This is a genomic window from Maritimibacter dapengensis, assembly GCF_019218265.1.
GTDB classification, from domain to species: domain Bacteria; phylum Pseudomonadota; class Alphaproteobacteria; order Rhodobacterales; family Rhodobacteraceae; genus Maritimibacter; species Maritimibacter dapengensis.
The window spans coordinates 274,451-1,182,310 of record NZ_JAHUZE010000001.1 but is presented as its reverse complement, the minus strand read 5'-3'; the positions used below and the strand labels follow the sequence as shown (position 1 = coordinate 1,182,310).

893 protein-coding genes, 8 tRNA genes, 3 pseudogenes and 1 riboswitch (2 of these 905 only partly in view) are annotated in these 907,860 nt (G+C 63.2%); of the genes and pseudogenes, 418 read left to right on the top strand and 486 right to left on the bottom strand.

Annotated features, from left to right (window positions below; genetic code table 11):
• The 4 genes in view from KJP28_RS05975 to yajC are tightly spaced (at most 36 nt apart) and all read right to left on the bottom strand, a layout consistent with a single transcriptional unit that may run on beyond the window.
• Window positions 1–394, bottom strand: the 5' portion of a protein-coding gene (locus KJP28_RS05975) for a sulfite exporter TauE/SafE family protein (RefSeq protein WP_218391600.1). The gene continues 356 nt to the left of window position 1, outside the view; 394 of the gene's 750 nt are visible here — the first part of the coding sequence; its start codon is at window positions 392–394; its stop codon lies off the left edge, out of view.
• The gene (gene secF, locus KJP28_RS05970; protein WP_218391599.1) at window positions 395–1,363 is read right to left on the bottom strand and encodes a protein translocase subunit SecF; all 969 of its coding nucleotides are present in this window, start codon (window positions 1,361–1,363) and stop codon (window positions 395–397) included. It abuts the gene before it with no gap.
• Window position 1,364: 1 nt separating this feature from the next.
• Complete coding sequence (gene secD, locus KJP28_RS05965) at window positions 1,365–3,032, bottom strand: protein translocase subunit SecD (protein WP_218391598.1); 1,668 nt, start codon at window positions 3,030–3,032, stop codon at window positions 1,365–1,367.
• Window positions 3,033–3,068: 36 nt separating this feature from the next.
• A complete protein-coding gene (gene yajC, locus KJP28_RS05960; RefSeq protein WP_218391597.1) occupies window positions 3,069–3,401 on the bottom strand; it encodes a preprotein translocase subunit YajC in 333 nt (110 codons plus the stop codon).
• A 519-nt stretch (window positions 3,402–3,920) separates the two neighbouring features.
• Here yajC and serS point away from each other — a divergent pair.
• The gene (gene serS, locus KJP28_RS05955; RefSeq protein WP_218391596.1) at window positions 3,921–5,213 is read left to right on the top strand and encodes a serine--tRNA ligase; all 1,293 of its coding nucleotides are present in this window, start codon (window positions 3,921–3,923) and stop codon (window positions 5,211–5,213) included.
• 8 nt (window positions 5,214–5,221) lie between these two features.
• Here the strand turns inward: serS and KJP28_RS05950 are convergent, their stop codons facing one another.
• Window positions 5,222–5,563 carry an ArsR/SmtB family transcription factor gene (locus KJP28_RS05950; RefSeq protein ID WP_218391595.1) on the bottom strand — a complete coding sequence of 114 codons (342 nt, stop codon included), beginning with the start codon at window positions 5,561–5,563 and terminating at the stop codon, window positions 5,222–5,224.
• 67 nt (window positions 5,564–5,630) lie between these two features.
• The gene (locus KJP28_RS05945; RefSeq protein ID WP_218391593.1) at window positions 5,631–6,131 is read right to left on the bottom strand and encodes a hypothetical protein; all 501 of its coding nucleotides are present in this window, start codon (window positions 6,129–6,131) and stop codon (window positions 5,631–5,633) included.
• 272 nt (window positions 6,132–6,403) lie between these two features.
• Here KJP28_RS05945 and KJP28_RS05940 point away from each other — a divergent pair, with 272 nt between their 5' ends.
• Window positions 6,404–7,552 (top strand): cytochrome-c peroxidase, encoded by a 1,149-nt coding sequence (locus tag KJP28_RS05940; RefSeq protein WP_255552184.1) that lies wholly within the window; start codon window positions 6,404–6,406, stop codon window positions 7,550–7,552.
• On the opposite strand, the gene KJP28_RS05935 is transcribed toward KJP28_RS05940, so the two are convergent.
• Window positions 7,549–8,748, bottom strand: a complete 1,200-nt coding sequence (locus tag KJP28_RS05935; protein WP_218391592.1) for a DUF2235 domain-containing protein — start codon at window positions 8,746–8,748, stop codon at window positions 7,549–7,551. The genes KJP28_RS05940 and KJP28_RS05935 overlap by 4 nt on opposite strands.
• Window positions 8,749–8,839: 91 nt before the next feature.
• Entirely contained in the window at window positions 8,840–9,829 is a 990-nt protein-coding gene (gene dusA / locus KJP28_RS05930) for a tRNA dihydrouridine(20/20a) synthase DusA (protein WP_218391591.1), read from the bottom strand.
• Window positions 9,830–10,175: 346 nt separating this feature from the next.
• Between dusA and KJP28_RS05925 the strand changes: the two genes are divergently transcribed.
• The 5 genes from KJP28_RS05925 (at window position 10,176) to KJP28_RS05905 (ending at window position 15,617) form a co-directional block, all read left to right on the top strand.
• Window positions 10,176–11,183: a LysR family transcriptional regulator gene (locus tag KJP28_RS05925; RefSeq protein ID WP_218391590.1), complete on the top strand. Its 1,008-nt coding sequence runs from the start codon at window positions 10,176–10,178 to the stop codon at window positions 11,181–11,183.
• Between the two features lie 457 nt (window positions 11,184–11,640).
• Window positions 11,641–12,240: a hypothetical protein gene (locus KJP28_RS05920; protein WP_218391589.1), complete on the top strand. Its 600-nt coding sequence runs from the start codon at window positions 11,641–11,643 to the stop codon at window positions 12,238–12,240.
• Window positions 12,241–12,545: 305 nt separating this feature from the next.
• Complete coding sequence (locus KJP28_RS05915) at window positions 12,546–14,282, top strand: pyrroloquinoline quinone-dependent dehydrogenase (RefSeq protein ID WP_218391588.1); 1,737 nt, start codon at window positions 12,546–12,548, stop codon at window positions 14,280–14,282.
• A gap of 80 nt (window positions 14,283–14,362) precedes the next feature.
• A complete protein-coding gene (locus KJP28_RS05910; RefSeq protein ID WP_218391587.1) occupies window positions 14,363–14,878 on the top strand; it encodes a c-type cytochrome in 516 nt (171 codons plus the stop codon).
• Window positions 14,879–14,882: 4 nt separating this feature from the next.
• Window positions 14,883–15,617, top strand: coding sequence for a hypothetical protein (locus KJP28_RS05905; RefSeq protein WP_218391586.1), 735 nt, complete (start codon window positions 14,883–14,885; stop codon window positions 15,615–15,617).
• A gap of 2 nt (window positions 15,618–15,619) precedes the next feature.
• Here the strand turns inward: KJP28_RS05905 and KJP28_RS05900 are convergent, their stop codons facing one another.
• On the bottom strand, window positions 15,620–16,369 hold the full coding sequence (locus KJP28_RS05900) for a pentapeptide repeat-containing protein (RefSeq protein WP_218391582.1): 750 nt from the start codon (window positions 16,367–16,369) through the stop codon (window positions 15,620–15,622).
• 94 nt (window positions 16,370–16,463) lie between these two features.
• Here KJP28_RS05900 and KJP28_RS05895 point away from each other — a divergent pair, with 94 nt between their 5' ends.
• Genes KJP28_RS05895 through KJP28_RS05880 form a run of 4 tightly spaced genes read left to right on the top strand, consistent with a single transcriptional unit; the run spans window position 16,464 to window position 18,970 of the window.
• Window positions 16,464–16,955 carry a thermonuclease family protein gene (locus tag KJP28_RS05895; RefSeq protein ID WP_218391578.1) on the top strand — a complete coding sequence of 164 codons (492 nt, stop codon included), beginning with the start codon at window positions 16,464–16,466 and terminating at the stop codon, window positions 16,953–16,955.
• Between the two features lie 8 nt (window positions 16,956–16,963).
• The gene (locus KJP28_RS05890) at window positions 16,964–17,707 is read left to right on the top strand and encodes a MotA/TolQ/ExbB proton channel family protein (protein WP_218391573.1); all 744 of its coding nucleotides are present in this window, start codon (window positions 16,964–16,966) and stop codon (window positions 17,705–17,707) included.
• Window positions 17,700–18,383 carry a hypothetical protein gene (locus KJP28_RS05885; protein WP_218391563.1) on the top strand — a complete coding sequence of 228 codons (684 nt, stop codon included), beginning with the start codon at window positions 17,700–17,702 and terminating at the stop codon, window positions 18,381–18,383. Before KJP28_RS05890 ends, KJP28_RS05885 begins: the two co-directional genes overlap by 8 nt.
• Window positions 18,380–18,970, top strand: coding sequence for a hypothetical protein (locus KJP28_RS05880; protein ID WP_218391559.1), 591 nt, complete (start codon window positions 18,380–18,382; stop codon window positions 18,968–18,970). The genes KJP28_RS05885 and KJP28_RS05880 overlap by 4 nt, the downstream gene beginning before the upstream one ends.
• Window positions 18,971–19,055: 85 nt before the next feature.
• Here KJP28_RS05880 and KJP28_RS05875 read toward each other — a convergent pair whose 3' ends face one another.
• Window positions 19,056–19,826: a hypothetical protein gene (locus KJP28_RS05875; RefSeq protein ID WP_218391556.1), complete on the bottom strand. Its 771-nt coding sequence runs from the start codon at window positions 19,824–19,826 to the stop codon at window positions 19,056–19,058.
• 135 nt (window positions 19,827–19,961) lie between these two features.
• On the opposite strand from KJP28_RS05875, the gene KJP28_RS05870 reads away from it, so the two are divergent.
• Complete coding sequence (locus tag KJP28_RS05870; protein ID WP_218391552.1) at window positions 19,962–20,501, top strand: lipocalin family protein; 540 nt, start codon at window positions 19,962–19,964, stop codon at window positions 20,499–20,501.
• Between the two features lie 18 nt (window positions 20,502–20,519).
• On the opposite strand, the gene KJP28_RS05865 is transcribed toward KJP28_RS05870, so the two are convergent.
• From KJP28_RS05865 to KJP28_RS05850, 4 genes are read right to left on the bottom strand one after another with little or no spacing between them, the layout of a single operon-like run.
• Window positions 20,520–21,272, bottom strand: coding sequence for an ATP-binding cassette domain-containing protein (locus KJP28_RS05865; RefSeq protein WP_218391550.1), 753 nt, complete (start codon window positions 21,270–21,272; stop codon window positions 20,520–20,522).
• On the bottom strand, window positions 21,269–21,991 hold the full coding sequence (locus KJP28_RS05860) for an ABC transporter ATP-binding protein (protein ID WP_218391549.1): 723 nt from the start codon (window positions 21,989–21,991) through the stop codon (window positions 21,269–21,271). The genes KJP28_RS05865 and KJP28_RS05860 overlap by 4 nt, the downstream gene beginning before the upstream one ends.
• Complete coding sequence (locus KJP28_RS05855; protein WP_255552183.1) at window positions 21,976–22,737, bottom strand: ABC transporter permease; 762 nt, start codon at window positions 22,735–22,737, stop codon at window positions 21,976–21,978. The genes KJP28_RS05860 and KJP28_RS05855 overlap by 16 nt, the downstream gene beginning before the upstream one ends.
• 23 nt (window positions 22,738–22,760) lie before the next feature.
• Entirely contained in the window at window positions 22,761–23,756 is a 996-nt protein-coding gene (locus KJP28_RS05850) for an ABC transporter substrate-binding protein (RefSeq protein WP_218391548.1), read from the bottom strand.
• Window positions 23,757–23,906: 150 nt separating this feature from the next.
• Here KJP28_RS05850 and KJP28_RS05845 point away from each other — a divergent pair, with 150 nt between their 5' ends.
• Genes KJP28_RS05845 through KJP28_RS05830 form a run of 4 tightly spaced genes read left to right on the top strand, consistent with a single transcriptional unit; the run spans window position 23,907 to window position 27,267 of the window.
• Complete coding sequence (locus tag KJP28_RS05845; protein WP_218391546.1) at window positions 23,907–24,320, top strand: cupredoxin domain-containing protein; 414 nt, start codon at window positions 23,907–23,909, stop codon at window positions 24,318–24,320.
• Window positions 24,321–24,324: 4 nt separating this feature from the next.
• Window positions 24,325–25,284: a PQQ-dependent catabolism-associated beta-propeller protein gene (locus KJP28_RS05840; protein ID WP_255552182.1), complete on the top strand. Its 960-nt coding sequence runs from the start codon at window positions 24,325–24,327 to the stop codon at window positions 25,282–25,284.
• Window positions 25,284–26,450, top strand: a complete 1,167-nt coding sequence (locus KJP28_RS05835; RefSeq protein ID WP_218391543.1) for a type 1 periplasmic-binding domain-containing protein — start codon at window positions 25,284–25,286, stop codon at window positions 26,448–26,450. The genes KJP28_RS05840 and KJP28_RS05835 overlap by 1 nt, the downstream gene beginning before the upstream one ends.
• Window positions 26,443–27,267 carry an ABC transporter permease gene (locus KJP28_RS05830; RefSeq protein WP_218391539.1) on the top strand — a complete coding sequence of 275 codons (825 nt, stop codon included), beginning with the start codon at window positions 26,443–26,445 and terminating at the stop codon, window positions 27,265–27,267. Before KJP28_RS05835 ends, KJP28_RS05830 begins: the two co-directional genes overlap by 8 nt.
• 17 nt (window positions 27,268–27,284) lie before the next feature.
• Here the strand turns inward: KJP28_RS05830 and KJP28_RS05825 are convergent, their stop codons facing one another.
• Both KJP28_RS05825 and KJP28_RS05820 read right to left on the bottom strand, forming a co-directional pair.
• Window positions 27,285–28,139, bottom strand: coding sequence for a hypothetical protein (locus KJP28_RS05825; RefSeq protein WP_218391536.1), 855 nt, complete (start codon window positions 28,137–28,139; stop codon window positions 27,285–27,287).
• A gap of 214 nt (window positions 28,140–28,353) precedes the next feature.
• The gene (locus KJP28_RS05820; protein ID WP_218391530.1) at window positions 28,354–29,400 is read right to left on the bottom strand and encodes a LysR family transcriptional regulator; all 1,047 of its coding nucleotides are present in this window, start codon (window positions 29,398–29,400) and stop codon (window positions 28,354–28,356) included.
• A 160-nt stretch (window positions 29,401–29,560) separates the two neighbouring features.
• Here KJP28_RS05820 and KJP28_RS05815 point away from each other — a divergent pair, with 160 nt between their 5' ends.
• From KJP28_RS05815 to KJP28_RS05795, 5 genes are all read left to right on the top strand, one after another.
• A complete protein-coding gene (locus KJP28_RS05815; protein WP_218391529.1) occupies window positions 29,561–30,433 on the top strand; it encodes an ABC transporter permease in 873 nt (290 codons plus the stop codon).
• Between the two features lie 40 nt (window positions 30,434–30,473).
• Complete coding sequence (locus tag KJP28_RS05810) at window positions 30,474–31,274, top strand: ABC transporter ATP-binding protein (protein WP_336245306.1); 801 nt, start codon at window positions 30,474–30,476, stop codon at window positions 31,272–31,274.
• A gap of 113 nt (window positions 31,275–31,387) precedes the next feature.
• On the top strand, window positions 31,388–33,109 hold the full coding sequence (locus tag KJP28_RS05805; RefSeq protein WP_218391528.1) for a DUF1800 domain-containing protein: 1,722 nt from the start codon (window positions 31,388–31,390) through the stop codon (window positions 33,107–33,109).
• A gap of 20 nt (window positions 33,110–33,129) precedes the next feature.
• Window positions 33,130–34,374 (top strand): DUF1501 domain-containing protein, encoded by a 1,245-nt coding sequence (locus tag KJP28_RS05800; RefSeq protein WP_218391525.1) that lies wholly within the window; start codon window positions 33,130–33,132, stop codon window positions 34,372–34,374.
• 51 nt (window positions 34,375–34,425) lie between these two features.
• Window positions 34,426–35,478 (top strand): ABC transporter substrate-binding protein, encoded by a 1,053-nt coding sequence (locus tag KJP28_RS05795; protein ID WP_218391522.1) that lies wholly within the window; start codon window positions 34,426–34,428, stop codon window positions 35,476–35,478.
• A 141-nt stretch (window positions 35,479–35,619) separates the two neighbouring features.
• Here the strand turns inward: KJP28_RS05795 and hpaD (KJP28_RS05790) are convergent, their stop codons facing one another.
• The 7 genes from hpaD (KJP28_RS05790) to KJP28_RS05760 form a co-directional block, all read right to left on the bottom strand.
• Entirely contained in the window at window positions 35,620–36,474 is an 855-nt protein-coding gene (hpaD, locus tag KJP28_RS05790) for a 3,4-dihydroxyphenylacetate 2,3-dioxygenase (protein WP_218391521.1), read from the bottom strand.
• 81 nt (window positions 36,475–36,555) lie between these two features.
• On the bottom strand, window positions 36,556–37,314 hold the full coding sequence (locus KJP28_RS05785) for an aldolase/citrate lyase family protein (RefSeq protein WP_218391520.1): 759 nt from the start codon (window positions 37,312–37,314) through the stop codon (window positions 36,556–36,558).
• An 8-nt stretch (window positions 37,315–37,322) separates the two neighbouring features.
• The gene (gene hpaH / locus KJP28_RS05780) at window positions 37,323–38,120 is read right to left on the bottom strand and encodes a 2-oxo-hept-4-ene-1,7-dioate hydratase (RefSeq protein ID WP_218391519.1); all 798 of its coding nucleotides are present in this window, start codon (window positions 38,118–38,120) and stop codon (window positions 37,323–37,325) included.
• Window positions 38,117–38,992, bottom strand: a complete 876-nt coding sequence (locus tag KJP28_RS05775) for a fumarylacetoacetate hydrolase family protein (RefSeq protein ID WP_218391517.1) — start codon at window positions 38,990–38,992, stop codon at window positions 38,117–38,119. The genes hpaH and KJP28_RS05775 overlap by 4 nt, the downstream gene beginning before the upstream one ends.
• A gap of 54 nt (window positions 38,993–39,046) precedes the next feature.
• Window positions 39,047–40,027: a 3,4-dihydroxyphenylacetate 2,3-dioxygenase gene (gene hpaD / locus KJP28_RS05770; protein WP_218391514.1), complete on the bottom strand. Its 981-nt coding sequence runs from the start codon at window positions 40,025–40,027 to the stop codon at window positions 39,047–39,049.
• 36 nt (window positions 40,028–40,063) lie between these two features.
• A complete protein-coding gene (hpaE, locus tag KJP28_RS05765; protein ID WP_218391513.1) occupies window positions 40,064–41,572 on the bottom strand; it encodes a 5-carboxymethyl-2-hydroxymuconate semialdehyde dehydrogenase in 1,509 nt (502 codons plus the stop codon).
• Window positions 41,573–41,576: 4 nt separating this feature from the next.
• The gene (locus tag KJP28_RS05760) at window positions 41,577–41,987 is read right to left on the bottom strand and encodes a 5-carboxymethyl-2-hydroxymuconate Delta-isomerase (RefSeq protein ID WP_255552248.1); all 411 of its coding nucleotides are present in this window, start codon (window positions 41,985–41,987) and stop codon (window positions 41,577–41,579) included.
• Between the two features lie 107 nt (window positions 41,988–42,094).
• Here KJP28_RS05760 and hpaR point away from each other — a divergent pair, with 107 nt between their 5' ends.
• The 7 genes from hpaR to KJP28_RS05725 all read left to right on the top strand — a co-directional run bounded on the left by hpaR (window position 42,095) and on the right by KJP28_RS05725 (window position 48,974).
• A complete protein-coding gene (hpaR, locus tag KJP28_RS05755) occupies window positions 42,095–42,559 on the top strand; it encodes a homoprotocatechuate degradation operon regulator HpaR (protein WP_218391510.1) in 465 nt (154 codons plus the stop codon).
• 353 nt (window positions 42,560–42,912) lie between these two features.
• Window positions 42,913–45,780: a monovalent cation/H+ antiporter subunit A gene (locus KJP28_RS05750; protein WP_218391508.1), complete on the top strand. Its 2,868-nt coding sequence runs from the start codon at window positions 42,913–42,915 to the stop codon at window positions 45,778–45,780.
• A gap of 1 nt (window position 45,781) precedes the next feature.
• Complete coding sequence (locus KJP28_RS05745; protein WP_218391503.1) at window positions 45,782–46,156, top strand: Na+/H+ antiporter subunit C; 375 nt, start codon at window positions 45,782–45,784, stop codon at window positions 46,154–46,156.
• Window positions 46,153–47,808, top strand: coding sequence for a monovalent cation/H+ antiporter subunit D (locus KJP28_RS05740; RefSeq protein WP_218391501.1), 1,656 nt, complete (start codon window positions 46,153–46,155; stop codon window positions 47,806–47,808). Before KJP28_RS05745 ends, KJP28_RS05740 begins: the two co-directional genes overlap by 4 nt.
• A 3-nt stretch (window positions 47,809–47,811) precedes the next feature.
• Window positions 47,812–48,303 carry a Na+/H+ antiporter subunit E gene (locus KJP28_RS05735; RefSeq protein ID WP_218391498.1) on the top strand — a complete coding sequence of 164 codons (492 nt, stop codon included), beginning with the start codon at window positions 47,812–47,814 and terminating at the stop codon, window positions 48,301–48,303.
• Window positions 48,300–48,569, top strand: coding sequence for a K+/H+ antiporter subunit F (locus tag KJP28_RS05730; RefSeq protein ID WP_218391495.1), 270 nt, complete (start codon window positions 48,300–48,302; stop codon window positions 48,567–48,569). The genes KJP28_RS05735 and KJP28_RS05730 overlap by 4 nt, the downstream gene beginning before the upstream one ends.
• Window positions 48,570–48,578: 9 nt before the next feature.
• Window positions 48,579–48,974 (top strand): Na+/H+ antiporter subunit G, encoded by a 396-nt coding sequence (locus KJP28_RS05725; protein WP_218391493.1) that lies wholly within the window; start codon window positions 48,579–48,581, stop codon window positions 48,972–48,974.
• Window positions 48,975–48,988: 14 nt separating this feature from the next.
• Here KJP28_RS05725 and KJP28_RS05720 read toward each other — a convergent pair whose 3' ends face one another.
• From KJP28_RS05720 to KJP28_RS05710, 3 genes are read right to left on the bottom strand one after another with little or no spacing between them, the layout of a single operon-like run.
• Window positions 48,989–49,513: a DinB family protein gene (locus KJP28_RS05720; RefSeq protein ID WP_218391490.1), complete on the bottom strand. Its 525-nt coding sequence runs from the start codon at window positions 49,511–49,513 to the stop codon at window positions 48,989–48,991.
• A 9-nt stretch (window positions 49,514–49,522) separates the two neighbouring features.
• A complete protein-coding gene (locus tag KJP28_RS05715) occupies window positions 49,523–49,981 on the bottom strand; it encodes a DNA polymerase III subunit chi (RefSeq protein ID WP_218391486.1) in 459 nt (152 codons plus the stop codon).
• Window positions 49,981–51,453, bottom strand: a complete 1,473-nt coding sequence (locus tag KJP28_RS05710; RefSeq protein WP_218391482.1) for a leucyl aminopeptidase — start codon at window positions 51,451–51,453, stop codon at window positions 49,981–49,983. The genes KJP28_RS05715 and KJP28_RS05710 overlap by 1 nt, the downstream gene beginning before the upstream one ends.
• A 363-nt stretch (window positions 51,454–51,816) precedes the next feature.
• Between KJP28_RS05710 and KJP28_RS05705 the strand changes: the two genes are divergently transcribed.
• The 3 genes from KJP28_RS05705 to rsmA are packed head-to-tail and all read left to right on the top strand — an operon-like array spanning window position 51,817 to window position 54,889.
• Window positions 51,817–53,070 carry a SurA N-terminal domain-containing protein gene (locus KJP28_RS05705; RefSeq protein ID WP_218391480.1) on the top strand — a complete coding sequence of 418 codons (1,254 nt, stop codon included), beginning with the start codon at window positions 51,817–51,819 and terminating at the stop codon, window positions 53,068–53,070.
• Window positions 53,071–53,087: 17 nt separating this feature from the next.
• On the top strand, window positions 53,088–54,047 hold the full coding sequence (gene pdxA / locus KJP28_RS05700) for a 4-hydroxythreonine-4-phosphate dehydrogenase PdxA (protein WP_218391477.1): 960 nt from the start codon (window positions 53,088–53,090) through the stop codon (window positions 54,045–54,047).
• A complete protein-coding gene (gene rsmA, locus KJP28_RS05695) occupies window positions 54,044–54,889 on the top strand; it encodes a 16S rRNA (adenine(1518)-N(6)/adenine(1519)-N(6))-dimethyltransferase RsmA (RefSeq protein ID WP_218391473.1) in 846 nt (281 codons plus the stop codon). Before pdxA ends, rsmA begins: the two co-directional genes overlap by 4 nt.
• 19 nt (window positions 54,890–54,908) lie before the next feature.
• On the opposite strand, the gene KJP28_RS05690 is transcribed toward rsmA, so the two are convergent.
• Window positions 54,909–56,006 (bottom strand): anhydro-N-acetylmuramic acid kinase, encoded by a 1,098-nt coding sequence (locus KJP28_RS05690; protein WP_218391469.1) that lies wholly within the window; start codon window positions 56,004–56,006, stop codon window positions 54,909–54,911.
• A 63-nt stretch (window positions 56,007–56,069) separates the two neighbouring features.
• Between KJP28_RS05690 and tyrS the strand changes: the two genes are divergently transcribed.
• The 5 genes from tyrS to KJP28_RS05665 all read left to right on the top strand — a co-directional run bounded on the left by tyrS (window position 56,070) and on the right by KJP28_RS05665 (window position 61,965).
• Window positions 56,070–57,320: a tyrosine--tRNA ligase gene (gene tyrS, locus KJP28_RS05685; protein WP_218391711.1), complete on the top strand. Its 1,251-nt coding sequence runs from the start codon at window positions 56,070–56,072 to the stop codon at window positions 57,318–57,320.
• A 115-nt stretch (window positions 57,321–57,435) separates the two neighbouring features.
• Window positions 57,436–58,602, top strand: a complete 1,167-nt coding sequence (locus KJP28_RS05680; RefSeq protein WP_218391465.1) for a BaiN/RdsA family NAD(P)/FAD-dependent oxidoreductase — start codon at window positions 57,436–57,438, stop codon at window positions 58,600–58,602.
• Window positions 58,603–58,782: 180 nt separating this feature from the next.
• A complete protein-coding gene (xth, locus tag KJP28_RS05675; protein ID WP_218391462.1) occupies window positions 58,783–59,583 on the top strand; it encodes an exodeoxyribonuclease III in 801 nt (266 codons plus the stop codon).
• Between the two features lie 3 nt (window positions 59,584–59,586).
• A complete protein-coding gene (locus tag KJP28_RS05670) occupies window positions 59,587–60,531 on the top strand; it encodes a nucleoside hydrolase (protein ID WP_218391459.1) in 945 nt (314 codons plus the stop codon).
• An 18-nt stretch (window positions 60,532–60,549) separates the two neighbouring features.
• Window positions 60,550–61,965: a protein adenylyltransferase SelO gene (locus KJP28_RS05665; RefSeq protein ID WP_218391456.1), complete on the top strand. Its 1,416-nt coding sequence runs from the start codon at window positions 60,550–60,552 to the stop codon at window positions 61,963–61,965.
• On the opposite strand, the gene KJP28_RS05660 is transcribed toward KJP28_RS05665, so the two are convergent.
• Complete coding sequence (locus KJP28_RS05660; RefSeq protein ID WP_218391454.1) at window positions 61,966–62,661, bottom strand: DUF2238 domain-containing protein; 696 nt, start codon at window positions 62,659–62,661, stop codon at window positions 61,966–61,968.
• Window positions 62,662–62,723: 62 nt separating this feature from the next.
• Here KJP28_RS05660 and KJP28_RS05655 point away from each other — a divergent pair, with 62 nt between their 5' ends.
• Window positions 62,724–63,431, top strand: a complete 708-nt coding sequence (locus KJP28_RS05655) for an endonuclease/exonuclease/phosphatase family protein (protein ID WP_218391451.1) — start codon at window positions 62,724–62,726, stop codon at window positions 63,429–63,431.
• On the opposite strand, the gene KJP28_RS05650 is transcribed toward KJP28_RS05655, so the two are convergent.
• The gene (locus KJP28_RS05650) at window positions 63,391–64,302 is read right to left on the bottom strand and encodes a DMT family transporter (RefSeq protein ID WP_218391440.1); all 912 of its coding nucleotides are present in this window, start codon (window positions 64,300–64,302) and stop codon (window positions 63,391–63,393) included. The two genes, KJP28_RS05655 and KJP28_RS05650, sit on opposite strands and share 41 nt — an antisense overlap.
• A gap of 113 nt (window positions 64,303–64,415) precedes the next feature.
• Between KJP28_RS05650 and KJP28_RS05645 the strand changes: the two genes are divergently transcribed.
• Genes KJP28_RS05645 through KJP28_RS05635 form a run of 3 tightly spaced genes read left to right on the top strand, consistent with a single transcriptional unit; the run spans window position 64,416 to window position 67,052 of the window.
• On the top strand, window positions 64,416–65,687 hold the full coding sequence (locus tag KJP28_RS05645) for a cation:proton antiporter (RefSeq protein ID WP_218391438.1): 1,272 nt from the start codon (window positions 64,416–64,418) through the stop codon (window positions 65,685–65,687).
• 1 nt (window position 65,688) lies between these two features.
• Window positions 65,689–66,513 (top strand): PhzF family phenazine biosynthesis protein, encoded by an 825-nt coding sequence (locus KJP28_RS05640; protein ID WP_218391436.1) that lies wholly within the window; start codon window positions 65,689–65,691, stop codon window positions 66,511–66,513.
• Window positions 66,510–67,052, top strand: a complete 543-nt coding sequence (locus KJP28_RS05635) for a DUF1697 domain-containing protein (protein WP_218391434.1) — start codon at window positions 66,510–66,512, stop codon at window positions 67,050–67,052. The genes KJP28_RS05640 and KJP28_RS05635 overlap by 4 nt, the downstream gene beginning before the upstream one ends.
• Before the next feature lie 4 nt (window positions 67,053–67,056).
• On the opposite strand, the gene KJP28_RS05630 is transcribed toward KJP28_RS05635, so the two are convergent.
• Window positions 67,057–67,518 carry a GNAT family N-acetyltransferase gene (locus KJP28_RS05630; protein ID WP_218391430.1) on the bottom strand — a complete coding sequence of 154 codons (462 nt, stop codon included), beginning with the start codon at window positions 67,516–67,518 and terminating at the stop codon, window positions 67,057–67,059.
• 114 nt (window positions 67,519–67,632) lie between these two features.
• On the opposite strand from KJP28_RS05630, the gene KJP28_RS05625 reads away from it, so the two are divergent.
• Window positions 67,633–68,535 (top strand): DMT family transporter, encoded by a 903-nt coding sequence (locus tag KJP28_RS05625; protein ID WP_218391426.1) that lies wholly within the window; start codon window positions 67,633–67,635, stop codon window positions 68,533–68,535.
• A gap of 21 nt (window positions 68,536–68,556) precedes the next feature.
• Here the strand turns inward: KJP28_RS05625 and KJP28_RS05620 are convergent, their stop codons facing one another.
• A complete protein-coding gene (locus KJP28_RS05620) occupies window positions 68,557–69,852 on the bottom strand; it encodes a flavin-dependent oxidoreductase (RefSeq protein ID WP_218391420.1) in 1,296 nt (431 codons plus the stop codon).
• A gap of 165 nt (window positions 69,853–70,017) precedes the next feature.
• Here KJP28_RS05620 and eno point away from each other — a divergent pair, with 165 nt between their 5' ends.
• On the top strand, window positions 70,018–71,292 hold the full coding sequence (gene eno / locus KJP28_RS05615) for a phosphopyruvate hydratase (protein WP_218391417.1): 1,275 nt from the start codon (window positions 70,018–70,020) through the stop codon (window positions 71,290–71,292).
• Window positions 71,293–71,399: 107 nt separating this feature from the next.
• The gene (locus KJP28_RS05610; protein WP_218391415.1) at window positions 71,400–72,617 is read left to right on the top strand and encodes a hypothetical protein; all 1,218 of its coding nucleotides are present in this window, start codon (window positions 71,400–71,402) and stop codon (window positions 72,615–72,617) included.
• A 284-nt stretch (window positions 72,618–72,901) separates the two neighbouring features.
• Here KJP28_RS05610 and KJP28_RS05605 read toward each other — a convergent pair whose 3' ends face one another.
• A complete protein-coding gene (locus KJP28_RS05605; protein ID WP_218391414.1) occupies window positions 72,902–73,084 on the bottom strand; it encodes a hypothetical protein in 183 nt (60 codons plus the stop codon).
• Window positions 73,085–73,192: 108 nt separating this feature from the next.
• On the opposite strand from KJP28_RS05605, the gene KJP28_RS05600 reads away from it, so the two are divergent.
• Window positions 73,193–73,621 (top strand): cupin domain-containing protein, encoded by a 429-nt coding sequence (locus KJP28_RS05600; RefSeq protein ID WP_218391413.1) that lies wholly within the window; start codon window positions 73,193–73,195, stop codon window positions 73,619–73,621.
• A gap of 127 nt (window positions 73,622–73,748) precedes the next feature.
• On the opposite strand, the gene mltG is transcribed toward KJP28_RS05600, so the two are convergent.
• From mltG to KJP28_RS05570, 6 genes are all read right to left on the bottom strand, one after another.
• Window positions 73,749–74,903, bottom strand: coding sequence for an endolytic transglycosylase MltG (gene mltG / locus KJP28_RS05595; RefSeq protein WP_218391412.1), 1,155 nt, complete (start codon window positions 74,901–74,903; stop codon window positions 73,749–73,751).
• A complete protein-coding gene (gene fabF, locus KJP28_RS05590; protein WP_218391411.1) occupies window positions 74,903–76,171 on the bottom strand; it encodes a beta-ketoacyl-ACP synthase II in 1,269 nt (422 codons plus the stop codon). Before fabF ends, mltG begins: the two co-directional genes overlap by 1 nt.
• 185 nt (window positions 76,172–76,356) lie before the next feature.
• Window positions 76,357–76,590 carry an acyl carrier protein gene (locus KJP28_RS05585; RefSeq protein WP_218391407.1) on the bottom strand — a complete coding sequence of 78 codons (234 nt, stop codon included), beginning with the start codon at window positions 76,588–76,590 and terminating at the stop codon, window positions 76,357–76,359.
• Window positions 76,591–76,797: 207 nt separating this feature from the next.
• Window positions 76,798–77,535, bottom strand: a complete 738-nt coding sequence (fabG, locus tag KJP28_RS05580; RefSeq protein WP_218391405.1) for a 3-oxoacyl-ACP reductase FabG — start codon at window positions 77,533–77,535, stop codon at window positions 76,798–76,800.
• An 18-nt stretch (window positions 77,536–77,553) separates the two neighbouring features.
• Window positions 77,554–78,495: an ACP S-malonyltransferase gene (gene fabD, locus KJP28_RS05575; protein WP_218391404.1), complete on the bottom strand. Its 942-nt coding sequence runs from the start codon at window positions 78,493–78,495 to the stop codon at window positions 77,554–77,556.
• Window positions 78,496–78,583: 88 nt separating this feature from the next.
• The gene (locus tag KJP28_RS05570) at window positions 78,584–79,168 is read right to left on the bottom strand and encodes a hypothetical protein (RefSeq protein WP_218391402.1); all 585 of its coding nucleotides are present in this window, start codon (window positions 79,166–79,168) and stop codon (window positions 78,584–78,586) included.
• 260 nt (window positions 79,169–79,428) lie between these two features.
• Here KJP28_RS05570 and rpsF point away from each other — a divergent pair, with 260 nt between their 5' ends.
• From rpsF to KJP28_RS05540, 6 genes are all read left to right on the top strand, one after another.
• Window positions 79,429–79,788, top strand: coding sequence for a 30S ribosomal protein S6 (gene rpsF, locus KJP28_RS05565; RefSeq protein ID WP_218391399.1), 360 nt, complete (start codon window positions 79,429–79,431; stop codon window positions 79,786–79,788).
• A gap of 18 nt (window positions 79,789–79,806) precedes the next feature.
• Complete coding sequence (gene rpsR, locus KJP28_RS05560) at window positions 79,807–80,034, top strand: 30S ribosomal protein S18 (protein WP_218391396.1); 228 nt, start codon at window positions 79,807–79,809, stop codon at window positions 80,032–80,034.
• A gap of 11 nt (window positions 80,035–80,045) precedes the next feature.
• A complete protein-coding gene (rplI, locus tag KJP28_RS05555) occupies window positions 80,046–80,678 on the top strand; it encodes a 50S ribosomal protein L9 (RefSeq protein WP_218391393.1) in 633 nt (210 codons plus the stop codon).
• Between the two features lie 180 nt (window positions 80,679–80,858).
• Window positions 80,859–81,155 carry a putative quinol monooxygenase gene (locus KJP28_RS05550; RefSeq protein ID WP_218391391.1) on the top strand — a complete coding sequence of 99 codons (297 nt, stop codon included), beginning with the start codon at window positions 80,859–80,861 and terminating at the stop codon, window positions 81,153–81,155.
• Window positions 81,156–81,242: 87 nt separating this feature from the next.
• Window positions 81,243–82,451, top strand: coding sequence for a cytochrome P450 (locus KJP28_RS05545; protein WP_218391389.1), 1,209 nt, complete (start codon window positions 81,243–81,245; stop codon window positions 82,449–82,451).
• 89 nt (window positions 82,452–82,540) lie between these two features.
• Complete coding sequence (locus tag KJP28_RS05540; RefSeq protein WP_218391385.1) at window positions 82,541–83,026, top strand: transglycosylase SLT domain-containing protein; 486 nt, start codon at window positions 82,541–82,543, stop codon at window positions 83,024–83,026.
• Window positions 83,027–83,210: 184 nt separating this feature from the next.
• Here the strand turns inward: KJP28_RS05540 and KJP28_RS05535 are convergent, their stop codons facing one another.
• Both KJP28_RS05535 and KJP28_RS05530 read right to left on the bottom strand, forming a co-directional pair.
• Window positions 83,211–84,464: a vWA domain-containing protein gene (locus KJP28_RS05535; protein WP_218391383.1), complete on the bottom strand. Its 1,254-nt coding sequence runs from the start codon at window positions 84,462–84,464 to the stop codon at window positions 83,211–83,213.
• Between the two features lie 24 nt (window positions 84,465–84,488).
• Window positions 84,489–85,400: an AAA family ATPase gene (locus KJP28_RS05530; RefSeq protein ID WP_218391382.1), complete on the bottom strand. Its 912-nt coding sequence runs from the start codon at window positions 85,398–85,400 to the stop codon at window positions 84,489–84,491.
• A 233-nt stretch (window positions 85,401–85,633) separates the two neighbouring features.
• Between KJP28_RS05530 and KJP28_RS05525 the strand changes: the two genes are divergently transcribed.
• From KJP28_RS05525 to KJP28_RS05490, 8 genes are all read left to right on the top strand, one after another.
• On the top strand, window positions 85,634–86,656 hold the full coding sequence (locus KJP28_RS05525; RefSeq protein ID WP_218391381.1) for a glycosyltransferase family 2 protein: 1,023 nt from the start codon (window positions 85,634–85,636) through the stop codon (window positions 86,654–86,656).
• Window positions 86,653–87,339, top strand: coding sequence for a sulfotransferase (locus KJP28_RS05520; RefSeq protein ID WP_218391380.1), 687 nt, complete (start codon window positions 86,653–86,655; stop codon window positions 87,337–87,339). The genes KJP28_RS05525 and KJP28_RS05520 overlap by 4 nt, the downstream gene beginning before the upstream one ends.
• Window positions 87,339–89,681, top strand: coding sequence for a glycosyltransferase family 2 protein (locus KJP28_RS05515; protein WP_218391379.1), 2,343 nt, complete (start codon window positions 87,339–87,341; stop codon window positions 89,679–89,681). The genes KJP28_RS05520 and KJP28_RS05515 overlap by 1 nt, the downstream gene beginning before the upstream one ends.
• Before the next feature lie 38 nt (window positions 89,682–89,719).
• The gene (locus KJP28_RS05510) at window positions 89,720–90,469 is read left to right on the top strand and encodes an FkbM family methyltransferase (protein WP_255552181.1); all 750 of its coding nucleotides are present in this window, start codon (window positions 89,720–89,722) and stop codon (window positions 90,467–90,469) included.
• Complete coding sequence (locus KJP28_RS05505) at window positions 90,469–91,515, top strand: glycosyltransferase family 2 protein (RefSeq protein ID WP_218391709.1); 1,047 nt, start codon at window positions 90,469–90,471, stop codon at window positions 91,513–91,515. The genes KJP28_RS05510 and KJP28_RS05505 overlap by 1 nt, the downstream gene beginning before the upstream one ends.
• 65 nt (window positions 91,516–91,580) lie before the next feature.
• Window positions 91,581–92,618 (top strand): dihydroorotase, encoded by a 1,038-nt coding sequence (pyrC, locus tag KJP28_RS05500; protein WP_218391368.1) that lies wholly within the window; start codon window positions 91,581–91,583, stop codon window positions 92,616–92,618.
• A 12-nt stretch (window positions 92,619–92,630) separates the two neighbouring features.
• On the top strand, window positions 92,631–93,311 hold the full coding sequence (locus KJP28_RS05495; protein ID WP_218391365.1) for an orotate phosphoribosyltransferase: 681 nt from the start codon (window positions 92,631–92,633) through the stop codon (window positions 93,309–93,311).
• Window positions 93,312–93,515: 204 nt separating this feature from the next.
• Window positions 93,516–95,021, top strand: a complete 1,506-nt coding sequence (locus tag KJP28_RS05490; protein WP_218391363.1) for a replicative DNA helicase — start codon at window positions 93,516–93,518, stop codon at window positions 95,019–95,021.
• A 90-nt stretch (window positions 95,022–95,111) separates the two neighbouring features.
• Here KJP28_RS05490 and KJP28_RS05485 read toward each other — a convergent pair whose 3' ends face one another.
• Window positions 95,112–95,705: a biotin transporter BioY gene (locus tag KJP28_RS05485; protein WP_218391361.1), complete on the bottom strand. Its 594-nt coding sequence runs from the start codon at window positions 95,703–95,705 to the stop codon at window positions 95,112–95,114.
• A 107-nt stretch (window positions 95,706–95,812) separates the two neighbouring features.
• Window positions 95,813–96,217 carry a DUF6314 family protein gene (locus KJP28_RS05480; protein ID WP_218391359.1) on the bottom strand — a complete coding sequence of 135 codons (405 nt, stop codon included), beginning with the start codon at window positions 96,215–96,217 and terminating at the stop codon, window positions 95,813–95,815.
• A 78-nt stretch (window positions 96,218–96,295) separates the two neighbouring features.
• Here KJP28_RS05480 and purB point away from each other — a divergent pair, with 78 nt between their 5' ends.
• The 6 genes from purB to KJP28_RS05450 all read left to right on the top strand — a co-directional run bounded on the left by purB (window position 96,296) and on the right by KJP28_RS05450 (window position 100,787).
• Window positions 96,296–97,603, top strand: coding sequence for an adenylosuccinate lyase (gene purB / locus KJP28_RS05475; RefSeq protein ID WP_218391358.1), 1,308 nt, complete (start codon window positions 96,296–96,298; stop codon window positions 97,601–97,603).
• A gap of 78 nt (window positions 97,604–97,681) precedes the next feature.
• Complete coding sequence (locus KJP28_RS05470) at window positions 97,682–97,840, top strand: hypothetical protein (protein ID WP_218391357.1); 159 nt, start codon at window positions 97,682–97,684, stop codon at window positions 97,838–97,840.
• A gap of 93 nt (window positions 97,841–97,933) precedes the next feature.
• Window positions 97,934–98,095, top strand: a complete 162-nt coding sequence (locus tag KJP28_RS05465; protein ID WP_218391356.1) for an adenylosuccinate lyase — start codon at window positions 97,934–97,936, stop codon at window positions 98,093–98,095.
• On the top strand, window positions 98,092–98,625 hold the full coding sequence (locus tag KJP28_RS05460) for a hypothetical protein (protein ID WP_336245305.1): 534 nt from the start codon (window positions 98,092–98,094) through the stop codon (window positions 98,623–98,625). The genes KJP28_RS05465 and KJP28_RS05460 overlap by 4 nt, the downstream gene beginning before the upstream one ends.
• A gap of 152 nt (window positions 98,626–98,777) precedes the next feature.
• Window positions 98,778–99,836 (top strand): flagellar motor switch protein FliG, encoded by a 1,059-nt coding sequence (locus KJP28_RS05455; protein WP_218391707.1) that lies wholly within the window; start codon window positions 98,778–98,780, stop codon window positions 99,834–99,836.
• 81 nt (window positions 99,837–99,917) lie between these two features.
• Window positions 99,918–100,787 (top strand): DMT family transporter, encoded by an 870-nt coding sequence (locus KJP28_RS05450; RefSeq protein WP_218391352.1) that lies wholly within the window; start codon window positions 99,918–99,920, stop codon window positions 100,785–100,787.
• 108 nt (window positions 100,788–100,895) lie between these two features.
• Here KJP28_RS05450 and KJP28_RS05445 read toward each other — a convergent pair whose 3' ends face one another.
• A complete protein-coding gene (locus KJP28_RS05445; RefSeq protein ID WP_218391351.1) occupies window positions 100,896–101,609 on the bottom strand; it encodes a DUF1223 domain-containing protein in 714 nt (237 codons plus the stop codon).
• Window positions 101,610–101,828: 219 nt separating this feature from the next.
• Here KJP28_RS05445 and acnA point away from each other — a divergent pair, with 219 nt between their 5' ends.
• Window positions 101,829–104,579 (top strand): aconitate hydratase AcnA, encoded by a 2,751-nt coding sequence (acnA, locus tag KJP28_RS05440; protein WP_218391350.1) that lies wholly within the window; start codon window positions 101,829–101,831, stop codon window positions 104,577–104,579.
• Between the two features lie 63 nt (window positions 104,580–104,642).
• On the opposite strand, the gene KJP28_RS05435 is transcribed toward acnA, so the two are convergent.
• The 3 genes from KJP28_RS05435 to KJP28_RS05425 form a co-directional block, all read right to left on the bottom strand.
• Window positions 104,643–105,599, bottom strand: a complete 957-nt coding sequence (locus KJP28_RS05435) for a DUF3179 domain-containing protein (RefSeq protein WP_218391349.1) — start codon at window positions 105,597–105,599, stop codon at window positions 104,643–104,645.
• A 339-nt stretch (window positions 105,600–105,938) separates the two neighbouring features.
• On the bottom strand, window positions 105,939–106,472 hold the full coding sequence (locus KJP28_RS05430) for a peptidylprolyl isomerase (protein ID WP_418887917.1): 534 nt from the start codon (window positions 106,470–106,472) through the stop codon (window positions 105,939–105,941).
• A 79-nt stretch (window positions 106,473–106,551) separates the two neighbouring features.
• Window positions 106,552–107,061: a peptidylprolyl isomerase gene (locus KJP28_RS05425; RefSeq protein WP_218391343.1), complete on the bottom strand. Its 510-nt coding sequence runs from the start codon at window positions 107,059–107,061 to the stop codon at window positions 106,552–106,554.
• Window positions 107,062–107,196: 135 nt separating this feature from the next.
• Here KJP28_RS05425 and KJP28_RS05420 point away from each other — a divergent pair, with 135 nt between their 5' ends.
• From KJP28_RS05420 to KJP28_RS05410, 3 genes are all read left to right on the top strand, one after another.
• Window positions 107,197–108,390 (top strand): phosphoglycerate kinase, encoded by a 1,194-nt coding sequence (locus KJP28_RS05420; RefSeq protein WP_218391340.1) that lies wholly within the window; start codon window positions 107,197–107,199, stop codon window positions 108,388–108,390.
• Window position 108,391: 1 nt separating this feature from the next.
• Window positions 108,392–109,174 carry an SDR family NAD(P)-dependent oxidoreductase gene (locus tag KJP28_RS05415; RefSeq protein WP_218391337.1) on the top strand — a complete coding sequence of 261 codons (783 nt, stop codon included), beginning with the start codon at window positions 108,392–108,394 and terminating at the stop codon, window positions 109,172–109,174.
• 83 nt (window positions 109,175–109,257) lie between these two features.
• Window positions 109,258–110,148 (top strand): fructose bisphosphate aldolase, encoded by an 891-nt coding sequence (locus KJP28_RS05410; protein ID WP_218391335.1) that lies wholly within the window; start codon window positions 109,258–109,260, stop codon window positions 110,146–110,148.
• 81 nt (window positions 110,149–110,229) lie between these two features.
• Here KJP28_RS05410 and KJP28_RS05405 read toward each other — a convergent pair whose 3' ends face one another.
• On the bottom strand, window positions 110,230–111,852 hold the full coding sequence (locus KJP28_RS05405) for an acyl-CoA dehydrogenase family protein (protein ID WP_218391327.1): 1,623 nt from the start codon (window positions 111,850–111,852) through the stop codon (window positions 110,230–110,232).
• Between the two features lie 172 nt (window positions 111,853–112,024).
• Between KJP28_RS05405 and KJP28_RS05400 the strand changes: the two genes are divergently transcribed.
• The 6 genes from KJP28_RS05400 (at window position 112,025) to KJP28_RS05375 (ending at window position 117,142) form a co-directional block, all read left to right on the top strand.
• Complete coding sequence (locus KJP28_RS05400; RefSeq protein WP_218391324.1) at window positions 112,025–112,327, top strand: FtsB family cell division protein; 303 nt, start codon at window positions 112,025–112,027, stop codon at window positions 112,325–112,327.
• Between the two features lie 176 nt (window positions 112,328–112,503).
• Window positions 112,504–113,493: a pyruvate dehydrogenase (acetyl-transferring) E1 component subunit alpha gene (pdhA, locus tag KJP28_RS05395; RefSeq protein ID WP_218391321.1), complete on the top strand. Its 990-nt coding sequence runs from the start codon at window positions 112,504–112,506 to the stop codon at window positions 113,491–113,493.
• Window positions 113,494–113,514: 21 nt separating this feature from the next.
• The gene (locus KJP28_RS05390; protein WP_218391319.1) at window positions 113,515–114,921 is read left to right on the top strand and encodes a pyruvate dehydrogenase complex E1 component subunit beta; all 1,407 of its coding nucleotides are present in this window, start codon (window positions 113,515–113,517) and stop codon (window positions 114,919–114,921) included.
• Window positions 114,922–114,933: 12 nt separating this feature from the next.
• Window positions 114,934–116,271, top strand: coding sequence for a pyruvate dehydrogenase complex dihydrolipoamide acetyltransferase (locus tag KJP28_RS05385; RefSeq protein WP_218391317.1), 1,338 nt, complete (start codon window positions 114,934–114,936; stop codon window positions 116,269–116,271).
• Between the two features lie 113 nt (window positions 116,272–116,384).
• Window positions 116,385–116,699 (top strand): hypothetical protein, encoded by a 315-nt coding sequence (locus KJP28_RS05380; protein WP_218391315.1) that lies wholly within the window; start codon window positions 116,385–116,387, stop codon window positions 116,697–116,699.
• Window positions 116,700–116,791: 92 nt separating this feature from the next.
• Window positions 116,792–117,142, top strand: coding sequence for a carboxymuconolactone decarboxylase family protein (locus tag KJP28_RS05375; RefSeq protein ID WP_218391313.1), 351 nt, complete (start codon window positions 116,792–116,794; stop codon window positions 117,140–117,142).
• Between the two features lie 542 nt (window positions 117,143–117,684).
• On the opposite strand, the gene cysE is transcribed toward KJP28_RS05375, so the two are convergent.
• Window positions 117,685–118,503, bottom strand: a complete 819-nt coding sequence (gene cysE, locus KJP28_RS05370; RefSeq protein ID WP_218391312.1) for a serine O-acetyltransferase — start codon at window positions 118,501–118,503, stop codon at window positions 117,685–117,687.
• An 87-nt stretch (window positions 118,504–118,590) separates the two neighbouring features.
• Here cysE and KJP28_RS05365 point away from each other — a divergent pair, with 87 nt between their 5' ends.
• The gene (locus KJP28_RS05365; RefSeq protein WP_255552180.1) at window positions 118,591–118,929 is read left to right on the top strand and encodes a TraR/DksA family transcriptional regulator; all 339 of its coding nucleotides are present in this window, start codon (window positions 118,591–118,593) and stop codon (window positions 118,927–118,929) included.
• 15 nt (window positions 118,930–118,944) lie between these two features.
• Here KJP28_RS05365 and KJP28_RS05360 read toward each other — a convergent pair whose 3' ends face one another.
• Window positions 118,945–121,410 carry a phage tail protein gene (locus KJP28_RS05360; protein WP_218391310.1) on the bottom strand — a complete coding sequence of 822 codons (2,466 nt, stop codon included), beginning with the start codon at window positions 121,408–121,410 and terminating at the stop codon, window positions 118,945–118,947.
• Window positions 121,328–121,669 (bottom strand): hypothetical protein, encoded by a 342-nt coding sequence (locus KJP28_RS05355; RefSeq protein ID WP_218391309.1) that lies wholly within the window; start codon window positions 121,667–121,669, stop codon window positions 121,328–121,330. The genes KJP28_RS05360 and KJP28_RS05355 overlap by 83 nt, the downstream gene beginning before the upstream one ends.
• 384 nt (window positions 121,670–122,053) lie before the next feature.
• Here KJP28_RS05355 and KJP28_RS05350 point away from each other — a divergent pair, with 384 nt between their 5' ends.
• The 3 genes from KJP28_RS05350 (at window position 122,054) to KJP28_RS05340 (ending at window position 128,353) form a co-directional block, all read left to right on the top strand.
• On the top strand, window positions 122,054–125,113 hold the full coding sequence (locus tag KJP28_RS05350) for a hypothetical protein (RefSeq protein WP_218391308.1): 3,060 nt from the start codon (window positions 122,054–122,056) through the stop codon (window positions 125,111–125,113).
• An 84-nt stretch (window positions 125,114–125,197) separates the two neighbouring features.
• Window positions 125,198–126,421: a PAS domain-containing protein gene (locus tag KJP28_RS05345; RefSeq protein ID WP_218391307.1), complete on the top strand. Its 1,224-nt coding sequence runs from the start codon at window positions 125,198–125,200 to the stop codon at window positions 126,419–126,421.
• Window positions 126,422–126,487: 66 nt separating this feature from the next.
• Window positions 126,488–128,353, top strand: a complete 1,866-nt coding sequence (locus tag KJP28_RS05340) for a monovalent cation:proton antiporter-2 (CPA2) family protein (protein ID WP_218391301.1) — start codon at window positions 126,488–126,490, stop codon at window positions 128,351–128,353.
• 5 nt (window positions 128,354–128,358) lie between these two features.
• On the opposite strand, the gene cobT is transcribed toward KJP28_RS05340, so the two are convergent.
• The gene (gene cobT / locus KJP28_RS05335; RefSeq protein WP_218391300.1) at window positions 128,359–129,378 is read right to left on the bottom strand and encodes a nicotinate-nucleotide--dimethylbenzimidazole phosphoribosyltransferase; all 1,020 of its coding nucleotides are present in this window, start codon (window positions 129,376–129,378) and stop codon (window positions 128,359–128,361) included.
• Between the two features lie 62 nt (window positions 129,379–129,440).
• Between cobT and cobS the strand changes: the two genes are divergently transcribed.
• Window positions 129,441–130,202 carry an adenosylcobinamide-GDP ribazoletransferase gene (gene cobS / locus KJP28_RS05330; RefSeq protein WP_336245302.1) on the top strand — a complete coding sequence of 254 codons (762 nt, stop codon included), beginning with the start codon at window positions 129,441–129,443 and terminating at the stop codon, window positions 130,200–130,202.
• Window positions 130,203–130,256: 54 nt separating this feature from the next.
• Here the strand turns inward: cobS and KJP28_RS05325 are convergent, their stop codons facing one another.
• From KJP28_RS05325 to KJP28_RS05305, 5 genes are all read right to left on the bottom strand, one after another.
• Entirely contained in the window at window positions 130,257–130,766 is a 510-nt protein-coding gene (locus KJP28_RS05325) for a CarD family transcriptional regulator (RefSeq protein WP_218391299.1), read from the bottom strand.
• A 283-nt stretch (window positions 130,767–131,049) separates the two neighbouring features.
• A complete protein-coding gene (gene fdxA, locus KJP28_RS05320) occupies window positions 131,050–131,382 on the bottom strand; it encodes a ferredoxin FdxA (RefSeq protein WP_218391298.1) in 333 nt (110 codons plus the stop codon).
• A gap of 52 nt (window positions 131,383–131,434) precedes the next feature.
• Complete coding sequence (locus KJP28_RS05315) at window positions 131,435–131,809, bottom strand: RNA-binding S4 domain-containing protein (RefSeq protein WP_218391296.1); 375 nt, start codon at window positions 131,807–131,809, stop codon at window positions 131,435–131,437.
• The gene (locus KJP28_RS05310) at window positions 131,810–134,554 is read right to left on the bottom strand and encodes a helicase-related protein (RefSeq protein WP_218391293.1); all 2,745 of its coding nucleotides are present in this window, start codon (window positions 134,552–134,554) and stop codon (window positions 131,810–131,812) included.
• A 27-nt stretch (window positions 134,555–134,581) separates the two neighbouring features.
• Window positions 134,582–135,172, bottom strand: a complete 591-nt coding sequence (locus KJP28_RS05305) for a tetratricopeptide repeat protein (protein WP_418887912.1) — start codon at window positions 135,170–135,172, stop codon at window positions 134,582–134,584.
• Window positions 135,173–135,275: 103 nt separating this feature from the next.
• Here KJP28_RS05305 and KJP28_RS05300 point away from each other — a divergent pair, with 103 nt between their 5' ends.
• Together KJP28_RS05300 and KJP28_RS05295 are read left to right on the top strand one after the other, a co-directional pair.
• Window positions 135,276–135,566, top strand: a complete 291-nt coding sequence (locus KJP28_RS05300) for an SCP2 sterol-binding domain-containing protein (RefSeq protein ID WP_218391290.1) — start codon at window positions 135,276–135,278, stop codon at window positions 135,564–135,566.
• Window positions 135,566–136,510 carry an alpha/beta hydrolase gene (locus KJP28_RS05295; RefSeq protein ID WP_218391289.1) on the top strand — a complete coding sequence of 315 codons (945 nt, stop codon included), beginning with the start codon at window positions 135,566–135,568 and terminating at the stop codon, window positions 136,508–136,510. The genes KJP28_RS05300 and KJP28_RS05295 overlap by 1 nt, the downstream gene beginning before the upstream one ends.
• Window positions 136,511–136,603: 93 nt before the next feature.
• Here the strand turns inward: KJP28_RS05295 and KJP28_RS05290 are convergent, their stop codons facing one another.
• The 4 genes from KJP28_RS05290 to KJP28_RS05275 all read right to left on the bottom strand — a co-directional run bounded on the left by KJP28_RS05290 (window position 136,604) and on the right by KJP28_RS05275 (window position 140,545).
• Entirely contained in the window at window positions 136,604–137,515 is a 912-nt protein-coding gene (locus KJP28_RS05290) for a pirin family protein (protein WP_218391288.1), read from the bottom strand.
• A gap of 111 nt (window positions 137,516–137,626) precedes the next feature.
• A complete protein-coding gene (locus tag KJP28_RS05285) occupies window positions 137,627–138,274 on the bottom strand; it encodes a hypothetical protein (RefSeq protein WP_218391285.1) in 648 nt (215 codons plus the stop codon).
• Between the two features lie 8 nt (window positions 138,275–138,282).
• Complete coding sequence (locus KJP28_RS05280) at window positions 138,283–138,825, bottom strand: TadE/TadG family type IV pilus assembly protein (RefSeq protein WP_218391283.1); 543 nt, start codon at window positions 138,823–138,825, stop codon at window positions 138,283–138,285.
• 1 nt (window position 138,826) lies between these two features.
• Entirely contained in the window at window positions 138,827–140,545 is a 1,719-nt protein-coding gene (locus tag KJP28_RS05275) for a TadE/TadG family type IV pilus assembly protein (protein ID WP_218391280.1), read from the bottom strand.
• A gap of 278 nt (window positions 140,546–140,823) precedes the next feature.
• Here KJP28_RS05275 and KJP28_RS05270 point away from each other — a divergent pair, with 278 nt between their 5' ends.
• On the top strand, window positions 140,824–142,665 hold the full coding sequence (locus tag KJP28_RS05270) for a M3 family oligoendopeptidase (protein WP_218391277.1): 1,842 nt from the start codon (window positions 140,824–140,826) through the stop codon (window positions 142,663–142,665).
• A 46-nt stretch (window positions 142,666–142,711) separates the two neighbouring features.
• Here the strand turns inward: KJP28_RS05270 and KJP28_RS05265 are convergent, their stop codons facing one another.
• Window positions 142,712–142,981, bottom strand: coding sequence for a DksA/TraR family C4-type zinc finger protein (locus tag KJP28_RS05265; RefSeq protein WP_218391275.1), 270 nt, complete (start codon window positions 142,979–142,981; stop codon window positions 142,712–142,714).
• Window positions 142,982–143,056: 75 nt separating this feature from the next.
• On the opposite strand from KJP28_RS05265, the gene KJP28_RS05260 reads away from it, so the two are divergent.
• Window positions 143,057–144,229, top strand: a complete 1,173-nt coding sequence (locus KJP28_RS05260; protein WP_218391272.1) for a dipeptidase — start codon at window positions 143,057–143,059, stop codon at window positions 144,227–144,229.
• Between the two features lie 121 nt (window positions 144,230–144,350).
• On the opposite strand, the gene KJP28_RS05255 is transcribed toward KJP28_RS05260, so the two are convergent.
• The 4 genes from KJP28_RS05255 to KJP28_RS05240 form a co-directional block, all read right to left on the bottom strand.
• Window positions 144,351–144,668, bottom strand: coding sequence for a DUF4389 domain-containing protein (locus KJP28_RS05255; protein ID WP_218391270.1), 318 nt, complete (start codon window positions 144,666–144,668; stop codon window positions 144,351–144,353).
• Window positions 144,669–144,721: 53 nt separating this feature from the next.
• On the bottom strand, window positions 144,722–145,699 hold the full coding sequence (locus tag KJP28_RS05250) for a Gfo/Idh/MocA family protein (RefSeq protein WP_218391268.1): 978 nt from the start codon (window positions 145,697–145,699) through the stop codon (window positions 144,722–144,724).
• 58 nt (window positions 145,700–145,757) lie between these two features.
• Window positions 145,758–146,654 carry an RNA polymerase sigma factor RpoH gene (rpoH, locus tag KJP28_RS05245; protein ID WP_218391266.1) on the bottom strand — a complete coding sequence of 299 codons (897 nt, stop codon included), beginning with the start codon at window positions 146,652–146,654 and terminating at the stop codon, window positions 145,758–145,760.
• 144 nt (window positions 146,655–146,798) lie between these two features.
• Entirely contained in the window at window positions 146,799–147,827 is a 1,029-nt protein-coding gene (locus tag KJP28_RS05240) for an RluA family pseudouridine synthase (RefSeq protein WP_218391265.1), read from the bottom strand.
• Here KJP28_RS05240 and KJP28_RS05235 point away from each other — a divergent pair.
• The gene (locus KJP28_RS05235; RefSeq protein WP_218391264.1) at window positions 147,826–148,128 is read left to right on the top strand and encodes a DUF6476 family protein; all 303 of its coding nucleotides are present in this window, start codon (window positions 147,826–147,828) and stop codon (window positions 148,126–148,128) included. The genes KJP28_RS05240 and KJP28_RS05235 overlap by 2 nt on opposite strands.
• 14 nt (window positions 148,129–148,142) lie before the next feature.
• On the opposite strand, the gene KJP28_RS05230 is transcribed toward KJP28_RS05235, so the two are convergent.
• Window positions 148,143–148,219 (bottom strand) — tRNA-His (locus KJP28_RS05230).
• Window positions 148,220–148,324: 105 nt separating this feature from the next.
• Between KJP28_RS05230 and KJP28_RS05225 the strand changes: the two genes are divergently transcribed.
• Window positions 148,325–148,540, top strand: a complete 216-nt coding sequence (locus KJP28_RS05225; RefSeq protein ID WP_218391263.1) for a DUF6324 family protein — start codon at window positions 148,325–148,327, stop codon at window positions 148,538–148,540.
• Here the strand turns inward: KJP28_RS05225 and KJP28_RS05220 are convergent.
• Window positions 148,503–148,970 carry an MmcB family DNA repair protein gene (locus KJP28_RS05220; RefSeq protein WP_218391262.1) on the bottom strand — a complete coding sequence of 156 codons (468 nt, stop codon included), beginning with the start codon at window positions 148,968–148,970 and terminating at the stop codon, window positions 148,503–148,505. The genes KJP28_RS05225 and KJP28_RS05220 overlap by 38 nt on opposite strands.
• A gap of 326 nt (window positions 148,971–149,296) precedes the next feature.
• On the opposite strand from KJP28_RS05220, the gene KJP28_RS05215 reads away from it, so the two are divergent.
• On the top strand, window positions 149,297–149,986 hold the full coding sequence (locus KJP28_RS05215; RefSeq protein ID WP_218391261.1) for a nitroreductase family protein: 690 nt from the start codon (window positions 149,297–149,299) through the stop codon (window positions 149,984–149,986).
• On the opposite strand, the gene KJP28_RS05210 is transcribed toward KJP28_RS05215, so the two are convergent.
• The 7 genes from KJP28_RS05210 to KJP28_RS05180 form a co-directional block, all read right to left on the bottom strand.
• On the bottom strand, window positions 149,980–150,285 hold the full coding sequence (locus KJP28_RS05210; RefSeq protein WP_218391260.1) for a hypothetical protein: 306 nt from the start codon (window positions 150,283–150,285) through the stop codon (window positions 149,980–149,982). The genes KJP28_RS05215 and KJP28_RS05210 overlap by 7 nt on opposite strands.
• A 179-nt stretch (window positions 150,286–150,464) precedes the next feature.
• Window positions 150,465–150,965, bottom strand: coding sequence for a transcription antitermination factor NusB (gene nusB / locus KJP28_RS05205; RefSeq protein WP_218391258.1), 501 nt, complete (start codon window positions 150,963–150,965; stop codon window positions 150,465–150,467).
• Complete coding sequence (locus tag KJP28_RS05200; RefSeq protein WP_218391256.1) at window positions 150,962–151,507, bottom strand: 6,7-dimethyl-8-ribityllumazine synthase; 546 nt, start codon at window positions 151,505–151,507, stop codon at window positions 150,962–150,964. Before KJP28_RS05200 ends, nusB begins: the two co-directional genes overlap by 4 nt.
• A complete protein-coding gene (gene ribB / locus KJP28_RS05195) occupies window positions 151,507–152,643 on the bottom strand; it encodes a 3,4-dihydroxy-2-butanone-4-phosphate synthase (protein ID WP_218391254.1) in 1,137 nt (378 codons plus the stop codon). The genes KJP28_RS05200 and ribB overlap by 1 nt, the downstream gene beginning before the upstream one ends.
• 182 nt (window positions 152,644–152,825) lie before the next feature.
• The gene (locus tag KJP28_RS05190) at window positions 152,826–153,788 is read right to left on the bottom strand and encodes an MBL fold metallo-hydrolase (RefSeq protein ID WP_218391252.1); all 963 of its coding nucleotides are present in this window, start codon (window positions 153,786–153,788) and stop codon (window positions 152,826–152,828) included.
• Between the two features lie 204 nt (window positions 153,789–153,992).
• Complete coding sequence (locus KJP28_RS05185) at window positions 153,993–154,556, bottom strand: hypothetical protein (protein ID WP_218391250.1); 564 nt, start codon at window positions 154,554–154,556, stop codon at window positions 153,993–153,995.
• Window positions 154,553–155,143: a riboflavin synthase gene (locus tag KJP28_RS05180; RefSeq protein ID WP_218391248.1), complete on the bottom strand. Its 591-nt coding sequence runs from the start codon at window positions 155,141–155,143 to the stop codon at window positions 154,553–154,555. Before KJP28_RS05180 ends, KJP28_RS05185 begins: the two co-directional genes overlap by 4 nt.
• 208 nt (window positions 155,144–155,351) lie before the next feature.
• Between KJP28_RS05180 and KJP28_RS05175 the strand changes: the two genes are divergently transcribed.
• A complete protein-coding gene (locus tag KJP28_RS05175) occupies window positions 155,352–156,644 on the top strand; it encodes a capsule biosynthesis protein (RefSeq protein WP_218391246.1) in 1,293 nt (430 codons plus the stop codon).
• A 3-nt stretch (window positions 156,645–156,647) separates the two neighbouring features.
• Here the strand turns inward: KJP28_RS05175 and KJP28_RS05170 are convergent, their stop codons facing one another.
• Together KJP28_RS05170 and KJP28_RS05165 are read right to left on the bottom strand one after the other, a co-directional pair.
• Window positions 156,648–157,019, bottom strand: a complete 372-nt coding sequence (locus tag KJP28_RS05170; protein ID WP_218391236.1) for a hypothetical protein — start codon at window positions 157,017–157,019, stop codon at window positions 156,648–156,650.
• An 81-nt stretch (window positions 157,020–157,100) separates the two neighbouring features.
• Window positions 157,101–157,475: a hypothetical protein gene (locus KJP28_RS05165; RefSeq protein WP_218391234.1), complete on the bottom strand. Its 375-nt coding sequence runs from the start codon at window positions 157,473–157,475 to the stop codon at window positions 157,101–157,103.
• Window positions 157,476–157,710: 235 nt separating this feature from the next.
• On the opposite strand from KJP28_RS05165, the gene KJP28_RS05160 reads away from it, so the two are divergent.
• Window positions 157,711–158,811, top strand: a complete 1,101-nt coding sequence (locus KJP28_RS05160; RefSeq protein WP_218391704.1) for a polysaccharide biosynthesis/export family protein — start codon at window positions 157,711–157,713, stop codon at window positions 158,809–158,811.
• A 15-nt stretch (window positions 158,812–158,826) separates the two neighbouring features.
• The gene (locus KJP28_RS05155) at window positions 158,827–160,866 is read left to right on the top strand and encodes a capsular polysaccharide biosynthesis protein (RefSeq protein WP_218391232.1); all 2,040 of its coding nucleotides are present in this window, start codon (window positions 158,827–158,829) and stop codon (window positions 160,864–160,866) included.
• A 129-nt stretch (window positions 160,867–160,995) separates the two neighbouring features.
• Here the strand turns inward: KJP28_RS05155 and ribD are convergent, their stop codons facing one another.
• The 28 genes from ribD to KJP28_RS05015 all read right to left on the bottom strand — a co-directional run bounded on the left by ribD (window position 160,996) and on the right by KJP28_RS05015 (window position 186,121).
• Window positions 160,996–162,069 carry a bifunctional diaminohydroxyphosphoribosylaminopyrimidine deaminase/5-amino-6-(5-phosphoribosylamino)uracil reductase RibD gene (gene ribD / locus KJP28_RS05150; protein ID WP_218391703.1) on the bottom strand — a complete coding sequence of 358 codons (1,074 nt, stop codon included), beginning with the start codon at window positions 162,067–162,069 and terminating at the stop codon, window positions 160,996–160,998.
• Between the two features lie 23 nt (window positions 162,070–162,092).
• Window positions 162,093–162,566, bottom strand: coding sequence for a transcriptional regulator NrdR (nrdR, locus tag KJP28_RS05145; protein WP_218391230.1), 474 nt, complete (start codon window positions 162,564–162,566; stop codon window positions 162,093–162,095).
• Window positions 162,567–162,709: 143 nt separating this feature from the next.
• Window positions 162,710–163,132: a secondary thiamine-phosphate synthase enzyme YjbQ gene (locus tag KJP28_RS05140; protein WP_218391215.1), complete on the bottom strand. Its 423-nt coding sequence runs from the start codon at window positions 163,130–163,132 to the stop codon at window positions 162,710–162,712.
• On the bottom strand, window positions 163,129–163,617 hold the full coding sequence (locus tag KJP28_RS05135) for a hypothetical protein (protein WP_218391205.1): 489 nt from the start codon (window positions 163,615–163,617) through the stop codon (window positions 163,129–163,131). The genes KJP28_RS05140 and KJP28_RS05135 overlap by 4 nt, the downstream gene beginning before the upstream one ends.
• A 65-nt stretch (window positions 163,618–163,682) precedes the next feature.
• Window positions 163,683–163,937, bottom strand: coding sequence for a hypothetical protein (locus KJP28_RS05130; RefSeq protein ID WP_218391204.1), 255 nt, complete (start codon window positions 163,935–163,937; stop codon window positions 163,683–163,685).
• A gap of 143 nt (window positions 163,938–164,080) precedes the next feature.
• On the bottom strand, window positions 164,081–164,581 hold the full coding sequence (locus tag KJP28_RS05125; protein ID WP_218391202.1) for a hypothetical protein: 501 nt from the start codon (window positions 164,579–164,581) through the stop codon (window positions 164,081–164,083).
• A gap of 9 nt (window positions 164,582–164,590) precedes the next feature.
• Entirely contained in the window at window positions 164,591–166,600 is a 2,010-nt protein-coding gene (gene rpoD, locus KJP28_RS05120; RefSeq protein WP_218391200.1) for an RNA polymerase sigma factor RpoD, read from the bottom strand.
• A 160-nt stretch (window positions 166,601–166,760) separates the two neighbouring features.
• Complete coding sequence (dnaG, locus tag KJP28_RS05115; RefSeq protein ID WP_218391197.1) at window positions 166,761–168,722, bottom strand: DNA primase; 1,962 nt, start codon at window positions 168,720–168,722, stop codon at window positions 166,761–166,763.
• Window positions 168,723–168,753: 31 nt separating this feature from the next.
• Window positions 168,754–169,248, bottom strand: a complete 495-nt coding sequence (locus KJP28_RS05110; RefSeq protein ID WP_218391195.1) for a hypothetical protein — start codon at window positions 169,246–169,248, stop codon at window positions 168,754–168,756.
• Entirely contained in the window at window positions 169,245–169,859 is a 615-nt protein-coding gene (locus tag KJP28_RS05105) for a TetR/AcrR family transcriptional regulator (RefSeq protein WP_218391194.1), read from the bottom strand. Before KJP28_RS05105 ends, KJP28_RS05110 begins: the two co-directional genes overlap by 4 nt.
• Window positions 169,860–169,906: 47 nt before the next feature.
• Window positions 169,907–170,803, bottom strand: coding sequence for a bifunctional methylenetetrahydrofolate dehydrogenase/methenyltetrahydrofolate cyclohydrolase FolD (folD, locus tag KJP28_RS05100; protein WP_218391193.1), 897 nt, complete (start codon window positions 170,801–170,803; stop codon window positions 169,907–169,909).
• Window positions 170,800–171,114 carry a chorismate mutase gene (locus tag KJP28_RS05095; RefSeq protein ID WP_218391192.1) on the bottom strand — a complete coding sequence of 105 codons (315 nt, stop codon included), beginning with the start codon at window positions 171,112–171,114 and terminating at the stop codon, window positions 170,800–170,802. Before KJP28_RS05095 ends, folD begins: the two co-directional genes overlap by 4 nt.
• Window positions 171,115–172,011 (bottom strand): bifunctional 5,10-methylenetetrahydrofolate dehydrogenase/5,10-methenyltetrahydrofolate cyclohydrolase, encoded by an 897-nt coding sequence (locus KJP28_RS05090; protein WP_218391191.1) that lies wholly within the window; start codon window positions 172,009–172,011, stop codon window positions 171,115–171,117.
• A gap of 105 nt (window positions 172,012–172,116) precedes the next feature.
• The gene (locus KJP28_RS05085; RefSeq protein ID WP_218391190.1) at window positions 172,117–173,793 is read right to left on the bottom strand and encodes a formate--tetrahydrofolate ligase; all 1,677 of its coding nucleotides are present in this window, start codon (window positions 173,791–173,793) and stop codon (window positions 172,117–172,119) included.
• A gap of 158 nt (window positions 173,794–173,951) precedes the next feature.
• On the bottom strand, window positions 173,952–174,539 hold the full coding sequence (locus tag KJP28_RS05080; protein ID WP_218391189.1) for an MOSC domain-containing protein: 588 nt from the start codon (window positions 174,537–174,539) through the stop codon (window positions 173,952–173,954).
• A 3-nt stretch (window positions 174,540–174,542) separates the two neighbouring features.
• Window positions 174,543–175,340, bottom strand: coding sequence for a methyltransferase domain-containing protein (locus KJP28_RS05075; protein WP_218391186.1), 798 nt, complete (start codon window positions 175,338–175,340; stop codon window positions 174,543–174,545).
• A gap of 154 nt (window positions 175,341–175,494) precedes the next feature.
• A complete protein-coding gene (gene ftsH / locus KJP28_RS05070; protein ID WP_218391182.1) occupies window positions 175,495–177,417 on the bottom strand; it encodes an ATP-dependent zinc metalloprotease FtsH in 1,923 nt (640 codons plus the stop codon).
• A gap of 78 nt (window positions 177,418–177,495) precedes the next feature.
• Window positions 177,496–178,761 carry a tRNA lysidine(34) synthetase TilS gene (gene tilS, locus KJP28_RS05065; protein WP_336245301.1) on the bottom strand — a complete coding sequence of 422 codons (1,266 nt, stop codon included), beginning with the start codon at window positions 178,759–178,761 and terminating at the stop codon, window positions 177,496–177,498.
• Entirely contained in the window at window positions 178,758–179,609 is an 852-nt protein-coding gene (gene ybgF, locus KJP28_RS05060) for a tol-pal system protein YbgF (protein ID WP_218391172.1), read from the bottom strand. The genes tilS and ybgF overlap by 4 nt, the downstream gene beginning before the upstream one ends.
• A gap of 42 nt (window positions 179,610–179,651) precedes the next feature.
• Complete coding sequence (gene pal / locus KJP28_RS05055) at window positions 179,652–180,152, bottom strand: peptidoglycan-associated lipoprotein Pal (protein WP_218391169.1); 501 nt, start codon at window positions 180,150–180,152, stop codon at window positions 179,652–179,654.
• 74 nt (window positions 180,153–180,226) lie between these two features.
• Entirely contained in the window at window positions 180,227–181,561 is a 1,335-nt protein-coding gene (gene tolB / locus KJP28_RS05050; protein WP_218391167.1) for a Tol-Pal system beta propeller repeat protein TolB, read from the bottom strand.
• Entirely contained in the window at window positions 181,558–182,682 is a 1,125-nt protein-coding gene (locus tag KJP28_RS05045) for a hypothetical protein (RefSeq protein WP_218391165.1), read from the bottom strand. Before KJP28_RS05045 ends, tolB begins: the two co-directional genes overlap by 4 nt.
• Window positions 182,683–182,691: 9 nt before the next feature.
• Window positions 182,692–183,168, bottom strand: coding sequence for a protein TolR (tolR, locus tag KJP28_RS05040; RefSeq protein ID WP_255552178.1), 477 nt, complete (start codon window positions 183,166–183,168; stop codon window positions 182,692–182,694).
• Between the two features lies 1 nt (window position 183,169).
• Window positions 183,170–183,865, bottom strand: coding sequence for a protein TolQ (tolQ, locus tag KJP28_RS05035; RefSeq protein ID WP_218391164.1), 696 nt, complete (start codon window positions 183,863–183,865; stop codon window positions 183,170–183,172).
• A gap of 122 nt (window positions 183,866–183,987) precedes the next feature.
• Window positions 183,988–184,377 carry a tol-pal system-associated acyl-CoA thioesterase gene (ybgC, locus tag KJP28_RS05030; RefSeq protein WP_218391163.1) on the bottom strand — a complete coding sequence of 130 codons (390 nt, stop codon included), beginning with the start codon at window positions 184,375–184,377 and terminating at the stop codon, window positions 183,988–183,990.
• A gap of 26 nt (window positions 184,378–184,403) precedes the next feature.
• Window positions 184,404–184,949 (bottom strand): RNA 2',3'-cyclic phosphodiesterase, encoded by a 546-nt coding sequence (gene thpR / locus KJP28_RS05025; RefSeq protein WP_218391162.1) that lies wholly within the window; start codon window positions 184,947–184,949, stop codon window positions 184,404–184,406.
• The gene (locus KJP28_RS05020; protein ID WP_218391159.1) at window positions 184,949–185,584 is read right to left on the bottom strand and encodes a DUF2927 domain-containing protein; all 636 of its coding nucleotides are present in this window, start codon (window positions 185,582–185,584) and stop codon (window positions 184,949–184,951) included. The genes thpR and KJP28_RS05020 overlap by 1 nt, the downstream gene beginning before the upstream one ends.
• 78 nt (window positions 185,585–185,662) lie before the next feature.
• Window positions 185,663–186,121 (bottom strand): D-galactarate dehydratase, encoded by a 459-nt coding sequence (locus tag KJP28_RS05015; protein ID WP_218391156.1) that lies wholly within the window; start codon window positions 186,119–186,121, stop codon window positions 185,663–185,665.
• Window positions 186,122–186,203: 82 nt separating this feature from the next.
• Here KJP28_RS05015 and moaA point away from each other — a divergent pair, with 82 nt between their 5' ends.
• Entirely contained in the window at window positions 186,204–187,214 is a 1,011-nt protein-coding gene (moaA, locus tag KJP28_RS05010; RefSeq protein WP_218391700.1) for a GTP 3',8-cyclase MoaA, read from the top strand.
• A gap of 263 nt (window positions 187,215–187,477) precedes the next feature.
• Here the strand turns inward: moaA and KJP28_RS05005 are convergent, their stop codons facing one another.
• From KJP28_RS05005 to ruvC, 5 genes are all read right to left on the bottom strand, one after another.
• Entirely contained in the window at window positions 187,478–188,641 is a 1,164-nt protein-coding gene (locus KJP28_RS05005) for a M20 aminoacylase family protein (RefSeq protein WP_218391153.1), read from the bottom strand.
• 47 nt (window positions 188,642–188,688) lie between these two features.
• Complete coding sequence (ruvB, locus tag KJP28_RS05000) at window positions 188,689–189,717, bottom strand: Holliday junction branch migration DNA helicase RuvB (RefSeq protein WP_218391151.1); 1,029 nt, start codon at window positions 189,715–189,717, stop codon at window positions 188,689–188,691.
• Window position 189,718: 1 nt separating this feature from the next.
• Complete coding sequence (locus tag KJP28_RS04995; RefSeq protein WP_218391148.1) at window positions 189,719–190,099, bottom strand: hypothetical protein; 381 nt, start codon at window positions 190,097–190,099, stop codon at window positions 189,719–189,721.
• 70 nt (window positions 190,100–190,169) lie between these two features.
• Window positions 190,170–190,835 carry a Holliday junction branch migration protein RuvA gene (ruvA, locus tag KJP28_RS04990; protein ID WP_218391144.1) on the bottom strand — a complete coding sequence of 222 codons (666 nt, stop codon included), beginning with the start codon at window positions 190,833–190,835 and terminating at the stop codon, window positions 190,170–190,172.
• Window positions 190,832–191,368 (bottom strand): crossover junction endodeoxyribonuclease RuvC, encoded by a 537-nt coding sequence (gene ruvC, locus KJP28_RS04985; RefSeq protein ID WP_218391141.1) that lies wholly within the window; start codon window positions 191,366–191,368, stop codon window positions 190,832–190,834. Before ruvC ends, ruvA begins: the two co-directional genes overlap by 4 nt.
• Before the next feature lie 274 nt (window positions 191,369–191,642).
• On the opposite strand from ruvC, the gene KJP28_RS04980 reads away from it, so the two are divergent.
• On the top strand, window positions 191,643–191,834 hold the full coding sequence (locus KJP28_RS04980; RefSeq protein ID WP_218391138.1) for a YjiS-like domain-containing protein: 192 nt from the start codon (window positions 191,643–191,645) through the stop codon (window positions 191,832–191,834).
• Window positions 191,835–191,918: 84 nt separating this feature from the next.
• Here KJP28_RS04980 and KJP28_RS04975 read toward each other — a convergent pair whose 3' ends face one another.
• Window positions 191,919–193,457 (bottom strand): Do family serine endopeptidase, encoded by a 1,539-nt coding sequence (locus KJP28_RS04975; RefSeq protein WP_218391135.1) that lies wholly within the window; start codon window positions 193,455–193,457, stop codon window positions 191,919–191,921.
• Between the two features lie 142 nt (window positions 193,458–193,599).
• Between KJP28_RS04975 and KJP28_RS04970 the strand changes: the two genes are divergently transcribed.
• Both KJP28_RS04970 and KJP28_RS04965 read left to right on the top strand, forming a co-directional pair.
• Window positions 193,600–193,944 (top strand): ArsR/SmtB family transcription factor, encoded by a 345-nt coding sequence (locus KJP28_RS04970; RefSeq protein WP_218391133.1) that lies wholly within the window; start codon window positions 193,600–193,602, stop codon window positions 193,942–193,944.
• Window positions 193,937–194,455, top strand: coding sequence for an SRPBCC family protein (locus KJP28_RS04965; RefSeq protein ID WP_218391131.1), 519 nt, complete (start codon window positions 193,937–193,939; stop codon window positions 194,453–194,455). The genes KJP28_RS04970 and KJP28_RS04965 overlap by 8 nt, the downstream gene beginning before the upstream one ends.
• Before the next feature lie 97 nt (window positions 194,456–194,552).
• Here the strand turns inward: KJP28_RS04965 and hflC are convergent, their stop codons facing one another.
• The 5 genes from hflC to KJP28_RS04940 all read right to left on the bottom strand — a co-directional run bounded on the left by hflC (window position 194,553) and on the right by KJP28_RS04940 (window position 200,050).
• On the bottom strand, window positions 194,553–195,605 hold the full coding sequence (gene hflC, locus KJP28_RS04960; protein ID WP_218391129.1) for a protease modulator HflC: 1,053 nt from the start codon (window positions 195,603–195,605) through the stop codon (window positions 194,553–194,555).
• Window positions 195,605–196,786: an FtsH protease activity modulator HflK gene (gene hflK, locus KJP28_RS04955; RefSeq protein ID WP_218391128.1), complete on the bottom strand. Its 1,182-nt coding sequence runs from the start codon at window positions 196,784–196,786 to the stop codon at window positions 195,605–195,607. The genes hflC and hflK overlap by 1 nt, the downstream gene beginning before the upstream one ends.
• An 87-nt stretch (window positions 196,787–196,873) precedes the next feature.
• Window positions 196,874–198,235 carry a glutathione-disulfide reductase gene (gene gor, locus KJP28_RS04950; RefSeq protein ID WP_218391127.1) on the bottom strand — a complete coding sequence of 454 codons (1,362 nt, stop codon included), beginning with the start codon at window positions 198,233–198,235 and terminating at the stop codon, window positions 196,874–196,876.
• A 115-nt stretch (window positions 198,236–198,350) separates the two neighbouring features.
• Window positions 198,351–199,376, bottom strand: coding sequence for a hypothetical protein (locus tag KJP28_RS04945; RefSeq protein ID WP_218391126.1), 1,026 nt, complete (start codon window positions 199,374–199,376; stop codon window positions 198,351–198,353).
• Window positions 199,376–200,050, bottom strand: a complete 675-nt coding sequence (locus tag KJP28_RS04940) for a hypothetical protein (RefSeq protein WP_218391124.1) — start codon at window positions 200,048–200,050, stop codon at window positions 199,376–199,378. The genes KJP28_RS04945 and KJP28_RS04940 overlap by 1 nt, the downstream gene beginning before the upstream one ends.
• 198 nt (window positions 200,051–200,248) lie before the next feature.
• Between KJP28_RS04940 and KJP28_RS04935 the strand changes: the two genes are divergently transcribed.
• Window positions 200,249–201,889 carry a BCCT family transporter gene (locus KJP28_RS04935; protein WP_218391121.1) on the top strand — a complete coding sequence of 547 codons (1,641 nt, stop codon included), beginning with the start codon at window positions 200,249–200,251 and terminating at the stop codon, window positions 201,887–201,889.
• Window positions 201,890–201,910: 21 nt separating this feature from the next.
• Here KJP28_RS04935 and rpiA read toward each other — a convergent pair whose 3' ends face one another.
• Window positions 201,911–202,693, bottom strand: a complete 783-nt coding sequence (rpiA, locus tag KJP28_RS04930) for a ribose-5-phosphate isomerase RpiA (protein WP_218391117.1) — start codon at window positions 202,691–202,693, stop codon at window positions 201,911–201,913.
• A gap of 258 nt (window positions 202,694–202,951) precedes the next feature.
• Between rpiA and KJP28_RS04925 the strand changes: the two genes are divergently transcribed.
• Window positions 202,952–203,305, top strand: a complete 354-nt coding sequence (locus KJP28_RS04925) for a YbaN family protein (RefSeq protein WP_218391114.1) — start codon at window positions 202,952–202,954, stop codon at window positions 203,303–203,305.
• Between the two features lie 155 nt (window positions 203,306–203,460).
• Here KJP28_RS04925 and KJP28_RS04920 read toward each other — a convergent pair whose 3' ends face one another.
• Entirely contained in the window at window positions 203,461–204,147 is a 687-nt protein-coding gene (locus tag KJP28_RS04920) for a thiamine diphosphokinase (protein WP_218391112.1), read from the bottom strand.
• A 123-nt stretch (window positions 204,148–204,270) separates the two neighbouring features.
• Here KJP28_RS04920 and KJP28_RS04915 point away from each other — a divergent pair, with 123 nt between their 5' ends.
• On the top strand, window positions 204,271–206,481 hold the full coding sequence (locus KJP28_RS04915) for a hypothetical protein (protein WP_218391110.1): 2,211 nt from the start codon (window positions 204,271–204,273) through the stop codon (window positions 206,479–206,481).
• Between the two features lie 87 nt (window positions 206,482–206,568).
• Here KJP28_RS04915 and KJP28_RS04910 read toward each other — a convergent pair whose 3' ends face one another.
• The 3 genes from KJP28_RS04910 to KJP28_RS04900 form a co-directional block, all read right to left on the bottom strand.
• Window positions 206,569–206,790: a DUF2842 domain-containing protein gene (locus KJP28_RS04910; protein WP_218391109.1), complete on the bottom strand. Its 222-nt coding sequence runs from the start codon at window positions 206,788–206,790 to the stop codon at window positions 206,569–206,571.
• Between the two features lie 28 nt (window positions 206,791–206,818).
• A complete protein-coding gene (locus KJP28_RS04905; protein WP_218391108.1) occupies window positions 206,819–208,114 on the bottom strand; it encodes an adenylosuccinate synthase in 1,296 nt (431 codons plus the stop codon).
• Window positions 208,115–208,252: 138 nt separating this feature from the next.
• Window positions 208,253–209,155, bottom strand: coding sequence for a LysR family transcriptional regulator (locus tag KJP28_RS04900; RefSeq protein WP_218391107.1), 903 nt, complete (start codon window positions 209,153–209,155; stop codon window positions 208,253–208,255).
• A gap of 97 nt (window positions 209,156–209,252) precedes the next feature.
• On the opposite strand from KJP28_RS04900, the gene KJP28_RS04895 reads away from it, so the two are divergent.
• The 12 genes from KJP28_RS04895 to KJP28_RS04840 all read left to right on the top strand — a co-directional run bounded on the left by KJP28_RS04895 (window position 209,253) and on the right by KJP28_RS04840 (window position 220,697).
• Window positions 209,253–210,431 carry an MFS transporter gene (locus tag KJP28_RS04895; protein ID WP_218391104.1) on the top strand — a complete coding sequence of 393 codons (1,179 nt, stop codon included), beginning with the start codon at window positions 209,253–209,255 and terminating at the stop codon, window positions 210,429–210,431.
• A 95-nt stretch (window positions 210,432–210,526) separates the two neighbouring features.
• A complete protein-coding gene (gene secG, locus KJP28_RS04890; protein ID WP_218391103.1) occupies window positions 210,527–210,946 on the top strand; it encodes a preprotein translocase subunit SecG in 420 nt (139 codons plus the stop codon).
• Window positions 210,947–211,183: 237 nt separating this feature from the next.
• Window positions 211,184–212,827: a CTP synthase gene (locus KJP28_RS04885; RefSeq protein WP_218391102.1), complete on the top strand. Its 1,644-nt coding sequence runs from the start codon at window positions 211,184–211,186 to the stop codon at window positions 212,825–212,827.
• On the top strand, window positions 212,827–213,120 hold the full coding sequence (locus KJP28_RS04880; RefSeq protein ID WP_218391100.1) for a DUF1330 domain-containing protein: 294 nt from the start codon (window positions 212,827–212,829) through the stop codon (window positions 213,118–213,120). Before KJP28_RS04885 ends, KJP28_RS04880 begins: the two co-directional genes overlap by 1 nt.
• Before the next feature lie 147 nt (window positions 213,121–213,267).
• Window positions 213,268–213,702, top strand: coding sequence for a tellurite resistance TerB family protein (locus tag KJP28_RS04875; protein WP_218391098.1), 435 nt, complete (start codon window positions 213,268–213,270; stop codon window positions 213,700–213,702).
• A 131-nt stretch (window positions 213,703–213,833) separates the two neighbouring features.
• The gene (locus KJP28_RS04870) at window positions 213,834–214,613 is read left to right on the top strand and encodes an ABC transporter ATP-binding protein (protein WP_218391097.1); all 780 of its coding nucleotides are present in this window, start codon (window positions 213,834–213,836) and stop codon (window positions 214,611–214,613) included.
• A gap of 21 nt (window positions 214,614–214,634) precedes the next feature.
• Window positions 214,635–215,366, top strand: a complete 732-nt coding sequence (locus KJP28_RS04865; protein ID WP_218391096.1) for a transporter substrate-binding domain-containing protein — start codon at window positions 214,635–214,637, stop codon at window positions 215,364–215,366.
• A gap of 41 nt (window positions 215,367–215,407) precedes the next feature.
• On the top strand, window positions 215,408–216,292 hold the full coding sequence (locus tag KJP28_RS04860) for an ABC transporter permease (protein ID WP_218391095.1): 885 nt from the start codon (window positions 215,408–215,410) through the stop codon (window positions 216,290–216,292).
• Entirely contained in the window at window positions 216,289–217,098 is an 810-nt protein-coding gene (locus tag KJP28_RS04855; RefSeq protein ID WP_218391094.1) for an ABC transporter permease, read from the top strand. The genes KJP28_RS04860 and KJP28_RS04855 overlap by 4 nt, the downstream gene beginning before the upstream one ends.
• Before the next feature lie 205 nt (window positions 217,099–217,303).
• Entirely contained in the window at window positions 217,304–217,981 is a 678-nt protein-coding gene (locus tag KJP28_RS04850) for a type 1 glutamine amidotransferase (protein WP_218391093.1), read from the top strand.
• Window positions 217,981–219,342, top strand: coding sequence for a glutamine synthetase family protein (locus KJP28_RS04845; RefSeq protein WP_218391092.1), 1,362 nt, complete (start codon window positions 217,981–217,983; stop codon window positions 219,340–219,342). The genes KJP28_RS04850 and KJP28_RS04845 overlap by 1 nt, the downstream gene beginning before the upstream one ends.
• Window positions 219,343–219,479: 137 nt before the next feature.
• Window positions 219,480–220,697 carry a DegT/DnrJ/EryC1/StrS family aminotransferase gene (locus tag KJP28_RS04840; RefSeq protein WP_218391091.1) on the top strand — a complete coding sequence of 406 codons (1,218 nt, stop codon included), beginning with the start codon at window positions 219,480–219,482 and terminating at the stop codon, window positions 220,695–220,697.
• An 83-nt stretch (window positions 220,698–220,780) separates the two neighbouring features.
• On the opposite strand, the gene KJP28_RS04835 is transcribed toward KJP28_RS04840, so the two are convergent.
• The 5 genes from KJP28_RS04835 to KJP28_RS04815 form a co-directional block, all read right to left on the bottom strand.
• Window positions 220,781–221,386, bottom strand: coding sequence for a hypothetical protein (locus tag KJP28_RS04835; RefSeq protein WP_218391090.1), 606 nt, complete (start codon window positions 221,384–221,386; stop codon window positions 220,781–220,783).
• A 107-nt stretch (window positions 221,387–221,493) separates the two neighbouring features.
• Window positions 221,494–222,447 (bottom strand): LysR family transcriptional regulator, encoded by a 954-nt coding sequence (locus KJP28_RS04830; RefSeq protein WP_218391088.1) that lies wholly within the window; start codon window positions 222,445–222,447, stop codon window positions 221,494–221,496.
• A gap of 41 nt (window positions 222,448–222,488) precedes the next feature.
• On the bottom strand, window positions 222,489–223,055 hold the full coding sequence (phaR, locus tag KJP28_RS04825; RefSeq protein WP_218391085.1) for a polyhydroxyalkanoate synthesis repressor PhaR: 567 nt from the start codon (window positions 223,053–223,055) through the stop codon (window positions 222,489–222,491).
• 194 nt (window positions 223,056–223,249) lie between these two features.
• Window positions 223,250–223,693 carry a phasin family protein gene (locus KJP28_RS04820; protein WP_218391083.1) on the bottom strand — a complete coding sequence of 148 codons (444 nt, stop codon included), beginning with the start codon at window positions 223,691–223,693 and terminating at the stop codon, window positions 223,250–223,252.
• 161 nt (window positions 223,694–223,854) lie between these two features.
• Window positions 223,855–225,651 (bottom strand): PHA/PHB synthase family protein, encoded by a 1,797-nt coding sequence (locus tag KJP28_RS04815; RefSeq protein ID WP_218391081.1) that lies wholly within the window; start codon window positions 225,649–225,651, stop codon window positions 223,855–223,857.
• A 111-nt stretch (window positions 225,652–225,762) separates the two neighbouring features.
• Here KJP28_RS04815 and phaZ point away from each other — a divergent pair, with 111 nt between their 5' ends.
• Window positions 225,763–227,073 carry a polyhydroxyalkanoate depolymerase gene (phaZ, locus tag KJP28_RS04810; protein ID WP_218391079.1) on the top strand — a complete coding sequence of 437 codons (1,311 nt, stop codon included), beginning with the start codon at window positions 225,763–225,765 and terminating at the stop codon, window positions 227,071–227,073.
• Window positions 227,074–227,085: 12 nt separating this feature from the next.
• On the opposite strand, the gene KJP28_RS04805 is transcribed toward phaZ, so the two are convergent.
• The 3 genes from KJP28_RS04805 to KJP28_RS04795 all read right to left on the bottom strand — a co-directional run bounded on the left by KJP28_RS04805 (window position 227,086) and on the right by KJP28_RS04795 (window position 229,855).
• Window positions 227,086–227,796: an alpha/beta fold hydrolase gene (locus tag KJP28_RS04805; protein WP_218391077.1), complete on the bottom strand. Its 711-nt coding sequence runs from the start codon at window positions 227,794–227,796 to the stop codon at window positions 227,086–227,088.
• Entirely contained in the window at window positions 227,793–228,536 is a 744-nt protein-coding gene (locus KJP28_RS04800) for an alpha/beta hydrolase (RefSeq protein WP_218391075.1), read from the bottom strand. Before KJP28_RS04800 ends, KJP28_RS04805 begins: the two co-directional genes overlap by 4 nt.
• A gap of 65 nt (window positions 228,537–228,601) precedes the next feature.
• The gene (locus KJP28_RS04795) at window positions 228,602–229,855 is read right to left on the bottom strand and encodes an MFS transporter (RefSeq protein ID WP_218391073.1); all 1,254 of its coding nucleotides are present in this window, start codon (window positions 229,853–229,855) and stop codon (window positions 228,602–228,604) included.
• 142 nt (window positions 229,856–229,997) lie between these two features.
• Here KJP28_RS04795 and thrS point away from each other — a divergent pair, with 142 nt between their 5' ends.
• The 5 genes from thrS (at window position 229,998) to KJP28_RS04770 (ending at window position 234,739) form a co-directional block, all read left to right on the top strand.
• Window positions 229,998–231,944 (top strand): threonine--tRNA ligase, encoded by a 1,947-nt coding sequence (thrS, locus tag KJP28_RS04790; RefSeq protein WP_218391072.1) that lies wholly within the window; start codon window positions 229,998–230,000, stop codon window positions 231,942–231,944.
• 199 nt (window positions 231,945–232,143) lie between these two features.
• Window positions 232,144–232,452, top strand: a complete 309-nt coding sequence (locus tag KJP28_RS04785; RefSeq protein ID WP_218391071.1) for a BufA1 family periplasmic bufferin-type metallophore — start codon at window positions 232,144–232,146, stop codon at window positions 232,450–232,452.
• A 60-nt stretch (window positions 232,453–232,512) separates the two neighbouring features.
• Window positions 232,513–233,367, top strand: coding sequence for an MNIO family bufferin maturase (bufB, locus tag KJP28_RS04780; protein WP_218391070.1), 855 nt, complete (start codon window positions 232,513–232,515; stop codon window positions 233,365–233,367).
• A 137-nt stretch (window positions 233,368–233,504) separates the two neighbouring features.
• Window positions 233,505–234,212 (top strand): HvfC/BufC family peptide modification chaperone, encoded by a 708-nt coding sequence (locus KJP28_RS04775; protein WP_218391069.1) that lies wholly within the window; start codon window positions 233,505–233,507, stop codon window positions 234,210–234,212.
• Window positions 234,209–234,739, top strand: a complete 531-nt coding sequence (locus KJP28_RS04770) for a DoxX family protein (RefSeq protein ID WP_218391068.1) — start codon at window positions 234,209–234,211, stop codon at window positions 234,737–234,739. The genes KJP28_RS04775 and KJP28_RS04770 overlap by 4 nt, the downstream gene beginning before the upstream one ends.
• Here the strand turns inward: KJP28_RS04770 and KJP28_RS04765 are convergent.
• Complete coding sequence (locus tag KJP28_RS04765) at window positions 234,736–235,059, bottom strand: arsenate reductase family protein (RefSeq protein ID WP_218391067.1); 324 nt, start codon at window positions 235,057–235,059, stop codon at window positions 234,736–234,738. The genes KJP28_RS04770 and KJP28_RS04765 overlap by 4 nt on opposite strands.
• Window positions 235,060–235,225: 166 nt before the next feature.
• On the opposite strand from KJP28_RS04765, the gene KJP28_RS04760 reads away from it, so the two are divergent.
• Window positions 235,226–235,432 (top strand): cold-shock protein, encoded by a 207-nt coding sequence (locus tag KJP28_RS04760; RefSeq protein WP_218391066.1) that lies wholly within the window; start codon window positions 235,226–235,228, stop codon window positions 235,430–235,432.
• A gap of 58 nt (window positions 235,433–235,490) precedes the next feature.
• Here KJP28_RS04760 and KJP28_RS04755 read toward each other — a convergent pair whose 3' ends face one another.
• The 4 genes from KJP28_RS04755 to KJP28_RS04740 all read right to left on the bottom strand — a co-directional run bounded on the left by KJP28_RS04755 (window position 235,491) and on the right by KJP28_RS04740 (window position 237,707).
• The gene (locus tag KJP28_RS04755) at window positions 235,491–235,892 is read right to left on the bottom strand and encodes a DUF2177 family protein (RefSeq protein WP_218391065.1); all 402 of its coding nucleotides are present in this window, start codon (window positions 235,890–235,892) and stop codon (window positions 235,491–235,493) included.
• 65 nt (window positions 235,893–235,957) lie between these two features.
• Window positions 235,958–236,344, bottom strand: coding sequence for a hypothetical protein (locus KJP28_RS04750; RefSeq protein ID WP_218391064.1), 387 nt, complete (start codon window positions 236,342–236,344; stop codon window positions 235,958–235,960).
• 32 nt (window positions 236,345–236,376) lie between these two features.
• Complete coding sequence (locus KJP28_RS04745; protein ID WP_218391063.1) at window positions 236,377–236,880, bottom strand: dihydrofolate reductase; 504 nt, start codon at window positions 236,878–236,880, stop codon at window positions 236,377–236,379.
• Entirely contained in the window at window positions 236,880–237,707 is an 828-nt protein-coding gene (locus tag KJP28_RS04740; protein WP_218391062.1) for a thymidylate synthase, read from the bottom strand. Before KJP28_RS04740 ends, KJP28_RS04745 begins: the two co-directional genes overlap by 1 nt.
• Before the next feature lie 233 nt (window positions 237,708–237,940).
• On the opposite strand from KJP28_RS04740, the gene KJP28_RS04735 reads away from it, so the two are divergent.
• Window positions 237,941–238,708 carry a DUF1194 domain-containing protein gene (locus tag KJP28_RS04735; RefSeq protein WP_255552176.1) on the top strand — a complete coding sequence of 256 codons (768 nt, stop codon included), beginning with the start codon at window positions 237,941–237,943 and terminating at the stop codon, window positions 238,706–238,708.
• On the opposite strand, the gene KJP28_RS04730 is transcribed toward KJP28_RS04735, so the two are convergent.
• The 3 genes from KJP28_RS04730 to KJP28_RS04720 all read right to left on the bottom strand — a co-directional run bounded on the left by KJP28_RS04730 (window position 238,702) and on the right by KJP28_RS04720 (window position 239,944).
• The gene (locus tag KJP28_RS04730; RefSeq protein WP_218391061.1) at window positions 238,702–239,199 is read right to left on the bottom strand and encodes a MarR family winged helix-turn-helix transcriptional regulator; all 498 of its coding nucleotides are present in this window, start codon (window positions 239,197–239,199) and stop codon (window positions 238,702–238,704) included. The genes KJP28_RS04735 and KJP28_RS04730 overlap by 7 nt on opposite strands.
• Window positions 239,200–239,291: 92 nt before the next feature.
• A complete protein-coding gene (locus KJP28_RS04725; RefSeq protein ID WP_218391060.1) occupies window positions 239,292–239,558 on the bottom strand; it encodes an FAD assembly factor SdhE in 267 nt (88 codons plus the stop codon).
• Window positions 239,558–239,944: a helix-turn-helix domain-containing protein gene (locus tag KJP28_RS04720; RefSeq protein WP_218391059.1), complete on the bottom strand. Its 387-nt coding sequence runs from the start codon at window positions 239,942–239,944 to the stop codon at window positions 239,558–239,560. Before KJP28_RS04720 ends, KJP28_RS04725 begins: the two co-directional genes overlap by 1 nt.
• Before the next feature lie 80 nt (window positions 239,945–240,024).
• Between KJP28_RS04720 and KJP28_RS04715 the strand changes: the two genes are divergently transcribed.
• On the top strand, window positions 240,025–241,227 hold the full coding sequence (locus KJP28_RS04715; protein WP_218391058.1) for a pyridoxal phosphate-dependent aminotransferase: 1,203 nt from the start codon (window positions 240,025–240,027) through the stop codon (window positions 241,225–241,227).
• A gap of 97 nt (window positions 241,228–241,324) precedes the next feature.
• Window positions 241,325–241,732, top strand: coding sequence for a hypothetical protein (locus KJP28_RS04710; RefSeq protein WP_218391057.1), 408 nt, complete (start codon window positions 241,325–241,327; stop codon window positions 241,730–241,732).
• 79 nt (window positions 241,733–241,811) lie between these two features.
• Here KJP28_RS04710 and KJP28_RS04705 read toward each other — a convergent pair whose 3' ends face one another.
• Both KJP28_RS04705 and KJP28_RS04700 read right to left on the bottom strand, forming a co-directional pair.
• Window positions 241,812–243,158: an MATE family efflux transporter gene (locus KJP28_RS04705; RefSeq protein ID WP_218391056.1), complete on the bottom strand. Its 1,347-nt coding sequence runs from the start codon at window positions 243,156–243,158 to the stop codon at window positions 241,812–241,814.
• Between the two features lie 55 nt (window positions 243,159–243,213).
• Window positions 243,214–243,810 (bottom strand): SAM-dependent methyltransferase, encoded by a 597-nt coding sequence (locus KJP28_RS04700; protein WP_218391055.1) that lies wholly within the window; start codon window positions 243,808–243,810, stop codon window positions 243,214–243,216.
• A gap of 89 nt (window positions 243,811–243,899) precedes the next feature.
• Here KJP28_RS04700 and KJP28_RS04695 point away from each other — a divergent pair, with 89 nt between their 5' ends.
• Window positions 243,900–244,538 (top strand): TIGR02453 family protein, encoded by a 639-nt coding sequence (locus KJP28_RS04695; RefSeq protein ID WP_218391054.1) that lies wholly within the window; start codon window positions 243,900–243,902, stop codon window positions 244,536–244,538.
• On the opposite strand, the gene KJP28_RS04690 is transcribed toward KJP28_RS04695, so the two are convergent.
• Together KJP28_RS04690 and ppk2 are read right to left on the bottom strand one after the other, a co-directional pair.
• Window positions 244,535–245,821, bottom strand: a complete 1,287-nt coding sequence (locus KJP28_RS04690) for a lytic murein transglycosylase (RefSeq protein WP_218391053.1) — start codon at window positions 245,819–245,821, stop codon at window positions 244,535–244,537. The two genes, KJP28_RS04695 and KJP28_RS04690, sit on opposite strands and share 4 nt — an antisense overlap.
• Before the next feature lie 180 nt (window positions 245,822–246,001).
• Complete coding sequence (gene ppk2 / locus KJP28_RS04685; RefSeq protein WP_255552175.1) at window positions 246,002–246,958, bottom strand: polyphosphate kinase 2; 957 nt, start codon at window positions 246,956–246,958, stop codon at window positions 246,002–246,004.
• Window positions 246,959–247,173: 215 nt separating this feature from the next.
• Between ppk2 and KJP28_RS04680 the strand changes: the two genes are divergently transcribed.
• Window positions 247,174–247,542: a VOC family protein gene (locus KJP28_RS04680; protein WP_218391052.1), complete on the top strand. Its 369-nt coding sequence runs from the start codon at window positions 247,174–247,176 to the stop codon at window positions 247,540–247,542.
• Window positions 247,543–247,599: 57 nt separating this feature from the next.
• Here the strand turns inward: KJP28_RS04680 and KJP28_RS04675 are convergent, their stop codons facing one another.
• From KJP28_RS04675 to KJP28_RS04665, 3 genes are all read right to left on the bottom strand, one after another.
• Entirely contained in the window at window positions 247,600–249,888 is a 2,289-nt protein-coding gene (locus tag KJP28_RS04675; protein WP_218391051.1) for a glycoside hydrolase family 55 protein, read from the bottom strand.
• A 139-nt stretch (window positions 249,889–250,027) separates the two neighbouring features.
• Window positions 250,028–250,762: a DUF4336 domain-containing protein gene (locus tag KJP28_RS04670; RefSeq protein ID WP_218391050.1), complete on the bottom strand. Its 735-nt coding sequence runs from the start codon at window positions 250,760–250,762 to the stop codon at window positions 250,028–250,030.
• Between the two features lie 39 nt (window positions 250,763–250,801).
• Window positions 250,802–251,218, bottom strand: coding sequence for a DUF4864 domain-containing protein (locus tag KJP28_RS04665; protein ID WP_218391049.1), 417 nt, complete (start codon window positions 251,216–251,218; stop codon window positions 250,802–250,804).
• A gap of 221 nt (window positions 251,219–251,439) precedes the next feature.
• Between KJP28_RS04665 and KJP28_RS04660 the strand changes: the two genes are divergently transcribed.
• Genes KJP28_RS04660 through KJP28_RS04650 form a run of 3 tightly spaced genes read left to right on the top strand, consistent with a single transcriptional unit; the run spans window position 251,440 to window position 254,000 of the window.
• Window positions 251,440–252,852 (top strand): cytochrome ubiquinol oxidase subunit I, encoded by a 1,413-nt coding sequence (locus KJP28_RS04660; protein ID WP_218391048.1) that lies wholly within the window; start codon window positions 251,440–251,442, stop codon window positions 252,850–252,852.
• Window positions 252,853–252,861: 9 nt separating this feature from the next.
• A complete protein-coding gene (gene cydB, locus KJP28_RS04655; protein WP_255552174.1) occupies window positions 252,862–253,893 on the top strand; it encodes a cytochrome d ubiquinol oxidase subunit II in 1,032 nt (343 codons plus the stop codon).
• Window positions 253,893–254,000, top strand: coding sequence for a DUF2474 family protein (locus KJP28_RS04650; RefSeq protein WP_218391047.1), 108 nt, complete (start codon window positions 253,893–253,895; stop codon window positions 253,998–254,000). The genes cydB and KJP28_RS04650 overlap by 1 nt, the downstream gene beginning before the upstream one ends.
• A gap of 145 nt (window positions 254,001–254,145) precedes the next feature.
• On the opposite strand, the gene KJP28_RS04645 is transcribed toward KJP28_RS04650, so the two are convergent.
• Complete coding sequence (locus KJP28_RS04645; protein WP_218391046.1) at window positions 254,146–255,723, bottom strand: lysine--tRNA ligase; 1,578 nt, start codon at window positions 255,721–255,723, stop codon at window positions 254,146–254,148.
• Between the two features lie 108 nt (window positions 255,724–255,831).
• Between KJP28_RS04645 and KJP28_RS04640 the strand changes: the two genes are divergently transcribed.
• A complete protein-coding gene (locus KJP28_RS04640; protein ID WP_218391045.1) occupies window positions 255,832–256,254 on the top strand; it encodes a tellurite resistance TerB family protein in 423 nt (140 codons plus the stop codon).
• A gap of 38 nt (window positions 256,255–256,292) precedes the next feature.
• A complete protein-coding gene (locus KJP28_RS04635; protein WP_218391044.1) occupies window positions 256,293–256,991 on the top strand; it encodes a glutathione binding-like protein in 699 nt (232 codons plus the stop codon).
• Between the two features lie 12 nt (window positions 256,992–257,003).
• On the opposite strand, the gene dacB is transcribed toward KJP28_RS04635, so the two are convergent.
• Both dacB and KJP28_RS04625 read right to left on the bottom strand, forming a co-directional pair.
• Entirely contained in the window at window positions 257,004–258,482 is a 1,479-nt protein-coding gene (dacB, locus tag KJP28_RS04630; protein WP_255552173.1) for a D-alanyl-D-alanine carboxypeptidase/D-alanyl-D-alanine endopeptidase, read from the bottom strand.
• Window positions 258,483–258,617: 135 nt separating this feature from the next.
• Complete coding sequence (locus KJP28_RS04625; protein WP_218391696.1) at window positions 258,618–259,220, bottom strand: nicotinate-nucleotide adenylyltransferase; 603 nt, start codon at window positions 259,218–259,220, stop codon at window positions 258,618–258,620.
• A 110-nt stretch (window positions 259,221–259,330) separates the two neighbouring features.
• Here KJP28_RS04625 and KJP28_RS04620 point away from each other — a divergent pair, with 110 nt between their 5' ends.
• Window positions 259,331–260,203, top strand: coding sequence for a bifunctional helix-turn-helix transcriptional regulator/GNAT family N-acetyltransferase (locus KJP28_RS04620; RefSeq protein WP_218391042.1), 873 nt, complete (start codon window positions 259,331–259,333; stop codon window positions 260,201–260,203).
• Window positions 260,204–260,249: 46 nt separating this feature from the next.
• Here KJP28_RS04620 and KJP28_RS04615 read toward each other — a convergent pair whose 3' ends face one another.
• Window positions 260,250–260,474: a hypothetical protein gene (locus KJP28_RS04615; RefSeq protein WP_218391041.1), complete on the bottom strand. Its 225-nt coding sequence runs from the start codon at window positions 260,472–260,474 to the stop codon at window positions 260,250–260,252.
• A gap of 360 nt (window positions 260,475–260,834) precedes the next feature.
• Between KJP28_RS04615 and ettA the strand changes: the two genes are divergently transcribed.
• Window positions 260,835–262,490: an energy-dependent translational throttle protein EttA gene (ettA, locus tag KJP28_RS04610; RefSeq protein ID WP_218391040.1), complete on the top strand. Its 1,656-nt coding sequence runs from the start codon at window positions 260,835–260,837 to the stop codon at window positions 262,488–262,490.
• Here the strand turns inward: ettA and KJP28_RS20115 are convergent.
• The 3 genes from KJP28_RS20115 to KJP28_RS04600 form a co-directional block, all read right to left on the bottom strand.
• Window positions 262,409–262,972 (bottom strand): REP-associated tyrosine transposase, encoded by a 564-nt coding sequence (locus KJP28_RS20115; RefSeq protein ID WP_418887916.1) that lies wholly within the window; start codon window positions 262,970–262,972, stop codon window positions 262,409–262,411. The genes ettA and KJP28_RS20115 overlap by 82 nt on opposite strands.
• An 88-nt stretch (window positions 262,973–263,060) precedes the next feature.
• The gene (locus KJP28_RS04605) at window positions 263,061–263,411 is read right to left on the bottom strand and encodes a YkvA family protein (protein WP_218391039.1); all 351 of its coding nucleotides are present in this window, start codon (window positions 263,409–263,411) and stop codon (window positions 263,061–263,063) included.
• Between the two features lie 43 nt (window positions 263,412–263,454).
• Window positions 263,455–263,979, bottom strand: a complete 525-nt coding sequence (locus KJP28_RS04600; protein WP_218391038.1) for a MarR family winged helix-turn-helix transcriptional regulator — start codon at window positions 263,977–263,979, stop codon at window positions 263,455–263,457.
• Between the two features lie 118 nt (window positions 263,980–264,097).
• On the opposite strand from KJP28_RS04600, the gene KJP28_RS04595 reads away from it, so the two are divergent.
• The 4 genes from KJP28_RS04595 to KJP28_RS04580 all read left to right on the top strand — a co-directional run bounded on the left by KJP28_RS04595 (window position 264,098) and on the right by KJP28_RS04580 (window position 270,003).
• Entirely contained in the window at window positions 264,098–265,621 is a 1,524-nt protein-coding gene (locus KJP28_RS04595; protein WP_255552172.1) for an MDR family MFS transporter, read from the top strand.
• 96 nt (window positions 265,622–265,717) lie between these two features.
• Complete coding sequence (locus tag KJP28_RS04590) at window positions 265,718–269,164, top strand: pyruvate carboxylase (protein ID WP_218391037.1); 3,447 nt, start codon at window positions 265,718–265,720, stop codon at window positions 269,162–269,164.
• Between the two features lie 92 nt (window positions 269,165–269,256).
• Entirely contained in the window at window positions 269,257–269,841 is a 585-nt protein-coding gene (locus KJP28_RS04585; protein WP_218391036.1) for a TetR/AcrR family transcriptional regulator, read from the top strand.
• Between the two features lie 87 nt (window positions 269,842–269,928).
• Window positions 269,929–270,003, top strand: a tRNA-Gly gene (locus KJP28_RS04580).
• A 33-nt stretch (window positions 270,004–270,036) separates the two neighbouring features.
• On the opposite strand, the gene KJP28_RS04575 is transcribed toward KJP28_RS04580, so the two are convergent.
• Complete coding sequence (locus tag KJP28_RS04575) at window positions 270,037–271,401, bottom strand: FAD-dependent oxidoreductase (RefSeq protein ID WP_218391035.1); 1,365 nt, start codon at window positions 271,399–271,401, stop codon at window positions 270,037–270,039.
• Between the two features lie 180 nt (window positions 271,402–271,581).
• Between KJP28_RS04575 and KJP28_RS04570 the strand changes: the two genes are divergently transcribed.
• The 7 genes from KJP28_RS04570 (at window position 271,582) to urtE (ending at window position 280,689) form a co-directional block, all read left to right on the top strand.
• A complete protein-coding gene (locus tag KJP28_RS04570; RefSeq protein WP_218391034.1) occupies window positions 271,582–273,102 on the top strand; it encodes a phospholipase D-like domain-containing protein in 1,521 nt (506 codons plus the stop codon).
• A gap of 113 nt (window positions 273,103–273,215) precedes the next feature.
• Window positions 273,216–274,217, top strand: a complete 1,002-nt coding sequence (locus KJP28_RS04565; RefSeq protein WP_218391033.1) for a phosphatase PAP2 family protein — start codon at window positions 273,216–273,218, stop codon at window positions 274,215–274,217.
• Between the two features lie 343 nt (window positions 274,218–274,560).
• Window positions 274,561–275,844 carry an urea ABC transporter substrate-binding protein gene (urtA, locus tag KJP28_RS04560; RefSeq protein WP_218391032.1) on the top strand — a complete coding sequence of 428 codons (1,284 nt, stop codon included), beginning with the start codon at window positions 274,561–274,563 and terminating at the stop codon, window positions 275,842–275,844.
• Window positions 275,845–275,907: 63 nt separating this feature from the next.
• Complete coding sequence (gene urtB, locus KJP28_RS04555; protein WP_418887911.1) at window positions 275,908–277,881, top strand: urea ABC transporter permease subunit UrtB; 1,974 nt, start codon at window positions 275,908–275,910, stop codon at window positions 277,879–277,881.
• A 100-nt stretch (window positions 277,882–277,981) separates the two neighbouring features.
• On the top strand, window positions 277,982–279,214 hold the full coding sequence (gene urtC / locus KJP28_RS04550; protein ID WP_218391031.1) for an urea ABC transporter permease subunit UrtC: 1,233 nt from the start codon (window positions 277,982–277,984) through the stop codon (window positions 279,212–279,214).
• Window positions 279,211–279,951: an urea ABC transporter ATP-binding protein UrtD gene (gene urtD, locus KJP28_RS04545; protein WP_218391030.1), complete on the top strand. Its 741-nt coding sequence runs from the start codon at window positions 279,211–279,213 to the stop codon at window positions 279,949–279,951. Before urtC ends, urtD begins: the two co-directional genes overlap by 4 nt.
• Window positions 279,952–279,993: 42 nt before the next feature.
• Window positions 279,994–280,689: an urea ABC transporter ATP-binding subunit UrtE gene (gene urtE, locus KJP28_RS04540; RefSeq protein ID WP_218391029.1), complete on the top strand. Its 696-nt coding sequence runs from the start codon at window positions 279,994–279,996 to the stop codon at window positions 280,687–280,689.
• Between the two features lie 42 nt (window positions 280,690–280,731).
• Here the strand turns inward: urtE and KJP28_RS04535 are convergent.
• A tRNA-Tyr gene (locus KJP28_RS04535) sits at window positions 280,732–280,815 on the bottom strand.
• A 119-nt stretch (window positions 280,816–280,934) separates the two neighbouring features.
• On the opposite strand from KJP28_RS04535, the gene rlmB reads away from it, so the two are divergent.
• From rlmB to KJP28_RS04520, 3 genes are all read left to right on the top strand, one after another.
• Window positions 280,935–281,729, top strand: a complete 795-nt coding sequence (rlmB, locus tag KJP28_RS04530; RefSeq protein WP_218391028.1) for a 23S rRNA (guanosine(2251)-2'-O)-methyltransferase RlmB — start codon at window positions 280,935–280,937, stop codon at window positions 281,727–281,729.
• Window positions 281,730–281,971: 242 nt separating this feature from the next.
• The gene (locus KJP28_RS04525; protein ID WP_218391027.1) at window positions 281,972–282,403 is read left to right on the top strand and encodes a CoA-binding protein; all 432 of its coding nucleotides are present in this window, start codon (window positions 281,972–281,974) and stop codon (window positions 282,401–282,403) included.
• Window positions 282,403–283,191, top strand: a complete 789-nt coding sequence (locus KJP28_RS04520; RefSeq protein WP_218391026.1) for a class I SAM-dependent methyltransferase — start codon at window positions 282,403–282,405, stop codon at window positions 283,189–283,191. The genes KJP28_RS04525 and KJP28_RS04520 overlap by 1 nt, the downstream gene beginning before the upstream one ends.
• On the opposite strand, the gene KJP28_RS04515 is transcribed toward KJP28_RS04520, so the two are convergent.
• Window positions 283,188–283,496: a phosphoribosyl-ATP diphosphatase gene (locus KJP28_RS04515; RefSeq protein ID WP_218391025.1), complete on the bottom strand. Its 309-nt coding sequence runs from the start codon at window positions 283,494–283,496 to the stop codon at window positions 283,188–283,190. The two genes, KJP28_RS04520 and KJP28_RS04515, sit on opposite strands and share 4 nt — an antisense overlap.
• Window positions 283,493–284,254, bottom strand: coding sequence for an imidazole glycerol phosphate synthase subunit HisF (hisF, locus tag KJP28_RS04510; protein WP_218391024.1), 762 nt, complete (start codon window positions 284,252–284,254; stop codon window positions 283,493–283,495). Before hisF ends, KJP28_RS04515 begins: the two co-directional genes overlap by 4 nt.
• A 112-nt stretch (window positions 284,255–284,366) precedes the next feature.
• Here hisF and KJP28_RS04505 point away from each other — a divergent pair, with 112 nt between their 5' ends.
• Window positions 284,367–285,116, top strand: a complete 750-nt coding sequence (locus KJP28_RS04505) for an SDR family NAD(P)-dependent oxidoreductase (RefSeq protein ID WP_218391023.1) — start codon at window positions 284,367–284,369, stop codon at window positions 285,114–285,116.
• A 2-nt stretch (window positions 285,117–285,118) separates the two neighbouring features.
• On the opposite strand, the gene KJP28_RS04500 is transcribed toward KJP28_RS04505, so the two are convergent.
• From KJP28_RS04500 to hisA, 3 genes are read right to left on the bottom strand one after another with little or no spacing between them, the layout of a single operon-like run.
• On the bottom strand, window positions 285,119–285,511 hold the full coding sequence (locus KJP28_RS04500) for a cupin domain-containing protein (RefSeq protein ID WP_218391022.1): 393 nt from the start codon (window positions 285,509–285,511) through the stop codon (window positions 285,119–285,121).
• A complete protein-coding gene (locus KJP28_RS04495) occupies window positions 285,508–285,804 on the bottom strand; it encodes a hypothetical protein (protein ID WP_218391021.1) in 297 nt (98 codons plus the stop codon). The genes KJP28_RS04500 and KJP28_RS04495 overlap by 4 nt, the downstream gene beginning before the upstream one ends.
• Window positions 285,805–285,808: 4 nt before the next feature.
• The gene (gene hisA, locus KJP28_RS04490; RefSeq protein WP_218391020.1) at window positions 285,809–286,531 is read right to left on the bottom strand and encodes a 1-(5-phosphoribosyl)-5-[(5-phosphoribosylamino)methylideneamino]imidazole-4-carboxamide isomerase; all 723 of its coding nucleotides are present in this window, start codon (window positions 286,529–286,531) and stop codon (window positions 285,809–285,811) included.
• A gap of 144 nt (window positions 286,532–286,675) precedes the next feature.
• Between hisA and KJP28_RS04485 the strand changes: the two genes are divergently transcribed.
• Together KJP28_RS04485 and KJP28_RS04480 are read left to right on the top strand one after the other, a co-directional pair.
• On the top strand, window positions 286,676–287,059 hold the full coding sequence (locus KJP28_RS04485; RefSeq protein ID WP_218391019.1) for a DUF2147 domain-containing protein: 384 nt from the start codon (window positions 286,676–286,678) through the stop codon (window positions 287,057–287,059).
• A gap of 87 nt (window positions 287,060–287,146) precedes the next feature.
• A complete protein-coding gene (locus KJP28_RS04480) occupies window positions 287,147–287,536 on the top strand; it encodes a DUF2147 domain-containing protein (protein WP_218391018.1) in 390 nt (129 codons plus the stop codon).
• A 56-nt stretch (window positions 287,537–287,592) separates the two neighbouring features.
• Here the strand turns inward: KJP28_RS04480 and hisH are convergent, their stop codons facing one another.
• The 4 genes from hisH to uraH all read right to left on the bottom strand — a co-directional run bounded on the left by hisH (window position 287,593) and on the right by uraH (window position 290,580).
• The gene (hisH, locus tag KJP28_RS04475) at window positions 287,593–288,228 is read right to left on the bottom strand and encodes an imidazole glycerol phosphate synthase subunit HisH (RefSeq protein ID WP_218391017.1); all 636 of its coding nucleotides are present in this window, start codon (window positions 288,226–288,228) and stop codon (window positions 287,593–287,595) included.
• Window positions 288,225–288,812 carry an imidazoleglycerol-phosphate dehydratase HisB gene (gene hisB, locus KJP28_RS04470; RefSeq protein ID WP_218391016.1) on the bottom strand — a complete coding sequence of 196 codons (588 nt, stop codon included), beginning with the start codon at window positions 288,810–288,812 and terminating at the stop codon, window positions 288,225–288,227. The genes hisH and hisB overlap by 4 nt, the downstream gene beginning before the upstream one ends.
• 182 nt (window positions 288,813–288,994) lie before the next feature.
• The gene (locus tag KJP28_RS04465) at window positions 288,995–290,221 is read right to left on the bottom strand and encodes a urate hydroxylase PuuD (RefSeq protein WP_218391015.1); all 1,227 of its coding nucleotides are present in this window, start codon (window positions 290,219–290,221) and stop codon (window positions 288,995–288,997) included.
• 2 nt (window positions 290,222–290,223) lie between these two features.
• Window positions 290,224–290,580 (bottom strand): hydroxyisourate hydrolase, encoded by a 357-nt coding sequence (gene uraH, locus KJP28_RS04460; RefSeq protein WP_218391014.1) that lies wholly within the window; start codon window positions 290,578–290,580, stop codon window positions 290,224–290,226.
• Window positions 290,581–290,751: 171 nt separating this feature from the next.
• On the opposite strand from uraH, the gene puuE reads away from it, so the two are divergent.
• A complete protein-coding gene (gene puuE / locus KJP28_RS04455) occupies window positions 290,752–292,167 on the top strand; it encodes an allantoinase PuuE (RefSeq protein WP_218391013.1) in 1,416 nt (471 codons plus the stop codon).
• Window positions 292,167–292,655, top strand: coding sequence for an ureidoglycolate lyase (locus KJP28_RS04450; protein WP_218391012.1), 489 nt, complete (start codon window positions 292,167–292,169; stop codon window positions 292,653–292,655). Before puuE ends, KJP28_RS04450 begins: the two co-directional genes overlap by 1 nt.
• A 231-nt stretch (window positions 292,656–292,886) precedes the next feature.
• On the opposite strand, the gene KJP28_RS04445 is transcribed toward KJP28_RS04450, so the two are convergent.
• Both KJP28_RS04445 and KJP28_RS04440 read right to left on the bottom strand, forming a co-directional pair.
• A complete protein-coding gene (locus KJP28_RS04445) occupies window positions 292,887–293,027 on the bottom strand; it encodes a hypothetical protein (RefSeq protein WP_218391011.1) in 141 nt (46 codons plus the stop codon).
• 186 nt (window positions 293,028–293,213) lie between these two features.
• Window positions 293,214–293,867, bottom strand: a complete 654-nt coding sequence (locus KJP28_RS04440; RefSeq protein ID WP_218391010.1) for a sulfotransferase family 2 domain-containing protein — start codon at window positions 293,865–293,867, stop codon at window positions 293,214–293,216.
• Window positions 293,868–293,964: 97 nt separating this feature from the next.
• Here KJP28_RS04440 and KJP28_RS04435 point away from each other — a divergent pair, with 97 nt between their 5' ends.
• Together KJP28_RS04435 and KJP28_RS04430 are read left to right on the top strand one after the other, a co-directional pair.
• Window positions 293,965–295,593, top strand: a complete 1,629-nt coding sequence (locus KJP28_RS04435; protein WP_218391009.1) for an AMP-binding protein — start codon at window positions 293,965–293,967, stop codon at window positions 295,591–295,593.
• 319 nt (window positions 295,594–295,912) lie between these two features.
• A complete protein-coding gene (locus KJP28_RS04430; protein WP_218391008.1) occupies window positions 295,913–296,935 on the top strand; it encodes a hypothetical protein in 1,023 nt (340 codons plus the stop codon).
• Window positions 296,936–296,989: 54 nt separating this feature from the next.
• On the opposite strand, the gene KJP28_RS04425 is transcribed toward KJP28_RS04430, so the two are convergent.
• The 5 genes from KJP28_RS04425 to KJP28_RS04405 all read right to left on the bottom strand — a co-directional run bounded on the left by KJP28_RS04425 (window position 296,990) and on the right by KJP28_RS04405 (window position 301,685).
• Complete coding sequence (locus tag KJP28_RS04425; RefSeq protein WP_218391007.1) at window positions 296,990–298,309, bottom strand: hypothetical protein; 1,320 nt, start codon at window positions 298,307–298,309, stop codon at window positions 296,990–296,992.
• Window positions 298,310–298,444: 135 nt separating this feature from the next.
• Window positions 298,445–299,077, bottom strand: coding sequence for a uracil phosphoribosyltransferase (gene upp / locus KJP28_RS04420; RefSeq protein WP_218391006.1), 633 nt, complete (start codon window positions 299,075–299,077; stop codon window positions 298,445–298,447).
• Window positions 299,070–300,077 (bottom strand): adenosine deaminase, encoded by a 1,008-nt coding sequence (locus tag KJP28_RS04415; protein WP_336245295.1) that lies wholly within the window; start codon window positions 300,075–300,077, stop codon window positions 299,070–299,072. The genes upp and KJP28_RS04415 overlap by 8 nt, the downstream gene beginning before the upstream one ends.
• Window positions 300,074–301,285 (bottom strand): phosphopentomutase, encoded by a 1,212-nt coding sequence (locus tag KJP28_RS04410; RefSeq protein WP_218391005.1) that lies wholly within the window; start codon window positions 301,283–301,285, stop codon window positions 300,074–300,076. The genes KJP28_RS04415 and KJP28_RS04410 overlap by 4 nt, the downstream gene beginning before the upstream one ends.
• A 1-nt stretch (window position 301,286) precedes the next feature.
• Window positions 301,287–301,685, bottom strand: coding sequence for a cytidine deaminase (locus KJP28_RS04405; RefSeq protein WP_218391004.1), 399 nt, complete (start codon window positions 301,683–301,685; stop codon window positions 301,287–301,289).
• A 156-nt stretch (window positions 301,686–301,841) separates the two neighbouring features.
• Here KJP28_RS04405 and KJP28_RS04400 point away from each other — a divergent pair, with 156 nt between their 5' ends.
• From KJP28_RS04400 to KJP28_RS04385, 4 genes are all read left to right on the top strand, one after another.
• The gene (locus KJP28_RS04400) at window positions 301,842–304,136 is read left to right on the top strand and encodes an NADP-dependent malic enzyme (RefSeq protein ID WP_218391003.1); all 2,295 of its coding nucleotides are present in this window, start codon (window positions 301,842–301,844) and stop codon (window positions 304,134–304,136) included.
• Between the two features lie 43 nt (window positions 304,137–304,179).
• The gene (locus KJP28_RS04395; RefSeq protein WP_218391002.1) at window positions 304,180–305,085 is read left to right on the top strand and encodes a hypothetical protein; all 906 of its coding nucleotides are present in this window, start codon (window positions 304,180–304,182) and stop codon (window positions 305,083–305,085) included.
• A gap of 217 nt (window positions 305,086–305,302) precedes the next feature.
• Window positions 305,303–307,195, top strand: a complete 1,893-nt coding sequence (locus tag KJP28_RS04390; protein ID WP_218391001.1) for a propionyl-CoA synthetase — start codon at window positions 305,303–305,305, stop codon at window positions 307,193–307,195.
• Between the two features lie 227 nt (window positions 307,196–307,422).
• The gene (locus KJP28_RS04385) at window positions 307,423–308,892 is read left to right on the top strand and encodes a sigma-54-dependent transcriptional regulator (protein ID WP_218391000.1); all 1,470 of its coding nucleotides are present in this window, start codon (window positions 307,423–307,425) and stop codon (window positions 308,890–308,892) included.
• A 40-nt stretch (window positions 308,893–308,932) separates the two neighbouring features.
• On the opposite strand, the gene KJP28_RS04380 is transcribed toward KJP28_RS04385, so the two are convergent.
• Window positions 308,933–309,694: an NAD kinase gene (locus tag KJP28_RS04380; protein ID WP_218390999.1), complete on the bottom strand. Its 762-nt coding sequence runs from the start codon at window positions 309,692–309,694 to the stop codon at window positions 308,933–308,935.
• Window positions 309,695–309,863: 169 nt separating this feature from the next.
• Here KJP28_RS04380 and glyA point away from each other — a divergent pair, with 169 nt between their 5' ends.
• The gene (gene glyA / locus KJP28_RS04375; protein ID WP_218390998.1) at window positions 309,864–311,156 is read left to right on the top strand and encodes a serine hydroxymethyltransferase; all 1,293 of its coding nucleotides are present in this window, start codon (window positions 309,864–309,866) and stop codon (window positions 311,154–311,156) included.
• Window positions 311,157–311,208: 52 nt separating this feature from the next.
• On the opposite strand, the gene KJP28_RS04370 is transcribed toward glyA, so the two are convergent.
• Window positions 311,209–311,571, bottom strand: coding sequence for a hypothetical protein (locus tag KJP28_RS04370; protein ID WP_218390997.1), 363 nt, complete (start codon window positions 311,569–311,571; stop codon window positions 311,209–311,211).
• 58 nt (window positions 311,572–311,629) lie between these two features.
• On the opposite strand from KJP28_RS04370, the gene KJP28_RS04365 reads away from it, so the two are divergent.
• Entirely contained in the window at window positions 311,630–312,391 is a 762-nt protein-coding gene (locus KJP28_RS04365; protein WP_218390996.1) for an alpha/beta fold hydrolase, read from the top strand.
• Here the strand turns inward: KJP28_RS04365 and KJP28_RS04360 are convergent.
• The 4 genes from KJP28_RS04360 to KJP28_RS04345 form a co-directional block, all read right to left on the bottom strand.
• Window positions 312,378–313,118, bottom strand: a complete 741-nt coding sequence (locus KJP28_RS04360) for a phosphatase PAP2 family protein (protein WP_218390995.1) — start codon at window positions 313,116–313,118, stop codon at window positions 312,378–312,380. The two genes, KJP28_RS04365 and KJP28_RS04360, sit on opposite strands and share 14 nt — an antisense overlap.
• Before the next feature lie 147 nt (window positions 313,119–313,265).
• Window positions 313,266–313,577, bottom strand: a complete 312-nt coding sequence (locus KJP28_RS04355) for an ETC complex I subunit (RefSeq protein ID WP_218390994.1) — start codon at window positions 313,575–313,577, stop codon at window positions 313,266–313,268.
• A gap of 465 nt (window positions 313,578–314,042) precedes the next feature.
• Window positions 314,043–314,987, bottom strand: coding sequence for a Hint domain-containing protein (locus KJP28_RS04350; protein ID WP_218390993.1), 945 nt, complete (start codon window positions 314,985–314,987; stop codon window positions 314,043–314,045).
• A complete protein-coding gene (locus KJP28_RS04345; protein WP_218390992.1) occupies window positions 314,987–315,502 on the bottom strand; it encodes a toxin-activating lysine-acyltransferase in 516 nt (171 codons plus the stop codon). The genes KJP28_RS04350 and KJP28_RS04345 overlap by 1 nt, the downstream gene beginning before the upstream one ends.
• Before the next feature lie 230 nt (window positions 315,503–315,732).
• On the opposite strand from KJP28_RS04345, the gene uvrB reads away from it, so the two are divergent.
• Entirely contained in the window at window positions 315,733–317,886 is a 2,154-nt protein-coding gene (gene uvrB / locus KJP28_RS04340) for an excinuclease ABC subunit UvrB (RefSeq protein WP_255552171.1), read from the top strand.
• Window positions 317,887–318,722: 836 nt separating this feature from the next.
• Window positions 318,723–319,058, top strand: coding sequence for a hypothetical protein (locus tag KJP28_RS04335; protein WP_218390991.1), 336 nt, complete (start codon window positions 318,723–318,725; stop codon window positions 319,056–319,058).
• A gap of 93 nt (window positions 319,059–319,151) precedes the next feature.
• Here the strand turns inward: KJP28_RS04335 and KJP28_RS04330 are convergent, their stop codons facing one another.
• Window positions 319,152–319,577: a BrnA antitoxin family protein gene (locus tag KJP28_RS04330; RefSeq protein WP_218390990.1), complete on the bottom strand. Its 426-nt coding sequence runs from the start codon at window positions 319,575–319,577 to the stop codon at window positions 319,152–319,154.
• Between the two features lie 150 nt (window positions 319,578–319,727).
• Here KJP28_RS04330 and KJP28_RS04325 point away from each other — a divergent pair, with 150 nt between their 5' ends.
• The 4 genes from KJP28_RS04325 to KJP28_RS04310 all read left to right on the top strand — a co-directional run bounded on the left by KJP28_RS04325 (window position 319,728) and on the right by KJP28_RS04310 (window position 322,217).
• Window positions 319,728–320,228 (top strand): HugZ family pyridoxamine 5'-phosphate oxidase, encoded by a 501-nt coding sequence (locus KJP28_RS04325; RefSeq protein ID WP_218390989.1) that lies wholly within the window; start codon window positions 319,728–319,730, stop codon window positions 320,226–320,228.
• A gap of 87 nt (window positions 320,229–320,315) precedes the next feature.
• Entirely contained in the window at window positions 320,316–320,690 is a 375-nt protein-coding gene (locus KJP28_RS04320) for a hypothetical protein (RefSeq protein WP_218390988.1), read from the top strand.
• The gene (locus KJP28_RS04315; protein WP_218390987.1) at window positions 320,666–321,151 is read left to right on the top strand and encodes a YdcF family protein; all 486 of its coding nucleotides are present in this window, start codon (window positions 320,666–320,668) and stop codon (window positions 321,149–321,151) included. Before KJP28_RS04320 ends, KJP28_RS04315 begins: the two co-directional genes overlap by 25 nt.
• 121 nt (window positions 321,152–321,272) lie before the next feature.
• Window positions 321,273–322,217: a hypothetical protein gene (locus tag KJP28_RS04310; RefSeq protein WP_218390986.1), complete on the top strand. Its 945-nt coding sequence runs from the start codon at window positions 321,273–321,275 to the stop codon at window positions 322,215–322,217.
• 3 nt (window positions 322,218–322,220) lie between these two features.
• Here KJP28_RS04310 and KJP28_RS04305 read toward each other — a convergent pair whose 3' ends face one another.
• The 4 genes from KJP28_RS04305 to pobA all read right to left on the bottom strand — a co-directional run bounded on the left by KJP28_RS04305 (window position 322,221) and on the right by pobA (window position 324,745).
• The gene (locus KJP28_RS04305) at window positions 322,221–322,541 is read right to left on the bottom strand and encodes an antibiotic biosynthesis monooxygenase family protein (protein ID WP_218390985.1); all 321 of its coding nucleotides are present in this window, start codon (window positions 322,539–322,541) and stop codon (window positions 322,221–322,223) included.
• Window positions 322,542–322,588: 47 nt separating this feature from the next.
• Window positions 322,589–322,972, bottom strand: coding sequence for a TFIIB-type zinc ribbon-containing protein (locus KJP28_RS04300; RefSeq protein ID WP_218390984.1), 384 nt, complete (start codon window positions 322,970–322,972; stop codon window positions 322,589–322,591).
• Between the two features lie 86 nt (window positions 322,973–323,058).
• Window positions 323,059–323,466: a universal stress protein gene (locus KJP28_RS04295; protein ID WP_218390983.1), complete on the bottom strand. Its 408-nt coding sequence runs from the start codon at window positions 323,464–323,466 to the stop codon at window positions 323,059–323,061.
• Between the two features lie 94 nt (window positions 323,467–323,560).
• On the bottom strand, window positions 323,561–324,745 hold the full coding sequence (gene pobA, locus KJP28_RS04290; RefSeq protein WP_218390982.1) for a 4-hydroxybenzoate 3-monooxygenase: 1,185 nt from the start codon (window positions 324,743–324,745) through the stop codon (window positions 323,561–323,563).
• A gap of 73 nt (window positions 324,746–324,818) precedes the next feature.
• On the opposite strand from pobA, the gene KJP28_RS04285 reads away from it, so the two are divergent.
• From KJP28_RS04285 to KJP28_RS04275, 3 genes are read left to right on the top strand one after another with little or no spacing between them, the layout of a single operon-like run.
• Complete coding sequence (locus KJP28_RS04285) at window positions 324,819–325,691, top strand: helix-turn-helix domain-containing protein (protein WP_255552170.1); 873 nt, start codon at window positions 324,819–324,821, stop codon at window positions 325,689–325,691.
• Between the two features lie 59 nt (window positions 325,692–325,750).
• Window positions 325,751–326,983 (top strand): putative DNA modification/repair radical SAM protein, encoded by a 1,233-nt coding sequence (locus KJP28_RS04280; protein ID WP_218390981.1) that lies wholly within the window; start codon window positions 325,751–325,753, stop codon window positions 326,981–326,983.
• Window positions 326,983–328,386, top strand: a complete 1,404-nt coding sequence (locus KJP28_RS04275) for a UdgX family uracil-DNA binding protein (RefSeq protein ID WP_218390980.1) — start codon at window positions 326,983–326,985, stop codon at window positions 328,384–328,386. The genes KJP28_RS04280 and KJP28_RS04275 overlap by 1 nt, the downstream gene beginning before the upstream one ends.
• Window positions 328,387–328,501: 115 nt before the next feature.
• Here KJP28_RS04275 and KJP28_RS04270 read toward each other — a convergent pair whose 3' ends face one another.
• From KJP28_RS04270 to KJP28_RS04245, 6 genes are all read right to left on the bottom strand, one after another.
• Window positions 328,502–329,350 carry a class III extradiol dioxygenase family protein gene (locus tag KJP28_RS04270; RefSeq protein WP_218390979.1) on the bottom strand — a complete coding sequence of 283 codons (849 nt, stop codon included), beginning with the start codon at window positions 329,348–329,350 and terminating at the stop codon, window positions 328,502–328,504.
• A gap of 13 nt (window positions 329,351–329,363) precedes the next feature.
• Entirely contained in the window at window positions 329,364–329,723 is a 360-nt protein-coding gene (locus tag KJP28_RS04265; protein WP_218390978.1) for a protocatechuate 4,5-dioxygenase subunit alpha, read from the bottom strand.
• Between the two features lie 207 nt (window positions 329,724–329,930).
• On the bottom strand, window positions 329,931–330,824 hold the full coding sequence (locus tag KJP28_RS04260) for an amidohydrolase family protein (RefSeq protein ID WP_218390977.1): 894 nt from the start codon (window positions 330,822–330,824) through the stop codon (window positions 329,931–329,933).
• Window position 330,825: 1 nt separating this feature from the next.
• A complete protein-coding gene (locus KJP28_RS04255) occupies window positions 330,826–331,884 on the bottom strand; it encodes a 4-oxalomesaconate tautomerase (RefSeq protein ID WP_218390976.1) in 1,059 nt (352 codons plus the stop codon).
• A 90-nt stretch (window positions 331,885–331,974) separates the two neighbouring features.
• A complete protein-coding gene (gene ligK, locus KJP28_RS04250) occupies window positions 331,975–332,667 on the bottom strand; it encodes a 4-carboxy-4-hydroxy-2-oxoadipate aldolase/oxaloacetate decarboxylase (protein WP_218390975.1) in 693 nt (230 codons plus the stop codon).
• Between the two features lie 11 nt (window positions 332,668–332,678).
• Window positions 332,679–333,416, bottom strand: coding sequence for a PIG-L deacetylase family protein (locus KJP28_RS04245; RefSeq protein ID WP_218390974.1), 738 nt, complete (start codon window positions 333,414–333,416; stop codon window positions 332,679–332,681).
• 169 nt (window positions 333,417–333,585) lie between these two features.
• Here KJP28_RS04245 and KJP28_RS04240 point away from each other — a divergent pair, with 169 nt between their 5' ends.
• Genes KJP28_RS04240 through KJP28_RS04220 form a run of 5 tightly spaced genes read left to right on the top strand, consistent with a single transcriptional unit; the run spans window position 333,586 to window position 338,038 of the window.
• Window positions 333,586–334,821 carry a LysR family transcriptional regulator gene (locus tag KJP28_RS04240; protein WP_218390973.1) on the top strand — a complete coding sequence of 412 codons (1,236 nt, stop codon included), beginning with the start codon at window positions 333,586–333,588 and terminating at the stop codon, window positions 334,819–334,821.
• A 60-nt stretch (window positions 334,822–334,881) separates the two neighbouring features.
• On the top strand, window positions 334,882–335,835 hold the full coding sequence (locus tag KJP28_RS04235; protein ID WP_218390972.1) for an NAD(P)-dependent oxidoreductase: 954 nt from the start codon (window positions 334,882–334,884) through the stop codon (window positions 335,833–335,835).
• Window positions 335,832–336,230: a protocatechuate 4,5-dioxygenase subunit alpha gene (gene ligA / locus KJP28_RS04230; RefSeq protein WP_218390971.1), complete on the top strand. Its 399-nt coding sequence runs from the start codon at window positions 335,832–335,834 to the stop codon at window positions 336,228–336,230. Before KJP28_RS04235 ends, ligA begins: the two co-directional genes overlap by 4 nt.
• Window positions 336,230–337,081 (top strand): class III extradiol dioxygenase subunit beta, encoded by an 852-nt coding sequence (locus tag KJP28_RS04225; protein WP_218390970.1) that lies wholly within the window; start codon window positions 336,230–336,232, stop codon window positions 337,079–337,081. Before ligA ends, KJP28_RS04225 begins: the two co-directional genes overlap by 1 nt.
• A 12-nt stretch (window positions 337,082–337,093) precedes the next feature.
• Entirely contained in the window at window positions 337,094–338,038 is a 945-nt protein-coding gene (locus KJP28_RS04220) for a Gfo/Idh/MocA family oxidoreductase (RefSeq protein ID WP_218390969.1), read from the top strand.
• Window positions 338,039–338,145: 107 nt separating this feature from the next.
• Here the strand turns inward: KJP28_RS04220 and KJP28_RS04215 are convergent, their stop codons facing one another.
• From KJP28_RS04215 to KJP28_RS04195, 5 genes are all read right to left on the bottom strand, one after another.
• Window positions 338,146–339,408: a glycerate kinase type-2 family protein gene (locus KJP28_RS04215; protein ID WP_218390968.1), complete on the bottom strand. Its 1,263-nt coding sequence runs from the start codon at window positions 339,406–339,408 to the stop codon at window positions 338,146–338,148.
• Window positions 339,409–339,663: 255 nt separating this feature from the next.
• Window positions 339,664–340,929 (bottom strand): ABC transporter permease, encoded by a 1,266-nt coding sequence (locus KJP28_RS04210; RefSeq protein WP_218390967.1) that lies wholly within the window; start codon window positions 340,927–340,929, stop codon window positions 339,664–339,666.
• On the bottom strand, window positions 340,926–342,077 hold the full coding sequence (locus tag KJP28_RS04205; protein ID WP_218390966.1) for an ABC transporter permease: 1,152 nt from the start codon (window positions 342,075–342,077) through the stop codon (window positions 340,926–340,928). Before KJP28_RS04205 ends, KJP28_RS04210 begins: the two co-directional genes overlap by 4 nt.
• The gene (locus KJP28_RS04200; RefSeq protein ID WP_218390965.1) at window positions 342,074–343,618 is read right to left on the bottom strand and encodes an ABC transporter ATP-binding protein; all 1,545 of its coding nucleotides are present in this window, start codon (window positions 343,616–343,618) and stop codon (window positions 342,074–342,076) included. The genes KJP28_RS04205 and KJP28_RS04200 overlap by 4 nt, the downstream gene beginning before the upstream one ends.
• Window positions 343,619–343,690: 72 nt before the next feature.
• Window positions 343,691–344,722, bottom strand: a complete 1,032-nt coding sequence (locus KJP28_RS04195; protein WP_218390964.1) for a BMP family lipoprotein — start codon at window positions 344,720–344,722, stop codon at window positions 343,691–343,693.
• A 328-nt stretch (window positions 344,723–345,050) separates the two neighbouring features.
• Here KJP28_RS04195 and KJP28_RS04190 point away from each other — a divergent pair, with 328 nt between their 5' ends.
• From KJP28_RS04190 to KJP28_RS04130, 13 genes and pseudogenes are all read left to right on the top strand, one after another.
• Complete coding sequence (locus KJP28_RS04190) at window positions 345,051–345,893, top strand: fumarylacetoacetate hydrolase family protein (protein WP_218390963.1); 843 nt, start codon at window positions 345,051–345,053, stop codon at window positions 345,891–345,893.
• Between the two features lie 16 nt (window positions 345,894–345,909).
• Entirely contained in the window at window positions 345,910–346,821 is a 912-nt protein-coding gene (gene bcoG, locus KJP28_RS04185) for a 3-dehydrocarnitine:acetyl-CoA trimethylamine transferase BcoG (protein ID WP_218390962.1), read from the top strand.
• Window positions 346,818–347,756, top strand: a pseudogene (locus KJP28_RS04180) (3-hydroxyacyl-CoA dehydrogenase NAD-binding domain-containing protein); the annotation flags it as partial. The gene bcoG and the pseudogene KJP28_RS04180, both read left to right, overlap by 4 nt.
• 33 nt (window positions 347,757–347,789) lie before the next feature.
• Window positions 347,790–348,440, top strand: a complete 651-nt coding sequence (pdeM, locus tag KJP28_RS04175) for a ligase-associated DNA damage response endonuclease PdeM (protein ID WP_218390961.1) — start codon at window positions 347,790–347,792, stop codon at window positions 348,438–348,440.
• A gap of 133 nt (window positions 348,441–348,573) precedes the next feature.
• Complete coding sequence (locus tag KJP28_RS04170) at window positions 348,574–348,948, top strand: PaaI family thioesterase (RefSeq protein WP_218391690.1); 375 nt, start codon at window positions 348,574–348,576, stop codon at window positions 348,946–348,948.
• 3 nt (window positions 348,949–348,951) lie between these two features.
• Window positions 348,952–349,743, top strand: coding sequence for a crotonase/enoyl-CoA hydratase family protein (locus KJP28_RS04165; protein ID WP_218390960.1), 792 nt, complete (start codon window positions 348,952–348,954; stop codon window positions 349,741–349,743).
• A gap of 182 nt (window positions 349,744–349,925) precedes the next feature.
• Entirely contained in the window at window positions 349,926–351,218 is a 1,293-nt protein-coding gene (locus KJP28_RS04160) for a homoserine dehydrogenase (RefSeq protein WP_218390959.1), read from the top strand.
• A gap of 3 nt (window positions 351,219–351,221) precedes the next feature.
• The gene (locus KJP28_RS04155) at window positions 351,222–351,638 is read left to right on the top strand and encodes a VOC family protein (RefSeq protein WP_218390958.1); all 417 of its coding nucleotides are present in this window, start codon (window positions 351,222–351,224) and stop codon (window positions 351,636–351,638) included.
• Between the two features lie 132 nt (window positions 351,639–351,770).
• On the top strand, window positions 351,771–352,751 hold the full coding sequence (glpX, locus tag KJP28_RS04150) for a class II fructose-bisphosphatase (protein WP_218390957.1): 981 nt from the start codon (window positions 351,771–351,773) through the stop codon (window positions 352,749–352,751).
• A complete protein-coding gene (locus tag KJP28_RS04145; RefSeq protein ID WP_218390956.1) occupies window positions 352,748–353,293 on the top strand; it encodes a cysteine hydrolase family protein in 546 nt (181 codons plus the stop codon). The genes glpX and KJP28_RS04145 overlap by 4 nt, the downstream gene beginning before the upstream one ends.
• Entirely contained in the window at window positions 353,290–355,038 is a 1,749-nt protein-coding gene (recJ, locus tag KJP28_RS04140; protein ID WP_218390955.1) for a single-stranded-DNA-specific exonuclease RecJ, read from the top strand. The genes KJP28_RS04145 and recJ overlap by 4 nt, the downstream gene beginning before the upstream one ends.
• Window positions 355,035–355,547: a P-loop nucleotide/nucleoside kinase family protein gene (locus KJP28_RS04135; protein ID WP_218390954.1), complete on the top strand. Its 513-nt coding sequence runs from the start codon at window positions 355,035–355,037 to the stop codon at window positions 355,545–355,547. The genes recJ and KJP28_RS04135 overlap by 4 nt, the downstream gene beginning before the upstream one ends.
• An 87-nt stretch (window positions 355,548–355,634) precedes the next feature.
• Window positions 355,635–355,709, top strand: a tRNA-Glu gene (locus KJP28_RS04130).
• Window positions 355,710–355,919: 210 nt separating this feature from the next.
• On the opposite strand, the gene KJP28_RS04125 is transcribed toward KJP28_RS04130, so the two are convergent.
• A complete protein-coding gene (locus KJP28_RS04125; RefSeq protein ID WP_218390953.1) occupies window positions 355,920–357,116 on the bottom strand; it encodes a PQQ-dependent sugar dehydrogenase in 1,197 nt (398 codons plus the stop codon).
• A 244-nt stretch (window positions 357,117–357,360) separates the two neighbouring features.
• Here KJP28_RS04125 and KJP28_RS04120 point away from each other — a divergent pair, with 244 nt between their 5' ends.
• The 4 genes from KJP28_RS04120 to KJP28_RS04105 are packed head-to-tail and all read left to right on the top strand — an operon-like array spanning window position 357,361 to window position 360,379.
• On the top strand, window positions 357,361–358,731 hold the full coding sequence (locus KJP28_RS04120; RefSeq protein ID WP_218390952.1) for an arylsulfotransferase family protein: 1,371 nt from the start codon (window positions 357,361–357,363) through the stop codon (window positions 358,729–358,731).
• Complete coding sequence (locus KJP28_RS04115) at window positions 358,728–358,958, top strand: hypothetical protein (RefSeq protein ID WP_218390951.1); 231 nt, start codon at window positions 358,728–358,730, stop codon at window positions 358,956–358,958. Before KJP28_RS04120 ends, KJP28_RS04115 begins: the two co-directional genes overlap by 4 nt.
• On the top strand, window positions 358,955–359,335 hold the full coding sequence (locus KJP28_RS04110; RefSeq protein WP_218390950.1) for a hypothetical protein: 381 nt from the start codon (window positions 358,955–358,957) through the stop codon (window positions 359,333–359,335). Before KJP28_RS04115 ends, KJP28_RS04110 begins: the two co-directional genes overlap by 4 nt.
• A 3-nt stretch (window positions 359,336–359,338) precedes the next feature.
• Window positions 359,339–360,379, top strand: coding sequence for a sulfotransferase (locus KJP28_RS04105; protein ID WP_218390949.1), 1,041 nt, complete (start codon window positions 359,339–359,341; stop codon window positions 360,377–360,379).
• Window positions 360,380–360,393: 14 nt separating this feature from the next.
• Here KJP28_RS04105 and KJP28_RS04100 read toward each other — a convergent pair whose 3' ends face one another.
• The 4 genes from KJP28_RS04100 to KJP28_RS04085 form a co-directional block, all read right to left on the bottom strand.
• The gene (locus tag KJP28_RS04100; protein ID WP_218390948.1) at window positions 360,394–361,434 is read right to left on the bottom strand and encodes a diguanylate cyclase domain-containing protein; all 1,041 of its coding nucleotides are present in this window, start codon (window positions 361,432–361,434) and stop codon (window positions 360,394–360,396) included.
• Window positions 361,431–362,039 (bottom strand): heme NO-binding domain-containing protein, encoded by a 609-nt coding sequence (locus KJP28_RS04095; RefSeq protein ID WP_218390947.1) that lies wholly within the window; start codon window positions 362,037–362,039, stop codon window positions 361,431–361,433. The genes KJP28_RS04100 and KJP28_RS04095 overlap by 4 nt, the downstream gene beginning before the upstream one ends.
• 137 nt (window positions 362,040–362,176) lie before the next feature.
• On the bottom strand, window positions 362,177–362,881 hold the full coding sequence (locus tag KJP28_RS04090) for an HAD family hydrolase (protein ID WP_218390946.1): 705 nt from the start codon (window positions 362,879–362,881) through the stop codon (window positions 362,177–362,179).
• Complete coding sequence (locus tag KJP28_RS04085) at window positions 362,878–363,156, bottom strand: DUF3572 domain-containing protein (RefSeq protein WP_218390945.1); 279 nt, start codon at window positions 363,154–363,156, stop codon at window positions 362,878–362,880. Before KJP28_RS04085 ends, KJP28_RS04090 begins: the two co-directional genes overlap by 4 nt.
• Before the next feature lie 96 nt (window positions 363,157–363,252).
• Here KJP28_RS04085 and KJP28_RS04080 point away from each other — a divergent pair, with 96 nt between their 5' ends.
• The gene (locus KJP28_RS04080) at window positions 363,253–364,644 is read left to right on the top strand and encodes a diguanylate cyclase (RefSeq protein WP_218390944.1); all 1,392 of its coding nucleotides are present in this window, start codon (window positions 363,253–363,255) and stop codon (window positions 364,642–364,644) included.
• Here the strand turns inward: KJP28_RS04080 and KJP28_RS04075 are convergent.
• The 4 genes from KJP28_RS04075 to KJP28_RS04060 all read right to left on the bottom strand — a co-directional run bounded on the left by KJP28_RS04075 (window position 364,641) and on the right by KJP28_RS04060 (window position 366,865).
• On the bottom strand, window positions 364,641–365,162 hold the full coding sequence (locus tag KJP28_RS04075; RefSeq protein ID WP_218390943.1) for a periplasmic heavy metal sensor: 522 nt from the start codon (window positions 365,160–365,162) through the stop codon (window positions 364,641–364,643). The genes KJP28_RS04080 and KJP28_RS04075 overlap by 4 nt on opposite strands.
• Window positions 365,159–365,566: a dihydroorotate dehydrogenase gene (locus KJP28_RS04070; RefSeq protein WP_218390942.1), complete on the bottom strand. Its 408-nt coding sequence runs from the start codon at window positions 365,564–365,566 to the stop codon at window positions 365,159–365,161. Before KJP28_RS04070 ends, KJP28_RS04075 begins: the two co-directional genes overlap by 4 nt.
• Window positions 365,553–366,140 (bottom strand): RNA polymerase sigma factor, encoded by a 588-nt coding sequence (locus KJP28_RS04065; RefSeq protein ID WP_218390941.1) that lies wholly within the window; start codon window positions 366,138–366,140, stop codon window positions 365,553–365,555. The genes KJP28_RS04070 and KJP28_RS04065 overlap by 14 nt, the downstream gene beginning before the upstream one ends.
• An 80-nt stretch (window positions 366,141–366,220) precedes the next feature.
• Entirely contained in the window at window positions 366,221–366,865 is a 645-nt protein-coding gene (locus tag KJP28_RS04060; RefSeq protein WP_218390940.1) for an EF-hand domain-containing protein, read from the bottom strand.
• 217 nt (window positions 366,866–367,082) lie between these two features.
• On the opposite strand from KJP28_RS04060, the gene KJP28_RS04055 reads away from it, so the two are divergent.
• From KJP28_RS04055 to KJP28_RS04045, 3 genes are all read left to right on the top strand, one after another.
• A complete protein-coding gene (locus KJP28_RS04055) occupies window positions 367,083–367,514 on the top strand; it encodes a DUF983 domain-containing protein (RefSeq protein WP_218391689.1) in 432 nt (143 codons plus the stop codon).
• Window positions 367,515–367,542: 28 nt separating this feature from the next.
• Complete coding sequence (locus KJP28_RS04050; protein ID WP_218390939.1) at window positions 367,543–368,250, top strand: NUDIX hydrolase; 708 nt, start codon at window positions 367,543–367,545, stop codon at window positions 368,248–368,250.
• A gap of 141 nt (window positions 368,251–368,391) precedes the next feature.
• Window positions 368,392–368,889: a hypothetical protein gene (locus KJP28_RS04045; protein WP_218390938.1), complete on the top strand. Its 498-nt coding sequence runs from the start codon at window positions 368,392–368,394 to the stop codon at window positions 368,887–368,889.
• On the opposite strand, the gene KJP28_RS04040 is transcribed toward KJP28_RS04045, so the two are convergent.
• The 5 genes from KJP28_RS04040 to KJP28_RS04020 form a co-directional block, all read right to left on the bottom strand.
• Window positions 368,886–369,653, bottom strand: a complete 768-nt coding sequence (locus KJP28_RS04040; protein WP_218390937.1) for a FadR/GntR family transcriptional regulator — start codon at window positions 369,651–369,653, stop codon at window positions 368,886–368,888. The two genes, KJP28_RS04045 and KJP28_RS04040, sit on opposite strands and share 4 nt — an antisense overlap.
• Window positions 369,622–370,581 carry an ABC transporter ATP-binding protein gene (locus KJP28_RS04035; RefSeq protein WP_218390936.1) on the bottom strand — a complete coding sequence of 320 codons (960 nt, stop codon included), beginning with the start codon at window positions 370,579–370,581 and terminating at the stop codon, window positions 369,622–369,624. Before KJP28_RS04035 ends, KJP28_RS04040 begins: the two co-directional genes overlap by 32 nt.
• Window positions 370,578–372,446 (bottom strand): dipeptide/oligopeptide/nickel ABC transporter permease/ATP-binding protein, encoded by a 1,869-nt coding sequence (locus KJP28_RS04030; protein WP_218390935.1) that lies wholly within the window; start codon window positions 372,444–372,446, stop codon window positions 370,578–370,580. The genes KJP28_RS04035 and KJP28_RS04030 overlap by 4 nt, the downstream gene beginning before the upstream one ends.
• Window positions 372,443–373,390, bottom strand: a complete 948-nt coding sequence (locus KJP28_RS04025; protein ID WP_218390934.1) for an ABC transporter permease — start codon at window positions 373,388–373,390, stop codon at window positions 372,443–372,445. Before KJP28_RS04025 ends, KJP28_RS04030 begins: the two co-directional genes overlap by 4 nt.
• Before the next feature lie 116 nt (window positions 373,391–373,506).
• Window positions 373,507–375,093 carry an ABC transporter substrate-binding protein gene (locus KJP28_RS04020; RefSeq protein WP_218390933.1) on the bottom strand — a complete coding sequence of 529 codons (1,587 nt, stop codon included), beginning with the start codon at window positions 375,091–375,093 and terminating at the stop codon, window positions 373,507–373,509.
• A gap of 119 nt (window positions 375,094–375,212) precedes the next feature.
• Between KJP28_RS04020 and KJP28_RS04015 the strand changes: the two genes are divergently transcribed.
• From KJP28_RS04015 to KJP28_RS03975, 9 genes are all read left to right on the top strand, one after another.
• A complete protein-coding gene (locus KJP28_RS04015) occupies window positions 375,213–375,875 on the top strand; it encodes a DUF1028 domain-containing protein (protein ID WP_218390932.1) in 663 nt (220 codons plus the stop codon).
• On the top strand, window positions 375,868–377,094 hold the full coding sequence (locus KJP28_RS04010) for a M20 family metallo-hydrolase (RefSeq protein ID WP_218390931.1): 1,227 nt from the start codon (window positions 375,868–375,870) through the stop codon (window positions 377,092–377,094). The genes KJP28_RS04015 and KJP28_RS04010 overlap by 8 nt, the downstream gene beginning before the upstream one ends.
• A 253-nt stretch (window positions 377,095–377,347) precedes the next feature.
• Window positions 377,348–378,553 carry a 3-oxoadipyl-CoA thiolase gene (gene pcaF / locus KJP28_RS04005; protein WP_218390930.1) on the top strand — a complete coding sequence of 402 codons (1,206 nt, stop codon included), beginning with the start codon at window positions 377,348–377,350 and terminating at the stop codon, window positions 378,551–378,553.
• A 21-nt stretch (window positions 378,554–378,574) separates the two neighbouring features.
• Complete coding sequence (gene paaA / locus KJP28_RS04000; RefSeq protein WP_218390929.1) at window positions 378,575–379,567, top strand: 1,2-phenylacetyl-CoA epoxidase subunit PaaA; 993 nt, start codon at window positions 378,575–378,577, stop codon at window positions 379,565–379,567.
• Window positions 379,568–379,578: 11 nt separating this feature from the next.
• Window positions 379,579–379,863, top strand: a complete 285-nt coding sequence (gene paaB, locus KJP28_RS03995; RefSeq protein ID WP_218390928.1) for a 1,2-phenylacetyl-CoA epoxidase subunit PaaB — start codon at window positions 379,579–379,581, stop codon at window positions 379,861–379,863.
• The gene (gene paaC / locus KJP28_RS03990) at window positions 379,863–380,621 is read left to right on the top strand and encodes a 1,2-phenylacetyl-CoA epoxidase subunit PaaC (protein ID WP_218390927.1); all 759 of its coding nucleotides are present in this window, start codon (window positions 379,863–379,865) and stop codon (window positions 380,619–380,621) included. Before paaB ends, paaC begins: the two co-directional genes overlap by 1 nt.
• A gap of 4 nt (window positions 380,622–380,625) precedes the next feature.
• Entirely contained in the window at window positions 380,626–381,084 is a 459-nt protein-coding gene (gene paaD, locus KJP28_RS03985) for a 1,2-phenylacetyl-CoA epoxidase subunit PaaD (RefSeq protein ID WP_218390926.1), read from the top strand.
• Window positions 381,085–381,094: 10 nt separating this feature from the next.
• Window positions 381,095–382,165 carry a 2Fe-2S iron-sulfur cluster-binding protein gene (locus KJP28_RS03980; RefSeq protein ID WP_218390925.1) on the top strand — a complete coding sequence of 357 codons (1,071 nt, stop codon included), beginning with the start codon at window positions 381,095–381,097 and terminating at the stop codon, window positions 382,163–382,165.
• Window positions 382,155–382,913, top strand: coding sequence for a Phenylacetic acid catabolic protein (locus tag KJP28_RS03975; protein WP_218390924.1), 759 nt, complete (start codon window positions 382,155–382,157; stop codon window positions 382,911–382,913). Before KJP28_RS03980 ends, KJP28_RS03975 begins: the two co-directional genes overlap by 11 nt.
• Before the next feature lie 112 nt (window positions 382,914–383,025).
• Here KJP28_RS03975 and selD read toward each other — a convergent pair whose 3' ends face one another.
• From selD to KJP28_RS03925, 10 genes are all read right to left on the bottom strand, one after another.
• Window positions 383,026–385,212: a selenide, water dikinase SelD gene (selD, locus tag KJP28_RS03970; protein ID WP_218390923.1), complete on the bottom strand. Its 2,187-nt coding sequence runs from the start codon at window positions 385,210–385,212 to the stop codon at window positions 383,026–383,028.
• Between the two features lie 80 nt (window positions 385,213–385,292).
• Window positions 385,293–386,780 carry a mannitol dehydrogenase family protein gene (locus KJP28_RS03965; protein ID WP_218390922.1) on the bottom strand — a complete coding sequence of 496 codons (1,488 nt, stop codon included), beginning with the start codon at window positions 386,778–386,780 and terminating at the stop codon, window positions 385,293–385,295.
• Window positions 386,768–387,541: an L-iditol 2-dehydrogenase gene (locus KJP28_RS03960; RefSeq protein ID WP_218390921.1), complete on the bottom strand. Its 774-nt coding sequence runs from the start codon at window positions 387,539–387,541 to the stop codon at window positions 386,768–386,770. Before KJP28_RS03960 ends, KJP28_RS03965 begins: the two co-directional genes overlap by 13 nt.
• Complete coding sequence (locus tag KJP28_RS03955; protein WP_218390920.1) at window positions 387,538–388,542, bottom strand: ABC transporter ATP-binding protein; 1,005 nt, start codon at window positions 388,540–388,542, stop codon at window positions 387,538–387,540. Before KJP28_RS03955 ends, KJP28_RS03960 begins: the two co-directional genes overlap by 4 nt.
• Before the next feature lie 12 nt (window positions 388,543–388,554).
• Window positions 388,555–389,385 (bottom strand): carbohydrate ABC transporter permease, encoded by an 831-nt coding sequence (locus tag KJP28_RS03950; RefSeq protein ID WP_218390919.1) that lies wholly within the window; start codon window positions 389,383–389,385, stop codon window positions 388,555–388,557.
• Window positions 389,386–389,397: 12 nt separating this feature from the next.
• Window positions 389,398–390,264 carry a carbohydrate ABC transporter permease gene (locus KJP28_RS03945; protein ID WP_218390918.1) on the bottom strand — a complete coding sequence of 289 codons (867 nt, stop codon included), beginning with the start codon at window positions 390,262–390,264 and terminating at the stop codon, window positions 389,398–389,400.
• Between the two features lie 104 nt (window positions 390,265–390,368).
• A complete protein-coding gene (locus KJP28_RS03940; protein WP_218390917.1) occupies window positions 390,369–391,670 on the bottom strand; it encodes an ABC transporter substrate-binding protein in 1,302 nt (433 codons plus the stop codon).
• Window positions 391,671–391,786: 116 nt separating this feature from the next.
• Window positions 391,787–392,818, bottom strand: a complete 1,032-nt coding sequence (locus tag KJP28_RS03935) for a LacI family DNA-binding transcriptional regulator (protein WP_218390916.1) — start codon at window positions 392,816–392,818, stop codon at window positions 391,787–391,789.
• 164 nt (window positions 392,819–392,982) lie between these two features.
• Window positions 392,983–393,058, bottom strand: a tRNA-Thr gene (locus KJP28_RS03930).
• 50 nt (window positions 393,059–393,108) lie between these two features.
• Window positions 393,109–394,725, bottom strand: a complete 1,617-nt coding sequence (locus KJP28_RS03925; protein ID WP_336245291.1) for an ABC transporter permease — start codon at window positions 394,723–394,725, stop codon at window positions 393,109–393,111.
• Between the two features lie 128 nt (window positions 394,726–394,853).
• On the opposite strand from KJP28_RS03925, the gene KJP28_RS03920 reads away from it, so the two are divergent.
• Window positions 394,854–395,729: a hypothetical protein gene (locus KJP28_RS03920; protein ID WP_218390914.1), complete on the top strand. Its 876-nt coding sequence runs from the start codon at window positions 394,854–394,856 to the stop codon at window positions 395,727–395,729.
• 24 nt (window positions 395,730–395,753) lie between these two features.
• Here KJP28_RS03920 and KJP28_RS03915 read toward each other — a convergent pair whose 3' ends face one another.
• On the bottom strand, window positions 395,754–396,029 hold the full coding sequence (locus tag KJP28_RS03915; RefSeq protein WP_218390913.1) for a DUF2312 domain-containing protein: 276 nt from the start codon (window positions 396,027–396,029) through the stop codon (window positions 395,754–395,756).
• Between the two features lie 112 nt (window positions 396,030–396,141).
• On the opposite strand from KJP28_RS03915, the gene KJP28_RS03910 reads away from it, so the two are divergent.
• A complete protein-coding gene (locus KJP28_RS03910; RefSeq protein ID WP_218390912.1) occupies window positions 396,142–396,357 on the top strand; it encodes a hypothetical protein in 216 nt (71 codons plus the stop codon).
• A gap of 7 nt (window positions 396,358–396,364) precedes the next feature.
• Here the strand turns inward: KJP28_RS03910 and KJP28_RS03905 are convergent, their stop codons facing one another.
• The 8 genes from KJP28_RS03905 to KJP28_RS03870 form a co-directional block, all read right to left on the bottom strand.
• Window positions 396,365–398,470, bottom strand: a complete 2,106-nt coding sequence (locus KJP28_RS03905; RefSeq protein WP_218390911.1) for an enoyl-CoA hydratase-related protein — start codon at window positions 398,468–398,470, stop codon at window positions 396,365–396,367.
• A 94-nt stretch (window positions 398,471–398,564) separates the two neighbouring features.
• A complete protein-coding gene (locus KJP28_RS03900) occupies window positions 398,565–398,777 on the bottom strand; it encodes a hypothetical protein (protein ID WP_218390910.1) in 213 nt (70 codons plus the stop codon).
• 33 nt (window positions 398,778–398,810) lie between these two features.
• Complete coding sequence (locus tag KJP28_RS03895) at window positions 398,811–399,134, bottom strand: TraR/DksA family transcriptional regulator (RefSeq protein WP_218390909.1); 324 nt, start codon at window positions 399,132–399,134, stop codon at window positions 398,811–398,813.
• Between the two features lie 79 nt (window positions 399,135–399,213).
• The gene (locus KJP28_RS03890; protein WP_218390908.1) at window positions 399,214–400,383 is read right to left on the bottom strand and encodes a FliM/FliN family flagellar motor switch protein; all 1,170 of its coding nucleotides are present in this window, start codon (window positions 400,381–400,383) and stop codon (window positions 399,214–399,216) included.
• A gap of 67 nt (window positions 400,384–400,450) precedes the next feature.
• On the bottom strand, window positions 400,451–403,117 hold the full coding sequence (locus KJP28_RS03885; protein ID WP_218390907.1) for an ATP-binding protein: 2,667 nt from the start codon (window positions 403,115–403,117) through the stop codon (window positions 400,451–400,453).
• 4 nt (window positions 403,118–403,121) lie between these two features.
• The gene (locus tag KJP28_RS03880; RefSeq protein ID WP_218390906.1) at window positions 403,122–403,403 is read right to left on the bottom strand and encodes a hypothetical protein; all 282 of its coding nucleotides are present in this window, start codon (window positions 403,401–403,403) and stop codon (window positions 403,122–403,124) included.
• Between the two features lie 4 nt (window positions 403,404–403,407).
• Window positions 403,408–403,779 carry a response regulator transcription factor gene (locus KJP28_RS03875; RefSeq protein WP_218390905.1) on the bottom strand — a complete coding sequence of 124 codons (372 nt, stop codon included), beginning with the start codon at window positions 403,777–403,779 and terminating at the stop codon, window positions 403,408–403,410.
• Between the two features lie 86 nt (window positions 403,780–403,865).
• Window positions 403,866–405,176 (bottom strand): short-chain fatty acyl-CoA regulator family protein, encoded by a 1,311-nt coding sequence (locus KJP28_RS03870; RefSeq protein WP_218390904.1) that lies wholly within the window; start codon window positions 405,174–405,176, stop codon window positions 403,866–403,868.
• A 220-nt stretch (window positions 405,177–405,396) separates the two neighbouring features.
• On the opposite strand from KJP28_RS03870, the gene KJP28_RS03865 reads away from it, so the two are divergent.
• The 7 genes from KJP28_RS03865 to KJP28_RS03835 all read left to right on the top strand — a co-directional run bounded on the left by KJP28_RS03865 (window position 405,397) and on the right by KJP28_RS03835 (window position 413,672).
• Window positions 405,397–406,746 carry a substrate-binding protein gene (locus tag KJP28_RS03865; protein ID WP_218390903.1) on the top strand — a complete coding sequence of 450 codons (1,350 nt, stop codon included), beginning with the start codon at window positions 405,397–405,399 and terminating at the stop codon, window positions 406,744–406,746.
• Window positions 406,747–406,845: 99 nt separating this feature from the next.
• Window positions 406,846–407,877 carry a branched-chain amino acid ABC transporter permease gene (locus tag KJP28_RS03860; protein ID WP_218390902.1) on the top strand — a complete coding sequence of 344 codons (1,032 nt, stop codon included), beginning with the start codon at window positions 406,846–406,848 and terminating at the stop codon, window positions 407,875–407,877.
• A 9-nt stretch (window positions 407,878–407,886) separates the two neighbouring features.
• Window positions 407,887–409,083, top strand: a complete 1,197-nt coding sequence (locus KJP28_RS03855) for a branched-chain amino acid ABC transporter permease (RefSeq protein ID WP_218391688.1) — start codon at window positions 407,887–407,889, stop codon at window positions 409,081–409,083.
• Between the two features lie 12 nt (window positions 409,084–409,095).
• The gene (locus KJP28_RS03850; protein ID WP_218390901.1) at window positions 409,096–409,851 is read left to right on the top strand and encodes an ABC transporter ATP-binding protein; all 756 of its coding nucleotides are present in this window, start codon (window positions 409,096–409,098) and stop codon (window positions 409,849–409,851) included.
• Window positions 409,852–409,864: 13 nt separating this feature from the next.
• Complete coding sequence (locus KJP28_RS03845) at window positions 409,865–410,650, top strand: ABC transporter ATP-binding protein (protein ID WP_218390900.1); 786 nt, start codon at window positions 409,865–409,867, stop codon at window positions 410,648–410,650.
• Between the two features lie 110 nt (window positions 410,651–410,760).
• Window positions 410,761–412,698 (top strand): acetate--CoA ligase, encoded by a 1,938-nt coding sequence (gene acs, locus KJP28_RS03840; RefSeq protein WP_218390899.1) that lies wholly within the window; start codon window positions 410,761–410,763, stop codon window positions 412,696–412,698.
• A gap of 230 nt (window positions 412,699–412,928) precedes the next feature.
• On the top strand, window positions 412,929–413,672 hold the full coding sequence (locus KJP28_RS03835; RefSeq protein ID WP_218390898.1) for a PRC-barrel domain-containing protein: 744 nt from the start codon (window positions 412,929–412,931) through the stop codon (window positions 413,670–413,672).
• A gap of 228 nt (window positions 413,673–413,900) precedes the next feature.
• Here KJP28_RS03835 and KJP28_RS03830 read toward each other — a convergent pair whose 3' ends face one another.
• Genes KJP28_RS03830 through KJP28_RS03810 form a run of 5 tightly spaced genes read right to left on the bottom strand, consistent with a single transcriptional unit; the run spans window position 413,901 to window position 417,549 of the window.
• A complete protein-coding gene (locus tag KJP28_RS03830; protein WP_218390897.1) occupies window positions 413,901–414,278 on the bottom strand; it encodes a hypothetical protein in 378 nt (125 codons plus the stop codon).
• Window positions 414,275–414,643, bottom strand: a complete 369-nt coding sequence (locus KJP28_RS03825) for a DUF6768 family protein (protein ID WP_218390896.1) — start codon at window positions 414,641–414,643, stop codon at window positions 414,275–414,277. Before KJP28_RS03825 ends, KJP28_RS03830 begins: the two co-directional genes overlap by 4 nt.
• Window positions 414,630–415,187 (bottom strand): RNA polymerase sigma factor, encoded by a 558-nt coding sequence (locus KJP28_RS03820; protein WP_218390895.1) that lies wholly within the window; start codon window positions 415,185–415,187, stop codon window positions 414,630–414,632. Before KJP28_RS03820 ends, KJP28_RS03825 begins: the two co-directional genes overlap by 14 nt.
• A 60-nt stretch (window positions 415,188–415,247) precedes the next feature.
• Window positions 415,248–416,051, bottom strand: a complete 804-nt coding sequence (locus KJP28_RS03815) for a 3-hydroxybutyrate dehydrogenase (protein WP_218390894.1) — start codon at window positions 416,049–416,051, stop codon at window positions 415,248–415,250.
• Complete coding sequence (locus KJP28_RS03810) at window positions 416,032–417,549, bottom strand: class I adenylate-forming enzyme family protein (protein WP_218390893.1); 1,518 nt, start codon at window positions 417,547–417,549, stop codon at window positions 416,032–416,034. The genes KJP28_RS03815 and KJP28_RS03810 overlap by 20 nt, the downstream gene beginning before the upstream one ends.
• Before the next feature lie 141 nt (window positions 417,550–417,690).
• On the opposite strand from KJP28_RS03810, the gene KJP28_RS03805 reads away from it, so the two are divergent.
• From KJP28_RS03805 to aat, 5 genes are all read left to right on the top strand, one after another.
• A complete protein-coding gene (locus tag KJP28_RS03805) occupies window positions 417,691–418,338 on the top strand; it encodes a TetR family transcriptional regulator C-terminal domain-containing protein (RefSeq protein WP_218390892.1) in 648 nt (215 codons plus the stop codon).
• 88 nt (window positions 418,339–418,426) lie between these two features.
• Window positions 418,427–418,849 carry a hypothetical protein gene (locus KJP28_RS03800; protein WP_218390891.1) on the top strand — a complete coding sequence of 141 codons (423 nt, stop codon included), beginning with the start codon at window positions 418,427–418,429 and terminating at the stop codon, window positions 418,847–418,849.
• 208 nt (window positions 418,850–419,057) lie between these two features.
• On the top strand, window positions 419,058–419,561 hold the full coding sequence (accB, locus tag KJP28_RS03795; RefSeq protein ID WP_218390890.1) for an acetyl-CoA carboxylase biotin carboxyl carrier protein: 504 nt from the start codon (window positions 419,058–419,060) through the stop codon (window positions 419,559–419,561).
• A 13-nt stretch (window positions 419,562–419,574) separates the two neighbouring features.
• On the top strand, window positions 419,575–420,924 hold the full coding sequence (accC, locus tag KJP28_RS03790; protein ID WP_218390889.1) for an acetyl-CoA carboxylase biotin carboxylase subunit: 1,350 nt from the start codon (window positions 419,575–419,577) through the stop codon (window positions 420,922–420,924).
• Between the two features lie 4 nt (window positions 420,925–420,928).
• The gene (gene aat, locus KJP28_RS03785) at window positions 420,929–421,588 is read left to right on the top strand and encodes a leucyl/phenylalanyl-tRNA--protein transferase (protein WP_218390888.1); all 660 of its coding nucleotides are present in this window, start codon (window positions 420,929–420,931) and stop codon (window positions 421,586–421,588) included.
• Here the strand turns inward: aat and KJP28_RS03780 are convergent.
• From KJP28_RS03780 to KJP28_RS03730, 11 genes are all read right to left on the bottom strand, one after another.
• Window positions 421,543–422,100 carry a DUF2155 domain-containing protein gene (locus KJP28_RS03780; RefSeq protein WP_218390887.1) on the bottom strand — a complete coding sequence of 186 codons (558 nt, stop codon included), beginning with the start codon at window positions 422,098–422,100 and terminating at the stop codon, window positions 421,543–421,545. The genes aat and KJP28_RS03780 overlap by 46 nt on opposite strands.
• 2 nt (window positions 422,101–422,102) lie before the next feature.
• The gene (locus KJP28_RS03775) at window positions 422,103–422,558 is read right to left on the bottom strand and encodes an MlaD family protein (RefSeq protein WP_218390886.1); all 456 of its coding nucleotides are present in this window, start codon (window positions 422,556–422,558) and stop codon (window positions 422,103–422,105) included.
• Window positions 422,559–422,580: 22 nt separating this feature from the next.
• Complete coding sequence (locus KJP28_RS03770) at window positions 422,581–422,955, bottom strand: NADH:ubiquinone oxidoreductase subunit NDUFA12 (protein WP_218390885.1); 375 nt, start codon at window positions 422,953–422,955, stop codon at window positions 422,581–422,583.
• A gap of 80 nt (window positions 422,956–423,035) precedes the next feature.
• Window positions 423,036–423,416 carry a RidA family protein gene (locus KJP28_RS03765; protein ID WP_218390884.1) on the bottom strand — a complete coding sequence of 127 codons (381 nt, stop codon included), beginning with the start codon at window positions 423,414–423,416 and terminating at the stop codon, window positions 423,036–423,038.
• A 104-nt stretch (window positions 423,417–423,520) separates the two neighbouring features.
• Entirely contained in the window at window positions 423,521–424,798 is a 1,278-nt protein-coding gene (gene clpX, locus KJP28_RS03760) for an ATP-dependent Clp protease ATP-binding subunit ClpX (RefSeq protein ID WP_218390883.1), read from the bottom strand.
• 138 nt (window positions 424,799–424,936) lie between these two features.
• Window positions 424,937–425,563, bottom strand: a complete 627-nt coding sequence (locus KJP28_RS03755) for an ATP-dependent Clp protease proteolytic subunit (RefSeq protein ID WP_218390882.1) — start codon at window positions 425,561–425,563, stop codon at window positions 424,937–424,939.
• Between the two features lie 184 nt (window positions 425,564–425,747).
• On the bottom strand, window positions 425,748–426,914 hold the full coding sequence (gene argE, locus KJP28_RS03750; RefSeq protein ID WP_218390881.1) for an acetylornithine deacetylase: 1,167 nt from the start codon (window positions 426,912–426,914) through the stop codon (window positions 425,748–425,750).
• Between the two features lie 58 nt (window positions 426,915–426,972).
• Complete coding sequence (locus tag KJP28_RS03745) at window positions 426,973–428,577, bottom strand: calcium-binding protein (RefSeq protein WP_218390880.1); 1,605 nt, start codon at window positions 428,575–428,577, stop codon at window positions 426,973–426,975.
• A gap of 168 nt (window positions 428,578–428,745) precedes the next feature.
• Entirely contained in the window at window positions 428,746–429,957 is a 1,212-nt protein-coding gene (locus tag KJP28_RS20055) for an efflux RND transporter periplasmic adaptor subunit (protein WP_218390879.1), read from the bottom strand.
• A 4-nt stretch (window positions 429,958–429,961) separates the two neighbouring features.
• Window positions 429,962–432,325, bottom strand: coding sequence for an ABC transporter permease (locus tag KJP28_RS03735; RefSeq protein ID WP_255552169.1), 2,364 nt, complete (start codon window positions 432,323–432,325; stop codon window positions 429,962–429,964).
• 2 nt (window positions 432,326–432,327) lie between these two features.
• Window positions 432,328–433,035: an ABC transporter ATP-binding protein gene (locus tag KJP28_RS03730; protein WP_218390877.1), complete on the bottom strand. Its 708-nt coding sequence runs from the start codon at window positions 433,033–433,035 to the stop codon at window positions 432,328–432,330.
• Window positions 433,036–433,332: 297 nt separating this feature from the next.
• Between KJP28_RS03730 and KJP28_RS03725 the strand changes: the two genes are divergently transcribed.
• The 3 genes from KJP28_RS03725 to KJP28_RS03715 are packed head-to-tail and all read left to right on the top strand — an operon-like array spanning window position 433,333 to window position 436,301.
• Complete coding sequence (locus KJP28_RS03725) at window positions 433,333–434,724, top strand: bifunctional enoyl-CoA hydratase/phosphate acetyltransferase (RefSeq protein ID WP_218391687.1); 1,392 nt, start codon at window positions 433,333–433,335, stop codon at window positions 434,722–434,724.
• Complete coding sequence (locus tag KJP28_RS03720) at window positions 434,721–435,884, top strand: acetate/propionate family kinase (protein WP_218390876.1); 1,164 nt, start codon at window positions 434,721–434,723, stop codon at window positions 435,882–435,884. Before KJP28_RS03725 ends, KJP28_RS03720 begins: the two co-directional genes overlap by 4 nt.
• A gap of 45 nt (window positions 435,885–435,929) precedes the next feature.
• Complete coding sequence (locus KJP28_RS03715) at window positions 435,930–436,301, top strand: GFA family protein (RefSeq protein WP_218390875.1); 372 nt, start codon at window positions 435,930–435,932, stop codon at window positions 436,299–436,301.
• Here the strand turns inward: KJP28_RS03715 and KJP28_RS03710 are convergent.
• A complete protein-coding gene (locus tag KJP28_RS03710; protein ID WP_218390874.1) occupies window positions 436,298–437,827 on the bottom strand; it encodes a CRTAC1 family protein in 1,530 nt (509 codons plus the stop codon). The genes KJP28_RS03715 and KJP28_RS03710 overlap by 4 nt on opposite strands.
• Entirely contained in the window at window positions 437,817–439,034 is a 1,218-nt protein-coding gene (locus KJP28_RS03705) for an ROK family transcriptional regulator (protein WP_218390873.1), read from the bottom strand. Before KJP28_RS03705 ends, KJP28_RS03710 begins: the two co-directional genes overlap by 11 nt.
• A 159-nt stretch (window positions 439,035–439,193) precedes the next feature.
• Between KJP28_RS03705 and xylF the strand changes: the two genes are divergently transcribed.
• The 6 genes from xylF to KJP28_RS03675 all read left to right on the top strand — a co-directional run bounded on the left by xylF (window position 439,194) and on the right by KJP28_RS03675 (window position 446,517).
• Window positions 439,194–440,207, top strand: coding sequence for a D-xylose ABC transporter substrate-binding protein (xylF, locus tag KJP28_RS03700; RefSeq protein ID WP_218390872.1), 1,014 nt, complete (start codon window positions 439,194–439,196; stop codon window positions 440,205–440,207).
• A gap of 76 nt (window positions 440,208–440,283) precedes the next feature.
• Window positions 440,284–441,576 carry a sugar ABC transporter permease gene (locus KJP28_RS03695; RefSeq protein WP_218390871.1) on the top strand — a complete coding sequence of 431 codons (1,293 nt, stop codon included), beginning with the start codon at window positions 440,284–440,286 and terminating at the stop codon, window positions 441,574–441,576.
• Window positions 441,576–442,340, top strand: a complete 765-nt coding sequence (locus KJP28_RS03690) for an ATP-binding cassette domain-containing protein (protein ID WP_218390870.1) — start codon at window positions 441,576–441,578, stop codon at window positions 442,338–442,340. Before KJP28_RS03695 ends, KJP28_RS03690 begins: the two co-directional genes overlap by 1 nt.
• 79 nt (window positions 442,341–442,419) lie before the next feature.
• A complete protein-coding gene (gene xylA / locus KJP28_RS03685) occupies window positions 442,420–443,727 on the top strand; it encodes a xylose isomerase (protein WP_218390869.1) in 1,308 nt (435 codons plus the stop codon).
• Window positions 443,728–443,747: 20 nt separating this feature from the next.
• The gene (xylB, locus tag KJP28_RS03680; protein ID WP_218390868.1) at window positions 443,748–445,199 is read left to right on the top strand and encodes a xylulokinase; all 1,452 of its coding nucleotides are present in this window, start codon (window positions 443,748–443,750) and stop codon (window positions 445,197–445,199) included.
• 4 nt (window positions 445,200–445,203) lie between these two features.
• The gene (locus tag KJP28_RS03675) at window positions 445,204–446,517 is read left to right on the top strand and encodes a cytochrome-c peroxidase (protein WP_218390867.1); all 1,314 of its coding nucleotides are present in this window, start codon (window positions 445,204–445,206) and stop codon (window positions 446,515–446,517) included.
• A gap of 188 nt (window positions 446,518–446,705) precedes the next feature.
• Here KJP28_RS03675 and KJP28_RS03670 read toward each other — a convergent pair whose 3' ends face one another.
• The gene (locus tag KJP28_RS03670; RefSeq protein ID WP_218390866.1) at window positions 446,706–448,703 is read right to left on the bottom strand and encodes a TonB-dependent receptor plug domain-containing protein; all 1,998 of its coding nucleotides are present in this window, start codon (window positions 448,701–448,703) and stop codon (window positions 446,706–446,708) included.
• 244 nt (window positions 448,704–448,947) lie between these two features.
• Between KJP28_RS03670 and KJP28_RS03665 the strand changes: the two genes are divergently transcribed.
• Genes KJP28_RS03665 through KJP28_RS03630 form a run of 8 tightly spaced genes read left to right on the top strand, consistent with a single transcriptional unit; the run spans window position 448,948 to window position 454,986 of the window.
• Window positions 448,948–449,997: a hemin-degrading factor gene (locus tag KJP28_RS03665; protein ID WP_218390865.1), complete on the top strand. Its 1,050-nt coding sequence runs from the start codon at window positions 448,948–448,950 to the stop codon at window positions 449,995–449,997.
• Complete coding sequence (locus KJP28_RS03660; RefSeq protein WP_218390864.1) at window positions 449,994–450,824, top strand: heme/hemin ABC transporter substrate-binding protein; 831 nt, start codon at window positions 449,994–449,996, stop codon at window positions 450,822–450,824. Before KJP28_RS03665 ends, KJP28_RS03660 begins: the two co-directional genes overlap by 4 nt.
• Window positions 450,824–451,894, top strand: a complete 1,071-nt coding sequence (locus KJP28_RS03655) for a FecCD family ABC transporter permease (protein ID WP_218390863.1) — start codon at window positions 450,824–450,826, stop codon at window positions 451,892–451,894. Before KJP28_RS03660 ends, KJP28_RS03655 begins: the two co-directional genes overlap by 1 nt.
• Before the next feature lies 1 nt (window position 451,895).
• Window positions 451,896–452,672, top strand: a complete 777-nt coding sequence (locus KJP28_RS03650) for a heme ABC transporter ATP-binding protein (protein WP_218390862.1) — start codon at window positions 451,896–451,898, stop codon at window positions 452,670–452,672.
• 12 nt (window positions 452,673–452,684) lie between these two features.
• On the top strand, window positions 452,685–453,347 hold the full coding sequence (locus tag KJP28_RS03645; protein WP_218390861.1) for a MotA/TolQ/ExbB proton channel family protein: 663 nt from the start codon (window positions 452,685–452,687) through the stop codon (window positions 453,345–453,347).
• Window positions 453,348–453,351: 4 nt separating this feature from the next.
• Window positions 453,352–453,735, top strand: coding sequence for an ExbD/TolR family protein (locus KJP28_RS03640; protein ID WP_218390860.1), 384 nt, complete (start codon window positions 453,352–453,354; stop codon window positions 453,733–453,735).
• Window positions 453,736–454,116, top strand: a complete 381-nt coding sequence (locus tag KJP28_RS03635; protein WP_255552167.1) for a biopolymer transporter ExbD — start codon at window positions 453,736–453,738, stop codon at window positions 454,114–454,116. It begins immediately after the preceding gene.
• A gap of 3 nt (window positions 454,117–454,119) precedes the next feature.
• On the top strand, window positions 454,120–454,986 hold the full coding sequence (locus KJP28_RS03630) for a TonB family protein (RefSeq protein ID WP_218390858.1): 867 nt from the start codon (window positions 454,120–454,122) through the stop codon (window positions 454,984–454,986).
• A 26-nt stretch (window positions 454,987–455,012) separates the two neighbouring features.
• On the opposite strand, the gene KJP28_RS03625 is transcribed toward KJP28_RS03630, so the two are convergent.
• Genes KJP28_RS03625 through KJP28_RS03610 form a run of 4 tightly spaced genes read right to left on the bottom strand, consistent with a single transcriptional unit; the run spans window position 455,013 to window position 462,472 of the window.
• Window positions 455,013–456,854 (bottom strand): acetyl-CoA hydrolase/transferase C-terminal domain-containing protein, encoded by a 1,842-nt coding sequence (locus KJP28_RS03625; protein WP_255552166.1) that lies wholly within the window; start codon window positions 456,852–456,854, stop codon window positions 455,013–455,015.
• Window positions 456,847–458,922: a 3-hydroxyacyl-CoA dehydrogenase NAD-binding domain-containing protein gene (locus KJP28_RS03620; protein WP_218390856.1), complete on the bottom strand. Its 2,076-nt coding sequence runs from the start codon at window positions 458,920–458,922 to the stop codon at window positions 456,847–456,849. The genes KJP28_RS03625 and KJP28_RS03620 overlap by 8 nt, the downstream gene beginning before the upstream one ends.
• Entirely contained in the window at window positions 458,922–460,217 is a 1,296-nt protein-coding gene (locus KJP28_RS03615; RefSeq protein ID WP_218390855.1) for an acetyl-CoA C-acetyltransferase, read from the bottom strand. Before KJP28_RS03615 ends, KJP28_RS03620 begins: the two co-directional genes overlap by 1 nt.
• Window positions 460,214–462,472, bottom strand: coding sequence for an acyl-CoA dehydrogenase (locus KJP28_RS03610; protein WP_218390854.1), 2,259 nt, complete (start codon window positions 462,470–462,472; stop codon window positions 460,214–460,216). Before KJP28_RS03610 ends, KJP28_RS03615 begins: the two co-directional genes overlap by 4 nt.
• 429 nt (window positions 462,473–462,901) lie before the next feature.
• On the opposite strand from KJP28_RS03610, the gene KJP28_RS03605 reads away from it, so the two are divergent.
• Genes KJP28_RS03605 through KJP28_RS03585 form a run of 5 tightly spaced genes read left to right on the top strand, consistent with a single transcriptional unit; the run spans window position 462,902 to window position 468,480 of the window.
• A complete protein-coding gene (locus tag KJP28_RS03605) occupies window positions 462,902–463,864 on the top strand; it encodes a cytochrome c oxidase subunit II (protein ID WP_336245290.1) in 963 nt (320 codons plus the stop codon).
• Window positions 463,861–466,449: a cytochrome c oxidase subunit I gene (ctaD, locus tag KJP28_RS03600; protein ID WP_218390853.1), complete on the top strand. Its 2,589-nt coding sequence runs from the start codon at window positions 463,861–463,863 to the stop codon at window positions 466,447–466,449. Before KJP28_RS03605 ends, ctaD begins: the two co-directional genes overlap by 4 nt.
• Window positions 466,446–466,838 carry a hypothetical protein gene (locus tag KJP28_RS03595; protein WP_218390852.1) on the top strand — a complete coding sequence of 131 codons (393 nt, stop codon included), beginning with the start codon at window positions 466,446–466,448 and terminating at the stop codon, window positions 466,836–466,838. The genes ctaD and KJP28_RS03595 overlap by 4 nt, the downstream gene beginning before the upstream one ends.
• Complete coding sequence (locus KJP28_RS03590) at window positions 466,835–467,404, top strand: cytochrome c oxidase assembly protein (protein ID WP_218390851.1); 570 nt, start codon at window positions 466,835–466,837, stop codon at window positions 467,402–467,404. The genes KJP28_RS03595 and KJP28_RS03590 overlap by 4 nt, the downstream gene beginning before the upstream one ends.
• Window positions 467,401–468,480, top strand: coding sequence for a c-type cytochrome (locus KJP28_RS03585; RefSeq protein ID WP_218390850.1), 1,080 nt, complete (start codon window positions 467,401–467,403; stop codon window positions 468,478–468,480). The genes KJP28_RS03590 and KJP28_RS03585 overlap by 4 nt, the downstream gene beginning before the upstream one ends.
• A 3-nt stretch (window positions 468,481–468,483) precedes the next feature.
• Here KJP28_RS03585 and KJP28_RS03580 read toward each other — a convergent pair whose 3' ends face one another.
• From KJP28_RS03580 to KJP28_RS03565, 4 genes are all read right to left on the bottom strand, one after another.
• The gene (locus tag KJP28_RS03580) at window positions 468,484–469,854 is read right to left on the bottom strand and encodes an APC family permease (RefSeq protein WP_218390849.1); all 1,371 of its coding nucleotides are present in this window, start codon (window positions 469,852–469,854) and stop codon (window positions 468,484–468,486) included.
• Window positions 469,855–470,111: 257 nt separating this feature from the next.
• Window positions 470,112–470,197 (bottom strand) — tRNA-Leu (locus tag KJP28_RS03575).
• Between the two features lie 125 nt (window positions 470,198–470,322).
• Window positions 470,323–470,766, bottom strand: coding sequence for a MaoC family dehydratase (locus tag KJP28_RS03570; protein WP_218390848.1), 444 nt, complete (start codon window positions 470,764–470,766; stop codon window positions 470,323–470,325).
• Between the two features lie 90 nt (window positions 470,767–470,856).
• The gene (locus KJP28_RS03565) at window positions 470,857–471,729 is read right to left on the bottom strand and encodes a TIGR01459 family HAD-type hydrolase (protein WP_218390847.1); all 873 of its coding nucleotides are present in this window, start codon (window positions 471,727–471,729) and stop codon (window positions 470,857–470,859) included.
• A gap of 124 nt (window positions 471,730–471,853) precedes the next feature.
• Here KJP28_RS03565 and KJP28_RS03560 point away from each other — a divergent pair, with 124 nt between their 5' ends.
• Window positions 471,854–472,276, top strand: a complete 423-nt coding sequence (locus KJP28_RS03560; RefSeq protein ID WP_218390846.1) for a rhodanese-like domain-containing protein — start codon at window positions 471,854–471,856, stop codon at window positions 472,274–472,276.
• Window positions 472,277–472,279: 3 nt separating this feature from the next.
• Here KJP28_RS03560 and KJP28_RS03555 read toward each other — a convergent pair whose 3' ends face one another.
• Together KJP28_RS03555 and KJP28_RS03550 are read right to left on the bottom strand one after the other, a co-directional pair.
• Window positions 472,280–472,648, bottom strand: coding sequence for a hypothetical protein (locus tag KJP28_RS03555; protein ID WP_218390845.1), 369 nt, complete (start codon window positions 472,646–472,648; stop codon window positions 472,280–472,282).
• 143 nt (window positions 472,649–472,791) lie between these two features.
• Entirely contained in the window at window positions 472,792–473,712 is a 921-nt protein-coding gene (locus tag KJP28_RS03550) for a manganese-dependent inorganic pyrophosphatase (RefSeq protein ID WP_218390844.1), read from the bottom strand.
• A 107-nt stretch (window positions 473,713–473,819) separates the two neighbouring features.
• Here KJP28_RS03550 and KJP28_RS03545 point away from each other — a divergent pair, with 107 nt between their 5' ends.
• On the top strand, window positions 473,820–474,470 hold the full coding sequence (locus KJP28_RS03545) for a DUF2161 domain-containing phosphodiesterase (RefSeq protein ID WP_218390843.1): 651 nt from the start codon (window positions 473,820–473,822) through the stop codon (window positions 474,468–474,470).
• 110 nt (window positions 474,471–474,580) lie between these two features.
• Here KJP28_RS03545 and KJP28_RS03540 read toward each other — a convergent pair whose 3' ends face one another.
• On the bottom strand, window positions 474,581–475,966 hold the full coding sequence (locus tag KJP28_RS03540; RefSeq protein ID WP_218390842.1) for an NAD-dependent succinate-semialdehyde dehydrogenase: 1,386 nt from the start codon (window positions 475,964–475,966) through the stop codon (window positions 474,581–474,583).
• Window positions 475,967–476,061: 95 nt separating this feature from the next.
• Window positions 476,062–476,928: a methylenetetrahydrofolate reductase [NAD(P)H] gene (gene metF, locus KJP28_RS03535; protein WP_218390841.1), complete on the bottom strand. Its 867-nt coding sequence runs from the start codon at window positions 476,926–476,928 to the stop codon at window positions 476,062–476,064.
• Window positions 476,929–477,023: 95 nt separating this feature from the next.
• On the opposite strand from metF, the gene KJP28_RS03530 reads away from it, so the two are divergent.
• A complete protein-coding gene (locus KJP28_RS03530) occupies window positions 477,024–477,947 on the top strand; it encodes a LysR family transcriptional regulator (RefSeq protein ID WP_218390840.1) in 924 nt (307 codons plus the stop codon).
• 12 nt (window positions 477,948–477,959) lie between these two features.
• On the opposite strand, the gene KJP28_RS03525 is transcribed toward KJP28_RS03530, so the two are convergent.
• The gene (locus KJP28_RS03525; protein ID WP_218390839.1) at window positions 477,960–478,967 is read right to left on the bottom strand and encodes a TIGR00341 family protein; all 1,008 of its coding nucleotides are present in this window, start codon (window positions 478,965–478,967) and stop codon (window positions 477,960–477,962) included.
• Window positions 478,968–479,060: 93 nt separating this feature from the next.
• On the opposite strand from KJP28_RS03525, the gene KJP28_RS03520 reads away from it, so the two are divergent.
• Both KJP28_RS03520 and KJP28_RS03515 read left to right on the top strand, forming a co-directional pair.
• On the top strand, window positions 479,061–479,849 hold the full coding sequence (locus KJP28_RS03520; protein WP_255552165.1) for an inositol monophosphatase family protein: 789 nt from the start codon (window positions 479,061–479,063) through the stop codon (window positions 479,847–479,849).
• Window positions 479,850–479,950: 101 nt separating this feature from the next.
• On the top strand, window positions 479,951–480,145 hold the full coding sequence (locus KJP28_RS03515; protein WP_218390838.1) for a hypothetical protein: 195 nt from the start codon (window positions 479,951–479,953) through the stop codon (window positions 480,143–480,145).
• A gap of 19 nt (window positions 480,146–480,164) precedes the next feature.
• Here KJP28_RS03515 and KJP28_RS03510 read toward each other — a convergent pair whose 3' ends face one another.
• A complete protein-coding gene (locus KJP28_RS03510; protein WP_218390837.1) occupies window positions 480,165–480,905 on the bottom strand; it encodes a rhomboid family intramembrane serine protease in 741 nt (246 codons plus the stop codon).
• Window positions 480,906–481,006: 101 nt separating this feature from the next.
• Between KJP28_RS03510 and KJP28_RS03505 the strand changes: the two genes are divergently transcribed.
• The gene (locus tag KJP28_RS03505) at window positions 481,007–481,543 is read left to right on the top strand and encodes a tetratricopeptide repeat protein (protein WP_218390836.1); all 537 of its coding nucleotides are present in this window, start codon (window positions 481,007–481,009) and stop codon (window positions 481,541–481,543) included.
• Window positions 481,544–481,605: 62 nt separating this feature from the next.
• On the opposite strand, the gene KJP28_RS03500 is transcribed toward KJP28_RS03505, so the two are convergent.
• Window positions 481,606–482,736 (bottom strand): outer membrane protein transport protein, encoded by a 1,131-nt coding sequence (locus KJP28_RS03500; protein WP_218390835.1) that lies wholly within the window; start codon window positions 482,734–482,736, stop codon window positions 481,606–481,608.
• 107 nt (window positions 482,737–482,843) lie between these two features.
• Between KJP28_RS03500 and KJP28_RS03495 the strand changes: the two genes are divergently transcribed.
• Window positions 482,844–483,956, top strand: coding sequence for a pyridoxal phosphate-dependent aminotransferase (locus KJP28_RS03495; RefSeq protein WP_218390834.1), 1,113 nt, complete (start codon window positions 482,844–482,846; stop codon window positions 483,954–483,956).
• The gene (locus KJP28_RS03490) at window positions 483,949–484,368 is read left to right on the top strand and encodes an SH3 domain-containing protein (RefSeq protein ID WP_218390833.1); all 420 of its coding nucleotides are present in this window, start codon (window positions 483,949–483,951) and stop codon (window positions 484,366–484,368) included. Before KJP28_RS03495 ends, KJP28_RS03490 begins: the two co-directional genes overlap by 8 nt.
• A 138-nt stretch (window positions 484,369–484,506) precedes the next feature.
• Here the strand turns inward: KJP28_RS03490 and KJP28_RS03485 are convergent, their stop codons facing one another.
• Both KJP28_RS03485 and KJP28_RS03480 read right to left on the bottom strand, forming a co-directional pair.
• Window positions 484,507–485,697 carry a pyridoxal-phosphate-dependent aminotransferase family protein gene (locus tag KJP28_RS03485; protein ID WP_218390832.1) on the bottom strand — a complete coding sequence of 397 codons (1,191 nt, stop codon included), beginning with the start codon at window positions 485,695–485,697 and terminating at the stop codon, window positions 484,507–484,509.
• A gap of 51 nt (window positions 485,698–485,748) precedes the next feature.
• Complete coding sequence (locus KJP28_RS03480) at window positions 485,749–486,417, bottom strand: glycosyltransferase (protein ID WP_218390831.1); 669 nt, start codon at window positions 486,415–486,417, stop codon at window positions 485,749–485,751.
• A 60-nt stretch (window positions 486,418–486,477) separates the two neighbouring features.
• Here KJP28_RS03480 and ygfZ point away from each other — a divergent pair, with 60 nt between their 5' ends.
• Complete coding sequence (gene ygfZ, locus KJP28_RS03475; protein ID WP_218390830.1) at window positions 486,478–487,227, top strand: CAF17-like 4Fe-4S cluster assembly/insertion protein YgfZ; 750 nt, start codon at window positions 486,478–486,480, stop codon at window positions 487,225–487,227.
• The gene (locus KJP28_RS03470) at window positions 487,215–488,021 is read left to right on the top strand and encodes a fructosamine kinase family protein (RefSeq protein ID WP_218390829.1); all 807 of its coding nucleotides are present in this window, start codon (window positions 487,215–487,217) and stop codon (window positions 488,019–488,021) included. Before ygfZ ends, KJP28_RS03470 begins: the two co-directional genes overlap by 13 nt.
• Before the next feature lie 95 nt (window positions 488,022–488,116).
• On the opposite strand, the gene efp is transcribed toward KJP28_RS03470, so the two are convergent.
• Window positions 488,117–488,680: an elongation factor P gene (gene efp, locus KJP28_RS03465; protein WP_218390828.1), complete on the bottom strand. Its 564-nt coding sequence runs from the start codon at window positions 488,678–488,680 to the stop codon at window positions 488,117–488,119.
• 255 nt (window positions 488,681–488,935) lie between these two features.
• On the opposite strand from efp, the gene KJP28_RS03460 reads away from it, so the two are divergent.
• Together KJP28_RS03460 and KJP28_RS03455 are read left to right on the top strand one after the other, a co-directional pair.
• Entirely contained in the window at window positions 488,936–489,256 is a 321-nt protein-coding gene (locus KJP28_RS03460; RefSeq protein ID WP_218391684.1) for a DUF6280 family protein, read from the top strand.
• A gap of 300 nt (window positions 489,257–489,556) precedes the next feature.
• Window positions 489,557–491,008, top strand: a complete 1,452-nt coding sequence (locus KJP28_RS03455; protein ID WP_218390827.1) for a cobyric acid synthase — start codon at window positions 489,557–489,559, stop codon at window positions 491,006–491,008.
• Window positions 491,009–491,076: 68 nt separating this feature from the next.
• On the opposite strand, the gene KJP28_RS03450 is transcribed toward KJP28_RS03455, so the two are convergent.
• From KJP28_RS03450 to KJP28_RS03440, 3 genes are all read right to left on the bottom strand, one after another.
• Entirely contained in the window at window positions 491,077–492,135 is a 1,059-nt protein-coding gene (locus KJP28_RS03450; protein ID WP_218390826.1) for a hypothetical protein, read from the bottom strand.
• 109 nt (window positions 492,136–492,244) lie between these two features.
• Window positions 492,245–493,645 (bottom strand): TolC family outer membrane protein, encoded by a 1,401-nt coding sequence (locus KJP28_RS03445; RefSeq protein ID WP_218390825.1) that lies wholly within the window; start codon window positions 493,643–493,645, stop codon window positions 492,245–492,247.
• A 22-nt stretch (window positions 493,646–493,667) separates the two neighbouring features.
• The gene (locus tag KJP28_RS03440; protein WP_218390824.1) at window positions 493,668–494,321 is read right to left on the bottom strand and encodes a protein-L-isoaspartate O-methyltransferase family protein; all 654 of its coding nucleotides are present in this window, start codon (window positions 494,319–494,321) and stop codon (window positions 493,668–493,670) included.
• Window positions 494,322–494,577: 256 nt separating this feature from the next.
• Here KJP28_RS03440 and KJP28_RS03435 point away from each other — a divergent pair.
• A tRNA-Cys gene (locus KJP28_RS03435) sits at window positions 494,578–494,651 on the top strand.
• Window positions 494,652–494,977: 326 nt separating this feature from the next.
• On the opposite strand, the gene KJP28_RS03430 is transcribed toward KJP28_RS03435, so the two are convergent.
• The 5 genes from KJP28_RS03430 to KJP28_RS03410 form a co-directional block, all read right to left on the bottom strand.
• Window positions 494,978–496,057 (bottom strand): aldose epimerase family protein, encoded by a 1,080-nt coding sequence (locus KJP28_RS03430; RefSeq protein ID WP_336245289.1) that lies wholly within the window; start codon window positions 496,055–496,057, stop codon window positions 494,978–494,980.
• A complete protein-coding gene (locus KJP28_RS03425; protein WP_255552164.1) occupies window positions 496,044–496,877 on the bottom strand; it encodes a metal ABC transporter permease in 834 nt (277 codons plus the stop codon). The genes KJP28_RS03430 and KJP28_RS03425 overlap by 14 nt, the downstream gene beginning before the upstream one ends.
• Window positions 496,874–497,737, bottom strand: a complete 864-nt coding sequence (locus tag KJP28_RS03420; protein ID WP_218390823.1) for a metal ABC transporter permease — start codon at window positions 497,735–497,737, stop codon at window positions 496,874–496,876. Before KJP28_RS03420 ends, KJP28_RS03425 begins: the two co-directional genes overlap by 4 nt.
• Window positions 497,734–498,582, bottom strand: coding sequence for a manganese/iron ABC transporter ATP-binding protein (locus tag KJP28_RS03415; protein ID WP_218391681.1), 849 nt, complete (start codon window positions 498,580–498,582; stop codon window positions 497,734–497,736). Before KJP28_RS03415 ends, KJP28_RS03420 begins: the two co-directional genes overlap by 4 nt.
• Window positions 498,583–498,737: 155 nt before the next feature.
• Window positions 498,738–499,610, bottom strand: a complete 873-nt coding sequence (locus KJP28_RS03410) for a metal ABC transporter substrate-binding protein (protein WP_255552222.1) — start codon at window positions 499,608–499,610, stop codon at window positions 498,738–498,740.
• A 181-nt stretch (window positions 499,611–499,791) separates the two neighbouring features.
• Between KJP28_RS03410 and KJP28_RS03405 the strand changes: the two genes are divergently transcribed.
• The 16 genes from KJP28_RS03405 to KJP28_RS03330 all read left to right on the top strand — a co-directional run bounded on the left by KJP28_RS03405 (window position 499,792) and on the right by KJP28_RS03330 (window position 518,536).
• The gene (locus KJP28_RS03405) at window positions 499,792–500,214 is read left to right on the top strand and encodes a Fur family transcriptional regulator (RefSeq protein ID WP_218390821.1); all 423 of its coding nucleotides are present in this window, start codon (window positions 499,792–499,794) and stop codon (window positions 500,212–500,214) included.
• A gap of 114 nt (window positions 500,215–500,328) precedes the next feature.
• A complete protein-coding gene (locus KJP28_RS03400) occupies window positions 500,329–502,455 on the top strand; it encodes a GumC family protein (protein WP_218390820.1) in 2,127 nt (708 codons plus the stop codon).
• Complete coding sequence (locus tag KJP28_RS03395; RefSeq protein ID WP_218390819.1) at window positions 502,452–503,720, top strand: hypothetical protein; 1,269 nt, start codon at window positions 502,452–502,454, stop codon at window positions 503,718–503,720. The genes KJP28_RS03400 and KJP28_RS03395 overlap by 4 nt, the downstream gene beginning before the upstream one ends.
• Complete coding sequence (locus KJP28_RS03390) at window positions 503,713–504,906, top strand: glycosyltransferase family 4 protein (protein WP_218390818.1); 1,194 nt, start codon at window positions 503,713–503,715, stop codon at window positions 504,904–504,906. The genes KJP28_RS03395 and KJP28_RS03390 overlap by 8 nt, the downstream gene beginning before the upstream one ends.
• Window positions 504,903–506,177: a glycosyltransferase family 4 protein gene (locus tag KJP28_RS03385; RefSeq protein ID WP_218390817.1), complete on the top strand. Its 1,275-nt coding sequence runs from the start codon at window positions 504,903–504,905 to the stop codon at window positions 506,175–506,177. Before KJP28_RS03390 ends, KJP28_RS03385 begins: the two co-directional genes overlap by 4 nt.
• Window positions 506,174–507,094, top strand: coding sequence for a glycosyltransferase family protein (locus tag KJP28_RS03380; protein ID WP_218390816.1), 921 nt, complete (start codon window positions 506,174–506,176; stop codon window positions 507,092–507,094). Before KJP28_RS03385 ends, KJP28_RS03380 begins: the two co-directional genes overlap by 4 nt.
• A complete protein-coding gene (locus tag KJP28_RS03375) occupies window positions 507,091–508,266 on the top strand; it encodes a glycosyltransferase (RefSeq protein WP_336245288.1) in 1,176 nt (391 codons plus the stop codon). The genes KJP28_RS03380 and KJP28_RS03375 overlap by 4 nt, the downstream gene beginning before the upstream one ends.
• A complete protein-coding gene (locus tag KJP28_RS03370) occupies window positions 508,263–509,771 on the top strand; it encodes a lipopolysaccharide biosynthesis protein (protein ID WP_218390814.1) in 1,509 nt (502 codons plus the stop codon). The genes KJP28_RS03375 and KJP28_RS03370 overlap by 4 nt, the downstream gene beginning before the upstream one ends.
• Window positions 509,768–510,961, top strand: coding sequence for a glycosyltransferase (locus KJP28_RS03365; RefSeq protein ID WP_255552163.1), 1,194 nt, complete (start codon window positions 509,768–509,770; stop codon window positions 510,959–510,961). Before KJP28_RS03370 ends, KJP28_RS03365 begins: the two co-directional genes overlap by 4 nt.
• A 12-nt stretch (window positions 510,962–510,973) precedes the next feature.
• Complete coding sequence (locus KJP28_RS03360; RefSeq protein WP_218390812.1) at window positions 510,974–511,963, top strand: NAD-dependent epimerase/dehydratase family protein; 990 nt, start codon at window positions 510,974–510,976, stop codon at window positions 511,961–511,963.
• Window positions 511,953–512,987 carry a polysaccharide biosynthesis protein gene (locus KJP28_RS03355; RefSeq protein ID WP_218390811.1) on the top strand — a complete coding sequence of 345 codons (1,035 nt, stop codon included), beginning with the start codon at window positions 511,953–511,955 and terminating at the stop codon, window positions 512,985–512,987. Before KJP28_RS03360 ends, KJP28_RS03355 begins: the two co-directional genes overlap by 11 nt.
• On the top strand, window positions 512,980–514,098 hold the full coding sequence (wbjC, locus tag KJP28_RS03350) for a UDP-2-acetamido-2,6-beta-L-arabino-hexul-4-ose reductase (RefSeq protein ID WP_218390810.1): 1,119 nt from the start codon (window positions 512,980–512,982) through the stop codon (window positions 514,096–514,098). The genes KJP28_RS03355 and wbjC overlap by 8 nt, the downstream gene beginning before the upstream one ends.
• 10 nt (window positions 514,099–514,108) lie before the next feature.
• Window positions 514,109–515,236 carry a non-hydrolyzing UDP-N-acetylglucosamine 2-epimerase gene (gene wecB / locus KJP28_RS03345; RefSeq protein ID WP_218390809.1) on the top strand — a complete coding sequence of 376 codons (1,128 nt, stop codon included), beginning with the start codon at window positions 514,109–514,111 and terminating at the stop codon, window positions 515,234–515,236.
• Window positions 515,237–515,388: 152 nt separating this feature from the next.
• Window positions 515,389–516,381, top strand: a complete 993-nt coding sequence (locus KJP28_RS03340; RefSeq protein WP_218390808.1) for a P1 family peptidase — start codon at window positions 515,389–515,391, stop codon at window positions 516,379–516,381.
• 49 nt (window positions 516,382–516,430) lie between these two features.
• On the top strand, window positions 516,431–516,985 hold the full coding sequence (locus KJP28_RS03335; protein ID WP_218390807.1) for a hypothetical protein: 555 nt from the start codon (window positions 516,431–516,433) through the stop codon (window positions 516,983–516,985).
• A gap of 72 nt (window positions 516,986–517,057) precedes the next feature.
• Window positions 517,058–518,536: an NAD-dependent succinate-semialdehyde dehydrogenase gene (locus tag KJP28_RS03330; protein WP_218390806.1), complete on the top strand. Its 1,479-nt coding sequence runs from the start codon at window positions 517,058–517,060 to the stop codon at window positions 518,534–518,536.
• Between the two features lie 108 nt (window positions 518,537–518,644).
• Here the strand turns inward: KJP28_RS03330 and KJP28_RS03325 are convergent, their stop codons facing one another.
• The 4 genes and pseudogenes from KJP28_RS03325 to KJP28_RS03310 all read right to left on the bottom strand — a co-directional run.
• Window positions 518,645–519,121 carry a globin domain-containing protein gene (locus KJP28_RS03325; protein ID WP_218390805.1) on the bottom strand — a complete coding sequence of 159 codons (477 nt, stop codon included), beginning with the start codon at window positions 519,119–519,121 and terminating at the stop codon, window positions 518,645–518,647.
• 158 nt (window positions 519,122–519,279) lie between these two features.
• Entirely contained in the window at window positions 519,280–519,735 is a 456-nt protein-coding gene (locus tag KJP28_RS03320) for an Hsp20 family protein (protein ID WP_218390804.1), read from the bottom strand.
• A 149-nt stretch (window positions 519,736–519,884) separates the two neighbouring features.
• Window positions 519,885–520,193, bottom strand: a complete 309-nt coding sequence (locus KJP28_RS03315; protein ID WP_336245308.1) for a helix-turn-helix transcriptional regulator — start codon at window positions 520,191–520,193, stop codon at window positions 519,885–519,887.
• Between the two features lie 66 nt (window positions 520,194–520,259).
• A pseudogene (locus tag KJP28_RS03310) lies at window positions 520,260–520,688 on the bottom strand (AraC family transcriptional regulator); the annotation flags it as partial.
• A gap of 234 nt (window positions 520,689–520,922) precedes the next feature.
• Here KJP28_RS03310 and KJP28_RS03305 point away from each other — a divergent pair.
• Window positions 520,923–521,828: an SDR family NAD(P)-dependent oxidoreductase gene (locus KJP28_RS03305; RefSeq protein ID WP_255552162.1), complete on the top strand. Its 906-nt coding sequence runs from the start codon at window positions 520,923–520,925 to the stop codon at window positions 521,826–521,828.
• A 27-nt stretch (window positions 521,829–521,855) separates the two neighbouring features.
• On the opposite strand, the gene KJP28_RS03300 is transcribed toward KJP28_RS03305, so the two are convergent.
• From KJP28_RS03300 to KJP28_RS03285, 4 genes are read right to left on the bottom strand one after another with little or no spacing between them, the layout of a single operon-like run.
• Window positions 521,856–522,677, bottom strand: a complete 822-nt coding sequence (locus KJP28_RS03300) for a trypsin-like serine peptidase (RefSeq protein WP_218390801.1) — start codon at window positions 522,675–522,677, stop codon at window positions 521,856–521,858.
• Window positions 522,678–522,712: 35 nt separating this feature from the next.
• Window positions 522,713–524,020, bottom strand: a complete 1,308-nt coding sequence (gene glcF, locus KJP28_RS03295; protein ID WP_218390800.1) for a glycolate oxidase subunit GlcF — start codon at window positions 524,018–524,020, stop codon at window positions 522,713–522,715.
• Between the two features lies 1 nt (window position 524,021).
• A complete protein-coding gene (gene glcE / locus KJP28_RS03290; protein ID WP_218390799.1) occupies window positions 524,022–525,170 on the bottom strand; it encodes a glycolate oxidase subunit GlcE in 1,149 nt (382 codons plus the stop codon).
• A 21-nt stretch (window positions 525,171–525,191) separates the two neighbouring features.
• A complete protein-coding gene (locus KJP28_RS03285) occupies window positions 525,192–526,685 on the bottom strand; it encodes an FAD-linked oxidase C-terminal domain-containing protein (RefSeq protein WP_218390798.1) in 1,494 nt (497 codons plus the stop codon).
• A gap of 347 nt (window positions 526,686–527,032) precedes the next feature.
• Here KJP28_RS03285 and KJP28_RS03280 point away from each other — a divergent pair, with 347 nt between their 5' ends.
• The 3 genes from KJP28_RS03280 to KJP28_RS03270 are packed head-to-tail and all read left to right on the top strand — an operon-like array spanning window position 527,033 to window position 528,488.
• Window positions 527,033–527,443, top strand: a complete 411-nt coding sequence (locus tag KJP28_RS03280) for a CopD family protein (protein ID WP_218390797.1) — start codon at window positions 527,033–527,035, stop codon at window positions 527,441–527,443.
• A complete protein-coding gene (locus tag KJP28_RS03275; protein WP_218390796.1) occupies window positions 527,443–528,141 on the top strand; it encodes a DUF599 domain-containing protein in 699 nt (232 codons plus the stop codon). The genes KJP28_RS03280 and KJP28_RS03275 overlap by 1 nt, the downstream gene beginning before the upstream one ends.
• A gap of 2 nt (window positions 528,142–528,143) precedes the next feature.
• Complete coding sequence (locus KJP28_RS03270) at window positions 528,144–528,488, top strand: hypothetical protein (protein ID WP_218390795.1); 345 nt, start codon at window positions 528,144–528,146, stop codon at window positions 528,486–528,488.
• On the opposite strand, the gene KJP28_RS03265 is transcribed toward KJP28_RS03270, so the two are convergent.
• The 3 genes from KJP28_RS03265 to KJP28_RS03255 form a co-directional block, all read right to left on the bottom strand.
• Window positions 528,485–529,297: a DUF6635 family protein gene (locus KJP28_RS03265; RefSeq protein WP_218390794.1), complete on the bottom strand. Its 813-nt coding sequence runs from the start codon at window positions 529,295–529,297 to the stop codon at window positions 528,485–528,487. The two genes, KJP28_RS03270 and KJP28_RS03265, sit on opposite strands and share 4 nt — an antisense overlap.
• Window positions 529,298–529,437: 140 nt before the next feature.
• Window positions 529,438–529,890 carry an Lrp/AsnC family transcriptional regulator gene (locus KJP28_RS03260; RefSeq protein ID WP_218390793.1) on the bottom strand — a complete coding sequence of 151 codons (453 nt, stop codon included), beginning with the start codon at window positions 529,888–529,890 and terminating at the stop codon, window positions 529,438–529,440.
• Window positions 529,887–530,345 (bottom strand): Lrp/AsnC family transcriptional regulator, encoded by a 459-nt coding sequence (locus KJP28_RS03255; protein WP_218390792.1) that lies wholly within the window; start codon window positions 530,343–530,345, stop codon window positions 529,887–529,889. The genes KJP28_RS03260 and KJP28_RS03255 overlap by 4 nt, the downstream gene beginning before the upstream one ends.
• A 135-nt stretch (window positions 530,346–530,480) precedes the next feature.
• Here KJP28_RS03255 and ilvC point away from each other — a divergent pair, with 135 nt between their 5' ends.
• Together ilvC and KJP28_RS03245 are read left to right on the top strand one after the other, a co-directional pair.
• On the top strand, window positions 530,481–531,503 hold the full coding sequence (gene ilvC / locus KJP28_RS03250) for a ketol-acid reductoisomerase (protein ID WP_218391679.1): 1,023 nt from the start codon (window positions 530,481–530,483) through the stop codon (window positions 531,501–531,503).
• Between the two features lie 74 nt (window positions 531,504–531,577).
• On the top strand, window positions 531,578–532,498 hold the full coding sequence (locus KJP28_RS03245; RefSeq protein ID WP_218390791.1) for a DMT family transporter: 921 nt from the start codon (window positions 531,578–531,580) through the stop codon (window positions 532,496–532,498).
• A gap of 79 nt (window positions 532,499–532,577) precedes the next feature.
• Here the strand turns inward: KJP28_RS03245 and glmM are convergent, their stop codons facing one another.
• The 9 genes from glmM to KJP28_RS03200 all read right to left on the bottom strand — a co-directional run bounded on the left by glmM (window position 532,578) and on the right by KJP28_RS03200 (window position 544,051).
• A complete protein-coding gene (gene glmM, locus KJP28_RS03240) occupies window positions 532,578–533,924 on the bottom strand; it encodes a phosphoglucosamine mutase (RefSeq protein WP_218390790.1) in 1,347 nt (448 codons plus the stop codon).
• 6 nt (window positions 533,925–533,930) lie between these two features.
• Complete coding sequence (gene folP / locus KJP28_RS03235) at window positions 533,931–534,896, bottom strand: dihydropteroate synthase (RefSeq protein ID WP_218390789.1); 966 nt, start codon at window positions 534,894–534,896, stop codon at window positions 533,931–533,933.
• Window positions 534,893–535,813, bottom strand: coding sequence for a dihydroneopterin aldolase (locus tag KJP28_RS03230; RefSeq protein WP_218390788.1), 921 nt, complete (start codon window positions 535,811–535,813; stop codon window positions 534,893–534,895). The genes folP and KJP28_RS03230 overlap by 4 nt, the downstream gene beginning before the upstream one ends.
• Before the next feature lie 57 nt (window positions 535,814–535,870).
• Window positions 535,871–536,518, bottom strand: a complete 648-nt coding sequence (locus KJP28_RS03225; RefSeq protein WP_218390787.1) for a cell wall hydrolase — start codon at window positions 536,516–536,518, stop codon at window positions 535,871–535,873.
• Window positions 536,519–536,699: 181 nt separating this feature from the next.
• Window positions 536,700–539,270, bottom strand: coding sequence for a pyruvate, phosphate dikinase (gene ppdK, locus KJP28_RS03220; RefSeq protein WP_336245287.1), 2,571 nt, complete (start codon window positions 539,268–539,270; stop codon window positions 536,700–536,702).
• Window positions 539,271–539,358: 88 nt separating this feature from the next.
• Window positions 539,359–541,581 (bottom strand): glycine--tRNA ligase subunit beta, encoded by a 2,223-nt coding sequence (glyS, locus tag KJP28_RS03215; protein ID WP_218390785.1) that lies wholly within the window; start codon window positions 541,579–541,581, stop codon window positions 539,359–539,361.
• A 95-nt stretch (window positions 541,582–541,676) separates the two neighbouring features.
• Window positions 541,677–542,549 carry a DUF1206 domain-containing protein gene (locus tag KJP28_RS03210; RefSeq protein ID WP_218390784.1) on the bottom strand — a complete coding sequence of 291 codons (873 nt, stop codon included), beginning with the start codon at window positions 542,547–542,549 and terminating at the stop codon, window positions 541,677–541,679.
• A 66-nt stretch (window positions 542,550–542,615) separates the two neighbouring features.
• Window positions 542,616–543,107: a DUF6446 family protein gene (locus tag KJP28_RS03205; RefSeq protein ID WP_218390783.1), complete on the bottom strand. Its 492-nt coding sequence runs from the start codon at window positions 543,105–543,107 to the stop codon at window positions 542,616–542,618.
• Window positions 543,104–544,051 (bottom strand): glycine--tRNA ligase subunit alpha, encoded by a 948-nt coding sequence (locus tag KJP28_RS03200; protein ID WP_218390782.1) that lies wholly within the window; start codon window positions 544,049–544,051, stop codon window positions 543,104–543,106. The genes KJP28_RS03205 and KJP28_RS03200 overlap by 4 nt, the downstream gene beginning before the upstream one ends.
• Before the next feature lie 151 nt (window positions 544,052–544,202).
• Here KJP28_RS03200 and KJP28_RS03195 point away from each other — a divergent pair, with 151 nt between their 5' ends.
• Both KJP28_RS03195 and KJP28_RS03190 read left to right on the top strand, forming a co-directional pair.
• Entirely contained in the window at window positions 544,203–545,987 is a 1,785-nt protein-coding gene (locus tag KJP28_RS03195; protein ID WP_218390781.1) for a serine protease, read from the top strand.
• A gap of 67 nt (window positions 545,988–546,054) precedes the next feature.
• Window positions 546,055–546,549, top strand: coding sequence for a P-loop nucleotide/nucleoside kinase family protein (locus tag KJP28_RS03190; protein ID WP_218390780.1), 495 nt, complete (start codon window positions 546,055–546,057; stop codon window positions 546,547–546,549).
• Here the strand turns inward: KJP28_RS03190 and KJP28_RS03185 are convergent.
• A complete protein-coding gene (locus KJP28_RS03185) occupies window positions 546,546–547,655 on the bottom strand; it encodes a cystathionine gamma-lyase (RefSeq protein WP_218390779.1) in 1,110 nt (369 codons plus the stop codon). The genes KJP28_RS03190 and KJP28_RS03185 overlap by 4 nt on opposite strands.
• Before the next feature lie 2 nt (window positions 547,656–547,657).
• Window positions 547,658–549,106, bottom strand: coding sequence for a TrkH family potassium uptake protein (locus KJP28_RS03180; protein ID WP_218390778.1), 1,449 nt, complete (start codon window positions 549,104–549,106; stop codon window positions 547,658–547,660).
• Between the two features lie 156 nt (window positions 549,107–549,262).
• On the opposite strand from KJP28_RS03180, the gene KJP28_RS03175 reads away from it, so the two are divergent.
• Complete coding sequence (locus tag KJP28_RS03175) at window positions 549,263–550,861, top strand: FMN-binding glutamate synthase family protein (RefSeq protein ID WP_218390777.1); 1,599 nt, start codon at window positions 549,263–549,265, stop codon at window positions 550,859–550,861.
• Here KJP28_RS03175 and KJP28_RS03170 read toward each other — a convergent pair.
• The 3 genes from KJP28_RS03170 to KJP28_RS03160 form a co-directional block, all read right to left on the bottom strand.
• Complete coding sequence (locus KJP28_RS03170) at window positions 550,858–553,296, bottom strand: Hint domain-containing protein (protein ID WP_218390776.1); 2,439 nt, start codon at window positions 553,294–553,296, stop codon at window positions 550,858–550,860. The two genes, KJP28_RS03175 and KJP28_RS03170, sit on opposite strands and share 4 nt — an antisense overlap.
• Before the next feature lie 137 nt (window positions 553,297–553,433).
• Window positions 553,434–554,537, bottom strand: a complete 1,104-nt coding sequence (folE2, locus tag KJP28_RS03165) for a GTP cyclohydrolase FolE2 (protein WP_218390775.1) — start codon at window positions 554,535–554,537, stop codon at window positions 553,434–553,436.
• Between the two features lie 82 nt (window positions 554,538–554,619).
• A complete protein-coding gene (locus KJP28_RS03160) occupies window positions 554,620–555,798 on the bottom strand; it encodes an aminotransferase class V-fold PLP-dependent enzyme (protein ID WP_218390774.1) in 1,179 nt (392 codons plus the stop codon).
• Between the two features lie 44 nt (window positions 555,799–555,842).
• A riboswitch (SAM riboswitch) is annotated at window positions 555,843–555,922 on the bottom strand.
• A 124-nt stretch (window positions 555,923–556,046) separates the two neighbouring features.
• Here KJP28_RS03160 and KJP28_RS03155 point away from each other — a divergent pair.
• The gene (locus KJP28_RS03155; protein ID WP_218390773.1) at window positions 556,047–556,895 is read left to right on the top strand and encodes an alpha/beta fold hydrolase; all 849 of its coding nucleotides are present in this window, start codon (window positions 556,047–556,049) and stop codon (window positions 556,893–556,895) included.
• Window positions 556,896–556,918: 23 nt separating this feature from the next.
• Window positions 556,919–557,617, top strand: a complete 699-nt coding sequence (locus KJP28_RS03150; protein ID WP_218390772.1) for a glutathione S-transferase N-terminal domain-containing protein — start codon at window positions 556,919–556,921, stop codon at window positions 557,615–557,617.
• Here KJP28_RS03150 and KJP28_RS03145 read toward each other — a convergent pair.
• Genes KJP28_RS03145 through KJP28_RS03135 form a run of 3 tightly spaced genes read right to left on the bottom strand, consistent with a single transcriptional unit; the run spans window position 557,607 to window position 559,767 of the window.
• Window positions 557,607–558,260 (bottom strand): inner membrane-spanning protein YciB, encoded by a 654-nt coding sequence (locus tag KJP28_RS03145; RefSeq protein ID WP_418887915.1) that lies wholly within the window; start codon window positions 558,258–558,260, stop codon window positions 557,607–557,609. The genes KJP28_RS03150 and KJP28_RS03145 overlap by 11 nt on opposite strands.
• 55 nt (window positions 558,261–558,315) lie before the next feature.
• A complete protein-coding gene (locus KJP28_RS03140; RefSeq protein WP_218390770.1) occupies window positions 558,316–559,218 on the bottom strand; it encodes a DMT family transporter in 903 nt (300 codons plus the stop codon).
• A 9-nt stretch (window positions 559,219–559,227) separates the two neighbouring features.
• Window positions 559,228–559,767, bottom strand: coding sequence for a hypothetical protein (locus KJP28_RS03135; RefSeq protein ID WP_218390769.1), 540 nt, complete (start codon window positions 559,765–559,767; stop codon window positions 559,228–559,230).
• Window positions 559,768–560,181: 414 nt separating this feature from the next.
• Here KJP28_RS03135 and KJP28_RS03130 point away from each other — a divergent pair, with 414 nt between their 5' ends.
• Window positions 560,182–560,550, top strand: a complete 369-nt coding sequence (locus KJP28_RS03130) for a hypothetical protein (protein WP_218390768.1) — start codon at window positions 560,182–560,184, stop codon at window positions 560,548–560,550.
• Here the strand turns inward: KJP28_RS03130 and ftsY are convergent.
• On the bottom strand, window positions 560,531–561,928 hold the full coding sequence (ftsY, locus tag KJP28_RS03125; protein ID WP_218390767.1) for a signal recognition particle-docking protein FtsY: 1,398 nt from the start codon (window positions 561,926–561,928) through the stop codon (window positions 560,531–560,533). The two genes, KJP28_RS03130 and ftsY, sit on opposite strands and share 20 nt — an antisense overlap.
• Window positions 561,929–561,975: 47 nt before the next feature.
• Window positions 561,976–562,620, bottom strand: a complete 645-nt coding sequence (locus KJP28_RS03120) for a lysoplasmalogenase family protein (RefSeq protein WP_218390766.1) — start codon at window positions 562,618–562,620, stop codon at window positions 561,976–561,978.
• Window positions 562,621–562,732: 112 nt separating this feature from the next.
• Here KJP28_RS03120 and KJP28_RS03115 point away from each other — a divergent pair, with 112 nt between their 5' ends.
• The gene (locus tag KJP28_RS03115; RefSeq protein ID WP_218390765.1) at window positions 562,733–563,764 is read left to right on the top strand and encodes an alkane 1-monooxygenase; all 1,032 of its coding nucleotides are present in this window, start codon (window positions 562,733–562,735) and stop codon (window positions 563,762–563,764) included.
• Complete coding sequence (locus KJP28_RS03110) at window positions 563,761–564,165, top strand: hypothetical protein (protein ID WP_218390764.1); 405 nt, start codon at window positions 563,761–563,763, stop codon at window positions 564,163–564,165. Before KJP28_RS03115 ends, KJP28_RS03110 begins: the two co-directional genes overlap by 4 nt.
• A 58-nt stretch (window positions 564,166–564,223) precedes the next feature.
• Here the strand turns inward: KJP28_RS03110 and xseA are convergent, their stop codons facing one another.
• The 3 genes from xseA to KJP28_RS03095 all read right to left on the bottom strand — a co-directional run bounded on the left by xseA (window position 564,224) and on the right by KJP28_RS03095 (window position 566,798).
• Window positions 564,224–565,780 (bottom strand): exodeoxyribonuclease VII large subunit, encoded by a 1,557-nt coding sequence (gene xseA, locus KJP28_RS03105; RefSeq protein WP_218390763.1) that lies wholly within the window; start codon window positions 565,778–565,780, stop codon window positions 564,224–564,226.
• A gap of 128 nt (window positions 565,781–565,908) precedes the next feature.
• Entirely contained in the window at window positions 565,909–566,469 is a 561-nt protein-coding gene (locus tag KJP28_RS03100; RefSeq protein ID WP_218390762.1) for a type 1 glutamine amidotransferase domain-containing protein, read from the bottom strand.
• Window positions 566,470–566,525: 56 nt separating this feature from the next.
• The gene (locus KJP28_RS03095; RefSeq protein ID WP_218390761.1) at window positions 566,526–566,798 is read right to left on the bottom strand and encodes a hypothetical protein; all 273 of its coding nucleotides are present in this window, start codon (window positions 566,796–566,798) and stop codon (window positions 566,526–566,528) included.
• A gap of 58 nt (window positions 566,799–566,856) precedes the next feature.
• Between KJP28_RS03095 and purD the strand changes: the two genes are divergently transcribed.
• Complete coding sequence (gene purD / locus KJP28_RS03090) at window positions 566,857–568,122, top strand: phosphoribosylamine--glycine ligase (protein ID WP_218390760.1); 1,266 nt, start codon at window positions 566,857–566,859, stop codon at window positions 568,120–568,122.
• A 125-nt stretch (window positions 568,123–568,247) separates the two neighbouring features.
• Here purD and KJP28_RS03085 read toward each other — a convergent pair whose 3' ends face one another.
• Window positions 568,248–568,967 (bottom strand): FG-GAP repeat domain-containing protein, encoded by a 720-nt coding sequence (locus KJP28_RS03085; RefSeq protein ID WP_218390759.1) that lies wholly within the window; start codon window positions 568,965–568,967, stop codon window positions 568,248–568,250.
• 94 nt (window positions 568,968–569,061) lie between these two features.
• Entirely contained in the window at window positions 569,062–569,385 is a 324-nt protein-coding gene (locus KJP28_RS03080; RefSeq protein WP_218390758.1) for a 2Fe-2S iron-sulfur cluster-binding protein, read from the bottom strand.
• 133 nt (window positions 569,386–569,518) lie between these two features.
• On the opposite strand from KJP28_RS03080, the gene KJP28_RS03075 reads away from it, so the two are divergent.
• The gene (locus tag KJP28_RS03075; protein ID WP_218391678.1) at window positions 569,519–569,911 is read left to right on the top strand and encodes an OB-fold nucleic acid binding domain-containing protein; all 393 of its coding nucleotides are present in this window, start codon (window positions 569,519–569,521) and stop codon (window positions 569,909–569,911) included.
• A 62-nt stretch (window positions 569,912–569,973) separates the two neighbouring features.
• Entirely contained in the window at window positions 569,974–570,525 is a 552-nt protein-coding gene (locus KJP28_RS03070; protein ID WP_218390757.1) for a peptidoglycan-binding domain-containing protein, read from the top strand.
• Window positions 570,526–570,542: 17 nt separating this feature from the next.
• Here KJP28_RS03070 and KJP28_RS03065 read toward each other — a convergent pair whose 3' ends face one another.
• The 4 genes from KJP28_RS03065 to KJP28_RS03050 form a co-directional block, all read right to left on the bottom strand.
• Entirely contained in the window at window positions 570,543–570,917 is a 375-nt protein-coding gene (locus KJP28_RS03065) for a hypothetical protein (RefSeq protein WP_218390756.1), read from the bottom strand.
• Between the two features lie 138 nt (window positions 570,918–571,055).
• Entirely contained in the window at window positions 571,056–571,928 is an 873-nt protein-coding gene (locus KJP28_RS03060; RefSeq protein WP_218390755.1) for a 50S ribosomal protein L11 methyltransferase, read from the bottom strand.
• A 49-nt stretch (window positions 571,929–571,977) separates the two neighbouring features.
• Complete coding sequence (msrA, locus tag KJP28_RS03055) at window positions 571,978–572,625, bottom strand: peptide-methionine (S)-S-oxide reductase MsrA (RefSeq protein ID WP_218390754.1); 648 nt, start codon at window positions 572,623–572,625, stop codon at window positions 571,978–571,980.
• A 76-nt stretch (window positions 572,626–572,701) separates the two neighbouring features.
• On the bottom strand, window positions 572,702–573,937 hold the full coding sequence (locus tag KJP28_RS03050; protein WP_218390753.1) for an MFS transporter: 1,236 nt from the start codon (window positions 573,935–573,937) through the stop codon (window positions 572,702–572,704).
• 131 nt (window positions 573,938–574,068) lie between these two features.
• Between KJP28_RS03050 and KJP28_RS03045 the strand changes: the two genes are divergently transcribed.
• A complete protein-coding gene (locus KJP28_RS03045) occupies window positions 574,069–575,133 on the top strand; it encodes a YeeE/YedE family protein (protein ID WP_218390752.1) in 1,065 nt (354 codons plus the stop codon).
• A 57-nt stretch (window positions 575,134–575,190) separates the two neighbouring features.
• On the opposite strand, the gene KJP28_RS03040 is transcribed toward KJP28_RS03045, so the two are convergent.
• Window positions 575,191–577,380: a primosomal protein N' gene (locus KJP28_RS03040; RefSeq protein ID WP_218391677.1), complete on the bottom strand. Its 2,190-nt coding sequence runs from the start codon at window positions 577,378–577,380 to the stop codon at window positions 575,191–575,193.
• Between the two features lie 164 nt (window positions 577,381–577,544).
• Between KJP28_RS03040 and fsa the strand changes: the two genes are divergently transcribed.
• The 5 genes from fsa (at window position 577,545) to KJP28_RS03015 (ending at window position 581,358) form a co-directional block, all read left to right on the top strand.
• The gene (fsa, locus tag KJP28_RS03035) at window positions 577,545–578,198 is read left to right on the top strand and encodes a fructose-6-phosphate aldolase (RefSeq protein ID WP_218390751.1); all 654 of its coding nucleotides are present in this window, start codon (window positions 577,545–577,547) and stop codon (window positions 578,196–578,198) included.
• 150 nt (window positions 578,199–578,348) lie between these two features.
• On the top strand, window positions 578,349–579,056 hold the full coding sequence (locus KJP28_RS03030; RefSeq protein WP_218390750.1) for a DUF484 family protein: 708 nt from the start codon (window positions 578,349–578,351) through the stop codon (window positions 579,054–579,056).
• Between the two features lie 56 nt (window positions 579,057–579,112).
• The gene (locus KJP28_RS03025; RefSeq protein ID WP_255552161.1) at window positions 579,113–580,057 is read left to right on the top strand and encodes a tyrosine recombinase XerC; all 945 of its coding nucleotides are present in this window, start codon (window positions 579,113–579,115) and stop codon (window positions 580,055–580,057) included.
• A gap of 72 nt (window positions 580,058–580,129) precedes the next feature.
• Entirely contained in the window at window positions 580,130–580,567 is a 438-nt protein-coding gene (locus KJP28_RS03020) for a hypothetical protein (RefSeq protein WP_218390749.1), read from the top strand.
• A gap of 77 nt (window positions 580,568–580,644) precedes the next feature.
• Complete coding sequence (locus KJP28_RS03015) at window positions 580,645–581,358, top strand: CDP-alcohol phosphatidyltransferase family protein (RefSeq protein ID WP_218390748.1); 714 nt, start codon at window positions 580,645–580,647, stop codon at window positions 581,356–581,358.
• Between the two features lie 33 nt (window positions 581,359–581,391).
• Here the strand turns inward: KJP28_RS03015 and ileS are convergent, their stop codons facing one another.
• The 7 genes from ileS to hisS form a co-directional block, all read right to left on the bottom strand.
• Window positions 581,392–584,382: an isoleucine--tRNA ligase gene (gene ileS / locus KJP28_RS03010; RefSeq protein ID WP_218390747.1), complete on the bottom strand. Its 2,991-nt coding sequence runs from the start codon at window positions 584,380–584,382 to the stop codon at window positions 581,392–581,394.
• A gap of 268 nt (window positions 584,383–584,650) precedes the next feature.
• Window positions 584,651–585,658 carry a YcjF family protein gene (locus tag KJP28_RS03005; protein ID WP_218390746.1) on the bottom strand — a complete coding sequence of 336 codons (1,008 nt, stop codon included), beginning with the start codon at window positions 585,656–585,658 and terminating at the stop codon, window positions 584,651–584,653.
• Entirely contained in the window at window positions 585,655–586,098 is a 444-nt protein-coding gene (locus KJP28_RS03000) for a GNAT family N-acetyltransferase (protein WP_218390745.1), read from the bottom strand. The genes KJP28_RS03005 and KJP28_RS03000 overlap by 4 nt, the downstream gene beginning before the upstream one ends.
• Entirely contained in the window at window positions 586,095–587,510 is a 1,416-nt protein-coding gene (locus KJP28_RS02995) for a YcjX family GTP-binding protein (protein WP_218390744.1), read from the bottom strand. Before KJP28_RS02995 ends, KJP28_RS03000 begins: the two co-directional genes overlap by 4 nt.
• A 175-nt stretch (window positions 587,511–587,685) precedes the next feature.
• Complete coding sequence (hisG, locus tag KJP28_RS02990) at window positions 587,686–588,384, bottom strand: ATP phosphoribosyltransferase (protein WP_218390743.1); 699 nt, start codon at window positions 588,382–588,384, stop codon at window positions 587,686–587,688.
• Window positions 588,381–589,466, bottom strand: a complete 1,086-nt coding sequence (locus KJP28_RS02985; RefSeq protein WP_218390742.1) for an ATP phosphoribosyltransferase regulatory subunit — start codon at window positions 589,464–589,466, stop codon at window positions 588,381–588,383. Before KJP28_RS02985 ends, hisG begins: the two co-directional genes overlap by 4 nt.
• Complete coding sequence (hisS, locus tag KJP28_RS02980; RefSeq protein WP_218390741.1) at window positions 589,459–590,934, bottom strand: histidine--tRNA ligase; 1,476 nt, start codon at window positions 590,932–590,934, stop codon at window positions 589,459–589,461. Before hisS ends, KJP28_RS02985 begins: the two co-directional genes overlap by 8 nt.
• Before the next feature lie 142 nt (window positions 590,935–591,076).
• Here hisS and KJP28_RS02975 point away from each other — a divergent pair, with 142 nt between their 5' ends.
• Together KJP28_RS02975 and KJP28_RS02970 are read left to right on the top strand one after the other, a co-directional pair.
• Entirely contained in the window at window positions 591,077–591,283 is a 207-nt protein-coding gene (locus tag KJP28_RS02975) for a SlyX family protein (RefSeq protein WP_218390740.1), read from the top strand.
• An 86-nt stretch (window positions 591,284–591,369) separates the two neighbouring features.
• Window positions 591,370–592,884 (top strand): catalase, encoded by a 1,515-nt coding sequence (locus tag KJP28_RS02970; RefSeq protein ID WP_218390739.1) that lies wholly within the window; start codon window positions 591,370–591,372, stop codon window positions 592,882–592,884.
• A 99-nt stretch (window positions 592,885–592,983) separates the two neighbouring features.
• On the opposite strand, the gene dnaE is transcribed toward KJP28_RS02970, so the two are convergent.
• Entirely contained in the window at window positions 592,984–596,490 is a 3,507-nt protein-coding gene (gene dnaE / locus KJP28_RS02965) for a DNA polymerase III subunit alpha (RefSeq protein ID WP_218390738.1), read from the bottom strand.
• Window positions 596,491–596,654: 164 nt separating this feature from the next.
• Window positions 596,655–597,476 carry a DUF6544 family protein gene (locus KJP28_RS02960; RefSeq protein ID WP_218390737.1) on the bottom strand — a complete coding sequence of 274 codons (822 nt, stop codon included), beginning with the start codon at window positions 597,474–597,476 and terminating at the stop codon, window positions 596,655–596,657.
• A gap of 262 nt (window positions 597,477–597,738) precedes the next feature.
• Between KJP28_RS02960 and xdhA the strand changes: the two genes are divergently transcribed.
• From xdhA to KJP28_RS02915, 9 genes are all read left to right on the top strand, one after another.
• Window positions 597,739–599,115: a xanthine dehydrogenase small subunit gene (gene xdhA, locus KJP28_RS02955; RefSeq protein ID WP_218390736.1), complete on the top strand. Its 1,377-nt coding sequence runs from the start codon at window positions 597,739–597,741 to the stop codon at window positions 599,113–599,115.
• Window positions 599,112–601,388 (top strand): xanthine dehydrogenase molybdopterin binding subunit, encoded by a 2,277-nt coding sequence (xdhB, locus tag KJP28_RS02950; protein WP_218390735.1) that lies wholly within the window; start codon window positions 599,112–599,114, stop codon window positions 601,386–601,388. Before xdhA ends, xdhB begins: the two co-directional genes overlap by 4 nt.
• Window positions 601,385–602,347 (top strand): xanthine dehydrogenase accessory protein XdhC, encoded by a 963-nt coding sequence (gene xdhC / locus KJP28_RS02945; RefSeq protein ID WP_218390734.1) that lies wholly within the window; start codon window positions 601,385–601,387, stop codon window positions 602,345–602,347. Before xdhB ends, xdhC begins: the two co-directional genes overlap by 4 nt.
• Window positions 602,322–603,854, top strand: coding sequence for an ABC transporter ATP-binding protein (locus tag KJP28_RS02940; protein ID WP_218390733.1), 1,533 nt, complete (start codon window positions 602,322–602,324; stop codon window positions 603,852–603,854). The genes xdhC and KJP28_RS02940 overlap by 26 nt, the downstream gene beginning before the upstream one ends.
• 2 nt (window positions 603,855–603,856) lie before the next feature.
• Entirely contained in the window at window positions 603,857–604,948 is a 1,092-nt protein-coding gene (locus KJP28_RS02935; RefSeq protein WP_218391675.1) for an ABC transporter permease, read from the top strand.
• A 124-nt stretch (window positions 604,949–605,072) separates the two neighbouring features.
• Window positions 605,073–605,990, top strand: a complete 918-nt coding sequence (locus KJP28_RS02930; RefSeq protein WP_218390732.1) for an ABC transporter permease — start codon at window positions 605,073–605,075, stop codon at window positions 605,988–605,990.
• Window positions 605,991–606,062: 72 nt separating this feature from the next.
• On the top strand, window positions 606,063–607,142 hold the full coding sequence (locus KJP28_RS02925; protein WP_218390731.1) for a BMP family ABC transporter substrate-binding protein: 1,080 nt from the start codon (window positions 606,063–606,065) through the stop codon (window positions 607,140–607,142).
• 136 nt (window positions 607,143–607,278) lie between these two features.
• A complete protein-coding gene (locus KJP28_RS02920; RefSeq protein ID WP_218390730.1) occupies window positions 607,279–607,764 on the top strand; it encodes an EF-hand domain-containing protein in 486 nt (161 codons plus the stop codon).
• Window positions 607,765–607,948: 184 nt separating this feature from the next.
• Complete coding sequence (locus tag KJP28_RS02915; RefSeq protein ID WP_218390729.1) at window positions 607,949–609,019, top strand: NAD(P)/FAD-dependent oxidoreductase; 1,071 nt, start codon at window positions 607,949–607,951, stop codon at window positions 609,017–609,019.
• A 106-nt stretch (window positions 609,020–609,125) separates the two neighbouring features.
• Here the strand turns inward: KJP28_RS02915 and KJP28_RS02910 are convergent, their stop codons facing one another.
• Genes KJP28_RS02910 through KJP28_RS02895 form a run of 4 tightly spaced genes read right to left on the bottom strand, consistent with a single transcriptional unit; the run spans window position 609,126 to window position 615,839 of the window.
• Window positions 609,126–611,198 (bottom strand): hypothetical protein, encoded by a 2,073-nt coding sequence (locus KJP28_RS02910; protein WP_218390728.1) that lies wholly within the window; start codon window positions 611,196–611,198, stop codon window positions 609,126–609,128.
• Entirely contained in the window at window positions 611,195–613,963 is a 2,769-nt protein-coding gene (locus KJP28_RS02905) for a DUF4159 domain-containing protein (RefSeq protein WP_218390727.1), read from the bottom strand. The genes KJP28_RS02910 and KJP28_RS02905 overlap by 4 nt, the downstream gene beginning before the upstream one ends.
• The gene (locus KJP28_RS02900; RefSeq protein ID WP_218390726.1) at window positions 613,963–614,835 is read right to left on the bottom strand and encodes a DUF58 domain-containing protein; all 873 of its coding nucleotides are present in this window, start codon (window positions 614,833–614,835) and stop codon (window positions 613,963–613,965) included. Before KJP28_RS02900 ends, KJP28_RS02905 begins: the two co-directional genes overlap by 1 nt.
• Window positions 614,832–615,839 carry an AAA family ATPase gene (locus KJP28_RS02895; protein ID WP_218390725.1) on the bottom strand — a complete coding sequence of 336 codons (1,008 nt, stop codon included), beginning with the start codon at window positions 615,837–615,839 and terminating at the stop codon, window positions 614,832–614,834. The genes KJP28_RS02900 and KJP28_RS02895 overlap by 4 nt, the downstream gene beginning before the upstream one ends.
• A 58-nt stretch (window positions 615,840–615,897) precedes the next feature.
• On the opposite strand from KJP28_RS02895, the gene KJP28_RS02890 reads away from it, so the two are divergent.
• Together KJP28_RS02890 and KJP28_RS02885 are read left to right on the top strand one after the other, a co-directional pair.
• Window positions 615,898–616,485: a DUF1285 domain-containing protein gene (locus KJP28_RS02890; RefSeq protein WP_218390724.1), complete on the top strand. Its 588-nt coding sequence runs from the start codon at window positions 615,898–615,900 to the stop codon at window positions 616,483–616,485.
• Window positions 616,486–616,647: 162 nt separating this feature from the next.
• Window positions 616,648–617,100 carry a GNAT family N-acetyltransferase gene (locus tag KJP28_RS02885; protein ID WP_218390723.1) on the top strand — a complete coding sequence of 151 codons (453 nt, stop codon included), beginning with the start codon at window positions 616,648–616,650 and terminating at the stop codon, window positions 617,098–617,100.
• A gap of 150 nt (window positions 617,101–617,250) precedes the next feature.
• On the opposite strand, the gene KJP28_RS02880 is transcribed toward KJP28_RS02885, so the two are convergent.
• A complete protein-coding gene (locus KJP28_RS02880; RefSeq protein ID WP_218390722.1) occupies window positions 617,251–617,601 on the bottom strand; it encodes an ArsR/SmtB family transcription factor in 351 nt (116 codons plus the stop codon).
• Between the two features lie 232 nt (window positions 617,602–617,833).
• Here KJP28_RS02880 and KJP28_RS02875 point away from each other — a divergent pair, with 232 nt between their 5' ends.
• The 7 genes from KJP28_RS02875 to KJP28_RS02845 all read left to right on the top strand — a co-directional run bounded on the left by KJP28_RS02875 (window position 617,834) and on the right by KJP28_RS02845 (window position 623,775).
• Entirely contained in the window at window positions 617,834–618,187 is a 354-nt protein-coding gene (locus KJP28_RS02875) for an AtpZ/AtpI family protein (RefSeq protein WP_218390721.1), read from the top strand.
• On the top strand, window positions 618,177–618,941 hold the full coding sequence (locus tag KJP28_RS02870) for a F0F1 ATP synthase subunit A (RefSeq protein ID WP_218390720.1): 765 nt from the start codon (window positions 618,177–618,179) through the stop codon (window positions 618,939–618,941). Before KJP28_RS02875 ends, KJP28_RS02870 begins: the two co-directional genes overlap by 11 nt.
• A 58-nt stretch (window positions 618,942–618,999) precedes the next feature.
• Window positions 619,000–619,236, top strand: a complete 237-nt coding sequence (locus tag KJP28_RS02865) for a F0F1 ATP synthase subunit C (RefSeq protein WP_085526666.1) — start codon at window positions 619,000–619,002, stop codon at window positions 619,234–619,236.
• Between the two features lie 121 nt (window positions 619,237–619,357).
• On the top strand, window positions 619,358–619,930 hold the full coding sequence (locus KJP28_RS02860) for a F0F1 ATP synthase subunit B' (protein ID WP_218390719.1): 573 nt from the start codon (window positions 619,358–619,360) through the stop codon (window positions 619,928–619,930).
• A 4-nt stretch (window positions 619,931–619,934) separates the two neighbouring features.
• Complete coding sequence (locus KJP28_RS02855; RefSeq protein ID WP_218390718.1) at window positions 619,935–620,492, top strand: F0F1 ATP synthase subunit B; 558 nt, start codon at window positions 619,935–619,937, stop codon at window positions 620,490–620,492.
• A 172-nt stretch (window positions 620,493–620,664) separates the two neighbouring features.
• Entirely contained in the window at window positions 620,665–622,743 is a 2,079-nt protein-coding gene (locus KJP28_RS02850) for a methyl-accepting chemotaxis protein (protein ID WP_218390717.1), read from the top strand.
• 120 nt (window positions 622,744–622,863) lie between these two features.
• The gene (locus tag KJP28_RS02845) at window positions 622,864–623,775 is read left to right on the top strand and encodes a YiiX/YebB-like N1pC/P60 family cysteine hydrolase (RefSeq protein WP_218390716.1); all 912 of its coding nucleotides are present in this window, start codon (window positions 622,864–622,866) and stop codon (window positions 623,773–623,775) included.
• 3 nt (window positions 623,776–623,778) lie between these two features.
• On the opposite strand, the gene KJP28_RS02840 is transcribed toward KJP28_RS02845, so the two are convergent.
• Window positions 623,779–624,993, bottom strand: coding sequence for an acyl-CoA dehydrogenase (locus KJP28_RS02840; protein WP_218390715.1), 1,215 nt, complete (start codon window positions 624,991–624,993; stop codon window positions 623,779–623,781).
• A gap of 136 nt (window positions 624,994–625,129) precedes the next feature.
• Here KJP28_RS02840 and KJP28_RS02835 point away from each other — a divergent pair, with 136 nt between their 5' ends.
• From KJP28_RS02835 to KJP28_RS02815, 5 genes are all read left to right on the top strand, one after another.
• Complete coding sequence (locus KJP28_RS02835) at window positions 625,130–626,239, top strand: CaiB/BaiF CoA transferase family protein (protein ID WP_218390714.1); 1,110 nt, start codon at window positions 625,130–625,132, stop codon at window positions 626,237–626,239.
• 186 nt (window positions 626,240–626,425) lie between these two features.
• Entirely contained in the window at window positions 626,426–627,937 is a 1,512-nt protein-coding gene (locus tag KJP28_RS02830) for a class I adenylate-forming enzyme family protein (protein ID WP_218390713.1), read from the top strand.
• A gap of 22 nt (window positions 627,938–627,959) precedes the next feature.
• Window positions 627,960–630,059 carry a 3-hydroxyacyl-CoA dehydrogenase NAD-binding domain-containing protein gene (locus KJP28_RS02825; RefSeq protein WP_218390712.1) on the top strand — a complete coding sequence of 700 codons (2,100 nt, stop codon included), beginning with the start codon at window positions 627,960–627,962 and terminating at the stop codon, window positions 630,057–630,059.
• A gap of 1 nt (window position 630,060) precedes the next feature.
• Window positions 630,061–631,248, top strand: coding sequence for an acyl-CoA dehydrogenase family protein (locus KJP28_RS02820; RefSeq protein WP_218390711.1), 1,188 nt, complete (start codon window positions 630,061–630,063; stop codon window positions 631,246–631,248).
• Window position 631,249: 1 nt separating this feature from the next.
• Window positions 631,250–632,308 (top strand): acyl-CoA dehydrogenase family protein, encoded by a 1,059-nt coding sequence (locus KJP28_RS02815; RefSeq protein WP_218390710.1) that lies wholly within the window; start codon window positions 631,250–631,252, stop codon window positions 632,306–632,308.
• A gap of 54 nt (window positions 632,309–632,362) precedes the next feature.
• Here KJP28_RS02815 and KJP28_RS02810 read toward each other — a convergent pair whose 3' ends face one another.
• The 12 genes from KJP28_RS02810 to KJP28_RS02755 form a co-directional block, all read right to left on the bottom strand.
• Window positions 632,363–632,767, bottom strand: a complete 405-nt coding sequence (locus KJP28_RS02810) for a PaaI family thioesterase (RefSeq protein WP_218390709.1) — start codon at window positions 632,765–632,767, stop codon at window positions 632,363–632,365.
• On the bottom strand, window positions 632,764–633,576 hold the full coding sequence (locus KJP28_RS02805; RefSeq protein ID WP_218390708.1) for an IclR family transcriptional regulator: 813 nt from the start codon (window positions 633,574–633,576) through the stop codon (window positions 632,764–632,766). The genes KJP28_RS02810 and KJP28_RS02805 overlap by 4 nt, the downstream gene beginning before the upstream one ends.
• Before the next feature lie 11 nt (window positions 633,577–633,587).
• Window positions 633,588–634,370, bottom strand: coding sequence for an SDR family NAD(P)-dependent oxidoreductase (locus tag KJP28_RS02800; protein ID WP_218390707.1), 783 nt, complete (start codon window positions 634,368–634,370; stop codon window positions 633,588–633,590).
• Window positions 634,363–635,385, bottom strand: coding sequence for a phosphotransferase family protein (locus tag KJP28_RS02795; protein ID WP_218390706.1), 1,023 nt, complete (start codon window positions 635,383–635,385; stop codon window positions 634,363–634,365). The genes KJP28_RS02800 and KJP28_RS02795 overlap by 8 nt, the downstream gene beginning before the upstream one ends.
• Before the next feature lie 9 nt (window positions 635,386–635,394).
• Window positions 635,395–636,057: a histidine phosphatase family protein gene (locus KJP28_RS02790; RefSeq protein WP_218390705.1), complete on the bottom strand. Its 663-nt coding sequence runs from the start codon at window positions 636,055–636,057 to the stop codon at window positions 635,395–635,397.
• Window positions 636,058–637,293 (bottom strand): acyl-CoA dehydrogenase family protein, encoded by a 1,236-nt coding sequence (locus KJP28_RS02785; RefSeq protein ID WP_418887914.1) that lies wholly within the window; start codon window positions 637,291–637,293, stop codon window positions 636,058–636,060.
• Window positions 637,294–637,393: 100 nt separating this feature from the next.
• Entirely contained in the window at window positions 637,394–638,596 is a 1,203-nt protein-coding gene (locus KJP28_RS02780; RefSeq protein ID WP_218390703.1) for an acetyl-CoA C-acyltransferase, read from the bottom strand.
• A gap of 26 nt (window positions 638,597–638,622) precedes the next feature.
• On the bottom strand, window positions 638,623–639,546 hold the full coding sequence (locus KJP28_RS02775; protein ID WP_218390702.1) for an SDR family NAD(P)-dependent oxidoreductase: 924 nt from the start codon (window positions 639,544–639,546) through the stop codon (window positions 638,623–638,625).
• On the bottom strand, window positions 639,543–639,998 hold the full coding sequence (locus KJP28_RS02770; RefSeq protein WP_218390701.1) for a MaoC family dehydratase: 456 nt from the start codon (window positions 639,996–639,998) through the stop codon (window positions 639,543–639,545). Before KJP28_RS02770 ends, KJP28_RS02775 begins: the two co-directional genes overlap by 4 nt.
• A 4-nt stretch (window positions 639,999–640,002) precedes the next feature.
• Window positions 640,003–640,821, bottom strand: a complete 819-nt coding sequence (locus KJP28_RS02765; RefSeq protein ID WP_218390700.1) for an SDR family NAD(P)-dependent oxidoreductase — start codon at window positions 640,819–640,821, stop codon at window positions 640,003–640,005.
• Entirely contained in the window at window positions 640,818–641,924 is a 1,107-nt protein-coding gene (locus tag KJP28_RS02760) for an acyl-CoA dehydrogenase family protein (RefSeq protein ID WP_218390699.1), read from the bottom strand. The genes KJP28_RS02765 and KJP28_RS02760 overlap by 4 nt, the downstream gene beginning before the upstream one ends.
• Before the next feature lie 10 nt (window positions 641,925–641,934).
• Window positions 641,935–643,122 (bottom strand): acyl-CoA dehydrogenase family protein, encoded by a 1,188-nt coding sequence (locus tag KJP28_RS02755; protein WP_218390698.1) that lies wholly within the window; start codon window positions 643,120–643,122, stop codon window positions 641,935–641,937.
• Between the two features lie 163 nt (window positions 643,123–643,285).
• Here KJP28_RS02755 and KJP28_RS02750 point away from each other — a divergent pair, with 163 nt between their 5' ends.
• The 5 genes from KJP28_RS02750 (at window position 643,286) to KJP28_RS02730 (ending at window position 648,269) form a co-directional block, all read left to right on the top strand.
• Window positions 643,286–644,521, top strand: a complete 1,236-nt coding sequence (locus KJP28_RS02750) for a branched-chain amino acid ABC transporter substrate-binding protein (RefSeq protein WP_218390697.1) — start codon at window positions 643,286–643,288, stop codon at window positions 644,519–644,521.
• 79 nt (window positions 644,522–644,600) lie between these two features.
• On the top strand, window positions 644,601–645,533 hold the full coding sequence (locus KJP28_RS02745) for a branched-chain amino acid ABC transporter permease (protein WP_218390696.1): 933 nt from the start codon (window positions 644,601–644,603) through the stop codon (window positions 645,531–645,533).
• A complete protein-coding gene (locus KJP28_RS02740; protein WP_218390695.1) occupies window positions 645,530–646,789 on the top strand; it encodes a branched-chain amino acid ABC transporter permease in 1,260 nt (419 codons plus the stop codon). The genes KJP28_RS02745 and KJP28_RS02740 overlap by 4 nt, the downstream gene beginning before the upstream one ends.
• Window positions 646,786–647,559, top strand: coding sequence for an ABC transporter ATP-binding protein (locus KJP28_RS02735; RefSeq protein WP_218390694.1), 774 nt, complete (start codon window positions 646,786–646,788; stop codon window positions 647,557–647,559). Before KJP28_RS02740 ends, KJP28_RS02735 begins: the two co-directional genes overlap by 4 nt.
• Entirely contained in the window at window positions 647,559–648,269 is a 711-nt protein-coding gene (locus KJP28_RS02730) for an ABC transporter ATP-binding protein (protein ID WP_255552159.1), read from the top strand. The genes KJP28_RS02735 and KJP28_RS02730 overlap by 1 nt, the downstream gene beginning before the upstream one ends.
• Before the next feature lie 67 nt (window positions 648,270–648,336).
• Here the strand turns inward: KJP28_RS02730 and KJP28_RS02725 are convergent, their stop codons facing one another.
• Both KJP28_RS02725 and KJP28_RS02720 read right to left on the bottom strand, forming a co-directional pair.
• Complete coding sequence (locus tag KJP28_RS02725) at window positions 648,337–649,077, bottom strand: CPBP family glutamic-type intramembrane protease (protein ID WP_218390693.1); 741 nt, start codon at window positions 649,075–649,077, stop codon at window positions 648,337–648,339.
• A 131-nt stretch (window positions 649,078–649,208) separates the two neighbouring features.
• On the bottom strand, window positions 649,209–649,703 hold the full coding sequence (locus KJP28_RS02720) for a PaaI family thioesterase (RefSeq protein ID WP_218390692.1): 495 nt from the start codon (window positions 649,701–649,703) through the stop codon (window positions 649,209–649,211).
• Between the two features lie 75 nt (window positions 649,704–649,778).
• On the opposite strand from KJP28_RS02720, the gene KJP28_RS02715 reads away from it, so the two are divergent.
• Window positions 649,779–650,249: a MarR family winged helix-turn-helix transcriptional regulator gene (locus tag KJP28_RS02715; RefSeq protein ID WP_218390691.1), complete on the top strand. Its 471-nt coding sequence runs from the start codon at window positions 649,779–649,781 to the stop codon at window positions 650,247–650,249.
• A 259-nt stretch (window positions 650,250–650,508) separates the two neighbouring features.
• A complete protein-coding gene (locus KJP28_RS02710; RefSeq protein ID WP_218390690.1) occupies window positions 650,509–651,258 on the top strand; it encodes an SDR family NAD(P)-dependent oxidoreductase in 750 nt (249 codons plus the stop codon).
• Window positions 651,259–651,301: 43 nt separating this feature from the next.
• On the opposite strand, the gene KJP28_RS02705 is transcribed toward KJP28_RS02710, so the two are convergent.
• The gene (locus KJP28_RS02705; protein ID WP_218390689.1) at window positions 651,302–652,945 is read right to left on the bottom strand and encodes a long-chain fatty acid--CoA ligase; all 1,644 of its coding nucleotides are present in this window, start codon (window positions 652,943–652,945) and stop codon (window positions 651,302–651,304) included.
• Window positions 652,946–653,074: 129 nt separating this feature from the next.
• Here KJP28_RS02705 and KJP28_RS02700 point away from each other — a divergent pair, with 129 nt between their 5' ends.
• Complete coding sequence (locus KJP28_RS02700; protein WP_218390688.1) at window positions 653,075–654,097, top strand: NADP-dependent oxidoreductase; 1,023 nt, start codon at window positions 653,075–653,077, stop codon at window positions 654,095–654,097.
• Window positions 654,097–654,870, top strand: a complete 774-nt coding sequence (locus tag KJP28_RS02695; protein ID WP_218390687.1) for an SDR family NAD(P)-dependent oxidoreductase — start codon at window positions 654,097–654,099, stop codon at window positions 654,868–654,870. Before KJP28_RS02700 ends, KJP28_RS02695 begins: the two co-directional genes overlap by 1 nt.
• On the opposite strand, the gene KJP28_RS02690 is transcribed toward KJP28_RS02695, so the two are convergent.
• Entirely contained in the window at window positions 654,867–655,271 is a 405-nt protein-coding gene (locus tag KJP28_RS02690; protein WP_218390686.1) for a MerR family transcriptional regulator, read from the bottom strand. The two genes, KJP28_RS02695 and KJP28_RS02690, sit on opposite strands and share 4 nt — an antisense overlap.
• A 67-nt stretch (window positions 655,272–655,338) precedes the next feature.
• Between KJP28_RS02690 and KJP28_RS02685 the strand changes: the two genes are divergently transcribed.
• A complete protein-coding gene (locus KJP28_RS02685; protein WP_218390685.1) occupies window positions 655,339–656,262 on the top strand; it encodes a cation diffusion facilitator family transporter in 924 nt (307 codons plus the stop codon).
• Here KJP28_RS02685 and KJP28_RS02680 read toward each other — a convergent pair whose 3' ends face one another.
• From KJP28_RS02680 to KJP28_RS02660, 5 genes are all read right to left on the bottom strand, one after another.
• Window positions 656,263–656,952: a helix-turn-helix transcriptional regulator gene (locus KJP28_RS02680; RefSeq protein WP_218390684.1), complete on the bottom strand. Its 690-nt coding sequence runs from the start codon at window positions 656,950–656,952 to the stop codon at window positions 656,263–656,265.
• The gene (locus KJP28_RS02675) at window positions 656,949–657,314 is read right to left on the bottom strand and encodes a VOC family protein (RefSeq protein ID WP_218390683.1); all 366 of its coding nucleotides are present in this window, start codon (window positions 657,312–657,314) and stop codon (window positions 656,949–656,951) included. The genes KJP28_RS02680 and KJP28_RS02675 overlap by 4 nt, the downstream gene beginning before the upstream one ends.
• 61 nt (window positions 657,315–657,375) lie before the next feature.
• Window positions 657,376–658,140 carry a hydroxypyruvate isomerase family protein gene (locus tag KJP28_RS02670; protein WP_218390682.1) on the bottom strand — a complete coding sequence of 255 codons (765 nt, stop codon included), beginning with the start codon at window positions 658,138–658,140 and terminating at the stop codon, window positions 657,376–657,378.
• Between the two features lie 114 nt (window positions 658,141–658,254).
• Window positions 658,255–658,890: a YiaD family glycine zipper/OmpA-like lipoprotein gene (locus KJP28_RS02665; RefSeq protein WP_218390681.1), complete on the bottom strand. Its 636-nt coding sequence runs from the start codon at window positions 658,888–658,890 to the stop codon at window positions 658,255–658,257.
• A 113-nt stretch (window positions 658,891–659,003) separates the two neighbouring features.
• Window positions 659,004–659,864 carry a methylated-DNA--[protein]-cysteine S-methyltransferase gene (locus tag KJP28_RS02660; protein ID WP_218390680.1) on the bottom strand — a complete coding sequence of 287 codons (861 nt, stop codon included), beginning with the start codon at window positions 659,862–659,864 and terminating at the stop codon, window positions 659,004–659,006.
• A gap of 134 nt (window positions 659,865–659,998) precedes the next feature.
• Between KJP28_RS02660 and nth the strand changes: the two genes are divergently transcribed.
• From nth to KJP28_RS02635, 5 genes are all read left to right on the top strand, one after another.
• On the top strand, window positions 659,999–660,643 hold the full coding sequence (gene nth, locus KJP28_RS02655) for an endonuclease III (protein WP_218390679.1): 645 nt from the start codon (window positions 659,999–660,001) through the stop codon (window positions 660,641–660,643).
• Window positions 660,640–661,629 (top strand): adenosine kinase, encoded by a 990-nt coding sequence (locus KJP28_RS02650; protein ID WP_218390678.1) that lies wholly within the window; start codon window positions 660,640–660,642, stop codon window positions 661,627–661,629. The genes nth and KJP28_RS02650 overlap by 4 nt, the downstream gene beginning before the upstream one ends.
• A gap of 111 nt (window positions 661,630–661,740) precedes the next feature.
• A complete protein-coding gene (locus tag KJP28_RS02645) occupies window positions 661,741–662,058 on the top strand; it encodes a hypothetical protein (protein WP_218390677.1) in 318 nt (105 codons plus the stop codon).
• A 56-nt stretch (window positions 662,059–662,114) separates the two neighbouring features.
• A complete protein-coding gene (locus KJP28_RS02640) occupies window positions 662,115–662,558 on the top strand; it encodes a c-type cytochrome (RefSeq protein WP_218390676.1) in 444 nt (147 codons plus the stop codon).
• Window positions 662,559–662,617: 59 nt separating this feature from the next.
• A complete protein-coding gene (locus KJP28_RS02635) occupies window positions 662,618–663,055 on the top strand; it encodes a c-type cytochrome (protein WP_218390675.1) in 438 nt (145 codons plus the stop codon).
• 3 nt (window positions 663,056–663,058) lie between these two features.
• Here the strand turns inward: KJP28_RS02635 and KJP28_RS02630 are convergent, their stop codons facing one another.
• On the bottom strand, window positions 663,059–665,410 hold the full coding sequence (locus tag KJP28_RS02630) for an aldehyde dehydrogenase family protein (protein WP_218390674.1): 2,352 nt from the start codon (window positions 665,408–665,410) through the stop codon (window positions 663,059–663,061).
• 3 nt (window positions 665,411–665,413) lie between these two features.
• Window positions 665,414–666,403: a deoxyribose-phosphate aldolase gene (deoC, locus tag KJP28_RS02625; RefSeq protein ID WP_255552158.1), complete on the bottom strand. Its 990-nt coding sequence runs from the start codon at window positions 666,401–666,403 to the stop codon at window positions 665,414–665,416.
• Between the two features lie 331 nt (window positions 666,404–666,734).
• On the opposite strand from deoC, the gene KJP28_RS02620 reads away from it, so the two are divergent.
• Entirely contained in the window at window positions 666,735–667,043 is a 309-nt protein-coding gene (locus tag KJP28_RS02620) for an ArsR/SmtB family transcription factor (RefSeq protein WP_218390672.1), read from the top strand.
• On the opposite strand, the gene polA is transcribed toward KJP28_RS02620, so the two are convergent.
• The 4 genes from polA to KJP28_RS02600 are packed head-to-tail and all read right to left on the bottom strand — an operon-like array spanning window position 667,040 to window position 672,067.
• Window positions 667,040–669,838, bottom strand: a complete 2,799-nt coding sequence (gene polA / locus KJP28_RS02615) for a DNA polymerase I (protein WP_218390671.1) — start codon at window positions 669,836–669,838, stop codon at window positions 667,040–667,042. The two genes, KJP28_RS02620 and polA, sit on opposite strands and share 4 nt — an antisense overlap.
• Window positions 669,839–669,862: 24 nt before the next feature.
• Complete coding sequence (locus KJP28_RS02610; protein WP_218390670.1) at window positions 669,863–670,042, bottom strand: zinc-finger domain-containing protein; 180 nt, start codon at window positions 670,040–670,042, stop codon at window positions 669,863–669,865.
• A gap of 59 nt (window positions 670,043–670,101) precedes the next feature.
• A complete protein-coding gene (locus KJP28_RS02605) occupies window positions 670,102–670,479 on the bottom strand; it encodes an HIT domain-containing protein (protein ID WP_218390669.1) in 378 nt (125 codons plus the stop codon).
• Between the two features lie 10 nt (window positions 670,480–670,489).
• Complete coding sequence (locus KJP28_RS02600; RefSeq protein WP_218390668.1) at window positions 670,490–672,067, bottom strand: DUF5928 domain-containing protein; 1,578 nt, start codon at window positions 672,065–672,067, stop codon at window positions 670,490–670,492.
• Between the two features lie 147 nt (window positions 672,068–672,214).
• Here KJP28_RS02600 and KJP28_RS02595 point away from each other — a divergent pair, with 147 nt between their 5' ends.
• Window positions 672,215–673,033, top strand: coding sequence for a sulfotransferase family protein (locus KJP28_RS02595; RefSeq protein ID WP_218390667.1), 819 nt, complete (start codon window positions 672,215–672,217; stop codon window positions 673,031–673,033).
• A 57-nt stretch (window positions 673,034–673,090) separates the two neighbouring features.
• A complete protein-coding gene (locus tag KJP28_RS02590; RefSeq protein WP_218390666.1) occupies window positions 673,091–673,840 on the top strand; it encodes a GNAT family N-acetyltransferase in 750 nt (249 codons plus the stop codon).
• On the opposite strand, the gene KJP28_RS02585 is transcribed toward KJP28_RS02590, so the two are convergent.
• The 3 genes from KJP28_RS02585 to KJP28_RS02575 all read right to left on the bottom strand — a co-directional run bounded on the left by KJP28_RS02585 (window position 673,837) and on the right by KJP28_RS02575 (window position 676,642).
• The gene (locus KJP28_RS02585) at window positions 673,837–674,334 is read right to left on the bottom strand and encodes an isochorismatase family protein (RefSeq protein WP_218390665.1); all 498 of its coding nucleotides are present in this window, start codon (window positions 674,332–674,334) and stop codon (window positions 673,837–673,839) included. The genes KJP28_RS02590 and KJP28_RS02585 overlap by 4 nt on opposite strands.
• A gap of 200 nt (window positions 674,335–674,534) precedes the next feature.
• On the bottom strand, window positions 674,535–675,461 hold the full coding sequence (argF, locus tag KJP28_RS02580; protein ID WP_218390664.1) for an ornithine carbamoyltransferase: 927 nt from the start codon (window positions 675,459–675,461) through the stop codon (window positions 674,535–674,537).
• The gene (locus KJP28_RS02575) at window positions 675,458–676,642 is read right to left on the bottom strand and encodes an aspartate aminotransferase family protein (protein ID WP_218390663.1); all 1,185 of its coding nucleotides are present in this window, start codon (window positions 676,640–676,642) and stop codon (window positions 675,458–675,460) included. Before KJP28_RS02575 ends, argF begins: the two co-directional genes overlap by 4 nt.
• 234 nt (window positions 676,643–676,876) lie before the next feature.
• Between KJP28_RS02575 and KJP28_RS02570 the strand changes: the two genes are divergently transcribed.
• From KJP28_RS02570 to KJP28_RS02555, 4 genes are all read left to right on the top strand, one after another.
• The gene (locus KJP28_RS02570; RefSeq protein WP_218390662.1) at window positions 676,877–677,755 is read left to right on the top strand and encodes a DMT family transporter; all 879 of its coding nucleotides are present in this window, start codon (window positions 676,877–676,879) and stop codon (window positions 677,753–677,755) included.
• Between the two features lie 98 nt (window positions 677,756–677,853).
• The gene (locus KJP28_RS02565; protein ID WP_218390661.1) at window positions 677,854–678,432 is read left to right on the top strand and encodes a GcrA family cell cycle regulator; all 579 of its coding nucleotides are present in this window, start codon (window positions 677,854–677,856) and stop codon (window positions 678,430–678,432) included.
• A 4-nt stretch (window positions 678,433–678,436) separates the two neighbouring features.
• Window positions 678,437–678,823 carry a glyoxalase superfamily protein gene (locus tag KJP28_RS02560; RefSeq protein ID WP_218390660.1) on the top strand — a complete coding sequence of 129 codons (387 nt, stop codon included), beginning with the start codon at window positions 678,437–678,439 and terminating at the stop codon, window positions 678,821–678,823.
• A gap of 72 nt (window positions 678,824–678,895) precedes the next feature.
• Entirely contained in the window at window positions 678,896–679,144 is a 249-nt protein-coding gene (locus KJP28_RS02555; protein WP_218390659.1) for a hypothetical protein, read from the top strand.
• 9 nt (window positions 679,145–679,153) lie between these two features.
• Here KJP28_RS02555 and KJP28_RS02550 read toward each other — a convergent pair whose 3' ends face one another.
• Window positions 679,154–679,819, bottom strand: coding sequence for a hypothetical protein (locus KJP28_RS02550; protein ID WP_218390658.1), 666 nt, complete (start codon window positions 679,817–679,819; stop codon window positions 679,154–679,156).
• A gap of 182 nt (window positions 679,820–680,001) precedes the next feature.
• Here KJP28_RS02550 and rimO point away from each other — a divergent pair, with 182 nt between their 5' ends.
• Window positions 680,002–681,369 (top strand): 30S ribosomal protein S12 methylthiotransferase RimO, encoded by a 1,368-nt coding sequence (gene rimO, locus KJP28_RS02545; protein ID WP_218390657.1) that lies wholly within the window; start codon window positions 680,002–680,004, stop codon window positions 681,367–681,369.
• On the opposite strand, the gene KJP28_RS02540 is transcribed toward rimO, so the two are convergent.
• Window positions 681,366–681,728 carry a hypothetical protein gene (locus KJP28_RS02540; protein WP_218390656.1) on the bottom strand — a complete coding sequence of 121 codons (363 nt, stop codon included), beginning with the start codon at window positions 681,726–681,728 and terminating at the stop codon, window positions 681,366–681,368. The two genes, rimO and KJP28_RS02540, sit on opposite strands and share 4 nt — an antisense overlap.
• Window positions 681,729–681,823: 95 nt before the next feature.
• Here KJP28_RS02540 and KJP28_RS02535 point away from each other — a divergent pair, with 95 nt between their 5' ends.
• Window positions 681,824–682,486, top strand: a complete 663-nt coding sequence (locus KJP28_RS02535) for a sulfotransferase family 2 domain-containing protein (protein ID WP_218390655.1) — start codon at window positions 681,824–681,826, stop codon at window positions 682,484–682,486.
• Here KJP28_RS02535 and lfb1 read toward each other — a convergent pair.
• The 6 genes from lfb1 to KJP28_RS02505 form a co-directional block, all read right to left on the bottom strand.
• Window positions 682,473–682,796, bottom strand: coding sequence for an LIC10280 family protein (lfb1, locus tag KJP28_RS02530; RefSeq protein WP_218390654.1), 324 nt, complete (start codon window positions 682,794–682,796; stop codon window positions 682,473–682,475). The two genes, KJP28_RS02535 and lfb1, sit on opposite strands and share 14 nt — an antisense overlap.
• 79 nt (window positions 682,797–682,875) lie before the next feature.
• Window positions 682,876–684,273, bottom strand: a complete 1,398-nt coding sequence (locus KJP28_RS02525; protein WP_218390653.1) for an L-serine ammonia-lyase — start codon at window positions 684,271–684,273, stop codon at window positions 682,876–682,878.
• 105 nt (window positions 684,274–684,378) lie between these two features.
• The gene (gene carB, locus KJP28_RS02520) at window positions 684,379–687,648 is read right to left on the bottom strand and encodes a carbamoyl-phosphate synthase large subunit (protein WP_218390652.1); all 3,270 of its coding nucleotides are present in this window, start codon (window positions 687,646–687,648) and stop codon (window positions 684,379–684,381) included.
• Window positions 687,649–687,864: 216 nt separating this feature from the next.
• On the bottom strand, window positions 687,865–689,112 hold the full coding sequence (locus KJP28_RS02515; RefSeq protein ID WP_218390651.1) for a glycosyltransferase 87 family protein: 1,248 nt from the start codon (window positions 689,110–689,112) through the stop codon (window positions 687,865–687,867).
• Window positions 689,102–690,304 (bottom strand): SAM-dependent methyltransferase, encoded by a 1,203-nt coding sequence (locus KJP28_RS02510; RefSeq protein ID WP_255552157.1) that lies wholly within the window; start codon window positions 690,302–690,304, stop codon window positions 689,102–689,104. The genes KJP28_RS02515 and KJP28_RS02510 overlap by 11 nt, the downstream gene beginning before the upstream one ends.
• Window positions 690,305–690,373: 69 nt before the next feature.
• Window positions 690,374–691,609, bottom strand: a complete 1,236-nt coding sequence (locus KJP28_RS02505; protein WP_218390650.1) for an SAM-dependent methyltransferase — start codon at window positions 691,607–691,609, stop codon at window positions 690,374–690,376.
• A 258-nt stretch (window positions 691,610–691,867) separates the two neighbouring features.
• Here KJP28_RS02505 and aspS point away from each other — a divergent pair, with 258 nt between their 5' ends.
• Entirely contained in the window at window positions 691,868–693,646 is a 1,779-nt protein-coding gene (gene aspS, locus KJP28_RS02500; protein WP_218390649.1) for an aspartate--tRNA ligase, read from the top strand.
• A 4-nt stretch (window positions 693,647–693,650) separates the two neighbouring features.
• Window positions 693,651–694,157 carry a DUF1993 family protein gene (locus KJP28_RS02495; protein WP_218390648.1) on the top strand — a complete coding sequence of 169 codons (507 nt, stop codon included), beginning with the start codon at window positions 693,651–693,653 and terminating at the stop codon, window positions 694,155–694,157.
• Between the two features lie 66 nt (window positions 694,158–694,223).
• On the opposite strand, the gene KJP28_RS02490 is transcribed toward KJP28_RS02495, so the two are convergent.
• Window positions 694,224–694,700 carry a hemerythrin domain-containing protein gene (locus tag KJP28_RS02490; RefSeq protein ID WP_218390647.1) on the bottom strand — a complete coding sequence of 159 codons (477 nt, stop codon included), beginning with the start codon at window positions 694,698–694,700 and terminating at the stop codon, window positions 694,224–694,226.
• 117 nt (window positions 694,701–694,817) lie between these two features.
• Complete coding sequence (locus KJP28_RS02485; RefSeq protein ID WP_218390646.1) at window positions 694,818–695,006, bottom strand: Flp family type IVb pilin; 189 nt, start codon at window positions 695,004–695,006, stop codon at window positions 694,818–694,820.
• Between the two features lie 182 nt (window positions 695,007–695,188).
• Here KJP28_RS02485 and KJP28_RS02480 point away from each other — a divergent pair, with 182 nt between their 5' ends.
• Window positions 695,189–695,908, top strand: coding sequence for a GNAT family N-acetyltransferase (locus KJP28_RS02480; protein WP_218390645.1), 720 nt, complete (start codon window positions 695,189–695,191; stop codon window positions 695,906–695,908).
• Here KJP28_RS02480 and KJP28_RS02475 read toward each other — a convergent pair.
• Window positions 695,898–696,584, bottom strand: coding sequence for a response regulator (locus tag KJP28_RS02475; protein WP_218390644.1), 687 nt, complete (start codon window positions 696,582–696,584; stop codon window positions 695,898–695,900). The genes KJP28_RS02480 and KJP28_RS02475 overlap by 11 nt on opposite strands.
• 156 nt (window positions 696,585–696,740) lie before the next feature.
• On the opposite strand from KJP28_RS02475, the gene mce reads away from it, so the two are divergent.
• Both mce and KJP28_RS02465 read left to right on the top strand, forming a co-directional pair.
• On the top strand, window positions 696,741–697,145 hold the full coding sequence (gene mce, locus KJP28_RS02470; RefSeq protein WP_218390643.1) for a methylmalonyl-CoA epimerase: 405 nt from the start codon (window positions 696,741–696,743) through the stop codon (window positions 697,143–697,145).
• On the top strand, window positions 697,145–697,426 hold the full coding sequence (locus KJP28_RS02465) for a DUF1467 family protein (protein ID WP_218390642.1): 282 nt from the start codon (window positions 697,145–697,147) through the stop codon (window positions 697,424–697,426). Before mce ends, KJP28_RS02465 begins: the two co-directional genes overlap by 1 nt.
• A 37-nt stretch (window positions 697,427–697,463) precedes the next feature.
• On the opposite strand, the gene KJP28_RS02460 is transcribed toward KJP28_RS02465, so the two are convergent.
• The gene (locus KJP28_RS02460; RefSeq protein WP_218390641.1) at window positions 697,464–698,162 is read right to left on the bottom strand and encodes an EI24 domain-containing protein; all 699 of its coding nucleotides are present in this window, start codon (window positions 698,160–698,162) and stop codon (window positions 697,464–697,466) included.
• On the bottom strand, window positions 698,159–698,737 hold the full coding sequence (locus KJP28_RS02455) for a nitroreductase family protein (RefSeq protein WP_218390640.1): 579 nt from the start codon (window positions 698,735–698,737) through the stop codon (window positions 698,159–698,161). The genes KJP28_RS02460 and KJP28_RS02455 overlap by 4 nt, the downstream gene beginning before the upstream one ends.
• A 102-nt stretch (window positions 698,738–698,839) precedes the next feature.
• Here KJP28_RS02455 and KJP28_RS02450 point away from each other — a divergent pair, with 102 nt between their 5' ends.
• Complete coding sequence (locus KJP28_RS02450) at window positions 698,840–699,094, top strand: DUF167 domain-containing protein (protein ID WP_218390639.1); 255 nt, start codon at window positions 698,840–698,842, stop codon at window positions 699,092–699,094.
• On the opposite strand, the gene KJP28_RS02445 is transcribed toward KJP28_RS02450, so the two are convergent.
• Entirely contained in the window at window positions 699,091–699,348 is a 258-nt protein-coding gene (locus KJP28_RS02445) for a hypothetical protein (RefSeq protein ID WP_218390638.1), read from the bottom strand. The genes KJP28_RS02450 and KJP28_RS02445 overlap by 4 nt on opposite strands.
• Window positions 699,349–699,451: 103 nt before the next feature.
• Here KJP28_RS02445 and KJP28_RS02440 point away from each other — a divergent pair, with 103 nt between their 5' ends.
• The 3 genes from KJP28_RS02440 to KJP28_RS02430 all read left to right on the top strand — a co-directional run bounded on the left by KJP28_RS02440 (window position 699,452) and on the right by KJP28_RS02430 (window position 700,869).
• Window positions 699,452–699,712, top strand: a complete 261-nt coding sequence (locus KJP28_RS02440; protein ID WP_218390637.1) for a DUF6455 family protein — start codon at window positions 699,452–699,454, stop codon at window positions 699,710–699,712.
• Window positions 699,713–699,929: 217 nt separating this feature from the next.
• Entirely contained in the window at window positions 699,930–700,529 is a 600-nt protein-coding gene (locus KJP28_RS02435; RefSeq protein ID WP_218390636.1) for a thymidine kinase, read from the top strand.
• Window positions 700,507–700,869, top strand: coding sequence for a hypothetical protein (locus KJP28_RS02430; RefSeq protein WP_218390635.1), 363 nt, complete (start codon window positions 700,507–700,509; stop codon window positions 700,867–700,869). The genes KJP28_RS02435 and KJP28_RS02430 overlap by 23 nt, the downstream gene beginning before the upstream one ends.
• Here KJP28_RS02430 and KJP28_RS02425 read toward each other — a convergent pair.
• The 9 genes from KJP28_RS02425 to KJP28_RS02385 all read right to left on the bottom strand — a co-directional run bounded on the left by KJP28_RS02425 (window position 700,866) and on the right by KJP28_RS02385 (window position 709,821).
• Window positions 700,866–701,876, bottom strand: coding sequence for a sulfotransferase domain-containing protein (locus tag KJP28_RS02425; protein WP_218390634.1), 1,011 nt, complete (start codon window positions 701,874–701,876; stop codon window positions 700,866–700,868). The genes KJP28_RS02430 and KJP28_RS02425 overlap by 4 nt on opposite strands.
• A 17-nt stretch (window positions 701,877–701,893) precedes the next feature.
• Window positions 701,894–702,685 carry a tryptophan synthase subunit alpha gene (gene trpA, locus KJP28_RS02420; protein ID WP_218390633.1) on the bottom strand — a complete coding sequence of 264 codons (792 nt, stop codon included), beginning with the start codon at window positions 702,683–702,685 and terminating at the stop codon, window positions 701,894–701,896.
• Between the two features lie 58 nt (window positions 702,686–702,743).
• A complete protein-coding gene (locus KJP28_RS02415) occupies window positions 702,744–703,475 on the bottom strand; it encodes an SDR family oxidoreductase (protein ID WP_218390632.1) in 732 nt (243 codons plus the stop codon).
• A complete protein-coding gene (locus KJP28_RS02410; protein ID WP_218390631.1) occupies window positions 703,465–704,997 on the bottom strand; it encodes an ATP-dependent DNA helicase in 1,533 nt (510 codons plus the stop codon). Before KJP28_RS02410 ends, KJP28_RS02415 begins: the two co-directional genes overlap by 11 nt.
• A 41-nt stretch (window positions 704,998–705,038) precedes the next feature.
• A complete protein-coding gene (locus tag KJP28_RS02405; RefSeq protein WP_218390630.1) occupies window positions 705,039–705,680 on the bottom strand; it encodes an acyl-homoserine-lactone synthase in 642 nt (213 codons plus the stop codon).
• A 240-nt stretch (window positions 705,681–705,920) separates the two neighbouring features.
• Window positions 705,921–706,634, bottom strand: a complete 714-nt coding sequence (locus tag KJP28_RS02400) for a helix-turn-helix transcriptional regulator (protein ID WP_218390629.1) — start codon at window positions 706,632–706,634, stop codon at window positions 705,921–705,923.
• Window positions 706,579–706,803, bottom strand: a complete 225-nt coding sequence (locus KJP28_RS02395; protein ID WP_218390628.1) for a hypothetical protein — start codon at window positions 706,801–706,803, stop codon at window positions 706,579–706,581. The genes KJP28_RS02400 and KJP28_RS02395 overlap by 56 nt, the downstream gene beginning before the upstream one ends.
• Window positions 706,804–707,020: 217 nt before the next feature.
• Window positions 707,021–708,304, bottom strand: coding sequence for a crotonyl-CoA carboxylase/reductase (gene ccrA / locus KJP28_RS02390; protein WP_218390627.1), 1,284 nt, complete (start codon window positions 708,302–708,304; stop codon window positions 707,021–707,023).
• Window positions 708,305–708,414: 110 nt separating this feature from the next.
• Window positions 708,415–709,821 carry a 1-acyl-sn-glycerol-3-phosphate acyltransferase gene (locus tag KJP28_RS02385; RefSeq protein WP_218390626.1) on the bottom strand — a complete coding sequence of 469 codons (1,407 nt, stop codon included), beginning with the start codon at window positions 709,819–709,821 and terminating at the stop codon, window positions 708,415–708,417.
• Window positions 709,822–710,026: 205 nt separating this feature from the next.
• Here KJP28_RS02385 and KJP28_RS02380 point away from each other — a divergent pair, with 205 nt between their 5' ends.
• The 4 genes from KJP28_RS02380 to KJP28_RS02365 all read left to right on the top strand — a co-directional run bounded on the left by KJP28_RS02380 (window position 710,027) and on the right by KJP28_RS02365 (window position 715,059).
• Window positions 710,027–711,988, top strand: coding sequence for a protein meaA (locus tag KJP28_RS02380; RefSeq protein ID WP_218391672.1), 1,962 nt, complete (start codon window positions 710,027–710,029; stop codon window positions 711,986–711,988).
• 155 nt (window positions 711,989–712,143) lie between these two features.
• Complete coding sequence (locus tag KJP28_RS02375; protein ID WP_218390625.1) at window positions 712,144–712,485, top strand: H-NS histone family protein; 342 nt, start codon at window positions 712,144–712,146, stop codon at window positions 712,483–712,485.
• Between the two features lie 168 nt (window positions 712,486–712,653).
• Window positions 712,654–713,913, top strand: coding sequence for a calcium-binding protein (locus tag KJP28_RS02370; protein ID WP_218390624.1), 1,260 nt, complete (start codon window positions 712,654–712,656; stop codon window positions 713,911–713,913).
• Between the two features lie 159 nt (window positions 713,914–714,072).
• Window positions 714,073–715,059 carry an aldo/keto reductase gene (locus KJP28_RS02365; RefSeq protein WP_218390623.1) on the top strand — a complete coding sequence of 329 codons (987 nt, stop codon included), beginning with the start codon at window positions 714,073–714,075 and terminating at the stop codon, window positions 715,057–715,059.
• On the opposite strand, the gene KJP28_RS02360 is transcribed toward KJP28_RS02365, so the two are convergent.
• Together KJP28_RS02360 and KJP28_RS02355 are read right to left on the bottom strand one after the other, a co-directional pair.
• On the bottom strand, window positions 715,050–715,976 hold the full coding sequence (locus KJP28_RS02360; RefSeq protein WP_336245286.1) for a DMT family transporter: 927 nt from the start codon (window positions 715,974–715,976) through the stop codon (window positions 715,050–715,052). The genes KJP28_RS02365 and KJP28_RS02360 overlap by 10 nt on opposite strands.
• Window positions 715,973–716,839, bottom strand: a complete 867-nt coding sequence (locus KJP28_RS02355; protein WP_218390622.1) for a LysR family transcriptional regulator — start codon at window positions 716,837–716,839, stop codon at window positions 715,973–715,975. The genes KJP28_RS02360 and KJP28_RS02355 overlap by 4 nt, the downstream gene beginning before the upstream one ends.
• A 154-nt stretch (window positions 716,840–716,993) precedes the next feature.
• Here KJP28_RS02355 and KJP28_RS02350 point away from each other — a divergent pair, with 154 nt between their 5' ends.
• Window positions 716,994–717,458: a hypothetical protein gene (locus KJP28_RS02350; protein WP_218390621.1), complete on the top strand. Its 465-nt coding sequence runs from the start codon at window positions 716,994–716,996 to the stop codon at window positions 717,456–717,458.
• Entirely contained in the window at window positions 717,455–717,934 is a 480-nt protein-coding gene (locus KJP28_RS02345) for a hypothetical protein (protein ID WP_218390620.1), read from the top strand. The genes KJP28_RS02350 and KJP28_RS02345 overlap by 4 nt, the downstream gene beginning before the upstream one ends.
• Here the strand turns inward: KJP28_RS02345 and KJP28_RS02340 are convergent.
• Complete coding sequence (locus KJP28_RS02340; RefSeq protein WP_255552156.1) at window positions 717,903–718,712, bottom strand: hypothetical protein; 810 nt, start codon at window positions 718,710–718,712, stop codon at window positions 717,903–717,905. The two genes, KJP28_RS02345 and KJP28_RS02340, sit on opposite strands and share 32 nt — an antisense overlap.
• 274 nt (window positions 718,713–718,986) lie before the next feature.
• On the opposite strand from KJP28_RS02340, the gene ffh reads away from it, so the two are divergent.
• The 10 genes from ffh (at window position 718,987) to rpmE (ending at window position 726,035) form a co-directional block, all read left to right on the top strand.
• Window positions 718,987–720,492 carry a signal recognition particle protein gene (gene ffh, locus KJP28_RS02335; protein ID WP_218390619.1) on the top strand — a complete coding sequence of 502 codons (1,506 nt, stop codon included), beginning with the start codon at window positions 718,987–718,989 and terminating at the stop codon, window positions 720,490–720,492.
• Window positions 720,493–721,107, top strand: coding sequence for a GNAT family N-acetyltransferase (locus tag KJP28_RS02330; RefSeq protein ID WP_218390618.1), 615 nt, complete (start codon window positions 720,493–720,495; stop codon window positions 721,105–721,107).
• Between the two features lie 112 nt (window positions 721,108–721,219).
• Window positions 721,220–721,528, top strand: coding sequence for a chorismate mutase (locus KJP28_RS02325; protein ID WP_218390617.1), 309 nt, complete (start codon window positions 721,220–721,222; stop codon window positions 721,526–721,528).
• A gap of 35 nt (window positions 721,529–721,563) precedes the next feature.
• Window positions 721,564–721,971, top strand: a complete 408-nt coding sequence (gene rpsP / locus KJP28_RS02320) for a 30S ribosomal protein S16 (RefSeq protein WP_218390616.1) — start codon at window positions 721,564–721,566, stop codon at window positions 721,969–721,971.
• Between the two features lie 83 nt (window positions 721,972–722,054).
• Entirely contained in the window at window positions 722,055–722,570 is a 516-nt protein-coding gene (rimM, locus tag KJP28_RS02315) for a ribosome maturation factor RimM (RefSeq protein WP_218390615.1), read from the top strand.
• Window positions 722,567–723,364 carry a hypothetical protein gene (locus KJP28_RS02310; protein WP_218390614.1) on the top strand — a complete coding sequence of 266 codons (798 nt, stop codon included), beginning with the start codon at window positions 722,567–722,569 and terminating at the stop codon, window positions 723,362–723,364. The genes rimM and KJP28_RS02310 overlap by 4 nt, the downstream gene beginning before the upstream one ends.
• Before the next feature lie 72 nt (window positions 723,365–723,436).
• Entirely contained in the window at window positions 723,437–724,345 is a 909-nt protein-coding gene (locus KJP28_RS02305) for a hypothetical protein (RefSeq protein WP_218390613.1), read from the top strand.
• Window positions 724,346–724,355: 10 nt separating this feature from the next.
• Window positions 724,356–725,159: a tRNA (guanosine(37)-N1)-methyltransferase TrmD gene (gene trmD, locus KJP28_RS02300; protein ID WP_218390612.1), complete on the top strand. Its 804-nt coding sequence runs from the start codon at window positions 724,356–724,358 to the stop codon at window positions 725,157–725,159.
• Between the two features lie 265 nt (window positions 725,160–725,424).
• Window positions 725,425–725,802, top strand: a complete 378-nt coding sequence (rplS, locus tag KJP28_RS02295) for a 50S ribosomal protein L19 (protein ID WP_218390611.1) — start codon at window positions 725,425–725,427, stop codon at window positions 725,800–725,802.
• Between the two features lie 11 nt (window positions 725,803–725,813).
• Entirely contained in the window at window positions 725,814–726,035 is a 222-nt protein-coding gene (rpmE, locus tag KJP28_RS02290; RefSeq protein ID WP_218390610.1) for a 50S ribosomal protein L31, read from the top strand.
• A 62-nt stretch (window positions 726,036–726,097) separates the two neighbouring features.
• Here the strand turns inward: rpmE and KJP28_RS02285 are convergent, their stop codons facing one another.
• Window positions 726,098–728,182: a calcium-binding protein gene (locus tag KJP28_RS02285; protein ID WP_218390609.1), complete on the bottom strand. Its 2,085-nt coding sequence runs from the start codon at window positions 728,180–728,182 to the stop codon at window positions 726,098–726,100.
• A 465-nt stretch (window positions 728,183–728,647) separates the two neighbouring features.
• On the opposite strand from KJP28_RS02285, the gene KJP28_RS02280 reads away from it, so the two are divergent.
• Window positions 728,648–729,460, top strand: coding sequence for a division plane positioning ATPase MipZ (locus tag KJP28_RS02280; RefSeq protein ID WP_218390608.1), 813 nt, complete (start codon window positions 728,648–728,650; stop codon window positions 729,458–729,460).
• Here KJP28_RS02280 and KJP28_RS02275 read toward each other — a convergent pair.
• The 3 genes from KJP28_RS02275 to putA are packed head-to-tail and all read right to left on the bottom strand — an operon-like array spanning window position 729,457 to window position 734,687.
• The gene (locus KJP28_RS02275; protein WP_218390607.1) at window positions 729,457–730,278 is read right to left on the bottom strand and encodes a metallophosphoesterase family protein; all 822 of its coding nucleotides are present in this window, start codon (window positions 730,276–730,278) and stop codon (window positions 729,457–729,459) included. The two genes, KJP28_RS02280 and KJP28_RS02275, sit on opposite strands and share 4 nt — an antisense overlap.
• The gene (locus KJP28_RS02270; RefSeq protein WP_218390606.1) at window positions 730,275–731,219 is read right to left on the bottom strand and encodes a diacylglycerol/lipid kinase family protein; all 945 of its coding nucleotides are present in this window, start codon (window positions 731,217–731,219) and stop codon (window positions 730,275–730,277) included. The genes KJP28_RS02275 and KJP28_RS02270 overlap by 4 nt, the downstream gene beginning before the upstream one ends.
• A 45-nt stretch (window positions 731,220–731,264) precedes the next feature.
• Window positions 731,265–734,687, bottom strand: coding sequence for a bifunctional proline dehydrogenase/L-glutamate gamma-semialdehyde dehydrogenase PutA (putA, locus tag KJP28_RS02265; protein WP_218390605.1), 3,423 nt, complete (start codon window positions 734,685–734,687; stop codon window positions 731,265–731,267).
• A 105-nt stretch (window positions 734,688–734,792) separates the two neighbouring features.
• On the opposite strand from putA, the gene KJP28_RS02260 reads away from it, so the two are divergent.
• Window positions 734,793–735,254, top strand: coding sequence for an Lrp/AsnC family transcriptional regulator (locus KJP28_RS02260; RefSeq protein ID WP_218390604.1), 462 nt, complete (start codon window positions 734,793–734,795; stop codon window positions 735,252–735,254).
• Here KJP28_RS02260 and KJP28_RS02255 read toward each other — a convergent pair.
• The 4 genes from KJP28_RS02255 to KJP28_RS02240 all read right to left on the bottom strand — a co-directional run bounded on the left by KJP28_RS02255 (window position 735,251) and on the right by KJP28_RS02240 (window position 740,257).
• Window positions 735,251–735,682, bottom strand: a complete 432-nt coding sequence (locus tag KJP28_RS02255; RefSeq protein ID WP_218390603.1) for a universal stress protein — start codon at window positions 735,680–735,682, stop codon at window positions 735,251–735,253. The two genes, KJP28_RS02260 and KJP28_RS02255, sit on opposite strands and share 4 nt — an antisense overlap.
• Window positions 735,679–738,288 carry a TRAP transporter permease gene (locus KJP28_RS02250; RefSeq protein ID WP_218390602.1) on the bottom strand — a complete coding sequence of 870 codons (2,610 nt, stop codon included), beginning with the start codon at window positions 738,286–738,288 and terminating at the stop codon, window positions 735,679–735,681. Before KJP28_RS02250 ends, KJP28_RS02255 begins: the two co-directional genes overlap by 4 nt.
• A 102-nt stretch (window positions 738,289–738,390) precedes the next feature.
• Complete coding sequence (locus KJP28_RS02245) at window positions 738,391–739,359, bottom strand: TAXI family TRAP transporter solute-binding subunit (protein ID WP_218390601.1); 969 nt, start codon at window positions 739,357–739,359, stop codon at window positions 738,391–738,393.
• A 34-nt stretch (window positions 739,360–739,393) separates the two neighbouring features.
• The gene (locus tag KJP28_RS02240) at window positions 739,394–740,257 is read right to left on the bottom strand and encodes a MurR/RpiR family transcriptional regulator (RefSeq protein ID WP_218390600.1); all 864 of its coding nucleotides are present in this window, start codon (window positions 740,255–740,257) and stop codon (window positions 739,394–739,396) included.
• Between the two features lie 102 nt (window positions 740,258–740,359).
• Between KJP28_RS02240 and KJP28_RS02235 the strand changes: the two genes are divergently transcribed.
• Window positions 740,360–741,679, top strand: coding sequence for an aspartate aminotransferase family protein (locus tag KJP28_RS02235; protein WP_218390599.1), 1,320 nt, complete (start codon window positions 740,360–740,362; stop codon window positions 741,677–741,679).
• Window positions 741,676–742,440 carry a beta-keto acid cleavage family enzyme gene (locus tag KJP28_RS02230; protein ID WP_218390598.1) on the top strand — a complete coding sequence of 255 codons (765 nt, stop codon included), beginning with the start codon at window positions 741,676–741,678 and terminating at the stop codon, window positions 742,438–742,440. Before KJP28_RS02235 ends, KJP28_RS02230 begins: the two co-directional genes overlap by 4 nt.
• On the opposite strand, the gene purU is transcribed toward KJP28_RS02230, so the two are convergent.
• The 3 genes from purU to KJP28_RS02215 all read right to left on the bottom strand — a co-directional run bounded on the left by purU (window position 742,437) and on the right by KJP28_RS02215 (window position 744,078).
• A complete protein-coding gene (gene purU / locus KJP28_RS02225) occupies window positions 742,437–743,321 on the bottom strand; it encodes a formyltetrahydrofolate deformylase (RefSeq protein ID WP_218390597.1) in 885 nt (294 codons plus the stop codon). The genes KJP28_RS02230 and purU overlap by 4 nt on opposite strands.
• A gap of 218 nt (window positions 743,322–743,539) precedes the next feature.
• Window positions 743,540–743,615, bottom strand: a tRNA-Ala gene (locus KJP28_RS02220).
• Between the two features lie 133 nt (window positions 743,616–743,748).
• A complete protein-coding gene (locus tag KJP28_RS02215; RefSeq protein WP_218390596.1) occupies window positions 743,749–744,078 on the bottom strand; it encodes a TIGR02300 family protein in 330 nt (109 codons plus the stop codon).
• Between the two features lie 110 nt (window positions 744,079–744,188).
• On the opposite strand from KJP28_RS02215, the gene KJP28_RS02210 reads away from it, so the two are divergent.
• From KJP28_RS02210 to KJP28_RS02200, 3 genes are all read left to right on the top strand, one after another.
• Complete coding sequence (locus tag KJP28_RS02210) at window positions 744,189–744,929, top strand: M48 family metallopeptidase (RefSeq protein ID WP_218390595.1); 741 nt, start codon at window positions 744,189–744,191, stop codon at window positions 744,927–744,929.
• A 30-nt stretch (window positions 744,930–744,959) separates the two neighbouring features.
• The gene (locus tag KJP28_RS02205; RefSeq protein WP_218390594.1) at window positions 744,960–745,646 is read left to right on the top strand and encodes a GntR family transcriptional regulator; all 687 of its coding nucleotides are present in this window, start codon (window positions 744,960–744,962) and stop codon (window positions 745,644–745,646) included.
• 81 nt (window positions 745,647–745,727) lie between these two features.
• Window positions 745,728–746,426, top strand: a complete 699-nt coding sequence (locus KJP28_RS02200) for an intradiol ring-cleavage dioxygenase (RefSeq protein ID WP_218390593.1) — start codon at window positions 745,728–745,730, stop codon at window positions 746,424–746,426.
• A gap of 112 nt (window positions 746,427–746,538) precedes the next feature.
• Here the strand turns inward: KJP28_RS02200 and lpdA are convergent, their stop codons facing one another.
• The 11 genes from lpdA to KJP28_RS02150 all read right to left on the bottom strand — a co-directional run bounded on the left by lpdA (window position 746,539) and on the right by KJP28_RS02150 (window position 757,637).
• Entirely contained in the window at window positions 746,539–747,930 is a 1,392-nt protein-coding gene (lpdA, locus tag KJP28_RS02195; RefSeq protein ID WP_218390592.1) for a dihydrolipoyl dehydrogenase, read from the bottom strand.
• 80 nt (window positions 747,931–748,010) lie between these two features.
• On the bottom strand, window positions 748,011–748,421 hold the full coding sequence (locus tag KJP28_RS02190) for an MAPEG family protein (RefSeq protein ID WP_218390591.1): 411 nt from the start codon (window positions 748,419–748,421) through the stop codon (window positions 748,011–748,013).
• Window positions 748,418–748,543: a hypothetical protein gene (locus KJP28_RS19890; RefSeq protein WP_255552155.1), complete on the bottom strand. Its 126-nt coding sequence runs from the start codon at window positions 748,541–748,543 to the stop codon at window positions 748,418–748,420. The genes KJP28_RS02190 and KJP28_RS19890 overlap by 4 nt, the downstream gene beginning before the upstream one ends.
• On the bottom strand, window positions 748,536–748,850 hold the full coding sequence (locus KJP28_RS02185) for a hypothetical protein (protein WP_218390590.1): 315 nt from the start codon (window positions 748,848–748,850) through the stop codon (window positions 748,536–748,538). Before KJP28_RS02185 ends, KJP28_RS19890 begins: the two co-directional genes overlap by 8 nt.
• 4 nt (window positions 748,851–748,854) lie before the next feature.
• Window positions 748,855–749,247 (bottom strand): MAPEG family protein, encoded by a 393-nt coding sequence (locus KJP28_RS02180; RefSeq protein ID WP_218390589.1) that lies wholly within the window; start codon window positions 749,245–749,247, stop codon window positions 748,855–748,857.
• A gap of 54 nt (window positions 749,248–749,301) precedes the next feature.
• Window positions 749,302–750,837, bottom strand: a complete 1,536-nt coding sequence (gene odhB / locus KJP28_RS02175; RefSeq protein ID WP_218390588.1) for a 2-oxoglutarate dehydrogenase complex dihydrolipoyllysine-residue succinyltransferase — start codon at window positions 750,835–750,837, stop codon at window positions 749,302–749,304.
• 4 nt (window positions 750,838–750,841) lie between these two features.
• Window positions 750,842–753,829, bottom strand: a complete 2,988-nt coding sequence (locus KJP28_RS02170) for a 2-oxoglutarate dehydrogenase E1 component (RefSeq protein WP_218390587.1) — start codon at window positions 753,827–753,829, stop codon at window positions 750,842–750,844.
• Window positions 753,830–753,890: 61 nt separating this feature from the next.
• Window positions 753,891–754,775: a succinate--CoA ligase subunit alpha gene (sucD, locus tag KJP28_RS02165; protein ID WP_218390586.1), complete on the bottom strand. Its 885-nt coding sequence runs from the start codon at window positions 754,773–754,775 to the stop codon at window positions 753,891–753,893.
• Between the two features lie 59 nt (window positions 754,776–754,834).
• Entirely contained in the window at window positions 754,835–755,584 is a 750-nt protein-coding gene (locus KJP28_RS02160) for a sulfotransferase family 2 domain-containing protein (RefSeq protein WP_218390585.1), read from the bottom strand.
• 98 nt (window positions 755,585–755,682) lie between these two features.
• Window positions 755,683–756,876 carry an ADP-forming succinate--CoA ligase subunit beta gene (sucC, locus tag KJP28_RS02155; protein ID WP_218390584.1) on the bottom strand — a complete coding sequence of 398 codons (1,194 nt, stop codon included), beginning with the start codon at window positions 756,874–756,876 and terminating at the stop codon, window positions 755,683–755,685.
• A 191-nt stretch (window positions 756,877–757,067) separates the two neighbouring features.
• A complete protein-coding gene (locus KJP28_RS02150; RefSeq protein WP_218390583.1) occupies window positions 757,068–757,637 on the bottom strand; it encodes a TetR/AcrR family transcriptional regulator in 570 nt (189 codons plus the stop codon).
• A 26-nt stretch (window positions 757,638–757,663) separates the two neighbouring features.
• Here KJP28_RS02150 and KJP28_RS02145 point away from each other — a divergent pair, with 26 nt between their 5' ends.
• Window positions 757,664–758,821, top strand: coding sequence for a glycosyltransferase family 2 protein (locus KJP28_RS02145; protein ID WP_218390582.1), 1,158 nt, complete (start codon window positions 757,664–757,666; stop codon window positions 758,819–758,821).
• A complete protein-coding gene (locus tag KJP28_RS02140) occupies window positions 758,818–759,867 on the top strand; it encodes a glycosyltransferase family 2 protein (protein ID WP_218390581.1) in 1,050 nt (349 codons plus the stop codon). Before KJP28_RS02145 ends, KJP28_RS02140 begins: the two co-directional genes overlap by 4 nt.
• Window positions 759,868–759,887: 20 nt before the next feature.
• On the opposite strand, the gene mdh is transcribed toward KJP28_RS02140, so the two are convergent.
• Entirely contained in the window at window positions 759,888–760,850 is a 963-nt protein-coding gene (gene mdh, locus KJP28_RS02135) for a malate dehydrogenase (RefSeq protein WP_218390580.1), read from the bottom strand.
• A gap of 153 nt (window positions 760,851–761,003) precedes the next feature.
• Here mdh and KJP28_RS02130 point away from each other — a divergent pair, with 153 nt between their 5' ends.
• Window positions 761,004–761,756: a sulfite exporter TauE/SafE family protein gene (locus KJP28_RS02130; RefSeq protein ID WP_218390579.1), complete on the top strand. Its 753-nt coding sequence runs from the start codon at window positions 761,004–761,006 to the stop codon at window positions 761,754–761,756.
• Window positions 761,757–761,759: 3 nt separating this feature from the next.
• On the opposite strand, the gene KJP28_RS02125 is transcribed toward KJP28_RS02130, so the two are convergent.
• Window positions 761,760–762,074: a hypothetical protein gene (locus KJP28_RS02125; protein WP_218390578.1), complete on the bottom strand. Its 315-nt coding sequence runs from the start codon at window positions 762,072–762,074 to the stop codon at window positions 761,760–761,762.
• A 297-nt stretch (window positions 762,075–762,371) separates the two neighbouring features.
• On the opposite strand from KJP28_RS02125, the gene KJP28_RS02120 reads away from it, so the two are divergent.
• From KJP28_RS02120 to KJP28_RS02070, 11 genes are all read left to right on the top strand, one after another.
• Window positions 762,372–763,226 (top strand): HpcH/HpaI aldolase/citrate lyase family protein, encoded by an 855-nt coding sequence (locus tag KJP28_RS02120; protein WP_218390577.1) that lies wholly within the window; start codon window positions 762,372–762,374, stop codon window positions 763,224–763,226.
• 3 nt (window positions 763,227–763,229) lie between these two features.
• The gene (locus tag KJP28_RS02115) at window positions 763,230–763,775 is read left to right on the top strand and encodes an NnrU family protein (protein ID WP_218390576.1); all 546 of its coding nucleotides are present in this window, start codon (window positions 763,230–763,232) and stop codon (window positions 763,773–763,775) included.
• 9 nt (window positions 763,776–763,784) lie between these two features.
• Complete coding sequence (locus KJP28_RS02110) at window positions 763,785–763,988, top strand: DUF1737 domain-containing protein (RefSeq protein WP_218390575.1); 204 nt, start codon at window positions 763,785–763,787, stop codon at window positions 763,986–763,988.
• Window position 763,989: 1 nt separating this feature from the next.
• The gene (locus KJP28_RS02105) at window positions 763,990–765,024 is read left to right on the top strand and encodes a MaoC family dehydratase (RefSeq protein WP_218390574.1); all 1,035 of its coding nucleotides are present in this window, start codon (window positions 763,990–763,992) and stop codon (window positions 765,022–765,024) included.
• 7 nt (window positions 765,025–765,031) lie between these two features.
• Window positions 765,032–765,832 (top strand): DUF4344 domain-containing metallopeptidase, encoded by an 801-nt coding sequence (locus tag KJP28_RS02100; protein ID WP_218390573.1) that lies wholly within the window; start codon window positions 765,032–765,034, stop codon window positions 765,830–765,832.
• A 176-nt stretch (window positions 765,833–766,008) separates the two neighbouring features.
• The gene (gene sdhC, locus KJP28_RS02095) at window positions 766,009–766,401 is read left to right on the top strand and encodes a succinate dehydrogenase, cytochrome b556 subunit (protein WP_218390572.1); all 393 of its coding nucleotides are present in this window, start codon (window positions 766,009–766,011) and stop codon (window positions 766,399–766,401) included.
• Window position 766,402: 1 nt separating this feature from the next.
• Window positions 766,403–766,780 (top strand): succinate dehydrogenase, hydrophobic membrane anchor protein, encoded by a 378-nt coding sequence (sdhD, locus tag KJP28_RS02090; RefSeq protein ID WP_218390571.1) that lies wholly within the window; start codon window positions 766,403–766,405, stop codon window positions 766,778–766,780.
• A 12-nt stretch (window positions 766,781–766,792) separates the two neighbouring features.
• Window positions 766,793–768,598, top strand: coding sequence for a succinate dehydrogenase flavoprotein subunit (sdhA, locus tag KJP28_RS02085; protein WP_218390570.1), 1,806 nt, complete (start codon window positions 766,793–766,795; stop codon window positions 768,596–768,598).
• Window positions 768,599–768,883: 285 nt separating this feature from the next.
• Window positions 768,884–769,204, top strand: coding sequence for a hypothetical protein (locus tag KJP28_RS02080; protein WP_218390569.1), 321 nt, complete (start codon window positions 768,884–768,886; stop codon window positions 769,202–769,204).
• A 160-nt stretch (window positions 769,205–769,364) separates the two neighbouring features.
• A complete protein-coding gene (locus tag KJP28_RS02075) occupies window positions 769,365–770,144 on the top strand; it encodes a succinate dehydrogenase iron-sulfur subunit (protein ID WP_218390568.1) in 780 nt (259 codons plus the stop codon).
• A 131-nt stretch (window positions 770,145–770,275) separates the two neighbouring features.
• Complete coding sequence (locus tag KJP28_RS02070; RefSeq protein ID WP_218390567.1) at window positions 770,276–771,388, top strand: glycosyltransferase; 1,113 nt, start codon at window positions 770,276–770,278, stop codon at window positions 771,386–771,388.
• 6 nt (window positions 771,389–771,394) lie between these two features.
• On the opposite strand, the gene KJP28_RS02065 is transcribed toward KJP28_RS02070, so the two are convergent.
• Window positions 771,395–773,923, bottom strand: a complete 2,529-nt coding sequence (locus KJP28_RS02065) for an ABC transporter permease (protein WP_218390566.1) — start codon at window positions 773,921–773,923, stop codon at window positions 771,395–771,397.
• Window positions 773,920–774,588 (bottom strand): ABC transporter ATP-binding protein, encoded by a 669-nt coding sequence (locus KJP28_RS02060; RefSeq protein ID WP_218390565.1) that lies wholly within the window; start codon window positions 774,586–774,588, stop codon window positions 773,920–773,922. Before KJP28_RS02060 ends, KJP28_RS02065 begins: the two co-directional genes overlap by 4 nt.
• Before the next feature lie 118 nt (window positions 774,589–774,706).
• Here KJP28_RS02060 and KJP28_RS02055 point away from each other — a divergent pair, with 118 nt between their 5' ends.
• The gene (locus KJP28_RS02055; RefSeq protein ID WP_255552154.1) at window positions 774,707–775,285 is read left to right on the top strand and encodes an arylesterase; all 579 of its coding nucleotides are present in this window, start codon (window positions 774,707–774,709) and stop codon (window positions 775,283–775,285) included.
• Here the strand turns inward: KJP28_RS02055 and KJP28_RS02050 are convergent.
• A complete protein-coding gene (locus KJP28_RS02050) occupies window positions 775,266–776,075 on the bottom strand; it encodes a DUF4198 domain-containing protein (protein WP_218390563.1) in 810 nt (269 codons plus the stop codon). The two genes, KJP28_RS02055 and KJP28_RS02050, sit on opposite strands and share 20 nt — an antisense overlap.
• 115 nt (window positions 776,076–776,190) lie before the next feature.
• On the opposite strand from KJP28_RS02050, the gene KJP28_RS02045 reads away from it, so the two are divergent.
• Window positions 776,191–777,252 (top strand): HupE/UreJ family protein, encoded by a 1,062-nt coding sequence (locus tag KJP28_RS02045; RefSeq protein WP_255552153.1) that lies wholly within the window; start codon window positions 776,191–776,193, stop codon window positions 777,250–777,252.
• A gap of 259 nt (window positions 777,253–777,511) precedes the next feature.
• On the top strand, window positions 777,512–778,162 hold the full coding sequence (locus KJP28_RS02040) for a LuxR C-terminal-related transcriptional regulator (protein ID WP_336245285.1): 651 nt from the start codon (window positions 777,512–777,514) through the stop codon (window positions 778,160–778,162).
• On the opposite strand, the gene KJP28_RS02035 is transcribed toward KJP28_RS02040, so the two are convergent.
• From KJP28_RS02035 to eutB, 10 genes are all read right to left on the bottom strand, one after another.
• Complete coding sequence (locus tag KJP28_RS02035; RefSeq protein ID WP_218390561.1) at window positions 778,156–781,947, bottom strand: translocation/assembly module TamB domain-containing protein; 3,792 nt, start codon at window positions 781,945–781,947, stop codon at window positions 778,156–778,158. The two genes, KJP28_RS02040 and KJP28_RS02035, sit on opposite strands and share 7 nt — an antisense overlap.
• Window positions 781,947–783,731 carry an autotransporter assembly complex protein TamA gene (locus KJP28_RS02030; RefSeq protein ID WP_218390560.1) on the bottom strand — a complete coding sequence of 595 codons (1,785 nt, stop codon included), beginning with the start codon at window positions 783,729–783,731 and terminating at the stop codon, window positions 781,947–781,949. Before KJP28_RS02030 ends, KJP28_RS02035 begins: the two co-directional genes overlap by 1 nt.
• A gap of 255 nt (window positions 783,732–783,986) precedes the next feature.
• Complete coding sequence (gene nadC, locus KJP28_RS02025) at window positions 783,987–784,835, bottom strand: carboxylating nicotinate-nucleotide diphosphorylase (protein WP_218390559.1); 849 nt, start codon at window positions 784,833–784,835, stop codon at window positions 783,987–783,989.
• Complete coding sequence (locus KJP28_RS02020; protein WP_218390558.1) at window positions 784,832–786,385, bottom strand: L-aspartate oxidase; 1,554 nt, start codon at window positions 786,383–786,385, stop codon at window positions 784,832–784,834. Before KJP28_RS02020 ends, nadC begins: the two co-directional genes overlap by 4 nt.
• 10 nt (window positions 786,386–786,395) lie before the next feature.
• On the bottom strand, window positions 786,396–787,448 hold the full coding sequence (gene nadA / locus KJP28_RS02015; RefSeq protein WP_218390557.1) for a quinolinate synthase NadA: 1,053 nt from the start codon (window positions 787,446–787,448) through the stop codon (window positions 786,396–786,398).
• 168 nt (window positions 787,449–787,616) lie between these two features.
• Window positions 787,617–788,987: an aspartate aminotransferase family protein gene (locus KJP28_RS02010; RefSeq protein WP_218390556.1), complete on the bottom strand. Its 1,371-nt coding sequence runs from the start codon at window positions 788,985–788,987 to the stop codon at window positions 787,617–787,619.
• Between the two features lie 88 nt (window positions 788,988–789,075).
• Window positions 789,076–790,551 carry an NAD-dependent succinate-semialdehyde dehydrogenase gene (locus KJP28_RS02005; RefSeq protein ID WP_218390555.1) on the bottom strand — a complete coding sequence of 492 codons (1,476 nt, stop codon included), beginning with the start codon at window positions 790,549–790,551 and terminating at the stop codon, window positions 789,076–789,078.
• Between the two features lie 102 nt (window positions 790,552–790,653).
• Entirely contained in the window at window positions 790,654–791,145 is a 492-nt protein-coding gene (locus KJP28_RS02000; RefSeq protein ID WP_218390554.1) for an Lrp/AsnC family transcriptional regulator, read from the bottom strand.
• A gap of 1 nt (window position 791,146) precedes the next feature.
• On the bottom strand, window positions 791,147–792,124 hold the full coding sequence (locus KJP28_RS01995; RefSeq protein ID WP_218390553.1) for a cyclodeaminase: 978 nt from the start codon (window positions 792,122–792,124) through the stop codon (window positions 791,147–791,149).
• Window positions 792,114–793,133 (bottom strand): hydroxyectoine utilization dehydratase EutB, encoded by a 1,020-nt coding sequence (gene eutB / locus KJP28_RS01990; protein ID WP_218390552.1) that lies wholly within the window; start codon window positions 793,131–793,133, stop codon window positions 792,114–792,116. Before eutB ends, KJP28_RS01995 begins: the two co-directional genes overlap by 11 nt.
• 117 nt (window positions 793,134–793,250) lie before the next feature.
• Here eutB and KJP28_RS01985 point away from each other — a divergent pair, with 117 nt between their 5' ends.
• Entirely contained in the window at window positions 793,251–794,435 is a 1,185-nt protein-coding gene (locus tag KJP28_RS01985) for a M24 family metallopeptidase (protein ID WP_218390551.1), read from the top strand.
• Window positions 794,436–794,698: 263 nt separating this feature from the next.
• Here the strand turns inward: KJP28_RS01985 and KJP28_RS01980 are convergent, their stop codons facing one another.
• The 12 genes from KJP28_RS01980 to KJP28_RS01925 all read right to left on the bottom strand — a co-directional run bounded on the left by KJP28_RS01980 (window position 794,699) and on the right by KJP28_RS01925 (window position 808,352).
• On the bottom strand, window positions 794,699–795,100 hold the full coding sequence (locus KJP28_RS01980; RefSeq protein ID WP_255552152.1) for a response regulator: 402 nt from the start codon (window positions 795,098–795,100) through the stop codon (window positions 794,699–794,701).
• Between the two features lie 435 nt (window positions 795,101–795,535).
• The gene (locus KJP28_RS01975) at window positions 795,536–798,061 is read right to left on the bottom strand and encodes a CHASE domain-containing protein (RefSeq protein WP_218390550.1); all 2,526 of its coding nucleotides are present in this window, start codon (window positions 798,059–798,061) and stop codon (window positions 795,536–795,538) included.
• 28 nt (window positions 798,062–798,089) lie between these two features.
• Window positions 798,090–798,461, bottom strand: a complete 372-nt coding sequence (locus KJP28_RS01970) for an Hpt domain-containing protein (protein WP_218390549.1) — start codon at window positions 798,459–798,461, stop codon at window positions 798,090–798,092.
• On the bottom strand, window positions 798,458–799,420 hold the full coding sequence (locus tag KJP28_RS01965) for a response regulator (protein ID WP_218390548.1): 963 nt from the start codon (window positions 799,418–799,420) through the stop codon (window positions 798,458–798,460). The genes KJP28_RS01970 and KJP28_RS01965 overlap by 4 nt, the downstream gene beginning before the upstream one ends.
• Window positions 799,421–800,001: 581 nt before the next feature.
• Window positions 800,002–800,562, bottom strand: coding sequence for a PqiC family protein (locus KJP28_RS01960; protein WP_218390547.1), 561 nt, complete (start codon window positions 800,560–800,562; stop codon window positions 800,002–800,004).
• 2 nt (window positions 800,563–800,564) lie between these two features.
• On the bottom strand, window positions 800,565–802,670 hold the full coding sequence (locus KJP28_RS01955) for an MlaD family protein (RefSeq protein WP_218390546.1): 2,106 nt from the start codon (window positions 802,668–802,670) through the stop codon (window positions 800,565–800,567).
• Window positions 802,667–803,314: a paraquat-inducible protein A gene (locus tag KJP28_RS01950; RefSeq protein WP_218390545.1), complete on the bottom strand. Its 648-nt coding sequence runs from the start codon at window positions 803,312–803,314 to the stop codon at window positions 802,667–802,669. The genes KJP28_RS01955 and KJP28_RS01950 overlap by 4 nt, the downstream gene beginning before the upstream one ends.
• Window positions 803,281–803,931: a paraquat-inducible protein A gene (locus KJP28_RS01945; protein ID WP_218390544.1), complete on the bottom strand. Its 651-nt coding sequence runs from the start codon at window positions 803,929–803,931 to the stop codon at window positions 803,281–803,283. Before KJP28_RS01945 ends, KJP28_RS01950 begins: the two co-directional genes overlap by 34 nt.
• Window positions 803,932–803,973: 42 nt before the next feature.
• Entirely contained in the window at window positions 803,974–804,822 is an 849-nt protein-coding gene (locus KJP28_RS01940; RefSeq protein WP_218390543.1) for an ABC transporter permease, read from the bottom strand.
• Window positions 804,823–804,826: 4 nt separating this feature from the next.
• A complete protein-coding gene (locus KJP28_RS01935) occupies window positions 804,827–806,077 on the bottom strand; it encodes an ABC transporter permease (protein ID WP_218390542.1) in 1,251 nt (416 codons plus the stop codon).
• 57 nt (window positions 806,078–806,134) lie between these two features.
• Entirely contained in the window at window positions 806,135–807,187 is a 1,053-nt protein-coding gene (locus KJP28_RS01930) for an ABC transporter substrate-binding protein (RefSeq protein ID WP_218390541.1), read from the bottom strand.
• 43 nt (window positions 807,188–807,230) lie between these two features.
• Entirely contained in the window at window positions 807,231–808,352 is a 1,122-nt protein-coding gene (locus tag KJP28_RS01925; RefSeq protein WP_218390540.1) for an ABC transporter ATP-binding protein, read from the bottom strand.
• A 302-nt stretch (window positions 808,353–808,654) separates the two neighbouring features.
• Here KJP28_RS01925 and KJP28_RS01920 point away from each other — a divergent pair, with 302 nt between their 5' ends.
• Window positions 808,655–809,572, top strand: coding sequence for an endonuclease/exonuclease/phosphatase family protein (locus KJP28_RS01920; RefSeq protein ID WP_218390539.1), 918 nt, complete (start codon window positions 808,655–808,657; stop codon window positions 809,570–809,572).
• Window positions 809,573–809,590: 18 nt separating this feature from the next.
• Here KJP28_RS01920 and KJP28_RS01915 read toward each other — a convergent pair whose 3' ends face one another.
• From KJP28_RS01915 to KJP28_RS01895, 5 genes are all read right to left on the bottom strand, one after another.
• The gene (locus KJP28_RS01915) at window positions 809,591–809,899 is read right to left on the bottom strand and encodes a hypothetical protein (RefSeq protein ID WP_218390538.1); all 309 of its coding nucleotides are present in this window, start codon (window positions 809,897–809,899) and stop codon (window positions 809,591–809,593) included.
• Between the two features lie 459 nt (window positions 809,900–810,358).
• Window positions 810,359–811,360 (bottom strand): MBL fold metallo-hydrolase, encoded by a 1,002-nt coding sequence (locus tag KJP28_RS01910; protein WP_218390537.1) that lies wholly within the window; start codon window positions 811,358–811,360, stop codon window positions 810,359–810,361.
• Window positions 811,361–811,371: 11 nt separating this feature from the next.
• Window positions 811,372–812,685 (bottom strand): TRAP transporter large permease, encoded by a 1,314-nt coding sequence (locus KJP28_RS01905; protein WP_218390536.1) that lies wholly within the window; start codon window positions 812,683–812,685, stop codon window positions 811,372–811,374.
• On the bottom strand, window positions 812,682–813,230 hold the full coding sequence (locus KJP28_RS01900) for a TRAP transporter small permease subunit (protein WP_218390535.1): 549 nt from the start codon (window positions 813,228–813,230) through the stop codon (window positions 812,682–812,684). The genes KJP28_RS01905 and KJP28_RS01900 overlap by 4 nt, the downstream gene beginning before the upstream one ends.
• 49 nt (window positions 813,231–813,279) lie before the next feature.
• Window positions 813,280–814,359 (bottom strand): C4-dicarboxylate TRAP transporter substrate-binding protein, encoded by a 1,080-nt coding sequence (locus tag KJP28_RS01895; protein ID WP_255552151.1) that lies wholly within the window; start codon window positions 814,357–814,359, stop codon window positions 813,280–813,282.
• 111 nt (window positions 814,360–814,470) lie between these two features.
• Between KJP28_RS01895 and KJP28_RS01890 the strand changes: the two genes are divergently transcribed.
• The 4 genes from KJP28_RS01890 to KJP28_RS01875 all read left to right on the top strand — a co-directional run bounded on the left by KJP28_RS01890 (window position 814,471) and on the right by KJP28_RS01875 (window position 818,108).
• On the top strand, window positions 814,471–815,139 hold the full coding sequence (locus tag KJP28_RS01890; protein WP_255552150.1) for a TetR/AcrR family transcriptional regulator: 669 nt from the start codon (window positions 814,471–814,473) through the stop codon (window positions 815,137–815,139).
• Window positions 815,140–815,161: 22 nt separating this feature from the next.
• Entirely contained in the window at window positions 815,162–816,121 is a 960-nt protein-coding gene (locus KJP28_RS01885) for a fumarylacetoacetate hydrolase family protein (RefSeq protein WP_218390533.1), read from the top strand.
• A gap of 154 nt (window positions 816,122–816,275) precedes the next feature.
• The gene (gene cobF / locus KJP28_RS01880; RefSeq protein WP_218390532.1) at window positions 816,276–817,046 is read left to right on the top strand and encodes a precorrin-6A synthase (deacetylating); all 771 of its coding nucleotides are present in this window, start codon (window positions 816,276–816,278) and stop codon (window positions 817,044–817,046) included.
• Window positions 817,047–817,133: 87 nt separating this feature from the next.
• Complete coding sequence (locus tag KJP28_RS01875; RefSeq protein ID WP_218390531.1) at window positions 817,134–818,108, top strand: M23 family metallopeptidase; 975 nt, start codon at window positions 817,134–817,136, stop codon at window positions 818,106–818,108.
• A 44-nt stretch (window positions 818,109–818,152) separates the two neighbouring features.
• Here KJP28_RS01875 and KJP28_RS01870 read toward each other — a convergent pair whose 3' ends face one another.
• From KJP28_RS01870 to KJP28_RS01860, 3 genes are all read right to left on the bottom strand, one after another.
• Window positions 818,153–819,838: a peptidoglycan -binding protein gene (locus tag KJP28_RS01870; protein WP_218390530.1), complete on the bottom strand. Its 1,686-nt coding sequence runs from the start codon at window positions 819,836–819,838 to the stop codon at window positions 818,153–818,155.
• Entirely contained in the window at window positions 819,838–820,995 is a 1,158-nt protein-coding gene (locus KJP28_RS01865; protein ID WP_218390529.1) for a biopolymer transporter ExbB, read from the bottom strand. Before KJP28_RS01865 ends, KJP28_RS01870 begins: the two co-directional genes overlap by 1 nt.
• 74 nt (window positions 820,996–821,069) lie before the next feature.
• Window positions 821,070–821,606 (bottom strand): gamma-glutamylcyclotransferase, encoded by a 537-nt coding sequence (locus KJP28_RS01860; RefSeq protein WP_218390528.1) that lies wholly within the window; start codon window positions 821,604–821,606, stop codon window positions 821,070–821,072.
• A 57-nt stretch (window positions 821,607–821,663) separates the two neighbouring features.
• On the opposite strand from KJP28_RS01860, the gene KJP28_RS01855 reads away from it, so the two are divergent.
• Window positions 821,664–822,680, top strand: a complete 1,017-nt coding sequence (locus KJP28_RS01855; RefSeq protein WP_218390527.1) for a DUF2125 domain-containing protein — start codon at window positions 821,664–821,666, stop codon at window positions 822,678–822,680.
• A gap of 19 nt (window positions 822,681–822,699) precedes the next feature.
• Here KJP28_RS01855 and KJP28_RS01850 read toward each other — a convergent pair whose 3' ends face one another.
• Genes KJP28_RS01850 through KJP28_RS01840 form a run of 3 tightly spaced genes read right to left on the bottom strand, consistent with a single transcriptional unit; the run spans window position 822,700 to window position 825,064 of the window.
• The gene (locus KJP28_RS01850; RefSeq protein ID WP_218390526.1) at window positions 822,700–823,839 is read right to left on the bottom strand and encodes an ABC transporter permease; all 1,140 of its coding nucleotides are present in this window, start codon (window positions 823,837–823,839) and stop codon (window positions 822,700–822,702) included.
• Complete coding sequence (locus tag KJP28_RS01845) at window positions 823,836–824,501, bottom strand: ABC transporter ATP-binding protein (RefSeq protein ID WP_218390525.1); 666 nt, start codon at window positions 824,499–824,501, stop codon at window positions 823,836–823,838. Before KJP28_RS01845 ends, KJP28_RS01850 begins: the two co-directional genes overlap by 4 nt.
• Window positions 824,498–825,064: an ABC transporter substrate-binding protein gene (locus KJP28_RS01840; RefSeq protein ID WP_218390524.1), complete on the bottom strand. Its 567-nt coding sequence runs from the start codon at window positions 825,062–825,064 to the stop codon at window positions 824,498–824,500. Before KJP28_RS01840 ends, KJP28_RS01845 begins: the two co-directional genes overlap by 4 nt.
• A gap of 168 nt (window positions 825,065–825,232) precedes the next feature.
• Between KJP28_RS01840 and KJP28_RS01835 the strand changes: the two genes are divergently transcribed.
• Together KJP28_RS01835 and KJP28_RS01830 are read left to right on the top strand one after the other, a co-directional pair.
• A complete protein-coding gene (locus KJP28_RS01835; RefSeq protein WP_218390523.1) occupies window positions 825,233–827,914 on the top strand; it encodes a bifunctional acetate--CoA ligase family protein/GNAT family N-acetyltransferase in 2,682 nt (893 codons plus the stop codon).
• A gap of 88 nt (window positions 827,915–828,002) precedes the next feature.
• Window positions 828,003–828,926 (top strand): histone deacetylase family protein, encoded by a 924-nt coding sequence (locus KJP28_RS01830; protein WP_218390522.1) that lies wholly within the window; start codon window positions 828,003–828,005, stop codon window positions 828,924–828,926.
• A gap of 27 nt (window positions 828,927–828,953) precedes the next feature.
• On the opposite strand, the gene KJP28_RS01825 is transcribed toward KJP28_RS01830, so the two are convergent.
• The 26 genes from KJP28_RS01825 to KJP28_RS01700 all read right to left on the bottom strand — a co-directional run bounded on the left by KJP28_RS01825 (window position 828,954) and on the right by KJP28_RS01700 (window position 859,820).
• On the bottom strand, window positions 828,954–829,853 hold the full coding sequence (locus tag KJP28_RS01825; RefSeq protein ID WP_218390521.1) for a helix-turn-helix transcriptional regulator: 900 nt from the start codon (window positions 829,851–829,853) through the stop codon (window positions 828,954–828,956).
• Window positions 829,854–829,940: 87 nt separating this feature from the next.
• Window positions 829,941–830,357 carry an acyl-CoA thioesterase gene (locus KJP28_RS01820; protein WP_218390520.1) on the bottom strand — a complete coding sequence of 139 codons (417 nt, stop codon included), beginning with the start codon at window positions 830,355–830,357 and terminating at the stop codon, window positions 829,941–829,943.
• 68 nt (window positions 830,358–830,425) lie between these two features.
• Window positions 830,426–831,616 (bottom strand): benzoyl-CoA 2,3-epoxidase subunit BoxA, encoded by a 1,191-nt coding sequence (boxA, locus tag KJP28_RS01815; protein ID WP_218390519.1) that lies wholly within the window; start codon window positions 831,614–831,616, stop codon window positions 830,426–830,428.
• Window positions 831,617–831,728: 112 nt separating this feature from the next.
• Window positions 831,729–831,893: a hypothetical protein gene (locus KJP28_RS01810; RefSeq protein WP_218390518.1), complete on the bottom strand. Its 165-nt coding sequence runs from the start codon at window positions 831,891–831,893 to the stop codon at window positions 831,729–831,731.
• Window positions 831,894–831,956: 63 nt separating this feature from the next.
• The gene (gene boxB, locus KJP28_RS01805; RefSeq protein WP_218390517.1) at window positions 831,957–833,408 is read right to left on the bottom strand and encodes a benzoyl-CoA 2,3-epoxidase subunit BoxB; all 1,452 of its coding nucleotides are present in this window, start codon (window positions 833,406–833,408) and stop codon (window positions 831,957–831,959) included.
• A gap of 60 nt (window positions 833,409–833,468) precedes the next feature.
• On the bottom strand, window positions 833,469–835,127 hold the full coding sequence (gene boxC, locus KJP28_RS01800) for a 2,3-epoxybenzoyl-CoA dihydrolase (protein ID WP_218390516.1): 1,659 nt from the start codon (window positions 835,125–835,127) through the stop codon (window positions 833,469–833,471).
• Between the two features lie 149 nt (window positions 835,128–835,276).
• Complete coding sequence (locus KJP28_RS01795) at window positions 835,277–835,636, bottom strand: DUF309 domain-containing protein (protein ID WP_218390515.1); 360 nt, start codon at window positions 835,634–835,636, stop codon at window positions 835,277–835,279.
• Entirely contained in the window at window positions 835,633–836,439 is an 807-nt protein-coding gene (locus tag KJP28_RS01790) for an alpha/beta fold hydrolase (protein WP_218390514.1), read from the bottom strand. The genes KJP28_RS01795 and KJP28_RS01790 overlap by 4 nt, the downstream gene beginning before the upstream one ends.
• A complete protein-coding gene (locus KJP28_RS01785; protein ID WP_218390513.1) occupies window positions 836,439–837,974 on the bottom strand; it encodes a benzoate-CoA ligase family protein in 1,536 nt (511 codons plus the stop codon). The genes KJP28_RS01790 and KJP28_RS01785 overlap by 1 nt, the downstream gene beginning before the upstream one ends.
• A 56-nt stretch (window positions 837,975–838,030) precedes the next feature.
• On the bottom strand, window positions 838,031–838,501 hold the full coding sequence (locus KJP28_RS01780) for a 4-hydroxylaminobenzoate lyase (RefSeq protein ID WP_218390512.1): 471 nt from the start codon (window positions 838,499–838,501) through the stop codon (window positions 838,031–838,033).
• A gap of 244 nt (window positions 838,502–838,745) precedes the next feature.
• The gene (locus KJP28_RS01775) at window positions 838,746–840,338 is read right to left on the bottom strand and encodes an acyl-CoA dehydrogenase family protein (RefSeq protein ID WP_218390511.1); all 1,593 of its coding nucleotides are present in this window, start codon (window positions 840,336–840,338) and stop codon (window positions 838,746–838,748) included.
• Window position 840,339: 1 nt separating this feature from the next.
• The gene (locus tag KJP28_RS01770; RefSeq protein ID WP_218390510.1) at window positions 840,340–842,148 is read right to left on the bottom strand and encodes a feruloyl-CoA synthase; all 1,809 of its coding nucleotides are present in this window, start codon (window positions 842,146–842,148) and stop codon (window positions 840,340–840,342) included.
• A gap of 4 nt (window positions 842,149–842,152) precedes the next feature.
• Entirely contained in the window at window positions 842,153–842,635 is a 483-nt protein-coding gene (locus KJP28_RS01765) for a MarR family winged helix-turn-helix transcriptional regulator (RefSeq protein ID WP_218390509.1), read from the bottom strand.
• The gene (locus tag KJP28_RS01760; RefSeq protein ID WP_218390508.1) at window positions 842,635–843,402 is read right to left on the bottom strand and encodes a crotonase/enoyl-CoA hydratase family protein; all 768 of its coding nucleotides are present in this window, start codon (window positions 843,400–843,402) and stop codon (window positions 842,635–842,637) included. Before KJP28_RS01760 ends, KJP28_RS01765 begins: the two co-directional genes overlap by 1 nt.
• 72 nt (window positions 843,403–843,474) lie before the next feature.
• Window positions 843,475–844,971: a TRAP transporter large permease gene (locus tag KJP28_RS01755; protein ID WP_218390507.1), complete on the bottom strand. Its 1,497-nt coding sequence runs from the start codon at window positions 844,969–844,971 to the stop codon at window positions 843,475–843,477.
• On the bottom strand, window positions 844,968–845,477 hold the full coding sequence (locus KJP28_RS01750) for a TRAP transporter small permease (RefSeq protein ID WP_218390506.1): 510 nt from the start codon (window positions 845,475–845,477) through the stop codon (window positions 844,968–844,970). The genes KJP28_RS01755 and KJP28_RS01750 overlap by 4 nt, the downstream gene beginning before the upstream one ends.
• 68 nt (window positions 845,478–845,545) lie before the next feature.
• The gene (locus tag KJP28_RS01745; protein ID WP_218390505.1) at window positions 845,546–846,601 is read right to left on the bottom strand and encodes a TRAP transporter substrate-binding protein; all 1,056 of its coding nucleotides are present in this window, start codon (window positions 846,599–846,601) and stop codon (window positions 845,546–845,548) included.
• 335 nt (window positions 846,602–846,936) lie between these two features.
• Complete coding sequence (locus tag KJP28_RS01740; RefSeq protein WP_336245284.1) at window positions 846,937–848,145, bottom strand: OpgC family protein; 1,209 nt, start codon at window positions 848,143–848,145, stop codon at window positions 846,937–846,939.
• Window positions 848,132–849,928, bottom strand: coding sequence for a glucans biosynthesis glucosyltransferase MdoH (gene mdoH / locus KJP28_RS01735; RefSeq protein ID WP_218390504.1), 1,797 nt, complete (start codon window positions 849,926–849,928; stop codon window positions 848,132–848,134). The genes KJP28_RS01740 and mdoH overlap by 14 nt, the downstream gene beginning before the upstream one ends.
• Before the next feature lie 19 nt (window positions 849,929–849,947).
• Window positions 849,948–850,124, bottom strand: a complete 177-nt coding sequence (locus KJP28_RS01730) for a hypothetical protein (RefSeq protein WP_218390503.1) — start codon at window positions 850,122–850,124, stop codon at window positions 849,948–849,950.
• Window positions 850,121–851,728, bottom strand: a complete 1,608-nt coding sequence (locus tag KJP28_RS01725) for an OpgD/OpgG family glucan biosynthesis protein (RefSeq protein WP_218390502.1) — start codon at window positions 851,726–851,728, stop codon at window positions 850,121–850,123. Before KJP28_RS01725 ends, KJP28_RS01730 begins: the two co-directional genes overlap by 4 nt.
• Window positions 851,729–852,035: 307 nt before the next feature.
• Window positions 852,036–853,853, bottom strand: coding sequence for a hypothetical protein (locus tag KJP28_RS01720; protein WP_218390501.1), 1,818 nt, complete (start codon window positions 853,851–853,853; stop codon window positions 852,036–852,038).
• Window positions 853,853–854,911 carry a hypothetical protein gene (locus KJP28_RS01715; protein ID WP_218390500.1) on the bottom strand — a complete coding sequence of 353 codons (1,059 nt, stop codon included), beginning with the start codon at window positions 854,909–854,911 and terminating at the stop codon, window positions 853,853–853,855. Before KJP28_RS01715 ends, KJP28_RS01720 begins: the two co-directional genes overlap by 1 nt.
• Before the next feature lie 164 nt (window positions 854,912–855,075).
• Entirely contained in the window at window positions 855,076–857,046 is a 1,971-nt protein-coding gene (locus KJP28_RS01710) for a S8/S53 family peptidase (protein ID WP_218390499.1), read from the bottom strand.
• Between the two features lies 1 nt (window position 857,047).
• Window positions 857,048–858,169 (bottom strand): phosphatase PAP2 family protein, encoded by a 1,122-nt coding sequence (locus tag KJP28_RS01705; RefSeq protein WP_218390498.1) that lies wholly within the window; start codon window positions 858,167–858,169, stop codon window positions 857,048–857,050.
• A gap of 22 nt (window positions 858,170–858,191) precedes the next feature.
• Window positions 858,192–859,820: a hypothetical protein gene (locus KJP28_RS01700; protein WP_218390497.1), complete on the bottom strand. Its 1,629-nt coding sequence runs from the start codon at window positions 859,818–859,820 to the stop codon at window positions 858,192–858,194.
• Window positions 859,821–859,953: 133 nt separating this feature from the next.
• Between KJP28_RS01700 and KJP28_RS01695 the strand changes: the two genes are divergently transcribed.
• A complete protein-coding gene (locus tag KJP28_RS01695) occupies window positions 859,954–860,151 on the top strand; it encodes a hypothetical protein (protein ID WP_218390496.1) in 198 nt (65 codons plus the stop codon).
• Between the two features lie 48 nt (window positions 860,152–860,199).
• On the opposite strand, the gene KJP28_RS01690 is transcribed toward KJP28_RS01695, so the two are convergent.
• The 4 genes from KJP28_RS01690 to KJP28_RS01675 all read right to left on the bottom strand — a co-directional run bounded on the left by KJP28_RS01690 (window position 860,200) and on the right by KJP28_RS01675 (window position 864,651).
• Window positions 860,200–860,832 carry a hypothetical protein gene (locus tag KJP28_RS01690; RefSeq protein ID WP_218390495.1) on the bottom strand — a complete coding sequence of 211 codons (633 nt, stop codon included), beginning with the start codon at window positions 860,830–860,832 and terminating at the stop codon, window positions 860,200–860,202.
• A gap of 71 nt (window positions 860,833–860,903) precedes the next feature.
• Window positions 860,904–861,998: a trypsin-like serine peptidase gene (locus KJP28_RS01685; RefSeq protein ID WP_218390494.1), complete on the bottom strand. Its 1,095-nt coding sequence runs from the start codon at window positions 861,996–861,998 to the stop codon at window positions 860,904–860,906.
• Window positions 861,999–862,222: 224 nt separating this feature from the next.
• Complete coding sequence (locus KJP28_RS01680) at window positions 862,223–862,744, bottom strand: hypothetical protein (protein ID WP_218390493.1); 522 nt, start codon at window positions 862,742–862,744, stop codon at window positions 862,223–862,225.
• Window positions 862,741–864,651: a S8 family peptidase gene (locus KJP28_RS01675; protein ID WP_218390492.1), complete on the bottom strand. Its 1,911-nt coding sequence runs from the start codon at window positions 864,649–864,651 to the stop codon at window positions 862,741–862,743. Before KJP28_RS01675 ends, KJP28_RS01680 begins: the two co-directional genes overlap by 4 nt.
• Window positions 864,652–865,178: 527 nt before the next feature.
• Here KJP28_RS01675 and KJP28_RS01670 point away from each other — a divergent pair.
• Window positions 865,179–866,210, top strand: a complete 1,032-nt coding sequence (locus tag KJP28_RS01670) for a Kelch repeat-containing protein (protein ID WP_218390491.1) — start codon at window positions 865,179–865,181, stop codon at window positions 866,208–866,210.
• Window positions 866,211–866,279: 69 nt separating this feature from the next.
• On the opposite strand, the gene KJP28_RS01665 is transcribed toward KJP28_RS01670, so the two are convergent.
• Genes KJP28_RS01665 through KJP28_RS01630 form a run of 8 tightly spaced genes read right to left on the bottom strand, consistent with a single transcriptional unit; the run spans window position 866,280 to window position 875,847 of the window.
• Window positions 866,280–867,839, bottom strand: coding sequence for a flotillin family protein (locus tag KJP28_RS01665; RefSeq protein WP_218390490.1), 1,560 nt, complete (start codon window positions 867,837–867,839; stop codon window positions 866,280–866,282).
• 13 nt (window positions 867,840–867,852) lie between these two features.
• Window positions 867,853–869,328: an aldehyde dehydrogenase family protein gene (locus KJP28_RS01660; RefSeq protein WP_218390489.1), complete on the bottom strand. Its 1,476-nt coding sequence runs from the start codon at window positions 869,326–869,328 to the stop codon at window positions 867,853–867,855.
• Between the two features lie 16 nt (window positions 869,329–869,344).
• Window positions 869,345–870,580, bottom strand: a complete 1,236-nt coding sequence (locus KJP28_RS01655; protein ID WP_218390488.1) for an ABC transporter ATP-binding protein — start codon at window positions 870,578–870,580, stop codon at window positions 869,345–869,347.
• On the bottom strand, window positions 870,573–871,304 hold the full coding sequence (locus KJP28_RS01650; RefSeq protein WP_218391665.1) for an ABC transporter ATP-binding protein: 732 nt from the start codon (window positions 871,302–871,304) through the stop codon (window positions 870,573–870,575). The genes KJP28_RS01655 and KJP28_RS01650 overlap by 8 nt, the downstream gene beginning before the upstream one ends.
• The gene (locus KJP28_RS01645) at window positions 871,304–872,236 is read right to left on the bottom strand and encodes a branched-chain amino acid ABC transporter permease (RefSeq protein ID WP_218390487.1); all 933 of its coding nucleotides are present in this window, start codon (window positions 872,234–872,236) and stop codon (window positions 871,304–871,306) included. The genes KJP28_RS01650 and KJP28_RS01645 overlap by 1 nt, the downstream gene beginning before the upstream one ends.
• Window positions 872,233–873,099: a branched-chain amino acid ABC transporter permease gene (locus KJP28_RS01640; RefSeq protein WP_218390486.1), complete on the bottom strand. Its 867-nt coding sequence runs from the start codon at window positions 873,097–873,099 to the stop codon at window positions 872,233–872,235. The genes KJP28_RS01645 and KJP28_RS01640 overlap by 4 nt, the downstream gene beginning before the upstream one ends.
• Before the next feature lie 60 nt (window positions 873,100–873,159).
• On the bottom strand, window positions 873,160–874,359 hold the full coding sequence (locus tag KJP28_RS01635) for an amino acid ABC transporter substrate-binding protein (protein WP_218390485.1): 1,200 nt from the start codon (window positions 874,357–874,359) through the stop codon (window positions 873,160–873,162).
• Between the two features lie 39 nt (window positions 874,360–874,398).
• Window positions 874,399–875,847 carry an aldehyde dehydrogenase gene (locus KJP28_RS01630; RefSeq protein ID WP_218390484.1) on the bottom strand — a complete coding sequence of 483 codons (1,449 nt, stop codon included), beginning with the start codon at window positions 875,845–875,847 and terminating at the stop codon, window positions 874,399–874,401.
• Window positions 875,848–875,994: 147 nt separating this feature from the next.
• Between KJP28_RS01630 and KJP28_RS01625 the strand changes: the two genes are divergently transcribed.
• Complete coding sequence (locus KJP28_RS01625) at window positions 875,995–876,885, top strand: helix-turn-helix transcriptional regulator (protein WP_218390483.1); 891 nt, start codon at window positions 875,995–875,997, stop codon at window positions 876,883–876,885.
• Between the two features lie 512 nt (window positions 876,886–877,397).
• On the opposite strand, the gene KJP28_RS01620 is transcribed toward KJP28_RS01625, so the two are convergent.
• Together KJP28_RS01620 and KJP28_RS01615 are read right to left on the bottom strand one after the other, a co-directional pair.
• Window positions 877,398–878,027, bottom strand: coding sequence for a GntR family transcriptional regulator (locus KJP28_RS01620; RefSeq protein ID WP_218390482.1), 630 nt, complete (start codon window positions 878,025–878,027; stop codon window positions 877,398–877,400).
• A 9-nt stretch (window positions 878,028–878,036) separates the two neighbouring features.
• Complete coding sequence (locus KJP28_RS01615) at window positions 878,037–879,080, bottom strand: isocitrate lyase/PEP mutase family protein (RefSeq protein WP_218390481.1); 1,044 nt, start codon at window positions 879,078–879,080, stop codon at window positions 878,037–878,039.
• A gap of 10 nt (window positions 879,081–879,090) precedes the next feature.
• Here KJP28_RS01615 and KJP28_RS01610 point away from each other — a divergent pair, with 10 nt between their 5' ends.
• The 14 genes and pseudogenes from KJP28_RS01610 (at window position 879,091) to KJP28_RS01550 (ending at window position 892,288) form a co-directional block, all read left to right on the top strand.
• On the top strand, window positions 879,091–879,621 hold the full coding sequence (locus KJP28_RS01610) for a VOC family protein (RefSeq protein ID WP_218390480.1): 531 nt from the start codon (window positions 879,091–879,093) through the stop codon (window positions 879,619–879,621).
• 294 nt (window positions 879,622–879,915) lie between these two features.
• Entirely contained in the window at window positions 879,916–880,800 is an 885-nt protein-coding gene (locus tag KJP28_RS01605; protein ID WP_255552149.1) for a lysophospholipase, read from the top strand.
• A 48-nt stretch (window positions 880,801–880,848) separates the two neighbouring features.
• A complete protein-coding gene (locus KJP28_RS01600; protein WP_218390478.1) occupies window positions 880,849–881,343 on the top strand; it encodes a tripartite tricarboxylate transporter TctB family protein in 495 nt (164 codons plus the stop codon).
• Window positions 881,344–881,348: 5 nt separating this feature from the next.
• Complete coding sequence (locus tag KJP28_RS01595; protein WP_218390477.1) at window positions 881,349–882,857, top strand: tripartite tricarboxylate transporter permease; 1,509 nt, start codon at window positions 881,349–881,351, stop codon at window positions 882,855–882,857.
• 21 nt (window positions 882,858–882,878) lie between these two features.
• Window positions 882,879–883,826 (top strand): Bug family tripartite tricarboxylate transporter substrate binding protein, encoded by a 948-nt coding sequence (locus tag KJP28_RS01590; protein ID WP_218390476.1) that lies wholly within the window; start codon window positions 882,879–882,881, stop codon window positions 883,824–883,826.
• A 71-nt stretch (window positions 883,827–883,897) separates the two neighbouring features.
• Window positions 883,898–885,484, top strand: coding sequence for a sulfatase family protein (locus KJP28_RS01585; protein ID WP_218390475.1), 1,587 nt, complete (start codon window positions 883,898–883,900; stop codon window positions 885,482–885,484).
• An 81-nt stretch (window positions 885,485–885,565) separates the two neighbouring features.
• Window positions 885,566–886,507 carry an SUMF1/EgtB/PvdO family nonheme iron enzyme gene (locus KJP28_RS01580; protein WP_218390474.1) on the top strand — a complete coding sequence of 314 codons (942 nt, stop codon included), beginning with the start codon at window positions 885,566–885,568 and terminating at the stop codon, window positions 886,505–886,507.
• 335 nt (window positions 886,508–886,842) lie between these two features.
• Window positions 886,843–887,199 carry a ZrgA family zinc uptake protein gene (locus KJP28_RS19885; protein ID WP_255552148.1) on the top strand — a complete coding sequence of 119 codons (357 nt, stop codon included), beginning with the start codon at window positions 886,843–886,845 and terminating at the stop codon, window positions 887,197–887,199.
• A gap of 157 nt (window positions 887,200–887,356) precedes the next feature.
• Window positions 887,357–887,422 (top strand): annotated as a pseudogene (locus KJP28_RS19880) (hypothetical protein); the annotation flags it as partial.
• A gap of 156 nt (window positions 887,423–887,578) precedes the next feature.
• Entirely contained in the window at window positions 887,579–887,767 is a 189-nt protein-coding gene (locus KJP28_RS19875; protein ID WP_336245307.1) for an ATP-binding cassette domain-containing protein, read from the top strand.
• A 741-nt stretch (window positions 887,768–888,508) separates the two neighbouring features.
• Window positions 888,509–889,498, top strand: coding sequence for an ABC transporter substrate-binding protein (locus KJP28_RS01565; RefSeq protein ID WP_218390473.1), 990 nt, complete (start codon window positions 888,509–888,511; stop codon window positions 889,496–889,498).
• Window positions 889,495–890,313: an ABC transporter permease gene (locus KJP28_RS01560; protein WP_218390472.1), complete on the top strand. Its 819-nt coding sequence runs from the start codon at window positions 889,495–889,497 to the stop codon at window positions 890,311–890,313. The genes KJP28_RS01565 and KJP28_RS01560 overlap by 4 nt, the downstream gene beginning before the upstream one ends.
• A complete protein-coding gene (locus tag KJP28_RS01555) occupies window positions 890,310–891,059 on the top strand; it encodes an ABC transporter ATP-binding protein (RefSeq protein WP_218390471.1) in 750 nt (249 codons plus the stop codon). Before KJP28_RS01560 ends, KJP28_RS01555 begins: the two co-directional genes overlap by 4 nt.
• Complete coding sequence (locus tag KJP28_RS01550) at window positions 891,056–892,288, top strand: NnrS family protein (RefSeq protein ID WP_255552146.1); 1,233 nt, start codon at window positions 891,056–891,058, stop codon at window positions 892,286–892,288. The genes KJP28_RS01555 and KJP28_RS01550 overlap by 4 nt, the downstream gene beginning before the upstream one ends.
• A 320-nt stretch (window positions 892,289–892,608) precedes the next feature.
• On the opposite strand, the gene KJP28_RS01545 is transcribed toward KJP28_RS01550, so the two are convergent.
• The 3 genes from KJP28_RS01545 to KJP28_RS01535 form a co-directional block, all read right to left on the bottom strand.
• Window positions 892,609–894,141 carry a tripartite tricarboxylate transporter permease gene (locus KJP28_RS01545; RefSeq protein ID WP_218390470.1) on the bottom strand — a complete coding sequence of 511 codons (1,533 nt, stop codon included), beginning with the start codon at window positions 894,139–894,141 and terminating at the stop codon, window positions 892,609–892,611.
• A 9-nt stretch (window positions 894,142–894,150) separates the two neighbouring features.
• The gene (locus KJP28_RS01540) at window positions 894,151–894,582 is read right to left on the bottom strand and encodes a tripartite tricarboxylate transporter TctB family protein (RefSeq protein ID WP_218390469.1); all 432 of its coding nucleotides are present in this window, start codon (window positions 894,580–894,582) and stop codon (window positions 894,151–894,153) included.
• A 78-nt stretch (window positions 894,583–894,660) separates the two neighbouring features.
• Complete coding sequence (locus KJP28_RS01535; RefSeq protein WP_218390468.1) at window positions 894,661–895,641, bottom strand: Bug family tripartite tricarboxylate transporter substrate binding protein; 981 nt, start codon at window positions 895,639–895,641, stop codon at window positions 894,661–894,663.
• Window positions 895,642–895,810: 169 nt separating this feature from the next.
• Here KJP28_RS01535 and KJP28_RS01530 point away from each other — a divergent pair, with 169 nt between their 5' ends.
• The 4 genes from KJP28_RS01530 (at window position 895,811) to KJP28_RS01515 (ending at window position 899,412) form a co-directional block, all read left to right on the top strand.
• Window positions 895,811–896,482, top strand: coding sequence for a response regulator transcription factor (locus KJP28_RS01530; RefSeq protein ID WP_218390467.1), 672 nt, complete (start codon window positions 895,811–895,813; stop codon window positions 896,480–896,482).
• Window positions 896,472–897,860: a sensor histidine kinase gene (locus KJP28_RS01525; protein ID WP_218390466.1), complete on the top strand. Its 1,389-nt coding sequence runs from the start codon at window positions 896,472–896,474 to the stop codon at window positions 897,858–897,860. The genes KJP28_RS01530 and KJP28_RS01525 overlap by 11 nt, the downstream gene beginning before the upstream one ends.
• Window positions 897,857–898,894 carry an ABC transporter substrate-binding protein gene (locus KJP28_RS01520; RefSeq protein ID WP_218390465.1) on the top strand — a complete coding sequence of 346 codons (1,038 nt, stop codon included), beginning with the start codon at window positions 897,857–897,859 and terminating at the stop codon, window positions 898,892–898,894. Before KJP28_RS01525 ends, KJP28_RS01520 begins: the two co-directional genes overlap by 4 nt.
• Window positions 898,895–899,004: 110 nt before the next feature.
• Window positions 899,005–899,412 carry a DUF1428 domain-containing protein gene (locus KJP28_RS01515; RefSeq protein WP_218390464.1) on the top strand — a complete coding sequence of 136 codons (408 nt, stop codon included), beginning with the start codon at window positions 899,005–899,007 and terminating at the stop codon, window positions 899,410–899,412.
• A 534-nt stretch (window positions 899,413–899,946) separates the two neighbouring features.
• Here the strand turns inward: KJP28_RS01515 and KJP28_RS01510 are convergent.
• Window positions 899,947–900,726 carry an IclR family transcriptional regulator gene (locus tag KJP28_RS01510; protein ID WP_218390463.1) on the bottom strand — a complete coding sequence of 260 codons (780 nt, stop codon included), beginning with the start codon at window positions 900,724–900,726 and terminating at the stop codon, window positions 899,947–899,949.
• 106 nt (window positions 900,727–900,832) lie between these two features.
• Between KJP28_RS01510 and KJP28_RS01505 the strand changes: the two genes are divergently transcribed.
• The 4 genes from KJP28_RS01505 to KJP28_RS01490 are packed head-to-tail and all read left to right on the top strand — an operon-like array spanning window position 900,833 to window position 904,505.
• Window positions 900,833–901,234, top strand: a complete 402-nt coding sequence (locus KJP28_RS01505; protein WP_218390462.1) for a Rieske 2Fe-2S domain-containing protein — start codon at window positions 900,833–900,835, stop codon at window positions 901,232–901,234.
• Window positions 901,231–902,451, top strand: a complete 1,221-nt coding sequence (locus KJP28_RS01500; protein WP_218390461.1) for an aromatic ring-hydroxylating dioxygenase subunit alpha — start codon at window positions 901,231–901,233, stop codon at window positions 902,449–902,451. Before KJP28_RS01505 ends, KJP28_RS01500 begins: the two co-directional genes overlap by 4 nt.
• 7 nt (window positions 902,452–902,458) lie before the next feature.
• Window positions 902,459–903,922, top strand: a complete 1,464-nt coding sequence (locus tag KJP28_RS01495; protein ID WP_218390460.1) for a glutamine synthetase family protein — start codon at window positions 902,459–902,461, stop codon at window positions 903,920–903,922.
• A gap of 1 nt (window position 903,923) precedes the next feature.
• Window positions 903,924–904,505 carry a hypothetical protein gene (locus KJP28_RS01490; protein WP_218390459.1) on the top strand — a complete coding sequence of 194 codons (582 nt, stop codon included), beginning with the start codon at window positions 903,924–903,926 and terminating at the stop codon, window positions 904,503–904,505.
• A 481-nt stretch (window positions 904,506–904,986) separates the two neighbouring features.
• Here the strand turns inward: KJP28_RS01490 and KJP28_RS01485 are convergent, their stop codons facing one another.
• The 3 genes in view from KJP28_RS01485 to KJP28_RS01475 are tightly spaced (at most 9 nt apart) and all read right to left on the bottom strand, a layout consistent with a single transcriptional unit that may run on beyond the window.
• Window positions 904,987–906,168: an NADH:flavin oxidoreductase/NADH oxidase gene (locus KJP28_RS01485; RefSeq protein WP_218390458.1), complete on the bottom strand. Its 1,182-nt coding sequence runs from the start codon at window positions 906,166–906,168 to the stop codon at window positions 904,987–904,989.
• Between the two features lie 9 nt (window positions 906,169–906,177).
• Window positions 906,178–907,401: an SDR family oxidoreductase gene (locus KJP28_RS01480; RefSeq protein ID WP_218390457.1), complete on the bottom strand. Its 1,224-nt coding sequence runs from the start codon at window positions 907,399–907,401 to the stop codon at window positions 906,178–906,180.
• Window positions 907,402–907,410: 9 nt separating this feature from the next.
• Window positions 907,411–907,860, bottom strand: the end of a protein-coding gene (locus KJP28_RS01475; RefSeq protein WP_218390456.1) for a flavin-containing monooxygenase. The gene runs 1,185 nt beyond the window's last position; 450 of the gene's 1,635 nt are visible here — the last part of the coding sequence; its start codon lies beyond the right edge, outside the window; the stop codon is at window positions 907,411–907,413.

The window sequence follows — 907,860 nt, the reverse complement described above, 5'->3', positions numbered from 1 at the left end:
TGGGCACGCGTCTCGTGTAGCGCCAGCCGGAGATCAGAGCGACCAGCGTCGCCGCCGCCGCGCCCGCCACGAGCCAGCGCAACAGCGCCCCGTCCAGCCATGTCAGAAACCACACCCCCAACGGCGCGGTGAGGAACGCCCCGAGCGCCAGAAGCCCGACCTCGCCCTTGTCGCCTTCGCGCAAAGCCCGCGGCACGATCAGCCCCCATGTCGCCACCCCCGTCAGCGTCACCGCGACGATGGCCTGCGGGACGGTCAGGAAAATGGTGCCCACCGGCATGAATATGAGCGCGGTGCCGAAGCCCGAAAAGCCCCGCACCACGCCTGCGATCACGAATGTCAGGCACAGCCAGACGAGGCCGGGGGTCGCCCAGGCCTCGACCAGCGCATTCACTCAGGCATCCACGTCGGCGAATTGTGTGCCCGCGCCCCCGTCCGGCTTGGACCAGTCGCGTTTGACCCCCAGACGCAACAGAAGCGCAGAGGCCACGAAGACCGAGGAATACGTCCCGACCACGACGCCCCAGATCATCGCGAAGACGAAGCCACGGATCACGTCGCCCCCCAGTGCGAACAGCGCAATGAGCGCGATCAACGTCGTGACCGACGTCATCATCGTCCGGCTCAACGTCTCATTGATCGAGAGGTTGAGCACCTCCCTGAGGTCCATCTTCTTGTAGCGCCGAAGATTCTCGCGCACCCGGTCGAACACCACAACCGTGTCGTTCAGCGAATAGCCGACGATGGTCAGAAGTGCGGCGATCGTGGCGAGGTCGAACTGGATTTGCAGGACCGAGAACACCCCGATGGTCAGCACAACGTCATGGATCAACGCGGCCACTGCGCCCACCGAGAACTGCCATTCGAACCTGAGCCAGATATAGATCAGCACGGTGCCGATTGCCGCCAGCACAGCATAGATCGCGGTCATGACAAGCTCGCCCGACACTTTCGGCCCGACGCTTTCGACGCTCGGAAAGGTAATCTCGGGATCGAGCGTCTTAAGTGCATCTTCGACCGCCTGAATGGTCTCGACGCTGATCGACTCGTCGCCCTGCTGCGCCTGGATACGCACCATCGCGACGTTCTGATCGGGGCCGAAATTCGGGTCGAACACCTCGGTGATCGACACGTCGCCCAGCTCAAGCGGCGCGATGGCATCGCGATAGGCGCCCACGTCCACCGGTTCCACACTTTCGGTCCGGATCGTCGTGCCACCCCGGAAGTCGATGCCGAAGTTCAGCCCGATGGCGAAGAACGCCACAACGGACAGCAGGACCATCAGGCCGGAAAAGCCAAGCGTGAACTTCGAACGCTTGAAGAAATCCCAGGTCGTCTCTTGCGGAACGAGTCTCAGGCGCATCTCACACCTCCAGCGTTTTGGGTCGGCGGCGTTCGAACCACATGACCACCATCAGGCGTGTGACGAAGATCGCGGTGAAGACCGACGTGATGATGCCAAGGCCCAGCGTGACGGCAAAGCCCTTGACCGGCCCGGACCCCATGATGAACAGGATACCTGCAGTGAGGAACGTTGTGATGTTCGCGTCCACGATGGCCGACAGCGCCTTCTCGTAACCCAGCTCGATGGCCCGTGCCGGGCCGCGCCCCGCCTTGGTCTCTTCGCGTATGCGCTCGAAGACCAGCACGTTGGCGTCCACCGCCATACCGATGGTCAGAACGATCCCCGCGATCCCCGGAAGGGTCAGCGTCGCGCCGATGGCGGAGAGAAGGCCAAAGATCATGCCAACGTTCAGGATCAACGCGACATTGGCGATGATCCCGAACCAGCCGTAACTCAGCCCCATGAACAAAAGCACCCCCGCGAAGGCGACGAGCGAGGCCAACTCGCCCGCCTCGATACTGTCGGCCCCCAGCTCCGGCCCGATGGTCCGCTCTTCGAGGAACGTCATCTCCGCCGGCAAGGCACCGGCCCTCAGAAGGACCGCGAGGTTGTTGGATTCCTCGACCGTGAACGCGCCCGAGATGATCCCCGAACCGCCCGTAATCGCCTCGTTGATCCGCGGCGCGGAAATCACTTCCTCGTCCAGAACGATGGCAAAGGGGCTGCCCACATTGGCGCTGGTGTAATCGCCGAACAGCCGCGCACCATGCGGATTGAAGCGGAAGTTCACCGCGGGCTGGCCGTTCTGGTTGAAACTCGGCTGCGCGTCGACAAGGTCTTCGCCCGACACCACGGCCGTGTCCTCGAGCACGTAATAAACGCCCTCCTCGTCCATCGACGGATAGAGAACATTGCCCACGCCGGGCCGCGCATCCGCATCCTGCGTCCGGCTCACCACCGGTTGGAACGTCAGCCGCGCGGTCGTCCCGATCAGCGCCTTGAGCTCGTCCGCAGACCCAAGCCCCGGCACCTGGATCAGGATGCGATCCTCGCCCTGCCGCTGGATCGTGGGTTCGCGCGTGCCGACCTCGTCGACCCGGCGGCGGATGATCTCGAGCGATTGCTGGATCGTCCGGTCGTCCGTCGCCAGCTTCTCGGCATCCGACAGTTCCACCGTGATCACGTCGCCCTCGTGGGACACCACGAAATTGGTCGCCCCCGTGCCGGTGATCGTCATGACCGGCTGCGCCAGCGCACGGATCAACTCGGCCGCATCTTCGATATGATCGGTGTTTCCGACCCGGATCTGAAGCGTCCCGTCATCGGTGTCGAGCTTGCGGATCGTCCCCACCACCGCGCGGCTTTCGCGCAGCACCGGAAACACCTCCTGCCAGATCGAATCCATCCGTTGCTCATAGACATCCTCGACCTGCACTTCGGCCAGCAGATGCGCGCCGCCCCTCAGGTCCAGCCCGAGATTGACGAGGCTTGACGGAAGCCACTCCGGCCACGCGGCCCGTTGGGCGGCAAGCTCCTCGCTCGCCTCGCCCCCGGCCAGCTCTATCGCCTGAACCGCGTCGTTATGCGTTTCGACCCGCGGATAGAACAGGTTCGGCATGGCATAGGCCAGACCGAGCACGACCAGACCGATAATCACGATCCGTCGGAAAAGTGAGATGTTCAGCATATGGCCCCTGCCCTGCCGGAGTTCGTTTGGACGGGCTTATTTCGCCTCGGCCGGCTCGGTTTTGGACATGACCTGAAGCACCGCGGCCCGGGTCATGCGCACCTTGACGCCCTCTGCGATCTCGACCTCGATCTCGCCGCCGTCCTTGACCTTGGACACCTTGCCGATGAGCCCGCCCTGCGTCAGCACCTGATCGCCCCGACGCAGCGCCTCGCGCATCTTCTCGTCATCCTTCGCCTTCTTCTGCTGCGGGCGAATGAGGAAGAAATACATGATCCCGAAAACGAGGACCATCGGGATGAGCATGGAGTTCAGGATGCCCCCGGCGGGGGCGCCTGCGGCCTGCGCGAAAGCGGGCGATACGAGCATAAGCGTGTCCTTTGATGATGGGGGCTCTGACGGCCCTCCCTTAGCTGGCGCGCACCCTATATGGGGGCCTCAATGTTGGCAAGCAATGGGCCCGGGGGTTTTCGTGGGGAGGCGTGACCCTGGCCACATGACTCTGATCGGCAGTAGAGGTCCCGGATCAAATCCGGGACGGAAAGCGACACCCGCCCCGGGCTTGACCCGGGGCCTCACTCCCCCTCACCGCCCCGGCCCGACCGCACTCATCCCACGCCCCGGGCTTGACCCGGGGCCTCGCCTCTACCGCCCCACCCCGGTCCAAAGCCCCCACCGCACGCCCCTCCCCGTTCCGTTAACTTCCGCCCCAGCCACACCCAAATCCATACGCGTTCCATACGCGTTCCATACGTGTGCCATACCTATCCCATAGGCGGGGTAACCCGGCGCGCGGGGTGGCAAGGAATTCCGCCGATTTCCCCCTTTGCCCCGGTCGGGTTAATCGGGCATAACCCGCCAGAACGCAGACCCAGAAGGACCACGGCCATGCATGACATCCGCACGATCCGCGACAACCCGCAAGCTTTCGACGCCGCCATGGCGCGCCGGGGTCTGTCGGGTGTGTCGGCCGAGGTTCTGGCGATGGACGAAGCCCGCCGCGCCGCCATCCTGAAGGCCGAGACCGAGCAGGCCGAGGCGAACAAGGCGGCCAAGGCGATCGGCGCGGCCAAGGCCTCCGGCAACGAGGCGGAGTTCGAACGCCTGCGCGCGGAAGTCGCTGATAAAAAGAAACAAATTGCGGCGCTGAACGACGAGGCGAAAGAGCTCGACGCCAAGATGACCGACTACCTCATGGGCCTGCCCAACGTGATGGCCGACGACGTGCCGGACGGGGCAGACGAGGATGAGAACGTCGAAATTCGCCGTTGGGGCACCCCCCGCGTCTTCGACTTCACCCCGCGCGAGCATTACGACATTCCCGCCGTTCAGGACGGGCTGGATTTCGAGGTCGCGGCCAAACTCTCCGGCTCGCGGTTCGCGGTCATGTCCGGCGCCGTCGCCCGTGTCCACCGCGCCCTGGCGCAGTTCATGCTCGACACGCATGTCGAGGAAAACGGCCTGACCGAAACCATCACCCCCGTGCTGGTGCGCGAGGAGATGATGTACGGCACCGGCCAGCTCCCGAAATTCGGTGAGGACAGCTACAAGACCACCAACGGCTGGTGGCTCATCCCCACCGCCGAGGTGACTTTGACCAATATCGTCAATGGCTTGGTGGTCGATGCCGATTACCTGCCGCGCCGCTACGTTGCGCATACCCAGTGCTTCCGTTCCGAGGCCGGATCGGCGGGCAAGGACACGGCGGGGATGTTGCGCCAGCACCAGTTCGAGAAGGTCGAGATGGTGTCCGTCACCGCGCCGGACGCATCCGAGGCCGAACACGCGCGCATGACGCGCTGCGCCGAGGATATCCTCGAACGGCTGGGCCTGCCCTACCGCACCGTGACCCTGTGCTCGGGCGACACCGGCTTCGGTGCGCGCCGGACCCATGACATCGAGGTCTGGTTGCCCGGTCAGGACACCTATCGCGAGATTTCGTCCGTTTCTACCACCGGCGACTTTCAGGCCCGGCGCATGAACGCACGTTACCGCCCGGAAGCCGGCGCAAAGCCTGAGTTCGTTCATACGCTGAACGGCTCCGGCCTTGCCGTCGGGCGCTGCCTCATCGCGGTTCTGGAGAACGGACAGGAAGCCGACGGGTCGGTGACACTTCCCGAGGCGATTCGTCCCTATCTTGGCGGTAAATCCCGCATCAGCGCCGAGGGTGAAATGGCCTGAGGCACCGATTAAAGGTGATCCCGCAAGCCATTGCAGAAAAAGACGTTTATGTGGTCCAGAAGCCGCTTGGCCCGGCTGTCCGTCAGCCGGTAGACCGAATGCTTGCCCTGCCGCTCGAACGTCACCAGTCCCTCGTAGCGCATCCGCGCCAGATGGCTTGAAACCACCGGCTGCGGCGCCCCCACCAGGTCTTGCAATTGCGCGACCGTCTTGGTGCCTGCGTGCAGATGGGTCAGGATCATCAGCCGGCCTTCGTGCCCCAGAACCCGCATGAGCGCCGAGATTTCCTCGGCATGCGGTGCGAGGTCCGCCTCGCCAGTTTCGGATTCGATCGTTTGTTCATGCCGCATGGCATTTCCTCCGTGGCGCCCAAAGGGCAAGATTTCATGAACGCGCCGATAGGGCCGCCCGGTCCACTCAGAGCCGCGCCGCCTGCCATTCACGCGCGATTGCACCGTCGTTCGCCAGCAGGTCCGAGAGGGTTCTCGCCGCCGCAAGCGTGGTTCCCGGGTCGCGGCCTTCGCACAGGATCAATGCCTCCGCGTGCGAACGGCTGCGCTCTCCGCGCCCCACGCAGGCGAGCACCGTCAGGAAGCGGCTTTCGTCCGGGGTCAGAAACCTGACGCAGCGTTTGCAGTCGGGGTTCGCAAACCGAAACTCGGACCCGCGTGCGCATCGCATCGACTGCACCATCGCGAACACCGACATGGCCATGTGAGCCGCCCCTGTTTCGGGCCAGAAATCGTATCCCCGCCGAAACGCCCTGATCCAGCCCTGGCTCTCGGGGGTCGCGAAGCTCAGCATGATATAGCGCATGATTTCGAGCACAGCTTTCTCGGAACCCGACAAGCCGGCGTCCTGGACGAGGATCGAGCCCCGGCCTGCATGGTTTCGGTTCAGATCGTGTTCGTCGCTCATTCTGCGCTCCTGCTCTTTCCCGGCGCTGCGTTCAGCGAAGTCCCGGCGAAGCCTTTGCCCACCAAAGGCCTCATGGGCCGCTTGCGTCGCCGCCGACTGGTCGCCCTATTTCTGATTATTTTTGTCGGAATAAGCAATGCCTATCAGTGCAGAAGGCCCCAGCGACATGAAAACAAGGCACCTTTCACCATTTTCCGCACGTGGAATTGACTTAAGTCAGGGTTCGGCGGGCTATTCTTGACCAAGACGGTCAGGTAAACACCGAGGTTACCATGCGACCGATTCCCTTTGTCATGTCCTGCGCCGTTCTTGCCGTGAGCGCAGTCGCCCTGCCTCTTGTTGGGCAGGATGGCGACAATGTGCCGGCAACCCGTGAAGCCCTGGGCGAGCTTCTGTTTTTCGACACCGACTTGTCGGCCAATCGTACGCAATCCTGCGCCTCCTGCCACGACCCGGCCTATGCCTTCGCAGACCCCCGCGGCATGGCGTCGCCCGGCGATGACGGCGTATCGCTTGGCGACCGCAACGCCCCGACTGCGGCCTATGCCAGATACTCTCCATCGTTTTTCGTGGATGACGAAGGGGTCGCACACGGCGGCCAGTTCCTTGATGGGCGCGCCGGAACGCTGGAGGATCAGGCGGGCGGACCACCGCTCAACCCTCTGGAAATGGGCATGAAAGACGAAGCCGCCGTCGTCGCCCGACTGCGTGAGGATCCGATCTACGAAGCGGCTTTCCCGGCAATCTTCGGTGACGGCGTGCTGGACGACACCGCGACCGCTTATACGGCGATGACCCAGGCCATCGCCGCCTTCGAGCGGACCGAGACCTTCGCCCCGTTCGACAGCAAATACGACCGCTGGCTGCGCGGAGAAGCGGAACTGACGGACGAAGAAGAGCTGGGGCGGCTCCTGTTCTTCTCGCAGCAATTCACCAATTGCGCCGAGTGTCACAAGCTCGCCGCGAGCCAGATGGACCCGGAAGAGACCTTTACCGATTACAGCTTCCACAACATCGGGGTGCCGACGAACACCGCTTTGCGCGCGCAGAACGGCGTGGACCCGGCGTACGTCGATATGGGGCTGGGCGGCGGCGATCACCTCGACGACCCCGCCGAGGCGGGCAAGTTCCGCACGCCGACCCTGCGCAATGTCGCGATCACCGCGCCTTATATGCACAACGGCGTCTTCGAGGATCTGCGCACCGTCGTGCTGTTTTACAACAAGTACAACACGCGCTCGGACGCGCGCCAGATCAACCCGGAGACGGGCGCACCCTTCGGTCCGGCCCCGGTGCCGGAGACGCTCTCGCTCGAAGAACTCGAAATCGGCCCGGCGCTTGACGATCGTCGCATCGACGCGCTGGTCGCGTTTCTCGAAACCCTGACGGACGCGCGCTACGAGCCTTTGCTCGAGGACTAGACGATCTCGTCGATGATCGGGAGAAGCGGCGGTGGGCGCCAGCCCATGCGCCGCGCCCGTTCACGCGCCGCGTCCGATACCTGATCGACCCTTGGCTCCTCATCCCCTTCCGCGATCAGCAACTCCCGGTCCGCCAGCATGATCCCGAACAGGTTGTTCGGTTCGGGGCGTTGGGCCGCACCCTCGTCGGACACCGTAGGATTCTTCATCGCGGTAATCGCTGATAGTCGCGCAGGGTCGAACGTCAGCCCCTGTGCGCTGGCGCCCGCGGCGATCCATTCGGTCGGATAGGCCGACAATTCCGGCACCGTTCCCCCGCCGCCCAATATGCGGTGATTGCCGGGGAACCATTGCTGGAGATAAGCCAGGCTGCCGCTCTTTGCGTTGAGTTCGTCGAGGTTGCGCCACAACGCGGGCGGAAAATGCCGGCGCCGTTCGTCGATCGCGACCGCGTGCCGCGCGGCCACCACCGAGGACGACAGATCGGCGTCGTGAAACGCGTAGCGGTGGTTTGTCACCCGGCTGATCCAGCCTAGAAAACCCGGAAGGCCCAGTGCGCCCACCGTGTCCCAGACCCCGAGGAACGCGATCCGGAGGCGCGGGCGTTCCGCCATGCCCTGCCGTTCGCGCCAAAGGAGTTCGAGACCGCTCGTGGGAGTGTCGGGCGACAGCTTCGCGCGTTCGTGCATCATGATCGCGCTGTCGGGATGGGGATATGGCGGCAGATTCTCGAGCGGGTCGTCCGTAAAGGTCCGAATGCCTTCGACACGCGCTTCGCGGTCGCCGCGTTTGCGATAGAGTTCCATCGCCGCCGGGATGAGATCGGTGCGATCCTTCGGCGGGATGCCCATTGTGCGGATCAATCCCGCAAGCGACCGCGCCGTGTAGGCACCCCGCGAAAATCCGAAAATATAAATCTCGTCTCCGGGATCATGCAGGAAGATGAGGTGACGATAGGCTTCCTGGATACGGTCGTCCAAACCCCAGCCGAACGCCCCGCCGAACACCCTGTCGGTGAAGCGAGAGGCCCGGGTCACGCCCTGGCCGATCCCGACACCCGGCAGGTAGATCGGCACCTGAAGCACATTGTCAGATCCGACCGACGGAACCGCCTGCGCCAGCCGCACCACATGTGTCGGCACGACGGCGTCGTGTCGGTTCCAGGTCCCGTCGCAAAAGATCGCGATACGTTTCATGCCGCCCTCCTGAAACGCAGAATGGCGGCCCCGTGCCGTTGCGGCAAGTCCGGGCTAACGTCGCCTTGGCCCCCAGGCGACGAAACGGCGCTCAGGCGAGCTCCATCATCGCGGCCTCGACGAGCTCGGGCCCGGCGCCGGGCTTGTGCGCCCGCTCCGACAGCACCCGCTTCCAGTGCCGCGCACCCGGCTGGCCCGCGAATACGCCGAGCATATGCTTCGTGACCTGGGCGAGCTTTCCGCCTGCCGACACATGTGCTTCGATATAGGGCAGCATCGCGCGCACGACGTCACGCGGATCGTTGAACGGATCGGGGCGGCCGAACATCCGGCTGTCCGCCGTCATCAGGACGTCCGCCGGCTGATGGTAGGCCGCGCGCCCGATCATCGCCCCGTCCATACCGGCCGCGAGATGACGGGCCGCCTCGTCCAGCGAATGGATGCCGCCATTGATCGACAGATGGAGGTCCGGGCGCTCCGCCTTCATCCGGTGCACCAAAGGGTAATCCAACGGCGGAATGTCCCGGTTTTCCTTTGGCGACAGCCCCTGAAGCCACGCCTTGCGCGCATGGATGGCGAACCGGCGCACACCGGCCCCCGTCACGCGGTCGAGAAAGTTCGGCAGCACCACCACCGGGTCCTGATCGTCGACGCCGATCCGGCATTTCACCGTCACCTCGACGCCGTCGGCAGCACCGATCATCGCAGACGCACATTCCGCGACGAGACCCGGATCTTTCATCAGGACCGCGCCGAAGGTGCCTGATTGCACGCGGTCCGACGGGCATCCCACGTTCAGGTTCACCTCGTCATAGCCATGCGCGACGCAGAGCTTCGTGGCCTGTGCCAACTCCTCCGGGTCCGATCCGCCCAATTGCACCGCGACCGGATGCTCTTCGGGCGAATAGTCCAGCAAATGCACTGCCCCACCCCGCACCAACGCCGGCGCGGTCACCATCTCGGTATAAAGCAGCGTCTCGCGGCTCATGAGACGGTGAAAGATGCGACAATGGCGGTCCGTCCAGTCCATCATCGGTGCGACGGAAAGACGGGCTGCCGTATCGACTGCGTTCAATTGCATTCAGCGATCTCCTTGGGGTCGCCACCATGTGGGGCGGCGCTCCGGCGGGCACAATACGGATACGTCGTAATTTCGGCCACCCTGCCCTGTACAGAGACAGGCAAATAGCTGAACACAGGCGCGACCGCCTTCGATCTCACGTCCGAGACTCGCTGGAACCGGGTCGCAAGACTGGATCACGCGCGTGGCCAGCGGCCCCGGCGCGGGACGGCCCGCGAGCGGCCGTGCAATCGGTGACACGGCGAAAGGCCCCTTCAAGAATAGCATTTTCCAATGTCTGATATTATAGATTTTGTTTTCCAATACTAAATATAGATATGATGGAACAGGAGGAGGTGGAACCGCAATGAACATTACGTTCCGGTACTTGGAGCTGCTGAACGCAGTCGTTGTGTCAGGATCTATCAGTAAGGCGACCCGCCTGACCGGTCTGTCCCAGCCAACGATTTCACAGCAACTGGCCAAGTTCGAAGAAGAGCTTGGAACCCAGTTGATATATCGAAAGCGTGGCCAGACCGTCGAACTGACGCCGGCCGGCGAACACTGGTTTCGAGCGTCCCGCGATCTACTGAACCGCAGGCAGGAATACGAGACCGAGCATTCCCAGAGCTACACGAAAGACCAGATCCTGCTTCGATTCGGGGCAACGCCCTCGCTGCGCGGACGGTTCACCGAGGCCGCAGCAAAGATCGCTGTCGAGATCGGCCGCTTCACGCGGTTCGAACATGTGTTCGCGATCAATTCCGAGGAAATCGTCGAAATGATTGATACGCGCCAGATCAACTGTGGCGTCGTCAGCGCGGCGAATGTCGAGGATCACAAGGCCACGCTGTCGATTCGCCCCCTGTTTCATGACCGGATTGTCTGGGCGGTGCCGGCTTCGATTCCCACCGAACAGGTGACAAACGCGCTGATCAATCGCAGCATGTCGAGCAACGAAGCGCACGCCCTCAATCGCCATGTCGAAGTCAGCGCGGGCGTGCCGTGGGGCACAAGGACCCAGGCTTGGTACCGTGACAACCTGCCCGGCTCGGCCCCGTTCTTCCGGGCCTCTACCCATCAGGTCGCGGTGGACATCGTGGCAGCCGGACTCGCGACCTGCCATTGCCCGACCTCGCTTCTTCCGAATCTCACCGAACAGACCCTCGACCAACTCCGGCTGTACGATCTGGAAATGATCGGGCGGGACGCTGTTCTGATCATGCCGCGGCACCTGACCTCGCTACGGCCGTTTCTCGATTTCCAGACCCGGCTCTGCAACTATGTCGACGATACCCTGAGCGATCCCGGCACCGTCCGGCGGTTCGAAAAACTGCCTGTGCCCGATGGCCTTCTCAGCGAAATCGCAATGTGACGGATTGCCGTTTTCGTCGCAATTCGTTTTCCCAATATACAATATTGGCACTCGACGAAATGACGAGAGGCGCCGTCAGGCGCGCGCTCCGCGGGACACGATTTACGCCCTGCCACTCCGTCTGTGCGTTCGGCGGGTGATCGGTAGGGCTCGCGAAGATGTTCGGCAAATGTCTGATTTGAAATACATTTTTTAGGACAACTTCGCGTCAGGAGGTTTCCGGTCTATCAGGACGCGCTGGAAGGACCGCACATTCCGCGCGCCGCCGGATCCCTTCACCTGCACCCAGCCTGCCCTCCGCAGGCCCGCATCGAGAGGACCAGCGTGGCTTGACCGCAAAAAACTGATTGTTACGGTTCAAGAGCGCGAGATCGGTGATTTCGGCGAATAACCATATGATTTCATTGGACTGGGAGGAAGCTTGCAGGTCACAGACCCGCGGGCAATGGGAGGAACGATGGCGAATACAGAAGCGACTTGGACTGTTGGTGGTGGGGTGTTGACCTGGATATTCCGCCTGTTGCTCGTGGTGGCGGCGGCGCTGATGGTCTATTCATGGTTTCAACCCTGGTGGATCGCGGACATCGCAACCATTCGGGGAACGGACGACCTTGTGCTTCATCCTTGGGGCATCGATGCTGTCGGTCCGGTCAGGATGGCCTCCGATCCGGCCCTCTACGAGATGCCCGGCTTCTTCAAACCCTTCGTGTGGACCTATTTCGGCGTCGCGATGCTCGCGCTGCTCGTCAGCCTCTTCGTGAACAAGAAATTCAAGTTGGGCCCCGTCCGCTTGCCCCTTGCGACAACGCTGATCATTGTTGTCGGCCTCTCCTACCTCATCACCGTGGGGCTGGCCTACTACATCGGCGACATGCGCGCCTCGGGATTGGAGATGAACTTCATCGGCCGGTCGGACTACACGGACCCCACGTCGCACCGGAAGGTCCGGATGGATTCGGATTTGCAGGTCGGCTACTGGTATGCCCTCTATGCCGGCGTGGCGCTGGTCGCCCTGGGAATCATCCGCTTCCTCTTCCTGCGCGAATGGCGCAAGTAATGGCGCACCGGCGTCGGCGCATGCCATTCCGTACGGTCGAATAGACCATTACGATCCGAAACTGACCGACAATCGTCGGGTCAGCACGACCCCGGGGCTTCCTCGGGGTCGTTGTCGTTTTGGGCCTCTTGGAGGGTTTTGGGCGATCGCAGTATCGGAAATTTCGCAGGCCGACTCACTCGCCGCGCAACAGGCCGACGGCGCAGCATTGCACAACCAATATTGCTCATAGGAATATCCATTAATCAATGGTGCAAGCATGAGCGAACCAACGTCTACATTCATGTAAGGTAGGGAGGCTAAACATGAAATCGCACTACATCTACGCAGGGCTCATCGCCGCAGCGTCGGGCATGGCCCACGCCGAGGTGACACCGGAGCGCCTGCTTGCGGCCGGATCCGAGGAGGAAGCCGGCAACTGGTTGATGGTCGGCAAGACCTATGACCTGAACAGGTTCTCGCCGCTCGACAAGATCAACTCGAGCAACGTCGAAGGCCTGCGCCTGGTCATGGCGGCGCCGATCGGCGGCGCCGAGCCCGCCGGTTTCGGCATTGGCGCCATGCAAACGACCCCGCTTGCCGACGATGGCTTCATCTATCTGTCGGATCCGTGGGGCACGCCATACAAGTTCGACCTGACGAGCGGCACCGCCGCCAAGCCGGTCTGGGTCTGTGACACCGGGATCGACAAGGATCCGAGCCAAGGCATCCTTCTGGCGAACCGTGGCCTTGCGCTATCGGGCAACAACGTGATCAGCGTGCTGCCTGACGGTCGCGTCGTCGCCTGCGACAACGAAACCGGCGACGTGGTCTGGGATGCGCAGGTTGCGACCGAGGTTGGCGAGGGCTTCACCAACTCACCCCAGGTGATCGGCGACAAGATCATCGTCGGTCAGTCCTACGGTGACTGGGCAACCCGCGGCTGGATCGCCGCGATTGACGCCAATTCGGGCGAGGAAATCTGGCGCTTCTACACGATCCCGGAACCGGGCGAGCCTGGCTCCGAAACCTGGCTCTGCGAAGAAACCGGAAACCCGGATTGCTGGAAGACCGGCGGTGGCGCAGCCTGGGTCGCGGGCTCGTATGACCCGGAATCGAACCTCGTGTTCTGGGGAACCGGCAACCCGGTTCCGATGTATGACCCAGAGTACCGGCCAGGCGACAACCTCTATACCAACTCGACCGTCGCGCTCGATGCCGATACGGGCGAGATGGCGTGGTACTTCCAGTACACGCCCGGCGATTACATGGACTATGACGAGGTCGGCCCCGCCCTTCTCGTCGAGGCCAATATCGACGGCGAGGATCGCAAGGTCATGGCCCGCTTCGGCCGGAACGGCATCTTCTATACGCTTGACCGGAACAGCGGTGCCTACATCAACTCGGTCACCTATGTCAGCAATCTAAACTGGACCGAAGGGATCGACGCCAAGACCGGCAAGCCGATCGAATACGACCCGGAAGCCGACTTGCAGACCTACGCGATCGGGGCGATCACCCGCGCCGGCGATACGGCCACCACCTGCCCGAACATCCAGGGCGGCACCAACTTCTTCCCGACGGCCTACAACCCCGAACTCGGGCTTGCCTATGCCGGCGGGATCGAAGGGTGTTCCGATCTGTCGGTTCGGGAAGTCGACTCCGATGACGTGCTCCCAGGGAACATCTTCATCGGCGGCGCTGGCGTGAACAGCGGTGAACAGACCGGGTCGATCAACGCGGTCAACGTGTCCGACAACACCATCGCGGCGACGCTCAACACGACCTACCCGATGTACGGTGGCGTGATGGCTTCGGCCGATCTGCTCTGGGCCGGGCATATGGACGGGACCTTCTCCGCCTACAATGCATCGACCCTGGAAGAGCTGTGGTCGATGAATGTGGGGACGTCGTTCTCGGCCGCACCGATCACTTTCCTGGTGGGTGACACGCAATATGTCGCGATCACCGGCGGTGGCCTTGGTGTCGGCGGTGGTCTGGCACCTGAGCTGTCCAACATGCAGGCGGCCAACATGCTCTGGGTCTTCGCTCTCGAAGGGTAATGACCTTCAAGACCCGTGCCGGGCAGCTTCGGCTGCCCGGCTTTTCTACCTTCAATCCCCGGCCCGGACAGTGAGATTCCATGTCCTCGAGTACCAATGTGACGATCCCCGTTGCCGCCCTCATGCTAGCCCTCGTCGCACCACCCGTGCACGCCCAGTCGGCAGAAGAACAGGCAGGCGACCCGGAGCGCGGCAGAGTCGTTTACCGGTCGGTCGGGTATTGCGGGAATTGCCACGGCTGGGCCGGAGACGGAAAGTCCGGGACCAATCTTCAGGCCCCGGTCGGACCCAATCTGCGCGAGACCCCTCTGGACACGGAGGCCCTGATCGAAGTGATCGGATGCGGCCGGCCGGAAAGCCCGATGCCCTTTCACGACAGGGCCGCCTACCGCGACGGCCGCTGCTTCGGAATGGACCTTGATGATTTTGCCCCCGGTGCCGCCCCCAAGCGCGGCAAGACGTTCAGCGACCGGGACGTGGCCAACGTGGTGGCCTATCTCGAAACCTACGTCATCGGCCGAGGCGAACCGACATTCGAGGAATGTACCGAATTCTACGACAACCCGTCAGCGCATGCCTGTTCAAGCCTCCAGTGATCCGATGAGCATACCCAGGTATTTCAGCGCGGCACTCTGCCTCGTCCTGTCCGCCCAGGGGGCGTTCGGGCAGGACAAGGTCCTTCCCGCCTTCTCGATCTGGGATGTGGTTCTGGGCGAACCGATCTCGCAGGCTCCAGATTCCGATGTCGGCGAGATCACCTGCGGCACGAATGGCGGGCCACCGGGCCGGGAGCTCGGCTCCTTTACGGATTTCATGAATTGCACCCCCGAAGAGTCCGGCCTGCGCGAGGTCCAGTTCTCCTACGATGATGAACAGGACTACATCGCCCGTGCGCTGGAGCTTGAATACAAGGCGCTTCAGGGGGGCACGTCGGTTTACGCGCATCCGGTCATCGTGTCGGTGCTTGTCGATCCGGACGGCGTGGTTCAGGGCCGCCGGGTCGTGACGGATGACCGGGTCGCGGACATGGTGCGCCGCACGGCCTTCACCCTGATCCGCAATTTCAAGGGTCGCTTCGGGGAGTGGTCGCTCGACTGCACTGACGTTCCCTTGCGGGAAGGTGAACAGAAGGTTGGCAACCAGTTCGTCCATGAATTGTGCACGGCGCGTTCACCCGATGGCCGCACCCGGATCGCACTCGAGGCGACCTATCTGCGCAAACGCGGCCAACAGGCGAGAAACATCGAAACGCAAGAGATCAATACCGGGTATTTCGAAAGCCAGACCCGCTTCGAGGAGGTTCTGTCACCCTATGCCCCCGCGGCGGCGCCATGAGTTCAGTTCTGCATTCGCCCATTCGACATGAGGTTTTCGGCCATGGTCGCCGCGTCGAAATCCAATTCGCGGGTTGCAGCGGTCGTAAACCGGTTCCCGGTCAAGGTCGCGCCAGCGACGCTTCCACGGCGCAGGTCCGCGCCGTAGAAATCGGTGTAGGTGATGGTCGCATTCGCAAAACTCGCGCGACTCGCCTCGGCCTGAACGAAACCTGCATAGGAGATGGTTGCACCGTCGAAAACGCTCCGCCCCAGACGCGCGCCGTTGAGATTGGTCTGAACCATCGAAGCCATGCCGAAGTCAGCGTTGTTCGCGACGGCTTCGCGCAGGAGCGTTCTGTCCAGCACCGCACCGGGAAGCTTGGCGGAGGTCAACCGCGCGGTCTGCATCCGGGCCTCTGTCAGATCGGCACCGCTGAGGTCCGCGCCCGACATTTTCGCACCGTAAAACATGGCCCGGGTGAAATCGCCCTCCGTCATCAGAGCCTGCGTCAGATCGGCCAGATTGAAATTCGCGCCACGCGCCGTCACACCCTCGAGGATTGCACCGCGCAGATTGGCGCGGTGAAACGTGGCGTCGGTCAGATCCGCATTCGTCAGATCGACACCGGCAAGATCGGCCTTCTTGAAATCGGCGCCCTGCAAGTCGCAGCCCCGGCACTCTTCGCGCAACCCTGCAATCAGGTCTGCGACCGGGTCCGCCTGAAGCGGTCCCGCACCAATCGCCAAGACCGCCGCCAATACGAGCCGCATTCCCGGCTTCCCCCTTGTTAGAACTGGATTGCCCATGACCCCTGATAACGGCCGCATCTCCCGTTTTCGCAAATTCACAATATTGGCCTTTTCAATGAGCGCCCTGTTCGGCCTTGCCGTGGCAGGCCCGGTCCGCGCACAATCCGAGGCAGGCGAAATCCGCGGAATGGCCGAGGTGATCGACGCCGACGTCCTGAGCTTCGGCAATCAGCGGGTCATTCTCTGGGGGATCGACGCGCCGGAACGGCCGCAGACCTGCCGGCTGAACGGCGAATTCTGGGGCTGCTACGATGTGGCCTTCCGCAAACTCCAGCTCCTTGCGGGCAGAGGAGAGGTGGTTTGCCGCTTTCACGGCGAACCTGACCCGCTGGGGCGTCAGTATGGCGTTTGCGAAAGCGGGGGCGAGGATCTCAACGCGGAGATGGTCAGAGCGGGCCTTGCCCTCGCCTTCGCGGAACAGACCGACGCCTATATGGGCCAGATGGCCGAAGCGATCACGGCGGGAGCCGGGCTCTGGCAGCCCGGCGCCACGTTCGAGGAGCCATGGGAGTTTCGCCGGCGCGAAACACCGGGCGGTTTGAGGTAGGACAGACAATGACGCAGCTTGCCGACGCAATCCTGACGCCGGGCCGAGACGGGGCCTATGATGCGGTTTTGAAATGGGCGCTTCTGATGGCGCTGATAACGATCGGGTGCGTCGTGTCCTACGACTACGGGCTCTTGACCTACCTGTTCAGTGCGGACCGGTCGCGGATCACGATCCTGATCGCGGTTCTCTATATCGGCTTTTCGGCGCATTGCCTGTGGATCCTGGTGGAGTTGTCGCATGAATACCGCCGCGCCCTGCACTGGAAAGCCCGGCTCGCTGAAAGTTCTGCTGTGCCCGAGCCGCCAGAAGGCGGCGGGCTGGTCGACACCTACGTCGCAGACCTGATCCGCGCCCGGCGGAAATCATCGGAAACGGAAGGCGACGCCGAAATGCTGATGATGAGCCTTGGCGCAAGCTTCCGGCGTCGGACCAAGGTGGGCACCTACGGCGCGGACCTGCTCTACAAGCTGGGCATGCTCGGCACGATGGTCGGCTTCGTGATGATGCTGAACTCTATGGGCGACATGGCGAATTTCGACGTCGAGACCCTTCGCGAGGCGTTGCAGGACATGATCGCTGGCATGGCGGTGTCGCTTCTGACGACGATCGCGGGGCTCATTGGCGGCATTCTCCTTCGGCTCGAATACAATGTCGCCGACGCTCTCGTCACCGATCTCAGCCAGACGACGGTGAGCTTCACCGAAGTCTCGCTTCTGCCGCATCTTGCCCAGGCGGAACGCGATGTTTGAAGAAGAGCACGAACCGGACTTCGAAATCTTTTCGGCGCTCCTGTTCAATGCCCTGAAGGCCATCACCTTCATGTTCTTCATCTCGTTCGCAATGATCAATCCGGCTGCCGACGAGGGCAAGATCGACCCCAAGGCCGAAATGATGATCACCGTGACATGGCCCGACAAGAATCCCGACGATGTGGATACCTACGTGATGGACCCGGCCGGCAGTATCGTCTGGTACAACCAGCGCGAAGCGGGGCTGATGCACCTTGAACGGGACGACAGGGGTATGTTCAAGGATGTGATCCTTCTCAACAACGAAGAGATCGAAAACCCGCTCAATCAGGAAACCGTGGCGTTTCGCGGCCTCCAGGACGGCGAATACATCGTCAACATCGTGCATTACATCGCCAATGGTTCAGCGGCCCTTCCGGTGGAAGTGAAGGTCGAGAAGCTGAACCCTTCGGTCCAGGTGATCTTCTACCAGACACTCGAATTGCGGGGCACGGGAGATGAGGTGACGGCGGTGCGTTTCACGCTCGCGGGCAACGAAGTCGAGAATGTCACGAATACCCCCCGAAGCCTCGTGGAATTGACCCGATCCGGACGAAAAGGAACCGGCGACAGGCCCGGCGGGAACGATCAAGGCGGGCGAATTGATGCCACGACCGGACGGGTGATAGAGCGATGACCCTCACGATCCTTACCCTGACGGCGGCTTATGCGCTGGTGGTGTCCTTTCTGGCCTATCTTGTCCTGTTGTCCCGGCTCCATTGGGTCTTCAAGGGCCTGGCGACAGCGGCGACCATCGCGCTGATCCCGCTGACATTCGATGCGGTCGGCGAATTGCGCGGCATGCCGTCGGACGGTCCGATCCCGCCGAGTTTTCGCATGCTCTGGGCCGAGATTGTCGAACCCAATCAGCTCCAGGGCGAATCCGGCCGGGTGTTCCTGTGGCTTCAGCAGCTCGACAGCGACAACTATCCCGTGGGGCAGCCGCGCGCCTACCAGCTTCCCTATTCCGAGGACCTGCGCATCAAGATCAACGAGGTGATGGGAGACATCGCTGCGGGCGAAGACATTCAGGGGACCGTCGATGTGGAGGAGACCCTCCCCGAGGCGACAGCAGAGGCGCTTGCGCAGGAAATCGAGGGCGAAATCTCCGACGGGCAGCCGACCGGCTCCGCCTCAGTGGGCCAAAGGTTCTACATGTTCGACCCGTCGGTCCTGACCTTCGGCACGGCGCCAGCGCCGGTCACGCCCGAGAAGCCGCAATGATCGCCCGGCCCTGCCCCTTGTGGCGCCATAGAGATATTATCAGGGGTCACGGTCGATAGCGCGTGGCTACACATTCGCAATAGGGTCAGGCGTTCCGCCGGCTCAGAAAAGGCAGCATCGCGCCCGCCAGCCCGAACAATAGGACCGCTGCAAGGACACCGCCCACAACCCAGCGTCCCCAGCGCAGCGCCTCGACATCGGCGCCGAACCAGCCCGTGTCTCCCCAAAGCAGGACGCGTCCGCGCTCACCTTCAGTCGCACCAAGCTGGATCGCACGGCCAAGGTCGACCCCTCCCGCGCTCTCTTCCAGCCACAGAACGATCTTTCGGCTTTCCCCGGCAGCCATTGATCCAAGCTCCAGAGCTGTCATGCCGGTCGACGTCGTGGTGACCGGAACCCGCGTTCCATCCACCGTCGCCAAGAGCGCGCCCGGCACCGTCAGTGCGACATCTTCGGACGCAGACCGGCTTCGGACCGTGCCGCTGACCGTCCACCGAAATGCCTCGAGGTCCAGAAGCTCCGACAGTTCGGGGACTTCCCGCAACATCGTGCGGACCGCGACCACATTCATCAGCCGCGGCAGAACCACCGTCCTGACCTGTTCGGCCACGTTCGGCTCCATGGTCAGGCGGATCGCGATGTCTGTCTCCATGCGGTCCTGCAACTCGCCCGCCATGAAGTCCGCCACGCGGTTCGCATCGACCCCCATGTCGGGCGGCAATGGAAAGTCCTGCACATGCAGTTCCGCCTGCAACCCCGGAGACAGGAGATCGCGTGCATGACCCGACATGATCAGAAGCCCCAGCCCGGCCGTGAGGATCAGGCTGAGAGTGACAAGGCCTTGCCAGATTCGCATGTGGTCTCCGGTTTCGTTCCAAAGAAGACTATGCGGTCCGGGAATTGGAATAACCGATAACCAGTATTGAACCATAGACATTGCATGCTTTGGCCGGATCGTCCTGTGATCGGGAAAAAGAAGGAGAAGACAGGCATGTTCCTGCGGAATCTGTGCATTTGCCTGGCAGTGCTGGTGGCGGCCCCTGCCTTTGCGCAACAGGTCCGTAATATCGACAGGCCCCTGATCGCCCTAACGACCTTCGAGCAGAGCCGCCTCTTGGGGGACTGGTTCGAGGTGGCACGGACCCCGACCATGCTGGGGCGGGATTGCCACGGCACCACGGTCCGGATCGAGGAACGGGATGACAGCCGGCTGACACTGAAGATCAACTGTCATGTGGGCAGGCTCGAAGGCTCGGTCCTCGCCATCGAGGGGATTATCGTCGAATTGTCGCCGGGGGTCTTCGTGGCGCGATTGAACCGGCTGCCGCAGATCGGCAACCTGCCCATGATCGTGCTCTGGGAAGACGAGGAGGCCGGCCTTCTCGTCCTTGGCGCACCGCGCGGCGAGATCGGCTTTCTCTGGTCGCGCGAGGCGACCCCGGACGCTGCTGCACTCGACACGGCGCGGCAGGCTCTTGTCGCGCAAGGATATCGTACGGACTTGATAGAAACGGTGCCGCACGCGCCCTGAGGAGGCCGCATTTCCCTTCTAGCCCGGCTCCGCGTCACCGGGCCGCCTTTGCAGGATCCTCTCGTAGACGTCGGTAAGATCCTCCGCGTCTGTCTCGTCCAGGAGCGCCGCCGGCGTATCGTTGGCCCGGATCCGCCCGTGGTCGATGATGACGATCCGATCCGCATCGCCGACCTCGTCCACGAGATGTGTCGCCCACAGCACGGCCACCTTCTCGGTTCGGGCAAGGTCACGGACATGCGAGACGAGATCACGGCGCGAAGATGCGTCGAGCCCGGCGGACGGTTCATCCATGATCAGGAGATCGGGCTCGTTGATCAACGCGCGGGCGATTTCGACCCGGCGTTGCTGCCCGCCCGACAGGGTCCGAACGGGCCGGTTGCGGAGATCGTCGAGGTTGAACCGCGTGCAGAGCGCCTCGATCCGACCGGCAAGGTCGCTGCCGCTCAACCCGAAAAGCCGGCCGTGAAACCGGAGATTGGCAACCACCGAGATGTCGAGGTCGACCGAGCGGGCCTGAAACACGACGCCGAGCCGGGCAAGGATCCGCGGACCGTTCGAGGCATGATCGAGACCGAAGAGCCGAACACTTCCGGCATCGGGCGCGAAAAGCCCGGCGATAATCTGGAACATCGTCGATTTGCCCGCGCCATTCGGGCCAAGCAGGCCCACGAATTCACCCTCCTGCATCGCCAGCGAGATGCCTGCCAGCGCCTCTGACGTGCCATAGGATTTCCGGATGTCGCGCAGGTCCAGCACCGGGTCACTCATACATCCGCCCTCGCTTCGAGTTCTGCCACGATGCCGAGCACCCGCGACGGGTCGCGATCGGCCCGCGCGATGTCCACGCGGGTTTCGGCGATGATCCGGGCGGGTCGGCCCTGCAACTGGATGATCCGGTCGGCGAGCCGGGCTGCATCTTCGGGGTCGTGGCTGACAAGGATCATGGTCGGGCGGCGCTGTTCCGCGATCCGGCCGATGACCTCGTGCAGTTCGCGCACCAGTTTGCGGTCGATCGACACGAAAGGTTCGTCCAGAAGCAAAAGCTGGGGCTGGACCGCAAGCGCCCGCGCCAGCGCAACGCGGCGTTGCATCCCGCCCGACAGGTTCCCCGGAAGAGTGGTTTCATAGCCGGCAAGCCCCATCTCGCCCAAGAGCGAGATCGCCTCGTCCAATGTCGTAGCTGGGCTGACCGCGCGGATGTTTTCCGCGGCACCAAGCCACGGAAGCAATCGCGGGTCCTGAAACACGAAACCCGGCGGGCCGGCCTCGTCCGCGCCCTGCCCGAACACCGTGATCCGGCCTTCGAAATCCGTATCGAGCCCCGCGATCATCCGCAAAAGTGTTGACTTGCCCACCCCCGACGGCCCGACAAGGGCCAGCACCTCGCCTTCGGCGACATCGAGCGTCAGCCCGTCGAACAAGAGCCCCGTTGCGCCGTCGAACCGCTTCGCGCGGATATCGATCGAAACCGCTATGCTCGCCGCCATCCCAGGATCCGTTGTTCGAGTGGACGCATGACGAGGTATTCGAAAGCAATCACCACCGCCATGAATGTCAGCGTGTAGGCAAGAATGCCAGTGATATCGAAATTCTGGAAATAGACGCCGATCCGGAACCCGACCCCGCCATCGCTGCCAAGCACCTCGAAGACAAGCACGATCTTCCAGATCAGCGACAGCCCTGTTCGGGCCGCGGTGAGGACGAACGGCATCAGCTGGGGCACGACAAAGAGGCGTATGCGGCGCCAGAACGGCACGCGATAAGCCAACGCCAGTTCCGACAGGCCCGCATCGAGCGCCCGGACGCCCTCGCGCATGGTCACTGCCACGAGCGGAGCCTTGTTGATCGTCACCGCGAGGATCAGGGCGAATTCCGACAGACCCAGCCAGATATAGCAGGCGATGGCGACAACGATCGCCGGCACGTTCAGCCCGATCAGAATCCAGCTTGAAAACAACTTGTCGAGCGTCCGGGCCCGGCCAAGCGCGCCGCCGATGAGCACGCCGATCGTCATGGCCGCGACAAAGGCAAGCGCGGCCCGGCCGAGCGTCTTTCCGAGGTCCGCGAACAGGTACCGCTCTGTCCCCAGCATCCAGATTTCCTGAAACACGGCGAGCGGCGCGGGAAACAGCCTGTGCGCGGCCAGCATGGCGGCGACCTGCCAGACAAGAAGAAGAAGCGGCAACGAGGCAGCCTCGATCCAGGAATTTCGGTCGCCGCGCGTTTGCCTCATGAGGGACCCTGTCCGCCCCCTGCCTAGGTGCGATAGCCAGCCCAGAAGGTTCCAGGATCCATTGTCGCGCTGTCACCGACCAAATCCGGGCCTCCGTATTCCGCCATGATCGAAAAGGCAGTGCGGGCCGACTCGATCATCTCGTCGGTGAAGCCGGGAATGATGCCCGCGCGATAATCGTCGCGAAGTGTCTGAAAGAGCGTGTCATCCTCCGCGGCCCCCATCTTTTCGCGCAGATCGTCCCAGATGGCATCGTCCGAGGCCAGAAGCGCCTTGGCTTCAAAGGACGCATTGAAGAAATGGGTCAGGGCATCTTTCTTCTTTCTGGCGGTCTCCTCGAGGAAAACCCAGGCCAGAAGCGGCGGTTGATTGGTGATCCCCATGCCTTCCATCATCTCGGCGACCGAGACCAGCTCGGTATTCCCGGCGGCCTTGGCGCGCGCGTTGAAATGCCAGAAGTTGAGGCTCGCATCAACCTCGCCATTCGCCAGAAGCTCGTTGATAAGCGGGGGCGCGCCGAACTTGGCGTCCACCTTGTCGGCCAAGGTGTCGCCCGTCTGCTGGGCGTAGAAGGCCTGAAGCGCGATCCAGCTCTTGTCGACGGGGCCGCCGGCGATCCCGATCGTCTTGCCCGGCAGATCGGTCACCGCGCCGATATCGCTTCCGGCCGGAACCATCAGCCCGCCCACGGCGAGCGAATGCGGCACACAGGTCACCGGCTCCCCCGCCGCCCTGAGCGAGGCGACCCAGATGTAATCGGACAGGATCAGGTCCGCCTCGCCGGACAGAAGCGCGACATGACCGGCCTGCTTGTTCGCGACATCGATCAGTTCGAGGGCGATCTGGTTGTGGGTATCGAGACGCTTGTCGAGTATCGTCTGCATCTCCCAGCTGGCCGTGCCGGTCAGCTGGACGCCGACGACCACATCTTCCGCAGCTGGCGAAAAGGCCATCGCCCGCGCCGGCATCATCATACCTGCAGTCGCAGCCAGTAGCTTGTTGAAATCACGTCTCTTCATTGCATTCCTCCCGGACCAGACCTTGGCTGGTCGTCTTGTTCCCAAGAATGCTAGCACCCGCGAAAAACAGGTTACTCAATCTCAGATATTGCCAAACCCAATCCTCGAAAAGGGCTAGGGTGGAGCCACAACAGAACGCGCGGAGGAAACATGAAGAACGTATTTGGGGCGCTGGCACTGATTGCCACCGGCGCTGTCGCACATGCCGAAGGAAATCTCGCAAGCGATGCGACACGGCTTCCGGATATGGAGATCGACAGCGCGGAGCTGACCCTGTCGGTCAATGAATTCGAGCTGGAGACCGGGAAATATTACCGCTGGTCGATCGTTCATGACGGCGGCGAGGAATTCCAGATCGTTGCCCCGGACCTGTTCCGCAACTCATGGATCAACCAGGTGGTGGTCAACGACCTCGAAGTGCAGCCCTATGGCCTCTATGCGATCGAGTTCGACGACGAAGGTCAGATCGACGTCTGGTTCGTCCCGATCCGTCCCGGCAATTACGATTTCTGGATCGCCGGCTATCAGGATCGCGGCCTCGCCGGCACTTTCGTCGTGAGGTAGCGTGATGTTGCGCGCATTTTTCGTCGCTCTCATCATGGCGACACCGGCCATGGCCCTCGACACGGGCCGAATCTTCGTCTCGAACGAACGAAGTCACGATATCTGGGTCTTTTCCCCGGATTACGAGCATATCGCCACCATCGAGACCTCGCGCCGCCCTCGCGACATGAGGCTCAACGCGGACCGGACGCTTCTCTATGTCGCCTGCGGGGACGACGACGTGATCGACATCATCGACGTCGACACGCTCGAAGTCGTCGACAGCATCCCGACCGGGCCCAGCCCCGAAGTCTTCGCCTTTTCGCCGGACGAGTCGCTGATCTACGTCTCGAACGAAGAGGATTCGATGCTCGAGATCATCGAGGCCGACAGCCGGATCGTCGTCCACGACGTGCCCACGGGCGCCGAACCCGAAGGCGTCATCTCGTCCGAGGACGGTTCGACCGTCTACGTGACCTCGGAAGTGGCGGACATGATCCACGTGATCGACACCGAGGCCGGCGCCGTGGTCGACAACATCATCGTGGGGACCCGGCCCCGCCGGTTCGTGCTGACACCCGACACCAACGAGCTATGGGTGTCCGCCGAATTGTCGAGCGAGATCTACATCATCGACCGTGCCACGAACGACATCAAGGAAGTGCTCCAATTCCTGCCGCCGGGCTTCCGGCCCGAAGACGTGACGCCGGTGGGCATGGCCCTGACTGCGGACGGGTCGCGCGGCTATATCTCGTTGGGCCGTGCGAACCACATCGCGGTGATCGACGGGGTGACACATGAGGTGATCGACTATGTCCTGGTCGGACGCCGCGCATGGTCTGTCGCACTGACCCGCGATGAAAGCGTCGCGGTGGTCGCGAACGGGCTGTCCGATGACATCACGCTGGTCGACACGAAGACCCTGCGCCCGATCCGGTCCATCCCGGTGGGCCAGGTCCCCCATACCGTGGTGATCGACGATTGATGCGCGCGCTGCTTATCCTTGTCATCTCTGTCTGGGCCGGCATCGCCACGGCTCAGGAAGAGGTGAAGATCGCGCTGGTCGGGCTCGATCCCGATCCGCGTTACGATGACGCCATCGCCTATGCGCGGATCGAGACCAGCCGGCAGGGCGACCCCGAGGTGGCCGCGCGCATGGCCATCGACGACCTCGCGCTCTTGACGGACGCAAGGGACCTGACGATCGGCTTTTCGGCGGTGCGCGTCGCCGAAGCCGGCGACCTTGTCGCCGCGGCCCGCGCACTTGCCGAGGAGGGCGCGAAATACCTTCTGCTCGATCTTCCGGCACCTGAGGCCGACGCAGTGGCCGAGGCACTTGGGCCCGATGGCCCGCTTCTGTTGAACACCACCGCACCGGAGGATTGGTTGCGCCGGCGCTGTCATGACCGGATGCTGCACACGGCGGCCAGCGACAGGATGATCGCGGATGCCCTGATCCAGCATTTCGTCACGATGCAATGGCAGGACGTGCTGCTCCTGCATGGCAAGACGGAACGGGACCTGGCGCGTGCGGCGTCTTTCACCGAAGCGGCCGAGCGGTTCAGGCTGCGGATCGTCGAGACGCGGGAATTCGACCTCTCGACCAACCCGGCGCTGCGCGAACAGAACAATGTGGCCCTTCTGACCGGGGACACGCGCGACTATGACGCGGTCTTTATCGCGGACAGCTTCGGCGAGTTCTCGCGCTATCTGCCGTATCAGACGGCCTTGCCCCGCCCCGTGGTCGGTGCAACGGGGCTTGTGCCCCTCGAATGGCATTGGTCACTCGAACGCTACGGCGCACCGCAGGTCAACAGCCGGTTCGAGACGGCGGTGGGCGACGGCAGGCGGATGACATGGCAGGATTGGTCGGTCTGGGTCGCGATGCGCGCTGTCCTGACGGCGGAAGCCAAGTCGCGCGACCGCGACCCCGCCGCGATAGAAGCGTTCCTTCGGTCGGACGGGCTTCGGCTCGACGGGTCGAAAGGCGCACAGTTGAGCTTCCGTCCATGGGACAGCCAACTCAGGCAGCCGATCCTTCTGGCCACGTCCAACGCGATCATTGGCATCGCGCCGCTCGAGGGGTTTCTGCATCAGACCAATACGCTCGACAGCCTCGGCATCGACGAACCGGAATTCGCCTGTGACTGAGGCGGTATCGCATCCGCGTCGGCGCTATCTGCTCGGTCTCTATGCGGTCACGGAGCGGGAGGTGCTCAAATTCGTCCGCCAGTATGAGCGCCTCTTGTCCGCCATCGTCCGCCCGTCGCTTTGGCTCTTCATTTTCGCGACCGGCCTTCAGAACCTTCTGGGCATCTCGATCATCCCGCCCTACGAGACCTACACGCCCTATCAGGAATACATCCTGCCGGGACTGGTCGGCATCATCATCCTGTTTCAGTGCATGCAATCGGCCCTGTCGATGGTCTATGACCGGGAGGCAGGTGTCATGCGGGTGATGCTGGTCACACCCCTGCCCCGCAGCTATCTGCTTCTGGCCAAGATCATCGGCGCCACGATACTCGCGATGATGCAGGCTTACGTCTTTTTGGGGATCGCCGCACTGGTGGGCTACTACACCACGCTCGCGGGCATGATCTGGATCGCGCCCGCGATGCTTCTGTCGGGGCTGATGCTGGGGTCCATCGGGCTTCTGATCACCGTCTATACCCGACAGATCGAGAACTTTGCCGGGCTGATGAACTTCGTCATCTTCCCGATGTTCTTCATGTCTTCCGCGCTCTATCCGCTGTGGAAACTTCAGGAAAGCGGCGCCACGCTCCTGCACGACATCGCCTTGTTCAATCCCTTTACGCACGCGGTCGAACTGATCCGCTTCGCGGCCTACGGTCAGATGAACTGGACCTCCTGCGCCGTCGTGGCGGGCGTGGCCATCGTGGCCTTCGCCCTGTCGGCACGCGGATACGACCCGAACCGGGGATCGATCCGCATGATCAAGCGCGGCTGATCCCGAAGGATCCGGGGCTAGTCCGGGGAATACTGGTATGCCACGATTTCGCCAGTGCCGAGATTGGGCACGATCACGATGTCACCCATGACGCCCAGATCGGCAGCGCCCTCCCCGACCGAGGCAAGCTCGCGCGTCCCGGCGTCGTCGTGAACGAACATCGTGCCGGTGGGATTGTCGTCAAAGATCACCGCATCGCCCACGACAACCATACCGTCGACGCTGCCGAGACCCTGCGCACCTTCGACAGGTGTGGCATTCTTGCTTTCGATATCGACCTGCCAAAGCCCGCCGGGCTCGGCAACGGTGAAATCGGGCTGCATCCCCTCTCCGAAGGATCCGATCCAGAGTGTCCCGTCCGCGGCGAGGATCCCGTTCGGAAGCGGCAGGCTTCCGGCCGGCATGAAGACCTCGGCCACATCGTCCTTGTAACGATAGAGACCACCGGCAAGGAAATCGGTCACATAGACCGATCCATCCGCCCCGATCGCAATGTCATTCGGGAAGGTCGCCCCTTCGAGCGCGACCGTGGAGACGAGGCTCCCATCCGCGACCGACACGACGTGCATCCCCGTGGCATCAGCCACGTAGAGCATACCGTCCTGGCTCGCCATCCCCTTCGGGTCCATGAGCCCCGTCACCCAATCGGCATCTTCGAGTTTGCCGTCTGACGACACGAGGGACAGACGACCGTCCATGCCCCCGTCAGGACCGAAGACCCCGATGTTGCTGACGATGATCTTGTCTATGCTGGCCTCGTACCAGGCGGACTCCGGCGTGCTGAAGCCGCCAAGTCGCCAGGCTTCGTCCAAGCTTTCCCCCAGAACCGTGCCGGGCAGGGTCGCTGAAACCGCAAGCAGTAAATATCTCATCACAGGCTCCTTTTACAGGATACCAAACTGCGCCATTCCTCGATTGATAATGCCTATGAGAAGAATTGACCGACGTTCAGGAGGACTTGGGTCGCCTCCATCCGCCTAAAACGCACGAGGCTTGCCGTCACGGCCCGATGGACGATCACGCACAGGTCACGGCCAACGTCTCAGGCGGCCCGAGATCACCATCAACCGACAGCGCACTACACCCTCACCGTGAGGTGACGTCGTCTGCAAGAAACGCTGGCGTCGGTAGAATGGCCTGCATGTCGAGCGTCCGACCGACGTCTCTCAACGCAGAAATCAGGGTCGCCATGGGTTCCATGGACCGGTGTTGGGACAGCATCAGGGCAACGATGCGACGGGGCGGAACACCTATCATGTAGCGGTTCACTCCGGCGTCGGGCCCTGCCAATCCGATCGTGGAAAGCGCCGGCGCGACACAGACACCGGCCCCGCCCCGCACGAAGGAAAGGGCGGACTCGTAGCTGCGACATTGCACGATCGGCTGATGACCCGGCAACAGCCGATCATACCAGTTCGAGACGCGCCGGGTATGCGTGCTGCCGAACGCGAAGTGAATTGACCGGTTGAGCGTTCGATAGGCCGCCGGCGAAAGTTCCCGAGCAGGGTCGGACACCCCGTCAAGATCAAGCTCCTTTGGCACGGCGAGGACGTAGGGGTCCTCCATGATCGGGATTTGCAGGAAGTCTTCATGCGCCTGCGCGAGCGAATTCGCTGCGAGAAGGCCGAAATTGATCCGTCTGGCGTCGAGAAGCTCCACGATGTCCGCCGGCGCGCTTTCCTGCACGTCTATGGCGACGCCGGGAAGTCGATCGTGAAGGTGGCGGACCGCCCCGGGCAGGAGGTTTCGCAAGACCGAGTCGAGGCCCGCCAGCTTGATCACGGCGGGCCGACCTTCGCAAAAACGCCCCAACCCGTCTTCGGTTTCATTGAGAATGCGCAGCACCTGATCGACGCGCGGCAACAGGTACAGTCCTGCCTCGGTAAGCTCCATTTCGTTCGGGCGGCGGATGAACAGCCGCGTGCCGATGGCTGTCTCGAGCTTGCTCAATTGCTGCGACACCGAAGGTTGAGTCAGCCCAAGCTGCTTGGCCGCCTTCGTCATCGTCTCCGCATTGGCCACGGCATGAAAGATGCGCAATTGTTGCAGCGTCATCGACAGGGCGGCCTTGAGTGGGGCCCTGTCGTCCTTCGTTGCCAGACCGGCCTCGAAATCGTAGGTGGTTATGTTCACTTCCCCCTCCCGCAAGGCTCCGCTTGATGGCATTCTAGCCGCGTTGGCCAACTCCCGATGCAATACAAAGTATTGAAAACGCGATTGACAGATGCGTGTAGATACGAACGGCCTTGGTGGATTGCGAAAACGAATGGCGCCATCTGGCGGGAAGGATGACATGGCGGAACGGCCAAAAACGGATGGGACGGCTCCCGACTCTCGGGGGGCGACGGAAGGCCGTGGCGCCGACATTGCCGCGAGCCGCAAACCCGTCGCGAAGAGAGCCCGCAGCCGTTCGGGCACCGTCATCTGGCAACTCTGTATCCTCGTGGCGCTCATCGCCGGGATGAAATTGCTGAACGCAACATCGGGCAATCTGGTCATGCCCAGTCCCGGTGCGGTCTTCTGGCGGAGTGTAGAGATGTGGTCCGACAGGACGATGCCACGCGCCCTTGGCGAATCCTTCACCGTTCTGGGCCTCGGGTTCGTGCTGGCCGCGACGACAGGCATTCTCATCGGCATTCTCCTGGGTGGTTTTCCGTTCCTTGGCCGGGTGTTGGATCCGTTCGTGAACGCCGTGAACGCGACCCCCAGCGCCGCCTTCATACCGCTGATCATCGTGTGGTTCGGCCTCTACACCGAGGCCAAGGTCATTCTGGTCTGGCTCGCGGCGGTCTTTCCGATCCTGATCAACACCACCGCAGGGATCGCCAACGCCAACAAGGACCTTATCGAGATGGCGCAGTCCTTCGGCGCCCCACGGCGGACCCTGTTCTGGCAGGTCATGGTGCCGGATGCGCTGCCCTCGATCCTTTCGGGCCTGCGCATCGGCGCGGCGATCTGCATCGTCGGAACGGTCATCGCCGAGCTGACCATGGCCCAGTCCGGCCTCGGCGGCCTCATGATCAAGGCCGGCAACAGGTTTCAGATGGACCGCTACTTTGCCGTGGTTCTCGTGATGATGGCGCTCGGCTCCCTGATCACAATTGCGCTCAGACTTGCGGAACGGCAATTCGGGCGATGGCGCGTGGACCTGCGGGATGGAGGCTGAAGTGCCCCGGGACTCCATGCCACCAATACGGCTTCGAGGGGTGAGCAAGTCGTTCAAGAGCGCCCAGGTCCACGCGCTGGACGACCTGACCTTCGATGTCGGCAAAGGCGAATTCATCAGCGTGGTCGGTCCCTCCGGCTGTGGCAAGACGACATTGTTGCGACTGATCAACGGACTGATCAAACCAGACAACGGTGAAGTGCTGGTCAATGGAAGGCCGCCCGACCCCAAGCAGAACATGGCCATGGTCTTCCAATCTGCCCGGCTCCTGCCGTGGCGGACGGTGGCCGGCAATATCGAATTCGTCCTGAGACTGAGGGGCCATTCGCGCGCGGATTGCCGGGACCGCGCCCTCGCCCTGCTGGGTGCCGTGGGATTGCGCGATTTCGCCGACGCTCATCCCCATGAGCTTTCGGGCGGGATGCGGCAGCGCGTGGGCCTTGCACGCGCCTTGGCCGTGGAGCCGGATGTTCTGCTGATGGACGAACCGTTCGCGGCGCTGGATGCGATGACACGCGAAACGCTTCGCATTGAACTGCTGCGCCTTTGGGAACGGAGGCACATGGCGGTCGTCTTCGTCACCCATGACATTGACGAGGCAATCATCCTGTCGCAACGGATCGTGGTTCTGCGCCCGAGACCGGGCCGCATTGATGCTGTCGTCCCGGTCGATCTGCCCGAGCCACGGTCCCAGGTCGATCCACGCGGCCTGCCCGCCTTTGCGGACCTGCGCCGCTCCTTGTGGGACAGGATTCACGCGATGGGACGCGAGGGCACCGTTCTTGAGGAACTGACCGGCGCTTTTTCGGAACACGCGCCGAACCGTGGCGAGCCGCGATAGGGGCTGCTTATCGCGTCGATAGGCCACCATCGAATTGTTCGAAACCTGCCCCATGCCTACCATCCTGATAACGACCGGCGCGCCGATCAACGGCGCAATTCAGGGAGGCCGGCATGGCACCTCCAACAGAGGGCAATCTCGCGCCGATCAGCGCGTCGCATTGGAATAAGGACAGGGCCGCGCACCTTCTGAGGCGGGCGGGGTTCTGCGGAACACCGGCCGAAATCGCCGACCTCGCAGCCATGTCCCCGCAGGACGCGGTTGACCTCATGATACATGGGCGGGCCGACCGCCCCGCCCTGCCGGATTTCGAGGAATCCGGTTTCTGGGAACCCAGCCTCGCCGATTTTCCGCCGTCGCGACCGGCAACCACAGACCATGCCGCCGAAACCGGCGAGGTCATGGGCGTGAGAAACAAACCCGCCGGGCCGCGCCCGCTTCAGCCCGCGACGAACCGGTTCTTCTACTGGCGCCGCGCCAGCATGCTCGAGACGCGGCGCGTCGCCTTCTGGTGGCTCGACCAAATGCTCCGCAGCGGCCATCCGCTCGAAGAAAAAATGACGCTCTTCTGGCATGGCCATTTCGCGACCGGCGAGGAAAAGGTGCGCGACTACCGCAAGATCAAGCTTCAGATCGACACGCTTCGCGCCGGCGCCCTGGGGAGCTTCCGCGATCTCCTGACGGCCGTCGCCAAGGACCCCGCGATGCTCGTCTTCCTTGATGCGACGCACAACGTGAAAGGCTCCCCGAACGAGAATTTCGGCCGCGAGGTCATGGAGCTCTTCACCCTCGGCGTCGGCAACTACACCGAGGAAGACATCCGCGAAGCCGCCCGCGCCTTTACCGGCTGGAGCAATGACGACCTGGAATTTCGCTTCGACGAAGCCAAACACGACGCCGGCGAAAAGACGTTCTTCGGCAAGACCGGGGCGTTCGACGGGGACGACATCCTTGCCATGATCCTCGAACAGGATCAGACGGCAATCTATATCGCCTCGAAGATCTATCGTTTCTTCGTGCGCGAAGACATCCCGGAGGATTTCGCGCAAGAGTTGGGCAGAGTGTTTCGCGACAATGACTACCGGGTGACTCCGTTTCTGGAGACGCTGTTTCTGTCGGAGGACTTCTACAGCGATGCCTCCGTCGCCACGCATATCATGTCACCGACCGAGCTTATCGTTTCGACCTATCGCAAGCTTGGCCTCGACGCGATGCCGGGCATCCCGGATCCCTATACGACCGGCAAGACGCTGGGCCAGATTTTGCTCTATCCGCCGACGGTTGCAGGATGGAGCGAGGGTCGCGCCTGGATCACCCCGGGCCTGCTGTTCGAACGTGGAAACTTCGCCCGCGAGGTGATGTTCCCCGACATGATCTCTTTCGTCGACCCGAACCATGAACCGGGCGACATCGTCCGCCGCACCAATGACAATATCAATGCGGGCATGGAGATCACTGCCGCTACGCTCGAAGAAGGTGCGGCCCCGAGCGCGACGGCCGGCATCCAGGAGAGCTTCAATACCCGGCTCGGCAATCTCATGGGCTGGCAGGAGGCCATGCGCATGCTCAAGCCGATCCCGAGAGCGGCCGCCCAGTTTCATCTGACCGGGACACTCGCTGCCGAAGGGGCTTGCACGACGGAGGACGCGGTCGATCGTCTCGCCGACCGTCTTCTGTGCGTGCCTCTGACCGAGTCATCGCGCAGCGCCCTCATCGAGATGCTGACCGACGAGCTTGGCACATCGGACCTGGCAGAGGCCCAGGGTTATACCGAATACGGCCTTCGGCTGGTGGCCCACGCGATCATGTGCACGCCACAATACCAACTCGCCTGAACAAACCCGGGAGCCTTGACATGGCCAGACGACCAAAGCTGACCGCCGAAGAAAGAAACACCCTCAAGAAGTCGGGCTACGAAAGCATCGTGCTCAAGGGCGCGGGCGGCATCGCCAGCGCGCCCGTCTGGTCGAAGCTGACCGACCAGGATGCCAAGGACAGAATACTGGTCATTGTCGAATTGTCCGGCGGGAACGATGGGTTGAACACCGTCATTCCCCACGCTGATGACGCCTATTACCGCGCGCGGCCCAATCTTGGCATCCGCAAGGAGCAAGCCCTGCAGATTGATGACCACTTCGCCTTCCAGAAGTCGATGCCCGGTTTCGAGCGGCTCTACAAGGATGGGCAGATGGCCATCGTCCACGGTGTCGGCTACGACCAGCCTTCCTTTTCGCATTTCTCGTCCATGGCCTTCTGGCAGACAGGCGCACCGAATAGCGGCGAGGTCTATGGCTGGCTGGGGCGTATGGCGGACGCGATTGATCCTCAGGGCCACATACAGAATTTTCTCGTCAACATCGACGACCACCAATCCCTTGCTGTCAAGGCGAAGCACCATGTGCCGCTGGTCTTCGACGACCCCGACAAGTTCAGCCGTCGCATGTTCCATCCCGAGGCGGCGGCCATCGCTGCGGGCGACGCTGCGAGTGATGCATCCAGCAATCCCTCGCTCGACTATCTCTTCGATATCGCCGCCAGCGCCAGCCGTTCAGAGCGGTTGGTGCGTGAGGCGTGGGAGAGCTATGAAACGCCAGTCGATTATGGCCTCGTGAACTGGGGGCTGGAGCGGGTGGCGGCGCTGATCGCCGCCGATTTCCCGACGCAGGTTTACTATGTTCCCTTTCGCAACAACGCCTTCGACACTCATGTCCATCAGGGCAACCTGCACACCCGCCTCCTGTCATACACCTCTGACCACATCGCAGCATTCCTGAGTGACATGGACAGGCTGGGGCGCGGCGACGATGTCGTCCTGATGGCGTTTTCCGAATTCGGACGGCGCGTGGGCGAGAATACCAGCCTTGGCACGGACCACGGCACCGCCGGTCCTGCCTTCATCATCGGGAAGCCCATACACGGGGGGCATTACGGCGCCGTGCCAAGCCTGACCGATCTGGACGGCGGCAACCTGAAATACACCACCGATTTTCGCCGCGTCTACGCCACGCTCATCAACGGCTGGATGGGCTGCGACGCCGTCGGAACGATCTTGAACCGGGATTTCGAACCGCTGCCCGTCTTCGCATCGGCGGCGGCCTGACGACCACACACGTCCGCGCATGCGTCGGGCGCAAAACAAGGACAAACGATCATGTTCAACACGACCACTTCAATCGCGCGCTCTACTCTCGCGGCCGCCGCGCTCTGTACATTCGCCGGTGTCGGCGCATCGGTCGCACAAGAGACTCCACAACTCACAGTCACCCTCGCCACCGATGACAATATCTTCAATCCGACAACATCCTCGGTATTCCAACTGGCCCAGGATTTCGGCTACTTCGAAAAGCACGAGGTCGAGGTCACCTATATCGGGCTCGACGGAACGCCCCTTGCCGCGGCCGCGCTGCAATCCGGGGACGTGGACGTCGCGCATATCACCATCGACGCGGCCATCCGGCTTGACGCTGCCAACGATCTTCCGGTGCGGGGCTTCCTCTCGGTGGGGTCAGGCATCCCGTTCCTGATCGCATCGCGGTCCGACATCACCTCACTCGAGGACCTCGAAGGACGTAGCTTTGCTATCTCCGACATCGGCGGTCTCGATCACGCGCTGACGCAAGCGGTGCTGCGCAGCTTCGACCTCGATCCCGATCTGCCGGACTACGTTGCCATTGGTGCGCCGTCGGTCCGGGTTCAGGCGCTCGCCGTCGATCGGGTGGATGCGACGACCGTCTCCTTTGGCACCTATTCGTCGGTCGAGGATGTGGAGGGCCTGCATATGCTCTTGCCAGCCGACGTCTTCGCCTCACGCGCGCCAGCGGCGCCGAAGTTCCTTGTCGTGCGGGAGGACAGCATCGAGGAAAATCGCGAGGCGCTGCAACGGTTCACCAATGCCATCATGGAAGCCTCGCGCGACTTCGCGGCCGACCCGGACGTCTGGATCGAAGCCGCGACCGAGCGGCGACCCGATCTGACCCCCGAAGCGATCGAACGGACCGCCGCCTTCAACGGCACACTTTGGTGCGTCAACGGCTGCATGCGCCGAGATACGCTGCAAGCGTCGTTCGACTTCACCTATTCCAATCCCGATTTCAGCGATGTCCCGGTGATCGGAATTGACGACATCGTCGATTTCAGCTTCACCGACACCGCTCTCGAGGAGATGGGGGTTGTCGAGACCGAAGGCCTCGATGCCCGGTATTGAAGCCGATGCGGCTTGAGGAGCGCCGGTTCTGCTTGAAAGAGCCGGGGCCCGGGCCGGACGCACGCGCCATCGGGCGGGCTTCTTTCCCGATCTCAGGGGACATCGGTTACACCCGGCCCCGGCACGCGCGCTACCTCGCCGTCAATTCACAGGAAAAACCACGTTGGTCTGGCCGGTGCCGGAACTCGGAAAGTATTCGGTGATGACCTCACCCTTGCCTTTGTAGCTGTCCCAGCCCAAAGCGCCGAACAGCATGATCGTGTCATGCATGTCGCCCTCTCCGTCGCAATGCTTCGCGTAATCGGGCAGCATCTCCAGAAACAGCTCGGTCTCGCCATTCTGCCACATCTCGAGCACGCGGCGATCGACCACCTCGTTGAACTTGGACGAGATCGTGAAGGTGCCGTTGTTGGCGGCGTAATCGTCATTCGCCCAGATGTGGTGGCTCAGCGACCCCGACGCGATCAAAGCGACATTGTTGTCGGACTTCTCGATAGCGATGCGGATCGCCTCCCCCAACGTGCGCGACGAGTCGAGGCTGTGGACGGTGCACATGGCCGCGACCGATACGACCTTGAGTGCACGATCCTCGTTCATGTAGCGCATCGGAACCAGCGTGCCGTATTCGAGGTCGAGGCTGTCGATCTGATGGCTCTCGGTGTGAACGCCCAGATCCATTGCGGCGGCGGCGATCCGGTCGCCCAAGGCCGGGTTGCCCTCGTATTCATAACCCATGTCCTGGATGAACTGCGGAAACTCGTGCGATGTATAAATGCCCTTGAAGCTGTCGTTGGCATTGACGTGGTAGCCGGCGTTCACCAGCCAGTGCGTGTCGAGCACGACAAAGGTGTCGGCCCCGGCCGCACGGGCCATTTCGCCGATCTTCCTGTGCCCATCAATCGCCGCCTGTCGGCAGCCTTTCAACGCACCGTCCTGCTCCGACATCAACATCGTCGGCACATGCGTGCACTTCGCTGCGAGAACCAGTTTCCCCATCGGTCATCCCTCCCTTTTATTTAACATGTTCAATATAGGAGTCCGGAAGCCGGTTCCTTGATTTCGATCAACCCGCGCCGATCAGAACGCTGCGCGAAGCGCCTTGAGGCCCGACCGAAGGACGCCCACATCGGACCCGATCGCGAGGAAGTCGATGCCATCGCGCGCGTAGCCGTGGGCCAGATCGAGGTCCGAAGTCAGGATGCCAGCCGCGCGGCCTGCGGCACGAATGCGTTGCAGCGCGTCGTTCACGACCGCCTGCACCTCGGGCGCGCCGGGGTGGCCAGCGAACCCCATGTCCGCGGCAAGATCCGCCGGGCCCACGAACACGCCGTCAATGCCGTCGACCGCAAGGATGTCGTCGAGCGCCGCCATCCCGGCCCTGTTCTCGACCTGAAGCAGCAGGCAGACCTCGTCGTTGGCCGTTGGAAGGTAATCCGCAATCGCGCCGAATTCCGACGCCCGCGCCAATGCGGCACCGACCCCACGCACACCGGCGGGCGGATAGAGAACCGAGCGCACGACCTCGCGGGCCTGATCCGCGCTTTCGATCATCGGCACCAGAAGGGTCTGCGCCCCGATATCGAGGATCTGTTTGATCTCCGCTCTGTTATCGTCACGCGTGCGAACCACCGGATGCGTCTTGCCGCCGATGGCCCGGAGTTGCGCCAGCATATCGCGCAGGCCGTTCGGGCCATGTTCACCGTCGATCACCAGCCAGTCGAACCCGGTCCCCGCGCACAGCTCGGCCACCGAAGGGTCGCCCAGCGCGACCCATAGACCGATCTGGGTTTCGCCTGACTTGAGACGGGATTTGAAAGTGTTCACGGGCGATGGCATGGCTGACCTCAATCGAAAGAAATGGAAACGTGGCCGAAAGGTCCGAAATCCGCGTCGATCCCGGTGCCCGGCGGGCATTCCAGCGGTGCGATGAAGCTCCCGGACAGGATCACCTGTCCGGCCTCGATCCGCTGACCGTATTGGTGCATCCGGCGCGCCAGCCAGACAATGCCCATCACCGGATCGTCCAGCACCGCAGCCCCCAGCCCTGTTGCCTCGACCTCGCCGTTCTTGCGCACGATGGCGCCGGTCCAGCGCAGGTCGACCGCATCGGGCGCGTGACGCGCATTGCCCAGAACGATCCCGGCATTGGCAGCGTTGTCGCTGACGGTGTCGAAGATCACCCGCGCCTGCCCTGTTGCCGGATCGGTGCGCAAGATGCGCGTGTCGAGGATCTCCAGACTTGGCACCACGGCTTCGGTCGCGGCCAGCACGTCCTCTCGCGTCACGCCGCCGTCGAGCGGTGCCTTCATGACAAAGGCGATCTCGGCCTCGACGCGGGGCTGGATGAAACGACCCGCAGGCACGGTCGCGCCGGTCTCGAACAACATGTCGTCGTAGAGAACGCCACTGTCGGGCGTGTCGATGTTCAGCGCCGTTTGCATGATTTTCGAGGTCAGCCCGATCTTCCAGCCGATGATGCTGCGCCCCGCTGCCAGCTTCTGCGCCATCTGCGCGGACTGGATGGCATAGGCATCGTCCAGCGTCATCTCCGGATGCCGGAGCGAGAGAAGGCCGATCTGCGACTGCGTCCGCTCTGCGGTCAGAAGGTCGGCAGCCGACTTGTTGATTTCCTCCGGCGTCATTCGTCGGCCACCGTGTTGCGCAGAATGCCGATGCCCTCCGCCTCGACCTCGACCACATCGCCGGGTTTCAGCCAGATCGGCGGGTCGAACCGCGCGCCCGCGCCGGTCGGCGTGCCACAGACGATCACGTCGCCCGGGACCAGAGTGGTGAAGGTGCTGATGTAATTCACGATATAGCGGAAAACGTACATCATCCGGCCCGTGCGGTCCTGCTGGCGGACCTCTCCGTTGACGCGGGTTTCAAGCTTGATGTCGTCCAGCTGGCTGGCGTCGGCAAAGGGCACGATCCACGGTCCGATGGCCCCGGACGCGTCCCAGTTCTTGCCCTGCGTGACATTGAATTTCGCATGACGGACCCAGTCGCGGATCGTGCCCTCGTTGCACAGCGTCAGTGCCGCGATGTGGTCGTAGGCATCTTCCTTCGCGATGCGCCGACCGCCCTTGCCGATCACGATAGTCACTTCGCCTTCGTAATCGAGTTGCTCGGATTCCGGCGGGCGGACGATGTTTTGACCGTGCCCGACGAATGAGCGCGGGAAACGGATGAACATCGACGGATAGGATTTCGCGTCCTTCGTGCCGTCTTTGTATTCCGCGTTTCGATCGGGGAAATTCACACCGATACAGATGAGCTTTTCCGGGTTGGCGATCGGAATGAGGTAGGTCACATCCTCTTCGCGGTAATTGGCGGCGCGGCCTTCCGCGGCGCTGACGAGGTCCGCAAGCGCATCGGCCTCGATCACCTCTTTCAATCCTTTGAACCGGTCGCCAAATTCCGGCGTCAGGTCGACGATCCCCTCTTCGGTCACGACCCCGAAGCGATCGGCCCCGTTGACGTGGAAGGCCGCGATGCGGGCGTTGGGGCGGGTCATGGTGAACTCCTCAGGCAAGTCTGTCGAAACGCCGGATCTGTCAACATCCGGGCCTCACGGTGCGATGATGGGCGATGCGCCGAGGTCGGACTCGGTCGTGTCGAGCCCCTCGAAGACCGAACCATGTTCAAACCAGCTGCGTGGTGCAGGCGCTCCCCACAAGGTCTGGCGCTGCGGGTCCTTGAGATCCCATTTGATCGCTTCGAGGTCGGGGTCGACCGTCTGGTAATCCGAGCAGTAAATCTCGATCCGATGGCCATCGGGGTCGAGGATATACAGAAAGAAGGCGTTGGAGATGCCATGCCGCCCCGGTCCACGTTCGATATTGGTGACATACCCAGTGGTCGACATCAGGTCGAGCAGATCGATGATGTTCAGCGGTGTCGGCACCCAGAACGCCGTATGGTGCAGACGCGGGCCAGTGCCGTTGGTGAAGGCGATATCATGTACGCCGCCCTTGCGGTGGGTCCAGGCAGCCCAGAGCCGTTCGCTTTCCGCGTCCTCGGTATATTCAGTCACCCGAAAGCCGATTTCGTTGTAGAAACCCACGGCGTCGTCGACATCCGGCACGAAGCAGTTGAAATGGTCGATGCGCAACGGCTTCACGCCCTTGTAGAGCGCGTATTTCTGGTGGATCGGATCCAGCCTGTCCATTTTGAAATAGAACTCGATCGGCATCCCAAGATGGTCATGCGTGGCCAGCGTCCGCCCCTGGTATGGGCGTTCGACCCAAGTGGTCTCATGCCCCTTTGCCGCGAACCAGGCTTCCGCCTTGTCGAGTTGCTCTTCGTCGAAGACCTTGAACGACAGCGATTTGACATGCGCCGCGTCAGATTTGTGCAGGACCATGCAGTGGTGGCCGCGCTCTTCCATCGCGCGCAGGTAGACGGTGTTCGAATCTTCATCTGTGATCTGAAGCCCCAGCGTGTCGACATAGAACGCCTTCGAGGCGGCGAGGTCGGTGACGCCGAAGTCGACATGGCTCAAGCGGATGATGTTGAACGGCGGATACAGGTTCGGGGCCGGAATGGGCATGGTCTCTCTCCCTTTGGACAATCGTGTGCCGGGCGTTCAACCGCCGAGCTTGGGGATCTTGTGGCTGGCGCGCGGGAAGCTGACGTTCACGGTTTCCATGTAGAAATCGAATGACCAGTCACCCCCGTCCCGCCCGATGCCGCTGGCTTTGACGCCACCGAAGGGCGTGGGCAGGTGCCGGATGTTTTCCGAGTTCACCCACATCATTCCCGCTTCGAGCGAGTCGGTCATCCGCATGGCGCGGTTCAGGTCGTTGGTCCACAGGTATGCGGCAAGCCCGTATTGCACGTCATTGGCGATCGCGAGCGCGTCTTCTTCATCTTTGAACGGGATCGCGGTCAGAACCGGGCCGAAGATTTCCTCCTGCGCCACGGCCATGTCATTTGTCGCGCCCGTGAACAGAGTGGGCGCGACGTAGCACCCCGCCTCGCCGATCTTGTCGCCCCCGGCCGCGATGGTCGCGCCCTCTTCTCGGGCCTTCTCGAAATAGGACAGCACCTTGGCTTCATGCTCGGGGTGGATCAGCGGCCCGACAACGGTGTCCGGGTCGAGCGGGTGCCCGACCTTGATCCGGCGGGCGACCTCGGCCACGCGAGCCGTGACGTCGTCGTAGATGCTGTCCTGCACCAACAGGCGCGACGAAGACGTGCAGCGCTCACCGTTGAGCGAGTAGATCATGAAGGTCGCCGCATCCACCGCCCGCTCGAGATCGGCATCGTCGAAGACGATGACGGGGTTCTTGCCGCCCAACTCGAAATGCACGCGTTTGAGCGTCTTTGCCCCCTGCGCCATGATCATGGACCCGGTGCGGCTTTCACCGACGAAAGCGATGGCCTTGATGTCGGGATGCTCGGTCAAACGCTTGCCCGCGTCTTCGCCAAATCCGTTGACGACATTCAGCACGCCCCTTGGCAGGCCCGCGCTCTCGGCAATCTCGACCAGGAGTTTCGCGGTCATCGGGCTGAACTCGGCGGGCTTGTGGACCACCGTGCAGCCCGAAGCGAGCGCCGGCGCGATTTTCCAGGTCGACAGCATGAACGGCGTGTTCCACGGCGTGATGACACCCACCGGCCCGATGGGGCGGCGCGACGTCGTGTTCATCTGCGTCGGCGTGCGCGTGACCGCGCCATCCTCGGCAGCAGGTGCCTGATCCGCGAAAAACCGGAAATTCGCCGCGCCACGCATGGCCGCCTTGGACATGAAACGAAGCGCCTGCCCGGTATCCATGCACTCGGTGAAGGCGATCTCCTCGGCGCGGGCTTCGATGGCCTCCGCGACCTTGATCAGGATCTTGCGGCGTTCGGCGCCCGGCGTCTTAGACCAGACCGGAAAGGCCGCCTTCGCGGCGGCGACGGCGGCGTCGATATCCGCCTCGCCCCCCTTGGCGACCTCGGCCAGCTTCGACAGGTCCACCGGACACACGGTCTGAAACGTCTTGCCCGACTTTGCCGGAACGTTCTCGCCGTCGATGTGGTTCATCACACCTTCGGCGGCGAAGCGGGCCATGTATTCCCTGGCCTGCGCGATGTTGCTTTCAAGTGTCATCGGTTCAGTCCTTCATCTTGCCCGTGCCAGCTGCGCCCGCTTCGGACGACAGCCGGGCGTGGATCGGTGTATCTTTCCAGCTGAGCGCCGGATCCGAGACCCGGATATCCAGCGACAAGGCGAAATGCGGTTCGGCAAGGCGGTAAGCGAGCACCTTCTGTGCAGCGTCGAAAATCCTGTCGCCGGCCTCTTTCAAAGCCTCCGTCGTGCGACCTGCCCCGACGGTCAAAGTCATGGCGACGAAATCGTTCTCGGGATGCCCGTCCGCCACGATGCAGTAATCCGCCCTGAACGCACGCACACGAATCCCGGCCACCGGGAATATCGTCGCGTCGATCATCGCGCCGTGAAGCGCACGACACAGGGCCTCCAATGTCCCCTCGGCGTCCAGCCCTTGAGAATACTCGACATGCATATGCGGCAAGATTCGCCCCCCTTTCAGTTAACATGTTAAGCAATGCGACTCTTGTCAATGGTTAACTTGTGAAATAGTTCTGACACAGGCTGAAAGGCGGCGGATCCATGAGCAGTATCGAGAAAAAGCCGATCACCGCGCTGTCGCGCACCCGGCGAACGCTTCCGATGGCGCTCTTGCGCGCACGCGAAACGGTGATGGACCGCTTTCGGCCAATGCTTCATCGACATGGCGTGACCGAGCAGCAATGGCGCGTGCTCAGAGTGCTGGATGAAGCCGACTCCATCGACGCGTCGGAACTGGCCGAGGGCGCGGCGATTCTCGCCCCGTCCCTGTCCCGCATCCTGAAAACGCTCGAAACCCGTGGTTTCATCGAATTGCGCAAGGATCCGGGCGACGGACGGCGGTCCTTGATCAGCCTGACGAGGGCCGGGTCTGCCTTTCTCGCCGAGGTCGCCCCCGAAAGTGCCGAGATCTACAAAGAGATCGAGGGCCTGATCGGAGCGCAACGGATCGAGACCCTTCTCGATGAGATCGACACGCTGATCGTCAGCCTTTCCGAAAAAAGGTGACGACCCGTTGCACGGCCGCCCGGGCGCACAATGACGCGCGGCCGAACGTGTCGATGGAAACCTCCCAACAATCTGAGAACACGTCGAAATATCGTAGACCGCCCCCGTGACCACCCATGGGGCGGGAACCGAGGTCCTCTCCAATGCGCCGGCCCGTCGCAAAGCGTCTGGCGCAGTCCCTGCCCCCCCATCGAACATCCCGCGAGGCCCTGAACCATCTCCCGCCACCTGCGTCGGAGCCCCATCACTAACGATTGTGTTATGACCACCGGCCCGGTCTACCTTGGCCCCCATCGCCCGACTTGCTAAACACGCGGGAAGAAAAACGAAACGCGCGGAATCAGGGGGATCGAATGGGCGACGGAGGTGGATTTCTTCCGGTAATAGCAATGTTGCCCTTCCTGGGCGCGCTGGTTCCGGGGGTCATGATCCGTGCAGGCCGTAATGCCTGCGCAACCTTCACGGCCATACCGACCGCCCTCGCCCTCGTGATGCTCCTGACCCACCTGCCCGCCGTCATGGCTGGCGAGGTCATCACCAAAGAGATCACCTGGCTTCCCCAACTGGGCCTGTCCGCGTCGTTCTTCCTCGACGGACTCGGCATGCTCTTCGCCGTGATGATCCTCGGCGTCGGCCTGCTCATCACGCTCTACGCACGCTTCTACCTGTCGGGCGAAGACCCGATGGGGCAGTTCTACACCTATCTGCTTTTGTTCCAGGGCGCGATGCTGGGCATCGTCCTGTCCAACAACATCCTGCTTTTGCTGGTGTTCTGGGAGCTGACGTCGCTCTCCTCCTTCCTGCTCATCGGCTATTGGAAGCACCTGCCCGAGGGCCGTCAGGGCGCGCGCATGGCGCTGACCGTGACCGGCGCGGGGGGGCTTGCGATGATCGGCGGGATGCTGATCCTCGGCAATATCGTTGGAAGCTATGAGCTCACGGATATTCTCGCCGCGGGGGATCAGATCAAGGCGTCGGAATGGTATCTCCCCGCGCTCATCCTGATCCTGCTCGGGGCCTTCACGAAATCCGCGCAATTCCCGTTCCATTTCTGGTTGCCCCACGCCATGGCCGCACCGACCCCGGTTTCGGCCTACCTTCACTCCGCGACCATGGTGAAGGCGGGCGTGTTCCTCATGGCCCGCATGTGGCCCGCGCTCGCGGGCACCGAGCCCTGGTTCTACATCGTCGCGACGGTCGGCCTCATTACGATGGTCCTCGGTGCGCTCATCGCGCTCTTCAAGGACGATCTGAAGGCGCTCCTCGCCTTCTCCACCGTCTCGCATCTCGGCCTTCTGACGATGCTTCTGGGCTTCGGAACCGAAGCCGCCGCCATCGCTGCCGTGTTCCACATCATCAACCACCTGACGTTCAAAGCCGCGCTCTTCATGACCGCCGGGATCGTGGACCACGAAACCCATACCCGCGACATCAAGCGGCTCGGCGGGCTGGCCAAGCTCATGCCGATCACCGCCACGATCGGCACGCTCGCCGCGCTGTCGATGGCCGGGATACCGCTCTTCAACGGCTTCCTGTCCAAGGAAATGATGCTGGAAGAAGCCTCGCACACCTATTGGTTCGAAAACCCCTGGATCGTGCCCGCCCTGGCGACGATTGGCGCTTTGTTGTCGGTCGGTTACAGCCTGAGGTTCATCTTCCATACCTTCGGCGGACCGGTGCGCGACGATTATCCGCACCACCCCCATGACCCGCCGCGCGGCATGTGGCTGGCGCCCGCGTTCCTCACCGTTCTGGTCATCCTGATCGGCGTCATGCCGTGGATCGCAGAGCCGGTGGTGACCATGGCGGCCAACGCCGTGACCGGCGCGGACCTTCATCCGCATCTCAAGATCTGGCACGGCGTCACGCCCGCGCTCTTCATGTCCATCGCCGCGATCATTGGTGGTGCGATCCTCCTCGTCCTGCACCGACCGCTCGATGCGGCGTGGCTCCGCGCGCCCCGCCCCGAAGCTAAGGCGATCTTCGACCGGCTCATCGGCTGGGCCGTGTCCGGCGCGCGCTGGGTGACCGATACCACACACAACGGTGCAATCTCGCGCTACCTCGCGATCTTCGTCGCGGTGACGGTGGTGGCGGGCTTCGTCGCCTGGACTGGCGGCGGGATGCCCGACGTTACGCGCGGCCTGCTCCCGATCCCGCCTGTCGTCGCCATCGGCTACGTGCTGCTCGTCGCCGCCACGCTCGCCGTGGTCCTGATGCACCGCAACCGCTTCGGCTCGCTCGTCATCATCGGCATCATCGGCCTGATGATCTCGGCGGGCTTCGTCTATCTCTCCGCCCCCGACCTCGCGCTCACGCAGATTTCCGTGGAGACGGTGACGATCATGCTCCTGCTGCTCGCGCTCCACTTCCTGCCGAAGACGACGCCCAAGGAAAGCCCGCTCGGCCTGCGCATCCGCGACGGGATCATCGCGCTCGGCGCGGGCGGCGGCGTGGCGGCGCTCGCCTATGCCTTCCTCCTGCGCGACATGTCGGTGATCTCGGACTATCACCTCGCCAATTCCTATGACGGCGGCGGCGGGACGAACGTCGTGAACGTGATCCTCGTCGATTTCCGCGGCTATGACACCTACGGCGAAATCATCGTGCTCGGCATCGCGGGCCTGATCATCTTCGCGCTGATGGAGGCGCTTCTGAACGGTCCCGCCTCGCGCCGCCTGCGTAACACCGATTACAGCCAGGACCGTTCGCGCGACCGTCACCCGCTGATGATGGTGGTCGCGACCCGCGTGATGATGCCCATCGCGGTCATGGTCGGCGTCTACATCTTCCTCCGAGGCCACAACATGCCTGGCGGCGGCTTCGTCGCGGGTCTGGTGATCGCCATCGCGCTTCTCATGCAATACATGGCCTCGGGCTTCGGCTGGACCATGGCCCGTCAGCAGATCGAGTATCACGCGCTCATCGGCTGGGGCGTTGTGATCGCAGGGCTCACCGGCGCAGGCGCGTGGCTTGCGGGCCACCCGTTCCTGACCTCGGCCTTCGGCTATGTCCACCTGCCCCCGATCGAGGAATTCGAGCTTGCGACGGCGGCGCTCTTCGACCTCGGGGTGTTCCTCGCCGTGAACGGCGCGGTGATGCTGATGCTCTATTCGCTGTCACGCATCGCGCGCTATGCCGGTGAGACGGTGAACATCGATCCGATGGATTACGACCCGACCTCGCGTCTCGAAGACCGCGAAAAAGAAGAGGAGCGCTGAGATGGAGATCCTCGTCGCCTCCGCCATTGGCGTGCTGACCGCAGGTGGTACTTACCTGATCCTGCGCCTGCGCGCCTTTCCGGTGATCCTCGGCCTCGCGCTCCTGTCCTATGCGGTCAACGTGTTCCTGTTCGCCTCCGGGCGGCTGGCCACGAACATGCCGCCGATCCTCGACAAATCCGGCGCGGACGTGTCCTACACCGACCCGCTGCCGCAAGCCCTCGTCCTGACCGCCATCGTGATCTCCTTCGGCATGACCGCCGTTCTCGTGATGGTCTCGCTCGGCGCCTATCTCGAACGCGAAAGCGACGAGATCAACATTCCGCACCCGGATGACGACCTCAGCGATGACACCGCCACGGAGGACGGCAAATGAACCACTGGATCATCGCCCCGGTCGTCCTGCCCGCCCTGCTCGCGCCGATCATCGGCTACGTCATGCGCCACGACATCCAGCTCGCGCGCACCGCTTCCGTCGCGGGCAACCTGTTCTTCGTCGGAATTGCCGTGGGCCTCGCCATGCTCGCCTCGACGAGCGCAGACCCCTTCGTCTACCGCCTCGGCGACTGGCCCGCGCCCTTCGGGATCGTGCTGGTCCTCGACCGGCTTTCCGCGCTCATGGTGCTCCTCACGTCGGTGCTCGCACTGATCGTCCTGATCCACGCCATCGCAACCGGCTGGGACAGGCGCGGGCGGCATTTCCACGCGCTGTTCCAGTTTCAGCTCATGGGCATCTCCGGCGCGTTCCTCACCGGCGACATCTTCAACCTCTTCGTGTTCTTCGAAATCCTGCTGATCGCCTCCTACGGCCTGATGATCCATGGCGGCGGGCGCGAAAGGATGCAGGCGGGCCTGCAATACGTGGTCATCAACCTCGCCGGTTCGACCCTGTTTCTGTTCGCCCTCGGCACGCTCTATGCCTCGACAGGCACGCTGAACATGGCCGATCTCGCCGAACGGCTGACGCAAGTCCCTGTCGAGGAAGCCGGTCTTGTGCGCGTCGCCGCTATGCTCCTCATGATCGTCTTCGCGGTGAAGGCCGCCGTCTTCCCGGTGCAATTCTGGCTCCCCGGCACCTATGCCAACGCCCCCGCCCCGGTCGCCGCGCTGTTCGCGATCATGACCAAGGTCGGGGCCTACGCGATCCTGCGCGTTCATACGCTGATCTTCGGCCCCGGCGTGCCCGCGACCCACGGCATCGCCGAAGACTGGCTGTTCCCCGCCGCGATCGTCACCATCGCCATCGGCGCTTTGGGCGTGCTCGGCACCCGCCGCCTCATGCCGCTCATCGCCTTCTCCGTGATCGGCTCGATGGGCACGCTCATGCTCGCCATCGCCGCCTTCACGCCGCAAGCCACGACGGCGGCGCTCTATTACCTGATCCACTCCACCTTCGCCGCCGCCGCGCTCTTCCTCATCGGCGACCTCGTTCTGGCCCGCCGCGCGAACGAGCGGCTGACGGCCCAGCCCGCGATCACCGAAAACGGCCTCTTTGCCGCGCTCTTCTTCGGCGCGGCCATCGCCATGGCCGGGATGCCGCCGTTGTCGGGCTTTCTCGGAAAGCTCCTCGTCCTCGACGCGCTGCGCGTGCCGGGCGAGATGCCCTGGGCGTGGTCGGCGATCCTCGCAGGCTCGCTCGTCACCATTGTCGGCTTCGCCCGCGCGGGCTCCACGCTCTTTTGGAAATCCACCTCGATCATTCCCCACCCCTCCGCAGATCCTTCGGTGGACGAGGCGGTGCCCCCGCCCCCCGATCACCCTCGCGCCATCGCACTCGCGCCGTCCATGACCGCCATCGGACTGCTCGCCGCGCTGGCGATCTTCGCGGGTCCGGTGACGAATTACGTGGGCCAGACCTCGGCCCAGCTGTTCGACCGCGACGCCTACGTGAACGCGGTGCTGCATAGCCCGCTCAACGAAGAGCCGAACACCAAGATCATCAAGTCGCATGACGACGAAGGCCACGGCGACGAAGCCGACGCGGCGGAAGAACATGGCGAAGCCACCCATGACGAGGGAGGCCACTAAGCCATGCTGAAACGCCTCATCCCTCACCCGCTGGTCAGCCTCATGCTGCTGATCGTCTGGCTCGGTCTGGTGAACAAGGTCACGCTGGGCAACGTGATCCTCGGCGGGTTCCTCGGCCTCGTCGTGCCCGCGATCACCGCGCCCTACTGGCCCAACCGGCCCAAAGTGGGCCGACCGCTGGTCGCCGCCGAATACGTGCTGATCGTGCTGTGGGACATCATCGTCGCCAACGTGCAGGTCGCGCTCATCATCCTGTTTAAGCCGAACAAGGCGATCCAGTCGAAATGGGTGACGGTCCCACTCGAACTCACCTCGCCCGAGGCGATCACCGTGCTCGCCGGCACCATCACCCTGACGCCCGGCACCGTGACGGCCGCGCTCTCGGCCGATGGCGGCGCGCTTCTGGTCCATTGTCTCCACGCCGAGGACGAAGTCGCCGTGCGGGACGAGATCAAGTCGCGCTACGAAGGCCGTCTGAAGGAGATTTTCCAATGATCGAATATGCGCTTCTCTTCGCGATGGGCTGCTTCGGCATCGGGCTTCTGTTCAACCTCTGGCGCATCGCACGCGGGCCGAACCCGGCCGACCGGATTCTGTCGCTCGACACGATGGTCATCAACGTAATCGCGCTTCTGGTGCTCTACGGCATCTTCCGCGAAACGCAGATCTACTACGAGGCCGCGATGCTCGTCGCCATGGTCGGCTTCGTGTCGACCGTGGCCTATTCGCGCTTCATCCTGCGCGGCGACATCATCGAATGAGGGGGCGGCATGGCACTTTGGCTTGAAATCATCGTCTCGGTCTTCCTCGTCATCGGTGGCGTCTTCGGCATCGTCGGCTCCTTCGGGCTGGTGAAACTGCGCGACTCGATGCAGCGCCTGCACGCGCCCACGAAGGCGACGACACTGGGCGTCGGTGGCGTGCTCATCGCCTCGATGATCTATTTCGGCGCGATCAAGGGAACGCTGTCGTTCCACGAACTGCTCATCACGCTGTTTCTGTTCCTGACCGCCCCGATCACCGCGAACTTCATCGCCAAGAGCTTCATGGCCCGCAACATGAAGCCCACGGACCTGCCCGACACGACCCGGCCCTACGGCTGGTCGGTCTATGACGATCCGCCCGGCGATACCGAGATGCAGGAGGACGCGCGGCTGGAGGATTGATCCCCGCGCCGGTGTCAGCCGAAATACATCTTCGCAAGCTCGGCCCGGTCGTAGTTCAGGAAGAACTCGTCCAACTGCGGCGGCGCAATCCCAAGCGCGGACATCTGTACATGTGCCTGTCCCCGGTGGTGGATCTGATGCTGGATGAGATGCGGCAGAATACCACCGACGGTTTCCTGGACCGGCCCACCGGGGCGATCCATCACGACGACACGCGCCAGCGCCGCCTCGTCGATCTTCTGGCAGAACATGGCGAGCCGCATATCCGCCCCGGCCTGCAACTCGCCCAGCGCGGCCACATCATAGACAGGCGCTTTCTCCGCGAAATACGCGCGTTCACGCCCGTCGCCCTCGAGCGCGTCCAGATAGAACAGATCGACCTCGTATATATGGTTCAGCGTCGCAGCGAGCGTCGGAAAGAACCCCGGCACATCCCGCGTGAACGCATCTTTCGACAGCCCCGACAGCGCCCCATAGAGCGTGCGATTGGCATAAGCGTTGTTGAGCGCGAAGCCGATCCAGGGGGTGTCGAAATCCATATTGCCTCCTCAGCCGCTCGACGCCTTCAGCGCCCATTTCCCGGTTTCCTGGCTCCAGTATTTCGCCACCACGCCCGCATTCGTGATCGCCTTCCACTGGTCGCGCGCGCGCTGCACCGCGTCCGGGTCGTTTCCGTCGAACAACACCATCGCCCGGTCGCTCGCCGTGATCGCGTCGGCCTCGATCCCGGCCCCGTCGACCGAAACGAGGCAGGTCGCCCCGTTCTCGCCGCTCTCGCCGTCGCTTACAAGCAGGATGGGCTGATCCGCGTCATGCGGCCCGCCTGCGCGACCATGGGGCAGAAACCCGTCGCGCTCCCACAGCTTTCGGTCGAGCAGATCGAGCCGCGCAGCTTCCCGCCCCGCGACCCGCACCCGCCACCCGGCCTCGCGCGCCCGGCCAAGAAGCGCGGGCAACGTCTCTTCCAGAGGCGTGCGGGTCATGTGGTAGAAATACGCCTCGCCCATCAGCCCTCACAGGTTTCCGCGATCAGGCGGTTCAAGGCCCGCACGCCCCATCCGGTCGCACCCTTGGGCGCCAGCGCCGTGTCGCTCTTCACGTCCGCCACGCCCGCGATGTCGAGGTGAATCCAGGGCGTGCCGTCCTTGATAAACCGTTGCAGGAACTGCGCCGCCGTGATCGACCCGGCAGGCCGCCCCCCGACATGCTTGAAATCCGCCTTCGCGCTCTTGAGTTGCTTGTCATAGGCCTCACCCAGCGGCAGACGCCATGCGCCTTCTTCCTCGGTCTCGGCGGCCTTGAGGAAATTCTTGCAGAACGCATCGTCATTCGAAAAGACGCCCGCGTTTTCATGCCCGAGCGCGATGATGCACGCCCCGGTCAGGGTTGCGAGGTCGATGACACCGACCGGCTTGAACCGCTCCTGCGCGTACCAGAGCACATCGCAAAGCACCATCCGGCCCTCGGCATCGGTGTTGATGACCTCGACCTTGTCGCCCTTCATGGTGGTCACGATATCGCCCGGTCTTTGCGCCTTGCCGTCCGGCATGTTCTCGACCAGCCCGATCAGCCCGACGACATTGGCCTTGGCCTTGCGCGCGGCGATCGTGTGCATGACGCCGGTGACGACACCCGCGCCGCCCATGTCCATCGTCATGTCTTCCATGCCGGCAGCGGGCTTGATGCTGATCCCGCCGGTGTCGAACACGACGCCCTTGCCGACCAGCGCAAGCGGGGCTTCGTCACCGCCGCCGCTCCACTCCATCACGACGACCTTGGACGGGCTTTCCGAGCCTTGCCCCACGCCCAGAAGCGCGTGCATCCCGAGCTTCTCCAGCTCCGGCTCTTCCAACACCTCGACCTTCACCCCGAGCGCCTTGAGCGCCACGGCCCGCTCCGCGAATTCGGTGGTGGTCAGCACGTTCGACGGCTCGTTCACCAGATCGCGAGTCAGCGTAACGCCTTCCGCCACAGCCATCACCTCGTCCACCATCGGCGACCAGGCATCCGGCTGGTTGACCATCACCGTCACCGCGCCGACCTCCGTCTTGGCCGCATCGCCCGTCTTGTGCGCAAGGAAGGCGTAGGACCGCAGGACCAGCGCGAGCGCGAGTTGATCGAGGTTCTTGTGACTGCCCGCCAGCACCGTGACATCGCCCTTCGTGCGTTTCGCACCCAGCACGGCACCGACCTTGCGCGCCGCCTCAGGCGTCAGCCGTTTGTCCACCTTCACCACGTCCACGGCATCCACGGCGAGCCCGGACGGCCACGCCAGCGTCGTGGCCTCGCCCGGCTTCAACTTCCCGAACGCCTCGCTCTCGATGAACCGGGCCAGCCCGCCTTTCATCAGGCGGTTCACCCGCCGCGCCCCCTTGTCCATCGAGCCACCGTCTCCGACCAGAACGGCGATCCGTCCGGTCAGCCCGGCCAGGGCGTCAAGATCGAGTGCGGCAAATTCGGGGCGTGTCACGTCTGTCATGGAACCTCCAGAGAGTACGAAAATTGCAGTCGCGCGCGTCGTCGGGCAACCGCCGTTCGACGGCAGCAAACCACCCCGCCCCGGCCTTCGCAACCCGTCACGTCACACCGGTTGGCGAGAATCATCTCACTCTGCGGGCACAGATATGGTGGCCTGACTGCGCACCCGCCACCGCATATCGCCGGTCCCGACCCGTGCCTCACCCGCAAAACCCCGCCGTGCGGGCAGATTCCCCCTCGCACCGCGCACGATATCCGATTAATGTGCCCGTCAAACGGGGGGAAAGACGCCCCGTGGCCGGGGAACCGGCCGATGTGAGACGAACCGGCCGGAACGGCGGAAGCAAGACAAGGTGGCGGCACGATGAGCGGTAAGACGGCAAACGCGATCTCTGGATGGACGTTGCGCATCGCGGCGACGGCGGCTCTGGCACTGGGCGCACTCGTCGCAAGCCCCGGCGAAGCCTTGGCGCAGAACCTCTTTGCCCCGGTGGTCAAGGTCAACGACGACGCGGTGACGGCCTACGAACGCAGCCAGCGCATGGCCTTCCTGCGCATCCTGCGCGCGCCGGGCGACATCGGCGAACTCGCGACCGAGCAGCTCATCAACGAAAAACTCCAGATCCGCGAAGCCGAACGGATGGGCATCTCGCTCACCGATGAGGAATTGCTGGAGGGCATGGAAAACTTCGCGGCCCGCGGCAATCTCGACGTCGAACAGATGTTCACCTTCCTCGCCCAGGCCGGGATCGCGACCGAAACTTTCCGCGATTTCGTGAGTGCGGGTCTTCTGTGGCGCAAGGTCGCGCAGCAGAAATTCGTGGGTCAGGTGAACCTCACCGAAAGCGAGATCGACCTCGCCTATGCCGAGGCGGAACCGACCACCGGGCAGAAGTTCCTGCTGACCGAGATCGTCTTGCCCGCCTCGTCCGATGCCAGCCTCAATGCCTCGATGCAGCGCGCCGAACGGTTGGCCCAGATCACCGACGAGGAAGAGTTTTCGCGCTCCGCCACCCGGTTCTCGGTAGAGGCCACCCGGCTCAACGCAGGTCGCCGCGACTGGGTCGATCTGCAGGCGATGCCCGCCGAGGTGCAGGGCATCCTGCGCAACGTCGGCGAAGGCCAGACCTCGCGCCCGATCTTCGTCGAGGACATCGGCGTCATCGTCTATTACGTGCGCGACCGTGAAACGATCACCTCGACCAGCGTCGGCACGCTGCTGGAATACGCGGCCTTCTTGATCCCGGGCGGAACGAGCGAAGGCGCCGCGGCAGAAGCCGCGCGGATCCGTGGCGAGGTCGACACTTGCGACGATCTCTACCCGATCGCGCGCGGTCTGCCCGAAGAACAGCTCATCCGCGAAGAGCTTCCGACCGGTGCAGTGCCTGCAAGCTACCGTGCAGAGCTCGCCAATCTCGACCCCGGCGAAGTCTCGACCCGTCTGACCACCGGAAATGCGCGCGTCTTCCTGATGCTGTGCAACCGCCGCAACGACGTGCCTGACAGCGTCAGCCGCGCTCAGGTCGCCACCGCGCTTCAGAACCGCCGCGTCGGCGCACTCGCCAACGACTACCTGACGGAATTGCGCGCGCAGGCCCATATCGAATACTTGCGCTAGGCGCCGGATTTCACGCCATGCCCCGTGCTGATCTGCCCATCGCCGTATCCATTGGCGAGCCTGCTGGCATCGGCCCCGAAATCGTCTCGCAGGCGTGGGAGCGCATGTCGGGCGAAGTCGATTTCTTCGTCATCGGCGACGCGTCCCATCTGAACGGCCCGGTCGTGCGCATCTCGCACCCCGCCGAAGCGGCAGGCGCCATGCCGCGCGGCCTGCCCGTCCTGTCACGCGAATTCGGCCCGGCCCGCATGCCGGGCACCGCACAGCCCGAACATGCCACCCACACGATCCGCGCCATCGAGGAAGCCGTCGCGCTCACCATGCGCGGCGAGGCCGCCGCCCTGACGACCGCACCGATCCACAAGAAGGCGCTCAAGGACGGGGCCGGTTTCGCCTATCCCGGCCATACCGAGTTTCTCGCCCATCTCGCAGGGGTCGACGACGTGGTGATGATGCTCGCCTGCCCCGAGCTGCGCGTCGTGCCCGCAACGATCCATATCCCTCTCGCCGACGTGCCGACGGCGCTCACCCGCAAAGGTCTGACCCAGACCATCCGCATCACCTGGGAAGCGCTCCGGGATCAGGGTCTTGCCAATCCCCGCATTGCGCTCGCGGGCCTCAATCCCCATGCCGGCGAAGGCGGCGCAATGGGGCGTGAGGAACTCGACTGGATCGCGCCGCTCGTGGCGGACCTGCGCGCCGAAGGTCTGGCGATCAAGGGGCCGCTCCCGGCGGATACGATGTTCCACACCAAGGCGCGCGAAGGCTACGACGTGGCGATCTGCATGTATCACGATCAGGCGCTGATCCCGATCAAGACCATCGACTTCGCGGGTGGCGTCAACGTGACCCTCGGCCTGCCCTTCGTGCGCACCTCGCCCGATCACGGCACCGCCTTCGACATCGCAGGAACCGGGCGCGCCGATCCGACCTCCTTCATCGCCGCCCTCCGCATGGCGCGGGAGATGAGCCGGTGAGCGCCTTCGACGGCCTGCCGCCGCTGCGGGACGTGATCGCGACCCATGATCTCCGCGCCAAGAAATCCCTCGGACAAAACTTCCTTCTGGACCTGAACCTCACCGCCAAGATCGCGCGGCAGGCGGGAAACCTGACCGCCTGCGACGTGCTCGAAATCGGCCCCGGCCCCGGCGGTCTGACCCGTGGTCTGCTGGCCGAAGGCGCGCGCCACGTCCTCGCGGTCGAGAAAGACAGCCGCGCCATGGCCGCGCTGGCCGAAATCGCAGCGCATTACCCCGGTCGGCTCGACGTCCTGAACGCCGACGCGCTCGAGATCGACCCGACCGCGCATCTGACCCCGCCGATCCGCATCTGTGCCAACTTGCCCTACAACGTCGGAACCGAGCTTCTGACCCGCTGGCTCACGCCCCCCGATTGGCCGCCGTTCTGGACCTCGCTCACGCTCATGTTTCAGCGCGAAGTGGCGCAGCGCATCGTCGCGAAACCCAAGACCAAAGCTTACGGCCGCCTCGCGATCCTGTCGCAATGGCGCACCGAGGCGAAGATCGTGATGGACCTCCCGCCCGAGGCCTTCACACCCCCGCCCAAGGTCCACAGCAGCGTGATCCACCTGACCGCGCTTCCCGAAGCCCGCTACCCGGCGCGTGCCGAAACCCTCCTCCGGATCACCGCCACCGCCTTCAACCAGCGGCGCAAGATGGTGCGCTCTTCGATGAAATCGCTGCATCCCGAGATCGAGGACCTGATGGGCGAGGCCGGGATCAAACCCACGTCGCGTGCCGAAGAACTCACGCTGGAGCAATTCTGCGCCCTCGCCCGCACCCTCGATGCCGCACGCTGACGGGGTCGGGCGGCAAGCCTCACGCCGGCTCGGAAATCGTGCCACCGCCCACGTTGGCGGCCACGCCGGTCGTCGCCGGGCAGGACGTGGGCAGACCCCGCGCCACCCGTACCGCGAGATAGGCGAAGGCCTGCGCCTCCAGCATATCGCCATCCAGCCCGACCTCCTCGACCGGGAACGTCGGCACCCCCGTCCGCTCCGCGATCCCGCCCATGAGCGCCGCGTTCTTCCGTCCGCCCCCGCAGACCAGAAGCCGCACGGGAAGCGCCGGGCAATGGTTCAGCCCCTGCGCCACGCTCGCCGCCGCGCAGGCCGTCACACTGGCCACGGCGTCTGCATCGGACAGGTCCTCGACAGCCCGTGAAAGCCCCGCAAAAGCATCCCGGTCCAGCGATTTCGGCGGCACCCGCAGGAAATAGGGATCGGCGAGAAACGCCTCCACGATCGCCTCGTCGACGAACCCTTCCGCGGCCAACGCGCCGTCCTCGTCACGATCCAGATGACGCCGTGCCCGCATCAGGTCGTTGATCGGCGCATTGGCCGGGCCGGTGTCGAACGCCAAAAGCGCGCCCTCGTCTTCCGGCAACGCATGGGCCGGGTCGATCCAAGTGATGTTCCCGACGCCCCCGAGGTTCAGGAACGCCAACGGTGCCTCCGCCCCGATGAACTTCGCCAGCGCGAAATGATAGAACGGGGCAAGCGGCGCGCCCTCGCCGCCCAAGGCCACGTCCGCCGTGCGAAAATCCCACGCCACCGGCACGCCCAGAGCTTCGGCCAGCCGGTGCCCGTCGCCTGCCTGATGCGTCCCGCGCGTCTTGGGATCGTGGGCCAGCGTCTGGCCATGAAACCCGACAAGCTCGGCCCCCGCGATGCCCCCCAGAAGCTCGGCATGAACGGCCTCGACCATCCGCGCCGCCTCCTCCACACCCGGCTCTCCCGGCCAGCGCCCGAGCGCCGCCCGCAGAATGCCCGCCTCGTTGTCGGAATAGGCGCGATACCCGGTTTCCCCAAAGTCGTGGATGACTTCGCCATCCGTCAGCACCATCGCCGCATCGACCCCGTCCAGCGACGTGCCCGACATCGCCCCCAACGCCCAGACGGGCCGCCCCTCCAACATGGCTTTTCCTCCGCCAATCGCCCCGATATAGAGGGCGCGCAGACGACAATGGACGGAAACCCCATGACCTACCACCCGAAATCAGACTTCATGCGCGTGATGATGGAGCGCGGCTACCTCGCCGATTGCACCGATTATCAGGCGCTGGACGAGGCCCTGAGCGCGGGAACGGTCACGGCTTATATCGGCTACGACGCGACGGCGAAATCGCTGCACGTCGGCCACCTGCTGAACATCATGATGCTGCGCTGGCTGCAAAAGACCGGGCACAAGCCGATCACGCTGATGGGCGGCGGCACGACCAAGGTGGGCGACCCGTCCTTCCGCTCGGACGAACGCCCGCTTCTGGGGCCGGAGCAGATCGACGCGAACATCGACGGGATGAAGCAGGTCTTCGCGAAGTATCTGTCCTATGGTGACGGCGAGACCGACGCCCTGATGCTGAACAACGCCGAATGGCTCGACGAGTTGAACTATCTCGACTTCCTGCGCGACATCGGGCGGCATTTCTCGGTCAACCGAATGCTGTCCTTCGAGTCCGTGAAATCGCGGCTCGATCGCGAACAATCGCTGTCGTTCCTCGAATTCAACTACATGATCCTGCAAGCCTACGACTTTCTTGAGCTGAACCGCCGCTACGGCTGCACGCTCCAGATGGGCGGCTCCGACCAGTGGGGCAACATTGTCAACGGTGTCGACCTGACCCGCCGGGTGCTGGACCACGAGATCTACGGCCTGACCTCGCCGCTCCTGACCACGTCGGACGGCAAGAAGATGGGCAAATCGCAAGGCGGCGCGATGTGGCTCAACGCCGACATGCTGAGCCCCTACGAATTCTGGCAATTCTGGCGCAACACCACGGATGCGGACGTGGGCCGGTTCCTCAAACTCTATACCGAGCTTCCCCTCGAGGAATGCGACCGCCTCGCCGCGCTCCCCGGCAACCAGATCAACGACGCCAAGATCGTGCTGGCGAACGAGGTGACGACGCTCTGCCACGGAGCGGATGCGGCGGCAGCGGCGGAAGCCACGGCACGCGAAGTGTTCGAGAAGGGCGGCACCGGCGACGACCTCCCCACCCTGACGCTCACGGCGGATGAGATCGGCGACGGCATTTCCATCGTCCAACTCATCACGCGGTCCGGGCTGGCCAAGACCGGTAAGGAGGCCAAGCGCCTCATCGCCGACAAGGGCGCGAAGATGAACGACGCCGACGTGACCGATGGCGGTCTGATGATCACCACGGCCGACCTCGCCGAACCGATCAAGCTGTCGGCCGGCAAGAAACGCCACGCGCTGGTGACGCTGGGCTGAGCGGTCTCGCCGCGGGCATTGGCCCGCGTCGACCCGCCGGGGGACTCCGGTCCCCCGGACCCCCTCGGGATATTTGAAGACCGGAAAGATGTATCTGTGAGGGAATGGCGAACCGATGACCTATCACCGCACGATCATCCTTGGCGCAGGAGCCGCCGGGCTCATGGCCGCGGCCTTCGCCGGGCCGGATACGCTGGTCCTCGACCACGCGGCCAAGCCCGGTGAGAAAATCCGCATCTCGGGTGGCGGGCGCTGCAATTTCACCAATCTCGATGTGACGGCAGCGAATTTTCACGGGCAGAACCCGCATTTCCCGAAATCCGCGCTGGCGCGATATACGCATTGGGATTTCATCGAACTCGTCTCGCGCCACGGGATCGCCTGGCACGAAAAGACGCTGGGGCAATTGTTCTGTGACGGCAAGTCCACGCAGATCATCGACATGCTCTTGTCCGAGATGCGCGACGCCGGTGCAATTCTTCAGCTTTCGACGCAGATCGAGGGCGTCACGCATCAGGGCGGTCAGTTCGCCGTCAGGACGGACAAGGGCACCTACACCTGCGACAACCTCGTGCTCGCCACAGGCGGCAAGTCGATCCCGAAAATGGGGGCCACCGGGCTGGCCTATGACCTCGCACGCCAGTTCGGGCACGACATCGTCACCCCGCGCCCCGCGCTCGTCCCCCTCACCTTCGGCGACCGTTTCGCGCCACTCGCCGGCGTCTCCACCCCCTGCACAGCGTCCAACGACCGGGCGCGGTTTTCCGAGGCGCTTCTTTTTACCCATCGCGGCCTCTCCGGCCCCGCGATCCTGCAACTCAGCTCCTATTGGCATGAGGGCGAGGCGATCTGGCTCGACATCTGCCCCGCCGCGCTGCTCGACACCCTGCGCGCGCAAAGGCAGACGCAGGGCCGCCATGCCCTGACCACCGAGCTTGCCCGCCATCTGCCTGCGCGCCTTGTGGAATTTCTGGCCGGCGAGATGGACCTGACGGGCAACCTTGCCGACCAGTCCGACGCGCGGCTTGGCGACATTTGCGACACGCTAAGCGCCTGGATGCTCACCCCCGCCGGGTCCGAAGGCTACCGCACGGCGGAAGTGACCGCAGGCGGTGTGGCAACCGACGGCCTGTCTTCGAAGACTATGGAATCCAAACACCTCCCCGGTCTTTACATCATCGGCGAAGCGGTGGACGTGACCGGCTGGCTCGGCGGATACAATTTTCAGTGGGCCTGGGCCTCCGGCGCGGCGGCTGGGCGCGCCATCGCGGGCCGCGCGTAGCGTGCCAGCGGACCTGCGCACGGCACCGTTAACCATCCAACGATCCGTGTCGCGGCAATCCGGTCCCATATTCCATCCATACGCTTTCCATACGTCTTCCATACGTGATCCATACGTCCCAAATCCGCTTTCCCCCGGACGCCCCCGCCGCTACGCTCCCGGTAAACGCGGAGGCCGCCCATGAAAATCGCCAGTTACAACATCAACGGGATCAAGGCCCGGCTGCCTGCCGTCACCGACTGGTTGCAGGAGGCCGAGCCGGACGTGGTGATCTTTCAGGAGATCAAGTCGATCGACGAGAACTTCCCCCGCGAGCATTTCGAGGACATGGGCTACAACGTTGAAACCCATGGACAAAAGTCCTTCAACGGCGTCGCGCTCCTGTCGAAATTCCCGCTCGAGGACGTGGTGCGCGGCCTGCCGGGCGCCGAAGGCGTGGGCCGCGACGGGGCAGACGATGAAGAGGCGCGGTATATCGAGGCCACTGTCGTCGGCGAGCGCGCGGTGCGAATATGCGGTCTTTACCTGCCCAATGGTAATCCCGTGGGCGACGAGAAATTCGCCTATAAACTGCGCTGGATGGCGCGTCTGAAATCCCGCGCCGAGGAATTGCTCGCCCTGGAGGAGCCGTTTCTCATGGCGGGCGATTACAACGTGATCCCGCAGGTCGAGGATGCGGCCCGCCCCGAAGCCTGGCGTGACGATGCGCTGTTCCAGCCCGAAAGCCGGGGCGCGTTTCGCGAATTGGTCAATCTCGGCCTGACCGAAGCCTTCCGCGCCCGCACGCAAGCGCCCGAACACTACACGTTCTGGGATTTTCAGCGCGGGGCGTGGCAACGCAATGACGGCATCCGCATCGACCATTTCCTGCTCTCGCCGCAATGTGCCGACCTTCTCACGGAGTGTCAGATCGACAAGGACGTGCGCGCCCGTGAAAAGCCCTCGGACCACGTGCCGATCTGGGTCAATCTCGCTGCGTAAGACATGGATAAACCGCGCAAAATCATCATCGACACCGACCCCGGACAGGACGACGCCGTCGCGATCCTGCTCGCGCTCGCCTCGCCGGAGTTGGAGGTTCTGGGGATCACCGCAGTCGCCGGGAACGTGCCGCTCACCCTGACGGCGAAGAACGCGCGCATGGTCTGCGAACTGGCCGAGCGCCCCGACATCCGTGTCTTTGCGGGGTGCGATCAGCCGATGCGCCGCAACCTCGTGACCGCCGAGCACGTCCATGGGCGCACCGGGCTGGACGGCCCGACGCTCCCCGACCCGACGATGCCGTTGCAAGAGCAACATGCCGTTGATTTCGTGATCGAAACCCTGCGAAGCGAAGCCCCCGGCGCGGTGACGCTCTGCACGCTCGGGCCGCTCACCAATGTCGCCACCGCGTTCGAACGGGCGCCCGACATCATCCCCCGCGTGGCCGAAATCGTGGCAATGGGCGGAGCGTATTTCGAAGTGGGCAACATCACGCCATCGGCAGAATTCAACATATATGTCGACCCGGAAGCCGCTGACATCGTGTTCAAATCCGGCGTTCCGCTGACCATCATGCCGCTCGACGTGACGCACAAGGCGCTGGTCACCAAACCCCGCAACGACGCTTTCCGGCATTTGGGCAATCGGACCGGTCTCGTGACCGCTCAGATGACGGATTTCTTCGAACGGTTCGACCTTGAGAAATACGGCTCCGACGGCGCGCCCCTGCACGACCCCACCGTGACCGCCTACCTTCTCGAACCGGGGCTGTTCTCAGGGCGGCATATCAATGTCGAGGTCGAGACCAGCTCGGACCTCACCCTTGGTATGACGGTGGCCGATTGGTGGCGCGTGACCGATCGTGCACCAAATGCCATGTTCATGGGCGATATCGACGCGGACGGGTTCTTCGACCTCCTGACCCGCCGACTTGCGCGATTGCCCTAGGCTGCCTACCTGTCACTCATGACGATCCGCTTCGACAATTCCTACGCCCGGCTCCCGGATCACTTCTACACGAAGCAGGCCCCCGTGCCGGTCACGAAGCCCGCGGTGATCGCGGTCAACACCGATCTTGCGCGGGAGTTGGGGATCGACCCTGACAGCCTGACCGCCGATGTGCTGGCGGGCAACGAAGTGCCTGAGGGCGCGGACCCTTTGGCGCAGCTTTATGCCGGGCACCAATTCGGGAATTTCGTGCCGCAGCTTGGTGACGGGCGCGCGATCCTCCTGGGCGAAGTCATTGATAACAGGGCGCAACGTCGCGACATCCAACTCAAAGGGTCGGGACGCACGCCCTATTCGCGGGGCGGCGACGGTCGCGCGTGGCTCGGGCCCGTCCTGCGCGAATACGTGGTGTCCGAGGCGATGCATGCGCTCGGCATTCCCACGACCCGCGCCCTCGGGGCCGCCACCACCGGCGAGGACGTGATCCGCGAGACGATCCTGCCCGGCGCGGTGCTGACCCGCGTGGCCGCAAGCCACCTCCGCGTCGGCACGTTTCAGGTTTTCGCCTCACGCGGCGACCACGACGCGGTGCGCGCCTTGATGGAACACGCCATCGAGCGTCACTACCCGGACGCCGACGGGCCACTCGGCCTGATCTCCGCCGTGACCGCGGCACAGGCCGAATTGATCGCGGCTTGGCACTCCGTGGGCTTCATCCATGGCGTGATGAACACCGACAACATGGCGATTTCCGGCGAGACGATCGACTACGGCCCCTGCGCTTTCATGGATGCTTACCACCCGAACACGGTGTTCTCGTCCATCGACCAGATGGGGCGCTATGCTTATGGCAACCAGCCCAATATGGGCATCTGGAACCTTGCCCAGCTCGCCACATCGCTCCTGCCGCTGATGGAGGGTGATGACGATACGAAGATCGAAGCGGCCGAGGAACGTCTGCACGCTTTCCCCGAACTTTTCGGCGATGCCTGGCTCCGCCGGTTCCGCGCCAAGATCGGGCTGACGACCGAGGAAGAGGGCGACGGCGCGCTGGTGCAGGGTCTTCTGTCCCGCATGGCGACATCGCAAGCCGATTTCGCCAATACATTCAGGGCCTTGGCGACGGACATGGATGGATCGTCCGAGATCACCGAAGACGGCGCGTGGGAAAGCTGGGCGGCCCAGTGGAACGCGCGGCTCGCCCGAGATCCCGGCGACGCTCAGGCCGTCATGCACAAGGCGAACCCGGCGATCATCCCGCGCAATCACCGCGTCGAGCAGATGATCCAGGCCGCAGTCGAGGGCGACTTTGCGCCGTTCCACCGCATGAACACGGCGTTCAAAACCCCCTTTGACGATAGGCCGGACACCGCCTATTTCGCCGCCGCGCCCCTGCCCGAAGAACGTGTGGCGCGGACCTTCTGCGGCACCTGATCACTCGCCCTCGGGCGGCTTTTCCCTGGCGGTCCGGTGCCCCAGTTCATAACGCAAGACCCGGCCACGCCGCCGCACGAAGCGCTTGTTTCGCGACACGAACTCCGCAATGACACCGGGCAACCCGCGCCGCGCCCGCCCTTTCAGAAAAACATAACCGGTCGCCGCACCAAGCGCCGCCCCGACCGTGTCCACCATCAGGTCGGTCATCGTGTCCTGAAGCCCGGATTTCTGCATGTTCATCCCGAAGGCCCGGTCCATCCCGAACTCGAAAATCTCCCACAAAGCGCCAATCGACAGCGCGATGGAGAACGCGATGATGGCCACCGCCATTGGCGGCGCGGCATATCGGTCGCCCTCGAACATGAGCAGCGTGAAGACGACGCCGATGATCCCGAAGCCCACGGCCGAGGAGCCATGCATCACGATGTCCCACCACCAGAAACGGGTGTAGAAATCGAACGCTTCTCCGAGGAAGATCGTCCCGAACAGGAAGAACACGATATAGGCGTAGAAATAGATCGGGATTTTAAGGTGAAAGCGCTCCGCCATGACCAGCGGCACGACCGTCAGCGCGAGGGTCGCAAGCCCCACGAAGGCAATCGGCAAATCGTTGAGCGCGATGGCGATGACCACCGCGACGACGAGGATCGCCCAGATCGTATAGGTGACGATGGACTGGCCCTTGAAAAACATGGTCTTGATTTAGGCGCAGCGGAACCGGCGTTCAATCGTCCGAGTAGTCTTTAGGATAAGCGATGAGACTTGCCAGCTACAATATCCGCAAGGCCGTGGGCACCGACCGACGGCGCGACCCGCACCGGGTGATCGAGGTCATCAACGGCCTCGATGCGGATGTCGTGGTTTTGCAGGAGGCCGACAGGCGGCTCGGCCCACGTCCTACCGCGCTCCCTCGAAGGATGATTTCCGACCAGACCGATTATGTCCCCGCCGACGTTGGCCAGAGCGCCGTGTCGCTTGGCTATCACGGGAACGCGGTGCTCGTTCGGCGGGGGCATGAAGTCACCGGTGTGTCGCGGTTCGACCTGCCGGGGCTGGAGCCGCGCGGCGCGGTCGCGGTCGAGATCGACGGGGCGTTGACCATCGCGGGGGTGCATCTGGGCCTTATGCGGCGGCATCGTCATGTGCAGATGCGTGCCCTGCGCGGGCTGCTCGAGCCGACCCCCGGCCCCACGATCATCCTGGGCGATTTCAACGAATGGTCGCGCACCGCGGGGATGGAGGAGTTTTCCTATGCCTTTCGCCTGCACGCACCGGGCGCGTCCTACCCGACGATGCGGCCCACCGGCCATCTGGACCGGATCGCGCACAGTCATGACGTGAGGCTTCTGGATGCCGGCGTGCATGATAGCCGCCTCGCCCGCGTCGCCTCCGATCACCTGCCGATCTGGGCCGAGTTCGACCTCAGCCCGCGGGCTGACGCCGCGGACGCGGCACACGGTTGATCAGAACGATCCCGACCGCGACCATGGCGAGCTTTGCCACGATGGACACCGACATCGGCTCGTTCAGGACGAGCCAGCCCATCCCGACCGAGATGACCGGGGTCAGGAAGGCGAAAGACGAAATCGCCGACGCCTTGTAATGATTGAGAAGCCAGAACCACGCGAGGAAGGCCCCCGCCGCGATGACGATGGTCTGATAGCCAAGCCCGATCCAGTGCCATGTCGTCACGTCGCGGATGAACGGGCCGAACAGGAACGCGGCACCGAGAAGCACCGGGGCCGACACCGAAAGCTGCCAGAACATCTGCATTTCCGGGCTGACACGGTTGAGCGACGTGATCCGCGCGAGGATCGCGACCCCGGTCCAGCCGAACGCGCCTATCAGCGCGGCCACATCGCCCCAGATATTCGCCGTGCCCGCCACGCCTGAATCCCGGTCCGCAATCGCCCAGGCCACCCCTGCGAAGGCGAGCGCGAGGCCGGTGAACTTCAAAGGCGTCAGGCGTTCGCCGGGCAGGAGGAAATGTGCCGCAATCGCGGTCCAGACCGGCATGGAATAGAAAATGACCGAGGTCCGGGTGACGCTGGTCAGATCGAGCGCCACGAACAGCCCGAGGAATTCGGCGGAAAACACCAGACCGATCAATAGCCCCGCGCCAAGCGTTCCGGCGCGATAGTCGAGCTTTTGTCCGCGAAATTTCATCCAGAGCCAGACGCAGAACGCCGCCCCGAACGAGCGCAGACCCGCCGCGAAAACCGGCTGCAAGCCTTCGTTCGTGAGCTTGATGACGACATGGTTCAGCCCGAGCAGGAACGAGATCACCACAAGCGATCCGACCCCCAGCGCGTTGAGATTGCGTTTCTCTTCCATGCGGCAACAGGAACGTTGCAACGGTTACGAAGTCAACCGCGCCCTCGCGTCCTTCTGTGTTTGCCTGCGCACAGGAGCGTGCTAGCTAACTGGAAATTCGCGCAGGTTGGCCCATGACATTTCTTCAGATCGCATCGCTTCTCATCGTTCTCGCCGGGGCCTTCGGTGCCATCAACTACTTATTCCTCAAGCTCCCTGCCGCCATTGGAATTCTCGTCGTGTCGCTCGCCGCCTCGCTCGTCATTCTCGGGCTGGAGGCGCTGTTTCCAAGCCTGAACATGGCCGAAACCGTGACCGGGATCGTCGGCAACATCGACTTCTCCGAGGCGCTTCTGGAGGGGATGCTGGGGCTTTTGCTTTTCGCAGGCGCGCTGCACGTGAAGATCGCGGATCTACGCGAGCAATGGCGTCTTGTGTTCCTGATGGCGACGATCGGCGTGGCGCTGTCGACGGTTATCGTGGGGACCGGGTTCCATTGGATCACCGGAATGCCCTTCCTGATCGCGCTCGTCTTCGGCGCGCTGATCTCGCCCACCGACCCGGTTGCGGTGCTGGGCGTGCTGCGCGAAGCCTCGCTGCGAAAATCCTTGGAGACCAAGATCGCGGGCGAGTCGCTGTTCAACGATGGTGTGGGATACGTGGTCTATCTCGTCCTCGTCGGCCTCGCCTTCCCGGTCGTGGCAGGTGGACATGGCGGCGACGATCACGGCGGGGGTGGTGGTCTCGGTGACGCCGCCACGCTTTTCTTTCAGGAAGCACTTGGCGGCGCGCTTCTGGGGATCGCTCTCGGCTGGCTCACCTTCCGCGTCATGCGGCTCATAGACGATTACTCGCTCGAAGTGCTCATCACCCTCGGCCTTGCCTTCGGCGGTTACGAGCTTGCCGTCGCGCTCCACGTCTCGGCCCCGATCATGGCGGTCTCCGCGGGGCTTCTGATCGGTGACGTGGGCGCGAAACACGGGATGAGCGAGGAGACGCGCGATTATGTCGACGCGTTCTGGCGGCTCATCGACGAGATCCTGAACGCGGTCCTGTTCCTGATGATCGGCTTCGAGGTCTTCATCGTCGCCTTCACCATGGACACCTTCCTCGCCGGCGTGTTCGCCATTGGCTTGGCCCTCGTCGCGCGGCTCGCTGCGGTCGCGGTCCCGGTCCTGATCCTCAAACCCTTCCGCGATTTCTCGCCCGGCGTGATCCCGATCATGACGTGGGGCGGGCTGAAAGGCGGCATCTCGGTCGCGCTGGCGCTGTCCCTGCCCGACAGCGAATGGAAACCGCTCATCCTCGCCGCGACCTATATCGTCGTGATCTTCTCGATCATCGTTCAAGGGCTTACGGTCAAGGCGCTGGCGACCCGTGTCGGGCGCGAACCGGAGTTGATGTGAGATGACCGACTACCTCGTTTATGACGTGTTCACGGCGCGCCCCTTCGGCGGCAATCCCCTGGCCATCATCCCGAACGCGGCGGAATTGGGCGAGGCGCAGCTGCAAAAGATCGCGCGGGAATTCAATTTCTCGGAAACCGTGTTCCTCTACCCGCCTGAAGCCGGGGGCGTTGCCAAGGTTCGCATTTTCACACCGACGATGGAGGTGCCCTTCGCGGGTCATCCCACCATCGGCACGGCTGTCATGCTGGGCGAAGCGGGGCTGGGGCCGGAATTCGTGCTGGAGCTGGGGATCGGCGAGATCGCCGTGTGGTCGCAGGGCGGACGTGCGTCGTTCACGAACACCCGCCCGCTTTCGGTCATCGCCGAACCCGATGCAGCGCTGGTCGCCCGTGCCATCGGCACGCCCGAGACCACGATCGCAAGCGCACCGATCATGGCGGGGGTCGGGCTGGAGTTCACATTCGTCGAGTTGACCGACCGCGCCGCCCTGGCCGACCTCGTGCCGGATGTCGCAGCGTTTCGCGAAGGCGCGGCGCGTTATCCGAACGGTTTGGATTTCGCGATCTACGCCTATGTGCGCGACGAGACAGCGGTCCACGCCCGGATGTTCGCCCCGCTCGACAACATCGCCGAAGACCCCGCCACCGGCTCTGCTGCGGCGGCGCTCGGGGCGCTATTGGCCGATGGTGGTTCGCTCGACCTCGTGATCCGGCAGGGCGACGACATGGGCCGCCCCTCGATCATCGAGGTGGAGGCCCGCAAGGACAGTGTGACCGTGACCGGCTCTGCTGTGCGGGTGATGGAAGGAAAACTGGTCCTATGAAAACCTGGGTCTGCCTCCTGCGCGGTATCAACGTGGGCGGCAAGAACAAGCTGCCGATGGCGGACCTCAAGAAGATCATGGGCCAACTCGGCGCGCAGGATGTCGGAACCTACATCCAGTCGGGCAATGCCGTCTTCACCGGCATCGTCTCGAAGGGCGCATTTCAGGACGCACTTGAAGCCGGGATTGACGCCGCGATGGGGTTTCGCCCGCGTGTCATGCTGATCGGCGGCGAGGAAATGCTCGCGGCGTGCGCGGCGTTTCCGTTTCCCGAAGCACGGAGCGACCCCAAGACCGGCCATATCTGGTTCTGCGAAGACACACCCGTGGCGCCAGACCTCGACCTTCTGACAAACCTCGCGCGCGACGACGAACGCTTCAGGCTGGATGGACGTTTGTTCTATCTCCACGCGCCCGACGGCATCGGGCGCTCGAAACTGGCCGAACGCATCGAACGCGCCCTTGGCGTGGCAACGACCGCCCGGAACCTCAACACGGTGGACACATTGTGCGAGATGGTCACACATCGCGCAGGATAAGCTGTCAGGCCGCCGGCCAGCGGTAATGGGTGACGGGATGACCCCAGACCGGGTGGACGTCATCATGGGTCACGACCATCCCCCCTGCCTCGTAAAACCGCCGCGCGCGGGCATTGGCCGTCGGCGTGTAGAGCGTAAATCCGTCAGGCAGGCGCATTTTGGCATGATCCAGAAGGCTCCGGCCCACGCCGGCCCCGAACGCGTCGGGATGAATGAAAAGCTGGTCCAAGACGCGCGCCGGGAGATCGAGCGCGAGAAAACCCATGCGTTCACGATCGGGCTCGTCCGTCCAGGCCACCCAGACCTCGCATGTCTGGGCAACGTCGGCGAGCTTGCCCTCGAAAAAGGCAAGATCGGTCAGTTTCGGCTGATCGAGGCCCATGTAACGGACACTTGCACGCCACAGGTGCGCCAGCGCGGCCTGGTCGCCGGGGGCAAGAGGAAGGATGTGCAGGGAACCAGACATGGGGTCAACCTAGCATAAGGTGTTGCGTGCGTTCGGATTTCGCTACGGCAGAGCTTTCATCGGACGGGCGTTGGCGCTACCACCGGCTGACGGCGCAACGGGGAATCGCACGACATGGACAATCTGCGCGGAGCGGCCCTGATGGTGCTTTCGATGGCGTTTTTCGCCACCGAGGACGTGTTCGTGAAGATCGTCACCCAGCGTGTGCCGCTGGGAGAAGTGCTCGTCCTTCTGGGGGGACTGGGGGCCATTGTCTTCGGGCTGCTCGCGCAGATGCGCGGGCATTCGGCCCTGTCGCCCTTGTTCTTTCATCCCGTGATCCTGATCCGCAACCTTGGTGAACTCGTCGGCACCACGTGTTTCGTCGTCGGGTTGATGATCCTGCCCCTCGGCCTTTTGTCGGCACTCTTGCAGGCCAATCCGCTGTTCGTGAACCTCGGCGCGATCCTGTTTCTCGGGATGAGCGTGGGCTGGCGACGTTGGCTTGCCATCGGGATCGGGGTGGTCGGTGTGATCGTGATCCTGCGCCCGGGCATGGACAGCTTCCGCGTGGAGGCGCTTCTGGGTCTGGGTGCGGCCATCGGGCTGGCCGTTCGCGATGTTGCGACACGCAGGCTGCCTAACGGTGTGCACCCGCTTCAGACTTCGAGCTGGGGCTTCGCGATGGGTCTCATTTCGGGAACGGTCCTGCTTGTCGTGGGAGAGCCGGCGGTCCTGCCCACGGCGACCGACAGCGCGATCATCGTCACCGCCACCGTGCTCGGGATGGTCGGGTATTACACGCTGACCCGCGCCATGCAGATCGGCGACGTTCCCGCCGTCACGCCGTTTCGCTATACCCGGCTTGTGTTCGCGATCCTGTTCGCGTTCTTCGTATTCTCGGAAGTGCCGGACGGCTACACGATCTTCGGGGCCGGCCTGATCGTGAGCGCCGGGCTTTATACGATCCTGCGCGAGGCGCGTCTGCACCGCGCCGAACGTCGCGCGCTCTCGGCTTCGCCGGTCCGGCCGGGCTAGGCAGGGCGGACGCTCCCCCGGTCACTCCGCCGGGGTCGCCTCGCGCACGTTTGCACCCGGTGCGATGGTCGGCGCAGCCTCGTTCAACGCGTCCCGCGCGAACCCCGCTGCCGCCTGATACTTCGCCATGAAGTCGCGCCGTTCCGCCTCGGGGATCACGTCGTCGATATCGTCGAACGCTCCGCCGCACCGCTCGTCGACCATGTTGAGGAGCCCGAAGGGGCCCGCGCCACGGTTGCGCAGGATTACCTCGGAGATCGGGCCGCACAGCGCCTCGTCGAAGGCCGCGAGCGCCGCTTCACTGACGCCATGCGCTACCAGCTTCGCGCCCAGAACGCGCGCATCGACGATGGCCTGGCTCGCACCGTTCGACCCGGTCGGATACATCGCATGGGCTGCATCCCCCATCAGCGCCACGCGCCCGTCGCGCCAGGTCGGAATCGGGTCGCGGTCGATCATCGGGTTTTCATAGGCCACGTCCGCGTCGCGCAACATCGCGGGCACGTCCAGCCAATCATAGGTGAACTGTTCGAAATGCCCGACGAATTCGTCGATCTCGACGGGGCGGAACCAACCGGATTTCTCCCAGCCTGCGGTATCCTTGAGCGTCATTTCCGCGATCCAGTTGATTTCGGCCAGCCCGGTTTCGGGGTCCGGGTGGCTGATCGGATAGATCACCATGCGGTGTTCATGCGTGCCGAGGCCGACGAAGGACGATCCCGTGCGGATCGGCTTGGCCATGGTCGTCCCGCGCCACATGAGCGCCCCGCCCCAGTTGATCGGGGGTTGATCCGGGTGCATCTGCGCGCGGATCGCGGAATGAATCCCGTCCGCGCCGATCAGAAGGCTGCCGTGATCCTCGCTGACCGTGCCGTCCGCATGTTCGATCGTGACCGTGACGCCCGTGGCATCCTGTCTGTATCCCGTGACCCGTGCGCCCAGCACCGCGGCCCCGGCCCCGGCACGCTCCACGAACGTATCCCACAGGAGGACGTGGAACTTGCCGCGATGAACCGCGTATTGGTGCCAGTGATAGCCGGCGCCCTTGCCGCGCGTCTCGGAATAGATGTCATTGCCATTGAGCCCGACCAGCGCCCATTCGCGCGCCGGAACGCCGACGCGGTCCAGATCGTCCTCGGTAAAGCCGAGATCGGCCAACTCGCGCACCGCGTTGGGTTGCAGGTTGATGCCGACGCCAAGGGGCTTCATCTCCCGCGCCGCCTCGTAGACCACGCAGTCCACCCCGATCTGGTTGAGGGTCAGCGCGACCGACAGGCCACCGATGCCGCCACCGGCGATGATCACTTTGGCGCTCATGGGCTCTCCTCCTCGTCCAAGTCCGAGGGTTCTAGCGACCCGGCCCGATTTTCTCAATGGTTCAATTCCTGAACAGGTCAAGCCGTGGCCCATCCGCCCCTTTCCCTTCCCCTGCGGCATCGTTAGAACCCGTGCCAAATGCGCATTTTCAACGGGGACGCAACCATGAGCACCATCATCGACATTTTCGCCCGCGAAATCCTCGACAGCCGGGGCAACCCGACCGTCGAAGTGGACGTGATCCTTGAAGACGGCACCGTGGGCCGAGCGGCTGTTCCGTCCGGCGCGTCGACTGGTGCGCATGAGGCCGTGGAAAAGCGGGACGGTGATAAATCACGCTACATGGGTAAAGGCGTGCTCGAGGCCGTCGCCGCTGTGAACGGAGAGATTGCCGAGGAACTCGCAGGCATGGACGCGACCGAACAGGAAGCGTTGGACGCCGTGATGATCGAGCTCGATGGCACGCCCAACAAGGGCCGCCTTGGGGCCAACGCCATTCTCGGCGTGTCGCTGGCTGCCGCGAAGGCCGCCGCCGATTTCTCGATGTTGCCGCTTTATCGCTATGTCGGCGGCTCCTCGGCCCGTGTGCTGCCCGTCCCCATGATGAACATCATCAATGGCGGCGAACATGCCGATAACCCGATCGACATCCAGGAATTCATGATCATGCCGGTGGCCGCGGACAACATCCGTGAGGCCGTGCGCATGGGCTCCGAAGTGTTCCACACGCTGAAAAAAGAGCTGTCGTCGGCGGGCATGTCCACCGGCCTCGGCGACGAAGGCGGCTTCGCCCCGGAACTCGGCTCGACCAATGACGCGCTCGATTTCATCCTGAAGTCGATCGAGAAAGCCGGCTACAAACCCGGCGAAGACATCTACCTCGCCCTCGATTGCGCCTCGACCGAATACTACAAGGGCGGCAAGTACGAGATGAAGGGCGAAGGCAAATCTCTGACCTCCGAAGAGAACGCCGACTACCTCGCCGCGCTCTGCGACGCCTACCCGATCATCTCGATCGAAGACGGCATGTCCGAGGACGACTGGGACGGCTGGAAGCTTCTGACCGACAAGATCGGCGACCGGGTGCAGCTCGTAGGCGACGACCTCTTCGTGACCAACCCCACGCGTCTGGCGGACGGGATCGAGAAAGGCGTCGCGAATTCCATGCTGGTCAAGGTGAACCAGATCGGCTCGCTGTCCGAGACACTCAAGGCCGTCGAAATGGCCCACCGCGCGCGCTACACCAACGTGATGAGCCACCGCTCCGGCGAGACCGAGGATGCGACCATCGCCGACCTCGCCGTGGCCACGAATTGCGGGCAGATCAAGACCGGCTCGCTGGCGCGCTCCGACCGGCTCGCGAAATACAACCAGCTCATCCGCATCGACGAAGCGCTGGGGGAAACCGCGATCTATGCGGGCCGGTCCATCCTGAAGTAACCGGCGTCACGAACACCCAACAAGGCCCGCCCGCATGGCGGGCCTGACCTGATGCGTTGTAGATCAGGTCGCCCCGACGACGGGGAAATGATCGGTTGGAGGCCAGATTGGCCGTCGCCGCGATGCCAATTTCGCACTTGCAGCGAAGCCCGCAGCGTCACGAGCGGGCCAGAGCGGACACTAGGCGTACCAAGATCGAACGGCAGCTTTGGAAATCAGATGACGACCTAGAAAAACGCGAAACCGACGGTTGCGCAGCAACGACTTCTCTGCCTAGGCTGGCGCAGCCCATGCCCGATTTTTTGAGAGAACAACTTCCAGCTGATTATGTTTTTCGCCTTACGGAGCGAGCGTTAGATCCGAACAATATCAACGCGGGACGGTGCTTTCTTTGCGGTGACGAACCCACAAAGGGTAAGGGCGAACATGTAATTCCAAAATGGCTTCAAAATCGGTTCAACATTTGGGACAGCCAACTGGGACTGCTAAACGGTAGTTTGCTGCCCTATAGAAATCTGCGCGTGCCAGCATGCTCGGTGTGTAACGGAGAAGTCCTTGGAAAGACCGAGAACTATGTCAGCAAACTCTCGGCCGACAATATTCCGGAGTGGTCCGTCGCTGATAGCTACGAAGTTGGGCGGTGGATGGCAAAAATTCTGGTTGGGATTTTGTATAAAGAGGCAGCGCTGCTGTATGATCAGCGCCAACCTGAATTGGGATCGATTTTTCCTCCCGACGCTATGGACGAGATGTTTTTGCTACATCTGCTTTTGCAGTCTTGGCGAAAACGCATTCTGTTCCGCGCCATCCATACTCAGCATCCATTTACGCTTTATGTCTACGCTTTGGACGAAGATAAAAATTATGGGTCGTTTAACCTTTCGACCAACATCTTCGGAAAGTCGATTTGTGTGCGCTTCGGCGATCTTGGGTTCGCTTTTGTTGGCGATGGTGGGCTGCAACATGAAATGGCGGACCTTGGTCCATTCGGACTAGCGCGTCAGCAACTTCATCCAATTCAGTTTGATGAGTTAGCAGCCCGAGTTCACTATAAATCTGCACTTCGCGACGCCACACACCGTTATTTTCACGCTGAAGATGTAGACACATTTAGGTTCCAGCAAATGGCGGTCGTTCCCAACACGAAAACCAAACTTCCAGACGGATCTGATCAGGTCTTTCGACCTTGGTCCCTGAAGCAACTCGCGGAAGTGTTAGAAATGTATCAAGTACCCGGCTTTGAATACTTGGTCGACGAGGCGGGGGAAGCAGCGTTTACCCGTCTGGTCGATGAGACAGGTCAAAGGCTTTCCTTCAAGGAATGAGTCACCTTGTAAGCGGCCGTTCGGGCAACTCGCAGCGAACGCCCGCATTCCGCCCTCTTTCATAAGGGCCTTCGCAACCGCAGCGCAAATCGAGCACTCGCGGCGAACGGCAACAAAGTCCGCAAAGCAGGCATTCGCGTTGACACCGCCCCCGCAGATTGCTGCGAGCGCAGTTGAACACCGACGCGATATCGGGGCCTCGCCATCGAAACTGCGGTGTACCATAAACGGCAAGGAGCTTGCGCCCGTGTGGCGGGCCTTTTTCGTGGCGTCCTTGCGCGCGGTCAGCTTTGGTTCGCGCCGCGCAGGGCCCGGATCGACGCGCGGACCGATTGCCAGTCCTCTGCTTCCTTGTTCTTGCCCGCTTCCGCGCAAGCGCGCATCTTCGCCGCCGCCTCCGCTTCGGCCTTGTCTCCATGCGCGTCGTAGAGCGAGCGCGCGTATTGGCTGACCTGTTGCATATCCATGTCCAGTCCTCCCGTCATGTCCATGATCGGTCCATCATACCACGCCTTGTGGCGAGCCCCAAAAACCGAGGGCTTCCCTCGCCCGCCGCTCCCGGCCTAGGGTCAGACATGACCGCAGACGACATCATCGACGCGCTCGGCCTCATGCCGCATCCTGAAGGCGGCTGGTTTCGCGAAATCATCCGCGCGCCGGACCCGGACGGCGGGCGCGACGCCTACACGGTCATCCATTTCCTGCTGAAAGCCGGGGCGCGGAGCCATTGGCACAAGGTCGACGCGGTGGAGCAATGGTTCCACCTCGCCGGCGCGCCCCTCGTCGTCGCGATCTCGGCAGATGACACCGGGCCAGCAGTCGAACATCGCATCCGGCCCCTCGCCGATGCCCCGGGACAGCAACAGGCGCTCGTGCCCGCCCATCACTGGCAATCGGCGTGGAGCGAAGGCGATTACACGCTCGTCTCCTGCACCGTTGCACCAGGGTTCCGGTTCGAAGGTTTCGAGCTTGCCCCGCCGGCGTTCGACATTCCTGTCGGCTGACGTTGATGACCGAATTGCGCCGGGGCGCAATCCGGCCATGCGGGGGGCCAGCCCCCCACGGTGACCGGACACCGGTCACCGATCCCCCCGAAGTATTTAGGAAACGATGAAAGGGATCGCGCCGACCTTACTGGTTCTCGGCGCGCTCCGCCTCGATCTCGCGCCAGCGGGCGACGTTGCGGTTGTGCTCTTCCAGCGTCTCGGCGAAAGCGTGGCCGCCGGTGCCGTCGGCGACGAAGAAGAGGTAATCGGTCGAGGCCGGGTTGAGCGCCGCGCGGATTGCCGCTTCGCCGGGGTTGGCGATGGGCGTGGGCGGCATCCCGTCGATGACATAGGTGTTGTAGGGCGTCTCGGCGCGCAGTTCCGACTGACGCAGACCGCGCCCCAACACGCCCTGCCCGTTGGTGATGCCATAGATCACCGTCGGGTCGGTCTGAAGCCTCATGCCCTGGTTCAGGCGGTTGATGAACACGCTGGCCACCTGCGGGCGTTCTTCGGCCACGCCGGTTTCCTTTTCGACGATGGAGGCCATGATGAGCGCCTCTTCGGGCGTGTCATAGGGCAAGTCGGATGCACGGTCGTCCCACGCGCTGGCGATGCGTGCGGATTGCGCGGCCTCCATGCGCGTGATGACGCCGGAAATCTCGTCTCCGGGCCTCATTTCGTAGCTGTCGGGTGCGAGCGTGCCCTCGGCCGGGATCTCCTCGACATCGCCTGTCAGGAACTCGGCCTTGCGCAGGGCATCGACGATCTGCCACGAGGTCGCGCCTTCGGCGATCGCCACGCGGAACCGGGTATCGGCCTCGGCCCGAACGCGGGTGTAGGCCGCCGGGATCTCTTCGTCAGGAGCGAATTCGGCCACCGTGCGGAAATCCTGGGTCGCCGGATCGAGCTCGCGCACCTGATATTCGGACGCGTTCACGCCGACGCGGTAGACCACCTCGGTGCCGCAGGTCGACGCGCCGCCACGGGTGACGACGTCGATGATCTCTTCCATCGATGCGCCTTCCTCGACCAGGAACGACCCGGCCTTGAGCTGCGTCGACTTGCCGGAATAATCCGCGCCCATCCGGAAGATCGCAGGGCTTGTGATCGCGCCCTCGGCTTCGAGCTTGTCGGACACGCGCGAGAAATTGGACCCGCTTTCGACCTTGAGGCAGATCGCCTCGGTCAGCGGGCCTTGCGCCGAATACTCACGTTTACCCCAGCCGATCACGCCCCCGATCACGACGAGAAGCACGATGAACAGGGTCAACGCATTGGAGGCGATGTTGCGCCACATCAGCCGTCAGCCTTACCCATGATGAGGCAGGCATTGGTGCCGCCGAACCCGAAGGAATTGGACAGGGCCACGTTGATGTCGCGCTTCTCGGCCTTGTTCGCCGCGAGCGAGAGCTTGGGCTCCACCGCCGGGTTGTCGAGGTTGATGGTCGGCGGGGCAACCTGATCGCGCAGGGCGAGGATCGAGAAGATCGCCTCGACGGAGCCTGCGGCACCGAGAAGGTGGCCGATGGAGGACTTCGTGGAAGACATGGTCGCGTTCTTCGCATGATCGCCCAAGAGACGCTCGACCGCGGCGAGCTCGATCACGTCGGCCATCGTCGAGGTGCCATGCGCGTTGATGTAGTCGACGGCATCCGGCGTGAGACCGGCGGAGTTGAGCGCGGCCTGCATCGCCCGGAACCCTCCGTCGCCGTCTTCGGACGGGGCGGTGATGTGAAAGGCGTCGCCCGACAGGCCATAGCCGAGGATTTCGGCGTAGATCTTGGCCCCGCGCGCCTTGGCGTGTTCATATTCTTCGAGCACGACGATGCCTGCGCCCTCGCCCATGACAAACCCGTCGCGGTCTTCGTCATAGGGCCGGCTCGCGGTTTCAGGCGCATCCTCGCGCTTCGTCGACAGCGCCTTGCAGGCGTTGAAGCCGGCAATGCCCAGCTCGGAAATCGCCGCTTCCGCGCCGCCCGCGACCATGGTGTCGGCATCGCCCAGCATGATCAGACGTGCCGCGTCACCGATCGCATGCGCGCCGGTGGAACAGGCGGTGACGACCGCGTGGTTCGGTCCCTTGAAGCCGTATTTGATCGACACCTGGCCCGAGATCAGGTTGATCAGAGCGCCGGGGATGAAGAAGGGCGAGACGCGACGCGGGCCCTTCTCGGCCATCATCAGCGTGGTTTCGGCGATGGAGTTCAGCCCGCCGATGCCCGACCCGATCATGACGCCCGTGCGCAGCGCTTCCTCGTCCGAGACATTCTCGAGCCCGGCATCGCGGACCGCCTGCATCGCGGCGGTCATGCCGTAAAGGATGAAGTCGTCGACCTTGCGGCGATCTTTCGGATCCATCCAGTCATCGGGGTTGAACGTGGCGTTCGAGCCGTCGCCATAGGGGATCTCGCAGGCGTATTTGGTGGTCACACGGGATGCGTCGAACCGTGTGATCGGCCCGGCCCCGGATTGTCCGTCCAGAATGCGGCTCCAGGTTTCCTCGACCCCGCAGGCCAACGGCGTAACCATGCCCAGACCGGTGACGACAACGCGACGTTTTTCCATGACGACCGCCCTCTTTTTGTTCTTTTCAACGGGCGCTGGATACCGCGCCACCCCCCATGAGGGCAAGTGTGAAACCACAAGCCCTCTTTTCGAAAACCGCGATCGGCAGGGCCTCGCCCACCCCGACCGCGCAACGAAAAACGGCGCCCCGAAGAGCGCCGTCTCGTATCACGATGAACCGCCGATCAGGTGGCTTCTTTGATGAACTTCACCGCATCGCCGAAGGTCTGGATCGTCTCGGCAGCGTCGTCCGGGATCTCGATGCCGAACTCTTCTTCGAACGCCATGACCAGCTCGACGGTGTCGAGGCTGTCCGCGCCGAGGTCGTCGATGAAGGACGCCGATTCCACGACCTTGTCTTCTTCCACGCCGAGGTGCTCGACAACGATTTTCTTCACGCGATCTGCGACGTCGCTCATATCAAAATCCTCACAGTTTTCAGGCGCTTGGCCTCTTCATTAAGCCCTTGGCGGGCCGTATCGACTGTCCCACGGTCAAGCCGCGAAACGCCCGGAGACGATTGTCGCCAAGGCGGAAACTTCGCGCTCTTTAGCACAACAAAGCGTGAGGGCAAATGATTTGTCCCTCGCTTGACCCAGCGGCCCATAAGCCGCTGATCTTGTGGGTCAGAGCATCGCCATGCCGCCATTCACGTGCAGCGTCGAACCGGTGACGTAGCCGGCTTCCGGCGAGGCGAGATAGAGCACCGCCGCCGCGATTTCCTCAGGCGTGCCCATGCGGGCGGCCGGTATCTGCTTGTTGATCGCGTCCTTCTGGTCGTCGTTGAGCTTATCGGTCATCGCAGTGGCGATGAAACCGGGCGCGACGCAGTTCGCGGTGATCCCGCGCGAGGCGACCTCATAGGCGATGGATTTGGTCAGCCCGACCATCCCGGCCTTCGATGCGGCGTAGTTCACCTGCCCCGGATTGCCCGTTGCGCCGACGATGGACGAGATGTTGATGATCCGGCCCCAGCGCGCTTTCATCATCGGGCGCATCACGCCCCGGCACAGGCGCATGGTCGCGGTCAGGTTCACGTCGATCACGCTCTGCCAATCCTCGTCCGACATGCGCATGAAAATCTGGTCGCGCGTGATCCCGGCGTTATTGACGAGGATATCGAGCCCCCCCATCGCCTCGGCGGCTTGTTTCGGCAGCGCCTCGACCGCTTCAGGGTCCGACAGGTTGCAGGGCAGCACATGGGCGCGTTCGCCCAGTTCGCCGGCCAGTTGCTTGAGCGGTTCTTCGCGGGTGCCGGACAGACCGACGGTCGCGCCGGCGTCATGGAGCGCCTTGGCGATGGCGCCGCCGATGCCGCCAGACGCACCAGTCACCAGCGCGTATTTTCCTGTCAGATCAAACATCTGTCGTCCTTTCCTGCATCAATCGTTGAGGCTCTCGGCCGCTGCTCTCACATCATCGGGCGTGCCAACGTTGCGTGTTTCGACATCCTTGGCGATCCGCCGGACCATACCGATAAGGGCTTTGCCCGCGCCAATCTCCCATATGCTCGTGACGCCCTCGCTGGCCATGTAGGCCACGCTTTCGCGCCAGCGCACAGACCCTGTGACTTGCTCGACAAGCAGCTTGCGGATCGTGTCGGGGTCGGTCACCGCCTCGGCACGCACATTGGCGACCAGCGGCACGCTCGGGGCTTTGATCGTGACGCCGGACAGCGCCTCGGCCATCACATCGGCGGCAGGCTGCATCAGCGCGCAATGGAACGGGGCCGACACGGGGAGCATCACGGCCCGCCGCGCGCCCTTGCCTTTCGCGATCTCCACGGCGCGCTCGACGGCGCCCTTGTGGCCGGAAACGACCACCTGCGCGGGATCGTTGTCGTTGGCGGCCTGACACACCTCGCCCTGGGCGGCTTCTTCCGCAACGGATTTGGCTGTTTCGAAATCGAGCCCCAGGAGCGCGGCCATGGCACCGACGCCGACCGGAACGGCTTCCTGCATCGCCTGCCCGCGCGTGCGCAGAAGCTTCGCGGTATCGCCGACCGACAGAGACCCGGCTGCGGCCAGCGCGGAGTATTCGCCCAGCGAATGCCCGGCCACGAACCCAGCCGCCTCGATGCTCACGCCTTCCGCCTCGAGCGCCCGCATCGCCGCGAGCGAGGTCGCCATCAGCGCAGGCTGCGCGTTCTGAGTCAGGGTCAGCTCGTCCGCCTCGCCCTCCCAGATCAGGCTGGAGAGCTTTTCGCCGAGCGCCTCGTCGACCTCGTCGAACACCGCTTTTGACGCGGGATAGGCATCGGCCAGTTCCCGGCCCATGCCGATTGTCTGCGCCCCTTGTCCGGGAAATACGAATGCACGGCTCATGCGCCCCTCCTATACCGTTTCCGAGGGGATACCGCGCAGAAACGGCGGGCGCAACGGCCCGCCGTGTGAGAAAGCGATGGTGAATGGCTCAGACGTGGCGGGCGCTGGAGAGGTCGTCGAGCAGTTTCAGTCGCAGGCGTTCGAGGGTGCGTTGCGAGCCCCTGAGGATCTCGATGCCGGTGGAGCCGTCCTGCCCGACACGAAGGTAGAGGCGCGACGGTTTGCCCTGAGCGCCGTTCCGCATGAGATACACCGATCCCACTTCGCCGAACCGCAGCATGTCGAGCAGTTTGAATTTTCCGCTGATGGTGCGCTGACCGATCCGCAATTCCTGCCGGCTGGTGTCGACCTGCACTTCCAGCCCCGGGCGATTGCGCCCGAACCAGACGAGAGCACCGCCGAACGTGACGAAGAGAACCAACGCGGACAGCTTCATGGCGAAGATTTCTGCGCCGTAGGTGCTGTCGGGAACCATCCAGAGACCGGCACCGGCGAGCATGAGAATCGCGCCGATGAAGCGCGCGCCTGCCGTGCGCAGCGGCGACTGGCCGGGTTCGGCGCCACCGTTGACGATGTAGCCCCAAGGTGTCGCTTCTGCCTCGGCGATGCCCTCGAGCATCTCCAGTTCGATCCCTTCCAGATCGAAGTCGAGGTCTCCGGAAACCATGTTCATGACCGATCCCACTCCCAAACGGTTATTTGACGCCCCTATAGTCGTTCATAATTTGGGCGTGATTTGGGCGGGGCCGGGGTAATAGCGGGGCGCAGCGCCTTGCGCGACAGGCCCGAAGGCGTCTTGCGCTCTTGCAATGCGACCGTTGACCTGTATAAGGCCCCATCCTTCCGCGTGGATGATGAACCGCGTGGCCTCTCGTGGACGGGAGCGGAAGGATCACCCGTCCTTTGAAGCGCGCCTGGAAAATTGGAGCACTCATGCCGCTTTATGAGCATGTCATGATTGCGCGTCAGGATCTGTCCAACGCGCAAGCAGAGGGTCTCGTCGAACATTTCTCGACCGTCCTCACCGATAACGGCGGAAGCGTCGTCGACTCGGAATACTGGGGCGTCAAGACGATGGCCTACAAGATCAACAAGAACCGCAAAGGCCACTATGCCTTCCTGAAAACGGACGCTCCGTCGACCGCTGTTCAGGAAATGGAACGCCTGATGCGCCTGCATGACGACGTCATGCGTGTGATGACCATCAAGGTCAAAGAGCACGAAGAAGGCCCGTCGGTTCAGATGCAGAAAAAAGACGAACGTGGCGAGCGCCGCGAACGTCGCGATCGCTGAGAGAAGAGGAGCTAAACCATGGCCGCGAAACCGTTTTTCCGCCGTCGCAAGGTCTGCCCGTTCTCCGGTGAGAACGCGCCCAAGATCGATTTCAAGGACACGAAACTGCTTCAGCGCTACATCTCTGAGCGCGGCAAGATCGTTCCGTCCCGCATCACCGCAGTCTCGGCGAAGAAGCAGCGTGAACTCGCCCGCGCGATCAAGCGCGCCCGCTTCCTCGCCCTTCTGCCCTACGCCGTGAAGTAAGGAGAAGTCCCATGGAAGTTATCCTTCTGGAACGTGTCGCCAAGCTCGGGCAGATGGGTGAAGTCGTTGACGTGAAGCCCGGCTTCGCGCGCAACTACCTTCTGCCGCAGGGCAAGGCGCTGACCGCGTCGAAAGCCAATATCGAGCAGTTCGAGGACCAGAAAGCGCAGCTTGAAGCGCGCAACCTGGAATCCAAGAAAGAAGCCGAAAGCCTCGCCGACAAACTCGGCGGCCAGCAGTTCGTCGTGATTCGTGCTGCGTCCGACGGTGGCAACCTGTACGGGTCCGTCACCACACGTGACGCCGCCGACGTCGCGACCGAAGAAGGCTACTCGGTCGACCGCAAACAGGTGCTCATCCGTGAGCCGATCAAGAACCTGGGTCTGCACGAAGTGGAAATCCACCTGCACCCGGAAGTCATGGTGACGATCGAACTGAACGTCGCCCGCTCGCCGGAAGAAGCCGAACTGCAAGCCTCGGGCAAGTCGATCCAGGAACTCGCCGCGGAAGAAGAAGCCGCAGCGGAATTCGAGATCGCCGAATTGTTCGACGACATCGGCGCGGCCACCTCGGAAGACGACGACCTTGCCGAAGCGGTCGAGGAACAGTCGGACGATGAAGAGGCTGCCGAAGACGAGGAATGATCCTCTCTTCCATCGTATCGGAAAGGCCGCGCCCGGGGGGGCGGCCTTTTTCGTTTGCCGATCCGGGAACGTGGGGGCCTGACGGGTTCCCCGGCATCGCAAGTCGGGCTGAACGCGTATGTGGTATACTCGAAACGGTCCCCGCGTGGATCGCGCGGGGCGAACGACGGGAGGACCACCATGATCATGCGCATATTCCAGGTGACCGTAAGGCCCGGCAAAGAAGACGCCTTCGCTCGTTTTTTCCATGACACCGCCATTCCGCTGATGACGTCTCAACCCGGCCTCGTGCAAATTCTGCCCGGCGCTGCCCGGGCCGACAGCCCGAGACAATTCAGCTTCGTAATGGTCTGGCGCGATCTGGACGCGCTTCAGGCCTTCGTCGGCGAGGATATCACGAGCCCCCACATCGACCCCGCCGAGGCCGAACTTGTCGAAGCACGCGATATTCGCCACTACGATCTGATCGACGTCTGAGCCCGGTCATCGTCGGGGTTGCAAGCGGTTGCGTCGGACGGATAGCCTCGGCCGGCACGGCGGTCGCAGCGCCGAAGGGAGGACGACATGGATGGGACGATTGCGGGTTTCGACCTGAACCGGATCGGGGCGGAGTTCATCGAGAACCCCTACCCGACCCTGCACGCGTTGCGTCGCGAAAGCCCGGTGCATACGAACCCCGACGGTTCGGTGTTTCTCACCCGTTATGCGGATGTTCAGAAGGTCTACCAAAGCCGCGACATGCTGTCGGACAAGACCGAAGCCTTCGGCGAAAAGTTCGGAGCCTGCCCGCTCGGCCATCACCACACGACGAGCCTCGTCTTCAACGACCCGCCCTATCATACGACGGTGCGCCGCCTGATCTCCGGGGCCTTCACCCCGCGCAAACTCGCTGAATTCGAACCGCTGATCGACCGGATCGTAGACCGGCTCATCGACAAGGTGGTCGACATGGGCCAGTTCGACATGATCGACGACTTCGCCAAGGTGCTCCCCACCGAGATCATCAGCTTCATGCTCGGCATCCCCGAAGACCTGCGGCCCAAGCTTCGCGGCTATTCGCTCGCCATTCTTGGCGCGCTGGACCCGGAGGTGCCCCCCGACCGGATGGCGGAAGGAAACGCCGCCGTGACCGAGTTTTCCGAGATTCTCGACGATCTCATCACCCACCGCCGCGCACATCCCGATGGTGCTGCGCAGGGCGAAGTGCTGGAAGCGCTCATTTTCGGAGAGCACGAGGGGCGGCGGCTCTCACAGGAAGAACTGATCCAGAACTGCATCTTTTTGCTCAACGCCGGGCATGAGACGACCACCTCGCTCGTCGGCAATTCCATGGGCGTGCTTCTCGACACCCCCGACGAGCATCAGCGCCTGAAGGACGACCCGGAGCTGATCACGTCCGCGATCGAGGAATTTCTGCGTGTCGAAAGCCCGCTTCAGATCGGCAATCGGCTTGCCGGGGAAGACATCGCGCTCAAGGACCGCGTGCTGCCTAAGGGCACCTATATCCACACCTCGATTGCCGCCGCGAACCGTGATCCCGCGCAATTTCCCGACCCGGACCGCGTGGACATCGTCCGCAAACCGAACCGTCAGATCGCCTTCATCACCGGCCTCCACGTCTGCCTCGGGGCGACGCTGGCCCGGATCGAAGGCCGCATTGCCATCGGCAAGCTGGTCGCGCGCTGTCCGGACCTGCACGGCACGGGCCCACGCACCCGCCTGCCACTGGCGCGCTTCCGGGGATACACAGCGTTCCCGGTCGCGATCCGCTAGGCGATCCGACGCCGATCGGGACCCGCTCTGCTTTCCCGCCTTGGGGGAATCACGGCAGAGTGGCGCCGGGACAGTTGGAGACAAATTCCATGCAGAACGTGAGCCGCCGCGCCGCCATCGCGCTCGCACTCGCCGGGTTGTCGGCCTGTGCACGGGTCGATTTCACCACGGCGACCAAATCCGAGCCGACGCGTTTCGATCCGCCGCTCTACCCCAACGAAACGCCCGAATTGCGCGGTCTCATCAACAAATGGGCCGACCACTACCAAATCCCGCGCGAGTTGGTGCACCGGCAAGCGATACGCGAATCCACTCACAATCCGGCCGCGCGCAATGGGCCGTATTACGGACTTCTGCAAATCCTGCCCCAGACCGCTCGCACTATGGGCCATCGCGGCCCCGCCAAGGAATTGCTGAACCCCGACGTGAACCTCCGATACGCGGGCAAATACTTGCGCGGCGCGTACATGGTCTCGGGCGGCGACATCGACGCGGCGATGGGGTGGTATGCGCGGGGCTATTATTACGAGGCGAAGCGCCAGGGGCTCCTCTACGAGACCGGCCTGCGCAGCTGAAGGAACACCGTCACAACGGATGAAGATCGGGCGCTTCGGGCGCCCTTTTTCATGCCGCGTCTGCCTTCCCGACAGATTCCGGGATTCTAGAATTCTAGAATCCCGGAATCTCCAACCAACTGAAAACGTAGCCGTTTCCAGGCCGGTGTTAAGGAAGAGGTTAACAAAGGGGGGTAAGGGCCGCTCAGATCAAGGCCATGAGCCGCGCCTTTTCGCCGGGATCGTCCGGGCGTGACAACGCGGTCGCAAGCGCCTCGAGCGAGGCGATGTTGTGACCCGCGCGAAACGCGTCCACATGCGGCAGCATAGCGCGGATACCGGCAGCCTTCGGCGCGAACCCCTCCCATCTCAGAAGCGGGTTGAGCCAGATCACCCGGCGCGCCGACAATTGCAGACGCTCCATCTCGCGTCGCAAACGGTCGGGGTCATCGCGGTCCAACCCGTCGGTGATGATGAGCACCACCGCGCCCTGCCCCATGACCCTGCGCGACCAGTCTCGGTTGAAGTCGTGAAGACATTCGCCGATCCGCGTGCCGCCTTCCCAATCCTGCGCTTCCGCCCCGGCGGCGGCGAGTGCCGCGTCCACGTCTCGCGTGGCGAGGTGGCGGGTGATGTTGGTCAGCCGCGTCCCGAAGGTGAAACCATGCACCTTGGCCCAACCCGCGCCCTTCTGGTTCGCAACCGAATGCAGAAAATGCAAAACCATTCGGCTGTAAGACGACATCGACCCCGAAATGTCGCACAGCACCACGAGGTTCGGCCAACGGATGCGCCGCTCTTTCGTGGCCAGATCGCGCAGATCGCCGCCCTGCCGCATCGCGTCGCGCATCGTGCGCCGCCAATCGGGAAGCCGCCCGCCATTGGCGGCCTGCGTGCGGCGGGACTTGAGCGGTTTGACCGGCAGGCTCAACCGCGCGAGCATCCGCTTCGCCTCGGCGACCTCGGCATTCGACATTTGCTCGAAATCCAGCGTCCTGAGCCGTTCCTCGCCCGACATGGTGAGCGAGGCGTCGACCTCGATCTGGGTTTCCTCGGCCTCGTCCTGCGCGCTTTCGGGCAGATCCGGCTCCATCCCGTCGAGAAGCGCCTCCGCCGCGCGCTTCTCCGCCGGGGCCGCGGCGCGTTCCTCCTGCACACCGCGCACGGCGGGCAGCATGAGCGACATCATGTGCTCGAGGTAACGCGGATCGCGCCAGTAGAGCCGAAACACCTGCGAGAACACGCGTCGTTCCTCGGGCTTCGACACGAACACCGCGTGAAGCGTCCAGTAGAAGTCGGTCTTGTCGGTGAACCCGACGGCAGCCACGGCGCGGGCGGCCTCGATCACTTTGCCCGGCCCCGCCTTCATGCCCGCCGCCCGCAATGCCCGCGCGAAGTGGGTCATGTTCGCGGTCAGCCGTGGGTTTTCGGGCAGGTCGATGTCCGGATACTCGACCATGTCAGGTCTCCCTCACCGGCCCTGTCACACGCCCTCCAATGCCTTGCGGCTGTCTTCGAGGATCTTCACCGCCTCCGACCCCGCAAGCCTCTGGATATCGTCCTGGTATTTCAGGATCGCGCCCAAGGTATCCGCGATCACCTCGGGTGAAAGGGTGATCGTGTCGAGCGCCAACAGGCATTTGGCCCAGTCTATCGTCTCGGCCACCCCCGGTTTCTTGAACAGATCCTCCGTGCGAAGCCGCTGGACGAACGCCACGATCTCGCGCGAGAGCGCGTCGGACGCCTCCGGCGCGCGGGCGGCGAGGATTTCCATCTCGCGGTCGAAATTCGGGTAATCGACCCAGTGATAGAGGCACCTGCGCTTGAGCGCATCATGCACCTCGCGCGTCCGGTTCGAGGTCAGGATCACAATGGGCGGCTCCGGCGCGTTGATCGTTCCAAGCTCCGGGATCGTCACCTGGTAATCCGACAACGCCTCCAGCAGGAACGCCTCGAACGGCTCGTCGGTCCGGTCCAGCTCGTCGATCAGCAGCACCGGCGCGCCGCCCGCCTGCGGGGACATCGCTTCGAGCAAAGGGCGGCGAATGAGAAACCGATCCGAGAACAGCTCATCGGTCAGCGCCTCCCGATCTGTTCCTTCCGTCACCTCCGCCGTACGGATCGCGACCATCTGCGCCGGGAAGTTCCATTCATAGACCGCCGAGGACGCATCCAGCCCTTCGTAGCATTGCAGCCGGATCAATCGCCGTCCGAGCGCCGCCGCCAGCGCCTTGGCCAGTTCCGTCTTGCCGACCCCCGCCTCGCCTTCGAGAAACAGCGGCCGCCCCAGCGTGAGGGCAAGGTATGTCACCGTGGCGAGCGCACGACCGACCACGTAATTCTGGTCGGCCAACATGCGTTCGACCCCGTCGATGCTCTCGGGCAATTGCGTCATGGACATCCTCCTTGGCCCAAATGGGACATGCGGGGCCAGATAGGTCAAGGGGCCGCACGGCAAAGCAACAGATCGCGCCCCAAGTTATTCCGAATTCTCTAAAAAGTTGACGTTTAACGCGGTTTTTGAAACATCTAGCAGCAATGAACATGCACTAGACCGGGCAAATCCGGCACGAACGAGCAGGCGGACGACATGGAGACTCCTCGCAAATCCATTGGCGGGGTGCGGTGATGCGCATCACAGCCGTGACCTGTGTGAAGAACGAAGGCCCATTCCTGATCGAATGGATCGCGTTCAACCGGCTGATCGGCGTGACGGATTTCCTGTTCTATTCAAACGATTGCACCGACGGCACAGACGCCCTGCTCGACGCGCTCGCGGCGCAGGGGGTCGTGACCCATCTCGACAACCCCGCCGAGGGCCGGAACTACCAGATGGAGGCGCTCAAACACGCCGCCAGACATCCTCTCGTCACCGGCGCGGACTGGGTCTGGATCGCCGATGCGGACGAGTTTCTGAACATCCGCATTGGCGACGGCACGATCCCCGAGCTGATCGAGGCCTGCGGCAACCCCGCCGCCATATCCGTCACCTTCCAGTTCTTCGCCAACGGCGGCGTCGAGGACTTCGAGGACCGCCCGGTGATCGAACAATTCAACCGCTCGCATAACCCGGACGTCTGGTGCGACGAGCTTGCGCAGGAGGTCAAAACGCTCACCCGTGCGGATTTTCCGGTGCAGTATTTCGGCGCCCACCGTCCTTTCATGAAGGGCGGGATCAAGAAAGCCGAGCGACCGGCATGGACCGACGGGTCGGGCCGTGACGTGCCGTGGAAATTCCGTGTCGCCGCGAACAAGAACCGCAGGCGCAAGTTCCCCGCCAAGGGCGCGCGCGACTTCGCCACGCTGAACCATTACGCCCTGCGCTCGCTCGACAGCTATCTGGTGAAAAACGATCGGGGCGACGTGAACCGCGAACACCGAGACTTCGACGACACGTATTGGCGCGAACGCAACGACGCGGCGTGGGAGGATCGCTCGATCCAACGGCACCTTCCGCGCCTGCGCGACGAGATGGCGCGCTTGTTAAGCGATGCACACGTCGCGCGGTGTCACGCCGCCGCCGTCGACGCCCACCGGGCCCGGATCGAAGCCCTTCGTGCCGACCCGGATTATGCCGCGCTTGCCAACCGCCTTCGCGCCGCCCCATCGGAAAGCCCCGCCGAACAGGCGTTGATGGAGATCATCGCATGACCGTCCCGAAAATCGTCAATCTCGGCCTTCCGAAATCGGGCACCACGACGCTCGCCACCGCCTTTGCCGCCGCCGGTCTGACCGTCGCCGACTGGATGATGCGCAAACCGGACGGGAGCAAGGGCGGCTTCGTCGGGCGCCTAATGTATCTGGGTTATTTCGAGACCGGCGACCCGCTGCAATACATGCCGCATTGCGATGCCTTCACCGAGATTTCCGTGGTCCGGCGCGGGCGGAACTTCTGGCCTCAGACCGACTGGGCCTTGATCGACGCGATCCGACGCACGCATCCCGGCGCAAAATTTCTGCTCTCGGCCCGAGATCCCGCCAAACACGCCGACAGCATTCGGCGCTGGTCCAACCTTGGCAAGACGCGGCTTCCCGAAAACCACGTGCCGGGCCTGCCGCAATGGCACGGCGGGTCTCCCGGAGAGATCGAGCGCTGGATCGAAGGTCACATCTCCTTTTGCCGCCATGTCTTTGACGGTGCTGACGATTTCCTTGAGTTCGACATCGCGGACCCGGATGCGCGCAACAAGATCGCGGCGTTCACCGGCGTCGACCTGCCCTGGTGGGGCAAGGCCAACGTGAACGAAAACCACAAGGCCGCAGATGCAGACGACGATTTCACCGACGGCGAAGACCCGGTCATCGACTTCTCGGCACACACGGGCAAAGCCTGATGCGGATTGTCCTGCATATCGGGCTTCCAGGCTGCGGTGCCGAACGGTTGCAAAGCGTGATGGACGACAAGCGCGGTCAACTCGCCAAGGCAGGCATTCTGGTCTCCGGGCTTGCGCGCAAGAACCACACGAAGCTTTACATGGCCGTGACCGAACCGGGTCACGTCGACCCGCTTCGCCACGCGCGCGGCTTCGGCCCGAATCCGGCGCAGGCCGCGCTCGCCAAACGGGTGCGCGAAGACCTGATGGCCGAAGTCACGCGTCATGCCCCCGATGTGCTGGTCCTGTCCTCGCACCAATTGGCCACGCTGCCGAACTCGACAGAGATTCAGCGCCTGCGCGCCCTGCTCCTGACGCTCTCGGACCAGATCGAGGTCGTAGCCCATGTCGACGAGCCAAGCCGCCTGTTGCTCGCACATTTCACCGAGCAGGTCCTGGTCGGTCGCCGCGCCGATCTCACCCAGGAGCTTGACTTGATCGGGGCCGACCGCTGGCGCGCGGCTTCGCTTAAAAGCTGGACACGGATCGTACCGGGCACCCACGACTTTCCCGAAGTGCAGGCGCCGCCCCACTGGATCGACCTCGCGGAACTGCACGAGAACTGGTCCGGCGTCTTCGGCGCGGATAGTGTGACCTTCCGGGCCCACGACCCCAACCTTTTTGCCTCGGAGCGCGCGACTGACGAAGTCATCGCCATGCTCGGGATCGACGCGAACATCGGCAAGGCCAATGTCGGGGAACGCACACCAGCACCCTCGTCCGAGACGCTGGCCCGTGCGCGGCAACTCAATATCGTTTTCGGCAAGCTCATGGAAAAGGGTCGGATCATCCCGCGCCAATTGTGGAGCCGCTTCATGACCGAGATCGAGCAACCGGGTCCGCCGCTCGACCCCGGAAGCCTCTCGGCCCTCTCCGCATTTTTCGCGCCCCGCCTCGCCCCGGTGATCGACCGGTTCCCGGCAATCGAAACGACGCTCACCGCGCCGCCCCCGGCCCTGCCATATGCCGAGGCCGAACCCACGCTGGGCTATCGCGCCACGCAATACGCCGCCGCTGCGCTCCCCCGGATCGACGCGTTCACCGCCGAATATCGCCGTCAGCAGGAAGACGCCGCAAAGGCGCGCGCGAACGGCGCGCGTCCTGATGGCGATGGGGCACTCACGCCGGTCGCGGAAGAGCTTTTTACCCCTCGCGCGAAGGAAAACTTCCATCACCTGCGTTCCGGCCGCTTCGCGCCGCACAATCGGCTGGGCCGCGTGAACGAGGAAGAGATCGCCGCCGCCTTCACAGAAGAACCGATGCGCGACCTGCCGGACGGGCGCTCAGGCAACGTCATCGTCGGATGTATGAAGAACGAAGCGCCCTATATCCTTGAATGGGTCGCCTATCACCGCATGATCGGCGTCGATCACTTCCTGATCTACACCAACGACTGCACCGACGGCACCGCCGAGCTTCTCGACCGGCTCCAAGAGCTTGGCATCCTTCAACACCGCGACAACACGGTGTGGAAGGGCAACTCGCCACAGCAATACGCGCTTAACAAGGCGTTGAAGGAGCCGGTGATCCAGAACGCCGACTGGGTGATTCATATCGACGTGGACGAGTTCATCAACGTGCGCTGCGGAAACGGCACGCTCGACGATTTCTTCGAACGCGTGCCCGACGCCACCAATGTCGCAATGACCTGGCGGCTCTTCGGCCACAATGGCGTGACCAAGCTCGCCGATGACCTCGTCATCGACCAGTTCGACGATGCCGCCCCGAAATACTGCCCGAAGCCCCACACCGCCTGGGGGTTCAAGACGATGACGAAGAACATCGGGGCCTATGAGAAATTCTCCTGCCACCGGCCCAACAAGCTGGATGAAGCGCACCGGGACGCGGTGCAATGGGTGAACGGCTCGGGTCAGGTGATGACCGAAAAGTACAAGGAAAACGGCTGGCGCTCGGACCTCAAGACGATCGGCTACGACCTCCTGCAACTGAACCATTATGCGCTGCGGTCGGCGGAGAGCTTTCTCATCAAACGGCAACGCGGCCGCGCGCTCCACGTCGACCGGTCCATCGGCATCAATTACTGGGTCCGCATGGATTGGGGCGGAAACCGCGACGTGACGATCAAACGCAATATCCCGCGTGTCCGGGCCGAGATCGAGCGACTGCTCGAGGACGACACGCTGCGAGAGATCCACGAGGCGGGGTTCGCGTGGCACAAGGCGAAGGCCGCAGAGCTTCACGAGACACCGGAATTTCAAGAGCTTTACGATCAGGCCCTGAGCACGAAGCTCACCGAGATGGAGCGCGTGGCCTTTGCCCTCGCGCTCGATATGGAAAGTTGAAAAGGCAGAACGACAGGCAAGACGGATAGGAGCGAACCATGGGACTTGCACAAGAACCGACCGAAGAGGTCCGCATGACGCCGGCACCGATCGGCGCTGACATGGCCGAGGCCGACACCATCAAGTGCCGGGGCATCAGGTTTCCGGACGACGAAGACGTCCTCAACCCGCGCATTCGACGCGCGCTCAAGCGGCGAAACTACGAGAAGACCGAGGCCGAAGCGGTGCGGCCCCATGTCCGTCCGGGCGACACGGTGCTCGAACTCGGGGGCGGGATCGGTTTCATGTCCTCGATCATGTCCAAGGGCTGCGGCGCCGATCACGTCCACGTCTATGAACCGAACCCGACGCTCATCCCTTACATGAAAGAGGTCCACGCGCTGAACGGGATCAAGAACGTCACCGTGAACCATGCCATCGTCGGCCCCAAGAAAGGCACCGCGACTTTTTATCAGCGCGAGAACATGCTGACCTCGTCGCTCGAAGAAAACCCGAAGACCATCGACTCGCCCATCGTCGCGACGCATGAGATCGAGGTGCACAACATCAATACGGTCTGGACCGCGATCAAACCGAACGTGCTGGTCTGCGACATCGAGGGCGCCGAGGCGGACCTGTTCGACAAGGCGAAGCTGACCGGCCTGCGCCTTGCGGTGATCGAAATCCACCCCCAGTGGATCGGCGAAGCCGGCACGCGCCGGGTGTTCGACGCGATGCACCGGGCCGGGCTCACCTATTTCCCGAAAGCGAGCCAGCGCAAGGTCGTGGTGTTCAAGAAAGACTGGTGATGCGCTCAACCGCCGTCCTGACGGTCCGAAACGAAGGCGCTTTTCTGATCGAATGGGTGGCGCACCACCTTGGCGTCGGGTTCACCGACCTCGTGGTGTTGTCCAACGACTGCGACGACGGAACGGACGCGATGCTCGATCGGCTGGCCGAGATCGCACCAGTCCACCACATCCGCAACGATGGCCCTTACGATGACGGCGGCATTCAGTTCACGGGGCTGAAGCTGGCCGACAGACACCCGGCGGTGCGCGAGGCCGACTGGCTCTGCGCCCTCGACGTGGACGAATTCGTCAACATCCACATCGGCGATCACACCCTTCCCGCCCTGCTCGACGCCTTGCCGGATGCAGACGCGATCACGCTGACATGGCGGCTTTTTGGCAATGGCGGGGTCGTGGCGTTCCGCGACGCGCCGGTGACTTCGCAATTCACCCATGCCGCGCCGGAAATCCTGTATTGGCCGTGGCGCGCCAGCATGTTCAAGACGCTTTATCGCAACGATGGCGCCTACGGAAAACTCGGGGTCCACCGCCCCCGCGCGCCCAAGTCGGGCAAGGTCGAGAAAACCCGCTGGTTCGACGGCGAAGGCCGCGAACTGGGGGTGCGCTTCCAAAAGGGTGTGATCTTCTCGCCCTATGGTCGGCCCAATTACGGGCTGGCGCAGCTCAACCATTACCCGCTTGGCGCGATGGAAAGCTATATCCTCAAGCGTGACCGGGGCCGAGCCGTGCATGAAGGCGACGCGCTGGGGCTGGACTACTGGACCGAACGAAACTGGGTCGCCGAGGAGGACACCTCGATCCGCCAATCCGACGCCCTGCGCGACCCGTGGATGGACCGGCTCATGGCCGACGGGCCGCTGGCCGAGATGCACGCGGCGGCGGTGGAATGGCGGCGGCAACGTTTCGAGACTCTGATGCTCGAGGAACCGAACCGGGCGCTGTTCGGACGGCTTCTCATGAGCCCCCCGGCCCGGCCCCTCTCGCTGGAGGCTGCCAAACGCCTCATCGCCTACGGGCAGAAGGCGGCGGAGCTGGACCGATAGCCTTCCGGCGTTCTACGGCAATTCCCCCTAGCCCTCCCCGCCCCGCCACGCTATTTCCCGAACCGATGACCCAGAGCCTTACGATCCGCCGCCCCGACGATTGGCACCTGCACCTGCGCGATGGCGCGATGCTGAAGGCCGTCCTGCCAGAAACCGCCCGCCATTTCGGCCGCGCCATCGTCATGCCGAACCTCGTGCCCCCGGTCGTGACCGGAGACGATGCCAGCGCATACCGCGCCCGCATCATGGCCGCTCTGCCCCAGGGCATGACGTTCGAGCCGCTGATGACGCTCTACCTGACCGAAGACACCGACCCCGAGGACGTGCGCAAGGCTGCCGAAAGCGGGCTGGTGACGGCGGTCAAACTCTACCCCGCCGGGGCCACCACCAATTCCGCCTCCGGCGTGACCGATTTCGACAGGGTGCGCTGCGTTCTGGACACCATGGCCGAGATCGGCCTGCCGCTCTGCGTCCATGGTGAAGTGACCGACCCCGAGATCGACATCTTCGACCGAGAAGCCGTGTTCATCGAGCGTGTGCTCGACCCGATCCGCACAAAGACACCGGGCCTGCGCGTCGTGATGGAGCATATCACCACCGCGCAAGCCGCCGATTACGTCCGTGCGGGTGACGCGGACCTTGCCGCCACGATCACCGTGCAGCACCTGATGCTCGACCGGAACGACATGCTCGTCGGCGGGATGCGCCCGCATTACTACTGCCTGCCGATCCTCAAAAGGCGTGACCACCGCGACGCGCTCGTTTCGCTCGCCACCTCGGGCTTCGACCGGGTCTTTCTGGGCACCGACAGCGCACCGCACCCGACCCACCGCAAGGAAGCCGAATGTTGCGCCGCCGGGGCCTTCACCGCGCCGATCGCGCTGGCCTGCATTGCCGAGGTGTTCGATGAACAAGATGCGCTCGACACATATGAGGCCTTCGTCTCGCTCAACGGCCCCGCCTTCTATCGCCTGCCGGTCAGTGACGAGACCCTGACGCTGACCAAAGGCGCACGCGTGGATATTCCCAAAACCATTGCCGCCGGGGGCGAAACCGTCACCGTGTTCGACCCGGCCCGCCCGATCCATTGGTCCGTGAGTTAACTGGAGCCCGCCATGATCCCCACCTCCTTCCCCGACAAGACCGAAATCGCGCGGCTCACCGCCCGGATGCTCCTTGAAATCGGCGCGGTGAATTTCCGCCCCGAGGACCCGTTCACCCTCGCCTCCGGCTTGCCCAGCCCGACTTATATCGACTGCCGCAAGCTGATCTCCTACCCGCGCATGCGCGCGACGCTGATGGATTTCCTCGCGGTCACGGTCATGCGCGACGCGGGGTTCGAAGCGTTCGACAACGTGGCGGGCGGCGAAACCGCCGGCATTCCGTTCGCCGCACTCATGGCCGAGCGTCTCGCGCTGCCCATGACCTATGTCCGAAAGAAACCCAAGGGCTACGGACGCAACGCGAGGATCGAAGGCGACATGACCGAAGGTCAGCGCGTTCTGCTGGTCGAAGACCTGACGACAGACGGCGGATCGAAGCTCTCGTTCGTGGATGCGATTCGCGAAACCGGGGCGACCTGTGGGCATACGGCGGTCATCTTCTACTACGGCATTTTCCCGGAAACCGAGAAAACCCTTGGCGATCATGGGGTTCAGCTTCACGCGCTCTGCACATGGTGGGATGTGCTCGCCGAAGCCCGCGCGCAAGGCGCGTTTTCGCCCGAGACTCTGGCCGAGGTCGAAACCTTCCTGAACGACCCGAGAGCGTGGCAGGACGCCCACAAAAGCACATAAATTTCAGGCGACTCACCGCCTCACTTAGCGAAATGTCGTAGTACGCTGTGATTTGCCCACACCATGTGGTATGGCTTGGGTTATCCACAAAGATATCAAGATTGCACCCGTCCCTGCACGTTCGCTACACCCGGCAAACACAAAAACAGACGAGCACATGCGGGGTGCCGACGAGCCGCCCCGAACAGGCATCTGGGAGTCGATATGAACGAATTTTCGCAGATCCCCGGCGGGGGTGACGGTGGCGGCGATGAATCCTCCGGCGCGTTCGCCGATGTCATGCCGCACAACATCGAAGCCGAACAACAGCTTCTCGGCGCGATCCTGACGAACAACGACGTCTACGAACGCGTCTCGCAGATCGTGAAGGCCGAGCACTTTTACGAGCCGGTTCACAGCCGCATCTACGGCCATGCGGAGAAGCGTATCTCAAAGAATGCGCTCGCCTCGCCGGTGACGCTCAAGGCGTTCATGGAGGATGACGAGGGGCTGAAGGAACTCGGTGGTCCGCAATACCTCGCCCGTCTCGCGGGGGCCGCGATCTCGTCCTTCGCGGCGCGCGACTACGCCCAGCTTATCTACGAGATGCACCAGCGGCGTGAGCTGATCCGCCTGGGTGGTGAGATCACCGGGCGTGCGCAGACCTTCACCACCGAAGAGCCGCCGACCGAACAGATCGTCGCCGCCGAACAGGCGCTCTACAAGCTGGCCGAAACCGGCAAGTCCTCGACGGGTTTTCAAAGCTTCCTACAGGCTGTCACCGACGCCGTCTCGGTCGCCAACGCCGCCTACAAGCGTGACGGCGGACTTGCAGGCGTGTCGACCGGCCTGACCGACATGGACAAGAAGTTGGGCGGCCTGCATCGCTCCGACCTCCTGATCCTCGCCGGTCGCCCCTCCATGGGGAAAACCTCGCTCGCCACCAACATCGCCTTCAACATCGCCAAAGCCTACAAGCGCGGCAAACTCGAGGACGGGTCCGAGGGCGCGGTGAATGGCGGTGTCGTCGGGTTCTTCTCGCTCGAAATGTCCGCCGAACAGCTCGCCGCCCGTATCCTGTCCGAAGCGTCCGAGGTTCCGTCCGAGCAGATCCGGCGCGGCGACATGACCGAGGGCGAATTCCGCCGCTTCGTCGATGCGGCGCAGGCGCTCGAAAGCTGCCCTCTCTTCATCGACGACACCCCCGCTCTCCCCATCGCGCAGCTTGCCGCGCGTGCGCGGCGGCTCAAGCGCCAGCACGGGCTGGACGCGCTTTTCGTCGACTACCTTCAGCTCGTGCGCGGCACCGCCGAGAACCGGGTGAACGAAATCGCCGAGATCTCGATGGGCCTCAAGGCCATCGCCAAGGAGCTCGATATTCCGGTCGTGGCCCTCTCGCAGTTGTCGCGTCAGGTCGAAAGCCGCGACGACAAGCGGCCCCAGCTCTCGGACCTGCGTGAATCGGGCTCGATCGAGCAGGACGCGGACGTCGTCATGTTCGTGTTCCGCGAGGAATATTACGCCGAACGCGAGAAACCGTCCGACGACAAGCTCGACGAAATGGCGGAATGGCAGGAACGGATGGAGCGCCTTCACGGCAAGGCCGAGGTCATTATCGGCAAGCAGCGCCACGGCCCCATCGGCACCGTCGAACTCAGCTTCGAGGGCCGTTTCACCCGCTTCGGCAACCTCGTCCAGCCCTGGCAGCAACAGGGCGGCGAAGGCTACTGACCTCGCACCTGCACGTCCGGCGACTAGAGACACGAAAAAAGGCGCGAAGCCCCGCTTCGCGCCTTTCGGTTTTTCTGCGATGTGAGCGGCTTACTTGGAGCCGAGAAGCTTCCACAGCCCCGGCACGACCAACGCGGCCAGAACCAGCTTGAGCGCGTCGCCGACGAGGAAGTTGCCCATGCCATACTGGAACACCCAGGCCGCGCCATTGTCGGCAAGGAAGAGGTAAGCCATCCACGGCATCCCGAAGAGATAGATCACGGCGTTGCCGATCAGCATGGCACCGGCCATATGCGCGAACGACCGGTCCCAGCCACGGCGGGCAAGGACGCCCATCACGCCGGCGGCGGCCACGAAGCCCACGAGGTAGCCCGCGGTCGGCCCGGCCATGTAGGCAAGGCCCGCGCTGTCACCGGTGAAAACCTGAAGCCCCAGCATCCCGAGCGCAAGGTAGCCGACCAGCGCGAAAAGCCCGAGCCGCGCACCCAACACGGCCCCGACGGTCAGCGCCCCGAAGGTCTGCATGGTGATCGGCACCGGCCACATCGGCACGCGGATCTTCGCAGCGAGCGTCATCAGCGCGATACCGGCGATGACCAGCGCCACGTCCTTCGCGATTTTCGCGGTTCCTTCGGTCGGGCCGAAAGCTTCGCTCAGCACCTTGTCGTTCATCGTGATTGCCATGGGGTCCCCCATTGAGAATTTCATGTTCATCCCGGTCTTATTGCCGCAGGCAGACCTGTTGCGCAAGCCGTCGCGTTGTTAGCGCCCTCACCGATCCCGTGCGTTTCTCAGGGTGAAATCCGGGTGTAGGCGCTCTCCATCCGGTAATTCTTGCGCGGCCCCCTGACGTCCCAGACGCTCGCCCAGTCCGGCCAGAGCGTGAAATCATAGGACACGTCGTATTGGTCCGGATCGCACCAATGCGCCGCGGTGGGTCCGACGCGATGAAAAAACCGGCCATCGTCAAAATAAACGTCGATGCCATCGTCCCGCTCGCGCCAAAGGTAATCGCGCGTCGCCGCCATGACCGGCGCGCCCTCCATCTGAAGCTCGCCCGCCTCGTGATAGAGCAGCCCGTCCTCACGCGGGGAAAACAGGACGGTGCCCTCGAACGTGCCCGACCGGCCCAACGCCCAATCGTCGATCCGCCGCGCGACCCGCCAACGCCCTTCGAAATCGCCCAATCGCCGCAATATGCCCTCGCTTGTTCCCCTGCGCGGTTCAGTCTATGACGCGCGCGATCACGTCACAAACCGAAAGGCCCGCCGCCCATGATCCCGCGCTATGCCCGCAAAGAGATGACCGACATCTGGGAACCCGCCACCAAGTTCAAGATCTGGTATGAGATCGAGGCCCATGCCTGCGACGCGCAAGCCGATCTGGGCGTGATCCCGCGCGAGAACGCCGAAGCGGTCTGGAAAGCCAGGGATGTGGAGTTCGACGTCGCCCGCATCGACGAGATCGAAGCGGTGACGAAACATGATGTGATCGCGTTCCTCACCCATCTGGCCGAGCACGTGGGGTCCGACGAGGCGCGCTTCGTCCATCAGGGCATGACATCGTCGGACGTGCTCGACACCTGCCTGAACGTGCAACTCGCGCGCGCTGCGGACATCCTGATCGCGGACGTGGAAAAGGTGCTCGCCGCGCTGAAAAAGCGCGCGGTGGAGCACAAGATGACCGTCCGCGTCGGTCGCAGCCATGGCATCCATGCCGAGCCGACCACGATGGGCCTGACCTTCGCACGTTTCTATGCCGAGTTCGACCGCAACCTTGCCCGCCTGAAAGCGGCACGGGAAGAGGTCGCCACCGGCGCGATTTCCGGTGCGGTCGGCACCTTCGCCAACATTGACCCGGCAGTCGAGGAGCATGTCTGCGAGAAACTGGGCCTCAAGCCCGAGCCGATCTCGACCCAGGTGATCCCGCGTGACCGCCACGCCATGTTCTTCGCCACGCTCGGCGTCATCGCCTCGTCGATTGAAAACGTCGCGATCGAGATTCGCCACATGCAGCGCACCGAGGTGCTGGAAGGGGCCGAATTCTTCTCGATGGGGCAGAAGGGCTCGTCGGCGATGCCGCACAAGAAAAACCCGGTTCTGACCGAGAACCTCACGGGTCTCGCGCGGCTCGTGCGCATGACCGTGATCCCGGCGATGGAGAACGTGGCGCTCTGGCATGAGCGCGACATCTCGCACTCCTCCGTCGAGCGCGGAATCGGTCCCGATGCCACCGTGACGCTCGACTTCGCGCTCAATCGTCTGGCCGGCGTAGTGGACAAGATGATCATCTATCCCGAGAATATGCTTGAAAACATGAACAAATTCCCGGGTCTGGTGATGTCGCAGCGCGTGCTTCTGGCGCTGACCCAAGCCGGTGTCAGCCGCGAGGACGCCTATTCCATGGTCCAGCGCAACGCGCTCAAGGTCTGGGAGGAGCGGCTCGATTTTCAGGAACTGCTGCTGAACGACCCCGAGGTCGTGGCGGCGCTCGGCGAAGACGGCATCCGCGCCAAGTTCGACATGGATTACCACACCAAGCATGTCGACACGATCTTCAAGCGGGTCTTCGGCGACGCCTGACCCCGCTCGCGCCAGCGTGAAGTCGCGCTGGCGCTTCTCCGTGTTAGGGTTCGCGAAACCAGCACGGAGAGTTCAGCCATGATCCTCAAGACCCTCATCGCGTCCGCCGCACTCGCCTTGGCCCCCGTCGCGGCACTGGCGCAGGAGAGCACGTCCTGCGAACGCGCCCACGCGAATTGCAAGGACGGCACGACCTACGACGAAAAGACCAAGACCTGCGTTGTCGTGTCGAGCTAGGCGACGTTTCGCACACTCTCGGTCGTGTGAACGATTGAGGAGGGGAATCGTGCTACCGTGACGTCAAACAAGTCCAACAGGGAGACGATCACGATGAACGCCAAGACCCTTCTGACAGCCGCGGCGCTCGCCATATTGCCCGCGCTTGCGATGGCTTGCCCGTCCCACGACACCGCTTCCATGTCGTGCAAGGACGGCTACACCTTCGACGCCGACAGCTCGACCTGCGTCGAGACGAAAGACGTCGGCGCGTGAGGCACCTGATCGCGCTGGCAACGGCCGTGGCCCTGCCCCAACTGGCGCTTGCTGTTGGGACGGAAACGGACGCCCCGCCCAAACCGACCGAAACCTCGTCTTGTGAAGACGGCCTGGTCTGGGATGAAGACGCCGGAAAATGCGTGGCGCCCAAGGAAAGCAGCCTCACGGACGATGAGCTTTACGAAGCCGCGCGGGAGCTCGCCTATGCCGGGCGGCTCAGTGACACGCTGCACGTGCTTGCGGCCATGTCCGACCAACAGGACGCCCGTGTCCTGACCTACAAAGGGTTCGTCGCACGCGGCATGGGTGACATGGAAGGTGCCGAGACCTTTTACCAAGCCGCGCTGTCCGCCAATCCCGACAACCTGCTCGCGCGTTCGTACATGGGCCAAGGCTTTGTCGAGCAGGGCCGGATCGAAGAGGCCTTTGACCAATTGGTTGAAATCCGTGCGCGTGGTGGCGAAGGCGGATGGCCCGCCGAAGCGCTCGAGACCGCGATTCTCACAGGTTCGACGACGACTTACTGACAGTGGCGCGGGCCGGAAAAAAGCTGCAATTTGAGCGGTTTCCCGCGCGATGTTAGTTCAGCCTTAACCTGCGACTGCCAATCTGCATCCGATTGGGGCCATGGCAGGAGGGTCGCGTGTCGGACGCGCTCAGCAGATTCGACGGAGACGGCATGCTGCCGGACCTGCCCGACATTGCGGAATTGGGCAATACCGCTTTGCCCGCCGCAACGCCCCGGGCCCTGTCGCGCAAACAGAAGGCCGCGATCATCGTGCGGCTTTTGCTGTCCGAAGGCGTGGAATTGAAGCTTGCCGACCTGCCCGACGCAATGCAGACCGAACTCGCCCACCAGATGTCGACCATGCGCTTCGTAGACCGGGTGACGCTCAAATCGGTGATCGACGAATTCGTGGAAGAGATCGAGGCGGTGGGCCTGTCCTTTCCCGGCGGTCTCGAGGGGGCGCTGTCCGTTCTGGATGGCACGATTTCCCCCGCCACGGTCGCACGCATCCGCAAGGCCAAGGGTTTCAATTTCAGCGGCGACCCGTGGGAAACGATCGCGGGACTGGACCCCAACAGCCTGCTCCCCGTGCTCGAAGAGGAAAGCACCGAGGTCGCGGCGGTATTGCTCTCGAAGCTCAAGGTCTCGACCGCGGCCGCACTTCTCGGCCAGATCCCCGGCCCTCGCGCCCGAAAACTCGCCTACGCGATCTCGCTCACCGGCGGCGTCGCGCCCGAGGTGGTCGACCGGATCGGGCGCGCGGTCGTCGAACGGCTCGATGCGCAGCCGAGCCGCGCTTTCGCGGACGGGCCCGTGGAACGGGTCGGCGCGATCCTGAACTTCGCGCCGGGCGCCACGCGCGACGACGTGCTGACCGGGTTGGACGAAGAAGACGCGGCGTTTGCCGAAGAGGTGCGCAAGGCGATCTTCACCTTCGCCAACATCCCCGAACGCATCGACGCCCGCGACATCCCCAAGATCACGCGCGACGTCGATCAGGCGGTGCTCATCACGGCGCTCGCCGGGGCCACCGGGCCATTGCAAAAAGCCGCAGAGTTCATCCTCGAAAACATTTCGAAACGCATGGCCGACCAGATCCGAGAGGAGATGGCGAATGTAGGCAAGGTCAAGGACAAGGATGCGGAAGAGGCGATGAACACCATCGTCTCGGCCATCCGCGAGCTCGAGGCGGCGGGCGAAATACTCCTGTTATCCGGAGACGAAGAATAGTCCGGCCCGGCGTCAGGCCACCGGACGAATGAACCTACTCGGCAAATTGCCAACGCTAGTCGCTGCGCATAACGTCGCGCGATGACGACTCAGGCGATCCCCGGACAGAACCCCGCCAAGGGCATCCTTTTCTACATGACGGGGATATTCTTCATGGCGACGATGGACGTGATCGCCAAGCTGGTGGCACAGGACGTGCACGTGGCGATGGCCGTCTGGGCGCGTTACGCCGGTCAGACCGCGCTCGTCACGCTGATTTTCCTGCCGAACCTGCGCACAATTGCGCGCACCCGCTATCCATTCCTGCAATTCCTGCGATCGGCCTTCCTGCTCATGGGAACGTCCCTCTTTTTCCTGTCGCTCACGAAACTGGACCTGGCGGAAGCGACGGCGATCATGGACATCAATCCAATCCTGATCACGCTTGGCGGCGCACTTCTTCTGGGTGAGACCTTCGGCCCGCGCCGCGCCTTCGGTGTTGGCGCAGCTCTGATCGGCGCACTCATCATCATTCGCCCGGGCACGGATGTCTTTTCGCCGGCCGCCTTTTTGCCACTCATCGCCGCCACAGGGTATGCGAGCTTCGTGCTCATCACGCGAAAGGTCGGGCATGACGAAGACCCGCGCACCTCGCTTTTCTACGCGGCTTTGCTTGGCGCACTTGCCACGACGCTCGTGGTGCCGTTTTTCTGGGAGACCCCGGCCCCGTTCACGATCTTCCTGATGCTGTTGATCGGGGTGGCCGGATCGCTTGGACAGTTCTTCCTGATCCGGGCGGTGCAGTTTGCCGAAGCCGGCGCGATTGCACCATTTTCCTACCTCGGGCTGTTGATCGCGGCGTTCTGGGGGATGGTGATCTTCGGAGAATATCCGGACCTCGCCACGTGGATCGGTGCAACGATCATCGTGATCGCCGGGGTCTATGTCTGGCACCGCGAACGGGTGACCTGAAGGGCATCGAAAAGCGCCGCCATCCGGGTTCGTGGCTGTCTGCGAAGGCGAACCGAGACAGACCACCAGAGCCCGCGTGAACACCATACTTCGCCAAAGGAAAGGTTTTCAGTCGATCCGGTAGGCTGCCAGCACGCGTCCCGGACCCGGCTCCTGAAGGATCAGGGCCATGTGCAACCCTTCCTCGGGTTCCATCGCATCCACCACCAGTTCGCCTTTGCCGTCCCAGGTTTCAAGCCGTCTCCAATCGCGCACGATATTGGCGTAGGAAATGGTCTCACCTGCATTCTCGCCATGCTTGATCGAGACGGTCTCGCTTGGATCGTAGCTTACAAGATCGACGTATACCTCGCTGGGAAGGTTCGCCCCGGCTTTCGCCTTGCATTTGATCTGCATCACCGAGCCGTCGTGCACGGCGACCACATCCACGCTCGCCAGCGCTGCCTCGTGCTTGCGCATCAGGTCTGCGATCTTCATCGGCTTGTATCCGACGACGTGATCCACGCCGCCCACGACCATTTGCGGCGTGTAAATCGTTCCGGCCCCCGCCACGTGCGCGTAGCCTTTTTGACGCTTTGTGTGTTCGGGCCGCGCGAAACGGTCTTTCCACCCGATGTAATCCCAGTAGTCGACGTGAAGCGCGAGAGGCAGGACATCGTCCCGCTGCGCAAGCTCGGCCAGCAATGCGTCGGCCGGCGGACAGGATGAACAGCCTTGCGAGGTGAACAGCTCCACAAGGACCACAGGTTTCTCGCCCGCCAGTGACGGCGATGCCGCGAGCCCGGCCACCAGAAAAAGCCCTGCCTTGATCCAAGATGTCATGAAGTCGTCCCCGATTGAGTGCATCCTGAATAGACGAGCGCCGCTTCACCGGCCAATCAAGGTTTTGAGAGAAATTGAAACGCGGTGCGGCCCGGTCGGTCGCGGGTTTCACGAAGAAATGTGTGCAATAGTATACCGAATTGCCGCCTGACCCCTTGCAAGACTCACCCAGACCGGGCAAATGCAGGGCAACGATTTCGTCCAGCAGAGGAGCCAGACATGCCTATCGTCGTCGGACAGGACACCTCCAAGACCCGCAAGACGCTCAGCGCCGGGGGTGCCAGCGTCGCCTATTACTCGATCCCCGCCGCCGAAGAAGCCGGTCTCGGCAATTTCTCGAAACTCCCCGCTTCGCTCAAGGTCGTGCTCGAGAACATGCTGCGCTTCGAGGATGACGGCTTCACCGTCTCCGTGGACGATATCAAGGCCTTCTCGGAATGGGCCGAAAAAGGCGGCAAGAACCCCCGCGAAATCGCCTACCGCCCTGCCCGCGTGCTGATGCAGGACTTCACCGGCGTTCCCGCCGTGGTCGACCTCGCCGCCATGCGTGACGGCATCAAGGCGCTGGGAGGCGACGCCAACAAGATCAACCCGCTCGTGCCCGTGGATCTCGTGATCGACCACTCGGTCATGATCGACGAATTCGGCAATCCGCGCGCGTTCCAGATGAACGTCGACCGCGAATACGAGCGCAACATGGAGCGGTACCAGTTCCTGAAGTGGGGTCAGACCGCGTTCGAGAACTTCCGCGTTGTCCCGCCGGGCACCGGCATCTGTCACCAGGTGAACCTCGAATACCTCGCTCAGACCGTCTGGACCGACAAGGACCAGAACGGCGAGGAAGTGGCATACCCCGACACGCTCGTCGGCACCGACAGCCACACAACCATGGTCAACGGCGCGGCCGTGCTGGGCTGGGGCGTGGGCGGCATCGAAGCCGAGGCCGCGATGCTAGGTCAGCCGATCTCGATGCTCATCCCCGAAGTCGTGGGCTTCAAGCTCACCGGCGCGATGGTCGAGGGCACAACCGGCACCGACCTCGTGCTGAAAGTCGTCGAAATGCTGCGCGAACACGGCGTGGTCGGTAAATTCGTCGAATTCTACGGCGAAGGGCTCGACAACCTGCCGCTGGCACAGCGGGCCACGATCGCGAACATGGCGCCCGAATACGGCGCAACCTGCGGCTTCTTCCCGATCGACGCCGAGACGCTTCGCTACATGGAACAGACGGGCCGTGACAAGGACCGCATCGCGCTGGTCGAAGCCTACGCCAAGGAAAACGGTTTCTGGCGCGGCGCGGATTACGATCCGGTCTACACCTCGACGCTCGAACTCGACATGGGAACCATCGTTCCGGCCATTTCCGGCCCGAAACGCCCGCAGGACTACGTCGCGCTCGACAACGCGGCACAGGCTTTCGACAAGGTGATCGCGGATTTCCGCGGTGTCGACATCTCGGACGACGCGCAGGACATGGCCGCCGAAGGCCCGATCGCGACGAAACCGAGCGTGTCCGCCAAGAGCGCCAAGGTCGAGGGCGAGGATTACGAGATTCACGACGGCTCGGTCGTGATCGCCTCGATCACCTCCTGCACCAACACGTCGAACCCTTACGTGATGATCGGCGCGGGCCTCGTGGCGCGCAAGGCGCGTGAGCTTGGCCTGAACCGCAAGCCCTGGGTCAAGACCTCGCTCGCGCCCGGCTCGCAGGTCGTCACCGAATACCTCGAAGGCGCAGGCCTTCAGGACGATCTCGACGCCATCGGCTTCGACCTCGTCGGCTACGGCTGCACCACCTGCATCGGCAACTCCGGCCCGCTTCAGGCCGAGATTTCCAAGTCGATCAACGACAACGACCTGATCGCGGTTTCGGTGCTCTCTGGCAACCGCAACTTCGAAGGCCGCATCTCGCCCGACGTGCGTGCGAACTACCTCGCCTCCCCGCCGCTGGTGGTGGCCTATGCGCTTTCCGGTGACATGAATATCGACATGGCAAACGACCCGATCGCGCAGACGCCGGACGGCAAGGACGTCTACCTGAAAGACATCTGGCCGACCGACGCGGAAATCGCCGAACTCGTCGAGAAAGTTGTGACCCGCGAGGCGTTCCAGTCCAAATACGCCGATGTGTTCAAGGGCGACGAAAAATGGCAGGCCGTGGATGTCTCGGGGGGCGAAACCTACGATTGGCCGGCTTCGTCCACCTATATTCAGAACCCGCCGTACTTCCAGGGCATGAGCCAGGAAGCCGGCGTCATCTCGGATATCGAGGACGCGGGCATCCTCGCCGTCTTGGGCGACATGATCACCACCGACCACATCTCGCCCGCCGGTTCGTTCAAGGCCGAGACCCCGGCAGGCAAATACCTGACCGAGCGCCAGGTCGCGCCGCGTGACTTCAACTCCTACGGCTCGCGCCGGGGCAACCACGAAGTCATGATGCGCGGCACCTTCGCCAATATCCGCATCAAGAACGAGATGCTGGACGGCGTCGAAGGTGGATACACCAAGGGCCCGGACGGCGAACAGACCTCGATCTTCGACGCGGCCATGGCCTATCAGGATGAGGGCAAGCCGCTCGTCGTCTTCGGGGGCGAACAATATGGCGCAGGCTCCTCGCGTGACTGGGCGGCGAAGGGCACGAACCTCCTCGGCGTCAAGGCCGTGATCGCGGAAAGCTTCGAGCGTATCCACCGCTCGAACCTCGTCGGCATGGGCGTCATCCCGTTCGAGTTCACGGGCGGCGACACCCGCAAATCGCTTGAGCTCACCGGTGAGGAAAGCGTCTCGATCTCCGGCCTCGCCGGCGACTTGAAACCGCTTTCCGAGGTGCCCTGCACCATCACCTACAAGGACGGCTCCACCAAAGAGATCACGCTCAAGTGCCGGATCGATACGGCGGTCGAGATCGATTACGTGAAGAACGGCGGCGTGCTGCATTACGTGCTGCGCAACCTCGCCAAGAGCTGATACACGCCTGACAGGATTGGAAAAGCCCCGGTCGATTGACTGGGGCTTTTTCGTTTCGAATACCTATTCCAGCATCCATTTCCCGTCGGGATAGAATGCGTGGAAAGCGAACGCGAACATGACGTCGTGGGGCAGATCCGCGCCCTGCGCGTCCTGCACACGGATTGCGGCGACTGTGTCGGCCTCGCCCATCACCTGCGCGTCCAGCGCGCTTGCCTGATCATGTGCCCATGTGATCGTCACGCCCGCCTCGCTAAGGCTTTCGCCCGGCGTCAACCGTGACATCGGCCAGGCCCGGTCGCCCACCCGCACGATGCGCGCGAGCGCGGGCACACCGTTTGGCGGAGGCTCGCCCGTGAAGAACGGATAGGGGCGCTTCCGGCTGTCATACCCCACGTAAGGGTTCGCGCCGTAATTGCGCCGATGCTCCGGCTCGGCCATGACCAACCCCTCCGGATTGCGAGCGGCGAAGACCGACCACGCCTCCATCCACGACGGCAGTTGGACGAGCGTATCGCCTGCAAATTCCCCCACGATCCCCTCGCCCACGGCCTGCTGCCACCAGCTCTCTGTCTCGCGGTCATACATCACCATGTCCGAGGCGCGCAGCTTGCCAGTCACACCAAAAGTGAGAACCCGCCCCGCGTGCCGGCGGTCGAAGGTCAGGGCCGAGTTGCACAACGGACAGAAGGTCACCGCTACCGGCACGTCCCCGACCCGGTCGTTCACGATCTCATGCCAGATCAGGTAGCGGATCGGATAAGCGCGCGAGGGCGCGCCATCGAGTTCAACCGCAATCACCGGCTCACGCGCGGGCAGATCGGCCTGCCCGACCGCGATCATCGCAGGGTCGTTCAAGGCAGGTATACCGTCACGCGGCGGACCGCCCGAAAGTATCTCGCCCCAAGACTCGATCGTTCGTCTGGAAAAATCTGTCCTGGGAAATTCGTTTTTCCAGAACGCAGGATCGGAATGGGCAGGCAATCCGACAAGGAGCAGGAGCAGGCAGAGGCGCAGCATGGCGTGAGCCTGTCACCCGAAACGATTCCTGTCACATCGGTTTTTCGTGAACCGCTCGCGTGGTGAGCTTTCGAGTCTCAGAAACAATACCCGAGATTTCGTTTGATTGGCGCGAGGGACGGCCTTGAAACGAAACGAATTCATGGTGTTTCGCCCAAAAGGCTTTTGTTAACCAATTCCAGGGTAGATAGTGGAAAGCAGACTAGGAGGGGACAATGCTTACTGCTGCAAAGCGCTATAATATACCGATTTTTGAATGGCTGTGCTTCTCCGCTTTCATATTGCTGATCGCGGTCGCCTGAGCACAGAAGGCCCGCATTTCGCGGGCCTTCAGATATCTTATTCTTCGATCACACGAACGCTCTGCATTACGTCGGGCGCGCCGACGACTGCGCCGTTTGGCCCATCGCCGCGTTTGATCTCGTTCACCACGTCCATGCCCTCGATCACCCGGCCCACGACCGTGTAGGCCCCGTCCAGATGCGGCGCTGGTTCGAACATGATGAAGAACTGGCTGTTGGCGCTGTCCGGGCTTTGGCTGCGGGCCATGCCAACCGTTCCGGCCTCGAAGCTCTCTTGCGAGAACTCGGCGGGAAGGTCGGGGTATTGCGACCCGCCCGTCCCGGCGCGGCGCATGTCGCCGCCCGCCTTGCCGAATTCCACGTCGCCGGTCTGGGCCATGAAACCGTCGATCACGCGATGGAAGACGACGCCGTCGTAAGCGCCCTCTTCCGCCAGCGTGACGATCCGCGCGGCATGTTCCGGCGCAAGGTTTTCGAACAATTCGACGGTCACCGTGCCGTTCGCCTCGCCCGCGACGGTGATCTCGATCTGCGGCCCGCCCGCTTCGCCGGGCGCGGCGTTCACGACCATCGGGTCGCGTTCGAGGGTCGAGAACCAATAGGCCCCGACGATCCCGACACCGACCGCAAAGATGATCCAGGCGACGAGTTTACTCGACATCGGCGGCCACCTTTACCGAGATCATCTTGTCCGGATACATCGGCGGCTCGCCCCGCGTGATCGCGTCGACATGTTCCATGCCCGAGATCACCTGGCCATAAACGGTATACTGGCCGTTCAGGAAGTCGTTGTCCTTGAAGTTGATGAAGAACTGGCTGTTGGCCGAATTCGGATTGGCCGAACGGGCCGCCCCGAGCGATCCGCGCGCATGAGGCACCTTCGAGAATTCGGCGGGCAGGTCGGGAAGCTCCGAGCCGCCGGTTCCGGCCCGGCGAAGCTCGCCGCCGCCGTCGAGGTTGCCGTGTTCCACATCGCCGGTCTGCGCCATGAAGCCTTCGATCACGCGGTGAAAGACCACGCCGTCATATTTGCCGGCGCGGGCCAGCTCTTTCATACGGCCCACGTGCTGGGGTGCAACGTCCGGCAGAAGCTCGATCGTCACGGTGCCGTCCTTGAGCTCCATCAGGATCGTGTTTTCCGGGTCTTTGATATCGGCCATGAGAGCCTCCTTTTCTGGTCGCGCGAAAAGTATGGGTCCGCGACGCCGCGCACAAGGGCCGAAAAAACCATGGGCGCGCCATTGCAACTCACGCGCACAGGGTGTCTCTAGGTGACGCAAGAGTGGAGTACGATCATGAGCTGGAAAACGCTGGACGATATGGACCTGAGCGGCAAAGCCGTGCTGGTTCGCGTGGATATCAACGTGCCGCTGGACGATGCGGGAAACGTCACCGACACGACCCGGATCGACCGGATCGTTCCCACCGTGAAGGATATCATCGACGCGGGCGGCCGCCCTGTCCTGCTCGCTCATTTCGGACGGCCCAAGGGCAAGAAGAACCCGGACATGTCGCTCTCGCGCATCCAGCCCGCGCTTGAAAAAGCGTTCGGCGTGCCGGTCGTCTTCGCCGAGAATTGCGTCGGCGGTCCCGCCAAGATGGCAGTTGCGAACCAGGAAGACGGCACGGTGGTGTTGCTGGAAAACACGCGCTTTCATGCCGAAGAGACCGAGAACGATGCGACTTTCGCCGCCTCCCTCGCGGCACTTGGCGAGGTCTATGTGAACGACGCTTTTTCGGCGGCGCACCGCGCCCATGCTTCGACCGAAGGCGTGGCGAAGCTCCTGCCGTCCTGCGCCGGCCGGCTCATGGAAGCCGAGTTGAAGGCGCTCGAAAGCGCGCTGGCCAGCCCGGTGCGCCCTGTGACCGCCGTTGTGGGCGGTGCGAAAGTGTCGACCAAGCTCGAGCTTCTGGGCAACCTGATCGAAAAGGTCGACACGCTGGTGATCGGTGGCGGCATGGCCAACACCTTTCTCGCCGCGAAGGGCATCGACGTGGGCGCGTCGCTGTGCGAACACGACATGGCCGAGACCGCGCGTGAGATCATGGAAAAAGCCGAGACCACGGGCTGCACGATCCTGTTGCCGACCGACGTGGTGATCGCCCGCGAATTCAAGGCCGGGGCCGACAGCGAGACCGTCGCCGCCGACGCCTGTCCCGCCGACATGATGATCCTCGACGCGGGCCCCGAAACGGTCGACCAGATCACCGACGCCTTCGCGGCCTCGGCCACGCTCATCTGGAACGGCCCCCTCGGCGCGTTCGAGATCGAGCCCTTCGACAAAGCCACCAACGCCGCCGCGCAAAAGGCCGCCAAACTGACCTCTGAAGGCAGCCTTGTCTCGGTCGCGGGCGGAGGCGACACGGTCGCCGCGCTGAACCAGGCCGGGGTGGCAGATCAATTCACCTATGTCTCGACCGCGGGCGGCGCGTTCCTCGAATGGATGGAAGGCAAGACACTCCCCGGCGTCGCCGCACTGGAAGAGTGACATGGCCTGGGCGCTCATCACCGGTGCCTCCTCCGGCTTCGGCCGCGATTTCGCCCGGCTCGCAGCACTCGAAGGCTACGACCTGATCCTCACAGCCCGCCGGCGGGAACCGATGGAGGCGCTCGCCGCGGAATTCACCGCAGCGGGCCGCACCAACAAGGTCGAGATCATCACCGCTGATTTGTCGCAACATGGCGCGGCGCAAGCGCTCTGGTCCGAGGCCACCGAAGGGCGCGAGATCGAGGTGCTCGTGAACAACGCGGGCCTCGGCACCCATGGCCTGCATGGCGACGACCCCGAGGCCGCTCGCGCCCTCATCGCTGTGAACGTGACGTCGGCCAACGAGCTTGCCATGGCCGCGATGTCGACCTTCCGCGCGCGTGGCACTGGCGGCAAGATCCTGATGGTCGCCTCGCTCGCCGCCTATTTCCCGGCTCCCACCATGGCCGCCTATCACGCCTCCAAGGCGTTCATGCTCAACCTTTCCAACGCGCTCAACATCGAGGGCAAGCCTGACCGCATCACCGTCACCGCATTTTGCCCCGGCGCGACCGAAACCGGCTTCTTCGACGCCGCCGCGATGGGCGAGACATGGCTCACCCGGATGATGCCCCCGGCCGATAGCGCGAAGCTCGCCGAAACCGCATGGCGCGGTATGATGCGTGGGCGGCGCAACGTGATCCCCGGTGTCATGCCCAACCTGACGGCCTTTGCGAGCCGGTTTCTTCCCGGCGGCCTCTCGGCCCGGCTGAACCAGTTTTTCTGGACCGAAACCGGCGAATAGCGCCCCGCGTTAGCGCGACCAGAATTGCGCCCCGCGCCGGCCCTGCTATGACAGGGGAAACGAAAAAGCCACGGGGACGACACATGAGCCAAGCTGACATGCGCAAACAGATGGAAACGGGTGGAGGCTTCATCGCCGCGCTGGACCAGTCGGGCGGGTCGACCCCAAAAGCGCTGCGCCTCTACGGGATCGACGAAGACGGCTATTCGTCCGAAGCCGAGATGTTCGACCTGATCCACGACATGCGCGCCCGCATCGCAAAGGCCCCCTCCTTCACTGGCGACAAGGTGATCGGTGCGATCCTGTTCGAAATGACCATGGACCGCGAGATCGGCGGCAAGCCCTCGGCGCGCTTCCTTTGGGAAGAGCGCGGGGTCGTTCCGTTCCTCAAGGTCGACAAGGGACTTGAGGCCGAGGAAAACGGCTGTCAGCTCATGAAGCCGATGCCGGAACTCGGTTCCCTGCTCGACCGTGCGAACAACAACGGCGTGTTCGGCACCAAGATGCGGTCGGTCATTTCGGCGGCCAACCGTGACGGCATCGCCGCGAATGTGGCCCAGCAATTCGAGATCGGGAAGCAGATCCTCGCAAAGGGGCTTGTGCCGATCCTCGAACCGGAAGTGACGATCAGCATTTCCGACAAGGAAGAGGCCGAAGACATCCTGCTGGAAGAGATCACCAAGCAATTGGAGACACTCGACGAAGGTCAGGACATCATGCTCAAGTTGACGCTTCCAACCGTCGCGAACCATTACGGCACGCTCATCGCGCATCCGCGCGTGATCCGCGTCGTGGCGCTGTCGGGCGGGTACTCGCGGGAGGAGGCTTGCGACCTCTTGACCAAGAACCAGGGTATGATCGCCAGCTTCTCGCGCGCGCTGACCGAAGGGCTATCGGCCCAGCAATCGGACGACGAGTTCAACGAGACGATCGGGAAAGCCATCGACAAGATCTACCGCGCGTCGATCACCTGAAATCGGCTCGCCGGAGTTTTCGAAGGCCCGCGTTTCGGCGCGGGCCTTTGTCGTTAAAGGGACCGCTTCTAGGCGTATGCGTCACAGCCGCGCCAGAAGCGCTTCAGTATCCAGACCACTCACCGATCCGGGGATCAGCCCGCGATTTCCGGCCACACGCGTGGCGACCCACCCGTCCGCAACCGCCGGGTGCCCCGTGCGCAGGAGCACCGAACCCGCCAGCAGGCCCGCAAGGCTCTCGGCGAACCACCGCACTTCGGCTTCTTCGGGCAAGCCCGGCCAACGCTCCATATGCGCGCCGAGCGCCGCGTCATAGCGTCGGTCGACCCCTGTCGCCGCTTCCAGTTCTGAGCGCAGCGCCTCGCCCGCGCCGGGGTCTCGCGCCAGCGTCCTCAGGATATCGAGACAGATCACGTTCCCCGACCCCTCCCAGATCGAATTGAGCGGCGCTTCGCGATAGAACATGGGCATTGGCGTGTCGTCGACGTAGCCCATGCCGCCAAGGCATTCCATCGCTTCCACGATCACCTGAGGCGCGCGCTTGTTCGAATTGTATTTCGCCAGCGCCACCGCGATCCGGGCGAAGGACCTTTCTTCGGGGGTGTCGCCATCAAACGCCTGCGCCGCGCGCATCCCGAGCGCCAGCGCGCCTTCCCAGTCCAGCACGAGGTCCGCGACCACCGTCCGCATCAAGGGTTGGTCGATCAGCCGTTTCTGAAATGTCCGTCGCCCGGAAATCCAGTGGTTCACTTCGACCAGCGCGGCCCGCATCAACCCTGCCGGCGCCATCGCCGTGTCGAGCCGCGTGTGGTGCACCATCTCGATGATCGTGTTCACGCCGCGCCCATCTTCGCCCAGAAGCGTCGCGCGCGCTCCGTGGTATTCGATTTCGGAAGAGGCATTCGCGATATTGCCGAGCTTCGCCTTGAGCCGCTGGATGCGGATGCCATTGCGGCCTTCATCCAGCCAACGCGGGACGAGAAAACAGGACAATCCGTTGTCGGTCTGCGCAAGCGTCAGGAAGCCGTCGGACATGGGGGCTGAGCAGAACCACTTGTGGCCGGTCAGCACCCAGTCGTCACCGCTTCGCACAGCCCGCGTCGAATTGGCCCGCACGTCCGAACCGCCTTGTTTCTCGGTCATGGCCATACCCATCGTGGCCGACCGTTTGGCGGCGACCGGCGCGATGGCCGGGTCGTACTTATGAGCCGTCAGTTTCGGCTGCCACACCGCTGCCGCCTCGGGGGTCGCGCTGAGAGCCGGCACGGCGGCATAGGTCATCGTGAGTGGACAGCATATCGCAGGTTCCACCTGGCTCAGCATGTAGACCATCGCGGCATGGGTCGCGTGCCCCCCGGGTGCACCGTCCCAGGCGACATGGGCGTAGCCGTGCTCCATGCCCGCCGACATGATCTCGTGATAGCCGGGATGGAACGCCACCTCGTCGAGCCGTCGTCCCGCCCGGTCGAACAGGCGTAACTCCGGTGGATGCCGCCGCGCCTCCTCTCCCGCGTGCCGAAGCTCGGTAGACCCGAAACCCGCGCCTGCCTTTGCCGCGACCTCGCGCCGTCCGCCCGCCGTCTCGAGCGTTTCGCGAAGTGGCCTGTCGGTCGCCCAGAGGTCGGCCGCGGGTGGTGGTCCGGGCTGGTTCTCCACCGAATGCGTGGCGAGTTCGGTCTCGGGCGCGGTCGTTTTCTCGGTCATGGCTCCTCCTGATATTGAGACTAACGCCCTGCCCCGGTTTCGGGAAAGCGGTGACGTCGCGCGAGAAGCAGGAAAATGCCGGTTCGATTCGAAAAGGGATTCACATGCCGAATCGCCTGTGACATAGTCATTCCACGGCGCCCGCAAGAGGCGCGGATCGAGGCAGAAACACATGAGCGGACCCCGCAAACAGACCGGCATCGGTGGCGTGATCTATCTCTTCGGGCTTATCCTGGCCGGAGTGTATTTCACCTTCGCATCCGTTCAGGGCGACTACGGGCTGTTCCGCCGCATCCGCATCGAGGCCGAGGCGCAGGAGTTGCGTGCCGAGCAGGCCCGACTGATGACCGAGATCGAGGCGCTTGAAAACAAGACCCGCCGCATATCGGATCGTTACCTGGACCTCGACCTGCTGGATGCGCAGGCCCGCGAAGTACTTGGACTGACCCGCGCGGACGAAATCGTTCTGCGCTGAACCCAGTGCGACCCCCCCATAGTTTTCTCCACGACTGCACACGTTTCGCGCCGATTCCATACGCAGCGGAATGCCAAGGTGACGCAGCGGCAGAAACCCTCTCGCATGACGAAGCATTTTCCGTTATAGGATAGTTTAACGCTAAACTATTATTCGGACAGCGGAGGAAAGGCCCGATGGCAGCAGCCAGAAGCCCAAAGAAATCAAACACATCCAAGGAAGAGCTGCTCAAGTTCTATCGCGAAATGCTGCTCATCCGCCGATTCGAGGAAAAGGCCGGCCAGCTCTACGGCATGGGCCTGATCGGTGGCTTCTGCCACCTCTACATCGGTCAGGAAGCAGTCGTCGTCGGGCTGGAAGCTGCCGCCGACGAACGTGACAGCCGCGTGACCTCATACCGGGACCACGGGCACATGCTTGCCTGTGGCATGGACCCCAAAGGCGTCATGGCCGAACTGACCGGGCGCGAGGGCGGCTATTCCAAGGGCAAGGGCGGGTCGATGCACATGTTCTCGACCGAGAAGCGCTTTTATGGCGGGCATGGCATCGTGGGCGCGCAGGTGCCGATCGGCGCGGGGCTCGCTTTCGCGGACAAGTACCTTGAAACCGGCGGCGTGAATTTCGCCTATTTCGGTGACGGTGCAGCGAACCAGGGTCAGGTCTACGAGACCTACAACATGGCGCAGCTCTGGGAGCTTCCGGTGATCTTCGTCATCGAGAACAACCAATATGCCATGGGCACCAGCGTGCAGCGTTCGACCAAGTCCCCGTCCCTGTGGGAACGCGGCGCGGCTTACGGGATCAAGGGCGAAGAGGTCGACGGCATGGACGTGCTCGCGGTGAAGGCGGCGGGCGAAAAAGCCGTGAAACACTGTCGCGACGGCAAGGGCCCCTACATCCTCGAGATGAAGACCTACCGCTACCGTGGCCACTCGATGTCGGACCCGGCAAAGTACCGGACCCGTGAGGAAGTCCAGAAGATCCGCGAGGAAAAGGATGCCATCGAACACGTGCGTGACCTGATCCTGCAGGGCAAACACGCCTCCGAGGACGACCTGAAGGCCATCGACAAGGACATCAAGGGGATCGTCAGCGAAGCGGCCGACTTTGCCCGTGAAAGCCCGGAACCGGCGCTCGACGAGCTCTGGACGGACATCTACGCGTAAGGCCGGGAGGAGATTACTGAAATGGCTACCGAAATTCTCATGCCCGCGCTCAGCCCCACGATGGAAGAGGGCACGCTGGCGAAATGGCTCGTCAAGGAAGGCGACGAGGTCAAATCCGGCGATATCCTCGCCGAGATCGAGACCGACAAGGCGACGATGGAATTCGAAGCGGTGGACGAAGGCACCGTGGGCAAGATCCTGATCGGAGAAGGCACTGAAGGCGTGAAGGTGAACACCCCGATCGCCGTGCTGGTCGAAGAAGGTGAAAGCGCCGAGGACATCGAAACCTCGTCATCCTCATCCGCCTCAGGTGAGGGGTCTTCGTCCGACGCCTCGCACGCGAAAATAGACGACACCGACACCGCGAAGCCCATGTCTTCGCAACCCGCGGCCTCGATTCCCGAGCCGGAGCCGGTGGAAGACCCGGAAATCCCCGAAGGCACCGAGATGAAAACGCAGACCGTGCGCGAAGCGTTGCGCGATGCGATGGCTGAAGAGATGCGCGCGGACGACACCGTTTTCCTGATGGGCGAGGAAGTTGCCGAATATCAGGGGGCATACAAGGTCAGCCAGGGGCTTCTGGATGAGTTTGGCGCGAAGCGCGTGATCGACACGCCGATCACCGAGCATGGCTTCACCGGTCTTGCGACCGGGGCCGCGATGGGCGGCCTTCGCCCGATCGTGGAGTTCATGACCTTCAACTTCGCGATGCAGGCGATCGACCAGATCATCAACACCGCCGCCAAGACGCGCTATATGTCCGGCGGCCAGATGAGCGTGCCGGTCGTTTTCCGGGGTGCGAACGGGGCCGCCGCCCGCGTGGCCGCCCAGCACTCGCAAGACTACGCTGCCTGGTACGCACAGGTCCCGGGCCTGCACGTGGCGATGCCCTACTCCGCCGCCGATGCGAAGGGGCTGCTGAAAACCGCAATTCGCGGCGACACGCCGGTCGTCTTCCTCGAAAACGAGTTGCTCTACGGCCATTCCTTCGAGGTGCCGGTGATGGACGATTACACCGTTCCCTTCGGCAAGGCCCGCATCTGGCAGAAAGGCGACGACGTGACCATCGTATCCTTCGGGATCGGCATGAAATACGCGCTGGAAGCCGCCGAGTTGCTGGGCAAGGACGGGATTTCTGCGGAAGTCATCGACCTGCGGACCCTGCGGCCGATGGACACAAAGACCGTGATCGAAAGCGTCAAGAAAACCAATCGCTGCGTGACGGTCGAAGAAGGCTGGCCGGTCGCCTCGATCGGGGCGACGATCAGCTCGGTCCTGATGCAGGAAGCGTTCGACTACCTCGACGCGCCGGTCATCACCTGCACCGGCAAGGACGTACCGATGCCCTATGCCGCGAACCTTGAAAAACACGCGCTGGTGACCACCGAAGAGGTGGTCGAGGCCGTGAAGACCGTGACCTACAAGTAAGGAGAGAGCGCGATGCCAACGGAAATCCTGATGCCCGCCCTCTCGCCCACGATGGAAGAGGGCACGCTTGCGAAATGGCTGGTCAAGGAGGGCGACGAGGTCAGCTCGGGCGACCTTCTGGCCGAAATTGAAACCGACAAGGCGACGATGGAGTTTGAAGCCGTGGACGAAGGCGTGATCGGCAAGATCCTGATCGAAGGCGGCACGGAGGGCGTGAAGGTCAACACGCCGATCGCGGTGCTTCTCGAAGAGGGCGAAAGCGCCGACGATATCGACACCGGAGCCGCGTCCGGCTCTGACAAGTCGTCCTCGGCCAAGTCGGACAACGATGCTTCGAAAGAGGCCGCGAAAGGCGACAATGGCGGCTCGCCCACGCCCGCTGACAGCGGGTCGTCCGGCCCGGTGCCGGCACAGACGGACGACAAGGGGGCGCGCATCTTCGCCTCGCCCCTCGCCCGCCGGATCGCTGCGGACAAGGGGCTCGACCTGAGCCAGATCAACGGATCCGGTCCCAAGGGCCGGATCGTGAAGGCCGACGTCGTCGATGCGAAACCTTCGGACAAGCCCGCCAAGTCGGACGCGCCTGCCAAGGCCGATGCTCCCGCCGCCGCACCTGCCGGTCCATCGACCGATGCGGTGGTCAAGATGTACGAAGGCCGCGAGTACGACGAGGTCAAGCTCGACGGGATGCGCAAGACGATCGCCGCGCGCCTCACCGAGGCCAAGCAGACCATTCCGCACTTCTACCTGCGGCGCGACATCAAGCTCGACGCTTTGCTCAAGTTCCGCTCGCAGCTCAACAAGCAGCTTGAAGGGCGTGGCGTGAAGCTGTCGGTCAACGACTTCATCATCAAGGCTTCGGCGCTCGCGCTTCAGGCCGTGCCGGATGCCAACGCTGTCTGGGCCGGTGACCGGGTGCTGAAGCTGAAGCCGTCGGATGTCGCGGTGGCCGTGGCCATCGAGGGCGGTCTGTTCACGCCGGTTCTGAAGGACGCGGATATGAAGTCACTCTCGGCCCTGTCCGCAGAGATGAAAGACCTCGCCACTCGCGCCCGCGACCGTAAGCTTGCGCCGCATGAGTATCAGGGCGGGAGCTTCGCGGTTTCGAACCTCGGCATGTTCGGCATCGACAATTTCGACGCGGTCATCAACCCGCCGCACGGTGCGATCCTCGCGGTCGGCTCGGGCGTGAAGAAGCCCGTCGTCAATGCCGAAGGCGAGATCGAGGTGGCGACGGTGATGAGCGTGACGCTCAGCGTCGATCACCGGGTCATCGACGGGGCACTTGGCGCGGAGCTTTTGGAGCAGATCGTGCAGAACCTAGAAAACCCGATGGTGATGCTGGCCTGATCCGGACATGCAGCAAAAAGAAGGGCCGTGCGAAAGATCGCGCGGCCCTTTTGCATGGCGGGTTGAGCCGCGGCGCGATGCGGGCGAAGCTGGGCGAAACCAAGGGAGGTTCGATGCTCAGTCTGCTGGCCTATTTCTTCGGAGCGGTCTTCGCCGTGAATGCCGTTCCCCATTTTGTCGCGGGCGTCCAAGGTCGCGTGTTCCCCTCGCCTTTCGCTAGCCCTCCCGGCATCGGCATGTCGCGCCCGATGGTCAATGTCGCTTGGGGCACCACGAATGCAGTCATCGCTTGGGCCCTTCTCGCGCCCACCGGGTTCGATCCGGGGCGGCTGTTTGATGCCGTGACCTTCATAATTGGAGCGATCCTGATGGCGCTTTTTCTCGGGTGGCATTTCGGGCGTGTGATGGCGGAGCGTGACCCGGGCTAGCGACGCATTCACATTACTTGATATGTCTCAAGGCAGATCGCCGCGCGTCACGCTAGGTCCCGATCAGGGGGGCCGAGCACAAGGAGCGCACCATGGATTTCAAAGACTACCTCGCCAATACTACCGACAATCTGGAGAAGTTTCGCGCGGTTCAGCCGAAAGCGGCACAAGGGTTTTCGGCAATGCACCGGGGCGCGTTCTTCGAGGGCGACGTCAGCGTGAAGCACAAGGAGCTGATGGCGTTGGCAATCGCGATGGCGACGCATTGCGACGATTGCATCGGGTTTCACATGAAGGCCGCGATCCGCGCGGGCGTGACCCGGACCGAAGTGGCCGAAACGATCTCGGTCGCGATTTCGATGGGCGGTGGGCCTGCCTATATGTACGGCGCGCATGCGCTCGAAGCGTTCGACCAGCTGGCGCCGGCTGTCGCGGCGGAATAGCACAAATCAGACAGGCAAAAGAAAAGAGCGCTCGGAAATCCCAGCGCCCTTTTTCTGTGTTTCGATGGTGCCGTCAGGCGGCAATGGCAACCGCGTAAAGAGCCGCAAAGCCAAGGACGGTCGCAAACCACATACGAAGCATAGAGTATCTCCACTGTCTGTTACCGGATCGTTGTGCCGTAGTTTTTCGTGAAAGTCATTGATCCAGGTCAGGATGGGCGGGAAATTGCCCATGGGACTCAAACGCTTACTTGTGATGTTTTCCCTAGAAACGAGAAACCCGGCCGCAGAGGCCGGGTTCATATTCAATTGCGTATCGGGTGGCGTCTCAGGCGATGACGGCGAGCATGGTGCCGGCCGCGAGCCAACCGATGGTGAGGAATGCAAAAGGTTTCATGTGTCGTCTCCCAGTACCGTGGCAACCCGAACTTGTGGGTCGCTTTCCTAAGAAACGATGAACACCGTGGGTAAGTTCCAAAACCACCCGCACAAAATGTAGGAATTGTGCAAGTCCTCACCACAACAGAGGCTATGCGCGGCGCTCACTCCTCGGCGGCGCGGGGTCCGAACATCTGGTTCATCGACACCGACGGATGCTCGCACCCGGCCTCGCCCACAACCTTGGCGGGCACGCCTGCGACGGTAGACGCGGGCGGCACATCGGACAGAACGACCGAGCCTGCGGCAATCCGCGAACAGCATCCGACGGTGATATTGCCAAGCACTTTGGCCCCTGCCCCGATCAGAACTTCGTCTCCGATCTTCGGATGCCGGTCCTCTTCTTCTTTCCCGGTTCCGCCGAGCGTCACCGAATGAAGCATCGACACATTGTCTCCCACGACCGCGGTTTCACCAATCACGATGGAATGCGCGTGGTCGATCATGATTCCCTTACCGATTCGCGCGGCAGGGTGGATGTCGATGCCATAGACCTCGGAGCAGCGCATCTGCAGGAAGTAGGCAAGATCCTCGCGCCCCTCTTCCCAGAGCCAATGCGCGAGCCGGTGCGCCTGCATCCCCTGGAAGCCCTTGAAGTAAAGGATCGGCTGAAGCATCCGATGCGTCGCGGGATCACGCTCCATGACCGCAGAGAGGTCGGCGCGCGCCGCTTCCACCAGTTCGGGTGAGACCGCGTAGGCCTCGTTCGCGACCTCGCGCAAGACCATCATCGACATTTCGTTCGACGAAAGCTTCGCGGCGATGCGGTAGGACAGCGCTTTGGCCAGCGTCTTGTGGTGCAGGATACAGGCATGAATTAGCCCGCCCATAAGCGGCTCCTTGGCCACCGCTTCGTGGGCTTCCGAGGTGATCCTGTCCCAAACGGGATCGACGATCCGGGGCTGTATGTCGGCTTTGGCCATGCCTGGCTCCATGTTGTTGCGTGGTCCTGATACCCCAGATAGGGTCGATTTTCCAAACGCAAACCTGTGATGGGATCAATCACGCTCATGGATGAAGCGCAAATAGCAGTGTATCGCCAGCGACTTGATGAAACACTGGCTGCGTTAGACGCTGAGGATGCGCTTGGCGAGGCCGGCAAGAACGTGGTGACACTCGATCAGCAATCGGTCGGCCGGCTCAGTCGCATGGACGCATTGCAGGGGCAAGCGATGGCAAAGGCCACGGCCGCACGCCGCGAGGCCCAGCGCAAAAGGATCGCGGCAGCCTTCGAACGGATCGACGAAGGTGAATACGGGTTTTGCATGGACTGCGGCGAAGCGATCGCCGAAGCGCGACTGAACTTCGATCCTGCCGTCCCGACGTGCATCTCCTGCGCCAATGGGTGAAGGCCAGCAGCCGCGTCAGTTGATCTCGATCCGCGCCGCAGGCCCTGGCCCGAAACTCTGGGACACCTGCGCGACGTCGACCTTGAAGGGACGCGTCACCTCATCGGCAGCCTGCATCCCGGCCGTGTAAGTCCATATCGGCGCCGTCACCGTCGCCTCACGCACGACGGTTCCGTCATGAACCACGCGCACGGAGTATTGTTCGCCCCCATGCCCGATCGGCACCTCAAAGCCTTGCCATGAATCGCCGTCAATACGGGACCGCCGGATCCAGCGAACCGAAAGATCTCCCGCGTTCCACGCGCTCGCCAAATGGACGGGGCGGTAAGGACGCAAACCGACGCCGTTCGTCGCCACGATTTCATGCACATGGCTCTCATCGTCCAGCGGCTCGGATGCCGGGCCGATGCGGTAGTGCCGCTCAAATCCCCGCGCCGATCGCGGTAGCCCGATCTGGCGCACGGCCCGATCAAGGAACACGACCATCGCCCCGGCGTCCCATGTTTCGGGAATGAACGGATCGCTTCCCGCCTGCCCGCGCAACCGCCCCGACAGCTCGTACACCCCCTCCTCGACGAGAACCGCTTCCGCGAATTGAAAGATTTCCCATCCGTCGGGTCCACCCAGCCCGATCGCCGCAACGTTCGAGCCATTGAGCATCGCGGTCTCGCCCGACGAAGACAGCGCGCCGCGTGGCATCCTGACCCGCAAGGCGGGACCGCAGTCAATGAGACCCGGCGAAGCTTTCGGCATCGCGTTTTCGGTCACGCCGAATAGCGCGGGGCGACGGATCACGCGATTGAGGCGATACCCATTGTCGGTGGCCGACGAGAAAACCGAAACATCCCCCGGCCAGGGGTCCGCGACGACGGCAAGATGGGGCGCGTGCTCCACTTCGTCGCCGGTCAGAAGGGGCAGATCCAACCAGATCGCCGTCACCGGCACCGATGGTGTGAAACCCGACAACCGTGGAGGGCGGTCGCCTGCCTCCCCGGCCTCGAAAACGCCTGGTTCCACACGCACGGCCTGAACAATCTGCATCCCGGCATGTTCGACACGGTCGATGCGGAAGTCCGCCGCCCCCGTCTCGGTCCCGATCCGCACCACGTCGCCGGCCCGGCAGGACATGTCCGACGGCGCGAGAGCAAACCGCGCCCTGTCCTGAGAAACCCGCGACTGGGCCAGCCAACGCTCCGCTATGGCCTGTGCTTCCGAAGAGGTCAGGACGAGGGGAAGTTCGGATACCGACACCCCGTGCGTCTCTTCATCCGCGAACACCGCCTCGGTCGCGCGTGCGCCGTAATCCCCGCCCTCTTCGGCAAAACTCAGACGCACGCGGCCGGCGAGGTCGGCTTCCGGCGCACGGGTGAGCTGCAAGTCACCTTCGACCTCATCACTGACCGCGAAACGTTCCGGTTCCAGTTCGGCTCCGGGTTTCCCGCTTCGCGTGAAGAAAGCGACCACGCCGTCGCGTTCGGCGGCCTCGAAACCGTAAGCCGTCATCAACGGCTGAAGCGCGGCCCGTGCGTCGGTCACGTCACCGACGGTGTATCCGCGCAAGCTGCCATAAAGGCGCGTCGTGTCGATGGCCGTGACGCCCGAGCGGTGACAGATCTCCGAGACCACGCTTTCGAGGCTGCGCATCGAAGCGCGCCCGTTGAGCCAATGGCCGCGCTCGTAATTCGGCCAATCTCCCCAGAGCCCGCGCCGGTTCGGAAACCAGGGATACGGTCGGGCGTCCCATGCCCAGACATGAGCGCGGGCCATGTCGACCATCTGAACGCCGGTCTGGGGGTCGACCGGGTTGTTGTCCGGGTCTTCCCAATACTCTCTAAGCGCCCGAAGATACTGTGCCTGCATGAAATCGTCGCACCGACCGTTCGAAAATCGAGGCAACGCACTTTCCGACGATTTCGGATCAACGAATTTGTTGGGCTCGTTGGTCCCCTTGTCGATTGCTGCGCAGCCAATCTCGTCGGCCCAGGCCGCGTCGAACTGCGGGCCCCTGAGCGCTTCGGGCTCCGATGCGGAAAACGCCTGCGCCACGGCCCCGTTCGGCCAGACCAGCTGACGGCGTGTGGCTTCCCAGACCGGGCGCCGGTCAGGCGGCGAACAGGCCAGAATGCCGGACTCGCCGAAGATCATGACCGCCCGCACCTGCTCGAACGTCTCGCCGATCAGTGCGACGCGACGCGACTTCCCGGCAGACCGTGGCGTATGACCTTCGACCTCGGACCGGACCCATTCCGCCCCAGCACGCGTCTTTCCCGCTCCTCGTCCCCCAAGGATGACCCAAGATCGCCACGGGCCGCCCGGCGGCACCTGATGGTCCAGTGCCCAGAACTCGAACAGGAATGGCAGGGCCTGCAATTCCGAGGCCGACAGCTGATCGAGGAAGTCAGCCTTGATCCTCGGCGCGGCGGATGCGAGCCAGGCGGCGTTCGATCTGCGCCCGCGCCTGTTCGGTATCGAACGCGCCATCTCTTTGTTCACTGCCGTCCTGCCGCCGGTTTGCATACTCTTCACAGCGTTTCCTTTCTTCGAGAACGGTCTGCATGGTCCGGCGCAACTCGGCGGAACGACTTCTCGCATCGGCAAGGTCGATCGACGGATCGGCCTCCAGTTCGGCCATCGCTGCGTTGAATGCTTTGAGCGCACGCAGGAAACTGCGTTTTGCGACGACATGAACATCGACGTCCGCCTCGAGCGGTGGATTGGAATTGTCGGAAGTCTCACTCATTTTGCGTCACCACCTCGCGCGGTCGGCAACCGGATCGCACTATTCGCACCTCCGGTTCCTGTGGAGGCGGAAATGTGCTCCAACGCCGTCACCATACGGCCAACCGGCAGTACGCCGGGTTTGGACTTTTCAAACACAAACGCCGCGTTGCTCAGGCTGATTCCCGCACCCGTCGTTCAAGCCGCAGCGGAAAATTTCACTGGAATTCCCGCAACTTTCGGCAAAAAGCCGCGCGAGTCTTGGATTATCCGGCCCAAACTCGAAAACTCGCCCCGTTTCGCTTTCCTTGCACAGTGACCTGCTATAGTTTCCCAAGAACTTTCGGGCCCCGAAGCCGCAAACGGAACGGGCCCAACTTTAGAGGGAAGCAGACAAGCACGCGCCATGAAGCCGGATTTTGCGCTTGATCTCAGCCATGACGGCATCAGTGTCCTCTTTCGCAAGAAGGGTGGCTGGGTGCGCTTGGGCGAAGTCGCACTCGACGACCCGAAGATGTCGGACCATCTCGCGGAGCTGCGTGATCGTGCCGATTCCCTTGCGGACGGGCAACTCACCACCAAGCTCGTCATCCCGGATTCGCAGATCCTCTACACGACGGTCAAAGCCCCTGGCCCTGATGACGTCGCGCGCGAAGTCCAGATACGAGTCGCCCTGGAAGGGCTCACGCCCTACCCGGTCTCTGAACTGGTGTTCGACTGGCGCGCCGACGGTGAAACCGCTCGGGTCGCGGTGCTCGCGCGGGAGACGATGGAAGAAGCCGAGGGTTTCGCGAAGCAATTCGGTTTCAATCCCGTCAGTTTCGTCGCGCGCCCCGAAAAGGGTGCCTTCTCTGGCGAGCCTTTCTTCGGCAAGACCGACGCGGCTTCCGAAATCCTTTCGCCGACGGAACGTGTGGTTCCTGACACGTCCCCGGTCCCGAAGAACCCCCGCGATCTCGAGACCGATGAGTCGACGGCTCCGGCCGAACAACCCGAACCGATTGAGGAGCCTCAGGCACCGGCCGCAACGGAAAACCCGGACCCGACCGAACCTGCCGACATCGACCCATTCCCGGACCTCGGCAAAGAGCTGACGCCCGAACCTCAACCGGAAGAGCCGGAACCCGCCGCATCCACGCTGCAGGGCACGTTGCCGACCGAACCGGAAACGGCAGACTCCGACGTAGAGCGCCCCGAGACAGGTCAAAAAGATCAGAAAGCGCCGGAAAAGCTGGTGTTTCAGCCGCGTGAAACCGCGCAACCCGAGCCGAAGAACACATCTTCACAGGCCGATGGCCCAGGCCGCAAAGGGGCTGGAAAACGCAGCACGGCCGGATCGCGAAAATCGGGCCAGCGCGAAGTGGTCACCACGCCGATCCTCGCGCCTTTCCCGCCGACGCCGGACGACGCAACCGACACCAAAAGCTACCGACCGGTTCAGAGATCAGATGATGACAACCTGCCACCTGCCCCGGCCATAAAGGCGTCTGGGCAAGGAAAGAACCAACGCAAACAGACCAAGCCCGACGAGGCGCAGGCCCAAGAACCTTCGTTCTCGACCCGCCGCGACACGCCTGGCACTGACGAGGGTGCGACAACGGGCGCGAAAACGCCTGAAATTACAAGCGATGTTCAGGGCGAGACGCGCACTGCACCTTCGCCCAAGGTGATCGTGGACGATCCACCACCCGCCCCGCGTCTGGTTGGCGAGGCCGAGAAACAACGTCTCGCAATGGCGCGCGCGCTCGGCCATGCGCCCGCAGACGCTGCCGACGACGCCTCCGACAAGGCAGGACTTGGAAGCCGCCTTTCGGGCCGGATTGCCGATGTGCGCTCTGGTTTGGCCCGCCGTGCCGAGGCGAAAGCGTCTGCTGCGAAAGACAAGCCCGGTGAAACGGCCCTGATACCGCCGCAGATCGACGACCTTCCCGGCACGCCGGACCCGGAACCGTCGCAAATCTCCGACCCCGAGCCGGCCGAAACGGAACCACCTGCGAAACGCCGTGGGTTCCTGGGCCGCAAGGATCGTGGCGCAACAGTCGAAGCCAAACCGCCGGGCGACTCCGAGAAATCCCCCCGCGCCAAGGAAGCCGAAGCGCTTACCGTCTTCGGCGCGCGCCGCGGACAAAGCACTGCGCAGAAACGCTCGTCCGTTGGAATGGGCCTGATACTGACGTTGCTTCTTCTCCTGCTTCTCGCAGGCGCCGCGCTCTGGTCGACGTTCATTCTTACGGACGAAGACGCGGCCCTCTTCAATCCGGAACCTGAAACCGAAACGGCAATACCTGCCCCGGTCGAAGAGCCCGAGCCCTTGGCCGAGGAAGCGGCGGTCGAAGAACCGGCGCCGGACGTCGCGACAACGCCGACCCCGAGCGGGGATCGCCCGACGCCCGAGGAAGCTGCCGAATCCTATGCATCGACCGGCGTCTGGGTGCGCGCCCCCGACACGCCCGCTGACCCCGACACCGCACGCGGCGATGACATCTACGTGGCGTCGATCGACCCCGCGATTTCTTCGAACGATGCGCTGGCCTTGCCCGACCTTGGCCCTGTCGGCGGCGAGAGCCCGATCGCACCGCCCCCGCCGCCCCCACCGGGCACCACCTTCGACCTGAACGAAGACGGCCTGGTGATCGCAACGCCCGAAGGCTCGGTTTCCCCTGTCGGCGTTCTCGTGACCCAAGGTCGCCCGCCCGTCACCCCGGCGCCGCGTCCCGAAGGCATCGTCCCCGCCCCCGAGGTGCAGGATGACGCCGCCCTCGCGCCGGATCTCGCTGAAGATCCAGGCCTCACGCCGCGCACACGCCCGGGCAACCTCAACGAACTTGCCGAACGCGCGCGCCTCGGCGGGCAGACCGTCGCGGAATTGGGCCAGGTCTCGCCGCGCGCCCGTCCGTCCGATCTCGACATCGACGTCGCTGTGGCCGAGGCCGAGGCGGAGTCACCTGCCGAGGACGGAGACGAAACCGAAACGGCGGATGCCGCCGATCCGCTCGAAGACGAAGTGTCCGAGCCTGATGAAACCGCCATCGTCGCCGCTACCGATCTCGCCGTGAACGCATCGGTCCGGCCAAGCACCCGACCGGGCAACATGGCCGAAATCGTCGCCGTGGCTCAGGCGCGCACGCGCGAACGCCCACCCGAACCGGAACAATCCGCAGGCGACAGTGGCCAGGTCATCGAAGCCGCCGCCGCAACGACGCAGCCCGCGATCCCCTCGTCTGCGTCGGTTGCCCGAACGGCGACAATGAAGAACGCCCTGAACCTGCGCAAAATCAACCTCATTGGCGTCTATGGCTCCAATGCCTCCAGGCGCGCGCTCGTGCGCCTGTCTTCCGGGCGATACGTCAAGGTTTCGATCGGCGACAATCTCGACGGAGGCCGGGTCACGGCCATATCCGCATCGCGGCTGGTCTATCAGAAGGGCGGCCGCCAAATGGCGCTGGACGTCCTCCCACTCGGCTGACGAGTCCCGGCGCGGTTAACGTCCCGAAAAGGCTTGGCTGCTAAGGCTTTCCAAACGACACCGGTCGATGCGGAGAGCCATGTCTTGAGCTTCTTGGAAAAACGAAACGAATTACGGCCATCCAGCGGCGAAGCGCCGTTCGATGTCGGAGAGGTCTTCTTTTCGCGCACGGATGAGCGCGGCGTGGTCAAGTCAGGCAATTATGTCTTTCGCCGGGTTGCGCACTACGACTGGGACGAACTCGAAGGCGCGCCTCACAAGCTCATTCGCCACCCTGACATGCCGCGCGCCGTCTTCTGGCTCTTGTGGGAGACGATCAAGGCGGGTCGGCCCGTTGGCGCGTATGTGAAGAACCGCGCGAAAGATGGCCTTCACTACTGGGTTTATGCCGTCATTGCGCCGATCGAGGGCGGATACCTCTCGGCCCGCATCAAACCGACAAGCCCGATGCTCGCGACGGTCGAAGACCTTTACGCTGACCTGCGACGCCGTGAGAACGACGAACGCCTCGACCCCGGGAAGAGTGCGGAAGAATTGCTCGACCGTATCCGCGACCTCGGCTTCCCGAGTTACGAGGGTTTCTCAACCCACGCTTTGGCCGAAGAACTGATCGCGCGCGACGTGTTGCTCGACACCACCGTGTCCGGACGCACGCACGCCATGAACCGGACACTCCAACATGCCGAACAGCTGAAAATCGAATCCGAAGCGCTCGCTGCGGATTTCAACGCAATGGCGACGGTGCCGCATAACTTGCGCGTCATCGCGTCACGTATCGAAGCGACCGGAGGCCCGATCTCGACCCTGTCCAAGAACTACGGGTCGATGTCACGCGACATGTCCGACTGGTTCGAAGCGAACGTGATCGGAGAAAACAGCAATTTCGCGGGGATCAAGACCAGCGTCACCACGTCCCTATTCATCCACGGAATGTCTCGCATCCTCGTTGAATGCGACCGCCAGCTCGAATTCGAGCGCCGCAAACTTGGCCATCTCGACATCGACGAGGAACGGACCATCCTGCGCAGCCTCGTGGCTCACTACACCGACAAGGCAGCATCGGCCCGCGACCACGTGCTCGACGAATCCCGCCGCATCCTCGCCGCCTGCGAAAAGATGGACCGACATGTCCTCGGCCTGTCCACGACCCGTGTCATGTGCAAGATCGAAAGCGCACGAAGCACGACCGCAGGTGACAGCCTCGGAGACATCATCGCACAACTCAAGGTCTTCCAGGACCGGATCAGCGCAAGACTTGATCAGATCATACGTCTCGGGCGCGAAATTCAGGACTCGCTCGGGAACTGACGTCTTTTCGCCGATGACATTGGCGGTCGCCGTTGCCAAGCTTCGCGACCCTTGCGATATGAAGTTATGGAAACATTCCTTCTCAATGCGACGATCTATCTGGCCGCCGCCGTGATCGCTGTTCCGATCGCGGCGCGGCTCGGTCTCGGCTCGGTCCTTGGCTACCTCGTCGCCGGGCTGCTCATCGGTCCGATCACCGGGATCGACGCGGGCGACGCCGAAGGCCTGCGCCATTTTGCCGAGTTCGGCGTCGTGATGATGCTGTTCATCATCGGCCTCGAACTCGATCCCGGCGCATTGTGGGACATGCGGCACAGGCTCATGGGCCTGGGCGGGTTACAGGTCGCCGTGACCACCGCACTCCTGACACTGGTGGTGATCTGGCTCGGCGCGAACTGGCAGGTCGCGCTTGCAGTCGGCCTGATGCTCGCGCTCTCTTCGACCGCTATCGTCCTGCAGACCCTCACAGAGAAGGGTCTCATGCAATCCGCTGGCGGCAGATCCATGTTTTCGGTCCTGCTGACGCAGGATATCGCGGTCATCCCCATGCTCGCGCTGATGCCGTTTCTCGCCACCCGCGCCGCGCATCCCGAAAACGGCGAGCATGAGGTCATGTCCCTCGTCGAAGGCCTGCCCGCCTGGGGTGTCGCGCTCGCCACCGTCGGCGCGGTCCTCGCCATCGTCTTCGGGGGACGATACCTCGCACGCCCGCTTTTTCGTTTCATCGACGCCGCCCGCCTGCGTGAAATGTACACCGCAGTCGCGCTGCTCATCGTCGTCGGGATCGCGACGCTCATGAATCTGGTCGGCCTTTCGCCCGCACTCGGAACGTTTCTGGCCGGCGTGATGCTCGCCAACTCCGAGTTTCGCCACGAACTTGAAACCGACATCGAACCGTTCAAGGGTCTGCTTTTGGGGCTGTTCTTCATCACCGTCGGCGCGGGCATGGACGTGGGCGGTTTCCTCGCAGAACCCGTCCGTTTCCTCGCCCTCGCGCTCGCCCTGATGGCCGCGAAAGCGGCGGTTCTCGCACCACTCGGCTGGATCTTCAAACTCCGCGGGCGAAACCTGTGGCTGTTCACCCTCGGCCTTGCGCAGGCCGGCGAATTCGGCTTCCTGCTGGTCTCGTTCTCAAGCCAGCAAGGCGTCATTACCTCCGCGATCGGCAACGACCTCCTCACCGTAATCGCGCTTTCCATGTTGTTCACACCCCTCTTCTTCATCGCCTACGATCTCTACGCGCGGCGCACGAAAGACGCGCCCGAGACCGCGAAAGAAGACGAGATCGACGAGAAACACGGCGTCATCATCGTCGGCATCGGGCGGTTCGGTCAGGTCGTGAACCGGTTGGTCCGCTCGGCCGGCTTCAAGACCACGGTTCTCGACAACAATCTGCAAACCATTCAGATGATGCGAAAGTTCGGGGTAAAGGGCTTTTACGGCGACCCGACGCGCCCCGATCTGCTTAAGGCCGCCGGGCTCGAAACGGCGCAGGTCCTCGTCGTCACCGTGAACAACCCCGAAGCGGCAAACCGCATCGTCGCACATGCCCGGCAGGTGCGGCCCGATCTCCATATTATCGTGCGCGCCCGCGACCGCGCGCATGTCTACGCCCTCTATCAGGTCGGCGCGAATGACATCGTCCGGGAAATGTTCGACTCGTCGCTCCGCGCAGGCCGCTACGTGCTTGAAAATATTGGCATGTCCGAGTTCGAGGCGAACGAGGTCGAACGCACGTTCTTCAAGCACGACCGCCAGATGATCCGCGAACTTGCGAATTTCTGGGATCCGAACGTGCCCGCGAGCGAGAATGAAGCCTACCAGAAACGCGCGGTCGAGCTGGACCGCGACATCGAAAGCGCCATGCTCACGCAACTCCTCGCCATGAACGAGGACCAGTCCGGCGGCGACGACGACGAGAGTGTGGAATAGCCCGACTAGCCGTCCGAAACCCCGGCTTCGGCAAAGGTCGACATCCCGGAATGGCACGCCAGTGCGCCCTTGAGCACACCGATCGCCAACGCCGCGCCGGACCCTTCGCCAAGCCGCATCCCCAGCGACAGAAGCGGCGACTTACCCAGTTTGTCGAGCAATGCACCATGCGCCGCTTCGGCCGAAACATGGCCTGCGACTGCATGATCGAGTGCGCCAGACGCCACGTTATCCAAGGCTGCCGCCGCCGCCGTGCAAATGAACCCATCGAGGATCACCGGAATCCGCAGCACCCGCGCCCGCGCCATGGCACCCGCCATTGCCGCGACTTCCCGCCCGCCGACACAGCGCAGCGCTTCAAGCCCGTCACCCTTTGCCGACGGATTGGCCTCCATCGCCGCCGCAAGCACACGCGCCTTGTTAGCAAGGCCCGCGTCATCCACGCCCGTACCGCGCCCGACCCAGTCCTCAGCCGCCCCCCCGAACAGCGCGAGCGTGATCGCCGCCGCTGCTGTCGTGTTGCCGATCCCCATTTCCCCGGTGACGAGGAGATCAGCGCTCGGATCGACCGCATCCCAACCGACCGTCAACGCCTCGACAAGCTCCGCCTCGCTCATCGCGGGCCCCGCCGTGAAATCCGCTGTCGGGGTGTCGAGGTCCAGAGCGTGCACATCCATCCGCGCGCCGAAGGCGTGGGCCAATTGGTTGATCGCCGCGCCCCCCGCCTTGAAATTCGCAACCATCTGAACGGTCACTTCCGCGGGAAACGCCGAAACGCCTTGCGCACAAACGCCATGATTCCCAGCAAAAACAACAACCTGTGGCGCGGTCAATGCCGGTCGCGCATCACCGCGCCACCCCGCATACCAGATCGCAAGGTCTTCTAGCCGCCCCAACGCGCCGGGCGGTTTCGTCAACTGCCCATTGCGCTCTGCCGCGCCGTCGAGCGCCGTCTGGTCCGGCTGTGGAAGGTCCTGAAGCAACGACCGAAACTCAGTGGCACTCGTGAAAGGGGTGTCGCTCATGACCGTCTCCTGTTGATGTGTCGTGGTCGATTGTCTACCCACGTGTGAACACTGAGAACAAGGTGAAACCCTTGGCCAAACCCGACCCTCTCGCCCAGCCTGGCGACATCGCCGCAGCTTTCGCGCTCTTGACCCGCCTTCCGGTGACGGCCCGCAACCCTCGTGGCGCGCCCGCGTCCTGGGCCTGGCCTCTTGCCGGGGCCATGGTCGGGCTCATCGCCGCGTTGAGCGGCTGGATTGGTCTTGCTTTCGGACTACCTATCGCCCACGTCGCGTTGCTTGTGATCGCCACCGAAATTGCGCTGACCGGCGGGCTTCACGAAGACGGGCTTGCAGATGTTGCGGACGGGTTCTGGGGCGGGCACGACACATCCCGGCGCCTCGAAATCATGAAAGACAGCCGGATCGGGAGCTACGGCGTTCTCGTCCTCGGCCTGTCGCTGCTCGCCAGAACTTTCGCACTCATCGCCATCTTCGAAACCGGTGCGCTCTTCGCCCCGCTGATCGCTGTAGCGGCCCTGTCGCGCGCGCCGATGGCTGTCTTGATGGCGGCAATGCCCAATGCCCGCGGCCGTGGGCTGTCCGACCATGTCGGGCGCCCCACACAGGCGACGGCGACACTCGGCGTGCTGATCGCGCTCGCCATAGCGTGGGTCTTCCTTGGCGGGGCGTCACTTGCCCCGGTCTTCTGGGCAACGCTTGGCGCTCTCGGCGTCGCGGCACTCGCAAAAGCCAAGATCGGTGGCCAGACAGGCGACGTGCTCGGGGCCACCCAGCAAGTCACCCAGGTCGTCGCCCTCGCGGCCCTTGCGGCCAGCGCATGAAAAAACCGCCGCTCACACGGAGCGGCGGCTTGAAAAATTGGCTCTTGCGACGGCTCAGGCCGCGCGCGACATCAGAACGTCATCGACCTTCTGCTGCGCCGCGACCTCGTCTCCGCCCGAAACAGCGGCAACTTCGCGGGTCAGACGCTCAAGAGCGGCTTCGTAAAGCTGACGCTCGGAATAGCTCTGCTCGCGCTGGTCATCGTTGCGGTGAAGGTCGCGCACCACTTCGGCGATGGAAATCAGATCACCCGAATTGATCTTCTGTTCGTATTCCTGCGCCCGCCTCGACCACATGGCGCGCTTCACCTTGGCCTTGCCCTTGAGCGTATCCATCGCCTTGGACACGACATCGGGCGAAGACAGGCTCCGCATCCCCACTTCGGTCGCCTTGTTGGTCGGCACGCGCAGGGTCATCTTGTCCTTCTCGAAGGAAATGACGAAGAGCTCCAAAGTCAGCCCGGCGACTTCCTGTTCCTCGATCGAAATGATCTGGCCCACCCCATGCGCTGGATAGACGACAAATTCGTTCGGGCGGAAATCAAGCTTCTTGGCTTTGCTCATCTTGTTGTTCTTCCTTTCAACGCGGGACGGTCCTGCGGGAAATCGAGTGACAAAAACACAGCCTCCGGGTAAACCCGGTGACCGTTCACCGTATCTGTCCTAGTCTCGCACATGCCCACACGGGGCGACCATCTGGCTTATTTTTTTACAGCGACATTCTATATAGCGCAGAATCGCCAAATTTCAAAGCCGTAGCCTGCAAAACGCGTAAACAAGCCTGCAAATCCGCGTGATTCCGCTCGAAATCGCGCGGTTCAGTCCAAAATCGACGGTAGAGCTACGCTCACCCGCCGGGCGCTTCCGAGAAGTATTTCTCGAGCTTGCCTTCTTCGCCGTCATGCTTTTCGGCATCCGGCAACTGGTCTTTCTTCTCGATGATGACCGGCCACAGCTCGGAATACTTGCGGTTGAACTCCACCCATTCCGCCGCTTCCGGCTCGGTGTCCGGGCGGATCGCGTCGGCGGGACATTCCGGCTCGCACACCCCGCAGTCGATGCATTCGTCGGGGTGAATCACCAGCATGTTTTCACCCTCGTAGAAACAGTCGACGGGGCAAACTTCCACGCAGTCGGTGTATTTGCAGGCGATGCATTTGTCGTTGACGATGTAGGTCATGGATCATCCTGAGGCCGGTTATCTGCCGGACTGCCTAAACCCGAGCGCCGGATCAATCAAGCCGGGTCGGGTCATAAAGACGTGCATTGCGGCGATCTTTCCCAGTGGGACGACCTTTTCCCTCGTAACCCGGTGACTTAGGAACAGGTTTTTCCTCGGGCGTGAGATCGTCGTAAAGCGTGCGCGCTTCTGGCGCAGGGCCGCGCCGCTCGGACAGAGCGAGGAGCCTGACGACCCGCACGCGCCGCCCCTGCGGAAACGTCAACACGTCGCCCGGACCGATGCCATGCGCGGCCTTGGCGACCTTGCTTCCATTCACCCGCAAATGCCCGGCCGCGATCAGTTTCGTGGCAAGCCCCCGGGTCTTGAAGAACCGCGCATGCCACAGCCACTTGTCGGCGCGCATCGTAGCGCGGGGTTCGGTCATTTACGACTTGTCCTTGAGCCCCATCAGCGCCTGGGCGAAGGGATTGTCCGGGTCGATCGGCTTGTCCTTCTTCGGCGGACGCGACGAATAGCTCTTTATCTTGTCGCCGCCCGTGTCGCGACGTGGGCCCTTCTTGCCCTTCGGGCCACCGGGCTTGCCGCCACGCCCCTGTTGCTTGCCCCTCGGTGCATTGCCTTTCGCGCGCCCGAACCCGCCCCATGTGAAGGTGTAGAACACCTCCATCTCGGGGCCGGTGTCCGCATCCGCGTCTGGCGTCGCGTCCGCTTCCGACGCGCCATCCGCGCCGGGGGTCGCCTCGGTATCCGTTGCCGCATCCGGCGTCGCCTCGGCCTCACTCGGGGCCTCTGGTGCGGGCTTGACCTTCACCCGCTCGCCTTGCTCGGCCTTGTACCCAAGGCCTTTCATCAGGTCCGCGAATTGCTCGAGCGTCATCCCCGTGATCGAGAGCATGTCCGGGTTCGCCTCGAACCCGCCGCGCGAATCCTGCGCCCGTAGCTGATCGGCAAGCCGCTCCAACATGTCGATGCGGATCGCGCGCGCGCCTGCCTGCCGGTAACCGGAGAGGGTATAGACCTTTTCGCCAACGCCCTCGACGACAGGGATCGTCACCAGACCGGGCGGCGGGCTTTCAGGGAATTCGTCGAGACCTTCGAACAGGCTCCACAGAACGAGCCGGAGGCGCGTCGGCGCCGGTTTCAGCAGCAGCGGCATGAAGATCGTGAACTGCCCGAACCGAACCCCATGCTTGCGCAAGAGCCCACGTGCATCCTGATCCAGCGCTTTCACGTCCTGCGCCACTTCATGGCGCGGGATCACGCCCAGCGCTTCGACAATCTGGAACGCGAAGCCGCGCGGCAACCCGGACAGCGTCTCGTCCTTCTGCATCGCGATCATCGGCTCGAAAAGCGCAGCGATCTTGCGATCCATGAAATGCTGCAACCGGCGCGTGACCTTGTCGGCGACGTCCGACCCGGCTTCATCGTCCACGAAGGCCTGGATGCGCGGCCGCAGAACGTCATCACCCTTCACAAGCTTCCCGACCGCGGAATCGCCCCACATCAGACCACCCTGTTCGGTGAAATCGAGCTCGGTGTCTGGCGCGTTGTAAAACCTGTCGGCCCGAAGGTGGAATTCCGGTGCGAGCGCCGCCATTGCGGCCGATTGCACCGTCTTCGCCTCTTCCGGTGAACTGGCGCCATCCTGCCGGAACCGGAACCCTTCGAGACGCCCGACGAATTCACCTTCGACGCTCACTTCACCCTTCGTATTCACCTCGGCCACAAGGCTCTCCTTCTGTTTCAACCGGCGCAGCAGTACCGATGTGCGCCGGTCGACAAATCGTTTGGTCAGCGCCGCATGAAGCGCATCTGATAGGCGGTCTTCTACCGCACGGGTTTCGCCGCGCCAATGGTCTTGGTCGGCCAGCCACCCCTTTCTTTGGGCGACATAGGTCCAAGTCCGAATATAAGCCAGTCGTGTCGACAATGTGTCGATATCGCCGTCGACGCGGTCAATCCGTTTCACCTGACGAGCGAACCAATCCGCGCGAACCCGCCCATGTTCGTGCAGATCGGTGAAGATGCTGGTCAAAAGCGTGGCATGTTCTGTCTGGCTGATGCTGCGGAAATCCGGCACCCGGCACACGTCCCACAACAACCTTACGGACGATCCGTCGCTGGCGCGCGCGGTAATCAGCGGATCGGCGGACAGATCCTTCAACGCCCTCAGATCGTCGGCCTCCCGCGCCCGCGTCAGCCACGGCTCGTCGGTCCCCTCCTCGAGCGATCCGACAAGTGCCTCGATCGACCCGAACGAAAGCCTGCCATTGCGCCAGTTGAGCTTGCGGATCGGCGTGAAGGAATGCTCCGTAATCGCCTCGACAACCTCCGGTTCGAGTGGCGGCGCTTCGCCTGTCACGCCGAACGAGCCGTCAGACATGTAACGCCCGGCCCGGCCCGCGATCTGCGCCAGCTCATTGGGCGCGAGGCGGCGCATCCGTCGCCCGTCGAACTTGGTCAAAGCCGAGAAGGCCACGTGGTTGACGTCGAGATTGAGCCCCATCCCGATGGCATCGGTCGCGACGAGGTAATCCACGTCGCCGTTCTGGTACATGTCCACCTGCGCGTTGCGCGTCCGCGGGCTGAGCGCCCCCATGACCACCGCCACCCCGCCTTTCTGGCGCCGCATGAGCTCGGCCACGGCGTAAAGGTTGTCGACCGAAAACCCGACGATCGCCGCCCGCCCCGGCATCCGGCTCAGCTTCTTCGACCCGGCATAAGTCAGACTGGAGAACCGCTCCCGCCGCATGAACTGCACCTTCGGCACCAGCGCGGCAATCGCGCCCCGAATCGTGTCGGACCCCATGAACAGCGTTTCGTGCAAGCCCCGCGCGTTCAGCAGGCGTTCGGTGAAGACATGCCCGCGCTCCGGGTCGGCGCAGAGCTGGATCTCGTCGATCGCCACGAAATCCGCGCCGATCCCCTCGGGCATCGCCTCGACCGTGCAGACCCAGTATTGCGTCCGCTCCGGCACGATCCGCTCTTCGCCCGTGACCAGAGCGACGACGCTCGGCCCCCTGAGCGCGACGATCCGGTCATAGACCTCGCGCGCGAGCAACCTGAGCGGCAAACCGATGACCCCGGTCCGATGCGCCAGCATCCGTTCGATCGCGTAATGAGTCTTGCCCGTATTCGTCGGACCGAGAACGGCAGTAATCCCCGGCATATGTCCCCCAGACCCCGGTAGCGGGGCTCAGATGGCCTTCCCCTCGAGCGCGAACTCAAGGCGTTCTACCGCGCGTTTTAGGTTCGGTTTGTGAGGATGTATAGCCAATGCCGCGCGATAGGCCTCCAGCGCCCTGGCGTCATGCCCGGTTTCTTCGAGGATCAGGCCCAACCCGGACAACGCCCCGAAATGCCGAGGCTCCAATTCCAGCGTCCTGGCGATGTCGGCCATCGCAGGTCCGACGAGCCCGGCGGAATAATAGGCCGTCGCCCGCGCGTTCCAGCCTTCCGCGAACTCCGGCGCGTTCTCGACCAGCGCGGTAAGGTGCTCGATGGCCTCCCGGTTGTCTTCTTCCGTCATGGCCTCCCGCCCTCGCTCAAGAAGCAAATCCATTGCGGGCGACCCCGAGTCGGACCATTCGCGCCAGATCTTCGCCTCGATCTGCTCCCACGACGTTTCGTCGGCCTCCGCCAGCGAGGAGAACAACTCGTCGAGCCGCGCCTCATCGGCCGCCCAGAGCGGCGAGGCGAGACAGACCAGGAAAGCGAGGATATATCTCATGCCCCCACCGTAACGCGCCTCGCCCCGGCGTGCCATCACCATCGCGCGATTGTGCACGGCCCCTTTCCCGCACGTCACACGCCAATTTACGGTATTTTCGCCCCCCGAAGCGCCTGCTACGATGACGCGAACGTAAACCCGAGCACCGGAGGACACCAAGGTGAGCGACGTAATTGACGGGGCGGTCGCCGCCCTGAACGAAAAAATGGCAGGCGAGAGCTTCGACAGCACCGCGAAATTCGTGATCGAAGGCGAAGGCTCGGTCGTGCTCGACGAGAACGGCGCCCGCGCCGGAGACGACGACACCGACGTCACCCTGACCGCATCGCCCGAGACGTTCGAAAGCATGATGTCGGGCGACCTGAACCCGACTGCGGCATTCATGTCCGGCAAGCTCTCGATCGACGGCGACATGGGCGCTGCCATGAAACTCGGCGGCATGCTCGCCTGATGGAAGAGGCGCCGTTCTTCGACGACGTCGCGCAGGGCCCGCCAAACGGACGCGCGCTCTGGCTCGACGCTGCGGACGGCGTGCGCATCCGGTTCGGCCATTGGCCGAAGCGGGGACGGCGAAAGGTCCGGGGGACGGTGCTGCTGTTTCCCGGACGAACGGAATATATCGAGAAATACGGACCTGCGGCGGCGTTCTTCACCGCCGAAGGTTACGACCTGATCGCGGTCGACTGGCGCGGACAGGGCCTCGCCGACCGCGCCAACGAGGATAGGCTCCTCGGCCATATCGGTCATTTCGACGAATACCAGACCGACGTCGCATGCGTCATCGAGGCGGTTCGCGACCTCGGCCTGCCCGAACCCTACTACCTGCTCGGTCACTCCATGGGCGGCTGCATCGGGCTGCGGTCGTTGCATGAAGCCCTCCCCGTGAAAGCCGCCGTGTTCTCGGCACCGATGTGGGGCATCGGCATCGCGACCTGGATGCGCCCGGTTGCCTGGAGCCTGTCGTGGCTCAATCACAGGATCGGGCGCGGCATGACGCTGTCGCCTGCCACGAAACGCGAAAGCTACACGCAAATCGCGCCCTTCGAAGACAACCAGCTCACCAAGGACCGCAAAATGTGGGACTTCATGGTGGGCCAGCTCGACGCCCATCCCGACCTCGCCTTGGGTGGCCCGTCGATCACATGGCTCTACACCGCACTTGTCGAATGCGGCGCCCTTCAGGCAAAAACCCCGCCCGACTACCCTGCACTCACCTTTCTCGGCGAAGACGAACGCATCGTCGCGAAAGAACCGGTGCGCAGGATCATGGGACGCTGGCAGAACGGACGCTTGATCGAAGTGCCCAAGGCCGAGCACGAGATCATGATGGAAGTGCCGCAGACCCGCGACGACTTCTACCGCCGCACCTCGGACTTCTTCTCCGAGAACGGCTAACCCCCTTCATCGTGCCATAAATATGCCGGGGAGGTCCGGAGGGGCAGCGCCCCTCCGGCATCGCGACGCGCGCCACGCGCGCGGCGCAAGTCGTTAATGGGCGGGCTTGATGAACGTCCCGTTGCGAAGGTCGGCCATCGCCTGCTGCAGTTCTTCGGGCGTGTTCATCACGATCGGCCCATGCCACGCCACCGGCTCCTCGATCGGCGCGCCGGAGATCAGAAGGAACCGAACGCCCTCTTCCCCGGCTTGCACGACCACCTCGTCGCCCGATCCGAAGCGCACGACTGTTCGGTTGCCGGACAGGTCGCGGATATTCACCTCCTGCCCCATGACTTCCTTCTCGAGCAGAACGCCCGAAGGACGCGACGCGTCGGCAAAGGCGGCCGCACCTTGAAACACATAGGCGAAGGCTTTGCGGTAGGTGTCGATCTTGAACGTCTTTTTCACGCCGGCCGGGATGGTGACGTCGAGGTACTGGGGATCGGCAGCAATGCCGTCGACCGGGCCGCGCTTGCCCCAGAATTCGCCCGCCACGACACGCACGATGGTCCCGTCGTCATCGGTGATCTCCGGGATCTCCATCGACGGGATGTCCTGGTAGCGCGGATCGGTCATCTTGAGGCTCGATGGAAGGTTTCCCCAGAGCTGGAACCCGTGCATCTGACCTTTCGCGTTCCCGGTGGGCATCTCCTGATGCATGATACCGGACCCTGCGGTCATCCACTGGATGTCGCCCGCGCCGAGCGTGCCACGGTTGCCGAGGCTGTCGCCATGTTCCACGGTGCCTTCGAGCACATAGGTGATCGTCTCGATCCCGCGATGGGGATGCCACGGGAAGCCGCGGATGTAGTCATCCGGAGCCTCGCCGCGGAAATCGTCGAACAGCAGGAACGGGTCATGCGCTTTCGGGTCGTGAAACCCGAAACCGCGGTGGAGTTTCACACCGGCGCCTTCAAGCGTCGGCTGGGCCTGATTGGCGGAGAGAACGGGACGGATGGACATGAGCATCTCCTTTCGACGCTCAAGATAGGATCGCGGCCAGCCTCAAACAATTGCAGGAAAACGCTTCGATTTCACGCAACCTGCGCATTGGTGCACAAGTAGGCCGGTGCTTCAACCGCAGTCGGACTGCCCTTGCCAGCACAGTTTCGGCCCAAAGCGCGGCTCGGTCACCACCGTGTCCACGAAGGTGTTGTGCTTCATGTAACCCCAGCTCACCTTCTTCCGCTCGCCCTTGTCGTTGTAATAGATGAAATCGAGCGGCGGCAGGAAAGGTGGCGAGTAATCGACACTGGTTTCCACGACGATGGCGTATTGACCTGCCGGCAGCAGAGGAATGAATTTCGCGAGCGACGTGCGCATCTCTTCTTCCTCGAGCCCGCTGACACCGTCGGTCGATTCCGACCAGTCCATGTCGAGCACCCGTTCGTCGTCTGAAATGCAATCCGCCGAACAGACCACCTGCGTCACCCGGACCCAAGTGTTGGAATTGCCCTGTGTCAGGTATTTGAACACGTTCATCGCACCCGTGAGATAGGCGCCGTCGATCTCGGTGTTCTCCCGCGACAGTAGGTCCGAAATGGCGTAATTCGCCTTGAGTGCCACGGTCCGCGCGCGGAACACGTCGAAGACCGTGATCACCGTCAGGAACCCCCACAACAAAAGCGGGAGGATCAAGACGAGCTCGACCGAAAGCGACGCATCCTCATCTGCAAGGAAACGATGCCACGTCGACGTTTTGGTTCTGTCATGTACGTTCATCGCCAGCCTCATGGTTCGTTGACGAAGGTCGATGAGGCGACGACGGCGTATTGCCCGGTCGTATCCAGCGGCAACAGGTCCATGACCCACGGGGTCGTCGCGAAGAACGGATCCACCTTGGCACAGGCCCGAACCACCATGAGGTCGTTCGCGGTCCCGAAATTCGCCGTGACGGCAGGGTTGATGGACGCGGCCGTGTCGACGCATTTGATGCGTCCGTCGGGCAGGTTCCAGCTCGATGTCGGAACCACGACCAGCTCGACCTTCATGGTCTCCGAACATTCCGGCAGGATCGGAGCCCGCGCGCACAGAATACGTTTGAGTTCTGCCTGTGTCTGCGGGTCGACCACACCGAGCCGCATCTCACGCACCGTCGTGTCGAGCGATTTCTCCAGAAGCACGGAGCGCAACAGCAGCACCGATACTTCGAAAGACGAAAGGAACAGCGTCATGACCGCCGGGAAGAGGATGACGAATTCAATCGTCGCATTCCCCTCTTCCCGCTTGAGTGCTCGCCAGATTTTTTTGAGTTTGCCTGCCCGGATGTTCATGTCAGTAGATCAGCTTCAGCTTTGAGATTTCCCGCGCGATCGACTCGAATGCGGTCTGAATGTTGAGCCCGTCCACGTCGTAATAATACGTCGGGAAGGTCGCACAGGCGCGCATGATATCGTCCTGGTCGTCGCCCGGAACTTCGAACCCGATCGTGAACACGATGATGCCTTCGTTCTTGGCGGCGTCGCACATCGCTTCGAGATGGTCGTTCTTTTCCGAGTAATCGTACACCTGGTTCACGTGGTCGTCCGTGAAGGCCCACTGCTCGTACCAGCTTACCGTGAAGTTGTCCCACAAACCCGGGAATGTGAGCTCTACCGCGCCGTCTCCTTCGTCGACCAGCGAGCATTCCCAGCGTCCCCAGATCCAGAACCCGACCCAGCGGCATTCCTCGAACTCACCGTCGCCGTAGGCGTGGTCATGGCGTTCGCCGTTCCACACCCAGTAGTAATTGTCGGCGACCGGATCGTAGATCGAGATCCGATCGTCGTCATCCGGGTTGTAGAACACACCCGAAGGCCCACTGTGGTATCCGTCCTTGAGGTAATCCTGCTCGGTGTTCTCGCCATCCGTCATAAGCACGATCACCTTTTCGATCCCGCGCTTGTCGAAGCTGAACGGACGTTCGCCGTAGCCTTCGAAGATCAGGTCCTCGTCTTCGAGGTCACTTGCGATGTCCTGAAATGAATCGTCGAGCAAGGCCGCGCCCCACTTCATTCCAAGGTCGATCGACGTGTTGCCGCTGGCCTGCAGGTCGTCGATTTCGTCGAACAGGTCGCGGTAATCGTCCTCGAGGAACGTGATCTCGCGCCAGCTGTCGTCCCGGCAGGGCGCGTTGCCGTCGCTCGGATTGTCGTTGCGCCCGCGAACCGGATCGAAATGCGCGGTGCGCTGCATGCGTTCGCTCTCCATCGTCGGAGCGACATTCACAGCAATCGAGCTGAAGTCATCCGGCGAGAAGGTCACGCAAGAGCTTTGGTCATGCTCGGCCGTGGCCTGCATACGCGTCAGGAAATCCTCGCCGACGAGCACCTGCTCGGCATAGGGCACGAGGTTGATCGAGATTTTGCCCCAATCCGTCGTGCACGTCGCGGGATCAGGTTCGATCGTCCAGTCGAATCCATCTTCGTCCGAACCCTCCGGGTTGCAAAGCATGAGGTTCACGAAGGTCTTGGCGGCCTTCTTCAACTCGTGGAGTTTCGAATAGCCCGTGTGGCTTGCCCAATCCATCGAACCGGACACGTCGAGCACGAGCGAGATTTCGGACAACGAAGCCGCCTCTTCGGCGCCCCCCGCTGCCGGGAAGACGAGGTATTGCAGATTGCCCATGCGCAGGAAGGTCGTTCCCATGCGCAGGTTGAGCGAGGCCTCGACCTTTCTCTCGGTATCGCTGGCAGTCCATTCGATATCGTCGGCGGTGATGATGTCGCCCAACCCGGCCCTGGCGAAATAGTCGAGGACGACCGTTTCCGGGTCCAGCGTCTGATCAAGAGCGGCAGCGGCAAGGATCGCGCGGTCGAGCGTGTTCTGCACCTTCGTGCGGTGCGCCTCATAGCGCATCACGTCGACACCAAGTCCGCCCGCGTAGATCATCATCATGAAGATCGCGAGACCGAAGATGATGAACGAGCCATCCTCATCGCGCCAGAAACCGCGCCGGCGTCGTCCGACACCAGCGTCCACACCTATCCCATCGCCTTCGAGTCGTTTAGTCATCGACCCAACTCCCGCGTCAAACCCTCGTATCCCCGTCCGATTACGGACTTTCCCATTGCTCTTAGATACACAAAGCGTGGCAGAAATAGGGCGACAAACTGGTAAAAAACACTGTTTCCAAGCCGGTTAGGAAGCAGTCACTGTCCAGACGAGGGACTGTTTCGCGCAGCCGCAAAATCCGCCACATTTCCTCCCACGAGATGAACGACACCCCGCGGGTGTTGTGGCCCGGCGCCCCGCCTACTATGTCTCTGGCAACACGTTGCACAGGAGAGACCATGACGAGCCGTTTCACCCCCGCCCGCACCTTCGACGCCGCCACCGAAGCCGCCGGCGATGGCAAAGGCCTCGGTGCCCTGCCGGACTGGGACCTCACCGATCTCTACACCGCCCCCGACGCCCCCGAAGTGGCCGCAGACCTCGACAAGCTCGAAAAGGCCTGCGCCGATTTCGCCGCCACCTATGAGGGCAAGCTGGCCGACCTAGACGCGGCAGGATTGCTCGCCTGCGTCAAAGCCTATGAAGACATCGACCTCACCGCGGGACGCCTCATGTCCTTTGCGGGGCTTCGGTATTACCAGAACACGACCGACGGCGAACGCGCGCAATTTCTTCAGAATTGCCAGGAAAAGATCACCACCTTCACGACCCCGCTCGTGTTCTTCTCGCTCGAGATCAACCGTATCCCGGACGACCAGCTCGACGCGCTCTTCGTCCAGAACGACGACCTCGCCCGTTACAAGCCGATCTTCGACCGCCTGCGCGCGATGCGGCCCTACCAACTGTCCGACGAGTTGGAGAAATTCCTCCACGACCAGAGTGCGGTCGGCGCGGCGGCGTGGAACAAACTCTTCGATGAGACGATGGCTGCCCTCACCTTCCAGCCCGAGGGTATGGAAGAAATGGGCATCGAAGCGACCCTGAACCTCCTGTCCGAACAGGACCGCGCCAAGCGCGAAGCAGGTGCACGCGAACTGGCCAAGGTCTTTGGCGAAAACATCCGCCTTTTCGCACGGGTCCACAACACGCTCGCCAAGGAGAAAGAAATCGAAGACCGCTGGCGCGGGATGCCGACGCCACAGACCGGGCGCCACCTGTCCAACCACGTCGAACCCGAAGTGGTCGAGGCGCTGCGCAACGCTGTGGTCGAGGCTTACCCGAAGCTGTCGCACCGCTACTACGAGCTGAAAAAGAAATGGCTCGGACTGGACACGATGGAGGTCTGGGACCGCAACGCGCCGCTGCCGATGGACGAGGAACGCGTCATCGACTGGCCGCTCGCCCGCAAGATGGTGATGGACGCCTACGCGGGCTTCGACCCCAGGATGGCCGAGATCGCGGAACCCTTCTTCGACAAGGGCTGGATCGACGCGGGCGTGAAACCGGGCAAGGCCCCCGGCGCCTTCGCCCACCCGACCGTGACCGACGCTCACCCTTACGTCTTGCTCAACTACCTCGGCAAACCGCGTGACGTGATGACGCTCGCCCATGAACTCGGCCACGGTGTGCATCAGGTGCTGGCCGCAGACCAGGGCGAACTGCTCGCCGACACGCCCCTCACCCTCGCCGAAACCGCCAGCGTGTTCGGTGAAATGCTGACCTTCCGCAAACTTCTCGCCGAAGCGCCGGACCAGAAAGCCAAGAAGGTGCTTCTGGCCGGCAAGGTCGAGGACATGATCAACACCGTCGTCCGCCAGATCGCGTTCTACGACTTCGAATGCAAACTGCACGACGCGCGCCGGACGCAGGGCGAATTGACCGTGGGCCAGATCAACGAGCTTTGGATGAGCGTTCAGGGCGAAAGCCTTGGCCCCGCGTTCACCTTCATGGACGGGTATGAGACCTTCTGGTCCTACATCCCCCACTTCGTCCACTCGCCCTTCTACGTCTACGCCTACGCCTTCGGCGACGGCCTCGTGAACGCGCTTTACGCGGTCTACGAGGAAGGCGACGCGGACTTCCAGCAGAAGTATTTCGACATGCTCCGCGCGGGCGGCTCGAAACACCACTCGGAACTTCTGAAACCCTTCGGCCTAGACGCGTCAGACCCGAAATTCTGGGACAAGGGTCTCAGCATGATCTCCGGCATGATCGACGAACTGGAAGCGATGGAGGATTGATCGCCTTCACGACACATCAGAAGGCCGGCGATTTCGCCGGCCTTTTTCATTTCAACTGGCTGTCCTTCGACCCGCGCCGGTTGAACCCGGGCCGCGCCTTGAAGGCAGAGTCGCGCTCCTCTTGGCAGTCGATGCAGATCTTCACACCCGGCAACGCCTCCTGACGCGCCTGCGGGATCGGCTCGCCGCATTCGGCACATTCCGACAGGCTTTCGCCCACCGGACCACGCCTGGACCGCATGCGTTCTAATTCCTCGGCCACACTCGCCTCGATCTGTTCGTTCACCGCCCCGTCGCGGCTCCAGCCACCGGCCATCGTCTTTCCCTTCCGTCAGGACTGTTCACAACAGATAAGCTGCCCTAGCCTTCTGTCAAAGACGGAGACAACGACATGCGCATCGTGAAATGGCTTCTTGGGATCATCGGCCTCCTCGTCGTGCTCGGGCTGGCGGGCTTCTTCCTCTTCGCCCCCGGTATCGCCGAGCGCGGCATGAACGTGGTGCGGGAGCATGACCCCTACCCTGTCTCGGACGAGGCGCAGGCACTTCATGACAGCCTCATCATAGGCGATTGGCATGCCGACACGCTCCTGTGGAACCGCGACCTCAATGATCGCGGCACGCGCGGTCAGGTCGACTTTCCACGGCTGGTTGAAGGCAATGTTGCGATACAGGTCTTCACCTCGGTCACCAAGACCCCGGCGGGCCAGAACTACCAGGAAAACTCGGCCGATGCCCGCGACAACGTCACGCTTTTGGCCATCGGGCAACTCTGGCCGATCCGCACGTGGAACAGCCTGCTCGAACGCGCACTTTACCACGCGGAGCGTCTGGAAAAGGATGCCGCGCAATCGGGCGGAACCGTGCGCTTCGTGACGACGGAAGCAGAGCTCGACGCCGTGCTCGACGCCCGCGCGAATGGCGAAACCGTCATCGCGGCGCTCTTCGGCACCGAGGGCGGACACCCGCTCGAAGGCGACATCGCCAATCTCGACCGCCTGCAGGATGCGGGCCTGCGCCTCATGGGGCTCCAGCATTTCTTCGACAACGAACTGGGTGGTTCGCTCCACGGCACCGAGGGCGGCGGGCTGACCGACTTCGGGCGCGAGGTGGTAGCGGAACTCGAAGCCCGCCCCATCGTGCTCGACCTCGCCCACTCCAGCCAGCAGGTTGCCCGCGACGTCATCGCCATGACCGACATGCCGGTGATCGTCAGCCACACGGGGCTCCATTCCCATTGCGAGGTCGTGCGCAACTACCCCGACGACCTCATGCGCGACATCGCGGCGACCGGGGGCGTGATCGGGATCGGCTATTGGGAAGACGTCACTTGCGACGACAGCCCGGAGGGCATCGCCAAGACGGTGCGCGCCGCCATCGACGCCGTCGGCGAAGAGGCCGTCACGCTCGGGTCGGATTTCGACGGCGCAGTCACCACCAGCTTCGATACATCGGAACTCGCGGCCCTCACCCAGGCGATGCTGGACGAAGGGTTGACCGAGGCCCAGATCCGCAAGGTCGCCGGAGAGAACATGATCCGCGTCCTGCGCGCGCGTCTGGACTGAACGCGCCCTTCGTGTCTTTCCGGTCGGGAAATATCCCGGGGGTGTCGGAGGCCAATTCATTGGCCTCCGGAGGGGGCAGCGCCCCCTTACCGCGACCGGGCTTCAGCCCTGGCGCAATCCTTCAGTCAGGAATGCCCCAGCGGTCGAACGGAAACGGCCGATCCTCCGTCGCGCCCGACACATAGATCGTCGCCCGCGCCATCCAATCGCCCAGATCCTCACCGAACTCGGCGATATGCGGGTTCTTTCCGCCGCCGAACAGCATCCACAAAAACTGGATCACGGCCGCCACGATCAGGATCCCGCGCGCCACCCACATCAACGCGATGAAGAGGATCATCCAGAGACCGCGCAGCCAGATGTTCTCGTCCTCGTCACCCTCAATCCCGTCACCGGGTTCTTCCAGGACCACCGGGTCCTCGTCATCCTTCTTCGCCATTTTCGCCCCCTCAAAAGCATTCCCCGCGGCCCGCCCGCCGGGATCTCAAATCCTCAATTCATGTCGACGGCCACCTCGAACACCTTGTCCATCATGGCCTGCGTGCCCTTGCTGAATTCCAGCGGGCAATCGTAGTCGGCCCCGGTCTGCGCCGCGCGGGCGAAAGCCTCGACCTGCAGCACGTACTGATTCACGCCGGGATAGCGGTAGACCGTCGTCTCATCTCCGCGCCGCAGAAGCACCTGCGCCTCGCCAAAGACGTTGGCGTTGAACGGCGCGTGCAGCGTGATCGTTCCGTCACTTCCATGAAACACCATGTCCTGCCGGTTCGCCATCCGGGTCGAGGTGATACCGGAATAGGTGAAACGTCCGGTCGGGCCATCCATCTCGCCGGTCACATGCGCAAAGGTATCGACGCCGTTCTCACGCTTGAGCCGCGCGGCCAGATCGACCGGCTCCGCGCCCGTCGCGAAGCGCGCCGCGCCATACGCGTAAACGCCGATATCGGGGATGCTGCCGCCGCCCGTCTCGGGCTTGTTACGAATATTGGCAGGGTCCGGGTTGTTGAAGCTGAACGCCACATCGACATGACGCAATTCGCCAATCGCACCGTCCGCGATCAGGTCGCGGGTCTTGTGCCATTGCGGATGATGCGTGATCATGAAGGCTTCTGCGGCCATCAGCCCGGTCTCGTCCCGCGCAGCGATCACCCGGTCAATGTCCTCGGCCTTGAGCGCGATGGGCTTTTCGCAAAGCACGTGCTTGCCAGCCTCGAGCGCCTTCAGCGTCCACTCGACATGAATATGGTTGGGAAGCGGGACATAGACCGCGTCGATCTCGTCCGACGCCAAGAGCGCGTCGTAATCGGGATATACGATGAGATTCGGCGAAATCGCCTCGAATCCGGCTGCTTTTTCGGGCGACGACGTGGACAATGCCACCAGATCGTTGCCAAGCGCGGCGTGGATCGCCGGCCCCATCTGCTGTCGCGCGAAATTCGCGGCCCCGAGAATACCCCATCGAAACGTCATGCGCCCCTCCTGTCCGGCAAGGTGGCCGGGCGGCCACCCTGCCCCGGTGATAGCGGTATCAGGCGGTTTCGGCCAGCCCGCGCTCGGAGGCGAGCTCCTGCATGCGCGATTGCAGTTTCTCGAAGGCACGCACCTCGATCTGGCGGATGCGTTCACGGCTCACGTCGTATTGACCCGAGAGATCCTCGAGCGTCACCGTCTCTTCCGACAGGCGGCGCTGGGTGAGAATGTCCTTCTCGCGGTCGTTCAGCACGTCCATCGCCTGTGCGAGCATTTCGCGGCGAACGGTGAGTTCGTCCTTTTCTTCGTACTCGGTCGCCTGGTCGGCGCTCTCGTCTTCGAGCCAATCCTGCCACTGCATCGTCGAGTCGCCATCGTTCGACACGGTAGCATTGAGGCTCGCGTCGCCCCCCGACATGCGGCGGTTCATCGAGATGACCTCTGCCTCGGTGACGTTCAGATCATGGGCGATCCGGGCCACGTTCTCGGGCCGCAGGTCGCCATCCTCGAGCGCACCGATCCGGGCTTTCGCCTTGCGCAAGTTGAAAAACAGCTTCTTCTGCGCACTGGTCGTGCCGAGTTTCACGAGGCTCCAGGACCGCAGGATATATTCCTGGATCGAGGCGCGGATCCACCACATCGCATAGGTGGCGAGGCGGAAGCCCTTTTCGGGGTCGAACCGCTTCACGGCCTGCATGAGGCCCACGTTCGCCTCGGAAATAACCTCGGCCTGCGGAAGCCCGTAGCCCCGATACCCCATCGCGATCTTCGCGGCGAGGCGCAGGTGGGATGTTACAAGTTTATGGGCGGCGTCGGTGTCCTGATGGTCCACCCACGACTTTGCCAGCATGTATTCCTCTTCCGGCTCAAGCATGGGGAACCGCCTGATTTCCTGCAGGTAGCGGTTAAGCCCACCTTCAGGGGTCGGCGCCGGTAAATTCTGATAATTGCTCATCTTTTGTCCGTTGCTCCACTGTCGGACCCGCAATGTTGCGGGGCTTAACATTACATTTAGGGCGCTAACACGCCTGTTCAAGGGCCGGGAACCCTTGAATGTTACACGCAGTATGCGGCCGTTTCCGTCGGTCCGACAGGGGCGTCACGCCCTTGTGCGGAGTGTTTCAACCAGCGCGGCCATGTCCTCAGGCAAACGCGCCTCGAAACGCATGGGTTCCTCGCTCACGGGATGTGTGAACCCAAGCGTCGCGGCATGAAGCGCCTGCCGGTCGAAGGCCCGGATCGCAGCGGCTCCGGCAGCCCCCAGCGCGGCCTCTGACGGTTTACGCCGCCCGCCATAGGTCGGATCACCGACCAACCCGTGCCCGATATGGGCCATGTGCACCCGGATCTGGTGGGTGCGCCCGGTCTCGAGCCAGCAGTCCATGAGCGCAAGGCTCGGTGGCGCGCCGAAGGTTTCTTCGGCCCTCGCGCGCGTCACCGCATGGCGCCCGCTGCCCCAGACCACCGCCTGTTTCTGCCGGTCATGCTTGTGGCGGGCGAGTTGCGTGGTGATCTTGACGATCCCTCCCTGCTCGAAGCTCACGCCCTTGATGCCCTTGAGCCGCGGATCGGCCTTGTCCGGCACGCCGTAGACCAGCGCCTTGTAATGCCGCTCGACACTGTGCTTCTCGAACTGCGCGGCAAGCCCGTGATGTGCAGCATCCGACTTGGCGACCACGAGCAAACCCGACGTATCCTTGTCGATCCGGTGGACGATGCCGGGGCGCTTCGCCCCACCGACGCCCGACAGATCATCTCCGCAATGTCCTAACAATGCGTTAACGAGAGTGCCTGAAGGCGTCCCCGGCGCCGGATGGACGACCATTCCGGCGGGTTTGTTCACCACGACGAGGTCGTCGTCCTCATAAACGATATCGAGCGGAATATCCTCGGGCCCGATATGGCTCTCGACCGCCTCGGGCACCGCGATTTCCAGCACATCGCCCTCGCCCACCTTCGCGCGCGGATCGTCCATCACGTCGCCCGCCCGCGACACCGCGCCATCCGCGATCAGCCGGGCCAGGCGCGAGCGCGACAGGTTGGCCGCCTCTGGCACGTCGCGGGCCAATGCCTTATCAAGCCGCTTGGGCGGATCGGCCCCGATGGTGACAAGGACGGTGCTGGACATGGATGAAGCTCCCGAAAGCGGCGTGGACCAGGGTCTTGTGCGCTACCTGAAATGGCTGGTGACGACGCTGACCGTCACGATGATCGTGGGCCTTGTAGTGCTGATCGCGCTGGTTGTCATGCGTTTCAACGACAGTGCGCCCGCCGCGTTTCCCGACGAGATCGCCCTGCCAGACGGCGCACAGGTTCACGCGCTGACTCGCGGCCCCGATTTCCTTGCGGTAGTCACCGATGACGGGCGCATCCTGATCTTTTCGCCGGACGGCCGAACGTTGCGGCAGGAGGTTGCCGTCTCTGACTGAATAAGAAGGAGAGATGGTACCGACACCCCGGTTCGAACGGGGGACCTCTTGATCCACAATCAAGCGCTCTAACCAGCTGAGCTATGTCGGCACGCGAAGGAGCGTTTAGCCGCCCCGCCCGATCAATGCAAGAGGTCGGGCTTGAAAATCCGCCCCCTGCCGCGTAACTCGGATTGGTCCGGCGAAGGAGCATATCATGGGCATCAACAGCGAAAGCGACATTTCCGCCAATCTGCAGATCGGGCCGACGACGCTCGGCATGGTGCGCATTTATATCGAGGGCGACGGGATCGACCTTCCGATGGATTTCGAGCCCGAGGAAGCGATTGAAATCGCAGAGGAAATCAAGGCCGCCGCGATGCAGGCGCAAAAGGTCAACGCAAAGGGCTCGAAGGGTCCGAAAAAGCGCTGACACCGGGGTCGCGGTAGCCCTGTAGCCGGCTGGCCGCGTTTCGCGCGAATTTCAGCATCATCTTCTTGCGGCGTGCCGGCGCGAGTTTCGTCTCCGGTCCCATGCGGACGATCTCGGCATCGTAGCTGTCGGCGATGATGAGACCGGTTTCATCCGGCAAGAGCTCCACCGGAAAATCCCCGTCGACCGCCCAGAAGAAGCGGTCGCAATACTCCAGATAACCCTGCCATTTGTGATCCGTCATGTAATCGGCACGGCTCGATTTACATTCGATGACCCAGATTTCCCCTTTCGGACCAACGGCATAGAGGTCGGTTCGCAAACCTCGCGCCGGCACAAACTCCTCGACGCTGGCGAAGTCGTAGCGGCGCAGGTGACGCGCCACGCCTCGGGCGAGAAGCTGGCCGGGTTGAAGGGGCAATTCATCCATGGGTCGACTTTGAACATTTCGTGAACAAAAGACAAGTCTGCAAGCCTCTTGCGCGTCGCCTCCGCGCAGCCTATCTCGGGTCTTGTGGCGATCTGCCCTTCTCGTCAGACGGGAACATTCCGGTGGCCTTAAGCAAATCCGAGGGAGCTGGCTCTGTCGCGGCCGTGGCCGAGTTACCCGGCGCCCACCTGTATATACAGGTCCTCGGGAATGCGCTTCCCAGACGGTTGCGGTGGTCCCGCCACACCTGACAAAGCGTCGCCTTCGGGCGGCGCTTTTGTTTTTTGTGCCGCGTGGTTACGGTTTCGGCGACCGGAGGAGGCACCATGTTTTCAAAAGACAATCTACCGCACGAGGCCTTGCCGATTCCCGATCGGATCGAACGGAGCGACGACGAGGCGCTCGAGGCGGCGCGAGACTTCTTCGATCTCATGTCCAAACGGCACACGATACGCGATTTCTCTCCCCGCCCCGTGCCGCGCGACATCATCGAGACCGCCGTCGCCACGGCGGGCCGCGCGCCGTCCGGGGCCAACCACCAGCCCTGGTTCTTCGCCGCGGTTCAGGACCCCGCGCTCAAGTCGCGCATCCGGGCCGAGGCCGAAGCGGAAGAAGAGAAGTTCTACGATGGCGGTGCGGGCGATGAATGGCTGAAGGCGCTGGAGCCGCTCGGCACCGATGCCTCCAAGCCGCATCTCGAAATCGCGCCCTGGCTCATCGTGATTTTCGCTCAGCGATGGGGCGCATTCGACGATGGCACGCGCTTCAAGAATTACTACGTCCCTGAAAGCGTGGGCATCGCCACAGGATTTCTCATAGCGGCGTTGCACAACGCCGGTCTATCGGCTTTAACCCACACGCCCAACCCGATGAAATTCCTCAATAAAGCCTTGAACCGCCCGGACAGCGAAAAGCCCGTGATGATCCTTGCCGTCGGCCATGCCGCAGAGGATGCCACCGTCCCCGCCGTGGCGAAGATCAAGAAACCGCTGGACGAAATTCTGAAGGTCTACTGACGCTTTGTCGCGGTCGCCTCGATGCGCACCGGGATGTTGGTCGCAATCGGCTGACGTTTACCGCCCTTGGGCTCGTCCTCTTCACCCATCCGCATGATGGTGATGGCGAATTGCACGCCCGCGAAAACGATCCCATGCCCCATGAACAACATCACCACCGCGATCCAGCCGATGTCGGATGTCGAGACGAGGTGCCAGAGGTTCGCGACGTTCTGCCACAAAAGCAGCGCGACGAAGACACCGGCAAGACCGAAACCGATCAGAACCTGACGAATGTAGAGTTTGACGAGCTTGGGCATAGGCCACCTCCTACTCACATATTAGCACGCGAATATATGAGTCCAAAGCGGTATCGAGTCGCACCGGTAACCCCGCCGCTTTCTCGCTCAACGACGTATGGAACACATATGTATTACGTATGGAAAGCGTATGGCAAACCTGCCAGATCGCGAGAGCCGGCAAAAGGTTAACGGGGCGTTCAGAACGCCTCGGGCCGGGCCTCCCGCGCCATGTGGTCGAGCACGGCGTTGGAGAATTTCGGCTCTTCGCCTTCCGGGAAGAACGCCTTGGCGACATCCACGAATTCGACGATCACCACTTTGGGCGGCGTGTCCCCGATCAGAAGCTCGGCCCCCGCCGCGCGAAACAGCGCGCGCAGCGTCGGGTCGATCCGCGCGATGGGCCATTTCGCCACAAGCGCGCGGTCGGTCATCTGGTCGATCTTGGCCTGCCGGTCGACGGCTTCGTTCAGAAGCGCACGGAACAGGTCCACGTCGCCCTCTTCGAACTCGCCTTCTTCATAGGTCGCACCGAAGCGATGCGTCTCGAATTCCTTGCGCACCTTTTCCAGCCCCTGCTCTGCCGCTTCCATCTGAAACAGCGCCTGAACGGCATAGAGCCGCGAGGCGGACTTCATGCGGCGTTTCAAATTGCCTGACATTTGACGCTTGGGGGCGTCCTGGGGCTGATCTTCGGTCATGTGCGGCTGGGGCCTTCGTCGGGTGTGCCGGCGAGCTTGTATTCCCCGCGCGGCTGGAAGCCAACCGGCTTTTCGCCCCCACGCCACTTTCTGCTTAACGCAACAAGATGAAGCGCGGCGGCAGCGGCACCGGCGCCTTTGTTCATCTTCGCCGGGTTGGCGCGTGCTTCGGCCTGTTCGGCGTTCTCGACCGTCAGGATACCGTTCCCGATGCACAGGCCCCGGAGACCCAGCTCCATGATCCCGCGCGATGAATCGTTGCACACGGTGTCGTAATGCGTGGTCTCGCCCCGGATCACGCAACCGAGCGCGACGAAGCCGTCGAAATTCGACGTGCGGTCGGCGATGCCGATGGCGGTCGGCAGTTCGAGCGCGCCGGGCACTTCGACGAGTTCATAGGTCGCGCCTGCGGCCTCGATCTCGGCCTTGGCGCCCGCGATCAGCCCATCGGCGATCTCGCGGTAGAACGGGGCAACGACGATAAGAAGTTTCACCGGCGTGTCGAAGTCGGGGCGCGGAAGGGTGTATTCGGTCTGGGCCATTATTTCTGGTCTCCGAGAATCGGGTGCGTGTCCACGATGGCGAGGTCATAGGCGTCGAGGCCCACGACCTTCGGCTGCGGGCTGTCGGTCAGCAGGATCAGCTCGTGGATGCCCAGCGCCGACAAAATCTGCGCGCCCAGCCCATATTGCCGAAGCACCTGCGGGCTCACCTCGCCATCGAAGGCGAGCTTCATGCCGGGGTCGCGCAAGAGCACGATGGCCCCCCGGCCCTTCTCGGCCACGATCTCCATGGCGCGCGACAATTCGTTATGCGGGCTCGGGCCGACGCCCAGCGCGTCTTCGAGCGGGTTGAGCGCATGCATCCGGACCAGAACCGGCTCATCCGAGGTCAGATCGCCCTTGGTCATCACGATATGCTCGGCGCCCTGCGTCTCGTCCGTGAAGATCCGCAGCAGCCAGTCGCCCCCAAAGGCCGAGTGAACCTGTTTCACCGCGCTCTCATTGACGAGGTTGTCGTGCCGGTGGCGATACGCGATGAGGTCGCTGATCGTGCCGATCTTGAGCCCGTGGCGTTGCGCGAAGGCGACGAGATCGGGAAGCCGCGCCATGGTGCCGTCTTCGTTCATGATCTCGCAGATCACGCCGGATGGGTTCAGCCCGGCAAGCCGCGCGATGTCCACGGCGGCCTCGGTATGGCCCGCGCGCACCAGCACGCCGCCGTCCTTGGCCCTGAGCGGGAACACGTGGCCGGGCGTCGCGATGTCCTGCGCACCCCGCGTCGGGTCAATCGCCACGGCCACGGTGCGCGCGCGATCATGGGCCGAGATGCCCGTGGTCACGCCTTCGCGCGCCTCGATCGAGGTGGTGAAGGCGGTTTCGTGGCGCGAAGAGTTCTGCGACGCCATCAGCGGCAGTCCCAGCGCGTCGACCCGGTCCGACGTCATCGACAGGCAGATCAGGCCGCGGCCATGGGTGGCCATGAAGTTGATCGCTTCCGGCGTGGCCATCTGCGCGGGAATCACGAGGTCGCCCTCGTTCTCGCGGTCCTCGTGATCGACGAGGATGAACATACGCCCGTTGCGCGCATCCTCGATGATGTCCTCGATCTTCGAGATGATGTCCTGGTGGGTCAGCTCCACCGGCCCGGGTTCGTCATAGATTTTTCTGTCGGACATGATGACTCCTCGCCTCTGGCCCCCGCGAAATAACGAAGAGCGCCGGGGTTTGCCAGAGGGACGTGGCGCACATCGTCTGTGTAAGCCGCGATGACGCCCTTCATTGTTCCGAGAAATACTTTCGGGGGGGCGGTGCGGGCCTGCCCGCACCGTGGGGGGCAGACAGCCCCCGGCGCCGCGGATCAGAACCGCCAGAGCGCGGGCACGAACCGATAGGCGTCGCCATCCCGCATGACATGGCCCACGCCGGGGAACGGGAAATGGTAGCCGACCACCGGGATGCGATCGGTCGCCGCCATGTCAAGAAGCGCGCGGCGGCTCGCCACCGTCGCCTCCGGGTCGCTGTCCATCGACCCGTACCATTCGGGATGGGCGAAATGGCCGAAGGCATGGGTGATCGCATCTCCCAGCACCAGAAGCTGCGCGTCGCCGCTTTCCACCATCACCGACATATGCCCCGGCGTGTGACCGTGTGTGGCCATGAGGCGCACACCCGGCGCGACCTCGTCGCCATCGTTGCCGAGTGACCAGTCCGCCCCGTCGACCGCGATGGAATTGGCAGCCCCCAGAACGAACTGCTGGTCTTCGGGCGCGACTCGGTCCACCAGCCCGTCCTGCGTCCAATAGGCGTGCTCCGCTTCACCGATGATGTATTCGGCATCGGGGATGATCGCCTCGTCGAAATCGTCGCGAATGCCCCAGATATGGTCTGGATGCGCATGAGTGATGACGACCTTGGAGGTGGCGAAGGGGTCGATCCCAGCAGACTCCATATTGCCGATCAGCCGCCCGGCGGTGTCGAAAAACCGATTGCCGGAACCGACGTCGATCAGCACGCTCTCGTCGCCGTTCTCGATGAACACGTGGTTGGTATGGCCCACGATCTCGTCCGTCGGCAGGAAATGCGCTTCGAGAAACGCCGCTTTCTCGGCCTCGTCCGCATTCAGGCCAAGCGCGGAAAGCGGCTGCGGGAACCAGCCGTCCGAGACGATGGTGATGCGTGTCTCCCCGACGGAGAACCGGAAATGCGCCGGCTGATCCCCGGTCGGGGGGCCAAGCTCGGCACGTGCGGCAAGTGGCATGGCGAAAGCGGGCATGGCTGCGGCGAACTTGAGCAAGTCGCGGCGCGTGGGGCGCGTGAGCATATGTGGTCCTCCCTGTTCGAGGACATCATATGCACGAATTGCAATTCGTCCAAGCATCTTCCCGGCTTTCCGGTCCGAAAATATCCCGGGAGGGGCGTGCGAATGCCTGCATTCGCACCGGGGAGGGCTGGCCCTCCCCACCGCGTCGCGCGTCAGCGCGGCGCAAGACCTGCGCGGGGCGCACGCCCCGCACCGCTTGGGCGCTCAGGTTGATGCGAAATAGCGGTGGGCGTCCAGATAGCCGGCCATGCGGCCCGCAATGGCCCATTCCTGCTCCAGCATCGTCTCGCCGACCACCACCACCGCGTCCGACGGAAGTCCCTCGGCCCCGGTCATCCGGTGAAGCACCTCGCGCGTCTCGGACCAGCCCTGCGCCAGCGTCGGCGCGGTGTCGGCTCGGTCGAGAAGGCCGGGATTGGCGGCGAGCAGGCGGGTGGGTGCGAGCGGCAGGTGCGTCGCGGCAAGGCGCGTGGTTCTGGTCAGCGCGGTGAGCCGCGTGGCCTCCGTTTCCGGGATCGCCACGACCTTCGGCCCGACTTTCAACGCGTTCGAGGAAAACAGGAGAGCGATGACGTCGCGCCCGGTGGCGGCCCGGATCGAGGCGTAACTCTTGTAGTCGATCCCAAGCTCGCGCGCGCGGCGCACCCGGCGGCGGACGATCTCGATGGGCAGGGTCGGCAGAAGCTCCGCCCGCGCCCGGCGCCAGGCATAGCGTTGCCAGCCGGAGGTCGGGATGCCTGGCCCGCCGTTATGCCCGATGCCGGTCATGCGGCATATTCGCCGAGCCGCGCGACGTAGCGGGCCAGCGTGTCGATCTCGAGGTTCACGTGGTCGCCCTCGCCCACGTCGCCCCAGGTCGTCACGTCCTTGGTATGGGTGATCAGGTTCACGCCGAACGTATCGCCGTCGACCTCGTTCACCGTGAGTGACGTGCCGTTCAGCGCCACCGACCCCTTGGGCGCGATGAACCGGGCGAGCGCCGGGGGCGCGCGGAAGGTGATGCGGGTGCTGTCAGCCTCGTCATGGACCTCGACGACCTCGGCCACGCCGTCGACATGGCCCGAGACGATGTGTCCACCCAACTCGTCGCCCACCTTAAGGGCGCGTTCGAGATTGACCCGCCGCCCCTCGCGCCAATCGCCGAGATTGGTCTTGTCCAGCGTTTCGGCGGAGACATAGACCTCGTACCAGTCCGGCCCGAGCGCGGTCACGGTCAGGCAGACGCCGTCCGAGGCGATCGACGCGCCGAGATCGATGCGGTCGGTGTCATAAGCGGTCTCGATCCGCGCGCGCATATCGGCGTCGCGGGTGACCTTCGTGACGGTGCCGATATCGGTGATGATGCCTGTGAACATGCGCGTCTCCTTCGCCCTATGGCTACGCCGAACGCCGCGTTTTGCCAAGAGAGCGGTCGCGGCTTCGTCGTGCCCGCGTCGAAAAATGGCCTCGATTGCCGCGTTTGTTGCGTCTATTGAGATAATCGCAAGGATTTCCAGCCGGTTATAGGGCGGAAACCGCGCCGTTGTGCGAGACATCGAAACCGAGTTCGGGTAAAAAGTGCAAATGGACGCCATCGACGGAACAGACCGCATTTTCCTGTTTTTGCAGGGGCCGCACGGGCCGTTTTTCCGGCGGCTCGCACGGATGCTGCGCGCGGCGGGCGCATCGACGTGGCGCGTCGGATTCAACAAGGGGGATGAGGTCTTTTGGGGCGACCGGGCCAGTTTCATTCCGTTCAGCGAGGATCAGTCCGCCTGGCCCGCGCACATCGCCCGGATACTGGACGAGAAGGGCATCACCGATCTCGTGCTCTACGGCGACACGCGGTTCATCCATGCCGAAGCGGTCGCGGCGGCCAAGGCGGCCGGTGCCATGGTTCACGTCTTCGAAGAAGGCTATCTGCGCCCTTATTGGGTGAGCTACGAACGCGGCGGATCGAACGGCCATTCGCGGCTGATGCAGATGGACGTGGACGGGATGCAGAAGGTGCTGGCCGATGCCCAGCTCGACATTCCCGAGGCCCCGGCCCATTGGGGCGATATGCGCCACCATATCTTCTACGGCGCGCTCTATCACTGGTTCGTCCTGTTCGCGAACCGGCGCTATGCCGGGTTCCGTGCGCATCGTGATCTGCCCGTGTCGAAGGAATTTCAGCTATACCTGCGCCGCCTGCTCCTGATGCCGTTCCAGGCGCTCGAACGGATCATCGCAACGGGCCGCGTCCGGCGCGGTGGCTTTCCATATCACCTCGCATTGTTGCAGCTCGCGCATGATTCGAGCTTCACGGCGCATTCGCGTTTCGCCTCGATGACCGAGTTCCTCGACACCGTGATCGAGGGTTTCGCCAGCGGCGCACCGCGTCACCATCACCTCGTCTTCAAAGCGCATCCGCTGGAAGATGGGCGGGTGAATTTGCGGAAGGAAATCGAACGATTGGCCCGCGCACATGGCGTGTCCGACCGGGTGCATTACCTGCGTGGCGGCAAGCTGGCCCGCCTCCTCGATCATGCCCGCTCGGCGGTCACGGTGAATTCCACGGCGGCGCAGCAGGTGCTTTGGCGCGGCTTGCCGCTCAAGGTGTTCGGGGATGCGGTTTTCGCCAAGCCGGAGTTCGTCTCGACCCAGCCACTGGCAGAGTTCTTCGCCCAGCCCGCGCGCCCCGACAGCCGCGCGTATCACGACTATCGCCACTACCTTCTCGAAACCTCGCAGATCGCCGGCGGGTTCTATTCGGCGCAGGGGCGCCGGCAGTTGCTGCGGCAGGTCGTGGACATGATGCTTGCAGCCGACGATCCGTATGACGCGCTCGCCAAGGGCACCGCCGCCCCGCGCCAGCAGCTTCGCGTCGTCAAATAGACCTCAGCCGAAGACCCGCACGAACAGCGCCCTGATCCCGCGCGGCATCTCGGCCTCGAGCTCGGATTGCGCCTTGCGCGCAAAGGTCAGCGTGCCTTCGGAGCCGAATGTCTCGGCGGTCGCGACCGCGGCACCCATCATGTCCCGCGCGGCGCGGTATTTCTTCATGGCCGCCAGTTTGCGCGCGTAGCCGACCCGTGTGCTGACCACGCGACCAAGGTCGCCACCTGCCTCGTAGAGCGCGATGGACCGATCAAGGCTCGCCAACGCGCGTTTCTCGTCGCCTTCGCGTGCGTGGCTGTCGGCCATGCGCCCGTGCAGGTTCGCAAGCTCGGGGCTGTCCGCACCTTTCGCGGCCTCGGCATCGGCGAGCAACGGTTCGAACTGGTCGAGCCCGTGCCGCCCTTCCCCGATCGAGGAGAGGTAAACGCCGTACTCAAACCGAAGGCCGAACGCCTAGTCCAAGGGACGTTCAAGCTCGGCGCAAAGCGCCAACGCGCGGTCAAGGTGCATCCGCGCCCGTGGCCCACCTTGCCACGCCACGCCGGTCTGGGCGCAGGCGACATGCATGAAATACAGATCGCGGCGCGACAACACGCGGCGTTTTTCCTGCGCGGCCAAGGCTCTGTCGGCATGGTCGAGACAGGAAAGCTCCTGTCGTTTGCCTTCGAGCAGGGCCAGTTCGCGGAACAACCGCGCCTCGGCGCCGGCGTCCGGCAGCAGCGGCTCGAGCGCGAGAAGCGCGTCGCGCATCTGCGCCCCCACGAACAGGGCATCGGGATCGTCCAGTTGGGTTTTCAGTGGGGCGAACCCCCGCTCGAAATCAGACATGGCGTTCCGCCTGCCCCTCGCGTCATGCCGGTCCGACCCTTTTCGCGCAAAACGAGTCGCGCAGGCAACACATTCCCGCCCAGACGCCGGATCGGGACACGCCGAGACTTTCTTTTTCGCCCTGAACAGGTTAGCTTTTTGAAAAAGAATACAGGCAGAACTCCAAAAAGGAGCCCGGGCAGTGAATATCTTCGGCTTTACGAGTGCGCGCATCGCCGCGCTATTGGTGCTTGTCATGGGACTGACAAGTTGCGACGTGCTTCCCCGCTCCGGCCCGAACAAGCAGGAAATCTACGCAGGATCGGTGCAGCGCGAGGGCGACGCGTTCGTCGTCGCCGCAAACGATCGCGTGACGCGGGCGACTGCCGTCGTCCCCGCACTCGGGTTTTCGTCGAACTTCATCAACGCGGGTCAGGTCGGATCGGACACGGTGCGCCCCGGCGACGTGCTGGGTGTTGCGATCTGGGAAAACGTGGAACAGGGCATTCTCGCCTCCGCCGGTGCACCGGCCGCGCTTCAGGAAGTGCAGGTTGACGGATCGGGCTTCATCTTCATCCCCTATGCGGGCCGGATCAAGGCCGCCGGAAATTCGCCCGAGGCGATCCGCCGGATCGTGACCGACAAACTGGCGACGCAGACGCCGGATCCACAGGTGCTCATCACACGCGTCGCAGGCGACGGCGCGACCGTTTCGATCACAGGTGCGGTGAGCGCGCAGGGCGTCTATGCCATCGAACGCCCGACCCGGACGCTCGGCGCGATGCTGGCCCGTGCAGGCGGCGTTGCAGTCAACCCGGAAGTCGCGGTCGTGAAGATCATCCGCGGGCATACCACCGGGCAGATCTGGTATCAGGACCTGTTCGAAGACCCGCGTCTCGACATCGCGCTGCGCAACGGCGACCGTATTCTCGTCGAAGCCGACACCCGCGCCTTCACCGCACTCGGCGCGACCGGCACCCAGACACGGGTGAACTTCTCGACGCAGAACCTGTCGGCTCTCGAGGCCATCGCGCAGGTCGGCGGGCTGAACCCGACACTGGCCGATCCGACCGGCATATTCGTGTTCCGCAACGAAGACGCGGAAATCGCCAACAACGTGCTTGGCCGCACTGACCTCGTCGGTGCGCAGCGGATGGTCTACGTGCTGAACCTGACCGAGCCCAACGGCATGTTTACCGCACGTGACTTCGTTATCCGCGACGGCGACACGGTCTACGTGACCGAAGCCCCCTATGTGCAATGGGCCAAGGTGATTACCGCCCTGACCGGCACGCTTGGCGCGGCGGAAAGCCTTGCCAACGCGGGGAGCACCGTGGGCCTTCTCGGTGCACCCTGAGGCGACGACGCCGTGATGCCTCCGGGCCATAACGAGGCCGCCGGGACGGAGCCCCCCTCCTCCCGGCGGCTTTTCGTTTATTCGGGCGGTTTTTTGCGGGAGCGCCGGGTCCGGCGCATCCTTTCGCTCGCCGGCTGGGAGGTGAAGCTCGGCCTGCCGACGACTGCGGACACGGTCGCAATCTGGGGCGCATCTCCCACGTCATCGCGCGGCATGCGGGTGGCGGAGGCGCGCGGCGCAGGGCTGCTGCGTGTCGAGGATGCGTTCCTGCGTTCCGTTCTGCCTGGGCGTTCGGGCGCGCCGGCGCAAGGGTTGCTCCTCGACCGGCATGGCGTGCATTTCGACCCGTCGGTGCCATCGGACCTCGAACGCATGCTGGCCGAAGCCCCGCTGGACGATTTCGCCAATATCAAGCGCGCACGCGATGTGATGGACCGGCTCAGAACGGCGCATATTTCGAAATACAACGATTTCGACCCGGTCGCGGCTTTGCCGCCTGCGCCTTATGTGGTGGTCATCGACCAGACCCGCGACGATGCCGCCGTCCTCGCATCGGGCGCGACGCCCTCGACCTTCCGCGAAATGCTCGTCATGGCGCAGGAAGAGAACCCCGGGATGCGCGTGCTGATCAAAACGCATCCGGAAACCGAAGCGGGACATCGCCCCGGCTATTACGGACCGGAACATGCCGTCGGGCATGTCAGCCTCATGACCGAAAAGGTCAGCCCATGGGCGCTGATGGAGGGGGCGGTCGCGGTATATACGGTGTCGTCGGGCATGGGGTTCGAAGCGATCATCGCCGGCCACAAGCCGCGTGTGTTCGGGCAACCATTCTACGCCGGTTGGGGGCTGACGAACGACGAGAACCCGGTCCCGCGCCGCACCCGGACGCTGACCCGCGCGCAACTCGTGTCCGCCGCGCTGATCGACTACCCCACGTGGTATGACCCCTACCGCGACCGCCTGTGCGAAGTGGAGGACGTTCTGGCGAACCTCGAAGCGCAGGCGCGGGCGCATCGCGAAGACGCGGCGGGCTATGTCGCTGCCGGAATGCGGCTTTGGAAACGTGCGCCGGTCGCAAGGTTCTTCGGCACCGGGCGCGGCGTGGTTTTTGCCGAGGGGGACGCCGCGAGGGCGCGAGCCACCAAGGATGCGCGCGCTTTGATGGTCTGGGCCAACAAGGCCGACACGCTCCCCGCCCCTGCGCTCAGGATCGAGGACGGGTTCGTGCGGTCACGCGGATTGGGGGCGGAACTGACCCCGCCCCTGTCGCTGGTGCGCGACGATGTCGGGGTCTACTACGATCCGACGCGCCCGAGCCGGCTCGAAGCCCTGATCGCGGCAAGTGAACGGCTTTCGCCGGGGCAAAGGGCCCGAGCCGAACAGGTGGTCGAGCGATTGGTCGGCGGCGGGATCGACAAATACAACCTCGATCGCACCACGATCGCCGATCTGCCGCCGGGACACCGCATACTCGTGCCGGGCCAGGTGGAGGATGATGCGTCGATCCTGCTTGGAACATCGCAGGTCTGCGACAACCAAGCCTTGCTCGCCGCCACCCGCGACGCGAACCCGAACGCCATTCTCATCTACAAACCGCACCCCGATGTGGAATCCGGCCTGCGAACCGGTGCGCTTGGACCCGAACGGGAGCGTGGTGTGGCCGACGTGGTGGCGGAAAACGCGAATGGGCTCGCATTGATCGAAGCGGTCGACGAGGTCTGGACCATGACGTCTCTCATGGGCTTCGAAGCCCTGATCCGGGGCAAGAACGTTGCCTGTTTCGGCGCACCCTTTTACGCCGGCTGGGGCCTGACGCGCGATTTCGGTTCGGTGCCGGAGCGTCGGACCGCGCGCCCGGATCTGACGGCACTCGCCCATGCCGTGCTGATCGACTATCCGCGATATTTCGACCCGGTCACGAGACGCCCCTGCCCGATCGAAGTCGCCCTCGACAGGATCGAATCCGCACAGGCGGGCAAGCCGCCCGGTCTGTCGCTGCTCGCGAAGCTCCAGGGGATGATGGCGGGCAGGTCGCATCTCTGGCGGCGGTAGTCGCGTGATGCAGGCCACCTGAACCTGCCTCCCGCGCGACGCGACCGGGGCGGCATCAGCAACGTCGGGACGCCTTCGCGATGTCTTGTGGTGATGGTCGCTGGCAAAAAACGCGACATCCCGGGTGGGTCAATCGCGTCTCGCCCATCGGTGCATGACGTCCGCGCCGATCACACGCGTTTCGATCAGGTCCAGTCGCGGCGCTTCCGCAAGACGCCCGACCCCCATCGCCGCAAGGGATGGCCAGCCTTCTGCGCCCAACGCGACTCCTGCGGTGAAACCCACGAACTCATCGACCAGCCCTTCGGACAGGAGCGACGCGGCCAGCCCGCCGCCACCTTCGCAGAACACCCGCGTCACGCCACGCTCGGCCAGCGCGTCCATCACGGCAGAAAGGTCCAGCGCGCTTTGAACGACCGGGACGGAAAAGCAATCCGCGCCGACCTCGCGCCAACGATCCAGCGTCTTTGGCTGCGCCCGGTCGCCATGGGCGAGCCAGAGCGGCACTTCGTGTGCCGTGCGGGCGAGATTGCTTTCGATCGGGATGTCCAGATGACGCGACAGCACCACACGCACGGGTTGGCGCAAAGCGCCCATGTCGCGCACGGTCAGCGTCGGGTCGTCAGCCCGCGCGGTGCCGCCGCCGACCATCACCGCGTCGTGGCGCATTCTGAGCGCGTGGACGTGGCGGCGTGCCTCGGGGCCGGTGATCCACTGGCTTTCGCCGCTCGCCGTGGCAATGCGCCCGTCGAGCGAGGCGGCGAGCTTCAGGGTGACGAAGGGCCGGCCCCGCGTGACGCGGGACAAAAACCCGGCCTGATCCCGGCGTGCGGCGTTGGCACGCACGCCTTCGACCACGTCGATCCCGGCGTTTCGCAGCAATGCGGCCCCCTGCCCGTTCACGCGCGGATCGGGGTCGCCCAGGGCGATCACCACCCGCGCCACGCCCGCCGCGACGAGCGCCTCGGCACAGGGCGGGGTTTCGCCGTGATGGGCGCATGGCTCCAATGTCACGAAAACGGTTGCGCCGCGTGCAGTGTCGCCCGCCTGCGCTAGCGCCACGACCTCGGCGTGTGGACGTCCGCCGGGTTGGGTCCAGCCGCGCCCGACGACGCGGCCCTCCTTCACGACGACGCAACCGACCGCCGGGTTGGGCCAGACATTGCCAAGGCCCCGCCGCCCGAGCGACAGGGCCAGGTCCATGAACCTGTCATAGGTCGCGGCGGTCACGGCACCTCTTCGGGCGGAATGTCGGGGCGCAATTCGCTGACGAACTTGTCGAAATCGTCGGCGGCCTGGAAATTCTTGTAGACGGAGGCAAAACGCACATAGGCCACCGTGTCGATCCGGGCGAGGCTTTCCATCACGATCTCGCCGATGGTTTTCGACGGGATGTCGGTCTCGCCCATGCTTTCGAGCCGACGCACGATGCCCGAAATCATCTGGTCGATGCGCTCGGGCTCGACGGGACGTTTCTGCATCGAGATCCGAATGGACCGTTCGAGTTTCTCGCGGTCGAAATCCTCGCGCCGTCCATTGGTCTTTATCACCACGAGATCGCGAAGCTGGACCCGCTCATAGGTGGTGAAACGCCCGCCGCAGGCCGGGCAGAAACGCCGCCTCCGGATGGCCACGTGATCTTCGGCGGGACGCGAATCCTTCACCTGCGTATCTATGTTTCCGCAAAACGGGCAGCGCATGCCTCTTCCTTTTCTTAGCCTGTCACCTCTGGCTGTGGGTCTTTGCCCACTTATCCACAGGCACTATAGGCCCGACCCGTCATTTTGGGTAGGATGAAAACACCGCTACCAGATATACAGGGGCGCCCTGTGGCCTTGGAGACTCAACTGCCGGTGATCTGCGCGGCGACCTGACGCAGATGCGGGCGGTCTCGATGTTCGAAAACGTAAAGCCCTTGCCAGGTTCCGAGGGTCAAACGCCCCTCCGAGATTGGAATTTGCACAGACACCGGCAAGAGCGACGCCTTGATATGCGCTGGCATGTCGTCCGGCCCCTCGTAGGTGTGCGTCAGGTAGGACATCGACGGATCCGTCGTCGGCGGCACCAGACGGGCGAAAAAAGTGGCGAGGTCCGTCTGCACCTCGGGGTCGGCGTTCTCCATCACGAGAAGCGACGCGGATGTGTGCCGGATGAAGAGTGTCAGCACTCCGTCCGACACACCCGCGCCCGCCACCCAGCGGGTCACGTCACGGGTGAACTCGTACGTCCCCTGTCCGTGCGTCTCAACCTCGAACGTCGTGTTCAACAGGGCCCCCAGACGAAATTCGCGCGGTCGTAGCACTGCCCCGCGGCCTCTTTGGCGTCATAGAGCGGGTAGAAATCGGCGCCGGCGACGGACCCTTCGTCGCAAGTCAGTTGCGCGACGTCCCGGCCTCCTTGGGCGACGACGATACCACCTGACACGGCGCCGCCGGGGTCGCGCTCGGCGGAATAGTGAACGAGGTAGTCATAGCCTGCGTTGGTGAAGACGACCTCTTCCCAGATCGCGCGGCCGATACCGTTCCACGGGGTGAGGTGAACGCGGGCCGGGGTCGCCTCCACGACCAATTCGGGCGGCTCTCCGGTGGGTCCGAAGCGGTAGGTGACGTCGCTCGCCCCAAGGCAGACCTCGGCGGTCTTGGCCCCGCCACCGAAGGTACAGGAAAACAGCGTCATCGCATTGGCGCTACAAGCCTGAGCGTTGGTCGGCGCAAAGCCGATCAGCAGGACGAGCGAAAAGGCACGGTTCATGAACCGACTTTGACCGATGCGACGTGAAGGTCAAGGCGGGCCGCCTTTCGAGCGGCCCGGTTCGATTATTCGGCGGCGATCGCTTCGGGTGCCGGCGCGACCGTGAGGCCGGCCTTCTCGAGCCGACGCACGACCCGGCGCGCATCGCGCAGGCGCTGGCCCTTGACCTCGACCCAAGCGGCCTTGCGCGCTTCGTTGTCGGCCTCGGGGTTTGCACGTTTCCATTCGGTGAGCCAAGCGTGGTAGCCGATCAGCTTCACCGCCCGCTTGCGCGCAATCTGTTCCGGCGTCGCCGGGGTCTTTTCAACTTTGTCTGCCATATCTCGTGTCCTCAATGACAAAGCGCCTCTTTCCGGACGCTGGACGCGGTGCTCCGCGCAGGCAGGATACACCGGGTTTGGGAGTCTGGGAATCCTGAAAATGGAGGTATGAACAAGACGCGGCAAAACCCAGTCCATCAGGGTTAACGCATGTTCTCAGGAATTGACTTTGGCTTCTCTCCTTCGCCATCCCGCCGCCAATAACGATATCGCCAAGGTAAAGTCATTTCTAATGGGGTAATCTTTAATGCTGGCAAAGTCCCACGTCCGTCGAAACCCACCGATCCGGCGACCTGTACCATTTTCTCAACGTTTGCTTCTGGAACGAATGCCCACGGCCGCACAACAGGAACACTTGGCAATGAACTGTCCCTAGCAACAGCTGGTGGGATATATTTCCAATGTTCTGCCCAGCTAGACAGCCGTTTACGCAAACCTTGGACGGACTGAGAAAACGTGAATTCTGCGAGAAATACCCAATTATCACGCGGCCTAATGACAAGACAGTCGACATACCAATGACGGCCCGGTGTCACATCCGGATTGTCGACCTCATCAAGTTGAAGTAGGTATTCGGGACTAACAAAGAGATTCCGGTCAGCATGGAGATACTGGACCGGCACGCTTTCGAAATTGTAATCCACAAATAGTCTCTACTGATCCAAGAACGACCGCAGCTTCCTACTCCGGCTCGGGTGCTTGAGCTTCCGCAGCGCCTTTGCCTCGATCTGGCGGATGCGTTCGCGGGTCACGCTGAACTGCTGACCGACCTCTTCGAGAGTGTGGTCAGTGTTCATGCCGATGCCGAAGCGCATGCGCAGGACGCGTTCCTCACGCGGGGTGAGCGAGGCGAGCACGCGGGTCGTGGTCTCTTTCAGGTTCTCCTGAATCGCCGAATCCAGCGGCAGCACCGCGTTCTTGTCCTCGATGAAGTCGCCGAGCTGCGAATCCTCTTCGTCGCCGATGGGCGTCTCGAGGCTGATCGGTTCCTTGGCGATCTTCATCACCTTGCGGACCTTCTCGAGCGGCATCTGGAGCTTGGCGGCCAGTTCCTCCGGCGTCGGCTCGCGGCCGATTTCGTGGAGCATCTGACGGCCCGTGCGCACCAGCTTGTTGATCGTCTCGATCATGTGGACCGGGATACGGATCGTGCGGGCCTGATCCGCGATGGACCGGGTGATCGCCTGCCGGATCCACCATGTCGCGTAGGTCGAGAACTTGTAGCCCCGGCGATACTCGAACTTGTCCACGGCCTTCATCAGGCCGATGTTACCTTCCTGAATAAGATCAAGGAATTGCAGGCCACGGTTCGTGTATTTCTTGGCGATGGAGATCACGAGGCGCAGGTTGGCCTCGACCATTTCCTTCTTGGCCTGACGCGCCTCTTTCTCGCCCTTCTGAACCTGGCTCACGATGCGGCGGAATTCGGGGATGTCGACGCCGACATATTGCCCGACCTGGGCCATGTCGCCGCGCAGCTCCATGACCTTGTCGGTCGAGCGCTCGATGAACGCCTGCCAGCCGCGACCGGGCTTTTCGCCCATCCGGTCGAGCCAGTTGGGATCGAGTTCATAGCCGCGATAGGCATCGACGAACTCGCGCCGGTTGATGCGCGCCTGATCGGCCAGTTTCACCATCGCGCTGTCGATCGACATGATACGGCGGTTGATGCCGTAGAGCTGATCGACCAGTGCTTCGATCCGGTTGTTGTGCAGATGAAGCTCGTTCACCAGTTCGACGATCTCAGAGCGCAGTTTCTGATAGGCAGTCTCGGCCTTCTCGGAAAACGAGCCATCCTCGTTCAGGGTTGCCGACATACGCTGATCCTGCATCTCGGACAGCTTGACGTAGTCGCGCGCGATCAGTTCCAGCGTTTCGAGCACGCGGGGCTTGAGCGCCGCCTCCATCGCGGCGAGCGACATGTTGGCCTGATCGTCTTCGTCATCGTCGTCGTCATCCTGAGCGATCGGGTTGCCGTCGGCGTCAAGCTCGGGCTGGTCGTCTTTCTTCTTTTCGGCCGAGGGCGCGGCGGCTTCGGTGTTCAGCCCGCTCACGACGTCCTCGTCGTCATCCTCGCCCATCTGCCGCCCGAAGGTGGCGTCGAGGTCGATGACGTCGCGCAGAAGAATGTCTTCGTTCAGAAGTTCGTCACGCCAGATCGTGATGGCCTGAAACGTCAGCGGGCTTTCGCACAGGCCCGCGATCATCGTGTTCCGGCCCGCTTCGATCCGCTTGGCGATGGCGATCTCGCCCTCACGCGACAGAAGCTCGACCGAGCCCATTTCGCGCAGGTACATGCGCACCGGGTCGTCCGTGCGGTCGAGTTTCTCGGCCTGCGCGCCAGCGACGGCGACATCGCCCTTCTGGTCCTTGGTCGCGACGGCGGTGGTGCCTTTGGCGTCGTCCTCGGCCTCCTCGGCCTCTTCGTCCTCGATGATGTTGATGCCCATTTCGGACAGCATCGACATCACGTCTTCGATCTGTTCGGACGAGACCTGGTCCGGCGGCAGCACGTTGTTGAGCTGATCGTAAGTGATGTAGCCCTTCTCGCGCGCCTCGGCGATCATCTTCTTGACCGCCGCCTGATCCATGTCCCCCATCGGGTTGCCGTCTTCGGTATCCGGCTTGTTCTGGTCGTCGTCGGTATTGTCTTTGGCGGCCATGCGGCACTCCCTTTCAGCGGGGCGGGTCTGTGATCGGCGCGATGCGCCCGAATCACCTACGGATGATTCGTTTCCGGCGAATCATCCTCTCGAATCACTGATTCGCCAACCCGATACCCCAAGATTCCTTGCATTTTGGTCAAAACGTGAAGTCTGACGGTCACTCATCGCCGCCGGACGATCCCTGTATCTGTTTCAGAAGCGCGGCGAACGCCTCTTTTTTCTCCCGTTCGATCAGCAACCCGTTGTCGGCGCGTTCATAGAGCCCTTTGTCCTCGCCCTTGCCCTGCGACGCCTCGAACCGCGCACGGTTCGCCTCGTTGAGCCGGTAGGTCAGGCCCTCGTCGACCAGCGATGTGATCTCGGCCGCCGCGACGCGAAGTTCACGGCGCGCGCCCTGGGCCGCTTCGAGCTTTGCGAGCTCTTCGGTCAGGCAAAGCTCGGCGAGCTCGCCGTTTTCCGGCTGTCGGATCGGGGGCGCGATCTGCACATGGTTTTGCGCGAAGAGTTTTTCAAGCGCCCGCGCCCCGCAATCCGCGATGATTTTTTCGCGAAGATCGGCACTGTCTTCGCCGGGAAAGGCGAGGATGACGGACTGCATGGCGCGGTGGTCGTCGGTCGCCATGTCGAGCCGCTCGAACTTGGCTTCGAACCGTTCGATCAGGCGCGGATGGGTGATGAAGGCTGCGAGCACCACGGCCTCGCGCAGCGTATCCTCGACCTCGCCTGACGCGGCGGCGAGCAGCGATGCCTTGGTCGTTGCCTGTGCCGGGTCGATACGCGGCGCACCCCAGGGGCGGCGCGGCTGGAACCCGCCCTTTTTCGGAGCATCGCGACGCGGGTTGAACAGGGTCCAGCGCAGGTTTTTGATCTCGTCACCGTAGTGGCGGCGGATCGACGGGTCCTGAATCCGCGAAATCGCGGCCCGCAGATCGGCGTCCAGTGCCGCCTTGCGCTCGGGGCTGTCGAACACTTTGCCTTCGGTCTCGCGCTGCCACAGCAGGCTGACCATCGGCCGGGCCTGATCCAGCAGCTTCTGCATCGCCCCTGCCCCTTGCGCCTTGATCAGGTCGTCGGGGTCCAGCCCCTCGGGCATGATGGCGAAGCGCAGGCTCTTGCCGGCTTCGATGAGCGGCAAGGCGAGGTCGATCACCCGCATCGCGGCCCTGAGGCCCGCCGTGTCGCCGTCGAGCGCGATGACCGGCTCGGGAGCGATGCGCCACAGGAGCCGCAACTGGTCCTCGGTGATCGCGGTGCCAAGTGGAGCCACGGCGGCGGTGAAACCCGCCTCCGACAGGGCGATGACGTCCATGTAGCCCTCGGCCACGATCAGTTGCTGGGACTTGCCCGCCGCCTCGCGCGCGGGGCCGTGGTTGAAAAGCGACCGGCCCTTGTCGAAAAGCTCGGTTTCCGGCCCGTTCAGATATTTCGCCCGCGCGTTCGGATCGAGCGCCCGCCCGCCAAGCGAGATCGCCCGCCCCCGCGCGTCGCGGATCGGAAAGATGATGCGGCCCCGGAACCGGTCATAGGGCTGACCGCCGTCGTCGGGTTTGATGGCAAGGCCAGAGGCCACGATCAGCTCTTCCGCCACGCCCTTTTCCCGAAGGTGCGTGATGATCCCGTGGCGATTGTCGGGCGCGAACCCGATGTTCCAGCGCTCCTGCGCATCCTCCTTCAGCCCGCGACGGTCGAGGTAGTCGCGCGCGCCCGCGCCCTGGTTCGTCTTGAGTTGCAGGCGATAATACTGCACCGCCTGCTCCATCACATCGGCAAGCTGGGTGCGCCGGTCGGCCTTTTCCTGTGCCTTGGGGTCGCGGGCGGGCATCGTCATCCCGGCTTCGCGGGCAAGGATCTCGATCGCCTCCATGAAGCCCACGTTTTCGGTATCCTTCACGAAGGAAATCGCGTCGCCCTTCGCGTGACAGCCGAAGCAATAGTAGAATCCCTTGCGGTCATCGACGTGGAAAGACGCTGTCTTTTCCTGATGGAACGGGCACGGCGCCCACATGTCGCCCTTGGCCTGATTGGATTTTCGCTGATCCCACATGACCTTGCGCCCGACAACATCGGTCAGCGAGATGCGGGTGCGAAGTTCGTCCAGGAATCCGGGGGGCAGCGACATGCCCCGTTTATACGCCCGGTCGCAGGGAGGCTCAATTGACCACGCATCCCTCGGGCGGAGATTTGAACAGGCGGTAGGTCGTCGGCTTACCCGGCCCTTCGGAGATATCGACGGCCCCGCCGCAGCCCTCCGTATCGCCGACCATCAGGTAGACTGTGCGAATGTCGATACTTTCGAACGTGTCGCGCACGACTTCGAAGCTCCCCCCGTCGCAATCCACGGCACAGAGTACCGGGTTGCGGTCGCCGTAACAGACAAGCCCTTGCTCGAATGACCCGTCCGCAAGGTCCGTGCCGGCCACATGGCCGCCCTCCACGGTCGTCACCCCCAGCCCGGCATAATATCCACCGTTTTCGGTGTCGGTGCTGAATTCCACCCAGATGTTCGCGACAAGCTGTTCCGGATGCTCGGCCAGATGGTTTTCCGAATAGTGGCGGGTGTAGCAGCCTTGGGGTTCGGCCGGTGCGGCAGTGGCGACGAGCGCTGCGACCAGAGCGGCCCCAACTATCCAGTAGAGTGCCTTCATCGGTCCAACGCCTCCGTTTCCGGCATGGCGGACACCGATTTCCGCAACATGTCCCAATAAATCGCCTCAACCTGGTCCCGCCCCAGCCGTCCGCCTTCGCGATACCAGGTGGTCACGCCGTTCAGCATGGAAATCGCGGCCTTCGCGGCGAGCCGCGTGTCGGGAATGTCGAAGCTGCCATCGGCGCGCCCGGCATCGAGGATCTCGACCAGCCGGGATTCGTAGGCGTCGCGCAGATCCTCGACCACCGCGAAATTCTCCGGCTCGAGGTTCCGCAATTCCATATAGGCGATGAAGATATTGTCCGGGCGATCGAGGTGATAGCGGATATGGAACCGCGCGAAGGCTTCGAGCCGGTCACAGGGCGTGCCGCCGGAATCAGCCGCGTCCCAGGCCGACAGAAGCTCCTCCATGTGGCTCGTCATGAGATCGAACAGAAGCGACTGCTTGTCGGGCGTGTAAAGATACAGCGCCCCGGCCTGAACCCCGACCTCGCCCGCGATCTGGCGCATGGAGACGGCGGCGTATCCGTGACGCGCAAAAAGCCTGAGCGCCGCGTCGCGGATTTTCGGGCCGGTGATCCCGGCATGGGAGCCTTGTTTGCGCGCCATGCCGGGAGATTAACTGAACACGCGTTCAGATCAAGCTTGGATGCCCGTCAGGCGGTCAGCCCTTCGGGCTCCTCCAGCCCATTCGCGCGGCAGGTCGCGGTCAGCGTATTGGCCAGAAGGCAGGCAATGGTCATCGGCCCGACCCCGCCCGGAACCGGCGTGATGGCACCGGCAACGTCGGAGGCAGAGGCGAAATCGACATCGCCCACGAGCTTGCCCTTGGCGCCTTCTTCGGCGGGCGGCAGGCGGTTGATGCCTACGTCGATCACCACGGCGCCTTTCTTGAGCCAGTCGCCCGTCACCATCTCGGGCCGGCCCACGGCGGCGACCACGATATCGGCCTGACGCACCACATCCTCGATGTCCTTGGTGCGACTGTGCGCGATGGTCACCGTGCAGCTATCACGCAGGAGCAGTTGCGCCATCGGCTTTCCAACGATGTTGGAACGCCCCACGACCACCGCCGATTTGCCCGAAAGCGAGCCGAAATAGTCGCGCAGCAGCATCAGGCAACCGAGCGGCGTGCAGGGCACCATCGCTTTTTGTCCCGTCGCCAGAAGGCCCACGTTCGAGATGTGGAACCCATCCACATCCTTCGCCGGGTCGATCGCGTTGATGACCTTGTCTTCGTCGATGTGGTCAGGCAGCGGAAGCTGCACCAGAATGCCGTTCACCGCAGGGTCGTTGTTGAGCTTGTCGACCAGCGCAAGGAGGTCGGCCTCGGAGGTGGAGGCGTCCAGCTTGTGCTCGAAGCTCTCCATCCCCGCCTCGACGGTCTGCTTGCCCTTGGAGCGCACGTAGACCTGGCTCGCCGGGTCTTCGCCCACGAGCACCACGGCCAGCCCCGGCTTGATGCCCCTCTCGGCCAGTTTCGCCACATGCTCGGCCACCTTGGCCCGCACCTCGGCTGCGAAAGCCTTCCCGTCGATGATTTCTGCGCTCATTTGTCCTCTCCTTCTCGGCCAAGCACCCGCTCCTCGCGGGCGATCAGCGCCTCAACCATGACCCGCCACATCGCCTCGGCGATGTCGGGGTCGAACCCGTGCCGCTCGGCGCGTGTGCGAGCGTTGTCGTATACTTCGGCCGCGCGCGACGGAGCTGCGGCAGCGATCCTGGCGCGCGCCTTGATCGGCACCACGCAATCCACATGCGCCAGCCGTTCGCCCAGGAGCGCCATGATCTCCTCGTCGATGGCGTCGATGCCCTGCCGAAGCTGCGCGAGTGTCGTAAGCGTTGCAGGATGGGGCCGCGTCATTCAGAAATCCGTCTTGGTGTATGACTCGCGGTAATGCTCCATCTGCATCCGCGTCGCCAGTACGGCGTTTTTCATCAGCGTCGCCACCGTCACCGGACCGACACCGCCCGGCACCGGGGTGAGCCAGCCCGCGACCTCGGCCACGCTGTCAAAATCCACGTCGCCCACGGTCTTGCCCTCGACACGGTTGATACCGATGTCGATCACCGCCGCACCCGGTTTGATCATGTCGCCCGTCACCAGACCGGCCTTGCCCACGGCGACGAAGACCGCATCCGCCGCGCGGCTATGCATGGCGACCGAGCGGGTCATGTGGTGGCAGACCGTCACGGTCGCCCCCAGCCCCATCATGAGAAACGCGATAGGTTTTCCGACGATTTCGGAATGGCCGATCACGGTGACGTTCAGCCCCTCCATCTCCATCGGAAGTGTCTTGAGGATCTCCACCGCGGCCACGGCGGTACAGGGGCCGAGCGCGAGGTCGTTGTAGACGATATTCCCGATCGAGGCCGGGTGCATGCCTTCCACGTCCTTGAGCGGATGAACGGCCTTTTGCAGCGCCTTGACCGGAATGTGCTCGGGCAAGGGGCGCTGAATGATGATCCCGTTCACGCGCGGATCGTGGTTCAGCCCCTGCAGGATGCCTATGAGCTGCTCGAGCGAGGTGTTCTCGGGGTAATCCCGCGCCTCGAACGCGACGCCCGCGCTTTCGGCATGTTTTTTCTGGTTGCGAACGTAGAGGTCCGAGGCCGCCTGGTCTCCAACCGAGACCGAGACGAGCAAGGGCGGCCAACCCTGTTCGGTCAGCTCGCCCGCCTCTTTCGCGATTTCCGCGCGCATATCGGCGGCAATGGATTTGCCGTCGATCAACGCGGCCCGGTGGTGTGTCTCCGACATAACGGCTCCTGTCCCTCCGCGCCCCGTTTCATCGTGCCATAAATATGCTTAACCGCAGGTTATCGCTGGAGCGGGCTCGATGCCCGCTCTAGCGAAGCGCCCGGATCAGAACAAGCCCTGGACGTCGCCCGCCTCGTCGAGGCCGATGGTCAGCGCGGCCGGTTTCGAGGGCAGACCCGGCATGGTCATGATCTCGCCGCAGATCACCACGACGAAGCCCGCACCCGCCGACAGCCGCACTTCGCGGATCGGCACCGAATGGCCGGTGGGCGCGCCGCGCAGGTTCGGGTCTGTCGAGAAGGAATATTGCGTCTTAGCCATGCAGACCGGCAGATCGCCGTAACCCGCCTCTTCCCAGGCCTTGAGCTGGTCGCGGATCTTCTTGTCCGCCAACACCTCGTCAGCGCGGTAGATGCGCTTGGCCACGGTTTCGATCTTCTCGAAAAGCGGCATCTCGTCGTTGTAGAGCGGGCCGAAGCTGCCCATGTCGGCATCTGCGATTTCGGCCACGCGGGTGGCGAGGTCCTTGGTGCCGGCCGAGCCGTTGGCCCAGTGCTTGCACAGGATCGCTTCCGAGCCGTGGCCTTCGACGTAATCCTTGACCGCCTGCACTTCCGCATCGGTGTCGGTGACGAAGTGGTTGATCGCGACGACCACCGGCACACCGAAGCTCTTGAGGTTCTCGATGTGGCGACCAAGGTTCGGGCACCCGGCTTTCACCGCATCCACGTTCTCGGCACCCAGATCGGCCTTGGCGACACCGCCGTTCATCTTCATCGCGCGGATCGTGGCCACACAGACAACCACGGAAGGCGCCAGCCCGCCCTTGCGGCACTTGATGTTCATGAACTTCTCGGCGCCGAGATCGGCCCCGAAGCCCGCTTCGGTCACGACATAATCGGCAAGCTTGAGCGCGGTCTTGGTCGCGATCAGCGAGTTACAGCCATGCGCGATATTGGCGAAGGGGCCGCCATGCACGAAAGCCGGGTTGTTTTCCAGCGTCTGGACGAGGTTCGGCTGCATCGCGTCTTTCAGAAGCACCGTCATCGCGCCGTCCGCCCCGATGTCGCGGCAGGTGATCGCTTTGCGCTCACGGGTGTAGGCGACGATGATATCGCCCAGCCGCTCCTGAAGGTCGGCGAGGTCTTTGGACAGGCACAGGATCGCCATGACCTCGGACGCCACCGTGATGTCGAACCCGGTCTGGCGCGGGAAGCCGTTGGCGACACCGCCGAGCGAGGTCACCACGTCGCGCAGCGCGCGGTCGTTGAGGTCGACGACCCGACGCCACGAAACCCGGCGCTCGTCGATGGCAAGCTCGTTGCCCCAGTAGATGTGGTTGTCGATCATCGCCGACAGCAGGTTGTGCGCCGAGGTGATCGCGTGGAAGTCACCGGTGAAATGGAGGTTCATGTCCTCCATCGGCACGACCTGCGCATAACCACCCCCGGCGGCCCCGCCCTTCATCCCGAAGTTCGGCCCGAGCGAGGCTTCGCGGATACAGATCGCAGCCTTCTTGCCGATGGCGTTCAGCCCGTCACCAAGACCCACGGTGGTCGTCGTCTTGCCCTCGCCCGCCGGCGTCGGGTTGATCGCGGTCACGAGGATCAGCTTGCCGTCTTTGCGGTCCTGCACCGAGTTGATGAAGTCCTGGCTCACCTTGGCCTTGTCGTGGCCGTAGGGGATGATGTCGTCGAAAGTCATATCGAGCTTTTCCGCGATCTCCTGGATCGGGCGCTTCTTCGCTTCGCGGGCGATTTCGATGTCGGACTTGTGGCTCATGTATTCATTCCTCCCAAATTTCGCCCTTGGGCGCACTTGCGGGGGTTATCATGCATACATTCCCCGTCCGGCAACCTGAAACGCGACTTATTCGGGCGCGTTTTCGGCATCGCGAAGAAACCCGTGTTGCCGATAGGAAACCCGGGCGTCGGATCGGGTCAGCCCAAAGGCGCCCATGCGCGCTGCTTCGGGACGGTGAGCGTCACCTCGTCACCGAGCGCCAATTCGCCGGGGCGTTCGGCCCAGGCGACCACGCCGCGCCGATGCATGGCGGCGGGTTTGTAACCGACGCCCTTGCCCGGATGCGCGGCCTCGACGGACTTGCCGGTGATGACACAGGGGTGGTTCACCCCGTCCACCACCATCGTCGCGCCGCCCGCGGTCTGTAACCGGGCGGAGGGCGGCAGATAGGTCAGGTCAGGAATTCCCTCGATCACGATGGAGGCGCCCATAAGGGCCGGGTCCAGCACGTCCATGCCCAGTTCGCGCGCGGTCTCGGCGATCTCTTCGGCGGAGAGGATCGTGAGTTGCCGGGTGTTGCGGATCTCGACCGCCTCGGGGTGAAGCGTCGAAACGCGGATGCAGGCGCGGCGGGTCAGCCCGCCATGGCTTTCGCCCTCGATCCCCTCCCATGTCAGCCGCGCGGTCTCCAGCGGTTCCGACGCGGGTCCGGCGCTTCGGTTCGTGACCCGGCCAAGGAAGGTGATCCGCCCGATATGGGGCGTTCTTTCGTAGATATCCGGCATGGCTTACTCCTCTCCGCTCGCCCGGCGCACCGTGAAGAACAGCCTTTGGAAGGGAAAGAGCACACCCGCTTCGTCGGTGACCGGGTAGGCTTCGGCCAACTGGTCTTCATACATCCGCAGGAACCGCGTCGTCTCTTGGTCGCCGAGCTTCTCCAGCACCGGGCGCATCGCCGTCGATTGCGTGAAATTGCGCACCGGGTGGCTGCCGTCCGCGGTCGGGGCGAGACGCTGGATATACCGCGTTTCCCAGACGTCGCAGTCGAACATTGCCTCGGGGAACAGCCGGGCATAGGTCTCGGGCGCGGCGACATGGGGCTGCCAGCCGGTGAAGTCGAAGCGGTCGGGAAAGAGCGTTTCGGCAATCTCCCGCAGAAGCGCGTGGGACGGCTCGAAGAACTGGCGCGGCATCTGGACGGCGAGCATGCCGCCGGGGGGGAGCCAGTCCGCCCAGCCGGCAAACAGCGTGGCGTGGTCGGGGAGCCAATGGCACAGCGCGTTGGAGAAGATCAGCGCGGGCATGAAATCCGGCGTGAAGGTTGTCGCGTCGGATTGGATGAGCCGGGTGTAATGGCCGGTTTCCTCGGCCTCTTCCAGCATGGCGGGCGACTGGTCGAGCCCGATCAGGTCGCGATCGGAAAACCGTGTGGCCAGCGCACCACCCACCGCGCCCGACCCGCAGCCCATGTCGAAGATCGGGCCCGGAGGCAGATCCGCGACCCGTGACAGAAGGTCGAGCGCCGGGCGCAAGCGCAGCCCCGCGAAACGACCATAAAGGTCGGGGTTCCAATCGGTTGTCGTCAAACGGCACCTATCCCTTCCTCGCCATTATGGGCCGCAGGGCCGCGCGCGAACAGGGGGAAATGCCGGATAGTCGAGGATCGGCCTCGGCTCCGGCACCGTGCCAAGAAAAAGGCCGGGCTGAAGCCCGGCCTACGTGGTTTTTCGGAAGCTGCGCTTACGCGGAGGGTTCCGGCTCAAGCCCGTCGCCCTTGGGCTTCTTGCGGGGCTTGGTTTTCGGAATTGCGGCAACTGAAGGTTTCTCTTCGGCTTTCTCGCCCGCGCCGCCCTCATCGTCTTCGTCGATATGCGGCGGCTCGCCCTTCATGACGCGTTTGATCTCTTCGCCGGTCAGGGTTTCGTATTCCAGAAGCCCCTGCGCCAGCCGCTCCCATTCCTCGTTCTGTTCCGTGAGAATGCTGTGCGCGCGGTCATAGGCTTCCTGAACGAACCCGCGAACTTCTTCCTCGATCAGCTCTTTCGTATGGGCCGAAACCGAGAAGCCCCCGGTGTTGCCCTGATAGCCTTCGGCGGCCTCTGCGTAGTCGATGTTGCCGATCTTGTCGGACATGCCCCAGCGCATCACCATGGCGCGTGCAAGCTGGCTCGCCTGCATGATGTCGCCTGCGGGGCCGTTGGAGACTTCGTCCTCGCCCCACTTGATGATCTCGGCGGCTTTCCCAGCCATGGTCATGGCAAGCTGCTGCTTGCATTGTTCCTTGTGCCAGTTCAGCCGGTCGATTTCGGGCAGGCTCACGACCATACCCAGCGCACCACCGCGCGGAATGATCGTCGCCTTGTAGACCGGGTCGCATTTCGGAAGCGCAAGGCCAACGATGGCATGGCCCGCCTCGTGATAGGCCGTGTGTTCCTTCTGCTCGTCGGTCAAGACCATCGACCGGCGCTCGGCGCCCATCATGACCTTGTCCTTGGCGTTCTCGAAGTCTTCCATGACCACGAAACGTCGGCCCACGCGGGCGGCCATCAGAGCCGCTTCGTTCACGAGGTTGGCAAGGTCAGCACCCGAGAAGCCGGGCGTGCCGCGCGCGATGATGCGCAGGTCCACATCCGGCCCCAGCGGCACCTTGCGGGCGTGAACGCCGAGGATCTTCTCGCGGCCCTTGATGTCGGGGTTCGGCACCGTGACCTGGCGGTCGAAACGGCCGGGGCGAAGCAGCGCGGGGTCCAGCACGTCTTTCCGGTTGGTCGCGGCGATGATGATGACACCCTCGTTCGACTCGAAACCGTCCATCTCGACCAGAAGCTGGTTCAGCGTCTGCTCCCGCTCGTCGTTGCCCCCGCCGTAGCCTGCGCCACGATGGCGACCCACGGCGTCGATCTCGTCGATGAAGACGATACAGGGCGCGTTTTTCTTGGCCTGCTCGAACATGTCACGGACACGTGACGCACCCACGCCGACGAACATCTCGACGAAGTCGGAGCCCGAGATGGTGAAGAACGGCACACCCGCCTCACCCGCGACCGAGCGCGCAAGCAGCGTCTTACCGGTGCCCGGAGGGCCGACCAGAAGCGCGCCCTTGGGGATCTGACCACCGAGGCGCGAGAATTTCTGCGGATTGCGCAGGAATTCCACGATTTCCTGAAGCTCTTCCTTGGCCTCGTCGATGCCTGCCACGTCGTCGAAGGTCACGCGGCCTTCGCGTTCGGTCAGAAGCTTGGCGCGCGACTTGCCGAAACCCATGGCCCCGCCTTTGCCGCCGCCCTGCATCCGGTTCATCATGAAGAACCAGAACCCGATCAGGATGATCACGGGCAGGAGTAGCGACAACAGCCCCATGAAGCCGGATTGTTGCTGCCGCTCGGCCTTCACGTTCACACCGGCGTTGACCAGCCGGTCGGACACGTTGGCGTCGCTTGGAACGACCGTCGAATAGACATCGCCCCCCGCCCCGACATAGCGCACATCCTCACCGTCGAGCGTGGCCGATGTCACCTCGCCCGCTTCGACGTCCTCGATGAACTCGGAGTAGCTCACAGGGGTCGAGGCGATGTTGCTCTGACCGTTGGAGAACAGGTTGAAAAGGGCAAGGATGAGCAGAAAGAGCACAATCCAGAAAGCGAAATTTCGCGCGTTACCCAATGGTCTCTCCTTTGAAAGTCACGCGCGGGACCCTCCTTCGCGCGGTTGTGTCATAAAATAGGGATCAAAGCCGCGAGTTCAATGCGATAAAATGGAAGTGAAGAAATCGCCCCACGGATGGTGAATCTTTGCCGACCAGCCGGACGTGGGATCGGCCAGGGGTGCGGCGACCAGCGTCTCGCCCCGCCAGACGGCGGGTGAGACCAGCAGCGTGTCGCGCGGAATGCCGAGCTTGCGCCAATCTGGCACCGATTTCAGTCCCTTGGGCCCCAGGCACCCGATCTCCAGCCCCTGCAGATCAAGCGCATCCGGGGCGTCCAGACGCCAACGATTGTCCCACAACGCCTCGGGCCCGCTTCGCAGGTCGCCGACCTTGTCATATTCACGGACGATGCGCAGAACATCGCCTTTGCGAACCATCAGGCAGCCCGAAAGCGTGGTCTTGCCGGTTCGAGCAATGTCCTCGATCGCCTCGACGAGGCTTTTCTGACGGGGGCGATATGTCGCGGTCGAAACCCAGCGCAGGGCATGTGTGAGCAACCGGTATTCTGTTTCGGTGGGCAGCCGGGAGAGGCCCGGAAGGTCGATGAGCACGTCGCCCGCCTCGACCCGGCAGATGCCCTGAGCCTTCTCGAACGCATGTCTGCGCAGCACGTCGCGGGCCGACGCCATGCGCTGTGCGGTTTCCGCGATGCGTCCGGTATCGATGCCGAGGTCCGCCAGACCGGCCCTGATCCGCGCCCTGTCGTATCGCGGGTCATCATTGGTGGGGTCCTCGATCCAGCCGATCCCCTGCCCGGTCAGCCAGTCACGCAACTCGGCGCGGGACGCGTCCAGAAGCGGGCGCAGCCAGCGTTGGCCCCGGTCCCGCCAGTCGTCACGCATCCGCGCCAGCCCGTCCACGCCAGATCCCCGCGCCATGCGCATCATGAAGGTTTCGGCCACATCGTCGCTGGTATGGGCAAGGAGGATGGGACAGGCCGCCTCCCCGTGCACATCGGTAATCTTCGCGGCGATCAGGTCATAGCGCGCCGCGCGCGCCGCTGCCGGAAGATTGCCGAGGGATGCGCCCCCGGCCTCCTCCCAGACGAGCGTGTCATGTGGCAGGCCAAGGGTCGCGCAGGTCGCGGCCACCGCCTTGGCCTCATCCGCCGAAGCATCGCGCAGGCGGTGGTCCACCGTCACGGCCCTGACAGCCACGCCCGCGCGGCGCGCCCAAGGCGCGACCATGTGCAGGAGCGCCATGGAATCGCCGCCGCCGGATACCGCGACGCAAAGACAGTCGAACGGGTCCCGCTCCCGCGCCTTGCGCAGCGCGTCGTCGAGCCGCGCCTCGGGCGTCACTGGCAGCCGAGCGCCGCGCGTTCATTCGCGGCCTGAGCCGCCGCGTTGGAGCTTGGGAAACGGTTGGGCACTTCGGCGAGCGTCGCGCAGGCTTCGTTCGCCTGCCCAAGCGCGCCGAGCGACGTGCCGAGACGCAAGAGCGCGTCGGGCGCGGAGCCCCCGGACTGATCCGCCGAGAACGATGCGAGATAGGCACGCGCGGCATCTGCCGTCTGGCCTTGTGCGGCCAGCGCCTCACCGCGCAGGAAATGCGCCTGCCCCGCCATCGGCGTGCCGGGGTAATTGCTGACGAAGGATTGGAACCCTTCGGCGGCCTGAGCGTAGTTGCCGCCATCGAACGCCGCCTTGGCCGCATCGAAATCGGCCCGTTCGCCGACGGCGAGCTGGGTGCCGTCGGTCGGTTCCTGCGGCGTGACCTGTGGCGTCGTCATGCCGCCCGAAGCTGCCGTGTCGGGCAAAGCCTCGACCCCGCCCAGCGGTTTCGAGATGCCCTCGTTCATCACGTCGCAATCGGCCTCGAGCTCGCAGAGCCGGAACGACAGGTCGCCCACACGGTTCCCGCCATCCGTGGCCACCGAGTTCACCCGGAATTCGAGCTCCTCTGTCTTGGCGGTCAGACGTGCCAGTGCCGCTTCGATCGCATCCACGCGCTCGCGAGTGGTCGACCCGGTGACGCCGCTCGGCGAGCCGGTCGTGTTCAGCTCGGTCTTGAGCCGTTGCAGCTCGACACTCAGAACCGTAAGCTCCTGCCGCACGTCGGCAAGCGTCTGGCCACGATCCTGCGCCATCGCCGGGGCGGACAGCCCGCACATCGCCGCAAGCGCAGCCGTTCTCAACCACACACTCATCGCATGCTCCTTGTCTGGCCCGGGTCGGGGTCCGTTCGGTCCTTACGTGCCTGCACCTGCGGCAAGCACCGTGACGGCGCGCCGGTTCTGCGCATAGCAGCTTTCTTCCGAACAGATCGCCAGCGGGCGTTCCTTGCCGTAGCTTACGGTTTTCAGACGGTTGGGCGCAACGCCACGTTCGATCAGGAAACCTTGAACGGCGCTGGCGCGACGCGCACCAAGCGCGACGTTGTATTCGCGGGTGCCCTGCTCGTCGGCGTGGCCTTCGATGATCGCGGAATAGGCCGGGTTGTTGCCAAGCCACGTCGCCTGCTGCGTCAGCACGGCTTCGGCTTCGGTCGAAAGCGTGGACTGGTCCACGGCAAAGAGCACGCGGTCGCCGATGGTCTGGTTGAAGTAAGCGGGCGAGTTCGGATCCGAGGCCGAGCCGGCCATGCCTGCTGCCGAAGCGGCGTCGTCGCCTGCCCCGTTGAACCGGTTGTTCGAGCAGGCCGACAGCGCCACCGCGCCGATGAGCAAAGCTGCAATCGTGATCTTTTTCATGGGTCTTCTTCCTGTCTCTCTTTGTTTTCGTTGCAAGGTCCGCGCTCACCCGGCGGACCGAAATGTATGCGCCTTCAGTTCTGGAGCGGCCCCCACGACGGGTCCGAGCCGCCATCGGGTGTCGGCACCCGGCGAAGGTTGCGCCCGGAAATGTCCACCGAATAGAGCGCCGGTGCGCCGGCCTCGCCCTGGCTTTCTCGGGTGAACATGATCACACGCCCGTTTGGCGACCAAGTGGGGCCTTCGTCAAGAAACGACGCCGTGAGCAGCCGCTCTTCGGACCCGTCGGTGCGCATGACGCCGATATGGAACCGCCCCGCGTTCTGTTTGGTGAAAGCGACGAGATCGCCGCGCGGGGACCAGACCGGCGTGCCGTAGCGACCGGGGCCGAAGCTGATCCGTTGTGCTTCGCCGCCGCTCGCGGACATGACGTAGAGCTGCTGGGTGCCCGACCGATCCGACTCGAATACGATGCGCGACCCGTCCGGCGAGAAGCTGGGCGCGGTTTCGATCGCGGGTGAGTTCGTCAATTGCTGCGGCGCACCGCCGTTCACCCCCATCCGGTAAATGTCCGAGTTGCCGCCCTGCTCGAGCGAGAAGATGATCGACGTTCCATCCGGCGAGAACCGCGGGCTGAACGCCATGTTGCCGCCACCGGTGCCAAGCGACTGACGATTGGCCGAAGCCACGTCGAGCACGTAGATCTGCGGCTGGCCTGTCTCATAAGACGTGTAGAGCACGCGGCTCCCATCCTTCGAGAAACGGGGCGCCAGCACGAGCGACTCGCTGTCGGTGAGGTACTTCACGTTGGCGCCGTCGTAATCCATGATCGCCAGACGCTTGCGCCGGGCGTTCTTCGGCCCGCTTTCGGAGACATAGATCACACGGCTGTCGAAATAGCCGCTTTCGCCCGTGATCCGCGAATAGACCGTGTCGGCCACCTGGTGCGCGATCCGGCGGATGCCGTCGACCGTGCCGGTATATTGAAGCCCCTGCCCCAGTTCCGTCCCGGAGAAGACGTCATAGACGCGGAACTTGACGGTGATCTGCCCGCCGTTCTCGGCGACCGCCCCGGTGATGAGCGCCTGCGAATTGATCGCCTTCCAGTCCGCGAATTGCACGGGCGCGGCGAAATTCGTCACGTTGGAGACGAAGGCCGAGGACGGGATTTCCCGGAATAGCCCCGTGCCCGAGAGGTCCGCCGCGATCACGCGCGTGATCTCGTCGGCATATGGCGCGGCCGAGCCGGTTTCGGCCTGAAAGGTCGGAACCGCGAACGGCAGAGGCTCGATCACACCTTCGGTGATTTCGATACGCAGCGGCCCGCCGTCCTGGGCGGTGGCCGTGAGCGGGGCAAGGGACGGGGCGAGCAACGCCAGTCCGAGAGCAAGCAGTTTCTTCAATTTCATCGCAGCCTCATATTCTCTGGATTGAACGTCATTTCAATCTCGCGCCATTGTTCGTATTTCTCACTCGGCAGATTATAGCCACTGGCTCCGCACCGAATGATAGCACGACGCGCCGCTTGGAAGGCGGTTTGCGTCGCACCCTGGTTCGGGCCGTCCGAGGAGACCAGTTCGATCCCCTGCGGACGACCATCGGGGGCCATCTGCACCATTACGACGACCGTCGTGGCCATCGCATCCGTCGAGGTGGACCCGAGGTTCCAGCATTGACTCACCGCCACCCTGAGCCCGTCGCGCTCACCCGACGTGAGCGGCGGTCCCAGCGGGGCCTGGGTCTCGCCCGCACCCGGCTCCGGGGTGTCCAACGCATCAGCGAGCGCATCGTTCACCGCATCTTCGACAGGATCGCTCGTCTGCGCGGGTTCTTCGGCCGGCGCGGGGTCGGGTTCCGCCGTCTGGACCGGCTCGGCGGGCGGCTCCGGGCGGCTGGGTCGAGAGCGCGGGCGCACCGAAGTTTCGGGCGCGGCCGATGGCGTCTCGGCCTCGGTCACGATCTCGGTCGTCTGCGCTTCGGGTTGAGCGGCGTCCTGCTCCTCGGCGGGCTGCACGTCCGGGTCTTCACTCTCCGACACGCTTTCCTGCGGCTCCGGCGCAACCTCGGCGGGCTCCTCCGGCGGGGTGATGACTTCGCTCCCGACCCTGTCCGCGTCCGGCGGCGTCGGCGTGTCCGAGGTCATGTCGGCATCGGGCGTGCCCGGATCGGGCGCGGGTGGCTCGGGGCTGGGCTCCGGCTCGGGCGCGGGTTCGGGCTCCGGGATGGGTTCGGGCTGCGGCTCGGGTTCAGGCGCGGGTTCGGGCTCCGGCTCAGGCGCGGGTTCAGGCTCTGGCTCCGGCTCGGGACGCGCGGGCGGCGTCGGCGCTTCTATCGGCGCGGCATCGGGCTCCGGCTCGGGCGTGCCCGGCTCCGGCGCGGTCAGGGCCGCGAAATCCTCGGCGGAAATCACGGAAATATCGGCCGCCGGAAGCGGCGGCTCCTCCGACCGGCGCTCGATGAAGCCGCCGAAGAGTAGCCACAGCATCAGGAGGCCGTGTCCGATCCCCGAGATATAGAAGCCGCGTTTCACCGATCGCCCCTATTCGGACTGTCCGTCCAAAGCTGGCCCGCCGGTATCCGTCACGAGACCGAGATTGTTGAACCCGGCGGCATTGAGCGCGCCGATGATCTGCGCGACCTGCTCATACGGCACGCGCCCATCGCCGCGCAGGAAGATCTTGTCGTCCGTGCGTTCGGTCATGATCGCCTGAAGGCGCGGGATCAGATCGTTGCGGTCGATCTCGGTGGTCATGATCGCCACGCTCCCATCAGCAGAGATCGACACGGTGAGCGGTTCTTCCTCGACCGACGGCAGCGGGTTCGCCGCCGTCTCGGGCATTTCGATGTCGATGCCCACGGTCATGAGCGGCGCGGCCACCATGAAGATGATCAGAAGCACGAGCATCACGTCCACGAAGGGCGTGATGTTGATCTCGGCCATCATCGCGCGGTGCTTGCCACGACGACGCCCGCGCCGCGCACGCGGCTTGGCGGATGTTGCGACGGACCCGGCCATGTCAGCTGTCCAACTGGCGGCTGAGGATGGTGGCGAATTCGTCCGCGAAGCTCTCCCACCCCGCGACGATGTTGTCGCTGTCGCCGGTGAGCTTGTTGTAGAAGATCAGCGCCGGAATAGCGGCCAGAAGACCAAGCCCGGTGGCCAGAAGCGCCTCGGAAATCCCCGGCGCGACCACGGCCAGCGTGGTGTTCTGCTGCTGCGCGATCTCGGTGAAGGTATGCATGATGCCCCAGACCGTGCCGAAGAGCCCGATGAAGGGCGCCGACGACGCGGTGGTGGCGAGGAACCCCAGCCGGTTGTTGAGTTGCTCGGCCTCTTTCGCGATGGCCACGTCCATCGAGCGGTCGATCCGGCTCTGCCCGCCCGCGATCAGACCGCCGTCGGCCCGGTGCGAACGCCGCCATTCCAGCATTCCGGCCGAAAAGACCCGCTCCGGCGACGACGAAGGGTTGGCTCCGATCTGGTCGTAAAGCTCGTCGAGCGGCTCACCCGACCAGAACGCCTGATCGAACGCCGCCGCTTCGCGGCGCGCCCGACGATATTGCATCAGCTTGGTCACGATGATCGCCCAACAATAGAAGGACGCGGCGATGAGCATGATCATCACCAGCTTCACGATCAGAGTTGCGCGAAAGAAAAGCGCCCAGAAGGAGAAATCCAACTCCCCCGCCAGCGCCAGGGTTTCCTGTTCCATAATATGCCCCGCATACCTGCCTTGGTCGGCCATCTCTATCGGACGGCTCTATTGCGCGAACGGTAGCGGATATGAACCCTAAAGGCCAACAAAACCGCGTGTTCGCGGCAAAAAGCCGGAGCTCAGTGGAGGTTTTGGCGAATATTTGCCGGTAAACGCGCGGGAAGCCCGGCCTCGTTCAGCGCGACGAGCGTCACGGAGGCGGCGAAAAGCAGGTCGCCCGCGCGCTTGACCTCCTGCTGCAAGACGATCCGCACGCCCGTCATCGAGGTCATCGTTGTCTCGACCGTCAACTCGTCGTCGAACCGCGCCGGGCTGAGGTAATCCGCTTCCAGATGCCGCACCGCGAACACGATCCCCTCGTCCTCCTTGAGGCGCGACTGGTCGATCCCCAACCCCCGCACCCATTCGGTCCGCGCCCGCTCGATGAACTTGAGGTAATTGGCATAATACACGATGCCCGCGAGGTCGGTGTCCTCGTAATAGACATGAACGGGGAAGTTGTGGGTCATCTGGTCCTCATGGTTTGCGCCGGACCCTAATCGGTCAATTCCGCTTCTGCCAGAGGCAGGTAGAGCGCGCCGTCTTCGCGCAGATGGCTTTCATAGAGCGTCACAGTATCCGCCTTCGCCTCGTCCAGCCGCGCCGCACCGTTGAGCGCCAGGAACGCGCCGATTTCGCGTTGCTCGCGGGTGGTCAGGCCATTTCCGAACCGGGCGAGCGTTACGTGCGGGCGGAAGCGGCGGCGCTCCAGCGTGACACCGGCCTGACGCACCAGCGTTTCGATCTTGGTTTGCAGGTGGATCAGCGCCGGATCGGGGTCGGCACCGATCCAGAGCAGGTTCGGCGATTTGCCTCCCGGAACATCGACGCCCGCCAGCCGAAGCGGCACCGCGGGCGCCTTCAGCTCCATCAGCGCCTCGGCCACCGCGCCCGCCTGCCCCTGCGAAATGTCACCAAGGAACGCAAGCGTCAGGTGCAGGTTCTCCTCCGGCGTATGCCGCCCGGCGGCCAGCCCCGCCTGCAAAGCCGTTACGGGGCGGATCAACGCCTCAGGCAGGTCTAGCGCAACGAAGGCCCGCATCAGCCCGCCTGCACCCGCGCAAACAGCCTGAGCGCATGGGACGGGTCGTCGGCGGCCACCGGCATCGCCGGGTCATAGGCCGCCCGGATCACCGCCGCGATTTCGGGCCGCAGGATTGCCGCCCCGGTGTCGGGATGAAGCGCAAGCGGCGAGGTCTCGGAAAACGCGCCCTCGCCCCAGGTCAGCATGACCTGCACGGCCTGCGTGAGCGCGAGCGTGTCGGCGGACAGATCCTCCATTCCGCCCCCCATGCGTAGAAACACGAAAGCCGCCTTGATCGCCCCGGCATCATCGAACCGGAACGTGCGATATTGCACCGCGCCGCCAGACTCCAGCCGGGGAACGAGCGCACCGAGATCCGGGATCAGCCGGTCGAGGTCCGGCACATCCAGAAGCTCGGACCAGTCGCGAAAGAAGAACACCATCAGGTTCGCGCCCAGTTCCGGGTCGGTCTCGGCCATCTGATGCCCTGCCAGCGCCACCACCGCCTCGATCGCGCCCTTGACCACGCCAAGGGCCGCGTCTTCGACCCCGAAGACGACCGGCGCGATGGGGCGGCCCCAGCGCGCGAAACGATAGCCTTCGGGCCGGGTGAACAGGGATTCGATGGTTTCGGGCGTCACGTCCTGTGTCATGGCGGCTCCTTTCACGCGGACGCTGCCTAGCCTGCGATGCCACGCCCCGCAAGACCGGACCCCGTGGCCGCGACGGTGCTATTTCGCAAAGACCGAGACTTCGTGAAGCCCCGCCAGCCCGACCTCGAGAATCCGAAGCGCGGGAAGCGAAATGCGGCTCCCCGCCGTGGCAGGCCCGTCAATGGGCCGAAGCTCCAGATTCGCCGACTTGCCGTTCTTGGCCACCACCCGGCCTTGCGTCACTGCGGTCACGAGCGGCGTTTCAAGCCAGAACCCCGGTTCGGTCGGCGACCCGAGCGTGGCGATGGTCGTGCCCAGCCCGCGCTCGCCCCCGCCGGTATCGACAGCCGCTGCCGCAACGCGATCCTCCTCACTGGTCGTGTCGAAGCTTTCTTCTGTCGTGGCATTGGGCGGTGGCGGCGGGGCCATCGCGCTCATCGGCGCGCCGACAGTCACGGTTTCGTCAGCTTGCGCTCGAAACGGGTTCTCCGCACAGGCGCTCAACCCCAGCAAGGCAATGATCAAAAGGCGTTTCATGGGGTCAGGCTATGTGCAACCGGCGCTTGCGTCCATCACCAATCCGCTTGCCCCACGCCCGGTGCGACATTACGTTCTGCCCATGTCCGACGCGCCGCTCATAGACCCGTTCCAACGCCCGATCACCTATCTTCGGTTGTCGGTCACGGACCGCTGCGATTTCCGCTGCACCTATTGCATGGCCGAGAACATGACGTTCCTGCCCAAGAAAGAGCTTCTGTCGCTCGAGGAACTCGACCGCGTGTCGTCGGCCTTCATCGGGCTGGGCGTGAGAAAGTTGCGTATCACGGGGGGCGAACCGCTCGTGCGCCGCGACATCATGGAATATTTCCGCGCCATGTCGCGGCATCTGGAAACCGGTGCGCTCGACGAGCTGACCCTGACCACGAACGGCTCGCAGCTTGAACGGTTCGCGGGCGATCTTGCAGCCTGCGGCGTGCGCCGGGTGAACATCTCGCTCGATACGCTGGACAGCCAGAAATTCACCGACATCACCCGGCGCGGCGATCTGGACAAGGTCAAGCGCGGCATCGACGCGGCGCAGAGCGCGGGACTTCGGGTGAAGATCAACGCGGTCGCGCTGAAGAACTTCAACGATGTCGAATTGTTCGATCTCACCGAATGGTGTGCCGCGCGCGACATGGACCTGACCTGGATCGAAGTCATGCCGATGGGCGACATCGGGAACGAGGACCGGCTCGACCAATACTGGCCACTGACCGACCTGCGCGATCAACTCGCCACCCGCTACACGCTCACGCCGCTGGCCGAGCGCACAGGTGGCCCCGCCCGCTACGTGCGGCTCGAGGAGACAGGGCAGAAGATCGGTTTCATCACGCCGCTCACCCATAATTTCTGCGAAAGCTGCAACCGGGTTCGCCTGACCTGCACGGGCGAACTTTACATGTGCCTCGGGCAAGAGGACCGCGCCGACCTGCGCGAACCGCTCCGCGCCCACCCCGACAGCGACGAACCGCTCGTCGCCGCGATCCGGGAAGCGATCACGCACAAGCCCAAGGGCCACGATTTCGACTATTCCCGGCAACGCCCCGACGGCCAGGTCTCGCGCCATATGAGCCATACAGGGGGGTAAGACCTTCCTTCGGAGCCGCCGTCGCCTGAGACCGGGAGGGCGGGCACGGGAACGACACGCAACGGAAATCGACGAGGGTCCGGCGGAGACGCAGTCTCCGTTGGATACGTCTATTTCGGTTGCGGGGCGGGCGCGGGTCCGTCAGCCAAGGATCAGGCGACGGTGGATGCGAAGGACGGTCTTTCCTTCCTTTGGTGAGCCTGAGCCTCTTCGACCCAAAATACTGCGCGTGCGTCAGCCCACACATTTTCGCAACTCGGGCATCAGCCGACCGGCAACCGGCTTTCCACGATCTCGGCCCACCAGCTACAGCCCGCCGGGATCGCCTCATCCTCGAAATTGTATTCCGGGTGATGCACCGGCGCGGTGTCGCCGTTGCCGACAAGGATATAGGCCCCCGGACGCGCTTCGAGCATATAGGCGAAATCTTCGCCGCCCATGATCGGGTCATACTCCGCCGTGGGTTTGCCCGTGACCTTCTCGGCCACGTCCGCGGCAAAGGCGGTCTGTTCCGGGCTGTTCACCATCACCGGGTAGCCGGGGAGATAGGTGAAATCAGCCTTCGCGCCGTAACTCGCGGCGATGCCGTTCGCAATCTCCTCTACGCGCGCGGCGGCGTAGTCCCGCACATCCGCGTCATGCGTGCGGATCGTGCCTTTCATGCGCACCCGCTGCGGGATGACGTTGTAGCTGTCGCCCTCGGTCGCGAGCGTGGTGACGGACACCACGACGTGCTTCACCGGGTCCACGCCCCGGCTCGCGATGGTCTGAAGGGCGAGCACGACCTGCGCCGAGACGACGGTGGGGTCGATGCCCTCATGGGGCTTCGCCGCATGGCCGCCCTTGCCCTCGATCACCAGATCGAACTGATCGGTCGCGGCGAAGAACCCGCCTTCACGGATCGCAAATTCACCGACCGGAATGCCCGGCCAGTTGTGCATGCCGTAGACCTCGTCGATCGCGAACCGCTCCATCATCCCGTCCTCGACCATCTCGCGGCCGCCTCCGCCGCCTTCTTCGGCGGGCTGGAAGATCACCACGCAGGTGCCGGCGAAATTGCGGGTTTCGGCGAGGTATTGCGCGGCTCCGAGGAGCATCGCGGTATGGCCGTCATGCCCGCAGGCATGCATCTTTCCGTCCGCCTGGCTCGCGTAATCCAGCCCCGTCGCCTCCCGGATCGGGAGCGCATCCATGTCGGCGCGCAACCCGATGGTGCGACTGCCCGGTTCCCGGCCCTTGATGACCGCGACGAGCCCGGTGCGCCCGATGCCTTCCACCACTTCGTCACAGCCGAAAGCGCGCAGCTTGTCGGCGACCAGCGCCGAGGTGCGGTGCGTGTCGAACAGAAGCTCGGGGTTGGCGTGGATATCTCGACGCCACGCGGCGATTTCGCCGTGCAGCTCGGCAAAGCGGTTCTTGATGGGCATGATGATCCTTTCGTCTCACCCATAGGTGGGAGGCTTGCGGGGCGGCGTCAATCCTCGAAGAGCATGCCTTGTCCGGGCGCTTTCGGGGCCGCGAGGCCCAGGTGCGTCCAGGCCTTCTGCCCCAGCATCCGGCCACGCGGGGTGCGCTGGATCAGACCCTGCTGCAAGAGGAACGGCTCGATCACCTCCTCCAGCGCGTCGCGGCTTTCCGACAGCGCGGCGGCCAGCGTTTCGATCCCCACCGGGCCGCCCTGGTAATGCTCTGCCATGAGGGTGAGATACCGGCGATCCGCTCCATCGAGCCCGAGGTTGTCGACGCCGAGCCTCGTGAGCGCCATGTCCGCGATCTCGCGCGTGATGGTCCCATCGCCCTCGACGACGGCGAAGTCCACGACGCGACGCAGCAGCCGCCCCGCAATCCGCGGCGTGCCGCGCGCCCGGCGCGCGATCTCGAGCGCGCCGTCGTCATCCGCGGGCGCGCCAAGTTTCACGGCGTTCTTGGTGACGATCGTATGCAGTTCCTCGACCGTGTAGAATTGCAGCCGGGTCGGAATGCCGAACCGGTCGCGCAAGGGTGTCGTCAAGAGCCCGAGACGCGTGGTGGCACCCACCAGCGTAAAGGGCTGCAATTCGATGCGCACCGTACGCGCCGCCGGTCCCTCGCCGATCACGAGGTCCAGTTCGAAATCCTCCATCGCCGGGTAGAGCACTTCCTCCACCGCCGGATTGAGCCGGTGGATCTCGTCGATGAAGAGAACGTCCCGATCTTCGAGGTTGGTCAGGATCGCCGCAATATCGCCCGCCTTGGCCAGCACCGGGCCGGAGGTCATGCGGAAATTGACGCCCAGCTCGCGCGCCATGATCTGCGCCAGCGTGGTCTTGCCCAGACCGGGGGGGCCATGAAACAGAGCGTGGTCCATCGCCTCGCCCCGGCGTTTCGCGCTTTCTATGAAGACCCGGAGATTCGCCCGCGCCTCGGCCTGACCGATGAAATCGCCCAGCGTCTGCGGCCGCAACGCGCGGTCCACGTCTTCGGGCTGCGCCTCGGGGCGAAGGGTGGGATCGGGTTCGGTCACGTCACAACCCTTCCCGCTTCGCCGCGCGCCAGCCGAAGCCGCAGGCAATGAGCATGGCGAGGTTCGCGACGAAGTCGATCAGCATCCCCGCCGAGAACAGCGGTTCGACATAGAGAAACCAGTAATTGAAGACAAAGAACGGGAGCAGCGCGACGGCGAAACCCAGAAAGCTCCACCGCGTGAAACGGCTGGTCAGGATGAAGAGCGCGGAAAGCAGGGCCTGTGCGCCGAAGGCCCCGAGCGCCACGTTCAAGATGCGTGCGTCCAGTTGCACCTCGGGCCGGAACGCCACCAGTTGCACCGTACCGGGCGAAACCAGCGACCAGCCACCCAGTACGAGGAACGGGATCGCGATCAGGGTCTGCCAATGTCGTGCGGTCATGCCTTTCGCGCCCCTTCGGCTCGGTCTCGCCGCGAAGACAGCCAGCGGCTGGATGAGCGACACGACCTCCCTACCCCTTCGGCGCGAGCAGCTTCAAGGCCGCTCGGATCAGCCCGGAGGTGTCGAGGTCGGGATCGTCCCCCAAGGCCGTCGCCACCGCGCTCGCCGCCTCGCCGGGCGCATAGCCGAGATTGGCCAGCGCCGAAAGCGCTTCGGGCTGGGCATTGTGCGAAGGTGCCATGGCCGGCGCTGCAACCGGAGCGGCGGGTTCGATCACTTCGCCATCGTCGGGCAAGCCCTGCGCCACCGACTGCCCTGCGCCCATCGCCATGACGGTCGGGGCCTTGTCCTTCAACTCCATCGTCACGCGCTGCGCGGTCTTGGGGCCGATACCCTTGGCGGCCTTGATCGCGTTCCAATCACCCAGCGCGATGGCGCGGCTCACCCCGTCCGGCCCCAGCGTGCCGAGGATCGCGGTCGCGGCCTTCGCGCCCACGCCCTGGATCGACATGAGCAGCCGGAACCACTCCTTCTCGACCAGCGAGGTGAAGCCGTGAAGCTGCATCAGGTCCTCGCGCACGATCATGTCGGTATAAAGCGCCACCGCCTCGCCCGGTCCGGGCAGGCTCGCGAGCGTTCGTTCCGAGACATGGACGAGATAGCCGACGCCGCGCACGTCGATCAGCACATGGTCGTCGCCCTTGTAATCGACCCGGCCCGAGAGCTTCCCGATCATGCCACGCCCCGCTTCACCCTTGCCTCACCGACCATCGCGCGCCCAACGGCATGGGCCAGCCGATCGCCCGACCGACCGAGATAGGCATGGCAAAGCGCGATGGCGAGCGCATCGGCGGCATCCGGGCTTTCGATCCGCGCGCCGGGAAGTTGCAGGCGCACCATGTGATCCACCTGCCGCTTGTCGGCATGGCCGACCCCGACCACGGTCTTCTTGATCGTGTTGGGGGCATATTCGCCCACCGGCAGCCCCGCCTGCGCCGGGACCAGAAGCGCGACACCGCGCGCCTGCCCGAGTTTGAGCGTGCCCGCCCCGTCCTTGTTCACGAAGGTCTGTTCGATCGCCGCCGCGTCCGGTTCGTAAAGCGCGAACACCGCGGTCAACGCCTTGTGGATCGCCAAAAGACGCTCGGACAGCGTATCGCCATCGCCATGGCACACGCCGTTGGCGACATGGCTCATCCGGTTCCCGTCCGTGTCAATCACGCCCCAGCCGAGGTTCCTCAGCCCCGGGTCGATCCCCAGTATCCGCATGTCACTGCCCTTTTGTTCTCTTTTGAGATCAATTAGCACGAAACGCGAACATCTCGAAAGGAAAAACTTGGGACCGCGGCGGCCTGGCCGCGCGGACTGACCGCGCGGCAAAGCGGTCGCCGACCCGGCGCGCGCTTTCCTGTCTTGGCGCTGAGCCATGCAGGGCCCGCCCCGACGCCATGCAGAAACTGCAATTGTGCCGCCGTGCGCGCGGGCCTATCTGGGGCGCAGGATCATTCACAAACTGCCCGAAAAATGGGCATGGAGCACAAAAATGACGATGAGCAGCATCATGTTCGACACGGCACGTCCCGGGTCTCACACCTTGCGCGCGATTTCGAACCTCGTAACCACCCTCCGCCGGATGCGCATGGAACGGCGCACGCGCCGTATTCTCGAAGGCCTGTCGGACGCGCAACTCGACGATATCGGCATGACCCGTTGGGATATCACGCGGGCGCACTGAGCCTGCAAAGGAAAACGGCCACCCGGTTGGGGGGCCGCAAACGAAAAGCCCCGCGTGTCGCGCGGGGCTTTTGCTTGTTAGGGCCTATTCCTCTCCGACCGGCAGCGCCACGAAGCGCGGGTCGCCGCCCCTGCGCACGAGCAACAGGAGCGATTGGCGCCCGCCATCCCGCGTCGCCTCGATCCGCTCTTCAAGATCGGCGATCGTGGTCAGCCGTTCCTGACCGGCCTCGGTGATCACGTCCCCTGCGGCAAGCCCTTTCGCGGCGGCCTCGGACGAGGCGTCCACATCCACCACGACCAGCCCCTCGGCACCTGCGTCGAGCCCGAGCTCGCCGCGCAGTTCCTCGGTCATTTCCGACAGCGTGAGGCCCAGAACCGTTTTCTCGGTGGCTTCCGGCACCACGTCGTCCGGCGTGGTTTCGTCGCTCTCGTCCGAAGCGAGCGCATCTTCGCGCCGGCCCAGGACGACGCGAAGCGTCTGGGTCTGGCCATCCCGCATGATGACGACACGCACGGTCTCGCCCACGCCGGAATTTCCGACGATGCGGACGAGCTCACGGGTATTGGCGACGTCTTCACCGGCGAAGCTGAGAATCAGGTCGCCCGATTCCATGCCCGCTTCCATCGCCGGGCCTTCCGGCACGTCCGTGACAAGCGCTCCGCGCGCTTCTTCCAGCCCCATCGCTTCGGCGACGTCCTCGGTCACGTCCTGAATACGCACGCCGAGCCACCCGCGCCGGGTTTCCCCGAATTCCTGAAGCTGGTCGACCACCTTGGTCACGACGTTCGAAGCCATCGCGAAGCCGATGCCGATCGAGCCGCCGTTGGGCGACAGGATCGCTGTGTTCACACCCACCACGTCACCCTGCATGTTGAAGAGCGGCCCGCCGGAGTTGCCCCTGTTGATCGCCGCGTCGGTTTGCAGGAAGTCGTCATAGGTGCCCTGCAACTCGCGGCCCCGGGCAGAGATGATCCCTGCCGAGATCGAAAAGCCCTGACCCAGCGGGTTGCCCATCGCCATGACCCAGTCGCCCACCCGGATCGCATCCGAGTCGCCGAAATTCACGTAAGGCAGCGGCTCGTCCGTATCGACTTTCAGCAAGGCGATGTCGGTGTTCGGGTCGGTCCCGATCACGGTGGCCTCGAGCTCGCCCCGGTTGCCGTAGAATTCGATCACCACCTCGTCTGCGCCTTCGATGACGTGGTTGTTGGTGACGATGTAGCCGTCTTCCGAAATCACGAAGCCCGACCCAAGCGCCGAAGACCGGCGCGAGCGCGGCTGGTTGCCTTCACCGTTGCGGTCGAGGAAATCGCGGAAAAAGTCTTCGAACGGAGAGCCTTCGGGCACCATGGGCGTGGGGCCCGTATCCTGGCTGACCACGGTCGCGGTCGTGATGTTCACCACTGATGGGCTGACCTGTTCGGCAAGGTCGGCGAAACTCGTAGGCCGCGTCTGGGCCTGCGCGAAGCTCGCGAAAGCCAGCACGAAAGTGGCAAGGGCGACGAAGAACGTCGCGATCAGTTTCGGGTTCGGTCGGGTTGCACTCTGCGCCTGCGCCTTCACGGGGGACTCCTTTGTCGGGTCGATGACCTTGGACGGATGATGTCTCGTCGCATCCATCATTCAGGTAGGAGAGAGATGTTGCAACGCAATCCTTCTGCCGTGTTGTCACGATGGCGTAATTTCGCGGTTACAGCGGGGCCAATTTGCGCTCTATACTTAGGTATTGACCTAACTATTCATCCGCGGCACACTTAGGCCTATGCCTAACAAACCGCACGCCGTCGATTCCACCTTCCACGCGCTCGCCGATCCGACCCGGTGCGCCGTGGTGCGCGCGCTCAGCCAGGGCAACGCCACGGTCTCGGACCTCGCGCGCCCGTTCGACATGGCGTTACCATCGTTCACCCAGCATCTCGGTGTGCTCGAAAATGCCGGGCTGATCGTATCCTGGCGCGAGGGGCGCAGCCGGGTCTGCGCCCTGAACGCCGGCGCCTTGCGGGACGCCGAAGATTGGATGGCCACCGCCCGGCGTGAGTGGGAGGCCCGAATGGACCGCTTCGAAACCCATATCCACAAGATGAAGAAGGAGAGCTCAGATGACTGACGAGAAACAGAAATCGGTGTCGCCGTGGTCGTCATGGCCGCTGGACCGCGAGGTCGTCATGGCCCGCGTCGTCGATGCGGACCGCGACCTCGCCTTTCGCGCCTGGACCGATCCCGAACAGATCGTGCAATGGTTCGGGCCCGCCGGCTTCCAGCTCAAGACCTACGAGATCGACATCCGCGAAGGCGGTGTCTGGCGCTTCGACATGATCGCGCCGGATGGAACGGTCTTCTCCAACCGGATGGATTTCCTGCGTGTCGAGCCGTCGCGGGTGATCGAATTCATCCACGGCACCGATGCCGAGGCGGACCCTGACGCATTCCGGATGCTCGTGACCTTCGACGAACAGGACAACGGCAAGACCGCGCTCACCCTGCGGCAGATGCACCCGACGGCGGAACGCCGCAAGATCGTCGTGGGCTTCGGCGCGGTCGAATACGGCGCGCAGACATGGGACAAGTTCGCAGACCACGTCGCGAAACTGGCAGCCGGTTTGCGCGCCTCCGGCTGATCCCAAACGAAGTAACGCGCGACCGAAAAGAAAACGCCCCCGCAGGTTCTGCGGGGGCGTTTCGTCGTTCAGGTCCGTTGCGCGAAACGCGCGACGATCAGTTGACCGTGTCGGTCTCCGGCTCCGCGCTCGCGTCGCTTTCCGCTCCGGCGTCATCAGGTGCCTCGGACGCGTCGCTCTCGGGCGTGGTCGCGTCCGCCGCGCCTTCCGCGGGGGCGTTTTGCCCTTGCCCTGCACCCGCTCCGGCACCTTGCTGACCCAGCGGCTGTGCCCCGCGCAGATCGACACCGCTATCGGCCTTCAGATATTCGAAGAACTCGCTGTCCGGTGCGATGACCAGCGTCGAGTTTTCGCCTCTGAGCGACCGCTCGTATGCGCTCATGGAGCGGTAGAAGGCGAAGAACTCCGGGTCACGGCCAAAGGCGTTCGCGAAGATCGCGTTGCGTTCGGCATCGGCCTCACCACGGATGATGTCGGCCTGCTTGCGCGCCTCCGAGGTGGTTTCCACCACCGTCCGGTCGGCCTGCGCCCGAACCCGCTGCGCGGCTTCGTTACCACGTGCGATTTCGTCCGCCGCTTCCCGCTGACGCTCGGCCCGCATCCGCTCGAAGGTGGCTTCGAGGTTCTGCTCGGGCAGGTCGGCGCGTTTGATCCGCACGTCGATGATCTGCACGCCAAGGCCCGCGGCCTCGTCGCGCGACTGGTCACGGATCGCGTTCATCAACGCGACACGATCCACCGACAGTACCGCATCGGACGGCACGCCACCCAGCACTTCGCGAAGCTCGGCGTTGAGGATCCGCTCAAGACGCTGACGCGCCCCCGCGATCCCCGACGCCCCCACGGCGCGCCGGAACTGCGTGGCATCCGAAATGCGCCACCGTGCGAAAGCGTCCACCACGAGCCGGCGATCGTCGAGCGGCGTCACCTCCAGCGGCTCGGTGTCGAGCGGCAGAATACGATCGTCGTATTTCGCGATCTCGTGCAGCACCGGCACCTTGAAGTAGAGCCCCGGCTCGCGGATTTCGGCGGTGACTTCGCCGAACCAGAGGCGCAGCGCTTTCTCGCGTTCGTCCACGATGTAATAGGAATTCAGGCCAACCAGCACGAGAACCGCGACGATGGCGATGAGAATGTAGGAACGGCGCATCAGTTCGACCCTCCCGAAGGACTTGTGGACGTGGCCGTGGAACTGCGTCGCAATTCATTGAGTGGCAGGTAAGGCACGACGCCCTGTCCGCCACCTTCGGCGCCTTCGTCGATGATGATCTTGTCCACGTCACCCAGCACGCGCTCGAGCGTTTCGAGGTAAAGACGCTTTCGCGTCACCTCCGGCGCCTTGGCGTATTCGTCGTAGACCGAGATAAAGCGCTGCGCCTCACCTTCGGCTTCGTTGATGACCTGGGCACGGTAGGCTTCGGCCTCTTCAAGAACCTGCGCCGCTTCACCACGGGCCTCGGCGACCACGCGGTTGGCATAGGCGTCGGCCTGCGATTGCAGCGTATCGCGCGTCTGCTCGGCCGCCTGCACTTCGCGGAAGCTGTCGATGACCTCACGCGGCGGGTCGGCGCGGTCGAAGTTGACACGCACGATGTTCACGCCGGATTGGTAGCTGTCGAGCGTCGACTGGATCAGTTCCTGAAGCTCTTGCGCGATGATGCCCCGGTCACGGTTCAGGATCGGCGCAAGCGACGAGCGCGAGATGATTTCGCGCATGGCCGATTCCGACACCGCACGGATCGTGTTGACCGGCTCGGCCACGTTGAACACGAATTTCTCGACATCGCCGATGTTCCAGACCACCTGATAGTCGATATCGACGATGTTCTCATCACCGGTGAGCATCAGGCCTTCGTCGAGGCCGACACCGATGTCCTCGGTGTTTTCACGGGTGACGGGATAGATTTCCTTGGTCACGACCGGCCAGGGCGCGAAGTTCAGACCCTCGGTCCCGACCTGATAGCGTTCACCGAACAGAAGCTCGACCGATTGTTCGGAGGTATCGACGCGGTAGAAGCTCGCAAAAAGCCAGAGCAGAACCGCCGCGATCACCACGATCCCGATCGTCCCGCGCGTGAAACGGGGGCCGCTCGGGCCGTCATCGCCGCCGGAGCCGTTCGTGCCCCGGTTGCCCCTGCCGCCCATGAGCACGCGAAGCTGCTCCTGCCCGCGCCGCATCAGGTCGTCGATCTCGGGAACGCCTTGCCCCTGCCCTTGCCCCGGACGGCGGCCACCATTGCCGCGCTGTCCATTGTTACGGTCGTCGTTTCCGCCCTGACCGCCGCGGTTTCCACCGCCGCCGCCCCAGGGCCCGCCGCTATCGCTGGCCATATGTGTCAAATCCTCCAAAGACTGTCCGGACCTAAGTGGCGGTCCAGGCGGTTAATTTCAACCCGGTTTCGGCCCTGACACCCCGCGTCAATCCGCGCGGGTCGGGGTTTTCATCAGCACGATTTCCTCGGCCATGGTCGGATGCACGGCGACGGCAGCATCGAAATCGGCCTTGGTCGCACCCATCTTTACCGCCACGGCGGCGAGCTGGATCATTTCGCCGGCCCCGTCCGCCACGATGTGAACCCCCAACACCTTCTGGCTCTTCTGGCTCACGATCAGCTTGAACAACGCCTTTTCGGTCCGGTCGATGAAGCTTTTCTGCATCGGGCGGAAAGCGGCGCAGTAGACGTCGATCTTCTCTTTCTCGCGCGCTTCTTCCTCGGTCATGCCGACGGTGCCGTATTCCGGCTGGGTGAACACGGCCGAGGCAACAAGTTCGTGATCTGGCTTGGTCGGGTTGCCTTTGAACACGGTTTCCACGAAAGCCGCCCCCTCGCGGATAGCGACCGGGGTCAGAGCGATCCGGTCTGTCACGTCCCCGACCGCGAAGATCGACGGCACGGCGGTCTGGCTGTAGTCGTCTACCTTGACCGCACCATTGCGATCGAGCTCCACGCCGACCTCTTCAAGCCCTATGTCGTCGGAATTCGGCTTGCGCCCGGTCGCCCAGAGCACCTCGTTCACGGTGACGTGGTGATCGTCCGACCCGTTGACCCGCAGGCGCCCGTCGTCCCGCCGCTCCACATCCGAAGGCGTCACTCCGACGCGCACGTCGATCCCCTGCTCGACCATGAGTTCAGAAATATGGCCCCGCACCTCGTCATCGAACCCGCGCAGCACCTGCGGCCCCCGATGCCACAGCGTCACATCGACGCCCAACCCATTGAGGATGCAAGCAAATTCGCAGGCGATATAGCCACCGCCAACAATCAGGATCTTCTTGGGCAGGTGATCGAGGTTGAATATCTCGTTCGAGGTGATGCCAAGCTCGCATCCCGGAATGTCGGGAATGAACGGCCGCCCGCCCGTGGCCACGAGGATGTGCTTGGCGGTGTAGCTTCGCCCGTTCGACAACTCGACCGTGTGGGCATCCTTCACACTGGCCCGCGCATCGAAAATGTCGGTTCCGGGCCGCGCGAGATTGGTGCGGTAGATATTCTCGAGCCGGGTCAGTTCCTGATGCAGCTTCGGGCGAAACGTGAGCCAGTCGAACGTGCCGTCCTCCATCTCCCACCCGAAATCCCGTGCCTCGGCGGTCATCGGACCGAACTTGGAGGCGAAGACCATGAGCTTCTTCGGCACGCAGCCCCGGATCACGCAGGTCCCGCCCATGCGGAACTCCTCGGCCAGCGCGACCTTGGCCCCGTTCTCCGCCGCCACCCGGCCCGCACGCACACCGCCGGACCCGCCACCGATGACAAAGAGGTCATAGTCGAAATCGCTCATGGGGAACTCCTTGGAAACGCGTCCCTGCGGATATTCCATAGATCACCCGGACATACCAGCGGGGGTCTGCGCGCGGGGGCGCCGCGCCATCTCGGGTCCACAAGACCGGTTGTGTCTATTCGGCCGTCGCCGGGAGAAACAACAAAGGTTCTCTCGTCTCCTCATCCAACTCTTTGAGGTACAGACTACCCTTTGCGCCGCTCTCATCGAGTCGCCGTGCGAGATCGGCCTGGGCCGTGATAGCGGTGACGCTGCCGGTCAGAGCTTTGTGAAGTGCCGCACTGGCAGGAAGGATATCCGCACGCCGAGCTACGAAATCGTCTGCCGAGCCGCCAGCAGCTGCATATGACCGCGTCAAAGCGTCGGCACTGACGCCTTCTGCCAGTCGAAGCAGGCTCTCGGCCTGACGTTCCGAATATTCAGCCGCAAGTTTCACATCGTCGATCGTAAACAACGCCCGCTGCCCCGCCTCGTGGCATAGGCGGATCATCGAGCTGACGTTCCACAGGCGCTCGATACCCTCGCGCGTCGCATGGTTTCGTTCCATGGCCTCAACGTCGCGCCTGAACACCCCTTCGAGCCGACCAGCAGAACGAGCGAGCTCGCGTTGTGCGGTTTCCGCGGCAGTGGCTTTGTTCTTCCTGCTGGGTAGCGTATCCACTATCGTCAAGTCATTCCGTATATCACTCATTACGGTCTGAAGTTCATCATTGCGACGTTCGTCTGTCACGGCCTCGATTTTCGAGTCGATATCCCGGATCTGGGTCTCGATACCTTTCATCTTCTTGAGCATCAGGGCAAATCCAGCGATCGAAACTCCAATTCCCAATCCAGCCACCGCGAGATTCGCAACTTGCATGCCCTGAACCAGTGAAAGCGACGACTGAACTTCAGTGAGCCGCGCCTTGATCTGCTCATTCTGAACCAAGGTGCCTACCCCGGCAGCCGTATCCGCCATAGCCAGCGGGTTTCCCGTCGCGACACCGGTAGCCCCCTTCAATACAATATCCATCGCACCGGTTTCCTGAAGGTGACCTACAATCTGCCCGTTCGACGTATTCTTGATGATCGATCCGGCGACCTTGAACGCACCACTACCTACGCCGTCGATCAGTTCGGGTGGCAACGCCCGCAAATACATTAAACCATTTCCTCTCTTATAATTGCTTCAGCCTCCCTGAGGACGGCCGCCTGAATTCGGCTCAAAATACAATCCGCGTTAGGCGCCTTTCCGATACCCAGCACATTCTCGTCTGCAAGTGCTTCAAGACTTGCTGCCAAAGCCTCCCGGCGTTTTGAAATCGTACGATCAATCGACTTCCCGCCTGCTAATGCCGTTCCGCCAAGCACGACAGCTCCGATACCGAGTATTGGCCAACTGATCGAACTTGTTGTGAATACCAAAAGCGTCGTTGTCGTGATCGTCGCATAAGCGACCAATGCCGGAACGGCCGCAAGAGAAGCGCCGATCATTCCGACGCCCGCCAAAGCAGGAAACGCGGAAAGCAAATCCTCTTTCATCCCGCCCGACCGCACCACGTCGAAAGTATCGCTTTTTATGACGACTTCGAGATCCACACGCGCGCGCCCGAGCGCAACCTGTAATTCAGCCTGAGACCATTCCGCAACGATCTTGTCGACGTCCCTGCCCAATTTGGGCGTTTTAACGACGAGGTTTGCTTTTCCCGCTGCCATAGCGAGGTCATTTAAGTCCTGCTTCAATCGCGGCAAAGCATCGACGACCTGCGATGTAATTTCCGATAATTCCTTCTCTCGCCAATCCAATACGGCGAGTTCCGCTTCGATCGCGCCCAATTTAGAACCTTTATTAGCAATATTGCAGACGAAGCTAGATTGGGGCCCCTTTGCTGTCCACGATTATTTTTCGCGCTTCATTCGCTGGCGCATGAGTATGAGGAGGCAATCCCGCAATCCACATCTTAAAGATAGATTTCGGAACATCAGCCCGGCTCACGCGTTCACACCGCAATCACAAGTATTTGGGGGTCAGTCATGGAACAACTCGCGAAGCGGCTCGGACTTCGGACTGACCCGACTATATTTTTCATCTCCGCCGGTTTCACTCTGGTCTTCGTTCTCGCTCTCGTTCTGTTTCCCGACCGGATCGGCGCGGCCTTCGCGGCGGGTCGGGCGTGGATCGTAACCAATCTGGGCTGGTTTTTCATATTCGGTGTGAACCTATGGCTCGGGTTCCTCATCTGGGTCGCGATGTCGCGTCATGGGCACATCCGGTTGGGTCGAAAAGGCTCACGGCCCGAATACGGGAACCTGTCGTGGTTCACGATGCTGTTTGCGGGCGGGATCGGCACGGTGCTCATGTTCTGGGGTGTCGCCGAACCGATCAGCCATTTCTCGTCCCCGCCGATTCAGGGCGTGGAGCCGTTTTCCGAGCAGGCGGCGCAGGATGCCATGTCGATCTCGATCTACCATCTGGGCCTGCACACGTGGACCATCTTCACCCTCCCCGGCCTCGCCTTCGCCTATTTCATCAACCGCTACGAACTTCCCGTCCGCGTCTCCTCGGTGTTCTACCCGCTGCTGCGTGACGGTATCTACGGCCCCGTCGGCAAGGCGATCGACATCGCGTCGATCCTCGGCACGCTGTTCGGCGTCGCCGTGTCGCTGGGCCTCGGATCGAGCCAGATCGCGGCAGGGCTGGACGCGCTCTTCTCGACCGGTGACGGCCCCGGCGTGCAGGTCGCCATCCTGACCGTCCTGACCGGCGTGGCGATCACGTCGATCGTCGTCGGCCTGGACAAGGGTGTGAAATTCCTGTCGAACATCAACATCGGCATGGCCGTTGCGCTGATGGTCTTCGTCCTCGTCTTCGGCTCCACGCTGTTCCTCCTGCGCGGCATTGTCGAAACTTTCGGGCTGTACTTCGGCAACCTCCCGCGCTTCGCCTTCTGGAACGACATGCTGGCGAACGGGAATCCGTCGACCGACGAATGGGGCTGGCAGGGGTCGTGGACCGTGTTCTACTGGGCGTGGACCGTGACATGGTCGCCCTTCATCGGCCTGTTCGTGGCCCGCATCTCGCGCGGGCGGACGATCCGGGAGTTCGTTTTCGGCGTGCTCCTCGCGCCCTCGCTCTTCACGCTGATCTGGTTCTCGATCTTCGGCTGGCAGGCGATGGAATTCGACGGCCTCGGGCTGGCGGCGCGCGAGGCGATGGGCGCGGGCGTCGGCTCGATCAGCGACGCGGTCGCCGAAAGCGTGCCGCTTGCCATGTTCGCCTTTCTCGAGAACTTCCCCTTTGCCACTTTCATCCAGGGCTTCGCGGTGGTCATCGTGGCGATCTTCTTCGCCACGTCGTCGGACTCTGCCTCGCTGGTGGTCGACATGCTCTGCACCGGGAAATCCAGCCCCGGCCCGGTTCACCAGCGGGTGTTCTGGGGCGCGGCGGAAGGACTGGTCGCAGCGATGCTCATTATCCTGGCGGGAGATGCCGGCCTGACCGCGTTGCAGGAAGTCATCACCGTGGTCGGCCTCCCGATCTTCGTGCTGGTCACGCTGATGATCCCGTCCATCATGCGGGGTCTGTCGCAGGAAGAGATCGAGCATATCAACATCGGCACGCGGCCCGAACTCGAAGCTTTCCACCCGGAGGAGGACACCACCCCGGCCGAATGACAGTCCAGCAATCGAACGGGATCAGATATCGAGGAACAGGTTCTCGGCGTCAGCGAACTCGATCGTGCCCTCTTCATGGCTGCCGTCGTTGATGTCCTCGACTTCGACCCGGCCATCCTGATGCCCGATCACCACCTTGTCGCAGATGTCGATGAACAGCCCGTTCTCGACCACGCCGGGGATCTGGTTCAACACCATCGACATCTGGCGCGCATTGCCGATGCGTTGCAGGTGCAAGTCGATGATATGATTGCCTTCGTCGGTCACGAACGGCGCCTCGCCGTTCATTCGCAAGCTCGCCTGCTGTCCCAGCACGTCGAGCGAGGCCAGCGTTTCCTCGACCAGCGCCTTGGTCGTCTGCCAGCCGAACGGGATCACCTCGACCGGGAGCGGGAACCGCCCGAGCGTGTCCACCTTCTTGGACGGGTCGGTGATGACGATCATCAAGTCCGATGCGGTCGCCACGATCTTTTCCTGGAGCAGAGCACCGCCCCCGCCCTTGATCAGGTTGAGGTCGCCGTCGAATTCGTCCGCGCCGTCGATGGTGATGTCGAGCCAACGCGCGTCGTCGAGGCTGATCACCTTGATCCCAACCTGCCGCGCAAGCTCGGCGGTGCGCGTCGAGGTCGGAACGCCGGAGACCTTGAGCCCTTCCTCGCGCACCCGCTCGCCCAGGCACCGCACCATCCATGCGGCCGTCGATCCGGTCCCCAATCCGACCCGCATGCCGTCCTCGACAAACTCCACCGCGCGTTTGGCTGCGACGAATTTCGCGGTGTCGATGGGAGAAAGATTGGAGGTCATTCTTTAGAGTCCTCGGCATGTGGGAGATTCTTGTGACTTATACGAAAAGGTAGACCCGGGTGCGAGGGGCGAATGCACCCTTTCACAAGGCAACCTGCGACCCTAGATTTGAGCGATGAGACGATGTCAGCCATATGGACATGCCGCCGCGACCATGCCGCCAGTGGTGCGCAGGCGCAGTCCGACCTGCCGCACGATCGTGGTCGGCATCAGTCCGATGACAACAGATCCGAAACACGAATCGCATAGGCCGTCCGCATGACACGCATCGGGTTTCTGATCCTGGGCTGGGGCGCGGTGGTGCTGGGGCTCATCGGCGTTGTGCTCCCCGGCTTGCCGACGACCGTGTTCCTGATCGTCGCCGCCTACGCCTTCGGCAAGGCGAGCCCGCGGGCACGCGCGTGGCTTGTCGATCACGCGCATCTGGGCCCACCGATCCGGGATTGGGAGGAGCGCGGGGCGATCTCCGCGCGGTCAAAGATGCTCGCCGTGACCATGATGGCCGCGGTTTTCGCCCTTTCGCTTATCCTTGGCCTCGCGACATGGGTGCTGATCGTGCAGGGCCTTTGCCTTCTGGGGGCAGCAACCTTCGTGCTCTCACGCCCCGACTGACACGACCGGACCTGCTGCGAGCGGTTTGGTCGAGAGCCCCGCAGGCGGAGCGCGCAGGGTTTGCGCCGCGCTGTTGGCGCGCCGCGGGGGGACGCGGCCAGGGCCGCGCGCGGGGCTCTGCCCCGCACCCCGAAGTATTTTTCGAACAATGAAGGTCAGATCGCCGTCAGCGCGGCGATTGCGGCGTCGAGCGCGTCGCCTGGCAGGATGACGAGAAGGCCATCGCGATCCGACTCGATCCGTACGGGCCCCCGCGCGATGTTCGACGTTCCCACCCGCCCCCAAGGTGCGAGCCGCAACTTGTCGAAGGACCATTCGAGCCCCGACGTGGCGACATCGAGTTCGGCCATGGGAAAGAGTGACACCCGGCATCCCTCCGGCACGTCGAGGACAAGCGGCACACCCCCCGGCAGGTGAAAGCAGATGTCGTGCTCACCCACGAGAATGCAGCGCACCTCCGGGTGGCGCACCAGCGCGTTGTAGCACGCCAGTTCGTGGTCCAGCCTCAGCCCCATGAACCCCGCCCCGAGAATCAATGGCGCCCGGACCGAGCGCAGGGCCTTGTCGAAATCGGTCGTGTCCTGATCGACGATCTGGTGCAGGGTCGCGGGGTCGAGCTGCGCTCTTGTCTCGGCGTCGAGGGAGTCCATATCTCCAATGACGGCCTTCGGAACGAGTCCCATTTGCAACGCGCCCCGCGCCGCGCCATCGCAAGCCACCAGATTCGGAGCGCGCGTCAATAAATCGGAAACGGTCGCCTGCGTAAGCTCGCCGCCACCGAGCAGGGTCACTGTTTCCGAAAAAGGTTCAATTCGCGCGGTTCGAGGTTTTATTGTGTCCATTTCAGAAACTATCCACATTTCGGTCTCGAAAAAATACCGCCATTTTCGTCCTTTTGTGCAATTTTCCGGTGGGTGTCATGGTAAACCGACTGTTGCTGGATCGGGGGAGAAAGCGAAAACGACATGGTGAATTCGAGCAGGATTCTCACTGTAAGCTACGGCACGTTCAGCTGCACGCTGGAGGGTTTCGACGATCCGTTCGGGACCATGAAATCGATTGCGGAGTATTTCCGCGACCTCGCGGCGGATGACCGCTATTTCGGGGCCGAGCCGCCCACCCCGGATGCCGAGATGCTTCACCAGATCGCCGAACGCGAGATCCAGAAGCGGGTCGAGGCGCGGGTAAGCGAAACCGGCGTGGTCCTGCGCCAGACCAATGAAGACCGCGAACCGGCCGGGCTGCTCCCCGGCAGCGACGCGGAAGAAGCGCGCGAAGCCGAACGGGTTGCCGCGGCCGAGGCCGAAGCAGAACGCAAGGCCGCCGAAGCGCGCGAAGCCGCGCGGATCGAGGCCGAGGAACAGGCCGCGCGTGAGGCAGCGGAAAAGGCAGAGCGCGAGGCAGCAGAGGAAGCCGAACGCAAGGCTGCCGAAGAAGCCGAACGACTTGCGGCAGAAGCTGAAGAAGCCCGCGAAGCCAAGCGCAAGGCGGATGAGGAAGAGGCCGAGCGCCGCCGCGCCGAAGCGGAAGCCGAAGACGCTCGCCGCCGCGCCGAAGCCGAAGCCGAAGATGCCCGCCGCCGCGAAGCCGAAGCCGCCGAGGCGGCCGCGGAAGGCAAGCGGATCGTCGGCACCGCATCCGACAAGATCCGTCGGATTCGCGCGGTCGTCGACAACACGCCGAAGCTCCGCCCCGTGCCCGACGACGAAGATGACTATTCCGAAGACGAGCACGCCGAGGATTATTTCGTATCGGACGCCGGCGACCCGGAACTCGACGACATCTTCGAAAGCGCAATGTTGGCCGAGGAAGAAGACGAGGTCGAAGCGTCCGACGACGACACGACCGAAGACGACGATTTCGCGGCCCTTCTCGGCCGTGTGACCGCTGACGCGGATGCGACTGGCGTGGATGGGGACGAGGCCGAGACGGACGCACCGGAAGCCGCCGCCGATGACGACGCCGACGAAGAAGTCGACGAAGACCCGATTGCCGCCGATCTGACCGGCGACGACGAGGATGCGTTCGCCTTCGACTCCGAGGACGCGTTTGGCGAAGACGCCACCGAAGAAACCGCAGAAGAAGCCACCGAAGAAACCGCAGAAGAAACCGAAGCGCCGCGCAGCCCTGTCGCGCGTGTCGTGCGCGTGCGGCGTCAACCCGACGAGCTTGGCGAAGACGCGTTCTCCGTGCCCGGCGAAAGCTCCCTCGACCCGATGGAGGAAGCCGATCTCGCGGCGGAACTCGCCGAAGTCGAACGCGACTCGCGCGAAGCTCTGGAGCGCGGTGAGGCGGTCCCGGACATCGGCGATTTCGACGAAGCGCGCATCCGTGCCGCAATGGACGACGAAGACGAAGACAGCACCGACGAGATGGGCGAGCCGCTCCCGATCGAGCCGGAAGAAGAGCCGGCCGACCGTATCAAGCAGGCCGCGCGCACGGCATTCGACGATGTCGACCTCGGCCAGACCGACCGTGCCATCGACCGGATCCTGGAAAAGACCAATACCGAACTGGCGACCGGCGAAAGCACCCGCCGCCGCTCGGCGATCCAGCACCTGAAGGCCGCCGTTCAGGCCCGCCGCGCCGATAGCGAAAAAGTCGAAGACGCATTCGATTCGATGGATGCGGATTCGGTGAAAGGCGACGATGTGTATCGCGAGGATCTTGCCCGCGTCGTCCGCCCGCGCCGCCCCGCCGCGCAGGGCGACGTGCAAAAGCGCCGACTGGCTCCGCTCGTGCTCGTCTCCGAACAGCGCGTCGACGAGGCCGCGGACGACGCCGCTCAAGCCACGCCGGAGCGTCCGGTCAAGCCGGTGCGCCCGCGTCGCGTGGCGAAATCCAACCTCGCCATGCGCGAGGAGGAAGCTCAGGACGAAGAGCCAGGCGAAGACGCGAACGATGACATGACCGTGGGCTTCCGCGCTTTCGCCGCCGATCTTGGCGTCGAAGGCATCGAAGACGCACTGGAGGCCGCGACAGCTTTCGTGACGCAGGAAGTGGGCCGTCCCTGGGCCACCCGCCCGCAGATCATGTCGCTCGCTCTGAACATCACGCCCGACGCCGAACGCGACGACGCGCTCGAAGCGTTCGGACGCCTGATGAAAGCCGGACAGATCCACAAGGTCCAGCGCGGCCAATTCGTTCTGACCGAGGAAAGCCTCTACTACGAATGATCCACCACGCGGTGGAACCTAAAACGGCGGCGCGATCCACTCGCGCCGCCGTTTTTCTTTGCGGTCGGCGGCCATCACGCCGCGCGATCACTCCTCGTCTTCGGGCGGCGGCTGGCCGATCCCCTTGAAAAGCGGCTTGAACGGAAAGATCCAGACAACGCCAAGGACAACGAAGACGATCAACTCGACCAGCACGTTGTCGCGCGCCACGAGGTCGGCGAGGTTCACGGCGATGATGATCCAGATCGGCATCACCACGAGCAGGACGACGAGCGCCCAGCGCCGGCGGGCTTTGTAGGACAGGGCCATATGCGCCTCCTTTGCCGGGGTTACGCGCTCAATCCGCGAACGGATCTGTGACGAGGATCGTATCCTCACGCTCGGGCGAGGTCGACAGAAGCGCCACGGGGCATTCGATCAGTTCCTCGACCCGGCGCACGTATTTGATCGCCGCAGCCGGAAGCTCGGCCCAGGACCGCGCGCCTTCGGTCGACTCGCTCCAACCCGGCATTTCTTCGTAGATCGGCGTGCAGCGGGCCTGTTCATCGGCGGCGGTCGGCAGGTAGTCGAGCCTTTTGCCGTCGAGATCGTAACCCACGCAGATTTTCAGCGTCTCGAACCCGTCGAGCACGTCGAGTTTGGTCAGGCAGATACCGTTGATCCCGGAAATCGCGCAGGTCTGGCGCACCAGCGCCGCATCGAACCAGCCGCAGCGCCGCTTGCGGCCCGTGGTGGTTCCGAATTCATGACCGCGTTCGCCAAGCCGCTGGCCGTCGTCGTCGTGAAGCTCGGTCGGGAACGGCCCCTCGCCCACGCGGGTGGTGTAGGCTTTGACGATCCCCAGCACGTAATTGACCGAGCCGGGGCCAACGCCGACGCCGGTCGCCGCCTGCCCCGCGATCACGTTCGAGGACGTGACGAACGGATAGGTGCCGAAGTCGATGTCGAGCAGCGCGCCCTGCGCCCCTTCGAACAGGATGCGCTTGCCCGCCTTGCGCTTCTCGGCCAGCACTTTCCAGACCGGCGCGGCGTATTCGAGGATCTTCGGCGCGATCTCGGTCAGGGCCGCGATCAGCTTGTCACGGTCGATCTCGTCGACGCCCAGCCCCTTGCGCAGCGGATTGTGATGCTGGAGCGCGCGGTCCACCCGCGCCTCGAGCGTCGCCGCGTCGGCAAGGTCGGCGACCCGGATCACCCGACGCCCGACCTTGTCCTCATAGGCCGGGCCGATGCCCCGCCCGGTGGTGCCGATCTTGGTGCCCTTGCTCGCGGCCTCTTCCCGCGCCCGGTCCAGCTCGCCATGAAACGGCAGGATCAGCGGCGTGTTCTCCGCGATCATCAACGTCTCGGGCGTGATCTCGACACCTTGCGCGCGGATCGTGTCGATCTCGGACAACAGGTGCCAGGGGTCCAGCACCACGCCATTGCCAATGACCGAAAGCTTGCCGGGGCGCACGACGCCGGAGGGCAGCGCATGAAGCTTGTAGACCTTGCCGTCGATGACCAGCGTATGGCCCGCGTTGTGCCCGCCCTGGAACCGGCAGATCACGTCCGCGCGCTCCGAGAGCCAGTCCACGATCTTGCCTTTTCCCTCGTCGCCCCACTGGGCGCCTACGACAACGACGTTGGCCATATCAGATCCTCTAAGGTGAAACCCGCGCCCGTATAGCGAAGCGCGCGCCCGCATGAAAGGCGAAACCATGTCACGCGGCTCGCGGTCACGTCGCGCTCACCCTGCGCGCCGCAGACAGAGGTCTGCACGCACCCTGCTCTAGCCGCGCGCCACCAGCCCCGCCACGGTTTCGCGCAACCAGATATGGGCGGGATCTGCGTGATTGCGCGGGTGCCACGCGGCCTGAAGCGCAAAGCCTGCCGGTTTGAACGGGATGTCGAAAACGTCGACGCGGTCGGTGAAATGCTCGGCCAGCCGCGCGGGGATCATGCCAAGCAGGTCGCTCCCCGCCACCGCCAGCACCGCGAGCATGAATTGCGGCACACTCAGCGCGACCTCGCGGGTGTGGCCAAGCTCGCCAATATGGTCGTCGAGCGTCGTGCGCCAGCGGCCTTCAGTCGACATGATGACGTGCTTGTAGGCGCAGTATTGGCGCAGGTCCAATTGGCCGGTGCCGCGCGGATGGCCCTTTCGCTGGATCACCACCTGCCGGTCGACGAGCACGGCGCGCGTTTTCAACCCCGGCGGCACGTCATCCATCAGCGTGAGCACCAGATCGACCTCGCCCGCTTCGACCTGATCTCGCAGCCGCGTCCTGTCGAGCGGTCGGAACGCGAGGTGAATGCCGCCGATGCCGCGCCGGGTGAGGTCCTCGAAAAGGCTCATGCCCAGAACGACGGTGCCGTTGTCGCTCGCCGCGATGGTGAAATTCCGCTCCGCCGTGGTCGGATCGAACCCGGCGGCGGGGGCGAGGATGCGCCCTACATCCGCAAGCATCCCGTCGAGTGGCCCCCGCAGATCGAGCGCACGAGGCGTCGGAACCATGCCGCGCCCGGTCTCTGAGGGGACGAGGAGCGGGTCGTCGAACAAAGCGCGCAGCCGGGCGAGCTGCGCCGACAGCGCCGGCTGGCTCACCCCAAGCCGGACGGCGGCACGGGTCACGTTGCCCTCCTCGATCAAAACGGCGAGTGAGCGCAACAGGTTAAGGTCGGCGCGCGTCATATCCACAGTGGTTATACCTCGCATAAATAAATATCGACTTCGCTTATAACATGACGCGCGGTATTTTGCATCTGCATCCGAAACGCCGGACCGACGCATGGACCGCACGACCCGCCTCGCCCTGAACCTTCTGTCGCTGACCATGTTCTCGGTCGGCGCCTGCATGTTCGTGGCCATCGGCACCCTGCCCGACATCGCCCCCTCCCTTGGCGTGACCCGGGCCGAGGCCGGTATGGTCATCGCGACCTATGCGTTCGGTTCGGCGATCGGGGCGCCTTTGCTGCAAATCCTCGTGGGACACCTGCCCCGCAAACGGCTCGTGGTCGTCGGCCTTGCCGTCCTCGGCGCGGGCATGGTGATGTCGGCCCTCGCGCCAAGCTACGAACTGGTGCTCGCGGGCCGGATCGTCTCGGCGCTCGGCGGCTCGGTGGCAAGCCCGGTGGCCTCCGCCCTGGGCGCAAGCCTCGTTGCCAATGCGCGGCAAGGACAGGCGCTCGCCATCGTGTTCGGCGGCATGACCATCGCCTCCGCCGTGGTCGCCCCGGTCGCCACCTGGATGGGCGCGCATCTCGGTTGGCGGCCGACCTTCGCGGTCTTCGGCCTCACCGTCATCGGCTTCGCGGTCCTGACCCAGTTGCGCGTGCCCGAGACAGGGCCGGGCGAACGGTTGAATGGCCGCGTGCTGATCGAGACGATCCTGCGCCCGGTGAACCTGACCGGCATTCTCGTGCCCGTCGTGACCCTCGCGGGCCTGTTCGCGACCTTCACGATGATCACGCTCTATTATTTCGAACATATCGGCGCCACGGCGGAAGAGACCTCGGTCGCCATGCTGCTCTACGGGGCCGCAGGCGTCGCGGGCAATTACATCGCGCGGTATGTTACCCGCATCTGGCCTGCTGAACGCACCATGACGACGGCGATTCTTGTTATCGCGACGGCGTTGGTCGCGCTCTACCTCATGCCTCCGCTACTCGTGCCCGCCACCATCGCCGTGATCGTCTGGTCTTCGATGCTGGCGCTCTTCTTCCCGGCCCAGCAGCAGCGCATGATCGCACAGGAGCCGCACCGCGCGGGCCTTATCCTCGCGCTCAACACCTCGTCGCTCTATGTCGGCATGTCGGCGGGGAGCTTCGTGGCTGGCCGGGTCGACGCCGCACTCGGCCTCGCCCCCCTGCCGCTGGTCTCGGCTCTGATCCTTGCCGGTGCGCTGGCGATGCTCGCCCTGTCCGCCCGCATTGCCCGCCGGCAGGCGACCCTCGCTCCGGCCCAATGACCCCGACACGGCGAAATCGACAAGAGCTTTGGGGTTGCGGGCAAAGGCCGATCCCCCTAGATAGCCCCCTTGAAACCGAATGAACCGGGGCCCTCATGGAAAACGTCCTTCTCGTCGTCCTTCTTCTGCTCGCGCTGACCTTGATCGGCGTCGTGCTCCTGCAACGCTCCGAAGGCGGCGGGCTCGGCATGGGTGGCGGCGGTGGTGGCGGCGGCGTCATGTCGTCGCGCGGCGCGGCTTCGGCCCTGTCGAAACTTACCTGGGTGCTCGGCATCGCCTTCCTCGGCGCGTCGCTGGCGCTGACCATCATCTCGGCCCAGAACTCGGCGGACAGCTCGGTCACGGACCTGATCGCCCCCGCCGAAGAGACGACCGACACCGGCGCGACGCAGGCCCCGACGACTCTTCCCGACGCGTCCGACCTGCTGCCCGAAAGCGATGCGCCCGCCACGGACACACCGGCCACGGACGCCCCCGCATCGGACGCCCCCGTGGCACCGCCTCGCGCCGACTGACCGGCGCCAATCCGAGAAACGTCGACCCCGCCTTCGCCGGCGGGGCCCTTACCTTCACCACAACCCATTGAGGCGGCATAAATAACCGCCCCATCATCTTGCGGTCAGCTTGTCAAAGCATGGGGAATCGGTTATCCCGAAATCCCGTGATGAGTGGTTTTGTGCGCCGTCGAGACGCATGAACGGATCGCTTGGAACAACGAAAAACACGCCGATACTCACGGGGGCAGTCCAGACATGGCACGATACATTTTCATCACCGGCGGTGTGGTTTCCTCGCTCGGCAAGGGCCTGACCGCCGCAGCGCTCGGTGCGCTGTTGCAGGCGCGCGGGTTTTCCGTGCGGATGCGCAAGCTGGACCCCTACCTGAACGTCGACCCCGGCACGATGTCGCCCTTCGAGCACGGCGAGGTCTTTGTGACCGACGACGGCGCGGAAACCGACCTCGACCTCGGCCATTACGAACGTTTCACCGGCGTTGCGGCGCGCGCGACGGATTCGGTTTCTTCGGGTCGCATCTACACGACCGTGCTGGAGAAGGAGCGCCGGGGCGACTACCTGGGCAAAACGATCCAGGTGATCCCGCACGTCACAAACGAAATCAAGGACTTCATCGAGATCGGCGACGACGAAGTCGACTTCATGCTCTGCGAAATCGGCGGCACGGTGGGCGATATCGAGGCGCTGCCTTTCTTCGAGGCGATCCGCCAGTTCAGCCAGGAACGCCCGCGCGGCCAGTGCATCTTCATGCACCTGACGCTCCTGCCCTACCTCGCTGCCTCCGGCGAGTTGAAAACCAAGCCCACGCAGCACAGCGTCAAGGAACTCCGCTCCATCGGCATCGCGCCCGACGTGCTGGTCTGCCGCGCCGAACACCCGATCCCGGAAAAGGAACGCGGCAAGATCGCGCTGTTCTGTAACGTCCGGCCCGACAGCGTGATCCCGGCCTATGACCTGAAGTCGATCTACGAAGCGCCGCTTGCCTTCCACAACGTCGGTCTCGATCAGGCCGTGCTCGACGCCTTTCAAATCAGCCCGGCCCCTAAGCCGGACATGAGCCGCTGGGAAGATGTCGAGGACCGCATCCACAACGCCGAAGGCGAAGTGAAGGTCGCAATCGTCGGCAAATACGTCCAGCTCGAAGACGCCTACAAGTCGATCAAGGAAGCGCTCACCCATGGCGGCATGGCCAACCGGGTGAAGGTCACGACCGAATGGGTCGATGCCGAGATCTTCGAGCAGGAAGACCCCGCCCCCTATCTGGACGGCTTCCACGCGATCCTCGTCCCCGGCGGCTTCGGCGAACGCGGCACCGAGGGCAAGATCCGCGCCGCCCAGTTCGCCCGAGAGCACAAGGTGCCCTATCTCGGGATCTGCCTGGGCATGCAGATGGCGGTGATCGAAGCGGCCCGCAACGTGGCCGGCATCACCGATGCGGGCTCCGAGGAATTCGACCACGAGGCAGGCAAAAAGCGTTTCACGCCCGTGGTCTATCACCTCAAGGAATGGGTGCAGGGCAACTACACCGTGAAGCGCAAGGTCTCCGACGACAAGGGCGGCACCATGCGCCTCGGCGCCTACACCGCGACGCTCGCCGAAGGGTCGAAAGTGGCCGAAGTCTACGGCGACACCGCGATCGAGGAACGCCACCGCCACCGTTACGAGGTCGACATCAAGTATCGCGAGGAGCTAGAGGAGAAGGGGCTGGTGTTCTCCGGCATGTCGCCCGACGGACGCCTGCCCGAGATCGTGGAATGGGCGGACCACCCGTGGTTCATCGGGGTGCAATATCACCCCGAGCTGAAATCGAAACCCTTCGCCCCCGCCCCGCTGTTCGCCGATTTCGTGCGCGCGGCGATCGAACAGGAAAGGCTGGTCTGATGGCGAAAGGATACTGGATCGCGCGGGTCGATGTGGACGACCTCAACCGCTACATGGATTACGTCAAGGCCAACGCCGTGCCCTTCGCGGAATACGGCGCCCGGTTCCTCGTGCGCGGCGGTGCGTTCGAAAACCCCGAAGGCACGTCGCGCAGCCGAAACGTGGTGATCGAGTTTCCGAGCTACGAAGCGGCGCGGGACTGCTACCATTCCGAGAGCTATCAGTCGGCCAAGGCGATCCGCGATCCGATCTCGCAAGGCGACCTCGTCATCGTCGAGGGCTATGACGGCTGAATTGGGCGGCTGAATTTCGAATTGGCTGAAGCCAATCCGACCGACCGGGTGAGGTTCTACCTCCCCCGGACCCCCTCCGAGGTATTTTTGGAACGATGAAAGGGATCATGGCTGGAACCTTCCCGCCCCCGTATCTATTTATTGATCATGTTCGATCGTCTTTTGAAAAACCTGTTGTCCTCCGAACCCGAGGAAATGCTTGACACCGACGCGCGCGTCGCCCTGACCGCGCTTCTGGTCCGCATCGCCCGGTCCGACGGCGATTATGCCGAAAACGAAAAAGCCACGATCCGCGAGATCGTCGCCAAACGCTACGGGCTCGACGAAGGGCTGGCGGCCGACCTGATGCACCACGCGGAAGTGCTCGAAAGCGAAGCGCCCGATACGGTGCGGTTCACCGAAGCGATCAAGAACGCCGTGCCTTATGAGGATCGGACCTCGGTGGTCGAAGCGGCCTGGCAGGTGGTTCTGGCCGATGGCGACCGGGCCGACGAAGAAGACGCGCTGATGCGGCTCATCGCCAAGTTCCTGGGCGTGAACGACCGCGATTCCAACATTGCCCGAAAGCGGGCCGAGGGCTGAGCCTGTTGCCTGCCAAGTCGGCAGGCCGATGAAATCCGGGCGGGCGCTGCCCCTGCGTCAGCCAATCTACCATTGAAATCCATCGGGTTTTGATCCCTACTCGGTCCCTGAACCGAATGTGATCAAATCCTGTGACCGAACCGACGCCGCCCGTCATAGAAATCCGCGACTTGCACAAATCCTTCGGCACGCTCGAGGTGCTGAAGGGTGTGAGCCTGTCCGCGCCATCCGGCCATGCGATCAGTCTGATCGGGTCCTCCGGGTCGGGCAAATCCACGCTTCTGCGGTGCTGCAACCTGCTCGAAGACAGCCAGTCGGGCGAGATCCTGTTCAACGGCGAGCCGATCCGCTGGCGGGGCGAAGGCATGGCCCGCCGTCCGGCGGATGCCAAACAGGTCACCCGCGTGCGCACGAACCTGTCCATGGTGTTCCAGAGCTTCAATCTCTGGTCGCACATGACGATCCTCGAAAACGTGATGGAAGCGCCCGTGACCGTATTGGGCCGCCCGCGCGACGAGGTCGAAGCCTCTGCGCGGCGTTATCTCGACCAGGTGGGCATCGGCGACAAGGCCGATGCCTGGCCCGCGCAGCTTTCGGGAGGCCAGCAACAGCGTGCGGCCATCGCGCGCGCGCTCTGCATGGAGCCCAAGGCGCTCCTGTTCGACGAGCCGACCTCGGCGCTCGACCCCGAACTGGAACAAGAGGTGGTGCGCGTCATCAAGGATCTGGCGGCAGAAGGCCGCACGATGATCGTCGTCACCCATGACATGCGAATGGCGGCCGATGTGGCCGACCACGTGATCTTCCTCCACCAGGGAAAGATCGAAGAAGAAGGGACACCAGAGGCCCTCTTCGGCAATCCGACGTCGGAACGGTTGAAGGGATTTCTGTCCCACAGCGTTCCGGCCTGAACCAACCAAGGGAGTATCCATATGAAGAAACTGATCCTCACCACCGCCGCGCTGGCCCTGACCGCAGGCATGGCGATGGCCGAAAGCCACGCGATGACGGTCCGCATGGGCACCGAAGGCGCCTACCCTCCGTACAACTTCCTCAACGACAACGGTGAAGTCGACGGGTTCGAGCGTGATCTCGGTGACGCGATCTGCGAAACCGCAGGTCTGACCTGCGAATGGGTGACGAACGATTGGGATTCGATCATTCCGAACCTCGTCTCCGGCAACTACGACACGATCATCGCAGGCATGTCGATCACCGAGGAGCGCGACGAGGTCATCGACTTTACCCAGGCCTATTTCCCGGCCGATCCCTCGGCCTTTGCCGCGATGTCGGACAGCTTCGACGGCACCGGCGTGATCGCTGCCCAGACCGGCACGATTCAGGCCAGCCATGTCGCCTCGATGGACGGGGCCGAGCTGGTCGAATTCGCCACGCCCGATGAAACCATCGCCGCCGTCAAGAACGGCGAAGCCGACGCGGTGCTGGCCGACAAGGCGTTCCTCGAACCCATCGTGGCCGAAGATGGCGACCTGATGTTCGCGGGCGAAGACGTCGTGCTGGGTGACGGCATCGGCATCGGCGTGCGCGAGAGCGACGAAGAGCTGAAGGCCAAACTCGACGAGGCGATCACCGCGCTGAAAGAAGACGGCACGGTGAACGAACTGATCGAGAAGTGGTTCGAAGGCATGACCGGCCCCTACTAAGGCCGATCTCGGGCGCGGGGGGTCCCGCGCCCGTCACGCACATGTTCGAATACTGCGCCGACCCCCAATCCATACAGGGCTTCCAATGGTTGTCCTGCTACCTGACCAACGGCAAACACCTGCTGTTCTATCAGTCGTTCGGGGTCGTGCTGCTCCTGCTCGCGGTCACCGCCCCCGTGGCGCTCGCCTTCGGCTTCGTCGGAGCCTCCGCCGCCCGGTCCCGGTTCCTGCCGTTTTCGCTCTTCGGCAAAGGTTACACCTCGATCGTCCGGGGGGTGCCGGACATCGCGTTCTTCCTGTTCTTCGTGATCGCGCTCGACCAGGTGTTCGAATACCTGCGGCACAAGGCGAAATGCCCGGATTGGGAGCTTCCGATCCGCCAGGGAAACGATTTCGTCGTCTGCGACATCGCCAAGCTGCCGCTGTCGAATTCCCCGCAATGGGTGCATGAGGTCTACGGCTTCACGCTCGCGGTCCTGACCTTCGCCATCGTATTCGGCGCTTTCGCCGCCAACGTGCTTTACGGCGCGATGCGCTCCGTGCCGCGTCCGCAGCTTGAAACCGCCGAAGCTTATGGCTTCTCATCGCGCCAGACCTTCTGGCGCATCCTCGTCCCGCAGATGTGGGTCTATGCGCTGCCGGGTTTGTCGAACCTCTGGATGATCCTCGTGAAGGCCACGCCGCTTCTGTTCCTGCTCGGGGTCGAGGATATCGTCTATTGGGCGCGTGAGCTTGGCGGGACCAAGAACCCGCGCTTCTCGGATTACCCGCATGGCGACTGGCGCATGTACTATTTCGGGGCGCTTCTCGTATTCTACCTGCTCGTCACCCGCGTGTCGGAAGTCGTGCTGGACAGGCTCATGTCCCGCCTCACGCTCGGGCAAGCTACCGCAGGCGGTGAAGCGCAGAGAAAGGCCCTCGCATGAGTTGCCTCGAGACCATTGCGGATTACGGCCTGCGGTCGCTTGGTCTGGGCGAACGGATCCTTCCCAAGACGGATTTTACCCTATGCCAACAGTTCACGCTGATCGGCTCGGGGATGCTGTGGAACATTTACTTCGGCGCGGTCGCGCTGATTGCCGGGTTCTTCCTGTCGATCACGGTGGCGCTCGGCAAGGCATCGGCCAACCCGATTGCGCGCAAGGCGTCGGAATGGTTCATCTTCCTGTTCCGTGGATCACCGCTCTTCATCCAGTTCTTTTTCGCCTATTTCACCTTCCTGTCGCTGAAATCGGTGCACCCGGCTTTCGACCCGCTCACCTCCGCCTGGCTCGGCGCGACCATCGTGCTGTTTTTGAACACCTCGGCCTACGCGGGCGAGATTTTCTACGGTGCGCTGAAGTCGATCCCCAAGGGCGACATGGAGGCCGCCGACGCCTATGGCATCACCGGATGGAAACGGTTTCGCCGGATCACCTACCCGACCATGCTCCGCCTCGCCTGGCCCGCCTATACGAACGAGGCGATTTTCCTGTTCCACGCCACCGCGCTCGTGTTTTTCTCGGGCTTTCCGGCGTGGCAGCAGCGGGGGGACGCGCTCTATTACGCGAATTACTTTGCGGACAAGACCTTCAACCCGTTCGTGCCCTACCCGATCCTCGCCTTCTATTTCATCCTGCTGACGCTCTTCGTCATCACGGTCTTCGGCGCGATCAACCGGCACCTGACCCGGCACCTTCCGCCCGAACGGCGAACGCGCATCCGGTTTCGCCCCCGGCAACCGGTGCGCTGACCACGCAACGCGCCGTATGTCAACGATTGACCCGCCTCCAAATCACAGATGTTCTTCCATACGCATGCCATACGTTCGCCATACGTGTTCCATACGTAGCCATCCGGCGGGCCTATCCAGGTTAATGCACCGTGCAGGTCTGCGCTTGTGAGGTCATGCGGCCTCGGATAGGCTCGCCACGAGATTTGATCAAATTCGGTGACTCATGCGGATCGGCATCCTGCAGACCGGGCACGCGCCCGACGCCATACGCCCGGAAACGGGCGATTACTCGGACATGTTCGCACGCCTCTTCGCTGGCGAGGACTTCGACTTCACGACCTATGACGTGGTCGACGGCGTGTTCCCCGACGGTCCCGATCTTCAGGACGGCTGGCTCATCACAGGCTCGCGTCACGGCGCCTATGAAGACCACGACTGGATTCCCCCGCTCGAGGCCTTGATCCGCGACATCGCGGCCTCTGGCCGCCCTATGGTCGGCATCTGCTTCGGCCATCAGATCATCGCCCAAGCCCTTGGCGGAAAAGTGGAAAAATTCCGCGGCGGCTGGTCGGTCGGGCGGCAGGCCTACGACTTCGGCGACGCCACGCTCCACCTCAACGCATGGCACCAGGATCAGGTGGTGGAGCTTCCGCCGAACGGCGTCGCCATCGCCGAAAGCGACTTTTGCAAAAACGCGGCGATGGTCGTCGGAAAGAACATCCTGACCGTGCAGCCTCACCCCGAATTCGACCGTGAGGTCATCGCCGGGCTGATCGAACACCGCTCGGATGCAGTTCCTAACGAGCTTGTGGAGGAGGCCCGCGCAGGGCTTTCCGAACCCACCGATAACGCGGACATGGCCGCACGCCTCGCGGCCTTTCTCAAGAAGGGGGCCAAGTGATGCCCAAGGACTGGACCGAGACCCTCCCCCCGGCCGCGGCGGCCTATCTCGAAGACAGGCGGCTGGACGAGGTTGAATGCATCATCGCCGATCTCCCCGGCATCGCGCGCGGCAAGGCTGTGCCGGCCGCGAAATTCGCGCGGCAGGAGTATTTCCACCTGCCCGACTCGATCTTTTATCAAACGATTACGGGGGATTGGGGCGAAGCCGCCGGGGAAGAAGGGTTCATCGAGCGCGATATGATCCTGCGCCCCGACATGTCCACTGCGACCGCCGCGCCGTGGACCGGCGACTGGACGTTGCAGGTGATCCACGACGCCTATGATCGCACCGGCACCCCGATCCCGTTTTCGCCCCGCAACGTGCTCAAACGCGTGGTTTCGCTCTACCGCGAACAGGGTTGGACCCCGGTCGTCGCGCCCGAAATGGAGTTTTTCCTCGTCGCTCCGAACCTCGACCCCGCCAAGCGGATCGAACCGATGATGGGCCGCTCCGGGCGCCCCGCCGCCGCGCGCCAGGCCTATTCCATGACAGCCGTCGACGAATTCGGACCGGTGATCGACGACATCTACGATTTTGCCGAAGCGCAGGGATTCGAGATCGACGGAATCACCCAGGAAGGCGGCGCGGGCCAGCTGGAGATCAATCTCCAGCACGGCGACCCGGTCCTGCTCGCCGACGAGGTCTTCTACTTCAAGCGCCTCATCCGCGAGGCCGCACTGCGTCATAATTGTTTCGCAACCTTCATGGCCAAACCTATCGCGGACGAACCGGGCAGCGCGATGCACATCCACCACTCGGTGATCGACACCGAAACCGGCAAGAACATCTTCGCGGGCCCGCAGGGTGGCGACACGGACGCCTTCTTCACCTTCATCGGGGGGCTTCAGACCTACCTGCCCTCCGTGATCGCGGTGCTCGCACCCTATGTGAACAGCTACCGGAGATACGTGCGTGACAATGCCGCGCCGATCAACCTCGAGTGGGGGCGCGACAACCGGACGACCGGCATCCGCGTTCCGCTTTCCGGGCCGGCCTCGCGCCGGGTCGAGAACCGGCTGACCGGGATGGACGCCAACCCGTATCTCGCCATCGCGGCGTCGCTCGCCGCAGGCTATCTCGGCATGATGAAGGAAATCCGAGCCGAGCCGCAATATCGCGGCGACGCTTACGAAGGGGACGAGGCGATCCCACACGACCTTTGGTCCGCGCTCGACCTGTTCGACGCCGAGACCGAGATGCACGACGTGCTGGGGCCGGATTTTGCCCGCGTCTATTCGATCGTGAAGCGCACCGAGTATCAGGAATTTCTCTCGGTGATCTCTCCGTGGGAGCGCGAACATCTTCTGATGAACGTGTAAACGGGACATTTCGTCCCGCATACCCCAGCAAAACAAGGGCGCAGTCCGCTGCTTCCTTTCTTTTTTGTTTTCTCGGCGTCATGCGCCTGTTACAGTTTTCCCGAATATGACATTCGGAAAACCCGAAAGGACTTGTGATGACCCTTGCCCCCAATGTCTATGACGCCGAACCGATCCCGGAAGCTGCACGCGCCGAGATCGACCGCCTGCTGCAATCAGGCGACCTGTTTCGCTACACCGCGCCCGAAAACGCGCCGGTCAGCCTCTTGGAGCGGGAATTCGCCGATCTGATGGGCGTCAAATACGCATTGGCCGTGTCGTCCTGCTCGGCGGCGCTGTTCTTGTCGCTGAAGGCCCTCGGCCTGCCCCGCGACACCAAGGTCCTGATCCCCGCTTTCACCTTCGCGGCGGTCCCCTCCTCGGTGGTCCACGCGGATTGCCAGCCGGTGCTGGTCGACGTGATGGACAATTACCGCATCGACATGGCGGACTTCGAACGGAAGCTCACCGACGAGATCGGCGCCGTTATCATCAGCCACATGCGCGGCCACACGTCGGACATGGACGCGATCATGGCGCTCTGCGATGCGAAGGGCATTCCGGTCGTCGAGGACGCGGCCCACTCGCTTGGAACGCTCTGGCATGGCCAGAAGATCGGCACGATCGGCAAGATCGGCTGCTTTTCGTTCCAGTCCTACAAAATGCTCAATGCGGGCGAAGGCGGGGTGCTCATCACCAACGACCCCGATGTCGTGGCCCGCGCCGTCATCATGTCCGGCGCCTATGAGCACAACTGGAAAAAGCACAAAGCGCCTGAAGGTCAGAACACATCCGAGTTGGAAGACGCCTTCGCACGCTGGCAGAACAAGCTGCCGCTTTATAATCAGCGGCTCTCCAACCTCTCCGCCGCCGTCATCCGCCCGCAGATCCCCGAGCTCGAACGCCGGGTAACGGACGGGCTGCGCAACCACGATTACGTGGCCGAACACCTCAACACGAGCCCCTGGATCGACGTGCCTGCGCCGCTCGCGCCCGAGACCCGCGCGCCGGATTCGATCCAGTTCAACCTCGTCGACATGACCGACGAAGAAACCCGCGCTTTCATGGATGCCGCCAAGGCGCGCGGCGTCAGCGTGCAGGTCTTCGGGATGCACACGGACAACGCCCGCGCGCATTGGAACTGGGAATTCATCGGCGATCAGGGCGCGCTTCCCGGCACCGACAAGATGCTGATGCGGGCCTGCGACACGCGCCTGCCCGTGCGACTGAAAAAGCCGGAATTGGACTTCATCGCGGGTGCTCTGATTGCAGCGGCCGAGGATGTGAAGGCGCGGGCCTCCGTCGCTGCCGAATGACTTCTCTCTAACAAACGTCAGGCCGGAAGAAACAAAGCCTTCGCAATTGTTTGCGAGGGCTTTTCATGTGCCGCAGTCCCTCATCATGCTCCGCAATTTCTTTCGGCTTCGACGATGGCACGCGATGAGTTTGCGAGGGAATAATCCCCGATCACGCTGCCGTCCCTCTCGAACACCCGAACCGCGCTCCCGGTCTTGATCGCCTGTATCAAAGGATGGTTCTTCCAAAGCTTGATCTGGAACCCGGTAGGTTGCTTTGTAAATGTCGGGAAATGGGCCGATCCGTTGTCGAAGATCATGCCGATGATGCGGTCGTCAATGGGGACACCGGCCAATTCGACATAATGCCCGCCCCGTCCGTCGCAGTCGTAATTCAGCGTCGTCTCGCTGATCGCCGACCGCACCGAGGCGGCGCGCTCTTCCATCCCGACGACCGACCAGCTGCCCGACGAGGACAACGACGCGGGCGGCGCGGGTGGTTTGGGACTTTCTTCGACGGGCTTGTTCGCCTCTTCAGCGAAAGCCTCGGCGCAATGGGTGTCGAGGCATTGCTGATAAGCCGCGCTATCCGGGTCCGGGTTCTGTTGCTCGCAGGATCGCTGGCAATGCGCCGCGACGGACAATTGGGCGCTTGCCGGGATGGCGGAAACGAGAAGGAAGACGAAGGGAAGCAGGAATGAATGTCGCATGTCGATGTGTCCTGAAAACGGCTTTGAATATAGGGTCCGGGCGGGTATTTCGCCCAGCAGACAGAACCCGATCATGCGCGTGCCGATGGAGACGCGTCAAGCGTGGCTCATAGCAGCCGCATACCCCCGGCGAGCCAGGGGAGGTGATCGTGGAGCGGCTGGATGATCGTTCGGTCGAGTTGCCGCTTCAGCCGATGCGCCACGTCTTCCGGCAGATCGCCCAGAACACCGCGCCGGGCGCTCAAGGTGATGCGCCGCGAAAAAGGGGTGAACGGCAGTTCGACGATGTCCACGTCCCGCACGAAGCGTTGCGCACGCAGGACGCCGAGCGGGGTCAGGATCGTCCAGCCCGCCCCGGCGGCCACCATGGCGAGGATGGCGTGATAGCTGTCCAGCTCCAGCCGGTGTGCGGTCTGAACCCGTTCGCGCGCGAGATGGGCGGCAATCTGACGTCCCATGAAATGGCGCGAGGAATACTGGATGAGAGGCATGTCGCGCAGCCCTTCGACCTTCACGTCAGTGCCCTTGGGGACCGCAGCGACGAAAGGCTCTTCGAGCAGCGGATGTGCTTCGACGCCTTCGGTCACCTCACCAAGATCGGCAGTCACGACCACATCGAGTGCACGCGCATCGAGCTGATCGAGGAGCCGGTGCGAAGCGCCGGTTTCCAAGAGGAATTGCGTGCGGGGCCATTCTTCGGCCAGCTCGGCCAGCAGGGCCGGCGTTACGTCCGCGTCGAAATCCTCGATCATGCCAAGGCGAAACCGGCTCAGTCGGGTCATGTCCGCTGCGGCCAGTTCGGCCCGCGCCTGTTCGGCTTCGTTCAGGATCGTGAGTGCGCGACGGCGGAACAATTCCCCGGCGGGCGTGCAGACAAGCGGGCGCGCGGACCGGTCGATAAGCGCGGTGCCCATGGCGGTTTCGAGGTTGGTGAGTTGCTGGCTGACGCTGGACGGGCTGGCCCCCAGTCGCCGGGCAGCCGCCGAGATCGAGCGTTCGTCGGCGATTGCCGCGAACACCTCGACGCCCCAAAGCGTGATCCGCCCCGCTGTTTCTACCATCCTCGCCTCTCGGGCTCAGCCGGGCGCCCACGCGCCCCGCGCTAGTTCATGTCGGACAGTTTCTTCTGCAACTCCGCAAGCTGCCGTTTGATGTCGTCGAGGTCTTCGCCCTTCGCCGGCGTATCCTTGGCCTCGGCATCATCTGCCTCTGGCATGGACGATCCCGCCGGCCATCCCGACATCATGGCTTGCAGGAACGCCTGTTGCTGCGCTTGCAGCGCTTCGAATCCGGGCATCTGGGCCATTGGAATCGGCATCGCGTTCATGTTTTCCATCATCTTCGACTGGCCATCGCGCAGCATCTCGAAGCTGGACGCGAGGAATTGCGGAACGATGGATTGGGCCTGCGTTGTGTAGCTGCGCACAAGGTCGGTGAGCACATCGACCGGGAGCACGTTTTCGCCCCGGCTTTCATGTTCGGCAATGATTTGCAGGAGGTATTGGCGGGTCAGGTCATCGCCGGATTTGAGGTCGACGATCTGGACCTCGCGCCCCTCCGAGATGAAGCCCGCGATATCTTCGAGCGTCACGTAGTCGGAGGTCTCGGTATTGTACAAACGCCGACTGGCGTAGCGTTTGATGAGAAGCGGTTCTGTCTTTTCGGCCACGGTGTCCTCCCCGTTGTCCTGACCGCGCGAGTGTTTTCGGCGGTGCAGAAAAAAGCCTACGCCAGTGCAGAAAAGAAAAGCAAGGGGTGTGGCGCGTCACCGCTATACAATTGACGCAAAAGAAAAAGGGCGGGCCCTGTCGGGTCCGCCCAGTGCTCTTCGCCGGCGGGGAGGAGGTCGCCGGCTCAGGAAGATCAGGCCTTGGCGGCTTTCTTCGTCGCCTTGGTCACCTCGTCGGTGGCTTTCTTGACGGCGGCCGAAGCTTCGTCGCCCATGTCTTTGCCAGCGGCGAGCATCAGCTCGACGGTGTCCATCTGAACTTTTTTCGCGACTTCAGCGAAGGCCGACATGTATTCGGCAGCGGCTTCGGCTTGGGTCGAAGCGAAGTCGGTCATCGCTTTGGTGTAGTCCGCCGGGTCTTTCTTGGCGGTCGTGATGTCGCCCATTTTGGCGAGCGTGTCTTTGGTCCATTTGGTCGACAGCTCGGTCGATTTGTCAGCAGCGTCGATCGCCACTTTCGAGAACTTCTCGCCCATGTCGGCCGAGGATTTCATCATGCCTTCCATCGCGGACATATCCATCGGGAACGCGCCCATCATGTCCTGAACCATCTTGGTGTAGTCGGGGGTATTAGCCATTTTATCTCTCCAAATTCTGTTACGCTCTCGCCCAAGTGGGCGTCTCTGCGTGTGCACAGAATATGAATGCTGCGGTGCAGAAAATCAAGTCTTTTTCTGCACCGCAGCATAAAAAATGACCCTAGGTCATTTCTGCTTGATTTCCAATGGCTTGGCTTGTTTCAGACTTGGGGGTTCGCCACAACATAGGTGCCTGGCGCCGCCGCGAGCACCGGATGACCTGAATCACCGATCGGGCGCGCCGGGATCTTTTTGCCCGACCGTTTGGCGAGCCATTTTGCCCAGTGGAACCACCACGTCCCGTCATGGCGCGTCGCGCCCGCCTGCCAGTCGTCCGGGTTCTCGGGCCAGTCGTCGTTCAGGTAATGTCCGTATTTCTTTTTCGACGGCGGGTTCACGATGCCCGCGATATGGCCGCTTTCCGACAGGATGAAGGTCTTGTTCTTCGACCCCATCTTGCGAATGCCATTATAGGACGAACGCCAGGCCGCGATATGGTCCGTCTCGCAGGCGACGGCACAGATCGGCACGTCCACGTCCGAGATCTTGAGATTTTCACCGAGCAGCGGGTAGCCCTCGCCCTCGCCCGCGAATTCGTCGCGCTGGCACAGGCCGCGCAGGTATTCGATCGCCATCTTGCCCGGAAGGTTCGTGCTGTCGCCGTTCCAGTAGAGCAGATCGAACGCGGGAGGTTTGTTGCCGAGCATGTAGGAGCGGATTGCGGGTTGGTAGACGAGGTCGTTGGCCCGAAGGTAGCTGAAGGTCTGCGACATGTAGCGCGACGACATGATGCCGTTGTCGCGACATTCTTCTTCGATCCCGTCGACGAAATCGTTGTCGAGAAACACCCCGACCTCGCCGCGATCCGAGAAATCCGTCAGCGCGGTGAAAAAGGTGGCGGAATTGACCTTCTTCTCATTCCGTTTGGCCATCAGGCTCAGGGTCAGGGAGAGCGTCGTGCCGGCGATGCAGTAGCCGACCACGTTGATCTTGTCCTGTCCCGTCATGCCCCGCACCTCGTCGATTGCGGTCATGAAGCCTTCTTCGATGTAATCCTCCATCCCGACATCGGCATAGGAGGTATCGGGATTGACCCAGGACACGACGTAGAGCGTGAACCCCTGTTCGGTGATCCACTTGATCAGGCTGTTTTCCGGCTTCAGGTCGAGGATGTAGAACTTGTTGATCCACGGCGGGAAGATCAGGAGCGGCTTTTCATACACCTCGTCCGTCACGGGCTTGTACTGTATGAGCTCGAACATCCTGTTGCGAAACACGACGCTGCCTTCGGTGGTGCCGATATTCTCGCCCACAGTGAAGGCGTCAGGGTCCGACAAGGTGACGATCAACTCGCCATTGTTGCGCTCCAGATCACGAATCATGTTCTCGAGACCGTCAATAAGCGACTGGCCTTCGGTTTCCACGGCCCGTTCAAGCGCATCCGGGTTTGTGGCGAGGAAGTTCGTCGGCGCCATCAGATCTATCATCTGCTGTGTGAAATAGCGCACGCGGTCGCGGTCGTGATCGTCAATACCTTCCAGATCGTCGACCGCATCCTCCATAGCTTTCGAAGTGATGAGATATTGCTGCTTGAGGTAGTTGAAATAGGGGTGATTGTCCCAAAGCGGATTGCGGAACCGCGCGTCCTTGGGCGTATCGTCCTCCGGCACCGCGTCGCCGGAGACGAGCGCGTGCTGGGCCTCTACCGCGTGTTTGAGCGTCTTGCCCCAGAATTCGACCTGGTTCTCGACGAATTTGCCGGGTGAATTCATCATCTCCGACCAATAGGCGCTCATCGTCTTTGAATAGAATTCCTGCCCCGGTCCCTGGAGCGATGCACGGGTCGGCTGCTTCTTCGCAACGGCCTGCGTAAACCGTTTCGAAAGATCCTCTATGCGTTTGATGTTGAGTTCGAGAGCTTCTCGATTCTCAGCGGGATTTATTTCGTCAGTTGCCATGTGAAACGATCCGCCCTAAATTATTTTGCACGTGCAGCATATTGCCGTGCGTCCTCCGGACTTTGATCCTAACGGATTGCCCCGGGGTCAAGCAACCGAAAGGGCGAGTGAATGCGTTACCTTGCGACATACGATCTGATGGAAACCATGCGGAACACCAACCAGTGGTTGGGCGCGACCGCGAAGGCCATCGGAGAGGCACCTGCCTTCTCAGCATTCCCGAACCCGCTGTTCCAGATGCTGTCGGCCTGGGGCGAAGTGACCGAGCGCAGCTTCGCGCGCATGGTCGCCAAACCGGACTGGGGCATCTACTCGGTCGTCGGTGAAGACGGGCGCGATCACGTGGTCAGCATCGAGACGCTGGTCGAACGCCCCTTCGGCAACCTGATCCATTTCAAGGTGCAGGGCCGGAAAGAAAAGGCGCGGCGCGTGTTCCTCGTCGCCCCCATGTCGGGCCATTATGCGACGCTCCTGCGCTCGACCGTTGCTTCGCTTCTGCCCGATGCGGAAGTCTATATCACCGATTGGCACAACGCCCGCGACATCCCGGTGTCCGAAGGCAAGTTCGATATCGAGGATTACACGCTCTACCTCGTCGATTTCATGCGCGAGCTCGGCCCCGACATCAACGTTGTCGCCGTGTGCCAGCCCGCCCCGCTCACGCTTGCCGCGACGGCCTATCTCGCCGAGTTGGACCCCGAGGCGCAGCCCAATACGCTGACCCTCATCGGTGGCCCGATCGACCCCGATGCGGCACCGACGGACGTGACCGACTTCGGAAACCGCGTGACAATGGGCCAGTTGGAAGAGCTGGTGATTCAGCGCGTCGGTTTCAAATACGAGGGCGTGGGCCGGACGGTTTACCCCGGCCTCATGCAGCTCAACTCTTTCATGACGATGAACGCCGAGACGCACACGAAAGCCTTCACCGACCAGATCTGGGCGGTGGCGCGTGGCGAGGCCGGCGATCACGACAAGCACAACAAGTTCTATGACGAATATCTCGCGGTGATGGACATGACCGCTGAGTTCTACCTTTCAACCGTGGAACGTATCTTCAAAGACCTCGAGATCGCGAAGAACGAGTTCATCGTGGACGGACACAAGGTCGATATCGGCAAGATCACCGATGTTGCGGTGAAAACCGTCGAAGGGTCGAAAGACGACATCTCGGCCCCGGGCCAGTGTTATGCCGCGCTCGCCCTGTGCACGGGGCTGCCGGAAGAGAAGAAGGCGCATCATCTCGAAGAGGGTGCGGGACACTACGGGATCTTCGCCGGTCGGTCGTGGCGGGACAACATCCGCCCGCTCGTTCTGAACTTCATGGACCAGAACGCCGGCCGCCATGCCGAGCAGGCCGCCAAGAAACGCAGCCGGAAAGCTGCGGCCAAGGGCGAAAAACCCCAGCTCAAGGCGGTCTGAGGTCAGGCTGCGCTAGCGCGGCAGCATCGGCAATTCCATCCACGCGCCCAGCGCGATGTTGGTCTTTTCCGGCGTCTCGAGCGTCGGGACGTGACCCGCGTCGTCGATCACGGCAAGCTCCGCATACGGGATCAACTCGGCCATGAACGTGTGCCGCTTCTCGGACGTGATGGTATCGTGTGCGCCGCACATGACCAGAGTGGGAACCCGCGTCACGGTCAGCACCTTTTGCGAATCCGGCCTCCGCTGCATCGCGCGCGAATGGCGCACGAACGTCTCGGCGCCCAGCGTTTCCGCCATGTCCTGCATCACGCGCATTGTCGCGTCCCGCCGTTCTCCGGGCGCGAGCGCCTCGGTCGGAAGCGCCTCTTTCACCGCCTCCCCCAATCGTCCAGCCTGCGCCTTCACGATCTGAGGTTCGCGCCACGCGGCCTGCTCTGGCGACTCCGTCACGGGCGTCGTGGAGATCAGACAAAGGCGCGTCACGCGCTCCGGCACGCGCCGCAGGATTTCCATCGCGACCATTCCGCCCATGTCATAGCCGCAGAGCGCGAAACGTGGCGGCGCGTTGTGAATGGTATCCGCAGCCATCTCGCGGATCGAGGCCGCATCGGCCAGATGCGCGACCTGAACGACATGGGTCTTCGACAGATACGGGATCTGCGCAGCGAACACCCGCGAGTCGCAACACGCCCCCGGTATCAAGAGAATGGGTTCTTTCATGCGGTGACGTTTTCCACAGCCTTCACGACAAGGTCCAGACAGGAGGGGCTGGAGAAGCGGTGATCCGCCCCTTTCACGAATGTCAGTTGCACGTCGTCGCCTTCGATGTGGTCGAGGAAATTGAGCGCCACCTGACGTTCGACATCCTCATCCGCAGTCCCCTGTAGCAGCCGCACGGGAAACGGCATTTTGAGCGGGTCGCGCAGGACGAGGTTCTTGCGACCGTCCTCGATCAAGTGCTTCGTGATCGGATAGGGATCGCCGTAGTCGGAGGGGACGTGCACCAGCCCCTCCTCGATCAACTGCTGGCGTTCTGCGTCCGAGAAATCTCGCCACATGCTGTCTTCGGTGAAATCCGGCGCGGCGGCGATGCCGACGAAGCCTGCGACCTTTTCCGGCATGTGACGGATCAGGATCGCGCTGATCCAGCCGCCCATCGACGAACCGACGAGGATCTGGGGGCCGTCCGTGAGGCCAACGAGCGCTTCACGGGCATCGTCCGCCCAGGCGCCGATCGTGCCGTCGGTGAAGGCCTCGGAGCTTTTGCCGTGGCCGGAATAGTCGAACCGCAGGAAGGCGCGCCCATTGGCCTGTGCCCAGTCTTCGAGCGCGAGGGCTTTGGTCCCGTCCATGTCGGACATGAACCCGCCGAGGAAGACGACACCCGGGCCGGACCCGTCGGTTTTATGATACGCAATCCGCCGTCCGGCGGCTGTCTCAAGGTAGTCCGGATCGGTCACGCCCAGCCTCTTTTCCTGCCTCACGGGGCAGACCTTGCCTCACACGCGCGGAGTTGGAAAGGGGGTCAGTCGCGCTCTGCTTCTTCCAGCCCGAAGGCGACGAAGGAACCGAGCGCGGCGAGCACCGCGAAGCCGATGAGCGCGGCCATCGGGCCGATGAAGGACAGCGCCCCGCCGAACAGCCCCGTGACCAGAAGGAGGCCGCCAATCAGCGTATTGGCGGTCGCGGCGTAGGAGGCGCGTTTATCCTCGGGGGCGATGTCGACGAGATAGGTGGAACGCCCCTGCCGCACCCCGTGGTGCGCTATCATCAGGACGAAGAGCGCAGCCGGCATCGCCCAGATCGCCTCGGCCAACCCCATGAGACTGAGGGCTATCGCGGCGCCCATCGCCAATGCGCCGATCAGCCCGGCGGCGACGAGAACGAGACGTGAGGATCGGTCCGCGAAGCGCCCCCAGGCATAGGACGACAGGAACGAGGCGGCCGACGAGGCGATCACGAGCGCGCCCAATTGGCCGAGTTGCCCTTCGCCATTGCCGGCGAGCAGGACGAAGTAAGGCGGCGCGAGCGCGGTCGCGGTCAGAAACCCGCGCGCCGCCACGAAGCGGGCGAAGGTCGCGTCGCCACGCAACAGGCCGAGGATGTCGAGCGCCCCGCCCTCGCCCGGTTCGGATGCTGGTTCTTCCAGCGTCGAGAAGGTCAGCGCCGCCACGCCCCAGAGCATCGCCGCCAGCGCGATGGCAGCGGCAAGTGCGCCCACGCCTTCGATCCAGCCGGAGACGAGCAGCAGCGCGAAGACGAAGACGAGCGCCGCCGAGGCAGAGCCTGCGAACCCGGTCACCGCCCCCCTGCGGCTCTTGCCCACCGTTTTGCCCAGCACATCCTTGTAAGACACCGACGCCGCAGCACGCGACAGGGCGAGCAAAGTGATCGCACCGACGAAGGCCCAGCCCGCGGCCGCACCCTCGAGCGTCAGGGCCGCCAGGGCGATGAGCGCGGCGGCAATCCCCTGCCCCACGCTGCCTGCGACCCACATGAAGCGCCGCGCGTCCATACGTTCCAGACGCGCCGCGAGCAGCACTTGCGGAAGAAGTGCGCCCGCCTCACGGATCGGCACGAGCGCGGAGACGAGAACTGCGGGCGCGCCGAGTATGTTCAGAAGATAGGAGAGCACCAGCTTGGGGTTGATGAGCCCATCGGCAAGCTTGGTCATGGTGAGCGATGCCATGTGGCGGATGCCATTTCGCGCCTCGACGGGCGTTTCGGGTTCGCCCGCCAGCGTCTCGAACGCGGCTTGGCCGTTGCTTTCCTGCGTCATCGTTGCGTCCCTGGCTACTCGCGTTTCGCTATCGGACGGATCACTGGCTTGACTTGGGCTCCCCCCCGCGTCAAACCGCCCTCACGACATATACCCGCAACCGGGCGTTCCGTGGGCGCCAAACCGACGAGGAGAAAGGCCGATGAGCCACATTTCCCTTACATTTCCCGATGGCAATACGCGCGACTACGACGCAGGGATCACTCCTGCTGACGTCGCCGCCGGTATCTCGAGCTCGCTTGCCAAGAAAGCCATCTCAGCGACCGTGAACGGCAGGCATTACGACATGCAATGGCCGATCACCGAGAATGCCGAAATCGCCATTCACACGATGAAGGACGACGCGCAGGCGCTCGAGCTTATCCGCCACGACGCGGCGCATATCATGGCGCGCGCGGTGCAGGAGATCTGGCCGGACGTCAAAGTGACCATCGGCCCGGTGATCGAGAACGGCTGGTATTACGACTTTGACCGGGAAGAGCCGTTCACGCCCGAGGACCTCGGCCAGATCGAAGCCAAGATGAAAGAGATCATCAACAAGCGCGAGCCGGTGACGACCGAGGTGTGGGAGCGTGACCGGGCGATCAAGTATTACGAGGCCAACAACGAACCATACAAGGTCGAGCTGGTCGGGATGATCCCGGAGGGCGAGCAGATCCGCATGTATTGGCACGGCCACTGGCAGGATTTGTGCCGGGGGCCGCATCTTCAGCACACCGGACAGGTTCCGGCGGATGCGTTCAAGCTGATGAAAGTGGCCGGCGCCTATTGGCGCGGCGATTCGAACCGCCCGATGCTGCAACGTATCTACGGCGTGGCGTTCCAGAACCGTGACCAGTTGAAGAAGCACCTGACCTTCCTTGAGGAAGCCGAGAAACGGGACCACCGCCGGCTGGGGCGTGAGATGGACCTGTTCCATATGCAGGAAGAGGCGCCCGGTCAGGTGTTCTGGCACCCGAACGGCTGGACGATCTACACCGAGCTTCAGGATTACATGCGTCGTCGGCAGAAGTCCGGCGGCTATGTCGAGGTCAACACGCCGCAGGTCGTGGACCGCAAACTGTGGGAGGCATCGGGCCACTGGGAGAAATACCAGGAGCACATGTTCATCGTCGAAGTTGACGAGGAACACGCGCGCGAGAAGACGGTCAATGCGCTGAAGCCGATGAATTGCCCGTGTCACGTTCAGATTTTCAACCAGGGCCTTAAATCCTACCGCGACCTGCCGCTTCGTATGGCCGAGTTCGGCTCCTGCAACCGGTACGAGCCGTCGGGCGCGTTGCACGGGATCATGCGGGTCCGTGGCTTCACGCAGGACGACGCGCATATTTTCTGCACCGAGGATCAGATCGCCGAGGAGACGGAGGTTTTCATCAACTTCCTTTCGGGGATTTACAAGGACCTCGGCTTCCCGACCTACAAGATCAAGTTCTCGGATCGCCCGGACACGCGGGCCGGGTCGGACGAGATCTGGGACCGCGCTGAAAAGGCGCTTCTGGACGCGACCCACAAGGTCACGAACGATGTGGAGCTGAACCCCGGCGAAGGCGCGTTCTACGGCCCCAAGCTTGAATTCGTGCTCACCGACGCGATCGGGCGCGACTGGCAGTGCGGGACGTTGCAGGTGGACTTCGTGCTGCCCGAACGGCTGGACGCGAATTACATTGGTGAAGACGGGGCCAAGCACCGCCCGGTCATGTTGCACCGCGCCACGCTCGGATCGTTCGAACGATTCATCGGCATCCTGATCGAGGAACACGCGGGCCGCCTGCCCTTCTGGATCGCGCCACGGCAGGTGGTCGTCGCCTCGATCGTGTCGGACGCGGACGATTACGTGCACGAGGTGGTGGCCGAGCTTCGGTCGAAAGGCGTGCGTGCCGAGGCCGATACGCGCAACGAGAAGATCAACTACAAGGTCCGGGAGCATTCCGTGGGCAAGGTGCCGGTCATCCTCGCCATCGGGATGAAAGAGGTCGAGGACCGAAGTGTTACACTCCGTCGCCTGGGCGAGAAGCAGACCCGGGTCGTCGGATTGGACGAAGTGGTACAAGAACTCTCGGCTGAAGCCACGCCGCCAGATGTGAAATAACTTATCCACCTGAAACTAAAGAAAAAGGGCGTAACAATCGTGCGCCCTTATCACGTGCAATTCACGAAACCGTATGTTTCAAAACGTAACACCACCGCGCTGCACAGCGCCGTGAGTGGCCTGTGACCCTTCGGAAAGCTTAGCAATTGGGCACCGTTCAAGAGGACGGGAACCGAACGCAAACCGGAGGATTACAGACATGAAACTCACCCATACCGCCGTCGCCGGCGCCGTTGCCACCGCGCTCGCATCACTCGCGGGCCCCGCTTCCGCGCAGGACGACATGGAAAAGTGCTACGGCATCTCCAAGGCCGGCGAAAACGGCTGCGCGGCCGGTCCGGGCACGACCTGTGCGGGCACGTCATCCGTGGACTACCAGGGCAACGCCTGGGTTTTGGTCCCGGCGGGCACCTGCGAGGAGACCACCATCGAAGCCTCGATGACCATGGACGACATGGAGCGCATGGGCTCGCTTGAACCGCTCGAGCGCGATCTGCCGGAGGGCTGATCCGAGATGGCGGGGGGCCGAGGGCTCCCCGCCTTCCTGCACGTATCGAGGGAGGGACACATGCTCGACATGACACGCGGACATCTGCCGAACACCGCCGGGGTCGGTTTCAAGCCACAGCATTACGCGGACATCATCTCCGAACCGGGCGCGGTCGACTGGCTGGAAATACATGCCGAAAACTACATGGGCGACGGTGGACGACCGATCGCCCAGCTTCGCGCCCTGTCCGAGCGGTTGCCGATTTCGGTGCATGGTGTCGGACTGTCCATCGGTGGCTGCGATGCGCTCGACCGCGAGCACCTCGCCCGGCTTAAACACCTAAACGACTGGCTAAGACCTGCTTCCTTTTCCGAACACCTCGCCTGGTCGAGCCACGGCGGGGTCTATTTCAACGACCTTCTGCCCCTGCCCTATACGTCCGAGACCCTGACCCGGGTCGCCGATCATATCGACGAGGTGCAGGAAACGCTGGGCCGGCGGATGCTTCTTGAAAACCCGTCAGTCTATGTCGGCTTCGACGAGACCGATATTGAAGAGACCGATTTCCTGCGCGAACTCGTGCGGCGGACCGGGTGCGGGCTCTTGCTCGACATCAACAACGTGTTCGTGTCGTGCACGAACCAATGCCGCGACCCACGCGCCTATCTGACCGATTTTCCGCTGACCGCTGTGGGTGAGGTCCACCTCGGCGGGCATGACGAGGATGAGGACATCGACGGCACGCCGCTTTTGATCGACGCGCATGGCTCGGAAGTGGTGGACCCGGTCTGGACGCTCTACGCCGAGACGGTCGCGCGGATGGGCCCGAAACCGACATTGATCGAATGGGACAATAACGTGCCTGACTGGGACATGCTGGAAGCGGAGGCAGCACGGGCGAAAAAGATCCTCTCGGGCGCGCGCGTTAACTAATCCACGCGAAGATCGGAGATCAGGGCCATGAAAACAAAAGATTATTACACATTCAAGATTCTAGTTTTCTAGAATTCTAGAATCCCGGAATAGCCGAGACGGCGTCTCGTGAATCCGGTCAGTGGAAGGGACAAGACATGAGTTGGGAAAGCGCACTTCTCACATCGGACGCGACACCCGCGGGCCTTTCCGGCCCCCGAGCCACCCCTGCGACACGCCGCTTCGACGTTTACCGCAACAACGTCATGTCGTCCCTGGTCAACGCGATGCGCGACGGCTTCATCGTGGTGCACCGCCTGGTGGGAGAGGAGTTCTTTGCGGCGATGGCGACCGAATACGTGCGGCGCGCCCCGCCGACCTCGCCTTGCCTGACGCTCTTCGGGGCGGACTTCGCTGATTTCATCGCTGCGTTTCCGCCTGCGGCCAGCGTGCCATATCTCGCCGATATCGCGCGGCTGGAATACGCGCTGCGCCGCGCCTATCACGCCGCCGACGTCGCGCCGCTTCCCGCCGAAGCACTGGCGCGGGAGGATATCGCCGACGCGCGGCTTACCCTCGCGCCTGCGGTGCGGGTGATCCGCTCCGACTTTCCCATTTATGCGATCTGGCGGGCCAATATCGACCGGACGAAACCGTCCTCAAGCACGGGCGCGCAATGCGTGCTCGTCACGCGGCCCGATTGGGATCCGATCGCGGAACCCATCAGCAGCGAAGATGCGGCATTCGTCGACGCATTGGCGCACAGCAGCTTCGGTGAGGCGGCCAGCCTCGTCCCTGACCTCGCCCCGATATTTTCCCGCCTTGTCGCCCGAAAATCCATCACCGGACTGGAGATGCCCGCATGATCCGCACGCTCAACGCCCTCATCGCCGGTCTCGACCGTGGCGCGTCTCCGGTCCTTGCCAGCCTCGCCCGCTTCGCCTTCGCGGCCGTGCTTGCGGTCTATTACTGGGCCTCGGCCCTGACCAAGATCGACGGGTTCTCGATCTCGGTGATTGGCTATGCCCAGATCTTCCCGAAGGCGATGGAGGCGGCGAATTACAATGTGGGCGAGATGACCGTCTTTCACACGCTGGTCGTCGCGGCCGGCACCCTGGCCGAGTTCATCCTGCCCGCGCTCCTGATCGTTGGCCTCGCGACACGGCCCGCGGCTTTGGGCATGATCGGTTTCGTTGTCGTGCAGACGTTGACCGACCTTTTCGGGCACGGTGCGCTCGGCCAGCCGGAAACGCTCGGCGCATGGTTCGACCGTGTCCCCGACAGCCTGATCATGGATCAACGGCTATTGTGGATCACGCTGCTCATGATTCCCCTTCTCCACGGCGGAGGGCCGATTTCGATCGATCGACTTCTATCCAGAAGGATAGGTTAGAGCCAGGTTTCGCGCGCGCTCGCGTCCCATCCCAAAGTGCAGACATCTCCATCTTCTATGACCGGCCGTTTAATGAGCGTCGGATAAGCGGAGAGAAGCCGAAGTGGGTCTTCGGCGCGTTCGAGATCGTCAAGTCCGCGCCACGTGGTCGACCTTTTGTTGACCACCGCTTCCCCGAAACGTGAATAAAATCTTTCCAGAACAGCGGGTTCCAAGGGGGTCTCGCGCATATCGACGAGAATCGGCTCCCACCCCACGGCCACCAGTTCCTTCATGGCCTTGCGCACCGTGTCGCAGGATTTGATCCCATAGACCCGCATCCGTCGCCCTTTCACAAATTCTTCGCTTGAATTTTGCCAGTCATCCGCCACTCTAACCGCGTGAGACAAGTACTTCCAGACGACCGCTCCTTCGAGCGCAGCTGAAGACCACTGGCTGCACCACCCCGCCGCAATACCGTGGGCGGACAACTCAAGGAGATACGGAATGGCCACTGGCACCGTAAAATGGTTCAACGCGACGAAGGGCTACGGCTTCATCGCCCCGGACGACGGCGGAAAGGATGTCTTCGTTCATATCTCGGCGGTCGAACGCGCCGGAATGACCGGGCTCGCTGATAACCAGAAGGTCGAATACGAGATGATTCCGGGTCGCGATGGCCGCGAAAGCGCCGGCGACCTCAAAGCGCTCTGATCGACACCATTTCGATTGTTTTGACCCCGCGCCTTCGCGCGGGGTTTTTCGTTGCGCTTCAGATCGGCAAAGCCCGCACGATCATCACGCCCAACCAAGCCGAGAACCCCGTCAACACCGCACCCCATGTCACGTCGAGCGCGACCATCTGCGGCGACCAGAGCTTCAGCGTCGCGTAATTCGTGAACTCGTAAGTGCCGTACGCCATTGCGCCAATGATCGCGGCCGGAAGGATCGCCTGCCCGGGTGCGTCGTTTTTCAGCGCGGGCCAGGAGACAAGGTAGACAAGCCCGGCGACATAAAACAGATAAAAAACTGCGGCCGGCGCGATGCGGATCGGCAATTGCAGCCAATCGCCCAGATGTTGCTCGAACAACGGTTTCATCACCTTATTGAGCATCACGGCATCAATTCCGAGAAAAACCAACGCCGTCACAAGGTAAAGGACAATTATCTGCATCGTGCACCTCTAAGTGTTAATGCAGAGATTACGTTGGGACTGCGGGTCTGGATGACCCGAAAAATCTAGCAGTCGGTGAACCGGTGCGAAAACCGCTTCGGGCGCATCGGCGAAAGCGTCCAGTCGTGCAACGCGGTTCGACGCAGCGCCGCTTCGCGGTCCATCGGCTTTGCTCCGAAACCGAGGCGGTTCAACACCTCCCGCCCGACGCGTTCGAAGATCGAGCCCGGATGTGCCGGCTGTTCGACTTCGATGCGCACGATGTCGACGCGCCCTTCGGGCGTTACGACAAACCGTTGCGACAACATCGCCTCACGATCCGCTTCGGCCCGCGCCACCGCATCCTCGACACCGGTGCATTCCCATGCACCCAATGCCTTAGCCGGTTGCATCGCGACCAGAGTTATCCCTGCGGCCAGTATGACCGCGCTACCCAATTTCACATGTCCCATGCGCTAAATCTAGCGGACGCTGGGTCAACCGATCAATAATTGTGGGGCTGATTTTGGACGTTTTGGTTCATTAGCTCACGAAGTGTGCACTTCGGGCCACGGTCGCGCAGGATGCGGGCAGAGACTTCACGCCACTCCCGGTCTTCGAAATCCGGGAAAAAGGCGTCTGCTCCAATAACCTCGGTTTCGACCTCCGTGATCATCAGACGATCGGCCATCGGAAGCATGGCTTGATAGATCCCGGCACCTCCGATGCCGTAGACGCGATGATATCCGGCCGCATAAGCCGCTTCGATCGCCGCTTCGGGTTTGGCGAAGACATGCTCTGTCAGGGAGGTGTCGCGCGAGATGACGCAATTCATGCGACCTTTCAGCGGCTTCACGGGCAGGCTCACCCAGGTCTTGCGCCCCATGATGATCGCCCCACCCCGCGTTTCGCGCTGAAACATGGCGAGGTCTTCGGGCGCGTGCCACGGGATGTCACCGTCTTTGCCGATGGCTCCGTTGGCTGCGCGGGCCACGATCAGTGTCAGCATCAGACCGCCACCGGCGCCTTGATCGCGGGGGCCGGGTCGTAGCCCGGGAAGGCGAAATCGTCGTATTGGAAATCGAAGATCGAGGAGACGTCGCGCTTCAATTCGATCTGCGGCAAGGGGCGCGGCGCGCGGGAGAGTTGCTCACGCACCTGATCCATATGGTTCGAATAGATATGTGCGTCGCCGAGCGTGTGCACGAATGTGCCCGGCTCATACCCCGTCACATGCGCCAACATGACCTGCAACAGCGCATAGGACGCGATGTTGAAGGGCACGCCGAGGAACATGTCCGCCGACCGCTGATAAAGCTGGAGGTGGAGTTTCCCGTCGAGGATCTTGACCTGCCAGAGCGTGTGGCACGGGGGCAGCGCCATGTGCGGCACATCGCCGGGGTTCCACGCGGATACGATCAACCGCCGGCTGTCAGGGCTGCTGCGGATCATGTCCACCAGCGTTTCGATCTGGTCCACCTCACCCAGAAGCGCGCGCAACTCGCCATCGTCGGTCACCTTGTCGATCTTTGGGAAATGGCGCCACTGATGACCGTAGACCGGGCCAAGGTCGCCGTTCTCGTCGGCCCATTCATCCCAGATCGAGACGCCGTTTTCTTTGAGATACTTGATATTGGTGTCGCCGGACAGGAACCACAGAAGTTCATGGATGATCGAACGCAGGTGCAGTTTCTTGGTGGTAACGAGCGGAAACCCATCGGCCAGATCGTAGCGCATCTGCATGCCGAAATAGCTGGTGGTGCCGGTGCCGGTGCGATCCGTGGTCTCGACGCCTTTGTCGAGAACTGTGCGGAGCGCATCAAGATATTGTTGCATCTCTGTCCCCCAAGACGACCTGTAGCGATCTTTTCTCATGTTTATGCGTGTCGCGCCAGCCCCTCCCCACCGCTTTCCAAGCTTATCCACAGCGGATGTGATCCGACCGTGAGCGGCGCGACCTTCACCCCGCGAGGACGATATGACTATAACATCCGGAGACGCCGGGCACCCGCCCGGTGGGAACCGGGCCGCAGGCCTGCAATCGGGTGGCCAGATCGGAGCCTGTCGCAATGGGTCGCTTCCATCACGACCGATACCGTTTGAGACGGGTCGCCGTGCCGATGATGGCAGCGGCGCTTCTCGTCCTGTTCGCCCTGTCACACCCGGCATCGGCACAGCAGGGTTGCCGGCAGGCGCTGGTTCTCGCGCTCGATGTATCCGGGTCGGTCGATGCCAAGGAATACCGGCTGCAACTCGACGGGCTTGCGGAAGCACTGACGACGCCGAAGGTGGCGGACGCGATCCTTGCGGGGAGTGCCGCGCCGATCGCGATCTACGTGTTCGAATGGAGTGGCCCGGAGTTCCAGAACGAGTTGGTGCCGTGGACGCTGATCGTGGACCGCGAAACGCTGACCGATGTCGCCCGCACGCTCGCCGCCACGAACCGAAGCCCTGCCCCACCCTCGACCGCCCTCGGCACAGCAATGGCGACCGGAGCCGAGGCGCTGCGACGCGCGCCAGACTGCTGGCGGGCCACGCTGGATATTTCCGGCGACGGAAAATCCAATACGGGGCCGCGTCCTCAGGATCTGGGGGCGCTTCCCGCGCTCGAGGGCGTCACCGTGAACGGTCTCGTGATCCTGACCATCGACAGTATGGGCGCGGGCCCCGGTGATGACGACCTTGTGGCCTATTTCGAGAACCGCGTGATCCGGGGGCCCGATGCCTTCGTCGAGGTCGCCGACGGGTTCGAAGATTACGCCCGTGCGATGGAGAAGAAGCTCCTGCGGGAGATCAAGTCTCTCGCGGTGGGTGCGCTCGACCTGCCGGATCAGTAGATATAACGGATCTGGTCGGTCCAGTAGCGTTCCACGCGTTTGAGCGAACTGTTGATCTCCTCAATCCCGTCCAGTGACAGAACCTTCCGATCCTCCAACCCCTTTGCGTGTCGCTCGAACAGATCGGCCACGACATCGCGAATTTCGCAGCCCCTGTCGGTCAGACGCACGCGCACCGAGCGGCGGTCGATTTCGGACCGCTGGTGGTGCATGTAGCCCATATCGACGAGCTTCTTGAGATTGTAGGACACGTTCGACCCTTGGTAATAGCCGCGCGATTTCAGCTCGCCCGCCGTCACTTCGTTGTCGCCGATATTGAACAGAAGCAGGGCCTGAACGGCGTTGATCTCCAACACGCCCAACCGTTCGAATTCGTCCTTGATCACGTCGAGCAGAAGGCGATGGAGCCGTTCCACCATCGACAACGCTTCAAGATACTGGGACATGAACCCGGTCTCGACATGACCCGAAATCGGACTGTGAATGCTCATCCCGGCCTCCGTTTATGCTCGGTCGGAGCCGAAACTGGGGCAAGAATCAGAATATTCGGTTAAACCTCGAACGAATATTCAGGCCGGAGTCATCATTTCGCGCGCGTGGCCGTGTGATCTGCGATCGTGGCAACGAGGTCGGCGAACCGTTCGGGCGGTGCGCTTTGGCCCGAGACCCATTGGTAGAGATCCTGATCGTTTTCGGACAGTAGCGCCTCATAGTGGTCCAGAGCGTCAGCATCGAGCGTCGCCAGTCGTTCATCGGAGAACCGGCCGAGAATGATGTCCATCTCTTTCGTGCCGCGTCGCCAGGACCGCATCCCCAGCCGTTTCAGCCGGGTATCCGCGCTTTCCGCCATCAATCGCCGTCCTTCAATATCGCCCTGAACGCTTTTTCCAGCTTCACCAGCCGTTTCATCGCATCGGAGATATCGCCGCGAACCTCTCTGAGTTCAAGCAAAAGCGCCTGCGCATCGGCGGCCAGTGCGCCCTCGCCATCCGGTGCCTCCACGCCCTCGCCTTCGCCCGTCAGGAGCCAGCCGAGAGAAACGTTGAGCAGTCCGGACATGAGTTGCAGGCGATTGGCCCGCGGTTCCGTCACATCGTTTTCCCAGGCGGAGAGGGTCTTGACCTTCACGCCCAGTCGTTTGGCCAGTTCCTTCTGATTCATCCCGGCGGCTTCGCGCGCGGCGGCCAGCCGGTCGCCGAAGGTCGCGGCCTCGTCCGAATACCAGTTGTCGTCCATGTTCTCTCCCTTCGCGCTTGAACGCGCTTCTGGGCAAGCCTAAGACGGGTCCGACCCAAACTTCAAACCCGGATGCGACCATGGCCTTTCTTTCCGCGACGCTCGACCGTGTCAAACCCTCTCCGACGATCGCGGTGACGACACTGGCGCAGGAATTGAAGGCCGCCGGGCGTGATGTCATCGGACTGGGCGCAGGCGAGCCGGACTTCGACACGCCGGAGCATATCAAGGAAGCCGCCATCGCCGCGATGAACGCCGGCAAGACGAAATACACGGCGCCCGACGGCATCCCCGAGCTGAAACAAGCGGTCTGCGACAAGTTCGCGCGCGAAAATGGTCTGACCTACGAACCGAAACAGATCAGCGTCGGCACCGGGGGAAAGCAGATCCTCTACAACGCATTGATGGCGACGCTCGATCCAGGCGACGAAGTTGTGATCCCCGCGCCTTACTGGGTGAGCTACCCAGACATGGTGCTCCTTGCCGGCGGCGAGCCCGTGGTGGTGGAATGCGGTATCGAGAGCGGGTTCAAGATGACACCGGAAGACCTAGACGCCGCGATCACGCCGAAGACCAAATGGCTGATTTTCAATTCCCCGTCGAACCCGACCGGAGCCGGATACTCCCGGGACGAAATGAAGGCGCTGACCGAGGTTCTGATGAAGCATCCCCATGTCTGGGTGATGTCGGACGACATGTACGAGCACCTCGTCTTCGACGATTTCGAATTCGTCTCGCCGGCTCAGATCGAACCGGGCCTTTACGACCGGACGCTGACGGTCAACGGTGTGTCCAAGGCCTATGCAATGACAGGATGGCGCATCGGCTATGCCGGTGGCCCCGTCGAACTCATCGCCGCGATGCGCAAGATCCAGTCGCAATCCACGTCGAACCCCTGCACCATCAGCCAATGGGCCGCCGTCGAAGCGTTGAACGGCACGCAGGACTTTCTGGCCGACAATGCGAAGCTCTTTCAGCGGCGGCGTGATCTCGTCGTGTCGATGCTGAACGCCGCGAAAGGGGTGGAATGCCCGACCCCGGAAGGCGCGTTCTACGTGTATCCCTCCATCGCGGGCTGCATCGGGAAAACGACACCGGACGGCGTCGTCATCGAAAACGACGAAGTGTTCTGCACGAAGCTGCTGGAAGATACGGGCGTGGCGGTGGTTTTCGGGGCGGCCTTTGGCGTAAGCCCGAATTTCCGCATCAGCTATGCGACGTCGGATGAAGCTCTGACGACAGCATGCACGCGCATACAGGACTTCTGCGCGAAGCTGCGCTGATGCCCGGAGGTTGACGATCACCAAGGCAGTCGATTGACTGGCCGCAGCCGCAGTCCGCGGACAATAACATCGAGCGAAGAGAAACAACCCAATCACCATGTCCACCGATCTGCCCGAATATTTTTTCCGCGTCCGTGAGAACGGCGCGTTCGTGTTCAAGGTCGACACCCAGAACCGGCATCGGCGGATCGAGATGGACCAGATCGCGGTGGTGAACATCAGGAACGGCGACGTCAAACCACATGGCGACCGCGAATTGTCGAACGCCGACATGAACGCCATCCAGACCTGGATGGACGAGCGCCGGGAAACGCTTGCGGCGCGTGACATCGACGACATTTTGCGGACGGTCGATCACCTCAACCACACGGCCCATTGGGTGCAGACGCGCGCCGAAGACAGTCAGCTCGAGATGGTGACGGACAGCCTGTTGATGGCGATGCACGATCTGCGCTCGGTCCTGGTCCGCAAGAAGGCGGACCGACTGTTGCGGGAAGACGACTGAACGCCACTACGCCAGGCAGGACGATTGCTGCGTCCTCCGACACCGCACCGGAGCACCACGCATTTCGCCTCGCGCGATGTCAGACTGCGACCGACAAGGACCGGAACCGCAAAAACAGGCCGACGGCTGCGAAGCTGAGGCCCAGCACCAGCCCGATCCACACCCCGACGGCGCCGATCCCTGCCTGTACACCGAGCAGGTAGCTTGCCGGTGCGCCGATGCCCCAATAGCTGACGGCCGCGATCACCAACGGCACACGCGTGTCGGTCATGCCGCGCAGAAGCGAGATGCCGATCACCTGCGCGGCATCCACCAGCTGGAACAAGGCGGCCATTGCCAGAAGCACCGCGCCGATTGCCAATATGTCACCGCGCAGCGGATCGTCCGGGTCGATGAACGCGCCGATCAGAAGATCGGGGACGAGGAAGAACGCGGCCATCGCGATACCCGCGAACCCCAGCCCCAGTGCCCAGACGGCGAAGGCGCCATCGCGCAGCCCTTCACGGTCGCCGCGCCCGAAGGCGCGCCCGGCCCGCACGGTCGCGGCCTGGCTCAGGCCGAGTTGCACCATGAACGTGATCGTCGCGATCTGAAGCGCGATTCCGTGCGCGGCGAGTTGCAGCGTGCCGATCCAACCCATAATGATGGCGGACAGGTTGAAAAGGCCGACTTCGGAAACGGTGGTCAGCGCAATTTGCCACCCCATGCGGAACACCTCACCCATCGCGCCCCAATCGGGTCGCCAGAACCGGACGAAGATTTCGTGGTTCGGGAATCGCGATAACGCGTAGAACGCCAGCGCCACGAACGAAAGCACATGCACCGAGACCGACGCGATCGCGGCCCCGCGCAGGCCGAGTTCCGGCGCACCGAGATTGCCGAAGATCAGCACCCAATTCAGTCCGATGTTCACGACCGCGCCACCCGCGATGATCCAGAATTGCACGCGGGTGCGTTCGAGCCCGGACAGATAGGACCGCAGAACATTCACCAAAAGCGCCGGGCCGATGCCGAAACCCGCGATCCGCAGGTAAGTCTGTGCCATCTCCGCAAGCTCCGGGTCCTGTCCCAGCGCCCTCAGGACCGGAGCAGACCACCAGAAGACCGGCAAAAACACGAACGCCGCGATGATCGAGAGCCAGTTCGCCATGCGGGTCACGCGCCGCAGCCGCGTCTCGTCACCGACCTCGTGCGCCGCGGCCACGAGAGGCATCACCGCCCAGGCGAACCCGCTCGACAAGAGCAGCAGGAAGATGACGAGATTTGCAGACAGGACGAGCGCCGCCAGGGCCCTGACATCGTACCACCCCATCATCAGCGTATCCGCGGTGGTGATCGCGACCTGCGCCAACTGGCTGCCGATAAGCGGCAGGCCCAGCGCAAGATGCGCCTGGGCGTGAGGGCGATATCTGGAAAAACGACTCATGGCCGTGTTTCATGCCACGCGCGGTGCGTTCGGGAAACCCGTGACGCGACGCCGCTCACCCCGGCTTCTGCGCGACGAGGTCGATGACCGCGGACATTCCGGCATGTCCTGCGCCTTCGTCCAGTTCCGTCTCGTAGGATTCGAGCCGTTCGATCTTCCAACCGGCGAACGCTTTCGCAAGCATCTCCTCGGTATAGAGGTTCTCGATCGCCTTCGGCCCCCCGGTGCCGTATTCGAGCTGTTTCGGGGTATATCCGTGGATCAATACGCGCCCGGACGGCTTCGTGGCACGCTTCATCCCAGCGAACACGTCTTCGCGGGCGTCCGGCCCCATGAACTGAAAAAACACACCTATCACGAAATCGTAGTTGGTGGTGTCCCAGTCATAGGTGAATATGTCGGCCTCCCGGAACGACACATCGACGCCACGCTCTTCGGCGAGCTTCCTGGCCTTGGCGATGGCATTCGGGCTGCCCTCCATCGCGGTCACGTCCAGGCCCTGCTCGGCCAACCAGACGGAATTGCGCCCCTCGCCATCGGCAATTGCGAGTGCGGTCAATCCCGGCGCAAACAGACCCTCGTGGGACACGAGAAACTGCGACGGAGTCTTGCCGAAGATATACTCGTCAGTGTCGAAGCGTTGGTTCCACATTCCTGACATCTCCTGTCAGCAGGTCTGGCATGTCGGGCTTGCCTGCGGCGCGGTTTGCGCCAAACTGCCACGGATCAGGAGGTTTGGCGATGGATGGATTTCAGGATATTCTCCCCCGCGCGCTCAGGTTTCTCGACGATCTCTCCGCGCACAACGATCGCGAGTGGTTCAATGCCAACAAGTCGCGGTATGAAGCCGACATCAAACGCCCGGCGACCCTCCTTCTGGACGAAATCAAAGCGCGGCTGAAACGGGAGCTTAAGCAGGACACGCGACCGAAGCTTTACCGCATCCACCGGGATGTCCGCTTTTCGAAGGACAAGACGCCCTACAACACGCATGTCCACATGCAATGGTCGATCGGTGACGTGCCGGTCTCGTACCTGTTCGGGGCATCGCGCGCGTATTGCCAGATGGGTGTCGGGGCGATGATGTTCCCGAAAGACGCGCTTACGCGGTGGCGCGAGAATATCGCCGAAGGTCATCCGGTCGCGGCGAATGTTCGAAAATTGAAAGCAGGAGGATGGGTAAGCGACGAACCCGCACTCAAACGCGTGCCGTCGCCCTACGCACAAGATCACCCGGATGCCGACCTCCTGCGTCGCAAGGGCCTCGTCATGTGGAAGCACCTCGACAGACAGGAGCAAGACCGCTTGCCCGACGCGCTCATGTCGGGGTTTCAGACCGCCGACGCGTTCAGGGACACGTTGGTTTCGGCCCTGTCTTAGCCCCTTGGCCGACCACCCAGCCTGACCAGCAGCGCCTTTGTCGCAAGGCCCGTCGACGGCATTCCGTTCGCAGTTTCGAACGCCCGGATCGCCGCCTCGGATTTCGCACCAATGACACCATCCGCACCATCCGTGTCATACCCCTTCGAGGTCAGACGCTGTTGAATGTCCTTTCGATCCTCGAGCGTCAGACCCTGCGGATCAGGCCCGAAATTGCCACGGATCGGGCCGCCACCAGCGATACGATCGCCCAGATGACCCACACCGATGGCATAGGACGTCGCATTGTTGTAGCGCTTGATGACGTTGAAATTGTTAAAGACCATGAATGCCGGTCCGCCCCCGCCCGCTGGCTCGATCACCTGCGATGCGCCGTAATTCCCCACCGTTCCGCCGGACATGTCGCGCACGCCCATCGCGGTCCAGTCGCTGACGTTTCGGGTGTTCGAAAAACCCGCGCGTGACCGGTCGAACCCGGCCGGAATCTTGACCTCGACACCCCAGGGCTGGCCTGTTTTCCAACCGAAGGATTTCAGGTAATTCGCAGCCGAAGCCAAGGCGTCTGTCGGATCGTCCGACCAGATGTCGCGCCGCCCGTCTCCGGTGAAATCCACGGCATAGGCAAGGTAGGATGTGGGCATGAACTGCGTATGCCCCATCGCGCCGGCCCAGGAGCCGCGCATGTTCTCGGGCGTCGTGTCGCCCGATTGCAGGATCTTCAATACCGCAAAGAGCTGCTTTTCAAAGAACGCGCCGCGCCGTCCGTCGTAGGACAAGGTCGCCATTGCGCTTACGATCGGTTCCGAACCACGCCGCGCACCATAGCTCGACTCCATGCCCCAGATCGCCGCGACGATTTTTCCTTCGACGCCGTATTTCGCCTCAATCGACCGCAAGGTGCTGCCGTACTGGTTGTACTTCGCACGCCCGTTGCGCACCCGCTCATCGCTCGCGGCAATCGCAAGGTAATCTTCCAGCGTCCGGGTAAATTCGGTCTGCTTACGGTCCTTCGCGATCACATCTGGCATGTAGCCCGCGCCTTGGAACACGCGGTCGAGAAAGGTGCGGGTATACCCCTGGCCTTCTGCGCGGTTCTTGAAGCTCGCCACCCATCCGTCGAAGCCGGAATTCGATGTCATGCGCGACGCGGGCCGCGCCGGTGCCGGGTCGGACGGACCCGCAATGGCCGCGCCGCCGGGACTGCGCCCGCAGGCGCTTAGAATCGTCGCCGCACCAATGCCTGCTATCGCCGCACGGCGGCTTATGTCTTTGGACTGTCTCATGCCTGCTGCCCCTGATTTGGGTTTGCTTTTGCGGCACAATAACCTGCCCACCCCCAACCTGCCAAGCTGTCGCACGCATGCCCTGTGTCTAGGCAAGCGACCGCCGCGACAGGAATGAGGCCGCGCCTCCTCTGCGCGGCCTCTCCTGCCGGAAGCAGCCTTCCGGCCTCTCGGGTTCGCCTAGCTTCTCCGATGATCGGGATGCAGGCTCGCTCCGAGTATGTGATCGGCCCCGTGAATGACCTGACTCGCATGGCCCACGATCAACGGGTCAGGCGCACAGGCGATATGACGGTCCTTGTCCGGGTAGTCGAGCGTCCACAGGAAATGCCGCATCGCTTCAAGCCGCGCACGTTTCTTGTCGTTGGATTTCACGATCGTCCAAGGGGCGTCCGCCGTGTCGGTGTAGAAGAACATCGCCTCCTTGGCCTCGGTGTAATCCGACCACTTCGACAACGACGCCTTGTCGACCGGAGACAATTTCCAGCGTTTCAGCGGGTCGGTCTCGCGTGCCTTGAACCGGCTGGCCTGTTCTTCCTGGGTCACGGAATACCAGTATTTGTAGAGCCGGATGCCGGACCGGACGAGCATACGTTCCAACTCCGGAACTTGCCGCATGAACTCGAGGTATTCGTTGGGCGTGCAGAACCCCATGACCCGCTCGACGCCTGCGCGGTTGTACCAGGAGCGGTCGTAGAACACCATTTCACCGGCGGTCGGCAGATGCTCCACGTAGCGTTGGAAGAACCACTGACCCTTTTCCTCTTCGGTCGGCTTGTTCAGCGCCACGACACGCGCGAGGCGCGGATTCAGATGCTCCATGAACCGCTTGATTGTGCCGCCCTTGCCGGCCGCATCCCGGCCTTCGAACAGAAGCACGAATTTCTGCCCGGTCTCACCGGCCCATTTCTGAACCTTGAGCAATTCAGCCTGAAGCTGGGCTTTCTGCGTCTCGTAGTCCTTGCGCGCGAGTTTGCCCTCGTAGGGGTATTCGCCGTTCTCGAAGGTCTGGCGGATGAGGTCAGACGTCACGGTCGGAAAGGAATGCACCTCGGTCTCCGCGGCCACCGAAGTCGGTGTTTCGGCCGCTGTCGTGGTGGCTTTCTTCTGCGTCGCGGTCATGCTTTTTCCGTCCATGCGTTTCTCCCTTTGCGCTGCGATGATCATAGCGCCGTTGGCTCCAAAGCGCCTTGATACGCATCAAGGTTGCCAGCAAGTCACAGGGTCACTAGCTTCACCCCATGATTGCCTGATCGCTCGCAACTCACCGCCCCTCGGGGCCTTTCAGACCGCCCAATCAGGGCGTGCGCACGCGTGACTCTGGCGTGGTCGCGCATATCAGGACAAACCAGATGATCGGATACATAACCCTCGGGTCGAACGACCCGAAAACACATGCGGCGTTCTACGATGCCGTGCTCGGCGCTTTGGGTGCTGTGCGTTCCCATAGCACCCCAAAGCTGGCCGCGTGGAGTTTCGGGCCGAAACGCCCGCAGGTGATGCTCACCCGACCGTTCGACGCCGGACGGGCGACAGCCGGTAACGGCACTATGCTCGCCCTCATGGCCAGGAACCGCGAGACCGTCGACGAAGTGCATGCACTCGCCCTTTCCCTGGGCGCATCGGACGAGGGTGCACCCGGCCCTCGCGGGTCGGGCTTCTATGCCGGCTATTTCCGCGATCCGGCGGGCAACAAGCTCAACGTCTTCGTTTTGGAGTGACAAACGAAAACCCCCGCCGACAGGATCGGCGGGGGCGACACTTCGCGCTTCAGGGTATCAGACCGGGTTGTCGACCCGCACCGTGGCGACCACCCGTCCCCGCACCGCCTCAGACCACTTCAACTGCACGAGGTTGTTCTCGGTCCCCGCATTGACCAGCGCATAGGGCATATCGAACACGGCGTTATTGCCACTGTTCTCGATCTTGCCTTCCGCGACGACCGACGTGACTTGCCGCGCATTTCCGCCGAAGGGCAGATATTGAGATGGGTCCAGCGTCCACGTCGCCGCATTCGTCGCCTGATCGAACTTCAGGCTCACGGGGCTGATCGTGCGTTGGCCTACGGCGTTGAAGTTGTTCTGTTCGAAGGTAATGTTGCGGAAACTCCATTTGGCAGGACCGGCAAAGGTCGTGTCCCACTCCTCGACCCGGTCGATCCCGCCACCGCCGTTGAAGCTGTTCTCGTTCACCTGAAAACCGGACAGGAAATGCCCGGTGCCGTAAGGCTTGATACGGATGAAACGGAAGCTTGCGATGGCGTTCGAGCAATAAAAGATGTTTCCGGTGATGGTCAGCCCGCCGAAGCTGTATTCCGACGCGAAGTCGGGCTTGGCGTCGTGCTCGTTCGTCCACTCGATCGCGCAATTGTCGATGTAGTTGCCGGTCACGAAAGACATGCAGGGTTCGTAAGAGAACACGATCCCTGCCAGACGCGGTGCGTTCGTCTCGTCATCGCCCTGAAAGAAATGGTTGCCGACCAGCGTGTGGCCGGTGCCGTTCAGGATGCCGCACAGCCCCATGCGTTGGAACCGGTTGTCGCGGATCTTGGAATCATTGGCATTGACGTTGAAGCCCACGGAAACGCGGTCGGTCGCGGGGATGCTTTGCTCTGCCGAGATGAATTGGCACCGGTCGAGATGAAGATCCTGACACGCCCGTCCGGCCGACGTGATTCCCTTGTCCTTGGGCTTGATGAAAAAGCAGTCCTTGAAGTTGAAATTTTCGCCCGTCTTGGCCAGCAGGATGCCGTTCGTATACCCGTTCATCTGAAACTCGACATCCGAGAACGTCAGTCGTCGCAGTTTCTCGAACCCCATGAAATCGAGCATGTATTTGTAGCGGGTGAAGGTGTAGCTCTGCGTCGTGTTGGCGCCGTAGAGCCCTTGCGTGATCGTCACGGTCTGGGCCGCGACGTTCACCTCCTGCACATATACCTCTCGCCCCACGCCATTGCCGGTGATCTGCGATCCCGGCTGGATCTGGGCGGCGTTGGCGACATTGGTGAGGATGCCGGGATTGTTCGGGTCGTAAGTCGCCTGGCTCGTGACCACCTCCGGGTCCCATTTGGCCGTGTTCTGAGCGTAGAACACACCGTTGCGGATCACCCGGCGGATCAGAAACGTGTCGGCATCGTTGAGCGCGGCCTGCATATCGATCGGCTCGTCCAGGTTTAAGACCCGACCACCAAGGTCGAAGCTGTCATGGTCCGAGAAGTTCAGGAGCGCCTGGAAGCCTTTCTTGAAACCCAGAACCTCATCCCCGAAAGCATCTGCATAGGTGGGCAGGTCGAAATTGCGCACCAGAGCCAGCCGCGCGGCATCCGGCATCGTCACGACACCCTCGAAGCGCACCTTGTTGGAGATCGTGAGGCTCGACGCCAGAAGATAAGTCCCCTCGGGCACGATCACGGTCCGTCCTGCGGCGGCGGCGTCGGCTGCGGCAAATGCGGGGCGATCATCGGTGATACCATCTCCGACCGCCCCGAAGTCCCGCACGTCGACCACGTCGAACATCTCGCGCAGGAAGGCCCAGGTGACGTCTTCGATCATGATGTCATCCACACGCACGATCCCGCCGGAACTGCCGATCAGGTCCAGCCCGAAATGGCCGTAGACCGGCCCCGCCCCCCAGATCATATCGACGCCGTCGCGGTTTCCCGTGCCGACGATCGCCGAGACCTCGACAACCTTGCCGTAGGTATCGAGTGTCACTGTCGACCCGACCTCGACCAGCCCGGGAACATGGTTGTCGCTTCCATCCATTGCAAAGGCTGCAATCCGTACATCGGGGAAAATCCCGCTCATCGCCTTCACCCGCGCGGTGATGCGAAGGTAGGTGCCGGGCAGGATCGGGGTTTCGCCCGTCCAGCGCAGCTTCTGCGTGGCCTGTGTCTTGAGCAGTTCCAGGCACCCACCGAAATCCTGGTCCGAAGGCACATAGGCTGCATTCGCCGCCCCGTCGTATGTCGCCGACCCGGCCGTGCCGTTCTCGCTCGACCAGACGTCCAGCCCATCGACGAATTGCGGAGGCATGAGATCCACGCCTTCGGTGATCGAGATATTCATGAGTTACCCTTTCGGTGATCCGCGAAACGGGCGGCGGGCACGCGCATGCGACCACGACGCGGCTCTCGCCCGGAGATGGGCAAAAGGGATAGTCAGGGGATGTTAATCGGCGCTGAGGCGACCGTTCGGTGCTTGCAACCTACGGATTCAAGGCCCAGCGGAACGCCCGCCTCAATTCGGCGGTGCCGTTCGTCTCATACCAACGCCCATGCGCCAGGATCACGCGATCGGGCGCCCATGCGATCATGCGTTCCAGATCCTCACGAAGCAGGTCTCGGTGCTTGCGAAAGGTAAAGCGCATATCGCGCGGCATGGCCCCGTCCGGGTCGAGGTTGCCTACAAGCGGTAGGATGACGCGCATCCACCAAGGGATGTTGGCCTTCTCGAAGTTTTCGATCAGATCGGTCAGGATCAGTGTCCGGCTCGTGCGATGATAAAACACCGCCTCGCGATGTACGTTTGACCCACGAACGATCATCTGGTCGATTTCGCCCACCCATAGGTCGGGAGGCTCTTGCCCAAGATCCTCGTCGAACCGCCCCGGCAATCCATTCCTGGCAGCCCGACGCGCCACACCCGGCGCAGCCCAGGCCAGAGCCTCGGGAAAGCGGGCCTGCCACTCGTGGACGTAGGCGTAATGTATCCAATTCGGTGCAATGAGATGTGTCACGGGACCAAGAGCGGCGGCCGCGTCGGCGAGCTGGTCATTAAGCTTTGTCGGAGAATGGATCCAGAGCGCGCCGTCCGAAAGCCGGACAATCGTTGCCCGCGTCGAAAACGGCATCCCGTAGAAACGGATCGCCGGGCCGTCGACGATCCAGATATCCTCGCCCACCGGCTTCGGCGTATCGAGGGGTTCGTATCCGGTGGTCATGCCGCCACCACACGCCGAATTTCTTCCGAGGTCAACGCCTCAGACGCCGACCCCAATGCTCTCGATGAATTCCACCGCGTCGATCAGCCAACCATCCGGGGTTTCGACCATTTTGTAATCCAGCACATGATACTGACCCGCAGCGTCGCGCACCTGTACGCGTTGCCATGGCACGCCATCCTCGTCACGCAACTCGAGGAACTTAGTCTCGGTCGGCGCCCAGACCATCGGATAGCCGTTCCGAACCATCGCTCCGAAGTTCTCGGGCGTGCGGAACAGCATCTGGATGGTTGGCGACGCATAGGTCCAGGCCGTGTTGACGTCCTCGTCCAGAAACGCGTCGAACTGATCGGAAATCACGCCCTGAATGGCGGTTTCAGCGCCCTCTTGGGCGGTTGCCTGCAAGGGCAGGAACAGCGCCACAGAGAACGCGGTAGCACGTAGAAATGATCTCATATCGTGTCTCCCTGTCTGATGAAGCTACGCAATGGACCAAGAAATGGTTTCATGCCCGGTCGTTTTCTGTGGTTTTCGGGAACTCACATCGCTCGGCGCGGGTTCTCCTCAAGCAGACGTGACCGACGGCGACGAATTGTCCAATCGCCCCCTGCGGACCGGGGCTTAAGTTATATATCAGGTTACACTTTTAGTTCCGGCTGCCGAGAGAGGGGACGCATATGTGGGAAAACGTCGACGCCGTGCTGCTGGCACGCATCCAGTTCGCCTTCACCGTATCGTTCCATTTTCTGTTTCCCGCCTTCACCATCGGCCTGGCCTCTTTTCTTGCCGTGCTGAACGCGCTGTGGCTCTGGACGAAACAGGAGCATTACCTCGACCTCTTCCGATATTGGGTCAAGATCTTCGCACTCGCCTTCGCGATGGGCGTCGTGTCCGGGATCGTCATGTCGTATCAGTTCGGCACCAATTGGTCCGTATTTTCCGACAAAGCCGGCCCGGTGATCGGCGCGCCGATGGCGTATGAGGTGCTGTCGGCCTTCTTCCTCGAAGCGGGCTTCCTCGGAATCATGCTGTTCGGGCGCGAACGGGTCGGACCGGGCCTGCACATGGCCGCGACGCTGATGGTCGCCGTCGGCACGTTCATTTCCGCGTTCTGGATCCTCTCGGTCAACTCGTGGATGCACACGCCCGCAGGCTTCATGGTGGACCCGGAAACCGGGCAATTCCTTCCCACCGACTTCTGGAAAGTGATCTTCAACCCGTCCTTCCCCTACCGGCTCGCTCACACGGTCACCGCCGCCTACCTTACGACCGCGTTCATCGTCGGTGGCGTCGGCGCGTTCCACCTCCTGCGCCGCCGCAAGGAAGGTGCCGAACCGAGCAAGGCCACGCGCACGATGTTCTCAATGGCGATGTGGATGGCGGCCATCGTCGCCCCGATCCAGATCTTTCTGGGCGACCAGCACGGCCTCAATACGCTTGAATATCAGCCTGCCAAGGTCATGGCGATGGAAGGCCACTACGAAAGCCACCCGGACGGCGCACCGCTTTACCTCTTCGGCATCCCGAACGATGAGGAACAAAGGCTGGATTACGCCATCGGCATCCCGAAACTGTCGTCCCTGATCCTGAAACACGGCTGGAACGAGCCGCTCGACGGGCTCGATACCATCCCCGACGGCGACCAACCGCCGGTCGGTATCGTGTTCTGGTCTTTCCGTGTCATGGTGGCACTCGGCTTCGCGATGATGGGTCTCGGCCTCTGGTCGCTCTGGGCGCGCTATCGGGGCCGGCTGTTCTACTGGCCGTGGCTGCATCGCGCTGCCGTCGCGATGGGGCCCTCCGGGCTGATCGCCGTGCTTGCCGGCTGGATCACCACCGAAGTCGGGCGTCAGCCGTTCACCGTCTATGGCCTCCTGCGCACCGCAGATAGCGCCGCGCCGCTCGATGCGCCCGCCGTCGGGGCCAGCCTGATCGCCTTCATCGTGGTCTATTTCGCCGTCTTTGGCGCGGGCACGTTTTACATACTGCGCCTGATGTCGCGCCCGCCGGTTCCGCACGAGCCGCCCCTGAAAGCGGAGGCGACCGGCCCGACCCGTGCGGCCGGGATCACAACGGTTCGCAGGGAGTAGGAGACCAACATGCCCATCGTCAGCGACATCTCTTTCGACCTTACGACCATCTGGGCGGGCATCATCGCCCTCGCCGTTCTGATCTACGTGGTGCTCGACGGGTTCGACCTCGGCCTCGGCATCCTGTTCGCGACCGAGCGAAAAAAGGAAAACCGCGACATCATGATGAATTCGGTCGCCCCAGTCTGGGACGGCAACGAAACCTGGTTGGTGCTGGGCGGCGGCGGCCTCCTCGCCGCCTTCCCGCTTGCCTACGGCGTGATCCTGTCCGCGCTCTACATACCGATCATCGTGATGCTCTTGGCGCTGATCCTGCGCGGGGTTTCCTTCGAATTCCGTTGGAAGGCCGATACGGGCCGCTGGATCTGGGATGCGGCCTTCATCGGTGGCTCCACCCTCGCCGCCTTCGCCCAGGGCGTGACCTTAGGCGGGCTCTTGCAAGGCATCTCGGTCGACGAGGCCGCACGGCAATATTCCGGTGGCTGGTGGGACTGGCTCTCACCGTTCTCGATGTTTGTCGGACTTGCCGTGGTTGTGGGCTACGCCCTTCTGGGCGCGACGTGGCTTGTGATGAAGACCACCGGCGACCTTCAGGAGCGGATGCGCACCCGCGCATGGCACCTGGGCATCGCCACAGTGATCTTCATCGGCTCGGTCTCGATCTGGTCCCCGATCCTGCAAGACGGCTATTTCTACCGCTGGTTCGAAGGCTGGCACATTCTCTGGGCCGTGGCCGTCGCAATGATCGTCCTTGGCCTCGCCTGGGCGCTCTTCCGGGCGCTCCATGTTCATCGCCACGACCACTGGCCGTTCTTCGCGTCCTTGGGCCTCTTCGTCGTGACCTTCGCGGGCCTGGGGCTGACCATGTATCCCTACATCATCCCAACCACGGTCACGATCTACGAGGCCGCCGCGCCGCGCCAAAGCCAGATCTTCATGCTGATCGGAGCGGGCTTCCTGATCCCGATCATCCTGGGCTACACCGCCTATGCCTATTACGTGTTCCGAGGCAAGATCGACGTCGACACAGGGTATCACTGATGGCCCGCCCGACCCTTAGACGCCTCGCATGGTTCGCCGCGATTTATCTCGCCAGCGTCGCCGTAATCGGCACGGTCGCATGGGTCATCCGGCTCTGGATCGCCTGACCCCTTTCATCGTGCTTCAAATATGCCGGGGGTGCGGGGGCTGGCCCCCGCTTGATGGTGCGTGCGGGGGCTGGCCCCCGCTTGAAGATGCGTGCGGTGGCTGGCGCCTGCATCCCATGCCGCAAGCCCCGCTTGCGGCGAACAATCAGCCCACCAGTTCGCCCGCCAACGCTTTGTCGATAAGCGCCACGGTCTCATTCACGCCGTAAAGCGCGATGAACGAGCCGAAGCGTGGGCCTTGGTCCGCGCCCAGAAGCACCTGATAAAGCGCCTTGAACCAATCGCGCATCGGGTCGAACCGCTCACGACCACAGGCGAAGACTTCGCTTTGCAACGCCTCGCCCGTCTTCTCCCCCTCGTAACCTGCCAGCCGGTCGCGCAGATCGGTCAGCGCCTCGCGCTCGAGCTCGGTGGGAAGGCGATATTCCTTCGTGGGCGCGACGAAATCCTCGTAATACTTCACGGCGAACCCGGCGGCGGCGTCCAGATCCGGGTGCGTCTCGGGCGAGGCCTCGGGCGCATAGTTCCGGATGAAGCCCCAAAGCACCGACTTGTCATGCGCCGACGCGACCGACGCGAGGTTCAGAAGCATCGAGTAGTTCACCACCATCTTCGACTCCGGCACATCACCGTTGTGGATGTGGTGCACCGGGTTGGCGAGCTTCTGGGCCAGTTCCTGCCCCGGATAAGCCGCGAGTTGCTGGTGGTATTCGTCCATCGCCCGCGGGATCACGTCGAAATGCATCCGCTTGGCCGTCTTGGGCTTTTGGTACATGAAATATGCAAGGCTTTCGGTCGAGGCATAGGTCAGCCATTCGTCGATGGTCAGCCCGTTGCCTTTCGACTTCGAAATCTTCTCACCCTTGTCGTCGAGGAACAGCTCATAGACGAAATGCTCCGGCGGGCGCGTGCCCAGTTTGCGGCAGATCCCGTCGTAGATCGGCGTGTTGGACGAGTGGTCCTTGCCATACATCTCGAAATCCACGCCGAGCGCGGCCCAGCGCGCACCGAAGTCGGGCTTCCACTGGAGCTTCACATTGCCGCCCGTGACGGGCAGTGTCCATTCGCGGCCGTCTTCGTCGTCGAAAGTGATCGTGCCGTCCTTGGCATTGACCTCCTTCATGGGGACGTAGAGCACACGGCCCGTTTCCGGGTGGATGGGCAGGAAGATGGAATAGGTCTGCTGCCGTTCCTCACGCAGGGACTTGAGCATGATTTCCATCAGGTCGTCATATTTCTCGGCGGCCCGCAGGAGCACCTCGTCGAACTGGCCCGACTTGTAGAACTCGGTCGCGGAATAGAATTCATACTCGAACCCAAACGTGTCGAGGAACCGGCGCAACATGGCGTTGTTGTGGTGTCCGAAGCTTTCGTATTCGCCGAACGGGTCCGGCACGCTGGTCAGCGGCTTCTGGATGTTCTCGTGCAGAAGCTCCTGCTGCGGCACGTTTTCCGGCACCTTGCGCATCCCGTCCAAATCGTCGGAAAAACAGATCAGCCGCGTGGGAATATCGCTGATCGTCTCGAATGCGCGCCGGATCATGGTGGTGCGCATGACCTCGCCGAACGTCCCGATATGCGGAAGGCCAGACGGCCCGTACCCCGTCTCGAACAGAACGTAGCCCTTCTCCGGTGCGCCTTTTTCGTAGCGTTTCAAGAGTCTGCGCGCCTCTTCAAAAGGCCAGGCTTTCGATTGCATCGCGAGGTCGCGCATCTCGGACATGATATTTTCCATTCACAGGGCTTGTGCAGCAGGTAGATCGCCTACCTATTGAAGCGGACGGGTGCGGTCAATATTCTGCACTGCAACACGATCACAAAGGAACCGCCAGTGCCTGACCTACCCCATTCCTTCACGCCCGAAGACAGCCTGATCGCTGTCATGATGGCCGTATCGCTCTCGGACGGGCGCGTTGAGACCGCCGAATTGCTCAGGATCGAAGAGATCGTGAACCACCTTCCGGTCTTCGCCACCTACGATCAGGACCGCATCAAAGGCGTGTCCAACTCGGTCTTCGACCTCATGAGCGAAGAAGACGGGCTGGACGCGCTGTTCGGCCTCGTCCGCGAAAACCTTCCCGAACACCTTTGGGAAACCGCCTATGCCATGGCCTGCGATGTCGCGGCGGCAGACGCCACGCTGCGGGACGCGGAACTGCGCATCCTCGAAGAAATCCGCTACGAGCTCAACATCGACCGCCTTCATGCCGCCGCCATCGAACGCGGTGCGCGGGCGCGGCACATGACGCTCTGATCCCCAAAACACACTTCGCACGGACCGAAAGGACCCCCATGCTCGACCAATTCGACATCACCAAACGCTGGCCCGCCGAAAACCCGGCAGCGATTCAGCTCTATTCCATGCCCACGCCCAACGGGGTGAAAGTCTCGGCCATGCTCGAGGAAACCGGGCTGGAATACGAACCCCACCTCGTCCACATCCTGAAAGACGACCAGTTCACGCCCGAGTTCCTGTCGCTCAACCCGAACAACAAGATCCCCGCGATCCTTGACCCCGACGGTCCGGGTGGAAAGCCCATGGGTTTGTTCGAGACCGGCGCGATCCTCATTTACCTGGCCGAGAAGACCGGGCATTTCCTGTCCGAAGACCCGGCAGAACGTTATGAAACGATCCAGTGGGTGATGTGGCAAATGGGTGGCGTCGGCCCGATGTTCGGTCAATTCGGCTTCTTTTACGCTTTCGGAGGAAAAGACTTCGAAGACAAGCGCCCGATGGAGCGTTACCTCAACGAATCCAAGCGTTTGCTTGGCGTTCTTGAGAAACGCCTCGAAGGGAGCGACTACATCATGGGCGATGACTACACCATAGCGGACATCGCGACATGGCCTTGGGTGCGCGCGCTTTCGACCGGATACAAGGCCGATGATATTATGGGTCTGCCGGACTATCCCAACGTGATGCGTTGGCGGGCCGCATGCATGGCGCGCCCTGCCTCCGAGGTTGCGGTTAAGACGCCGTCGATGGAGTGACCGCTGCGCGGCTCAAGCACCGTAGACGGCGACCCAACGATTGATGAGCTGGTGTTGAAGCCAGCGCGACCGCCCGCCCCAGGCCTTCGCGCCTGCGGGTCGCTCGCGATCCGCCCGCGCAATCGCATTGCGCCGGGCGACATCGCCGGTAAAGATCGTGAACGCAAGCACATTCCCGTCCGGTGCGGTGACATAGCCTGCGAGGCTCGAAACGAAGTTGAGCGTGCCTGTCTTCGCCTCGATCTTATGTGTGGCGTTGGGATTGGACTTGCCGTCTCCATCCTGCACAGCGACCGTTTTCATGTGGCTATGAAGCGGACCGCCGGGCCCCATTTTGACGAGCATTGCCACCATGTCTTCGGCGGAAATACGGCTCTTGTCGGACAGGCCGGAGTGATCCTTGAAGTTCGCACTCTTCGCGCCCAAACCCGCTTTCATCCAGGCGTTCATGGCCTGCGCTGACGACGACAGGCTTGCCGCATTCTGCCCTCTCGCCCGCGTCGCGCTCATCCCGATGACCTCGGCCGTGAGATTGGTCGACCACCTGAGCATGGATCGCGTGATCGCCGACAATGTCCCGGAATTGTGCTGAACGATTGCCGTGCCTCGCGGTTTGCCCTGCAGGGCTTGCGGCGAGGGAAGCGTGATCCCGTGCACGCGCGCTAGCGCCTGAAACACCTCTCCCGCATAAAGGTCTGGGCGGCGCACCGGCAGCCAGCGTGACCCGCCATTCCCCAGCGCACCCTGTGCAACCGTCCATTCGTCGACGCCACCCGAACCGGATTTGTAGGTATAGGTCGGCAGTTCCCGGTTCACGACCTGCATTTGCGCCATCTTCACCGCTGGCCGATAGCGGTCGGACCGCCCATCCATGGCGACCGAGTATCCGTCGCCAGACCGGGTCCACTGGAAATGCACGCGGTTGTAGTTGAGGTTCATGCCGCCGATCGCCGGATTGTATCCCACGTGGTCTGGCTGTTCGGAATCGATCGCGTTCACATATGGCAATGCACTGGCATACACTTGGAATCGCCCGGTGATGCCCGTAATCCCTTTGCCCTTGAGCTGCTGCGCCATACCTGCGAGCGCATCGGTATCGAGCGTCGGATCGCCTGTTCCGAGCAGGATCAGGTCTCCCTGCACTTTCCCACCCGAAACCGGACCTGTTACCATGATCTGGGTCGGAAAACGGTGCTCCATACCCAGGCTGTCGAAACCGTAAAGCGCCGTTACCGCTTTCGCAGTGCTGGCGGGCGGCATGGCGAGACCTGGATTTCTGGCTTCGAGCACAAGGCCGGTCTTGGCGTCCGAGACGACAAACCCGACCTCACCGCCCAACTTGGCTTTGGCTATCAGCGCGTCAATGCCCGGCGCTGTGCGCACCGGGGCTGCCGACGGCGAAAGCCTCGGCGCCGCGACGGACGCACGAGGTGGCGGGCGCAGGGAACGCAGCGGGGCTTCCGCGAATGCGGAGCCGGCCAATGCCGACATGGCACCGCCCAAGAATACACGCCTCGTTACTCCCCCGGTCATAGCGAGAGTAAACCTTGGGTCTCGGCTACTGACAAGGCCGTTTTCAGAAACAATCGAGGACGTGATCGTTCCGTGCGGACCCGGCCCAAGCCGTTAGTCGGTCCACTCGCCGCGCGCACGGATCGCGCTCGAGGAATGCGGGCGCATCGGGATGTTGATGAGGCCCCAGGCCGGCGGTGCCATGCGCAAGATCCGCTCGGCCTCGCGTCCCGGCACGCGCCAATCGCGATAGATCCGGGCCGCCGGCGACGTGCGCGCCGCCACTCGCTCGCCCGGACGCGCGATCACCGCGACGGGCAGCGCCTCCATGATCCAGCGCCACCGCTCCCAACGGTGAAAATCGGCGAGATTGTCGGCCCCCATGATCCAAACGAAATTCACGTCGCGATAAAGATGAAAAAGCATCCCAAGCGTCTCGGCGGTGAACCGCGTTCCAAGGCGGGCTTCGATCCCGGTCACTGTCACGCGCGGATGCTGCATGATCTCGCGCGCATGGGCGAGCCGTGTCTCGAGCGGCTTGGGCCCGTGGGTTTTCAACGGGTTTCCCGGTGTGACCAGCCACCAGACGGCATCCAGGCCGAGCCGCTTCAACGCTTCACGAGTGATATGCACATGACCTTCATGGGCCGGATCGAACGATCCTCCCAGCAATCCCACGGTCGACCCCGGAGCTGCATATGGCAAATCGTGGCGCATCGCGCCTGATTGGCCAAGAAAGTCATATGCTGTCAATCGGTTTCGCGGCCTTGACCTGTGCATGATTATCAGACCATTGTCAGATGAATTTTCTGACCCGAGTCCGAGACATGAATAAAATCGACATCACCCGCATCCGTCGCTTCCACCGCACTGTCACGCGGGAGGCAGGCGTGCTCGACCAGAGTTTCCTCGGTCGCGGTCGCCCGCTCGGGTTAGCCCGTGTGCTGAACGCGATCGGCCGTGGGATCACCGAAGTCGCCGCGATTCGCGACTACCTCGGCCTCGACAGCGGTTTGATGAGCCGCCTCCTGCGCGGCCTCGAAGATGAGGGCCTCGTCTCCACGACACCCGCACCCGACGACGCAAGGCGTCGCATCGCCAGCCTGACGGACGCAGGCCAGGCCGAATTCGACGCCTACGAGGATCTGTCGAACACGCGCGCGCACAGGCTGCTCCAAAACCACCCGAATGCGCAGGCACTCCTGGACGCGATGGACCTGATCGCCTCGGCCCTCGGCCAACATGCCGTGACCTTTGAAGAGGTCGACACGCGCGATTCCCGCGCAATCTGGTGCCTCACCCAGTATTTCGACGAACTCGCCCGGCGGTTCGAGACTGGTTTCGAGGTTCACCTGTCGAAAGACCCCGAAGCGACCAGCATGATCCGACCACAAGGCGCTTTCTTCATCGCCCTCTCCGATGGCCTTCCGGTCGGGTGCTGCGGGCTGAAAGGTCATGGTGACTGGGGCGAAGTCAAACGCCTCTGGGTCGCGCCCTCGGCCCGCGGTCTCAAACTCGCGACCCGGTTCATGGACCGCATCGAAGCCACGGCCCACGACCTCGGCCAAAGCGTTCTTCGTCTCGACACCAACTCGCAACTCCCCGAAGCCGTCGCCATGTACCGACGACTCGGCTGGACCGAAATCGACCGGTTCAACGACGACCCATATCCGGACGTATTCTTCGAAAAGCGGCTCTAGCGTCGCAAGCGAAACCGCCCGAAAGCGCATGCTTCCGGGCGGCCCCTTACATCAGCGTTCTCCCCACCACGTCCGGCGGCAGGCGGCTTGCCTTCGCTGCGGGCGGCAGGCCCACGTCGCGGTGCAGGTAGTCCGGCACCGCTTGCCGCAGCGTCCGGGGGCGCGAACGCTGCTTGCTGTCGCGCCCCGGCAGGATCGCGAAGACGATACGGCCCAGCCGAAGCACACGCTTCGGAATCGGTCTCAGGGTTGTGTTGACGGTATAGACCATCGAAGTTGCCTTTCTTTGCAGACAGGCCACCCGTGTTCACGAACCTATTGAATAGACACAAAAAAGGCCGCTCACGCGGGCGGCCCATCGGTCATGTCACCATGTCACGCGGCCGCGCTCAGGGGGTCTTGCCCCAAAGTTGATATGCTCGGCAGAAATGCGACATAGGTGATCTCCTTTCCCCACGGGGCTCATCCCCGCGGATACCCTGTGATAGCCCGCCCGCGCCGATCCGCCAAACGAAAGTTGCGCGGCGACGATGAATTTACGTGATGTGGCCCATCTGCATCCGCGAAGGCGCTGTTGCCCCTGCCCGTCCCGACGACTATCTAGGCCCAAACCCAGATCAACGAGGACCTCATGGCTTCCTACCAATACGTGTATCACATGGACGGCGTGTCCAAGACTTATCCCGGCGGCAAGAAGTGCTTCGAGAACATCCGCCTCTCCTTCCTCCCCGGCGTCAAGATCGGTGTCGTCGGCGTGAACGGCGCGGGTAAATCGACGCTCATGCGGATCATGGCGGGTCAGGACACGGAATTCACCGGAGAAGCCTGGGCCGCCGAAGGTGCCAAGGTCGGCTACCTGAGCCAGGAGCCGGAGCTGGACGACGACCTGACCGTGCGGGAAAACGTGATGAAGGGCGTGGCGGGCAAACAGGCGATCCTGGAGCGCTACAACGAACTCGCCATGAATTACTCGGACGAAACCGCAGACGAAATGGCCCAGCTTCAGGACCAGATCGACAGCGAGAACCTGTGGGATCTCGACGCACAGGTGGACGTGTCGATGGAAGCGTTGCGCTGCCCGCCGGACGACGCGAATGTCGCCACGCTTTCGGGCGGGGAACGCCGACGCGTGGCGCTGTGCAAACTGCTTCTCGAAGCGCCCGACATGCTGCTCCTCGACGAGCCGACCAACCATCTCGACGCCGAGACGATCGCGTGGCTCCAGCAGCACCTGATTGACTACAAAGGCACGATCCTGATCGTCACCCACGACCGTTATTTCCTAGACGACATCACCGGCTGGATTCTGGAACTCGACCGGGGCCGCGGCATTCCCTACGAGGGGAACTATTCCGCGTGGCTCGAGCAGAAAGCCAAGCGGCTGGCGCAGGAAGCGCGCGAGGACAAGTCGCGCCAGAAGACCTTGCAACGCGAACTGGAATGGATGCGGCAGGGCGCAAAGGCCCGCCAGTCCAAGCAAAAGGCCCGGATCGAACGCTACAACGAGCTTGCCGGCCAATCCGAGCGCGAGAAGATCTCGAACGCCCAGATCGTCATCCCGCGCGGCCCGCGGCTCGGCTCCAAGGTCATCGAGGTCGAAGGACTGCGCAAGGCGATGGGCGACAAGCTCCTGATCGAAGACCTCAGCTTCTCGCTCCCCCCCGGCGGCATCGTCGGCGTGATCGGCCCGAACGGCGCTGGTAAATCCACGCTGTTCCGGATGCTGACCGGACAGGAACAGCCCGACGCGGGCAGTATCGAATTCGGCGACACGGTGGACCTCGCCTATGTCGACCAGAGCCGCGACGCGCTCTCGCCCGACAAGACCGTGTGGGAGGAGATTTCCGGCGGGGCCGAAGTGATCGACCTTGGCGACGCCCAGATGAACTCCCGCGCCTATTGCGGGGCGTTCAACTTCAAAGGCGGCGACCAGCAGAAGAAGGTCGGCCTGCTCTCGGGCGGCGAACGCAACCGGGTTCACATGGCGAAGCTCCTGAAATCCGGCGGCAACGTCATCCTGCTCGACGAACCGACCAACGACCTCGACGTGGAAACGCTGCGCGCCTTGGAAGACGCGCTGGTCGACTTTGCCGGCTGCGCCGTAGTGATCTCCCACGATCGCTTCTTCCTCGACCGCATCTGCACGCATATCCTCGCCTTCGAAGGCGAGGCGCATGTGGAATGGTTCGAGGGCAACTTCGAGGATTACGGAGAGGACAAGAAGCGGCGGCTTGGACCCGATGCGCTCGAGCCGAAGCGGTTAAAGTACAAGAAGTTCTCGCGGTGATCAACGTAGGATGGGTGCTCGCACCCATCCCCCCGCCCACCTCTGAAATGATACGACGAATACGGCCAATCCTCGGCGCGTTCGACAAACCCGTGTTTCGCAGGGTTCTGCCAGCAATAGGCCACATGCGCCGCGAAATCCGCTTCTCCTCTGATCGTATGCTCCCAGAACCGGCGCTGCCAGATACCGCGTTCCGCTTTCGCCACCTTCGAGCGGCTCCGTGGGGCGACAAGGCCGGTTTCCCTCACGAAACGTGACTTGATCAACCTCCAACGCGTTGAATAGTCGCTGTCACCGACCGGTAAGGTCCATACTGCATGAAGGTGATCCGGCATGACGACGATCGCGTCGATTCGAACCGGGCGTTCCCGCAATGTTACTGCGAAAGCACGACGCAGCGCGTCGATGTGGTCTGTCAGATGCGTCGCGCCCCGAAGCGCGAGGTTGACGGTGAAAAAATAGCTGCCTCCCGGCACGCGCATCCTGCGATAATTGGTCATGCGCGGAATGTGCCAGAGGTTGGTTAGCGAAGAATGGATGGTTCATGTAGGATGGGTGCGAGCACCCATCCTACCGCAACACCTCGTCCGCTTTCTCGTAATGCTCCTCGTCCATCTTCCCTTGCAGCGACTTCAGCGCAGCCCAGAAGACGAGCGCATCGTCGGTGAACCCGAAGCCGACGAGAAAGTCGGGGATGAGGTCGGTCGGAATGACGAAATAGGCCAGCGGTGCGAGGACGGCGGCGCGTGTCACGGCGGGCACTTTGGGGTCCAGCATCGCGAAATAGGCGGCGACGGCATCACGGGCGAAGGGCACATGGCGCGCCACGCCCTTGATCTTCTTCAGAAAACCGCCACGAACCAACCGCTCTTGCGCGTCTTGGTCCATGCCGCCGAGGTATGATGCGTATTTCCGGTCCATTGAACTAAGATAGGGCCGCGCCGCCCCTTTGCAACTCGGAACGTCAGTCGAGCAGACCTTCGATATAGGCCGAAAGCAGCCGTCCGAAGGTGGCAATGTCATCGTCCGACCAGTCCGCGAAGATCTTGAGGTTGTCCTGCCACTTGAGGTTCCAGACCTGCGAGAACGTCTCGCGCCCCTTGTCGGTCAGTTCCAGCACCGATTTGCGCCCGTCCTCCTGGCTCGCGCCGCGCATGACGAAGCCCTTGGAGATCAGCGCCGCGCAAATCCGGCTCGCCCGCGACGGGTCGATCGCCATATCCTCGGCCACGAGCCCCACCGTCGGAGGTTCCGGCGCATCCCGCCCGACCCCTCTCGCGATCCGCATGACTGCCATAAGCCCTTGGAATTGCGCGATTTCAAGGTCCAGACCCGCACGCGAAAGGAATTCGCGCGTGATCTCGCCCTTCAGCACGGCCCGGTGCCAGCGAAACATCGCTGCGTCGATGCCTTGCAGCGCCACTTTGGTCGGCTCAGGCAGGTCGGCCGCATCGAGGACCGGCGAGCGTGGGGGGATATTCTGCGTCATGGCCTGCATATTGCGTGCGCATCTGCACAGGTCAAGTATCTGCTATCCACATTTATGTGCTATTGACACATAAATGCCTCCGGCCATATCAATCCGGACGCAAACAGGATTCCGTAAGATGGCCATGACCGACACCCAACCCGCCCCCGCTGCCCTCGAACCCGCCCGCATCCGGACGATCATCCTGTCGATCGGGGCGCTTCTGTTCCTCGCGGCCCTCGACCAGACCATCGTCTCGACCGCGCTACCGACCATCGTCGCGGACCTCGGCGGGTTGGAGCATCTGTCCTGGGTCGTCACCGCCTACATCCTCGCCTCCACAATCGCCGCGCCGCTCTACGGCAAGCTGGGCGACCTCTACGGGCGGCGAAACACGGTCTTTGTCTCGGTCGGGCTGTTTCTGCTCGGCTCGGCACTCGCGGGGGCTGCCACCTCCATGACATGGCTCATTGCATCGCGCGCATTGCAGGGTCTCGGCGGCGGCGGGCTTTTCGTGCTGGCGCTCTCGGTGATCGGTGACGTGATCCCGCCCAAGGATCGCGGCAAGACACAAGGCATCTTCGCGGCCACCTTCAGTATCTCGTCGGTCATCGGCCCGCTCATCGGCGGCTGGTTCGTCGAGGCATTCACATGGCACTGGATCTTCTACATCAACGTCCCAATCGGGATCGCCGCAGTTGTCGGGTTCGCAACAGCGTTCGAGCCGACCGGTCGGCGCACCAGACACGTCATCGACTGGTGGGGCGCTGCGGCCCTGTCCCTCACGTTGGCCTCGGTCACGCTCGCCACGTCCCTTGGCGGCGCCACCTTCGCATGGGACTCGGTGCAGATCCTCGGCCTCGCCGCTCTCGCCATCGTCGGCGCCGTCGCGTTCTTCATGATCGAACAACGTGCCGAAGAACCTATCCTTCCGCTCCGCCTGTTCCGTATCAACGTCTTCTGGGTGACTTCGGCGATGTCCATGGTAACGGGGGCCGCCATGTTCGGCGGCATCACCTTCCTGCCGATCTACCTCCAACTCTCACAGGGCGCGTCCCCGACGGTGTCGGGCCTGATGCTCATCCCGATGACGGCGGGCATCCTCGTCTCGTCCATCCTGTCGGGCCGGTTCATGTCCCGCACGGGTAAGTACAAGATGCTGCCGGTCTTCGGCATGGGGATGCTGGCGCTCGGGTTCCTGCTTCTGACCGGCTTGCAGCCTGACACCTCCACCGCCGAATTCGCCGCCCGCCTGGTCGTCGTCGGTCTCGGCCTCGGCGCGATCTTCCCGGTGCTCACGACGTCGGTGCAGAACGCTGTGGATCGCACAGAGCTTGGCACCGCCACCGCCGCGGGCCTCATGTTCCGACAGGTAGGCGGCTCGGTAGCAGTGGCAGCCTTCGGCGCCCTTTTCGCCGCACGCATGGCGAGCCAGGTCTCGGGTGCAGGTGAAGCATTCGCCGGTGGGGCCGGGCTGGAACTGGGGCCGCAATCGCTCGCAGGACTGCCTGAAAACGTCCGCGCCCTGATCGGAGACGCCGTGGCCACTTCGATCCACCCGATCTTCCTGATCGCCGCCGGGCTTGCGATGATCGGCTTTTTCCTGTCGCTCGTCCTTCAGGAAATCCACCTCGCCAACCGGATGGTGCCGAAGGGCGAATGACCGGCGCGGCGCGGCCGGATTCCACCGCTTGCGCCGCATTGCAGCATCGCCTACCGTCGGCGGATAAACATAATCCGACAGGTCGGGGAGAGACACATGCCGGACTTCGAAAAGGTTCTCGTTGCCAACCGGGGCGAGATCGCGATCCGTATCCTTCGTGCGTGCAACGAGATGGGCAAGAAGACGGTCGCCGTCTATGCCGAGGAAGACAAGCTGGGCCTGCACCGGTTCAAGGCGGACGAAGCCTACAAGATCGGTGAAGGGCTTGGCCCCGTCGCCGCATATCTCTCCATCGAGGAAATCATCCGGGTCGCCAAGGCGTCCGGTGCCGATGCGATCCACCCCGGCTATGGCCTCTTGTCGGAAAACCCCGAATTCGTCGATGCCTGCGACGCCGCGGGCATCGTTTTCATCGGCCCCAAAGCCGAAACCATGCGCAAGCTCGGCGACAAGGCCAGCGCACGCAAGGTGGCGATCGAGGCGGGCGTGCCCGTCATCCCCGCGACTGAAGTGCTCGGCGACGACATGAAAGCCATCGCCAAGGAGGCCGAGGAAATCGGCTATCCCTTGATGCTGAAAGCGTCGTGGGGCGGCGGCGGACGCGGGATGCGTCCGATCGAAAGCGCCGATCAGCTCGAAGAAAAGGTCCGTGAAGGCAGACGCGAGGCCGAGGCCGCTTTCGGCAATGGCGAAGGCTATCTCGAAAAGATGATCACCCGCGCCCGCCACGTCGAGGTTCAGATCCTTGGCGACAGCCACGGCAACATCTACCACCTGTGGGAGCGTGACTGCTCAGTGCAGCGCCGCAACCAGAAGGTCGTCGAACGCGCGCCGGCCCCCTACCTCTCCGAAGCCCAGCGCGAGGAAATCTGCAACCTCGGGCGCAAGATCTGCGAGCACGTGAATTACGAATGCGCGGGCACCGTCGAGTTCCTGATGGATATGGAGACGGGCAAGTTCTACTTCATCGAGGTGAACCCCCGCGTGCAGGTCGAGCATACCGTGACCGAAGAGGTCACCGGCATCGACATCGTGCGGGCCCAGATCCTGATCGCCGAGGGCAAATCGCTGACCGAAGCGACGGGCGTGGCCAGCCAGTATGACGTGAAACTGAACGGTCATGCGCTTCAGACCCGGATCACCACCGAGGATCCGCAGAACAACTTCATCCCGGATTACGGCCGCCTGACCGCCTATCGCACCGCGACCGGGATGGGTATCCGTCTGGACGGCGGCACGGCCTATGCCGGATCGGTGATCACGCGCTATTACGACTCGCTCCTGGTCAAGGTCACGGCCCACGGTCAGACACCGGAACAGGCGATCAAACGGATGGACCGGGCGCTGCGCGAGTTCCGCATCCGGGGCGTCTCGACGAACATCGACTTCGTCATCAACCTGCTCAAGCACCCGGTCTTTCTGAACAACGAGTACACCACCAAGTTCATCGACACGACGCCGGAGCTCTTCGACTTCCAGAAGCGGCGCGACCGCGCGACGAAGATCCTCAACTACATCGCGGACATCACCGTGAACGGGCACCCGGAAACGCAAGGCCGGCCCGAACCGCGCGCCGATCTCAAGCCGCCGGTCATACCCGAGCTGCATCACGAAACACCGCCCGATGGCACACGAACCCTCCTCGACGAGAAGGGGCCGGAAGCGATTGCCAAATGGATGAAGGAGCAATCCCAGCTCCTCATGACCGACACCACGATGCGGGACGCGCACCAATCGCTTCTGGCGACCCGGATGCGCTCGCTCGACATGATCAAGATCGCACCGGCCTATGCCGCGAACTTGCCGCAGATGTTCAGCGTGGAATGCTGGGGCGGCGCGACCTTCGACGTGGCCTATCGGTTCTTGCAGGAATGCCCCTGGCAGCGCCTTCGCGACATCCGCAAGGCCATGCCCAATATCATGACCCAGATGTTGCTGCGTGCCTCGAACGGTGTCGGCTACACCAATTACCCGGACAACGTCGTGCAGGAATTCGTACGGCAGGCGGCCGAAACCGGCGTCGACGTGTTCCGCGTCTTCGACTCGCTCAACTGGGTCGAGAACATGCGCGTCGCGATGGATGCGGTCGGCGACAGCGGCAAGGTGATCGAAGGCACGATCTGCTACACCGGCAACGTGCTCGACCCGGAACGCTCCAAGTACGACGTGAAATACTACGTCGACATGGCGAAGAAACTCGAGAAGGCCGGCGCGCATGTTCTTGGGTTGAAGGACATGGCGGGGCTTTTGAAACCCGCGGGCGCACGGGTGCTGATCCCTGCACTGAAGGATGCCGTCGACCTCCCGATCCACTTTCACACCCACGACACAGCGGGCATTGCCGCAGGCACGATCCTTGCCGCCTCCGACAGCGGTGTGGACGCGGTCGATTGCGCCATGGACGCGCTGTCCGGAAACACCTCGCAGGCCACGCTGGGCACCGTCGTCGAAGCGCTCCAGTTCACCGACCGCGACACCGGGCTGGATATCGGCGCGATCCGCGAAATCTCAAACTACTGGGAGGCCGTGCGCGGCCAATATGCGGCTTTCGAATCCGGGCTTCAGGCTCCGGCGTCCGAGGTCTACCTGCACGAAATGCCGGGCGGCCAGTTCACCAACCTCAAGGCGCAGGCGCGTTCGCTCGGACTGGAAGAGAAGTGGCACGAAGTCGCGCAGGCCTATGCCGACGTAAACAAGATGTTCGGAGACATCGTGAAGGTCACGCCCTCCTCCAAAGTGGTGGGCGACATGGCGCTGATGATGGTGAGCCAGGGGCTGACCCGCGAAGAAGTGGAAGACCCCAAGACGGATGTGTCGTTCCCCGACAGCGTCATCGACATGATGAAGGGCAACCTCGGCCAGCCACCGGGCGGCTTCCCCAAGGGGATCGTGAAAAAGGTGCTCAAGGGCGACAAACCCGACACGGACCGCCCCGGCAAGCATCTCAAGCCCGTCGATCTCGAAGCGAAGCGGAAGGAGCTCGCCGACCAGTTCGAGGATTACGAGCCGGACAACGAAGACCTGAACGGCTACCTCATGTATCCCAAGGTGTTCACCGACTATGTCTCGCGGCACGAAATCTACGGCCCCGTGCGGACCCTGCCGACCCACACCTTCTTCTACGGCATGGAGCCGGGGGACGAGATCGAGGCCGAGATCGACCCGGGCAAGACGCTCGTGATCCGGATGCAGGCACAGGGCGAAACCAACGAGGAGGGCGAAGCCAAGATCTTCTTCGAATTGAACGGCCAGCCGCGCACGATCCGCGTGCCGGACCGTTCGTCTTCGGCAGCACAGGCCGCCCGACCCAAGGCCGAAGCCGGCAACGCCAACCACATCGGCGCGCCCATGCCCGGCGTCGTCGCGACGGTCGCGGCTCAGGCCGGAGCGAAGGTCAAACAAGGCGACCTGCTTCTGACCATCGAAGCGATGAAAATGGAAACCGGGATCCACGCGGAACGCGATGCGACCGTAAAGGCGGTCCACGTCACGCCGGGGGCACAGATCGACGCCAAAGACCTGCTGGTAGAGTTCGAGGAATAGAGCGCCACTGCGCAAGCAGCGTTGCGCGATTGGGACCGGACCGACACGCGCCTTTCCGTTGACCAAACGGCAGGGCGCGTTATCGTTTCAGCATGGAAGATACGTCCCAAACTCAGGCGCAGACCCAGCGTGCGGAACTTGTCGCGACCGCGATTACGCTGCTCGAATCCGAAGGCCACCAAGCCCTGACGCCGGAAAGACTCGCGTCACAGGCTGATCTGCCGCTAGATACCGTCACCGAGTTTTTTCAGACGTCATCCGATCTGCAAATGGCACTCACGGCGGAAGGGTATCGTCGCTTCGCAGCATCAATGGCGGCCGAAATGGCGTCAGCGCCGAACACAGCGCGCGCCAAGCTCCTTGCCGCCGGACAGGGTTACGCCAAGTTCGCCGCCGGTTCGCCAAGACTCTTCCGCCAGATTTTCTCGGCAGAGGCGAACGAACGCATAAACGGCGAAGTCCTCGAAGCGATGGGCGAGGCCTATGATATCCTGTCCTCAATCGCGCTGCCCTACGGCGTAAAAGACACCGGCGGGCGCAGGATCGCAGAGATGCGGATCTGGGCTCTCATGCACGGCTACGCGTCACTTGTCGTGGGCAAGAATGCCTTGTTTGCCGACACGTCCGATCTTGAGGCGCTTCTGGCCGGCATCCTGCCCGAATTCGATTCCGTCTGAACCGCTAGGCAAATTTTTCGCATGTCGCGCGTTTTTCCCCTTGAAGCCCCACGCCGGGTTTTATAAATCCCCCTTCACCAACCGGACGCGGGTGTAGCTCAGGGGTAGAGCATTACCTTGCCAAGGTAAGGGTCGTGAGTTCGAATCTCATCACCCGCTCCAGTTGGTCAAATCCCCCACCGTCATGACCCGGTTTCATGCAATCCGCACGCTCTGTGCGACGAGCGCAGCCTGCACCGCGTCGATGTTCACGGCATCCGGCTCGCGACTAGACTTCACCGCATAGGCGGCGGCGACGCCAGCGCCCTGCCCGCTCACGGCGCAACACGCCATGTTGCGCGTCGCGGCATGGGCAATGCGCGATCCGCCGATGGCCCGCCCCGCAACCAGAAGACCGCGCACGCCCTTTGGCAGCATCGCGCGATACGGGATCTGCATGTAACGCCCCGTGGTCGGCAGGATCAGGACACCGTAGCCGTCGATGAATTCCGGGTAGATCCCGATGCTGTCCTCGAAACGCCCCTCATCACGGACGTCCCGGTCGGTCATGTCATAGACAGCGTCGATCTTGCGCGTATCGCGGATCCCGATGGACATACCGAAGTTCCGCAACCGCACGCCCTCGCACCCCGGCGTGTAGCGCTTGAGCGCCTCGATCGCGAGCATCGCCTGCACCCGGCCCTCGATCTCGAACCGGGTCATGCTGTCGGGGTCGGTCCCGTCACATCCCGCGAGATGGACGAGGTTCATATAGGTCATCTCACCATGGTCATGCACCGCACCCCATGTGCCGCCGATGGTCGACAGGTCCGGCGGGATAAGCCCGTCCTTGATCGCCTGTTCGAAAGGCTTGCGCAGGAAGGGCGAGAACATCGCATCTTCCTTGCCCGACGTCTCGACCTCCCACTCGCCCGAGGACCAGTCCTTGTAAGTCTGAGGATCAGCCTTGACGCCCGCCATGAACGCTGCCTTGTCGACACCTGCGACATGGAACATGACACTTGCCGCCTGCATCTCTTCCACCGGTGTCTTGCGCGTCGGAGCGCCCGCGCGATGGGCCACGTCCGCATCGCCGGTCGCGTCGATCACGACCTTGGCAAGGATCGCCTCGCGCCCGGCTTTTGATTCCACGATCACGCCCGCGACCCTGTCTCCGTCCATGATCGGCGCGACGAACTGCCGATGCAGCATCGGGTGAATACCCGCCTCTTCCACCAACCGGTCCGCGACGAGCTTGAACCCCTCGCTATCGAGCTCGTAGGACAACGACTGGCTCTCCGGTACCGCCGCGCCCATCGCCTTGGCGCGTTCCTCGAATTCCCAGCCGATGCCGCCGGCCTCGACCGTTGCCTCATGGCGATACCAGGCAAACCCCTCGACACCGACGACCGTGATATTGCCTCCGAAACAGCCGAACCGCTCCAGAAGCGTCACCTCGACACCCTCACGAGCGGCCGCGAGCGCGGCTGCCAGTCCACCCGGCCCCGACCCGACGACGAGCACGTCCGTGCGATGGATCACGGGGGTTTCGCGGGCCGGCTCATGGATCGAAACGGTCATGACATATCCCTTCTGTTCGTCTGCGTTCCGCCCTGCCTAATCCAACTCCACAGGGATTGCGACGTGCCTGCGCAAGACGCACTCCGTCAAGTGATTGAACTATACTGTCCAAAAGACGGAATCTGTGGAACAAGCGGGCCGTTCAAAGCTTGGAAAGGAGTGACGAACCAAACGAAACATATGCACCCTGAGAGGCCACGCTTTCTGCTCACCGCGGAAGAAGCCTATCCGGAATTCGAGCGGCTCGTCCTCGATGCGCGCGAAGAAGTCGTGATTTCGATGCGCATATTCGACCCGCGGACGCACTTGAAAAGCCACGCGGGCCGCGAAATCGGGACGACATGGTCCGATCTCATCACGCACAAGATGAACGAAGGCGTGCGGTTCTTCATCCTCATCACCGATTTCGACCCGGTGGCACGACCTGATCTGCACAAGTACTCCTGGGATTGCCTGCTCGAGGTGCGCACCGCCGCTGCCGCGTCGGATCACCCTGACCGGATGGAAGCGCAGGTTCACATGCATCCGGCTCGCGTGTCCTGGGGTCACCGCGTCATGTTCTATCCACTGACCCGTTCCAAGCTTCGTGATGCCTGCGATGAACTGAATGTCCTGCCCGAGGCGGAATGCGCCGAAGCCCTGGCCGAAATGCCTGCCCTCAGACCACTCGTCACGGGTCGACCACCGCATTACCGGCCGCGCGTCTGGCCGCCTGCGCCCCTCGTGCCGGCGACCCACCACCAGAAGATGGCGGTCATCGACGAAACATGGGTCTATCTCGGCGGGCTCGATCTCAACCCCCGGCGCTATGACGACAAGGCACATATCCGCGATCCGGAAAAGACCTGGCACGACGTGCAGGTGATCGTCGGTGGCGAGATCGCGAAAGAAGCGCGCCGCCATATCCTCGACCTCACCGCCACGTCCGCGGGCGAAGCCGAGCCTGCGACGACCAGGCATCTTCTGCGCACCCTTTCCGCGGACCCGGGCCCCGGGAACCGCGCCCTCGCACCTCGCGAGGTCTTGCGCGAAATCGAAGACACCCATCTGCGAATGATCAAATCCGCAGAACAATACATCTACATCGAGACCCAGTTCCTGCGCTCCACCTCGATCACGCAGGCCCTGACCGAAGCTGCAAAACGGGCGCCCGAGTTGCAACTGATGGTCCTGTTGCCTGCCGCCCCCGAAGACGTGGCGTTCGACCAGAGCGAGGACATGGACGCCCGCTTCGGCGAGCAACTGCAAAGCGAAGCCATCGACGCCCTGCGCGACGCGTTCGGTGATCGCGTATTCTTCGGCGCACCCGCGCAACCGCGCACCGCGATCACACCGCATCGCGACACGCACTACCGCGCGCCGATCATCTACATCCACGCCAAGGTGATGATCGTGGACGGTAAGGAAGTGATCGTGTCCTCCGCCAACCTCAACGGACGGTCCCTGAGGTGGGACACGGAAACCGCCGCTGCGTTCGCAGACCCCGAAGATGCCGACCGGCTGTTCAAGCGCTGTCTCAGCCACTGGTTCGTCGGTCGACCGGTGAAAGACGCGACGAAGGCCTCGACCTGGCATGAACTCGCGCAGGAAAACCGGGATCTGAAACCCGAGGAACGCCCGCATTTCATTCTGCCCTACGACCCGGAACCGGCACGAGAGATGGGCGTGCCCGTTCCCGGTATGCCCGAAGAAATGGTCTGATCCGCGCGGCTCTAAGCAGCGTTTTCTTCACCTGAACGAACCGCCCGGGCCAAAAGATCGCCATAATTGCCGGCGATTTTCGCACCTGATGTGAAACCAGCCAGGGTGCGACGATGTCCGCGGTTCTCAAGGCCAGCCTGATTTACATGTTCGGCGCACTCGCGGTGACCGCGCTCCTCAGCGCCGACATGATTGGATCCGTCCAGACACTTCTGGGCGCCGCAATGGCCTTTTCCTACAAGATGGCGGATTTCCTGGCGCATATCTGGCCAGTCATCCCGTTGGCCCTTTTCCTTCTCGGGCCCAAGCGGCTTCTGTCCCGCCTCGTTCCGGTCCTCAGCGTCACCGGGGCCGTGCTGTTCCTGCAAATCGGCTTTCTGTTCGCGAAAAGCGCGATACCCCAACTTATTCCGTTCTATGCCGACCCCATGCTGGCCGATTTCGACAGGCTGCTTCTGGTCGGACACGACGCATGGCAGCTCGCCCATGCGATGACGCCCGAGGCGCTGACATCCATCTTCACCACCGCCTACATGCCGCTCTGGCTGCTCGTCGCCACCGTCTTTCCCATCGTGGTCGTTTCGACTGACCCTGATGAAACCCGGATGATGCGCTATGTGTGGTTGTTCTTCGCGTCATGGTTCGTGGTTGGGAACGTCGCGGCGACGCTCGGCTCGTCGGTCGGACCGATCTACTACGACCGGCTTCTGGGCACCGCACGATACGAAGACCTCCACGCAGCCCTGGCTCAATCGGGTTTCGCCGACAGTGCCATCGGCCAGATCCAGACGCGCCTGTGGAATGCGAGTGTAAACGCCGGCGGTGTCCATATATCCGGCATCTCCGCATTTCCGTCGGTGCATGTCGCCGTGGCCACCATTCTCGCGCTTTACCTCGCAGAACGTTTCCGCTTTGGGGCACCTGTCGGATACGCCTTCCTGGCCTTGATTGGCCTGATCTCGGTCTATTCCGGCTACCATTACCTCTCGGACTCGCTCGTCTCGGTCGTCATGATCGTGGCGATGAACCACCTCCTGAAGCGGCGCGAGGGACGTTCCGAGGTCTTCACGGAAACCGACGTCGAGTGCCCCGGCAGCGCAACGCCTGCGGAATGATAAATCCGGTCTCATCTATCCAAGGCGAGGATTCGGCATTGCCGCGTCCAGAATTTGAACTAAAGGCCGGAAAACCGCCTAAAGAATAGGCACTGCCCTACGGGCTTCCCGAATATCGCGCCGGCAGATTGCGCCGAATGAACCCAGCGGTGAATTTTCTGTCACCTCGCGCCAGAGGGACGGGACACGTCGGGACGGCTGGGGGGGATGTGACGGCCAAACGAGTTCGCAATCAATCCGGCCGCCACAGGAATGCAACGACAAAGTTGCGGGAGACATCCTGCCGTGGCTTGCCCGTCTGGGCAAGGCGGGCGACGTCTTGCCGCACGCTCAGGAGAGAGACATGAATTTCATTAAAACCGCGCTTACCGGAACCGTGGCTGCTGCTGCCCTCGGCTCCGCAGCCTTTGCCCAGGACTGCCCGATCAAGGTCGGCGTGCTGCACTCGCTGTCCGGGACCATGGCAATTTCCGAAACCACGCTGAAAGACACGATGGAAATGCTCGTGGCCAAGCAAAACGAAGCCGGCGGCGTGCTCGGCTGCGATCTGGAAGCCGTGGTCGTGGACCCTGCGTCCGACTGGCCGCTGTTCGCGGAAAAAGCCCGTGAGCTTCTGACGGTGCACGAAGTCGACGTGATTTTTGGCAACTGGACGAGCGTTTCGCGTAAATCCGTGCTGCCGGTCATCGAAGAACTCAACGGTCTTCTGTTCTACCCGGTGCAGTACGAAGGCGAGGAATCGTCCAAGAACGTGTTCTACACCGGCGCCGCCCCGAACCAGCAGGCGATCCCGGCCACCGACTACTTCCTCGAAGAACTCGGCGTCGAAAAATTCGCCCTGCTCGGCACCGACTACGTCTATCCGCGCACCACGAACAACATCCTGGAAAGCTATCTTCAGGACAAAGGCATCGCCGAAGAAGACATCTTCGTGAACTACACCCCGTTCGGTCACTCCGACTGGTCCAAGATCGTCGCTGACGTCGTGGCCCTCGGCGCGGACGGCAAGAAGGTCGGCGTGATCTCGACCATCAATGGCGACGCCAACGTGGGCTTCTACAAGGAACTCGCGGCCGCCGGCATCTCAGCCGAAGACATCCCTGTGGTGGCCTTCTCGGTCGGTGAAGAAGAACTGTCCGGCCTCGACACCTCGAACCTCGTCGGCCACCTTGCCGCGTGGAACTACTTCATGTCCGCCGACACCGCCGAGAACGAGACCTTCATCGCCGACTGGCACGAATTCATCGGCTCCGAAGACCGCGTGACGAACGACCCGATGGAAGCCCACTACATCGGCTTCAACATGTGGGTGAACGCGGCGGAAGCCGCCGGTTCGACCGACGTCGATGCCGTGCGCATGGCGATGTACGGGCAGGAATTCCCGAACCTCACCGGCGGCACGGCCGTGATGAACGTGAACCACCACCTCTCCAAACCGGTCCTGATCGGCGAGATTCTCGAGGATGGCCAGTTCGACATCATCAGCCAGACCGAAGAAGTGCCGGGCGACGCCTGGACCGACTATCTGCCTGAATCGGCGGTGCTGAAGTCGGATTGGAAAGATCTCGAGTGCGGCATGTACAACACCGAGACCGAGACCTGCGTCCAGCTCAAATCCAACTACTGATACGACCACGTGGGCGACGGCGTATGTTCGTCGCCCACTTTTCCTTCGGGATTGGGGACTTACGTGAAACGCGCGCTCATTATCGCCTTGGCAACCTTATGCCTGGGCACTCAGCTTCTCGCCCAGGACACCGCCGATCCGGCACCTGACACCGACCTCGGCCCCATGCAGCAGGTGCTGCAGGAAAACGCCGAACTGATCGTCGAAAGCTCTCGCCGGACCATCGGCCCCGCGATCGACGCGGTGGCGAATTCGGAGCTTGAGGCCGCGTCCTTCGTTCTCGAAACATGGGCTGCGCGCGAGATGTATCAACGCACTTCCGACGGGCTGTTCTTCGCCGCCGAAGAGACCGGCGACGACATCTTCACCCTGACCGATTTCGACAGCGGGGACGTTGTTGGCGAGTCCCCCGACGACGATCTCGAACAGATCAAGCCGAATTCCGGTATCCGCGGACTGATCGGCACGGCACTCGTCAGTTTCCAGTTAAACGACCCGGACCCCGAGAAACGCGAAGACGCGATTTCGTCGCTCGAGCGTCGCGCGAACGCCGATCTGCTCGCCCCTCTCCGCGCGTCCATCGAGCCGGAAACCGACCCCGCGCTCAGGGCGCGCAAGATCCGCACGGAACGGCTCCTGACCATCGCCTACGATCCGGACGAGGCCGCTCGCATCGCGGCGATCGAAGAGATGTCCGGCGATCTCGGCGTCGACGTCCGCGCCACGCTGAACCCGCTCGTTGCCACAACGATCCGGGCCTACCCCGACGGCGTGCCGGACGACGTGAACGTCGCCTACACGCTCCGCCCCGGCTCGGACGAGCTGCCCCGTATGGACGCCTACGCGATGACGGATGGTCCCGCGATCGTCTCGCCCGACGATATACGCGCGGCGCTTCAGGCGAATATCGACGGCGGCAGCGTCGGCGGTATTCCCGTTGCGCAATTGTCCGACCCGGCCCGACGCGAGGCCGCCTATGCGGCCCTCGCAGAAGCGGGCACCGTGCCGCCCCGACCGACCGAGGCAGATATCGACGCCGCGCTCGACGCCACGACCTTCGCCGCGATCTATGCCGAACCCTCCGCAGCCGTGACCGCAGCCGCCGAAGACGCGCTGTCAGCCATCGACACCAATGTCGGCTTCAACCAGATGCTCGACCTCGGCCTCGACGCGCTCAGCCTCGCCTCGATCTATTTCCTCGCGGCCATCGGGCTCGCCATCACCTTCGGTGTGATGGGGGTCATCAACATGGCGCATGGCGAATTCATCATGATGGGTGCCTATACCGGCTATGTCGTGCAACAGGTGATCCCCAACCACACGACGTCCATCATCGTCGCGATCCCCCTCGCCTTCGCCGTGACCTTCGCGGCTGGTGTGGCACTGGAACGACTGGTGATCCGCTGGCTCTACAACCGCCCTCTGGAAACGCTGCTCGCCACCTTCGGCATTTCCATCGCCCTGCAACAGCTCGCCAAGAACATCTTCGGCACGCAGGCACGCCCCCTGACCTCACCCGACTGGCTCGGCGGGGCCGTGGTGCTGAACGACGTCGTGTCGATCTCGACCGTCCGCATCGCGATCTTCGTCCTCGCGCTCATCTTCCTCGGCGTGTTCCTGTTCATCATGAAGCGCACGCGCCTTGGGCTGGAAACACGCGCGGTGACGCAGAACCCCGGCATGGCAGGCGCAATGGGTATCAATCCGGGCCGGGTGAACATGCTCACCTTCGGGCTGGGTTCGGGCATCGCCGGTATCGCGGGCGTGGCCATCGGGCTTTATGCGCAGGTCACGTCGGAGATCGGTCAGGCCTATATCGTGCAGAGCTTCATGACCGTTGTCGTGGGCGGGGTCGGAAACATCTGGGGCACGCTGCTTGGCGCCGGGCTGATCGGCACGCTTCACAAGGGGATCGAGTGGTTCAACCCGTCTAACACGCTGGCGGCGCAGACCTACATGATCATCTTCATCATCATCTTCATCCAGTTCCGCCCCCGAGGGATTATCGCCCTCAAGGGCCGCGCGGCGGGAGACTGAGCCATGCGAACGAACCGCTCTTCAAGCACGTGGCGCTTTCATCACTCCGATCAGACGAAGACATCCCGACGGGGTGGACGAGGTCAGTGGGAGGTCCGTCATGCAGCGTAGCTTCCTGATGAAAAACCCCTCGATCATGGTCTTCCTCGCCGTGCTCGCGCTCTTCACCATCGTTGTGACCATCGGCTCCGAAGCGTTCGGCGCAGGGTTCGTCTCAACCTCCTTCGTGAAGACCCTCGGCAAGACACTCTGCCTCGCCCTCGTCGCGGTCGCGATGGACCTCGTTTGGGGCTATGCGGGCATCCTGTCGCTCGGCCATTTCGCGTTCTTCGGGCTGGGCGGTTACATGATCGGCATGTGGCTCATGTATGAGCGCACCAAGGAAATCGTTGCGGCCTCGATGGCCGAAGCGCCCATTCCGCCGACGCCTCAGGAAATCGTGGACGGGATTGGAACGCAGATTTTCGGGGTCGTCGGATCGGCGGAATTTCCCGTGATCTGGGCCTTCGCCGATAGCCTGTTCCTGCAACTCGTGCTCGTCGTCGCGGTCCCCGGCCTGCTCGCCCTCATCTTCGGCTGGCTCGCATTTCGCTCTAGGGTGACAGGGGTTTACCTGTCGATCCTCACGCAAGCCATGACGCTCGCACTCTCGCTCTACCTCTTCCAGAACGACTCGGGCCTGCGCGGCAACAACGGCCTGTCCGGGCTTCAGAACCTCCCCGGCCTCGATGACATAAGTCAGGATTTCGTTTCCATGTGGTTCTTCTGGGGATCCGCCCTCGCGCTCGCGCTCGGCTACGTCTTTGCCGCATGGATCGTGTCGGGCAAGTTCGGAAGCGTCCTGCGTGGTATTCGCGACAACGAAGCACGCGTGCGGTTCCTCGGCTACTCGGTCGAGGGCTACAAGCTGTTCCTCTTCACCGTCACCGCCATGATCGCTGGCGTCGCGGGCGCGCTCTATTACCCGCAGGCGGGCATCATCAACCCGGCCGAAATAGCCCCCATCGCGTCGATTTACCTCGCCGTCTGGGTCGCCATCGGCGGGCGTGGCCGGCTTTATGGCGCCGTCATCGGTGCGGTCTTCGTGAGCCTCGTCTCGACCTTCTTCACGGGCGGACAAGCACCAGACATCGACCTTGGCTTCTACCGCATCCAGTGGGTGGACTGGTGGACCATCCTTCTCGGCCTCTCCTTCGTCCTCGTCACCCTTTTCGCGCCGCAGGGTATGGGCGGGCTGTTCGACCTGATCACGGGCCGTCGCCACCCGGAGCGCCACGGCGCGGACCTCGGCCCCGACAAAGGGTCGCTTCAGGAAGAGGAGGCCGAACGATGAGCCAACTTCTGGAGGTCAATGGCATCTCCGTCACCTTCGACGGCTTCCGCGCGATCAACAACCTGAGCTTCAACATCGGCCCTGCTGAACTGCGCGCCATCATCGGACCGAACGGGGCGGGCAAGACGACATTCATGGATATCGTGACCGGCAAGACGAAACCGGACGAAGGCAAGGTGCTCTGGGGTGACATGTCCCGCAACCTCGTCGGCATGAACGAAGCCCGCATCGCACAGGAAGGGATCGGGCGCAAATTTCAAAAACCCACCGTGTTTGAGGATCAGAGCGTCGAGGAAAACCTCCTCATGGCGCTCAGGAACGCGCGCGGCGCGTTCTCGGTGCTGTTCTGGCGCCCGACCGATGCCGACATGACCCGTGTGCGCGAATTGGCCGCCGAGATCGGGCTCGCGAACGAGCTCTCGCGCAAGTCCGGCGAACTCAGCCACGGACAAAAGCAATGGCTCGAAATCGGCATGTTGCTCGCACAGGAACCCAAGCTCCTTCTGGTCGACGAGCCGGCCGCCGGCATGACACCCGAGGAACGCGAACACACCACCGACATCCTCGTCGAAGCCGCGAAGACCCGCGCCGTCGTCGTGGTCGAACACGACATGGAATTCGTCCGCCGGCTGAACTGCAAAGTGACCGTGCTCCACGAAGGCTCGGTGCTCGCCGAAGGCTCCCTCGACCACGTCACCGCAAACCAGCAGGTGATCGACGTATACCTGGGGCGCTGACGTGACGCCCAACCTGCCCTTTCCGCCACGAGGCAAGACCCGATGCTGAAAACCCGCGATCTGACGCTGCATTACGGCCATTCCCGCATTCTCAACGGCATCGACCTTCAAGCGTCGACAGGCGAAATCACCTGCGTCATGGGCATGAACGGTGTCGGAAAAACCTCGCTCATCCGGGCGATCTGCGGTCGCCATCCCCGTTCGGGCGGCGAGGTGGAACTCGACGGCGAGACGCTCGGCGTCCTTCCGGCCCACGCGCTCGCGCAAAAAGGCATGGCGCTCGTCCCGCAAGGCCGCGAGATTTTTCCGCTCCTGACCGTGCGCGAGAATATGGAAACCGCCTTCGCCTGCTTGTCCAAGGGCGAGCACGAAGTGCCCGAGGCGATGTTCGAACTTTTCCCGGTGCTGAAAGAGATGCAGAACCGACGTGGCGGCGACCTTTCGGGCGGACAGCAACAACAACTCGCCATCGCCCGCGCGCTGATTACCCGGCCCAAGCTCCTGCTCCTCGATGAGCCGACCGAGGGCATCCAGCCGAACATCATCCAGCAGATCGGCGAAGTCATCAAAATGCTCCGCGACGAAGGCAAGATGGCCATCGTGCTCGTCGAACAATACTTCGATTTCGCCTACACGCTCGCCGACCGGTTCTTCGTCATGCGACGCGGCGAGGTCACCATGTCTGGCACCAAAGACGACCTGTCGCGCGAGGTGCTTCTGGAAAGCGTTTCCGTCTGACCGGGGCCACCCGATTTCGCGCATTATCTCGGAAGGGGAAAATGGTGGGCGACCCTGGAATCGAACCAGGCATGGGTCTCCCCGGCGGAGTTACAGTCCGCTGCCGCACCTTGCAGCTCGTCGCCCGCGCACGAAGGCAAACCCTCGTTGCGTGGGGGGCTGATTACTAGCGGCACGGGAACCCGTCAAGCCGAAAATCCCTTGCGATTTCGCCGCCCCGCAGCGATTGTGCGCGCCTATCCGCAATGAGGGCGCAGACCGTGTCGAAGAAACCGAAATGGGTCGTGGAAAAAGAACAGGCCAAGCGCAAGGCCGCCGCCGAAACACTTTGGTTGTTCGGCCTCCACGCGGTGCGCGATGCCCTGATGAACCCGGCCCGCGAGAAGCTTCGGCTCGTGGTGACAAAGAACGCCGCCGACAAGCTCTCCGAAGCCATCGCCGCGGCGGGCGTGGAGCCCGAGATCGCCGATCCGCGCAAGTTTCCCGTCCCCCTCGACCCCGGCTCCGTGCACCAAGGCGCAGCACTCGAAGTGAAGCCGCTCGACTGGGGCCCGCTTGAAGAGGTTTGCCTCGGCGACGGTGACACCCCGCCGCTCGTCGTGCTGCTCGACCGGGTGACCGACCCCCACAATGTAGGCGCCATCCTGAGATCTGCAGAAGTCTTCGGCGCCCGAGCCGTCATCGGCACGAAGCACCATTCCGCGCCGGAAACCGGGGCACTGGCAAAAACCGCATCGGGTGCCCTCGAACGCCAACCCTACCTGCGTGTCACCAATCTCGCCGATGCCATGATCCGGCTGAAGGACATGGGCTTCAGCGTTCTGGGGTTGGCGGGCGAGGCCGAACAGACTCTGGAAGACGCCCTCGCCCCGCTCTCAGGACACGCGGTCGCGCTGGTGCTCGGTGCCGAAGGTCCCGGTCTGCGGCAAAAGACACGTGATACCTGCGATGGCCTTGTGAAAATCCCCTTCGCGGCCGATTTCGGCTCTCTCAACGTATCCAACGCCGCTGCGGTGTCGCTCTACGCTGCACGGCGCTAAGCCAGTTTCCGCCGACATCTCCGCTCGCGTCACAGATTCTTTACTCCCTCTTTAAAGACTCCGAGTGCAACATATTTCTATGGCGAGACCGGGTGGTGGAACGCCCGCAATCTCACTTCACTGTCCCTCGTTCCACGAACTGCGCCCGGGTCCCCTTCCGGGCGCTTTTTTTTGAAGCAACCACTGGCCCCTGAGCCAAAACGCCGCCTTTCCAAGCCCTCCCAATGCGCTAAGGTCCTCACATGGCACCTGAATATAACGACAGCTACATCTCGGACATTCTCACGCGCACCAAGGTGATCGCGCTTGTGGGCTACTCCGCCAAGCCCGAACGCCCCAGTCACCGCGTCGCCCATTTCCTTGCGTCAAAAGGCTACAGGGTGATTCCCGTGAACCCCGGTCTTGCGGGACAAGAGGCACTTGGCGAAACCGTCGTCGCCTCCCTCTCGGAAATCCCAGCCGATGTGAAGGTAGACATGGTCGACATCTTTCGCCGTTCGGAAGACGTGGGACCAGTGGTGGACGAAGCGCTCGCCGCCCTGCCCGACCTGAAAACGATCTGGATGCAACTCGGGATCGAGAACGCAGAAGCTGCCGCGAAAGCCGAAGCGAAAGGCGTGGACGTGGTGATGAACCGCTGCCCCGCCATCGAAATCCCGCGCCTCGCGGCCTGATGCGCCTCGCGCCCGGCGATCTGTTCGTCACCACGCGAAAGAAACCGACCGACGCCGAGGACGCCGACGCTCGCGCTTTCGCCACACGCCACGGCCTGCCTTTCACCGAACGACTGGGACGCTCTATCGCGCATCATCTGCGCGAGATGGGTCGCTCTGCGGCGCTGGTGCTGCGGACCGATGCAATCCACCTCGTGACCGCCGAAGCCCGGCTCGGGTTCCACCCGAACATGGCCGCCCGCCGAATTGCAGGGCGCGGTTCGCAAGGCGACCATTACCTTGCCGTTGCCGGGATCTGCCCCGGCGATCATGTGCTGGACTGCACATGCGGGATGGGCGCAGACGCAATCAGCGCCTCCCACGCGGTCGGCGAAACGGGCCGCGTCGTCGCACTGGAAGCTGCGCCGATCCTGGCCGACATCGTCGCGCGAGGGATGAGACAATACGCGCACGGCACCGACGAATTGCGAGCGGCGATGCGCCGGGTCGAGATCATCGCAACCCCTGCGGCCCCCTATCTCGCCGCCCTGCCCGACAATGCCTTCGACGTGGTCGCTTTCGATCCTATGTTCGCCTGGCCGCAGAAAGGCGCGCATGGCCTCGACCTCGTCCGCGCCTTCGCGGTCGACGATGTGCCGGACCCAGCGCTTCTCGACGAAGCCCGCCGCGTCGCCCGTCGTGCGGTCGTCATGGCCGACGGCGCACCCGGCCCTCGGCTCGAAAGCCTGAACATACCGATCGTGTCGCGCGACAGACGGCGCTGGTGGGGAAAACTCGACGCGGGCTAGCGCGAGGCTTTCTCGGCAATCCCGGACGTGCCTTCGCGCCGCTCCAGTTCAGCCAGCACATCCGCGAACGAGACCTCACGCGCCGCAAGCATGACCAGCATGTGATAAAACACATCCGCCGCCTCGGCCGTCAGCTTTTCCCGGTCGCCCTTCACAGCCTCGATGATCGCCTCGATGGCTTCCTCCCCGAATTTCTCGGCGCATTTTTCCGGTCCCTTGGACAGAAGCGCGGCGGTCCAGCTGTCGCGCGGGTTCACGCCCCGGCGTTTCTCGATGGTCTCGGCAAGTCGGTCCAGCGCGTTCATTCCAGCCTCATGGGGATGCCCGCGTCGGCCATGTGCTCCTTGGCCTCGCGGATGGTGTAGTCACCGAAGTGAAAGATCGAAGCGGCAAGCACGGCAGACGCCCCGCCCTCGGTCACGCCCTCGACAAGGTGGTCGAGCGTCCCGACCCCACCGGAGGCAATCACCGGCACGTCCACGGCATCGGAAATGGCGCGGGTCAGCGGCAGGTTGAAGCCCGCCCGCGTTCCGTCCCGGTCCATCGAGGTCAGCAAGATCTCTCCCGCCCCCTTGGCAACGACCGTGCGGGCGAATTCCACCGCGTCGATGCCCGTGGGCTTGCGGCCCCCGTGGGTGAAAATCTCCCACCCGCCGCCTGCGACGGTCTTGGCGTCGATGGCGCAAACGATGCATTGCGACCCGAAGCGTTCGGCGGCTTGCGCGATCACGTCAGGGTTCGCCACGGCTGCCGAGTTGAAGCTCACCTTGTCCGCCCCCGCCAGAAGCAGCGCGCGCACGTCTTCATGGGTCCGCACCCCGCCGCCAACCGTCAGCGGCATGAAGCATTGCTCGGCGGTCCGCTGCACCAGATCGAACATCGTCCCCCGGTTTTCATGTGTCGCATGGATGTCGAGAAAACAAAGCTCGTCCGCCCCCGCCGCGTCATAGGCTTTCGCGGCCTCGACAGGGTCCCCGGCATCCCGCAGATCGACGAAGTTCACGCCTTTGACCACGCGGCCATCGGCCACGTCGAGGCAGGGGATGATACGGGTCTTGAGCATGGTCACTCCGCTGGCGTCTGATCGGTGAAATAGACGGTTTACCCCGGCATTGCCAGTGGCCCCTTGAAAGCGCCACGCGTCCGGGCGAGGTTCCGGGCAGAAAGGAATACTCATGCCTGAATTTGCACGCTACCCCTCGCTCGCGGGCCGGGCCGTCGTCGTCACCGGCGGGGCGACCGGGATTGGGGAAGAGATCGTCCGCGCCTTCGCCGAACAAGACGCAGCCGTCGGTTTCATCGACCGTGACGCAGACGCTGGACACGCCCCTGCGGATGACGTGGGCGCGCATTTCGCTCTTGCCGACCTCACCGACATTTCCGCCCTGCGCGCGGCCATCGCGTCCTGCGAGGCAGCCAACGGCGCCGCCCGTGTCCTTGTCAACAACGCGGCGCGCGACGACCGGCACGATTGGCGCGACGTTTCGCCGGACTACTGGGACGAACGGATACAGACGAACCTGCGCCACGCGTTTTTCGCGATCCAGGCGGTCGCACCGGGCATGGCCGAGGCCGGCGGGGGAAGCATCGTGAACATGGGATCGAATTCCTGGCATGAAAGCGTGGGCAATTTCCCCGCCTACGCGACCGCCAAGGCCGGGATCGAGGGGCTCACCCGCACAATGGCCCGTGACCTGGGTCCAGACCGCATCCGCGTGAACACCGTCGTTCCCGGATGGATCATGACGGAACGGCAGAAAAACCTCTGGCTCACGCCCGAAGGCGAGGCCCGCCACAAGGCGGCTCAGTGTATTCCTGAAATGATCGACCCGGTCTGGGTGGCGCGGATGGTCCTGTTCCTCGCGTCCGACGACAGCGCAATGTGCACGGCCGGGGCCTACAACGTCACCGCAGGGTCCATGTAACGTCAATCTGCGTCGGGGTCATGCAGATCTGTCTGTATCCACTCGGTGCTCAGATGAATGTCGATGGTTCTGAGCACCCCCGGCCCCTCGTTCTTGAACTTGTGCGGCGTGTTGGCAGGCGCCATCGCCACATCACCGGTCTCCGCAACAAAGACCTCCTCGCCCACGGTGAACCGCGCCCGGCCTTCCTGGATGATGAACACCTCGTCATAGGGGTGTACATGCAGGACCGGCCCTGCGCCGACGTCCTCGAACCGTGGAAACAGAACGAACATCTCGCTGCCCAGCGCGTCGGACGAGATGCTGCCTTTCCATGGCCCCTCACGATGCGCGCCGTCCGCAGCCCGGATCAGGACCGGCTTTCGCGGCGGCACGCGGCTGGCTTTGGTGGTCACTGGGCTGCCCTCTTTGGTCGACGGATCATGTCGATCAGGAAAACCACGATCAGCACGACGGTCAAGATGCCGCCAAGCGGTATCGTGACAAGCATGAGCCAGCCGGAGATGAACAAGGCCCCCAACGTGCCGCCCCAATCGGTCCCATTGACGACGCAAGGGTGATATCCCGACTCATCGAGCCGGCAGCCATGCGCCTCGGCGAACCAGCTCGACCATGCCACCGCCCCCATCGGCGCGGCGCAAATGAGAATTGCGAGGATCAGTCCCGGATAGACGAACCATCGCCACACAGCCTTATCCCTTGAGCACCTTCAGCGCCTCACCGAGGTCGATCGCCCCGTCATAAAGCGCCCGCCCCGAAATCGCACCGTTCAGATCGGCACCGCAGGACTTGAGCGCCCGCAGATCGTCAAGCGACGACACGCCCCCCGACGCGATAACCGGGATCGACACGGCATTGGCCAACGCCGCCGTCGCCTCGACGTTCGGTCCCTGCATCGCCCCGTCGCGATTGATGTCGGTATAGATGATCGCAGCAACACCTGCGTCCTCGAAGCTCCGCGCAAGGTCCGTGACCTCGACATCGGTCTCCTCGGCCCAGCCCTTGGTCGCGACCATGCCGTTGCGCGCGTCGATCCCGACCGCGACCTTGCCGGGATGCGCCTTCGCCGCTTCGCGCACGAGATCGGGGTTCTCGACCGCGACCGTGCCCAGGATCACGCGCGAGAGACCCTTTTCGATCCAGGCGTCGATTGTCACCATGTCGCGAATTCCGCCACCCAGTTGCGCGGGCACGTCGATGGCCGCCAAGATCGCCTCGACCGCCGCCGCATTGACGGGTTCACCCGCGAAGGCTCCGTTCAGATCGACAAGGTGGATCCATTCGCAGCCAGCATCCTGAAACGCCTTCGCCTGCGCGGCCGGATCGTCGTTGAACACGGTCGCCGCCTCCATCTCGCCGCGCAGCAATCGCACGCATTGGCCGTCTTTCAGGTCGATCGCGGGGTATAGGATCATTTTCTGCTCCGATTTTGGCTCTGCGCGCGGTTTAGTCCGCAATTTCCGGCGCGACAAGGCAACTGGAACATTGCCCAAACATCATCCGTTCGTAATCTAAGAGAGGATTTGAAACGTAGTTCGTGAAAAGTGGGATAGGACCTGATGAAAAGACTTATGCTCGTAACCGCACTTACCCTCGCCGGCACACCGGCGCTTGCAGAAACCCAACTTACCGGCACATGGCAAACCGCGACATACAGCGGCGATTATGCCCACGTGCGCTTCGGCCCCTGCCAAGGCAAGATCTGCGGCGTGGTCACGAAGACGTTCGGGCCTGACGGCGAAATCCAGGGCGGTTCGCTCGGCAAGACCATCGTCGTCAACATGGAACCCGCCGGTGGCGGCAGCTACGAAGGCGGGCGCATCCGCCGCCCCGATACCGGTCAATCCGCACCGCTGAAACTTCAGGTGCAAGGCGCCTCCATGCAGGTCTCTGCCTGCATCGGTCCGCTTTGCCGAAACGAGACCTGGCAAAAGGTGCAGTGACGCCGCCGTTAATGCTCGCGCCACGTTAATATTGAATTGTCCGGGAAACTCCGAGAAGCTGCCAGCGAAACGGATGGAGGATCCCCAATGAAACGCATTTTTCTCGCGGCCGCGATGTCCCTTCTCGGGTCGGCTGCCTTCGCTCAGGACCCTGCGCTCGGTGTCTGGCAAACCGAGGTTGACGACGGCTCCTTCGCCTTGGTGCAGATGTCGTCCTGCGGCTCTGACATCTGCGGGACCATCACGCGCACCTTCAAAGCCGACGGCACCGAATACGATTCCCCCAACAAGGGCCTTCAGATCGTGCGCGGCATGACCCCGACCGGCGGCGGCAATTACGAAGGCGAAGTGCTGCGGCCGTCCAACAATAAGATCTATATCGGCAAGATGCAGATCAGCGGCACCCAGCTCTCACTCAAAGGCTGCGTCGCAGGCGGCTTGATCTGCGCCAACCAGAACTGGAAGAAGCTCCAGTAAACCACTGAATATAAAGTACTACAGCGCCCCGGCCATCCCACCGGGGCGTTGTCACGTCAGGGCGACCACGACAGGAAGTTGGCGATCAGCTTCAGGCCGTTCGCCTGACTTTTCTCCGGGTGGAACTGCGTCCCCACGATATTGTCTCGTCCGACGATTGCAGTGATCTCTTCACCATATTCGCAATAAGCCAGCCGGTGCGCCGGGTCGGCAACACGGAAATGGTAGGAATGCACGAAATAGGCGTGGTCGCCCGTCGTGATCCCATCCAGCACCGGATGCGGATGGTCGATCACCAGATCGTTCCACCCCATGTGCGGCACCTTCTTGCCCAAGCCCGGTTCGATCGCCACGACCTCGCCGCCGATCCAGTCGAAGCCGGGCGTCACCTCGTATTCCAGCCCGCGGGTCGCCAACATCTGCATCCCGATGCAAATGCCCATGAACGGCACGCCGCGCTCATGCACGGCCTTGTCCATCGCCTCGAAGATGCCCCTGTGGTCGAACAGCGCCTGCCGACAGGCCGGGAACGCACCGTCCCCCGGCAGCACGATCCGGTCCGCACGGGCTACGACCTCGGGATCGGACGTCACCACGACCTCCCCCGCGCCAACCTCACTCGCCATGCGCTGAAACGCCTTTTCCGCCGAGTGCAGGTTCCCGCTCTCGTAGTCGATCAGAACGGTGGTCAAAGTGCACCTTTCGTGGACGGGATCGCATCGGCCTTGCGCGGATCGGTCTCGACCGCGACTCGAAGAGCGCGCGCCACCGCCTTGAACGCGGCTTCCGCGATGTGGTGGCTGTTGAACCCGTGCAGTTGGTCGACATGGAGCGTGATGCCGCCATTGGTGGCGAATGCGGTGAAGAATTCGCGCACCAGCTCGGTGTCGAACGTCCCGATCTTCGGCGTCGGCAGGTCGACATTCCACACGAGATAGGGCCGCCCCGACAAATCGAGCGCCGCCCGCACCTGCGCGTCATCCATCGGCAAGTGACATTCGCCATAGCGCCGGATGCCCTTCTTGTCGCCCAGCGCGTCGCGAAGCGCCTGCCCCAGCGCAATGCCGGTATCCTCGACCGTGTGGTGATCGTCGATGTGCAGATCGCCCTTGGCCCGGATGGTCATGTCGATCAGCGAATGACGCGACAACTGGTCAAGCATGTGGTCGAAGAACCCCACGCCCGTCTGGTTGTCATATGCCCCGGTCCCGTCGAGGTCGATCTCGACGCTGATCTCGGTTTCCGCCGTCGTTCGGCTGATCTTGGCTGTGCGCATCACACCGGCCCTCCTGATTGCCCCCGCCTTATAGGGGCGCTGCTGCTCCCTGAAAAGACGACAAAAATCCATCGCTCCGGCCTGTGGCCGATGATCCCCTTCATCGTTCCGAAAATACCTCAGAGGGATCGGGGGACTGGTCCCCCGGCCCGTCGTGGCGCGCAAGCGCCGCGAAACCGATCTCAGCCAGCCGCTTCGATCCAGGCCCGGATCGCCGCGCGCTCGGCTGGCTCCATGTAGGACACGTTTGCGGGGGGCATCGCGTCGGTCAGCCCGGCATGGATATAGATCCGATGCGCCTCATGCGCGATATCGGCGGGGGTCTCGAGCACCACGCCTTTCGGCGGCACAGCGATCCCCGGCCAGCCCGGCTCTCGCGTATGGCACATGGAACAGCGACCCAGCACGATATCCGTCACCTCCTCGAACCCCTCCGCCGCGGCCAGGCGTGTCTCACGCGGGCTGAGCGCGCGGGCTTCTGCCTCTTCATAGGTGAACCCCTGTGTGCCAAGCGTCGAGAGCCACACGGCGGCGAGGAACAGAAGCGCCGTCACCAGCCATGTCCACCACGGATACCCTTTGTGGGCATGGTGGGTGTTGAAAAAATGCCGGATCGACACGCCCATAAGGAACACAAGCCCCGCGATCAGCCAGTTGTAGGTGGACGCGAAGGCAAGCGGGTAATGGTTCGACAGCATCAGGAAGATGACCGGCAGCGTCAGGTAGTTGTTATGGGTCGATCTGAGCTTGGCGATCTTCCCGTATTTCGGGTCGGGTTCGCGTTTCGCCTTGAGATCGGCCACCACGATCCGCTGGTTCGGGATGATGGTGAAGAACACGTTGGCCGTCATGATCGTCGCCGTGAAAGCACCGAGATGCAGAAGCACCGCCCGCCCCGTAAAGATCTGGTTGTACCCGTATCCCATCGCCATGAGCAGCACGAACAGCAGGATCATCAGCAACGTCGGGCGCTCGGCCAGACCGGACTTGCACAGGCGGTCATAGACAAGCCAGCCGATGGTCAATGAGGCCGCCGAAATCGCGATCGCGGCCCAGATCGACAAGTCCGCCTTGGCGAGATCGACGAGGTACATCTCCGCGCCGACGTAATAGACGAGGATCAGAAGGGCCGCGCCCGAGAGCCATGTGGAATAGCTCTCCCAGATGAACCATGTCAGCGTGTCCGGCATCCGCGACGGGCTGACCATGTATTTCTGGATGAAATAGAAGCCTCCGCCATGAACCTGCCACGCCTCGCCTGAAACGCCCTCGCGCCGGTCGGTCGACGGAAGCAACCCCAGATCGAGCGCGATGAAGTAGAACGACGACCCGATCCAGGCGATGGCGGTCACGACATGAAGCCAGCGCACCGCAAACTCTGCCCAATCAAGGAAAATGGTCGCCAGCATCCTCAGCTCCCCCGGTACGTCGAATAGCCATAGGGCGAAAGCAGAAGCGGCACGTGATAATGCGCCTCGGCATCGCTCATCCCGAAGCGGATCGGGATCTGGTCGAGAAACAGCGGGTCATCCCCTGCAAGCCCGGCGGCCTGCAGGTACTCGCCCGTGAAAAAGATCAGCTCATACGTTCCCGTCTGGAATTTCTCGGCGGGCAGGATCGGGGCATCCGTTCGTCCGTCGGCATTCGTCACCGTGGTCGCGATCTTCTTGTGCGAATTGCCCGACACCCGGAAAAGCGCGATCTCGATCCCTTCCGCCGGGCATCCCCGCGCGGTATCCAGCACATGGGTGGTCAAATAGCCGCTCATGGTTTCATCAATTCCATCATGTTCCCGCCAAGCAGGACGGCGATTTGGCCGCACCCGCAAGGAATGAGTGAAAACCGTTTCCAAATCATTCACAAGTGCTTATCCCTTGGGCGGACCAACTGCCTGTTTTCAGAGCATTTCAGCCGATTTCGAACGGAACGGGGGTGAAACGTGGACAGATATCCTCGCGACATGCGCGGCTACGGGGCCGAGACACCCGATCCGAAATGGCCCGGCGGCGCACGGATCGCGGTGCAATTCGTCGTCAATTACGAGGAAGGCGGCGAAAATTGCCTGTTGCATGGCGACGCGGCGTCCGAAGCGTTCCTGTCCGAAATCGTCGGCGCGGCGGCTTGGGAAGGCCAGCGCCATTGGAACATGGAATCGATCTACGAATACGGCGCGCGCGCCGGGTTCTGGCGCCTTCACCGCATGTTCACGGGGGCCGGGATCAAACCCACGGTCTACGGCGTGGCGACCGCCCTCGCCCGCTCGCCCGAACAGGTCGCCGCCATGATCGAGGCGGATTGGGAAATCGCCTCGCACGGTCTGAAATGGGTCGAACACAAGGACATGCCGGAGGAAGAGGAACGCGCCCAGATTGCCGAGGCGATCCGGCTGCATACGGAAGTCACCGGGCGACCGCCTGAAGGCTGGTACACGGGTCGCTCGTCGATGAACACGGTGCGTCTGGCGGCCGAGACCGGGCAACTGGCCTATGTCTCGGACACCTACGACGACGACCTGCCGTATTGGCTGAAGGTCGCCGAGCGCGACCAGCTCATCATCCCCTACACGCTCGACGCCAACGACATGCGCTTCGCCACGGCACAGGGCTTCAACACAGGCGACCATTTTTTCGCTTACCTGAAAGACGCCTTCGACGCGCTCTATGCCGAAGGTCTTGCGGGCGCACCGAAGATGATGTCCGTGGGCCTGCATTGCCGACTTGTGGGGCGACCGGGCCGGATCATGGGCCTGAAGCGTTTCCTCGACTACATCGCCGGGTTCGAGGGCGTCTGGTGCCCCCGCCGTATCGACATCGCGCGCCATTGGGCCAAGACGCATCCCCCCGTCTCCCGCCCCGAACCGCACAAAATGGACCGCGCCGGTTTCGTCGAAACCTTCGGCGGCATTTTCGAGCATTCCCCGTGGATTGCCGAACGCGCCCATGCCCTCGAACTCGGCCCCGCCCATGACAGCGCTATCGGTCTGCACAATGCGCTCGCGCGCATGTTCCGGTCTGCGTCCCGCGACGAACGCCTTGGCGTGCTGACCGCGCACCCGGACCTGGCCGGCAAACTCGCCGCTGCCAAGAGGCTGACCGCCGACAGTACGGCGGAACAGGCGAGCGCAGGGCTCGACGCGCTCACGGATGACGAGCGCACGGCCTTCACCGAAATGAATGACGCCTATGTCGCCAAACACGGGTTCCCCTTCATCATCGCGGTGCGGGACCACGACAAGGCCGGTATCCTGAACGCCTTCCGCCGCCGCGTGGACAACGACACCGAGACGGAATTCACCGAAGCCTGCAAACAGGTCGAGCGTATCGCGCTCCTCAGGTTGAAAGAGAAACTGCCGTGATGCGCGAGATCCAGGCCGTCCCGATCACCGCTGACGCCTACGCGCCGTTCGGCGATCTGCTCGACACGTCGGGCACGCCGGACAAGATCATCAACCAAGGCAAATGCGGTCGGTATCACGACCGGGCACAGCTCGATTTCGCAGATGGTCGGGCCGGCGTGAGCCTGTTCGATGCCGAACCACGGGCGTTTCCTTACCTGCTGGACCTCGTCGAACGTCACCCCTCGGGCAGCCAGTGTTTCGTACCGATGACGAGGGCCCCGTTCCTCGTGATCGTGGCCGAAGACAAGGGCGATGTGCCGGGTGTGCCGCAGGCCTTCGTCACCGAACCCGGTCAGGCGATCAACTTTCACCGGGGCACATGGCACGGCGTTCTCACGCCCTTGTCCGCCCCCGGCCTCTTCGCCGTGATCGACCGGGTCGGCCCCGGCGCGAACCTCGAGGAGCATGTGTTCGATACACCTTGGACCATCACGGCGCCGACCTGATCTTCAGGTCGCGACCCGGTAAGGTGCGCGCTGGCAGAACGCCAAGCGGCAAACCAACACCGGCCCGAAGCGTGCACCACACCCCTGCGAAAAGTGCCGCGCAAAAAAATGCCCCGTCCGGCAAGGGGGTCGGACGGGGCTATTCGCGCTCATGAGTTTGGGGGGGCAGGAACAAGCGCGAATATCTGTCACGGCGCGCGCAGGGATGCTGATCGCACGCGCCGTGGCCCGTTAGGCGGCAGGTCGGTGAAGACCCCCTTCCCCCAGGCGGGCAACTGTTTCGGTCACGGCAAGCCCGCCCGCCAACCATCCACCGCCATCCGCCAGAAGGCAGGTGTCGCGGCAGGCGCGTGCGTCGATCTTTCCGGACATGTCGATTTCCCCAAGCATTTTGCACGACCGGGTCCGGGTGGCAGCCCTCGTGGACGGGTCGTTCCCTTCAGCCTCGTGAGGCGCAGCGGAGAAACTCAGGCACAAATAAGGTGATATCTTGGCATTGTCGCACGACGTCACACGGCCCTGCACCGCCGGCTGGATTGTTGCCGGTATCGCGATGAATTACGGATCGAACGTGTAGCCGAAACGCTCGATATCTACGGCGCAGGCCGCCGCCACGGCCTCACTTGATGCGTCCGAGTAATAGCTGCGGAAATCCTCACGCCGATTCGAGGCGTTCTCGTGCGCAAGCGGACCGAGCTTCGTCCCGATCCGCGCTTCGACGAGTTCCAGATCCTCGCCGAAATGTTCGAGCCGGACGAAATGATCCCCGCGCTCGATTCCGCCCCCATCGGAGACGTAACGCGCATATGGATTTTGTTTCAGGCCTTGGAGGACCAATTCGTTCCGGGCGAAGGTCTCGAAGTCGTTCGCCTTCGCAACGCCCACCGCCGGATGGTCAAAGCACTGCTCCCGCAGCCAGTGATAGTAACTGACCATCCGGTCCCATGGGTTACGGACCATCGTGAAGACAAAGAAATCCTCCATCTCGACCTGTGTCGCGAGCCCATGAAGGTCCGATAGCTGCGAATGCTTCCAAAGCCGCCCCGACGTCTTTGCATCGCGAACCCGGCCTCGCCGCTTCACCGCTTTCGGCGTGTCGCCCACCAATATGTCGTCCTTCATCGCCTTGGCCTCGAGCATGAGGGCGAGCGACGTTCCCCCGGTCTTTGGGGCATGCACGAAGATGTAGCGGCGACCACGCGAAAGGATCATGGGCGCGACCCTATCCCGCCCCCGCGCGGGCGAAAAGCCGGATTGACGAAACCGCCCCCATGTTCCCTAATCGGATGCGCCAATCAGGGAGGACGACATGGGCTGGCTCAAGGACGAAACCGGACTCGACAGAAACGCGGCGAATTTCGTGCCGCTCACGCCCCTCTCCCATCTCCTGCGTGCGGCCCGCATCATGCCGGAACGCACGGCGATCGTCTATGGCGACCGCCGGTACACCTACGGCGAATTGGACGCGCGATGCTCGCGCCTCGCCTCGGCGCTCACAGGCGCCGGCGTGTCCTCCGGCGACGTCGTCGCAACGATGCTGCCCAACATCCTCGCCCAGGCCGAGGCGCATTGGGGCGTTCCGGCCACGGGCGCGATCCTGAACACCATCAACGTGCGGCTCGACGTAGGCACGATCGCCTACATCCTCGACCACGGCGAGGCAAAAGTCGTTCTGGTCGACAGCCAGTTCCTCGACGTGGTGGAGAAAGCCCTCACGAAAATGGACGGCCCGCCCCCGACCCTGATCGAGGTCGCGGACCCGGCGGCGGGCTTCCCCGCATCGGGCCGCCACACTGAATACGAGGACTTCATCGCAGGCGGCGACCCCGCGTTTCCCTGGGTCATGCCCGAAGACGAATGGGAAAGCCTTGCGCTCAACTACACCTCCGGCACGACCGGGCGACCCAAGGGCGTGGTCTATTCCCACCGGGGCGCGTACCTGCACACAATGGGCGTCGCGATCGCCTGGGGGCTGACGAAGGACACGCGCTACCTGACCATCGTGCCGCTCTTTCACTGCAACAACTGGTGCCACACCTGGACGCTGCCCGCCGTCGGCGGCACCATCATCTGTTGCCGCGACATCACCGCCAAAGCGATCTACGACGCCATCGCGGACGAAGGCGTGACCCATTTCGGCGGCGCACCCATCGTGCTCGGCCTTCTGATCAACGCCAAACCCGACGACCGCCGTGAATTCGACCATATCGTCGAGGTCTATACCGCCGGCGCGCCCCCGCCCGCCGCCACGCTCGCCGGGATCGAACCCCTGGGCTTTCACGTCACGCAGGTCTACGGCCTGACCGAGACCTACGGCCATATCACCGAGACCTTCTGGAAAGACGCGTGGAATTACCTGCCCGACGCCGAGCGCTACGCGATCAAATCGCGCCAGGGCGTAGGCCATGCCGACATGGCCGAAGTCACGGTGCTCGATGCCGAAAGCATGGAACAAGCGCCGTGGGATGGCGAAACGGTGGGCGAGATCATGGCCCGCGGCAATGTCGTGATGAAGGGGTACCTCAAGAACCCGGACGAGACCGCCAAGGCGTTCAAGGGCGGCTATTTCCACTCGGGCGACATCGCGTTTCAGCACCCCGACGGCTACATCAAGATCACCGACCGCGCGAAGGACGTGATCATCTCGGGCGGCGAAAACGTCTCATCGGTCGAGGTCGAGGACGTGCTCATGCACCACCCCGCGGTGATGCTCTGCGCCGTTGTCGCCAAGCCGGACGAAAAATGGGGCGAAGTGCCCTGCGCTTTCGTCGAGCTGCGCGAGGGCGCGAACGTGACTGAGGACGAGTTGATCGCCCATACCCGCAAGGAACTCGCAGGTTTCAAGACGCCCAAACGCGTGATCTTCACCGAACTCCCCAAGACTTCCACGGGCAAAATCCAGAAATTCGAACTGCGCAAGATGGTGGCCGAACTCTGAGGCACAGCGCGGGGGCAAGCACGTTCGACCCCGACATTAACCTTTTTTCTGAGGAACGACCGGTTAAAGCGTTGAAAATGCGTGCTTTCATCACCTCCAGGATTCTAGAATTCTAGAATCCCGGAATCCTGCGGCAGGCCCCAGTAACCACGCACGACAAAACCGAAGCCAGCCGCCGAAGCCAGCCACCGGTTCCGACCGCCAGCCTTGCCGTTCACCGTGGGAAACACCGCCCACGACAGGCGTCCAGGCGACCTTTCCATAACGATCCCGGCAAGCTATCCTTCGCCAAACAAGAACCATTCCGAGCAGCCAGCCGATGACGGCCCTGACCCAATATGACCGGCTCGAAGCCACCGGGCTCTGGCGCGCCACGCCCGAGGCGCAGCGCGTCGAGGTCATCGTTTCCGTGGGCGACGCGACCCTGACGATCTCGGACAAGACCGACAGGGCTCTGTCACATTGGTCCCTCGCCGCAGTCCACCGGCTGAACGTCGGGAAACGGCCTGCCCTTTTCGCACCTTCCGACGATCCGGACGAAGCCGAAGCCCTTGAAATCGCGGATGACGAGATGATCGACGCGATCGAAAAAGTGCGCAAGGCGATCCTGCGCCGCAGGCCGCAGCGCGGCAGGGTGCGGCTCTTCATCTCCGCCGCCGTCGCTTTCGCGATCGGTCTGGTGGCAGTCACCTGGCTCCCCGGTGCCCTGACGCGTCAGACGCTATCGGTATTGCCCGACGTGACCCGCGCCGAGACGGGCGCAGCGCTTCTCGACCGCATTCGCAGGGTGTCCGGCCCGCCTTGCGACACGCGGCTCGGCAAAGCCGCCCTCGCCCAACTTCGCGTGCGGGCGCTTGGTCCGGGCAGTTCACGCGCCGTGATCCTGTCCTCCGGCGTCGAAACCTCGGCCCACCTGCCGGGCGGTATCATCCTGCTGAACCGGGCGTTGGTCGAAGACTACGAAGAACCGGACGTGGCCGCCGGGTTTATCCTTGCCGAACATGTCCGCGCGCAGGCCAGCGATCCGATGCTGGGCCTCCTGCAACATGCGGGCCTCATCGCGACAGTCAAACTTCTCACCACCGGGCATATTTCCAGCGATGTCCTCGATTCTTATGCTGAACGCCTGCTGACCCGTTCTCCGGCATCGCTCGATCACGACACACTCGTCGCCCGGTTCGACGCGGCCCGCCTGAGGACGTCACCTTACGCCTACGCGCTCGACCAGACCGGCGAGACGACCCTGCCCTTGATCGAGGCCGACCCGGTCCCCGTCTCTCAGGCGGAACCGCTCATTCCCGACAGCGCATGGGTCAGCCTTCAAGGTATCTGTGGAGAGTGAATGACCCCGCCCATCCCGGCAGGGTCAGTCCAATCGTGTCTCGGGTGTGGCCCGCTACTTCGCGACCGTGATCAAACGGCGCGGCACGGTGTCGGTCCAGATCTGGAGCATCTGCATCTCCCCCTCGACCGTGCGAGACGCCCGGTTCGGGTTCAACCGGTCGTCATCCCAGGCCTTGCGGTAACCAGCGGGCGGCTTGTCCTGACCCTGGATGATGACGCGCGGATTGGAGGCCGGCATGTTGCCGTAGCCTTTCGCGGGAACATGCGGGTTCGCCTTGATGACCACTGTGCTGCCACCGCTGGCGGACGCCGGCACGTTGTAGATGTCGCGCGGCGCATCCAGTTCGACACCTGCGTCCCGGTAGGCCTGTGTCTTCGCTGCGAGATAGTCCTCGTAGGACCCGCCCGCTGGCGGGGCAAGGAAACGTCCACCGCCGCGCTGACCGCCGCCACCTCCGTTCATCGGCATTCGCACCGCGCCGACCGTGCCTGACACGAGCATGTCGCGGTTGCCTTCGTAATGCTGGCGTCCGGGCTGAACCGTGCCGTTGACGATCACCCGGCGCACCTGCGTCGCGGGGCGGTACTCGACATAGGTCGGCTCCGCCACGATCCGGGCCTGCGCTTCCATGACCGGGGCCGGTTTCGCCACCAGTTCCGTCCGCATTCCGTTCGCGTGCTGAACCGTATAGGTGCGGGACGCCACTTTGGTCGCGCCGCAATTCACCTGCACGATCTCGCCTCCGATCTTGACCCGCGCGTTGCCGCCACCTGCAGGGCAGGTCACGGCGAGCTTGCGGGTCTGGACCTCGGGCGTCGGCTCCGAGCGTCGTGCCGAAAGGTTGGACGGCTCCGGCGCGGGGCTTGGTGTCGGCAGGTTGCCCAGTCCGAAAAGACCGGCGCGCGCCTGGCTCGGTGCCGGCGCAGGTTTGGCCGGTGCGCGGTTGGCAGACAGGTTCGAAGGTTTGGGGGCCGGGCTCGGCGTGGGAAGCGCCGCCATGCCCGGAGCGGCGCTCACGGTCCTGACCTCACGTTCGGCCTCGGCGGGTGGGGTGGCCACAGGTTGCGGCGGCGGCGGCGCGATCGGAGCAGGGGTGCGCGTAGCCCGGGGCGTTCCGGCCGCGAATGTCGGGTTCATCCCGCAGATGACCTGTCTCCGATCCGCGCTCAGCCGCGGCACCCAATTCGTCGCGGCACCGACATTCGCGCGGGCATAGGCGCAGCCCCTGCTGTCGACATAGACATCGCCCTTGTAGGCGGCGGGTGGCGTCTCACGAGGCTTGGCCCCCTGATCGAGCGAAAGTGCCAGAACGGGCCCCGAAACAAGGGTAACCGCGAAGGCGATGGCAGACAGATAACCAGTTCTTTTCATTACAAGTGTCCCCCAACACTAGATATGGGGGCAGCATGGCCGATGGACCGATGGGAGTAAAGAGGCGACACTTCCCAAGACCGCCCAAAACAAGCGCAATTCGAACGCGTTTGCGCCTGACGGACTGTCCGCGAACTATTTGGTCCCGAACATCCGATCGCCCGCATCGCCAAGTCCCGGCATGATATAGCCGAGCTCGTTGAGCTTCTCGTCCAACGCCGCCGTGACAATGGGCACGTCGGGATGCGCTTCCTTCATCCGCGCGACCCCTTCAGGTGCTGCGAGCAGGCACAGGAACCGGATGTCCTTGGCACCGGCCTCCTTCAGCATGTCGACGGCCGCCGCCGAGGAATTACCGGTTGCCAGCATCGGGTCGACCGCGATCACCATCCGCTCGTCGAGTTGCTCCGGCACCTTGAAATAATACTTGTGCGGCTTCAGCGTCTGTTCGTCGCGGTAGAGCCCGACGAAGCCGACCCGCGCCGAGGGGATGAGCTCCAGCATCCCGTCCAGCAGCCCGTTCCCTGCCCGCAGGATCGAAATGAGCGCGAGCTTCCGGCCCTTCAGCGTCGGCGCGTCCATCTCGGTCAACGGCGTCTCGATCCGCTTGGTCGTCATCTCCAACTCGCTCGTCACCTCGTAGGCCAGAAGCAGGCTGATCTCGCGCAGAAGCTGCCGGAACACCGCCGTCGACGTCTCTTTTTCGCGCATGATCGTCAGCTTGTGCTGCACCAGCGGGTGATCGACGATTGTGAGGTGATCATGCATCGGTTTTCTCCAGTCTCTTGATCAGGTCGGCACGCGTGCCCGCGTCGCAGAAGGCGGCTTCGGCAGCGGCCCGGTTGAGCGCCCGCGCCTCTTCCAGCCCCCAGCCGAAAGCCCGCGCCAATTCCATGTATTCATGGGTCATATCGGTATGAAAGAACGGCGGGTCGTCGGTGGACACGGTGACGCGCACGCCTGCCTCGCGCAGTTTCGCGATGGGATGTGCGGCGGTCGAGGGATAGACGCCCAGCGACACGTTGGATTGCGGGCAGACCTCGAGCACGACACCCGAAGCGGCGAGGTATTCCACGAGCTTCGGGTCTTCGATGGCCCGCACGCCGTGCCCGATGCGCTCGACCTTGAGGTGCTCGATACTGTCGCGGACCGAAAGCGGCCCGGCCCATTCCCCGGCATGGTTGGTCAGGTGCAGACCCGCCTCCCGCGCCGCGTCGAAGGCATAGGTGAAATCGCGCACCTCGCCCGCGTTCTCGTCGCCGCCCATGCCGAAACCGACCACGAAATCGCCGACGCTCTCCTGCGCACACACGGCGGATCGCTTCGCCGCGTCGGGTCCGAAATGCCGCACCGCCGTGACCACGACTTTGAGGACCACCTCGGGCAACCCGTTTGCCGCTTCCCGGATCGCATGGAGGTATTCTTTCCACGCGGCCACATCGCCCCCTCCGCAAAAGGCAGGGGAAACGAAGGTCTCGAGGTAGACGACATTTTCCTCCGCGGCCTCCTCCAGCACCGCACGGGTCAACCGCGCGTAATCCTCCGGCGACGTGAGCGGCCGCACGGCCTGCTCGTAGATGTCGAGAAATTGCAAGAAATCAGCGTAGTCATAGGCGCCTTGGGCATCGAAAATGTTGGAAAGGTCCAAACCCTTCTCCTGCGCCAAACCCCGGACGAAGGCCGGGGGCGCCGCGCCCTCGATATGGTGATGCAGCTCCACCTTGGGCATCCGCTTCAACGCATCGGCGAGTTCCTCGTCCACGATCACAGGAACGACCTCCCCGCCCCGCGCTCAGGCAAGCCAAGATGGTCGGCCACGCTCGCCGCCACATCGGCGAACCCGATCTCTCCGATCTTGCGCGCCCCGATCCCGTGGCACAGAACCGGAACCCGTTCTCGGGTGTGGTCGGTGCCCACCCATGTCGGATCGTTGCCATGATCGGCCGTGAAAATGACGAGGTCCCCGTCGCGCAGGTTGGCGAACAGACGCGGAAGCTGAGCATCGAACCATTCCAGATGGGCGGCATAGCCGTGGGTGTTGCGCCGGTGGCCATATTTGGAATCGAATTCGACGAAATTGGCGAAGGTGAGGCTCCCGTCCTCCGCCGTTTCCGCCAACCCGATCAACGCTTCCATCAGGTCCGCGTCCGTGCCCTTGGCATTGTCCGTCACGCCGCGATGAGCGAAAATGTCGCCTATTTTCCCGACCGCATGCATCGGACGCCCCGCGCCAGTCACCCAGTCCAGAAGCGTCGGCTTTGGCGCGGCGAGCGCAAAATCCCGACGGTTGATCGTGCGCTCGAACCCGCTGTCCGCGTCGCCGAGAAACGGCCGCGCGATCACTCGCCCGACCTTCATGTCATGCAGCATCGGAGCGATGGCTTTACAGACATCATAGAGTTTTTGGAGCCCGAACCGTTCCTCATGTGCCGCGATCTGAAGCACGCTGTCGGCCGAGGTATAGCAGATCGGCTCGCCCGTCCGCATGTGCTCGGCCCCAAGCTCGTCGAGGATCACCGTGCCGGAACTATGCTTGTTGCCAAGTATGCTTGTCGTCCCGGCAGCCTCGCAGATCGCCTGCGTTACGGCGTCGGGGAAGGCCGGGTCCTCGTCCGGGAAATAGGTCCAGTCGAACGGCACCGGCACTCCCGCAAGCTCCCAATGCCCCGACGGCGTGTCCTTGCCCCGGCTCACCTCGGTCGCCGCCGCCCAGGCACCCGCAGGCTCCGCCCCTAGACCCGGCGCAATCATCCCGGAGGCAAGTTTCACAGCCATGCCCAGCCCAAGCCGGTCGAGGTTCGGCACGGTCAGTGGCCCCTCACGTCCGTCATCCGCCTGCCCCGCGTCGCAGGCTTCGGCAATATGGCCAACCGTGTTCGCCCCGGTATCCGGTGTTCCGTCGTTGAAGAACTGGTCCGCGTCCGGCGCGCCGCCAATACCGACCGAATCCATCACGACAAGAAAAGCGCGTGGCATCTCAGCTCTCCAACTGTGCCTTGGCGAAGGCATGCGGCAGGAGCTCTTCGATCGTCATGACGATCTCGTCGCCCCCCAGGTTGCCCATCGTGACCTTCGTGCCCTTCGGCGCAAATTCTGCGATCTTCTGGCGGCACCCGCCGCACGGCGTCACCGGATCGGGCGCATCGCCCACGACCGCGATCTCGGCAATCTCGGTGTCGCCCGCCGCGATCATCGCGGCAATCGCGCCCGCCTCGGCACAGGTGCCCTCGGGATAGGCCGCGTTCTCGACGTTCACGCCGGTATGCACCCGACCGGACGGCGAACGTATCGCCGCCCCGACCTGAAACCCGGAATAGGGCGCATGAGCACGGGGGCGAATGTCCTTTGCATGATCCATCAGGGATTTTTCCGACATCCGCGCCTCCTTTGACCGTATGGTCCAGTTTGAAGACTTTGCGCCCACGCGCAAGGCGAATCAACTGACCGCTTGCCTTGCCCCGAGGTCATGCTGTAAGCCGCCGGTCAGGAAAAGTGGTTTAACATTAAACCATATTTCAGGGAGGACGCCGAGATGCCCGGCACCAAGGACGAAACCATCACCGAAGCCCGCCACCCGGCGCTGGACTACCACGAGCATCCGAAGCCCGGTAAGCTCGAAATCCGGGCGACCAAGCCGATGGCGAACGGTCGCGACCTCGCCCTTGCCTACTCCCCTGGCGTGGCAGAAGCCTGCATGGAAATAAAGGCCGATCCGATCACGGCAACGCGCTATACCGCGCGAGGAAACCTCGTCGCCGTGGTCACGAACGGCTCGGCTGTGCTGGGTCTCGGAAACATCGGTGCACTTGCCTCCAAACCGGTGATGGAGGGCAAGGCCGTCCTCTTCAAGAAGTTCGCCAACATCGACTGTTTCGATATCGAACTGGATCAGCCGGACCCCGAAAAACTCGCCGACATCATCTGCGCGATGGAACCTTCGTTCGGCGCGGTGAACCTCGAAGACATTAAGGCTCCGGATTGTTTTGTCGTTGAACAAATCTGCCGCGAGCGGATGAACATCCCGGTTTTCCACGACGACCAGCACGGCACCGCCATTGTCGTCGGCGCAGCCGCCACCAATGCCCTGCGCGTCGCGGGCAAGTCTTTCGACGAGATCAAGGTGGTCTCGACCGGCGGCGGCGCGGCCGGCATCGCCTGCCTCAACATGCTCCTGAAACTCGGTGTGAAACGCGAAAATGTCTGGCTCTGCGATATCGACGGCCTCGTCTACAAGGGCCGCACATCCGAGATGACGCCCCAGAAAGAAGCCTTCGCACAAGACAGCGACCTGCGCTCGCTGGGTGACGTGATCGAAGACGCCGACCTGTTCCTGGGCCTTTCCGGCCCCGGCGTGCTGAAGCCCGAACATGTCGCGAAAATGGCCGACCGTCCCATCGTCTTCGCGCTCGCCAACCCGACGCCCGAGATCATGCCGGACGAAGTCCGCTCCGTCGCTCCCGAAGCGATCATCGCCACGGGCCGATCGGATTTCCCCAATCAGGTCAACAACGTGCTGTGCTTTCCCTTCATTTTCCGAGGTGCCCTCGACGTCGGCGCGACCGAGATCAACGACGAGATGCAGATCGCTTGCGTCGACGGGATCGCAGCCCTCGCCCGCGCCACGACCAGCGCCGAGGCCGCAGCCGCCTACAAAGGCGAAAAGCTGTCCTTCGGGGCGGATTACCTGATCCCGAAACCCTTCGACCCCCGGCTCATGGGCGTCGTCGCCACCTCGGTCGCCAAGGCCGCGATGGACTCCGGCGTCGCCGCGCGACCCCTGCCCGACGTGACCGAATACAAGGACAGGCTCGACCGCTCCGTGTTCCGCTCCGCCCTCATCATGCGCCCCGTGTTCGAGGCCGCAGCGACCGCCGAGCGCAAGATCGTCTTTGCCGAGGGCGAGGATGAACGGGTGCTGCGCGCGGCCAACGCGATGCTCGAGGAAACCACCGACGCGCCGATCCTCATCGGCCGTCCCGAGGTCATCGAACACCGGCTTCAACGCGCGGGCCTGCCGCTCAAGCCGGGTACCGACTTCGAAATCGTGAACCCCGAGAACGACCCGCGCTACCGCGATTACTGGGAAGCCTATCATGGGTTGATGGCGCGTCGGGGCGTGACGCCCGACATCGCACGGGCCATCATGCGCACCAACACCACCGCCATCGGCGGCATCATGGTGCATCGCGGCGAGGCGGACTCGCTCATCTGCGGCACGTTCGGCCAATACCTCTGGCACCTCAAATACGTGACCGAGATCCTGGGCGGCGGGCCAGAGAAATATCACCCCGTCGGCGCGCTCAGCCTGATGATCCTTCAGGACGGCCCCCTCTTCATCGCCGACACCCACGTCCACCCCGAACCGACCGCCGCCCAGATCGCCGAAAGCGTCTGCGGCGCGGCCCGCCATGTGCGCCGCTTCGGGCTGGAACCCAAGATCGCGCTCTGCTCGTATTCCCAATTCGGCAACCTCGATTGCCGCACGGGCCGCGTCATGCGCGAAGCACTCGAAATCCTCGACAGCGAGACGCGCGATTTCGCCTACGAAGGTGAAATGCACGTCGACAGCGCGCTCGACGTCGATGTGCGCGAGCGGATGTTCCCCGGCGCGCGGTTCGAAGGCCCGGCCAACGTGCTCGTCTTCCCGAACACCGACGCGGCATCCGGCGTGCGCAACATGCTCAAGATGAAGGCGGGTGGGCTCGAGGTCGGCCCGATCCTCATGGGGCTCGGCAACCGCGCCCATGTGGTGACGCCGGCGATCACTGCTCGCGGACTTCTAAACATGTCCGCCGTCGCCGGCACTCCGGTCGCCCACTACGGGTGACGCCGGGCTTGCCTCATGGCGCCCAGAGGCTAGTCTCGTCGCCATGAGGTTCATATCACTCGCCTTTTTCCTGACCCTCTCGGTCAATGCGCCCGCGCGCGCCGACATGCTCGGTTGGGCGATTCTGCCGGAAAACCCCGTGACGGGCACGGTCGGCACCGCCGTCTGCCCCTACGAGGATCCGGCGGGCGGCAACCACAATTGCCTGTCGCTCGAATGCCAACCGGGCGAACCCCTGACCCTCGCAGTCTCGCTCGCGGGGTTCGACGCGCCTGACAGCGTTACGCTCGGTCTCTCGATCGAGGGGGAAGACCTGTGGGATCTGCGACTCCTGCGGCAATCGGACGGGCGCTACGCCAAGGGAATGAGCGGGGCGCAGTGGGCCGATGGCCTTGCCGCGCTTCAGGCCGGGGCCTGGGGCGCCGTGACCTTTTCCACCGAAGCCTACCTGTGGCATGACCACCTGCCCCTGAACGGGTCGCGTGACGGGATCGCGGCGGCACTCGACGCCTGCTGGACCGCGCGCACTGATCCGGCCCTGAACCCGGCGCAGGCCGCCCGCGAAGACGTCCGTGCCTGGTGCGCCGACCGGCTGAACCGACCCGCCACGATCAATGATGGCTTCACCCGCGAAGAAGACATCGACGGAGACGGCCGCCGCGACGTGATCGCCAATTACGGAGCGGTCAACTGCGGACCGATCGGCGGCGCGTGGTGCGGTTGGGCGGGTTGCGACCTTGCCCTTCACCTCGCCCGTGACGATGGCTACCTTCAGGCGTTCCGCGGCATCGCCGAGGGCTTCCGCGTGGTCGAAGACGGTGTCGTGATCCGCCGCCACATCTCGGAATGCGGGCCCGATCACGCGGGCGTCTGCGCGGTGCGCTACCGCGCCACCGACGAAGGTCTGGTCAAGGCTGGCACCGCCGAATGGCCCTCGGACCGCGACTGATTCCCCGATTTGCAATACCGGGGGTGACAGCTTTGCAAACCCCGCGCAATTTGCCGCGAACTCTGCGAAGTCAGCCGTAATTTGCAAAACTTTGCAGGCATTCTCGCGCCAAACTTGCAAAATCATCTGCCAAGATGCCGCAGGTTAACGCCAACAGCCTTGCCGAGCCATGCCCGCGCCCCTTACACCACGTCAGGCATCTTGGAGGAGGACCGACATGGCGACTTACGCAGACGTTTACGACAGCTGGAAAGCCGACCCCGAAGGGTTCTGGATGGAGGCCGCCAAGGCGATCGACTGGGACAAGGAGCCGTCCAAGGCCCTGTTCGACGACAACGCCCCGCTCTACGAATGGTTCTCCGACGGCATGGTGAACACCTGCTACAACGCAGTGGACCGGCATGTGGAAGCTGGCCGCGGCGACCAGACGGCGATCATCTACGACAGCCCGATCACCGACACCAAATCCAAGATCACCTACGCCGAATTGCAGGACAAGGTCGCGCGCCTCGCGGGCGGTCTCGCCGCCAAGGGCGTGACCAAGGGCGACCGGGTCATCATCTACATGCCGATGGTGCCCGAGGCCCTCGTCGCCATGCTCGCCGTGGTACGCCTCGGCGCGATCCACTCGGTCGTCTTCGGTGGCTTCGCCTCCAACGAACTCGCCACCCGGATCAACGATGCCAAACCCAAGGCGATCATCGCAGGTTCCTGCGGGCTCGAGCCGAACCGCACCGTTGCCTACAAGCCTCTCCTCGACGGCGCCATCGACCTGTCCGAACACAAGCCCGACTTTACCGTGATCTTCCAGCGCGAACAGCATCCAGCCGACCTCAAGGACGGCTACGACTTCGACTGGAACGACCTGTCCGCCGCCGACCCCGCCGATTGCGTGCCGGTCGAAGGCAACCACCCGGCCTACGTGCTCTACACCTCCGGCACCACCGGCCAGCCCAAGGGCGTCATTCGCGACACCGCCGGGCACCTCGTGGCTCTGAACTGGACCATGAAAAACGTCTACAACGTCGATCCGGGCGATGTCTTCTGGGCCGCCTCCGACGTGGGCTGGGTCGTGGGCCACAGCTATATCTGCTACGCGCCGCTCATCCACGGCAACACCACCATCGTGTTCGAAGGCAAACCCGTGGGGACGCCGGACGCCGGCACCTTCTGGCGCGTGATTTCCGAACACGGGGTAAAAAGCTTCTTCACCGCCCCGACCGCGTTCCGCGCCGTGAAACGCGAGGACCCGAAAGGCGAATTCGTCAAGAAATACGACCTCTCCTGCCTCAAGCAAGTGTATCTCGCCGGCGAACGCGCCGACCCCGACACCATCGTCTGGACGCAGAATCAACTTGGTGTGCCGGTCATCGACCATTGGTGGCAGACCGAGCTTGGCTATCCGGCGGTCGCGAACCCGGTCGGCATCGAGCTTCTGGAAACCAAACTCGGCTCACCCGCCGTGCCGATGCCGGGTTATGACATGCAGATCCTCGACGAGGGCGGCAATCCGCTCGAGCCCGGCCAACTTGGCGCCATCGTCGCGAAACTGCCCCTGCCCCCCGGCACCCTGCCGACCCTCTGGAACGCCGAAGATCGCTTCCGCAAGAGCTACCTCAACACCTTCCCCGGATATTACGAGACGGGTGACGCGGGCTACATGGACGAGGACGGCTACCTCTATATCATGGCGCGCACCGATGACGTCATCAACGTCGCGGGCCACCGGCTCTCGACCGGCGGGATGGAAGAGGTGCTGGCCTCCCACCCCGACGTGGCCGAATGCGCGGTCATCGGCGTGACCGACGAACTCAAAGGCCAATTGCCGCTTGGTTTCCTCTGCCTCAACGCGGGCTCTGACCGCGACGAGAAGGACGTCGTGGCGGAATGCGTCAAACTCGTGCGCGAGAAGATCGGCCCCGTGGCGGCGTTCAAGTCTGCCGTCGTGGTCGATCGCCTGCCCAAGACCCGGTCAGGCAAGATCCTGCGCGCGACCATGGTTTCGATCGCCGATGGCAAGGAGTTCAAGATGCCCGCGACCATCGACGACCCGGCAATTCTCGACGAGGTGCGCGAGGCGCTGGAAAGCCTCGGTTACGCCAAAGCGTGAACCGAGCGCCGCCGCTCAAAAACCGGAACGCACCCTGCGGGGTGCGTTTTTTATTTCCCCAACGACATCATTGCCGCAATTCTTGGTTAATTGACCCGCATTCGGAAACACAATTGTTCCGGCACGACGGTCGAATGCCTCTGGTAATCCGAAACGTTTATTGAGACGCTGTGTCCTCGGTAATGCTTAAAAGTTGCTAAGATATTTTTACGAATTAGAGGTGCCTCGTGACCAGCGGCACGAATGTTTCCCCGGACGGACCGTCCGACAAGATGACGCCTGCTCCCGAGGACCGCGGCCGCGCCCTCATCGTCGGTGATGACGACCTCTCCGCCGTCATTCCCGACGAAATCCTTAACGACCTCGGGTTCATCCCCGTTCGAGTCACCTCTGTCGATGACGCAAAACGGATCTGCGACGAGGTGGACGTCGACCTCATCGTCATGTCGCTCTGGATCGGCGATGAGTCCTTGCTGCCCGCGCTGACCACTTGCATGGACCGTAGTCACCCACCGGCGGTCGTCGTGATCGCACGCCACGACCAGATCAACGACGCGGCGACGGCCATGCGCGGCGGTGCCGAGGACTGCCTTTTCTTGCCGTTCTCGGAATCCCGGCTTGAACGCACCCTGCGCAATGCGCTCGCACGGCGCGGCGGTTCCACGCAACCGCCCCCGCTCGCGCCATCGCCCTCGACGCTGCAGACACGACCATTTCGTCCGACCGATACCCCGTCGACGTTTCACGGTCTGATCGGGCGCTCCCCGGCCATGCGCGCGCTGTTCGACAAGATCCGCGCCATCTCGACTTCCGAAGCGCCCGTGCTGATCACGGGCGAAGTGGGCACAGGCCGCACGTCGCTGGCACGCGCCCTGCACAACGCATCGCCGCGTGCATCCGGTCCCTTCGTCGCGGTGGATTGCGCCCGTCTGGACGGGACGGAATGCCTTACCCGCATCGAACCCGGCGCAGCCGACGCGCAATCCGAGATCGCGCGCGCCAGCGGAGGCACGCTGTTTCTCGACCGTCTCGACGCGTTCGACAACCGAGCCCAGATGCGCCTCCTCGCTCTCGTCCAGGAACTCGAGGCCTCTGCCCTCCCGGATCGACCGCGCCTCGTCGCGTCGCTCTCGGCCCCGGCCGCAGAGCTGGTCGACAATGGCCTCCTGCGAGAAGACCTCTATTTCGCGCTCAACGTGATCGAATTGGTCCTGCCGCCCTTGCGCATGCGGCGCGAGGACCTCCCCTTCCTCCTGGAATCCACCCTGGCGCGGGTCGCCGCGCGCGAAGATCGCGCCCTCCCGCTCCTGACCGCCGCCGCGCGCCGGTCTCTGCTCTCCTACGACTGGCCCGGCAATTTGCGTGAGCTGGAAAACGTGCTGCGCGGGCTGGTGCTCACCGCCGGTGGGCTCCGTGTCACCGCTGAAAACCTGCCAGTCGCGCTCGTCACGGATCGTGCGCAGGCCAGGCTATCGGCGGGCCGCAGCGAACAGAATCCAGCGCGAAGTCCAACCGGGTCGGTTGCCGGCCTCGGTGCGCTCTTGGGTCAACGACTGGCCGACATCGAACGCGCCGTGATCGAGGCGACCATCGCCGCCGAAGACGGCTCCATCCCGCGTGCGGCGCGCGTCCTGGACGTGTCTCCCTCGACGATCTATCGCAAACGCGAAGGCTGGACAGAAGACGAAGACCCCTGAAAGCCCGCGACCTGCGCCCGCCACGTACCGCAGTTCGTCATCAGACGAATTGTTCGCGGATCAGACGTTCTTCCAGCCCGTGGCCCGGATCGAACAACACCTTGTGGCGAATGTCCTGGGCGCTCTCCACCTCAACCGCCGTCACGACACCTGCGGATCGGCTGTCCGCATCCGCCATGACCGGGCGCTTCTCCGGCTCCAGCACGTCGAACCGCACCTTCGCCGCCTTGGGAAGCAACGCCCCCCGCCAGCGTCTCGGGCGAAATGGCGCAATGGCGGTCAGCGCGAGCACATCCGACCCGATGGGCAGGATCGGCCCATGTGCCGAATAATTATAGGCCGTCGACCCCGCCGGAGTCGCCAGAATGGCCCCGTCGCAGATCAACAGCGACATCCGCTGACGCCCGTCCACGCTAATCGCCAGCTTCGCCGCCTGCGGTCCGGCCCGAAGCATCGACACCTCGTTGATCGCAAGCGCTTCGCGCACGCTGCCGTCGGACTGGGTCGCACGCATCCTGAGCGGGTTGATGACCTCGAGCTCCGCATCGCCCAGCCGCTCTTCCAGCCCTTCGACCGCGAATTCATTCATCAGGAAGCCAACCGTGCCCCGGTTCATGCCATAGACCGGCACGTCCAGCTCCTGCGTCGAATGCAACACCTCGAGCATGAACCCGTCGCCGCCTAGCGCGACGATGACATCCGCCGAATCCGGCGCATGATGGCCATAGCGTTCGACCAGTTCCGCCCGCGCTTTCTGCGCCGACGCCCCATCCGAGGCCAGGAAAGCCAGTTTCGGTCCCATATCGTCCTTTCCCGGGTTTCCCGCTATGGTCGCTTGGTTCCGAAAGAAGCACAAGTTTCACCAGAGGACCAGATTGGACCTCACGAGGTCGCAATTGAACCCCCGTGACCCTTCCCGCCCCGCCAAATATCGCGTAAATGCCACGCATCGACAGACAGGAGACCGCGTCATGAAGGATATCCGCAGCCCGGGCTTTTTCACCGAAAGCCTCGCCGACCGTGACCCCGAGATCTGGGCCTCGATCACCGGTGAGCTTGGGCGTCAGCGCGACGAGATCGAGTTGATCGCGTCCGAGAACATCGTGTCAGCCGCCGTCATGGAGGCGCAGGGCTCGGTCATGACCAACAAATACGCCGAAGGCTATCCCGGTCGCCGCTACTATGGCGGGTGCCAATTCGTCGACGTGGCCGAGAACCTCGCCATCGAACGCGCCAAGGAACTCTTCGGCGTGAGTTTCGCGAACGTGCAGCCCAACTCCGGATCGCAGGCCAACCAGGGTGCCTTCACCGCGCTGATCAAGCCGGGCGACACCATCCTCGGCATGAACCTCGCCTCCGGCGGTCACCTGACCCACGGCGCGCCGCCCAACCAGTCGGGCAAATGGTTCAACGCGATCCAGTACGGCGTGCGCAAGCAGGACAACCTGATCGACTACGACGAAGTCGAAGCGCTGGCGAAAGAACACCAGCCGAAACTCATCATCGCGGGTGGCTCGGCCATCCCGCGTCAGATCGACTTCGCCAAATTCCGCGAAATCGCCGATGCGGTCGGCGCCTACCTGATGGTCGACATGGCCCACTTCGCCGGTCTCGTGGCCGCAGGCGAGCACCCCTCGCCCTTCCCGTATGCCGACGTGGCCACCACCACGACGCACAAGACCCTGCGCGGCCCGCGCGGCGGCATGATCCTGACCAACAACGAAGAGATCGCCAAGAAGGTGAACTCGGCCATCTTCCCCGGCATTCAGGGTGGTCCGCTGATGCACGTCATCGCCGCCAAGGCCGTGGCCTTCGGCGAGGCGCTTCAGCCGGAGTTCAAGACCTACCAGAAAGCCGTGCGCGCCAACGCCGTGGCACTGGCCGACCAGCTCATGAAAGGCGGGCTCGACATCGTCACCGGCGGCACCGACACCCACGTCATGCTCGTCGACCTGCGTCCCAAGGGCGTGAAGGGCAACGCGACCGAGAAAGCCCTCGGGCGTGCGCATATCACCTGCAACAAGAACGGCATCCCCTTCGACCCGGAAAAACCGACGGTCACTTCGGGCATCCGCCTCGGCACCCCGGCGGGCACGACCCGCGGCTTCGGCGAGGATGAATTCCGCCAGATTGCCGATCTCATCGTCGAAGTCGTCGACGGTCTCGCCGCCAATGGCGAAGACGACAATGGCGCGGTGGAAGACGCCGTGAAAGGCAAAGTGGCGGCACTTTGCGAAGCCTTCCCGGTCTACCCGAACCACTAAACCGGATCACCCGGCAAAACGGCGGCGCGTCCTTCGAGGCGCGCCGTTTTCGTTACAGAAGCCCGCGCCAGGCCATGAGCGCGACGACACCGACCCCGACAAGGATCAGCATCATCGCGTTTCCCGCCAGCCAATGCAGCACGATCCCCTTACGCCGGTCCCATGGGTCCACGGTCTTGAGCCAGGTCTCCGCTTTCGCCGCCCCCGCCTCGATCCGTTCCATATCGACACGGGGCAAGAGCTTCGGATGCTCAGCGAGGTCCAGCGCCTCGATCAACGGCGCGATCTCCCGCTTGACCCAGGCCGGCACGCGCCGCCCCGACCGGCGATACTTGGCCGCCAGCCCCTCGCCCCGGATATCGAGGCGTTCTTCCATCAATGCAGCCAGCTTCTCGGCGCGATCGTGCAAATCCATGGCGCTTCTTTAATCCAAACCCCTTTCCCCCTCAACGGCCCCGCGTTACATCTCCCACATGCTCGCGACCCAGACCCTCGGCAACGACCAAACCGAACCGCCCATCCTCATCGTCCACGGCCTGTTCGGCTCCGGGCGCAACTGGGGCGTCATCGCCAAACGGCTCGCCAAGGTGCGCCGCGTCATCACGGTGGACATGCGCAACCACGGCGACTCGTTCCGGGCCGACAGTCAAAGCTACCCGGAAATGGCCGAAGACCTCGCCGAGGTGATCCGATCCGAGGGCGGCTCGGCCGACGTCATCGGTCACTCCATGGGCGGCAAAGCCGCAATGGTCCTCGCCCTCACCCATCCCGACCTCGTGCGCGCACTCGTCGTGGCCGATATCGCGCCCACCGCCTACGGTCATTCCCAGCTCCACCTGATCGAAGCGATGCAGGCCCTCGACCTCTCGCAGATCGAGACCCGCTCGGACGCCGACGCCGCACTGGCCGACAGCGTCGAAGAGCGAGAAACCCGCGCCTTTCTTCTGCAATCTCTGGATGTCAGGGGGAAAAGCTGGAAACTGAACCTCGACACGCTCGCACGCGACATGGATGTCATCACGGGCTTCCCCGAGATGTCCGGCAGCTTTTCGGGCCCGACCTTCTTCCTCTCCGGCGGACAATCCGACTACGTGCGCCCCGAACACCGCGAAGAGATCAAACGCCTCTTCCCCGAAGCGAAACAGGCCAAGATCCCCGGCGCAGGCCACTGGCTCCACGCCGAAAAACCCCGCGAATTCGAAGCCGCCCTGCGCGCCTTCCTCAATCTCGACTGACCACCCGCGTTTCCGGCTCGATCCGCCCCTGCCGTTCCAGCCAGCGCGCCACGAGCCAGACCAGAAGCGCCCAGGTCGTGCCGAGCGTCCAGCCGGCAAGCACGTCCGACGGCCAATGCACACCGAGATAGACCCGGCTCACGCCGACCGACAGCGCCACCAGCGCGGCCACAGCGATATAGAACGCCCTTATACGCAGCCGCTTCTCCTGCCGCGCCAGCATCACGGCCAGCGTCAGATAGGTGACGGTCGCCATCATCGAATGTCCCGACGGGAACGACGCCGTCGCCACGTCCACCCCATGCGGGACGAGATCGGGGCGCGGCCGGTCGAACCCGAGCTTCGCCAGATGCGACAAAGCCTGACCACCGACCACGGCAACCCCTAGAAACAGCGCCGAGGCGCGTTGACGGCGCAAGACGAGATAGGCGAGCACGGTCAGGGTCAGTAGCGTCAGAACGGTAATGCCTCCCATCGCCGTCACATCCCGCATCATCGTCTGAACCGCGGTGCCGCCAATCGCTTCCGCCGGATCTCCATCGACCCGGAGCGCCATCAACAGCGTTTCATCGAACCCATGCAGATCGCCCTCGATCATTTCGGCAGCAAGCGCCACGAAAGCCCAGAGCGCCCCGGCGACGCACAGAACGACGACGAGCGTCAATGTCTCGACCCGTCGGGTCACGGCTCTCAGCGTCTCGAAAACGGAATTGTCCGACCTGTCCATGGAAAATGAACGCCCTCCGTCCCCGAAGGTTTCCCTTCACCGTTCCGGAAATACTTCAGGAGGTCTGGAGGAAGATCCTCCAGAGGCGGCGACAGCCGCCTTCGCCGCCGCGACGTGGCCCCGCCACGGCGCAATCCCGGTCAGCGTTCAGTGCGTCCAGACCTGACGCCGGTTGGTCGCGAAATTGTCGCCGTAGCCGCCGGGCCGGATGTTCTGCTTACGCTTGTGCGGCTCGGTCACAACGGCGTCGATCCCGTGCTTCTCGGCATAGGCGATCGCGGCCTCTTTCGTCGGAAACCGCATCCGCACCTGTTGATCGGTATCCTTGGACGAGGTCCAGCCCATCAGCGGGTCGATATCCTTGGCCTCGCTGGAAACCACGTCCAGAACCCAGTGCTTGGTCTTGGCCTGGCCGGACGTCATCGCATTCCGGGCCGGTTTGTAGATACGAGCGCGCATGAAAGCCTCCTTCTGACGTCCCGATATATCGACAAGTCGCCGGGCGTTTACAAGAGAAAACCGCCCCCGATGGGAGCGGCTTTCGATGTGAATTGCAGAGATCTCTGCGAGAGGGTGACTGCCGGCCCCGGCGAGGGAGCGAGGGGTGGGGTGGGTGTTCGCCGGAGCCGACAGTCGGTCTGCTGCTTGCATCCTCTTGTTAACAACCATGAAGGGAGTAGCGCAACCCGAAATTACAACTTTTGCGAAAGTTTTTCTTAAATTTGCACCTTAAAGTGGAAACAAATTGTTAACCTTTAGAGCGCCTTACACGAAGATCGCTCAAAACTCGCACCCCCGCTCGCGCAGGTGGGCGGCGAAGTCTCGCTTCGCAATCTATACGTGTATTACACCATCCCGTACACATCACGCACCTCCCCAGAAATGGGGAGGATTCGCATCTTCGCCGAAGTTTCAGGAAAGGATCTATGCTGCGCGGGACGCGAGCAGTCGTTTCAACGCCGGTTCCGGCTTCAGCGCGTGCTTCAAAAGCGCCGCTTCATAGCGCTTCAACACGTCCCGCGCCGATGGCCCATACGCCCCGTCGAGGCTTCGCAATTCGGGAAACAGCGTCAATATCTCTTCACGCACCCCGTCTTCGAACGCCGTCAACCCGACGCCACCCGGGTAAAAGCTCTCGGACGCAAGGTTCATCGAGATCAGGATCTGATGCCGGTCGAACAGAATATGATAGTATTCGACCTCGGCCACAGGGTCGATGAAGATAGACTGCCCGTTGACCAGATGTTTTGCCGCAGCCAGAACCTCGTCTTTCCCGAAATGAAGCTGCGCATGTGCGCCGCCGATCAGAACCCGGTGCATGGGTGACACCAGCATATCGGCTGACGGCACACCCGGCGCAATCGCACCGGCCTTCAACCGAACCGGCCTCAGACGCGGGTCCGCCGCTGCGCCGGTCAATCCGATCCGCCGTGAACCGATCCACTTGATCTTCTGCGGCCCATTATCCGATGTCAGCACCTCGTCGCCAGCGCGCAGGTCCTCCACCGGTCGCGGCCCATGCGGCGTGTCGATCAACGTGCCCCGGGTGAAACAGGGCGGTTCATCCGCCCCGTTGATGGTGATCGTGACGCTGGTCGTCCCGTTGGTCGAGGTGATCGTGAACACTTCGGTCAGGGTCTCGCCCGCGTCGAGCGCCTGGATCGAGGCCTGCGCATTGTCCGCCGAATAGGTCCAGACGCCGTCGTCATCTATGGTGAGCGATCCGTAGGTGCCGGAAATCGTTTCGGCCGTCCAATCGCCATTGTCGTTGCCAAGGTAGTAATTCGCATTTCCCGTTGCGGTGATGAAGCCGCCGACGACACCGGAATCCTCCGTCACCGTGCCGCTTTGCGGGACCGGAATACCCATCAGGACACCCCCTGCAACTGAAACGCTCGCACAAGCCCGCGCCTGCCTTTCGACGCATCGCCCTGCACGACCTTGTCGACGACCCCGCCCTCTCCCATCCGCGCGAAGTAGAACGGACCTTCGGGCGGGTGACGGGCGATGTGCCGTGCCACCATGCCCGCATGTCCGAACGGCGCGATGAGGTCGATGAACCACAAGTTGGTGCCCGCCGCCCATTCCTCGGTATCCGGCGGAACCTTCTGAAACAGCATCCGCTCGCTCACATCGTCCGACAGCCGCGCCCAGATCAACGCCGCCGCCGTCGCGCCATGTTCGTCCTCGAAAAAGCGCACGCAATCGTTATTCACTGCGGGGAAGAACAGCGACGCGAGCCCATGTCCGGGAAAAAATCTGTGCATTGGGCAATAGGCGGCAAGGAACGTCAGCTTGCCCAGGGCAAGCAGGTGATCGTCGCTCGGACGATTGGGCGCCGCGCCGATGACGCGCGCCTTGGTATCACTGCCTCTGCTCGACATCTTCTGATGCCTTTCTTTTTCGCTCAGGCTCCATTGTTTGTTCGATAATGTCAAATTCCATCAGCAACAGAGCCCTTGGAGCCGTCGAAATGTGCCAATCTTGTCATACCGCTTCCCATACGCCAGCGCCTTCGATCCGCCCCGTCAGGTCACCCCGCCGATCAACGATCCGGTTTCGCCCTTGAAACAGAACAAAAAGCGCACAAAGTTAGCGGCGAAGGAGACACCCCATGTCCGACGCCCCCCTGATGCACACCGCCCACGTGAAGCCGAAACTCGAAGGCGGCAAGCGGTTCGTGATGAACACGTCGTTCAAACCGGCGGGCGACCAGCCGACCGCAATTGCGGAGCTGTCGCAGGGCGTGGACAGCGGCGAACAGGACCAGGTCTTGCTCGGAGCGACCGGCACCGGCAAGACCTACACCATGGCCAAGGTGATCGAGGAAACCCAGCGCCCCGCCATCATCCTCGCCCCCAACAAGACGCTCGCAGCGCAATTGTACGGCGAATTCAAAGGCTTCTTTCCCGACAACGCGGTCGAATATTTCGTCTCCTACTACGATTACTACCAGCCCGAAGCCTACGTCCCCCGCACCGACACCTTCATCGAGAAGGAAAGCCAGATCAACGAACAGATCGACCGGATGCGCCACTCGGCCACCCGCGCGCTTCTGGAACGCGACGACGTCATCATCGTCGCCTCGGTCTCCTGCATCTACGGCATCGGGTCGCCGGAAACCTACACCGCCATGACGCAGGACATCACCGTGGGCGAGGAATACGACCAGCGCTCGATCATGCGCGATCTGGTGGCGCAGCAGTACAAACGCAACGACAACGCCTTCGCCCGCGGCTCCTTCCGCGTGCGGGGTGATAGCCTCGAAATCTGGCCTTCCCACCTCGAAGATCGCGGCTGGCGGCTCTCGTTCTTCGGGGAAGAGCTGGAAAGCATCACCGAATTCGACACGCTGACGGGCGCCAAGACCGACACGCTCGACAAGGTTCGCGTCTACGCCAACTCGCACTACGTCACGCCCACGCCCACGCTCCGCCAAGCCATCGAGGGCATCAAGAAGGAGCTGACCCTCCGCCTCGCCGAATTCGAAAAGGACGGCAAACTGCTCGAGGCCCAGCGGCTCGAACAACGCACCCGCTTCGACCTTGAAATGCTCGAGGCCGCCGGGTTCTGCAACGGGATCGAGAACTACTCCCGCTACCTCACGGGCCGCAATCCGGGCGAACCGCCCCCCACCCTCTTCGAATACATCCCCGACAACGCCATCGTCTTCGCCGATGAAAGCCACGTCTCGGTGCCGCAGATCGGCGGCATGTATCGCGGCGACTACCGGCGCAAATTCACACTGGCCGAACACGGCTTCCGCCTGCCGTCCTGCATGGACAACCGCCCGCTCAAGTTCGAGGAATGGGACGCCATGCGCCCGCAATCCGTCTTCGTCTCGGCCACCCCCGGCAACTGGGAGCTTGAGCGCACCGGGGGCGTCTTCACCGAACAGGTCATCCGTCCCACCGGCCTCCTCGACCCGCAGGTCGAGATCCGCCCCGTGGAAATGCAGGTGGACGACCTGCTCGACGAGGTCCGCAAGGTCGCCGACGCGGGCTACCGCACGCTGGTCACGACGCTCACGAAACGCATGGCCGAAGACCTCACCGAATACATGCACGAACAAGGCATCCGCGTGCGCTACATGCACTCCGACATCGACACGATCGAACGGATCGAAATCCTGCGAGACCTGCGCCTGGGCGCCTTCGACGTGCTGATCGGCATCAACCTCCTGCGCGAGGGGCTGGATATTCCCGAATGCGGTCTGGTGGCGATCCTCGACGCCGACAAGGAGGGCTTCCTGCGCTCCGAAACCTCGCTAATCCAGACCATCGGACGCGCCGCGCGTAACGCCGACGGCCGCGTCATCATGTACGCCGACCGCATCACCGGCTCGATGGAACGCGCACTCGCCGAAACCGACCGCCGCCGCACCCGCCAGATCGCCTACAACGAGGAACACGGGATCACCCCGGAAACGGTCAAGAAGAACGTCGAAGACGTGCTCGCCGGGCTCTACGCCGGCGACGTCGACATGAACCGCGTGACGGCCACGGTCGACAAGGTCGGCATCGGCCAGAACCTCCAGGCGCATCTGGAAGGCCTCAAGGACGACATGCGCAAGGCCGCCGAAAACCTCGAATTCGAAGAAGCCGCCCGCCTGCGCGACGAGATCAAACGACTGGAAGCCGTGGACCTCGCCGTCGCCGACGACCCGATGGCGCGTCAGGCCGCGGTCGCGGCGGCTGGCGAGAAGGCGACCAAAGGGCGGTCAACGGCGGGGAAGCCGGGGCAGAGGGCTGGGCGGAGGGGGAGGTGAAGCTAGTCGATGGCCAAAGTCCCCGCCCTAGGAGATTGCCTCCCGCTACATTCATCTCACTTGTATCGAAGAAACCATAGGCATGATCTCTAATGGGACTTCCACTGTTGAACCGGTCGCAGGATCAAACACAGAAACAAAATTTCGTTTGAAACCAATGAGAGGCAGATTTAACCATCTTTCAGTTGGGAACTTTGTGCGCTCGGCGAAATCCCGACCCATTGCGTCTGCACACGCTTCCTGTTCAAAGAGGATCTGTGAGAATGGCGCGAAGGCATGCTCGAACGAGACACGCTTGCGCCAAATCATGAAGGGCGGCAAAGGGCGCGATGTATACGCAATTTGTAGACCCGATGCTTCAAGAGTGTAACCAACACGGCCGTAGGGTGCGTTGGGCCCATCCCACCCAAAACACTCGGGCCCCCAATTCTTTTCTTGGAGAACGTCTCTAACGTACATACCAGCCGGCCTCACCTAGCGCTCTACGAGGTATAGCTGTTGTTACATTACGCCAGAAAGAAAAACAGCTCACGCTCAGCCCGAACCGACGGGGCGGGCGCTCACATGTCGGCAAGCCGACAAGTGAAACATGGATAGGTCAGAGCATTGCCCACACCTTCCGCTAACCCGACACCACGAGGTCCCGGCTCAAGGCCGGGACGGGTGATGCGGCAATGGCGAGCCAGTGTCCCCGCCCCGGGCTTGACCCGGGGCCTCGCGCCGCCACCTCAAGACGCACCAGCCCCCTCACCCACCCCGCTCCCAACCCCAAGCCTCCACCCCTCCCCCCACGCTTTCCCCTTCACCCCCGCGGCCGTCTCCCCTAACCTCTCCCCATGAAACGCCTCATCCTTGCCGCCGCCCTTCTCCCCGTCCCTGCCTTCGCGGACGCGACCTCCATGTGTCTCGACCGGCCCAATATGACCGATGACGTCTGCGCCTGCGCCACGGACGCGCTCGCGCTCGCGGTGTCGGAGGAGGATCGGGCGCTCTATGATGCCATCGGCACACTTTATCTGCCGGAAAAGGCCGCGGGCACGCCCTTTGCCGATGCCTGGGACATGGCGGTCGATGCGGTCGCGGCCGAAAACGGCACGACACGATCGGCCTTGCAGCGCAAGATGAACCCGGTCGGACGGGCCCACCGCGATGCGATAGAGGCCTGCGAATGACGGCTCGGCAGGTTCGGGCCTGAAACCTGACGATCAGGCAGGCCAACGGCTGGTCGCCCTACCCCGGCGTTCACCCCGGTCCGAACGCGCTCCTCACGCCTCGCCCTCCCCGTCTTCCGCGAGTGCACGCACGACCTCGTCCCATTCGGCGTCCGTATCGCCCAGTTCGGGGCGCTGTTTGCGCCGCGCCTCGTCGAAAAACCGCTCCACCTCGCCGGCCTCGAACAGGACACCTGCGATCTTGGCCTCCATGAAGGCCCCGAGAACGTCGTTCATCCTGGGTTGATACGGATGGCCCAGTGACTTGAAGAACCTCACGATGTCCTTCTCGACATACATCGTGATCTTCACCTTCTCGCCCCGCTTCGTGCGCGCCGCAATGTCATGCCATTCTGCCGGGATCGCCCAGTTCCGGGCGGTCGGAAAATGCAGGTCCCATTCCAGCTGGTTCAGCCGGTCGACCATGTAGTTCCAATGAACCTTCTGCGGTTTCGTCGTCGGGCGCGGGTTGCCGGTCATCGCTGATCTCCTCTGGTGCTGCATCAGGAAAGCGACAAAAGGTTAAGACAGGGCGATCCACACGTTCTGCCATACGTGATACATACGTGTTCCATACGTCGGACATATGCCCCCATTGCGCCCCTTGCGGGCGCGGGCTACCTCTTCACCATGCAGCAACCGAACCCGATCCGCCCCACCGATGACGAAGCCCGGAGGCTGGCCCAGGGCCTGCTTCACGAGGCGCGTTTCGCGGCGCTCGCCACCCTGAACGGCTCAGGCGTACCGACACTCGCGCGGGTCGCCTTCGGCACCGACGAGCAGGGTCGCCCGCTGCTATTGGTGTCCGACATCGCGGCTCATACTCAGGCGGTTCTGGCCAACCCTGCATGCGCGCTCCTCGTCGGAGAGCCGGGTGACAAGGGCGATCCCCTGACCCATCCACGCCTGACGCTCGAGGGCCGGGCAACCACGCTGGACAAAACCGACACGCTGCGCGCCCGTTGGCTTCACGATCATCCAAAGTCCAAGCTCTATATTGATTTCGCGGACTTCCGGTTTCTCCGAATCGACGTGGACCGCGGATTTCTGAACGGTGGCTTCGGAAAGGCTTACGATCTTACCCCCGGCGACCTCGGACTGGGAAGCCCGCGCCGCCGCACGCAAGCTTAACGACTTGGAAACCAAGACATTTCAAACTGCCGCACCGTCACGCGTCTGTAACTGGACAGCCCCCGCGCGTCATGGTCCTATCGCTGTATGAAACCGTTCCTTGTCCTTGGCGTCTCGCTCCTGATCCTGTCGGCCTGCACCGAGCGGGAGATCTGCATTTACCAGGCCGCGCAGGACCTGAACGCTGCCGAGCGTCGGATCGACGTGTTGCGCGGCAATATTTCCCGAGGATACGCGCTTCATGTCTCGCGCGAACGGGTCACCGTGCAGGGCGTCTGTTTCGACAAGAACGGCAAGCCCTACGGATGCCCCAAGACCGACTGGCAACGCGTGGAACGCCCGGTGTCGATCGACGTTGCCGACCAGCGGCGGCAACTGCGCGACCTGCAGGCGCGGATCCCGTCTCTGAGGCGCAGTGCGGCAGCCTCGCAAGCTCAATGCCGGCAGACCTACCCGGAGTGACGCCGACGGCCATCGTGCTCGGGGCTGCCGTCTGGCCCGGAGGCGTGCCCTCGCCCACGCTGTCGCGACGCACCGCCGCCGCTGCGAAAGCCTTTCACGCAGGCCGGGTCGGCCAGATCGTCGTTTCCGGGGCCGTGGGGCAGCACCCGCCCAGCGAAGCCCGCGTAATGGCGGACGAATTGCGCCGGGCGGGCGTTCCGGACGACGCCATTCTCGAAGAGGACGCAGCCCGCAACACCTGGGACAACATCGCAAAGTCGCTGGACCTCCTCCCCGACGACACACCGATCGTGATCGTGACCGATTTCTACCACCAGCCCCGCGCCCGCGTCACCGCGCGGCGTCTGGGGCAAAAGGCACAGTCGATCTCGCCGCCACTCGCCGGCGCGAATCTTCGGACCCAGCTTTGGGGTATCCTCCGGGAGATCCCGGCCTTCATCGTGTATTGTTTCCGACGCTGACTGACAAAAAAGCTACAACCCCTACGGGAATCCTTACCGTCCGGGACGCTTGGAGCACTTGTTTCGTTTCGGGGTGAGACTACACTTACAGAAGCTGCAATCCGGTCGTGAAAACAAGTCGATGGTCACTCCTCGAGACCCTGTTCGGGAAGATGCAGCAGCCTTCCGCCGTCTTCGTTATGGGCTCGGGCTGCTGGGTTTGGTCCTGCCGTTCCTTCTTGCCTTCTCCGGGCGGGTCGTGGACGGCGTCGTGCAGCCGACGATCTCCGATGTCTTCCATACGACGCAACGCGATCTGCTCGTCGGCGGGCTGACGGCCATCGGCGTCTTTCTGGTCGTCCACAGGGGATGGCGGCGGTTTCCGGGGCGCTGGCTGTCGCCCGATCTGATCGTGTTCCTGGCGGGCATCGCCGCGATGGGCGTCGCCTTCTTCCCCAACGAAAGCACTGAAATCGCAACCACGAGCCAGAAGGTCCTTGGTCTCAAGGTCGCCCCCATCCTGCATTACGGCGCCGCGCTCCTGCTGTATCTCATGATGTCGATGACCTGTTTCCTTGTCTATGCGCCGGACGCCGCCGGGTGGGAGCGTCGGTTCTACGTCTGGGCCGGCCGGGTGATTTTCTTCACAGGCTGCATGGTGATGGTGCTTTCGGGCATCAAGAACAACACCGACGGCGTGCTTGCCCAGTTCATCATCTCGAACAACTTGGTCTTCTGGGACGAAAGCCTCGGCGTCTGGGCCTTTTCGGCATCGTGGCTCTTGAAGGCCTGGCTCGAGGGTCGGCGCGTGCCGGCACGGTTCTGGGAAAAGGGCGACGGCCGCTCGCACCGCCCGGTGCCCTGGCCCGAGGGTTTTTCGGGCGGGCCGCGTCCCGGCGCGGGGACGACGGTGGTCGGTGCCGTATTCACCGCTCTCCGGGCGCTTGGGAAGCGTCACGTACAACGCACGGCGCCTCTGACGTCCAGCGCTGTTCCTGCCCAGATTACGGCAACCAAGCGACACCGCCGCACGGCTGCTCAGAACCGTCCACGTCGCCATGTCGCGCCGTCACGGCGCAGGGCCTAGTTCCTACTCAAAGACGGCCGCGACGTCGTACATCACCGGCTCGAAGGTCCGGCACAACTGGTTGATCTTCCGGTTCCGCGCCCGCATCTCGTCCGAGCGCAGCATCGCCTGAAAATCCTGCCGCTTTTCCCATTGCGAATAGTTCGCGATCCGCGTCTGCGCGTCGTTGACGTGAAGCCCGGCGGCGATAAACCCCGGTTGCTTCGAGATAAACTCGTCATAAGCCGCGGTCAGAAGCTCGATCAGATCGTCGCAATTGCCGGGGCTGGTCTCGAAGGTGGTGATCACGGTCTGGCGGTCGTCTGATAGCTTGATCGTGGGCATGGTGGGCGTTCCTCCTGCTTCAGCCTAGCCCCGCCAAGCCTCCACCATCAATCGAGAATTTCTTTGAGGATGTATTTCAGCCGCGCTTTCGTGCTCTTGGACCTGCTGTACTTCTTGCTGTATTTCCTGCCGAATTTCCGCGACGAGGTGCGCTCTTCGCGCCAGTCATCGTCCCATCCACCGCGACGGTCAGGTTGCCGTTCGCGGCGGGGCGTGGGCTCCGGCTGCGAACGAGGATCGGGTTTGGCGGTGCGGACGGGGGGATTGGGCCGCTCCGGTTGGCCCAGCACGACCGGCGCGCGCACCGTCTCGACAATGGTTTCGAGTTCACCCTTGTCGAGCCACACGCCGCCGCAGACATAGCAGCGGTCCACGCTCACTCCGTGTTGCGACAGATGTTCCATCTCGCGGGCGCAATTGGGACAGATCATACATTTACCTCCGTGGTCAGAGGCATATGGGAACGCAAAAGGCGGGCCACAACGGACCCGCCTTTCCTGCCCCTCCCCGGTCCGGGTCAGCGCACGACGTGCACCGCGCATTTCGCATGGCGCACCACGCGGGCTGCGGTGGACCCGAGGAAATAGTCCTGAACACCAGGCCTGTGCGAGGCCACGACGATACAATCAACGCCGTTTTCCGACGCGTAATCGACGATGGTATGGGCCGCATGGCCCTCGACCACCTTCACGTCGACGCCGCTTTCGCCGTTGATCTTTTCCTTCAGCGTCGCCTCGATATCCTTGAGGTTCTGGCCCATCTGCCCTTCGGGCAGGTATTGCGCAACGTATGACGGGATCTCCTCGACAACGTGCAGCGCAGTGATTTTCGCACCGTCTTCGGCGATGGCGTGGGCGATTTCGAGCGCCCCTTTGCTGTCGCGCGTTTCGTCAAATGCGATGGGGACGAGTACGTTTTTGTACATGTCTAAGACTCCTGTTTCGACAGGGCCTTATCACCCGTATGGGATCGGTGCGGCCATGACCTATGTCAAACGGCCGCACCCCTTTTTAACGGTTTCAGAACGGCAGCCCGACATAGTTCTCGGCCAGAGATGCCTGCGCCGCCTCGGACGACAACAGGTATTCCAGTTCGACGCGCTGAAGCTGCTGGTCGTAATCCGGGTGGTCGGGGAAGTTATGCAGCATCGTGGTCATCCACCAGCTGAACCTCTGCGCCTTCCACACGCGGGCGAGCGCCTTGGCGCTGTATTCGTCCAACCCGGTCGAGTCGCCGTTGAGATAATGATCTATCAGCCCGTGATAGAGATAATAAATGTCCGACGCGGCCGAGTTCAGCCCCCGCGCCCCGGTCGGCGGCACGATATGAGCCGCATCGCCTGCAAGGAACAGGTTGCCATAGCGCATCGGTTCCGCCACGAAAGACCTGAGCGGCGCGATGCTTTTCTCGATCGACGGCCCGGTTTCAAGCCGCGCAGCAACGTCTTCAGGCAGCCGCTTTTTCAGCTCGTCCCAGAACGCGTCGTCCGACCAGTCCTCGACCTTGTCGGTGAGCGGCACCTGAATGTAGTAGCGGCTGAGCGTCTGGCTCCGCATCGAACAGAGCGAAAAGCCGCGTTCGGTGGTGGAATAGATCAGTTCCGGGTTCACCGGTTTGGTCTCGGACAATACGCCCAGCCAACCAAACGGATAAATCTTTTCGTATTCGCGCAGCACGTCCGCCGGGATCGTCTTGCGGCTCACACCGTGGAACCCGTCCGCCCCGATGATGAAATCGCAATCGACACGGTACTCCTCGCCATCCTTCGTGTAGGTGAGGTACGGCGCATCGCTCTTCACGGCATGGGGCTGAACGTCCATCGCTTCGTGGATGACATTGCCGCCCATCTTTTCGCGCGCGTCATAGAGGTCGCGGGTCAGTTCGGTTTGGCCATAGACGATGACCGAGTTGCCGCCGGTGTATTTGGCAAGGTCCATGCGGTGAAGGGCGCCGTTGTCGTTGATCTCGAACCCCTCGTGAATCTCGCCTTCCGCGTCCATACGCTCGCCACATTGCGCCTCGCGCATGAGTTCGCCGAAGCCGTGTTCCAGCACGCCCGCCCGGATACGGCCCAGCACGTAGTCGCGCGTGTGCTTTTCCAGGAGCACGTTGTCGATGCCCTTCAGGTCCAGAAGCTGGCTCAGCATCAGCCCGGACGGGCCGCCGCCGATGATACCGACCTTGGTTTTCGTTGTGTTCGCCATGGGTTTCTCCTCCGAATTTTGACGATCATCGCGGAAGGCGATGGCATTTTGAATGGACCCATCGGGCGAAAACATGTACGGATCGAACATGTCCGGCATCGAGTCATACAACCTCTTCGGCGAATATGCCGACCTGCCCGACGTGGTGCATTGCGAGACGATCGAAGTGCGCTCGTCGATACACGACTGGGCGCTGAAGCCGCATCGACACGGACGCCTCCACCAGTTCCTGTTCCTCGACAGCGGCCATGCAGACGCGCGCTTCGACGCGAGCGAGATCACGCTTGGCCCGGATACGGTCGCGAATGTCCCGACGGGTTGCGTCCATTCCTACCGCTTCACGCCCGGTTCGACGGGTTGGGTCGTGACCGTGGCGAGTGAAGTGCTCGATGAATGGCTCGCCGAAGGCGAAGGTCTGCGCCCCCTCCTCTCGCGCCCTGCGCAGATTGACGGAAACGACCGGCTTCGCGCTGTCACCCGTGCGATCTTCACCGAACACGAAGGCCGCGATTTCGGGCGCGCCCACGCGCTTCGCGCGCAGGTCGCCCTGCTTGCAGGGCTTGTCGCGCGCGGCATTGCGGCGGGACGGGAGGAAGACACCGCGCCGGACAGTTCTCTCCAACGTCAGTTCGAGGCGCTTGTCGAGGCGCATTTCACCGAGCATTTCGCGGTTTCGGACTATGCCGCGCGTCTCGCCGTAACGCCCACGCATCTGTCGCGCGTCATGCGCCGCGCGACCGGACAGCCCGCCTCGGCGGTGATCGAGGAACGTATCGTGCGCGAAGCGCGGCGGAATTTGGCCTATTCGAACCTGACGGTCGCCGAGATCGCCTATGCGCTCGGGTATCAAGACCCTGCCTACTTCAGCCGCGTCTTCTCACGCGCCACCGGGCAGTCGCCTCGCGCGTTCCGGCAGCAGATCGACACCAGCGGATCGCCGCGATGACGCATTTGTAATGTTGGGGTGCATTGCGGGGGCAACATGGCGAACATATAGTGAACGTCATGGTCAAACGCACGCTCCAGGAAAAGCTCGCCATCCTCTCGGATGCCGCGAAATACGACGCCTCCTGCGCCTCGTCGGGCGGGGAACGGCGCAATTCGCGCGACGGTGGGATCGGTTCCACCACCGGGTCGGGGATCTGCCACGCCTATGCCCCGGACGGGCGCTGCATCAGCCTGCTCAAAATCCTGATGACCAACTTCTGTATCTACGACTGCGCCTATTGCGTGAACCGCGTTTCATCGAATGTGGAGCGCGCCCGCTTCACCCCGGCGGAAGTCGTGGAGCTGACGCTGGAGTTCTACCGCCGCAATTACATCGAGGGCCTTTTCCTGTCGTCGGGCATCATCAAATCACCGGACGACACCATGTCCGACATGGTCGAAATCGCGCGGTCCTTGCGCGAGGATCACGGCTTTCGCGGCTACATCCACCTCAAGACGATCCCCGACGCCGCCCCCGAACTGATCGACGCCGCAGGCCGCCACGCCGACCGTCTGTCGATCAACGTGGAACTGCCCACGGACGCCGGGGTCGAAGCCTATGCGCCCGAGAAATCGCCCGACCAGATCCGCCGTGCCATGGCCGATGTGCGCCTCCGCAAAGAGGCGTCGCGCGAGCGTTCGCATACCGGCAAACGCGCCCCGAAATTCGCGCCCGCCGGCCAGTCGACCCAGATGATCGTCGGGGCAGACGGCGCGACCGACAGCACGATCCTGCAAAGCTCGACACGGCTGTATTCCTCCTACAAGCTCAAGCGCGTCTACTATTCCGCCTTCTCACCGATCCCCGACAGTTCGGCGAAACTCCCCCTGATAAAACCGCCACTGATGCGCGAGCACCGGCTTTATCAGGCTGACTGGCTCCTCAGGTTCTACGGCTTCGATGTGGGCGAGATCGTGGCGAACCGACCGGACGGGAACCTCGATCTCAACGTCGATCCGAAACTCGCCTGGGCGCTCGCCAACCGCCACCTGTTCCCCGTGAACGTCAACCTTGCGGATCGCGAAATGCTCCTGCGCGTGCCGGGGATCGGAACACGCAGCGTGGGCCGAATCCTCGCCGCCCGCCGCCACCGGGCCCTGCGCTATGACGATCTGCGGCGGATGGGGGCGAACCTGAAATCTGCCAAAGCGTTCATCACCGCGCTCGACTGGACGCCACGAGGACTTCTGGATCAAGACAACCTCCGCGCCCGCTTCGCGCCCGAGCCGGAACAGCTGAGCCTTTTCTGATGCAGCGTGTCGATCTGCCCCGGATCGGCACCTTCGCCGCATGGCGTGATGCCGCCCGCGCCCATGCAGCGCACGGAACGCCGCCCGAGCACCTGTTGTGGGTGCGCGAGGGCGACACGTCGGCCGATCTTTTCGCGACGCCCGCTCCCCCGCCCGAAGGCGGCGAGATCACCGTCCCCAAACGCTTCGTGAGCCTCGCAAAACTCGCAGGTCACCATGCGGACCCTGAGCGTTTCGCCCTGCTCTATCGCCTGCTCACCCGGCTCGCCGCTGCGCCGCGTCTGCTCGACGACCGGGGCGATCCGCTGGTCGACCGGCTCAACCGCATGGCCAAAGAGGTCGGACGCGACCGGCACAAGATGCATGCCTTCCTTCGCTTTCGCGAAGTCGAGAGCACCGGCCGCCGCCATTTCGCGGCATGGTTCGAACCCAGTCACCCGATCCTCGAAATCGCCACGCCGTTCTTCGCAGATCGGTTCGGTGACATGAACTGGTCGATCTTCACCCCGGACATGTCGGCGCATTTCGACGGCGCCCGCGTGCGGTTCGACGACCCTGTCCCGCGACCTGATATCGGAGATGACGCGACCGAAGACCTCTGGCGCACCTATTTCCGCTCGATCTTCAATCCCGCGCGGCTGAAGACCAAGGCGATGCAGGCGGAAATGCCTAAGAAATACTGGGCCAACATGCCCGAAGCGCAGGATATCCCCGGCCTCATCGCCCGTGCCGAAACCCGTGCCCGCGAGATGGCGGAGGCAGCACCCAGCCTGCCACCCTTGCGCGCCAGCCGCATCGCGGTCCCACCGCGCCCCGAAACCGCCGATCAATTCGCTGCGGCGCTGTCCACCTGCACCCGCTGCGACCTCTGCCGTCACGCGACGCAAGCCGTTCCCGGCGAAGGGCCTGCGGATGCACGCCTCATGCTTGTCGGTGAACAGCCGGGAGATCAGGAAGACCTCGCAGGCCGCCCCTTCGTCGGCCCCGCAGGCAAACTGCTCGACCGCCACCTTGTCGAGGCCGCGATCGACCGGGACCGTGTCTATCTGACGAATGCCGTCAAACACTTCAAATTCCGGCCCCAGAACAAGCGCCGCATCCACCAGACGCCGAACCGCACCGAAGTGGAGCATTGCAGATGGTGGCTGGACCTCGAACGCGAACGGGTACAGCCCGACCTGATCGTCGCCCTGGGCAAGACCGCCGCCCTCGCCCTGACCGGGAACGGCGATGCCCTCCTGAAACGCCGGGGTCAGTTCGAGGCCACGCCTGACGGCACGCCCGTGCTCATCACCGTGCATCCGAGCTACCTCCTGCGCCTTCCCGACCCACGCCTCAAGGCCGAGGAAGCCAGGGCATTTACCGATGATCTCGCCAAGGCACGAGACCACCTCGCAGCATGAGAAAAGCGCGAAGCCTTCGCTCCGCGCCTCTTCATCGTTTCAAAAATACTTTGGGGGGTCCGGGGGGCTAGCCCCCCGGACGGTCGTCGCGGGCGTCAGCCCGCGGCGAAACCGTTCAGGCCGCGCATTCCAGAAGCAGCGTGCCAGCGGCAGTGTTCGAGATCGGGATGTGATAGTTCCGCGTGATCTCGTTGATGTTGTCGCCCAGCGCGCCCCGCATCATCATCCACATCAGGAATTCGGTGCCTTGCGCCCCGGCCTTTTCGACCAGCTCCATCCGGGTGATCTTGGTCAGCTCTTCGGGGTTCGACACGATATTGTCGAGGCAGTACTGGTCGAACTCCTTGTTGATGAAGCCCGCCCGTGCGCCGTCGAGCTGGTGAGACAGCCCGCCTGTGCCCAGGATCACGACCGTCGCGTCCTCCGGGAAGGATTGGAGCGCCTTGCCCAGCGCCTTGCCGAAGTCCAGCGCACGCGCCAGCGTCGGGATCGGGTGTTGCACGGTGTTTGCCGAGATCGGCACCGTTTTCGGCATGTCCGGGTGGTGCGGCGCACCGGGCCAGAACAGCTGCATCGGCACGACGAAACCGTGGTCCACCGCCAGTTCCTGACAGGTGGTGAGATCGAAGTGATCCGCCACCATCGATTCCGCGATGTGCCAGCTCAGCTCCGGTGCACCGGGGAACGGATCGAGCGCCGGAAGACCCCAGCCCTCGTCCTCGTTGCGATATTCGTTCGCGCAGCCGATCGCGAAGGTCGGCATCCGGTCGAGGAAGAACCCGAGACCGTGGTCGTTGTAGATGTTGATGCAATAGTCAGGCTTGTTGTCCTTGATCCACTGATGGACCTTCGGATAGCCGTCGAAGAAAGGCTTCCAATACGGGTCGTCGTAAAGCTCCTTCTGGATCGCATTGCCGACCGCCGGAATGTGGGACGTGGTGATCCCGCCAAGAATTTTCGCCATGATGGGTCCTCCCTTACGCCTGGCTCGCCAGGTATTCCTTGAATTCGTCCGTAGACTTGCCGGTTTGCAGCCCGCCCACGTCCTGCACCGACAGGCCGAAAATGCCCGCGAACTTGGCGAGGTAGTAGATGTTGCCACCTTCCGAGATCAGGCCCAGCACGTTGCGATCGCGGATCGCCTGCTTCTGGCCCTCGTTCAGGCCGTATTTCTCCATCCAGCCTTCTTCGTCAGCCTTGAAGCCTTCGCGGTTCTCGGCCTTGTTGAAATCGTAGCACATCTTGTTCAGCGCATAGCCCTTCATGGCCATCTTGCCGTCGAAGATCGTCGTGCCCGGAATGTCGATGTGGTAATCATAGCCCGGCATATCATGCATGGCCGTTCCTCCTTTTGATGTCTGAGCCTGTGTCGCACGGCGCAAGGTGCATACATTTGACCTGAATCAAGTTGCGGGGCGGTTGGACGCAGAATGAATGACGCCTGCGTAAAACTTATCGCTTGCCCATGACCCGGGCATGAAAAACCGGGCGGCGGTGCCCCGCGCCCGGCTCTTTCACTCCTCCGGCTGAAACCTCGCCCGTGTTCAGCGCGCCCAGTAAAGCCGCATCGGGTTGTCGACGAGAAGCTTTTGCTGCTCCTCGGCAGACGGCGCGATGCGCGGGATGAAATCCACGAGGTTTCCGTCGTCCGGCATATGGCTTTTCATGTTCGGATGCGGCCAGTCGGTGCCCCAGAGCACGCGGTCTGGGAACCGCTTCACCACTTCACGCGCGAACGGCACCACGTCGTCGTAATCCGGCGGCCCCTGAATCGAGAGCCGCTCCGGGCAGGTCACTTTCGACCAGATGTTGTCGTTGTCTTCCATGAGCTTCAGGAAGCGCTGAAAGTCCGGGTGGTCCACGCCCTTTTCCACGTCCGGGCGGCCCATGTGATCGACCACGATGATCCCCGGCAGGCTTTCGAGGAAGGGCACCAGTTCTTCGAGATCGGCGGCCTCGAAATACACCACGATGGACCAGCCGAAGTCCTGGATACGCTCGGCCACTTCGACGAAATGCTCGCGCGGTGTGGCGTCGACCAGCCGCTTGACGAAGTTGAACCGCACGCCGCGCACGCCGGCCTTGTCCATCTCGGCCAGTTCGTCGCGGCTGATGTCGTGGCGCACGCTGGCCACGCCGCGTGCCAGATCGCCAGCGGTGCGACAGGCATCGACCATCGCCGCGTTATCCTTACCGTGGCAAGTCGCCTGCACGATCACGTTGCGCGAAAACCCGAGGAAATCGCGAAGTTCGTAAAGCTTGTCCTTGCCCGCGTTGCAGGGCGTGTATTTCCGTTCCGGCGCGAAGGGGAATTCGGGGCTGGGGCCGAAGACGTGGCAATGGGCATCCACCGCGCCTTCGGGCAGCTTGAAATCCGGCGTCTTCGGGTTCGGGTGGAAGTCGAGCCAATCGGCGTCCTTGACTTGGGTCTCGGTCATATCAATCTCCAAACACCTCGCCGTCCATCAGCTTGCGCGCAGTGCGCAGGATGGCGGCCGAGGTCGGTGTGCCAGTGTCATCGAGCTTCGCGATGACAGTCATTTCCCCGGTGGGATGTTCGATGGAAAGGCTGCGTTCGTCGCCTTCCCCGGTTTCGGCCAAGTCGTTGGCGGGGCTTCCCTCAAGGAGACAGGCCGTCGCCACGCTCACCGCGCCCAGGACGCCGATGGTCTTGTGACAGCGATGCGGGATGAAGGTCCGCGTGCTGATCGCGCCCCCCGCTTTCGGTGCCGTGATCATGGTCATCTTCGGCACCGATTTATCCGACACGTCGCCCAAGTTCATCATTGGGCCACAGGCCAGCCGGATCGCCTCCAGCTTTTGGCGCAGCGCGTCGTTGCTCTCGAGCTCTTCCGGCGTCTCGTTCCCGGTAGTCCCCATGTCGGCCCCGCGCATCACGACGCAGGGCATCCCGTTGTCGATCATCGTGACCTCGATACCTTCGACCGTGTCGACCACGTTGCCCGTGGGCAGCAGCGCACCGCAGGACGACCCGGCGGTGTCCTTAAACTCGAGCGGAATGGCCGCCGCCGTCCCCGGCACGCCGTCAATCGCGGCCTCGCCCGTGTAATTCACCACGCCACCCGGCGTGGACACGCGCGCCACGGCCACCTGCCCGGTGTTCTCCATGAAGATCGTCACCGGGGTTTCGTCCCCCTCGGGCGCGATCAGCCCGCGCTCGATGGCGAAGGGTCCGACACCGGCGAGCATATTGCCGCAATTCTGCTTGTCCGTGACGATGGGCTGATCGACGAAAACCTGCAAGAACAGGTAGTCCACATCGACCCCCTCCCGCTCCGATTTCCGCACGACGGCCACCTTCGCGGTCAAAGGATCGGCCCCGCCCATCCCGTCGATCTGACGCACGTCCGGCGACCCCATCACGCGAAGCAGAAACGCGTCGCGCTCCGCCTCGTCCGAGGGCAAATCCGCGGCGAGAAAGAACCCGCCTTTCGACGTTCCGCCTCGCATCCACATGCAGCGTGCTGATGCCGTCATCCCTGCCCTTTCATCGTGCTCCAAATATGCCGGGGGTGCGGGGGCAGCGCCCCCGCGTCGGTCGGATTGGCGCAAGCCAATTCGAAACCGTTACACATACTTGAGACCTTTCTCCTCAAGCCGCGGGCGCATGCCGTAAATATCGAGCCCCAGTTCGCCTGCCTCGAACCTGGCGCGTTTCTCGCCCTCGTTCGCCTCACGCGCGCGCGCTTTTTCAAGCACCTCGGCGGCTTCTTCGCGGCGGACGCAGACGACACCGTCGTCATCGGCCACGATCACGTCGCCGGGGTTCACGAGAATGTCGGCACAGACGACGGGGACGTTCACACTCCCCAGCGTTTCCTTGATCGTGCCCTGGGCGCCGATGTGCTTCGACCAGACCGGGAAGTTCATCTCGGTCAGGTCGCGCACGTCGCGCACGCCGGCGTCGATGATCAGACCGCGACAGCCCCGCGCCTGTGCCGATGTGGCCAACAGGTCGCCGAAGTATCCGGCGTCCGAGGGGGAAATCGTGCCGAGAAGCAGCACGTCGCCCTCTTTCAACTGCTCAATCGCCACGTGGATCATCCAGTTGTCCATGGGCGGCGCGAGGATCGTGGTGGCAGAACCGGCGATGCGCGCGCCGGGATAGATCGGGCGCATGTAGCTATTGAGCAGCCCCTTGCGACCCTGCGCCTCGTGCACCGTGGCCACGCCGCATTCGGCGAGACCGTCGATCACGGAGGCGTCCGCGCGTTCGATGTTCTGAACGACGACGCCGGTGGTTCCGGGTTGAATGGTCATGTCCCCTCCCCTCAGTCGAGTTCGTCGACGGTGCGCGGGAAGATTGCCTCGAACCCTTCCGCGTGGGTCGCGGCTTTGCCGCCCGCCTGCCCGCCGGAGTTGCGGCGGAAGTGGTTGCCGCGGTTCTCGGCCACGTTCTCATAGAAGTGCCACAGATGCTCCTGGCCCTGCATACACTGGATCGCGGCCCATTTGCGGTCCCACACGTCCGAGATGTCGAGGAAGATGTTCGGCTTCCAGTTCATCTGCTCGGTCTGGTGGGGCTCGAACAGGTAAAGCTGCGGTGCGCCGAGCACTTTCTCGCCCGGATTGTGCCCCCAGGCCTGCGCCATCATGCGGGTTTCGAGCGCAAATTGCGTCGTGTTCATGTGGTCGGTGTTATAGGGGTCCCACTTCGAGTGGCTGAACATGAATTTCGGCTGCACCGCACGGATCACGTCGACCATCTTGTCTTTGTATTCGCGGGTGAATTCGAGCGGGTAGTCGCCCATGTCGAAGAACTGGATGTCGGCCACGCCTAGCTCTTTCGCGGCGTTCTCGGCTTCCTTGCGGCGCTCGGTTTTCACCTTGTCGAGCGTCATGCCCTCCTGCTTCCACAGCTTCGCGCTTTCGCCGCGCTCGCCGTAGGACAGGCAGACGACGGTGACGTCGTAACCCAGCTTGGCATGTTTCGCGATTGCGCCGCCGGCCCGCCAGACGAAGTCTGCGGAATGGGCGGAAATGACGAGGGCGGTTTTCTTGTCGGACATGACGTCTCTCTCCCGGGGATTAATCCTTGCCCCGCCGAACGGCAGGGTGCGCGCGCTCTCAATAGGCGCGCGGGCGGAGCGAGACCATTTGAATCCCGCGCGATTATCATAAATATTTGTTATAGTGCCGCAACAGAATGGCCAAATCGCCGAGAACCAAGGCTTTGACATGACAGTGGAATTTCCGAACCTCAGGCATCTGCGCGCCTTCATGGAAGTTGCGGATGCGAAAGGAATCTCGGCTGCGGCGCACAAGGTTCACCTCAGCCAACCCGCCGTCACGCAGGCGATTTCGGGGCTGGAACGGAAGTTCGGGGCGGTGCTGCTCGACCGCCGGTCCGAGGGGATGTTTCCGACCGAGGAGGGCGCCGTGCTGCTCAGCCGTGTCCGGCGCATGTTCGACCACCTGTCGCACGGCGCCGCGCTCGCCGTGCGGCTGACCCGGCGCGAGGGTAGCCCTGTTCCGGATTTCCACCTGCGGACCACCGCCGCACAATTGCGCGCGCTCGTGGCGATCCGCGAAGCCGGGACCTTCAGCCTGGCTGCGCGGTCTCTGGGCATTTCGCAGCCTTCGATCCATCGCGCGGCGCGGGACCTGGAAAAGCTGTCCGGGGTCGAGATGTTCACGTCCGGGCGGCGCGGCATCGAGCTGACCCCTCAGGCCGAGGGTTTAGCCCGAGCCGTGAAGCTGGCGGAGGCCGAGTTGAAGCAGGGTCTGGACGACCTGTCGCGGCTGGCGGGGCGGGATTCGACGCGCATCACGGTCGGCTCCATGCCTCTGTCGCGCACAAGCATCCTGCCCGAAGCGATAGACGCCCTGCTTGCCGAAAGCGCGGGCGTTCAGATCCGCACCATCGACGCACCTTATGCCGAGCTGCTGCGCGCTTTGCGATATGGCGAGGTCGATGTGCTGATCGGGGCGCTGCGCGAGCCGATCCCGGCGGACGACGTGGAACAGGTGCCGATGTTTCAAGACCAGCTGGCCGTCGTCGCGGGTCCGGACCATCCGCTTGCCGGCCGCACGGGGATCACGCTGGACGACACCTTGCCCTATCCCTGGATCGCACCGCCGAAGAACACGCCGGGCGGCTCGTATCTCTACCGCACGCTGGGTATCGGAGCGTTGTCGGAAACGCCGGTGCGGATCGTCTCTTCGTCGATGGTGCTGGTGCGCGGGCTTCTGGGCCGGGGCGATTACCTGACCATCCTTTCGCCCTACCAGGCGGCGGTCGAGATCGCGCATGGTGACATGGTGCGGCTCGACATCGACCTGCCCGACAGTCTGCGCCCCATCGGGTTGACCACCCGGAGCGGATGGATCCCGACGGCGACACAGGCGCGGTTCCTGGAGCTGATCCAGATCTCGGCGGAACGTCTGGATGACAACCGCCTATACCCAGAATGAATGAAGATGCAGGGCAATGAATTTCACATCCTGCCCCGCTCTACCTAAGTCCGTGTATACATGCGAACGGATCGGACATCTGCCACGCCGGTAAGCCGGCCCGACGCCATTGCCCTGATCGGCTTTGGCGAAGCTGGCGCTGCGCTGGCCGAGGGCTGGCAGGACACGGGTCAGGTCCAACGCATCTTCGCCTTTGATATCAAGGCCGCGAGCCGGGACAACGCGGTCTCGTCGGCAATGTGGGATCGCTACCGCGCCGGACACGTGATCGGCGCCGACCACATGGAGGTCGCGTTGCAGGAGGCGGATTGCGTGTTTTCCGTGGTGACAGCCGATCAGGCCGAGGCCGCTGCAATTGCCGCCGCACCGCACCTGCGCCCCGACGCGCTTTATGTCGATTGCAATTCCTGCGCACCCGCCACCAAACTGGCCGCCGCCGCCGAGATCACCCGCCATGGCGCACGATATGTCGATCTGGCGATCATGTCGCCCATTCGCCCTGACCGCCACCTGTCGCCGATGCTCGTGGCCGGGCCCCATGCGGAAGCCGCCTGTGAAACACTGGCCGGTCTGGGCATGACACCCGGCATGGCGGGTGACACGATCGGGCAGGCCGCCGCGACAAAGATGCTACGCTCGGTGATCATCAAGGGGATCGAGGCGCTGACGCTCGAAAGCCTGCTGGCCGCACGGGCCGCCGGGGTCGACGAGGCGGTCGTCGCATCGCTCGATGCGTCGATGCCGGGCTTTGATTGGGCCGCGCGTGCGGCGTATAACATGGAACGCACCACGACCCACGGCGCGCGACGCGCGGCGGAGATGCACGAGGTCGCGGCCACCGTCGAAGGTCTCGGCCTGCCCGCCCGCATGGCGCGGGCGACCGCGGCGTGGCAACAGGATATGGGCGATCTCGGTCTCGCGCCGACCGCCGATAGCAACCATATGACATATAAGGACCGGGCGGACGCAATCCGCGACGCCCGCGCTAACATCAGAACGGAGGAAACCTCATGACCAGAAAGGCGAAGGAATACGACGATATTCCCGGCACGTTCGTGTTCGACGCGGACCGCTCGCGTCAGGGCTACTGGCTCAACCAATTCTGCATTTCCCTTTCCAAGGAAGAAGGTCGGCAGGCCTTTCGGGATGATCCCGAGAAAGCCATGTCGAAATTCAAGATGACGGAAGAGCAGAAACAGGCGATCCGCGACCGCGACTGGAACCGTCTGCTCGAGCTCGGCGGAAACATTTACTACACCTCGAAACTCGGCGCCTTCGACGGCATCGTGTTCCAGGACCTCGCAGCGATGATGTCGGGCATGAGCCGTGACGACTATCGCAAGATGATGGTCGATGGCGGCCGCTCGCCCGAAGGCAACCGCTACAAATCCGAATGGGAGAAGAAATAATGGCGAAGATCACCGCAGGTATCGCATGTTCGCACGTGCCCGCGATTGGCGTCGCGATGGACCAGCACATCACCGAGCAGCCCTATTGGCAGCCGGTGTTCGAAGGGTTCGAATACAGCCGTGAGTGGAACAAGAAGAACAAGCCCGACGTGGTGTTCCTTGTCTATAACGACCACTGCACGGCATTCGATGCGAGTGTCATCCCGACTTTCGCCCTTGGTTGCGCCGCCGAGTTCACCCCCGCCGACGAAGGCTGGGGTCCGCGCCCGGTGCCGGTGGTTAAAAACCATCAGGAATTCGCCAGCCACATCGCGCAAAGCCTCGTGCTCGACGAATTCGACATCACCATCATGAACGAGATGGACGTGGACCACGGCCTGACCGTGCCGCTGTCGGTGATGTTCGGCGACAAGACACCCGAAGACGACTGGGGCACACTGGTGATCCCGCTCGCCGTGAACGTGGTGCAATACCCTGCCCCGACCGCCAACCGCTGCTACGCGCTGGGTCAGGCGATCCGCCGCGCCGTCGACAGCTGGGACGAAGACCTGAACGTCCACATCTACGGCACCGGCGGCATGTCCCACCAGCTTCAGGCGCAGCGTGCCGGGCTCATCAACGCGACCTGGGACCAGCAGTTCATGGACATCCTCGTCAATGAACCCGAAAAGGCCCGCAAGATCTCGCACGTCGAGTTCCTGCGCGAAACCGGCTCGGAAGGGATCGAAATGGTCATGTGGCTCGTCATGCGCGGGGCGCTGGACGAGAAGGTCACCGAGGTGCACAGGCATTATCACGTGCCGGCGTCGAACACCGCCGTTGGCCATCTGATTTTGGAAAACCACGCTTAAAGGGGGTCACTCATGCGAATTTGTGTCGCTGGCGCTTACGGCGCGTTCGGGATCAAGCACATGGACGCGCTGGCCAACATTCCCGAGGTCGAAGTGACCTCGGTGATGGGGCCGACGGAGGAGAAGATCAAGGCATTCGCCGAAGAGCGCGGCGTTGGCCACTGGGCGACGACGCTGGACGAATGTCTTGCCCGCGACGATGTCGATGCCGTTATCCTGTCGACCCCCACGCAGATGCACGCGGAACAGGCGATTGCCTGCATGGATGCGGGCAAGCACGTGCTGGTGGAAATCCCGATGGCCGACAGCCTCGAGGATTCCATCGCCGTGGTCGAGAAGCAGAAGGAAACCGGTCTCATCGCAATGGCTGGGCAGGTGCGCCGCTTCAACCCGTCGCACCAGTGGATCCACAACAAGATCGAGGCGGGCGAGTTGAAGGTCCAGCAGATGGACGTGCAGACCTATTTCTTCCGCCGCACGAACACCAACGCGAAGGGTGAACCCCGGAGCTGGACGGATCACCTGCTGTGGCACCACGCCTGTCACACGGTCGACCTGTTCCAGTACCAGACCGGTGAGAGCGTGTCGGAAAGCTTCGGCCTTCAGGGCCCGATGCACCCGGAGCTCGACATCGCGATGGACATGGCGATCGGCATGAAGACCCCGTCCGGTGCGATCTGCACTCTGTCGTTGTCCTTCAACAACGACGGGCCGTTCGGCACCTTCTTCCGCTACATCTGCGACAACGGCACCTACATCGCGCGCTACGACGACCTGTTCGACGGGAAAGAAAACCCGATCGACCTGGAGGGCGTGGCGGTGTCGAACAACGGGATCGAGTTGATCGACCGCGAGTTCGTCTCGGCTGTGACCGAAGGCCGTGAGCCGAACGGAGCGGTGGGCCAGGTTCTGCCCGCGATGGAAACGCTCGACGCGATCGAAAAGTCGTTCTCCTGAGAGATTGCGCTGCGGCTGCGCCGCATCGCGAGGGGCCGCGCTGACGCGCGGCCCCTTTTGCATATTTATGGCACGATGAAACAGGGATGCTGCGCCCTGCCCGCGATTCAGTCGCCCCGGATCAGGATGGCGCGGAAATCGTTCACGTTGGTGCCGGTCGGTCCGGGTGTGAACAGGGCCTCCACCGCCTCGAAGGCCGAATAGGCGTCGTTCATGGCCAGCATCTGCGCCGGGTCCACCCCCGCCTCGCGCATGGCGGCGGCGGTGTCGGTGTCGGCATAGGCCCCCGCATTGTCTTCGGAGCCGTCGATCCCGTCGGTGTCGGCGGCCAGGGCCGCGATGCCGGGCACGCCGTCGATGTCCTTTGCGAAGGACAGAAGGAACTCGGTGTTGCGCCCTCCGCGTCCGTCGCCCTTAAGCGTCACGGTGGTTTCACCTCCCGAGAGGATGACCACCGGCGCTTCGAACGGGCGGTTACGCGCCACGACTTCGCGCGCGATGGCGGCGTGGACCCGAGCGACGTCGCGCGCCTCGCCCTCGATCGCATCCGACAGGATCACCGCTGGCCAACCCTGATCGCGGGCGCGTTCCGCCGCAGCCTCGAGCGAGCGCGAGGCAGAGGCAATGACCTTGACCTCGTTTTTCGCGAAGACCTCGTCGTCCGGCATGGGCGGGGTGGCGGCCTCGATCGCAGCTACGATCCGGTCGGGGACGTCGATGTTCCAATCGCGAAGGGCCGCGAGGGCGTTACGCGACCCGGAGGGCCCGGGAACGGTGGGGCCTGACGCGACCTCGGCCGGGTCGTCACCGGGAACGTCCGAAACGATCAGCGAGACCACCCGCGCCGGGTGCGCCAGTGCGGCAAGCCGACCGCCCTTGGTTTCGGAGAAGCATTTTCGGATCGCGTTCATCGCAGAGATCGGGGCGCCGGACGCCAGAAGCGCCGCGTTCAGGGCCTGTTCGTCCTCAAGCGAGAAACCGTCGGGCGGCGACGGCAGAAGCGCGGAACCGCCGCCGGTCACGAGCGCGATCACGAGATCATCCGGCGTCAGACCAGTCACCGCATCCATGAGCGCGCGTGCGCCCTCCTCGCCTGCGGCGTCCGGCACCGGGTGCGCGGCTTCGATCACGCGGATCGTGTCGGTCTTGGCCCCGTAGCCATAGCGCGTGACGACGACGCCGGAATACGGGGCTTCCCATATGGATTCGAACGCAAGAGCGAGCTGGGCCGCGCCCTTGCCAGCCCCGATCACCACGGTCCTTCCTTTGGGCGGCGCGGGCAAGTTCGGCCCCAGGGCCCGCGCAGGATCGGCCGCCGCGATTGCGGCGTCGAATAATCCTGTCAGAAAGGTGCGGTCATCTATCGACATGAAGCGCCAAGCCGTTAGGTGATTGATGACAAACCATTCTTCTGGTGGTTTTCCACCATTTGCCATGCTGGCCACGGTTCGTAAATTGGGCAGGCCTTCGCGGCGGCCGGTCTTGTGAGTGGTTCGATCGAAAGTTCGCGAATTCGAGTGCCTCGGTATCCGGTTGTCCAATCTTCTGATCTTCGGTCACGCAACACCCTTTATCAGTTGAGTTTTTAAGCCGGAGCCGAGGCGCTCACATAACTTCCAAGCCGATCATTCCTTGACGTAGGGCTTGCCGTCCGCGGCTGGCGGGCGGGAGCGTCCGACCAGACCGGCGACGACGATGATCGTCGCGATATAAGGTGCCATGGCGAGGAATTCGGAAGGAATCGGTGTGTTCAGGAGCGCGAGTTTCTGCTGGATCGAATCCGCGAAGCCGAAGATGAGCGCCGCCGACAATGCGCCGACCGGATGCCAGCGCCCGAAGATCATCGCGGCAAGGCCGATATAGCCCCGACCGTTGGTCATATTTTCCTCGAACCGCCCCACGTTGCCGAGCGTGAAGAACGCACCGCCGAACCCGGCGATCATTCCCGCGATCGTGACATGCACGTAGCGGGTGACATAGACATCGACGCCCAGCGTATCGGCGGCGCGGGGATGCTCTCCCACGGCCCGCGCGCGCAGCCCGTTCCTGGTATGGAACAGATAATAGGTCGCGATACCGACGAGGATGAAAGCCCCGTAGACGAACAGGTTCTGGTCGAACAGCATCGGGCCGATCACGGGGATGTCGGAGAGCAGCGGGATTTCCCAGGCGCGGAAAACCTTGGCGTTGTTGAGGAAGCGGTATTCAGCGAAGACCTGGCTCGAGACATACGAGGTCACGCCGAGCACGAAGAGATTGATGACCACGCCCGCGATGATCTGATCCATGCGGAAGGTCACGACCAGCGTCGCAAGAAGAAGGCCGAAACAACCGCCCACGAGGATCGCGGCGACGAGCCCGATCCAGCCGCCCAGGAGCGACCCGATCAGGGCGCCCGCGAAGGCGCCTGCCAGCAGCATCCCCTCGATGGCGATGTTCACCACCGCCACGCGTTCGGACATGACGCCCGCCAGACCGCCCAGCGCGATCGGCACCGAGGCGAGCACGGCGGCCTGAAGCATGGAGGTCAGGTTGAACGCCTTGCCCGCCGTGGCCCAGACGAGGAACGCCATGACCAGAAGGAGCAGGCCGAATCCAAGCGAGAGCGATGTCCAGCGCGCCCCGCCCCGAAGCAACTGGCGCACACCGAGGAACGCGAGCAGCGCGGCGCAGACCATGTTGAACGCACCCGGCACCACGAGGTCCGGGATCTGGATCGCATCGCGGCGGGTGGTAAGCCGGAAGGTCGCGCTTTCACCCGGCACGACGTCGAGCACGAACAGAACAAGAAGCGCGAGGGCGATCAGGATGCCGCCCATGATCCGGGCCTTGCGCGAGGCTGCGCTGTCGAGCTTTTCGGCCTGCGTTTGGGTCGCGGTCATATCGGTCATGCCGCGTCCTCCTTCCTGCCGTTGCGCCGGAAGCCCCACGGGAAGATCGCGCGCACCAGAAGCGGTGCGGCGATGAACACGATGATCAGCGCCTGAATGATCCCGATGAGGTCGATGGACACGCCGGCGGCCACCTGCATCTGTCTCCCCCCTGCTTCAAGCCCGCCAAAGAGAATGCCTGCGAACAGGATGCCGACCGGGTGCGAGCGGCCGAGAAGCGCAACCGCGATGGCATCGAACCCGATACCCGCCGAGAACCCCGGTGAGGCGCGGCCCAGAACGCCGGTAATCTGCGAGGCCCCGGCCAGACCGGCAAGACCGCCTGCCGTGGCCATGGCCAGGACGATGACGAAGCTGGCTTTCATCCCCGCATAGTTCGCCGCCGACGGGTTTTCGCCGGACGCGCGGAAGGCGAAGCCGATTTTCGAGCGGAACAGCAGCCACCAGATGAATGCCACCGCGATCAGCATGACGAAAAGGCCCGCATGAAGCCGAAGGTTCGGATTGATCCAGTCCAGAAGCTGCGGAAGTTGCGCACTGTCCGGCACCGATTTGGAAATCGGGTCCGAGCGGCCTTCGCGCTGTAGCCATGGCTGACGCAGGAGCCAATTCAGCAGTTCGAAGGAGATGAGATTGAGCATGATGGTCGAAATCACCTCATGCGCGCCGGTCGTGGCCTTCAGGATGCCAGCGATGGCTGCGTAGCCGGCGCCCACCGCAATCCCGATCAGGAGTGTGAGCGGCAGGTGAATGACGATCGGCAGGAAATCGAGCGAAAAGCCCGCGATGACGGCGGCCAGACCGCCCATGACAAGCTGACCTTCGGCCCCGATGTTGAAAAGACCTGCGCGGAAGCCAAGACCAAGGCCCAGCCCGGCAAGCACGAGGGGGATCGCGGCGGTCAGCGTTTCGGACCAAGCGTTCAGTGACCCGACCGAGCCGATGGCAAGCGCCGCGAAACTGCGCCCGATTGTGGGAATGTCCACCGCTGTTGCCAGCATGATGAGCGCGCCGAACACCAGCGCCACGACAACGGCGAACAATGGCACGATGACGAGGTCTTCGAAATCGTCGCGCCCGTGCGTGGTGCGCGCCATCAGGCTGCGCATGCGTTCATTCACACCCTTGAGATCATCATGCTCGGTCATGCCGCATCCCCTTCGCCCGTCGCCGCATCGCCATTGTGTGCGCCCGCCATGGCAAGACCCACGGCATTGCGGTCGGCCTTGCCGCCTGTGTTGTCGAACTCGGCGACGATGCGCCCGTCGTACATCACGTAAATCCGGTCCGAGAGGCCAAGCACTTCGTCCAGTTCAGACGACACGATCAAGACCCCGTCGCCCTCGTCGCGCGCTTGGATCAGGCGTTCATGGATATATTCAATGGAGCCGACATCGACCCCGCGCGTGGGTTGACTGGCAATCACCAGTTTGGTCTCGCGTTCCAACTCGCGTGCGACGACCATTTTCTGTTGGTTGCCGCCGGAAAGCGACCCGCCGGGCAGGTAGACCGATGGCGTACGCACGTCGAATTCAACGCAATAGCGCGCCGATGTTTCCGCCACCTTGTTCCAGTCGATGGCCCAGCCGCGCGAGTATTCGGGCGCGTAGTAATTGTTCAGCACCATGTTTTCCGCGATGGTGAAACTGTCCACCATGCCGGATTTGTGCCGGTCTTCGGGAATGTGGGCCATGCCCATCTTGTGACGTTCACGCACCGAGGCCGTGGTGATGTCGGTTCCGTCGAAGATGATTTTCCCAGAAGCCACACGTTCCAGCCCGGTGAGCGCTTCGACCAGTTCGGTCTGTCCGTTGCCTTGCACCCCTGCCACGCCGACCACTTCGCCCGACCGGACCGACATGGAGACGCGCTCCAGCACGATCTCGTCCGTTTCGTCCAGCATGGACACATTCTGCATCTCGATCATCGTGCGGCCCGGCTTGGCAGGCTCCTTGTCGGTGGTAAAGCTCACCGGGCGACCCACCATCATCTCGGCCAGATCGGCTTCGGTCAGTGTCTTTGGGTCGCCTTCGCCAGTGATCCTGCCTTGCCGAAGCACGCTGACGCGGTCGGAAATCTCCAAAATCTCGTGCAGCTTATGTGTAATGAAAACAATGGCTTTCCCGGCTTCCTTCAACGTATTTACGATGCCGAAAAATTCGCGCACTTCCTGCGGCGTGAGCACTGCGGTCGGCTCGTCGAGGATGAGCACGTCGGCGGAGCGGAACAGAACCTTGAGGATCTCGACCCGCTGCTGGATGCCGACGGGGAGTTCCTCGATCAATTCGTCAGGGGGGACGTGCAGGCCGTATTTCTCGTTGATCTCTTCGACCTGGCGGCGCGCGCGGCGCATGTCGAGATAGCCCATCTTGCCGGTGGGCTCGACGCCGAGCACCACGTTTTCGGCAACGGTGAAGACCGGGACGAGCATGAAATGCTGGTGCACCATGCCGATGCCCGCTTCGATCCCGTCGCCCGGCCCGTCGAATTCGACCTTCTTGCCGTCGATCAGGATCTCGCCCTCGTCGGGCGTGTAGAGCCCCGAGAGCATGTTCATCATGGTGGATTTGCCGGCGCCGTTTTCGCCCAGAAGCCCAAGCACCTCACCGCCCCGGATCGTGAGGTTCACGTTGTCGTTGGCGACAACGGAGCCAAAACGCTTGGTGATCCCGCGCAGTTCGACGTCCATGCTGCTCTCCCACCTCGAGCCGATTGGAAAAAAAGCCCCGCCGCCGGATGTCGGCGGCGGGGTTGGGTCGGTTTACATGCCGACTTCGATGGAGCCGTCGATGATGCCCGCTTTCACGGCCTCGACTTCGGCTTTCAGCTCTTCCGGCACGCTGTCTTCGAACGCGCCATACGGGGCAAGGCCAACGCCTTCGTTCTCGAGCGTACCGACGATCAGGCCGCCTTCGAACGTGCCGCCCTTGGACATCTCGATCACCTGCGTCACGGTCGAATCCATGCGCTTGAGCACCGAGGTCAGGTAGACGTCGGCGTTCTCAGGGTCGGTCTGGGTCTGGTCGGCATCCACGCCGATGATCTTCAGCTCGTCGGTGCCGATCTCAGACGCCAGCGTCGCAGAGCCGAGGCCCACGGGACCGGCGACCGGCATGACGATGTCCGCGCCTTCGTCATACAGGTTCTGGGCGAAGGCCCGGCCGTCGTCGAGGCTGTCGAAGTTGCCGGTGAACAGCCCTTCCTGGCTGTCCGGGTTCCAGCCGAGCACTTCGACCTCGGTCCCCTTCTCGGAGTTGTAGTAGTTCACACCGTGCACGAAGCCGTTCATGAAGGCCGTGACCGGCGGGATGTTTATGCCGCCGAAGGTGCCGACGACGCCCGTCTCGGACATGCCCGCGGCGAGGTAGCCGGCGAGGAACGCGCCCTGATCGGTCGCATAGACCTGACCCAGCACATTCGGGATGGTCGGGTCATAGGCGAAGTCCACGATCGAGAATTGCTGTTCGGGGTTGGCTTCCGCCGCCGCCTTGGTCGCGTCGCCCATGAGGAAGCCGACGGTGATGATGATGTCGCAATTGCCCTCGATCAACGAGTTCAGGTTCGCCTCGTAATCGGTCTCGGCCTGGCTTTCTAGGAACCGGCCCTCGACCTCGCCGTCCATCTCGATGGCGTCCTGGACGCCTTTCCACGCGGTCTGGTTGAAGCCCGCGTCGTCGATGCCGCCGGTGTCTGTCACCTGGCAGGCGGAAAAGGCCGAAGCGCTCATCACGCTGCCCGCGAGAAGCGCGGCGGCAAGCCCTGTGCGGGCCGAAATTTTGCTCAGAAACGTCATAAAAAACCTCCTTGTCAGCCGCACTCAGACGTGAGGAGCGTGGCAGGTTGCATATCTATTGGGCAGGCCAGCGCAGCCGGGTGGCAGCGATTCCCCCTTTTCATATCGCATCCGCTCACCGCGACTTTTGCAAGGTCTTTGATGTGTTTTGATTTTTTCGCAGGAATTGACCTGACGTTCAAAAATCGGATCGCAGGTGGGTTTGCCGCATTTTTGACCGGCCCGCCCGCGCGGTTGGCGGGCGCCGAAACTTTTTGCGATACGGGTTGCGGTGCGGGACGATCGCGGCCAAAGATTTTCGAGAATTCAATGGCTTTGGGAGAATGTCATGAAGTTGGCCAGATTTACCCGTGATGGCGAGACGCATCTCGGACGCGTCGAAGGTGATGAAATCGTGGACCTCACAGAGGCGGGTTTCGGCACATCCATGCGCGCCTATCTCGACCGCGCGGGCAATGATTTCGCTGACGCGAGGGAAGCCAGCGGGAGCTGCTATCGCCTGTCCGACGTGGTCCTGGAAGCTCCCGTGGGCGACCCGCAGAAGCTGCTGGCGCTCGGGATGAACTATCAGGACCACATCGACAATGTGAAACGCGAAGTGCCGCCGCCCGCGACCCAGACGTGGTTCAACAAACAGGTCTCCTGCATCAACGGCCCCTCGCAGGGGATCGAGATGCCGAAGGTCTCGGACGTGCTCGATTTCGAGGGCGAACTGGCGGTCATCATCGGCAAACGCTGTCGTCACGTGCCGCGCGAGGATGCGCTGTCGGTGATCGCGGGCTACGCCGTGGGCAACGACGTAAGCGTGCGCGACTGGCAGAAACGCTCACCCACCTTCACGCTGGGCAAGAGTTTCGACACCCACGGTCCCTTCGGCCCGTGGATCACCACCGCCGACGAAGTGGCCGATCCGCAGGACCTTTCGATTCGCACATGGGTCAATGACGAGCTTCGCCAGGACGGCAATACCGGGATGATGATCCACAAGCTGGTGGATCAGATTTCCTATATCAGCCAAGTGTTTACGCTCATGCCCGGAGACGTGCTCTTTACCGGAACGCCCGGCGGCGTCGGGATGGAAAGCGGTAATTTCCTCAAGGTCGGGGACGTTATCCGCATCGCCATCGACGGGCTGGGCGAGATCCAGAACACGGTCATACCCGAACCCTGAGACAAGGGAGGTTCCCATGCCACTTGCCATGAACCGAGAGGTGTTCATCACCTGCGCCGTCACCGGGTCCGGGGCGACGCAGGACCGCTCCCCTCACGTGCCGCGCAGCCCCGAAGACATCGCGTCCAGCGCCATCGACGCGGCGAAGGCCGGGGCCGCGGTGGTGCATTGCCATGTCCGCGACCCCGAAACAGGCGCGCCGTCCCGCGACCTTGCGCTCTACCGCGAAGTGACCGAGCGCATCCGTGATGCCGAGGTGGACGTGGTGCTGAACCTGACCGCGGGGATGGGCGGCGACATCGTCTTCGGTCCACCCGAAGCCCCCTTCCCGTTGAACGAAGACGCCACCGACATGATCGGGGCCGAAGCGCGGGTGGCCCATATCGCCGATTGCCTGCCGGAAATCTGCACGCTCGATTGCGGAACGATGAATTTCGCCGAGGCCGATTACGTCATGACCAACACGCCCGGGATGCTCACCGCGATGGGGCGGCGCATGACCGAGCTTGGCGTGAAGCCCGAGATCGAGGCATTCGACACCGGCCACCTGTGGTTTGCCCGACAACTCGTGGCGGACGGGGTGCTCGACTCCCCGGCCCTTGTCCAGCTATGCATGGGCGTGCCGTGGGGGGCACCGAATGACCTGAACACCTATCTGGCGATGGTCAACAACGTGCCGGACGACTGGCATTGGTCGGCGTTCTCGCTGGGTCGCGACCAGATGGCCTATGTCGCCGCCGCCGTTCTCGCGGGCGGCAACGTGCGGGTAGGACTTGAAGATAACCTGTTTCTCGACAAGGGCGTGCTCGCAACCAACGCGCAACTCGTCGAACGCGCCGTGGGCATCATCGAGGGCATGGGCGCGACGGTGATCGGCCCGGAGGCGGTGCGTGCGAAACTTGGCCTGACCAAGCGGGCCCCGGCATGAAGGCGGCAATCCTCGGCGGTGGCGTGATCGGCGGCGGCTGGGCCGCGCGGTTCCTGATGAACGGCTGGGACGTGGCGGTCTACGACCCAGACCCGGACGCCGAACGCAAGATGGGCGAGGTGCTCGCAGGCGCGCGCCGCGCCCTGCCGCAGCTATACGACAAGCCGCTGCCCGCAGAGGGCGCGCTCAGCTTTCACGACGACCTCGGCGCGGCAGTCACCGGCGCGGATTGGGTGCAGGAAAGCGTGCCGGAGCAGCTGGACCTCAAGCACCGGGTTTACGCCGATGTGGAGCCGTTTCTCTCCGGCGCCGCCATTCTCGGCTCCTCCACCTCGGGCTTTCGTCCGACCCAGTTGAACGAACGTGGCGCACGGGCCGTGGTCGCGCATCCGTTCAATCCCGTCTACCTGCTGCCGCTTGTGGAGCTTGTGGGCGACGCCGACACCTGCGCCCGCGCCTCCGAGATCCTGCGCGGGGTCGGGATGCATCCGCTGACTCTTCGCAAGGAAATCGACGCCCACATTGCCGACCGGCTGCTCGAAGCTGTCTGGCGTGAAAGCCTCTGGATGGTGAAAGACGGTATCGCCACCACCGAAGAAATCGACGAGGCGATCCGCATGGGCTTTGGCCTCAGATGGGCGCAGATGGGCTTGTTCGAAACCTATCGCATCGCTGGCGGCGAAGCGGGAATGCGGCATTTCATGGCGCAATTCGGCCCTGCTCTGTCATGGCCGTGGACCAAGCTGATGGACGTGCCGGAATTCAACGACGACCTCGTGAACCTGATTGCGGAGCAGTCCGACGCACAGTCCGGTCACATGACCATCCGCGAGCTGGAGCGTCTGCGCGACGACAACCTCGTGGGCATCATCCGTGCGCTCAAGACGACCGGCAGCGGCGCGGGCGGGGTGATCCGCGATCACGAAGACAGGCTGGACGGCTGACGCCGCGCGACGTAAGAACGCAACATGAACAAATACGCCTTCACGTTCTGCGGAACCGATGTCGAATTCCTGTCGTCAGGCGCGCTCTTCTGGCCCGCACGAAAGCTCTTGTGCGTCTCGGACCTCCATCTCGGTCGGTCCGAGCGATATGCGCGGCTGGCCGGTGCCCTGCTCCCGCCCTATGAGACGCGAGACACGCTTGCCCGACTGGAAGCGGCGATGGCGCAGGTCGAGCCGCAGGTGGTGGTCTGTCTTGGGGACAGTTTCGACGACGCCGCCGCCGAAGACGGGCTGGACGATGAAATGAGGCTCTGGCTGACCCGGCTCATGGCCGGGCGACGCTGGATCTGGATCGAGGGCAACCACGACCCCGGCCCGGTCGAGATCGGGGGAAGCCACATGGCCGAACTGCCCGACCCGCCGCTGACCTTCCGCCATATCGCACGGGAGGGCGCTGCCGGGGAAGTTTCGGGGCATTACCACCCCAAGGCGCGCGTGACGGGCAAGGCCCGACCGTGCCTGATCTATGACAGTGACCGCATTATCATGCCCGCGTTCGGCACTTATACCGGTGGCCTCAGAACCTGGGACGCGGCTTTGTCCAACCTGATGCGGCCCGAGGCGGTCGCGATCCTGACCGGTCCAAAACCGATCCCCATGCCGATGCCACGGTAACGCCGTCGCGTCATCCTTGCCCCGCGCATGAGTTGCCGACAGGGTTGGCGGACAGGAGGGCGCCGTGAGCGGGTTCGAACCAAAAAACGAAGCATACGAGGCAGTCGTGCGTGATAGTTTCGCACGCCAGCCGATGATGGAAACACTGGGCGCGGCCCTGACCGATGTCACGCCCGGAAGTGTCACCATCACGTCGTCGATCCCGCCCGGCACGTTGCAACAACAGGGGTCGAGCCACGCAGGGCTGGCGTTTTCCATCGGAGATTCTGCCGCCGGGTATTCCGCGCTGTCGCTCATGCCTGCGCACCATGAAGTCGTCACGTCCGAGATGAAAATCCACCTGCTCGCCCCCGGTCGCGGTGATCGGCTCGTCGCGATCGGCCGGGTTCTCAAGCCCGGTCGGCGGCTCATGATCACCGAGGCGGACGTCTGGGCCGAGGCCGGGGAGACCCGCATACTTATCGCGAAGCTCTTGGGCACGATGGTGCCTGTTCCATTGGAAGGATAACCCATGTCGGACCGTATTCTGATCGAGACCCACGGGCATGTGGCCAAGGTCGTCATGAACCGCCACGACAAGATGAACGCGCTCGACCCCGAGCAGATCGAAGCGATTGTGGCGGCTGGGGAGAAAGTTGGGGCAATGGACGGCATCCGCGCCGTGGTTCTGACCGGAGGGCCGAACGCGTTCTGCGCGGGGCTCGACGTGGCGTCGATGCCGGTGATCGCGAAAGCGGCGCAGGAACAGGGGTTCCAGGCGCGCACGCATGGTCGCTCGAACCTTTACCAGGCGACCGCGATGGTCTGGCACGAATTGCCGATGCCGGTGATCGCCGCGGTCGATGGCTATGCGTTCGGCGGGGGGTTCCAGATCATGTTGGGCGCCGACATCCGCGTCGCTGCGCCGGGCGCGTCGTTTTCGATCATGGAGGCGAAATGGGGGCTGGTGCCGGACATGGGCGGCATGGTGCTCGCCCGGTCTTTGATGCGGGGCGACGTGCTTCGGCGGCTGACGTATTCGGCGGAAGTTTTCGGTGCGGAAGATGCGTTGGCATTCGGTGCGATCACCGAAATCGCAGACGACCCGGTGGGGCGAGCGATGGAGCTGGCGCAGGCGATCGCTGGGCGTTCGCCAGATGCGGTGCGGGCGGCCAAGGCGCTTATCACCGAAACGGAATTCATGGACGCGGCGGATGTCCTGATCGCGGAGAGCGCGGCGCAGGAGAAGCTGGTGGGCAGCCCGAACCAGCTTGAAGCGGTGATGGCCGGGATGCAGAAACGCGCGCCCGACTTCAAGGATTGAGGGCGAAAACGGCTCGTATGGCGCGCGTATGTTTCGCGTATGGCATGCGTATGGATCGGGTCCGCATGTAAGCGCCCGCGCCCGACCGCTTGGCTGACCCGGCGTTTCGCCATTTCGGCAATCAGATTGCGTGGGCCACGGGCTTGTCGTAGAGGGACTTCGGAAATCAACGGAGGCCCAACATGTCCAATTCCGCCCCCCTTCGCCTCGGCATCGCCGGCCTCGGCACCGTGGGAGTCGGCGTGCTGCGTATCACGCGCAAACATGCCAAGCTGATCGAGGAACGCACGGGGCGCGCGGTGACCGTCACCGCCGTGGCCGCGCGCAACCGGGCCAAGGACCGGGGCGTAGACCTCAAGCCCTATGCCTGGGAGGACGACCCGGTTCAGCTTGCCACCCGTGACGACATCGACGTCTTCGTCGAACTCATGGGTGGGTCGGACGGCCCGGCCAAGGCCAGCGTCGAGGCGGCCATCGCGGCGGGCAAGCATGTCGTCACCGCGAACAAGGCGCTTCTGGCGCATCATGGACAGGAACTCGCGGAAGCCGCGGAAGCCGCTGGAATCGTGCTTCGCTTCGAGGCGGCAGTCGCGGGCGGCATCCCGGTCATCAAGGCGCTGACCGAAGGGCTTGCGGGCAACGAGATCACCCGCGTCATGGGCGTGATGAACGGCACCTGCAACTACATTCTGACGCGCATGTATGCCGCCGAACTGCCTTACGACGTGGTGTTCGACGAGGCCGACAAGCTTGGCTATCTCGAAGCCGATCCGCAGCTCGACGTGGGCGGGATCGACGCGGGTCACAAGCTCTCGCTCCTGTCGTCCATCGCCTTCGGCACACAGGTCAATTTCGACGCGGTGGAGCTTGAGGGCATCGAGCGTATCTCGATCCGCGACATCGAGCAGGCCGCCGATATGGGCTACCGCATCAAGCTTCTGGGCGTGGCGCAGATGACCGGGCGCGGGTTGGAACAGCGGATGAGCCCCTGCCTCGTCCCCGCCGCCTCGCCGCTCGGGCAACTCGAAGGCGGCACCAACATGGTGGTGATCGAGGGCGACAGCGTGGGTCAGATCGTCATGCGTGGCGCAGGTGCGGGCGAAGGCCCGACCGCGAGCGCGGTGATGGGCGACGTCATGGACATCGCACGGGGGCTGACGATTTCGACCTTCGGCAAGGCCGCGTCCAAGCTGAAACCCGCGACGCCGGCGAAGGCCACGGTGCCCGCCGCGCATTACCTGCGGATGGAGCTTCTGGACAAACCCGGCGCACTGGCCAAGGTCGCCACCGTTCTGGGCGAGGCCGGCATCTCGATCAACCGGATGCGCCAGTATGGACACGAGGAAAAGACCGCCCCGGTCATCATCGTCACCCATACCTGCACCCGCGAAGCCATCGACACGGCGCTGGCCGGTTTGGGCAAGACGGGGGTTGTGGAAGGCGATCCGGTCGCCATCCGGATCGAAGAGGTGTGAGACATGGACAGGGGAGGCTTACCCCTGTTCAGTCATGTCACGCTCGGCGTCAGTGACTTCGACCGCGCTTTTGCGTTCTATGTGCCGTTCTGCGACGCGCTCGGGCTGGAAACCAGTATGAACGGCAAGCTGCTCGGCCGTCGTTGGGCAAGCTGGCGGATGGCGGGAGAGGCACGGCCCCTCTTCGCGATCACGGAACCCTTCGAAGGCGCGTTCGTCGCCGGGAACGGGGCCATGGTCGCCTTCTCCGCCCCAACGCGGGAGGCCGTGGACCGCATCCACGCCGAGGCCATCGCGAATGGTGGCGCGAATGAGGGCGACCGCTGGCTTCGTCCACACTATCACGCCGATTATTACGGGGCCTATCTGCGTGACCCGGACGGAAACAAGCTTTGCGTGGTCTGTCACGCACCGGAATGACACCCCGCGCGCCACGCCTGGCACATTTTGCGGGAATCGCCGGTTGGTAGCGCAAAACCTCACCCGCGTGCTTCCCCCTTTCAACGCCGGCTGTTAGGACTTGGCCAAAGAATATTTCCGAGGGACTTCTCCATGACCGCTTCTCCCGTCGTCTTTGCCGACCGTCTTCTGTCTCTGGGCCTCGCCCGCGTGTCGGAGGCCGCCGCGATGGCCTCGGCCGAACTGGTGGGGCGCGGTGACGAGAAAGCCGCCGACCAGGCCGCTGTCAACGCGATGCGCGACCAGCTCAACCTGCTCGACATCAAGGGCACCGTCGTGATCGGCGAAGGCGAACGCGACGAAGCGCCGATGCTCTATATCGGTGAAGAGGTCGGCACCGGCAGCGGGCCGGAAGTGGACATCGCGCTCGACCCGCTCGAAGGCACGACGCTGACCGCCAAGGACATGCCCAACGCGCTGACCGTGATCGCCATGGCGCCGCGCGGCACGCTGCTTCACGCCCCCGACGTCTACATGGAAAAGCTGGCGATCGGGCCGGGCTTTCCAGATGGTGTCGTGAGCCTCGAGATGAGCCCGTCGGAACGCGTGCGCGCGCTCGCCGCCGCGAAAGGGTGCGACCCGGACGATATCACTGTCTGTGTGCTCGAACGTCCGCGCCACGAGGAAATGATCGCTGACATCCGCTCCACCGGGGCTGGCATCCGGCTTATCACCGATGGTGACGTGGCCGGGGTGATCCATTGTGCAGAAGCGCATCTGACGGGCATCGACATGTACATGGGCAAGGGTGGCGCGCCCGAGGGCGTGCTTGCGGCTTCGGCCCTCAAATGCATGGGCGGACAGATGTGGGGGCAGCTCACTTTCCGCAACGATGACGAGCGGGGTCGCGCCGACAAGGCCGGGATCACCGATCTCGACAAGATCTACGCGCGCGATGAGATGGTTCAGGCGGACGTCATTTTCGCGGCCACCGGCGTGACCGATGGGTCCATCGTGAAGGGCATCTTCCGCGAGCCACACCACTTCACCACCGAGACGCTCCTGATGCGGTCCAAGACCGGGTCGGTGCGACGGATGATCTATCGCAACCCGAAGGAATGGGTGGGCGCTTGAGCCCGGCACTTCTGCTGATCGACATACAGGTCGGGTTCGACGATCCGGTCTGGGGCGCGCGAAACAACGCGCAAGCCGAGGCGAATGCGTCTCGGCTTCTGTCGCTTTGGCGGGACGCGGGTGCGCGGGTCTTTCATGTCCAGCACCTATCGTGGGAGGCGGGGAGTCCGCTCACGGGCGACGGGGCCGCGCACAAGCCGGAGGTCGCACCCGCCGAAGGTGAGCCGGTGGTGGTGAAGCATGTGAACAGCGCATTTATCGGAACAAACCTCGACGCGATGCTGCGTGAGAGCGGGATTTCGGAGCTTGTGACCTGCGGGCTGACCACGCCGCATTGCGTGTCGACCACGGCGCGGATGGCGGCCAACATGGGCTACGCGGTCACGGTGGCGCATGACGCCTGCGCCGCGTTCACCGGGAATGCCGATGCGGGATGGCGGAACGGTCCGGCACCGTCGCCCGACGAGATCCACAACGCGGCGCTCGACCACCTGTCCGGCGAGTTTGCCCGGGTCGCCGCCAGCGCGGACATTCGGCCATGAGCGATTATCTGGGCGTATCCGAAAGCCTGAGCGGGCGGCGATGGGTCGGTCCCGGGGTCGAGATGGAACGTGCGACCGAGGCGCTCGGTCAGACCGCGCACCTGCCTGCTCCGGTCTGCGCCGTGCTGGCGCGGCGCGGCGTGGATACGGCGGGGGCGGAGGCGTTTCTGGAGCCGCGCCTGCGCGACAGCCTGCCCGATCCGCGCGGGTTGAAGGACATGGAGAAGGCGGCGACTCGCGTGCTGGCCGCCGTCGATGCGGGCGAGCGGATCGCGGTGTTTGCGGATTACGACGTGGATGGCGGTTCGTCGGCGGCGCTTCTGATCGACTGGATGCGGCAGATGGGGCGCGACGTGACGCTCTATATCCCCGACAGGATCGACGAGGGATATGGCCCAAACGTGCCCGCGATGGAGGAGCTTGCGTCAGGTCACAGCCTGATTATCGCGGTGGATTGCGGGACGCTCAGCCACGAACCGATCGCGGCGGCCAATGCCAAGGGTGCGGATGTGGTCGTTCTGGACCACCACTTGGGCGGCGAAACGTTGCCCCCTGCCCTCGCTGTCGTGAACCCGAACCGTCAGGACGAGGCGGATGCGCCGGGATACCTCTGCGCGGCCGGGGTCGTGTTCCTGATGCTGGTCGAGATCGGGCGGCAATTGCGCGAGGCCGGGCGGCGTGGGCCTGACCTGATGGGAATGCTCGATCTGGTGGCGCTGGCGACGGTGGCGGACGTCGCGCCGCTGATCGGGGCGAACCGGGCGCTGGTCGTGCAAGGGCTCAAGATCATGGCGCAGCGCGGGCGTCCCGGTCTCGTCGCGCTGACAGACGTGGCGCGGATGAACGAGGCGCCGCGGGCTTATCACCTTGGCTTCCTCCTTGGCCCGCGGATCAACGCGGGCGGGCGGATCGGCAAGGCCGACCTTGGGGCGCGGTTGCTTGCGACCACGGATATGCAGGAAGCCCGCAGCATGGCCGCGAAGCTCGACGAGTTGAACACCGAGCGGCGGGAGATCGAGGACCACGTACGGCTCGCCGCGATGGATCAGGCCGAAGAGCGCGGGCTGGATGCGCCGCTGGTCTGGGCGGCCGCGGATGGCTGGCATCCCGGCGTCGTCGGGATCGTCGCCTCGCGGCTGAAGGACGCCACGCATCGCCCGGCGATCGTGATCGGGTTCGACGGCGAAGACGGCAAGGGATCTGGGCGCTCGGTCTCGGGCGTCGACCTCGGCGCGTCGATCCAGCGGCTGGCCTCAGAAGGGCTGATCGAGAAAGGTGGCGGGCACAAGATGGCTGCCGGATTGTCGCTCAGCCGGGATCAACTCGAGCCGGCCATGGCGCGGCTGTCGGAGCTCCTGGCCAAACAGGGCGCGGGTGACGGCGGGCCGCGTGACCTGTCGCTGGACGGCGTGCTGATGCCCGGCGCGGTCACCGTCGAACTGATCGAACAGATCGAGGCGGCGGGGCCCTATGGCGCAGGCGCGCCGGGGCCGCGTTTCGCGTTTCCCGAGGTAAAGATCAATTTCGCCAAACGGGTCGGCGACCGCCACCTCAAGGTGAGCTTCGGCGACGGGCTGTCGGCCAAGATCGACGCCATCGCCTTCGGTGCTTTCGACGGGCCGCTCGGCCCCGCGTTGGAGGGCCACGGCGGAGCGCGTTTCCATCTTGCCGGACGGTTGGAGATCAACCACTGGAACGGCCGCTCGATTCCGCAATTGCGGCTCGAAGACGCGGCACGGGCATGACCCCTGCCCTGATCGTGCTTGCAGGCCTTCCGGGGACCGGGAAGACCACGATTTCGCGGGAACTGGCGCGCCTGAGCGGGGCGATTCATCTGCGGATCGACACGATAGAAACCGCGATGCGCGCCCGTGGCGAAACCTTCGAGGGCGCGCGCGGAGACATCGGCTATGTCGTCGCCTATGGGCTGGCGCGCGACCTTCTTGGCGCCGGGCATTGCGTGATCGTGGACGCCGTGCATGGCTGGCGGGAGGCCGAGGCGCTCTGGACCGAAGCGCTGCGCGGCACGCACGCGCGGCTGTGTCGTGTGCAAATCGTCTGCTCGGACCCGGCGGTCCATCGGGCACGTGTGGAAACCCGCAAGAGCGATATCGCAGCGCTAAGCCTTCCAACATGGTCGCAGGTGCAAGGACGCGACGCGATCCCTTTCGATGACGCGGACCTGATGCTCGACACCGCGACCCTGTCGGCGCAGGCTGCGGCGGTGAAGATCGTCGCGGAACTCGGCCCCTGAGTGCGTGACGAAAAATTTGCGATCCGGCCCAGATTCCCTCTTGCGCCCGTCCGCCCCTTTTTCTAAACACCGCCTCACGCCAAGCGCGGCCCGTTCGTCTATCGGTTAGGACGCCAGGTTTTCAACCTGGAAAGAGGGGTTCGATTCCCCTACGGGCTGCCATTTTCCCCGCAGCGACGTTGTTTTATTAGGCCTTTACGGGTCGAATGTGTTGCGCGTTTTGGGCGCGGACCACGTTGGCGGTCTCGCGAAGCGCCGCATCCTGCACACCTACAAGGCTTGGACACCGGCCCAGATGATCCGAACTGTGGACGGCCGTCGCAGCGCCCGGTGGGGGCGGGCGCTGCGGGCGCGTTTTGCGACGCGGGTTCATCACTCCGCCGGGGTCAGGCGGTAGAGAGCGCCGTTTCCGGAATCGGTGAGGACCATCACCGCGCCATCCTGCGCCACGTCAACGTCGCGCACCCTGCCCTGGCCTTGCAGGTAGCGAGCTTCGCCGGTGACGCGGCCGTCCTCAATCTCGAGCCGGACGAGCGACTGGCTCGCCAGCCCGCCGATGAGCGCGTCGCCCTGCCAGTCGGAAAACACGTCGCCGTCGTAGAAGACCATGCCGGACGGCGCGATGACCGGATCCCAGTAGTAAATGGGCTGTTCCATTCCCTCCTGGGCCGTCATGCCTTCGCCAATCGGCGCACCGCTGTAGTCGATGCCGTAGGTGATGACCGGCCAGCCGTAGTTCTTGCCCGCCTCCGGGCGGTTCAATTCGTCACCGCCGCGGGGGCCGTGCTCGACGGTCCAGAGATCGCCGTCGGGGCCAAGTGCGGCCGCTTGCAGGTTTCGGTGGCCGTAGGACCAGATTTCCGGTTGGCCGCCCTCGATCTCGGGGTTGCCTTCTGCTGCGCCGCCCATCGGGTCGATGCGAATGACCTTGCCGAGGTGGGTCGAGATGTCCTGCGCCAATTGGCGGGGTTCAGGGTTGGAGCGCTCGCCGGTCGTGACGAACAACGCGCCGGCGTCATCGAAGACGAGACGCGATCCGTAGTGCAGCGTAGAGGCCCAGGCGGGTTGCTGTTGAAAGATGACCTCGACCTCGGTCATCTCGCGGCCGTCTTCTGAGAGTACGCCTGTTGCAACCGAGGTGCCGTTCTCGCCGCCGCCGCGCGGTTCGGAAAAGCTCCACCAGACCCGGCGCGTCTCGGCAAAGTCGTCGTTCACGGTAACGTCGAGAAGGCCGCCTTGCCTACGGGCGTCAACCTCCGGCAGGCCACTGATCGGCGGCGAGGCCGAGCCGTCCGCCGAGACGATGCGCATACGCCCCGGACGTTCGGTCACGATCCAGCCGCCATCGGGAAGCTGATCCATGCCCCAAGGGTTTTCGAGACCATCGGCAACCACTTCGCGGTCGAGCGCGAGGTCGTCGGTCAGGACCGGGGCGCGGGTCTGGCCTTCGAACGCCGGGGTCTGATCCGGCGCGTTCGGTGGGGCGTCGTTGAAATCCTGTGCCATGAGCGCGAGCGGGCTGGCGGCGAGTGTAACGGCGAGAGCGGCTGAATGCGTGATCTTTGTCATGGGAGCCTTTCTGGTCGATGTGAGGTTTTCCCGATCTTAATCCATGCGCGTGCTCTCCGGGTCCCTTCCCCACGCAATCGTGTTCGCCGGGAAGCCCGCCTACAGGGTGCGAAAAGCGCTCGATTTCCATGTTCCGGTCATATTTGGGCCGTTTTCGCTTTCTACAGATCGGAGACAATTAGGGCGCGATAGTCGGGCACGTTTCGCAATACGAGACAATGGACCGGAGCACGAAGGACTGGGCATGGCACTTGAAGAAAGTGGTCGAACCGTTGGGAAGAAGGGCGTGAAGGCACCGTCTGCGGATAAGATTCTGCTTGGCGTGGCGATTTTCATGCTCGGCGGACTGATGTCCATGTTCGGTGCAGCCCCTTTCCCCGCGCTTCACAAGGGCTTCGTCGACACCGTTCAACTGGTTCAGGAGCTACGACAGACGCGCTCAGCCTTGCTCGCACCGTCGCCTTACGAGGGCGAAGGCGTGGTGACCCACGACCCTGCCCGCGCGCAGCGTGGCCTGACGCTCATTCAGGGGATCATGCCCGGTGGTGCGCAGGTGAAGATGATCGACATGGACGGTGCAGAAATCCACCGCTGGGAGATCGATTATTTCGACGTCTACGACGCTCCGACCCATGTCGTGCCCGCCGGCAACCTGCCGAAATCGAAATACCATTTCCACACCCAGGGGTTCTGGCCGCTTCCCGACGGCTCGCTCGTCGCCAATATCGGCGGGGTCGGCACGGTGCGGCTCGACCAATGTTCGAACCCGGTTTGGGCGACCGAGAAGATGGCCCACCATTCCATCACGCGCACCGCGGACGGGACGTTCTGGGTGCCGGGCGACATCTCGATTTACGACACGCCTGACGCGCTTCTGCCCGCTGGGGTGAGCCGCGACGAGATCGCGGGGATGCTCGTCGGCACGCTCAAGAATTACAACAACTCGCTTCTGCTTCTGAACGCGGATGGCGAGGTGGAGCGCGAATTTTCGGTGCTTCAATCGCTCATGGATGCGGGGCTCGAGCGCGAACTCTATGCCTCGCAGCAAGAAATCCTCGCCGATCCCACGCATATCAACGACATCGAAGTCGTGAACGCCGCGCTGGCCGACAAGATCGAGGGGGTCGCGGAGGGCGACCTTCTGGTGTCGATCCGCGAAATGCACATGCTCGCCATTTTCGACCAGTTCGATGGTCATCTGAAATGGCACAGACAGGGGACGTGGGTGCGCCAACATGACCCGGACATCATGCCCGACGGCACGATCGAGATTTTCAACAACCGGGCGCGGTCGGTCGGTGACTGGGTCACGAACAGCCAGATCCTGTCCTACGACCCCGCGACGGATGAAACGGTCGTGCTGCATCCGCAGGGTGAGGAGGACAAGTTTTACTCATCCATCATGGGCACGCATCAGCGGCTTGAAAACGGCAACGTGCTGATCACCGAAACCATGGCGGGCCGCATGTTCGAGGCTACGCCGGACGGTGCCGTGGTCTGGGATTACCGCCTTCCATATGACGACGAGGTGGCCTCGGCTTTCGAGGCGGGTGCCCGCGTTCCGACAGATTATTTCGACATCACCAACTGGACTTGTAAGGAGACCAAATCATGAAACCCACCATTACAGTCGCAGCGCTCGGCCTGGCCCTGATCGCGAACCCCGCTCTGGCCTATGTCGGCCCCGGTGCCGGACTTTCGGCCATCGGCTCGGTGCTCGCTTTCGTCGGGGTCATTTTCCTGATGATCGCCGGGTTCTTTTTCTATCCCGTCAAGCGGATGATCGTGAAAATGCGCGGCGGTGCCGACACCGATACGCCGGACGCCGCGGACGCAAAATGACCTTTGCCATCTACGCTCTTGCCTGTCTCGCCTTCTACGCGGCTTTCGTCGCGACGGGGCTGGTGACGCGTGCGCGCGCGCTGCTGGACGAGTTCCGGGCAGCGATGGCGATCATGGGTGACAAGGGGCTGAGCGACCTTGAAAAGGAAAAGCGCATTCGCAAGGCGTCGATCTCGGCGCTCGGCGGGACCTTGGGCTTGACCGCGCGGCTTGTCGCGGTGGTCGCGGCGGCAGCGGTGCCAGTTCTTTTGGCGCATCTTTTGGCCGGGCTTCGGCTCGAGGAGTTCACGCGCTTTTCGTTGAACCCCGCCGTGCTGGTGGCGACCGTCGCGCTGCTTGGCGGGCTGGACTGGTATCGGCGGAGCAGCATGGGTTGACGGATGGACGCGCTGAACTACGGATTTCTCGACCGCGCGGTGCATCGGCTCGCTTTCAAGGTCGATTTCGGGCAGGAGATGCTGCGCGACATGGAAGAGCGCCTGTATGGTGCCGAGATCGCGAAGCAGCCGGTGGACAGCCCGATTTTCGTCACGTCGCTGGCGCGTGCGGGCACGACGCTCCTGCTCGAAATCCTCGCGAAGCACCCGGACGTGGTGACGCATACCTATCGCGACATGCCTTTCGTCCTCTCGCCGCTGATGTGGCGCAAGCTGTCGGGGCGGTTCCGCGTGGACCTTGCGCGCCGGGAACGCAGCCATTCCGACGGGATGCTCGTCGATGCCGACAGCCCGGAGGCGTTCGAGGAGGTCATGTGGCTGCGCGAATGTCCCGAGCTTTTCGGTGAAGACGGGATCGCGCTTGGCCCCGAGACCGGCGACCGCATCGCCGAGCCGAAATCCGACCTGATCCGGCGGCTGATCGCGTCGCGCGGGCCAGCGGATGCGCCGCGCTACGTCTCCAAGAACAATGCCAACATCGCGCGGCTGAGCGCGATCCGCGACGCGTTCCCGGATGCTCGGTTCGTCGTCCCGCTGCGCGCGCCGCTCGACCACGCGATGTCGCTGCATCGCCAGCACATGCGCTATCTCGACATCCACGCCGAAAGTGGTTTTGCATCGGATTACATGCGTGACATCGGACATTTCGAATTCGGGGATCTGCATCGCCCGATCCTTTTTCCGGGAATGGATGCGGTGATCGAGGCGCATGATCCCAAGTCGCTCGATTACTGGCTTGCCTACTGGATCTGTGCCTACCGGCATATCGCGGAACGTGACGACGTGTGTTTCGTGGACATGGAGCGCTTTACCAGAGCGCCGGATGTGGCGGAGCTTTTGAAGCGGCTCGGGTTGCGCGCCGATGAGGCAACGGAACAGGCCGGGACGGCGCTTGTGCTTCCGATCAAGCGCTACGACCGCCCCGATGGCGTGTCGGACGCCTTGTTCGAAAGCGCCGACGCACTTTTTCAAAGCCTTCGCTGAACGGGCAACAAATGTCAGGGCGCCGGGCGATCTCCGTCATCACCTCGCGCCTTGTGGTCGCGGTCATCTTCCGGCACGCGATAAAAGCTGAACCGCGCGCGGCCCAGCCCCTTGGATTGATAAAGAGCCATGTCAGCATCGACGAGCATCCTGTCGATGTCGCACAGGTCGTATTGCGTGGTCGAGACCATGCCGATGGACCCCGAAACCCGGCATCGTTCTCCGTCGAAAAGGACAGGCTGTTCCAGCCGTCTGATGATGCGCCCGGCGATGGTCGCAAGGCGTTTCCGGTCGGTGAGGTTCGAAAACACGAGCACGAATTCGTCGCCGCCGATCCTTGCGACCGTATCGCCGCTGCGGGTTTCTTCCAAAAGGATCTTCGCGACTTCCTGCAGCACGAAATCCCCGGCCGCGTGACCATAGGTGTCGTTGACCGCTTTGAAAAAGTCGAGGTCGAGATGGGCGAGCGTGAACGGAATGCCACGATCCACCAATCGTGAGAGGGCTTTCTGAAGGGCGCGGCGATTGTGAAGCCCGGTGAGGGTATCCGTCGTTGCCTCCGCGACTGCTGCGGTCACGCGGCCCTGCAATTTCTCGGTCAATGCGCGGCTCTCGGCCATCGCCGCCGAATTCGCCTCGGCCAGATACAGGAGCTCAAGCGTCAGATCGGTCGGCGCAAAATCGGAGCCCGCCAGGCCGTAGCGCTTCACGGCTTCGAAGATCGAAATCCCGAACGAAAGGTTGACGAGAATACCGGCCCGGCCCGGCAGAGCCGCTGCCGCACCGATGAACTGGGTCTGGTTTTCGTCGCGCAACCGCAAGAGCACCTTTCCCGAAGCGCCCCGACGGAGAGACGCCAGTATCGCCTCTTCCTTTGGGCGGCGCAGATCGAAGAAATCGAGCAGGCGTTCGCCCATGTATCGGCGATTGCCGAGCACCTTCGCGAGTGTCGGGCCGACATGCACGATCCGGCCATCGAAATCGGCAACGACGTTCATCGGCATCATGACGTCGAGGCCCGCGCTCGTAACCTGAAAAGGATCGATTCGGTTCATGCGCTTTTGCTCGCGACAGCACCAACCGCCTCGGAGAGGTCGAAGCCTCGATCCTCGGCATAGTCAGTCTCTAGAAGAAGAATGGACAAGGCTTCTCCGTTGTCGCGCGGACCGAGATGTTCGAGCAGGACGAGCACACCGTAATCATCCGCCAAGGCCCGCAGAAGCCCCATTATGACGAAACCAACGCCCCGGAAGGGATGGCGACAGATCAGGTCGTACATGGATTGATCGGCCTCGACGAGTTCGAGGTCGGGAAGTCCGATATCCGGCACCGCGAGCGCGGCCCGGCCTGCAAGGTCATCGAGCGAATGAAGAAAATCTTCGTAATCCACTCCACCGAAGCGAAGGAGGCGACGCAGACGTCCGCTCCCGCTACCGGCCACGACGAAGGTTCCGAAATCCTCGAGCAAGACATCGCGCGGCTTGTACAATTCGCGCGCGCAGGTGGTGACCAACCGCTCGGCGAGGTCGTCGTGATAGTGCAGCATCCCTTCGAAGCCGTCGATCCCGGCATCAAGCGAAATCATCGAACGCTGCCATACACCTGAACCATACGCGGATCGCACGAATCCTTCGAACGAACGACAGATCAACCCATGCATGTCCAAACCTCGGCTATCGGTTATGCATTAGAGGCCAAGTGTTAATATCTCCCGAACTTCAGCCATCTACGGGCTCAAGTTGATGCAAATGTATAGGACATTGATCAAGTCTGGCGGCGTTTCAGGGTTAACGCTGGTCAGACGGCCGTGATCCAGTCTGGCAGGTACCCGATATGATCGAGTACGGCATCTGCCAGGGGTGCGAGGTGCGCCCGGCTCGCCGGACCGGAGAGCACGCCAATGGTTTGCATCCCCGCGGCACGCCCGGCTTCAAGGTCGTGGCGGCTGTCGCCGACCATGACCACGCGCGATGGGTCCAGCCCAAGCGACGTGGCGAAACCGATGCACATGTCGGGTGCCGGTTTGGGTGCATACCTGCCATCCGACCCGGTCACGAAATCGAACGCGTCACGGATGCCCGCCTTGTCGAGGTGGGCAAACGCGGGCGCCAGAGCGTCGTTCGTCGCCACACCAAGTTTCAATCCCGATCGCCGCAACCCGCTCAGGAGCGGGACAAGCGGCACGGGCGAGACGACGTCGACCTTCGCGGCAACATCATTGATCGCAGTAATCAAGGCGTCGCTCTCCTGTCCCAGGACCGAAGCAAGGGCGATTGCCGCGTCGTCAGGCGTACCTGCGATGACAGCGGAATGCGTCGCGAATTTTCGGGCGGACCTGTCGAAACCGATTGCGGCGGCCAGGCGGTCTTCGAGGTCTTCGTCCTCTGGGGCCAGGTCCCTTAGAAGGCGTTCGGCCCACGCGCTCCAGGTCGCGTCGAAATCGAAAAGGGTGCCGTCCTTGTCGAACAGGATCCCGTCCACGCGACGGTGTCGCCCGCTCACGTCCAATGCACCGTTTCGCCACCGGGAAGCACTGCCCGCGCCCGCATCGGCGCATCATAGGGCAGACCCGTGGCGTCGCAAAAAGCCGTGACCCACGCGTCGTCCATGCAGATGAAATCGAGCAGCGCCCCAAGCAGTCCGGGGTCATCCGCGGCCGCCTTCAGCGCCTCGACATCGGCGCCCGACGCTCCCAAAAACACAGGCAGCAAGTCGTCATTTGAGGCGATCCAACCGAGGGCTTTCAGCCCGACAGCTTCGGCATTTTCACGCTGCATTACGGCTCCATCCGGGATTCGGGAAAGATTTTGTTAACACTTCTTTGGCAATCATTATCAGAGCGCAACGGATATGCTGAAAACTTGATCAACCCCATGAGCGGCCCCATCCTGATAGCAGACGACCTCGTCACGGAGCGCATTGCGCTCAAGGCTCGGCTCGCGGGTTCGCACAATCGTATCGTTCAGGTCAAGACGCGCGATGAGCTGCTATCGGAAGTCGCACTGGAGCGCCCCGATGCCATCGTCATGGATATCGGCTTCGACAATGATCACGGTGTGGATTTGTGCCGCCGTCTCAAGTCGTCCCGCGACTCTCGCGATATCCCGGTGATCCTTTATGGCGTGCGGAACGACGAAAACGCCCGGATCGCCGCGTTCGAAGCCGGCGCTGACGATTGCCTCGAAAACCTTCCCGGCGAGCGGCTGTTGCAGGCCTTGTTGCGCAATCTGATGCGCAAACGGTCATCGCATGACGAATTGACCCGGCGACGCGCATTGGTGGATGTCGGCGAATTGTCGGAAGCCCAGGTCGGATTCAATGCCCGCATGGAACTGGCGCTGATCGCGCCGGACATGGCCACGGCCATGTCATGGCGTCATGCCCTCGCACCGAATTTCGCGGGGGCGATCCGCGTTCATACCCGCAAGACCATCCTGAACGTTAGCGACGACGCGTCGCTGGCACCCGATGCCGTCATCATCGCGGAAGATCCGAAAGCATCGAAACAGACATTGCAGCTCGTGAGCGAACTGCGGTCACGGCCGGCGACGCGGGGGTCGGTCATCCTGTTTCAAGCGGCTGGCGCTGCGCATGACATGACCGATATGGCTCTCGACCTCGGGGCGGACGCCGTTGCGCCCGCCATCGCCAGTGCGAAAGAGCTCGCGATCCGTCTTGAGACCCTGGTCGCGCACAAACGAGAGATGGACCGCCTGCGGGCTTTTGTCGAAGATCAGCTCGATGTCGCGTTGCGTGACCCGTTGACCGGTCTTTTCAACCGACGATACCTTGACTGTTACCTCAAGAAGTTGAGCCGCGACGCCGCAATCTCCGGTTCTGCGTTCTCGATCATGATTCTCGATCTGGACCGGTTCAAGGCGATCAATGATGGCCACGGGCATGTGGTGGGCGACCATGTGCTACAGGCTGTTGCGTCACGCGTGATCGACAGCATACGGGACGTCGATCTCGCCGCTCGGATTGGCGGAGAGGAATTTCTCGTCGTCCTGCAAGGGGCTGATGGGGATCGTGCGGAAACCATCGCGCAGCGGCTGCGCCGTGTCATCGCAGACCACCCGATCAGCACGCCGCTCGGTGCGACCCCGGTCTCGGTGACGACCTCTGTCGGCATTGCCACGTCGTCCGATGGCAGGGACCCTGTGCAGGACGTTATCGAAGCCGCCGACAGGGCGCTGTATTTATCGAAGAGCGGAGGGCGCAACCAGGTCACGCACGCGCCGCTCGCCGGGGGATCACGCGCCTAGCGGTCCGCGTCACCGCGGTTCTTGTCCAGCACCCTGCGAAAGCCTTTGTCGATCCGGTCGGCAAATTCCGCCCGCTCGCTGGCACTCATGGCGTCGATCTTGTCGAGCATGATCCTGCGTCCGGTTTCAGTTCTTTCGTTCCAGCCTGCACGCTGCTCTTCGAATAGCGCGGCCATCCGGTTTCCGTCATACGTCTCGGAACGCAACACTTCGAGGATCTCGGCGAGTTGCGAGGCCAGTTCTTCGCGGCTTGCGCGCAGTGGGCCCGATTGAGCCTCGAGTTCGGCCATCGCCTCGCGGCGTGCAGTTTCCGGCAGAGCTCGCGCGAACGGGCCAAGAGCCGGGTCGACCCGCATCCGTGCTTCACCCGGCGGACCGCGCCGGTCCGGCCCGTGGTCGCGTGACCCGGCACCCACGATCACGCCGAGGACCAGCAGGTTGAGCGTCAGGGAAACAGCGAGCAGCACTTTCACCCAAAGCGCGGTGCGCGCGCGCGTCGACTTGTCCGTATCGCTCATTGATTGGCCTCCTCGATTGCGGCCATCAAGCCGTAGCCCGGCAACAATTCGTCCAGTTCGTATTGGGATGAAACGGCGGTTCCGCCGATCAGACCGCCGGTGACGTTGGAAACCTGGTCAGGCGCTGCCGCACCGATCCAGACGCCGGCCGCAGCCGCAGTCGCCATGCTCGCCATGACGGGCCAGCCGCCGAGCGCACTGCCCACCGCGGCGAAGAAGCCGATACGCCGACGCGAACGACCCGTTGCGCGAGGCTCCCGCGCGTCGATCTCGGCATTTGCATCCGCGAGGACACGCGCCATGAGAGCGGCACCGGGTTCTGCCATTTCCGACCGGCCCGCAGCGAAGAATTGCTCCAGTTCGATGTCGTTCAATCCCGTTTCGTGCTTGTCAGTCTTCGACATAACCCAACTCCTCACGCTGGCCAGCGAGCAGCTTCGCCAGCAGTCTTTTGCCCCGGGCGGTCAGGCTTTCGACCGCCTCGACGCTGATCTCCATCGCTTCGGCGATCTCGGGGTTGGTGGCCCCTTCGAGATGCCGCATGACCACGGCCTGACGTTGCCGGTCCGGCAATTCGGCCAGGGCCGCTTCGAGCGCCCTTGCGCGATCCGCCTCGATCATTCCCGCCACCGCGCCGGGCCTGTCGTCTTCCGGCTCCGGCACGGCATCAAGATCGACCCCGCGTCGCTTGCGCAATCGGTCAGTGCAAAGGTTCGACGTGACCCGGTAGAGCCAGGTCGTCACCTTCGCCTCGCCCTGACGCCAGTCCGGCGCGATCTTCCACAGGCGCAGCATGGCCTCCTGTGTCACATCCTCGGCCTCGGCGCGGTCACCGCCGAGCATCCGGGCGGCAAAGCCCATGACACGCGGCGTCAGCCGAGCGGTCAGCAGCATGGCGGCCTCCCGGTCGCCATTGCCGAAAGCCACGAGCAACGCCTCGTCCGAGACCTCGCTGGATGCGTCGAGAGCCATGTCCATTGCGTCCGTTAGCTAATCCTTGCGCGCGTCCTGCGCAATCTTGGTGGAGCGGGCCCTGGGGTCCGCCCCGGTGTTTTCGTCTACCAGCGACCGCCGCGCTCGCCGTGGCCCCGTTCGCCGCGCCAATCTCCGTGGCCGCCACGTTCACCCCGATCGCGGGAGTGACCGCGACGCTCCATGCGCTGTTCGCGTTCGGCCTTCATCTCGTCGAATTCGGCCTCGGACCACGCGTTGTCATCGTCGGTGTCGAACCGGTCGATCAGACGTCCAGCGTCCATGCGCGGGGCCAGTTCGTCGGCTTCGAGCGTGCCGTTGTTGTCGAGATCGGCACGCAGCATCACGCGCTCGGCCATCCGTTCCGCACGGGCCGCAAGTTGGGTCTCGGAGGGAGCATTTGCGTTGTCGTCCTCCTCGGCCAAGCGCTCATTCATGCGCGCGACCATCGACGCCGCCAGTTCCTCGGGCGTCACCGCACCGTTCCCATCGGCGTCCATGTCGGAAAAGCGGGTCTCGGCGCGGGCGGTGAAATCCTCTTCGGTGATCGAGCCGTCGCCGTTGGTGTCGAGGTCGGCGAAGGTCATCGCCGCGCCCGGTCCGCGGCCGAATCCGCCGAAGTCACCCATGCGTGGCCCGCCATCGCGCGCCAGTGCCGCGCTCGGGATCGCGAGGGTCACGGCCGCGCCGGTCAGCAGCCCGAAGCCAGCGATTTTCAATGCACGTTTCATGTTTCTTCAACTCCTAGTATGGTCAAGGTGTCCTGCCTTGGCGCCGGGGATCATCTTCTCCCGACTTGCCCATTACACGGCCCGCGGTCCGGTTTCCGTCGCAGGACGTGCAAAAAACCGCCCGCCCCCTGCCCGCGACATATCGCGCCATGGGGAACACGCGCGCGATGCCCTAGTTAGGCCAAAGCGAACGGATCCTGATTTGAGCGAGAACGACATGGACGCCTCGACCACGGCAGACATGGCCCGCGCGGCCGACACTGGCGATGAACGCCCCGTGAAACCCGCCCTCTGGCGCGGGTGGCGGCGGCGATGCCCGCAATGCGGCACCGGGCCTTTGATGGAGAGCTACCTCAAGGTGCGGGACCATTGCCCGGTCTGTAACGAGGAACTGCACCACCAGCGCGCGGATGACGGTCCGGCTTATCTGACGATCCTTGTCGTCGGTCACCTCATGGTGCCGTTCTTCCACTTCGGCTTCACGATTTTCCGTCCCGACCCGATGGTGCTGTTCTCGGTGCTGTCGATCATCGCGGTTGCCATCGGGCTTTACCTTCTGCCAAGGTTCAAGGGGCTTCTGGTGGGCGTGCAATGGGCCAAGCGTATGCACGGGTTCGCCCCGCCGGAGCAGAGGCAAGAACAGGTTTGACGGGGGCCAGCCCCGCGAGGGAGGCCTTTTGAGCGACGTCGACAAATCCAAGGTGATCCGGAATGCCGCGACCGTGGTGCTGATCCGCGACGCGGACACCGACACGCCGCGCGTATTGATGGGACAGCGCGGATCGAAGGCGGCTTTCATGCCGAACAAGTTCGTGTTTCCGGGCGGTGCGGTCGACAAGGCCGACCAGCATGTTCCCCTGGCAGAGGAAGGGGCCGAACCCTGCCTTACGCGGCTGGGTGACGATGCGCCTGACGGGATCGGCCCCGCTCTTCTTGCCGCAGCGATCCGCGAGCTCTGGGAGGAAACCGGACAGATTCTCGGAGAGCCCGGTTCCTGGTACGGCGAAATTCCCGACCCCTGGCGTGGATTCGCGGCCGAAGGCTATGTGCCCTCGCCCAACGGCCTTGCCTTCGTGTTTCGCGCGATCACCCCGCCGGGCCGTCCGCGCAGGTTCGATGCGCGGTTCTTCGTCGCCGATGCCTCGAAGCTGAAGACCGATCCCGACGATTTCACCGCCGCCGAAGACGAGCTCAGCCACCTACAGTGGATTGCCCTGTCGGAAGTTCGCGATTTCGACCTGCCCTTCATCACACAAGTCGTTTTGGCTGAAATTGCCGGACGTCTGCCGGATGTCGCCGCGCCCGACAGCGTGCCGTATTTCAAGAACGATCAGGAGGAAAGCCTGTTTCTCAGGCTGGGTGGCGTCGTGGAGATGCCCAGATAGCGGGCATTTTGGCACAGCCGGCAGGCAAGCCAAACCTTTGTCACGGCTCACGCATTTTTTCTTTTGATCAAATTGCAGGACGTCTTAACCTTTTTCCATGACCCTCGGACAAGAAGGGTCGGGAACAAAGGAGGTATGCTTATGCAGGACGCCCTTGTTGCAGCCGCGGACGAACTGGTCGGCGATGGAATGCGTGAAACGGGAATTTCCCTGACCGACACGCTTCGGCACTACATGGCAATCACCATGGCACGTTACATGCGTGAACAGATCATGGTCGACGGGCTGACGTTACGGATCGTGGAGGCGATGGACCGACGGGCCGATGCGGTAGAGATGCGCGGGTTGGCGGATGCCTGTCTTATCGGATGCGCGATTTTCACCGAACGTCTGCGTGCTGCGGGCGGTTCGCTTCGCCATTACTCGGGAATGGGGCAAACGGCCTATGACGCGGCCTATCTGGTCGAGCAGGCCATGTCCTTCGCCCATATGCGCGACGTTCTGGCCGCGGCGACAACGCGCCCTCCAGAGGGCGTACGCGAGTTGATCGACGCGGCGCGGGCGGGATCGACCACGGCGCGGGAAACGCTCGCAGACGACAATATCGTCGCCTTCCCGGCGCAGAGGTTCTTTCACTAGTCCGAGATGAACCGCTTCAGCGAAAACGCCTCCTGCCCTTCCATGAGCGGCTGAGCGGTCTGCATATGCGCTGTCATGATCGACCGCGCCGCGCCGCTGTCACCCTCACGCAGGGCGTCGAGCAGTCTGATCTGGTAATCCCGGCCCCGCGCCCAGAGGTCGAGGTTGATCGGTGTGTAGAGCCGCCGCGACACGGTGATATCGGACAGGATCGTGAGCATGAAGCCGATCACGAACGACAGGAGCGGGTTGCCGGTCTGATCCGCGAGCACCTTGTGGAACCGCAAGGAGGCGACATGCTGGTCGCGTTCTTCTTCGTCGGTCGTCGCGGCTTCCGAGTAGGACGCGAGTATGGTCTCGAGTTCTTCGATCACCCGACCGCTAATTTTACCCGCAAGACTCGCCACAAGTTCCGGCTCCAGCACGCGGCGAAGCTGATAGATGTCGGAAATCGTGAGGTCCTTGAAATAGAAGTAGTTCGCCAGCAACGCTTCCGCACGTTCGGGAGACACTTCATGAACGAACGTGCCGCCGCCCGGCCCGGTCCGTGACTTGGTCAGACCCTGAGCGTCGAGCAGGCGAAGGGCCTCACGGATCGTGCCCTTGGCCATCCCGAACCGTTCGATCAGCTCGGCCTCCGATGGGATCCTGTCGCCGGGCTGCAACCCTTCCGACACTATGAAATCCTTGATCGCCTCGGCAACCTGAACCGGGCGGGATTGCTTCGGGCCGTCAATCCTGGAGCGGATAGAAACAGGCTGCATATTGGTCTCCTCCGACGGGTTCGAGCACGGGCTCTTCTTTCTTGCACCGTTCCTGCGCCCGTGGGCAGCGTGTGGCGAAGGCACAGCCGGGCGGTGGGTTCAGTGGGTCTGGCAATTCGCTGTCTTTTTGCTCCGGCGCGGTCAGTGGGCGTCCGACCACCGGGGCACTGTCGGCCAGAAGCTTGGTATAGGGGTGGCGCGGATTTGCGAAAACTTCCTCCGCCTTCCCGATCTCGACCACGGAGCCGAAATAGAGCACGACGATACGGTCCGACACCGCTTCGACCACGGCGAGGTCGTGGGAAATGAAGAGGTATGTCAGGTTGAACTCGGATTTGAGGTCGCGCAGCAGGTTCAGAACCTGCGCCTGCACCGAGACGTCGAGCGCCGAAACCGGCTCGTCCAGAATGATGATCCGGGGGGCCGCGGCAAGCGCGCGGGCAACGCCGATCCGCTGTGCCTGCCCGCCGGAAAACTCGTGCGGGTATCGCTCGAGAAATTCGGGCCGGAGGTTCACGCTGTCGAAAATTTCGTCGATGCGCTTGTCGCGCTCCGCCTTGCCCATGCAGTAGAGCCGTTTGAGCGGGGCTTCCATGATCTGCTTGATCGTCTTGCGCGGGTTGAGCGAAGACACCGGGTCCTGAAACATATACTGGATCAGCCGCCCGAAGGCTGCCGGGTCGGCATTGTCGAGGGCCTTGCCTTCGATCTCGATCGTGCCCTCGGTCGGCTCCAGAAGGCCCACGAGCATCCGGGCCAGGGTGGACTTGCCGCAACCCGATTCCCCGACGATGCCGAGGGTTTCGCCGGTCGGAACCTCGAACGACATGGGCCGCACTGCGCGGACCCCGGCCTTGTTCCGGCCGAACAGCCCGCCCGATATTTCGAAGGTCTTCGCGAGGTTTTCGACTTTGAGCGCGGATGTCATGCGATCTCCTCCTCGGGGTGGATACAGCGCACGGCGCGCGTCTCTGAGCCTTCGAGCGGTATGGCGCCCTCTTTGCAGGCTTCGGTTGCCTTTTCACAGCGCGGTGCAAAGGCGCAGCCCGGTGGCAGGTCGGACACGATCGGCGGCAGGCCGGGAATGGCCGCCAGCTCGCGCTTGCCGCCGCCCAGTTCGGGCACGCAGGCCATCAGGCGCTTGGTATAGGGGTGAGCGGGGTGATCGAGAATGTCGGTGGTCGTCCCCTCTTCTACGATCTTCCCGCCATAGAGCACCGCCACCCGGTCACACAATTGCGCCACGACACCGAAATCATGGGTGATGAAGATAATGGCGAGCCCCCGCTCACGGCGCAGGTCATCGAGCAGGGCAAGGATCTGCGCCTGCACGGTCACGTCGAGAGCCGTCGTCGGCTCGTCGGCGATGATCACGTCCGGGTCGTTCGCGAGCGCCATCGCGATCCCGACCCTTTGCCGCATCCCGCCCGACATTTCATGCGGGTAGTTGCGGATACGGCTTTCCGCATTGGGGATGCGGACAGATTTCAGAAGCTCCACGGCTTTCGCCCGCGCATCCTTGTCCGACACCTTGTGGTGGACCTGGATCGCTTCCATGAGCTGGTCGCCCACGCGGTAGAGCGGGTGCAGCGTCGAGAGCGGGTCCTGGAAGATATAGGCCACCTTGTCGCCGCGCTTCTGGCGGAGGCTTTCGAAATTGGCCGACAGGAGGTCTTCGCCTTCGTAGCGCACCGCGCCCCCCGTCACCACGCCGGGAGGTGACGCGACTAGACCCATGACGGAGAGCGCAGTGACCGATTTTCCCGAGCCGGATTCCCCGATCACACCGAGGCATTCGCCGGGATTGACGAAGAGCGAGACGTCATTGACGGCGCGGTAGATGCGTTTGCCGACATGGAACTGCGTCTCGAGGTTCTGTATGTTCAGAAGCCCGTTGCCGTCATCCGCGGGAACTGGCGATTTGCGGTCCACGATGGTCTGGGCGCGCGGACGCGACAGGGCGCCGGAGCGCAGGCGCGGGTCGAGCGCATCGCGCACGCCGTCGCCCAGGAGGTTGATCGACATGACGATGAGAAAGATCATCACGCCCGGAACGATGGATGTATGCGGGTCGGTGATGAGCGCCGAGCGCGCCTCGCCCAGCATCGAGCCGAGGTCGGCCTGTGGCGGCTGGCTGCCGAGACCGAGGAAGGACAGCCCCGCCGTCTCCAGGATCATCCAGCCCACGGTGGTGGACATGGCGATGACGATGGTCGAGAGCACGTTGGGCAGAAGCTCGGTCAGGATGATGCGGGTGTGGCCCATGCCGGCGAGCCGGGCCGCGTCGATGAATTCGCGCCCGGCGAGGCCCACGGTGATGCCGCGGATGTTCCGCGCGAAGAACGGGATGTTCACGGCGGCCACGGCGATGAGCGCGTTGAGCAGACCGGGGCCGAGGGCCGCGACGATGGCGAGCGCCAAGAGGATGTAGGGAAAGGCCATCAGCATGTCGATGCCGCGCATGATGATGTTGTCCGTGCGCCCCCCGAAATACCCCGCGATGATCCCCACTGCCGAACCGATGGTGGCGGCGATCAGGGCGGCGAAGATACCGACGCCAAGCGACAGCCGCGTGCCGTATAGCAGTCGTGACAGCAGGTCGCGCCCGAGGTGGTCGGTGCCGAGGAGATGCCCCTCGGAAAAAGGCGGCACGAAGCGATTTCCCGTATTGGTCACGTCCGGGTCCTGTAGGGGCAGCACCGGTATCGCCAGCACGAGGAGCAGGATCAGGCCCAAGACCACCGCGCCCATCGCGGCCAGCCGATTGCGAAACAGGAGCTTGAGAAAGGTCATGTCTTGATCCTCGGGTCGAGCAACGACTGGGCCACGTCCACGCAGATGTTGAAGAACACGTAGCAGGCGGCGACGAAGACCACCCCGCCCTGCACGAGAAGCAGGTCGCGCTTGAGGATCGCATCGACCAGCATGCGGCCCACTCCGGGCCACTGGAACACGATCTCGATGAAGACCGAACCGGAGAGGACGAAGCCTGCCTGGATGCCGAGCACCGGAATGATCGAGACCATCGCCGCGCGTAGCGCGTGACCATAAAGCACCTTACGCTCGCCTACCCCTTTGGCGCGCGCTGTTCGGATGAAATCCTGCCTGAGCACTTCGAGCATGGCCGACCGACTCAGCCGCGCGATCACGCCAGTGGCGACCACGGCAAGCGCGAAGGCGGGCATGACGAGGTGCTTGGCGAGGTCGGGAAGATCTCCGCCCCCGTAGATCGCGTACATCCCCGACACCGGCAGCCAGCGCAGGTTCACCGCGAAGAGCAGGATCATCATCATGCCGAGAAAGAAGCTCGGGACCGAGATGCCGATCAGGACGACGAAGGTGATCGCCTTGTCTGCGAAGCCGTATTGCTTGGCCGCCGAGATGACGCCGGCGAGAATGCCCAGCACCGAGCAGATCACGAAGGCGGTGCCCGCAAGGATCAGGGTCGCGTTGAACCGTTCGAGGATTTCGTCGAGCACCGGGCGATTGAGGCTGAAACTCCGCCCGAAATCGCCGGTGAGCATGTTGCCGAGCCAGATGAAGTAACGGACCACCAGCGGCTTGTCCAAGCCGAGGTCTCGGTTCAGCTTTTCCACGTTTTCGGGCGTCGCGTAGCTGCCAAGGATGGCGGTCGCGGGATCGCCGGGGATCATCGCCATGATCAGGAACACGATCACCGTGATCCCGAGCAACACGGGGATCGCCGAGACCAGACGTTTCAGGATGTATGAACCCATGTGGATACCGTTCAGGCAGCTATGCGCCTGTCCTTCTCTGGTTCAGAAAACGCTCAGAGGGTGCGGGGGATTTCGCCCCCGCATCGGTCGCCCCGGACACTGTCCGGGGCATGACCTCAGTTCTTCACCACATCTTCGAGCAGCAGCAGGAACGACGGTTCGAGGTTGAAGTTCTCGACCCGATCCGTGGTCACCGCGTTCTGTTTCCAGTTCGCGACGAAGACCCACGGGGCGTCTTCCTGCACGATCGCCTGCATCTCTTTGTAAAGCGCGGCGCGTTCATCCTGATCGGTGGCGACACGTGCCTTGGACAGAAGTTCATCCACTTCGGGGTTCGAGTAATAGCCCGAATTGAACCCGCCCTGATCGGGGAAGGCTTCGGTGCGAAGCGCCAGGAACGGAAGCGTGTCGGGGTCGTTGGTCATCCACGCCATTTCCGCCATATCCGCCTTTCCCTCAAGTCCGGGGTTCACTTCGCCAAGGAAAGTGTTCCACTCGTAGGTCTCGATCTTCACGTCGAAACCCACGGCATTCAGGTCAGCTTGAATCGCGGTGCCCATAGGGATCGGATCGAGCATCCCCGAGCCACCTTCGGTGACGTAGAACGTAAGCTCCGCCCCCTCTGCACCGGCTTCAGCCAGAAGCTCTTTCGCCTTGTCCGGGTCATAAGGATAGGGATCGAGTTCATCGTTATAGGCCCATGCGAATGCGGGCGGGGTCGGACCGGCGGCGACCTCGGCCGTGCCTTCGAGCACCTCGTTCACCAGTGCTTCCTTGTTGATCGCGTAGTTCGCGGCCTGGCGCACCAGCTTGTCCGCGAACGGACCTTCCTTGGCGTTCAGGATCAGGAACCAGACGTGAGGACCGGCCTGTTCGACGACCTGGTAGCCGTCGCCCTGAAACTCCGAGAGTGCGGTCGGCGGCACTTCGACCATGACGTCGATCCCGCCGGAGAGCATTTCGGCCACACGGGTGTTCGCATCTGTGATCGGGCGGAACACGACGGCTTCGGTCCCGGCCATGTCACCGTGGTAGTCGGGGTTCTTCTCGACCACGACCGCTTCGTTCGAACGCCATTCGGCGAACTTGAACGGGCCGGTCCCGACCGGGTTTCGCCCGAAATCCGCGCCGTTCGCCTCGACCGCCGCAGGAGATACAAGGAGCCCGGTCGGATAGGCGAGGTTGGACAGGAAGGGTGCGTAGGGCTCGTTCAGGGTGAATTTGACAGTGAGGTCATCCACGACATCCGTCGATTGCACGGCAGAGAAGAAGAACGCCAGCGGGAACGGGCCGGTGTTGTGGAACGGATGATCCTCGTTCAGCATCCGGTCGAAGTTGAACTTCACCGCTTCGGCATTGAAAGGCGTCCCATCGTGGAACGTGACGCCTTCTTTCAGCATGAACGTGTATTCGGTGCCGTCGTCGGACACTTCCCAGCTTTCGGCGAGCAGCGGTTCGACTTCGAGGGTGCCGGGAGCATAACGCACCAGACCTTCGTACATGTTCACCACGATGCGGAAGTCGTTCTGTGCCGTGACCGCAGCAGGGTCGAGCGATTTCGGTTCTGCGATCTGCCCGACGATCAGAACGCCGGGCGGGGTCTGCGCCGCCAATGGAGCGGGCGAAAAGCCCAGCCCGGCGACGAGCGCGGTCGAGGCGGCGGCCGCGAAGAGGCTGCGGCGGGTCAAGGAAATCAAGGACATTGGTGCAACTCCCGTGTTGTCTGTCGGTCTCTGTTTCTTGGTTTTGTTGGGTTTCAAATTATCATGATTAATTGACCTGTCAATTTTTCATGATAATTATTTCTCAACAGGGAGACGTCATGACCTTTTCAATTCTCGTTCGCGACCCGGAAACCGGCGACATGGGAGGTGCCGCTGCCACCGGTTCGCTTTGCGTGGGTGGCTGGGTGCTTCGGGGCCGATGGGGTGCGGGCCTTTCGGCCAGTCAGGGGGCCTCCCCCTCGACGCTTTGGGGTGAAAAAGCGCTGCGGGAAATGGAAGCCGGCGCAACGGCTTACGACGCCGTCAACGAGATTACCGCGGCCGATGCAGGACGCGAGTTCCGGCAATTGGCGGCGCTCGACATGGATGGGTTCGGCGGCACGTTTTCCGGCGACATGAACACGCCGGAGGTCGGCGACATGGTATTTCCCAGCGGAGTCGCGAGCGGCAACCTTCTGGCCTCCCCGGCGGTGATTCCCGCCTTGGTCGAATCCTTCGACGCCGGCACCGGCACGCTCGCGGAACGGCTCATCGCATCGCTTTTCGCAGGTCAGGCCTCGGGCAGCGATTCGCGCGGTCTGGTGTCCGCGGCGCTCCTCGTTATCAGTGCGGATCGCGCGCCCCTTTCCCTGCGGATCGACCATTCCGACGATCCACTGACGGACCTTGCGGACCTCCACGAACGCGCCACGACTGGCGAATACGCGTTCTGGGCGCGTCAGGTGCCAACCGTGAACGATCCGGACCGAGGCCTTGACTGACTGGGGCCTCATAGCTGCCGAAAGGCTGGCGCGGATCGCGCGCTGTTCTGCTCCGGGCCCCGGCGTCACGCGTCTGCCCTTCACCACCGAGCACACGCTGGCGATCGAAGACATCCGGGGCTGGATGACGGCCGCCGGGATGGAAACGACACTCGATGCCGCGGGCACGCTCGTCGGGCGGATCGGGACCCCTGAAAACACGTTCTACATGGGGTCGCATCAGGACAGCGTGCGCGAAGGCGGGGCATTCGACGGGATCATGGGCGTCGCGCTTGCCTGTCTCGGGGTCGAAAAAGCCCGCGCAGACGGCACCACCCTTCCCTTCTCAATCGAGGTGCTGGCCTTCGCAGACGAAGAGGGCGTTCGCTTTCCCACGGCCTTGATCGGCCCGCGCGCGCTGGCCGGAACGATCGACATGGACGTTATGACGCTCACCGACCGGGACGGAATTGCGCTTGGCGATGCACTTGGCGCGTTCGGGGGCGATCCGGCCAGTATCCCTGCCCTCGCCCGTCCACGGGATCGGGCCATCGGTTATCTCGAGACGCACATCGAACAGGGCCCGGTGCTTGAAGACGCGGACGAGGCGCTTGGCGTCGTCACGGCGATTTGCGGGATCGAGCGACATTCGGTCATCTTCCGGGGCGAGACCGGACATGCCGGCACCCTGCCGATGAACACGCGGCGCGACGCTTTGGTGGGAGCGAGCGAATTCGTCACCGCCGCGCATGAGACGGGGCTTGCGCAAGCGGACCTGCGCGTCACGGTGGGCGAGTTGCATGTCGCGCCGAACGTGGTGAACGCGGTGCCGCGCGAGGTCACGCTGACGTTGGAAATCCGCGCACCGGAAGATGGCATGCGCGAGGCGGCCGGCGCTCTCCTGCACGAAAAAGCGAAGGAGATCGCGGCACGACGGTCGCTCGATCTCGACATGCGCAGGGTCTATCAGCAGCCCGCGCAACCATGTGACCCGGCCCTGCGCGAGGCCCTGACTGAGGCCGTCGTCGCCGCAGGGGGCCGTGGCCTCGCCCTGCCCTCCGGCGCGACGCATGACGCCTCGGCCATGGCCGATCTTTGCCCGATCTCGATGCTCTTCGTGCGGTGCCGGGACGGGGTGAGCCATGTGCCGGAAGAACATGCCAGCGCAGACGACATGGGCCGGGCTGTCGGTGCTATCGCTGATATGCTTGCGCGGATCGGCGCAGCGCACGACGGCTGATCGCCGCGCCCGCCTGCATTTGGCGTTTCCACCTCTGAAGACCTGCTCACGCTACACCCATATCCCGCAGCGTCCGGTTTGACTTCGCAACACCTGTATTCATTATGCCGAGGCGCGTTCGGACAGGACATGTTACAGGAATTTGCCGATGTGGATTTTTTCGTAACATTTTTCTTGCGTCGAATCGCGCTGCTGCTTATCTCCGACCATGCGGTCGGGAATAAATACCTGACCCCGGAGGAACGAATACACGATGTCTGACGCTTTTATCTGCGACGCCACCCGCACGCCGATTGGCCGCTATGGCGGTGCCTTGTCTTCGGTGCGCACCGACGATCTGGCCGCTCTCCCCATCAAGGCGTTGATGGAGCGCAACCCGTCCGTCGACTGGTCCAAGGTCGATGACGTGATCTATGGCGACGCGAACCAGGCGGGCGAAGACAATCGCAACGTCGCGCGCATGGCGGCGCTTCTTGCGGGTCTTCCCGTCGACGTGCCCGGCACGACGGTGAATCGCCTCTGCGCTTCGGGTATGGATGCGGTCGGCATGGCGTCGCGCGGTCTCAAAGCGGGGGATTACGACCTCGCCATCGCGGGCGGCGTGGAAAGCATGAGCCGCGCGCCCTTCGTGATGCCCAAGCACACGAGCGCGTTTTCCCGCGCGAATGCGGTCTATGACACCACCATCGGCTGGCGCTTCGTGAACAAGAAGATGGACGCGGAACACGGCACCCATTCGATGCCGCAGACCGCGGACAATGTGGCCGAAGACTACAACATCAACCGCGAAGATCAGGATGCTTTCGCTGTGCGTAGCCAAGCGAAGTGGGCCGCGGCGCAGGACGCTGGCTATTTCGCGGACGAGATCACGCCGGTTCATGTGCCCCAGCGCAAGGGTGATCCGATCGTCGTGGACACCGACGAGCATCCTCGCCCCGGCACAGGCATGGAGCAACTCGCCAAGCTCAAGGGCGTGAACGGACCCGACCTGACCGTGACCGCCGGCAATGCCTCGGGCGTGAACGACGGTGCGGCGGCGATCCTGATGGCCTCGGACGCTGGTGTGAAGGCCCACGGGCTCACCCCGATGGCCCACGTCGTGGCGATGCAGGCGGCAGGGGTCGAACCCCGCGTCATGGGGATCGGACCGGTCCCGGCCACGCGCAAGGTGCTCGCCAAGACCGGACTCACGGTCGACGACATGGACGTGATAGAATTGAACGAAGCGTTCGCGAGCCAGGGCCTCGCAACCCTTCGTGAACTGGGGATCGCGGATGACGACCCGCGCGTTAACCCCCAAGGCGGTGCCATCGCCATCGGCCACCCGCTCGGCATGTCCGGGGCGCGGCTGGTGCTGACGGCGGCCTACCAGCTGAAACGCACGGGCGGGCGCTATGCGCTCTGCACCATGTGCGTTGGCGTCGGCCAAGGCGCCGCAATCATTATCGAGCGGGTGTGATCCCGCGTCAGGAGGACCGACATGTATGCACAAATGGTCAAATCCACCGGCAAGGGCGTGAAGACGCTCGACGAGATGGAGCCGGAAGAACGCGCCTTTCAGGAAAAGGTCGATGCCGATATCCGCATCGAGCCGCGCGACTGGATGCCCGAGGGGTATCGCAAAACGCTGATCCGTCAGATCGGTCAACACGCGCATTCCGAAATCGTGGGCCAGCTTCCTGAAGGCAACTGGATCACCCGCGCGCCGACGCTGGAGCGCAAGATGATCCTTTTGGCCAAGGTGCAGGACGAGGCGGGCCACGGGCTTTACCTCTACTGCGCCGCCGAAACGCTCGGCGTGAGCCGGGACGAGATGACCGAGATGTTGCTGTCGGGAAAAATGAAGTATTCCTCGATCTTCAACTACCCGACCCTGACCTGGGCCGATATCGGCGCGGTCGGCTGGCTGGTCGACGGGGCGGCGATCATGAACCAGGTGCCGCTCCAACGCACGAGTTACGGCCCCTATTCCCGCGCGATGGTCCGCATCTGTAAAGAGGAGTCGTTCCACCAGCGTCAGGGCTACGACATCATGATGAAAATGGCGCAGGGATCGGAGGCGCAGAAGCGCATGGCGCAGGATGCGCTGAACCGCTTCTGGTATCCGTCTCTGATGATGTTCGGGCCGTCCGACGCGAACTCGGTGCATTCCGAGCAGTCGATGGCGTGGAAGATCAAGATCAACTCGAACGACGAGCTGCGCCAGAAATTCGTGGATCAGACCGTGCCCCAGGCTGAATACCTTGGCCTCACCGTGCCGGACGACACGCTCGCCTGGAACGAGGACAAGGGCGGCTATGATTTTGCCGAACCCGACTGGGACGAGTTCTTCGATGTGCTCAAGGGCGCAGGCCCGGTGAACCATGACCGGCTCGAAGCCCGGCGCAAGGCCTGGGACGACGGTGCCTGGGTGCGCGAGGGCCTCTTGGCCCATGCCGAGAAGAAACGCAGCGCCAAAGTCGCGGCCGAGTGAGGAAAACGGATATGAGCAAGGAATGGCCCCTCTGGGAGATTTTCATTCGCGGTCAGCATGGGCTGAGCCACCGACACGTGGGCAGCCTTCATGCACCGGACGCAGAAACTGCGATCATGAATGCGCGAGACGTCTACACCCGGCGCAATGAAGGCGTGTCGATCTGGGTCGTGGAAGCGCGCCACATCACGGCGACCGCGCCGGGCGACAAGGGGCCGATTTTCGAGCCTTCGGAGTCGAAGATCTACCGGCACCCGACCTTCTATGACATCCCCGAAGACGTGGGGCATATGTGATGGCAGACGCAAAGTTCGAAGCCCTCCTCCGGCTGGGCGACAACGCCCTGATCCTTGGTCATCGCGTGTCGGAATGGTGCGGCCATGCGCCCGTTCTGGAAGAGGACATCGCGCTCGCCAATACCGCGCTCGACCTTTTGGGCCAGACCAATCTCTGGCTGGAATACGCGGGTGAGGTCGAAGGCAAAGGCCGATCGGCGGACGATCTCGCCTTCCTTCGGGATGCCTGGGATTTTCGCAACGTGCTTCTGGTCGAGCTGCCGAACGGCGATTTCGGGCAGACGATCATGCGGCAGTACCTGTTCGACCAGTTCAACCTTTTGAACCTGCGCGCGCTGACGGAATCGAAAGATACGCGGATCGCGGAGATTGCCGAGAAGGCTGCGAAAGAAGCCGCCTATCATGTCGAACGCTCGCGCGGCACAGTCGTCGGGCTGGGTGACGGCACGCAAGAGAGCCATGCGCGGATGCAGGAGGCGCTGAACCTGCTCTATCCTTATGCGTTGGAGCTCTTCATCACCGACGAGGTCGATGACGAGATGGCTGAGGCGGGCGTGTTCCCGGACCCGAAATCGCTCGAAGACGCTTACCTCGTCGCAGTCGCCGCAACCCTTCAGGAAGCGACGCTGGACCTGCCGGAAGCACATTTCGGGCATCGCGGATCGGGCAAGGATGGGCGGATGCATACCGAGCACCTGGGCCATATCCTGACCCAGATGCAATGGCTGCAACGGGCCTATCCCGGCCAGACCTGGTGACGCCATGCGCCCGTCGGTCGATCAGATCTGGGACTGGCTCGGTGCCGTGCCCGACCCGGAAATCCCGGTCATCAGCCTCGTCGATCTGGGGATCATCCGGGATGTGGGCTACGACGGTGAGACCTGCGTCGTCACGGTGACGCCAACCTATTCGGGCTGTCCTGCGACCTCGGTCATAAATATGGAGATCGAGGCCGCACTCCGTGACCATGGGCTGGAGCGGATAGAATTGAAGCGCCAGCTTTCGCCGGCATGGACAACCGACTGGTTGTCTGACGCAGGTCGCGAAAAGTTGGAAAAATACGGAATTGCCCCGCCTCAACCGGCTGGTGGCCCCGAGAAATGTCCGAATTGTGGAAGCGCTCATGTCGAGAAGCTGAGCCAGTTCGGATCCACACCCTGCAAGGCGCAATGGCGGTGCAAAGACTGCCTCGAGCCCTTCGACTATTTCAAGTGCATCTGAGGAGGAGCGGATGGCGCGTTTTCACGACCTCGAAGTCACCGACATCAAGAAGACCATCCGCGACGCGGTGGTGGTGACACTCAAGCCCGCGGACGACGCGGCTTTCCGGTTCACCCAAGGCCAGTACCTGACCTTCCGCCGCGATTTCGACGGCGAGGAACTGCGCCGGTCCTATTCGATCTGCGCAGGCTGCGACGAAGGCGTGCTTCAGGTGGGAATCAAGCGCGTCGATGGCGGGGCGTTTTCGACCTTCGCCAACGAGGAGCTGAAGATAGGCGATCGTCTGGAAGCGATGCCGCCGATGGGCCGCTTTTTCACGGAACTCGACGCATCGGCGGGCAAGAATTACATCGGGTTCGCAGGCGGCTCGGGCATCACGCCGATCCTGTCGATCCTGAAGACGACGCTGGCACGCGAGCCGCGTTCGACCTTCACGCTGGTCTATGCGAACAAGGGTGTTGCGAGCATCATGTTCCGCGAAGAGCTTGAAGACCTCAAGAACACCTACATGGGTCGGCTGTCGGTTATCCACGTGCTCGAAACGGACGCGCAGGAGATCGACCTGTTCACCGGCCTCGTCACCGAGGAAAAGGTGGGGCAATTGTTCCGCTCGGGGTTCCTGGACGCCGAAAGCACCGACACCGCGTTCATCTGCGGTCCTGAGCCGATGATGCTCGGCATCGCGGCGGGGCTGAAGGCGGCAGGGCTTGGCGAAGAGCAGATCAAGTTCGAGCTGTTCGCGTCGTCGCAACCGGGCCGGCTCGCAAAGCGGGTGGTATCAAAAGAAGCTGCCAAGGGGGGCAATCAGGCCACCATCAAGGTCACGCTCGACGGCGCGACCAGGACGGTCGAAGCGTCGAAGGAGCTTTCCGTGCTCGACGCGGCCCGGGCCGACAATCTGGACGCGCCGTATGCCTGCAAAGCGGGTGTGTGTTCGACCTGCCGATGTCGGGTGCTCGAGGGCGAGGTCGAGATGGTCACGAACCATGCGCTCGAAGACTACGAGGTGGAGAAAGGCTACGTCCTGTCCTGCCAATCCTATCCGCTGACCGATACGCTGGTGGTCGACTATGACCAATGATTTCGACACCATGTCCTTGGCCGACTACCTCGCCGCCGGGGGACGCCTGACCTCTCCCGCCAACGTGCCGCCGCGTTACCGGGCCGAGCTCATGAAGCTGATGGCGACCTTCGTGGATTCCAACCTCGCCGGGGCGGCCGGGTTCGCGGAACAGATCAACGGCGGTCCGGGGATCAAGGCGCGTGAAGCCTCGGCTCGGATCGTGGCCGAGAAGCTTGCCAACGCCGACCGGGTGCTGACCCTGATGGGTGAGTTCGGCGCCGATACAGCACGTTATGTCGATCAGCATCCGTGGCACACCCGCCTGCCCCGCGACGCCGAGATTGAGGCTGCACGGGTGGAACAGGACATGCGCCTTGCGGTGTTTAACTACCCGATGGAGGATTGGGCAGACGCGGTCGTGATGAACGTGCTGATGGGCCACGCGGTCTGTGTTCAACTCGAAGAAATGTTTCAGGTCAGTTATCAGCCGTTGGCCGAAGCCCTGCGCATCTGCCGCGACGTGGAGGAAAGCCACGCGGCGCTGGCCGAAGCCGGGCTGGCACGGCTCGCAGCCGACGAGGCCAAACTTCAACCGAACGTGGATTACTGGCTGCCTCGGGTCGCGACGAGCTTCGGACTTGGCAGCGCCGAGCGGTTCGAGCAGTTGCGCGACATGGGTCTGAGGCACGAAACAAACGACGCGCTGAAGGCGAAATGGAAAGCGCGTCTACATCCCGTGCTCGAAGCGGCTGGGCTGAACATCTGACCATATGGCGTGCGGCGCGAGGCCGGGCGCGATCTATGGAAGTTCGGGAGTAACACTCTGATCTGCCGTTCAAGCGTCTGAGTTCAAGCGCTTGAAAGGTGTTTGTCAGGGGTCAGACGATGTCGATTCCGACAGGCCCCTTGTCGAAAGACCCGATTTCGTACAAATGCCCGCCGGCGTTCTTCACCGCGTCATGAAGCCCAGCCAGGTCTTCGCGCGACACGGCAGCAACAAAACCGCCGGCCGTCTGCGGATCGTGAAGCAGGGCGACATGCGCTGGGTTCCCCATGCCATACACGGGCGCGGCCTCGGCATTGGCTTTGTAAATCGTCGAATGCACGCCCGCTGCGGACAGGTCCAGCGCCCCGTCATAGGTCGGGATAGCACCGAGCAACAGCGCCGCCCGCAGGCCGGACGCACGCGCCATCGCCAGCAGATGTCCGGCCAGCCCAAAGCCTGTCACGTCGGTCATCGCATGTGCTGCGCGCATTGCCTTCGCGATACTCGCCTGTGGTCGCTCCATCTCGGCGAACATTGCCTCGATGTGTCGTCCGTTCGCCCTTCCCTGCATCTCTCCGGCAAGCAAGGTGCCGCTCCCGATCGGGCGGGTGAGCACGATGACGTCGCCAGCTCTGGCCCCAGCAAGGGTTACCGCCGGCCCGTCGAGCAGCCCGGTGACCGTGAAGCCCAGTATCGTTTCGGCGCCCATCGTTGTGTGCCCACCCACGATCTCGGCGCCGGCGTTGGAAATGACGTCATTCGCCGCCACCATCATTTCATCGAGGACACGTGCCTGCAAAGCCTCGGATTGTCGAGGAACGGTGATCTGGATCAGCACGGCCTGGGGTTCCGCCCCCATCGCCCAGATATCGCCAAGCGCGTGCAACGCGGCGATCCGGGCGAAACGTTGCGGATCTTCGGTGAAGGCACGGAGGTGGTCGGTGGTCACGACCTGTCGGATGTCGCCCATCGCCAAGAGCGCCGCATCGTCGCCCGGGCCCATCAGCACATCTTCGCGACCGATACGGGGCCACCCGGCAAGCGTTCCCGAGAGCACACCGGCCGCAACCTTCGATCCACATCCGGTGCACAACATCTGCGCCTTGGCACCCAGTTCCTCGCGAACGCCCGCCGCCAATTCGCGTGGGAGCCGATCCTGCGCCATCTCCGGAAGGTTGCGAAACCTGTCCATAAACCTCTGGTCGATCCGGTTTTTCCAGCGCCAGAGGGCGGGACCGGCGAGCGAGCGCCCCCATTTTTCGGCCAACGCGTTTTTCTCGCCCATAGAAACCAGCTTGAGGAAATCCTTCTGAGGGCGAAACGGTTTCAACCGCCCGTCGGACAGACAGGCGCGCAGGTTATGGGCAAGAACCGGCGCGGCGCGCACCGCGAACACCCCGGCTTTCGGGCGCGGCGTGGCCATGAGGTGTGCGCAGTCACCGACCGCAAACAGATCGCTCACGCCCGAAACGCGCAGCGTCTCGTCGACCTCGATGAATCCATCCTCAGTCAATGGCAGGCCACTGTCGGCAAGCCAGCCGTGCGCGAACGCGCCGGCAGCTCCAACCGTGAACGCAGACGCGATTTCTTCTCCGAGAGATGTGGTCACGCTGTCCGCGCTTATTTTCGCCACCTGTGTTCCTGTCAGAACGCGCACTCCGAAGCGATCGAGTGCCTTGGTCGCCCGTGACAGGGCCGAGGGTGAGAAGCCGGTTAGGTCCCGCGCCATTTCGATCAGCGTGATCTCCGGCGTCGCGCCGATCGTGCGAAGCTTGCGCGCCATCGCGAGTGCCAATTCGGTCCCTGCGACGCCGCCGCCGACGACGGCGACCTGTGGCTTCGCTTCACCCCGTTCGACCCGTTGGACGAAAACGCGCCAGGATTCCGCGTAGCGGTCCAACGGTTTGGCTCCGACACCATACTCGGAAAACCCTTCGATGTCGGGCATTTCCGCGTGGATCCCCACGTCAATCGAAGCAACGTCGTAGTGGATTGCCGCGTGTCCCGCCACGTCGATGCGTTTCAGCTTCGGGTCGATCGCTGTCGCCGCGCCGTTAATGAGACGTGCGCCCGCGAACCGGGCGAGTTTCACGAGGTCGATGTCCAACTCATCGCGCCGGTAGTGCCCCGCGATATGCCCCGGCAACATCCCTGAATAAGGCGCGGTCGGTCCAGGATTGATGAGGGTCAGTCGCGCACCCGGCAGCGGGTTCATGCCCCACATGCGCAAGGCGAGTGCGTGGGCATGGCCGCCTCCGATCAGGACGAGGTCGCGTGTCAGTGGGATTTGCGGCTGCATGGCGGCTCCGAACAAGGTCTGCCGCTTCCTAGCCGATCCGCACGCTCTCTGCCATGCGGCGTGCCGTCAAGCCCGGGCCGTCATCCGTAGAGGTAGGAAGAAATCGCCGCCTCGGTTCCGTCGGACCAGACTTTTTCCAGCCAGTGGCTGAACCGCGCGGCGAACGCCTCGTTCCCGGCGAGGTCGCCGTAGAGGTTTTTCTGGGCGAGCCAGACTGCCGGGTCGTCCTTCGCGGCGGCAGCCGCTTTGGACAGGTCGCGCCAGATCGGGTCGTTGGGCGCAATGGCGCTGCCGTCTTCGCGGGTGCCTTCGCACATCCTCGCCCATATCGCCTGACTGAGAGCGAGGCCATCGTAGGGCGTGCCTGCCGCAAGCGCGTCGCGCAGGACCGGTAGAATGAAGCCCGTGTGGCGGCTCGATCCGTCGAACGCCACGCGGCGAACCGTATCGACGATCTTGGGGTTCGAGAACCTCGCCTCGATCAGATCGACATAGGCTTCGGGCGTCATGTCGGGGACCGCATGGACGTGGGGCACGACCTCCTCCAGCGCGACCTTGCGAAAGAGCGCACCGATCAGGGGGTGTTCCATGCAGCCCGATATGGTCTCGACCCCCAGAACCTCGCCGGGGTCGGAGATGACCTGATGGCCGCCGTTCAGGATCCGGATTTTCATCGCCTCGAAGGCGTGCACATCATCGGTGAAGGTCGCACCGACCTTGTCCCAGTCCGGGCGACCGGCGCAGAAGTCGTCTTCGATCACCCATTGCCGGAAATTCTCATGCGTCACCGGGACCGCGTCGTCGATCCCGAACCGACGGGCGAGCGCGAGTTCTTTCTCGCCGGTGGCGGGCACGATGCAATCGACCATCGAATTCGGGAAGGTCGCGTTCGTGTCGATCCAATGGGCGAGGTCCGGGTCGGACATGCGGGCGAGCGACACGATCGTGTCACGCAGGATTGCGCCGTTGCCCTGTAGGTTGTCGCAGCTTTGGCCTGTGAAAGGATCCAGCCCCTGATCCCGTCGCATCCTGAGCGCGGCGACCATCGCGCCGAACGCAGTTCGCGGGGTCGTAGGATGTGCCGCATCGTGGACGATGTCCGGGTGTTTCGTGTCGAGCCGTTTCGTCACCGGGTCGATGTAATAGCCACCTTCGGTCACGGTCAGTGCGACAATGCGGATTGCGGGATCGGCCATCTGGGCGATGAGGGGGCCGTTGCCTTCTTCTATCGGGACATAACCGATCATCGCGCCGGTCACTTCCGCGGACGTTCCCCTTGGATCGAGCTCGATCAGGGTCGTGAGATTGTCCTGCGTGGCCATCTTTTTGCGCTGGACTTCGTCATAGGGGCGCACGCCCGCGCCGATGATGGCCCAGTCCAGCGCGAGGCCGTCCTGCATGAGCCGGTGGAGATACCACGCCTGATGCGCGCGGTGGAAATTGCCCAGCCCGATGTGCACGATGCCCGGCGTCAGCTTTCCCCGGTCGTAGGTTGGACCCGGCACGCCTTCGGGCAGATCGCCCAGCGTTGCGTTAGACAGGGTGACGAGGGAATTCAGCTCATCCATTGGCCACCATCCACGTTGTAGGTTTGCGCGACGATGTAATCGGCATCCGGTGAGGCGAGGAAGACAGCCATGCCGGTGAGGTCGTCAGCGGTCCCCATTCGGCCGTAAGGCACCGCTTCTCCCACCTCTTTTTTCTTCTGCCCCAAAGGCTTGTTCTCATACTTGGCGAAAAACGCGTCCACGCCGTCCCAATGTTCGCCGTCCACCACGCCGGGCGCGATGGCGTTCACGTTGATGCCGTGTTCGATCAGGTTCAGCCCCGCAGATTGGGTCAGGCTGATGATCGCGGCTTTGGAGGCGCAATAGACCGCGACCAGAGGTTCTCCGCGCCGCCCCGCTTGCGACGCCATATTGATGATCCGACCCTTCACGCCGGCCTCGATCATGTGCCGCGCGACCGCCTGCATCGTGAACAATGTGCCCGTGACATTGATGTCGAAGCAGCGCGCGTAGTCTTCGCGGGTGATCTCGACGATGGGCGCGGCGGTGAAGATCGCGGCGTTGTTTACGAGGATGTCGATCTGGCCGAACGCCGAAACCGTTTCGTTTATTGCGGCGTCGATGGAGGCCTGATCGGTTACGTCCATCTTCACCGCAATGGCCGCCTCGCCGATACCGTCCGCCGCCGAACGCGCCCGGTCGATGTCGATATCGGCAATCGCGACCCGCGCGCCTTGGGCGACATAGGCCTTGGCGAAGGCCAGACCGATCCCCCGGGCGGACCCGGTGATCAATGCAGTTTTGCCTGCGAGCCGTGTCATGCGATGCGCAATCCTTCCCCGTCGAAACGGTGGATCTTGTCTTCCTCGGGTGTGAGGTAGACCGTGTCGCCATGATTGGCGTCGAACTCACCGCCGACACGCACGGTGACGGTTTCGGCCAGCCCGGTTTCATGCACGTGAAGGAACGTGTCTGAGCCGAGATGCTCGGAAACGCCGACCACGCCTTTCCATCGCCCTTCGGTCTTCGAGGCGGCGGTGTGTTCGGGGCGGACACCGATGGTCGCAGCGCCCTGCATCAGGTCGCCTGCCCCGGTGACGAGGTTCATCTTGGGCGAGCCGATGAAGCCCGCGACGAACAGGTTGCGGGGCTCGCGGTAGAGCTCGAGCGGGCTGCCGACCTGTTCGATGACGCCTGCGCGCAAGACGACGATCTTGTCGGCCATGGTCATCGCTTCGACCTGGTCGTGGGTCACGTAGATCATCGTCGTCGCGAGCTTTTTGTGAAGCTCGGAAATCTCCATTCGCATCCCCACGCGCAGGGCTGCGTCGAGGTTCGACAGTGGTTCGTCAAACAGGAACGCAGCCGGTTCGCGCACGATGGCGCGGCCGATGGCGACGCGCTGACGCTGCCCCCCGGACAATTGACCGGGGCGCCGGTCGAGGTAGTCAGTGAGGTTCAGCGCCGCCGCCGCGTCGGCGATCTTTCGTTCCTGTTCCGCTTCGGGAATGCCGGCCATTTTCATCGGGAAGGCGATGTTCTTCTTCACCGACATGTGCGGGTAGAGCGCGTAGCTCTGGAACACCATGGCGAGGCCGCGCTTGGCGGGTGGCAGATGCGTCGCCGGTTGCTTGTCGATCCGGATCTCGCCGCCCGACACGTCCTCCAGTCCCGCGATCAGGCGCAGGAGCGTGGACTTGCCGCAGCCGGAGGGGCCGACGAAAACGACGAACTCGCCATCGTCGATGGTCAGGTCGAGCGGCGGAATGACCTCCACTTCACCGAACGATTTGGACACCTTGTCGAGTGTGATACGTCCCATGGGTTTCCCCCCTTACTTGACGGCGCCGAAGGTCAGGCCCCGGACGAGTTGTTTCTGGCTGAACCAGCCCATGACGAGGATCGGCGCGATGGCCATGACGGAGGCCGCGCTGAGCTTTGCGTAGAACAGGCCCTCGGGTGACGAGTAACTGGCGATGAATGCGGTGAGCGGCGCGGCTTTGGCCGCGGTCAGGTTCAGGGTCCAGAAGGCTTCGTTCCAGGCGAGGATGAAGTTCAGAAGGATGGTGCTGGCGATACCCGGCACGGCCATGGGCGTGAGCACGTGGATGATCTCTTCTCGAAGGGATGCGCCGTCCATTCGGGCCGCTTCGAGGATCTCACCGGGGATTTCCTTGAAGTAGGTGTAGAGCATCCAGACGATGATCGGCAGGTTGATGAGCATCATCACCACGACCAGTCCGACGCGGGTGTCCAGAATCCCCAGTTTGATGAAAAGGAGATAGATCGGATAGAGCACGCCGACTGCGGGAAGCATCTTTGTCGAGAGCATCCAGAGGAGGATGTCCTTGGTCCGCTTGGACGGCACGAAGGCCATGGACCAGGCCGCAGGCACCGCGATGATCACACCGAGGATCGTCGACCCGCCCGCGATGATGACCGAGTTCCACAGGAACCGCATGTAGTTCGACCGCTCCTGCACGACCGCGTAGTTCTCGAGTGTCCAGTCGAAGAACAGGAAGACGGGTGGGTCGGCAATGGCCGTGGCCTCGGTCTTGAAGCTCGTCAGGATCGTCCAGAGGATCGGGAAGAAAATCAGAAGCCCGACGGCCCAGGCGAAGATCGTGTTGATCGTCTTGCGTTGGGTGGTGACTGCGCGTGCCATGGTCGAGCCTCCTTATGCGTCGAGGTTCTTGCCGACGATGCGCATCAGGAAGATGGCAACGATATTGGCGAGGATGATGGCGTAGACGCCGCCTGCGGAACCGAGGCCCACGTTCTGGCTTTCCAGCACGCGCTGGAAAATCAGGTAGGTCAGCGTGCGGGTGCCGAAGCTGCCCTGCGTCGTCACGAAAATCTCGGCGAAGATCGAGAGCAGGAAGATCGTCTGGATCAGCACCACGATGGTGATCGCGCGGGCGAGGTGCGGCAGGATGATGTAGCCGAAGCGCGAGAGCGGCTTGGCGCCGTCCATCTCGGCCGCTTCGAGTTGTTCGCTGTCGAGCGACTGGATCGCCGTCAGCAGGATGAGCGTCGCGAAGGGCAGCCATTGCCAGCTCACGATCATGATGATCGAGGTCATGGAGGCGTCGGACAGCCATTCGACGGGCTGCGCGCCGAAGAATTTCCAAAGATGCGCGAGTAGGCCGTTCACCGGGTCCATGAACATGTTTTTCCAAACCAGCGCGGAGACGGTCGGCATGACGAAGAACGGCGCGATGACGAGAAGGCGAACGATCCCCTGCCCCCACATCGGCTGATCGAGCAACATGGCGAGGAGCACGCCGAAGACGACGGTGATGACCAGCACGCCACCGACGATCACGAGCGTCGTGCCGACGGCGGGCCAGAAGGCGGACGAGGTGACGAAGCGGACGTAGTTCTCGAACCCGACCCATCCCAGGTCACCGCCACGCATGGGCAGGTATTTCTTGAACGAGAACACCAATGTCATGGTGAGGGGGATGAGCATCCACCCGAGAAGCAGAATGACCGCGGGGGCCATCATGATCCGGGCGGCAGATCGGGAATGCTGGGTCGCCATGTCGTCCTCCTCCACAGTTGCGCGCGCGGCGCGCAGGACGTTTTACAGCTTTCAAGAGTGATCGGGGGCGGGCAAAGTCGCCCCGCCCCCGACCGGGAGGATGGTTAGTAGCCTGCGGCTTCCATCTCGTCCGTGGTCAGCGCCTGCGCTTTTTCAAGCGCTTCCTCGGCGGTTTGCTGACCGGCGAGTGCGGCCGAGAACTCCTGACCGACCTGCGTGCCGATGCCCGCGAATTCCGGGATCGCGACGAACTGGACACCCTGATAGGGAACCGGATCGACCGTCGGCTGAAGCGGGTTGGCCGAGTTGATCGAGTCGAGCGTCATCTGCGCGAACGGGATATCTTTGTAATTCTCGTTCTCGTAGAGCGACGTGCGCGCACCCGGGGGCACGTTGGCCCAGCCTTCGTTCTCAGCAACGAGCTCGATATACTCTTTCGAGGTGGCCCATTCGATGAACTCCTTTGCGGCGCCCTCCTTCTCGGTGCCGGCCGGGATTGCCAGCGCCCAGGCCCAGAGCCAGTTGCCGCGCGGACCTTTGCCCATATCGGGTGCCAGCGCGAAATCAACCTTGTCGGCGACGGTCGAGTCGTCGGGGTTGGTCACGAAGGAGGCCGCCACGGTGGCGTCGATCCACATCCCGCATTTCCCCTGCTGGAACAATGCGAGGTTCTCGTTGAACCCATTGGTCGACGCACCCGGAGGTCCGGCCTGCTCCATCAGGTCAAGATAGAAGGTGAGCGTGTTCGCCCAGGCTTCGCTGTCGAATTGTGCGTTCCAGTCCTCATCGAACCAGCGCGCGCCAAACGAGTTGGACATGGCGGTCAGGAAGGCCATGTTCTCGCCCCAGCCCGCCTTGCCGCGCAGACAGACGCCGTAAATCTCGTTGTCCTTGTCGGTCATCGCGATCGCGGCTTCTTTCACGAAATCCCAGGTCGGCGCATCGGGCATCTCGAGCCCGGCGGCCTCCATCAGGTCCGTGCGATACATGATCATCGAGCTTTCGCCGTAGAACGGTGCCGCATAAAGCGTGCCCTCGTAGGACAGGCCGTCACGCATGGCAGGCAAGATGTCGTCAGCATCGTAGTCTTCCGACAAATCGTCCAGTGCGACAAGCCAGTCGTTCGACGCCCAGATCGGCGCTTCGTACATGCCGATGGTCATGATGTCGAACTGACCGCCCTGCGTGGCGATGTCCTGTGTCACGCGCTGGCGCAGCACGTTTTCTTCGAGCGTCACCCACTCGACCTCGTGGCCGGTTTTCTCGGTGAAATCGTCGGTCAGACCCTGCATGCGGATCATGTCGCCGTTGTTCACGGTGGCGATGGTCAGCGTCTCGGCATAGGCGGCGGTGGCCGCGACTGACACGAGTGCAGAGACCGCAACGAGTGCGTTCTTGAGTTTCATCCAATCTCCTCCCTTGGTGCTTAGGATGTCTGCATCATGAGTAAGCCTGCGGCACTCTGTCCGTCAACGTAAATTTTTACGCCCGCAAAGTTTTTACTTTCTGCACCGCAGCTTTTTCAGGCCGACTCGCGCATGAACAACTTCCCCTCGAAGAAGATTTCTTCATGGCTTTCAGGGCGTTCGCCCGACTCGATCACCCCCATCAGGAGCTCAACTGAGCGTGCGGCAATCGCAGAATAATCCTGGCTGACGGTCGTCAGCGGCGGACATGCGAATTGCGACCAGGGGTGATTGTCATGACCCGCGATTCTCAAGGCGCAGCCTGCGCCATGCCCGACTCGCAGACCTTTCTGATAGGCCGCGGCGAGCAAACCGATGGCCAGACGGTCGTTCGAACAGAGGATCGTGTTCGAGGGCAAATTATGCTCCGAGATGACTTTCATCCCGCCTTCCATACCGATCCGCTCGAACTCCCAATCGTCGCCTTCGACCTGGATCAGGTGCGGATCGTGTCCGAGCTTTTCCATTGTCGAGACGTAAGTGTTGCGACGACGATAAGCATTCGGGTTCGTTGGCGTCCGCATCTCGAAAAACGCTGGCGGCTCACCGGATCGGCAAAGGTAATCGCAGATGAGTTCGGTCGACAATTCGTTGTCATGACCAACGAAAGCATCGCCCAAGCCGCTGATATAACTGTCGAACATGATCGTAGGAACACTCTTGCAGAAATCCTCAAGTGCAGTCCGGTCCGATGCGCGCCCCAGTGGGGCCATGAGAACGCCCGCAGGCCGAATCGTCCGGAGCGAATCGAGGTTTTCGATTTCCTGCGTCGTGTCGCCATGCGACGAAAGCAGGATCGGGCGATACCCCGCCTCGATCACGTGATTCTCGATCACCCGCGCAATCTCGGCAAAAAAGGGGTCGGCGAGATAGGGAACGACGATGCCGATGTTTTTTGTCAGACGCCGGTTCTGGTTCATCGCATAGATGTTCGGGCGATAGTCGTAGGTCTCGAGCGCCTCCTCGATGCGCGCCCTCGTGGACTTTCGAACGCTCTCGGGATCGTTGAAATACTTCGAAACCGTAGGGCGGGAAATACCGCTGACCTCGGCGAACTCTTCCATGTTGCGGATCTTGCGACTGGCCACGTTCCCTCCCGATGGGCACGGATTGCTTGCCTGTCGAATTTAGCGCGTGGAAAGTTTTCCGTAAAACGAAATTTACAAGCGCATGTCCAGCCGTGCTTTCCAAAGGCTCAATGAAAGCCCGGCTCCTCGCCCGGGGGAGCACATACCATGATCTCGCAAGAAAGTGGTGCCCCCACACGGACTCGAACCGCGGACCTACTGATTACAAATCAGTTGCTCTACCAGCTGAGCTATAGGGGCACGGCGCTTCTTCTGCCAAAGCGCGCGGCGATGTGCAATCTCAAATGCGCTTATCGGTTCGCGCGGGCGAGGAATGCGACGGCGATCAGGCCCACGAGGATAACCAGGATCGCGGCCGGGGCCGCTTCGCCGATCTGTTCGAGAGAGGCTTTCTCGTAAACGCGTGTGGCGAGCGTGTTGTAGTTGAAGGGTCGCAGGAGAAGCGTCGCGGGCAATTCCTTCACGCTGTCGACAAACACCAGCAAAAGCGCGGTGCCGACCGATCCGCGAATGAGAGGCACGTAGACCTCGCGCAAAGCGCCACCTGCACTTCGCCCGAGAGAGCGCGCCGCCATCGGCAGATTGGGTGAAACACGCCCCATCGCCGCATCTGCCGCACCCTGGGCAATCGCGAAGAAGCGCACGGCGTAGGCATAGACCATCGCGAATGCGGTGCCGGTCAGAATGAGGCCGGGGTCGAAACCGGTTACCGCTAGCACCGTATCGGCGAGAAAATTGTCCAGCGTGGCGAGCGGGATGAGAATCCCGACGGCAAGAACTGCACCGGGCGCGGCGTATCCGATCGTCGTCACGGGAAGGAGCTTGCGCGGCAGGCTCGCCCGCGTCATCCGCACGCCATAGACGAGGAACAGCGCCGCCGACACGGTCACCACCGCGGCGCTCCCGCCTACGACCACGGTATGGCGAAGTGCCGTCAACAGTCCCGGCGACAACCATTCTTCCGCATTCGCCAGAGCATGCCATCCGAGCACGGCCACCGGCAGCACGAAGCCGATCAGGAACGGCACCACGCAGGCAGAGGTGGCGAGCGCGGCCTGCCATCCATGAAGTCGAATGGGTTCGACAGGTCTCTGCTGGCGTTCGAGGCGATAAAACCGGCTGCGCGACCGGGACACTTTTTCCATCGTCGTCAGGATCAATACGAGCCCGAGGATGACCATTGCCAGTTGAGCCGCGCCGCCGGCATTGCCCATTTCCAGCCAGGTGGTGAAGATCCCTGTGGTCAGGGTCTGGACGGCAAAGAAGTCCACGGTCCCGAAATCTGCGAGAGTCTCCATCATGACGATGGCGCTTCCTGCCGCGATTGCGGGCCGTGCAAGTGGCAGGCCGACCCGGAAGAACCGGCCGAACGGTCCGGCGCCGAGGGCGCGTGCGACTTCGTAGACCCCGCCGGATTGGTCTCGATAGGCCTGACGCGTCAGAAGGTAGACATATGGGAACAATGCGCCGGTCAGAACGAGCACGGCAGCCCAGCGCGAGCGGATTTCCGGAAACCAGTAATCGCGCGCGTTCTCCCACCCGAAGAGGGTTCGCAGGCCGGTCTGGACGGGGCCGGAATACTCCAGGAAGTCGACAAGTGCATAGGCCCCGACGTAGGCGGGAATCGCGAGCGGTGCGAGTAGCAACCATTGCAGCACACGTGAGCCCGGGAACCGGTACATCGACACGAGCCAGGCTGCCCCTGCCCCGACCATCGCCGACAACAAAGCCACCGCTCCGCCCAGGATGAGTGTATTGCCCAGGTAGCGCGGAAGGGTCGTCGACACGAGGTGTGGCCAGACATTTTCCTCGGGATTGAAAGCCATCCAGACGATCGCAAGAACCGGCCCGACAACCAGCGCAGCGATGAGCACCGCACCCGAAGTCCAGGGGCTTGGGCGGGGCATGACGCGTTCCCTGCTTATTTCTTGAGTCTTTCTCTCGACCATCACCCGCGAGCCATAGACCAAAACCGGTTTAACTGTCCAGAAAACCGCGTATATTGCGCGGACCTGAGAGGACTCTGACCGCACCAATGAAGATCGTCTATCACATCGGCGCCCATTGCACGGATGAAGACCAACTCGTCAAATCGCTCCTGAAGAATACACAGATTTTCGCGGATGAGGGCGTCGCCGTTCCCGGTCCCTCGACCTACCGGAAACTGTTCGCGGACGTGTCGGTCAAGCTGGGCGACAAGAAGGCTTCGCTCGAGACGCAGGATATCCTGCTCGAAAAGATCCTCGACGGGACCGACCCGGATCGGCTCGTGCTTTCGTTCGAAAACTTCATTTCCGGGCCGCGCCGTGCGCTTGAAGATGGTCTGCTCTACGCGGTGGCAGGCGAAAAGACCCGGACGCTGCACAATATCTTCCCGGATCATGAAGTCGAATTCTTCATGGGCGTGCGTGACCCGGCGACCTTTGTGCCGGCCTTTCTGACCCGATACACCGATCTCAACGCGACGCAGATCATGAGCAAGCTCAACTTGCATGGTCTCGTCTGGTCGGACGTGGTGAAGGACATACGCGAAACCAATCCGGAATGTCCGATGACCATATGGTGCAACGAAGATACGCCCCTGATCTGGCCCGAAATCATGCACGAAATCACAGGCATCGACATGCGTGTGCTGTTCAAGGGCGGGCTCGACATCATCTCGCAGATCATGGAACGCGAGGGCATGAAGCGGCTGCGCGCCTATATGTCCGAAAACCAGCCTGTGAACGAGATACAGCGTCGCCGGATCCTCGCGGCTTTTCTGGACAAATACGCGATCGAAGACGCTGTCGAGGATACGATCGACCTGCCCGGCTGGACGGACGAGATCGTGGAGACGCTATCGACGTCCTACGAAGACGACATGCTCGAACTCGCGCGGATCCCGGGCGTGACAATGATTTCCGCCTGACGGACAGCCGTCAGGCGAATTCTCTCACATGCCGAGCGCAGCCTTGTACATGTCGAGGACCGCTTCCTCTTCTGCGATGTCGTCGGAATCGCGCTTGCGCAGGGCGACGAGCTTACGCATGACTTTGGTGTCGTATCCCCGCGCCTTGGCCTCTGCCATGACTTCTTTCTGCTGATCGGCGAGATCTTTTTTCTCGATCTCCAGCCGTTCGAACCGCTCGATGAACTGCCGTAATTCGCCGGCGGAAACGCGGTAGCTGTCCGGGGTGCCCTCTTGTTGCTCGATTACGTCGTCGGCCATATTGTCCTCTCGCGAATGTCGGGTTTCGGGCTCTTTGCTAGTCGCAACCGTGCAACGCCGCAAGGCCCGTTTGGGCTTGCGACGTCGCCCACCTCACGCTATCGGAGCGATCATGGAAATCCTGATCTATATCGGCGTGCTCATCTCGGTCATCGGCCTGATCGGCCTGATCCTGAGCGCGTTGCGTGTGGTCCGCGCCAAGCGGGCCGGACTGGATGACGATGGCCTGCGCGATGCCGTGCGCCGGGCGATGGTTCTGAATTTCGGGGCGCTGATGCTGTCGGCGTTCGGACTGATCCTTGTGATCGTCGGCGTCATCCTCGCCTGACCCACCTTCAGGCGCGCGCGTCCAGATCCTCGAACGTACGTCCGTTCTTTACGAGTTCAGTCCAAAGCGGTGCCGGTGTCCAGAACGCATTCTCGTCAGCCCAGGACGACAAGGCTTTTCGCACTTGCAGCGAACCGATCAAGTCCGCCTGAAGCATCGGCCCGCCTTTCGTGCGCGGAAAACCGAGGCCAAGGAGCAACGCCGCATCGACGTCGGACGGCCGCGCGACAGTGCCGGAGGCCACCAAACGTGCGCCTTCGTTGGCCATTGCATAAAGGCACCGTTTCTGGACCTCGTCCGCGGAAAAACTCTGAGCCTTCAACGCTTGCGCTTCCCGCAATTGCCGGATCATCTGCATGACGTCCGGCGCGGCCCGACCGCCCCTGGCGCCGTTCTCATATCGATAAAAGCCCTGCCCTGTGCGTTGCCCGTACCAGGCATTCTCCAGCATCAGGAGGGGAATACGCGATGCGCAGTCTTCGGCTCTCAATCCCCAGACCGCATCGAGACCGGCGATGTCTTGCGCCTGAAACGGGCCGAGCGGCATGCCGAAATCCCGCATCGCCGCGTCGACATCGGCCGGCATCGCGCCACGCTCCAGAAGCAGCGCGGCGGCGGAATAATAGGCGGACACCACGCGGTTGAAGATCAAACCACGGCGCGCCTTTGTCAGGACCGGGGTTTTTCCCATCTTGCGGGCGAGAGCCGTGAGTGTCGCCATGACATCGGGCTCGGTTTCGGTCGTCGGTGCGATCTCGACCAGCCTGTTGCGGTCCGCCGGTGCGATGAAATGCATCGCCGCGAATGATCCGCCGCGTCCGGACGCCGCGGCGAGTGCAGGAATGTCGCTCTCGGCGCTGGATGAGGCGATCACGGAAGCGGAAAGCGTGTTCGAGGCCAGTCGGCCAAGCACATGCGATTTCCTCACCGGGTCTTCCGGCAAGGCTTCGATCACCACGTCGCAATCGGCAAGGCTGTCGAAACCTTCCGCGACGCTCAGCCGTGCCAAACGAGCGTCACGCTCGCTTCCCGTAACGCGCCCGGCTTCGACCGCGTTCGCGAAGCTTGCCTCGATCCGTGTGCGCACCCGATTGATCGCGGGGTCGTCTTCCAGCGCGACCCGTACCGATGCGCCGGCGGCGAGCGCCGACATGGCGACGTCCCGCGCCAACGGTCCCGCTCCGATCACGCCGACCGTCGACACCGGGCGGGGCTTCACCCCCATGATCCTGTCGGACCGCCCCGCACGACGTTCGGCGAGGAAGGCGTGGCGCAGGCCCCGCGCATCCGGCGAGTTGATGAGATCTTCGTAGGCGACGTGCTCCATCCGAGCCCCTGCTTCGAAAGGAAGGAGCAAGGCGGCCTCGACGAGGTCGATGGCTCGCGCGGTTGCTTCTTTCCTGTCGCGCGCCGTGACTTTGCGACGGGCCTCCACCAGTTCGAGGAAACGCGCCGGCTCCGCGAGCCCCCGCGTCTGGTCTCGACTGGGGCGTGGTGCGGTCCCGCTTTCGATCATGTTACGTGCAGACCCGAGAGCCGCACGTTCGAGGTTCTTGTGCACGACCTTGTCGACAAGTCCCAAAGCCTCGGCCCGCGCCGCGTCCATCGGCGCTCCGGTCACGAGGATGTCCAAAGCGGCCCGTGCGCCGACGATGCGCGGCAATCTCTGACTTCCGCCTGCGGTCGGGACGAGTCCAAGCGTTATTTCGGGAAAGCCGAAACGTGCGCCCTCCAGTGCCATGCGGTAATGTGCCGCCAGCGCCAGTTCGAACCCCCCGCCGAGAGCGGTGCCGTGAATCGCAGCGATCACTGGCTTTTTGCAGGCTTCGACCCGGTCGCACAGCGCAGCAAGCGTCGGATTTGCAGTCTCGAGTGTGAATTCACGGACATCCGCGCCTGCCGGAAAGGTCCGTCCCTCGGCCTGTATTACGACCGCTCCGACGCTATCGTCCGTTTCGGCCCGTTCGATGCACTCGAACAAAGCCTGGCGCACGATCTGAACCAATGCATTCACTGGTGGGTTGCAAACGGTCAACACCGCCACGCCATCGCGCAGCGCGTAGCTTACCGCCTCAGTCTGTTCATGTTCGGACCCTGCGGCAGCCGATATCATCTGCGCACGCTGTTAATTTATTGACATTTCCAGGCACAATACGGCGGCTCCCCGTCCTTGGCAACGGGCACATTCCGGAATGGGCACTGGGCACTCACACCGGCAGATTTTCGAACTCCGCCTCTGCTTCGTCCTGCGCGATCCAGTTCGCATAAATGCGAAGCTCGGACGGCAGGTCGAGGTTCAAGTTCTCATAAAGCTCGATGACCTGACGTAGCGGTTCTTCGTGCGCCCGCCAATTCAAGGGGTCAGAAGCGATTTCGTCCATGAGAGCCGATGCCGTATCGGCCAAACGCATCTTGGTCATATTCCGGGCCTCCCGTCCCGGCGCGGGTCCGTATCAATTTCGTCCCGCGCAAGTCGCACAAAACGGCGTTTGCGGCAGCAGGTCGAGACGCGCCTTGGCGATCTCGTCCCCGCATTTCACGCAGTAGCCGAACTCTCCTTCCTCGATACGGGCAAGCGCGGCTTTGATCTGGGCGATTTCCGCCTTTCCGCTGCTTCCCATCTGCTCGAGCACCTCGTCTTCCTCGCGCTCGGTTGCAAGCTCTTCCCAATCCTTCGACTGGTGGCTGTCGAGTTCATCGTCGATCTCATGCAGCCGTTCGTCCAGTTCCTCGAGCCGCGCTTCCAGCTTTGCGCGATATTCCGCGGTATCAGGCATCTCTTGCTCCAAATTGGTCGCACAAACCATGCTGCAAACGCGCTCAATATGCATTGATATGGGTCAATAACTGATCCGTTCACATTGAGCTCAAATCCTCAAGGTCGGGCAGGTTCGGCAGTTCCTTACCGTCGTCGACGCCTGATGAGTCGCCGGACCCGCCGATCTGGCCTGCATCGGCTGGGTTGCCGAACGTATCGCCATGGATCGAAGAGTCTTCGACAGTTTCGTCGAGGCCGCTCGATCCGGCAAGGTCAGGCAATCCACCACCATGATCGTTCGCGGCGATCGAAAAAGCCCCGTCCGACATGGCCGTTGGTGCCTGATCGCTGAGCGCATGCTCTGGGTACGCCGCCTCCACTCCATCGGTCTGCGCCGTACCGATACGAATGGCACGCTGCCCGTTCTGCATCCCAAGCCGTCCCTGGGCCACGGGCCGGCCCTCGATATCCTCAATCGAGACACGGGTAAGCGCCTGTCCGGGAATCGAAACGAGCGTTCCGACCGAAAGCTCCATTACGCGTGACAGGGGCAATTCCACCCGGTGCAATGTGCCGGACAACCTCGCCTGAGCCCCTTGAACCGCCTCCGCCAATGCCTCGGTAAACCCGTGAGACCCGACACCTGCTGTGCCGTGGTTTCGCGTGCCCACGGGGTCGAAAGGAAATACAAACTCGATCCGTCCTTGTTTCGCGCCCCGTCCCATGTCCAATCCAACGGAAAAGCTGCGATACGGTATATCGGACAAGGTCATCGACACCGCCCTCGGCTCGGGCAAGGCTAGGGCGTAGCGAAACCCCGTCAGGACGGGGGCCAGGTCGATCTCGGCGTCCGAAGCGCGGATTTCGAGCAATTCGAGCGTCCGATCAATGAAATCGGCGCACATGATCGCATCGGTGCGCGTCGGTGGCCGGGGCTCCGCCGGACGAGTCGCGACTCTTCCGGTCGTCTGAACCTCGATCAACGCGGCGAGCGCTTGCGGGTCGACAATGGCGAGCCCGTAACTTTGATCAGGCCCTTCGAGCAATGACACGAGCGCGTTTTCGGCGATTTCTTCGACCATCGGCGCGAGCGTCACGCGTTTCTCTTCGGGTATGTTCGCGATAATGGGTAACGCGGCAACCTCTTCGCCTGCCTGCATCAATGCCGTGCGCAGAATCTTGGCGGCAGTTGGCGCACCGATTTCCGGCAAAGGACGTTCGGTGCCCGTCTTGCGCCGCATAACGCTCAAACTGTCATCAATGCTCATCTGCTCTGCCACACTCGCGATTGTCCGACCGCGCTTGTGACAGAACAATGTTTCGGAAACGTGAAGGTTAACGTGGCAGGGTCACGCGAAAAGCGGCACCGCCCTGCCCCGGAAGATACGTCACGGACCCCCCGAGCTTGTCCATGATCTCCCGACAGATCGCGAGGCCGAGTCCCGCCCCCCCTGCCTTCTGCTGATCGGTCAGGCGCGAGAATTTCTCGAAGATCATTGACTGGCTGGCTTTAGGGATGCCGCTCCCATTGTCCACGAAGTCGATCTCCAGCATTTGACCTTCACCCCCGACCGAAATCTTCAGAACGGGCGCGTCGGCGTCACAGTATTTCCGGGCGTTTGCAATCAGATTAATGAAGACCTGTGCCAGCCGGTCCGTATCCGTCTCGATCCCGATATCCTCGCGCGCCCGGGAACGCTTTATCTCGATGCCGCGACCATCGCCGCTGGCCGCAGCCGACACCGCGCGTTCGATCACGTCGCTCAGATTGCCGGACTGAATGTTCAACGTGACCTGCCCGGCTTCAAGCACCGACAGGTCGAGCAGATCGTCCAGGAGCCGGGTCAGGCGGATCGCCTCATCCTGAATGATCGAAGAGTATTTGCGTGTCTGGTCATCCTCCATACCGCCTTCTTTCAAGATCTCCGAGAACGCCCGGATTGATGTCATGGGCGTGCGCAACTCGTGGCTGATCTGGCTCAGGAACGCATCCTTCTGGATCGACAATGCGGTGAGTTTCTCGTTCGCCTCGGACAATTGACGCATCGTGCGCGTCAACTCCTCGGACTTCGTCTCGAGTTGGTTGGAGTATTCCAGGATCTGCTGAGTTTCGTCCGCGACGGCCATCAGGTCGTCGACCGAGACGCTCGCCCGGCCGACGATCTGACTGACCATGGCATGGGCCGTCGCCGCCCCGACCGAACCGGACAACTCGCGCTCCAGCGAGCGCAGGAAATCCGGCGTCGTGTCCGGCAGATACCCTTCGCGCCCCTGTCGTGCGGTTTCGGCCTGGAACAGCTCCTGCGCTTCGCGCGCCCCCATAATCCTTTGCGCCATGACGAGCAGGTCTTCGCTCTCGGCAGCGCCGTGGGTCCAACCCTGCGCCGTGCCGGAATGCTCGAAAACATTGACGAATTGCGCCCCCTGCAATCGTTCGACCGGACGCGGGAAGGACAGGATAGAGCCGATGACGAAAGCGAGGATGTTGAACGTCATCGACCAGAAGATTGCGTGCACCACCGGGTCCAGCCCGGAAATGTTGAAGAACGCCTGCGGTCGCAACCAACCGACCCCGAACGGCCCCTCCGCCAGCACCTTTGCCGAAATGATGCCTGCGTCCCCGAATGACGGCAGGAACAGTGCGTATGCCCAGATCGCGAAACCGATCGACAGGCCAAGCGCCGCCCCGACCCGGGTCGCGCCACGCCAGAACAGCCCGCCGATCATGGCGGGAAGCACCTGGCTCACCCCGGCAAACGAAATCAGGCCGATCGCTGCCAGTGCCTCGCCTCCACCGGACATGCGGTAATACAGCCAGCCGAGCACCAGGACGCCGGCAATCGAAACCCGCCGTGCAACAAGAACCACGTGGCGCACATCGCCCGACATCGCCGCGCCACCTGACCGCGCGGACAACCAGATCGGCATGACGATATGGTTCGAAACCATCGTCGACAGCGCGATCGACGCCACGATCACCATGGACGTTGCCGAGGAGAATCCACCGAGGAACGTCAGCATGGCCAATCCGCTACGTTCGTAGTGAAGCGGCACGGTCAATACGAACAGGTCGGGGTTCGAGCCTTCGGGAAGAGTCGCGAGCCCGACGACAGCGATCGGGATCACGAACAGGCTCATCAGGAACATGTAGAGGGGAAAGGCCCAACTCGCCGTTGCGAGCTGGTTTTCTTCGACGTTCTCCACGACGAGCACCTGAAACATGCGTGGCAACGTCAGAAACGCTGCGGCAGCGAGAAAAAGCATCGTCACCCAACGCCCGGTCTGGATATCCCATATCGCGATGGGCGAAGCCTCGATGGTTCGCGCGATGTCTCCCGGACCGCCGCCGACGCCCCAGACCACGAAGATCCCGACGGCCAGGAGCGCCACCAGCTTCACCACGGCTTCGAGCGCAATTGCAGTCACGACACCGTGATGACGCTCGTTCGCGTCGAGGTTTCGGGTGCCGAACAGAACCGTGAAAGCCGCAAGGCCCACGGCGATCCAGAATGCGGTCGCCTCGGGGTTCGCGGACTCGCCACCATCGACCGAAGAATGCCCGGCGAACACGTCATAGGACAGGACCACGGACTGAAGTTGTAGGGCGATATAGGGCGTCGTCCCGATCACCGCGAGCAGCGTTACGATCACGCCCAGCAGGTTCGACTTGCCGTAGCGCGACGAGATCAGGTCCGCGATCGAGGTGATGCGTTGCGCCCGCCCGATGCGGACGAGCTTTCGCAGCACCCACCACCATCCGACCATGACCAAGGTCGGCCCAAGGTAAATCGTGACGAACTCTAAACCGGATCGCGCGGCGTATCCGACCGCACCATAAAAAGTCCAGGCCGTGCAATAGATCGACAACGACAACGTGTAGACGATGGGTGAACGCAGCCACCCGCCCCGGCCCGACCGTGCCCGCGCATCGCCCCAGAACGCCACGAGAAACAAAAGCACCACGTAGGCCAGCGACACCACGATGAGCAGATTGAACCCCATGCCCTCAGCTCTCGTCCTCGCTCGCCGGGGTTTCGAGCGGATCGCTCCCCACCCCGCCGGGAGATCGCGCAAGGTTGCGCACGATCACGTTGGTTGCAACGATCAGAAGGAACCAACCCGCGAACAGGTAAATGCCTGTCCAGGCGGTCGAACGCTCCATTGTCCCTGCCCCGAGGATCGGCAGGAGAAACAAGAGCGCACCGATCGCCGGCATGACCCTCAGCGCGTCGATGAGGCGTCTGCGACGATAGGTTGCGCGCGCGAGGAAGGTGGTCGACCGGACCATGGACCTAGGCCGCCCCGGTGATCTCGCGCAAGGCGCTCAGAACTTCAGCATTGGAAAAAGGCTTGGTCATGAAGCGGGTGACGCCGAGCCGATCGGCAGTTTCCCGATCCTTTTTCTGACCTCTGGCCGTCAGCATCAGAACGGGAATGTGCGCCGTTTCGGCGCGGCCACGGACGTCTTGCAGGATCTCGTATCCCGACCGGCCCGGCAACATCACGTCGAGCACGAGAACGTCCGGAGCATGTCGGGCAATGGCGTCCATCGCGGTTTCGCCATTGGCATGGGTGGCCACGTCCCAGCCATCGCGGCTGAGAATGAACGATATCGCCTCGATAATGTTCGGCTCGTCCTCGATCAGAAGTATCTGCTTGGCCATCCGCTCCCTCTCGGCCCTCCCCCCAGAGCCTAGATCGTTTATCTACGCTAAGTTGAGCGCTGTCAAAGACGAAGGCGGCACCGGGATCAGCCGCGCCCGCCCAGGATCGACGGCTCGCGCCGTGCGCCACAGGTCTCGCGTGGACAAATCCGGCAGGACGCACCGACGGGGAGCACGGGACCGCCGCGGTCCTCGACCGGTTCGATCAGCATGGTGGCCTCGTGAACCGGTGGTGCGTCGAATGACGACGACGGCCGTGGAAGCGAAACGGCCCGACACCGAAACACGCGGGGCTCCTGCCCCGGCATTTCGACGAACGCCTCGACTGGCTGGGCCGGACGCGCGAGCGCCTGATAAAGAGGCCAGAGCGGACAGGCCGCCCCGAACCTGGGCAGGGGAAAACCCTCGACCCCTTTACGGAGTGTAACCGTCCCAGAACCGTCGCAGATGACCAGACCGCGTCGCGCCTCGCCCTCCGCCGGAACGAGGCTTGCCATGCGCCGCAAGACCGCATCGAGCGCGACACCGAACCCCTCGGCAAGGCGCGCGGGATCACCGCCCGTCGCTGCGAGCGACGCCCTGAAGGGGCCTTCGGGCATGGCGCGCGCGTCCGAAAGGTATCGCACCAGCATCCGCCGGGCGAGGTCGCGCGCGCCCCTGTCGCGCAGTTCTTCAGCCCCATCGAGCAGGATCGCCAATTCGCCTTCTCCCGCCGCGGGCCGCTCCAGAACCTCAAAATGATACCCCGCCGCCTCGACGAACGCGGCGAGGTCGTCAGCCGCGGACACCTGCATTTCGCGTGCCTCCGCACCCGCATCCAGATAGGTGACCAGCCCCGCGGCGGAATTTGAAAGCCGTTGAGCCTCTTCCCGCATGTTCCGAAGGAAACGCGCCTGCCAGTCCGGGTCTATATCTGTGGTCTCCGCGAGGATGGCCGAGGTCGACCGGATCGCGGTGACGGTCGAGATCACCTCGTGCAAAGACGCGGCGAGATGGGGATCATGGGTGAGCCGGTCCGAAAGCGTCTCGACGACCCGTTCAAGTTCTTCGATCCGCTGCGCCTGCGTCGCGACCAGCCCGGCCCAACCCGGAAACCTGCCCGCGAATTCTTCGGCCCGGTCGGTTTCGATTTCGTCCTTCTCGGGCCGTCGCGCCGCCGCCGCGTTGACCCCTGACACCAATGCCTGCCCCGCACCTTCCGACAACTGCGCGGGCTCGACCTTCAATTCCCGCGCAAGATCGACGAGGAGCTTGCCGCCGATTCTGCGCCGATTGTGCTCGATCAGATTAAGGTATGCGGGAGATATACCTACAGAACGGGCAAGATCGGCCTGTCTGACGCGCTGCGACATCCGTCTTTCCCTGATCCGCGACCCGGTCAGCCGTGTTTCCGCCATGGTAAAAAATCCTTGAATTCCCTGTGCTTTCTGCACCTGCGCGAAAATTTATTTACAATAATAGCACCATACCAGTTCATTTGTTTACAAAAAAATCGTTAGGTTTCACGGGATTGTTGCAAAGTTTTCTGACCCAACGTCATATTGTCCTCAGCCTGTAAAAAGGCGCGCGACGTGTGCGGGGAGGCCGCGTCGTTATTTTCCAAACGGGAGGATATTCATGTCCAAATCCAACTTCACGCGTCGTGGACTGCTGAAGACGGGTGCCGTGACCGGTGCCGGTCTCGCGCTGCCCACGATTTTCACCTCTGGCGCCGCCGCGTTCACCAACGAGCCGACCGGCGACACGGTGACCTTCGGCTTCAACGTGCCGCAAACCGGCCCTTACGCCGACGAAGGCCTCGACGAACTGCGCGCACAGGAGCTCGCGATCGAGCACCTCAATGGCATGGGCGACGGCGGTATGCTGAACACCTTCTCGTCGAAGGTTCTGGACGGCACTGGCGTTCTTGGCAAAAAAGCCGCTTTCGTGACCGGCGATACTCAGACCAAGTCTGACGCTGCCCGCGCATCCGCCAAGTCGATGATCGAAAAAGACGGCGTCGTGATGATCAACGGCGGCTCGTCCTCGGGCGTGGCCGTGGCCGTTCAGGGTCTCTGCCAGGAAGCCGGCATCATCTTCATGGCCGGTCTGACCCACTCGAACGACACGACCGGCAAGGACCGCAAGGCCAACGGTTTCCGTCACTTCTTCAACGCCTACATGTCGGGCGCCGCGCTCGCCCCGGTGCTAAAGAACGCCTACGGCACCGACCGTCGCGCCTATCACCTGACCGCCGACTACACCTGGGGCTGGACCCAGCAGGAGTCGATCCAGTCCGCAACCGAGGCACTTGGCTGGGAAACGGTGAACAACGTGATGACGCCGGTGGGCGCGGGCGACTTCTCGTCCTACATCACCCCGGTTCTGAACTCGGGCGCAGACGTGCTGATCCTGAACCACTACGGCGGCGACATGATCAACTCGCTCACCCAGGCGGTTCAATTCGGCCTGCGCGACGCGGAAGCCAACGGCAAGAACTTCGAGATCGTGGTTCCGCTCTACTCCGAACTGATGGCCGCCGGTGCTGGCGAAAACATCAAGGGCGTGTATGGCTCCATGAACTGGAACTGGCAGCTGCAGGATGAAGGCACGCAAGCCTTCGTGAAATCCTTCGGTGAGAAGTATGGCCGTCCGCCGTCGAACTCGGCGCACACCTGCTACGTGCAGACCCTGCTCTATGCAGACGCCGTGACCCGTGCCGGCTCCTTCGCACCCTGCGCCGTTGCCGAAGCCCTCGAAGGCTTCGAATTCGACGGTCTCGGCAACGGTCCGACGCTTTACCGCGCCGAAGACCACCAGTGCTTCAAAGACGTGCTGGTCATGAAAGGCGCCGAAAACCCGACGACCGAATACGACACGCTCGAAATCGTCGAGCAGACGCCGGTCGATCAAGTCATGTACGAGCCGAACCACCCGATGTTCGGTGGCGACGAAGCGTCGCTCGGCTCCTGCAACGACGGCGCGTAAGCCACATCGACACAGTAGGGCGGGTTCACCCCGCCCTACCCCTTGAACCCGGTCGCCAGGCGCATCCGGGCTTCTCCAACACAATCACGGGTGGGGACAATGGACGCCATCATTCTTCAAATTTTGAACGGCCTCGACAAAGGTTCGGCCTACGCGCTCATCGCGCTTGGGCTCACGCTGATTTTCGGCACGCTTGGCGTGGTGAACTTCGCGCACGGCGCGCTGTTCATGATCGGCGCTTTCGTCGCCGTGACGCTTCAGCGCATCCTGTCGCTGTCCTATGAACAGATCGATCCTGAGAAAACCGACTTCCTCGGAAATCCGCTGAAAGTTCAGGTGCCCTATGTCGACAGCTGGTTCGGCGCCGACGTCGGTGCATGGCTGATCGACTGGTCCGTTCCCATCGCGATCGTCATGGCTATCCCCGTGATGCTGCTGGTCGGCTTCATCATGGAGCGCGGCCTGATCAAGCATTTCTACAAACGTCCCCACGCCGACCAGATCCTCGTCACTTTCGGCCTCGCCATCGTGCTTCAGGAACTCGTGAAATACTTCTTCGGCGCGAACCCGATCCAGACCGGTGCGCCCGACGCCTTCGCCGGGTCGATGGACTTCGGATCGCTTCTGGGCTTCCCGCCCAACTCGATCATGTATCCCTACTGGCGGCTGGTCTACTTCCTGTTCGCTGCCATCGTGATCGGCGGGGTCTTCGCATTCCTGCAATTCACCACCTTCGGGATGGTCGTCCGCGCCGGCATGGCGGATCGTGAAACCGTCGGCCTGCTGGGCATCAACATCGACAAGCGCTTCACGCTGATGTTCGGCCTCGCCGCTGCGGTCGCGGGCGTGGCGGGGGTGATGTACACCCCGATCCTCGCGCCAAACTATCACATGGGCATGGACTTCCTCGTTCTCTCCTTCGTCGTGGTCGTCGTCGGCGGTATGGGCTCGCTGCCCGGTGCCGTCGCGGCCGGGTTCCTTCTGGGTATCCTGCAAAGCTTCGCCTCGATGAACGAGATCAAGTCGCTCATCCCCGGTATCGACCAGGTCATCATTTACCTCGTCGCCATCATCATTCTGCTGACCCGTCCGCGGGGCCTTATGGGTCGCGCCGGCGTGATGGAGGAATAAGCCATGAAAATGCTAGGGCTTTCCAAGAAAGACACGACCTTTCTGCTCATCGTAATCGCGCTGACCCTGCTCACGCCGATCCTCCTGCAACCCTTCCCGGCCAGCAGCACCTTGGCGCAGTTCAACGCCGGCTACCCGGACCTGATGCAGCGGTTCGCGATCTTCGGGATCTTCGCGATCGGGTTCAACATCCTGTTCGGCCTGACCGGCTACCTCTCGTTCGGTCACGCCGCGTTCCTGGGCGTGGGGTCCTACTCGGTGGTCTGGATGTACAAGCTACTGGGCTACAACGTGGTCCCCGGCCTGATCCTTGCGATCATCGTGTCAGCGCTCTTCGCGCTCCTCATCGGCTTCGTCAGCCTGCGTCGCTCGGGCATCTACTTCTCGATCCTGACGCTCGCATTCGCGCAGATGTGCTACAACCTCGCCTACTCGGTGCTCACCCCGCTGACCAACGGCGAAACCGGGCTCCAGGTCTACACCAACGACGCACAGGTCCTGATGGGCGAGAATTCCCCCACCAGCCCGCACTTCTTCGGGATCGTCATGAATGAAAGCGCGACCTGGAATGTCGGCGGCTGGCAGTTCGTGTTCAACAACGGCTATTACTTCACGGCGATCATCGCGATCCTGGTGTTCTACCTTTCGCTGCGCATCTTCCGCTCGCCCTTCGGCCTGATGCTGCGCGCGATCAAGACCAACCAGACCCGCCTGAACTACACCGGCATCAACACCCGTCCCTACACGCTGGCTGCGTTCGTCATTTCCGGCATGTATGCCGGTCTCGCCGGTGGCCTTATGGCGTCGATGGACCCTCTCGCGGGCGCGGAGCGGATGCAATGGACCGCATCGGGCGAAGTCGTTCTCATGGTGATCCTCGGCGGTGCCGGTACCCTCATGGGTCCGATCCTCGGCGCAGGCTTCATCAAGTACTTCGAGAACATCTTCTCGAAGATCAACGACCAGGTGCTTCACGGCTGGTTCGCCTTCCTGCCCGATGGTCTTGAGAACTTCCTGATCGGCGTCAGCCACTTCTTCGTCGGGAAATCCTGGCACCTCACCCTCGGTCTGCTGTTCATGCTCGTCGTGATCTTCCTGCCCGGCGGTCTGGTCGAGGGCGGTCAGCGCATCGCCAACGCCTTCCGCAAGAGGAAATCCGGCGGCGACGATGCCGAAACCGAAGCACAGCCCTCGGCTGCGGAATAAGGAGAGAGACCTATGGGTATCCTTGAAGTCAAGAACGTAGGCAAACGCTTCGGCGGGCTCCAGGCCCTTTCGGACGTGAACCTCTCGGTGCAGGAACACACCGTGCACGCCATCATCGGTCCGAACGGCGCCGGCAAGTCCACCTTGCTCAACTGCTTCGTCGGCAAGCTGATCCCGGACACCGGCAGCGTCATGTTCAACGGTCAGTCGGTGCTGGGCCTCAAACCGCACCAGATCAACCAGATGGGCATTTCACGCGTGTTCCAGACGCCCGAGATTTTCTCGGACCTCAACGTGCTGGAAAACGTCATGATCTCGTGTTTCGCCAAGCGCGACGGGGCGTTCCGCCTGCATCCTTTCGAAACGGTGGCGCATGAAGTCGACATCGTGGAAGAAGCCGAGCAGATGCTCATCGACGTGAACATGATCGACAAGCGTCACATGAACGCCGCCTCGATGTCTCGCGGTGACAAGCGCCGTCTGGAAATGGCGATGTGCCTGGCACAGAAGCCCAAGCTCCTGCTCCTCGACGAGCCGACGGCAGGCATGGCCCGGGCCGACACGAACAACACCATCGACCTCCTCAAGGAGATCAACGAAAAGCTCGACATCACCATGGCGATCATCGAGCACGACATGCACGTCGTGTTCTCGCTCGCCGACCGGATCACCGTGCTCGCCCAAGGGACGCCGCTGGTCGAGGATACGCCCGAGAACATCAAGGGCCATCCGAAGGTGAAAGAAGCCTATCTCGGCGAAGCCGCTTAGGGAGATCAGGGACATGAACCAACAAGTTGCAGGCGAAGCCAAGCGTCGCGCGCCAGTGGACCACTCGAAGAATGCCAACCATGCGTCCACGGCGCCCGCGTTCTTCTCATGCTGGGACATCCACGCGTATTACGGCGAGAGCTACATCGTCCAGGGTGTGACCTTCAACATCCACGAAGGCGAGATCCTCGCACTTCTGGGCCGGAACGGCGCGGGCAAGACCTCGACGCTCCGGGCCATCGCACGCACGGGCAGCCCGATGGTGACGCAGGGCGAGATCTGGCTCGATCACCAGGCGCTTCACAACATGAAGAGCCACGAAGCCGCCCAGAACGGCCTCGCCTTGGTGCCGGAAGATCGTCGGATCATCCAGGGCCTGACGGTCGAGGAAAACCTCAAGCTCGCCCAGATTGCCCCGCCGATCGGCTGGTCGCTCGAGCGGGTCTATGAGCTTTTCCCGCGCCTGAAGGAACGGCGCACTCAGGAGGGCACCACGCTTTCCGGCGGCGAACAGCAGATGCTCGCAATCGCCCGCGCGCTCGTGCGCGACATCAAGGTGCTTCTGCTCGATGAACCCTACGAAGGCCTCGCGCCCGTGATCGTCGACGAAATCGAAAAGACGCTCAACATCATCAAGGCACAGGGCATTACAACCGTTCTGGTCGAGCAAAATGCGATCCGGGCCCTTGAACTCGCGGACCGGGCCGTCATTCTCGACACCGGCACGGTCGTCTTTGACGGCACCGCGAAAGAGGTGCTCGAGAACGAGTCGCTGCGCCACGAATACCTCGCCATCTGAGCGGGGGCCGTGTCGCCGGTCGGGAGGGGCCTGCGACGCATCAGCCGAAACCTGAGGCGGCGTTCGCGCCGTCTCATGCAATACAAACCAACGGCGAGGAGGAGGACGACATGTCCGGCAACACTTACCCCCCATCCGCAGAATTCAAGAAAAACGCCCATGTCGATCAGGCAAAATACGACGCGATGTACGCGGCGTCCGTGAACGACCCCGAAGCGTTCTGGAAAGAACAGATGACGCGTCTCGAATGGTCCAAGACGCCGACCAAGATCAAGAACACGTCGTTCGACTACCACAACGTCTCGATCAAATGGTTCGAGGACGGAGAACTGAATGTCTCGGTCAATTGCATCGACCGTCACCTCGCCACCCGTGGCGACCAGACCGCGATCATCTGGGAGTCGGACGATCCCAACGTCGACCAGCACATCACCTACAATGAGCTGTCCGAGAAGGTGAACAAATTCGCCAACGTGCTCAAGGGATTGGGCGTAGGCAAAGGCGACCGTGTCGTGCTGTATCTCCCGATGATCCCCGAGGCGGCCTATGCGATGCTGGCCTGCACGCGGATCGGCGCGATCCATTCGATCGTCTTCGCGGGTTTTTCGCCCGAAGCACTCGCCGCCCGCGTGTCGGGCTGTGACGCCAAGCTTATCATCACCGCCGACGAAGCGCCGCGCGGTGGTCGCAATACGCCGCTCAAGAAAAACGTGGACAAGGCGCGCGAGCATTGCGGCGACGTCGCCTGTCTGGTGGTCGAGCGCACCGGCGCCGATGTCGGCATGAGTAAGCACGATCACGGCTACACCGCGCTGTTGAACGAGGCGTCGAGTGAGTGCGCACCGGAACCGATGAATGCCGAGGACGAACTCTTTATCCTCTACACCTCCGGCTCTACCGGCGCGCCCAAGGGCGTGGTCCACACCACCGGCGGCTACCTGCTTTATGCCGCGCTCACCCATGAGGTGACGTTCGACTATCACGACGGCGACATCTACTGGTGCACGGCCGACGTGGGCTGGGTCACCGGCCACAGCTACATCGTTTATGGCCCGCTCGCGAACGGCGCGACCACGCTGATGTTCGAAGGCGTGCCCACCTATCCGGATGCGGGCCGATTCTGGGCCGTCTGCGAAAAGCACAAGGTGAACCAGTTCTACACCGCCCCCACCGCGCTGCGTGCGCTCATGGGTCAGGGCAACTCCTGGGTCGAGAAATACGATCTCTCGGACCTCAAGGTGCTGGGCACCGTGGGCGAGCCGATCAACCCGGAAGCGTGGAACTGGTATAACGACGTCGTCGGCAAGGGGAATTGCCCCATCGTCGACACGTGGTGGCAGACCGAGACCGGCGGTCACATGATGACCCCCCTGCCCGGCGCTCATGCGACCAAACCCGGCGCGGCCATGAAGCCCTTCTTCGGCGTGCAGCCGGTCGTCCTCGACCCGACCGCGGGGACCGAGATCGCCGAAACGGAATGCGAAGGCGTGCTGTGCATCGCCGACAGCTGGCCCGGCCAGATGCGAACCGTCTACGGTGACCACGAACGCTTCGTGAAGACCTATTTCTCGGACTATAAAGGCTACTACTTCGCCGGTGACGGTTGCCGCCGCGATGCCGATGGCGATTACTGGATCACAGGCCGCGTCGATGACGTGATCAACGTCTCCGGCCACCGCATGGGCACCGCCGAGGTGGAAAGCGCGCTCGTCGCCCACGCCAAAGTCGCGGAAGCCGCCGTGGTGGGCTATCCGCACGACATCAAGGGACAGGGCATCTATTGCTATGTCACCCTGATGGAAGGCGAGGAATACACCGACGAACTCAAGACCGAGCTTCGTAATTGGGTTCGTCAGGAAATCGGCCCCATCGCGTCGCCAGACCTCATTCAATGGGCTCCGGGCCTGCCGAAAACCCGTTCCGGCAAGATCATGCGCCGCATTCTGCGCAAGATCGCCGAGAACGATTACGGCGCGCTTGGCGACACGTCGACGCTGGCCGACCCATCCGTGGTCGACGAGTTGATCGACAACCGGATGAACAAGTAACACTCCCCGCCGGATCCCGACCTGTTCGGGACCGTCGACTGGGCCGGCCTCGCGCCGGCCCGTTTTCTTTTTGGTCCCGACAGCGACGCTCCGCGTTCGGCAATCTACCCATAACCGTTTGTTTTCGATAACTAAAAAATAGATTTTTCTGAGTCAGGAACATTTGTCGCTCCTGTTCCATTGGGATGTCAGATAGGCCACCCGGCCAGACAGACAGAGGAGAAACATTTATGAAACCGCTTAACAAAACCCTGATGACATCGGCTGCCGCGCTCATCATCGCCGCTGGCTCTGCCTTTGCTCAGGATACCACGACCGAACTCGAAGGTGATGTGGCCGCGGGCGAAACCGTCGAAGCCGAAACCGAGATGTCTACGGACGTCGAAACCGAACTCGAGAAGACCGCTGAAGAAACCGGCGAAGCTCTTGAGAACACTGCCGAAGACGTGGCTGATGCAGCCGAGAACACTGCTGAAGACGTCGAACAGGGCGCCGAAGAAATGGCCGCAGAGACCGAAGAATCCATGGAAGAAATGGGTTCGGACGTGGCCGAAGGTGCTGAAGAATTGACCGACGAGATGGAAGGCGAAGGCGAAATGGCTGCCGACGCCGAAGGCTCGCTGCTCGACAGCGACATGGCGGCCGCAGCCGACATGCAGATTTCTTCCCTGATCGGGACCAACGTCGTTTCTCAGGAAGGTAACGACGTCGGCGAAATCGACAGCTTCGTCGAAGCGAACGGCGAAGTGATGGCCGTCATCGGCATCGGTGGCTTCCTCGGCCTCGGTGAACACGATGTCGCCATTGGGCTCGATCGCCTGACGGTGAATGAGTCGAATGAAGACGGCGAACCGACCGAGTTCATGGTTTCGGGTTACACCGAAGATGAACTGAAAGAGATGCAGGAGTTCGACGCCGCGAGTGCGACCGCCATTGATGGCGAGTTGAGCCTGCGCAGCGCGATGGGTTCGTAAGCCCCGCTATCTCTGAAAACCAAGGGCCGGCCTTCGGGCCGGTCTTTCTTTGCAATTCGCAACGATTTTTCCGTTTGGTAAAAATTCTTGACGTGGCGTCAAGAATCGCGCAACATGATACGCGTTGGATCACTTACACACAGGCTGGGGTAACTCGGGAAAAAGCATTTAAGCACGATGGCTCGACCATTCCCCCGGTGCGGCAAACCCGCTCCGGGGAATTTCGTTTCAGCCCCCCGTGAGAGCGACCCAAAGCAGGAGCGCGCCCCAGATGAAAAATCCCGCGGAGCTCGCCGTCAGGGTCGCGCCGACCGTCTTCGGCGTCTTGAGCGTCAATTCGGGCACGATGATCAGCGACGCGCCTTTCGCAACAGCCGCAACGCCCAGCAAGGTCACAGCCCCTGCGCCCAGCCCGGACCAATCCCAATGGTTGGCGAGCACGATTGCCCCGATGATGAAATGCACCGCCCCGGACAGGTTCAGAAGCACCGGGTCCGCATCGGCATTGCCCAAGACCATGCGTTCATAGAACCCACGTGAAATCAGGAAACCGAGGGCAGTGGCGATGAGGTAAGGACCTGCGATCCACGCGATTGTCCCGGTCATCCGTCCGCGTCCCGTCGCGCGATCATCAATTCCAGCCGACGCAACTCCCGCAACACCCTGTCCGCCTGCATCTGCGGCATGAGGCTGAGCTTCAATGTGGTCGCGACGACGATGAGCGTGGCCGCCGGAATACCCCATTTGAGCGCCGTCAGAACGTCCCCGGCACCGAAGAATTGCCAGGCCGCCCAAACGCCCACGACGAACATCGCGGATTGCACGATCATTACCACCCAGGTCACCCAACCGAGTTTGCCGCTGAACTGATCCAGCCCGAGACGGAAGTAACCGCGTTCCGCTGTCTGCTCCACGATGGCACGATCCTCCTCGGACAATGCCTCTTCGATCAACCTGTCAATTCTGTTCATCTGTGTCTCCTTCCAACACATCGCGCAGTTTTCGCCGCGCATGCATGAGCCTGGTCTTGACCGTTCCGACCGGCACATCGGTTGCCGTGGCCACTTCGGCCACGCTCATGTCTTCGAGATAGAAAAGCGCCACAGTCGCTGCCTGATCCGGCGGCAACGCACGGATCGCGGTGCGGACCTTGGCAGCGTCGCTCGCCGCGGGCCCGGCCTCGCCAACCTCTGCCGCGACCTCGACGGCCACCGCCGCCTCGAGCCGCCGGCCCTTCTGCCGCCGCCCGATTTCACGGGCGACGCGGCGCGAGACGATCCTGAGAGCGAACGGCAGAAAAGCCCCGTCGTCCTTCAGGCGCGGCAGCGCCCGGATAATCTCGACCCAGGCTTCCTGCACCATATCGCGCGCCACTTCGCGGTCGCCCAGCAGCCGCACGGCATGTGCCATGAGCCTGTCGCCACGATGCAGGACCAGTCGCTCCATCGCACGTCGGTCGCCTGCACGGGCGGTCGCCACGAGATATGCGTCAAGCGCCCGTGCGCGTGGGTCCATCCCGACACTCTCCTCTCATGTCGATAGGTGCGCCGGGACGGAAATTCGGTTCAACGAAAATTACTGCGCGGTCCAACCGCCATCCACCGGGATCGTGACCCCGGTGATGTTCTGCGCTGCATCCGAGCACAGGAATACGGCGAGCGCACCAAGATCCGACGTGCGGGTGAGCCGTTCGCTCGGCTGCTTTTCCGACAAAAGCGCCGCGATCCCTTTGTCGCGGTCACCGCCCGCTTTCGCAGCGGCCGCTTGGATCTGATCTTCGATCAACGGGGTTTCGGTCCAACCCGGACCGATGCAGTTCACGGTCACGCCGCCTTTGGCTGCATCGCCTTTGTTTGCGTATTCCAGCGCGACGACCTTGGACATGCCGACGAGGCCGTGTTTCGCAGCGACATATGGCGTTTTGTCTTTTGAGGCGACGAGCCCGTGAACGGAGGCGATGTTGACGACGCGCCCATACCCGCGCGCGGCCATTCCCGGCAAGACCGCCTTCATGGTGTGGAAGTTGGCGGACAGATTGATCGCGATGATCGCGTCCCATTTTTCGTCCGGCATGTCCGCGATACCGGCGGTGTGCTGAATGCCCGCGTTGTTGACGAGTATGTCGATCGGACCAAAAGCCTCGGCCTCGCCCATCAACGTGTGGATCTCGCCCGCCTTCGACACGTCAGCGCCGAAAAACCGCGCTTCCGGTGCGCCTGCGTCCTTCATTGCCGCCACGGCGTCGTCCGCGCCCTTGTCGCCGGGGAGCGAATGCACCGCGATCCGCGCCCCCGCCTTCGCAAGCTCCACCGCAATGGCGAGGCCGATGCCCGAAGTGGACCCGGTCACAAGGGCGGTCTTACCTGTCAGATTGCTCATCGTTCATCTCCTTCAGCCGCTCACGCAGCTCGGTTTTCAAAACCTTGCCATAGTTGTTTTTCGGCAAGTCATCGGTAAAAATATAGGCCTTGGGGCGCTTAAAACGCGCGATTTGTGCAAGGCAATGCGCGTCGAGTTTTGGCACATCCACGCCTGTGTCCGCGACCACGAAGGCCACGACATCCTCGCCCCACTCCGGATCGGGGCGCCCCAGCACCGATACTTCACGCACGCCCTCGAGTGTGAGAAGCGCCTCTTCCACTTCACGCGGATAGATGTTCGTGCCGCCGGAAATTATGACGTCTTTGGAGCGGTCGCGCAGGGTAAGATACCCGTCTCCGTCCAATAACCCCATATCACCCGTCATCAACCAGCCGTCCCGGATCGTCTTCGCTGTCGCCGCCTCGTTTTGCCAGTAGCCTGGCATCACCGTATGGCCTCGCACCATGATCTCACCTACCGCGCCGGGTGCAAGCGGGTTTCCGTCTGCGTCCCCGATTGCGACTTCGACGACCGACTGCGCACATCCGACCGAAGCAAGGCGCGTCTTCCAGTTCGGATGCGAGCGATCCGCCACGTCTTCACGCGACAGGGCCGTGATCGACATCGGGCACTCCCCCTGTCCGTAGATCTGCACGAATTTCGGCCCGAACCAGTCGACCGCTTCCACGATGTCCGCGACATACATCGGACCCCCGCCATAGACGATGGTCTTGATCCCGTCGGCCCGGTCGCCCGCTGCCCGTGCCGCATCGGTGATGCGCCGCACCATCGTGGGTGCCATGAACATCGAAAGTGGCCCCTGCCCCCGTGCCGCGTCCAGCAATTCGCCCGCATCGAAGCCGCCCGAGGCCGGACATATATGCCTCGCGCCGCGCAGCACATGGACCAGCGCATAAAGACCGGCTCCATGACTCATCGGTGCCATGTAGAATGCCGCATCCTCCTTCGCCACGTCATCCACGTCGCACAGGTAGGCAAGCGACATCGACAGGAGCATGCCATGCGTGATCCGCACGCCTTTTGGCTGACCTGTCGTGCCGGATGTGTAGAAAAGCCATGCGAGGTCCTCCGGTGCGCGGTCCTCGATAGCCAAACTGGCCCCGCTCTTTATTGCGGCGAACGCTTCATCTGCTACGTCGACGCAGGTCACGTCGACCGCCACGCTCAGCGAGTCGTCCGTGACGAACACCATTTTCGCGCCGGACGCTTCGACGATGAATGCCGCCTCTCGGGCATGGAGTTTCGCGTTGATCGGCACCGCGGCCGCGCCGCAGATCCAAATGCCATAAAGCACGATAAGGTAGTCGGGCACGTTCTTCATGAACAAGGCCACGCGATCGCCCGGCTCGATTCCCTGCTCGCGCAGGGCGCCCGCGACACTAGACGCCTCCCGGAAAAAGGCGCCATAACTCGCAACCTGCCTGTGCCCGTAAAAAAGCGCCGGATCGTCGCCCGCTCGCGAAGCCGCCCGCGCCAGCCAATGCGCCATATTCATCCGCAATCCTCCCGCCGCGAAGACTACCGTCGTGGCGCCCGGCCCGCCAGTCCGTGAAATCCCGTAAGGTCATACGACCTCTCGGTTGAAACGATTCCGCGTTCCATGCAATCTAGGCCTCCGAAGTGACAAGGCGCGCGCATGAACAGCCAGAAACCGGTGACACGTATCCAGAAACGCAATCGCGCGACGATCCGCGACGCGGCGCTGGACGTTTTCTCGCAACACGGCTTCCGTGGTGCCACGCTCGACCAGATCGCCCAGGCGGCCGGATTGTCGAAGCCTAATCTTCTGTATTATTTCCCGTCCAAGGAAGCCATCCATGTGGAACTTCTCGGACATCTCATGACGGACTGGCTCGAGCCGCTGCGCGCGCTGAACACGCAAGGTGACCCGATCGAGGAAATCGTCGCCTATGTGATGCGCAAACTCGACATGGCGCGGGAAATGCCACGCGAAAGCCGTTTGTTCGCAAACGAGATCGTGCAGGGCGCGCCTCGCATCATGGACATGATCACAGGTGATCTGCGCGAATTGGTCGACGAGAAGGCGGCCGTCATCCGCAACTGGACCCAATCAGGCAAAATCGCCGATGTGGACCCGTATCACCTGATCTTCTCGATTTGGGCCACGACACAGCATTATGCGGATTTCGATACGCAGGTCCGAGGAATACTTGCGCCCGAGGGCGACGACCACTTCGACGATGCCCGTGAATTTTTGCGGCACCTTTTTCGGGCCGCGCTTACACCGGCCAACCAGCACGCGGCCGTGTCAACAAACGCTTAACCATATCACTCTGTTTTTGTGGACAAAAACCACAAATGGCGAACATTATGGCCTGACGTGGTGGGGGCTCCAAACGCGGAGCTGAAAAATGGAAATCTCCGGTGTAGCACAGCTCGGTGCGCGGACGCTGTCGAGCGGTCCGGTCGCGCCGCTGCCCCAGCCTGTCCGGGTTCAACAAGTCGATCAGAACTCTGGCACATCGAACGCCGGGCAACAGGCCGGCGACCATCCAAACCAGGAAGCACAGGCAGCGCCTACGCGCGATCTGCTCGCCCTGCGGCGCGCCGTGGCCGAGGGCGACCGCCCCGCTGGCCCCCCGCCTTCGTTCGACGTGAGCTTTCTGGAGTTGGAAACCGACCTGAAACAAAAGCTCGCCCGGATGGAAGCGGCTAGATCGAAGGAGCGTGACGCGGAAGCGCTGCAATCCGCCGCCGAAATAGAAGCCGAGGCGAACCTGCGCACAACCGACACTGAACACTCCGAAGCTGCGCCTTCGATGGGTGTCGCCTAAACGCCGGCCAAAGTCCCAGACACCGCATAGCCTGAGCGGCGGCGCAATAGCATGGCACTTCCTTCGCACGACGGCAGCGAAAACCCCGTGCCGCGCTCTTGCCAATTTCGCCCAAATCCGCTGCGACCGCTTTTCACTCCTCACCTCACAGCTTATACACGGTGGACATAACGCCCCGCCCGACAAGGGGAACAGGTTCGAGGACTGTATGACCAAGAAAACCCATGACAGCGACGTGGCCTTCATCAAGGCGCTGGCCGAGCTTCTTCAGGAGAACGACCTGACCGAGGTCGAGGTGGACCGCGAATACGGCGAAAGCGACAGGCTAAATGTTCGGGTGAGCCGAGGCAGCACCATGGCCGCGCCCATCCAATACGCCGCCCCCGCACCCGCAGCACCCGCGGCCCCGTCTGCCCCTGCCGCGGCGCCTGCAGCGCCTGCCGCGTCCGGTGGCGACGCCGACGACCCCGCGTCGCATCCCGGTGCGGTAACCTCGCCGATGGTCGGAACCGTTTATCTTCAGCCCGAACCCGGAACCCCTGCTTTCGTCAAGACGGGTGACAAGGTAGCGGAGGGCGACACCCTGCTCATCGTCGAGGCGATGAAGACGATGAACCAGATCCCGGCACCACGGGCCGGCACGGTCAAACGCATCCTCGTCGAAGACGGTTCGCCCGTCGAATTCGGCGCGCCGTTGATGATCATCGAATAGGCGCGGGGTAGCGATGTTCGACAAGATCCTGATCGCGAACCGGGGCGAGATTGCCCTCCGCGTGATCCGCGCCGCCCGGGAAATGGGTATTGCGACCGTAGCCGTTCATTCCACAGCGGACGCGGATGCGATGCATGTGCGCATGGCGGACGAAAGCGTCTGTATCGGGCCGCCTTCGGGGACCCAGAGCTATCTGCATATTCCGTCGATCATCGCGGCCTGCGAAGTCACGGGCGCGCAGGCGATCCATCCCGGATACGGCTTTCTGTCCGAGAACGCCAATTTCGTGCAGATCGTCGAGGATCATGACCTGACCTTCATCGGTCCCTCCGCAGAACACATCCGCCAGATGGGCGACAAGATCACGGCCAAGGAGACCGCGGAAAAGCTGGGCATCCCGGTCGTTCCAGGCTCACCCGGCGGTGTGCCCGACCTCGAGACCGCGCGAAAACTGGCTGCCGAGATGGGCTATCCCGTAATCATCAAGGCGACGGCCGGTGGTGGTGGACGCGGCATGAAAGTCGCGGAATCCGAGGCCAAGCTGGACAACGCCTTTCGCACCGCCCGGTCCGAGGCGAAGGCCGCTTTCGGCAACGATGAAGTCTATATGGAGAAATACCTCCAGAAGCCGCGCCACATCGAAGTTCAGGTGTTCGGCGACGGAAAGGGCGGCGGCGTTCATCTGGCCGAGCGCGATTGTTCGCTCCAGCGCCGTCACCAGAAGGTCTTCGAAGAAGCGCCCGGCCCTGCGATCTCACCCGAAGAACGCGCGCGGATCGGTGGAATTTGCGCGAAGGCAATCGCCGAAATGGGCTATTCAGGCGCCGGCACGATCGAATTTCTCTACGAAGACGGCGAGTTCTTTTTCATCGAAATGAACACCAGGCTTCAGGTCGAGCACCCCGTGACCGAGGGTATCTTCGGCGTCGATCTGGTGCGGGAACAGATAAGAGTCGCCGAAGGCCTTGGTCTGTCGTTTACGCAGGACGATCTCGCGGTGAACGGCCACGCGATCGAAATCCGCATCAACGCCGAGAAACTTCCGAATTTCTCGCCGAGTCCGGGACGGATCACGCAGTATCACGCGCCCGGCGGGCTTGGCGTACGGATGGACAGTGCGCTCTATGACGGCTACTCGATCCCGCCATATTACGACAGCTTGATCGGCAAGCTGATCGTGCATGGACGCGACAGACCCGAAGCGCTCGCGCGCCTCTCCCGCGCACTCGGCGAACTCGTGGTCGACGGTATCGACACCACGATCCCCCTGTTCCACGCACTTCTCCAAGAAGAAGACATTCTTGCAGGCAATTACGATATCCACTGGCTTGAAGGCTGGTTGGCGCAGAACCTGAGCGGCTGAACGCGTGAAGGACGAGAGCTTCAGACTGTCACCGGAGCTCCTCCTGAACGCCTACGCTCAGGGCATCTTTCCGATGGCCGAAGACGCGACCGACAGCGCCGTGTTCTGGGTCGATCCAAAGTTTCGCGGGCTACTTCCGCTCGACGGGTTTCACCTGTCCCGATCTCTCGCGAAGACGATCCGCCGCGCACGGTTTCGTATCAGCCTCGACGAAGACTTCGAGGGGGTCGTGAACGGCTGCGCGGACCGTTCCGAGACCTGGATCAACCCGCCGATCCGCGAAGGTTATGCCGCGCTCTTCGCAGCCGGACATGCCCATTCGCTGGAGCTCTGGGAAGGTGCGGAGCTTGTCGGCGGCGTTTACGGCGTCACCTTGGGGCGTGCGTTCTTTGGCGAAAGCATGTTCTCACAACGGCGCGATGCCTCGAAGATCGCACTAGCGACGATGGTCGTTCATCTGGCCCAGACCGGCTTCACATTGTTCGATACGCAGTTCCTCACCGGGCATCTGGCGTCTCTTGGCGCAATCGAAATTCCCCGAGCGCAATACCATCGCATGCTGGAACAGGCCCTGGCGCACGGACAGGCCGACATCCTGTCCCGGCCGCTCCCGGACGCTCATTCAGTCGTGCACCGAATTACCCAGACGTCGAAACGCGAGTGATCGAGCGCAGACAGCGCCGGAGACGACGCGACCATCCACCCGTCGAACAACGTTTCCTCCTCGTTTCCGTTTCGGATCACGAGATGTGCGAACGCATCGCCTTGCGGGTTGTCGCTCGGATACCGGCATTCGGCCATGGTCACCTGTAACCAACCCAACTCACCGGTTTGCCCGGTGGTCAATTGCAGGTCGATCGGCGTGCCCGCCAGCTTGTCGAGGCCGCGAAGCACGGCGCCCGTGCCCTTAGTGACCTCTGGGCCTTTCTGCACGGTCGTCACCGTTTCACCCTCGCCGGACCTGAGCGGCAGGTTAGGCTCTTGCGGGTCTTGCCCGAGAATGAGCGGATTGCCGTATTCGTCGAACGGCGCGTCTTCATCGAAAACCTGGTCCTCGGGGATATCCCCCGGGCCCTCGATCACGTCGAGCGGCTCGAACTGCTGGTTTTCGTCCTGAGCAAAAACCGGCGTAGAGGCCAGCGCGGCAAGCGTGGCGAGAAAAACTCCGAACCGCATCGTCACCGCCTTCCGTTCAGCGCCTGAAGCAACAGATCTATCAGGTTGGTTTCAGGAACCATCGTGCGGAACCGACCACCGGGTTCGAGCGGGAACGACGACGACCCGGGAATGATTTCCACAAAACGTCCACCGAGCAGGCCCTCCGACGCAACGACAGCCACGCTGTCTTCCGGGAAGTCATAGGCGCCGTCCAAAGCGAGTTCCGTCTCTGCCGCGAATGTTTCGGGGTTCAATTCCAGCCAACCCACCTGCCCGATCGTGATGCCCGAAACACGCACGTCAGTGCCGGTGCGAACACCCTGGGCTTCGACCAGTGATACGCGATAATTGCGCACCCCGTCCGCCGCGCCGAACGCGCCCACAAGGCCCATCGCATAGGTGAGAAACCCAAGCGCGACGGCAAGCACGACAGCGCCCGTGGCCACGTCGGCCCATTCGTTCCTCTGGATCACCATGCCGGACCCCCGCGCTGTGTGCCTATTCCGGCTGCCACGCCTCGTAGTCCGAGCGTTCAACCGGCTTCTCGCGGCGGATCGACCCCGGCGGCACATAGGCGAGCGCAGTGCCGGTCAGATTGTCGACATGCGGCTTTTCCCAATCCTTATGGGGCAGCGGGGCTTCGGCCGGGTTGTCGTCAAAGGTGCGATGCAGCCAGCCATGCCAATCCGGCGCAATGCGGCTCGCTTCGGGTTCGCCCGCATAACAGACCCAGCGTTTGCTGTCGTCCTTGTTGCGGTAGAACACGTTGCCCTGCTCGTCTTCGCCCACCTTCACGCCCTTGCGCCAGGTGTAGATGCGGGTGCCGAGTGTTTCATCGTGCCACCAAGTGATGAGGGACAGGATCGAGCGCATGAGAACCTCCGAATACGTCCCTCCTCATATGGCGCAATCACGGGGCGAGGTCCAGCCCCGGTGCCTGCGGTCGGCAAGGATCAGGGGCGTCTCGCGGTGACTTCGATCTCGATTTTCATTTCCGGGCGCATCAGGCCCGCCTGCACCATCGTCGCGGCGGGCCTCGCGGTCGCGAAGGCTTCCGACAGGATTGGCCAGCAAGGCTCGAAATCCGAAGCGTCCGGCAGGATGTACCTGACCTGCACGACATCATCGAGCGTTGCGCCCGCCTCCGACAAGGCGCTTCGGATCGTGGCGATCGCGTTGGCGCATTGCTCGGCGACGCTGACCGGCATCGACATGGTTTCATAGTCGTAGCCCGTGGTGCCCGCGACGAAGACCCAGCCATCCACCACGATAGCGCGGGAATAGCCGATCTGCGCCTCGAACGGCGATCCTGAACTGATGCGTTTGCGGTCCACGCCCTGACGTTCCTCTTGCACACGTCCCGACTTTACGCCGGCCCATCAAAAAGAAAAGCCACCTCGGACGGTGGCTTTTCTGGACTTGGAATGTGCGGCTCGGCTCAGCCGGCGCTGGCGCCTTCTTTCTTGCCGGTGTCCTCGGCATAGATGATGAGCGGCTTGGCATCCGAATTCGCAGCCTCTTCGTTCACCACGACCTCATCCACGTTTTCCAGCGCGGGCAATTCGAACATCGTATCCAGCAAGATGTCTTCCAGGATGGAGCGCAGACCACGCGCGCCGGTCTTCCGTTCGATCGCCTTCTCGGCGATTGCCGCCAGCGCATCTTCCGTAAAGGTCAGCGTCGCATCCTCAAGCTCGAACAAACGTTGGTACTGTTTGACCAGCGCGTTTTTCGGCTGGGTCAGGATCGTGACCAGCGCCTCGGAATCCAGATCCTCGAGCGTTGCGATCACAGGCAGACGGCCCACGAATTCGGGAATCAGGCCGAACTTCAACAAATCCTCGGGCTCGAGTTCCTTGAACAACTCGCCCACCTTGCGTTTCTCGTCGTCCTTGACATCGGCGCCGAAACCAATGGCCGACCCCTTGCCGCGCTGCGCGATGATCCGGTCGAGACCGGCAAACGCGCCGCCGCAGATGAACAGGATGTTCGTCGTATCGACCTGCAGGAATTCCTGCTGCGGATGTTTCCGCCCGCCCTGCGGCGGAACCGAAGCGACAGTTCCCTCCATGATCTTCAAAAGCGCCTGTTGCACACCCTCGCCCGAAACGTCGCGGGTGATTGACGGGTTGTCGGACTTGCGGGTGATTTTGTCGACTTCGTCGATATAGACGATGCCACGCTGTGCGCGTTCCACGTTGTATTCCGAAGACTGAAGCAGCTTCAGAATGATGTTCTCCACGTCCTCGCCCACGTAACCCGCTTCGGTCAGCGTCGTGGCGTCTGCCATGGTGAAGGGCACGTCCAGAATGCGCGCGAGCGTTTGGGCCAAGAGCGTCTTGCCGCAACCTGTTGGCCCGATCAGCAGGATGTTCGACTTCGCAAGTTCGATGTCGTCACCCGCCTGGGCCGCGTGGTTCAGCCGCTTGTAATGGTTGTGAACCGCAACCGAGAGCACCCGCTTGGCATGGGCCTGCCCGATCACGTAGTCGTCCAGCACGCCGCAGATTTCCTGCGGTGTCGGAACGCCGTCGGTGGACTTGAGCCCGGACCCCTTGGTCTCTTCCCGAATGATGTCCATGCAAAGTTCGACGCATTCATCGCAAATGAACACGGTCGGACCTGCGATCAGCTTTCGCACCTCGTGCTGGCTCTTTCCGCAAAAAGAGCAGTAGAGGGTGTTCTTGCTGTCGCCGCCGGAGGAATTCGTCGCCATATCGTCCTATCCAGGGCCCTTGCCCTGCCTGTTTGCGCCCAGTTCAGGGCAAGTCCATCCGTTGTTCGCCCAAGTCTAGGGCAGCCGCAACGACCCCGCAATGCGATTTTATTCACGTTTCGCGGGGTCGGATCGGCCTTATTCTTCCGGCATCGCCTCGCGGCTGTCGACGATTTCGTCGATCAGGCCCCACTCCTTGGCCTGTTCGGGATCCATGAAGTTGTCACGTTCCAGCGCGTCCTGCACGGCCTTGAGCTTCTGCCCTGTGTGCTTGACGTAGATCTGGTTCAACCGATCCTTGAGCTTCTGCGTTTCCTGCGCATGGATCATGATGTCGGTCGCCTGACCCTGATAGCCGCCCGAGGGCTGGTGCACCATGATCCGGCTGTTGGGCAGGGAGAACCGCATACCCGCCTCGCCCGCGGTCAGGAGGAGCGACCCCATCGAGGCCGCCTGCCCCATCACGAGGGTCGAGACCTTGGGCCGGATGTATTGCATCGTGTCGTAGATCGACAGGCCGCTCGTCACCACGCCGCCGGGGCTGTTGATGTACATCGCGATCTCTTTCGACGGGTTTTCCGCTTCTAGAAACAGAAGCTGCGCGCAGATCAGCGAAGACATGCCGTCGTGCACCGGCCCGTTCAGAAAGATGATCCGCTCCTTGAGAAGGCGCGAGAAGATGTCATAGGCCCGTTCGCCCCGGCTGGTCTGCTCGACGACCATTGGGACGAGGGTGTTCATATAGGTGTCGATGGGATCTTTCATATTCGCGCCTGCCTCTGTCAGTCCGGGCCCCGGACGGGACCTCTCCATACGCGGGCCGGACGGCCCATGTGCAGAATCCTAATGCTCCGTTCGGGGGGCTTCAAGGTACCCCCGGCGATTGTCCGCGAACCTCAGGGAAATCAGTAAACAATTCGCTAAGTGTTGCGACCGCCGCATCGGGCATTCAGGCCTTGACGCTGAATTTCTCGACGAGCCCCTCGAGCATCTCGAGACATGCGACGAGTTGATCCGCCGCGACGAACTCATCCGGCTTGTGTGCCTGCTCGATCGAACCGGGGCCGCAGATGACGACATTCATCCCGAGCCCCTGAAAGAGCCCCGCTTCCGTGCCGAACGCGACCAGTCCGGCTGTGTTCGCCCCGGTCAGTTCCGCAACCAGGTCGCGCGCCGCGTTTTCATCCATCGGCTCCAGACCCGGCACCTCGCCGACCACTTCGGTTTCGATGGCGGCTTCCGGGTGGACCGCCTGCATTTCGGGCAACAACACATCGCCCGCGAACATGGCCATCTCGGAGGTCACGAATTCGAAATCCCTCTCCTGCACCGGACGAAATTCCCATTCGACCTCGGCCTTGCCGACGATGACGTTATGGGCAACGCCGCCATGCACGCCTCCGATGTTGATCGTGGTCCAAGGGGGTTCGAATCCGGACAACGCCGGTGCCCGGGTCTTCAGCTCTTCCCGCAGTTCCATGAGCCGCCCGACATAGCGCACGGCATATTCCGCCGCGTTCACCCCGAGATCGGGCGCCGACCCGTGGCCTTCCAGCCCGTGAAACCGCGTCGTGTACTCACAACACCCCTTGTGCCCCTCGATGATCCGCATCTCGGTCGGCTCTCCGATGATCGCCATGGCGGGCCGAAGTTCGCGGTCGGTGATCGCCTTCACGAGTTCCGCGGCACCGAGACACCCGACCTCCTCATCATGCGTGAACGCGAAATGTATCGGACGGGTCAACTCAGCATCTGCGAGCTTTGGCGCGAGCGTCAGGCAACAGGCGATGAACCCTTTCATATCGCATGTGCCGCGCCCGAAGAGCAATCCATCGGCCTCTCGCAACTCGAACGGGTCCGAGGTCCAGTCCTGATCCGCCACCGGCACGACATCCGTATGCCCGGACAAGACGACGCCCGCATCACCTTCGGGTCCGAACGTCGCGAAAAGATTGGCTTTTCCACCCTCCGCACTCGGCAGAACCTCCACCCGGGCACCAACGCCCTGCAGGTAATCCGCGATCCAGTCGATGAGGTCACGATTCGGATCGGCCGAAACCGTCGGAAAGGCTATGAGCCGTGCAAGAATGTCTCGTGTGGAATAGAAATCGGCCATGCGTGAGACCCTGCCACGGGCCTCACGCTTTTGCCAGAGCGACCGGAAACGGCTTGGCTCAGAAGTTGAAGTCTCCGAAGTTCAGATCGCCCCACATGTTGAGCACGATGATCTGACCAGTCAGGCCCGCCTCGTTCATCGCTCCAAGATCGACACGCGCGTGATTGGTGGTGCCGACCCGCGAGATGGCGTTATTGATCTCGAGCGCCGTCAGGGTCGCGGCGCCAGCGATCGTGATCTTGTCGACGCCATCCTCGAAGTCGAGGATCCGATCCGTCCCCTGATCGACGATGTTGTAATAAAACTGGTCTGCACCGGCATCGCCGCGCAAACGGTCATTGCCCGCCTGGCCGAGCAAATAATCGTTGTCCGCGCCGCCGACGAGAAAATCGTTGTTATTACCACCATACAGGATATCTGCGCCGTCTTGGCCCAGGAGGCGATCGTTGCCTTCGTCTCCATAGAGCGAGTCGTTTCCTCCCGCCCCACGCAGATCATCATCCTGGGTGCCGCCGAACAAAAATTCGTTCCCTGATCCTCCTACGAGAAGGTCTTCGCCTTGATCCCCATAGAGCGCATTGCCGCCCGTGCCACCGAACAATCTGTCGTTTCCACTTCCTCCGTAGAGCACATCGCCGCCTGCGTTGCCGCGTAAGACATCGTTGCCTCCATCGCCGTAGAGCACGTCGCCCACGGCACCACTGATCAATGTGTCGTTTCCAGCCTGACCGCGCGCTGTTCCGCCTCCGGCTACGATGATCGTGTCATGCCCGGTGCCGCCATAGGCCATTACCCCGCCTGCGGAATCCCGGATGATGTCATTCCCGCCGCGCCCGAAAATATGATCCAACCCGTCGCCGCCTTCGAACATATCCGCGGCGTTGGAGCCATACGCGCTGTCATCATCGCCACCGAGATCGATTTCGCCGGTCGTCCGGCCGGCGCGCACGCCGACGTAAAGGTCTGCGCCGTTGCCCAACGAAACGTCTCCGTCGATGACGCCGGCATTGACGACCCGCTGGTCATCCGACGTGCCAAAAACGGCGTCGGTGCCCGACCCCCTTATTTCGACCCTACCGGAATTGAAAATCGAGGCGTTGTCCCCAAGATAGACTCCATAAGTGCGCCCGATGACCGTTCCGTGGTTTTCGAGATGGCTGCCAGTGCCCCCGAGGGTCACGCCAATGTTCGTCGCGATGGTAGCCGATACACCCCGGATCACGCCGGTATTGTGCACCGCGGCTGCGTTCAAAGCGTATACCCCAAGGGCGGCTTCGATGACGCCGCTATTCACGACCGAATTCGACAAAGTCGCGCCGGTTAGGTAAACGCCATAAGCAGCCGCTGTGATTTCGCCCTCGTTGACAATGGTCCCGTTGTCGACAGAGCTGAACGCGATGCCATATCCGGTCGCGTTCGTGGCCGTAATGCTGCCACTCGCCTCAAGTCGGACATTCGTTCCGTCGGCCCCTGCCGAAACCAGAACCCCTTGGTCAGAGACCGTTTCCCCGCCCAACAGAATGTCACCCGGCGCCCCACTTGCCTGGATGGTCCAACCTGCACCGACGACGGTCTGCTGTCCCGGCAATTGTTCGATGAAGAACGGGTCGGGACCCGCGTAGTTGATGGCCGTGTCGGTCAATCTGAAAAATTCATATGCCATTAATAACTCCCCTGGGCGTTTCGCCCATCACGTCTGTCACAAAAAAAATTGTCTCGGCGGCCCTCCTCGACTGCCGATGCGATCAGACTACCACATCAGTGACCGGCAAAGTCCGGGGAATTTTTTGACATGGCCAAACTGGCGCAACTCCGCTGCCAACCCGCAGGTTCAGCCTTCGGCCTCCTCGCGCGCCGTGACGAGCACGCCGTCGCCGACCCGGTCCGAAGGATGCGTGATGACGACCGCTCCTTCCAATAGCCCGCCTGTCACCTGCGCGACGTCAGGGTTACGCCGCCCGACTTCCAGCCTGGCGAGTCTTGCGGTGTCGCCCTCGACGACGAACACCGCCCAGTCCCCGCCATCGCGAAACAGCGCCGATATAGGAACCTGAAGCGTGTCCTCGGCCGCCCATTCGACCACCCGCGCATAGACTCGGAAGTTGTGCCCGAGCGGCGGCACCTCCTGCCCCTCCGCAAATTCCAGGATCACGCGCACACGCTGCTCCTCGATGCCCAGCGCCGAAACCTTGGTGAAAGCCGCAGGTTCGATTTCGCGAACAACGGCCTCGAGCGCCCGCGCACCGCCCCAGCGTTCGATATGGGCAGGTGCACCGGGGGCGAGCCGCACCGCATCCGTCGACAAAAGCTCGACGACGATTTCCAGGTCTTCCGTGGGACCGATCGACAAGAGTGTCGTTCCCGCCTGCACCGGACGCGCCGACACCGAAGCCACCGACAAAACGGTGCCAGAGACAGGCGCCTTGATCTCGATGCAGCATTCGCCATCGCCATTGCGTTCCCTTTGGCCCGGTTCGATCAGCACCGCCTTCGCGGCTGTCAGTTCGCTCGCACGCATCTCTTCGGTGGCATGCGCACTGTCCAACTGCGCGGCGGCCACGTTCAGGGCGGTCTCGGCCTGCTCCAACTGCGCATCCGGAGCGGTGCCGCGCCCGTGGAGATCGAAGACCCGATTGAGATTGCGTTGAGCATTGTTCAGATCCGCCTCGGCACTTGCCGTCTGCGCTCTCGACAGGGCGAGCGCCGCTTCGGCCTGTGCCACGGATGCTTCGGCCTGTGCGCGCGCCCGCTCATCCAGAAACGCCGGCTCCCCCGGCTCGATCCGCGCCACGACCGTTTCGCCCTGCACCACCCGTTGCCCGACCGCAACCGGTGCACGCAAGACCTTGCCCGCTACCGGAGCGGCCACCTCGTACACATCGCGGACCTCGGTGCGCCCGTCTGCGTTCACCGTGACCTCCATCGGCCCCGAGCCCACCGTCGTCATGTCGACCGGAATCACTTCCGGCTGGATCGACACCCAGACCGCGCCCCCGATGGCGGCAAGCGCCACTGTGCCGATCACGAAAGTTCTGAGTTTCATGGGGTCACTCCCTTGTTTTCATCACGGCGACTAGATCCATTCGGTCGATCCGCCGCCTGACGATAAGCGCCGAGACGATGGTGGCCCCCGCCACCACGCCAGCCGCGCGCCAATATGTGGTTTCCGTCACGATAAGGGGCAGCGCGTAGAGGTCGGACTTGAAACTCTCGACCATGCCCGCCGCCATACCGTATCCCATGACCAACCCGACCGGGATCGCCACGAGCGTCAGAATGAACAATTCGCCCAGCAGGATGTAACTCACCTCGCCTTTCGTGAAGCCGAGTATCCGCAAGCTCGCCAACTCACGCGCGCGTTCCGAAAGCTGGATCCGGGCCGAGTTGTAAACCACACCGATCGCGATCAGTGCCGCCATCAGCGTATAGATCGTCAGGGTGATTCCGGCACTTTCGGCAATCGTCTCGTCGAAGCCCCGCCGCACCTCGCTCATATAGGTAATGCCCGAAATCGCCGGGCTGGCTTTGACCGCATCGAACAGCGCATCCTCATAGGCCGTGTCGATGATCACGTTCGCCAATTGCAGCGTCGGGGTCTTTCCCAGCATCGCCGCAACGGTATCGAGCTCCATGTAGGCCGACAGGCCGAAGAACTGCGCGACGGTCCCGGTCAGCGTGACGAGGTAGACCTCGTCACCTTCTTGCAGGAATTCCACCTCGATGACGTCGCCGACCTCGGCCTCCAGATGATTTGCGAGCCGCTTTGCAAGGACGATACCGTTCTCAGGGCGAACCTCGACGCGGTTGTCGCCGTCATAAACCCTCACGAGATCGTTCTCCGGGCGCGCCGCTTCTATCCCGATCGTGCGCGAGCGATGACCATGGGTCAGCCTTGCCGCCACCGAGAGTGCACCTTCAGCCTTGAGAACGCCGGGCAGATCCTCCACCGCGTCCAGCACCGCTTCGGGCCGTTCGATTGCGAATTCAAGGATCGCATCCTGTCGGTTCGCCTGAACGAAGGCGACGTCCAGAAGCTCGTCGAAACTGTCGAACATGAACAGGCCCGCGACGATGATCGACGCGGATGTGGCGATGCCGAGACAGGTGAGCGCAGCGCGCAGCGGCCACCGCCCGATGGCGCGCAGGATCATCATGGTCGGTTGTTCGGGCTTGAGCACCCGGATCAGCCGGTCCAGGAGCCCGCGTCGGAACCGGGTCGGCGCGGGCGGGCTCATAGCGACGGCCGGTGACAATCCGGCCACGCGCCGAACCGCGAGCAGCGCCCCGGCAAACGCCGCAAAAAGCCCTGCGGCCGCCCCGATCACATAGACGGAAGGACGTTGTGCGAAGATCAGATAGGGGAAGTGGAAATACTCGACATAGACCGACGCCATCGCTTGCGACGCAGCCAGACCCAGGAGCCAGCCGATCACGACACCAATCGCCCCGATCCCGAGACTGAGCTTCATGTAATGCGCGGCGATCTCGAAGGTCGAATAGCCCAGTGCTTTGAGCAGCCCGATCTGCTCGCGCTCGAGCTGGATCATGCGACCCAGGACCATGTTCACCAGAAACGCGCTCACGATCAGGAAGATCGGCGGCACGATCCGCGCCATAACGTCGAGTTGTTCGAGTTCACCGTCGAGAAACGCGTTCGAAACCTGCTGTTCCCGGTCGTACGGGCCCGTGCCTCCATAAGGTTCGAGCAGCTTTTCCAACTCGTCCTTCACCGGAGCGAGGTCCGTGCCCCGCGTCACCGATAACGTGACCGAATTGAACGCACCCGACAGGTTGAACGCCGCCGCCAAAACATCTTCCGACATCCACAGGATCCCGAAGCGTTCGTCATCCGGCATGATCGAACCGGGCCCGATGGTGTAAATGAACTCCGGGCTGAGCGCGACGCCAACGATCTGCACATCCCGCTTCTGGCCGTTCAGCGTAACCGCAAAGCGGTCCCCCGGCGCAAAATCGTGTGCCAGCGCAAAAGCCTCGTTCACCAGCACTTCATCTCGTTGCCCGAAACCCGGCATACGGCCATCCTTCAGGATCAGCGCGTTCATCTGAGGTTCGCCGCTTTCTGGGATCGACAGGATCTGCGCCATCGCCGGGTCGTTCATGTCCGGCAGGTCCATCACCGCGAACTGGCTGATCCGCGCCTCGACGCGGGCGACACCAGGTATCGCCGCGATTTCTTCGACCAGTGATTTGGGCGCACGGCTCGCCGACGACCAAACGTCTGCGAACCGTGCGCGTTCATAGAACGTGTCGCGGGTCTCCGAGAGCGACAACTGCGTACCGAATGCCATGACCATGATCATGACGCCGACCGAAAGAACCGCGGCGATAGCTAGCGCCTGCGCCCACAGGCGTTTGATGTCGCGGATCAGTTTCTTGTCGAGCGCACGCATCGCTACCACTCGATCTCGGACGGCGCGATCCGGCTGTCATTCGTGACGACCTCGGCGATGTTGCCGTCCGCGAAATGGATAACGCGATGCGCCATGGCCCGGATGCCGGCATTGTGGGTGATCACGATGGTCGATGTGCCCAGATCCTCGTTGATCTTCTCAAGCGCATCGAGCACCTGCACACCAGTGTTCGAGTCGAGCGCCCCGGTCGGCTCATCGCAAAGCAACACCTCGGGTCGCTTCGCAATGGCCCGGGCAATGGCGACCCTCTGCTGTTCGCCACCCGACATTTCGGCGGGAAAGTGGTCGAGCCGATGGTTCAGTCCGACCCGCTCCAAAGCCTCTTCCGGCCGCATCGGGTTCTGCGAAATCTCGGTGACGAGCGCCACGTTCTCACGCGCCGTCAGGCTAGGCACAAGATTGTAGAACTGGAAAACGAACCCGACATGCTCGCGCCGGAACCGCGTCAGATCCCGCTCGCGCATCGCGGTCAATTCGTCATCGCGAAACCACGCCTGTCCTGCCGTCGCGCTGTCCAGACCGCCAAGGATGTTCAGAAGCGTCGACTTCCCGGAACCGGACGCGCCCAGCAGCACGGTAAATTCACCGGCGAACAATTCCGCATCCACGCCGCGCAGGGCATGAACCTCCACCTCCCCGGTCGTATAGACCTTGGTGATGCCCTTGGTATGGAAAACCATGTCCGCCATTTCTCGTCCCATGTTAGCAGATTAGTGCCCGCCGGGTTTGATCTGGTTCAATTCCGGGGGCTTAACCGCCACAATGACAGATATGACCTTGCGTCAACGAGGTAAATCCCGTGCTTCAGTCCGAGATCACTCCTGACGACCGAAGCGTCTCGCGCAGCCATGCGTCAATTGTCCGACGCCCTTCAAATCAGGCACAAAAACACAATCCCACCATCGGTTGCCGCAAGGGGGTTGCTCATCGGGCCGGTATCGGGACCAATGCGCGCGAACGACCACGCAGGAAACGGGAATGGCGACGTGCTGATCGAGAACCGGACTTTCGACGAACTGAACGTGGGCGACACGTCCGAGCTGCGCCGCTTCTGCACGCAGGACGACGCGCTCGCGTTCGCGAATGTTTCGGGCAACCACAACCCGATGCATATCTACGATGCCGATGGCGACGCTGACGGAATACTCGAAGCCATCATGCCGGGCATGTTCATCGGGTCTCTCGTCTCGGCCGTGCTTGGCAATGTCCTTCCGGGCGCCGGCACCTTGTATCGTGCGCAAAGCTTCGTATTCCACAACCGGGCCCATGCCGGCGAAGAACTCATCAGTCGCGTCACAGTCACCGAACTTCGGGAAAAGGACTTCACCGTCATTCTCGCCTGCGAAGTCCGGCGCCTGAGCGACGACGCCCTGATCCTATCGGGGGTCGCTGAAGTCGAGGCCCCGCGCCGCAAGGTCGCCTACAATTCCAAGGACCTCCCGGGCCTCGTCGTCCAACGTCATCGCCATTTCGAGAAGTTGCTCGCCAATGCACGCGACCTGCCACCGCTCAAGACTGCCGTGGTCTGCCCGGAAGAGGACAATTCCCTCGGCGGTGCGCTCATTGCTTACGAACACACGCTGATCGACCCGATCCTCGTCGGCGATGCGACGAAGATCACGGCAACGGCCAAAGAAATGGGCGTCGACCTCGGCGACATCGAGATCATCGACATCCCCTCGCACCGCGACGCGGCCTACAAATCCGTGGCGCTCGTGAACGAAGGACGCGCCGAAGCCCTGATGAAGGGCCACCTGCACACGGACCAGATACTTCGCCCGGCGCTCGACAAGGTTAGCGGCCTGCGCGCCGGACGCCGCTTCACCCATGTCTTCGTCATGGACGTGCCCGGACTGGACCACCCGCTTCTCGTAACGGATGCGGCGATCAACATCGCGCCAGACCTCAAGACCAAGGTGGACATCGTACAGAACGCGATCGACGTCGCGCGCTCGATCGGCATCGAAGAACCCAAGGTCGGCGTCCTCTCGGCGGTCGAAACGGTGAACACCGACATTCCGTCCTCGCTCGACGCCGCGCTCCTGTCGAAGATGGCCGAACGTGGACAGATCACGGGCGGACTGGTGGACGGGCCTCTCGCGATGGACAACGCAGTCGATATCGGCGCCGCGCGGACCAAGCACATCACGTCACCCGTGGCAGGCCACGCCGAAGTCCTGGTGGTTCCCAACATCGACGCGGGCAACATGCTCGCCAAGCAACTCGCCTATATCAGCCACGCCGAAAGCGCAGGACTGGTTCTGGGTGCCCGCGTGCCGATCATCCTCAACAGTCGTGCCGACGACGAGATGGCCCGCCTCGCCTCCTGCGCCGTGGCCGCGCTGCACCACGCCCGGCAATCCGGTCTGCGTCCGTGACCCACGTCCTGACGCTCAACGCCGGTTCGTCCTCGCTCAAGTCCGGGCTTTTTCTGACGGGGGACGAGCCGAACCTTGTCGCCGAGGGACATGTCGACCGCATCGGTAGTGGAGCGCGTCTGAGGTTGAGCGGACCCGATGGGGAAACACTCGTCGAAAGGGTTCTCGGAGCCGGCGATCACGAAAGCGCACTGAAAGCGGCTCTGGCCGGCTTCGACGCGCATTTTCCCGATTCCGAGATCACCGCCGTCGGCCACCGGGTCGTGCATGGTGGGATGGATTTCGCAGAGCCTGTCGAACTGTCCGACGCGATCCTCGCCAGACTAGAAGCGTTCGTTCCGTTCGCACCACTCCACCAGCCGCACAACCTCGCAGGCATCGCGGCCGCCAGAAACGCCTTCCCGGACGCGCGCCAGATCGCCTGTTTCGACACGGCCTTTCACCGCAACCATCCCTTCGTCAACGATGTCTTCGCGCTGCCCCGCGCCTATTACGACAAGGGCATCCGTCGATATGGCTTCCACGGGCTGAGCTACGATTACATCTCGTCCGCCCTCGCCCGCACCAACCCCGCGCTTCACGCAGGCCGCGTGATCGTCGCGCACCTTGGAAACGGCGCGTCCATGTGCGCGATGCGGGCCGGAAAATCCGTCGCCTCGTCAATGGGATTCTCGGCGCTCGACGGCCTGCCGATGGGAACACGCTCCGGCCAACTCGATCCCGGCGTCCTGCTCTACCTCCTTGAAAGCGAAGGTCTTTCCGCGCAGGAAATCTCGGACCTGCTCTACCGCAAGTCCGGTCTTCTCGGCCTGTCGGGTCTCTCGTCGGACATGCGCACCCTTCTGGCCTCCGACAGCGAGCGCGCCCGGGAGGCGATCGACTATTTCTGTTTCCGTATCCGGCGGGAACTCGGTGGCCTCGCTGCCGCGCTCGAAGGTCTCGACGCGCTCGTGTTCACGGGCGGGATCGGAGAAAACGCCGCCCCGATCCGTGCGCAGGTCTGCCGTGGTCTGGGCTGGCTTGGGATCGAACTGGACGAGGACAGGAACGATTCCGGTGAAACCGTCATCAGCGCGAACCGCTCCTCGACCCGCGTGCTGGTCATTCCGACCGACGAAGAAAGGGTCATCGCCCGCGCCACTGCGGCACTGGTGGCCTGACGCACGGCGCTTCTACTATCGCATCGACCCTGCGGGAGAATGCCAATGACCGACGTGACAGGAAGCTGCCTTTGCGGTGATGTAAGGATCAAGGCCGACGGCGCCCCGATAGACGTCGGCCTCTGCCATTGCCTCGATTGCCGAAAGCACCACGGTGCGCCTTTCTGGGCCGCGGCGATTTTCGCCCCGCAAACCGTCACGGTTACGGGGGAAACGCGATCTTACGCGGGCCGCCATTTCTGCCCACGCTGCGGATCGTCGGTATATGGCGAGAGCGATGGCGAAATCGAGATCCACCTCGGCATTCTCGATGAGCCTAACCAATTCGAACCGCGTTACGAGCTTTGGACGATCCGCCGTGAGACCTGGCTCGCGCCATTGCCGGACACCCGGCAATACGACCGCGACCGCACCTAACGCGCGATCTTGAGAACGCTGTTCGCTTCGGCCATCCGCCAATCCGAAGTTTCGCCATCCGGCCAGATCACCCGGATCTCGGGCTCTTGCGCTCCACCAAGACCGAAATGTTCATATCCCGCGTGACCACTCGCGTGACCGCCGCCGACCGTAACTTCCCGGGTCTGCACCCTATCCCCGATCCGCAGTTCGATGAAACTCCCGACCGCCCGCGGGTTCGCGCCATCGACTTCAAGCGACACCAGCAACCAATTGCCGCCCTCGGTCACGTTTTCAAAAATTTCCATCGGCGCGCGCCGGTTCACCACTGTCAGATCGAGCCGGCCGTCATTGTCCAGATCCACCAGCGCCCCGCCCCGGGACCGCGCCATCGACGCGACACCGGCCGCGACCGAGCGCTCCGAAAACGCACCCTCTGCATCTTGCACGAGAAGCGTGTTCGGGTCCTCCATCGCCGCCACCGGCATCTGCTCGACGTTTCCCTTGGCAACGAAGATGTCGTCGCGCCCATCGTTGTTCACGTCACCGAAGGCCGAATGCCACCCGGTCGAAGGTCTCCCATCGCTCCCGATATGGGGGCGATGCGCAGACGTGCCTCGCTCATAGGTCGCGTCCTCCCAGACCGGGCCACCCGCTTCGGGGTCGAAGACCTGGAACTTCTGATCGCCCATGGACGTGAGATAGACGTCCGGATATCCGTCGCCGGTCACATCGCGCGACGCGATCCCCATGCCCCACAGCGCATACTCCCGCCAGCCCTCGTCAGCCGTATACAGACGCGGCTCCGGGTCCATCGACCATAATTGTTCCTGCCCGCCCCGGACGTAGTAATGCCTGTCGTTGGAAACCCGCAGATCGGCCCGCCCGACCCGTTTCCAGTCCGAAAACAGCATCGACAGAGCGCAATAGCCCGGACGAAGTTCCTCTGGCGCCCGGTAGCGGGCACCGTCCGGTCGATAGAGCAACGTCGCATCACACGCTTCGAACGGCCCGTCGGGATCGTTTCGATCCACGTATGTCCCGAAAGCAAGCGTGGGGAGTGTCTCGCCTGCCTCCCACGTGGCGGAAAACGCCGTCGTCCACCGATTCCCGGAAACGAAACCAAGCTCTTCGGCAAACGGCTCGAACCGACAATCGCCCAAACCGCGCATCAGCGCATCAGGCCCGACGCGCAGAACGGCGAGGTCAAGCACCCCATCCCCGTCGATGTCGAGCGGATACGCACCTGTCACACCGATAAGACGCAACGCCTCGGGCGTCTGCGCCTCGAATGCGATAGAGGCCCCGGACCGGTTTCGGAACAAGGTTGCAGGGTTCTCGCCCCCGGCGGCATAGAGCTCCAGCAACTCGTCGCCATCGCAATCGAACGCCGCGACTCCTCCACCGACGAAATGCTCCCATCCCCCGTCATAGACATGCGGAGAAATCTCGACTGGCTCGAACAGCGGCTGGACGGGCTCCGCTACGGCCACCGAGGCAGCCAAGGCCGCGAAACCGACTGAGAAAGGAACCACGCTACGCAGCATCGACCGCACCTCTTTCCCGGATTTTCAGGATCGACACCATCTCGATCCCATGCGCCGCGGCCCCCTTGGCCCACATCGTCTCGTCCAGATTGCGCACGGTGATGCCCGGCAAGGGCGCGTCGACCTGCACGGTATTTCTTTGCAATGCGTCGAGCATCGCATCGGTATAAGGATTGTCGAACTTCGGGCGCGACCGGGCGAGCACGATGTGTTCCGGGTCGAAAAGGTTCACCAGACTCGCAAGCGCAACGCCAAGGATCTGCGACGCCCGTTCCAGAACCTCATGCGACAAAGCATCACCGCTTCGCGCCGCATCGAGAATGTCCTGAAGGCTCTTGTGCACGTCGCTTTGCCGCCCGACCGACGCGTCACGGATAAGCGCATATTCCCCGACATAGGCTTCGAGGCATCCGCGTTGTCCGCACTGGCATACCGCGCCTTCGAACTGGACCTTCACGTGCCCGAATTCCGCGCCGCATCCCCGCTCTCCCCGATAAAGCTCGCCACCCAGGACGATACCCATTCCAACGCCGTGCTCGATCGTGACCACGAGGAAATTCCTCAACCCACGCCCGGCCCCGAACAGATGCTCCGCCTTCGCGACGAGATTCGCATCGTTGTCCAGGAAAGTGGGACACGGCAGCACCTCCTGAAACAAGGGGCGGAAGTCGACATTGCGCTCCTCGACCGAGGACGACCAGTGCATGAATGCGCTGTCTGCGTGCATGAACCCCGGCAGGCCCAGCGCGATACCGGCGAGTATCCCCATATCGAGACCCGATTGCGCGCAGGCGAGTTCCACCGCGCGGCGCACTTCGTGCGTCAAGGCTCGGGCAGGCATGCAGGACTGTTTCAGCACATGAAGGTAGGTGCCGATCTCGCCGCCCTTGAAATCGACCAGCATCACGTGGATCGCACGACGCGCCACCTTGACGCCCGCGACAGCGAAAGCATCCGCATTGACCTCGAGCATCACACGAGGCCGGCCCCTTTGCACGCTTTCCGACGGAGCGGCTTTCACTTCACGGATCATCCCGGCGTCGAGCAACGCGCCACAGGCCGATGTCACCGTCGCCGGGCTGCTGTCCAGATCACGCGCGATGTCGGTGCGCGAAATGGCTCCCCCCGCCCGGATACACTGCAACACGCGCAGCCGCGTCGTATCACGGGCATCGAGGTCAAAAGCCTGTGCGCTCTGGGTGTCCATGAATCACCTGGCTCCATTCACATGCTTCGCTCTTAGCATTTTTTTAGCGGCTAAAGAAAAATTAATTTTACCGCTGAAATAATTGTGCATGATGGGGTGGTCAGCAGCGATTCGACGACAGGGTCGCGCTTGGACATGTGAACACATGGGAGGAACTTCATGAAACTCTTCGCAACAACCGCGATCGCTATGGTGCTCGGCACCGGTGCATTCGCTCAGACCGTCGGCGTCAGCTGGTCCAACTTCCAGGAAGAACGTTGGAAGACCGACGAGGCCGCCATTGTCGGTGCCCTCGAAGCGGCCGGCGCGGAATACATCTCCGCCGACGCGCAATCGTCCTCGTCCAAACAGCTCTCCGACGTGGAAAGCCTCATGGCGCAGGGCGTCGATGCGCTCATCATCCTCGCACAGGACACGCAGGCGATCATTCCCGCCGTCGAGGCTGCCGCGAACGAAGGCATCCCGGTCATCGCCTATGACCGACTGATCGAAGATGACCGCGCGTTCTATCTGACCTTTGACAACGTCGAAGTCGGCAGGATGCAGGCCCGTGCCGTGCTCGAAGCCCAGCCCACCGGCAACTACGTGATGATCAAGGGCTCGCCCACCGACCCGAACGCGGATTTCCTCCGCGGCGGCCAGCAGGAAGTGTTGCAGGAAGCGATCGACGCGGGCGACATCACGATCGTCGGCGAGCAATACACCGACGGCTGGGTTCCGGCCAATGCTCAGCGCAACATGGAACAGATCCTGACCGCCAATGACAACAACGTCGATGCGGTCGTGGCTTCGAACGACGGCACTGCGGGCGGCGCGGTCGCGGCACTTACCGCACAGGGCATGGAAGGTATCCCGGTGTCGGGTCAGGACGGCGACCATGCCGCGCTGAACCGCATCGCGCGCGGCACCCAGACCGTCTCGGTCTGGAAAGACGCCCGTGAACTCGGCAAACGTGCCGGGGAAATCGCGGTCGAACTGGCCGGAGGCGCGATGATGGGCGACATCGAAGGTGCCGAAGAATGGACCTCCCCCGCAGGAACGACGCTCACCGCGCAATTCCTCGAGCCGGTTCCGGTGACCGCCGAGAACCTGACGGTCGTGGTCGATGCCGGCTGGATCGAGCAGGACGCGCTCTGTCAGGGCGTCACCGACGGCCCCGCTCCCTGTAACTGATCCCAGCACTCACGGATCACGCGGCTCCGCCTCCCGGGCGGGGCTGCAACCAAAACCAAAAATATCCGAGGTCATCATGGCAGACGCCAGCGCCTCCGGCGCGTCCACCGGACGCAAGAACATCTTGAAGACCCTCGAATTCGACACCCGCCTGCTCGGCATGGTCGGTGCCTTCATTCTGGTCTGCATCGTGTTCAACATTCTGACGGATGGCCGGTTTCTCACCCCCCGTAACGTCTTCAACCTGACGATCCAGACCGTCAGCGTGGCGATCATGGCCACCGGCATGGTTTTCGTCATCGTCACCCGCCAAATCGACCTGAGCGTCGGCTCCCTGCTCGCCACCTGTTCGGCGATAATGGCGATGACGCAGACACAGATCCTTCCCAGCATGGGGATCGACTACGGCAGCGGCCTGATTGCGCCTGTGGCGATTATCGTGGGTCTCGTAAGCGGCGGCCTGATCGGTGCGTTTCACGGATGGCTGGTGGGCTACCTGACCATCCCCGCCTTCATCGTCACACTGGGCGGCCTGCTCGTCTGGCGCAACGTGGCCTGGTATCTGACGAACGGCCAGACGATCGGTCCGCTCGATGACAATTTCCAACTTCTCGGCGGCATCGGCGGCACAATGGGAGAAACCGGAAGCTGGATCTTCGGCGCCATCGCGGTCGTCGCCGCGGCCTACGCGATCTGGCAGGCCCGTCGCGCCCGTATCGCCCACGAGTTCCCGGTCAAGCCGATCTGGGCAGAGTTCGTGCTCATGGCACTCTCCGCCGCGTTGATCCTCGGCTTCATCGCGACCCTGAACGCCTACGACGTGCCCTCGCGCGTTCTCGCCCGCAGCTTCGAGGCACGGGGCGAGGTCATGCCCGAAGGGTTCACGCAAGGCTACGGTATCCCGTTTTCGGTGCTCCTCCTGATCGCCGTCGCAGTGATCATGACCCTCGTCGCCCGCCGCACCCGGCTGGGGCGCTACATCTTCGCGACCGGCGGAAACCCGGATGCAGCGGAGCTGTCCGGCATCAACACCCGAATGCTGACCGTGAAGGTCTTCGCGATCATGGGTGTGCTCTGTGCGCTCGCCGGTCTCGTGGCCTCTGCCCGCCTGTCGTTCCATTCCAACGACATTGGCACGCTGGACGAATTGCGCGTGATCGCGGCGGCGGTCATCGGCGGCACCGCACTCGCAGGCGGGATCGGAACGATCTACGGCGCGATCCTCGGTGCGCTCATCATGCAGTCGCTGCAATCCGGCATGGCCATGGTCGGCGTCGACGCGCCGTTCCAGAACATCGTCGTCGGTGGCGTGCTCGTCCTCGCCGTTCTGATCGACATCATCTACCGCAAACGGACAGGAGACGCGTGATGGTTGACCGAACCGGAACCCCGCTTGTCGAAATGCGCGACGTCTCGGTGTCCTTCGGCGGCATCAAGGCCGTCGATCACGTGACCGTCGATCTCTTTCCCGGCGAAGTCGTGGGCCTTCTGGGGCACAACGGCGCCGGGAAATCGACGCTCATCAAATGCCTCTCCGGCGCCTACAAGATGGACGCGGGCGAGATCTATATCGACGGCGAACTCGTCGACATACAGAACCCGCGGGACGCCCGTGCGCAGAACATCGAGACGATTTATCAGACCCTTGCGCTGGCCGACAATCTCGACGCCGCCTCGAACCTTTTTCTGGGGCGCGAACTCGTGACACCTCTCGGCTTCGTCAACGACGCCCAGATGGAGGCCGAAACGCGCAAGATCATGGGACGCCTCAACTCGAACTTCAAGAAATTCAAGGACCCGGTGAAGGCGCTCTCGGGCGGTCAGCGGCAGTCGGTCGCAATCGCGCGCGCCGTCTATTTCAACGCGCGCATCCTGATCATGGACGAACCCACCGCAGCCCTTGGGCCTCAGGAAACCCAGATGGTCGCCGAGCTCATCAACCAGCTCAAGGAACAGGGCATCGGGATCTTCCTGATCGAACACGATGTCCACTCCGTCATGGATCTCTGCGACCGCGCTTCGGTGATGAAGAACGGTCAACTCGTGGGCACGGTCAACGTGGACGAGGTCACCGACGAGGACATCCTCTCGATGATCATTCTCGGCAAGAACCCCGAGGCCGCAACCGCCTGACCGGACCAAAACGAAATCTGCTTCAGCGCCCCTGCTTCGGCCGGGACGCGCCAAGAAAACACGCCAAGGAACAATGAAGATGAGCACAGGTTTTTTCGCCGGTATCGACAAGATCGCCTACGAGGGACCGGACAGCACGAACCCGCTGGCCTTTCACCACTACGACCCGGACGAAATGGTCATGGGCAAACGGATGGAAGATCACCTGCGCTTCGCCGTCGCCTATTGGCACAGCTTTGCGTGGGAGGGCGGCGACCCTTTCGGCGGCCAGACTTTCGTACGCCCGTGGCATCCACAGGACAGCATGGAGCGTGCAAAACTGAAGGCGGACGTGGCCTTCGAAATGTTCGATCTCCTGAACGCCCCCTTTTTCTGCTGGCACGACGCCGACATCCGCCCCGATCAGGGCGACTTCAAAGGCAACCTCGATACATTGAACGAGATCACCGACTACATCGGTGAGAAGATGGAAAGCTCTTCGACCGGCCTCCTGTGGGGCACCGCCAACATGTTCTCGCACCGTCGCTGGATGTCGGGCGCCTCGACCAATCCCGACCCTGACGTTTTCGCCTTCGCCGCGGCGACCGTGAAATCCTGCATGGACGCGACCCACAAACTCGGCGGGCAGAACTACGTGCTCTGGGGCGGGCGCGAGGGGTATGAAACGCTCCTTAACACGGACCTGACGCAGGAACTCGACCATATGGGCCGGTTCCTGTCGATGGTCGTGGACTACAAACACAAGATCGGGTTCGAAGGCCAGATCCTCGTCGAGCCGAAACCGCAGGAACCGTCCAAGCACCAATATGACTTCGACGTCGCCACCTGCATTGGCTTTCTGCGCAAATATGGCCTCGAGAACGAGGTGAAACTGAACATCGAACAGGGCCACGCGATCCTCGCCGGGCATTCGTTCGAGCATGAACTTGCGCTGGCCGCCTCCGAGGGGATGCTTGGCTCGATCGACATGAACCGGAACGATTACCAATCCGGCTGGGACACGGACCAGTTCCCGAACAACACGCCAGAGGTGGCGCTCGCCTATTATCACATCCTCAAATCCGGTGGCTTCTCCCAGGGCGGCACCAATTTCGACGCCAAGCTGCGCCGCCAGTCGCTCGACGCCGAAGACCTGATCGCGGCGCATGTGGGCGGCATGGACATCTGCGCACGTGGGCTGAAGGCCGCAGCCGCGATGCTGGAAGACGGGGGACTGGAGGATGCGCTGACGGACCGCTACGCTGGCTGGGACACGCCCGAGGCCACCGCGATGCTGGACAGCGATCTCGGCGCGATCACCCAGCGCGTGCTGGACGAGGGGATCAACCCTGAACCCCGCTCGGGGCGTCAGGAAATCCTCGAAAACTACGTGAACCGCTTCGTCTAGGGCGTCGGAAGGAAACCGCCATGTATCTTGGACTGGACCTCGGCACTTCGGGCCTGCGCGCTATCCTCACCGATGAGAATGGTGCGGTGCAGGCGGAAGCCGAAGCCGCCTTCGATGTCGCCCACCCGCACCCCGGATGGTCCGAGCAGGACCCGGCGGACTGGATACGCGCCTGCGAAGCGACCGTCGACGCGATCCGTCAGGCCGCACCCGATGCCTTCGCGGCTCTCCGAGGTATCGGGCTTTCCGGGCACATGCACGGCGCGACGCTGATCGACAGGGATGACCGCGTGCTGCGCCCCTGCATCCTGTGGAACGACACGCGCTCGATCACCGAAGCCGCAGCCCTCGATGCCACGCCGGGGATGCGCGAAATCACCGGCAACATCGTCTTTCCCGGTTTCACCGCCCCGAAACTCGCCTGGGTCGCGGCACATGAACCCGAGGTGTTCGCACAGGTCGCGAAAGTGCTCCTGCCCAAGGACTACCTGCGCCTCTGGCTTACCGGCTCCTGCATATCGGACCTGTCGGACAGCGCCGGCACCGCCTGGCTCGACGTGGGCGCACGCGACTGGTCGGCTGAAGCACTGGAGCGCGGCGGCATGCGGCGGGACCAGATGCCGGAACTCGTTGAAGGCAGCGCGCCGGGGGGCGATCTCCGCGCGACGCTGTTGTCGGAGTGGGGCCTCACGGGACCCGTCGTCGTCGCCGGTGGCGGCGGTGACAATGCAGCCGCCGCCTGTGGCATGGGGTGCCTCGGCGAAGGCGCAGGCTTCGTCTCTCTCGGCACCTCCGGCGTGCTGATGACCGGGCGTGACAGCTACGCGCCCGACCCCGCCTCCGCGGTCCACAGCTTCTGCCACGCCGTGCCGGGGCGCTGGTACCAGATGGGCGTCATCCTCGCCGCGACCGGCAGCCTCAACTGGCTCGCCCGTAATCTCGGCGAAAGCCCCTCCGATCTTTCCACCGCACTCCCCGATGCGGCCACCGGCCCGTCTACGCTCACCTTCCTGCCCTACCTCTCGGGTGAGCGCACGCCACATAACGACAGCGCCATTCGCGGTGCGTTCATCGGCCTCGACGTGGCGATGGGGCGGACGGACCTGACCCGCGCGGTGATGGAGGGCGTCGCCTTCGCACTTCACGACAGCCTTACCGCCCTGACCGGCACGGGGGCGCGGTTCGACACGCTGCTCGCCGTCGGCGGCGGTGCGCGGTCGCGGTTCTGGCTCACGACACTGGCAAATACGCTGAACCTTCCGCTGTCTCTCCCGTCGGGAAGTGAAATGGGTGCGGCCCTTGGCGCCGCGCGCCTTGCCATTTGCGCCGCGACCGGCGAAACGCCCGAAGCGGTGATGACCCCGCCCGCCACAGCCGAAGTGATCGAGCCGGACGCGAACCTGACGCAGGCATATACCGAAAGCTACGAACGCTACCGCGCGCTCTACCCGGCGCTATCGTCGTTGGGTTGATCCGATGCGCACCCATCTCCACGCTCTGATCGCAGCCCTTGCCCCCCTGACCCTGACCCCGGCATTGCCGCTCGTCGCCCAGGACCTCGGCCCACGGCCCACATTCCCCGAACCGGACCTGGGGCGGATCGAGCTCGGCTGGCGTCTTTTCTACGACCCGATCATCTCCGGCAATCAGGCCGTGAGTTGCGCGACCTGTCATCACCCGGACCTGGGAACCTCCGACGGCGTTTCACTTGCGCTCGGCGACGGCGGCCTCGGGCTTGGTCCTGAACGCAAGATAGACCCGGAAAACCTCCCGGAAGAACGCATTCCCCGCAACGCGCCGGGCCTTTGGAACCTCGGCGCGACCGAGTTTACGCGTTTCTTTCATGATGGTCGCCTCGAGCTCGACCCGTCGCAATCCAATGGTATCCGCACTCCGCTCGGTGCGGACATGACGCAGGGGTTCGCGTCTCCCCTCGCTGCGCAAGCCATGTTCCCCGTGCTCTCGGGCGATGAGATGGCCGGTCATTACTCCGAGAATGACATCAGCCGCGCCGTGCGTCAGGGATTGCTCGCCCAGCCCGGCGGCGCGTGGGACAAGATAGCCGCCCGGGTCGCAGCCATCCCCGAATACGCAGATGGGTTCGACGCGATCGCACCGGATGAACCGATCACCTTCACACGGATCGCCAACGTCATCGCCGATTTCATCGCATTTGAATGGCGCGCAGATGCATCGCCTTTCGATCTTGCCATGCAGGGCGAGGCGACGCTCTCCGCGCCCGCGCAGGCCGGACTGGGCCTGTTCTACGGCAAAGCCGGCTGCGCCACCTGTCATTCCGGCTGGCTTCAGACCGATCACGACTTTCACGCCATCGCCATGCCCCAGTTCGGCCCCGGCAAGGCCGCGCGGTTCGAAGATCACGCCCGCGACGAAGGTCGCTTTCGGGTGACGGGCGACCCGGACGATGCCTATGCATTCCGAACCCCATCGCTGCGCAACGTCACGCTGACCGCGCCCTATGGTCATGATGGGGCATTCGCCACGCTCGAAGCCGTCATTCGCCATCACCTCGATCCGGTCGCTTCGCTTCGCAACTACGACATCGGACAGGCAATTCTGCCGAACCTCCCACACGCCGAAGACGTGGCGGTCCTTTCGTCCGCCGAAGAACTGGATGCCATCGCCGCGGCGAACGATCTCGCTCCGGCAAGCCTCGAAGACGATGAGATTGCGAGCCTCATCGCATTCCTCGAAACCCTGGAAGACCGTGCCACTCGCCTTGGCGTCCCCGAATCCGTTCCGAGCGGCCTACCCGTCACCGGGAGGTGAGCGCAAGCTCGTCTGGATGTCCGACGGCACGTGAACAAACACGCCGGGCAATTCCGAGGCCACGAAGAATTGCCCCGCACGCGATACATGCGCCTTCCACCTTCGCCAAACCTCGGCCGCCCAAACCCGTCGCGACGGGGCGAATAGAGAAACGCCCCGCAAGGCGTTTCTCGTTCTTTCAAATCGGCTCAGAACGTCGCTGCAACCGAAAGCTTGAACGTCCGGCCCGGAGCCGCGCGTGTGGCCAGATGCGGCGTGTAGTCGAGATCGAAGACGTTCTCGACACCAAGGCGGAATTCGGCACCCTGCAAAGCTCCATCCTGAGGCCGATATGTCGCGCGGATGTTGTGCACCAGACTTTCCGTCGTCGGAGTCGCGGACCGGTTCATCGCGAGATCCGCAACCGCTTCCCAGGACAGGTCATATTCCTCGCCGAACCGCTTGCCGACCGTCAGTCGCACCTGATCGGCCGGGATGCCTTCCCAAGCAGCCGTCGCGCCGGACGCATCGGTGCCCCAGCCGCGCTGGAAATTCGCGTTGAGATCCGTGTAGTAACCGTTCGCCATCGAATAGGATCCTTCGACCTCGACACCCCGCAGCATGACATCCGTAATCGGCGTCATCGTTGCGGTCGTGTAGGAGGTCACGTCCCAGACATTGGTCTGATACGCGTTTACCTTGAGGCTCAACTGGTCGCCGTCGGCAAGAACCGACCCCCGGTCGAAACTCGCCCCGATCTCGAAACTGCGCGCCTTTTCGGATTGCGTCATGTAGACCGGGTTGGTGAGGTCGTCCATAATCGGAAGGTTCTCGGTATAGGCCACGCTGCCGAAGACGGCGAAGCCGGACTCCCCGAATTCGTAACGCCCGGTCACGCCCCCCATCAGTGCGTCGTTGTTGTAGTACGCATAGGCCGGCCCGCCGATCCGCTGGGTTTCGTACCGAACCGCCGGGGTCACCGTCAGCCCGCCCCAGGTGATGTCGTCCACTGCGAAAACGGCAAGGCGCTGATCGGTCCCACCCGGCGCGGAAGACGCATCGAGACGCTCCTTGTAAATGCCTTCGACTCCGACCCGCACATCATGCTGCACGGGACCCGTCGCGAAAAGCGACTGGTTCTTCACGGTCAGTTTGGTGGTCTGGTAGCGGTGATCCGCATCCACCAGCGGTTGCAGGAACGGGAACGTCGGCGTTCCTTCCAGCGGCGAAGAGCCTGAAACATAGGTACTGTCGATCTGCTGATCCGCGTAGCTCAGGTTCGCGGTGACGTTGACCCAGTCGGTCGTCGCACTGTCGAACGTATAACGCAGCGTCGCGGTGCGCGACTTCACCATGCGGTCGACATTGCCGAAACTGCCGCCGGTGGTGCCGAAACTGTCATAGGGCGTGTCGTACTCCGCCGACGTGGTGTCCGAATAGGTCGCGCGAAGCGCATGCTCGTTCGAACTGCCAAACGTATAGAGCGCGCCGACATTGTATGACGGGAGCGCAGTAGGCTGCACGTTGATCGGGTTACCCGCACCGTCGACCATGACGTCCTGCATCCGGTAGGTGTAATTGCCGATCACGCCGAAATTCTGGGTCGGCTGCCAGGCGAGGATGGTCGAGCTCGCCAATTGCGAGCCGTTGGTCCCGTATTGCAGCGTCTGGCGCAACTTGAACCCGGTTTCACCGCCGGTGATGTCGATCGCATCCTTGGTTTCGGCCCGGATGAGCCCACCGATGATACCGGAGCCGAACTCGAAAGTGCCTGCGATCCCCCTGATCACGTTCACTTCCTTGTAAAGCTCGGGGTCGGTGTAGAGCTGCGTTCCGATGCGATATAGCTCTTCGGACCCGACGCTCGCGCCGTTGGTCTGGATTGCGACCTTCTGATCGGTCCCATAGGTGCCGTTCGCCCCGAAACCCCGGATATTGATGCCCGACCCTTGGGCGGTGTTGCCGTTGATCAGCGTCACGCCCGGGACCGTGTCGACGAGTTCGGCGATCGAATCCGCCTGCCGGTCTTCGATCTCTTCCTGATCGACAGTGGTCTCGGCAGTGGCGGTATCGGTCTGCACGTCCCGTTTCGATTCAGCGAGATACACGGTGTCGAGTTCGAATGACTCCTGCGCCAGTGCAGGCGTAGAGACGATGGTGGCGGCACTGACGAGCAGCAGCGCGCGCACCGAAGGTTGCGCGTTCATTGGGTGTCCCCTCTTGCAGAATGTTGGGTGCTGGCGTGCTGACCCGGAGGCTGGCTTGCGCGATGCAAGGCATTAATTCGCATCGTGGACACATGTTTTCGTGTCCGGCGCTTGCGTTCCTAAAATAGATGAGTATTTTCGTCAAGAATAAGAGTGACCAATGTCGCTCGACCGAGCCAGCGCCGCAGACCTGCAACGCACAGCCAGGCAAGCCCCACAATCGAACAGAAAAAGGAGCGGCCGCATGGCGGACGATGCTTCCCTGTCAGCGCGCGCAATTCGCGACAAACAGGCCGAGAATCAAACCCTGAGAGCACGCGACCTTGCCGAGTCTCTCGGCATAACCGAGGCGCAATTGGTCGCCGCGCATGTCGGCCACGGCACAGTGCGTATCAACCCGCATCCCGACGACATCATGGGCGCCGTGCCGGCGCTCGGTGAGGTAATGGCTCTCACCCGGACGCCATCGGTGGTGCATGAAAAGGTGGGCGCCTACGACAATTACCAATCCGGCCAGCACGCCTGCATGGTGCTGACCGAGAATATCGACCTGCGCATTTTCCCGCAGCACTGGGTCTCGGCCTGCGCGGTCGAAACGATCAGCGATGGCGTTCCGAAACGCTCGATCCAGGTCTTCGACGCCGCAGGCGATGCGGTGCACAAGATCCACCTGCGTGACGGATCGAACCATGACCAGTGGGATATGGTCGTGGAAACGCTCGCGACGAGCGACCAGACCGACACGCTCGAAGTGGCTGTTCGCATCCCGCCCACCCCGCCGCTGATCCGCGAGGAGAAGGCCGACCTGCTTCGCGCCGAATGGGACAAGATGACGGACACGCATCAATTCATGCTCCTGACGCGCAAGCTCAAGATGAACCGGCTTGGAGCCTACCGCGTCGCCGGCGCGCCCTACGTACGCCCCTTGGCCAACACCGCCGTCGATCAGCTTCTGGCCCTGCTCGCGGACAGCAAGGTGCCCGGCATGATCTTCGTCGGCAACCACGGCTGCATCCAGATCCACTCAGGCCCGATCAGGACGCTCAAAGAGGTCGGGCCGTGGAACAACGTGATGGACCCCGGCTTCAACCTGCACCTCCGGTCCGATCACATCGCGGAGGTCTATGAGGTGCGCAAGCCGACCAAACGCGGCGAGGCCGTGTCGGTCGAAGCCTTCGACAAGGACGGTGCAATCATCCTCCAGATTTTCGGAATGCGCACGAGGGAGGTCGATTTCTACGACGACTTCACTGCGCTCGTCGCGCGGCTCGAAGCAGGCGAGGTCTTGGCATGATCCGGTCTCTCTTGCTGTCCACGCTCGTCGCCCTCCCCACGACCGCGCTCGCGGATCGCGTGCTTTCCATCGGCGGGTCGGTGACGGAAATCGTCTATGCGCTCGGGGAACAGGAGCGTCTCGTCGGTCGCGACTCGACCTCGACCTTCCCGACCGAAGCCACTGCGCTGCCCGACGTCGGCTATATCCGCCAGCTGTCGCCGGAGGGCGTGCTGTCGGTCAACCCGGATCTCATTATCAGCGAAACCGGCGCCGGACCGCTCGAAGCGGTCGAACTTCTGCGCGCCGCAGACGTGCCGTTCATCGAAGTCGCCGACGGCTACACTGAAGAGGCGGTCCTGCAAAAGATCCGCGACGTGGCCAAGGCACTGGACGTGACCGAGAAAGGCGAGGACCTCGCGGCATCCGTCAGCGCGGATCTCGACGAAGCCGAAGCCGTCGCGGCGAATGTCGAACCGCTACGCGTTCTGTTCATACTTTCGACCGCAGGCGGGCGCATCACCGCCGCGGGCGAAAACACCTCCGCGTCTGCGATCATAGAATTGGCGGGCGGCATGAACGCCATCCAGGGCGTCGAGGGCTACAAGCAGGTCTCGGACGAGGCGATCACCGTCGCCGCGCCGGATGTCATCCTGATGATGGACCGTTCAGGCGACCACGCCGCGTCCGACGACGACCTATTTGCGCATCCCGCCATCGCCGGAACCCCGGCGGCCCAGACGCAGTCGGTGGTACGTATGGACGGGCTTCTACTTCTGGGCTTCGGACCGCGCGTCGGAGAAGCCGTCCGCACCCTCGCCGGCGAACTGTCCGAGACGGCAGGCTGATGGTTGCAATGACGCATGTGGACGCCGCGACGGCCTCTGATCGCAGCACCACGGCCCGTTGGGTCATGGTCGCGCTTTCGGTCGCCCTCGTCGCGATCTCGATCGCGAGCCTATTCGTGGGCGCGACCGGACTTTCGCCGCTCGGCGTCATCGGGGATCTGGTGGCGGGGCGTCCCGTCGATCTGCGCGCACAGGTGGTGATCTTCGACATCCGGCTGCCGCGTCTGTCCCTGGGCCTGCTTGTCGGTGCCGCACTCGCTGTGTCGGGCGTCGTGATGCAGGGGCTTTTTCGAAACCCTCTGGCCGATCCCGGCCTCGTGGGTGTGAGCGCGGGGGCCGGTCTTGGTGCGATCCTGGCCATCGTGCTCGGCGGCCTGCTGCCGCCAGCCGTGGGAACGGCGATGGGCTATTCTCTCGTGCCCATCGCCGCCTTCGTGGGGGGCTGGCTGTCGGTCATCGCTCTCTATTCCATCTCGACCAGAGGCGGGCACACGTCCGTCGCGACCATGCTGCTCGCCGGCATCGCACTTGCAGCGCTCGTGAGCGCCCTGTCAGGCATCATGATCTACCTTGCTGACGACGCGCAGCTTCGGACCCTGACCTTCTGGGGCCTCGGCTCACTGGCCGGTGCGACCTGGAGCAAGGTGCTGGCCGCCGCCCCGCTGATGCTCGTGGGCATCTTCGGCGCGCCACTCCTCGCACGCGGCCTGAACGGTCTGGCGCTCGGGGAGCCGGCCGCACGCCATATGGGAATCGACGTCCAGATCCTCAAACGTTTCGCCATTCTTCTGGTCTCTGCCGCGGTCGGCGCGGCCGTGGCGGTATCAGGCGGCATCGGTTTCGTCGGCATCGTCGTGCCGCACCTGTTGCGCCTGTCGACCGGCCCAGACCACCGCTACCTCCTGATTAATGCGGCGCTGCTCGGGGCGATCATTCTGATCCTCGCCGACATGGTGGCGCGCGTCATCGTGGCCCCTGCGGAACTCCCCATCGGGATCGTCATGGCGATCATAGGCGGCCCGTTCTTCCTGTGGATCCTCCTGCGGCGGCGCGGACTTCTGGAGATGTGACATGCTGACGGCACGAAACCTCACAGTCCACCTCGGACATCGGCAGATCCTCCACGGCGTCGACTTCACTGCGAAAGCGGGCGAGGTAACGGCGATCGTCGGTCCGAACGGATCGGGCAAGACAACGCTCCTGCGCGCCATCACGGGGGACGTGGGCTACACCGGCGACGCGCGTATCGAAGGTCTCGACGTGGCGCGTGCGAAACCGTGGGAACTCGCGGCCCGGCGCGGGGTCCTGTCCCAGTTCACAGGGGTCGCCTTCCCGTTCACCGTGGCCGAGATCGTGCGCCTCGGGCAGTCGAACGGCATCTCCGGCGGCGGCCCCGATCTTGGCGAGCGCGCATTGGCCCGCGTCGGCCTGTCGGGCTTCGGTCACCGCCCCTACCACGATCTTTCCGGCGGCGAGCAACAGCGCACGCAACTCGCCCGTGTTCTCGCACAAGTCTGGGACCCGACCGGTAAGGACGGTGCCAACTGGCTGATCCTGGACGAACCCGTCGCCAGCCTCGACATCGCGCACCAACTCGAAGTCATGACACTGGCCCGTGACTTCGCCCTGTCCGGCGGCGGCGTCGTCGCGGTGATGCACGACCTGAACCTGACCGCGATGTTCGCGCAATCCGTCGCGCTCATGGCCGAGGGTCGCGTCGTGACACAGGGCGACATCGGACACGTGTTCACCGACGAAAACCTGTCGGCGGCCTATGCCTGCGACTTGAAAGTCAACACGGCCCCCGCAAACGCCACCTACATCCTGCCCCACGCGGCATCAGCATAGACAGAGATCAACATGGACGAGAAACTGACGGCATTGGCCGATTTCATGGAGAAGGGCGGCGTCGCGATTTGGGTCCTCGCCGTACTCGCTGCGCTCACGGCGGGTGTCATCCTGTGGAAAATATTGCGTCTCGCGGCGCTTCGCGCCTGGCAACCGCGCCGTGCAGGGCGCGCGGTCGATGATTGGCTCGCCGGTCGGCAGGACGCGGCGCGAGACGGTCTTGGCCGCGCGCGCGGGATCTACGGCATCCCCGTCGCGGCCACGTTCGATGTTCTGGCAAGAAACCATCTCTCCGGCGACGCGATGCGAGAAGAGATCGCCCGTGTCGCCGCCATTCAGCTCGCCCGCGCCCGCGGCGGTCTGCGTGGTCTTGAACTCATCGCCACCATAGCACCGTTGATCGGTCTGCTGGGCACCGTGCTCGGCATGGTTTCGGCGTTCCAGGCGCTCGAAGCCGCCGGAAGCCGCGCCGACCCATCCGCGCTTGCAGGCGGGATCTGGGAGGCATTGCTGACCACCGCATTGGGCATGGCGGTGGCGATTCCAGCATCCGCCGCCCTGACCTGGTTCGAAAGCGTGGCCGACCGCGCACAAGGCCGGATCGAGGACATGGTGACGCGGCTTCTCGTTCAGGCCGACCTGCCCGCCGAAGATCAACGCCTCGCCGCCGAGTGACCCCATGTCGCTTTCGCTCGCCCGCCCCCGGCGCCCGCGCCGTCCCAGCCTGACCCCGATGATCGACGTTGTGTTTCTGCTTCTCGTGTTCTTCATGCTGGCCTCCCGGTTCGGGTCCGAGGCCGCGATCACGGTGATCGGCGGGCAAGCAGGCGCATCGGATTACGAAGGTCCGCCCCGGCTCGTCGATGTCCTGCCTGATCGCGTGCTCCTGAATGGAAGCGACATCGGCGAAGAGACCCTGGCCGATCAACTCCAGACCCTGACGCGCTCCGGCTCCGACACGATCGTTCTGCGGGCCCGGGAACAAGCCGACGTGCAACGACTGGTCGCGGTCATGGAAACCTTGGGCGCGGCGGGTTTCACCGGCCTCGTGGTGGTCGAATAGATGCGTGTCGGGAGACAGGCACAGCCGAAACGACCCGTTGAAAACGTGATCCCCATGATCAACGTCGTCTTCCTCCTGCTGGTATTTTTCCTGATCACCGCCCGGATCACGCCACCCCTGCCGGTCGAGATCGAAGCACCGAATGCCGAAGGGCGATCCTTCGATGCCAGCCCGGACGTGCTGGTCATCGGGCCGGACGGCACGCCCTACTACCTCGACCAATCGGGCGAGCAGGTCTGGTCCAGCCTCGCCGCCCGCGCCCGTGAAACCGTGCTGACGCTCCGCGTCGATCGCGCCATGCAGGGGGCCGAACTCGCAAAGGTGCTGGCGAGAGTGTCGAACGTCACCGGCGCTGGCGTCGACCTTGTGGTGGAGAACTGACCCATGCGCGACGGCCTGGAAATCATCGGTGCATCGGCTTTCGTTTCGGTCATCGCGCTTTTTCTCATGCCGGTGCCCGCCCGGCTCGGAGAAGACGGCGCAGGGTCCGGCGGCGAACAGACCGTCAGCGTCAAGGCGTCGTCGGCCGCTGTGGAGCGGATGGTCGCGAGCTGGGAAACACCGCCCGAGACAGAGGTCGAAATGGAAACCGCCGCCCTCGCGCCGCCCGAGATGCCGCAGGCGCCCCCTGCCCCCGTGACCGATGAGCCGCCTGCACCCAACATCTCGTCGCTCCCTGTGCCGGATCGCACGGCGCCCGAAGCATTTCGTGCACCCGAGCTGGACACCACCCCACCCGCTCCGCCGCCGCCTCGTTTCGCACCAGAAGCCTCGCCTCGACCACCCGAGCGCCCCGCACCCACGCCAGAGCCGCAGCGGCAGACTGTCCAGCCCCCTGCGCCCGTCAAACCGCCGCATCAGCAACAGGCCTCCCAAGCGTCCGCACCTCGCGCGCAACAGCAGGCGAAAGGCATCGGCGGCGGTGCAACACAGGGCCAGACGCAGAAACGCGAACAGGCAAGCATCAGCCCTTCGCAACGTGCGACCCTGATGAGCCGCTGGGGCGGACAGATCCAGGCCCGGATCGCCCGCCGCGCACCCCGCGGCGCCGGCAAAGGCACGGCCTATGTGACGATCCGTGTCGCCGGTAACGGCGCGTTGGTCGGCGTCGGTCTCGCCCGCAGCTCAGGTAACCCGCAAGTCGACCAGCTCGCGCTTCAGGCCGTTCGGTCTGCGAGCGGGTTCCCGCGCGCGCCTCAAGGCCTGGGGGCCGGACCCTTCACCTTCTCCGTGCCGATTGCCAGCCGCTGATCGTCCGGTGCGCGCCGCACATCGCCTCACTCACCGCCTTGTGCCGACTTGCGAAGTGCGCCTCGCAGGGCGCGCGCGTCGAGGGGTTCTCGCAGCCGCGCCTCCCTTCGATACCCCATCCGCGCCATCGCCTCGCCCTCACGCGGGTGAACGGGCGAACGGAAAGAGGCCCAGACAAGCCGCGCGAGGGCCGCTCGATCAGAGCCTGCATTCTTCAGACGTGAAAGTGCAGGGAGCAAATCGCGCTCGGTCTCGGTGAAATCCGTGCCGAACGGAAAAGCGGGCAACACTGCGCGATGGGGCGCGAGCCAACGGGACAACGTCTCAGGCGTGTTCGCGGCATGGGCAGCAGGCACCTGCCAGGCCGGGTCGATCTTCCCCGCCGAACGAGCCTCATCCAACAGTTCGCGCTGAAACCGGCTGTCCGCGATGCAGATCAGACGTTTGATGACCTCTTCGTCGGTCTCGCCGCGCAGGAAAGCCGCACCATATTCGGTCACGACCACGTCTCGCATGTGGCGCGGCACGGTCGTCACGGGCACTTGCCAAACGATGTTCGACGTCACGGAACCGCCACTCGTCCGCGTCGCGGGCAATGTCAGGATCGCATGGGCGTCCTCAAGCGCGAACGCCTGTTCGAAGAAATTGAACTGACCGCCCACACCACTCACCACCGCGCCCGGTTCCGCTGCGTCCGACATGGCATCACCCAAAAGACTGACCTGCATCGCGGCGTTTACGAAGCGTGCATGCCGACGCGCAGTGCGCTTCGCAGCCTCGTCGCTATAGAGCGCGTTGGTGAAGCTCACCGGCATCATCTGGATCTTCGCACGGCGCTCAGGCGACATCTCCCGAAGCCGCGCGTACATGTCCCGCGCATCGACGAAGAAGCCCGCGTGGATCGCCGCACCGTCCACCTCGCGTCGCAGGATGCCGGCGTCGAACAGGGACAATAGCCCGCCCACCAGCATCTCAGACACGGCGTAGAGCCCCTCGTCGAACGGGGCGACGTCCTCGCCAGAAAGCGGCAGGGGCGCATCACGCCAGAGATCGGCAAGGTCCCCTCGGTCGCGTGACAGGAGCGCCTGCGCAACCGCATCGCCGATCCCACCGATCCCGATTTGAAGCGTGCCACCGTCACGGATCAGGCGCGAGACATGCAACCCGATCGCATGCTGGGCGCGCGACACGGGCTGGCGCGGCACCGAGAAAAGGTCGATCTGCTGCGGAGGCTCCAGCACCATCGCCAAAGCACCTTGCTCGACCTCGGCCGGGCCGGACATGAACGGCAGCACATCGCAAACCTCGGCGACAGCGATGAATTCCAGCTCGCCTGTGGCCCGGCGCGCGAACAGATCGGCAGAAATATCGGTGTTGCACGACATGCTGAAGTGCTCACCCTGACGCGGCATAAGCTGCACGAGCACGTTGGGTTCCTGCGCGATCAGCACGTCGCGGGCGTGTGTATAATTGGCCGAGATGTAATGCCGCTGCGCATAATCGTTGCCAAGCCAGCTTCCCGCCTGAAAGAAAAACTCCGAGACATTTATGTTGTCCGGCAACCCATCGCCGCTAATCATCTCCGCATAAAGCAGCGGCGGCGCGGTGCCGAAAAGCCGATCCATCGCAGGTTCCAGAAATCGCGCCTCCATGTCGGACGAAGGCTTCGGTTTCTGGAGCGTGAGTGCGGTGAAAATGCTGAGTTTCAGTGTCGGATCTGCGGCTGCTGTCTGCACAAGCGCGTTCACCAGCGTGATAGGTTTGCCAAGGCCCAGAGGCAGGGCAAGGCGAACGTCGCCATCGCAGTCGTCGAAGATCGCCCGCGCCAGCGCATCCGCGTCGGAGAAAACCTGTGGCCCGTCAGCCAAGGTCGCCCCAACCGGGATCGGGCGCGAACCTCGGCCCATGCGCGTCGCTCAGCGCACGAAGCCGCGCCGTGACCTCGTCGATGCCCCGCGCCTTGGCATAATGCAGCGGGCCGCCCCTGAACGGCGCCCATCCGGTGGCGAAGATCATCGCCGCGTCGACCTGATCCGCGTTTCTCGCGATCCCCTGCCGCAGCACTTCGACACAGGCGTTCAGCATCGGGAGAATCAGCCGGTCGGTCAGATCGTCGGGCGCACCTTCCAGATCCGCGCTCGGATGAGGCGACCCCTCGGACCAGTCGTAAAACCCTTTGCCCGACTTCTTACCCAGGTGCCCGGCCTCGACCTTCTGTCGCAAATCGTCGGAAATGGCGGGCATCGGTGTGTCAAGACTGCCCTGTAGGGTCTCGGCGACGTGAAGCCCTATATCGAGCCCCACCTGGTCGGCCAGCGTCACCGGCCCCATCGGCATCCCGAACCGGAGCGCGGCGGTGTCGATTACCTCTTTCGACAACCCCTCGTCCATTAGGACCATGGCTTCGAGCATGTAGGGCACCAGCGTCCGGTTCACGACGAAGCCGGGATAATCTCGCACCAAGGCGGGCAACTTGCCGATCGACCCGCAGAAGGCAGCGAGGCTTTGCGCCACCTCGTCACGGGTGTCAGGGCCTGCGACCACCTCGACGAGATCGACACGCGACACCGGGTTGAAGAAATGAAGCCCCGCAAACCGGCTCGGGTCCGGCGCGGCCTGTGCCAATTTGGCGATCGACAGGCTCGACGTGTTCGTGGCGAGGATCGCGCCCTCCTTCAGCTTGCCCTTCAGGTCCGCGAAAATCTTGTGCTTCACCTCGAGCGTTTCGCTCGCCGCTTCGATAACGAGGTCGGCACGAGCAAGGCCATAGCCCTTCGGGTCCGGCATCAACCGATCCAGCGCGTCACGCATCTCGGTCCCGCTCAGATGCTTGTCTTCGCAGATCTTCGCCGCAGTCCTGACGGCCTTGCCAAGTGGCGCGGTCTCGACATCGCCCAACGTTAAGGACTTGCCCTTGATCGCCGCCATCGCCGCGATCTCCGCCCCCATCGCACCGGCGCCGATGACATGAACATGCGCGATCCCGTCTTCGCCGCGCCCGGCCTCCTTCAACGATTGCTGAAGGAAGAAAACCCGGCGCAGGTTCTTCGAGGTTTCGGTGCCCAGCAGGTCGGCAAAGCTTTCGATCTCTCCCGCCCGCATCGCGTCACGATCATCGCCGTGTTTCTCCCACAGGTCGATCAGCGCGTATGACGCGGGATAATGCTCTTTCGGTGCTTTCTTCTCGGTCTGGCTCCGCATCTGGCGCGCCGCAAGACTGCGTGCCTGCTCCAGCCCGAACGCACGGGAGGTCAGACCCGGACGTTGCCGCTCGATCTCGCCACGCGCGGCAGCCTCGACGGCAGCCGCAACATGGCGTTCCTCCACCACCGCATCGACAATCCCCTGCGACTTCGCCCGCTTCGTATGTGCGGTTTTTCCGGTCAGCATCATCGTCATCGCGTCGGTCGGGCCGATCAGGGCGGGCAGTCGAAAGGTGCCACCCAGCCCCGGATGCAGTCCAAGCTGCACCTCGGGAAATCCGAAAGATGCGCCGGGGGTCGCGATCCGGTAATCGCAGCTGAGGGCAATCTCGAACCCGGCCCCGAGTGCCGCGCCATGCACGACGCAGATCGTCGGGCAGGACAGCGACTCGATCCGGTCGAGCACGTCATGCGCCTGGCGCAAAAGGTCAGCGGCCCCCACGTCCGACATCTCGGAAAAGGACGAAATATCCGCGCCCGCGGCAAAGCCTGCGGTTTTGGCGGAGCGGATGACCAACGCTTTCGGCATCTCTGCTTCGGCTTTTGCGACAATGGCGTCGAGGTCACGGATGACGTCTTCAGATATGGTGTTGACGCTGCTGCCGACCCGGTCGAGCACCAGCCAGAGCACGTCGTTTTCGTCCCGCGCGGAACGCCAGTTGCCATCGGCCTCACCGACCGGACCAAGCTCCAGCTTCGTCTCTCCCAGAAATTCAAGCACATGTCCGGTCATCACACGGCCTCCAGAAGCATCGCGCCGCCAAGCCCGCCGCCGATGCATTCGGTCGCGATGCCGCGCTTTGCCCCGCGCGCTTTCATCGCATTGGCGAGGTGAAGCACGATCCGGTTGCCGCTGGTGCCCACCGGATGGCCGAGCGAAATCGCCCCGCCATCGACGTTCAAGCGATCCCGGTCGATCCGACCAAAGGCCCCATCCATGCCAAGCACGTCGCGGCAGAAGTCATCGTCATTCCACGCGGCGAGACAGGACAGAACCTGTGCCGCGAAGGCCTCGTTCAATTCCCAAAGCTCGATGTCATCGACGCCATAGCCGTGCCGTTGCAGGATCGGGGTCGCAGACAGAACGGGCCCTAGCCCCATGATCGACGGGTCAAGCCCCGCCCATTCGCTGTCGGTAATCTCCGCGATCGGTCTCAGCCCATGCGCCTCGATGGCGCGTTCAGAGGCGAGGATACACCAGCTCGCGCCATCCGTGATCTGGCTGGAATTGCCAGCCGTGACCTTGCCGTAAGGCGGCTCGAAAACCGGCTTCGGTTTCGAAAGCCCCTCCATATCGCTGTCAGGGCGCACCCCGTCATCATGATCGTAAACCATGCCGTCGCGGTCGAAAGCCGGCATCAGTTCGTCCGCGAGCCGCCCCTCCGACATGGCGCTGGCAAGGCGATGGTGGCTCTGCATCGCATAGGTGTCCGCAGACGCGCGGTCGATACCGAAGTGATGCGCAAGGACTTCGGCGGTCTGCCCCATGCTCAGCGTGGTGATCGGATCGGTCAGACCGCGCTCCAACCCCACCACTGGCTTGAAGAACTCAGGCTTGATCCCCGCCATCGCCCGCGCCTGCTCGACCGGGCCCTTGGCGGTGCTCATCCGTCCGAACCACTCGACAGCGGATTGGCGCAGGGTCAGCGGGGCATGGCTCAACGCCTCGGTGCCGCCAGCAAGTATCATCTGATGCGACCCCTCGCGGATATAGCGATAGGCCGTGTCGATGCTCTGCATCCCCGACCCGCAGTTGATCTGCACCGAGAATCCGACGGTCGCTTCTGGCAGGCCAAGGCGAAGCGAGGCGACACGCGCCGGGTTCATTTCATCCGCGATGACATTGACGCAGCCGAGGATCACGAGGTCGATGGCCGCCCTGTCGAATGGCTGCCGCGCCAACAATGGCCGCCCACATTGCACCGCCAGATCGACGGGCGTGAACGGACCGGGACCGGACTTCGCCTTGAGGAATGGCGTTCTCGCGCCGTCGACGAGAAAGACGCGCTGCCCGTGTCGCGCATTCATTCAGCAGCCTCCTGACGCACCGAACCGTTGCCCGTGGTGGTGGGGAACAGCGCCGCGAAATCATCTGGCGCGTAATCGTCGACGGCAACGACCTCGTCCACCAGCCGCGACATCTCTTCGATCCCGGACATCTCGGCATCGCTGATAAGCCCGGCCTCGAGCGCCTCTTCAGGCGTCTTGTCCGCATCACGCAGACGTTTCATCACCGGGGCCATCTCGGTCACCTTGGCGAAACAGGCATCCAGCACTTCGACGCCATCCCGGTTGCAACCCTTCGCAAGACGTCCGACGATCCGGTCGCGCGCATCGGACGGGGCGTAGAGCAGATCGCTGCAGGCCGCGACAATCCGGTCACCGGGTTTGCGCTGGGTCGCCCCCGGCATCGCGAACAGCCGCAACGCCCACGAAGCCCATTTCACGGGTAGGTTCGTCACCACCTCGTCCAAAGTGCTCTGGATGTTGTGGAACGCATCCGCCGCGGCATATTCCAGCACCGGCAGGTCCGATTTCTGCCGGCCTTCGTCTTCCCACCGCTTCAGTGCGGCCGACAGGATATACATTTCCGACAGGACATCGCCCATCCGTCCGGTGATCAACTCCATCCGCTTCAAATTCCCGCCAAGCGTAAGGAACAGCAGATCGGCGGTCAGGGCATAGGCGGCAGACCAGCGCGACAGGGTGCGATAAATCGGCGTCGCCGCGCCCGCATCCGGCACCGGGGCAAAACGCCCGCCAGTCAACGCACGACCCCAACTGCGAAACACCGTCCGCGTGCTGTGGCCGACATGCGCCCAGAAGGATTTGTCGAACTTGGCGAGCGACGTGTCGCGATCCTCTTCCTGAAGGGCCAGCATGTTGTCGAGCATGTGCGGATGCGCGCGAATACCGCCTTGCCCGAAGATAATCAGGCTGCGGGTCACGATATTCGCCCCCTCGACTGTAATTCCGATGGGCACCGCACGGTAAAGAGGCAGGAGATAGTTCGAGGGTCCGTCGATCACCGCCTTGCCCGAATGCACGTCCATCGCGTCGTTCAACGCCTCACGCATTCGGAAGGTCGCGTGCGCCTTCATAATCGCCGAGATCACCGACAACGCGCGGCCTTCATCCAGACCGGCGCAGGTGAGGCGGCGGGCAGCGTCCATCGAATATGCATCGGCGGCCAGCCGTCCGAGCCGCTCCTGCACGCCACCGAATTTCCCGATCGGCAGGCCGAATTGCTCACGTATGCGAGAATATGCACCGGTCGTGTGGGCAGACAACGCGATCGCGGCACACCCCATCGAGGGGAGCGAAATGCCACGCCCTGCCGCAAGCGCGCTCATCAGCATCATCCACCCTTTGCCTGCAAATTCCTGCCCGCCGATAATGTGGTCGAGCGGGATGAACACGTCCTTGCCGGTCGTCGGCCCGTTCATGAACATCGTCGAAGACGGAATGTGCCGACGTCCGGTTTCGACCCCCGGCAGATCGGTCGGCACCAGCGCGCACGTGATACCGATGTCTTCCGTTTCTCCGATCAACCCGTCAGGGTCGCGCAGTTTGAACGCAAGGCCCAGAACCGTGCAGACAGGCGACAGGGTGATGTAGCGTTTCGCCCAGTTCAGCCGAATGCCGAGCACCTTCTCGCCGTTCCACTCGCTGTGACAAACCACGCCGTCGTCCACCATCGCACCGGCATCCGAACCGGCTTCGTCGCTGGTCAGACCGAAAGCGGGCAACTCCCGCCCATCCGCAAGGCGCGGAAGCCAATGGTGCTTTTGTTCGTCGGTGCCGAACTGGTGCAACAGCTCGCCGGGGCCAAGCGAGTTTGGCACCATGACGGTGACGGCAGCCGCCACCGACCGCGTCGAGATGAAGCGGACGATTTCCGAATGTGCGAATGCCGAGAAGCCGAGACCGCCGTGATCCTTGGGAATAATCATCCCGAAAAACCGATGTTCGCGCAGGAAGTCCCAGACCTCCGCGGACAGGTCGCCATCCTCGTGGTTTATCTTCCAATCGTCGATCATGGCGCACAGGTCCTTCACAGGCCCGTCGAAGAACGCCTGTTCCTCTGCCGAAAACTCCGGCGGCTTCACCGCCGCGAGCTTGGACCAGTCCGGATTGCCGGAAAACAGCTCCGCCTCCCACCAGACTTCGCCTGCGTTCAATGCTTCGCTTTCGGTTTCCGACAACGTCGGCAGCGCATTTTTCGCCCAGTTGAATATGGGGCGTGTCACGGTTCTGGCACGAAAAGATAGGTCGGTCGTCATGTGGGTCTCCCTTCCAACGGCAACGCATGAAGGAATGCTTGGTTCCTTGATGCGCCGGGCCGGACCATGAGCGCCTGCGCGTAGGTGACGGACCGATCGCTCACATCGGACGGGAACCAACGCTGTTCACGCGGAGTTGAGCAATCGGGAGCGGGTCGTTCATCCTGATCGTCGCACGTTATGCAAGACGGCGTAATGGGTGTTCCCCCAGACAGTCCGGGGAGACGCTTTTGAGATTGATTTCGCCTGACTTCACAACCACGTCGCCGTTGCCGATCCTTGAGACCGGTCCGACGGGCGCTGCGCGACCGCACCGACTCGACGGGCGCGAGCATCGCACAAAACAGCGAACCGCTGCGTGATGACGCCTCCCGCCCGTCATACCTTGCACAGATCCCACGGCGCGGGGTGAATGTGAAACCCTTTCGCGTGTCCCTCCTAACAATCCTCGCGACCGGCGGCTGCGCCGGCCAGCAATCCGTGCTCGACCCGGCAGGCCGGGATGCAGAGGTGCTCGCCACGCTCTTCTGGTGGATGCTCGGCGGTGCGGTGGTCCTCTGGATTTTGATGAACGGCATCCTGTTCTACGTCTCCCGCGCCAAGGAACGCGAGTTTTCCCGCCGAACGGCAGAACTTTTCATCATCGGCGGCGGCATCGTCTTCCCCACCGTCGTGCTCGCCGTCCTTTTGTCCTACGCGCTCTCGGAAATGCCGCGCCAGCGTGATCTGGGGAGCGGGCTGACAGTGCGGGTCGTCGGCGAGTCCTGGTGGTGGCGGGTCGAATACCTGCCGGACGGCTGGGACACACCGATCGTCAGCGCGAATGAACTGCGCCTGCCCACGGGGTCGCGCTCGGAGATCAAGCTCGCAGCGAACGGCGTGATCCACTCGCTCTGGATTCCCGCGCTCGGTGGGAAAACCGACATGATCCCCGGCCGTGAAACCCGGATGTCGCTGGAGCCGGAAACGCCCGGCGACTACCGCGGCCAATGCACCGAGTTCTGCGGCGAAAGCCATGCACTCATGGCGTTCGGCGCGGTGGTGATGGAGCCGGAGGCCTTCGCCGACTGGCTGGACAAACAGGCGCAAGAGGCGGCACCTCCGACAGGGACCGAGTCCATCCGCGGGCGCGAGGTGTTCGCGGCAGAGGGCTGCGGCGGATGCCACACCGTGCGCGGCACGCCCGCCGACGGTCTCGTCGGCCCCGACCTCACACATCTGGCGGACCGAAGAACGCTCGCCGCCGGGGTGCTGCCGATGACCGAGGCCGCGATGATCGACTGGCTGCGCGACCCCGAGGCGATCAAGCCGGGCGTGCACATGCCCGCTTACGGACATCTGGACGACGCGGACCTCAGCGCGCTGGCGACCTACCTTTTGGGGCTGACATGACCGAGACCAGAACACAGCAAAGCGCCTTTCACGTGGCGGAGCCCGAGGGCACCTATCCGCCCACCGAAGAGATGCTGGACACCCCGGTCGATCCCGGCCTCAAGAAGGCGCGCGAGGACCGGTTGCGCGCGGCGTGGAAGCAGCCGACGGGGTTACGGTATTGGTCAGCGGTCAACAACTCCGAAGTCGGGGCATGGTATTCTCTGACCGCCTTCGCGTTCATGCTGGCCGCCGGGGTTCTGGCGCTTCTCATGCGGGTGCAACTCGCGGTGCCGGAAAACGATTTCCTCTCCGCCGAACGCTTCAACCAGTTCTTCACGATGCATGGCTCGGCGATGATGTTCCTCTTCGCCGTGCCCATGTTCGAGGCGATCTCGATCCTGCTGCTCCCCGCCTTCCTCGGCGCGCGCGACATGCCGTTTCCGCGTCTCTCGGCCTACGGGTTCTGGTCCTTCCTCGTCGGCGGCATCTTCGTCCTGAGCTCGGTCCTCTTCGGCATCGCCCCCAACTCAGGCTGGTTCATGTATCCGCCGCTCGCGACCGAAGCCGAGGGACCTGGCAGCGACATCTGGCTTCTCGGCCTGTCGTTTATCGAGGTCGCCTCCATCGCCGCCGCGGTCGAATTGATCGTCGGCGTCGTCAAATGCCGCCCGCCGGGAATGCGCATCAACCTGATGCCGCTCTACGCGTGGTATGTCCTCGTCGTCGGCGCGATGATCCTCTTCGCATTCCCGCCCCTGATCGCGGGCGATTTCCTGTTCGAGATGCAGCGTTCCTTCGACTGGCCGTTCTTCGATCCGGAGCGCGGCGGTGATCCGATGCTCTGGCAGCATCTCTTCTGGATCTTCGGCCACCCGGAAGTCTACATCGTCTTCCTGCCCTCCATCGCCATCGCCGCGATGGTCATCCCCACCGCTGCACGCCGTCCGATCGTCGGCTACTCGTGGATCGTGCTGTCGGCGGTCGGCACCGGCTTTCTGAGCTTCGGTCTTTGGGTGCACCACATGTTCACCACGGGCCTGCCGTCCCTGTCGCTCGGCTTCTTCTCCGCCGCGTCCGAGGCAGTGGTGATCCCGACCGGGGTGCAGCTGTTCGCCTTCGTCGCGACGCTCATGGTGGGCCGGGTGAAGATGATCGCGCCGATGCTCTGGATCGCGGGAGCGGTCGCCGTGTTCACGGCCGGTGGACTGACCGGCGTCATGCTCGCCATCGCGCCCTTCAACTGGCAGGTCCACGACACCTATTTCATCGTCGCACACCTGCATTACACGCTCTTCGGCGGGATGATCTTCCCCATCGTCGCCGGGGTCTATTACTTCTACCCGTTCATCACGAAGAAGAAGATGTCGGAAAAGCTGTGCCGCCTCTCCTTCTGGCTGACCTTCACCGGCTTCAACATCTGTTTCCTGCCGATGCACCTGACCGGCCTCATCGGCATGCCGCGCCGGGTTTTCACCTATTCCGGCGACATGGGGTGGAACTGGCTCAACCTGATCTCCACCGTCGGCGCGTTCATCCTGGCGTCCGGCATCCTCGTCTTCGCGTGGGACCTGATCCGGCCGAAATCGCGCCAACCCCTGACCGAACGCAATCCGTGGAATGGCGGCACGCTGGAATGGGCGCATGACATTCCCGATCCCGGTTGGGGCGTGCGCGCGGTGCCCTATGTGACATCGCGTTATCCCCTGTGGGACCAGCCGAAGTTCATCGAGCGGCTCGACGAAGGGCGTTTCTACCTCGCCGACGCCGAAGAGGGACTACGTGAAACGCTGGTCACGTCAGCCGTCGATGCCGAACCCCAGCATGTCGCACGGGTCACGGGCCCTGCGTGGTGCACGATCCTCGCCGCCGCCTTCACGGGCGGGGCCTTCATCTTCCCGACCTTCCACATGTACCCGCCCGCCATCGTCTGCGGCGTGCTCGCAATCGCGTCGATCATCTACTGGCTCTGGACCTCGACGGCGCAGGTGCCGAAGACCCCGGTCAAGGACGTCGGCCTGAACCTGCGCTTGCCCACCTACGTTTCCGGTGCCAAAGCGCCCGGCTGGTGGGGCGTCTTCATCACGATGCTGGGCGACGCGACTGCCTTTGCGAGCCTCGTCTTCGGCATCTTCTTCTACTGGACCGCCCGCCCCGACTTTCCCCCTCAAGGCACCGCACATGCGAACCTGGCCCTCGTCGCACTCGCCGCCGTTCTGTTCTCGGCAAGCTGGGCGGCCACCCGGATCGCGCGTGGCATCAACCGCCAGGGGAAAGTTACGGCGGCCCGCGTCCTGCTCGGCCTCGCGCCGCTGCTCGCAATCGCCGGCGCCGCAGCTCTGATCTTCGCGCTCCGGCTTCCCGGTCTCGCCCCGACCGAACATGTCTACCCGGCAATGATGTGGGCGATGGTCGTCTGGGTCTGCGCCCATGTCGGCGCCGGGGTCATCATGCAGGGCTATTGCCTCGCCGGGTCGATTTTCGGCAAGCTCACCCCGCGCTACGACGCGGACCTGTGGAACACCACGCTGTTCTGGCACTTCCTCATCATCACCTGCCTGGTCACCTGTGCGCTGGTCGGCATTGTCCCGAGGGCCATGTCATGACCCGGATCGAGGACAAGCCCGACGACCCGCCTCCCTACCGCCACCGCAGCATCTGGCACATGATCGCGGCGCCCGTGGTGTGGTCACTGCATTTCGCGGGCGTGTACGCCTGGACGGCGCTGTCCTGCGCCCGCTTCGGCGGCCCGGACGAGGCGCGTCTGGGCATCGCACTCGCCACCGCCGCGGCGCTTGCCCTGATCGTGGTCATCGGCTGGCGGGCGTGGAAGCAGTGGGATTTCCTCGACGATTACGACGACGTCCATGACGCGCCCACGACCGAACACCGCCGCGAGTTCCTCGGACATGCCGGCTGGCTGCTCTCGATCATTTCCGCCATCGGGGTGCTCTTCGTCGCCGCCCCTGCCTTCTATATCGGGAGTTGCCTATGACACGCCCGATCTTCGCAACGCTCGCGGCACTCACCCTCGCCATCGCCTGGATCCCGGACTGGGAGGCGCATCAGGGCGATTTCCCCGCCCACATGCTGCGCCACATGATCCTCGTGGCCATCTCCGCGCCCCTTCTCGTGGCCGCCTTGCCCATTCTGACCCGCCTCACGTTGCCCATCGCGCTCGCCGCCGCGATCGAGTTCGCCGTGGTCTGGGGCTTCCACTTGCCGGGCGTCCACGCGGCAACGCAGGCGGGCGGCGCGGCCTTCGTTCTGGAGCAGGCGCTGTTTCTCGCCGCCGGTTGCGTGATCTGGGCCAGCGCGCTCGCCCCGGAGAACCCGCTTGCGGGCGCGGGCGGCATGCTCCTGACCTCCATGCACATGACCTTGCTCGGCGCGCTGCTCGTCCTCGCGACCGATGACCTCTACGCCGAGATCTGCGGCCGTGCGCCCGATCTGGGCGGGCAGCAATTGGGCGGGCTTCTGATGCTCGCCATCGGCACGCCAATCTATCTCGTCGCAGGTCTCACCCTGACGGCCAAGGTTCTGAAGGAGCGCCCGACATGACGTGGCGTGGTTTTCTCCGAGGCCCACTGGACGGGCGCACCGTTGCCCGGCTCGTCGCGGGTGTCGCGGTCGTGGGTGCCCTGACCGCAGGCGCGGTCGTGGGCTTCGGCCTTTACAATGTATCCGCCAAAGCCGGGCACTGGCCGGGGGTAAGCTGGGTTCTGCACAGCACATTTCGCAACGCAGTGGCGCTCCGCGCGCACGCAGAACCGCCCGCCGATCTGGACAGCGCCGACATGATCGCCCTCGGCGCGCGCCATTTCGACAGCGCCTGCCGCTTTTGCCATGCCGCACCCGGCGAAGAACGCTCGGCCACCGTGCGCGCAATGGTCCCCGCCCCGCCCCCGATTGCCGAAGCGGTGACGCATTGGGAGGCGGACGAGCTGCATTGGATCGTCCACAATGGCATCAAGATGTCCGGCATGCCTGCATGGCCCGCCGAGCGCGACGACGACGTCTGGCCTGTGGTTGCGTTCCTGCGTGCAGTGCCGGAGATGAACGGCACCGACTACGCCCGACTGACACGCAAGCCGGACGACAATGCCTGTCTTATGTGTCACGGCACGGACGGGGCAACGGACAACGCGCATATCCCGCGCCTCGACATCCTCTCCGAAACCTATATCGCCACCAGCCTGCACGCCTATGCGATCGGGTCGCGTGACAGCGGCATCATGGCGGAAGCCGTGAGCGACCTGACCGATGCGGACATCGACGTTCTGGCCGCCGCCTTGTCCGCGGTCTCGCCCCAAGGTCAGCCCGGGTCGCGTGATGCGCTGGCGCAGGAAGGTCAGACGCTGGCAACCGCGCGTGGCACCGTCGACGTGCCCGCCTGCCGCGCCTGCCACGGCCCCTGGCCCGAACCGTTGAACACAGCGTTCCCCTCGCTCGCCGGACAACACGCGCCCTATCTGGAGGCTCAGCTCAAACTCTGGCGCGATGGAAACCGGGGCGGCGGCACAGCCTCACGCCTCATGCATCAGGCCGCCCGCGACCTGACCGACGAACAGATCACCCGACTTGCTGCCTATTACGCGTCCCTCGCCCCCGCCAAGCTGAACGATACGTCCAACTGAGCGTCACTCGGCTCGACGCATCCAGATCCGGGTGGCCACCCACAACACGATCCCGATCCCGATGAGCACCCCGGCGATGAGGTATTGCACCGGCTCGCGCCCGGTCCACGGCCCGACCAGAAACGCACAGGTCAGCGCGCCCGCCACCGACACCGCAATAGGGCTGCGGAAATGGTCGTGATCGACCGTGTCGCTGCGCAAAACCAGAACCGCGATGTTCACGACCGTGAAAACCGCGAGCAGGAGCAACGCCGTCGTGCCGCCCAGTTCGGGCACCGCGCCCACGAAGGTGATCAACCCGGCGGCCAAGGCTGTGGTGAACAGGATAGCGGTCACCGGCGTCTTGCGCTGACTATGAACCTTGCCGAGGACCGACGGCAACACCCCTTCCTGGCTCATGCCATAGACCAGCCGGCTCGCCATCAGCAGGTTGATGAGCGCCGAGTTCCCGACCGCGATCATCGTGATCAATCCGAAAATCCAGGGCGGAAAACCGGGCGCACCGGCGGAAACCACCTTCAACAAGGGCGTGTCGCCTTTGGCCAACTCTTCGACCGGCACAATGGATATCGCCACGATGGACACCACGACGTACAAGAGCGCCGCGATGCTCAACCCGGCGAACAGCATTCTCGGGAAATTGCGCGACGGGTTCTTCGTCTCCTCGGCCATGTTGACCGAGTCCTCGAACCCCACCATGGCAAAGAACGCGAGCGTCGTGCCCGCGACGACCGGCCAGAATATCCCGCCATCGCCGCTTTCAAAGTCAAATGCCTTGCCGATGTCGGCGCCGCCGGACCCGAAAACCATCACGCCGATCACCACGATGATGATCAGCCCGGTCAACTCGATACAGGTGAATACGGCGTTGAGCCCGACGCTCTCGCTGACCCCACGCATGTTGATCAGCGCGATAGCGGCCACGAAGACGAGGCCAATAAGGGTGATCGCAAACCCGCCAAGTTCCATGGAGAACCCCGCCGACATGTTCTCCGCAAAAGCGCGCGCTGCGGTCGATGATGATGTCAGCCCCGACGACATAACCGCGAAAGCGACAAGAAACGTGACGAAGTGAATGCCAAACGCCTTTTCGGTATAGAGCGCCGCGCCCGCGGCCTTCGGGTATTTTGTGACGAGCTCGAGGTAACTGCACGCCGTGAGCGAGGCGACCACGAAGGCGACCAGAAACGGCAGCCAGACCAGCCCACCGACCTCCTCCGCGACCTTGCCGGTCAAGGCGTAGATCCCCGTGCCCAGAACATCGCCGACGATGAACAGAAGAAGTAGCCCCGGACCGATCGCGCGTTTCAACTGCGTATCGTCGCCCCCGGCGCTCTCTGCATTGCCTAAAGTCGTGTCGTTACGTTCAGCCATGAAAACGGCTCCCGTGGATCGGCCTGAACGTGGCCGGGGTCAAGTTTACGGAGATGTCGTCTTGGCGGTTCGACCGGGACCCGGGCCGGTGACATCAGGAAACGGCGTCGGGGTTCAGGCTTATGGATCGGACCGTGGAAATCGAACGTCCGGAAACGGCATTGGTTCCGGCCTCGCCGAACCGAAGGTGCGATGAGCACCACCGATATCCGCGACTACCGCGATCCAACACACGCCCGTCAATACGAAAAACCTGCTGGTACCCGCGGCCGGACTCGAACCGGCACGGCACTAAGGCCAAGGGATTTTAAGTCCCCAGTGTCTACCATTCCACCACGCGGGCCAGCGGTCGGGACGCTAGAGGATCGACGGCAAAAGGGAAAGCCGTCAGTGGTCCGAATTACGGAGCCGAAATAGAAAAACGCCCGGATCGACATCCGGACGTCGGGTATTTCGTGTGGCGCGCTGTTAGTCGAACTTCTTCGATGGAGCCAGCACCGTCGCATCACCCTTCAGAACAGGCTTTCCGTCCACCAGAGCCTCGGTCTTCAACGTCACGCGCCGCTTCGAATAATCGATGTCCATCACCGTCACCTCGGCGCGCACGACATCACCGGGACGCACCGGGCCGATGAACTTGAGGTTCTGACCCATGTAGATCGTGCCGTGGCCCGGAAGCTGTTCGCCGATCACCGCGGAAATCAACCCGGCGGTCAGCATGCCGTGGGCGATCCGCCCGCCAAAGATCGTGTCCTGCGCATAGGCTTCATCCAGATGCACCGGGTTCCGGTCGGTCGAGACCTCTGCGAAAAGCTCGATATCCCGATCCGTCACCTCTTTCGTGACGTGACGCATCATGCCGATTTCGAGATCCTCGATACAGATCGTGCCGCGTGGCATGTTGTCCAACATGGAATCCTCCGGGTAACAATATTGCCGGATTTCCGGCCTTGTCAGCATAATATTACTTTGCAGCCGCAGAAATCAACCCCGGAATGAAGCTTACCGCAGATAGCCGATCGCAAAAGTCGGAGTGATCATCTCCTTTGAAACAAAGGCGTCCAGCGCGGCCTGCTCCGGCTGCGCCCCGGTCTTTGTCTCGGCCCGCGCCAGACCACCGGTAATGAAAAGAGAATCGATGTCTTCGCCCAACGCACCTTTTATGTCGGTCCCGATCCCATCTCCCACGGCAAGGATGCGTCCATCCGGCGGCAGCTGGCCGAGCGCCGAAAGCCGCCGTCGCGCGAGGTCGTAGATCGGCGGATGCGGCTTGCCGAAATACAGGCTCTCACCGCCCATCTCGGTGTAAAGCGCAGCCACCGCACCCGCGCACCACTCCCGCGTTTCACCCCGGTCGACCACGATATCCGGGTTGGCGCACAGCAGCGGCAAACCCTTCTGCTTCGCCAGCAGCAACTCGGGCCGCAGATCCGCGACCGGCGCATGCGGATCGAACGGACCGCAGCACACGATGCCCTCCGCACGGTCGAGCTCCACCCGCCTGATCTCCACGGGATCGTCGATAATCTGGAGCGGCTCGAAGAAGCTTTCGTCGTGCCGCTCGCCCATGAACCACACGTTTCGGCCTACCGCCCCTGTGAACATCGCGGCCCGCGCCGCGTCACCCGAGGTCGCGATCGTGTCCCAGCAATCCTCGGGAAGCCCCATGCGCGTCAGTTGTTTCTCGACCGACGCCCTGTGCCGCGGCGCATTGGTAACGAGCACGACCGTCTTTCCGGCCTCACGAAATGCCCGAAGCGCCGCAACAGCCTCGGGAAACGGGCGCAAGCCGTCATGCACGCAGCCCCAGAGATCGCAGAAAAGGGCATCATAGGGCTGCGAAATATCCGCAAGGCTTTCGACGATCTGCACCATGTGGCGGTCTCCTGTTTGCGCTGTCGCCCGATCCTTAGCGCGCCCCACGTCGTTGCGCGACCCCCTTGCACTATCCCGTGCGAATCACCAAAGTCCGCGCGAGTGGCGGCAAAGGTGGATCGCAATGGAACGCAGACATTTCCTGGTTCTCGCAGGCATCGGCGGGGTCGCCCTGATCGCCGGTGGCGGCTATTTCGCTTCGATGGAGCCGGCCGGCGCCGGTTATGAACATCGCCCGCTCACCGCGGCGGATCTGACCGAGGGCGACGCGCTCGTCGTAGATATCCGTCGCCCCGAGGAATGGGCCGAGACCGGAGTGGTCGAAGGCTCGATGCTCTTCACCTTCACCACCGCCGACCGGTTTCTCGCCCAGGTCAGCGGTGAGCTTTCGGATGGACGCGATCTCGTCCTGATTTGCCGAACCGGAAACCGCACGCAGGCCGCCGCGGATGCGCTGGCCGGCCAGATCCCGAACCGCATCGTTTCCGTCGAAGGCGGAATCACCCGGATCATCTCGGACGGCTACCAGACGGTGAAACCGCGCTGACCGTCAGAACCGGCGACGAATGTAGGGCATGAACCCGATCGCGAAGGCCACCTCGACAACACCCGCAACGAATATGCCCGGCCCCACGCGGCCTGCGATGAATTCGGTCAGCCCGAGCAGCGCGAGCCCGCCCATCATCACCACCATGCCGCGCGCGAATACGACCTGCGTCGCGCCCTTGGCCCGCCGCGCCCCCCAAAGCAGGATGGCGATACCGGCGAACAGCATACCGCAGCGCCGCAGCATAACGGTCGCCGCCACGTCCTGTTCAAGCCCGAACAACCAGAAGAACACGAATGGAAACAGCACCATCCCCGCCGTTAAGGCGCAGGACAACAGGAACGCGAGCAACGTCAAATGGCGAAACGACATGACACCTCTCCTCGTGGTCCGGCTACGCTAGCCGACCCTCGGCCAATGTAAAGCCCTCTCCCTGAGTTTCACAAATCCTACAATTGCGAACGAAAAAGGGGCGCCGAACCCGACACCCCTTTCCGATTCACGATGTTTTGGCCTCAAACCTTGAGGTTCGGGATAATCTGCTTCTTGCGGCTCACGATCCCGGGGAGCACGACGGTGTCGCCCGACACGCTCGCGTTGAAGCTCTTCTCCGCCAGCCCCTTCACCAGATCGTTCGGAACGAGAAGCGTGGCTTCTTCGCGAATGATGTCCACGACGAACAGCAGCACCTGATCGACGCCGTCCTCCGACGCGACCGTCTTCATGCTCTCCATCAGGCTGTCCTTGCGGTCGAGCGGAATCTCCGGCGCAGTGGTCTCAAGAACCGAAACGCGGAACTTGGTGCCGCCCACCTCGTATTCCTTCGAATCCATCCGCAGCAGCTCGGCATCGGAAAATGCGCTCACGTCCGACTTTGCTGCGAACATCTCGGCCGCGTAATCCGGGATCGACACGCCCAGCTCCGACGCCAGCGTCTTGGCCACTTCCACATCCCGGTCCGTCGTGGTCGGCGAGCGGAATTCAAGCGTGTCCGACAGGATGCACGACAGCGCAAGCGCCTTGATCTCGTCCGTCATCTTCGCGGTATCGTCGCCCATCAGATCGTACATGATCGTCGCGGTGCAGGCGACCGGGCGGATGGTGATGTCGATCGGACCCGCCGTTTCCAGACCGCCGACCAGCTTGTGGTGGTCGATGATCTGCACGACGTCGGCGTCGTTGATGTTCGCGGGCAGTTCCGCGGGATTGTTCGTGTCGACGATGACGCAGCGCTGACCTTCGTCCAGGGTGTTCAGGATCTCCGGCTTGTCCTGGTTCCAGCGCTCCAGAACAAAGGCCGCTTCGGTGTTCGGCTCGCCAAGCAGCACCGCCTTGGCGTCCGTGCCTTTCACGTCGTTGAGATACCACGCCCAGATGAGCGGGCTGCCGGTGGAGTCGGTGTCAGGCGATTTATGCCCGAAAACGAGGGTGGTCATGGTTCACTGTCCCTTGTGGGTGTTGAATTTCGCCGCGTATATAGGCGCGCGAGGTGCCATTGTCACCACCCCCTTGGGCCACGGGCCAGCCCGCGCTACAAAGCCGCATGGCGAAGGTGACCGAAACCGACCTCTACCCACCCGTCAAGGCGTGGCTCCAGACCCTCGGCTACGAGGTGAAATCGGAAATCGGCCCGGCCGACGTGGTCGCGATCCGGCCCGATGCCGAACCGCTGGTGGTGGAGCTCAAGGCAGGCTTCTCGCTCACGCTCCTGCAACAGGCCGTGGCGCGGCAAGCGATCACCGACACCGTCTATGTCGCGGTTCCGCGCTGGTCCGGCAAGACCGGCTGGCGGACCTTCAAAGGCAATGTAGGGCTGGCCAAGCGGCTCGGGATCGGCGTCCTGTCGGTTGCACTCGACACCGGGCATGTCCAGGTCCACGCCGATCCGGTCGAATTCAAACCCCGCAAGTCCCGGGTCCGGCGCGATCGTCTGCTCAAGGAATTCGCTGCCCGGACCGGCGACCCGAACCTCGGCGGCACCAACGGACAGATCACCACGGCCTACAAACAGGATTGCGCGCGCATCCATGCCCATCTTATGGCACATGGCCCTTCGAAAGGCGTCGACATCGCCCGCGCGACCGGCGTCACCCGCGCCACGCGCATCATGTATGACAATCACCTCGGCTGGTTCGTCCGCGTCGAAACCGGCCTCTACGACCTCTCCGACACCGGCCGCACCACCACGCCCTGAAAAAACGAAGGACGCCGAACGCGCCCTGTCATCGTGCCTCAAATATGCCGGGGAGGTCTGGAGGGGCAGCGCCCCTCCAGCATCGCGACGGCGACAGCCGGCGCAAAACCTCAGTTCACGAAGACGCTCTTCGTATTTACGAATTCCTTCATCCCAAAGCCGCCATGCTCGCGCCCGTAACCTGAGTCCTTCACCCCGCCGAACGGCATATTGGGCGATGCCACGTTGAATCCGTTGACATAGACCATCCCGGTATCGAGCTCTTCCAGCGCGATGCGCCGCGCACGTGCCGTGTCCCCCGAATGCACCCCGCCACCAAGACCATAGCGGCTGTCATTCGCGATACGAACGGCGTCCGCTTCGTCCTTCGCGCGGATGATCGCGGCAACGGGGCCGAACAGTTCGTCGTCATAGGCGGGTTGGCCCGGCTGCACGTTCGTCAGCACCGTGGCGGGATAGAAATATCCCTTGCCTTCGGGCACTTCGCCGCCGATCTCGACCTTCGCACCCTGCGCCACGCTTTCAGTCACCTGCTTGTGCAAGTCGTCGCGCAGGTCTTTACGCGCGATCGGGCCCAGCGCGGTGCCGTTCTCCATCGGATCGCCGGTGGTCATGCCCTTCATGGCGTCCACATAGGCCGCAACGAACTCGTCGTAGATCGAGTCCTCCACGATGAACCGCTTCGCGCTCACGCAGGTCTGGCCGTTGTTATAGACGCGGCCCGCGACGCAGGTCTGCACCGCCTTTTCAAGGTCCGCATCCTCCAGCACGATATGCGCATCGTTGGACCCCAGCTCGAGGACGGTTTTCTTGACGACCGACCCCGCCTTTGCCGCGACCTTCCGGCCCGAAGCATCCGATCCGGTCAGGGTCACACCCCGCACCAGCGGATGTTCGATCACCTTGTCGGACACGTCGTGGTCGATGACCAGCACCGTAAATAGGTCTATCGGAAGCCCCGCGCGTTCGTAAACCTCGCGCAGGAACAGCCCGGACCCCGTGCAGTTTGCCGCGTGCTTGAGGATCACGCCGTTGCCCCCGATGAGGCTCGCGATGGAATATCGTACGGCCTGATAGGCCGGAAAATTCCAAGGCTGGATACCATAGATGACGCCGAGGGGCTTGTGCGTCACCACCCCCGTCGCGCCCTGCACCTCGCGCTCTTCGTCCGCGAATTCGTCGGGCGCGGCCTTGGCGGTGAAATCGCAGATCGCCGCACACAGCGCGATCTCGGTCCCGCCATCCTTGAATAGCTTCCCCGTCTCCTCCGTCATCAGCTTGGAGAATGCGTCAGAGGCTTCGCGCAGTTCTTTTCCGATCTTAGCGATCACCTCGGCCCGCTCTTCGACGGACCGCCTCGCCCATGCCTTGTGGGCCACGTGGCATTTCTCGACCGCCGCCATGGCATCCGCTTCGCTCATGCGGTCATATGTCTCGATCGGCTCTTCGGTGAACGGATTGATCGTCGTGATCTGGTTGGTGCGCGCGTCTTTCACGTCTCGTCTCCCTGAATTTCAATATCCGGGACACAACGTGAGACCGCCGCTCTCGTTCCAGAGCGGCGGTCGAATTTTCGCGGTCTATGCGCGCCTCACGCGACGTTTTGCAGCACCACCTTGGGCGACACGCCCAGCGCATGAACGATGTCGCGGGTCAGACCGGGTTTGTTGAGCGTGTAGAAATGCAGGTCCTCGACACCACCTTCCTTCAGCTCCGTGCACAACTCGGTCGCCAGCGCCACCGACAGAAGCGCCTCGCGCCCGTCCCGCTCCGCCTTCACGAATGCGTTGTCGAGCCAACCGGGCACCGGTGCGCCGCAGCCTTGCGCAAACGACCGCACGCCGGACCATTTCTCGATCGGCAGAATGCCGGGGATGATCGGCGCCTCGATCCCGGCCGCCGCGCATTTGTCGCGGAACCTGAAGAAGGTCTCGGCCTCGAAGAAGAACTGGGTGATCGCGCTGGTCGCGCCCGCGTCGATCTTGCGCTTGAGCCATTCGACGTCCGCATCGGCATGGCCCGCCTCCGGGTGCGGGTCCGGATAGGCACCCACGCGGATGTTCACGTCACCCCGCTTCGCTAGCGCCTCGACCAGCTCGACCGAATTGGCGAACCCGTCCGGGGTCGCTGTGAAACCGCCCGTGCCTTTCGGCGCATCGCCCCGAAGCGCCACGATCTCGGTCACACCGGCCTCCACGTAGCGATCCACGATCTCCATCGTCTCGGCTTTCGATGCGTTCACGCAGGTCAGATGCGCCGCAACGTTCAGCCCGTAGTTCCGGTGGATCGTCGATACGACCTCATGGGTCAGCTCGCGCGTCGTCCCCCCGGCCCCATAGGTGACCGAAACGAAAGACGGGTCGAGCGGCGCAAGATCGCGCACGGTGTCCGACAGCCGGAACGTGGCTTCCACGTTCTTCGGCGGGAAGAATTCGAATGAGATGCGGGGCGGTTTCATGATCGGGGCCATCCTGTTGCTTGCCTCTCAAGATAGGCCCTTGGCTTTCGTGAGACAAATTCATAATACTCAGAAAGAATATGAGGAGCGCTCACATGTACATCGAATTCCGACATCTGAGAACAATCCGTGCCATTCACGAGTCGGGCGGCCTCGCCCGGGCCGCAGACATGCTCCACATCACCCAATCCGCGCTCTCGCACCAGATCAAGGGCCTCGAGGAGCAGATCGGGATGGAGCTGTTCCAGCGCAGATCCAAGCCGATGAAGCTGTCACCCGCCGGACAGAAACTCCTCAATCTCGCGGAACGGATCCTTCCCGAAGTCGCGCATGTGGAGGAGGAATTCCGCGCCATGCAGTCCGGGCGCTCCGGCCGAATGCATATCGCCATCGAATGTCATGCCTGCTTCGACTGGCTGTTTCCCGTGCTCGACGGCTTTCGCGAAGCCTGGCCCGAAGTGGATGTCGACATCAGAATGCGCCTCGCCTTCGACGCGATCGAAGCACTCCGGCGCGAAGAGGTCGATTTCGTGATCTCGTCTGACCCGGTCGCCCTGCCCAGCGTGACCTTCACACCGCTGTTCGACTATGAGCCGAAATTCGTTTGCGCCTCCAGCCACCCCCTGGCCCACAAGCCCTTTATCGACGCCGAGGACTTTGCCGAAGAGACTTTGCTCCACTACCCGGTAGAGCGGGCAAAGCTCGACGTATTCACGCAACTGCTCACGCCCGCACGGGTGGAGCCGCGCGGCACGCGGGGCGTGGAACTGACCGAGGTGATCCTGATGCTGGTCGCCGCCGGGCGCGGCGTAACGGTGCTGCCGGACTGGGTGCTCGGCAAGTATCGCCACAACCCGGACTACGCGATCCGAAAGATCACACGCGACGGGATCTCGAAACGCATGTATGCCGCGACCCGTGACGCCGATGTGGCGAAACCCTTCGTCGCCCACATGATGCGCCTGTCGCGCACCGAGCCCGTGAAACTGCAGCGGCAATTGTCCGGCGCGTCCTCCTGACGCGTCACGCCGTCAAACCGCCGGATGCAACAGCCGCCACCAGATCAGCCCTGCCAGCGCCAGCAATAGTCCCACCGAAATGCCGGCCGAAATCAATTGCGACCGGGAGGCCTTTTTCTTCTCGTAAAACGTGCGCGGTGTGATCCCCCGCGTCATCATCACGACCTGCGCGGCAAGGTTCACGCAAACGACGTTGACCGCCAGAAGCGTCGCCGCACCCAGCGCGAGCGCAGGTTGACCAAAGCCCACGAACAGCCCGATCGCCGATGTGGGCGGCAACAGCGCAACGGCGACCATGACCCCGACAAGCGCGCTCGACACCCCCGTGACCAGCGAAAGCGCCGCCGCGGCCCCTGACGCAAGTGCAATCGCCATGCCGTCGAATCCCACATCGGTGCGTGACAGCAATTCCTGCGAGCCAAGGTCGGGCGGCACCAGCAGACCGATCAGGACACTCAGACCCAGCGCGATCACGACGCCGGCAAGATTCGTGCGAATGGCCCGCCCGATCAATGCCCCGTCGCCCAGCGCGATCCCGACGGCAAGCGCGAGGTTCGGGCCGAGCAGCGGCGCAATCACCATCGCGCCCACCACGACCGCCACGTTGTCAGCCAGCATCCCGAACCCGGCCACGACCGTCGAGAGCACGACGAAAACCACGTAATTCCTGTCGACACGCGCATTTTTCCAGACCGAGTTGTAGATTTCTTCTCGCGTCAGCCCGGTCGAAGCGACTTCCTTGCGCTCTTCCGGCTCCTCCTCGACGCGCGGTATGGTGGCCTCGACCGGGAGCAGCGTGATCCGCCATTCGCCCTCGTTCTCGGAACCGAACACCGCCTGCATCCGGTCCAAAAGCTCTTGCCGATTGTCTTCGTCGGACAGGACGAGCAGCACGGCGGCGCCCTCGGGACGGGTCGCGGACAAGACCTGCATCTCCACACAACCGACGTCTTCGACCGCACGCACAAGATAGGGCAGCGTGTCTGGAGGGCTGGTGACGAGGATCTGGCGCAGCGACATGGCGTGAGCCTAGAGGCCTTCGCGCCCGTTGCAAGCCCTTGGCAAACCGTCCGCCCGCGCGTATACGCCCGACCTGATCCAAAGGAGCGGGACATGCAGCAGGGCAGCGCCAATCTGAACATCATGATCAAAGCCGCACGCAAGGCCGGGCGGTCGCTGGTCAAGGATTTTCGCGAGGTCGAGAACCTGCAGGTGTCGATGAAAGGCGCGGGCGATTTCGTCTCCAAGGCCGATCTCGCCGCCGAAGCGATCTTGAAAGAAGAGCTGATGGAGGCCCGCCCGAACTATGGCTGGGCGGCCGAAGAAGGCGGCGAGGAAGAGGGCAAGGATCCGACCCGCCGCTGGATCGTCGATCCGCTCGACGGCACGACGAACTTCCTGCACGGCCTGCCGCATTGGGCGATTTCCATCGCGCTGGAACACAAGGGCGACATCGTCGCCGGTGTCGTCTACGACGCCGCCAAGGATGAAATGTTCTTTGCCGAAAAGGGCTTCGGCGCTTTCGTGAACGATCAGCGCCTGAGGGTTTCGGGCCGTTCGCGCATGATCGAGGCAATCTTCGCCACCGGGCTCCCGTTCGGCGGACGGGCCGATTTGCCGGAAACGCTTCAGGATCTCGCCCGCCTCCTGCCGACCTGCGCCGGTGTGCGCCGTTGGGGGTCCGCCGCGCTCGACCTCGCCTACGTGGCGGCGGGGCGCTACGACGGCTTCTGGGAACGCCGGCTGAACGCCTGGGACCTTGCAGCGGGTCTCGTCATTCTGCGCGAAGCGGGCGGCTTCGTCGAACCGATCGACCCCGCCGGCGACATCCTGAGCGATGGCGAAGTGGTCTGCGCAAACGAAGCGATCTTCGACCAATTCGCCAAGATCATCCGGGCCTGACGCCTGCGCGAAACAATAGGCCGCGAACCCGGCACGCCGCGAACAAACTTGTGCCCCAATCCTGCGCGACACTCGCAACCGCGAAGACATGTAGGACGGCCATGAAGATCACAAGAAAATTCCTTTCCGCCTTTGCCCGAACCGAAGACGGGGCCGTTACGATCGACTGGGTGGCCCTGACCGCCGGCATCGTGTTTCTTGGCATGGCCGCCGGATTCACCGTGTCGTCCTCGGTGCCCCATATCGCAGACAACATCTCGTCCACGATGTCCGCGATGACCGTGATGGCGAACTGACCGGTCGCAGCCGCCGCCCTCACTTGCGGCGGCGCACCGTGGGAACAGAGCTTTCCTGAAACCGGTAATGCGCCTCGGGATGCGGCGGATGTCCATGCGTGCGCCGCCAGAAATCCGGCCCGCCTTCGCGCAGCCATTTCGGCACGACCCAGAGAAATCCGACCACGAACCCCCCGACATGCGCCATGTATGCGACGCCGCCGCCGTCGATCGGCGTGGCCCAGCCGTTGAAGAGCTGCAGTGCGAACCATGCACCAAGAACGATCCAGGCCGGCAGCGGAAACACCTTGATGATGACGATAATGATGAACAGCACATCGACCCGCGCCTTTGGGAAAAACAGCAGATACGCCCCCATGACTCCGGCAATCGCCCCTGACGCTCCGACCATCGGAACCACCGATCCGGGATCGGGGAGTATCTGCGCAGCCGCCGCACCGACGCCGCTGACGAGGTAGAAGATCAGGAACCGGACATGCCCCAGCTCATCCTCCAGATTGTCGCCGAAGACCCAGAGAAACAGCATGTTCCCGATAATGTGCATAAAGCCGCCGTGGATGAACATCGAGGTGAGCAGCGTCTCGAACCCGTCGCCGGACAGAATCCGCGCCGGGATCACGCCGTAACTCACGATGAACAGGTTCTCGCTCTGCTGATCGAGTGACAACTGCCCGAGAAACACCACGACGTTGATCGCGATCAGCAGATAGGTCACGTAAGGCGTGCGCTCGGACGGGTTGTGATCTCGGATCGGAAACATGTGCGCAGAAGGCCCCAGCCGGCGTCGCAGGTCAAGCCGGGACCGCGCGTCTCGCAGCGCCGTGACTTGACCGCGAGCGGCCCGCTGCGGAAACTCGCCCCATGCGCTGGATCTTTCCCCTCCTCGTGGTGACCCCGCTCTGGGCCGAAACCTGCCCGGAAGGCCCCGATATGGACGCGGCCCTCGCAGACCTGATCGCCGAAGGGCAGGCTGCCGACCGTTACATGCCGGCGCGCGATGCGCTGCGTGACATGTGGGCGATCTGGAAGACGCCGCCGGACGATTGGTCGGGCGAACTGCTCGATGTCGGGCTGGAACGGGCCAACATGGCCGATTACGAAGGCGCGATGAAAGCCTTCGACGCGCTGGTGGCCTATTGCCCGACATGGGCCGAGGGCTGGAACCAAAGGGCGTTCGTGTATTTCCGGCAGGAGAATTATACGATGGCGCTGAAAGACATCGACCGCGCGATCGCCCTCTCGCCCAACCATATTCCGGCCCTGTCCGGTCGCGGCATCACGTTGATGAAGATGGGGCGGCAGGCCGAAGGCGAGGCAGCCCTGAAACACGCCGTCGACCTGCATCCCTGGCTCCCGGAACGCGGGTTGCTGTCCGAGCCCTACGGCGCGCCCCGCTGACCACTCGCTGAAGTTTCGCGACACGCCAATGAAAGCGCGAAACTCGATCGCACTGCCCAGCGTCAGAAACGGTAGCTCAAGGTGAGATCGACTGTCGGCGCGGGTCGCCCGTAGTGGAAACTCATGATCGGATGCGCGTAGATGGCGACGTCCGCCGCGAAACGGTCGTTCTTCCACCCGGCCCCGAAGGTCGGCGCGACGGGGAACGGCAGGTTCGCATTCAACCCGTTGGACGAAGCGATCTTGGTCGGGCGCCACGCACCGGCCCGCACGGCCAATCCGTTGTCAAACCTGTATTCCGCCCCGAAATTGACCGTGTTGATGGTCAGATCGTAGCTCCCGTAGCTCCCGTGCATGGATTTGAAGCCCGCCGCCAAAAGCAGCCTGTCGCTCGCGCGCCATGAGACTTCGGCCTGAACCGTGCGTGGCAAGGCGACTTGCCACCTGTACCATTTCACACCCGCACCGTCGCGCGTATAGGTCACGACCGACAATTGCGTGTCGATATCGTTGACCGCCGCCGCCAGCCTGATCCGGTCGCTCAGGTCGTAACTGATCCCGGCCCCGACCGAAAACGCGGTGGCATGCACCGATTTGACCTCGCGCCCGACGCTGCCGGCATGAACGCCGCAGGAATTGGTCTTGCAGTCGATCCGGTCCACCATCAGCCCGACCTTGAGCCGCGCGTCGTTCAACGGCTGGAACCCCATCGCCCAGCGCCAGACGAGCGTCTTGGAATCGATCTCCCCGTCATAGGTGCCGGACACGCCCGGCAACAACATCCTGAGGAAAATGCTCTGCGGATCGTTCGCGCGGAACGCCCCCGTCGAATGCGTATGTACACGCGGATAGCTCGCAAACCCGATGGTCGACGCCCAGCCCAGAGGCTCCAGAATCGGAAACGGCGTCGTCACGCCCACGAAAGTATAAGGCCGCAGTTTCGCGTTGCCCTGACGTGTCACCGTGACCATCGGACGGTCGAAGCCTGCGATCAGCGCGGGGTTGTAAAACAACGCATGCGGATCGTCGGCGAACGCGGCACCGGTGGACGCCATCGCCAGATACCGGCCCCCGACGCCCTGCGCGACGTCGGTGCCTTCCGCGACGAACGTCCGACCCTGCGCCAGCGCACCCCCCGCGACGATGACGCAGAGGCTCGCGGCCCGGGCCGCACGACCAATTGCCTTCATCATCCCAATGATGCCCTGTCGTTACCCTGCCCCCGAGTTTACGCCTTGGCGTCGCCCGCGCACAGCGCGACCTCTTGCCCCGACGCCTTTGGTGCTCCATTCATGCAGATATGACACAGGGACCCCGCCTCACCCCGCTCGCCGAAAGCCTCCCCGCCTCCGTGCCCTTCGTCGGCCCGGAAACACAGGAGCGCGATCGCGGCCATCCGTTCATCGCCCGCCTCGGCGCAAACGAAAGCCTTTTCGGCCCCGCGCCCTCGGTGATCGAGGCAATGGCCAATGCGGCTTCGGAGACATGGAAATACGGCGACGCCCAAAGCTGGAACCTGCGCGTTGCACTGGCCGATCACCTCGGTGTGGGCATGGATCACATCATGGTGGGCGAAGGCATCGACGGGCTCCTAGGCTATCTGGTGCGCCTGACGGTCGGGCAAGGCGACCGGGTGGTGACCTCTCAGGGCGCCTATCCGACCTTCAACTACCACGTGGCTGGCTTCGGCGGCGAATTGGTCACCGTGCCCTACCGCGACGACCACGAAGACCCGGACGCGCTGATCGCCAAGGCGCGCGAGGTCGATGCCAAGCTCGTCTATATCGCCAACCCCGACAACCCGATGGGCACATGGCACGACGCAGCGCGGATGCAGGCGATGATCGACGCGGTGCCCGACGGCACGCTCCTGGTGCTGGACGAGGCCTATCTCGAATTCGCCCCCGAAGGAACCGCGCCCGCTATCGACCCGGACGACCCGCGTGTCATCCGGATGCGCACGTTCTCCAAGGCCTACGGCATGGCCGGCGCGCGCGTCGGCTACGCGATCGGGGCCAAGCCGCTCATCACCGCCTTCCACAAGATCCGCAACCACTTCGGCATGGCACGTGTGAGTCAGGCCGGTGCCGTGGCGGCGCTGGCCGATCAGGACTACTTGGCCGAGGTGCAGGCCAAGGTCACCGTCGCCCGCGGGCGCATTGCGGAAATCGCCGCCGAGAACGGGCTGGCCACCCTGCCCTCCGCCACGAATTTCGTCGCAATAGACTGCGGTGCGGATGGCGACTTCGCCCGCCGCGTTCTGTCCGAACTGATCGCGCGCGACATCTTCGTGCGAATGCCTTTCGCCGCCCCGCAGGATCGCTGCATCCGGGTCTCGGTCGGCGACCCCGCCGATCTTGACGCCTTCGCCGCCGCCCTGCCAGACGCCCTCGCTGCCGCGCGCAATGCGTGAAACAGACAAGACATCAGCGCGATCTGGTAAAGACGCATCGTCGAATTACGCGAAAAGTGCTGGCCGCCCCCGCGACCTCATCGTGACGGCCGACTGGACTGCGACCTACAACAACCCGATCCGCCTCGCCGCAGGCTCTCCCATCGACCTCACTGACCTCGAAGACGACTGGCACGGTCACCGCTGGATCTGGGCGCACACGGACGATCGCGAGGGCTGGGTTCCGTGGGACGCCATCGCCTGGGTCGACCGCCAGCCCTATGCGCTCGTAGATTATTCCGCGCAGGAGCTCACGGTAAAATCAGGCGAGGCCGTCACCGCCCTCGAACGCATGGGCGGCTGGACCCTTTGCCGCAGCACCGACAAGCGCGAAGGTTGGGTGCCGGACCAGAACCTCGAAAAAGCGCCCTGACGCGGGATTGCGCCGGACTTCGTCCGTCGCGGTGGGCCGCGCTACGCGCGGCCGATGTCCTTTCAGCGTGCCCCAAATATGCAATCGCGGCGGCTGCGATCGGCGCGGCCATTGCATATTTATGGCACGATGAAGGGGTTATCCCTGCGACACGACCCCGGCGGCGGCGCTGAGTGCGCCGGTCCCATGTGGAATATCGAGCGCGATCAACCCCGCTTCGATCACCCCCAGCGCGCCGAGGATCATATGCGCATTAATATGCCCCATATGACCGAGCCGGAAGAAGCCTTCGCCGTTCGGGTAACCCGGCGCGCTCATCCCCAGCCCGATGCCCAAAGTCACACCACCGTTGGTCTCGACCCAGCGACGCAGCCGGGCACCGTGATCGTCGCCAAGCTTGAGCGCCGTCACCGCGCGAGAGCGGCGCGCGGGCTCCTTGATGTTGATTTCCATCGGACCGCCCTGGCCCCAGGCATCGAACGCGGCCCAGGCGGTGCGGGCGAGCACGTCATGGCGATGCCAGACCGCTTCCATGCCTTCTTCGAATATCATGTCGAGCGCGGCCCGCAGGCCAAGCAGATGGTGGGTCGGGGCGGTGCCGCCGAAATACTGGTAGAACAACTCCGGGCGCATCCGGTTGGTCCAATCCCAGTAGAAGCTCACACTCGGGTTGCGCCGCGCCTGTGCCTTTTCATTGGCAAAGACGAAACCGAGGCCGGGGGGCGTCATCAGCCCCTTCTGGCTCGCCGCCACCATCACGTCGACGCCCCAGGCATCCATCTCGAACAGGTCGCAGCCCAACGACGCGATGCAATCGACCATGAGGAGCGCGTCATGCCCCGCCGCATCTATCGCCGCTCGAAGCGCCGCGATATCGTTCAGAACGCCCGTGGCGGTGTCCACCTGCACGGTCAGCACCGCCTTGATCTCACCGACCTTGTCCTGCGCGAGCCGGGCGCGCACCGCCTCGGGGTCGAGCGCATCGGATTTGCCGAAGTCGATTACCTCGACCGCGACCCCGATCCGCTCGCAGATCATGCCCCAGAGCGCCGCGAACCGGCCCGTGGCCAGAACCAGCGCCTTGTCCCCCGGTGCCAGCACGTTCATCGCCGCCGCTTCCCATGCGCCGTGACCGTTGGCGATATAGATCGCCACGTCCGACTTGGTCCGCGCCACGCGGCGCAGGTCCGGCACCATCGCGGCCACCATATCGACCAACGCCCCTTCGTAGATATTGGGCGCGGTCCGGTGCATGGCGTTCAAGACCCGGTCCGGGGTCACGGAAGGTCCGGGAATGGCAAGGTATTCCCGGCCGAAAGACAGCGTCATCTTGGCCTCCAGTTCTGATAGACCAAGCGGTAGCCCCAGCCCTTGGGGAGGTCAATCGCGGTAGCTCCGGGCGAGCCGCGCCGGGTCAGCACCAAGCATGAAACGGATCTGACGCACGATATTCCCCGCCCCTTGCCGAAGCCACCGGCCCTCGTATCGTGTCCAGCCCGTCTCGATCACCGCACCGAGAGGGCGCGGGCGCGCGAGTGCACGAGCGAGCGCCATGTCTTCCATCAGCGGAATGTCCCGGTATCCTCCCGCCGCCTCATAGTCAGCACGCGACACCAGAAGCCCCTGATCGCCGAAGGGAAGCCCAAGCCGCGCGCGCAGGTTGGCCCAGACGCCTACAATGCGCGGCCCCGGCCCTCGCGCCCGGAACCTGAGCCGAAAGTATCCCGGCCCGCCCTGCGCCATGCCCGCCTGCACCGCCGCGACCCAATCCTCACCCAGCACCGCATCCGCGTGCAGCACGAGGAGCCAGTCGCCCCCGGCGGCGGCCACACCGCGCGCCAATTGCCCGCCCCGGCCCGCTGGCCCCGGCACCCAGATCGCACCGACCTCGTCGGCGATCATCTGCGTCGCGTCGTCGGAGCCGCCATCCGCGATCACGACCTCGCGCACCAGACCGGCCTCGACTCCCGGCATCAGGCTTGCGAGACAGGCAGGCAACACGCTCTCGGCGTTCAGGGTGGGGATCACGATGGACAGGGCAGCCCGCATCACGGCTTCTCTCGGCGTTTGGGAACACTATATTAACCCTTGTAAGCACAAGGAAAAGCGATGACAGGCGAAACGCATGAAAACCGCACGGTGCTTCGGATTTCCGGGGCAGACCGGACCGAGTTCCTTCAGAACCTCGTCACCAATGATGTGAAGAAGGGCGGGCTGGTCTATGCCGCGCTGCTCACACCGCAGGGTAAGTTCCTCGCGGATTTCTTCATTCTGGACACGGGCGATGCCTACCTGCTCGACACGCATGCCGATGCCGCGCCCGGGCTGGCCCAAAGGCTGAATATGTACATGCTGCGCTCGGACGTTCTGATCGAGCCCGCGGAGCTTTACGCCATCCGCGGCACGGGCGACGTGCCGGAGGATGGGCACCCCGATCCCCGCGACCCGAACCTTGGCTGGCGCGCCTATCGCGATGCGCCCGGGGAGCCTTCCGAGACCGACTGGGACGCGCTGCGCGTGGCCGCCTGCGTGCCGGAGGCACCCGCCGACATCACACCCGACACCTTTATCCTCGAAGCCGGGTTCGAACGGATGCGCGGGGTGGACTTCAAGAAGGGCTGCTATGTCGGGCAGGAAGTCACCGCGCGGATGAAACACAAAACCGAGTTGCGGAAGGGATACACGAAAGTCACGCTCGACGGCCCTGCCGAGCCGGGGACCGAGATCGTGACAGAAGACGGCAAGCCCGCCGGAACCTTGCTCACCCGCGCTGGCGACACCGCCATCGCCTACCTGCGGTTCGACCGGGCGAAGGGCGCGCTCCGCGCCGGTGACGCGCAGGTGACATGGGCGGGCTAGCCGACCGCATCCTGCGCCTGACCGGCGAGCGCCCCGCGAAGATCGGCGCGCTTCATGGCGGCGACCTGTCCGATGTGAGCCTTGTGACACTTCAGGACGGCGGCAGGCTGGTCGCCAAGTCCGGCCCGATGGTCGACCGAGAAGCCCGGATGCTCACCGCCATGTCGGACGCGGGCGCGCAGGTGCCCTCGGTGATCGCCAGTGACGGCGACCTGATCCTGATGGAGGCGCTTTATGAGGAACGGGCGGGCGACGGCTCCTGGGCCGCGCTCGGGACGAACCTTCGCAATCTGCACGACGTGACGGGCGAGGCTTATGGCTGGTCCGAGGATTACGCCTTCGGGCGCGTGACGATCCCGAATGCGACCAGCGGCGACTGGCCGGACTTCTGGGCGGCGAACCGGCTCCTCACCCATGTGGACCACCTTCCCGGAGGCCTCGCGCCGCGCATCGCCAACCTGTGTGAGAACCTGCCCCGCCTGCTGCCCGCCCGTCCGGCCCCGGCGCTCCTTCACGGCGACCTGTGGACGGGCAACCTGCTCTTCGGTGCGGCCCCGTCGGTCTGGCTCATCGACCCGGCGTGCTTTTACGGCGATCGCGAGGTCGACATCGCCATGCTGCACCTGTTCGGCCAACCCGGCGGCGGGTTCGACGAAGCCTATGGTCCACTCGACGCCGGATGGGAAGAACGCCGCGCGGTCTATACGCTGTGGCCCGCCCTCGTGCATCTGAGGCTGTTCGGGTCAGGTTATCGCGGGTTGGTGGACCGGCTCTTGTCGCAGCTCGACGTCTGATCGGTTTCGAACGGGCTCGCGCCCGTCCGACCGACCGGGGGACGCTGTCCCCCGGACCCCCTGAGGTATTTATGGAACGATGAAAAGGGGCCGGCTCAGGCCCGTTCGGAATATTCCATCGTCTCGGTGTTCACGACGATGTCCTCGTCCTGCCCGACGAAGGGCGGCACCGACACGCGCACACCGTTGTCCAGAACAGCGGGCTTGAAGCTGTTGGCCGCGGTCTGGCCTTTGACCACAGGCTCGGTCTCGGCCACACGGCAGGTGACCTTCTGCGGCAGCGTGGCGTTGAGCGCCTCGCTCTCGTAGAATTCCACGACGATGGTCATACCGTCCTGAAGGAACGGACGGCGGTCGCCGAGGATATCGGCGGGAAGCGCGACCTGGTCGAACGTCTCGGTATCCATGAAGTGAAGCTGTTCGTCGGCTTCGTAGAGGAACTGCATGTCCTTTTGTTCAAGGCGCACACGCTCGACCTTGTCGGCGGAGCGGAACCGTTCGTTAAGTTTTGATCCGTTACGAAGGTTGCGAAGCTCGACCTGCGCGAAGGCCCCGCCCTTGCCGGGTTTCACGTGGTCGACTTTCACGGCGGCCCAGAGGCCGTCGTTGTGCTCGAGCACATTACCGGGACGAATTTCGTTTCCGTTGATTTTGGGCATGTAGCGAAACCATGTCGAAAGGTTGACGATATCTGGAAGGCACCTATATCCGGGGCATCTGCCCGGCGCAACACCACGCAATTTGTGTGTTCATACACGACGCTATGCATTAGAAGCATGGCAGCCATGCAATTGCGATGATACCGAATCGCGCTCGAAAGCGCATATTGGCCCTCACGCCAGCAGGCGCAAGGCTCAATGACGTTCAGTGTCTGGAACGTGGCCCGCGCCGAGAAAACAAAAAAAGGACTGGGAATGCTCGATAACGTCGACGGTACTGCTTTCAATCATGAACAAGGGAACCGGGCGCGCAAACTCTTCGCCGCCGTGGTTCTTGCTGCCCTTGATGATGCGATCGCGGACGACAAGAAATACGGCAACGGCCCTGACCAGATTGCCCGCTGGGCGCGCTCGCGCGACGGGCGGGAGGTGCTGTCCTGTGCCGGCATCGACCCCAATGAACGGGTCGTCACCGGGTTGATGGACTTCGTGGCGAAAGGTGTGCGGACATCCGTTGCGCTGTCCCGCGAAGAAAGCGAACGCCGCCATGCGGCAGAGGCGGCCGAAGCCGCCTGATCCCGGCCAGCCCGGAGTGAAGAAAAGGCGCGCCACTGGGCGCGCCTTTTTCATGTTCAGGGTGACGTTGGGTCAACGGCGGAACCGCCCACCTGCATGTCTGACCCCATGGTGTCGTTCAACGTTGCGTGATCGTGCGGTCCGGTAATCTCGGACATCCAGATGTTTTGCCATATGCTTTCCATACGTCAGACATACGTCGTCCATACCCATGTTCCAGCACTGCTTCGGAGCGTGAACAGACCGTTCGGTTGCTCGTTTTCCCTTCCCCTTGCCCACGCCGCAGGATAGGCGGGAGCCATGTCGCGAGCGGTGATGATACAGGGCGCAGGGTCCAACGTCGGCAAGTCCCTCATCGTCGCGGGCCTGGCCCGCGCCGCGCTCCGGCGTGGCCTGTCCGTGGCGCCGTTCAAGCCTCAGAACATGTCCAACAACGCCGCAGTGACTGTCGATGGAGGCGAAATCGGCCGCGCGCAGGCGCTTCAGGCCCGCGCAGCGGGGTTGGCACCGCAGACGGACATGAACCCGGTCCTATTGAAACCCGAAACCGACACCGGCGCGCAGATTATCGTTCAGGGCCAACGCTTTGCGACCTTGAAGGCGCGTGATTACGGGCGGCAGAAGGCGCAACTCCTGCCGCGTGTTCTCGAAAGTTATCGCCGGCTTGCAGCTGCTCATGACCTTGTCCTCGTCGAGGGCGCGGGCTCTCCTGCTGAGATCAACCTGCGTGCCGGCGACATCGCCAACATGGGCTTTGCCGAAGCCGCTGGCATGCCTGTCGTGCTGGTCGGCGACATCGACCGGGGCGGCGTCATCGCTCAGCTTGTCGGCACCCACGCGGTGCTTTCCGCCGCCGATCGTGATCTTGTAAAATCTTTTATTATCAATAAATTCCGAGGCGACGTTACGTTGTTCGACAGCGGGTTGACCGAAATCGAGACCCGCACCGGATGGTCCTCGCTCGGCGTTTTGCCCTTTTTCGACGCGGCATGGCGGCTCCCCGCCGAAGACGTGATGGACCTCGCCGCCCCGCGCCCAGGGGGCACGTTCAAGATCGCCGTACCTCGCCTCAGACGCATCGCCAATTTCGATGACCTCGACCCGCTTTCCGCCACCCCCGGCGTGTCTGTCGAGATCATTGAACCGGGTCGTCCCCTGCCGGGCGACGCCGCGCTCGTGCTCATTCCCGGCTCAAAATCCACCATATCGGACCTTGAGCATTTTCGCGCGCAGGGCTGGGATATCGACCTTGCCGCACATGTCCGGCGGGGTGGCCACGTGATGGGAATTTGCGGTGGATTCCAGATGCTTGGCCGACGCATCCTCGATCCGCACGGCATCGAAGGCGAGGTCCGGGAGGCAGCGGGCCTGGGTCTTCTGGACGTCACGACGACGCTTGAACCAGCCAAGACTTTGGCCCTCACATCAGCGACCGAAACCGCAACTGGCCATGCCGTGGAAGGCTATGAAATCCACCTCGGCACCAGTTCAGGCCCGGACACAGACCACGCCTGGCTTGCATTGGCCGATGGCCGCTGCGAAGGCGCTTCAACGGCCGATGGACGGGTCCGGGGGACCTACCTTCATGGGCTGTTCACGTCCGACGCCTTCCGCCGTGCCTATCTCGATCGTCTTGGCCAAACGTCCGAACCGATGAGTTATGACACAGGCATCGAGACGACCCTCGACGCCCTCGCCGACCACATCGAGGGGCATATCGACGTGGATGCTCTTCTGGCGACCGCGCGCTAGGGTCATCCTGTTGAAACGGAAGCGCGACTAGGGTCGGCTTGCGCCGAGCCTTCGTTTAAGAAAGACGATCAATCGAAGGACTGAAGTGCAAGCGCCCGTGCGATTTCCCGGCGCACCATGCGGCGCAGATTGCGTGTGATGTGCTCGCCCATCGTGCCCTGCAATTCCTCGCGGACGAGGCGTGCGACGATTTCGCGGAGCATCGCTTCGTCGATGACCATCTCGTCATCTTCCGCGCTGTCTTCACCAAACGGGTCGGTGGCGGCATCCTCGGGTGTGTCGTCATGACGCGAGAACGTCGTGTCCTCCACGACCGTTTCACCAGCAGGCTCATATCCTGCCTCGTCAAGGTCGTTATCCGAGACATCCTGCCAATCGTCGATGTCGGCGGCCTCGACCCGCGTCAGCTCTGGATCTGGCAGCGAGGCCCCCGCCGCAGCGTCGTCGGTTCCCGTGTGGTCAGAGACCGGCTCGCTCGACCCGACCGGCTCCGCAGCGGGAGCGACCGGGCGTGGGCCTGTGCGGTGGAAGATGATCTCGTCGGGAATATCGGGTTCTTCGGACCCGTCCGGCTCATAAGACGCGTCCGGTGCCGCAATGACGACCGCCTCGAGCTCGGCAATTCGCGCCGCAAGGCTGCCCGGCTCGGGCTTCGGCGGTGCTTCACGCGGCGGCTCGGGTGCGGCATCGGCGACGTCCGCCTTGTCCGCGTCGGCTCCAACATCGGTCGTGTCGGGCGTTGGTTCCGCCTCGTGGTCTCTGACCGCACCCTGAACCATTTCCTCAACGGATGCCTCGAACGCCGTGTCTTCCAGCTCGAAAGTCACAGGTTCGACCGAAGTCATGGCCGGGTCATCCTCCGGGCTCTTTTCAGAGACGGCTTTCGGCCCCTCGGGTTTCTGCTCCTGAATCGGCATCTTCACCGACTCAGTCTCGACCTGATCGGGTTCATGTACAGTCTCGGTGTCCGCATCCGGCTCGACCCGGAACGCCGGTGTCAGAACCAGTTTCGACCTGTCGGTATCCGCCGCAGCGTCGGCACGTTTCGACGTGCCCGTTTCCGAGACAAGCCGACGCACCGCCGACAGGACGTCTTCGATTTCAGCGTTCGTGACTGGGTCCGACATGGATTCGCTCTACCCGCATGTACCTCGTCCCGCACAATAGCGCCGGACCGGATTTGAGACAATGCAAAGCCTTGGATTTGCTCGATTTCGCGCGGCACGGCGTCAGCCGCTATTTGCCGAGCGTTTCCAGTATGTGCTCGAGCTTCTGACCCTGCGGGCTCACGCGGCGCAGCGGTGCATCCTGCACGGCATTGTAATAGGCTTCGGGATCATAGGACACGATGCCCAGATTGAGGTGATCGGCGGTCAGCAGGCCCATGGCAGCCAGCAGCCGGTAGATCGCACCATATTGGTCGTAACGGGCCGAAATCGCCGACGATCTCGCATCGAGCAATTCCTGCTCGGCGTTCAGCACGTCGAGCGTCGTGCGCGCGCCCAGCGTCGCTTCTTCCCGCGCACCGCGCAATGCGACCTGGCTAGCGCGGATCTGCCGATCGGTGGCCTGAAGGCTGGCCGTCGCGATGGCGAGTTGCGCCCAGGCGTTCCCGACCTGCTGATCGATCCCCTGCGTGGTGACGAGCAGCCCCGCGCGTTGCGCTTCCGCTTGCGCAACGGCCTGACGATACAGCGCCGTGAGGCGTCCACCGGAATAGATCGGGCCGGACAATGTCACGCCGCCCTGCAGGCTGCGCGCCTCGGTCGCGGCGGGCCGGAATGTCCGCGTGGCTGTCGCCGACGCGCTCACCGTGGGGCGGGTGCTGAGCTTCGCCAGTTCGATCGACATCTCCGCCGAGCTGACCGCGCGTTTGGCCGACAGGATGTCCGGATGCCGTGCCCGCGCCTGCGCCTTCGCGGCATCGAGCGTGTCCGGCACGCGCGGCGGCGACGGCGGTGGTGCAAGATTGCCGGGGAACCGGCCCACGGCCGCCTTGTATGCTTCACGCTGGACCATAAGATCGCCCTGAGCGGCAGCCTCCGCAGACCGCGCAGCCGCGAGCCGGGCCTCCGCAAGCGACACGTCGGTCTGGGTGATCTCACCCACCTCGAAGCGGTCCCGCGCAGCGCGCAGCTCTTGCGTGATCAGGCGGACCGAGCTGCCTTGCAGCGCCACGGATTCCTGAGCCGACAGCACGTTGAGATAAGCCTGCACCGCGTTGAGCAGAACGTTCTGCTCGACACCCACGAGCATTTCCCGCGCCATCATCACGCTTTCCCGCGCAATCGCGATTTTCTGGTCCGTCTGCCCGAAATCGAACAAGAGCAGCTGTGCCTGCAGGTTGATGCTCGCGTTGAAACGGTCCGTCGGCGCGCCCAGAAGCCCGCCCCCGACCGGGTCGCTGATCGTCCGCCCCGCGGTCGCGGAGTAGGAGATGACCGGACGCAGCGCGGACACTGCGATCGCGACGTTTTCATCTTCGGCCCGCAAAAGCGCACGCTGCTGTTCGAGGAGACCGGAATTCTTGTAGGCGGACACCATCGCATCCGACAGGCTTTCAGCCCGTGCAGGACCGGAGGTGACGAACCCGGTGGTCAGGACCAATGCCGTGACGATCGCGAGAAACCTACGCATCCCATGTCCTTTCAAGTCACGCTCAAAGCGCGAATTCGGTCGCTTTCGAGAAGCCGGGAAGGACCGGCGCGGTCCCGTTGAACTCGAAGCGCCAGTTGAGCACGCCGTCGATCTTCTGCCCCAACCGAACCACGCCGAGATTACCTTCGGCAAAAATCGCGACGATCCGTCCGCCTTCGCGAAGCTGTTCGCCGATGGCATCGGGGATCTGTTCCACGGCACCTTCGATGAACACCACATCATAGGGGCCATGCTTGGCGGCGCCTTCGACCAGCGGTCCGGTCATCACGGCGACATTGTCGATCTCGGCTTCGCCAAGGCGCGCCTCCGCTTCGGCTGAAAGGGTTTCATCCTCCTCCAGCGCCACGACGAAATCGGCGATTTTCGCGAGCACCGCAGCGCCGTAGCCGTATCCAGTGCCCAGGTCGAGCACCAGCTCATCCGGCCCGACCGAAATCGCGTCGAGCATCTTCGCGAACGTCCGTGCCTCCATGAGAACCCGGCCCGGCGCAAGCGTCACCGGCGCATCCGCATAGGCCGCTTCACGCAGATCGTCCGGCACGAAATCTTCACGCGGAACATCGAGCATGGCGTTGATAATCGGGTATTTTGTGACATCCGAGGGCCGCACCTGCGTGTCGACCATCACCACCCGGCGCTTATGAAAATCACTCATTGCGGTCCTGTCTCGGCGAATTGACTTGCGATCTCTTGCCACAGAAACCCGGCACCCGCAATGCGGCCCGGTCGCAAGTTGAGAGATTGTGTTCGAAATATCGTCGGCGGGCGGGTTTGGTTTCCAGCCATCCGCCCCACCCGGCACAGGCGCGCCTCCAAGACGCTTCGACCGCACCGCCCACCTTCGCCAGACAGACCGCCCGATACCCGCTTGACGCGCCCGACGTTGAAATCTAATGAGTGCCACACCCTTCGGCGAGTTGGCGGAGTGGTGACGCAGCGGATTGCAAATCCGTGTACACCGGTTCGATTCCGGTACTCGCCTCCATTTCCTTTCAGTGACTTAGCGGATTTTTGGGCCCGATTTCCGGCCGACCTTCGCGCATTTGGTCGACCGATCCTGAAAGTGTGTCTTCCTCGCTTCAACTTTCAGATGTCGCTTGCCGACGGGGTCGACCGTTGGCTCAAAGCCAACCCGGATTGGGCGGAAAGGCTGCCGCGGCGGTCTGCCGCGGGGATTGCCGATGGCTCTGGTCGTCTGTTTGAGCACATGCAGCATCGCCGGAATCCAGGTCGCCACCTCTTACTTCGGGTCGAACAAGCACGCCGGGCTGGTGATCACGATCGGACGGATCCCACGCAGAAAGGTCGTCATCACCCGGTCCGGGCCGAGAACCTCGTGATTTGTCGGTATGTTGCGCCCGGCAATAGCGTGGCGTTCGGGAAGGTCGGATGGTTCGGCGTGTCGGGCCAGAATTGCGGTTCGAGGGCGATGCCGGCGCCGGGTCCATAGGGTTTGCCGTCGTGGCCGGGAAAAGGCCGCGTATCGAGCGAACCGCCGGCGTGGACCTGTAGGCCGATTTCCGTGCTTTCGACGTCGAGGCTCAGAGAGCTGGTCGACAACTGGCAGACCGGGCGGAGCGGGCCCTGCTCTGTCGCGATGCAGAAATTATGGTCGAGGGCCGGATCCAATTCGCGGGGCCGCCGATAATCGAAAGGCGTTTCGGCAACGGGTGCAACACGACCCGTGGGGATCTGATCGCCATCGACCGGCAGGTAGGTGTCGGCGTGAACGTGCAGGCGATGTGCGCCAAGGTCACCCTGCCCGCTCAGATCCCAGTAGCCGTGGAACGCTGGCGCGAAGGGCGTTGGGGCATCGGTTTGCGCGGTGATTTCGAGCGTCAGGCATCCGCTCTGGTCCAGCGAATACCGGGCGCGGACATCCAAAGTGCCGGGAAATCCGCCTGTGCCGTCAGGGCGGATATACTGCAAGCTCACCGCGTCCGGGGCGACCGCGCTCACGTTCCAGTTCTGTTGGGAAAAGCCCGTTTCGCCGCCGTGAAGCGTGGTTTTACCAGCCTCGTTTCGCTCGAGCGCAAAGGCCCGGTCGTTTAGCATGAAGCGACCGCCTGCGATCCGGTTCGCAACGGGTCCGACGATCGCCCCGAAAAAACGCATGGGGCCGAGATATGCTGTGAGGTCCGGGCTTCCCAGGATCAGAGGATGCGCCACGTCTGCAAGGCGGAAGTCCTGTAGCCGCGCACCCTGTGTGAGCACCACGGCGGTGGCGCCACCTCCCCGGATGGTGACGGCCTCGACCGGGCTGCCGTCAGGCAGGGTGCCGAAGTGTCGGATATCGTCTTCGTCCTGTGCCAGAGGCCCTCTCCCTTCCGTCTCGCCTTCACCGGGGTCGGGCCCGGCAGAGCGATGATCGCCCGTGTCAGCCTGCAGCACTCGCCCGGCGCGTCTGGATGTTCCTGCGCACCAGAGCCGTCACGAAAATGGCCGTGAGGACCAGAACGATCGTCGGGGCGGGCGCGCTATCCAGAAAAAAGCTGAGGTAGACCCCGGCGACCATCGACACCATGCAGGCCACGACCGCCACGATGAGCATTTGGCCGAAACTGCGTGTTAGCAGAAAGGCAATCGCGCCCGGCGCGATCAGCAAGCCAACGGCTAGGATCAGGCCGGTTGCCGAGAGCGTCGCGACGATGGTGAGCGAAAGGGCGATCAGCAACCCGTAGTGCAGGACGCCGACGTGCAGCCCCGAGGCCTTGGCCTGAGCCGGGTCGAACGCGTGCAGCATCAGGTCTTTCCATTTGAACACGAGGCCAAAGGACACGGCGGCGGAAATCAGGCCGGCGGTCAACAGGTCGTCCGGTCCGACGCCGAGCATGTTTCCGAACAGGATGTGGTCCAGATGGACGTTGGTGTTGATCGAAATGTAGAGAACGATTCCAAGCGCGAACATGCCCGAGAAGACCACCCCCATGACTGTATCCTGCTTCACCCGGCTGTTCTCGGCGAGATAGCCGGTGGCGACGGCCGTGAACATGCCGGCGGCGAATGCGCCGAAGATCAGCGGGATACCGAGGATATACGCAAGCACGATTCCGGGCAGCACAGCGTGGCTGACCGCGTCGCCCATCAGCGCCCAGCCTTTCAGGACAAGGAAACAGGACAGGAGCGCCGTCGGCACTGACACGATCACCGAAATCCAGAAGGCGTTCATCATGAACGGGAATTGAAACGGAAGGAGAAGCGCGTCGATCAAGCGGCCTCTCCTTCGGAAATCGCCCGCGCTGCCTTGCGCCGCGCCGCGAGGAACCCGTGTTTCGGTGCGAGCAGGAATGTCGCGAGGAAGATGAGGGTCTGAAGGAGAACGATCACGCCCCCCGTGGCCCCGTCGAGGAAATAGCTGATGTAGGCGCCCAGGAAACTCGTCACCGCACCGATGGCGATGGAGGTGACGATCAACCGCTCGAAACGGTCACACAGAAGGTAGGCGGTCGCGCCGGGTGTCACCACCATCGCGATCACGAGAAACGCTCCGACCGTCTGCATCGCAGCGACCACCGAAGCCGAGAGGAGAACGAAGAAAACGCCCTTGAGAAGCCCCGGATTGAGGCCGATGGACCTTGCATGGTTTTCATCGAAGAACGTGACCATCAGGTCCTTCCAAAGCACCCCCAGAACGGCGAAGGAAACGAAGCCGATGATGGCGAGCTGCAACGTGTCGCCCGGCGTAATGGCGAGGATATTGCCCATGGTGATCGTCTGAATCGACACCGACATCGGGTTCACGGAAACCATGAACAGTCCAAGTCCGAAAAAGCTCGTGAAGATGATCCCGATGATGACGTCGGCCTTCAGTCCGGACCGGTCCGACAGGAACAACATCGCCGCCGCCGCAAGACCGCCCGACAGGAATGCGCCAAGTGCGAAGGGAAGACCCAGGATATAAGCCCCCGCCACACCGGGCACCACCGAATGCGAGAGCGCGTCGCCGATGAGCGACCAGCCTTTCAGCATCAGATAGGACGACAGAAAGGCGCAGACCGCTCCGACCAGCGCCGAGACCCACATCGCGTTCGTCATGTAGCCGTAGGAAAAGGGCTCCAGCAGGACGCTCACGACTTGTCCTCCCTGACCCGCGTTTCCTCGCCGTACTGCACGAAAGGACGCTCGTCGTCGGTGAAGATCGAGATGTGCCGCGCGTCGTCGTCGTCGTGAAGATCGGCCCCGCCCAGCGTGAAGTGACGCAACACGCCTCCAAATGCCATTTCAAGGTTTTCGCGGGTGAACGTCGTTTCGGTCGGTCCGTGGGCGAGCACGGTGCCTTTGACCAGGATCGTGCGATCACAGAATTCCGGCACCGTCCCCAGGTTATGGGTCGATACGAGCATCACGCGGCCTTCGTCCCGCATCTCGCGCAGAAGCAGGATGATCTGCTCCTCGGTCTTGACGTCGACTCCGGTGAAGGGTTCGTCCAGCAGGATGACCTGGCCTTCTTGTGCAAGCGCACGTGCGAGGAAGACGCGTTTCTTCTGCCCACCCGAAAGCTCGCCGATCTGACGGTGGCGGAAGTCCTGCATGTTCACGCGTGCGAGCGCGGCATCCACCGCTTCGCGATCCGTTTTCGACGGGCGGCGCAAGAGCCCCATGTGGCCGTAACGCCCCATCATCACGACGTCCTCGACCAGCACCGGGAACGACCAGTCGACCTCTTCCGATTGCGGGACATAGGCGACGAGGTTCTGCTTCAACGCATCGCGCACGCTTTGGCCCAGGAGGCGGATTTCACCGGACGCGACGGGCAGGAACCCCATGATCGCCTTGAACAATGTCGACTTGCCCGCGCCATTCACGCCGACCAGCGCGGTCACGGTGCCGCGCGGAATCCCGAAACTCGCATGTCGCAGCGCGGTATGGCCGTTCCGGTACGTCACGGTGACGTCCTGCGCCATGATGCCGTCCATCGGCGGTTCCGTCGTCGAAGAGATCGTGTTGGCTCGGGACAGTTGGCTGTCTGGCTTCATCTTGTATCTTCCTGACCGAAAGAACGGTCGGTTCCTGTCGGACGGCCTACCCGGTTCCTGGCACGGCCGACCGCGTCAATAATCATGAGTTGCGGTCAATTCATGGCCTTTTGCAAGCCTCGCGCAACGGTCTCGGAGGTCACGCGCAGCAGATCGAGATAGGTCGGCACGGGCCCATCCGCTTCCGACAGGCTGTCGACATAAAGAACCCCCCCAAAGTCCGCTCCGGTTTCGCGAGCGACCTGTTCGGCGGGTGCCGTGTTCACAGTGCTTTCGCAGAACACCACGGGGATATCATTGTCGCGGACGCCGTCGATCACCGCGCGAACCTGTTTCGGTGTGCCCATCTGGTCGGCGTTCATCGGCCAGAGGTAGAGTTCCTTCAAACCGAAGTCCCGCGCGAGATAGCTGAACGCGCCTTCGCAGGTCACGAGCCACCGCTGCGCCTCGGGGATCGCGGCGATCTGGTCGCGCAGCGGTTCGATCGTATCGCGCAGTTCCTTTGCATAGGCATCCGCGTTGGCCGCATAGACGTCGGCATTTTCCGGGTCATGTTCCGCGAACGCCGCTTCGATGTTGTCGATATAGACGAGCGCATTCTCAAGCCCAATCCAGGCATGGGGGTTCGGCTTTCCTTCGTAAGCGCCGGTTGCGATCGGGATCGGATCGACCCCTTCGGACAATACGACCGAGGGAACGTCGCTCAGATTGCCGAGGAACTGCTCGAACCAAAGCTCGAGGTTCATGCCGTTCCACAGGATGAGGTCGGCCCCCTGCGCACCGACAAGATCGCGTGGCGTGGGTTCGTAGCCGTGGATCTCGGCACCGGGTTTGGTGACGGACACGACCTCGGCCGCCTCCCCCGCGACGTTCTGCGCCATGTCGGCAAGAACGGTGAAGGTCGTGACCACTTTCATCTTGTCCTGCGCAAAGAGCGGCCCAGCGCCCACTATCAAGGCGGCTGCCATAAACGTCTTTCCGAACGCGGCGCGTTTCATGGTCTTGGCTCCTTTTCTGGCTCGAGCGATCGACGTCGCATGCCAGTTGCAAATCATTCGCAACTAGAGTTACCAGATTCGCGCCTTGATGCAAGTGCAATTCATTTGCAATAATGCGTGAAGGGCCTTCACCGTGGAGAACAGGACCGCCATGAGCGATGTGGGAGCGTCGAACCTGACCGAAAGGTGCCGGCTTGCGGGGCTACGGATCACCGGGCCACGGAAAGCCATTCTCAAGGTGCTCGAAGACTCGAGCGACCATCCGGACGTGGAAGAACTGCACCGCCGGGTGAAGCGGGTGCACCCGGGCATTAATATCGCGACAGTATATCGCACGCTGAACGTGCTCAGCGAACACGACCTGATCGAGCGCCACAGTTTTGACGATGGCCGCACCCGGTATGAAACGATCCCCGAGGAGCATCATGACCATTTCATCGACATCGACACGGGCGAAGTTGTTGAATTCGTGTCCGAAGAAATCGAAGCCATGCAGGAAGAAATCGCGCGTCGGCACGGCTTCGAGATCGTGAGCCACCGGCTCGATATATTCGTGCGTCGCCGCGACCCGTGAGCTTGACCCCCTAGGAAATTCGATTATTCTGACCGGGCTGCTTTGCCATAAATACCCACCCTGCGCCGGGCCGGACTGACCGTTCCTGCGCATTTTCCGTGTGCGGGAGATACGATGGCAGACGACACCATGTCGGGGCGGCAGCAGCCCGGCCGCGACGAAGTCGACCTTTCGCAGGCAATCGGCGCGATCTGGTCGGACCGCATCCTGATCCTTGCTTTCATCGCCTTCGCCGGCCTCGTCGGCGGCGTCTACGCTTTCCATTTTTCCGTTGCGAAATACAGCGCGACCGCGCGGATCGTGCTGGATGTCAGGTCGAATGACGTGATCGACCTTGAAAGCGCCATTTCCGGTGTGTCCACCGATGTTGCGGCGATCAATACAGAGATCGAGATGATCCGCTCGCGTGAATTGACGGAACAACTGGTGGACCGTCTCGGGCTTGTCGAAGATCCCGAGTTCAACGTTTACCTGTCCGAGCGCCCAGGTTTCAGTCCGGTCGACTGGCTGCAAGGTGTCCTCAGGCGTGGGGGCGAAAAGCCCCTTCCCCCGCTTGATATACAGCGCGCGCGCACGATCGCCGGTGTTCAGGGTGCGCTCACGGCGACGGCTCCGAAAGACACATATATATTCAATATTTCCTTCACGACGACCGACCGCCGGAAATCGCAAATCATGGCGAACACGCTCGCCGAAATATACGTCCAGAACCAGATCGACATAAAGATTGCCGCCACCGAAACTGCAGTCGACTGGCTATCGAACCGCGTGACGGAACTGGATGCCCAGATCGAAGCGAAAACCGATCGGATCGAGGAAATCCGTGCCGATGGCGGTTTGATCACGCGGGACACGGTCGACGCGCTCGTGCGTCAGACCACGACGATGGCCGAGCGATTTGAAGGCTTCGACGAGCAACTCGAGCGGATCCAGTCGCGATTGCAACAAGTCGATATTGCGGAAAAGATGGGCGACCCGGTGGCGGCGGCGGACCTGCTCGACGATGGCGGCTTGATTGCGATTGCGAGCCGGGAAAACATCTCGGATCAATCGCGGGAACGCCAGACCCGGCACCGGCTCGCGACCCTTCGCGATGCGGAAACCGCGCGCATGGCCCAGATCATGCGGCAACGCTCCGCCGTCGAGCAAAGCCTTGCCGACCTGCGCCTGTCCCTTGCCCGCCAGAACGCTCGGTTCGACGAACTGTCCCGGCTGGTGCGGGATGTCGAAGCGACGACGAACCTCTATGGCCTGTTCCTGTCGCGGCTGAAGGAATTGTCGCTCCAGATCGGCATCCAGCAGTCGGATGCACGGGTCATGTCGCGGGCGTCGACTTCGCGAAAAACCGAGCCGCAGGAGGCGAGAACCATCGCCTTTTCGGTCATTCTGGGTCTGATGGGCGGGGTTGGCGTCGTACTTTTGCGGGAGTTCGGCCTGTCGGTGTTCCGCACCGGCGCAGAGCTTGAAGCCGCGTTCGACCATCCGTCGCTTGGCAGCGTCCCGAAACTTCCGCGGAAGTCCCCTGCCCAGGTCATCGACCATTTCGTGCAGGATAGCGTGTCGCCCGCGTCGGAGTCGGTGCGGAACCTGCGCACCTCCCTCATGATGTCGAGTATCGACAAGCCACCTCAGGTCATCATGTCCACCTCCGCCCTTCCCGGCGAAGGCAAGACGATCCATTCCGTCGCGCTCGCAATCAGCTTCGCGCGCGTCGGGCGCAGGGTGTTGCTGATCGAAGCGGACCTTCGGCGCCGGGCGATACAGGAATACTTCGGCCTGTCCCCGGAGGTCGGGTTCGGGGCGCTTGTGGCGGGGGATGTCTCCCGCACAGACGTGATCGTTCATGATGAGACGTTGGGCGTCGATCTGCTTCTGAGCGGGAACAGCACCGCGAATGCCGCCGACCTCTTCTCGTCCCGGCGGTTCCGTCATCTGCTGTCCGATCTGAGGAAGGATTACGACATCATCCTCCTGGATGCTCCCCCTGTCCTGCTCGTCCCGGATGCGCGGATCATCGGGCAGCAGAGCGATGCGATCTTGTTCTCCGTCCGGGCGGGCACCACGCGACGCCCCCAAGTGGCCGCAGGCTTGCGTGAATTAACCACCGTCGGGTTGGAACCGACCGGCTTCGTGCTTTCACAAGTCGAAAGCGCCAAGCGCCGATACGGGCGCTATGAGGGCTACGGCAACCATGCTTTCGCCGGCAAGGGGTATTACGGCGATGCCCGGAGCAGGACGTGAAACTGGGTATCATCGGGGTCCAGAACGTCGCCATCGCCTATATCGCGATCTGGGCGACCTCGCCTTTCCTGCAATATGGCGATGCCTACCGCGCGCTTGTCCTGCTGGCAGCGGGTCTTTGGGGCTGTCTCGAGGTCGCCCGCCCCTGCAACGTGTTCGAGCGCCCGACCTGGCCCGTTATCCTGTCTCTGTTCTACATTCTCTACACAGGCGCGATCCTGTTCCTGTTCGATGGCATGCATGCCGTCACGGGCGCGTTGCAGAGCTTCATCCTGCTGTTCTTTCTGGTCATCCACCAAAGCCGACGCGACAGGCTGCAAAGCCTGGTGCCGGTGTTCTGGGCGATCCTTCTCACCATGCCGATCTGGCACATCACCACACTGTCCGTCATCCTTGGGGAAAACGCACGCGCGGCCAGGATCGGCGTGCGTAGCGGGGTCGAAGCGCAGGCACTCGCCGCGCTGGGTGTCGGAGGCTACGCGCTGGTTTACGGCACCTTGTTGATGCTGCCTGCACTCGCGGCGCTGGCGATGAAGGCAAGGCGCGTTTCAAACGAAGGCCTGCCCCGATCCCTGCGCCGGTTGCCCGCCGTTCCCGTGTCGCTGATTTGCGCGAATGTGGCGTCGGGGATCGCCTTGGTCCTGTGGTCGGGTTTTTCGATCGCAGCCGTGACGCTCATCTTCGCGATGATCCCGATCCTGTTCCTGCGCGACGATCACCCGATGCGACTGGCGGTTTTCTTCTTCGCTTCCGTGCTGGTCGCATTCTTCGCGAACACGCTGCTTCAAAGCGGTCTCCAGGCCCTCTTGCCACTGGCCGAGGGCACCAATTACGCCACCAAGATAGCCGATGTGCTCCTGTCGCTCCGACTGGACGAAAACATCGGGACGGTTTCGGAACGCATGGAACGCTACACGCGCAGTATCGGGTTGTTCCTCGAACATCCGATCCTCGGCACGCTGACCCATCGCGACGTCGGAAAGCATTCCGAAATCCTCGATACCTTCGCCCAGTTCGGACTGCTCACGGGGGCGATTGCGAGTTATCTTTTCTTCGTGGTTCCCGTGCGGGCAATCCGCCGTAGCCGCGCTGGATTCTCCGCCACTTTCGCGACCCTCATCGTCGTCACGATGACATTTCTCTTCAACAACGCCTTTGCTGCGGCTGGCGTCGCTCTGTTCATCGTCTTTCCGGTCGCGACCCTGCTGCTCGAAACCGCAGCGCAGGGCGTCGGCACGCGGCAGGGAGTTCCCGCCCATGCGTGACACGATCCTCCTCTGCGGCGGCTTCGAGCTCGACCGGAACGGGGCTTCGGCCCTTCGGGCCCTGTCCATCGCAAAGCTGTATGAGAGGATCGGATACCGGGTGGTGGTTCTGGGGAAGTTCGACACGGCACCGGGAACTCGCGCCAATGGCGGTCACGAGCGTTTGCTTCAGGGGGTCACGTGCCGTGATATCCGCCAACCCTGCCCCGGGCGAACGCCTCGCTTCTATCCCGTCTCTGCCGAAGCCATCGACGATGTGGCGCGGACGACCGGCACACATCGCGTCAGGGCGATACAATTCTACAATTACCCGGCACGTGGACTTGTGGCTGGCCTGCACCTGTGCCGCCGCATTGGCGCGGCGCCCATTCTGGACTGCACCGAGTGGCCAAGGTGGGAAGGCCGCAGATTCCGACGCAATCTCTATCGGCGGGCGGGTATCGAAACGCGTATGCGGGCTCTGACCCGGGTCGCGGGTAACGTCATCTGCGCGTCCGACTGGTTTCGTGGCCGGCTACCCCGGCAACACACGATCCGCCTGCCCTTCGTGCTCGACACCGCGCGCCCGGAATGGATGAAGGCGCCGCTTCCCACTCGCTTCGACGCGCCCGCGCGGTTCATCTACTCGGGTTCACCGGGCGTCGGGATGGCGAAGGATCGGCTCCCGCTCATCATCGACGCGCTCGACAGTTTGGCCTCGGAAAACCTTGCGTTCCAATGCGACATTCTCGGGATCACGCGCGACGAATACCTGCGGGACGCTCCGCAGCATCGCCGCGCTATCGAACGGCTGGCGGGCGAAGTCAGGTTTCATGGGCGGGTCTCACATGCGACGTCGCTCGACATGTTGCGTCGCGCGGATTTTTCGGTGTTTTTCCGAAAGCCCGACCGGGTCGCACACACAGGTTTTGCGACCAAATTCGTGGAGGCCCACACGCTTGGCATCCCCGTGGTGACGAACGCGACAAGCGACATTCCACGCTACCTGACAGATGGCAAAAACGGGTTTCTCGCGCCCGGTATCGCGCCGGACCAGATCGCGGGCGCCTTGCGGGATGCCGTAACGCTGTCTCCGACCGGACGGCAGGAGATGCGCCGGGTCTGTCTTGCACAAAACGCGTTCGAAATGGACCTCTGGCAGCGCGACGCGTCCCGTTTCCTTGACGGATTGCGAGGTCTCGCATGACCGACCGGAAAGCCCGCGTGCTCTGGACATCGAATATCGACCTGCCGGCGGCGACCGCGTCCCTCGGTCTGAAAAGCCAGCCCTTCGGCGGCTGGTTGTCACTCATGACCGAACGGCTCGCGCAGACAGGGCGGTTTCACATCGGCGTCGCCATGCGGTCCGAAAGCGCGGAGTTTGCCCATGTCGAGGTCGGGGGCATCGATTATTATGCCCTGCCCCGGACCCGCACCGACCGTTTCGACGTGGCACAATCGGACTGCGCGCGCGTGCTGAGGGACTTCTCGCCCGACATTCTGCATGTAGAAGGCGGCGAGATGCGTCATGCCCTGAGGTTCTTGGAAACCTGGCAGGGTCCACGCCTCCTGTCGATGCAGGGTGTTGTGAATGGCTATGCCCCGTATGAGTTGGGGCGCCTCCCCATCCTCAGGATGCTCTCGCCTGCAAGACCGCGCATCATGGCCACCGCGACCGCGCTTCTTGCGCAAGAACGCTTCCGATTTCGTCCACGGCTGGCCTTCGAACGGGCCACGATGCAGGCCGCTACGGATATCATGGGGCGCACGCTTTGGGACCGGGCCCAAGCACATGCCCTGGCCCCTCATGCGAGATACCATCATGGCGGGCGCATCCTCAGAAGCGGCTTCTATGGCACGTCCTGGAAGGGCGCGACGTGCGAGAAACACAGCCTTTTCGTCGGCAACGGTGCCGCGCCCCGAAAAGGCGCGCATGTGGCCCTCGCCGCGCTCGCCATCCTGAAGCGCAGCTTTCCCGACGTGCATCTCTACATCGCCGGGGAAGATCCCGACACGCTTTCCAAACGGTCGCTGAAACGATGGGTGGGCTACCCTGTCTACCTTCGCCACCTGATCGATACCCTCGACCTCGAGGACAACGTAACGTTCACCGGCATCCTGAACGAAACCAAGATGATCGAACGCATGGCATCGAGCCATGTCGCGGTGATGTCCTCTCTGATCGAGAACAGCCCAAACACGCTTGGCGAGGCGATGATACTGGGCGTGCCGGTCGTATCGGCTTTCGCCGGGGGCGCGCCTTCGATGGCACGAGACGAACGTGAAGCTCTGTTCTACCGCCCGGACGACCCGGCGATGCTCGCGTTCCAGGTGCGTCGCATTTTCCAGGATGAGGCGCTCGCGCGGAGCCTGTCCGAGAAGGCGCGTCTGCGCGCGGGGGAAACACACGATCCGGACCGAAATCTCGCCGCGCTGATCTCGGTCTACGACCAAATTCTTTCGCGAGGTTCCCGGTGACCGCCCCTGTCCCACCCGTCGTCGTGTTCGGCTATGACCGCCCCGCGCATCTGCAGCGAACGCTACGTTGCCTCGCAGCGACGGACGGCGCCCGTGAAACGCCGCTGTATCTCTTCTGCGACGGACCCAAGGCGGGAACCGACCCCGTGCGCCTCGACGCGGTGCGATATGTCGCAAGCGACCCAGGTTGGGCGCGATCTTTCGCTTTTGTCGAGTTGTTCTGCGCGCAGGCCAACAAGGGGCTCGCAAGTTCGATCATAGACGGCGTGACCACAGTGCTAGAGCGACATGAGCGGGTGATTGTGCTGGAGGACGACCTGCTCGTATCGCCCGATTTCCTGACGTACATGAATGCAGCACTCGCGGCCTATGCGGACAGGCCATCGGTCGGGTCGGTGACCGGGTTCTGCCCGCTCCCTGCCCTGCCTGCACATTATGCACATGGGGTCATGGCGGTGCCGCGCAATTGCAGCCACGGCTGGGGCACATGGCGCGATCGGTGGGACCGCGTTACATGGGACACTGCGATTTCGCGCAGGGTCTGGCAGGATCGGAACCTGCGTCGGCGGCTGAACAGTGCCGGTGACGACAGGCTGTCGCGGCTTCGGCGGCAGGCTCTTGGCGAGATCGATTCGTGGTCGATCCGCTTCGGGGCCTGGCAGGTCGCAGAAGGGCTCGATACGATCTATCCCCGAGACAACCGGGTACTCAACCTGGGCTTCGACGGGACGGGTGTGCATTGCGGTGAGGGCGCGCCGATCAATGATGTACTGGCAACCGACCCGACCCTCCCGGACTTCGACCTGGTTGCCCCGGACCCCGCGATCCTCCGCGCGTTTCGCAAGGCCTATTCTGGGCCATACCATCGGCGCATCGCCCGGAAACTGCGCCTTGCCTTTGTGCCTGACCCGACATGACCAAGCGCCTGCTTTTTCATTACCCTGTCTTGAACATGGGAGGGGCCGAGAGGTCTTCTCTTCGCATGATGCGAAGGTTGGCGGATCGTGGCTGGAAGATCACGCTGGTTCTCACGACGGGCGGCGGCGCACTCGAACCGTTGGTAGACCCGCGGGTGAGAATCGTTCGCCTCCGCCCTTATGCGGCGGGTGCGACATTCAAAGCCGCGCGTGGCTTGCGCGACACTCTGGCGGCGCTGCCGGACCTCGTGGCATACGGCATCGCGCGGATCATCGGCGGCCTGCGGGCGACATTGCTCTGGCGGCACAGATTCACCGCTGCCGTCACGCTTCTGCAAGGTGCAGATACGCGCCTGATCTTCAGGACACGTTCGGAACGGCGATTTCACTGGATACGAAACGATCTGGCGCATCTCGACGACAAGCGTCGGATTGTGGACCGGATCGCGCGGGCCGATGCCGGACTGGACGGATACATCTGCGTCTCCCGCGCGGCGCGCGACTCGCTCGTCGCGTCACTCCCCTGCACGGCGGACAAGGCGCATGTGGTCCATAATCTGGTCGATGCGTCAGACATGCGGGAACAATCGCAGCGCGAGGGCGATCCGTTTCCCGACCGCCGGGGCGAAGAGCATCGCATCGTGACGGTCTGCCGATTGTCCGACACCGCAAAAGCGCTTTTTCGACTCGCCGACATATGCGCCGCGCTTCGCGACGAGGGGCATGTGTTCAGGTGGTTTGTTCTCGGAGACGGACCTGACAAAGAACGCTTGCGCGCACGGATCGAGGCGCTGGACCTCAAGGACATCCTGATCCTGCCCGGCCGCACCCAAAACCCGTTTCCGTGGTATATGCATGCCGATCTCGTCGCGATGGTGTCCTATTTCGAGGGGCTATCGGGCGTCATCAACGAAGCCAAGATCATCGGCGCACCAGTTCTTGCCACGCGGGTGTCCGGCGTGGACGAGCAGTTGATCCACGGCGTGTCAGGCTGGATCGTCGACAATACCCGTGACGCCATCTTCGAAGGGTTGGAGCGCCTGTTGGCCGACCCCGACACCCTGGCCAAGCTACGCACCGTCGGCCTCGCGCCCGCCATTCTGGATGACGAGGCGAAGCTGGATGCGCTCGAAGCGCTGTTTCTCGGCACGAGCGGGAAGGCGGTGACATGAGCCAGAGAACGACAGGAACGTTGTTGGCCTACGCGCTTATCGTCGTACGCATCGTGGTGACCCTGTTCTACACGCCCATTCTCGTCGGCGAATTGGGACAAGCCGCCTACGGGCTTTTTGCGCTCGTCGGTGCGCTTGCGGCCTATCTTTACGTGCTGGACTTCGGGATTAACGACAGCGTCCTGCGGTTCTTCGTCGCCCACGGTGACAGGCGAGATGTCCGCGACGCATTTCTCGCGCGCATGCTCGTTCTCTACCTCGGGATCGCCGGGCTTGTCGCGCTGGCGCTTGGCGGAATGGTCGCGTTGATCGGACCGGTGTTCGCGCGGTCCATCGCGCCCGATCAGATCGAAACCCTGCGGATCATGATGGTCCTGACCGGCATCGGCGCGGTCGCACTCGTCGCGGGCAATCCGGTGGCGGCCCTTTTGTCGGCGAGCGAAAGGTTCGTATTCCTGCGCGGGCTTGAAATGGCGGGGGTGATCGGCGCGGCGCTCCTGAACACCTGGTTCCTGTTCCAGGGTTTCGGCGCAGTTGCGGTCGTTGCCGTCTTGACGTCGACCATGCTTCTGCAAGTCCTCGCCCGCGTGGTCTATGCAGTGGTGGTGCTCGGCGTGCGTCCGGGCAGCCCCCGCCCTGACCGTGCCGAACTCGGGCGCGTTGCCCGATATGCCGCTCCCATCTTCGTGTCGATGCTGGCGGAGGTCGTGTTCTGGCGATTGGATGCCGCGATCATCGCGGCGTTGATCGGTGCTGCACCTGTTGCGATTTATGCGATCGGCGTCACCTTCAAGACCTATTTCATGAGCTTCGCCACGGCGATGTCACGCGCCATAACGCCAGAGATCGTCCGTAGGGTCGATGCCGGCGCGGGGGCGGCCGAAATCACCGACCTGATGGTGCGCATTTCGCGGCTTCAGGCGTTGGTCCTGTTCCTGATCCTCGGGGCATTGATCGTCTTCGGCCTGAGGTTCATCACACTCTGGCTCGGCCCGGGATACGAGCAATCCTACATCGTCATGTTGCTGGTCCTGGGCCCCTACGCTCTCGAACTCACCGGTAACGCACGCAACATCGTGCTTCAGGTGAGCGGTCTCTACTGGCGTAAATCCGCGATCACCATCGCGATGGCTCTTTTGAACGTCCCGCTCACGATCCTGCTGATCGGTCCCTTCGGTGTCATCGGCGCGGCGGCGAGCACGAGTGTCGCGATCCTCGTGAATTACCTTCTGATCGCGCGGCTTTTGCAATCGGCCCTCGGCCTCGACATGGCGCGGTACTGGCGCGGGACGGCGCAGGGAATACTGCCGGTGTTCATCGCGGCGACGCTGGCATTCCAGCTGCTCGAACCGCTCATTCCGGAAGGATGGTTCTGGCTTGTGGTCGGGTGTCTGATCTACACGCTTGCCTATGCAACCGCGGCGTGGCGTTTCGCCATGAACGATCAGGAACGTGGTCGGTTGATTGCCTTGACGCGCCTTTTTCACCGAACGGCCGCGCGATGACGCAGCAGCGCCCGTGGATCGCCTATGTCGGACCGGTCGCTTTCCCGGAGGGTGGTGCGGCTGCTCGACGTATCCTCGGCAATGCGAAGGCAATCGTGGCGGCGGGTTGGGATGTGACCATCGTGTCAGGGCACCGGCCCGGCCCGGAAGGCGCGGCTTTCGACGTGGCGCACGGGATAAGCTGCGTCCGACTGAACGAGCGTGACGCCGAACACCTGCCAACGGCGCTCCGGTATGGCCGGTATCTCACGATGGGCGCGCGCAGCCGGGCGTGGGTATCGCAGCAGTCCACGCCGCCGGCGGCGATCATTCTCTATTCGGGCTATTCGCCCTACCTTCTCCAATTCACCGACTGGGCCCGGCGTCGCGGCATCCCCATCATCTTCGACGCGGTGGAATGGTACACGGCCCCATCTGCCATCGGGTTCGCGACATCGCCTTACCTGTGGAACGTTGAGCTCGCCATGCGCGTCCTCATTCCACGGTGTGATGGGGTCATTGCGATCAGTTCGGCGCTCGAACGCTATTACGCCCGCCGCAGTCTGGCCACCTGCCGCATACCGCCGCTGATCGACGTGAGCGAGACGCCCGAGGGGGCACCGGGCACGTGCGACGGACCGCTCAAGCTTGTCTATGCCGGGCAACCGGGCCGAAAGGATCTTATCGACGCGGTGATCAAAGCCGTGGTGGCCGTGGATGGCGGGTGCAGGCGGCTGCATCTCGACATTGTCGGGATGACACCCGAGGACCTGAAGCACCGACCGGCGCTCAGACAGTACGCAAATTCACTCCCAGATTGTATCGCCGCCCACGGCATCTTACCGCATTCCGACGCGGTGGAGTTCGTGGCCCGGGCAGATTTCACGGTATTTATGCGTGAGATCAACCGCGTCTCGACGAACGGGTTTTCAACCAAATTCGTCGAAAGCCTGAGCTTTGGGACTCCAGTCATCACGAACTTCTCCGGCGATCTTTCCCATTATTTACAACACCATGAGACAGGCTTGATTTGCGCCTCACCATCGGAAGAGGCCTTGGCGGCGGTCTTGCAAGACGCGCTTTCGATCCCAAGCGCCGCGCTCGGCCAGATGCGAAAAGCCGCACGCGCCGAGGCCAAACGGTCCTTTGATTATCAATCACAGGTTGCAACCCTGCGTTGTTTCATTGATACCATGGTGGCGGGAAAATGATGGAACATACGCATGAAAGTGCTCGTCACCGGCGGGGCCGGATTCATAGGGTCGAACATCTGCGCCGCTCTCTTGGAGCATGGCGCGGACGTCACCGTTCTGGATAACTTCAGTTCGGGGTGGCGGGCCAATCTGGAACGTCTTTCCGGCATCCGTGTCGAGCGGGGCGACGTGCGCGATACAGAGGCCGTCACGAAGGCGATGGATGGTTGCGACACGGTTTTTCACCTGGCGGCCTCGGTCGGCAACAAGAGGTCCATCGACCATCCGCATGTCGACACGGCGATCAATGTGCAAGGCACGCTGAACATTCTCATGGCCGCACGGGATCAATGCGTCGAAAAGCTGGTCGTTTCGTCTTCGGCGGGTATCTACGGAGAGCTGAAAACCCTCCCGATCCGTGAAGATCACCCGCTCGCTCCTCTCACACCTTACGGCGTATCCAAGCTCTACACCGAGAAGATGTCGCTCGCCTTTGCACGGACCTACGGGATGGAAGCGATCTGCCTGCGCTATTTCAATGTCTACGGCCCGAACCAGCGGTTCGACGCATATGGCAACGTCATTCCGATTTTCGCGTTTCGGGCTCTTGCCGGGGACCCGATCGTCATTTTCGGCGACGGCCAACAGACGCGCGACTTCGTTCATGTCGACGACGTGGTGCAAGCGAACATCAAGGCCGCGACGAACCGGGGCGTCTCGGGGGCCTTTAACATCGCGAGCGCGACGCAGGTGACCATCCGCGACCTAGCCCATGCGGTGAATTCCCACGTCGACAGACCTGTCGCGATCGAACACGCGGGGGTGCGCCGTGGCGATGTCGCGCACAGCCGCGCCGACATCACATCCGCGCAACAGGCCTTCGGCTACGTGCCGGAAACTGAACTGACGCCGGGTCTCGCCGGCTACATGGCGTGGGCGCGGGAGGAAGCAGACAGGGCTGCAAACGCGACGATGTCGGAGAAAGACCTCCAAACGGCGGAGCCCTGGCATGCTGAGTGACGTGACCCTGATGATTACCGGCGGGACGGGCAGTTTCGGCAACGCGGTGCTGCGTCGGTTCCTCGACACGAACGTGCGCGAAGTGCGCATCTTCTCGCGCGACGAGAAGAAACAGGACGACATGCGCAAACGCTATCAGCATGAGAAGCTGAAATTCGTCATCGGGGATGTGCGTGATCGCGAAAGCCTGACGGACGCGATGCACGATGTGGACTACGTCTTCCACGCCGCCGCTTTGAAACAAGTGCCGTCGTGCGAGTTCTTCCCCCTCGAAGCGGTCAACACCAACGTCCAAGGCACCGCCAACGCCATCGACGCGGCGCATCGGACCGGGGTGCGCAAGATGATCTGCCTGTCCACCGACAAGGCGGTCTATCCGATCAACGCGATGGGGACATCCAAGGCGATGATGGAAAAAGTCGTGACCGCGAAGGCCCGCACCATCGACCCGGACCGCATGACGCTCTGCGCCACGCGTTACGGCAACGTCATGGCGTCGCGCGGGTCGGTCATTCCGCTTTTCGTCCGCCAGATCATGAACGGCGAACCGATCACCATTACCGACCCGAACATGACCCGTTACATGATGACGCTCGATCATGCCGTGGACCTTGTTCTGTTCGGCTACCAGAATGGCAATACCGGCGACATTTTCGTGCAGAAGGCCCCGGCGGCGACGATCACCGTGCTCGCACAGGCGCTTCTGGAACTTTTCGAGAAGCCCGACCACGAGATCAAGATACTCGGCACACGCCACGGCGAGAAGAAGCACGAAACACTCCTGTCGCGCGAAGAACTGGCCAAGGCGATCGACCTCGGTGAATATTACCGTGTGCCTGCGGACATGCGGGATCTTAACTATGGGAAATACGTCGAGAAAGGCGAGGAGCACATCAGCGAAGCAGAGGATTACAATTCATCGAATACGCGGCAGCTCGATGTTGCCGGGATGAAGGAGCTATTGCTCGAGCTGCCGTTCATTCGCGGCACGATTGCGGGCGAGGCGCCTGACCCCGATGTCTGACCTGAATGTCCTCGTCACCGGCGCAAACGGCTTTATCGGTCGCAACCTTGCGCTGCGCTTGTCTGAAACCGGCGCCACGGTTCTGCCGGTCACGCGCGCCACGGCAGATGAGGAGTTGGTCGAATTGATCGCACGGGCGGATGCGGTCGTACATTTCGCAGGGGCGAACCGGCCCGAGAACGACGAGGAATTCACGCAGGTGAACGACGCTTTCACCGCACGTCTCTGCGCTCTGCTCACGCAACGCGGCGCGCCCGTCCCGCTGATCGGGGCCTCGACCATCCAGGTCGAACGCGACACTCCCTATGGCAGGAGCAAGAAGGCCGCGGAAGCGCATCTTGCCGCCTATGGCGCGGCCACGGGCGCGCCCGTGTCGATTTGCCGGCTGGTCAATGTCTTCGGCAAATGGTGCCGACCGAATTACAATTCGGTCGTCGCGACGTTCTGCCACAACATCGCGCGGGATCTGCCGATCGAAGTGAACGACGCCGATGCGCAGGTCAGGCTCGTGCATGTGGATGATGTGACCGACGGCTGGCTCGATTGGCTGGCCGACCCTGCCCCCGGCGTGAACGTGACGAGCGCTGCGCCGGAATACCGGATCACCCTGGGCGAATTGGAGCATCGACTGCGCGGTTACCGACAGATCCGCGACACGCATACGGTCGACGAGACCGGCACAGGGCTGGGGCGCGCGCTTTACGCGACCTACGTCAGCTACCTCCCGACAGAGGCCTTTACTTATCCTCTGACCCGCCATGGCGACGAACGCGGCGTCTTCGCCGAGATGCTCCGCACCGAAAATACGGGACAATTCTCATTCTTCACCGCAGGACCGGGGATCACGCGGGGTGGCCATTATCACCACGCAAAAACCGAAAAGTTCCTTGTTCTCAAGGGCCATGCGCGGTTCAGGTTCAAACACATGGATACCGGCGAAACGTACGACATCGAGACGCGCGGCGAGGAAAGCCTCGTGGTCGAGACCGTTCCGGGCTGGACCCACGACATCACGAATATCGGCGAGGACGAGTTGATCTGCATGCTCTGGGCGAACGAGGTGTTCGACCGCGACCGGCCAGACACGGTCGCCTGCCCGCTGAGCGATTGAGGAGATGCAGGTGAAGAAACTGAAAGTCGCCACGATCGTCGGCACCCGGCCCGAGTTGATCCGCCTGTCTCGGGTCATGGCGGCGCTCGACCGGCATTGCGATCACCTGATCGTCCATACCGGCCAGAATTACGATTACGAACTGAACGGCGTTTTCTTCGAGGATCTCGGCCTGCGTCAGCCTGACGTGTTTCTCGAAGCCGCCGGTGAAACGGCGGCGGAAACCATCGGCAATGTCATCGCCGCCTCGGCCCGTGTGCTCGACGAGCACCGCCCGGACGCGGTGCTTGTTCTGGGCGACACGAACTCCTGTCTCGCGGTGATTTCGGCCAAGCGGCTCAAAATTCCGACGTTCCACATGGAAGCCGGGAACCGTTGTTTCGACATGCGCGTGCCGGAAGAGATCAACCGTCGCATCGTGGATCACACCGCCGACATCAACCTGCCCTACAGCCAGATCGCCCGCGACTACCTCGTCGCCGAGGGGCTGGACCCGCAGCGCGTGATCGTCACCGGCAGCCCGATGCGCGAAGTGTTGGGCGCGTATGCCGACCGCATCGCATCCTCCGATGTCCACGACAGTCTCGGCCTCGAGAAGCAAGGCTATTTCGTGGTCAGCGCCCATCGGGAGGAAAACATCGAGAACCCGAAGCAATTCGCAGGGCTGGTCGAGATACTCAACATGCTCCCGACCGACTACGACATGCCGGTGATCCTTTCGAGCCATCCTCGCACGCGAAAGAAGATTGAAGCCAGCGGCGTCAAGCTGGACGACCGCGTCAGGCAGATGAAGCCATTCGGGTTCACCGAATACAACGCATTGCAGGTCAACGCGCGGGCGGTGCTGTCCGACAGCGGGACGATCACGGAAGAAAGTTCGATCCTGAATTTCCCTGCTCTCAATATCCGTGAGACACACGAACGCCCCGAGGGCATGGAAGAAGGCGCGGTGATGATGGTTGGAATGAACCCGGAACGCGTGGCGCAGGGGCTTTCCATTCTTGCCAGTCAGGGCCGCGGCGAAGACAGGCAGCTTCACCTCGTGCAGGACTACAGCGCCGTCAATGTTTCGGAAAAAATCGTCCGTATCATTCACAGCTACACCGATTTCGTGAACCGCGTCGTCTGGCACCGCTGAGGGTTGCCGCGAAGCGATACCACCGACATCTTCGCAACTGCATTGGATCGGCACCGTCGGATCGGGTTATGATGAAACGCCCGGACCACGGGAATCGCGGGTCCGGTATCGGCGCTTCCCCTCACCAACCCGAACGACAGGACAGGCACGACATGCGACCCGGACCAAGGAACTCGATCACGGATATTGCCGGACTGATGGTCGGCAACGCATCGGACGCCACCTTGAAGTCCGGCGCAACCGTGCTGATCGGCACATCGCCGTTCGTGGCCGGCGTGCATGTCATGGGTGGCGCGCCAGGAACGCGGGAAACCGACCTTCTTGCCCCCGACAAGACCGTGCAGGAAGTCGACGCGCTCGTGCTCTCCGGCGGCTCGGCCTTCGGCCTCGACGCCGCGTCCGGCGTTGCCGATGCGCTGCGCGAGCAGGGGCGCGGCTTTCAGGTCGGCGCCCAGCGGGTTCCGATCGTGCCGGGTGCGATCCTGTTCGACCTCATCAACGGCGGCGACAAATCCTGGGCGGACAATCCCTACAAGGCGCTGGGCCGGCGGGCGCTCGATGCAGCGACCGAGGATGTCGCACTCGGCAGCGTCGGGGCCGGCACTGGTGCGCTGACCGCAGAGTTGAAAGGCGGGCTCGGATCGGCCTCGCTCGTTCTGGACAATGGCGTGAGCGTCGGCGCGCTCGTCGCGGTAAACCCGGTGGGGAGCGTAACCGGGCCGAAAGGTGAATTCTGGGCCACCCCATGGGAGTTCGATGGCGAGTTCGGCAATCGCGGCCCGGTAACAGGTTTCGATCCCGGCGAAGTGCCGGTGACAAAACTCACCCAACGAACTGCCACCACCATCGCCATCGTCGCAACGGACGCTGTGCTGACCCAGGCACAGGCGACGCGTGTCGCCACCGCCGCGCATGACGGCATGGCCCGCGCGATCGTCCCCAGCCATACGCCTCATGACGGTGATCTCGTCTTCGCTGCCGCCACAGGTGCGCGCCGCCTCGATGCGCCGGACATCGACCTCATGCTGATCGGTCATGCCGCGGCCACCTGCCTTGCGCGAGCCATCGCGCGGGGCGTATATCACGCCACGGCCGCGCCGGGTGATCTTCTTCCCCCCTGGTCCGACCGTTTCGGAGCGGATTGACAGCGTCGGGCCGCCCGGCGACGATCCGGACCAACCAAGGGAGAGAGACATGAAATCCATGGCCGTCCTGACCGCCAGCCTCGCACTCGCCGCCGCACCTGTCTTCGCGGACGACGTGACCGACACCATGTCCAGCGCGCTTCAGGCCTATGAAGAAGGCGACATCGACTATGCGATCGAAGAGCTGGAATATGCAAAATCGCTGCTGACCGCGATGAAATCGAACGCGCTGTCCAGCTTTCTGCCGGTCGCGCCCGAGGGCTACACCCGCGAAATCCAGAACAATTCCAGCAATGTGATGGGGTTCATCGGTGGCGGCACACATGCCGAAGCCGAATATACGAATGGCACCGATACGTTCACAGTGATGATGGTCGCCGACAATCCCATGATCGCCGCGACCGGCGCGATGATTTCCAACGCGGCCATGTTGGGCATGAAAATCGAACGCGTCGGGCGGCAGAAATTCATAAATGACGACGGCACGCTGACCGCGCTCGTAGATAACCGGATCATGGTGCAGGCCGAGGGCGCCGAGGTGGGCGTCCTCTTGATGATCCTGTCCACGATCGACTACGCGAGCCTTCAGACCTTCGGCGGATAGGAACCTGGCCGCTCGGCCAGTCGTTTCATCTACGGCCCGACATAGTGCATCCACCCAAAATGAGAGACTGCCATGCCCCGTGATCACACCGACCTCCTGTCGCTCCTGAACGACCCCTCTTTGCTCGCGACCCAGGCTTTCGTCGCGGGCGCGTGGATCGACGCCGATGATGGCCGCACCTTCGAGGTCAGCAATCCGTCGCGCGGGGATGTCATCTGCACCGTGCCGGACCTGGGCCGCGCCGAAACCGCGCGCGCCATCGCGGCGGCGGCAGACGCACAGAAAGGCTGGCAGCAGAAAACGGCCAAAGACCGCGCGAACATCCTGCGCAAATGGTTCAACCTGATGATGGAGAACCAGGACGACCTCGGCACGATCCTGTCCGCCGAAATGGGCAAGGCGCTGACCGAAGCGAAGGGCGAAATCGCCTACGGTGCGTCCTTCGTCGAATGGTTCGCCGAAGAAGGCAAACGGGTATATGGCGAGACGATCCCGGGCCACCAGCCCGACAAGCGGCTCATGGTGATCCGGCAGCCCGTTGGCGTCGTCGGGTCGATCACGCCGTGGAACTTCCCCAACGCCATGATTGCACGCAAGGCGGGTCCCGCTCTGGCGGCCGGTTGCGGCTTCGTGGCGAAACCGGCGGGCGAGACGCCTCTGTCCGCGCTCGCCATGGCCGTGCTGGCCGAGCGCGCCGGACTGCCCAAGGGGCTCTTCTCGGTCGTGACGTCGTCGTCTTCTTCCGAGATCGGCAAGGAATTCTGCGAAAACCCGACGGTGCGCAAGCTGACCTTCACGGGCTCGACCGAAGTAGGTCGCATCCTTCTGCGGCAAGCGGCGGACCAGGTGATGAAATGTTCAATGGAACTTGGCGGTAACGCGCCCTTCATCGTGTTCGACGACGCCGATATCGACGCCGCCGTGCAGGGCGCCATCGCGTGCAAATTCCGCAACAATGGCCAGACCTGCGTCTGTGCCAACCGCATTTACGTGCAGGACGGCATCTATGACGCCTTCGCAGAGGCTTTCGCAAAGGCAGTCAGCGCGTTGAAGGTGGGAGACGGGCTGGACCCGGACACCGACCTCGGTCCCCTGGTGTCGCAAGGCGCGATCGAAAAGGTGCGTGAGCATCAGAAGGACGCGACCGACAAGGGGGGCGAAGTCATCCTCGGTGGCGCGCCTCTCGATCTCGGCCCGCTTTTCTATCAACCGACCATCGTGAAGAACGCGACGCAGGACATGGCCTGCGCTACCGAAGAAACCTTCGGCCCCTTCGCGCCGCTGTTCAGGTTCACCGACGAGGACGACGTGATCGCAAAGGCGAACGACACGATATTCGGCCTCGCATCCTACTTCTACGCCCGCGATCTGAGCCGGGTCTACAAAGTGGCGGAAGCGCTCGAATACGGGATCGTCGGCGTGAACACCGGCATCATCTCGACCGAGGTCGCACCGTTCGGCGGGGTGAAGCAATCGGGCCTTGGGCGAGAAGGCTCCCGCCACGGGATCGACGATTTTCTCGAGATGAAATACATCTGCCTGTCGGTCTGACGGCGGACCGATCCCCTTCATCGTTTCAGAAATACTTCGGGGGTGGTGAACGGCCCTGGCCGTTCACCTGCGGGGGCTGGCCCCCGTGCGCGGCAATAGCCGCGCTCATCAGTTCAGCGCGCGACCCGAATTGGCCCGGAATACCCGGCGGTCCTCGGCCTGAAAGGCACGTTCCGCTTTCATGCCCTCGATGATCGCCTCGTAAACGTCGGTGTAGACACCCCACCACGCCTTGGCGATCCGGGGGTGATCCATGTCCGGCAGAAACTCGATCAACGTGTCGAGAAAGACCGCGCCGAAGATCGGGAACTGTTCCTCCCGAACGCCGGCTTTCGCGTGGAGGCGACCGAACTCCGCCATCTCGACCGTCATGTTCCGTCCGGCGTCCATGCCTTTCAGAACCATCGAGATAACCGAGAACAGCATGGTGTTCTGACGCCGCGGGTCGTGCACGAACAACTCCCGCACCTGTGGCATCTGGTGAAACAATTTCGCGTAGAACCGATCCGCAAACTGATGCCTGATCGGAAAAAGCGCTTCCATGCAGGTGCTGACCACCGCTGCGTTCACATTGATATCGTGCATAGCCTCTCACCTCCAATCCACGGTGAACGGCGTAGCCCCGCAATCCCTTACAAAGCGTTGTCCCGGCCGGGCCATTTGGCTCCAATTTTCGAAAAACCGGACAGAAGAAAGGCGCGGATGGAGGCCATCCGCGCCGCGTTTTCGGGCTCTCGCCGGGATCAGGCTTCGATGGCCTTGGCTTCAAGATCGTCCGACTTGGCGATCTCGATCCGGCGCGGTTTCAGCGCCTCGGGCACTTCGCGCACGAGGTCGACGTGGAGCATCCCGTTCTCATGCACCGCCCCCGTCACGCGAACGTGGTCGGCGAGCGCGAAACGACGCTCGAAGGCGCGCGTGGCGATGCCGCGATGAAGGTAGGTGCGCGCCTCGTCCTCGTCGGCTTTGCGGGCCGAAATGTGAAGCGTCTGCTCTTTCACCTCGACATCGAGTTCTTCGTCGGTGAATCCGGCCACGGCGACAGAAATGCGCCAGCCATCTTCGCCGGTCTTCTCGATGTTGTAGGGGGGGTAGGTTTCGCGGCCCGTTTCATGGGTCATCACGCGGTCCATGAGATCGGCGATCTGGTCGAAACCAACGGTTGCCCGGTACAGGGGCGTCATATCGAAGTTACGCATGGGTCATCCTCCATTGAGCGATGTTCGTGTCAGCATGCACTGACGATGTGGAGCCTTCCCGACATGGGACAGGCGGAATACACGAACCCGAATTCGGCGTCCGTGGAATAGATTTGGGGGACTTTTTTCGGGTTTCAAGACCCGGATATTCACGCGGCCGGTGCGGTTTGCCGCGCGCCGTCCCGGCTTGGCGCGACGCCAAATTTCCGGCGGTAATCCCGGCTGAACTGGGTCGGGCTTTCGTATCCGACGGCAAAGGCGGCCTGGGCCACCGAATGCCCCTCGTTCAAGAGCATCGACTTCGCCTCGGTCAATCTCAGCGCCTTCTGATACTGAAGCGGCGTCGTACCGGTCACGGCCTTGAAGTGCTCGTGAAACGACGACGCGCTCATGCCCACGGCTCGGGCGAGGTCCGGCACGCTGATCGGGGACCGGAAGTCTGACCTGACTCTGCCAATCGCGGCGGCGATCAGGCTCGAATGGCTGTCGGCATCGAGAAGTCCGCGAAGCAGGCCGCCGAGAGGCGAGACGAGCAGCCGATAATGGAGTTCGCGCAACGTGTCGGGGCCAAGCACCTGCGCATCGAGCGGCGCATCCTTCATCTCCATGTATCTGGTCAAGGCCGAAAGCCACCCGGCCTATGCCGCCGAAACGGTCAGCGAGCGCCCGGACACTGGATCGTGCCCGACCATGTCACGCAGCCCACGCATCAGGCTAAGGTCGAGCGTCAGGATCAGGGCGAGATAGGGTTCGGCGGCGCTCGCCCGCGTGATCCGCGACAGGACGGGGAGATCATGGCTGACCAGAAGCGCGTTGCCGGGAAGCACTTCAACGTCCTGCTCCCCGATCGAGACGCGCTTGCTCCCTTGAAGGATCAGGCACAAGACCGGCTCATACACATAGGCTTCCAGATCGCTTTTTTCCGACCGACCAAGGACCGTCAGACCCGGCATGACACCGACGTTTCCATCGCCATATGCCACGCAATCAAGGGCCAATGCGGTCAGCCGGGTCAGGTCCATGTTCATTCTCCTTGTGCCCGCCGAAGTTAGCGTCAGGCGCGCGGCTTCGCACACGGAATCTTGTGCTTTTGGAGGAATAGGCAGGCCTTGCGGAGGATGTGGCAGGCGGGTGCCGTCTCATTTTGGTACGCAAGTGACATGGAAAACCCAGCAGGAGACCGCCCGATGCCCTATGAACCGCCTCAGAGCCTTAACCTGACCGAACGGCATACCCGCTATACCGAAATCGACCCCAAAGGCGCTTTGGCCGGCACCGCAACCGGCAAGGTCGTGTTCATCGCGGGCGCGTCACGCGGGATCGGACAAGCCACCGCCATCGCCTTTGCCGAGGCCGGGGCGCGCGCGGTCTATGTCACCGCGCGCTCGCAAGAGGCGCTCGAAGAAACCTGCCGCCTCGTGTCCCAAGCCAATCCCGACACCACCTGCGCCTTTTCGGTCTGCGACGTCACCGACGCGGCGCAGGTCGAGGCCGCCGTCGCCCGCTGCGTCGAGATGTTCGGCGGCATCGACGTTGCCGACGCCAATGCGGGGTATCTCGGCCGCTGGGCGAAAATCGGCGAGACCGACCCTGAGGCGTGGTGGTACAATTGGGAGGTGAACTTGCGCGGTGCCTACCACGTCGCGCGCTTTACCCTCCCCCACCTGATCAAGTCCGCCGAACGGCTTGAGAGCGAAGGCGGGTCAGGCGGCCATCTGATCCTGCTGTCGTCGATCGGGGCGCAGCTCCTCATGGATGGCGCGTCGGACTACCAGACATCGAAACACGCGATCAACCGCCTCTGCGAATTCGTCCAGAGCGATCACGGTGCGGACGGAATCAAGAGCTTCGCGATCCACCCCGGCGGCGTCGCGACCGAGCTTGGCCACGCGATGCCCGAAGGGATGCACCAATACCTTATCGACGAGCCGGACCTCGCGGCCTGTTTCATCGTCTGGCTGACGTCGGGACAAGCCGACTGGGCGCGGGGCCGGTATCTTAGCGCGACGTGGGACGTGGCTGAGTTGACCGCGATGCGCGATGTCATTCTCGACAAGTCGCTTCTGGTGAACCGGCTCCGGGCCGAAGCCTGACCCATCGTGATGCCCTAACGTGCGGCTTCACCCGTCGGGGCGAACGAATTTCGCGCTTCCAGCCGCGCCACCTTCGCGCTTCACGACCTGCGGAAGCGGTTTGGCCTGCACATGCGTGAACATGCCGTCCGTGGTGGCGATCTCCGCCAGCATCCCGTCAATCGCGTCCTGGAGACCCGTCGCAAGCGACACGGGCAGATCCCCGGCATGGGCTTTGGCGGATACGACCGAGACGATCCGCACCTCGCCCGCTTCCAGCACGAACACCGGTGAGCCGGAGGACCCGCGATCCACGTCGCAGTTCAGGACCAGCGCGCCCCGCTGTCGGGCTAGGACCTTGCAGGTCTCCTGGATCGACGGTCTTTCGGCACGGTCTTTGGCATAGGACACGACGCCGACCTCAGCACCCTTGCGCGGTCTCTCACCGATCTCGAACGGCGTCACGCTCGACTTGCGAATGGGCTGATCGAGTTCGAGAATCGCAATATCGTGCGAGACCCGCCGGGTCGTGTCCGCGCCATGGAAGTCGTATTTCGGGTTCACGAGGCTGCGACGCACCGACCGGTATGCCGATGCGCGGCCACCACGCCAGCCAGCCAGAAACTCGATCGAGGAATCTGCGTAGCGCTCTCCGGTTCCGGGCTTGAACAGGCAATGCGCAGCGGTCAGGACAAGCGTTTCGGAGATCAGCGACCCGGTGCACATCACCTCGCCCCCGATATTGAGCCTGCCGACGCCCTCCCAGCCCTTGCTGTCGTTGCCGGTCATCATCGCTTGTAAAGGCGACGTTTCCGCCCAAGCGGGATGTGCAAACCATAGGGATACCAGGGCGACAAGGATGCGCGTCATGAACTGCCTCGTGTTTATTGCCGGGACGTAGCCGGTTATTCGGGCGAAATTGTGGCTTGAAGCCCCGCGAGCTTGCGCGGTTTCGGACCGCCCGTCGCCCAGTCGAGAAGCTCGACGGTATGCACGACCGGGACCTCGGTCCCGCCGCCGATCTGCACCATGCAGCCGATGTTCCCGGCCGCGATGATCTCGGGCGATTTGGCTTCGAGCGTGCGCACCTTGCGGTCTTTCAGCTTCGCGGAAATCTCGGGCTGCATGAGGTTGTATGTCCCCGCCGAGCCACAGCACAGATGCGGGTCGGCGGGCTCCACGACCTCGAACCCGGCGGCCCGCAGCAAATCCTTGGGCGCGCTCTTGATTTGCTGGCCATGTTGCAGCGAACAGGCCGCGTGATACGCGACGCGATGCCCCATCGGCGCGCAGTCGATGCCGAGATCCGTCAGCACCTCCGACACGTCTCGCGCAATATTGCTGACCCGCTTGGCATCGTCGGCCATGTCGGTCGTGCGGAACATGTGGCCATAATCCTTGACCGTCGTGCCGCAGCCCGAGGTGTTGATGACCACCGCATCGAGCCCCTCGCCGTCCATCTCGGCCGTCCAGGCGCGGATGTTCTTGGCCGCCGTCCCATGCGCTTCGGCTTCCTTGCCCATGTGATGGGTCAGAGCACCGCAGCAGCCCTGCCCCTTGGCCACCACAACATCGCAACCAAGCCGGGTGAGCAGCCGGATCGTCGCGTCGTTGATGTCGGTGTCGAGCGCGCGTTGCGCACAGCCCGTCATCAGCGCCACACGCTTCTTGCGCTCACCCTTGGCCGGGAACACCTGCGCATCATCGTTCCGGCTCACCGCCGGGATCTGCTTGGGCGCCATCGCCAACATGGCGCGCAGACGGGCATCCGGCACGAGACCCCGGAACGGTTTGCCGATCTTGGCGCCCAATAGCGCAAGCCGGAAGCGCCCCGGATATGGCAGAATACGCGCCAGCGTCCAGCGCAGCATCCGGTCCATCAGGGGCCGCTTGTAGGTCTTCTCGATATGCACCCGCGCATGGTCGACGAGGTGCATGTAATGCACGCCGGACGGACAGGTCGTCATGCAGGCGAGGCAGGACAGGCAGCGGTCGATATGTTTGACGGTTTTCTCATCCGCCGGACGCCCGCTTTCGAGCATGTTCTTGATGAGATAGATGCGGCCCCTCGGGCTGTCCAATTCATCGCCCAACACCTGATAGGTCGGGCAGGTCGCCGTGCAAAATCCGCAGTGAACACAGGCGCGCAGAATCTCGTTCGAGCGTTCGATGCCCGGATCCTGCAGCTGTTCTTCGGTGAAAAAGGTCTGCATCTCAGTATCCCATCAGCCCGGGGTTCAGAATGCCCCTGGGGTCGAATTTCTGCTTGATAGCGGCGCTTAACCGCGCAAGTCCGGGCGCTTGAGGTTGGAAAACGTCAAGCGCGGCGCGTGCCGAAGCAGATGCTCGCATCAAGGTCGCGTGACCGCCAAAACGGTTGGCCGTGTCGCGTATCAAGCCGGCCGCGTCCTGCGTAACCAGACCTTCCTTGGTTTCCAGCCAGACGAGCCCCCCGCCCCAATCGAACACCGCATTCGCGGCGATGTCTTCGACCGCATCCATGAAGGCCGGCGTGTCGCTCGGACGCAGGCTGATCCGCCAGACGTCGGTGGCGGGGGTGGATTGGAACGCCTCCAGACTTGTCACGCCGCGCCATATCTCGCGGCTCGTTTCGGCATCGACCCTCTCGAAACCCTGGAGCGCCCCGGACGAAAGTGCCCGGGCGCGATAGTCCACCGAGCCTTCCAAACCTTCGAGCCGGATCGACACGCGCCCTCTCAGATCGGCGCAGGCCCCGGTCACGTCGAACGGAGACCCGAGCGCCGCCGACATCCGCGCGACCGCGTCATCCACGCTGTCGCAGTGGCCGACAAGTGTGGCCTCGGTTTCCGGGATGGACTGAACCTTGAGGCTGATCTCACTGATGACACCGAGCGTTCCCCACGACCCGGCCACGAGTTTCACCAGATCGTACCCCGTCACGTTCTTCATGACGCGCCCGCCGTTTTTAACGATGCGGCCCGTTCCGTCAACGAACCGCATCCCGAGCGTGAAATCGCGGACCGCCCCGGCCTGGATACGGCGCGGCCCTGACGCGTTGGCGGCCACGACGCCGCCAATGGTGGAGACGGCGGACGCGTGCCTGTCACCAGGTTGCAGGAACCCGCGGAAATCCAACGGCTCGAACGCCAATCGCTGACCCTCGTTCGCCAGCAGCTTTTCGATTTCGGCAAGGGGCGTTCCGGCCCTGACCACGAGCGTCAGAGAGCCGGGTTCGTATAGCTCGACACCTGTCAGTCCGACCTCCAGCACCTCACCTGCCACCGGGCGCCCCACATCCCGCGTGCCACCACCCATGATCCTGAGCGGACCCGTCGCCCCCCCGATCGCCTCGGCCAGTTCCGCCTCGCTCGTCGCTTTCATCTTATCCGGTTTCCAAATTTTTCAGGAGGTGTGAGGGACGGCGTCCCCCGCTTTCGGCGACTGCGCCTCCATGGGCGAAGTCTGGTTCTCGCGCCGCTTCGCCGACGCCTCGAGCGGAAAGACCTTGGCCGGGTTCAGGAGCCAGGCTGGATCGAAAACGTCCTTCACCTGCATCTGAAGCTCGAGATCCTCCGGTGAATACTGTACGCCCATCAGATCGCGCTTTTCGATACCTACGCCATGCTCGCCGGTCAGACAGCCGCCGACCTCGACGCAGAGCCTGAGGATGTCCGAACCCATTGCTTCGGCCTTGTCGAGATCTCCGGGCTTGTTGGCATCGTAGATGATCAATGGGTGCATGTTGCCGTCTCCGGCGTGGAACACGTTACCGACACCCAGACCGTATTGCGACGACAGTTCGCCGATCCGTTCCAGCACATGCGGCAGTTCGCCGACCGGGATCGTGCCATCCAGACAGATGTAATCGCCCTTCTGACCCATGGCACCGAACGCGCTCTTGCGCCCGAGCCATATGCGCGCGCTGTCATCAGCCGACGCGCTTTCGCGGATCTCGATCGGGTCATGCCGGCGCGCGATGGCGGTGATACGGCCCAACTGGTCCGCGATTTCCGCTTCGCTGCCTTCGACCTCGATGATGAGAAGGGCTTCGCAATCGGGATATCCCGCGCCCGTGAAGGCCTCGGTCGCCTCGATGCAGGGGCGATCCATGAACTCGATCGCCACAGGCAAAATACCGGCCTTGATGATATCGGACACGCATGCCCCCGCCACCACATTGGACGAGAACCCGACCAGCACGGGCCGTGCGCCCTCAGGCTTTGCGAGAATGCGCAAAGTGGCCTCGGTGACGACCCCCAGCTGCCCTTCGGATCCGCAGACGAGACCGAGCAGGTCCAAGCCCGCCGCATCCAGATGCGGGCCGCCCAGCTCCACGACCTCGCCATCTGCCATGACCATGGTCACGCCCATCAGGTTGTTCGTCGTCACCCCGTATTTCAGGCAATGCGCCCCGCCGGAATTCATCGCGATATTGCCCGCGATGGCGCAGGCCAACTGGCTCGACGGGTCGGGCGCGTAGAAGAACCCGTCTTCCTCGATCGCGCCGGTGACGGACAGGTTGGTGCGACCGCTCTGAACCCGGATATAGCGGTCCGCATAATTCGTTTCGAGCACATCGGCCATTCGCGCGACACCCAGAATAACGCTGTCTGACGTCGGTAAAGCCCCCCCTGCGAGCGACGTGCCCGACCCGCGCGGCACTACGGGCACGCCCATGTCGTGACAGATCCGCATGATCGCCGAAACCTCATCGGTCGTAGCGGGAAGAACCGCACAGAGTGGCGGGCAGCGATAGGCCGACAATGCGTCGCATTCATAGGCCTTGAGTTCGATCTCGTCGGTAATCACAGCGTCCTCTGGAAGAACGCTGCGCAAGCGCGTGGATATCTCGGCCTTACGCGCGAGAATGTCGGGATCGGGAACAGGCATGTCCATGGCGGCCTCCGGCTGGCTCTGGCGTTTCGAGGATTAGCGCATTTCCAGGCGCCCTCCTAGTGGTCGCAATGGCGCAGTCAATGCAAGCGTCTTGACACCTAATCCATTCGCGCGCGCATGGCCAAACCGAGGCAATTGTTAACCTATCGACAAGGAACTACTCGCAAGTGCTTGAATCCAAATCACATTCAAGATTCTAGTTTTCTAGAATCCTAGAATTCCGGAATCCCTTTGGCGTGCAAAGGCTGCGAGGCCGATCGCTCCAACGCGAGGACATCAAACACGCATTCCCGACGCCCCGGCCCTCACCCCTTGCGCAGGTGCCCCAAAATGGGTCAATTCGGCGCATGGATTGGGTCAAGATCATTCACATTCTTTGCGTCATGGGCTGGATGACGTCGATCTTTGCGGTACCTCGCGCGATCATCTACTGGAAACGCGACTGGGATCGACATTCGGCCAATGGCCCGATCGGTGATCTGACATTCCGGCTTTATCGTTTTTCCGCTGGTCTCGGGGTAATCGCCGCGCTGACCGGGCTTTGGCTTGCCTGGACGCTCGGGTTCCCCGGCTGGGTCTGGCTCAAGCTGGGTCTCGTCGTGGTGCTCGCGCTTCACTACGTCTGGACCGGCCGACTGGTGATAAAGGCGCAACGCGGCGTCTTCGAAGACAGTGACAGGTTCCTGCGTATCTTCAACGAAATCTCCGTCCTCGTGGTGCTGGCGATCCTCTGGGCTGTCGTGCGGCAGCCGTTCTGATGCCGGAGCTTCTGACCGGTTTCACCCTGCTCGACATCGCGGCATTCCTGTGTCTCCTGCTGGCATGGCAGGGGATCGGCTGGCTGATCGAGCACTCGACCGACGGCCGCCCGTCTACGTCGCGGGTGATGAAATCCTACCGCCGCGAGTGGTTGCGCCAATACGTCACCCGACAGCCCCGCATCTTCGACAGCTCCGTGCTCGCATCGCTGCGTCAGGGCACGACCTTTTTCGCCTCGGCCTGCATGATCGCGATCGGTGGGGGGCTTGCGCTTCTGGGCAATACCGAGCGGCTCCTCGGTGTGGCGCAGGACCTGACCACCGGCGAGCTCGCGCCGGATCACGTGTGGGAGGCCAAGATCCTGATCGTGATCGTTCTCGTCGCCGCCGGTTTCCTCGCATTCGTCTGGGCGCACCGCCTGTTCGGCTATTGCGCCGTTGTCATGGCGAGCGTGCCGAACGAGCCGGACGATCCCGCCGCCTACCCCCGTGCCGCAAAGGCCGCCGAGATCAACATCAACGCGGCGCGCAGCTACAACCGCGGCCTGCGCGCGATCTATTTCGCGATGGCGGCGCTGGCGTGGCTGATCGGTCCTCTCGCCTTGGTGATTTCCACCGTGATCTGCTTCGTGGTTCTCTGGCGGCGCGAATTCGCATCGAAATCCCGCGCCGTGCTTCTGGAACTGGATACCCACTGATCATGCGCTCATTGACCATCGCCCTTTGGTGTCTGCCCGTCCTGCTGCCGGGGACCGCCCATGCCGACGCTCCGAAGATCGAGGCGGCCTGGCTGGAAGGATCGACCGTTCATGTGACCCTCAGCCATCCCGACACCGGGTGGGATCACTACGCCGACGGTTGGGAGGTGCTGGATCAGAACGGCCTCTCGCTCGGCATCCGAGAACTCGCTCATCCGCATGAAGCTGAACAGCCCTTTACGCGGTCACTTCGGCTGGACGATGTGCCGGATGGGCCGCTTTTCGTGCGTGCGCGTTGCAATGTGGACGGGTGGACCGACGATCGCGCGGGCGTTTCGCGCGACTAGCGAAAGATCCGCCAGATCGAAAGCGCCGCATCCGACAGGTCGGCCGCTCGCGCCGCAAGGTGCTCGCGTTCAAGTCCCGGCCCGTCTTCATCCCGCATCAACCGATCCATCATACGCGACAGGCGCCGCCGATGCGTTCCGGTCGCGACCTGAAAGGGGTCCGCAATCACGCCTGCGAAGGTTGTGACGAGAGAGGCCAAAACGGCAAGGCCCGCGCCGGTCGCCAAGAGGTCCAGAAGGCCGAACCGCACAGGAAACACCGAAAACCAAGCGCGACCAAGGAACGGACCGAGAGGGAACCCCTCGACCGCACGGGTCAGCGCCCGCATTTCGGTCACGGGACCGGCGAGCGAGACGATACCCGGCGTCACCATGCGAAAGAGCACGATCCCGACCAAGAGGACGATCATGATCGTGACGATTTCCGCCACCGCGCCCCGGGTGCTCACGTACTCGGCGATGGCCCGGTCACGACGCGCGGGCTCCACGCGGGGAAGGCTGCCTTTTTGGACGAACTCGTCGGTCAAACCCCGCACCGCGCGGGCAACGCGCCGCGAGACTTCCGTCTCCAAGAATACGTTGCGTTGCGAAAGCCAGCGAGCCAGATCCGGCGCCTTCGCGAGCCTCGCGACGAGGGCGCCCACGCGGATCAAGAGGAAGACCGGCGCGAGCAAAAGGTTCACCGGCGCACGCAGGATATCCCATCCCAGCGCCGCACGATGCAGGCGCAGGGTTCCGCGAAAGCCGAATTGCGCGCGCACGAAACGCTTGATTTCGGTATCTCGGGCCCGTCCCTGCGTGTGATCCATCCCTTGGATATGGGCTTTGGGAGAACGATTGTCACGTCCCCTGCGCGGGAGGGCGCGACAGCCAGGAAACGCCCTCCGGCAGTCGCGCGATCCATCTTTCGTCGCGCCGCGCCGGGGACTTGGCGACACGCCGCCCGACGTCACAACGGCCCGGCCAGACGCTCCTCCGACAGCATGACATTGGCCTCGACTTCACCCACACCGGGGAGCGTCATGATCCGTCGTCGCAGGATGCGTTCGAAATCCGAAAGGTCCCGCGCTACGATCCGAAGGCGATAATCGTACAAACCCAGGACGTGGTGCACGAGCTGGACCTCTGGGATCGCGGTCACCGCACGTTCGAAATCCTCAAGGCTCACCCGCCCTTTGGTGGCGAGCTTTACGCCGAGGAACACCGTCACACCGAATCCAAGCGCCTCGCGGTCGATCTCGATCCTCTTGCCGGCCAGGACCCCGCTTTCGGTCAGTCGTTTCACCCGCCGCCACGCCGCCGGCTGGCTCATCCCGAACCGCCGCCCCAGCGCCCCGGCCGACAAGGTCGCATCGTCCGACAGCGCCCTTAGAAACGCGCGGTCTGTTTCGTCCAGCGTCATAGCGGCAGCGCCTCCACTTCCATGATCGACGCGACCTGCATCAGCGCCTCGATCTCGGCGATATGAGGCAGTGTAAGGATGCGGGATCGGTAGATCTCCTGGTAATGCGACATATCCCGCGCAATCACGTGCAACCGGACATCGACCTTGCCCAGGAAGGTCTGGATCTGCGTCACTTCGGGCACATCGCGGGCCGCGGCTATGAATTCGTCGAAGGCGCGTGCGTCGGTCTTGTCGAGCGTGAACCGCAACGACACCTCGACGCCGTAGCCCAGTTTCGACCAGTCGATCACCGCCCGCTGTGCCGTTATGACCTCGGCGCGGGTCAGCCGGTCAAGGCGACGCGATGCGGTTGCCGGAGTGACACCGGCGAGATCCGCCAGGTCCGAAAGCGACAGATTCGGCTCGGCCAGAAGGCGACGCAACAGGCGGCGATCAGTATCGTCGATTTGCATGAATTTCTCGCAAAACTCGATTTCAGCGCATGATTGCGGCGAGGTATTCGCTAAATAAGCGTCTTTTGCAACCCAATTCGGGACGGAAACTCTAGGATGCCGACAGTTTCAAATGAAAAGGAGCACGCCATGAGCCTGCGCGTCTACTACGATCGCGATTGCGACGTGAACATCATCAAGGACATGAAAGTCGCCATCTTGGGCTACGGGTCGCAGGGCCACGCCCACGCGCTGAACCTGCGCGACTCGGGCGCCAAGAATGTCGTCGTGGCGCTCCGCGAAGGCTCGCCCTCGGCCAAGAAAGCCGAAGGCGAAGGGCTCAAGGTCATGGGCATCGCCGAAGCCGCCGCCTGGGCCGACCTGATCATGTTCACCATGCCCGATGAGCTTCAGGCCGAAACCTACAAGAAATACGTTCACGAGAACCTGCGCGAAGGCGCCGCAATCGCGTTCGCCCACGGCCTGAACGTCCACTTCGGGCTGATCGAGCCGAAAGAGGGCGTCGACGTCATCATGATGGCACCCAAGGGCCCCGGCCACACCGTGCGCGGCGAATACGTCAAAGGCGGCGGCGTTCCCTGCCTCGTGGCGGTCCACAACGACGCGACCGGCAAGGCCATGGAAATCGGCCTGTCCTATTGTTCCGCCATCGGTGGCGGTCGCTCGGGCATCATCGAAACCAACTTCCGTGAAGAATGCGAAACCGATCTGTTCGGCGAACAGGCCGTGCTTTGCGGCGGTCTCGTCGAACTGATCCGTATGGGCTTCGAAACCCTCGTCGAAGCTGGCTACGCGCCCGAGATGGCCTATTTCGAGTGTCTGCACGAAGTGAAGCTCATCGTGGACCTGATCTACGAAGGCGGCATCGCGAACATGAACTACTCGATCTCGAACACCGCCGAATACGGTGAATACGTGTCGGGTCCGCGCGTCCTGCCCTACGACCAGACGAAAGCGGTGATGAAAGACATCCTGACCGATATCCAGACCGGCAAATTCGTGCGTGACTTCATGCAGGAGAACGCCGTTGGTCAGCCGTTCTTCAAAGGCACGCGTCGTATCAATGACGAACACCAGATCGAAGAAACCGGCGCCAAGCTGCGCGGCATGATGCCGTGGATCTCGGCTGGCAAGATGGTCGACAAGGAAAAGAACTAAGCGTCACGACGTTTGGTGACGGATTGACCCCGGCCTTTGGTCGGGGTCTTTTCGTCTAGCGGACAGGAGAGCGTATGAGCAGGCAGATCACTTGGAAAAGCTGGGGCATGCTCGTAACGCTCGGGCTGGTCTGGGGCTCCACGTTCCTCGTCATCGAAATCGCCCTGCGGGGCATGACGCCAGCCTGGGTCGCGGCCGCGCGCGTCATTTTCGCGGCCCTTCTCATGACCTTGATCTGGGGCGCACGCGGGTGGGCACTGTTTCACCAACGCCCCACGCGGCGCGATGCGATCCGGCTCGTCATTGTCGCGCTCCTGTCTTCGACCATCCCCTTCACGCTTCTGGCCTGGGGCCAGCAAAGCGTCACCTCGGCCTATGCCGGCGTGACCATGGCGACGGTGATCTTCATGGTCCTGCCCCTTGCCCATTTCACCGTGCCGGGAGAGCGGATGCGATTGCGCGCCTTCGTCGGGTTTCTCATCGGTTTCGTGGGCGTGGTGCTCCTCGTCGGAGGCCAGGTGTTTTCTTCCACGGGCGCGGAATTCGAAACTCTGGGTCGCCTCGCCGTGCTCGGGACCGCCGCGTGTTATGCCGTCGGGTCGGTGATGATGCGATGGCTTCCCCCGGTCGACGCGATCGGCTTGGCATCGATTCTGATGATCGTCGGTGCGGTTGCGATCCTGCCACTGGCCTTCGCACTCGACGGGCCACCACCCATGCCCGACGCCAAAACCTTTGTGGCGCTCGCCGCATTGGGGCTCATCCCGACAGCTGGCGCGAATTTCCTGCGCGTCGTCCTGATCCGAAGCGCCGGGCCAACCTTCATGGGCCTGGTGAATTACATCGTTCCCGTGATCTCGACCGTGCTTGGGGCCTGGATCTTAGGGGAGACGCTGCCGTCTACCCTGCTCGTCGCTCTGGCAATCATTCTCGTAGGCATGGCGATCAGCCAATGGGAGGCGCTGACACGGGTCGTCTCTCGCCTGCGGTCCTGACTGGCGGATTTCAAGCACGCGCGACAGGAACGCTCGTCAGCTCTCGGCTCTCTCAATAGACGCGGGCCGGGCCGCATCTTCAAAGCGCCGCGCGTTCGACCTCGGCCACGATACGGTCAACGACGTCACCCAACAGGGCCTCGTCCTCGCATTCGGCCATCACGCGGATCAACGGCTCGGTCCCCGATTTCCGGATCAGGAGCCGTCCTCGACCGTTGAGGTCAGCCTCGGCCCCCTCTATCGCATTTCGAACATTTTCGGCTTCCAAGGGCAATTTTCCGGCCTCATACCGCACGTTTTTCAACAATTGAGGCACAGTGTCGAACACCTGGCTAAGCTCCGACGCCCGCTTGCCAGTCTGAACCATTGCGGCGAGAAACTGCATCGCGGCGAGCAACCCGTCCCCGGTCGTGGCATAGTCGGTCATCACGATATGCCCCGATTGCTCGCCCCCAAGGTTGAAGCCACCTTCGCGCATCCGTTCGACGACATAGCGGTCACCCACCTTCGTCCGCTCGAGCCTCAGGCCCTTGCCCATGAGGAACCGCTCGAGGCCCAGGTTCGACATCACCGTCGCCACCAACGCGCCGCCTTTCAAAAGCCCGGTTTCGGCCCAGCGGTCCGCCATCAACGCCATGAGCTGGTCGCCGTCGGCGACCCGGCCCTTCTCGTCGATGATCATGACCCTGTCCGCATCACCATCGAGACAGATGCCGATGTCCGCACCTTGTCGCAGAACCGCATCCTGCGCCGCCGCCGTATCCGTCGAACCGCAGCCCAGGTTGATGTTCATGCCGTCGGGCGTGACGCCCATCGACACGACATCCGCACCCAGTTCCCACAGAGCTTCGGGCGCAGCCTTGTAGGCCGCGCCATTTGCGCAATCTATCACGACCTTGAGCCCACCGAGCCGCACCGCAGCCGGCACGGTGGTCTTTATGAATTCGACATACCGCTGGTGCCCCTCGTCGATCCGTTTCGCCCGTCCGATCTGATCCGCAGGAACGAGCTCCGCACCGGTCTCGACCAGCCCCTCGATCTCGGCCTCCGCCTCATCCGAGAGCTTGAAGCCATCCGGGCCGAAGAACTTGATGCCGTTGTCGTTGAACGGATTGTGCGACGCAGAGATCATGATGCCCACATCCGCGCGCATCGAATGGGTCAGGTGGCCCACAGCCGGCGTCGGGACCGGTCCGAGCAGGAGCACGTTCATTCCCGTCGAGGTCAATCCGGCCGTCAGCGCGTTCTCGATCATGTAGCCCGACAGGCGCGTGTCCTTGCCGATCACCGCGCGGTGGCCGCTTGCCCCGTCCCGGCGAAAGTGACGCCCGGCAGCCGCGCCGAGCTTGAGCGCCATTTCGGCCGTCATCGGATGGGTATTCGCAAGTCCCCTGACCCCATCGGTCCCGAACAATTTCCTCGTCATGGCCAATCAATCCCCTTGCAACGCCCGCGCCAGCTTCAATGCCTGCGACGTTTCTTTCGTATCATGCACCCGCAATATGTGCATCCCGCGGGCCGCGCCGTAAAGCGCCACGGCGAGCGAGCCGCCCAATCTGTCCTTCGCCGCCTCTGCATCGCCGATCACACCGATGAAACGCTTGCGCGACGCGCCCAGCAAGACAGGCAATCCAAGGTCGTGAAACACCGTAAGGTGGCGAAGCAGGGTCAGGTTGTGGTCCAGCGTTTTTCCGAAACCGATGCCAGGGTCGGTCACGATCCGCTCGCGCCTGACACCCCTCGACGTGGCGAACGCAATCCGCGCCATGAGGTGATCCATCACCTCACCGACCACATCCTCGTAGGTCGGGCGGATCTGCATGGTCTCGGGCAGCCCCTTGGCATGCATAAGACAGACCGACACGTCCCGTTCCGCACAGAGGTCGGCCAGTTCCGGGTCGAATTCGAAGGCAGACACATCATTGACCATGTTGGCCCCGGCGTCGAGCGCCGCGTCCGCCACCCGCGCCTTGCGCGTGTCGATCGAGATCGGCGTCGAAATCCCCGCCTCCCTGATCGCGGCGATGACCGGAACAACCCGCGCAATTTCCTCGGCTGCCGGCACCTCGCCCGCTCCGGGACGTGTGCTTTCACCGCCGATGTCGATGATGTCACATTCCCCGGACATGATACGCGCCCGCGCAACAGCCACGCCAAGATCGCTGTGGTCCCCACCATCCGAAAAACTGTCCGGCGTCACATTCAGAATGCCCATCACGCGCGGGCGGTCGAGCGTCAGGCCGCACAGGTCGGGCCGCGGTTCCGATATCCGCGCAAGGGTCGTCTCATCGTCCGGTCCGTGGACGGTGTCAAACCAGAGGCCCGACATCCCCGCCAGCATTCTCGCGCCGGCAGGGCGATGGCCGGTGCCTGGCGTCGCCTCTGCCCATCGGCTCATAATGTCTCCCCGACCGCGAGACTTCGTGTCGGCAGGTCCGACTGCGGTGCCGCACCGCCGACCGACAGGATCTCGTCGGCCTGCATCAACGCGGCAAACCACGCGGTCATTGCCAGAGGGTCGGTCACATCGACATCCGCCCCATCGACGGCATCCAGCACGATCTTGTAGGGCGCCCAGACGCAGATCTGACCATGCTTCATAGCCCAGTCGAGTTCGGTCCGCGTGCCGACCACGACGCAACGACGGTCCCGCGCAGCAAGCACCCAGGCGTTCACCTCGTAGGCCAGAAGCGAAATCCGCCGATCCGGCAGGGCACGGCCGGTCTCGGCCATCGTCCCGTCCGGCGGCCCTACGCACAGGATCGCAGGCGAGTCCCCTGCCTCCAGCGCATCGAGAAGCCCGATCAACTCGGCGCTGCGGATCGCCTCGTTCGACAGGTGAACGACGACCGGATGCGGAATGTCCTCCGCCGAAAGCGACACCGGCGCCGCCTGCCCCGGCGTGCGAACGATTTCGACGCCGAGCGCCCCGGGACCACGATCGAGCTTTTCGATACGCACGAACACCCGAAGCGCCTGTGGCTCGTTGAGAATGCGGTCCGCGACCCGTTCGGCCAGGGTCTCCAAAAGGTTGAGCCGCTCGGCACCAAGCTCAAGCGCGATGGCCTCGGTGATCGTGTCGTAGGACAGGATCCTGTCCACATCGTCGTCGAGCGGCGCCTGCGGTGGCTTGACCTCGACAACCACGTTGAAACGCAGCCTTTGCGACGTGCCCCGCTCCTGCTGAAACGCGCCGATATCGGCCTCGACCACGTGATCCCGCAACGAAATCCGGTCGGGTGGCGTCGTCGGCTGGCCGTCCGCTTCGGCTCTTACTTCGGGATGTTCGAAGGCCAGACGGGATTCAGATGGCATGGCAGTCTCCTTGGCGGCTGACACTGCCCGCGATCAGAGCGAATGGAAAGTGGGAAATCAGCGATAGAAGCGGTGCACACCGATCTGTGCCGTCTGAGACAGGCGCGACGCCCAACGCGGATTCACCCCGGTCGTATGGTAGAACGTTGCGCCCCCGGTCAGCGTCCGCGGCGCGCCGTCGAGCATCGCGCGAGCGACCTTGCCCATACGCGCGTAGGCGCGCGGTTCGGCGACATGTTCGGGCCGCCCGTCGCAGGCATAGGTGAATTGGCAACTCAGATGCCGCGCAGCGCCTTGCTTGATCACACCACAGACTGAATTCGGGAACCTTGGGCTCTCCACGCGGTTCAGTATGACCTCCGCGACCGCGAATACGCCGTGATGAGACTCACCGCGCGCTTCAAAATAGAGCGCTTCGGTCAGACATTGCCAGGCCGGGTCGCCCTGCTGCACATCGGGCTGCTTCGAGAGCCAGACCTCGTCCGGGACCGTCGCGGGCGCCGCCGGGTCGGGGCGTTTGAACAACGTCCATCCCGAATGGCGTCGGGTAACTTCCTCGAGCCGGGATTCGGACAAGGCTGCGAAACTGTCGCGTTCGATGCCGGCGAGTTGTCTGAAGCTGCCTGACGGGTCCGACGTGCTGTCGGCCTGAGCCGGCACAGCCGACATCCACGCCGCCACAGCGGTTGCAAGAATTCTGAACATGAAACCGTTCCCTCGAAAAGCCTCGAATACGGCGGAGTTCTCCCCGCTCATTTGGGCGGCACCATAAGCGAAGATCCGCTTTCGGTAAAGTTTTAGCTGCCAAAATTACTTAATGCCCCGCATGAAGTATGCTGGCTCAAGTTACTCACAATATGTGTGTTTTCAGATCGCCGACTTTACGTCAGCGGGTCACGCGCGACCGGGCCGCACCGCGATCATGAATCGCAAGATGCGCAGCGGCGAGCCGTGCCACCGGCACCCGGAACGGCGAGCACGACACGTAGTCGAACCCCGCGTTCCGACAGAACGCGATGGATTCCGGGTTGCCGCCGTGCTCACCGCAGATCGAAAGGGTCGCGTCCGGATTGCTCGCGCGACCACGTTCCGCCCCCATCTGCAAAAGCTCCCCGACACCGTCGATGTCCAGCGTATGGAACGGATCTTCCTCGTAAACGCCCTGGCTCACGTATTGCCCCATGAACCGGCCCGCATCGTCGCGCGAAAGGCCATAGGTCATTTGCGTAAGATCGTTCGTGCCGAAGCTCAGGAACGCGGCATGTTGCGCAATCTCGCCGGCGCGCAGGGCAGCGCGCGGTGTTTCGACCATGACGCCGAGGCGATAGTCGAACTTAACGCCCCGCTCCACGCGCACCTGCGCGGCCACGCTGTCGATCCGGGACTTCACGATTTCCACTTCCCGCTTCGCAGACACGAGCGGGATCATGATTTCCGGCACCACCGGTGCTCCGGTCTTCGAAGCTTCGATGGTCGCCTCGAAAATCGCCCGCGCCTGCATGTCGTAGATTTCCGGCACCGTGACGCCCAGCCGCACACCACGCATCCCCAGCATCGGGTTGAATTCGCTCAACGCCTCGACACGCCGGGTCACGTCGGACACGGCGAGGTCCAGCGCATCGGCAAGCTCCACCATGCCTTCACGGGCATGGGGCAGGAATTCGTGCAGGGGCGGGTCGAAAAGCCGGATCGTGACCGGAAGCCCGCTCATGATCTCGAACAATTCGATGAAATCAGCGCGTTGCATCGGTTCGATCCGGTCGAGCGCGGCCCGGCGATCTTCGGGCGTATCGGCGAAAATCATCTCGCGCATGGCCAGAAGACGTTCCTGTTCGAAGAACATGTGCTCGGTCCGGCACAGCCCGATCCCTTCGGCGGCAAAGGTTCGCGCCTTGGCGGCGTCTGCAGGTGTATCCGCATTGGCCCGAACGCCGATGTCGCGGGCATTGTCCGCCCAGCTGAGCAGTGTCTGGAACGCTTCTCCAAGGTCCGGTTCAAGCATCTCTGCCGCCCCCGAAAGCGCCTCGCCAGCCGATCCGTCGATCGTGATGACCTCGCCTTCCGCGAAGGTCCGGCCATCGGCAGTGCGCAACACCTTGTTCTTGCGGTCGAGCTTGATCGACGACGCACCGACAACGCAAGGAAGCCCGAGCCCCCGTGCGATGACCGCTGCATGGCTGGTGATCCCGCCCCGTTCGGTCAAAACCGCTTTCGCCGCATGCATGCCGCGAATGTCTTCCGGGGTCGTCTCACGGCGCACAAGGATGCAATCCTCGTCCTGTGCCGCCAGCGCCTGCGCCCCACGGGAGGTGAATACGATCTTGCCGGTCGCCGCGCCTGGGCTGGCCGCGATCCCCTTGGCAATGGCGTCGCGCGGCCCGTTCGGATCGACCTGACTGTGAAGCATTTCGGTCAATGAGCGCGGCGGCACGCGCATCACGGCTTCTTCTTCCGAGATGATCGCGTCCTGCGCGAGGGCAACCGCAATGTTCAGATTCGCGCGCGGGGACCGGCTGACCCTGACCGCATCGAGGATATGCAGCTGTTCATTCTCGATGGTGAACTCGATCTGCATTTCTTCACGCAGTCGGTTGCGGCACAGATCGCCATATCTCATCAGGTCCGCGTAGGCGGCCGGCAGCCGGTCTTCGACCGAGGGCCCGCGTTCGTCCTTGGCGAGATATATGACTTCGCGCTCGTTCTTGTCGACAAGAGCATCGCGACCCTGGCTTCGCGCCATGTAGCGGCCACGCACCTCTCGTTCGCCGCTCTGGCCGTTGACGAACTGGATGACGCCCGAGCCGGACGGACCTTTGCCGACGCCAAGGGCCATCTCTTGAACGACCAGGCCAAGCCCCGCGTCTTTCGGTGCGCCACGCGCCTCGCGCAGGAGCCGGGCCGTCGTCCCCTCCCAGGCGCGCGCCATGGAGCGCAGGACTTCCGACAGCTGATCGCCGATGTCCTGCGGAAAATACTCGTCGGTCTCTTCCTCATAAATCGTGAGCGCGTGTTCCAGAGCGCGGCCATCCGACGCCCCGGTCAACTCGAACTCGTCCGGGTCGAGCCGTGCCACATGGATCGCGTAGGACCGAATGAACCGCAGGTAGAGCGCGTTCGCCGCATCTTCGCCATGGCTTTCGGCGAGCTTGCGGTGCTTCTCGTTGTTCATCCCGATGTTCAGGATCGCCGAAGGCCCGCCCCAATCGGCATCCTCGCTCGATGGTCGGACCGACAGAAGCGGACGATCGAAGAGGCCGAGGATCGAGGGAATGTCTGGCAATTTGCCGAGCGAAATTTCACGAACCGTGTCGAAATCGAGCGCAAGCGTGCGCGGAACCGGCATGTCCAGCCGAATCAGACGCTGAAGACACTTCGCACGCCCGCCATGACGGTTCGTATCAACCGAGGCAGTCGGGGTTATCTCTGTGTAGCCGGCTCGTTCCAACACTTTCTGCACCGCAGCATAGTTTTTTTTATAACATAGTCCTAACATACATATTCACAAGAAGGACCTAACGACTACGTATTTTTACGTAAGCCGGGACTCACCCGTCGATGCGGTTAAGATCCGCGACAGACAGGCAAATGTCCCGAATTCTTGCGAGCAGGTTCAAACGGTTACGGCGCACGATCTGGTTGTCGGTATTGATCTGCACCGCTTCGAAGAAGGCGTCGATCGGTGCGCGAAGTCTGGCCATCGCGCCCATCGCGGCCGCAAAATCCTCGGCCTCCATCGCCGGTTTGATCGCGTCCTCCGCCGTATCGAGCGCTGCGAACAGCGCCTTTTCCGTGTCGTCCTCGGCGAATTTCACGTCTGCGCCGAAACTGTATTCGACCCCGTCCGCCGCTTCCGCCTGGCTCAGGATATTGTTGGCCCGTTTGAACCCCTGCGTCAGGTTCGCGCCGTCTTCGGACGCCAGGAATGCGCCCAGCGCGCGTGCGCGCTTGACCAGAAGCGTCAGGTCATCGGCATTCGGCATCGCAAGGCAAGCGTCGATCACGTCGTGACGAATCCCCTCATCGCGCAAATGCACCTTGAGGCGGTCGTGGATGAAAGCCATCAGGTCATCGCTGACATCAGGGGTATGGCCGGTGATTTCCGACAGCCATTCGGGCGCGTTGCCATCCAGCCGATCGAGAATCGTGCGCACAGCGGCGCCGAACACGCCGTGATCCGCAATCTCGCCCAGCAACTCGTCGCGCAATTCGGCCTCATCCTCGTCACGCGCGTCGATGCGATGGCGCAACAACTGCGCGTCGATCAACCGATCCAGTTGCAGGCGGAGCTCATTCGACAGGATCAGGCGGATCACGCCAAGCGCGGCGCGGCGCAGCGCAAATGGATCTTTCGAGCCCGTGGGCTTTTCGTCGATGGCCCAGAACCCCGTGAGCTTGTCGAGCTTGTCGGCCAACGAAACCGCGACCGACACCGGTGCCGTCGGCACCGCGTCATTCGGGCCAAGGGGCGCGTAATGCTCCTCGCAGGCCGCTGCGACAGCGTCCGGCAGACCTGCACTTTCCGCGTAATACCGACCCATGATCCCCTGCAATTCCGGGAATTCATAGACCATTTCCGATGCGAGGTCGGCTTTCACGCTCCAAGCCGCCTGCCGCGCTTCGGCCCGATCCGCCTGCACCATCGGAGCCAATCGCCGTGCCATCCCGGAAATCCGCGCGATACGGTCGCCCTCGGACCCGAGCTTGGCATGGAACGTCACCTGTTGCAGTTTTTCGGTCCAGGACTTCATGCCGTGCTCGCCCACCACCCGCAGATCGTTCTCCCAGAAGAACTTGGCGTCCGACAGCCGTGCTGCGAGCACTTTCTGGTTCCCGGCGAGGATCGTGGCGCCATCGTCGGCGGTTTCACGGTTCGCGACCGTCACGAATTTCTCGATCCGCCCCGTCTTGGGGTTCTTCACGGAAAAGAACTTCTGATGCTCCTTCATTGAGGTCTGAAGCACCTCCGGCGGCAGGTCGATGAACTCGGCCCCGATGTCACCCATCAGGACAACGGGCCATTCGACCAGCCCCGCGACTTCGGCCAGAAGCCCCTTGTCTTCGACGACCTCGAAGCCCTGCGCGAACGCCGCCTGCGTTGCGTCGTGCCAGATCGTCTCGGCCCGCGCCTCCGGGTTCAGCACCACGCAAGCCTTGGCAAGCTTCGCCTCGTAATCCTCGAAGGACGACACCTTGATCTCGCCGCTGGACATGAAGCGGTGGCCCTGCGTGACGTCGCCGGCCCTGATGCCGTCGATTTCGAGCGGGACGATCTCGGCCCCCTCCTCGGTCGTCAGGATGCACAGGATCGAATGCAGGGGACGCACCCAGCGCAGGTTACCTTTGCCCCAGCGCATGGATTTCGGCCACGGGAAATTGCGGATCGCGTTCTCAAGCACTTCGGCGACGATCTCGGCCGCCGGACGGCCCTTCTTCTCGATCACCGCGAAATAGACCTGGCCCTTCTTCTCATCGCGTACCTCGAGCTGATCCTTGGAAACACCAGCCCCGCGCAAAAACCCCTCGACCGCCTTCTCCGGTGCATCCACGCGCGGCCCCTTGCGCTCTTCGCGCGTGTCCGGGCTCATCGCCGGAATATCCTCGAGAGCGAGGCAAAGTCGGCGCGGCGTGGCCAGCGCATGGGCACCGCCATAGGTCAGCCCGGCCTCAACCAGACCATCGGTCACGAGGCGCTTGAGGTCCTCGCTCGCTTTTTTCTGCATCCGCGCCGGGATTTCCTCGGAAAACAGTTCGATCAGAAGATCGGCCATGTCGTGGTCCACGCCTTTTTTCGCCCCTTGAGGCAGTCCGGGCCGGAATACCCAAGGGGCGGCGCAACGTCCAGTGGGTGACGCGGATTAAGGCGTCAGGCGAAGCGTTTGAGGCGACGTTCCCAGGCAGTCGAGAAATTGCCGGCCAGCGTGTGCATCGACCCGCTCGAACAGCGTGGGATGATCCGATAGACCGCCTCGACCACGCAATAGACAGCGAAGGCGATCAAACCAAGACCAAGTCCGGCCAGGAGAAAACGACCGAACGGCTGGTTGCGGACGGCCTCAAAGGCCAATCCCATTCCACCGGCCTGTGACGGATCGGCATTCCACCCGGCATAGGCGAGAAAGATCCCGATAATCGCGATGACGATGCCATGGGCCACGAGCCCGACCTTCACCGCAGGGTCCAGCTTGCGCGACAGCCGCGTTTCGCGCAGGTGTCGCTTGTAGCTCTCACGAAAACCTTTGAAGACATAATAGATGCCAGCCGCAATGGTCACGAGGCCGACTGTCGCGACCGCCCATTTGCCCCATTCGCCCTGCTGCATGAGCCATGAAGCGAGCGATTGCACACTGTCCCCACCTTCGCCGCCGCCCATCGCCTGACGTGCGGCAGAGACGCCGAGACCGACATGGATCAGCCCGGTCACGATCAGCCCGCCACGCGCGACGATGCCTTTCAGGCCCGAGCCATGGAGTTCCAGGTCGTAATGCGCCGCGATCAACCGCCAGAGCGCATAGGCGAACAAACCGACTGCCACCGCCCAGAGGACCGGAACGCCCCAGGATGTATCCCGAAGCTGGCCGAGCGCGGAGCTGGTGCCTTCCGCCTGCCCGCCGGTCCAGGCCGCCAGAACGGTCAATGCGCCGAGGATGACATAGGTCGCGGCCCGTGCGCTGTAGCCCACCCGCATGACGGGTGAGACCCACGACGGAGCAGTGTTGAGGTTATCGGTGATGGACATGGAACCCTCCTCGGCGTTGCAGACCCAAGCCTGTTGCGCCTCAAAAAGTTCCCGCGGGCGATCAGATCACTGGATCGGCTCGGACCCGTCGTCAGTGAATTGCTCGTTGAGCTGGTGCCACGCGAAGCCCCGCCCATCGGGCATGATGGCGATAACGCGATCGACCCCATCGTGGATGTTCTTCTCGCCGAGAAACGCCATCGCCTCACCCGCTTCGATGGCTTCGCCGATTTCGACCGAGTCGAAACAGTCGAACCAGCCCGGCGCGTTGAGCGGCGTGGCTTCGGCGTAGGGCTCATAGCTCTCGGACAACGCGGTATCCGACATGATGCTGGTGAAGCAGGCCCGGAACCGGATCGGGCTGGAACTGCCGTCAATCGCCTGAAGGTCGTCGACGGCAAGCGGCTCGGCATCCTGCGTCGCCATATTGACCACCGACAGTTCCACCGCGCCCGGATCGAGCCGGTCGTAATAGGCATAGACCTGCACGTAATAAAGCACCGCACCGAAAATGAGCGTCGCGACGATCACGATAATACCGACAAGCTTGCCACTCACACCGCTACCCCGGTGACGTCGGCCCCGCCCGCTTCGGTCTGCACGAACGCGTCGGCGCACAGCTTCGCGAGCGCCCGGACCCGCCCGATATAGGCTTGCCGTTCCGTGACCGAGATCACGCCGCGCGCGTCGAGCAGGTTGAAGATATGGCTGGCCTTGATGCACTGATCATAGGCCGGATGCGCCATGACGATATGCTTTCCGGTCTTCGGGTCAACCGCCGGGTGGTCGAGGATCGTCTGGCACTCACGCTCCGCATCCTCGAAATGGCGCAGGAGACGCTCGGTATCCGCCGCATCGAAGTTGTGGCGCGAGTATTCCTCCTCGGTCTGCCGGAACACGTCGCCATAGCTGAGCGGGATGGGCGATTGCGGATCGTTGAACGGCATGTCCATCACGTGGTCGATGCCCAGCACGTACATGGCGAGCCGCTCGAGCCCATAGGTCAACTCGCCCGAAACCGGGCGGCAATCATGCCCGCCGACCTGCTGGAAATAAGTGAACTGGCTCACCTCCATCCCGTCGCACCAGACCTCCCAGCCCAGACCCCAGGCGCCGAGCGTAGGGCTTTCCCAATCGTCCTCGACGAAGCGGATGTCATGAAGATCCATGTCGATCCCGATCGCTTCCAGCGAGCCGAGATAAAGCTCCTGAAAGTCCGGCGGGCTCGGTTTGATCAGCACCTGGTATTGGTAGTAGTGCTGCAAGCGGTTCGGGTTTTCGCCATAGCGGCCATCAGTGGGGCGGCGCGACGGTTGGACATAGGCCGCAGCCCAGGCGTTCGAGCCGAGAGCGCGCAGGGTCGTGGCCGGGTGGAACGTGCCCGCCCCCACTTCCATATCGTAAGGCTGTAGGATCGCGCAGCCTTTCGTCGCCCAATAGGTCTGAAGGCGCAGGATGATCTCCTGAAACGAGCGCGGCTTGTTTGTCTTGGTCTCGGCCATGTCGGTCCCTTGGATGTGACAGCGCCTCAATAGGCCCAGAGCACAAGGCGGTCAATCAACGGCCTTGTATATTGACCTCGCGCGCGGGCTGGTGTGTTACTGACCTCCGATGAATGAGACGTGAGGCCCGTCGGGGGCAGTAAGGAATTTGATGACACGCATTTTTTCCGCAATCGTGATGGCCGCGACCATGCTTTGGGGCGCGGCCGCGATGGCGCAAGACGATTTCTGGGTGCAGCTGGAAGCGAACGCCACACTCGCAGCAGCCGAGGCCTCGACCCGGGCATATGACGAACGCCTCGACAATGTCGTTGGCTTCCGGCTTGGCGCGTCCGGCTGGTATGCCACCGCGCTCGGGCCGTTTACCGAGCAGGACGCGACCAATACCCTCCTGACCTTGCTGCGCGCGAATGCCGTGCCGCGCGACGCCTATGTCAGTGACGGCGGCGCGTATAGTCAACAATTCTGGCCGGTCGGTGCCAATACCCTGCCTGCAACTCCGACAGAGACACCCGATACGATTGCCGAGGAACCGACCGAGACACCGGCTGCCGAGCCGGAGGTTGCCCTCACGACGCCGGAGCCCGAACCGGAACCGGTGATCGTCAATCCCGAAGAGACCCGCGCCGAGGCGCTTCAATCCGAGCGTCTTCTCGAGCGCGAGGCGCGTGAGGCACTTCAGGTCGCACTTCAGTTCGACGGGTTCTACGAATCCGCCATTGATGGCGATTTCGGCCCCGGCACGCGCAACGCAATGGCGCAGTGGCAGGCTGCGAAGGGCTACGAGGCGACCGGCGTTCTCACCTCGCGGCAGCGGGAAGAACTGATGACTGATTACCAGGACGTCTTCGACAGCCTCGGCCTTGCTTCCATCATCGACCGCGACGCCGGGATCGAGATCATCATCCCGGCGGCAATGGTCGAATTCGACCGCTACGAAGCCCCCTTCGCCCATTACGAAGGGGACGACGGCGTGCGCGTCGTGCTCATTTCGCAATCCGGCGGCCAATCCACGCTCTATGGCCTCTACGACATCCTGCAATCGCTCGAAGTCGTCCCGTCGGAAGGTGAACGCCAACGCCGCGAAAGCGATTTCACGATCAACGGCGCGGACAGCCGGATCGTCTCCTACACCCACGCCGCCATCGTCGATGGTGCGGTGAAAGGCTATATGCTCATCTGGCCGCGCGGCGATGAGAAACGCCGCAACATCGCGCTCGAAGCGATGCAGGAGAGCTTCACCTCCACCGGCCCGACCGTGCTCGACGACAACGCCGGCCTCGACGTCGCCATGCAATCTGTCGATCTGGTCTCCGGGCTCGAAATCCGCCGCGCCGACCGCGCGCGCACCGGCTTCTATGTTGGCTCCGGCGGCATCGTCCTGACCACCGCCGACGCGGTTGCAGGCTGTTCGCAGGTCACGCTGGACGAAAGCTACCCGGCGCAGGTCACCGCGACCGACGACACCCTCGGCGTTGCCCTCCTGACGCCCGAGCAGGCGCTCGCCCCGCTCGCCGTGGCCGCGCTTTCGACCTCCGAGCCTCGCATCCAGTCCGAGCTCGCGGTCGCTGGTTTCTCCTTCGGCGGTCGCCTGTCTTCGGCCACGCTCACGTTCGGCAAGCTCGCCGACGTGCGCGGCCTCGACGGCGAGGACAGTGTTTTCCGCCTCGACCTCGATGCGCAGGATGGCGACGCAGGTGGCCCGGTTCTCGACGACAGCGGCGCGGTGCTCGGCATGCTGCAATCCGACGGGACCGACCCCGCCCGACAATTCCCGGACGAAGTCTCCTTCGCCGCGAAAGCCTCGGCGCTCGCCGCGTTCCTGTCGGAAAACGGCGTCGATGTCGCCGCGATGGACAGCGCACAGGCGCTGTCGCCTCATGCGCTCTCGGTCAAGGCCGCCGACATGTCGGTTCTGGTCAGCTGCTGGGAATGAGCCGAACCGAAACGGATACCGAAAGGAGGGCTCCGGCCCTCCTTTTTCGTTCAGAGGCGCCCCGCCCATGACCACTGATGCACCCGTTCTTCACCTCCTTTGCGGCAAGGCCGCCTCGGGCAAGTCGACATTGGCCGCACAGCTTGCCGACGCGCCGCACACCGTCCTCTTGTCCGAAGATGCGTGGCTCTCGGCGCTCTTCGGCGAACAGATGGAAACGCTGAAAGACTACGCCCATGTCTCCGCAAAACTGCGCGCGGTCATGGCGCCGCATATCGTCGAGCTTCTGGGCGCGGGTCTGTGCGTCGTTCTGGATTTCCCCGCGAACACCAAAGAGACCCGCCAATGGATGCGCGGCATCATCGACACGTCCGGCGCGGCGCATGAATTGCATTTGCTCGACGTGGCCGATGATGTCTGCAAGGCCCGGCTGCGTGCCCGAAACGCGTCAGGCAATCATGCGTTCTCGGTGACGGATGAACAATTCGACAGGCTCGCGGCGTATTTCTCGATCCCGTCCGAGGATGAAGGTTTCACCATCCGGCATCACGCCTCCGGCTAACCCCGCAACGCGGCGTCCAACGCGGCCCAAAGCGCCTCCACCGGTTCGGTCCCGACCGACAACCGCACGAACCCCTCCGCCACGTCATCGCCCCAACGGGCGCGGCGCTCGGCGCTGGAATGAACCCCACCGAACGACGTCGCAGCGGCCAGCAGCCCGCATCCGTTGATGAACCGCTCGGCGGCATCGGCACTCTCGAGTTCAAGCCCGATCAGGAAGCCGAACCGCGTCATCTGCGCCTTTGCCATCAGATGCGCCGGGTCATCCGCGAGACCGGGGTAACGCAGGTTTCTGACCGCCGGATGCTCGGCCAGCCGCGCCGCGATCACCTCAGCACTGTCGCACATGCGCTCGAAACGCAGCGGCAGGGTTTCGAGCGAGCGATGCAGCATCCACGCCTCAAACGGCCCCGGAATGCCGCCCGCCAGCTTTCGCCACGCCGCGACCTCTTCCATAAACGCCGCATCGCGTGACGCCACATGGCCCATCAGCACGTCGGAATGCCCTCCCGGTGCTTTCGTGTCGGAGGCCACCACCACGTCGGCACCAAGCTCCAACGGGCGCTGACCGAATGGTGTCATGGTCGTGTTGTCCACGATGCTGACACCACCCGCCGCGCGCACCGCCTCGCAAAGGCCCGCAAGGTCACAGACGTCCAGCCCCGGATTAGACGGCGTTTCCAGAAAAACCAGCGCCACGCCTTCGAACCCGCCCCTGGCCATGTCCAGCGTCGGGCGCGTCACGACAGTGACGCCGAGCTTGGCAAGGAACCGATCCGCCAGTAGCCGCGTGGTGTAGTATCCGTCGGTCGGGATCACGATCCGGTCGCCTGCCTTGACCACGGCGAACAGCGCCGCCGAGATCGCCGCCATGCCGGAAGGAAACGCCAGCGCGGGCGCGTCCTCGATCAGGCTCAGCGCAGCTTCCAGCGCCTCCCACGTCGGGTTCTCGGCACGACCGTAACCCGGCACGCCCGGCGCGGGATCGCCCGGCAGGTGATACATCGACGTGAGCGTCAGCGGCAGCGCGAGCGGATCGCCCTTCTCCAGCCCCTCGCCCCTCAGATGCACCAGCTTCGCGGCCAGTTCATCGTCCCGATCCGACATCATCATCCCCTCCAGAATCGCACTGTGAACAGCACGTAAACCGACAGCAATTCAAGCCGCCCGACAAGCATCGCCGCGGTCAGCATCCATTTCGCCGCATCGTTGAGCGACGCGAAATTGCCCGCGGGCCCGATCGTGTCGCCAAGTCCCGGGCCGATATTGGCAATCGCCGTCGCCGCGCCGGAGAGCGACGTCACCATGTCCAGCCCGGTGAGGCTGAGCGCCACGGCGAGCAGCCCCATCGACACCACGAACAGCACGAAAAACGCCATCACCGACGACAGAACCGCCTCGGAAATCGGCCGTCCCTCGAACCGGGGCGTGAACACGCCATGCGGCGCGAAGATCTGCTGAATGCGCGCGCGGATCGCGGTGATGAGAATCTGGTAGCGGAAAATCTTGACCGAACAGGCGGTCGACCCCGCGCAACCCCCGATCAGGCCGAGGAAGAAGAACGCCACCACCGGGAACGTCCCCCACAGTTGGTAATCCACGCTGGCATAGCCGGTGCCGGAAATGATCGAGGTAACGTTGAAAATCCCTTCGCGGAACCCGTGTTCAAGGTGATCCCCGTTCGCCACCAGCCGGTAAAGCGTCATCGTGATCGTCACCGCGAAAATCACCATCAGATAGGCACGGATCTGGCTGTCGCGGAAAAACGGCTGCGCGGTCCCCGCGACCAGCTGGATGTATCGCACGAAAGGCAGCGAGGCGAGCACCATGAAGATCGCGGCGACGTATTCCGGCAGTCCCTGATAGACCCCGAAACTCGCATCATGGGTCGAGAACCCGCCCGTCGACATCGTTGTGAGCGCGTGGTTCACCGCATCGAACGGCGTCATGCCGACCGCGAGATAGGCGATCATGTTCAAAAGCGTGAGCCCGAGGTAAATCCACACGATCTGCCCCGCGATCTCGGCCGCACGGGGCAGCACCTTGCCCATCGTGTCGAAGGCTTCGGAGCGGAAAATCTGCATCCCGCCGACGCGCAATTCGGGCAGGAACACCATCGCGACGACGATGATCCCGATCCCGCCGAACCATTGCAGCATCGAGCGCCAGACCAACAGCCCCTCGGGCATCGCATCCAGCCCCGAGAACACGGTGGAGCCGGTCGTCGTCAGCCCCGACATCGCCTCGAACAAAGCATCCACGGGCCGCGCCTGGATCTCGCCGAAGATGAACGGCAGCGCGCCGAAGGCCGGCAGCGCCACCCACACCAGCGTGGTGAGCAGGAATGTCTGCTGAATGGTCAGCCCCTGCCCGACCCCGTTCGCGGTCGCAATTGCCATGGCCGAACCAAACACGATCGAGATTACCGCGCTTTGCAGGAAAACCGCCCAGTCCGGTCGTCCGAAGAACAGGTCCACGACCATCGGGACAAGCATCGTCACCCCGAGAAAGGTGACGAGCAAACCGATCACATAAACGACGGGGCGCATGTCGAACATGGATGAGAGCGTTGGCCTTGCGCGGCGAGAGTGTCAAGCCGCATCGGCCCCGGATCCACCCCAGCCTTGACAGGCAAAGCCCTGAGCGGCCACGCTGACATGAGCCAGGGAAGGAGCATCCGCATTCCGAGACATGCGGGAGGGAGGAGCCTGCCCATGCGAAATATCCGCTACCTGCCGTTCGTGCTTTGCCTCGTCGCTCTGCCCGCCGGCATCCTGCTGGCGCTGCGGTTTCCCTTCTGGGGCGGGATCATCGCCGCCCTTGCCGCGGTCGGCGTCGCAATCGGCACCTACGACCTGATCCAGACAAAACGCGCGGTGTTGAAGAACTACCCGATCCTCGCCCGGATGCGGTTCCTCCTGGAATCGATCCGCCCCGAGATCAGACAGTACTTCCTCGAAAGCGACCATGAAGAGGTGCCGTTCTCGCGCGAACAGCGCGCCCTCGTCTACCGCCGGTCCAAGGGGCTCGAGGGCCTGCGCCCTTTCGGTTCTCTGCGCGATCAGCATCAGGTCGGCCATGAGTGGATCAACCACTCGATGCAACCGAAACACCCCGACCCGGCCACGTTCCGCGTCACCTTCGGCGAAGGCACCTGCGAGAAACCCTATTCGGCATCGGTGCTCAATGTCTCCGGAATGTCCTTCGGTGCATTGTCTCCGAACGCCGTCGAGGCCTTGAACAAAGGCGCGGCCGAGGGCGGCTTTGCACAGACGACCGGCGAAGGTTCGGTGTCACGCTATCACCTCAACGGCGGCGACCTCGTGTGGCAGATCGGGTCGGGCTATTTCGGTGCGCGCGACCCTTCGGGCCGCTTCGACCCTGACAAGTTCACGGAACGCGCGACCACCGACCAGGTGAAGATGATCGAAGTGAAGCTGAGCCAGGGAGCGAAACCCGGCCACGGCGGCATCCTTCCCGGCGCCAAGGTGACCGAGGCCATCGCAGAAGCGCGCGGCGTGCCCCTGGGCGTCGACTGCCTGTCGCCCGCCGCCCATTCCGCCTTCGCCACACCGCTCGAAATGCTCCACTTCATCTCCCGCCTGCGCGAGATGTCGGGCGGCAAGCCCGTCGGCATAAAGCTCTGCGTCGGCCACCCGTGGGAGGTGTTCGCGATCTGCAAGGCGATGATCGAAACCGACATCACCCCAGATTTCATCACCGTGGACGGCGCCGAAGGCGGCACCGGCGCGGCCCCTGCCGAATTTGCCGACCACATCGGTGCACCCCTGCGCGAAGGGCTGATGCTGGTCCACAACGTGCTCACCGGGCTGGGCCTGCGCGACCGGGTTCGCATCGTCGCCTCCGCCAAGATCATCTCGGCCTTCGATATGGCCCGTGCCTTCGCGCTCGGCGCCGACACCTGCAACATGGGCCGGGGCTTCATGTTCTCCATCGGCTGCATTCAGGCACAAGCTTGCCACACCGGCCACTGCCCGACTGGCGTCACCTCGCAGGATCCGGGCCGCTACAAGGCGCTTCACGTTGCCGACAAGTACCTCCGCGTCGCGAATTTCCACGCCAACACGCTGCGCGCGCTTGCCGAAACCATCGGCGCGGCGGGTCTGGAGCACCCCCGCCAACTCGCCCCCGAACATCTGATGATCCGCATCAACTCGCGCGAGGTCCGCTCGGCCCGGTCACAATACGACTGGATCGCGCCGGGTGAGCTTCTGGACCATGACGTCGCCCATCCGGCCTTCGCGAAATTCTGGAACATGGCCCGTGCCGACAGTTTCGCGGCGGCGATCTAGGCCGCAACAGGGCGAGACAACGTGGCGATCAGTCGCTTCGCAGTCGCACGATCGAGCTCCGGCAGTGCCAATGGCCCGTAGTATGTCAGAACGTCTTCATCCGTGACGATCCGCGCCAAATCCGGCAGCACATCGAACAGCGCGCGTCGCGCCACGCGGTCCAGAGCGATCAGAGCCTGCGGGCCGGGATAGAAACTCTCACTCAATGCGCCGTCGCTCAGCAGGACCGCGTGGCGCGTGAGAAGCAGGTGATAATAGGTGACACGCGCCATGCCCAGCGCGACCCGAAAGCGGCCATCCCCCTCCTCCGCAAGCCAGCGCGCCGGAATCAGCCCCGCTGGTCGCCCATCCTTCTCCGGCAGCACGATCCTGTGCTGGGGCGACACCCGAAGTTCGTATCGGTTCCCGAGCGTCCCCGGCCTCAGGCAGATCGGCCTCAGATCCTCTCGGACAGCAAGCGCCTCGGGCCCCAAGGTACTGGATCCGCACCAAATAACCTCGACCACCGCACCGTCCGCGCCGCACACTTGGTCACCCGGTCTCAGATCCTCGACCCGGACCTCTCCGTGCGGTGTGGCGATGCGCGTGCCGGAGACGAAACACGGCACGCCCATGGAATAGAGCGTCCCGCCGTTCAACGCCGCAGGTGCCACACCCATAAGCGTCACAGTGGTTCCGTCGTCAAAGGTCAGCAGAGCATTGCCGGACCCGTCGTCCGTCACGTCCATGTCCCATGTCTCGACCGTTTCGCCATCCGGGTCTGTCAGGCCCGAGAAATCGAGCTGGTCATTCGTGAACCCATCCGCATCGTCGTCGCCCATGTCGAAGTCGGTAATGACATTGGTGCCGTCGCCATCCTTGAACGCGAACGTATCGTCGCCGGCCCCGCCGGTGATCGTATCGGTTCCCCCGCCCGCCAGGATCACATCGTCACCGTCGCCACCGTCCAGCACGTCGTTGCCGTCCGATGTCGGTTGCACGGCGAATAGCCGGACATTGTCGATAGACGCCCCCGCAGCGTCCGCAGCGCCGGACCCTCGGAACTCGATCCGGTTCGAGCCGTCGCCTCCGGTCAGAACGAATTCGAAGGTGTCCCAATCCCCGTCCGGCGGGTCGACGAGCGCGATCCGCTGCCCGTTCCAAACCACCTCGACCCTGTTATCGAGTGCCGAATTGTCATCGACTGAGGCAAAGTCTGCCACGTCGAACCGAAGCAAGTAGGTGTCGCCCTCGACGATGCCACCAACATCCTGCCAGATGCTCAGGTTCTCGCCGCCATTCCCCTCCATATCGAGCCAGTAGGACCCGTCGGTCGCGTCGATGCCATTGCGCCCATCGCCATGAAAGTCCACGTCGAAACCACTGGTTTCGGTCCATCCCGGTGCCGAACCGTCCCCGCGAAAGCCGTAGGTCTGCGCTGTCATGCCTGACACGTCTTCGAACGATCCGTTCTCGATCAGGTTGGCACCGCTGACAACCTGACCACCGCCGATCAGCGTGTCATTTCCAGCCCCGCCATAAAGCGCGTCGCCCCCCGATCCGCCTTGGATGTAATCGTCGCCCGCGCCACCTCTAAGCTCCCGCCCGACCTGAGACAGCGACGCGTTGAGAAGGTCGTCGAACCCGGTGCCGTAAATCGCTTCGACGCCTGTGAAGTCGCCGAAGCCGTCTGTCTGTGTGAAGGAATAGTGACCATCCCCGTCACCTGAAAACGTGACCACGACCGGCGATGACGAAAGATAGGTCGCGAACGCGATTTCATCGAAATCCGTCCCGGTATCGCCACCGTGGACATCGGTCCTTTGGTGGTCGTCCGTCACAAGAAACAGGTCCGAACCTTCCTCGCCATGAAGCGTATCGCTGCCGGCGCTTCCGGAAAGCGTGTCGTCCCCGTCACCCCCATGGATCGTGTCGTTTCCGGTGCCCCCGATGATCTGGTCGTCGCCACCTTCCCCAGACAACGTATTGTCGCCGGACGTGCCGGCGGTCCAGCCCCCGATGATGTCGTCGCCTTCGCCCGCCATCACCGCATCGTCGCCATCTCCGACGAAGATATGGTCCGCTCCAGCACCGCCGATGATCGTGTCCGAACCGGACCCCGTGCCACTCGTCGACGGGCCGGAGTATAATATGTGCCCGTCCCCGTCCGGCGCGCTGATCGTCTCATCCCAGGCGTTACCATGCAGCGGGAAATCTATATCGACGATGCTGGCAGCTTCGCTCGGCGCCGCAGGCAAGGGGTCGTCCGGCACGAAGTAATATATTCCGCCCACGTCATAGGCGACACCGTGAATCAAGCCGAATGTCGTCGGATAATTGATGGTTCCGCTAGACACAGGCTGGTAGTCGAGCTCATCGAAAACGAACTCGGTCCCGCCGACATCGTAGCCACCGCCAGCATTCGGCGTGATGAGGTATCCCGACCGTTCGGCCAAATGGCCCCCCAATATCTCTTGCACCAATCGACCCGGTCATACAGGTCCAAGTGAAATATCCACTTAAAGTGAAAGAGAAAATTTTAGGGGTGCGGCGAAGTCCGCACGCAAACGGGCGCGCCCTGATACGCGGCTCGTTAACCGACGTGGATCAACGTCGCGAACAGTTTCGGGTCGAGCGACTGAGCCCGGAAGGTTTCGCCCTCGGTCAGGATCGACACGGCGTCATGGCTGTGCAGGCTCTCCTGATGGCTCGCGACCACCCGGAAATCGCCGATCCGCGGGTCGGCCTTGAACTGCTCGGTGAACAGCCGCGCGGCATCTTCGACGAAGATCGGGTTGGCGGCGTTCAACTCTGCGAAGGCCTGTTCGTCCTCGCGCTTGACCATCACCTGCGTCTCGGTCGGCACGGCGGCCCGGCACAGGTCGATCAGGTCTTCGAACCACAGACAGCACTGATCCGGTGCCAATTCCACGGACACCCGCGCGACCGACCGTTGGCTGTGCGGCGTGGCAAGCTGGCCGCGCGACTGACGAGCATGTTCGCTCAACTCAAGAGAACAGGGGCACGTCGACGAGTACACGTAGTCGAGATGCATGAACTTGCGGCGCACGCCCTCGGCTTCGAAAAGCTCAAGCGCAATGTTGTAATACTGATAGCCCTCCAGCCCAGACCGCAGGCTCTTGACCCTCATAGGGAAGGAAAAAGACATCTCGATCCGCGCGTCGAGGCTCTCCAGATCGTTCTTGTAATCGTCCAGCGCCGCCTCGATCACCTCGAAGGAAAACGTCTCGTCCGCATGGGCATAGAACGAGCGCATGATGCGGCTCATATTGATGCCCTTCTTCTCGGCCTCGAGGCTCACCGTCCCGGTGACACTCGTCTCCAATTGCAGATCACCGTTGTCGCGCGTCCGATACCGCAGCGGCAGGCGAAAGTTGGAAATCCCGACATGCTGAATTTCCTGCTTTTCACCCTGGATAAGCGAGGCGGGTCCGTTTTGCAGGTCCGGCAGGCTCGCCTTGTAGTCTGGCGTGACCTCGAAATCATGGGGGTAGCTGCGACTCAGGGCCGGGTAATTCGAAACCGCGCTTTCAGGCAGAAGCCGGGACACGGCAGGATCGAGCGCCGCCACCTCTTCCGGCGTCGCAGACCGCGCCCAGTCGCGCAGCGTATCAAGAGCATCCCGCGCTGCGTCCATATCGGGCGCAGGCGTCACTTTCGGCGTCAGTTGGTTCATGGGGCAGCCCTCCCGAGCGTTTCCGGGTCCATATATGGCCCCGCAATGTCCGTATTACCACATTTACGGTCCGGCGCGGAGGTCAGATCACGGCCAATGCCTGCTCAATATCGGCAAGAATGTCCGCCGGGTCCTCCAGACCGCAGGAAAAGCGGATCAGCCCGTCCGAGATGCCAAGCGTGTCTTTCTGCTCTTGCGGCAGCCGCTGGTGGGTCGTCGTGGCAGGGTGTGTGGCAATGGATTTGGCATCGGCGAAATTGTTGGAAATAATGATGAATTCCAACGCGTTCTGGAACCTGAACGCCGCATCCTTGCCGCCCTTGACCTCGAACGCCAACACGGTGCCCGCCGAGGGCGCCTGACGCATCGCGAGGTCGTATTGCGGATGGCCCTTGTGGGTCGGGTACCGTACGGATGAGAGTTTTTCATGGCCCGACAATTGTTCGGCCAGCCACGTAGCCGTCTCCGCCTGTGCACGCACGCGCAGGTCGATGGTCTCGAGCGCCTTCAGATGCGTCCAGGCCGCGAACGGATTGATCGCCCCCCCGGTGTGCTTCATGTAGGCCTCGATCGGCCCGCGGATCAGCTCTTTCGTGCCACAGATCGCCCCGCCCAACATACGCCCCTGCCCGTCCACATGTTTCGTCGTGGAATAGACGACAAGATCGCAGCCCAGCGACGCGGCATAGGAATAGACAGGCGTGATCATCGCGTTGTCGGCCACGACCAGCGCGCCCACCGCATGGGCGCATTCGACCACATGCGCGACGTCCACGACCTCGAGCGTCGGGTTGGAAATCGTCTCGAAGAACACCAATCGCGTGTCGGGCCGGATCGCGGCTTCCCATGCCGCGTTGTCCGTGCCGTCAACCAGCGTGATCTCGACCCCGAAGCGCGCCAGCACGTCTTCGAGCACATAGAGACAGGAACCGAACAGGGCCCGGCTCGACACCACGTGGTCGCCTGCCTTTGTCAGCGCCATCAGCGCCCCGCTCACAGCGGCCATGCCGGAGGTGCAGGCGAACGCGTCCTCGCTTCCCTCCATCGCCGCGATCCGATCCTCGAACATGCGGTTGGTCGGGTTGCCGTAGCGCGCATAGATGAACTCGTCATCGCCTGCCTCGACGAACCGCGCCTCAGCGGCCTCGGCGCTGGGATAGGCAAAGGCCTGCGTCATGAACATGGCCTCCGACAACTCGCCATACTGGCTGCGCCGCGTGCCACCATGCACGGCCTGGGTGCGTTTGGACCATTTCGCCATGTCGTTCTCCCAACAAAAAACGCCCTACCGGACAGCCGGGGGCGTTTTCATCGTCCCAGACCTCTTTAGCGGAAAAGATTAACGTGGCCCGCAATCCGGTAAACAAATCGCCACGGGCACCGCGATAGCCCCGAACCCCTTCTGCGTCAAGCCGTGGCGGTTTTTACGCACCCGTTACGGCGTGGTCACGGAAGGGTCACGTAATGGGCCCATCCTCCCGACCAACGGCAAGAACCGGGGACACGACGATGCCGCAGGCGATCGTCAATGCAGGCTCTGGCGGTCTCGACTATGACCGCGTCGCGCTCGCACAGGCGCTGGAAACCCTCCCGCTCCAAGCACCCATCGTGATCTTGATCCACGGCTACAAATACGCCCCCGGCGCCCCTGGTCATTGCCCGCACGACCAGATCCTCGCCGAAGGCGGCACACGGAAAAGCTGGAAAATCATGTCATGGCCACGCCACCTGGGTCTTGGGCGCGACGGCTTGGTGATCGCGTTCGGATGGCAGGGGACCGGCTCGATCTGGCAGGCCTACCGGAATGCAGGGGCAGCAGGGCGCGCGCTGGCCGGATTGATTGAAGGTGTCGGTCGCCCGGTGCATTTGTTCGGCCATTCGCCTGGTGCGCGTGTGGCCTTGTCGGCCGTCGCCAACGCGCCGGCCCATTCGATCGGGCGCGTGGTGTTGATCGCCGGGGCCGAGTTGCGGTCCAACGCCCGCGCCGCGCTCGCCTCGCCTGCCGGTCGTCGCGCCGACGTGCTCAACGTCACCAGCCGCGAGAACCTGCCGTTCGACCTGTTGCTGGAATGTGTGCTGGGTCTGCGCGGCCGCGCCCTTGGCGCAGGTCTGCCCGATCTGCCCGGCTGGACCGATCTCGCCGTCGACCGCGACACGACCCGTGACCGTCTCCGGCGACTTGGTTACCGGATCGGCGCGCCGTCGCGTCGTTTCTGCCACTGGTCGCTCTACCTGCGCCCCGGCCTGTTTCCGCTCTACGCCGATGTTCTGCGCGGCGACCTGCCCTTGTCCCGCCTCGCCGCTCCCGCGCCCGTGAGCCTCTCCCCCTTGCCCTTCGCCGCGCGTCTGTCATCCTGACGCCCAAGCGACAGGAGAAAATCATGGCGGATATCGAACTTCACTACTGGCCCACGCCGAACGGCTGGAAAATCACCATCGCGCTCGAAGAGATGGGCCTGCCCTACACGGTGAAATACGTGAACATCGGCAAGGGCGAGCAATTCGAGCCGGAGTTTCTCAAGATCGCACCCAACAACCGGATGCCCGCCATCGTCGACCCCGACGGCCCGGACGGTGCCCCGATCTCGATCTTCGAATCCGGCGCGATCCTGCAATACCTCGCTCGCAAAACCGGCCAGTTCTGCGGACCATCCGAACGCGACCGAATCGCGGTGGATCAATGGGTGATGTGGCAGATGGGCGGACTTGGCCCGATGGCCGGTCAGGCGCACCATTTTCTGAAATACGCCCCGGCGATGGACCCGCCCAATGACCTCCCCTATGCCAAGGACCGCTACCGTGCCGAAACCGGGCGGCTTTACGGGGTCATGGACCGGCAACTGGCCGAGAATGAATATCTCGCCGGCGATTTCTACTCCATCGCCGACATGGCCTCATACGGCTGGGCGTCACTGTGGGAGAACCAGGAGCAGACGCTGGACGACAAACCGAACCTCGCCCGCTGGCTCGACCTCGTAGGCTCACGCGACGCGGTGAAGCGCGGCATGGCTGTCGGAGCCGAAAAACGCTCGCGCCTTCAAGACGACAAGGACGCGCAGAAGGTGCTGTTCAAGCGTTAGGCGCGTCGTCTTCCTCGTTCGACGTCCCGTATTTCGAGAACAGGCCCGACTGGGTCATGAAGAACGCGAAGATCGCAAGTGGCAGGCCGAAGGTCTTGAAATTCACCCAGGCGTCGGTGGACATCAGGCGCCAGACCGCCTCGTTCGCCACCGCGAGCGCCCCGAAGAAGAACGCCACGCGCCACGTGAGCTTCATCCAGCCTTCGTGCTCCATGGGCACCGTGTGATCCATCACGGCCTTGAGATAGGACTTGCCCTGAAGCAGGCCGAACACCAGCACGACAAAGAAGAACACGTAAAGGATCGTGGGCTTCATCTTGATGAACCGCTCGTCATTGAGCCAGATGGTGATCCCGCCCATGATGACGACCAGAACGACGGTGGCGATCTGGATGCCGGATATGCGCCCGGTGAGCTTGTAGATCAGCCAGGTCGAGATCGTCTGGAGCGGCACGAAGAACATCGTCACCACGACGATCCCGTCGAACTCCCGCCCGAACAGCGTGAACGTATTGTCTCGCACGATCATATAACCGATGAAAAACGCGATGATCGGGCCGTATTCGATCACGGCCCGCAAAAGGGTGTTGGGCTTTTTCTCGGGCACGGTCTTGGCCGCCTCGTTCTGCGTGGTGTCGCTCATGTCAGCCATACGCCCCTCAATGCTCGCTGGATCACACCTATATAGGCGCTTCGTCTCATCCACCCAACTCCACGATCACAGCGCCGAGTGCAATGAGTGACATCAGCACCACACGTCTGGGCCCGGTCCGTTCACCCAGCACCAAAAGCCCGATCAACGCGGCGAAAACGGTCGAGGTTTCGCGCAACACGGCCGCCTCGCCCACATCGTCGAGCCGCGTGGCCAGCATGATCGACCCGAACGAGAAATAGGCGATGATCCCGCCGATGAACCCGCGCAACGCGAGAGGGCCAAGGTCCGGCGGGTTCTCCATACGCCGGTATCGGATAAAGGCCACGACCGGAAAGGTCAGCCCGTCGATCATGAAGAACCATGCGAGAAAGGTAAACGGATTGGGCGTCGCGCGGATGCCATAGGCGTCGATGGTCGTATAGGCGGCGACAAACAGCCCGGTCAGCACCGCCATCGCCAGCGCGGGCTTCAAGGTGTCCCGGTCCACCTGCCAATGACGAAGGTTATAAAGACCCAGCCCGTAAATCGCACTCACCAGCAAACCGACCCCGACCCACTGGACCCAGTTGAAATGCTCCCCGAACAGAATTCCCGCGCCGATGACGGTAAAAAGCGGGCCTGTGCCGCGCACCACCGGGTACACGACCGTGTAGCTTCCAAGGGTATAGGTAAACGCCTGTGACGTCTTGTAGCCGACGTGAATCGCCCAGATCAGGATAAATAGCGGAATGAGCTCCGGTTCGGGCCAAGGCACAACGAACAGTGCAATCGGCGCGGCCATCAGCCCATATGCAAGGTCGATCGCCCCGCGCGACAGCCAGGGGTCATGCCGCCCCTTCTGCAGCGCACCGAACAGCGCGTGCAGCGCAGCAGCCGACAGCGCCAGAATCAGTGCGAGAGTGTGGCCGGCCTCGGTGCCTTCGAGACCGCGAATCCAGTTTTCCATGAACGCGTGTTACAGCGATGCGCGCCGGGGTGCACGTGGGATCCTGTCCCCTTCGCCAATGGACCGGGGAGACAATCGTGCGGCCATCGCTGGATCGAGTGGTATCTCGATCCGGCCGATCGGCGTGGGACGCGCGGACTTGTCCTGCAATCGCGCCCTTCGCCGACGCGCCACGAATTCCGCAACATTGGTGGATTCGCGCCAAGCGTCCTCGATACATGCGACATCCGTAAGTTCATGTGCCGCATCAGCGAGCATTCGGTACGTCATCCGGCGCATGAATTCATCGGTGCGAAACGGGCCCAGTAAACCGGCTTCCGCCACGCGAACAACGCTGCCGGCGCGAATCAACGCGGCGGCGCCGACGACTTCCCAGTTCGCGAAAAGAACGGCACGCGCCAAAACGTCGGCCATGACCGAATACCCGGGCTGCCCGGCTTCGGGATAGGGGTCGGAAATCGACAGCCTTCGCGCCTCGGCGACGAAGGACAGCGCAGTGCGCGTGCCCTTTAAAAGGAGTGTCGGTTCCTTGGTCTTGCGTCTTGCCATGCTCGAATTCGGCTTTTGGTCCCAATGCCTCATGGACCCACTTCCGGGGCCTGCAAGCCGTGAAATACTCGTGGAATGGGGAGATATTTTGGCTTTTCGCCGGCTTTTTGGGCATTCCGCCGCGTCACACAAGCCGCTCGTCCAATACCACGGGGTTTCATCGGCCCTCACGCCACGTTACAGGATTTCGGCGCGCTTCAACGAGATTGACCCGCTACCGCCATTTCCGCCCACCGCGTTTCCGCAATACCCGAATGGTTGTTGCCGCGCTCGAAAATGTTGTAATTTAGGTAAATGATCAGTCTCGCCCGTGTGTACAGTATCGAAGGTATATATCTGCGGTGTATATCTCCACTTTCGCAGACGGATGGGACATCGATTACAAGTGCTGTGGCGAACGGTGATATCCCCGGGTTGAGCGTGTCTTCGCCCGTCATCATCGACCTCACCGACCTCCGCGAGAATACTCCCAGCGTCAGCGAGATCCGCCGCATCGCGATACATCGCACCGCTTTGCAGGACGGGGCCGCTTCAGGGCCGATCGCCTGCATTTGTCGCGACATCAAGGATCTCACGGCCTTCCGGTTCTACTGCGTCATGACGCATCTCACGGGCCTGCGCCAGGAACGCGATGCCTGCGCGGGACTTTCGACCGTGGGCACCCTGACCTGTCTCGCCACCAAACTGGGTCTCGACAACATGGGCCGCGTTGCCCTGATCGCGGAAATCCAGGCCTATCAGCAGATGGACCCGATGCCGTTTCTCACACCGCAGCGCCCGTAAGCGCGCGTGCGAAATCCTGCGGGTCGAACGGCGCGAGATCGTCGATCTGCTCTCCGACGCCAATCGCGTGAATCGGCAACCCGAACTTGTCGGCCAGCGCCACCAGAACGCCGCCCTTCGCCGTGCCGTCGAGCTTGGTCATGACCAGCCCCGACACATCCGCGAGTTTCTGGAACGTATCGACCTGATTGAGCGCATTCTGACCCGTCGTCGCATCGAGCACGAGCAGCGTGTTGTGCGGCGCATCCGGGTCGATCTTCTTGATGACCCGCACAATCTTCGCCAGCTCTTCCATCAGGTCCTGACGGTTCTGTAGCCGCCCGGCGGTGTCGATCATCAGAAGATCGGCCCCTTCGTCACGCGCCTTGGTCAGGGCGTCGAAGGCGAGCGATGCAGGGTCCGACCCTTCCGGCGCCGTCAAAACCGGCACGCCGGCCCTGTCGCCCCAGACCTGAAGCTGCTCGACCGCAGCGGCACGGAACGTGTCACCCGCCGCGATCACGACAGACTTGCCGGCGGCGCGAAACTGGCTCGCCAGCTTGCCGATGGTCGTGGTCTTGCCAGCGCCGTTCACGCCCACCACCAGCACCACCTGCGGGCGCTTCTGGTAAAGCGGCAGCGGCTTGGCCACTGGCTCCATGACGCGTGCGATCTCGGTCGAAAGCGCGCCCTTGATCTCCTCGACACTCATCTTCTTGCCCAAACGCCCTTCGGCGATATTGGCCGAAATGCGCAGCGCGGTGTCCACCCCCATGTCCGACGCGATCATCAGTTCTTCGAGGCTCTCGAGCATGTCGTCGTCCAGCACCCGGCGCACGACCGTTTTGGTCTCGCCCCGCCGCAGGATACGGCCCAGAAGGCCCGGCTTTTGCGTTGCCGGCTCGGGATCTCCACCCAGATCGCCCGGACTGGGCATCTCGATTTCTGGCGGTAGCGGGCTGGGCGTGGGGTCGCTCGGCTGCGGCGCTTCACTTGGCGCGTCGGTCGACGGGACTTCTTCCGGTGAAGTGCCCGGCACCTGAAGCGGCTCGGGCGTCGGCGTGGGTGTCGTGTCCGGCTGCGGATCGGTTTGCGGCGGTTCCGGCAAGTCCGGTTCGGGCGCGGGCGGAATTTCCGGCTCCGGCGTGGGCGGAGTTTCCGGCTCCGGCGCAGGCACGTTGTCGGGTTCCGGCGTCGGCGTAGGGTCGGGGGTATCGGGGACCTGCGGCGTGTCAGGCTCAGGCGTCGGCTCGGGCTTCGGATCCGGCGTCGGCTCTTCCGGCGCGGCTTGCGCGACATCCTCCGTCTCGCCACCATCCTCGACGATGGCTTCCAAGCCTTCCTCCAGCTTCGAGCTGGATTTCGTCAACCGATCCTTGAGTTTCTTGAAGAACGACATGGTTTCGCTGCGGCCCCTTGTTTTCCGCTTTCCACCTAATGGCGAATTCAGCCGTTGGAAAGGGGCACGCTCGCCGTCATGATCATCGCCTGCCCCGCGATATAGGAAATCCACACCGCCCAGCCGATCCGCCCCACCAGCGGGTTCTCCTCGGCCATGCGGAACATCTGAAGCGCCAAGAGCGTGTCCGACGCGATGAAGAACGCGGCCCCGACGAACGCCAGACCGATCGGCATGGCCAGCGCGGCGATGCCCATGAGCGTGATGAGAACCACGTAAACCCGAACCGCGAGCCGCAAACCGGCAGCATAGGGAACCAACCAGATTTCCGCGAGAATGCCATAGGCCACGAGGAAGATCGCCATCGCCGGGTTGACCCAGAACGCCTCCCAGAGCGGCGCACCGGCAAGCTGCATGAAATGCAGGATGTAAAGCAGATGCGCCAACGCAAAACTCGCGAGACCATACAGAAAAGCCGCCTCACCATCCCGCGACAAAGCGAAGTCGCCGAATGACGACAGAACCAGCCCCGCGATCAGGAACACACCTTGCCCGGTCACATAGGCCGCGACTGAAAAAAGCAGGAGCGGCAATGCCTTCACGACCGACCGGAACAGGTTCGGACGATCCTCGGTCAGTGGCAGATAGGTCATCGCCGCCAGTATTCCGGCCCAGGCAAGTGTCGGTCCCATGACAATCCTCCGTTGCAAGACCATGACGACGGGTGCGACGGGGTCAAGGCCTGTTTACGAATGCGGTGGAAGAGGGGTTTCCGCGCCTCTGGCAGGGCCCTATTCTAATCCCATGACCCATCCCGTGCGCACCTACGCCATCGCTACACTGACCCCTGTGGTCCTGATTGTCGCCGGCGCGTTCGGCGGCGGGGTCTGGTCCTGGCTCGCCCTTGTCTACATGACCCTGTTCACCTTCGGCCTCGATCAGATGATTGCCGCAAACGACCCCGGCGAGAACCCGGCGCGCGATCTTCCGGCCGCCGACACGCTCTCGGCATCGCTCGCCGTGCTCCACTTCGCGCTCCTGCCCCTCGTGGTCTGGTCGATTTCGAGCGCGGGCCACGGCATCGCCCCCGGCGTCGCGCTTTTCATCGGAGCAGGGCTCTTCTTCGGTCAGGTCTCGAATTCGAACGCGCATGAGCTGATCCACCGCCGCGACCGGCGGCTCTTTGCGCTGGGCAAATGGGTCTATGTCACGCTTCTGTTCGGCCACCACACGTCCGCGCATCTGAAAGTCCACCACCGCCATGCCGCCTCGCCGCAGGACCCGAACTCGGCCCGACGCGGCGAAGGCTTCTACCGCTTTGCGTGGCGCGCCTGGATCGGCAGCTTTCGCGAAGGCTACCGTGCAGAGCGCGAGGCGATCCGCAAACGCGGCACCGGGGGCACCACGCCTTACGTGACTTACATTGCCGGAGCCGCCGCTTTCGCGCTTCTGGCGCTTGTATTCATCGGCCCGGACGGCCTTTTGGCCTATGTCGGCCTGTCGGCCTATGCCCAGATGCAGCTCCTTTTGTCCGATTACGTCCAACACTACGGCCTCACCCGGTCTGAGACGGCACCGGGCAAATACGAACCCGTCGGCCCGGCCCATTCTTGGAACGCCGGTCATTGGTATTCCCGCCACCTGATGCTGAACGCCCCGCGCCATTCCGACCACCACGCCCACCCGGCGCGACCTTATCCGTTCCTGCGCAATGCGCCCGATGCCCCGACGCTGCCGTCGACCCTGCCGGCTATGGCCGCCCTGGCGCTCATCCCAAGCCTCTGGCGGCGCGTCATGACCCCGGCCCTCTCCGAATGGGAGGCGACCCGCGCATGAAACGAACATCCCTCGCCCTTGTGCTCGGCCTGATCGCCAACGTCGCCACCGCGCAAACAGGCGACCCGCTGAGCGCCGAGGATTTCGAAGCCTACGTCACCGGCAAGACGCTCATGTATGGCTTCGAAGGTCAGCCCTACGGGGGCGAGGATTACCTCGAGAACCGCAAGGTCCGCTGGTCCTTCCTCGACGGTCGCTGCAAGGACGGCTACTGGTATCCCTCAGGCGAGGAAATCTGCTTCGTCTACGAAGACGACCCCGCACCCCAATGCTGGATCTTCTTCCGAAGCGGCGCATCCCTCACGGCCCAGTTCGCCAACAACGACGAATACCAAGAACTTTATGAGACCGGCGAAAGCGACGAGCCGCTCATGTGCCTCGGGCCGGAGGTGGGCGTCTGACCGACCGCTCCGACGTGCATATTTGGGGCACGATGAAAACAGGAGCTTTGGCGCGCGGCTAAAACAGTGAACCTTGCTCGGGCGGCGTATCCTTGGGTTTTTTGGGCTTCGGGGCGGGCGTCGCGGACCCTTCTCCGACCGCGAGCCGACCATCCGCGAATTCGATTTCCAGCGCATCAGCGGCCTGCGCTGCCGCCCGTGTCGTCACCACGTCACCATCGCCCCGTACAACAGCATAGCCCCGCTTGAGCGTCTCCGTGTAGCCCAGCGACTGCCGCATACGCTCCAGCCCGTCGAGCCTGTCGCGCCACCCGTCGATCTGCGCGGCGCCGACCCGTGCCAGCCGCCGGGACAATGCCTCGAGCTCGCGCGCGCCGTTCTTGCGCGCCTGCTCGATCCGGGCCGGGTCGAGCCGAGGTGCGATCTTGTCGAGGTCGCGCTGCTTCGCGGTCCGACCCCGTTCCAAAGCGGGGCCCAATCGTACCGACCAGGATCTCAGCTCGTCGCCCATCCGCCGCGTGCGATGCGTGAGGAGCGAGGGGCGGAATCCGCCCGACGCCTGGCTCAATCGCGCCTCGCCCCTGTGGACCAAAGCCCTTAACGCCGCCGGAAGCCGGTCGCCCGCCCGGTCGAGCTTCTGGCGCGGCGTGTCGAGCAACGTCTCGGCCCGCGGAAGCGCCCGCGACAGATCGACCAGCCGCTGCCCCCGCCGCGTGATCCCCTGTGTCAACGCCGAGGTCAGCCGCGCCTCCTGTTCCGCCGTCCAGGCCAAGAGATCGCGCCTGACCGGCACCGCGATTTCCGCCGCAGCACTCGGCGTCGGCGCGCGCCGATCCGAGGCGTAGTCGATCAGGGTCGTGTCGGTCTCATGCCCCACGGCCGAGATGAGCGGGATGTCACTCGCTGCGGCAGCCCGCACCACGGCCTCTTCGTTGAACCCCCAAAGGTCTTCGACCGATCCCCCGCCCCGCGCGACGATGACCACATCGGGGCGCGGGATCGCGCCACCCGGCGTCAGGGCATTGAACCCGGCGATGGCGTTCGCCACCTCGGGCGCGCAACGCTCGCCCTGCACCGCCACCGGCCAGATCAACACCTTGCGCGGAAAGCGGTCGCGCAGACGGTGCAGGATATCGCGGATCACCGCACCCGAGGGCGATGTGACGACCCCGATCACCTCCGGCAAAAACGGCAGGGGCCGCTTTCTCTCCTCTGCGAACAACCCCTCGGCCGCCAGCGCCGCCTTGCGCTTCTCCAGCATCGCCATGAGCGCGCCCATCCCGGCAGGCGCGATTTCCTCGATGACGATCTGGTATTTCGACTGGCCGGGGAATGTGGTGAGCCGACCGGTCGCGACCACCTCCATCCCCTCTTCGGGCTGAGTCACCTGTCGGGCCGCCACGCCCTTCCACATGACACCGGAAATCACCGCCCGGTCATCCTTCAGGTCGAGATAAACATGCCCCGACCGGGGCCGCGACACCCGGCCCACTTCGCCGCGAATGCGCACATGACCGAACTCGCCCTCGATCATGCGCTTCACCGCACCGGAAATTTCGGAAACGGAGAATTCCGGGGCGTTCATCCCCGGCTGCGGGTCGTCGATCAGGTCCATGTGGCGACATTAACGACCGCGCCGGACGAGGAAAAGCGCCCGTTCTTTCCGGTCGTCAAATATCCCGGGGGTGCGGGGGCAGCGCCCCCGCGTCGGTCGCCCCGGCGCATGCCGGGGCGAAACCGGTGTTACGCCGCCTTGCGGTCGTGGCGGCCCTCGCGGATCTCCTCGATGATCTTGGCGACGAAATCGTCGAGGTCACCGGGGTTGCGGCTGGTCACGATGCCTTGATCGGCGACCACGGCGCTGTCTTCCCAATGCGCGCCCGCATTCTCGAGGTCGGTGCGCACCGACGGATAAGACGTCATCTTGCGCCCCTTGGCGATGCCGGTCTCGACCAGAAGCCAAGGCGCATGACAGATCGCGGCAATGACCTTGCCCGCGTCGTGAAACGCCGTGACGAAGGCGAGCGCATCCTTATTCACGCGCAACAGATCGGGGTTGATCTGACCACCCGGCAGAACGAGTGCATCGTAATCGTCGGGTTTCGCATCTGACAGCGTCGCGTCCACGGGCACATTGCGCCCCCAGTCGCTCTCGTCCCAGCCGGTGATATCCCCGTCTTCGGGACTGACGACATGGACCTCGGCCCCGGCGTCACGCAGCTTTTCGAGCGGCACTTCGAGTTCGGATTGCTCGAACCCGTTGGTTGCCAGGATGGCGATTTTGAAATCATTCAGTTCGGACATGGGGTCCTCCTTTCGGTTTCCCCCGAAACGCCCGTCCCGCTGGCAGAGTTCCGCCCTCAATCGCCGCCACCGCCCCCGCCACCGTCACCGCCACCGTCACCGCCGAATCCATCGAACCAAACCCCGCCTCCGCCCGATTCGCCATCGCCCGACGACCGTCGGTGCCCCCGTCCGACGAGCGCGACGAGTGCGACAATCGCACCGAAGACAGCGGGCAGAAAGAGCCAGTCCGGCGCGCCACGCAGCGCGCCGAGACCGCAAATGAGCGCCACGGCGACCGCGCCAAGCCCGATCGCGCCCCTGCGTTGTTCCTTGTCCAAACCCGCCATCTTGCTCCCGTCGCGCCCCTTGGCTATTCCCCACCTGACTAGCACAAGGACGACGCCCGTGAACATTCTCATCCTCGGCGGCGGTGGCCGCGAACACGCCCTCGCCTGGGCGGTCATGCAGAACCCGAAATGCGACAAGTTGATCGTCGCGCCGGGCAATGCGGGGATCGCCCAGATCGCGGAATGCGCGGTGCTCGACATCGAGGACGGCGAACGGGTCGTCGATTTCTGCAACGTCAACGCAATCACCTTCGTCATCATCGGCCCCGAAGCCCCGCTGGCGGCGGGCGTGGCCGATGCGCTCGAAGCGGCGAACATCCTGTGCTTCGGCCCCTCGCAGGCTGCGGCGAAGCTCGAAGCCTCCAAGAGCTTCACCAAGGAAATTTGCGACGCGGCGCAGGCCCCGACCGCCGCCTATGCCCGCTTCACCGAAGCCGCGCCCGCGAAAGACTACATTCGCGATGAGGGCGCGCCCATCGTGGTCAAGGCCGACGGGCTGGCGGCCGGCAAGGGCGTCATCGTTGCGATGGACGAAGACACTGCGCTGGCCGCGATCGACGACATGTTCGGCGGCGAATTCGGCGAGGCCGGGGCTGAAGTCGTGATCGAGGAATTCATGGAGGGCGAGGAAGGCTCGCTCTTCGTGCTGTCGGACGGCGAAACGCTCCTCCCCATCGGCACAGCGCAGGATCACAAGAGGGTCGGCGACGGCGACACCGGGTTCAACACCGGTGGGATGGGTGCCTATTCCCCCGCCCCGATCCTGTCGGACGAGATCGTCGCCAAGGCGATGGACGAAATCGTCGCGCCGACCATGCGCGTCATGGCGGGACGCGGAATGCCTTACAAAGGCGTGCTCTATGCGGGGCTGATGATCGAGAACGGCCAGCCCCGCCTGGTGGAATACAACGTGCGGTTCGGCGACCCGGAGTGCCAGGTGCTGATGATGCGTCTCGGTGCGCAGGCACTCGACCTGATGGTCGCCTGTGCCGAAGGCGCCTTGGACGGGCGGCAGGTGAACTGGGCCGACGATCACGCGATGACCGTGGTCATGGCCGCGAACGGTTATCCGGGCGCTTACGAGAAAGGCTCGGTGATCGGCGGGTTGGACGACCTGCCCGAGGATTCGAGCCACATGGTTTTCCACGCGGGCACCAAGGTGCGCGACGGAAAGATCACGGCCGCCGGTGGACGCGTGCTGAACGTGACCGCGCGGGGAGACAGCCTGAAGGCCGCCCGTGACGCGGCATACAAGATGATCGACGGCATCGACTGGCCCGAGGGGTTCAACCGCACCGACATCGGCTGGCGCGCGCTGGATTGACGCGGCCAAGCGGTCCGCGCTGACGCGCGGGCATGCTTTTCACGGGCCCGCCCATGGGCGGTCCCGCGCGGGCGAGAGGCCAGCCTCTCGCGCTCACCGAAGTATTTTCGGAACAATGAAGCGGATCAGTCGCAGGTAAGGAATCGTGCGAAGCTTTCGGGGCTTTCGTAGGGCGCGCGCGGCGTGCTAGTCAGCGCGCCGTTTTCAAAGCGCGTCTCCATCACCTGGGACCAATCTGCATCGGCGGTGAGGATCGCCGGTGGTTCGCCCGGGCAATCTCGCACGCCGCCCTCTATCTCGGGTGTTCGAATACGGTGGTTGGACAGGCCGTCCAACGTCGGACCCGTTTCGAAAGTGAAACCGTCGTCGGTCGGAACCGGCGTCACGATGCGCAACGTTTTGGCAAGGTGTGGGCGATCGACATAGGCGATGTCGTCACGCCCATCCCCGTCGAAATCCGCGATCCCCGCGATGGCGAGCCAGCGGTGGCGTTGACCGATAGCGTCGGTCGTCCCGACGGGACGCGCCGCTTCGCCATCGAAACCGACGATCTGGATCATCGCGCCCACGTTGAAACCCGACAAAACGGCGATAATCTCGGGCGTGCCGTCCCCATCGAAATCGTGGAGGCGCGGCGCGGTATCCTCATAGACCGCGCCGTCGAAACGGATCGTGTTCCGGGTGCCGTCGTCGTAGGCGACCTCCAGCCCGGCATATTCGCCATTCGCGAGCGCGCCATGCCCGTAGGCGTCCGTCGGCTCGACATAGGCGGCACCGCGGATGTCCTTCGCAAGCAGCGGCGCAGGCGCGATGAGGGGCAGGATGACGAGAAGACGTGCGCGCATGGAACCTCCCAATTCGGGTGCGATCATGCTGCCCGGCGCGGATTGGCTTTTCCAGCAGGTAGCGCGCACGAATGCGCGAGCGCGCTCCACCCGATCATATCTGCTTTTCCGGCATCTGCACGACAAGCCCGTCGAGCGCGTCCGTCACCTGGATCTGGCAAGTCAGGCGCGAACGGACAGGGTCCGGCTCGTAAGCGAAATCGAGCATGTCCTCTTCCATCGCCTCGCGCGGGTTGAGCTTGTCGACCCATTCTTCGGCGACATAGACATGGCAGGTCGAACAGGCACACGCCCCGCCGCAATCGGCCTCGATCCCCGGCACGTCATTGTCGCGCGCGCCTTCCATCACGGTCAGGCCGTTCGGCACTTCGATTTCGTGCTTTGTGCCGTTGTGCTCGATATAGGTGATCTTCGCCATGCTCGGTCTCCGGTGTCACGTTCCGCGCCGTTCTAGCCAAGGGGGGCCAGAGGGTCCAGCCCGGTTTCGCGTCGGATTTCATACAGTGGACATGAGCATCGCAGGAGCCATCGGGCTTGGTTTTGTTCCCTATATGTTCTATTCTCATCTCATGACCGCTCTTTCCACCCCCCGTCCCTGGCCCCGGCCACCGGTCGCGATCCTGCATCGCGACCTCGACCGTCCGCCGGAAAAGGCGCGCATCACCGTCGCCGGGCTCGTGCTCGTGCGTCAACGCCCCGGCACGGCGCATGGCGTCGTGTTCATCACGCTGGAGGATGAGACCGGCATCGCCAACATCGTCGTCTGGCGCAGCATCTATGAGAAATTCCGCCGCGCCGTGGTCGCGGGGCGCGCGCTGCGCGTCACCGGGCAAATTCAGCGTGAAAGCGGCGTGGCCCATGTGATTGCCGAACAGGTGGAGGACATCTCGTGGATGCTCGACCGGCTTGCGCAACCCAACGCCACCCCGCCGGCAAGGGGCTAGCCCAGTTGCACAAATCACGCTAGATTGCCCGAAAATCGTCCAGCATAAGGACATCGAGCAGCATGTTTCGTGCAACCATCGCAACGATCTGGGTCGTGACCCTGGGATTGGCCCTGTCCGGCTGCGCCGAGCGCAGCGAGACCGGGAAAACCCAGGTCACCCGCGCCGATTTCGGCGATGAGGCGATCATCACCGATTTCACCCTCGCGCCCCCCGGCGCGAAACCCGGCGTCTGTTACGGGAAAGACGTGACACCTGCGACGATCGAACAAGTCATCACCCACAAGATGGTTGCGCCAGCCAAATTCGGCCCCGAAGGCAACATCATCACCCCCGCGAAATACGAGAGCAACACCGAAGCCCGCATCGTCGAGGATCGCACTCCGATCTATTTCGAAACGCCCTGCCCGCCACGCTGGACACCGGACTTCATCGCGTCGATCCAACGCGCTCTGACGGCGCGCGGATTATACGCTGGCGATCCGCACGGCACGCTGGACGAAGAGACGCGCAAAGCGATCCGGGCATTTCAGATGGAAATGGGCCTGAATTCGGCGATCCTGTCGACTGAAAGCGCACGCGAACTCGGATTGGTCGAAATCGACCTGTCGTGACCGGGATCAGCTGAGGCTCAGATCGTGATGAGCTGCGTCAGCTGGCGCAGATAAGGCGCGATCTTTTCCGAAATATACACGGTGGCCGGATCCGGGCGAAGCGCCCAGGCACCCATCTGCTCCACGATCGAGCCCTGCTCGAGCTTGGAGTGGTGTTCGACGTAGCGCACCGGGCCAATCTGGGCGAGCAACGACGCCTTGAACACGAGAAACGCGATCAGGACGAGAAAGAGCCCGCGCCAGGGGAAACCGCGGCGAGACCGCACCCGACGCACCGGCACCAAAAGTCCGTTGCGCTCTTCCAGTCGAACATACCCGCTAGACAGATTCCGGTGCGTGCGTTCGATCCGATACAAGCGGCTGTGGAAATCCTGTTGGTTTATGTCGACCATTGGAGTGCCCTGAAATTAAACGTCAATACTGATCAATAATAGAAATCTCCCGCGAGAAAGCGACAAAAAAATGTCCTGGATGTGTCAATGGTCAGGACCCGGACACAATACCGGAATTATACTCGGATTGATCCCCGATCAGCCGGTTTTTTGCAGTGTGAGCGTGGTCCAATCGCCATATTCCGACCGCTGCGCAACGACGAATCCTACGGCCTCATAGGCCGAAACCACCTCATCGGCCTGTGGATTCAGGATGCCGGAGAGAATCGCCCGTCCACCGTCCGAGATCATGGTTCCCATATCCGGCGCGAGCGACACGAGCGGCCCCTTGAGGATATTCGCGAACACCAGATCAAAAGGCGCAGCGGCTTTCAGATCGGCGTGATCGAACCCCGCCGCTTCGACGACATGCACCCGGTCCTCGACCCCGTTCGCCTTTACATTCGCCCGCGCGACCTCGACCGCAACCTCGTCAATATCCGATGCGATCACCGGATTGGGCCAGATTTTCGCTGCCGCCATCGCCAGCACCGCCGTGCCGCAGCCAATGTCGGCCACATTCCGCGCCACCACGCCGCGTTCCGCCAACCGGTCCAACGCGCTCAGACAGCCAAGGGTCGTGCCGTGATGCCCGGTGCCGAAGGCCATCGCCGCCTCGATCTTCAGCCCGACCTTGTCGGAGGGCAGCCGGTCGGCATCATGGGCGCCGTAGACGAAAAACCGCCCCGCCTCGACCGGCGCGAGTTCGCGTTTCACATGGGCGACCCAATCGGTTTCCGGCAATTCCGACACCACGAAATCCTTTGCGCCATGCATCGTGGACAAAAGTGCAAGGCCCGCGAGGTCCGGCTCTTCCGTGAAATAGCCGCCGACTTCCCAAAGGCCCGAGCCGTCCTCCATCTCGAACACGCCGACGCCGGTCGGCTCCGGCGACAGCGTTTCCATCGCGTTGCCAAGCGCTTCGGCCTTGGCTTGTCCGGCAAGCGTGGTCAGGGCTGTCCATGTGGGCATGTCGTATCTCCAGAATTCAACATGCCCCTAGACGCGCGGTCGCAGAGGGTCAAGCGCCGGTGCCGATGGGACAGGTCACGCCGGTCCCGCCAAGTCCGCAATAGCCGTTCGGGTTCTTGTAAAGGTATTGCTGGTGATAATCCTCGGCCCAGTAGAACGGACCCGCCATTTCGATCTCCGACGTGATCGCGCCAAGGCCTGCCGCGTGCAGCCGTTTCTGGAACACCTCTTTCGAGGCCTTCGCCGCGTCGAACTGCGCCTGCGTCGTCGCATAGATCGCGGAACGATACTGCGTCCCGCGGTCGTTGCCCTGCCGCATCCCCTGCGTCGGGTCATGGCCTTCCCAGAACACGCGCAGAAGCTCGTCATAGCTCACCTCGCTCGGGTCGTAGACCACGCGCACGGCCTCGGCATGTCCCGTCTTGCCAGAACAGACTTCCTCATAGGTCGGATTGGGCGAATAGCCGCCCGCATTTCCGACCATGGTCAGCCAGACCCCCGGCACCTGCCAGAACATCCGCTCGACGCCCCAGTAACAGCCCATAGCGAAGATCGCGACCTCCATGCCCTCGGGCACATCCATCGTCAGAGGCCGGTCGAACACCGCGTGCCGGCTGGCCGTGGGAATCGGCTGAGACCGCCCCGGCAGCGCATCGGCCTCTTTAACCATCTCGGATTTTTCGAACAGTCCAAACATCGCGCGTCCTCCTGATTGCTTGCCCCAGATATAATTCGTCCGCCCGCACCCGGACAGGCCACTCACGCGAATGAGATCACTCCGCAGGTGCCGGCATCCGTGCCGAAAGTACCGTCTCGTTGCCCTTGTCCGGGTGACGCGGGATCAGTAGCGCCAGCATCAACGACACCCCTGCCATACTGGCCGCCAGCCCGAACACCGCGCCCGGCGACACGACCCAGAGATAGCCCAGAAGCGCAGGTAGAAAGACGGCCGCGATATGGTTGATGGTAAAGGCGACCGCTGCGGTGGGGGCGATGTCCGGCACATCCGCGATCTTCTGGAAATAGGTCTTGATCGCGAAGGCGAGGCTGAAGAACAGGTGGTCGATCACGTAAAGCGCCGCCGCCAGCACCACGCCCCAGCCGAAATAATAGATCCCGCCATAGGCGAGGAACACGATGATCAACCCGACATATTCGAAGGCAAGCGCATTGCGCTCCCCCCAATGCCCCACGGCCCGCCCCATGAGCGGCGCGAAGATCATGTTGGCAACGAAGTTGATGATGAACAGCGCCGTGACCTCGTGCACCTCGAAACCGAACCGTTCGACCATCATGAAGGCCGCGAAAACCGTGAAGATCTGCCGCCGCGCGCCCGACATGAATTGGAGCGCATAGTAAAGCCAGTATCGGCGGCGCAGGACGAAGGTCTTGAGCTGCGGTTCCGGGCTTTCGAATTGTGGATAGGCAAGGATCGCGAAGACAATCAGCGCAAGGCTCACCCCGCCCGACGCCAGATAGACGAAATTATAAGACAGATCGAAGGTCTTCCACGTCACGACGAGCAGCCCGTAGGCCAAAAGCGACGCCCCGGACCCGACCGCTACCAGCCAGCCCAAAACCTGTGGCGCGCGCGCCCGGTCGATCCACTGAAGCTGGAGCGATTGGTTGACCGTCTCGTAGTAATGGAACCCGATGGAGGACAGCATGGTGATCGTCAGGATACCGCCCAGCGATGGAAACCATGCCGTCACCGCCGTCGCGACGGCCAGCAAGGCGAGCGCGACGAGTGCGAGCGTTTGTTCGCGCAGGAACATGATCAGGATAATCACCGCGATGGCGAGAAAACCGGGAATTTCGCGCACTGTATGAAGCCATCCGATCTCGACCCCGGTGAACCCGGCCACCTCGATGACGAAGTTGTTGAGAAGCGCGCTCCAGGTCGCGAACGAGATCGGCATCGCCGCCGCCATGACGACAAGAAGCGCCACGGGCTGGCGCCATAAGGGAAGCGCCTTGGCTTCCTCGAGCGTGAGTTTCCGACCGGTCATGCCATCCAATAGCCCCGCGTTTTCCGGCTGGCGAGGCGAAAAACACATTCGCAACCGCTAATGCGATCTGATCTGAATCAAGGCCGGTTTTCCATTTTCGCCCCATAACCGCGCGAACAGGAGGACGCGCGATGGACATTATCCCCCTTATCGAATGGTTGGGCGAAAGCCCCACGGCGGCCTTGTTCGGCCTTATCACCGGCATCACGTTCGGCGTCGCAGCCCAACGCTCGCGCTTTTGCCTGCGCGCCGCGACCGTTGAATTCGCGCGGCGGCAGATGGGGGCCTCGGTCGCGGTCTGGCTCCTGACCTTCTCGACCGCGCTGGCCTGGGTGCAGGGCGCGGCGCTGCTCGATTTCATGCGCCCCGCAGATGCGCGGATGATGGCCGTGACCGGATCCTGGTCCGGCGCGATCATCGGCGGGCTGATGTTCGGCGTCGGCATGGTGCTGGCACGCGGCTGTTCGGGGCGGCTTCTGGTGCTGGCCTCGACCGGCAACCTCCGGTCGATCACCTCCGGCCTGATCTTCGCCGTGGTGGCGCAGATGTCGCTCCACGGCTGGCTCGCGCCCCTGCGCGACCGGCTGGCGATGCTCTGGACCACCAAGGGCGGGACGAATGTGAACCTGCTCGACGCCTTCCGCCTCCCCGAATGGTCCGGCTTCGCGCTGGGTCTCGTGCTCGCCATCCTCGCGCTTGTGATCTCGCGCAAGAACCGGATCGGCGCCCCGCGCCTGATCTTCGCCTCCGGGGTCGGCTTCGCCGTGGCGCTCGGCTGGGTCTTGACCTTCAACCTCAGCCAGGTCGCCTTCGACCCCGTCACCGTCACCTCGGCAACCTTCACCGGCCCCTCGGCCAACACGCTCATGTTTTTCCTCGAAAGCAATCCCGTGCTGGAATTCGACGTGGGGCTCGTGCCCGGCGTGGTGATCGGCGCGTTCTTTGCCTCCTATTTCGCGGGCGAATTCAAATGGCAGGGATTCGAGAACGAAGCCAACATGCGGCGCGCCTTCATCGGGGCCGCGCTGATGGGCTTCGGCGGGATGCTCGCGGGCGGCTGCGCCATCGGCGCGGGCGTCTCGGGCGGCTCGATCTTCGTCGGAACCGCCTGGCTCGCGCTATTCGCCATGTGGATCGGCGCGATGGCCACGGACCTTCTGGTGGACCAGCGCGGCCCTGCCGCCCTGCCCGCTTAAGGCACCTGTCTGGCGCCGTCGCAAAGTCCCCCGCGGCCCCACAGCCGCATCGTTCGGTCAGTAAAAACTCTGCGGGTCGATATCCACAGACAAGCGCATGTCGCCCTTCACCTCGACCTGCGACAGCCACGCCCTGAGCGCGGCCTGAAGCGGCGCGGTCTTCGCTGCCTTGACCAGAAGCCGCACCCGGTGCCGCCCGCGCACCCGCGCGATCGGCGCCATGGCCGGGCCGAACAGCTGCGCCCCGATGTCCCTCAACGGCGCGTCACCACGCGCAAGCGCGGTCCCCAGCCCCATTGCCGCATCGAGGTCGGGCGAGGAAATCACGACGCCGGCGAGCCGGCCATAGGGCGGCACCCCCGCCGCCTGCCGTTCGCTCGCCTCGGCTTTCCAGAACCCCTCCTCGTCGCCCGACAGGATCGCCCGGATCACCGGATGCTCCGGCTGAAACGTCTGCAAAAGCGCCAGCCCGGAAATTTCCCCCCGACCCGCGCGCCCCGCAACCTGCCGGATCAATTGAAACGTCCGCTCAGCGGCGCGCAGGTCCGACCCCTGAAGGCCGAGATCCGCGTCGATCACCCCGACCAGCGTGAGCAGCGGAAAGTTATGCCCCTTCGCCACGATCTGCGTGCCGATGATGATGTCTGCTCCCCCGCCCGCGATCAGCTCGATCTGCTGCTTGAGCGCGCGGGCCGACCCGAAAAGGTCCGATGACAGAACCGCCACCCGCGCTTCGGGAAACACCTCGGCCACCTCCTCGGCCAGCCGCTCCACACCCGGGCCGACCGGGGCCAACCGCCCCTCGGCCTCGCAGGACGGGCAGGCATCTGGCATCGGCTTGGTCTCACCGCATTGGTGGCAGACAAGGCGCTTGAGGAACCGATGCTCCACCATCCGCGCATCGCAATGGTCACACCCGATCTGATGCCCGCAGGCCCGACAGATCGTCACCGGCGCATAGCCCCGGCGGTTGAGGAAAATCAGCGCCTGCTCTCCCGCCTCGATGCGCCCCTCGACGGCACGTTTCAGCGTGGGCGAGATCCAGCGATCCCCCGGCAGGTCCTCCTCCCGCATATCGACCGCCCGCATTTCCGGCAGAACGGCCTGTCCGAAACGCGTGGTCAGATCGACACGCGCATATTTTCCAGCCTCGGCATTGGCCCATGTCTCAAGGCTCGGCGTGGCGCTGGCCAGCACCACCTGCGCCGAATTGATCGAAGCGCGCAGAACCGCCATATCCCGCGCCGAATAGAGCACGCCATCGTCCTGCTTGTAGGAACTGTCGTGTTCCTCATCGACGACGATCAGCCCGATATCGCGAAACGGCAGAAACAGCGCCGACCGCGCCCCCACGACCAGTTGCGCGCCGCCTTCGCCCACCATGCGCCAGACCCGGCGACGTTCGGTCATGGTCACGCCCGAATGCCACTCCGCAGGCCGCGCCCCGAACCGCACTTCCACCCGTTTGATGAACTCCGAGGTCAGCGCGATCTCCGGCAACAGCACCAGCGCCTGCCGCCCCTTCGCAAGACAGGCCGCCACTGCCTCCAGGTAGGCTTCGGTCTTCCCCGACCCGGTCACACCGCGCAAGAGCGTCGCGCCATATTCGCCGCTCTCGATCCCGGCGCGCAGCATATCCGCCGCCCGCGCCTGATCGTCCGACAGATCCTTACCCGGCGCCTCCCAGTCGAGATGCGGGAACGGCAGGTCTCGCGGGCTTTCCTCTTCACGCACAGCACCGGTCTTGACCAATCCCTTGACCACCGACGACGTGACGCCGGACAACTCGGCCAGTTCTCCCAGCGTGAACGCCAGGTCTCCATGCTCTTCGAGCGTGTCGAGCACGCGACCCCGCGCCTCGGTCATCCGGCCGGGATCGCCATGGCCCATCCGGTAAATCTTGCGCATCGACGGCGGATTGGTCAGCCCCGGCGCTCGGGTCGCGAGCCGGAGCATGTGGTTCATCGGCGTCAGGGTGTAATCCCCGACACGGGCGAGGAACTCCGCCATTTCGCCCCGCATCGGCGGCACGTCCAGCACACGGATCACCGCGCGCAGCTTCGAGGCATCGAACCCGGTCTCGCCCGGACCCCAGACGACGCCCATCACCTTGCGCGGCCCCAAGGGCACCTCGACAAAGGCCCCCTGCCAGCAGCCCCCCTCCGGTGCGCGATATGTCAGCATCCGGTCGAGCGGCTGGGTGGTCTGCACCGCCACCCGGCTTCCCTCGTCGTAGAATTCACGCATGCCTGTCATGTCGCCCATGCCAGAGATGTTTCATCCCGCGCGCGGGCGCGCAAGGGCGCAACACAACGCCGGGGTCGCAAAACCCCGCACACCCCCCTTTCTGCCGCCGCCCCTCTCCTGTATGACAGCGCCAACATTTGACCTGCGCCAACGAGGAGAGCGCCATGAAATTCTTTGTCGACACCGCCGATGTGGACGCGATCCGCGAACTGAACGAATTCGGCCTTCTGGACGGGGTCACGACCAACCCGTCCCTCATCAAGAAAGCGGGCCGCAACATCCTCGAAGTGACCAAGGAAATCTGCGACATCGTCGAAGGCCCGGTGTCCGCCGAAGTCACCGCAACGGATGCGGACGAGATGATCGCCGAGGGCCGCAAGCTCGCCAAGATCGCAGGCAACATCGCCGTGAAGGTGCCGCTGACGCTCGACGGGCTGAAGGCCTGCAAGGTGCTGACCGGCGAAGGCAACATGGTCAACGTCACGCTCTGTTTCTCGGCCAATCAGGCGCTTCTGGCGGCCAAGGCGGGCGCGACCTTCATCTCTCCCTTCATCGGTCGGCTGGACGATATCGCGATGGACGGCCTCGACCTGATCGCTGAAATCCGCCAGATCTACGACAATTACGGGTATGAGACGCAGATCCTCGCCGCCTCGATCCGCACCGTGAACCACGTGAAGGATTGCGCGATGATCGGGGCCGACGTCATGACCGCGCCTCCCGCCGTCATCAAGTCGCTCGCCAACCACCCGCTGACCGACAAGGGGCTCGATGCCTTCCTTGCGGACATCAAGGACGCCGGGATCAAGATCCTCTGAACCGGCGCCAGAGCCGGACCGACACCGGTTTTCTGCTTGAAACGGGGCCACAGGGCCCCGTTTTTCGTGAAAAAGTTGCGGAAATCCGTTTCCGACCCTGCTAAGCTCGCTACCAACAAAAACAAAACGGCAGCAGCAGTAGGACAGGCCATGAGCGACGCTCAGATTCACGACGAGGTGCGCGAGCACCTGATCAACCGACCCGAAGTCATCCTCCAAGACCACGACATGATGCGCGCCCTGATCGCCGCGAATGAACGCGCGATGGGGGAGAATATCGTTGACCTGCGCGGCATCGCGATGGAACGGCTTGAGGAACGTCTCGACCGGCTCGAAGACACCCATCGCTCCGTCATCGCCGCGGCCTACGAAAACCTCGCCGGCATGAACGTGATCCATCGCGCCATTCTTAGGATGCTCGAACAGACCGACTTCGAGACCTTTCTGGGCGAGCTCGGCGGCGAAATCGCTGAAATACTCCGAGTGGATTGCATTCGCCTTGTTCTGGAAACCGCGCAGGAAGACCCGGACAGCCCGGCGATTCAGAAACTCGGCGACGTGCTGGTGACGGCCAAAGCCGGGTTCTGCGATACCTACGTCGGTCATCGCCCCCACATCGGCGGCCCTGCCGTCACGCTGCGACAAGTGCAGGAACAGGATGACAAGCTCTACGGCGACAGCGGGTACTGGATCAGGTCCGAGGCGCTGATCCGCCTCGACCTCGGCGAAGGCCGCTTGCCCGGAATGTTGGTTCTGGGTGCGGAGGATCCGCATCAGTTCAAGCCGGGTCAAGGCACCGATCTGCTCGGGTTCTTCGGCGGCGTGTTCGAACGCACCATGCGCGGATGGCTCGCCTGAAGGAATGTTGAAAAACTGACGTTTTCGGCGCGGATATTGCCGCCGGGCAGGGTCAAATGTTCGAAAAACACATGCCGGAGGGGATAGCCATATCCGCAGGCGCACGCGATGCGCTTCAGGGATGGCTCGCCCATCTGGCGGCGCTGGACGGGGCGGCCGACAATACCATCGAAGCTTATCGTACCGATGTCGTCAGCTTTCTCGCCTTCCTGTCGGCACACCACGGCATGTCGCACGGCCGCGCCACGCTGGCCCGCGTCAGCCTCTCGGACATGCGCGCATGGATGGCCAGCGAACGTGCGGGCGGGTTGTCGGCGCGGTCCCTTGCCCGCGCCCTGTCTTCGGTCAAGGGATTCTACCGTTGGCTGTCCGATCAGGACGATTTCGACGCCTCACAGGTTCTCATGACCCGCGCGCCGAAATACACGAAGAAGCTTCCCCGCCCGGTCGCGCCGGAGGCTGCGACCGATGTGATCTCGATTGCCGAAACGCAGGCCCGCGACAGCTGGATCGGTGCGCGCGACGCGGCGGTCATCACGCTTCTCTACGGCTGTGGCCTGCGGATTTCCGAAGCCCTCGGACTTACCGGCGGAGACCACCCGCTCCCCGATGTGCTCCGGATCACCGGCAAGGGCGGCAAGGAGCGGCTTGTGCCGGTCCTGCCCGCCGCGTGGCAGGCGGTCGACATCTACGCCCGGCTCTGCCCCTTTCCGATCGAGCCCGATACGCCGCTCTTCTACGGCGCACGCGGTGGTGCGCTCGGCCCCCGCGCCGTGCAGAAAGCGATGGAGCGCGCGCGCTTGCAGCTTGGCCTGCCCGCCACCGCCACGCCCCACGCCATGCGCCACAGCTTCGCGACCCACCTGCTCAATGCCGGCGGCGATCTGCGCGCGATCCAGGAGCTTCTGGGCCATGCATCACTCTCGACGACACAGGCCTACACGGCCGTCGACACGGCACGGCTCATGGAGGTGTACAAGAAATCGCATCCCCGCGCCTGATGTGAGCTAACGGAATCTTCAGATTCGCCTGCGATGGTCACGGCTCTACTGCTTTTCCAGAAAGGACGAGCCATGACAGCCGTATCCCCCTTCTCAGTTCTGAAGGATGCCAACCCCGCCGCGCTTGCCGGACGGGCCATTTCCGCTGCCGTCGACCTTGCCGGTGACGCACGTGCCGCGACCAAAGGCAAAAGCTTCGGCGATCTCATCGACGGCCTCGACGCCAACGGCAACGGGCGTCTCGGGATCGACGATGCCATCGGTCTGGCCTCCCGCGGCGCGGCAAAGGTCGTCTCCGCATTCACCGGTGTCGATATCGACACGCGGGGAGTGCAGGCCAGGACCGCTGAGTTGATCGAAACAGGACGAGACGCCGCATCCGCGCACATGACGCAGGACGCAGCACCGCCCGCGCCACCAACGCTTGAACAGATCCCCCGCGCGCCTGTGCCGCCGACCGTCGAGGGGATTCACCAATTGTACGTCCGGATGCGCGCCTTGCGGAGCTGACGTCAAACCGCGGGGCGGCTTCCGGGCAGGCGCATCAACGCTTGTTCTGGCGCCGCAAAACGTCCATGAACGCGGCCATGACTCGTGAATGGAAAGCTTTCGCCGTCCACCTTTTCACCGCGCTCGGCGCGATCTTCGCAATGCTGGCGATGCTCGCGGCCGTGGATGAAGAATGGGGGCTGATGTATCTCTGGCTGGTGATCGCCTTCATCGTCGACGGCATCGATGGGCCATTGGCGCGGCGTTACCACGTGCAGCGCTTTGCGAAACAGATCGACGGGGTCCTGATGGACCTCATCATCGACTACCTGACCTACGTGTTTATCCCGGCCTACGCGCTGTTCAAATCCGGTATCCTGCCCGGCTGGACCGGCTGGATCGCGATCATCCTGATCTGTTATTCGTCGGTCGTGTATTATGCCGATACACGTATGAAAACCAAAGACAATTCATTCGCGGGCTTCCCCGGATGCTGGAACATGGTGGTCATCGTCCTGTTCGCAACGGAACCGAATTTCTACGTCACGCTGACACTGGTGGTCGCGCTCGCCATCGCGATGTTCACACCGCTCAAATTCGTCCACCCCGCCCGCACGGTGCGCTGGCGCACGCTCACGCTTCCCATCGCGATTGCATGGACCGGGTTCGCGGGCTGGGCCGCCTGGGTTGATTTCGCGCCCGGCAGCTGGGCGCACTGGGGCCTCGTCGCCACCTCCGTCTACCTCCTGTTCGCAGGCATCGCACAGCAGATCTTCCCGGCGAACAGCGCAAAAGAAAACGCCGCGGCCTGAGCCGCGGCGCCCTGTCTCTCACACCAGACCTGTTCAGCCCAGCGCGTCGTTGCACCGATGGCAGGTGCCGGGATGCTTGTGGGTTCCGACATCCGGCAGGATCTTCCAGCACCGCTGGCATTTCTCACCTTCCGCGGTCTCGAACACCACGCCGACGCCCTCGACCTCCGGCAGGCGGAACGCCTCGGACGGCGACGGATCGGTCGTGACCGAAATCACCGATGTGATGCACACATCCGCCAGATCGACGGACCGGAGCGCCTCGGCCAGACCCGCATCCTCGACATGGACGACCGGCGCCGCCTCGAGCGACGCGCCGATCACCTTGTCCCGCCGCTGAACTTCCAGCGCCGCCGTGATGACCCGCCGCGCGCGCCGGATACCGGCCCATTTCGTCGCAAGCGCCTCGTCCCGCCATGCGGCAGGCGTCTCGGGAATATCCACGAGATGCACAGAGCTGTCGTCACCGGGGAACCGCTCCAACCACACTTCTTCCATCGTGAAAACGAGGATCGGCGCGAGCCACGTGGTCAGCCGGTGGAACAGGATGTCGAGCACCGTGCGCGCCACGCGCCGTTCCAGCCCACCCTCGGGGTCGCAATAAAGCGCGTCCTTGCGAATGTCGAAATAGACCGACGACAAGTCGAGCGTGGCGAAGTTGAACACCTGTTGCAACACGCCTTGGAAGTCGTAGGCGTCGAAGCCCTTGCGCACGATCTCGTCCAACTCGGCCACCCGGTGCAGCACCCAGCGATCCAGCTCTGGCATGTCCTCGACCGCGACCCGCTCGCTCTCCTCGAACCCGGCGAGGTTGCCGAGTATGAAGCGCAGCGTATTGCGAAGCCGACGGTAGCTGTCCGCGGTGCCTTTCAGGATCTCGTCGCCGATCCGCAAATCCTGCGTGTAGTCGGACTGCGCCACCCAGAGCCGCAGAATGTCGGCCCCGTATTGCTTCGTAACATCCTCCGGAGCGACCGTGTTGCCCTCGGATTTCGACATCTTCCGCCCTTTTTCATCGAGCGTGAAGCCATGGGTCAGTACCCCGCGATAAGGCGCGCGGCCCTTGGTGCCACAGGCTTGCAAGAGCGACGAGTGGAACCACCCGCGGTGCTGGTCGGTGCCTTCAAGGTACAGGTCCGCAATCCCGTCGGGCGTGCCGTCCGGTCGGTCGCGCAGCACGAAAGCATGGGTCGACCCGCTGTCGAACCACACGTCCAGCACGTCGAAGACCTGCTCGTATTCCTCGGCGTTCACGAGGTTGCCCAGAACGCGCTCCTTGAACCCGTCCTCGTACCACACGTCGGCCCCGCCCTTCTCGAACTCGGCCACGACACGGGCATTCACTTCGTCGGATTTCAGAAGGAAACCTTCGTCGGTCGGAAGCGCGTTTTTCTTGACGAAACACGTAAGCGGCACACCCCAGGCGCGCTGGCGAGACAGCACCCAATCGGGCCGCGCCTCGATCATCGAGTAAAGCCGGTTGCGCCCGGTCTTGGGCGTCCACTCCACCAGTTTGTCGATCGACGTCAACGCACGTTCGCGGATCGTGTCGCCATATTCGCCCATCCCGTCGGCAAGCTTCTGGTCCACAGCGGCGAACCATTGCGGCGTGTTGCGGTAGATGACCGGCGCTTTCGACCGCCAGCTGTGCGGATAGGAGTGCTTGATCTTCCCGCGCGCCAGCAGCCCGCCGACCTCCACAAGCTTGTCGATCACTGCCTTGTTCGCATCGCCTTCCTTGCCGTTCGGCTTGAGAATGCGCTTGCCGCCGAAGAACGGAAGACTCTCGCGGAACGACCCGTCATCCATCACGTTGTAAGTGATGACCTGACCGAGCATCCCGAGATCGCGGTAAAGCTCGTATTCCTCCATCCCGTGCGATGGCGCGCAATGAACGAAGCCCGTGCCTTCCTCGTCGGTGACGAAATCGGCGGCGCGGAAATCGCGCAGGTCGTCCCATTCGCCCTCCGACCCCTCAGCACCCGCAAGCGGATGCGCCAGCGACATTGCCGCAAGCTGATGAGATGTCACGTCCGACACCCGCCGCCACTGGCTCTCGTCCAACCGTGCACGCTCGAACGTCTGGGCGGCGAGCTTGTCGGCAAGGATGTAGCGCTCGCCTTTCGCGGCCCAGCATTCCTCGGGCGTGTCCAGCACCTCGTAAAGCCCGTAATCATACTCGGCCCCGTAAACGACGGCCTTGTTCGACGGGATGGTCCAGGGCGTCGTGGTCCAGATCACCACGTTCGCGCCCACGAATTTCTCTCGCGTCTCGGCCAGCGTCGCCGCCACCGCCTCACGCATCTCCGAGGTCTCTTCCTCGGACATCCGATCCTCGTCAGGCAGGTTGAAATCCGCGACCTTGAACTTCACCCAGATCGTGAAGCTTTCCTTGTCGTGATATTCCACCTCGGCCTCGGCCAGCGCGGTCTTCTCAACCGGCGACCACATGACGGGCTTGGACCCCTGATACAGCGTGCCGTTCATCAGGAACTTCATGAACTCCTCGGCGATCACCGCCTCGGCATGGTAATCCATCGTCAGGTAGGGATCGGCCCAGTTTCCGGTCACACCCAGACGCTTGAACTCGTCGCGCTGCACGTCGATCCAGCCTTCGGCGAATTTGCGGCACTCCTGGCGGAAGTCGATCACCGGAACCTGGTCCTTGTCCTGACCTTTGGCGCGGTATTTCTCTTCGATCTTCCACTCGATCGGAAGCCCGTGACAATCCCACCCCGGCACGTAACGCGCATCGTGGCCCAGCATCTGCTGCGAGCGCACGATCATGTCCTTCAGGATCTTGTTCAGCGCGTGACCGATATGCAGGTGACCGTTCGCATAGGGCGGTCCGTCATGCAGTGTGAAGGGCTCCCGCCCCTCCTTTTCGCGCAAGCGGTCGTAGATGCCGATCTTTTCCCAACGGTCGAGCCAGCCGGGTTCGCGTTTGGGCAAACCGGCGCGCATCGGAAAGTCGGTCTTGGGCAGGTTCAGGGTGTGTTTGTAGTCAGGCGTCTCGGCGCACATTTCGGGCGTCCTTTGGCTTTGGTCGCATGCGTTCTATGGGAAGGGCGGCGCGGGGTCCATACGCCTTTGCCCGGCGTCTCGTGTCAGAGCGCCGGGTATATAATTCGAATGATGATCGCTGCCATCTTCATGGGCGCTGTATAACGCCGCGCGCACAGGGGGTAAAGCCCGCGCGCTATCGCTCACGCGCCCATCCTGCCAATTGGATCGACCCTGTCGCCGGACCGTTCGCACCTTCGCACCGCATTCAGCGGCGCCGGGCCGGCGATCACTTCGACCCGAACAACCCGGTAAGTGCCCGTTTGACGATCAGCGTGACCGAAGGCCGTCTGCCCTTGGTAAACGGCAACGGGCGGCAGACCTCCATCGCCGCCACACCGACCCGCGCCGTGAGTGCGCCGTTCACGATGCCCTCACCAAAGCGCCGCGAAATACGCGAAAGCGCCGTCCCTCCCGCGACAGAGCCGATCAGATCGTCGCCCACCGCCACGGCGCCCGTCGCGACCAGATGGGTCATCACGGCCCGCGTCAGCCGCCACGCGCCCAGAGCGCCAGCCCGCCCGCCATATATCTCGGCGATGCGCCGGATCATGCGGATGTTGGCGGTAAGCGCCGTGACGACATCGGCCAGCGCGAGCGGCACGATCGCCGTGACCGTCGCCACCTGCCGCGCCGCCGCCTCGATCTCGCGCTGCGCCACCTGGTCGAGCGGGATCAGAAGCTCCTGTTCCGCCAACCCGATCACGCCCTCCGCGTCGAACACGTCGCCGCGCCGGGACTTGAACCGATCAAGTCCCCAGGTCATGTCGTCGCGCCCGCGATAGAGCTTTGCGAGCCTGTCCACGACCGCCCCCGCCTCATCCGCGTCCTCATGGGTGAGGGCCGCATCCGCCGCGGCATGCAGATCGTCCACCCGGCGCAAACGGGCGAAGGCCGCAAGCTCGCGCAGCGCGATGATGAGCAAAACGAATACGAACGCCGCCACAAGCACCGTCGCGGTGATGCCGAGCACCGGGTTTCGGTCGAGCAAGCCCGACACGAACTCCCACGCCGCGACGGACACGACGAAACCGACAAGCGCGGTAGTGATCGACCAGAACCAGCGCGCCAGTTTCGACGGTCGGCGCGCCGCGATCCGGGCGGCCATCTCCATCGCCCGGGGCTGTGGCAGCTCGCTGTCGGGCGTCTCGACGGGCGGCGCTGTGGCCGGCGTCACCTGCGACGGGCTCTCACCTTCAAGGTCGATAAGGACAGGCCCGGATTTCCGCTCGCTCATGCCGCGCGCTCCCATTCATAGCGGATTTCGGTCATCCGCTCATCATTACCGTCGCCCAACGCGACCGGGCGAAACCCCTGGCTCTGATAAAAACGCCGCGCCCGCGCATTGGCCGCGTGAACCCACAACCCGATGCGCGATTGCTGCGCCTTCGACCATACCAGAAGCGCCTGCGCCACGCCGGTTCCCTGCGCCTCGGGCAGGACGTAGAGCCCCTGCACCTCGCCCGCCCCGTCTAGGATGACAAACCCCACAATGCGCCCGCGCCGCTTCGCGACCCGCACCTCGCCCCGCGCGATCATCGAACCGATCAGCCGCCGCTCATCGCGCGCCTGACGGACACGCGGCAACCACCGCGCCTCGTCGAGACAGGCCGTGAGCACCCGCGCCACGGCGCCGACGTCCCACCGGCGCGCAGGCTGAATACGGACCGCGCTCACAGCCGGTCCCCGATCAGGAAATCCGCCGCACGGTCGAGCCGGATATGCGGCGGCCCTTCGCCGGGGTCGAGCGTGATCTCGGCGGGCGCGAACCGCATGATCCCGTAATCGGCATCGAGCCAGGTTTCCGCCCCGTCCCGCGCGGGTTTGAGCAGGCGCGTCGGGTCCGACGGCAATGCGCCGGGATAGAAGGCCGCCGCCTTGCCGCTGTCCAGAAGCCGTCCCCGCACACAATCGAGCGTCTGGCCGTCATGGGTCAGCCGCTCCTCGGTCGTGGCCCTGAGCGCGGCGATGGACATCGACCGCGTCTCGGCCCCGGAAAACTCTGCCCGATCCTTGGCCTCACGCAAAAGCGCCTGTGTGATGCCGGTCAACGCCTTGTGCTGCACCTGATGCAGGTGATCTGCCTTGGTCGCGGCGAACAGGATCTTCTCCACCCGCCGCCCAAGGATCAGCGAGGCGAGAAACGCGTTCCGCCCCGGCTTGAACGCCGCGAGGATCTCGGCCATCGCGCCCCGCAGATCTTCAAGCGCGGCTGGCCCCGCATGGATCGCGCCGAGCACATCGACGAGCACCACTTGCCGGTCGATCCGCGCGAAATGGTCCCGGAAGAACGGTTTGACCACGCGGGATTTGTAGGCCTCGAACCGGCGCTCGAACTCCCGCCACAGGCTCGCGCGTGGGGTCTTGTCCGGCTTGGGCAGGGGCGCGAAGGTCAGAAGCGGCGAACCGGCAAGTTCGCCCGGAAGCAGGAACCGCCCCGGCGTGCAGTCGGAATACCCCGCTTCCCGCGCGGATATAAGGTAGTCTGTAAACGCCCCCGACAAGGCCTGGGCTTTCAACTCCTCATAGCTCTCTGCGGCGTCCGCCGCCTCCATCGCAGACAGGAACGCGCGGGCCTCGTCCCGCGCCCGCGCCTTGCCCAAGGCCACCTCGCACCAGCTTTCGTAATCGAGGTCGAGCAGCGACAGATCGAGCAGCCATTCCCCCGGATAATCGACAATATCGAGATGCACCGTGCGCGGGCTGCGCACCCCGGCCAAAAGCCCGCCGGGCTTGATCCGAAACGACAGCCGCAACTCGCTCACCGCGCGGGTCGAGTCCGGCCAGTGCGGGTTCGGCCCGGTCATCGCCGCCAGATGCGTCTCGTAATCGAAGCGCGGAACGTGATCGTCGGGCTGGGGTTGCAGATAGGCCGACAGGATGCGCCCCTCCGCGGCCGGAACGAGACCCGGCATCCGTTCCCGGTTCATCAGGTTCGCCACCAGCGACGTGATGAACACGGTCTTGCCCGCTCGGCTCAGCCCCGTGACCCCGAGCCGGATCACCGGCTCGAACAAGGCTTCGTTCACCCCGTCCCCGACCGCCTCGACCCGACGCACGATGCCGTCCGCAATGTCCCCGATACCCAACTGAAACCTCTCGTTCTTTCGGTCAACATAGGGTCTCGCCCGCGCCCATGCCATAGGTCGCATGAGGAGCGCGCGAAACGCGCGCGCAGGTCAAGCAGGTCGCCGGGGGCGACCTGCGGACGGGGGGCGCTGCCCCCCGGGACGCCCCGAAGTATTTTTTGAACAATGAAAGAGTTCAGCGCTCGATCTGAAGCATCGCTTTGAGATGGGCGAGCACCATGCGATCCTCGGGCGTCCAATCCGCCTGCCGAGACTTGAAAAGCGTCGCCTGGCTGCGATGCACCGGCCCGCCAGACAGGATCTTGAGGTGGTTGGCGCGCAGCGTCTCGCCGGTCGAGGTGATGTCGGCAATCGCTTCGGCGGTTTCGTTCTTCACCGTGCCCTCGGTCGCACCCTGGCTGTCGACAAGCTGGTAATCCGCGACGCCGCCCGCGCGCAGGTAGTCGCGGATCAGGCGGTGATATTTCGTCGCGATCCGTAGCCGGAACCCGTGGCGGCGACGAAAGGCCGCCGCGACCGCGTCGAGATCGTCGATTGTCGTGACGTCCACCCAGGCGCGCGGCACCGCAATGACGAGGTCGGCGTGACCGAACCCCATCGGTTCCAGCTCGACCACCTTCTCCTCCCAAAGCGCGAGCTTTTCGCGCACGAGGTCCGAGCCGGTGACGCCAAGGTGGATGCGGCCCGCGGCGAGTTCGCGCGGGATTTCGCCCGCACTCAGAAGCACGAGTTCGATCCCCTCGATCCCTTCGACCGCGCCCGCGTATTCGCGGTCTGACCCGGTGCGCGACAGCTTCACGCCACGATCGGCGAACCAGTCGAAGGTCTTTTCCATGAGCCGCCCCTTGGACGGCACGCCCAGCTTCACGCTCATGCCCCCGCCCCCCGGATCTCGAGCAGCACTTCGGGGCGGATCACGCCGCCGACCGCCGGGATTTCGCGCCCGCCGCCAAGCACCCGCGTCAGCGCGTCATAGCGCCCTCCGGTCGCGACCGGGGGAAGATCATGCCGATCCGCATGGAAGCCGAAAACGAAGCCGTCGTAATATTCGAGCGTGGTGCGCCCGAACGAGCCTTCGAAGTCGATCTCCGACGGGTCCACACCGCGTTTCTTCAGCGCCTCGTTCCGTGCCGCGAAGCGCTCGACCGCGTCGCTGATCGCCGGCATGTCCACCGCGATGTCGCGCAGGTGTTCGCAGACATTGTCCAGCGTTTCGCGCAGACCCATCAGATCGCCCAGAAGCTCCACTTCGCCTTCCGGGATCGGCGGGGTCGCCATGTCCTCGCGCAACGCCGCAATCCGCTCTTCGATTTCCGCGCGGTCGCGCAGCCCGATGACCGGCGCATCCATCCCGTCGAACGGGTCGCCTTTCGCCAGCGCCTCGCGGCCCTCCGGGCTGGGGGTGCGCCCCGCGAACCGGTCGAGCAAGACGCGGAACCGACGGGGCCGCCACAGGTGGCGCATCAGCGCGCGCCTGCGCCGGTCGGTGGTGGTCAGCCCGGCCACCGCGGCCATCAGAAGGCCCATGTCGCCTGTCGCTGCGCGAAGCCCAAGCCCCGAAAGCGTTTCGTGAAACAAAGCGAACACCTCGGCATCCGCCGCCGCCGGATCTTCGCGGTCGAACACCTCGTAGCCCACCTGGAAGTATTCCGGTGTGCGGTGCGGGTCGTCCTCCTGCTTGCGGAAGACCTCGCCGGCGTAGGTGTAGCGCGCAGGCTCCGCGCCTTCGGCCATGTGCATCTCGACCACCGGCACGGTGAAGTCGGGGCGCAGCATCGCCTCGCCCATCGCCGGATCAGACGTGACATAGGCGCGCGCCCGGATATCTTCGCCATAAAGATCGAGCAACGTCTCGGCAGGTTGCAGGATCGGCGTCTCCACGACCGAAGCGCCCTGCCCCTCGAACAGGGTCAGGAGCCGCGCGGCCTCGGCCCGGATCGCGGCCTTCTCAGCCATCGTATTGCGCTACCATTTTTCGAACCTCGGCGACCAGATTTTCGCGCGAAACCTCGATCTGGCTTGGACGATCCTTCCATTCCTCCAAGGTCGCGTCCTCGGCCAGCTTCGCCCCGAGGATCAGGTCCTTGAGCTGCACCTTACCCGCGTCGAATTCATCCGATCCCGCGATGACGGCAACGGGAGACTGCCGTTTGTCGGCATATTTCATCTGGTTGCCGAAATTCTTGGGGTTGCCCAAATACACCTCGGCGCGGATGCCCGCCGCGCGCAATTCGCCCACCATCGCCTGATACTCGGCCATGCGGTCACGGTCCATGACAGTGACCACAACCGGTCCGCGTGCCTCGTGCGCCAACCGCCCCTTTTCGCGTAGCGCGGCGAGCAACCGGTCTACCCCGATCGAGACACCGACCGCAGGCACCGCCTGCCCGGTGAACCGCGCCACAAGGTCGTCGTATCGGCCGCCACCGGCGACAGACCCGAACTGCCGTGGGCGACCCTTGTCGTCGAGGATTTCGAACGTCAGTTCGGCCTCGAACACGGGGCCGGTGTAGTAGCCAAGGCCGCGCACGACCGAGGGGTCGATGACGATGCGGTCGGGGCCGTAGCCTTGGGCGGCCAGAAGGTCGGCGATCTGGCGCAACTCGTCCACGCCCGCCTGACCTATCTCGCTGTCACCCACCGCGCCCATCAGGTTGTCGAGCGTTTCGGCATTGTCGGCGCCTTTCGAGGTCAGGAACCGCAGTACCGGCTCCGCCTGCGCGTCCTTTAGCCCGACCCCGTCGATATACGCCCCCGACGCATCCAACCGCCCCTTGCCGAGCAATTCGCGCACCCCGGCCTCGCCGACCTTATCGAACTTGTCGATAGTGCGCAGAACGGCGTCGCGGGTCTCGCCTTCGGCAACACCCATGACCTCCAGCACCCCGTTCAACACCTTGCGGTTGTTGATGCGCACCACGTAATCCCCACGCGGAATACCGACCACTTCCAGCGCATCGGACAGCATCGCGCAGATCTCGGCATCCGCCGCCATGCTCGCTGTGCCGACCGTATCGGCATCGCATTGATAGAACTGCCGATACCGCCCCGGTCCCGGCTTCTCGTTGCGCCAGACCGGGCCCATCGCATAGCGGCGATAGGGCGTCGGCAAATCATTGCGATGCTGGGCATAGACGCGGGCCAGAGGGGCCGTCAGGTCATAGCGCAACGCCATCCAGGTGTCGTCCTCGTCCTGCCAGGCGAATACACCGTCATTCGGACGATCGACATCGGGAAGAAATTTGCCCAGCGCCTCCACCGTCTCGACGCCGGACGACTCGAGCGCATCGAAGCCATAGCGATGATAGACCCCGGCGATCTGGTCGAGCATATGGCGGCGGTCCTCGACCTCCGCACCGAAGTAATCGCGAAAGCCCTTCGGCGTCACCGCCTTGGGCCGGGGCTGTTTCTTCACTTTGGCCATTGGGGGTCCCGTCATGCCGCTCTTCACTCGCGCCGGGGTCTAGCCCACCCGCGTTCACGGGGCAAGCGGGCGCGACTTGCCACCCGGACAAAACCGCCCCATATCCGGCTCAGCAGACCACCGCATCGCAAAGGAGGTTACCATGTCCGAGCGCATCACACGCCTCGAAGAACAAGTCGCCTACCTGACCAAGACCGTCGAGGACCTGTCCGACGTCATCGCACGGCAGGACCGCGAACTGGACCAGATCAAGCGCCGCACCCAGATGCTCATGGAGCGCGAAGCCCAGCGCGATCTCGACGAGGGCGGCTCCGTGCCGCTTGCGGATCAGAAACCGCCCCATTGGTAGCCGCGTCGCTGCGCGGAGCAGTTGTGACGGAACTTCCGATGCATCGCACCGTTAGCCTTTCCTAGCCACCACGGAAAGGACGCGACATGGCAAGCGACCGCAAGACACCCCCGACGACCACAGATGCAGGTATCCCCGTCCAGAGCGACGAACACTCCCTGACCGTGAGCCCTGACGGCCCCATCGTGCTCAACGATCATTACCTGATCGAACAGATGGCCAACTTCAACCGCGAGCGTATCCCCGAACGGCAACCCCACGCCAAGGGCGGCGGCGCGTTCGGGCATTTCAAGACGACGGCGGACGTGTCGGCCTACACCAAGGCCGGGCTGTTTCAGAAAGGGGCCGAAACCGATGTCGTGATCCGCTTCTCCACTGTGGCCGGTGAACGCGGCTCGCCCGACACATGGCGCGACCCGCGCGGGTTCTCGGTGAAATTCTACACCGACGAAGGCAATTTCGACATGGTTGGGAACAACACCCCGATTTTCTTCATCCGGGACCCGATGAAGTTCCAGCATTTTATCCGCAGCCAGAAACGCCGGGCCGACAACGACCTGCGCGACCACGACATGCAGTGGGATTTCTGGACCCTCTCGCCGGAATCTGCGCATCAGGTCACCTACCTCATGGGTGACCGCGGCATCCCGCGGACCTGGCGCGAAATGAATGGCTATTCCTCGCACACCTATTCGCTGGTCAACGCGGCGGGCGAGAAGTTCTGGGTCAAGTTTCACTTCCACACCGACCAGGGCGACGGCAACGCCTATCTCTCGCAGGACGAGGCCGACGAACTGGCCGGGTCCGACGGCGATTTCCACCGCCGCGATCTGTTCGACGCGATCGCCAGGGGCGACCACCCGTCGTGGACTCTCAAGTGGCAGATCATGCCATACGAGGACGCGAAGACATATCGCATCAACCCGTTCGACCTGACCAAGGTCTGGCCGCATGCGGATTATCCGCTGATCAAGGTAGGCAAACTCACGCTCGACCGCAACCCGACGGATTTCCACACGCAGATCGAGCAGGCCGCGTTCGAACCGAACAACATGGTGCCGGGTGTCGGCCTGAGCCCGGACAAAATGCTGCTCGCCCGTGGTTTCTCCTATGCCGATGCCCACCGCGCACGGCTTGGCGTCAACTACAAGGAAATCCCCGTGAACAAGCCGCAGGCCCCGGTGCACAGCTACACGAAGGACGGTGCCGCCCGGACCCAGCCGGTCACGGACCCGGTCTATGCACCCAACAGCTATGGCGGACCTGCCGCGCAGCCGTCCGAGCACGAAGCAGGCATTTGGGAGGCCGACGGCAAGATGGTCCGCGCCGCCTATACCCTGCGCGAAGACGACGACGACTGGTCCCAGGCCGGCGCGTTGGTGCGCGACGTGATGGATGACGCGGCGCGCGACAGGCTCGTATCGAACGTGGTGGGCCACCTGTCCGATGGCGTGTCGGAAAAGGTCCTGGTCCGCGCTTTCGAATACTGGAAAAACATCGACAAGGACGTGGGCGACGCTGTCGAGAAAGGCGTTCGCGACAAGATCGGGGGCAAGAGCACCGCACCCGGCATGGCGTCTGCCGAGAGTATCGACGAGTAACACCACCTGCGACCGCGCAAGCACTCCGGGCCGTACTTTCTTCTCAGGCCTGGAGGTGCTGCACGGACGCATTCAGCCGTGCCTCATCAGTGCGGTGAATCAGACTTCTTCCACGTCCATGACGCCGGGCAGGCTCTTCAGAGCGCCCTTGATTTGCGGGTTGAGCGGGTATTCCGCGCCGAGGTCCATCTCGACCTCGCCCGGCAATCCGGGGTCCATCAGGCAAAGGCTCAACGTGCCGGGGCGCACGCCTTTTGCCGTTGCTTTGGCATCCTCCAAGAGCTTGGCCACCGTGCTCACCGCGCCCGCGTCGTCGACATAGATGCGCAGCGCCATGCCGCCTGCATCCTGAACCATCGTGTCCACCGGAGCGACAGAGCGGGCGAGCAGTTTCAACTGCTCGCTCTCGACATTGGCCTCGACCGTGACCACAACGTTCTGCCCCGGCTCAAGGTATTCGCGGCAGGCTTCCAGCGTCTCCGAAAACACCGTCACCTCGTAAAGCCCGGTCGGGTCCGACATGGAAACGAAGGCAAAGCGGTTGCCCCGGCTCGACTTGCGCTCCTGTTTCGCCGCCACCGCACCGGCGAGCTTGGCGACACAGGGCGCACGCTCGGCCTTCACGGCAAGTTCCTCCAGCGTCACGACCTGCTTGCGCTTGAGCGCCGGCATGTAATCGTCAAGCGGATGGCCCGAAAGGTAGAAGCCGATCGCCTTGTGCTCCTCGGCCAGCCGCTCGTTCGGCAGCCAGTCGGGCGCGTTAGACAGGCGCGGCTCGGGCAGATCGTCGCCCGCCTCGCCAAACAGCGACACCTGCGCGCTCGCCCGCTGTTCGTGGATCGCCGCCGAATAGCCTACCAGCGCATCGAGGCTTTCAAAGACCCGCCGCCGGTTCGCGTCCAGCACGTCGAAAGCACCGGCCCGCGCCAGCATTTCCATCGGACGCTTGCCGACCCGCTTCAAATCCACCCGCCGCGCAAAATCGTAGAGGTTGACGAACTGCTTGTCCGCCCGCGCCTCGGTGATCAGCTTCATCGCCTCCACGCCCACGTTTTTGAGCGCGCCGAGCCCGTAAACCACTTTCCCCTGATCCACGCTGAACATTGCCTGCGAGCGATTGACGCAAGGCGGCACGATCTCGATATCGAGCCCCCGGCGCACTTCTTCGGCATAGACGCCCAGCTTGTCGGTCAGGTGAATATCGCAATTCATGACGCCCGCCATGAACTCGACCGGATGGTTCGCCTTGAGCCATGCGGTCTGGTAGCTCACCACGGCATAGGCCGCCGCGTGGGATTTGTTGAATCCGTAATTGGCGAACTTTTCCAGAAGGTCGAACACCTCGCTCGCCTTCTTCTTGTCCACGCCCTTTTCCGCAGCGCCCTTTTCGAATTTCGGGCGCTCGGCGTCCATCGCCTCCTTGATCTTCTTACCCATCGCGCGGCGGAGCAGATCGGCGCCGCCAAGGCTGTAGCCCGCCATCTCCTGCGCGATCTGCATCACCTGTTCCTGGTAAACGATGATGCCCTGCGTTTCCTCAAGGATATGGTCGATCAGCGGGTGAACGCTCTCGATCTCGCGCTGGCCGTTCTTGACCTCGCAATAGGTCGGAATGTTCTCCATCGGTCCGGGACGATAGAGCGCAACCAGCGCGACGATGTCCTCAATACAGGTCGGTTTCATGCGCCGAAGCGCGTCCATCATGCCCGTCGATTCCACCTGAAACACCGCGACCGTCTTTGCGCTCGCATAGAGCTTGTAGGTTGCCTCATCGTCCAGCGGGATCAGGTTGATCTGGTTCTCCCCGCCCTCGGCTGGCTCGTAAAGCCGCGCGCCGTCCGGCCCGGTGTGCAGGTCACGCCCCTGCCCGTGAATGAGGTCGATGGCGTTCTGAATGACGGTCAGGGTCTTCAGCCCGAGGAAGTCGAACTTCACAAGCCCCGCCTGCTCGACCCATTTCATGTTGAATTGCGTCGCCGGCATGTCCGACCTCGGGTCTTGATAAAGCGGCACCAACGCATCGAGAGGCCGGTCCCCGATCACCACGCCTGCCGCGTGAGTCGACGCGTTGCGCAGCAAACCCTCGACCTGCTGAGCATACGTCAGAAGCCGGTCCACGACCTCTTCGGCGCGGGCCTCTTCCCGCAATCGCGGCTCGTCCTGCAATGCCTGATGGATCGACACGGGCTTCACACCCTCGACCGGGATCAGCTTCGACAGCCTGTCCACCTGCCCGTAGGGCATCTGAAGCACCCGGCCCACATCCCGCACCGCAGCCTTTGACAGAAGCGCACCGAAGGTGATGATCTGTCCCACTTTGTCGCGCCCGTATTTCTCCTGCACATAGCGGATCGTCTCTTCCCGCCGGTCCATGCAGAAGTCGATGTCGAAGTCGGGCATGGACACACGTTCCGGGTTCAGGAACCGCTCGAACAGAAGACTGTAGCGCAGCGGGTCGAGGTCCGTGATGGTCAGCGCATAGGCGACCAGCGAACCGGCACCCGACCCCCGGCCCGGCCCGATGGGAATACCGTTGTCCTTGGACCATTTGATGAAGTCCGCAACGATCAGGAAGTAGCCGGGAAAGCCCATCCCCTCGATGATGCCCAGCTCGAACTCCAGCCGTGCCTCGTATTCCTCGACCGGCGCGGCATGCGGAATGACCGCGAGCCGCGCCTCCAACCCTTCCTTCGCCTGACGGCGAAGCTCGTCCACCTCGTCATCCGCGAATTTCGGCAGGATCGGGTCACGGCGATAGGCCATGAACGCGCAGCGCTTCGCGATCTCGACGGTGTTCTCCAACGCCTCCGGCAGGTCCGCGAACAGCGTCGCCATTTCCTGCGGCGACTTGAAGTAATGTTGCGGTGTCAGCCTCCGGCGCGGCTCCTGCTGATCGACATAAGCTCCTTCCGAGATACAGATCAGCGCGTCATGCGCCTCGTAAAGCTCGGTCTTCGGGAAATAGACGTCATTGGTCGCGACCAGCGGAATGTCCATCGCATAGGCCAGTTCCACGAAGCCGCGCTCGGTCTTCGCCTCGGCCTCGGGAAGCGCGCCGCCCTCGCCCGGATGGCGCTGCAACTCGACATAGAGCCGGTCGTCGTAGACGCGCTTGAAAAACTCCATGAGGCCCTGCGCCTTGGCCCGGTTGCCGGTCTGAAGCCACTGGCCCACCGGACCTTCGGCCCCACCGGTAAGGCAGATCAGCCCCTCCGAATATTGCTCCAATTCCGCCAGCGTCACGCTCGGCAGCGCCCCATGCTTGTCGAGATAGAGGCAGGAATTGAGCTTCATGAGGTTCTCGTAGCCGCGCTCGGTCTGGGCAAGCAGCACGACGGCGGCGGCAGGCTTGGCCTGTTCCCCCGGGTCCGGCTCGTGGAAGGCCACATCGACCTGACACCCGATGATCGGCTGCACGCCCGCTCCGCTCGCGGTGACGCTGAATTCCAACGCCGCGAACATGTTGTTCGTGTCCGTCATCGCGACGGCAGGCATCTCCATCGCTTCGCACAGACCGGACAGTTTCTTGACCGGCACCGCGCCTTCGAGAAGCGAGTATTCGGTGTGGACACGAAGGTGGATGAATCGAGGAGACGCGAAAGACATGAGCGAACATTAAATCCGCCGTCCCGAGGGTGAAAGACCGAAATCGGCACGTCCCTCCCGATCCTGATCCATACGCGAGCCATACGTGTTCCATACGTGATACATACGTTGCACTTACGGCGGGAGTTTTGCGCGGGACTCCGGTAAACGGACCGGACGCCGAATTAGCGCAACACCTCGTATTGCGTGATCTCCGCCCGGAAATACGGTGCGTATCCTGTGTCATAGACATAGCCGACTTCCGCCCGGCGCGGCACCCGACGTTCGCCCATCTGGTCGTAGTCGCCCATCGTCCCGCGCCACGGCAAAAGCGCGGTGGTTCCGTCCGGCATCGTCGCAGGCCGCTCTTCGGCACTCACGGCGATGATGTCGCCGTCGGAATCGAAAGTGAACTCGACCCGCGCCTCACCGCCCTTCGTGCCAAGCGTCGCGGCAAATCCCTCGGCGGTCTTCTCCCACCCAATATCGTGGTTGGTCAGGATCGCATCCGGGCACCACGGCAATTCCGCAAGGTATCGCATCGCCTCAGCACGATCCGCAGGTCCGCCGCTCAGCGTGCCGATCGGGAACGCCCCGAGCAGGCGAATGGCCAGCACACCGCCCCTTTGCGGGTCATAGGCATCCAGAACCCGGACCATCGGAACCGGGCCGAATCCGCCCTGGCGTGCGACCCAGAGAAACCCCGGTGCACTGGCGGAAACCACCTGCCGCGCCGTCAGCGGGAGCCAGTCCTGACCCGGCGACCGCTGCATGTCCGCATCCTGTGTGAAACGCACGGTCGCAACCGTCTCGCCCCCGGACAACCCTTTGTCGGCAAAGGCCGTTACCGCGTCGGGAAGGTCATCCCGCACGGCACTCTTCGGTGCGGCAATCAGTGCGCCCTCGCGGGTCGCGATAGCCACCGCGAATTGGGCGGCCAGCACCAGCCACGCGGCGAGCCCCAGCCCGATGCCGATCAGAATGGTCAGAAATAGGATGCGTATCATGATCTCAATTTGTGACCTCTCGGCCCGGCCCGCAATGCCAACCCGACATTCGGCCCACATTCCTTGGCCGTTTCTCGCCCAGAAATCCGGCACTTGCCCATGAAAGCCGCAAATTATCGGCACAAACACCCGGTGCGCCTGCTCAATCCTGTGGCACCCGGGTAGACTCGGCTCATTTTCTGCGCTTTGCTGCCGTGGTCGGGCCTCTACGCCGCATCGAGACCCGACCACGAAAAAACTGGGTACAGCGGTGGGACAGGGCATGGACATCGCGTTTCTTCTCAACGGAGAGACCGTCAATCTCTACGGAGTCGATCCAACGACGACTGTGCTGGATTGGCTGCGGGAAAACCGCCGACTGACAGGCACGAAAGAAGGCTGCAACGAAGGCGATTGCGGGGCGTGCACGGTCATGGTGACGGATGAAGACGGCACCCGGCCTCTGAACGGCTGCATCCTTTTTCTGCCGCAGATCAACGGCAAAACCTTGACGACGGTCGAAGGGTTATCGTCACCGGCCGGCGACCTTCACCCGGTCCAGACCGCCATGATCGAACATCACGGTTCGCAATGCGGCTTCTGCACACCGGGCTTCGTGGTCTCGCTCGCGGCGGGCCAGATCAACGGCGAGAACGACCACGACCGGCAGATCGCCGGCAATCTCTGCCGCTGCACCGGTTACGCGCCCATCGTGCGTGCAGCCCGTTCCGCGGCGCGACGTCCGGTTCCGAAATGGCTGCGCGACATCCGGACGGGTCCGAGCTTCGGTGCCACTCAGGACGATTTCCAGCCCACCACGACCGAGGGTCTTGCAAGCCTTCTGAGTGCACATCCCGACGCCACTCTGATCGCGGGCGCGACCGACGTCGGGCTGTGGGTCAACAAGTCGATGCGCAATCTGGGCACGACGATCTTTCTCAACCGCGTCGATGATCTGCGCCGTATCGAAACGGCGCCCTACATGATCTGGATCGGCGCCATGACCAGCGTGGAATCCCTGCGTCTCGCGATGAACAAGCATCACCCGAGCTTCGGTGCGATGCTCGACAGGTTCGCAAGCGCGCAGGTGCGTGCAGCCGCGACCGTGGGGGGCAACATCGCCAACGGATCCCCGATCGGCGACACGCCACCGCCGCTCATCGCCCTCGATGCCATGCTGCATCTCAGACGCGGCGACGAAACCCGTGAAATGCCGCTCGAGGATTTCTTCATCGAATACGGCAAGCAGGATCTCGAACCGGGAGAGTTCGTCGAAGCGGTTGTCATCCCGCGCGACAACGGCCCCGACAGGCTCAAGGTCTACAAGCTTTCCAAGCGCTTCGATCAGGATATTTCCGCGGTCCTCGGCGCGTTCAACATCCGGGTGCAGGATGGCGTCGTTGTGTCGGCCCGCATCGCCTTCGGTGGCATGGCGGGCACGCCGATGCGCGCACGTGCCGTTGAAGCCGCTCTGATCGGGCAGCCGTGGAGCGCGGAAACCGTGAAGGCCGCCAAATGGTCCTTTGCGGAGGATTTCAATCCGATGTCCGACATGCGCGCCTCGGCGAGCTATCGGCTCGACGCCGCCGCCAACATGCTCGACCGCGTCTGGCTGGAAGACAAGGGCGTCGCCACGTCTGTTCGCGAGGTGATGCCATGACGCTCGGAAAGGCGATCCCGCATGACAGTGCGACGGGCCATGTCACCGGAGCCGCGCGCTATGTCGACGATCTGCCGACCCCGGCCGATTGTCTGCACCTCGCGTTCGGTCTGTCGCAATCGGCCCGCGGGGTCATCACCTCGGTCGACCTGTCCGCCGTGCGCAAGGCGCCGGGCGTCCTGCGCGTGCTGACCGCCGCCGACCTGCCCCACGTCAACGACATCTCCACGGCGGCCCATGACGAACCGCTTCTCGCCAAGGGTGAAGTGCATTATCAGGGCCAGCCGATCTTCCTCGTCATCGCCACCAGCCACCGCGCGGCGCGCGAAGCGGCGGCGCGCGCCGAGATCGGGATCGAGGAAAAAGAGCCGATCCTGACGGTCGAGCAGGCCGTGAGCCAGAATTCCTATTTCGAGGGCGGCCCTCTCACGTGGTCGCGTGGCGAAGCCGAAACGGCCATGCAGGACGCGGCCCATATCGTCGAAGGCGAGATCGAAATCGGCGGGCAGGAGCATTTCTATCTCGAAGGACAGGTGAGCCTCGCCGAGCCACAGGACAATGGCGACATGGTCCTCAAGACCTCGACCCAGCACCCGACCGAGATCCAGCACAAAGTGGCCGAAGCGCTGGCCGTTCCCTTCCATGCGGTCCGCGTGGAGACCCGGCGCATGGGCGGCGGCTTCGGTGGCAAGGAAAGCCAGGGCAACGCGCCCGCCATCGCCTGCGCCATCGCGGCGCACCTGACGGGCCGCGCCTGCAAGATGCGTTACGACCGCGATGACGACATGGTCATCACCGGCAAGCGCCACGACTTCAAGATCCGCTACAAGGCGGGCGTGGACAAACGGGGCCGTTTCGTCGCGGTCGAATTCGACCAGTTCGTGCGCTGCGGCTGGTCGCAGGACCTGTCGCTCCCGGTCGCCGACCGCGCGATGCTTCATGCCGACAACGCTTATTACCTGCCCAACGTGCGCATCACGTCGCACAGGCTCAAGACCAACACCTGCTCCGCCACCGCGTTTCGCGGCTTCGGCGGGCCGCAGGGGCTTCTGGGCATCGAGCGGGTCGTGGACCATGTGGCACATACGCTCGGCCTCGACCCGCTCGTCGTGCGGCAGCGCAATTTCTACAACAAGACCAAGCCGCAGGAGACGCCCTATGGCCAGCCGGTCAAGGGCTTCATCCTTCCCGACATGGTCAAGGCGCTGGTCGACTCGTCGGGATACGCAGAGCGGCGTGACGCCGTGGCCAAGTGGAACGCCGAAAACGAGGTGCTGAAGCGGGGCATCGCCCTGACCCCCGTGAAGTTCGGGATCAGTTTCACGCTGACCCATCTGAACCAGGCCGGCGCGCTGGTGAACGTCTATTCCGACGGGTCCATCACCATCAATCACGGCGGCACCGAAATGGGCCAGGGATTGTTTCAGAAGGTCGCACAAGTCGCCGCCTCGGGCTTCGGCGTGTCGTTGGGTCAGGTGCGTATCACGGCGACCGATACCGGGAAGGTGCCCAATACATCGGCCACCGCCGCGAGCTCCGGCTCGGACCTCAACGGGATGGCGGTCAAGGCCGCAGTGGACGAGATCCGGGCGCGCATGACCCGCTTGCTCGCCCAATTGCATCAGGCCAAGCCCCGCGACGTGAAGTTCAAGAACGGCAAGGTTACGGTCGGTCAGGACGAGCTCACCTTCGGTGACGTCGCGCGCCTGTGTCACGAAAACCGGGTGAGCCTGTCGGCCACCGGGTTCTACGCCACGCCGGACATTTCGTGGGATCGCACCATCGGGCGCGGCCATCCGTTCTACTACTTCGCCCACGGCGCGGCGGTGACCGAGGTGGTGATGGATCGGCTGACCGGCGAAAACCGCATCCTGCGCTGCGACATCCTTCACGACGTGGGCCAAAGCATGAATCCGGCCATAGACATCGGCCAGATCGAAGGCGGCTACGTGCAGGGTGCGGGCTGGCTCACGACCGAGGAACTGGTCTGGGACGAGAAAGGGCGTCTGCGCACCCACGCGCCGTCGACCTACAAGATTCCGGCCAGCTCGGACCGGCCCGCGGAATTCAACATCGCGCTGTGGAACGGCAAGAACCACGTGCCAACGATCTACCGTTCCAAGGCCGTGGGCGAACCGCCCCTGATGCTCGGCGTCTCGGCCTTCCTCGCGCTGTCGGATGCAGCGGCAGCCTGCGGCGATAGCTACCCCGACCTCGACGCCCCCGCGACGCCGGAACGGCTGTTCTTCGCCGCCAAGAGGGCCGGGAAATGAGCTTCGACCGCGACTCATACGCAGCACTGTTGCGTGAACATAGCCCGGTCGTCCGTGTCGTCGTCGCCGCGACAGCCGGGTCCGTGCCGCGCGAGACGGGGGCGTCCATCGTGGTCTGGGCGGATGGTCAATGCGGGACCATTGGCGGCGGCACGCTTGAATTCGAAGCCATCGCCGGGGCCCGCGCCATGCTTGGCGGCAATGTCGACCGCAAAGCAACGACCCACGCGCTCGGCCCGGATCTGGGACAATGCTGCGGCGGTCGCGTCACGCTTGTCTGGGAGCATCTGGACGCGCTGCCGGACGGCGAAATTCACGCCCGCCAGATCACCGGAACGGATACGCCCCCGCTTTCCGTCACCCGCCTGATGCAGCGCGCCCGCGACCGGGGCGAAACGCCAGGCCCGGCCTACCTCGACGGCTGGATGGTCGAGCCGATCACCCGCCCCGCAACGCCGATCTGGATCTGGGGCGCGGGCCATGTGGGACGCGCCCTGATCACCGCCCTCACGCCCCTGCCCGACCTCGCCCTGACCTGGGTCGACACCGGCCCGGACCGCTTCCCCGACGCCATACCCGAAGGCGTGACCGCTCTGCCCGCGCCGGACATCGCCGCCGCGACGCGGCTCGCCCCAAAGGACGCGCATCATATCGTTATGACCTATTCCCACGCGCTCGACCTCGCGATCTGTGACGGGCTTCTGGCGCGCGGCTTCGTGCAGGCAGGCCTGATCGGCTCCGCCACCAAATGGGCACGCTTTCGCAAACGTCTGGCCGAAGCCGGACACCCGCCGCAGGCCATCGACCGCATCCGCTGCCCGATCGGGGACAAGGCACTTGGCAAACACCCGGCCGCCATCGCGCTCGGAGTCGCGCATCAGATCATGGCGGACATCGCGCAGGGCGCAGCACAGACAGACGAGGGGACGGGGCATGGCAGACGCCTATCTGGCGATTGAGGGGCTGACCAAGGCCTATCCCGGTGTGGTGGCGAACGACGATGTGTCGTTCGATATCATGCCCGGACAGGTCCATGCGCTCCTGGGCGAAAACGGTGCCGGGAAATCCACGCTCGTCAAGATGATCTACGGGCTGGTCAAACCCGACAGCGGCACCATGCGCGTCAACGGCGAGCTGTACGAACCCGCCACCCCCCACGCCGCCCGCGCCTCCGGCGTCGCGATGGTGTTCCAGCATTTCTCGCTCTTCGACGCGCTCGACGTGGCCGAGAACATCGCGCTCGGCATGGACAACCCGCCCCCAATGCGCGAACTCGCGGCCCGGATCACCGAGGTCAGCCATGCCTATGGCCTACCCCTCGATCCCGCACGTCGGGTGGGCGATCTGTCGGCGGGCGAACGCCAGCGAGTCGAGATCATCCGCTGCCTTTTGCAGAACCCGAAACTTCTGATCATGGACGAGCCGACCTCGGTCCTGACCCCGCAGGAAGTCGATATCCTCTTTGAAACGCTTCGGAAGTTGTCGGAGGAAGGCACCGCGATCCTCTATATCTCGCACAAACTCGACGAGATCCGGGCGCTCTGCGAAGAGGCTACCGTTCTGCGGCTCGGCAAGGTCGTGGGCGAATGCGACCCGCGCGAGAAAAGCGCGCGCGAGCTGGCCGAAATGATGGTGGGCGAAACGCTTCACACCCCGGAACGCGAAGCCGGCGAGACGGGCGAGGTGCTGCTCGAAGTCACCAAGCTCTCGCTCGCCCCGGCCAACCAGTTCGGCACGCGGCTGAAGGAGGTCAGCTTCACCCTCAGGGCAGGCGAAGTGCTCGGCATCGCGGGCGTCGCGGGCAACGGTCAGGACGAGTTGCTCGCCGCCCTGTCGGGAGAACGGCGCACCGCCGCCGATGCGGTCAGGCTCAAGGGTGACGGCATCGGACGCCTCGGGCCGAATGCACGCCGCAGCCGCGGGCTTCTCGCGGCACCAGAGGAACGGCTGGGCCACGCCGCCGCGCCGGAAATGAGCCTCACGGAGAACGCGCTGCTGACCGGCGACATCCGCGAGAAGCTGTCAAAAAACGGTTTCGTCGGCTGGAAAAAGGCCCGCGAATTCGCCGCCAGGGTGATCGAAGCCTTTGACGTGCGCACCCCCGGCACCGAAACCGCGGCAGGGGCGCTTTCGGGCGGCAACCTCCAGAAATTCGTGATTGGGCGCGAGATCCTGCAACGCCCGGACGTCTTCGTCGTGAACCAACCCACCTGGGGCGTCGATGCGTCGGCGGCGGCGGCGATCCGGCAGGCCATCCTCGACCTGTCCGCACGCGGCGCAGGCGTTGTCGTCATCAGTCAGGACCTCGATGAACTCATGGAAATCTCTGACAATTTCGCGGCTCTGAACGAAGGCACGCTCGCCCCGCCCCGCCCAGCCAAGGGGCTCACGGTGGACGAGATCGGCCTGATGATGGGCGGCGCACACGACATGGATGTGGCCCACCCCGAGGAGGCCCACGTATGAGCCTGATCCGACTGGAAAAACGCGCGGCACCTTCGCGCACGTTGGCGGGGCTGACCCCGATCCTCGCGGTGATCGCGACGATGATCGCGGGCGGGATCATGTTCGCGTTTCTCGGCTTCCAACCGCTCGAGGCGATCCGCACGATCTTCTGGGATCCGCTGTTTGATCCGCAATTCGGCCCCTATTCCCGGCCCCAGCTTCTGGTGAAAGCCGGTCCCCTGATCCTGATCGCCACCGGCCTCGCGCTCGGCTTCAAGGCGGGGATCTGGAACATCGGGGCCGAGGGCCAATACATCATGGGCGCGGTGGTGGGCGGCGGCGTCGGCCTTGCCTTCTACCCATCCGAGAGCGGGCTGATCTTTCCGCTCATGGTGCTCGCGGGCGCGCTGGGCGGCTGGGCCTGGGCGATGATCCCCGCAACACTCAAGACCGTGTTCGGCACCAACGAAATCCTCGTCTCCCTCATGCTGGTCTACGTGGCCGAAAACATCCTCGCCAGCGTCTCCTCCGGCCTGTTGCGCAACCCGGACGGTCAGGGCTTCCCCGGCTCGCGCAATCTTGCCCGCGATTATCCGGCCGCCTCGAACCCCGAGCTGATCGCAAACACCGGGATGCACTGGGGCGTGGTCGCGGCCTTCATCGCGGTGATCTTCGCCTATGTGCTGATGACCCGGCACAAGATGGGCTTCGCGATCCGGCTGGCGGGCGACGCCCCGCGCGCTGCGCGCTTTGCCGGCGTCTCGCCGTCTCGGCTGATCCTCTTCTGCCTCGGAACGGCGGGAGCGCTTGCCGGGCTGGCGGGCCTCTTCGAGGTTACGGGTCCAGCGGGCCAGATCACCATCGACTTCAACTCCGGCTACGGCTTCACCGCGATCATCGTCGCCTTCCTCGGTCGCCTCCACCCGATCGGCATCCTCTTCGCGGGCCTGCTCATGGCGCTGACCTATATCGGCGGCGAACTCGCTCAGCTCATGCTCGGCATGCCCGCCGCCGCGATCCAGCTCTTCCAGGGAATGCTGCTCTTTTTCCTGCTCGCGATGGACGTCTTCGCCAATTACCGCGTCCGCATCGGCACACCGGAGGTCACGACATGACCTTTTCATCGTGCCGCAAATATGCCGGGGAGTTTGAGGGGCAGCGCCCCTCATTCCGCCGCGCCCCGGGCGCGGCTCAGACCTGCGCGGGCGCACGCCCGCACCTTTTTGAAGGAGCCGCCTGATGGATTCGATCAACCCGATCCTTCTCATCGCCTCATTGATGGTGGCCTCCACCCCGATCCTTCTCGCCGCCCTCGGCGAAATGGTGGTCGAGAAGGCGGGCGTCCTGAACCTCGGCGTCGAGGGAATGATGATTACCGGCGCGGTCGTCGGTTTCGCCATCGGCGTGAATTCCGGCTCGTCCGTTCTGGGCTTCGCCTGCGCGGCGCTCGCGGGGGCCGCGCTCAGCATGATCTTCGCCTTCATCACGCAGGTGCTTCTGTCAAACCAGGTCGCGACCGGGCTTGGCCTCACGCTTTTCGGCCTCGGGCTTTCCTCGCTCATCGGTAAGCCCTACGTGGGGATCAAGGCGCCCGGCTTCGCCAAGCTCGACATCCCGCTTCTGTCCGATATCCCTGTCCTCGGGCCGATCCTGTTTCGCCATGACCCGATGGTCTATCTCTCGCTCCTGATCGTCGCGGCGGTCTGGTACCTTCTGACCTACACACGCGCCGGCCTCATCCTGCGCGCGGTGGGCGAGAACCACTCCGCCGCCCATGCGCTCGGCTACAAGGTCGTGCGCGTGCGCTTCGCCGCTATCGCATTCGGTGGCGCAATGGCCGGACTTGGGGGCGCTTACGTGAGCCTCGTGCGCGTGCCGCAATGGGTCGAGGGCATGACCGCGGGCGCAGGCTGGATCGCGCTGGCCATCGTGGTATTCGCGTCCTGGCGGCCCTGGCGCATTCTGCTCGGTGCCTATTTGTTCGGCGGCATCACCGTGCTACAGCTCAATTTGCAGGCAGCCGGATCGTCGATCCCCGTCGAATACCTGTCCATGAGCCCCTACCTTGTGACCATCCTCGTGCTGGTTATCATCTCGGTTCGCGGCAATCATGGCGCGCCGGGGTCGCTGGGCCGGGTGTTCCATGCCTCGCAATGAACAGAAGACCCAGTTTTCGCGGCCCTGCCGCACCGACAGAACGAGACTGAACCACCAACAGGGGAGAACCTAATGAAACTCGTCACCAAACTTCTCGCGGGCGCCGCCGTCGGCCTCACGATGGCGGGAGCTGCGCTCGCGCAGGACGATCCGACCAAGGTCGGCTTCATCTATATCGGGCCGGTCGGAGATGGCGGCTGGACCTATGAGCACGACCAGGGTCGTCTCGCGGTCGAAGAGGAATTCGGCGACGCGGTCGAAACCGTGTACCAGGAAAACGTGCCGGAAAGCGCCGACGCGGAACGCGCGATCACGCAGATGGCACTGTCGGGTGCCGACCTGATCTTCACCACGTCGTTCGGCTACATGGACCCGACCATCGCGGTCGCCGAGAAGTTCCCGGACGTGAAATTCGAACACGCCACCGGCTACAAGACCGCCGACAACGTGGGCGTCTACTCGGCCCGTTTCTACGAGGGTCGCGCCGTGCAGGGGACCATCGCGGGCCACCTGACGGAATCGAACATCATCGGCTATATCGGCTCGTTCCCGATCCCCGAGGTTATCCGCGGCATCAACTCGGCCTATATCCACGCCAAGAAGGTGAACCCTGACGTCCAGTTCAAGATCGTCTGGGCCTATACCTGGTTCGACCCGGCGAAAGAGGCCGACGCGGCCAAGGCGCTGATCGACCAGGGCGCGGACGTGGTACTTCAACACACCGACTCGACCGCACCGCAGGCCGCCGCACAGGAAGCGGGCGGCGTCTATACCTTCGGTCAGGCCTCGGACATGTCCGAATACGCGCCCATGCCGCGCGTCTCGTCGATCATCGACAACTGGGCCCCCTACTACATCGAGCGCACCCGCGCCGTGATGGAAGGCACCTGGGAAAGCGACAACACCTGGGACGGCATCGGTGCCGGAATGGTCGAAATCGGTGAGATCACCGACGCTGTGCCCGCCGAAGTGAAGGAAGAGGCACTGGCGCTGGTCGAAGCCATCGGCTCGGGCGAGTACCATCCGTTCACGGGTCCGATCAACAAACAGGACGGCACGCCCTGGCTGGCCGAAGGCGAGACCGCCGATGACGGGACGCTCGCCGGGATGGATTTCTATGTCGAGGGCATCGAAGGCGAAATTCCGAACTGATTTCGCGCAGACAGGAAGCTGTCAAAGGCTCCGCTTCGGCGGGGCCTTTTTCGTTCGTGCGGCAGGGTGACGCATCCGCGCCGGAAATCCCATCGCATTCCGTTTCATGCATGTAACGAACGCAATGGAGGGCAAGATGATGCTCCGCAAAATCACACTCACCGCCGCAATCGCGGCACTCGCCCTGCCTGTCATGGCCCAAAACGGAACGCCGGGCGCGAACTTCATCCAGCAATGGGATTCCGATGGCGACGGTCGCGTCACGCTTGCCGAGGCCAGAGAACGCCGTGGCGATATGTTCGCGCTCTACGATGCCGACGAGAACGGTCGCCTCGACGCGTCGGAACTCGCGGAAATGGACGCCGTCGGGTCTGACATGCGCGAGGCCATGCAGGGCGATCGCGGGGGGTCCGGCCACGGCATTGGCAAAGGCATGGGACAAGGCAAAGGGCGCGGCATGGGCAATGGTCAGGGCAACCACGACCACAGCCAATTCGACACCGACAGGGACGGGTTCATCAGCCTTGGCGAATTCGAAGCCGGGACCGACGACTGGTTCGCCATGCGCGACCGTGACGGCGATGGCATCATGACCACCGACGATTTCGGCCCCCGCCGATAAGGGTCGTGCGACGGCGCTTCGTCCCTGCGCCGGCAGACCCTTTGGCCCCGCGTTCCGGCGCGGGGCCTGTCCCCAGGCTAGGACAGCCCGGCCACGACTGACCGCACAAGCTCGACCCCGTGTCGCGCCGCCCCGCGCGAAAGTCGGGGTTTTCTTCGCGCCCGCCCCATGACAGCGTGACGCAATGTACGATTTTCTCATCATAGGCGGCGGTATCGCGGGGCTGACGGCAGGCGCGCATCTGGCGAGCGAGGCACGCGTCTGCGTCGTAGACGGCGCTGCCGCCCTTGGGTACCACAGTTCCTCGCGTTCCGCTGCGGTGTTCGTTCCCTCCTACGGCACGGACGTGGTGACTGCCTTGAGCCGAGCCTCGGAGGCGTCATTCCGGGACGAGGGCGTTCTGACCACGCGAGGCGGAATGGTCGTCGGGATCTCGGGCGAGGAGGCGGAGTTCGACGAGGCTGTGCACGGCTTCGGTGCGACCGAGATTTCGGCGAAGGTGGCGGCTGACACCGTACCGCTCCTCGATGCGGAAAGTGTCTCCAGAACCGCAATCTTCGACCACGTCTGGGACATCGACACGGACCGGCTCCTCCAGAGCTATGCGCGGCGCATCCGCGCGACGGGCGAGATACGTCTGAACGCGCAAGTGACTAAGATCACGCATGAAGACGCGGGGCGATGGCGCGTCGTGGCAGGCGGCGAGGAATTGGTCGCGAAAGTCATTGTGAACGCGGCGGGGGCCTGGGCGGACGACATCGCGACAAAAGCAGGCATTGCCCCAATCGGGCTCACGCCAAAACGCCGCTCGATGGCGCGCGTCGAAGTACCCGGCAAGCTCGACCCCCGGGGTTGGCCGATGATCTTCGGTGCCGCGGGCGACTGGTATGCAAAGCCCGACGCAGGCGCATTGATCGTCTCACCAGCAGATGCCGACCCCGTCGCACCTCAGGACGCCTGGGCCGATGACATGGTGCTCGCAGAAGGCATCGCCCGGTTCGAGGAACGCATGTGCCATCCTGTCACCCGAATGCTGGCGAACTGGGCCGGCCTCAGGACGTTCACGCCGGACGGAGACCTTGCAATCGGCGCGGAGCAGGGCGTTTCCGATTTTTTCTGGATGGCCGGCCAGGGCGGCTACGGATTTCAGACCGCGCCGGCTGCGGGTCGGCTTCTTGCACTCCGTGCACTTGCCGGCCCCATCGGCACATATGGCGAGGTCGCACGCGCGTGCGATCCGGCGCGTTTCAGGTAGTCAACGCGGAGGGCTGCGATGATCTGAGAGGCGGTGCAAGGCGGAACGACGCGCCTGTCGTTTTCTGTCCCGGAGGAAAGCAGGGATACGCCGCATCACCCGCCGTTCAGGAGACCGAGGCTTTGCGACGTCCGCGCCCTTCCACGAGCCAGGCCGCAACCGCCAGCCCTGCGGCAATCAGGAGCATCAGCCAAGCCGGTGCCAACGGCACCACCCGCAGATCTTCGACCACGTAAGCTCCGCGCGGCGTATATCCGATCCAGTTGCGCCCGATGGCTGCCCGCCCCGCGCTCACGGCGCGCAAACCGGGGTTTCCGTCCTCGATCACGGAAGCCCCGCCGCGCATCGGCTCCATCACCGGGGCGAGGTCTTCGGCGCTCGCGATGGTCGCCTCGAACTCCTTGGGCGAAGCCGGGCCGACCGCAACCACCGTCGACTGGTCGCCTTCCGTCAATCGGAACAGCCCGATCTCGCCGGTGGCGAAGGTCGACTGGAACAGCCCCGGTGCGACCTCTTCCATCGGAAGCTCTTCTTCGGTCCCGTCCGGCCGCGTCACGGTCAGGCTCCGCGCGCCCTCGCTCATCGTCCGGCGCGTCACGGTGACTTCACCGCCCTCCGCCTCGGCGGTCAGCGCCTCTTCCTCGAGCTCCGGCTCCTTCATCATCCAATGGGCCAGCCGCCGCAGCAATTCGAGTTGCGGACCGCCGCCCTCGAACCCGCGATCCCAGAGCCACGCGTGATCCGACGCCAGAAGCGCCACGCGCCCTTCCCCGACCCGGTCGAGTGTCAGCAGGGGCCGTTCGCCCAGCCCGCTCATCACCGTCATCCCGGCGGTCTCATTCAGTTCAACCAGCCGCATCCAGCGGCCCCAGCCATCCTCGGGCGCGAATTCTTCAAGACCCCGGGTCACCGGATGCCGCTCGCCCAGTTCGGTGATCTCCGGGCTGTAGCCCTGTTCCAGAACCTGCGCGGTCGGCGCGCCCGGAAGCACCTGTCCAAGGGGCGAGCGCGCAAGGCTCTGCGCCGATGCTAGGTCCGGGCCAGCGGCCACCAGAACCGCGCCACCGCCCTCGATATAATCGCGGACCGACATGAGATAGGAGGCGGGGAGGATCCCGCGCAGCTTGTATCGGTCGAAGATGATCAGGTCGAACTCGTCGATCTTCTCCATGAACAATTCCTGCGTGGGAAAGGCGATCAGGGACAATTCGCTGACCGGCACGCCGTCCTGCTTTTCGGGTGGCCGCAGGATCGTGAAATGCACCAGGTCCACCGCGCTGTCCGACTTGAGCAGATTGCGCCATGTCCGCGTGCCCGGATGCGGCACACCCGAGACGAGCAGCACGCGCAACCGGTCGCGCACGCCGTTCATCGTGACAACGGCGGCATTGTTGCGGTCGGTCAGCTCGCCCTCTTCGGTCGGGGTCGAGAACTGGATGACGTTCTGTCCGCCATGGGTGAGCGTGATCGGCAGCGCAAGCTCCCGGCCCACCGGCACCGTGTAGGTTTCCGGCTCCTCGCCGTCGATCGCGATGGACAGCGCGACGCTCTCGGTGCCCGGCGCATCGCCCATGTCGTCCACGCGCAGGCGGATCTCCTGCTCTTCGTCCAGAATGGCGAAGGCGGGCGCGTTGGTGATTGTCAGCCGCCGGTCCCAATCGTCATCGTGGCCGGTCTGCAAAAGGTGCAGCGGCGCGGGCAGGTCCGGCGCGGCCTCGAGGTCATGCAGCCGGCCGTCCGAGATCAGCACCATCCCCGCCACCCGGTCGCGCGGCAATTCCGCCAGCGCCTCGGACAGCGTGGTCATCAGAAGCGATCCGCGATTGTCCTCGCCGTCGCCCATCCGCGTGACGCGGAGTTCCAGCCCCTCGGTCGCCGCCACACGTGCGGTCAACGCTTCCAGCGCCGCCTCGGTCTGTTCGGCCCGATCCGACAGACCCTGCGAGGCGCTTTCATCCACGATGGCGAGCATGATGTCGCCTTCCGGTGCGCGGTCCTCCATCTGAAGCGACGGACCGGCCAACGCCATGAGAAGCGCCGCCGCACCCAGCGCGCGAAGCGCCCAGCCGCGCAATCTTCGCCAGACGGCGAAGATCAAGAGCGCAGCAATCAGCCCGCCAGCGACCCAGAGGACCGGCCAGTCGAAGGCCGGGTCGAATATGACCGAATTCGCATTCAATTCCCGATCCTTTCCAGAAGCGCAGGCACGTGGACCTGATCGGATTTGTAATTGCCCGTGAGGACATGCATCACGAGATTCACGCCGAAACGATAGGCCATCTCGCGCTGCCGCTCGCCTGCAAAGCCTCGCCCGACCGGAAACATCGGCGATCCGTCATCGTTCACCGCCCAGGCTCCGGCCCAGTCGTTGCCGCCGATGATGACCGGCGTCACCCCGTCATTGAGGTTGCGAAACGGCATCCCCTCGGCACGTTCGGCGTCCGGCGGACTGGCTTCGACCCAGACCGCCTGCCCCGCGTATCGCCCGGGGAAATCGGCGAGCAGGTAGAAGGTGCGCGTCAGCACATGGTCGTTCGGCACGGGTTCGAGTGGCGGCACATCGAGCGGTCGGGCCAGCGCACGCAACCGGTTGCCCTCCACCGTCGCTCCCGATCCGAACCCTGCCACGTCCCCGTCGCGGGTGTCGAAGACGATCATCCCACCACCGCGCAGATAAGCGTTGAGCTTGGCGTAAGCATCCGACGTCGGAGCGGCCTGATCCTCGGTCACGGGCCAGTAGATCAGTGGATAGACCGACAGATCGTCGGTCTCGATGCTCACGGCCACTGGCTGGGCCGGTTCCACCGAAGTCCGCGCGAATAGCTGTTGTCCGAGACCCAGAAGCCCCGCTTCGGATACGTCGTCGATCCGGGGCGATCCGGTTTCGACATAGGCCAGCGTCACCTGCCCCGCCATCTCGGCGAGCGTCTGTTCGTCGTCCTGCGCCTGCGCCCGATCCGGCGCGATCAGAGCGGTCGCCAGCAGAACCGCAGCCGCCTTGCCTGCGCGCTGCCCGGTCAAACGGCCCGACAAGGCCAGCGACGCGATCACGTCGATGGCAAGCGCCGCGAGCGCGAGCAGCAAAAGCCAGCCGGCGAGGTCCACTTCCTCGCGATCACCGGCCCATTCCGGCGTGAGCGCAGCGGGCCAGACCGCAGGGCTGAGACCATCGCCTCGCGCCAGCACGTTGACCGCATGGCGCTGATCGCCGGAGGCATACAGACCAGGCGGCAGGTCAGGACCGACTGGCTGGGTCAGCCGTTCGCCGGGAATGCCGGGGCGGTCGCCCGCGCTGTCGAGCGTTCCGTACCCGTCGAGCAGGGTTTCCGGCACCCATGTCGTGCCCTCCAACTCTGCTTCCGCAGGTCCGCCCGTGCGGGTCGACACCGCGAGCCGCTCGAGCATCTGCACGAACAGGCCCGAAAGCGGCAGCGTGGACCATTCCGCATTGGCCGAGACATGCACCAGCACCACCTGCCCATCCGCCAACGCCTTGCGCGTGACGAGCGGCGTGCCGTCGGCGAGCGCGGCGATCGTGCGGTCCGCAAGGTCGGGTCCGGGTTCGGCGAGCACCTGGCTCGTCACTTCCACATCCTCCGGGATCGCGAGGCCATAGAACGGCGAATCCTCCTCGAACGGGGCCAACCCGCGCGGTTCGCCCCACGACATCGCGCCGCCCACGTCACGCCCGCCGACGCGCAGCCGCACCGGAAGCAGCGGATCGGCCTCGGCGCGCCCGGTATCGGCAGCGGCCAGCCGTGGCCCGGCAAAACGCAGGAGAAGCCCCCCTTCCGCGACCCATTCCTCCAGCCGTTCCTTGTCGGACGGCGCGAGGGCAGCGACATCGGCGAGGATGATGACATCCGGGCTCGCCTGAACGAGATCGCCCAACGTGCCTTCCATGACCTCGGCGGTCGGCTCCAAAGCTTCGCGCAGGTAATGAAGCGGGGACAGAAGCTGCAACGCCTCTTCGCTGTCGCCCCCGATCAGCGCGACCTTGCGCCGGCGCAGCGTATCATCGGCCAGCGTCAGCGCGGCCGCCGAGCGCACGCCCTCGATCTGGAACCGCCCGATCCGGTTGCGCACTTCGGGCGGCAGCGACACGGACAACTCGGTCTCGGATGCGCCTGCGTCGAAGGTCAGCGTGGCGCGCGCCAGTTCCCGTTCGACCCCCGAGGGGTCAGGCCCCTGCCCGGTCACGTCGATCTCCTGCGCGCCTTCGCTGCGCGACCGCGTGGCGGTGAGCACCATCATGCCGTCCTCGATCCGCGCGGGCGCAAGGCCCAGCCGCGCGGCGGGCGGCTCCATCACCGACACCGAGCCGCGCGATTGCAGCGCGGCGGCCAGCTCCCCGCGCGTTTCCGTCGCCAACCCGTCCGACACCCAAAGCGTTTCGAAACCGTCCGCGTCCAGCCCTTCGACCCAATCCGCGACCGCACCATGGTTCACGGCCCATGGCTGCGGCAGCAGCGCATCCAGACGCGCCTCCGCGTCGGACGCGGACCGCAGCGGCAAACCACCTTCCGCGGGCAGGTCCGACGTCGCGACGACCGCCACGCGGCGGCCAGCAGCCCCCGCCGCTTCGACCCGGCGCGAAGCCGCATCGATCCGCGCCCGCCAATCCTGTGCCGCGCCGTATCCGTCATCGACCACGACGAGCAGCGGCCCGGACCCGACCGGCGCGGGGTCGGGGTTCAGCACCGGGCCGGCAAAGCCAAGGATCATCGCGGCAATGGCGATCATCCTGAGCAAAAGCAGCCACCACGGCGTGCGGTCCGCCTCGCTGTCCTCGTCCTCGAGCCCCAGAAGCAGCGCGACACCGGGAAACGCCCGGCGGATCGGCGCGGGCGGAATGGCCCTCAGGATCACCCAGAGCACCGGCAACGCGATCAGCGCTGCCAGAAGCCACGGCGCGGTGAAGCCTATGGGACCGAGCGCAAACATCAGCGCGCGCCCTCCAGCGCCCCGAACGCCCACAGGAGCGCGGCGGAGGCGGGCGCGTCCGTATGATGGCAATGATACTGCCAGCCGGTGCGATGCGCGATCAGCGCCAGACGCTCCTTGCGCCGGACGAGCCGGTCGAGATAGCGGTCGCGCAGATCACCGGCCTTGCGGGTTTCGTATTCAAGCGAGCCGCCGACCGAATGGAACACCGTGCGCCCATCGAACGGAAACGCCTCTTCTGACGGGTCGAGAATTTGCAGGAGGATCCCGGTCACACCCCGGTCGGCGGCGGTCGTCAACGCCTCTTCCACGGGTTCCGGGTCGGACATGAAGTCGGAGACGAAGACCGCGCGCGAATGGCGCGGCAGGATCGACACGTCCGGCGTCGCGTAATCGGCTTCCCGCGTCTCGATCAACGCGTCCGCCATGCGCCCGAGCTGGATGTCGCCGCCCATGGGACGGATGCCCATATCGGTCAGCCCCACGCGCTCACCGCCCTGCACCAGGAGCACCGAGAGCGCCAGTGTCAGAAGCGCGGCGCGATCCGCCTTTGTCGACAGCCCCTTGTGCGAGGCGAATTGCATCGACTGGCCCCGATCCACCCAGAACGCCACCGATTGCGCGGCCTGCCATTCCTTTTCTGCCACGAAATGCGTGTCCGACCGAGCCGACCGCCGCCAGTCGATCGACCGCGCCGGGTCGCCGGGCTGCGCCGGGCGGTATTGCCAGAACGCATCGCCCATGCCGGGCCGCTTGCGCCCATGTTCGCCCAGCACCACGCCCCGCGCCAATTGCTCGGCAGCGGCGAGAAGCGGCGGCAAAGGCGATGCAAGCGCCTCTGCCCGTGGACGCAGAGTGTGGACTGGGCTCAAGCCGCGGCCTCCTTGGGCGCGATGCCTTCCACCACGCCGTCGATGATCCCCGCAAGGTTGTCGCCCCGGGCCCGCGCGGCATAAGACAGCGCCATGCGGTGAATGAGCACGGGCTTGGCCAGCGCAGTGACATCATCGGCATTCGGCGCGAGCCGCCCGTCCATGAGCGCGCGCGCGCGTGTCAGAAGCATCAGCGCCTGTGCCGCACGCGGCCCCGGACCCCATGCGACCGCGTCGCGCACGATCTCGGGCGCGCTTTCATCGTCCGGGCGAGCGGCCCGCACGATATCGAGGATCATTTCCACAATCGCTTCGCCCACCGGCATCCGGCGCAACAGCGACTGCGCCGCAATCAGGTCTTCGGTGTTGAACACCGCCTCCGCCTCGGCCTCCTCCGCTCCGGTGGTGGCAAGGATAATGTCGCGCTCGGCGTCACGATCCGGGTAATCCACGTCGACCTGCAACAGGAAACGGTCGAGCTGCGCTTCGGGCAATGGATACGTGCCTTCCTGCTCCAGCGGGTTCTGCGTGGCGAGCACGTGGAAAGGCTTTTCCATCTTATGCGCGTGACCGGCCACCGTCACCTCGCGTTCCTGCATCGCCTGCAAGAGCGCCGATTGCGTGCGCGGGCTGGCGCGGTTGATCTCGTCGGCGAGCAGAAGCTGGCAGAACACCGGGCCGGGAATGAACCGGAATTCGCGCTTCCCGTCCGCGCCCTCTTCCAGCACTTCCGAGCCGAGGATATCGGCGGGCATGAGGTCCGGCGTGAACTGGATACGCCCGCCGGAAATGCCCATAACGGTGGAAAGCGTGTCCACGAGACGCGTCTTGCCCAGCCCCGGAAGCCCGATCAGAAGCGCGTGACCGCCGGCGAGCATCGCGGCCATCACGTTGTCGACGACCGCTTCCTGGCCGATGATCCGCCGCGCCGTCATCTCTCGCGCCTTCGCCAGTTTCTCGCCCAGCGCCTCGATCTCGGCCACCAGATCCTCTGCCTTGTCCATGGAACGTCTCCGTGTGAATGTCGTTGATCAGTAAAGGCGATGCGCTGGGAGGGTTCAAATGACAAAAACGACACAATCCGGCGAGATGCCGGTTTCTGCCGAAAGTTTGGCCGCTTCGGCGAAAGCCGCGTCGAAAAACGGCTTGCCGCCGGTCGACAAATGGGATCCGCCCTTCTGTGGCGATCTCGATATGCGGATCGCGCGGGACGGAACGTGGTTCTACCTCGGCACGCCCATCGGCCGTCACGCGCTCGTGCGCCTGTTTTCCACGATTCTGCGCAAGGACGGCGACGATTACTTCCTCGTCACCCCCGTCGAAAAGGTGGGAATCACGGTCGACGACGCGCCCTTCGTCGCCGTGGATTTCGAACGAAAAGGCGACGCGCTCCAATTCCTGACAAATGTCGGCGACTCCGCCGAAGCCGGCCCCGATCACCCGATCCGTGTGGAACGCGACCCGGACACCGGCGAGCCCTCGCCTTACGTCAACATCCGCCGCAATCTCGAGGCGCTGATCGACCGCAAGAGCTTCTACCGGCTGGTGGAGATTGGCGAACACGAAGAGGTCGAGGGCGAGAGCTGGTTCGGCCTGCGCTCGAACGGCGAATTCTTCCCGATCATCCCGAGCGCCGAACTGGAGGTCTAGGACCGCCCAAGGAAATATCCCCAGCCTGCCCTATCATCGTGCCGTAAATATGCCGGGGGTGCGGGGGCTGGCCCCCGCTAGAGTCCGCGTGCCGGGCCCGGACCCCACCAAAACCCTCCCAAAGTCTTTCGTGCGCGGCACATCGCGCGCTAACCTCTCGCCATGTCGACGATCTACCGCCCCGCCCGTCCCGACGACGCCACCGCCTGCGCCCGGATCATCCGGGAATTCGTGGCGGCGACCCCGTGGTGGCCGCGTCTCGGACCCCAGCCCGAAGTGGTTGCGGCGTGGAGGCATTCGTTTTCGTCGCAAGACCCTTCGTGGGTCGCGGTCGGACACGGCGCGGTCGTCGGCTTTTGCCTCAGGGAAGACGACAACATCTCGGGTCTTTACGTGTCCGCCAACGCTCGAAGCCGAGGCATCGGCAAACACCTTCTTGATCTGGCCAAGCAAAACCGCGACTGGATCACCGTCTGGGCCTACGAGAAAAACACACGCGCGCGGGCGTTCTATAAGCGTGAGGGGTTGGTGGAGGTCGGCCGGGAAACGACGACGTTCGACTGCGGCACCACTTTGGTCGACATCGAACACCGCTGGACCCGCCCCGCCCCTTGATGATCCCGCCCGCGTCTTGCGGATATCGTCCCCGTGTCCGCCAAGGATTTCCGCACATGATCCATACGCATTCCATACGCGTTCCATACGCCGGCCATACGTTCGAAAGGCGGAAATTCCTCGCGTCGTGACCTCGCATCGGACGCGGCTCTACCCTTGGGTTTCGCGCTCCTCGCCCTCGGCGCCCAGCAGGGTTTCGAGATAGGTCTCGAACGCATCGAGGTTCACCGGCTCGAACTGTCCGAACCCCTGCATCCAGACGCTCGCGGCCTTCATCGCCCCCGGTTCGAGCTTGCACCACTTAACCCGACCGCGCTTTTCCTGCGAAATTAACCCGGCGCGTGTCAGAATGGTGAGATGCTTGGAAATCGCCGCCAACGACATCTCGAACGGCTCCGCCACGTCCGTCACGGCCATGTCGTCCTCCAGAAGCATCGAGAGGATCGCGCGCCGCGTCGGGTCAGCCAGCGCCTGAAACGTGAGGTCGAGTTTGTCGTCCATGCGGGGTTCGTTAGGCGCGCGCTGCGGCATCGTCAACCGAACGGTTGAATATGAGGATTTTAAGCAAATCGGTCGCCAGTGGGGCTGAGCCGAAGTGGATGGCCCACAAGGCGCCACGCAATGTTATTTATTTTCAATGACTTGGCGGTTGTAATGTTGGCGCTATCCGGCGTTGACTCCTTTTCGCCCGCACAGTAGCAAACCCCCAACTCTTCTGAGGGGCATTTCACGCTTGGCAAACCCGCACGACGATCCCGATGGTGACCGCCTCAAGGCGCTCAATGCGAGGATCGAGGCACACAAGGCCGCCAGGCCCGAGGACAGCCCGCATCAGAAGAAGGACTACGCGCTCGCGAACCTCGCATGGCGCATGGTGATTGAATTGGTGGCCGGTCTGGGGATCGGTTTTGGCATGGGATACGGGCTGGACTGGCTCTTCGGCACGATACCGATATTCCTTGTCATTTTCACGCTGCTGGGTCTGGCGGCAGGCATCAAGACGATGCTCGGCTCGGCCCAGGAGCTCGGAGAGAGACAGGCGGCGAAACACGCCGCAGAGCAAGAGGACAACGCACGTGGCGACTGAAGCGCATGGCGAAGAAACCGGCGGCCTGGTATTCCACCCGCTCGACCAGTTCATCGTGAAACCGCTGTTCGGTGAGATCGGCGACCCCGTGTCCTGGTACACCATCACCAACGTGACCCTCTGGATGGCGCTGGCCGTTCTCGCCATCGTCGCACTGTTCGTCTTCGGCTCGCGCGGCCGGGCCATCGTGCCGACCCGGACCCAGTCGATCGGCGAAATCCTCTACGGCTTCACTTACAAGATGGTCGAGGATGTGGCCGGCAAGGACGCGATCAAGTTCTTCCCCTACATCATGACGCTGTTCATGTTCATCCTGTTCGCCAACTACCTCGGCCTTCTGCCGATGTCCTTTGCGACCACCTCGCACATCGCCGTGACCGCCGTTCTCGCGCTCGCGGTGTTCCTGACCGTGACCATTGTCGGTTTCGTCAAGAACGGCACCAAGTTCCTTGGCCTGTTCTGGGTCTCGTCCGCGCCGCTCGCGCTGCGCCCGATCCTGGCGATCATCGAGCTGATCTCGTACTTCGTGCGCCCTGTCAGCCACTCCATTCGTCTTGGCGGTAACATCATGGCCGGCCACGCTGTGATGAAGGTGTTCGCGGGCTTCGCCGCCGTTGCAGCCATCTCGCCCTTCGCCGTGCTTTCGATCACCGCGATCTACGGGCTCGAGATGCTCGTGGCCGGTGTTCAGGCCTATGTCTTCGCAATTCTGACCTGTGTGTATCTGAAGGATGCACTGCACCCGTCGCACTAAGGTCCGACCCGCTCAACCCAAGAATATCAACTCGAATTCCATCGTAAGGAGAAACATCATGGAAGGCGATATCGCACAACTCGGTCAATTCATCGGCGCAGGCCTCGCTGGCATCGGTTCCGGCGCTGCCGCAATCGGTGTGGGCCACGTGGCTGGCAACTTCCTCGCCGGCGCGCTGCGCAACCCGTCCGCCGCTGGCGGCCAGACCGCGACGCTCTTCATCGGCATCGCATTCGCAGAAGCCCTGGGGATCTTCTCGTTCCTCATCGCGCTCCTGCTGATGTTCGCCGTCTGATCCTGCCGAACCAAACGGTCAGCATCCGCTGACCCGGTCGGCACCTGTCGACCATCCTTACGGGAGGTGGGTCTGGCGCAAGCCGGGTCCACCTCTGTAATCAGGGTTCCAGGAGGACACGATGGCAACTGAAGAAACAGAAGTCGCCGCCGACGCCGCACATGGTGCAGCCGACGCCGCGCATGGTGCCGCGGAAGCGAGCGGTGCCGGTATGCCGCAGCTGGATTTCTCGACCTTCGGGAACCAGATCTTCTGGCTCGTCGTCACGCTGGTCGTCATCCATGTCGTGTTCACCAAGATCGCACTGCCGCGCATCGCGGGCGTTCTGGCGGAACGGCAAGGCACGATCACCTCTGACCTCGCCGCAGCCGAAGAGCTGAAACAAAAAGCCGTGGACGCGGAAGACGCCTACAAGAAGGCCCTTGCCGACGCCCGCACCGAAGCGCAGAAGATCGTCGCCGACGCGAAAGCCGAGATCCAGGCTGACCTCGACGCGGCACAGGCCAAGGCCGATGCCGAAATCGCCGCAAAGACCGCCGAGTCGGAAAAAGCCATCACGGAAATCCGCGAAGGCGCCGCCGACAGCGCGAAAGAAGTCGCAAAGGACACCGTCACCGCGATCCTGAGCGCGATGGGGTTCTCGGCGGATGCGAAAACCGTCACCTCGGCAGTCAACGACCGGGCGAAAGGGTAAGGATATGAAAAAGCTCTTCAGCCTCCTCCCGTTTGTCGCCGCCGGCCCCGCCGTGGCCGCGACCGGCCCGTTCGTGTCGCTCGGCAACACCGACTTCATCGTCCTGCTGGCATTCATCGCCTTCGTGCTGGTGCTGCTCTACTTCAAAGTCCCCGGCATGATCGGCGGGCTGCTCGACAAGCGTGCCGACGGCATCAAGGCCGAGCTCGAAGAGGCCCGCGCCCTGCGTGAAGAAGCGCAGACGATCCTTGCCTCCTATGAGCGCAAGCAGAAAGAGGTTGCCCAGCAGGCCGACCAGATCGTCGAGCACGCCAAGGCCGAAGCCGCCGCTGCCGCGGAAGTCGCCAAGGAAGATCTTAAATCGTCGATCGCGCGCCGTCTGGCCGCGGCAGAGGACCAGATCAAGTCCGCCGAATCGGCTGCCATCAAGGAAGTGCGCGACAGCGCGATCACGACCGCCATCGCCGCAGCGCAGGACATCATCTCCAAAAAGATGACCGCTGCCGAAGGCAACAAGCTGATCGACGCCGCGATCAAGGACGTGGAGACCAAGCTCCACTAAGGTCCGTTTCACGACACATCGAAAACCCAGGCCATGCGCCTGGGTTTTTTTTTGGCCGCGCATCGAGGCCGAATGCCTGATCTGGAACGACTCCATTCGCAATCGGGGATATCAACGGAAAATTCAGGTTTTCCGACCATGACTGACCCAGGTGTTACAGGAGACGGGCTGGATGATCGGTCGAAAAAAACCTCAGAGTGCCGCGCGATCTGAACGTGACGAGCTTTCGGACGCCGTCATGGCGCACATGGCGGTGGTCTGGTTCGCCCCGGACGGCGAGGTGCTGGATGCGAATGACGTGTTCTGTCGCCTCATGGGGTACGAGAAGGCCGAGATCGTTGGCCAGAACCACAAGATGCTCGTCGGGTCGGACACAACGCATTCGCCCGAATACCGCAAGTTCTGGGACCGACTGCGAAACGGCGAGGACATCAGCGAGAGGGTGCCGCGCATCGCCAAAGAGGGGCACCTCGTCTGGCTTCAGGCGTCATATGTCCCGATGACGTCCGGGTCGGGCGCGGTGACACGGATTGTCAAATTCGCAACGGACGTGACCGAAGCCGTCCGCAATGCCGCGCGCGAGAAAAGCAAACTCGCGGCGATTTCCAGAAGCCAGGCGATCATCGAATTCGATCTCGAAGGTCACGTCCTGGACGCGAATGAGAATTTCCTTGCTGCAACCGGATACACGCTCGACGAGATACGTGGGAAGCACCACGCCATCTTCGTCCCGGACGACATCGCTTCCAAGCCGAGCTACAGGGATTTCTGGACGACCCTTGCACGGGGCGAGCCCAAAGCGGGCGCATTTCGACGCAAACGGAAACAGGGCACCGAGATTTGGCTCCAAGCGACCTATAACCCGATTATCGGCGCACGCGGTGTGCCTGTGGGCGTCATCAAGTTCGCTCACGATATCACGCAGATCAAGAACCGCGCCATCGACCATGCCGGACAGATCGAGGCGCTCGGACGTTCACAGGCGGTAATCGAGTTCGAACCGAATGGCACGATCCTGACGGCGAACGAGAATTTTCTGTCCGCAATGGGATATGAAGCCCACGAAATCATCGGGAAACACCACCGGATGTTCGTCGACCCGACCGAGGCGCAATCTTCGGACTACGCGGCTTTCTGGGAGGGTCTGAAATCTGGGGCCCATCGTTCGGACGAATTCCGTCGTATCGGCAAAGGCGGGCGCGACGTCTGGATTCAGGCGACCTATAACCCGATCACCGATGACGACGGCCGCGTCATCAAGGTCGTCAAATTCGCGACGGACATCACGGCACGAAAGCTTGCCGTAGGCGCGATCGCGGCTGCGATCACCCGCCTGGCAAACAACGACCTTTCGGGCCGGATCGACGCGCCGATGCCCCATGAGTTCGAGGGGTTGAAGGTCGGTTTCAACTCCGCGATCGCGTCCTTGTCGCAAGTCGTTGCCGGGATCACTGACCGCTCCGGCATGATCCTGTCCGAGGTGGCACAGATCGCGGGAGCCGCGCAGGACCTCTCGGCACGAACCGAGAAACAGGCGGCCGCGCTCGAAGAAACGGCCGCGTCACTCGATCAGATGGCATCCTCCGTCGACCATGCCGCCGAAAGCGCGGATGCGGCCACGCGCACGGCTGACGAAACCGACGAGAGTACGCGCATTGGGCTTGAAAAAGCGAAACGGGCCGCCGCAGCCATGACCGAGATTGCCGAGAGCTCTGAAAAGGTCCGGCAAATCACCAATGTCATCGACGACATCGCGTTTCAGACCAACCTGCTCGCGCTGAATGCCGGTGTCGAAGCAGCCCGCGCCGGAGAAACGGGACGCGGTTTCGCTGTCGTCGCTGCCGAAGTGCGGCAATTGGCGCAACGGTCGTCGGATTCGTCCCGCGAAATCGCGGATCTGATCAACGCGACATCCACGCAGGTGCAGGGCGGCGTGACGCTGGTCGAGGATTCGCGGGAAGCGCTGGTCCAGATCGCGGACTCGGTCGCGCACATCCGCATGCAGGTGCAGGGCCTTGCCCAGTCCGCGAAGGAGCAGTCACAGGGGTTGAAGGAAATCAACGCCGCCGCCAACCAACTGGACCAGACCACCCAGCAGAATGTCGCGATGTTCGAGGAGACCACCGCCGCCACACAATCGCTCAAGTCCGTGACCGAACAATTGTCCGCTTCGACACGCGCGTTTACCTTCAACGCACCGGACCCGACCCCCAAGCAGACGATTGCCCCTGCCGAAAGACAGCGCGCGTAATATGCGGCTTGGCGTGCGGGCCGAAATCGCCCCTGCGGGCGAAAAGTCTGTCCTTGGCTGATGGTAGACGTAGCGCAGCCAAAATTTAGGCGGTAATCTGCTCATCAGGGGGACAGCCGGATGTCGAGATTTCACGCGCTGCTGGGCGCATTCTTACTGGCAAGCTGTGGTTTGCCGATCGAACATCCGGACTTCACCGGCCTGCCACCGACCTTGCAGGCAAAAGATTTCCACTGCTGCGCCGATCCCGACCGGCACCCGGCATGGTTCACCGAAGTCGCGATGACCATGTCGGAGCCATTGGAGCCCCTGTTCGACCCGGGGCCGAACAGCGGATACCTTTCGCACGACCCAAGAGCGATGGCGCGGATCGCGGCACAGGCTCAGCCGCTCGACATGCTGACGCTCGCCGCGAAAAGCCATTTGGGCTCCCGGTTCTTCTCCGGCTGGTTCACGCATACCGCGCTCTATCTTGGCACCGAGGCACAATTGCGCGAGGCGGGCCTCTGGACACACCCATCCATCGTTCCGCACCACGCGGAAATCCGAAGCGGCAAGATCGTGATCGAAGGCGTCGCAACCCATGTCCGCCTTGCCACCCTCGACGAAATCCTGAGCCAACGCGATGCCGCGGCACTGATCAGGACCAATCTTTCGACCCGCGACAAAGGCCGGGCGGCCTCTCGTGCGCTCAGCCTTCTGAACTACCCATTCGATTATTTCTTCGACCTGAACACCTGCGACGCGTTCGCGTGCACCGAAGTGCTCGCGCGTGCTTTCCCGACACTCGACTTCCCCATCCGCACAATGCAGGGCTATCAGGTGTTGCTGCCAGACGACGTCGCCGCGAAGGCGATCCGCGGTGAGCAAATGCGCATCGTGGATTACGTCGAGGGCAACGGCACGGATTGGCATGCTCCCGGTCTGGAAGGTGCGATGTACCGGATCGCGGCCTTCTGGGGCCCGGCGCCGGTCGGCCCGGTCGCGGCGGTCACGTCGTCGCTGGACCTTGCGGCCTGCACGCCGGATTAAGGGTCAGAAGAACGCCTGCAACCCGGTCTGCGCCCGCCCGAGAATCAGCGCGTGGACGTCATGCGTGCCCTCGTATGTGTTCACCGTTTCGAGGTTGACCATGTGGCGGATCACCTGAAACTCGCCTGAAATCCCGTTGCCGCCATGCATGTCGCGCGACATCCGCGCGATGTCGAGCGCCTTGCCGCAATTGTTGCGTTTCATGAGCGAGATCATCTCCGGCGCGGCCTTGCCTTCGTCCATCAACCGCCCGACCCGCAGCGCGCCCTGAAGCCCCAGCGTGATTTCGGTCTGCATATCCGCGAGCTTTTTCTGAAACAGCTGAGTGTTGGCGAGCGGTCGACCGAACTGGACCCGGTCGAGCCCGTATTGCCGCGCGGCATGCCAACAGAACTCTGCCGCCCCCATCGCGCCCCAACTGATCCCGTAGCGCGCCCGATTGAGGCAGCCGAACGGACCCTTCAGCCCCTCGACATTCGGCAGCAGCGCGTCCTCGCCGACCTCGACCCCGTCCATCACGATCTCGCCGGTGATCGAGGCACGCAGGCTGAGCTTGTTCTCGATCTTCGGCGCGGACAGCCCGGTCATGCCCTTTTCAAGCACGAAGCCCCGGATCTTGCCGTCATGCGCATCGGACTTGGCCCAGACCACGAACACATCTGCGATCGGCGCGTTCGAAATCCACATCTTCGATCCCGTAAGCGTGTAGCCCGCATCCTTCTTCACGGCCCGCGTTTTCATGCTGCCCGGATCGGAGCCCGCATCGGGTTCGGTCAGTCCGAAACACCCGATCAGCTCTCCAGATGCGAGACCGGGCAGATATTTCTTGCGTTGCTCCTCGGAGCCGTAGGCATATATCGGGTACATGACGAGCGAGCTCTGCACGGACATCATCGAGCGATAGCCGCTGTCGATCCGCTCCACTTCCCGCGCCACCAGCCCGTAGGACACGTAGGAACCGCCAAGCCCACCGTATTCCTCCGGCACCGTCACGCCCAGAAGCCCCATCTCGCCCATCTCGCGGAAGATCGCGGGGTCGGTTTCTTCGTTCTCGAACGCCGACACCACGCGCGGCGCCAGCTTTTCCGACGCATAGGCCCGCGCGCTGTCGCGGATCATCCGCTCGTCTTCCTCGAGTTGCTCGTCGAGTCGGAACGCATCCTCCCAATCGAACGGGCCAAGGTCGGGGCGGCTTTTCGCGGGCAGGTCGTGGGCCATGTCTCTCTCCTCCTGATCGTCGGTGATTGATGCGCGTCATCCGGGCCGCGGGCAAGCCCCGCCCCCCGTTTCGTCGCGTAATTGCGCGAAAGCGGGCCGGGTGCTAGGCGGTTAGGGTCGATGGAGGAGACAGCATATGGCGCCGCTCGAAGGTCTGAAAGTCGTGGAACTCGCCCGGATTCTCGCGGGCCCCTGGGCCGGACAGGCCCTGGCCGATCTGGGTGCGGACGTCATCAAGATCGAAAGCCCGGACGGCGACGACACCCGCAATTGGGGGCCGCCCTGGATCGAACGGGAGGGCGACAGGACCGCCGCCTATTTCTACGCTGCGAACCGGGGCAAGTCGTCCGAAGTCGCGGATTTTCGAAGCCGCGAAGGCCAGGACCGCGTCCGCGCGCTGGTCGCCGATGCAGATATCGTCATCGAAAATTTCAAGGTCGGTGGACTCGCGAAATATGGCCTGGACTACGAAAGTCTTCGCGACGTCAACCCGCGGCTGATTTACTGCTCGATCACCGGCTTCGGCCAGACAGGGCCGAAAGCCAATGTGCCGGGATACGACTTCATGATACAGGGCCTGTCCGGCCTGATGTCGATCACGGGCGAGCCGGACGGCGCGCCGATGAAGGTCGGCGTCGCGGTCACGGATATCGTCGCCGGGCTTTATGCAACGATCGGGATTCTCGCAGCGGTGGAAGCGCGGCACCGCACTGGTTGCGGGCAAATGGTCGACATTTCGCTGCTGGACTGCGCCACGGCACTGCTTGCGAACCAGGCAATGAATTATCTGGTGAGCGGTGAAACGCCACAGCGCATGGGCAATGCTCATCCCAACCTCACGCCGTATGACGTGCTCCCGGTCGCTGATGGCCATGTGATCGTCGCGGTCGGAAACGACCGACAGTTTCGCGCGGCGTGCGATGTCTTGGGTTGCAGCACCTTGGCGGAAGACCCGCGTTTCGCGACGAATGGTGTTCGGATCGCCAACCGCGATGCGTTGAAGGACGCGCTTTCCGACTGCACGGCACGCTGGACACGTGACGACCTGTTGGCCGCGCTCGGAAGCGCAATGGTTCCGGCGGGACCGATCAACACTGTCGCCGAGACGTTCGCAGACCCCCAAGTGGTCGCCCGGGAAATGAAGATATCGCCCGAAGGGGTTCCGGGCGTGCGCGGCCCCTGGCGGTTCTCGGAGTGCGACCTGTCGCTCGAGACATCGGCACCCATCCGCAAAACGTTGCCGTAGCGAGGGTGTCACGCTTCCTTGCGGTTTCGGCCGATACCCGTCCGGTGAGGCGTTTGACCCGGCGACCACGATCGACACGATGCGGCAATTTCGCATTGCAAAACTTCATTTCACCGAATTGACCCCGACGACAGGAGCGGATACGATCCGAAGATGTGGGCCTCTCGGCCCCGTCTGGGAGGATCAATGACCTGGCTTCACGACCTTATCGGTGCACAGCCGGCGCATCATGTTGCGCTCGTCGACCATGACGGAACCCGTTTCGATTACGGCACCTTCCGCGACATGGTCGAAACGCTCACCGAGCGGCTTGTGGATGCCGGATTGCGCCCCGGCGACAGGCTCATGCTGGTTTCCGAAAACTGCGCGACCTACGCTGTTGCGATCATGGCTGCGAGCCGCGTCGGCGCTTGGATCATGCCGGTCAACGCCCGCCAGACGGCCGAAGAACTTGCGGCGCTGAGGGCACATGCAGGTCCGCGCCTGATCCTGTTCACGCCAGAAGCTTCGACCGCGTCCCAGGACCACGCGGCGCGCTTCGGTGCATCACATGCGGGTGCACTGTCCTGCGGCGAGATCTTGCTGGCCGGTCCATTCGAAACGCCGGAAACCGCCCCCCAGCCGACCGGTGAAACGCCGGAGACCCGTGTCGCCGCGCTTATGTACACGACGGGAACCACCTCTGCCCCGAAGGGCGTGATGCTCACCCATCGCAACCTCACCTGGAATGCGATGAGTTCGGCCCGATTGCGCGAGATCGTACCAGACGACGAAGTGATCGGCGTATTGCCGGGCACCCATATTTTCGGGTTCTCATCGGCATTCCTCGCGGCCATGCATGCCGGTGGATCGATTCGCTTCATGACCCGCTTCGATGCGGGCGCCGTGCTGGACGCGATTGCCGAGGGCGGCGCTGTTCTGCCCGCTGTCCCGCAGATGTATCAGGCGATGCTCACCGAGATCCAGCGCCGCGGCGGACCCGTTGTCGCCCCGAAACTTCACTACATCTCGTCGGGCGGCGCCCCGCTCGACCCAGCCTGGAAGGAACGGGTCGAGGCCGCGTTCGGCCTGCCGCTGCACAATGGATACGGCCTGACCGAAACGTCTCCAGGCGTCTGCGGCGGATCGAACGCCCGACCGCGCAAGGACCTTGCGCTGGGCGAAATCCTCCCGGACGTCGAGTGCATCGTGGACGAGCCCGACGCCGAGGGCGTGGGCGAGCTATTGATCCGCGGGCCGAACATCATGCTGGGCTATTTCCGCAACCCCGACGCCACGCGCGCGGCAATCCGCGACGACGGGTTTTTCCGCTCCGGCGATTTCGCCCGGATCGACCCGGACGGCGCGGTCTGGCTCATGGGCCGGAAGAAGGAACTCATCATCCGGTCTGGGTTCAACGTCTATCCGCCCGAAGTGGAGGCGATGCTGACCCGACACCCCGGCGTCCACCAGACCGCCGTGGTTGGTCGCAACGTGCCGGGCAACGAGGAAATCATCGCCTTCGTCACCGCCACGCCCGGCATCGGCGAAGAGGAACTCAAGGGGTTTCTTCATGAGAACCTTGTGGCCTACAAAGTACCTCAGCATATCGTCCTGATCGACGATTTTCCACGTGCCGCAACCGGCAAGATCCTGAAACACAAGCTCGTCGATCTGTATTCCGACGAGCTCGCCCGGCGCGATGCCGTAGCCATCTGACCCCGAAAGGACCCCGACACCCATGAGTGACGCCACATCCATCAATGATGTCATTTCCCTCGAACGCGTGGGCGAGATCGCACTCGTGCGCATCGACAACCCCCCGGTCAACGCAAGCGCCCAGCCCGTTCGCCAAGGTCTGATCGACGCTGTCACGGCGGCCAACGCGGACGACGCGGTCAAGGTCATCGCGATCTACGCGGCGGGCCGCACCTTTGTCGCAGGTGCGGACATCCGCGAATTCGGAAAAACCCCGCTGGAGCCCAGCCTGCCGGACACGATCAACACGATCGAAGCGAGCGAGAAGCCGGTGATCTCGGCCCCGCACGGCACGGCACTTGGAGGCGGTCTGGAAATCTGCATGGGCACACATGCGCGTGTGGGCGTCAAAGGACTCCGCGTCGGCCTGCCTGAGATCAATCTCGGGCTTCTTCCCGGCGCGGGCGGCACGCAACGCGGCCCCCGGCTCATGGGAATGAAGCACACGCTCGACATGTCCCTCGGCGGCACGATGGTGCCGGGCGAGACCGCGGCGGAGTGGGGCCTGATCGACAAGATCGAGGATGGCGAGCCGCGCGATGTCGCGCTCAAGGCCGCTCAGGACGTGCTCGACGGAACGCTCGAGACCCGTCGCACCAGCGAATTGCCCGTCGAGGTGGACAAGGCCGCGCTCGAAGACGCCCGCGCCATGGTCGCGAAAAAGATGTCGAACCTCGCCAGCGCTCCGATGGTGATCGACGCCGTCGAACGCTCAACGGGCGACGTCAAAGAGGGTATGAAATTCGAACGCGAATGTTTCATGGACCTGCTCAAGAACGCGCCTTCTACGCGCGGCATGATCCACGCGTTTTTCGCGGAACGGGCGGTGTCGAAGATCCCCGAGGCCAAGGCGACCCCGCGCGAGATCAAGAAGATCGGCGTGATCGGCGGCGGCACGATGGGGTCCGGTATCGCGACCTCGGCGCTCAACGCGGGCTTCGAGGTGCGGCTGATCGAAGTCGCCGACGAGGCGCTCGAGCGCGGCACCGGCACGATCACCAAGAACCTTGAAGGTGCGGTGAAACGCGGCAAATCCACCGAGGCCAAGATGAAGGACGCGCTTGACCGTCTTTCGCCCTCGACCGACATGGACAGCCTGTCGGACGTGGACCTCGTGATCGAGGCGGTGTTCGAGGACATGAGCGTGAAGAAGGACATCTTCACCAACCTCGACCGCATCTGCAAGAAAGGCGCTATCCTCGCGTCGAACACCTCCTATCTCGACATCGACGAAATCGCATCGGTGACGAGCCGCCGCGAGGATGTGATCGGTCTGCACTTCTTCAGCCCCGCACATATCATGAAGCTCTTGGAGGTCGTGGTAGCCGACAAGACCGCACCGGAGGTCGTCGCGACCGGCTTCAACCTCGCCAAGAAGATGAAGAAGATCGCGGTGCGGGCGGGCGTGTGCGACGGGTTCATCGGAAACCGCATCCTCGCCTATTACGGCAAGACTGCCGGATACCTGATGGAAGACGGTGCAAGCCCCGAACAGATCGACACGGCGCTTGAAAACTTCGGCTTCGCGATGGGGCCTTTCAAGGTCGGAGACCTTGCGGGGCTCGATATCGGCTGGGCGAACCGCAAACGCATGAACGCAACGCGCCCGAACGAGGAACGCTACGTGCGGATCCACGACAAGATTTGCGAAGAGGGCTGGTACGGTCGCAAGACCGGCAAAGGGTTCTACATCTACGACGATGAAGGCATCCGTCCGAACCCCGAGGCCCTCGAGATCATCGACAAGGAACGCGCCGCCAAGGGCATCACGCCGCGCGACTTTACGGATCAGGAAATCGTCGACCGTTACATGACCGCGATGATCTCGGAGGCCGCACGGGTCGTAGAAGAAGGGATAGCTCTGCGCCCGATCGACGTGGATGCGGTGTTCCTCTTCGGCTACGGCTTCCCGCGTTTCCGTGGCGGGCCGCTCAAATACGCCGACGAGGTCGGCGCGAAGGAGGTCGTCCGTCGGATCGAGGAATACGCAAAGGACGACAGCTACTACTGGAAGGTGCCCGACATACTGCGCCGTATGGCCGGCAAGGGTGAAACCTTCGAAGACTTGAACAAGGAGGGCTGAGATGGATCTGAGCTTCACAAAGGAAGAGCTGGAATTCCGCGACGAGGTTCGCGCCTTTCTTGACGAGAAACTGCCCGAGGAGCTTTCCGAGAAGGTCCGCATCGGCGGGGAGCTTGAAAAAGAGGATATGGACCGCTGGCATGCGATCCTGAACGAACAGGGCTGGCTCGCGACCGGCTGGCCGACCGAGTTCGGCGGCCCCGGCTGGTCCCCGGTCGAGAAACACATTTTCGACGAAGAGGCGGCCAAGGCACATGCGCCGCGGATCGTGCCCTTCGGTCTCGCCATGCTCGGTCCGGTGCTTCAGAAATTCGGCTCCAAGGAACAGCAGGACGAGATCCTGCCGCGCATCCTCGACGGGTCGGATTGGTGGTGTCAGGGCTATTCGGAACCCGGAGCGGGTTCGGACCTCGCGTCACTCAAGACGCGCGCGGTGCGCGATGGTGACGACTATGTCATCAACGGGCAGAAGACCTGGACCACGCTGGGGCAACACGCCAACAAGATCTTCTGCCTCGTGCGCACCAAGACCGACGGCAAGCCGCAGGAAGGCATCAGCTTCATCCTCGTCGACCTCGACACGCCGGGGATCGAGATGCGCCCGATCAAGCTGATCGAAGGCGGGCATGAGGTGAACGAGGTGTTCTTCACCGATGTGCGCGTCCCGGCGGAAAACCTCGTCGGAGAGGAAAACCAGGGCTGGACCATCGCCAAGTTCCTTCTCACCCATGAGCGCACGAATATCGCGGGCGTCGGGTTCTCGATGCAGGGTCTGACCGAATTGAAGGCGCTGGCGCGGCGGGTGAAACGGAACGGCAAGCCTTTGATCGAAAACCCGCTGTTCGCGGCGCGGATCGCACAGATGGAGATCGACCTCGAAGCGATGAAGATCACCAATCTGCGGATGCTCTACACCGCGCAGACACAGGGTGCGCCGGGGCCTGAGACCTCGATCCTCAAGATCAAGGGCACGGTCATTCGCCAGACCCAGAACGAGCTCGCGCGTCGCGCGCTCGGCCCGGCTGCCGCGCCGTTCCCGTCGGAGGACATGTTCGGCAACGCCGCGCTGGTGGAGCCGGAGGACGTTCACAACGCCGCCACCTATTTCAACAATCGCAAGCTTTCGATCTTCGGTGGGTCCAACGAGATCCAGCGCAATATCCTGAGCAAAGCCATGCTGGAGCTGTGAGATGGATTTTTCCCTGACTGAAGACCGCCGTATGTTGTCAGACAGCCTGAACCGCTTTCTCGCCGACAAATACGGGTTCGATCACCGCAAGAACGTGGCCTATGACGCGCCGTTCCACGACACTGCGCTCTGGTCCGAGATGTGCGAACTGGGTGTGCTCTATGCGCTCGCGCCCGAAGATGCGGGCGGGTTCGGTGGCGCGGGCTTCGACATCACCACCGTGTTCGAGGCCTTGGGCAAAGGCCTCTGCCCTGCCCCGGTGCTGGGATCGCTGCTCGCCTCTTCGTTGATGACGTCGGCTGGTGCGGATCAGTCGAGCCTGCTCGACGGTTCGGTGCGCTACGCGGTGGCAATCGGTGAGCTCGACGCGCCCTATGGGTTGGACGACCTCGAAACCACGTTTGACGGCGGTAAGCTGTCGGGCCGCAAGTCGGTGGTCTACGGCGGAAACGACGCCGAGGTATTCCTCGTTGCGGCGAAGTCCGGTGATACGCTCGGTGTCTACGAGGTCAAAGCCTCGGACGCGCAGGTGACGGGCTACGGGTTGATCGACGGTGGTGGCGCAGCCGAATTGTTCCTCGACGGCGCGCCGGGCACGGAGCTTATCGCGGATGCGCGGGACGCTCTGGAGCACGCGCTCGACCTTGGGCGGCTGGCGCTTTGTGCCGAGGCGGTCGGGCTGATGGATGCGACCAACGAGATCCTGCTCGACTACCTGCGCACCCGAAAGCAATTCGGCGTGCCGATCGGCAAGTTTCAGGCGCTGCAACACCGTGCCGTGGACCTGGTGACCGAGATCGAGCAGGCCCGCTCGATCACGATCCTTGCCGCCAGCCGGATTGGCGAGGACGATCAGGCGCGCATCGTCGCCATGGCCAAGAACCTGATCGGTCGCGCGGCACGGTTGGTCTCGGAAGAGGCGATCCAGATGCATGGCGGGATCGCGATGACCTGGGAAGCGTCGGTCAGCCATTACGCCAAGCGGCTCGTCATGATCGACGCGCAACTGGGTGACGAGGATTACCAGCTCGAGAAAGTGATGGCTGGCTACGCCGCCTGACTCGAGCGACAGGATCAAGAGAATGGCGGGGGCATGGCTCCCGCCGTTTTTCGTTCAGGTGGAACGGTAGCGAAACACACCGGTCCCGGTCGCGAGCGTTGTGCCGTTTTCGTCCATCACGCTGGCCTCGGCAAAGAACGTCTTGCGCCCGCCGCCCACCTTGTGAGCTTCGGCGACCAGTAGGTCTCCCTTGGGCTGCGACAGGTAGTTCACGTTGAGCGACAGCGTCATGGCGAGCCGCCGCTCGTCGCTTGTTCCGGTGTAACAGCCCGCGAACCCCATCGCGGTGTCGAGCAACGTGGCATAGACACCACCATGCGGAATGCCATAGCGATTGCCGAGCTTGGCACTCATCGGCAATTCCCATCGGGCATAGCCTTCGGACCAGTCAGTGATCCGAAAGCCCATGAGTTTCTGCAACTCGTACGGGTCTTCGATGAGCGCGGGATCAACGCTCATGAGGCCCCCGATGGTGCTCCGGAGGAAAGATTTCTGGCGGCCCGTTTGATCGGTTCGGCGTAGGCCTCCATCAGTTCTTCGGGCGAAACGAGGAACGATGGGCCGCCGACGTTCAGCCCGTAAATCCGGTCGCCGTTGAGCGAAACCACCGGCACGGCGATACCGTGGACCTCTTTCCGCCAGCCACCGAACCCGGTGCAAAGCCCATATTTGGCATAATCTTCCAAGGCCTGCTCGATGCTCCGGTCGATCCGGTCGCTGTCTTCGGGGCGGCCCTCTTTTGCCAATTGAAGGATGTGGGACCGCTCGGCCTCATTCATCCCGACGAGAATGGCGCGCCCGATGGCAGAATGCATGATCGGTAGCCGCGCGCCCACGTTGATCGTCAGCGCCACGGCCTGCTTCGAGCGATGCACGGCCGTATAGACCGCCGACAGCCGATGCTGTTCGGCCAGCGCCGCGGTGATATTCGGGTTGGGTCCATCGCAGAGCGTCTTCAGCTCTTCCTGAGCACGGTCCGCGATCTCCATCCCTGACAGCACCCCAAAGCCCAGCGACAGCACGCCCGCGCCCAGACGGTAGGTGCCGGTGCGTTCGGAATAGACGAGGTAGTCGAGCTTGCGCAGCGTATGGGTCAGGCGCGAGATGGTGGGTTTAGGCAGACCGGTGCGCTGCGCGATCTCCTGATTGGTGAGGTTCGTTTCATAGGGTCGGAAACATCTGAGCACATCGAGACCCCGCGCCAACGCGGTCACGAACTTGCGGTCACCGTCCGCTTCGATGTCATCTATGAAGTCATCTTTGCTCATGGCGTTTCCTCTTATACAGCAGTCAGACCTCCATCAACGGAAATGGCCTGTCCGGTCATGAAACTGTTCGCGTCGGATACGATGAAAAGCATGGCCTGCACGACCTCGGCGGGCTCGGCGACCCGGCGCATCGGCACGCGGGCGGCGATGCGTTTGTAGGCGTCTTCGCGGCTGATGCCGTGGGCGGCACCGACCATGTCGCCCATGCTTTCGACCATCGGGGTCGAAGCGAAGGACGGGCAGATGGCGTTCACGCGGATGTTGTAGCGCGCGACCTCGTCGGCGGCGGCTTTCGTCATGCCGATCACCGCGTGTTTCGAGGCGGCATAGGCCGACAGATGTCCTGATCCAACCAGCCCGGCGGCGGACGCGGTGTTGAGGATCGCGCCTGTGTTGGCTTTCATCATGACCGGGATCTGGTGACGCATGCCGATGAACACGCCCTTGGCGTTGATGTCCATCACCCGGTCGTAATCTTCGAGCGGGATGTCCTGCAACTTCACCACGCCGTTGCCGATCCCTGCGTTGTTGAGCGCAATGTCGAGCGTGCCCCAACGGTCGAGGGCGCTTGCGATGTGCTGCGCCATGGCCGTGTCATCGGTGACAGAAAAAACCTCCGAAATCACATCGGCCCCGTCGGACCGGAGCGCATCCGCGACTTCGTTCAAACCCACCTCGTTTACGTCGGACAGCAAGAGCCGTGCGCCTTTTGCCGCGAAATCCGCAGCCGCCAGCGCGCCGAAACCGGACGCGGCACCCGTGATCTGAACGACCTTGCCTTCGAAATCAGCCATTCGCGGCCTCCATTCCCTTTTGAGCGAAGCTCGGCACCGCCTTGCCCAAACGTATGGCACGTTCGGGATTCGAGGCATTCCCGTCCAGCGCGCGTTTGTAGACACCCTGAATGATCCCGGCCATGCGGAAGAAGGCAAAGGCGACGTAGAAATTGAGGTTGTCGATCCCCGGAAGGTCGCGGGCCTTGCAATACATCTCGACGAAAGCTTCGTCGCTCGGAATACCAAGGCTCGCGCGGTCGACACCCTCCAGCCCCCTGCCCTCGGCGCCCGGCGGCATCTGCCATTGCATGAGCAGGGAAGCGAGGTCGGCATAGGGGTGGCCGATGGTTGACAGCTCCCAATCGAGCACGGCGGCGCAGCGCGACCCGGTCTTCTCGAACAGCATGTTGTCGATGCGGTAGTCGCCATGAACGAGGCGGCGTTGGTTTTCCTCGGGGATATTCGCACCGAGCCAGTCAATGAGTGCGTTCATCGCCGGAATGTCCTCGGTCTCGGAGGCGCGGTATTGCTTGGTCCAGCGTCCCACTTGCCGCTCGAAGTAATTTCCTGGCGGTCCGTAATCGGAAAGCCCGACCGCTTCGATGTCGACCGAATGGATTGCGGCGAGAACCCGGCACATCTCGGCATAGATCGCGGCCCGTTCCTCGTTCGACACATCGGGGATGCGCGGGTCGTCGATGTTGCGCCCGTCCACTGCTTCCATGATGTAGAAATCCGACCCGATTACCTCAGGGTCCTCGCAGAGCGCGTACATGCGGGCCACCGGCACATCCGTGTCCGCGAGGGCGGATTGAACGCGAAACTCCCGATCCACTGCATGTGCGGATTTCAGAAGCTGCCCCGGCGGCTTTCGGCGCAGGACATACGGACCCGTAGGGGTAACGAGGCGGAAGGTCGGGTTTGACTGACCGACGTTGAATTTCTCGGCCTCGATCGGGCCCTTGAAGCCATCGATATTGGCCTCGGCCCATTTTGCGACGGCGGCGGTATCGAGGGTCTGGGTGTCGGTCATCGCGGCCCCTCAGCTATAGGTCAGCATCTCGGACGCGTTGAGGGCGTCGATATGCGGTGTTTCGTTGAAGCCGTGCAGATAGGTCGCGTTTCGTCCCTGCACGAAACGGTTCACGGCGCAGTTCTTCATCTGAAGCTGAAGCAGGATCTGCTGATCTGCCGGCGCGTTCAGGACCAGCCGGATCATCTGGCTGATCGCGCCGCCGGAGGAGAACATCATCACGCTATCCGCGCCCCGTGCCGCTTCGAGCGCGTCCTGCACCCGACCGACGAAGGCCGCGAAGGTTTCAGGGGGCGATGAAATCTCGTCACGCTGCCAGGCGAGCACGGTGGCTTTGAGTTGCCGGAAATGCGCCGCGCGGTCGCCGGTGGTGCGCTCTGGAAGCGACTCGGATTTCTCGTGCGCCTCGAGCAACCCGCCGAAGTCGAACTCGTTGAGACCGGGATGCACCTCGGGCTCCACATCCGCGCCGTAGGCACGCGCGACGCCGTCGAAGGTTTCCCGGTGGCGCACCTGTTCACCTACGAAGACGCGGTCCGGCCACGCCACTCCCTGGGCCTTCATCGCCGCGCCCAGAGCCTCGGATTGGCGATGACCCAGCGGGGAAAGCTGGTCATAATTCGCCGCCCCGAACGAGGCTTGGGCGTGACGGATGACGGTGAGCAGTCCCACTCAGATCTTCTCGTTCGTGTATTTGCGCAATTCGGCGCGCGCCACCTGACGACGATGAACCGCGTCAGGGCCGTCCGCGAAGCGCAGGGTGCGCAGCGAGGTATACATGCCTGCGAGCGGCTGATCCTGGCTGATCCCTTCGCCGCCGTGCATCTGCATCGCCTCGTCCACGACCTTGGTCGACATCAGCGGGGCAACGACCTTGATCTGGCTGATCCAGGGCTGCGCTTCGCGCACACCGACCGTGTCCATCATATGCGCGGCCTTGAGGCACAGGAGCCGGGCCATTTCGATTTCCATGCGGCAGTTGGCGATGATGTCGTAGTTCGCGCCGAGGGTCGCGATTTTCTTGCCGAAGGCTTCGCGGGTCAGCCCGCGCTTGCACATCATCTCGAGCGCGCGTTCAGCCTGACCGATGGCGCGCATGCAATGGTGGATGCGGCCCGGTCCAAGCCGGCCCTGCGCGACCTCGAAGCCGCGCCCTTCGCCCAGGATCAGCGCGTCCGCCGGGATGCGCACATCCTTGAACCGCATGTGCATGTGGCCGTGCGGCGCGTCGTCGTTTCCGAAGACCTGCATCGGGCGAATGATTTCAACACCCGGCGTGTCGGCATCCATCACGAACATCGAGTGGCGCGAATGGCGATGCGCTTCGGGGTCGGTGCAAGCCATGACGATGTAGACCGCGCAACGCGGATCGCCCGCGCCCGAGATCCACCATTTCTCGCCGTTCAGCACCCATTCGTCGCCGTCCTTCTTCGCCTCGAAGGAAAGCTGCGTCGGGTCCGAAGACGACACGTTCGGTTCGGTCATCACATAGGCTGAGCGAATCTCGCCATCGAGGAGACGGGTGAGCCACTTTTCCTTGTGTTCATCCGTTCCGTAGCGCTCCAGCACCTCCATGTTGCCGGTATCGGGCGCCGAGCAGTTGAACACCTCGGCGGCGAGCGGGCATTTTCCCATCTCTTCGGCAAGATAGGCGTATTCCACCGTGGTCAGCCCATAGCCCCGGTCACTGTCGGTCAGCCAGAAGTTCCAGAGCCCACGCTTTTTCGCCTCGGCTTTCAGGCCGTCGAGAATCTCGAGTTGCCGGTCGTTGAGCTTGAAGCGGTCGTGCTCCGGGTTGTTGCCGATCTCGGCATGGTATTCCTCGTTCGCCGGCACGATGTCTTCGTCGATCATCTTGCGCACGGCGTCGATCAGCGGTTGCACCTTCTTGGTGACGCCCAGGTCCATGGACATGTCTTTCTCCTCCTATCCCGGATCGTCCGGGTCGCGCCATTTGAACACAGATGTTCAAAGATGCGCAATGATGTTTACGTCTCGCGCGTTATTCTCACAGAACTTCGAACAGGCCCGCGGCCCCCATGCCGCCGCCCACGCACATGGTGCAGACCACGTATTTCGCGCCCCGGCGCTTGCCCTCGATCAGCGCGTGGCCGACCATCCGGGCACCGGACATGCCATAGGGGTGGCCGATGGAAATCGCACCGCCGTCCACGTTCATGATCTCGTTCGGGATGCCCAGCACCCGTTGAGATTGCAGCACCTGGGAAGCGAAAGCCTCGTTCAACTCCCACAGCCCGATGTCGTCCATCTTCAACCCATGCGCTTCGAGCAGCTTGGGCACCGCATAGATCGGGCCGATGCCCATCTCGTCCGGCTCACAGCCCGCCGCCATGACGCCGACGTAGCGGCCCAGCGGCTGAAGCCCGCGCCGCTCGGCTTCCTTGGCCTCCATGATGACCGCCGCCGAGGCGCCATCGGACAGTTGGCTCGCATTCCCCGCGGTGATGTATTTGCCGTCCTTGACCTGCTGGCCGTCCTTGAAGACGGGCGACAGACCTTCGAGGTTCTCAAGCGTGGTCGAGGGGCGGTTGCCCTCGTCTTTTTCCAGCGTCACCTCGGCATAGGAAACCTCTTTGGTTTCACGGTCGATAATCGCCTGCGTCGAGGTGAGCGGCACGATCTCATCATCGAAGCGCCCCGCCTCCTGCGCCGCTGCCGTGCGCTGTTGGGACTGGAGCGCATAGGCGTCCTGATCCTCACGGCTCACGCCGTAACGCTCGGCGACGATCTCGGCGGTTTCGAGCATGGTCATGTAGAGCTCGGGCTTGTGTTCTTTGGTCCAGGGGTCGGCCATGTGATCGGTGCGCATGTTCTGGTTCTGCACGAGGCTGATCGATTCCACCCCGCCGCCGATGGCGACCTGCATTCCGTCGTGCACGACCTGTTTCGCCGCCGTCGCGATGGCCATCATGCCGCTCGCGCACTGGCGGTCCATGGACATGCCCGCGACCGACACCGGAAGCCCCGCGCGGATCACCGCTTGACGCCCGATGTTGCCACCCGTCGAGCCCTGCTGGATCGCCGTTCCGATGACGCAATCCTGCACCTCAGAGCCGTCGAGCCCGGCGCGGTCGACGGCATGTTTCACGGCGTGGCCGATCAATTCCTGCGCATGTGTGTTGTTGAACGCGCCGCGATAGGCTTTGCCAATCGGGGTGCGGGCGGTTGAGACGATGACGGCGTCACGCATAGGTTCGGTTCCTCTTGTTTGTTCGGTCAGCCGGGCAGGACGATGCCGCGGAGTTCGGCAGCAAGGCCGACGTATTTCTGTGTCTGGGTAAAGGCATTGGCCATCTCGGTCGCGCCTTCGGGGTCGCGAATGCGGTCCATCGCGGCCAGCACACCTTCGAGATTGATCTCGTCATCTGCGAGCGCAACGCCGCGCGTTTCGGTGATCCGGGTTTCGGCGAAACAACCGCCGCCTGCACCAAGGATCATCTTGGTCGGCGCGTCTTCTGTCACGAGGGCGAGAAGGCCGGGCGTGATCGTTTCGGGTTTCAGAAGCGCGAGCACCTGTTCGGGTAGCAGGTCTTCGGTCATCCGGGTCGCCGCCGTGGGGGCGAGCGTGTTCACGCGGATATTCTTTTTCGCGCCCTCCTGCGCCAGCACGTTCATCAGCCCAACGACACCGGCCTTGGCCGCGCCATAGTTCGATTGGCCGAAGTTGCCATAAAGGCCCGACGCCGACGTCGTCATCACGATCCGCCCGTACTCGCGCGCGTTCATGTGGGACCAGACGGCTTTCGTGCAATTCACCGACCCCATCAGGTGCACATCCACGACTTTCCAGAAATCATCGAGGTCCATCTTGGTGAAGGTCTTGTCGCGAAGGATACCGGCGTTGTTCACGAGGATGTCGATATGACCGAATTCCGCGATGGCCTCTTCGACCATCGCCTGCGTGTCCTCGCGCGAGGTCACATCGGCGCCGTTGGCGATGGCATGACCGCCCTTTTCGCGGATTTCCGCGACCACTGCGCGGGCGGCATCGGACCCCGAGCCGCTCCCATCCGTCGAAACTCCGAGGTCGTTCACCACAACCTTCGCACCGCGTTCGGCAAGGCCCAGCGCATGACTGCGGCCCAACCCGACGCCCGCGCCGGTCACGATGGCCACGCGGCCCTGAAATTCGTTGCTCATGTCGTCTCCATGTATCTGCGGCCGATCCATTCCGCGATCAGCGCCGGTTTTTCCGCGCCCTCGATCTCGACCGTTACATTCGTGATCGTCGTGAACTCTCCCGGCTTCGACGTGTCGCAAGAGGCGAGAACGAAGCGCGCGCGAACCCTGCAACCGACCGGAACCGGCGAGATGAAGCGCAACTTGTTCATTCCGTAGTTCACGCCCATCGTCACCCCGTCAACATTCGGCAGCGCGTCATAGACCATGGCCGACAACAGGCTGAGGGTGAGAAAACCGTGCGCGATGGTGCCCCCGAACGGCGTCTTGGCGGCAGATTCCGGGTCCGTATGGATGTATTGCCAATCCTCGGTCGCGTCGGCGAATTGGTCGATCCGCGCTTGCGTGATCTCGAACCACTTGGAGACACCGACCTCCTGACCTTCCAACGCCTTGAATTCTTCGAGTTTCATTTTCCTACTCCGCAAACAGGCTGCCACCGGCGTGGCAATTGATGCCGCCGGAGATCGGGATGATCGCACCCGTGACATAGGAGCCGCCTTTTCCGCACAGGAACTGCATCGTGGCGGCGACGTCGGACGCGGCACCCAGCCGCCGGAGCGGAACGCCCTCGGCGGTCTTCTCGGCACGTTTCTCGTCGGCCAACGCGAAGGCGGTCATTTTCGACTCGAAAGGTCCGGGCGCGAGCGCGTTCACGGTGATGTGGTGTTCGGCCAGTTCGTTCCCGAGGATGCGCGTCATGTGGTGCACACCCGCCTTGGACACCGAATAGCTATAGGCTCCGGCCCCCTTGGGCACATCGCCCATGACCGAGCCGACATTCACCACGCGGGCGGGATCGTCGAAACTCGTCGATGCCTCGAGCATCGGCAGAAGCGCCTGCGTCAGTTGGAACATGCCCGCATTGTTCAAATCCATGACCTTGGTCCAGGCTTCGAACGGAAATTCACCCAGTGGTGCGCCCCAGGTCCGGCCTGCATTGTTCATCAGAATGTGCAGCTTGTCGGTGCGTCCGCCGACCTCGGTAGCGAGCGCATCCACGCCCGCCTGCGAGGCCACGTCACCGCCGAAGCCTTCGACGCTGCCGGGATAGCCCAGTGCATTGATCTCCGTCGCAACCGCTTCGCAGGCATCGGCCTTGCGGCTGGCAATCAGCACGCGCGCCCCAGCCGCGGCGAGCCCTTCGGTCGCCATGCGACCGATCCCGGTCGCACCGCCAGTGACGAGCGCGACCTTGCCGGTCAAATCGAACAGGTCGGGGGGCGTCAGGCTCATGCGACCATCCCCCGAGCCCGGGCCACACGCGCGGCGTGATAACCATAATCACCCAGCCATTCGGCGGCGACGCGGGCACGTTTCATGTAGAACCCCATATCGTATTCGTCGGTCATCCCAATCCCGCCATGCATCTGCACGCCTTCGCGCACCGCGAGCCCGGCGGTCTCGGACGCCCGCGCTTTGGCCAGCGACACCGCAAGCTCGGCCTCGTCCGGCGCTTCGTCCAGCATCCGGCCTGCATTCATCACGGCAGAGGTGGTCACCTCGATTTCGGAGAACAGGTGCGCGGCCCGGTGCTGGAGCGCCTGGAACGTCCCGATCACCACGCCGAATTGCTTTCGCTCCTTGAGATAGTCGGTCGTCATCCCGAACGCTCCGGCAGACAGCCCGAGAAGCTCGGCGGAGACGGCTGCCTGCCCAGCGCGAAGCGCCGGCGCAAGCGCGCCCATGCCGTCTCCCACCTCGCCCACCACATCCTCGCCGGTGGCTTCGACATCGTCGAAGGTCAGGTCGGCGTGGTCGCGGCTATCCACAAGGTCCATTTTCTCGCGGGACAGGCCGGCGGCGCGTGCGTCGAGATCGAACAGCGTCAGCCCGGCATGGGCACGGGCCAGCACAAGCACCCGGTCGGCGCTCATCCCCTCGGCGACGAAAGTCTTCGCGCCAGACAGTTTGAACCCGTTGCCCGCAGCCTCGGCGCGCAGCGCGCATCCGTCCGGGTCGAATTTCGGCCCCTCGTCCACCGCGAGCGCATAAATCGCCTCGCCCGACGCGATCCGCGAAGCATCGCGTCCCGCTTTGCGGAGTGCGGTCGCGGCGATTACGGCGGTCGACAAAAAAGGAGAGGACACGAGCGTGCGTCCCATTTCTTCGGCGAGGATGTTGGCGGCGGCAAAGCCCATGTCCGAGCCGCCCTGATCCTCGGGCACGAGCACGCCGGCCCAGCCCATCTCGACCATCTCGGCCCAGACCTTCGGGTCGAACCCCCGGCCCGCTTCGCGGTTTTCGCGCAGGTTTCGGACCGGCGCGGCCCCGTCGAGATACCCGTGCGCCGCATCGCGCAGCATCACTTCGTCTTCGGTTGCAACAAGTGTCGTCATGTCGTCTTCCTCACCGTGCCGGTAGTTCAAGCACGCGCTTGGACAGAATTTCGAGCATCACCTCGCTGGTGCCGCCCTCGATCGAGTTTGCCTTGGTGCGGAGCCATTCGGGGGCGAGCGTGCCATGCGCATCGCTCTCCCATTTCAGGGCTTCGGAACCACCCGCCGACATGAGCAGTTCGAACCGGTCTTTGTTCAGCTCGGTGCCGTAATACTTCAGCATCGCCGAGGCGTTGCCGACCCCGCCCTGTTTGGCCAGATCCTTGTAGCGGTCGAGCGTCAGCGCCATCGCAATCGAATCCACCTCAAGCTTCATCGCGCGGCTCAGGATGACCGGGTCGCTCTGGCCCTCGTCGGCGAGTACCGTTCCGACGCTGCGCCCGCCGGTCAGCCCCGATCCGCCACCTCCGATCATCTCGCGCTCATGGGTGAGCAGGTGCTTTGCGACATCCCAGCCCCGGTTCTCTTCCCCCACGATCGAGGACAGGCCGTCATAGTCTTTCGGCACCTTCACGTTGGTGAAAAAGGTCTCGCAGAACGGCGACTTGCCGGAGATCAGCTTGATGGGCTTGGTGGAGACGCCCTCGCTCTCCATGTCGATCAGCATGAAGCTGATGCCCTTGTGCTTGGGCGCGTCGCGGTCTGTGCGGATGAGGGCGAATATCCAGTCGGCCTTGTCCGCATACGAGGTCCAGATCTTCGATCCATTGACGACCCAATGATCGCCCTTGTCCTCGGCCCATGTCTGCACGCTCGCAAGGTCGGATCCTGCACCGGGTTCGGAGTATCCCTGGCACCAGCGGATCTCGCCCCGCGTGATCTGCGGGAGGAAATGCTTTTTCTGATCTTCCGTCCCGAACGCGAGAAGCGCGGGGCCGAGCATCCAGAGGCCGAAACTGTCCAGCGGTTTTTTGACCCGCAAACGGTCGAGCTCTTCCTTGAAGATCTTGTCCTGCGCGCGGGTCAGCCCTGCTCCACCATATTCGGTAGGCCACATCGGCGCGGTCAACCCGCGCTCCGCGCAGGCTTCCATCCAGGCCTTCTGACCATCGGAGGCAAATACGAACCGTTTGCCGCCCCAACAGATATCGTCTTCACTGAAGTCCCGGTCGCGGATTTCGGGCGGCGCGGTGCGGTCGATCCAATCCGCGATTTCGGCGCGAAATTCGGCCAAAGCCTGCTTGTCCCCATCTGCCATGGGCGATTCTCCTCCCGTTTTCCACATATCGACATAAAGCATGACAGTTTTGCAATGCAAAATTCAGTTTCACAAATTCCTTGACAGCACGAGACCTGTCTCGTTGACTGTTGCCGGGAATGCCCGGGACAGAATCCCGGTATTTCGAAAAAGGGAGGACCTTATGACTTTCAGAAAAACCGCCATTCTGGCGGCCGCTACGTCCGTCATGGCCATGTCGGCCGCCTATGCCGACACTGTCAAAATGGCATTCATCGACCCGCTTTCCGGCCCCATGGGCCCGTCGGGTGAAGCCGCCTACACGAGCTTCATCCTCGCTGCCGAACACATCAATGCCAATGGTGGCGTGAACGGCAACGAAATCGAAGTCACCGGCTACGACAACAAGATCAACCCCAAGGAATCGCTGGTTCAGCTTCAGAAGGCCATCGACGATGGGGCGCGCTACATCTTCCAGGGCAACGGCTCGTCCGTGGCCGCCGCGCTGATCGAAGCCGTGAACAAGCACAACGCCCGCAACCCCGGCGAAGAGGTCATCTTCTTCAACTACGCCGCCGTCACGCCGGCCTTCACCAATGAGCTTTGCAGCTTCTGGCATTTCCGTTTCGACGCACATGCCGACATGAAAATGGCCGCCATCACCGACTGGATCGCCAAGCGCGACGACATCAAGTCGGTCTACCTGATCGGTCAGGACTACGTCTTCGGGCAGGCCGTGGCTTCGGCTGCGGAAGAGCAACTCAAGGAGAAGCGCCCGGACATCGAGATCGTGGGCAACGAGCTTCACCCGCTCGCCAAGGTGAAGGACTTCACGCCCTACATTCAGAAGATCATTTCCTCGGGCGCGGATGCCGTCATTACCGGCAACTGGGGCGCGGACATGCAGCTTCTGATGAAGGCCGCTGCGGAAAACGGCTCCGACGTGCCTTACCTGACCTTCTACGGCGGGTCCAAGGGTGCGGTTTCGTCGCTGGGTGAAGGTGGCGTCGGCCTCCTCTACCAGGTGACCGAAGGCATCACCAACCTCGACGCGGACGACGAACAATACGCCCTGATCGAGGAATACAAGGAGCGCTTCCCGGACTACGACTACTACTACCACCGCGCGTTCAACGCGATGGAAATGTTCGTCAAGGCTGCGGAAGAAGCCGGGTCCGTCGATCCGATCCCGGTCGCAAAGGCCATGGAAGGTTTGACCATCGACCACGCCTACGGCCAGGCAACGATGCGCGCCGAGGACCACCAGATGCAGCAGCCGCTGTTCATCTCGACCGTGTCCGACGACGTGAAATACGGCGTCGACAACATCGAGCTCGGCTGGGCACTCGTCGAAGGTGGCACCATCGACATGGCGTCCGCCGAACAGCCGACCACCTGCGAAATGGAGCGCCCGGAGTAATCCGGCCCCAAGTAGCTGTGAACGATAGGGCGCCGTGCGGAAGCGCGCGGCGCCCTTTTTACACCCAGGCGAGGTCTCAATGGAAACGCTAGTCTTCGGGCTTCTGAACGGTGTGAGCTACGGGTTGCTCCTGTTCATGCTGTCCTCCGGTCTTACGCTCATCTTCTCGATGATGGGCGTTCTGAACTTCGCGCACGCCAGCTTTTACATGCTGGGCGCGTATTTCGCTTTCACGCTTTCGGGCATCTCGAGCTTCTGGATCGCGCTGTTTATCGCGCCGGTCCTTGTCGGTCTCGTCGGGGCCGTGGTCGAGCGTTACGGTCTGCGCAAGGTCCATGCCAATGGCCATGTCGCAGAGCTTCTTTTCACCTTCGGGCTTGCCTACCTGATCGAGGAAGTCGTCAAGATCGTCTACGGCAAGACCGCCGTGGATTACAAAATCCCCGATCTTCTGAACTTCGCCGCCTTCCAGGTCTACGGCGCCTCCTTCCCGGCCTATCGCCTGTTCATCATCGTGATCGCCGTCGGTATGCTGATCGGCCTGTGGTATCTGCTCAAACGTACCCGCGCCGGCCTCATCATCCAGGCCGCGCTGACCCATCCGCACATGGTCGGGCATCTCGGCCATAACGTGCCGCTCATCTTCATGATGGTGTTCGGCATCGGTTGTGCGCTGGCCGGTCTGGCCGGTGTCATGGCGGGCAATATCTTCGTCACCGACCCGGCAATGGCGGTCCAGATGGGACCGATCGTCTTCGTGGTCGTCGTCGTGGGGGGCATCGGGTCGCTCGAAGGCGCCTTCGTCGCGTCTCTCGTCATCGGCCTTTTGCAAAACCTCGCCGTCGGCATCAACGCCTCGTTCGCGGATATCTTCGGCTTCATCGGGTTGTCCGAGCTTAGCGAAGTCGGACGGATCAGCATCTCGTCGCTGGCACCGGTTCTACCGTTCCTGCTTCTCGTTCTGATCCTGATCTTCCGCCCGCAGGGCCTCATGGGGGAGAAAGAGCTGTGACCGATACCACCGTTCAAGACCTCGCACCCTCATCGGCGCAGAAATTCAGGCAGCGGACGCTCCCCTTCCTGATCCTCGCGGCCATCCTTGTCGCGATCCCGATGACCGGCCCGTCGCGGACCTTCTACACCATTGCGCACCAGATGGGCATCAACGTGGTGTTCGCGCTGTCCTACAACATGATCCTCGGCAAGGGCGGGCTGCTGTCCTTCGGCCATGCGGTCTATTTCGGACTCGGTGGGTATCTCGCCGTTCACGCAATGGGCTGGATCGAAGAGGAAGCGGGCCTATGGGGTGCTTTCCCGGTCTTCTTCCTGCCCATCGTCGGCTTTGCGGGCGGCGCGCTCGCCGGTGCGATCATCGGTTGGCCCTCGACTCGGAAGGCAGGCACGACCTTCGCCATGATCTCGCTCGGCGTGGCGGAATTGATCTTCGCGGCCGCGTTCATGTTCGACAGCTTCTTCGGCGGCGAACAAGGCATCTCGGGCGACCGCATGAACGGGACTCAGATGTTCGGCCTGTCGTTGGGTCCGATCGACGATGTCTACTGGTTCATAGCGTTCTGGATGTTCGTCGGTATCCTCGGCATGTGGGCCTTCACCCGCACGCCGCTGGGCCGGCTGTCCGAAGCGACCCGCGACAATGCCCAACGCGTCCAGTTCATCGGCTACAACCCACAGAAGGTGCGCTATCTCGTGTTCATCTTCGCGGGCGGCTTTGCCGGTCTCGCAGGCGGCATGGCGGCGGTGAATTATGAAATCTTCACCCCCGATGCGCTGAGCCTCGTGCCGTCCGGCTTCGTGCTCATCATGGCCTACGTCGGCGGTATCGCCTATTTCGTCGGGCCGATCATGGGGGCGATCCTGCTCACCTACATGCAGTCGATGCTGTCGGACTTCACCGAGGCCTGGCTGCTTTATCTCGGGATGCTGTTCATCGTGATCGTGATGTTCGCCCCCCGTGGGCTGGCGGGCATCGTCTTCGGGTTCCTTGACGGTTTCCGGAGCGACGATCGCGGCGCTTTCCTCAAATCGTGGTTCACGACTTTGGCCGGTGGGTTCCTGATGCTCATCGGGCTCATCATCCTCGTCGAAGTCTCGGTCCGCTGGTCGAACGGCTATGGTGAGGTCTATGAACCCTTCGGGATGCACCTGAGCCATACGAACCCGCTGACCTGGATCCTGTTCCTCGTGGCGACCGTGGCTGGGATCGCGCTGACCTACTTCGCCAATCGTGACAAGGAGGGCGCGGCATGAGCACCTATGCATTGTCTCTCAAAGACCTGAACAAGAGCTTCGGTCCGGCCAAGATCATCACCGACGTGAACCTCGACATCGAGAAAGGCGAGCGTCATGCGATCATCGGGCCAAACGGCGCGGGGAAGTCCACGTTGTTCAACCTGATCTCCGGTCTCTACACGCCGACCTCGGGGAGCGTGAAACTGCATGGTGAAGAGATTGCGGGTATGGCCCCGCATCTCATCAACCATCGCGGCCTGTCACGTTCATTCCAGGTGTCCAACATCTTCATCAACATGACGGTGCGCGAAAACGTGCGCTGCGGTGTGCTGAACGCGATGGGTCAGGGGTATTCGTGGTGGCGTAACATCGGGTCGAACAAGGAGGTGCAGAGCCGCACATACGAGATCCTCGAACGCTGCGGTTTGGTGGACAAGGCCGCCCTGCCCGCCTCGCTCCTGCCCTATGCCGACCAGCGCGCTCTGGAGATCGCGATCACCATCGCGGGCGGGGCGGACGTGATCCTGCTCGATGAACCGACGGCGGGCATGTCCCATTCCGAAACCGACCGCGCGGTGCAGCTGATCCGCACGGCGACCGAAGGCAAGACGCTCATCATCGTCGAACACGACATGGGCGTGATCTTCGACCTCGCCGACCGGATCTCGGTGCTGGTCTATGGCGAGATCATCGCCTGCGACACGCCCGAAAACATCCGGGGCGATGCCAAGGTGCGCGAAGCCTATCTCGGCGACGAAGAAGAACCCGACGTGAAGGAGATGGTGTGATGACCGCCGAACCGATGCTGTCCGTGAAGGACCTTCATGCCTTCTACGGCAAATCCCACGTTCTGCGCGGCGTGAACATGGAGATCATGCCCGGCGAGGTCATTGCGCTTCTTGGGCGTAATGGCGTGGGACGATCGACCACCGCCAAGGCGATCATGGGAGAAGTCGCGCCGAAGGGCGAAATCCTGTTCAAAGGGAAACCGATCTCGGGACTGGAAAGCCACAAGATCGCCCGGATGGGTTTGGGATACGTCCCGGAAGAACGCGACATCTTTCCGACGATGACGGTGCGCCAGAACCTTCTGATGGGCATAAAAGACACCCGCAATCCGGGGCGTCACACCATCGACGAGATGCTCGACATGTTCCCGAACCTGCGCGCGCGGGCCGACAATCAGGCGGGCGTGCTCTCAGGCGGCGAGAAGCAGATGCTGACCATGTGCCGGACGCTGATGGGCGACCCGGAACTGATCATCATCGACGAGCCGACAGAGGGGCTCGCGCCCAAGATCGTGCAGCAGATCGGCGACATGATCGCCGAGATCGCGAAGACCGGGGTGGCGATTCTGCTTGTCGAACAGAAACTTTCGATCGCGCTCCGGATCGCTCACCGCGTCTACGTGATGGGGCATGGCGAGATCGTCTATTCCGGAACCCCTGCGGAGTTCGCCAAGCGCGACGACGTACGGGCGGAGTGGCTCGAAGTCTGAGCCGCTCCCTGCGTGACCGAAGCGACACCCGGCGACCTCCCGCCGGGTGTCTGCGTTCAAGGCACGGTCAGGCAACCAATAGGAGGCCAATCCATAATCCGGGGTGAAACGCGATATGCGCCATCATCGCCGCTTCCAGCCCCCGTTTCCAGTAGAGCCAGCCGAGGAAGAGCGCGAGCGCCGCGTTCAACCCGATCGTGCGCAGAATGATCGGCCCCGTCAGCTCCGCGAATTGCGCCATGACAGGCAAGTGCCCTGCCCCGAAAAGAAGCGCGACGACAACGATCATCGTCCAGACGAGGCCGTTGCCCGGACGAGCGACGCCGGCAACCTTCGCTGCAATCCAGATCAGGAACGACAGCAAGCCATATCGCATCATCAGCTCTTCGCTGATCCCGCCATAGGTCACGGCCATGAGCCGGTCGACGACCCCTTGCGAGGCCTGTTCCGGCCAGGCACCCTCGACCAGGCGGAAGAAGGCGATATCCACAATCGCGACGACAAATCCGAGCAGAAGCCCCACGATGAGGGGCAGGACAGGCGACGGAAACCGCATGTCTTCGCCTCGCAGCTTTTCCGTCAGCCACGACCTGAACCCGATCTGATGCGCGACATGGACACCCAACGCCGTGCCGATCAGCACGAGTGCCGCCGGCTGAATGGCTGCCATGAGCCGCAGGGCGAGCGGTGACATGTCGCCCATACCCGGTGTTTGCGAGATCATCCCGGTGTCCGTCGCGAGCGACAAAAACAGCACGCCGACCAGACCGATGGCGCTCCACGCCAAATAGGGTTTCCAGAAAAACATGCCCGACCCCTCGTTTTTTCTGTCTTTGCCGGGACACTACAGCATTTGCTGCAAAGGCCAAGAAAAAGGGCGGCGCCCGTCGGCACCGCCCGAACCCATCTGCGTCAAAGGGAAGGCAAGACGCAGGCGGGTCAACCGGGGATCGGCTGAATGAAACAGGTGGAGGTTCCGAGCGCGACGACCTTTCCATCCCGGCTTTCAATACGACCCTCGGCATTGGCGATGCGCCGGCCACGGGTCTGAACGGTCGCAATGGCCCGGACCTGGCCCATCGAGGGAAGGATGGGCCGCACGAACTTGACGGAGGTATCCATCGAAACGAAGCCCTCACCGGCAGCGCATGTCGTATGCACGGCGCAACCGAGAACGCTGTCCAACAGCGACATGGCCCAGCCGCCGTGGACCGTGCCGAGCGGGTTCATGTGTTCTTCGCCCGGTTCGCCACGGAACTCGACTTGACCATCGCCCACTTCGTGCAGCCACGCATTCATGGTTCTGGCCATACTTGGGGCCGGTATCTCGCCGTCCAGTATGCCTTGCATCGCTTCGCGGCCGGTCCTGCCGGAGAGTATCGCGAAATCGGCGGGACCGACGAAGAATTCGGGTCTTGGCACCGTGTCGAACATTGCCTAATCTCCATTACATGCATATGCATTCAAAACATATGCATATGCATTGAGTCAAAGGAAACGTGACGTAACATGAGCGATGACGCCCGCGAAGATCTTTCCCCTGCCCTCGCCGAACTGCTGTCGGGAAGCTGCTACTGCCTCGCTGTGCGCCGTGCGTCCCGGCGTATGATCCGGCTTTACGACGCGGCGCTTGGTGAGCTTGGTCTGTCGATCTCGCAACTCGGCACCCTCGCCTGGATCAAGGCTTTGCGCGTGCCGACGGTGCAGAAGATCGCGGATTACATGGAGATGGACCAATCCGCCATGTCGCGCGGCCTCGTGCCTCTGGAACGGTCTGGCTACGTCATGGGCGCCCCGCACCCAGAAGACAAGCGACGCCGTGTTCTTGCTCTGACCGAAAGCGGCGAGGCTGCGCTCGCGCAAGGGGCAGAAGCCTGGGCCGAAGCACAACGCGAGGTCGAAGCTGAACAGGCAGAGGGCGGAAATCTCGCGGCGCTCATGACATCGCTGAACGGCCTTGCCACCTATGACAGGACGTGACCATCGAGCACTGCCTTCAAGACTGCGCCAAATCGAAGCCCACCAACCAGTTTGCACGCGTGAGGTCGCGCAACAGGCCCGATAAAACGCCGTTGCCGATAAGCGCGAGCATCACTGCATATCCACGCCGTGATACGTCCAAGCCTGCCTCACACTCCTGACAACACGCTGTCACCTGCCTCACTCGATGTGGCTGACCAGCACGAACTTCTCGTGTCACACTGATGTTCACCCCGTGTGAACTCAGGGAGGATGACACATGGACCTGTCAGGCAAGACCGCCCTCGTGACCGGTGGCACGCGCGGCAACGGCGAGACCATCGTCAGGACATTGTTCGATCGCGGCGCGAATGTCGCCCTGTGCAGCCGAACCAAGGGCGATGCGGACAGATACGCGCAAGAGCTCGATCCGACCGGCAAGAGAGCGATGGGCGTCACCTGCGACGTGAGCCACGAACCTTCGGTCGAGGAGATGATGTCCCGGATCGCGCAACGGTTCGGGGAGTTGCACCTTGCCGTGAACAATGCTGGCGGGCCGGTCGAGGCCCCCACGCCGCTCGCGTCGAAATCGCTTTCTACTTGGCAGGACGTGTTGGCGACAAACCTGACCGGGTGCTTCATTTGCCTGAAGCACGAAATCACCGCGATGTTGGATGCGGGCGGCGGCGCAATCGTCAACCTGGCCTCTGCCAACGGATTCGTTGGGATCGGCGGCCTGTCGGATTACACCGCGGCCAAGCACGGCGTGATCGGCCTGACGCGCGAGGCGGCGCTGGACTATGCCGACAAAGGCATCCGCGTGAACGCAGTCGCACCGGGATTCGTCGACACCCCCGCCATGCAGGATATGCCCGACGACGTTCGCGACTCCATTGCCGCCCTTCACCCGATGGGCCGCATGGCGCGACGGCAGGAGGTCGCGGACCTCGTCGCGTTCCTGCTCTCGGATGCCGCCGGTTTCGCGACCGGCGGAGTCTATCCAGTCGACGGAGGATACACCGCGCGATGAAATGCAGTCGGCGAGGCGGCGCTACGCTCGCCTCGCCGACGGGTCACGCCACCTCGGGGTGTTTGTAATCGGCGAGTTGCTTGCGAAGGTTCAGTTTCGACACCTTGCCGGTCGCGGTCAGCGGCAGCTCATCCACCCACACCACGTCGTCGGGCAATTGCCACTTCGCGAAATGGACCGACATATGCTCGCGCAATTCGTCGAGCGAGGGCTTCGTGTCCTTCGCGGCGACCGCGACGAGCACGGGGCGTTCGTCCCATTTCGGGTGCGCCACGCCGATGGCCGCGCAATTGGCGATCCCCGGATGGCTCATGGCGGCGTTCTCGAGGTCGATGGACGAGATCCATTCGCCCCCCGATTTGATGAGGTCCTTGGCCCGGTCCTGGATCGTCAGAAACCCGTCCTTGCCGATCGAGGCCACGTCGCCCGTGCCGAACCATCCTTCGGCATCCAGCGCGGCGGCGGTCGCCTCTTCGTTCTTGAAATAACCCGACACAACTGCGTTGCCGCGCACGAACAGCTCGCCGATAGCCTCGCCGTCATGCGGTTGCCGGTTTCCTTCCTCGTCGACAATCTTGAGATCGACACCGAAGCACCTGCGGCCCTGAAGCTGCTTGTAGTTCATCTTCTCATCGAACGGCAGATCGTTGACCCATGGCGGCATGACGCCGTGCGTCCCGATGGGCGACATCTCGGTCATGCCCCAGGCGTGGTTCACGTTGACACCCATCTTCTCGAACGTCTCGATCATCGAGCGCGGCGCGGCGGATCCGCCCACCACGACGTCTTCGAGCGCGGCGGGCTTGCGGCCCTGTTTCTCGATCTCGCCCAGAAGACCCATCCAGACCGTCGGCACGCCCCAAGCGGACCCGACATTCTCGGCCTCCATGAGCTTCCACAGGTTCTCGCCATCAAGACCCGGCCCCGGCATAACGAGGTTCGCGCCGATGATCGGCGCGGCATAGGGCAGACCCCAGGCGTTGACGTGGAACAGCGGCACCACGGGCAGAATGTTGGTCTCGCCGTTATCACCGCTTGGAAGCGCCGGGCCGAGGATCGTGCCGACCATGAGCGCGTGGAGCACCGTCGAACGATGGCTATAAAGCGCGCCCTTGGGATTGCCGGTCGTGCCCGACGTATAGCACAGGCTCGCGGCCGTATTCTCGTCCAGCTCGGGCCAGTCGTAGGTCGTCTTCTGCCCGTCGATCAGCCCTTCGTAGCAGAACACCTCCAACTCGGTGTCGGGCATGTGATCGTGATCCGCCATGACCACGATGCGCAGTTCTTTCGGCAGATGTTCGCGTAGCGCGGCGAGGATCGGCAGGAAGGTCGCATCGACGAAAATCACACGATCTTCGGCGTGATTGACGATATAGATCATTTGCTCGGCGGACAGGCGCGGGTTGATCGTGTGGCAGATGCCGCCGATCCCGGAAATCGCATAATAAAGCTCGAAATGCCGCCGGTTATTCCAGGCCAGCGTGGCGACGCGGTCCCCCGGGTCGATGCCCATAGCCTTGAGCGCATGGGCCAGTTGTCCGACCCGTTGATAGGTCTCGCCATAGCTCTGACGCGTCACTTCGCCGTGGGTTTCGAGTGTCACGATCCCCGACCCCGCATGGGCCTCGGCCGCGTATTCCAGAATGGAAATGATCGACAAAGGCCGATGCATCATCATGCCCTGCATGGTGTCTCCTCCCTTTTCCCGTTCGGACGCGACGGGCCTCCTCCGCCACGTCACCTTCGGGTGTTTTGCCTTGCGAAACTGAATTTCAAGCTTGAGTATCAGCAAGACTCAGGGAGAAGGAAAGCAGAAATGTCCGTCACCGCAAAGCAGATCGTATTGGCCAGCCGCCCGAACGGGCCCGTTGGGCGTGAGAATTTTCGCCTTGAAACCAAGGAGCTTGGCGCCCCCGACGTAGGCGAGGTTCTGATCAAGGTCACCGCAATGTCACTCGACCCCTACATGCGGGGCCGGATGGATGACGCAAAGTCATACGCAAAGCCCGTCGAGGTGGACGGGGTGATGGAGGGTGGCACCGTCGGAGAGGTGCTCGAATCGAATGCCGATGGCATAGCGCCCGGCGACAAGGTGTTTGGCATGACCGGTTGGTGCGACCACGCGATCATGCGCGCGAAAGACCTTCGAAAACTGCCCGATGGCGTGCCGGAGACCACGGCGCTTGGCGTTCTCGGGATGCCGGGCTTCACCGGCTGGTACGGGCTGACCGAAATCGGCGAACCGAAAGAGGGTGAAACGCTTGTCGTCGCGGCGGCCACCGGGCCTGTGGGCTCGATGGTCGGACAATACGCCAAGCACAAGGGGCTCAAGGTCATCGGCATCGCGGGGGGCGAAGAAAAATGCGCCCATGCGGTCGAGAAATTCGGATTCGACGCCTGCCTCGACCACCGTGGATTCTCGGACGCCAAGGATGCCCGCGCCCAGATCGGAGCGGCCTGCCCGGACGGGATCGACATTTATTTCGAGAACGTGGCGGGCAAGGTGCTCGAGGGTGTGCTGCCCAACATGAACACCTTTGGGCGTATCCCGATCTGCGGCATGATTGCCTTCTACGACACAGGCGGCACCGCCGAGAGCTATGACCTCCCGAAGTTCTGGCGTTCCATGCTGGTCAACCGGATGCGCGCGCAGGGTTTCATCATCTCGGATCACTTCGATCGGTTCCCGGCCTTTCTCAAGGACGTCGCGCCGCTTGTCGCGAACGGCACAATCAAGTTCACCGAGGACGTGGCCGAGGGGCTGGAGAACGCCCCCGACGCTTTCATGTCGATGCTGAAGGGTGGCAATTTCGGCAAGCAGATCGTGAGGATTTCCTGATGCACAGCCTCTTCGACCTGAGCGGCCAGACCGCGCTTGTCACCGGCTCGACCCGAGGGATCGGCAAGGCAATCGCCGAAGCGATGGCCGAAGCCGGCGCCAATGTCGTCATCTCGTCGCGCAAGGCAGACGCCTGCGACGCGGTGGCGGAAGAAATCAACGCCAAGGGCGGCGGCAAGGCTGTGGCAATCCCGGCCAATATCTCGGACGACGCGGATATTGACGCGCTTGTGGCCAAGACCGAAGAGGCGTTGGGCAAAGTGGACGTGCTGGTCTGCAACGCCGCTGTGAACCCCTACATGGGCCCTTTCCTCGACACTCCGGACGATGCGTTCGACAAGACCATCGCGGTCAACATCCGGTCAAACATGAAGCTCTGCAAGGCCGTGGTGCCGGGCATGCAGGAAAAAGGCGGCGGTGCGATTGTCATCATCTCGTCCATCGCGGCGTTCAAGGGATCGAAAAACCTCGGCATCTATGCCGTGACGAAAGCCGCGGACACGCAGATCGTTCGAAACCTCGCGACGGCCTATGGGCGTGACAACATCCGTGTTAACGGCATCGCCCCGGCGGTGGTGAAGACCAAGTTCGCCTCGGCGCTCTACGAGGACCCGGAACGCGAAAAAGCCATCGCCAAATCCTATTCGCTCAAACGGCTGGGCGAACCCGACGATATCGCGGGGGCGGCTTTGTATTTCGGGTCGCGCGCCGGGGCCTGGACGACCGGGCAGACGCTCATCGTCGATGGCGGGTGGTCGATCGAGGAAAGCTAATGCTCATGGGCGCATTGCCCATGATCCGCAAACGCCTCGAGAATGTTGCACTCATGGTCATGGCTGCCGTCACAGGCGGCCATGATACGTTTAAGCTCGGCCTCCAGCCGCGCGAGCCGACCCATACGGTCACGTATATCCGCCAGGTGCTCCCGCGCAATCGCATGTGTCGTGGCATGATCCGCCGGGTCCAGTGCCACGAGCGCCCGGATCGCATCGAGCGACAGGCCAAGGTCGCGGGCATGGCGAATGAAGCCGAGCCGCTCGAGCCCCGCGCGCGAATAGCGCCGCTGGTTGCCCTCGGTCCGCTCATCGGCCTCGATCAGCCCGACCTGCTCGTAATAGCGGATGGTGGGCACCTTGACCCCGGTGTGCCGGGACAGATCACCGATTGAGAACATTATGAAATTTCCCCTTGAACCTCTAGTCGCTAGAGGAATTACATAGGGGGGGCAGACGGAGATTACCATGCCCCACGACTACGCTCATCACGGCCACCATCATCATGTGGACCCCGACGCAGGCGACCGAGCGGTCGCTTCGGCGGTCGGGATCAATGTGCTTCTCACCCTGGCCGAAATCGTCGGCGGCATCCTGTCCGGCTCCGTCGCCCTGATCGCCGATGCGGTGCACAACCTGTCGGACGCGGCCAGCCTCGCCATCGCGTGGTTCGCGCGCAAGATCGGGCGCAGGCCCACTGACGAGACCATGACATTCGGCTACAAGCGCGCCGAATTGGTGGCCGCCCTTATCAACCTGACGACGCTGATCGTGATCGGTCTCTATCTTGTCTACGAGGCGGTCGAGCGGCTCATTACCCCGACGGACGTCGCGGGCTGGCTCATGATCATCGTGTCCGGTTTCGCGCTCGTCGTCGATCTCGCCACCGCGCTTCTGACCTACCGTCTGTCGAAGGACAGTGTAAACATTCGGGCCGCGTTCCTGCACAATCTCGCAGACGCGCTCGGCTCGGTGGCGGTGATCGTGACCGGGCTACTCATCATCGCCTTCGGCTGGACCTGGGCCGACCCCGTCGCGACACTCCTGATCGCAGGCTACATCCTGTGGATGTCCGTATCCGAAATCAGGGGCGTGATCCGTATGCTGATGCTCGGCACCCCACCGGGGATCGCGCCGGACGCGGTAATCGACGCGATGGAGGCAACACCGGGCGTGGCGTCTGTCCACCACCTGCATATCTGGCAGATCACGGAAAGCGTCACCTCCCTCGAAGCGCATGTGGTGGCGGAGGGCGAGGACCTCGCCGCCCTCGCGAGAACCAAGGCCGCGCTGCGCGACATGCTCGCAGATCGGTTCGGCATAGGCCACGTGACGCTCGACGCCGAAACCTCGCAGGCCGCCTGTGAAGAGCCAGCCCGCATCGGAGGCTGATCAGGTCGGCGGCCTGCGCCCCTGTTGAATATAGTAGGCATGGAGCGTCTTGTCGCGTTCCTCACGAAACGACGCGCCTTTGGTCAGGTTCTCCATCCGATCGACGCGGAAGGTGCGGAAATCATCGCGCCCTTCGTCCCAACTTGCGAGCGTCCAGGTCCTGCCCCAGAAGAACAGGCCAAGTGGGCGGACGACCCGCGAACTGGCCTGCCCTTCCCGGTCTTCGTAGTCGAAATGGATACGCTCCCGCCGGTCCGCCGCGCCTTCGAGCAGGTCGAGCTTGGCGCGCTCCACCGGGTCTTGCCCCAGGAAATCGACAGAATGGATCGCCACGCTCTCGGCACGCGCGCGCAGGCTGTCTGGCAGCACCGCCTCGATCTTCACCAGAGCTTCTTCTGCGGCGCGCGCCATCTCGAGCCCGCCCCATGTCCGCGCCATGCGCGCGCCCGCGACAAGCGCCACGATCTCTTCTCGGTTGAACATGAGCGGCGGCAGGTCATACCCCGCCCGCATGACGTAACCGACGCCGGCCTCACCCTCGATGGGCACGCCGGAGCCGATCAGGTCCGCGACGTCACGGTAAATGGTGCGCTCGCTGACCTCGAGTTTCTCGGCAAGGTCGCGGGCGCGGGTCAGCCGACCGCCTCGCAGATACTGCACGATCTGGAACAGGCGGTCGGCCCGTCTCATGCGGTGCCGTGCGGTTGGAACAGCCCGATCTGATTGCCGTCGGGGTCGAGCGCCATGACGAAACGCCCCGGCGGAATGGTGATCGGGTCGCCTAGCACCTTGCCCCCCGCCGCAGCGACGCGGCTCGCGGCATCTTCGCAGGTGTCTGGCACGGCAAAATGGATGATACTCCCTGTGGCTGTCTGTCCTTCGCAAAGGTTCGCCCCGACCGTGTCGGCGGCGCCGTTCAGAAGCACCATGGGTGCAGGGCCGCTCCTGTCAACCTGGCTGGTATAGCCGAACACGGCGTCATAGAATTTCGCGCCGGCTTCGAGGTCTTTCACCGGAATTTCCCCCCAAACGACAATAGGTTGGGTGTTCATGTCTCATCTCCTTGGTTGGTTGATGAGACCTGTCTAGCACCCCCCAACTGACAGCATTCTGTCAGGAGCCTTTCACCATGTCCATCCAGCCCAGCCCCTTGCGGGTGTCACCTTCAGGGTTGTACTCGGCAGACACCCAGCCCTTGTAAGCGCCACTGTCCAGAGCAGCGAAAAAGGCCGGGTAGTCGATGTCGCCACCCATCGGTTCGTGCCGACCGGGAACGCCCCCGATCTGGACATGCACGGCGCGGTTGCCATGCGTCTCCCACACCGACATGCCGTCGCCGGTGATCATCTGCGCGTGATACATGTCGAATTGAAGGCCGAGGTTCTTGGCGTTCACCTCGTCCAGAATTTCAGCCGCCTGATCGAAATCATTCAGGTAGTACCCAGGCATGTCGTGACCGTTGATTGGCTCGATCGTAAGCTGCATGTCGGGGGCCTCGTCGGCCGCCCACCGCAGGTTTTCCATGAACGTCTGGCGCGCAACCAACCCGTTCACATTGCCCGCCATGACATGGAGCCGGGCCACGCCAAGCGCCTCCGCGAACCGCACCGAGCGTTTGAAATCGTGCCGGAACCGCTCGCTCAGCCCAGGCACTGCGGCGAAGCCACGCTCGCCACCAGCCCAGTTCGGTGGCGGGCAGTTGATGAGCACCATGGGGATCGCCGCGCGTGTGAGCCGCCGATTGATCTGGCTCGCCGCGTCGTCGTAGGGAAACAGCGCCTCGACCCCCGAGAACCCGAAATCAGCCGCGGCCTCGATCCGGTCCAGGAAGGGCAGTTCACGGAACAGGAATGTGATGTTGGCGGCAAATCGCGGCATGTCTTTCCCCTGCAAAGCGGCGCAATGCGCACCGGGTTGCTCCACGGATATGAGCTGCTCGCGCCGAGAGTGTAAACCCGGCGCGCGTTGCTTGGCCCGCGCCGGGTCAGGGGATCAATTGTTCGGGTCGATGATGATCTCGACACGCCGGTTCTGCGCCCGACCCTCAGGCGTGAGATTGGTCGCGACCGGCTGGCTATCGCCCCGACCGACCGAGACGACACGCGTCCCGCCCACACCGTTCGACACGAGCGCGGCCGTCACGGCCTGCGCCCGCCGTTCCGAGAGTTGCAGGTTGTAGCCGGCATCACCGGTGTTGTCGGTGTGGCCGATCACGCGCACGCGGCTGCCGGGGTATTTGCGAAGATGCGCAGCGAGCACGCGCAGATCGCCCGTCAGACCCGGCGAGACCGTAGCGCTGTCGGTGGCGAATAGGATATCCTGTGGCATCACGACCTTGAGCGCGGTCCCGGTGTTGATGACCTGAATACGGTCGTTTCCGAAGTTCTGGCGCAATTCGCCCGCCTGGCGGTCGAGTTGGCTGCCGACGATCCCGCCGACGACAGCGCCGCCGGCCGCGCCGATGGCAGCGGTCGCGCCACGGTTTCCGGGAATCGCGGCCCCCAGCAAGCCACCGGCAACCGCGCCGGTCGCCACGCCTGCGCGTTCGCGTGACCCCATCGTGTCGCAGGCCGACAACGTGAGAGCACCGACGAGCGGCAGAATGAGAATAGGTTTCATGAGGGTCATGGTATTTACCTTGAAGAGATGGTCCAGCTTTCGCCCGCCAACATACGGAGTTTGGCGGCGACTGAAAGGTGTGGACCGCGCAGGTCGGCGGCAATCAGCCGTGAGGCGGGACCTCAGCCCTCAGTTGTCGCGGCCTCATACGCCAGCATCGCGCGCTTGACCGGCAGACCCCAATGGTAGCCGCCAAGCCCGCCCGACTTGCGCATAGCGCGATGGCAGGGGATGAGCCAGCTGACGGGGTTTCTGCCCACCGCCGTGCCGACAGCCCGCACGGCACGCGGCTTGCCCACCGCGCCCGCGATCTCGGAGTAGGTCGTCACGTGACCGGTTGGAATAGCCATCAGCGCCTCCCAGACCTTGATCTGAAACGGAGCACCGATCATGTGAAGCCGCGCCTCACCCGATTGTTCGAAAACGGCAAGCGCATCCTGCGAGAGGCTCATCGGATCTTCCACGAATGTCGCATCCGGCCAACGCGCGATCATATCCGTCATCGCGGCTTGTGCGCCTGTTTCCGCCGCGAAGGCCAGCCCGCAGATGCCCCTGTCGGTGGCCATGACGAGGGCAAGGTCGAATGGGCTGTCGAACCACCCCCAGCGGATCGTAAGCCCCTCACCACCCCTGGCGTACTCGCCAGGGCTCATCGCTTCCCATGTCAGAAAAAGATCATGCAGACGCCCGGTGCCAGACAGCCCCAGCGTGTTCGCCGTTTCGAGCGTCGTGAACCGATCCCTGAGCAAGGCACGCGCGTGATCCAGTGTCAGGAATTGCTGGTAGCGTTTCGGGCTCACCCCGGCCCATTTCGAGAACAGCCGTTGCAGATGCGCGGGACTCAAACCGACTTCCTCGGCCAATCGGTCGAGCGGCAACGTCTCGCCCCCGGCCGCGTCGATTGCGTCGATCGCACGGCGGATCACCTGGTAATGGTAATGCCCCTCGGGGCTGTCTATGCGGTCGATGCTCGGCACGTTCATGGCGTCACTCCTTTGATCCGAAGATAGGCCCAAGCCCGTCCACACGCGACCCGTTTCCTGCGCAAATCGCGCCTGTCGCAGAACATGCGTCCCCACCCTTGCCCTGCCCCGCGAAACCGCCGATACCGACGTCCATGGCGAAGCAGATGGATTACAACACGATCCGCGAGGTGTTCCGGCGGTTCCACGAGGCCGAAGCCGAACCGAAAGGCGAACTCGATCACGTGAATGCATACACGCTGGTCGTGGCGGTCGCGTTGTCGGCGCAGGCCACGGATGCGGGCGTAAACAAAGCGACGAAAGAGCTGTTTCGCGTCGCAGACACGCCGGACAAGATGCTCGCCCTCGGGGAAGAGGGCCTGACGGAATACATCAAGACCATCGGGCTTTTCCGCCAGAAGGCCAAGAACGTCATCAAGCTGTCACGCATCCTCGTCGATACCTATGGCGGCGAGGTGCCCAACAGTCGCGCCGCGCTCCAATCGCTACCCGGTGTGGGGCGCAAGACCGCGAACGTGGTCCTCAACATGTGGTGGCGCTACCCCGCACAGGCCGTGGACACGCATATCTTCCGCGTCGGCAATCGCACAGGCATATGTCCGGGCAAGGACGTGGTCGCCGTCGAGCGCGCGATCGAGGACAACGTCCCCGCCGATTACCAGCTTCACGCCCATCACTGGCTCATCCTGCATGGCCGCTACACCTGCAAGGCGCGCAAACCGCAATGCGCCGCCTGCCTCATCCGAGACCTCTGCCAATTCGAGGAGAAGAACCTTTGACCAAACGCTTCCAAGTCGTCGGCATCGGCAACGCCATCGTCGATGTCATCACCCAGTGCGACGACAATTTCATCGCCAACATGGGGATCGAGAAGGGCATCATGCAGCTTGTCGAAAAAGACCGGGGTGAGCTCCTCTATGGCGCGATGGACAATCGGTGGCAGGCGCCGGGCGGCTCGGTCGCCAATACGCTGGCAGGCCTCGGCAATCTCGGCCTATCCACCGGGTTCATCGGCCGCGTGGCAGACGATGCGCTGGGGCGGTTCTATGCCCATGAAATGACCGAAGACGGGACGGTGTTCACTAACGAGCCCGTGAAGGGTGCCAAGACGCCAACCTCGCGCTCGATGATCTTCGTGACGCCGGACGGCGAGCGGTCGATGAACACCTATCTCGGGGAAGGCGCGGAATTGTCGGGCGACGACGTGCACGAAGAAACCGCCCGCGACACCGAAGTCATGTTTCTAGAGGGTTACCTGTATGACAAGGACAAGGGCAAGGCAGCCTTCGACCGCGCGGCGAAACTGACCCACGAGGCCGGCGGCAAGGTCGGCCTGTCGCTCTCCGACCCGTTCTGCGTTGAACGGCATCGCGACGATTTTCGCCGCTTCGTGCGCGAGATGGATTTCGTGATTGGCAACGAACATGAATGGGAAAGCCTCTACCAGACCGACCTCTCGGCGGCACTGGAACAGGCGTCGCAAGAATGCGGCATGGTCGTCTGCACCCGTTCCGGCTCCGACGTCGTGCTCGTGCGCGGCGACGAAGAGGCGACGGTGCCGGTCAAGCGCATCGACCCGGTCGACACCACCGGCGCGGGCGACCAGTTCGCGGCTGGCTTCCTCTACGGCTACGCCACCGGCCGCGACCTCGAAACCTGCGGTCGCATGGGAACCCTTGCGGCTGGTGAGGTCATCACGCACCTTGGGCCCCGCCCCGAAGCCGACCTCAAGGTACTGTTCCGCGACAACGGCATCGCGCTCTGACGGTCCCGAGGGGCTGCGACGCCATGTGCAAGTCAGGCCGATTGATACCTCCCGCGCAGTCCTATAGGGTACCCGTCGATCGAAAACCGACCACCAATTGGATCCGACTCGATGCGTCTCGTCGCCCTTTGCCTGTCGCTCGTCCTGAGCCTGTTCGCCGTCTCCGGTGCCGCAGCGCTGCCCGGTGTGACGGACCATGGCCCTGACATGCATCACCTTTGCGACGGGTGCCCAGATGTCCTTGGTCACGGCGTCACCGATACCGGCGCGGGTTGTGACCTGATGCCCGGATGCCTGATCGTGACCTTGCCCGATGCACGCGCCCCGCTCCCACCACCCGACGACGCGGTGCGCGCGCCGCAAACGACGAGCATAGAACACCATGCCTCGCGCAGGCTGTCGGTGACACCACCCCCGCCCCGATCCTGATGTCACTTCGCGGCCGCGCCCGGCGCGGTCAGGATGAACACGACATCGAGGAACACATGAACAAGACAATTCTATTGGCCATTGTCGCCGCCATCCTTGCCGGCGGGGCGTATCTCTTCATCGGGGGCAGCACCCCTGACGAGACTGCCGTGGCCCCTTCAACCGACCCCGCCGAGGGCGCGGCACTCGTCTCGATCTCCTTGCCAGACAGTTTGTCACAGGAAGCAAAGATCGGGAAAACGGCGTTCGACGCGGTGTGCGCGGCATGCCATGGCGAGAATGCCACCGGCATCGACGGCTCCGGCCCACCGCTCGTGCATAAAATCTACGAGCCGGGTCACCACGGCGACATGTCCTTTCAACTCGCCGTGCAACGAGGCGTACCCGCACATCATTGGAAGTTTGGCGACATGCCTCCGCAGGAGGGTCTGACCCAAGGCGACGTCAGCGCGATCACGACCTACGTGCGCGAATTGCAACAGGCCAACGGCATCGACTGAAACCAAGCCCGCGCCCCAAGGCGGGGCGTGGGCGCACGCTGGCGCAAAGGATCAATCAAATGAAAACAGGCATCATCTTGCTTGCCGCGACGGTTGGAACCGCAGCAATCGCCCATACCGGCGTCGAAGACGAGGACGTGCTTGCCCGCATGAACGGCATGTCCGCTATCGCACAGGAAATGAAAACGATCGGCGGCACCGCGAAGGGTGAGATTGACTTCGAAGCGTCGCGTATCGACGCGGCCCTGAAAACCATCGCGCAGGAAGCCGAGCGCATCCCCACCTTGTTCAGCGCAGAGTCCACCGACCCGAAATCCGGGGCCCTCCCGGAGATCTGGACCGATTTCGAGGATTTCCAAGAGAAGGCCGGTGCGCTGCAAGCCGTAAGTTCCGGTCTCGTCGGCGAGATTGAGAGCGTCGGCGACCTGCGTCCGGCGATGCGGCGGATCGGAAAGACCTGCCGTGCGTGCCATGCGGATTATCGCGCCTCAGATTAGGCGTCACTCGCCGTAGGGCACCCATACGGTCTTGACCTCGGTGGACTGGGCCAGGAACTCACGCCCTTCCCCATCTGGACCGGTCCAGTCCAGTGTTTTGGCATTGTTGACCCACGTGCGCTTCAGGTTCCCGGCGCTTTCGTACTCGACAAGCGACGATATGTCGGCGCCGGAATGCGCCCAGACCGCATCCACGTTCAAGTGTCCCGCCAGCGTCGGTGCCAGCTCCGTGTGCGAACCGGTGAGGATGTTCACGACCCCACCGGGCACGTCCGAAGTTTCAAGAACCTGGTAGAAATCCGTCGCCGCCAATGGGTAAGGCTCCGACGCGACCGCGACCACGCGGTTGCCCATCGCGATTGCCGGTGCGACGAGCGAGATGAAACCCAGAAGCGGATGCTCGTCCGGGCAGAATGCGCCGATCACGCCCACGGGTTCGTTCATGGCAAGAGCCACGCCACGCATCGGCACGGGCTTCGCCGCGCTGTCGTACTTGTCAGCCCAGGCCGCGTAGGTGAACAGCCGGTCGATCGAGAGATCAACCTCTTTCGCCCCGGACCGTCCGCCCGTCAGGTCATTGATCCGGCTTGCGAATTCGTCGGACCGGGCCGACAGGTTTTCTCCGAGGTAATACAGGATCTGCGCGCGCAGATGGCCGGTGGTCTTCGACCATGACGCTGCCCCCGCCGCCGCCTCGACCGCGTTTCGCACGTCTTTTCGGTTGGCGAGGCTTGCATGTCCCAGAAGCTTGCCGGCTTTCGACCAGACGGGCGCGGAATAGCCGCCGTCGGGCCGCGCTTGCTTCCCGCCGACATACAGCTTGGCGGTTCGGTCGAGCGCATCCACCTTGGCGTTGTTCGGCGTTGGATGAGCCGCGGTAGGCTTGAGCGCGGTCTCTTTCACCTTGGGCTTCGTGTATGCCAGCAGGCCTTCCCAGCCGCCTTCGCGCCCGAACCCGCTTTCGCGCACGCCGCCGAAGCCCGCCGCCGCATCGAACATATTGGTGCCATTCACCCAGACCACGCCCGCCGCGAGTTTCGGCGCCACGTCGAGCGCGAGGTTCAGGTTCTCGCTCCAAAGCGTTGCGGCGAGCCCGTAGCGGGTATCATTGGCCAAAGCCACCGCCTCGTCCGGCGTGCGGAAGGTGGTGGAGACGAGCACCGGCCCGAAGATCTCTTCCTGCATCAACCGCGCGGCCGGGTGCATGCCGGTGATGAGTGTTGGCGGATAGTAACAGCCTGCGTTGGGAAGCTTTGCAGGGGATTGATAGACCTCGCCCTCGCCTCCGCCGCTCGCCACCATGGACGACACGGTATCGAGCTGAACGGGATCGACCAGCGCGCCCACGTCGATGGATTTGTCGAGCGGGTCGCCCACCCGGAGCTTGTCCATCCGCGCCTTGAGTTTGTCGTAAAAGACATCGGCGATGGGTTCGTGCACCAGAAGCCGTGAACCGGCACAACAGACCTGCCCCTGGTTGAACCAGATCGCATCCACAAGACCTTCGATCGCGCTGTCGATATCGGCATCGTCGAAAACGATATAGGGCGACTTGCCGCCCAGCTCGAGCGTCAGGCTCTTGCCTGTTCCCGCCGTCGCCTTTCGGATGATCCGGCCCACCTCTGTCGAGCCGGTGAAGGCGATCTTGTCGATGCCTTCATGCGCGGTGATCGCCGACCCAACCTCACCGTCGCCGGTCACGATATTCACGACACCGGGCGGCACCCCCGCTTCGTCGCAGATCTCCGCGAACAGAAGCGCGGTCAGCGAGGTGTATTCGGCGGGCTTCAGGACGACCGTGTTGCCCATGGCGATAGCTGGCGCGACTTTCCAGGCCAGCATCAGAAGCGGAAAATTCCACGGGATGATCTGGCCCGCGACGCCCAGCGCCTCACGGTCCGCCAGTTCGCGATCCTGAAGCTGCGCCATGCCCGCATGATAATAGAAGTGCCGCGCGACCAACGGTATGTCGATATCGCGGCTTTCGCGGATGGGCTTGCCGTTGTCCATGGTCTCGAGAACCGAGAACAGGCGGGAATGCTTCTGTATGAGCCGCGCGATGGCATAGAGCACACGGGCGCGGGCATGGCCCGAGAGTTTCGCCCACCCGGGCTGCGCCTTGCGGGCTGCGCGCACGGCCGCGTCGACATCATCGCCCCCGGCCTGCGTGACCTGCGCCAGTTCTTCACCGGTTGCGGGGTTCTTCGTCGCAAAAGTCTCGTTGGGCTTGGTCCAACTGCCCCCGATGAAAAGCCCGAAGGCGCGGTCGTGGCGATCCAGCCAGGCCTCGGCTTCCTTGGCACTTTCCGGGGCGGTCCCGTAATCCATGGTCTCGAAGATTTCCTTGATGGTCATGCCTCACCCCATCCCATGACGGTAGCCCGCCGAATAATGCCCGGTGACGTGATGTTCGAGCTGTCGTTCGATATCGCCCAGAAGCGACGAGGCCCCGAACCGGAACAGATGCGGGCTGAGCCAGTCGTCGCCCAACTCCTCTTTCACCAAGGCGAGATAGGTCAAAGCATCCTTCGCTTTGGAAATCCCGCCCGCCGGTTTGTAGCCGACGCGAAACCCGGTGCGCGCGTGGTAATCCCGGATCGCCCGCATCATCACAAGGCTGACGGGAAGCGTGGCGTTCACGCTTTCTTTGCCGGTCGACGTCTTGATGAAATCGGCCCCCGCCATCATGCAGACGACGCTCGCCCGTGCCACGTTGCGCAGGGTGCCGAGTTCGCCGGTGGCGAGGATCGCCTTCACATGCGCCTCGCCGCAGGCCTCGCGAAATTCGCGCATCTCGTCGTATAGCGCCTGCCAATTTCCTGTCAGCACATGGCGCCGTGAGATCACGATGTCGACTTCCCGCGCACCGGCCTTCACGCTTTCACCGATCTCCGCCACGCGAAGGTGATAGGGCGAGAGCCCCCCCGGAAACCCCGTCGAAACAGCGGCCACCGGAATGCCGGTGCCGTCCAGCGCGTCGACAGCGGCGGCGATCATGTCGTGATAGACACAGACCGCGCCGGTCGTGATGGCATCAACCCCCAGTGCTTCGAGCAGGTCGTGGCGCACGGGGTGCGCGGCCTTGGCGCACAGCCGCCGCACACGGTTCTCGGTGTCGTCTCCCGACAAGGTCGTCAGGTCGATCATCGTAATCGCCTTGAGCAACCAGGCCGCCTGATACTCCTTTTTCACGGTCCGCCGCGTGCCGATCGTGCCAGCACGACGCTCGATTGCCGATGTGTTCGCTTGTGCGCTGCGAACCCAGTTCATATCGAGGTCGAGGCCCGGGTTGCGCGGCTCGACCACCTCTGGGAGATGGCTAGTGGTTGTCGCCTTATCGAGTTGCATGAAAGACTCCGCGAAGGGTTTGTCCGACCCTCGCATGAGCCGATAGGCAAGGCAATATTTTCCGTTTGGTCAAATTTTGAACCGCGAACGTCGGCAAATGGAGAACCGGCTTCGTGTGTTGGATCCGATGAGAGCATTGACCGGAACGACAAACCGCGTCGTCTGGCTTTCGATCCGAGGATTCCGGGATTCTAGAATTCTAGAATCCCGGAATCCTTAGGTCCCTGATTCACATACAGAAACCCCAACCATGTTAACGAAGACATTAACCCGACCATAAGACTTCGCCGTTACCGTCATCACGAATGGAAACCAAAAACGGGAGAAACTCATGTCTATCGACGACCGCCTCGCCACAAATTTCCGAGCCCTGTCACATCCGCGTCGGTCCCGGATTTTTCGACTGCTTGCCGAAGACCCGGACAACGGCGCCACCTACCGCACCCTGCAGACGGCATCCGGCCTTTGCGACGCGTCACTGATCCACCATGTCCGGGACATGGAGCGGAGCGGCCTCGTTAAGCGGAAGCGCAAGGGGAGCGAGGTGGCGTACGTGCTCGAAACCAAGGAGTTCTGCCGCGCCATCACGCTCGCCCATGCCATGGCGACGGAATCCGGGTTGCGAGGGCGCTTCGCCTAGTGCGCTTCGGCCCAGTTCGCGCCCTGCCCCGCATCGACGACGAGCGGTACGTCGAGCTTAACGGCCGGGTTCGACGCACCCTCCATGACCTCACGGATGACGGGGATCACGTCGTCCACAGCGGCCTCGTCGACTTCGAAGATCAATTCGTCATGGACCTGGAGCAGCATCTTGACGGGGAGTGCTTCGATCGCGTCAGGCATTCGGATCATGGCCCGCCGAATGATGTCCGCCGCCGTGCCCTGAATCGGCGCATTGATCGCGGCCCGCTTCGCGAAACCGGCGTGCGGCCCTTTGGCGTTGATTTCCGGCGTATGGATCACGCGCCCGAACAGCGTCTCGACACGCTGGTGTTCCTTTGCAAAGGCCACGGTCTCGTCCATGTATTCCTTGATGCCCGGATATTTCTCGAAATAGCGGTCGATGAACCCCTGCGCTTGCTTGCGTTCGATCCTGAGGTTTCGCGCGAGACCGAAGCCTGAAATCCCGTAGATCACGCCGAAATTGATCGCCTTGGCCTGCCGCCTCACATCGGGCGTCATCTCGTCCAGAGGCACGTCGAACATTTCGCTCGCCGTGGCCGCGTGGATGTCCTCGCCGTCGCGGAACGCCTGCTTCATGCTCTCGATCCCCGCGACATGGGCAAGGATACGAAGCTCGATCTGGCTGTAGTCGAGCGACAGGAGCCGTTTGCCCTCTGGCGCGACGAACGCTTCGCGGATACGCCGGCCCTCTTCGCTACGCACCGGAATGTTCTGAAGGTTCGGATCGGTCGAGGCGAGCCGCCCGGTATTCGCCCCGGTCTGAATATAGGAGGTGTGAACCCGTCCCGTATCCGGGTCGATATGCGTCTGAAGGGCATCGGTATAGGTCGACTTCAGCTTCGACAACTGCCGCCAGTCGAGCACGCGGGCGGGCAGGTCGTGCTGGGCGGCGAGGTCTTCGAGCACGTCGGCTGGGGTCGAATACTTGCCGGTCTTGCCTTTCTTCCCCCCTTCGAAACCCATCTTCTCGAACAGGATTTCACCAAGCTGCGCCGGGCTCCCGACGTTGAAGCTTTCACCAGCCAATTCGTGTATCTCTGCTTCCAGACCAGCCATCTTCTGCGCGAAGGCGTTGGACATGCGCGACAGCACGTCACGGTCCACCTGCACCCCGTTCATCTCCATCGTGGCCAGCACAGGCGACAACGGGCGTTCCAGCGTCTCGTAGACAGTCGTCACCTTTGCGCGGTGCAGCCTGGGCTTGAAGGTATGCCAGAGTCTCAGCGTGATATCGGCATCCTCGGCGGCGTATTTCACCGCATCCTCGATCTTGACGTAATCGAAGGTGATCGCGCTTTTCCCGGTCCCCAGCAAATCCTTGATCGGGATCGGCGTATGGCCGAGGTAGCGGTCCGACAACGCGTCCATCCCGTGGTTGTGCAGCCCGGAATGAAGCGCATAGGACATGAGCATCGTGTCGTCGATCGGTGTGACCCAGACGCCGTAGCGGCGAAACAGCTTGCAGTCGTATTTCGCATTCTGGAAAATTTTGAGGATCGACGGATCTTCGAGCACCGGCTTCAACGCTTCCAGCACGGCCTCCGTCTCCATCTGGCCTTCGGCGCGGTCGCCCGATCCAAACAGGTCACCACTTTCGCCGGTCTTGTGCGTGAGCGGGATATAACACGCCTCTCCGGGTATCACGGCGAGCGATATGCCCACGAGTTCCGCCTGCATTTCATTGAGCGAGGTGGTCTCCGTATCGACCGCGACATAGCCGCGTTCGCGGATCAGGTCGATCCAGCGGCCGAGCGCCGCGTCGTCCTTGACCCACTCATATTTCTCGGGGTCGATCTCCGGCCATTCCGGCTCCTCGCCGCCGGCATCCTCAGCCGCAGCAGGCTCCGGGATCACCACAGGCTCCACGCCCATCCGGTCCGCGATCCGCTTCGACAACGAACGGAACTCCATCGATGCGAGGAACGGCAGAAGCGTCTCAGCCTCGGGTTCGCGCAGCTCGAAGGCGTCCAGCCCTTCTTCGACCGGCACATGGTCGTCCAACGTCACGAGCTCACGGCTCATGCGAATCTGGTCTGCCTTTTCGATCAGCGTCTCGCGGCGCTTCGGTTGCTTGATCTCTTCGGCTCGTTCAAGGAGCGTATCGAGGTCGCCAAACTCGTTGATCAGAAGTGCTGCGGTCTTGATCCCGATCCCCGGCGCGCCCGGCACGTTGTCCACGCTGTCGCCAGCGAGCGCCTGCACATCCACCACCCGGTCCGGGCCGACGCCGAATTTTTCTTCGACACCCTCGATCCCGATCCGCTTGTTCTTCATCGCGTCCAGCATCTCGACGCCGCCACCCACAAGCTGCATCAGGTCCTTGTCGGACGAGATGATCGTAACCCGCCCCCCTGCTTCGCGGGCCTGACGGGCATAGGTGGCGATGATGTCGTCCGCCTCGAACCCCTCCTGCTCGATGCAGGCGATGTTGAACGCGCGGGTCGCGTCACGGGTCAGGGGAAACTGCGGCACGAGGTCTTCCGGCGCGGGCGGACGATTGGCCTTGTACAGATCATAGATGTCGTTTCGGAACGACTTGCCCGAATAATCGAAAATCACCGCGACATGCGTCGGCGCGTCGGGGCCCTGATTATCCTCGACCGTTTTGAACAGCATGTTGCAGAAACCGGCCACCGCCCCGATCGGCAAGCCGTCGGATTTCCGCGTCAATGGCGGCAACGCGTGGTACGCCCGGAAGATGAAGGCCGAACCGTCGATGAGGTGCAGATGGCACCCTTTGCCGAATGTCATCTCACCCCCCGACCCATCACCGGATCACGCGTCTTTCGCGAAATCCTGATAGACGTATTTCGTATCGCAATAACCGCATTCCACATAGCCGACATCCTCCGGGATCGTCAGCCAGACCCGCGGGTGCCCACCAGCCGGTCCGCCGCCGTCACAGGCGACTTTTCTCTTGTCCACAACCTTGGTTTCGGGTGCCTGGGTCGTCATCTCTTGGCCTCTTGGAATGCTTCATGTCATCCTATCAGTCACACGCGTGGCGACAAGCCTCAGCGCGGCAACATCCGTCCCAGAACCCGGCCGCCGAGGATATGGAAATGGAGATGCGGCACCTCCTGTATTCCGGCTTCACCGCTGTTGGCGATCAGCCGGTAGCCCAGCCCATCCGCGCCCGGCGCGATCTCAAGCTGTTCGATCACCGCCTGAACCGTCCGGGAAAAATCGACGATCTCCGCGTCGCTCGCGTCCGCGACGAAATGATCGTAATTCACGAAAGCCCCCTTCGGAATGACCAGAACGTGGACGGGGGCCTGCGGTTGAATGTCGTTGAACGCGAGACTGTGCTCGGTCTCCATCACCGTGTCGTTCGGAATTTCGCCGCGCAGGATCTTCGCGAAGATGTTCTGGTCGTCGTAGGTATAAGGCATCGGTCCTCGCTCAATCTCCGAAAAAGCCCTCGGTACGGGCGATCTCCAAAGCCCTTTCTTCAGGGATCGTTAGGAACTTGGCAAGGGCTTCGGTATTTTCCTCGACAGTCCCGCTTTCGCGCATGATGTGCGTTTCTTCGAACCCTTCGTCCCGGATGCGGTCGGATTCATAGAAGAAATCCTGCCGGATCGTCGGAATCAGCCGTTCGATCGCCTCTTCCGGCGTGCGTTCGCCGGCAAGCCCCACCCGCAGCGCATGGCCCAAGATCCACTCGTCGGTGAAATTCGTCTCGATCTCGAGAAGCCGTGTCTTGGATCGGTCGGCGTAAAAATCCTTCATCAGGTCGATATCCGCCGGGTCCATCCCAATGGCCAACCTGTCGGTCTGATAATAATCGAACAACATCCGCATCAACGCCCGGCGGTGCCGCGTGCGTTTCTCGATCGTTCCCTGAATGCCACCGAGATCAGGGAGTGGCGTGCTCTCCTCGTCAAAAAGATAATCGATGGCCGGGATATTCGTCGTTTCGCGCAGGCGTTGCAGGAGCCGTTTGCCCACATGCCATTTCTTCGACACGACGATCAGCAATTCGCGGTCCCGCCCGAGCGTGGTTTCCGATTCCCAGAAGCGTTCCGCGAACCGCTGTCCGATCCGCCCCCTCCCGGTCAGGAAGGTGAACAGGTTGCGCCCCTCGTTGGAAATCTTGAAATCAACCGTATCGGATGCATAGAGCGCCCCGAGTCGCCGCTTGAGCTCATGCGCATCCGGGCTGATCTTGCGGGCGAACAGGTAATCCTGCGACAGGAGCATGTCGTAGTGGTCGTTGTAGAACGTCACCGGCATCCCGTAATCGGTGAACATCAGGAAGGTGAGGGTTCGTGTTTCGATCTCTTCGTCTGGCACGAGATGGCGAACGAGGGTCTGGAAGAACGTCTCGTCGGGAATCCAGGTCGTTGCGAAAAAGCGCATGACGTCGCGGCGCTGCCGCGTGAACTCCAGTATCCATTCAACCGTGCGCCGCCTCAGGCACCACCATTGCGATCCGATCTGCACCTGGATGTCCGCCGGGATCCGGCGCTTGAGCCCCAGCCGCTTCTGCAGGTTCATGGAGGTATAGAACAACCATTTCTGGGTGCGTTCGTTGAACCAGTGGCGCCAGATCAGCCGGTCTTCCTTGATCCCGGTCTTGATCCAGTCGGACTTGAAGAAATCGAAACTCTCGATGTAGTCGACATCGTCCGCATCGAGGAACTCATGCGCGTATTCCGCCGACTTGATCGCCATGCAATCGCCCGACACCATGTAGAAATGCGTCGCCCGCGGGAACGCCTCGACCGCCGCTTCGACAGCGTGCAATGTGCCTTCGACCAGAGACCACTCGCCCCATCCGCCCTTCACACGCGTCTTGGCGAAGGTAACGCTCGCATTTTCCGACAGCGCCGCCTGTATCATGTCGAAGTCCGATCGTGACGACCGGGCGTCAAAATGTATCGAGATATAGTCGCCCGCCGCCGTCAGTCGCGTCGCCTGATCAATGATCGCCTTGGGGTCTTTATGACACAATAAAATGAAGGCTATTTTTGCCATACGCGGTCCAATTTACCTCTTCGGCGGGCATTGTTGACATACCTAACGTAACGAAGCATTGAAGTTACAGAGTTTCTTTGCTTTTTTCGTCCGAAAGATCAAAGGGCGCTTGCGAGGGGTCCGCATAACGGAGGCTATTGCAGCACGATGGGTTTCCCCGGCACCTGGATGACCGAGAGTGAAAGCATGGTCTATCGGGTCGTTCCGAAATGCGCCTGCTCGACCATCGGGCAGATCATGTATTACTCCGATCATGGCGAATTCTTCGACGGCGATATCCACGATGCGACGGATGGCATCATCAAATGGGCGCAGGAAGAAAACCAGAAAAAGATCGAACGCAACGTGAAGGCGCACAAGAGTTACGCCTTCACGTGCGTGCGCAATCCCTACACCCGTATCCTGTCGTCCTTTTTCGACAAGATCTGCGGGATTCAGCGTAACGGCAACCGCTACCGCGGCAATCTCGTCCCCCTTCTGATCCAGAAATACGGGATCGAGGTGGGCAACCCTGACGATGGGTTCGAATTCGACCAGATCCAATCATTCCGCCGCTTCCTCCTGTTCGCGCGCGACACCATCCGCTTCCGCCGCCCCATGGACCCGGACATCCATTGGTCCGCCATGTCGGGCCATGTCTCGACCTTCATTCTGAACGGCGGGACATATGACCACATCTTCTGGACCGAGAACTTCAACGACGGGATGAAACGCGTCCTCGACAACGTGAAAACGCCGAAGAAGGTGTCGCTCAAATCCATCCCGCGTTTCAACGAATCCGCAGGCCATGGCCCCGAACGCGCGCACCCGGTCGAGGAGTATTTCGACGACCTCTCCATGCACCTGATGTGGGAGATCTACCGGCGGGATTTCGAATTGTTCAAATACGACTTCGACAATCCCGGCAACAAGCTCCCGGTCGACGACATCGACCTTGACGAGGTGCATAAAAAATTGGGGAGTTGAGCGGGATCAAGGCCCCGCGCCCCATCCTGTGACATGGTTCCGCAAAGGAGCCGCACCATGTCGAACCTCATCACCGTCACGCCGGACACGCTCGAGGAACACGGGTTCTTCTGCAAGATGAGCGCCCGCAAAAGCCATGCTTGGCAGGCCAAGCGCGATTGGCTTCTCGCCCGCTTCTCCGAAGGTCTCGAACTGCGGCTTCTGGGCGGCAAGCAACGTGGCTTCGTCGAATTCATGCCTGCCGCGCGGTGCTGGCGCGCCATCGAGAATGCAGACGACCTCATGGCGATCCATTGCCTCTGGGTGGTCGGTAAATCCAAAGGTAAGGGCCATGCCCGCGCCCTGATGGAAGAGGTCGAGCGCACCGCGCACGTCCGCGGCTTCAAGGGCGTCACCGTGCTCGCATCAAAAGGAAACTGGCTCGCCAAACCCGAGGTCTTCGCCCATTTCGGCTATGAAACCGTCGAAGAAGCCGCGCCGGGGTTTTCCCTTATGGTCAAACGCTTCGCACCTGGCCCCGCACCGCGGTTGAGCGGCAGCTGGGCCGCCAAGGCCGCCGCCTGCGGCCCCGGCTTGACCGTCCTGCGCTCCGCGCAATGCCCCTATCTGGAAGACGCGGCCGAACACGTGAAAACCTTCGCAGCGGCACAGGTCATACCCTTCAAGGACGTGCGGCTTGAAAGCGCCGCTGACATTCGAACACGTGCGCCATCGCCATACGGAGTCTACGCACTCGTTCGGGACGGCCGCCTCGTCGCCTACCATTACCTACTGCCGAAAGACCTGGCCCAGGTCCTCGCGCTCTAGTCGAAAGCAATCCGCTCCGACGCGACGACGATCACGTCTTCCAGCACCGCCAACTCGCGATTGACCGTTTCGATCACCGAACGGAAACCGCGCCCGTCGAAATCATGCGTGGTGTGCGCGTCCTCGACCAGCGTCACCATGAACCCGTACGCCGGAGCCGCGCGCACGGTCTGCGCGATACAGTGATCCGATTGCATTCCGCAGATCACCAGCCGGTCCACCCCACGACCGCCCAACTCACCCGCCAGCGCGGTGTCGGCAAAGGCGTTTCCCTGCCTTTTGATTACATGCGCCTCGCCGGGTTTGATACGGAACGCCGGGTGCAGCGTCGGGTCGGGCGTCACGTTCTCATCGGTCACCCAGACGACCGGCACCCCCGCCTCGCGCGCCCGCGCGACCAGATCGAACACGATCGACATGATCCTGTCCGGATCGGGCGTTTCATCCTCGATCAGGCTGACCTGCATATCTATGACGACCAGCGCCGTGGTCATGGCCTCTCCCGCGTTACCTGCCGCCAGCTTGGCAAAGCCAACGACTGCGCACCACCGTTATCGCCTTTCCGGTCGCGAAATATCCCGGGGGTCGGTGAAATTGCCTGCAATTTCACCGTTCGGGGGCAGCGCCCCCGCCGCGCGGCCCAAAGGCCGTGCAAAACCTGTGCGCGGGCCCTGCCCGCGCGCCTTTTGGTAACTCAGCGCCCGAGGCACCAGCGCATGATGGCTTTCTGCGCGTGAAGCCGGTTCTCGGCCTCGTCGAAGATCACCGATTGCGGGCCGTCCATGATGCTGTCGGTCACTTCCTCGCCGCGATGCGCCGGCAGACAATGCATGAACAGCGCATCCTCGTTGGCCGCCGCCATCAGGTGGTCGTTCACCTGGTAGGGGCGCAATATGTTGTGACGCCGCTCGCGGGTCGACAGCGCGTCATGCATCGACACCCAGGTGTCCGTCACCACGAGGTCCGCGCCCTCGACCGCTTTCATCGGGTCGCGCTCGATCTCGATGTTTGCGCCCTTGGCCCGCGCTTCGTCGACGAAAACCCCCTCGGGGTCGAGCCGCTCGGGGCCGGTGTAGGTCAGGTCGAAGCCCAATTGCCCGGCGGCATGGATGAAGCTCGCGCAGACGTTGTTGCCATCGCCCGACCAGACAACCTTCTTCCCCTCGATCGTCCCGCGATGTTCCTCGTAGGTCATGATGTCGGCCATGATCTGACAGGGGTGCGAGCGGTCTGTCAGCCCGTTGATCACCGGCACGCTCGCAGTCTCGGCCAGTTCGATCAGTTTTTCTTCCTCGAAGGTCCGGATCATGATGAGGTCCACGAACCGGCTCAGAACCTGTGCGGTGTCGGCGATGGTCTCGCCATGGCCCAGCTGCATCTCGTTGCCGGTGAGGACGAGCGTCTCACCCCCCATCTGGCGCACGCCGACGTCGAACGACACCCGTGTCCGGGTCGACGGTTTCTCGAAGATCAGCGCGACCATGTGGCCGTCGAGCGCAAGCTCGGCATCCTTCACGCCCTTCGGCTGGCCCGACCGCGCGGACTTGATCCGCTTGGCTTCCTCCAGCATGGACCGAAGGTCGGCGGGGTCTGTCTGGTTGATGTCGAGAAAGTGGGTCATGACGGCTCCTTCACGGCAGTCGCGGCCATTTCGAGCCGGGCAAGTCCTTCGTCGATATCCCCGTCGCTGATGTTCAGCGCGGGCAACAAGCGCACCACGTTGTCGGCGGCCGGAACGGTGATGACCCCGGCCTCGTATCCCGCCTTCACGAAATTTGCCGCCGTGACCTCAGGCCTGCACTTCAGGCCGATCATCAACCCGACGCCCCGCACCGTTTCGAACACGTCCGGATGCGCCGCGACCAAACCTTCAAGCTTCTGACGCAGCGCGCCGGCTTTCCGGTTCACCTCGGCGAGGAAACGGTCGCTCCCGACGATATCGATCAATTTGGACCCCACCGCCATGCCAAGCGGGTTGCCGCCATAGGTCGAACCATGCGTGCCGACCGTCATGCCGGAGGCCGCCTCTTCGGTGGCAAGCACGGCACCGAGCGGGAAGCCCCCACCAATACCCTTGGCGCTCATGAGGATGTCCGGCGTGATCCCGGCCCATTCATGGGCGAACAGTTTCCCGGTCCGCCCGATCCCGCATTGCACCTCATCGAGGATCAGCAGGATGCCGTGCTCGTCGCACAGATCGCGCAACCCCTTGAGACACTGATCCGGCAGCGGGCGGATACCGCCCTCGCCCTGAATCGGCTCGACCATGATCGCTGCCGTGTTCGCGTTCACCGCCGCGCGCAAAGCGTCGTGATCCCCGAACGGCAGGTGAACGAAACCCGGCATCAGGGGACCGAAGCCCTTGACCATCTTCTCGGCCCCCGACGCGGCGATTGCCCCTGTGGAGCGCCCGTGGAAACAACCCTCGAAGGTGATGATCTCGACCCGCTCCGGCGCGCCTTTGTCATAGTGGTACTTACGCGCCATCTTGATCGCGAGTTCCGCGGCCTCGGTGCCTGAATTGGTGAAGAACACGGTATCCGCGAAAGACGCATCGACCAGTTTCGCCGCCAGCTTTTCCTGACCCGGAATTTCGTAGAGGTTCGAGACATGCCAGAGCTTGTGCGCCTGCGCCGTCAACGCCCCGATCAGGTCCGGGTTGGCATGGCCCAGCGCGTTCACCGCGATCCCCGCGCCCAGGTCGAGGTATCGGCCCCCATCCTCGGTCATCAACCAACTGCCCTCTCCCCGGGAGAAGTTCAGTTTCGCGCGCGCATAGGTCGGCAGAACGGACGGGATCATGGCGTCATTCCTTGAAAAAGAGGCCTTTGGGTGCCGCAAGGCTTGGCCGGTGTCAACGATTTTGGAAAGGTTTATGGGCGAACGGGGTCTGGCGTCACGCGCTGGCGCGGCGACGTCGGGGGCAAGTATATGCGATCCGTTTACTCATGGCGCGCTCATTAAGGCGAAACGACCGATCTGTCCATCTGCTAAATCGGGGCTGCGCAATGCGCGGGTTTCACATATGAAACCGGCATGACGCTCGAACCCGCGCCGCTTGCTTCGGCGGCCTTCATGCTGACCGCCGCCGCGCTCGTCGCGGGAACCACGCTTCTGGCCAAGGTCGCGGGCGAAGCTGGCTTGCATCCGCTCCAGATCAGCCAGGGGCGTTTTCTCTTCGCCTTCATCGGCATCGCTACAACCGCATTCATACTGCGCTACCGGCTGACGCAACCGAACCTACCGATCCATGCGGCGCGATCGCTCGCAGGCTGGCTCGGGATCACGCTGACCTTCGCCGCGATCCAGTTCATCCCGCTGGCCGACGCCACCGCGATCTCGTTTCTCAACCCGGTCTTCGCCATGCTCCTCGCCATCCCGATCCTCGGAGAGAAGGTCGGCCCGTGGCGCTGGCTCGCTGCCGCCATTGCGCTCACCGGCGGCATGATCCTGTTGCGCCCCGGCTCCGGCGCGCTCGAGGCGGGCGCGCTGCTCGCCTTCGCCGCCGCCTTCGCGATGGGCATCGAGGTCACGGTGATCAAGTTTCTCACGGGCCGTGAACGCCCGCTCCAAATCCTTTTCGTCAACAACGCCATGGGCCTGACAATCGCCACCCTCGCGGTGCTTGCCACCGGCGTCTGGACACTGCCCGCCCCTTCCACCTGGGCCGTGCTCGCCGCGCTCGGCGGTATGATGGCACTGGCCCAGAGTTGTTTCATCCAGTCGTTGCGCCGGGCGGATGCGAGCTTCGCCACGCCATTTTTCTACACCACCCTCGTCTTTGCGGCGCTCTACGACGGCGTCGTCTTTGGCACCTGGCCAAGCCCGACCTCGGCACTTGGCGCAGGCGTCATCCTCGCCGGCGGCGCGCTACTTGCGTGGCGGGAAGGACGGTTGAAACCACGCCCGGAATAGGCCATATACCGGCCTTCCGCTTGTAACCGCGAGCCGGGCGACTAAAATGTCCGGAAAACCAAGGCTCAGGCCGACCCGAGGCCTCACGAGGAAGACATATGTCCTGGACAGACGAACGCGTCGAAACCCTGAAAAAGATGTGGGGCGAAGGCCAATCGGCCAGCCAGATCGCCAAGGAGCTTGGCGGCGTCACCCGTAACGCGGTGATCGGCAAGGTCCATCGCCTGGGTCTTTCCAACCGCGCCGGAGGCGGCACGACGACCGCGAAGGCCGCGCCCAAGGAGAAGGCCAAGCCCGCTCCCAAGAAAGCCGCGCCCAAGAAAGCGCCCGCCAAGGCCGAAAAAGCCGACGACAAGCCCGACGCCGCGCCCGCCGTGAAACCGGCGACACCCGCGCGCAAAGCAATCATCCCGGCCGGTCAGCCCCTCCCGCCCCAGCCCAGCGCGAACGAGATCAGCCCCGAAGCGCTCGCCAAGGTGTCGGAGATTGAAAAGTCGGCCAAGAAGCTTGGCCTCCTCGAATTGACCGAGCGGACCTGCAAATGGCCCATCGGTGACCCGGCGACCGAGGATTTCTGGTTCTGCGGACTCCCGGTGCAGGCTGGCAAACCCTATTGCGAGGCGCATGTGGGCGTGGCGTTCCAGCCAATGTCCTCGCGCCGCGACCGCAAGCGCTGAGGCCATGGGCGGCGGCACCGATACCGGCCCCGCCGTCCCCATACTTCGCTCGTTCGATGAACGCGAAGCACGTGATTTCTACCTCCGCTACCTCGGCTTCACGGTCGTTTTCGAACATCGGTTCGGACCGGACATGCCCCTTTACATGTCGGTGAAACGCGGCGCTTGTGAGCTTCACCTCTCCGAGCACCACGGCGACGCCACACCCGGCGGTGCCGTGCGGATCGAAGTTTCAGACATCGAAGCACTTCACGCCGAGATCACCGAACGCGGCCACCCGCGTCTGCGCCCCGGCATCGCGGATCAGACCTGGGGCGCGCGCGAAGTCATGCTCACAGACCCGTTCGGAAACCGCGTCGTGTTCTGGCAATCGCTTTCCGAACATGGCTGAGACCCGCGAACTCTGGGGCTGACGCGGCACGCCAATCGTCCTAACTTGTCGGTAACTGACAGGGAACAGACCATGAAATGGACAGCCGCACTTCTCGCCCTCGCGACCCTCGCTGCGTGCGAGACCACCTCGACCATCACCCGCACCGGCGAAACGGTGAGCTTCGGTGAAAAGACATACGACATCTATGTCGAGAACATCCGCACCTGGGGCGAAGGTTATGATTATCGTTATGCCAGGCGGATGATCGGAACCGAAACACGCTACATCTGGTGCGACGGCGACTGTCAGGCACGCCTCGACGCGCTGCTCGGACCCTGATTGGCGCTGTCAGGTGGGTTCGACCGCACGGACTTCCGCATCGAGGCGGTCGAACGGGTCGTTTTTCATCTTCTCCGGCATGTCGCCGTCGGGTTGAAAATCCGGCAGATAGAGGCCTGCGGTCCAGCGTTCCGGTAAACGAGAAAGCGCCTTCGACAATCGCTCGCTGGTTCGCATCGCCCGTCCGCGCACCTGCTCTGCTTTCACGGGATCACGGGCCTGAAGCCTTTGAAACCACCCGACCACAAGTTCCGCGCAACGATCCGGCCCAAGCGAGAAATAGGTAACAAGACCTGCAACGAGCGCGAGAAGCGCCAGGATGAGCACCTGCCACGGTTTGTAGATCAGAAAGACGGCGAGCAGCGTAAACGCGAGCAGCCGCGGCGCATCCGGACGTCTGACGAACCCCAGCACAGCCGCCCAAAGCCGTTGCCTGAATGCGGGCCTTGGCGGCTCCTGCTCTGCCAATTCCTCGAATTCCGGGCGTTTCGCTCGGCCTACGCGCGCCACTGGTGGCTGCGAGACAACGATCGGCTCCTCGACCGGCAACGTTGCAGGTATCTCCCGGGTCGGCTCCGGCTTCGCGTCGGCATCCTCGGCCTCGGCGATAAGCATGTTCCGAATCGCCTCGTCGATCCCGTCCGAATCCGGCCTGTCCGCAATTTTGTCATTCATCGTCCGGTCCCTGCCAAATCCAATCCGACCCGCACGCACCCATCCCGCAAAATAGGCGGGGGAAACATATTTCCTGCTCTTCAATTTTGACATCGGTGCGGCAAAGACATGGCAGCTTCGTGACATCACAGGATCTGCGCGACCCCTTTCCCGGATGACCGGAAGAGCGTATAGGCCGCTCCATGTCGACGAACCCGCCAGATCTACGCCCCGACCTCGCCCGTGCGCGCGTCACCGAAGTGGCCCGCCCCGGCCAGCCGAAAATCGGCATGGTCAGCCTTGGCTGCCCGAAGGCGCTGGTCGACAGCGAGCGCATCCTCACGCGCCTGCGCGCCGAGGGCTACGCGATCAGCCCCGACTATGGCGGCGCGGACGCGGTCATCGTGAACACCTGCGGATTTCTCGACAGCGCGAAGGCCGAAAGCCTCGAGGCAATCGGTGAGGCGCTCAATGAAAACGGGCGTGTGATCGTGACAGGGTGTCTCGGGGCCGAACCCGATTACATCACCGGCGCGCATCCGAGCGTTCTGGCCGTCACCGGCCCTCATCAATATGAGCAGGTGCTCGACGCCGTGCATGGTGCTGTCCCACCCAACCCGGATCCGTTCGTGGACCTCCTGCCCGCGACCGGGGTCAGCCTCACACCGCGCCACTACAGCTACCTCAAGATTTCCGAAGGCTGCAATCACGCCTGCAAGTTCTGCATCATTCCCGACATGCGCGGCCGGCTGCAATCGCGCCCGGCCCATGCCGTCGTGCGCGAGGCCGAGAAACTGGTCGAGGCGGGCGTTCAGGAACTCCTCGTCATTTCGCAGGACACCTCCGCCTACGGGCTCGATATCCGTTACGCCGAAGAGCGCGGCCACCGCGCCCACATCACCGACCTCGCCCGCGATTTGGGCTCGCTCGGGGCATGGGTGCGACTGCACTATGTCTATCCCTACCCCCATGTGCGCGAACTTATCCCGTTGATGGCAGACGGGCTGATCCTGCCCTATCTCGACATCCCGTTCCAGCACGCCCACCCCGACGTTCTGAAGCGCATGGCTCGGCCCGCCGCAGGCGCGAAAACGCTGGACGAAATCGCCGCCTGGCGCGCGGCCTGCCCGAACATCGCCCTGCGCTCCACCTTCATCGTCGGCTATCCCGGCGAGACCGAAGCGGAATTCCAGACGCTCCTCGACTGGCTCGACGAGGCGCAATTGGACCGCGTCGGGTGCTTCAAATACGAAAACGTGGACGGGGCGCGGTCAAACGCGCTGCCCGACCACGTCGCCGAAGAGGTGAAGGAAGAGCGCTGGCATCGCTTCATGGAAAAGGCCCAAGCGATCTCTGAAGCCAAGCTTGCCGCGAAGGTCGGCAAGCGGATCGACGTGATCGTGGACGAGGTGGACGCCGACGCCGCGACCTGCCGCACCAAGGCCGACGCGCCCGAGATCGACGGCTGCCTGTTCATCGACGAGGGGCACGAGGCGCTCACACCGGGCCAGATCGTCACCGTAGAAGTGGACGAGGCTGGCGATTACGACCTCTGGGGCCGGCTGGTCTAGTCGTCTTCGCGGTAGGTGAGCCGCTCCATTCGGCAACCTTCAGGGTCATGCAATAGCACGCCGTATGGGTCGCCTAGGTACTCCATGGGATCATCACGGTCATAAGCCCAATAAATCACCAAGCCGTTCTCGGTCTCGACCGCCTCACCCGGCAGGGTGCTATCGCCCTGCGACCACTGCGCCTCGAGCATGCCCGGCACGTCGGGCGAAATCCAGATATCCACCGACCCGCCGTACCGCGAACAATCCTCCGCCACGCCCTCCACGTCATACACATAGACCAACCCGCCCGCAGAGGCCGAAACCGGCAAGGCGAGAAGCGCCACAAGGGGCAAGATCGAAGCGGAACGAGACAACATAGACCCAATATGCCACGTCTTGCAGGTTCGGAAAAGGCAAGTGATTGCCCCCAAACCGCCAGATTCTCGCCCGAAATAGTGGTTATACGACAATCATGGTTATTGCTGTGGACGATTTCGAACTCGCTTTCATCGCTGTGCCCAATACGGCGGGCACCGCTGTGCAATCCATGCTCACGCAGCTTGCCGGAACCAAGCCGACGACAGACGACGACGGGCCATCCAACCGCGCCCGACACTGGCCACGGTTTCGCGAGGATCGTTTCAACGCTTACCAGGGATTCTTCCGGTTCACGCTCATTCGCGACCCGATCCAGCGGCTGTTGTCCGTCTATACGGAGCTCGTACAGGATCGCGAAGACCTGCCCCTTTCGTTGCGCGTGGGTGGCCAGCACGACGTGCCGATGTGCCCCGATCCCGACTTCTTCTTTCAGAACCTGACCGCCTACATGGGCGCGGTTCCGATCATCAAGCAACACGCGATGAAACAGGTCGTGTTCACCGGCACCCAGCTAGACCGGTACGACCGTGTCTACCGTGCCCGCGAACTTCGCCTCCTGCGGGACGACCTGACCGCCATGACCGGGCGCAGCGTGACATTCACCCGCCCGAACCGGTCCAAGGCGACATTCGATCTATGCGACCTCGCACCAGCGACGCAGGCCGCGATTCGGTCGCATACCGAGGCTGACTACGCCGCCATGTCGCAGTGGTTCAGGCCACCGTGGAACGCCGAAAAGCTCCTCAGCGCGGTGTGAGCTTCTCCAAAGCGAGTCCGTCTGCCCACGTGCCGTGCAATTCGCCGTCCGGCATCACGACATAGACCACAGGCGTATTCTGCCCCCAGTCGACAGTAACGATGTCTCCGTTGATCGGCCCCTGCCCCGAATAGCTCTGACTGCCCACCTGCCACTGCACCGAGACCACGCCATCCGCCTCGACGAGATCCGCGCGCCCGCTGTAGGCCGACCCGTCGGGATTGCGCCCTTCGGCGGTGTAACTGCCGCTCACATCGGCAAACGCGGGGGGTGCGGCAAGAAGAACGGCAAAGGCGAGGCGGGGGATCATTGGGCAAACTCCTGTCTGAAATCCGTAGCAGGTTAACACCGCACCCGAGATCGACAAAGCACCACGCGCGCAAACCCCGTCAGCACTCCGGCAGGTTGACCGCGATCCCCGCCTGACTGGTTTCCTTGTAGCGCTCGTCCATGTGCTGCCCGGTCTCCAGCATCACCTTGATGCAATTGTCGAGCGGCATGAAATGCTCGCCGTCCGAACGAAGCGCAAGCGACGCAGCCGAGACCGCCTTGATCGCCCCCATTGCGTTACGCTCGATGCAAGGCACCTGCACCAGCCCCGCCGCCGGGTCGCAGGTCATCCCAAGGTGGTGCTCCAGCGCGATTTCGGCCGCGTTCTCTATCTGCGCGTTGGTCCCGCCGAGCGCGGCACACAGCCCGGCGGCGGCCATGGCGCTGGCCGATCCGACCTCACCCTGACACCCCACCTCGGCACCCGAAATCGACGCGTTCTCCTTGATCAGCCCTCCAATGGCCGCTGCCGTCAGGATGAAATCCCGCGCCGCTGCCGCATCCGCCTCGGGGAAATGGTCGCGCAGGTATCTGAGCACAGCAGGCACCGTGCCCGCCGCCCCGTTAGTGGGCGCGGTCACGACCCGTCCCCCGGCGGCGTTCTCTTCGTTCACCGCCATGGCATAGGCCGAGAGCCAGTCGTTCACCACATGCGGCGCGTTGCGGTTGGAATACTTCGTGGCCTGCAAATCGTCATGCAGCGCCTTGGCACGGCGTTTGACCTTGAGCCCTCCGGGTAACACGCCCTCCTGCGCGAAACCACGGTCGACGACGGCGTTCATCGCCGCGATCAGCGCATCGAGCCGCGCATCGAGGTCGCCCACCCCATGCGCGTTTTCGTTTTCCCGTTTCATCTGCGCGATGCTCAGCCCCGTCTTGCGCCCCATAGCCAGCATTTCTTCCGCCGACCCGAAGGGATGCGGATAGCCCATGGCCCGCTTCTCGGCCCCGATCGAAATGGGCGGTGCAGTCAATTCTGCCTCCGTTTGCACGAAACCACCCCCGACCGAGTAATAAGTCTCGGTCATGAACGGATTGCCCGCTTCGTCGAACGCCCGAAACGTGAGCGCATTTGCGTGCAGTGGAAGCGGCTTCCCGAAATCGAAGGTCAGGTCCGTTTCCGGATTGAAAGCGATGTCCGGCAGCCCGTCATGCGTGATCTTCCGACGCTTCGCGAGCGCCGCGAGCAACCCCTCCGCCGCGTCCGGGTCGAGCCGATCCGGCGCCTCACCCAACAGCCCCAGCATCACCGCCCGATCCGTGTGATGCCCCTTGCCGGTCCATGCGAGAGACCCGTGCAGCGTGACACTGACCGACGCGAGCGTCCCGGCACCGGGGATCTTCTCGTCTTGGCGCAGGCTCGTGAGAAACCGCTCGGCCGCCACCATCGGCCCCATGGTGTGCGACGAAGACGGGCCTATGCCGGGTTTGAAAATGTCGAAGACGGATATGAACATGGAAACCTCGCGCTTGTCCCCACGCTAACGCGGGCCAACCGCGAGTCGGTTCAAATGCGCGACATTCGGGTGGAGGATGGCGACATTCAATGCCGCCTGAGCGCCCTATGCCTCCTGAAGCGATTTCACCGTCAGGTCGCCTTCGTCTCGCGCCTTCATCGCCCGGGCCGCCGCATGGCTGGCTGCTGCCGTGGTGAAATACGGTATTTTGTCGTAAAGCGCGACCGACCGCATCGAGCGGCTGTCCTCGACCGCCTGCGCGCCCTCGGTCGTGTTCATCACCAGATCGACCAACCCGTCCTTCATCACGTCCACGATGGTCCGCCCGCCTTCATAGGCCTTGCGCACCACTTCCGTCTCGATCCCGTTTTCCGTCAGGAACGCAGCCGTGCCGGACGTCGCCATGATATGGAACCCCATATCCCGCAGGATCGTCGCGGTTTCCGCCATCTGAGGCGTCTTGTCGTCGTCCTTGATCGAGAAGAACACGGTCCCCTCGGTCGGCAGGATCGTTCCCGCCCCCAATTGCGCCTTGAGAAACGCACGAGCGAAACTCGCATCCGATCCCATGACTTCGCCGGTGGAGCGCATTTCTGGCCCGAGCAGCGTGTCTACGCCGGGGAACCGGGCGAAGGGCAACACCGCCTCTTTGACAGCGAACCGATCCACCAGCGGGTCCACCAGATCGAATTCCGACAGCTTTGCGCCCGCCATGACCTGCGCCGCGATGCTTGCAATCGGGCTGTTCACGGCCTTGGCGACGAAGGGCACCGTGCGCGAGGCACGCGGGTTCACCTCGATGAGATAAATCTCGCCGCCCTTCACCGCGAACTGCACGTTCATCAGCCCGACGACCTTCAACTCTTTCGCCAGCGCGACCGACTGCCGCTTCAGCTCGTCGATGATCTCGGCGGACAGCGTATAGGGCGGCAGCGAACAGGCGCTGTCACCGGAATGGACCCCCGCCTCTTCGATATGCTCCATGATCCCCGCGACGTGAACCGCGTCACCGTCGGCAAGAGCATCCACATCGACCTCGACCGCCCCGGAAAGGTAGCTGTCGAGCAGCACCGGGCTGTCACCCGAAACAACCACCGCATCGCGGATATAGCGTTTCAGCCCTTCCATATCGCGCACGATCTCCATCGCGCGGCCACCCAGCACGTAGGACGGACGGATCACCAGCGGGAACCCGATCCCCATGGCGATCTCGACCGCCTCGGCATCGGAATGCGCGATCCCGTTCTTCGGCTGCTTGAGGTTCAGCCGGTTCACGAGGTCCTGGAACCGCTCGCGGTCCTCGGCCAGGTCGATCGCGTCGGGCGAAGTGCCGAGTATCGGAATTCCGGCGGCTTCCAGATCGTTGGCCAGCTTCAGGGGCGTCTGCCCGCCGAACTGGACGATGACACCGTGCAGCGTCCCGTTCTCCTGCTCGACCCGCAGAATTTCCATGACATGTTCGAAGGTCAGAGGCTCGAAATACAGCCGGTCCGAGGTGTCGTAATCGGTCGACACCGTCTCGGGGTTGCAGTTGATCATGATCGTCTCATAGCCCGCATCCGTCAGGCTGAAACAGGCGTGACAGCAGCAATAATCGAATTCGATCCCCTGCCCGATCCGGTTCGGTCCGCCACCGAGAATGACGACCTTCTTGCGCTCCGAAGGCCGCGCCTCGCATTCCACCTCGCCCATCATCGGGACTTCGTAGGTGGAATACATGTATGGCGTCTGCGCCTCGAACTCGGCCGCGCAGGTGTCGATCCGCTTGAACACCGCGTTCACACCGAGGTTCTGACGCGCACGGCGCACATTGGCCTCGTCCCGGCCGGTCAACGCGGCCAGACGCATGTCGGTGAAGCCCATCATCTTGAGCTTGCGCAGCCCCTCTTCGGTGACGGGAAGACCATTTTTGCGGACGTCGTCCTCGGCATCGATGATTTCGCGCACCCGGTCGAGGAACCAGGGGTCGAAGCTCGTGGCCCCGATGATCTCGTCATTGGTCAGCCCGTGCCGCATCGCCTGCGCGATCGTGCGCAGCCGGTCGGGCGTCGCGACCGAGATCGCCTTGATGACGGCGGCCTTGTCCGGCGCGCCTTCGATCTCGACCTCGTCGAATCCTGAGAGGCCCGATTCCATCGACGCCAGCGCCTTTTGCATCGACTCGTGAATGGTGCGCCCGATCGACATGACCTCGCCAACGGATTTCATCGCGGTGGTCAGGTGCGGCTGCGACCCGGGGAACTTCTCGAACGCGAATTTCGGGATCTTGGTGACGACGTAGTCGATGGTCGGCTCGAAACTTGCGGGAGTGACCTTGGTGATATCGTTGTCCAGCTCGTCCAGCGTATACCCCACCGCCAGCTTTGCCGCGATCTTGGCGATGGGAAAGCCCGTCGCCTTGGACGCCAGCGCGGACGAGCGCGAGACGCGCGGGTTCATCTCGATCACGACCATGCGACCGTTCTCCGGGTTCACCGCCCATTGCACGTTCGACCCGCCGGTCTCGACCCCGATCTCGCGCAGAACGTTGATCGAGTGCGTGCGCATCAGCTGATATTCCTTGTCGGTCAGCGTGAGCGCGGGGGCGACGGTGATCGAGTCGCCGGTATGAACCCCCATCGGATCCACGTTCTCGATGGAACAGACGATGATGGCGTTGTCGGCTTTGTCGCGCACGACCTCCATCTCGTATTCCTTCCACCCCAGAAGGCTCTCGTCGACGAGGATCTGGTTCACCGGCGAAGCATCCATCCCGGACCGGCAATAGTGGATATATTCGTCGCGGTTATAGGCCACGCCCCCGCCGGTTCCGCCAAGCGTGAAGGCCGGGCGGATGATTGCAGGCAGGCCAATCTCGTCCAGCGCCTCGAGCGCCTGAGCGACACCCGCTTCAAGATCCGCACTTCCGTTTTCGCGCTTGGGCGCGGTGACGATGGTCGCCGCCGGGTTCTCGATCCCCAGCCGATCCATCGCCTCGCGAAAAAGCTTCCGGTCCTCGGCCATTTCGATCGCGTCGCGTTTCGCACCGATCAGTTCCACGCCGAATTTCTCCAGCACCCCCTGATCGTCCAGCGCCAGCGCGGTGTTCAGCCCCGTCTGCCCGCCCATTGTGGGCAAGAGCGCGTCCGGCCGCTCTTTCTCGATGATCTTGGCAACAATGTCCGGGGTGATCGGCTCGATATAGGTGGCATCCGCCATATCCGGGTCGGTCATGATCGTCGCGGGGTTCGAATTGACCAGGATCACCCGATACCCTTCCTCGCGCAGCGCCTTGCAGGCTTGCGCCCCGGAATAGTCGAATTCGCAGGCCTGCCCGATGATGATGGGACCGGCCCCGATGATCATGATCGACTGGATATCGGTTCTCTTCGGCATCGCGCCTCACCCCCGGCAATGGACCACGCGCCGCGGATTCTCGCCTGCGCGCAAATTGTCGTGGGTTATAGACATGGCGGGCGCGGGGGCAAGGGGGCAGGCCGGAAAAACCCGCCCCGTTTCAGCTTCATCGTGCGATAAATATGCCGGGGAGGTCTGGAGGGGCAGCGCCCCTCCAACATCGCGACGCGCGCCCCGCGCGCGGCGCAAGACCTATCACGGGTTCGCCTCCGCCCGCGCGACCCGGATGACAACGAGGATCAGCGCGACACAGGCAAAGAAATTGATCCCGACCTGAACCCAGTCGCCCTCACCGAACATGTTGAGCGCAAGGTAGACCGGCATCGAGAACAGCACGAAGGTCACGCTGATCGTTCGCACCGCAAGCCGCCTTTCCGCAACCGCCAGCAGGCCGGGCAGCATCATGAACGGTAGGATCAGGTAATGAACCCATCCAAGCGGGTTGGCGACCAGCGTCACCAGCAGAACGCCCAGAAGCCGCAGCCAGATGCGCAACCTCTGCGACACGTCGCGGCTCGCCCACCAGATAGCGGCGAACCCGACGATCATGATCGCACGCGTGATCCATGTGACCCAACCCGGCTCGACCACCTGGCTCGGACGGCCGATCACCCATTCCGCGCGGCCCGCGAGCGTTTCGCCCAGTTGGTAGAGTACCAGCTCCGCGCCCGCATTGATCCGGCTGATCAGGATATGACCCTCGATCGCCGACAACTTGGCCAGAAGCTCGGCATGAAGCGGCCAGCCCGCCAGCGCGACGGACAATCCGGCCAAAGCGGCACCGAACCCCGCGAAGGCCGCGAGCGCGGTCCAGCGCTTCTCCATGATGAAGACGATCACGAGCAGCGCCGGCGACAGCTTGGCCGCAGCCGCCAGGGCGAGCAGCCCGCCCGACAGAACGTCCCTATCGTTCGCAAGCGCCACGAAGGCGGCAAGCGTCACCGCGGCGACGATGACCTGGGGCTGTCCGAGGCCATAGATCATGTAGGCCGGCGCTGTGCCGATCAGGAACAGGAAGGACAGGCCGGACCAGGCCACCGGGTTGACCATGTTCGGACGCACGAACCGCCAGGACAGCCATACCATCCAGAAACTCGCGAGTATGAAGGCGACGAGCGTTCCGTCGAAGAACACCCTCGAATTCACCGCGCCAGCGATAGGGGCGAACAGCACGGCCCAGAGCGGCGGATAGAGGAAAGGTGTGAAATAGACCGTCTCTTCCCAGCCTTCGGCGGTGGCCCAGTCAACCCATTGCTGTGGCGGCTCGACGAGGAACGGAACCGGCCCCGGTGCATAGACCAGCTCCGGCATCCCCGCGCTCCACGATTTTGCAGCGTAGTAAATCGCCGTCGTGTCGAGCTTCAGATTTCCCCAATGCAACGCAACCATCGCCGCCGCCCAGATCAGGGCGATCAGCACGGCAATCGACGTATCACGCTTCATTGTAGAGATACTCACGGGTAATCGGCACGATCGTGGGTTTATGTGCCATCTGAAGTTGGAAAATCACAAGCCCCAACTCCGTGAAACTCATCTCCGATGCGATCAGGTAATAGCGCCACATGCGCACGAACCGTTCGTCGAACATCTCGCGCACCCGGTCGAGATTGGCCTCGAACTTGTCCTGCCAGGCCCGCATTGTGCGCGCGTAATGGTCGCGCCAAACCTCGATGTCGGCGGGCATGAGCGGGGTCTTTTCCACCTCGGACATGACCTCGGACAACGCCGGGATATAGCCACCGGGGAAGATGTACTTGTGGATGAACGGGCTGGTCTGGCCGGGCGGCGTGGTGCGCCCGATGGTATGGACGAGCGCGATGCCGTCCGGGGCCAGAACCTTGCCAAGCTGATCGAAGAAAATGTGGTATTGCGGCTGGCCGACATGCTCCAGCATCCCGACCACCACGACCCGGTCGAAGGTCTCGTTGAGGTCGCGGTAATCCATCAGTCGGAAATTCACCCGGTCCGCGACCCCGGCCTCCTCGGCCTTCTTCTTCGCGTAATTCAATTGCACGTCCGACAGGGTGACACCCGTCACCTGCGCGCCGAACTCCTTTGCGAGCTTGATCGACAGGCCGCCCCAGCCCGAGCCGATGTCGAGCACCCGCATGCCGGGCTCGATCATGAGTTTCCTGCCGATATGCTCCATCTTCGCCTGCTGCGCGGCGCCGATGTCCATATCGTCTTCGCGGAAATAGGCGCAGGTGTATTGAAGCGCGTCGTCGAGAAAGAGCTCGTACAACTCGGCGGGCAGGTCGTAATGCGCCTCGACGTTCAGCCGCGCGATGTTGATGGGGTTGCTTTGGGCGAACCGTCGCAGCCCGGTGCGCGCGGCGGCGGCGGCGGCAGAGAACCGGCCCGACCCGTTCTCGCGCACATTGCGAGCGATGAGGCGCAGAAACCCGGTCAGGTCATCGCCCTCGATGGTCAGCCCGCCCTCCATATAGCCTTCGCCCAGCGCAAGCTCAGGATTCTGCATCAATCGGCGCAGAAGACCGGGGTCACTGATCGTCGCGTGAACGTTTTCGCCGGTGCCGTCACCGTATCGCCCGGTCGTCCCGTCCGGCCAGGTGATCTCCAGATCGCCACTCTTCACGAGCCGCGCGACCATGCGCGACAACATCCCACCTAGCATGTCCCGTCCCTCTTGCCTGGGGTTCGACACACCCTAAACGCGAGCGCGGGACGGGGGAAAGCCGAAACGCTATTCTGCGGCTTCTGCGAAGGCAGGATTGGCGGGGTTCGCCTCGTGCCCGGTGTAAAGATAATCGCGGGTGATCGGCGCGGCGGTCAGCGTCTTACCGATCTGGACCTGGTAGACGAGCAAGTTGCCATAGGTGAATGCGGCTTCCATCGACAGAAGGTAATAGCGCCACATCCGCACGAACCGCTCGTCATATAGCGCCCGTGCTTCGTCCGCCCGCGCCATGAACCGGTCGTGCCACGCCCCGAGCGTCCTTGCGTAGTGGATGCGAAGAGCTTCGACGTCCTGCGTGACGAGGCGATGGTGGTCGACCGCGGCCTGCATCTCGCTCAGGGCCGGAGAATACCCGCCGGGGAAGATGTATTTGTTGAACCACGGGTCCGAGTAGTTCGGCGGCCCGATATGTCCGATGGAATGGATGAGCGCGAGCCCGTCCTCGGTCAATCGATCCTTCACCTTGCCGAAATACTCGTTGTAATGCGGCGCACCCACATGTTCGAACATGCCCACCGACACGATACGGTCGAATGTCTCGGTCACGTCGCGGTAATCCTGAAGCCGGAAGTCGCACAGATGGCTCAACCCCGCCTCTTCGGCCCGCTTGACCGCAATCGCGTGTTGCTCGGTCGACAGCGTGACACCCACGACCTTCGCGCCATAGTCGCGGGCGAGCGTCAGCCCCATTCCGCCCCAGCCGCAGCCGATGTCCAGAACGGTCATCCCCGGTGCAAGCCGGAGTTTCTTGGCGATATGCTGTTTCTTGGCCTCCTGCGCCTCGTCCAGCGTCATGTCCGGTTCCGGCCAGTAGGCGCAGGAATACTGCCGGTCGCGGTCGAGGAAGAGATCGTAGAGTTCGCCGGACAGGTCGTAGTGATGCGCGACATTGGCCTTCGCCCTGACCAGCGTATTGGCCTGTTCCAACTTCCGACCCATCCGTTTCGCGAAGTCGAAGGGCCTTTGTGCCCAGTGATAGCTTTTGCCCTTGATCGCCGGAATCGCCACCCGGAAGAACGCCCGGAGATCGTCGATCTCGGCACGCCCGTCCATATAGCCCTCGCCCACGGCAAGCTCGGGGCTTATGACGAGTGACCGGATCAGCGACGGATCGGTGATCCGCACATGCGCCTCCGGCTGGCCCTGCCCATAGCGGCGGGTCGACCCGTCTGGATATGTCAGATGTAGTGTTCCGTCGCGGAAAAAATGCGACAGACTCTTGTCAAGCAATGCAGTCCACATGCCAGGCTCCCTCTTGGCACCGGCCCACCGCCGGCTCCCGAATGTGACTGCTCGCCCCTTTGTTCCAAGGGTTTCGGCGTGCCGTACCCCTGCCTCAACATTGTTAATACACGTTAACCGTGGGACCGATTTCCCATTCTGTAAAGCCACTTGCACGATGTTTTGTTCCCATCGGCGGGCATTTTCCGACGAAGGCTTGACTTCGCTTGGCTGGCAATGTGTATCGGCTCGGATAGAAAACAGCCCCGAGGAACCATCATGCACGCTTATCGCAGCCATACTTGCGCGGACCTGAACGCGAGCAACGTGGGCGACCAGGTTCGCCTGTCGGGCTGGGTCCATCGCGTGCGCGACCACGGCGGCGTGCTGTTCATCGACCTGCGCGACCATTACGGTATCACGCAGGTTCTGGCCGACGAAGACAGCCCGGTTTTCGCCGAGGTCGAGAAACTGCGCTCGGAATTCTGCATCCGCATCGACGGCAAGGTGCTGGCCCGCGACGAAAGCCTCGTGAACCCGAAACTGCCGACCGGCGAGGTCGAAGTGTTCATTCAGGACATGGAAGTGCTCGGCGCCTCCGAGGAACTGCCCCTGATCGTGTTCGGCGATCAGGAATATCCCGAGGAAACCCGCCTGCGCTATCGCTACCTCGATCTGCGCCGCGAAGAGATGCAGTCGAACATCACCCTGCGCTCCGACGTCATCGCCTCGATGCGCAAACGCATGTGGGATCAGGGCTTCCGAGAATACCAGACGCCGATCATCACCGCGTCCTCGCCCGAAGGCGCGCGCGACTTCCTCGTCCCCTCGCGCCTGCACCCCGGCAAGTTCTACGCCCTGCCGCAGGCCCCGCAGCTCTTCAAACAGCTCATCATGGTGTCGGGCTTCGACAAGTATTTCCAGATCGCGCCGTGCTTCCGCGACGAAGACCCGCGCGCCGACCGCTCGCCCACCGATTTCTACCAGCTCGACATGGAAATGAGCTTCGTCGAACAGCAGGACATCTTCGACACGATCCAGCCCGTGGTTCAGGGCGTGTTCGAGGAATTCGGCGGCGGTCGCAAGGTCGACACCGAATGGGAGCAAATCTCCTACAAGGACTCGGCACTCTGGTACGGCACCGACAAGCCCGACCTTCGCAACCCGATCAAGATGCAGGTCGTGTCCGAGCATTTCCGCGGCTCCGGCTTCGCGATCTTCGCGAACCTGCTCGAGCAGGACGGCACCGAAATCCGTGCCATCCCCGCGCCCACCGGCGGCTCGCGCAAATTCTGCGACCGGATGAACAAATTCGCCCAGGGCGAAGGCCTGCCGGGGATGGGTTACATCTTCTGGCGTGATGGCGACGACGGCATGGAAGCCGCCGGCCCCCTCGCCAAGAACATCGGCCCGGAGCGCACCGAAGCGATCCGCCAGCAGCTTGGCTTGGGCGTGGGCGATGCCGCCTTCTTCCTCGGCGGCAAGCCGGATGCGTTCGAGCGTGTCGCGGGCAAGGCGCGCACCGTCATCGGTGACGAGCTTGGCCTCACCGACACCGACCGTTTCGCTTTCGCCTGGATCGTCGACTTCCCGATGTACGAGGCCGACGAGGACACGGGCGATATCGACTTCTCGCACAACCCGTTCTCGATGCCGCAGAACCTCGAGGACCTCGACGGCCACCCGCTGTCGGTCCTCGGCTACCAATACGACCTCGCCTGCAACGGATACGAGCTGATCTCCGGCGCGATCCGGAACCACAAGCGCGATGTCATGTTCAAGGTGTTCGAGAAGGCCGGCTACGGTGCGGAAGAGGTTGAGAAACGCTTCGGCGGCCTCGCCCGCGCCTTCCAATACGGCGCCCCACCCCACGGCGGCTGCGCGGCAGGCATCGACCGCATCGTCATGCTCCTGGCCGACGAATCGAACATCCGCGAAGTCATGATGTTCCCGATGAACCAGCGCGCCGAAGACCTGATGATGGGCGCGCCGTCGGAACCGACCAACGAACAGCTTCGCGAATTGTCGCTGCGCGTCATCGAAGCGCCGAAGGAGTAAGGCCATGGCACCGGCGCTCTATACCGCCTCAGTGCCCGTCTTTCTGCATTACCTCGAACAGGCGCGGGGTCTTGTCGCCCAATGCCGCACGCAGCCCGACCTGCTCGAGGCCAAGCTCGCGCCGGACATGTTCTCCGGCGCGCAGCAATTCGCCTCGGCCGCAGGCTTTGCACTCCGTGGCACCTTCCCGATGATAGGCGAACGCACCCCGGACTTTCCAGAAGCGGCAATGGATTACGACGGCGTTCTCGCGCGCATCGACTTCGCCCATGAACGATTGGTCACGCTGGACCCCGCCACCTTCGATGGGGCCGAAGGCCGAACCGTGCGCCATATCGCGGGCTTCGCCGAGCTCGACCAGAAGGCGGGCGATTATCTCCACCTCTTCGCCATGCCCAATTTCCTGTTCCACCTCTCCATGGGCTTCGCCGTCCTGCGCCAGGGCGGGCTCGAGATCGGCAAGAGCGATTTCGACGGATTGCACGATTATCCGCAGGGCTTCAGCTTCTGAGACCCGCAAAAGGAAACGCCCGCCCCAACCGGGACGGGCGTTTCGATTGAAGTGCACCTTTAGACCTCAATCCTCCAGGTGGTCCTCTTTTTTCTTCTGGACCAACCCGAGTTCCTTTTCCTTCCGCTTCTGAAAGCGTTCACCATAGGCGTCGTTTTCTTCCTCGCCCACGACCTTCTTTGCGCGGGTGAAAACCTCGTTTTCTTCCTCTTCCATATGGTGCTCGTAGTCGTGCTTCAAAGTCTTGAAACGGGTGAGCCAGCCGGACGACGACATGTCCATCTCGTTCAGCTCCTCCACGATCTCGTCCATTTCGTGATGTTCGGCGACCGAGTGGCGGGCCGCGTCCTGCCCCCAGGTCTCTTTCATCAGGACCGAATAAAACTCTTCTTCTTCAGCGGCCGAATGGCTCTTGATGTCACAGTAAAATGCGTTCCACGCCTTGCGGCGTTCTTCGCTGTCGCCTTCGGTGTTGGCGATCTTGTCCAGCAGGTCGCGGTGCTTCTCGTGGTCCGCGATGATGGCGTCGTAGATGGATGGCATGGCTCAACCTTTCGAGTGGCTTTTGCATCCAACGCGCTTGGGGTCGAACGGTTCCAAACGAAACGCGGCGCAGCCTTTTGGGGCCGCGCCGCGATTTCGTCTCCGATCCGAGAGGTATCAGGACGGCAGGTGCTGGTCCTGCGCCTCGATCCGATCGTTCGTGTGTTCCGTGATGTCGTCGACGTTCCCGGTAATGGTGAGCACCACCGACAGGGCCATGAGCACCAGTCCGGCCATAAGGACGGTCCAGTCGATCAGGGCGTTGCCCTCTTCTTCGCTCATGAAGCGCTCGAAAATCTTGTGCATCTGTCACTCTCCAAAATTGCGCCTTGGGCCCGCTGCGGGTCAGCTCATGCAACATTTCTGGTGGCGAATTCAGGCGGAATTGCGGAAAGCCCGTGCCGCAATTGGCACCGTTTCGGGGATTTACAGCGACCGGGAAGCCGCATAACCCTTGCGAAAAGGCGATATTTACAAGGGCTTGAGGTATGGCAGACGAAAGACCGCTGGGCGTCGCTGTCACGAACTGGCGCCAGCCACTCCGGCCCGAGGGGCTCGTTCTACAGGGAACCTACGCGGCCCTCGAACCGCTGGATCCCGAACGCCACGCCGCCGTGCTGTTTCGCGCCTTCGAAGGCGCCGACGAGGTGTGGGATTACATGCCGGTCGGGCCTTTCGCCTCCGCCGCGACCTTCCATCGCTGGATGCGTGACGCCGTGGTGGGCAGCGACCCGATGTTCCTCGCCATCACCAACCGCGAGACCGACGCGGTCGAGGGATTTTGTTCCCTGCTCAACATTCTGCCCGCGTCGGGCTCGATAGAGGTCGGGTTCATCGCCTATGCCCCGGCGCTCCAACGCACGCGGGCCGCGACCGAAGCGCAATTCCTCCTGATGCGGTGGGCCTTTGAAACGGGATACCGGCGCTACGAATGGAAATGCAACGCGCTCAATCGACCGTCGCGCCGGGCCGCCGAACGGCTCGGGTTCAGCTTCGAGGGCGTGTTTCGCCAGCACATGGTGGTCAAGGGGCGCAACCGCGACACCGCCTGGTTCGCCGCGATCGACAGCGAATGGCCTTCTCTCAAGGAAGCGTTCCAGGCCTGGCTGGCACCGTCGAACTTCGACACTGCGGGTCGACAGCGTGAACGGCTCGGCGACCTCACGGCGCTCGTCCGTGTGTCCTCCGATCCCGCGCTCAGGCGCTAGCCGCGATCCTGTTTCGCAAGAGTTTTTCGACGCGCCAGAGCGCGGGGCCAGGGCCCTCCGCCAGCGCGTCGCACGCCGCACCCAGCTCCGTATCACGAGAGGACAGTGCAACGCCCCGCAGAAAATGCGCGAGATATTCGAACTCGCCGCTTTCCTTCGCATCCTTGAGAAGATCCGCGGCGTTCAAGAGGTCTTCTGCCAACGCAGCCGGGTCATGGAACACCTCGGTCCGAGCAATCGGGCGCGGTCCCATCGGGCGCATTTCCGGCGCTGCGGCCGAAAGCACGATCTGCTGAAACGCGGCAAGGCTATCGACCGGTTTCGCCAGAAAACCATCGGCGCCCGCGTCAAGCGCCACCTGCTCCGCATCGCGGTCTCCCGACAGGCCCAACACCACCGGTCCGCCGGCGTGCCCGCACAGCTCCGAGATCAACTCCGCACCCGAGCCGTCCGGCAACCCCATATCGACGACGACCACCGCCGGGCGATAGACCGACAGGTGCCGGTGCGCGGACGCAAGGCAATCGGCACGTCGAATGCGCGCGCCCGATTTAAGGCACAGGAGCCGGATCGCCTCGGATGCATAACGGCTGTCCTCCACCAGCAGAACCGACATGCCCGCCAGTGGCCGGTCTCGCGACGGTTTCGGGCTGAGGGAAGTGAGATCGTCGTCCATCGTCTTGCTCCTTGGTCGATGCAACCCAAACATGGCATTGGTGAACGCCCCGTTAACGCGGCGCACATACCGCGCCGCCTGCGACGAATTGGCCAGAGGCTTGCACCGTTTCCTGCCCTTCGGCATAAGCGAGGCGATCTGACGAGGGAGACAAAGATGATCGGACGCCTGAATCACGTGGCCATCGCGGTCCCGGATCTCGAAGCCGCCGCCGCGCAATACCGCGGCACGCTTGGCGCGACCGTGCGCGACCCGCAGGACGAGCCGGATCACGGCGTGACGGTCGTGTTCATCGAACTGCCGAACACCAAGATCGAACTGCTCTACCCGCTGGGCGAAAACTCCCCGATCCAGGGGTTTCTCGACAAGAACCCGTCCGGTGGCATCCACCATATGTGCTACGAGGTCGAGGACATTCTCGAGGCCCGTGACAGGCTCAAAGCCGACGGCGCGCGTGTGCTCGGCACCGGCGAACCCAAGATCGGCGCGCATGGCAAGCCGGTCCTGTTCCTGCATCCCAAGGATTTCAACGGCTGCCTGATCGAGCTGGAGCAGGTCTGATGTCCATCACCGGCGGCGCCGTCCTCTACGTGGTGATCTGGTTTATGACGATGTTCATCGTCCTGCCGATCACTTTGCGCACGCAAGGCGAAGACGGCGATGTCGTACCGGGCACGCACGAAGGTGCGCCGTCCGATTTCAAACTCGGGCGCACGGTGCTCCTCACGACGCTCTGGGCCACGCCGATCTGGGCGGTGGCCGCCGCGATCATCATCTCGGGCGTCGTGACCGTCGACATGCTCGACTGGAACAACTACCTCGGCGAACGCACCCCGAACTGACCGTCGCCGCGCCAAGTGGCACCCGGGCGGGCGTAGGTCATGCCCGCGCCGTCCCGCTCACCCGGTGGTACATATGCGTAAAGGTCGCGGCACCGATGACCGGCATGATCAGACCGACGAGCGGAATGGTCAGCGGAATGGCCATGAGCGTCCCTGCGATCCATGCCTGCGTGCCGAATTTCCGGCGTAAACGATTGGCACCCTCCAAACCCTCGCGCCGTATGGCGGCAAGGTGGAAATACTCCCGGCCGAGCAGGTAGCCGTTCACCATCCAGAACAGGATCGGAGCGAGCGGCCCGATGAAGAGCGCAAGGATCAGCGCGACGATGTTGACACCGATGGTCACGGCGATCAGCCCGGCGGCATCCTTCAAGCCATCGAAAATCGACGCGTCACTCGCTGGCGGCAGGTTCGGATAATGCTTCTGCTCGACCGCTTCGGCGACTTCGTCGAGAAAGATGCCCTGAAACGCGACCGCGACCGGCACCATGAGGAACGGCGACAGGGCCAGCATGATGCCCACGATCGCCCAACTCGCCACAGAGTCGAGCCAATTCACGTCTCCGATCCACGGCAGGCTCATGGTTTCGGGCAGGAAAATTCCGATCAGAACGACGAGCGCGATGGTTATCGCGGCGAGCAACGCGACCGTAAGCCCGATCCCGAGAAATAGAACTCGGCGGAACCGTCGGTCGCCGATCTGGCCCAGCGCCTTGAAGAAATCATCGAGGATCATGCGCTCATCCACTCTACCTTGGCATCCATGTCCGGACGCGGGCGCTCGGGCGGGGCCATGCGTTCCGTCCCGATATGAATGAACCCCGCGACGGATTCGTGACTGGCGAGCCCCATTTCCTTGCCCACGAAGGTCTCGTCATGGCTCGGCCAGCCCGAAAGCCAGTTCGCGCCCCAACCCGCCGCGAGCGCGGCGTTCAGCAGCGACAGGCACACGGCCCCGGCGGAATAGACCTGTTCGATATGCGGCACCTTCTCGCTTTCGACAGGCGACAGGACCACGACGACGGCCAGGTCCGCATCCGCGAACTGGCGCACGCTTTTCTCGATCTTTTCCGGGTCGATCGCCAATTCCTCGCCCCGCGCGGGCACCGCCTCGGCCAGCCGGGTCAACGCGGCCTTTTCCAGCACGAGAAATCGCCACGGTTCGAGCTTGCCGTGGTCCGGGCAGCGCGCGGCAGCCGTAAGAAGCGTCGCAAGCTCGTCACGCCCCGGGACCGGCGTCGTCAGCGTCTTGGCCGGGCGCGACCGGCGCGAAAGCAGAAAGTCGAGGGCGGCGTCGTTTTTCTCGGGCATGTGTCCTCCTGTCGTTGCTTTCGCATGTCGGCACTTTTCACCGGGGCGTCAAGGGAGCATCGGCACGCTTGCGCCTGCAGTCCTGCCGGGCAAAGTAAAGGCATGAAAAAGGGCGCGTTGTCCCACTGGGCCGAACCGGGCCGCGAAATCGCCGTGCGCGTCACGCCGAAAGCGTCGCGCAACGACGTGGTCGTGGAAGGTGATGGATTGCGCGTGGCCGTCACGACTGTGCCGGAGGACGGCAAGGCGAACAGGGCCGTGGTCAAGCTCGTCGCCAACGCGCTCGGCATCGCCAAGTCGCGTCTGACCCTCGTGCGTGGCGCAACCAGCCGGGACAAGACCTTCCGCGTCGACTAGGCACCCTGATCCTCGACCGGGCGCAGGCGATACACACCTTCAGGCAGATCGAGCGCCGCTGCCAGATCACGCACCTGCGCCATCGACAGGGTGATCACCTGCACCCGGTCCGTTTGCGGGTCGAGCTGTTCCAGCGTGATGCAATCCTCGAAGGCGTTGATCGTAACGTCTTCCTGAAGGTGTTTGACGCCGTCCTCGCCCTCGTCGACGAGGGTCACGACGGTCGCATCGAAATCGTGTTCAATGGTAAACATGCGCTCAGCCTAACCGCTGCTTCAGCGAAGAAAAGGCCATATTGACCTCGATCAAAGCGGAGTAACGACTCATTTACGATGATCCTCGCAGGAGGATGTGCCGATGAAGGACAACTACGACCGCCCCCGGACGCCTGACGCGATGGAGCGTATGGCCGACACGCTCGGACTGAGCATCGAAGCGGAATACAACGCAGATCTGGTTTCGCGCCGCCAACTGGACCGCGCGGTGGAGAGATGCCATCTCTGCGCCGACCCGGACGGCTGCGACGTCTGGCTCGAAGATCACGCTGGCGGGTCGCGGGTAGCCCCGTCGCTTTGCCCGAACAAACCGTTGTTCGACCACTTGCGCGACGGTTGGTGAGGTCGCCGACAGGAACTGTGACCGAGTGAATTTCGGTGCGCCGATGCACACAGGCATCGTGCGCAAGCTGACGTTCGTTAACCTCGCATCAACCGGTTCGATGCAAGCCCCTGATTCCCAACGACTCGAGGATTCTAGAATTCTAGAATCCCGGAATCCCACGCCGGCGGCGCTCGCGTCCCTTGATCGCATCGCCGCCGCCCGGTAATTCCCTCGCATGGCGAAGCTCTATTTCCACTACTCGACCATGAACGCGGGCAAGTCGACGCTGCTCCTTCAGGCGTCCCACAACTACCGCGAACGGGGGATGGAAACCTATCTCTTGACCTTTGCCTTCGACAACCGCGCAGGCGACGGCAAGATCGGGTCACGCATCGGGATCGACACGGAAGCCGACACTTTCGCCCCGGGCGAAGACCTCTTCGACAAGATCAAGAAACGTCTTGCGACCGGCGCGGTCGCCTGCGTGTTTCTCGACGAGGCGCAATTCCTCGAACCCGAACAGGTCTGGCAACTCGCCCGCGCGGTCGACGATCTGCGGGTTCCGATCATGTGCTACGGGTTGCGCGTCGATTTTCAGGGCAAGCTGTTCCCCGGTTCGGCCACGCTCCTCGCCCTTGCCGACGAGATGCGGGAGGTCCGCACGATCTGCCATTGCGGAAAAAAGGCGACGATGGTGGTGCGCCAGGATGCGGCGGGCAACGTGCTGACCGACGGCGAACAGGTCGTGATCGGCGGGAACGAGGCCTACGTCTCGCTCTGCCGCAAACATTGGCGCGAAGCGGTGGGCGACCGTGAACCCCGTCGCGCTCGTTAGGCGCTTCATCGGCCTCGGCGCAATGGGGGCCGTCGGTCTCGTCGGCGCGAAAAGCTGGCTGGACGAAGGGCGGGCCAATCTCAGGCTCGACTACTACCGCGACATGGCGGCCTTCCACGAAGCAGCCGGGCTTTCGGCCTGCATCCGCGCGGATGCGGTGGTCGATGCGGCCATGCGTCAGGGCTGGCAGGTGCAGGAAGCCCCGGCGGCCTGCGGCGCGACGACGATGGTGCGAGCCGTCCCGGATGAACCCGCGCCCTGGTTGCCCGGCCCGGACGGGTTCCTCATCGGCTTCGATGGCGCCGGCTGCCGCATGGCGCTCCCGGAGGACTGCGATTAGTTCAATTCCGGCCAGTAAGCCCGGCTGACGTCGTTCACACCACGCGCTTCGAGATAGGCCGCGATCTGCGGATCACGGAACCATTCGTGGCTGGCATCCCGGTCGCCCTCGATGAACGTCGCGGTCTTCTGCCCCAACGCGGATTTGAGCCCGCCGCCAAGCTTGGTGGACAGCGCCGTGCCCACGGCCTTGCGCGCCACCTTCCCGGCCTTGAGATCTTCGTAACGCAGACAGTCGAAATGCTCCGCCATCGTCTGTGTCTGTCCGAGCCAGCGGTCGATGGGCTGGCACAAGAGAAACGCCTTGAACGCGTCGATCCCGTCCATCCCAGCCCAAAGCTCCTGCTCTGCACTCGGTTTGACCTTGGCCTGCACGAAGGTGAAGAACGACAGCAGCATCGAACGCGGCTCACGGATCACGTTGATCAGCCGCACGCGCTGGTTGGCGAAGGCCTGCATCTCGTGCTGGTCCGACAGATGCCCGACCGCGAATTCACCCCGGCGAATGAGTGCCGCGACCGCCCGCGCGCTCACGGGCAATTCCCGCGACCACGGATCGAAGTGAATGTCGGCCTCGTCCACGCCCCGGTTGTCATGCACCACCGAGTCCATCACATGAAGATCGAGGCTTTGATAACCGATATTCGAAAGCGCCTTGGCAACCAGGTACGTCCCCGCCTTCGGCAGCGTGTTGACGAACACCGGTGGCATCAGGCTGGTGCCTTCCGCTGGGTCCAGCGCCAGCTGCGGGGTCAGGTAATGCCCCGGCCCGTCATGCGGCACGAAATGCCGACCGTCCGCATCGAGCTTCATCCGGCTCGTGACCGTGCCATCGGCCCGCATCAGGCTCAGAACGTCTCCGTCGATTCCGTATTTGTATTCGTTGGCGTGATATCGCGTGGTGACGCGTCCGCGCGGCGAAAACGTCATCAGCCCGTAGGGGCCATGCGTCACCGAGCCGAAAAGATAAACGCTGCGGGTCAGGGCATCCTTGTCGATTGTCGCCATCTCTGCCCTCCCCGGCCTCAGGCGCGATGCGCCCCGTCGGCCAGCGTCTTGACGAAGGCCAGCACCTCGTCCGGCGACTGACCCTTGCCGATCCGCTCCACGATGGCCGATCCGACCACGGTCCCGTCCGCGACGCCCGCGATCCCTTCGGCCGCCTCCGGCGTCTTGACGCCAAAGCCGACGATGATGGGCAGGTCGGTCTGTGCCTTCATCCGCGACACCTCTGGCGCCACATCCGCTGCCTGCGCTTCAGCCGCGCCGGTGATCCCGGTGATCGAGACGTAATAGACGAACCCGGACGTATTGGTCAGCACCTTCGGCAGCCGCCTGTCATCCGTGGTCGGCGTCGCGAGGCGAATGAAATTCAGCCCGGCCTTCTGCGCCGGGATACAAAGCTCGTCGTCCTCTTCGGGCGGCAGGTCGACGACGATCAGCCCGTCGATTCCGGCCGCCTGCGCATCTTGCAGAAACGTCTCGACGCCCCGCGAATAGATCGGATTGTAATAGCCCATCAGCACGATCGGTGTCGTGTCGTCGCCCTTGCGAAACTCGGTTGCCATATCCAGCGTTTTCTGAAGCGTCATGCCGCCCTCGAGCGCCCTTTGACCGGCCAGCTGGATCGTCGGCCCATCCGCCATCGGGTCGGTGAACGGCACGCCCAGTTCGATGATGTCGACGCCGGCCTCAGGCATCCCCTTCATCACGGCCAGCGATGTTTCCACATCCGGATCCCCGGCCATCAGATAGGCCACGAAAGCCTTTTTGCCCTCTGCCCTGAGCGCTTCGAATTTTGCGTCGATCCGAGTCACGTCGCGTCCCCTTGTTGCGTCCCGCCGTGATTGCGCCAAAGCATCGCGGAAATCAACCTCAGCCACGCCCGATATAAGGCATCTTGGTCGCCATCAGCGTCATGAACTGCACGTTCGCCTCTGGCGGCAACGTCGCCATGTTCCACACAGCATCCGCGACGAGGCGCACGTCGATGCTGGGCGGCGGCACCTCGCCGCTCGCAATCGCCTTTTCCACGATCCCGTCCAGAAGCTCCGTGCGCGCGTTGCCGATGTCGATCTGCCCGCAGGCAATGTCGAACTCCCGCCCGTCGAGGCTGAGGCTCTTCGTCATACCGGTGACCGCGTGCTTGGTCGTCGTATAGGTCACAGACCCCTCGCGCGGCGCATGGGCCGAGATCGAGCCGTTGTTGATGATCCGCCCGCCCTGCGGGTCCTGCCGCCGCATCTGACCGAACGCCGCACGGGCCGCAAAAAACATGCCGGTCAGGTTGACACCCACCGCCCGGTCCCAATCGGTGAGCGGTATCTCGTCGATCGGCGCGGCAGGGGTGAAAATGCCGGCGTTGTTGAACAGCACGTCAAGCCGCCCGGTCTGCCCGGCGACTGCTTTCACAGCAATGTCGACAGCGTCCGCATCGGTCACATCTCCGGGCAGGATGAGCGCGTTGTCCCGTCCCGCCGCGACTTCCGCCAAAGCCTCCCCGCGCCGCGCGAACAGGCCCACGACCCAGCCCGCCTCGAGGAATTTTTCGGCACAGGCGCGTCCGATCCCGCCCGATGCGCCGGTTATCAATATGCTATTCGCCATCTCGCTCCGCCTCCAACTGCAACCGCTTCACCGGCTCAGGCAGGTCCGCCGTCCCTAGCGGCTCTTTCGGCTTGGCCAGCGCGTAACGTTTGACCCAAAGCAGCCGCTCCTCCGCTCGCGTGATCGCCACATAGGCCAGCCGTTTCCAGAGCGGCACGCCCGCCTCCATCCGACCCATCCGCGACGCGGTCCAGATATCGGGGGCGAACACCTGCACATCACGCCACTGGCTCCCCTGAGCCTTGTGGATCGTCACGGCAGCCCCATGCAGAAACGCCGCCCCCATGTTCGCGGCATAGGGAATGACCGGCTCTTCCTGATCCGGGCGCTCGATCTTCACGATCGAGGCGACCGAGATATTCGGGTCTTCCGCGCCCACCACATGCACCTGGCTGAACCCCGGCTTGCGCCCCTCGCCACGAAACACGACCTGCGCCCCCTTGATCAGCCCGCGCGCCTCGAGGTCGATCCGCTTCTTCCGGTGCTTCAACGGCAGTTCGATCCCGTCACAGATCAACGGTTCTCCCGGCATCAACCGCGCCGCATCCGCGCCATGAACGCTGCGAAACGCATGGATCAATCGAATGCGCGTCTTGTTGCGCCAGACGAGCACGGGACTGCGCGCCATCATGTCCGAATCCACACGCGGCGCGATCACCACCCGGTCGTCCCGGGCCGCCGCCTCCTCCACCAACCGCTCGAACGCCTCGAACCCCACGCTTTCGTCGCCCAGCGCATGGGCGAGGTCGAGGATCGGGTTGTCGTCGTCCTGCCGATGCACCCGGCTCAGGCTCATCACCGCAGGCTTGGGCAAGCGGTCGAAGACCATCTCGCCGGATTGGCCCACAGGGGCCAATTGCGCCGGATCTCCGAACAGAACCAGCGTCGGGAAAATCTCTTTCAGATCCTCGAACTGCTTTTCATCCAGCATCGAACTTTCGTCTATGAACCCGATGTCCAGTGGATCGTCCCGCCGCTTCCACCCGGTGATGAAATCGCTGCCCCTCAGACCGGCTGCGGCCAGCGCGCCGGGGATCGACTTCTGCGCTTGGTAAAACGCGAAAGCCCGGTCCAGCGCCGCCTCGGTCAACGCCTCGATCTTGGGGCGCTCCGCCTGACCGGCGAGCCACTCGGCGATCTGCTCGTATTCGGGGTCATAGACCGGGGTATAGAGGATGCGGTGAATCGTCGTCGCCGGCACACCCCGGTTGCGCAACACGCTCGCCGCCTTGTTGGTCGGTGCCAGGATCGCAAGCGTTCGCTTCTCGCGTTTCTTGCGCCCCTCCCAGTCGCCCGACACCACCTCGACACCGGCCTCCTCCAAAGCCCGGTAGAGCTCGGCCAGAAGAAGCGTCTTGCCGCTCCCCGCCTTGCCGATCACCGCCATAACCTTGGTCTTGCCTTCGGCACGGGGCGTCAGATGGCCTTCGTCAATATCGACCCCGGCTCCGCGCAGAAGCTCTGCGACGCGATCATGGGCCTCTGCCTGATCGTCGGACAATTTGAGTGCGGGCAGGTTCATGGGGCGACCCTATCGCGGCCCGCCCCCCGCTGCCAGCCGGATTACGCGCTCGCAGAAAGCGCCGCCTCCGGCCTCCCGCGCGCCAACGAATAGCGCAGCCACCCCCGGCTTGTCGCCCGGTCGACCCCAACCCTTGCCAACATCGGCGCGAATGCCGCCGGGTCCATCTCCCACAGCCCGACCCCGAGCGCATCGCGCCCCTCGCCCTGCCGTCCCAGAACCTCTGGCTCCAACCCCATCAGCCGGTAAATCCGCTCCATCCGCGCGTCGAACACGCCGACGTAATGCTGAAGCTTGAAATGCTCCATCAACTCCCCCGCCCCAAGGACCAGCGCCGCCGACGCGCGCTTTTCGGCACCGGGGGCGAGGCAGAACCTTGTGCACTCCCAAATGAACGGGCTTTCGATCCTTTCGCCCCCGTTGAGAAAGGCGAAATGCTCATTGACCATGCACCGCCCGGTGGTCTGCATGAAGCGCATCGACCCGCCATGGCTCCCGTCCGCCTGTTCCCAGATCACGTAGAGCGGGTTCAATGCATCGTATTGATCGCGTTCCTCGCCCGCGTCGTTCACATCAACGTCCCAGCCCAGACGCCGGGCGAATTGGTCGGCCCGGTCGCGAAACATGCTACCGGCAAGGCGCGGAAACCGTGCAAGATCGCTGGCGTAGAGGTATCGTAGCATCCGGGTGGCCCCCTTGGTCCATGTCCCGGCCAACCTGCCCGCCCGCGCCTTAACGCTTCGTTCCCCCCGCGCACGCTCCCAATCACCGCACTCCTGCTCGACCGTACAAGCCCCGTCTTTCCGGTCCGAAAATATCCTGGGGGAGCTGCCTTTGCCCCGCAAAGGCGGTGGGGGCAACGCCCCCGATCCGCGCGTCAGCGCAAATCCTGCGCGCGCCCTGGCGCGCACCGCCGGATCGCGTCAGACGATGATGATGCCAGTGGACAAGGCGCGCGCGACCGCATGGGTCGTGTTGAGCGCACCAAGCTTGTGACGCGCACTCTCGATATAGACCCGCAGCGTATGCTCGGAAATCCCAAGCTCCTGTGCGGCCTGCGCCCGGCTCAGCCCGCATGCAAGACACCGGATTGCGGCCAGCTCGCGTGGGCTCAGGCTGGGCGCGTTCACGCCCTCGCCGCCGGTGTCGAACGACAGCGCCTTGGTGTTGAACGCATGGGCGAGCACGATCAGGTCACGCCCGTGCGTCTCGACGAAGACGCGCCACGCGTCGTCCTGCGCGTCATGGTTGAGCGTGAACAACGCGAACTGGCCCTGCGGCCCGTGCAGCGGGATCGAATAGCCCTGATTGCCCAGCCCATGTGCGCACGCATCTTCGAACATCGCCCGCGCCGCTTTCGACGACCAGTCGAGGTCCTTCCAGATCGCCGGATCGAACCGCTGGAAACAGCCGAAGATCACCGGGTCCATCCGCAGGTAATCCATCTCGAGATACCGATCGACCCAGGCCCCGGAATAGGTCCCGGCCCCGAACCGTTCACCTTCTGAATTCACCCAGTGATACACGCAATGCCGCACGCCGTAATGGTCGCGCACCGCTTCCGTCGCCACCTGAAGACCCTCAAGCGTGTCCGCGTCCTGCAAAGAGGTAAGTAACGCTTCCAGACTGGTTGTCATGTTCCCCCATCGACGAACCGGCCTGTCCCTTCGCGCGCGCGAGGGATGTCATCTCGGCAAGCACGACGAGGGACGCATCGTCCAGCGCGGCTGCCGAGGCCCCCATCCCGTTCGCTTGCGCAAATGCCTTGAGGTCCGTGAGAACATCAATCAACCAATCGTGCTGCATGTAAAGACTCCCGTTAAGGTTGAGTGACTTTTGACCATACATCCGGAAACAATCCGCGAAAATTCGCGGGTTTACCCTCCCCATTAATAGGGAGGCGCACCTCTGCAAGTCATTGGAATGACGTAAGTCACAAATAACCTGGCCGAGTGATTCGGCGCTCGATGAACGAAAAACCCCGCGCCGGCGGCGCGGGGTCGCTCCCGTTCAACGGGAAAACTCACTTAGCTTCGAGCACGTCCTCTAGTGTGCGAAGCCCGGTTTTGGGCGACTGGACGAGCACCGCCATGTTCCCCGGTTTGTGCTCGTTCTTGTACATCTTCATATGCGCTCCGGGGATCTCGTCCCACGGGAACACCTCCGACATGAACGGGTCGATCCGGCGCTCGATCATCAGCTTGTTCGCCGCCGCCGCCTGTTTCAGGTGGGCGAAGTGGCTGCCCTGAAGGCGCTTCTGATGCATCCAGATATAGCGCACGTCGAAGGTGCAGTTGAAACCCGTGGTGCCGGCACAGATCACGACCATGCCACCTTTTTTGCAGACGAAGGAGGACACCGGGAAGGTGGACTCGCCGGGGTGTTCGAACACGATGTCGACGTTGTTGCCCTTGCCGGTGAACTCCCAGATCGCGGCCCCGAAACGGCGCGCTTCCTTGAACCATTCCTTGTATTCGTCGGTGTTCACCGTCGGAAGCTGGCCCCAGCAATCGAAATCCTTGCGGTTGATGACGCCTTTCGCGCCCAGCCCCATCACGAAGTCCCGCTTGTCCTCGTCCGAGATCACGCCAATCGCATTGCCGCCCGCGGCATTGATAAGCTGGATCGCGTAAGAGCCCAGACCGCCTGACGCGCCCCAGACGAGCACGTTCTGGCCCGGCTTCAATTCGTGCGGATGGTGGCCGAACAGCATCCGATAGGCGGTGGCGAGCGTCAGCGTGTAACACGCGCTTTCTTCCCACGTCAGGTGCTTGGGGCGCGGCAGAAGCTGCTGCGCCTGCACTCGCGTGAATTGCGCGAAAGACCCGTCCGGCGTCTCGTATCCCCAGATCCGCTGGGTGGGCGAGAACATCGGGTCGCCGCCGTTGCATTCCTCGTCATTGCCGTCGTCCTGGTTACAATGGATCACGACCTCGTCGCCCACCTTCCAGTTCTTCACCTTGTCACCCACGGCCCAGACGATGCCCGACGCATCGGACCCCGCGATGTGGTAATCCTGCTTGTGGACGTCGAACATGCTCACCGGCACGCCGAGACCGGCCCAGATGCCGTTGTAGTTCACGCCGGCCGCCATCACGAGCACGAGCACTTCGTGGCTGTCGATTGCGGGCGTGTCGACCACTTCGACCTGCATCGCCTGGTTCGGTTCGCCCTGACGGTCGCGGCGGATCGCCCAAGCATACATCTGCTTCGGGACATAGCCCATCGGGGGAATCTCCCCGATCTCGTACAGGTCTTTTTCGGGCGCCTCGTAATCGGCGATGGCTGTGCTTTCGTCGAGAGCCATGGGGTCCTCCGTCATATGTCTCTTGCCGCGATGCAGAATCGCGCGCTGCTGATGCAGCATTACGGACGACCCCGCAACATTGCAACATGAAACGTCACGTTTTTGTAATTTTATGTCGCGTCGAATTCAACCGACCAGAAATCAGACGGGCAAAGATGCGCAATCGACCGCGCATAATAACGAAGGATGCCCCGCTCCTCCTCGTTAACCCGCAGATGCGGGCCATCCGCGACCAGGACCCGGCGCACGAGCAGAAGCTCGATCCCCTGTTCTACTGGGTCGACTCGCGGCGAACGCGGCATATGGATCTGCGCACCCCGGACCCGCATGTCGTGAACAAGGCTGTGGAACCGGCCCGCAACCTCGTTTCGGTTCATCGCACCGTGTTTGACGAACAAGGCCGCCACGACCGGCACCGGCAGAACGGGCACCACCGCCCGGATGCGTGCCATCATCCGTCGCGCCAGCGGGACCGTCGGGTTATGCGCGACATCGGGATTGGCGGCGAGAAAGTCGGACAGCGACAGCGGCTCGCCCACGCTCACGCTCGCATACCCGAACCGTTTGAACCGGCCAGTGATCCGCAAAATCACATGCCCCATGACATGCCGCACCACGTCGAAGGCCCGAAGCCTAAAGCGCCGCACCCCGGTCTCGCCCGCCCCGATCAGCATCCGGTCCTCGATCACCCGGTCGTAGTTGATCGCCACCGGCACGAACACCACGTCCCGGCTCTCGCCCGGTTTGAAATCGTCGATGATATAGGAGATCAGCCCGACCTTGGGGTCTCCCACCGCGCCCGTCAGGCTCAAGCCCCCCTCGGGAAAAACGCCCTGCGTGGTGCCCGACCGCACCGCGGTCTGGATGTAGCGCTCCAACACCTTGCGATAAAGCGCGTTGCGGCTCTTGCGCCGGATGAAATACGCCCCCATCGCCCGGATCAGCGCCGACAGTGGCCAGACACGCGCCCATTCCCCGACCGCGTAAGACAGATGCGACCGCCGCCCGGCCAGCCACGTGACAAGCACGTAATCCATATTCGAGCGGTGGTTCATCACGAAGACGACCGTCGCCTCGGGGTCGATCCCCTCCAGCACCGCCTCGTCCAACTCGTCGATCCGAACCCGGTAGAACCCCTTCGACAGGAACCGTGCAAGCCGGATCGCGAAGGAGAAATACATGAACGCCGAAAACCGCGGCACGATCTCGCGCGCATACCGCCGCGCCATCTCGAACGCCACGTTTTCCGGCACGCCCTCCTCGCGCGCATGATCCACCACCGCCTGCCCGACCTCGGGGTCGTAAATCAGACGCTGGATCATGTCGTGACGCCGGGCGAGCTTGAACGGCTCGATCGGCCGCGTCAGCCGTTCATTCAGCCGCGACACCGCGCGCTCCATCCGCCGCCGGATGAACCAACGCACGCTGGGAAAAAGAAAATGCGACGCGAACGTCACCGCGGCGAAGGCCAAAACAAGAAGAAGCGCCCAAAGCGGCAATTCGACGGTCTGCGTCATGACGCGCAGTCTTGCCCGGCTATTTTATCCCCGGCAACTGCTTTCGCATCTATCGCGCGGCCCAAGGCGAACGGTCCGGAAGAAAGCCGTAACGCGTTGAATTGCGCGCAACGATATTCCGAACCGATTACCCCTTGCGAAATAAAATTACCTTTGGCACAAAATGCTGCAACGCAACAAAACCCCGAGTCGACCCATGTCCGAGATGCCTGACCGCGACCGCCCCTGGCTTTTCCGCACCTACGCGGGCCATTCGACCGCCAGGGCCTCGAACGAGCTCTACCGCTCGAACCTCGCCAAGGGGCAGACGGGGCTTTCGGTCGCCTTCGACCTGCCGACCCAGACCGGCTATGACAGCGACCACGTTCTCGCCAAGGGCGAAGTCGGCAAGGTGGGCGTGCCGGTCGCGCATCTGGGCGACATGCGGATGCTGTTCGACGAGATCCCGCTGGAGCAGATGAACACCTCCATGACGATCAACGCGACCGCCCCCTGGCTGCTCGCGCTCTACATCGCCGTCGCCGAGGAACAGGGTGCGGACGTGTCCAAGCTGTCCGGCACCGTACAGAACGATCTCATCAAGGAATACCTCTCGCGCGGCACCTATGTCTGCCCGCCGAAACCAAGTATGCGGATGATTACCGACGTTGCCGCATATACGCGCGAGCACCTGCCAAAATGGAACCCGATGAATATCTGTTCCTATCATTTGCAAGAGGCAGGCGCGACGCCGGAAGAGGAGCTCGCCTTTGCGCTCGCCACCGCGACCGCCGTGCTCGACGACCTGAAAACCAAGGTCCCCGCCGAAGCCTTCCCGCAGATGGTGGGCCGTATCTCCTTTTTCGTGAACGCGGGCATCCGTTTCGTTACCGAAATGTGCAAGATGCGTGCCTTCGTCGAATTGTGGGACGAGATCACGCGCGAACGCTACGGCGTCGAGGATGAGAAATTCCGCCGTTTCCGCTACGGGGTGCAGGTCAACTCGCTCGGCCTGACCGAACAACAGCCGGAGAATAACGTCTACCGCATTCTCATCGAGATGCTCGCGGTGACCCTCTCGAAAAAGGCCCGCGCCCGCGCCGTGCAACTCCCCGCCTGGAACGAAGCCCTTGGCCTGCCGCGCCCGTGGGATCAGCAATGGTCGCTCCGGATGCAGCAGATCATGGCCTATGAGACCGACCTCCTCGAATATGACGACCTGTTCGACAACAACCCGGCGGTCGAACGCAAGGTGGCGCAGCTCAAGGAAGGCGCGCGCGCCGAGCTTGACCAGATCGACGGGATGGGCGGGGCGATCGAAGCCATCGAATACATGAAATCGCGCCTCGTCGAATCGAACGCCGAGCGTATTTCGCGGATCGAGAATGCCCAGACCACCGTCGTCGGTGTGAACAAATGGACCGAGGCCGCGCCCTCGCCGCTCACCTCGGGGCCGGAGGCGATCATGGTCGCCGATCCCAAGGCCGAAGCCGACCAGATCGACCGTCTCAACGCATGGCGCGACAGGCGCGATGACGCCGCCGTGCAGGCGGCGCTGGAGGAATTGCGCCAGGCCGCAAAGTCCGGGCAAAACGTGATGCCCGCCTCGATCAAGGCCGCGAAGGCCGGGGCCACCACCGGCGAATGGGGCGACGCCGTTCGCGCAACTTTCGGGCAGTATCGCGGCCCGACCGGTGTGTCGAAGAACCCGTCGAACCGGACCGAAGGACTCGACGATATCCGCGACCGGGTCGCCGCCGTTTCTTCCGCTCTCGGCGAGAAAATGAAATTCCTCGTCGGCAAGCCCGGCCTCGACGGCCATTCCAACGGCGCCGAACAGATCGCCGCCCGCGCCCGCGATTGCGGCATGGACATCACCTATGACGGCATCCGCCTGACCCCTGAGGAGATCGTGACGTCCGCCCTTGAAAGCGGCGCGCATGTCGTTGGCCTGTCCATCCTGTCAGGCAGCCACGTGCCCCTGATCGAAGACCTGATGACCCGAATGCGCGACGCAGGCCTCGGCCATATCCCGGTCGTCGCGGGCGGCATCATCCCCGAGGACGACGCAGATCGCCTGCGGGCCATGGGCGTGGCCAAGGTCTATACGCCCAAGGATTTCGAGCTGAACGTCATCATGGAAGACATCGTGACCCTGGTCGATCCGCGCGCGAAGGCGGCAGAATAGTTCACCCGGTGAATTAAAGACTCCTGCTAACAACTGAATAACAAAAAAGTGGCGCGCCTGCTGTTCGTTCGCTATTGTCGCCGAATATCGTCAAAAGTATGGATAAACAACTATCCCGTCGTTGCGTTTCAATAACCGAACACAGGACCACTCGAATGAAAGTTAATCTGAAGGGCAAGACCCGCAAAGAGCTTGAAAAACTCAAGGTGGATATCGACAAGCAACTTGCGAAGCTGGCCGAAGACGAAAAAAAGGTGGCTCTGGCCGCAGCCGAGAAAGCGGCGAAAGCCCACGGGTTTTCTCTCAAGGAACTTTCGGGCGTGAAGCCGGGGCGCAAGGCCGCCGCTCCCAAGAAACAGGACGGCCGGTCCAAGGTCGCCCCGAAATACCGCAACCCCGACAACGCGTCCGAAACCTGGACCGGGCGCGGCCGCAAGCCGAAATGGGTCGAAGCTTACATGGCGAACGGCGGGGAACTGGACAATATCCTGATTTGATCGAGGGCTGTGCAGGTATCCTGCCCCGACCCGCACGATGAACGACGCATAGGCGCGCGGCCCGACCCCCTCGGGCCGCGCGTTTTGGTATTTTCGATTCCTGTGATATCGTCGAATCTCCAGAAAAAAAATTTCTGACAACCAAAGCTCATTTTGACGGGGGGAAAAATGGCTAGAATTACCTATGGCGCGAACAATCTCGGATTTTGGAATCCAGCCGGCGAATACCAGAATTGGTATGACGTCACGCGGCTGGACATGTCTTTCCTCGTGCTCGAGTTCAACCCTGCGAAAGCAGGATTCTCATATGACCCGAACGAGCAACCCTACAAGATCGTATTCAGTTTTCGCGACGCCGAGATCACCGTTCCGACAGAAGGACCACGGGCCGGGGACGATGTCTTCACGGATGGCACCATTGCCAACGTCCGAATGTTTAACGACTCCGGCCAACTCATATGGCGCGCCGCCGGTCTGAATTCGGACCTGTCGTATTTCATGAACAAATGGGACGACGGAGGAACGTGGGACGCGTTCCAGTCCATCATGTCGGCGCCATTCACGATCGTCGGCGCGAACGGAAACGGCCGTCCGCCCGGGGACTGGACGGGCGACGATATAGACACCGGGTATCAACGCGACATCGTGAATGCCTTGCAGGGCGACGATTTCATTAAGGATTACGGCGGTCGTGATATATATCGCGGAGGGGGCGGCTGGGACACGGTCTCCTACGAGCAATGGTATTACAGCCCCGGTCACGTCGACCGCGGTTTAAACGTGAACCTCACGACCGGAACGATCCGCGGCCCCGACCGCAACGTCGATCAGGTCGTCGGGGTCGAAGCCGTCCGGGGCACGTTCCGCAAGGACATCTTCGTCGGCAACAACGCGGATAACGGCTTCATGGGCTTCGATGGCCGTGATTTCTTCAACGGTCGCGGCGGGAGCGACTGGGTCGCCTATGACCGCGATGATCGTTACGGCGGCTTCCAGGGGATTTTCGCAAACCTGCGCCGGGATTTCGTGACCGACGGTTTCAATGATCGCGACGTCGTCATGAATATCGAGAATGTCGTCGGCACGAATTTCGACGATGTATTCCTCGACACGACCGGCGACAACGAATTCCGCGGACATGACGGGGAAGACGTTTTCTATTTCAAGCAAGGGAGCGACATCGCACGGGGCGGTAATGGCGACGACACGTTTATTTACCAGACCGCCCGCTTCGGTGACGACCTGATCGAGGATTTCGAAGTCGGCAGCGATGTGATCCGCGTAGGCGGTGCCGCCACGTTCGGCGACCTCGATCTCTCTCAGGACGGGTCCGATACGATCGTCGCCTGGAATGGCAATACGATCCGCCTCTGGAACGTCGATCACACAGACCTCGACGCCGAGGATTTCGGCTACGTCATCGTCTGATCGACCGTGAAACGCGGGGCGGCCTTTCGGATTCGCCCCGCGCCAAGTCAAATCCTCCACATCGCGCAGCCCCATCTGCAAGACCGGTTTCCATTCCTGACATCACGGTTATGATCGCCCGCGATCCGTAACGTTTCGCGTCCAACAGGAGTGCCACCCATGAAGACCCGCCGCCTTGGCCATTCCGGCCTCGACGTCTCCGCCATCTCGCTCGGCTGCATGTCATTCGCAGGGTTCTACGGCGCAACCGATCAGGACGAAGCCTTCGCCACGCTCGATGCCGCACGCGAGGCCGGGATCACCTTCCTCGACACGTCCGATCTCTATGGGCAGGGCCTGTCCGAAACCTGGATCGGCGCGTACCAGAAGGACCGCAAATACAGGTTCCAGATCGCCACGAAAGGCGGGATCGTCGCGGGCGCGCCCCGTGGGACCGCCGACAATTCCGAACCCTACCTTCGCGAAAAGCTCGAAGCCTCGCTCGATCGTCTCGGCGTCGATCACGTCGAACTCTACTACGTTCATCGCCGCGAGTTTTCGCGCCCGATCGAAGAGGTCACCGAGACCCTCCTGAAATTCAAACAGGAAGGCCTGATCCGCGCCATCGGCTTTTCCGAGATTTCCCCCGCATCCCTGCGCCGCGCCGCACAGGTCGGGCCGATTGACGCGGTGCAGAACGAATACTCCATGTGGACCCGCCTCCCCGAACTCGGCCTGATCGAAACCTGCGCCGACATCGGGGCGACCTTCGTTCCGTTCTCTCCGCTCGGGCGCGGTATCCTTGGTGACACCGACCTGTCGCCCTCGAATTTCAAGGACACCGACTTCCGCAAGAACAACCCGCGTTTCATCGAACCGAACTATTCAGCCAATATGAAGCACGTCCGCGAGTTGCGCGACTTCGCCGAGGCGCGCGGCTGGTCCACCGCCGCCGTCGCAATCGCCTGGACGCTCCAGCAAGGCAAACACCTCGTCCCGATCCCCGGCACGCGGTCCGCCGACCACCTGATGGAATGGGCCGACGCGGACGAGATCATCTTCTCGAAAGCGGACTGGGCCGAACTCGGGCGCATCATGCCGCTTGGCTGGGCACATGGCGACCGTTACTCCGACGCACAGATCGTCGGGGTCGAACGCTACTGCTGAAGCTGGACGCGCGGCGCGCGCTCTTCATGCTTCAGCAATAGCGCCACCGCACCGAAGGTCACGATCAATCCCGCCAGCACCCGCAGCTCCGGCAAGCCGTGACCGAAGGCCAGCTCCCAAAGGATCACCCAGCCGGGCGTCAGGTAGGTGTAGGCCATGACCTTACCGCCGGGCAGCCGCATGGATGCGAAATTCAGGAACACGAACGTCATCGCCATCGCCCCGATCGAAAGATAGGCGAGCGCGATCCAGACGATGGGCGGCAAGGTGGCGAACTCCACGGCCCGCAGGTCGTTCCAGCCATAGATGGTCAGCACCACCGCCCCCGCACTCAGCACCCAGAACGATGCCGACACCGCGCTTTCCCCCCGGCTGAAGTACCGCACGAGCGGCACGTAAAGCGCATGCGCAATGCAGCCAACGAAGTAGACGGCCTCGCCCCGCCCGACCTGAAATGCCAGTAGCCGGTCCAGATCACCGCGGAAGATGACCCAAAGCGCCCCAACCGCACCAAGGCCCAGCGCCAGCATAACCCGCCGCGTCGTCACCTGCTTCAGGATGATCCATGAGAAAATCGCCGTCATGATCGGCATGAGCGTCATGACCGCACTCGTCGAAATAGGCGGCGCGGTTTTCAACCCCTCGAACATCAACACGAAATAGGTCGAGAACGTCCCGCCAAGCAGAAGCCAGCGCCAAGGTGCGCGCGCATCGGACAGCTTGATCGCCCCGGTCACCAGCCCGATCATGAGCACGACCAGGGCCGCGAAGGCGAAGCGCAAAGCCTGAAACGCGACCGGGTCCACGAGGTTCGCAGTCAGCGCGCCGAAAGTGAAACTCCCCGCCACCATCGACGAAAAGGCCAGCATCGCGACGTGGCCCTTGACGGCCTCCGCGCCTCCGTAGCGCGCGCTCACGAGCAATCCTTGAGATGATCTTTAAGGTGCCGGGTCAGCGCCTGCACCTTGGCCGTGCGATGAAGGTCCACATGGGTCACGAGCCACAGGTTGGCCGACCATTCTTCACGCGGTTCCAGAACCTGAACCAGCGACGGGTCTGCCTCACCCACCGGCAGGAACCCGAGCGCGACGCCGTTCTCGACAGCCTCCCTCAGGGCGACGTCCTCGCCCGCGCGAAACACGATCCGCTCGCGCGGGATGTTGGCGATGGTCCATTTGAGGGCGGGCGCACCGGTCTGCTCGTCATCTGGCCCGACGAAATCATGCTCGCTCAGCGTCGCTTGCGTCGGCATCCCGCGCCGCTCGATATACGCCGGGCTGGCAAACAGACCGACCTGAAGTGTCGCGAGCTTCTGCACCACGTTATCCGGCTCCTTCGGCGGGTTGCCCGCCCGCACCGCAACATGGGCCTCGCCGTATTCGAGCCGGAACAACCTCCGACCCGTGCGAAACACCAGCCGCACATGTGGATGGGCGGCCTGAAAGCTCGCGAGAACCGGCATCAAGCGATGGGTAAAACTGGCCAGGGTCGTGACGACGAGCTCGCCCGACACCGCATTGCCCTGACCGGACAGCCGCGCTGCAAGCTGGCCGAACTGATCGTCCGTCGCCTGCGCGACACGGGCAAGGTCTTCCCCCGCCTCCGTCGGGGTGTAGCCCCGCGCATGGCGTTGGAACAGTTTAACGCCCAGCCGCGCTTCCAGCGCGTCGATATGGCGGATCACCGTGGCATGATGAACGCCCAGCGACTGCGCCGCCCCGGACACCGTGCCATGCCGCACGACTTCGAACGCCGTGCGCAGCCCATCCCAATCCTGCATGACAGCCTCCTGCGTGGTTCCTGTGCGCGCCTGAACAAGATGGCCTCATCTTCCATGATCCGTGCGACCCTGCAAGCATCAAACGGGTTCCCCGACGTCACTTTGCGGGCTAGGTTTCGGCGGGGAGCGCAGGGTGCGACAGGGACAGACGGAGATGAAAGTGCGGATCGACACCCCGGACCTGCTTGTGATCGAGAGCCGACCCGTGATCGCCGCCGCCCTGATCGCCGTCACCGCGTTCGCCTTCGTCGCCGCCGGGCTCTTCACCCTTCCGAACGACGCCCTGCGCGGCGTGGTGCTTCTCGCTATCGGCGGCGTCGCAGGTGGCTATTTCCTTTGGAGCACCGCGCGGCGCGAAACCCTGACCCTGAACCGCGGCGGCGGTTGGGGCGAAATTCGGCGCCGCACGCTCACCGCACGACACGCGCACCGATTTCCACTCGACGACCTCGCGTCGGCCCGCCTCGACACCTACGACATGGCCGAAGGCTCCACCACCGCTCGTGTCATGCTTCGCATCGGCGAGCGTGAGGAGCCCCTGACGCAGGTGCGCTCGACCCTGCCGGGTCAGAAACAGGCCGCCGAGCGCATCAACGCCTGGCTGGGATTGCGCCCGTGAAGATCACGACGAATTCTCCCGACCTGCTCATTATCGAGGACCGCCCGCTTTTCATCGCCATCGCTCTCATCCTGTTCACCCTCGCGTTCTCCGGCGCCGGGTTGTTCATGATCGCAGAGGGCGAATGGTGGGGCCTGTTCTTCATGCTGTTCGGCGGCGGCATGGGCGTGCTCTTCTTCGGCATCTTCGTGCGCCGGGTGCAGGTGGTCTTCCACCGTCCCGAAGGCTACGTGGAGGTCCGACGCCGCAATGTGTTCGGCGCGCGGAAAGTGCGCCACGACCTCACCGAAATCGCACGCGCCGAGTTGCAGACGAGCCGTTCCTCCGACGGGCCGGACACCCACCGCGTCGCGCTGGTGATTGAAGACGGCCAGAGCGCCGGGGCGCACCCGATCACCGTCGCTTATTCAAGCGGATCGGGCCACCAACGCTGCAAGGGGGCGATCAACGACTGGCTTTCGGGTCGAACCGCCTGACCGGATGGCCATCGCGCCCGCCGGCCATCTCCCACTCGTCGGCCAGCGCGGCCCGCTCCGCCTCGATCAGCGTCTCCACATCGCTGATCCGTGCCGTTCCGTGGCGCATATGGTCCATCAACCGATGCGAATGCACGATCACCGGCAGCGCATCCCCCGGCTCCCAGGCGTCAAGCTCCGTCACCCGGCGCAGGTTGAATTCCGGTGGAAGCACGTAAAACCGCAGGTCGCCCTGCCAAAGCAGGTCCTTCAGCACCGGCTGATCCCGGTAAAGCCCCGCCGCATCGTATCGCGCCAGCCAATCGGCGAGAAACGCGTCCATCTTTTCGGACCGTCGATAGAGCATCACGCCCGAATTCATCTGCGGGAAGGCGTATGGCGTCTCCACCGCATGCCCTTCCCGGATCAACGCGGTCTCGCGCCGGACCTCATGCGCAAGCGCAAGGTCGAAACGGTCGAGCACGTCCCACAGATCGCCCAGCGGATTGACCACCAGCGTATCGCAGTCAAGAAACAGCGTCCGCGCGAAGCGGCTCATCCCCATGCATTCGAGTTTCGAGCGGTCATGCGGTCGGGCGATGAGGTGCACGGCTTGGAATAGCCGCCGGTCCACCGCATCCGGCGCATCCGTGAAAAGGTCCACCGCCAGATCCGGCTCGTGCTGGCGCAGGGATCGCGCCGACTGTTCCGCCAGATCGCGATACCCGGCCCCCGTCGCCACATAGATCACGCCCTTGTCCATGCATTGGATCAGGGCATGACCTGCCGCCCTTGGCAAGTCACCCCCACAACCCCAATCGCTTGACTCACCCCGCCCGCGCGCGTAAGAGCGGCCCAAATTCCCGGAAGCGTCAGTCTTCCGGTCCCATGGCTCATGCCGGGATCGCCCTCCGTCAGCGCGTCGCGCCCACGGGGGCGAGCGCATTTGGGCTCGTTCCCAAGTGGGCGCGCAATCGGGGGCCTTGCCCACGGGGGCGCCACTGGTTTGAGCGATTGAGATAAACGCGTACCGTCCCTATCTGGGGACCAAACCAACGGCGAAAGGAGCCGACATGTTTGAGAGCCTTTCAGATCGTCTTGGCGGCGTCTTCGACCGCCTGACGAAGCAGGGTGCGCTGTCCGAAGACGATGTGAAAACCGCGCTGCGCGAGGTCCGCGTGGCCTTGCTCGAAGCCGACGTTTCGCTCCCCGTCGCGCGCGACTTCGTGGGCCGGGTGCAGGAAAAGGCCACCGGTCAGGCGGTCACCAAATCCGTCACGCCGGGCCAGCAGGTCGTCAAGATCGTCCATGACGAACTGGTCGCCACGCTCACGGGCGAGGATGACCCCGGCAAGCTCAAGATCGACAACGCCCCCGCGCCGATCCTCATGGTCGGGCTTCAGGGCGGCGGTAAGACCACGACGACCGCCAAGCTCGCCAAGCGCCTGAAAGAGAAAGAGGGCAAACGCGTCCTCATGGCCTCGCTCGACGTCTACCGCCCGGCGGCCATGCACCAGCTCGAAGTGCTCGGCAATCAGGTCGGCGTCGACACGCTCCCGATTGTCGAAGGCCAGAAACCCGTCGACATCGCCAAGCGCGCAAAGCAACAGGCGACGATGGGCGGCTATGACGTCTACATGCTCGACACCGCCGGTCGCCTTCAGATCGACGAAGTCCTCATGCAGGAAGTCGAGGACGTGTCGAAAGCGGTCTCTCCCCGCGAAACCCTCCTCGTCGTCGACGGTCTGACCGGTCAGGTCGCCGTCGAGGTGGCCGAGGAATTCGACGCCAAGGTCGGCATCTCCGGCGTGGTCCTGACCCGGATGGACGGTGACGGGCGCGGCGGCGCGGCGCTCTCCATGCGCGCCGTCACCGGCAAACCGATCCGCTTCGTCGGCCTCGGCGAAAAGATGGACGCGCTCGAAACCTTCGAACCCGACCGCATCGCCGGCCGCATCCTCGGCATGGGCGACATCGTCGCGCTGGTCGAAAAGGCCCAAGACACCATCGAGGCCGAACAGGCCGAAAAGATGATGCGCCGGTTCCAGAAGGGCCAGTTCACCATGAACGACCTCAAGCTCCAGTTCGAACAGATGCAGAAGATGGGCGGCATGGAAAGCGTGCTGGGCATGCTCCCCGGCATGGGCAAGGCGGCCAAGCAGATGTCGGCGGCGGGCTTCGACGACAAGGTCGTCAAACGCCACATCGCGCTCATCAACTCGATGACCAAGAAAGAGCGCCGGAATCCACAAATCCTGCAAGCCAGCCGGAAAAAGCGCATCGCGGCAGGCGCTGGCATGGACGTTTCCGACCTCAACAAGCTTTTGAAGATGCATCGCCAGATGGCCGACATGATGAAAAAGCTCGGCAAGATGGGCAAAGGCGGGATGCTCAAGAACGCGATGAAGTCGATGTTCGGCAAGGACGTGAGCCAAGCCGATCTTCAGGACAACGCCAAGATGCAGGAAGCCGCCAAGATGCTTCAGCAACAGGCGACCTATCCGGGCGCGGGCAACCTGCCCGGTCTCGGCGGCGGCGGCCTGCCCTCCGATCTCTCGGGCTTCGGAAAGAAAAAGTAAGTGGCCGTCCAGACCACATATCCCTGGGAAACCCCCAACCCCGGCGCGGCTGCGGATTTCGCGGCCGGCCTGCGCGCCCAACTACCGGTGCTGACCACCGAGCGGCTGACCCTGCGCGCCCCGACGCTGGACGATTTCGACGCTTACCGCGACATCCTCATGTCCGACCGCGCGATCCACATGGACGGCCCGCTCTCGCGCGAAGCCGCCTGGCTCGATTTCGCACAATGCGTCGCCAACTGGGTGCTGCGCGGCCACGGGCTTTGGGTGATCGAGGAAACGGCAACGGGTTCCACCCTCGGCTTCACGCTGATCTGCATGGAAACCGGCGATCAGGAGCCTGAGCTCGGCTGGTTCCTGCTGGAAGAGGCCGAAGGCCGCGGCTTCGCGTCCGAGGCTGCGGCGGCGGCCAAGGCGCACGGCATCCGCACCCTCGCCCTGCCCGCGCTGGTCTCCTACATCGACCGGGTCAACACACGCTCCATCGCACTGGCCGAGAAAATCGGCGGCTGGGCCGACGAAGACGCGGCCCGCGCATTGGGGCAGGACGGTGTGATCGTCTATCGCCACTGGCCGCTGCCGGAAACCGACGGCGGGATGGAGGCCTACGCATGATCGTTGCCGTCACACGCCGGAACACGGGACACCCGCATGTTCATCCATACGCGTTCCATACGTATTCCATACGTGTTCCATACGTATCCATTCGCACAGAAGGGGCCGCCCAATGACCGATGACGTCACACGCGCACAGACCATCCTCGCCGGTCACCGCGACTCCATCGACCGCCTCGACGCGATCCTCGTCTACACGCTGGGCGAGCGCTTCAAACACACGCAGGCCGTGGGGAAACTCAAGGCCGAGCATGACCTTCCCCCGTCCGATCCGACCCGCGAAGCGGCGCAGATCGCACGGCTCGAAGACCTTGCGATCCGGGCCGACCTCGACCCGGAATTCGCCAAGAAGTTCCTGAATTTCATCATTCAGGAGGTGATCCAGCATCACCAGGAACACCAGGACACAGGGGCCGCATAAGCCTCTGAAATAGCTAGAAACCAGGAGATAAACCCATGGCTATGAAAATCCGTCTCGCCCGTGGCGGCACCAAGAAACGCCCCTTCTACCGCATCGTCGCGGCCGACTCGCGGATGCCCCGCGACGGCCGCTTCATCGAGAAGCTCGGCACCTACAACCCGCTTCTGCCGAAGGATTCGGAAGAGCGCGTGAAAATGGACATCGACCGCGTCAAAGAGTGGCTCGACAAAGGCGCCCAGCCGACCGACCGCGTGTCCCGTATGCTCGAAGCCGCCGGCGTGCTCGACAAGAAAGAGCGCAACAACCCGAACAAGGGTGAGCCGGGCGCGAAAGCCAAGGAACGCGCTGAAGCCAAAGCAGAAAAAGCAGCAGCCCCTGCTGAAGAAGAAGCCCCGGCTGAAGAGGCACCCGCCGAAGAAGCCGCCGAAGAAACCGCGGAGTGATCTTCGCGCGAATTGGCGTATAAAAGGCGCGGGGGCGGCCATCGCCCCCGCGCTTTACGTTTTGGGGACAGGTTCGGGAGAGCATGGTGAGCGAAGATCGCATCTGCGTCGGAGCCTTCGCGGGCGCGTTCGGCGTGCGTGGCGAAGTTCGGCTGAAAAGCTTCTGTACCGAGCCGGAAGACATCACCACGTACGGCCCGCTCTGGACCGAGGACGGCGGGTCGAGTTTCGAGATCGCCATCGAACGCCCCGGTAAGAATGAATTCATAGCCTCCGTGGTAGGCGTGCGCACCAAGGAGGCCGCCGACGCGCTCAAGGGCACCCGGCTCTATGCCGACCGCGACGCGCTCCCGTCGCTGCCGGATGACGAGTTTTACCATGTCGATCTGATCGGCCTCATCGTGCAGGACGCAGGCGGATGCGAAGTCGGCAAGGTCGTTTCGGTGCAGAACCATGGCGCGGGCGACCTGCTCGAAATCTCGGGACCGGGCATGAAAACCCCGGCGCTCCTGCCGTTCACATTGGCCAACGTGCCGACCGTCGACCTGACCGCGGGCCGCGTCGTGATCGACCCGCCCGAAGGTGTCCTGCCCGAATGACCCGCGTGATCGTCCATGCCGGGTTCCACAAGACCGGAACCTCGAGCCTTCAGGACTATCTCGGCAAACACTACCACGCGCTCTTGCCGTGGTTCACCTTCTACGGCACCGGCGACGCCCTCCACCGTTCTGCCGTGGCGTCCCGCATCTTCGCGAAAAAGCCGTTTCCCTGGCGCCGCCGCGCCGTCCGCCGCGCGCTGCGCGCCGACCTCGCCGCCCTCCCCGACGCCGAGGTTATCGTGCTGTCGCGCGAACATTATTCCGGGGTCATGCCCGGCCTCCGCGACTGGCTTGGGCGTGTAATCCCAAACTTTCACCGCGCCGCCAAGCCTTTGGCAAAGCTCATGATTTCGGAACTTCGCCACCGCTTCGGACAGGACGTGGAGATCACGTTCTTCTACACGACCCGCAAGCGCGGCGACTGGCTCGCGTCGGTCCACGGCCACCTGCTCCGCGTCATCGAACTGACCGACGATTTCGACAGCTTCGCAACCCGCTTCCGCCCCGATATGGGCCCGGAAAACGAGGCCGGGATCATGCGCCGCGCGCTGGCCCCGATCCCGGTCGTCACCGCCGCGCTGGAGGATTGGGGGACGTCCCACTGTGGGCCCGCAGGCGCGCTCCTGACGCTTATCGGCGTGCCCGAAGACGTGCAGGCCGCCCTGCCCCCGGCCAACATCGCCAATGCGGGCCACGACCCCCGGACGCGCGACGCGCTCCTTTCTCTGAACCGAGAAGACCTGTCTAAACCGGCGCTTCGCGAGCGCAAGGATCTCCTTTTGAAAGGCCATTGAACAGGCTGGACCTCGTCCCGGTCATCGGGTCAACTGACCCCATGCTTGGTCAACGGCTTCGGGGAGGGCGCATTGGCATTCGGGCCGTATAGCCGCGCGGGAATGGCGCTGGTCTTCGTACCGCTCTATGGTGGGCCGGTCCTTGCGGGCATGTCCGCGCATCCCCTTGCGACCATTCCCGTTTTTGCCGTCCTCTTTCTTGCGTTCATGGCCTCGACACAACGCCCCAACCTCGCCAGCGGAGCGGGCTGGGCGGGCCTTGCTATGATCGCCGCGATCCAGCTTCTGCTCGCCGGGCTTGCCTACGGTGCCGGTGCCCTCGCGGCGCTTGCGTTCCCCCTGTCGCTCCCCATGTGGCTCCCCCTCGCTGTCACCGGCGCGGCGGCAGGGTTTGGCGCGTGGCGCTATTCGCGCAAGGCCGAGATGGACGTGTTCATCGACAGCACCATCGAGAAACTCCGCGCCTTCGAACTCGAGTCCGGCCATGACCTTCCCGCCTTCCACCCGACCCCCGTGCAACACGTCCGCGCCGCCGTGGACGAAGCACTTGCGGCCCTGACCGCGCTGCCCGAAACCGCAGGGGTCGGAGAGATCGACCCGATCGTCCAAGCCCTTGAAACGAAAGCAGGTCTTGCGGCCTTCGACCCGCTCTACGATGCGGCAGGCGACACCGATGGTCGACACGATCGGCGCGTGGACCTCGCACTCCTGCGTTTTGTCGCGTCCCCCCGGATGCGCCGGATGCTCGTCGCCCAGGGCGAAGGCGGCTTGGCGTCTATGTTGCTCCTGAACGCGCCCGATCCGACCGTGCGGGGCGAGGCACGGGCGCGGCTGGTCGACCTCATGGACGACAACGCGCCGATTACCCAGTTGCCGGACCCGGTCTGGCTCACAGACCTCGAAACGCGCCACCCCGGCGAAGGCTTCGCGGCTTTGGCCAGGGCCCGCGCCGCGCTTTCCAAGACCGCCAAGACGCGCTAACGACGCCGCCATGACCGACAAACCAAAATCCCACGGCAGGCTGAAAGTCCGCCCCACGCTCACCCCGCGCACCTTGATGGAGGAGACGCCGGAACTGGTGAGCACATGGACCGCGCGGATCGTCACGCTGTTCCCCGGTGCCTTTCCCGGCGTTCTCGGCGAAAGCCTGACGGGACGCGCGCTGCACGAAGGCAAATGGCGGCTCGAACCGATCGACCTGCGCACCTTCGGTGAAGGCAAGCACCGAAACGTGGACGATACCCCGGCCGGCGGGGGTGCAGGCATGGTGCTCCGTGCCGATATCGTCGCCCGCGCGCTCGACCGCGCCGCCGAGGGCACGCCCAAATCGCGTGGGCGCTGGCCGGTGGTCTACCTCTCCCCGCGCGGTCGGCGGTTCGATCAGGCGATGGCGCGGGACTGGGCGCGGGCCGAAGGGGTCACGCTGCTGTGCGGACGGTTCGAGGGCGTGGATGAGCGTGTGCTCGAAGAATATGGCATCGACGAAGTCAGCCTTGGCGATTTCGTCATGACCGGGGGGGAAATCGCGGCGCAGGCGATGATCGACGCCACTGTCCGGCTCCTACCCGGCGTTCTGGGAAATGCTGCGTCCGCAGACGAGGAAAGCCATTCCAACGGGCTTCTGGAACATCCACAATATACCCGGCCCGCCGAATGGCGCGGGCGCGCTATTCCCGATGTTCTGCTGTCGGGCAACCACGGCGCGATCGAGGCATGGCGCCGCGAAATGGCCGAGGCGCTGACCCGTGCGCGCCGCCCCGATCTCTGGGCGAAATACGAGGAAAACAAGGGCTGAACACGCGCCTTTTTCCTTGATCGCAACCGATTCCCGCCGTATACGCAGCGCGTCCGGGGCCGGAATCGGCGACCGGACCGTTTTCTATTGGCCTTGGCCCCCGGCACTTCGGTGGGGATCGGCCTGGGAAAACGCCAACAAGCATAGTGACCTGAACCCTCCGAGGGGCGCGCAATCGGTAAGACGCGGACCCCGGCGAAGATCGGAGCTCTGGGGTGCATAGACCTTCGCGGGACAACCGTGAGCATAGAATAGGAGTGGTCCCATGGACCTGATCGCACAACTGGAAGCCGAGCAAATCGCCGAGCTTGGCAAAACCATTCCGGACTTCAAGGCGGGCGACACCGTGCGTGTCGGCTACAAGGTGACGGAAGGCACGCGCACCCGCGTGCAGAACTTCGAAGGTGTCTGCATCAGCCGCAAGAACGGCGAAGGCATCGCCGGGTCTTTCACCGTTCGCAAAATTTCCTTCGGTGAAGGCGTGGAACGTGTGTTCCCGCTCTACTCGACCAACATCGAGCACATCGAAGTGGTGCGCCGTGGTAAAGTCCGCCGCGCCAAGCTCTACTACCTGCGTTCGCGTCGCGGCAAATCCGCCCGGATCGCCGAAGACACGACCTACAAACCGCGCAAAGAAGCCTGAGGAGAGACCCGATGAAAACGGATATCCATCCCGAATACCACCTCATCGACGTGAAACTCACCGATGGCACCGTGGTGCAGATGAAATCGACCTGGGGCTCGGAAGGCGACACGCTTTCGCTCGACATCGACCCCTCGGTTCACCCGGCCTGGACCGGCGGCAACTCCCGCCTGATGGACACCGGCGGCCGCGTGTCGAAGTTCAAGAACAAATACGCCGGCCTCGGCTTCTGAGCCGACCGCGCTGCGCATACGAAACGCCGCCTCTCGGGGCGGCGTTTTTTTTGGGGCAAGCGTCAGAAGATGAAGTCGCTCCCACTCAGGTCTTCGACGTCGACACCGACGAGGAACACGGCACCTTGGCCGAAATCGACCAATGCGCCATCCTGCAAGACACCCTTGATGACATAGCTTTCGTCAAAGATCGCGACATCGGTCATGGCCAGATCGAGGGGTCGCAGATTGATCCTGTCGCGACCGGCCTCCCAGTCATGGATGGTGCTGAACCCTCTGGAATTGAACAGAAAAACGTCCGACCCCCAGCCTCCGAAGAGTTCGTTTCTGCCGGCCCCGCCGACAAGCACATCGCGGGAATCGCCACCCCGCAGGACGTCATCTCCATCGTGACCGATCAGAACGTCGCGACCGCGACCACCCAGAAGCACGTCGTCACCGCCGTGGCCAAGAAGGCGGTCGTTGCCTGCACCTCCGACAATCCGATCGTTTCCTCCCTGCCCGGCAAGCCGGTCGTTTCCACGCTGCCCGGCCATGAGATCGTCGCCGGCATTTCCCATCAAGCGGTCGGCTCCCGCGCGACCGAGGATGCGATCGTGTCCGATCGAGCCGACATAATGGTCCGGCCTGCTCCGTCCGAGAAATTCTTCGCCTTCGATGCTGTCGCGAGCGCCTGTGATCTCATCGGCAAGCACGAATTCGACAACCGCGACTTCGTAGGCTCCGAGAGAGACCGAAAGCTCGGTGCTCCCGCCCAGATCGCTTGAACTCAACGCCTCGGTCGTGGCGAACCAACGCGCTTCATTCCAATGGGCCTCGGGATCGGCCTGCACGATGCGTTCGCCGGAAAAATGAGAATATGCGTCGACATAAGCGGACACGTCGAGTGTCAGGTTCTGCGCGTCTTCGCTGCGCGATGAGATGAAGACGACAAACCGTTCGTCCGATCCGAACGCGTTCACTTCCACGCTTTCTACGGCCCGATCTTCGGCGTTGAAACCGTTGTCCAGAAGTTCGAGCCCGGTGGCGTATTCGGACATCAGTCGAAACACCTCACCGAGAGGTGTGAGCAAATCGCCATCCACGCCATCGCCGCCATCATGCCGGCCCGCGAGATCCGTCGGCCCAGCGTATTCAATCGGCCAGACATGCGCGCTGTCGGCACCAAGGCGCAAAAGGCCCTCGAACATCTCGAGCATCACGCTCGCGCCCGCCAATCCCCATTGCTGTGAGACCCTGTGCTCGGGACCCCATTCGCTGATCGCAAGCTCGAGAGGTCCGTGCTCTTCGAGGCCCCAGGCGCGCAGGAATGTTTCGTAATCGAACTGTAGCTCGCGGAAATAACGATCCGCTGCCGCCATATCGGTGTCGCCGGGGGTGAGTGCGGCACCGGTTTCCACGTAGTAATAATGCCCGATCAGGCCATCGACCGCGTCGCGCGCCGCCCCGCTCATCGCGTCCAGAATATCGTTGTTGGCAAGGGTCCACTTCTGCCACCATTCGATGTCCATGCCCGAATAGGCTCCGACATCGAAATCCCGGCCCCAGACGTCTCCCATCTGCATCAGGATCGCGGGTTGATCGGCCCCCTCACCCAGTACATCGTCCATTGCGTCCTGAACGGCGATGGCGACCGCGTTTGCGAGCTTTCCGTATTCTTCCGAGGTCATCCAGACAGCGGGATTCCAGTATTCATTGCCGATCTCGAACCCGGCAAAATCGACGTCGGGGTAGTCGCGCAACATGTCGGCGACGAAATCGGCCATCTCCGCGACTTTCCCCATGCGCAGGTCACGCGCCCCGGATCCCTCAGCCTCACCCACGAACAAATGACGGGTCGGAAGAACGATCGTGACAGGCTGTCCCTCAGACTGGGCGTATGTGAGGAAATCGTGGAGGCCGACAAAGGTATGCTCACCCTCGGCGACGTCGGGGGGGGTGTTCGGTGCCCGGATGAACGCTTCGCCCCAGACCTCGGTCATGGTGCCGCCAGGATAACGCAAACCGTCGATCCCGATCTGATGCAGCGCGGCGTCAAAGGTCGTGCCCGACCCCACATCGTTGTGCGTGTAAAGGGCGTTGCCCCCGAACAGATCCGACGTCACGACATGTCCGGTCGAAGGGCGGTAGTTCAGTTCAAGATCCATGCTGTCCCCTTCGGGCCGGACAAACTATCGCCAGAAAATCGGAACAGATCCACCACTCACCCCTAAGCATTATCGATTCTTACCTTATTCTCGTCAAAATTGATAACAGCACAATTGGAAACAAATGGTTTTCGAACTTTCGGTTGGGGGCGAAGGGGCTTGATAAACTCTTCAAATCACACGGAGTCTTTGTTGTTCCCGGCCGTCTGGCCCTCGAATCCATCCTTGAACATGGACCTGGCGGGTTCGCTCCGGTTGCGATGGCCTGTCTCTGTCTCGTCGCCCGGGGGTTCGGCAGCGCGACCGCTTTGCGCCGGGTTGTATGTGACCCTCGCACTTCCATGTGTGGCAATCGCGTTATTCGGTCAGCCAGTCGAATAGCTTGCCTTCCAAATCCCGGCAGCCGCCCATATAGTGTCGCAAATCCGCGCAGAAGCGTGGGCAGGGACAGTCAAGGGTATTCGCGTGGCGCATATTATCGTCGTCGGCAACGAAAAGGGCGGGGCCGGAAAATCAACGGTGTCGATGCATGTGGCGACCGCGTTGTCGCGGCTTGGCAAATCGGTGGGCGTGCTCGACCTCGACCTCAGGCAACGGACCTTTGGGCGATTCATGGTGAATCGGGTCGCGACCGCGAAAAAAGAGGGCGTCGACCTTCCGACCCCGGTCTATCACGAGCTCCCCGACGTGGACCCGGCCAGCCTGCGCGAGGGCGAGAACATCTATGATCGCCGCCTGTCGCAAGCCGTTGCCGAGCTGGAACCCACCAGTGACTTTATCCTGATCGACTGCCCCGGTTCGCATACCCGGCTGAGCCAGGTGGCGCATACGCTTGCCGATACCCTCATCACGCCCCTGAACGACAGCTTCGTGGATTTCGACCTGCTCGCGCATATCGACCCGGATACGCTCAAGATCGGCGGGCCGTCGGTGTATTCCGAGATGGTGTGGAACGCTCGGCAATTGCGGGCACAGGCGGGGCTGAAGCCGATCGACTGGATCGTGGTGCGCAACCGGCTTGGCGCGCAGGCGATGCACAACAAGAAGAAGATGGAGGAGGCGCTCGAAAATCTGTCGAAACGTATCGGCTTCCGCATGGCGCCGGGGTTCAACGAGCGGGTCATCTTCCGGGAGCTTTTCCCGCGCGGGCTTACGCTTCTCGATCTGCGGGACGTGGGCGTGATCGGTCAGATGAATATCTCGAACGTCGCCGCACGGCAGGAATTGCGCGAACTCATGAAGGCGATCAACCTTCCAGGCGTCGCCGTCGATTTCTAAGCGTTCGTCTGGCCCGTTTCGGCGCGGCGCAACCCGTCGCCCGTTCTGAGATATTCGACGACTTCGCGCACTTCGAACGTCGCTCCGTCCTTCGGCACCGCCATGCGCGTGACGGTGAGTTGGTTGGCAGTCACGTCGAGCAGGCCGAAATCGTTCACTTCCCCCCGAAGCCGCGAAGACAGCGACGTCCCGGCGTGGACCTGGATCGGTCCGGCGCGGTCCGGTCGCGTCACGAAAGCGCCGGTGTGCCACATATGCAGATGCCCCGACAGGATCACGTCGGCACCGCATTCGGCCAATCGGTCCAGACCTTTCCCGGCGCGTTTCATCGGTGTCTTGTCGGCCCCCCCATGCTGCTCGAACGGGTGATGCGCCACGACAATTCTCAGCTTCGTGTCCTCGGCGGCCTCGAACACCTGGCAGATCTTGCGCATGGACCCCGCCCGCACCTTGCCGCGCTGATGCACCAGCGGGTCGGACGTATTACAACCGGCGACGATCATGCTCTGTGTCTCGACCACCGGCTCCAGATCGAGCGCGATGCATTCGCGATAACGCCGATAGGGTCGGGTCATTCGGGTGACGGGGCGAAAAAGCGGAATGTCATGATTGCCCGGCACTGCCATCCAGCGCGCCCCGAGACTGTCGAGAAAGTGCCGCGCTTCGGTGAATTCGCGCGTTCGTGCGCGTTGGGTCAAGTCACCGGAAACGACAACGAGGTCGGGCTTGGCTTCACCGATTGCAGTGGCAAGCGGCGCCAGCAATTCGGGCCGTGCCCGGCCGAAATGCAGATCGGACAAATGCGCAAGCCGCGTCATTGAACCTCGGGGTCGTCGGTCGGGACGTCTTTCGGGCGGATCACATCGAGTGCGCCGTGTTCGATGCTGATCCGGTAGGGGCCGCGCATCGGGGCCTTCTCGCCGTCGCGCACGACGAGGCGTTTGTGGCGTCCCGGGTCGATCACGATCTCGCTCCCGGTCACCAGCCGGAAGTCTCGCCCCGCCTGCATCCGCCGGGTCGCGAGCCGGAACGCATGGCGCACGAGGCCTCGCCGCCCGACATCGTCGGCGAGGAAAAGCGCGAGTTTCCCGTCACGGACCGCCTCGGCACCTTCGAGGTCGAAACGTTCGAGCTGATAGGCCGAGTGTCCGACGAAGGCGAGCGGGGATCGAACGGACAGCTGCTTGCCATCGACGGTGATCGACATGGTCATGGGATCATAAAACTTGATCAGCGCACGCAGCACCGACCAGTAGGCGGCGATGCGTGAACGCCCGAAACGGGCATAGGTCTCTTCCCGCTCTTTCAGGATGGCGGAATAGATGCCGATGGAGGTGTTGTTCAGGAACACCTTGTCGTTGATCCGGCCCACGGCAGCGGGCTGGATCACGCCGTCCGTGACAGCACGGATCGCCTCGGCGGGCGTTTCGGGCACGCCCAAAGCACGGGCGAAGTAGTTGAAGGTTCCCATCGGGACGACACCCATCGGGACGCCAGATCCCACCATCTCACCCGCAACGCCGGAGATCGTGCCGTCACCACCGGCGGCGATCACGGTTGTCGCGCCCTTGTCCAGAGCCTTGCGGGTCAGCGTCTCGATCCTGCCGGACTTCCGGTCGAGATGCACCGTGAGCGCGCCGCCGGCGGCGGACACCGCGGCGGTCAAATCCTCGACCATGCGCGCACCCTCTGCCTTGCCGGAACGCGCGTTGATGATCGCATGAGCCTGCGACAGGTCTGGGCGGATCGGTTTCAGCATCCTTGCTCCTTCGGACCTTCAACGCCCCCGGCGCAAGGCGGTTCCCTAGCTCTGGTCGCCTGCGAGCAGTTCCGCGTTGCCGCCCGCCGCCGTCGTGTCGACGCAGAGGTGACGTTCATGCACGGCATGGCTTCGGTCCAGCATGGCCGTGATGAGCGGGAGGATCTGGCCGTCGCGCGCCGCAAGCGCCTTGGCGTAGGACCGCGCCCTATCGGGATCGCCCCACCAGATCGCGCCGGAGAACCCGTTGAGCTCGGTAAGTGCGTCCGGCGCAAGCGCACCGTCCACGGCGACAGCCACGCCTCTGACGGCGCGGACCGCTTCAACCTGTGCTGCGGCCGCTTCGGCACCCGGCCCGAGGCACAGCAGTGGTGGTCGCGTCACTTCTTCCAGTCGGTTCAATTCGCCGGTCGGGCCCGGCATCATGCGTGTTTGCACGCGGGTTTCAACGAAATTGTCGAGACGCCTTTGGATCGTGTTCAGGTCCGCTTCGCCCGACCATACGCCTGCGTCTACGTCCGGTGCTTCAGGTGCAGCGAAGCGTGGCACGTAGTTTGGCCCGCCCGCTTTCGGCCCGGTGCCGGACAACCCCTCGCCGCCGAACGGCTGACTGCCGACGATGGCGCCGATCTGGTTGCGGTTGACGTAGGTGTTGCCGACATGGACCCGTTGGGCGATATGTTCGACCCGCCCGTCGATCCGGCTGTGCAGCCCGAAGGTCAGCCCGAACCCGCGCGCATTCACCTCGTCGATCACACGGTCCAGATCTTCTGCGCCAAAGGTCGCGACGTGGAGCACGGGTCCGAACACCTCGCGCTCCAGATCGTTTATGCCGTTCACCTCGATCAACGTGGGCGGGATGAAAGTGCCGCGCTTCGGCGCGTCAACCTGATGGATGATACGGTTGCGTTTGGTTTTGAGATAGCCCGCGATATCCGCCTGCGCCTCGCCGTCGATGACTGGTCCGACATCGGTGGACAGGTGCCACGGATCGCCCAAAGCAAGCTCGTCCATGGCGCCGCGCAGCATGTGGATCATGCGGTCTGCCACGTCCTCCTGCACGTAGAGGCACCTGAGCGCCGAGCAGCGTTGTCCGGCGGATTGAAAGGACGAGGCGACGATGTCGCGCACCGCCTGTTCGGGGAGCGCGGTGGAATCCACGATCATTGCATTGAGGCCGCCGGTTTCCGCGATCAGGGGCGCGCCGGGGTCCATGTTCTCGGCCATGGATTTGCGGATCACCTGCGCCGTATCGGTCGAGCCGGTGAAGACCACGCCCGCCAGTTTCGGGGACGCGGTCAGCCCTGCCCCGACCTTGGCCCCATCACCCGGAAGAAGTTGCAGCACGTCGCGCGGCACGCCGGCCTCGTGCAAGAGCCGAACCGCCATGCACGCGACAAGAGGGGTCTGTTCCGCGGGCTTAGCGATGACGCCATTCCCGGCCATGAGCGCCGCCGCGATCTGCCCGGTGAAGATGGCGAGCGGGAAGTTCCAAGGGCTGATCGCCGCCATGACGCCCCGAGCGGGACGGTCAAGCGCGCGGCCCTGTTCCGCGTAATAGTGGAGGAAATCCACGGCCTCGCGCAATTCGCCCACGGCGTCATTCAATGTCTTGCCCGCCTCGCGTGCGAGCACCGCGAAGAACGGGCCGTATTCAGCCTCGTAGAGATCGGCGGCGCGGTGGAGGGTTTCGGCGCGTGTGTCTGCGGCGGCCTCCCACGGTCGGGCTGCGTCGATGGCGCGGTCGACAGTCGCCTCGTCCGCGTCCGTCACCTGCGCGACCACAGCCCCCGTGGCCGGGTTTTTCACGGGTCGCGCTGTGCCGGTCGCCTCGCCCGCGATCAGGGGTTCGCCGTCAGGGACCGTCACATCCCGCGCCGCGTCAATCCTAGCGAGCCATTCAGCTTCGGTGAGGTCGAAGCCCATGGAGTTCGGGCGGGGTGCGAAAATCTGCGACGGGTGGTCGAGGTTGCGGATCGTGCCTTCGGTTTTCACGTCCGAGATCGGGTCGCGGGCAATTTCCTCGGGCGAGACGTCTTCATCGACGATCTGGTTCACAAAGCTGGAATTCGCGCCGTTTTCCAGAAGGCGGCGCACGAGATAAGCCAGCAAGTCGCGGTGCGCCCCCACGGGTGCATAGATGCGGCAACGCGTATTTTCTTCGCGCATGACGATATCGTAGAGCCGTTCGCCCATGCCGTGGAGCCGTTGAAACTCGTATTCCAGCGCCGGTGCGTCGGCGACCATGTGGCGGATCGCAGCGACGGTATGCGCGTTGTGGGTCGCGAATTGCGGGTAGAGCCTTTCGCCATAGCCGATGAGTTTGCGGGCATTGGCGAGGTAGCTCACGTCGGTCGCGGGTTTCGTGGTGAACAGCGGAAAGCCCGGATGCCCCTCGACTTGGGCGAGCTTCATCTCGGTGTCCCAATAGGCGCCTTTGACGAGGCGGACCATGATGCGGCGGTCCAGCCGCTCGGCGGTCTCGTTCAGCCAGTCGATGACCAGCCCCGCGCGCTTGCCGTAAGCCTGCACCACCACGCCGAAGCCGTTCCAATCCGACAGCATCTCGTCCTCGAGCACCGCTTCGATCACCTTGAGGGACAGCACCAGCCGGTCCTGTTCCTCGGCGTCGATGTTGAGGCCGATCCCGGCGCGAGCGGCTTCGCGGGTGAGGCTTCGCAGAACTGGGACGAGCTCTTTCATCACCCGGTCTTCGTGCGACACCTCGTAGCGCGGATGCAGCGCCGAGAGCTTGACGGAAATGCCGGGGTTCTCGGCGACGGTATCCGCATGCGCCTTGGACCCGATCGCCTTGATCGCGTTGCGGTAGGCGTCGGCATAGCGCCGGGCATCTTCGCCGGTCATCGCGGCTTCGCCCAGCATGTCGTAGGAATAGGTGTAGCCCTTCGCCTCGAGCTTTTCGGCCCTTTCAATGGCGCGGTCGATGGTTTCGCCCAGCACGAATTGACGCCCCATTTCGCGCATGGCCTGGCCGACGGCGACACGGATCACCGGTTCGCCCAGACGCTTGACCATCCCGCGCAGCGTGCCCGCCAGCCCCGGCCGACCCTCATCCAGCACACGGCCCGTGAGAAGCAGCGCCCAGGTCGAGGCGTTCACCAGCGGAGAAGCCGCCTGCCCCAGATGGCCGCCCCAATCGGAGGGCGCGATCTTGTCTTCGATCAGTGCGTCGATCGTCTCGGCATCGGGCACCCGCAGAAGCGCCTCTGCCAGACACATGAGCGCGACGCCCTCTTCCGTCGACAGCCCATATTCGCCAAGGAACTGCTCCATGATGCCGGGCCGCGCGCCGGACCGGATGTCGCGGACTAGGTCTGCGGCCGTACGGCTGATGTCTTCACGCGCCTCAGTTGAAAGGCCGGCCTCGTCGATCAGGCGGTCGACCAGCGCGACCTCTTCCTGAAACTTGGCGCTGTCGGTGAACTCGGGGATGAAAATGTCGCGCATCTGGGTCTCCTTTGGAACAGGATACAAAGACAACGCTGGACTCTTTGGCCGAGTTCAGTGTTTTCATAGTCGAAATGACTTTATTTTTGACCCAAGAGAGCCGAAATGTCTGACCTCGACCCATATGACAGGAAAATCCTGTCCGCCCTTACGGAAAACGCGCGTCTTTCGATGGTGGACCTCGCTGCGCGGGTGGGTCTTTCGAAAACGCCCGTGGCAGCCCGGGTAAGGGCGCTCGAGGAGAAGGGAGTGATCCAGGGCTACCGCGCAATCCTGTCGCCCGAAAAGCTGGATTTGCAGCATGTGGCCTATGTCGAGGTCAAGTTGTCGGACACCCGCCAATCCGCACTCGCCAAGTTCAATGACGCCGCCCGCGCGGTGCCGGAGATCGAGGAATGCTACATGATCGCGGGCGGGTTCGATTACCTCATCAAGGTGCGATCCCGAGATATCGTGGATTACCGCCGGGTGCTGGGCGAGACGATTTCATCTCTCCCGCACGTCGCTGCCACCTCCACCTATATCGCGATGGAGGCGGTGGTCGAGCAATCCTACATGACCGTCTAGCGGACCACGTAGACCGAGCATTTGGAGTGACGCACGACTCGGGCCGCGTTGGGGCCGAGCAAGTAATCCTTGAGGTCCGGGCTATGCGCGCCGAGCACGATCAGGTCGGCTTTGCCCACGTCGGCGGCGTGAAGCACCTCTTCATAGACCTTGCCGACCGCGATCACGTGGCGCACCTTGGCGTCCAGATCCGCGTCTAGCACACCGGCGGTGAAGCCCCGCAGGATCTTGTCGGCCTCGTCACGGGCCGTGGCGACGTGATGATCCTGAAAATAGGCCCCCACGACGCTTGCCCCGAAATCCGGAACGACGGTGATGACGTCGAGCTGCGCGCCGTCGAGGTCCGCGAGCTTGGCTGCCATTTCCAGAACAGGCCGCTCTTCGTCAGGGCGGTTGATGTCCACGGCACAGAGAACGGTCTTGATCATGCTGTCACTCCTTCCGGCTCGCGACGACTACGCTGTATTTGCAGGAATGCGATAAGGCCGAGAAGCGCCAGTGTCGGGATGAAGATCAGCTCTTTCGGCATCTGATCGGCGCTCGCGCGGACCTCGGTGATCGCCACCGGGTTGTCCCCGTAGAAATCGAAGCTCGACAGCTTGTCTGCGAGCGGGGTGCCGAACATCGGTTCCTCCATCCGCATGACGCCGTCCTCGGGCATGAGCATCAGGCCCAGCTCGTCGAGCCGCGCATCTGCGCCTTCGGCCTCGGGAACGGTGAGCACGACGGTCATGTCCTTCATCTCGAGCGTGTCGAAATCCGGGCCGGAAATGACGGTCCGCAATTCGGACCCCGGCCGCGCCGTTTCGAGCCGTTCGGTGAAGGCGGCCGGTTCGATTTCTTCGAACGGAGGCTGGATCTGGTTCATGAAGACGCCGGGGCGGAACAGCGCGAAAGCAATGACGAGCAGGGCAACGGTTTCCCAGATGCGTGACTTGGCCATGAACCATCCCATCGTGCCTGCCGTGAAGACGAGGATACCGATGGTCGAGACAATGAAGACGATAATGCCCTGCACCAATGTCACGTCGATCAGCAGGAGGTCCGTGTTGAAGATGAACACGAAGGGGAGCGCCACGGTGCGCAAGGAATAGAAAAACGCGGTGAAGCCGGTGCGGATCGCATCGCCCCCGGAAACGGCGGCAGCGGCGAAGGACGCGAGACCCACGGGTGGCGTCACGTCGGCCATGATCCCGAAGTAGAAGACGAAGAGGTGCACCGCGATGAGCGGCACGACGAGGCCCGATTGCGCGCCCAGTTCCACGACCACGGCGACCATGAGCGACGATACCACGATGTAGTTCGCGGTCGTCGGAAGGCCCATCCCGAGGATCAGCGACAGGATTGCCACGAAGATCAGCATGAGGATCAGGTTACCGCCCGACAGGAATTCGACGAAGTCGGCCATGACCTGCCCGATCCCGGTGAGCGACACGGTGCCCACGATGATCCCGGCGGTCGCGGTCGCAAGGCCGATGCCGATCATGTTGCGCGCCCCGTCGATCATGCCTCCGACAAGGTCGACAAGTCCTTCACGCAGCCGCGAAATCGCGTTGCTTTCTCCTCGGAAGAACGACTTGAGCGTTTTCTGGGTCAGAAGGATCCCGAAGAGCAGGAAGGTCGCCCAGAACGCAGACAGGCCCGGCGATTTCCGCTCGATCATCAGGAAATAGACCAGCACGATGATCGGCAGCAGATAGTAGAGTCCGGATTTGTAGATCTTGGGAATTTCCGGCAGTTCGACCTGCTCGGCATTCGGATCGTCGGGTTCGAGATCGTCGACCGTGGAGGCGAGGTAGATCAGTCCGACATAGATCAGCGCCAGCAGCGCGGCGAGGATCCAGCCCGACCCGGCGGGCACCATCGACACGATCAGTCGCACGGGGAATTGCGTGACGTAGCACAAGGCCGCGAAGCCCGCGAAGAACAGGAACATGCCGCCGATGGTCTTGCCCATCGAGACGACCTTGTTGCCGAGCGTCGGCATGTTGTTTTTCACCGCTTCGAGGTGAACGATATAGACCAGCGCGATGTAAGAAATGATGGCGGGCAGGAAGGCGTGGGTGATGACCTCGACATAGGAAATGCCGACGTATTCGACCATCAGGAACGCGGCCGCGCCCATGACCGGGGGCATGATCTGACCGTTGACCGAGGAGGCGACTTCGACCGATCCTGCCTTCTCCGCCGAGAACCCCACCCGCTTCATCAGCGGGATGGTGAAGGTGCCGGTGGTCACCACGTTGGCAATGGACGAGCCGGAGATAAGGCCGGTCGCTGCCGAGCCGACGACAGCCGCCTTTGCGGGTCCGCCGCGCAGGTGGCCGAGCGCCCCGAAGGCCATCTTGATGAAATAGTTGCCCGCGCCGGCCTTGTCCAAAAGGGCGCCGAACAGGACGAAGAGGAACACGAACTTGGTCGAGACGCCCAGCGCGATGCCGAACACACCCTCGGACGTGATCCACATATGCGACATGGCCTTGCGCAGGCTCGCACCGGCCCAGCGGATCGAATCCGGCACGACCTCGGACGAGCCGAAGAAGACGTAGGCCAGGAAAATCATGGCAAGGACGACCATGACGGGGCCGAGGGTGCGGTAGGCGGCGATGAACAGAAGCCCGAGACCGACGAGGCCCGCGATGGCGTCCGTGCCATCCGCGAGACCGCCGTTCTGAACGATCTTCTCGTAGAAGAAATAACCGTAGAGCGCGAAGAACGCACCGCCCAATGCGAGGATCCAGTCATACCACGGCACCTTGTGCCGGGGCGCGGATTTGAAGAGCGGATAGGCCATCGCAGACAGGAAGATCGCGAAGGCCAGATGGATCTGGCGTGAATTGTTGATCGCATCGGAGGGCAGCACATAAGGCGCCCAGGGCGATGCAAGCAGGACCTGAAAGATCGACCAGATCAACGCGACGGCGGCGATGAAGAGGCCAAGATTACCGGGAACCGAACGGGCACCACTATCGGATGCGGCGACGAGTTCCTGAAGTTCGGCTTCACTGAGAGCCTTGTTTTCTTTTGCGGACATGACCCCTCCGTCCCCGGCCCGAAAGCCACCAATTCACTTGTCGTTATATGCGAGGGTGACGGGGGCGCAGGCCGCCCCCGTCGATCATTTCACACGGGTGAATTATTCCACCCAGCCTTTTTCCTTGTAGTATTTCTCGGCACCGGCATGGAGCGGGGCCGACAGACCGGCCGAGACCATCTCTTCGGGCTTGAGGTTCGCGAAGGCCGGGTGCAGGCCCTTGAAGTCTTCGAAGTTCTCGAAGACCGAGGACACGACCGCGTAGACCGCGTCTTCGGACACCGCGTCGGACGAGACGAAGGTCGCGCCGACACCAAAGGTCATCGTGTCTTCGTCATTGCCGCGATACATGCCGCCCGGAATGGTGGCGGTGCGGTAGAACGGGTTTTCTTCGACCAGCTTGGTCACGGCGTCACCGGACACTTCGACGAGCACGGAATCGCAGGCGGTCGTGGCCTCCTGGATCGAACCCGAGGGGTGGCCGACCGTGTAGACCATCGCGTCGATCTGATTGTCGCAGAGCGCGGCCGACTGTTCGGCGGCCTTGAGCTCGGTCGCGAGCGCGAAGTCGTCGGTGGTCCAGCCCATCTCGTTCATCAGCACTTCCATCGTGCCGCGCTGACCCGAACCGGGGTTGCCGATGTTCACGCGCTTGCCCTTGAGATCCTCGAAGGACGAGATGCCGGCGTCGGCACGGGCGACGACGGTGAACGGCTCCGGGTGGACCGAGAAGACCGCGCGCAGACCCTCGAACGCGCCTGCATCTTCGAAGCGCGACGTGCCGTTATATGCGTGGTACTGCCAGTCGGACTGAGCGACGCCGAATTCCAGCTCGCCCGCGCGGATGGTTTCGATGTTGTAGACCGAGCCGCCGGTGGATTCGACGGAACACCGCACGCCGTGATCGGCACGGCCCTTGTTCACGAGACGGCAGATCGCGCCGCCGGTCGGGTAATAGACGCCCGTCACACCGCCGGTCCCGATGGTGATGAATTCCTCGGCATAGGCCGCAGGTGCCATCACCGCAGCGGACAACACACCGGCTGCAACGAATTTCACTTTGTTCAACATATCATACTCCCAGTTGGTTGATCCTAGTTTGTAGTCAGCCGCTCCACACTTCCGCGAGCGTGCGATTGGCGTTTTCGACGTCGGCAATGCGCGTCCGGGCTGTTTCCCCGGTTCTGCCCACCACCATGCCGATCAATGTCTCCACGAGGAACAATGTGCCCACGTAGGACGAGTAGAAATGCGGCGACTCTGTAGGCACGATGAAACGGCTGCTCGCATATTGCAATGCCGGACAGGCCGGGGTGTCGGTGATGACCACCACGTAAACCCCGCGAGACGCTGCCAATTCCGCCGCCTTGATCGAGCGGTTCGCGAAAGGTGGCTTGGTCACGATGACGATCGCGTCGCGCGCGTCCATGCCGATAATCCCTCCGCCCAGCGAGGCGCCCATGCGCCCGGCCATCACCCAATTGTCGGTGTGAAACGAGGCGAGATAAGCGAGGTGTTCGGTCACGCCGGTTGAGCCCAGCCCACCCTGAAGCAGCACCTTGCGCGATGCGGAAAGCCGGTCGGCGGTGGCTTCGAGCATTCGTCGGTCGATCCGGTCGGCCAACAATGCCAGATTGGTCTGGCAGGCAGACAGATGATCGTCGAGAAATGCGGTTTCGCCACGCCCGTGTGCGTCCTGCAACTGCTCGGCCCGATCCGCGAAATTCTGCACCCGTCGCCCAAGGGACGCGCGAAATTCCTCGCGCAGATCGTCGAAATTCTCATAGTCGAGCGCGCGTGACAGTCTGGAAAACGCTGCCGGGGACACGCCGCTTTCACGCGAAACGGTGCGCAGCGGCCGGGTGGCGATGTCGACGGGATTGGCCCGCAGGAAATCCGCCGCCTGGCGCAGCGCGTCGCTCAGGCTTCCGTATCGGTCCGCAAGTCGGGATTCGAAGGTCGTCGGCAAGAAACCACCCTTGGTTCACCGGATCGACTGTTCACTTTGTTTCATCCATTGTCAAATGCTGTGGTATCTGTTTCATGAGCAGCGTCTTCCGAGGGATTCGTCATGTCGCATGTCTTCGCCCGCCACACCGCCGCCACCCCGCCTGTCGTGGCACGGGGAGAGGGTGTCTATCTCTTTGATCAGGATGGAAAAAAGTATCTCGACGGGTCGGGTGGCGCGGCCGTTTCCTGCCTTGGTCACGGAGACCCGGAGGTGACCGAAGCGATCAAGGCGCAGCTCGACCGGGTCGCCTTCGCGCACACCGGGTTCTTCACCTCTGCCCCCGCCGAATCGCTGGCGGACCGGCTCATCGCGCATGCGCCGGAGGGGATCGAACGCGCCTACCTCGTCTCCGGCGGGTCGGAAGCGGTCGAGGCGGCGCTGAAGCTTGCGCGGCAATACATGATCGAAACCGGGCAGACCCAGCGCACCCGGTTCGTCGCGCGAAAGCAAAGCTATCACGGCAACACGCTCGGTGCATTGGGCACCGGCGGCAACATGTGGCGACGCGCGCCGTTCGACCCAGTGATGGTGACGGCGAGCCACATCGACCCCTGCTATGACTATCGCCTGCGCGAGGCGGGCGAGAGCGAAGAGGAATACGGACTTCGCGCCGCGAACCTTCTGGAGGATGAGTTGCTGCGGGTCGGGCCGGAGACGGTCATCGCCTTCCTCGCGGAACCCGTGGTCGGCGCGACCGCGGGTGCGCTCCCTGCCGTCGCCGGATATTTCACGCGCATCCGCGAGATCTGCGACCGCTACAGTGTGCTCCTGATCCTCGACGAGGTGATGTGCGGCATGGGGCGAACCGGGACGCTGTTTGCCTGCGAGCAAGACGGCGTGTCGCCGGACATCGTGACAATCGCCAAGGGGCTTGGCGCAGGGTATCAGCCAATCGGCGCAGCGCTGTGCTCCGGTGCGATTTACGACGCGATCCGGGACGGCAGCGGGTTTTTCCAGCACGGCCACACATATATCGGCCACCCGACCGCCTGCGCCGCTGGCGATGCAGTGGTCAGAAAGCTGACCGAAGGCGGGCTGGTCACGCGGTCTGCGCGGATGGGAGAGGTTTTGAACTCCGCGCTCACCGAACGGTTCGGGCAGCACCCGAACGTGGGCGACATCCGTGGGCGCGGCACGTTTCGAGCGCTCGAATTGGTCGCGGACCGCGAAACAAAAGAGCCGTTCGACCCGGCGCGCGGCGTGGCCGCGACGCTCAAGAAAGCCGCCTTTGCGCGCGGGCTGATCTGCTACCCGATGAGCGGCACCATCGACGGGCAGCGCGGCGACCACGTTTTGCTCGCCCCGCCGTTCATCATCACCGAAGACCAGATCGGTGAACTTGTGGACAAGCTGGCCGGCGCGCTGGAGGACGTGTTGTGACCACCCTCCCCGCCCTCATGGTCGCCCCGAACGGCGCACGGCGGCAGAAGTCGGACCATCCGGCCATTCCCCTGACACTGGAGGAGATACTTGCGTGCGCGGCGGACTGTCACGCGGCTGGCGCGGATGGTCTGCACCTTCATATCCGTGACGGGTCCGGGGGGCATATTATAGATACGATTGCGTATGGCGAGGCGGTCGCCGCACTACGCGAGGCCGTCCCGGAGCTTGCCGTTCAGATCACGACGGAAGCGGTCGGGAAGTACGACCCGCCGGAGCAGAAGCGCGTGGCGCTTGGCAGTGGGGCCAACATGGTGTCCGCTTCGGTCGCGGAAATCTGTCGCGACGGCGAGAAGGATGCCGAAGATTTCTATGCCACCTGTGACGAAGCGGGGATCGCGGTCCAGCATATCCTTTACGACCTGGGCGACGCCGAACAGCTCGCCCGCGTGCTACCTTGGGCCATGCTGGGGTCGCCTGACTTGCAGCTTCTGTTCGTGCTGGGGCGATACGCGGTGAACCAGGACTCGAAGCCCGAAGACCTCGACCCGTTCATGGACTGGATGGCGGACAGCGGGCTTACCCCCGACTGGATGGTCTGCGCCTTCGGGCGGGGCGAAACCGATTGTCTGGTCCATGCGCACAGGCTTGGTGGCAAGATCCGGGTCGGGTTCGAAAACTCGCTCTGGCACGCCAATGGAAGCCTTGCTGCGTCGAACGCGGACCGGGTGCGCGCGGTCCGCGCCGCTCTGCACAATTAGCCCATCCGTTCGGACGCGTAGCCGCCGGGCGAGGCAGGGAAGACCACGGTCTTGTTCCCGTTCAGAAACACGCGGTGGTGGCTGTGAGCATGGATTGCACGGGCGAAGACCTGCGCCTCGACCTCCCGCCCAAGCGACACGTAATCGGATGGCGACTGTGCGTGGGTGACGCGCACGATGTCCTGCTCGATGATCGGGCCTTCATCGAGGTCCGCCGTCACGTAATGCGCCGTCGCCCCGATGAGCTTCACGCCCCGCTCGAAGGCCTGTTTGTAAGGGTTCGCACCCTTGAAGCTCGGCAGAAACGAGTGGTGGATGTTGATGATCCGTCCCGACATTTTCTGGCACATCTCGTCCGACAGGATCTGCATGTAACGGGCAAGAACGATGAGATCGGCCTCCGTCTCCTCGACCACCTGCATGATCGCGGCCTCGGCCTGCGGTTTGTTCTCCGGCGTGACTTTGATGTTGTGGAAGGGAATGTCGTGATTCACGACGACCTTCTGGTAATCCATGTGGTTCGAGATCACCGCCACGATGTCGATCGGGAGCGCCCCGATACGCCAGCGATAGAGCAGATCGTTCAGGCAATGGCCGAAACGGCTCACCATGATGACGACCTTCATCTTCGCGGCCTCGTCGTGGAAGGCGAAGTTCATACCGAACGGTTTCGCTACCTCCGCAAAATCACCATCGAGCGCGGCCATGTCGGCGCCCTCTTCGGAGCGGAAACTCACGCGGATGAAGAAATTACCGGTCTGAGGATCATCGAATTGGGCGGAATCGGTGATGTTGCAACCGTGATCGGCAAGAAAGCCGGAAACGGCGGCGACGATCCCTCGGGTAGAGGGGCAGGTGACTGTTAGGGCGTATCTGGACATGATGGGCTCGCAAATAGGTCAGGACTTAGGACCAATAGGCCCGCTCCCGAACGATCAAGCATGAGCCGACACGACATTACAACACGCAGAAGCGGCCAAATCGGCCCGGAATACGTGCTGCATGACGCTCATCGGAAACCGTCGCCACGAAGGTGAACACGGCGCACGAATAGGCGCGGATTGGCGTGGGTGGGTCCTGTGGCTTTTTGTGGAAGTTTTGGTGGAGCCTAGGGGAGTCGAACCCCTGACCTCTTGCATGCCATGCAAGCGCTCTCCCAACTGAGCTAAGGCCCCATAAGGGAAACGGCGGGTGCCGTTCGTGCGCGGTGTCTATGCCAGCGCGGGGGTCGTTTCAAGCCAAAAAACGCGACCGAAACGAAAAAGGCCGGGCATGCGACCCGGCCCCATCTGTCTCCGTCACGGACGATCAGTCGTCGTCTTCCGACGCCACATCTGCGATATCGTCGAGCGACACATCATCGTCGTCGTCATCATCGAGCACGTCATCGCCCAGATCGACATCGGTGTCGTCATCTTCGAGCACGTCATCACCATCGTCGATCAGATCGTCATCGGTGGTGTCGTCCTTCTTGCCGGCCTTGTCGGCCTTGTCCGCGACCATCGTCCGCGTCTTGCCGGTCTCGACCTCGACCACATCGCCCGTATAGGGAGAAACGATCGGGTCAGCGTTCAGGTCGTAGAACCGCTTGCCGGTGGTCGGACACACCCGCTTGGTGCCCCATTCTTCTTTGGGCATGGAAAAACCCTTTCCGTCATCGTGTTGTCATGCGAGAATCTGGGGCCAACTGCCACATGTGCAAGGGGCTGTCAAAGGCTTTTGGCCGGATTGGTGGAGGCGAGTAGGTCATGGGGCTCAGACGAGCATTGTTTCGGGACGATTCTGCCGGGGATGCCGGGCCGATCGCTCTGCCCGGCGAACCGCACGTCGAGGTCGCCCTCAAGGTCTCGGCGCGGTCGCGTCGGCTGTCTTTGCGAATCTCACGGCTCGATGGCCGCGTTACCCTGTCGATGCCGCGTGGCGTTCCCCGGCGCGAAGCCGAGGCGTTCGTCCTGGAAAAGGCCGGTTGGATCAGGCGGCACCTGGAGGATGTGCCCGGAGAGATCTGGCCCCACGCGGGAGGCACGCTGATGTTCGAAGGTCGGTTGCACGACATCGTGGCGAAGCCACGTCGGGGCGTGGCGCTGACCAGTGCCGGGTTCGAGGTTCCTGAAGCCGGGGCCGACGCGACCCCGGCCCGACTTCAGGCCTATCTCAGGACCATCGCGCGTGAACGGCTGGTCGCGGCTTCGGAACGCCATGCCGCGACCCTCGGACGAACGATTGGTCGCGTCACGCTACGCGATACGCGGTCGCGCTGGGGGTCATGTTCGCACGAAGGCAACCTAATGTATTCCTGGCGGCTCGTCATGGCTCCTCCCGACGTGCTCGACTACGTCTCGGCACATGAGGTCGCACATCTGGTCCATATGGATCATTCGAGCGCCTTCTGGGAGGTCTGCGCCGAGCTTTTCCCGGAGCACAAACACGCCCGCCGCTGGCTGCGCGACAATGGCGGAACACTGCACCGGTATCGTTTCCGCGATTGACCGGCGCGGGTTTTGTGATCACAAAGAGCCATGCAAAGCCCCGCCTCGCCCCCCGCCAGACCTCCGACGACGCCGCCCCCTGCGTCGGACACGCAGATCGCCGCGCATGAAAGGGTCTATCGCACTCTCAGGGCCCGGCTGATGGCGGGCGAGATGGAACCAGGCGCAGCCTTGACCCTGCGCGGGATCGGCAAGGAATTCGGCGTCTCGATGACGCCGGCACGCGAAGCGGTGCGGCGACTTGCTGCGGAAGGTGCGTTGACCCTGTCCTCGTCCGGCCGCGTCACGACACCCGACCTCACGCCTGAGCGGATCGAGGAGCTGGCGGCGCTCCGGGCGCTTCTCGAGCCGGAACTCGCCGCGCGCGCCCTGCCCCGCGCCCATATGGCGCTGGTCGACAGGTTGCGCACGATCAACGGCCGCGTGGCCGAGGTCGTGGCCAAGCACGACGTCACAGGCTACATCCGCTCGAACCTCGAATTCCATCGCACACTTTACCTGCGTGCGCAGGCGCCGGCGATGCTGGCGATGGCCGAGACGGTCTGGCTTCAACTCGGCCCGACGATGCGCGCGCTCTACATGTCACGCGAAGGCTCGGACCTGCAAAAACATCACCGCGCCATCCTTGCAGCGCTTGCAGCGGGCGACGAGCCGGGCCTGCGGCTTGCCGTGCGGACCGACGTGACGCAGGGGCTGAGGATGCTCGTCGGCCTTTGATGTCACAGCTGCGTGAGGCGGGCGACGGAAGCTGCGCTCGGCCGCGTTGAACCTTTCAATCGAGATTTGAAAGGACAGGCAATGAACCTGATGAACCGCAGGCAGCTCCTCACCACACTCGCCGCGTCGCCCATCGTCGTGACGGGTGTAGGGGTGTTTCCGAGAGCGGCAAGAGCACAGGCCGCCGAGGCCGGACTGATCTCGCCCAATGTGTGCATGGTGATGCCGGAGACGACCGAAGGCCCCTATTACTTCGATCCTGAGCTGGACCGTGCCGACATCACCGAGGACCGGGAAGGCGTGGCGCTCGACATGGCGATCCAGGTGGTGGACGAGAGCTGCGCGCCGCTCGAGAACGCCCGCGTGGACCTGTGGCACTGCGATGCCGAGGGAAATTACTCGGGCTACAGCCAGAACGCGGGCGGTGACACGCGCGGAGAGACGTTCCTGCGCGGCACCCAGATGACGGATGCGCGCGGCGTGGCGACGTTCCACACGATCTATCCGGGTTGGTATTCCGGTCGCACGACGCATATCCACTACAAGGTGTTTCTGGACGAGCGCACCGTTCTAACCAGCCAGATCTTCTTTCCCGATGCATTGAGCCAATACCTTTACATGGCCGTCCCGCCTTACAATTCCCGCTCTGCCCCGCGCGACACGATGAACGCGTCGGACCGTATCGCGCGCAATGTGGGGGATGGCGGATACGCAGCAATACGGGAAGAGAGCGACCGGCATGTCGCACAGCTCGTCGTTGGCGTGTCTTCGACGACCTGAAAGTGACCATCGGAGGGCAATGTCCTGCCTCCTCCGACGCTGCATGCCCCCATGCAGCAAAAGGCCGGGGTCCTGCCCCGGCCTTTGACGTTTTCGTATCGACGACGGAGCGTCAGCTATGGATCGGACCGTCTCCGCAGGCCAGCGCGGCTTCGCGCACGGCTTCGGAGAACGTGGGATGCGCGTGGCAGGTTCGCGCGAGGTCTTCGGCCGCCGCACCGAATTCCATCGCGACACAGGCTTCGTGGATCAGATCGCCCGCCGAAGGGCCGATAATGTGAACGCCGAGGATGCGGTCGGTTTTCTTGTCCGCAAGGATTTTCACGAAGCCGTCCGCCTCGAACACGGCCTTGGCGCGCCCGTTGCCCATGAAGCTGAACTTGCCGACTTTGTAGTCGCGGCCTTCGTCTTTGAGCTGTTCCTCGGTCTTGCCAACCGCAGCGACTTCGGGCGCGGTGTAGATCACGCTCGGGATCACGTCGTAATTCACGTGGCCCGCCTGCCCAGCGATGGCTTCGGCGGCGGCCATGCCTTCGTCCTCGGCCTTGTGCGCAAGCATCGGGCCCGGAGTGGCATCGCCAATGGCCCAGATGCCGTCGACATTGGTTTTCCAGTGATCGACTTCGACCACGCCGCGGTCCGTGACCTCTACACCGACCTCCGATAGCCCCAGCCCGTCAGTAAAGGCGCGCCGGCCTGTCGCGACGAGGACAACATCGGCGTCCAGCACTTCTTCGCTGTCGTCTTTCTTGAGCCTGTAAGTCACTTTCGCCTTGGTCTTCAGCTCTTCCACGCCCTGGACCGCCGCGCCGAGAATGAAGTTTAGCCCCTGCTTTTTCAGGAGTTTCTGGAATGCCCGGCTGACTTCGGCATCCATGCCGGGGGTGATGTGATCGAGATATTCCACGACCGTCACCTCGGTCCCGAGACGGGCATAGACCGACCCCATCTCAAGCCCGATCACGCCCGCTCCGATCACCACCATCTTTTTCGGCACCTTCGGAAGCGCGAGCGCGCCGGTGCTGTCCACGACAACGCCGCCGGCATTGTTGACCTCGACGCCCGGAAGCGTGGAAACCTCCGACCCCGTGGCAATGACGATATTCTTGGCCTTGTACGTGTCGTCGCCGACCTGAACCTCGCCCTTGCCGGTGATCTTGCCCCAACCCTTGAGCCAATCGACCTTGTTCTTCTTGAACAGGAATTCGATGCCCTTGGTGTTCTGGCCGATGACGTCGTCCTTGTAGGCGAGCATCTGTTTCCAGTCGACCGAGGGCGACTTGCCCTTGAGGCCCATCTTTGTGAAGTTCTCTTCGGCTTCATGCAGCATGTGAGACGCGTGCAGCAGCGCCTTCGACGGAATGCAGCCGACATTCAGACAGGTGCCGCCCAGCGTCTCACGGCCTTCGACGCAGGCGGTCTTGAGACCGAGTTGCGCGCAGCGGATGGCGCAGACATAGCCGCCGGGACCCGAGCCGATTACGATCACATCATAGTCTGCCATGACTTACTCCTTTGGCAAAAATTCGAAAGCGACGCGCGAAAGTGCCTCGTGTCCGGGCCGTATGCGTCGCGGGTTCCGTGTCATGCCGCCATCCCGAAGATCAAAGCGGTCAGATAAAGCAATGCGCAGCACGTCAGCGCACCGAGCCAGATGAACGACCGCCAGGGGCGCCAGCCTCGCGCATAGGCGAAGATGTATAGCGCACGCAGGGCGACGTAGAGATAGGCGAAAATCGCGGTGAAAAGGTTGTCCGCTCCAGCCACGACGACCAGAAGGCAGCCGCCCGCGAAGAGCCCGATCATGGCGGCTGAATTGTCATAGGCGCGCCCGAGCCGTGCCGTCACCTGCCGCAATTCGCGCGACGGTGCACGGTCGCGTGGCGAGGTGGTGTAACCCGTCCCCACATCGACGTTGGCCATGACCGAATATGCAGAGAACCCGACGATGTGCAGCAGACCTGCGAGCGCAAGTGCGGTGAGTTCAGGGGTCATTGCAACGCCTCGCAGGTTTCGACTTCGGTCTCTTTCGGTGCATGGATCACGAGACAGGCCGTCGGCCCGTACACCGGTGCGCCTGACCAGAAACGAGAACCGAGGTGGGGTGCATCAATCATCGTGGCGATCCATGTCGTTCAGCATCGTCTCCATCTTCTGCCGCTGCTTCTCGAAGCTGCGCACCTGAACGCCGCGCATGATGAAGGCGAGGATGAGCGAAACCGCCGCATAAATCGCGGCAAGCGGCAGGAACCAGGTCATGTCGGTCTCGCGCCACTGGATGATGGCATAGATGAGCGCGGCCACGATCGCGACACGGATCGCCCAGGATGTCAGGATGCTGCGGGTTGTCGGCAATTGCGCCTCGACCGCGTCGAGCTGCGCGCGGACTTCGCCGGAACGGTCGGTGTGTTGATCGTCGGTCATGACCCTACCCTGTCACGATGCCGATCAGCATGGCAACGATGCCGATCATGGAAACCTGCCAGATGATCGTGCGCAGCCACGGCACTCCGGCGATATAAGCGGGCAGATACAGGACACGTCCCGCGAGGTAGAGCGCCACGCCCCACGTCACCCACAGCCCGCCACGTGTGGTGAGCGTGGCGACGACGGCGAGGGCGAGAAAAGCGGGCGCGGTTTCGAGAAAGTTCCAAAGCGCACGATGAGCCCGGCGCGCGTAAGGCCCCGCCTCCGGGTCCCTGTCACGCGGCCCCACCGTCCAGGCATTACCCACCGAACCTTTGAGCAGGAAGCTGTCCACGCTGACGTGAACGAGCACCAGCGCGGCGAATGCGACCATTCCCGTGAGCGCGATGGACATTCAGTGAGCCTCCGATTGGCCGGGTCGGAAGGGTGGGTGCGAACCCACCGAACCTTACAGATCCATCAACAAGCGACGCGGATCCTCGAGCGCTTCCTTGACGCGGACGAGGAAGGTCACGGCACCTTTGCCGTCGACGATACGGTGGTCGTAGGACAGCGCCAGGTACATCATCGGGCGGATCTTGATTTCGCCATCGACGACCATGGGACGGTCCTGGATCTTGTGCATGCCGAGGATGCCCGATTGCGGCGGGTTCAGGATCGGCGAGGACATGAGCGAGCCATAGACACCGCCGTTCGAGATGGTGAACGAGCCGCCCTGCATCTCGGCCATCGACAGCTTGCCGTCCCGGGCGCGCTTGCCCAGTTCCGAGATCTTGTCCTCGATCGCGTGGAAGCTCATCTGGTCGGCGTCGCGCACGACCGGAACGACGAGACCGGTCGGCGTGCCGACGGCCACGCCCATATGAACGTAATTCTTGTAGATCACGTCGGTGCCGTCGATCTCGGCATTGACGTCCGGCACTTCCTTCAGCGCGTGGCAGCAGGCTTTCACGAAGAAGGACATGAAGCCGAGCTTGATGCCGTGCTTCTTGAAGAAGAGGTCTTTGTATTCGTTGCGAAGCTCCATCACCGCGGTCATGTCCACCTCGTTGTAGGTGGTGAGCATCGCGGCGGTGTTCTGGGCTTCTTTCAGGCGGCGCGCGATGGTCTGACGCAGGCGCGTCATCTTCACGCGCTCTTCGCGGGCCTCGTCATTTGCCGAAACCGGTGCACGAGGCGCTTGCGCGGCAGGTGCCGGGGTCGAGCTGGATTTGGTCGAGGAGATCGCGGCCTGCACATCTTCTTTCATGATGCGCCCGTCGCGGCCCGTGCCTTGGACGTCGGACGGGTCGATGCCCTTCTCCGCCATCATCTTCTTGGCCGAAGGCGCGTCTTCGACGTCTTTATCGCCGGCCGAGGACGAGGCCGGGGCGCTCTCTTCCTTCGCTTCGGACTTCGGCGCGGCAGCAGCGCCGCCGCCGGATGTCATGACGCCGAGCTTGCCGCCTGCTTCGACGGTCTCGCCTTCGCCTGCGAGGATCTTGGTGATCGTGCCTGCCGCCGGTGCAGGCACTTCGACAGAGACCTTGTCGGTCTCGAGTTCGCACAGCATCTCGTCGGCTGCGACACTGTCGCCTTCCTTCTTGAACCAGGTCGAGACCGTCGCCTCGCTCACGCTTTCGCCCAGCGCGGGGACCATGATGTCCACCTCTTCGCCGCTGCCGCCGGAATCTGCTTCGCTGTCCGAGGATTTGGCTTCTTTCTTCGGCTCTTCTTTCTTGGCAGAGGCGGACTTGCCAGCAGAGCCGCCCTCTTCGATCGTGGCGAGAAGCGCGTCGACGCCGACCGTGTCACCCTCGTTCGCGACGAGCTCGCCCATCGTGCCGGCGGCCGGCGACGGGACTTCGACCGTCACCTTGTCGGTTTCCAGCTCGCAGAGCATTTCATCGGCCTCGACCGCGTCGCCCGGTTGCTTGAACCAGGTCGCGACGGTGGCTTCGGTGACGCTTTCGCCAAGCGTGGGCACACGAACTTCAGTGCTCATGATCTTATCCTTCGATGGTCAGCGCGTCATTCACGAGCGCCTGTTGTTGTGCTTTGTGCTGGCTGGCAAGGCCCGTCGCCGGCGAGGCCGAGGCCGCGCGCCCCACGTAGATCGGGCGCGAGCCATCCTTGCGGATACGCGACAGCACCCATTCGATGTTCGGCTCGACGAAGGTCCAGGCGCCCTGGTTCTTCGGTTCTTCCTGACACCAGACGACATCGGCGTCCGGGAACCTCTCAAGCTCCTTTACGAGGCTCAGAGCCGGGAACGGGTAGAATTGCTCGAGCCGCATAAGGTAGACATCGTCGATCCCGCGGTTGTCGCGTTCTTCGAGCAGGTCGTAATAGACTTTGCCGGAGCACATCACGACGCGCTTGATGTTCTTGTCTTCCTTCAGCTTGTTTTCCGACCGGCCCGTGCCGTTTTCGCGGTCGGCATCGTCCCACAGGATGCGGTGGAAAGACGAACCCTTGGTGAAATCCGCCGCATCGGAGACGCAGAGCTTGTGGCGCAAGAGCGACTTCGGCGTCATCAGGATCAGCGGTTTGCGGTAGGAACGGTGAAGCTGCCGCCGCAGGATGTGGAAGTAGTTCGCCGGGGTCGAGCAATTGGCCACGATCCAGTTGTCGGCACCGCACATTTGCAGGAACCGTTCGAGGCGGGCCGAGGAGTGCTCCGGCCCCTGCCCTTCGTAGCCATGGGGCAGCAGGCAGACGAGGCCGGACATGCGGAGCCATTTCGATTCACCGGACGAAATGAACTGGTCGAACATGATCTGCGCGCCGTTTGCGAAGTCGCCGAACTGTGCTTCCCACAACGTGAGCGCGTTCGGCTCGGCAAGCGAAAAGCCGTATTCGAAACCGAGCACCGCGTATTCCGAAAGCATCGAGTCGATGACTTCATACCGCGCCTGACCCGCCTTGATGTTGTTCAGCGGGTAATAGCGTTCCTCGGTGTTCTGATCGACAATCCCGGAATGGCGCTGCGAAAACGTGCCGCGCGTGGAATCCTGCCCGGCGAGCCGGACCGGGTAGCCCTCGGTCAGAAGTGAGCCGAACGCGATCGCTTCCGCGGTGGCCCAGTCAAAGCCCTTGCCGCTCTTGAACATCTTGGCCTTGCTTTCGAGGAGCCGCCCGACGGTCTTGTGCGTCACAAGACCTTCCGGCGCGGTGGTCAGCGCCTTGCCGACCTCTTCCAGCGCCTTCTTGGAAATAGCGGTTTCGCCGCGCTGGTAATCCTCTCCCTGCTTGTCCAGGTGAGACCAGCGGCCATCGAGCCAGTCGGCCTTGTTCGGCTTGTATTCCTTGCCGCTCTCGAATTCCTCGTTGAGGTGCGACTGAAACGCCGCCTTCATGTCTTCGATTTCGCCTTCCGGAATCAGACCGTCCTGCACGAGCCGCTCGGTGTAGAGCTGAAGCGTCGTCTTGTGGGTCTTGATCTGTTTGTACATCTCCGGGTTTGTGAACATCGGCTCGTCGCCTTCGTTGTGACCGAAGCGGCGGTAGCAGAAGATGTCGATGACCACGTCCTTGTGGAATTTCTGGCGGAATTCCGTCGCGACCTTGGCGGCATGGACCACGGCCTCGGGATCGTCTCCGTTCACGTGGAAGATCGGCGCCTCGACCATCAGCGCGATGTCCGTCGGATAAGGCGAGGTGCGCGAGAAATGCGGCGCGGTGGTGAAGCCGATCTGGTTGTTCACCACGATATGCATGGTGCCGCCGGTGCGGTGGCCGCGAATGCCCGAAAGCTGGAAACATTCGGCCACGACCCCCTGACCGGCGAAGGCCGCGTCACCATGGAGCAGGATCGGGATGACCTGCGTGTGGTCCTCGTCGCCCAGCTGCTGGCTCTTGGCCCGGCATTTGCCCAGTACCACGGGATTCACCGCCTCGAGGTGCGAGGGGTTCGCGGTCAGGGACAGGTGCACATTGTTGCCGTCGAATTCCCGGTCGCTGGACGCGCCGAGGTGGTATTTCACGTCCCCCGACCCGTCCACGTCTTCGGGTTTGAACGACCCGCCCTGAAACTCGTTGAAAATCGCGCGATAGGGTTTCGCCATGACGTTGGCGAGGATGTTCAAACGACCACGGTGAGGCATACCCACGACGATCTCTTTCGCGCCGAGACTACCGCCGCGCTTGATGATCTGCTCCATCGCCGGGATGAGCGCTTCGCCCCCGTCCAGGCCGAACCGCTTGGTGCCCATGTATTTGACATGGAGGAACTTCTCGAAGCCCTCGGCCTCGACCAACTTGTTCAGAATGGCGCGGCGGCCTTCGCGGGTAAAGGTGATCTCCTTGCCGAAGCCCTCGATCCGCTCCTTGAGCCAGCCGGATTCCTCCGGGTCGGAAATATGCATGTATTGCAGCGCAAACGTACCGCAATACGTGCGCTGGACGATCTCGATGATCTGACGCATCGAAGCGACGTCGAGCCCCAGCACCTTGTCGATGAAGATCGGGCGGTCCATGTCGGCTTCGGTAAACCCGTAGCTTTTCGGGTCGAGTTCCGGATGGGGCGTCTTGTCGCGCATACCGAGCGGGTCGATGTCGGCGATCAGGTGACCCCGGATGCGATAGGCCCGAATAATCATGAGCGCACGCACCGAGTCCAGCACGGCGCGTTTGATCGCGTCTTCGGAAATCTCGACCTGCTTGTTGTTCGCCTTGTCCGCGATCTTTTTCGCAAGGTCCTTGGGATCGGCTTCAGACACTGACGGGCGTTCGGCGGGCCACATGCCATCGAGCGCATGGGTCAGTTCGTCATCGGGCTGCGGCGGCCAGTCGGTGCGCATCCAGGACGGACCTTGCGCCTCGCGTTTGACCTCGACCTCGGTATCGCCAAGGGCACGAAAGAACTCCTGCCACGCTGCGTCGACCGCGTTCGGGTCATTGGCATATTGCGCATAGAGCTGTTCGAGATATTCGGCGTTTTGCCCCTGCATGAAAGAAGAGGCGTGGAACTGGTCGTTAGGGCTTTGGTCCGTCATGACGTCACCTGAAAGATGGGGTTTCGCGCAGGGCGGAGGATACCGCCCCGCACGCGATCTGTTACTTCGCGATGGCTTCCTGCACCGCTTCGCCCAGCGTCGCGGGGCTGTCCGCCACCACGATACCGGCCGATTTCATGGCCTCGATCTTGGACTCGGCATCGCCCTGACCGCCAGACACGATTGCGCCAGCGTGGCCCATGCGGCGGCCCGGAGGGGCGGTGCGCCCGGCGATGAAGCCTGCGACCGGCTTCCACCGGCCTTTCTTGCGCTGTTCGGCAAGGAACTCGGCGGCTTCTTCTTCGGCAGTGCCGCCGATTTCACCGATCATGATGATCGACTGCGTCTCATCGTCGTCCAGGAACATGTCGAGCACGTCGATATGCTCGGTTCCCTTGATCGGGTCGCCGCCGATGCCCACGGCGGTCGACTGGCCCAGCCCGATGTCGGCGGTCTGCTTCACCGCTTCGTAGGTGAGCGTACCGGAGCGCGACACGACCCCGACCGAACCACGCTTGTGGATGTGGCCCGGCATGATGCCGATCTTGCAGGCGTCCGGCGTGATGACGCCCGGACAGTTCGGCCCGATCAGGCGCGATTTGCTGTCGATCAGCGCGCGCTTGACCTTCATCATGTCGAGGACCGGGATGCCTTCGGTGATGCACACGATCAGCTCCATCTCGGCGTCGATGGCTTCGAGGATCGAATCTGCCGCGAAGGGCGGCGGAACGTAGATGACCGATGCGTTCGCTTCGGTCTTGGCCTTGGCTTCGTGGACGCTATCGAACACCGGCAGGTCGAGATGCGTCTGACCGCCTTTGCCGGGGGTCACGCCGCCAACCATTTTCGTGCCATAGGCGATGGCCTGTTCGGAGTGGAACGTGCCCTGCGAGCCGGTGAAGCCCTGGCAGATCACCTTGGTGTTTTCATCAACGAGAATGGCCATGCGGGCCTCCTTCTTGGGACTTTTCGTTCAGATTGGGTGCAAGGCGGCGCTGTGTCATGTCAGCTCGCCTTCTTCGTATGGGTGCCGGCGCGGGAAGCGCGATCCGGTCGCGAGAAATGGTCGGGCATCTCCGCGTAATGCGGTTCCAGCCGTTCCATCAGACTGTCGAAGGCCCGGTCGGAAAGATCGTCGGGCGAGACTTGGTGTTCGGCCGATGTCGCCTTGACCTTTGGGATGTAGTATTCCGCCACGCCCGTCCGTTCACGAATGGTCGCTTCCAACTCGGGGATGCGGTCCATCGTGTAGATCTCGTGATAGACCGAAAGGTCGTCGCCCAGAAACTCGCTGACAGGACGCATGAGTTGGTCGAGAAACCCGTAACGTGCCGAATACGCGTCGAACTCCATCACGAATTGCTCGAGCGAGGGTGTCGCCGTCGGCAACTTGTCGAGTTTCACGATGTCGATCACCGCACCGCGCAGCAAACCGTGGCGATCCTTGCGGCGTTTGGTATTGGCCGTGACGATGCGCTTCTCGGTCATCACCTTGTAGGACCAGAGCGACAGGAAACGCTCGAGCGGATCACGAATGACGGTGAAGACGAAGGGGTCGTCCATCGTGCCGTAATCCGTCGGGCGCAGGGCGCGATAGGGGTAATGCACATGCATCGGGATCGGTTCGCCCGACCGTTTCAAACCCTCGTAGTTGTGCTGGATCATCAGCCCATACATGGAGGCCTTGGCGGATGTGCTCGCACAGAGCGGCACCGCCACATAAACGAGTTCGTGGACAGGCAACGTCATCACCATGAGAGGCCTTCACCTCCCATTGGTCGCATGCACGACCCGACCGGTCCGAAAACCGGGCAGGCTGTGCAATTGCGCGGATGTGCCAGCGGCATCGGGACTTACCCTTTCACCGCTTTCACGATTTTCTCGGCACCGTCCGACAGATTGTCGGCCGCGATGACGTTCAGGCCGGAGGTATTGATGATCTCCTTGCCCTTTTCGACATTGGTGCCTTCCAGACGAACGACGAGCGGCACTTGAAGCCCGACTTCCTTGACTGCTGCGACCACGCCTTCGGCAATGACGTCGCACCGCATGATGCCGCCGAAGATGTTCACGAGGATGCCTTTGACGTTCTTGTCGGAGGTGATGATCTTGAACGCCTCGGTCACTTTCTCTTTCGTGGCGCCACCGCCGACGTCGAGGAAGTTGGCCGGTTCGGCGCCGTAGAGCTTGATGATGTCCATCGTCGCCATGGCGAGGCCCGCGCCGTTCACCATGCAGCCGATTTCACCGTCGAGCGCGATGTAGTTCAGGTCGTATTTCGACGCCTCGAGCTCTTTCGGGTCTTCTTCGGTCTCGTCACGGAGGTTGGCGATGTCGGGCTGGCGATAGAGCGCGTTGCCGTCGAAGCCCAGCTTGGCGTCGAGCACCTTGAGGTTGCCTTCGTCGGTGACGATCAGCGGGTTGATCTCCAGCATCTCCATGTCCTTCTCGATGAAGGCTTGGTAGAGCTGACCCATCAGTTTCACGCATTGCTTGATCTGCTGTCCTTCGAGACCGAGCGAGAACGCGATGCGGCGCCCGTGGAACGGCTGGTAGCCGGTCGCGGGGTCGACGGAGAAGGAGAGGATTTTCTCGGGCGTGGAGGCTGCGACTTCCTCGATGTCCATCCCGCCTTCGGTGGAGCAGACGAAGGACACGCGCGATGTCACGCGGTCGACGAGCAGCGCGAGGTAAAGCTCGCGCTCGATGTCCGAGCCGTCTTCGAGATAGATGCGGTTGACTTGTTTGCCCGCCGGGCCGGTCTGATGCGTCACCAGCGTGCGACCGAGCATCTTCTTGGCTTCTTCGGCGGCCTCTTCGACCGACTTGGCAAGACGGACACCGCCTTTTTCGCCCGCGCTCTCTTCCTTGAAGGAGCCCTTGCCGCGACCGCCTGCGTGGATCTGCGCCTTGACGACCCAGAGCGGCCCGTCCATTTCGCCCGCCTTCGATTTGGCTTCGTCGGCTTTCGTCACGACACGGCCATCGGAGACCGGGGCACCGTATTCACGAAGGAGCGCCTTCGCCTGATATTCATGGATGTTCATGAACTCGTCCCATCTGGTTGCGTTCGCATGGCACGTTGCACATGTGAGGGCAGGTTTAAACGGATTTCTGTGAATGGTCGCCAATTAGCGCGATATTTGCCGCCTCTGTGATCACAAGCAGAAATGGTGTGATCACAAAAAGACCCCACGACGTGACGCCGCGGGGCCGGATTCGTTTTTGGAGCCTGATGTCAGGCTATGGCGTGGGCACGCTCGGTCTGTCTCAGACCGGCAAAAACCACCTCATACGCGCGTCTGCGACCCTCCGGACCGATATTCGGTGTCGTGGCGGCCGCCGAAAGCATCACCGCCGATATGACGATGTCGTTGGTGCGAAGTTCTGGGCCGACGAGGCCCTCGTCGATTGCCCGAGACACATGCGGCTTCAGAAGGGCGTTGAATCTGTCGATCGCATCGAGCAGAGCCGGATCCTCGCGGCTTTGCGAGCGAAGGTAGTCGGCGATCGGCGCATGCGCGATCATGGCGTCGAAGAAGTGACGCACCAAGCCGAAAAGGGCCTGTCCCCGGGCTGGCGTTTCCGAAGCGGTGGCTTCGAGTTTGACCAGAAAGAGATCGAGCATTTCATTGATCAGAGCACGACGGTCGGGAAAATGTCGGAAAAACGTCGCGCGACCGATGCCCGCCCTTTTGGCTATGGCATCGAGAGGTGCGCCCACACCTTCCTCGACGAAGATTTCATGTGCCGCATCCAGGATGCGAATTCTATTTTCTGCGAAGTCTGCCCTGCGCTTGACCGTCATGTTTGTCCCTTTTCTCGTGCCAACTCATGGCGTTCTGCCGCGTCGCGCCCAGCACGGCTTGTGGACACAGCATACTAAACCGCCCTAGGGTGCCGCAACTTTTTGATTGCAAGTGTCTCATCTTGGAGCAGCCCATTCCATCAGACGCGGGTCGCGAGCCGCAATGGAGCGTCGTTTCCACGCTTCGTGAACCGGCACAATTAGTGGTTGCATTTGCATGCCATCACCTGGCCCAAGGCGCACAGAAAGTCCACCTGTTTTTCGATCTGCCCGATGACCCGGCAGCGCGCGTTGCGCAGGAGATTCCGGGCGTGGAGGTCACGCTGTGCGATGCCGGCCACTGGGCCCAGTTCGGCTACAGGTCACCCCCAAGAACGCAGACTAAGCGTCAGACCTTAAACGCTAATTACGTATTCGAGCAAAGCCGGTCGGATTGGCTCCTGCATGTGGACGCGGATGAATTCCTGTGGCTCCCACAACCTTTGGGAGACGAACTTGCGCAGGTGACCGATGCGGCGGACTGGTTGCACATTCCCAACATTGAACGCTGCTGGCTCGACACTTATGGTGACGACATGTTCGAGGGCGTTTTTCGCGGGCCTATGACCGGGCGGCACGATCTCGCTCATTCCGTATACGGACAGCGGTCGAAGGCGCTGTCTGCCGGCCTGGGGGGCTATTCTGCCGGAAAAGCCATGGCGCGAAGAGGTAAGGGTTTCCTAGCCATACACAAGTTACGCGATACGGAAGGCGGCGTTCCGAGGCCCTCGAAAACGGCTGAGTCGGCCCGGATACTCCATTTCGACGGGATCACGCCCCGCCACTGGGCGCTCAAGAACCTGCGATACGCAGCACAGGGCGCGGCCATGAACGAGCTTCTGAACCGCGAACGCATGGCGACGATCGGCGCGATACTTCGTGCACCGGACCCGGAGCGTGCGGCCGTCAGAGTTCACGAGGCGCTCTATCGGCTCGATCATCAACAGGCACGGGCTTTGGCTGACGCCGGTCTGCTTTACGAACCCGACATCGATATCGCCGGCGCCGTCGCGAAGATCGCGCCACACCTCGATATGGATTTTTCGGCGGCGGGCTTCGACCGTTTGCATGCGCGGGAATTGTCGTTGCGGTCGCAGGCCATCGTCCGCCAGAAACGCCGCGCGAAGCGAAGGGTGGGAACATGAGCTGGGGGATCGTCGCGACCGTGGACGAACCTGCACCGCTCATCATCGCCTTCGCCGGCTGGCATCTGGCGCAAGGCGCGTCAGAAATACATCTCTATTTCGACCGCCCGAACCCCGAGGCCGAGGCGGTCGTCGCATCACTTCCCGGCGTCCACGTCACGACCTGCGACCCCGCCTACTGGCAACGCGCGCATGGTGGCAATCGGCGCAACCGCCAGACCGGACGACAGATACAGAATGCCGAACATGCGCGCGCCCGATCGGCCGTCACCTGGCTGCTGCATTCCGATGCGGACGAGTTCGTCACGGATGGTGCACAGATAGGGGCGGCGATCAGGGACGTGGACCCGGAAACGCATGTGATCCGGCTTCGCGTCATGGAGCGAGCAGAACGCCGTGACACGATGTCGGCGCATATTTTCGACGGTGTCTTCCGCCGCCGCGACTGGGACTACTGGAAGCACGGCGAACGGTATTTCGGGCGGTGGGCGAAATTTCTAGGCTATGGCCTGTCCGGTCATCTCGTGGGAAAGGTCATGCTCCGTGCGGGCCCGCGTTTCCGCCATGACATCCACGACGCACGCGACGTACCCGGAGGCACCGTGCTCGAGAGCGAGGTCAAACTCGACGATGCCCTGCTGCATTTCGACGGGCTCACGCGGAGGCATTACGTCATGAAGATGCTAAGGCGGGTGGATCAGGCTCACTTCATGAACCCGCAGGGGCCTGACGGGTCATTCCGACATCGCCAGATCATGTTCCTGAAGGCCAACGCCGAAGCACCCCAGCGCGTGGCGATGTTCTACGATGGTGTGAAGAAGCTCGGGCCGAACCAGATCGACGCGCTCAACGCCCTCGGGTTGCTCAGCGAGACACCGTTCGACCCTCGCCCCGCCTTGCAAGGGCTCGGGATCGACGTCGATCTGTCTCCTGCCGCGTTCGACCGGGCGCTTGCTTCGCGCGAGCCCGAGGTGATGGCGAGGTATGCGACGCTTTTCGCCGGGCTGGACGAAACAGGGGCCGGAAGCGATCCGACCCCTGCATGAGTGTTTACCGTGGTAAGGGCTTAGCCCAGGTTGCCGTCGATGCCCTTGCAGGCCTCGACGAGACCTTTGACGGCTTCGACCGAGTTGTCGAACATGGATTGTTCGTCCTTGGTCATCTTGATGTCGACGATGCGTTCGATACCGCCGGCACCGATCACGGTCGGAACGCCGACATACATGCCCTTGAGGCCGAGCGCGCCGTCGACCCAAGCCGCACAAGGCAGAACGCGTTTCTGATCCTTGAGGTAGGCTTCAGCCATCTCGATGGCCGACGCGGCGGGGGCATAGAACGCCGAGCCGGTCTTCAGCAGGCCGACGATTTCGGCGCCGCCGTCGCGGGTGCGCTGGACGATGGCGTCGAGCTTGTCCTGCGTCGTCCACCCCATTTCCACGAGATCGGGGAGCGGGATACCGGCAACGGTGGAATAGCGGGTGAGCGGAACCATCGTGTCGCCGTGGCCGCCCAGAACGAAGGCGGAGACGTCTTTCATGGACACGTCGAATTCGACCGACAGGAAGTGACGGAAACGCGCGGAGTCCAGAACACCGGCCATACCGACGACCTTTTCCGCCGGGAGGCCGGAATACTGCTGAAGCGCCCAGACCATCGCGTCGAGCGGGTTGGTGATACAGATCACGAAGGCGTCCGGTGCGTTGTCGCGGATGCCCTCGCCGACGGACTTCATGACCTTGAGGTTGATGCCCAGAAGGTCGTCACGCGACATGCCCGGCTTGCGCGGCACACCGGCGGTCACGATGCAGACGTCTGCGCCCGCGATGTCGGCATAGTCGGTCGTGCCCTTGAGCGCGGCGTCGAAGCCTTCGACGGGGCCGCTCTCCGCGATGTCGAGCGCCTTGCCCTGCGGGGTGCCGTCCGCGATGTCGAACAGGACAACGTCACCGAGTTCCTTGAGCGCGGCGAGGTGGGCGAGCGTGCCGCCGATCTGGCCTGCGCCGATAAGCGCGATCTTGGGTCGAGCCATGTGATTGATCTCCGATCAGGTTTTCACTGGATCGCTGCCTAGACCCGATAAGAGCGGTGATCAAGGGCCGGGACGGGCGCATTTTGCGGTTGCAGCAATGAATGATACCGCTAAAGGTCAAGGCGTTCAGACACTTCGGGGGCGAGAGACAGCGTGGAAATTGACCTGGCATTCTTCGCCATCGCGATCCCGGCCGTCATTTTCGCGGGCGTCTCGAAGGGCGGTTTCGGGTCGGGCGCAGCATTCGCGGCGACCCCTCTGCTGGCTCTGATTCTCGAGCCTGGTCAGGCGATTGGCCTGATGTTGCCTCTCCTGATGCTGATGGATGTGACGGCGCTGAAACCCTATTGGAAGAAATGGGACGGACCGGCGGCGTGGGTGTTTATCCTTGGCGCTGCGCCCGGCGTTCTGCTGGGCGCGCTGCTCTATCGCTGGGCCGACCCGGACCTGTTTCGGCTCCTGATCGGCGCGGTCGCGATCGGGTTCGTCCTGTTCCAGCTTGCCCGGAAAATAGGCGTGTTGCGGCCAGCAAGAGCACCTATGGGTCAATTCGGTGGCGGGATCGCGGGCGCGATCGGCGGCTTCACATCCTTTGTCAGCCACGCCGGCGGGCCGCCGGCCGCGGTGTTCCTGTTGTCGCGCCAGATCGACAAGACGACCTATCAGGCGACGACGGTTCTGATGTTCTGGGCGATCAACCTGATGAAGTTCGTGCCTTATGTCTTCCTCGGCATCTTCTCGTGGCAGACGATCAAGGCGGATGTCATGCTGATCCCGGTCGCCGTGTTCGGCGTCTGGCTGGGCGTGAAGCTGCATGATGTCATGCCCGAGCGGGTCTATTTCGCGATCACCTACGCGCTTCTGATCGCGACCGGGACTAAGCTGATCTGGGATGCTTTGACCTAGGCGTCAGATGGGCTGGCCGGCAGGCGTCGCTTCTTCGTCCAGACGCTCCCAGGCCTGCCCAGCACCGATGATGCATGTGATGCCTGTGGGCAAGGTCATGGTGATCGTCCATGTGCCGGTATCGGGCGAAGCATACATCTCGACCACACGATTGCCGCTGGTCATACCGATGGATTGCCGCGCCTCTCCGAATTGTTCCGACAGGCGACCGACGACATCGTCGCGCGGTGCGCAATTGTGGGATTGGGCCGAAGCGGTGCCGCCGGTGGCGGCGAGCGCGCAGAGAGCCGCGCAGAAGGTCTTGGTCGTCCGGTTCATGGGTTCGTCCTTTCGGTCGGGTCCGACCGCGTCACCGGCTCCCCAGCGGTGGACCCAGGGTCATGCCGTGCGGTTCCCGTCCACGCTCCGAACAATCGGTTGCGATGGTGCGCCATCATTGGGCACCAGACGCCCGGCCTGTAGGGAAACTTTGCTCGAAGGTTTCCTTACGTATGGTTAACGCGCCGTTCGGCGGAAAGTTCACAATAACCGTTTCTGCACTGCGGCGCATTTTGGGTTGCCATTTCGTGCGCAGCGTTGTTCCTTCACGCAACAATATTACCAAAGGGAAGAATCATGACCCAATCGACGCGCCCCGTTCGCTCCGTCCTCTACATTCCCGGCTCGAAAGAACGGGCGTTGGACAAGGCCCGCGGGCTCGCCGCCGACGCGATCATCTTCGACCTCGAGGACGCGGTCACGCCGGACGCCAAGGATGCGGCCCGCGCCACGCTTCGCGCTGAGCTCGACAAGGGGGGCTATGGCGAACGGATGAAGATCGTGCGGATCAATGGGTTCGACACGGTCTGGGGTCGTCAGGACGTCGAAGCCATGGATGGTGCAGACATCGACGCCCTGCTGCTTCCCAAGGTCAATTCCGCCTATGACCTTGAAACGCTCGCCCAGATGATCCCCGACGTGCCGCTCTGGGCCATGATGGAAACGCCGGAAGGCGTGTTGAACGCGCGCGAAATCGCGGGGCATCCGCGGCTCGCAGGCATCGTCATGGGGACCAACGACCTTGTGAAGGAGCTCGGGTGCCGTGTCTCGGCAGGTCGCCCGGAAATCCAGACCGCGCTTCAGATGTCGCTCATCGCCGCACGCTCCGCAGGCGCCTGCATCGTCGATGGGGTTTACAATGCCTTCAAGGATGACGACGGCCTGCGTTTCGAATGCGGACAGGGCCGCGACCTCGGCTTTGACGGCAAGACGTTGATCCACCCTGCCCAGATCGACATCACCAACGAAGTATTCGCACCCTCAAAGGCCGACATCGACCTCGCGCGCCGCCAGATCGAAGCCTTCGACGCGGTCGAGGCCTCGGGTCAGGGCGTTGCGGTCGTGGATGGAAAGATCGTGGAGAATCTGCATATCGTGACGGCGAAGGCGCTGCTTGCGAAAGCGGAGGCCATCGCCAATCTGGAAGGATAAGCCATGATCGTTCTCATCATCGGCGTGCTGCTCTGGTCAGCCGCGCATCTGTTCAAACGTATTGCCCCGGCCAAACGCGCGGATATGGGAGACGCCGCGAAGGGTATGGTTGCACTCGGCGTGGTCGCCGGTGTCGTGCTGATGGTGATCGGCTACCGTATGGCGGACGGCGCTGTGCTTTGGGGCCGCCACCCGGCGACGGTGGGGATCAACAACATCCTGAACCTGTTGGCCGTTTACCTGTTCGCCGCCTCGGGCATGAAAACCTGGATCACCTCCAAGATCCGACACCCGCAACTGACCGGCATTAAGACATGGGCGCTGGCACATATCCTCGTGAACGGCGATATCCCGTCTTTTGTCCTCTTTGGCGGTCTTCTGGCCTGGGCCGTGGTCGAGGTCATCCTGATCAACAAGCAGGCCAAGCCTGAGAAATCGACGGGGCCCTTCCCGGTCGGCAAGGAGATCGGCGCGATCGTCGGCGCGATCGTGGTCTTCGGCCTGATTGCCTGGGCGCATTACTGGTTCGGCTACCCGGCCTTCGGATAAGGAGCAGCCATGAAACTCTATCGTTTCCTCTCGGCCGACGACACGTCCGAGTTCTGCCACAAGGTCACGCAAGCCCTGAACAAGGGCTGGTCGCTGCACGGCTCGCCGACATATGCCTTCGACGCAGCCAATGGCGTGATGCGTTGCGGGCAGGCCGTGACCAAGGACGCGCCGGGCGAATACCACCCCGACATCAAGCTGGGAGAGCATTAAGGTGACCAAGACCAATTCGGGCCGCTTCTTCGAAGATTACCGCATCGGAGAAGTGATCCGGCACGCCGTGCCGCGCACGGTGTCGGGGGGCGAACGCGCACTGTATCACGCGCTCTACCCGGCCCGTCATGCACTGTATTCCTCGGATGCGTTCGCTCAGACCTGTGGGCTGGACGCGGCACCGATCGACGACCTCGCGGCGTTTCACGTCGTCTTCGGCAAGACCGTTCCGGACGTGTCGCTGAACGCGGTCGCGAACTTGGGCTATGCCGAGGGCCGGTGGCTGAAACCTGTCTGGCCGGGCGACACGCTGCGCTCGGAGTCCAAAGTGATCGGACTGAAAGAGAATTCCAACGGCAAGTCCGGCGTGGTCTGGGTGCAGACGACCGGCTACAACCAGCATGACGAACCGGTGCTCGATTACATCCGCTGGGTCATGGTGCGCAAAAACCGGCTCGACGCCGACGCTGCGGACACGCTGATCCCCGAACTGAAGCCGGCGCTCGAGGCGTCGGACCTTGTGATCCCCGAAGGCCTGGATTTCGGGCAATACGATTTCACGCTCGCGGGCGAGCGGCATCGTTGGGGCGACTATGAGATCGGCGAGAAGATCGACCACGTGGACGGTGTGACCATCGAGGAAGCCGAGCACATGTCGGCGACGCGGCTGTGGCAGAACACCGCCAAAGTGCATTTCGACGCGACGAACCGCGAAGACGGCAAGAGGCTGATCTACGGCGGCCATGTGATTTCGATGGCGCGCGCATTGTCCTTCAACGGGCTTGCAAATGCGCAGATGATCGTGGGGCTGAACGGGGGCGCCCATGCCAATCCCTGCTTTGCCGGTGACACGGTGCGCGCGTGGTCCGAGGTGCTGGACAAGGCCCAGACGGATGCGCCCGGCGTTGGTGCGGTGCGACTGCGGCTCGTGGCCACGAAGGACGCGCATTACGACTTTGCGCTGAAGGGTGAGAACGGCAAATACCTGTCTCACGTGCTGCTCGACCTTGACTACTGGGCGCTCATGCCGACTTGATTGCGCCATGCGCGCGACCTCTGCGATCCTTCTGAGCCTCGCTTTCGCCCTGCCCGCTGTGGGGCAGTCGTCGAAGGACACGTACACGCGCGCTCGAATACCGCCGACCCAACAGGACGCCGCACGGCGCGATCCGGTCCTGTCCTATGTCGAAGCGAACGTTGCCGAAACGCTGTATCATGAACTCGCCCACGCGCTGATCGACGCCATCGACCTCCCGATTTACGGGCCGGAGGAATATGCCGCCGACATGTTCGCGGTGGTGATGATGAACCGGCTTCACAGCGATGGCGAGATCATGCAGATGGCTCCCTTGATTGCAGCGAATTACCTTTGGTTCGCCGACCGCTCTGGCCAGACCGTCGGCGATCTCGACCTGTGGGACGTGCATGGCCCGGACCTGCAACGCTACTACAACTTCTCATGCATGGTTTACGGCTCCGGTCCGGACACACGTCGCGATATTCTCCAGCTTTCGTCGCTACCGGAAGAGCGGGTCGAAACCTGTAAAGACGAATACGAACAGACGGCCCGTGCCTGGGGCATCGTGCTTGACGCTCATGCAACGAGCACGCCGGGTAATAGCCTGCGCATGGATTGGGTGGCTGAACCCGAAAGCCATCTCGCCCGGTTCGTGACCAGTGTCGTGGACGAGGTGAACGCAACGATACAGCTTCCGGCAACGATCAACGTGAGCGTTATCCCCTGTGGCCAATCCAACGCCTATTACGACCCGGATTACGCGGAAATCCAGATTTGCACCGAGCTTGCGAACGATCTGGCATCGCGGGCGCGGGAATTGAGATAGGAATGCCCAGATCACAGGAATTTTTGTGATCACTAGCCCGCAAAATGTGATCACAAGATGGATTTTTGAACGCCGTTAGCGTTCACCGCACCGCTTTTTGTCCAATCCCCACGTGACTCTCGCCACGATATGCGTATTGGTATGCCGCAACCGCCAATAGCTACGAAGGAAGAGCCATGGCCAACGTCAGCAACGAAACGCGTCCGCTGTCGCCGCATCTTCAAGTCTATCGCCTCCCCCTGAATGCCAAGCTTTCGATCCTGCACCGCATCACGGGCGTCGCGCTGGCTTTCGCGGCCATCCTCATCGTCTGGTATTTCCTCGCACTCGCGACCGGACCGGAATACTTCGAGACGGCGAGCGCCGTTCTGACATCATGGTTCGGAATACTGGTTTTCACCCTGTCGACCGTCGCGCTTTGGCTGCACTTCGCCAACGGTGTGCGGCACCTCGTCTGGGACACGGGCAGCCACCTGGGGCAGAAGGCTTCGAACCGGTCCGCGATGATCGGACTGGCCTTCATGGTCGTGATGACGATCATCACACTCTGGATCGCGATTGGAGGCTAAGATGAGATTTCTGACCGACCGCAAACGCGTCGAAGGCCTGGGTTCGGCCAAACAAGGCACCGGGCATTTCTGGGAACAAAGGCTGAGCGCCATCGCGCTTCTCTTTCTGGTGCCGCTTTTCGTCCTGCCCTTCGCATACAATCTGGGTGACGGGTATGAAGAAGTCCGGGCGGCTTATGCCCATCCGGTCAACGCCGTCATCGCGATCGCCTTTTTCGTGACCGTGTCCCTGCACTTTTTTCAGGGCGTGCAAGTGGTGATCGAAGACTATGTGCATGGCCGGCTCGGGATGATCCTCATCATCGCCATGCGGCTGCTTTCGACATTGTTCGCACTGATCGGCGCCTACGCCGTGATCCGCATCTCGCTGGGCGCCTGAAGGACATAAGACATGGCTGAATACGAATACGAAACGCACGAATATGACGTTGTTGTCGTGGGTGCTGGCGGTGCTGGCCTGCGTGCCACATTGGGTATGGCCGAACAGGGGCTGAAGACCGCCTGTGTGACCAAAGTGTTTCCGACGCGCTCGCACACGGTCGCCGCACAAGGCGGAATCGCCGCCTCGCTGTCGAACATGGGTCCGGATAACTGGCAGTGGCACATGTATGACACCGTGAAGGGCTCCGACTGGCTCGGCGACACGGATGCGATGGAATACCTCGCCCGCGAAGCGCCCGCCGCCGTTTATGAGCTCGAGCATTACGGCGTGCCGTTTTCGCGCACCGAAGAAGGCAAAATCTACCAGCGGCCCTTTGGCGGCCACACGACCGAGTTCGGTGAGGGCCCCGCGGTGCAGCGCACCTGCGCCGCCGCCGACCGGACCGGCCACGCGATCCTGCACACGCTTTACGGCCAGTCGCTCAAGAACAACGCAGAGTTCTATATCGAGTATTTCGCTATCGACCTTCTCATGTCGGAGGACGGCAAGTGTGAAGGCGTTCTGTGCTGGAAGCTCGATGACGGCACGATGCACGTTTTCGCTGCCAAGATGGTCGTGCTGGCCACCGGCGGATATGGCCGCGCCTATTTCTCGGCGACCTCCGCCCACACCTGCACCGGCGACGGTGGCGGTATGGTGGCGCGGGCCGGCCTGCCGCTTCAGGACATGGAGTTCGTCCAGTTCCACCCGACCGGTATCTATGGCTCCGGCTGCCTTATCACCGAAGGCGCACGCGGCGAAGGTGGGTATCTCACCAATTCCGAAGGCGAACGGTTCATGGAGCGTTACGCGCCCCAATACAAAGACCTCGCCCCGCGCGACTACGTGTCCCGCTCGATGACCATGGAAATCCGCGAGGGCCGTGGTGTGGGCGAGAACGGCGACCACATCCACCTGAACCTCAGCCACCTGCCTGCCGAAGCGCTCGCCGAACGGCTTCCGGGCATTTCGGAAAGCGCAAAGATCTTTGCAGGCGTGGACGTCACGAAGGAACCGATCCCGGTTCTGCCGACCGTGCATTACAACATGGGCGGTATCCCGACCAACTATTACGGTGAGGTTCTGAACCCGACCAAGGACGATCCAAATGCAGTCGTGCCGGGGCTCATGGCAGTGGGCGAAGCTGGCTGCGCGAGTGTTCATGGTGCGAACCGGCTCGGGTCCAACTCGCTGATCGACCTTGTCGTGTTCGGCCGGGCCGCCGCCATCCGCGCGGGCGACGTGGTCGACCGCAACAGTTCCGTGCCGACGCCGCGTGTTTCGGAAATCGACAAGGCTCTCGAGCGGTTCGACGGTCTGCGCAACGCCAGCGGTGGCACGCCCACCGCCGATCTTCGCCTAGAAATGCAACGCACGATGCAGGAAGACGCAGCGGTGTTCCGCACTGACGAAACCCTCAAAGCCGGCGTCGCCAAAATGACCGACATCGCCGCCAAGCTGGACCATCTCAAAGTGACCGACCGCAGCCTCGTGTGGAACTCGGACCTGATGGAAACGCTGGAACTGACGAACCTCATGCCCAACGCGCTTGCCACCATCACCGGCGCCGAAGCGCGTAAGGAAAGCCGGGGCGCGCATGCGTCCGAGGATCATTCCTCGCGCGACGACGACGAATGGCGCAAGCACACCATCGCACGTGTCGAAGGCAACAAGGTGGCGTTGAGCTATCGCCCGGTGATCCTCGACCCGCTGACGACCGAAGATGCAGGCGGCATCGCGTTGAAGAAGATTGCACCGAAGGCCCGCACGTTCTGATGCGCAATGTCCTCGGACATACCCCAGGGTGCGCTGGTCCACAGGTCTCGGAAAAGCCACGTTTGAAGGCAATTTCCGCCGTATTCTGCTGCAATACCCCTATGTTGCGGGGCTCCATGACGGGGCCTCGTGGGGTGCGGTGGACCGACGCGGCGGTCGCCGCGCACGTTTCGGCCTGCTGCTTGGGTCGGAACGGCGACCTGTTACAAACCCGTCGTCGAGGGATTGACGGGCACGGTCGTTTCACTCCTGTCAGGTCCGCGTATGAAACGAGGACGTCAAGACATGAAACGTGTCATCATTCTTCCCCTCGCGCTGCTCGCCCTGAGCGCGCCGGCCCTCGCCTACGACTCGTCCGAGCCGGAAGCGGATCGTGCCGAAGCCAAGGCAACTTTCCTCGCGGAACTGGATTCGAAACAGTTCCTCGCGGAATCGGAGCGCGAGGAATTCGCGGTCTGCGTTACGGCGCGTATGACGACTACCGAAATCGACTACTTCAACGCAGCCGGCTCCAGCGAGGAGCGGGAGAGCGTGATCCGCAATGTCGCCGACCAGGATGGTCTGCGCGCCTGCGACACGTCGGTCCAGCAGCAGCCGCAAGGCTGATCGCAACTGCGGTCTGCCCAGGCGGCCGCGACAGCGAAGAAAACCTCGCCTCGCGGACACAATCCGCGAGCGCGCGCCTTTGCATTGGTGCGACGAGACCCCACGCAACAGCCTGTGGGGCGCTTTCGCGTGTCTCACACAAGCCAACAGGAGGCGACCGATGGTCCAGCTGACCCTTCCCAAGAACTCCAAAATTCGCACGGGCAAGACATGGCCGAAGCCCGAGGGCGCGACCAATGTGCGCAAGTTCATGATCTATCGCTGGTCGCCGGACGATGGTGAGAACCCGCGTGTCGACACCTACTTTCTCGACATGGACAAGTGTGGCCCGATGGTTCTGGACGCGCTGATCAAGATCAAGAACGAGATCGACCCCACGCTCACCTTCCGCCGCTCCTGTCGCGAAGGCATCTGCGGCTCCTGCGCGATGAACATCGACGGTCAGAACCACCTCGCGTGCATCTTCGGCATGGACGAAATCCAGGGCGACGTGAAAATCTATCCGCTGCCTCACATGCCCGTGGTGAAGGATCTGATCCCGGATCTCACGCATTTCTACGCCCAGCACGCGTCGATCATGCCGTGGCTTGAAACCAAGACCAATGCGCCTGCGAAAGAGTGGAAGCAGTCGATCGAGGACCGCAAGAAGCTCGATGGCCTTTACGAATGCGTGATGTGCGCATCCTGCTCGGCTTCCTGCCCGAGCTACTGGTGGAACGCAGATCGGTATCTCGGCCCTGCCGCGCTTCTTCACGCCTACCGCTGGATCATCGACTCTCGTGACGAAGCGACCGGCGAACGGCTCGACGACCTCGAGGACCCGTTCAAGCTTTATCGCTGCCACACGATCATGAATTGCGCGCAGACCTGTCCCAAGGGTCTGAACCCGGCCAAGGCGATTGCCGAGGTCAAGAAGATGATGGTGCAGCGCACGATCTGATCCGACGACCGCGCGCGTTGCACGAAGCCCCGCCCGGAATGGTGGGGCTTCGTCATGTGTCGGTTCGTCGGTTTGACAGGGTGAGGCGATTGGTATTTACCCGCGATCAGCGTCTCAGGCAGGGTCCAGACATGTTGAAACGTGCGGTCATTGCCGTGGCCAGAAAAATCGGGCTCCTCGAAGCCGTCGCACTGACGCCGCTGAGCGCGTTGGATTATTTCCAGGGTCGGACATGGTCGCGCGCGGCGCTTGATCGCCGGATGTCCACGAGCAAACGGTTTCACCACGACGCGCTGTTTTCGAACCTCGACAGGCTGGCCGACCAGGATTGTCCCGACCGAAGCAGAATTGCGGCTTTCTACAAAACCTATCGTGACTTCGTGCCGGACCTTAGCGGCCAAGGGTCGTTCGCGCGTCACTACCGCCCGGACCTGAGCCGGCAGGCCGACGTCGCGTACCGAATTTTCAACGGCCGGGACGCGGACCGTTCGGACCGGTTACGCAACCGGATCGACAAACTCTCGCAGCGAGAGACCGAGCCGGCCGATTTCACCGGCTGGCTATTCCTCCACGACCATCTATTCGACCCGGCGATGCCGGAAGGCGCCGTCCTGCCGGACTTGTTCCAGTTCTGGGACCGCGACATTCCCGACGACGTCGCTGCGCTGACCCGAGAATGGCGCGATCTGGTGGGGTCTGATCGCTATCGGCTCTTCGAAGAAGATGAGGCGCGCAGCATCGTGGCCGACGTTCTTGGTGCCGACAGCAAAGCGGTTTGGGACACGATCCCATTGCCCGCCGTGAAAGCCGACCTGTTCCGTCTCGCCCGGCTTTTCCAGAATGGTGGCGTCTATGTCGATGCCGACCTTGGAGCGGGACCCGTGGCGGAGCGGCGTCTCCGCCAGTTGGCGGGACGGGATTTCTATTACCAGCGAACCGACCGGGCTATGCCGACGATCAGCAACATGCTTATCGGGGCGCGACCGGGAACGCCTGTGATCGCCAATGCGCTCGACACGGCCTATGCAAACATTTCGCGTGACCCCAATGGCCATCCACTCGCCCTCGCCGGGCCGGCGATGTTGACGCGTGAGGTATTGACTGCCTCAAAGGCGGATGACAGGTCCATCGCATTGCCGCATCAGATCGTTCGGCGTGACATGATCCGTGGGATGCCGCTGGCCTACAAGAAGACCGATCTGCATTGGATCAAAGCCTACACGAACCAATCGCAAAAGCGTTGAGACCGGTCATTCCCGCGCCCGGAGCACCTGCGCCGGCCGGGCCGAGAGGGGACGCCACGCGAACGCGAGGCCGGTCAGGAGCGTGACGACCACGCCCCCAGTGACAATGGCGATGGCCGAGACCGGCTCGAACACGAAGCCCGTGTCCATCACGAACGTCGATACGGCCCATCCTGCCATACCCCCCGCGAACACGGCGACGACCCCGGCGGCGGCACCGAGGATCACCGAGCGTAGGGCGAAATTGGCAAGGATGCGTGCACGCGGCGCGCCGAGCGTCTTCAACACCGCGGCCTCATATGTCCGCGCACGTTCGCCGGCCAGTGCCGCACCGATCAGCACCACAGCGCCCGTAACCAGCGTGATGAGCGCACCATATGTGATCGCCGCCGCGATGGTTCCCAGAAGCTCCGTCGCCCGCCCGATCGCGTCGCGCACGGAAATCATGGTGATGTTCGGATAGGTACGGGAGATGTCACGCAGGAGGGCAGCCTCCGCCTCTTCCTCGGCATAGATCGTGGCAAGCCAGCTATGCGGCGCACCGGCGAGCGCCGAGGGGTTCATCGCGATTGTGAAATTCATCCCGGCGGATGAGAAGTTCACGTCGCGCAGGGATGCGACGCGCGCGGTGATGTCACGGCCCAGGATGTTCACGGTCATGGTATCGCCGACCGAAAGGCCAATTTCGCCCGCCTCCTCCGCCACGAAGCTGATGAGCGGTTCGCCGTCGTAATCCGCTGGCCACCATTCGCCTGCGGTCAAGCGTGACCTGTCCGGCATCTCTTCGGAATAGGTCACCCCCCGATCACCTTCGACCACCCAATGGTCCCCCGCGACGTCACGTGCAGGGCGACCGTTTATCTCGGTGATCATGCCGCGCAGCATCGGGGCCGCGTCCATCCGGCTGACCCCTGTGTCGGTCGTGACACGATCGCGCACCGCGTCGATCTGGTCAGGCTGGATGTCCACGACGAAAAAGCTTGGCGCGATGTCGGGCAATTCGCGCGCGATAGAGCCGCGCAGATTGTTGTCGACCTGACCCACGGCGGCCAACACCGAAAGCCCGAGGCCAAGCGACAAAACCACGCTTGATGCCTCATTGCCTGGTCCGCCGACCGAGGCGAAAGCCATACGTAGCATGGGACGGCCACGCAGGAAGGGCCGCTTTGCAAGCCCGCGAGACAAGGCACGCACGGCGCGGCCCGCCAGCACGAGCAGCAGGAAGGCAAAGAAAATGCCGAAGGCGGACCAGAGCGCAATCCGGGCCATGTCGGAAAAAAGCGCCGCAGCACCGATCAGAAGCGCGAGGCCAAGTGCGGTGATGAGGATATAGACAGGCCGCGGATAGCCTTCGGGCGCGCCCCGCCCTCGAAACAGCGCGGCGGCACGGACCTCTTCGGTCTTGGCCAGCGGCCAGAGCGTGAAAATGGCCGCAGCGAGTGCACCGTAGAGCGCGGCTTCGGCCATAGGTTCGGGCGAAAAGGTCAACCGTGCGGGAATCGGGAGCGCCGCGCTGATGAGTGGGCCGAAGACCACGGGGATGAGGCCGCCGATGATCAGGCCCAGCGCGATGCCAACGACAGTCAACATCCCGATCTGGAGCGCGTAGGTCAGAAAAATCACGCTCCGCCCTGCTCCCAGCGTCTTCAACGTCGCGATCACTTCGGTTTTCTCGTCGAGATAGGCGCGAACCGCCGCCGAGATGCCGACCCCGCCCACCGCGAGGCCCGCGAGCCCGACCAGCACGAGAAACGATGCCAGCCTGTCCACGAATTCGCTGATGCCCGGTGCGCCGTTTCGCGCATCGCGCCAACGTGGGGCGCTGCCTTCCATTCGCGCCATGACCTGTTGTCGCAGGGCGTCCAGATCGGTTCCCGGTGCGGTCCTCAGGCGGTATTCGCTGTTGAACAAGGTGCCCTCGTTGATCAGGCCCGACGTCGCAAGGTCGTCGATATGGACGATGGTCGGCGGGCCAAAGTCGAAACCGCCTGCTGCGTCGTCAGGCGCGCTTACCAGTCGCGCGGCGAGGCGAAACTCCTGCGTACCGAGCGTGAAGCTGTCGCCGATCTCAAGTTGCAGCCTCTCGGCCAGAAGCGGAGCCATGACCGCACCGGGGATGTCGCCGTCGGGTGCCAGCGCGGCCGCGATGTCGATGTCGGGGTCGAGTTCGGGCGCACCGTATAGGGGCCAGGCGCCGTCCACCGCTTTCACTTGAGTCAAACCCTGATCGTCCGTTCCCGGAACGCGGGCCATGGACCGAAAGTCGATGACCTCGCCAACCTCGTCCGCGACGGTTCGGAGGTATTCGACATCGGCCGGGTCGGCGCGACGGTAGGTCAATTCGACAGAGGCATCCCCGCCGAGCAGAACGGCGCCCTGATCCGAAATGCCCGCCTGGATCGCCTCACGCACCGATCCGACCGCCGCGATTGCTGCGACGCCCAAGGCGAGACAGGCGAGAAAAACGCGAAAACCCTTCACCCCGCCGCGCAATTCCCGGCGCGCGATACGGGCGGCAACGGCGATATCGCTCATGCCAGAGCCCCGTCATGGAGGCCCAGAACCCGGTCACAGCGTTCCGCCAGGTCCTCGGCATGGGTAACGAGCACGAGCGTCGCGCCGTGGCGGTCGCGCAGGCCGAACAGGAGGTCCATGATCGCCGCGCCGGTGGTGCCGTCGAGGTTCCCGGTCGGCTCATCCGCCAACAGGATCTCGGGGCGCGTCACCGCCGCGCGTGCCAGCGCCGTGCGCTGCTGCTCTCCGCCAGACATCTGCGCGGGGTAATGATCGGTTCGGTGATCCAGCCCGACCGAAGCCAGCTCCTCTGCCGCCCTCTCGAACGCGTCCGGCGCACCCGCCAGTTCCAGCGGGGTCGCCACGTTTTCCAACGCCGTCATGGTTGGAATGAGGTGGAAAGACTGGAACACCACCCCCATATGTTTGCGACGAAACCGGGCGAGCGCATCTTCGTCGAGCGGTCCGAGGTCCTGGCCAAGCGCCGTCACGGTCCCGCCCGTCGCGCGCTCCAACCCGCCCATGAGCATGAGGAGCGAAGACTTGCCCGAACCCGACGGCCCCGTGAGCCCAAGCGTTTCCCCGCGTTCTACATCCATGGTGATCCCGCGAAGGATATCGACCGGGCCGGCATTGCCCATCAGGGAGAGCGACACGTCGGTCAGTCGCAGGACGGGGTCGGTCATGAAGCAGGCCTTTCGCAAAATCGTCTCTTGGGCATATGGGTCGCGGCGGACGATATCCAAGTCTTTGTTGATATTCCCTTTCCTTGCGCTGCCGCTACAGGCCGAACCGATCAAATTAATGGCATTTGGCGACTCTCTCGTGCAGGGATACGGGCTGGCGAACGGAGACGGGTTCGTGCCGCAACTTGACCGCTGGCTCGACGCGCAAGGCCGCGACGTCGAAGTCATCAACGGCGGTGTTTCCGGCGAAACGACGGCGGGCGGGTTGAGACGGCTCGACTGGACGATTGGCGACGATGTCGATGCGGTTCTGCTGGCGACCGGCGGCAACGACCTCCTGCGTGGTCTGCCTTTGGACGAGGTCGCAGCGAACCTCGATGAGATCGTGTCGCGTATTCAGGCCCGCGACATCCCGGTGATGCTCGTCGGCTACCGTGCCACAAGCAATTTCGGTGCGGAGTATTCCGAGAGGTTCAACGCTATCTACCCGGAGGTCGCCGAGACCTATGGTGTCGTGTTCCATCCCTATATCTTTCAGGGCATGGCCGACGCGATGGCAGAGGGCCAGATCGACCGCACCAGCGCGTTTCAGTCCGACGGCATCCATCCGAACGCCCAAGGCGTCGCGCTCAACATCGAGGCGATGGGGCCAAAGGTGCTCGACCTTTTGGACCAGGTCACGGCACCCGGAACGTGAGGCTTGCCCAGGCCGAATGCCAGACAGGGCCGGCGTCCGGGTCGTCGTTTCCGGTGTTCTCCATCACGACGCTGTCCACAAGATACGTATGGCCCGGCGTAACCGGCACCGACGCGCGGCCTTCCTGATCGGTCCTGAGCGTCAGGCTTTCGACATTGCCGTCCGGCGCGCGGTCGAAGACTTCGATCTGCGCATCGCGGCGTGGGGCATCGAGGTAGAACACCTGCACCGGCATGCCGCCTGAAAGGTCGTCGGTATACGGGTTCCCACCCGCCACCACTTCAATCTTCAACCCGACACGCGCATCTGATCCCTTGCCAGTGCCTACGGCGACCAGGGACTTGGCATAGCGCGTGTAAGCTTCCCGAAACGCCAGTTCGGGCAAGCCGCGCGCCGCGTGCCGTGCAAGCACGTCTCCCAGATCCTTGTGCGTCACGAATTGCTCGAACAAGGCGCGTTCACGGTACTGAAGGCTGTCCCCGCGCGTTTCATGGACGATGACGGCAAGCCCTTCGCCCTCTACCACCATATCCATTGCGGGCAGGTCGCCCAACCGCCCCTCGACTTCGCGGATACGATCGCCCATCCTTACCTCGAACCGCTCGAACCGAGCGGGAAAATAGCTCTGGCGTGCGCCCGCGAAATCCTGCCCGACTCGAAGTTCGGCCACGATGGGTGAGTCAGGCGCGACTTCGAAGGCGACGGGGTCGATCCAGAATTCATGGGCGAATACCGCCCGGGCGAGGGTAAGGCAGGATATGATCAGCGAGGCGAAAAGCGGTCGGCGCATGGCAGGTCCTGTTTCTGGTCGGGTGCTCACACTGGCGCGTGCGGCTGCAAGGTCAAGTGCCACAATCCTGGCTGTCCTCATTGTGATATGCGCAGGTGCGGCCCACGCGCACGAAATGTCGCCTGCGATCGTCGATGCCGAGGTCGGGCCAGACCGCCTTCGCCTGACCATGATCGTCCAGGGCGAAGCGATGGTGGCCGGCGTGGATCTCGCCGCGATCACCGATACCAACAATTCGCCGCTGGCTGATGCCTATGACCGATTGCGCGCGCTCAGCCCCACCGAGTTCGAAGAGCGATTCCGCAATGCCTGGCCGAAACTCTCACAAGGGCTCGACCTGCAAGCTGGTGAGACCGCGCTGGACCCTGCGCTCACGTCCGTCTCGACCGCCGGTGCGATGGCCGACGACCTTCCGCGCCAGACGCAGATCGTCGTTTCTGCCGCGCTGCCAGACGACGGGACGGACGTCACGGTCGGCTGGGCCTCGCGTTTCGGGCCGATGATCCTGCGCCAGAGCGTAGACGGCCTTGCCGAGGGACAGGACCCCTATTCCGCCTTTCTCGGCCCCGGTCAGGTGTCCGAACCGATGCCGCGTGATGGCACCGCCGTGGTCGGCGGACTGCGAAGTTTTGGCAATTACATATGGCTGGGTTTCACCCATATCCTCCCAAAGGGGCTTGACCATATTCTTTTCGTTCTGGGGCTCTTCTTCTTCTCACGACACCTGAAACCGCTCTTTTTTCAGGTCACGTCCTTCACCGTGGCCCACACCCTCACACTTGCGCTCGCGACACTTGGCATCGTCTCGGTTCCGAGCGCCGTGGTGGAACCCCTGATCGCCGCCTCGATTGCCTTCGTTGCGATCGAGAACATTCTCAGGCCACAGCTGAGCCGCCTGCGAATTGCCGTCGTGTTCGCGTTCGGGTTGCTGCATGGTCTCGGGTTTGCGTCCGTGCTCGGCGAGATCGGATTGTCCCCGGCGCATTTCATCGCCAGCCTCATCGCGTTCAATATCGGGGTCGAACTGGGCCAACTCACGGTCATCCTCTTAGGTTTCTTGACCGTGTCGATCTGGTTTGGCAACAAACCCTGGTATCGTACGCGTGTCGTGATTCCGGCCTCCGCCATGATCGGCCTTATGGGCGCCTGGTGGGCCGTCGAACGAGTGATTCTCTGACTTCCCGTCATCACAAAGCGATTCGATTGGAACAGTAAGGAAAACCTTACCTTTCGTTGCGTCGCATTTTGCAACACGTATACAATTGTGCAGAAGCTGCCCCGACGAGGTCGCCGAACTTTCCCTTACATATTGGAAACGCTTCGGTTTTGAGGCGTTCTCTATCCTTTTTGATAGGTGGTTGCGACAATGAACCTATGCCATTCCTGACAGACCACGCGGACAGTATTGCAGTCAGCGAAGGTTAAAGGGGCGAATTGTGAAAGTTTACGCGGCGACCCAGGACGAGGCGGTCCTCGATCTGGTCAACGAAGCGGTGCAGAGTCTGGGTTGGTGCGAAACTGAACCCGTGTCGCATATGCGCGAGCTCGGCGCGAAGCTCGGGCAGAGCAACGGCGAGATCAAGGTCATCGTCGTGGACTGCGGCCTCATCGAACACCTGAAGGTCGCGACGGAATTGGCGACTCTGGCGAGAATGGCACCCGGCACACGGATCTTCGCCTTGCTCGACCAGACAGGCGGCGTTCGCCACGCCGAGCAACTTGTCGCCGCGGGTGCCGCAGCCAGTGTCTCCCGAAGCGTTACAACAGATCAGCTTCGCGAACTCCTCAAACTGGTCGACGAAGGCATGACCGTTTCAGCCATCGAGACGAACGACGAGGGGCGCACCGAGCTTCCAAGAGAGAAGCTTTCGGTCCGGGAACTTCAGGTGCTTCATGGTATCTGCTGCGGGCTTCAGAACAAGGAAATCGCACATGGCTTCCGTATCAAGGAAGTGACCGTGAAGATGCATGTGCGCGGGATCATCCGCAAACTCGAGGCGCGCAATCGGACCCATGCGGCAATGCTCGCACGGGATCGGGGTCTCGTCGTGTGCGACGAAAGCTCGTTCCCTGCGGGTCGTCAGTAATCCCGTTCGAAATAAATCCCGAGTGACGTGTTTCCATCCGTGCCGACGGAGCCGCGCGCCGTCAGGTTGTCTGTCACATCGAGGTTGATCGTCACCTCGGCTTGCCCGTCTGCTCCGACCTGAACCCCGGTATAGATGTTGTCAGAGATATAGGCGCCGGCCGTCACACCGAGATTACCCTCTTCGTCCGACGCGACGTCCAGATCCGCAAGCCCCAGACCACCACGGATGTTGCCCATCACACCGCCACCGGAACGCCCGGAGAGGGTCGCGACGCCATTGGCGAGACGAAGGGCCTGAAGCGGCGAGATTTCTGCAACCGACCTCCCGAACACCAGCCGCGCGAGAATTTCGTCCTCGGGCAGATCGGGCGATGACGTGAACGACACTTCCGGGTTGCTGGCCGGTCCGTCAATTGCGATCCGAATGGACACGTCCTCGACATTGGTCACCGCCGCGACCTGGATGAAGGGATCGAAATCGCCTTGCAGCGTTGCACTCGCCTCCGTCAGGTCGAGCCGATTGCCGAGCAGGTCCAGCCGGCCGCGGATCAGGCTCAGCCCGCCCTGCGGCACGACATTCGCCGTGGTCCCGCCTATCACGAGGCTCCCGCCCAGTTCAGCGTCAAGCCCGCGTCCCCGGATGAAGACCTGGTTGGGCGCGTTGATGACGATGTCGAGCGGATAAGCCACACCTGCCCCACCACCCGTTCTGCCGCCCGTTTCGACCTTGTTCGCAAAGCCACGAGTGGCGCGCACGGCACGAGGTTCGTTGACATGAACCAGTCCGTCGACATTGCCATTGAAGGCAAAGCCCGAACTCGGGATGCGGATTTCCACGAGACCGGTGTTCAACGTGCCAGCGATACGCGCGCCGCCTGTGAGCGGGCCCTGAACCGTCAATTGTCCATTCACCTGCGTGTCGTAGAGAGACGGATCGGTCAGCCCGACATTGTCCAGCCGGATCGTCAGTCCGGCGTCATAACCGCGGGAAAGCCCGACCGGCCCCGCGACTTCGACACGCCCGCCCGATGAAACGGCGCCCGCCGCCTCGATCCGCGCCTGACCGTTTCCGAGGGTGACGTTCGCCTGAACCGGGCCCAGAGCGACCGCCGCAGAGGGCACCGCCGCTCTTAGAGTCGAGGTCGTCACGCGGCCCGACAGCGATCCGAGCTCAAGTGGACCGTTCAAAGCCAGATCGAATGCCGCACGACCCGAGAGTTCAGCGCCGGATATGAACCCATTGGCAAGTGCAAGCGGCATGTCCCCATTCAGTGAGAGGTTCGCACGTGACGCGTCGCCCGCGACAGTCCCGTCGACGTTCACGCTCAGCCCCGCAGGTCCGCTCCCGCTTATGTCGATGCGGTAGTCCTCGCCGGTCAAGATCGCCGTGCCGCCTGCGGAAAACGCGCCTCCGAGGTTTGGAACGAAGATACCAATGTCGGCGAGGCGCGCGTCGAACTGCACTTCGCTCTGGTCGCCGGAACCGCTCCCCGTCGCGGTCGCCGTGACAACCGGCGTGGAGAGATCGAGGTTGTCGACAAAAAGCGTTCCGTCCTCGTCGCGCCGTGCGGTCAACGCAACGTTGGCGGTCCCACGAAGAAGCTGATCCAGATTGCCAAGTGCAAGGCTGAGGTTGCGGGTTTCGGCATCGAGCGAAAGCGTCAGGGCTTCCGAGCGCAGATCGCCTGCGACGCGCGCCGTTACGTCACCACCCCCCGCGAGCGAGCGACCTGCAAGCCCGGAGTATGGCGCAAAGCTTTCGGCTGCGGCGACGACCTGTGCCGTGACCGGACCGAACCCGTCATCCGTCGATTGTGCGGTCCCGTCAAACCGTGCAGTCAGACCACCGGGGCCGGTCGCCGTCCCGTCCACGGTCCAGTCTCCCGCCGCGGAAACCGCCGTGATGTCAGCGGTCACGGCACCGACCAATTGCGGGTCCAGTCGGGTGCCGTCCGGGAGATCAAGGTCCAATGCGATCCGGCTTGCATCGCTGGCCAGTGTGCCCGAGGCGATCGCCGTAACGCCGGCCCCGGTCAGCCGAGCTTCCCGAATGGTCGTGCCGGTTTCATCGCGTTCCGCCGCCACGAAAATACGGTTCTGCCCCGAAAACAGGCCGTCGATCCGGTCGATGCCAAGGTCGAAATCCTGCGTCGTTCCGTCAATCTCGATGTCGAAGGGACCACCCGGCACCGCAACATTGCCCGTGATGCTCACATCCGCCGCGCCCGCGATGTCCTGCCCGGCGAGGTCCGCGAAACGGGCAAGGTTTTCTGCCGACAGGTTCAGGTCCAGATCGGCCAGAAGATCGAGCTGTTCCACGACGGTGTCCAGCGTAATGGCACCGGTCAGCCCGTAGTCGGCCCCGGACAAGGCAAGGTCGCTGATCTGAAGCGGTGTGCCGCTACCACGCGAGAAGGCAAATCCACCCGAAAGTGCCGGCCCGATGGCTTGCGCGAGGGCAGCTTCACGCGGCTTCAGATCCGTCGCCTGCATGGTGATGCGTCCGTCGACGCTTGGGGGCGTATCCCCACCGCCGGGCTCGAGCGTTCCCGCGCCCGACAACGTCACTTCGCCGACACGCGTCCCGTCACGCACGAAATCGCTGGCAGCGACATTCGCGGTCCACCCAGAATCTCGCAGCGTGTCGTAGTCGAACGAAATCTCGGCCCGTGCCAGGGTCGACCTCGGACCAGACACCGGAAGAACCACCGGCGTCCCGTCCGCGCTGGCGAGCGTGCCGGTGATATCCGCGTTCTCCGGCCAGCCCTCGGCATTGAGCGCCGCGTTCCCTCGAAGTTCGAGCGCATCGGTGCGCAGGAACAGGTCGCCGACCTGAATGGCACCGTTCGGGAACCGCGCGGCTTCGAGGTGGAGCAAGGATTCTCCCCCAAAGAACCGCTGGTAGTCCTCTTCGAAGAGCGGCCTCAGATCACCCGCGATATTCGCCGTGAGCTGCATCTGCGATCCGGTTTGCTCGGTCTCCGTCTCAGGACGATCCACTGCAAGCTCGACCTGCCCCGCAAGCCGGTCTTCCCCGTCCGTGGACAGCACGATATTGGCCATGAAGTCACTGATCGGGTCGCTGCCTTCCACGACGAGGTCGATGGCCGGTGCGCCCGGAAGCCCCAGAACGGTCGCGGCGATACCGCCCTCCCCCTCGGACAGGACAAGGTCAAGGTCGAGCAGTTCCGTCTCGTTCGAGAACGACCCCGACAACGTGAACGCACCGTCCTTGCCGTCGATCCGGGTCAGACCGAAATCTGCACTTCCTTCGCCATTTGCGAGCGCCGCCGATCCGTCGAGCCTCATCTCGACCTCTTCGCCAAGGACCGGCGCTCCCAGTTTGAGGCTCTCGGTCGAAATCTCACCGATACGGATCGCGACAGGTAATTCCGGCAACGTGAAATCGGACGCTTCCGTCTCCGGGACGGGCGCCGCTTCATCGTCCCCTCCAGGAAGGCGCGCCAATTCAATTTCGGCCGCGGTCAAACGGTTGATCTCGATCCGCCGGTCGAGCACCGCCGACCTGGTCCAGTCCAGCGTGATATCCGTCAGCGTCAACCAGATCCCGTCATCGTCGGCGATCTCAAGCCGTTGCATGGTCGCTTCCGACGATAGCGCCCCGCGAAACCCGGTGACGGTAACATCGCGCCCGGCGCCCGATAGCGTGTCCTGAAGCCAGGATTCCAGCCGGGACTTATCCTCTTCCTCCGAAGGGGTATCCTGCGCTGTGGCAGGCAGGGCGATGGCGACAAGGGCGAGAAGAGCAATGACGAAACGCATCAGAAGCTTTGACCGATTCCGATATAGAGCTGAACACGATTGAGCAGGCTTCCACCCGGACCGTTGGTGACCGGAAGCCCCACATCGAAGCGGATGGGACCAAGGCCGGTGTCATAGCGAACACCCACACCCGCGCCCGAATGCCAGGTGTTCACCGGGTCGAAGAACCCGCTCGCCCCGAGATACCCGACATCGAAGAACCCGACGAGCCCGATCTTGTCGGTCGCATCGTATCGGACTTCGAATTGCGCACCCACGAAGGCCTGGCCACCAATCCGGTCGCCGCCCCCCGCCGGGAAGGCGAGCGATTGATAGGGTTGTCCGCGGACCGTGCCACCACCACCGGAGTAAAACAGGTATTCCGGGTGCGTCGAGGTTGCGGGCTGGCCGACCACGGTGCCGATCTGGAACCGGGCTGCGAGTGTGACCACGTCGTCTTCGCCGAAGCTGGTATACACACGCCCGTCCAACATGCCCCAGACACCCGGCCCGGCGTTGAGGTCGTAGTGAGGCTCCAGCTCCGCGCCGATATAGTAACCGCGGGTGGCATCGAGCGGATCGTCGCGCCTGTCGAAGGTCACAGACGCTGGCAGCTTCAGGATCGAAAAGGTGCGTGTGCCCTGACTGTCCGTGACCCGCGACCACATGTAGCCAAACCCGATTTCGCCTTCGAGATCATCGGTGAAATACCGATGGACACCCACGCCCGCCTCGCCCTGGTAGGCCGAGAAGGTCGGTTCCCGCAGGTAGGCAGCTTCGGCCATGACATACGCATCCGTATCGGTTCCGAATGCGGCCGGAATGTCGAGCCGCGCCCCCACCTCCACATCGAGATTGCCAAGGTTCGGGGTCAGCCCGGAAACCGCGCCGTCGACCCGAAACCGCTCGGCACCGCCCAGAAGGTTTCGATGCATCCAGAACGCCGACAGCCCGGCCCCCTCGAGCGACGAGACTTCGGCCCCGAAGCCGAAACGGCGGGGCTTCATGTCGTCGATCGCCAATTCGATATCCATCGTCCCGTCGGGCTTCAGCGGTCCTTCGCGCAATACCACCGACGCGAAAGCGCCGGTTCGGCGCAGACGCTCCGCAGAACGGTCGAGCGCCTCGGGTGAGAACACCTCGCCCGTCGGAAGGCCCGCGATGCGCTGGATGCGTGTGGCCCGCACATAAGACGGCGTCACCTGTCGCAGCGTGCCCAACCTGACCACCGGACCCGGCGCAAGACCGATCCGTGCGTTCATCGTACCCGTGGCGTGGTCCGCAACGAGGCTCTGGTCCGAGACCTCGGCTTTCGCACGTCCCCGGTTTCGCCATGCCTCGACCCCATCCGCCGCGGCATTCCGGATAACGGTGGCCCGTGCAGGTTCTCCGCGTTCGAAGCCGTCGGTCGGCTCTGCACCACGCGGGAGTGGAACGACGCGGGCCTCGCCAAAGACGAACTGCCGGCCCGGGTCGACATTGACCGTGATGCGGCGGATGTCGCGTGGAATACGGTAGGTCGGGATGTTCGCCGCCTCTCGCCCGTCGACGTTCACCCGGACCACGGGGCCGTAATACCCCAAGCCGTAAAGCGCATTTACGAGACGTTCGTATTCGGCACGCGCGGCCGCGATCAGGTCGCGTGAATTTGTGCGCCCTTCAGCCTCGGCGGCAACGAGAAGCGAAGCCCCTTCAAGCTCTTTCTCGATCGCACGATCGTCGCCCGTGACGTTGAATTGCAGCTCGTCGAGCGCCATTGCGGGATGCGCCAACATGACAGCCACGACCGCAAGAACGCGTGGCAAGTGGCGATTTCCCTGTACTCCAAAACCCATACTTCGCGACCCCCAGGTTCGCGTTTCACCTTTTGAGAAACGTAACGAGCAGCCTTGGAAAGAACCACCGGAAATGCCGGAAGTCACGGAATTGTATAAGTCCCCGCTGATGGGAACGACGCACAGCCGCGCTTGGCCGGATCCTGGCGTACCGAACCCCCGCGAAGTGAGTTGTTCATAGGCAGACCCACGAGCAGAGTGACCGAACCTGTGAAGGATTTCCGTTCAGAAATCGAGGCCGAGGTCGAGCGTCTGTGCGGAATGGGTGAGCGCCCCGGATGAGATGTAATCCACCCCCGTCGCCGCCACCTCCGCGATACGTTCGAGCTTCATGTTGCCTGACGCTTCCAGCACGACACGCCCTTGGGCCATGCTGACCGCCTTGGCCAAAGTCGGCGTGTCCATGTTGTCGAGCAGGACCACGTCGGCACCGCCCACGCCGAGCACCTCGTCCAATTGTTCGAGCGTGTCGACCTCGATCTCCACTTTCATCATGTGGCTCGCAACGGCTTTGGACGCCTCAAGAACCGCGCGGACACCTCCGGCAGCGGCAATATGGTTGTCCTTGATCAGGATCGCGTCCGATAACGAGTATCGGTGGTTAAAGCCGCCGCCATGAAGCACGGCCTGTTTCTCGACGATACGCAGACCCGGCGTGGTCTTCCGGGTGCAGGTCACGCGGGTATGGGTGCCCTTGGTTTCGGCCACGAAACCGGCGGTCTTGGTGGCAATCCCTGACAGCCGGCCCGCGAAGTTCAACGCGACACGCTCGCCTGACAGGATCGACGCGGCGCGGCCCTTGATCTTCATCAGCGTGTCGCCGGGGGCGATGACGCTTCCGTCGTGGACCAGCGTCTCAACCTCGAGGCTCGGATCGACCAGACGAAACGCGATCTCCGCGATCTGCATGCCTGACACGACGCCCGGTTCACGTGCGTTGATCGCCGCATCGTAAACCGTCTCGGGCGGAATGACCGCACGGGTCGTCACATCGCCATAGGTGCCGAGATCTTCCATCAATGCCGCGCGCACCATTGGTTCGAGCACCAGATCGGGAAGGGTCGCGTAGCTCATGCCATCTGCTCCACGGCTGCGTCACGGATCGCGCGCGCCTCTGCCAGCGTGATCTTGGTTCGATTGGCCTGTTCCGGATCGGCCTGCGGAAAATCATCGCGATAATGCCCGCCCCGGCTTTCCTCCCGCATCAACGCCGCCGCAGCGATAAGCGTTGCGGTCGCGGTCATGTTCAGCATCGTCTCGGTTTCGGCATCCGCTTCGATTTCGGCGATGACTTTGAGCGCCTTGCGCAAACCCTCGGCATTGCGCCGCACGCCGACATGCGCGGTCATGGTGTCGCGCATGCGCTGCACGGCCAACTCGTCTACCGGGTCGCCGCCATCCGGCCAATCTATCCCGATCTCCGGTGCCTCGGCCGAGGGGCCAAGCGCGCGGGCGATGTCCTCGGCCGCCTTGCGCGCGTAGACCAGGGCCTCGAGCAACCCGTTCGACGCCAATCGGTTCGCCCCATGCAGTCCGGTGGACGAGGCTTCGCCGCAGACCCAAAGCCGGTCGAGCGATGCGCGGCCATGCGCGTCGGTATCTACGCCGCCCATGTGATAATGCGCCGCGACCGCGACCGGGATCGGGTTTGCCACCGGGTCGAACCCGGCGCGCGCGCAGGCTTCGGCCACCGCCGGAAAGCGCGTCAGCACCTCGTCTCCAAGGGCGGCGCGGGTATCCAGCATCGGCCGCATGCCTGCCTGCGTTTGCTTGAAGATTGCGCGGGCGACGATATCGCGTGGTGCCAGCTCTGCGTCCGGATGCTCATCCAGCATGAACCGTTTGCCGTTCTTGTCGATCAGCACCGCGCCCTCGCCCCGCAGCGCTTCAGTGGCGAGCGGCATCGGGTCTTCGCCCATATCGATTGCGGTGGGGTGAAACTGAACGAATTCCGGGTCCCCGATCACCGCGCCGGCCCGCGCAGCAAGGCCAATGACCTGGCCGCGGATGCGCGGCGGATTGGTGGTATGGGCGAACAGACCGCCCGACCCCCCTCCAGCCAGCAGCACGGCAGGTGCTTCGATCACCACCTTGGCCGAGGTCGGCCCGGCCCGGCGCACCCACACGCCCGTGACGCGGCCCGCTTCCGTTTCCAGCCCGGTCGCCAGCGCACCCTCGATCACCTGCACCGAAGGCGTGGCATGCACCTTTGCAATCAGGGTTTCCATGATCTGTCGCCCGGCCTGATCGCCCTGCACCCGCACCACTCGTGCCGCCGAATGCGCAGCCTCGCGGCTCATGACATAATCGCCATTTGCGTCGCGGTCGAAGGGGGTCCCAAGATCGGTGAGGTCGAGGATGTATTGTGCAGCATCCGCCGTCACCATCCGCGCAACGTCGAGGTCGACAGTGCCGGCCCCCGCCGTCACCGTGTCGGCAGCATGAGCTGAGGGGCTGTCGGTTTTTGCCATCGCCGCCGCGACACCACCCTGCGCCCAGGCGCTTGACGCGCCTTCACCCAGGCTTTCGGGCGAGATCATTAGGACGGGACGAGGAGCGAGAGACAGGGCAGCGAAAAGCGCGCCCATACCCGCGCCGACAATGACGATCCGGTCGGTTTTCATCACACAGGCCTTAGATACCCAGCTTGTTCGAAAGGTCGATCATGCGCTCGACCGCGACGCGGGCCTTTTTGCCCAATTCCGGATCGACATGGACCTCGGTCTCGCCGGAATGCAGCGACCAAAGGATCTTCTCCAGCGTGATCTTCTTCATGTAGGGGCACATGTTGCAGGGGCCGACGAAATCGACTTCCGGCACCTCGTCGGAAATGTTCGACGCCATGGAGCACTCGGTGACGAGCAGTGCCTGTTTGGGCTTGTTGTCCATCACGTACTTGATGATGCCGCTGGTCGAACCCGAGAAATCGGCCTCGTCGACAACGTCCGGCGGACATTCCGGGTGGGCGATGATCGCAGTACCCGGGTTCCATTCCTTGTAATCGCGCAGATCCTGAGCGGTGAAGCGTTCGTGCACGACGCAGGATCCTTCCCACCACACGATGGTCTTTTCCGGCACTTCGCGCGCCACGTTCTGCGCAAGGTATTGGTCCGGTGCCATGATGATGGTGTCTTCCGGCAACGCCCGCACGATTGCGGCCGCGTTGGACGACGTGCAGCAGATATCCGAGGCGGCTTTTTCTTCCGCGGTCGTGTTCACATAGGTGACGACCGGTGCACCGGGATATTGCGCCCGCATTTGTTCGATACCCGACGCCTTGATCGAATCGGCAAGGGAACAGCCTGCTTCGATATCCGGGATCAGGACGGTTTTCTGCGGGTTCAGGATCTTCGACGTCTCGGCCATGAAATGTACGCCGCATTGCACGATCGTCTGCGCCTCGACCTCGGTCGCCTTGATCGCGAGTTGAAGCGAGTCGCCCATGAAATCGGCGACGCCGTGATAGATATCGGGCGTCATGTAGTTGTGGGCGAGAATGACCGCGTCTTTCTCGACCTTCAGCTTGTTGATCGCGGCAATGTAAGGCGCGGCCTTCACGAAGTCGGGCCAGGGCACCACGCGGTCCATCTTTTCATGGATGTCGCGCATCGACTCGGCCAAGTCTTCGTTCGGCGCAAGATCGTACACTTCCGCCAGTTCGTGCCGCATCGTCCGAAAATCGAGCATGAGAACTCCCCCATCCTGGGTCTCGCCAAGGGACATACCGCGCCCTTGTGGCCCCTCGCACGTCCGCGCGCAAGGTAAACCGCTGATTTTGGGCGGGATTAGGTCTGTCCTGCTGACCCAAATATGGGGCGGGTCGGGCCGGATTTCAAGCCCGACCCGGCTCCGAAGTCACCCAAGCACCTTGCCCACGGCTTTCGCGAGCTTGATTGCGACCTCGTCCGCCTCGGCTTCGGTGATGCAGAAAGGCGGTGCGAAACCGATGATGTCGCCCTGCGGCATGGCGCGCCCGATGATGCCTTCTTCAAGCAGCGCGGCGGCCACCGATGGCCCGACCTTTTCGCTGGCATCGAAAAAGGTGCGGTCGTCGCGATCCGCGACGAATTCGACGGCGCAAAGCAGCCCTTCTCCGCGCACATCACCGACCTTGGCATGGTCGCCCACGGCAGCTTCGAGCGCCTTCTTGAAGTAAGCCCCCGTCTTGCCTGCATTCTCGATCAGGTTCAGATCGTCGATCAGCTTGAGGTTGGCTACGCCCGCCGCCGCCCCGATCGGGTGCGCGGAATAGGTCCAGCCGTGACCGATGGGGCCGTTCTCATCCGTCCCTTGCTCCAGCACTTTCCACATCTTGTCCGACACGATTGACCCGGACAGCGGCGCATAGGCCGAGGTCAGCCCTTTTGCGATGGTGATGAGATCGGGTTTCAGCCCGTAATGCTCGGACCCGAACATGGACCCGAGACGCCCGAACCCCGTCACCACCTCATCCGCGATGAGCAGGATGTCGTGTTTCTCCAGAACCTTCTGGATCGCATCCCAATACCCTTCTGGCGGCGGGACCAACCCGCCGGTGCCGAGCGCGGGCTCACCGATGAAGGCTGCGATGGTGTCGGCGCCTTCCTCTTCGATCAGGTTCTCCAGCTCTGCCGCGCAATGCGCCACGAAATCCGCTTCGGACATGGCGGTGTCCGGTCGGCGGAAGTAATAGGGTGCCTCGGTGTGGATGACCTGGCTCAGCGGTAGATCGAACTTTTTGTGAAACAGCTCCAGCCCGGTCAGCGACCCGGTCATCAACCCCGAACCGTGATAGCCCCGCCAACGCGAGATGATCTTCTTCTTCTCGGGGCGGCCCAGGATATTGTTGTAATACCAGACGAGCTTGATGTTCGTTTCATTGGCATCCGACCCTGACAGCCCAAAATAAACCTTGGACATGTGGTCCGGCGCGCGGTCGAGGATCATCTTGGATAGAGTGATCGAGGCTTCGGTGCCATGCCCGACATAGGCGTGGTAGTAAGCCAGCTCCTTGGCCTGCTCCGCGATGGCCTCGGCAATTTCCTGACGCCCGTAGCCCACGTTGACGCAGTACAACCCTGCGAACGCATCCAGCAGCCGTGTCCCGTCGCGGTCAGTGATATGGCAGCCTTCGCCGGTCTTGATGACCCGGTTCGGCGCTTCGCCCCGCGCGAACTGGCCCAGGTGGGTCGAAGGGTGAAAGAAATTCTCGCGGTCCCAGGCGTCGAGTTGATCGTTCTTCAGCATCATATTTCCTTTGTCGTATCTCTGGTGATCCCGCGCGGCCCCGGCGGTTTCCGGTCAGCTCCGCATCGAAGCCAACTGATGATTTCGGTTACGCCCAATCGCGGCAGACGTATTTGATTTCCATGAATTCTTCCATCCCGCGCCGCGCCCCTTCTCGGCCCAGCCCGGATTGCTTGGTGCCGCCGAACGGGATCGGCGCGCCGGTCACCTTTGTCCGGTTCACCGCAACCATGCCATATTGCAGAGCGCGGCTCAGGCGGTAGATGCGGCGCGGGTCCATCGAATGGACATAGGCGACCAGCCCGTATTCCGTGTCGTTGGCGCGGGCCACCACCTCGTCTTCGCTGTCGAACGGCGTGATCGCCGCGACCGGCCCGAACGTCTCTTCGCGCATGATCGCCGCGTCGTCGGGCACGTCCGCCAACACCGTCGGCGCATAGAAGAGGTCGCCATTGTCCAGTCGTTTGCCGCCGGTCAGCACCTTGGCCCCTTTCGCCACGGCATCGGCCACGTGCTCTTCCTGCTTGGCAACGGCACGTTCGTTCATGAGCGGGCCGATGTCCGGGTCGTCCATGCCGCGCCCGATGGTGAGCTTTTCGGTCGCCTCGGTGAAAAGCTGGCAGAACTCTTCATAGATCGCGCGCTCCACGTAAATGCGGTTGGCTCCAAGGCAATCCTGACCGGACGTCGCCCATTTCGCCTTCATCGTTTCGTCCACCGCCTCGTCGAGGTCCGACCCCTTGAACACGATCACCGGCGCATGTCCGCCCAACTCGAGCACCAGTTTCTTCACCGTATCGGCGGATTGTCGGTAGAGCAGCCGCCCGATCTCGGTCGAACCGGTGAAAGACAGAGCGCGGACGCGTTTGTCGGCTGTCCAGGGCTCCACGATGGTTGGCGCTTCGCCTGTGACCACGTTGAACACCCCAGCCGGCACGCCGGCGCGTTCGGCAAGCTCGGCGAGCGCCAGCGCCGAATAGGGCGTCTCGTGGCTCGGATGGGCGACGATGGTGCAGCCTGCGGCGAGCGCGGCAGCGGCCTTGCGCGTCAGCATCGCGGACGGGAAATTCCAAGGCGTGATGAGCGCGACGACACCGACGGGCTCAAGCCAGAGCTCGACCTCTGCGTCATGCAGATGGCTGGTCACGCCTTCGATGTTCGGGCGCTTGGCTTCTTCTGCGTAGAACTCGACGAAGGACGCGGCATAGTCGATCTCGCCGCGGGCTTCGGAAATCGGCTTGCCCTGCTCCAGCACCATGATACGGGCCAGATCCTCCTTGTGTTCGATCATCAGGTCGAACCACTTGTGTAGGATTGCCGCGCGCTCCTGCGGCAGGGCATAGGACCAGTCCGCGAAAGCCGCCTGCGCCGCATCGACCGCGTCGCGGCTGTCCTCAGCCGTGAGCTTCGCGACCTCACCCAGCCGTGCCCCGGTCGAGGGGTCCGTCACGTTGAAGGTCGCCCCGTCCCGCGCCGCGCGCCATTTGCCGTTCACATAGGCGAAGCTGCGGATCAGTCGCTGGTCGGAAATGTCCACTTTCGCGGGAATCGTCGTGTCGAGCATTTGGGTCTCTCCTGTTCGCATGATGTCATCATGCGCGGATCAGAGAGGGGTCGAGACCAAGTTTGGTCTTTTGCGGAGAGGATTTGACACAAAGAAGCGCACCTAAAGAGAGGAATCCTCTCCTGCGATCAGGTGGATCGGCGGCACACCCGGCCCCTTGACCGGTTTCGTCACGATATATGTGAAATACCGCGCTACCCCGATCCGGGCGTCCAGCATCGCATCCATGAGCCGTTGATAGGCGTCGATATCCACTGTCACCACCTGACAGAGATAGTCGAACCCGCCTCCGAGCGCCCAACACGCTGTCACCTCATCATACCTTGTGATCGCATCCTCGAAGATGCGAAAGGTGGCCGATGTGTGATCGGCCAATTCGACCGCTACGAACACTGTGACCGAAGGCCCGAGCTTTCGCAGGTCGAACCGCGCGCCATACCCCTCGATAACTCCCGCTTTCTCCAAGCGCTTGAGCCGGTTCCAGCATGGCGTGGGAGACAGGCCCACGGCATCCGCGAGCGCGGCCTTGGTGATGCGCCCGTCACGGGCAAGGGTCGCGAGGATGGCGAGGTCGGTTTTGTCGAGCGGCGTCATGTTACGTCTGTATCACCGTTCCCGCATCGCCCAATACCTTGATCACGTGGCTCGCAATCGCCGTGTCCTGCGCCCCGGTCCCGGTGAGATCGCAAATCGTGACCTGATCCTGCGACATCCGCCCCGGCCCGCCAGCAATGATCGACCCCAGTTCGGGCGGCGTGCCGGCCATCTGCCCCGCTGCACGCGCCGCTTCGAGTTCACCCGACACTTCGCATTGGCTCACCCGGTCGCAGACATACAGGTCAGCCGCGACAAGCGCGGCTGGCTCGATCTCATTCTTCCCCGACTGGTCCGATCCCATCGCAGTGATATGCAGTCCCGGATGCAGCCAGTCGGCCATGAGCACAGGCTCTTTCGCGGGGGTGGTGGTCACAACGAGCTGCGACCGCGCCACCAGATCCTCGCCGCTCGTCACCTCGGCGGCGACACCGAGGCTTTCACGCAGATCGGCGGCGCAGGCCTTGGCATGATCAGGGTTGCGACCATGAACCAGCACGCGCTCGAAGGGCCGCACCAGATGCGCCGCCTGCATCTGGAGCCGCGCCTGCACGCCGGTGCCGATGACGCCCGCGACTTCGACCCGCTCGGGCGCGAGGTGCCGTGCGGCCACCGCCCCCGCCGCCGCCGTTCGCAGATCAGTGAGATAGCCATTGTCCAGAAACACGGCCTCGACCAGACCGGTCTTGGCGGAGAACAGGATCATCAGGCCGTTGAGGCTCGGCAAGCCCAGCTTGGGATTATCGAAAAACCCGGGGCTGACCTTGATCGCGAAACCGTCGAAGCCGGGGATATAGGCGGTCTTCACGTCCACCTCGCCGTTGGCCTCCGCCAGCTCCATCGACAGGATCGGCGGCATGACCACCCCGCCCTCGGCAAGCTTGGCGAACGCCTGCTCCACTACGTCCACGATCGACAGGTCGAGTGTCAAAGCGCTGCGCAATTCGGCTTCCGTCACGATACGGATATCATGTGCCATAGGCCTTCCCTTTCAGTGTCGCCTCTCCCAGCGCAACATCCTCGCCCGCCATGATGCGCATGAAGGCCGACGTGTCGAGGTTGCGCCCGGTGATGATCGTTCCAGTGGGGCCGCCCACCGTTATCTTTCCTGCGAGAATTGCGGCATGAGCCACTGCGCTCGCCCCCTCCGCCACCAGTGCGTCTTCGAAGAAAAGCGCCTGCATCCCGTCGCGGATCTCTTCCTCCGTGACCAGAACGATCTCATCCAACAGGTCGCGGCAGATCGGAAAGCTGTAGCGATTGGAAAGCCCGATGCCCCCGCCCAGACTGTCTGCGAGCGAGGCGACCTCCCGAACCTCGACGGGTCGTCCTGCACGGATCGAGGCGTCCATCGCCGCGCCGTTCTCCATCGTCACACCGATGATCCGTATGTCAGGGTCGAGCGCCTTGGCAGCGACAGCGACCCCTGCGGCAAGCCCGCCACCCGAGAGCGGGATGATGAGGGTCGAAAGCCCCGGCCGCGCTTCGAGCATCTCCAGCCCGATGGTCCCCTGCCCTGCGATTACGTCCGGGTGATCGAAGGGCGGCACTTCCACCAGCCCTCGGGTCTCGACCATGCGATCCGCGGCTTTCTGAGCGTCGTCTTGTGACTGCCCCTCGATCACCACCTCCGCACCCATGGCGCGGATACGCGCGACCTTGGCCTCCGGCACCAGTTCAGACATGCAGACCACAGCGGGGATGCCGGCCTCGTTCGCGGCGAAGGCGACTGCGCGACCGTGGTTGCCCGTGGAACAGCACACCACGCCCGGCACGTCGCCCACACGCCGGATCGCGTTCGTCGCGCCGCGCAGCTTGAAGGCCCCCGTTGCCTGCCCGATTTCCAGCTTCATCCAGTAGGGATGCCCTGTCACCTCCTCCATGAATGCGGAGGGCACCAAAGGCGTCCCATCCGCCGCACCCGCGATGGTTCGGGCGGCCTCACGGATGTCGGCAATCGACACGGGCAGGTCGGGAAAATCACTCATGCGATCACTTCAACATCATATGCTTCCCGAGGCCACCCCATGAAAAGGCCATTGATCCGACGCGATTTTTCACGGAGCGTGGTTCCGTCACCTGCCCCACCCAGAACCGGAGACACAATGCCAATCGAGAACGCCCATTTCACGCAGGCCGAATTCGACCGCCGTATCGCGCTGACCCGAAAAGCGATGGAAGAGGTCGGCATCGACGTGCTGTTCGTCACCAACCCGTCGAACATGAACTATCTGACTGGATATGACGGCTGGTCGTTCTACGTGCACCAGGGCGTGATCCTCCCAATGGAAGGAAAGCCGATCTGGTGGGGACGGCTTCAGGATGCCAACGGCGCACGTCGCACGGTCTGGATGGAGGATGACGAGATCATTTTCTACGCCGACCGCTATATCCAGGCGCCCGACATCCACCCGATGGAAGACCTCGCCAGCCACCTTCGCATCATGGATTTCGGTGACAAGCGCGTCGGGATGGAAATGGAGACGTATTTCTTCACGGCCAAGGCTTTCGCGGTGCTTGCCGAAGGACTGCCGGATGCGGAACTCGTCGATGCGTCCACGCTCGTGAACTGGGTCCGTCTGCGCAAGTCGGACGAGGAACTGGCCTTCATGCGCCGGGCCGCAAGGATCTCGGAACTCGTGATCGAGAAGGCCGTGGAGATCGCTGAACCGGGGATGTTGAAGCACGAGCTTGTGGGCGAGCTTTTCAAGACCTCCGTGCATGGCGAGGATGATAGCTGGGGCGATTACCCCGCGATCGTGCCGCTCCTGCCGTCGGGCGCGGATGCCTCGGCACCGCATCTGACGTGGAATGGCGAAGCGCTCAAGAAGGGCGAGGCGACATTTATCGAGCAGTCGGGCTGCTACCGCCGCTATCACGCCCCGCTCAGCCGAACGATCTTTTTCGGCAAACCCCCGAAGCACATGTCCGATGCGTCAAAGGCACTGACCGAGGGCCTGAACGCGGGGATCGAGGTCGCACAAGCGGGAATGCGCGCCTGCGACATCGCGCGGGCGCTCGATGTGGAATTGCTCAAGGTCGGAATCGAACGACCGAACCGCGCCGGCTATGCAGTCGGCCTGTCCTATCCGCCCGACTGGGGCGAGCACACGGTGTCGATCCGCGCCTTCGACGAAACGGTTCTGGAACCCGGCATGACCTTCCACTTCATGCCGGGCCTGTGGATGGACGACTGGGGGCTCGAGACGACCGAAACGATCCTCATAAAAGAGACCGGGCCGGCCGAGCCGCTTTGTAACGTCGAACGCCAGCTTTTCGTGAAACCCTGAAGAATCAAGGTTCCGGGGCGCGACACAGGTCCGATCGACGAATGTGTCCTAAACGAAGCCCCGGCCTTTCATTTTCTTCAAGTTTTACGCATTTCCGCCATCTGGGAGACACACCGGGACGCTAGACCAAGATTGTCCGGCAACGGACCATTTCAATTACGCGGGCTCGTCGCTTCAGGGTGGCGGGCCTTTTTTCCGCTTTGCCGAAGCCCCCCGCGACCCATCCGATTGGCGCGTCGCAGAAGACCCGATGCTCGCAAGGATCAGGCGCGCAGTCGTTTCTCGGGCAGATCGACAGAGGCAAGAATCTCAATGATCTTGCTGCCGAGGTTGACCGGATCGAAAGGTTTTGAAATCACGCCGGCCGCACCGGTCGCCAGAAGCATATCGACCTCGGCGGACTGAACCCGTGCGGTCATGAAAATGACCGGCGCGTACTCAAGCCCGTCGATACGGCGAATGGCATCATAAACCTGCGTGCCGCTCATGCCGGGAAGCATGTAATCGAGCAACAGAACGTCCGGGCGGAAGGTTTCGGCAAGTCGAACGGCATCTGGTCCATTGGTGCATTGCACGAGATCGAACGCGCCTCCGATTTCAAGCGAAATGCGCCCGATCTCAAGAATGTCAGGATCGTCGTCAAGGTGAAGGAGTCTGGTCAGCATAATACTTGTCCGCGAATAAAATGATTTTCGTCACCCGACCCGGCCTGACCGCATCGGAATTCGTTAATTGCGCAAATCTGCGCCGTCATGTCCCTGAAAATCGGAACTTTGATGACCTTGCACGCCAACAGAATGGTACGCGCTTTGTGCCAGGATCGGGATATTTTCCTGGCCTGTCCGGCATTCGCCGCAGACATGAGCGCGGTGCTCAAACCCTGCGTGCGGGTATTCAACAGGAAACCAATTTTGCTCGAAGCCAACCCGTGCGCGTCTGGTGTCCATCTTTTCAAGAGTCTCGTAATCATAATACTCACTACGTTCGTGCCGGGGTTGCCAGGTAACGGATGCCCTGACAAATATACTATCTGGTTCAGAGGTCGAAGTGTTGATTAAACTTGGACTTTATGGTGACGCTCTGACAGTTTCTCATTTTTCCTATGCGAGTTCTCGGGCGGGTTCGGGCGTTTCGATGGCCGCGACTGGGAAGGAAATCCAGAATTCGCTCGTCCGGTCGCCCAACCTCCTGTAGCCGATCTGTCCATCCATCCGTTCCACGAAGCGCTGGGAAATCGCCAGCCCAAGACCCGTGCCGCCGTGTTCGCGGCTGTCGCTCCGGTCGGCCTGCGCAAACGGCTCGAAAAGGTCGGCCTCGAAATCGGGCGGGATACCCGGGCCATGATCGCGCACGAAAATCCGGCAGGTGTCTTTCTCGACCTCGAAACCGATGACGACCTCGGTGTCGGCGGGCGAGAATTTGCAGGCGTTCGAAACCAGGTTGGTGACGACCTGCAACAGACGCGACCAATCCGCGTTCACGCTCACGTCGCACGACGGCAAATCCAACCTCAGGCGCGCATCGGTAGATGCGGCATAGGGGGTGAGATTGAGTTGCGCTTCATTGAGAAGGGCGGAAACCGATACTGTCGACGTGCCGAAATCCATCCGGTTGCTTTGAACCTGCTCGAAGTCGAGGATGTCGTTCACGAGCAGGATCAACTGATCGACATTCGAAAGCGCGATGTCGATGAGCTTCTTGTTGGACAACTTGTCCTCCGGGGAAAGCTTGTGCGCCAGCAACTGGACCGCGCCCTTGACCGACGTGATCGGGGTGCGAAGCTCGTGACTCACCGTCGCGATGAAATCGCTCATGGCCGTTTCCAGCCGTTTGCGCTCGGTGATGTCGACCTGTGTCCCGATCAACCGCAATGCCCGACCATCGGGTGATCTTTCAGACACGATTGCCTCGGAACGCATCCAATAGGTCCGCCCGCCGAGATACACACGGAATTCAGTGGTGGACCTGTCCGTTTCGCCCAGAATGCATGCTTTGTCGTTCTGATGCAGAAGTTCGAGGTCTTCCGGCACGACCCGGTCCTTGAAGTAGCGCTGATAATTCGTGAAGCCTGCATCATCCGAATACCGCATGATCTTCTTCCAGACGTCCGACACGATGGACTCGCCGGTCTCGAGATTGAGCTCGAAGACCCCCACTTCGGATACGCCCAAAGCCAGGTTCAAACGTTTCTCGGCGTCGATCGACTTCTGGATTGCCTCGAATTCGTTGGTGATGTCCTGAGACACGAACGTCATCCGGTGCTTACCTGCCGAATTCACCCAATCGTGGCGCGACGCCGACAAGACGCGTGTTTCGCCTTCACCGTTCCAGTCGAAACGGAAGACGTGGCGCGAACCGGGCGTCGTCGCATGCCGCAACTTCCGGAAAAACGCGTCTCGGTTGTTCCTGATCATGGGCCGGTCCAGCACCATATCGGCACCACCGTTGGTCAGAAGACATTTTCCATCTTCGTCGAAAACGAACACGAAAAGGCTTTCGTCTTCCAGAAGCGAGGCCGTCAGAGAAGATTGCGTCAGCAATTCCTTGGTGCGCTTCGCGACCAATTCGCTCAGTCGCTGCTTGCGCACGACAAGCACGCCAAGGGCGGTAATCGGCGTCAGCACGAGGATGATCGCGGCCAGGAAGATCATCGCTTCGGTCGCGGAATTCTGACGGCTGTCGAAGGCAGGACGGCTGTTCCAGCGCAGGTGCCAGGTCTGTCCGTACAGCCGCAGGGAGGCACTATGGGAAAATTGCGGCTCAACCGAGGAGCCTTCGTCGACAGTCGTGAAGACAAGCGTGTCGGGATGCGCCTCGTCATTGTCGAAAACGCTGACATCGAGCAGGTGGTTATGCCGACGCGACAGGTCCGAAAGCGCGTGCGAACTGACGAAGGGCATGAAGACCCAACCTTTGAAACCGTCATCACCGTCGCCGTCGACACCGACACCACGAGCGCCTTCGTCCACGGGATGGAACAGCACGAACCCCGGCACCTTGCTGTCATCCTGAACGAGCACGATCGCGGGCGACAACGTTGTAAGACCGCTTGCACGCGCACGCATTGCCGCAAGCCGCCGGCGCGGTTCGAATGCGATATCGAGGCCCAGTGCCTCGGCGTTTTCTGACAAAGGCTCGATATGTCGGATTACGAAGGATTCGTCGCGTGCACTCGCGGACTTGATCCGGAAATCCGGCAACCCGTCACGCCGCGCTTGGGCGACATATGCGTCAAGATCATCACGCGCGACCGGTTCGATGAACCCCAGACCGCTGGCGCCCGGAAGCGCACCGGCCGAAATCAGGGCATCGGCATAGGCCTCATATTCCGTTTTCGACAGAGGGCCGCTCTGCGCTACGAGCCCGGCCAGCCCGCGCAACGCCGCGTCGTAGCGTTTCATACGGTCTTCGATGGCGCTCAGGTTCGCTTCCGCAAGCGCACGGAACTCCTGCTCCGCGCGTGCATTCTCGGCGTCCAGGATCACTCGGCCCAGAAACAGGATCATCAACGAGGCGGCCAGAAACCATAGCGCGAGCGCGGCCCCCACCTGGGTGGACAACGCACTGCGCCGGGCGATCCCGCCACCGCGTCGTATCGACCCCAATGCCCCTTTCCACACGTTCATATTTCGCCCGACTGCCCCCAAGCGTTGATTATCGACCGAAGGCCGCCCGGGGAACCGCCTGCAATGGCGCGGCCGGGACGGAATAGGCTTCCAGCACCGAGTGCGAGAAGTCCACGAACCGTTCGAGGTACGCAAACCCCATGCCCGAAATCGTCCCGCCGGCGTGCAGGTCTCTGAGCAATTGCTCTTCACAGGTGCGCGCAACTTCTCCGAGGTTCGGCAACCCCAGGGTGCCGGCGCTTCCGGCAACCTTGTGAACCACGAAGAGCGCCTGTTCCAATTCCGCCGGATCGCTGGAGCGCGCGCTCATGCAGGATTGAATCACGACCAGACGTTCGCGCAGGAGGTCGAGGAATCTGCCGCGCACGCGACCGATCGCATCGTCTATCGTCGAGCTCATTGTGCGACCTGCCCCATGAACCAGAACTTCTCGAGGTTGCGTTCGGTGTCGTTTGCGACCTGCAACGCGCTTGCCGTCGCCTGAAACAGGGCTTCCTGGATACGTTCCGTGGTCGGGTGCATAAGCCGCACGAGATCGCCGCAGATCACGCGGACAGGGCGCTGTCCGGGCAGCGAAAGATGCGTCCCGAGCTTCTGGAGCCGCAGGTTCACGTTATCTGCAAGAACGTGCCGCGCCGGCAGGCTCTGGTTCTCGATCACGGTCACGAACGTGCCGTTCCCGGCATAGGAGATCAGGCACTGGAAATCGCGAAGGCTGTCGGAAATCGCTTCTGCCACGTCCTCGATCACACCGGCGAACTCGAAGCCGCTCGTGTTTTCGTGGATGTCCTCGATGCCGCGGATCTGAATGCCGAGCGCGGCAGACCCAAGCAGGGAATGTTTCGGGAGCGACGGCAGGTAGTTTTCCATCGCCACGTAATCGACGACGTTGTCGACGTCGAAGATGTGGATCCGCTCCAGGATCCCGTAACGCTCGGGCGTATCGCTCTGAAGCGCCCGGGCCGCTTCTTCGCGGAGTTGCGTCGCGCGTGTTTGGGCAAGCGTCAGGCGACGGTTGATCTCGGTCACTTCGAAAGGTTTCGTGATGTAGTCGTTCGCACCTGCCGAATAGGCGCCGTCCACGTAGTGTTTCTCGGCCATGGCCGTCAGCATGAGGATGGGCGCGAACCGGTATTCCTGCCGGGTCCGGATTTCGCGGCAAAGCTCGATCCCGCTCATCCCAGGCATCTGGATATCCAGCAGGAAACAGTCGAACGTCTCCCCAGCACCCCGGTCGATCAGGTCGAGTGCTTCTTGTGCGTTCGAAGCGACCGCCACTTCGTAGCTCGTCGTCGAACGGATGATTTCGTTGAGAAGATCCAGAATGATCGGGTCATCATCAACTGCCAGCAATCTCATCTCGTGATCCCTATCGCATTTCGTTGTTAACCAGTGGGACGTCTAAGTGGGGCAGAAATGTGGCGTATGACTGACATGGTTTTGCAATTTCGCGTGACAGCGCGTTGTGGGTTATTTTAAACACGCAACACACGCGAAAAGGGTAGGTTAACCATACCTATTGCCAACTTTCGATACCCGGCTGACCCCTGATTTCGTGTACTATCCGTTACATTACAGCAGTTTTTCTGGTGTTTTCGCTGGTGATTCGTTTTTTGCGAATCCGACAATGGTCTACCCGTCCTGCGGGTATTCACTGATAACAACGCAGACGATCACCGCCGTGGAACGCGGGCGCGTGACGTCCTAACCCAAACGACCGATCGCTTCCGATAGCCGCCACAATTTTTAACGAAATGGTACGTCACAAGGGCAGTCACGCGGCACGGGAGACCGTGGCGCATGCCGGAACCATCACAGGCTCACCAGACGCACGAAGGAGTTCAAAAATCCGAACCTAAAATCTAGGAAATGGCATTCGCTGATCACCGAGATTTGCACAAATCACGCTTTCCTCGGATCTCGGATCAGGGGTTTTGAATCTAACGCGAAAGGCTTTGCATGATCTCGACGGCGAGCCTGTTGGTCGCTGCCCCGGTCGCGTCCGCAATCCGTCCCGGCGAAGTATCGGCAAGCGGAACGGTGATGTCGAACCGCTCGATCCGCTCCCGCACGATCCGGTCATAGGACGAAATCGCGAACTGCCCGGTCAGGTGGAAGTTCCCGTCCGCCCGCGCGACCATTTCCGAGACACGCACATGCACGGCCGCATGCGGGTCGCTTTCCAGCGGCCAGGGTTCCGCCGCTGCCGTCGCGTTGGACTGCCGGTCGATCGTGTCGGCCAGCGACAGCGTCATCGACCGCACCGGGTCATCCGCCCACACCGCATTCTTGATCGGTTGCAGGGCCCCGGTGTCATCCTCGATCAAAATCTGGCTTTCCTCGGCATAGGCCGGCAACGACACGTCCCGCACTTCCAACGTCCCGAGCCTGACCCCGATCTGCCCGACGGTCGCGGGCGCCGCGCTGTCCACGAGAAATCGGGCTTCGTTGCCACCACAGGCCGCAAGAACGAGAAACAAAAGAGGGGTCAGTCGCAGCATCATTACCGTCCGAACAAGAGTGAATTTGGATTGCGCTCGATGGCGCGGGCGAGTTTCGACAGGGCCTCCGCCGCCGCGCGTACCTCGCGCAGCGAGGCGACCGTTTCGCGGTTGAAGTTGCTATCACCGCCATAGCTCGCGACCACACGCTCGGCCTCGCGCACGACCCGGTCGATCCGGTCGGCGAGTTCCGGTAGCCGACCCGCCGCATCCTCGATGGCCCCCGCCGCGTCATTTGCGGACGCCATCGCGGCGTTCGCGTTGTCGACCAGCCCGCCCTCGCGCAGATCGTTGAGCGCGCCCCTTGCCTCGTCCAGCGCCGAATTCAGAGTCTCGGGAATTGCCTGGGTATCCGGCGACGACAACAGGCTGTCCGCCTCGTCCAGGAACGTGCGCGCCGATACGAGGAATTCCTCGACTTCAAGCGCATTGGCCTTTTCCGTCAGGGTCTGCAGGTCGTTCAGAAGCGCGGTCAGCTCTTCGGCCGCCCCGCCCATGTCTTCGCCGAAAGCCGCAACCTCCACCGCCGCCGTTTCGACCCCTTCGAGCGTGGTCATCACGCGCGCCACCGCATCGGCGCTACGCAATTGCTCCGTGATCGCAGTCAATTCGTTGACGGCATCCCTGAGAGCACCCGGAAGCGCCTGCGCCCCCTCGCTCGACACGATGCCGCGTGCATCATCCATGAGCGAAACGAACGCCCCCGGCGCCTCGCGCAGATCGTCGTCCGCCGCAAAAGTCTCGACCGAGGCGAGCGTGGCGATCACCTGCTCGATCAGCTCCTCGACCGGAAGAGCGTCGATCCGGGCTAGAAGGCCCTCGGCGGTCGCCCCGACATCCGGCAGGTCGCTTTCGATCGTCGGAAGGACCGGCGCGCCTTCGTCCGGGAATGTCAGCGTCCCGGGAGGAGCGTCGGGCGCTTCGACCAGATTGACCACCAGCGTCTGGCTGAACAGGCTTTGCCACCCCAACTGCGCCCGCAGTCCCTCGGCCGCCTTGGCGAGGAAGAAATCATACACGGCAGTTTCGGTGGATTCCGGGTCGAGCCCGATCCGGGCCGGGTCGATCGACAGGTTCGCGCGCAGTCGCACGTCCGGTGTTCCGCCACTGTCCACAACATAGGCCGCGATCGTCGAAACGTTCCCGACGGTGACACCCCGGTAATTCACACGCGAACCCGCAGAAAGACCGTTGACCGATTCCTCGAACTCGACGGCCAACTCCACCGCATTTTCGATGTTCTGCGCGAAAACGCTGCTACGGGCGGCATCCTGGCTATCGAAGATATCGAACATCTCGCCATCCGACACCGGTTGACCGTCCGACAGGACGGTGCCGAACGCCAGCCCGCCGCGCACGATGTTCGAAAGCGACCCGACCGCAAAGTTCAGCCCCCTCGGACCGACATCCACCGAGATGCCGGACGTCACCCAGAACCGCGTCGCGCTCGTAACCAGTTCGTCGTAGGGAGCTTCGATGAAGGCGTCGACCACGACGCCACTGTTCTCGTCAATCAGCCTCGGCGTCTCGATCCGTCCGACTTCGATCCCCTTGAAGGATATCGGCGCGCCGGGATTGATCTGGTTCGCATTCGGCGCACGCAGGCTCACCCGTATGCCTTCATCGCCCTCCAGCACCAGCGGCGTCTCTTCGAGCCCTGTGAAAAGGCTTGCGGACGCCCCCGGCTGCGGCTCGAACGCAACTTGCAGGTAAACGCCCGAAAGAACGGTCGAGAGCCCCTGGATACCGGCCGACGTCACCTCGGGACGCACCACCCAGAACTCCGCATCGGGAGGCAGCGATTCCGCGATGTCCCGGTCGACCCGCACCCCGACGATGATCGAATCCAAATCCTCGGAAAAGGACACGTCCTCGACCACGCCCACGGTCACGTCACGAAACCGCAGCGTGCTTTCCTCGGGCACGATGCCGCCTGCGTTCTCAAAGCTCACCTCGATCCGCGCACCCCGTTCCGCCCAGGTCTGCCAGGCCACGAAGAGCGACACTCCCAAGGCGATCAAAGGTATCGCCCAGAAAATCGAAAGATTCCTGAAAACCGAGCGTGTGCGCTGCGTCACCTCCATATCGGATGGGGTGCGTTCCGTCATGTTTCATCCCCGACTTCTTGCCCGCCCACGTTCATCCAAAGCAGCCGGGAATCGAATGCGAGCGCCGCGAGCATTGTGAAGACAACCGAGAGTGCGAAGCTCACTGCCGCTATACCGGGTTTGATCGACGCTGTGAAATCAAGTTGTACCAGCGACGCGAGGATCGCCACCACGAATACGTCGATCATCGACCAACGCCCGATGAATTCGACGATCTCGAACAGCATCTGCCTGCGCCACGGTCCGACCGCAACGGGATTGATGATCGAAAAGCTCAGATACGCGATGACCACGAACTTGAACAACGGCACCACGACAGAGGCGACGAACACCACCAGACCGACCATGTAATCGCCATGTGCCCAGAGATCGGCAACGCCACCGATGATGGTGTTGTCGGTGGTGCGCCCAAAGGTCGTGGTGCGCAGCATCGGATAGATATTTGCGGGGATGTAGACCGTGAGACCCGCCAGCAGCCACGCCCAAACCCGCTGCAACGACGCAAGATCCGGGCTCGACAATCGCCCTCCGCAGCGCGGACATTGGCGGGTCCCGATGGGCGAAACGTGGGCGCAGATCGTGCAACCCGCCAGCCCGGCCTCGTGCGCGGTCAGGAAATCTTGCGTGCGTTCAGTGTTTTCCACACCGTCACCCTGCTCATTGAGGTATCCTTGAATATCGTCACGATGACGAGCGCCACCAGTGCCCAGAACGCCGGTCCGACCGTGACATGGGCAAGCCCTGCCACCTTCACCAGCGCCACCGCGACGCCGACGATGAAAATTTCCGCCATGGCCCAGGGTCGCAGATATCCGGCGATGCGGAACGCGGTGCCTGCATATGGCGCGGGATGCCACCCGATCGCCATGGGCCCGAGCACGTAGATCAGCGCGATGAAACGCGCCGCCGGGATGAACACGATCAGCGCCGCGAGCGTGAACGAGAGGAACCCGGTGCGGCTCCCGGAATAAGCGAGGATGGTTTCGATCACCGTGCTCGAACTCGAAAACCCCTCCGCATCGATTCTCAGAAACGGGAAATAGACCGCGGCGAAGACCAAAATCAGGGCCGCCATCGCCAGCATCATGATCCGAGTCATGGCAAGGCTCCGGGGCGTCTCCATCGCATGGTGGCACCGCGGACAACGCGACACCTCGCCGAGCGTCACTTCCCGATCCCGCAACAACGCGTCGCAGGACGGACAGGCCAGCAGGCTGTCAAGTTCAGCGGGGTCGAATTGTATCGGCGTCGGGCGAGTCATGACTGACAGCCTGCCCGCTGGACCGGGAAATGAAAAGTGCGCCTATTCGGCCCCGCGTAATCGCTCCGATCGCCGGCGCAGGAACTCGAGCGTGACGAGGAGCGCGATGGACAACGCCACGAGCAAAGTCGCGACAGCCAGAATCGTCGGATTGATCTGCTCCCTCAGGCCTGAGAACATCTGACGCGGGATGGTGCGTTGCTCAGGCCCCGCGAGAAAGAGGACCAGAACGACCTCGTCGAACGACGTGACGAAGGCGAACAGGCCGCCCGAGATCACCCCGGGCCGGATGAGCGGGATCACCACGTCCCAGAACACCTTCACGGGCGAAGCGCCAAGGCTCAGCCCCGCGCTGAAAAGCGACCTGTCGAACCCGGTCAGCGTCGCGGTCACGGTGATGATGACGAAAGGAACGCCCAGCGCCGCATGGGCGATGATCAGCCCCGGAAAAGTCCCGACCAACCCGAACGTCGTGTAGAAAAAGAACATGCCCGCCGCGATGATGATCAGCGGCACGATCATGGGCGAGAGAAGCAGCGCCGTGATGAGCCGTTTGAACGGCATCCACGGCGATGACAATCCGACAGCTGCGATGGTGCCGAGCACGGTCGCAAGAAGTGCCGCGGCGATCCCGATGATGAAGCTGTTCCGGATCGCGAGCGTCCATTTCTGGTCCGTCACGATCTCGTTGTACCAGCGCAGCGAATAGGCGTCGGGATCGAGCGACAGCATCCCCGGCGTGAAGGTGAAGAACGGCTCCGCGTTGAACGACAGCGGTATGATGACCAGGATCGGCAGGATCAGGAAGGCGAGCACGAGATAGGCCATGAGCCGCAGGGCATAATGCCCCGCGATGTGCCAGATCGTGAAATATTCCGGGAACTTGTTCATGGCCCTACCCCAGCTTGATGTTCCCGGCCCCGATGAAACGGTCATAGAGCCAGTAGAGCGCGACGATCAGGAACAGCAGAAGCGACCCGAGCGCCGCCGCAAGCTCCCAGTTGTTCGATTGCTGCATATGGAAGGCGATGATGTTCGAAATCATCTGCCCGTCCGTGCCACCCACGAGCGCGGGCGTGATGTAATATCCGACCGAAATGATGAAAACGAGAAGCGCCCCGGCCGACAACCCCGGCAGGCTCATCGGCAGGTAGATCCGCAGGAATGCCGGGATCGGTCGGCTGCCCATCGACAAGGCGGCGCGCATGAAGCTCGGGTCGATGCCGCGCATGACCGAATAGAGCGGCAGAACCATGAACGGCAGCAGAATGTGCGTCATCGCGATGACGGTCGAAAACTGCGTGTAAAGCATCTCGTGCGGCTGGCGCGTCAGGCCCAGCGCGATCAGCGCGGAGTTGACGACGCCGTTGGTCTGCAACAAGGCGATCCACGAGGTCGTGCGGACCAGAAGCGAAGTCCAGAACGGGAGCAGCACGAACACCATCAGGAAATTCGCCCGCGATGTCGAACTATGCGCCATGTGGAAGGCGAGCGGATAACCCAGCACCAGCGTCAGAAGCGTGATGATGAGCGCCATCCAGAGCGTTTTGCCGTAGAGCTTCAGGTAAATCTGCGTGTCGCGTTGCTGGATCGACCCGTCCCGCGTCATCTCAAGATCGAGCGCAGTCAGGTAATACCCGGTCGTATAGGTCTTTCCGGCCTTGCGCAGCGCGCGCCATATCCCCGGCTCGCCCCAGGCGTCGTTCGCCTCGAGGAGGAGCGCGGCGCCATTGCTGGCCAATTCCGCATCCTCGACGCGACGCAGGTTGCGCGCCGTGGATTTCACCACGCTCGACGTGCCGGGCAGATTGCGGTTGATCTCTTCGGCAAGCTGACCCGACGTGCGGTCGTTCGCGAGCCTTTTCATGTCCACGGCGAACTGAGTCAGGACCGCTTCGGATGGCTGCCCCTCACCGTCCCATTCCGCCAGCGCCTCCAGCGAAGCCGGAACAAGCTCGGCCACGGTCGGATTGTAGGCGCTGCGAAACAGCATCGAGGCGATGGGCGCGACGAAAGCGAACCCGATGAATACCAGCAATGGCGTCACGAACAGAAAGGCCCGGACACGCTGCGCGCGGATCTCCCGCGCCGCATTTCGCGCGTCTTCGGGAGCAAGTCGTCTTTGGTCGCGTGCCGAACCGGCCATGCCAGTCTCCAATACATGCCCCGCGCAACGGATCGCGCGGGGCGGTTTCCTATCGGCTTACTGAAGCAGCCACTCGTTGAACTTCTCGCCGAGTGACTCGCCGTAATCGGCCCAGAAGATGCCGTCGGCCTTCAGCCCTTCGTCGAGGTGCGCGGTCGGCAGGTCCTGCTTCACGTCCTCGGGCAGAAGCGCCTGCGCGGATTTGCGGGTCGGGCCATAGGCCACGTCCTGCATCCCCGAAAGCGGAACTGTCATGGTCGCGGATTTGATGAAGTCGAGCGCCATGTCCATCTTCTCAGTGCCTTCCATCACGGCCCAGACATCGAGGTCATAAACGTGGCTGTCCCAGATCATGGTGAAAGGCGCGCCTTCGTCCTTGATCGCAGCGAAAATCCGGCCATTGGCCGACTGCACCATCTGCGCGCCACCGTCGTTCAGAAGAACGGGGGCCTGCGACCAGCTGTCGTACCAGACGATATCGTCCTTGATCGTGGCGAGCTTGTCGAAGGCGCGTTGCTGGCCCTCTTCGGTGGCGAGGGTCTCATACACCTCTTCCGGCGCGACGCCATCGGCCAGAAGCGCCCATTCCAGGTTCACCTGCGGACGCTTGCGCAGTCCACGCTTGCCAGGGAACGCCTCGGTGTCGAAGAAATCCGCGATCGTGGTCGGGCCGCCGTCCGGGTAAGCGTCGTCTGCATGGGCGAAGATGATCGACCACACGATGTTGCCCACGCCGCATTCATGCAGAGCCTCGGGGATGAAATCTTCGGACGCCGGAGTGCCATCGTCGCCCGGCGGCAGGATCGAATGGTCGATCACGGCCACATAGCCTTCCGAACACGCGCGTTCGAGGTCGATCACTTCGATATCCACCACGTCCCACTGGATATTGCCGCTTTCGCTTTGCGCCTTCATCTCGGCCACGCCGCCACCGTAATCCTCGAACAGGATGTTGGTCCCGGACGATTCCACGTAAGGGTCGATCATGTGCTCCTTCTGAGCCGCGCCATAAGCGCCACCGAAGGACGTGACCGTCAGATCCTGGGCCGAAGCGCCCTGTGCGGCGAGGACCAATGCCCCCGCAAGCAGTGAAAGATTGGTTTTCTTCATTTTGAGCCTCCTTGTTGGGTCGGGAAAATATGCGGGGCCCCGATTACCCCGTCGTATCCGGCATTTCCCCGTCATGGGGGAACGCGATGCTATCCGAGATGAGCCATTGAAGACGACCCTGGTCCCCTTCACCGAACTCGGGCGCGGATAGGTCATTCAGAACCTTTACCACGATTTCCGATCCGTCGCTGAGCCGGAAATAGTAACGGATGAAATCGCCGACATAGATCCGCGCGACGAACGTCGCCTCGATCTCGTTGTCATGGTCGTGCGACGTGGGGTGGATGAAGAGCTTTTCGGGGCGGATCGACACGATACAGCGCCCGCTGGCCTCCAACCCTTGCGCAGCTTCCGCCACGATCTGCCCACCGCCCTTGACCGACACGACAGCGCGGCCACCTTCGATGCGCTCGACATGGCCCTCGACGAAATTGTTCTCGCCGATGAACTCCGCCACGAACGCGTTTACGGGCCGCTCGTAAAGCTCTGCGGGCGGTGCGCATTGCTGAACGACCCCGTCGTTGAACACCGCAATCCGGTCCGACATCGACAAGGCCTCGGCCTGGTCATGGGTCACGTAAATCACTGTGAAGCCGAGCTTTTCGTGCAACCGCGTGATCTCGTATTGCATCTGCTCGCGCAGCTTCTTGTCGAGCGCGCCCAAAGGCTCGTCCATCAGGATCAGCGTCGGCTCGAAAATCATCGCCCGCGCGAGCGCGACGCGCTGCATCTGCCCGCCGGAGAGCTGGCCGGGATACCTGTGCCCGAAGTCGTCGAGTTCAACGAGCTTGAGGTATTCCGCGATCCGGGCCTTCTGATCCGCCTTGCTCATGCCACGCACGCTCAGCGGATAGGCGAGGTTTTCGGCCACCGTCATGTGGGGGAACAGTGCGTAGTTCTGGAACACCATGCCGATGTTGCGCTTGTAGGGGGCGGTCTTGTTGATCGACTTACCCCGGATCGAGATCGTGCCCGACGTGACGCTCTCGAACCCTGCGAGCATCATGAGCACCGTCGTCTTACCCGACCCTGACGGCCCGAGCAGCGTGATGAACTCCCCCTGTTCGACCGCTATATCGAACCCTTTTACGACCAGGCTTTTCTGGTCATAGCTTTTCTTCACGTCGTCAAGTTTCAGAAAGACGGCGTCTTCGGATCTGGTCATTCAGTCTCGCCCCACGTGCAACCACAAGGCCTTAGGCAAAAGCCCAGCCCATGTATGCCGTTGAATTTCCTCAAATGGTGCATCTGTTTTCGTCGCCCCGCAAGAGGCGAGGCATTCGTCATGAGTGTCAGTGAACACCTTTCGGGCACCATGAACGGCCTGTGCATGGAAATTGGCAACAGACCGGCGGACTTTTGGTCGCGGCGCAGTTTGTATGGTCAATCCGCGGTCATGGTGGCGCGCGATTGATCGTTCTTGGCACACTTCCCACGGGCCGGAAGCGTCGATAGGTTCAGATTACGATGGGTAACGGTAAATTTGACGATGCAGCACGGTTTGCCGTGCGAGCGAGCGCTTGGGGTCTGCTTGCGGTCGTTGCTTTGGGGTTTCTGGGTGGCGTTCTTGCGGCAGGCGATACCTTTGCCGTGGTGCGCCCGCTCGCCGGAACCTTGCTTGCGCCGATCGCAATCGGTTTGTTCCGTCAGTCAGCGCGACGCTTGGCCATCCTGTGCCTGCTCGGAAGCTTCGTTTCGTTCGGCTCCCTCGCCCCGGTCTTCCTCGCTTCCGGCACGCCCTGCAAGAACACCTGCCTCACGCTCTATCAGAAAAACCTGCTCTCGCGCGCCTGGCCGCGCTATCCGCTCGCGGACGACATCATCGCTTCCGGCGCAGATATCGTGACGCTTCAGGAGGTATCCGACCACAATCGAAAGTACATGGCCCGAATGTATGACCACTACCCCACCAAGGTCATCTGCCCATTCCGCCCCCGACAGGACGTGGGGCTGCTCACGTCTCTCCCCATCATCGTGGGGTCGGCGTTCTGTCTCGAGGGGGCCGGACTGGCCGGCGTGCAGGTCATCACGCCCGATGCAAAATATGTCTGGGCCCTGTCGCTACACTTGGAATGGCCCTTCCCCTACGATCAGATGTCCCAGGCCCTGCGCATCGCGGACAAGCTCGAAACCCTCGATGGGCCCGTGGTGATCGGCGGCGATTTCAACATGGTGCCATGGGGTCGGAGCGCGCGCATGATACGCAAGGCAAGCGGCACCCGATCGCTTGGTCCCATCCAAACCAGTTATGAAAAAGGCGGCCCCTTCCTGCCTTTGCCGATCGACCAGGTGCTCGTGCCTACTGGCGCGACAGGGCGCATGACAGCGCGCCCCGAACACGGCTCGGACCACGAGGGGCGGCTCGCATCCATCGCATTGCCCTGAGCCGGACGAACGGTCTCACTAGCGCTGATCGAACTCCGGGTTCCGTGGAAACACCGCCGCCGCCGCAATTAAGGTGAGTATGCCGAGTGCAATCAGCGGCACGAGGTTCACGGACGATCCGGTGTAGCCTACAGGCTGTGCGATTTCACGATAGACCGCCCAACCAAGCAGAAGTTCGAACCCGCCCACGACGACGAAGAGAATCACGACGAACAATTTGTCGATAATCTGTGATTGACTGCGCTTGCTATTGCTCCGCTTCACATCGTCGCCCGAAACGTCGCTGTCGCGACCCACGGTTTGCCTGCGCCTGTCAGTTTCTGACATGTTATTTTTCATTAATCTTTCACTCCAAGCAGAAAGAGCTACTCTTCAATCCGGCCACCCGCTCCGATGGACCGATGCGCCACCTCTCGACGGAAATACTGCTCACCGTCCAAGGGGCGACCCATGGCGCACTTGTGCAAAATCCGGCGCGATGACGTGAAGCCTCCCGCCCAGCGGTTGGCCCGATCTGATGCAGGCGCGCATCATGTTGTGGTGAAAGACGAGCGAGGTTTCGCCGAATGAGCGGCATTACGGCGAACATCCACCGATGCCCGCCGTCGCCGTTCAACCGGCACGGTCGCAGTCTCGCCAACAGACTCGTTTTGGCGGTTTTCGGTTGGAACGATCGAGTCGCCCGAACCCCCTGCCGCAGGTCTTCACACAGCAATCAACGTGAACCGGCGTCTCCGCTGAAGCCCGAACGACGCACGTCAGGCCTTCGCCATGGAACCCAATGCCTCAGTGATCGTGCGCCTTGCACCATTCGTCGTGAACACGCGGCTTGCCCATGTGATCGCGCATGTTCTTCATCATCTCGAAATACGGGATCGGCACACGCACGGGCCGCTCGTCCGCCGCCTCGAAGTCATCGTAAAGCGTCTGGATGGTGACGATCACGCGCTCCGCATCGGTCCAATCCTTATAGTCGCCCAGATCGATCTTGTAGGCGGCGTCGAGAAAATCGACCCCCTGCTCGTAGAGCGGGCGCGCCATTTCGGTGACGTCCATCAGGTAGTCGCGCATCTTGCGCACGTCGTCCTTGGTCGAGATCGGGCCGTGGCCCGCGACGATCACCTCGACATCCATGTCGAGCACCATGTTGCACACGTTGATCCAGCGCACGACCGGGCCATACCACGCGATCGGCGTGCCCGCCGAGAACAGGATGTCGCCGGTGTAGAGCACCTTGTCCTCGGGCACATAGATCAGCGCGTCGCCCAGCGAATGCGCCGGGCCGACCTCGATCAGTTCCACGCGCTTGTCGCCGACCATGATCGTCATCTTGTCCTTGAAGGTCTCCGTCGGCGGGGTCAGCTCGATCCCCGAGAAATCGAACGGCTTGAAGCACTCGGCCATGAACTCGCCCGCTGCGCCGAACTTGGCGGGGTTGCGGTTCACCTCGTCCAGCATTTTCGGGTCGAAGCGATTGAAATCGGCCACGGTTCCTTCGGTCCCGATGATCCGCGCGCCCTTGACCAACTGGTTGCCGAACGTGTGGTCCCCATCCGCATGCGTGTTCACGAGGATGCCGATGTCATCCGCACCCGGCACGTTGGCCCGCATGTCGTCCAGCATTTCCTTGGTGCATTTCAGGTCGAACAACGTGTCGACCAGAAGGTTCGCCTCTCCATCCGTGATGATCCCCGCGTTGGACCAGCCCCAGGACCCATCTGGAACGAGGTATCCCCAGCAGCCGTTCCCAAGATCGTGCAGACCTTTCGTAAATTTCCATTTCGACATGAGTTTCCTCCCTAGAGAAGTGCGGTGGCGAGCGACGGAAAGATGAAGACGAGCGCGAGCACCAGCGCCATCATCAGGGCGAAGGGCGCCGCACCCTTGAATATCTGTCCCAGCGTGATGTCGGTGTCGGGCCCTAACGTGGACTTGATGACATAGACGGCAAGCCCGAAGGGCGGGGTCAGCAGCCCGATCTCGACGGCGAGGATCGCGATGACCCCCAGCCAGATCAGATCGACCTGAAGCCCGATCAGGATCGGCACCGCGATGGGCAGGACCAGAAGCATGATCGACGCGCTGTCGAGGATCGTGCCGAGCAGCACCATGATCAGGATCATCGCGATCACGACGCCGTTCACGCCAAAGCCCGCGCCCAGCACCGTGTCGCCCAGCCACCCCGGCATACCCGAGAGCGCCAGCATCCGCGAATACAGGCTCGCTCCCATGATGAGGAAACAGATCGAGGCAGTTGTATGCCCGGTCTGAACCAGCACCTGCCAGAAGTCGCGCCAGCCAAGGCGGCGTTTGACGATAGCGATGATGAGCGCGCCGGCCGCGCCCGCAGCGCCCGCCTCGGTCGGCGTGAAGATGCCGCCGTAAATGCCACCCAAGACCAGCGCCACGAGGATCACGATGGGGGCGAGCTTGGCCGCCATCTCGCCGAAACTCATGGTCGGCATGTCGTCGGTGGACACGGTGGTCCCGCCGATGAATCCCGGCGCCCATCGACCCATCGCGACGATGCCCAAACCATAGGTCATTGCCAGCACGAGGCCCGGGATCACACCTGCAATGAACAGATCGCCAACGGATTGCTCTGTCAGAACGCCATAGAGGATGAACAGAAGCGATGGGGGAATGAGCATTCCAAGCACCGCCGAACCCGCGACCACGCCGACCGAAAAGTGCGGCGTATATCCATGCCGCCGCATCTCGGGCACCGCGACCTTGGTGAACACGGCGGCCGACGCGATGGAGATGCCGGTGATCGCCGCGAAGATCGCGTTGGCCGCGACCGTGGCGACGCCCAGACCGCCGAGGATCTTGCGAAACGCCTGCTGCGCCACGTCGAACGTATCGCGCCCGATCCCGGCGACGGACACCACCAGCCCCATGAGAACGAAGAGCGGCACGACGCCGAAGAGGTAGTCGGAAATGGAATCCTTGAACGCGGCCACCATGAGCTTGGCCGCCATGTCGGGATTGTCACGGATCATCCACACGCCCACGAAGCTCACGAGCATGAGTGTGATCGCCACATGAAGCCCCGAGTAGATCAGGATCAGCATGACCACGATCGACGCGAAACCGATCTCGAGCCCGGTCATGGTCGTCGCCCCTTCAGGTTGGCCCAGGCCGAGGCGAGGTATTGCAGCACCGTCGCTGCCATGCCGATCGCCATGAGGGCGTAGAGCGGCCATGTCGGGATGACGAAAAAGCCGGGGTTGCCCATGAAGTTGCGTTCCGGGTTGGTCCAGGCTTTCGCCAACACCGGAACGAAATACCAGAACGTCAGCGCGAGGAGCGCAGCGCCGGTCAGGTTGAACAGCGCCCGCATGAAGCGTGCGGCCCGCTCCGATCTACGCGCCACAAGCGTGAGCAACAGGTCCGACCGGGTGAGCGCCCCGGACCTCAGCGTGTGGGCCAGTTGCAGAAAGACGATGCCGACGATGGAAAACGCCACCATCTCAGCCACCCCCGCGATGGGCGCGTTGAAAAGGGTGCGCATCGTGATGTCAGCACAGATCAACAGCATGATCGCGATGATCCACACCGATCCGAGGGCGTTCAGTCCGGCGACGACCGGCCCCAATGGCCCGTCACCGCCCCCGCCCTGCCCGCGCGCGGGGGTCGCGTCGTTCACATCCGTCACGTCACTCTCCTGGCGAGACCCCGGCGCGCCTGCGCCGGGGCCTGTGCCGTCATTCTTCGATGTAGTTGCGGGTGAAGGTGAACCCCGCGTCCGAGAGATAGGCGACATAGGCCGCCATGATCTCGTCTACCGGCTCGCCACGCGCCCGCGCGGCCTCCATCCATGCGCTTGACGGGTTTGCCATGTTTTCGATCCACGCCTGTTTCTCGGCTTCGTCGAACTCCACGATCTCGCCGCCGCCATCCAGCATCGCCTGCGTCGACCCTTCGATCCGCGCGTTCTGCTCTTCGAAATAGGCGTCCTGATAGGCTTGCGCGGCCACCCGGAACGCCTCTTTCGTGGTGTCCGAGAACCCGTCCCACCGATCCTTTGAAACGGCCAGCCCGCCGACATACATCGCGCCGAAATCGACCTTGTTGTAATACGGCGCGACTTCCCAGATCTTGGCCGGCGCGTTGGCGGTGATCCATCCGATCAGCCCGTCTGACACCCCGGTCTTGATGTCGTTGTAGAAGCTGACGTAGCTGCCTTGCACGCCCACCGCATCGGTGCCGTCGAGCCATGACAGGTTCGGACCAGCACCCGAAATCTTGACGCCCGCCATGTCCGCGCGCGTCTTGAGCGGCGTGGTGGTGGCGATATTGTAGCCGTCGATGGCGATGCCGCCGCCGATATAGACTGCCCCGGTCGCATCCGCGAGCTGATCAAGAAAGCCCTCGCTCGACATCAGCGCATGTTCGGCGGCCTCCGTCACCAGCTTGGCGTCGGTCGGTCCGAAAGGCATCGCATAGGTCATGTTCAGAATGCCCATCTTGGCCGGATCGAACACGCCCATCGCCTGACCGACGTCGATCAACCCGTCCTGAAGCGACTGCGCCTCGGCCCCCAGCTTGACCAGCGTGCCGCCATAGGCCTCGTTCCATTCGATCTCGACCTCGCCGGTCTTCGCCAGCTCCGCGTTCACCGTCGGGATGAACGTCTCGCCGATATGCTTGACCCACAGGAACACCGCCGGGTGCCCCGTCGCCACTGTCAGGTTCAATGTCTCCTGCGCAAGCGCCGGAGCCGAGCTGCCCGCCAGAACCGCCGAGGCGGCCAGAACGGACATACTAAGCCGTATGTTCTTCATGTTTTCCTCCCTGATGGCTTTCGCCGTTTCCTCCGATTCAGACGCTAACGGGGATTGAACAGTCGTTCAAGATTATTATCATACCGTTCAACAAACGGGCGGTTGATAAACATGAAACCAATGAAAAAAAGGGTCGAGCCCACCGAATCCGCCAAGGCGCGCATCCTCGCCGCGGCAGAACCCGTCTTTGCGGAATGGGGATTCGACGCCGCCACGGTCCGCAAGATTTCCGAAGCCGCCGGCGTTCCCGTCGCGCTCATCAACTACCATTTCGGCTCCAAACAGGGGCTGTATCGCGCCATCTTCGAGAAACGCACGCCGACCATCATGGACCAGCGGATCGCCGGTCTGCGCCTTGCACGTGCCGAACCCGATCTCGATCGCCGGGTCGACCTCGTGGTCAAGGCGCTGATCTACCCGATGTTCAGTTTGCGCGGCGAAAGCCCGTCCGCCGATTTCGGCCGGATCATCGTGCGCGAGATGTCGGACCCGCAATCCGAAACGCGCGGCATATTCCGCGACATGTTCGATCCCGTGGCCCAGATGCTGACCGAAGCCATCGCGGAATGCTTCCCCGACTGGACAACGAAAGAGGTGCACTGGGCCTACCATACGATGCTCGGCGCGATGACCATCGTCATGACGGATAACGGACGCATGGCCCGGTTGTCGGACGGCGAAGTGCGCGCTGACGATTGGGAAGAGGCCGCGCTCCATATGTGCGCGATCCTCGTCGCCGGTCTGAAACACCGGGACCGAACCTTGACGCGCGGAAACTAGGATTCTCAGGGAGGAGAAACGCATGAAACTGGTCACTTACGACACGGGCGACGGCATCGGGCGGCCCGGCGCACTCATCGACGATGGGAAAACGATCGCGGACCTCGCCGCCAACTCGTCCGGCGCGGTCGCATCGGTCCTGTGGATCGCGGAAGGCGGAGAAAGCGCACTGGCGCAGGCCGAAGACGCCGCGAAAGGGTCCGCGAAACTGTCCCTCGACGCCGTGCGGCTGATGGCCCCGATCGAACCGCCCCCCCAGATGCGCGACTGCCTGTGCTTCGAAACCCACCTCATCCAGGCGTTCCAACAGGCGCGCAAACTCAGGGCCAGCCAGATGCCCGACCCCGAGGCCGCCGAACGCGAGATGGAGGAAAAAGGCATCCTGTCGGTGCCGCAGACGTTCTACGACCAGCCGATTTACTACAAGGCCAACCGATTCTCCGTTGTCGGCCATGAACATGACGTGATCTGGCCGGGTTACTCCAACTTCATGGATTTCGAGCTGGAATTCGGCGTCTACATCGGCAAGCCCGCGAAGGACGTGAAGAAAGCCGACGCGATGAATCACATCTTCGGCTACACGATCTTCAACGATTTCACCGCCCGCGACGCCCAAACCGCCGAAATGGGCGGCTCGCTCGGCCCCGCGAAAGGCAAGGATTTCGACACGGCGAACCCGATGGGTCCGTGCCTTGTGACCGCCGATGAGTTCGGCGATCCCTATGACAAAACCATGATCTGCCGGGTCAACGGCGAGGAATGGGGGCGCGGCTCGACCTCGACGATGCACTGGAGCTTTGCCGATCTCATCGAGCACATTTCGGCGTCCGAGACGATCCGGCCCGGCGAGTTTCTCGGCTCCGGTACGGTCGGCAACGGGTGCGGTTTGGAACACATGAAGTTCCTGTCGCCCGGCGATGTCGTAGAACTCGAGGTCGAGGGCATCGGCGTACTGAGAAACCGCATCGTCAAACCGGGCTGACGGGCCACCCGGTTCGCCCAATTCGGCGTGCAACCCGCCCCGGTCGTCGGGCGCGCAGCCCGTTTCCTGTCAGCGATGGTTGCAAATCGGCCGACGACCCGGCAGGACGAGGCACGAACTCGCCCTGAACGGTCCCGACGGAGTCAGCATACCAATGAAACGCAGAATGCTCGTCATCGGGATTGGCGCAGGAAACCCGGAGTACATCACGGTCCAGGCCATCAACGCGCTCAACCGGGCATCGGTCCTGTTCATACCGAACAAGGGCGATGACAAAAGCGACCTGCATCGTCTCCGCCGTGACATCTGCGAACGCTTCATTGAAGGCTCCGACTATCGCCTCGTCGATTTCGACGTGCCGGAACGCTCCAAGGCCGGGGCCTACAGCGCCGACGTGGCGGATTGGCGGGCCGCGGTGCAGTCCACTTATGAAAGGCTTCTGTCGGACGAAATCGGTGAAGACGAAATCGGCGCCTTTCTCGTCTGGGGCGATCCGTCCCTTTACGACGGGACGATGGGTATCCTCGACGCGATCCGATCCTCGGGCAAGTTCGATCTCGAATTCGACGTCATACCCGGGATCAGCAGCGTCTCGGCTCTCGCCGCACGCCACAAGGTCGCGCTCAACCGGATCGGCGAACCCCTTACGATCACCACCGGGCGGCAGGTATCCAAGCGGCTCCCCGACACTGGCGGAAACGTCGTCGTCATGCTCGACACCCGCGATGCCTTCGCCTCCGTCACCGAAGACATGGACATCCACTGGGGCGCATACGTCGGCACCGAGGACGAAATCCTGATCGCCGGCAGACTGAGCGAAGTCCGCGACGAGATTTCCCGCCGCATCGCCGAGGCCCGCGACGAAAAAGGCTGGGTCATGGACACCTATCTCCTGTCTCGCGGTGAGGACGGCGATATCGACTAGACCGACTGGCGCTCACGATAGAGCGAGAACCGAGGTGACACCGACGCTCCTGCTTGCAGGTTGAGCGCCCCTCGCTAGGATCGAGGGATGTTGCGCGCATTGCTTCTCGCCCTCGTGATTGCGTCGCCGGCCCTCGCCCGCGACCCGGTCCTGATGCAGCCGCTGATCTGCACGTTGGGTGAAGATTGCTTCATTCTGAATTACGTCGATGCCGACCCCGGACCCGGCGCCGCGGATTTCACCTGTGGACCGCGCAGCTATGACGGCCATCAGGGCACCGATTTCGCCGTCCTGTCCTTCGATGCGATGCGTGCGGGCGTGCCGGTCCGGCCCGTGTCACCCGGCGTTGTCACGCATCTGCGCGACGGAATGCCGGATGCGGGAATGTCCGGGACACCCTCGGAATTGCTTGCAAACAGGGATTGCGGCAACGGCGTCCTGATCGACCACGGCAACGGGTGGTCTTCGCAATACTGCCACCTGAAAAACGGCAGCATCGCAGTGAAGAAAGGCCAGCGCGTCTCGCTCGCGACAACGCTCGGCGATGTCGGTTTCTCCGGTCGAACGCAGTTCCCCCACGTCCATGTGACGGTCCGAAGCAACGGCAAGGTCGTCGACCCATTCAACACCGACCAGATCATTTCCTGCGGCGGAGACGATGGACCCGAAGACGATCTGTGGGGCACGGTCATACCTTACGATGCGGGCCGGATCTTCGCGCTCGGGATGGCCACGGAGGTGCCTGACTACGAGGCATTGAAAGCCGGCGCTTATCGCGAACGGAATTTCCCGCCCGACGCCCCGGCGCTTGTCGGATGGGGCTTGATCGCCGGTGGACGCGCCAACGACGAGGTCGAGATCGAAATCCTGTTTCCCGACCGCAGCCAGATGATCCGAGACCGGGTGAAATTGGAAAAAACACAGGCAATGCTGTTTCGCGCCGCTGGCAAGGGTGTGCCGGAGGGCGGATGGCCCAGTGGCGAATACGTCGTCGGGGTGCGCCTGATCCGCGATGGCAAACCGATCAGCCTGACCAGCCAGCGCATCATGGTCGGCAACTGATCGACAGAACGTGGCTCGGCACAGCCCGTTCTATCGTCATTCCGTCACTTCTCGGTCAGCTTCAGCTCGATCCGCCTGTTCGCGGCGAGTGCGTCCGGATCGTCACCTTCAACAACCGGCTGATACTCGCCAAATCCCGCAGCCACGAGCCGGTCCGGCGGGAAACCAAGCTCCTCTTCCATGAAACGCACAACCGACAAGGCGCGCGCCTGGCTGAGTTCCCAATTGTCCTCATAGGGGCCGGCTCCCCGGATCGGGGTCGCGTCGGTGTGCCCGTCGACCCTTAGGATCCAGTCGATCTCATCGGGAATCTCCGATGCGACATCCCGCAAGATGCTCGCCACATTCGCGATCTGCGCGCGTCCCCCTGCCCCGAGATCGGCACCGCCCACCTCGAAAAGCACTTCGGACGAGAACACGAACCGGTCCCCCTCGATGCGTACGCCGTCCCGGTCACCCAGAACTTGCCGCAGCTTGCCGAAGAACTCGGAGCGGTAGTTTTCAAGCTCGGCCGCCTCGGCCCGCAACCGCTCGGCCTCCGCCGCTTCCAGAAGCGCGGTCTGCGCCTCGGCGTCCGCCCGCGCCGTCTCGGCCTCGGCCCGCGCGTTTTCCGACTGTGCGAGCCGCCTTTGCTCCGCCGCCACGCGCGCCAGCGCGGTGTTCAACCGCGATCCCAGCGCTTCGATCTGAACCTGCGCCTCTTCCTCGCGCGCCTCTGCCTCGTCCAGCACGTTCTCAAGATTGCCAAGCTGCGAGCGGAGCGCCGCGATCTGTTCGTTGAGAAGCGCGACCCGCCGCTGCGCGGCCTCCGATTGCTCCTCCTCACCCGCCAGTTCGTCCCGCGCGGTGGCCAGAAGCGCAGCCTGTCGGTCGGCTTCGCTCAACGCCTGATCCCGCGCCGCTTCAAGCTCCTCTCGCGACGCATTCGCCGCGGCCAGAAGCGTCAGCGTATCCTCGGCACGTTTGCGCTGTGCCTCGAGGGCGAGCGACATTGCCGTTATCTCGTCATCCGCGTTTTCCAGCCGGTCGCGAAGCGCCTGAAGCGCCGCCGCATCCGCGAGCCGCGCTTCTTCGGCCTCCGAAATCACCTCGGTCTGCTCGGCGATGGTGGCTTCCAGCTCGTCCTGCTCGACCCGCATTTCGGCCAGCATCGCCTCGACCGCCTCGCGCCGAGCCGCGGCCAGACGCGCCGCCTCGGCTTCGGAATCCACTTCCTCCCGCGCCTGCGCCAACGCAAGCTGAAGCGCTTCCTTCTCGTCGATGAGTTGCCGCTGCGCCTCTTCGAGTTCGGCGATATCCGCGGTCAGCGCCTCGCCCGCTTGAAGTGCATCATCCCGTTGCGCCAGAAGCGACGCGACCTGATCCTCGAACGAAGCGATCCGCGCAGCCTGCGCTTCGCTCTGAGCGGTCAACTCTGCAATCCGCGCCACCTGCGCCGCGTTTTCCGCCCGCGTGTCGCTCAACGTCGCAGTGATGCTTCCAAGCTCGTCGCGCAGGTTCGAACTGCGCTGTCGTTCCAGCCCGAGCGCATCGGCGAGATCGGAAACCTGCAAGGAAAGCGCGTCCAATTCGGTCGCCTGACCCGAAATTTGTTCGCGCAGGACAAATTGCACGACCATGAAAATCGTCAGAACGAACATCAGAACGAGCAGGAGCGCGGTCATCGCATCGACGAAACCGGGCCAAATCGAGCCCGAGACGGTGCGCACGGATCGGCGGGCCAGAGCCATCAGCGCTGCCCTCCAAGGCTCCGTATCGCACGCGTCAGCGCCTGAATGTCATTGCGCAGTTCCGCCATGCTCTCCTGCCGTCCGGCAGACATTTCCTCGAGAATGCGAAGCATCTGGACGTCGATCGACCGAAGCCGCATCCGCGTCTCCGCTTCGCCGTGCTGGTCGTCGTTTTCCTCGCGTGCCGTCAGAACCGACGTCAGCCGCTCCTGTGCCTCCGCGACGCGGCGCAGGCTGGTGCCACCGTCCGTGTCGTCGCCGAGCTTGGCGGTGAGCCGGTCCATCCCGTCCACCAACTGCCAGAGCCGCGCATCCGACGTCGCGCGTCCCTCTTCCGACATCTCGATCGCCTGGCGCAATGCGTCGACCTGTTCGGCCATGTGTTGAAGATAGGCAGTCGTCCCGGCCTCGCCCGAAATGTCGTCACCGGGCGCGAACCCCAGCTTGGTGATCGAGGACAGCCATTCCTCCAACTCACGGTAGAACCGGTTCTGGCCATGCGAGGCGAAAAGCTCAAGCAAACCGACGACCAGCGAGCCCGCCAGCCCCAGCAGCGACGAGGAAAACGCCGTGCCCATGCCGCCAAGCTGCGCCTCGAGCCCGGTCATCAGCCGTTCGAACACCTCGACGCCGCCCTCGCCATCGGACGGGGCGAGCGAGCGGATCGTCTCGACCACCGCCGGAACCGTGGTGGCGAGGCCGAAGAACGTCCCGAGCAGACCGAGGAAGATCAGAAGGTTGGTGATGTAGCGCGTGATATCGCGCTCTTCGTCGATACGTGTCGCAACGGAGTCGAGGATTGACCGCGCCGACGACGCCCCGATCTGAACCCGTGACCCGCGTTCCCGCATCAATCCGGCGAGCGGGGCGAGCAGACGCGGCGCATTGCGGCTATCCTGAACGCCGGCGGCGAAACGTTGGATCCAGCCCACGGAATTGGCGATCTGGATCACCTGCCAGAAACAGGCGACCAGCCCGATCAGGAAAACGAACAGGATGAACGCGTTAAGATAAAGGTTCGCCAGAAAGACCGGCATAACCTGCGGCAGGGCGAAGAACACGCCGACAGCCACCAGCCCGAGCACGATGAACATCGTGACGATCTGGCGAAACGGTCTTGCGAATTTCGGCTCGGCCCCGCGATCCGGCTGCTCCATACGGAGAACTCCTTCCGGACTTTCCCTTTGTTGTGGTGAGGATAAGGAAACCTGCCGCCCGTGCCAAGCGGCGATTAGCCCGCGAGACGCCGGACTTCCTGTGCGAGCCACGTCAGTTCCGCATCCTCGATTCCGATCTCCGACAAATGGTCGGCGGTGTTGAAAAGATACTCGGTGTTCGGACCCCGCCCGCCCACGGCACGCGCGATGATCCGGGCCTGCTCGTCGAGGTCGAGATGACAATATTGCACGTGGTCGGGGTCGATTACGTAACACAGCGCCGCAACCTCCCGCCCGTCCCGAAGGGCAAGCGGCAGAACCCGCTCGACATAGGCGGATGAGATCAGCTCTCGCGCGCGAAGCTCGGCCAAGGTCGGTTCGTGATGGGCCGGATCGACGCGAAAGGCCATTCCGTGGCACGAAGCCCCCTCCGCCGCGTCGAGCGCAAGGACGAGGCCGGGCTCCGCCTCCGTCCCCCTGTGGTGGATCGAGCGCATGCAGAACGACCGATGATAGCCGTCAAGCGTCGCGACGACCGTCTCGACATGGGGAAAGCCCGGATTCCAGAGCAGCGAACCATAGCCGAAGACCCACATGTCGCCGTCCGTCATCGCTTTCCCTCCTGCTGGCACCCCGATAGAAGTGGCGAAGCTAACAGAGAGGACGCCATGCACAAGGCACCGCGCATCATCATCCTGATCATGATCCTCATGCTCGTCGGTTGGGGCGGCTTCTGGCTCGTCGCGTCGCGGGGGACGGAGCGTGTGCTGACGGGTTGGTTCGAAGACCGGCGCGCCGAGGGCTGGACAGCCAGCTACGACAGCCTGAACACCGGCGGGTTTCCCAATCGGCTCGACACAACAATCGAAGGTGTCGTTCTGGCGGACCCTGACACCGGCATCTCCTGGCAGGCGCCCGTGTTTCAGAACCTGTCGCTGGTCTACCGCCCGACGGAAGTCATCGCCGTTTTCCCCGGTGAACAGGTCTTCGCCGCGCGCGATGAGACCTACCGGGTCGAAAGTGAAACCTTCCGGGCTTCCGCGGCGCTTGGCCCCCAGTTCGAACTGCCGATCCTGAGAAGCACGGTTGAAATCGGCGCCGCGACGGTGACGACCTCGGATGGTCGCGTCACCGGCCTGGACACCGCGTTGATCTCGATGCGTGAAACACCTGACCGGGAGGGTGACGTTTATGATCTCGACGTGAATGTCGCCGGACTGCGGCCCGATCCGGCCTTCATGGAGCGCCTGAACGCATCCGGCGCCTTCTCGGATGCGCTCGAAACGGTAAGGGTCGCCGGCACGATACGGTTCGACGCGCCCTGGGACCGTTACGCTTTGGAACGCGCCCGCCCGCAGCCGCGCGAAATCGAACTCACGCGCCTTGACGCGAAATGGGGCGAGTTGACGCTCGCGGCCAGCGGGACGCTGACCGTCGGTGCCGCCGGTCGGCCTGAGGGCGAAATTCAGGTCCGCGCCGAGAACTGGCGCGCCATGATCGACCTCGCTTACGCCAGCGGGGCCCTGCCTGAATCGCTCGTCGGTGCGGTGACAAGGGCCGGGACGATGATCGCGGGGCTGTCAGGGGACCCCGATACGCTCGACGCGACGCTTCGGTTCGAAAATGGTCGTGCGTTTCTGGGTCCGGTCCCGATCGGTCAGGCCCCCGACCTGAGCCTTCCCTGACCAAGCGCCGGATCCGTTGTCACTTTCCGCGCAAGACGCTGGCCGGGTCCTGCAACGCGGCGCGAACCGCTGGCACGAGCGTGCCGACGACACCGATCCCAAGCCCCAGCGCTACAGCGCCGCACACCAGCGAAACGCCAATCTCGGGCTCGACGAATCCTTCGACATTGGGTGAGCGCGCGACAAGCCAGGCCGCGGCGACCCCGAGGGCTATGCCAATGGCTGACCCCGCACCCGTCAGCCACGCACCTTCCAGAAGCAGGCAACGAATGATCCGCCCGCGCGGCCATCCGACGGCACCCATGATCGCGATTTCCCCGCGCCGTTCGTTCACCGCCATCGCCATCGTGTTCATCACCGCAAGCGCAGCAGAAACGACCGCGACCGTCGACACGACCCATGACAGGATGCGCGCGATCCGTACGTTCACGTAATCGTCCACCATCGCTTCGGTCTCGTCCACGGCCAGGCCCGGAAACTGACTGGAAAGCGTGGCGATTGCGGCGTCACGCTCGGTCGACGACAATGTGTCCGCGAACCTCACGACGATCGAGGTCGAAAACCCGTCGCGATAGGTCTGCGCCTGCATGTCGGAAAGCAGCATCGCCGCACCGTTTCGATTGAGAACGCTGTCGGTCGTGTGCAGCCCTGTGACGATGAACGGGGCCGAGAAGATGGTCACGAGGTCGCCGGGCCCGGCACTGATCCTTTCGGCAAGCCGCACGCCCAGCGTCACGCCGCCCACCGCGCCTTCGGCCGCACCGTCGCCGGCGACCGGAAAACGCCCCTCGGTGAGTTCAAGCGCCTCCCAACTCCAGCCTTCGGGCGGCCATCCATAGACGAAACTCGTCGTCACCTCGCCGATCGTCGTCATCCGCCCCAGTTCGGGAGAGGCCTCGGCCACCCCCTCGACCCTGCGCACGTCATCCGTGACCGCGACCGGGACCACAGACGAAAGCATGTCGGCCGCCCCCGCTTCGGTCATGATCACGTCGGCCCCGCGGGTTTCGAAATTCGCCAGAAGCGTTCCCTCGATCCCACGCACGAGGCCGACCAGCGCCACGTAAGCGGCAATGGCGAGCACCACGCCCAGAAATGTCAACCCGGTGCGCCAGGGTCTGTGAGCGAGATTTCGGAAGGCGATCCCGGACAAGGTCATCGCACCGCCTCCAACCGACCGTCCGTGATCCGCACCTCGCGCGAACAGGCCTCTGCCACATGGGGGTCATGCGTCACGATCACGATACTGGTCCCGGCCCGGTTCAGGTCTTTGAGAAGGCCGATGACCCGATCGGAATTGGCCCGGTCCAACTCGCCGGTGGGTTCATCGGCAAGGATGAGGTCGGGCCGGTTCGCCAATGCGCGGGCGAGCGCGACGCGCTGGCGTTCCCCGCCCGACAAACCGGCCGGTGCGCGACCGGCATGGCCTGCCATTCCGACACTCGCCAGCGCGGCCTCGGCCCGTTCCTTGCGTTTCGTCGGCGACGTCTCGACCCCGATCATCGGCAATTCGACATTCTGGCAGGCCGTCAGGGTGGGCAGGAGCCAATCTTCCTGAAACACCAGCCCGATGCGCCGTGCGCGCACGTCGGCCCATGCGGCGCGGGTCTTCGGCGCCTCGCCCAACAACGTTACCTGCCCGGCATCGAGCGTGATCAACCCGGCCATCGCGTAAAGCGCGGTGGACTTGCCCGACCCCGACGGCCCGGTGATTGCGAGCATTTCGCCCTCGGTCATGTCCAGGTCCACATGGTCCAGCGCCGGATGATCCATCCCCGCAAAGCGTTTGACCAGCCCGGACGCATGGATCGCGAGGCTCATGCGCCGCCTGTCAGGAACGCGATGAGCCCGGGCATGTCGCCGGAAAGAAGATGCGGCATGAAATCCTTTTGTTGCTGGGCCGTGACCAGCACGCCTTCGACCGACATGTTCACGATGCGATACCCCGCTCCCTCGGGGCGCAACATGAACTCGACCATGCGCAGGATGCTCCCGTCCTGCTTTATGTTCGCACCGACAAGGATCAACCCGCTTCCTGGCCTGTTCCCGATCGGCTCGATCTGTGCGGTCCCGCTGCCAAGTGTCTCGCGCACGAAGACACGGGCGAGGTAATCGCGATAGGCCTCCACATAGGCGCTGTCGCGTTTGTCCCGGTAGGCTTCCGGCAGTGCCGACGCGGCCAGGCTCGCAACGGAGAAGCGTTGGTTCAGGACAGATGTGATCGCGGCAAGGCCCGCGCCTGTGTCCTGCTTTGCGGTCTGCGCGGCCTGCGCAAGCTCGACCCCGACATTCCGCACGAATGCTTCGGGTTCGGCCACGGTCGGGCCGGCCAGGAAAAGAACCACGACCACGACGCCGGACAGTTTCTTCACAAGAGCGTTCATCGCGCCCACCTTATGCTCCAAGCCGATGTCAGCAAAGCGTTTTGCCGAAAAACCGCGCTCGGCTGACGTCTTCTTGACCCGTGTCAAAGAATCCCGGTCAATATGGCGCAAGGTGCGGCGCAGGGGGGATGACGCGGTCCGGCCGGCACCCGGCCAAAGGAGCAGGACATGGAAGAGAACCCCCTCAAGGGCATGATGGACCCGAGTTCGATCGCCGTCTTCGGAGCGTCCGAGACCGAAGGATCGGTCGGGTCACGGGTATTCCAGAACCTTTTGGACGACGGGTTCGACAAGGCGCTTTATGCGATCAACCCGAAACACGATACGGTCTTCGGGCACAAGACATACCGATCCGCCTCTTCCATCGGCAAAGAGATCGACCTAGCCGTGATCTGCACCCCCGCGCGCTCGGTCGCGGGGATCATCCGGGATTGCGGCGAGGCCGGGATCAAGAACGCCGTCGTGCTGTCCGCCGGGTTCGGCGAAGGCGGCAACACCGGCCGGAATTACGAAGCGGACCTCATCGCAGCCGCAAGGCGGTCGGGCGTTCGCTTCATGGGGCCGAACTGCATCGGATTGGTTCGTCCCTGGGCGAAGATGAACGCATCCTACCTGAAGGGCGGAACACCAAGAGGGCGTCTGGCGCTGATTTCGCAATCGGGTGCCCTGTGCTCGGCGATCTCCGACTGGGCCAGCCCCCATCATCTTGGCTTCTCGGCGCTCGTGTCGCTTGGCAACTCCAACGACATCGACTTCGGCGACATGTTGCATTACCTGGCCTCCGACCCGCATACCGACGCAATCCTGCTCTACGTCGAAGGTGTGCAGCACGCGCCGGCATTCATCTCGATGCTCCGCTACGCCGCGCGGCTGAAGCCGGTGATCGTGCTGAAGACCGGTCGCCACGCCGCCTCATCGAAAGCCGCCCATACCCACACGGGGGCGCTGATCGGGTCGGACGATGTGTTCGACGCGGTCCTGGAGCGCGCCGGTGCCGTGCGGGCGATGACATTCGGCCAGTTGTTCGCCGCCGCCGAGATCCTGTCGTCGAACAAGAAGGCCACCGGCAACCGTCTTTCGATCATCACCAACGGAGGCGGCGCAGGCGTTCTGGCCGCAGACCGGGGCGCTGACCTGAACATCGCGCTTGCGGACCTGTCCGAGACGACCCGCGAAACCTTGGCCAAACTGCTCCCGAAACACTGGACCGCTGCGAACCCGATCGACATCCTCGGCGACGCGGGCCCCGAACGCTACGGGCCTGCGGTCAAGGCGGTTTACGACGATCCGAGCAACGACGGCGTTCTGGTCATGCTCACGCCACAGGCGATGACGGACCCGACAGCCGCGGCCTGGTCGGTGGTCGAGGCGCTACCGAAACGGCGCAAGAAGCCGGTGCTCGCCTGCTGGATGGGGGAGGCGACCGTGTCGGAAGGGCGCAAAGTCCTGTCCGAGAACGGGATCGCGGATTTCATCTCGCCGGAACGGGCGGTCGAGGCATTCTCCTACCTTGCCAAACATCACCGTAACCGGAGACTCGCGTTGCAGACCCTTGGCCCCCTGTCACCCGAAAACGCGCCGGACCTCGAAGGTGCCCGCATGATCGTCAACGCGGTCCTTGCGGACGACCGCGAGCTTCTGTCCGACATCGAAGCCAAGGCGCTACTCAAGGCGTTCCGCATCCCGGTCAACATGACCATCGAATGCGAAACCGCCGAGGAGGCTCTGGTCGCCGCGCAATCGGTCGGATTTCCGATCGCGATGAAGATCGCGTCTCAGGACATCGTCCACAAGTCCGACGTAGGCGGCGTGAGGATCGGGATCAACGATCCTGCCGAAGTGAAACGCGGGTTCCGAACGATCTGCGAGAACACGCGCCGCATGCGCCCCAACGCGCAGGTGCGCGGCGTCACCGTCGAGGCAATGGCCCATATCGACGAGCCGCGCGAACTGGTGATCGGATGCAGCCGCGACGACGTGTTCGGCCCAACGATCCTGTTCGGTGCGGGCGGCACGGCCGTCGAGGTGCTGAAAGACAGCGCGGTCGCGATCCCGCCGCTGAACGCGATGCTCGCCGAGCGCCTGATTTCGCGCACCCGCGTGTCCGGGCTGCTCGACGGCTACCGCGATCGTGCACCCGCCGACCGTGACGCGGTGATCTATGTTCTGCGCCGGGTCTCCGCAATGATCAGCGAATTGCCCGAGATCATCGAACTGGACATCAACCCGCTTATCGCCGGCACCAACGGTGTCATGGCAGTGGACGCCCGCATCCGTGTCGCCCGTCCGCCCGCCCGTGACGGCCATTACGACCACATGGCGATCCACCCCTACCCCCGTCACCTGATCCAGCACGAGCATCTGTCCGACGGCACGCCGCTCACCATCCGCCCGATCCGGCCTGAGGACGCGAAAAGCGAGCAGGATTTCGTGAAGAGCCTGTCCGAAGAGGCGCGGATGTTCCGCTTCATGGGCGTTCTGAACGAGCTGTCGCCCGAAATGCTGGTCCAGTTCACGCAGATCGACTACCGCCGCGAAATGGCGCTGGTGGCGATGGCCGAGATCGACGGAAAAGAGGTGCAATGCGGCGTCGCGCGCTACGTGATGAACCCCGATGGCACGTCTTGCGAGTTCGCGATCGTGGTCGGTGACCAGGTGCAGCACCAGGGCATCGGCACACGACTGATGAAGGCGTTGTTCGGAGCCGCGCGCGACCACGAATTGTCGGTGATCGAGGGCACGGTTCTCAGAAACAACGCGCCAATGCTGAAACTGATGAAAGAGTTGGGGTTCACCCAGCGCTACGACCCGGACGACCCGGAACTTGTGATCGTCGAACGCAGGCTTTGAGGCGACGTGTCACGGCGCGGGTCCATGCCGGATGTGATAGGATGATCATGAGGACCGGCGCGACCTCGTGCCGGACGAGGGAGGACATATGCTCGCATTCATTTCGCACCACGAGTGCCATGACCACGATGCGGGGCCTATGCACCCCGAACAGCCTCTGCGGCTCGAGGCGATCAACAACCAGTTGATCTCATCCGGGCTGGACTATGTTCTGCGCCATTACGACGCCCCTTGCGTGACACGCGAGCAGCTTTTGCGCGTGCATGACGCCGATTACATCGACCGCGTTTATGCCATTGCGCCCGGCGAGGGGATGCAGTCGATCGAGGTCGACGGCGACACCGTGATGTCCCCCGGAACCATGCGCGCCGCCGAACGCGCGGCGGGCGCGGGCGTGCTGGCGGTCGACCTCGTCATGTCGGGCGAGGCGAACCCAGCCTTCTGCGCCGTGCGCCCGCCCGGTCATCACGCGGAACGCGGTGTCGCCATGGGGTTCTGCCTGTTCAACAATATCGCCGTCGCGGCGGCCCACGCGCTCGAGGCGCATGGGCTGGACCGGGTCGCGATCGTGGATTTCGACGTTCACCACGGCAACGGCACCGAAGACATCTTTCGCACCGAACCACGCGTCCTGTTCTGCTCGTCGTTCCAGCATCCGTTCTATCCGTTCACGGGCCACGAGAAGGAGACCGACAACCTCGTGGACATCCCGCTTTCGGCCAGTGCCGGGTCCAAGGAATTCCGTGCGGCGGTCGAGGAGCATTGGTTGCCGCATCTGGACACGTTCAAGCCGCAACTGGTCCTGATCTCGGCCGGGTTCGACGCCCATGTTGCGGACGATATGTCGAGCGTTTCACTGACCGACGACGATTACGAATGGGTCACACGCGTACTCGCCGGGGTCGCGTCCCGCCACGCGGAAGGACGCATCGTGTCGATGCTCGAAGGCGGCTATGAGCCCGGCGTGCTCGCCCGCTCGGTCGTGCGCCATATCGACGTGCTGATCGGTTAGAAGCGTCCGGGGGAGGAACCGGAGCGTTCAGAGAAACCCGCGTTCGCGGATCAGGGCGGACATTTCTGCAAGGCTTTCGTCCTCGGTCTTGCCCGACGTGTCGAGGCTCTCCAACGCCTTGTCATAAAGCGCCTCACGGGAGGTGAGGATCGACTTGAGTTGGTCCATCGCCTCAGGGTTGCCCGCCATCGGGCGCTCGTCGCCCTGTTCGCGCACCCGCGCCATGTGTTCGGCTGGCGTAGCCTTCACCCAGATCGTGTGGAAATGGGTCAGCAGGCGATTGTAAGTCTCGGGTTCGGCGACGATGCCGCCCGCGACGGCGAGGATCATCGTGTCATGGGTCGCAATCACACGGGAAAGCGCCTGCGCTTCGAGCCGCCGATAGCCTTCCTGCCCGTAAAACGCCATGACCTCGTCCACCGGCATCCCGGCCTGTTCCTCGATCTCGCGGTTGAGCTCGACGAAGGGAATGCCCAGCGCCTCGCCCGCGCGCCGCCCGAGCGTGGACTTGCCCGCGCCCCGTAAACCGACGAGGCAGATACGATGCGCCCGGCTTTGCGCCGCCGGTTCCGGGGTCAGGGTCGAGAGCACCTGCCGCTGGGTTCCCGCATCCGCCGTGCGGAACAGGTCAGCGACGCGCAGCGCCTCGGAGGTCCAGGGGTCATCTTCGCCCACAAGCCATTCGATCTTGTGGTCGAGCGCATGCGCGACCTTCTGCAAAAGCCCGATGGAGATGTTCCCCTCGCCCGCTTCGAGCTGGGCAAGGTAGCGGGGCGAGACACCCGATTTCTCCGACAGCACCCGGCGCGGGATACCCTTGCGATCGCGCGCCCGGCGCACGCGTTCCCCGACCCGTGCGATCAGATCGTCGACGTGACTTGCCTCGTCCGAGCGGGCTTCTCCGCGGAAATTGGTGATCTCGGCCAAGCCGGGCTCCCTGTTCTATAATGCACAAATCCTAGGCGGTTTGGCCCCACCTTTCAAAGAGATTCGGGATATAGTGCATATTTCCGGTCAGGCGATGAGGTGTTTTTCCAACACTTCGCGAGCGTGACCCGGAATCTCCTGCGATTTGAACTGGTCGGCGATGGTGAAAACTTCGGTGAAGCTGCCTTCGAAGCAGAGCTTGCCGTCCTGATGCCCCTCGACCCGGAAGGTGACGGACTTTGTGCCCAACCGCTCGACCCGAACGGTGCACGCCAGTCGATGTCGCGGTGTGACGGGCGCGCGAAAGTCGATGTCCATCTTGACGAAGGGCATCCCCATGTTGTGGTCCAACTCCTGAATGAACCAGCCGCCGCCCATTTCCGCATCCATGAACGCATTGATCGCGTCGAGACAGAAATTCGGGATACGCCCCGTGTAGACGATCTGCGCCGGGTCGCAATCGCCCCAGCTTACGAGGATTTCGTGGGTGAATGGCTGGGTCATTCCGCTTTCTGGCTCGCCGTTTTTGTCGAGGTTGTCCGGTCGGGTTCTTTCAACGGAACCGCCGCGCCTCAGTAGGTTTCGACGTGGTAACGACCATCTTCGCGCATCGCGTCACGGATGGCTTTCCATTCCAGCCCCTCGCCTCGCGCAATGTCTGCCAGCGCCTCTTCGACCCCGTGCTCCATCTCTTTCTTGCCGCAGATGTAGATATAGGCCTTGTCGGAGGTCAGAAGCTTCGCCACGCGCTCTTTCTCGTCGCGCAGTTTGTCCTGCACATACTGCTTGGGCTGATCTTCGAGCCGGGAGAAGGCGAAGACCTTGTGCATGTACGCGTCCGGCACTTTCTTCAGCGGCCCGAAATACGGCAACTCGCCCTGTTTGCGCGCGCCGAAGACGAGCGTGAGCTTGCCCTTGTTGGTCGGCATCTCGCGCTGGCGGCGCATTGTGAAACCACGGAACGGGGCCGAGCCGGTGCCGGTGCAGATCATCAGAAGCTCCGCGTCCGGATCGGACGGAAGGAGGAAGGTCGAACCGAACGGCCCAGTGACCTTCACTTCATCGCCCTTCTTCAGATCGCAGACATAGTTCGACGCCACCCCGTGCTCTTCGCGCTTCACAGTGAGCGACATGTTGTTATAGCCGGGGCGCTCGCCGTCGCGGGGCGAGGAGACCGAGTAGAGACGCGGCAGGTGCGGCTTGCCTTCGGCATCTTCACCCGGTGGAATGATCCCGATGGACTGGCCTTCGAGCGCAGGCATGGGGGCCGCGCCGAAGTCCAGGATGATGTGACGCACGTCGGCGTCGGAATCCTCTGCGGTCAGGCGATAGTTACCCTGAACGGTCGCGGTCACCGGCTTGCCAAGGTTGTAAAGGTTCACGGTCGCCTTGGAGGCGGATTTCGGCGCGATGGATTTGCCCCCTGCCCCGCTGTGCGCTTCGGCCAGAAGCGCCGCCATGGCAGCGTCGAGCGCCTCGCCATCGTCACCATCGCCGCCCGCCTCGATCTCCTCCTGCTCGGGAAGCTCCATCCACTCGAACTGCTCTTCGAGCGAATAGGGCTCGTTCACCACGCGCCATTCGTCGATGGACCCGGTCGGGCAGACAGGAATGCAATCCATGCAGAAATTGCACTTCTCGGCATCCACCACGACGTTGTCGTCGTTATGGGTGATCGCCTCGATCGGACAGGTCATCTCGCAGGTGTAGCAGCGGATACAGATTTCCGGGTCGATGAGGTGCTGTTTGAGCGGCTTGTTCATGTGGCTACCGTTGGAAACGAGGCCCCGGGTCAGGCCCGGGGCGGGTTTTCGGGATGGCTGACGCGCGGGCCGAGGGTCGCGTCCCGGACGTGATCCGGGACCTCTCCGCGACCTATTTGCCCTTCAACACGATGTCGGGGACCAGCATGGCCTCGACCAGTTCGTGACAGCGGCCCTTGCAATCATCGCAGCCAAGGCAGCCTTGCCTCAACCCTGAAACCTGCTGTGCGAGGTCGCGTGCGCGGGTCGTAGGTCCGGCGGTTCGGTCGATATGCATTGTGTGGCCTCCCTTGGGGTCGTCTCCGGGGGCGGGCGCACCGCCCCCGGATTTGCGTCCGGCTTACGCCATGTGCAGTTTGACGTATTCGAAGTCGCCCGGCTTGTTGTCGATACCGACTTTCGGCGGGGCGATCCAGGATGCGTATTTGCCCGGCTCGGTCACCGGGACCATCAGCGACTGGATGAAGTCGCCGTCGGCATGGGTCGGGAGCCAGTTCGGCAGGCCCGCGTCATACTCCGCGCCAGACACCATCTCGCCGTCCGGGTTGAAGTTATGCCCCGAGAAGACGCCGATCTTGCGGTTGAAGCTTTCATGCGGAAGCTTCATCTCGAACTCGATCCCGGCTTTCTCGATGATCTTGTTCCAGCGGCCCACACCACCGGCGGCGTCCTTGATGTAATCGTCACGCAGCCGCATGTTGATCGCGGTCAGGGCGGGCACCTCTTTCTGCACCGCCTTGCCGTCCTCGAAATCCCACACGACGTAGGTGTCGTTCTTGAGCATGTGGTCGTCGTCGATCCGATGCTCGTGGAAGCGGCCTTTGATCCCTGCGTTGAACGCGTTGGCGGCGTTGGTCGACACCTCTTGCCCGAACAGGTCGAGCGACAGGGTGTAGTGCAGGTTCAGCTTCTTCTGGATCGTCGGAAGGTCGATGACGCCGAGCGAGCGGATCTTGTCGGTGTCGTAGGGGTCGTCGATGCCGTTCTCGCGCATCACCTGACAGGTCTTCTCGATCGTGCGGCCCACGCCGGTTTCGCCCACGAACATGTGGTGAGCTTCTTCGGTCAGCATGAAGCGGCAGGTGCGGCTCAGCGGGTCGAAGCCCGACTGCGCCAGCGATTCCAGCTGCATCTTGCCATCACGGTCGGTGAAGTAGGTGAACATGAAGAACGAGAGCCAGTCTGGCGTCTCTTCGTTGAACGCACCCAGCATACGCGGCGCTTCTTCCGAGCCGGAGGAGCGGACCAGCAGATCGTTGGCCTCTTCGCGCCCGTCGCGTCCGAAATACTTCTGAAGCAGGTACACCATCGCCCAGAGGTGACGGCCTTCTTCCACGTTCACCTGGAACAGGTTGCGCATGTCGTAGAGCGACGGAGCCGTGAGGCCCAGGAACCGCTGCTGTTCGACCGACCCCGGCTCGGTGTCACCCTGAATGACGATCAGGCGCTTGAGGAGGTTGCGGTACTCGCCCGGCACTTCCTGCCAGGCCGGATCACCGAAATGTTCGCCACAGGGAATCGTCCGATCCTCGACCTGCGGAGCGAGCAGAACGCCCCAGCGGTATTCGGGCATTTTCACGTAATCGAATTTGGCCCAGCCCTTGGGATCCACCGAGACGGCCGTGCGCAGGTAGACCATGCTTTTCTGGAATTTCTCGGGGATCAGGTCGTTCCACCAGTTGATGTAACCGGGGTGCCATTTTTCAAGTGCCTTCAGAACCTTACGGTCCGAGGACAGCCCTACGTTGTTCGGAATCTGGGTGTCGTAGCTGACATTGATCACGTCGACCATGTGTCGTTCTCCCTAAAGGTTGGGGTGGGCACGATAGCCCACCCTTCCAGACTTTCGCGCTTACACGCGTTCCATGTTGTATTCGCCGCGCACGCCGGTGCCGTAGCGCTGGAGCGCCCCGTTCTCACCGACCGCGTTCGGGCGGTTGAAGATCCAGTTCTGCCAGGCGGTCAGGCGACCGAAGATGCGGGTTTCCATCGTCTCGGGTCCGGCGAAGCGCAGGTTGGCTTCCATCCCGGTCATCGCGTCCGGGCTGTACGAGGCGCGCTCTTCCATGAAGATGCGGATCTCGTCGTCCCAGTCGATGTCGTCGAGGATCATGGTGACGAGGCCCAGCTCGTCGGCCTCTTCCGCCTCGAGCGCTTCACCGATGTTTTCTTTCGCGGCGGTGAGGCTTTCCGGCTCACCGAGGAACCGGGTTTCCAGCCGGCTGAGGTCGTTGCCCATCGGGTAGCGCCCGAAGTTGGACTCCGACAACGTGACGGTGGCGGTGGGGCGATTGTCGCCCTCGAACTCGTCCTCCATCATGTAGGTGCGGTCCACGGCAAAAAGGATTTCCGCGAGCACACCGGCGTAGCAGGACCCGTGCTCGACAAGTGCTGCGAGCGAGCGGGAAGTTACGTCGATCCGCTTCAGGACACGCTTCCAGTACTGGAGGATTTCGCCTGCGAGCCAGAAGTCATCGTTCTCGAGCAGCATGTTCTCATGCGCCGTGACAGCTTCGGGATCGCCCTGGGTGCGGAACACCCACAGGCCGGTTTCCATCTCGTTCAGCCGCAGATGCAGGATCGCGTCGTCCAGCTCGCGGGCAAGCTTGAGCATGTAGCCCTCGGCCCCCTGCGCAAGAAGCTCGTCGGTCGAGCCCGGCGCGTCGGCTTCCGGGCCGGACAAGGTGATGGTCGCCTTGCGGCCCTCACGGTCGATTTCGACTTCGACGAGGTCGTAATGAACGCCCTTGTCGTCGATGGTGCGGTTAAGCGGGGTCAGCTCTATACCCTTTTCGACGTCCGTCTTGGTGGAATTGGCAGCGAATTCGCGGGCGCGTTCGGTCACCGTTTCCTCGAATTTCGAGTTCGGGATGACCTCGTCCACGAGCCGCCAATCCTTCGCGCGCTTGCCCTTGATGCCCTCTTCGATCGAGCAGAAGATGTCGGCGCGGTCGCGGCGCACCTTGCGCTTGTCGGTGACGCGGGTGAGACCCCCGGTGCCCGGCAGCACAGCCAGAAGCGGCACTTCCGGCAGCGCGACCGAGGAGGTCGAGTCGTCGGTCAGCATGATGTGGTTGCAGGCGAGAGCGAGCTCGTATCCACCCCCGGCACAGGCCCCCTTCACGGCAGCGATCCACTTCTGCCCGCTGTCGGCCTCGGCCGCCTCGAAGGTATTGCGCGTCTCATTGGTGAACTTGCAGAAGTTGACCTTGTGGCTGTGGGCCGCACCGCCCAGCATGCGGATGTTCGCGCCAGCGCAGAACACCTGATCCTTGGCCGATTTCATCACCACGGTTTTCACTTCGGGGTGCTCGAACCGCATCCGCTGCACAACATCAGCCAGCTCGATATCGACGCCGAGATCGTAGGAATTCAGCTTGAGCTTGTAGCCGTCGAACAGGCCCGCGTTTTCATCCACGTCCATGTAAACGGTGGCCACGGGGCCATCGTATTCCACCTTCCAGTGATGGTACTTGGACGGGTCGGTTTGAAAGTCGATCACCTTGCTCATAAGCCCGGTCTCCTTGTTCGCGTTAAGAGCAATATAGTGCGTTACGGTCCTCAGGTAAACCCAAACGTGCACTATAGTGCTAACTAAAGTTTCTATTTATTTCAGCAACTTACGGTCAAAGGGCGCAAGTTGCTGTGTGTTTATGCATTTTAATGCACATCTGATTTCAGGTCGGCGCGCAGTGATTCCATCTCGCGCCCGGCCCAGTCCGCACCATCCGCTCCGCGCGCTTCGTCCAGGTGAACCTGCGCGATGTCCGCGATCCGGCGCGCCGCCTTGTCGCGGCCCATGACCAGTTTCAGACGAGCGTTGGCGATCTGGATCATCGCCTGCACCAGCGCGCGCTCAGAACTGGCGTCGGGCAAGCCCATCCAGACGGGTTCCCACGCCTCATGCGCCTCCCAGTAATAGCCCGCCGCGAACTGACGCTTGCCCTCGTCCACGCCGGCAGGGATCGACCCCTCGGGCGGACGGGCGTTCTGGCCCGGGATATGCGGCGGGCGTGTCATACGCCTTCCGGCTCCGCCGCTTCCATGGTCTCAAGGTGGTCGCAGAAGTCCGCAATCGCGGCGAGCGTCTCCTCCGGCGCTTCGAGATGCGGGGCATGGCGGGCGCCGTCGATCACGGCGATGTCGGCGGGAGAATAGGTCCGGGTTTCGATTTCCTCGATCTGTGCGAGCGTGCCGTATTGGTCGTCACCCCCCTGTATCGCAAGGCAGGGGATGCGCCAGTAGTCGATGACTTCGGCCACGTTCCAATCCTTGAAGCCCGGTGCGAGCCAGCTTTCGTTCCAGCCCCGGAAGGTGTTGTCCGGGTCGCGGTGATGGCGGGCCATCTTGTCCTTCAGATCGGTCGCCTCATATGCCTCGCGCGCCTTGGCAATCTCGGCCAGCCCCATCTCTTCGGTGAAGAAATGCGGGGCGATGAGGATGATGCCACGAACACGCATGTCCGACACCCGACCGGCATATTCTGCGGCGATGGTCGCGCCGTCGGAATGGCCCAGAAGGATGTAATGCGAGGCCCCGACCTGATCGAGCACCTCGGGCAGCACGTCGACGGCCTCGCGGGTCATGTAGTCGAGCGGGCGCGGCAGATCGGCGAGATCGGACTGTCCGTAGCCGGCGCGGGAATAGGCGAACACCGGGAGGCCGGTGGCCTTGGCGATCCGGTCCGGCACGTCGCGCCAGAGCGAGACCGACCCCAGGCCTTCGTGCAGCATGACGATCACCGGACCGTCGGATTTCTCACCGTACGTCTTGTATTCGAGCGACTTGCCGCCCGCCGACAGATGGCCTTCACCCCAGAGCATCAGCACCCCTCGCGCAGTTTGAAGCGCTGAATCTTGCCGGTCGCCGTCTTCGGCAGTTCATCCACAACCTCGACCCAACGCGGGTATTTCCACATCCCGATCTTTTCCTTGACGAATTCCTTGATGTCGTCGACGGAAAGATTGGCCTGACCTTCTTTCAGAACCACGTAAGCCGCTGGCTTGATGAGGTCTTTTTCGTCCCCCCGCGCGACGACGGCGGCTTCAAGGATGGCGGGATGGTCGATCAGCGCCTGTTCGACCTCGAAGGGCGAGACCCAGATGCCGGAGACCTTGAACATGTCGTCCGTGCGCCCGCAGTAAACGTAGCGGCCTTCCGGGGTGCGCTCATACTTGTCGCCGGTGCGGGTCCAGTGCCCTTGGAAGGTCGACTGTGATTTGTGGCGGCGGTTCCAGTAGCCTTCGGCAGAGGACGGGCCGCGCACGAGAAGTTCGCCGACTTCGCCTTCGGGAACGTCTTCGTCATGCTCGTCGACCAGCTTCACCTCGTAACCCGGAACCGCTGTTCCAGAGGTGCCATAGACGATGTCGCCGGGGCGGTTGGAGAGGAAGATGTGCAGCATCTCGGTCGAGCCGACGCCATCGACGATGGGCGCGGTCCAATGCCGTTCCCACCGTTCCCCGATCTCACGCGGGAGTGCTTCGCCAGCCGAGGTGCAAAGGCGCAGGGCGTGCTCGGGCGCAGACCCCTTGGCTTCGGTCGCGGCGACCATCGCGGCGAAAAGCGTCGGGACGCCGCAGAAAATCGTTGGTTTGTAGTTGGTTAGCACGTCCTGCACACCGTCTGGCGTGGGACGGCCCGCGAAGATCACCGTTGTCGCGCCGACTGACATGGGAAACGACATGGCGTTGCCGAGCCCGTAGGCGAAGAACATCTTGGCCGCCGAAAAGACGGTGTCGTCTTCGCGGATGCCGAGCACGTCGCGCCCAAATGTGTCGGCGGTCGCCTGAAGCGAGCCATGAACATGGCGCACGCCTTTGGGTGTGCCGGTGGAGCCGGAGGAATAGAGCCAGAAGGCCAGTTCGTCGGCAGAAGCGTCGCAGGTGTCGAGGCAATCGGCACCGTCAATGAATTGCTCGTAAGTCTCGGTCCCTTCCGGGTGGTCACCGATCACGACCACGGTTCGCAGGTAGCGGTTTCCGTCGATCGCGGGTTTCACCGTTTCCCACAACTGCGCCGAGACGACGAGGATCGAGGCGCGGCTGTCGTGCAGGATCGCCTCGTACACCGACGCCGACAACAACGTATTGAGCGGCACCGGAATCGCGCCGGCCTTGAGCGACCCCCAGAAAACGACGGGAAACTCGATCTGGTCGCGCACGATCATCGCGACGCGCTCTTCGCGCCGGACGCCGTGCCGTTCGAGCGCACCGGCCCAGCATCCGGCCTGCGTCTGAAGATCTCCGTAGGTCAGCGTACGCTGCGCCCCGTCGGCTTCGATGAAGGCGGGTTTGTCGCCCCGGCCCTCGTCGACGTTGCGGTCGAGGAAATAGACCGCCGCGTTCTCGTTCGTCATTGATGATCCTCCCTGCCCGCGCCTCCCCGCGTGGGCGTGTTCGCATTGTTTTTCAGCTACTTGCCGGTGAACTCGATGGCGCCTTCCGGCAGGAGATAGAGCACATAGGCATCGCCGCCCGAGACGGTCGGATGATGGTCGGAGCCGGGCGGATAAACATACCAGCCGGGCGCGAAATCGTCGAAGCGGGGTTCGCCTTGGATAGGCATGACCGCGCCGATTTCGCCGTTGGTGTGGATGTGGTGAGGTCCGGCGACGTCCTTCATCCGCACGACGTCGACCGAGAAGCTTCCGGCAGCCGCGCCAGGCTTGATCGCGCGACCGAACTTGATCCCGCCCGCCTCGCGGCTCATCAGCCAGCCGTCGCGCTCACCCTCGGCGCAGAGAGCGGCAAGCTCTTGAAATTCCTCGCTTTCCGGCGGGTATTCGGCATTAAGGAAAGCGGCCATGTCATCATCCAGCGGCACGCCTTCGAGGCGGGCGGCGATGGAGCCCAGGAGCATGGAAAATTGTTCGGCTGCGGACATGATTCCTCCCTGAATCTGTGCGACTCGCTGATGCTATATAATGCACAATCTAGCCTTGCTGACAAGTTGTCGCAGGCGATATTGCACTTTTTTGCATAAGTTCGGTCGCGTTAACCGATGCCGGGCCGTGAAGCGTCCACGTATGGAGGACGTATGGAACACGTATGGAAAGCGTATGGCAAAGACCCCATACGCGATGAGCGGGTGACTTGGTAAACGCGGCGCACGCCGCAACCGGCCTCGATCAGGCCGCGAGGATTTCGGCGAGGTCGGCATCGACCCGCGCCGCTTGCCGGGTGACGAGAGCGGCGACCCGGCGAATGCGTTCGGGGTCCGGGTGGTTGTCGGCCGCCGCCGCCATGCGCGCCCAGAGTGCCTGTTCCAGCACGCGGGCGGTCAGGCGGATGAAGGGCGTGGCGATGGGGCCGGGATCGGCCCCGGTTTCCAGATGCGCGCGGGCCTTTTCCCACGTGGCGAGCGACGCCGACAGCCGTTCGCCCCCTTCGACGGATTTGACGAAACGCACGAAGGCGTCCATCGCGGCCCCGTTCTCCAGACGTAGAAGCCGGGCAGCGACGCCCATGGCGTGGATGCCCGAGGTTCCCTCGTAGATCGCGGCGATGCGCAGGTCGCGGTAGGTCTGTTCGACGCGGTATTCCGAGAGGAACCCGTAGCCGCCCAGCACCTGCATGCCAGTCTCGACCGCGCGCAGACCCATCTCGGTCGCATACCATTTGATGAGATGAGTCAGCAGCTCGACCAGCCACGGGTCTTCGCCGGTTTCCAGCGTGACGAGCGTGAGGTGGGTCATCGCACGGGCGCCCATGGCGACCGAGTCGATCTCATCCAGCATCCGGCGTACGTCGCCGTGCTGGTCGATGGTCACGGGGCCGTCGGCATTGCGACCCTGCACGCGTTCGCGAGCGTAGTCGGTGGCGATGTCCCACGCGCGGGAGGAATGCGCCACGCCCTGGAGCGCGACGTCCACGCGGGCGTGGTTCATCAGTTCGAACATCGCCTTGAGCCCCTGCCCTTCCTCGCCGATCAGTTCGGCCTCGGCCCCGTCGAAGGCGAGTTGGCAGGTCGGCTGGGCGTGGAGCCCCATCTTTTCCTCGATCCGCGTCACCTTGACCGCGTTGCGCGTGCCGTCGTCGAGGTTGGAGAGGCAGGCGAAGAGCGACAGGCCCCGCACGCCGGAATCCATCTCACCAGTGCGGGCGAGGACGAGGTGCAACACACCTTCGGAGAGATCCTGATCGCCACCGGAGATGAAGATCTTTTCGCCGGTGATACGGTAGAGGTCGCCGTCCTGCACCGCGCGGGTGCGGATGCGGCCAAGGTCCGATCCGGCCCCCGGTTCGGTGAGCGCCATGGTGCCCAGAAGCTTGCCCTCGACCAGACGCGGCACGTATTTCGCGCGTTGCGCCTCGGTGCCGAAATGCTCGAACACGCGGTTCTGACCCACGGCCAGCGAGACGAGCATCTGGAACGCGTGGTTCGCGCCCATCAGGATTTCATGGACGACACCGCCGGTGACGCCATCGACCCCTTGACCACCGTATTTCTCGGGCAGCATCAGGCCCGGCCAGCCCTGTTCGACATAGGCCTGAAACATGTTGTGGAATTCGTCGGGCATTTTCACCCGGCCATCGACGAGCTTCGCTCCGATGCGGTCGCCGATTTCGTCGGTCGGCGCGATGACGCCTTCGGCAAAACCCGCGAAATGCTCGGTGATCTCTCGGGAAAAGTCAGGGTCGAACCCCTCCACCCGGTCGGCCCCGACCACGTGGTTCAGGATGAAGTAGATGTCGTCGAGCGGGGCCTTGAAGGGTTTCATGTCAGCTTGCCTTGATGGTTGCCGGGTCCGCGTCGTCATAGAGCCGCTCGAGCAGCGTTTTGCGGCGGTCGAGAATCTTGCGGTAATTCAGGTTGCCCTTGGCGGTCATCTCGCCGTCGCCCATCGAGGGCGGTTCCGCCAGGATCAGCGCGCGGGTCACGCGGGAGGATGAGCCGGAGACTTCGGCGAGCCGGGTGGCGAGACGGCGCGCGATGTCGAATTTGAGCGCCTTGTCGGTCAGCGCACCGCGCTCGCTGTCGGTGGCATAGCCTTCTTTTTCGAGTTCCGCGACGTTCGGGAAGATCATGACGCCGATCTCGTTCCGGTCCGCGCCGGTCACGACGAGGTCGGAGACGAGCGGGCCGAGATGTGCGAGCATGTCGAGGCGAAGCTGGGCGGCGCGGACCCATGTGCCGGTCAGGAGCTTGAAGTCTTCGGAGATGCGGCCATCGAATTTGAGGCCCATGTCCGGGTTGTCGTCATCGACGAATTTCATCGCATCGCCGGTGAGGAAGAACCCCTCATCGTCGAAGGCTTCGGCGGTCTTCTCGGGGTTGTCGAGGTAGCCCGCGAAGATCGACGGACCTTTGACGCGGACCTCGCAGCGCATGTCCTCATCGGGCAGGAGTTTGACCTCAACGCCGGCAAGCGGGACACCGACGATGCCCGAGCGGTCGGTGAGTTCGTGCTGGAGAAGTGCGGCGGGCGCGGTTTCGGTCAGGCCCCATGAGGAGTTCATGAGGGGCGGCTCGCCGCCTTCCTTGCGCGCCGCGCGCTCGATCCCTTCCCAGACGTCCTGCGGGAGCGAGGCCCCCGCGTAGAAGATCATGTCGAGATCCGCGAAGTAGCTTTTGCGCAGCGCGTCGTCGGTTTCCATCGCCTTCACCAGACCGGCGAAGCCGACCGGCACGTTGAAGCTGATCGTAGGCGAGACCATGGTGAGGTTTTCGACCGTCCGCGAGATGAGCGCGGGGGTCGGCTTGCCATCGTCTACATAAAGCGTGCCACCATTGGCGAGCACCATGTTGAAATTGTGCGAGCCGCCGAAGACGTGGTTCCACGGGAGCCAGTCCACAAGCACGGGCGGGCGTTCCTTCAGGAACGGGAGGGCGGCCCCGAGTTGCGCCTGGTTGGTGCACATCATGCGATTGGTGGTCGGCACGCCTTTGGGCGCCGAGGTGGAGCCGGAGGTCAGGAGGATCTTGCCCACCGTGTCCGGTCCGGTCGCGGCGAAGGCGGCATCGACGCCGGAAGTGTCGGCCGCTAGCAGGTCGGCGAAGGGCGTGACCTTGGCATTGCCTGCCGGATTGGAAGCGACCACTTCGATGTCGTCGAAGATGTTGAGCGCGATGGCCTCGGCATACTGGCCCGCGTCGACCGCATATGCCATGCGCGGCTTCGTCATCTCGACCGCGTGGCGCAGGCGACCGTGAGCGCCGTGGATCAGCGCGTATTGTTCCGCCACCGGGACGACCGGGACACCGACATATTGCCCGGCGAGCGCGAGAAGCCCATGATCCACGCAATTGCCGGACATCACGAGCACCGGGGTCGAGGTATCGAACCCGCGCGCGAGCAGACCGCCCGCGATGGCGCGGACCTGTTCGAGCGCCTCGGCATAAGTGACTTCGCGCCAGCCTGCGCCGTAACGCTCGGCGAGGAACGTGCGGTCCGGGGCGGCTTCGGCCCAGTGGTGAAGCCAGTCGCCGGTGCGCTCCGCGACATGGTCGAGATCATAGGCCGCGCGATAGATCAGCGCGCCGTCGTCCCGTTTGTCGAGCCTGGTTTCATGGGGGCGGTATGTCGGCATCAGGTCAGCTCCTCTCTGTCCCATTGCGTTCTATGTCTGCGAGAACCCTGCGCAGGGTCGCGAGGTCATCGGGGTCGAGACCTTCGAGCAGCTTGTCTTCGTGCGCCTGCACGGCCTCGGTCGCGCGCGCCAGAAGGCGTGCGCCTTGCGTGGTGAGCCGGAGCGCGTAAGTTCGACGGTCGGTCGGCACCTTTTCGCGCGAGATCAGGCCGCGTCCGTAGAGTTCGTCGATTACGGCGACGAGGTTGGGGCGTTCGACCGACAACGCGGCGGCGAGTTGTGCCTGGCTGAGCGCCGGGTTGTCACCGATCAGGGTCAGCGCCGAGAAGGTAATCATGCGCAGGTCCATCGGGTCGAGCACATCGCGCAGGTCGGCGCGGATCACGTTCATCGCGCGCTTGATCGAATAGCCGACAAAGGGCCTTAGCGCCTCGTCCGAGATGCGCGGGGCCGTCGGGGACCCTTTTATGCGCGTCGAAAGCGCCATCAGCCGAACTTGGGGTCGCGCTTTTGCAGGAACGCCTGAAGGCCCTCGACCGCATGGGGCGAAGTCTGCGTGAGCGCGGCACAGAGCGATTCCGTGAACAGGCCGTCGGCCTTGGCCATGTCCTCGATCCGGGAGATGCCCTGGATCATGATGTAGTTCGACAACGGCGCGTTGGTCGCGATCTTGGCCGCCAGTTCCTGAGCCAGCGGGAGGGCCTCGCCTTCGCCCACCGAGTAATGCGCGAGGCCGAGCGCGAGACCTTCGTCCGCGCCGTATTTGCGACCCGTCAGCATCATTTCCACCATCCGGTCTGCGCCGATGATCCGACCTACGCGGACGGTGGCGCCGCCGCCGACGAAAATGCCGCGCTTGCCTTCGGGAAGCTGGAAGATCGTGGAGGGTTCCGCGATGCGCACATGGGTCGAGGTGGCGAGTTCCAGCCCGCCGCCGATCACCGCGCCGAACATGGCCGACACGACCGGGATGCCGCCATACTGGATGCGATCCATGATCTCATGCCAGCCACGCGAGTGGCGCATGGTGCCTTCGGCGTCACGCTGTTTGTGCTCGGCAAGATCGAGGCCGGAGCAATAATGCCCCTCGGTCCCGGTCAGGACGATGACCTTGGTGCCCTCGGGAGGCGCGCGGAAAAAACCGTCGAGCGCATGGAGCAGTTCGTCGCTCATGGCGTTGCGTTTGCCGGGGCGGTTCATGGTCACGGTGGTCACGCCGTTTTCGGCGGTTTCGACCTTTATGATGTCGGCCATAACACTGGCTCCTTCGTTATACCTTGTATCTATCTGGCCGGACTTCGGCCCGGCATGGGGCCTGCCCCCCGTCTAGTAGACGAGGAACAGGGTAATGGCCGGGAAGGCCGCCAAGAGCAGCACGCGGATCAGGTCCGAGGTGATGAAATAGGCCACGGCCTTGTAGGTTTCGACAATCGGGGTTTGCCGGTCCATCGCGTTGATGATGAAGAGGATCATGCCCACCGGCGGCGTGATGAGGCCGGTTTCCACAACGATCAGCACGAGGATGCCGAACCAGATCGCGGTGTATTCCATGCCGATCGCGTTGGCGCGCAATTCGGTCAGACGGACGCCCAGTTCGCCGGACAGCTGTCGCGGCACTTCCTGCCCCGCCGCCATCAAGGCGTTGATCTGGTCCATCACGTCCTGCGCCACACCTTCGGCGGCGCCGGATGCGATGGCGTCACGGATCATGTCGTGCTGCATGGTGACGAAATCGACCATGCCGAAATCGAGCACCGAAATGATCGGGAAGAAGATCGGGATGGTAAGCAGGATCATCGACAGCGAGTCCATGAGACAGCCCAGAAGGAGGTAGAACACCAGGATGATGAGCAGCACGGTGTAGGGCGAGAAGCCCTGTTCACCGACCCATGTCGCCATGGTCTGCGGCACCTGCGTCACGGCGAGGAAGCCGTTGTAGAAGGCCGCGCCGAGCACGATGAAGAAGATCATCGCGGTCGAGCGGGCGGTCGCGGTGAACGAGCCGAGCAGCGACTCGACGTTCAGCCCGCCGTTGAAGAAGGCGATGACCGCAGTGCCGAGCGCACCGACGGCGGCGCCTTCGGTCGGCGTGAAGAACCCGCCATAGATGCCGCCCACGACGAGGCCGAAGACGATCAGCACCGGCCAGACGTCGAACATGGCGCGGAAGCGCTCGCCCATCGGGACGGGCTCGCGCACGCCGGCGCTGTCGGGATGCAGGCGCACGTAGATCGAGATCATGACCATGTAACCGACGGCGGCGAGGATGCCGGGGATGACGGCTGCGGCGAAGAGCTTCGCGATGTTCTGCTCGGCGAGGATCGCGTAGATCACGAGCACGATGGAGGGCGGGATCAGGATGCCCAAAGTGCCGCCGGCGGCGAGCGTGGCGGTCGAGAAACCGCCGGAATAGCCGTATTTCTTGAGTTCCGGCAGCGCCACGCGGCCCATCGTGGCCGCGGTCGCGAGCGACGAGCCACAGATCGCGCCGAAGCCCGCGCAGGCACCGATCGCCGCCATCGCGACCCCGCCGCGGCGGTGTCCGATCCAGCTTTCAGCGGCCCGGAAAAGTGCCTGTGACATGCCGCCGAGTGTCGCGAAGTGACCCATCAGAAGGAACATCGGAACGATGGACAGCGAGTAGGACGAGAACGTCGTGAACGTTTCGGTCTTCAGGCGTGCGAGCGCGATGTGCCAGCCATCATTGATGATGCCCAGCCCCACGAAACCCGCGAGGAACATGGCCAGCCCGATGGGCACGCGCAGGAAGATCAGGAGCAGAAGTGCCGGGAAGGACCACAGGCCGATTTCGATAGGTGTCATTCTCCGCCCCCCTCGACGGCGATCTTCGTGCCGGTGACGGCTTCGTAAATCCGCACCAACGCGTGCCAGATCCCGACGAATGCACCGATCACGGCGGCGAAGCTGGACAGGGCGTAGGCCCACCAGACGGGAAATTGCAGAAGGAGCGTGGTCTGTCCGGAGCGTTGTTTCGAGAGCATCCCGTCGAACAGCTGGATCGCGATGATGACGAGGGCGACCGCGAAAACGACGTCGATCACCGCCGTCAACCAGCGGTAGCTCTTATCGCCCAGCCAATCTGTGAAGATGTCGACGGTCGCATGTGCCCCTGTCATGTGCGCATAGGGCAGGAAGGCGAACACGGCGAAGGCCATGCCGGCCTCGACCAGTTCGTAATCGCCCGTGACCGCGCCAAGCCCGGTTTCACGACCGATGATCGAGACGACGACGATGAGGATGAGAAGGCTCAGAACAAAGCCGCCGACGATTGCCAGCCCTTTGGACAAGCCCAGGATATAGCGGTTCATGAAAACACTCTGGTCGTTCGATCAGAAAATCATGCGCGGCGAGGTCCACCCCGCCGCGCAATTGGCAATTACATCTTGCCGTAGGTGTCGATGTTGGCCATGTCGGCGCCGCACTGCTGCATGAGCGATTTGGCTTCCTCGATAAGCGCGTCACCGTTCTCCATGCCCGCGGCCCATTCCGAATACATCGGGTTCACGATCGGATCCCAGGCCGCTTTCGCGTCCTCTTCCGACACGGTGATGATGTTGTTGCCGAGATCGACGGCGACCTGGCGGGCCGGGCCATCGGCGTCGGCCTGCGTTCCACCGGCGAAGACCGAGAATTCGAGACCGGCGTTGGCGTCGATCGCCGCCTTGTTCTCATCCGAGAGGCTCTCGTATTTCTCTTTGTTCATGGCGAGCACGAAGGTGAGGTTGTAGAGCGCCGGACCTTCGAATTCGGTGTGGTTGGTCACGAGTTCCGGCACTTTCAGAGCGTAGGTCACTTCCCACGGAATGGTGGTGCCGTCGATCACGCCCTTGGACAGACCCTCGGCCACGGCCGGAACCGGCATGCCGATCGGCTCGGCGCCGACGCGGGTCAGAAGATCGTTCACGAGACGCGAACCGCCGCGGATTTTCATGCCCTGAAGGTCTTCAGGCGTTTCGACCGGCTCGGCGGTGTGGAACATGCCGGGTCCGTGCACCCAAGTTCCGATGATCTTGAGGTCTGCGAACTCACCGTCCTTCATGTGCTCATCGAACATCTTCCAGTAGGCGCAGGAGGCTTCGCGGGCGTCCGACACCATGAACGGAAGCTCGAACACCTCGGTCGTCGGGTAGCGGCCCGGCGTGTAGCCCACAACGGTCCAGACGACGTCGGCAATGCCGTCGATAGCCTGGTCCATGAGCTCCGGCGGCGTGCCGCCCAGCGCCATCGCGTGATAGCGTTCGACCTTGATGCGGCCCTCGGAAGCCTTTTCGACATTGTCTGCCCAGACTTCGAGCACGTCTTTCGGAACGTTCGCCTGCGCCGGCAGGAACTGGTGCATCTTGATGGTGACTTCCTGTGCGAAGCCCGCACCAGCGGTAAGCGCCGAAAGAGCGACGCCGGCAACGAGGCCCTTGATAACGGATTTGGTCATTGATTCTCCTCCCTTGACCTTTGGATTTGGCATTATAATGCCACAATCACCGCGAAGCTGACATATATTGCCATATGTTTCCACAAGATTCTTTGTGATCCCTCGGTTTCAGGCAAAGGAAATCCAGCGTTCGCGGCAGATAGATATAAGACATAACGATTTCACGCAAGGCTTTCCTGCGTGAAGACCTCCCCGGCTCATAGAGACACGGGAAAGGTCGCTGGATCAAGTTTTTTCGACCACGCAGTCGGTAAATTATGGACGAAGAGGTTCAACCAGTTAAATGCAAGGGTTCGAACGGTGCACGGGCGTCGCTCGCAGCGATCAGGCGGTGGTCATTCTGCGATGACGGCGTGCGTGCGCTCGGGGTGCGATGCCGGTTTGGAAGCGGTGCGGCCGGGTGCGCGGCGCTTCCAGTCGCCGAGCCATGCGATTGCCCAGAGCGCGACCACACCTGCCGGAATGTAGATCCACGGCACGATCGCGACACCGTCGTAAAAGGCCAGCACCGCCTGTCCGGCGAGCGACAGGAGCGCCCCCGCGGAGAAGACCAGAAGACCCTGACGCCCGATGACACGGAGCGGTTCGGCCAGACCATGTGCACACAGGCGCGTCACGATCGGCAGGCAGGACACGACATAGACCAGCGCGAGGACGTGGAGCAGCCGCAGCATCGGCAGGAACGTCTTGTCATGCGAGGTGATGTGAAACGGCAGGCCGTGCGAGCCGAGCCATGCCATGCCGTGGTTCATCGCCGGGCCGAATTCCGGCACGTAGCGCCACGCCAGCACGAAGACCAGCCAACCGGCGGCGAGCCAGAACAGGAACCGGGTCTTGGGCACGAACCGCTTGCCGTCGCGCAGGGCGATGCCGGTCAGAAGGCCGACGGTGAAGACGAGCTGCCAGGCGAAGGGGTTGAAGAACCAGCCGCCGGAATTGGGATAGGCCGGGATGTTCAGCCTGAAGAGGCCCGTTGCAAACCAGAGTGCGACCGATGCGGCAAGAACCAGCCAGGGTGAGCGGCGCGCGGCCAATATGGCCAGCGGCGCGGCGACGAGCAGGACGGAATAGGCCGGGAGGATGTTCACGTATCCGATCTGGTGGCCAAGCGTCACCATGCCCAGAATGGCCGGGCCCGTGTTCTCGAATATCTGGCGCAGGTTGTTCTTCGTCAGAAGCGCGTCGAGACCGAAGGCTTCCGCAGCGACGACAAAGATCGCGACTCCGGCGATGGTCAGGAAGATGTGCGTGAGATAAAGCACCCAGGCGCGTTTCCACATCGGCGCGATACCGGCCCACAGCCCCGTCTCGCGCCACGCGGCGAGCTTTCCGGTATAGGCGAGACCAGCGGCAATTCCCGACATGACGAAAAAACTTTCGGCGGCGTCCGAGAAGCCGAAATTGCGCAAGGTGATGTTCTCGAACCAGTTCCCCGGCACGTGGTCGATGAAGATCATCAGAAGGAGCACGCCCCTGAAAACGTCGATCCGCGGATCGCGAGGCCGCCGTGCTGGCGGATGGGTGATGGACTCAGGCCGGGACACGGGCGGCCTCCATCGGCTCCGAGCTTACGGGGCGAGCGGTTCTAATGCCCTGCTTCCAGCGCTGGTGTATTTCGCGATAGGCCGCGACGAGGGGCGGCAGGTCGATCTCTTCCGGCACGCGAAAGACGCTCTGGCCGACCGGCTGTGACGACCACGAGATCAGGAACGGCGCACCGATCATCGGCAAGGTCACGGGAAGCAGCCAAGGCAGGAGCGCAGGCGCGAGTTGGGCGGTCGCGCCGAGTGCGACAAATCCGGTGAGGACGATCCAACCCGAGGCGCGGGCGGCTTCCGTCACCGACAGTGCCCCTTCGCCCCGCGCATTGGCGGGCCAGCCGCCGTCCTGACCCAAAAGGACCTGAAGCACGGCGCGGGTCTGAAAGAGCAACATCACGGGCGCAAGCATCGAGGTCAGGAGGATCTCGACGACGACCGAGCCCAACGCTCTGACTGCGCCACCGAACGCGCGGGCGCGGCGCGTGATCGCGGATTTCAGGAGGATCGCGAATTTCGGCATGATGAGCAGCCCGACGATGCCCAGCGCGAGCGCGGTGATTTCACGGCTTCGGTCGGACGGGAACGCCGGGAAGAGCTGGTAGACGTCGGGGAAGTAGTCCGGCTCGGGGGCGAGCACGGTGCCTGCGACCGTGGTGACGAGAAAGGCGGCCCACAGCAGCGACACGAGGTAGGCGAAAATGCCCTGGACAAAGACGAAGCGGCTCCAGCCGGCGAGACCGGGCGCGCGCAACAGGCGCATGTGCTGCAGGTTGCCCTGACACCAGCGGCGGTCGCGCTTTGCGTAGGAGAGGACGTTTTCGGGGCCTTCCTCGTATGAACCGCCAATGGTCGCATCCGCCGTCACACGCCAGCCGCCCCGCGCGAGAAGCGCGGCCTCGACGTAGTCGTGAGACAGGATATGCCCCCCGAAGGGCGCCTTGCCGGGGAGTTCGGGCAATCCGCAGGATTGCGCGAAGGCCGAGACGCGCACGATGGCGTTATGGCCCCAGTAAGGCCCTGTCGCGCCCTGCATCCGTTCCAGCCCGCGCGTGAAGACCGGGCCGTGGAACGACGACGAGAATTGCATCGCGCGTCCGAAGAAACTGCGCGCGCCGATGATTTTCGGAAGCGTTTGCAACAAGCCGAGTTTCGGGTCCTCGTCCATCCGTGCGATCATGTGAGCAAGCGCGGACCCTGACACGAGGCTGTCGGCGTCGAGCGTCACCGCGTAGTCGTAGGCCCCGCCGGACGTGCGGATGAAATCCTCCACGTTGCCGGCCTTGCGGCCGCGGTTGTCGGTTCGGTTGCGGTAGTAGATGTGCCCGCCGCCTTGGGTTTCCGCGATGAGCATGCGGAACGCCGCCTGTTCGGCGGCCTGACCGTCCACTGAGCGTGTGTCGGACAGGATCACGATGTCGAGGTCGAGGCCGGCCTCGCGGATCGACCCGTCCATCGCCGCGATCCGGGCGAATGTCGCAACCGGGTCCTCGTTGCAGATTGGCACGAGGACGACGGTCGAGGAGCTGGAAAGCTTCACTGTGCCGTTGCGAGCCCCGCGCACCGGCCAGAGCCCGGTCAGGGACAAGGCGGCACCCCAGGCGAGCCAACCCGTGGTCAGAAGGATGAGGCAGATGCGGAACGCATCCCAGATCTGGAACCCGTCCTGCAACCCGGCATCGGCGACCAGCACGGTCGCACCTATCGCGGCGGCAGCGGCGAACCCGATTGCCAGCGCCCGAACCCGGACCGTCGCGCGGTCCGGTGGAATGTGGGAACGATTATTCACGGCGGGTCTCTGGTCGGGCTTACACGTTCTGGCGCGGCAGGAACTGCCGGACGACACTGAACAGGTCGAAACGCCACATGCGCGGGGCCAGATCCTGACACGGCATGTCGAGCGGTGCTTCAGGCGGCCCCCAATCCTCCGGAGTGTCGGACATCAGGAGCGTGCCGGAACTGAAATTCTTCTGCGTATCGGTCATTCGCCTATCCATTGGTAGAGCCAGGTTTCGCTCAACGTTCGGCCGTATCCGAACACGGCGGCCTGAATTTCCATCGAGCTCTCTTCGCCAGACGGCACGGCCTCGATGACAAGTCGCCACATGTCGGTGCCCTCGATCGGCGACAGGATCGCCTGCGCGAGGTCGCCCCGCATCACGGTTACTTTCGGTTCAATGTCTGCGTCGCGTGGAAGTTCCGACAAGAGACCGCCTTTGTAGTCGATCACGAATTTCTTGCGGTCGGTTTCCTCCCGAACGCCCGCAACGCCGCCTTTTCCGACACGGGTGCGTAAAATCTGTGCGTGATCTGAGGAATGATCGCCCGGTGGCGACATGCCCCAATGGAGCCGGTAAGAAAATTCGAACGTGTCCCCTGCCCGCGTCGCACCGGCCGGAACCCAGAAGGCGACCACGTTGTCGTTGCCCTCGAGATCGGACGGTATCTCCATCAAGCGGACATGGCCCGCCCCCCATTCGCCGACAGGCTCGACCATGAGCGAGGGGCGGCGTTCGTAATGGGCCTGCGCGTCGAGATAATTCTCGAAATCACGTTCGCGCTGGACGAGACCGAAGGACACCGGGTTCTCGGCCGCGAGATAGGAATTGCCGAGCCGCGCCGGATTGACGAGGGGTCTGAGGAAGGTTTCGCCGCTCCGCGTATTCAGGACGAGATGGTCGCTGTCATGCACGGCGGGACGGAAATCGTCGAACTCACCGGGATCGGCCCCGCCGAACAGGAACATCGAGGTCAGGGGCGCGATGCCGAGTTGCTGCACATCTTCGCGCAAAAAGAGCCGCATCGTCACGTCGACCTCGGTGGTCTCGCCTGGCCGAAGCACGAAGCGGTAGGCACCGGTGACCGATTGCGACCGCAGGGCGGCGTAGAGCACGACCGCTTCGGACTGGGTATCGGGGCGCTCGATCCAGAAGTCGGTGAAGCGCGGAAACTCTTCGCCGTTGGACATGCCGGTGTTCACCGCAAGACCACGGGCCGACAGGCCATAGACGTTGCCACGCCCCAAGGCCCGAAAATAGCTTGCGCCCAGGAACGCCGCCAGCTCGTCGTAGTGATCGACCCTGTTGAGTGCGGTCATGAGGCGGAACCCCGCCACGCCCGGCATCTCGAAATCGGCCGGAATGTCCGCGGTGACGTTGGAATAATCGAAGTCCCTGGTCGAGAATTTCATCGGTCGGGACATGCCGTCCGACACCTCGTGCAGATGCACGGATTCCTTGAAAAGCCAGCCGAGATGGAAGGCGTTCAGGTGGAAACGCGCGTCATCCTCGCCGGCCCAGCGGGTCCGTTCGCGCTCGAAGCGCACGCGCTGATAATCATCGTAATCGAAATCGGCCAGAAAACCTTCGACGGGTTTCGCGGGTTTGAACGGCTCCTGCGCCGCCGCGCGCATGTCTTCGGTCAGGGAGTCGAACGAGAATGGCGTACCGTCATCGGCCACGTCGCCGTCCGTCTGCGCGACCGCGAGGCGGGGCGGCAGAGTGGTGACCGTTGCGGCCGAGGCCAAAAGGCCCAAGACGACCTGACGGCGGGTGCCGTGGCCGAGGTGTGTTCGTGCTGGAGTGTGCAAAATGCGATGTCCCGATATCGTCGCGTGTCAGCGCGAAACATTAGTTATGCGTTTGAAATTACAAGGGCCGTTCGTCGGGCGATCACCTATCCGCGCATGTTCCGACGCGAGATCGGCAATGTCCTGCTCATTATCGCTCATTCTGCGCTGCAGCGCCCAAGTGATGTCCTGAACCGATTAATTTTTGTGCAATCGCGACCCCCGCGCAGGGGCGGCGGGTTTCACCCGTTTCTTTGGCGGGAATCGGCATGTGCTTGGCGCACACCGGACTCCGCGAGCCTTTCGCCGACCAAGGCTGCGACAGGCGCTAGCCGGCGCGGCAGACCCAATCGGGGCCGGTCCGGCGCTCTTCGCTGTAGGCGTAGATATAAAGGTCTGTCGGCACGAGGCTTCGGGCTTCGGGATCGGTCGCGCGGCGGGCGGCGAGATGCGCGGCAAGCGCGCGTTGCTGGTCGCCATCGAAGGTGAACTGAAGCTGGCCGCTGGGTTCCTCGACCCCGACAAGAAGACCATAGGCCGCCGTGCCGTCGTCGCGCACGGTGCGCGGCGGGCGCAGCTTGCCGACGATGGCGAGCTCGGCATCGCCCGCGAGCACGCTTTCCAGTCCGAGACCCAGACCAAGCTCGCTTGCTCGGATCGTCCAGCGCCGCTCGTCAAGGCGCATCCGCAGGTCGTTCAGCCCCGCAAGGCTCCGATCTTCGTCGGCATCATCACCGATCCGGTAAAGCGCGCTTGCAAGGAAGATCGCGGTTTCATTGCGGTTTCCGGGGGCGACATATGTCCCCGTCCAGCTGAAGGTGCCAACCTGAGTCTCAATGAATCGCTCAGGCGCATGGCGCAGGGCCGCGTAGTCGCGGGTGAGCACGACGTCATCGCCGACAGGTTCGCCGTCACGATAGAACCGAAGCTGAAGGTCTAGGCGCTCGCATCCGTTGTCGCGGCCTGCAAACTTTAGGTTCTCGAGCCCGAACCGGAAGGACAGGCCGCGCGCCGGATCGAACCTGCGCAAGCGGTCTCCGGGCACTTCGCCGTTGATGTGGATCGGGACGCCGTTGGCAAAGACGCCGACTGTGAAGGCATCGGCATCGAGGCCCGAAAAATCGCGGTTCTCGACCTTGAATTCAGTGAAGCCGACGAACCGGCCGGGATGTTGCTCGATGCGGTCGAACAAGACGTCGAGCGGCGGCACATTCCAGTTCGGCGCGCTCGGCGTCGCGGCGAAGGCCGCCCCGAAAGCCCAGCGCGGAGGATCTTCCTGCAGGCTCCGGGCTTCGTTCCGGCAGGCGTCCTCGGCCCAGTTCGACGGCACGGCGTTGTTCAAGGCGCAGGTGCCGTCCAATGGGCAGTTCAGCTCGATTTCCGGCACGCTCCCATCAGATGGATCGGCGACATCCGGGCGCGAGATACAGAAATCAGCAACCGGCAGTTCGCCTTCGTGGCTGCGCACGATCTGAGGCCGAAGCTGACCGCTTCGTGTCTCACCCGGCCGAAGCTGGAACGGAATGTCGAACCTGTCCGGGCCGACATGCTCGTATGTCATGTAGCGGGGGATCCTGTCCCACAGGATATCGAGTTTCTCGGACCGGAACCGAAGGCGGCTTTCGTCGTCGAGCGGGCGATCGAGGTGGAGCAGCGTGTCGAGCGCATCGTCGGATTCTGCATGAACATGGGCGGACGCGCCCTCGATTTCAGGCCCCTTCTCGTAAAGGAACTCATACACGGCGTCGATCAGGTCGGTGTCGAATTCGGCGCCCTGACGGGGCACGCTTTCCGGCTCCTCACCGCGATACGATACGCCCTTGTCGTCGTCTCCGCGAAACTCCAGCAGAAAGTCGAACTTGCGGCGGGCGTCATGCTGCCGCACGCGGAACAGGAGCGTGGTATTTGTGGGATCATCGGTGACGTGCCACTGCAAGTAGAGATAATCCGAGATGTGCTGATGCAAGAGGTCCGTGACATCGGAGACGATTGCATCCGGGCTCGGATGGTCCGTGAAATGCGCGATGCCGGTGAGGTCGACCTGAATACGCAGGTCGAGCGGATCGGCGCGGGCCACCCCTGCACCGGCCACCAACCACAGGCCCGCCGACAGCAGTCCGGCGAAAATGACGGTCAATCCCCTCATCATGACGCTCCCTCCATCGCGATTTCGAGGGGGTAGGTCTCGCCCCCCCCTATGGTGACGCTCCCTTGCTGAAGCGGCGACCCTCCCGACCCCAACAAGGCCCATTCTACCACATCGCCCGCCTCCAGCGTCGTCAGGCAATCGGGCGAGATCGGTGTGGCGATGACGTAGGCTTCGAGGTCCGCCGGACCGCGACGCAGGCCGTGCAGGTTCGCCTGTTCGCGCCATGCGTTCTGAATGTGATCGGAGACAGGAAGGGCGCGGCTCTTCGTGCCCAGCCAGACAGGCTCGCCAAGGTAATCCTCCTGAACAAGGCACATGACATCGTCTTCACCGCCTCGTCGCAGCGTCAGCTGGAGATCGTGCCTGCGGTCGCGCAGGTCGGCAAGGATCGACGGCGCTGGGTGCAGGAGGATCGTGGGTTCGGCCCAGAAATCGAGCGGAAACACGAGGCTCTTCCACGGCATCCCACGCAGGCTGCGCTCCACGATCGGCAGGGCGCGGGCCTTCACGACGATGCGGTCGGGTCCCCCAAGGATGGGGCGGCGCACGGGCTGTCTCTGGGTCCGGTCCGGTTCGAGTTGCATACGCGTCGTGCGCTCGCTCTCATCGGGATAGCCGAGCATCGTGACCGTGACCACGTCGCTCGCGGCTTCGGCGGACCGGATCGCGACGGGCTGGTAGAGGCCGAACCCCACGATCAGGACGATTGCGAGGAGGACTGGGTAAAGGAGGGTGGCCAACCGGCTCTTGAACAGAAGGGTGTCGATCCAGCCGCTCCACTTGTCGTTGTGATCCGATGTCATGAAGCTTCGAAGCGTCGGGACCGCACCCAGAAGCACGGTGAGGCCGACCGTCCCGGAAAACGCGGCGAACCAGTCGGAGTAGAGCCAGGTCCAGAGCCCGCAAAACAGGATGAGCGCCAGGAAAAGGATCGCGTTGACCGAGTTTCGGATCGGCTCGGTCGGCAGAAGGCGCGCGGTGTCCTCGGGCGGGTTCACGACCCGCACATGAATCCTCTTGCCGGACTCATGCTTTCTGGTTCTGCTTCGTGCCATGGCCGAGGTCCCCTTCGTTCCCTTCCGCGCGCAATCCCGCAATACGGATCGGGCGACGTGGTCCATTAAAGCGAGTCGCGGCGTCTCACGCAAAGCCCATGATGGCGTGGCCGTGGGAAAAGTGCTTCAGATCAACGCGACAGGCGCCAGAACGGTCGAGCGGATCAGGGAACGAGACCGCCCCCGAGCCGTGCTTGCCTCTGGGCCGGATCATCGTCCGGGGCGTCCGCGAGGGCGACGAGACCGTCGAACATTTCGCGACCGGCGGCGGCATTGGTGACCATCCAGCGCGACGCGAGCGCGGCGGCGGCGGATGTTCCTGTGACACGCGAGCCGGACCCTGTGACCACGCCGATCGAGCGGATGCCGCCGATGAGGTCCGATTGTTCGGACGGCGCGGCGACCGTGGGTTCGGCCCGCGACGCCTTTGACGCGTCCCCGTCCTGACGCACGCTTGCTGCGCCTGAATAGGGTGCGGGACGGGATGTACCGGCGATCACGCCGGCAATGCGCGTCGCGGAGGGCGCCGAGGCGATTGCGCTCATCGCGCCGAAGCCGGTCACGTATGGGCCCACGAGATAGCTCTGCCGCCCGCCCATCCCAAGCGCGCGCGGATCGTCGTCGCGCTGCACCCACAACTCCACCATCTCGCCGTCTGCAAGCCCGTCACCTGTTCCCCGGTTGATCTCGACCTGCCACGTGCCCGAAGGACAGCGCCGGGCGGTGCCGGTCTCGGCTGTGGGGATCAGCGCGATCAGCACGCGCCAGCGCGACCCACGGTCCAGGTCGGCCGAAAGCTGGCCGATCGTGCGGCCGCCTATCAGGATCGAGGCGTAGCGGCGCGGGTCGCCGGATGCGCAGAGCGCGTCATCCGGTGAAATGTCGATCCTGTCGCTTTCGAGCACTGTGCCCGAAGGTGGGATCACCCTTACGCTCCAACCGGCGGGGTCGAACCCGTCGGGCAACCAGAGTTCGAGATAACTCGACGTCCTGTCGTCGGGTGGCAGCGCCCAGCCAATCCGCGCGCGGCCCTCAACGAACCCGGCACTGTCGATCTCAGCATGCATCTCGGCGTCGAAGTGGTTGCCCATCGGAAGGACGATGGCGGTCTTCGGTTGCAGGGCGCGCCGGCTTTGGAGAAGCGCCTCGATCTCGGTTTCGACGACCGAGTCCCCGTCGTGCCGACCGGCGTTCCAGCCATAGGACAGGTTCACGATCAGCGGCAAAGGTGCTTGCGCGCCGATGGCATCCGAAAGCTCCTGCGCCCGCGCGAAGACGTAATGCAATGCCGCGAGCATGTAGGTCTCCTTGCCAAAGCCGGATGTGTCCCAGGCCACCGTGTTCGGGAGTTGCACACCGATGATCGCGACCTCATCGCCCTGTGCGGGCAACTCCGCGAACGCGCTGTTGCCCGCCGCCAGCCCGAGGATATGTGCGCCGTGAGTGGCGCGTTGGTCGAGGACGCTGCCGAGTTCATGGATTTCGCTGTCGATGGCGCCGCACGCCCGGTAGAGTGCGCGTTCGTCGGTGCCGAAGCCTGCGCGCAGGTCGTCGATCTCTCCGTTTGCGTATTCGCGGCCGAACGGAACGCGGTCGGCCTCCCGCGCACGGGCGGATTGCAGCCACAGGTGACTGATGCGCGTGTTTCCGTTCGCGGCGAGAAAGGCGCGATTTGCGAATGGAAGGCCGTCGTCGATCACCGCAACGATCGCGGTCGGCCGGACATCGGGTTCGCGCCAGTGTTCGGCGGCGCTGTCCGGGTCGTAGGTGGCAGGCCATGTGAGTTCGGGAACCGGAAGGTTCAGGCGGACACGGGATGTGTCCTTGCCGTGTGTGAATGCACCGAGACACCGGGTCAGGGTTTCGTCGGATACGTCTTCAGTGTCGAGATCGCGGAATGCAAAGGGAACCGCGGCGGGGGGCTGGGCGTCCGGTCGCCACAATGGCGGAATGCGGACCTCGGCGTTTTCCAATGCGTGAGGATCGCCCCCGCCTTCCAGGATCGCCGCCATGATCGAGGAAGGCCGTCGCACCGCCGGGAAGGCAAAGGGACGCCCCAATGCGGGCGAGAACACCCAGCGTTCATACGGTCCGGCATACGTTTCGAACCCGCCCTTCTGCCCGACCGACGCCATGTCAACCGACCTGACGTTCGGCCATCGCCGCGTCCCAGAGCCAGGTGAAGGCCGGAGACGCGTTTGCCGATACCTGCGCCTCGTCGAAGGTCAGGCCCGCGGCATCGCGGGCGTCGTCGTCGCGGAAATCAGCATCGAAGAAATCGACATCGGCCGCATTCAGACCGGCAACGTTCGTGGATACGTCCAACCCGCAACGGCCCAGGATCGCGTGGCCGACCGCCGTGCCGAGTGTCGCGCCGGCCCAGCTGTCGATGGGGTAGTGAACGCCCGCGATTGTGCGATTCACGGCAATACGTTCCGCCAGTGCGCGCAGCACACGGACGCGCCCGTCCTGATCGGCCAGGCTCGCCCATTGCGTCGTCAGCGCCTCGAGCACCGTTGCGACGGCGTAGGCTTCGGTCGCGTGAGCGGATGGAAAAGAGCCGTGACCCGGCGTCGGGATCATCGGCATTATGCGGCCGTCGACCTGATCGGGACGTCGCACCGCGAGCAGCGATTTCAGGATCATCGCCGTATGCGCGGCGGCGACCTGCGTCGCGGTGACAAGCTCGAATGTGTGTTTGTGCTCGGCGGTGTTCAGCCCAAGGACCATCGCGAAATACGGTGTCGGGAAGCCCAGTTGGGAAATGACCTCGACGCCGCGTTCATCGCGAAGCGCCGCATAGTTCCTCACGTGGCGGCACTGCGCAGCGAGAGTTTCGCCATCGGGCCGGTGGAGCGTGACCCAATCCGCGCCGTCGATCGAGAGCGTCGCGCGATGTTGGCCCCCTTCGCCGTCGGTACGCCAGGACAGCCCCGAAACGAACTCGCTTACGTAAAGCGAGCCTCGGACCCAGACCGCCATGCGCCCGAAATTGGACGGATCGCCCGGCACGAGGTCTGCCGGGGCCGGTGCGTCACCCTCGTCCATAAGATGTCGCAGGGCCTCGGCAGTCAGTCCGAGGCCGGTCGTCGTGAGGCCATCGTAGCCGCCCACGTCTCCCGCTCCGAGGAATGAGCCGATCCCGATGAAATTGCCGACGCCACCGACGCCTCCAACGCCCCCGACGCCCCCGACGCCGCCCACACCACCGACTCCGCCTACTCCACCTACTCCCCCTACGCCACCGTATTGGCTCATGGTCTGATCCTTTCCGTTGTCATCAATTCACGCCCGCCGCACCAAGAGCTTCGACCACGCGTTGACCCAGCTTGCCTTCCATCGACGGGTGGGTCTTGCGATATTCTTCGAGGCTGAAGGTCGGAAATTTCCGCTTGAGTTCGATCGCCGTCTGGCGTGCGCCTGCACCATCGCCAAGCCCGTACTGGGCCGTGATCTTGGCGCGCAGCGTCGAAATGTGCCGGTCGTTCACGATCAGGCTGCGATTTGCCAGTTCCAACGCCCGCGGCAGGTCTCCGGCTGAAAGGTAGGCGGTGCTGGCAAGGCTGTCGAAATAATATCCGAACGGATCGAGCGGCGACAGACGCCGCGCGGTTTCGGCCGCCTGAACAGCGGCGTCGCCCTTGTCCTGAAAAGCCAGGAGAGAGCCGCGCAGTAGCCAGCCGAGGCTTTCATTGTGGTTCCTGTCCAACGCCGCGGTGTAGCGCACCCCCGCTTCGTCGAGACGCCCGAGAAGGTTGCCGTGGATGAAGCCGTCGATGGTCAGCGCGAAACTCGACTCCGGGTCGAGATCGAGCGCCTGCCCGGTGCAGCGCAGGGCGTTCTGCGTGTCGTGGTCACGGTCGGTCGTGTACCCTTTGAAGACGTTCAGGACGTGCCAGTTGCCGAGCCAGGCATGAACATCGGACTCGTGCGGTGCGCGTTTCGCGGCTTCCGACAGGTAGCTACGCGCGGCAAGGAAATCGCGCAGGCGGCTGCGGTGCATCAGCGAGACGCCGGTGATCAGCAGTTCATGGTCCGCGATCTGCGGGATCGGCTGACCCCGCGTGGATTTCATGGTCCATTCCGCAACGGTATGGCCGACGCCCCGCACGATATGTCCCACTTCCTCAAGCAAGGCTTCGCTGGCACGCCCGCTGGGCACGACGACGTTGCGGTTCCACAGGATGCGCCCGGTTTCCGTATCCAGAAAATCGAGATCGCAGATGACTTCGTTTCCGTGCGCGCGCAGGCATCCGGTGACGACATAATCGACGCCAAGCCGCTCGCGCACATCTTCGAGGTCCACGATACGCGACGCCATGCGCCGCCCGGAAAGGTGCGAGATGACCGTCATCAGGGTGGAGCGGGACAATGTGCGACAGAGTTCCTCGGCCACCCAATCGCCCAGGACCGTAAGGACCGGATCGCCATCGGGGCTGGTCAGCGGAAGTGCCGTGATCGTGGGTCGCAGTCTTTGCGACGGGCGCGCTGCGGCCCGGCGGAGCACGACGAGTTCATCCTCGCACCCGCGCATCTGTTCGACCCATTCGAGAAACCGGCGTTCACGCACGTTCAGATCATGCAGGAACACGCCGCGACCGTCCTGAAATCGGACCCGGTCGAGATCGAGCTGGATGTCGGTCATGGTCGTGTGAAAGATCCGGTCGAAATCGTCGCCCATCATCTTGCGCAGATCCGACAAGGCGCGGCGCAGGTTCTGGTGGCCGCTGTCGTAATCCGCCTGCCCCCAGAGCATTTCCTGAAGGTAGGCGCGCGACCGGCGGCCCATCGGCGCGGTGGCGAGCAAGGCGAAGAGCGCACGGTGCTTGGCACCGCGCACGTCGACGCCCGGTTCTCCGGGGACCCGGACCGAACATGTTCCGAACAGGGAGATGTCGACTTGGCTCACGTCACAATCCTTTCCCTAGCGTCACTCTAGGGTCCGGCCACGCCCGCTGTATAGAGTTTCACGCTTTTCTCACGCCTGACCGCTTTGCCCCTTGTCGTAAGCTGGCCGTGCGAGGGGTTCGGCGGGAGTGATGATGGAAGACGGTAAAGACATCACGGGGATCGAGAACCTGTTCGAATTCTACCGGCATTGGCCGGAATTGCGGAATGCGATGCTGGATCTTGCGAATTCTGACCGGCTTCGCGAATTTGAGCGAACGATCCTCAAATCGATGATCGCCACGGTTGATCGCGTGGGCCCGAACGACCTGCATCACGACGTCGAACCCTGAGCTTCTCCCTTTTCTTGGCCCGGCTCCGATACGGAACCGGGCCTTTTTTCATTCGGCAACCGGGTTGAGCATTGCGCCCGGGCGGTCCGCGTCCAGCGTGAATTCGCGGGATCTCTCGGGGTCATGGCACTCGGCTGTGAGTGCGACGTAACCACGAGCCTCTCCCGTCGGCGCGACGGCTTCAGGCAGGAGGCGCGCTTCGATATCGCCTTCGGTGCAGGTGTCCGACAGGCCGATGCGTCCGGTCCGGTCGTCCTGCCAGCCTATGGCCGGAAGCACCCGCGAAAGAACCTCGGCATCGACGCGACCGACCAAATCCCCCGCCGGCTGCCCTTCGGCGGGTCGTCGCGCAATGACCCGGTCCTCGGTGATCGCAAGACCGTCCGGGAGCACGAATGCGACGCGCACCGGCTGGTAGATCTCGGGACAGGCCTGAAGCGTCGGGGCAGTTTCGACCACCAGGAAATTTTCTCCCGCCCCGTCCCTGAGGTGGGTCAACCGGACCCCGGCATCGGCCCTGCACGCGTTCGAGAATTCGAGCACCAGCGCGCCCGCTTCCACCGAAATCAAGGCCGGCCCCGGCGCGACCGGGGCGAGCGAAAGTGCGAACGCCGGCAGCGCCCCGGCACCGGCGATGAGGCCGATCATCCTGACCAGCGCCTTCTTGGTTCCATGCGTCATCTCATTTGTCCTTTCATGGGTGAGGCCCGGTCGATGCCGGGCCTCGCGGTGATCGCTCTGTCGGAACAGGGTCAATAGGCCGCTTTCCAGCTTTTCAGGTTCTCGAACACCGCTTTGCGAATGCGCGTCGCGCCGTTGAGCCCCGTCCAGTCCGTTCCGTAAGCGTGGATGCCGTAGATGATCCGGCTGCCTGCCGAGGAATTGTAGACGTATACGCCGCTGCCGCTCATGCCTCCGAACGTGTCGCAGGGATAGTAGAGGCGGTAGGTCGTCTTCGGTCCGAGGTTGCAATAAGCGTGCCACATCGTACCCCAAGGCTTGTCGGCCGGGTAGCCGTTGATGTTCACGTTGTAGTCGGGCATCGGGCTTTTCCAGCCATACCCCATCCATCCGACGGTGCCCCCGATATCGCTGTCGAGCACGATCATCGCGTAGTCGTAATTGCGCTTGTGATCGCGGGTCCAGCCGCGGACCGAGACGGCGCGCCGCCAGCCGATCTTGCCATAGGGCCGCGCCGATCCGTTCTGACCGGGCGAGAAGGACAGCGAGGAATACCAGCTGTCATTGTCGATATTGTAGACGCAGTGGCCCGCGGTCAGGACATGGCGCGGCCCGATCAATGTGCCGGTGCAACCGATGTCGATGCGCCCCATCGTGCGGAACGGATAGCTCGTCGTGCCGTTGATGCGGACGCGCGTGTCGGTTCCGATGACGCTTTCCGCGCTCACGGACTCGCCTGCGAGCGCCTCGGCTTCCTCGTTGTCGCCTTCTGCCCCGGCTTCGATCACGCCGCCGGTTTCGAGCGCGAGGCCATCCTCGATCGACAATGCTTGAAGCGTTTCGAGAAGCAATTCGACCGTCGCGTCGTCCGGCGGCAACACCTCTGCGGTCCCGTCGGGCGACACCGCCACCGCCGTCAGCTCGTCACGCGCCTGTTCGGCGGTGAGAGACAGGGCGTCCTTGATGTAAGTATCCACGATCGGCAGGCGTTCGGGCGGCACGAACTGCGTCGAGTCGTCGAAACGCACGGTGATCGTGGGAGATCCTCCGCCATCGGGCTGTCCGGACCCGGTGTTACCGGGTTCGAAATCGGTGTCCTGCGCCAGCACGGCCATGCCGCTCATGACGAAGGCGGTTGTCATAATCATCGCGTATCTGAAATTCATTTTCATTCCTCCGGTTTGCGCGGCCCCATCCGTGTCAGGAGAGAATTGGTCCCGAACGGGACCCGGTCGCACCGACGCGTGTCCGGCCGCAAAATGTGTCCGGCACGAAACGAGATTGCCGGTGGAAAAACCGTAGCAATGGAGCTTGGAGGAGCGCGTGTGAAAAGGCTGTGAAGCACAGTCTTCACGAAGATGGCGGGGATTAACGCACTGAATTAAAAGAATTACTGGCGGATGTCGACCACGATGTCGGGTTGCGCGAAAGCGACGCCTTCGAGGTTGACGAGCCAGCCCGCGATGGCGGCTGCCGACCGTTGCGGGTCGAGTTCGAGTGACGCGCCCTGATCGCTGCGCGCAATCGGATCGAGACGCGCCGCCAGCGCGGCCGCCAGCAGCGGGTCGCCCAAACCGAGGCGGAGCGTCTGGCCCTGGACCGTGGCGCCCATTTCCTCCCAATCCGGCGCGAAACTGACGGTGCGGCCCGATCCGAGCCTGATGTCATGGATGGGAAGGCCCACGAGGTTTTCCAGCGCAACGGCAAACTCGGATTCCGCCTCGACATCGGCCCCGCCAGCCGCGTTGTCGTCCCAGGCGGACGCAAGCTCGGTGCCGGATGAAAGGCCGACGATCAGGCGACCTGTCTCACTCAGACCCGTCTGTGCGTGGCCCGGGCCACAACCGGCAATAAGCGCCCCGCAGAGAAGCGGGACGCCGAACTTGTTGAAAATTGCTCTCTTAAATTTCATCGTTCCTTCTTGGGACTCTCCGTTCTCTCGACATCTTCCACGTCCATCGTGGAGATCATGCCACCGTTTTCATCCGCCGCGTCGGTCCGGTAAACAGCCCTGACTTCGAGCGGGACCGGCGACAGGACAGTCAGGAACCCGTCCACGAAGGCGCCGCTCGCGACCGGGTTCCCCAGCCGATCGCCCACGTCTTCGCAATCGGCGGCGAGCGCATGACCGGCAGGAAGCTCGTCCTCCGCGATCCGGCGGGTGTCGCCGGGTCGCTGCCGTCCGGGCGGGACCGCGAGGCTCAGGCGCTTCTCGATCATGATGTCCTTCTGGCTCGGGTTCATCACGTTCACGATCGTATCATAGCCCACCTTGCCGCCTTCGAGTATCGTTTCCCGCTGCCCGCATATGAACTTCGCGTCATACCTGTAGGCCGTTTCGCGAGGATCGGGCGGCTCCGGCGGGTCGGTCTCCTCGAGAACGAGGTTCAAAAGGCCCGCGCCACAGGCTTCGGAGCACTCGGTCGTGGTTCGTGGCGTGGCGGTGGCCTGAAGCTCGGCGAGGATTTCGGCCGTGGTCAGGCTCGGATCGTTCGCCAGCATCAGGGCCGCCGCGCCAGCGACGTGCGGTGCGGCCATGGATGTGCCGTTGTACCAGGCGTATCCACCGCTCACGAGACTGAGCACACCGTCGGGCTGACCGTCGCCATTGTCGTCACGCTGAACGTCGCCACCGGGTGCCATGATCTCGACCGCCGGTCCAAAGTTGGAATACCGCGCGAGATGGCCCCGAGCGTCCGAGGCCGCGACGGTGATGACATTGGCGCAACTCGCCGGGAACGCGTTGGACGCCGACATTGTATCGTTGCCAGCCGCCACCACGACCGTCGTGCCAGCAGACACAGCATCGTTGATCGCGGCCTGCGTCGAGGGCGAGGCCGAGCACGGCACGGGTGCGCCGAGGCTCATGTTGATAACGTCGGCCGGCGTCGGGTTGGCCGGGACACCGGGGACCGGAAGACCGGCCGCCCATCGGATGGCATCGTTTATGTCGCTGGTGGAACCTCCGCACTTCCCCAAGACACGGATCGATTGGACCCCCACGTTCCACGCGACACCCGCGATGCCATCCGAATTGTCCGACGCTCCGACGCCGACCGTGCCGGCAACGTGCGAGCCGTGCCAGCTGTTGCCCCTCGCGGGGCTTCCCGGACCGCATTCGCCCGCCGCGACCGCGTCACCCGCATCGAACGGGTCCGCATCGCGGCCATCCCCGTCAGCAGCGCGCGACGGGTCCGAGATCATGTCATAACCACTGCGGATATTGCCGGAACTGACCACATCCGCGTGGTTGTCGAGTATGCCCGTGTCGATCACGGAGACCGTCACCGAACCGTCTCCGGTCGTCACGTCCCATGCGGCGGGCAGGCCAATGCCACCGGGCGACTGGTCGGGACCGGTGCCAAAGTCGTGGTAATGCCATTGCAGCGGGTAATGCGCGTCCCCCGGCGTGAGGAACGGGTAAAGCTCCCAGTCCGGCTGCGCATATTCGACATCGGGAAGCGCCGCGATTTCCGACGCGATGCCCTGAACGGTTTCGCCGAGCTCCTGCGCGTTTTGTGCGTTCAGCAGCGTCGCGACATTCACGCGGTAGATAAGCTCGCCGCCGGACGTAATCTCCGGCGCGGCCTCGAGCCCGAGTGGCACGACCTGATCGGTCGAGAGCCGGCCAAACTGGTCCAGCCCGGTTTCGCGCAGTTTCACGATGATGCGTCCCGGAACGGTCTGGGCGGTTTCGGGAACCGGCGGAAGATCGACGGCCGGAAATTCGGCTGCGTCCTGCGCTGTCGCCGCGCCCGTGATAGCCATCGCGAGGGCGGCGGACATTACGATCGGTTGCCTGAACGTTGAATACTTCATGATCCAAATCTCCTTCTGATGCCGTGTCATCGCGAAAACCGGCGATGCGTCCCCGCAGCGGGGCGACGATTGAAGGATGCCTCAGGTTCGCATTGGACCGTGTGTGAGATCAGCGTGAAAACATCGGGAAACTCGGCCCGCGTCAGGCATGGCGCAACGCAACGACCGGACGGGGGGGCCGCATGCCCCGCCCGAAAGAATCGCCGCTGGACGGTGCACGAGGCAGGACCGATTTCGATGCAACCTTCTCGAATGGCCACGTGGGCAATCTGCATGGGCCCGGGAACAGAAGTCGCGCGCGGCCGGGTTTCGGTTCGAGGTGAACCGGGTCGACCTGACGCCGCGGGACCTCTATGAGTACCAACAGGCGTCGATGCAGACGAAAAAGATCGGTGGCCTGATGAAGGAGTGCGCAAACGTGCTTGATAATCTCCTGCTTCGCGACGATGACCCACCGTGCGGAGGTATCGAGAGTCCCGTTGGGCCCGACGCGCGGTTTCTGATCACGATGGCGGGTCGATAGGCGCATGGGCCGGGACGGCGATCTTTCGCGTCGTGCGGTCATGATCTCCGGTGCCTGCGGCCTGATCGCGGGCGCGCCTCAAGAGAGCCGCGCACAGGCGGAGACCTGGACAACCGCGCCGCCCATGCCCACGCCTGCGCAGGAAATCTATCCGACCTTCCACAACGGCACGCTCCACGTCGCGGGCGGCATTGCGGCGCTCAGGGCAGACGGGCGGCTGGATGTCTCCGACCGGCATCTGGCTTACGACCCGGGCGTGCGAAGGTGGCGGGACGTGGGCGCTTTGCCCTATGCCTCGCATCACGCCCAACTTGTAAGCCATGGCGGGCAGCTTTTCCTTATCGGCGGTTTCCGTACGGATGCGAATGGAGACTGGATCGCCAGCGATGCGGTTCATGTGCTTGGCGACGATGGGTGGCGCGCACAGAACCCACTTCCGCGCCCGATCGCCGAATGTTGTGCGGCAATCATCGACGGTCGCATTCACATCGTCGCCGGGCGCACGCCCTCGGGACGGGCGAACGCCAATTGGCGCGACCACACCGACACCGACACGCATCTGGTATTCGACCCCGGTGCGGGACGTTCGATCGAAGCGCCACCAATCCCGTCACCACGCAACAGCGCCGCGTCCGCCGCTATCGACGACAGGATGCTTGTTTGTGGCGGTCGCACGGTATCGGGCGACCTGTCGGATGATCTCCTGATGTTCGATCCTGCGCAGGGCGACAATGGAGGCTGGGTTCGCCTCGCCCCCATGCCTGAGGCACGCGCCGGTCACGCGGCGGCCATCGTCGGCGAGACGATGTATGTCTTTGGCGGCGAATGGTTCGGCCCGGGCGGGTCGGGCGTTTTCGAAACAACGCTCAGCTACAGCGTCGGGCAAGACCGATGGACGACCCTTGGACCAATGCCGGTGCCGCGCCACGGGCTTGGCGCCGCCGGGTACGGTGGCGACGTTTTCGTCGTGGGTGGCGCGGAACGCGCGGGCGCAGACGGCACCACAGCGCGTCTCGACCTTTTCAGCCCGGGGTAACCGAGCCCCGCCGGTAAGACGGTTGCCGGGATCGCCCAAGTCGTGGGGCGGGTGAGGTGCGGCGCCCGCCTAGTCGGCCTTGTCCCCGTCCTTCCCCCCGACCTGACTCCCGATCACCTCCCCCAACCGATTCATCGCGGGCGCGGACACGGCAAGATCGAGGATGGAGTCGACGATCTGAGACACCGGGGAGCCGCGCTCGACGGTCTCTCCCCCACCCTGCCCGCGACCACCGAGCCCGTTGACGTTGTGGATCGTGATGCTGTCGATCTTCTCGGCTGGCTTCACCATCTGGCTCACGATGCCGGGCATGGCATCGAGCCGCATCTTCTCCATCTCCAGCGCGGCGAGCGCGTCGGAGCGGGCGTTCTGCGCCTTGATCCGCGCGGCTTCGGCCTCGACCTCGGCGAGTTTCAGGAGCTTCATCGCTTCCGCTTCCTCGCGCTTGGCTTCGGTCCGGTCCTTGGCCGTGGCCTTGTCGCTTTCCGCCGCGATGCGCGCGCGGGTCGCAGCCGTCTCGGCGTCCTGCTGGGCCGCCAGAAGCGCGACGGCCTTGCGCCGCTCGGCCTCGGCCATCTGGCGCGCAGTCTGGATCGCTTCTTCGGCCTTCACCGCCTCGGCGCGGGCCGTGTCGGCCTCGGCGCGGGCGCGGCTTTCTTCCTGCGACTTGGCAGAGATCTGGATCTGCCGCTCCTGCTCGGCGATCTGAAGCGCGCGTTCCTGTGCGATCTCGGCCTCGCGGATCGCGAGTTCGCGGGCGATGTCGGCGGACTGGATTTCCTGCTCCATCCGAATGCGCGCGTGGGCGGCCGAGCGTTCGGCATCGGCCTTGCGGCTCGCCACCTCGGCCAGTTGCGCGGCCATCAGGGTTTCGACCTCCTGCGCCTGTGCGATCTCGGCCCGACGTTCCTCAAGGTCGATCTCCAGCTTCCGGCGCGAAGCTTCCATCGCCGTGCGGCGCACTTCGACCTCGCTGTCGCCCTCGATCTGGGCGCGTTCACGTTTCGACTTGGCGATGACCTCGGCCAGCTTGCGCATCCCGACCGCGTTGAAGGCGTTGGTCTCATCCAGCGAGTTGAACGGCGTCTGGTCGAAATCCGTTAGCGACACGCTGTCGAGTTGCAGCCCGTAGCGCCCCAGCGTCTCGCCCAGAATGTCGCGCACCTCACGCACGAATTCGGCGCGGTTTTCATGCAGCTCGTCCATCGTCATCTGCGCCGCGACCGTGCGCAGCGCGTCGATCATCATGCCGTCGATCAGCGCCTTCAACTCGTCGGGCTGGAACGTGCGCCGCCCAAGGGTCTGTGCGGCGCGCGCGATGGCTTCGGGTTCGGGCACGACCGAGGCATAGAACTCGGCCCCCACATCGACGCGCATCCGGTCCTTGGTGATGAGCGCAGAGTCGCCCTTGCGCACCACGTCCATGCGGATCGTCTGCATGTTCACGCGGTTGATTTCGTGGAAATACGGGATCGCCAGCGTGCCGCCGTCGATGACGACCTTGCGCCCCCCGACCCCGGTTTTTACAAGGCTCATCTCGTTCGTCGCCCGTTCATAGAACCACGCGGCCAGCGCGATCAGAATGGCGGCGACAATGACGAGGAGGATGATCCATCCAATCGCAGTCATGACGTGTCCTTTCTCAGAAGACCGGCGGGAAATGACGACCGCCACGGTCGAGGGTGATCCAGCGCAGCTCGGTGAACGCGTCGAGCGACCAGCGCCCGCCGTAACGACCCACGCCCGACGCCTTGGTGCCGCCGAAGGGCACGTGCGGCTCGTCGTTGATGTTCTGGCAGTTCACGTGGCAGATGCCGGTTTCGATATGCTCGGCCATGCGCAGGGCCTTGGCCTCGTCCCGCGTCATGATCGCCGCCGTCAGCCCGTATTCGGTGTCGTTGTTGAGCGCGATCGCCTCGGCTTCCGTGCGGAACGGGGCGACGATCACGACGGGGCCGAAGGTTTCATCGTGCCAGATGTCCATGTCGGTGTTCACGTTGGTCAGCACCGTGGGTTCGACGAAATTGTCCCACGCATTGCCACCCAGTTCGACGGTCGCACCCTTGGCCACGGCATCGTCGATCAGCGCCTTGACGCGCAGCGCCTGCCGCGTGTTCACAAGCGGGCCGATCACGTTGTCCTTGTCCTTCGTGTGTCCCGTCTTCAGCTTGGCGGCACGGGCGAGGAACTGGCGCATGAAGTCGTCGTAGACGCCCTCCTGCACGAGGATCTTCTCGGTCGACATGCAGACCTGACCCTGGTGCATGAAGGAGCCGAAGTTGGCGGCCTTGGCGGCGTGGTCGAGGTCGGCGTCGTCCATGATAATCATGGAATCCTTGCCGCCGAGCTCCACGCAGGCCTTTTTCAGATGCGCCCCGCACTTGGCCGCGATGTGGCGGCCCACGGCGGTCGATCCGGTGAAGGACACGGCCTTGACGGTCGGGTTCTCGATCATCTCGTCACCCACGGCGCCCACGCTGTCGCGGCTACAGGTCACGACGTTGAACACGCCGGGCGGGATGCCCGCCTCGTCGAGGATTTCGGCGAAATACAATCCGCCGGCGTATGGTGTGTCTTCGGACGGTTTCAGAACCACGGTGTTGCCCACCGCGAGAGCCGCCGCAAATCCGCGCGAGGTCAGGATACCGGGCATGTTCCAAGGCGAGATAACGCTGACGACGCCCAGCGGGAACCGTGTGGCCATCATGAACTTGTGGTGCTCGGACGGGAGCACCTCACCGATGTTCTGATAACAAAGCGCCGAAGCCGAGCGAAACACTTCGGCCACGTAGCCTGCCTCGAACACGCCTTTGCCGAACCAGCCGCCGCCCTCTTGCACGGCGGCGTTGATGAAGTCGCCTTGGCGCTTGTCCCATATCTCGGCGATTTTCAGCAGGTAATGCGCGCGTTCGTGGAAGGCGAGGCCCGACCACGCCGGGAACGCCGCCTTGGCCGCCGCGATGGCGCGCCGGGTATCCTCGGGCGAGCCGTCGGGGATGCGGGCGTAAAGCGAATTGTCGGACGGGTTCAGGTCGTCGAAGGTGCGGGACGCGGGCGTCCACTGGCCGTCGATATACATGCCCTTGATGTTGGGCGCGGTGTTGGGACTGTCGAGCATGGGTGTCTCCTCTCCCTCAGGGTTTGCCGCGGGTGCGGGTGCGCGAACGGTCGCGGGCCCGTTGGGCGGCGGTTTCGATTTCTTCGAGCATGTCGCGCAGCCGGTCGCTGTGATGGCCGAGGTCCGGCATGGGTCGGGCCGGTTGGCTTGCGCGGGCGGGCTTCGGCGGCTCGGGCATCGGCGCGGGGCGCGGTGGCAGCGCGGGCGGGGCGCCCTTTCGCGACGACTGGCTCGCCGCCTTGGCGACGATGCTGGCCGTGTCGATGCCTGTGGGCGTTGGCGTCGCGGCGAGCGCGGGCCGGGGCGCGGGTCTGGCGACCGGCGGGGCCGGTGGCGGTGCCGGGCGCGGGGTCGGCGGTGGCGCGGGCTTGGCGGGCCGCGCCGGGGCGAGACCGCTCATCGCCTGAGCCGCGATGTCCGAAGGCGACGGGCCCTTTGCCGGGCGCGGGGCGGGTGCCACGCCCCCGACTTGATCCGGGGCCTCTGCGCTACGGGGTCCCGGCTCGAGGCCGGGACGGGTGGGCCCGCGGGCAGATTTCGCCGCCGCACCGCCCAAGTATGCCTTTTGCACCGCCGGGTCTTTGGCGAGGTTCGCGCCGGTGTCCTCGTGAATGATCTCGGTGTTTTCGAGCAGATACCCGCGATCCGCGATGGCGAGGGATGCCTTTGCGTTCTGCTCGACGAGCAAGATCCCGATCCCCGTGTCGCGCACCGCCCGAAGGCTCTGGAACAGTTCCTTCGACAAGAGCGGCGAGAGGCCGAGCGAGGGTTCGTCCAGCGTCAGAATGGCCGGGTTCGACATCATCGCGCGACCGATGGCGACCATCTGCTGCTCGCCGCCCGACATGGTGCGCGCGACCTGTTTGCGCCGCTCCAGAAGCTTTGGAAACAGCGTATAGACCCGGTCGAGGTTGGTGCGTTCAGCATCCTTGGCACGCTCGGAGTAGGCTCCAAGCGTCAGGTTTTCCTCGACCGTCAGATCACCGAAAATGCCGCGCCCCTCGGGCACCAGTGCGATGCCTTCCTCCACGATCCGGTCGGGCTTCATGCCGACGAGTTCGTGGCCGTTCATGCGGGCCGAGCCTGTGACCTTGCCTTCGCAGATGCCGCTGATCGCCTTCAATAGCGTCGATTTCCCCGCGCCATTCGCACCGAGGATCACGACGATTTCGCCCTTGCCGACGCGCACGGATGCCTTGTTCAGCGCCGGGTGCTGGCCGTAGGCGGCGGAGAGTCCTTTCACCTCAAGCATCGTCGTCCCCCAGGTAGGCGCGGATGACTTCGGGGTCGGACAGCACGTCGTCCGTCGACCCTTCCGCGATTTTCTTGCCCGAGGACATGACCACGCAATTGTCGCACAGCGAGCGGATCGCATCCATGACGTGTTCGACAAGGATGATCGTACGCCCCTCGTCGCGTAGGCGGTGGATGAGGTCGATGCCCTCGGTGAGTTCGGTGGGGTTCAGCCCCGCGAGCCATTCGTCGAGCAGGAGCACTTCGGGTTCGCCCGACAGCGCGCGGGCGAGTTCCACACGCTTGGTGTCGATGTAGGTCAGCTGGCCGACATGAGACTTGGCCTTGTCCGCCATGCCGATCATTTCGAGCACCTGCATCGCGTGGCGCTCGGCCGATTGCCCCCAGCGACGGCGATGCCCGAACACGCCCCCGGCCATGACGTTTTCGAGCACGTTCATCGAGGGCAGGAGCCGGACGAGTTGGAACGTTCGCGACACGCCTTTGCGCGCAATGGCCCGCGCGGGCAGCCCGGTGATGGTGCCGCCGCGCAGGGAGATTTCTCCGTCGGTCGCGGGCAGCGCGCCGGAGATGAGGTTCAGCGTCGTGGACTTGCCCGACCCGTTTGGCCCGATCAGACCCAGCACCTCATGCTCGCGCACGTCGAAGCTGACGTTGTCGACCGCGACCAGACCGCCGAACTGCTTGGTCGCACCACGCAGCGATATGACCGTATTCGCCATCATGCCATTGCACTCCGCTTTTTCGCGCGGCCCCTGAGCCGGTCATAGAGGCCGACGAAGCCGCCGGGCAGCAGATAGACGATGGCGAGGAAGCTGAGACCCAGAAGCAGCGTGGTCTGGTTCAGGAAGGAGGACGAGATCGCCTCCCACAAGAGCGTGAAGGGAATGACCCCGACGAGCGGACCCCAGAGCCGTCCGGTGCCGCCCAGAAGCGCCATGATGACGACCTGGAACGAGAGCATAGGCGTAAAGGCGGTGGCGGGTTCGATGTAGATGTAGCGCGGCGCGATCATCGCACCGACGATGGCCGCAGTGGCCCCCGAGACGACGAAGAGCGCGACTTTGGAGAGCGCCGTGTTGATGCCCACATGCCGCGCCACATCCTCGTCATCCCCGATGATCCTGAGCGCAAAGCCAAGCTTGGAGCGGCCGATGGCCCAACCCAAGAGGAACACCAGCGCGGCGAGGGCCAGGAGCTGCCAGTAGATGTGAGGATCGGTCAGCTCGGTCAGCACGTAGGTGCCCTTGTGCCCTGTCTGGTTCTGATACCACGTCACCGCTTGGCGCGTCATTTCCGCGAGCCCCAGCGTGAAAATCACGAAATAAACGCCAGAGAGGCGCAGCGTGGCAAGGCCGACGAGGGCTGCGATTACGCCGCCGATCAGCCCGGCGATGGGGAGAAGCAGCCAATAGTTGATGTATTCGATCCCCGACCCCATGACATAGGTGCCGATCCCGAAGAACGCCGCCGTGGCGAGCGAGATGTAGTGCGTGGGCCCCGAGAACAGCGCCCAGCTTGTCGCGAGCACGGTGTACATCGCGATCGAGACGCCGAGCGAGATCAGGTAGCCGTCACCGGTGAGCGGCAGCAGCGCCGCCACGACGAGCAGGGCCGCGCCCCAGCCAAGGTTCTGCCAATCCGCCCGCTTCATGTCGGTTTCTTTCCGAAAAAGCCCTGCGGACGGAAGAGCAGGATCAGGATGAAGAGCGCGTAGGCTGCGACGAGCGTCAGGCCCGGGTCGATCACGGAGGCGACGAAGGTTTCGCCCACGCCCAGCACGAGAGCGGCGAGGATCGTGCCGCGCACGTCACCGACGCCGCCCATGATGACGATGATGAGCGCCTTCATGGTGAACATCACGCCCGTCGAGGCATCGAGCGTCAGGAAGGTCGAGATCACGGCTCCGCCCACGGCGGTCACCGCGCCGCCCAGCGCAAAGGCCCGGGCCGATAGCTTGGGCACGTCGATGCCCACCAGCCGCGCGTTCTCCGGCGACACGGCGACGGCGCGAATGGCCATCCCGGCGCGCGAGACGTTGAGCCACAGAAACAGACCCGCGCAGAGCACCGCGGCGCAGATGAACGCCACCACGCGGTTCAGGCCGTAGTTGTCTCCGAACACGGTGATGGGCCGTGCGAGGTAGGAATAGCTGAAATAGTCGCCTCCGAAGGCCCAGATCATGATGCCGACCATCACGAACGACAGTCCGAAGGTCGTGAGGATCGCGTCGACTTCCAGCATTCCCCGGTTCTTGGCGCGTTTCACCAAGGGCCGCAGCATGATGCGGTAGACGAGCCAGTTCAGCACATAGGCCAGCGGCGCGACCAGAAATATGGTCAAGAGCGGGCTGACCTGACCGACGGTGAACAGGGTGAAAGCGGCGAAGGCACCGATCACGAGCATCTCGCCATTGGCGAGGTTCATGATGCGTGACACGCCGTATTGCAGGTTCAGCCCCAGCGCGATGAGCGCATAGGTGCCGCCGAGGATGAGACCTGTGATGAGAATGTCCATAACGTCTCCGAATTGGATGGCAGGCCCGACTTGCGCCGGACCCGCCTTGGTCGTGAGTGGTTATTCCCAGCCGGACTTGAGGATCGGCTCCACGGCACCGTCGCGGCCCGTTTCCTTGATCCCCTTGAACTCGCCCCCCTGCCACTGACCGACGGTCCAATAGGCGGTGTTGGAATTCTGCTCGTCGAAGTCGATGGTGCCCATGACGGTCTCGAACGCGTTGTCCTTGATGAACTGCGTCACCTCGGCCATGTCGAGCGTGCCGGTGGTTTCGATCGCTTCCTCGAGGATCTGGAGCGAGGCATACATCATGCCCGATGCCCAGTAGTCCGGCTTGGCCCCGGTCGCGGCCTCGTGACGCGCGGCATAATCCATGAACTCGGGCGACGCCGTGTTGACGCCGCCGATCCCCATGACGCCCTCGGCGGCCGCGCCGAAACGTCCGGCGAAGGCCGGGAAAGCGGTTGCGACAGCGGTGTAGAACGCCTTGACGTCCAGCTCTTCGATCATCGCCTGTTCGGTCAGCCCGAAGGTGTCGGGCGGATAGGACCATGCGACGAAGGCATCCGGGTCAGCGCCCTTGACCGCCTTCATGATCGGCGACAGATCCTGCGTTCCGAGCGGATACGAGGTCTCATAAACCAGCTCGAACCCTGCGGCCTCGACCGCGGGCTTGGCGACCGCCATCAACTCGATCCCGAAAGCGTCGGCCACGTTGACCATCGCCACGCGGTTGCCGATCTCACCGGCTTCGCGCAGGTCGGTCAGAACCTCCACCGCATCTTCGGCAAGGTCGGTGGAGCGACCGAGCAGGAAGAACATGTCGTTGAACTGGCCCGAGAGATCACCGATCTGGTCGGTCGCGGCAGACGATGTGATCTGGGGGAACCCGAGCCGGTCGAAGATCGGCGCAGCGGCGATGTTCAGACCCGTCGAGTAAGGCGCAAGGATGATGTCGGCGTTGTCCTGTTGCGCCAGACGCTGAACCGCCTTGATCGTCTCGGCTGGGTTGGTCTGATCGTCGTATTCGATGACTTCCAGCATCCGCTGCTCGCCACCCACGTTCAGACCACCGCGCTCGTTCACTTCCTCGACCCAGAGCTGAATGTTCGGCCAGTGGGTCACGGCGGCACCGCCTGCGAGCGGCCCGGTCTTGGGGGCCACGGCGCCAACGATGATGTTGTCCTGTGCGAAGGCCGCACCGGCCACCAGCGTCGCTGCCAGCGTGGTCGTCACCTTGAAGAATGTTCTCCGTTTCATGTGTCTCCTCCCTAGATTCACGCGTCTTGCGCGTTTTGATTACGTCCAGAACGGGTAATCTGATCTTGGCTCCTGGACGGTGATCCACCGGAGCTCGGTGAATTCCTGAATGGCCGAGGTTCCGCCGAAGCGGCCGTAGCCGGATGTCTTGACGCCACCGTATGGTTTCGACGGATCGTCGTAGACGGTAGGTCCGTTGATGTGGCACACGCCGGTCTCGAGCCGCCGCGCAACGGCATGCCCGCGGGCCTCGTCTGCCGTGAACACCGAAGCGGCAAGGCCGTATTGCGTATCGTTGGCGACCGAGACCGCCTCTGCCTCGTCCTCGACCCGGATGATCGCGGCGATCGGCCCGAAACTCTCTTCGCCGTAGATCTGCATTTCCGGCGTGACCCGGTCGAGCAGCGTGGGTTGCACATATGCGCCCGACACCTCGCCGCCGACGACCAGCGTGGCCCCACGGGCGAGCGCATCGTCGATCAGACGGCCGACCCGTCGCGCCGCATCGGCACTGATCAGATCGCCGACCTTGGCCCCGTTCCGCCGCGCGAGGAGTTCCGCGCATTGCGCTTCCATCGCTGCGACGAACCGGTCGGCCACCTCTTCCACGACCACGACGCGTTCGGTCGACATGCAGATCTGACCCTGGTTGAAATAGGCCCCATAGGTCGCAGCCAGCGCGGCTGCCTCGATATCGGCGTCTTCCAGCACGATGAGCGAGGCCTTGCCGGATAATTCAAGGAGACAGGGTTTCAGGTGCCGCGCCCCGATCTCGGCCACACGCCGCCCGACCCGTGTGGAACCGGTGAAGTTGATGCGCCGCACCGCCGGGTGCCCGGCGAGCGCGTCGACGACCGGCTCCGCCATTTCGGGCGCATGGATCACCGAGGTGAGCGCGCCCTCGGGCAGGCCAGCCTCGCACAGCACATCGACGATGCGTGCGTGGAGCATGGGGCAAAGCTCGCTGCCTTTGAACACGACGGTGTTCCCGCAAGCCAGCGGCCAGACGATGGCCCGGACCGCCAGCGTCACCGGCGCGTTCCACGGGGCGATGGCGAGCACGACACCAACCGGCTCCCGGATCACGGTCGAGCGGACACCATCGCGCTCCGACACTTCGGCAGACCCGTTGACGAGGTCGGGAATCGTCATCGCCTCGTTGAACACGTCCGCCGCGATGGCGACGTTGAAACGAACCCAGTCCGGGGTGGAGCCCAGTTCCTCCCGCGCGATTTCGACGAAGTCTTCGGTGTGGGCGATGAGCGCGTCGCGGGCCCGGGCAAGCAACGCACGCTTTTCGTCGTTGGGCATGGCATGCCAGATCGGAAAGGCAGAGGCAGCGGCGTTCGCGGCATCCTGCGCGTCGCGCGGTCCGGCGGCGACAGCCCGTGTGACCGGCTTGCCGCTGACCGGCGACAGGCGCTCGAAGACGGCACCGTCACGTGCCTCTACGCCCGCGCTGCGGATATGAAGCTTGGCTTCGAACATTTTCCTCCCTCGGACCGGCGGTGTGCCCCACCGTGACCGTGACCCTCAGCATGACCGAGGTTCGACAGAGAAATAATGCCGAAATATGGGCATGGATTGCGAAAATATGGGTAACATGGATCAGAAACACGGTTTTGGGAGGACACAATGCTCGATTCGCCGCTTTCGCGATTCCGCACCGGACATATCCAATGCGCGCTTCAGGAACGGGTCGTCGCGGCCAGGTCGACTGCGTCGCAACATGAATGGTTCGTGTTCTTTCTCGACAGCGGTCAGGCGGTGGCCGAGACCCAGGATGGGGAGTTCGAGATGTCCGGCCCTGCCCTGCGTTGGGGCCCGCTGGACGAACACACACGGCTCCGGATCGCGGCGGGCGGCGCGGGCTATTACCTGTTCTTCGGCACCCCGATTTTCGAAGATGCCATCGGTCTGGCTGCCGAGGGCGCGGACCTGCGCATGTTCGCTTCGCAGCACCTCGTCGCCACGTTCGAGCGCAGCGACTCGCTTGGTCAACGGCTCGACAGATTGTTCGAGCGCATCACCGCCGAAGCCCAGACGCCGCAATTCGGAAGCGAAGTCGCGCTGTCGGCCTATATCCGGCTCTTACTCGTCCTGTTCTGGCGCAGCGTCGATCGTGACGTGATCCCGCAGGACACGCGGCGGCATGGGCTGGGCGAGATCAATCGGTTCCGCAATCTGGTCGAGGCGCATTTCCGCGCCCGATGGAGTGCGCATCAATATGCCGACGCGATGGGGATCACCTACGACAGGCTGCACGATCTATGCGTGCGGATGGTGGGCAAACCCCCCGCCCTGCTGACCCGCGAGCGCTCGATGCACGAGGCGCGGGTGCTGCTTCAGCGCACGGCGCTGTCCGCCGAACGGATCGCCGCGATGCTGGGGTTTTCGTCGCCCAGCCAGTTCAACCATTTTTTCAAGTCCATGGCGGGCGAAACACCGGGGGCGTTTCGCAAACAGGCGCTGGTCGAGGCCGGCAAAGCCGAACCGCGGACCGCTGACTTTGCGGACTGGCCCTGACGAGCGCGCGTCGGACCCGCGGGTGTATACCGCCGGTCCGCCGCGCGGATCCTCAGGACGTCGTTGCGGTATCGAAACATTGAACAAAGCTCGTCGGATCCCCCGCGACGAATTCTCGAGCCATTCGCAGACGCGCCTGTCGGAAATCATGCAATGTCATTCTTATACCCGCCAATGAAAACTACGGGCGCGGCGAGAAGATCCTGTTAACGAGAAAGCAAATCAAGATAGGGCATTTCGAAAGCGCCCCATGCAGCCCCAAACCGCTGCTTCCCAAACTCAAACAGTAACCGACCCAAAGCCTCCGATAGGGCGCGGGCTCACAAGTTCGAAAACCTCTAACGACAGACATATGACGGGTGGCCGGCGCAAGCGATACCGAGTTTCAATTATTGGCATTTGGTCGAACAATAAACGCAATGCTCGTTGGCCGCAGGAAAATGTGCTTATGGAAGCCGGAGACCGTTGGCCAGGCACCCCATTCGTTGCAGCCTCGTCGCGGTCATCCGAAGTCACTCGTCCGCATTCGAACTGGCGAGAATGTGCGCACGCATGATCGCGCTGGCCCAATCGCCTTTGCCCGCGGCCAGAGCGTCGATCAACTCGCGATGATGCGCCATCGACCGGGCGAGCCGTGCCTCGTCGAATGTCGAAAACTTCCGCTGCACCAAAAGCGGGTGCGCCAGATTGCCGATCACTTCGGCCAGTCGCCGGTTTCCCGACGCTTCGACAATCGCCATGTGAAACTGGCTGTTCAGGTCAGTAATGCGGGCAAAATCCTCGGCCGTGGGATTTCTTGCGCAAGCCTCCATGCCGCTGGCCAGATCGCGTAATGCGCCAAGTTCGTCCTGGGAAATCTTCCGCGCCGCGATCCCTGCCCCGAAGCTTTCCAACAATGCGCGCAGTTCGGTGATCTCGCGCAGGTCTTCGCTTGACCAATTGGCAACACGCCCACCTTGGTGATGCGATACAACGACAAATCCTTGTGCGGCCAGCTTTTGCATCGCATTGCGGATCGGTGTGCGCGATACACCAATCTGCTCGGCAACCCATTCTTCCTTGATCCGATCTCCGGCCTGATAGGTGCCGGTCATGATCGCCGATTTTATGAAATCGTAGGCTTTTTCAAGGGCGCTGGACATAGGCGGCGTCTAACCGTTCTGCCTGAGACTGTCAGAGATAATCTTCCGGGCGACCGGTTCGGCCCCGTCGTCAATCGCGGTGGGTAGCAAATCATCCAGACCGATGGCCGTGTTGTATTCCGAAAACGACATACGCGGGATTTCGTGAGGCAAGCGACCATTTTCCTTAACGATACTGTAAACCCGTTCAAGCAACCGCGCCGTAGCAAGCAACGCGGACACCGGATACAGGGCCAGCACATACCCCATTGCGTTCAGTTGGTCGACCGAAAGGTAGGGGGTCTTTCCATCCTCGACCATGTTCGCGACCAGATGATGGCCTGCGAAATGCGTGGCGATTTCTTCCATTTCGGACAGCGATTGCGGAGCTTCGATAAACAACAAATCCGCCCCCGCCGCCAGAAACTCTTCCCCGCGCCGCACCGCTTCGTCCAACCCCTCGACGGCGCGGGCATCTGTGCGGGCAATGATGTGGAAATCATCCGATCTGCGCGCATCGACGGCTGCAGCGACTTTGTCACGTGCTTCGGTTCGGTCGATGACCTGTTTCGACCCCATATGACCGCAGCGCTTCGGGAAAACCTGATCCTCAAGTTGGATACATTGGACGCCGGATGCTTCGTATAGTCGGACGAGCCGTTCCACGTTCAACGTGCCGCCATGTCCGTTGTCACCATCCGCGATCAAGGCCGCGGGTCGCGTCGCGTCGGCCATTGCGCGGGCGCGGTCCGCCATTTCTGTTGCCGTCATCAGGCCGATGTCCGGCATGCCCAGCACGGAACCGGATACACCAAAGCCCGTCATATACACGGCGTCGAACCCAGCCCGTGCCGCGAACCGCGCTGACAGTGCATCGAACGCACCCGGCGCAAGGATCGTTTTCCCCGACCTCAATAGGTCGCGGAAAGAAGTGGGCTGTGAACAGTTTCTCATCGCTGAGTCCTTCAAGATTCCATTTTGTATCCAAAAATAATCACAAAAGTAGTTTTTGTTGCAAGATAAATCTGTATTGGATACAAAAATGGAGAGTTTGCGAGAATCATCAAACCTCAAGGAGGATCAAATGGGCATCACCGGGCTTCATCATGCCGCTTACCGCTGCAAGGACGCGAAAGAGACGGTCGAATTCTACTCCAAGTACCTCGACCTCGACTTCAACATCGCCGTCGCCGAGAACCGTGTTCCTTCGACGGGCGAGTACTCGCCCCACATCCACATCTTTCTTCAGATGGCCGACGGTGGTTTCGTTGCCTTCTTCGAACTGCCCGAAGACAAAGGAAACATGCTGGATAAGGACACGCCGGCTTGGGTTCAGCATCTTGCGCTCAAGGTCCCAGATGCCGAGACGCAACAAGCCTACCGTGAGAGGCTGGAGGCCGGCGGGGTAGAAGTGATCGGGCCGACCGACCATGGCATTTGCCAGTCGATTTACTTTTTCGACCCGAGCGGCCATCGGCTTGAACTGGCGATCGACACCACTACCGCCGAAATGGGCGAGAAGCTTCGCGAAGCGGCTCCCAAAACGCTCGACATCTGGTCCCGCACGAAGAAAGCACCCGACGTCGACCCGATGCATGACAGCGCACACGGCTGAATCGGAGGCGTAAGAGCGGTGGAAAGCTATGATATCCAACGAGAGCCGGTCATCGTTTCTTTTGAAGAAACGTCCGCGTTCACAGAGGTTTACGGCTTTGTTGGCAGCCAAGGGAAGGTTTTTCTGGAGGGCCAGCGTATCATCCCGAAAAGCAAGCCATCGGACACCGTCTTGGTATTCATGCACCCTGCGACGACATTGAACCTAATGCCCCTGCCCGCTGCAATGGCGCGGGCCGGACGGCATGTTTTGTGTTGTGGGTCGCGATTTGCGAAGAACGACGCTCCGCTCATCATGGAAAAGGTCGCAGCCGACTTGGGGGCCTATGTGTCCTATGCGCGCAACCAGCTTGGCTACGGCAAGGTGGTTTTGTGCGGCTGGTCTGGTGGTGGATCGCTTGCGACCTTTTACCAATCGCAGGCCGAGCACCCGACGATCACGCAAACGCCTGCGGGCGACCCGTACGACCTGACGGCGGTGAACCTGCCGCCCGCAGACGCCCTGATGTTCGTAGCGGCGCATATCGGGCGCGCGCACACGTTGTCGGAATGGATCGACCCATCGGTTCTTGACGAGCTAGACCCAGACCGAAGAAATCCTGAGCTCGACCTATATTCCGGTGCTGTTTCCACGCCTTATACTGCTGAATTCATAAATAAATTCCGCGCAGCGCAAAGCGCTCGTATCCGGTCCATCACCGATCGGGTGTTAGAACGTTTGTCCGACCTTGAACGTCGCGGCACCGCCGAAATGGAGCGCGCGTTCATTACGCATCGCACGATGGCGGACCCCCGGTTTCTGGACCCGTCTCTGGAACCCAATGGGCGCAAGGCGAACTGGTGTTACATGGGCAACCCCGAGACGGCCAATTCCGGCCCGGTCGGGCTGGCACGTTTTTCGATGCTGCGCGCGTGGCTGAGCCAATGGTCGCCCGATCATACAAACGCGGATGCACTCAAGGCGATACCCGCGACCAGTGTTCCGTTGCTTGTCGTCGAGAACGAGGCGGACGATGCCGTCCCGCCATCGCATCCGCAAAAGGTGTTCGAGGCGGCAGGCGCGAAAGACAAGCAATACGTCAAGATCGACGGAGCTACGCACTACTACCGCGACCAGCCCGAACATGAGGCACAGGCCGTAAGCATACTCGATACATGGATGAAGGACCGAAACCTTTAGGCGAAGCCTGAGGGATACAAGAACCGATCGCCTGGGAGGAGTGATTTCATGGACGGTAAGTCAATCAAAGACGCCTTGCCCGCGCTACTGGGCCTTGTCTTCGGAATCGCGTTGATTGCGGGCGCGTGGAACCTTCCGCCGTCGCGTTTTGAACCAATGGGGCCGGCAGGTATGCCAAGGATCGTCGGCATCGCGTTGATCGTTCTAGCGGCACTGGAAACCATCCGCGTTGCCCGTCTTCAACCGACAAAGCCGATTGAGACGCCTGACGAACCCTTGCAAGATACCCGCGTCACGGCCCGTAAAGGCCTGGGTCTGATCGTCTTTGTCGTCCTGACGTTCGGCTATCTCGCCATTGTTTCGCTTGGCTGGTTGTCCTTCATCCCCGCGTCCGTCTTGTTCCTGTTCAGCACCGGTCTGGTCCTGACCAAGACCCGCTCGGCCAAGACGCTTTTGTTGTTGGCGGTGGTCGCGCTTGTCATCGGTGCCGGGTCAAGCCGCGTCTTGCAGGACGTCCTGCTCGTTCGATTTCCCGGAGCGTGAACCTGATGCAACCATTGTTTCAAAGTTTCTCGGATCTGATGGGCGCCCTGCCGATATTCTACATCGCGCTCGGGTCCGTGCTGGGCGTTACCGTGGGCGCGATTCCCGGTCTTGGCGCCGCAATGCTGATATCGCTGATGCTGCCGCTCACCTACTACATGGACAGCACCATCGCGATCATCTTTCTGGTCTCGATCTATGTCGGGTCTGTCACCGGCGGGTTGATCTCAGCCACGCTGCTTCGGATGCCCGGCACGCCGTCCGCGATCATGACTACGCTCGACGGCTACCCGATGGCGATGAAGGGTCAGGCCGGACGCGCTTTGTCGCTTGGGATTTTTGCGTCCTTCGTTGGCGGCCTGATTTCGTGGGGGTTTCTTGCCCTGCTGTCACCGCCGCTTGCAAAGCTCGCCCTTGGGTTCGGGCCATATGAATACCTCGCTCTCGTCATCATGGCCTTGGTCACGATTTCGGCGGTCAGCAGCGGGTCGCTCATGACCGGTTTGATCGGCGCGATGATCGGGTTCGCAATCGCGATGGTCGGGCCGGATGTTGCCTCGGCCACGATGCGTCTGACGTTTGACAGCGATGCGCTGAACACCGGGTTTCGTTTACTTCCCACATTGCTTGGGGTCTTTGTCATCAGTCAGGTGATCGAGGATATTCTGGACCAAAAACCTGTGGCGCAACAGGCCAGTGCCCGGCTACGCGATGTCATGCCACGCCTTGGAGATACATTTCGCCACGGTGTGAATTTGATACGTTCGTCCGTGATCGGCACATGGATCGGCATCCTGCCGGGGGTTGGAAGCGCGGTGGCCGCAATCGTCTCATATTCGGTTGCCCGCACTTCATCGAAAACGCCGGAAGAATTCGGCACCGGGTCAGAAGAAGGGATCGTCGCCGCCGAAAGCGCCAACAACGCCTCGGTCAATGGAGCGCTGGTCCCGCTGATCGCACTAGGAATTCCAGGCAGCGTTGTCGACGCCATCTTGATTGGCGCATTGACGATCCATGATCTGCAACCGGGACCGGGCCTGTTCACGAACCGCCCCGAGGTTGCCTATGGCGTCATCACGTCGGCTTTCATCGCGAACATCTTCGTTTTCATCCTGATGTTACTGGGCTCCGGCCTGATCGCACGCCTTTGCACGATTCCGAAAAGCTTTCTGCTGCCGAGCGTCGTCTTCTTCTGTGTCGTCGGCGTCTATTCGTCGACAAGTTCGATGTTTGACGTCTGGGTCATGTTTGCTTTCGGCATCTTCGGCTATGCGCTGCGTCGTTTCGGCATCCCCATCGGCACCTTCGTGCTGGGTTACATCCTTGCCCCAATTGGGGAAAGCGAGCTGCGCCAGGGCCTGATGCTGTATGACGGCTCGCTCGCGCCGCTGTTCACGCGACCTTTCGCACTCGGGTTCCTTTTCATCGCGCTGTTTATGGCAGTCGGCCCAAAGCTGGTCTCGACCCTTCGCAAACAGCGTGCAACCGCGGGCGACCGCATCACCGACAACTAAACACTCCAGGGAGGAGAAACGATGCTCAAAGGCAAAACGATACTGTCCACTGTTCTGGCGACCATGCTGGCGCTTCCGGGATATGCGCAGGACGATGATTACCCAAGCCGACCAATCGAGGTCATCGTGCCGTTCCAAACCGGGGGTGAGGCCGATCTGTTCTCACGCCGGATCGTTCAGGCGGTCAACGACAACAACCTATTGCCGCAACCGATGGTCGTTGTGAACAAGCCGGGGGCGGGCACCACACTAGCGTCGCGAGACGTGAAAAACGCCGACCCGGATGGGTACAAGGTGCTGTATCTGCACCAGACCCTGATCACGTCGAACATTATGGGCACCTCAGATTACGGGCCCGAAGCCTTCGATCCGATTGCCGAAACGCACCACGTGTGTGTCGCCTATGCGACCGGCGGAGACAGCGGGATCGGCGACATCGAAACGCTTGTGAAAATGTCGCAGGATGAGCCGGGCTCGATCAAAGATGCGACCTTGCTTGGGTCGTTATCGCATTTCTCCACCGCGATGCTGAATTCGGCCTCGGGAGCGGATATTCGGTTCGTGAACGTGGGGGGCGGCGGTGAGCGCATCTCATCCGTCATGGGCGGCCACACGCAGTCGATGATCATCACTCCCTACAACGTGTCGCGCGACGATCTGGGGCTGAATGGCCTTTTGTATTTCGGACCGGAACGTCATCATCTGATGCCGGACGTGCCGACCGCCAAGGAAATGGGTTGGGATATCGAAAGTTGCGTGAACTACTGGTGGATGACGACAAAAGGAACACCATCCGACCGAGTTCAGCTTTTGTCCGACACGCTGCGCGAGGCGATGAGCCTGCCAGAAGTGGTGGAATACATCGAGACCAAAGGGTTGAATGTCGAGTTTCTTGAAGGCGACGCGTTTCGCGCCTCCATCGACGCCAATGTCGAACGCCTGAATTCGGTCGCATCGATGGTTCAGTAACGCCAATGGGTCCGGCGGTCGCCGCCTTCCGCCGGACCACCCCCAAAAACGAATGAAATCACGAGGCTCTGATGGCAAAAAGACCCAACTTTGTTTTGTTTCTGACCGATCAGCAGCGGGCAGATCATCTGTCTTGCTATGGCAATCCGGTCTTGAAAACGCCGAACATCGACCGCATCGCAGCAAAGGGCACCCGGTTCGAGTCCTGCTTTGTTGCCAATCCGATTTGCATGCCGAACCGTGCCTCGATGATGACCGGGCGGATGCCCTCATGCCACGGTGTCCGTGCCAATGGCATACCGCTTGATCTGCGCGCCAGAACCTTTGTGGAAGAGCTCCGCACCGCAGGTTATGCAACCGCGCTTTTCGGCAAAGCGCATTTTCAAAACATGACCGGGCGTGAGCGTGAGTTCGACCCCGAGGGCACAACGAAAGATGAAGATGGCAAGGTGAAAGAGGCCGTCCGGCGCGGATTGTTCGGGGACGATTACGAACAGGAAAACACCCTTCTGTGGCGTAACGACCCCAATCATCACGTCGACACGCCCTTCTACGGCTTCGATCACGTTCGCCTTGCGACGTGGCATGGCGATTTATGCGGTGGGGAATATGAGCGCTGGTTGACCGAACGCTGCGGCGATCCGGACGCGATCCGTGGGGCGGATAATGCCCTGCCTTCCAATATGGCCGTGCCACAAGCTTGGCGCACCTCGGTTCCCGAAGACGCCTATCCATCGGCTTTCGTCGGCGACACCACGCTTGAATATCTCGACCAACGGCAGGCAGACGGCGATCATCGACCCTTCTTCCTTCAGGTCTCATTCCCGGACCCGCACCACCCGTTTACGCCACCAGGCAAATACTGGGATATGTATGATCCCGACGACATTCCCTTGCCCGATAATTTCGACCAGGGCAGCACCGCATTACTGGAACATATGCGGCGCACACGCAGCGAAGGCACCGACAATCGCAACAGTCAGATCCCATTCGCGGTCTCGGCGCGGGAAGCCAAAGAAGCGATTGCGCTGACCTACGGGATGATCGCGATGATCGACGATCAGGTCGGGCGTGTGCTTGATAGGCTGGAAGAGCAGGGATTGATGGACGATACGGTCCTGATCTTTGCATCCGACCACGGGGACATGATGGGCGAATTGGGAATCTTGCTAAAGGGTCCTCTGCATTATCGCGGAGCCACGCGCGTACCGCTCATCTGGTCGGACCCGAAGGCGCAGAAGCCCGATGGTCAGCAATGTGACGGGCTTGCCTCTTCCATCGACATACCGGCCACTATTCTCGACCGGGCGGGGCTGAAACCCTATTATGGGATGCAGGGCCAAAGCCTTCTGCCGATGATCGACGGCGATGGCGCGGGCCGCGATGCCGTTCTGATCGAAGACGACCGGGAGCGGAAATACCTTGGGTTCGATCAACCTCAGCGCCTTCGTTCGATTGTGACCGCGCAACACCGTTTGACGATTTACCGGCCCTCGAACATCGTCGAGCTATACGACCTTGGGGCCGACCCCGGCGAAACAACAAACATTGCGGACGACCCCGCCGAGGCGGAAACACGCGCAATGATGATGGAGGCGCTTTCAAACCTCATGATCGATATGCAGGATAAAACACCGTATATGACGGGGCTTGCCTGACACGGTATTTGGGTGAATGACGCACAGATCGGACATTGAAGTTGAAGATCGCCGGGACGCGCCTCGGTGCGGCCCGGTGAGATGAGCTGTTGTTCCGGCATTTCGCGTGAAGGGCCACAGGACAAGTCACCTGCCGCCCTTCCCGCTTTTATCCATGACATCGCAGACTGGACTGCGCCCAACCGCGCCACCTTCAAGGGCGCGCGCAGTCATACAGGCACCAAAACGCCTGAGATCAAAGCCGATGGCGAAGGGATCATCCGGCAGCATCGGCTGAAACCGTTTGGAGTCGATGTCGCGCCGGTGACGAACGCAAGGTTCGCGGCCTTCGTGATTGAAACAGGCTACATTACCGTTGCCGAACGCTTTGGCTGGAGCGCTGTGTTTCGCGGCTTGCTTGAGGACGACCGCGCCTTGGCAGCGGGCGACGATAACGCGCCATGGTGGGGCATTTCACAAGGCGCGTGCTGGCACGCACCATTGGGCGCGGGCAGCAGCGTGGAAACACTGGCCAATCACCCTGTCACACATATCGCATGGGAAGATGCTGTGTTCTTTGCAAAATGGTCGGGTGGGCGGCTTCCGTCGGAAGCAGAATGGGAGCATGCTGCGCGTGGCGGCCGCGCCGACCCGCGTTTCCCATGGGGCGACTGTGAGCCTGACGACACCAACTTTCTGCCCTGCAACATTTTTCAAGGCCGGTTTCCGGACATGAACGTCTGCGCAGACGGTTGGCGTGGTACTTCCCCCATCGGCGCGTTTCCCGCAAATGACGCGGGCCTATTCGACATGGCTGGAAATGTCTGGGAATGGACTTCCGAGCCGTTTCAAATCCGCTCGGCAAGCAAAGCGGCAAAGGCCCGGAACGCACAGGCCCGCCGCGACGGAGAGAAGCTGATGAAGGGAGGATCGTTCCTGTGCCATATCAGCTATTGCTACCGCTACCGTATCGCGGCACGGCTATCGACCGCCGCCGATAGCGGTGGATGCAATGCCGGGTTCCGGGTATTCTACGATGCCTGAATCTTCGGCCAGTTTGTGTTGCTCGCATGGGTGATCCTACAGGGCCACGACGAACGCAGCGTCGGTCAGGATGACACGCACCTGCTCGCTGATTGGCCGCGTAGATTTGCCGACGCGTCAATTCCATGGTCGCCGGAAGCCATTAAACACGACTATCTCCAAGCATAACGGCGAGGCGAAAGCATTTGCGTTGTACTGAACCGTTTGGACGGGACCGAACGCCGAACCTTCGAATGCAAACAGGCCGCGTGCTGCGCCACCGAAATGGAACGTTGCGCGCGTGCCATTGCAAAGACGGCGCGCCTCCACTTCGGGCCAGCCAGATAGCAATCAATATGAAGCACTTTATCACGACCGCTCTCGCGACAATCGTTCTGGCGTCCACACCAGTACGGGCAAAGGACGAGCACCGCGAAATTGACACGCATATTCATAGTGTCAGCACATTGGAACTGACCATCGACAACAGCGCTATCAATCCCTTGTCGCCCGGCATGGATGTCGTCGGCTTCGAGAAAGAGGCCAGCTTTGACGCAGATAAGGATTCCTTCGAAGCGGCAATCCGTGCGATGCTGACGCCGGAAAATCGTGACCCTGCCGGAGGCTGCCGTGTGCCGCCTGATCAAGGTTCTGGCCCACACGCATGGCCACAAGCACGACGGCGAAGATATGGACGGGTACGCCGAAGTTGAACATCACGATCACGATCACGATCACGATCACGACGAACAAGCGGAAGTAGGCCACGACTACAAGGACCATGCCTAAGGGGGTGATCATGGCTTAGAAGAGGGCGTCTTCCACTCCGATCTTCACCCGAGCTATGCTTTCGACTCCGCGCAACCCGAAGAGCTGACCACAATCGGCTTTCCGTTCTTCGAGGCCTTTGAAAACGCACGCGAAATAGAGACGTAGTATATGACGTGGTCCGACTCTGGTGCCGCCGAGGTTGCGCGCGGTTCTTCCGAGTTGCCCTTAATATGATAAGGCCAAACCCGCTCTCTTCTCGATCGACGTGGCCTTCGCTTGGTTGAGCGGTGCGAGTTTTCCATCGAGTGCCCGCTGCTCGAAGTGGCCCAAGGTAAATGCGTTTTCGTCTTGGGCGAATGCGGTTCGGAGAAATCGACGCTCTTGTCATTGATTTGCGGGATCGTGACGGCGGATCGCGCGCAAGTCGAGGTTGCCGGAACGAACCGGACCACTTTGCGTCCAGGAGCGCGAGACCGATTTCGTGCAGACCAAAATGGTGAGCTTTTTTAACAATCCAACCTGCTGAATTATGCCAGTGTCGCGGATAAAATCCTGCTGCCTTTGCAACCGGCCAAGGCTCGAAGCAGGAGCGCCGGTGGGCGGGAGGAGGCGGTAAAGCCCAGTCCCACCCTCGGGTTGCCGGACGGCATTCTCGGCGCCACCGCCGCCCACCCAGTTCGCGATGGCCACTACCTCGAAGCCATGACCCAACGGTAATACTGTGGGATGCGAACGGGGGGACCGTGACACATAAGGTAAATCTGATCTCCACGAAACTGGGAGAAATCGGATATGAGATCGAGGTCACAGACATCAAGGCTCGCAAATGGTAACTCAATACCTCACGCGACGGACCTTTATGGCGGGACTTGCTCTGACCGTTCTTGTGCGATCTGACCGGGGCCACAAGGAGATGATGTTCCCACCCAAAGACCGCTTCACTTTCTTCGCAAGCGAACGGTCCAAGGGCTTTGCGGCGCGTGATTTGCGGACCGATCAGAGATTGCACGTGACCATATTTCTTCGCGCGAGTTGCCGGACCGCCTGACCCCTCGCATGTAGATTTCTTGGTAAATACGATGGAGAACCCGTCGAAACCCAGGGTCAATCCAGCCGAAAACTTCTTTCAAAAATTTGATATAGATCATGCTCTGGACAGTCTGGATCAGTTAATTGACAAAAATAATCAAGAATTACCGCGCCAGCCAGGATACCTCCGAGCCACGTCGCATCACCACACTGGAGAACGACATGTCTCATTCCATTTCACGCCGTGGGGCGCTGGCCGCGCTTGGTGCATCCGCGGCCCTGATCGCCGCCCCTGCCATATTGCGCGCGGCCCCGGCTGCCCGTCTGGCGCTTTATGGACCCCCCGCTGGTCCGACCTTTACGCTGGCGCATGCGGTCAAGTCCGGAGCATTGGCTGACATCGCCGCAGTTGTGAGCCTCACCGTCTGGCGCACCCCCGACGAACTTCGCGCCGGTCTGACTTCGGGCGCAATCGACCTCTCCGTGGTGCCCGCGCAGGCGGCTGCGAACCTGTATAATCGAGGCATGGGCATCCGGCTGGTCAATGTGATGACGAATGGTTTGCTCTACGTGATGGCCAAGGAGGGCGCGGTCGAGGGCGGCCTGGCTGGACTGGCGGGCAAGTCGCTGGCTGTCCCGTTCCCCAACGATACCCCCGATTTCGTGATCCGCGCGCTTCTTGAGCAGGAGGAACTGACGGACCAGGTGACACTCTCGACCCCGGCGACACCGATGGAAGCGGCGCAAATGCTATTGGCGGGCCGCGTGGACGCCGCCGTGCTGGCCGAACCCGTGGCGACCGTCGCCTCGATGAGGGCGAAACAGTCCGGCGCGAGCCTTCGGCGCATTGTGAACCTGCAAGAAGCTTGGGGTTCTGTCACAGGGCTTGGCCCGATCGTGCCGCAGGCAGGGCTTGCCGTGACCAAAGGGTTCTCCGAAGCAAATGGCGATCTGGTCGAACCGCTGCACGAAGCACTCGTCTCCTCGACGGCCGAGGTTCTAGCCAACCCGCAAGTTGCCGCCGCTGCCGCAGCAGAAGCGCTAGAAATGCCCGCGCCGATGCTCGCCGAGTCGATTCCGAACTGTAACCTGACGGCGACGAAAGCCTCCGAGGCTCGCGCGCCACTGGAAGCCATGTTCGGCCTCATGCAGTCGGGAAATGCCGAAATCCTTGGCGGTAAGCTCCCCGACGACGGGTTCTACGCGCTATGAAACTTGGACCGGCCCTTTCAGACCGGGCAGGGCGTCTGCTCGACTTCCTTTGGTCAGGTTGGGCCGGTCTTGCCGCGCTCTCGCTTCTGGCGGCGGCGTGGCAAGCGGGGCACGAGGCATGGGGCGATTTCATATTGCCCGCGCCATTGGAGACCGTGGGGGCAGCGGTCGGATTGCTAGGAGATCCCGATAGCCTGTCGTTACTTCTGATTACCGCACAACGGTCGCTCACCGGTTTCGCGATGGCGGCTGGTGCCGGTGTGGCGCTGGGTCTGACTGCAGGCTATGCCCCTGCTGTGATGCGTCTGGCACGCCCGCTGCTGACGGTGGTGTTGGGGGTGCCGCCCATTGCGTGGATCGTGCTGACGATGATGTGGTTTGGCACCACGGGCACCACCGTGGCGGTCGCGATCCTGATCGCCGCGACCCCCGTGGTCTTCGTCGCAGCCGCCGAAGGCATCGCCACCCGCGACCGCGAGCTTGGACACATGGCCGAGGCCTTTGGCTACGGGCTCTTGGGGCGCTTCCTGTTCATTGATCTGAGGCAGGCGTCGCGCCCGATTTTTCCGGCGCTCGCGCTGGCGCTTGGCACAAGCTTCAAAGTCGCGATTATGGCCGAGATGCTCGCCAATGCGGGCGGCGTCGGCGGGGCGTTGGCGCGGGCGCGCGCTTTGCTCGATGTGCCGCAGGCGCTGGCATGGGTGGTGCTGTCGGTGATCGCGCTGATTGTCGTCGAATACGGCTTGGTACGCCCGATGGAGGGTGAGCTGGAACGCTGGCGCCGGGCCGCGCAGCCCTGGGGGGTCAAGCGATGAATGCGCTTACGCTTGAGCGGATCGGCCATGCGTATTTCGGTCAGGCCGTGCTCGCTGACATCCATCTGGAGGTCGGCAGGGGCGAGGTCGTGGCGCTCGTCGGCCCGTCGGGGTCGGGCAAATCCACCCTGATCCAGATCGCCGCCGGGCTGGTGGATGCGCGCGAGGGGCGCATCAGGCGGGGTTTTTCGCGTCAGGCGATGATTTTTCAGGAACCGAACCTGATGCCTTGGGCAACGGCACGCGAGAATATCGGCTTCGCCCTGCGCCGGGCCGGTGTCGCGCGCCGTGACCGTCAGGCGCGGATCGAAGAGGCAGCGTGGCTGGCCGAGCTTGAAGGCGACGACCTCGGGAAATACCCCGTGGAGCTTTCTGGCGGTATGCGTCAGCGCGTGGCCATCGCTCGCGCCCTCGCAGTGCGCCCCGATTTCATCTTTTTCGACGAACCGTTTACCGCGCTCGACGTGGCGCTCAAACGTCGAATGCAGGACCTTGTCATCGGCGCCGCGCGCGAGGCGCATTTCGCGGCGCTTTTTATCACCCACGACCTTATGGAGGCGATCCGCATCGCCCATCGCATCGCGGTGCTCGATGTACGCGGTCGCGGAATCGCGGGGGTGCGGGCGCTTGAGGGTGGGACGGGGGACCGCAACGAGGCCGAGATTTTTGCCTTGCGCCAGCGGTTCCTGGAGACCGACCCTCTGTTTCGCCATATCCATGACGTCGATGAGAGGAAACGGCGATGATCGGGCGCACCATGTTGAGCCAGCCCTTCGCGCGACAGTCGTTGCCGTGGTGGCGTGTGGTCGAGGACGAGGGCTTTCGTCTGTTCTTTCCGCTGGCCGCCCTTCACGCCGCGCTCTGGCCGTTCCTGTGGGTGGTCGTTCTTGCGATGGACCTGCCCTTCGCCGATCCGATACCCGCAAGCCTTTGGCACGCCTCGGAAATGATCCTTGGATCGTGGGGCGCGGTCCTGATCGGGTTCATGACCACATCGGCCCCTGAATGGACCGATACGCCGCGATTGCGCGGTATGAGCCTGTGGCGCATCGCGATACTCTGGGGCACCGCGCGGGTCATGGGGTTGATCGCGTGGGACACTCTCTTGTGGGTGTCTCTGGTCTGCGACCTCGCATGGATGGGGACGCTGATTTATTACCTTATCCACACGTCGATTGCACGGCGGACCGACCGGCTGTTGCCATTCATCGGCTGGATCACGGCGCTGACCTCGAGCGCGGCGGTTGCGCGGTTTTCCATGGCCGTGGGCAAGGTGGAACTGGCCGAAGAGGCCATCGTGCTCACAGGTCTGATATTCATGGGAATTCTAGGCCTCGCCATCGGGCGCATTTCGGTGCCTGTCGCCAACCATGTGCTCGACCCGACCGAAGAATCGGTGCCGTTTCGCCCGCATCCGGGCAAGCTCAACCTATCGCCGGGATTGGTCGCGGTGGCATTGATCGGCGAGCTTCTGGGCCTGTCGGGTCCGGTGACAGGCTGGCTCTGGATCGCTGCCGGTGCGGCTTTCGTCGACCGGATGACCGAAGGTTTCATCGGGCGCACAGCATTTCGAACCGAGATCCTGGGCCTCATGGCGTCGGCAGGCTTCGCAGGCGCGGGGTTGATCGCCCTAGGAGCCTCTCGCCTTGGTGCCCCGTGGGGCGAAGTCCCTACCTATCACCTTGCCATTATGGGCGGGATCGGGTTCGGCGTCATCTCGGTCTTTGCCATCGCCGGCAAGTTTCATACCGGCCAACGGCTGGGCCAAGGCTGGATGACGCGGGGTGCTTACCTCTGCATTGGTGCAGGCGTCGCCCTGCGTGCCGCGCCTGCGATGGGACTGATGCCATGGCCCCCCGGGCCGCCTCATATGCTGGCAAGCCTTGTCTGGGCCGCCGGCTTCACGCTCTGGCTTATCGACTACCTGCCTACTCTCACTGACCCCAAGACCTTGGATGCCGAACAGATTTGCTGACCCACCCGGTGAACGCGCAATATCCACCCATTGCGCCGCCGCGGGTTCTTCAAGTGACGGCTCAATCGACGTTGCTGCGGTTGCCATGCCGCACCGCTATCCGCCATCTGTGTTCCCTAAGCGGAGTTCACCGTGTCTCCAACTGTGGGAATGCCTGGATCAAAGTCCGCTCACCCGGCTACTCCAGCTTGCATTCTCTGCGCATCACGCAATTTGCAGCAGAGCGCAGGCAGTGACCCTTGCACTACGGCTGCCTCAAGAAGGGTGATCTCCTGTTTGGTCACGCCGAAGGGCGACCCATTGGGCCGCCCTTTCAGTCGTCAGTCCTGGATCGCGCCTTCCTCGTCCCGGCGCATCTTGGCCTTTACGCGGCGCCCGACGACGATGGGGAGGATGAAGCCGATTATGGCGATGGACCATAGGATGATCGTCAGCGGGCTGTCGATCAGGGTCCACCAGTTGCCGTTATCGATGGTGATCGCGCGGCGCAGGTTGTTCTCCATCGCGTTGCCGAGAAGCGTGCCGAGAATGATCGGCACCAAGGGCACGTCGAGCTTGCGAAGCACCCAGCCCATCACACCGAAGCCAATCATCACAAGGAGGTCGAAGGTCGAACCCGAGATGCCGTAAATGCCCACGAAGCTGACCATCGCGACGATCGGCATCAGGATGCGCGGGGGCACCAGCAGGACGCGGGTGAACAGGCCGACCATCGGGATGTTCAGTGCCAAGAGCATGAAGTTCGCGATGAAGAGCGCGGCGATCAGGCCCCAGACCACGTCGGGGTTCTGCGTGAAGAGCAGCGGCCCGGGCGTGATGTTCAGGCTCAGGAGCACCGCGAGCAGCACGGCGGTCGTCCCCGACCCCGGCACGCCCAGCGCCAGCATCGGCACCAGAGCTCCACCGGCGGCGGCGTTGTTGCCTGCTTCCGGCGCAGCCACGCCACGCGGATCGCCCGTCCCGAATGTGTTTTCCTTGTCCACCAGACGCTTCTCGAACGAGTAGCTGATGAAGGACCCGAGCGACGCCCCCGCCCCCGGCAAAACGCCCGCGATGAAACCGAGCACCGAGGTGCGCAGCATCGTCGGGGCTGTCTGCTTGATCATCGAAGCGGGCGGATAAAGGCGACCGATGGTCAGTTTCTTTGCGTCTGCTTCCGCTGAACCGTGCCGCTCTTCGAGGAAGATGAACACCTCGGACAGGGCAAAAAGACCCACGATGGCGACGAGGAAGTCGAGACCGTCGTAGAGGTGAACTTCGCCGAAGGTGAAGCGCGGCACGCCGGTCTGGGTGTCGACCCCGATCATGGCGAGGCCAAGGCCGAGCGCGGCGGCAAAGGCCGATTTCGCCTGGTTCGTGGACGACACACCGCCCAGCGTCATGAACGCGAGCGCGAAGAGTGCGAAGTACTCGGCGGGACCGAACAGAAGAGCGATTTTCACAAGCTGCGGGGCCAGCAGGATCAGACCCCAGGTTGCAAGGAACGCGCCCACGAATGACGCGATGCCGGACAGCGAAAGCGCCTCGCCCGCAAGTCCCTTTTTCGCCATCGGATGCCCGTCGAGACAGGTCATCATGGCGGGTTCGTCGCCGGGAATGTTCAAGAGGATCGACGATATTCGCCCACCGTACATCGCCCCGTAATAGACCGACGTCAGCAGGATCAGCGAGGGCGTCGCGCCCAGACCCATGGTGAAGGCTAGCGGGATAAGGATGGCGACGCCATTCGACGGCCCGAGGCCGGGAAGCGCGCCCATGATGGTGCCGAGAAAACAGCCCAGAAGCGCAAGCCACAGGTTGTTCCACGTCAGCGCGATGGCGAAACCATCGGCCAGGTTTGCAAAGGTTTCCATGGTGCCCCCCTAGAACCCGAGCGGTCCGGTCGCGAGCGACAGGCCGAAAATGAGATGGAAGATCACGTAGATCCCGACCGAAGACCCGACCCCTGTCAGGACAGAGGCGAGGATGCCTGACCCCAGACGCCAGCTGAGGTATGCGGCAGCGACGGCGGTGGCGATCACGAAGCCCGCGACCGGCAGAAGTTCGGCATAGAGCACCATCATGACGACAGCGGCCAGAAGCTCGGCCAACCGCCCGAGGCTTGGCCAATGGGGCGCGGCATCGGGTTTGATCGCGATCACGATGCTGGACAGGCCCAGCACGGCGGCAACTATGAGGGGGAAGCCACTGGGGCCAACGGCGTCGGAGAGGAAGCTTTCCTCGATGTTCAGGGCAGCCACGGCGAAGCCGATGGCAAGCAGCAGGCCGACGACGCCGAAAATACGATCGCTCATGGCGGACTCCTTTGCGGGCGTGCGAAGAAAAAGGGGCGGCGACAGTGCCGCCGCCCCGGTTCGCGTGAGTGGGAGATATTACTTGATGATCCCGATTTCTTTCGAGATGTCCTGAATCTGTTGGACCGAGTTCGCGACGAACTCCTGGAATTCAGCACCTTGCAAACTCAGCGGTGCCAGACCGTTGGCGGCCATGATCTCTTTCCATTCGTCCGAGGCATAGAGGTCGCCGATTTTCGCGACCCATGCGTCATAGGCTTCGTCCGACATGTCGCCCGGCGCGTAGAACCCACGCCAGTTGGCGCCGATCGCGTCGATGCCCTGTTCCTTCGCGGTCGGGAAGTCGGCGAATTCGCCATCCAGGCGTTCGGGTGCCAGGATCGCGATGACTTTGATGTCACCCGAGTCCACGAAACCCTTGGCTTCGGAAATGTCGCCGGTGAAGGCCTGCACGGATCCGGCCAGTAGCTGTGTCACAGCCTCGCCGCCGCCGTCGAAGGCAATGTACTTGACCGAACGCACGTCTTCGATGCCATAGGCATTCGCCGCGATCAGAACCTTGAGGTGGTCCCAGCCACCGACGGCGGACCCGCCCGCGACGGACACCGAAGTCGGATCGGCCTTCACCATGTCGAGCAACTCAGGCAGCGTATTGACTTCGCTGTCGGCGGCCACGGCGATCACGCCGTAATCGGCGCCGATGGATGCGAGCCAGCGAACCTGATCCATGGTGTTGCCCGGGAATGCGCCCTGGGCCAGACGGGTCGCGGTCGCGCTCGATGCCGCGACGATCAGGTCGTTGTCATCGCTGCGCTTGTTCACGACTTCGGCAAAAGCCACACCACCGCCGCCGCCGGCGAGGTTCACGACCTGCATGGTCTTTTCGAGAAGGCCCTGATCCTGTAGGGACTTGCCGACCTGACGGCAGGTGAAATCCCAGCCGCCGCCCGGGTTGGCGGGCGCGATGCATTCGGGGTTTTCCGGGGTGAAGTCCTGCGCGGTTGCGCCGAGGGTGGATGCGCCCAGCACGAGGGCCGCAAGGGTAAGTTTGATGGTCATGAGTGTCCTCCAATTTCGGCGCCCGCACTCCCACGCGGTACACCTCTCTCCTCCCCGCCCGGGTCATGGCTTTTCAGTCATGCCCCTGCCGGGTTATGAGGGGGAGTAACGGTTGAACCTGTCACAAACCTGTCATGCGTCGAGCGCATGGCGCGAAAGGAACCCGCGAATGCGCGTGTTGATGGTCGAAGACGCGACCGACCTCGCGGAGACCGTGTCGGGGCGGCTCGCCAAGGTGGGAATCGCATGCGACCTCGCGTCGACCGTAGCGGACGCCGAGGACCATTTGGCAGTCCAGCATTATGATGCGCTGGTCCTGGACATTAACCTGCCCGACGGAAGCGGGACGGACCTTCTGCGCCGATTGCGCGCCAACGGCGACCGGACCCCCGTCCTGATGCTCACCGCGCTTGTGTCCATCGACAACCGGGTCAAGGCGCTCGATCTGGGCGCGGACGACTATCTCATGAAACCGTTCGATCAACGCGAGTTGGAAGCAAGGTTAAGGGCCCTCGTCCGGCGCGAAGCGACACAGAAAGGCGACACGATCCACCTGGGCCCACTCGCGTATTCCCCATCACAAAAGAGCGCGACATTGGACGGAGACAAGCTGGCCCTGACACGCCGTGAGGCCGCGTTGCTTGAATTGCTGGTGCGATTTCCCGAGCAATTCCTCTCGAAAGAGCGGCTTTATGACGGCCTGTTCGCCTTCGACGATGCCGACGTCGGGTTGAACGCCATCGAGCTTTATATCGCCCGGCTGCGCAAACGCCTGTCGGGGAGCAGCGTCGGGATCGAGACGCAGCGAGGTGTCGGATACAGGATCGTCCATGGTGACTGAGGTGCCGGGATCCAGCCTGTTGTCCCGCCTTCTGACCGGCGTGGTTCTGATCCTCGCGGCTGGCGGAATTATCGTGGCATTGTCCACCTGGTTCAACGGTCGCGCAGCATCGTGGGAGGCCTATGACCGATTGCTCCTGGGAGCTGCGAACGATATCGCCGAGTCCATCCGTATCGTCGACGGCACCCCGCGCGTGTCGTTACCCACCTCGGCCTTCGAGCTATTGGCACAAGCGCCGGATGACCGTGTGAGCTATGCGGTGCGCGGTCCGGGCGGCGGCTTGATCACCGGTCAGGCAGAAACCCCAACGCCGAACGCCACACAGAGACGCGACGCGGTGTTCTTCGACGGCTCAATGCAAGGCGAACAGGCCCGCTTCGTCGACGTGACCCGCCGCTTCGCCGAGCGTGAGTTTTCGGGCGACGTGCGGGTGACGGTGGGCCAGACCATGATCGCGCGGCGGGCGCTCGCCGTGGACCTGATGCTGAACGCTCTGGTCCCCATCGCCCTCGCTGGTGTTGCCCTGATCCTCATCTCGATCATCGTCGTGCGGGGCGCGGTCCGCCCGCTGGACCGCATCGCCGAGGATATGGCAGCACGAGACCCCTACGACCTGACTCCGGTCTCGGTCGAAGGCGTGCCGCGCGAAATCGCGGTGATCGTAAATGCGATGAACCGGTTCATGGGGCGTCTGGATCGGCAGTTCACCGCGATGCAGTCGTTGATTTCCGACACGGCGCATCAGTTGCGCACGCCGGTCGCGGCCATCCGTGCACAGACCGAAACGGCCATCGAGGAGACCGACCCGAACGAACGGGCGCGGCTCCTTGGTCGGCTGGCCCGCCGAACGCGGTCGCTGGGCTCGCTCCTCGACCAGATGTTGTCTCGTGCCCTTGTCGTGCACCGCACCGACTCCGTCGCGCGTGAGCGGATCGACCTGCGCCAGATCGCGCTCGAGATCGTCGAAGCGCGGGACCATGAAATCGTCGCACCCGGCGTCGACGTCGAGCTGGTCATTGGCGAAACCGAAGTCATCGTGGCGGGCGACGAGTTTTCGCTCGTTCAGGCGGGCAAGAACCTCCTGTCGAACGCAATCAAGCATGGCGTGCCTCCGGTGCGCGTGGGGGTATCCGAGGCGAATGGCCGGGCGCTGTTGTGGTTCGAGGACCAGGGGCCCGGCATTCCGCCCGGCGTGCTGGCGCAAACCGGCGAACGGTTCCAGCGCACCGCAGCCTCGCGCGAAGACAGCGCGGGCCTTGGACTCTCCATCGTGACCGCCGTTGCGGATGCGTTCGACGGCGACATCGAAACGGCGTTCGGAGAGGACGGGTTTCGCATCGCTCTCGCCTTGCCGATCCCTCCGGAGGAGACGTCATGAAACGGATTTTCTTGGTTAACGCAATGCTTTGTGCACTCGGCACGCCAGCCATGGCGCAGGAGGACACGGCGCAATTCGGTGCAGGCGACACGCCCTTTCTCATCCGCTCGACCACAGACATCGCTATTCTCGCCCCCGCGCTCACGGCTTTTGCCGAGCGGACACCGGACCTGAAGATCACCTATGAGCAATGGGGATCGAACGCGCTCGACGCGACGGCGAATGCGGCCTGTGACGGCGCCATTCGACCGGCCGACGCGGTATTCTCATCCGCCGTCCACCTCATGGTGGCGCTCGTCAACCGCGCCTGCGCGCGCCCTTACGTCTCCGAGCGCACCCGCGCCTTGCCCGCGACGCGCCGCTGGCGCAATGAAATTTGGGGCGTGACGCAGGAACCCGCGGTCATGATCTACAACACCGAACTTATCGCCCGCGACGACGTCCCGACCTCACGTTTCGATCTGCTCGATCTGATGCGGGACGCGCCCGATCTGGTCCGATCCCGGATCGCGACCTACGACATCGAAGAATCGGGGCTTGGATACCTCTTCGCCTATATCGACAGTATCGAAGCGACCACCTTCGGGTCTCTGCTCGAGGGTCTGGCCCGGTCACAGGCGGTGGCCACGTGCTGCTCCGCCGAGATCATAGATAGCGTCTCAAAAGGCGAATACCTTATGGCCTACAACGTGCTGGGCTCTTACGTGCAGAACGCTGCGCCCGTGAATGTCGGTGTGGTCCTGCCGTCCGACTACACGCTGTTCCTGTCGCGCGGCTACATGATCCCGAAAAACGCGACGAACCCCACCGCAGCCGAACAATTCCTCGATTTCCTGTTGTCCGACGAGGGCCAAGCGTCCCTGACCGCCGCAGGCTTGCTGCACACGACCGCACCAGACGAACAACGCGACATCCAAGGCGTCCGCCGCTCCATCCCACTCGCGCCCCCCCTTCTTGTGGCACTCGACGCCAACATCGAAAGAGATTTCCTATCGCGCTGGAACGATGCCTTCTCCCGACCGCCGACGCCTTAGGGCACTGTTGCACCCGCCGGAGCGTCGCATCACCGCTTTGAGCCCTTAAGATCTCCTTGTCTGGATGGCAGCGATGTCGGACAGTGGATAGAGATACCTGGACTGTGAACATGCCATTTTGCGACATCACGATCGTTCCCGTAGCAGTCGAAAGGAAGGAAGCCTATCTTCGCTTTGCCGAGCGGATGGCGCAAATCTATCGGGAGTTTGGAGCATCGCGCGTAACAGATTTCTGGCAGGACGCCGAAGCCAGCGCTGATGAAAACTTCCATGCAAAAGACGCCATGGAAACATATGCCGATGAAAACCTTCCGAAATTCCGAGAACTTGCAGGTGCAGCCGATGGCGAGACAATTGTCGTTTCGATCACCGAATGGCCAGACCGCGAGGCTCGCGATCGAGGAATTGAGGCCGTCGTCTCGGACCCGCGCATCCAAGCGACAATGACGGAAGAGCCAATCTTCGATGGGGGCAGACTCATCGCCGGTGGTTTTACCGTCGAACTCGACATCAGTTGATGTAGGCAACGGCCGCTTTGTCCGCACGGCTGTCGCATGCGTCCCGGAACATGCTGCAAGTTGCTATGGACGACCGGTGTAGGGACGCTTCGCGCCAACGAAGCCGATGCTGCCGCGGGATTGCGTTTGGCCGAAAATGATTTTGGTTGCCTCGGGTCGGGAGCAGTCATTCGCTGCGACTGCACATGGATCAAGCAGCGGTGTCGAAGCTGACTTCAGACATTCAGATAGAGTCCGTTTGCTTGGTGTCGGGGCAATTGCGGGCGCAAACCCTGACTGTATTGGGCGCGAATGTCGGTGCGCCTGGAGTGCTGTGACATCCACAAGTCGATCATTGCGGATCGGCGGCGCGATAGAGCAGGTGGCCTCAAAGCCACCTAAGACAAGGAACGAGGCGATGGCCGAGGATCAGTCTGATGATCTGGCCCACGGCTGTGCCTCCGCGCGGGAGGCCGGCCCACGTTGGCGCACCCAAATCGGCAGGTGGCTGGCGCGGATGCCGGATACGGCCGTCCGCTTCAAGACACGGGGCGCTTAATCCGGCCCGCTCTCCCCCTCGACCCGGTGACCGATGCGGCCCATGACCATCGCAGCATGGCGCAGCGCGTCCAGCACCTTGTCGAGCGCCTCGGGGTCGTCGAACCGGTTGACCGTCGCGGTGGTCGCCAGAACGAAGGGCCGATCGCCCAGCGATCCGACCGGCACGGCGACACCGGCCGCACCCGGTTCGAATTCGTTCCGCGCGATGCAGTAACCCTGCGCCCGCGCCGTTTCTATGGTGGCCCGTAGTGCGTCGGGGTCGGTCTCCGCGTTTTCCGTATGTCGGACCCGCGGTTTGGCCAGCGCGGCCTCCACGATTTCCGGCGCCGACCGCGCCAGAAGCATCCGCCCGACCGCCGTATGCAGAAGCGGCAGCGTGCTCCCCACTGACAGGCCCAGCGTAACGCGTGCCGAAGCAGGCGCGGCCCGGTCCACGTAGATTGCTTGCATCCGGTCGCGGGTGGCCAGCGCCACCTCCATGTCGAGCGCCTCCGCCGCGTCGCGCAGCACCGGCTGCACCCGGCGGCCCGCGTCCAGATCGGCAAGGTATCCCCCCGCCAACGCCAGAACACGCGGCGCCAGCCGAAAGCCCCGCCCCTCCCGGACGAGGTAGCCGCTCGCTTCCAATGTCAGACAGAGACGGCGCACCGTGGCCCGGTCGAACCCGCTGCGCTCGACCACCTCGGGCATCGTCTGCACCCCGGTGCGCCCTTCGAAACACGCCAGCACGTCCAGCCCCTTGGCCAGGGTCGCTGCGAAGGTCCGATCACTCATTTGACAGCCGCCTTTCGCTCTGACAGAGTTCATTTAACGCCCCTATTGTGCGATAATCGCACTATGGACGCTAAGACGCAACCACCCCAAAGAGGGAGGCACAGACATGCCGGACCAGACCGACACTCAAGGCACCTGGGTGCGCATCGCGGCCAGCGCCGATCTGGACATCCCCCGCCCCGTGCGCCCAGTCACGCTGGAGGGCCACCGGCTCGTGCTGTTTCGCGACGACGAGGGCGAACTGGGTCTGATCGGGCGCAACTGCCCCCACCGCGGCGCGGATCTGTGCTACGGTCGTCTGGAGGACAATGGCCTGCGGTGCCCGTTCCACGGCTGGCACTTCGACCGGACCGGGCAATGCGTCGAACAGCCCGCCGAACCGGAAGGGTCGAAGATGTTCGAGCAGATCAAGGTGCCGATGGTGCCGGTCCGCGAAGAAAACGGCGAGATTTTCGCGCTGGTGGGAGCGGATCTGGCACAGACCGGGCAAAAGGAGGACGCAGTATGATTTCAGCGCAACTCAACGAGCGGATCACCAGAATCGGGCCCGACACCCCGGCGGGCGCGGTGCTGCGCCAATATTGGCAGCCCGCCGCGCTGACAGACGAACTGGAGCACGGCACGCGTGTGCCAGTGAATCTTTTGGGCGAGCGGTTGGTGCTCGTGCAGGACGATGGGCCGCTCCACCTCGCGACCCGGATCGCCAGCGCCGACGAAGCCCCCACGCATTACCCGGCCTCCGAGGAGATCGAGATCGACCCGACCGGCCCCACCTATCCCGCCGAACAGCGCGCGGGCGCGGTCTTTGCCTATCTCGGCGCGGGCACCCCGCCGCCGTTCCCTAATTTCGACTGTTTCCGCGCCCCCGACAGCCATGTCTTTGCTTTCAAGGGGCTGTGGGAGTGCAACTGGCTTCAGGCGCTCGAAATCGGCATCGACCCGGCGCACGCCTCGTTCCTGCACCGCTTTCTGGAGGATGACGACCCCGCCGACGGCTATGGCAAACAGTTCCGCGACAAGGCCGGGTCGACCGAGATTCCGATGACCAAGCTCCTGCGCGACTACCCGCGCCCTGAGATCAATGTGGATGAAACCGACTACGGGCTCAAGATCACCGCGCTGCGTCACATGGAGGACGGGCGCACCCATGTCCGCGTCACCAACCAGATTTTCCCCGAGGCGATCTGTATTCCCATGTCGCGCGAAATGACGATCACCCAGTGGCATGTCCCGGTGGATGACGAGACCTGTTATTGGTTCACCATCTTCACCAGCTTCGACAAGCCAGTGAACAAGGACCTGATGCGCGAACAGCGGCTGAAAGAACACCGCCTGCCGGATTACGCGCCGCTGAAGAACCGTGAGAACGATTATCACTACGACCCGGAGGAACAGGCGAGCCTGACCTACACGGGCATGGGGCTCGACATCAACGTGCATGACCAATGGGCGGTCGAAGGCATGGGGGCCATTCAGGACCGCACGCAGGAACACCTTGGGCGCTCGGACGTCGCGATCATCCGCTACCGCCGGATGCTGCGCCGCGCCATGGACGCGATGGAACAGAACGACCGCGACACGCTGCCGATGCAGGACGACGGCGCGGCCCGCATCGTCGGCCCCCTGTCCAACGACGCCATCGGCGATACTCGGGACTGGGCCGAGGCCAGCCACCTTGCCGACCTCGACCGCCGGGCAGGCTGCCCATGGGACGCTTCGGTGTGATCCGCCCATGACCGACAGCACATTGGACCGCATCGCAGGCGGCAAACTCGCGCGCCGGGGGCTGTTGTCCCCGGAGCAGATCACCCGCGCCGCCGCGCTGGTGGAGGAGGCATCGGGCAACGGATTGGAAACCATCCGCGTGTTGTTTCCCGATCAGCACGGGCTGCTGCGCGGCAAGACGATCACCGCGCGCACGCTCGGGTCGCTGTTCGAAAACGGGCTGTCCGTGCCCTCGACGTTGCTTCTGAAAGACACGGCCAACATGACCGTGTTCGACATCTGGAACGGCGCTTTGGAATTGGACGGTCGCCCCCTGGCCGGGGCCGGAGACGTTCTGCTGGTCCCCGATCCGGACCGGCTGACCCCCCTTCCCTGGTCGCCGCACTCGGCGGTGCTGATCTGCGACCTCGCTTTCACGAACGGCGATCCGGTATCCATCGCCCCGCGCCAGGTGCTGCGCACCGCCATGGACCGGCTGGCCCAGGCGGGGTTCGATGCCGTCATGGGCCTCGAGGTCGAATTCCAGGTGTTCGAGATCGAAGACCCCGCGCTCGACCATTCGGAGGCCACTATGCCCCCGGCCCCGCGCGGCACCCGCAACACGACCCAAGGCTGGTCCTACCTGTCGGAAACCCGCTACGGCGAGGTCGAACCGCTTCTGGATACGCTGCGTCGCTACGCCGAGGAGATGGGCCTCGCCCCCCGGTCGATGGAGATCGAAATGGGGCCGTCACAGTTCGAATTCACCTTCGACGCCTCCGACCCCCTGACCCAAGCGGACCGCTTCGTGCTGTTTCGCACCATGGTGAAGGAGGTCTGCCACGACATGGGGCTTCATGCGAGCTTCATGGCCAAACCTCGCCTGCCCAACAGCGCGGCGAACGGCTGGCACATCCACCAATCGCTCCTATCGCGCGACACCGGGGAAAACGTGTTCACGGCAGAGACGGACGGCACCCTGACCGATCTGGCCAGCGCGTGGATCGCCGGGTTGCTCGACCATGCCGCAGCCGCGTGCCTGATGACCAACCCCACCGTGAACGGCTACAAACGCTTCACCGCGTTTCAGCTTGCCCCCAACCGGGTGCAATGGGGCACCGACAATCGGGGCGCCATGCTGCGCGCGCTCCTGACCGGGGGCGACCCGGCCTCGCGGGTGGAAAACCGGGTGGCCGACACCACCGCCAATCCCTACTACGCGCTGGCCGCGCAGATCGTCTCGGGGCTGGACGGGATCACGCGCGGGGCGAGTGCGCCCGCCCCGACCAGCACGCCTTATGCCGACGACACGGCGCTGCTTCCGCCCAGCCTCATCGCCGCGATCGAGGCCTTCGAAGAGTGCCCGCTTTTCGCAACGGCGTTCGGCCCGGCGTTCCAGGGGTATCTCTCCCACCTGAAACGCGCCGAATGGCAACGTTACCTGATGACCGTCTCGGACTGGGAGCAGGCCGAATACTTCAACCTGTTCTGACATGCCCCGCACCCCCCTGCCCTGCCAGCGGTTCGACGATATCCTCGACGGGTATTTCCCGCTCGGGATCAGCGTCGCACAGTGTCTGGAGCGAAACGGGTTCGCGACGGCGCTGTTCGTGCTGACACACGCGCCGATCCTGCATCTGGACGACCGGCCCGACACCGCCCCGGTGCCGCTGCGTCTCGGCGGACAGACTTCGGGCCTGATCCGCCGCCTGATGGTGCGCGCCACGACCGGGCGATCTCCGCAGGGACAGGGTGAATGGCTCTGGCATGACGGCGTGTCGGACCGCCCACTGACCGCGCGCACCCGACTGGCGGAACCCGCCTTCGTGCGTGGGATCGGGCTGCGCCACGCGCCCGAAGCGGATGCTCCGCTCTGGCGCGTGACCACCCCGACGGGACCCTCGCTCTGGGGCTTTCACACCGCCGCGCCGGGGTTTATCGCCCTGTCTCCGGCAGATGGGACCCCGATCTATGCCGGTCAGGCACTGGCCCCCGAGCAGGCTTCCACAGCCGAAGCCCTCGACCTCACCTCGCCCAACGAACTAGAAGCGCTGCACCACGACTGGGCGATCTGACCCGACCGGACCAGACTACGACGCAATGTTCGGCTGGCCCCGTCAGGCCGGGATCGACCTCATTGACCATGCTCCGCGCATTGTCCGGAACGACGCGCCCCTCATGCGCCTTGGTCCGCACTTTGATCTGGTCGACTGGAAGTCACTTCGCGCGGACCGGATCTAGTCAAATGTGCAAGAAGCGCACTGAAGAAGGCATGCCCACAGAGCTAGCGCGTCTCAGAGGACTTCCCGGAACCTCTGGATCTTCTTGGCAAGTTGCAGGCCGGATCGCAAACTGAAGAGTTCTGAACTCCGCATTCTGACCTACTTGATCGCGCTCCAGAACCCAAACTCCGGCCAATGCATTCCTGGCATGGCACGACTAACGGAAGAAACCGGGTGTGGTGAGATCACGTTGCGCGACACCTTCAGTCGGTCACGCGCAAGGGACATTTCATTTTTTGGGTCGAAACCAATGTTTGACCTAAGGCTCCCAACCCTACTGATCGGGCCGGTCCCATGTCGACCCTGAGGGGCGGTCCGCCTGATGCGTCGATGCCACGCTCGGCGCTTCAGGGTGCACGCGTTTGAACGCAGTCCAGTTGTTCGGTCGCGCGCGGATGTATTGCTGCGGATAGGGCACGTCGACCCCCAGAGCGGCGGCGGCGTGAAGACCCCAACGGGGGTTATCCAGAAACCCCCGCGCGATGGCGACCATGTCGGCGCGCCCCTCGCGCAGGATAGCTTCGGCCTGATGCGGATCGGTAATCAGGCCTACCGCGGCCGTGGTAAGCCCCGTTTCTGCCTTAACCCGCTCGCTGAAGCCGACTTGATGACCGGGCGTCGCCTTGGGAATGACAGCGTCGGACACCAGGTTGCCAGCCGACATGGTCACGTAGTCGACGCCAAGCGCCTCCAGCTCTTTCGCGAAGAGCACCGCATCGTCCAGGGTCGCACCTTCGGGATGCCAATCCGTGCTGTTGACCCGCACCCCAAGCGCCCGGTCAGGCCCGATCGCGTCACGCATGACCGCAATGACTTCCAAGGGAAAGCGCATCCGGTTTTTCAAAGACCCGCCGTAGGCATCCCGGCGAAGGTTCGTACGCGGGGAAAAAAATTGATGCAACAGATACCCATGTGCGGCATGACATTCGATCACGTCCACGCCCGCACGCACCGCCCGGCGGCTTGCATCGGCAAAGGCCGCGATCACCGTGGCGATGTCGTCCGGCGTCATCTCTTCGGGGGTGGCCCAGGTTTCGTTGTATGGCAGAGCGCTCGGCCCCCGCGTCAGCCAGGCCCTCTCATCGGCGGGTAGGCTTTCGCCCTTCGAACGATCTGCGATCGACCGCGCCGAGCCACGCCGCCCTGCGTGGCTCAGTTGCAAACCGATCCGCGCCTCCGACAGGGGGCGCAGACGCGCGACGAGATCGGCGAGCGCCCTCTCTTGAACGTCGTTTTCCAAACCAACGCACCCGTGGGTGATCCGCCCGCGCGCCTCGACAGCGGTGGCTTCAGCGAAGACCAGCCCCGCTCCCGACAGCATGAGCCCCCCAAGGTGAATCAGGTGCCAGTCCTGCAACACGCCGTCCACGGCACTGTATTGGCACATCGGACTGACCTGTATCCGGTTGGGGAGCGTCACACCTCCGATGGTGAGGGGGTCGAATAGAACGGCCATATTGCGTTCCTAATTTGCGACAACGTTGATGGATTGCGCCTGCACGTAATCCGCGGCCTCAGAAACAAGAAACGCAGCCAGCGGGACCGCGCTCGTGTCGCCCTGTGGAACGATGAGCGCATTGATCCGTGTGCCGCGCTCTGCCTCTTCCAGCGCCCGCGTCCGCGCAAACATGCCGATCGCTTGATTCAATGCGCGCTGCTCGGCACGGGCCTCTGCCTGTTCTTCGCACACGAACAGAACGGGAGCGGTGGAACCGCCGGCGACCCGCGCGCCTTCGAGTTTGCGAAGGTGTTCCAAGGGGGAAGCCCAAGCGGGCGCATCCACGTCGATCACGACGATCAACGGCGCATCCGATGTGAACCGAACCGCGCTCATATCCACGCGCCGCGCACCGGGGAGCGCCGACGCGAGCGCCGTCGCCAAGCCGCCCTCGCCGATCACGAGGACCGGCTCATCCGTCGTCGGTTGTCCGTCCCTATGGCCATAGCCCGCGCCGGCTGCCGCCAACACGCCGCCATCTACCGAAAGACACTGCCCGTTCATGACCGCGCCAGCAGGACCCGCGAGGAAGGCGACCGCGTTTGCGATATCCTGCGATTGCCCCAGTCTCCCACGAGGAATTCCCTTCGCCACGGCCTCAGGGTCGATCCGACCATTCGCGATCAGGTCTTCGACAAGGGGCGTGCGAATGTATCCCGGCGCCACCGCGCTCACGAAAGGTGCGCCGCGCCACTCTCTCGCCAGCGCACGTGTCAATTCGACGATTCCGGCCTTCGTGGCGCTGTACGGTCCCCGTAGCGGCAGGGGGCGGAAAGACGCGCCGGACGCGAGGTTGACGATCCGGCCCGCAGGTCCCATCACCTCGGCCCCGGCTCGACAGATCGCAGCGACGCTGTCGAGGTTCACCGTAACGATTTCGTTGAATTTTCTCTCGTCCATATCCGGGATCGTCCGCCCGGCGTTGTCGGTTATGCCCGCATTGTTGACGACCAGATGTAAATCCCCGAGCGCCCGACGCGCCCGATCCGGCAACGCGCGCGCAGCCTCGACATCCGACAAATCGACGGTGAGCGCCACGTTGCCCGGACCCAGCGTCGCCGCTCGAGCCTGCGCTTTCTCTCCGTCGATGTCAGCCACGGCACACAGATACCCCTGCGCGACGAGGGTTTGGCAGATGGACCAGCCGATCCCGTCTGCTCCACCGGTGACGAGCGCGCAGGTCTTTGACATGCCTCTATCTCACGCTGGCTCGGTTATGCGATCAAAGCTGTAGTCGGCATATTTCGACGCCGCCACCGCTTCGCAGGCTTCGCGGTACTTCGCAAAACCACCGACGAACATGGTCAGTCCGGTTGGCTTACCCTTCACATTCGCACCCACCCACCAGGTGTTTGCCTTGCGGATCAGGGACGGCGCGGCGAGTGCGGCGACGTGATCCATCCAGGCGTCTTCGACCTCCTGGGTCGGTTCGACCGCCGACAGGTTCTTGTCTTCCATGTAGGTAATCAGATCTGCAATCCAGTCGACGTCGTTCTCGCTGATTGTGATGATATTGGCGAGCGCGGCCGGACCGTTTGGCCCGGTCGTGGCGAAGAGGTTGGGAAACCCCGCCATCGCGATCCCGAGGTGCGAGCGTGGCCCGTCTTTCCACTTTTCCTTGAGCGTCAGCCCGTCTCGGCCCACCACGTC

Coding starts and splice junctions, on each gene's coding strand:
- KJP28_RS03545 (WP_218390843.1), top strand. CDS start 473,820: ATGGCGAAGGTGACCGAAACCGACCTCTACCCACCCGTCAAGGCGTGG.
- KJP28_RS03690 (WP_218390870.1), top strand. CDS start 441,576: ATGGTTGACCGAACCGGAACCCCGCTTGTCGAAATGCGCGACGTCTCG.
- KJP28_RS03070 (WP_218390757.1), top strand. CDS start 569,974: ATGTTTCGTGCAACCATCGCAACGATCTGGGTCGTGACCCTGGGATTG.
- cysE (WP_218391312.1), bottom strand. CDS start 118,503: ATGGCCAAAGCCGACATACAGCCCCGGATCGTCGATCCCGTTTGGGAC.
- KJP28_RS01935 (WP_218390542.1), bottom strand. CDS start 806,077: ATGGCCGGTTCGGCACGCGACCAAAGACGACTTGCTCCCGAAGACGCG.
- KJP28_RS01490 (WP_218390459.1), top strand. CDS start 903,924: ATGCCCCGCACCCCCCTGCCCTGCCAGCGGTTCGACGATATCCTCGAC.
- boxA (WP_218390519.1), bottom strand. CDS start 831,616: ATGAACAAGCCGCTCAAACAGCACCTCATCGACCCGGAAATCTGTATC.
- KJP28_RS02720 (WP_218390692.1), bottom strand. CDS start 649,703: ATGTTCGACACGGTGCCAAGACCCGAATTCTTCGTCGGTCCCGCCGAT.
- rplS (WP_218390611.1), top strand. CDS start 725,425: ATGGACCTGATCGCACAACTGGAAGCCGAGCAAATCGCCGAGCTTGGC.
- KJP28_RS04240 (WP_218390973.1), top strand. CDS start 333,586: ATGACAGTGGAATTTCCGAACCTCAGGCATCTGCGCGCCTTCATGGAA.
- KJP28_RS02250 (WP_218390602.1), bottom strand. CDS start 738,288: ATGTCCGCAAAAGAAAACAAGGCTCTCAGTGAAGCCGAACTTCAGGAA.
- KJP28_RS05775 (WP_218391517.1), bottom strand. CDS start 38,992: ATGACCCGCCCCAACGCCCGCATCGCGGCCTTCCACGTCAACGGGGCC.
- KJP28_RS02815 (WP_218390710.1), top strand. CDS start 631,250: ATGGATTTTTCCCTGACTGAAGACCGCCGTATGTTGTCAGACAGCCTG.
- KJP28_RS03360 (WP_218390812.1), top strand. CDS start 510,974: ATGAAAGTGCTCGTCACCGGCGGGGCCGGATTCATAGGGTCGAACATC.
- ybgC (WP_218391163.1), bottom strand. CDS start 184,377: ATGACCCACAACTTCCCCGTTCATGTCTATTACGAGGACACCGACCTC.
- KJP28_RS05165 (WP_218391234.1), bottom strand. CDS start 157,475: ATGTCTGATTTCGAGCGGGGGTTCGCCCCACTGAAAACCCAACTGGAC.
- KJP28_RS02620 (WP_218390672.1), top strand. CDS start 666,735: ATGTCTATCGACGACCGCCTCGCCACAAATTTCCGAGCCCTGTCACAT.
- KJP28_RS03875 (WP_218390905.1), bottom strand. CDS start 403,779: ATGGCCAAGCAGATACTTCTGATCGAGGACGAGCCGAACATTATCGAG.
- KJP28_RS02065 (WP_218390566.1), bottom strand. CDS start 773,923: ATGAGCGATATCGCCGTTGCCGCCCGTATCGCGCGCCGGGAATTGCGC.
- KJP28_RS01960 (WP_218390547.1), bottom strand. CDS start 800,562: ATGCTGCGACTGACCCCTCTTTTGTTTCTCGTTCTTGCGGCCTGTGGT.
- KJP28_RS03895 (WP_218390909.1), bottom strand. CDS start 399,134: ATGCCTGATACCGCGGAATATCGCGCAAAGCTGGAAGCGCGGCTCGAG.
- KJP28_RS03185 (WP_218390779.1), bottom strand. CDS start 547,655: ATGTCGGATCGGGACGATGAACTGGCCGCGAAGCTGGTGCATCTGAGG.
- KJP28_RS03510 (WP_218390837.1), bottom strand. CDS start 480,905: ATGTTTCCGATCCGAGATCACAACCCGTCCGAGCGCACGCCTTACGTG.
- KJP28_RS01870 (WP_218390530.1), bottom strand. CDS start 819,838: ATGGCTCTGGCCCGCCGATCCGTGCGCACCGTCTCGGGCTCGATTTGG.
- KJP28_RS03285 (WP_218390798.1), bottom strand. CDS start 526,685: ATGGACATGCCTGTTCCCGATCCCGACATTCTCGCGCGTAAGGCCGAG.
- KJP28_RS02055 (WP_255552154.1), top strand. CDS start 774,707: ATGGCATTTGGCGACTCTCTCGTGCAGGGATACGGGCTGGCGAACGGA.
- KJP28_RS01940 (WP_218390543.1), bottom strand. CDS start 804,822: ATGAACAAGTTCCCGGAATATTTCACGATCTGGCACATCGCGGGGCAT.
- KJP28_RS04860 (WP_218391095.1), top strand. CDS start 215,408: ATGTTCGAATACTGCGCCGACCCCCAATCCATACAGGGCTTCCAATGG.
- KJP28_RS03755 (WP_218390882.1), bottom strand. CDS start 425,563: ATGAAAGATCCCATCGACACCTATATGAACACCCTCGTCCCAATGGTC.
- KJP28_RS03705 (WP_218390873.1), bottom strand. CDS start 439,034: ATGGACACCCAGAGCGCACAGGCTTTTGACCTCGATGCCCGTGATACG.
- KJP28_RS04285 (WP_255552170.1), top strand. CDS start 324,819: ATGTACGGATCGAACATGTCCGGCATCGAGTCATACAACCTCTTCGGC.
- rpiA (WP_218391117.1), bottom strand. CDS start 202,693: ATGACCTCCAATCTTTCTCCCATCGACACCGCGAAATTCGTCGCAGCC.
- KJP28_RS03670 (WP_218390866.1), bottom strand. CDS start 448,703: ATGAACGCGCAACCTTCGGTGCGCGCGCTGCTGCTCGTCAGTGCCGCC.
- KJP28_RS03925 (WP_336245291.1), bottom strand. CDS start 394,725: ATGCCCCGCCCAAGCCCCTGGACTTCGGGTGCGGTGCTCATCGCTGCG.
- KJP28_RS02680 (WP_218390684.1), bottom strand. CDS start 656,952: ATGAGACGGGCCGACCGCCTGTTCCAGATCGTGCAGTATCTGCGAGGC.
- KJP28_RS03885 (WP_218390907.1), bottom strand. CDS start 403,117: ATGGGGTTCAATCTGCTCATCGTGGTGTCGCTGGCCTACGTGGTGCTT.
- lfb1 (WP_218390654.1), bottom strand. CDS start 682,796: ATGATCCCCCGCCTCGCCTTTGCCGTTCTTCTTGCCGCACCCCCCGCG.
- KJP28_RS05525 (WP_218391381.1), top strand. CDS start 85,634: ATGCGCATCACAGCCGTGACCTGTGTGAAGAACGAAGGCCCATTCCTG.
- KJP28_RS01930 (WP_218390541.1), bottom strand. CDS start 807,187: ATGAAGAAAACCAATCTTTCACTGCTTGCGGGGGCATTGGTCCTCGCC.
- hflC (WP_218391129.1), bottom strand. CDS start 195,605: ATGCGCCGTTCCTACATTCTCATCGCCATCGTCGCGGTTCTCGTGCTG.
- KJP28_RS05260 (WP_218391272.1), top strand. CDS start 143,057: ATGCGCATCGTGAAATGGCTTCTTGGGATCATCGGCCTCCTCGTCGTG.
- KJP28_RS02035 (WP_218390561.1), bottom strand. CDS start 781,947: ATGCGTTTCGTCATTGCTCTTCTCGCCCTTGTCGCCATCGCCCTGCCT.
- KJP28_RS04705 (WP_218391056.1), bottom strand. CDS start 243,158: ATGAGTCGTTTTTCCAGATATCGCCCTCACGCCCAGGCGCATCTTGCG.
- hpaD (WP_218391521.1), bottom strand. CDS start 36,474: ATGGGGAAACTGGTTCTCGCAGCGAAGTGCACGCATGTGCCGACGATG.
- rlmB (WP_218391028.1), top strand. CDS start 280,935: ATGAGGGCGCAGACCGTGTCGAAGAAACCGAAATGGGTCGTGGAAAAA.
- rpsF (WP_218391399.1), top strand. CDS start 79,429: ATGCCGCTTTATGAGCATGTCATGATTGCGCGTCAGGATCTGTCCAAC.
- KJP28_RS04015 (WP_218390932.1), top strand. CDS start 375,213: ATGACCTTTTCAATTCTCGTTCGCGACCCGGAAACCGGCGACATGGGA.
- KJP28_RS02590 (WP_218390666.1), top strand. CDS start 673,091: ATGTCGAACCTCATCACCGTCACGCCGGACACGCTCGAGGAACACGGG.
- KJP28_RS05110 (WP_218391195.1), bottom strand. CDS start 169,248: ATGAAGGCACTCTACTGGATAGTTGGGGCCGCTCTGGTCGCAGCGCTC.
- KJP28_RS05600 (WP_218391413.1), top strand. CDS start 73,193: ATGACCGCAGACGACATCATCGACGCGCTCGGCCTCATGCCGCATCCT.
- KJP28_RS05510 (WP_255552181.1), top strand. CDS start 89,720: ATGGGACTTGCACAAGAACCGACCGAAGAGGTCCGCATGACGCCGGCA.
- KJP28_RS05405 (WP_218391327.1), bottom strand. CDS start 111,852: ATGACCGAGAAAACGACCGCGCCCGAGACCGAACTCGCCACGCATTCG.
- KJP28_RS04045 (WP_218390938.1), top strand. CDS start 368,392: ATGCAGGACGCCCTTGTTGCAGCCGCGGACGAACTGGTCGGCGATGGA.
- KJP28_RS05225 (WP_218391263.1), top strand. CDS start 148,325: ATGGGCATCAACAGCGAAAGCGACATTTCCGCCAATCTGCAGATCGGG.
- KJP28_RS04785 (WP_218391071.1), top strand. CDS start 232,144: ATGAAACTCACCCATACCGCCGTCGCCGGCGCCGTTGCCACCGCGCTC.
- KJP28_RS03835 (WP_218390898.1), top strand. CDS start 412,929: ATGAAACCGCTTAACAAAACCCTGATGACATCGGCTGCCGCGCTCATC.
- KJP28_RS02540 (WP_218390656.1), bottom strand. CDS start 681,728: ATGTTGTCTCGTTCCGCTTCGATCTTGCCCCTTGTGGCGCTTCTCGCC.
- KJP28_RS02915 (WP_218390729.1), top strand. CDS start 607,949: ATGTACGATTTTCTCATCATAGGCGGCGGTATCGCGGGGCTGACGGCA.
- KJP28_RS02750 (WP_218390697.1), top strand. CDS start 643,286: ATGACTTTCAGAAAAACCGCCATTCTGGCGGCCGCTACGTCCGTCATG.
- KJP28_RS05865 (WP_218391550.1), bottom strand. CDS start 21,272: ATGAGTGACCCGGTGCTGGACCTGCGCGACATCCGGAAATCCTATGGC.
- trmD (WP_218390612.1), top strand. CDS start 724,356: ATGACCGACAAACCAAAATCCCACGGCAGGCTGAAAGTCCGCCCCACG.
- KJP28_RS02840 (WP_218390715.1), bottom strand. CDS start 624,993: ATGGCCCACGACCTGCCCGCGAAAAGCCGCCCCGACCTTGGCCCGTTC.
- KJP28_RS04595 (WP_255552172.1), top strand. CDS start 264,098: ATGGCCATGACCGACACCCAACCCGCCCCCGCTGCCCTCGAACCCGCC.
- boxB (WP_218390517.1), bottom strand. CDS start 833,408: ATGGTCGACGTGATCAATGTCAGCTACGACACCCAGATTCCGAACAAC.
- KJP28_RS03325 (WP_218390805.1), bottom strand. CDS start 519,121: ATGCACGATATCAATGTGAACGCAGCGGTGGTCAGCACCTGCATGGAA.
- KJP28_RS02525 (WP_218390653.1), bottom strand. CDS start 684,273: ATGTTCATATCCGTCTTCGACATTTTCAAACCCGGCATAGGCCCGTCT.
- KJP28_RS01835 (WP_218390523.1), top strand. CDS start 825,233: ATGGAAGAGAACCCCCTCAAGGGCATGATGGACCCGAGTTCGATCGCC.
- KJP28_RS03340 (WP_218390808.1), top strand. CDS start 515,389: ATGCGACCCGGACCAAGGAACTCGATCACGGATATTGCCGGACTGATG.
- KJP28_RS04055 (WP_218391689.1), top strand. CDS start 367,083: ATGGACGCCTCGACCACGGCAGACATGGCCCGCGCGGCCGACACTGGC.
- KJP28_RS04205 (WP_218390966.1), bottom strand. CDS start 342,077: ATGACCGAGCATGATGATCTCAAGGGTGTGAATGAACGCATGCGCAGC.
- KJP28_RS02180 (WP_218390589.1), bottom strand. CDS start 749,247: ATGTCCATCGCGCTCACGGGAATGGTCGCATTCGCCGCGCTGGTGCTC.
- KJP28_RS20115 (WP_418887916.1), bottom strand. CDS start 262,972: ATGCGCGTGCCGGGAGGCAGCTATTTTTTCACCGTCAACCTCGCGCTT.
- KJP28_RS04320 (WP_218390988.1), top strand. CDS start 320,316: ATGAAACCGTTCCTTGTCCTTGGCGTCTCGCTCCTGATCCTGTCGGCC.
- KJP28_RS01655 (WP_218390488.1), bottom strand. CDS start 870,580: ATGCTTGAGGTGAAAGGACTCTCCGCCGCCTACGGCCAGCACCCGGCG.
- KJP28_RS03965 (WP_218390922.1), bottom strand. CDS start 386,780: ATGGATGAGCTGAATTCCCTCGTCACCCTGTCTAACGCAACGCTGGGC.
- KJP28_RS01505 (WP_218390462.1), top strand. CDS start 900,833: ATGCCGGACCAGACCGACACTCAAGGCACCTGGGTGCGCATCGCGGCC.
- KJP28_RS04410 (WP_218391005.1), bottom strand. CDS start 301,285: ATGCCACGCGCTTTTCTTGTCGTGATGGATTCGGTCGGTATTGGCGGC.
- KJP28_RS01665 (WP_218390490.1), bottom strand. CDS start 867,839: ATGACTGCGATTGGATGGATCATCCTCCTCGTCATTGTCGCCGCCATT.
- KJP28_RS04465 (WP_218391015.1), bottom strand. CDS start 290,221: ATGCTGGCGACCATTTTCCTTGATTGGGCAGAGTTTGCGGTGCGCTGG.
- ppk2 (WP_255552175.1), bottom strand. CDS start 246,958: ATGGACGGAAAAAGCATGACCGCGACGCAGAAGAAAGCCACCACGACA.
- KJP28_RS01560 (WP_218390472.1), top strand. CDS start 889,495: ATGAAACTTGGACCGGCCCTTTCAGACCGGGCAGGGCGTCTGCTCGAC.
- KJP28_RS02070 (WP_218390567.1), top strand. CDS start 770,276: ATGTTGAAACGTGCGGTCATTGCCGTGGCCAGAAAAATCGGGCTCCTC.
- KJP28_RS02235 (WP_218390599.1), top strand. CDS start 740,360: ATGTCGCATGTCTTCGCCCGCCACACCGCCGCCACCCCGCCTGTCGTG.
- KJP28_RS01690 (WP_218390495.1), bottom strand. CDS start 860,832: ATGACGCATGGAACCAAGAAGGCGCTGGTCAGGATGATCGGCCTCATC.
- KJP28_RS02760 (WP_218390699.1), bottom strand. CDS start 641,924: ATGACGACACTTGTTGCAACCGAAGACGAAGTGATGCTGCGCGATGCG.
- KJP28_RS03955 (WP_218390920.1), bottom strand. CDS start 388,542: ATGGGACGTATCACACTCGACAAGGTGTCCAAATCGTTCGGTGAAGTG.
- KJP28_RS03945 (WP_218390918.1), bottom strand. CDS start 390,264: ATGGCGACCCAGCATTCCCGATCTGCCGCCCGGATCATGATGGCCCCC.
- KJP28_RS04915 (WP_218391110.1), top strand. CDS start 204,271: ATGGTGAATTCGAGCAGGATTCTCACTGTAAGCTACGGCACGTTCAGC.
- paaB (WP_218390928.1), top strand. CDS start 379,579: ATGAGCAAGGAATGGCCCCTCTGGGAGATTTTCATTCGCGGTCAGCAT.
- KJP28_RS01535 (WP_218390468.1), bottom strand. CDS start 895,641: ATGACCATCAAACTTACCCTTGCGGCCCTCGTGCTGGGCGCATCCACC.
- KJP28_RS05910 (WP_218391587.1), top strand. CDS start 14,363: ATGTCCTCGAGTACCAATGTGACGATCCCCGTTGCCGCCCTCATGCTA.
- KJP28_RS04030 (WP_218390935.1), bottom strand. CDS start 372,446: ATGACCTTTCTCAAGCTCCTGTTTCGCAATCGGCTGGCCGCGATGGGC.
- KJP28_RS03005 (WP_218390746.1), bottom strand. CDS start 585,658: ATGAGCGAGCGGAAATCCGGGCCTGTCCTTATCGACCTTGAAGGTGAG.
- KJP28_RS04845 (WP_218391092.1), top strand. CDS start 217,981: ATGCCCAAGGACTGGACCGAGACCCTCCCCCCGGCCGCGGCGGCCTAT.
- glyA (WP_218390998.1), top strand. CDS start 309,864: ATGAAGGATATCCGCAGCCCGGGCTTTTTCACCGAAAGCCTCGCCGAC.
- KJP28_RS05735 (WP_218391498.1), top strand. CDS start 47,812: ATGCTGAAACGCCTCATCCCTCACCCGCTGGTCAGCCTCATGCTGCTG.
- KJP28_RS02285 (WP_218390609.1), bottom strand. CDS start 728,182: ATGGATCTTGAACTGAACTACCGCCCTTCGACCGGACATGTCGTGACG.
- KJP28_RS01705 (WP_218390498.1), bottom strand. CDS start 858,169: ATGAGCCAATACGGTGGCGTAGGGGGAGTAGGTGGAGTAGGCGGAGTC.
- KJP28_RS04170 (WP_218391690.1), top strand. CDS start 348,574: ATGATGGAAACACTGGGCGCGGCCCTGACCGATGTCACGCCCGGAAGT.
- KJP28_RS05520 (WP_218391380.1), top strand. CDS start 86,653: ATGACCGTCCCGAAAATCGTCAATCTCGGCCTTCCGAAATCGGGCACC.
- KJP28_RS04360 (WP_218390995.1), bottom strand. CDS start 313,118: ATGGACAGGTCGGACAATTCCGTTTTCGAGACGCTGAGAGCCGTGACC.
- KJP28_RS01650 (WP_218391665.1), bottom strand. CDS start 871,304: ATGGCGAATACGGTCATATCGCTGCGTGGTGCGACCAAGCAGTTCGGC.
- KJP28_RS05860 (WP_218391549.1), bottom strand. CDS start 21,991: ATGGCGGCGAGCATAGCGGTTTCGATCGATATCCGCGCGAAGCGGTTC.
- KJP28_RS02255 (WP_218390603.1), bottom strand. CDS start 735,682: ATGATCAAGACCGTTCTCTGTGCCGTGGACATCAACCGCCCTGACGAA.
- KJP28_RS01710 (WP_218390499.1), bottom strand. CDS start 857,046: ATGGCGTCGGTCGGGCAGAAGGGCGGGTTCGAAACGTATGCCGGACCG.
- KJP28_RS03015 (WP_218390748.1), top strand. CDS start 580,645: ATGACTCGTGAATGGAAAGCTTTCGCCGTCCACCTTTTCACCGCGCTC.
- KJP28_RS05570 (WP_218391402.1), bottom strand. CDS start 79,168: ATGAACATGGTTTCCGGAGACCTCGACTTCGATCTGGAAGGGATCGAA.
- KJP28_RS05805 (WP_218391528.1), top strand. CDS start 31,388: ATGGCACCTCCAACAGAGGGCAATCTCGCGCCGATCAGCGCGTCGCAT.
- KJP28_RS01500 (WP_218390461.1), top strand. CDS start 901,231: ATGATTTCAGCGCAACTCAACGAGCGGATCACCAGAATCGGGCCCGAC.
- KJP28_RS02060 (WP_218390565.1), bottom strand. CDS start 774,588: ATGACCGACCCCGTCCTGCGACTGACCGACGTGTCGCTCTCCCTGATG.
- nadC (WP_218390559.1), bottom strand. CDS start 784,835: ATGAGCTACGCGACCCTTCCCGATCTGGTGCTCGAACCAATGGTGCGC.
- KJP28_RS04575 (WP_218391035.1), bottom strand. CDS start 271,401: ATGACCGTTTCGATCCATGAGCCGGCCCGCGAAACCCCCGTGATCCAT.
- KJP28_RS04755 (WP_218391065.1), bottom strand. CDS start 235,892: ATGCAGATAATTGTCCTTTACCTTGTGACGGCGTTGGTTTTTCTCGGA.
- KJP28_RS02770 (WP_218390701.1), bottom strand. CDS start 639,998: ATGAAACTCGAAGAATTCAAGGCGTTGGAAGGTCAGGAGGTCGGTGTC.
- KJP28_RS05885 (WP_218391563.1), top strand. CDS start 17,700: ATGTTTGAAGAAGAGCACGAACCGGACTTCGAAATCTTTTCGGCGCTC.
- KJP28_RS02775 (WP_218390702.1), bottom strand. CDS start 639,546: ATGAGCAACGAATTTCAGGGCCGCGTGGCCATCGTGACCGGCGCGGGC.
- aspS (WP_218390649.1), top strand. CDS start 691,868: ATGCACGCTTATCGCAGCCATACTTGCGCGGACCTGAACGCGAGCAAC.
- sucD (WP_218390586.1), bottom strand. CDS start 754,775: ATGGCCATTCTCGTTGATGAAAACACCAAGGTGATCTGCCAGGGCTTC.
- KJP28_RS01680 (WP_218390493.1), bottom strand. CDS start 862,744: ATGAAATTTAAGAGAGCAATTTTCAACAAGTTCGGCGTCCCGCTTCTC.
- KJP28_RS03560 (WP_218390846.1), top strand. CDS start 471,854: ATGGAACGCAGACATTTCCTGGTTCTCGCAGGCATCGGCGGGGTCGCC.
- KJP28_RS03120 (WP_218390766.1), bottom strand. CDS start 562,620: ATGGGACCGACACTTGCCTGGGCCGGAATACTGGCGGCGATGACCTAT.
- KJP28_RS05425 (WP_218391343.1), bottom strand. CDS start 107,061: ATGGCCGATATCAAAGACCCGGAAAACACGATCCTGATGGAGCTCAAG.
- xdhA (WP_218390736.1), top strand. CDS start 597,739: ATGGACATCGCGTTTCTTCTCAACGGAGAGACCGTCAATCTCTACGGA.
- metF (WP_218390841.1), bottom strand. CDS start 476,928: ATGAAACCGCCCCGCATCTCATTCGAATTCTTCCCGCCGAAGAACGTG.
- KJP28_RS03390 (WP_218390818.1), top strand. CDS start 503,713: ATGCGTGACACGATCCTCCTCTGCGGCGGCTTCGAGCTCGACCGGAAC.
- KJP28_RS04330 (WP_218390990.1), bottom strand. CDS start 319,577: ATGACCGGCAACCCGCGCCCGACGACGAAACCGCAGAAGGTTCATTGG.
- pdeM (WP_218390961.1), top strand. CDS start 347,790: ATGAACAAATACGCCTTCACGTTCTGCGGAACCGATGTCGAATTCCTG.
- KJP28_RS02245 (WP_218390601.1), bottom strand. CDS start 739,359: ATGTTGAACAAAGTGAAATTCGTTGCAGCCGGTGTGTTGTCCGCTGCG.
- KJP28_RS01580 (WP_218390474.1), top strand. CDS start 885,566: ATGAGCTGTTGTTCCGGCATTTCGCGTGAAGGGCCACAGGACAAGTCA.
- KJP28_RS02745 (WP_218390696.1), top strand. CDS start 644,601: ATGGAAACGCTAGTCTTCGGGCTTCTGAACGGTGTGAGCTACGGGTTG.
- KJP28_RS04750 (WP_218391064.1), bottom strand. CDS start 236,344: ATGGGACATGTGAAATTGGGTAGCGCGGTCATACTGGCCGCAGGGATA.
- KJP28_RS04725 (WP_218391060.1), bottom strand. CDS start 239,558: ATGGCGGAAAGCGCGGATACCCGGCTGAAACGGCTGGGGATGCGGTCC.
- KJP28_RS02845 (WP_218390716.1), top strand. CDS start 622,864: ATGTCGAGATTTCACGCGCTGCTGGGCGCATTCTTACTGGCAAGCTGT.
- KJP28_RS02425 (WP_218390634.1), bottom strand. CDS start 701,876: ATGGCGACAATCGACAAGGATGCCCTGACCCGCAGCGTTTATCTTTTC.
- KJP28_RS03855 (WP_218391688.1), top strand. CDS start 407,887: ATGCTAGGGCTTTCCAAGAAAGACACGACCTTTCTGCTCATCGTAATC.
- KJP28_RS02805 (WP_218390708.1), bottom strand. CDS start 633,576: ATGAGCAAAGATGACTTCATAGATGACATCGAAGCGGACGGTGACCGC.
- ligK (WP_218390975.1), bottom strand. CDS start 332,667: ATGACCATTCAACCCGGAACCACCGGCGTCGTCGTTCAGAACATCGAA.
- KJP28_RS02665 (WP_218390681.1), bottom strand. CDS start 658,890: ATGACCCTCATGAAACCTATTCTCATTCTGCCGCTCGTCGGTGCTCTC.
- folD (WP_218391193.1), bottom strand. CDS start 170,803: ATGAGCGCAGAAATCATCGACGGGAAGGCTTTCGCAGCCGAGGTGCGG.
- KJP28_RS04365 (WP_218390996.1), top strand. CDS start 311,630: ATGCTCGCGACCCAGACCCTCGGCAACGACCAAACCGAACCGCCCATC.
- KJP28_RS03440 (WP_218390824.1), bottom strand. CDS start 494,321: ATGAGTGATTTTCATAAGCGCCGGGTGGTGATGGTCGACACGCAGGTG.
- KJP28_RS01520 (WP_218390465.1), top strand. CDS start 897,857: ATGAAACGGATTTTCTTGGTTAACGCAATGCTTTGTGCACTCGGCACG.
- KJP28_RS03615 (WP_218390855.1), bottom strand. CDS start 460,217: ATGAATGCGCGACACGGGCAGCGCGTCTTTCTCGTCGACGGCGCGAGA.
- KJP28_RS03025 (WP_255552161.1), top strand. CDS start 579,113: ATGTTCGAAAAACACATGCCGGAGGGGATAGCCATATCCGCAGGCGCA.
- KJP28_RS01860 (WP_218390528.1), bottom strand. CDS start 821,606: ATGACGGACGGCGACATGTGGGTCTTCGGCTATGGTTCGCTGCTCTGG.
- KJP28_RS05255 (WP_218391270.1), bottom strand. CDS start 144,668: ATGGCGAAGAAGGATGACGAGGACCCGGTGGTCCTGGAAGAACCCGGT.
- KJP28_RS02125 (WP_218390578.1), bottom strand. CDS start 762,074: ATGAACCGGACGACCAAGACCTTCTGCGCGGCTCTCTGCGCGCTCGCC.
- KJP28_RS04635 (WP_218391044.1), top strand. CDS start 256,293: ATGCTCGACCAATTCGACATCACCAAACGCTGGCCCGCCGAAAACCCG.
- KJP28_RS01620 (WP_218390482.1), bottom strand. CDS start 878,027: ATGTCCAGCGCCCTTGAAAAAGCCTACGATTTCATAAAATCGGCGATC.
- KJP28_RS03660 (WP_218390864.1), top strand. CDS start 449,994: ATGATCCGGTCTCTCTTGCTGTCCACGCTCGTCGCCCTCCCCACGACC.
- KJP28_RS04795 (WP_218391073.1), bottom strand. CDS start 229,855: ATGACGCAGGAAAGCAACGGCCAAGCCGCGTTCGAGACGCTGGCGGGC.
- KJP28_RS02325 (WP_218390617.1), top strand. CDS start 721,220: ATGACCGATGACGTCACACGCGCACAGACCATCCTCGCCGGTCACCGC.
- KJP28_RS02465 (WP_218390642.1), top strand. CDS start 697,145: ATGTCCATCACCGGCGGCGCCGTCCTCTACGTGGTGATCTGGTTTATG.
- KJP28_RS04125 (WP_218390953.1), bottom strand. CDS start 357,116: ATGACAAAGATCACGCATTCAGCCGCTCTCGCCGTTACACTCGCCGCC.
- KJP28_RS04590 (WP_218391037.1), top strand. CDS start 265,718: ATGCCGGACTTCGAAAAGGTTCTCGTTGCCAACCGGGGCGAGATCGCG.
- KJP28_RS02080 (WP_218390569.1), top strand. CDS start 768,884: ATGAAACGTGTCATCATTCTTCCCCTCGCGCTGCTCGCCCTGAGCGCG.
- efp (WP_218390828.1), bottom strand. CDS start 488,680: ATGCCCAAAATCAACGGAAACGAAATTCGTCCCGGTAATGTGCTCGAG.
- KJP28_RS05215 (WP_218391261.1), top strand. CDS start 149,297: ATGTTTTCAAAAGACAATCTACCGCACGAGGCCTTGCCGATTCCCGAT.
- KJP28_RS04720 (WP_218391059.1), bottom strand. CDS start 239,944: ATGGACGACAACTGGTATTCGGACGAGGCCGCGACCTTCGGCGACCGG.
- KJP28_RS04710 (WP_218391057.1), top strand. CDS start 241,325: ATGTCCACCGATCTGCCCGAATATTTTTTCCGCGTCCGTGAGAACGGC.
- KJP28_RS02385 (WP_218390626.1), bottom strand. CDS start 709,821: ATGACGCAGACCGTCGAATTGCCGCTTTGGGCGCTTCTTCTTGTTTTG.
- KJP28_RS04275 (WP_218390980.1), top strand. CDS start 326,983: ATGCAGCGTGTCGATCTGCCCCGGATCGGCACCTTCGCCGCATGGCGT.
- KJP28_RS01675 (WP_218390492.1), bottom strand. CDS start 864,651: ATGAAGTATTCAACGTTCAGGCAACCGATCGTAATGTCCGCCGCCCTC.
- KJP28_RS03040 (WP_218391677.1), bottom strand. CDS start 577,380: ATGCGTGAATTCTACGACGAGGGAAGCCGGGTGGCGGTGCAGACCACC.
- KJP28_RS05130 (WP_218391204.1), bottom strand. CDS start 163,937: ATGGCAGACAAAGTTGAAAAGACCCCGGCGACGCCGGAACAGATTGCG.
- KJP28_RS02260 (WP_218390604.1), top strand. CDS start 734,793: ATGTCTGACCTCGACCCATATGACAGGAAAATCCTGTCCGCCCTTACG.
- KJP28_RS03270 (WP_218390795.1), top strand. CDS start 528,144: ATGCGCTCATTGACCATCGCCCTTTGGTGTCTGCCCGTCCTGCTGCCG.
- KJP28_RS02630 (WP_218390674.1), bottom strand. CDS start 665,410: ATGACCATCAAGGAAATCTTCGAGACCATGGATTACGGGACCGCCCCG.
- KJP28_RS03230 (WP_218390788.1), bottom strand. CDS start 535,813: ATGCCATCTGAATCCCGTCTGGCCTTCGAACATCCCGAAGTAAGAGCC.
- KJP28_RS01855 (WP_218390527.1), top strand. CDS start 821,664: ATGCACAAGGCACCGCGCATCATCATCCTGATCATGATCCTCATGCTC.
- KJP28_RS03365 (WP_255552163.1), top strand. CDS start 509,768: ATGACGCAGCAGCGCCCGTGGATCGCCTATGTCGGACCGGTCGCTTTC.
- KJP28_RS04965 (WP_218391131.1), top strand. CDS start 193,937: ATGACTGACGAGAAACAGAAATCGGTGTCGCCGTGGTCGTCATGGCCG.
- KJP28_RS02535 (WP_218390655.1), top strand. CDS start 681,824: ATGGTTATTGCTGTGGACGATTTCGAACTCGCTTTCATCGCTGTGCCC.
- KJP28_RS05925 (WP_218391590.1), top strand. CDS start 10,176: ATGAACATTACGTTCCGGTACTTGGAGCTGCTGAACGCAGTCGTTGTG.
- KJP28_RS01625 (WP_218390483.1), top strand. CDS start 875,995: ATGCTCGATTCGCCGCTTTCGCGATTCCGCACCGGACATATCCAATGC.
- KJP28_RS02510 (WP_255552157.1), bottom strand. CDS start 690,304: ATGCTAGGTGGGATGTTGTCGCGCATGGTCGCGCGGCTCGTGAAGAGT.
- KJP28_RS03085 (WP_218390759.1), bottom strand. CDS start 568,967: ATGCGCGCACGTCTTCTCGTCATCCTGCCCCTCATCGCGCCTGCGCCG.
- KJP28_RS04405 (WP_218391004.1), bottom strand. CDS start 301,685: ATGTCGGAAAAATCCCTGATGGATCATGCAAAGGACATTCGCCCCCGT.
- KJP28_RS05400 (WP_218391324.1), top strand. CDS start 112,025: ATGAGCGGACCCCGCAAACAGACCGGCATCGGTGGCGTGATCTATCTC.
- ftsY (WP_218390767.1), bottom strand. CDS start 561,928: ATGTCGTTCTTCAAGAAACTCAAGGATCGGTTGACGAAATCCAGCTCG.
- ygfZ (WP_218390830.1), top strand. CDS start 486,478: ATGACAGGCGAAACGCATGAAAACCGCACGGTGCTTCGGATTTCCGGG.
- deoC (WP_255552158.1), bottom strand. CDS start 666,403: ATGCAACTCGATAAGGCGACAACCACTAGCCATCTCCCAGAGGTGGTC.
- KJP28_RS04760 (WP_218391066.1), top strand. CDS start 235,226: ATGGCCACTGGCACCGTAAAATGGTTCAACGCGACGAAGGGCTACGGC.
- KJP28_RS04775 (WP_218391069.1), top strand. CDS start 233,505: ATGAGTTGGGAAAGCGCACTTCTCACATCGGACGCGACACCCGCGGGC.
- KJP28_RS03825 (WP_218390896.1), bottom strand. CDS start 414,643: ATGAACAGAATTGACAGGTTGATCGAAGAGGCATTGTCCGAGGAGGAT.
- KJP28_RS05265 (WP_218391275.1), bottom strand. CDS start 142,981: ATGGCCGGTGGCTGGAGCCGCGACGGGGCGGTGAACGAACAGATCGAG.
- KJP28_RS02885 (WP_218390723.1), top strand. CDS start 616,648: ATGTCGACGATCTACCGCCCCGCCCGTCCCGACGACGCCACCGCCTGC.
- KJP28_RS04910 (WP_218391109.1), bottom strand. CDS start 206,790: ATGGCCCTGTCCTACAAAGCCCGCCGGCGCTGGGCGCTCGTCGTCCTG.
- urtD (WP_218391030.1), top strand. CDS start 279,211: ATGAGCCAACTTCTGGAGGTCAATGGCATCTCCGTCACCTTCGACGGC.
- KJP28_RS01995 (WP_218390553.1), bottom strand. CDS start 792,124: ATGGCACATGATATCCGTATCGTGACGGAAGCCGAATTGCGCAGCGCT.
- KJP28_RS02970 (WP_218390739.1), top strand. CDS start 591,370: ATGGCAAGCGACCGCAAGACACCCCCGACGACCACAGATGCAGGTATC.
- KJP28_RS04215 (WP_218390968.1), bottom strand. CDS start 339,408: ATGTCGATAGATGACCGCACCTTTCTGACAGGATTATTCGACGCCGCA.
- rpsR (WP_218391396.1), top strand. CDS start 79,807: ATGGCCGCGAAACCGTTTTTCCGCCGTCGCAAGGTCTGCCCGTTCTCC.
- KJP28_RS01785 (WP_218390513.1), bottom strand. CDS start 837,974: ATGACGAACGAGAACGCGGCGGTCTATTTCCTCGACCGCAACGTCGAC.
- KJP28_RS05515 (WP_218391379.1), top strand. CDS start 87,339: ATGCGGATTGTCCTGCATATCGGGCTTCCAGGCTGCGGTGCCGAACGG.
- putA (WP_218390605.1), bottom strand. CDS start 734,687: ATGCGCGACATTTTCATCCCCGAGTTCACCGACAGCGCCAAGTTTCAG.
- KJP28_RS03675 (WP_218390867.1), top strand. CDS start 445,204: ATGCGCACCCATCTCCACGCTCTGATCGCAGCCCTTGCCCCCCTGACC.
- KJP28_RS01915 (WP_218390538.1), bottom strand. CDS start 809,899: ATGTCAGAAACTGACAGGCGCAGGCAAACCGTGGGTCGCGACAGCGAC.
- KJP28_RS03305 (WP_255552162.1), top strand. CDS start 520,923: ATGCCCTATGAACCGCCTCAGAGCCTTAACCTGACCGAACGGCATACC.
- xdhC (WP_218390734.1), top strand. CDS start 601,385: ATGAGCTTCGACCGCGACTCATACGCAGCACTGTTGCGTGAACATAGC.
- KJP28_RS05530 (WP_218391382.1), bottom strand. CDS start 85,400: ATGACGCAATTGCCCGAGAGCATCGACGGGGTCGAACGCATGTTGGCC.
- KJP28_RS02765 (WP_218390700.1), bottom strand. CDS start 640,821: ATGAGCCTGACGCCCCCCGACCTGTTCGATTTGACCGGCAAGGTCGCG.
- KJP28_RS01600 (WP_218390478.1), top strand. CDS start 880,849: ATGGACGGTAAGTCAATCAAAGACGCCTTGCCCGCGCTACTGGGCCTT.
- selD (WP_218390923.1), bottom strand. CDS start 385,212: ATGCAGCCGCAAATCCCACTGACACGCGACCTCGTCCTGATCGGAGGC.
- KJP28_RS02435 (WP_218390636.1), top strand. CDS start 699,930: ATGGCGAAGCTCTATTTCCACTACTCGACCATGAACGCGGGCAAGTCG.
- KJP28_RS01775 (WP_218390511.1), bottom strand. CDS start 840,338: ATGAAACCCTTCAAGGCCCCGCTCGACGACATCTACTTCATCCTGAAC.
- mdh (WP_218390580.1), bottom strand. CDS start 760,850: ATGGCTCGACCCAAGATCGCGCTTATCGGCGCAGGCCAGATCGGCGGC.
- KJP28_RS03695 (WP_218390871.1), top strand. CDS start 440,284: ATGGCAGACGCCAGCGCCTCCGGCGCGTCCACCGGACGCAAGAACATC.
- fsa (WP_218390751.1), top strand. CDS start 577,545: ATGAAATTCTTTGTCGACACCGCCGATGTGGACGCGATCCGCGAACTG.
- KJP28_RS05375 (WP_218391313.1), top strand. CDS start 116,792: ATGGATTTCAAAGACTACCTCGCCAATACTACCGACAATCTGGAGAAG.
- KJP28_RS01745 (WP_218390505.1), bottom strand. CDS start 846,601: ATGACCAAATCCGTTATCAAGGGCCTCGTTGCCGGCGTCGCTCTTTCG.
- msrA (WP_218390754.1), bottom strand. CDS start 572,625: ATGTTTGGACTGTTCGAAAAATCCGAGATGGTTAAAGAGGCCGATGCG.
- KJP28_RS04770 (WP_218391068.1), top strand. CDS start 234,209: ATGATCCGCACGCTCAACGCCCTCATCGCCGGTCTCGACCGTGGCGCG.
- KJP28_RS02890 (WP_218390724.1), top strand. CDS start 615,898: ATGACAAAAACGACACAATCCGGCGAGATGCCGGTTTCTGCCGAAAGT.
- secG (WP_218391103.1), top strand. CDS start 210,527: ATGGAAAACGTCCTTCTCGTCGTCCTTCTTCTGCTCGCGCTGACCTTG.
- KJP28_RS03225 (WP_218390787.1), bottom strand. CDS start 536,518: ATGTTCAGAATTCTTGCAACCGCTGTGGCGGCGTGGATGTCGGCTGTG.
- KJP28_RS04025 (WP_218390934.1), bottom strand. CDS start 373,390: ATGGGTTCATACATCCTGAAACGTCTGGTCTCGGCGATCCCCGTGTTG.
- secF (WP_218391599.1), bottom strand. CDS start 1,363: ATGCGCCTGAGACTCGTTCCGCAAGAGACGACCTGGGATTTCTTCAAG.
- KJP28_RS01590 (WP_218390476.1), top strand. CDS start 882,879: ATGCTCAAAGGCAAAACGATACTGTCCACTGTTCTGGCGACCATGCTG.
- KJP28_RS04615 (WP_218391041.1), bottom strand. CDS start 260,474: ATGGTCTATACCGTCAACACAACCCTGAGACCGATTCCGAAGCGTGTG.
- KJP28_RS01720 (WP_218390501.1), bottom strand. CDS start 853,853: ATGAGGGGATTGACCGTCATTTTCGCCGGACTGCTGTCGGCGGGCCTG.
- KJP28_RS03470 (WP_218390829.1), top strand. CDS start 487,215: ATGGGCGGGCTAGCCGACCGCATCCTGCGCCTGACCGGCGAGCGCCCC.
- fdxA (WP_218391298.1), bottom strand. CDS start 131,382: ATGACCTACATCGTCAACGACAAATGCATCGCCTGCAAATACACCGAC.
- KJP28_RS02170 (WP_218390587.1), bottom strand. CDS start 753,829: ATGACGGACCAAAGCCCTAACGACCAGTTCCACGCCTCTTCTTTCATG.
- KJP28_RS01540 (WP_218390469.1), bottom strand. CDS start 894,582: ATGAGCGATCGTATTTTCGGCGTCGTCGGCCTGCTGCTTGCCATCGGC.
- acs (WP_218390899.1), top strand. CDS start 410,761: ATGTCCGGCAACACTTACCCCCCATCCGCAGAATTCAAGAAAAACGCC.
- xth (WP_218391462.1), top strand. CDS start 58,783: ATGAAAATCGCCAGTTACAACATCAACGGGATCAAGGCCCGGCTGCCT.
- rplI (WP_218391393.1), top strand. CDS start 80,046: ATGGAAGTTATCCTTCTGGAACGTGTCGCCAAGCTCGGGCAGATGGGT.
- KJP28_RS02020 (WP_218390558.1), bottom strand. CDS start 786,385: ATGAAAACCGACCGGATCGTCATTGTCGGCGCGGGTATGGGCGCGCTT.
- KJP28_RS05180 (WP_218391248.1), bottom strand. CDS start 155,143: ATGTTCACAGGCATCATCACCGATATCGGCACCGTCACGAAGGTCACC.
- KJP28_RS01885 (WP_218390533.1), top strand. CDS start 815,162: ATGAAACTGGTCACTTACGACACGGGCGACGGCATCGGGCGGCCCGGC.
- KJP28_RS01840 (WP_218390524.1), bottom strand. CDS start 825,064: ATGAACGCTCTTGTGAAGAAACTGTCCGGCGTCGTGGTCGTGGTTCTT.
- KJP28_RS04195 (WP_218390964.1), bottom strand. CDS start 344,722: ATGACGTTTCTGAGCAAAATTTCGGCCCGCACAGGGCTTGCCGCCGCG.
- KJP28_RS04675 (WP_218391051.1), bottom strand. CDS start 249,888: ATGAATATCTCGATCACCGAAGGCGTGGATCTCATGCCTCCGCAATTC.
- KJP28_RS04260 (WP_218390977.1), bottom strand. CDS start 330,824: ATGACCGAGACCCAAGTCAAGGACGCCGATTGGCTCGACTTCCACCCG.
- KJP28_RS03140 (WP_218390770.1), bottom strand. CDS start 559,218: ATGGAAAACTGGATTCGCGGTCTCGAAGGCACCGAGGCCGGCCACACT.
- tolQ (WP_218391164.1), bottom strand. CDS start 183,865: ATGGAACAGGAAACCCTGGCGCTGGCGGGGGAGTTGGATTTCTCCTTC.
- KJP28_RS03650 (WP_218390862.1), top strand. CDS start 451,896: ATGCTGACGGCACGAAACCTCACAGTCCACCTCGGACATCGGCAGATC.
- KJP28_RS01730 (WP_218390503.1), bottom strand. CDS start 850,124: ATGACCGATACGCAGAAGAATTTCAGTTCCGGCACGCTCCTGATGTCC.
- rpoD (WP_218391200.1), bottom strand. CDS start 166,600: ATGGCCGCCAAAGACAATACCGACGACGACCAGAACAAGCCGGATACC.
- KJP28_RS03980 (WP_218390925.1), top strand. CDS start 381,095: ATGGCGCGTTTTCACGACCTCGAAGTCACCGACATCAAGAAGACCATC.
- pal (WP_218391169.1), bottom strand. CDS start 180,152: ATGAAAAAGATCACGATTGCAGCTTTGCTCATCGGCGCGGTGGCGCTG.
- KJP28_RS03620 (WP_218390856.1), bottom strand. CDS start 458,922: ATGACCGGACATGTGCTTGAATTTCTGGGAGAGACGAAGCTGGAGCTT.
- KJP28_RS03460 (WP_218391684.1), top strand. CDS start 488,936: ATGCTCGATAACGTCGACGGTACTGCTTTCAATCATGAACAAGGGAAC.
- xylB (WP_218390868.1), top strand. CDS start 443,748: ATGTATCTTGGACTGGACCTCGGCACTTCGGGCCTGCGCGCTATCCTC.
- KJP28_RS05310 (WP_218391293.1), bottom strand. CDS start 134,554: ATGCCGGGGATTACTGCCGTTCTCGGTCCGACGAATACGGGCAAGACT.
- purU (WP_218390597.1), bottom strand. CDS start 743,321: ATGTCCAGATACGCCCTAACAGTCACCTGCCCCTCTACCCGAGGGATC.
- lpdA (WP_218390592.1), bottom strand. CDS start 747,930: ATGGCAGACTATGATGTGATCGTAATCGGCTCGGGTCCCGGCGGCTAT.
- KJP28_RS02490 (WP_218390647.1), bottom strand. CDS start 694,700: ATGCCATCCATCTACGACGCCATCATCGCGGACCACGAGAAGCACCGC.
- KJP28_RS04160 (WP_218390959.1), top strand. CDS start 349,926: ATGTCCAATTCCGCCCCCCTTCGCCTCGGCATCGCCGGCCTCGGCACC.
- KJP28_RS02190 (WP_218390591.1), bottom strand. CDS start 748,421: ATGACCCCTGAACTCACCGCACTTGCGCTCGCAGGTCTGCTGCACATC.
- KJP28_RS05800 (WP_218391525.1), top strand. CDS start 33,130: ATGGCCAGACGACCAAAGCTGACCGCCGAAGAAAGAAACACCCTCAAG.
- KJP28_RS04020 (WP_218390933.1), bottom strand. CDS start 375,093: ATGTCCTTGATTTCCTTGACCCGCCGCAGCCTCTTCGCGGCCGCCGCC.
- KJP28_RS04120 (WP_218390952.1), top strand. CDS start 357,361: ATGGCACTTGAAGAAAGTGGTCGAACCGTTGGGAAGAAGGGCGTGAAG.
- KJP28_RS05640 (WP_218391436.1), top strand. CDS start 65,689: ATGACCGACTACCTCGTTTATGACGTGTTCACGGCGCGCCCCTTCGGC.
- KJP28_RS03115 (WP_218390765.1), top strand. CDS start 562,733: ATGACCCATCCCGTGCGCACCTACGCCATCGCTACACTGACCCCTGTG.
- KJP28_RS02460 (WP_218390641.1), bottom strand. CDS start 698,162: ATGATCCTCGATGATTTCTTCAAGGCGCTGGGCCAGATCGGCGACCGA.
- KJP28_RS05620 (WP_218391420.1), bottom strand. CDS start 69,852: ATGAGCGCCAAAGTGATCATCGCCGGTGGCGGCATCGGTGGCCTGTCG.
- KJP28_RS03860 (WP_218390902.1), top strand. CDS start 406,846: ATGGACGCCATCATTCTTCAAATTTTGAACGGCCTCGACAAAGGTTCG.
- KJP28_RS05795 (WP_218391522.1), top strand. CDS start 34,426: ATGTTCAACACGACCACTTCAATCGCGCGCTCTACTCTCGCGGCCGCC.
- KJP28_RS04995 (WP_218391148.1), bottom strand. CDS start 190,099: ATGACCGCACGACATTGGCAGACCCTGATCGCGATCCCGTTCCTCGTA.
- KJP28_RS04570 (WP_218391034.1), top strand. CDS start 271,582: ATGCACCCTGAGAGGCCACGCTTTCTGCTCACCGCGGAAGAAGCCTAT.
- KJP28_RS02595 (WP_218390667.1), top strand. CDS start 672,215: ATGGGTTTCCCCGGCACCTGGATGACCGAGAGTGAAAGCATGGTCTAT.
- KJP28_RS05240 (WP_218391265.1), bottom strand. CDS start 147,827: ATGTCCAGCACCGTCCTTGTCACCATCGGGGCCGATCCGCCCAAGCGG.
- folP (WP_218390789.1), bottom strand. CDS start 534,896: ATGAGCCGATGGGCAGAGGCGACGCCAGGCACCGGCCATCGCCCTGCC.
- accC (WP_218390889.1), top strand. CDS start 419,575: ATGTTCGACAAGATCCTGATCGCGAACCGGGGCGAGATTGCCCTCCGC.
- KJP28_RS02635 (WP_218390675.1), top strand. CDS start 662,618: ATGAAAACAGGCATCATCTTGCTTGCCGCGACGGTTGGAACCGCAGCA.
- bcoG (WP_218390962.1), top strand. CDS start 345,910: ATGCCACTTGCCATGAACCGAGAGGTGTTCATCACCTGCGCCGTCACC.
- mce (WP_218390643.1), top strand. CDS start 696,741: ATGATCGGACGCCTGAATCACGTGGCCATCGCGGTCCCGGATCTCGAA.
- urtA (WP_218391032.1), top strand. CDS start 274,561: ATGAATTTCATTAAAACCGCGCTTACCGGAACCGTGGCTGCTGCTGCC.
- KJP28_RS01850 (WP_218390526.1), bottom strand. CDS start 823,839: ATGACCTTGTCCGGGATCGCCTTCCGAAATCTCGCTCACAGACCCTGG.
- KJP28_RS01480 (WP_218390457.1), bottom strand. CDS start 907,401: ATGTCAAAGACCTGCGCGCTCGTCACCGGTGGAGCAGACGGGATCGGC.
- KJP28_RS05895 (WP_218391578.1), top strand. CDS start 16,464: ATGAGCGCCCTGTTCGGCCTTGCCGTGGCAGGCCCGGTCCGCGCACAA.
- KJP28_RS05880 (WP_218391559.1), top strand. CDS start 18,380: ATGACCCTCACGATCCTTACCCTGACGGCGGCTTATGCGCTGGTGGTG.
- KJP28_RS02275 (WP_218390607.1), bottom strand. CDS start 730,278: ATGACGCGGCTTGCGCATTTGTCCGATCTGCATTTCGGCCGGGCACGG.
- KJP28_RS05825 (WP_218391536.1), bottom strand. CDS start 28,139: ATGAGATATTTACTGCTTGCGGTTTCAGCGACCCTGCCCGGCACGGTT.
- KJP28_RS05095 (WP_218391192.1), bottom strand. CDS start 171,114: ATGACGCGGCCCCATCCTGCAACGCTTACGACACTCGCGCAGCTTCGG.
- KJP28_RS02210 (WP_218390595.1), top strand. CDS start 744,189: ATGGGGCTCAGACGAGCATTGTTTCGGGACGATTCTGCCGGGGATGCC.
- KJP28_RS03850 (WP_218390901.1), top strand. CDS start 409,096: ATGGGTATCCTTGAAGTCAAGAACGTAGGCAAACGCTTCGGCGGGCTC.
- KJP28_RS02660 (WP_218390680.1), bottom strand. CDS start 659,864: ATGAACGTGCCGAGCATCGACCGCATAGACAGCCCCGAGGGGCATTAC.
- urtC (WP_218391031.1), top strand. CDS start 277,982: ATGCAGCGTAGCTTCCTGATGAAAAACCCCTCGATCATGGTCTTCCTC.
- KJP28_RS05845 (WP_218391546.1), top strand. CDS start 23,907: ATGAAGAACGTATTTGGGGCGCTGGCACTGATTGCCACCGGCGCTGTC.
- KJP28_RS05325 (WP_218391299.1), bottom strand. CDS start 130,766: ATGAGCAAAGCCAAGAAGCTTGATTTCCGCCCGAACGAATTTGTCGTC.
- KJP28_RS04480 (WP_218391018.1), top strand. CDS start 287,147: ATGAAACGCATTTTTCTCGCGGCCGCGATGTCCCTTCTCGGGTCGGCT.
- KJP28_RS04445 (WP_218391011.1), bottom strand. CDS start 293,027: ATGTCCGGAAAGATCGACGCACGCGCCTGCCGCGACACCTGCCTTCTG.
- thrS (WP_218391072.1), top strand. CDS start 229,998: ATGAGCCACATTTCCCTTACATTTCCCGATGGCAATACGCGCGACTAC.
- KJP28_RS02365 (WP_218390623.1), top strand. CDS start 714,073: ATGAAGACCCGCCGCCTTGGCCATTCCGGCCTCGACGTCTCCGCCATC.
- KJP28_RS03960 (WP_218390921.1), bottom strand. CDS start 387,541: ATGACACGGCTCGCAGGCAAAACTGCATTGATCACCGGGTCCGCCCGG.
- KJP28_RS02045 (WP_255552153.1), top strand. CDS start 776,191: ATGTCGCCTGCGATCGTCGATGCCGAGGTCGGGCCAGACCGCCTTCGC.
- KJP28_RS03640 (WP_218390860.1), top strand. CDS start 453,352: ATGTCGCTTTCGCTCGCCCGCCCCCGGCGCCCGCGCCGTCCCAGCCTG.
- KJP28_RS04040 (WP_218390937.1), bottom strand. CDS start 369,653: ATGCAGCCTGTTTCTATCCGCTCCAGGATTGACGGCCCGAAGCAATCC.
- KJP28_RS04220 (WP_218390969.1), top strand. CDS start 337,094: ATGCGAATTTGTGTCGCTGGCGCTTACGGCGCGTTCGGGATCAAGCAC.
- KJP28_RS03280 (WP_218390797.1), top strand. CDS start 527,033: ATGGATTGGGTCAAGATCATTCACATTCTTTGCGTCATGGGCTGGATG.
- fabD (WP_218391404.1), bottom strand. CDS start 78,495: ATGAGCCGTGCATTCGTATTTCCCGGACAAGGGGCGCAGACAATCGGC.
- KJP28_RS02710 (WP_218390690.1), top strand. CDS start 650,509: ATGGACCTGTCAGGCAAGACCGCCCTCGTGACCGGTGGCACGCGCGGC.
- KJP28_RS02000 (WP_218390554.1), bottom strand. CDS start 791,145: ATGACGCCGCTCGACAAAACCGACCTCGCCATCCTCGCGACCCTTGCC.
- KJP28_RS05485 (WP_218391361.1), bottom strand. CDS start 95,705: ATGGCAATCACGATGAACGACAAGGTGCTGAGCGAAGCTTTCGGCCCG.
- KJP28_RS02405 (WP_218390630.1), bottom strand. CDS start 705,680: ATGCTACGATACCTCTACGCCAGCGATCTTGCACGGTTTCCGCGCCTT.
- KJP28_RS04135 (WP_218390954.1), top strand. CDS start 355,035: ATGACCCCTGCCCTGATCGTGCTTGCAGGCCTTCCGGGGACCGGGAAG.
- KJP28_RS03775 (WP_218390886.1), bottom strand. CDS start 422,558: ATGGTGATCCAGAGGAACGAATGGGCCGACGTGGCCACGGGCGCTGTC.
- KJP28_RS05355 (WP_218391309.1), bottom strand. CDS start 121,669: ATGAGTGAGACTTCCGACAATTCCAATCCACCGCTCGAGGCGGACGTC.
- clpX (WP_218390883.1), bottom strand. CDS start 424,798: ATGGCGACGAATTCCTCCGGCGGCGACAGCAAGAACACCCTCTACTGC.
- KJP28_RS03210 (WP_218390784.1), bottom strand. CDS start 542,549: ATGTCCATCACCGATAACCTCAACACTGCTCCGTCGTGGGTCTCACCC.
- KJP28_RS05585 (WP_218391407.1), bottom strand. CDS start 76,590: ATGAGCGACGTCGCAGATCGCGTGAAGAAAATCGTTGTCGAGCACCTC.
- ettA (WP_218391040.1), top strand. CDS start 260,835: ATGGCTTCCTACCAATACGTGTATCACATGGACGGCGTGTCCAAGACT.
- KJP28_RS02755 (WP_218390698.1), bottom strand. CDS start 643,122: ATGGCAGATGGGGACAAGCAGGCTTTGGCCGAATTTCGCGCCGAAATC.
- KJP28_RS02645 (WP_218390677.1), top strand. CDS start 661,741: ATGCGTCTCGTCGCCCTTTGCCTGTCGCTCGTCCTGAGCCTGTTCGCC.
- rpoH (WP_218391266.1), bottom strand. CDS start 146,654: ATGAGCAATTATCAGAATTTACCGGCGCCGACCCCTGAAGGTGGGCTT.
- KJP28_RS04895 (WP_218391104.1), top strand. CDS start 209,253: ATGGACCGCACGACCCGCCTCGCCCTGAACCTTCTGTCGCTGACCATG.
- KJP28_RS01525 (WP_218390466.1), top strand. CDS start 896,472: ATGGTGACTGAGGTGCCGGGATCCAGCCTGTTGTCCCGCCTTCTGACC.
- KJP28_RS04865 (WP_218391096.1), top strand. CDS start 214,635: ATGAAGAAACTGATCCTCACCACCGCCGCGCTGGCCCTGACCGCAGGC.
- dacB (WP_255552173.1), bottom strand. CDS start 258,482: ATGTCGGCATTGGCCGGCTCCGCATTCGCGGAAGCCCCGCTGCGTTCC.
- KJP28_RS05670 (WP_218391459.1), top strand. CDS start 59,587: ATGGATAAACCGCGCAAAATCATCATCGACACCGACCCCGGACAGGAC.
- KJP28_RS01945 (WP_218390544.1), bottom strand. CDS start 803,931: ATGACTCGCCCGACGCCGATACAATTCGACCCCGCTGAACTTGACAGC.
- KJP28_RS01820 (WP_218390520.1), bottom strand. CDS start 830,357: ATGACCCAGCCATTCACCCACGAAATCCTCGTAAGCTGGGGCGATTGC.
- dnaG (WP_218391197.1), bottom strand. CDS start 168,722: ATGTCGCTGCCCCCCGGATTCCTGGACGAACTTCGCACCCGCATCTCG.
- KJP28_RS03815 (WP_218390894.1), bottom strand. CDS start 416,051: ATGAGCAATCTGACAGGTAAGACCGCCCTTGTGACCGGGTCCACTTCG.
- KJP28_RS01980 (WP_255552152.1), bottom strand. CDS start 795,100: ATGCTGACCAGACTCCTTCACCTTGACGACGATCCTGACATTCTTGAG.
- KJP28_RS02370 (WP_218390624.1), top strand. CDS start 712,654: ATGGCTAGAATTACCTATGGCGCGAACAATCTCGGATTTTGGAATCCA.
- KJP28_RS02455 (WP_218390640.1), bottom strand. CDS start 698,737: ATGCCCGAGAAAAACGACGCCGCCCTCGACTTTCTGCTTTCGCGCCGG.
- hisG (WP_218390743.1), bottom strand. CDS start 588,384: ATGAGCGTGAAGCTGGGCGTGCCGTCCAAGGGGCGGCTCATGGAAAAG.
- KJP28_RS03300 (WP_218390801.1), bottom strand. CDS start 522,677: ATGACGCGCATCCTTGTCGCCCTGGTATCCCTATGGTTTGCACATCCC.
- KJP28_RS01875 (WP_218390531.1), top strand. CDS start 817,134: ATGTTGCGCGCATTGCTTCTCGCCCTCGTGATTGCGTCGCCGGCCCTC.
- phaZ (WP_218391079.1), top strand. CDS start 225,763: ATGCGTTACCTTGCGACATACGATCTGATGGAAACCATGCGGAACACC.
- KJP28_RS01515 (WP_218390464.1), top strand. CDS start 899,005: ATGCCATTTTGCGACATCACGATCGTTCCCGTAGCAGTCGAAAGGAAG.
- KJP28_RS04370 (WP_218390997.1), bottom strand. CDS start 311,571: ATGGATTTGCACGATCGCGCCGAGAAGCTGGCTGCATTGATGGAAGAA.
- KJP28_RS05380 (WP_218391315.1), top strand. CDS start 116,385: ATGCTCAGTCTGCTGGCCTATTTCTTCGGAGCGGTCTTCGCCGTGAAT.
- KJP28_RS05680 (WP_218391465.1), top strand. CDS start 57,436: ATGACCTATCACCGCACGATCATCCTTGGCGCAGGAGCCGCCGGGCTC.
- fabF (WP_218391411.1), bottom strand. CDS start 76,171: ATGGAAAAACGTCGCGTTGTCGTCACCGGTCTGGGCATGGTTACGCCG.
- glpX (WP_218390957.1), top strand. CDS start 351,771: ATGACCGCTTCTCCCGTCGTCTTTGCCGACCGTCTTCTGTCTCTGGGC.
- KJP28_RS05005 (WP_218391153.1), bottom strand. CDS start 188,641: ATGCCCATCAAGAACCGCTTTGCCGAGCTGCACGGCGAAATCGCCGCG.
- KJP28_RS04805 (WP_218391077.1), bottom strand. CDS start 227,796: ATGAAAGAACCCATTCTCTTGATACCGGGGGCGTGTTGCGACTCGCGG.
- glcF (WP_218390800.1), bottom strand. CDS start 524,020: ATGCAGACCTTTTTCACCGAAGAACAGCTGCAGGATCCGGGCATCGAA.
- KJP28_RS03910 (WP_218390912.1), top strand. CDS start 396,142: ATGGAAATCCTGATCTATATCGGCGTGCTCATCTCGGTCATCGGCCTG.
- KJP28_RS05655 (WP_218391451.1), top strand. CDS start 62,724: ATGAGACTTGCCAGCTACAATATCCGCAAGGCCGTGGGCACCGACCGA.
- KJP28_RS02110 (WP_218390575.1), top strand. CDS start 763,785: ATGAAACTCTATCGTTTCCTCTCGGCCGACGACACGTCCGAGTTCTGC.
- KJP28_RS05155 (WP_218391232.1), top strand. CDS start 158,827: ATGCCTCCGGGCCATAACGAGGCCGCCGGGACGGAGCCCCCCTCCTCC.
- tyrS (WP_218391711.1), top strand. CDS start 56,070: ATGACCTACCACCCGAAATCAGACTTCATGCGCGTGATGATGGAGCGC.
- KJP28_RS02160 (WP_218390585.1), bottom strand. CDS start 755,584: ATGGTGATGACGTTGCCTGTCCACGAACTCGTTTATGTGGCGGTGCCG.
- KJP28_RS04920 (WP_218391112.1), bottom strand. CDS start 204,147: ATGGACACAATAAAACCTCGAACCGCGCGAATTGAACCTTTTTCGGAA.
- KJP28_RS05295 (WP_218391289.1), top strand. CDS start 135,566: ATGGAAGAGGCGCCGTTCTTCGACGACGTCGCGCAGGGCCCGCCAAAC.
- KJP28_RS03585 (WP_218390850.1), top strand. CDS start 467,401: ATGACGTGGCGTGGTTTTCTCCGAGGCCCACTGGACGGGCGCACCGTT.
- serS (WP_218391596.1), top strand. CDS start 3,921: ATGCATGACATCCGCACGATCCGCGACAACCCGCAAGCTTTCGACGCC.
- hisS (WP_218390741.1), bottom strand. CDS start 590,934: ATGGCCAAAGTGAAGAAACAGCCCCGGCCCAAGGCGGTGACGCCGAAG.
- KJP28_RS02930 (WP_218390732.1), top strand. CDS start 605,073: ATGGATTCGATCAACCCGATCCTTCTCATCGCCTCATTGATGGTGGCC.
- KJP28_RS03335 (WP_218390807.1), top strand. CDS start 516,431: ATGAAATCCATGGCCGTCCTGACCGCCAGCCTCGCACTCGCCGCCGCA.
- ribD (WP_218391703.1), bottom strand. CDS start 162,069: ATGGACCTGGCCCTGTCGCTCGGGCGGCGGGGCCTTGGCAATGTCTGG.
- eno (WP_218391417.1), top strand. CDS start 70,018: ATGAGCACCATCATCGACATTTTCGCCCGCGAAATCCTCGACAGCCGG.
- KJP28_RS02600 (WP_218390668.1), bottom strand. CDS start 672,067: ATGGCAAAAATAGCCTTCATTTTATTGTGTCATAAAGACCCCAAGGCG.
- KJP28_RS03845 (WP_218390900.1), top strand. CDS start 409,865: ATGAACCAACAAGTTGCAGGCGAAGCCAAGCGTCGCGCGCCAGTGGAC.
- KJP28_RS02860 (WP_218390719.1), top strand. CDS start 619,358: ATGGCAACTGAAGAAACAGAAGTCGCCGCCGACGCCGCACATGGTGCA.
- mltG (WP_218391412.1), bottom strand. CDS start 74,903: ATGTGGCGCAACATCGCCTCCAATGCGTTGACCCTGTTCATCGTGCTT.
- KJP28_RS05350 (WP_218391308.1), top strand. CDS start 122,054: ATGAAGCCGGATTTTGCGCTTGATCTCAGCCATGACGGCATCAGTGTC.
- KJP28_RS01975 (WP_218390550.1), bottom strand. CDS start 798,061: ATGAACGTGTGGAAAGGGGCATTGGGGTCGATACGACGCGGTGGCGGG.
- KJP28_RS04095 (WP_218390947.1), bottom strand. CDS start 362,039: ATGCATGGGTTGATCTGTCGTTCGTTCGAAGGATTCGTGCGATCCGCG.
- eutB (WP_218390552.1), bottom strand. CDS start 793,133: ATGAGTGATTTTCCCGACCTGCCCGTGTCGATTGCCGACATCCGTGAG.
- KJP28_RS19890 (WP_255552155.1), bottom strand. CDS start 748,543: ATGATTGATGCACCCCACCTCGGTTCTCGTTTCTGGTCAGGCGCACCG.
- KJP28_RS02115 (WP_218390576.1), top strand. CDS start 763,230: ATGATCGTTCTCATCATCGGCGTGCTGCTCTGGTCAGCCGCGCATCTG.
- KJP28_RS02120 (WP_218390577.1), top strand. CDS start 762,372: ATGACCCAATCGACGCGCCCCGTTCGCTCCGTCCTCTACATTCCCGGC.
- KJP28_RS03110 (WP_218390764.1), top strand. CDS start 563,761: ATGAAACGAACATCCCTCGCCCTTGTGCTCGGCCTGATCGCCAACGTC.
- KJP28_RS02925 (WP_218390731.1), top strand. CDS start 606,063: ATGAAACTCGTCACCAAACTTCTCGCGGGCGCCGCCGTCGGCCTCACG.
- KJP28_RS04935 (WP_218391121.1), top strand. CDS start 200,249: ATGGAACAACTCGCGAAGCGGCTCGGACTTCGGACTGACCCGACTATA.
- KJP28_RS01605 (WP_255552149.1), top strand. CDS start 879,916: ATGGAAAAGGTCGCAGCCGACTTGGGGGCCTATGTGTCCTATGCGCGC.
- KJP28_RS04605 (WP_218391039.1), bottom strand. CDS start 263,411: ATGGACCGGAAATACGCATCATACCTCGGCGGCATGGACCAAGACGCG.
- purB (WP_218391358.1), top strand. CDS start 96,296: ATGATCCCGCGCTATGCCCGCAAAGAGATGACCGACATCTGGGAACCC.
- KJP28_RS04035 (WP_218390936.1), bottom strand. CDS start 370,581: ATGACATCCGCGCTCAAAGTCGAAAACCTCGCGAAGACCTTCGAAATA.
- KJP28_RS03780 (WP_218390887.1), bottom strand. CDS start 422,100: ATGCGGTTCGGAGTTTTTCTCGCCACGCTTGCCGCGCTGGCCTCTACG.
- KJP28_RS03520 (WP_255552165.1), top strand. CDS start 479,061: ATGCAGCAGGGCAGCGCCAATCTGAACATCATGATCAAAGCCGCACGC.
- KJP28_RS02880 (WP_218390722.1), bottom strand. CDS start 617,601: ATGGACGACAAACTCGACCTCACGTTTCAGGCGCTGGCTGACCCGACG.
- KJP28_RS02185 (WP_218390590.1), bottom strand. CDS start 748,850: ATGACCGACGATCAACACACCGACCGTTCCGGCGAAGTCCGCGCGCAG.
- KJP28_RS05020 (WP_218391159.1), bottom strand. CDS start 185,584: ATGACACAGGACGTGACGCCCGAAACCATCGAATCCCTGTTCACCCGG.
- folE2 (WP_218390775.1), bottom strand. CDS start 554,537: ATGAACCAACTGACGCCGAAAGTGACGCCTGCGCCCGATATGGACGCA.
- yajC (WP_218391597.1), bottom strand. CDS start 3,401: ATGCTCGTATCGCCCGCTTTCGCGCAGGCCGCAGGCGCCCCCGCCGGG.
- KJP28_RS02695 (WP_218390687.1), top strand. CDS start 654,097: ATGCACAGCCTCTTCGACCTGAGCGGCCAGACCGCGCTTGTCACCGGC.
- KJP28_RS01695 (WP_218390496.1), top strand. CDS start 859,954: ATGGAAGACGGTAAAGACATCACGGGGATCGAGAACCTGTTCGAATTC.
- KJP28_RS04080 (WP_218390944.1), top strand. CDS start 363,253: ATGAGCGGCCCCATCCTGATAGCAGACGACCTCGTCACGGAGCGCATT.
- KJP28_RS03370 (WP_218390814.1), top strand. CDS start 508,263: ATGAGCCAGAGAACGACAGGAACGTTGTTGGCCTACGCGCTTATCGTC.
- hpaH (WP_218391519.1), bottom strand. CDS start 38,120: ATGACGCCGGAGGAAATCAACAAGTCGGCTGCCGACCTTCTGACCGCA.
- KJP28_RS04945 (WP_218391126.1), bottom strand. CDS start 199,376: ATGTATTTGCGGGCGTTGCCACCCGAACTGATCGACGGCGTAGGTAGT.
- KJP28_RS03805 (WP_218390892.1), top strand. CDS start 417,691: ATGAACAGCCAGAAACCGGTGACACGTATCCAGAAACGCAATCGCGCG.
- nadA (WP_218390557.1), bottom strand. CDS start 787,448: ATGCTCGATTTTCGGACGATGCGGCACGAACTGGCGGAAGTGTACGAT.
- nth (WP_218390679.1), top strand. CDS start 659,999: ATGGCGAAGCAGATGGATTACAACACGATCCGCGAGGTGTTCCGGCGG.
- KJP28_RS03480 (WP_218390831.1), bottom strand. CDS start 486,417: ATGCGGGCTGCCCTGTCCATCGTGATCCCCACCCTGAACGCCGAGAGC.
- KJP28_RS05715 (WP_218391486.1), bottom strand. CDS start 49,981: ATGGGCGAGGCGTATTTCTACCACATGACCCGCACGCCTCTGGAAGAG.
- KJP28_RS05430 (WP_418887917.1), bottom strand. CDS start 106,472: ATGGTCGTGAACGCCGCGCCCGGCGAAGCGGGCGGGCCGCAGATCGAG.
- KJP28_RS05450 (WP_218391352.1), top strand. CDS start 99,918: ATGACGACTCAGGCGATCCCCGGACAGAACCCCGCCAAGGGCATCCTT.
- KJP28_RS03565 (WP_218390847.1), bottom strand. CDS start 471,729: ATGGTGCAGATCGTCGAAAGCCTTGCGGATATTTCGCAGCCCTATGAT.
- KJP28_RS03570 (WP_218390848.1), bottom strand. CDS start 470,766: ATGTTGGACAACATGCCACGCGGCACGATCTGTATCGAGGATCTCGAA.
- KJP28_RS05815 (WP_218391529.1), top strand. CDS start 29,561: ATGGCGGAACGGCCAAAAACGGATGGGACGGCTCCCGACTCTCGGGGG.
- KJP28_RS05490 (WP_218391363.1), top strand. CDS start 93,516: ATGAACGAATTTTCGCAGATCCCCGGCGGGGGTGACGGTGGCGGCGAT.
- KJP28_RS02640 (WP_218390676.1), top strand. CDS start 662,115: ATGAACAAGACAATTCTATTGGCCATTGTCGCCGCCATCCTTGCCGGC.
- glyS (WP_218390785.1), bottom strand. CDS start 541,581: ATGGCCGATCTTCTGATCGAACTGTTTTCCGAGGAAATCCCGGCGCGG.
- KJP28_RS05190 (WP_218391252.1), bottom strand. CDS start 153,788: ATGCTCACGCGCCCCACGCGCCGCGACTTGCTCAAGTTCGCCGCAGCC.
- paaD (WP_218390926.1), top strand. CDS start 380,626: ATGCGCCCGTCGGTCGATCAGATCTGGGACTGGCTCGGTGCCGTGCCC.
- KJP28_RS03590 (WP_218390851.1), top strand. CDS start 466,835: ATGACACGCCCGATCTTCGCAACGCTCGCGGCACTCACCCTCGCCATC.
- KJP28_RS04345 (WP_218390992.1), bottom strand. CDS start 315,502: ATGTCGAGCAGAGGCAGTGATACCAAGGCGCGCGTCATCGGCGCGGCG.
- xylA (WP_218390869.1), top strand. CDS start 442,420: ATGAGCACAGGTTTTTTCGCCGGTATCGACAAGATCGCCTACGAGGGA.
- sdhC (WP_218390572.1), top strand. CDS start 766,009: ATGGCCAACGTCAGCAACGAAACGCGTCCGCTGTCGCCGCATCTTCAA.
- KJP28_RS05495 (WP_218391365.1), top strand. CDS start 92,631: ATGATCCCCACCTCCTTCCCCGACAAGACCGAAATCGCGCGGCTCACC.
- KJP28_RS03485 (WP_218390832.1), bottom strand. CDS start 485,697: ATGACGCTGTCTTTCGGCCGGGAATACCTTGCCATTCCCGGACCTTCC.
- KJP28_RS02735 (WP_218390694.1), top strand. CDS start 646,786: ATGAGCACCTATGCATTGTCTCTCAAAGACCTGAACAAGAGCTTCGGT.
- xdhB (WP_218390735.1), top strand. CDS start 599,112: ATGACGCTCGGAAAGGCGATCCCGCATGACAGTGCGACGGGCCATGTC.
- KJP28_RS02310 (WP_218390614.1), top strand. CDS start 722,567: ATGACCCGCGTGATCGTCCATGCCGGGTTCCACAAGACCGGAACCTCG.
- nrdR (WP_218391230.1), bottom strand. CDS start 162,566: ATGCGCTGCCCGTTTTGCGGAAACATAGATACGCAGGTGAAGGATTCG.
- KJP28_RS04765 (WP_218391067.1), bottom strand. CDS start 235,059: ATGCGGGTCTATGGGATCAAATCCTGCGACACGGTGCGCAAGGCCATG.
- KJP28_RS02145 (WP_218390582.1), top strand. CDS start 757,664: ATGGCGTTCTGCCGCGTCGCGCCCAGCACGGCTTGTGGACACAGCATA.
- KJP28_RS01985 (WP_218390551.1), top strand. CDS start 793,251: ATGCCAATCGAGAACGCCCATTTCACGCAGGCCGAATTCGACCGCCGT.
- KJP28_RS04315 (WP_218390987.1), top strand. CDS start 320,666: ATGCCGGCAGACCTACCCGGAGTGACGCCGACGGCCATCGTGCTCGGG.
- KJP28_RS19885 (WP_255552148.1), top strand. CDS start 886,843: ATGAAGCACTTTATCACGACCGCTCTCGCGACAATCGTTCTGGCGTCC.
- KJP28_RS04335 (WP_218390991.1), top strand. CDS start 318,723: ATGAAACGCCTCATCCTTGCCGCCGCCCTTCTCCCCGTCCCTGCCTTC.
- KJP28_RS05160 (WP_218391704.1), top strand. CDS start 157,711: ATGGGACTGACAAGTTGCGACGTGCTTCCCCGCTCCGGCCCGAACAAG.
- KJP28_RS03810 (WP_218390893.1), bottom strand. CDS start 417,549: ATGAATATGGCGCATTGGCTGGCGCGGGCGGCTTCGCGAGCGGGCGAC.
- KJP28_RS03455 (WP_218390827.1), top strand. CDS start 489,557: ATGTCGCGAGCGGTGATGATACAGGGCGCAGGGTCCAACGTCGGCAAG.
- KJP28_RS02355 (WP_218390622.1), bottom strand. CDS start 716,839: ATGCAGGATTGGGATGGGCTGCGCACGGCGTTCGAAGTCGTGCGGCAT.
- KJP28_RS05630 (WP_218391430.1), bottom strand. CDS start 67,518: ATGTCTGGTTCCCTGCACATCCTTCCTCTTGCCCCCGGCGACCAGGCC.
- KJP28_RS04270 (WP_218390979.1), bottom strand. CDS start 329,350: ATGGCGAAAATTCTTGGCGGGATCACCACGTCCCACATTCCGGCGGTC.
- KJP28_RS05455 (WP_218391707.1), top strand. CDS start 98,778: ATGCTGCCGGACCTGCCCGACATTGCGGAATTGGGCAATACCGCTTTG.
- KJP28_RS04200 (WP_218390965.1), bottom strand. CDS start 343,618: ATGGACGTCGAACTGCGCGGGATCACCAAGCGTTTTGGCTCCGTTGTC.
- KJP28_RS01585 (WP_218390475.1), top strand. CDS start 883,898: ATGGCAAAAAGACCCAACTTTGTTTTGTTTCTGACCGATCAGCAGCGG.
- KJP28_RS03410 (WP_255552222.1), bottom strand. CDS start 499,610: ATGGCAGCCGCCTTGATAGTGGGCGCTGGGCCGCTCTTTGCGCAGGAC.
- KJP28_RS02610 (WP_218390670.1), bottom strand. CDS start 670,042: ATGACGACCCAGGCACCCGAAACCAAGGTTGTGGACAAGAGAAAAGTC.
- KJP28_RS05285 (WP_218391285.1), bottom strand. CDS start 138,274: ATGAACGTACATGACAGAACCAAAACGTCGACGTGGCATCGTTTCCTT.
- KJP28_RS20055 (WP_218390879.1), bottom strand. CDS start 429,957: ATGAAACTCAGAACTTTCGTGATCGGCACAGTGGCGCTTGCCGCCATC.
- KJP28_RS02565 (WP_218390661.1), top strand. CDS start 677,854: ATGTCCTGGACAGACGAACGCGTCGAAACCCTGAAAAAGATGTGGGGC.
- KJP28_RS04305 (WP_218390985.1), bottom strand. CDS start 322,541: ATGCCCACGATCAAGCTATCAGACGACCGCCAGACCGTGATCACCACC.
- KJP28_RS03320 (WP_218390804.1), bottom strand. CDS start 519,735: ATGCGTAACTTCGATATGACGCCCCTGTACCGGGCAACCGTTGGTTTC.
- KJP28_RS04255 (WP_218390976.1), bottom strand. CDS start 331,884: ATGACGGCATCAGCACGCTGCATGTGGATGCGAGGCGGAACGTCGAAA.
- pdxA (WP_218391477.1), top strand. CDS start 53,088: ATGCCCCGTGCTGATCTGCCCATCGCCGTATCCATTGGCGAGCCTGCT.
- KJP28_RS02410 (WP_218390631.1), bottom strand. CDS start 704,997: ATGAACCTGCCCGCACTCAAATTGTCCGACGATCAGGCAGAGGCCCAT.
- KJP28_RS01905 (WP_218390536.1), bottom strand. CDS start 812,685: ATGACCGGGCTCGAGATCGGTTTCGCGTCGATCGTGGTCATGCTGATC.
- KJP28_RS05080 (WP_218391189.1), bottom strand. CDS start 174,539: ATGCCGGATATCTACGAAAGAACGCCCCATATCGGGCGGATCACCTTC.
- KJP28_RS03100 (WP_218390762.1), bottom strand. CDS start 566,469: ATGTCCGAACTGAATGATTTCAAAATCGCCATCCTGGCAACCAACGGG.
- nusB (WP_218391258.1), bottom strand. CDS start 150,965: ATGACCGAAGATCAGCCCCAGGACGCCCCCAAGCGTCAAATGTCAGGC.
- KJP28_RS04225 (WP_218390970.1), top strand. CDS start 336,230: ATGGCGAAGATCACCGCAGGTATCGCATGTTCGCACGTGCCCGCGATT.
- tolB (WP_218391167.1), bottom strand. CDS start 181,561: ATGAAATTGAAGAAACTGCTTGCTCTCGGACTGGCGTTGCTCGCCCCG.
- KJP28_RS04245 (WP_218390974.1), bottom strand. CDS start 333,416: ATGTCCGACAAGAAAACCGCCCTCGTCATTTCCGCCCATTCCGCAGAC.
- KJP28_RS04435 (WP_218391009.1), top strand. CDS start 293,965: ATGGGCTGGCTCAAGGACGAAACCGGACTCGACAGAAACGCGGCGAAT.
- KJP28_RS03160 (WP_218390774.1), bottom strand. CDS start 555,798: ATGGCGAAATGGTCCAAACGCACCCAGGCCGTGCATGGTGGCACGCGG.
- KJP28_RS04235 (WP_218390972.1), top strand. CDS start 334,882: ATGCGAACGGATCGGACATCTGCCACGCCGGTAAGCCGGCCCGACGCC.
- KJP28_RS02975 (WP_218390740.1), top strand. CDS start 591,077: ATGTCCGAGCGCATCACACGCCTCGAAGAACAAGTCGCCTACCTGACC.
- pyrC (WP_218391368.1), top strand. CDS start 91,581: ATGACCCAGAGCCTTACGATCCGCCGCCCCGACGATTGGCACCTGCAC.
- KJP28_RS05340 (WP_218391301.1), top strand. CDS start 126,488: ATGGAAACATTCCTTCTCAATGCGACGATCTATCTGGCCGCCGCCGTG.
- KJP28_RS04735 (WP_255552176.1), top strand. CDS start 237,941: ATGGGTCGCTTCCATCACGACCGATACCGTTTGAGACGGGTCGCCGTG.
- KJP28_RS05785 (WP_218391520.1), bottom strand. CDS start 37,314: ATGCCATCGCCCGTGAACACTTTCAAATCCCGTCTCAAGTCAGGCGAA.
- rimO (WP_218390657.1), top strand. CDS start 680,002: ATGTCGACGAACCCGCCAGATCTACGCCCCGACCTCGCCCGTGCGCGC.
- KJP28_RS03630 (WP_218390858.1), top strand. CDS start 454,120: ATGCGCGACGGCCTGGAAATCATCGGTGCATCGGCTTTCGTTTCGGTC.
- KJP28_RS03405 (WP_218390821.1), top strand. CDS start 499,792: ATGAGCGATGTGGGAGCGTCGAACCTGACCGAAAGGTGCCGGCTTGCG.
- KJP28_RS03550 (WP_218390844.1), bottom strand. CDS start 473,712: ATGACCACCCTCGTTTTCGGGCATAAATCGCCTGACACCGACTCCACC.
- KJP28_RS03495 (WP_218390834.1), top strand. CDS start 482,844: ATGACACAGGGACCCCGCCTCACCCCGCTCGCCGAAAGCCTCCCCGCC.
- KJP28_RS04105 (WP_218390949.1), top strand. CDS start 359,339: ATGGACGCGCTGAACTACGGATTTCTCGACCGCGCGGTGCATCGGCTC.
- KJP28_RS04665 (WP_218391049.1), bottom strand. CDS start 251,218: ATGAGATCATTTCTACGTGCTACCGCGTTCTCTGTGGCGCTGTTCCTG.
- glcE (WP_218390799.1), bottom strand. CDS start 525,170: ATGAAAGCGACGAGCGAGGCGGAACTGGCCGAGGCGATCGGGGGGGCG.
- KJP28_RS04350 (WP_218390993.1), bottom strand. CDS start 314,987: ATGGGTATTCCGGTCCCGCAAAGCGGCACGGTGACGGAGGATTCCGGT.
- KJP28_RS02075 (WP_218390568.1), top strand. CDS start 769,365: ATGGTCCAGCTGACCCTTCCCAAGAACTCCAAAATTCGCACGGGCAAG.
- KJP28_RS04325 (WP_218390989.1), top strand. CDS start 319,728: ATGCAGCAACCGAACCCGATCCGCCCCACCGATGACGAAGCCCGGAGG.
- accB (WP_218390890.1), top strand. CDS start 419,058: ATGACCAAGAAAACCCATGACAGCGACGTGGCCTTCATCAAGGCGCTG.
- KJP28_RS01755 (WP_218390507.1), bottom strand. CDS start 844,971: ATGACACCTATCGAAATCGGCCTGTGGTCCTTCCCGGCACTTCTGCTC.
- KJP28_RS03275 (WP_218390796.1), top strand. CDS start 527,443: ATGCCGGAGCTTCTGACCGGTTTCACCCTGCTCGACATCGCGGCATTC.
- sdhA (WP_218390570.1), top strand. CDS start 766,793: ATGGCTGAATACGAATACGAAACGCACGAATATGACGTTGTTGTCGTG.
- KJP28_RS03820 (WP_218390895.1), bottom strand. CDS start 415,187: ATGGACCCACGCGCACGGGCGCTTGACGCATATCTCGTGGCGACCGCC.
- KJP28_RS02730 (WP_255552159.1), top strand. CDS start 647,559: ATGACCGCCGAACCGATGCTGTCCGTGAAGGACCTTCATGCCTTCTAC.
- KJP28_RS03580 (WP_218390849.1), bottom strand. CDS start 469,854: ATGGCTGAACGTAACGACACGACTTTAGGCAATGCAGAGAGCGCCGGG.
- ileS (WP_218390747.1), bottom strand. CDS start 584,382: ATGTGCGCCGAGACGCCTGACTACAAACACACCCTGAACCTGCCCAAG.
- KJP28_RS02670 (WP_218390682.1), bottom strand. CDS start 658,140: ATGCCGCGATTTGCCGCCAACATCACATTCCTGTTCCGTGAACTGCCC.
- KJP28_RS05015 (WP_218391156.1), bottom strand. CDS start 186,121: ATGAAACGCCTTTTGATCATTGCCTTGCTGGGGTTGAGCGCCTGTGCG.
- KJP28_RS02725 (WP_218390693.1), bottom strand. CDS start 649,077: ATGTTTTTCTGGAAACCCTATTTGGCGTGGAGCGCCATCGGTCTGGTC.
- KJP28_RS02010 (WP_218390556.1), bottom strand. CDS start 788,987: ATGCTGAAGAACGATCAACTCGACGCCTGGGACCGCGAGAATTTCTTT.
- KJP28_RS01795 (WP_218390515.1), bottom strand. CDS start 835,636: ATGACACGCCCGCCGCATATCCCGGGCCAGAACGCCCGTCCGCCCGAG.
- KJP28_RS04430 (WP_218391008.1), top strand. CDS start 295,913: ATGACGGCCCTGACCCAATATGACCGGCTCGAAGCCACCGGGCTCTGG.
- KJP28_RS04310 (WP_218390986.1), top strand. CDS start 321,273: ATGGTCACTCCTCGAGACCCTGTTCGGGAAGATGCAGCAGCCTTCCGC.
- KJP28_RS01565 (WP_218390473.1), top strand. CDS start 888,509: ATGTCTCATTCCATTTCACGCCGTGGGGCGCTGGCCGCGCTTGGTGCA.
- KJP28_RS02205 (WP_218390594.1), top strand. CDS start 744,960: ATGCAAAGCCCCGCCTCGCCCCCCGCCAGACCTCCGACGACGCCGCCC.
- KJP28_RS04650 (WP_218391047.1), top strand. CDS start 253,893: ATGGCCCGCCCGACCCTTAGACGCCTCGCATGGTTCGCCGCGATTTAT.
- KJP28_RS05505 (WP_218391709.1), top strand. CDS start 90,469: ATGCGCTCAACCGCCGTCCTGACGGTCCGAAACGAAGGCGCTTTTCTG.
- KJP28_RS02515 (WP_218390651.1), bottom strand. CDS start 689,112: ATGAAGCGTGATACGTCGATTGCCGTGCTGATCGCCCTGATCTGGGCG.
- KJP28_RS03135 (WP_218390769.1), bottom strand. CDS start 559,767: ATGGCAAGACGCAAGACCAAGGAACCGACACTCCTTTTAAAGGGCACG.
- uvrB (WP_255552171.1), top strand. CDS start 315,733: ATGTCCGACGCCCCCCTGATGCACACCGCCCACGTGAAGCCGAAACTC.
- KJP28_RS05835 (WP_218391543.1), top strand. CDS start 25,284: ATGCGCGCGCTGCTTATCCTTGTCATCTCTGTCTGGGCCGGCATCGCC.
- KJP28_RS02865 (WP_085526666.1), top strand. CDS start 619,000: ATGGAAGGCGATATCGCACAACTCGGTCAATTCATCGGCGCAGGCCTC.
- KJP28_RS05605 (WP_218391414.1), bottom strand. CDS start 73,084: ATGGATATGCAACAGGTCAGCCAATACGCGCGCTCGCTCTACGACGCG.
- KJP28_RS02005 (WP_218390555.1), bottom strand. CDS start 790,551: ATGCTCGACACGACGATTCCCGCGAAAGTGGACATTTCCGACCAGCGA.
- KJP28_RS03060 (WP_218390755.1), bottom strand. CDS start 571,928: ATGCCCACATGGACAGCCCTGACCACGCTTGCCGGACAAGCCAAGGCC.
- tolR (WP_255552178.1), bottom strand. CDS start 183,168: ATGGCCGGGTCCGTCGCAACATCCGCCAAGCCGCGTGCGCGGCGCGGG.
- KJP28_RS05745 (WP_218391503.1), top strand. CDS start 45,782: ATGGAGATCCTCGTCGCCTCCGCCATTGGCGTGCTGACCGCAGGTGGT.
- KJP28_RS02780 (WP_218390703.1), bottom strand. CDS start 638,596: ATGCGTGACGCCGTCATCGTCTCAACCGCCCGCACCCCGATTGGCAAA.
- KJP28_RS05415 (WP_218391337.1), top strand. CDS start 108,392: ATGGCCTGGGCGCTCATCACCGGTGCCTCCTCCGGCTTCGGCCGCGAT.
- KJP28_RS02855 (WP_218390718.1), top strand. CDS start 619,935: ATGAAAAAGCTCTTCAGCCTCCTCCCGTTTGTCGCCGCCGGCCCCGCC.
- KJP28_RS05235 (WP_218391264.1), top strand. CDS start 147,826: ATGGATGAAGCTCCCGAAAGCGGCGTGGACCAGGGTCTTGTGCGCTAC.
- KJP28_RS02375 (WP_218390625.1), top strand. CDS start 712,144: ATGAAAGTTAATCTGAAGGGCAAGACCCGCAAAGAGCTTGAAAAACTC.
- KJP28_RS04165 (WP_218390960.1), top strand. CDS start 348,952: ATGTCGGACCGTATTCTGATCGAGACCCACGGGCATGTGGCCAAGGTC.
- KJP28_RS04210 (WP_218390967.1), bottom strand. CDS start 340,929: ATGACCGATATGACCGCGACCCAAACGCAGGCCGAAAAGCTCGACAGC.
- KJP28_RS02395 (WP_218390628.1), bottom strand. CDS start 706,803: ATGCAGCACGATTGGTTGATTGATGTTCTCACGGACCTCAAGGCATTT.
- KJP28_RS04880 (WP_218391100.1), top strand. CDS start 212,827: ATGGCGAAAGGATACTGGATCGCGCGGGTCGATGTGGACGACCTCAAC.
- KJP28_RS03890 (WP_218390908.1), bottom strand. CDS start 400,383: ATGAGCATTGATGACAGTTTGAGCGTTATGCGGCGCAAGACGGGCACC.
- KJP28_RS01955 (WP_218390546.1), bottom strand. CDS start 802,670: ATGACGGAACGCACCCCATCCGATATGGAGGTGACGCAGCGCACACGC.
- cobF (WP_218390532.1), top strand. CDS start 816,276: ATGAAACGCAGAATGCTCGTCATCGGGATTGGCGCAGGAAACCCGGAG.
- KJP28_RS01495 (WP_218390460.1), top strand. CDS start 902,459: ATGACCGACAGCACATTGGACCGCATCGCAGGCGGCAAACTCGCGCGC.
- KJP28_RS04855 (WP_218391094.1), top strand. CDS start 216,289: ATGAGTTGCCTCGAGACCATTGCGGATTACGGCCTGCGGTCGCTTGGT.
- KJP28_RS03645 (WP_218390861.1), top strand. CDS start 452,685: ATGGACGAGAAACTGACGGCATTGGCCGATTTCATGGAGAAGGGCGGC.
- KJP28_RS02350 (WP_218390621.1), top strand. CDS start 716,994: ATGAAAGTGCGGATCGACACCCCGGACCTGCTTGTGATCGAGAGCCGA.
- KJP28_RS05750 (WP_218391508.1), top strand. CDS start 42,913: ATGGGCGACGGAGGTGGATTTCTTCCGGTAATAGCAATGTTGCCCTTC.
- acnA (WP_218391350.1), top strand. CDS start 101,829: ATGCCTATCGTCGTCGGACAGGACACCTCCAAGACCCGCAAGACGCTC.
- KJP28_RS01765 (WP_218390509.1), bottom strand. CDS start 842,635: ATGGCGCTTTCGACGCGCATAAAAGGGTCCCCGACGGCCCCGCGCATC.
- KJP28_RS02100 (WP_218390573.1), top strand. CDS start 765,032: ATGCGCGCGACCTCTGCGATCCTTCTGAGCCTCGCTTTCGCCCTGCCC.
- KJP28_RS04425 (WP_218391007.1), bottom strand. CDS start 298,309: ATGAAAAGAACTGGTTATCTGTCTGCCATCGCCTTCGCGGTTACCCTT.
- sdhD (WP_218390571.1), top strand. CDS start 766,403: ATGAGATTTCTGACCGACCGCAAACGCGTCGAAGGCCTGGGTTCGGCC.
- ccrA (WP_218390627.1), bottom strand. CDS start 708,304: ATGGCTCTCGACGAAAGCACAGCCATCGCCGATTACGAGGCGCCCGAA.
- KJP28_RS05545 (WP_218391389.1), top strand. CDS start 81,243: ATGGATGGGACGATTGCGGGTTTCGACCTGAACCGGATCGGGGCGGAG.
- KJP28_RS04740 (WP_218391062.1), bottom strand. CDS start 237,707: ATGCAACAATATCTTGATGCGCTCCGCACAGTTCTCGACAAAGGCGTC.
- ligA (WP_218390971.1), top strand. CDS start 335,832: ATGACCAGAAAGGCGAAGGAATACGACGATATTCCCGGCACGTTCGTG.
- KJP28_RS02715 (WP_218390691.1), top strand. CDS start 649,779: ATGAGCGATGACGCCCGCGAAGATCTTTCCCCTGCCCTCGCCGAACTG.
- KJP28_RS05435 (WP_218391349.1), bottom strand. CDS start 105,599: ATGCTGCGCCTCTGCCTGCTCCTGCTCCTTGTCGGATTGCCTGCCCAT.
- KJP28_RS01780 (WP_218390512.1), bottom strand. CDS start 838,501: ATGTCCGCAGCCGAACAATTTTCCATGCTCCTGGGCTCCATCGCCGCC.
- KJP28_RS02200 (WP_218390593.1), top strand. CDS start 745,728: ATGAACCTGATGAACCGCAGGCAGCTCCTCACCACACTCGCCGCGTCG.
- KJP28_RS03920 (WP_218390914.1), top strand. CDS start 394,854: ATGAAGATCGTCTATCACATCGGCGCCCATTGCACGGATGAAGACCAA.
- KJP28_RS05220 (WP_218391262.1), bottom strand. CDS start 148,970: ATGGATGAATTGCCCCTTCAACCCGGCCAGCTTCTCGCCCGAGGCGTG.
- KJP28_RS02475 (WP_218390644.1), bottom strand. CDS start 696,584: ATGGACGACGATCTCACTTCCCTCAGCCCGAAACCGTCGCGAGACCGG.
- KJP28_RS01660 (WP_218390489.1), bottom strand. CDS start 869,328: ATGCTCGACAGTCCCAACACCGCGCCCAACATCAAGGGCATGTATATC.
- KJP28_RS05135 (WP_218391205.1), bottom strand. CDS start 163,617: ATGAACCGTGCCTTTTCGCTCGTCCTGCTGATCGGCTTTGCGCCGACC.
- KJP28_RS04815 (WP_218391081.1), bottom strand. CDS start 225,651: ATGGCAACTGACGAAATAAATCCCGCTGAGAATCGAGAAGCTCTCGAA.
- KJP28_RS04485 (WP_218391019.1), top strand. CDS start 286,676: ATGAAAAGACTTATGCTCGTAACCGCACTTACCCTCGCCGGCACACCG.
- KJP28_RS03385 (WP_218390817.1), top strand. CDS start 504,903: ATGACCGACCGGAAAGCCCGCGTGCTCTGGACATCGAATATCGACCTG.
- KJP28_RS03145 (WP_418887915.1), bottom strand. CDS start 558,260: ATGAGCGACACCACGCAGAACGAGGCGGCCAAGACCGTGCCCGAGAAA.
- KJP28_RS03515 (WP_218390838.1), top strand. CDS start 479,951: ATGAAGATCACAAGAAAATTCCTTTCCGCCTTTGCCCGAACCGAAGAC.
- KJP28_RS01595 (WP_218390477.1), top strand. CDS start 881,349: ATGCAACCATTGTTTCAAAGTTTCTCGGATCTGATGGGCGCCCTGCCG.
- KJP28_RS05270 (WP_218391277.1), top strand. CDS start 140,824: ATGACGAGCCGTTTCACCCCCGCCCGCACCTTCGACGCCGCCACCGAA.
- KJP28_RS05870 (WP_218391552.1), top strand. CDS start 19,962: ATGTTCCTGCGGAATCTGTGCATTTGCCTGGCAGTGCTGGTGGCGGCC.
- KJP28_RS03595 (WP_218390852.1), top strand. CDS start 466,446: ATGACCCGGATCGAGGACAAGCCCGACGACCCGCCTCCCTACCGCCAC.
- KJP28_RS02380 (WP_218391672.1), top strand. CDS start 710,027: ATGCCTGACCGCGACCGCCCCTGGCTTTTCCGCACCTACGCGGGCCAT.
- KJP28_RS01965 (WP_218390548.1), bottom strand. CDS start 799,420: ATGAGATTGCTGGCAGTTGATGATGACCCGATCATTCTGGATCTTCTC.
- KJP28_RS02700 (WP_218390688.1), top strand. CDS start 653,075: ATGTCCGTCACCGCAAAGCAGATCGTATTGGCCAGCCGCCCGAACGGG.
- KJP28_RS03770 (WP_218390885.1), bottom strand. CDS start 422,955: ATGCGCTCGATCCTGTCCCTCATCACTTGGTGGCACGATGAAACACTC.
- KJP28_RS03200 (WP_218390782.1), bottom strand. CDS start 544,051: ATGGCCGAGACCAAGACAAACAAGCCGCGCTCGTTTCAGGAGATCATC.
- KJP28_RS05540 (WP_218391385.1), top strand. CDS start 82,541: ATGCAGAACGTGAGCCGCCGCGCCGCCATCGCGCTCGCACTCGCCGGG.
- rpsP (WP_218390616.1), top strand. CDS start 721,564: ATGGCTATGAAAATCCGTCTCGCCCGTGGCGGCACCAAGAAACGCCCC.
- KJP28_RS03610 (WP_218390854.1), bottom strand. CDS start 462,472: ATGACGACCGACCTATCTTTTCGTGCCAGAACCGTGACACGCCCCATA.
- xseA (WP_218390763.1), bottom strand. CDS start 565,780: ATGGACCTGATCGACGACCCGCAGCCGGGGATGAACGCCCCGGAATTC.
- KJP28_RS04070 (WP_218390942.1), bottom strand. CDS start 365,566: ATGTCGAAGACTGACAAGCACGAAACGGGATTGAACGACATCGAACTG.
- KJP28_RS04300 (WP_218390984.1), bottom strand. CDS start 322,972: ATGATCTGTCCCAATTGCGCCCGCGAGATGGAACATCTGTCGCAACAC.
- KJP28_RS05445 (WP_218391351.1), bottom strand. CDS start 101,609: ATGACATCTTGGATCAAGGCAGGGCTTTTTCTGGTGGCCGGGCTCGCG.
- hisF (WP_218391024.1), bottom strand. CDS start 284,254: ATGCTCAAGACCCGTATCATCCCCTGCCTCGACGTGGCCGATGGCCGC.
- KJP28_RS04525 (WP_218391027.1), top strand. CDS start 281,972: ATGGCACCTGAATATAACGACAGCTACATCTCGGACATTCTCACGCGC.
- KJP28_RS03635 (WP_255552167.1), top strand. CDS start 453,736: ATGCGTGTCGGGAGACAGGCACAGCCGAAACGACCCGTTGAAAACGTG.
- KJP28_RS03450 (WP_218390826.1), bottom strand. CDS start 492,135: ATGTCGGACCCAGTCACGAACGCTGAAATCGAAGACGTCCTGTCGGCG.
- KJP28_RS01810 (WP_218390518.1), bottom strand. CDS start 831,893: ATGCATATCGACCGAACCGCCGGACCTACGACCCGCGCACGCGACCTC.
- KJP28_RS02895 (WP_218390725.1), bottom strand. CDS start 615,839: ATGGACAAGGCAGAGGATCTGGTGGCCGAGATCGAGGCGCTGGGCGAG.
- KJP28_RS02820 (WP_218390711.1), top strand. CDS start 630,061: ATGGATCTGAGCTTCACAAAGGAAGAGCTGGAATTCCGCGACGAGGTT.
- KJP28_RS04830 (WP_218391088.1), bottom strand. CDS start 222,447: ATGGTAGAAACAGCGGGGCGGATCACGCTTTGGGGCGTCGAGGTGTTC.
- paaC (WP_218390927.1), top strand. CDS start 379,863: ATGGCAGACGCAAAGTTCGAAGCCCTCCTCCGGCTGGGCGACAACGCC.
- wbjC (WP_218390810.1), top strand. CDS start 512,980: ATGTCTGACCTGAATGTCCTCGTCACCGGCGCAAACGGCTTTATCGGT.
- glmM (WP_218390790.1), bottom strand. CDS start 533,924: ATGACGAGGAAATTGTTCGGGACCGATGGGGTCAGGGGACTTGCGAAT.
- KJP28_RS05710 (WP_218391482.1), bottom strand. CDS start 51,453: ATGACAGACGTGACACGCCCCGAATTTGCCGCACTCGATCTTGACGCC.
- KJP28_RS03375 (WP_336245288.1), top strand. CDS start 507,091: ATGACCAAGCGCCTGCTTTTTCATTACCCTGTCTTGAACATGGGAGGG.
- KJP28_RS03490 (WP_218390833.1), top strand. CDS start 483,949: ATGCGTGAAACAGACAAGACATCAGCGCGATCTGGTAAAGACGCATCG.
- KJP28_RS05465 (WP_218391356.1), top strand. CDS start 97,934: ATGAACGCCAAGACCCTTCTGACAGCCGCGGCGCTCGCCATATTGCCC.
- KJP28_RS05470 (WP_218391357.1), top strand. CDS start 97,682: ATGATCCTCAAGACCCTCATCGCGTCCGCCGCACTCGCCTTGGCCCCC.
- cydB (WP_255552174.1), top strand. CDS start 252,862: ATGCCCATCGTCAGCGACATCTCTTTCGACCTTACGACCATCTGGGCG.
- sucC (WP_218390584.1), bottom strand. CDS start 756,876: ATGAACATCCATGAATATCAGGCGAAGGCGCTCCTTCGTGAATACGGT.
- KJP28_RS02940 (WP_218390733.1), top strand. CDS start 602,322: ATGGCAGACGCCTATCTGGCGATTGAGGGGCTGACCAAGGCCTATCCC.
- KJP28_RS04900 (WP_218391107.1), bottom strand. CDS start 209,155: ATGACGCGCGCCGACCTTAACCTGTTGCGCTCACTCGCCGTTTTGATC.
- dnaE (WP_218390738.1), bottom strand. CDS start 596,490: ATGTCTTTCGCGTCTCCTCGATTCATCCACCTTCGTGTCCACACCGAA.
- hpaR (WP_218391510.1), top strand. CDS start 42,095: ATGAGCAGTATCGAGAAAAAGCCGATCACCGCGCTGTCGCGCACCCGG.
- KJP28_RS01645 (WP_218390487.1), bottom strand. CDS start 872,236: ATGAAGCGGGCGGATTGGCAGAACCTTGGCTGGGGCGCGGCCCTGCTC.
- KJP28_RS02835 (WP_218390714.1), top strand. CDS start 625,130: ATGGCGCCGCTCGAAGGTCTGAAAGTCGTGGAACTCGCCCGGATTCTC.
- KJP28_RS04565 (WP_218391033.1), top strand. CDS start 273,216: ATGTCCGCGGTTCTCAAGGCCAGCCTGATTTACATGTTCGGCGCACTC.
- KJP28_RS03940 (WP_218390917.1), bottom strand. CDS start 391,670: ATGAAACTCAAGAACGCACTCGTTGCGGTCTCTGCACTCGTGTCAGTC.
- KJP28_RS05185 (WP_218391250.1), bottom strand. CDS start 154,556: ATGACCGGCATCGGGCATAACGGCGGGCCAGGCATCCCGACCTCCGGC.
- KJP28_RS04505 (WP_218391023.1), top strand. CDS start 284,367: ATGCCTGAATTTGCACGCTACCCCTCGCTCGCGGGCCGGGCCGTCGTC.
- KJP28_RS05660 (WP_218391454.1), bottom strand. CDS start 62,661: ATGTTTTTCAAGGGCCAGTCCATCGTCACCTATACGATCTGGGCGATC.
- ffh (WP_218390619.1), top strand. CDS start 718,987: ATGTTTGAGAGCCTTTCAGATCGTCTTGGCGGCGTCTTCGACCGCCTG.
- hpaD (WP_218391514.1), bottom strand. CDS start 40,027: ATGCCCATTCCGGCCCCGAACCTGTATCCGCCGTTCAACATCATCCGC.
- KJP28_RS02905 (WP_218390727.1), bottom strand. CDS start 613,963: ATGTTTGCGCTCGGTCCCATAGGCTTCACCGCGCCGTGGCTTCTGGCA.
- KJP28_RS01640 (WP_218390486.1), bottom strand. CDS start 873,099: ATGGACATTCTCATCACAGGTCTCATCCTCGGCGGCACCTATGCGCTC.
- KJP28_RS04690 (WP_218391053.1), bottom strand. CDS start 245,821: ATGAGACAGTCCAAAGACATAAGCCGCCGTGCGGCGATAGCAGGCATT.
- KJP28_RS05365 (WP_255552180.1), top strand. CDS start 118,591: ATGGATGAAGCGCAAATAGCAGTGTATCGCCAGCGACTTGATGAAACA.
- KJP28_RS02850 (WP_218390717.1), top strand. CDS start 620,665: ATGATCGGTCGAAAAAAACCTCAGAGTGCCGCGCGATCTGAACGTGAC.
- KJP28_RS04065 (WP_218390941.1), bottom strand. CDS start 366,140: ATGGACATGGCTCTCGACGCATCCAGCGAGGTCTCGGACGAGGCGTTG.
- KJP28_RS02605 (WP_218390669.1), bottom strand. CDS start 670,479: ATGCCTTATACCTACGACGACCAGAACATCTTCGCGAAGATCCTGCGC.
- KJP28_RS03865 (WP_218390903.1), top strand. CDS start 405,397: ATGTCCAAATCCAACTTCACGCGTCGTGGACTGCTGAAGACGGGTGCC.
- KJP28_RS05935 (WP_218391592.1), bottom strand. CDS start 8,748: ATGAAACGTATCGCGATCTTTTGCGACGGGACCTGGAACCGACACGAC.
- KJP28_RS03735 (WP_255552169.1), bottom strand. CDS start 432,325: ATGCGTGCGCTCGACAAGAAACTGATCCGCGACATCAAACGCCTGTGG.
- KJP28_RS05210 (WP_218391260.1), bottom strand. CDS start 150,285: ATGCCCAAGCTCGTCAAACTCTACATTCGTCAGGTTCTGATCGGTTTC.
- KJP28_RS02795 (WP_218390706.1), bottom strand. CDS start 635,385: ATGACCGACACCCAGACCCTCGATACCGCCGCCGTCGCAAAATGGGCC.
- KJP28_RS01890 (WP_255552150.1), top strand. CDS start 814,471: ATGAAACCAATGAAAAAAAGGGTCGAGCCCACCGAATCCGCCAAGGCG.
- KJP28_RS03870 (WP_218390904.1), bottom strand. CDS start 405,176: ATGGCGGAAACACGGCTGACCGGGTCGCGGATCAGGGAAAGACGGATG.
- KJP28_RS03745 (WP_218390880.1), bottom strand. CDS start 428,577: ATGGCATATGAATTTTTCAGATTGACCGACACGGCCATCAACTACGCG.
- KJP28_RS01610 (WP_218390480.1), top strand. CDS start 879,091: ATGGGCATCACCGGGCTTCATCATGCCGCTTACCGCTGCAAGGACGCG.
- KJP28_RS02550 (WP_218390658.1), bottom strand. CDS start 679,819: ATGAATGACAAAATTGCGGACAGGCCGGATTCGGACGGGATCGACGAG.
- KJP28_RS04450 (WP_218391012.1), top strand. CDS start 292,167: ATGCGCGAGATCCAGGCCGTCCCGATCACCGCTGACGCCTACGCGCCG.
- KJP28_RS03245 (WP_218390791.1), top strand. CDS start 531,578: ATGAGCAGGCAGATCACTTGGAAAAGCTGGGGCATGCTCGTAACGCTC.
- KJP28_RS05720 (WP_218391490.1), bottom strand. CDS start 49,513: ATGGATTTCGACACCCCCTGGATCGGCTTCGCGCTCAACAACGCTTAT.
- KJP28_RS03730 (WP_218390877.1), bottom strand. CDS start 433,035: ATGGCGGACATGGTTTTCCATACCAAGGGCATCACCAAGGTCTATACG.
- KJP28_RS02810 (WP_218390709.1), bottom strand. CDS start 632,767: ATGAGCGTTGATCCCGCGCTCATCGAAGACCCGTACGAGTTGCAGAAA.
- KJP28_RS02215 (WP_218390596.1), bottom strand. CDS start 744,078: ATGCCCAAAGAAGAATGGGGCACCAAGCGGGTGTGTCCGACCACCGGC.
- KJP28_RS01485 (WP_218390458.1), bottom strand. CDS start 906,168: ATGGCCGTTCTATTCGACCCCCTCACCATCGGAGGTGTGACGCTCCCC.
- KJP28_RS04110 (WP_218390950.1), top strand. CDS start 358,955: ATGACCTTTGCCATCTACGCTCTTGCCTGTCTCGCCTTCTACGCGGCT.
- KJP28_RS04980 (WP_218391138.1), top strand. CDS start 191,643: ATGACGATGAGCAGCATCATGTTCGACACGGCACGTCCCGGGTCTCAC.
- ribB (WP_218391254.1), bottom strand. CDS start 152,643: ATGTCCGACAGAAAAATCTATGACGAACCCGGGCCGGTGGAGCTGACC.
- KJP28_RS01670 (WP_218390491.1), top strand. CDS start 865,179: ATGGGCCGGGACGGCGATCTTTCGCGTCGTGCGGTCATGATCTCCGGT.
- KJP28_RS02825 (WP_218390712.1), top strand. CDS start 627,960: ATGAGTGACGCCACATCCATCAATGATGTCATTTCCCTCGAACGCGTG.
- KJP28_RS03180 (WP_218390778.1), bottom strand. CDS start 549,106: ATGTTCGACATGCGCCCCGTCGTTTATGTGATCGGTTTGCTCGTCACC.
- KJP28_RS03915 (WP_218390913.1), bottom strand. CDS start 396,029: ATGGCCGACGACGTAATCGAGCAACAAGAGGGCACCCCGGACAGCTAC.
- KJP28_RS04840 (WP_218391091.1), top strand. CDS start 219,480: ATGACCCTTGCCCCCAATGTCTATGACGCCGAACCGATCCCGGAAGCT.
- KJP28_RS04835 (WP_218391090.1), bottom strand. CDS start 221,386: ATGCGACATTCATTCCTGCTTCCCTTCGTCTTCCTTCTCGTTTCCGCC.
- KJP28_RS03260 (WP_218390793.1), bottom strand. CDS start 529,890: ATGACGCTGGACGAAACAGACCGCGCGTTTCTAAGGGCGCTGTCGGAC.
- KJP28_RS05645 (WP_218391438.1), top strand. CDS start 64,416: ATGACATTTCTTCAGATCGCATCGCTTCTCATCGTTCTCGCCGGGGCC.
- KJP28_RS04060 (WP_218390940.1), bottom strand. CDS start 366,865: ATGAAACGTGCATTGAAAATCGCTGGCTTCGGGCTGCTGACCGGCGCG.
- KJP28_RS02570 (WP_218390662.1), top strand. CDS start 676,877: ATGACGCTCGAACCCGCGCCGCTTGCTTCGGCGGCCTTCATGCTGACC.
- KJP28_RS02480 (WP_218390645.1), top strand. CDS start 695,189: ATGGCAGACGAAAGACCGCTGGGCGTCGCTGTCACGAACTGGCGCCAG.
- thpR (WP_218391162.1), bottom strand. CDS start 184,949: ATGCGGGCCTTCGTTGCGCTAGACCTGCCTGAGGCGTTGATCCGCCCC.
- KJP28_RS05740 (WP_218391501.1), top strand. CDS start 46,153: ATGAACCACTGGATCATCGCCCCGGTCGTCCTGCCCGCCCTGCTCGCG.
- KJP28_RS03045 (WP_218390752.1), top strand. CDS start 574,069: ATGGACATTATCCCCCTTATCGAATGGTTGGGCGAAAGCCCCACGGCG.
- pobA (WP_218390982.1), bottom strand. CDS start 324,745: ATGGCGAACACAACGAAAACCAAGGTCGGTATCATCGGCGGCGGCCCG.
- KJP28_RS05315 (WP_218391296.1), bottom strand. CDS start 131,809: ATGACCGAACCCCGCGCTACGATGCGCGCCGACAAGTGGCTGTGGCAT.
- KJP28_RS04515 (WP_218391025.1), bottom strand. CDS start 283,496: ATGAACGCGCTGGACCGACTTGCCGAGACCATCGAGAAACGCCGGGGC.
- KJP28_RS03255 (WP_218390792.1), bottom strand. CDS start 530,345: ATGCAAATCGACGATACTGATCGCCGCCTGTTGCGTCGCCTTCTGGCC.
- KJP28_RS04395 (WP_218391002.1), top strand. CDS start 304,180: ATGAGGTTCATATCACTCGCCTTTTTCCTGACCCTCTCGGTCAATGCG.
- KJP28_RS05410 (WP_218391335.1), top strand. CDS start 109,258: ATGAGCCAAGCTGACATGCGCAAACAGATGGAAACGGGTGGAGGCTTC.
- KJP28_RS03190 (WP_218390780.1), top strand. CDS start 546,055: ATGACCACTGATGCACCCGTTCTTCACCTCCTTTGCGGCAAGGCCGCC.
- KJP28_RS02485 (WP_218390646.1), bottom strand. CDS start 695,006: ATGCACAAGATTTTCGAGCGCTTCATGAGCGAAGAAGAGGGCAACGCC.
- KJP28_RS04265 (WP_218390978.1), bottom strand. CDS start 329,723: ATGCATGATATGCCGGGCTATGATTACCACATCGACATTCCGGGCACG.
- KJP28_RS04730 (WP_218391061.1), bottom strand. CDS start 239,199: ATGAGCATTCACAGTCCGATTTCGGGTCATGTCGAGACCGGGTTCATG.
- KJP28_RS05550 (WP_218391391.1), top strand. CDS start 80,859: ATGATCATGCGCATATTCCAGGTGACCGTAAGGCCCGGCAAAGAAGAC.
- KJP28_RS02440 (WP_218390637.1), top strand. CDS start 699,452: ATGAAGGACAACTACGACCGCCCCCGGACGCCTGACGCGATGGAGCGT.
- rpmE (WP_218390610.1), top strand. CDS start 725,814: ATGAAAACGGATATCCATCCCGAATACCACCTCATCGACGTGAAACTC.
- KJP28_RS02150 (WP_218390583.1), bottom strand. CDS start 757,637: ATGACGGTCAAGCGCAGGGCAGACTTCGCAGAAAATAGAATTCGCATC.
- odhB (WP_218390588.1), bottom strand. CDS start 750,837: ATGAGCACTGAAGTTCGTGTGCCCACGCTTGGCGAAAGCGTCACCGAA.
- KJP28_RS03900 (WP_218390910.1), bottom strand. CDS start 398,777: ATGACCAAGATGCGTTTGGCCGATACGGCATCGGCTCTCATGGACGAA.
- urtE (WP_218391029.1), top strand. CDS start 279,994: ATGCTGAAAACCCGCGATCTGACGCTGCATTACGGCCATTCCCGCATT.
- ybgF (WP_218391172.1), bottom strand. CDS start 179,609: ATGAGTGTGTGGTTGAGAACGGCTGCGCTTGCGGCGATGTGCGGGCTG.
- ruvA (WP_218391144.1), bottom strand. CDS start 190,835: ATGATCGGGAAGCTCTCGGGCCGGGTCGATTACAAGGGCGACGACCAT.
- KJP28_RS04280 (WP_218390981.1), top strand. CDS start 325,751: ATGGTCAAACGCACGCTCCAGGAAAAGCTCGCCATCCTCTCGGATGCC.
- KJP28_RS04155 (WP_218390958.1), top strand. CDS start 351,222: ATGGACAGGGGAGGCTTACCCCTGTTCAGTCATGTCACGCTCGGCGTC.
- KJP28_RS01630 (WP_218390484.1), bottom strand. CDS start 875,847: ATGTTCGAAGCCAAGCTTCATATCCGCAGCGCGGGCGTAGAGGCACGT.
- KJP28_RS05855 (WP_255552183.1), bottom strand. CDS start 22,737: ATGAGGCAAACGCGCGGCGACCGAAATTCCTGGATCGAGGCTGCCTCG.
- KJP28_RS02685 (WP_218390685.1), top strand. CDS start 655,339: ATGCCCCACGACTACGCTCATCACGGCCACCATCATCATGTGGACCCC.
- KJP28_RS03710 (WP_218390874.1), bottom strand. CDS start 437,827: ATGCTGCGTAGCGTGGTTCCTTTCTCAGTCGGTTTCGCGGCCTTGGCT.
- KJP28_RS05290 (WP_218391288.1), bottom strand. CDS start 137,515: ATGTCCATCCGTCCCGTTCTCTCCGCCAATCAGGCCCAGCCGACGCTT.
- KJP28_RS02675 (WP_218390683.1), bottom strand. CDS start 657,314: ATGAACACCCAACCTATTGTCGTTTGGGGGGAAATTCCGGTGAAAGAC.
- KJP28_RS04645 (WP_218391046.1), bottom strand. CDS start 255,723: ATGTCCGAGATGCGCGACCTCGCGATGCAATCGAAAGCCTGGCCTTTT.
- KJP28_RS02705 (WP_218390689.1), bottom strand. CDS start 652,945: ATGCAGGGCATGATGATGCATCGGCCTTTGTCGATCATTTCCATTCTG.
- KJP28_RS02140 (WP_218390581.1), top strand. CDS start 758,818: ATGAGCTGGGGGATCGTCGCGACCGTGGACGAACCTGCACCGCTCATC.
- uraH (WP_218391014.1), bottom strand. CDS start 290,580: ATGAGCGGCTATTTGACCACCCATGTGCTGGATACCGCGCGGGGATGC.
- KJP28_RS02985 (WP_218390742.1), bottom strand. CDS start 589,466: ATGGCTGAGAAGGCCGCGATCCGGGCCGAGGCCGCGCGGCTCCTGACC.
- KJP28_RS03715 (WP_218390875.1), top strand. CDS start 435,930: ATGACCGACGTGACAGGAAGCTGCCTTTGCGGTGATGTAAGGATCAAG.
- KJP28_RS04875 (WP_218391098.1), top strand. CDS start 213,268: ATGTTCGATCGTCTTTTGAAAAACCTGTTGTCCTCCGAACCCGAGGAA.
- KJP28_RS02575 (WP_218390663.1), bottom strand. CDS start 676,642: ATGATCCCGTCCGTTCTGCCGACCTATGCGCGCGCGAAACTGAACTTC.
- KJP28_RS03655 (WP_218390863.1), top strand. CDS start 450,824: ATGGTTGCAATGACGCATGTGGACGCCGCGACGGCCTCTGATCGCAGC.
- KJP28_RS05725 (WP_218391493.1), top strand. CDS start 48,579: ATGGCACTTTGGCTTGAAATCATCGTCTCGGTCTTCCTCGTCATCGGT.
- KJP28_RS02415 (WP_218390632.1), bottom strand. CDS start 703,475: ATGGCGAATAGCATATTGATAACCGGCGCATCGGGCGGGATCGGACGC.
- KJP28_RS01830 (WP_218390522.1), top strand. CDS start 828,003: ATGCTCGCATTCATTTCGCACCACGAGTGCCATGACCACGATGCGGGG.
- KJP28_RS04620 (WP_218391042.1), top strand. CDS start 259,331: ATGAATAAAATCGACATCACCCGCATCCGTCGCTTCCACCGCACTGTC.
- dusA (WP_218391591.1), bottom strand. CDS start 9,829: ATGCAATTGAACGCAGTCGATACGGCAGCCCGTCTTTCCGTCGCACCG.
- KJP28_RS01790 (WP_218390514.1), bottom strand. CDS start 836,439: ATGCTCTGGGGTGAAGGCCATCTGTCGGCGGGCGGCAAGTCGCTCGAA.
- KJP28_RS02450 (WP_218390639.1), top strand. CDS start 698,840: ATGAAAAAGGGCGCGTTGTCCCACTGGGCCGAACCGGGCCGCGAAATC.
- KJP28_RS05625 (WP_218391426.1), top strand. CDS start 67,633: ATGGACAATCTGCGCGGAGCGGCCCTGATGGTGCTTTCGATGGCGTTT.
- KJP28_RS01770 (WP_218390510.1), bottom strand. CDS start 842,148: ATGCCGACATACCGCCCCCATGAAACCAGGCTCGACAAACGGGACGAC.
- KJP28_RS01895 (WP_255552151.1), bottom strand. CDS start 814,359: ATGAAGAACATACGGCTTAGTATGTCCGTTCTGGCCGCCTCGGCGGTT.
- KJP28_RS01715 (WP_218390500.1), bottom strand. CDS start 854,911: ATGGCACGAAGCAGAACCAGAAAGCATGAGTCCGGCAAGAGGATTCAT.
- KJP28_RS01685 (WP_218390494.1), bottom strand. CDS start 861,998: ATGAATTTCAGATACGCGATGATTATGACAACCGCCTTCGTCATGAGC.
- KJP28_RS03080 (WP_218390758.1), bottom strand. CDS start 569,385: ATGGCGAAGATCACCTATATCGAGCACAACGGCACAAAGCACGAAATC.
- KJP28_RS04820 (WP_218391083.1), bottom strand. CDS start 223,693: ATGGCTAATACCCCCGACTACACCAAGATGGTTCAGGACATGATGGGC.
- gor (WP_218391127.1), bottom strand. CDS start 198,235: ATGAGCGATTTCGACTATGACCTCTTTGTCATCGGTGGCGGGTCCGGC.
- KJP28_RS05250 (WP_218391268.1), bottom strand. CDS start 145,699: ATGACGTTTCGATGGGGTATTCTCGGGGCCGCGAATTTCGCGCGACAG.
- KJP28_RS04520 (WP_218391026.1), top strand. CDS start 282,403: ATGCGCCTCGCGCCCGGCGATCTGTTCGTCACCACGCGAAAGAAACCG.
- KJP28_RS03030 (WP_218390750.1), top strand. CDS start 578,349: ATGAGCGACGCTCAGATTCACGACGAGGTGCGCGAGCACCTGATCAAC.
- KJP28_RS02830 (WP_218390713.1), top strand. CDS start 626,426: ATGACCTGGCTTCACGACCTTATCGGTGCACAGCCGGCGCATCATGTT.
- KJP28_RS05275 (WP_218391280.1), bottom strand. CDS start 140,545: ATGACTAAACGACTCGAAGGCGATGGGATAGGTGTGGACGCTGGTGTC.
- KJP28_RS05090 (WP_218391191.1), bottom strand. CDS start 172,011: ATGTCGGAGACACACCACCGGGCCGCGTTGATCGACGGCAAATCCATT.
- KJP28_RS05705 (WP_218391480.1), top strand. CDS start 51,817: ATGAGCGGTAAGACGGCAAACGCGATCTCTGGATGGACGTTGCGCATC.
- KJP28_RS05175 (WP_218391246.1), top strand. CDS start 155,352: ATGGACGCCATCGACGGAACAGACCGCATTTTCCTGTTTTTGCAGGGG.
- KJP28_RS01555 (WP_218390471.1), top strand. CDS start 890,310: ATGAATGCGCTTACGCTTGAGCGGATCGGCCATGCGTATTTCGGTCAG.
- KJP28_RS04850 (WP_218391093.1), top strand. CDS start 217,304: ATGCGGATCGGCATCCTGCAGACCGGGCACGCGCCCGACGCCATACGC.
- KJP28_RS04885 (WP_218391102.1), top strand. CDS start 211,184: ATGGCACGATACATTTTCATCACCGGCGGTGTGGTTTCCTCGCTCGGC.
- KJP28_RS03065 (WP_218390756.1), bottom strand. CDS start 570,917: ATGGTCGACATAAACCAACAGGATTTCCACAGCCGCTTGTATCGGATC.
- KJP28_RS03525 (WP_218390839.1), bottom strand. CDS start 478,967: ATGTCGCTGCGCCAGATCCTCGTCACCAGCCCTCCAGACACGCTGCCC.
- KJP28_RS03415 (WP_218391681.1), bottom strand. CDS start 498,582: ATGGACGGCATCATGGCGCAGGACGTCACCGTGACGTACCGGAACGGC.
- carB (WP_218390652.1), bottom strand. CDS start 687,648: ATGCCGAAGAGAACCGATATCCAGTCGATCATGATCATCGGGGCCGGT.
- KJP28_RS04085 (WP_218390945.1), bottom strand. CDS start 363,156: ATGCAGCGTGAAAATGCCGAAGCTGTCGGGCTGAAAGCCCTCGGTTGG.
- KJP28_RS03265 (WP_218390794.1), bottom strand. CDS start 529,297: ATGGATCACACGCAGGGACGGGCCCGAGATACCGAAATCAAGCGTTTC.
- KJP28_RS03880 (WP_218390906.1), bottom strand. CDS start 403,403: ATGGTCCGGTCGACCACCTTCCTCGCGCGCGCAACCTATCGTCGCAGA.
- KJP28_RS03830 (WP_218390897.1), bottom strand. CDS start 414,278: ATGACCGGGACAATCGCGTGGATCGCAGGTCCTTACCTCATCGCCACT.
- paaA (WP_218390929.1), top strand. CDS start 378,575: ATGTATGCACAAATGGTCAAATCCACCGGCAAGGGCGTGAAGACGCTC.
- KJP28_RS03445 (WP_218390825.1), bottom strand. CDS start 493,645: ATGCGTAGGTTTCTCGCGATCGTCACGGCATTGGTCCTGACCACCGGG.
- pdhA (WP_218391321.1), top strand. CDS start 112,504: ATGGCAGCAGCCAGAAGCCCAAAGAAATCAAACACATCCAAGGAAGAG.
- KJP28_RS03905 (WP_218390911.1), bottom strand. CDS start 398,470: ATGATATCGGCTGCCGCAGGGTCCGAACATGAACAGACTGAGGCGGTA.
- KJP28_RS05200 (WP_218391256.1), bottom strand. CDS start 151,507: ATGGCCCAGACCGAATACACCCTTCCGCGCCCCGACTTCGACACGCCG.
- KJP28_RS03075 (WP_218391678.1), top strand. CDS start 569,519: ATGTTCTATTCTCATCTCATGACCGCTCTTTCCACCCCCCGTCCCTGG.
- KJP28_RS03505 (WP_218390836.1), top strand. CDS start 481,007: ATGCGCTGGATCTTTCCCCTCCTCGTGGTGACCCCGCTCTGGGCCGAA.
- KJP28_RS04660 (WP_218391048.1), top strand. CDS start 251,440: ATGTGGGAAAACGTCGACGCCGTGCTGCTGGCACGCATCCAGTTCGCC.
- KJP28_RS04700 (WP_218391055.1), bottom strand. CDS start 243,810: ATGTGGAACCAACGCTTCGACACTGACGAGTATATCTTCGGCAAGACT.
- KJP28_RS05950 (WP_218391595.1), bottom strand. CDS start 5,563: ATGCGGCATGAACAAACGATCGAATCCGAAACTGGCGAGGCGGACCTC.
- KJP28_RS03050 (WP_218390753.1), bottom strand. CDS start 573,937: ATGACCGGTCGGAAACTCACGCTCGAGGAAGCCAAGGCGCTTCCCTTA.
- KJP28_RS04355 (WP_218390994.1), bottom strand. CDS start 313,577: ATGCGCGCTCGTATCTACAAACCGGCCCGGAATGCGATGACGTCCGGC.
- KJP28_RS05690 (WP_218391469.1), bottom strand. CDS start 56,006: ATGTTGGAGGGGCGGCCCGTCTGGGCGTTGGGGGCGATGTCGGGCACG.
- KJP28_RS03095 (WP_218390761.1), bottom strand. CDS start 566,798: ATGGCGGGTTTGGACAAGGAACAACGCAGGGGCGCGATCGGGCTTGGC.
- KJP28_RS05420 (WP_218391340.1), top strand. CDS start 107,197: ATGAGCTGGAAAACGCTGGACGATATGGACCTGAGCGGCAAAGCCGTG.
- secD (WP_218391598.1), bottom strand. CDS start 3,032: ATGCTGAACATCTCACTTTTCCGACGGATCGTGATTATCGGTCTGGTC.
- KJP28_RS02785 (WP_418887914.1), bottom strand. CDS start 637,293: ATGGACCTGGGCGTCACCAAGAAGGTGCAACCGCTGATCGACGCCGTG.
- KJP28_RS01925 (WP_218390540.1), bottom strand. CDS start 808,352: ATGACCAGATCCGAAGACGCCGTCTTTCTGAAACTTGACGACGTGAAG.
- cobT (WP_218391300.1), bottom strand. CDS start 129,378: ATGAGCGACACCCCTTTCACGAGTGCCACTGAGTTTCGGTCGTTGCTT.
- KJP28_RS05760 (WP_255552248.1), bottom strand. CDS start 41,987: ATGCATGTCGAGTATTCTCAAGGGCTGGACGCCGAGGGGACATTGGAG.
- KJP28_RS01530 (WP_218390467.1), top strand. CDS start 895,811: ATGCGCGTGTTGATGGTCGAAGACGCGACCGACCTCGCGGAGACCGTG.
- KJP28_RS04390 (WP_218391001.1), top strand. CDS start 305,303: ATGGCGACTTACGCAGACGTTTACGACAGCTGGAAAGCCGACCCCGAA.
- KJP28_RS04680 (WP_218391052.1), top strand. CDS start 247,174: ATGATCGGATACATAACCCTCGGGTCGAACGACCCGAAAACACATGCG.
- KJP28_RS04440 (WP_218391010.1), bottom strand. CDS start 293,867: ATGATCCTTTCGCGTGGTCGCCGCTACATCTTCGTGCATGCCCCAAAG.
- hisB (WP_218391016.1), bottom strand. CDS start 288,812: ATGCGCACAGCCAAGATCAGCCGAACGACGGCGGAAACCGAGATCAGC.
- KJP28_RS04715 (WP_218391058.1), top strand. CDS start 240,025: ATGGCCTTTCTTTCCGCGACGCTCGACCGTGTCAAACCCTCTCCGACG.
- KJP28_RS04075 (WP_218390943.1), bottom strand. CDS start 365,162: ATGAGCGATACGGACAAGTCGACGCGCGCGCGCACCGCGCTTTGGGTG.
- KJP28_RS05085 (WP_218391190.1), bottom strand. CDS start 173,793: ATGAGCCACAAGTCCGACATCGAAATCGCCCGCGAAGCGAAGAAGCGC.
- KJP28_RS05650 (WP_218391440.1), bottom strand. CDS start 64,302: ATGGAAGAGAAACGCAATCTCAACGCGCTGGGGGTCGGATCGCTTGTG.
- KJP28_RS03175 (WP_218390777.1), top strand. CDS start 549,263: ATGCGAAATATCCGCTACCTGCCGTTCGTGCTTTGCCTCGTCGCTCTG.
- KJP28_RS02555 (WP_218390659.1), top strand. CDS start 678,896: ATGAAATGGACAGCCGCACTTCTCGCCCTCGCGACCCTCGCTGCGTGC.
- KJP28_RS04745 (WP_218391063.1), bottom strand. CDS start 236,880: ATGCTGACACTGATCGTGGCCCGCGCAGCCAACGGAGCCATCGGCAAA.
- KJP28_RS03330 (WP_218390806.1), top strand. CDS start 517,058: ATGCCCCGTGATCACACCGACCTCCTGTCGCTCCTGAACGACCCCTCT.
- KJP28_RS04295 (WP_218390983.1), bottom strand. CDS start 323,466: ATGTACAAAAACGTACTCGTCCCCATCGCATTTGACGAAACGCGCGAC.
- KJP28_RS05905 (WP_218391586.1), top strand. CDS start 14,883: ATGAGCATACCCAGGTATTTCAGCGCGGCACTCTGCCTCGTCCTGTCC.
- hpaE (WP_218391513.1), bottom strand. CDS start 41,572: ATGACACTTGAAAGCAACATCGCGCAGGCCAGGGAATACATGGCCCGC.
- KJP28_RS05840 (WP_255552182.1), top strand. CDS start 24,325: ATGTTGCGCGCATTTTTCGTCGCTCTCATCATGGCGACACCGGCCATG.
- pcaF (WP_218390930.1), top strand. CDS start 377,348: ATGTCTGACGCTTTTATCTGCGACGCCACCCGCACGCCGATTGGCCGC.
- KJP28_RS02800 (WP_218390707.1), bottom strand. CDS start 634,370: ATGGCTGATTTCGAAGGCAAGGTCGTTCAGATCACGGGTGCCGCGTCC.
- KJP28_RS01970 (WP_218390549.1), bottom strand. CDS start 798,461: ATGAGCTCGACGATAGACGATGCGATCGGTCGCGTGCGCGGCAGATTC.
- polA (WP_218390671.1), bottom strand. CDS start 669,838: ATGACATTCGGCAAAGGGTGCCATCTGCACCTCATCGACGGTTCGGCC.
- KJP28_RS05915 (WP_218391588.1), top strand. CDS start 12,546: ATGAAATCGCACTACATCTACGCAGGGCTCATCGCCGCAGCGTCGGGC.
- KJP28_RS03975 (WP_218390924.1), top strand. CDS start 382,155: ATGACCAATGATTTCGACACCATGTCCTTGGCCGACTACCTCGCCGCC.
- recJ (WP_218390955.1), top strand. CDS start 353,290: ATGAGCGATTATCTGGGCGTATCCGAAAGCCTGAGCGGGCGGCGATGG.
- rimM (WP_218390615.1), top strand. CDS start 722,055: ATGGTGAGCGAAGATCGCATCTGCGTCGGAGCCTTCGCGGGCGCGTTC.
- KJP28_RS03950 (WP_218390919.1), bottom strand. CDS start 389,385: ATGGCACGCGCAGTCACCACCCAACGCAAGACGATCAACACGATCTTC.
- KJP28_RS05945 (WP_218391593.1), bottom strand. CDS start 6,131: ATGAGCGACGAACACGATCTGAACCGAAACCATGCAGGCCGGGGCTCG.
- bufB (WP_218391070.1), top strand. CDS start 232,513: ATGCTCGACATGACACGCGGACATCTGCCGAACACCGCCGGGGTCGGT.
- KJP28_RS02495 (WP_218390648.1), top strand. CDS start 693,651: ATGGCACCGGCGCTCTATACCGCCTCAGTGCCCGTCTTTCTGCATTAC.
- KJP28_RS01760 (WP_218390508.1), bottom strand. CDS start 843,402: ATGGCCGACATCATAAAGGTCGAAACCGCCGAAAACGGCGTGACCACC.
- KJP28_RS05535 (WP_218391383.1), bottom strand. CDS start 84,464: ATGGTCGAGTATCCGGACATCGACCTGCCCGAAAACCCACGGCTGACC.
- KJP28_RS05920 (WP_218391589.1), top strand. CDS start 11,641: ATGGCGAATACAGAAGCGACTTGGACTGTTGGTGGTGGGGTGTTGACC.
- KJP28_RS02920 (WP_218390730.1), top strand. CDS start 607,279: ATGATGCTCCGCAAAATCACACTCACCGCCGCAATCGCGGCACTCGCC.
- KJP28_RS01550 (WP_255552146.1), top strand. CDS start 891,056: ATGATCGGGCGCACCATGTTGAGCCAGCCCTTCGCGCGACAGTCGTTG.
- KJP28_RS03155 (WP_218390773.1), top strand. CDS start 556,047: ATGCCGCAGGCGATCGTCAATGCAGGCTCTGGCGGTCTCGACTATGAC.
- KJP28_RS01510 (WP_218390463.1), bottom strand. CDS start 900,726: ATGAGTGATCGGACCTTCGCAGCGACCCTGGCCAAGGGGCTGGACGTG.
- KJP28_RS02270 (WP_218390606.1), bottom strand. CDS start 731,219: ATGCTGAAACCGATCCGCCCAGACCTGTCGCAGGCTCATGCGATCATC.
- KJP28_RS03400 (WP_218390820.1), top strand. CDS start 500,329: ATGGCAGACGACACCATGTCGGGGCGGCAGCAGCCCGGCCGCGACGAA.
- argE (WP_218390881.1), bottom strand. CDS start 426,914: ATGGCCGATTTCTATTCCACACGAGACATTCTTGCACGGCTCATAGCC.
- KJP28_RS01845 (WP_218390525.1), bottom strand. CDS start 824,501: ATGAGCCTCGCGATCCATGCGTCCGGGCTGGTCAAACGCTTTGCGGGG.
- KJP28_RS05900 (WP_218391582.1), bottom strand. CDS start 16,369: ATGCGGCTCGTATTGGCGGCGGTCTTGGCGATTGGTGCGGGACCGCTT.
- upp (WP_218391006.1), bottom strand. CDS start 299,077: ATGCATGATCACCTCACAATCGTCGATCACCCGCTGGTGCAGCACAAG.
- KJP28_RS03800 (WP_218390891.1), top strand. CDS start 418,427: ATGGAAATCTCCGGTGTAGCACAGCTCGGTGCGCGGACGCTGTCGAGC.
- KJP28_RS02505 (WP_218390650.1), bottom strand. CDS start 691,609: ATGTGGACTGCATTGCTTGACAAGAGTCTGTCGCATTTTTTCCGCGAC.
- hflK (WP_218391128.1), bottom strand. CDS start 196,786: ATGGCCAGCGATAGCGGCGGGCCCTGGGGCGGCGGCGGTGGAAACCGC.
- ruvC (WP_218391141.1), bottom strand. CDS start 191,368: ATGCGGATACTGGGGATCGACCCGGGGCTGAGGAACCTCGGCTGGGGC.
- fabG (WP_218391405.1), bottom strand. CDS start 77,535: ATGTTTGATCTGACAGGAAAATACGCGCTGGTGACTGGTGCGTCTGGC.
- KJP28_RS01545 (WP_218390470.1), bottom strand. CDS start 894,141: ATGGAAACCTTTGCAAACCTGGCCGATGGTTTCGCCATCGCGCTGACG.
- KJP28_RS02445 (WP_218390638.1), bottom strand. CDS start 699,348: ATGTTTACCATTGAACACGATTTCGATGCGACCGTCGTGACCCTCGTC.
- KJP28_RS01750 (WP_218390506.1), bottom strand. CDS start 845,477: ATGAACCGCTATATCCTGGGCTTGTCCAAAGGGCTGGCAATCGTCGGC.
- KJP28_RS05850 (WP_218391548.1), bottom strand. CDS start 23,756: ATGAAGAGACGTGATTTCAACAAGCTACTGGCTGCGACTGCAGGTATG.
- boxC (WP_218390516.1), bottom strand. CDS start 835,127: ATGAGCAAGGTGATCGACTTTCAAACCGACCCGTCCAAGTACCATCAC.
- KJP28_RS04670 (WP_218391050.1), bottom strand. CDS start 250,762: ATGACCACCGGATACGAACCCCTCGATACGCCGAAGCCGGTGGGCGAG.
- KJP28_RS05280 (WP_218391283.1), bottom strand. CDS start 138,825: ATGAACATCCGGGCAGGCAAACTCAAAAAAATCTGGCGAGCACTCAAG.
- KJP28_RS05730 (WP_218391495.1), top strand. CDS start 48,300: ATGATCGAATATGCGCTTCTCTTCGCGATGGGCTGCTTCGGCATCGGG.
- hisA (WP_218391020.1), bottom strand. CDS start 286,531: ATGATCCTATACCCCGCGATCGACCTGAAAGACGGCCAATGCGTGCGA.
- KJP28_RS02560 (WP_218390660.1), top strand. CDS start 678,437: ATGGGCGGCGGCACCGATACCGGCCCCGCCGTCCCCATACTTCGCTCG.
- KJP28_RS05890 (WP_218391573.1), top strand. CDS start 16,964: ATGACGCAGCTTGCCGACGCAATCCTGACGCCGGGCCGAGACGGGGCC.
- KJP28_RS05665 (WP_218391456.1), top strand. CDS start 60,550: ATGACGATCCGCTTCGACAATTCCTACGCCCGGCTCCCGGATCACTTC.
- KJP28_RS04975 (WP_218391135.1), bottom strand. CDS start 193,457: ATGGATGCGACGAGACATCATCCGTCCAAGGTCATCGACCCGACAAAG.
- KJP28_RS02050 (WP_218390563.1), bottom strand. CDS start 776,075: ATGCGCCGACCGCTTTTCGCCTCGCTGATCATATCCTGCCTTACCCTC.
- KJP28_RS03150 (WP_218390772.1), top strand. CDS start 556,919: ATGGCGGATATCGAACTTCACTACTGGCCCACGCCGAACGGCTGGAAA.
- KJP28_RS02690 (WP_218390686.1), bottom strand. CDS start 655,271: ATGTTCTCAATCGGTGATCTGTCCCGGCACACCGGGGTCAAGGTGCCC.
- KJP28_RS01865 (WP_218390529.1), bottom strand. CDS start 820,995: ATGGAGCAGCCGGATCGCGGGGCCGAGCCGAAATTCGCAAGACCGTTT.
- KJP28_RS04115 (WP_218390951.1), top strand. CDS start 358,728: ATGAAACCCACCATTACAGTCGCAGCGCTCGGCCTGGCCCTGATCGCG.
- moaA (WP_218391700.1), top strand. CDS start 186,204: ATGTCCGACGCGCCGCTCATAGACCCGTTCCAACGCCCGATCACCTAT.
- KJP28_RS05385 (WP_218391317.1), top strand. CDS start 114,934: ATGCCAACGGAAATCCTGATGCCCGCCCTCTCGCCCACGATGGAAGAG.
- KJP28_RS05360 (WP_218391310.1), bottom strand. CDS start 121,410: ATGGCGCGTTCGATACCGAACAGGCGCGGGCGCAGATCGAACGCCGCC.
- KJP28_RS04400 (WP_218391003.1), top strand. CDS start 301,842: ATGCCCGGCACCAAGGACGAAACCATCACCGAAGCCCGCCACCCGGCG.
- KJP28_RS03555 (WP_218390845.1), bottom strand. CDS start 472,648: ATGTCGTTTCGCCATTTGACGTTGCTCGCGTTCCTGTTGTCCTGCGCC.
- KJP28_RS01920 (WP_218390539.1), top strand. CDS start 808,655: ATGGGTAACGGTAAATTTGACGATGCAGCACGGTTTGCCGTGCGAGCG.
- KJP28_RS05390 (WP_218391319.1), top strand. CDS start 113,515: ATGGCTACCGAAATTCTCATGCCCGCGCTCAGCCCCACGATGGAAGAG.
- KJP28_RS04905 (WP_218391108.1), bottom strand. CDS start 208,114: ATGGCCAACGTCGTTGTCGTAGGCGCCCAGTGGGGCGACGAGGGAAAA.
- KJP28_RS02960 (WP_218390737.1), bottom strand. CDS start 597,476: ATGATACGCATCCTATTTCTGACCATTCTGATCGGCATCGGGCTGGGG.
- KJP28_RS04625 (WP_218391696.1), bottom strand. CDS start 259,220: ATGCGCCACGATTTGCCATATGCAGCTCCGGGGTCGACCGTGGGATTG.
- KJP28_RS03665 (WP_218390865.1), top strand. CDS start 448,948: ATGGCGGACGATGCTTCCCTGTCAGCGCGCGCAATTCGCGACAAACAG.
- KJP28_RS05105 (WP_218391194.1), bottom strand. CDS start 169,859: ATGGCGCGCAAACAAGGCTCCCATGCCGGGATCACCGGCCCGAAAATC.
- KJP28_RS02400 (WP_218390629.1), bottom strand. CDS start 706,634: ATGACAACCAGTCTGGAAGCGTTACTTACCTCTTTGCAGGACGCGGAC.
- KJP28_RS03530 (WP_218390840.1), top strand. CDS start 477,024: ATGTACATCGAATTCCGACATCTGAGAACAATCCGTGCCATTCACGAG.
- KJP28_RS05940 (WP_255552184.1), top strand. CDS start 6,404: ATGCGACCGATTCCCTTTGTCATGTCCTGCGCCGTTCTTGCCGTGAGC.
- KJP28_RS03500 (WP_218390835.1), bottom strand. CDS start 482,736: ATGATGAAGGCAATTGGTCGTGCGGCCCGGGCCGCGAGCCTCTGCGTC.
- KJP28_RS04600 (WP_218391038.1), bottom strand. CDS start 263,979: ATGACGCAGAATATCCCCCCACGCTCGCCGGTCCTCGATGCGGCCGAC.
- argF (WP_218390664.1), bottom strand. CDS start 675,461: ATGACCCACTTTCTCGACATCAACCAGACAGACCCCGCCGACCTTCGG.
- KJP28_RS05875 (WP_218391556.1), bottom strand. CDS start 19,826: ATGCGAATCTGGCAAGGCCTTGTCACTCTCAGCCTGATCCTCACGGCC.
- KJP28_RS04190 (WP_218390963.1), top strand. CDS start 345,051: ATGAAGTTGGCCAGATTTACCCGTGATGGCGAGACGCATCTCGGACGC.
- KJP28_RS04585 (WP_218391036.1), top strand. CDS start 269,257: ATGGAAGATACGTCCCAAACTCAGGCGCAGACCCAGCGTGCGGAACTT.
- KJP28_RS04100 (WP_218390948.1), bottom strand. CDS start 361,434: ATGAACCGAATCGATCCTTTTCAGGTTACGAGCGCGGGCCTCGACGTC.
- KJP28_RS03355 (WP_218390811.1), top strand. CDS start 511,953: ATGCTGAGTGACGTGACCCTGATGATTACCGGCGGGACGGGCAGTTTC.
- KJP28_RS02585 (WP_218390665.1), bottom strand. CDS start 674,334: ATGACCACGGCGCTGGTCGTCATAGATATGCAGGTCAGCCTGATCGAG.
- ctaD (WP_218390853.1), top strand. CDS start 463,861: ATGACCGAGACCAGAACACAGCAAAGCGCCTTTCACGTGGCGGAGCCC.
- KJP28_RS01910 (WP_218390537.1), bottom strand. CDS start 811,360: ATGTCGAAATGGAAATTTACGAAAGGTCTGCACGATCTTGGGAACGGC.
- KJP28_RS04695 (WP_218391054.1), top strand. CDS start 243,900: ATGGATGGATTTCAGGATATTCTCCCCCGCGCGCTCAGGTTTCTCGAC.
- KJP28_RS03195 (WP_218390781.1), top strand. CDS start 544,203: ATGACACGCATTTTTTCCGCAATCGTGATGGCCGCGACCATGCTTTGG.
- KJP28_RS04925 (WP_218391114.1), top strand. CDS start 202,952: ATGACACGCATCGGGTTTCTGATCCTGGGCTGGGGCGCGGTGGTGCTG.
- KJP28_RS03020 (WP_218390749.1), top strand. CDS start 580,130: ATGACAGCCGTATCCCCCTTCTCAGTTCTGAAGGATGCCAACCCCGCC.
- KJP28_RS04380 (WP_218390999.1), bottom strand. CDS start 309,694: ATGGGACCGAAACTGGCTTTCCTGGCCTCGGATGGGGCGTCGGCGCAG.
- KJP28_RS04970 (WP_218391133.1), top strand. CDS start 193,600: ATGCCTAACAAACCGCACGCCGTCGATTCCACCTTCCACGCGCTCGCC.
- KJP28_RS05635 (WP_218391434.1), top strand. CDS start 66,510: ATGAAAACCTGGGTCTGCCTCCTGCGCGGTATCAACGTGGGCGGCAAG.
- KJP28_RS01635 (WP_218390485.1), bottom strand. CDS start 874,359: ATGAAACGGAGAACATTCTTCAAGGTGACGACCACGCTGGCAGCGACG.
- xylF (WP_218390872.1), top strand. CDS start 439,194: ATGAAACTCTTCGCAACAACCGCGATCGCTATGGTGCTCGGCACCGGT.